838 protein-coding genes, 10 tRNA genes and 10 pseudogenes (1 of these 858 cut by a window edge) are annotated in these 916,820 nt (G+C 65.3%); 327 read left to right on the forward strand and 531 right to left on the reverse strand.

Annotated elements, in window-relative coordinates; genetic code table 11:
* Together QX094_RS27780 and QX094_RS27785 are read left to right on the forward strand one after the other, a co-directional pair.
* On the forward strand, window positions 1-1,277 hold the 3' portion of the coding sequence (locus QX094_RS27780; protein WP_315712241.1) for a CHASE3 domain-containing protein. Its footprint begins 1,042 nt before the window's first position; 1,277 of the gene's 2,319 nt are visible here — the last part of the coding sequence; the start codon falls outside the window, past its left edge; its stop codon occupies window positions 1,275-1,277.
* A gap of 120 nt (window positions 1,278-1,397) precedes the next feature.
* Window positions 1,398-3,656, forward strand: coding sequence for a CHASE3 domain-containing protein (locus tag QX094_RS27785; protein ID WP_316184964.1), 2,259 nt, complete (start codon window positions 1,398-1,400; stop codon window positions 3,654-3,656).
* On the opposite strand, the gene QX094_RS27790 is transcribed toward QX094_RS27785, so the two are convergent.
* Entirely contained in the window at window positions 3,653-4,546 is an 894-nt protein-coding gene (locus tag QX094_RS27790) for a DMT family transporter (protein ID WP_316184963.1), read from the reverse strand. The two genes, QX094_RS27785 and QX094_RS27790, sit on opposite strands and share 4 nt — an antisense overlap.
* 816 nt (window positions 4,547-5,362) lie before the next feature.
* On the opposite strand from QX094_RS27790, the gene QX094_RS27795 reads away from it, so the two are divergent.
* The 6 genes from QX094_RS27795 to QX094_RS27820 all read left to right on the forward strand — a co-directional run bounded on the left by QX094_RS27795 (window position 5,363) and on the right by QX094_RS27820 (window position 14,153).
* The gene (locus QX094_RS27795; protein ID WP_316188380.1) at window positions 5,363-9,139 is read left to right on the forward strand and encodes a vitamin B12-dependent ribonucleotide reductase; all 3,777 of its coding nucleotides are present in this window, start codon (window positions 5,363-5,365) and stop codon (window positions 9,137-9,139) included.
* 186 nt (window positions 9,140-9,325) lie between these two features.
* The gene (locus QX094_RS27800) at window positions 9,326-10,318 is read left to right on the forward strand and encodes a CBASS cGAMP-activated phospholipase (RefSeq protein WP_316188381.1); all 993 of its coding nucleotides are present in this window, start codon (window positions 9,326-9,328) and stop codon (window positions 10,316-10,318) included.
* A gap of 13 nt (window positions 10,319-10,331) precedes the next feature.
* Entirely contained in the window at window positions 10,332-11,531 is a 1,200-nt protein-coding gene (locus QX094_RS27805) for a nucleotidyltransferase (RefSeq protein WP_316188382.1), read from the forward strand.
* 1,072 nt (window positions 11,532-12,603) lie between these two features.
* Window positions 12,604-13,011 carry a hypothetical protein gene (locus QX094_RS27810; RefSeq protein WP_316188383.1) on the forward strand — a complete coding sequence of 136 codons (408 nt, stop codon included), beginning with the start codon at window positions 12,604-12,606 and terminating at the stop codon, window positions 13,009-13,011.
* Between the two features lie 110 nt (window positions 13,012-13,121).
* Window positions 13,122-13,382, forward strand: a complete 261-nt coding sequence (locus tag QX094_RS27815) for a hypothetical protein (RefSeq protein WP_316188384.1) — start codon at window positions 13,122-13,124, stop codon at window positions 13,380-13,382.
* 417 nt (window positions 13,383-13,799) lie between these two features.
* Entirely contained in the window at window positions 13,800-14,153 is a 354-nt protein-coding gene (locus tag QX094_RS27820) for a hypothetical protein (protein WP_315826839.1), read from the forward strand.
* A gap of 114 nt (window positions 14,154-14,267) precedes the next feature.
* Here the strand turns inward: QX094_RS27820 and QX094_RS27825 are convergent, their stop codons facing one another.
* Complete coding sequence (locus QX094_RS27825; RefSeq protein WP_316188386.1) at window positions 14,268-15,809, reverse strand: hypothetical protein; 1,542 nt, start codon at window positions 15,807-15,809, stop codon at window positions 14,268-14,270.
* A gap of 257 nt (window positions 15,810-16,066) precedes the next feature.
* Between QX094_RS27825 and QX094_RS34630 the strand changes: the two genes are divergently transcribed.
* Window positions 16,067-16,504 (forward strand): CPCC family cysteine-rich protein, encoded by a 438-nt coding sequence (locus QX094_RS34630; RefSeq protein WP_410052955.1) that lies wholly within the window; start codon window positions 16,067-16,069, stop codon window positions 16,502-16,504.
* Here QX094_RS34630 and QX094_RS27830 read toward each other — a convergent pair.
* Window positions 16,477-16,764, reverse strand: a complete 288-nt coding sequence (locus QX094_RS27830) for a hypothetical protein (RefSeq protein ID WP_315751724.1) — start codon at window positions 16,762-16,764, stop codon at window positions 16,477-16,479. The two genes, QX094_RS34630 and QX094_RS27830, sit on opposite strands and share 28 nt — an antisense overlap.
* A 223-nt stretch (window positions 16,765-16,987) precedes the next feature.
* Here QX094_RS27830 and QX094_RS27835 point away from each other — a divergent pair, with 223 nt between their 5' ends.
* Both QX094_RS27835 and QX094_RS27840 read left to right on the forward strand, forming a co-directional pair.
* Window positions 16,988-17,224: a DUF2945 domain-containing protein gene (locus tag QX094_RS27835; RefSeq protein ID WP_315712256.1), complete on the forward strand. Its 237-nt coding sequence runs from the start codon at window positions 16,988-16,990 to the stop codon at window positions 17,222-17,224.
* Entirely contained in the window at window positions 17,221-17,802 is a 582-nt protein-coding gene (locus QX094_RS27840; RefSeq protein WP_316188387.1) for a DUF488 domain-containing protein, read from the forward strand. Before QX094_RS27835 ends, QX094_RS27840 begins: the two co-directional genes overlap by 4 nt.
* 45 nt (window positions 17,803-17,847) lie before the next feature.
* Here QX094_RS27840 and QX094_RS27845 read toward each other — a convergent pair whose 3' ends face one another.
* Window positions 17,848-18,081, reverse strand: a complete 234-nt coding sequence (locus tag QX094_RS27845; protein WP_315712258.1) for a DUF2171 domain-containing protein — start codon at window positions 18,079-18,081, stop codon at window positions 17,848-17,850.
* Window positions 18,082-18,916: 835 nt separating this feature from the next.
* On the reverse strand, window positions 18,917-20,986 hold the full coding sequence (locus QX094_RS27850) for a methyl-accepting chemotaxis protein (RefSeq protein ID WP_315751728.1): 2,070 nt from the start codon (window positions 20,984-20,986) through the stop codon (window positions 18,917-18,919).
* Window positions 20,987-21,114: 128 nt separating this feature from the next.
* Here QX094_RS27850 and QX094_RS27855 point away from each other — a divergent pair, with 128 nt between their 5' ends.
* The 6 genes from QX094_RS27855 to QX094_RS27880 all read left to right on the forward strand — a co-directional run bounded on the left by QX094_RS27855 (window position 21,115) and on the right by QX094_RS27880 (window position 24,248).
* Entirely contained in the window at window positions 21,115-21,930 is an 816-nt protein-coding gene (locus QX094_RS27855) for a transglycosylase SLT domain-containing protein (RefSeq protein ID WP_409999243.1), read from the forward strand.
* Window positions 21,931-22,076: 146 nt separating this feature from the next.
* On the forward strand, window positions 22,077-22,361 hold the full coding sequence (locus QX094_RS27860; protein WP_316184943.1) for a DUF2312 domain-containing protein: 285 nt from the start codon (window positions 22,077-22,079) through the stop codon (window positions 22,359-22,361).
* A 129-nt stretch (window positions 22,362-22,490) separates the two neighbouring features.
* Window positions 22,491-22,841, forward strand: coding sequence for a zinc ribbon domain-containing protein YjdM (locus QX094_RS27865; RefSeq protein ID WP_315755663.1), 351 nt, complete (start codon window positions 22,491-22,493; stop codon window positions 22,839-22,841).
* 63 nt (window positions 22,842-22,904) lie between these two features.
* Entirely contained in the window at window positions 22,905-23,096 is a 192-nt protein-coding gene (locus tag QX094_RS27870) for a hypothetical protein (RefSeq protein ID WP_315712266.1), read from the forward strand.
* A gap of 476 nt (window positions 23,097-23,572) precedes the next feature.
* Complete coding sequence (locus tag QX094_RS27875; protein ID WP_315712268.1) at window positions 23,573-23,788, forward strand: hypothetical protein; 216 nt, start codon at window positions 23,573-23,575, stop codon at window positions 23,786-23,788.
* A 229-nt stretch (window positions 23,789-24,017) separates the two neighbouring features.
* Window positions 24,018-24,248, forward strand: a complete 231-nt coding sequence (locus QX094_RS27880) for a zinc ribbon domain-containing protein (protein ID WP_315712270.1) — start codon at window positions 24,018-24,020, stop codon at window positions 24,246-24,248.
* Window positions 24,249-24,275: 27 nt separating this feature from the next.
* Here QX094_RS27880 and QX094_RS27885 read toward each other — a convergent pair whose 3' ends face one another.
* From QX094_RS27885 to QX094_RS27915, 7 genes are all read right to left on the reverse strand, one after another.
* Window positions 24,276-24,710, reverse strand: a complete 435-nt coding sequence (locus QX094_RS27885; protein ID WP_316184941.1) for a Rieske (2Fe-2S) protein — start codon at window positions 24,708-24,710, stop codon at window positions 24,276-24,278.
* A 117-nt stretch (window positions 24,711-24,827) separates the two neighbouring features.
* The gene (locus tag QX094_RS27890) at window positions 24,828-25,550 is read right to left on the reverse strand and encodes a DUF3750 domain-containing protein (RefSeq protein ID WP_315712274.1); all 723 of its coding nucleotides are present in this window, start codon (window positions 25,548-25,550) and stop codon (window positions 24,828-24,830) included.
* A 132-nt stretch (window positions 25,551-25,682) separates the two neighbouring features.
* A complete protein-coding gene (locus QX094_RS27895; protein ID WP_316184939.1) occupies window positions 25,683-26,522 on the reverse strand; it encodes an SH3 domain-containing protein in 840 nt (279 codons plus the stop codon).
* 113 nt (window positions 26,523-26,635) lie between these two features.
* Window positions 26,636-27,412 (reverse strand): DUF2066 domain-containing protein, encoded by a 777-nt coding sequence (locus QX094_RS27900; protein ID WP_315712277.1) that lies wholly within the window; start codon window positions 27,410-27,412, stop codon window positions 26,636-26,638.
* An 82-nt stretch (window positions 27,413-27,494) separates the two neighbouring features.
* Complete coding sequence (locus QX094_RS27905; protein ID WP_315712278.1) at window positions 27,495-27,791, reverse strand: copper-binding protein; 297 nt, start codon at window positions 27,789-27,791, stop codon at window positions 27,495-27,497.
* A gap of 638 nt (window positions 27,792-28,429) precedes the next feature.
* Complete coding sequence (locus tag QX094_RS27910) at window positions 28,430-28,636, reverse strand: hypothetical protein (RefSeq protein ID WP_316184937.1); 207 nt, start codon at window positions 28,634-28,636, stop codon at window positions 28,430-28,432.
* Between the two features lie 55 nt (window positions 28,637-28,691).
* Window positions 28,692-29,543 (reverse strand): 3-hydroxybutyryl-CoA dehydrogenase, encoded by an 852-nt coding sequence (locus QX094_RS27915; protein ID WP_315712279.1) that lies wholly within the window; start codon window positions 29,541-29,543, stop codon window positions 28,692-28,694.
* Between the two features lie 408 nt (window positions 29,544-29,951).
* Between QX094_RS27915 and QX094_RS27920 the strand changes: the two genes are divergently transcribed.
* The 6 genes from QX094_RS27920 (at window position 29,952) to QX094_RS27945 (ending at window position 33,779) form a co-directional block, all read left to right on the forward strand.
* Complete coding sequence (locus QX094_RS27920) at window positions 29,952-30,416, forward strand: DUF2231 domain-containing protein (RefSeq protein ID WP_316188388.1); 465 nt, start codon at window positions 29,952-29,954, stop codon at window positions 30,414-30,416.
* Window positions 30,413-31,753: a sorbosone dehydrogenase family protein gene (locus QX094_RS27925; RefSeq protein ID WP_316188389.1), complete on the forward strand. Its 1,341-nt coding sequence runs from the start codon at window positions 30,413-30,415 to the stop codon at window positions 31,751-31,753. The genes QX094_RS27920 and QX094_RS27925 overlap by 4 nt, the downstream gene beginning before the upstream one ends.
* Window positions 31,754-31,791: 38 nt before the next feature.
* A complete protein-coding gene (locus tag QX094_RS27930) occupies window positions 31,792-31,989 on the forward strand; it encodes a hypothetical protein (protein ID WP_315712282.1) in 198 nt (65 codons plus the stop codon).
* A gap of 132 nt (window positions 31,990-32,121) precedes the next feature.
* Window positions 32,122-32,328 (forward strand): hypothetical protein, encoded by a 207-nt coding sequence (locus tag QX094_RS27935; protein WP_315712284.1) that lies wholly within the window; start codon window positions 32,122-32,124, stop codon window positions 32,326-32,328.
* Window positions 32,329-32,423: 95 nt separating this feature from the next.
* Window positions 32,424-33,218 (forward strand): DUF72 domain-containing protein, encoded by a 795-nt coding sequence (locus tag QX094_RS27940; RefSeq protein ID WP_316188446.1) that lies wholly within the window; start codon window positions 32,424-32,426, stop codon window positions 33,216-33,218.
* Between the two features lie 42 nt (window positions 33,219-33,260).
* A complete protein-coding gene (locus QX094_RS27945) occupies window positions 33,261-33,779 on the forward strand; it encodes a DUF4142 domain-containing protein (protein WP_316188447.1) in 519 nt (172 codons plus the stop codon).
* A 70-nt stretch (window positions 33,780-33,849) separates the two neighbouring features.
* On the opposite strand, the gene QX094_RS27950 is transcribed toward QX094_RS27945, so the two are convergent.
* Window positions 33,850-34,173 carry a hypothetical protein gene (locus QX094_RS27950; RefSeq protein ID WP_316188390.1) on the reverse strand — a complete coding sequence of 108 codons (324 nt, stop codon included), beginning with the start codon at window positions 34,171-34,173 and terminating at the stop codon, window positions 33,850-33,852.
* Between the two features lie 423 nt (window positions 34,174-34,596).
* Between QX094_RS27950 and QX094_RS27955 the strand changes: the two genes are divergently transcribed.
* From QX094_RS27955 to QX094_RS27980, 6 genes are all read left to right on the forward strand, one after another.
* On the forward strand, window positions 34,597-35,334 hold the full coding sequence (locus QX094_RS27955) for a Crp/Fnr family transcriptional regulator (RefSeq protein ID WP_315712288.1): 738 nt from the start codon (window positions 34,597-34,599) through the stop codon (window positions 35,332-35,334).
* Between the two features lie 64 nt (window positions 35,335-35,398).
* A complete protein-coding gene (locus QX094_RS27960; protein WP_316188391.1) occupies window positions 35,399-37,465 on the forward strand; it encodes a PAS domain S-box protein in 2,067 nt (688 codons plus the stop codon).
* 521 nt (window positions 37,466-37,986) lie between these two features.
* Window positions 37,987-38,868: a hypothetical protein gene (locus QX094_RS27965; RefSeq protein ID WP_316188392.1), complete on the forward strand. Its 882-nt coding sequence runs from the start codon at window positions 37,987-37,989 to the stop codon at window positions 38,866-38,868.
* A 133-nt stretch (window positions 38,869-39,001) separates the two neighbouring features.
* Window positions 39,002-39,208, forward strand: a complete 207-nt coding sequence (locus tag QX094_RS27970; RefSeq protein WP_315712292.1) for a hypothetical protein — start codon at window positions 39,002-39,004, stop codon at window positions 39,206-39,208.
* A 106-nt stretch (window positions 39,209-39,314) separates the two neighbouring features.
* The gene (locus QX094_RS27975) at window positions 39,315-39,722 is read left to right on the forward strand and encodes a hypothetical protein (protein WP_315826828.1); all 408 of its coding nucleotides are present in this window, start codon (window positions 39,315-39,317) and stop codon (window positions 39,720-39,722) included.
* A 195-nt stretch (window positions 39,723-39,917) separates the two neighbouring features.
* Window positions 39,918-40,592 carry an HAD family hydrolase gene (locus tag QX094_RS27980; protein ID WP_316188393.1) on the forward strand — a complete coding sequence of 225 codons (675 nt, stop codon included), beginning with the start codon at window positions 39,918-39,920 and terminating at the stop codon, window positions 40,590-40,592.
* A gap of 10 nt (window positions 40,593-40,602) precedes the next feature.
* Here QX094_RS27980 and QX094_RS27985 read toward each other — a convergent pair whose 3' ends face one another.
* From QX094_RS27985 to QX094_RS28000, 4 genes are all read right to left on the reverse strand, one after another.
* Complete coding sequence (locus QX094_RS27985) at window positions 40,603-41,439, reverse strand: HD domain-containing protein (RefSeq protein ID WP_315712295.1); 837 nt, start codon at window positions 41,437-41,439, stop codon at window positions 40,603-40,605.
* A 340-nt stretch (window positions 41,440-41,779) separates the two neighbouring features.
* A complete protein-coding gene (locus tag QX094_RS27990; protein ID WP_315751740.1) occupies window positions 41,780-42,169 on the reverse strand; it encodes a cytochrome C in 390 nt (129 codons plus the stop codon).
* Window positions 42,159-43,043 carry a hypothetical protein gene (locus QX094_RS27995; RefSeq protein ID WP_316170433.1) on the reverse strand — a complete coding sequence of 295 codons (885 nt, stop codon included), beginning with the start codon at window positions 43,041-43,043 and terminating at the stop codon, window positions 42,159-42,161. The genes QX094_RS27990 and QX094_RS27995 overlap by 11 nt, the downstream gene beginning before the upstream one ends.
* Window positions 43,044-43,266: 223 nt before the next feature.
* Complete coding sequence (locus QX094_RS28000; protein ID WP_315712640.1) at window positions 43,267-43,449, reverse strand: hypothetical protein; 183 nt, start codon at window positions 43,447-43,449, stop codon at window positions 43,267-43,269.
* Window positions 43,450-43,656: 207 nt separating this feature from the next.
* Between QX094_RS28000 and QX094_RS28005 the strand changes: the two genes are divergently transcribed.
* Together QX094_RS28005 and QX094_RS28010 are read left to right on the forward strand one after the other, a co-directional pair.
* Entirely contained in the window at window positions 43,657-43,890 is a 234-nt protein-coding gene (locus tag QX094_RS28005) for a DUF6894 family protein (protein ID WP_315712301.1), read from the forward strand.
* A gap of 145 nt (window positions 43,891-44,035) precedes the next feature.
* The gene (locus QX094_RS28010; RefSeq protein WP_315712303.1) at window positions 44,036-44,419 is read left to right on the forward strand and encodes a hypothetical protein; all 384 of its coding nucleotides are present in this window, start codon (window positions 44,036-44,038) and stop codon (window positions 44,417-44,419) included.
* A gap of 13 nt (window positions 44,420-44,432) precedes the next feature.
* Here QX094_RS28010 and QX094_RS28015 read toward each other — a convergent pair whose 3' ends face one another.
* The 4 genes from QX094_RS28015 to QX094_RS28030 all read right to left on the reverse strand — a co-directional run bounded on the left by QX094_RS28015 (window position 44,433) and on the right by QX094_RS28030 (window position 48,992).
* On the reverse strand, window positions 44,433-45,359 hold the full coding sequence (locus QX094_RS28015; RefSeq protein ID WP_316185088.1) for a glyoxylate/hydroxypyruvate reductase A: 927 nt from the start codon (window positions 45,357-45,359) through the stop codon (window positions 44,433-44,435).
* Complete coding sequence (locus QX094_RS28020; RefSeq protein WP_316184920.1) at window positions 45,356-46,654, reverse strand: ArgE/DapE family deacylase; 1,299 nt, start codon at window positions 46,652-46,654, stop codon at window positions 45,356-45,358. Before QX094_RS28020 ends, QX094_RS28015 begins: the two co-directional genes overlap by 4 nt.
* A 40-nt stretch (window positions 46,655-46,694) precedes the next feature.
* Window positions 46,695-47,984, reverse strand: coding sequence for a 4-aminobutyrate--2-oxoglutarate transaminase (gabT, locus tag QX094_RS28025; RefSeq protein ID WP_316184918.1), 1,290 nt, complete (start codon window positions 47,982-47,984; stop codon window positions 46,695-46,697).
* Window positions 47,985-48,104: 120 nt separating this feature from the next.
* Window positions 48,105-48,992, reverse strand: a complete 888-nt coding sequence (locus tag QX094_RS28030) for a LysR substrate-binding domain-containing protein (protein WP_316184916.1) — start codon at window positions 48,990-48,992, stop codon at window positions 48,105-48,107.
* A 376-nt stretch (window positions 48,993-49,368) separates the two neighbouring features.
* On the opposite strand from QX094_RS28030, the gene QX094_RS28035 reads away from it, so the two are divergent.
* Entirely contained in the window at window positions 49,369-49,617 is a 249-nt protein-coding gene (locus QX094_RS28035; protein ID WP_315712308.1) for a hypothetical protein, read from the forward strand.
* 69 nt (window positions 49,618-49,686) lie between these two features.
* Here the strand turns inward: QX094_RS28035 and QX094_RS28040 are convergent, their stop codons facing one another.
* A complete protein-coding gene (locus QX094_RS28040) occupies window positions 49,687-50,277 on the reverse strand; it encodes an NAD(P)H-dependent oxidoreductase (RefSeq protein WP_315826823.1) in 591 nt (196 codons plus the stop codon).
* 128 nt (window positions 50,278-50,405) lie between these two features.
* The gene (locus QX094_RS28045; RefSeq protein WP_315712310.1) at window positions 50,406-50,642 is read right to left on the reverse strand and encodes a hypothetical protein; all 237 of its coding nucleotides are present in this window, start codon (window positions 50,640-50,642) and stop codon (window positions 50,406-50,408) included.
* A 363-nt stretch (window positions 50,643-51,005) separates the two neighbouring features.
* On the opposite strand from QX094_RS28045, the gene QX094_RS28050 reads away from it, so the two are divergent.
* Window positions 51,006-51,464 (forward strand): hypothetical protein, encoded by a 459-nt coding sequence (locus QX094_RS28050; protein ID WP_315826822.1) that lies wholly within the window; start codon window positions 51,006-51,008, stop codon window positions 51,462-51,464.
* A 1,396-nt stretch (window positions 51,465-52,860) separates the two neighbouring features.
* Here QX094_RS28050 and QX094_RS28055 read toward each other — a convergent pair.
* Both QX094_RS28055 and QX094_RS28060 read right to left on the reverse strand, forming a co-directional pair.
* Window positions 52,861-53,118: a hypothetical protein gene (locus QX094_RS28055; RefSeq protein ID WP_315712312.1), complete on the reverse strand. Its 258-nt coding sequence runs from the start codon at window positions 53,116-53,118 to the stop codon at window positions 52,861-52,863.
* Window positions 53,119-53,184: 66 nt separating this feature from the next.
* Entirely contained in the window at window positions 53,185-54,228 is a 1,044-nt protein-coding gene (locus QX094_RS28060) for a DUF2778 domain-containing protein (RefSeq protein ID WP_315712643.1), read from the reverse strand.
* A gap of 227 nt (window positions 54,229-54,455) precedes the next feature.
* Here QX094_RS28060 and QX094_RS28065 point away from each other — a divergent pair, with 227 nt between their 5' ends.
* The 4 genes from QX094_RS28065 to QX094_RS28080 all read left to right on the forward strand — a co-directional run bounded on the left by QX094_RS28065 (window position 54,456) and on the right by QX094_RS28080 (window position 56,717).
* Window positions 54,456-54,890 carry a DUF1810 domain-containing protein gene (locus QX094_RS28065; protein ID WP_316184913.1) on the forward strand — a complete coding sequence of 145 codons (435 nt, stop codon included), beginning with the start codon at window positions 54,456-54,458 and terminating at the stop codon, window positions 54,888-54,890.
* Window positions 54,891-55,058: 168 nt separating this feature from the next.
* The gene (locus QX094_RS28070; RefSeq protein ID WP_315712314.1) at window positions 55,059-55,304 is read left to right on the forward strand and encodes a hypothetical protein; all 246 of its coding nucleotides are present in this window, start codon (window positions 55,059-55,061) and stop codon (window positions 55,302-55,304) included.
* A 121-nt stretch (window positions 55,305-55,425) separates the two neighbouring features.
* A complete protein-coding gene (locus QX094_RS28075) occupies window positions 55,426-55,635 on the forward strand; it encodes a hypothetical protein (RefSeq protein WP_316185100.1) in 210 nt (69 codons plus the stop codon).
* A gap of 86 nt (window positions 55,636-55,721) precedes the next feature.
* On the forward strand, window positions 55,722-56,717 hold the full coding sequence (locus tag QX094_RS28080; protein WP_316184911.1) for a DUF3592 domain-containing protein: 996 nt from the start codon (window positions 55,722-55,724) through the stop codon (window positions 56,715-56,717).
* Between the two features lie 58 nt (window positions 56,718-56,775).
* On the opposite strand, the gene QX094_RS28085 is transcribed toward QX094_RS28080, so the two are convergent.
* The 3 genes from QX094_RS28085 to QX094_RS28095 form a co-directional block, all read right to left on the reverse strand.
* Window positions 56,776-58,398: an ABC-F family ATP-binding cassette domain-containing protein gene (locus QX094_RS28085; RefSeq protein WP_316184909.1), complete on the reverse strand. Its 1,623-nt coding sequence runs from the start codon at window positions 58,396-58,398 to the stop codon at window positions 56,776-56,778.
* Between the two features lie 104 nt (window positions 58,399-58,502).
* Window positions 58,503-58,961, reverse strand: coding sequence for a hypothetical protein (locus QX094_RS28090; protein WP_315751751.1), 459 nt, complete (start codon window positions 58,959-58,961; stop codon window positions 58,503-58,505).
* 188 nt (window positions 58,962-59,149) lie between these two features.
* A complete protein-coding gene (locus tag QX094_RS28095; protein WP_315712320.1) occupies window positions 59,150-60,184 on the reverse strand; it encodes a glutamine synthetase beta-grasp domain-containing protein in 1,035 nt (344 codons plus the stop codon).
* Between the two features lie 543 nt (window positions 60,185-60,727).
* Here QX094_RS28095 and QX094_RS28100 point away from each other — a divergent pair.
* Together QX094_RS28100 and QX094_RS28105 are read left to right on the forward strand one after the other, a co-directional pair.
* Complete coding sequence (locus tag QX094_RS28100; RefSeq protein WP_316184907.1) at window positions 60,728-60,922, forward strand: DUF2735 domain-containing protein; 195 nt, start codon at window positions 60,728-60,730, stop codon at window positions 60,920-60,922.
* 259 nt (window positions 60,923-61,181) lie between these two features.
* Window positions 61,182-61,925 carry a tyrosine-protein phosphatase gene (locus QX094_RS28105; RefSeq protein WP_316184906.1) on the forward strand — a complete coding sequence of 248 codons (744 nt, stop codon included), beginning with the start codon at window positions 61,182-61,184 and terminating at the stop codon, window positions 61,923-61,925.
* 29 nt (window positions 61,926-61,954) lie between these two features.
* Here the strand turns inward: QX094_RS28105 and QX094_RS28110 are convergent, their stop codons facing one another.
* Together QX094_RS28110 and QX094_RS28115 are read right to left on the reverse strand one after the other, a co-directional pair.
* On the reverse strand, window positions 61,955-62,173 hold the full coding sequence (locus tag QX094_RS28110) for a hypothetical protein (protein WP_012044361.1): 219 nt from the start codon (window positions 62,171-62,173) through the stop codon (window positions 61,955-61,957).
* A gap of 91 nt (window positions 62,174-62,264) precedes the next feature.
* Window positions 62,265-62,963, reverse strand: coding sequence for an SGNH/GDSL hydrolase family protein (locus tag QX094_RS28115; RefSeq protein ID WP_316184904.1), 699 nt, complete (start codon window positions 62,961-62,963; stop codon window positions 62,265-62,267).
* 131 nt (window positions 62,964-63,094) lie between these two features.
* Here QX094_RS28115 and QX094_RS28120 point away from each other — a divergent pair, with 131 nt between their 5' ends.
* From QX094_RS28120 to QX094_RS28130, 3 genes are all read left to right on the forward strand, one after another.
* Window positions 63,095-63,775 (forward strand): SDR family oxidoreductase, encoded by a 681-nt coding sequence (locus QX094_RS28120; RefSeq protein ID WP_315749997.1) that lies wholly within the window; start codon window positions 63,095-63,097, stop codon window positions 63,773-63,775.
* 95 nt (window positions 63,776-63,870) lie between these two features.
* On the forward strand, window positions 63,871-64,569 hold the full coding sequence (locus QX094_RS28125; RefSeq protein WP_316173792.1) for a DUF2161 domain-containing phosphodiesterase: 699 nt from the start codon (window positions 63,871-63,873) through the stop codon (window positions 64,567-64,569).
* A gap of 77 nt (window positions 64,570-64,646) precedes the next feature.
* Window positions 64,647-64,952 (forward strand): hypothetical protein, encoded by a 306-nt coding sequence (locus QX094_RS28130; protein WP_172109527.1) that lies wholly within the window; start codon window positions 64,647-64,649, stop codon window positions 64,950-64,952.
* A 98-nt stretch (window positions 64,953-65,050) separates the two neighbouring features.
* Here the strand turns inward: QX094_RS28130 and QX094_RS28135 are convergent, their stop codons facing one another.
* The 3 genes from QX094_RS28135 to QX094_RS28145 form a co-directional block, all read right to left on the reverse strand.
* Window positions 65,051-65,707 (reverse strand): N-acetyltransferase family protein, encoded by a 657-nt coding sequence (locus QX094_RS28135; protein WP_409977870.1) that lies wholly within the window; start codon window positions 65,705-65,707, stop codon window positions 65,051-65,053.
* Window positions 65,708-65,835: 128 nt separating this feature from the next.
* Window positions 65,836-66,234, reverse strand: coding sequence for a PaaI family thioesterase (locus tag QX094_RS28140; RefSeq protein ID WP_315712326.1), 399 nt, complete (start codon window positions 66,232-66,234; stop codon window positions 65,836-65,838).
* 125 nt (window positions 66,235-66,359) lie between these two features.
* The gene (locus QX094_RS28145; protein ID WP_315712327.1) at window positions 66,360-67,640 is read right to left on the reverse strand and encodes an ArgE/DapE family deacylase; all 1,281 of its coding nucleotides are present in this window, start codon (window positions 67,638-67,640) and stop codon (window positions 66,360-66,362) included.
* 146 nt (window positions 67,641-67,786) lie between these two features.
* On the opposite strand from QX094_RS28145, the gene QX094_RS28150 reads away from it, so the two are divergent.
* From QX094_RS28150 to QX094_RS28160, 3 genes are all read left to right on the forward strand, one after another.
* On the forward strand, window positions 67,787-67,939 hold the full coding sequence (locus QX094_RS28150; RefSeq protein WP_315712328.1) for a hypothetical protein: 153 nt from the start codon (window positions 67,787-67,789) through the stop codon (window positions 67,937-67,939).
* Window positions 67,939-68,208 (forward strand): DUF6719 family protein, encoded by a 270-nt coding sequence (locus QX094_RS28155; RefSeq protein WP_315712330.1) that lies wholly within the window; start codon window positions 67,939-67,941, stop codon window positions 68,206-68,208. Before QX094_RS28150 ends, QX094_RS28155 begins: the two co-directional genes overlap by 1 nt.
* A 112-nt stretch (window positions 68,209-68,320) precedes the next feature.
* Window positions 68,321-69,667 carry an HlyD family type I secretion periplasmic adaptor subunit gene (locus QX094_RS28160; protein ID WP_315712331.1) on the forward strand — a complete coding sequence of 449 codons (1,347 nt, stop codon included), beginning with the start codon at window positions 68,321-68,323 and terminating at the stop codon, window positions 69,665-69,667.
* A gap of 11 nt (window positions 69,668-69,678) precedes the next feature.
* Here the strand turns inward: QX094_RS28160 and QX094_RS28165 are convergent, their stop codons facing one another.
* Window positions 69,679-71,439: a 2Fe-2S iron-sulfur cluster-binding protein gene (locus QX094_RS28165; RefSeq protein WP_316188394.1), complete on the reverse strand. Its 1,761-nt coding sequence runs from the start codon at window positions 71,437-71,439 to the stop codon at window positions 69,679-69,681.
* A 102-nt stretch (window positions 71,440-71,541) separates the two neighbouring features.
* Between QX094_RS28165 and QX094_RS28170 the strand changes: the two genes are divergently transcribed.
* Window positions 71,542-73,263 (forward strand): type I secretion system permease/ATPase, encoded by a 1,722-nt coding sequence (locus QX094_RS28170; protein ID WP_315712333.1) that lies wholly within the window; start codon window positions 71,542-71,544, stop codon window positions 73,261-73,263.
* Window positions 73,264-73,302: 39 nt separating this feature from the next.
* Window positions 73,303-74,076, forward strand: coding sequence for a hypothetical protein (locus QX094_RS28175; protein ID WP_316184899.1), 774 nt, complete (start codon window positions 73,303-73,305; stop codon window positions 74,074-74,076).
* A 52-nt stretch (window positions 74,077-74,128) separates the two neighbouring features.
* On the opposite strand, the gene QX094_RS28180 is transcribed toward QX094_RS28175, so the two are convergent.
* Window positions 74,129-74,491 (reverse strand): hypothetical protein, encoded by a 363-nt coding sequence (locus QX094_RS28180; protein ID WP_316185087.1) that lies wholly within the window; start codon window positions 74,489-74,491, stop codon window positions 74,129-74,131.
* Between the two features lie 577 nt (window positions 74,492-75,068).
* Window positions 75,069-75,620 (reverse strand): CreA family protein, encoded by a 552-nt coding sequence (locus QX094_RS28185; protein WP_315712646.1) that lies wholly within the window; start codon window positions 75,618-75,620, stop codon window positions 75,069-75,071.
* Between the two features lie 226 nt (window positions 75,621-75,846).
* Here QX094_RS28185 and QX094_RS28190 point away from each other — a divergent pair, with 226 nt between their 5' ends.
* The 4 genes from QX094_RS28190 to QX094_RS28205 all read left to right on the forward strand — a co-directional run bounded on the left by QX094_RS28190 (window position 75,847) and on the right by QX094_RS28205 (window position 80,034).
* Window positions 75,847-77,589, forward strand: coding sequence for a L,D-transpeptidase (locus QX094_RS28190; RefSeq protein WP_316184898.1), 1,743 nt, complete (start codon window positions 75,847-75,849; stop codon window positions 77,587-77,589).
* Window positions 77,590-77,744: 155 nt separating this feature from the next.
* Window positions 77,745-78,320 (forward strand): glutathione peroxidase, encoded by a 576-nt coding sequence (locus QX094_RS28195; protein WP_315712337.1) that lies wholly within the window; start codon window positions 77,745-77,747, stop codon window positions 78,318-78,320.
* Window positions 78,321-78,479: 159 nt separating this feature from the next.
* Window positions 78,480-79,442 carry a polysaccharide deacetylase family protein gene (locus tag QX094_RS28200; RefSeq protein ID WP_315712338.1) on the forward strand — a complete coding sequence of 321 codons (963 nt, stop codon included), beginning with the start codon at window positions 78,480-78,482 and terminating at the stop codon, window positions 79,440-79,442.
* Window positions 79,443-79,461: 19 nt separating this feature from the next.
* The gene (locus QX094_RS28205; RefSeq protein WP_316173799.1) at window positions 79,462-80,034 is read left to right on the forward strand and encodes a dihydrofolate reductase; all 573 of its coding nucleotides are present in this window, start codon (window positions 79,462-79,464) and stop codon (window positions 80,032-80,034) included.
* Here the strand turns inward: QX094_RS28205 and QX094_RS28210 are convergent.
* A complete protein-coding gene (locus tag QX094_RS28210; protein ID WP_315712340.1) occupies window positions 80,031-80,486 on the reverse strand; it encodes a DoxX family protein in 456 nt (151 codons plus the stop codon). The genes QX094_RS28205 and QX094_RS28210 overlap by 4 nt on opposite strands.
* Before the next feature lie 148 nt (window positions 80,487-80,634).
* Window positions 80,635-82,947 (reverse strand): NADP-dependent malic enzyme, encoded by a 2,313-nt coding sequence (locus tag QX094_RS28215; protein WP_316184896.1) that lies wholly within the window; start codon window positions 82,945-82,947, stop codon window positions 80,635-80,637.
* A 240-nt stretch (window positions 82,948-83,187) separates the two neighbouring features.
* Between QX094_RS28215 and QX094_RS28220 the strand changes: the two genes are divergently transcribed.
* The 3 genes from QX094_RS28220 (at window position 83,188) to QX094_RS28230 (ending at window position 87,197) form a co-directional block, all read left to right on the forward strand.
* Window positions 83,188-85,164, forward strand: a complete 1,977-nt coding sequence (locus QX094_RS28220; protein WP_316184894.1) for a hypothetical protein — start codon at window positions 83,188-83,190, stop codon at window positions 85,162-85,164.
* A gap of 596 nt (window positions 85,165-85,760) precedes the next feature.
* On the forward strand, window positions 85,761-85,901 hold the full coding sequence (locus QX094_RS28225) for a hypothetical protein (RefSeq protein ID WP_316184892.1): 141 nt from the start codon (window positions 85,761-85,763) through the stop codon (window positions 85,899-85,901).
* Between the two features lie 669 nt (window positions 85,902-86,570).
* Window positions 86,571-87,197 carry a LysE family translocator gene (locus QX094_RS28230; RefSeq protein WP_316184891.1) on the forward strand — a complete coding sequence of 209 codons (627 nt, stop codon included), beginning with the start codon at window positions 86,571-86,573 and terminating at the stop codon, window positions 87,195-87,197.
* Between the two features lie 111 nt (window positions 87,198-87,308).
* Here QX094_RS28230 and QX094_RS28235 read toward each other — a convergent pair whose 3' ends face one another.
* The 3 genes from QX094_RS28235 to QX094_RS28245 all read right to left on the reverse strand — a co-directional run bounded on the left by QX094_RS28235 (window position 87,309) and on the right by QX094_RS28245 (window position 89,887).
* Window positions 87,309-87,770, reverse strand: a complete 462-nt coding sequence (locus QX094_RS28235; RefSeq protein ID WP_315749980.1) for a hypothetical protein — start codon at window positions 87,768-87,770, stop codon at window positions 87,309-87,311.
* Window positions 87,771-87,915: 145 nt separating this feature from the next.
* Complete coding sequence (locus QX094_RS28240) at window positions 87,916-88,128, reverse strand: hypothetical protein (RefSeq protein WP_315712348.1); 213 nt, start codon at window positions 88,126-88,128, stop codon at window positions 87,916-87,918.
* A 202-nt stretch (window positions 88,129-88,330) separates the two neighbouring features.
* Window positions 88,331-89,887 (reverse strand): ABC transporter substrate-binding protein, encoded by a 1,557-nt coding sequence (locus tag QX094_RS28245; protein WP_315712350.1) that lies wholly within the window; start codon window positions 89,885-89,887, stop codon window positions 88,331-88,333.
* A 578-nt stretch (window positions 89,888-90,465) separates the two neighbouring features.
* Here QX094_RS28245 and QX094_RS28250 point away from each other — a divergent pair.
* Window positions 90,466-91,053 (forward strand): cytochrome b, encoded by a 588-nt coding sequence (locus tag QX094_RS28250; protein ID WP_316188395.1) that lies wholly within the window; start codon window positions 90,466-90,468, stop codon window positions 91,051-91,053.
* 158 nt (window positions 91,054-91,211) lie between these two features.
* Here QX094_RS28250 and aspS read toward each other — a convergent pair whose 3' ends face one another.
* Entirely contained in the window at window positions 91,212-92,999 is a 1,788-nt protein-coding gene (gene aspS / locus QX094_RS28255; protein WP_315712352.1) for an aspartate--tRNA ligase, read from the reverse strand.
* A gap of 261 nt (window positions 93,000-93,260) precedes the next feature.
* Between aspS and QX094_RS28260 the strand changes: the two genes are divergently transcribed.
* Together QX094_RS28260 and rnd are read left to right on the forward strand one after the other, a co-directional pair.
* The gene (locus tag QX094_RS28260) at window positions 93,261-94,736 is read left to right on the forward strand and encodes a protein adenylyltransferase SelO (RefSeq protein WP_316184886.1); all 1,476 of its coding nucleotides are present in this window, start codon (window positions 93,261-93,263) and stop codon (window positions 94,734-94,736) included.
* A gap of 398 nt (window positions 94,737-95,134) precedes the next feature.
* On the forward strand, window positions 95,135-96,283 hold the full coding sequence (gene rnd, locus QX094_RS28265; RefSeq protein ID WP_315749976.1) for a ribonuclease D: 1,149 nt from the start codon (window positions 95,135-95,137) through the stop codon (window positions 96,281-96,283).
* Window positions 96,284-96,373: 90 nt separating this feature from the next.
* On the opposite strand, the gene QX094_RS28270 is transcribed toward rnd, so the two are convergent.
* Window positions 96,374-96,541 (reverse strand): hypothetical protein, encoded by a 168-nt coding sequence (locus tag QX094_RS28270; RefSeq protein WP_315712357.1) that lies wholly within the window; start codon window positions 96,539-96,541, stop codon window positions 96,374-96,376.
* A 28-nt stretch (window positions 96,542-96,569) separates the two neighbouring features.
* On the opposite strand from QX094_RS28270, the gene QX094_RS28275 reads away from it, so the two are divergent.
* Entirely contained in the window at window positions 96,570-96,746 is a 177-nt protein-coding gene (locus QX094_RS28275) for a hypothetical protein (RefSeq protein ID WP_315712358.1), read from the forward strand.
* Window positions 96,747-96,767: 21 nt separating this feature from the next.
* Here QX094_RS28275 and QX094_RS28280 read toward each other — a convergent pair whose 3' ends face one another.
* The 3 genes from QX094_RS28280 to QX094_RS28290 are packed head-to-tail and all read right to left on the reverse strand — an operon-like array spanning window position 96,768 to window position 98,597.
* On the reverse strand, window positions 96,768-97,346 hold the full coding sequence (locus QX094_RS28280; RefSeq protein ID WP_315712360.1) for an isochorismatase family protein: 579 nt from the start codon (window positions 97,344-97,346) through the stop codon (window positions 96,768-96,770).
* Window positions 97,346-97,969 carry a GNAT family N-acetyltransferase gene (locus QX094_RS28285; protein ID WP_315826804.1) on the reverse strand — a complete coding sequence of 208 codons (624 nt, stop codon included), beginning with the start codon at window positions 97,967-97,969 and terminating at the stop codon, window positions 97,346-97,348. The genes QX094_RS28280 and QX094_RS28285 overlap by 1 nt, the downstream gene beginning before the upstream one ends.
* On the reverse strand, window positions 97,956-98,597 hold the full coding sequence (locus QX094_RS28290; RefSeq protein ID WP_315749974.1) for a hypothetical protein: 642 nt from the start codon (window positions 98,595-98,597) through the stop codon (window positions 97,956-97,958). The genes QX094_RS28285 and QX094_RS28290 overlap by 14 nt, the downstream gene beginning before the upstream one ends.
* Window positions 98,598-98,652: 55 nt before the next feature.
* Here QX094_RS28290 and QX094_RS28295 point away from each other — a divergent pair, with 55 nt between their 5' ends.
* Entirely contained in the window at window positions 98,653-99,696 is a 1,044-nt protein-coding gene (locus QX094_RS28295; RefSeq protein ID WP_315749972.1) for a LysR family transcriptional regulator, read from the forward strand.
* A 4-nt stretch (window positions 99,697-99,700) separates the two neighbouring features.
* Here QX094_RS28295 and QX094_RS28300 read toward each other — a convergent pair whose 3' ends face one another.
* Complete coding sequence (locus tag QX094_RS28300; RefSeq protein ID WP_316184884.1) at window positions 99,701-100,846, reverse strand: autotransporter outer membrane beta-barrel domain-containing protein; 1,146 nt, start codon at window positions 100,844-100,846, stop codon at window positions 99,701-99,703.
* A gap of 366 nt (window positions 100,847-101,212) precedes the next feature.
* Here QX094_RS28300 and QX094_RS28305 point away from each other — a divergent pair, with 366 nt between their 5' ends.
* Window positions 101,213-101,422, forward strand: a complete 210-nt coding sequence (locus tag QX094_RS28305) for a cold-shock protein (RefSeq protein WP_315712366.1) — start codon at window positions 101,213-101,215, stop codon at window positions 101,420-101,422.
* A gap of 145 nt (window positions 101,423-101,567) precedes the next feature.
* Here QX094_RS28305 and purN read toward each other — a convergent pair whose 3' ends face one another.
* Complete coding sequence (purN, locus tag QX094_RS28310; protein WP_316173815.1) at window positions 101,568-102,221, reverse strand: phosphoribosylglycinamide formyltransferase; 654 nt, start codon at window positions 102,219-102,221, stop codon at window positions 101,568-101,570.
* Window positions 102,222-102,234: 13 nt separating this feature from the next.
* A complete protein-coding gene (purM, locus tag QX094_RS28315) occupies window positions 102,235-103,308 on the reverse strand; it encodes a phosphoribosylformylglycinamidine cyclo-ligase (protein ID WP_315712369.1) in 1,074 nt (357 codons plus the stop codon).
* Between the two features lie 156 nt (window positions 103,309-103,464).
* Here purM and QX094_RS28320 point away from each other — a divergent pair, with 156 nt between their 5' ends.
* From QX094_RS28320 to ppx, 4 genes are all read left to right on the forward strand, one after another.
* Entirely contained in the window at window positions 103,465-104,019 is a 555-nt protein-coding gene (locus tag QX094_RS28320; RefSeq protein ID WP_315712371.1) for a CDP-alcohol phosphatidyltransferase family protein, read from the forward strand.
* 57 nt (window positions 104,020-104,076) lie between these two features.
* Window positions 104,077-104,754: a DnaA ATPase domain-containing protein gene (locus QX094_RS28325; RefSeq protein ID WP_316164711.1), complete on the forward strand. Its 678-nt coding sequence runs from the start codon at window positions 104,077-104,079 to the stop codon at window positions 104,752-104,754.
* A 135-nt stretch (window positions 104,755-104,889) separates the two neighbouring features.
* Entirely contained in the window at window positions 104,890-107,085 is a 2,196-nt protein-coding gene (locus QX094_RS28330; RefSeq protein WP_316173816.1) for an RNA degradosome polyphosphate kinase, read from the forward strand.
* A gap of 42 nt (window positions 107,086-107,127) precedes the next feature.
* Window positions 107,128-108,627 (forward strand): exopolyphosphatase, encoded by a 1,500-nt coding sequence (ppx, locus tag QX094_RS28335; RefSeq protein WP_316188448.1) that lies wholly within the window; start codon window positions 107,128-107,130, stop codon window positions 108,625-108,627.
* A 7-nt stretch (window positions 108,628-108,634) separates the two neighbouring features.
* On the opposite strand, the gene QX094_RS28340 is transcribed toward ppx, so the two are convergent.
* Complete coding sequence (locus tag QX094_RS28340) at window positions 108,635-109,057, reverse strand: globin family protein (protein ID WP_315712374.1); 423 nt, start codon at window positions 109,055-109,057, stop codon at window positions 108,635-108,637.
* Window positions 109,058-109,427: 370 nt separating this feature from the next.
* Complete coding sequence (locus QX094_RS28345; RefSeq protein WP_316185086.1) at window positions 109,428-110,915, reverse strand: aldehyde dehydrogenase family protein; 1,488 nt, start codon at window positions 110,913-110,915, stop codon at window positions 109,428-109,430.
* Window positions 110,916-111,033: 118 nt separating this feature from the next.
* Here QX094_RS28345 and QX094_RS28350 point away from each other — a divergent pair, with 118 nt between their 5' ends.
* A complete protein-coding gene (locus QX094_RS28350; RefSeq protein WP_315826799.1) occupies window positions 111,034-112,119 on the forward strand; it encodes a substrate-binding domain-containing protein in 1,086 nt (361 codons plus the stop codon).
* A 37-nt stretch (window positions 112,120-112,156) separates the two neighbouring features.
* On the opposite strand, the gene QX094_RS28355 is transcribed toward QX094_RS28350, so the two are convergent.
* Window positions 112,157-113,020, reverse strand: a complete 864-nt coding sequence (locus QX094_RS28355; RefSeq protein WP_315712379.1) for a TerC family protein — start codon at window positions 113,018-113,020, stop codon at window positions 112,157-112,159.
* 79 nt (window positions 113,021-113,099) lie between these two features.
* The gene (gene ndk / locus QX094_RS28360) at window positions 113,100-113,522 is read right to left on the reverse strand and encodes a nucleoside-diphosphate kinase (protein ID WP_315712380.1); all 423 of its coding nucleotides are present in this window, start codon (window positions 113,520-113,522) and stop codon (window positions 113,100-113,102) included.
* A gap of 285 nt (window positions 113,523-113,807) precedes the next feature.
* Here ndk and QX094_RS28365 point away from each other — a divergent pair, with 285 nt between their 5' ends.
* The 3 genes from QX094_RS28365 to QX094_RS28375 all read left to right on the forward strand — a co-directional run bounded on the left by QX094_RS28365 (window position 113,808) and on the right by QX094_RS28375 (window position 116,375).
* Entirely contained in the window at window positions 113,808-114,077 is a 270-nt protein-coding gene (locus QX094_RS28365; protein WP_315712648.1) for a sulfur globule protein precursor, read from the forward strand.
* Between the two features lie 189 nt (window positions 114,078-114,266).
* Window positions 114,267-114,458 carry a hypothetical protein gene (locus QX094_RS28370; protein WP_316184880.1) on the forward strand — a complete coding sequence of 64 codons (192 nt, stop codon included), beginning with the start codon at window positions 114,267-114,269 and terminating at the stop codon, window positions 114,456-114,458.
* Between the two features lie 51 nt (window positions 114,459-114,509).
* Window positions 114,510-116,375 (forward strand): ABC-F family ATP-binding cassette domain-containing protein, encoded by a 1,866-nt coding sequence (locus QX094_RS28375; RefSeq protein ID WP_316188396.1) that lies wholly within the window; start codon window positions 114,510-114,512, stop codon window positions 116,373-116,375.
* Window positions 116,376-116,506: 131 nt separating this feature from the next.
* Here QX094_RS28375 and QX094_RS28380 read toward each other — a convergent pair whose 3' ends face one another.
* Complete coding sequence (locus QX094_RS28380; protein ID WP_315712383.1) at window positions 116,507-116,905, reverse strand: avidin/streptavidin family protein; 399 nt, start codon at window positions 116,903-116,905, stop codon at window positions 116,507-116,509.
* Window positions 116,906-117,061: 156 nt separating this feature from the next.
* On the opposite strand from QX094_RS28380, the gene QX094_RS28385 reads away from it, so the two are divergent.
* On the forward strand, window positions 117,062-117,295 hold the full coding sequence (locus tag QX094_RS28385) for an acetyl-CoA carboxylase biotin carboxyl carrier protein subunit (RefSeq protein ID WP_315712384.1): 234 nt from the start codon (window positions 117,062-117,064) through the stop codon (window positions 117,293-117,295).
* Here the strand turns inward: QX094_RS28385 and QX094_RS28390 are convergent.
* The 4 genes from QX094_RS28390 to QX094_RS28405 form a co-directional block, all read right to left on the reverse strand.
* A complete protein-coding gene (locus QX094_RS28390; RefSeq protein WP_316184876.1) occupies window positions 117,292-118,110 on the reverse strand; it encodes a phytanoyl-CoA dioxygenase family protein in 819 nt (272 codons plus the stop codon). The two genes, QX094_RS28385 and QX094_RS28390, sit on opposite strands and share 4 nt — an antisense overlap.
* 15 nt (window positions 118,111-118,125) lie before the next feature.
* Window positions 118,126-118,620 (reverse strand): hypothetical protein, encoded by a 495-nt coding sequence (locus tag QX094_RS28395; protein ID WP_316185084.1) that lies wholly within the window; start codon window positions 118,618-118,620, stop codon window positions 118,126-118,128.
* A 204-nt stretch (window positions 118,621-118,824) separates the two neighbouring features.
* Window positions 118,825-119,277, reverse strand: a complete 453-nt coding sequence (locus QX094_RS28400) for a DNA polymerase III subunit chi (RefSeq protein ID WP_315749957.1) — start codon at window positions 119,275-119,277, stop codon at window positions 118,825-118,827.
* Window positions 119,278-119,286: 9 nt separating this feature from the next.
* A complete protein-coding gene (locus QX094_RS28405) occupies window positions 119,287-120,822 on the reverse strand; it encodes a leucyl aminopeptidase (protein ID WP_315712388.1) in 1,536 nt (511 codons plus the stop codon).
* A gap of 339 nt (window positions 120,823-121,161) precedes the next feature.
* Here QX094_RS28405 and lptF point away from each other — a divergent pair, with 339 nt between their 5' ends.
* From lptF to QX094_RS28445, 8 genes are all read left to right on the forward strand, one after another.
* Entirely contained in the window at window positions 121,162-122,331 is a 1,170-nt protein-coding gene (gene lptF, locus QX094_RS28410) for an LPS export ABC transporter permease LptF (RefSeq protein ID WP_315749956.1), read from the forward strand.
* Window positions 122,328-123,425: an LPS export ABC transporter permease LptG gene (gene lptG, locus QX094_RS28415; RefSeq protein WP_315712392.1), complete on the forward strand. Its 1,098-nt coding sequence runs from the start codon at window positions 122,328-122,330 to the stop codon at window positions 123,423-123,425. Before lptF ends, lptG begins: the two co-directional genes overlap by 4 nt.
* Complete coding sequence (locus QX094_RS28420; protein ID WP_315826795.1) at window positions 123,425-125,935, forward strand: LPS-assembly protein LptD; 2,511 nt, start codon at window positions 123,425-123,427, stop codon at window positions 125,933-125,935. The genes lptG and QX094_RS28420 overlap by 1 nt, the downstream gene beginning before the upstream one ends.
* Window positions 125,936-126,039: 104 nt before the next feature.
* A complete protein-coding gene (locus QX094_RS28425; protein ID WP_315712396.1) occupies window positions 126,040-126,978 on the forward strand; it encodes a SurA N-terminal domain-containing protein in 939 nt (312 codons plus the stop codon).
* Complete coding sequence (pdxA, locus tag QX094_RS28430; RefSeq protein WP_315712398.1) at window positions 126,978-127,979, forward strand: 4-hydroxythreonine-4-phosphate dehydrogenase PdxA; 1,002 nt, start codon at window positions 126,978-126,980, stop codon at window positions 127,977-127,979. The genes QX094_RS28425 and pdxA overlap by 1 nt, the downstream gene beginning before the upstream one ends.
* Entirely contained in the window at window positions 127,976-128,836 is an 861-nt protein-coding gene (gene rsmA, locus QX094_RS28435) for a 16S rRNA (adenine(1518)-N(6)/adenine(1519)-N(6))-dimethyltransferase RsmA (protein WP_315712399.1), read from the forward strand. Before pdxA ends, rsmA begins: the two co-directional genes overlap by 4 nt.
* Before the next feature lie 27 nt (window positions 128,837-128,863).
* Window positions 128,864-129,922: an alcohol dehydrogenase gene (locus QX094_RS28440; RefSeq protein WP_315712400.1), complete on the forward strand. Its 1,059-nt coding sequence runs from the start codon at window positions 128,864-128,866 to the stop codon at window positions 129,920-129,922.
* 381 nt (window positions 129,923-130,303) lie between these two features.
* The gene (locus QX094_RS28445) at window positions 130,304-132,571 is read left to right on the forward strand and encodes a hypothetical protein (RefSeq protein WP_315712401.1); all 2,268 of its coding nucleotides are present in this window, start codon (window positions 130,304-130,306) and stop codon (window positions 132,569-132,571) included.
* A 12-nt stretch (window positions 132,572-132,583) separates the two neighbouring features.
* Here QX094_RS28445 and gmk read toward each other — a convergent pair whose 3' ends face one another.
* From gmk to fabD, 7 genes are all read right to left on the reverse strand, one after another.
* On the reverse strand, window positions 132,584-133,243 hold the full coding sequence (gene gmk / locus QX094_RS28450) for a guanylate kinase (RefSeq protein ID WP_316184871.1): 660 nt from the start codon (window positions 133,241-133,243) through the stop codon (window positions 132,584-132,586).
* A gap of 3 nt (window positions 133,244-133,246) precedes the next feature.
* Window positions 133,247-134,134: a YicC/YloC family endoribonuclease gene (locus tag QX094_RS28455; protein WP_316185082.1), complete on the reverse strand. Its 888-nt coding sequence runs from the start codon at window positions 134,132-134,134 to the stop codon at window positions 133,247-133,249.
* A gap of 124 nt (window positions 134,135-134,258) precedes the next feature.
* Window positions 134,259-135,548, reverse strand: coding sequence for an endolytic transglycosylase MltG (gene mltG, locus QX094_RS28460; RefSeq protein WP_315767262.1), 1,290 nt, complete (start codon window positions 135,546-135,548; stop codon window positions 134,259-134,261).
* Between the two features lie 277 nt (window positions 135,549-135,825).
* The gene (gene fabF, locus QX094_RS28465; RefSeq protein ID WP_315712404.1) at window positions 135,826-137,091 is read right to left on the reverse strand and encodes a beta-ketoacyl-ACP synthase II; all 1,266 of its coding nucleotides are present in this window, start codon (window positions 137,089-137,091) and stop codon (window positions 135,826-135,828) included.
* A 221-nt stretch (window positions 137,092-137,312) separates the two neighbouring features.
* Entirely contained in the window at window positions 137,313-137,552 is a 240-nt protein-coding gene (locus tag QX094_RS28470; RefSeq protein WP_006610957.1) for an acyl carrier protein, read from the reverse strand.
* 437 nt (window positions 137,553-137,989) lie between these two features.
* The gene (gene fabG / locus QX094_RS28475) at window positions 137,990-138,727 is read right to left on the reverse strand and encodes a 3-oxoacyl-[acyl-carrier-protein] reductase (RefSeq protein WP_316184868.1); all 738 of its coding nucleotides are present in this window, start codon (window positions 138,725-138,727) and stop codon (window positions 137,990-137,992) included.
* Window positions 138,728-138,761: 34 nt separating this feature from the next.
* Window positions 138,762-139,721, reverse strand: a complete 960-nt coding sequence (gene fabD, locus QX094_RS28480) for an ACP S-malonyltransferase (RefSeq protein WP_316184866.1) — start codon at window positions 139,719-139,721, stop codon at window positions 138,762-138,764.
* Between the two features lie 371 nt (window positions 139,722-140,092).
* Between fabD and rpsF the strand changes: the two genes are divergently transcribed.
* The 4 genes from rpsF (at window position 140,093) to rplI (ending at window position 142,525) form a co-directional block, all read left to right on the forward strand.
* On the forward strand, window positions 140,093-140,554 hold the full coding sequence (rpsF, locus tag QX094_RS28485) for a 30S ribosomal protein S6 (protein ID WP_315712423.1): 462 nt from the start codon (window positions 140,093-140,095) through the stop codon (window positions 140,552-140,554).
* 5 nt (window positions 140,555-140,559) lie between these two features.
* Window positions 140,560-140,799: a 30S ribosomal protein S18 gene (gene rpsR / locus QX094_RS28490; RefSeq protein ID WP_008963441.1), complete on the forward strand. Its 240-nt coding sequence runs from the start codon at window positions 140,560-140,562 to the stop codon at window positions 140,797-140,799.
* 132 nt (window positions 140,800-140,931) lie between these two features.
* On the forward strand, window positions 140,932-141,882 hold the full coding sequence (locus QX094_RS28495) for a hypothetical protein (protein WP_316184864.1): 951 nt from the start codon (window positions 140,932-140,934) through the stop codon (window positions 141,880-141,882).
* A gap of 49 nt (window positions 141,883-141,931) precedes the next feature.
* Complete coding sequence (gene rplI / locus QX094_RS28500; protein WP_315826786.1) at window positions 141,932-142,525, forward strand: 50S ribosomal protein L9; 594 nt, start codon at window positions 141,932-141,934, stop codon at window positions 142,523-142,525.
* Window positions 142,526-142,585: 60 nt separating this feature from the next.
* On the opposite strand, the gene QX094_RS28505 is transcribed toward rplI, so the two are convergent.
* Window positions 142,586-143,362 carry a hypothetical protein gene (locus QX094_RS28505; protein WP_316184863.1) on the reverse strand — a complete coding sequence of 259 codons (777 nt, stop codon included), beginning with the start codon at window positions 143,360-143,362 and terminating at the stop codon, window positions 142,586-142,588.
* A gap of 421 nt (window positions 143,363-143,783) precedes the next feature.
* On the opposite strand from QX094_RS28505, the gene QX094_RS28510 reads away from it, so the two are divergent.
* The 5 genes from QX094_RS28510 (at window position 143,784) to QX094_RS28530 (ending at window position 150,665) form a co-directional block, all read left to right on the forward strand.
* Window positions 143,784-145,034 (forward strand): cyclopropane-fatty-acyl-phospholipid synthase family protein, encoded by a 1,251-nt coding sequence (locus tag QX094_RS28510; RefSeq protein ID WP_316164701.1) that lies wholly within the window; start codon window positions 143,784-143,786, stop codon window positions 145,032-145,034.
* Between the two features lie 641 nt (window positions 145,035-145,675).
* A complete protein-coding gene (locus tag QX094_RS28515; protein ID WP_315712432.1) occupies window positions 145,676-147,184 on the forward strand; it encodes a replicative DNA helicase in 1,509 nt (502 codons plus the stop codon).
* A 45-nt stretch (window positions 147,185-147,229) separates the two neighbouring features.
* Window positions 147,230-148,414, forward strand: a complete 1,185-nt coding sequence (gene alr / locus QX094_RS28520; protein WP_316170407.1) for an alanine racemase — start codon at window positions 147,230-147,232, stop codon at window positions 148,412-148,414.
* Window positions 148,415-149,317: 903 nt separating this feature from the next.
* Window positions 149,318-149,575, forward strand: a complete 258-nt coding sequence (locus QX094_RS28525; RefSeq protein ID WP_316184860.1) for a hypothetical protein — start codon at window positions 149,318-149,320, stop codon at window positions 149,573-149,575.
* A 475-nt stretch (window positions 149,576-150,050) separates the two neighbouring features.
* Window positions 150,051-150,665, forward strand: coding sequence for a hypothetical protein (locus QX094_RS28530; protein ID WP_316184858.1), 615 nt, complete (start codon window positions 150,051-150,053; stop codon window positions 150,663-150,665).
* A 166-nt stretch (window positions 150,666-150,831) separates the two neighbouring features.
* Here QX094_RS28530 and QX094_RS28535 read toward each other — a convergent pair whose 3' ends face one another.
* A complete protein-coding gene (locus QX094_RS28535) occupies window positions 150,832-151,401 on the reverse strand; it encodes a GNAT family protein (protein WP_316184857.1) in 570 nt (189 codons plus the stop codon).
* Between the two features lie 226 nt (window positions 151,402-151,627).
* Entirely contained in the window at window positions 151,628-152,518 is an 891-nt protein-coding gene (locus QX094_RS28540; protein WP_316184855.1) for an SDR family oxidoreductase, read from the reverse strand.
* A gap of 91 nt (window positions 152,519-152,609) precedes the next feature.
* Between QX094_RS28540 and QX094_RS28545 the strand changes: the two genes are divergently transcribed.
* Complete coding sequence (locus QX094_RS28545) at window positions 152,610-153,437, forward strand: helix-turn-helix transcriptional regulator (RefSeq protein ID WP_316164698.1); 828 nt, start codon at window positions 152,610-152,612, stop codon at window positions 153,435-153,437.
* 156 nt (window positions 153,438-153,593) lie between these two features.
* Entirely contained in the window at window positions 153,594-154,364 is a 771-nt protein-coding gene (gene xth / locus QX094_RS28550; protein WP_315826781.1) for an exodeoxyribonuclease III, read from the forward strand.
* A gap of 28 nt (window positions 154,365-154,392) precedes the next feature.
* Here the strand turns inward: xth and QX094_RS28555 are convergent, their stop codons facing one another.
* Window positions 154,393-154,896: a hypothetical protein gene (locus tag QX094_RS28555; protein ID WP_315749941.1), complete on the reverse strand. Its 504-nt coding sequence runs from the start codon at window positions 154,894-154,896 to the stop codon at window positions 154,393-154,395.
* Between the two features lie 157 nt (window positions 154,897-155,053).
* On the reverse strand, window positions 155,054-155,779 hold the full coding sequence (locus QX094_RS28560; protein WP_316184854.1) for an alpha/beta hydrolase: 726 nt from the start codon (window positions 155,777-155,779) through the stop codon (window positions 155,054-155,056).
* A gap of 104 nt (window positions 155,780-155,883) precedes the next feature.
* Here QX094_RS28560 and QX094_RS28565 point away from each other — a divergent pair, with 104 nt between their 5' ends.
* The gene (locus tag QX094_RS28565; protein WP_316188397.1) at window positions 155,884-156,870 is read left to right on the forward strand and encodes a helix-turn-helix domain-containing protein; all 987 of its coding nucleotides are present in this window, start codon (window positions 155,884-155,886) and stop codon (window positions 156,868-156,870) included.
* Between the two features lie 13 nt (window positions 156,871-156,883).
* Here QX094_RS28565 and QX094_RS28570 read toward each other — a convergent pair whose 3' ends face one another.
* Window positions 156,884-157,177: a GlsB/YeaQ/YmgE family stress response membrane protein gene (locus tag QX094_RS28570; protein WP_316184852.1), complete on the reverse strand. Its 294-nt coding sequence runs from the start codon at window positions 157,175-157,177 to the stop codon at window positions 156,884-156,886.
* A gap of 610 nt (window positions 157,178-157,787) precedes the next feature.
* On the opposite strand from QX094_RS28570, the gene QX094_RS28575 reads away from it, so the two are divergent.
* The 5 genes from QX094_RS28575 (at window position 157,788) to QX094_RS28595 (ending at window position 165,582) form a co-directional block, all read left to right on the forward strand.
* Entirely contained in the window at window positions 157,788-159,473 is a 1,686-nt protein-coding gene (locus QX094_RS28575) for an amidohydrolase (RefSeq protein ID WP_316188398.1), read from the forward strand.
* 79 nt (window positions 159,474-159,552) lie between these two features.
* Complete coding sequence (locus tag QX094_RS28580) at window positions 159,553-161,049, forward strand: amidase (RefSeq protein WP_315749935.1); 1,497 nt, start codon at window positions 159,553-159,555, stop codon at window positions 161,047-161,049.
* Between the two features lie 95 nt (window positions 161,050-161,144).
* Entirely contained in the window at window positions 161,145-161,945 is an 801-nt protein-coding gene (locus QX094_RS28585) for a hypothetical protein (protein WP_316173832.1), read from the forward strand.
* Window positions 161,946-162,192: 247 nt separating this feature from the next.
* Entirely contained in the window at window positions 162,193-164,004 is a 1,812-nt protein-coding gene (locus tag QX094_RS28590) for an amidohydrolase (RefSeq protein ID WP_316173834.1), read from the forward strand.
* A 72-nt stretch (window positions 164,005-164,076) separates the two neighbouring features.
* The gene (locus QX094_RS28595; protein ID WP_316173836.1) at window positions 164,077-165,582 is read left to right on the forward strand and encodes an MFS transporter; all 1,506 of its coding nucleotides are present in this window, start codon (window positions 164,077-164,079) and stop codon (window positions 165,580-165,582) included.
* A 14-nt stretch (window positions 165,583-165,596) separates the two neighbouring features.
* Here the strand turns inward: QX094_RS28595 and QX094_RS28600 are convergent, their stop codons facing one another.
* A complete protein-coding gene (locus QX094_RS28600) occupies window positions 165,597-166,415 on the reverse strand; it encodes an LssY C-terminal domain-containing protein (RefSeq protein ID WP_315749930.1) in 819 nt (272 codons plus the stop codon).
* 199 nt (window positions 166,416-166,614) lie between these two features.
* Entirely contained in the window at window positions 166,615-166,902 is a 288-nt protein-coding gene (locus tag QX094_RS28605; protein WP_409998620.1) for a hypothetical protein, read from the reverse strand.
* 270 nt (window positions 166,903-167,172) lie between these two features.
* Between QX094_RS28605 and QX094_RS28610 the strand changes: the two genes are divergently transcribed.
* From QX094_RS28610 to QX094_RS28630, 5 genes are all read left to right on the forward strand, one after another.
* The gene (locus tag QX094_RS28610; RefSeq protein WP_316173837.1) at window positions 167,173-167,898 is read left to right on the forward strand and encodes a sulfite exporter TauE/SafE family protein; all 726 of its coding nucleotides are present in this window, start codon (window positions 167,173-167,175) and stop codon (window positions 167,896-167,898) included.
* Between the two features lie 19 nt (window positions 167,899-167,917).
* Entirely contained in the window at window positions 167,918-169,408 is a 1,491-nt protein-coding gene (gene radA / locus QX094_RS28615; RefSeq protein WP_316173838.1) for a DNA repair protein RadA, read from the forward strand.
* A 174-nt stretch (window positions 169,409-169,582) separates the two neighbouring features.
* Complete coding sequence (locus QX094_RS28620; RefSeq protein WP_315712460.1) at window positions 169,583-170,209, forward strand: CvpA family protein; 627 nt, start codon at window positions 169,583-169,585, stop codon at window positions 170,207-170,209.
* Between the two features lie 23 nt (window positions 170,210-170,232).
* Window positions 170,233-171,765 (forward strand): amidophosphoribosyltransferase, encoded by a 1,533-nt coding sequence (gene purF, locus QX094_RS28625; RefSeq protein ID WP_315712462.1) that lies wholly within the window; start codon window positions 170,233-170,235, stop codon window positions 171,763-171,765.
* A gap of 282 nt (window positions 171,766-172,047) precedes the next feature.
* Window positions 172,048-172,791, forward strand: coding sequence for an SDR family NAD(P)-dependent oxidoreductase (locus QX094_RS28630; protein WP_316164687.1), 744 nt, complete (start codon window positions 172,048-172,050; stop codon window positions 172,789-172,791).
* Window positions 172,792-172,833: 42 nt separating this feature from the next.
* Here the strand turns inward: QX094_RS28630 and QX094_RS28635 are convergent, their stop codons facing one another.
* The 5 genes from QX094_RS28635 to QX094_RS28655 form a co-directional block, all read right to left on the reverse strand.
* Window positions 172,834-173,223 carry a 4Fe-4S binding protein gene (locus QX094_RS28635; RefSeq protein WP_315712465.1) on the reverse strand — a complete coding sequence of 130 codons (390 nt, stop codon included), beginning with the start codon at window positions 173,221-173,223 and terminating at the stop codon, window positions 172,834-172,836.
* A 25-nt stretch (window positions 173,224-173,248) separates the two neighbouring features.
* The gene (locus tag QX094_RS28640) at window positions 173,249-174,142 is read right to left on the reverse strand and encodes a VOC family protein (RefSeq protein ID WP_316164686.1); all 894 of its coding nucleotides are present in this window, start codon (window positions 174,140-174,142) and stop codon (window positions 173,249-173,251) included.
* A gap of 159 nt (window positions 174,143-174,301) precedes the next feature.
* Window positions 174,302-174,598, reverse strand: a complete 297-nt coding sequence (locus QX094_RS28645) for a hypothetical protein (RefSeq protein ID WP_315712468.1) — start codon at window positions 174,596-174,598, stop codon at window positions 174,302-174,304.
* A 23-nt stretch (window positions 174,599-174,621) separates the two neighbouring features.
* On the reverse strand, window positions 174,622-175,863 hold the full coding sequence (locus QX094_RS28650; protein ID WP_315712470.1) for a patatin-like phospholipase family protein: 1,242 nt from the start codon (window positions 175,861-175,863) through the stop codon (window positions 174,622-174,624).
* Window positions 175,860-176,777: a DUF3313 family protein gene (locus QX094_RS28655; RefSeq protein WP_315712471.1), complete on the reverse strand. Its 918-nt coding sequence runs from the start codon at window positions 176,775-176,777 to the stop codon at window positions 175,860-175,862. The genes QX094_RS28650 and QX094_RS28655 overlap by 4 nt, the downstream gene beginning before the upstream one ends.
* Window positions 176,778-176,938: 161 nt before the next feature.
* Between QX094_RS28655 and QX094_RS28660 the strand changes: the two genes are divergently transcribed.
* The 3 genes from QX094_RS28660 (at window position 176,939) to QX094_RS28670 (ending at window position 180,188) form a co-directional block, all read left to right on the forward strand.
* Complete coding sequence (locus QX094_RS28660) at window positions 176,939-177,577, forward strand: TetR/AcrR family transcriptional regulator (protein WP_316188399.1); 639 nt, start codon at window positions 176,939-176,941, stop codon at window positions 177,575-177,577.
* A 100-nt stretch (window positions 177,578-177,677) separates the two neighbouring features.
* On the forward strand, window positions 177,678-178,817 hold the full coding sequence (locus QX094_RS28665) for a hypothetical protein (protein WP_315749919.1): 1,140 nt from the start codon (window positions 177,678-177,680) through the stop codon (window positions 178,815-178,817).
* Between the two features lie 144 nt (window positions 178,818-178,961).
* Complete coding sequence (locus QX094_RS28670) at window positions 178,962-180,188, forward strand: ABC transporter substrate-binding protein (protein WP_315712474.1); 1,227 nt, start codon at window positions 178,962-178,964, stop codon at window positions 180,186-180,188.
* Window positions 180,189-180,287: 99 nt separating this feature from the next.
* Here the strand turns inward: QX094_RS28670 and QX094_RS28675 are convergent, their stop codons facing one another.
* The 9 genes from QX094_RS28675 to QX094_RS28715 form a co-directional block, all read right to left on the reverse strand.
* Window positions 180,288-181,508, reverse strand: coding sequence for a PLP-dependent aminotransferase family protein (locus tag QX094_RS28675; protein ID WP_316173840.1), 1,221 nt, complete (start codon window positions 181,506-181,508; stop codon window positions 180,288-180,290).
* 136 nt (window positions 181,509-181,644) lie between these two features.
* Window positions 181,645-182,898 carry a TCR/Tet family MFS transporter gene (locus QX094_RS28680; RefSeq protein ID WP_316164681.1) on the reverse strand — a complete coding sequence of 418 codons (1,254 nt, stop codon included), beginning with the start codon at window positions 182,896-182,898 and terminating at the stop codon, window positions 181,645-181,647.
* A 29-nt stretch (window positions 182,899-182,927) separates the two neighbouring features.
* Complete coding sequence (der, locus tag QX094_RS28685) at window positions 182,928-184,298, reverse strand: ribosome biogenesis GTPase Der (protein WP_316173842.1); 1,371 nt, start codon at window positions 184,296-184,298, stop codon at window positions 182,928-182,930.
* An 82-nt stretch (window positions 184,299-184,380) separates the two neighbouring features.
* Window positions 184,381-184,911: a hypothetical protein gene (locus QX094_RS28690; protein WP_316173844.1), complete on the reverse strand. Its 531-nt coding sequence runs from the start codon at window positions 184,909-184,911 to the stop codon at window positions 184,381-184,383.
* A gap of 45 nt (window positions 184,912-184,956) precedes the next feature.
* Entirely contained in the window at window positions 184,957-185,610 is a 654-nt protein-coding gene (locus tag QX094_RS28695; protein WP_316170392.1) for a tetratricopeptide repeat protein, read from the reverse strand.
* Window positions 185,611-185,787: 177 nt separating this feature from the next.
* Entirely contained in the window at window positions 185,788-187,380 is a 1,593-nt protein-coding gene (locus QX094_RS28700) for a class I adenylate-forming enzyme family protein (RefSeq protein ID WP_316173846.1), read from the reverse strand.
* A gap of 167 nt (window positions 187,381-187,547) precedes the next feature.
* Window positions 187,548-188,372, reverse strand: coding sequence for a 3-methyl-2-oxobutanoate hydroxymethyltransferase (gene panB / locus QX094_RS28705; protein ID WP_315749907.1), 825 nt, complete (start codon window positions 188,370-188,372; stop codon window positions 187,548-187,550).
* 2 nt (window positions 188,373-188,374) lie between these two features.
* A complete protein-coding gene (locus tag QX094_RS28710) occupies window positions 188,375-188,962 on the reverse strand; it encodes an NnrU family protein (RefSeq protein WP_316170390.1) in 588 nt (195 codons plus the stop codon).
* Window positions 188,963-189,151: 189 nt separating this feature from the next.
* Window positions 189,152-189,745 (reverse strand): hypothetical protein, encoded by a 594-nt coding sequence (locus tag QX094_RS28715; protein WP_316173848.1) that lies wholly within the window; start codon window positions 189,743-189,745, stop codon window positions 189,152-189,154.
* 161 nt (window positions 189,746-189,906) lie between these two features.
* Here QX094_RS28715 and QX094_RS28720 point away from each other — a divergent pair, with 161 nt between their 5' ends.
* The 3 genes from QX094_RS28720 (at window position 189,907) to QX094_RS28730 (ending at window position 192,006) form a co-directional block, all read left to right on the forward strand.
* Window positions 189,907-190,638, forward strand: a complete 732-nt coding sequence (locus QX094_RS28720; RefSeq protein ID WP_316173850.1) for an aspartate/glutamate racemase family protein — start codon at window positions 189,907-189,909, stop codon at window positions 190,636-190,638.
* 97 nt (window positions 190,639-190,735) lie between these two features.
* Window positions 190,736-191,602, forward strand: a complete 867-nt coding sequence (locus QX094_RS28725; protein ID WP_315712488.1) for a S1C family serine protease — start codon at window positions 190,736-190,738, stop codon at window positions 191,600-191,602.
* Complete coding sequence (locus tag QX094_RS28730) at window positions 191,599-192,006, forward strand: helix-turn-helix transcriptional regulator (RefSeq protein WP_316173852.1); 408 nt, start codon at window positions 191,599-191,601, stop codon at window positions 192,004-192,006. Before QX094_RS28725 ends, QX094_RS28730 begins: the two co-directional genes overlap by 4 nt.
* A gap of 42 nt (window positions 192,007-192,048) precedes the next feature.
* Here QX094_RS28730 and QX094_RS28735 read toward each other — a convergent pair whose 3' ends face one another.
* The 10 genes from QX094_RS28735 to QX094_RS28780 form a co-directional block, all read right to left on the reverse strand.
* On the reverse strand, window positions 192,049-192,624 hold the full coding sequence (locus tag QX094_RS28735; RefSeq protein ID WP_316173854.1) for a GDSL-type esterase/lipase family protein: 576 nt from the start codon (window positions 192,622-192,624) through the stop codon (window positions 192,049-192,051).
* Window positions 192,625-192,833: 209 nt separating this feature from the next.
* A complete protein-coding gene (locus QX094_RS28740; protein ID WP_316188401.1) occupies window positions 192,834-194,453 on the reverse strand; it encodes a peptide chain release factor 3 in 1,620 nt (539 codons plus the stop codon).
* Window positions 194,454-194,593: 140 nt separating this feature from the next.
* The gene (locus QX094_RS28745; protein WP_315712493.1) at window positions 194,594-195,601 is read right to left on the reverse strand and encodes an anion permease; all 1,008 of its coding nucleotides are present in this window, start codon (window positions 195,599-195,601) and stop codon (window positions 194,594-194,596) included.
* Between the two features lie 14 nt (window positions 195,602-195,615).
* Complete coding sequence (locus tag QX094_RS28750) at window positions 195,616-196,260, reverse strand: DUF47 domain-containing protein (protein WP_315712494.1); 645 nt, start codon at window positions 196,258-196,260, stop codon at window positions 195,616-195,618.
* Window positions 196,261-196,403: 143 nt separating this feature from the next.
* Entirely contained in the window at window positions 196,404-197,372 is a 969-nt protein-coding gene (locus QX094_RS28755) for a branched-chain amino acid ABC transporter permease (RefSeq protein ID WP_315712495.1), read from the reverse strand.
* A gap of 1 nt (window position 197,373) precedes the next feature.
* Window positions 197,374-198,237 carry a branched-chain amino acid ABC transporter permease gene (locus QX094_RS28760; protein ID WP_315712496.1) on the reverse strand — a complete coding sequence of 288 codons (864 nt, stop codon included), beginning with the start codon at window positions 198,235-198,237 and terminating at the stop codon, window positions 197,374-197,376.
* Window positions 198,238-198,316: 79 nt separating this feature from the next.
* The gene (locus tag QX094_RS28765; protein ID WP_316173856.1) at window positions 198,317-199,540 is read right to left on the reverse strand and encodes an ABC transporter substrate-binding protein; all 1,224 of its coding nucleotides are present in this window, start codon (window positions 199,538-199,540) and stop codon (window positions 198,317-198,319) included.
* A 115-nt stretch (window positions 199,541-199,655) separates the two neighbouring features.
* Entirely contained in the window at window positions 199,656-200,402 is a 747-nt protein-coding gene (locus QX094_RS28770) for an ABC transporter ATP-binding protein (protein WP_315712498.1), read from the reverse strand.
* Entirely contained in the window at window positions 200,395-201,150 is a 756-nt protein-coding gene (locus QX094_RS28775) for an ABC transporter ATP-binding protein (RefSeq protein ID WP_315712499.1), read from the reverse strand. The genes QX094_RS28770 and QX094_RS28775 overlap by 8 nt, the downstream gene beginning before the upstream one ends.
* 275 nt (window positions 201,151-201,425) lie before the next feature.
* Window positions 201,426-201,782 (reverse strand): ArsC family reductase, encoded by a 357-nt coding sequence (locus tag QX094_RS28780; protein WP_315712500.1) that lies wholly within the window; start codon window positions 201,780-201,782, stop codon window positions 201,426-201,428.
* A 219-nt stretch (window positions 201,783-202,001) separates the two neighbouring features.
* Here QX094_RS28780 and QX094_RS28785 point away from each other — a divergent pair, with 219 nt between their 5' ends.
* The gene (locus QX094_RS28785; protein WP_316173857.1) at window positions 202,002-202,196 is read left to right on the forward strand and encodes a hypothetical protein; all 195 of its coding nucleotides are present in this window, start codon (window positions 202,002-202,004) and stop codon (window positions 202,194-202,196) included.
* A 46-nt stretch (window positions 202,197-202,242) separates the two neighbouring features.
* Here QX094_RS28785 and QX094_RS28790 read toward each other — a convergent pair.
* Both QX094_RS28790 and QX094_RS28795 read right to left on the reverse strand, forming a co-directional pair.
* Window positions 202,243-202,591 (reverse strand): annotated as a pseudogene (locus QX094_RS28790) (helicase-related protein); the annotation flags it as partial.
* A complete protein-coding gene (locus QX094_RS28795; RefSeq protein WP_316184835.1) occupies window positions 202,588-203,181 on the reverse strand; it encodes a histidine phosphatase family protein in 594 nt (197 codons plus the stop codon). The gene QX094_RS28795 and the pseudogene QX094_RS28790, both read right to left, overlap by 4 nt.
* A 107-nt stretch (window positions 203,182-203,288) precedes the next feature.
* On the opposite strand from QX094_RS28795, the gene QX094_RS28800 reads away from it, so the two are divergent.
* Entirely contained in the window at window positions 203,289-204,917 is a 1,629-nt protein-coding gene (locus QX094_RS28800; RefSeq protein WP_316184833.1) for a tyrosinase family protein, read from the forward strand.
* A complete protein-coding gene (locus tag QX094_RS28805; RefSeq protein WP_315712504.1) occupies window positions 204,914-205,318 on the forward strand; it encodes a hypothetical protein in 405 nt (134 codons plus the stop codon). The genes QX094_RS28800 and QX094_RS28805 overlap by 4 nt, the downstream gene beginning before the upstream one ends.
* 30 nt (window positions 205,319-205,348) lie before the next feature.
* Here the strand turns inward: QX094_RS28805 and QX094_RS28810 are convergent, their stop codons facing one another.
* Both QX094_RS28810 and QX094_RS28815 read right to left on the reverse strand, forming a co-directional pair.
* Entirely contained in the window at window positions 205,349-206,329 is a 981-nt protein-coding gene (locus QX094_RS28810; RefSeq protein ID WP_315712506.1) for an oxygenase MpaB family protein, read from the reverse strand.
* Window positions 206,326-207,030, reverse strand: a complete 705-nt coding sequence (locus tag QX094_RS28815; RefSeq protein WP_315749889.1) for a glutathione S-transferase family protein — start codon at window positions 207,028-207,030, stop codon at window positions 206,326-206,328. The genes QX094_RS28810 and QX094_RS28815 overlap by 4 nt, the downstream gene beginning before the upstream one ends.
* A gap of 124 nt (window positions 207,031-207,154) precedes the next feature.
* Here QX094_RS28815 and QX094_RS28820 point away from each other — a divergent pair, with 124 nt between their 5' ends.
* Window positions 207,155-207,529: a hypothetical protein gene (locus QX094_RS28820; RefSeq protein WP_315712509.1), complete on the forward strand. Its 375-nt coding sequence runs from the start codon at window positions 207,155-207,157 to the stop codon at window positions 207,527-207,529.
* Between the two features lie 2 nt (window positions 207,530-207,531).
* Here the strand turns inward: QX094_RS28820 and QX094_RS28825 are convergent, their stop codons facing one another.
* Entirely contained in the window at window positions 207,532-207,759 is a 228-nt protein-coding gene (locus QX094_RS28825; protein WP_315712510.1) for a hypothetical protein, read from the reverse strand.
* 79 nt (window positions 207,760-207,838) lie between these two features.
* Window positions 207,839-208,918 (reverse strand): Acg family FMN-binding oxidoreductase, encoded by a 1,080-nt coding sequence (locus tag QX094_RS28830; RefSeq protein ID WP_315712511.1) that lies wholly within the window; start codon window positions 208,916-208,918, stop codon window positions 207,839-207,841.
* A gap of 1,143 nt (window positions 208,919-210,061) precedes the next feature.
* On the opposite strand from QX094_RS28830, the gene QX094_RS28835 reads away from it, so the two are divergent.
* Both QX094_RS28835 and QX094_RS28840 read left to right on the forward strand, forming a co-directional pair.
* Window positions 210,062-210,136: transfer RNA gene (locus QX094_RS28835), tRNA-OTHER, on the forward strand.
* A 176-nt stretch (window positions 210,137-210,312) separates the two neighbouring features.
* Window positions 210,313-211,653: a TROVE domain-containing protein gene (locus QX094_RS28840; RefSeq protein ID WP_316184830.1), complete on the forward strand. Its 1,341-nt coding sequence runs from the start codon at window positions 210,313-210,315 to the stop codon at window positions 211,651-211,653.
* A gap of 83 nt (window positions 211,654-211,736) precedes the next feature.
* Here the strand turns inward: QX094_RS28840 and QX094_RS28845 are convergent, their stop codons facing one another.
* On the reverse strand, window positions 211,737-212,717 hold the full coding sequence (locus QX094_RS28845) for a glycerophosphodiester phosphodiesterase family protein (protein ID WP_316184829.1): 981 nt from the start codon (window positions 212,715-212,717) through the stop codon (window positions 211,737-211,739).
* A 186-nt stretch (window positions 212,718-212,903) separates the two neighbouring features.
* On the opposite strand from QX094_RS28845, the gene QX094_RS28850 reads away from it, so the two are divergent.
* Complete coding sequence (locus tag QX094_RS28850) at window positions 212,904-213,062, forward strand: hypothetical protein (RefSeq protein ID WP_316184828.1); 159 nt, start codon at window positions 212,904-212,906, stop codon at window positions 213,060-213,062.
* A 790-nt stretch (window positions 213,063-213,852) separates the two neighbouring features.
* Here the strand turns inward: QX094_RS28850 and QX094_RS28855 are convergent.
* A complete protein-coding gene (locus QX094_RS28855) occupies window positions 213,853-214,197 on the reverse strand; it encodes a Lin0512 family protein (RefSeq protein ID WP_315712523.1) in 345 nt (114 codons plus the stop codon).
* A 264-nt stretch (window positions 214,198-214,461) separates the two neighbouring features.
* On the opposite strand from QX094_RS28855, the gene QX094_RS28860 reads away from it, so the two are divergent.
* Together QX094_RS28860 and eutC are read left to right on the forward strand one after the other, a co-directional pair.
* Window positions 214,462-215,847 carry an ethanolamine ammonia-lyase subunit EutB gene (locus tag QX094_RS28860; RefSeq protein ID WP_316184827.1) on the forward strand — a complete coding sequence of 462 codons (1,386 nt, stop codon included), beginning with the start codon at window positions 214,462-214,464 and terminating at the stop codon, window positions 215,845-215,847.
* The gene (gene eutC, locus QX094_RS28865) at window positions 215,847-216,638 is read left to right on the forward strand and encodes an ethanolamine ammonia-lyase subunit EutC (RefSeq protein ID WP_315749872.1); all 792 of its coding nucleotides are present in this window, start codon (window positions 215,847-215,849) and stop codon (window positions 216,636-216,638) included. Before QX094_RS28860 ends, eutC begins: the two co-directional genes overlap by 1 nt.
* A 20-nt stretch (window positions 216,639-216,658) precedes the next feature.
* Here the strand turns inward: eutC and QX094_RS28870 are convergent, their stop codons facing one another.
* The 8 genes from QX094_RS28870 to QX094_RS28905 are packed head-to-tail and all read right to left on the reverse strand — an operon-like array spanning window position 216,659 to window position 225,044.
* Window positions 216,659-217,378 carry an ABC transporter ATP-binding protein gene (locus QX094_RS28870; RefSeq protein WP_315712527.1) on the reverse strand — a complete coding sequence of 240 codons (720 nt, stop codon included), beginning with the start codon at window positions 217,376-217,378 and terminating at the stop codon, window positions 216,659-216,661.
* Window positions 217,371-218,126, reverse strand: coding sequence for an ABC transporter ATP-binding protein (locus QX094_RS28875; protein ID WP_315749871.1), 756 nt, complete (start codon window positions 218,124-218,126; stop codon window positions 217,371-217,373). Before QX094_RS28875 ends, QX094_RS28870 begins: the two co-directional genes overlap by 8 nt.
* Window positions 218,123-219,124 carry a branched-chain amino acid ABC transporter permease gene (locus QX094_RS28880; RefSeq protein ID WP_316184826.1) on the reverse strand — a complete coding sequence of 334 codons (1,002 nt, stop codon included), beginning with the start codon at window positions 219,122-219,124 and terminating at the stop codon, window positions 218,123-218,125. Before QX094_RS28880 ends, QX094_RS28875 begins: the two co-directional genes overlap by 4 nt.
* A complete protein-coding gene (locus QX094_RS28885) occupies window positions 219,124-219,996 on the reverse strand; it encodes a branched-chain amino acid ABC transporter permease (RefSeq protein ID WP_315712531.1) in 873 nt (290 codons plus the stop codon). The genes QX094_RS28880 and QX094_RS28885 overlap by 1 nt, the downstream gene beginning before the upstream one ends.
* 10 nt (window positions 219,997-220,006) lie before the next feature.
* Window positions 220,007-221,257, reverse strand: a complete 1,251-nt coding sequence (locus tag QX094_RS28890) for an ABC transporter substrate-binding protein (protein ID WP_315827459.1) — start codon at window positions 221,255-221,257, stop codon at window positions 220,007-220,009.
* A gap of 24 nt (window positions 221,258-221,281) precedes the next feature.
* Window positions 221,282-223,657, reverse strand: coding sequence for a xanthine dehydrogenase family protein molybdopterin-binding subunit (locus QX094_RS28895; protein ID WP_316184824.1), 2,376 nt, complete (start codon window positions 223,655-223,657; stop codon window positions 221,282-221,284).
* Window positions 223,654-224,187 carry a (2Fe-2S)-binding protein gene (locus tag QX094_RS28900; RefSeq protein WP_316164653.1) on the reverse strand — a complete coding sequence of 178 codons (534 nt, stop codon included), beginning with the start codon at window positions 224,185-224,187 and terminating at the stop codon, window positions 223,654-223,656. The genes QX094_RS28895 and QX094_RS28900 overlap by 4 nt, the downstream gene beginning before the upstream one ends.
* Window positions 224,184-225,044, reverse strand: a complete 861-nt coding sequence (locus tag QX094_RS28905; protein ID WP_316170523.1) for a xanthine dehydrogenase family protein subunit M — start codon at window positions 225,042-225,044, stop codon at window positions 224,184-224,186. The genes QX094_RS28900 and QX094_RS28905 overlap by 4 nt, the downstream gene beginning before the upstream one ends.
* Before the next feature lie 264 nt (window positions 225,045-225,308).
* Between QX094_RS28905 and QX094_RS28910 the strand changes: the two genes are divergently transcribed.
* Window positions 225,309-225,947: a helix-turn-helix domain-containing protein gene (locus QX094_RS28910; protein ID WP_316184823.1), complete on the forward strand. Its 639-nt coding sequence runs from the start codon at window positions 225,309-225,311 to the stop codon at window positions 225,945-225,947.
* Between the two features lie 22 nt (window positions 225,948-225,969).
* Here the strand turns inward: QX094_RS28910 and QX094_RS28915 are convergent, their stop codons facing one another.
* The 5 genes from QX094_RS28915 to QX094_RS28935 form a co-directional block, all read right to left on the reverse strand.
* Window positions 225,970-226,176, reverse strand: a complete 207-nt coding sequence (locus QX094_RS28915; protein WP_315712536.1) for a hypothetical protein — start codon at window positions 226,174-226,176, stop codon at window positions 225,970-225,972.
* Window positions 226,177-226,373: 197 nt separating this feature from the next.
* The gene (ccoG, locus tag QX094_RS28920; RefSeq protein WP_315712537.1) at window positions 226,374-227,819 is read right to left on the reverse strand and encodes a cytochrome c oxidase accessory protein CcoG; all 1,446 of its coding nucleotides are present in this window, start codon (window positions 227,817-227,819) and stop codon (window positions 226,374-226,376) included.
* Window positions 227,820-227,856: 37 nt separating this feature from the next.
* Entirely contained in the window at window positions 227,857-228,060 is a 204-nt protein-coding gene (locus QX094_RS28925) for a DUF2892 domain-containing protein (protein WP_315827454.1), read from the reverse strand.
* A gap of 61 nt (window positions 228,061-228,121) precedes the next feature.
* Entirely contained in the window at window positions 228,122-228,562 is a 441-nt protein-coding gene (trxC, locus tag QX094_RS28930; RefSeq protein ID WP_315712540.1) for a thioredoxin TrxC, read from the reverse strand.
* Window positions 228,559-229,845 carry an FAD/NAD(P)-binding oxidoreductase gene (locus QX094_RS28935; RefSeq protein ID WP_315712541.1) on the reverse strand — a complete coding sequence of 429 codons (1,287 nt, stop codon included), beginning with the start codon at window positions 229,843-229,845 and terminating at the stop codon, window positions 228,559-228,561. Before QX094_RS28935 ends, trxC begins: the two co-directional genes overlap by 4 nt.
* A 120-nt stretch (window positions 229,846-229,965) precedes the next feature.
* On the opposite strand from QX094_RS28935, the gene QX094_RS28940 reads away from it, so the two are divergent.
* The 4 genes from QX094_RS28940 (at window position 229,966) to QX094_RS28955 (ending at window position 234,964) form a co-directional block, all read left to right on the forward strand.
* Complete coding sequence (locus tag QX094_RS28940) at window positions 229,966-230,265, forward strand: metalloregulator ArsR/SmtB family transcription factor (RefSeq protein ID WP_315750038.1); 300 nt, start codon at window positions 229,966-229,968, stop codon at window positions 230,263-230,265.
* Between the two features lie 126 nt (window positions 230,266-230,391).
* Window positions 230,392-231,381 (forward strand): efflux RND transporter periplasmic adaptor subunit, encoded by a 990-nt coding sequence (locus QX094_RS28945; protein WP_316184822.1) that lies wholly within the window; start codon window positions 230,392-230,394, stop codon window positions 231,379-231,381.
* Window positions 231,378-234,599 carry an efflux RND transporter permease subunit gene (locus QX094_RS28950; protein ID WP_316184820.1) on the forward strand — a complete coding sequence of 1,074 codons (3,222 nt, stop codon included), beginning with the start codon at window positions 231,378-231,380 and terminating at the stop codon, window positions 234,597-234,599. The genes QX094_RS28945 and QX094_RS28950 overlap by 4 nt, the downstream gene beginning before the upstream one ends.
* A gap of 8 nt (window positions 234,600-234,607) precedes the next feature.
* A complete protein-coding gene (locus QX094_RS28955; RefSeq protein ID WP_315712545.1) occupies window positions 234,608-234,964 on the forward strand; it encodes a carboxymuconolactone decarboxylase family protein in 357 nt (118 codons plus the stop codon).
* 8 nt (window positions 234,965-234,972) lie between these two features.
* On the opposite strand, the gene QX094_RS28960 is transcribed toward QX094_RS28955, so the two are convergent.
* Genes QX094_RS28960 through QX094_RS28985 form a run of 6 tightly spaced genes read right to left on the reverse strand, consistent with a single transcriptional unit; the run spans window position 234,973 to window position 242,432 of the window.
* Window positions 234,973-236,187: a M20 family metallopeptidase gene (locus QX094_RS28960; RefSeq protein ID WP_315827452.1), complete on the reverse strand. Its 1,215-nt coding sequence runs from the start codon at window positions 236,185-236,187 to the stop codon at window positions 234,973-234,975.
* A gap of 17 nt (window positions 236,188-236,204) precedes the next feature.
* Window positions 236,205-237,779, reverse strand: a complete 1,575-nt coding sequence (gene nikE / locus QX094_RS28965; RefSeq protein ID WP_316184818.1) for an ABC transporter ATP-binding protein — start codon at window positions 237,777-237,779, stop codon at window positions 236,205-236,207.
* A complete protein-coding gene (locus QX094_RS28970) occupies window positions 237,776-238,606 on the reverse strand; it encodes an ABC transporter permease (RefSeq protein ID WP_315712549.1) in 831 nt (276 codons plus the stop codon). Before QX094_RS28970 ends, nikE begins: the two co-directional genes overlap by 4 nt.
* Window positions 238,599-239,546 carry an ABC transporter permease gene (locus tag QX094_RS28975; RefSeq protein WP_316184816.1) on the reverse strand — a complete coding sequence of 316 codons (948 nt, stop codon included), beginning with the start codon at window positions 239,544-239,546 and terminating at the stop codon, window positions 238,599-238,601. Before QX094_RS28975 ends, QX094_RS28970 begins: the two co-directional genes overlap by 8 nt.
* 16 nt (window positions 239,547-239,562) lie before the next feature.
* Window positions 239,563-241,113 carry an ABC transporter substrate-binding protein gene (locus QX094_RS28980; protein WP_316184814.1) on the reverse strand — a complete coding sequence of 517 codons (1,551 nt, stop codon included), beginning with the start codon at window positions 241,111-241,113 and terminating at the stop codon, window positions 239,563-239,565.
* On the reverse strand, window positions 241,113-242,432 hold the full coding sequence (locus QX094_RS28985; RefSeq protein WP_316184813.1) for a M20 family metallopeptidase: 1,320 nt from the start codon (window positions 242,430-242,432) through the stop codon (window positions 241,113-241,115). The genes QX094_RS28980 and QX094_RS28985 overlap by 1 nt, the downstream gene beginning before the upstream one ends.
* 66 nt (window positions 242,433-242,498) lie before the next feature.
* Here QX094_RS28985 and QX094_RS28990 point away from each other — a divergent pair, with 66 nt between their 5' ends.
* Window positions 242,499-243,275 carry a GntR family transcriptional regulator gene (locus tag QX094_RS28990; RefSeq protein ID WP_316164648.1) on the forward strand — a complete coding sequence of 259 codons (777 nt, stop codon included), beginning with the start codon at window positions 242,499-242,501 and terminating at the stop codon, window positions 243,273-243,275.
* Between the two features lie 12 nt (window positions 243,276-243,287).
* Here the strand turns inward: QX094_RS28990 and dhaK are convergent, their stop codons facing one another.
* From dhaK to QX094_RS29055, 13 genes are all read right to left on the reverse strand, one after another.
* Window positions 243,288-244,277 (reverse strand): dihydroxyacetone kinase subunit DhaK, encoded by a 990-nt coding sequence (dhaK, locus tag QX094_RS28995; protein WP_315749856.1) that lies wholly within the window; start codon window positions 244,275-244,277, stop codon window positions 243,288-243,290.
* Entirely contained in the window at window positions 244,274-244,726 is a 453-nt protein-coding gene (locus QX094_RS29000; protein WP_316184810.1) for a hypothetical protein, read from the reverse strand. The genes dhaK and QX094_RS29000 overlap by 4 nt, the downstream gene beginning before the upstream one ends.
* The gene (ptsP, locus tag QX094_RS29005; RefSeq protein WP_316184808.1) at window positions 244,723-246,342 is read right to left on the reverse strand and encodes a phosphoenolpyruvate--protein phosphotransferase; all 1,620 of its coding nucleotides are present in this window, start codon (window positions 246,340-246,342) and stop codon (window positions 244,723-244,725) included. The genes QX094_RS29000 and ptsP overlap by 4 nt, the downstream gene beginning before the upstream one ends.
* 2 nt (window positions 246,343-246,344) lie before the next feature.
* A complete protein-coding gene (locus tag QX094_RS29010) occupies window positions 246,345-246,647 on the reverse strand; it encodes an HPr family phosphocarrier protein (RefSeq protein ID WP_316184806.1) in 303 nt (100 codons plus the stop codon).
* A gap of 12 nt (window positions 246,648-246,659) precedes the next feature.
* A complete protein-coding gene (dhaM, locus tag QX094_RS29015) occupies window positions 246,660-247,058 on the reverse strand; it encodes a dihydroxyacetone kinase phosphoryl donor subunit DhaM (RefSeq protein ID WP_284416623.1) in 399 nt (132 codons plus the stop codon).
* Window positions 247,055-247,666 (reverse strand): dihydroxyacetone kinase subunit DhaL, encoded by a 612-nt coding sequence (dhaL, locus tag QX094_RS29020; protein ID WP_316184804.1) that lies wholly within the window; start codon window positions 247,664-247,666, stop codon window positions 247,055-247,057. The genes dhaM and dhaL overlap by 4 nt, the downstream gene beginning before the upstream one ends.
* A 3-nt stretch (window positions 247,667-247,669) precedes the next feature.
* Entirely contained in the window at window positions 247,670-248,680 is a 1,011-nt protein-coding gene (locus QX094_RS29025) for an ABC transporter ATP-binding protein (RefSeq protein ID WP_315749851.1), read from the reverse strand.
* Window positions 248,673-249,785, reverse strand: coding sequence for an ABC transporter ATP-binding protein (locus QX094_RS29030; RefSeq protein ID WP_315712564.1), 1,113 nt, complete (start codon window positions 249,783-249,785; stop codon window positions 248,673-248,675). The genes QX094_RS29025 and QX094_RS29030 overlap by 8 nt, the downstream gene beginning before the upstream one ends.
* Window positions 249,786-249,789: 4 nt before the next feature.
* A complete protein-coding gene (locus QX094_RS29035; RefSeq protein ID WP_315749850.1) occupies window positions 249,790-250,008 on the reverse strand; it encodes a hypothetical protein in 219 nt (72 codons plus the stop codon).
* Window positions 250,005-250,958 (reverse strand): carbohydrate ABC transporter permease, encoded by a 954-nt coding sequence (locus tag QX094_RS29040; protein WP_315712568.1) that lies wholly within the window; start codon window positions 250,956-250,958, stop codon window positions 250,005-250,007. Before QX094_RS29040 ends, QX094_RS29035 begins: the two co-directional genes overlap by 4 nt.
* A complete protein-coding gene (locus QX094_RS29045) occupies window positions 250,955-251,917 on the reverse strand; it encodes a sugar ABC transporter permease (RefSeq protein WP_315712570.1) in 963 nt (320 codons plus the stop codon). Before QX094_RS29045 ends, QX094_RS29040 begins: the two co-directional genes overlap by 4 nt.
* 124 nt (window positions 251,918-252,041) lie before the next feature.
* Window positions 252,042-253,373, reverse strand: a complete 1,332-nt coding sequence (locus QX094_RS29050) for an ABC transporter substrate-binding protein (protein ID WP_315749849.1) — start codon at window positions 253,371-253,373, stop codon at window positions 252,042-252,044.
* A gap of 332 nt (window positions 253,374-253,705) precedes the next feature.
* Complete coding sequence (locus QX094_RS29055) at window positions 253,706-254,353, reverse strand: 4'-phosphopantetheinyl transferase (RefSeq protein WP_316184799.1); 648 nt, start codon at window positions 254,351-254,353, stop codon at window positions 253,706-253,708.
* A gap of 462 nt (window positions 254,354-254,815) precedes the next feature.
* Between QX094_RS29055 and recQ the strand changes: the two genes are divergently transcribed.
* On the forward strand, window positions 254,816-256,621 hold the full coding sequence (recQ, locus tag QX094_RS29060; protein WP_316184797.1) for a DNA helicase RecQ: 1,806 nt from the start codon (window positions 254,816-254,818) through the stop codon (window positions 256,619-256,621).
* Window positions 256,622-257,358: 737 nt separating this feature from the next.
* Here the strand turns inward: recQ and QX094_RS29065 are convergent.
* Both QX094_RS29065 and QX094_RS29070 read right to left on the reverse strand, forming a co-directional pair.
* Window positions 257,359-257,729: pseudogene (locus QX094_RS29065) on the reverse strand (hypothetical protein).
* 217 nt (window positions 257,730-257,946) lie between these two features.
* On the reverse strand, window positions 257,947-258,597 hold the full coding sequence (locus QX094_RS29070) for a hypothetical protein (RefSeq protein WP_315749844.1): 651 nt from the start codon (window positions 258,595-258,597) through the stop codon (window positions 257,947-257,949).
* Between the two features lie 171 nt (window positions 258,598-258,768).
* On the opposite strand from QX094_RS29070, the gene QX094_RS29075 reads away from it, so the two are divergent.
* Window positions 258,769-259,506 carry a hypothetical protein gene (locus tag QX094_RS29075; RefSeq protein WP_316173900.1) on the forward strand — a complete coding sequence of 246 codons (738 nt, stop codon included), beginning with the start codon at window positions 258,769-258,771 and terminating at the stop codon, window positions 259,504-259,506.
* Window positions 259,507-259,530: 24 nt separating this feature from the next.
* Entirely contained in the window at window positions 259,531-261,111 is a 1,581-nt protein-coding gene (locus QX094_RS29080; RefSeq protein ID WP_316173902.1) for an endonuclease/exonuclease/phosphatase family protein, read from the forward strand.
* A gap of 926 nt (window positions 261,112-262,037) precedes the next feature.
* On the opposite strand, the gene QX094_RS29085 is transcribed toward QX094_RS29080, so the two are convergent.
* The 6 genes from QX094_RS29085 to QX094_RS29110 form a co-directional block, all read right to left on the reverse strand.
* Window positions 262,038-262,856 carry an HlyD family efflux transporter periplasmic adaptor subunit gene (locus QX094_RS29085; RefSeq protein ID WP_316188403.1) on the reverse strand — a complete coding sequence of 273 codons (819 nt, stop codon included), beginning with the start codon at window positions 262,854-262,856 and terminating at the stop codon, window positions 262,038-262,040.
* Window positions 262,857-263,111: 255 nt separating this feature from the next.
* Entirely contained in the window at window positions 263,112-263,813 is a 702-nt protein-coding gene (locus QX094_RS29090) for a VIT family protein (RefSeq protein WP_316188404.1), read from the reverse strand.
* A complete protein-coding gene (locus tag QX094_RS29095) occupies window positions 263,810-264,214 on the reverse strand; it encodes an OsmC family protein (protein WP_316188405.1) in 405 nt (134 codons plus the stop codon). The genes QX094_RS29090 and QX094_RS29095 overlap by 4 nt, the downstream gene beginning before the upstream one ends.
* A gap of 141 nt (window positions 264,215-264,355) precedes the next feature.
* Window positions 264,356-264,922 (reverse strand): cytochrome b, encoded by a 567-nt coding sequence (locus tag QX094_RS29100; RefSeq protein ID WP_315718501.1) that lies wholly within the window; start codon window positions 264,920-264,922, stop codon window positions 264,356-264,358.
* A gap of 81 nt (window positions 264,923-265,003) precedes the next feature.
* A complete protein-coding gene (locus QX094_RS29105; protein ID WP_315749835.1) occupies window positions 265,004-265,912 on the reverse strand; it encodes a sigma-70 family RNA polymerase sigma factor in 909 nt (302 codons plus the stop codon).
* The gene (locus tag QX094_RS29110) at window positions 265,909-266,667 is read right to left on the reverse strand and encodes an SDR family oxidoreductase (protein WP_315749833.1); all 759 of its coding nucleotides are present in this window, start codon (window positions 266,665-266,667) and stop codon (window positions 265,909-265,911) included. The genes QX094_RS29105 and QX094_RS29110 overlap by 4 nt, the downstream gene beginning before the upstream one ends.
* A 143-nt stretch (window positions 266,668-266,810) precedes the next feature.
* Between QX094_RS29110 and QX094_RS29115 the strand changes: the two genes are divergently transcribed.
* Both QX094_RS29115 and QX094_RS29120 read left to right on the forward strand, forming a co-directional pair.
* Window positions 266,811-268,016, forward strand: coding sequence for a M20/M25/M40 family metallo-hydrolase (locus QX094_RS29115; protein WP_315749831.1), 1,206 nt, complete (start codon window positions 266,811-266,813; stop codon window positions 268,014-268,016).
* Window positions 268,017-268,595: 579 nt separating this feature from the next.
* Window positions 268,596-268,967: a hypothetical protein gene (locus QX094_RS29120; RefSeq protein ID WP_316184789.1), complete on the forward strand. Its 372-nt coding sequence runs from the start codon at window positions 268,596-268,598 to the stop codon at window positions 268,965-268,967.
* 266 nt (window positions 268,968-269,233) lie between these two features.
* On the opposite strand, the gene QX094_RS29125 is transcribed toward QX094_RS29120, so the two are convergent.
* The 11 genes from QX094_RS29125 to QX094_RS29175 form a co-directional block, all read right to left on the reverse strand.
* Window positions 269,234-269,698 (reverse strand): RbsD/FucU family protein, encoded by a 465-nt coding sequence (locus QX094_RS29125; protein ID WP_315718506.1) that lies wholly within the window; start codon window positions 269,696-269,698, stop codon window positions 269,234-269,236.
* Between the two features lie 107 nt (window positions 269,699-269,805).
* The gene (locus tag QX094_RS29130) at window positions 269,806-270,150 is read right to left on the reverse strand and encodes a hypothetical protein (RefSeq protein WP_315718526.1); all 345 of its coding nucleotides are present in this window, start codon (window positions 270,148-270,150) and stop codon (window positions 269,806-269,808) included.
* 828 nt (window positions 270,151-270,978) lie between these two features.
* Entirely contained in the window at window positions 270,979-272,676 is a 1,698-nt protein-coding gene (locus QX094_RS29135) for an FAD-dependent oxidoreductase (RefSeq protein ID WP_316184786.1), read from the reverse strand.
* Window positions 272,677-272,678: 2 nt separating this feature from the next.
* On the reverse strand, window positions 272,679-273,389 hold the full coding sequence (locus QX094_RS29140) for an SDR family oxidoreductase (RefSeq protein WP_316184784.1): 711 nt from the start codon (window positions 273,387-273,389) through the stop codon (window positions 272,679-272,681).
* Window positions 273,386-274,375 carry an NAD(P)-dependent oxidoreductase gene (locus QX094_RS29145; RefSeq protein WP_316184781.1) on the reverse strand — a complete coding sequence of 330 codons (990 nt, stop codon included), beginning with the start codon at window positions 274,373-274,375 and terminating at the stop codon, window positions 273,386-273,388. Before QX094_RS29145 ends, QX094_RS29140 begins: the two co-directional genes overlap by 4 nt.
* A 10-nt stretch (window positions 274,376-274,385) precedes the next feature.
* A complete protein-coding gene (locus tag QX094_RS29150; RefSeq protein WP_315718509.1) occupies window positions 274,386-274,808 on the reverse strand; it encodes a cupin domain-containing protein in 423 nt (140 codons plus the stop codon).
* 70 nt (window positions 274,809-274,878) lie between these two features.
* Window positions 274,879-277,458, reverse strand: coding sequence for a branched-chain amino acid ABC transporter ATP-binding protein/permease (locus tag QX094_RS29155; protein ID WP_315718510.1), 2,580 nt, complete (start codon window positions 277,456-277,458; stop codon window positions 274,879-274,881).
* A complete protein-coding gene (locus QX094_RS29160) occupies window positions 277,455-278,324 on the reverse strand; it encodes a branched-chain amino acid ABC transporter permease (RefSeq protein ID WP_315718511.1) in 870 nt (289 codons plus the stop codon). Before QX094_RS29160 ends, QX094_RS29155 begins: the two co-directional genes overlap by 4 nt.
* Window positions 278,325-278,370: 46 nt before the next feature.
* Complete coding sequence (locus tag QX094_RS29165; RefSeq protein WP_316170357.1) at window positions 278,371-279,609, reverse strand: ABC transporter substrate-binding protein; 1,239 nt, start codon at window positions 279,607-279,609, stop codon at window positions 278,371-278,373.
* A gap of 42 nt (window positions 279,610-279,651) precedes the next feature.
* Complete coding sequence (locus QX094_RS29170) at window positions 279,652-281,442, reverse strand: thiamine pyrophosphate-binding protein (RefSeq protein WP_315718513.1); 1,791 nt, start codon at window positions 281,440-281,442, stop codon at window positions 279,652-279,654.
* 30 nt (window positions 281,443-281,472) lie between these two features.
* Entirely contained in the window at window positions 281,473-282,927 is a 1,455-nt protein-coding gene (locus QX094_RS29175) for an aldehyde dehydrogenase family protein (RefSeq protein WP_315718514.1), read from the reverse strand.
* 156 nt (window positions 282,928-283,083) lie between these two features.
* Here QX094_RS29175 and QX094_RS29180 point away from each other — a divergent pair, with 156 nt between their 5' ends.
* Window positions 283,084-284,055 carry a LysR substrate-binding domain-containing protein gene (locus QX094_RS29180; RefSeq protein ID WP_315718515.1) on the forward strand — a complete coding sequence of 324 codons (972 nt, stop codon included), beginning with the start codon at window positions 283,084-283,086 and terminating at the stop codon, window positions 284,053-284,055.
* Between the two features lie 66 nt (window positions 284,056-284,121).
* On the opposite strand, the gene QX094_RS29185 is transcribed toward QX094_RS29180, so the two are convergent.
* The 7 genes from QX094_RS29185 to QX094_RS29220 all read right to left on the reverse strand — a co-directional run bounded on the left by QX094_RS29185 (window position 284,122) and on the right by QX094_RS29220 (window position 292,708).
* Window positions 284,122-284,655, reverse strand: a complete 534-nt coding sequence (locus QX094_RS29185; protein ID WP_315718516.1) for a GlcG/HbpS family heme-binding protein — start codon at window positions 284,653-284,655, stop codon at window positions 284,122-284,124.
* 93 nt (window positions 284,656-284,748) lie between these two features.
* Complete coding sequence (locus QX094_RS29190) at window positions 284,749-286,047, reverse strand: MFS transporter (protein ID WP_315718517.1); 1,299 nt, start codon at window positions 286,045-286,047, stop codon at window positions 284,749-284,751.
* A gap of 265 nt (window positions 286,048-286,312) precedes the next feature.
* Window positions 286,313-287,182 carry a transporter substrate-binding domain-containing protein gene (locus tag QX094_RS29195; protein ID WP_315718518.1) on the reverse strand — a complete coding sequence of 290 codons (870 nt, stop codon included), beginning with the start codon at window positions 287,180-287,182 and terminating at the stop codon, window positions 286,313-286,315.
* A 277-nt stretch (window positions 287,183-287,459) separates the two neighbouring features.
* Window positions 287,460-288,896 carry an MmgE/PrpD family protein gene (locus QX094_RS29205; protein WP_315718519.1) on the reverse strand — a complete coding sequence of 479 codons (1,437 nt, stop codon included), beginning with the start codon at window positions 288,894-288,896 and terminating at the stop codon, window positions 287,460-287,462.
* Between the two features lie 17 nt (window positions 288,897-288,913).
* Window positions 288,914-290,371: an MmgE/PrpD family protein gene (locus QX094_RS29210; protein ID WP_315718520.1), complete on the reverse strand. Its 1,458-nt coding sequence runs from the start codon at window positions 290,369-290,371 to the stop codon at window positions 288,914-288,916.
* On the reverse strand, window positions 290,361-291,392 hold the full coding sequence (locus QX094_RS29215) for a PdxA family protein (protein WP_315718521.1): 1,032 nt from the start codon (window positions 291,390-291,392) through the stop codon (window positions 290,361-290,363). The genes QX094_RS29210 and QX094_RS29215 overlap by 11 nt, the downstream gene beginning before the upstream one ends.
* 5 nt (window positions 291,393-291,397) lie before the next feature.
* Window positions 291,398-292,708, reverse strand: coding sequence for a cation:dicarboxylate symporter family transporter (locus QX094_RS29220; protein ID WP_316173916.1), 1,311 nt, complete (start codon window positions 292,706-292,708; stop codon window positions 291,398-291,400).
* A gap of 135 nt (window positions 292,709-292,843) precedes the next feature.
* Between QX094_RS29220 and QX094_RS29225 the strand changes: the two genes are divergently transcribed.
* Window positions 292,844-293,779, forward strand: coding sequence for a LysR family transcriptional regulator (locus tag QX094_RS29225; RefSeq protein ID WP_315749806.1), 936 nt, complete (start codon window positions 292,844-292,846; stop codon window positions 293,777-293,779).
* A gap of 272 nt (window positions 293,780-294,051) precedes the next feature.
* On the forward strand, window positions 294,052-295,587 hold the full coding sequence (locus tag QX094_RS29230) for a PLP-dependent aminotransferase family protein (RefSeq protein ID WP_316184774.1): 1,536 nt from the start codon (window positions 294,052-294,054) through the stop codon (window positions 295,585-295,587).
* 128 nt (window positions 295,588-295,715) lie between these two features.
* On the opposite strand, the gene QX094_RS29235 is transcribed toward QX094_RS29230, so the two are convergent.
* The 4 genes and pseudogenes from QX094_RS29235 to QX094_RS29250 all read right to left on the reverse strand — a co-directional run bounded on the left by QX094_RS29235 (window position 295,716) and on the right by QX094_RS29250 (window position 298,576).
* Window positions 295,716-296,360, reverse strand: coding sequence for an FMN-binding negative transcriptional regulator (locus tag QX094_RS29235; RefSeq protein WP_316173919.1), 645 nt, complete (start codon window positions 296,358-296,360; stop codon window positions 295,716-295,718).
* 70 nt (window positions 296,361-296,430) lie between these two features.
* Window positions 296,431-296,577 carry a rubredoxin gene (locus QX094_RS29240; RefSeq protein WP_409999264.1) on the reverse strand — a complete coding sequence of 49 codons (147 nt, stop codon included), beginning with the start codon at window positions 296,575-296,577 and terminating at the stop codon, window positions 296,431-296,433.
* Between the two features lie 451 nt (window positions 296,578-297,028).
* Window positions 297,029-297,364: pseudogene (locus QX094_RS29245) on the reverse strand (integrase core domain-containing protein); the annotation flags it as partial.
* Window positions 297,365-297,389: 25 nt separating this feature from the next.
* Window positions 297,390-298,576 (reverse strand): IS3 family transposase gene (locus QX094_RS29250; protein ID WP_316187580.1). Its coding sequence is split into 2 segments (ribosomal slippage): window positions 297,390-298,315 and window positions 298,315-298,576, totalling 1,188 coding nucleotides; the frame shifts between segments, so codons are not numbered across the junction.
* A gap of 1,142 nt (window positions 298,577-299,718) precedes the next feature.
* Here QX094_RS29250 and QX094_RS29255 point away from each other — a divergent pair.
* Window positions 299,719-300,069 (forward strand): AraC family ligand binding domain-containing protein, encoded by a 351-nt coding sequence (locus tag QX094_RS29255; RefSeq protein WP_316185960.1) that lies wholly within the window; start codon window positions 299,719-299,721, stop codon window positions 300,067-300,069.
* 164 nt (window positions 300,070-300,233) lie between these two features.
* Here QX094_RS29255 and QX094_RS29260 read toward each other — a convergent pair whose 3' ends face one another.
* The 3 genes from QX094_RS29260 to QX094_RS29270 form a co-directional block, all read right to left on the reverse strand.
* A complete protein-coding gene (locus tag QX094_RS29260) occupies window positions 300,234-301,724 on the reverse strand; it encodes an ATP-dependent nuclease (protein ID WP_316188406.1) in 1,491 nt (496 codons plus the stop codon).
* A gap of 138 nt (window positions 301,725-301,862) precedes the next feature.
* The gene (locus QX094_RS29265) at window positions 301,863-302,477 is read right to left on the reverse strand and encodes a hypothetical protein (RefSeq protein ID WP_316185955.1); all 615 of its coding nucleotides are present in this window, start codon (window positions 302,475-302,477) and stop codon (window positions 301,863-301,865) included.
* 57 nt (window positions 302,478-302,534) lie between these two features.
* Window positions 302,535-302,837, reverse strand: coding sequence for a hypothetical protein (locus QX094_RS29270; RefSeq protein ID WP_316185954.1), 303 nt, complete (start codon window positions 302,835-302,837; stop codon window positions 302,535-302,537).
* A gap of 258 nt (window positions 302,838-303,095) precedes the next feature.
* Between QX094_RS29270 and QX094_RS29275 the strand changes: the two genes are divergently transcribed.
* Window positions 303,096-304,282, forward strand: a protein-coding gene (locus QX094_RS29275) for an IS3 family transposase (protein ID WP_316188008.1) whose coding sequence is annotated in 2 segments (ribosomal slippage) — window positions 303,096-303,357 and window positions 303,357-304,282 — 1,188 coding nt in all. Because the reading frame shifts where the segments join, the coding sequence is not laid out codon by codon here.
* 265 nt (window positions 304,283-304,547) lie between these two features.
* Here QX094_RS29275 and QX094_RS29280 read toward each other — a convergent pair.
* The 6 genes from QX094_RS29280 to QX094_RS29305 all read right to left on the reverse strand — a co-directional run bounded on the left by QX094_RS29280 (window position 304,548) and on the right by QX094_RS29305 (window position 320,555).
* On the reverse strand, window positions 304,548-308,807 hold the full coding sequence (locus QX094_RS29280) for a caspase family protein (protein ID WP_316188407.1): 4,260 nt from the start codon (window positions 308,805-308,807) through the stop codon (window positions 304,548-304,550).
* A gap of 481 nt (window positions 308,808-309,288) precedes the next feature.
* Window positions 309,289-312,888 carry a caspase family protein gene (locus QX094_RS29285; RefSeq protein ID WP_315712586.1) on the reverse strand — a complete coding sequence of 1,200 codons (3,600 nt, stop codon included), beginning with the start codon at window positions 312,886-312,888 and terminating at the stop codon, window positions 309,289-309,291.
* A 14-nt stretch (window positions 312,889-312,902) separates the two neighbouring features.
* Window positions 312,903-313,592, reverse strand: a complete 690-nt coding sequence (locus QX094_RS29290; protein WP_315712587.1) for a hypothetical protein — start codon at window positions 313,590-313,592, stop codon at window positions 312,903-312,905.
* 329 nt (window positions 313,593-313,921) lie between these two features.
* Window positions 313,922-317,554, reverse strand: a complete 3,633-nt coding sequence (locus QX094_RS29295; RefSeq protein WP_316188408.1) for a caspase family protein — start codon at window positions 317,552-317,554, stop codon at window positions 313,922-313,924.
* Between the two features lie 144 nt (window positions 317,555-317,698).
* On the reverse strand, window positions 317,699-319,792 hold the full coding sequence (locus tag QX094_RS29300) for a caspase domain-containing protein (protein ID WP_315712591.1): 2,094 nt from the start codon (window positions 319,790-319,792) through the stop codon (window positions 317,699-317,701).
* 139 nt (window positions 319,793-319,931) lie between these two features.
* Window positions 319,932-320,555: a DUF1353 domain-containing protein gene (locus tag QX094_RS29305; RefSeq protein ID WP_315705334.1), complete on the reverse strand. Its 624-nt coding sequence runs from the start codon at window positions 320,553-320,555 to the stop codon at window positions 319,932-319,934.
* A gap of 362 nt (window positions 320,556-320,917) precedes the next feature.
* Here QX094_RS29305 and QX094_RS29310 point away from each other — a divergent pair, with 362 nt between their 5' ends.
* On the forward strand, window positions 320,918-321,709 hold the full coding sequence (locus tag QX094_RS29310) for a hypothetical protein (protein ID WP_315705333.1): 792 nt from the start codon (window positions 320,918-320,920) through the stop codon (window positions 321,707-321,709).
* 399 nt (window positions 321,710-322,108) lie between these two features.
* Here the strand turns inward: QX094_RS29310 and QX094_RS29315 are convergent.
* A pseudogene (locus QX094_RS29315) lies at window positions 322,109-322,501 on the reverse strand (integrase core domain-containing protein); the annotation flags it as partial.
* A 224-nt stretch (window positions 322,502-322,725) separates the two neighbouring features.
* Between QX094_RS29315 and istA the strand changes: the two are divergent.
* Window positions 322,726-323,865, forward strand: a pseudogene (istA, locus tag QX094_RS29320) (IS21 family transposase); the annotation flags it as partial.
* On the forward strand, window positions 323,865-324,731 hold the full coding sequence (gene istB / locus QX094_RS29325) for an IS21-like element helper ATPase IstB (protein WP_315714403.1): 867 nt from the start codon (window positions 323,865-323,867) through the stop codon (window positions 324,729-324,731). The pseudogene istA and the gene istB, both read left to right, overlap by 1 nt.
* Window positions 324,732-324,741: 10 nt before the next feature.
* Here istB and QX094_RS29330 read toward each other — a convergent pair whose 3' ends face one another.
* On the reverse strand, window positions 324,742-325,008 hold the full coding sequence (locus QX094_RS29330) for a conjugal transfer protein TraD (RefSeq protein ID WP_315714404.1): 267 nt from the start codon (window positions 325,006-325,008) through the stop codon (window positions 324,742-324,744).
* A 1-nt stretch (window position 325,009) separates the two neighbouring features.
* Window positions 325,010-325,336, reverse strand: coding sequence for a conjugal transfer protein TraD (locus QX094_RS29335; RefSeq protein ID WP_315705479.1), 327 nt, complete (start codon window positions 325,334-325,336; stop codon window positions 325,010-325,012).
* Between the two features lie 171 nt (window positions 325,337-325,507).
* Here QX094_RS29335 and traA point away from each other — a divergent pair, with 171 nt between their 5' ends.
* The 3 genes from traA to QX094_RS29350 all read left to right on the forward strand — a co-directional run bounded on the left by traA (window position 325,508) and on the right by QX094_RS29350 (window position 329,298).
* Window positions 325,508-328,519, forward strand: a complete 3,012-nt coding sequence (gene traA, locus QX094_RS29340; protein ID WP_315714405.1) for a Ti-type conjugative transfer relaxase TraA — start codon at window positions 325,508-325,510, stop codon at window positions 328,517-328,519.
* 124 nt (window positions 328,520-328,643) lie between these two features.
* Entirely contained in the window at window positions 328,644-328,859 is a 216-nt protein-coding gene (locus QX094_RS29345) for an AlpA family transcriptional regulator (protein ID WP_315705328.1), read from the forward strand.
* Window positions 328,860-329,001: 142 nt separating this feature from the next.
* Window positions 329,002-329,298, forward strand: a complete 297-nt coding sequence (locus QX094_RS29350; protein WP_315705327.1) for a helix-turn-helix transcriptional regulator — start codon at window positions 329,002-329,004, stop codon at window positions 329,296-329,298.
* Here the strand turns inward: QX094_RS29350 and QX094_RS29355 are convergent.
* From QX094_RS29355 to QX094_RS29385, 7 genes and pseudogenes are all read right to left on the reverse strand, one after another.
* Window positions 329,252-330,507: pseudogene (locus QX094_RS29355) on the reverse strand (tyrosine-type recombinase/integrase). The gene QX094_RS29350 and the pseudogene QX094_RS29355 sit on opposite strands and share 47 nt — an antisense overlap.
* Window positions 330,508-330,800: 293 nt before the next feature.
* A complete protein-coding gene (guaA, locus tag QX094_RS29360; RefSeq protein ID WP_316185953.1) occupies window positions 330,801-332,405 on the reverse strand; it encodes a glutamine-hydrolyzing GMP synthase in 1,605 nt (534 codons plus the stop codon).
* A gap of 402 nt (window positions 332,406-332,807) precedes the next feature.
* On the reverse strand, window positions 332,808-334,109 hold the full coding sequence (locus tag QX094_RS29365) for an RsmB/NOP family class I SAM-dependent RNA methyltransferase (protein WP_316185952.1): 1,302 nt from the start codon (window positions 334,107-334,109) through the stop codon (window positions 332,808-332,810).
* A gap of 15 nt (window positions 334,110-334,124) precedes the next feature.
* On the reverse strand, window positions 334,125-334,466 hold the full coding sequence (locus tag QX094_RS29370) for an MAPEG family protein (RefSeq protein ID WP_315714408.1): 342 nt from the start codon (window positions 334,464-334,466) through the stop codon (window positions 334,125-334,127).
* Window positions 334,467-334,605: 139 nt separating this feature from the next.
* On the reverse strand, window positions 334,606-335,628 hold the full coding sequence (locus QX094_RS29375; RefSeq protein ID WP_316185951.1) for an NADP-dependent oxidoreductase: 1,023 nt from the start codon (window positions 335,626-335,628) through the stop codon (window positions 334,606-334,608).
* Between the two features lie 195 nt (window positions 335,629-335,823).
* Window positions 335,824-337,311: an IMP dehydrogenase gene (gene guaB, locus QX094_RS29380; RefSeq protein ID WP_315827414.1), complete on the reverse strand. Its 1,488-nt coding sequence runs from the start codon at window positions 337,309-337,311 to the stop codon at window positions 335,824-335,826.
* A gap of 261 nt (window positions 337,312-337,572) precedes the next feature.
* Entirely contained in the window at window positions 337,573-337,821 is a 249-nt protein-coding gene (locus QX094_RS29385; RefSeq protein WP_316185950.1) for a hypothetical protein, read from the reverse strand.
* 137 nt (window positions 337,822-337,958) lie between these two features.
* Between QX094_RS29385 and QX094_RS29390 the strand changes: the two genes are divergently transcribed.
* Window positions 337,959-339,446 carry an MDR family MFS transporter gene (locus tag QX094_RS29390; RefSeq protein WP_315749788.1) on the forward strand — a complete coding sequence of 496 codons (1,488 nt, stop codon included), beginning with the start codon at window positions 337,959-337,961 and terminating at the stop codon, window positions 339,444-339,446.
* Window positions 339,447-339,462: 16 nt separating this feature from the next.
* On the opposite strand, the gene QX094_RS29395 is transcribed toward QX094_RS29390, so the two are convergent.
* Window positions 339,463-340,656: a sialate O-acetylesterase gene (locus tag QX094_RS29395; protein WP_316185949.1), complete on the reverse strand. Its 1,194-nt coding sequence runs from the start codon at window positions 340,654-340,656 to the stop codon at window positions 339,463-339,465.
* A 113-nt stretch (window positions 340,657-340,769) separates the two neighbouring features.
* Here QX094_RS29395 and QX094_RS29400 point away from each other — a divergent pair, with 113 nt between their 5' ends.
* Window positions 340,770-342,194, forward strand: coding sequence for an O-antigen ligase family protein (locus tag QX094_RS29400; protein WP_316185948.1), 1,425 nt, complete (start codon window positions 340,770-340,772; stop codon window positions 342,192-342,194).
* Here the strand turns inward: QX094_RS29400 and QX094_RS29405 are convergent.
* The 11 genes from QX094_RS29405 to QX094_RS29455 all read right to left on the reverse strand — a co-directional run bounded on the left by QX094_RS29405 (window position 342,179) and on the right by QX094_RS29455 (window position 354,248).
* A complete protein-coding gene (locus QX094_RS29405) occupies window positions 342,179-343,237 on the reverse strand; it encodes an acyltransferase (protein WP_316173928.1) in 1,059 nt (352 codons plus the stop codon). The two genes, QX094_RS29400 and QX094_RS29405, sit on opposite strands and share 16 nt — an antisense overlap.
* 325 nt (window positions 343,238-343,562) lie before the next feature.
* Window positions 343,563-345,539: a cellulose synthase catalytic subunit gene (locus QX094_RS29410; protein WP_316185947.1), complete on the reverse strand. Its 1,977-nt coding sequence runs from the start codon at window positions 345,537-345,539 to the stop codon at window positions 343,563-343,565.
* A complete protein-coding gene (locus QX094_RS29415) occupies window positions 345,539-346,741 on the reverse strand; it encodes a hypothetical protein (RefSeq protein WP_410052231.1) in 1,203 nt (400 codons plus the stop codon). Before QX094_RS29415 ends, QX094_RS29410 begins: the two co-directional genes overlap by 1 nt.
* 11 nt (window positions 346,742-346,752) lie before the next feature.
* Complete coding sequence (locus tag QX094_RS29420) at window positions 346,753-348,228, reverse strand: HlyD family secretion protein (RefSeq protein ID WP_315749781.1); 1,476 nt, start codon at window positions 348,226-348,228, stop codon at window positions 346,753-346,755.
* Window positions 348,229-348,424: 196 nt separating this feature from the next.
* Complete coding sequence (locus QX094_RS29425; protein ID WP_315714419.1) at window positions 348,425-349,924, reverse strand: tripartite tricarboxylate transporter permease; 1,500 nt, start codon at window positions 349,922-349,924, stop codon at window positions 348,425-348,427.
* Window positions 349,924-350,418 carry a tripartite tricarboxylate transporter TctB family protein gene (locus QX094_RS29430; RefSeq protein ID WP_315714420.1) on the reverse strand — a complete coding sequence of 165 codons (495 nt, stop codon included), beginning with the start codon at window positions 350,416-350,418 and terminating at the stop codon, window positions 349,924-349,926. The genes QX094_RS29425 and QX094_RS29430 overlap by 1 nt, the downstream gene beginning before the upstream one ends.
* Window positions 350,415-351,383, reverse strand: a complete 969-nt coding sequence (locus QX094_RS29435; RefSeq protein ID WP_315714421.1) for a Bug family tripartite tricarboxylate transporter substrate binding protein — start codon at window positions 351,381-351,383, stop codon at window positions 350,415-350,417. The genes QX094_RS29430 and QX094_RS29435 overlap by 4 nt, the downstream gene beginning before the upstream one ends.
* 165 nt (window positions 351,384-351,548) lie before the next feature.
* Window positions 351,549-351,908 carry a hypothetical protein gene (locus tag QX094_RS29440; RefSeq protein WP_315714422.1) on the reverse strand — a complete coding sequence of 120 codons (360 nt, stop codon included), beginning with the start codon at window positions 351,906-351,908 and terminating at the stop codon, window positions 351,549-351,551.
* A gap of 81 nt (window positions 351,909-351,989) precedes the next feature.
* The gene (locus QX094_RS29445; RefSeq protein ID WP_315714423.1) at window positions 351,990-352,268 is read right to left on the reverse strand and encodes a DUF3551 domain-containing protein; all 279 of its coding nucleotides are present in this window, start codon (window positions 352,266-352,268) and stop codon (window positions 351,990-351,992) included.
* A 102-nt stretch (window positions 352,269-352,370) separates the two neighbouring features.
* Entirely contained in the window at window positions 352,371-353,066 is a 696-nt protein-coding gene (locus tag QX094_RS29450) for an RlmE family RNA methyltransferase (RefSeq protein WP_315714424.1), read from the reverse strand.
* 108 nt (window positions 353,067-353,174) lie between these two features.
* On the reverse strand, window positions 353,175-354,248 hold the full coding sequence (locus QX094_RS29455; protein WP_315714425.1) for a Ppx/GppA phosphatase family protein: 1,074 nt from the start codon (window positions 354,246-354,248) through the stop codon (window positions 353,175-353,177).
* A gap of 200 nt (window positions 354,249-354,448) precedes the next feature.
* On the opposite strand from QX094_RS29455, the gene QX094_RS29460 reads away from it, so the two are divergent.
* Window positions 354,449-356,824 carry a xanthine dehydrogenase family protein molybdopterin-binding subunit gene (locus QX094_RS29460; protein WP_315749777.1) on the forward strand — a complete coding sequence of 792 codons (2,376 nt, stop codon included), beginning with the start codon at window positions 354,449-354,451 and terminating at the stop codon, window positions 356,822-356,824.
* Window positions 356,825-357,198: 374 nt separating this feature from the next.
* Here the strand turns inward: QX094_RS29460 and QX094_RS29465 are convergent, their stop codons facing one another.
* A complete protein-coding gene (locus QX094_RS29465; RefSeq protein ID WP_316164618.1) occupies window positions 357,199-357,999 on the reverse strand; it encodes a hypothetical protein in 801 nt (266 codons plus the stop codon).
* A gap of 125 nt (window positions 358,000-358,124) precedes the next feature.
* Between QX094_RS29465 and QX094_RS29470 the strand changes: the two genes are divergently transcribed.
* From QX094_RS29470 to QX094_RS29480, 3 genes are all read left to right on the forward strand, one after another.
* Window positions 358,125-358,628 carry a YaiI/YqxD family protein gene (locus QX094_RS29470; protein WP_316188409.1) on the forward strand — a complete coding sequence of 168 codons (504 nt, stop codon included), beginning with the start codon at window positions 358,125-358,127 and terminating at the stop codon, window positions 358,626-358,628.
* A 4-nt stretch (window positions 358,629-358,632) separates the two neighbouring features.
* The gene (locus tag QX094_RS29475; RefSeq protein ID WP_315714430.1) at window positions 358,633-360,444 is read left to right on the forward strand and encodes an ABC-F family ATP-binding cassette domain-containing protein; all 1,812 of its coding nucleotides are present in this window, start codon (window positions 358,633-358,635) and stop codon (window positions 360,442-360,444) included.
* 118 nt (window positions 360,445-360,562) lie between these two features.
* The gene (locus QX094_RS29480; protein WP_316185945.1) at window positions 360,563-361,642 is read left to right on the forward strand and encodes a D-TA family PLP-dependent enzyme; all 1,080 of its coding nucleotides are present in this window, start codon (window positions 360,563-360,565) and stop codon (window positions 361,640-361,642) included.
* Window positions 361,643-362,069: 427 nt separating this feature from the next.
* On the opposite strand, the gene QX094_RS29485 is transcribed toward QX094_RS29480, so the two are convergent.
* From QX094_RS29485 to QX094_RS29525, 9 genes and pseudogenes are all read right to left on the reverse strand, one after another.
* Window positions 362,070-363,314: a TIGR03862 family flavoprotein gene (locus QX094_RS29485; protein ID WP_316164616.1), complete on the reverse strand. Its 1,245-nt coding sequence runs from the start codon at window positions 363,312-363,314 to the stop codon at window positions 362,070-362,072.
* Between the two features lie 94 nt (window positions 363,315-363,408).
* On the reverse strand, window positions 363,409-364,326 hold the full coding sequence (locus QX094_RS29490; RefSeq protein WP_316164615.1) for an SDR family NAD(P)-dependent oxidoreductase: 918 nt from the start codon (window positions 364,324-364,326) through the stop codon (window positions 363,409-363,411).
* 132 nt (window positions 364,327-364,458) lie between these two features.
* The gene (locus QX094_RS29495) at window positions 364,459-364,935 is read right to left on the reverse strand and encodes a MaoC family dehydratase (protein ID WP_315714434.1); all 477 of its coding nucleotides are present in this window, start codon (window positions 364,933-364,935) and stop codon (window positions 364,459-364,461) included.
* A gap of 6 nt (window positions 364,936-364,941) precedes the next feature.
* Window positions 364,942-366,672, reverse strand: coding sequence for an AMP-binding protein (locus tag QX094_RS29500; protein WP_316164614.1), 1,731 nt, complete (start codon window positions 366,670-366,672; stop codon window positions 364,942-364,944).
* Window positions 366,672-367,580: pseudogene (gene mmsB, locus QX094_RS29505) on the reverse strand (3-hydroxyisobutyrate dehydrogenase); the annotation flags it as partial. The gene QX094_RS29500 and the pseudogene mmsB, both read right to left, overlap by 1 nt.
* A 10-nt stretch (window positions 367,581-367,590) precedes the next feature.
* Complete coding sequence (locus QX094_RS29510) at window positions 367,591-368,667, reverse strand: enoyl-CoA hydratase/isomerase family protein (protein WP_315714437.1); 1,077 nt, start codon at window positions 368,665-368,667, stop codon at window positions 367,591-367,593.
* Entirely contained in the window at window positions 368,664-369,809 is a 1,146-nt protein-coding gene (locus tag QX094_RS29515; RefSeq protein WP_315714438.1) for an acyl-CoA dehydrogenase family protein, read from the reverse strand. Before QX094_RS29515 ends, QX094_RS29510 begins: the two co-directional genes overlap by 4 nt.
* 184 nt (window positions 369,810-369,993) lie before the next feature.
* Window positions 369,994-371,490: a CoA-acylating methylmalonate-semialdehyde dehydrogenase gene (locus QX094_RS29520; RefSeq protein WP_315714439.1), complete on the reverse strand. Its 1,497-nt coding sequence runs from the start codon at window positions 371,488-371,490 to the stop codon at window positions 369,994-369,996.
* 186 nt (window positions 371,491-371,676) lie between these two features.
* Window positions 371,677-372,333, reverse strand: a complete 657-nt coding sequence (locus tag QX094_RS29525; protein WP_315714440.1) for a TetR/AcrR family transcriptional regulator — start codon at window positions 372,331-372,333, stop codon at window positions 371,677-371,679.
* Between the two features lie 154 nt (window positions 372,334-372,487).
* Here QX094_RS29525 and QX094_RS29530 point away from each other — a divergent pair, with 154 nt between their 5' ends.
* The 3 genes from QX094_RS29530 (at window position 372,488) to QX094_RS29540 (ending at window position 375,954) form a co-directional block, all read left to right on the forward strand.
* Entirely contained in the window at window positions 372,488-373,258 is a 771-nt protein-coding gene (locus QX094_RS29530) for an enoyl-CoA hydratase (RefSeq protein ID WP_315714441.1), read from the forward strand.
* 138 nt (window positions 373,259-373,396) lie between these two features.
* On the forward strand, window positions 373,397-374,584 hold the full coding sequence (locus tag QX094_RS29535) for an acetyl-CoA C-acyltransferase (RefSeq protein WP_315714442.1): 1,188 nt from the start codon (window positions 373,397-373,399) through the stop codon (window positions 374,582-374,584).
* Window positions 374,585-374,670: 86 nt separating this feature from the next.
* Window positions 374,671-375,954, forward strand: coding sequence for an MFS transporter (locus QX094_RS29540; RefSeq protein ID WP_315714443.1), 1,284 nt, complete (start codon window positions 374,671-374,673; stop codon window positions 375,952-375,954).
* 2 nt (window positions 375,955-375,956) lie between these two features.
* On the opposite strand, the gene QX094_RS29545 is transcribed toward QX094_RS29540, so the two are convergent.
* A complete protein-coding gene (locus QX094_RS29545) occupies window positions 375,957-377,516 on the reverse strand; it encodes an acyl-CoA carboxylase subunit beta (protein ID WP_315714444.1) in 1,560 nt (519 codons plus the stop codon).
* A complete protein-coding gene (locus QX094_RS29550; RefSeq protein WP_316164610.1) occupies window positions 377,446-378,432 on the reverse strand; it encodes an IclR family transcriptional regulator in 987 nt (328 codons plus the stop codon). Before QX094_RS29550 ends, QX094_RS29545 begins: the two co-directional genes overlap by 71 nt.
* 384 nt (window positions 378,433-378,816) lie before the next feature.
* Between QX094_RS29550 and glsA the strand changes: the two genes are divergently transcribed.
* The gene (gene glsA / locus QX094_RS29555; protein ID WP_316185944.1) at window positions 378,817-380,676 is read left to right on the forward strand and encodes a glutaminase A; all 1,860 of its coding nucleotides are present in this window, start codon (window positions 378,817-378,819) and stop codon (window positions 380,674-380,676) included.
* 675 nt (window positions 380,677-381,351) lie between these two features.
* Here the strand turns inward: glsA and QX094_RS29560 are convergent.
* The 4 genes from QX094_RS29560 to QX094_RS29575 all read right to left on the reverse strand — a co-directional run bounded on the left by QX094_RS29560 (window position 381,352) and on the right by QX094_RS29575 (window position 385,402).
* Window positions 381,352-381,708, reverse strand: coding sequence for a Zn-ribbon domain-containing OB-fold protein (locus QX094_RS29560; protein WP_316164608.1), 357 nt, complete (start codon window positions 381,706-381,708; stop codon window positions 381,352-381,354).
* Window positions 381,705-382,841, reverse strand: coding sequence for a thiolase family protein (locus QX094_RS29565; RefSeq protein WP_316185959.1), 1,137 nt, complete (start codon window positions 382,839-382,841; stop codon window positions 381,705-381,707). Before QX094_RS29565 ends, QX094_RS29560 begins: the two co-directional genes overlap by 4 nt.
* 184 nt (window positions 382,842-383,025) lie before the next feature.
* Window positions 383,026-384,192 (reverse strand): acyl-CoA dehydrogenase family protein, encoded by a 1,167-nt coding sequence (locus tag QX094_RS29570; protein WP_315714448.1) that lies wholly within the window; start codon window positions 384,190-384,192, stop codon window positions 383,026-383,028.
* Window positions 384,193-384,196: 4 nt separating this feature from the next.
* Window positions 384,197-385,402, reverse strand: a complete 1,206-nt coding sequence (locus QX094_RS29575) for a CoA transferase (protein WP_315749743.1) — start codon at window positions 385,400-385,402, stop codon at window positions 384,197-384,199.
* A gap of 256 nt (window positions 385,403-385,658) precedes the next feature.
* On the opposite strand from QX094_RS29575, the gene QX094_RS29580 reads away from it, so the two are divergent.
* Complete coding sequence (locus QX094_RS29580) at window positions 385,659-386,084, forward strand: GFA family protein (RefSeq protein ID WP_315749742.1); 426 nt, start codon at window positions 385,659-385,661, stop codon at window positions 386,082-386,084.
* A gap of 678 nt (window positions 386,085-386,762) precedes the next feature.
* Window positions 386,763-387,326, forward strand: a complete 564-nt coding sequence (locus tag QX094_RS29585) for a DinB family protein (RefSeq protein WP_316164604.1) — start codon at window positions 386,763-386,765, stop codon at window positions 387,324-387,326.
* A gap of 214 nt (window positions 387,327-387,540) precedes the next feature.
* Here QX094_RS29585 and QX094_RS29590 read toward each other — a convergent pair whose 3' ends face one another.
* From QX094_RS29590 to QX094_RS29620, 7 genes are all read right to left on the reverse strand, one after another.
* Window positions 387,541-388,095: a GNAT family N-acetyltransferase gene (locus QX094_RS29590; protein WP_316164603.1), complete on the reverse strand. Its 555-nt coding sequence runs from the start codon at window positions 388,093-388,095 to the stop codon at window positions 387,541-387,543.
* Between the two features lie 193 nt (window positions 388,096-388,288).
* On the reverse strand, window positions 388,289-389,458 hold the full coding sequence (locus QX094_RS29595; protein WP_316164602.1) for an acetyl-CoA acetyltransferase: 1,170 nt from the start codon (window positions 389,456-389,458) through the stop codon (window positions 388,289-388,291).
* Between the two features lie 75 nt (window positions 389,459-389,533).
* Window positions 389,534-390,517: a D-erythronate dehydrogenase gene (gene denD / locus QX094_RS29600; protein ID WP_315749735.1), complete on the reverse strand. Its 984-nt coding sequence runs from the start codon at window positions 390,515-390,517 to the stop codon at window positions 389,534-389,536.
* A gap of 220 nt (window positions 390,518-390,737) precedes the next feature.
* Window positions 390,738-391,646, reverse strand: coding sequence for a carbohydrate ABC transporter permease (locus QX094_RS29605; RefSeq protein WP_316164601.1), 909 nt, complete (start codon window positions 391,644-391,646; stop codon window positions 390,738-390,740).
* Window positions 391,643-392,596, reverse strand: a complete 954-nt coding sequence (locus tag QX094_RS29610) for a sugar ABC transporter permease (protein ID WP_315714456.1) — start codon at window positions 392,594-392,596, stop codon at window positions 391,643-391,645. Before QX094_RS29610 ends, QX094_RS29605 begins: the two co-directional genes overlap by 4 nt.
* Before the next feature lie 265 nt (window positions 392,597-392,861).
* On the reverse strand, window positions 392,862-394,184 hold the full coding sequence (locus QX094_RS29615) for an ABC transporter substrate-binding protein (protein ID WP_315714457.1): 1,323 nt from the start codon (window positions 394,182-394,184) through the stop codon (window positions 392,862-392,864).
* A gap of 67 nt (window positions 394,185-394,251) precedes the next feature.
* Window positions 394,252-395,313, reverse strand: coding sequence for a sn-glycerol-3-phosphate ABC transporter ATP-binding protein UgpC (locus QX094_RS29620; RefSeq protein ID WP_315714458.1), 1,062 nt, complete (start codon window positions 395,311-395,313; stop codon window positions 394,252-394,254).
* A gap of 300 nt (window positions 395,314-395,613) precedes the next feature.
* Between QX094_RS29620 and QX094_RS29625 the strand changes: the two genes are divergently transcribed.
* From QX094_RS29625 to QX094_RS29655, 7 genes are all read left to right on the forward strand, one after another.
* Window positions 395,614-396,693 carry a LacI family DNA-binding transcriptional regulator gene (locus tag QX094_RS29625; RefSeq protein WP_315714459.1) on the forward strand — a complete coding sequence of 360 codons (1,080 nt, stop codon included), beginning with the start codon at window positions 395,614-395,616 and terminating at the stop codon, window positions 396,691-396,693.
* A 138-nt stretch (window positions 396,694-396,831) separates the two neighbouring features.
* A complete protein-coding gene (locus QX094_RS29630; RefSeq protein WP_315714460.1) occupies window positions 396,832-398,655 on the forward strand; it encodes an IlvD/Edd family dehydratase in 1,824 nt (607 codons plus the stop codon).
* Between the two features lie 141 nt (window positions 398,656-398,796).
* A complete protein-coding gene (locus tag QX094_RS29635) occupies window positions 398,797-399,531 on the forward strand; it encodes an SDR family oxidoreductase (RefSeq protein WP_315714462.1) in 735 nt (244 codons plus the stop codon).
* A gap of 115 nt (window positions 399,532-399,646) precedes the next feature.
* The gene (locus QX094_RS29640; RefSeq protein ID WP_315714463.1) at window positions 399,647-400,393 is read left to right on the forward strand and encodes an SDR family NAD(P)-dependent oxidoreductase; all 747 of its coding nucleotides are present in this window, start codon (window positions 399,647-399,649) and stop codon (window positions 400,391-400,393) included.
* 201 nt (window positions 400,394-400,594) lie between these two features.
* On the forward strand, window positions 400,595-400,984 hold the full coding sequence (locus QX094_RS29645) for a GFA family protein (protein ID WP_315714464.1): 390 nt from the start codon (window positions 400,595-400,597) through the stop codon (window positions 400,982-400,984).
* Between the two features lie 55 nt (window positions 400,985-401,039).
* Entirely contained in the window at window positions 401,040-401,720 is a 681-nt protein-coding gene (locus tag QX094_RS29650) for a site-2 protease family protein (protein WP_315714465.1), read from the forward strand.
* A 61-nt stretch (window positions 401,721-401,781) separates the two neighbouring features.
* Window positions 401,782-402,183, forward strand: coding sequence for a hypothetical protein (locus QX094_RS29655; RefSeq protein WP_315714962.1), 402 nt, complete (start codon window positions 401,782-401,784; stop codon window positions 402,181-402,183).
* A 21-nt stretch (window positions 402,184-402,204) separates the two neighbouring features.
* On the opposite strand, the gene QX094_RS29660 is transcribed toward QX094_RS29655, so the two are convergent.
* The 7 genes from QX094_RS29660 to QX094_RS29690 form a co-directional block, all read right to left on the reverse strand.
* A complete protein-coding gene (locus QX094_RS29660) occupies window positions 402,205-402,993 on the reverse strand; it encodes a TonB family protein (protein WP_315714466.1) in 789 nt (262 codons plus the stop codon).
* Between the two features lie 16 nt (window positions 402,994-403,009).
* Window positions 403,010-403,477 (reverse strand): TonB system transport protein ExbD, encoded by a 468-nt coding sequence (exbD, locus tag QX094_RS29665; protein ID WP_315714467.1) that lies wholly within the window; start codon window positions 403,475-403,477, stop codon window positions 403,010-403,012.
* A 6-nt stretch (window positions 403,478-403,483) separates the two neighbouring features.
* Entirely contained in the window at window positions 403,484-404,422 is a 939-nt protein-coding gene (gene exbB / locus QX094_RS29670) for a tonB-system energizer ExbB (RefSeq protein WP_315714468.1), read from the reverse strand.
* 11 nt (window positions 404,423-404,433) lie between these two features.
* Window positions 404,434-405,123: a Fe2+-dependent dioxygenase gene (locus QX094_RS29675; protein ID WP_315714469.1), complete on the reverse strand. Its 690-nt coding sequence runs from the start codon at window positions 405,121-405,123 to the stop codon at window positions 404,434-404,436.
* Between the two features lie 2 nt (window positions 405,124-405,125).
* A complete protein-coding gene (locus tag QX094_RS29680) occupies window positions 405,126-407,546 on the reverse strand; it encodes a TonB-dependent receptor (RefSeq protein ID WP_316164595.1) in 2,421 nt (806 codons plus the stop codon).
* A 259-nt stretch (window positions 407,547-407,805) separates the two neighbouring features.
* Window positions 407,806-408,066 (reverse strand): hypothetical protein, encoded by a 261-nt coding sequence (locus tag QX094_RS29685; RefSeq protein ID WP_315714471.1) that lies wholly within the window; start codon window positions 408,064-408,066, stop codon window positions 407,806-407,808.
* 377 nt (window positions 408,067-408,443) lie between these two features.
* Complete coding sequence (locus tag QX094_RS29690; protein WP_315714472.1) at window positions 408,444-408,905, reverse strand: MarR family transcriptional regulator; 462 nt, start codon at window positions 408,903-408,905, stop codon at window positions 408,444-408,446.
* 146 nt (window positions 408,906-409,051) lie between these two features.
* On the opposite strand from QX094_RS29690, the gene QX094_RS29695 reads away from it, so the two are divergent.
* On the forward strand, window positions 409,052-410,233 hold the full coding sequence (locus tag QX094_RS29695; RefSeq protein ID WP_409977903.1) for an efflux RND transporter periplasmic adaptor subunit: 1,182 nt from the start codon (window positions 409,052-409,054) through the stop codon (window positions 410,231-410,233).
* On the forward strand, window positions 410,230-413,370 hold the full coding sequence (locus QX094_RS29700) for a multidrug efflux RND transporter permease subunit (RefSeq protein ID WP_316185943.1): 3,141 nt from the start codon (window positions 410,230-410,232) through the stop codon (window positions 413,368-413,370). Before QX094_RS29695 ends, QX094_RS29700 begins: the two co-directional genes overlap by 4 nt.
* Window positions 413,371-413,388: 18 nt before the next feature.
* Here the strand turns inward: QX094_RS29700 and QX094_RS29705 are convergent, their stop codons facing one another.
* On the reverse strand, window positions 413,389-415,668 hold the full coding sequence (locus tag QX094_RS29705; RefSeq protein ID WP_316185942.1) for an arylsulfatase: 2,280 nt from the start codon (window positions 415,666-415,668) through the stop codon (window positions 413,389-413,391).
* Between the two features lie 167 nt (window positions 415,669-415,835).
* Here QX094_RS29705 and QX094_RS29710 point away from each other — a divergent pair, with 167 nt between their 5' ends.
* The 4 genes from QX094_RS29710 to QX094_RS29725 all read left to right on the forward strand — a co-directional run bounded on the left by QX094_RS29710 (window position 415,836) and on the right by QX094_RS29725 (window position 419,646).
* The gene (locus tag QX094_RS29710) at window positions 415,836-416,543 is read left to right on the forward strand and encodes a TetR/AcrR family transcriptional regulator (protein ID WP_315714478.1); all 708 of its coding nucleotides are present in this window, start codon (window positions 415,836-415,838) and stop codon (window positions 416,541-416,543) included.
* A gap of 181 nt (window positions 416,544-416,724) precedes the next feature.
* Window positions 416,725-416,798, forward strand: a tRNA-Gln gene (locus tag QX094_RS29715).
* A gap of 229 nt (window positions 416,799-417,027) precedes the next feature.
* Window positions 417,028-419,256 carry a tetratricopeptide repeat protein gene (locus QX094_RS29720; RefSeq protein ID WP_316185903.1) on the forward strand — a complete coding sequence of 743 codons (2,229 nt, stop codon included), beginning with the start codon at window positions 417,028-417,030 and terminating at the stop codon, window positions 419,254-419,256.
* Window positions 419,257-419,487: 231 nt separating this feature from the next.
* Window positions 419,488-419,646, forward strand: coding sequence for a hypothetical protein (locus QX094_RS29725; protein ID WP_316185902.1), 159 nt, complete (start codon window positions 419,488-419,490; stop codon window positions 419,644-419,646).
* 72 nt (window positions 419,647-419,718) lie between these two features.
* Here the strand turns inward: QX094_RS29725 and QX094_RS29730 are convergent, their stop codons facing one another.
* The 3 genes and pseudogenes from QX094_RS29730 to QX094_RS29740 form a co-directional block, all read right to left on the reverse strand.
* Complete coding sequence (locus QX094_RS29730; protein ID WP_316185901.1) at window positions 419,719-420,237, reverse strand: hypothetical protein; 519 nt, start codon at window positions 420,235-420,237, stop codon at window positions 419,719-419,721.
* A gap of 168 nt (window positions 420,238-420,405) precedes the next feature.
* Window positions 420,406-421,320, reverse strand: a pseudogene (gene hpaD, locus QX094_RS29735) (3,4-dihydroxyphenylacetate 2,3-dioxygenase); the annotation flags it as partial.
* Between the two features lie 173 nt (window positions 421,321-421,493).
* Window positions 421,494-422,015: an Hsp20/alpha crystallin family protein gene (locus QX094_RS29740; protein ID WP_315714485.1), complete on the reverse strand. Its 522-nt coding sequence runs from the start codon at window positions 422,013-422,015 to the stop codon at window positions 421,494-421,496.
* A 479-nt stretch (window positions 422,016-422,494) separates the two neighbouring features.
* Here QX094_RS29740 and QX094_RS29745 point away from each other — a divergent pair, with 479 nt between their 5' ends.
* Together QX094_RS29745 and QX094_RS29750 are read left to right on the forward strand one after the other, a co-directional pair.
* The gene (locus QX094_RS29745; protein WP_316185899.1) at window positions 422,495-424,249 is read left to right on the forward strand and encodes an ATP-binding protein; all 1,755 of its coding nucleotides are present in this window, start codon (window positions 422,495-422,497) and stop codon (window positions 424,247-424,249) included.
* Between the two features lie 159 nt (window positions 424,250-424,408).
* Complete coding sequence (locus tag QX094_RS29750) at window positions 424,409-424,993, forward strand: peroxidase-related enzyme (RefSeq protein WP_316185898.1); 585 nt, start codon at window positions 424,409-424,411, stop codon at window positions 424,991-424,993.
* A gap of 5 nt (window positions 424,994-424,998) precedes the next feature.
* On the opposite strand, the gene QX094_RS29755 is transcribed toward QX094_RS29750, so the two are convergent.
* Complete coding sequence (locus QX094_RS29755) at window positions 424,999-425,625, reverse strand: ParB-like protein (RefSeq protein ID WP_315714488.1); 627 nt, start codon at window positions 425,623-425,625, stop codon at window positions 424,999-425,001.
* Window positions 425,626-425,862: 237 nt separating this feature from the next.
* Here QX094_RS29755 and QX094_RS29760 point away from each other — a divergent pair, with 237 nt between their 5' ends.
* The 7 genes from QX094_RS29760 (at window position 425,863) to QX094_RS29790 (ending at window position 431,193) form a co-directional block, all read left to right on the forward strand.
* Window positions 425,863-426,213: a hypothetical protein gene (locus QX094_RS29760; RefSeq protein WP_315714489.1), complete on the forward strand. Its 351-nt coding sequence runs from the start codon at window positions 425,863-425,865 to the stop codon at window positions 426,211-426,213.
* Window positions 426,214-426,430: 217 nt separating this feature from the next.
* Entirely contained in the window at window positions 426,431-426,712 is a 282-nt protein-coding gene (locus tag QX094_RS29765) for an acyl carrier protein (protein WP_006609130.1), read from the forward strand.
* A gap of 9 nt (window positions 426,713-426,721) precedes the next feature.
* On the forward strand, window positions 426,722-427,192 hold the full coding sequence (locus QX094_RS29770) for a 3-hydroxyacyl-ACP dehydratase FabZ family protein (protein ID WP_315714490.1): 471 nt from the start codon (window positions 426,722-426,724) through the stop codon (window positions 427,190-427,192).
* Complete coding sequence (locus tag QX094_RS29775) at window positions 427,189-428,394, forward strand: beta-ketoacyl-ACP synthase (protein WP_316185897.1); 1,206 nt, start codon at window positions 427,189-427,191, stop codon at window positions 428,392-428,394. Before QX094_RS29770 ends, QX094_RS29775 begins: the two co-directional genes overlap by 4 nt.
* 38 nt (window positions 428,395-428,432) lie before the next feature.
* Complete coding sequence (locus tag QX094_RS29780) at window positions 428,433-429,707, forward strand: beta-ketoacyl-ACP synthase (RefSeq protein WP_409977896.1); 1,275 nt, start codon at window positions 428,433-428,435, stop codon at window positions 429,705-429,707.
* Between the two features lie 16 nt (window positions 429,708-429,723).
* Window positions 429,724-430,656, forward strand: coding sequence for a lipid A biosynthesis lauroyl acyltransferase (locus QX094_RS29785; RefSeq protein WP_316171233.1), 933 nt, complete (start codon window positions 429,724-429,726; stop codon window positions 430,654-430,656).
* Window positions 430,657-430,815: 159 nt separating this feature from the next.
* Window positions 430,816-431,193, forward strand: a complete 378-nt coding sequence (locus tag QX094_RS29790) for a VOC family protein (protein ID WP_315714493.1) — start codon at window positions 430,816-430,818, stop codon at window positions 431,191-431,193.
* 134 nt (window positions 431,194-431,327) lie between these two features.
* Here QX094_RS29790 and QX094_RS29795 read toward each other — a convergent pair whose 3' ends face one another.
* The 13 genes from QX094_RS29795 to QX094_RS29855 all read right to left on the reverse strand — a co-directional run bounded on the left by QX094_RS29795 (window position 431,328) and on the right by QX094_RS29855 (window position 447,556).
* Window positions 431,328-432,434: a polyamine ABC transporter substrate-binding protein gene (locus QX094_RS29795; RefSeq protein ID WP_315714494.1), complete on the reverse strand. Its 1,107-nt coding sequence runs from the start codon at window positions 432,432-432,434 to the stop codon at window positions 431,328-431,330.
* Between the two features lie 10 nt (window positions 432,435-432,444).
* Complete coding sequence (locus QX094_RS29800) at window positions 432,445-433,608, reverse strand: aminotransferase (protein ID WP_315714495.1); 1,164 nt, start codon at window positions 433,606-433,608, stop codon at window positions 432,445-432,447.
* Window positions 433,609-433,617: 9 nt separating this feature from the next.
* Window positions 433,618-433,947, reverse strand: coding sequence for a rhodanese-like domain-containing protein (locus tag QX094_RS29805; RefSeq protein ID WP_315714496.1), 330 nt, complete (start codon window positions 433,945-433,947; stop codon window positions 433,618-433,620).
* Between the two features lie 108 nt (window positions 433,948-434,055).
* Window positions 434,056-435,978 carry a potassium transporter Kup gene (locus tag QX094_RS29810; protein ID WP_315714497.1) on the reverse strand — a complete coding sequence of 641 codons (1,923 nt, stop codon included), beginning with the start codon at window positions 435,976-435,978 and terminating at the stop codon, window positions 434,056-434,058.
* A 151-nt stretch (window positions 435,979-436,129) separates the two neighbouring features.
* Window positions 436,130-438,028, reverse strand: coding sequence for a potassium transporter Kup (locus tag QX094_RS29815; protein WP_316171287.1), 1,899 nt, complete (start codon window positions 438,026-438,028; stop codon window positions 436,130-436,132).
* A 279-nt stretch (window positions 438,029-438,307) separates the two neighbouring features.
* Entirely contained in the window at window positions 438,308-439,138 is an 831-nt protein-coding gene (locus tag QX094_RS29820; RefSeq protein ID WP_315714498.1) for a flagellar motor protein MotB, read from the reverse strand.
* A 36-nt stretch (window positions 439,139-439,174) separates the two neighbouring features.
* Window positions 439,175-439,948, reverse strand: a complete 774-nt coding sequence (locus tag QX094_RS29825) for a motility protein A (RefSeq protein WP_315714499.1) — start codon at window positions 439,946-439,948, stop codon at window positions 439,175-439,177.
* Window positions 439,949-440,111: 163 nt separating this feature from the next.
* Window positions 440,112-440,474: an Hpt domain-containing protein gene (locus QX094_RS29830; RefSeq protein ID WP_316173963.1), complete on the reverse strand. Its 363-nt coding sequence runs from the start codon at window positions 440,472-440,474 to the stop codon at window positions 440,112-440,114.
* Window positions 440,471-442,660: a hybrid sensor histidine kinase/response regulator gene (locus QX094_RS29835; protein ID WP_316173965.1), complete on the reverse strand. Its 2,190-nt coding sequence runs from the start codon at window positions 442,658-442,660 to the stop codon at window positions 440,471-440,473. Before QX094_RS29835 ends, QX094_RS29830 begins: the two co-directional genes overlap by 4 nt.
* A gap of 289 nt (window positions 442,661-442,949) precedes the next feature.
* Complete coding sequence (locus QX094_RS29840) at window positions 442,950-443,669, reverse strand: RraA family protein (protein ID WP_315714502.1); 720 nt, start codon at window positions 443,667-443,669, stop codon at window positions 442,950-442,952.
* A gap of 109 nt (window positions 443,670-443,778) precedes the next feature.
* Entirely contained in the window at window positions 443,779-444,669 is an 891-nt protein-coding gene (locus QX094_RS29845; RefSeq protein ID WP_315714503.1) for a phosphatidylcholine/phosphatidylserine synthase, read from the reverse strand.
* Between the two features lie 88 nt (window positions 444,670-444,757).
* Window positions 444,758-445,492 (reverse strand): phosphatidylserine decarboxylase, encoded by a 735-nt coding sequence (locus QX094_RS29850; RefSeq protein ID WP_315714965.1) that lies wholly within the window; start codon window positions 445,490-445,492, stop codon window positions 444,758-444,760.
* Between the two features lie 93 nt (window positions 445,493-445,585).
* Window positions 445,586-447,556 (reverse strand): ABC transporter ATP-binding protein/permease, encoded by a 1,971-nt coding sequence (locus QX094_RS29855; protein ID WP_315714504.1) that lies wholly within the window; start codon window positions 447,554-447,556, stop codon window positions 445,586-445,588.
* Window positions 447,557-447,800: 244 nt separating this feature from the next.
* Between QX094_RS29855 and QX094_RS29860 the strand changes: the two genes are divergently transcribed.
* Window positions 447,801-448,403 (forward strand): TIGR00730 family Rossman fold protein, encoded by a 603-nt coding sequence (locus QX094_RS29860; protein ID WP_315714505.1) that lies wholly within the window; start codon window positions 447,801-447,803, stop codon window positions 448,401-448,403.
* Window positions 448,404-448,407: 4 nt separating this feature from the next.
* Here the strand turns inward: QX094_RS29860 and QX094_RS29865 are convergent, their stop codons facing one another.
* From QX094_RS29865 to cysS, 4 genes are all read right to left on the reverse strand, one after another.
* Window positions 448,408-448,785 (reverse strand): VOC family protein, encoded by a 378-nt coding sequence (locus QX094_RS29865; protein WP_315714506.1) that lies wholly within the window; start codon window positions 448,783-448,785, stop codon window positions 448,408-448,410.
* Window positions 448,786-448,900: 115 nt separating this feature from the next.
* Complete coding sequence (gene cimA, locus QX094_RS29870; protein ID WP_315714507.1) at window positions 448,901-450,514, reverse strand: citramalate synthase; 1,614 nt, start codon at window positions 450,512-450,514, stop codon at window positions 448,901-448,903.
* Window positions 450,511-451,014 (reverse strand): GNAT family N-acetyltransferase, encoded by a 504-nt coding sequence (locus tag QX094_RS29875; protein ID WP_315714508.1) that lies wholly within the window; start codon window positions 451,012-451,014, stop codon window positions 450,511-450,513. Before QX094_RS29875 ends, cimA begins: the two co-directional genes overlap by 4 nt.
* 113 nt (window positions 451,015-451,127) lie before the next feature.
* Entirely contained in the window at window positions 451,128-452,537 is a 1,410-nt protein-coding gene (gene cysS, locus QX094_RS29880; RefSeq protein ID WP_316171227.1) for a cysteine--tRNA ligase, read from the reverse strand.
* Between the two features lie 389 nt (window positions 452,538-452,926).
* Here cysS and QX094_RS29885 point away from each other — a divergent pair, with 389 nt between their 5' ends.
* Together QX094_RS29885 and QX094_RS29890 are read left to right on the forward strand one after the other, a co-directional pair.
* Complete coding sequence (locus tag QX094_RS29885; protein ID WP_315714511.1) at window positions 452,927-453,235, forward strand: hypothetical protein; 309 nt, start codon at window positions 452,927-452,929, stop codon at window positions 453,233-453,235.
* A gap of 153 nt (window positions 453,236-453,388) precedes the next feature.
* Window positions 453,389-454,546 carry a DUF2865 domain-containing protein gene (locus tag QX094_RS29890; RefSeq protein WP_316188410.1) on the forward strand — a complete coding sequence of 386 codons (1,158 nt, stop codon included), beginning with the start codon at window positions 453,389-453,391 and terminating at the stop codon, window positions 454,544-454,546.
* A 22-nt stretch (window positions 454,547-454,568) separates the two neighbouring features.
* On the opposite strand, the gene QX094_RS29895 is transcribed toward QX094_RS29890, so the two are convergent.
* From QX094_RS29895 to QX094_RS29905, 3 genes are read right to left on the reverse strand one after another with little or no spacing between them, the layout of a single operon-like run.
* The gene (locus QX094_RS29895) at window positions 454,569-455,954 is read right to left on the reverse strand and encodes a nitrilase-related carbon-nitrogen hydrolase (protein ID WP_316188411.1); all 1,386 of its coding nucleotides are present in this window, start codon (window positions 455,952-455,954) and stop codon (window positions 454,569-454,571) included.
* A gap of 12 nt (window positions 455,955-455,966) precedes the next feature.
* Window positions 455,967-456,320: a diacylglycerol kinase gene (locus QX094_RS29900; protein ID WP_315827363.1), complete on the reverse strand. Its 354-nt coding sequence runs from the start codon at window positions 456,318-456,320 to the stop codon at window positions 455,967-455,969.
* Window positions 456,320-457,708, reverse strand: a complete 1,389-nt coding sequence (locus tag QX094_RS29905; protein WP_315714515.1) for a class II 3-deoxy-7-phosphoheptulonate synthase — start codon at window positions 457,706-457,708, stop codon at window positions 456,320-456,322. Before QX094_RS29905 ends, QX094_RS29900 begins: the two co-directional genes overlap by 1 nt.
* 174 nt (window positions 457,709-457,882) lie before the next feature.
* On the opposite strand from QX094_RS29905, the gene QX094_RS29910 reads away from it, so the two are divergent.
* The 3 genes from QX094_RS29910 to QX094_RS29920 all read left to right on the forward strand — a co-directional run bounded on the left by QX094_RS29910 (window position 457,883) and on the right by QX094_RS29920 (window position 461,615).
* Window positions 457,883-458,755 carry an alpha/beta fold hydrolase gene (locus QX094_RS29910; protein WP_315714516.1) on the forward strand — a complete coding sequence of 291 codons (873 nt, stop codon included), beginning with the start codon at window positions 457,883-457,885 and terminating at the stop codon, window positions 458,753-458,755.
* A gap of 727 nt (window positions 458,756-459,482) precedes the next feature.
* Entirely contained in the window at window positions 459,483-460,535 is a 1,053-nt protein-coding gene (locus QX094_RS29915) for an alpha/beta hydrolase (protein ID WP_315714966.1), read from the forward strand.
* 102 nt (window positions 460,536-460,637) lie between these two features.
* A complete protein-coding gene (locus tag QX094_RS29920) occupies window positions 460,638-461,615 on the forward strand; it encodes a sensor histidine kinase (protein WP_315749676.1) in 978 nt (325 codons plus the stop codon).
* Between the two features lie 77 nt (window positions 461,616-461,692).
* Here QX094_RS29920 and QX094_RS29925 read toward each other — a convergent pair whose 3' ends face one another.
* The 3 genes from QX094_RS29925 to QX094_RS29935 form a co-directional block, all read right to left on the reverse strand.
* Window positions 461,693-462,196: a DUF4262 domain-containing protein gene (locus tag QX094_RS29925; protein ID WP_315749674.1), complete on the reverse strand. Its 504-nt coding sequence runs from the start codon at window positions 462,194-462,196 to the stop codon at window positions 461,693-461,695.
* A 152-nt stretch (window positions 462,197-462,348) separates the two neighbouring features.
* Window positions 462,349-465,840 (reverse strand): indolepyruvate ferredoxin oxidoreductase family protein, encoded by a 3,492-nt coding sequence (locus tag QX094_RS29930; protein WP_315749672.1) that lies wholly within the window; start codon window positions 465,838-465,840, stop codon window positions 462,349-462,351.
* Window positions 465,841-466,156: 316 nt separating this feature from the next.
* Window positions 466,157-466,801 carry a trimeric intracellular cation channel family protein gene (locus tag QX094_RS29935; RefSeq protein WP_315749670.1) on the reverse strand — a complete coding sequence of 215 codons (645 nt, stop codon included), beginning with the start codon at window positions 466,799-466,801 and terminating at the stop codon, window positions 466,157-466,159.
* Window positions 466,802-466,950: 149 nt separating this feature from the next.
* Here QX094_RS29935 and QX094_RS29940 point away from each other — a divergent pair, with 149 nt between their 5' ends.
* A complete protein-coding gene (locus QX094_RS29940; protein ID WP_315827360.1) occupies window positions 466,951-467,355 on the forward strand; it encodes a hypothetical protein in 405 nt (134 codons plus the stop codon).
* 171 nt (window positions 467,356-467,526) lie between these two features.
* Window positions 467,527-467,844 (forward strand): hypothetical protein, encoded by a 318-nt coding sequence (locus QX094_RS29945; protein WP_315714522.1) that lies wholly within the window; start codon window positions 467,527-467,529, stop codon window positions 467,842-467,844.
* A gap of 102 nt (window positions 467,845-467,946) precedes the next feature.
* Here the strand turns inward: QX094_RS29945 and QX094_RS29950 are convergent, their stop codons facing one another.
* Window positions 467,947-468,765: an isocitrate lyase/phosphoenolpyruvate mutase family protein gene (locus QX094_RS29950; protein WP_316185894.1), complete on the reverse strand. Its 819-nt coding sequence runs from the start codon at window positions 468,763-468,765 to the stop codon at window positions 467,947-467,949.
* A 46-nt stretch (window positions 468,766-468,811) separates the two neighbouring features.
* Window positions 468,812-469,126, reverse strand: a complete 315-nt coding sequence (locus tag QX094_RS29955; RefSeq protein ID WP_315749665.1) for an NIPSNAP family protein — start codon at window positions 469,124-469,126, stop codon at window positions 468,812-468,814.
* Window positions 469,127-469,201: 75 nt separating this feature from the next.
* Here QX094_RS29955 and QX094_RS29960 point away from each other — a divergent pair, with 75 nt between their 5' ends.
* On the forward strand, window positions 469,202-469,900 hold the full coding sequence (locus QX094_RS29960; RefSeq protein WP_315749664.1) for a winged helix-turn-helix domain-containing protein: 699 nt from the start codon (window positions 469,202-469,204) through the stop codon (window positions 469,898-469,900).
* A 111-nt stretch (window positions 469,901-470,011) separates the two neighbouring features.
* Window positions 470,012-471,016: an alpha/beta hydrolase gene (locus QX094_RS29965; protein ID WP_316173974.1), complete on the forward strand. Its 1,005-nt coding sequence runs from the start codon at window positions 470,012-470,014 to the stop codon at window positions 471,014-471,016.
* 98 nt (window positions 471,017-471,114) lie between these two features.
* On the opposite strand, the gene QX094_RS29970 is transcribed toward QX094_RS29965, so the two are convergent.
* The 5 genes from QX094_RS29970 to QX094_RS29990 all read right to left on the reverse strand — a co-directional run bounded on the left by QX094_RS29970 (window position 471,115) and on the right by QX094_RS29990 (window position 475,112).
* Window positions 471,115-471,474: a twin-arginine translocation signal domain-containing protein gene (locus QX094_RS29970; protein ID WP_316173976.1), complete on the reverse strand. Its 360-nt coding sequence runs from the start codon at window positions 471,472-471,474 to the stop codon at window positions 471,115-471,117.
* A 140-nt stretch (window positions 471,475-471,614) separates the two neighbouring features.
* Complete coding sequence (locus QX094_RS29975; RefSeq protein WP_315714528.1) at window positions 471,615-471,929, reverse strand: hypothetical protein; 315 nt, start codon at window positions 471,927-471,929, stop codon at window positions 471,615-471,617.
* 56 nt (window positions 471,930-471,985) lie between these two features.
* On the reverse strand, window positions 471,986-472,705 hold the full coding sequence (locus QX094_RS29980) for an alpha/beta hydrolase (protein ID WP_315714529.1): 720 nt from the start codon (window positions 472,703-472,705) through the stop codon (window positions 471,986-471,988).
* A 176-nt stretch (window positions 472,706-472,881) separates the two neighbouring features.
* On the reverse strand, window positions 472,882-473,349 hold the full coding sequence (locus QX094_RS29985) for a hypothetical protein (protein ID WP_315714530.1): 468 nt from the start codon (window positions 473,347-473,349) through the stop codon (window positions 472,882-472,884).
* Between the two features lie 230 nt (window positions 473,350-473,579).
* Window positions 473,580-475,112 (reverse strand): acyl-CoA carboxylase subunit beta, encoded by a 1,533-nt coding sequence (locus QX094_RS29990; protein ID WP_009027335.1) that lies wholly within the window; start codon window positions 475,110-475,112, stop codon window positions 473,580-473,582.
* Window positions 475,113-475,237: 125 nt separating this feature from the next.
* On the opposite strand from QX094_RS29990, the gene QX094_RS29995 reads away from it, so the two are divergent.
* The gene (locus QX094_RS29995) at window positions 475,238-475,741 is read left to right on the forward strand and encodes a DUF4260 domain-containing protein (RefSeq protein WP_315714531.1); all 504 of its coding nucleotides are present in this window, start codon (window positions 475,238-475,240) and stop codon (window positions 475,739-475,741) included.
* On the opposite strand, the gene QX094_RS30000 is transcribed toward QX094_RS29995, so the two are convergent.
* Window positions 475,680-478,820 (reverse strand): efflux RND transporter permease subunit, encoded by a 3,141-nt coding sequence (locus QX094_RS30000; RefSeq protein ID WP_315714532.1) that lies wholly within the window; start codon window positions 478,818-478,820, stop codon window positions 475,680-475,682. The genes QX094_RS29995 and QX094_RS30000 overlap by 62 nt on opposite strands.
* 24 nt (window positions 478,821-478,844) lie before the next feature.
* Complete coding sequence (locus QX094_RS30005) at window positions 478,845-480,026, reverse strand: efflux RND transporter periplasmic adaptor subunit (RefSeq protein WP_316185893.1); 1,182 nt, start codon at window positions 480,024-480,026, stop codon at window positions 478,845-478,847.
* A gap of 732 nt (window positions 480,027-480,758) precedes the next feature.
* Between QX094_RS30005 and QX094_RS30010 the strand changes: the two genes are divergently transcribed.
* Together QX094_RS30010 and QX094_RS30015 are read left to right on the forward strand one after the other, a co-directional pair.
* Window positions 480,759-481,736, forward strand: a complete 978-nt coding sequence (locus QX094_RS30010) for a dienelactone hydrolase family protein (protein ID WP_316185892.1) — start codon at window positions 480,759-480,761, stop codon at window positions 481,734-481,736.
* Between the two features lie 100 nt (window positions 481,737-481,836).
* Window positions 481,837-482,322: a hypothetical protein gene (locus tag QX094_RS30015; protein WP_315714534.1), complete on the forward strand. Its 486-nt coding sequence runs from the start codon at window positions 481,837-481,839 to the stop codon at window positions 482,320-482,322.
* 197 nt (window positions 482,323-482,519) lie between these two features.
* Here QX094_RS30015 and blaOXA read toward each other — a convergent pair whose 3' ends face one another.
* From blaOXA to QX094_RS30035, 4 genes are all read right to left on the reverse strand, one after another.
* Entirely contained in the window at window positions 482,520-483,338 is an 819-nt protein-coding gene (blaOXA, locus tag QX094_RS30020) for an OXA-1091 family oxacillin-hydrolyzing class D beta-lactamase (protein WP_316173981.1), read from the reverse strand.
* An 85-nt stretch (window positions 483,339-483,423) separates the two neighbouring features.
* The gene (locus tag QX094_RS30025) at window positions 483,424-483,705 is read right to left on the reverse strand and encodes an EscU/YscU/HrcU family type III secretion system export apparatus switch protein (protein WP_315714536.1); all 282 of its coding nucleotides are present in this window, start codon (window positions 483,703-483,705) and stop codon (window positions 483,424-483,426) included.
* Window positions 483,702-485,351 carry a flagellar hook-length control protein FliK gene (locus QX094_RS30030; protein WP_316185891.1) on the reverse strand — a complete coding sequence of 550 codons (1,650 nt, stop codon included), beginning with the start codon at window positions 485,349-485,351 and terminating at the stop codon, window positions 483,702-483,704. The genes QX094_RS30025 and QX094_RS30030 overlap by 4 nt, the downstream gene beginning before the upstream one ends.
* 61 nt (window positions 485,352-485,412) lie before the next feature.
* The gene (locus tag QX094_RS30035) at window positions 485,413-486,195 is read right to left on the reverse strand and encodes an ATP12 family chaperone protein (protein ID WP_316173984.1); all 783 of its coding nucleotides are present in this window, start codon (window positions 486,193-486,195) and stop codon (window positions 485,413-485,415) included.
* An 89-nt stretch (window positions 486,196-486,284) separates the two neighbouring features.
* Here QX094_RS30035 and QX094_RS30040 point away from each other — a divergent pair, with 89 nt between their 5' ends.
* Together QX094_RS30040 and QX094_RS30045 are read left to right on the forward strand one after the other, a co-directional pair.
* On the forward strand, window positions 486,285-486,725 hold the full coding sequence (locus QX094_RS30040) for a hypothetical protein (protein ID WP_315714539.1): 441 nt from the start codon (window positions 486,285-486,287) through the stop codon (window positions 486,723-486,725).
* Window positions 486,726-486,786: 61 nt separating this feature from the next.
* Complete coding sequence (locus QX094_RS30045) at window positions 486,787-486,960, forward strand: RNA polymerase sigma factor region1.1 domain-containing protein (protein WP_315827344.1); 174 nt, start codon at window positions 486,787-486,789, stop codon at window positions 486,958-486,960.
* 15 nt (window positions 486,961-486,975) lie between these two features.
* On the opposite strand, the gene QX094_RS30050 is transcribed toward QX094_RS30045, so the two are convergent.
* Window positions 486,976-488,358 carry an RluA family pseudouridine synthase gene (locus QX094_RS30050; RefSeq protein ID WP_315827343.1) on the reverse strand — a complete coding sequence of 461 codons (1,383 nt, stop codon included), beginning with the start codon at window positions 488,356-488,358 and terminating at the stop codon, window positions 486,976-486,978.
* 105 nt (window positions 488,359-488,463) lie between these two features.
* Here QX094_RS30050 and QX094_RS30055 point away from each other — a divergent pair, with 105 nt between their 5' ends.
* Window positions 488,464-489,411 carry an alpha/beta hydrolase gene (locus tag QX094_RS30055; protein ID WP_316185890.1) on the forward strand — a complete coding sequence of 316 codons (948 nt, stop codon included), beginning with the start codon at window positions 488,464-488,466 and terminating at the stop codon, window positions 489,409-489,411.
* A gap of 109 nt (window positions 489,412-489,520) precedes the next feature.
* Here the strand turns inward: QX094_RS30055 and QX094_RS30060 are convergent, their stop codons facing one another.
* Genes QX094_RS30060 through QX094_RS30070 form a run of 3 tightly spaced genes read right to left on the reverse strand, consistent with a single transcriptional unit; the run spans window position 489,521 to window position 492,683 of the window.
* Window positions 489,521-490,855, reverse strand: coding sequence for a replication-associated recombination protein A (locus QX094_RS30060; RefSeq protein WP_315714543.1), 1,335 nt, complete (start codon window positions 490,853-490,855; stop codon window positions 489,521-489,523).
* A complete protein-coding gene (locus QX094_RS30065; protein WP_315714544.1) occupies window positions 490,852-492,246 on the reverse strand; it encodes a DegQ family serine endoprotease in 1,395 nt (464 codons plus the stop codon). Before QX094_RS30065 ends, QX094_RS30060 begins: the two co-directional genes overlap by 4 nt.
* Before the next feature lie 59 nt (window positions 492,247-492,305).
* Entirely contained in the window at window positions 492,306-492,683 is a 378-nt protein-coding gene (locus QX094_RS30070; protein ID WP_315714545.1) for a helix-turn-helix domain-containing protein, read from the reverse strand.
* A gap of 117 nt (window positions 492,684-492,800) precedes the next feature.
* On the opposite strand from QX094_RS30070, the gene QX094_RS30075 reads away from it, so the two are divergent.
* Both QX094_RS30075 and chrA read left to right on the forward strand, forming a co-directional pair.
* Window positions 492,801-493,817 (forward strand): zinc-binding alcohol dehydrogenase family protein, encoded by a 1,017-nt coding sequence (locus QX094_RS30075; protein WP_315714546.1) that lies wholly within the window; start codon window positions 492,801-492,803, stop codon window positions 493,815-493,817.
* 217 nt (window positions 493,818-494,034) lie between these two features.
* On the forward strand, window positions 494,035-495,264 hold the full coding sequence (gene chrA / locus QX094_RS30080; RefSeq protein ID WP_315714547.1) for a chromate efflux transporter: 1,230 nt from the start codon (window positions 494,035-494,037) through the stop codon (window positions 495,262-495,264).
* Window positions 495,265-495,342: 78 nt separating this feature from the next.
* Here chrA and QX094_RS30085 read toward each other — a convergent pair whose 3' ends face one another.
* Window positions 495,343-495,639 carry a hypothetical protein gene (locus tag QX094_RS30085; protein WP_315714548.1) on the reverse strand — a complete coding sequence of 99 codons (297 nt, stop codon included), beginning with the start codon at window positions 495,637-495,639 and terminating at the stop codon, window positions 495,343-495,345.
* A 350-nt stretch (window positions 495,640-495,989) separates the two neighbouring features.
* On the opposite strand from QX094_RS30085, the gene QX094_RS30090 reads away from it, so the two are divergent.
* Entirely contained in the window at window positions 495,990-497,453 is a 1,464-nt protein-coding gene (locus QX094_RS30090) for a hypothetical protein (RefSeq protein WP_316185889.1), read from the forward strand.
* A 143-nt stretch (window positions 497,454-497,596) separates the two neighbouring features.
* Here QX094_RS30090 and QX094_RS30095 read toward each other — a convergent pair whose 3' ends face one another.
* The 35 genes from QX094_RS30095 to rpsL form a co-directional block, all read right to left on the reverse strand.
* A complete protein-coding gene (locus QX094_RS30095; protein WP_315714550.1) occupies window positions 497,597-498,934 on the reverse strand; it encodes a chloride channel protein in 1,338 nt (445 codons plus the stop codon).
* A gap of 21 nt (window positions 498,935-498,955) precedes the next feature.
* Window positions 498,956-499,252, reverse strand: a complete 297-nt coding sequence (locus QX094_RS30100; RefSeq protein WP_315714551.1) for a DUF1330 domain-containing protein — start codon at window positions 499,250-499,252, stop codon at window positions 498,956-498,958.
* A gap of 8 nt (window positions 499,253-499,260) precedes the next feature.
* Window positions 499,261-500,055: an SDR family oxidoreductase gene (locus QX094_RS30105; protein ID WP_315714552.1), complete on the reverse strand. Its 795-nt coding sequence runs from the start codon at window positions 500,053-500,055 to the stop codon at window positions 499,261-499,263.
* A gap of 116 nt (window positions 500,056-500,171) precedes the next feature.
* Window positions 500,172-500,618 carry a hypothetical protein gene (locus QX094_RS30110; RefSeq protein WP_315714553.1) on the reverse strand — a complete coding sequence of 149 codons (447 nt, stop codon included), beginning with the start codon at window positions 500,616-500,618 and terminating at the stop codon, window positions 500,172-500,174.
* Window positions 500,619-500,761: 143 nt separating this feature from the next.
* Window positions 500,762-501,175: a 50S ribosomal protein L17 gene (gene rplQ, locus QX094_RS30115; protein ID WP_006611863.1), complete on the reverse strand. Its 414-nt coding sequence runs from the start codon at window positions 501,173-501,175 to the stop codon at window positions 500,762-500,764.
* 173 nt (window positions 501,176-501,348) lie between these two features.
* A complete protein-coding gene (locus QX094_RS30120; RefSeq protein ID WP_315714554.1) occupies window positions 501,349-502,380 on the reverse strand; it encodes a DNA-directed RNA polymerase subunit alpha in 1,032 nt (343 codons plus the stop codon).
* Between the two features lie 112 nt (window positions 502,381-502,492).
* Window positions 502,493-502,882: a 30S ribosomal protein S11 gene (gene rpsK / locus QX094_RS30125; RefSeq protein WP_006611861.1), complete on the reverse strand. Its 390-nt coding sequence runs from the start codon at window positions 502,880-502,882 to the stop codon at window positions 502,493-502,495.
* A gap of 129 nt (window positions 502,883-503,011) precedes the next feature.
* Window positions 503,012-503,380: a 30S ribosomal protein S13 gene (gene rpsM / locus QX094_RS30130; protein WP_315714555.1), complete on the reverse strand. Its 369-nt coding sequence runs from the start codon at window positions 503,378-503,380 to the stop codon at window positions 503,012-503,014.
* 195 nt (window positions 503,381-503,575) lie between these two features.
* On the reverse strand, window positions 503,576-504,454 hold the full coding sequence (locus QX094_RS30135) for an adenylate kinase (RefSeq protein WP_315714556.1): 879 nt from the start codon (window positions 504,452-504,454) through the stop codon (window positions 503,576-503,578).
* An 84-nt stretch (window positions 504,455-504,538) separates the two neighbouring features.
* A complete protein-coding gene (gene secY, locus QX094_RS30140) occupies window positions 504,539-505,873 on the reverse strand; it encodes a preprotein translocase subunit SecY (protein ID WP_315714557.1) in 1,335 nt (444 codons plus the stop codon).
* A 156-nt stretch (window positions 505,874-506,029) separates the two neighbouring features.
* Window positions 506,030-506,515: a 50S ribosomal protein L15 gene (gene rplO / locus QX094_RS30145; protein WP_009031841.1), complete on the reverse strand. Its 486-nt coding sequence runs from the start codon at window positions 506,513-506,515 to the stop codon at window positions 506,030-506,032.
* Window positions 506,516-506,526: 11 nt separating this feature from the next.
* Window positions 506,527-506,718 carry a 50S ribosomal protein L30 gene (rpmD, locus tag QX094_RS30150; RefSeq protein ID WP_006611856.1) on the reverse strand — a complete coding sequence of 64 codons (192 nt, stop codon included), beginning with the start codon at window positions 506,716-506,718 and terminating at the stop codon, window positions 506,527-506,529.
* Between the two features lie 60 nt (window positions 506,719-506,778).
* Window positions 506,779-507,351: a 30S ribosomal protein S5 gene (rpsE, locus tag QX094_RS30155; protein ID WP_006611855.1), complete on the reverse strand. Its 573-nt coding sequence runs from the start codon at window positions 507,349-507,351 to the stop codon at window positions 506,779-506,781.
* Between the two features lie 48 nt (window positions 507,352-507,399).
* Window positions 507,400-507,762 carry a 50S ribosomal protein L18 gene (gene rplR, locus QX094_RS30160; protein WP_006611854.1) on the reverse strand — a complete coding sequence of 121 codons (363 nt, stop codon included), beginning with the start codon at window positions 507,760-507,762 and terminating at the stop codon, window positions 507,400-507,402.
* An 11-nt stretch (window positions 507,763-507,773) separates the two neighbouring features.
* The gene (gene rplF / locus QX094_RS30165) at window positions 507,774-508,307 is read right to left on the reverse strand and encodes a 50S ribosomal protein L6 (RefSeq protein WP_315714558.1); all 534 of its coding nucleotides are present in this window, start codon (window positions 508,305-508,307) and stop codon (window positions 507,774-507,776) included.
* 13 nt (window positions 508,308-508,320) lie between these two features.
* Window positions 508,321-508,719 carry a 30S ribosomal protein S8 gene (gene rpsH, locus QX094_RS30170; RefSeq protein WP_315714559.1) on the reverse strand — a complete coding sequence of 133 codons (399 nt, stop codon included), beginning with the start codon at window positions 508,717-508,719 and terminating at the stop codon, window positions 508,321-508,323.
* Window positions 508,720-508,732: 13 nt separating this feature from the next.
* A complete protein-coding gene (gene rpsN / locus QX094_RS30175; protein WP_315714560.1) occupies window positions 508,733-509,038 on the reverse strand; it encodes a 30S ribosomal protein S14 in 306 nt (101 codons plus the stop codon).
* 46 nt (window positions 509,039-509,084) lie between these two features.
* Entirely contained in the window at window positions 509,085-509,642 is a 558-nt protein-coding gene (gene rplE, locus QX094_RS30180) for a 50S ribosomal protein L5 (protein ID WP_172108070.1), read from the reverse strand.
* The gene (rplX, locus tag QX094_RS30185) at window positions 509,635-509,949 is read right to left on the reverse strand and encodes a 50S ribosomal protein L24 (RefSeq protein WP_315714561.1); all 315 of its coding nucleotides are present in this window, start codon (window positions 509,947-509,949) and stop codon (window positions 509,635-509,637) included. Before rplX ends, rplE begins: the two co-directional genes overlap by 8 nt.
* On the reverse strand, window positions 509,949-510,317 hold the full coding sequence (rplN, locus tag QX094_RS30190; protein ID WP_006611848.1) for a 50S ribosomal protein L14: 369 nt from the start codon (window positions 510,315-510,317) through the stop codon (window positions 509,949-509,951). The genes rplX and rplN overlap by 1 nt, the downstream gene beginning before the upstream one ends.
* A gap of 101 nt (window positions 510,318-510,418) precedes the next feature.
* On the reverse strand, window positions 510,419-510,667 hold the full coding sequence (gene rpsQ / locus QX094_RS30195; protein WP_212358258.1) for a 30S ribosomal protein S17: 249 nt from the start codon (window positions 510,665-510,667) through the stop codon (window positions 510,419-510,421).
* A 10-nt stretch (window positions 510,668-510,677) separates the two neighbouring features.
* On the reverse strand, window positions 510,678-510,884 hold the full coding sequence (rpmC, locus tag QX094_RS30200; RefSeq protein ID WP_006611846.1) for a 50S ribosomal protein L29: 207 nt from the start codon (window positions 510,882-510,884) through the stop codon (window positions 510,678-510,680).
* A 5-nt stretch (window positions 510,885-510,889) separates the two neighbouring features.
* Window positions 510,890-511,303 carry a 50S ribosomal protein L16 gene (rplP, locus tag QX094_RS30205; RefSeq protein WP_008963467.1) on the reverse strand — a complete coding sequence of 138 codons (414 nt, stop codon included), beginning with the start codon at window positions 511,301-511,303 and terminating at the stop codon, window positions 510,890-510,892.
* Between the two features lie 40 nt (window positions 511,304-511,343).
* Window positions 511,344-512,054, reverse strand: coding sequence for a 30S ribosomal protein S3 (gene rpsC / locus QX094_RS30210; protein ID WP_012045041.1), 711 nt, complete (start codon window positions 512,052-512,054; stop codon window positions 511,344-511,346).
* Window positions 512,055-512,075: 21 nt separating this feature from the next.
* Window positions 512,076-512,456 (reverse strand): 50S ribosomal protein L22, encoded by a 381-nt coding sequence (gene rplV, locus QX094_RS30215; RefSeq protein WP_315714562.1) that lies wholly within the window; start codon window positions 512,454-512,456, stop codon window positions 512,076-512,078.
* A gap of 10 nt (window positions 512,457-512,466) precedes the next feature.
* Window positions 512,467-512,745 carry a 30S ribosomal protein S19 gene (gene rpsS / locus QX094_RS30220; RefSeq protein ID WP_006611842.1) on the reverse strand — a complete coding sequence of 93 codons (279 nt, stop codon included), beginning with the start codon at window positions 512,743-512,745 and terminating at the stop codon, window positions 512,467-512,469.
* A gap of 12 nt (window positions 512,746-512,757) precedes the next feature.
* Window positions 512,758-513,591, reverse strand: a complete 834-nt coding sequence (gene rplB / locus QX094_RS30225) for a 50S ribosomal protein L2 (protein ID WP_006611841.1) — start codon at window positions 513,589-513,591, stop codon at window positions 512,758-512,760.
* A 12-nt stretch (window positions 513,592-513,603) separates the two neighbouring features.
* Entirely contained in the window at window positions 513,604-513,903 is a 300-nt protein-coding gene (locus tag QX094_RS30230) for a 50S ribosomal protein L23 (RefSeq protein ID WP_172108066.1), read from the reverse strand.
* Window positions 513,900-514,520 carry a 50S ribosomal protein L4 gene (rplD, locus tag QX094_RS30235; RefSeq protein WP_315714563.1) on the reverse strand — a complete coding sequence of 207 codons (621 nt, stop codon included), beginning with the start codon at window positions 514,518-514,520 and terminating at the stop codon, window positions 513,900-513,902. The genes QX094_RS30230 and rplD overlap by 4 nt, the downstream gene beginning before the upstream one ends.
* Complete coding sequence (gene rplC / locus QX094_RS30240; protein ID WP_006611838.1) at window positions 514,521-515,240, reverse strand: 50S ribosomal protein L3; 720 nt, start codon at window positions 515,238-515,240, stop codon at window positions 514,521-514,523.
* A gap of 58 nt (window positions 515,241-515,298) precedes the next feature.
* Window positions 515,299-515,607 carry a 30S ribosomal protein S10 gene (rpsJ, locus tag QX094_RS30245; protein WP_002712302.1) on the reverse strand — a complete coding sequence of 103 codons (309 nt, stop codon included), beginning with the start codon at window positions 515,605-515,607 and terminating at the stop codon, window positions 515,299-515,301.
* A gap of 91 nt (window positions 515,608-515,698) precedes the next feature.
* A complete protein-coding gene (gene tuf, locus QX094_RS30250; protein WP_006611837.1) occupies window positions 515,699-516,889 on the reverse strand; it encodes an elongation factor Tu in 1,191 nt (396 codons plus the stop codon).
* A gap of 39 nt (window positions 516,890-516,928) precedes the next feature.
* Window positions 516,929-519,001, reverse strand: coding sequence for an elongation factor G (gene fusA / locus QX094_RS30255; protein ID WP_315714564.1), 2,073 nt, complete (start codon window positions 518,999-519,001; stop codon window positions 516,929-516,931).
* A 33-nt stretch (window positions 519,002-519,034) separates the two neighbouring features.
* Window positions 519,035-519,505 carry a 30S ribosomal protein S7 gene (gene rpsG, locus QX094_RS30260; protein ID WP_006611835.1) on the reverse strand — a complete coding sequence of 157 codons (471 nt, stop codon included), beginning with the start codon at window positions 519,503-519,505 and terminating at the stop codon, window positions 519,035-519,037.
* Between the two features lie 30 nt (window positions 519,506-519,535).
* Complete coding sequence (rpsL, locus tag QX094_RS30265; protein ID WP_006611834.1) at window positions 519,536-519,907, reverse strand: 30S ribosomal protein S12; 372 nt, start codon at window positions 519,905-519,907, stop codon at window positions 519,536-519,538.
* Window positions 519,908-520,550: 643 nt separating this feature from the next.
* On the opposite strand from rpsL, the gene QX094_RS30270 reads away from it, so the two are divergent.
* A complete protein-coding gene (locus QX094_RS30270; RefSeq protein WP_315714565.1) occupies window positions 520,551-521,774 on the forward strand; it encodes an NAD(P)/FAD-dependent oxidoreductase in 1,224 nt (407 codons plus the stop codon).
* On the opposite strand, the gene QX094_RS30275 is transcribed toward QX094_RS30270, so the two are convergent.
* From QX094_RS30275 to QX094_RS30330, 12 genes are all read right to left on the reverse strand, one after another.
* Complete coding sequence (locus QX094_RS30275) at window positions 521,711-523,783, reverse strand: ABC transporter ATP-binding protein (RefSeq protein WP_315714566.1); 2,073 nt, start codon at window positions 523,781-523,783, stop codon at window positions 521,711-521,713. The genes QX094_RS30270 and QX094_RS30275 overlap by 64 nt on opposite strands.
* A 238-nt stretch (window positions 523,784-524,021) precedes the next feature.
* Window positions 524,022-526,085 carry an FAD-dependent oxidoreductase gene (locus QX094_RS30280; RefSeq protein ID WP_315714567.1) on the reverse strand — a complete coding sequence of 688 codons (2,064 nt, stop codon included), beginning with the start codon at window positions 526,083-526,085 and terminating at the stop codon, window positions 524,022-524,024.
* 338 nt (window positions 526,086-526,423) lie between these two features.
* Complete coding sequence (gene rpoC, locus QX094_RS30285) at window positions 526,424-530,623, reverse strand: DNA-directed RNA polymerase subunit beta' (RefSeq protein ID WP_315714568.1); 4,200 nt, start codon at window positions 530,621-530,623, stop codon at window positions 526,424-526,426.
* A gap of 131 nt (window positions 530,624-530,754) precedes the next feature.
* The gene (rpoB, locus tag QX094_RS30290) at window positions 530,755-534,873 is read right to left on the reverse strand and encodes a DNA-directed RNA polymerase subunit beta (protein WP_315714569.1); all 4,119 of its coding nucleotides are present in this window, start codon (window positions 534,871-534,873) and stop codon (window positions 530,755-530,757) included.
* A 549-nt stretch (window positions 534,874-535,422) separates the two neighbouring features.
* On the reverse strand, window positions 535,423-535,800 hold the full coding sequence (rplL, locus tag QX094_RS30295) for a 50S ribosomal protein L7/L12 (protein WP_172108050.1): 378 nt from the start codon (window positions 535,798-535,800) through the stop codon (window positions 535,423-535,425).
* Window positions 535,801-535,860: 60 nt separating this feature from the next.
* Window positions 535,861-536,379 carry a 50S ribosomal protein L10 gene (gene rplJ, locus QX094_RS30300; RefSeq protein WP_008963452.1) on the reverse strand — a complete coding sequence of 173 codons (519 nt, stop codon included), beginning with the start codon at window positions 536,377-536,379 and terminating at the stop codon, window positions 535,861-535,863.
* A 713-nt stretch (window positions 536,380-537,092) separates the two neighbouring features.
* The gene (locus QX094_RS30305) at window positions 537,093-537,740 is read right to left on the reverse strand and encodes an Isoquinoline 1-oxidoreductase subunit (protein ID WP_315714570.1); all 648 of its coding nucleotides are present in this window, start codon (window positions 537,738-537,740) and stop codon (window positions 537,093-537,095) included.
* A complete protein-coding gene (locus QX094_RS30310) occupies window positions 537,737-539,917 on the reverse strand; it encodes a xanthine dehydrogenase family protein molybdopterin-binding subunit (protein ID WP_315714571.1) in 2,181 nt (726 codons plus the stop codon). Before QX094_RS30310 ends, QX094_RS30305 begins: the two co-directional genes overlap by 4 nt.
* A 2-nt stretch (window positions 539,918-539,919) precedes the next feature.
* Window positions 539,920-540,384 (reverse strand): (2Fe-2S)-binding protein, encoded by a 465-nt coding sequence (locus QX094_RS30315; RefSeq protein ID WP_315714572.1) that lies wholly within the window; start codon window positions 540,382-540,384, stop codon window positions 539,920-539,922.
* A 164-nt stretch (window positions 540,385-540,548) separates the two neighbouring features.
* Window positions 540,549-541,499 carry a 2-hydroxyacid dehydrogenase gene (locus QX094_RS30320; protein WP_316173992.1) on the reverse strand — a complete coding sequence of 317 codons (951 nt, stop codon included), beginning with the start codon at window positions 541,497-541,499 and terminating at the stop codon, window positions 540,549-540,551.
* A 35-nt stretch (window positions 541,500-541,534) separates the two neighbouring features.
* Window positions 541,535-543,247: a bifunctional protein-serine/threonine kinase/phosphatase gene (locus QX094_RS30325; RefSeq protein ID WP_316164566.1), complete on the reverse strand. Its 1,713-nt coding sequence runs from the start codon at window positions 543,245-543,247 to the stop codon at window positions 541,535-541,537.
* 38 nt (window positions 543,248-543,285) lie between these two features.
* Window positions 543,286-544,677 (reverse strand): nitrate/nitrite transporter, encoded by a 1,392-nt coding sequence (locus QX094_RS30330; RefSeq protein WP_316173994.1) that lies wholly within the window; start codon window positions 544,675-544,677, stop codon window positions 543,286-543,288.
* Window positions 544,678-545,146: 469 nt separating this feature from the next.
* Between QX094_RS30330 and nirB the strand changes: the two genes are divergently transcribed.
* From nirB to QX094_RS30345, 3 genes are read left to right on the forward strand one after another with little or no spacing between them, the layout of a single operon-like run.
* On the forward strand, window positions 545,147-547,606 hold the full coding sequence (gene nirB, locus QX094_RS30335; RefSeq protein WP_316188412.1) for a nitrite reductase large subunit NirB: 2,460 nt from the start codon (window positions 545,147-545,149) through the stop codon (window positions 547,604-547,606).
* Window positions 547,603-547,929 carry a nitrite reductase small subunit NirD gene (gene nirD / locus QX094_RS30340; protein ID WP_315714577.1) on the forward strand — a complete coding sequence of 109 codons (327 nt, stop codon included), beginning with the start codon at window positions 547,603-547,605 and terminating at the stop codon, window positions 547,927-547,929. The genes nirB and nirD overlap by 4 nt, the downstream gene beginning before the upstream one ends.
* Before the next feature lie 10 nt (window positions 547,930-547,939).
* Complete coding sequence (locus QX094_RS30345) at window positions 547,940-550,624, forward strand: molybdopterin-dependent oxidoreductase (protein WP_316188413.1); 2,685 nt, start codon at window positions 547,940-547,942, stop codon at window positions 550,622-550,624.
* A 132-nt stretch (window positions 550,625-550,756) separates the two neighbouring features.
* On the opposite strand, the gene rplA is transcribed toward QX094_RS30345, so the two are convergent.
* From rplA to secE, 4 genes are all read right to left on the reverse strand, one after another.
* Window positions 550,757-551,449 carry a 50S ribosomal protein L1 gene (gene rplA / locus QX094_RS30350; protein ID WP_315714579.1) on the reverse strand — a complete coding sequence of 231 codons (693 nt, stop codon included), beginning with the start codon at window positions 551,447-551,449 and terminating at the stop codon, window positions 550,757-550,759.
* A gap of 6 nt (window positions 551,450-551,455) precedes the next feature.
* Window positions 551,456-551,884 (reverse strand): 50S ribosomal protein L11, encoded by a 429-nt coding sequence (gene rplK, locus QX094_RS30355; RefSeq protein WP_012045056.1) that lies wholly within the window; start codon window positions 551,882-551,884, stop codon window positions 551,456-551,458.
* 235 nt (window positions 551,885-552,119) lie between these two features.
* A complete protein-coding gene (nusG, locus tag QX094_RS30360; protein WP_284423110.1) occupies window positions 552,120-552,677 on the reverse strand; it encodes a transcription termination/antitermination protein NusG in 558 nt (185 codons plus the stop codon).
* Window positions 552,677-552,868, reverse strand: coding sequence for a preprotein translocase subunit SecE (gene secE / locus QX094_RS30365; RefSeq protein WP_006611822.1), 192 nt, complete (start codon window positions 552,866-552,868; stop codon window positions 552,677-552,679). The genes nusG and secE overlap by 1 nt, the downstream gene beginning before the upstream one ends.
* 423 nt (window positions 552,869-553,291) lie before the next feature.
* Between secE and QX094_RS30370 the strand changes: the two genes are divergently transcribed.
* Entirely contained in the window at window positions 553,292-554,533 is a 1,242-nt protein-coding gene (locus tag QX094_RS30370) for an ABC transporter substrate-binding protein (protein ID WP_316188414.1), read from the forward strand.
* A gap of 89 nt (window positions 554,534-554,622) precedes the next feature.
* Here the strand turns inward: QX094_RS30370 and QX094_RS30375 are convergent.
* Window positions 554,623-554,698: transfer RNA gene (locus tag QX094_RS30375), tRNA-Trp, on the reverse strand.
* 150 nt (window positions 554,699-554,848) lie between these two features.
* Here QX094_RS30375 and QX094_RS30380 point away from each other — a divergent pair.
* The gene (locus QX094_RS30380; RefSeq protein ID WP_316188415.1) at window positions 554,849-556,084 is read left to right on the forward strand and encodes a serine hydrolase domain-containing protein; all 1,236 of its coding nucleotides are present in this window, start codon (window positions 554,849-554,851) and stop codon (window positions 556,082-556,084) included.
* A 105-nt stretch (window positions 556,085-556,189) separates the two neighbouring features.
* Here QX094_RS30380 and QX094_RS30385 read toward each other — a convergent pair whose 3' ends face one another.
* Together QX094_RS30385 and QX094_RS30390 are read right to left on the reverse strand one after the other, a co-directional pair.
* Window positions 556,190-556,957, reverse strand: coding sequence for an SDR family oxidoreductase (locus QX094_RS30385; protein ID WP_315714582.1), 768 nt, complete (start codon window positions 556,955-556,957; stop codon window positions 556,190-556,192).
* A 172-nt stretch (window positions 556,958-557,129) separates the two neighbouring features.
* On the reverse strand, window positions 557,130-557,837 hold the full coding sequence (locus QX094_RS30390) for a histidine phosphatase family protein (RefSeq protein ID WP_316188416.1): 708 nt from the start codon (window positions 557,835-557,837) through the stop codon (window positions 557,130-557,132).
* 146 nt (window positions 557,838-557,983) lie between these two features.
* On the opposite strand from QX094_RS30390, the gene QX094_RS30395 reads away from it, so the two are divergent.
* A complete protein-coding gene (locus QX094_RS30395) occupies window positions 557,984-558,769 on the forward strand; it encodes an SDR family oxidoreductase (RefSeq protein WP_315827325.1) in 786 nt (261 codons plus the stop codon).
* An 858-nt stretch (window positions 558,770-559,627) separates the two neighbouring features.
* Here QX094_RS30395 and QX094_RS30400 read toward each other — a convergent pair.
* Window positions 559,628-561,322 (reverse strand): IS1182 family transposase, encoded by a 1,695-nt coding sequence (locus tag QX094_RS30400; RefSeq protein ID WP_316188417.1) that lies wholly within the window; start codon window positions 561,320-561,322, stop codon window positions 559,628-559,630.
* Window positions 561,323-561,416: 94 nt separating this feature from the next.
* Window positions 561,417-562,373, reverse strand: a complete 957-nt coding sequence (locus QX094_RS30405; protein ID WP_316188418.1) for an aminoglycoside phosphotransferase family protein — start codon at window positions 562,371-562,373, stop codon at window positions 561,417-561,419.
* Between the two features lie 303 nt (window positions 562,374-562,676).
* Here QX094_RS30405 and QX094_RS30410 point away from each other — a divergent pair, with 303 nt between their 5' ends.
* Window positions 562,677-562,958 carry a hypothetical protein gene (locus tag QX094_RS30410; RefSeq protein WP_316188419.1) on the forward strand — a complete coding sequence of 94 codons (282 nt, stop codon included), beginning with the start codon at window positions 562,677-562,679 and terminating at the stop codon, window positions 562,956-562,958.
* A gap of 117 nt (window positions 562,959-563,075) precedes the next feature.
* Here QX094_RS30410 and QX094_RS30415 read toward each other — a convergent pair whose 3' ends face one another.
* Both QX094_RS30415 and QX094_RS30420 read right to left on the reverse strand, forming a co-directional pair.
* The gene (locus QX094_RS30415) at window positions 563,076-564,134 is read right to left on the reverse strand and encodes a phosphotransferase family protein (protein WP_315714587.1); all 1,059 of its coding nucleotides are present in this window, start codon (window positions 564,132-564,134) and stop codon (window positions 563,076-563,078) included.
* A gap of 280 nt (window positions 564,135-564,414) precedes the next feature.
* Window positions 564,415-565,650 (reverse strand): acyl-CoA dehydrogenase family protein, encoded by a 1,236-nt coding sequence (locus QX094_RS30420; RefSeq protein WP_315749560.1) that lies wholly within the window; start codon window positions 565,648-565,650, stop codon window positions 564,415-564,417.
* A 230-nt stretch (window positions 565,651-565,880) separates the two neighbouring features.
* On the opposite strand from QX094_RS30420, the gene QX094_RS30425 reads away from it, so the two are divergent.
* Both QX094_RS30425 and QX094_RS30430 read left to right on the forward strand, forming a co-directional pair.
* Window positions 565,881-566,543 (forward strand): TetR/AcrR family transcriptional regulator, encoded by a 663-nt coding sequence (locus QX094_RS30425; protein ID WP_315749558.1) that lies wholly within the window; start codon window positions 565,881-565,883, stop codon window positions 566,541-566,543.
* Window positions 566,544-566,594: 51 nt separating this feature from the next.
* Window positions 566,595-566,828 (forward strand): hypothetical protein, encoded by a 234-nt coding sequence (locus QX094_RS30430; protein ID WP_316173999.1) that lies wholly within the window; start codon window positions 566,595-566,597, stop codon window positions 566,826-566,828.
* A 269-nt stretch (window positions 566,829-567,097) separates the two neighbouring features.
* Here the strand turns inward: QX094_RS30430 and QX094_RS30435 are convergent, their stop codons facing one another.
* The gene (locus tag QX094_RS30435; RefSeq protein ID WP_316174001.1) at window positions 567,098-568,324 is read right to left on the reverse strand and encodes a CaiB/BaiF CoA-transferase family protein; all 1,227 of its coding nucleotides are present in this window, start codon (window positions 568,322-568,324) and stop codon (window positions 567,098-567,100) included.
* Window positions 568,325-568,670: 346 nt separating this feature from the next.
* On the opposite strand from QX094_RS30435, the gene QX094_RS30440 reads away from it, so the two are divergent.
* Entirely contained in the window at window positions 568,671-569,237 is a 567-nt protein-coding gene (locus tag QX094_RS30440; RefSeq protein WP_316171195.1) for a hypothetical protein, read from the forward strand.
* A gap of 108 nt (window positions 569,238-569,345) precedes the next feature.
* On the opposite strand, the gene QX094_RS30445 is transcribed toward QX094_RS30440, so the two are convergent.
* Window positions 569,346-570,086: an NUDIX hydrolase gene (locus QX094_RS30445; protein ID WP_316185880.1), complete on the reverse strand. Its 741-nt coding sequence runs from the start codon at window positions 570,084-570,086 to the stop codon at window positions 569,346-569,348.
* A 107-nt stretch (window positions 570,087-570,193) separates the two neighbouring features.
* Between QX094_RS30445 and QX094_RS30450 the strand changes: the two genes are divergently transcribed.
* Window positions 570,194-571,231, forward strand: coding sequence for an SPFH domain-containing protein (locus QX094_RS30450; RefSeq protein ID WP_316185879.1), 1,038 nt, complete (start codon window positions 570,194-570,196; stop codon window positions 571,229-571,231).
* Window positions 571,218-572,150 carry a sugar kinase gene (locus tag QX094_RS30455; protein WP_315714595.1) on the forward strand — a complete coding sequence of 311 codons (933 nt, stop codon included), beginning with the start codon at window positions 571,218-571,220 and terminating at the stop codon, window positions 572,148-572,150. The genes QX094_RS30450 and QX094_RS30455 overlap by 14 nt, the downstream gene beginning before the upstream one ends.
* A 323-nt stretch (window positions 572,151-572,473) precedes the next feature.
* On the opposite strand, the gene QX094_RS30460 is transcribed toward QX094_RS30455, so the two are convergent.
* The 4 genes from QX094_RS30460 to QX094_RS30475 form a co-directional block, all read right to left on the reverse strand.
* A complete protein-coding gene (locus QX094_RS30460) occupies window positions 572,474-574,435 on the reverse strand; it encodes an alpha amylase C-terminal domain-containing protein (protein WP_316188420.1) in 1,962 nt (653 codons plus the stop codon).
* 20 nt (window positions 574,436-574,455) lie between these two features.
* A complete protein-coding gene (locus QX094_RS30465) occupies window positions 574,456-574,827 on the reverse strand; it encodes a tRNA-binding protein (RefSeq protein ID WP_316188421.1) in 372 nt (123 codons plus the stop codon).
* Window positions 574,828-575,331: 504 nt separating this feature from the next.
* Window positions 575,332-576,324: an AraC family transcriptional regulator gene (locus tag QX094_RS30470; RefSeq protein WP_316188422.1), complete on the reverse strand. Its 993-nt coding sequence runs from the start codon at window positions 576,322-576,324 to the stop codon at window positions 575,332-575,334.
* A 439-nt stretch (window positions 576,325-576,763) separates the two neighbouring features.
* Window positions 576,764-577,756: an AraC family transcriptional regulator gene (locus tag QX094_RS30475; protein ID WP_316188423.1), complete on the reverse strand. Its 993-nt coding sequence runs from the start codon at window positions 577,754-577,756 to the stop codon at window positions 576,764-576,766.
* Window positions 577,757-578,434: 678 nt separating this feature from the next.
* Here QX094_RS30475 and QX094_RS30480 point away from each other — a divergent pair.
* Window positions 578,435-578,809, forward strand: a complete 375-nt coding sequence (locus tag QX094_RS30480) for a hypothetical protein (protein ID WP_316188424.1) — start codon at window positions 578,435-578,437, stop codon at window positions 578,807-578,809.
* Window positions 578,810-579,440: 631 nt separating this feature from the next.
* Here QX094_RS30480 and QX094_RS30485 read toward each other — a convergent pair.
* From QX094_RS30485 to QX094_RS30520, 8 genes are all read right to left on the reverse strand, one after another.
* Window positions 579,441-580,415 (reverse strand): oligopeptide/dipeptide ABC transporter ATP-binding protein, encoded by a 975-nt coding sequence (locus tag QX094_RS30485; protein WP_316164524.1) that lies wholly within the window; start codon window positions 580,413-580,415, stop codon window positions 579,441-579,443.
* Window positions 580,412-581,401, reverse strand: a complete 990-nt coding sequence (locus tag QX094_RS30490; RefSeq protein ID WP_316164840.1) for an ABC transporter ATP-binding protein — start codon at window positions 581,399-581,401, stop codon at window positions 580,412-580,414. Before QX094_RS30490 ends, QX094_RS30485 begins: the two co-directional genes overlap by 4 nt.
* Before the next feature lie 34 nt (window positions 581,402-581,435).
* Window positions 581,436-582,353 (reverse strand): ABC transporter permease, encoded by a 918-nt coding sequence (locus QX094_RS30495; protein ID WP_316188425.1) that lies wholly within the window; start codon window positions 582,351-582,353, stop codon window positions 581,436-581,438.
* Window positions 582,350-583,291 carry an ABC transporter permease gene (locus tag QX094_RS30500; protein WP_316188426.1) on the reverse strand — a complete coding sequence of 314 codons (942 nt, stop codon included), beginning with the start codon at window positions 583,289-583,291 and terminating at the stop codon, window positions 582,350-582,352. Before QX094_RS30500 ends, QX094_RS30495 begins: the two co-directional genes overlap by 4 nt.
* A 15-nt stretch (window positions 583,292-583,306) precedes the next feature.
* Window positions 583,307-584,908: an ABC transporter substrate-binding protein gene (locus QX094_RS30505; protein WP_316188427.1), complete on the reverse strand. Its 1,602-nt coding sequence runs from the start codon at window positions 584,906-584,908 to the stop codon at window positions 583,307-583,309.
* Window positions 584,909-585,137: 229 nt separating this feature from the next.
* Window positions 585,138-586,097, reverse strand: a complete 960-nt coding sequence (locus QX094_RS30510) for an N-carbamoyl-D-amino-acid hydrolase (RefSeq protein WP_316188428.1) — start codon at window positions 586,095-586,097, stop codon at window positions 585,138-585,140.
* A 75-nt stretch (window positions 586,098-586,172) separates the two neighbouring features.
* Window positions 586,173-587,702 (reverse strand): aldehyde dehydrogenase family protein, encoded by a 1,530-nt coding sequence (locus QX094_RS30515; RefSeq protein WP_316188429.1) that lies wholly within the window; start codon window positions 587,700-587,702, stop codon window positions 586,173-586,175.
* A gap of 10 nt (window positions 587,703-587,712) precedes the next feature.
* Entirely contained in the window at window positions 587,713-588,594 is an 882-nt protein-coding gene (locus QX094_RS30520) for an NAD(P)-dependent oxidoreductase (protein WP_315827465.1), read from the reverse strand.
* A gap of 107 nt (window positions 588,595-588,701) precedes the next feature.
* Here QX094_RS30520 and QX094_RS30525 point away from each other — a divergent pair, with 107 nt between their 5' ends.
* From QX094_RS30525 to QX094_RS30535, 3 genes are all read left to right on the forward strand, one after another.
* A complete protein-coding gene (locus QX094_RS30525) occupies window positions 588,702-589,658 on the forward strand; it encodes a LysR family transcriptional regulator (RefSeq protein ID WP_315714608.1) in 957 nt (318 codons plus the stop codon).
* 83 nt (window positions 589,659-589,741) lie between these two features.
* On the forward strand, window positions 589,742-590,065 hold the full coding sequence (locus tag QX094_RS30530; protein WP_316164520.1) for a hypothetical protein: 324 nt from the start codon (window positions 589,742-589,744) through the stop codon (window positions 590,063-590,065).
* A gap of 126 nt (window positions 590,066-590,191) precedes the next feature.
* Window positions 590,192-590,845 (forward strand): hypothetical protein, encoded by a 654-nt coding sequence (locus QX094_RS30535; RefSeq protein WP_316164519.1) that lies wholly within the window; start codon window positions 590,192-590,194, stop codon window positions 590,843-590,845.
* Window positions 590,846-591,076: 231 nt separating this feature from the next.
* Here QX094_RS30535 and QX094_RS30540 read toward each other — a convergent pair.
* Window positions 591,077-591,749: pseudogene (locus tag QX094_RS30540) on the reverse strand (transposase).
* A 265-nt stretch (window positions 591,750-592,014) separates the two neighbouring features.
* On the reverse strand, window positions 592,015-593,340 hold the full coding sequence (locus QX094_RS30545) for an FAD-binding oxidoreductase (RefSeq protein WP_316164518.1): 1,326 nt from the start codon (window positions 593,338-593,340) through the stop codon (window positions 592,015-592,017).
* 241 nt (window positions 593,341-593,581) lie between these two features.
* Here QX094_RS30545 and QX094_RS30550 point away from each other — a divergent pair, with 241 nt between their 5' ends.
* Window positions 593,582-594,058, forward strand: coding sequence for an Lrp/AsnC family transcriptional regulator (locus QX094_RS30550; protein WP_008962239.1), 477 nt, complete (start codon window positions 593,582-593,584; stop codon window positions 594,056-594,058).
* An 8-nt stretch (window positions 594,059-594,066) separates the two neighbouring features.
* Here QX094_RS30550 and QX094_RS30555 read toward each other — a convergent pair whose 3' ends face one another.
* The 7 genes from QX094_RS30555 to QX094_RS30585 form a co-directional block, all read right to left on the reverse strand.
* Complete coding sequence (locus QX094_RS30555) at window positions 594,067-595,719, reverse strand: ABC transporter ATP-binding protein (protein WP_316164517.1); 1,653 nt, start codon at window positions 595,717-595,719, stop codon at window positions 594,067-594,069.
* Window positions 595,720-596,574: an ABC transporter permease gene (locus tag QX094_RS30560; protein ID WP_316164516.1), complete on the reverse strand. Its 855-nt coding sequence runs from the start codon at window positions 596,572-596,574 to the stop codon at window positions 595,720-595,722.
* The gene (locus QX094_RS30565; protein ID WP_315714615.1) at window positions 596,571-597,521 is read right to left on the reverse strand and encodes an ABC transporter permease; all 951 of its coding nucleotides are present in this window, start codon (window positions 597,519-597,521) and stop codon (window positions 596,571-596,573) included. The genes QX094_RS30560 and QX094_RS30565 overlap by 4 nt, the downstream gene beginning before the upstream one ends.
* An 82-nt stretch (window positions 597,522-597,603) precedes the next feature.
* Complete coding sequence (locus QX094_RS30570) at window positions 597,604-599,211, reverse strand: ABC transporter substrate-binding protein (RefSeq protein ID WP_316164515.1); 1,608 nt, start codon at window positions 599,209-599,211, stop codon at window positions 597,604-597,606.
* Between the two features lie 50 nt (window positions 599,212-599,261).
* Complete coding sequence (locus QX094_RS30575) at window positions 599,262-599,981, reverse strand: HAD-IA family hydrolase (protein ID WP_316164514.1); 720 nt, start codon at window positions 599,979-599,981, stop codon at window positions 599,262-599,264.
* A 156-nt stretch (window positions 599,982-600,137) separates the two neighbouring features.
* Window positions 600,138-601,514, reverse strand: a complete 1,377-nt coding sequence (locus tag QX094_RS30580; RefSeq protein WP_316164513.1) for an aspartate aminotransferase family protein — start codon at window positions 601,512-601,514, stop codon at window positions 600,138-600,140.
* A gap of 13 nt (window positions 601,515-601,527) precedes the next feature.
* Window positions 601,528-602,370: a GNAT family N-acetyltransferase gene (locus tag QX094_RS30585; protein ID WP_316164512.1), complete on the reverse strand. Its 843-nt coding sequence runs from the start codon at window positions 602,368-602,370 to the stop codon at window positions 601,528-601,530.
* 169 nt (window positions 602,371-602,539) lie between these two features.
* Here QX094_RS30585 and QX094_RS30590 point away from each other — a divergent pair, with 169 nt between their 5' ends.
* Together QX094_RS30590 and QX094_RS30595 are read left to right on the forward strand one after the other, a co-directional pair.
* Window positions 602,540-603,208 carry a haloacid dehalogenase type II gene (locus QX094_RS30590; protein ID WP_315749518.1) on the forward strand — a complete coding sequence of 223 codons (669 nt, stop codon included), beginning with the start codon at window positions 602,540-602,542 and terminating at the stop codon, window positions 603,206-603,208.
* 14 nt (window positions 603,209-603,222) lie between these two features.
* On the forward strand, window positions 603,223-604,497 hold the full coding sequence (locus QX094_RS30595) for an FAD-binding oxidoreductase (RefSeq protein ID WP_316164511.1): 1,275 nt from the start codon (window positions 603,223-603,225) through the stop codon (window positions 604,495-604,497).
* A 21-nt stretch (window positions 604,498-604,518) separates the two neighbouring features.
* Here the strand turns inward: QX094_RS30595 and QX094_RS30600 are convergent, their stop codons facing one another.
* A complete protein-coding gene (locus tag QX094_RS30600; protein ID WP_316185871.1) occupies window positions 604,519-605,442 on the reverse strand; it encodes a glyoxylate/hydroxypyruvate reductase A in 924 nt (307 codons plus the stop codon).
* 215 nt (window positions 605,443-605,657) lie between these two features.
* Here QX094_RS30600 and QX094_RS30605 point away from each other — a divergent pair, with 215 nt between their 5' ends.
* Window positions 605,658-606,554 (forward strand): GNAT family N-acetyltransferase, encoded by an 897-nt coding sequence (locus QX094_RS30605; RefSeq protein WP_315714623.1) that lies wholly within the window; start codon window positions 605,658-605,660, stop codon window positions 606,552-606,554.
* A 130-nt stretch (window positions 606,555-606,684) separates the two neighbouring features.
* Window positions 606,685-607,122, forward strand: coding sequence for a DeoR/GlpR family DNA-binding transcription regulator (locus QX094_RS30610; protein ID WP_315714970.1), 438 nt, complete (start codon window positions 606,685-606,687; stop codon window positions 607,120-607,122).
* Between the two features lie 203 nt (window positions 607,123-607,325).
* On the opposite strand, the gene QX094_RS30615 is transcribed toward QX094_RS30610, so the two are convergent.
* On the reverse strand, window positions 607,326-607,592 hold the full coding sequence (locus tag QX094_RS30615; RefSeq protein ID WP_315714624.1) for a hypothetical protein: 267 nt from the start codon (window positions 607,590-607,592) through the stop codon (window positions 607,326-607,328).
* Window positions 607,593-608,458: 866 nt separating this feature from the next.
* Here QX094_RS30615 and QX094_RS30620 point away from each other — a divergent pair.
* The 3 genes from QX094_RS30620 (at window position 608,459) to QX094_RS30630 (ending at window position 610,605) form a co-directional block, all read left to right on the forward strand.
* Entirely contained in the window at window positions 608,459-608,632 is a 174-nt protein-coding gene (locus tag QX094_RS30620) for a hypothetical protein (RefSeq protein ID WP_315767524.1), read from the forward strand.
* Between the two features lie 132 nt (window positions 608,633-608,764).
* Window positions 608,765-609,964, forward strand: coding sequence for an IS256 family transposase (locus QX094_RS30625; protein ID WP_315714240.1), 1,200 nt, complete (start codon window positions 608,765-608,767; stop codon window positions 609,962-609,964).
* A gap of 182 nt (window positions 609,965-610,146) precedes the next feature.
* Window positions 610,147-610,605, forward strand: coding sequence for a hypothetical protein (locus QX094_RS30630; protein WP_315714626.1), 459 nt, complete (start codon window positions 610,147-610,149; stop codon window positions 610,603-610,605).
* Window positions 610,606-610,662: 57 nt separating this feature from the next.
* Here QX094_RS30630 and QX094_RS30635 read toward each other — a convergent pair.
* From QX094_RS30635 to QX094_RS30645, 3 genes are all read right to left on the reverse strand, one after another.
* Window positions 610,663-610,736, reverse strand: a tRNA-Gly gene (locus tag QX094_RS30635).
* 424 nt (window positions 610,737-611,160) lie between these two features.
* Window positions 611,161-611,769 (reverse strand): TMEM175 family protein, encoded by a 609-nt coding sequence (locus QX094_RS30640; protein ID WP_315714627.1) that lies wholly within the window; start codon window positions 611,767-611,769, stop codon window positions 611,161-611,163.
* A gap of 158 nt (window positions 611,770-611,927) precedes the next feature.
* Window positions 611,928-612,764, reverse strand: coding sequence for a hypothetical protein (locus tag QX094_RS30645; protein WP_316175619.1), 837 nt, complete (start codon window positions 612,762-612,764; stop codon window positions 611,928-611,930).
* Window positions 612,765-613,133: 369 nt separating this feature from the next.
* On the opposite strand from QX094_RS30645, the gene QX094_RS30650 reads away from it, so the two are divergent.
* Window positions 613,134-615,014, forward strand: coding sequence for an acyltransferase family protein (locus QX094_RS30650; protein ID WP_316175618.1), 1,881 nt, complete (start codon window positions 613,134-613,136; stop codon window positions 615,012-615,014).
* Between the two features lie 6 nt (window positions 615,015-615,020).
* On the opposite strand, the gene QX094_RS30655 is transcribed toward QX094_RS30650, so the two are convergent.
* Complete coding sequence (locus QX094_RS30655; RefSeq protein WP_315714630.1) at window positions 615,021-616,919, reverse strand: acyltransferase family protein; 1,899 nt, start codon at window positions 616,917-616,919, stop codon at window positions 615,021-615,023.
* Between the two features lie 234 nt (window positions 616,920-617,153).
* On the opposite strand from QX094_RS30655, the gene QX094_RS30660 reads away from it, so the two are divergent.
* Window positions 617,154-617,624 carry a hypothetical protein gene (locus tag QX094_RS30660; protein ID WP_315714971.1) on the forward strand — a complete coding sequence of 157 codons (471 nt, stop codon included), beginning with the start codon at window positions 617,154-617,156 and terminating at the stop codon, window positions 617,622-617,624.
* Between the two features lie 92 nt (window positions 617,625-617,716).
* Here QX094_RS30660 and QX094_RS30665 read toward each other — a convergent pair whose 3' ends face one another.
* The 7 genes from QX094_RS30665 to QX094_RS30695 form a co-directional block, all read right to left on the reverse strand.
* The gene (locus QX094_RS30665) at window positions 617,717-632,773 is read right to left on the reverse strand and encodes a VCBS domain-containing protein (RefSeq protein WP_316188430.1); all 15,057 of its coding nucleotides are present in this window, start codon (window positions 632,771-632,773) and stop codon (window positions 617,717-617,719) included.
* A 411-nt stretch (window positions 632,774-633,184) separates the two neighbouring features.
* On the reverse strand, window positions 633,185-633,502 hold the full coding sequence (locus QX094_RS30670; protein ID WP_315714632.1) for a hypothetical protein: 318 nt from the start codon (window positions 633,500-633,502) through the stop codon (window positions 633,185-633,187).
* 113 nt (window positions 633,503-633,615) lie between these two features.
* A complete protein-coding gene (locus tag QX094_RS30675) occupies window positions 633,616-634,599 on the reverse strand; it encodes a transglutaminase-like cysteine peptidase (RefSeq protein ID WP_315714633.1) in 984 nt (327 codons plus the stop codon).
* 301 nt (window positions 634,600-634,900) lie between these two features.
* Window positions 634,901-636,235 (reverse strand): HlyD family type I secretion periplasmic adaptor subunit, encoded by a 1,335-nt coding sequence (locus QX094_RS30680; RefSeq protein WP_315749499.1) that lies wholly within the window; start codon window positions 636,233-636,235, stop codon window positions 634,901-634,903.
* A 1-nt stretch (window position 636,236) separates the two neighbouring features.
* Complete coding sequence (locus tag QX094_RS30685; protein ID WP_315714635.1) at window positions 636,237-638,420, reverse strand: type I secretion system permease/ATPase; 2,184 nt, start codon at window positions 638,418-638,420, stop codon at window positions 636,237-636,239.
* A gap of 251 nt (window positions 638,421-638,671) precedes the next feature.
* Complete coding sequence (locus QX094_RS30690; protein WP_316185957.1) at window positions 638,672-640,201, reverse strand: TolC family outer membrane protein; 1,530 nt, start codon at window positions 640,199-640,201, stop codon at window positions 638,672-638,674.
* Window positions 640,202-640,816: 615 nt separating this feature from the next.
* Window positions 640,817-640,902, reverse strand: a tRNA-Tyr gene (locus QX094_RS30695).
* Window positions 640,903-641,118: 216 nt separating this feature from the next.
* Here QX094_RS30695 and rlmB point away from each other — a divergent pair.
* Window positions 641,119-641,949, forward strand: a complete 831-nt coding sequence (rlmB, locus tag QX094_RS30700; protein ID WP_315714637.1) for a 23S rRNA (guanosine(2251)-2'-O)-methyltransferase RlmB — start codon at window positions 641,119-641,121, stop codon at window positions 641,947-641,949.
* A gap of 57 nt (window positions 641,950-642,006) precedes the next feature.
* Here the strand turns inward: rlmB and QX094_RS30705 are convergent, their stop codons facing one another.
* Together QX094_RS30705 and QX094_RS30710 are read right to left on the reverse strand one after the other, a co-directional pair.
* A complete protein-coding gene (locus QX094_RS30705) occupies window positions 642,007-642,453 on the reverse strand; it encodes a hypothetical protein (protein WP_315749495.1) in 447 nt (148 codons plus the stop codon).
* A gap of 57 nt (window positions 642,454-642,510) precedes the next feature.
* The gene (locus QX094_RS30710; protein WP_315714639.1) at window positions 642,511-642,972 is read right to left on the reverse strand and encodes a hypothetical protein; all 462 of its coding nucleotides are present in this window, start codon (window positions 642,970-642,972) and stop codon (window positions 642,511-642,513) included.
* Between the two features lie 363 nt (window positions 642,973-643,335).
* Between QX094_RS30710 and QX094_RS30715 the strand changes: the two genes are divergently transcribed.
* The gene (locus tag QX094_RS30715) at window positions 643,336-643,836 is read left to right on the forward strand and encodes a hypothetical protein (RefSeq protein ID WP_315749493.1); all 501 of its coding nucleotides are present in this window, start codon (window positions 643,336-643,338) and stop codon (window positions 643,834-643,836) included.
* A gap of 189 nt (window positions 643,837-644,025) precedes the next feature.
* Window positions 644,026-644,100 (forward strand) — tRNA-Thr (locus tag QX094_RS30720).
* Window positions 644,101-644,153: 53 nt separating this feature from the next.
* Here the strand turns inward: QX094_RS30720 and QX094_RS30725 are convergent.
* The 3 genes and pseudogenes from QX094_RS30725 to QX094_RS30735 all read right to left on the reverse strand — a co-directional run bounded on the left by QX094_RS30725 (window position 644,154) and on the right by QX094_RS30735 (window position 646,407).
* On the reverse strand, window positions 644,154-644,750 hold the full coding sequence (locus tag QX094_RS30725) for a DUF2147 domain-containing protein (protein ID WP_315749491.1): 597 nt from the start codon (window positions 644,748-644,750) through the stop codon (window positions 644,154-644,156).
* Between the two features lie 172 nt (window positions 644,751-644,922).
* Window positions 644,923-645,587, reverse strand: a pseudogene (locus QX094_RS30730) (DUF3313 domain-containing protein).
* 232 nt (window positions 645,588-645,819) lie between these two features.
* The gene (locus tag QX094_RS30735; RefSeq protein ID WP_316185364.1) at window positions 645,820-646,407 is read right to left on the reverse strand and encodes a TetR/AcrR family transcriptional regulator; all 588 of its coding nucleotides are present in this window, start codon (window positions 646,405-646,407) and stop codon (window positions 645,820-645,822) included.
* A 319-nt stretch (window positions 646,408-646,726) separates the two neighbouring features.
* Here QX094_RS30735 and QX094_RS30740 point away from each other — a divergent pair, with 319 nt between their 5' ends.
* Window positions 646,727-647,239: a hypothetical protein gene (locus QX094_RS30740; protein ID WP_316185362.1), complete on the forward strand. Its 513-nt coding sequence runs from the start codon at window positions 646,727-646,729 to the stop codon at window positions 647,237-647,239.
* Window positions 647,240-647,303: 64 nt separating this feature from the next.
* Here the strand turns inward: QX094_RS30740 and QX094_RS30745 are convergent, their stop codons facing one another.
* On the reverse strand, window positions 647,304-647,411 hold the full coding sequence (locus QX094_RS30745) for a hypothetical protein (protein WP_041750859.1): 108 nt from the start codon (window positions 647,409-647,411) through the stop codon (window positions 647,304-647,306).
* A 180-nt stretch (window positions 647,412-647,591) separates the two neighbouring features.
* Here QX094_RS30745 and QX094_RS30750 point away from each other — a divergent pair, with 180 nt between their 5' ends.
* A complete protein-coding gene (locus QX094_RS30750; RefSeq protein ID WP_315714645.1) occupies window positions 647,592-647,837 on the forward strand; it encodes a hypothetical protein in 246 nt (81 codons plus the stop codon).
* Window positions 647,838-648,084: 247 nt separating this feature from the next.
* Here QX094_RS30750 and QX094_RS30755 read toward each other — a convergent pair whose 3' ends face one another.
* From QX094_RS30755 to QX094_RS30770, 4 genes are all read right to left on the reverse strand, one after another.
* Window positions 648,085-648,324 carry a DUF6719 family protein gene (locus QX094_RS30755; protein WP_315714646.1) on the reverse strand — a complete coding sequence of 80 codons (240 nt, stop codon included), beginning with the start codon at window positions 648,322-648,324 and terminating at the stop codon, window positions 648,085-648,087.
* A gap of 220 nt (window positions 648,325-648,544) precedes the next feature.
* A complete protein-coding gene (locus QX094_RS30760; protein ID WP_315749484.1) occupies window positions 648,545-649,258 on the reverse strand; it encodes a porin family protein in 714 nt (237 codons plus the stop codon).
* Between the two features lie 299 nt (window positions 649,259-649,557).
* On the reverse strand, window positions 649,558-649,989 hold the full coding sequence (locus QX094_RS30765) for a hypothetical protein (RefSeq protein ID WP_410052214.1): 432 nt from the start codon (window positions 649,987-649,989) through the stop codon (window positions 649,558-649,560).
* A gap of 176 nt (window positions 649,990-650,165) precedes the next feature.
* Entirely contained in the window at window positions 650,166-650,507 is a 342-nt protein-coding gene (locus tag QX094_RS30770) for a hypothetical protein (RefSeq protein ID WP_315749482.1), read from the reverse strand.
* 290 nt (window positions 650,508-650,797) lie between these two features.
* Between QX094_RS30770 and QX094_RS30775 the strand changes: the two genes are divergently transcribed.
* A complete protein-coding gene (locus QX094_RS30775) occupies window positions 650,798-651,343 on the forward strand; it encodes a tetratricopeptide repeat protein (protein WP_315714649.1) in 546 nt (181 codons plus the stop codon).
* 145 nt (window positions 651,344-651,488) lie between these two features.
* The gene (locus QX094_RS30780; RefSeq protein WP_316185359.1) at window positions 651,489-652,877 is read left to right on the forward strand and encodes a serine hydrolase domain-containing protein; all 1,389 of its coding nucleotides are present in this window, start codon (window positions 651,489-651,491) and stop codon (window positions 652,875-652,877) included.
* A 17-nt stretch (window positions 652,878-652,894) separates the two neighbouring features.
* Here QX094_RS30780 and QX094_RS30785 read toward each other — a convergent pair whose 3' ends face one another.
* Window positions 652,895-654,487 (reverse strand): S10 family serine carboxypeptidase-like protein, encoded by a 1,593-nt coding sequence (locus QX094_RS30785; RefSeq protein WP_315714651.1) that lies wholly within the window; start codon window positions 654,485-654,487, stop codon window positions 652,895-652,897.
* 233 nt (window positions 654,488-654,720) lie between these two features.
* Here QX094_RS30785 and QX094_RS30790 point away from each other — a divergent pair, with 233 nt between their 5' ends.
* The 5 genes from QX094_RS30790 (at window position 654,721) to QX094_RS30810 (ending at window position 659,889) form a co-directional block, all read left to right on the forward strand.
* Window positions 654,721-655,404 carry a hypothetical protein gene (locus QX094_RS30790; protein ID WP_315826207.1) on the forward strand — a complete coding sequence of 228 codons (684 nt, stop codon included), beginning with the start codon at window positions 654,721-654,723 and terminating at the stop codon, window positions 655,402-655,404.
* Between the two features lie 17 nt (window positions 655,405-655,421).
* Window positions 655,422-657,569, forward strand: coding sequence for an adenylate/guanylate cyclase domain-containing protein (locus QX094_RS30795; protein WP_315826208.1), 2,148 nt, complete (start codon window positions 655,422-655,424; stop codon window positions 657,567-657,569).
* Between the two features lie 161 nt (window positions 657,570-657,730).
* On the forward strand, window positions 657,731-658,510 hold the full coding sequence (locus QX094_RS30800) for an NAD kinase (RefSeq protein WP_315714654.1): 780 nt from the start codon (window positions 657,731-657,733) through the stop codon (window positions 658,508-658,510).
* Window positions 658,511-658,634: 124 nt separating this feature from the next.
* On the forward strand, window positions 658,635-659,180 hold the full coding sequence (locus tag QX094_RS30805; protein ID WP_172107934.1) for a response regulator: 546 nt from the start codon (window positions 658,635-658,637) through the stop codon (window positions 659,178-659,180).
* Between the two features lie 124 nt (window positions 659,181-659,304).
* Entirely contained in the window at window positions 659,305-659,889 is a 585-nt protein-coding gene (locus tag QX094_RS30810) for an Hpt domain-containing protein (RefSeq protein ID WP_315826209.1), read from the forward strand.
* Window positions 659,890-660,162: 273 nt separating this feature from the next.
* Here QX094_RS30810 and QX094_RS30815 read toward each other — a convergent pair whose 3' ends face one another.
* The 4 genes from QX094_RS30815 to folE all read right to left on the reverse strand — a co-directional run bounded on the left by QX094_RS30815 (window position 660,163) and on the right by folE (window position 663,967).
* Window positions 660,163-661,338 carry a DUF2336 domain-containing protein gene (locus QX094_RS30815; RefSeq protein WP_315776675.1) on the reverse strand — a complete coding sequence of 392 codons (1,176 nt, stop codon included), beginning with the start codon at window positions 661,336-661,338 and terminating at the stop codon, window positions 660,163-660,165.
* Between the two features lie 288 nt (window positions 661,339-661,626).
* Window positions 661,627-662,652: a lytic transglycosylase domain-containing protein gene (locus tag QX094_RS30820; RefSeq protein WP_315826210.1), complete on the reverse strand. Its 1,026-nt coding sequence runs from the start codon at window positions 662,650-662,652 to the stop codon at window positions 661,627-661,629.
* Window positions 662,653-662,801: 149 nt separating this feature from the next.
* Window positions 662,802-663,230: a phosphoribosyl-AMP cyclohydrolase gene (gene hisI / locus QX094_RS30825; RefSeq protein ID WP_315749472.1), complete on the reverse strand. Its 429-nt coding sequence runs from the start codon at window positions 663,228-663,230 to the stop codon at window positions 662,802-662,804.
* Window positions 663,231-663,259: 29 nt separating this feature from the next.
* A complete protein-coding gene (gene folE / locus QX094_RS30830; protein ID WP_315714660.1) occupies window positions 663,260-663,967 on the reverse strand; it encodes a GTP cyclohydrolase I FolE in 708 nt (235 codons plus the stop codon).
* A gap of 226 nt (window positions 663,968-664,193) precedes the next feature.
* Between folE and QX094_RS30835 the strand changes: the two genes are divergently transcribed.
* Window positions 664,194-664,655, forward strand: a complete 462-nt coding sequence (locus QX094_RS30835) for an iron-sulfur cluster assembly scaffold protein (protein WP_316185355.1) — start codon at window positions 664,194-664,196, stop codon at window positions 664,653-664,655.
* Window positions 664,656-664,767: 112 nt separating this feature from the next.
* On the opposite strand, the gene QX094_RS30840 is transcribed toward QX094_RS30835, so the two are convergent.
* Window positions 664,768-665,658 carry a hypothetical protein gene (locus QX094_RS30840; protein WP_316185353.1) on the reverse strand — a complete coding sequence of 297 codons (891 nt, stop codon included), beginning with the start codon at window positions 665,656-665,658 and terminating at the stop codon, window positions 664,768-664,770.
* Between the two features lie 262 nt (window positions 665,659-665,920).
* Between QX094_RS30840 and yidD the strand changes: the two genes are divergently transcribed.
* Together yidD and QX094_RS30850 are read left to right on the forward strand one after the other, a co-directional pair.
* Window positions 665,921-666,271: a membrane protein insertion efficiency factor YidD gene (yidD, locus tag QX094_RS30845; RefSeq protein WP_315749469.1), complete on the forward strand. Its 351-nt coding sequence runs from the start codon at window positions 665,921-665,923 to the stop codon at window positions 666,269-666,271.
* A gap of 161 nt (window positions 666,272-666,432) precedes the next feature.
* On the forward strand, window positions 666,433-666,645 hold the full coding sequence (locus QX094_RS30850; protein ID WP_316185352.1) for a hypothetical protein: 213 nt from the start codon (window positions 666,433-666,435) through the stop codon (window positions 666,643-666,645).
* A gap of 9 nt (window positions 666,646-666,654) precedes the next feature.
* On the opposite strand, the gene QX094_RS30855 is transcribed toward QX094_RS30850, so the two are convergent.
* Both QX094_RS30855 and QX094_RS30860 read right to left on the reverse strand, forming a co-directional pair.
* Entirely contained in the window at window positions 666,655-667,893 is a 1,239-nt protein-coding gene (locus tag QX094_RS30855) for a hypothetical protein (RefSeq protein WP_410052213.1), read from the reverse strand.
* Between the two features lies 1 nt (window position 667,894).
* Complete coding sequence (locus QX094_RS30860) at window positions 667,895-669,268, reverse strand: APC family permease (protein WP_316185349.1); 1,374 nt, start codon at window positions 669,266-669,268, stop codon at window positions 667,895-667,897.
* 340 nt (window positions 669,269-669,608) lie between these two features.
* On the opposite strand from QX094_RS30860, the gene QX094_RS30865 reads away from it, so the two are divergent.
* On the forward strand, window positions 669,609-670,820 hold the full coding sequence (locus tag QX094_RS30865) for an alpha/beta hydrolase (RefSeq protein ID WP_409998609.1): 1,212 nt from the start codon (window positions 669,609-669,611) through the stop codon (window positions 670,818-670,820).
* A 21-nt stretch (window positions 670,821-670,841) separates the two neighbouring features.
* Here the strand turns inward: QX094_RS30865 and QX094_RS30870 are convergent, their stop codons facing one another.
* From QX094_RS30870 to QX094_RS30880, 3 genes are all read right to left on the reverse strand, one after another.
* Complete coding sequence (locus QX094_RS30870; protein ID WP_315714667.1) at window positions 670,842-671,192, reverse strand: hypothetical protein; 351 nt, start codon at window positions 671,190-671,192, stop codon at window positions 670,842-670,844.
* A gap of 148 nt (window positions 671,193-671,340) precedes the next feature.
* Window positions 671,341-672,516: an MFS transporter gene (locus tag QX094_RS30875; protein WP_316175604.1), complete on the reverse strand. Its 1,176-nt coding sequence runs from the start codon at window positions 672,514-672,516 to the stop codon at window positions 671,341-671,343.
* Between the two features lie 102 nt (window positions 672,517-672,618).
* Window positions 672,619-673,917 (reverse strand): hypothetical protein, encoded by a 1,299-nt coding sequence (locus QX094_RS30880; protein ID WP_316188449.1) that lies wholly within the window; start codon window positions 673,915-673,917, stop codon window positions 672,619-672,621.
* Between the two features lie 315 nt (window positions 673,918-674,232).
* Between QX094_RS30880 and thrS the strand changes: the two genes are divergently transcribed.
* Window positions 674,233-676,299: a threonine--tRNA ligase gene (gene thrS / locus QX094_RS30885; protein ID WP_315714669.1), complete on the forward strand. Its 2,067-nt coding sequence runs from the start codon at window positions 674,233-674,235 to the stop codon at window positions 676,297-676,299.
* Window positions 676,300-676,426: 127 nt separating this feature from the next.
* On the opposite strand, the gene QX094_RS30890 is transcribed toward thrS, so the two are convergent.
* Window positions 676,427-677,329 carry a hypothetical protein gene (locus QX094_RS30890; protein ID WP_409977893.1) on the reverse strand — a complete coding sequence of 301 codons (903 nt, stop codon included), beginning with the start codon at window positions 677,327-677,329 and terminating at the stop codon, window positions 676,427-676,429.
* A gap of 285 nt (window positions 677,330-677,614) precedes the next feature.
* On the opposite strand from QX094_RS30890, the gene QX094_RS30895 reads away from it, so the two are divergent.
* Window positions 677,615-678,178 (forward strand): nitroreductase, encoded by a 564-nt coding sequence (locus QX094_RS30895; RefSeq protein WP_316164494.1) that lies wholly within the window; start codon window positions 677,615-677,617, stop codon window positions 678,176-678,178.
* 237 nt (window positions 678,179-678,415) lie between these two features.
* On the opposite strand, the gene QX094_RS30900 is transcribed toward QX094_RS30895, so the two are convergent.
* From QX094_RS30900 to QX094_RS30910, 3 genes are all read right to left on the reverse strand, one after another.
* On the reverse strand, window positions 678,416-680,890 hold the full coding sequence (locus QX094_RS30900) for a putative bifunctional diguanylate cyclase/phosphodiesterase (RefSeq protein WP_316164838.1): 2,475 nt from the start codon (window positions 680,888-680,890) through the stop codon (window positions 678,416-678,418).
* Between the two features lie 912 nt (window positions 680,891-681,802).
* Entirely contained in the window at window positions 681,803-681,973 is a 171-nt protein-coding gene (locus tag QX094_RS30905; protein ID WP_315714672.1) for an RNA polymerase sigma factor region1.1 domain-containing protein, read from the reverse strand.
* 81 nt (window positions 681,974-682,054) lie between these two features.
* Entirely contained in the window at window positions 682,055-683,131 is a 1,077-nt protein-coding gene (locus QX094_RS30910; RefSeq protein ID WP_316164493.1) for a hypothetical protein, read from the reverse strand.
* A gap of 240 nt (window positions 683,132-683,371) precedes the next feature.
* On the opposite strand from QX094_RS30910, the gene QX094_RS30915 reads away from it, so the two are divergent.
* On the forward strand, window positions 683,372-684,391 hold the full coding sequence (locus tag QX094_RS30915) for a patatin-like phospholipase family protein (RefSeq protein ID WP_315714674.1): 1,020 nt from the start codon (window positions 683,372-683,374) through the stop codon (window positions 684,389-684,391).
* Here QX094_RS30915 and QX094_RS30920 read toward each other — a convergent pair.
* Both QX094_RS30920 and QX094_RS30925 read right to left on the reverse strand, forming a co-directional pair.
* A complete protein-coding gene (locus tag QX094_RS30920; RefSeq protein ID WP_315714675.1) occupies window positions 684,378-684,806 on the reverse strand; it encodes a CBS domain-containing protein in 429 nt (142 codons plus the stop codon). The genes QX094_RS30915 and QX094_RS30920 overlap by 14 nt on opposite strands.
* A gap of 275 nt (window positions 684,807-685,081) precedes the next feature.
* Window positions 685,082-685,879 (reverse strand): rhomboid family intramembrane serine protease, encoded by a 798-nt coding sequence (locus tag QX094_RS30925; RefSeq protein ID WP_316164837.1) that lies wholly within the window; start codon window positions 685,877-685,879, stop codon window positions 685,082-685,084.
* A gap of 522 nt (window positions 685,880-686,401) precedes the next feature.
* Between QX094_RS30925 and QX094_RS30930 the strand changes: the two genes are divergently transcribed.
* Window positions 686,402-686,959 carry a PAS domain-containing protein gene (locus QX094_RS30930; protein WP_316164492.1) on the forward strand — a complete coding sequence of 186 codons (558 nt, stop codon included), beginning with the start codon at window positions 686,402-686,404 and terminating at the stop codon, window positions 686,957-686,959.
* Window positions 686,960-687,164: 205 nt separating this feature from the next.
* Here the strand turns inward: QX094_RS30930 and QX094_RS30935 are convergent, their stop codons facing one another.
* The gene (locus tag QX094_RS30935; protein WP_316164491.1) at window positions 687,165-688,151 is read right to left on the reverse strand and encodes an MBL fold metallo-hydrolase; all 987 of its coding nucleotides are present in this window, start codon (window positions 688,149-688,151) and stop codon (window positions 687,165-687,167) included.
* A 183-nt stretch (window positions 688,152-688,334) separates the two neighbouring features.
* Between QX094_RS30935 and QX094_RS30940 the strand changes: the two genes are divergently transcribed.
* The 5 genes from QX094_RS30940 (at window position 688,335) to QX094_RS30960 (ending at window position 692,528) form a co-directional block, all read left to right on the forward strand.
* On the forward strand, window positions 688,335-688,949 hold the full coding sequence (locus QX094_RS30940) for a PilZ domain-containing protein (RefSeq protein ID WP_315714678.1): 615 nt from the start codon (window positions 688,335-688,337) through the stop codon (window positions 688,947-688,949).
* A 332-nt stretch (window positions 688,950-689,281) separates the two neighbouring features.
* Complete coding sequence (locus tag QX094_RS30945) at window positions 689,282-689,908, forward strand: transglutaminase-like cysteine peptidase (RefSeq protein WP_315714679.1); 627 nt, start codon at window positions 689,282-689,284, stop codon at window positions 689,906-689,908.
* A 225-nt stretch (window positions 689,909-690,133) separates the two neighbouring features.
* Window positions 690,134-690,550, forward strand: a complete 417-nt coding sequence (locus QX094_RS30950) for a hypothetical protein (protein ID WP_315714680.1) — start codon at window positions 690,134-690,136, stop codon at window positions 690,548-690,550.
* Between the two features lie 254 nt (window positions 690,551-690,804).
* Window positions 690,805-691,320: a hypothetical protein gene (locus QX094_RS30955; protein ID WP_315714681.1), complete on the forward strand. Its 516-nt coding sequence runs from the start codon at window positions 690,805-690,807 to the stop codon at window positions 691,318-691,320.
* Between the two features lie 395 nt (window positions 691,321-691,715).
* Complete coding sequence (locus QX094_RS30960) at window positions 691,716-692,528, forward strand: dienelactone hydrolase family protein (protein WP_409998618.1); 813 nt, start codon at window positions 691,716-691,718, stop codon at window positions 692,526-692,528.
* A 107-nt stretch (window positions 692,529-692,635) separates the two neighbouring features.
* On the opposite strand, the gene QX094_RS30965 is transcribed toward QX094_RS30960, so the two are convergent.
* The 3 genes from QX094_RS30965 to QX094_RS30975 form a co-directional block, all read right to left on the reverse strand.
* Window positions 692,636-692,788 (reverse strand): hypothetical protein, encoded by a 153-nt coding sequence (locus QX094_RS30965; protein ID WP_315715000.1) that lies wholly within the window; start codon window positions 692,786-692,788, stop codon window positions 692,636-692,638.
* A gap of 130 nt (window positions 692,789-692,918) precedes the next feature.
* Window positions 692,919-693,206 (reverse strand): hypothetical protein, encoded by a 288-nt coding sequence (locus tag QX094_RS30970; RefSeq protein ID WP_315749455.1) that lies wholly within the window; start codon window positions 693,204-693,206, stop codon window positions 692,919-692,921.
* Window positions 693,207-693,364: 158 nt separating this feature from the next.
* Complete coding sequence (locus QX094_RS30975) at window positions 693,365-693,847, reverse strand: hypothetical protein (RefSeq protein WP_315714684.1); 483 nt, start codon at window positions 693,845-693,847, stop codon at window positions 693,365-693,367.
* Between the two features lie 75 nt (window positions 693,848-693,922).
* Between QX094_RS30975 and QX094_RS30980 the strand changes: the two genes are divergently transcribed.
* Window positions 693,923-694,228: a hypothetical protein gene (locus QX094_RS30980; RefSeq protein WP_315749454.1), complete on the forward strand. Its 306-nt coding sequence runs from the start codon at window positions 693,923-693,925 to the stop codon at window positions 694,226-694,228.
* Complete coding sequence (locus QX094_RS30985; RefSeq protein ID WP_315714686.1) at window positions 694,225-694,386, forward strand: hypothetical protein; 162 nt, start codon at window positions 694,225-694,227, stop codon at window positions 694,384-694,386. The genes QX094_RS30980 and QX094_RS30985 overlap by 4 nt, the downstream gene beginning before the upstream one ends.
* A 28-nt stretch (window positions 694,387-694,414) precedes the next feature.
* Here the strand turns inward: QX094_RS30985 and QX094_RS30990 are convergent, their stop codons facing one another.
* Together QX094_RS30990 and QX094_RS30995 are read right to left on the reverse strand one after the other, a co-directional pair.
* Window positions 694,415-694,945, reverse strand: coding sequence for a gamma carbonic anhydrase family protein (locus tag QX094_RS30990; RefSeq protein WP_315714687.1), 531 nt, complete (start codon window positions 694,943-694,945; stop codon window positions 694,415-694,417).
* Window positions 694,946-695,028: 83 nt separating this feature from the next.
* Entirely contained in the window at window positions 695,029-695,358 is a 330-nt protein-coding gene (locus QX094_RS30995) for a DUF6949 family protein (RefSeq protein ID WP_009027540.1), read from the reverse strand.
* Between the two features lie 196 nt (window positions 695,359-695,554).
* Here QX094_RS30995 and QX094_RS31000 point away from each other — a divergent pair, with 196 nt between their 5' ends.
* Complete coding sequence (locus QX094_RS31000) at window positions 695,555-696,253, forward strand: hypothetical protein (protein WP_316172948.1); 699 nt, start codon at window positions 695,555-695,557, stop codon at window positions 696,251-696,253.
* 448 nt (window positions 696,254-696,701) lie between these two features.
* Here QX094_RS31000 and QX094_RS31005 read toward each other — a convergent pair whose 3' ends face one another.
* Window positions 696,702-696,914, reverse strand: a complete 213-nt coding sequence (locus QX094_RS31005) for a DUF3126 family protein (protein WP_006611186.1) — start codon at window positions 696,912-696,914, stop codon at window positions 696,702-696,704.
* Window positions 696,915-697,168: 254 nt separating this feature from the next.
* Complete coding sequence (gene cysE, locus QX094_RS31010) at window positions 697,169-697,999, reverse strand: serine O-acetyltransferase (protein WP_315714689.1); 831 nt, start codon at window positions 697,997-697,999, stop codon at window positions 697,169-697,171.
* 448 nt (window positions 698,000-698,447) lie between these two features.
* Here cysE and QX094_RS31015 point away from each other — a divergent pair, with 448 nt between their 5' ends.
* Window positions 698,448-699,812 (forward strand): hypothetical protein, encoded by a 1,365-nt coding sequence (locus QX094_RS31015; protein ID WP_409977901.1) that lies wholly within the window; start codon window positions 698,448-698,450, stop codon window positions 699,810-699,812.
* Window positions 699,813-699,933: 121 nt separating this feature from the next.
* Here the strand turns inward: QX094_RS31015 and QX094_RS31020 are convergent, their stop codons facing one another.
* Complete coding sequence (locus QX094_RS31020; protein WP_315714691.1) at window positions 699,934-700,683, reverse strand: alpha/beta hydrolase; 750 nt, start codon at window positions 700,681-700,683, stop codon at window positions 699,934-699,936.
* Between the two features lie 147 nt (window positions 700,684-700,830).
* Window positions 700,831-701,982 (reverse strand): hypothetical protein, encoded by a 1,152-nt coding sequence (locus tag QX094_RS31025; protein WP_409998607.1) that lies wholly within the window; start codon window positions 701,980-701,982, stop codon window positions 700,831-700,833.
* Window positions 701,983-702,274: 292 nt separating this feature from the next.
* Between QX094_RS31025 and QX094_RS31030 the strand changes: the two genes are divergently transcribed.
* Both QX094_RS31030 and QX094_RS31035 read left to right on the forward strand, forming a co-directional pair.
* A complete protein-coding gene (locus QX094_RS31030; RefSeq protein ID WP_315714692.1) occupies window positions 702,275-702,517 on the forward strand; it encodes a zinc-finger domain-containing protein in 243 nt (80 codons plus the stop codon).
* Window positions 702,518-702,527: 10 nt separating this feature from the next.
* Entirely contained in the window at window positions 702,528-703,727 is a 1,200-nt protein-coding gene (locus QX094_RS31035; protein WP_315714693.1) for an FAD-dependent monooxygenase, read from the forward strand.
* Between the two features lie 16 nt (window positions 703,728-703,743).
* Here QX094_RS31035 and QX094_RS31040 read toward each other — a convergent pair whose 3' ends face one another.
* The 5 genes from QX094_RS31040 to QX094_RS31060 all read right to left on the reverse strand — a co-directional run bounded on the left by QX094_RS31040 (window position 703,744) and on the right by QX094_RS31060 (window position 707,847).
* Window positions 703,744-704,118, reverse strand: coding sequence for a hypothetical protein (locus QX094_RS31040; RefSeq protein ID WP_409999229.1), 375 nt, complete (start codon window positions 704,116-704,118; stop codon window positions 703,744-703,746).
* Between the two features lie 648 nt (window positions 704,119-704,766).
* Complete coding sequence (locus tag QX094_RS31045) at window positions 704,767-705,333, reverse strand: hypothetical protein (protein ID WP_316170257.1); 567 nt, start codon at window positions 705,331-705,333, stop codon at window positions 704,767-704,769.
* Window positions 705,334-705,373: 40 nt separating this feature from the next.
* Window positions 705,374-705,847 (reverse strand): hypothetical protein, encoded by a 474-nt coding sequence (locus QX094_RS31050; RefSeq protein WP_315826227.1) that lies wholly within the window; start codon window positions 705,845-705,847, stop codon window positions 705,374-705,376.
* A 442-nt stretch (window positions 705,848-706,289) separates the two neighbouring features.
* Window positions 706,290-707,333, reverse strand: a complete 1,044-nt coding sequence (locus tag QX094_RS31055) for a transporter (RefSeq protein WP_315714978.1) — start codon at window positions 707,331-707,333, stop codon at window positions 706,290-706,292.
* A 376-nt stretch (window positions 707,334-707,709) separates the two neighbouring features.
* A complete protein-coding gene (locus QX094_RS31060; RefSeq protein ID WP_315826228.1) occupies window positions 707,710-707,847 on the reverse strand; it encodes a hypothetical protein in 138 nt (45 codons plus the stop codon).
* Between the two features lie 388 nt (window positions 707,848-708,235).
* Between QX094_RS31060 and QX094_RS31065 the strand changes: the two genes are divergently transcribed.
* The 4 genes from QX094_RS31065 to QX094_RS31080 all read left to right on the forward strand — a co-directional run bounded on the left by QX094_RS31065 (window position 708,236) and on the right by QX094_RS31080 (window position 713,256).
* Complete coding sequence (locus QX094_RS31065) at window positions 708,236-710,722, forward strand: arylsulfatase (protein WP_316185332.1); 2,487 nt, start codon at window positions 708,236-708,238, stop codon at window positions 710,720-710,722.
* 219 nt (window positions 710,723-710,941) lie between these two features.
* On the forward strand, window positions 710,942-712,423 hold the full coding sequence (locus QX094_RS31070) for a DUF1254 domain-containing protein (RefSeq protein ID WP_316185330.1): 1,482 nt from the start codon (window positions 710,942-710,944) through the stop codon (window positions 712,421-712,423).
* Between the two features lie 26 nt (window positions 712,424-712,449).
* Window positions 712,450-712,902, forward strand: a complete 453-nt coding sequence (locus QX094_RS31075) for a DUF2721 domain-containing protein (RefSeq protein WP_316185329.1) — start codon at window positions 712,450-712,452, stop codon at window positions 712,900-712,902.
* A gap of 108 nt (window positions 712,903-713,010) precedes the next feature.
* Entirely contained in the window at window positions 713,011-713,256 is a 246-nt protein-coding gene (locus QX094_RS31080) for a hypothetical protein (RefSeq protein ID WP_315826232.1), read from the forward strand.
* 45 nt (window positions 713,257-713,301) lie between these two features.
* Here the strand turns inward: QX094_RS31080 and QX094_RS31085 are convergent, their stop codons facing one another.
* Genes QX094_RS31085 through QX094_RS31095 form a run of 3 tightly spaced genes read right to left on the reverse strand, consistent with a single transcriptional unit; the run spans window position 713,302 to window position 714,536 of the window.
* Window positions 713,302-713,709, reverse strand: a complete 408-nt coding sequence (locus QX094_RS31085) for a hypothetical protein (protein ID WP_315826233.1) — start codon at window positions 713,707-713,709, stop codon at window positions 713,302-713,304.
* Between the two features lie 21 nt (window positions 713,710-713,730).
* Window positions 713,731-714,195: a toll/interleukin-1 receptor domain-containing protein gene (locus QX094_RS31090; RefSeq protein ID WP_316164480.1), complete on the reverse strand. Its 465-nt coding sequence runs from the start codon at window positions 714,193-714,195 to the stop codon at window positions 713,731-713,733.
* Window positions 714,192-714,536, reverse strand: a complete 345-nt coding sequence (locus tag QX094_RS31095) for a GrlR family regulatory protein (RefSeq protein WP_315826235.1) — start codon at window positions 714,534-714,536, stop codon at window positions 714,192-714,194. Before QX094_RS31095 ends, QX094_RS31090 begins: the two co-directional genes overlap by 4 nt.
* 93 nt (window positions 714,537-714,629) lie before the next feature.
* Here QX094_RS31095 and QX094_RS31100 point away from each other — a divergent pair, with 93 nt between their 5' ends.
* Together QX094_RS31100 and QX094_RS31105 are read left to right on the forward strand one after the other, a co-directional pair.
* Window positions 714,630-714,950: a hypothetical protein gene (locus QX094_RS31100; protein ID WP_315826236.1), complete on the forward strand. Its 321-nt coding sequence runs from the start codon at window positions 714,630-714,632 to the stop codon at window positions 714,948-714,950.
* Window positions 714,951-715,038: 88 nt separating this feature from the next.
* A tRNA-Leu gene (locus QX094_RS31105) sits at window positions 715,039-715,125 on the forward strand.
* Window positions 715,126-715,161: 36 nt separating this feature from the next.
* Here QX094_RS31105 and QX094_RS31110 read toward each other — a convergent pair.
* The 4 genes from QX094_RS31110 to QX094_RS31125 form a co-directional block, all read right to left on the reverse strand.
* Window positions 715,162-715,887 carry a Crp/Fnr family transcriptional regulator gene (locus tag QX094_RS31110; protein WP_316164479.1) on the reverse strand — a complete coding sequence of 242 codons (726 nt, stop codon included), beginning with the start codon at window positions 715,885-715,887 and terminating at the stop codon, window positions 715,162-715,164.
* 261 nt (window positions 715,888-716,148) lie between these two features.
* Window positions 716,149-716,808 (reverse strand): glutathione S-transferase family protein, encoded by a 660-nt coding sequence (locus tag QX094_RS31115; RefSeq protein ID WP_316172943.1) that lies wholly within the window; start codon window positions 716,806-716,808, stop codon window positions 716,149-716,151.
* Between the two features lie 31 nt (window positions 716,809-716,839).
* The gene (locus QX094_RS31120) at window positions 716,840-717,325 is read right to left on the reverse strand and encodes an SRPBCC family protein (RefSeq protein ID WP_315714703.1); all 486 of its coding nucleotides are present in this window, start codon (window positions 717,323-717,325) and stop codon (window positions 716,840-716,842) included.
* Complete coding sequence (locus QX094_RS31125) at window positions 717,318-717,647, reverse strand: metalloregulator ArsR/SmtB family transcription factor (RefSeq protein WP_316185323.1); 330 nt, start codon at window positions 717,645-717,647, stop codon at window positions 717,318-717,320. The genes QX094_RS31120 and QX094_RS31125 overlap by 8 nt, the downstream gene beginning before the upstream one ends.
* A gap of 214 nt (window positions 717,648-717,861) precedes the next feature.
* Here QX094_RS31125 and QX094_RS31130 point away from each other — a divergent pair, with 214 nt between their 5' ends.
* Entirely contained in the window at window positions 717,862-719,265 is a 1,404-nt protein-coding gene (locus tag QX094_RS31130) for a methyl-accepting chemotaxis protein (protein WP_316185321.1), read from the forward strand.
* Between the two features lie 327 nt (window positions 719,266-719,592).
* Here the strand turns inward: QX094_RS31130 and QX094_RS31135 are convergent, their stop codons facing one another.
* The gene (locus QX094_RS31135; protein WP_316185319.1) at window positions 719,593-721,206 is read right to left on the reverse strand and encodes an ABC transporter substrate-binding protein; all 1,614 of its coding nucleotides are present in this window, start codon (window positions 721,204-721,206) and stop codon (window positions 719,593-719,595) included.
* Between the two features lie 264 nt (window positions 721,207-721,470).
* Here QX094_RS31135 and QX094_RS31140 point away from each other — a divergent pair, with 264 nt between their 5' ends.
* On the forward strand, window positions 721,471-721,611 hold the full coding sequence (locus tag QX094_RS31140; RefSeq protein WP_315714707.1) for a hypothetical protein: 141 nt from the start codon (window positions 721,471-721,473) through the stop codon (window positions 721,609-721,611).
* Window positions 721,612-721,709: 98 nt separating this feature from the next.
* On the opposite strand, the gene QX094_RS31145 is transcribed toward QX094_RS31140, so the two are convergent.
* The gene (locus QX094_RS31145; protein WP_315749432.1) at window positions 721,710-723,323 is read right to left on the reverse strand and encodes an ABC transporter substrate-binding protein; all 1,614 of its coding nucleotides are present in this window, start codon (window positions 723,321-723,323) and stop codon (window positions 721,710-721,712) included.
* Window positions 723,324-723,592: 269 nt separating this feature from the next.
* Between QX094_RS31145 and QX094_RS31150 the strand changes: the two genes are divergently transcribed.
* The 8 genes from QX094_RS31150 to QX094_RS31185 all read left to right on the forward strand — a co-directional run bounded on the left by QX094_RS31150 (window position 723,593) and on the right by QX094_RS31185 (window position 734,521).
* Window positions 723,593-724,723 carry a M20/M25/M40 family metallo-hydrolase gene (locus QX094_RS31150; protein WP_316175576.1) on the forward strand — a complete coding sequence of 377 codons (1,131 nt, stop codon included), beginning with the start codon at window positions 723,593-723,595 and terminating at the stop codon, window positions 724,721-724,723.
* A 407-nt stretch (window positions 724,724-725,130) separates the two neighbouring features.
* Complete coding sequence (locus tag QX094_RS31155; RefSeq protein ID WP_315749429.1) at window positions 725,131-726,072, forward strand: ABC transporter permease; 942 nt, start codon at window positions 725,131-725,133, stop codon at window positions 726,070-726,072.
* An 11-nt stretch (window positions 726,073-726,083) separates the two neighbouring features.
* Window positions 726,084-726,974, forward strand: coding sequence for an ABC transporter permease (locus QX094_RS31160; protein WP_316175574.1), 891 nt, complete (start codon window positions 726,084-726,086; stop codon window positions 726,972-726,974).
* A 133-nt stretch (window positions 726,975-727,107) separates the two neighbouring features.
* Entirely contained in the window at window positions 727,108-728,754 is a 1,647-nt protein-coding gene (locus QX094_RS31165; protein ID WP_315749428.1) for an ABC transporter ATP-binding protein, read from the forward strand.
* A gap of 295 nt (window positions 728,755-729,049) precedes the next feature.
* A complete protein-coding gene (locus tag QX094_RS31170; protein ID WP_316185317.1) occupies window positions 729,050-730,549 on the forward strand; it encodes a M81 family metallopeptidase in 1,500 nt (499 codons plus the stop codon).
* Window positions 730,550-730,569: 20 nt separating this feature from the next.
* Window positions 730,570-731,733, forward strand: coding sequence for a M20 aminoacylase family protein (locus tag QX094_RS31175; protein WP_315714714.1), 1,164 nt, complete (start codon window positions 730,570-730,572; stop codon window positions 731,731-731,733).
* Window positions 731,734-731,798: 65 nt separating this feature from the next.
* Window positions 731,799-733,220, forward strand: coding sequence for an amidase (locus tag QX094_RS31180; RefSeq protein ID WP_316185315.1), 1,422 nt, complete (start codon window positions 731,799-731,801; stop codon window positions 733,218-733,220).
* A gap of 410 nt (window positions 733,221-733,630) precedes the next feature.
* Window positions 733,631-734,521, forward strand: a complete 891-nt coding sequence (locus QX094_RS31185) for a crotonase/enoyl-CoA hydratase family protein (RefSeq protein ID WP_315714716.1) — start codon at window positions 733,631-733,633, stop codon at window positions 734,519-734,521.
* A 195-nt stretch (window positions 734,522-734,716) separates the two neighbouring features.
* Here the strand turns inward: QX094_RS31185 and QX094_RS31190 are convergent, their stop codons facing one another.
* From QX094_RS31190 to QX094_RS31205, 4 genes are all read right to left on the reverse strand, one after another.
* Window positions 734,717-736,756, reverse strand: coding sequence for a methyl-accepting chemotaxis protein (locus QX094_RS31190; RefSeq protein WP_316185313.1), 2,040 nt, complete (start codon window positions 736,754-736,756; stop codon window positions 734,717-734,719).
* Window positions 736,757-736,848: 92 nt separating this feature from the next.
* On the reverse strand, window positions 736,849-737,826 hold the full coding sequence (locus QX094_RS31195; RefSeq protein ID WP_316185311.1) for an NADPH:quinone oxidoreductase family protein: 978 nt from the start codon (window positions 737,824-737,826) through the stop codon (window positions 736,849-736,851).
* Entirely contained in the window at window positions 737,826-738,431 is a 606-nt protein-coding gene (locus tag QX094_RS31200; protein ID WP_316185309.1) for a 2-hydroxychromene-2-carboxylate isomerase, read from the reverse strand. Before QX094_RS31200 ends, QX094_RS31195 begins: the two co-directional genes overlap by 1 nt.
* A gap of 223 nt (window positions 738,432-738,654) precedes the next feature.
* Complete coding sequence (locus tag QX094_RS31205) at window positions 738,655-739,359, reverse strand: glutathione binding-like protein (RefSeq protein ID WP_315749420.1); 705 nt, start codon at window positions 739,357-739,359, stop codon at window positions 738,655-738,657.
* 137 nt (window positions 739,360-739,496) lie between these two features.
* On the opposite strand from QX094_RS31205, the gene QX094_RS31210 reads away from it, so the two are divergent.
* The 3 genes from QX094_RS31210 (at window position 739,497) to QX094_RS31220 (ending at window position 744,228) form a co-directional block, all read left to right on the forward strand.
* Window positions 739,497-740,519 carry a methionine synthase gene (locus tag QX094_RS31210; protein WP_316175567.1) on the forward strand — a complete coding sequence of 341 codons (1,023 nt, stop codon included), beginning with the start codon at window positions 739,497-739,499 and terminating at the stop codon, window positions 740,517-740,519.
* A gap of 502 nt (window positions 740,520-741,021) precedes the next feature.
* Complete coding sequence (locus tag QX094_RS31215) at window positions 741,022-741,417, forward strand: pectate lyase-like adhesive domain-containing protein (RefSeq protein WP_316175565.1); 396 nt, start codon at window positions 741,022-741,024, stop codon at window positions 741,415-741,417.
* Between the two features lie 102 nt (window positions 741,418-741,519).
* The gene (locus QX094_RS31220; protein WP_316175564.1) at window positions 741,520-744,228 is read left to right on the forward strand and encodes an autotransporter domain-containing protein; all 2,709 of its coding nucleotides are present in this window, start codon (window positions 741,520-741,522) and stop codon (window positions 744,226-744,228) included.
* Between the two features lie 51 nt (window positions 744,229-744,279).
* Here the strand turns inward: QX094_RS31220 and QX094_RS31225 are convergent, their stop codons facing one another.
* The 3 genes from QX094_RS31225 to QX094_RS31235 form a co-directional block, all read right to left on the reverse strand.
* Window positions 744,280-744,897 carry a hypothetical protein gene (locus QX094_RS31225; RefSeq protein WP_316188431.1) on the reverse strand — a complete coding sequence of 206 codons (618 nt, stop codon included), beginning with the start codon at window positions 744,895-744,897 and terminating at the stop codon, window positions 744,280-744,282.
* A 104-nt stretch (window positions 744,898-745,001) separates the two neighbouring features.
* Window positions 745,002-745,523: a xanthine phosphoribosyltransferase gene (gpt, locus tag QX094_RS31230; RefSeq protein WP_315714724.1), complete on the reverse strand. Its 522-nt coding sequence runs from the start codon at window positions 745,521-745,523 to the stop codon at window positions 745,002-745,004.
* Window positions 745,524-745,561: 38 nt separating this feature from the next.
* Complete coding sequence (locus QX094_RS31235) at window positions 745,562-746,299, reverse strand: competence/damage-inducible protein A (RefSeq protein ID WP_316175562.1); 738 nt, start codon at window positions 746,297-746,299, stop codon at window positions 745,562-745,564.
* Between the two features lie 228 nt (window positions 746,300-746,527).
* On the opposite strand from QX094_RS31235, the gene QX094_RS31240 reads away from it, so the two are divergent.
* The 5 genes from QX094_RS31240 (at window position 746,528) to QX094_RS31260 (ending at window position 751,783) form a co-directional block, all read left to right on the forward strand.
* Window positions 746,528-747,946 (forward strand): circularly permuted type 2 ATP-grasp protein, encoded by a 1,419-nt coding sequence (locus QX094_RS31240; protein WP_315714726.1) that lies wholly within the window; start codon window positions 746,528-746,530, stop codon window positions 747,944-747,946.
* A gap of 89 nt (window positions 747,947-748,035) precedes the next feature.
* Entirely contained in the window at window positions 748,036-748,980 is a 945-nt protein-coding gene (locus QX094_RS31245) for an alpha-E domain-containing protein (protein WP_315714727.1), read from the forward strand.
* Window positions 748,981-749,151: 171 nt separating this feature from the next.
* A complete protein-coding gene (locus QX094_RS31250) occupies window positions 749,152-750,000 on the forward strand; it encodes a transglutaminase family protein (RefSeq protein WP_316175561.1) in 849 nt (282 codons plus the stop codon).
* Between the two features lie 234 nt (window positions 750,001-750,234).
* Window positions 750,235-750,993: a peptidase gene (locus QX094_RS31255; protein ID WP_315714729.1), complete on the forward strand. Its 759-nt coding sequence runs from the start codon at window positions 750,235-750,237 to the stop codon at window positions 750,991-750,993.
* A gap of 34 nt (window positions 750,994-751,027) precedes the next feature.
* Window positions 751,028-751,783 (forward strand): SDR family oxidoreductase, encoded by a 756-nt coding sequence (locus tag QX094_RS31260; protein WP_316175559.1) that lies wholly within the window; start codon window positions 751,028-751,030, stop codon window positions 751,781-751,783.
* A 209-nt stretch (window positions 751,784-751,992) separates the two neighbouring features.
* On the opposite strand, the gene QX094_RS31265 is transcribed toward QX094_RS31260, so the two are convergent.
* The gene (locus QX094_RS31265; protein WP_315749409.1) at window positions 751,993-753,219 is read right to left on the reverse strand and encodes an MFS transporter; all 1,227 of its coding nucleotides are present in this window, start codon (window positions 753,217-753,219) and stop codon (window positions 751,993-751,995) included.
* Window positions 753,220-753,336: 117 nt separating this feature from the next.
* On the opposite strand from QX094_RS31265, the gene QX094_RS31270 reads away from it, so the two are divergent.
* Window positions 753,337-754,587, forward strand: a complete 1,251-nt coding sequence (locus QX094_RS31270; protein ID WP_316175558.1) for a NupC/NupG family nucleoside CNT transporter — start codon at window positions 753,337-753,339, stop codon at window positions 754,585-754,587.
* Here the strand turns inward: QX094_RS31270 and QX094_RS31275 are convergent.
* The 3 genes from QX094_RS31275 to QX094_RS31285 form a co-directional block, all read right to left on the reverse strand.
* Window positions 754,525-756,633 (reverse strand): acyltransferase family protein, encoded by a 2,109-nt coding sequence (locus QX094_RS31275; RefSeq protein ID WP_316188432.1) that lies wholly within the window; start codon window positions 756,631-756,633, stop codon window positions 754,525-754,527. The two genes, QX094_RS31270 and QX094_RS31275, sit on opposite strands and share 63 nt — an antisense overlap.
* Before the next feature lie 134 nt (window positions 756,634-756,767).
* The gene (locus QX094_RS31280; RefSeq protein ID WP_315749404.1) at window positions 756,768-757,373 is read right to left on the reverse strand and encodes a cupin; all 606 of its coding nucleotides are present in this window, start codon (window positions 757,371-757,373) and stop codon (window positions 756,768-756,770) included.
* Between the two features lie 210 nt (window positions 757,374-757,583).
* Window positions 757,584-757,868 carry an usg protein gene (locus tag QX094_RS31285; protein ID WP_315714735.1) on the reverse strand — a complete coding sequence of 95 codons (285 nt, stop codon included), beginning with the start codon at window positions 757,866-757,868 and terminating at the stop codon, window positions 757,584-757,586.
* Window positions 757,869-758,247: 379 nt separating this feature from the next.
* On the opposite strand from QX094_RS31285, the gene groES reads away from it, so the two are divergent.
* On the forward strand, window positions 758,248-758,562 hold the full coding sequence (groES, locus tag QX094_RS31290; protein ID WP_315714736.1) for a co-chaperone GroES: 315 nt from the start codon (window positions 758,248-758,250) through the stop codon (window positions 758,560-758,562).
* A gap of 87 nt (window positions 758,563-758,649) precedes the next feature.
* Window positions 758,650-760,290: a chaperonin GroEL gene (gene groL / locus QX094_RS31295; RefSeq protein ID WP_315714737.1), complete on the forward strand. Its 1,641-nt coding sequence runs from the start codon at window positions 758,650-758,652 to the stop codon at window positions 760,288-760,290.
* A 251-nt stretch (window positions 760,291-760,541) separates the two neighbouring features.
* On the opposite strand, the gene lepB is transcribed toward groL, so the two are convergent.
* From lepB to QX094_RS31345, 10 genes are all read right to left on the reverse strand, one after another.
* Window positions 760,542-761,324, reverse strand: a complete 783-nt coding sequence (gene lepB / locus QX094_RS31300) for a signal peptidase I (protein ID WP_316185302.1) — start codon at window positions 761,322-761,324, stop codon at window positions 760,542-760,544.
* Between the two features lie 158 nt (window positions 761,325-761,482).
* Window positions 761,483-762,826 carry an RtcB family protein gene (locus QX094_RS31305; protein ID WP_315749400.1) on the reverse strand — a complete coding sequence of 448 codons (1,344 nt, stop codon included), beginning with the start codon at window positions 762,824-762,826 and terminating at the stop codon, window positions 761,483-761,485.
* Window positions 762,827-763,060: 234 nt separating this feature from the next.
* On the reverse strand, window positions 763,061-763,633 hold the full coding sequence (locus tag QX094_RS31310) for a 2OG-Fe(II) oxygenase (RefSeq protein ID WP_316185299.1): 573 nt from the start codon (window positions 763,631-763,633) through the stop codon (window positions 763,061-763,063).
* 53 nt (window positions 763,634-763,686) lie between these two features.
* Window positions 763,687-764,838: a slipin family protein gene (locus tag QX094_RS31315; protein ID WP_316170273.1), complete on the reverse strand. Its 1,152-nt coding sequence runs from the start codon at window positions 764,836-764,838 to the stop codon at window positions 763,687-763,689.
* A gap of 354 nt (window positions 764,839-765,192) precedes the next feature.
* Window positions 765,193-765,258: transfer RNA gene (locus tag QX094_RS31320), tRNA-His, on the reverse strand.
* A gap of 2 nt (window positions 765,259-765,260) precedes the next feature.
* Window positions 765,261-765,333: transfer RNA gene (locus tag QX094_RS31325), tRNA-Phe, on the reverse strand.
* Between the two features lie 300 nt (window positions 765,334-765,633).
* Window positions 765,634-766,170, reverse strand: coding sequence for an HNH endonuclease (locus QX094_RS31330; RefSeq protein ID WP_316185297.1), 537 nt, complete (start codon window positions 766,168-766,170; stop codon window positions 765,634-765,636).
* Between the two features lie 39 nt (window positions 766,171-766,209).
* A tRNA-Asp gene (locus QX094_RS31335) sits at window positions 766,210-766,284 on the reverse strand.
* Between the two features lies 1 nt (window position 766,285).
* The gene (locus tag QX094_RS31340; RefSeq protein ID WP_315749393.1) at window positions 766,286-766,462 is read right to left on the reverse strand and encodes a hypothetical protein; all 177 of its coding nucleotides are present in this window, start codon (window positions 766,460-766,462) and stop codon (window positions 766,286-766,288) included.
* Between the two features lie 1,399 nt (window positions 766,463-767,861).
* Window positions 767,862-769,037: a DUF2778 domain-containing protein gene (locus QX094_RS31345; protein ID WP_316185295.1), complete on the reverse strand. Its 1,176-nt coding sequence runs from the start codon at window positions 769,035-769,037 to the stop codon at window positions 767,862-767,864.
* A 542-nt stretch (window positions 769,038-769,579) separates the two neighbouring features.
* Here QX094_RS31345 and QX094_RS31350 point away from each other — a divergent pair.
* Complete coding sequence (locus QX094_RS31350; RefSeq protein WP_315749389.1) at window positions 769,580-770,380, forward strand: FkbM family methyltransferase; 801 nt, start codon at window positions 769,580-769,582, stop codon at window positions 770,378-770,380.
* Window positions 770,381-770,388: 8 nt separating this feature from the next.
* Here QX094_RS31350 and QX094_RS31355 read toward each other — a convergent pair whose 3' ends face one another.
* The 3 genes from QX094_RS31355 to QX094_RS31365 form a co-directional block, all read right to left on the reverse strand.
* Complete coding sequence (locus tag QX094_RS31355; protein WP_316185292.1) at window positions 770,389-771,906, reverse strand: glycosyltransferase family 39 protein; 1,518 nt, start codon at window positions 771,904-771,906, stop codon at window positions 770,389-770,391.
* Window positions 771,903-773,036: a glycosyltransferase family 2 protein gene (locus QX094_RS31360; RefSeq protein ID WP_316164460.1), complete on the reverse strand. Its 1,134-nt coding sequence runs from the start codon at window positions 773,034-773,036 to the stop codon at window positions 771,903-771,905. Before QX094_RS31360 ends, QX094_RS31355 begins: the two co-directional genes overlap by 4 nt.
* 265 nt (window positions 773,037-773,301) lie before the next feature.
* Complete coding sequence (locus tag QX094_RS31365; RefSeq protein ID WP_315714746.1) at window positions 773,302-773,502, reverse strand: hypothetical protein; 201 nt, start codon at window positions 773,500-773,502, stop codon at window positions 773,302-773,304.
* A gap of 158 nt (window positions 773,503-773,660) precedes the next feature.
* Here QX094_RS31365 and QX094_RS31370 point away from each other — a divergent pair, with 158 nt between their 5' ends.
* Both QX094_RS31370 and QX094_RS31375 read left to right on the forward strand, forming a co-directional pair.
* The gene (locus tag QX094_RS31370; protein WP_316175550.1) at window positions 773,661-774,485 is read left to right on the forward strand and encodes a DUF72 domain-containing protein; all 825 of its coding nucleotides are present in this window, start codon (window positions 773,661-773,663) and stop codon (window positions 774,483-774,485) included.
* A gap of 15 nt (window positions 774,486-774,500) precedes the next feature.
* On the forward strand, window positions 774,501-774,962 hold the full coding sequence (locus QX094_RS31375) for a DUF488 domain-containing protein (protein WP_316175549.1): 462 nt from the start codon (window positions 774,501-774,503) through the stop codon (window positions 774,960-774,962).
* A gap of 4 nt (window positions 774,963-774,966) precedes the next feature.
* Here the strand turns inward: QX094_RS31375 and QX094_RS31380 are convergent, their stop codons facing one another.
* From QX094_RS31380 to QX094_RS31465, 18 genes are all read right to left on the reverse strand, one after another.
* Window positions 774,967-776,652, reverse strand: a complete 1,686-nt coding sequence (locus QX094_RS31380; protein WP_316175547.1) for a tannase/feruloyl esterase family alpha/beta hydrolase — start codon at window positions 776,650-776,652, stop codon at window positions 774,967-774,969.
* A 92-nt stretch (window positions 776,653-776,744) separates the two neighbouring features.
* Window positions 776,745-778,049, reverse strand: coding sequence for an adenylate/guanylate cyclase domain-containing protein (locus tag QX094_RS31385; RefSeq protein ID WP_316188433.1), 1,305 nt, complete (start codon window positions 778,047-778,049; stop codon window positions 776,745-776,747).
* Window positions 778,050-778,088: 39 nt separating this feature from the next.
* Window positions 778,089-779,246: an ABC transporter permease gene (locus QX094_RS31390; RefSeq protein WP_316175543.1), complete on the reverse strand. Its 1,158-nt coding sequence runs from the start codon at window positions 779,244-779,246 to the stop codon at window positions 778,089-778,091.
* Window positions 779,243-780,181, reverse strand: a complete 939-nt coding sequence (locus QX094_RS31395; protein WP_315749378.1) for an ABC transporter ATP-binding protein — start codon at window positions 780,179-780,181, stop codon at window positions 779,243-779,245. Before QX094_RS31395 ends, QX094_RS31390 begins: the two co-directional genes overlap by 4 nt.
* Window positions 780,178-780,969, reverse strand: a complete 792-nt coding sequence (locus QX094_RS31400) for an efflux RND transporter periplasmic adaptor subunit (protein WP_315714754.1) — start codon at window positions 780,967-780,969, stop codon at window positions 780,178-780,180. The genes QX094_RS31395 and QX094_RS31400 overlap by 4 nt, the downstream gene beginning before the upstream one ends.
* Window positions 780,966-781,634 carry a TetR/AcrR family transcriptional regulator gene (locus QX094_RS31405; RefSeq protein WP_315714755.1) on the reverse strand — a complete coding sequence of 223 codons (669 nt, stop codon included), beginning with the start codon at window positions 781,632-781,634 and terminating at the stop codon, window positions 780,966-780,968. Before QX094_RS31405 ends, QX094_RS31400 begins: the two co-directional genes overlap by 4 nt.
* A 116-nt stretch (window positions 781,635-781,750) precedes the next feature.
* On the reverse strand, window positions 781,751-783,031 hold the full coding sequence (locus QX094_RS31410; protein ID WP_315714756.1) for an alpha-glucosidase/alpha-galactosidase: 1,281 nt from the start codon (window positions 783,029-783,031) through the stop codon (window positions 781,751-781,753).
* A 96-nt stretch (window positions 783,032-783,127) separates the two neighbouring features.
* Window positions 783,128-784,153, reverse strand: a complete 1,026-nt coding sequence (gene adhP / locus QX094_RS31415) for an alcohol dehydrogenase AdhP (protein WP_316188434.1) — start codon at window positions 784,151-784,153, stop codon at window positions 783,128-783,130.
* Window positions 784,154-784,275: 122 nt separating this feature from the next.
* The gene (locus QX094_RS31420; protein WP_316188435.1) at window positions 784,276-784,689 is read right to left on the reverse strand and encodes a DUF2000 family protein; all 414 of its coding nucleotides are present in this window, start codon (window positions 784,687-784,689) and stop codon (window positions 784,276-784,278) included.
* 124 nt (window positions 784,690-784,813) lie between these two features.
* Window positions 784,814-785,218 (reverse strand): DUF4189 domain-containing protein, encoded by a 405-nt coding sequence (locus tag QX094_RS31425; RefSeq protein ID WP_316188436.1) that lies wholly within the window; start codon window positions 785,216-785,218, stop codon window positions 784,814-784,816.
* A 177-nt stretch (window positions 785,219-785,395) separates the two neighbouring features.
* Entirely contained in the window at window positions 785,396-787,000 is a 1,605-nt protein-coding gene (locus QX094_RS31430; protein ID WP_316185284.1) for a molybdopterin-binding/glycosyltransferase family 2 protein, read from the reverse strand.
* On the reverse strand, window positions 786,997-787,698 hold the full coding sequence (locus tag QX094_RS31435) for an XdhC family protein (RefSeq protein WP_315714761.1): 702 nt from the start codon (window positions 787,696-787,698) through the stop codon (window positions 786,997-786,999). The genes QX094_RS31430 and QX094_RS31435 overlap by 4 nt, the downstream gene beginning before the upstream one ends.
* Window positions 787,699-787,701: 3 nt before the next feature.
* Window positions 787,702-788,025 carry an XdhC family protein gene (locus QX094_RS31440; RefSeq protein WP_315750017.1) on the reverse strand — a complete coding sequence of 108 codons (324 nt, stop codon included), beginning with the start codon at window positions 788,023-788,025 and terminating at the stop codon, window positions 787,702-787,704.
* Between the two features lie 13 nt (window positions 788,026-788,038).
* Complete coding sequence (locus tag QX094_RS31445) at window positions 788,039-789,244, reverse strand: VWA domain-containing protein (protein ID WP_315749367.1); 1,206 nt, start codon at window positions 789,242-789,244, stop codon at window positions 788,039-788,041.
* A 169-nt stretch (window positions 789,245-789,413) separates the two neighbouring features.
* Complete coding sequence (locus tag QX094_RS31450) at window positions 789,414-790,322, reverse strand: MoxR family ATPase (protein ID WP_315714763.1); 909 nt, start codon at window positions 790,320-790,322, stop codon at window positions 789,414-789,416.
* Window positions 790,323-790,353: 31 nt separating this feature from the next.
* A complete protein-coding gene (locus tag QX094_RS31455; protein WP_315714764.1) occupies window positions 790,354-791,211 on the reverse strand; it encodes a xanthine dehydrogenase family protein subunit M in 858 nt (285 codons plus the stop codon).
* A 48-nt stretch (window positions 791,212-791,259) separates the two neighbouring features.
* Entirely contained in the window at window positions 791,260-791,745 is a 486-nt protein-coding gene (locus QX094_RS31460) for a (2Fe-2S)-binding protein (RefSeq protein ID WP_172180444.1), read from the reverse strand.
* Window positions 791,746-791,876: 131 nt separating this feature from the next.
* Entirely contained in the window at window positions 791,877-792,323 is a 447-nt protein-coding gene (locus tag QX094_RS31465) for a carbon monoxide dehydrogenase subunit G (RefSeq protein WP_315714765.1), read from the reverse strand.
* Between the two features lie 231 nt (window positions 792,324-792,554).
* On the opposite strand from QX094_RS31465, the gene pcaD reads away from it, so the two are divergent.
* Window positions 792,555-793,337 carry a 3-oxoadipate enol-lactonase gene (gene pcaD / locus QX094_RS31470; RefSeq protein ID WP_315749364.1) on the forward strand — a complete coding sequence of 261 codons (783 nt, stop codon included), beginning with the start codon at window positions 792,555-792,557 and terminating at the stop codon, window positions 793,335-793,337.
* A 22-nt stretch (window positions 793,338-793,359) separates the two neighbouring features.
* Here the strand turns inward: pcaD and QX094_RS31475 are convergent, their stop codons facing one another.
* Window positions 793,360-793,905, reverse strand: coding sequence for a hypothetical protein (locus QX094_RS31475; RefSeq protein ID WP_315714767.1), 546 nt, complete (start codon window positions 793,903-793,905; stop codon window positions 793,360-793,362).
* Window positions 793,906-794,422: 517 nt separating this feature from the next.
* On the opposite strand from QX094_RS31475, the gene QX094_RS31480 reads away from it, so the two are divergent.
* The 8 genes from QX094_RS31480 (at window position 794,423) to QX094_RS31515 (ending at window position 804,111) form a co-directional block, all read left to right on the forward strand.
* Window positions 794,423-795,628 carry an HlyD family secretion protein gene (locus QX094_RS31480; RefSeq protein WP_316185282.1) on the forward strand — a complete coding sequence of 402 codons (1,206 nt, stop codon included), beginning with the start codon at window positions 794,423-794,425 and terminating at the stop codon, window positions 795,626-795,628.
* Window positions 795,628-797,598: a glycosyltransferase gene (locus tag QX094_RS31485; RefSeq protein WP_316185281.1), complete on the forward strand. Its 1,971-nt coding sequence runs from the start codon at window positions 795,628-795,630 to the stop codon at window positions 797,596-797,598. The genes QX094_RS31480 and QX094_RS31485 overlap by 1 nt, the downstream gene beginning before the upstream one ends.
* A 10-nt stretch (window positions 797,599-797,608) precedes the next feature.
* Complete coding sequence (locus tag QX094_RS31490; protein WP_316188437.1) at window positions 797,609-798,721, forward strand: hypothetical protein; 1,113 nt, start codon at window positions 797,609-797,611, stop codon at window positions 798,719-798,721.
* A gap of 297 nt (window positions 798,722-799,018) precedes the next feature.
* Window positions 799,019-799,936, forward strand: a complete 918-nt coding sequence (locus QX094_RS31495; protein WP_315714772.1) for an ABC transporter permease subunit — start codon at window positions 799,019-799,021, stop codon at window positions 799,934-799,936.
* 13 nt (window positions 799,937-799,949) lie between these two features.
* On the forward strand, window positions 799,950-801,278 hold the full coding sequence (livM, locus tag QX094_RS31500) for a high-affinity branched-chain amino acid ABC transporter permease LivM (protein WP_316175537.1): 1,329 nt from the start codon (window positions 799,950-799,952) through the stop codon (window positions 801,276-801,278).
* Window positions 801,275-802,108 (forward strand): ABC transporter ATP-binding protein, encoded by an 834-nt coding sequence (locus QX094_RS31505; protein WP_315714774.1) that lies wholly within the window; start codon window positions 801,275-801,277, stop codon window positions 802,106-802,108. Before livM ends, QX094_RS31505 begins: the two co-directional genes overlap by 4 nt.
* A complete protein-coding gene (locus tag QX094_RS31510; protein WP_315749359.1) occupies window positions 802,105-802,836 on the forward strand; it encodes an ABC transporter ATP-binding protein in 732 nt (243 codons plus the stop codon). The genes QX094_RS31505 and QX094_RS31510 overlap by 4 nt, the downstream gene beginning before the upstream one ends.
* Before the next feature lie 156 nt (window positions 802,837-802,992).
* Complete coding sequence (locus QX094_RS31515) at window positions 802,993-804,111, forward strand: branched-chain amino acid ABC transporter substrate-binding protein (RefSeq protein ID WP_315737407.1); 1,119 nt, start codon at window positions 802,993-802,995, stop codon at window positions 804,109-804,111.
* 138 nt (window positions 804,112-804,249) lie between these two features.
* Here the strand turns inward: QX094_RS31515 and QX094_RS31520 are convergent, their stop codons facing one another.
* The gene (locus QX094_RS31520) at window positions 804,250-804,651 is read right to left on the reverse strand and encodes a response regulator (RefSeq protein ID WP_315714777.1); all 402 of its coding nucleotides are present in this window, start codon (window positions 804,649-804,651) and stop codon (window positions 804,250-804,252) included.
* A 237-nt stretch (window positions 804,652-804,888) separates the two neighbouring features.
* On the opposite strand from QX094_RS31520, the gene QX094_RS31525 reads away from it, so the two are divergent.
* Both QX094_RS31525 and QX094_RS31530 read left to right on the forward strand, forming a co-directional pair.
* Window positions 804,889-807,663 (forward strand): PAS domain S-box protein, encoded by a 2,775-nt coding sequence (locus tag QX094_RS31525; RefSeq protein WP_315714778.1) that lies wholly within the window; start codon window positions 804,889-804,891, stop codon window positions 807,661-807,663.
* Between the two features lie 199 nt (window positions 807,664-807,862).
* On the forward strand, window positions 807,863-808,861 hold the full coding sequence (locus QX094_RS31530; protein WP_315714779.1) for a P1 family peptidase: 999 nt from the start codon (window positions 807,863-807,865) through the stop codon (window positions 808,859-808,861).
* A 2-nt stretch (window positions 808,862-808,863) separates the two neighbouring features.
* Here the strand turns inward: QX094_RS31530 and QX094_RS31535 are convergent, their stop codons facing one another.
* Window positions 808,864-809,628, reverse strand: coding sequence for an EF-hand domain-containing protein (locus tag QX094_RS31535; protein ID WP_315714780.1), 765 nt, complete (start codon window positions 809,626-809,628; stop codon window positions 808,864-808,866).
* Between the two features lie 226 nt (window positions 809,629-809,854).
* On the opposite strand from QX094_RS31535, the gene rpe reads away from it, so the two are divergent.
* From rpe to QX094_RS31555, 4 genes are read left to right on the forward strand one after another with little or no spacing between them, the layout of a single operon-like run.
* Window positions 809,855-810,556 carry a ribulose-phosphate 3-epimerase gene (rpe, locus tag QX094_RS31540; protein WP_315714981.1) on the forward strand — a complete coding sequence of 234 codons (702 nt, stop codon included), beginning with the start codon at window positions 809,855-809,857 and terminating at the stop codon, window positions 810,554-810,556.
* 15 nt (window positions 810,557-810,571) lie between these two features.
* Complete coding sequence (locus QX094_RS31545; RefSeq protein WP_315714781.1) at window positions 810,572-811,057, forward strand: ureidoglycolate lyase; 486 nt, start codon at window positions 810,572-810,574, stop codon at window positions 811,055-811,057.
* Between the two features lie 47 nt (window positions 811,058-811,104).
* Entirely contained in the window at window positions 811,105-811,935 is an 831-nt protein-coding gene (locus QX094_RS31550; RefSeq protein ID WP_315714982.1) for a bifunctional allantoicase/(S)-ureidoglycine aminohydrolase, read from the forward strand.
* A 42-nt stretch (window positions 811,936-811,977) separates the two neighbouring features.
* Window positions 811,978-812,493, forward strand: a complete 516-nt coding sequence (locus QX094_RS31555; protein WP_315714782.1) for a hypothetical protein — start codon at window positions 811,978-811,980, stop codon at window positions 812,491-812,493.
* 133 nt (window positions 812,494-812,626) lie between these two features.
* Here the strand turns inward: QX094_RS31555 and QX094_RS31560 are convergent, their stop codons facing one another.
* The 7 genes from QX094_RS31560 to QX094_RS31590 form a co-directional block, all read right to left on the reverse strand.
* On the reverse strand, window positions 812,627-813,958 hold the full coding sequence (locus QX094_RS31560; protein WP_315714783.1) for a dicarboxylate/amino acid:cation symporter: 1,332 nt from the start codon (window positions 813,956-813,958) through the stop codon (window positions 812,627-812,629).
* Between the two features lie 164 nt (window positions 813,959-814,122).
* Window positions 814,123-815,580 carry a bifunctional serine/threonine-protein kinase/universal stress protein gene (locus QX094_RS31565; RefSeq protein ID WP_315714784.1) on the reverse strand — a complete coding sequence of 486 codons (1,458 nt, stop codon included), beginning with the start codon at window positions 815,578-815,580 and terminating at the stop codon, window positions 814,123-814,125.
* 3 nt (window positions 815,581-815,583) lie between these two features.
* Window positions 815,584-816,324, reverse strand: a complete 741-nt coding sequence (locus QX094_RS31570) for a metallophosphoesterase family protein (protein WP_315714785.1) — start codon at window positions 816,322-816,324, stop codon at window positions 815,584-815,586.
* 88 nt (window positions 816,325-816,412) lie between these two features.
* Window positions 816,413-816,571 (reverse strand): hypothetical protein, encoded by a 159-nt coding sequence (locus tag QX094_RS31575; protein WP_315714786.1) that lies wholly within the window; start codon window positions 816,569-816,571, stop codon window positions 816,413-816,415.
* A 44-nt stretch (window positions 816,572-816,615) separates the two neighbouring features.
* Window positions 816,616-817,224 (reverse strand): hypothetical protein, encoded by a 609-nt coding sequence (locus QX094_RS31580; RefSeq protein WP_315714787.1) that lies wholly within the window; start codon window positions 817,222-817,224, stop codon window positions 816,616-816,618.
* A complete protein-coding gene (locus QX094_RS31585) occupies window positions 817,221-817,892 on the reverse strand; it encodes a hypothetical protein (RefSeq protein ID WP_315714788.1) in 672 nt (223 codons plus the stop codon). Before QX094_RS31585 ends, QX094_RS31580 begins: the two co-directional genes overlap by 4 nt.
* Entirely contained in the window at window positions 817,889-818,668 is a 780-nt protein-coding gene (locus tag QX094_RS31590; RefSeq protein ID WP_315714789.1) for a MotA/TolQ/ExbB proton channel family protein, read from the reverse strand. The genes QX094_RS31585 and QX094_RS31590 overlap by 4 nt, the downstream gene beginning before the upstream one ends.
* A gap of 194 nt (window positions 818,669-818,862) precedes the next feature.
* On the opposite strand from QX094_RS31590, the gene QX094_RS31595 reads away from it, so the two are divergent.
* Together QX094_RS31595 and QX094_RS31600 are read left to right on the forward strand one after the other, a co-directional pair.
* Window positions 818,863-820,221: a histidine kinase gene (locus QX094_RS31595; protein WP_315714790.1), complete on the forward strand. Its 1,359-nt coding sequence runs from the start codon at window positions 818,863-818,865 to the stop codon at window positions 820,219-820,221.
* A gap of 10 nt (window positions 820,222-820,231) precedes the next feature.
* The gene (locus QX094_RS31600; RefSeq protein ID WP_315714791.1) at window positions 820,232-820,879 is read left to right on the forward strand and encodes a response regulator transcription factor; all 648 of its coding nucleotides are present in this window, start codon (window positions 820,232-820,234) and stop codon (window positions 820,877-820,879) included.
* A 17-nt stretch (window positions 820,880-820,896) separates the two neighbouring features.
* Here the strand turns inward: QX094_RS31600 and QX094_RS31605 are convergent, their stop codons facing one another.
* Complete coding sequence (locus tag QX094_RS31605) at window positions 820,897-821,484, reverse strand: TetR family transcriptional regulator (RefSeq protein ID WP_315714792.1); 588 nt, start codon at window positions 821,482-821,484, stop codon at window positions 820,897-820,899.
* Window positions 821,481-821,654, reverse strand: coding sequence for a hypothetical protein (locus tag QX094_RS31610; protein WP_315714793.1), 174 nt, complete (start codon window positions 821,652-821,654; stop codon window positions 821,481-821,483). Before QX094_RS31610 ends, QX094_RS31605 begins: the two co-directional genes overlap by 4 nt.
* Window positions 821,655-821,935: 281 nt before the next feature.
* Here QX094_RS31610 and purB point away from each other — a divergent pair, with 281 nt between their 5' ends.
* On the forward strand, window positions 821,936-823,243 hold the full coding sequence (purB, locus tag QX094_RS31615; protein WP_315714794.1) for an adenylosuccinate lyase: 1,308 nt from the start codon (window positions 821,936-821,938) through the stop codon (window positions 823,241-823,243).
* A gap of 13 nt (window positions 823,244-823,256) precedes the next feature.
* On the opposite strand, the gene QX094_RS31620 is transcribed toward purB, so the two are convergent.
* Window positions 823,257-824,021 (reverse strand): hypothetical protein, encoded by a 765-nt coding sequence (locus QX094_RS31620; RefSeq protein WP_315714795.1) that lies wholly within the window; start codon window positions 824,019-824,021, stop codon window positions 823,257-823,259.
* Between the two features lie 129 nt (window positions 824,022-824,150).
* Window positions 824,151-826,589, reverse strand: a complete 2,439-nt coding sequence (locus QX094_RS31625) for a DUF2235 domain-containing protein (protein WP_315714796.1) — start codon at window positions 826,587-826,589, stop codon at window positions 824,151-824,153.
* 337 nt (window positions 826,590-826,926) lie between these two features.
* Between QX094_RS31625 and QX094_RS31630 the strand changes: the two genes are divergently transcribed.
* Window positions 826,927-827,469, forward strand: coding sequence for a cytochrome b (locus tag QX094_RS31630; RefSeq protein WP_315714797.1), 543 nt, complete (start codon window positions 826,927-826,929; stop codon window positions 827,467-827,469).
* Window positions 827,470-827,623: 154 nt separating this feature from the next.
* Here QX094_RS31630 and ftsH read toward each other — a convergent pair whose 3' ends face one another.
* Together ftsH and QX094_RS31640 are read right to left on the reverse strand one after the other, a co-directional pair.
* Window positions 827,624-829,471 carry an ATP-dependent zinc metalloprotease FtsH gene (gene ftsH, locus QX094_RS31635; RefSeq protein ID WP_315714798.1) on the reverse strand — a complete coding sequence of 616 codons (1,848 nt, stop codon included), beginning with the start codon at window positions 829,469-829,471 and terminating at the stop codon, window positions 827,624-827,626.
* 66 nt (window positions 829,472-829,537) lie between these two features.
* On the reverse strand, window positions 829,538-830,491 hold the full coding sequence (locus tag QX094_RS31640) for a lipid kinase (protein WP_316185275.1): 954 nt from the start codon (window positions 830,489-830,491) through the stop codon (window positions 829,538-829,540).
* Between the two features lie 577 nt (window positions 830,492-831,068).
* Here QX094_RS31640 and QX094_RS31645 point away from each other — a divergent pair.
* The 7 genes from QX094_RS31645 to QX094_RS31675 all read left to right on the forward strand — a co-directional run bounded on the left by QX094_RS31645 (window position 831,069) and on the right by QX094_RS31675 (window position 838,676).
* Window positions 831,069-832,046, forward strand: a complete 978-nt coding sequence (locus tag QX094_RS31645; RefSeq protein ID WP_316185274.1) for a TerC family protein — start codon at window positions 831,069-831,071, stop codon at window positions 832,044-832,046.
* A gap of 28 nt (window positions 832,047-832,074) precedes the next feature.
* Complete coding sequence (locus tag QX094_RS31650; protein ID WP_316185273.1) at window positions 832,075-833,028, forward strand: exopolysaccharide biosynthesis protein; 954 nt, start codon at window positions 832,075-832,077, stop codon at window positions 833,026-833,028.
* Between the two features lie 241 nt (window positions 833,029-833,269).
* Complete coding sequence (locus tag QX094_RS31655; RefSeq protein ID WP_316185271.1) at window positions 833,270-835,015, forward strand: CHAD domain-containing protein; 1,746 nt, start codon at window positions 833,270-833,272, stop codon at window positions 835,013-835,015.
* Between the two features lie 83 nt (window positions 835,016-835,098).
* On the forward strand, window positions 835,099-835,311 hold the full coding sequence (locus QX094_RS31660; RefSeq protein ID WP_315749332.1) for an MJ0042-type zinc finger domain-containing protein: 213 nt from the start codon (window positions 835,099-835,101) through the stop codon (window positions 835,309-835,311).
* A 194-nt stretch (window positions 835,312-835,505) separates the two neighbouring features.
* Window positions 835,506-836,678 carry a M20 aminoacylase family protein gene (locus tag QX094_RS31665; RefSeq protein WP_316185270.1) on the forward strand — a complete coding sequence of 391 codons (1,173 nt, stop codon included), beginning with the start codon at window positions 835,506-835,508 and terminating at the stop codon, window positions 836,676-836,678.
* A 298-nt stretch (window positions 836,679-836,976) separates the two neighbouring features.
* A complete protein-coding gene (locus QX094_RS31670; RefSeq protein WP_316185268.1) occupies window positions 836,977-837,891 on the forward strand; it encodes a DMT family transporter in 915 nt (304 codons plus the stop codon).
* 53 nt (window positions 837,892-837,944) lie between these two features.
* Window positions 837,945-838,676 carry a hypothetical protein gene (locus QX094_RS31675; RefSeq protein ID WP_316185267.1) on the forward strand — a complete coding sequence of 244 codons (732 nt, stop codon included), beginning with the start codon at window positions 837,945-837,947 and terminating at the stop codon, window positions 838,674-838,676.
* Window positions 838,677-838,919: 243 nt separating this feature from the next.
* Here QX094_RS31675 and QX094_RS31680 read toward each other — a convergent pair whose 3' ends face one another.
* The 3 genes from QX094_RS31680 to QX094_RS31690 all read right to left on the reverse strand — a co-directional run bounded on the left by QX094_RS31680 (window position 838,920) and on the right by QX094_RS31690 (window position 841,171).
* On the reverse strand, window positions 838,920-839,936 hold the full coding sequence (locus tag QX094_RS31680) for an NAD(P)-dependent alcohol dehydrogenase (protein ID WP_316185265.1): 1,017 nt from the start codon (window positions 839,934-839,936) through the stop codon (window positions 838,920-838,922).
* 152 nt (window positions 839,937-840,088) lie between these two features.
* Entirely contained in the window at window positions 840,089-840,271 is a 183-nt protein-coding gene (locus QX094_RS31685; protein ID WP_316185263.1) for a hypothetical protein, read from the reverse strand.
* A gap of 45 nt (window positions 840,272-840,316) precedes the next feature.
* Window positions 840,317-841,171 (reverse strand): HWE histidine kinase domain-containing protein, encoded by an 855-nt coding sequence (locus tag QX094_RS31690; protein WP_316170307.1) that lies wholly within the window; start codon window positions 841,169-841,171, stop codon window positions 840,317-840,319.
* Window positions 841,172-841,672: 501 nt separating this feature from the next.
* Here QX094_RS31690 and QX094_RS31695 point away from each other — a divergent pair.
* The 4 genes from QX094_RS31695 to QX094_RS31710 all read left to right on the forward strand — a co-directional run bounded on the left by QX094_RS31695 (window position 841,673) and on the right by QX094_RS31710 (window position 844,346).
* Window positions 841,673-842,086, forward strand: coding sequence for a hypothetical protein (locus tag QX094_RS31695; protein ID WP_316185261.1), 414 nt, complete (start codon window positions 841,673-841,675; stop codon window positions 842,084-842,086).
* Between the two features lie 166 nt (window positions 842,087-842,252).
* Window positions 842,253-842,438 (forward strand): hypothetical protein, encoded by a 186-nt coding sequence (locus QX094_RS31700; RefSeq protein ID WP_316185396.1) that lies wholly within the window; start codon window positions 842,253-842,255, stop codon window positions 842,436-842,438.
* A 157-nt stretch (window positions 842,439-842,595) separates the two neighbouring features.
* Window positions 842,596-843,132: a thermonuclease family protein gene (locus QX094_RS31705; protein ID WP_316185395.1), complete on the forward strand. Its 537-nt coding sequence runs from the start codon at window positions 842,596-842,598 to the stop codon at window positions 843,130-843,132.
* A 116-nt stretch (window positions 843,133-843,248) separates the two neighbouring features.
* Window positions 843,249-844,346 carry a D-alanine--D-alanine ligase family protein gene (locus tag QX094_RS31710; protein WP_315749322.1) on the forward strand — a complete coding sequence of 366 codons (1,098 nt, stop codon included), beginning with the start codon at window positions 843,249-843,251 and terminating at the stop codon, window positions 844,344-844,346.
* A 25-nt stretch (window positions 844,347-844,371) separates the two neighbouring features.
* Here QX094_RS31710 and QX094_RS31715 read toward each other — a convergent pair whose 3' ends face one another.
* The 15 genes from QX094_RS31715 to QX094_RS31785 all read right to left on the reverse strand — a co-directional run bounded on the left by QX094_RS31715 (window position 844,372) and on the right by QX094_RS31785 (window position 858,244).
* A complete protein-coding gene (locus QX094_RS31715; RefSeq protein WP_315714811.1) occupies window positions 844,372-845,571 on the reverse strand; it encodes an efflux RND transporter periplasmic adaptor subunit in 1,200 nt (399 codons plus the stop codon).
* A 2-nt stretch (window positions 845,572-845,573) separates the two neighbouring features.
* The gene (locus QX094_RS31720; RefSeq protein ID WP_316188450.1) at window positions 845,574-847,940 is read right to left on the reverse strand and encodes an ABC transporter permease; all 2,367 of its coding nucleotides are present in this window, start codon (window positions 847,938-847,940) and stop codon (window positions 845,574-845,576) included.
* On the reverse strand, window positions 847,934-848,695 hold the full coding sequence (locus QX094_RS31725; RefSeq protein ID WP_315714812.1) for an ABC transporter ATP-binding protein: 762 nt from the start codon (window positions 848,693-848,695) through the stop codon (window positions 847,934-847,936). Before QX094_RS31725 ends, QX094_RS31720 begins: the two co-directional genes overlap by 7 nt.
* 166 nt (window positions 848,696-848,861) lie before the next feature.
* Window positions 848,862-849,134, reverse strand: a complete 273-nt coding sequence (locus QX094_RS31730; protein ID WP_315714813.1) for a hypothetical protein — start codon at window positions 849,132-849,134, stop codon at window positions 848,862-848,864.
* Between the two features lie 184 nt (window positions 849,135-849,318).
* A complete protein-coding gene (locus QX094_RS31735; protein WP_316188438.1) occupies window positions 849,319-850,566 on the reverse strand; it encodes a PHB depolymerase family esterase in 1,248 nt (415 codons plus the stop codon).
* A gap of 4 nt (window positions 850,567-850,570) precedes the next feature.
* The gene (locus tag QX094_RS31740; RefSeq protein ID WP_315714988.1) at window positions 850,571-851,011 is read right to left on the reverse strand and encodes a CopG family transcriptional regulator; all 441 of its coding nucleotides are present in this window, start codon (window positions 851,009-851,011) and stop codon (window positions 850,571-850,573) included.
* Window positions 851,012-851,458: 447 nt separating this feature from the next.
* The gene (locus tag QX094_RS31745; protein ID WP_315714815.1) at window positions 851,459-851,872 is read right to left on the reverse strand and encodes a GFA family protein; all 414 of its coding nucleotides are present in this window, start codon (window positions 851,870-851,872) and stop codon (window positions 851,459-851,461) included.
* Window positions 851,873-851,886: 14 nt separating this feature from the next.
* On the reverse strand, window positions 851,887-852,366 hold the full coding sequence (locus QX094_RS31750; protein WP_315714816.1) for an SRPBCC domain-containing protein: 480 nt from the start codon (window positions 852,364-852,366) through the stop codon (window positions 851,887-851,889).
* Window positions 852,363-852,692, reverse strand: coding sequence for a metalloregulator ArsR/SmtB family transcription factor (locus tag QX094_RS31755; RefSeq protein ID WP_315714817.1), 330 nt, complete (start codon window positions 852,690-852,692; stop codon window positions 852,363-852,365). The genes QX094_RS31750 and QX094_RS31755 overlap by 4 nt, the downstream gene beginning before the upstream one ends.
* Before the next feature lie 455 nt (window positions 852,693-853,147).
* The gene (locus tag QX094_RS31760; RefSeq protein ID WP_315714818.1) at window positions 853,148-853,825 is read right to left on the reverse strand and encodes a transposase; all 678 of its coding nucleotides are present in this window, start codon (window positions 853,823-853,825) and stop codon (window positions 853,148-853,150) included.
* Between the two features lie 47 nt (window positions 853,826-853,872).
* The gene (locus QX094_RS31765) at window positions 853,873-854,211 is read right to left on the reverse strand and encodes a hypothetical protein (protein ID WP_315714819.1); all 339 of its coding nucleotides are present in this window, start codon (window positions 854,209-854,211) and stop codon (window positions 853,873-853,875) included.
* Window positions 854,212-854,937: 726 nt separating this feature from the next.
* Window positions 854,938-855,294, reverse strand: a complete 357-nt coding sequence (locus QX094_RS31770; RefSeq protein ID WP_316170313.1) for a hypothetical protein — start codon at window positions 855,292-855,294, stop codon at window positions 854,938-854,940.
* A gap of 48 nt (window positions 855,295-855,342) precedes the next feature.
* Window positions 855,343-855,609, reverse strand: coding sequence for a transposase (locus QX094_RS31775; RefSeq protein WP_315714821.1), 267 nt, complete (start codon window positions 855,607-855,609; stop codon window positions 855,343-855,345).
* A gap of 129 nt (window positions 855,610-855,738) precedes the next feature.
* Window positions 855,739-856,977, reverse strand: coding sequence for a hypothetical protein (locus QX094_RS31780; protein ID WP_315749318.1), 1,239 nt, complete (start codon window positions 856,975-856,977; stop codon window positions 855,739-855,741).
* 130 nt (window positions 856,978-857,107) lie between these two features.
* Window positions 857,108-858,244 (reverse strand): HlyD family type I secretion periplasmic adaptor subunit, encoded by a 1,137-nt coding sequence (locus tag QX094_RS31785; protein WP_315749317.1) that lies wholly within the window; start codon window positions 858,242-858,244, stop codon window positions 857,108-857,110.
* Between the two features lie 1,010 nt (window positions 858,245-859,254).
* Between QX094_RS31785 and murI the strand changes: the two genes are divergently transcribed.
* The 6 genes from murI (at window position 859,255) to QX094_RS31815 (ending at window position 864,636) form a co-directional block, all read left to right on the forward strand.
* Entirely contained in the window at window positions 859,255-860,052 is a 798-nt protein-coding gene (gene murI, locus QX094_RS31790) for a glutamate racemase (RefSeq protein WP_315714825.1), read from the forward strand.
* 12 nt (window positions 860,053-860,064) lie between these two features.
* Window positions 860,065-860,838 (forward strand): HpcH/HpaI aldolase family protein, encoded by a 774-nt coding sequence (locus QX094_RS31795; protein WP_316170315.1) that lies wholly within the window; start codon window positions 860,065-860,067, stop codon window positions 860,836-860,838.
* A 241-nt stretch (window positions 860,839-861,079) separates the two neighbouring features.
* The gene (locus QX094_RS31800; RefSeq protein WP_316170316.1) at window positions 861,080-861,904 is read left to right on the forward strand and encodes an acyltransferase; all 825 of its coding nucleotides are present in this window, start codon (window positions 861,080-861,082) and stop codon (window positions 861,902-861,904) included.
* Between the two features lie 213 nt (window positions 861,905-862,117).
* The gene (gene rpsD, locus QX094_RS31805; RefSeq protein WP_011925811.1) at window positions 862,118-862,735 is read left to right on the forward strand and encodes a 30S ribosomal protein S4; all 618 of its coding nucleotides are present in this window, start codon (window positions 862,118-862,120) and stop codon (window positions 862,733-862,735) included.
* A gap of 204 nt (window positions 862,736-862,939) precedes the next feature.
* On the forward strand, window positions 862,940-863,494 hold the full coding sequence (locus tag QX094_RS31810) for a hypothetical protein (protein WP_315714828.1): 555 nt from the start codon (window positions 862,940-862,942) through the stop codon (window positions 863,492-863,494).
* A 74-nt stretch (window positions 863,495-863,568) separates the two neighbouring features.
* Window positions 863,569-864,636 carry a threonine aldolase family protein gene (locus QX094_RS31815; protein WP_315714829.1) on the forward strand — a complete coding sequence of 356 codons (1,068 nt, stop codon included), beginning with the start codon at window positions 863,569-863,571 and terminating at the stop codon, window positions 864,634-864,636.
* 53 nt (window positions 864,637-864,689) lie between these two features.
* Here QX094_RS31815 and QX094_RS31820 read toward each other — a convergent pair whose 3' ends face one another.
* Together QX094_RS31820 and grxD are read right to left on the reverse strand one after the other, a co-directional pair.
* Window positions 864,690-865,259, reverse strand: coding sequence for an O-acetyl-ADP-ribose deacetylase (locus QX094_RS31820; RefSeq protein WP_315714989.1), 570 nt, complete (start codon window positions 865,257-865,259; stop codon window positions 864,690-864,692).
* Between the two features lie 9 nt (window positions 865,260-865,268).
* Window positions 865,269-865,607, reverse strand: coding sequence for a Grx4 family monothiol glutaredoxin (gene grxD / locus QX094_RS31825; RefSeq protein WP_315714830.1), 339 nt, complete (start codon window positions 865,605-865,607; stop codon window positions 865,269-865,271).
* Between the two features lie 303 nt (window positions 865,608-865,910).
* On the opposite strand from grxD, the gene egtB reads away from it, so the two are divergent.
* Both egtB and egtD read left to right on the forward strand, forming a co-directional pair.
* Window positions 865,911-867,161 (forward strand): ergothioneine biosynthesis protein EgtB, encoded by a 1,251-nt coding sequence (egtB, locus tag QX094_RS31830; RefSeq protein WP_316175513.1) that lies wholly within the window; start codon window positions 865,911-865,913, stop codon window positions 867,159-867,161.
* Between the two features lie 56 nt (window positions 867,162-867,217).
* Window positions 867,218-868,189 carry an L-histidine N(alpha)-methyltransferase gene (gene egtD / locus QX094_RS31835; RefSeq protein ID WP_316175512.1) on the forward strand — a complete coding sequence of 324 codons (972 nt, stop codon included), beginning with the start codon at window positions 867,218-867,220 and terminating at the stop codon, window positions 868,187-868,189.
* On the opposite strand, the gene QX094_RS31840 is transcribed toward egtD, so the two are convergent.
* Both QX094_RS31840 and QX094_RS31845 read right to left on the reverse strand, forming a co-directional pair.
* Window positions 868,165-869,367 (reverse strand): low temperature requirement protein A, encoded by a 1,203-nt coding sequence (locus QX094_RS31840; protein WP_316175511.1) that lies wholly within the window; start codon window positions 869,365-869,367, stop codon window positions 868,165-868,167. The genes egtD and QX094_RS31840 overlap by 25 nt on opposite strands.
* A 32-nt stretch (window positions 869,368-869,399) precedes the next feature.
* Window positions 869,400-869,639, reverse strand: a complete 240-nt coding sequence (locus QX094_RS31845; protein WP_315714834.1) for a BolA family transcriptional regulator — start codon at window positions 869,637-869,639, stop codon at window positions 869,400-869,402.
* 255 nt (window positions 869,640-869,894) lie between these two features.
* On the opposite strand from QX094_RS31845, the gene QX094_RS31850 reads away from it, so the two are divergent.
* A complete protein-coding gene (locus tag QX094_RS31850; RefSeq protein ID WP_315714835.1) occupies window positions 869,895-870,260 on the forward strand; it encodes a DUF427 domain-containing protein in 366 nt (121 codons plus the stop codon).
* 82 nt (window positions 870,261-870,342) lie between these two features.
* Here QX094_RS31850 and QX094_RS31855 read toward each other — a convergent pair whose 3' ends face one another.
* Window positions 870,343-870,516 (reverse strand): DUF1328 domain-containing protein, encoded by a 174-nt coding sequence (locus QX094_RS31855; protein ID WP_012045337.1) that lies wholly within the window; start codon window positions 870,514-870,516, stop codon window positions 870,343-870,345.
* 434 nt (window positions 870,517-870,950) lie between these two features.
* Between QX094_RS31855 and QX094_RS31860 the strand changes: the two genes are divergently transcribed.
* A complete protein-coding gene (locus QX094_RS31860; protein ID WP_315714836.1) occupies window positions 870,951-872,147 on the forward strand; it encodes an acyltransferase in 1,197 nt (398 codons plus the stop codon).
* 190 nt (window positions 872,148-872,337) lie between these two features.
* On the opposite strand, the gene purL is transcribed toward QX094_RS31860, so the two are convergent.
* Entirely contained in the window at window positions 872,338-874,548 is a 2,211-nt protein-coding gene (purL, locus tag QX094_RS31865; protein WP_315714837.1) for a phosphoribosylformylglycinamidine synthase subunit PurL, read from the reverse strand.
* 196 nt (window positions 874,549-874,744) lie between these two features.
* Between purL and QX094_RS31870 the strand changes: the two genes are divergently transcribed.
* On the forward strand, window positions 874,745-875,227 hold the full coding sequence (locus tag QX094_RS31870; RefSeq protein WP_315714838.1) for a PaaI family thioesterase: 483 nt from the start codon (window positions 874,745-874,747) through the stop codon (window positions 875,225-875,227).
* A gap of 245 nt (window positions 875,228-875,472) precedes the next feature.
* On the opposite strand, the gene QX094_RS31875 is transcribed toward QX094_RS31870, so the two are convergent.
* From QX094_RS31875 to QX094_RS31895, 5 genes are all read right to left on the reverse strand, one after another.
* Entirely contained in the window at window positions 875,473-876,210 is a 738-nt protein-coding gene (locus QX094_RS31875) for a tetratricopeptide repeat protein (protein ID WP_315714839.1), read from the reverse strand.
* Between the two features lie 176 nt (window positions 876,211-876,386).
* Complete coding sequence (locus tag QX094_RS31880) at window positions 876,387-877,247, reverse strand: amidohydrolase family protein (protein WP_315714840.1); 861 nt, start codon at window positions 877,245-877,247, stop codon at window positions 876,387-876,389.
* Window positions 877,248-877,263: 16 nt separating this feature from the next.
* Window positions 877,264-878,064 (reverse strand): SDR family NAD(P)-dependent oxidoreductase, encoded by an 801-nt coding sequence (locus tag QX094_RS31885; RefSeq protein ID WP_315714990.1) that lies wholly within the window; start codon window positions 878,062-878,064, stop codon window positions 877,264-877,266.
* A 2-nt stretch (window positions 878,065-878,066) separates the two neighbouring features.
* Window positions 878,067-878,615, reverse strand: a complete 549-nt coding sequence (locus tag QX094_RS31890; protein WP_315714841.1) for a carboxymuconolactone decarboxylase family protein — start codon at window positions 878,613-878,615, stop codon at window positions 878,067-878,069.
* 13 nt (window positions 878,616-878,628) lie between these two features.
* Window positions 878,629-879,444: an alpha/beta fold hydrolase gene (locus QX094_RS31895; protein ID WP_315714842.1), complete on the reverse strand. Its 816-nt coding sequence runs from the start codon at window positions 879,442-879,444 to the stop codon at window positions 878,629-878,631.
* A gap of 104 nt (window positions 879,445-879,548) precedes the next feature.
* On the opposite strand from QX094_RS31895, the gene QX094_RS31900 reads away from it, so the two are divergent.
* Window positions 879,549-880,487: a LysR family transcriptional regulator gene (locus QX094_RS31900; RefSeq protein WP_315714991.1), complete on the forward strand. Its 939-nt coding sequence runs from the start codon at window positions 879,549-879,551 to the stop codon at window positions 880,485-880,487.
* A 2-nt stretch (window positions 880,488-880,489) separates the two neighbouring features.
* Here QX094_RS31900 and QX094_RS31905 read toward each other — a convergent pair whose 3' ends face one another.
* The 7 genes from QX094_RS31905 to purC form a co-directional block, all read right to left on the reverse strand.
* Window positions 880,490-881,800, reverse strand: a complete 1,311-nt coding sequence (locus QX094_RS31905; RefSeq protein WP_315714843.1) for a cation:dicarboxylate symporter family transporter — start codon at window positions 881,798-881,800, stop codon at window positions 880,490-880,492.
* A 165-nt stretch (window positions 881,801-881,965) separates the two neighbouring features.
* Window positions 881,966-883,228, reverse strand: a complete 1,263-nt coding sequence (locus QX094_RS31910; protein WP_316185390.1) for a DUF1236 domain-containing protein — start codon at window positions 883,226-883,228, stop codon at window positions 881,966-881,968.
* 214 nt (window positions 883,229-883,442) lie between these two features.
* The gene (locus tag QX094_RS31915; RefSeq protein ID WP_316185389.1) at window positions 883,443-884,018 is read right to left on the reverse strand and encodes a hypothetical protein; all 576 of its coding nucleotides are present in this window, start codon (window positions 884,016-884,018) and stop codon (window positions 883,443-883,445) included.
* Window positions 884,019-884,175: 157 nt separating this feature from the next.
* Window positions 884,176-884,877: a phosphoribosylformylglycinamidine synthase subunit PurQ gene (gene purQ, locus QX094_RS31920; RefSeq protein WP_316185238.1), complete on the reverse strand. Its 702-nt coding sequence runs from the start codon at window positions 884,875-884,877 to the stop codon at window positions 884,176-884,178.
* Window positions 884,878-884,881: 4 nt separating this feature from the next.
* Entirely contained in the window at window positions 884,882-885,061 is a 180-nt protein-coding gene (locus QX094_RS31925) for a hypothetical protein (protein WP_316185236.1), read from the reverse strand.
* Window positions 885,062-885,064: 3 nt separating this feature from the next.
* On the reverse strand, window positions 885,065-885,307 hold the full coding sequence (purS, locus tag QX094_RS31930; protein ID WP_315706343.1) for a phosphoribosylformylglycinamidine synthase subunit PurS: 243 nt from the start codon (window positions 885,305-885,307) through the stop codon (window positions 885,065-885,067).
* A 13-nt stretch (window positions 885,308-885,320) separates the two neighbouring features.
* Window positions 885,321-886,088: a phosphoribosylaminoimidazolesuccinocarboxamide synthase gene (gene purC / locus QX094_RS31935; RefSeq protein ID WP_016843454.1), complete on the reverse strand. Its 768-nt coding sequence runs from the start codon at window positions 886,086-886,088 to the stop codon at window positions 885,321-885,323.
* A gap of 310 nt (window positions 886,089-886,398) precedes the next feature.
* Between purC and QX094_RS31940 the strand changes: the two genes are divergently transcribed.
* Window positions 886,399-886,722 carry a DUF1476 domain-containing protein gene (locus tag QX094_RS31940; RefSeq protein WP_315714845.1) on the forward strand — a complete coding sequence of 108 codons (324 nt, stop codon included), beginning with the start codon at window positions 886,399-886,401 and terminating at the stop codon, window positions 886,720-886,722.
* A 74-nt stretch (window positions 886,723-886,796) separates the two neighbouring features.
* On the opposite strand, the gene cynS is transcribed toward QX094_RS31940, so the two are convergent.
* The 7 genes from cynS to QX094_RS31975 form a co-directional block, all read right to left on the reverse strand.
* On the reverse strand, window positions 886,797-887,285 hold the full coding sequence (gene cynS, locus QX094_RS31945; protein ID WP_315749292.1) for a cyanase: 489 nt from the start codon (window positions 887,283-887,285) through the stop codon (window positions 886,797-886,799).
* Window positions 887,286-887,335: 50 nt separating this feature from the next.
* Entirely contained in the window at window positions 887,336-888,238 is a 903-nt protein-coding gene (locus QX094_RS31950) for an ABC transporter ATP-binding protein (RefSeq protein WP_316185233.1), read from the reverse strand.
* A gap of 158 nt (window positions 888,239-888,396) precedes the next feature.
* A complete protein-coding gene (gene ntrB / locus QX094_RS31955) occupies window positions 888,397-889,236 on the reverse strand; it encodes a nitrate ABC transporter permease (RefSeq protein ID WP_316185231.1) in 840 nt (279 codons plus the stop codon).
* A 211-nt stretch (window positions 889,237-889,447) separates the two neighbouring features.
* Window positions 889,448-890,833, reverse strand: coding sequence for a CmpA/NrtA family ABC transporter substrate-binding protein (locus QX094_RS31960; protein ID WP_316185230.1), 1,386 nt, complete (start codon window positions 890,831-890,833; stop codon window positions 889,448-889,450).
* A 96-nt stretch (window positions 890,834-890,929) separates the two neighbouring features.
* The gene (locus QX094_RS31965; RefSeq protein ID WP_316175490.1) at window positions 890,930-891,805 is read right to left on the reverse strand and encodes a sulfurtransferase; all 876 of its coding nucleotides are present in this window, start codon (window positions 891,803-891,805) and stop codon (window positions 890,930-890,932) included.
* Window positions 891,806-891,854: 49 nt separating this feature from the next.
* The gene (locus tag QX094_RS31970; RefSeq protein WP_409998605.1) at window positions 891,855-892,991 is read right to left on the reverse strand and encodes an acyl-CoA dehydrogenase family protein; all 1,137 of its coding nucleotides are present in this window, start codon (window positions 892,989-892,991) and stop codon (window positions 891,855-891,857) included.
* Window positions 892,992-893,025: 34 nt separating this feature from the next.
* Window positions 893,026-893,568: an OsmC family protein gene (locus tag QX094_RS31975; protein ID WP_172113730.1), complete on the reverse strand. Its 543-nt coding sequence runs from the start codon at window positions 893,566-893,568 to the stop codon at window positions 893,026-893,028.
* 257 nt (window positions 893,569-893,825) lie between these two features.
* Between QX094_RS31975 and QX094_RS31980 the strand changes: the two genes are divergently transcribed.
* Complete coding sequence (locus QX094_RS31980; protein ID WP_315714852.1) at window positions 893,826-894,509, forward strand: TetR/AcrR family transcriptional regulator; 684 nt, start codon at window positions 893,826-893,828, stop codon at window positions 894,507-894,509.
* A 31-nt stretch (window positions 894,510-894,540) separates the two neighbouring features.
* Here the strand turns inward: QX094_RS31980 and QX094_RS31985 are convergent, their stop codons facing one another.
* The 4 genes from QX094_RS31985 to QX094_RS32000 all read right to left on the reverse strand — a co-directional run bounded on the left by QX094_RS31985 (window position 894,541) and on the right by QX094_RS32000 (window position 898,402).
* Window positions 894,541-894,756: a hypothetical protein gene (locus tag QX094_RS31985; RefSeq protein WP_315714853.1), complete on the reverse strand. Its 216-nt coding sequence runs from the start codon at window positions 894,754-894,756 to the stop codon at window positions 894,541-894,543.
* Between the two features lie 39 nt (window positions 894,757-894,795).
* Window positions 894,796-895,914 carry a DUF2336 domain-containing protein gene (locus QX094_RS31990; RefSeq protein ID WP_315826317.1) on the reverse strand — a complete coding sequence of 373 codons (1,119 nt, stop codon included), beginning with the start codon at window positions 895,912-895,914 and terminating at the stop codon, window positions 894,796-894,798.
* Window positions 895,915-896,101: 187 nt separating this feature from the next.
* Window positions 896,102-896,947: a hypothetical protein gene (locus QX094_RS31995; RefSeq protein ID WP_315749286.1), complete on the reverse strand. Its 846-nt coding sequence runs from the start codon at window positions 896,945-896,947 to the stop codon at window positions 896,102-896,104.
* 255 nt (window positions 896,948-897,202) lie between these two features.
* Window positions 897,203-898,402, reverse strand: a complete 1,200-nt coding sequence (locus tag QX094_RS32000) for a TrmJ/YjtD family RNA methyltransferase (RefSeq protein WP_315714856.1) — start codon at window positions 898,400-898,402, stop codon at window positions 897,203-897,205.
* A 299-nt stretch (window positions 898,403-898,701) separates the two neighbouring features.
* Here QX094_RS32000 and QX094_RS32005 point away from each other — a divergent pair, with 299 nt between their 5' ends.
* Both QX094_RS32005 and QX094_RS32010 read left to right on the forward strand, forming a co-directional pair.
* Window positions 898,702-899,916, forward strand: a complete 1,215-nt coding sequence (locus tag QX094_RS32005; protein WP_315714857.1) for an NADP-dependent isocitrate dehydrogenase — start codon at window positions 898,702-898,704, stop codon at window positions 899,914-899,916.
* A 99-nt stretch (window positions 899,917-900,015) separates the two neighbouring features.
* Window positions 900,016-900,522: a DUF3455 domain-containing protein gene (locus tag QX094_RS32010; protein WP_315826318.1), complete on the forward strand. Its 507-nt coding sequence runs from the start codon at window positions 900,016-900,018 to the stop codon at window positions 900,520-900,522.
* 6 nt (window positions 900,523-900,528) lie between these two features.
* Here the strand turns inward: QX094_RS32010 and QX094_RS32015 are convergent, their stop codons facing one another.
* Together QX094_RS32015 and QX094_RS32020 are read right to left on the reverse strand one after the other, a co-directional pair.
* Entirely contained in the window at window positions 900,529-902,187 is a 1,659-nt protein-coding gene (locus QX094_RS32015; RefSeq protein WP_315714859.1) for a copper resistance D family protein, read from the reverse strand.
* 2 nt (window positions 902,188-902,189) lie between these two features.
* A complete protein-coding gene (locus QX094_RS32020; protein WP_315714860.1) occupies window positions 902,190-902,555 on the reverse strand; it encodes a copper resistance protein CopC in 366 nt (121 codons plus the stop codon).
* A gap of 319 nt (window positions 902,556-902,874) precedes the next feature.
* Between QX094_RS32020 and ilvD the strand changes: the two genes are divergently transcribed.
* The 3 genes from ilvD (at window position 902,875) to QX094_RS32035 (ending at window position 906,796) form a co-directional block, all read left to right on the forward strand.
* Window positions 902,875-904,716, forward strand: coding sequence for a dihydroxy-acid dehydratase (gene ilvD, locus QX094_RS32025; RefSeq protein ID WP_315714861.1), 1,842 nt, complete (start codon window positions 902,875-902,877; stop codon window positions 904,714-904,716).
* A 216-nt stretch (window positions 904,717-904,932) separates the two neighbouring features.
* Window positions 904,933-905,898: an amidohydrolase family protein gene (locus tag QX094_RS32030; RefSeq protein ID WP_315714862.1), complete on the forward strand. Its 966-nt coding sequence runs from the start codon at window positions 904,933-904,935 to the stop codon at window positions 905,896-905,898.
* Window positions 905,899-906,292: 394 nt separating this feature from the next.
* Window positions 906,293-906,796 (forward strand): hypothetical protein, encoded by a 504-nt coding sequence (locus tag QX094_RS32035; RefSeq protein ID WP_315714863.1) that lies wholly within the window; start codon window positions 906,293-906,295, stop codon window positions 906,794-906,796.
* Between the two features lie 105 nt (window positions 906,797-906,901).
* Here QX094_RS32035 and QX094_RS32040 read toward each other — a convergent pair whose 3' ends face one another.
* On the reverse strand, window positions 906,902-907,924 hold the full coding sequence (locus QX094_RS32040) for a fatty acid desaturase (protein WP_315714996.1): 1,023 nt from the start codon (window positions 907,922-907,924) through the stop codon (window positions 906,902-906,904).
* A 443-nt stretch (window positions 907,925-908,367) separates the two neighbouring features.
* A complete protein-coding gene (locus tag QX094_RS32045) occupies window positions 908,368-909,447 on the reverse strand; it encodes an AI-2E family transporter (protein WP_315714864.1) in 1,080 nt (359 codons plus the stop codon).
* Between the two features lie 286 nt (window positions 909,448-909,733).
* On the opposite strand from QX094_RS32045, the gene QX094_RS32050 reads away from it, so the two are divergent.
* Window positions 909,734-910,381 carry an ATP-binding cassette domain-containing protein gene (locus QX094_RS32050; RefSeq protein WP_316175483.1) on the forward strand — a complete coding sequence of 216 codons (648 nt, stop codon included), beginning with the start codon at window positions 909,734-909,736 and terminating at the stop codon, window positions 910,379-910,381.
* On the opposite strand, the gene QX094_RS32055 is transcribed toward QX094_RS32050, so the two are convergent.
* From QX094_RS32055 to QX094_RS32065, 3 genes are all read right to left on the reverse strand, one after another.
* Entirely contained in the window at window positions 910,378-913,500 is a 3,123-nt protein-coding gene (locus QX094_RS32055; RefSeq protein ID WP_315714866.1) for a CusA/CzcA family heavy metal efflux RND transporter, read from the reverse strand. The two genes, QX094_RS32050 and QX094_RS32055, sit on opposite strands and share 4 nt — an antisense overlap.
* 42 nt (window positions 913,501-913,542) lie before the next feature.
* Window positions 913,543-914,781, reverse strand: coding sequence for an efflux RND transporter periplasmic adaptor subunit (locus QX094_RS32060; protein ID WP_409999221.1), 1,239 nt, complete (start codon window positions 914,779-914,781; stop codon window positions 913,543-913,545).
* Window positions 914,782-915,808: 1,027 nt separating this feature from the next.
* The coding region (locus QX094_RS32065; protein WP_316188439.1) for an OB-fold nucleic acid binding domain-containing protein at window positions 915,809-916,820 on the reverse strand (1,012 nt) is incomplete at its 5' end.

Below are 916,820 nucleotides of genomic sequence, written 5' to 3' on the forward strand. Positions count from 1 at the left end.
GCGGCATTACCGGCGCGGCGATGGTCTATCACGACATCACCACGGCGCACGAGACCGAGCGGCTGCTGCAGCAGGCGCAGAAGCTGGATGCGATCGGCAAGCTCACCGGCGGCGTCGCACACGACTTCAACAACATGCTGACGATCATTACCGGCACCATCGAAACGCTGGCCGACGAGGTGAAGGACCGCCCCGCCGCCGCGGCGACCGCAGCGCTGATCGGACAGGCGGCAGACCGCTGCACCGAGCTGATCCGGCATCTGCTCGCCTTCGCCCGCAAGCAGCCGCTGCATCCGCGCGACAGCGACGTCAACAGCACGATTCTCGACATCGCAAAGCTGCTGCGTCCGACGCTCGGCGAGCAGATCGAGATCAACTCGATCCTCGAAGAGGAGACGCTGATCACGCACATCGATTCGGCGCAGCTCGCCAACTCCCTGGTCAACATGGCGATCAACGCCCGCGACGCGATGCCCAATGGCGGCAAGCTGCTGCTGGAATCGCGCAGGGTGGAGCTCGATGAGGCCTATGCCTCAGCCAACGCCGGCGTGACGCCCGGCCCCTATGTCATGGTCGCCGTCAGCGACACGGGTACTGGCATGTTGCCGGAGGTCCGCGACCGCGCCTTCGAACCCTTCTTCACGACGAAGGAAGCCGGCAAGGGCTCCGGCCTCGGCCTCAGCATGGTCTACGGCTTCGTCAAGCAATCCGGCGGCCACATCAAGATCTACAGCGAGGAAGGACGGGGCACCACGATCCGGCTCTACATCCCTGTGCCCAAGGGACAGGCTGCGAGCCCTGCTCCGCCCGAGCCCCCGCCGCCGCGCGGCGAGGAGACCATCTTCATCGTCGAGGACGATCCACTGGTGCAGGACTTCGTCGTCTCACAGTTGCAGAGCCTCGGCTACAAGACCATCACCGCATCGACCGGGGTCGAGGCGCTGGCCAAGATCGACTCCGGCCAAAGCTTCGATCTCCTGTTCACCGACGTCATCATGCCCGGCGGCGTCAACGGCAAGGAGCTCGCCGAGGAGGCGCTGCGGCAGCGGCCCGGCACCAAGGTGCTGTACACGTCCGGCTATACCGACAATGCGATGGTCGAGCACGGTCGCCTCGACCAGGCTGCGCTCCTGCTCACCAAGCCCTATCGAAAGTCGGAGCTCGCCAAGATGGTGCGGCTGGCGCTGGCAGGCCCCGTGGATGACGCCTTGGCCGATGATGCCTTGGCCGAGAACGCCTTTTCCGAGGACGCGCAGACGCGCGCTCACTTCTCCTGACTTGACCATCGCGCAGATCGGAACTGCGATCGTCACGGAGCTGGGCCACAAATTCCAATGGAAACCTACCCCATGCAATTGGCAGGACGCGACGGCATCCCGCGCCATTGGAGGCCACCGATGATCCGCCGGCGGGTGGTGATCGGGCTCGGCCTTGGAACCCTGCTCGCGATCGGCGCCGCGTCGACGGGACTGGACATCAAGGCGCGCAACGATACCGCCCTGGTCGAGCACACGATGGAGGTGCTGGAGAAATCCTCCGAGCTCCGCGCCCTGCTGCGACAGTCAGAAGCCGCCTCGCGCGGCTTCGCATTGTCCGGAGCCGACCGGTTCATCGCAGAGTTTCAGGCGACGAGTGGACTTATTCCTGCGGCCTGGGCGGACCTGCGAGAGCTCGTCCGGGACAATTCCTCGCAGAGCGAGCGGCTGCGATCGATTTATGGCATCGTGCAGCGGCGCATTCAGCTTGCCGGCGAACTGATCCGTCGCCACGCGGCGAACGATCGCGACGGCCCGGAGGCGCTGGCGGCGAGCGCGGCCGGTCCGGCGGCGATGACGACGATCAACCAGGCGCTCGACGCCTTTACCGATGAGGAGCGCCGGCTGCTGGCGGACCGCGCCACGATCTCGCGACGAACCGGATCCTGGCTGCTGGCGATCGACCTCGCCGGCGTCGGCCTGCTGCTCCTGATGTCGGCCTATCTCGTCCGGCGCGCTCATCTTTCCGACCGGGCGCTGCGCTCGTCCCTCACCCGGTCACGGGAGACCGCGACCTCGCTGGAAGCCCAGGCCGTGCAGCAGCGCAGCGATCTCGCCGCCGCCTATGACGAGCTGCGCCGCTTCTCCGCCATTCTCACGAACACCTTCAACAGCATGGCCGAGGGCGTCCTCGTCGTCGATCCCGAAGGCACGATCATGCTGTCGAACCAGGCGATGGGACGTTTCCTGGGAACGAATGTGGGCAAGACCTTCGCCGAGATGCAGGCTGCCAACCAGTTCTACGAGAGCGACGCCGTCACCCGCATCGTCGACGAGGAGCTCCCGATCGCGCGCGCCTTGTGCGGGCTGTCGTTCGACCGCCGCGAGGTCGTGGTCAAGCCGACCGACGGCCGGCCGCAGTTTCGCCTGATGGTCAGCGGGCGGCCGCTGCGCAATTCCGCAGGCGCGATCAGCGGCGCCGCGCTGGTGTATCACGACGTCACCGACGTGCACGAGACCGAGCGCCTACTGCAGCAGGCGCAGAAGCTCGATGCCATCGGCAAGCTCACCGGCGGCGTCGCGCACGACTTCAACAACATGCTGACGATCATCACCGGGTCGATCGAGGTCCTGATCGACGCGGTGCAGGACCGGCCGGCGGCGGCCGAGTTCGCAGCCCTGATCGGCAGGGCCACCGATCGCTGCACCGAGCTGATCCGGCATCTGCTCGCCTTCGCCCGCAAGCAGCCGCTGCGTCCGCGCGACATCGACGTCAACGCCACGGTGGAGGACATCGCCAAGCTGCTGCGGCCGACCCTCGGCGAGCAGGTCGAGATCAGGACCGTTCTCGCCGACGAGGATCTCATCGCCCATGTCGATTCCGCGCAGCTCGCGAACGCGCTGGTCAACATGGCGATCAACGCGCGCGATGCGATGCCCGATGGCGGCAGGCTGCTGCTGGAGACGGCGAAGACCACGCTCGACGCGGCCCATGCAGCGGCCAATCCCGGCATCGTGCCCGGTTCCTACGTCATGGTCGCGGTCAGCGACACCGGCAGCGGCATGCCGCTGGAGGTGAAGGACCGCGCCTTCGAGCCGTTCTTCACCACCAAGGATGCCGGCAAGGGCTCCGGCCTCGGCCTCAGCATGGTCTATGGCTTCGTCAGGCAGTCCGGCGGCCACGTCAAGCTTCAGAGCGAGCAGAACCGCGGCACGACGATCCGGCTCTATCTGCCGGCGGCGCAGGCGACGCAGCAGATCGAGACGGAGCACGAGCAGGCGCTGCCGCATGGCCGCGAGACGATCCTGGTGGTCGAGGACGATCCGCTGGTGCGCGACTTCGTGCTCGCCCAGTTGCAGGGCCTCGGCTACACCACCCTCGTCGCCTCGCAGGCCTCGGAGGCGCTGGCGATCGCCGCGCGGAACCAGCCCTTCGACCTGCTGTTCACCGACGTCATCATGCCCGGCGGCATCAGCGGCCGGCAGCTCGCCGAAACCATCATGACCACGCGCCCCGCGCTCCCAGTGATCTACACCTCCGGCTATACCGGCGATGAGATGGTCGAGAATCGGCAGCTCGTGCCGGACGCGCTGCTGCTGACCAAGCCGTATCGCCGCGCCGAGCTCGCGCAGATGGTGCGGCGGGCGCTGGATGGCAAGCCGGCGGCCGGCTGGCGTTAGCCGCGGGTCGCCATCGCCACCGCGGCCAGCGTGAAGGCCAGCGCGGCCACCTGCCCTGCCCCGAGCGGCTCGCGCAGCGCGATCGCGGAGGCCAGGACGCCGATCACCGGCACCGCCATGGTGCCGATCGCCGCCACCGAGGCCGGCAGCCGCGACAGCGCCGCGAACCAGGCGACATAGGCGACGCAGAACTGGATCACGGTGGAATAGAACATCAGCGCCCAGTCGAGCTGATCCAGCTTCGTCCAGTCGGAATGCTCGACCGCGAAGCCCACGAGCACGATCGGCACGCAGCCGATGCCGATCTGCCAGGCCGCCGCCGACAGCGGCGGCAGCCTGATCGGGAGCTTCTTGGCCATGACCGTGCCGAGCGCGAAGCCGAACGCGCCGCCGAGCACCATCAGGATGCCCGGCAGCTTGTCGCGGCTCGCCGACAGCCCGTTGGCGCCCATGATCGAGGCCAGCCCCGCGAACGCCAGCACCAGCGCGAGCACGCGCAACAGCGTCGGCCGCTCGCCGAGGATCGGCCAGGCCAAGAGCGAGGCCCACACCGGCATGGTGTAGGCGATCAGCGCCGCCTCGCTCGCCGGCAGCCACAGCAGGGCCAGCCCCATCAGCACCATCCAGGCGGTGACGTTGAGCATCCCGGCCAGGATGAGCCGCGGCCAGACCTCACGCGGCACGGCGAGGCTCTGGCTGCGGATGACGGCCAGCAGCGCCAACAGCAGCGCGCCCACCACCCCGGTGGTGCCGCGCAGAGTGAGCGGCGGCAGCACGCCGACCAGATGCTTGGTGACCGGCCAGTTGAAGCCCCAGCCGAGCGAGGTGATGGCGAGGAACATCAGCCCGGCGGGCGTGATCCGCCCGCTGGCCACTGGCTTGTCTGTCATGGAATCACCGGCGCCGTCCGTGGGACGATGAGCTTGCCGGCGTTTTCCCGGCCACACCAGGGATTGTGGGGCATGCCTGCCCCGCGAACGCTCCGTAGGCGCCCGTGAGTCCCGCCGATGCAAGCGAAACACGTCATTCGCACGCGAATAAATCTGCCCCTGTGAACAGCGGGACGAAGCCCTGTGGACAGCCTGCGGGACAAATTTTTTCGGTTTCGAATCCGCGAGGACTCGCCGATAGTTACGGCCATCACGATACCGGCACACGCCCTGGTTATCCCGTACTTTCCCCCATATTTAGTGTTTGGTTTAGGAACCCGTACTAGTCCTTGACGGGTGGAGCGGAGTCGTCCTAGCTTCCGGCCCGGTTCGGCGCACAGTCATGTTTCGGGTCTGGCCGGCCGCTTCCCTCGAGAGGGTTCGAAGACGACCACGCCGCCGTCGCCACGGCAGCGGGCGTGGGTCGCCGTCTGCCCTGTAGACCATCGCTGCGCCGACGCGCCCCGACGGGGAACCCACTAGATGTGGGGCCTCCCCTGCAGGGACGACGGAGCAGAACGGCGGGAGTGACGCGTTGAGAACGGACGGTGCGGGCAGCGGACGGGCTGCACGCCCCGCGCAGGAAGACGGGGCGAGACGCCGGACAACGGCGCAAGGCCTTCGTCTTCGAGGCTGAACAGATGCGGACCGGGCAACCGGTTGAACTGCGGCGGCAGACGAATTTTCCGGCAGCGTCCGGGGACTTCCAGCCGTCGCCCTTGGATGCAATGATCCCGGCCGCCAAGCGCGGTCCGGCAAGAACTATTGGGGCTCGCGATGCGGATTGAACGGCGCAACACCACCGAAGGACAGTCGCCCTATGCAGGGATCGACTTCCGCCTGACCACGTCCGAGATCAAGAATCCGGATGGCTCCGTGGTGTTCCGGCTCGAGAATGTCGAGGTCCCCGAGTTCTGGTCGCAGGTCGCCTCCGACGTGCTGGCGCAGAAGTATTTCCGCAAGGCCGGCGTTGCCGCCAAGTTGAAGAAGGTCGAGGAAGAGAGCGTGCCGTCGTGGCTGTGGCGCTCGGTGCCCGACACCGAGGCGCTGGCCGCGCTGCCTGAGAACGAGCGCTACGGCAGCGAGCGCTCGGCCAAGCAGGTGTTCGACCGTCTCGCCGGCTGCTGGACCTATTGGGGCTGGAAGGGCAACTACTTCTCCTCGGAAGCGGACGCGCAGGCGTTCTATGACGAGCTCCGCGTCATGCTGGCCAAGCAGATGGTCGCGCCGAACTCGCCGCAATGGTTCAACACCGGTCTGCACTGGGCCTACGGCATCGACGGCCCCGGCCAGGGCCACTATTACGTCGACTACAAGACCGGCAAGCTGACCAAGTCGAAGTCGTCCTACGAGCATCCGCAGCCGCACGCCTGCTTCATCCAGGGCGTCGAGGACGACCTCGTCAATGACGGCGGCATCATGGATTTGTGGGTGCGCGAGGCGCGCCTGTTCAAATACGGCTCCGGCACCGGCTCCAACTTCTCGCGGCTGCGCGGCGAAGGCGAGCGGCTGTCGGGCGGCGGCCGCTCGTCCGGCCTGATGAGCTTCCTCAAGATCGGCGACCGCGCCGCAGGCGCCATCAAGTCGGGCGGCACGACGCGCCGCGCCGCCAAGATGGTGGTGGTCGACGCCGACCATCCGGACATCGAGGCCTATATCGACTGGAAGGTGAAGGAGGAGCAGAAAGTCGCGGCGCTGGTCACCGGCTCCAAGATCAACCAGAAGCACCTCAAGGCCGTGATGAAGGCCTGCGTCAATTGCGAGGGCTCCGGCGACGACTGCTTCGATCCCGAGAAGAACCCTGCCCTGCGCCGCGAGATCAAGCTCGCGCGCCGCGCGCTGGTGCCCGACAACTACATCAAGCGGGTCATCCAGTTCGCCAAGCAGGGCTACAAGGACATCGACTTCCCGATCTACGACACCGACTGGGATTCCGAGGCGTATCTGACGGTCTCCGGCCAGAACTCCAACAACTCGGTGTCGCTGAAGGACGACTTCCTCCGCGCCGTCGAGACCGACGGCGACTGGAGCCTGATCGGCCGCACCAACAAGAAGGTCGTCAAGACGCTGAAGGCCAGGGACCTCTGGGAGAAGATCGGCCACGCCGCCTGGGCCTCGGCCGATCCCGGCCTGCACTTCAACACCACGATGAACGACTGGCACACCTGCAAGGCGTCCGGCGACATCCGCGCGTCCAATCCGTGCTCGGAATACATGTTCCTGGACGACACCGCGTGCAACCTGGCCTCGGCCAATCTGCTGACGTTCTACAACACCGAAACGAAGCACTTCGACGTCGGCGCCTACGAGCATCTCTGCCGGCTCTGGACGGTCGTGCTCGAGATCTCCGTGCTGATGGCGCAGTTCCCGTCGAAGGCGATCGCCGAGCTGTCCTACGAGTTCCGCACGCTGGGCCTCGGCTATGCCAATATCGGCGGCCTCTTGATGACCATGGGCCTGTCCTACGACTCCAAGGAAGGCCGCGCGCTGTGCGGCGCGCTCTCGGCCATCATGACCGGCATCGCCTACAAGACCTCCGCCGAGATGGCCGGCGAGCTCGGATCCTTCCCCGGCTACAAGAAGAACGCCGCGCACATGCTGCGCGTCATCCGCAACCATCGCCGCGCCGCGCGCGGCGAGGCGACCGGCTATGAGGCGCTCTCGGTCGCCCCGGTGCCGCTCGACCACGCCCACTGCCCGCAGGTCTCGCTGGTCAGCCACGCCATCCAGGCCTGGGACGACGCGCTCGCGCTCGGCGAGACCAACGGCTACCGCAACGCCCAGGTCACCGTGGTCGCCCCCACCGGCACCATCGGCCTGGTGATGGACTGCGACACCACCGGCATCGAGCCTGATTTCGCGCTGGTGAAGTTCAAGAAGCTGGCCGGCGGCGGCTACTTCAAGATCATCAACCGCGCCGTGCCTGCGGCCCTGCGCGTGCTCGGCTATCGCGAGAGCGAGATCGCCGAGATCGAGGCCTATGCGGTCGGTCACGGCTCGCTGTCGAACGCCCCCGGCGTCAACGCCACCACCCTGAAGGCCAAGGGCTTCACCGACGAGGCCATCGCCAAGGTCGAGAAGGCGCTGCCGACCGCGTTCGACATCAAGTTCGTGTTCAACAAGTGGACGCTCGGCGAGGACTTCATCGTCAAGCAGCTCGGCGTCACCACTGAGGCGATCGCCGCCCCCACCTTCGACCTGCTCACGGCGATCGGCTTCACCAAGCGCGAGATCGAGGCCGCCAACGTGCACATCTGCGGCGCGATGACGGTCGAGGGCGCTCCGCATCTGAAGGCCGAGCACTATTCGGTGTTCGACTGCGCCAATCCCTGCGGCAAGATCGGCAAGCGCTATCTCTCGGTCGAGAGCCACATCCGCATGATGGCGGCAGCACAGCCGTTCATCTCGGGCGCGATCTCCAAGACCATCAACATGCCGAACGACGCCACGGTCGAGGACTGCAAGGCGGCATATCTGCTGTCGTGGAAGCTCGCGCTGAAGGCCAACGCGCTCTACCGCGACGGCTCGAAGCTGTCGCAGCCGCTCAACTCGCAGCTCATCGCCGACGATGAGGACGAGGACGATGCGGTCGAGTCCTTCTACGACAAGCCGATGGCGGCGCGCGCCACCCAGGTCTCGGAGAAGATCGTCGAGAAGCTGGTCGAGCGCATCGTGGTGATGCGCGAGCGCGAGAAGATGCCGGACCGCCGCAAGGGCTACACCCAGAAGGCGGTCGTCGGCGGCCACAAGGTCTACCTGCGCACCGGCGAGTATGACGACGGCCGCCTCGGCGAGATCTTCATCGACATGCACAAGGAGGGCGCGGCGCTGCGCTCCTTCATCAACAACTTCGCCATCGCGGTGTCGCTGGGTCTCCAGTACGGCGTGCCGCTGGAGGAGTATGTCGACGCCTTCACCTTCACCCGCTTCGAGCCGGCCGGCCCGGTGCAGGGCAACGACTCGATCAAGTATGCGACGTCGATCCTCGACTACGTGTTCCGCGAGCTCGCCGTCAGCTACATGTCGCGCTTCGACCTCGCCCATGTCGACCCCTCGGAGAGCAACTTCGACGCGCTCGGCCGCGGCGTCGACGAAGGCAAGCCGTCGGAGGACGGCCCGAGCCAGCAGGCGGCGAAATACGTCTCGCGCGGCCTGACCCGCTCCCGCACCGACAACCTCGTCGTGATGCGCGGCGGCTCGTCGTCACCCTCCCCTGCAGGGGGAGGGTCGATCGGAAGCTCCGCTTCCGATCGGGGTGGGGTGAATCTCACCGCCCTCTCCCACGCCCGCGCCGGCGACTCCCTCGACGGCGCCACCGCCCTGAAGCAGGAGCCGCAGCACGACCTCTCGCCCACCGAGAAGCTCGAGGCGCTGCAATGGAGCAAGGCCGGCACGGCGAACACCCAAGTCGCCTCCAAGGCCGAACGCCGCGCCGAAGCCAAGGCCAAGGGCTACGAAGGCGAGATGTGCTCGGAGTGCGGCAACTTCACGCTGGTGCGGAATGGCACGTGCATGAAGTGCGATACGTGCGGAAGCACGACGGGGTGTAGCTAATATTCCGACTCGCAGATCACGACGGTCCTCTGATAGGAGACCTCGATGACTTAGTCGTTCGAGTGAGGAACTAATATAATCGAGACGATCCCTCTTACTTCGCACCACCAGAGCCAAGTACCAAGTAAGAGGGATCGACCAAGAAACTGTGCGATCAATCGCCAGTCCTTCGAAGGATTAAGCGCTATGACGGCGGCTCCTACAGATAAACCGCCGATCCGTCGAATTCTTTCGATCGATGGCGGCGGCATCATGGGAACGCAGCCGGCATCCTTTCTTGCGTCTCTGGAAGAGGATCTCGACCGACCCATCGGGGAATATTTCGACCTGATCGCAGGAACCTCCACGGGCGGTGTTCTGGCGATCGGATTGGCGATGGGTCTTCCCGCGTGTGATCTCCTCGACCTCTATGTTCGTCGGGGCCCACATATTTTCGGACAGTCGGGCGGCGCTCTGGCGACCTTCGCCAGTGAAGTGTGGCGGCGCCTCAAGCACATCGTCACCCCGAAACATGACGCCGATTTGCTGCGGAGTGAACTCGCCAGAGTTCTCGGCAGCAGGCGCATTGGGGATGCGAGAACGCGACTGGTGATTCCCGCATGGGATGCCGACCATCGCGGTGTATATATTTTCAAGACCGCGCATCATCCCCGCCTCAAGACCGATTACAAGCGCCTGGCCGTCGATGCAGCGATGGCGACAGCCGCCGCGCCCACATACTACAAACGCCACCGCACGGCCGAAGATGTCGGTCTGCTCGATGGCGGCGTATGGGCCAACAACCCGATCGCGTTGGCGGTGGTCGAGGCCGTCACTTTACTCGGCTGGCCCGCCGGCAGTTTGCGAGTGCTGAGCCTGGGCTGCGTCAACGAGGTCTACATGATCGGCGAGGCGCCTGGTTGGGGCGGTCTCGCAAAGGATGTAACCCGCCTATTCATGGACGGCCAGTCGCACGGCGCGCTCGGCATAGCGAAGCTGCTTACCGGCCATCAATACGAACGTGAGGCGATTTTCCGGTGCTGCCCAGATGTGCCGAAGGATTTCTTCAAGCTCGATGACACGCGCAAAATCGCACAACTCAGAGGCATGGGCGCCTCATCAGCTCGTAAGGAGCGTCCACGCATTGAACCCGTTTTTCTGACGGACCCTGCCGAATCATTCAAACCTGTCTACACCTGAAAGGCATCGAGCCATGAATCAGATGTTCAAGGCGGCTCCCCAGACGCAACAGCTTTTGCGCAAAGTCGAGGTTTACTCGCTCCTCGATCAGATTTGCGAAGCGCTGGAGTTAAGCGCCGCCCAAGTCGAGGCTGCGCGGACAAGCTACGAGGCTGTCGCGACGTGGCTCTCCGACTCAGACAATCCTCTACTGAAGTGGATCGACATCTATGCTCACGGATCGACCGGCCTCGGCACGACTGTGAAGCCGATCGGGCGCGAAGATTTCGACGTCGATCTCATCTGCAAAGTGCTGCGCTTTACCGCTGACCGGCCACCGGCAGAGTTGAAGCGCATTGTCGGCGATCGCCTGAAGGAAAACACGCGGTACGCCGCCATGCTGGAAGAGAAGAAGCGCTGCTGGCGCTTAAACTACGCCCGCGAATATCATCTGGACATCTCGCCGACGATTGATAATGCCAGATGCGCCAACGGAGGCGAACTGGTTCCAGACAAGAAGCTCCGGGAGTTCAAACCGACGAATCCGAAAGGTTACAAGGCGCTCTTTGAACGTAGGGCAGCCCTGGTTCCCACCTTGCGGATGCTTAAGGCTGTCGGCGCCGAGGACCGTGCAGCCGTCGAGCCGTTCCCTGTGGATGCCGCCGCCAAAGGCATCCTCCGGCGTACTGTTCAGATCCTCAAGCGGCATCGTGATTTGCATTTCATGGAGGTTGTCGAGGAGATCGCACCGATCTCCATCATCATCACTACACTTGCCGCGCAGTCGTATGAGTATTGCGTCAATAGTTTTGTTTTCGATTCCGAACTCGACGTTTTGATCGCGACGATTCGGTTGATGCCACACTTCATCGATAAGCCGGTGGCCAATGGCCGGCGAATCTATGTGGTGGCCAACGAAACCACGGTCGGCGAGAACTTCGCCGAGCGCTGGAACACTGAACCGGCTCGCGCGGCCGCCTTCTACGAGTGGCATGCGAAGGCACTGGAAGACTTTGAGGCCCTGCAGGATTTGCAAGGCATCGACGTTATTGGCAAGAGCTTGGAAGCAACCCTGGGGAGTTCGGTCGTTCGCAAAATTATCGATTCTCGCACCGACAGCATTTCGAAGGCACGCACGGCCAAGAAGCTATACGTCGCGCCGACGATCGGGCTCACGCTGTCAAGCGCGGCCCATGCGACACCGGTTCGCTCGAACACTTTCTTCGGTGACTAGGTGTTTTCGCGTGACCGCCCAGACCTGACGCACGCGCAGCAGTTTATGTTTCTGCGCGCCAATCCCATCTGTGCGGGAACGGGCCAGTTGCACGCAACTGGCTTAGTTTGGAATTATCGTCACAGGCCCACGCCACTTAGTCGCGAATATTTCATACGCATTGCATTTCAGCGGGGCGAAACACCGAGCGTGTTCGTCACGGACCCCGACCTTTCAGCTTTGGCCGGCGGCCGGTCCCTGCCGCACGTCTATCACGATCCTTTGCGCCTGTGCCTCACGTTGCCAGGAACGCGCGAATGGACTGGCACCATGCGAATTGATCAGACATTCGTGCCGTGGGCCACAATGTGGCTCTATTATTTCGAGGATTGGCTGATCACCGACGAATGGAAGGGGGGCGGTAAACACCCAGATCCGGCCGATAACGGGCGTCCTGGGCGGAGGGTGCGTCGCGCAATACGGTGACCCGTAGCGGTATTGCGTCGAGAGGAAGCGTAGGGCGGATAGCGGAGCGCAATCGGCCGCTTGCCCTGATCGGCGCGTTACGCTTCGCTAACGCACCCTACGCTCTGAGCACTGGACTCACCTCCCTGCCCCAAATGCACCTCCAAATCTTCTCCGATCTCCACGCCGACATGACCGACATCAAGCCGATCGAGGCCCTGCCCGGCGGGTCGATGTAGCCGTCGTCGCCGTCGATGTCTGCGAGGGGGCGGTGAACGGCTTTGCGCGGCTGCGCGAGGTCGTGGCGGAGGACGTTCCGATCGTCATGGTGATGGGCAACCATGAATATTGTCACCACACCTTCCCCGAGGAGCTGAAGCTGGCGCGAGCCGAGGCGGCGCGGTTCGGCGTGCATCTCTTGGAGAACGACGCGGTCGTGCTCGCGGGGGGGGGGGCGCCTTGCGGGCGCCGCGCTGCGGACCGACTATGCGATCTTCGGCGCGGGCTCCGAGGTCCACACCATGGCAGTCTGCCGCGACCGGATGGACGACCATCGCCGCATCACCTGGCGCAAAGAGCCCTGGCTGCGCTTCCGGCCGCAGCAGGCGCTCGGCCTGCACTGACTTCCATGTTCGTGTTTGGCGAGAGCGAGGCACTTGAACCCTGCCCGAACATCATACCGCGTCCGCTACACGATCCCCAGGATTTCCCGGTGCAGCGGAACGATCGCCGTCAAACGGAAGTTTGCTACGAACCCAACAACGAAGGAGCTTCGTTCATGAAGATGGCAATCGTTTTGACGGCGGCTCTGTTCGCCGCTTCGCCGGTGTTCGCCGCAGAGACCGGCGCAAGTTCGCACGGCGCGTCGAAGAAAGCGCCCGGCCAGCAGATGCAGCGTAGCAAGACGTCGACGGCGCCCGGCGCTTCGGAGTACGCGCCCGGTCATCAGAGCAACACCGCCGCCGGCCCGGGGCATTCCGAGAGCGCTCCCGGCCAGCGCATGACGACCACCGGCTCCAGCACGCATAGGAAGTAGTGGGCGCGCGAACGGGATTCGATCCCGCTTCTCGGCCCCCCCGTTTCGCTTGAAGACACAGAAAAGCCGTAAGCCTCTCAGTTCATCTTCCAGACATCCGAGGGAGTCACATGCGCAAAGCGATCTTCATCTTGGTAACATCGATTTCAACCGCGCTGATCGTGCCCGCCAGCGCGTTGCCTCGCGCTCCCCTTCAGGTCGATCGCGGCGCATCTGATCTCATCGAGGTGAGAGGCGGCCATGGCCATGGTCATGGTCATGGCTGGGGCCGCGGCGGCGGTCACCGGGCCTTCGGCTGGAGTCGCGGCCGAAAGGTGGGTTGGCGCGGTCATCACTGTCCGCCGGGCCACTGGAAGAAGGGATGGTGCTGATCAGCCGGACCAGGAGCGTTAGCAAGCGTAGGGCGGATGAGCGGAGCGTAATCCGCCGCTCGACCAGATCGGCGCGTTACGCTTCGCTAACGCGCCCTACGCAGCGAGCCCTGGGCTCCACCTCCCCGCCCGCCATGATCCTCCACATCGTGGCGTGCCGATCGTCATGGTGATGGGCAACCATGAATTTGATCACCGCACCTTTCCCGAAGAGCTGAAGCTGGCGCGCGCCGAGGCGGCGCGGTTCGGCGTGCGTCTCCTAGAAGACGAGGCGGTCGTGCTGGCGGGCGTACGCTTTGCCGGCGCCACGCTGTGGACACAGCCACGCGCTTCCCGCGCGCTTTGGTTGACCTGCATCAACAGCGTCGAAGTGAATCCGCATCAAGCTGTCATCGTCAGAGAAGCGGAGGCAGTATCATGGCCGACTCGCAAGCATCTCTCGTCCCATCCCACGACGCGCCCGATCCGCACCGTCAAATCGATTCAGCCGCTTGGGCCGTATTCTTCATCTGGCTCGGCGTGGTCATGCTCGCGGGGCTTCCCTGGGGCTGGTTCCTGGTGGGCGTCGGCATCCTCATCCTGGGCGCACAGATGGTGCGGACGCAACGGAGCCTAAAGGTCGACAGGTTCGGCGTGGTCATCGGGGTCATCATTCTTGCGGCCGGCCTGTGGGATCTTCTTGCCTTGCCGTTGCCGCTCATGCCGATGATCCTGATCGTGCTGGGCGGATATCTGCTCTGGAAGACGCTTTCAACGACGGAATCCCCCTAAACGGCGCACGAAACATCAGGAGGCTCGGATGAGCGGGACAGCCCGTAGGGTACGGGCGGTTCGCATTGGTGGGCACGCGCCGCCTTGCGGCGGCGCTTTGCCCGCCCTGCGGCGTTACTTGAAACACACCGACTTGTCGTTCGGGTCGAACGAATTGCCCGGCATTGGCCGCAGCGGGGTCAGCTTGGGGTTGGCGGCCAGCAGCCGCTTCGAATAGGCCCCCAGCGCGGCGTTCATCGTGTTGAGCCGGTCCTGCGCGTCGGTGCGCTGCAGCGGCAGGGTGACCACGCCAGAGTTGTAGACCTCCGCACGCGACCATTGCTGGCCCTGCACGATGCGGCCGACGAGGCGCGACTTCAAATCGGCGGCGCTGTCACCGGCCGCGCTCTTGGCCCCGACGACGTTCGGCGGCAGCAGACTGGGGTTGACGATCCAGCCGCGCGGCTTGGCGACGTTGTTGCCGAACAGGATCAGCTCGTCGACGGTGTTGTTCAGCGCCACATAGTCGCGCAGCGGCAGGCTGGCGTCGCCGGTGCCGGTCTCCTGGACGTGGCTCGCCAGATGCGGGCCGGTGGCGCAATAGGTGCCGAAGCTGAGCTTGATGCTGCCGGAGCTCATGGCCATGTAGCTGCCGACATCCGAGCCGCCCGGCGGCGACGGCGCGTCGTCGCCGCAGAAGGTGCCGTGCGACGAGGCATCCTGCAGGGAGTGCAGATAGAGCCCGATCCGGGCGATCTGCACCGGCACCGGCGGCTTCCTGGGATCGTCGAACAGCACGCCGGTCGTCCGGCTCTTGTCGTCCAGCCAGGACTTGAGTTGGGTGTAGTCGACGACGCCGTTGCTGTTGTCGAGCACCTTCGGTCCCGAGGTGATGTTGATGGCCGGCCCGATGGCGTAGTTCTCCAGCAGCGGCACGTTGCCGCTGATCGGCACGTTCGCCAGGCATTGCGGGCCGCTGAAGTTCGAGGAGCCGTTCGGCACCGTATATCCGGCGGTGCACAGCAGGCCCGGGCCGTCGTCGGGCTTCATCGCCCATTGCCGGAGATCGTACAGCGTGCCCTGATAGACGCTGTCGATGGTCACGGGATAGCCGGGGGGCGGATAGTGGAACGGATACACCGCCTGCACGCCGCTGGCGCCGTGCACGTCGGTGCCCTGCCCGTTCGGCGAGAAGTTCAACAGGTAATGATACAGCGGCCCGTCGGTGGTGTTGTTGGTGCGCTGGAAGCCGTTGAACTTGGCGGTGATGTAGCTGGCGCCCGAATTGGTCGATGTCGCCTGCCCGCCGCACTGGTCGATCGGCGCATATTGCGCGTAGTCGGAATTCTCGTTGTAGGCGGCGATCCAATAGGCCACGTCGGCGCGATAGCCGAGCGCCTGGGCGATGAAATAGGTGGAGTCGGCGTGGACCATGCTGCGGCCGGGCGGGATGACGGCGAACTGCACCGCCTCGAGCAGGCAGCCCCGGTTGAGCGCCTCCGCCGGATTGCGGCACGCGCTGGCCGGCGCGAGACAATTCCTCAAGCCGTCCTTCACGCGCGGGATGCAGATGTCCTCCAGGAACGCCTGCGCGGGGTGCGGCGCGGTCAGGCCCCAGCCGAGAACGGACGATCCCACGACGACGGAGAGGGTCGACAATGCAAAGCCAATGCGCATGAAAAACTCCTTGGTGATTGAAATCCAGCCGGTCGGGAGCTGAACCATGGCCAAACGCCACGTCTCTCAAGCCACGCGAAACGCTGCGTGAGGCTTGCCTCGCGGATTCGGCGAGGATGATTTGCCCCCATCTCGATCAAAATATCAACCTATAGTTGTTATGACGAATGCATCGCCTTCGCAAAGATGCGCGCTGCTTGGCCCGCCGACGGCTCGCCGTTGACGCAGGTCTTTCAGACTCGCATCATCACGCCCTGATGTATCGCGATGTCACCGAGCCGCCGTCGGAGGTGCGCTATCGCTGCCCGTGCTGCCGCTTCCTCACCCTGGGTGAGCGCGGCGGGTTCGAGATCTGCCCGGTCTGCTATTGGGAGGACGACGGCCAGGACGACCACGATGCCGACCTCGTCCGTGGTGGTCCCAATGGAGCGCTGTCGCTGACCGAGGCACGCGCCAATTTCAAGACCCAAGGCGCCTCGGAGGCGGCGCATCGTGCGTGCGTCCGTCTCCCCCGGCGGGCGGCGAACGCTAGCTCGTCGCACGATACGGGACCGTCATCGGCCCGACGGGAGACGCCGGATGTTGTCATCGCTGGATGCCACCACGCCAGCATAGCGATCGCAGGCGAGCACCAAGCGCTAGCGTCATGTCGCAGGGAACGAGCCGTTCAGCTCGCTCCGTCTCGTTTGCTATGAGCGTCGTTCTTCTCGCGCTGAGGAGAGATCTTCCAGTCGCGACCTGCCTTACGGTGGTCCCAATCGATGCCGGGTCCCATCCGATGCAGCGTGTGCTGCTTCTGACGTTCGCTGGTCGACTGCCCCTTCTCTCTTGCCGGCACGCCTGAACTCGCTTTGGTCTCCGCGGGATTGGGGGAAGGTTTTCCTTGCCCCTGAGCGAACAAGGGATTGAGGCTGACTGACGCCAGCAAGACGATCATGAAGGCAAAAGTACGCATGGAACGGCTCTCCCTTTGCATGTCACATCGACCATCCGGCCGCGACCTCGACAGGAGCACTCTGAAGGTCGCGGGCGGCTGCGGATTGATCTGGATCAGATATCCCGCGGGACCAGGCAATCGCGGCTCGCCGGAGCGGATTGACCAGCGATGGATGGAACATGCCTTTGCCTGAGCCGTTCCTGGGTGAAGTGCGGATCGCGGCTGTTTACAGAGCAGACAGATGACCAAGTTTGCGAAGGGCGACCACGTCTCCTGGAACTCGGAGGCCGGCCGCGTGACCGGACGCATCGTCGCGGTGCATGTGCGCGACTTCGACTACAAGGGCTATCGTCACCGCGCCAGCAAGGACTCTCCGCAATACGAGATCAAGAGCGACAAGAGCGACCACATCGCCGCTCACAAGGAGAGCGCCTTGACCAGGGTGAGCGGCGATGAGGCTCGCGGTTCGCAGGGATGACCGAGCACTTACCCGCCAAGACCGCAATGACACGGGCGCGCGACGCGCTTCCCGTCTTCACCATCGGGCACTCCACGCGGACGATCGCCGAGTTCGTCACGCTGTTGCGGGCCGGCGAGGTTCAGCTCGTCGTCGATATCAGGCGCATCCCGCGCTCGCGGACCAACCCGCAGTACAATTCGGAGGTGCTGCCGGCCGAGCTCGCGCGCCATCAGATCGGCCATCTGCGCATTGCCGAGCTCGGCGGCCTGCGCAAGACGAGCGGCATTTCACCGGACACGAACGGCTTCTGGACCAACAAGAGCTTCCATCATTACGCTGACTACGCCCTGTCCGATGACTTCCGGCGCGGCTTCGATCGCCTGCTGACCGTGTCGGCCGCGCAACGCACGGCCATCATGTGCGCGGAGGCGGTGTGGTGGCGCTGTCATCGTCGCATCGTCGCCGACTACCTGATCGATGCCGGCCGCGCCGTGTATCATCTCATGGGCCACGACGAGGTTCGTGCGGCGACGTTATCTGAGGGTGCGGTGCGAGCCGGCGACAGATTGACCTATCCCGGCTCGAACAACGAATGACACGCAACTCGCGGCGCAGCCGACGCGCTCCGCATCGCGACCAGGCTAGGTCTCCTCCTCCATCGTCACCGCGACGGCGCCGATGGCCGACAGCCGCACCTTGTCGCCTTCGACGTCGGCGACGAGACCCTTGTCGATGAAGTGATGATGCCCCTTGTGGCTGCCCTCGCCGCTGTCCTTCCTGGTCAGCTTGATGCGGTTGCCGTCGACGCGGTCGACGGTGCCGACATGCGCGCCGTCGGCGCCGATGACTTCCATGTGTTCCCTGATGTCCTGCATGACGCGTCTCCTTCATGGCTGATGATCGGTCTGAAACGGCCTCAACCGGCGGGGTGCCCGAACAGTTCCGTCCTCGCACGGAGCCGTCGGGCGGATCAGCGCAGCGTGATCCGCCCTTCCTCCGCAGGCGGCGGTTACGGCTGCGCCAAACCCCGCCCTACGGACTCTCGTCATTGCGAGGAGCCGGAGGCGACGAAGCAATCCAGGGCGGCATGAGAATTCTGGAGTGCCGCGGATCCTGCCACGGGCTGCGCCTCGGCGGGGACCCGTCGGCTCGCAATGACGCAAAAACCCGCCTGCACCGACAAAGCTATTTCATCAGCGGCCTCAAGCTGATTTGGCCTGTCCAGTCCTTCGGTGAAAAATAAATCACTTTCGCTTTTTCAAAAATCATGATTGTCTACGCCCATCCCGGCCCGCCGAGAGGGGCGCATCGCGATCGTCACGAGACGTGGGCCGGAGATGCGGTGGCTGTGAGTGTGCCGCAGCGGGCTTGAGGCCCGCCGACGAACGGCACGCTTGCGGACGTGAAGACGCGTGGTCCTGGCGCCCCGAAGCTGGCGCCAAGTGCGGTGGTGATGATGATCGCGCCGTGCGACGGTGGCTAACAAGCCGGACACCGGGGAGATCGCGACATAAGCGTGAAAACCATCGCGCGGGGAATGCCGGGATGCCTCGGCTGAACCTGTGGTGACTGCCGCCTGCTTATCTTCTGCAGGCGGGCCATGGGTGCGGCCAGCGCCCGGCATTCCCCGCGCCCTCTCCCTTCAGAGGGCCGACGACCGGCAAGGCTCGGGCGCCATCTGCGTCGCGGGATCGCGTCCGCTTGGCGATGCTACGCCTTGCGCACGGTGCCGAGGAAGCCCTCCACCGCCACGCGGAAACGATCGGCATCGGTGGACATGCGGCGGACGGAGTCGACCATCGCCGCGCCGGCATTGCCGGTCTGGCGGTTGAGCGCTGCGACCGAGCCGATCGTGTCGGTCACGGCGCGGGTGCCCTGGGCGGCATGCTGGAAGTTGCGCGAGATCTCGGTGGTGGCGGCGCGCTGCTCTTCGACCGCCGCGGCGATCGCCGTCATCTTCTCGTCGATGCTGGAGATGTTGTGGCTGATGGCGCGGATCGCCTCGACCGACTCGCCGGTGGCGGCCTGGATCTCGGCGATCTGGCGGGTGATGTCGTCGGTGGCGGTCGCCGTCTGCGCCGCGAGGTTCTTGACCTCGCCGGCGACCACGGCGAAGCCGCGGCCGGCTTCGCCGGCGCGCGCCGCCTCGATGGTCGCGTTGAGCGCCAGCAGGTTGGTCTGCGCGGCGATCGCGGTGATCATCTTGACCACCTCGCCGATGCGGTTGGCGGCGCGGTCGAGCATCTCGACGGTGGCGTTGGTCTGCGCCGCCTTCTCCACCGCCTGGCGCGCATCGGCCGCCGAGGCCTGCACCTGGGCCGCGATCTCGGAGACCGACGCGGTCAGCTCCTCGGTGGCGGCGGCGATGGTCTCGAGATTGGTTGTCGCGGTCTCCGCGGCGCTGGCGACCGCGGCCGTCTGCTCGGTGGACTCATCGACCAGCTTGCGGACCTCGCCGGCGCTGGAATCGAGCTGGCCGGTCGAGTTGCCCATGCTGACGATGACCGCCTGCACGGTGTCGTCGAAGCTCTTGCAGGCGCTGTCGATCGCCTGCGAGCGCTCCAGCCGGCGGCCCTGGTCGAGCTCGCGCTCGCGCGACAGCTGCTCGGCGGTGGCGGCGCTCTCGCGCAGGCCCTCGAGGGCGGCAGCCATGGCGCCGAACTCGTCGGCATGAGCGAACTGCGGCACCGGCGTCTGGTAGTCGCGCTGGCCGATGCGCTGGATCGCCTGCATCAGGACGCCGACCGGGCGCATCAGGCGGACGCGCACCGCGCGCAGCGCCAGGCCGGCCACCACGAGCGCGGTGATGAAGGCGAGCGACTGGACGATCAGGCTGCTCAGCGCCGCGGTCTTGATCTCCTCGGCGCGCGCGATCGAGCCGTCGAGCGCGGTCATGCCGATGGCGATGATGCCGGCGAACGGGCCCTGGCAGAACGCGTTCCATTCCGGCGCCGGCATCGCCGGCTTGCCGCTGCCGTCAAACCCCTTGGCGAGCTGGTCCATGCGCTGATGCGCGGCCTCGACCTCGGCGCGCGAGGTCTTCACGGCCCCGGCGAGCCCGGTGCTGCCGCCCCCCGCCAAGAGGTCGTCGAGCCCGGACCAGCCGGCCGCGACGGTGCCGCGCCATTGCGCGATCGCGCCCTTCTGGGTGTCGTCGAGCGGCTTGGAGGCGTTGATGTTGGGACGCAGCGCCGAGCATTGCAGGCCGTAGCGGTCGCGGACCTGCCAGGCCAGCCGCCGCGCCTGCACCATCTTGGCGATCGCCGGATCGGTCATCCAGGCGCGGTTCGAGACGGCGAGCGAGGCAGCGTTGGCGACGTCCAGCGTCTTGGTCATTGCCTGGTACCAGGCCTGCGTACGCGCCAGCACGCGTTCGGAGCGCGGCTTCGCGGCTTCATCGAACAGCAGCTTGAACTGCGGAACCGTGGCGTCCCAGCTCGATTTCAACCCGGCCATGAGGTCGTCGCGCTCGGGCATGTCGACGCCGGCGAGCGCGGCGACGATGCCGTCATAGCCCTTGGCCTCGATGCCCTGATATTCGGTGAGCTTTGCGCGCGGATCGTCCTCGCTCAGCAGCACGCTCTGGATGTCGCCGCGGTGGGCGCGCATGACCAGGACGTTCTGGAAGATCGCCTTGTCGGCCGCGGTCAATTGCTCGGTCGCGACGCTCTCGCGATAGCGGCCCGCGGCGCCGCTCATCAGGATCGCCGTGGACACCAGGATGCCCGCCGCCAGCACCGACAACAGCACCATCAGCAGAGTACTGACCGATTTCTTCATCACGCCCCGCCCCACACCAGAAAGTGGCAGGATGACGCGATTGCACAAATTCTTCCTTAACCATGGACCGGCACACCGGCGGCCGAGGTAATCAGTTGCCGAAATCCCCTGCCCCACGCCAACAAAAAATGCGCAAGCCGCAACGCGGCAGCCGCTGGCGCGCGCTGCGGCGCGATGCGAAGCGAATCGCAGGGCGCGGTGCGCAGTGGCTGGGCCGGACGGTGGGCGCGGCGCCGCGATGGATCAAGATCGCCTGCGGCGCCTTGGTGCTGCTCGTGACCTTCGCGCTGGTCAATCTGGCCTATCACGTCCTGCGCAAGCCGACCGAGCTGTTCGTGGTGACGGGTCATTCGCTCGACAAGGAGCCGGAAGAGACTTGGCGCCAATATGGCGCGCTGTTCCGTGAGAGCTCGACACGATCGATCACGCCGGAGCTGCTCGCCGCCCTGGCGCAGACCGAGAGCTCGGGCAATCCGGTGGCGCGCACCTATTGGCGCTGGCGCTTCGCATGGAATCCGTTCGCGCTGTATCAGCCGGCGTCCAGCGCCGTCGGCTTGTTCCAGATGACCGACGGCGCCTTTGCCGACGCCGCACGGTTCTGCATCCGGGATCACGAGGTGGTCAGCGACGGCTGTGGGTCACCGAGCCTGTACGTCCGCGCATGGCCGGCGCATGCGGTGGCGCTCACGGTGATCTCGCTCGACCGCCAGGTCGCTGCCGTGCTCGCGCGGCAGCCTGGCGCCAAGCCGAGCGCGCAGCAGCGGCAGGATCTCGCGGCCGTCATTCATCTGTGCGGCGCCGGGCCGGCGGCCGGGTTCGCGCGCCGTGGCTTCAAGCCGGCGGATGGCGAGCGCTGCGGCGACCATTCGGTCGCCGGTTATCTCGGCCGCGTCAATGCGATGAAGAAGCAGTTTCAGAAGCTCTCGGCGGCGGAGCAGAGCTAGCGCATGGCGTCCGCTCGGCAACATCGCAGCCCGCCCGGTTCCGCGTTAAGCACGTCGGATTCACTGATGTGGGCAAAGCGCGCCCGTTAAGACATTGGCAACGAACTGCCGCGCATTTTCTCCGTCCCATTAGTACAGGAGTCACCATGTCAGAGATCGGCATTCCCGGCGCGCGCATCCGGTCCTTCATCGAGCGGATCGAGCACCTCGATGGCGAATTGGCGGAGCTGAACGAGCAGAAGAAGGAAGTGTTCGCCGAGGCCAAGGGCGAAGGCTTCGACGTCAAGATCCTGAAGGAGATCATCAAGCTCAGGAAGCAGGACCAGGACGAGCGCGACGAGCACGAGACGCTGCTCGACACCTATCTCCGGGCGATGGAAGCGGCCGAGACCGGGCCGGCCAGCAAAAGCCCCGAGCGCAAGGCGGCGTGACGCTGCCGACCGACGATGGCGGCGCGCAGCCCATCTGCGCCGCGCGCTGCCCTCCCCGGGATTTTCCTTGCCCGGTTCCATCCGAGCCTCTAACGCTGCGCTACGCTTCTGCCCGCGCCCGAGGATGAGATGACCGACGCAATGACCTGCCCGCAATGCCGCTCCGAGCACGCCTATCAGGACGGCGCGCTATGGGTCTGTCCCGAATGCGGCCATGAATGGAGCGGCGACGCCGCCCTTGCGGCAGCGGCCGGCGACGACGCCAGCATCCGCGACGCCAACGGCAACGTTCTGGCCGACGGTGACAGCGTCATCGTCATCAAGGACCTGAAAGTGAAGGGATCGTCGTCGGTGGTGAAGGGCGGCACCAAGGTGCGCAACATCCGCCTGCAGGAGGCGAGCGACGGCCACAACATCGCCTGCAAGATCGACGGCATCGGCCAGATGAACCTGAAGTCGGAGTTCGTGCGCAAGGCGTAGAGCCTGGTGCTCCCGGAACATTCGCGACGCCATGGCGTTCGGATCGACAACGGGAGGATGGCCATGCTGACGGACGACCAGATCGCGACGCTTTCGGATATCGGCCAGGCAATCGCCTTCTCGCCCGACCGGCAGGACGAACTCGATGGACTGATCCGCGAAGGTTATGTCGCCAAGGACGGCGACATCTACGAGCTGACGGCAAAGGGGCAGAAGATCCTGACCGATCGAGGTGCCGGATTGAACGAGGCCTGACGGACCGGAGGCTCGCAGCACCGGGCATCGGGGCGTCGGTATCAGCGCCACCGGAAAGTCTGGCATCCGGCCAAATATCATGGGGGAATCGGCGGTTCGTCTGCAGACACCCTTGCGAATCGAACTCTGATTCACCCAATGAACGGCGATATTCCGCCCGAAGACCGAAAACAATGTCCGCGGGCGCCGCAGGACTGCGCAGGCGCTGCCTGTTATTTGACGCAACAGGTCCGGCTCAGGCCCGGCACTCAGGCCGAACAACACAACACGGGCAAATCGCCAATTGATCGAGCAGCAAACGCAGGCCGGTTGCCGAACGCTGCGTGATCCAAGCAGTGAATCCGTCACACTTCTGTCGCCATGAAGTGACACCCGTAGCAATCCGTTCCGTAGCAGCACGGCGTGGATTCATAACTTGGCATGAACTCTGCTTTCCAGATCCTGACCGGGTCCCACTCTTTGGAGGCAGAATCAACGTGCTCGTCACTCTCGTCGCAATGCTATGCAACGGCCAGCTCTGCATGGAGAAGGTCGTCACCAACAGCGAGATGTCCGGCATCACGATGACATCCTGCGCCGTCAGCGCGCAGATCGGAATCGCAGACTGGATGTCCAAGGGTCCCTATCACGAGTGGCATCTGCAGGGTTACAAGTGTGTCGCCGGCAAGTACGTGCCGAAGACCAACGCCTGATCCGCTTTGCACGTCCGGCTGGCGCCCGGATATCCGGGGCCTGCCGGCCGGGCGGAAGAGCTCTGCACTGCTGTCGAATGTTCGACCCCAGCCGCGTCGCATTCGGGACATGCGCAGCAAAAAACGCTGTCGTTAGCGTGCAAACGAGCCCTGAATCGGCGAATTCGATGCGCAATGGCGCTGGCCCGCTTCGTGCAATGCCCCTCAGCGACAATGAGGGGATGACGTCATGCCGTTCTACAGCTTCCATTGCGCAGCCTGCGCAGAGGATGTCGAGTTGCTGATCGGGATTTCTGAAAGGCCAGTCTGTCCGACCTGCGGCAGTCGCAAGCTGACCCGCCTACCCTCGCTGCCGGCGCCGCCAGCGCGCAGCCCCGGCCTGATCAAGGCCGCGCGCAGCCAGGCAGCACGCGAGGGGCACCTCAGCAACTACAGCCGCGCCGAACGGAAGAAGCGCTGACCCGGCCGCGGCCGCCGGCCCTCGGCCTCAGTCCGACGTGATCTGCACCTCGGGCACGTCATCCTCGGGATCGTCGATGTCGAGGCCGTCCTCCTCGTCCAGATCGATCCCGGAGAGGCAGATGTCACCGTCGTCGATCACGAGCTCGACCGGGGACAACGTCCGGCCCTGGCAGGGCCCGATGAAGCATTGTCCGGTATCGAGGTCGAACTGCGCACCATGCTCGCCACAAACGAGGAAATCGCCTTCCTCGTCCATGAACTCGCCCGGATGCTTGTCGAGGCGGGCGCCCTGATGCGGGCAGGCATTCTCGAAGCCATAGAAATTGTTGCCCTTGCGCGTGACCAGGATCGGCCAAGGCTTGGCGCTGCCGTCGGGCTCGCGGCGCTGGAGAACGAAGCCCCGCGCCGCGCCATCGTCCACCTCATAGGTCGCGCAGATCGCAAACAGCGTGCTCATCATCCGCCTCTTCTCGCCTCGCCCGGCGTCCTTGGCGCATCCGCGACATCACAGGCGCGCTGAAGAGGGTCGCAGCAAGCAGCATGCCAGGCAGTGCCTGACAGACATAGATCGCGGGCCTCAGGCCGCTGGCATGCCGAGGCGGCCGATCCCGGGAAATTTCAGCGCCGGCCGGCGCAGATCGACGCCGAGAACTCCCCCGAAGAAGTTCAGCTCGACGCCCTCGATCCACCCGACGGTGACACCGAGATAGCCGCCGAGCGATACGAACAGACCGGTCCCGGAGGCCGTGCGCCCCCACCAGCCGTCAAAGGGGAAGTCCTTGCCGATTGCAGTCGGCGGCAGCACGGCGTTGAGCTCAGGAACCGCGTTCAGCGCCGCCTGCACGAAGGTATTCGAATTCGGCCCCGGCCAGGCGTTGTAGTCGCCATAGGCGCGGAAGCGGTAGTTCTCGATCACGCTGCGGATCCTCGGGATCACCCGCTCGGCTTCATCGCCGTCGACGGCCAGCACTGTCTCCGGCAATGCACCGAACCAGCGACCATCGGGCGCGAAGCCATCGACCCGGATCGGCTCACCCCACGCGGTGTAGTCGTAGCGGGTGTAGCGCGGGCCGCCCTTCTCCTTCACGACGATCCAGGTGTGGACCGCGAAGATGCCACGCCAACGCACCGTGCGCGCAGCAAATACGCGCACCATCGCGTCGGCATGCTGCGCCGGCGATGGCAGCAGGCCCGCGCTCGAACGGTCCGCAGTCTGCCAGCTGCCGCGACGATCGCCGCGCAGATAGTTCGCGGCAGACAGCGAGATGGGTACGAAGATGAGCAGCAAGAAAGCGAGCACGGGCTTTTTCACGATGAGCGAGGACAATGGAGGCGCCGAGGAATGACAGCCATGTAGTCATCGCGCCCGCCGTCGCCAGCGCCGGCCGGCACGCCACCTTCACAATCCGGACACCAGGGCAGCGCTGAAGACTCAGTGCCGGCGGAAACCACCGCCCGGGCCGGAACGCCCGCCGCCGCGAGGGCCGCTGACGCCGACACGCGCCGCACCCATGGCGGGGCCGCCCTCGATATGCGCCAAACCGATTTGCGGCGAAGTCCCGATCATGCGCATGCCGCCCATCTGCGCGCGGGCGCTCTGCGGCGCACCGCTGCTTCGGCTCATCAATGGCTGCACCATGGGTGGCGTTGCAGCTCGAGCGGGAGCACCAGCCACGACCGGAGGTGCGGCGGGACCGGCGGCAGTCGAAGGCGACACACGACCTTGCATGCCCGAAGTCGGTCCGGATGGTTGGCCCGTGCCGGCGACCGCGCCCGCTCCGGCGCCAGGCTGGATCATCCCGCCGGGACCACGACCCGGCATCCCCGGGGTCATGCCAGGCTGAGGCGGATTTTGCGCCATGACCGGCGGATGGCGATGCCAGTAGCGGTTCCAGAACGCGTGCCGATGATACCAAGGCCGTCCGAAATAGAAGCTGCTCCAATAGGTGGTCAGCGTGAATCCGACAGTCGGCACGTACTCGACATATTCGGGCAGGTAGACGTACTGCTCACGATACAGATAGGCGAGCGTCCGCGCCGCGACCCAGCCGCGTTCGCCTCCGAAGCTGACATCGCACCACGCGCCGCCTTGAATGCAGCCATGGATGGTGATCCTGGCACCGACTGGAATGCGCTCGACGACGGGAAAACCGGGGCCGGGTCCTGCGCGCATGGTGGCCGCGGTGCGCACCAGGCCCGGCGCGGCCACCGCCAGCGAGGCGGGCGTGACAATCAACAGCGCAGCAACAAGACACGGTCTGAGTTTCACCACGGGCGCCCTCCTGTCTGTTTGCCCGAGCGAGCTCGGGCGCGAGACTCTCGCGCCCCGCATGCGCGGCTCAGGCATCCGGTCCACGGGGATGGTTGCAGACTATCGCGGCAACCTCACGGCGCTCCGTTGTCGGAGAGGAGTTGCGCTGCTCCACCGAGAGCACGGCGAAATGCCTCGTCGAACGTCACGCCACGGAATTGCCACCGATCTTGCTTGCCAGCGCGATCGAGGCGCCATTGCGTGACCCAGCCCAGTTCGGCATCGTCCCAGGTGAGATCGCCAAAGAGCATGACATCAGCGCCGGGAAACCACGACGCAACCGCCGCGGGCTGGACATCGTTCAACTTGGTCCGCTCAATAGCGGCCTTCGAGACCTCGGAGGCGCTTGGCAGAGCGATCTCGAGTCCACGCTTGACGGCGGCTGCGCGCAGCGCGTCGCGCTGCAGATCGGACCTCCGGTCGTCGGATGCAACAAAGAAAGTACGACCGCCCGACGTCATCGCCACGATCACGGCAATCGACGGGCGCGGCGCCGGCCACGGCTTGATGTTCAAGCTCGCAAGCAACTGATCGATCCGCGCGCGATCGAATGACACAGTCAAGTCATATGGACGGTCGCGCGTGCCCTGCTCATCGTGCTTCGGCTTGCCCGACATCTGATCGTGATAATCGAAGCCGGTGACGAACTCCGCTGCCCGCGCCTCGAGTGGCGCGAGCCTTGCGTCGTTCCTGAGCTGAAATGCACCGGACACCTTGATCAGCACGTCTTCCAGACATGCTGCAAATGCCGCCCGGCGATTGTCCTCGCCCTGACCGGTCACGACCGTCTGCGCCTGGTACAGGTCGGTCGGGGCCGCATTCGCAATAGTGCAGGCCCCGACGACCATCATCACCCAGAGCCCGAGACGCCATACGCCCCAACCGCGGAAAGCACCGCACTGCCTCATCGCGCCCTCGATCCGGCTATGTCGGCTATTTCTGCCGATCGAGCTTGACGATCGTCGGTGTGGCGGCGTCGGACGTCGAGAACGTCACGCGATCGCCGGCGTGGATGTTCTCGATCATGGCATTGTCCTTGATCTTGAACTCCTGGGCCGCTCCGGCCGTGTTGGCGCCGACGGTCCCGTTGGGAACGCGCTTGATCGCGATCGTGCCGTTGAGACGGTTGATCCCCGTGACCATGCCCGCCGTGTCTTGCTCCGCTGCCAGAGCGGGCCAAGTCCCCGCAAACAGGGCGACCGTCGCCAGAGTAATGCCAACTGCTCTCATCGCTGTTCTCCTGCCTTGCTTCTCGCGGCAAACAAAACACCACGAATTCTTTGGTTCCCGGAACCGTCAGCTTCGTCGCTGACGACTTTGGGCCGTCTAACGCGCCACAATCAAATGCGCCGTGCAGCCCGTTTGTCGCCCCCAAGCACTACGCCTACATACAACATGCTGATCGTCTCCGCCGCTGCGGACGACGCGCGCTCGACCGGGCAATCGCGAACCTTCTTCGACCGACACGGCTCGGCCACCCTCATGTAGTGATTTGCACGGATTTGTCATCAGACCAGCGCGTGATCAAAGTTTTCCTGCACTCGCAGTATCGACGCCCCGTAACGCCGAATTCATCAATGCGTCAGGATGCGCCTTGACAGCACAGGCAGCCGGGAGGACGATAACCGTGTCGTCCAATCTCGGTGGCCGTTCCTGACGGCGCCGCGATGTCCGAACGACAACAACCCATCTGATTGCAGGGAGGTTCTATGACTCCACCTCCGTACCAGATCCGCTGAGTGCGACGGGACTCGCTTCGGACCATCGCATAGCGGCAAATCACGAACGGCACGCCGGGTCGCGGCTTAGTGGGCTGCATCAGCGAGGCATGGCCCCTTGCCCGCCCGGCGCTGTGCCGTCCCTCTGGATCACGTCAGCGCGAGCTTGGTAGCTATCTGCGGCTCGAGGCGCAATACTCGGGTTGATGGTTGATACTGCGGAACGAGAATATTGGAACGTGTGATCAGTCGATCGCGCGCAGCGATCAGTTGACCAATGGCAGCCGAGATATCCGCTCGCGGCATCGCCGCATTCCCAATGTCCCCGACCAATATCCCCGAAACGAAATCCTTCATCGCCTGATGCACGGCGGGTGCAGGCGTCACCCGCCGCCGAAGCAATCTGCCGCAGCTACTTGCTGTAGTCGTAGAAGCCCTTGCCGGTCTTGCGGCCGAGCTGGCCTGCGGCCACCATCTCCTTCAGCAACGGCGCCGGCCGATACTTCGGATCGTTGAAGCCGTTGTAGAACACCTCCATCACCGACAGCATCGTGTCGAGACCGATCAGATCGGCCAGCGCCAGCGGACCGATGGGGTGATTGCAGCCGAGCTTCATGCCCTCGTCGATGTCGGCCGCGGTCGCAATGCCTTCCGAATACGCGAAGATCGCCTCGTTGATCATCGGGCACAGGATGCGGTTTACGGCAAAGCCCGGGCTGTTCTTCGCGGTGATCGCGACCTTGCCGATCCGCTTGGCGAAATCGGCGGCGGCCGCATGGGTCGCATCCGAGGTCTGCAGGCCGCGGATCAGTTCAAGCAGCGCCATCATCGGCACCGGATTGAAGAAGTGCATGCCGATGAAGCGGTCGGGCCGGTCGGTGGCGGTGGCCAGCTTGGTGATCGAGATCGAGGAGGTGTTGGTCGCGATCAGCGCCTCGGGTTTCAGACCGGCACAGAGGTCCTTGAGGATCTTGAGCTTCAGCTCCTCGTTCTCCGTGGCGGCCTCGATGACCAAGTCGCAGTTCGACAGCTTCGCCTTGTCGGCGGTGCCGGTGATGAGCGACAACGCCCTGTCCTTGTCGGCGGTCGTCATCTTCTCCTTCTTGACCAGGCGATCGAGGCTGGAGCCCACCGTCGCCAGCCCGCGCGCCACGGCCTGCTCCGAGATGTCGACCATGACGACCGGAACGCCCGCGGCGGCGCACACCTGCGCGATGCCGTTGCCCATGGTGCCTGCTCCGATGATGCCGACCGTCTGAATCATTGCCGCTTCCTCTCAATCTCGTATCCGCGGGGACCGCCCCGTCCTACGCGGTTGCTTAACAGGCTATCGGCCGGCCGGGTAGACCCAAGGCGGCCCCGCGGTTCGGCGGCATCGGAAGCGAACGGTCGCCCCGGGGTCCAAACGACGAGCCGGCAGACAACCGGCACGGCGCCCAGCCAGAGCCAGCCGCCCGCACCCGCGCCGACGGCGCCGCGCAACGACGTGGCCGGCGACAGCGCGCGCGGCACCGGGCCGCTGAACAGGAGCCGCTGACCGACACGCCGGCACGGGCGACCGGGCGGCGGCGGCCGTCGCGTGAGCGCCACGCCAAATCCGTCGGTGTCATCGGAACACCTGTTGAGGCCGACGGTTCTCCACGCTGCAACAGGTCCAATCGAGGAGACCGCCGTGGCGACCGCCGAAATCACCCGACCATCCCTGGAGCCAACGGCGCAGATCGCACGGCGTCCGATCCATCCGATGCTGGTGCCGTTCCCTATCGTCTGCTTCATCGGAGCGTTCGTCACCGACATCGCCTATTGGCGGACCGCTGAAATCATGTGGGCGGATATCTCCGCCTGGCTGCTGCTGGTCGGACTGATCATGGGCGTGCTGGCCGGCATCGCCGGGCTCATCGACTTCCTTGGCAATGGGCTGATCCGGTCGCAGGCACCGGCCTGGCCGCACATGGCCGGCAACCTCATCGCCCTGGTGCTGGCCTTCTTCAACAACTTGGTCCATTCACGCGATGCCTGGACCTCGGTCGTGCCGACCGGCCTCATCCTGTCGCTCGTCACGGTGCTGATCCTGCCCGTCACCGGCTGGCTCGGTTGGTCGCTCGTGTATCGTCACAGGGTGGGAGTCGCACGATGACGCCGTCCGGCTCCTCCCGCCTCGCGCCTCTGCTCACAGTCCTGCTGCTCGGAATATCCGCGCTTGGTCTCACCGCGTGCAACGAAGGCGGCGATCCGAACGCCGAGATCGGCGCCAACGTCAAGCTGCCCGCATTGACGCAATACCTGTTGCCGCCGATGAACATCGCCACGGTGGTCGGCTGGAAACAGGGCGAGACTCCCAAAGTCGCGCCGGGCCTGAAGATCGAGGCGCTCGCGACCGGCCTGCAGCATCCGCGCTCGCTCTACACGCTGCCGGACGGCGACGTGCTGGTGGTGGAATCGAAAGCGCCGCCCCCGCCGCCGGCGAAACGGCCGAAGGACCTCGTGATGGCCCTCGTCGAATCCTGGGCCACGTCGGGCGGCAACACCGGAGCGAGCAACCGCGTCACATTGTTGCACGACGCCAATGGCGATGGCATTCCCGAGCAGCAGAGCCTGTTCATCGACCATCTCAATTCGCCGTTCGGGATCGCTCTGGTCGGCAACGATCTCTACATCGCCAACACCGACGCCATCGTTCGATATCCCTACACGCAGGGCGAAACCCAGATGAAGGATGCGGGCACGACGCTTGCCGCGCTGCCGGGCGGCCCGATCGATCATCACTGGACCAAGAGCCTGGTGGCGAGCCCCGACGGCCGGTTGCTCTATGTGGGCGTCGGCTCCAACAGCAACATCACCGAGAACGGCATCGAGGCCGAGAAGAACCGTGCCGCCATTCTCGAGGTGGATCGCACCACGGGACGCTGGCGGGTATTCGCGAGCGGCCTGCGCAATCCGAACGGATTGAGCTTCGAGCCGCAGAGCGGCGCGCTGTGGACGGTCGTGAACGAGCGTGACGAGATCGGTCCGGACCTCGTGCCCGACTACATGACCTCGGTGAAGGACGGCGGCTTCTATGGCTGGCCATACAGCTATTACGGCCAGCATGTCGATCCCCGCGTGCAGCCGCAGCGGCCGGACCTGGTCGAAAAGGCCATCGTCCCGGACTACGCGCTCAGCTCGCATGTCGCGCCGCTCGGCATGACGTTCTACACCGCCAGCGCACTGCCGCAGGCCTATCGCGGCGGCGCGTTCGTCGGCGAGCACGGCAGCTGGAACCGCACGCCGTTGAACGGCTACAAGGTGGTCTACGTCCCCTTCGATGGCGGCAAGCCGAACGGCGAAGCCCAGGACGTCGTGACCGGCTTCCTCAATGATCGGAACGAGGCGCGCGGCCGGCCGGTCGGTCTCGCCGTGGACAAGACCGGCGCCCTGCTGATTGCCGACGATGTCGGCAATACGGTCTGGCGCGTCACGGCATCCGGCGGCTGACGGCCTTCAGCCCAATGACGCGAAGAATGGAGGACGATATGGGACTGGCTCAATACGCCATCGTTGCGGTCGGCGATCATTGGAGCGTGCTGCATGACGGCAACGCCCATGGCGACTACGCGACCAAAGAGGCTGCGTTCGAATCCGCTGCATCAGCTGCGACGCTGGCCATCAAGCAAGGCCACGAGGTGCATCTCAGCGTTCCGGGCAATGACCCCGATCGCTCGAACAACTAATCAGCTCCACAACACTCATCGTGGGTTCCGACGGGACCTCCAGGGATAGTGAAGTGCACGCTAACGTGTGTTAGCGACAGCCCCTCGGCAGGGCAGCAGACTCATGTTCGGAGGATCAACAGGAGTTTCGCTATGAAGGTCACCCGGAACCGGCGCAAGCAGACAGTGTCGTTCCGCCAGCGGCTGCAGCAGGCTGCAGCCGCTGCCCGCGAGGCGGCAGCACGTCTTCCCGCAGGCCCCGAACGCGACATCATGCTGAAGAAGGCGATGCAGGCGGAGACGGCGGCGCATATCAACGAGCTGTTGAGCGCGCCGGTGCTGCACGCCGCGGAGCGCTAGACCACGCGCCGTATCGTCTGCTGCGGCTCTGAAAGGAACCCGAACGCCATCACGACGCTTTGCTTTCGAGGTCTTGTCTCGGCGAGAGGACGATGATGGCCCGGGTCGTGATAGGCACATCGGGATGGCACTACGAGTCCTGGCGCGGCGCGTTCTTTCCGCCGGGACTGCTGATCAGACATCGGCTGCCCTACTACGCCAGCCAGTTCGAGACCACCGAGCTGAATGGCGTGTTCTACAGGACACCGACGGAAGCTGCCGTCCGCGGCTGGCGCGATCAGACCGGGCCCGATTTCGTTTTCGCCTGGAAGGCCTCCAAGTTCATCACGCATTGGAAGCGCCTGTCTGCGCGCTCGGTCAACAGCATCGCGCTGATGGAGAGCCGGCTGTCGCTGCTCGGCGACAAGGCCGGCCCCGTGCTGTTCCAGCTGCCGCCGCAATTCGAAGCGAATCCAGAACGGCTCGAGTCGTTTCTGCCGCTGCTGCCGACGCACCGGCGCTACAGCTTCGAATTCCGTCACCCGAGCTGGTACACACCGGCCATCATGCGCCTGCTGAGGGATTCGAACATCTCGCTCTGCCTGTCGGACCATCACGACGCGCCGGCACCGTGGAGGCGCACGGCCGATTTCGTCTATGTGCGCGGCCATGGTCCGGGCGGCCGCTACAAGGACAACTATCCGGACGCGACACTCGAGGCCTGGGCCAAGCGCATGCGCGCCTGGGCGTCGCACGGCATCGACGTCTACGTCTATTTCGACAACGACCAGAAGAGCGCGGCACCCGCCGACGCTCTGCGGCTACGCCGGCTGCTCGCGGCGTCTTCTCACCGCGCACGCCACGCAGCGCGCGCCAGCTCGTCGGAACATCCTGCACATCTCTCGGTTTAGGTCTGCAACCAACGAGAGGAACGATCCGCGCGACGCACACTCATCACGCTCGGCTGCCTGGTGCTGGCGGGCCCTGCCCTCGCCCAATCCGTCGGCGAAAAGACCGGGGTGAATTCGGCGCTCGGCACTGCGCCGAGCACCGAGGACTTCGTCAAGCAGGTCGCCATCAGCGACATGTTCGAACTGCAATCGAACCAGCTCGGCGAGCAGAAGGGCAACGCGCGGGAGAAGAGCTTCGCCGCGCAGATGGTCAAGGATCACACCAAGACTTCGACCGAGCTGAAGAGCATGGTCGAGCGCGGCAAGGTCAAGGTCCAACTGCCCGTCGTTCTCGACAGCGCGCATCAGAGCAAGCTCGACAAGCTGAAGGCAGCGAGCGGCAAGGACTTCAGCTCGGATTTCGACGACATGCAGATCAGCGCCCACAAGGACGCGGTGTCGCTGTTCGAGCGCTATGCGAAGGGCGGCGACAATCCGGCGCTGAAGGAATGGGCCGGCAAGACCCTGTCGGCCCTGCAGCATCATCTCGAAATGGCGCAGAACCTCGACAAGGGCAAGTGAACGATCGATATGAGCGCCGGTCCGAGCTGGCCCTCATGATGTTCGGATGCTATGCCGTGCAGTCCCGTCGTCAGGCGGCGCGGACGGAGGATTGCCGAGTTGATCGATGCTCGACTCGATCCGTACGCGATCGACCTCGATCCGGCCTTGCGGCGCGGTCGACCATCGCGCGCACGTCGGTGAGCTTTGCCTTGGCAGCGCTCAGTCCGTCGAAGATGGCTTGGCTGTCGGAGAGCGTCTCAACGGCCGCTTTCGCTTTGGCGAAGGCGGCGCCGGCCTGCTGCCCGGCCTTGTCGACGGACTTGATCGCTTCGGTTCTGCTCGCGTAGGCGCGATAGTGAGATACCAGCACCTCGCCCCCGAGAACACAGGCAAGCGCCGTGACCGAGAGCATTGATGCCGCAAAGAGCTGACCGACTCGCATTGATGCATTTTCAGTTGCTTGTTTTGATCAACCCAGAAGCCGGAACTAAGGGGGCCTTAACTACACAGGTTTCGCCGAGCGCCAGATCGTCGCGATCACGCATCGGGTCCCGTAATTTCACGGGCTTCGACGGTGATGCCGCATCAGATTTCATGAGAGTTGCACGACAGGGGCGCGAAGGACTGGTCGGACTCGCGCGATGTTGCCCAGCTCGGAGCATCGCTGAGGGCAGGAGCATCGCCAAGATGCCCCAGCAGTCCCCGGCTGCGGGCCGCACTTTGGTTCCGCGCGCAGGTGCAGAAAGATCAGCGGTCAACGCGGTAGCATGCTAACATAAGTTATTGAATTCGCACCGAATGGAACCCCAATAAACCAACTCGGGGGAACCACTCTTTGAGTCATCTGGTCCGCAAGCTCGAGAATTTCGTCCGCCTCTCTGCGGCCGACCGCCTGATGCTCAACCGCGCGGCGGCTCAACGGGTAAGGACCTTCGCGCCACGCACCGACATCGCGCGCGAAGGCGAGAAGCCCAAGGACGTGCATCTGATCCTGAACGGCTGGGCCTGCCGCTACAAGCAGCTCGAGGACGGCCGCCGCCAGATCGTCTCGTTCTTCCTGCCTGGCGATATCTGCGATCTCAACATCTTCATCCTGCGCGAGATGGACCATTCGATCGGCACCATCACGCCGGTATCGATCGCCGACCTGCCGCGCGAGTTCTTCGACGAGATCAGCGCCGGCTATCCACGCATTGCGACGGCGTTCTGGTGGGAGACGCTGGTCAACGCCGCAATCCAGCGCGAATGGACCATGAATCTCGGGCAACGCACCGCGTCCGAACGCATGGCTCACCTGTTGTGCGAACTGTTCTTCCGGCTGCGCCTGGCGGGCCTGGCCGACGACAGCAGTTGCAGCTTCCCTCTCACCCAGGCAGATCTCGCCGAGGCGACAGGCCTGTCGAAGGTCCACGTCAACCGCACGCTGCAGGAACTGCGCGCCAGCAACCTGATCGTGCTCAAGGGCAAGATGCTGGTACTTCCGGACCTCGAGCGCCTGATGAGCGCCGGCCTGTTCAACGCGAATTACTTGCATTTGGACCGCGAAGGCCGTCAGCTCGACGCGAATGAGTGAGAGGTTCGGAGCGCTGGCGCTTGCGCTATGCTGACCGTGTCGGCACTCTGCCGGGGAAACGGCGATGGTCGAACAGCGCATGGTGGACGGACCCTTCGAGCAGGAGATCGTGCAGCGCCTCGGGCTGATGCCCAACCTGTTCAGGTCGGCGCCGTCGGCGCCTGAGGCGACCCGACAGCTCTGGCAGTTCGCCAAATGCGCCTATCTCGACACCCCGCTTCCGGCCCTTTTCAAGGAGCGGCTCGCCGTCCATCTGTCGCGCCTCAACCGCTCGCCTTATTGTCTGACCCGGCATTTCGGATTTCTGGTCGGATTGGGCAAGCCCGCGGGTGACTCGACGTCCCGCCCGGAGACGATCGATCGGGCGCGTCACCTGCTCGCGCGGCCGCTCGCGGATCCCGCGCGCGCCGCGGCGGCGCTCGACCGGCTTGAACTCATCCAACCCCCGCTCGACATCCCGGAGCCGGGCAGCGATGGTGAGGCGGACCTGTTCGAGGCCGCGTCGGTCCTGTTCATGCAGCGTGCTGATTCCGACCGCTCGCGGCGCGCAATCCGACATGCCTTCGGCAACACCAGGTTCGATCTGCTGGCGGCCTTCCTCGCCTATCTGCGCACAGCCCATTTCTGGGCCGATGTACACCTGCTTGCGATCGATTCGGACGTGCTTGCCCTCGCACAGACCGATCCCGAGCTTGCCGTCTGCCTCGGGTGCAGCGAGCTGCCGGAGGCAGGGCCGTCCGCACGGCAGCCGCATTCGAACGGCGGCGATGCCGGCGATCATCGGCTGCGCCGCCTCCTCGAGATCGATTCGGTCGGGGTGCTGTTCTTCGATCATGCAGCCGGCACCCTGATCGACGCCAACGAGGCCTTCTTGGCGATGACAGGCTATTCGCGCCAGGACATCGACAGCGGCGAGCTGACCTGGAAGAGCCTGACACCCCCGGAATGGATGCGCACATCGAGCGACCAGATCGAGCTGCTGCGGCAGACCGGCCGGATCGGTCCCTATGAGAAGCAGTATTTTCGCAAGGACGGGGAACGCGCCTGGATGATGTTCGCCGGCCGTGACCTCGGCGACGGCACCCTGGTCGGGCTCGCGATGAACATCGACGACCGCAAGCGCACCGAGGCCGCGCTGCGCGACAGCGAGGCGCGCTTCCGCCAGTTCGGCGAAGCATCCTCCGACGTCGTGTGGATCCGCGATGCCGAGACCCTGCGCTGGGAATATCTCAGCCCCGCATTCGAGACGATCTATGGCGTCCCGCGCAGCGCTGTGCTCCGCGGCGACCATCTGGCATCGTGGACCGAGCTCATGCTGCCGGAGGACCGGCCCCGCGCCATCGAGAGCCTAGAGCGCGCCCGGCGTGGCCAGCGCGACAGCCTGGATGTCCGTATCGTCAGCCAGCCGGACGACGTTACGCGCTGGCTGCGCATCCGTAGTTTTCCCATGGTCGACGAGTTGGGACGGGTGCAGCGCATCGGCGGCATCACCCAAGACATCACGGCGCTGGTCTCGGCCTCCGAGCACCAGAAGCTGCTGCTCGCCGAGCTGCAGCACCGCGTCCGCAACATGCTCGCCGTGATCCGCTCGATCATCCGCCGCACGGGCGACTCGAGCGACAGTGTCGAGGATTTCGCCAGTCACCTCGAAGGCCGCATCACAGCGCTGTCGCGCATCCAGGCGGTCGTCACGCGCGATCCCCTCGCCGGTTTCGATCTGGCCGAACTGATCGCCGATGAGCTGCGCGCCGGCGCCGCGCGCGAGGACAGGCAATTCTCGCTGTCGGGCCCCCAGGTGCGGCTGAAGCCGAAGGCGGCCGAGAGCATCGGGCTTGCCATGCACGAGCTCGCGACCAATGCACTGAAATACGGTGCGCTGACAGTGCCGCGGGGCTTCATCAGGATCGAATGGCGGCTCGATGAGCGCGACGCGGCCGACTGGCTGGTCATCGACTGGACCGAGACCGGCATGTCCGGCCGTCCGCTGGGTGCGCAGCGCCAGGGTTTTGGAACCGTGCTGCTGGAACAGATGCTGCCGTACGAGGTCGGTGCCCGCGTCATCCGGCGCTTCGAGCCGAGCGGCCTCTGCTGCGAGATCCGGGTGCCCACGGGCGACATTCTCAAGCGTTGACGGGCCGATCGACGCTTCATTTCGCGGCACCGGTCGGTAACAATGGCCAGGATCTCGCCGGCACGGCGAAACGCCGTCGGCATAGCCTTCGCGGTGCATTCGGGGTATGCTCCGCCTGCGGCCAGAGGTGGAGGTCGCATGGGTCGCGCAACCGCCATGTCTTCGCCTTGGTTGGGGCGGATATGACCAAGTGTCGATGAGAATGGGAATCAGCAGAGCGTCGGCGCGACGGAACGATGATGGGACGTTCCCGAGTATGCGGCTCTGGCCAAGATGGATCACCGTGAACATGCAGATGCGTGGGCACGAGGGACAACCGGTATCCAGGTTCTGTGCTGATGCGGCCGGAGAGGCCGAGCGTTTCGTGGCGCAGTCGTCATCCGACGTTGGTGTCACGAAGCGTCAGTACGATGCAGCGTGAGTACGCGAAGCGTGGGTGCACGAGGCGTTGGTAGGACGACGCATCGGAACAGAGCCGAGCGCCGCCTGCGAGGCGGACGACAACGGAGGACGGAGCGTCAATGCTTGCAACGACGACCAAGGACGGCGATCAGCAGCCTCATGCCGTGATCGATCCCGAGATCGTGCTGGCGGCCCGCGCCGATCGCACTGCCGCCGAAACGGACAGGCGCAGCTCGCAACGGCCACCGGACGTGCCCTCGCCGAAGATCGACCCTGACTACAGGACGCAGGCGACCAGCGACTTCGCGGTCACCGGAGAGCGCAGCACGTTCGCCACCTGGGCCGTGCGCACCATTCTGGCGGTGCTGTTCGCGGTCGGCAGCGCCGTCGCCGCAGCCGCCTGGCAGAGCTATGGAGACCAGGCCCAGGAGATGATCGCGCATTGGATGCCGCGGATCTCGCTGGCATCGAACGCCGACAAGGATGCCGCGGCACAGCCAGCCGCGACCGCGCCCCAGCAGGCGGCCGCAGAAGCGCCGGCCGAGGCGCAGGAGCACGCAACGAGCGCGGTTGGCGCGACCTCGCAGGAGCAGGCGCAGTTGCTGCAATCGATGGCCCACGACCTCGCTGCCTTGAGCCAGCAGATCGGCGAGCTGAAGACGAGCCTCGCACAGCTGAAGGCCGGGCAGGAGCAGATGGTCCGCGACATGGCGCGGGTCGCCGAGGCCAAGTCCAGCGACAGGCCCGCCGAGCGGACCGCGGAAGCACGGTCGTTCGATCCGCGCGCCATCGAGCAGACGATCCGGCCGCGCCCGGCCGCGCGCCCTGCAACGGCGGCCGTGACCCCGGCACAGCCTGGTGCGGCAGCACCGCACCGGCCGCGCATGCCGCCGCCGGCCGCAGCCAGCATGGCCCCTCCGCCGCCGGCCCCGATGCCGCTGCCGTCGGCGCCGGTCGATCCGGATCAGCCCGTGGTGCGCCCGCCAATGCCGGTGCGCTGAAGGATCCGCACAGGCGCCCGCGCTGGTCCGCGCCGATCGGCGCAGCGGTGATCGATGTCGTCGATCCACTTGTGGCGACGCGGCTTTCCGAGCTAAGGAACTGCGCCTGACAATGCGCATCCCCGAGGGGTTCATGAGCCTGACCGATCCGACCGTCCTGTCCGCCTCCGACCTCGCAGACCGCATCGCGATCCTGCGCGACAACATCCGCCAGATCACCGAGCAGGCCGCCTCGCAGTCGGGTGCCGCGGACGAGGAGCGCAACGCCGACCGCCTCGCGCAGCAGAGCGAGGAGCTCGACGTTCTGCTCAAGGAGCAGGAGCGGCGGCTGAACAAGTAGCCGGCGACCCCTTCGATCAATTCGCGCGTGCTGCACTGCGCTCGTTGTTGCCCGCGCTTCGCCCACAGGCTAGCCTCGCCGAAAACAAGCGGGAGGTAGCCAGAGAATGCGAAACGGTCTGCTTTACACGTCAACCCTTGCGGCATTGACCATTGCGGCATTGCTGGCGGCCCTGACACCGGGCAGCGCCGAGCCACGCCACATGTATACGACCATGGTGCTGGAGGCGTTCGCCACCAAGGTCGAATGTCCCGGCGTCGATGTCGTCTATCAGGATCTGGTCCAGAAGGCGCAGGACATGAAGATGCCTGACGGCACGACCGAGAAGGTGCGCAAGGCGATCGCCTATATGCACACCGGCGGCAAGATGGGCGAGAAGCAGGACGACGAGCTGATGGCGGAGGTCGCCGTCGCCACGCAGGCCATCGACATGGATCAGCGCCGCCTCGGCATGACGAACTGGTGCGAGGAGCAGAAGAAGACGCTGGCCGGCTTCATCCGTCCCAAGGGCTGACCCCGGAGCGGCCGCGAGGCTGGCGGAAAGACCTCGCGGCGCGTTGCCGGCAATGGCCGAATGACGCGCCGGTCGTCGACCAGCGCACCGCCATAGCGGGCACCAGCACAGCCCTGCGGCGGGCAGGAACCCGGATGACCGCTGCCGCTTGGCCTTGCAGCTGCTACGCAGCAGACATCCAGCCCGGAGCGAGCCATGCGCATCGAAACCGCCTTCCTGTTCGACCTCGACGGCACGCTGGTCGACAGCGTCTACCAGCATGTGCTCGCCTGGAAGACGGCGCTGGATGCCGAGAACATCGAGCTCTCGGTCTGGCGCATCCACCGCAAGATCGGCATGAGCGGCGGCCTGTTCACCAACCAGCTGCTGCGCGAGACGGGTTTTGCCATCGAGCCCGATCGGATCGAGCGGCTGCGGAAAGCGCATGCCGCGGCCTATCAGAAGCTCGGAGACCAGGTCCGGCCCCTGCCCGGCGCCCGCGAGCTGCTCGGTTTCTTGACCGATGCCGGCATCCCCTGGGCGATCGCGACCAGCGGGAGAATGGAAACGGCGGCCGTCAATCTCGCCGCGCTCGGCGTCGATCCCAAGACCAACGCTGTCGTGACACGCGACGAGGTCCGCTACGCCAAGCCTGATCCCGACCTGTTTCTCGCGGCCGCCGCCCGCCTCGACGCGCCGATCGAGCGCGCGGTCGTGATCGGCGACAGCATCTGGGACATGCTTGCCGCAACCCGCTGCCGGGCGCTCGGCGTCGGCCTGTTGAGTGGTGGCTATGGCTCGGAGGAATTGCGCCAGTCTGGCGCCATCCGCGTCTACGAGGACCCGGCCGACCTGCTCGACCACATCGACGAGGTCGGCGGCCGGCGTTGACTCCAGCCAGTCAGCTCTGCGGGCCCGACAGCGAGATGTCGCGTTCGGCGCGGAACACGTTGGCATAGAGGTTGGCGATCCACTGGCGCCCCGTCGATGTCATGTTGAGATAGCGGATCTCGGTCTGGATGTGCGGGGCGACGCTGTTCCAATAAAACTGCGGATAACGATTGACGATGTCGGCCGGTGACTCATAGCCGAGCTGCCGGTTGATGCCGACCTCCTCGAACTCGTGATACAGCGCGTTGGCCTTGCGGATGTAGTTGGGGTCGCCGAGCTGTCCGATCAGGTCGGCGGCGCGCACGATCGACTGCTCCTCGTCGAACTGCTGGCCGGCGAGCGGCGGAAAGCGCGTGCCCTCGATGGCGCGAGCGATGCGGTCCTTGTCCAGCGGCGCCATGCCTTCGATGCGGTTGATCACGTACAGCTTCGAGCGGTCGACGTGATACGGCATCAGGCTGGCATCGGAGGAGCCGCGCGGCAGGCAGATCTTGCGGCCGCCGCGATCGACGACGAAGCCATTGACATCGTCTTCCCTGAACAAGCCGCGGACATAGCCGATGTCGTGAAGCAGGCAGGCCAGGATGACGTGGACGTAGTCGTCCGCCGTCATGTGGCTGTGCAGCGCACGGCCGCGCAGGATCTCGTGGCCGGCCAACGTCACCAGCAAGGTGTGCTCGACGTTGTGATACAGCGCATCGCTGTTGCCGATGCATTCCAGCGCAATGCGCGCAGCTGCCGGAAGCATCTCCGTCAACTGGGTATGAGACGATCCGAAACGGCGTCGCATATAGGAGCTGAGGAAACGCTCCAACGCCGCTGCCGCGAGCTCCGGTAAGGTCATCATCGCCGCTGCCCCGCCTCAGACAGCCCAAACACAACGTCAAAAGACATAACGCCCGAAAACACAATCACGATAACGCGGCTCGTGGCACGACTGAGACGTCACGATGATCCGGCTCGGGACGGCCAGCTTCGCACGGACACGCGCGAGATCGGCCTCCCGGGGGCGTCGAGCACCTTGGCCGACGACCATAGCCCAGGTCGAGGATATCGGCCACACCCGGACGAGCACACACCGGAAAACTGCGGGTCGAGCGGCTGTACCTGAGCAGCTCAAATTCGATCGCCGCGGCCCGTTCACCTCACGTGACGAGAGAGGCGGAGCGCGACGTGCAGCGCGATCGCTAACGTCCCCGCACCGGCAGCGGCGGCCGCGGCGGTCGTGTCTCACCACGATGGGCCGGGCGCCGCGAAGGGGGACGGCGGGCCGGTGCGGCTGCCGGCGCATCGACCGACTGCAGATAGGTGCTCAAGGCCGACGCGGCGTCGTCGCTGCTGGTGTAGTGCTTCTGCAGGAACAGATAGAGCGTCAGGCGAAAGCGCCCCTTGGCGAGCCCACGTGCCGAGCGATGACAGGTGGCGCAGCTGTCCGCAAACAGCCGCGCACCGGATTTGCCGGCATCGAGATTTTCCGCCCGTGCACCGCTGATGACAATCAGCAGCAGCACGGCCGATCCAACAAGCCTCAGCCGCGCTCCGGCGCGCCTGCGCGCGTGGACGCGCTCAGGCGACATCAGCCTGCGGGCTTTCCTCGGCCTGCGCACCCAGCGCATCGAGATCGACCAGCGCCGGATCGTCGGGCATCGGCTCGCTCTGCTGCTGTCCGCCGCCATGGACGTGCATCAGCGTCTGGACCCGGCGCGCGTTAAGATAGTCGACGTGCTGATGCGCCAGCGCCAGCGGCAGCAGGGCCTTGGGCAGCGCGGTCATGGTGAACGCGGCGACGCGCTTCACCTCCTCGCCCTCGCGCCAAGTCAGGGGGCTCAGCGTATAGATCATCTGACGGTCGGTCTCGGGCGCCGGCAGTTGCCGCGTCTCGGGCGGCGCCAGCAGGGCCACATTGATGTTGCCGGCCCGCGTGCGGCTTGCGGCCGCGCGCAGCTCCCAGCAGATCAGCTCCGCGGCGGAGAGCACCTCGCGGCGGATGTCGTCGACATCGGATGCGAAACGACTGGCCTCGCTCAGCGCCGCGCGGCCGCGCGTGACCGCATCGACGAGCGCCGCCGCACCGATTTCGAAGCGAGGAACCGCCTGCTCGATGGCGGTGGCAACGGCCTCGATGTCGTTGGCGGCGCGGTCGCGGTCCCGCTGCGCCACCGCGTCGGCGAAGGCGCGCTCCGCCAGGATGATCTGCTCGTCGCACTCGGCGACGGATGCGCGCAGCGCCTTGGCCTTCTGCTCGACGGCCTGCATCTTCGATTCGGCACGATCGAGCTGCCCGTTGCTGGCGCCGGCCTTGGCGAGCCGCTCCGCTGCGACGCGCTTCTCGTCCAGTGCCGCCTCGGCCACCCGGAGACGGTCCGTCAGCCGCTGCCGCGCGGCCTGCTTGTCCTTCAGCGCACGCTCGAAGATCTCGACGGGGCTCAGCTCACGCTTGAAGAAGACCATGGCAATAATCCCTGGACGGCGGGCGCGCCGGCAACGTTGGTCAGCGGCGAATCCACTGCCGAATCATGTTGCCCGATTCTTGCGTGGAAAATGGGTCGGAAACCAGGATGAGATGCGGCACACGTTCCCCTTGACGGAACGTATCCACCGCCGGCTGGTGCGGAGCATCAGTCGGCGGATCCGACGGACCGCGCGGCGATATTCGGTAAAATGGAATCCGATGTCAGCTCTGATGCGGACCGCGCATCATCCTCATGGCGTCCGCGATGTGGCGCCATTCGCGGGCCTCCTCGGCCTCGCCACTGGCTTCGCATTGCTGCGCCTTCTGCGCAGCCTGCGCGACGGCCGAGGCGCCGTGCATCTCGAGCATCTGCCGGGCGATCGCGTGGATCTGGACTTCAGACATCATGTCGAGCTCCTGTCGCCGGATCGAATGGTCCGCGACAACTTCCTCTGCGCCGATGCGTTCCGTGAGCTGGATCACTGCACGTCCGGTTCCACCGGCCCAGACTGCGCCCCGTAATTTACCTTACGTGATCAATCCGATTTCGCGCGCGCCGCCACGCTGTTACTTCTGACTGAGATTCGCCGGAGGGCGATTGAGGAGACGGACATGACGCAGGTCTTCTTCCACTGCTCCAATCCCGATGAGTTCCTCGTCGATCGGCGTGGAACCGCGGTCATCGATCTCGCCGAGGCCTGTGATCACGCCGAGCGCGTCATGCAGTCGCTGATCTCGTCCGAGAGCGAGGAGGATTGGCGCGACTGGGTGCTGCACATTTCCGACGATCTCGGCGAGGAAATCATCGCCATGCCATTCACGTCGGTGCTCGGCCCGATGCATTGAACGGAGCTGCGCACTGCGCCCTCCCCGGCGCTGAGACATTGTGTCCGCATTAGGGTTACCGGCTTCCTTACAAGTTCCGCTCCTCGCATTCTTCTCGCCACATTTGTCCGCCATTTCGGCGCTGTTGCGACGGAGGGGACATCTCATGACCAGACTGCTGACGGCCGCGGCCTTGGCGCTGACATTGACGGCATCGGCGGCGATGGCCGACGAGCACCGCGGCGGCGATGCCGCACTGGGCGCCTTGTCGGGCGCCGTCGTATTTGGACCGGTCGGGGCCGTTGCCGGCGCCGTCGTCGGCTATACCGCAGGTCCTTCGATCGCGCGCTCCTGGGGCTTCCGCCGCTCGCGTGCAGCCCGGTCGCAGCAGGTCCGGCGTCCGGTCAGGGACAGCCAGGCTGCGATGACCGAGTCTCAGCAGCAGCCGCAGGCCGCGCCGCGCAGCGCACCCCCGCCTGCACGGACCGTCGCTGTCGCTCCGCCGGCGCCGCGCGGCCCGGTCGCGCCGCCGGTGCAGACACTCGAGTAGACACGCTGGTAAATCAGTAGCCGCGGGCGCGATCGACGACGTTCCGCAACGTCTCTCCGCGCAGCAACCGCCGCGCATTTTCCGCGACCTGCTGCGCGATCACCTCCCAGGAGGCGATCGCCGCCATGTGCGGCGTCACCAGCACGCCCGGCTCGCGCCACAGCGCATCGTCCGCGGGCAACGGCTCATGCGCGAAGACATCGAGCACCGCGCCGCGCAGATGGCCGCTGCGAAGCAGCGCGACCAGATCCTCCATCACCAGGTGCTCGCCGCGGCTGCACAGGATCAGCGCGGCCCCCTTGGGCAGCCGGCCCAGGCGCCCGGCATCGAGCAGGCCCACGGTCGAGGCCGTCAGCGGCAGCAAGCAGATCAGGATCTCCGTCTCGCCGAGGAAGGCGTCGAGCGCATCGGCGCCGCCATAGGTCCGCACACCGGCGAGCGCCTTGGGCGAGCGCGACCACGCGCTCACCGCGAACCCCAGCTCGACGAGACGGATCGCCGCCGCAAAGCCGAGCTCGCCGAGACCGAGAATGCCGACCCGGCGGTCCTTCGCGGCGCGCTGCTCGTAACGCCGCCACACGCCGTTGCGCGCATTGCTGACGACGCGATCGAAATCGCGGTGGAAATACAGCGTCCCCCACAGCACGAACTCGGTCATGGCCGCGGAGATATCGGGATCGACGATCCGGCACAGCGGCACGTCCGGCACGGTCGGATCGGACAGGATGTTGTCGACGCCCGCTGCGATCGAATGGATCAGCTTCAGCTTCGGCATCGCCGCCAGCGCGCCGGGCTCCGGCTTCCAGCACACGGCAAGGTCGGCGTCGCGTGCCGCCGACTCCGGCCATGACGCGACGGTCACGCCCGGCAGCTCGCGCGCGAGCAGCGCCTGCATCGGATCCATCAGTCCGGGACGGCTGAGGAGCGCGACCGTGATCATGCCGGCCGCAGTCCGCACCATTGCGCGACGAACATCGCGATCGACAGCGTGGTCTTGCGCACGCTGTCGAGATCGACACGCTCGTCGAACGCGTGCGGACCGATGCCATAGGGCCCGTAGCACAGCGCCGGGATGCCATAGTCGACCTGATAGTAGCGGGTGTCGTTGACCGCCGTAGAGAGCCGCACGTCGAGCGGCTTCTCGAATACCCGTGCATGTACCTCGGCCAGCGCCGCCTCGGCGGCGCTGCCGGGCTCGCACACCGCAGGATCGGCCTGGAAGCCGCTCCACACCAGCTCGACCGGATTCTCCGACAGGAAGCTGTCTGCGGCCTGCGCCTTCGCGAGACACTGCTCGATGCCGGCCATGGCCTGCGCCGGCGTCTCGCCCGGCAGCACGCCCAGCCGGCAATCGAGGTCGCACCAGGCCGGCGTCGAGCTCGCCCAGTCGCCGCCCTTGATGATGCCGACGTTGAACTTGATCGGATCCTTGACCGCAGCGAACCAGGCGTTCGACTTGGCACGCGCGTTGATCTCTTTCGTGTGCTCCTGGAAGGCGCGGATCAGATGCATCGCCGAGAGGATCGCATTGGTGCCGGTCTCGGCATAGGCAACGTGGACCGGCGTGCCGCGGACGCGCAGCCGGAACCAGATCGCGCCGACCTGCGCGCGGGTCAGCGTGTGGCCGGTCGGCTCCGGGATCAGGCAGGCATCCGCCGTGTAGCCGCGCATCAAGGTCGAGAGCGCGCCGTTGCCGGTGCTCTCCTCCTCGGTCACGGTCTCCAGGTGAATGCGTCCGTCCGGCACGAAGCCGGCGGCCTTGATCGCGTCGAGCGCGAAGATCATCGCGGAGACGCCGGCCTTCATGTCCTGCGCGCCGCGGCCGATCATCCAGCCGTCGCGCACGATCCCCTCATAGGGCGGATCGTTCCAGAGATCGGTCGGCCCTTCCGGCACGACGTCGATGTGGCCCTGCAGGATCAGGCTGCGGCCCTTGCCCGCGCCGTCGAGCGTCGCCACCACCTGCTGCGAGCCGTCGAGCGCGATGCTGTCCATCGGCGCCGCCTTGGGATGGCGCATCAGGTCGACGTCCTCGAGGCTGAAGCGGTCGACCTGATAGCCGCGGGCCGCGAACTCGCGAGCCAGCCAGTCCTGCACCGGCGCCTCCTCGCCACGCAGGCTGCGGAACTGCACGAGCTGCTGCAGGAAGGCGACCTGCCTGGCGAAGTTGGCATGGACAGCGGCGGCGAGCCGCTCCATCACGTCATTCGGCACAGCCGCCGCAGCGTCAGTCACGTTTCAAACCTCCAGCCTTCCCGTTCATCTCGGCCGCGCGTCAGGCGGCCAGGCACTTCTCCAGGATCGCGAGCCCTTCGTCCACGATCTCGTCCGACGCGGTCAGCGGCACCAGGATGCGAATCGTGCTCGCGGTGACACCGCAGGACAACAGGATCAGGCCATTCTCGTGCGCCACGCGGGTGACGCGCTTGGTCATTTCGGAATCCGGCTCGTCGCTGCCGCGCTGCTTCAGGATATCGAATGCAACCATCGCGCCAGGACCGCGCGGCCCGGAAACCGGAACCAGGTTGTTGGCGCGCGAGAAGCGCTCGATCGCCGCGCGCAGCCGCTCGCCGATCGCATTGGCGCGGTCGAGCAGCTTCTCCTGCTCGAACACGTCGAGCACGGCGAGCGCCGCCGCGCAGGCCAGCGGATTGCCGCCATAGGTGCCGCCCAGGCCGCCCGGCTCCGCGGCGTCCATGATTGCGGCACGTCCGATCACGCCGGACAGCGGCATGCCGCCGGCGAGACTCTTGGCGACGCAGATCAGGTCCGGCTGCACGTCGTAGTGCTCCATCGCGAACATCTTGCCGGTTCGGCCGAAGCCGGTCTGCACCTCGTCGGCGATCAGCACGATGCCATTGCTGTCGCAGATGCGGCGCAGGCCGCGCATCAGGTCCGGCGGCGCCTGGTGGAAGCCGCCCTCGCCCTGCACCGGCTCGATGATGATGGCCGCGACCTGCGAGGCGTCGATGTCGGCCTTGAAGATGAAGTTGATGTAGGACAGCGTATCCTCGACCGTCACATTGCTGCCGGCGATCGGGAACGGCGCGTGCCAGACGCCGGGCAGCGGCGGCCCGAAATGCTTCTTGTACGGCATCACCTTGCCGGTCATCGCATTGGCGAGCGCGGTGCGGCCGTGGAACGCGCCGGTGAAGGCGATGATGCCGCTGCGCCCCGTGGCGGCGCGCGCGATCTTGATGGCGTTCTCGGTCGCCTCCGCGCCGGTCGTCAGCAGGATCGACTTGGCCGGCCCCGAAATCGGCGCCAGCGCGTTGAGCCTCTCGCTGAGCCGCACATACGGTTCATATTGCAGCACCTGGAAGCAGGTGTGGGTGAAGCGGTCGAGCTGCGCCCGGATCGCGGCAACGACATGCGGATGGCAGTGGCCGGTGTTGAGCACCGCGATGCCGCCGGCAAAGTCGACATAGCGCTTGCCCTCGACGTCCCACACCTCGCTGTTGAGGGCGCGGTCAGCAAACAGCGGCGTCGCATAGCTCACGCCCCGGACGACGGCCTCGTGTCGTCGCGCCAGCAGGTCTTCGTTCGCAGCCGAATTCACAACCATGGCTCAACTCCTCGTGGGAAAATCGAGCCGCAGGCTACGCCGAGAGCCGTCGCGATCAATCAGCTTGTTCCCGACGACAGGTGCCTGCAATGCACCGGACCCAGCGGGACGAGCGCGCAGCTACGCGGCGAGCACATTCTTCAGCCAAGCCCGCAGCGCGACGATCGCGGGCTCGTCCCAGCGCTCCCGAAGCGCGACGAGCTGATAGGCTCCCATGTGGAGTGCCGAGGGGATCACCTCGACCAGCGCACCGCTGCCCAGATCATCGGCGACCAACACCTCGTTGGCGAGCGCGACGCCCTGGCCGAAGCGGGCCGCCTCGATGGCGAGATGCGCGTGCCACAGCCGCTGACCGCGCAACGTGACCGGCTCCCGATACCCCGCCAGCTCGAACCATTGCTCCCATTGCGCGGTGGATTCCTCGTGGATCAGCGAGGCCCTGGCGAGGCCCGGGAGTGTCGCGATCGCCGGAAACCTTGCCAGATAGGCCGGGCTTGCGACCGGGAATACGCGTGGGCGCACCAGCTCCTCAGCGACCAGGCCGCCGCTCCGGTCGACCGCTTCGGCATAGACGATCTCCGCATCCGCTTCGCCGCGCTGCAAATCGGGGTGCGCCAGCGTCGGCTGCAGATTGATGTCCCAGTTGCGCGGCGGGCCGCTCAGCTCGGGCAGCCGCGCCAGCAGGCGGCGATTCGCGAGGCCCGGAATGCACCAGATGTTCAGGGTCGGACGCGCCACGGGCCGCACCGAGATTGTCGCGCGGGCGATGATGTCGAAGGCCTGGCTGACCTCGGCATGAAACTGACGTCCGGCCTCGGTCAGCGCGAGGCCCCGCCCCTCCGCCCGCACCAGCGCCACGCCCAGGCTGCGCTGCAGATTTTGCAGATGGCGCGAGACCACGGTGTGGCTGACCGCGAGCTCGTCGCCGGCGGCGCGCACGCTGCCCTTGCGGCCGACGGCCTCGAAGGCACGCAGCGCGATCAGGGAGGGCAATCGGGGTCTCGTCATGCTCGCACAGTTCTCAGCCTGCGCGATCTCCCTCCCGCCCTGAAGCGGAACCGCCGCGATCCGTGATCGCGCGGCTGATGTCGGAGCGCCGGCTGCCATGGCGGCGTCCGTTGTCCGCACAAGGCGTTCCGGGCGGAGCGCCGCATCGCGGTCACGAGGGCGCTTTCGCGCGTCATGCCGCTCTTAGCGTCAGCATTGGCGCAACGCCAGCCCAGAGAAAGCCACGCGCGCGGCCTGGACCTCCGCGGACGTCTTAACGAGGCAGGCCACGTCGCAAACGATCCTTAAGCCTCCCGCCATGGCAGGCGCCATTTGCCTAAAAGTTTCCACAATTCGACTTTGAATCGGGAGTGCTTCGAGCAGGAGAACCCCCAAGATGCGGATCAGCCAAATGATCTACGTCGGTTCGCTGGCAGCCCTCGTCGCGACGGCCGCCCCCGCACTGGCGAAAAGCTCCCAGACGCCCAAGCCGGATGATCAGACCACGTCGTCCCTGCCGTGCCGCGCCTACCAGCAGGCCCCCGACGGAACCTGGATGGAGCGGCCCTGTCAGGGCCAGGGCGCAAGCGCCCCGGCGCGTCAGCGCGCGGTCACCAACGGGACCGGCAGCGCCGAACAACGTTAGCGGACCTGGTTCGCGGACTTGGCGCAAGAGCCGGAGCGCTTGCGCTCCGGCCCGCACTGATGCCCGCGCTCAGTAAGGTGGCGCCCGGCGCGCCCGCTGCTCCCTGCCCGCCTCGACCCACCACAAGAGATCGTCGGCAAAACGCGGAAACGCGCGTTCCAGCGACTGGCCGGAATCGCCGGTCGGCCTGCCGTCGGCGGACAGCGCCTGACCGATCGGGCCGACGGCAAGCGTGCTCGACACCACCACCATGCCCATCTCCGACAACGTGCCGTGCCACGCAGTGGCGGCCCGGGCCCCGGAGAGCCGGCCGGCGGAATAGCTCGCGATCGCCGCCGGACGCCAGAACCATTCCTCAAGAAAGTGGTCGGTGAGGTTCTTCAGTCCCGGCTGCATGCCCCAGTTATATTCGCCAGTGACGAACACGAAGCCGTCGGCGGCACGGATCTTGGCCGCAAGCTCGGCCATGGCCGCTGGCGCCTGGCCGGGCGGATATTCCTTGTACATGCGGTCGAGCATCGGCAGGCCGACCGCCTTGGCGTCGATCAGCTCGACGTCCTGGTCCTTGGCGCGCAACCCGTCCACGACGAATTGCGCGAGCCGGATGCCCATCCGGTCGGAGCGATAGGAGCCGTAGAGGACGAGGATGCGGAAGCTCATGGCGGGTCAACTCCTGGCCGGACGATCCGCGCCAGACTACCACGCCGTCATGTCATGGAGGTCATTATGGTCACGCCGCAGATCGATGGACCGGCGGCGCGTGGTTGCAGAAACGAGACGAGGCAGGCTCAGCGCGTCACCGTGGCCGAAGCGGAGCGCTCGGATGGCCGGCCGAACACGCTGCGGCAGCCGTCGCTGAGGCTGGCGCGCTGCTTCATCATGCAGGCAATGATGCGGTCGCGATCGGGAATCTCCGACGAGCACAGCCGGAACACGTCGCCCGTGCACAGCCGCCGCTGGTCGTCCTCTGTGAAGGCATGGCCCGCGCGCGGGCTGGCGACCATCGCCAGCGCAAGCCCTGCCATCGCCACATTCCAATTCCGCATCCTGAACAGATGAGTTCGCATCGCCGTCCCCAATTCGCCCGCTGTTTGTCCGGTTCACCCGCTGCTTTCGCTGATGTCGCGAAGCAGTTGCCGCCGCAGAATCAAATGATGACACGTCGCGGCGCGCCTTCAACAAGCGCTCTCGTTCCTGCACCACAATTTTGCGGCCTGTTGCATCTTCGACTCCTTTTGCGCTGTCGGACCCCGTGAGACGCCGCCAAATTGTCATTAGGCGAACGCAATCCGGCCCAGCCGCGCTCACACTCTCACGGCGTAGTGGCGGCGTCCTGATGGTGCTTCGGACCATCACGTGTCCCGAGTTCAGGTGTGGGAGTCAGGTTCATGGCGTACACGATGGTGGCTGAGCGGGAGCAGCAGACAATCCGCAAGCAGCGCGAAAGCGCCCTCATCGTTCTCGCCAACGCACAGGTGATGGAGGCGGAAGGCTGGCAGGTCGTCATCACCGACGAGGACGGCAACAGCATGCCGCTCGCCGAGTTCGAAGCTGGCATCTCGCAGAAGTTTTCGTCCTGGTACAAGGCCAAGCAGCGGCCGGTGGTGCCCACCACCATTCCCGCCCCCAACCTGTTCGCGACGCCGGCCAATGACGACGCCGGGCCGGAGGCCGTCGTGGCGGCCGAACTCGCCGCCGAGCAGGTCGAGACGGCCGAGGTCCAGGAGGCACCTGTCCAGGAGATCGCCGAGGACGATTTCGAAACGGCCGAGACCGCCAACGCTGCGACGGCCGAGAAGGCCGAGCGCGAGGAGATCGCGCTCGACGCCGCCGAGATGGCCGACTGACGCTGCGGCCGCGCCGCAGCATCAGCGAGAGTCACTCGCCGCCTTCGTAGAACAGCTCCAGCGGCAGCCCGGCCTGGGCCTCGCCGATCCATTCCCGTGCAATGATGTTGGACGGCCCAGCGCGTGCATCGCGGCATGCAGGCGAAGACCATCCCCGGTCGTTTCGCGTGGCGCGGATCGAGCGTGCTTCGGCCTGTCGTCGCTTCCTCGCGCGATCAGCGTGCGCCGGGCGACTAACAAACATGTTCGCCCCGCGGCTCTCGGTCGAACAACGATCATCGGAACGAAGCGACCATCTGCCCGTCGGGCAAATCAAGGCGCATTTCCATCTCGCGGCGTCACCTCCAGGGCCTGAATCGGCAGCAACGGCGGTGCGCGCGGAAACGATTTTCCGCAGGCCCATCAAGCTGATTTGGCCTGTCCAGTCCCGCCGCCAAAAATATTCTGCTTTTCCTAAATCTAATTCAGTGCTTTTGTCGCGCCATCTCCCGCTCGCAGGAGGGGCGGTTCGCGGTCGTCACGGACGTGGAGCGGGAGGAGCGGTGGACGCGATGGCAGCGCAGCGCATCTTTGCGCCGACGAACGCTGACGTCGCGTACGGTCAAGTCGCGTGGTCCTGGCATCCCGACGCTGATGCCCCCACGGTGGCGCGCCCAAAGCGCGTTGTCGTGCACGGTGACCAGAACGCCCGGCGCACCGGGGAGCGCGCGAAGCAGCCGTTAAGATCATCGCGCGGGGAATGCCGGTTGCCCGGCTGAACCTGTGGTGACTGCCGCCTGCTTTTTTTCTGCAGGCGGGCCATGGGTTGCGGCCAGCATCCCGGCATTCCCCGCGCCCTCTGCTGTGCGGAGGGCAAGACGGATGGATCACTCGGGCGCATCAGCGCGGCGAGAACGCGAGGGCGTGCGTGAATGAGACTTCGCAGGACGGTGCTTCAAATCGCTCGGTGTCATTCCGGGGCGCGCGGAGCGCGAGCCCGGAATCCATACGCTGCAGCAGAACTGATGGAGCACGCTGGAGCGACACACCTGCCCGACACGCCCGCTCGTGGTTATGGATGCCGGGCTCGCGCATGCGCGCGCCCCGGCATGACGATGTTGAGAGACCGTGGCGCCACCCACCGCCGTCATGCCCCGCCCCCGGGTCTCGCCTTCGGCGAGCCCGAGGACAGGCTCCGGCGGGACATCCACTACGCCGCGGCCTCTCGATCAATGACGACTGCGGCGGCGTACTGGGTCGCCCGGTCCCGTCTTCGCCCGATGGGCTTCGACGCGGCAACGAGCGCCAGGGCGCGCCGCAGCTTTAGCGGAGGCGGCAAGCCGGGCGATGACACCGAATGTAAAGCAGGCATCAACACGAGCCAGAGGCCACGGGTGCCCTGGGGGATGATCCAGTCTCACAACAGCTTCGCGCTCACGAACAGCGTGCGCACGGCGTTGGTGGCCTGCACTGTCATGATAGCGTTGTCGGCCGCGGCCTGCAGGGCGGCCATGGCCTGGTCGTGCAGCGACTTGAACTCCATCCACTCGACGGCGTTGAGGCTGGTGAGGAACTGATGGGCCTGCCCGACCGTCGAAATCACGACCGGCTTGCCGTTCACCTTGATGTTGAAGGTAGTACGCAGACGCGTTTCCGAGTTTGCGGGATCAATCATGGGGACCTTCCGGAAGATGCGACGGGCGTCACCGCCGAGGTCGCGCCGAGGCCCAGCAACAAAACGTCACTCGGTCTTTTGCGCGGTCCGCGTCGGGGTGCCAGCCTCGAGCCCGACGACGACAACGAGTCGGTTGAACTCGCCGTCATCATACGCCTTCAGGAAGCGATCGTAATTCTTGATCGAGACGCAGCCGTTCGAATCACCCTCCGGACCCAGCATATAGGGGTGGGTCAGCAATCCGCTCCGGCCGAGCGTCGATCCTTCCACCACGTTCATGCGCAGGGCGCGAACGCCGTGAAACGGCTTTTCGCGCGGCTTCAGGTCATAGGTGGCGGGCGGGGTCGCGCCAACCATGCGCTGATTGACGTGCTCGGGGTCGTCGCGCAGGCTGCCCATGCCGGAATGGGCCTCGAGCCCGATGCCGGACGGCAGATACACCATCTTGGCCTTGATGTCGTATACGGCGGTCTTGTCATAGCCGAGCGCACCGAGATCGATTCCGGATCGGACGATGCCGCTATCCGGACCGAGCGAGGCGAACTTGGTCGGGCTCGGCAACAGGTCGGACAGCTTCTGCAGGATGGAGCGATCGTCGACGCGTCCGACCGCTTCAGGCGCACTGGCCGAAACCAGGCTGGTCGGCAGGTTGGCGACGGACGGGCGCGGGCGCGGCAGCGGCACGCCCGGTGCAGGCATCGTGACGGTATTGCCCTCCGTCAACATCGGCCGCCAATCGCTGTTGCTGGGGTCGCGAGCGCCCGGATCACGCGCTTCCATGCCCTTCACCAGCGCGGCCCGGGCATCGAGCAATTGGCGGTCGATCGCGCCGCGAAGGGCGAAACGGTCGAGCGCGCGAACCGCGTCTTTTTCCGAATAGGCCGTGGCCGAGGCGGAGGCCGGCGCGAAACGTGTTTCGAAGGTCATGGACGGCGCGGCGGCGGCCGGAATCGCCGCGCTCGCAAGCGACGTCTCATCGCTGTTGGCTCCGACCCACGCGGCCGCGCCCGCTGCGACCGCAAGTGCTGCAAGCACGAGTGCGATCGCTTCGGAGCGCCCGAAGCGGCCTTGCGACAACAGAACGTCTACGCTTGCTTCACTGGAAGCCATCACGTCCCCGATATACCCCCCTTTTCGGACCACCCGGGAAAGGTGACCGACCCCAAGGGGTACGATTCGACCCGTCATGACATAGGATGGCAAGAGTGCGGCATAATCTAGACAAACGCCAGCCCGGAGTGATCCGGCGTGAACCGACGCCCAAGCCTCGCACGGGCTGCGCCGCGACCGTCCCAGAAAGCCGATTATATCGATGAATCAGCCGGTTGGAGGAATGTATGAACGCCGAATGGGATGATCTCGGCCGATTTGCCGACGCACAGGATTCGATTTATTCGCGCGTGACCGCCGAACTTGCGGCCGGCGCCAAGCAAAGCCACTGGATGTGGTTCATCTTTCCCCAGGTCGAGGGGCTCGGCAGCTCCGCCATGGCGCAGCGCTACGCGATCCGCTCCCGCGCCGAGGCCGAGGCCTATCTGGCGCATCCCCTGCTCGGCCCGCGACTCGTCGAATGCACCCGACTGGTGCTCGCAGTGCAGGGCAAGTCGCTGCGCGACGTTCTGGGTGTTCCGGACGATGCCAAATTCCGCTCATGCATGACGCTGTTCGATTCGATCAGCCCGAACGGGATCTTCGCGCAGGCGCTCGATCGCTATTGCGACGGTGCGCGCGACCCGGCGACGCTCGCGTTTCTGCAGCACAGCACCGCATGAGCACACGGTTACCGCAGATGCGCATCTCGGCCTCATAGGGCTGACACGGTAATGAACCAACTCTGCCCTGCGGCCGGATTTCGGGTGACAAGCCCGAACAGGAAACTTGATCGCGCCAAGATTTGCGGGTCCCATCCGCCGCGTTGTTTGTCCCAAGGAGACACACTCATGAAGAAGTTTTTCCTGATTGCCGCGCTCGCGACCTTCGCCGCCGGATCTGCCTTCGCCCAAGACAGCTGCGAGACCAAGGCCGTCGGCAAGGACGGCAAGGCGCTCGCCGGCGCCGCCAAGACCTCGTTCATGAAGAAGTGCATGGCCGAGACGTGTGAGACCAAGGCGGTCGGCTCCGACGGCAAGAAGCTCGCCGGCGCGGCCAAGACCAGCTTCATGAAGAAGTGCGAGGCCGGCGGCTGACGCGCTGGCGGCTGACGACACTGACGCCCCGCCATGATGCTTGGCGGGGCAAAGCCATGCCGGCGGGCTCCATCGGCGCGAAGCGTATCGGCAAGCTACGACGCGGGCGGCGGGCGCCTCGATGTCGAACGGCTTGGTCAGCAGGGCGCAGCACGCCGCCATAGAGCTCGACCCAGCCCTCGGCCGGCACCATCTCGCGGACCTTCTGCCCGATCACGTTCTGGATGCCCGCATGCAGGGCGTAGGCCGGATTGGCTTCAACGTGGACGTAATCGCTCAGCGGGCCCTGCGGACCGTCGAAGAACTCGATGGGCGAGTGGTGGAGAGCTGAGGAGGACCGGCACACTGTTGAACCGAGGGGAACCCGCAGGACACCACTGCATGTCGCCCGCCCTGGCGGGCCCATGCGAGATCAACATGCTCACCGCATCCGCCCTACTCTGGACCCGTGTCGCCGCCGGCATCTTCGGCTTTCTCGCCCTCAATTCCGGCTACGGACTCTGGCTTCAGCGCAAGAAGACCAGCGGCGGCCGCGCCTGGCCGGTCGTCGAGGGCGAGATCGTGGCCTCGGCGGTGTCTGTCGCGGCGACGCATCGGTCGGCAGATGACACCGATGCCAAGCCTGACATTCGCTACCGCTACGAGGTGTCGGGCAAGAGCTACGAAGGTCGCCGCATCCGTTTCGGCAGCCCGAGCCGCGTCACGCGCCTGCAAGCCGACGAACTCACCGGCAAATATCCGCAAGGCGCGAAGGTCCGCGTTTTTTACGATCCGAAACGCCCCTCGCAATCAGTGCTCGAGCCTACCAATGCCAGAGGGACGGCGGCGCTTGTGGCGCTGTTCGTCGTGCTGTCGGCCGTGACCGCCGTGTTGGTGGCGCATTCGCTCGCCGGCAAGGTGCTCACGACCGAGGCTGGCGTGCCGCTGTTCGCCTTCCTGATGCCGTTCGCCCTGTTCGGCTTCGGAGCCGTCGCACTCGCCTCCTACTGGAAGCTGCGGCAGGAGCGCCTGGCGAGCCGCTCCTGGCCGACTACGCCGGGACGCATCACGCGCTCCGGCGTGACGATGGAGATCACACGACGTGAGGACGATCGCGGACGAGAAACGGAAGAGGAGCGCTTCCGGGTCACGATCGAATACAGCTACACGGTGGATGGTCGCTCTTTCCACAGCACGCATTGGAACTGGGGCTGGACCGCGCTGCATTCCGACAGGTCGAGCGCTGAAGCCGTCGCCGCCAAATACCCGGTCAACACCTACGTCGCCGTCTACTACGATCCGCTACAACCCGAGACGGCCGTGCTCGATCCCACAAACAAGAGCGGCGTGGCGGCGCCGCTCTGGGTCGGCATCTTCCTGATCGCGATCGGCGCGCTGTTCCTGTTCGTCTTCACCCACGTCCAGATGAGCTAGCCGGGGATGATGCGAACAAAGCGCAAGCAGAGCACGAACGACGAGTATGGCCGCGTCGTCAGCTGCGCAGGCCTGGCGCTTCGTGGCCGCTGCGGACGACATACTCGGTATAGCCGCCGCCATACTGATGGAGACCGTCAGGGGTCAGCTCGAGCACGCGGTTGGAGAGCGCGGCGAGGAAATGACGATCGTGCGAGACGAACAGCATGGTGCCCTCGAAGTTCGACAGGGCCGCGATCAGCATCTCCTTGGTCGCCATGTCCAGATGGTTGGTCGGCTCGTCCAGCACCAGGAAGTTCGGCGGATCGTAGAGCATCTTGGCCATCACGAGCCGCGCCTTCTCGCCCCCCGACAGCACCCGGCATCTTTTCTCGACGTCGTCGCCGGAGAAGCCGAAGCAGCCCGCCAGTGCCCGCAACGAGCCTTGACCGGCTTGCGGGAACGAATGCTCGAGCGACTCGAACACGGTCTCGTCGCCGTCCAGCAGGTCCATCGCATGCTGCGCGAAGTAGCCCATCTTGACGCTGCCGCCGATCGTCACCGAACCGTCATCGGGCTCCGCGCTACCGGCGACGAGCTTCAACAGGGTCGACTTGCCAGCGCCATTGACGCCCATCACGCACCAGCGCTCGCGGCGCCGGATCATGAAGTCCAGCCCGTCGTAGATGCGGCGGCTGCCGTAGCTCTTGGACACGCTCTTCAGCGCTACCACATCCTCGCCCGAGCGCGGCGCGGGCAAAAAGTCGAACGCCACGGTCTGGCGCCGCTTCGGCGGCTCGACCCGCTCGATCTTGTCGAGCTTCTTGACCCGGCTCTGCACCTGCGCCGCGTGCGAGGCCCGCGCCTTGAAACGCTCGATGAACTTGATCTCCTTGGCGAGCATCGCCTGCTGGCGCTCATATTGCGCCTGCTGCTGCTTCTCGTTCAACGCCCGCTGCTGCTCATAGAAATCGTAGTCGCCGGAATAGGTCGTGAGCTGGCCGGCGTCGATCTCGATCACCTTGTTGATGATGCGGTTGATGAATTCGCGGTCGTGCGAGGTCATCAGCAGCGCGCCCTCGTAGCCCTTGAGGAAATGCTCCAGCCAGATCAGGCTCTCGAGATCGAGATGGTTGGACGGCTCGTCGAGCAGCATCACGTCGGGACGCATCAGGAGGATGCGCGCCAGCGCGACGCGCATCTTCCAGCCGCCGGACAACAGGCCGACGTCCTTGTCCATCATCTCCTCGGAGAAGCCGAGGCCGGCCAGCGCCTCGCGGGCGCGGCTGTCGAGCGCGTAGCCGTCGAGCTCCTCGAACCGCGCCAGCACCTCGCCATAGCGCGCGATGATGTCGTCCATCTCGTCGGCGCGGTCCGGATCGGCCATGGCGGCCTCGAGCTCCTTGAGCTCGGCGGCGACCGACGACACCGGCCCGGCGCCGTCCATCACCTCCGCCACCGCGCTGCGGCCGGACATCTCACCGACATCCTGGTTGAAATAACCGATCGAGACGCCGCGATCGATCGAGACCTGCCCCTCGTCGGGCTGCTCGCGGCCTGAGATCATCCGGAACAGCGTCGTCTTGCCGGCCCCGTTGGGGCCGACCAAGCCGATCTTTTCGCCGCGCTGGAGCGCGGCGGAGGCTTCGATGAAGAGAATCTGGTGGCCGACTTGCTTGCTGACGTTATCGAGGCGGATCATGAGGGCTCAGGCGGTGGACAGGTTGCCGCCGCTCTTAGTCGATGCGCGGCGCCGGTGGAAGGCGCAATTTGGGCGCCCTCCCCGCACCGTCCGCCCCGCGCCGGTCAGCGGCCTGGAGGCCGAAAATCCTGGTTGCCGAACGGCTTGTCGGTCGGGATGCGGATCGCGACGTAGCCCCGATCCATGGTCGCGTGGCAGGCGTTGCATCCCGACGTCAGCTCGGTCACGGCGGAAGCGAAACGCTTGCCATCCTTGGCGGCGATGGCGTCCGAGATCGACTGGATCGGCTGGCCGAGCGTGGTGACATTGTTCACCGGCAGGCCCGAATAGAAGACCGCGGCGTCAGTCAGGCTCTGCCTCAACTGGGCGAGCTCATAGGACGCGAGATCCCAATTCTTGGACTGTCCCGCGAACCAGAGCTTCGCGTGTCTGACCTGAATCAGATTCATGATGTCGCCGAGCCGCGGCAGATATTGTTCTGCACTGGACTGCGACTGCCCTGCAGCCAGGGAGATGGCCGAACAGGCGATCAGAACGCCTGAAACCCACTTGCGATAGCTCATTCCATGCCCCGCTTCCAAACAAACCGCTACGGAAAGACATACCGCTGCGATCGAAACCGGACTTGCGATTGATCAAGGCCATGGCCGCCTCCGATCGTTCGAGCCCGCCAAACGAATGATCCGCCGAAGCGGCTGCTCCGGCGGATCATCATATCAGCCCCCGGCCCCGGGGTATTGTGGTCGGCGTCTTAGGCTGCGGCTTTCGCGCCGGTCGGAACCATCGCGATCGTCTTCAGGACCTGAGACGCGATCTGGTAGGGGTCGCCCTGGGAGTTCGGACGGCGGTCCTCCAGATAGCCCTTATAGGCGTTGTTCACGAAGGAATGCGGCACGCGAATCGAGGCGCCGCGGTCGGCCACACCCCAGCTGAAGGTGTCGATCGAGGCGGTCTCGTGCTTGCCGGTCAGGCGCATGTGGTTGTCCGGACCGTACACCGCGATGTGGTCGGCGCGAGCTTCCTTGAAGGCGTCCATCAGCTTCTCGAAATACTCCTTGCCGCCGACTTCGCGCATGTACTTGGTCGAGAAGTTGCAGTGCATGCCCGAGCCGTTCCAGTCGGTGTCGCCGAGCGGCTTGCAGTGGAACTCGATGTCGATGCCGTACTTTTCGGTCAGGCGCAGCATCAGGTAGCGGGCCATCCACATCTGGTCAGCAGCCGTGCGCGAGCCCTTGCCGAACACCTGGAATTCCCACTGGCCCTTCGCCACCTCGGCGTTGATGCCTTCGTGGTTGATGCCGGCCGCGAGGCAGAGGTCGAGATGCTCTTCGACGATCTTGCGGGCGACGTCGCCGACGTTCTTGAAGCCGACGCCCGTGTAGTACGGGCCCTGCGGCGCCGGATAGCCGTATTCCGGGAACCCGAGCGGACGGCCGTCCTTGTAGAAGAAGTACTCCTGCTCGAAGCCGAACCACGCGTCTGGATCGTCAAGGATGGTGGCGCGGGCGTTCGACGGATGCGGGGTCTTGCCGTCCGGCATCATCACTTCGCACATCACCAGCACACCGTTGGTGCGGGCGGCGTCGGGATACACGGCGACCGGCTTCAACACGCAGTCGGAGCTATGGCCTTCGGCCTGCATCGTCGACGAGCCGTCGAAGCCCCAAAGAGGCAGCTGTTCCAGGGTCGGAAAAGAGGAAAATTCCTTGATCTGTGTCTTGCCGCGCAAATTCGGCACCGGCTTGTAGCCGTCGAGCCAGATGTACTCGAGCTTGTATTTCGTCATTGAGCCTCTCTGTCTTATCGAAAGGTGGGAGCCCAGCAATCGAAGGCTCCCCGCTTACCCGGCCACGATCGGCCAGCGCACTCTTAAGCATGGAATGTGCCAAGTCCCGCGACGTCCCGTCGCATGGACGAAGACCCATCGGGGCGGAGCTGGCGACCGGTTCTGCACGTCAGGGGTGCGGCAAAGCAGCGCGACCGGGATTGCACGGAGCGCATGGCGGAGAGGAGAGCTTGTCGAAAACCCGCTTGATTCCTTGGCATTTGCGGCGACGCGCAAGAGAGGCCGAACAAGCCGTCAGCAGTTCCGGGACATTTTCGAAAAGAGTTGGACCTCTGTCCGCAACCTTTGGTCCAGCCCAAGTGTTGGTCAGATGAACATTGCTGCTGGGGGAGCACATGCAGCAATGCCTGCAAAACGCGCAACATGTGATTTCGTTTTGATCATGTTGCATTCCCTCCGGGCAGCACTGATATCGGCGCTGGTAACCACAACGGAACGAGTCGGGCGCAACCTGATGTGTGGCCGACGGAAGGAGAATGAGGAATGGGCACCAATGTGGACGAGGGATCCGCAAGGATCTACCAATTTCCGCGCGGAGGGCGAGCGGGTCTTACACCTCGCCAGTCCGGATCGTCGCCTGAGCGGCCGATCGCGCCGTCGATCCAGCCGACGATCTACAGCGCGAGCTGGTATCATGACGAGGCGATCCAGGAAGCCAAGCCGGTGTGGGACCGCTGATGTCAGACTGTACCGTGACGCCAGCACGCCTTTGCTGAAGGGTCGGACCGACAAGGTTCCGGCCCTTTTTTCTTGCGCCGCTGTCTGCATGTCTCTCGCCGCTGCTGACGGCCGCCGGCGGGCTCGACGTGCCAGGGTCAAACAGGCCGCCGTCGTGACCCGTTTCATGGTCTTCCCTATCCTGTCGAAGGCTACGCATACGCGTCGCGTCGATGAAACGGCGTTTCACATCGAAGCCCGCATCCCCTAGAATGGGTTGATGTCTGCCCATCCGCTCCGCCATCTCGGCCTTCACGGTGCCAGCAATTTCAGAGATCTCGGCGGATATCCCAGCAGGGACGGCCGGCACGTGCGATGGCGGCAGCTGTTTCGGTCGAACCATCTCGGACAGCTGACCGAGCCCGACGTCGCGGTCCTGCGGGAGCTTGGCGTTCGGACGGCGTTCGATTTCCGCGGTCGCAACGAGCGCGCTGCCGGTCTCTGCACCATCGCCGAGATCACCGTGCATTCCGTGCCGATCGAGCCGAGCGTGGTGCCGGCGCTGCGGGCTCTGGCGACACGAGGACAGCTCACAACCGACCATGCCTTGGAGCTGATGCGCGAGTCCTACCGCAACTACGTCCGCAGCTACACGCCGCGCTTCCGCGCGCTATTCCAGCATGTTCTCAATGAGGACGCCCCGTTGGTGATCCATTGCACGGCCGGCAAGGATCGCACCGGTGTGGCCTGCGCGCTGGTCTTGCACGCGCTCGAGGTTCCGGATGACGCCATCTTGGAAGATTACCTGCTCACGAACCAGCTCTATCGTCGCGAGACTGCAGCTCACCCGGATCTTCCCGCTGATGTCGTCCAGACGATCGGGACAGTCCAGGCCTCGTTCCTGGCAGCTGCGTTCAACGCCATGCGTGATGATTTCGGCGACGTCGACACCTACCTGCGCGACGGTCTCGGCATCGACGGCGCGGCACGGAAGACGCTACAGGAGCGCTATCTCACGCTGTGAGCCTGGGCGGCCCGAATACGCTTGAGCGATCAGGCCGCTTCGATATCGGCTGTCTCGGCGGCTTCCATCGCGTCGAGATCGGCAATCACCTCCTCGAATGCGGAAATCGCCTGTTGAACCGCCGCGATCTGCATCAATTCCCAGCCGGTCACCGGACCTGCACGGTTCTGCAAGGCGACCACCAGATCCCGCCGCTGCTCCTTCAGTTGCACCAGCGGCAAACCATGGTCCGGCAGATGTCTCATCATGTCAAAGCTCCAACGCCCCTCAAGCGGCATAGCGACAGGCTAGCGGGCCGCGCTGGCAATCCACTTACGAAAGTCCGGCTAATTTTATCGATCAGGCCAGCGCGACCGGTGCCGCCATGATGGCGCTGGCCAAAACGTCGCTGATCTTCGCAGTGGCGGCTTCGCTCACATGCAAGCGGTCGCCGTGCCCGTCGTCGAGCGCCGACAACGGAATCTGGCCGGCCTCATGCCAGCTCTTCATCAGATTCCAGCGCCTGAAGACATTGACGTCGGCCGCAGACGTGACCTTCTCGATGCGCCGCTGAATGTCCTCGGCACGCGCCAGCCTGCTGGGCACCGTCACGATGGCAGCCGTATATTGCAGGTCCATCACGATGGCATCGATGGCCAGCCCCGCCAGCCATCGAAGGCCGACGCGCAGCGCCGCCTCGACGTCATCGGGACTGTAGACCTCGGGCCTGTAGGCGGCGTTGGTGCCGACCTGCCAGATGACGAGCGAGGGCTGCTCCGCAATCACGTCGCATTCGAAACGCGAGAGCTCCTCCGGGGATTCCTGTCCGCCCACACCCCGATTGAGGACGTCGATCAGGCAGCCGAAATTGGTCTTGCGCAGCGACTGCTCGATCCGGGCCGGAAAAGCGACAATTCCGTTGGTGCCGGCGGTGGAAGATGAGCCAAGCGCCACGATCCGGGTCTTGCGCTGCGCATCCAGACTCTCCCTGAACCGTCTGATCGGACGAGGAAAACCGGTGGAAACGTCGGGAAATTCGAGAGAGCCTGTCGCGGTCATGGTCACCTCTGACGAACCACGCTTTCTGATTGCAATTGCATGCCCTGGCCGCCCGGCCATTGCAACTCATCGGCAGGGCCATAGTATAACGAGCGGCGCTGTGGGGCGCGTCAACGGAGACCAGGGACGGAATGAACGGAGCAGTGATTGTCATTACGGGTGCGCAAGGGGCGCTCGGACGCAGCGTGGCCGATCTCGCGCTCGCACGGGGCGCGCATGTGGCCGGGATCGATCATGCCCAGGCCGAAATCCCGGCGAGTGACGACCGCATCGAGCTCGGAGGCGTCGATCTCTCCGACCCCGAGCAGGCAAAGGTCGCGATCGACTCCGTCGCCGCCCACTTCGGCACTCTGGATGCGCTGATCAACATCGCCGGCGCGTTCGCGTTCGAGACGACTGCCGACGGCGACGATTCCGTCTGGGAGACGATGCATGCGCGAAACCTGATGACCGCGCTGCACGCATCGCGCGCGGCGATTCCGCATCTCGTCCGCTCCAGCACGGGCCGCATCGTCAACATCGGCGCCATGGGCGCGCTCCAGGCCAGTGCCGGCATGGGCCCCTATGCGGCCTCCAAGTCGGGAGTGCATCGCCTGACGGAAGCACTCGCGGCCGAATGGAAGGGCAAGATCACCGTCAACGCCGTCCTGCCGTCGACGATCGATACGCCGGCCAACCGCGCCAGCATGCCCAAGGCCGATTTCGACAAATGGGTGACGCCGCAGGAACTCGCGGAGGTTATTCTGTTTCTAGCCAGCGACGCCGCGAGCGGCGTGACCGGCGCGCTGCTACCGGTTGTCGGCCGGGTGTAGCGAAGCCAGCCGTTCACCCCGACTTGGCGCTGACATCACCGGACTCGGCGGGCTAGACTCGCGCGCGCTCTGAGTCGCACACATCGGACGGCCCCTTGGAAACCGCGCTCTACCTTCCCGTCAAACGCTTCCTCGAAAACCTCGGCTTCTCGGTCAAAGGGGAAATCGGCGGTTGCGACGTGGTGGCGCTCAAGGGCGACGACCCGCCGGTGGTCGTCGTCTGCGAGCTGAAGCAGGTCTTCAACCTGGAACTGCTGCTGCAGGCAGTCGATCGGGCCGGTGCCTGTGACGAGGTGTGGGTTGCGGCGAACCTGTCGGCACGCGGCAAGGGCCGCGAAAGCGACTCCCGCTACCGCAATCTGTGCCGCCGGCTCGGCTTCGGCATGCTGGCCGTGACCTCAGCCGGACACATCGAAGTGCTGGTGCAGCCGCCCACCACGGCGCCGCGCAAGAACCCCAAGAAACGTTCGCGTCTCGTGATCGAGCATCAGCGGCGCAAGGGCGACCCCGTCGCTGGCGGCTCGACCCGGGCTCCCATCATGACGGCCTATCGGCAGCAGGCGCTGGCCTGCGCCTCGGCGCTGTCGGGCGGGCCGAAACGCGTCCGCGACCTCCGAGCGGACATTCCGGATGCGCCGAAGATCTTGCAGCGTAACGTCTATGGTTGGTTCGACCGCGCCGAGCGCGGCGTCTATGTCCTCACGAAAGCCGGGCTCGCGGCCTTGCGCCGCTGGCCCCAGGATATCCACATGACGCAGGCAGCGTTGCCCAATCGCGACATGGTGAACGCATAGCTGGGCTGCCCCGCGGAATATATATTGCAATGCAACAATCCTGCTTCTAGGTATCCCGGACGATTCACGAGGCCCCCATGAGCGAAGATTGGAACACCAAGTACGGTCCGCGTCGCGTCAGGCGTGATCCCCCGACACTGGAAGAAGCGATCTTCGCTGCGTCAGGCATCACCGACGATGTGCAGGCTCAGGCCGAGATCGCGTCGGCGCTGATGGGTCTGCCGCTCGAGCAGGTGCTTCCCGAGGTGAAGAAGGCAGTCCGCGTTGCCGCGCGCACCAACACGCGCGTCATCACGGCCGACCAGGGCACGCAGCAGCGTGCCGTCGTGGTCGAACGCCGCACCGTGCGCCGCTTCAATTTCGACAAGCGCACCGGCACCTGAACGCCGCCCTCCGGGGCGCATCGGTAATGCAGTCAAACGAAAAGGCGCGGCAGCGGTGATCGCTGTCGCGCCTTTGTCGTCGCAGCAAACGGCTCGGCTCAGGCGGCGCGCTTGTCGCCGTACATCCGGGTCACGAGCTTCCAGCAGGCCCGGTTGAGGGTGAAGAACGCGCGCGCTGCCGCGATCGGCGCATCGATCACGAGCTTCGCCAGCTCATCCTGGGGCTGCTCGGTCAGATCGATCGTGCCGGTCGATTCGCCATGACGGAACGCCAGATGCGCGCCGAATTTGGCCGCCAGCGCCCGCATCGCATGGTTCTGCGATCCCGTCGTGACGCGGAGCTTGCGATAGCCCTTCCAGCGCGCCTCCGAGATCACCCGCTGGAACAGCAGGCTGCCGACCCCGCGGCGACGCACGCAAGCCTCCACGCTGAACGCAATCTCCGGAAGCCCGTCCTCGGACTGCTCCGGCGGATGCAACTCGGCGGCCCCGCGCACCATGCCATTTTCCATGTAGGCGACGACGATTGTGCCATCGGCCGCACAGCGGGCCGCATAGCGTTCGATGAAACTGTCATCGAGGAAGCCGTTGAATCGATCGTGCCGGCTTTCCGCATCGAGCCGCAACAGATGATCGCGCAGCAACGGCAGTTCTTCGTGCTGGCTGAGGGTCCGCACATAGCCGAAGCCCGGCCGGGGACGAAAAGTATCTACCTGTGACACTGCCTGAGACTCCTCTCGAGAGCCCTCGCACACAGACGTCTTTCCCTAGACAGGAGCTATATTGTGCATCGCAACATTCATTGCAAGCCCCGCGCTCTACGGAGAGAACATGCGGCCATGCAAGGATCGCGTGAGTTAACGATTCGTTTGTGTACGAATCATCACAGCACGAGCTGAGTCTGGGTCACGAGTGCGACCAGCCTGCCGTCGTCGGTCTCGATCCGGGTTTGCCACACCTGGGTGCGGCGGCCGCGATGCACGGGCGTGGCGGTTGCCGTCACCACCGTCCCCTCCTTGGCGCCGCCGATGAAGTTGGTCTTGCTCTCGATCGTCGTGGTGCCCTTGGCGTCCTGCGGCAGGTTGATCACGGTTGCGGCCGCGCCGACCGAATCCGCCAGCGCCATGACGGCGCCGCCATGGATGGTGTGATGCAGAGTGCAGAGATCCGGCCGCACCTGCATTTGCGCCACGACGCGATCGGCGCTGGCCTCGGTGAAGGTCACACCCTTCAATTCCGCGAACGGCATCTTCATCGCATTGATCTTGTCGAGTGGCGTCATGCCTTCCCTCCCCCGTTGATCGGACGACCCGTCTTCGCGGGTCAGCGCCGCATCTGGATGCGCCGGGCTTCGAACCCGAAGCAATGACCTGAGAGGTCATTGCTTCGGTCCGATCGTGCCGCCGCTCAGACCTTCTCGATCCCGCACCACTCCGCGATGAACAGCGCCATGGTCTTGGTCACCTGGCGCAGCGAGTCGAGCTCGACATATTCGTTGAAGCCGTGCATGGCGGCGCCGGTCGCGCCGAAGCAGAGGCTGGGGATGTTGTAGTTGAGCCCGTAGAAGCGGGTATCCGTGAGCGCCGTGAAGACGAGATCCTGGACCTCGCCGCCGTAGACGGCGGTGAAGGCCTTGCCGAACGCCGCCTCCGGCTCGGCCGAATTGGTCAACTCGTAGCCTTCGGACAGGAAGCCCGACCACTCGACGACCGGCGGATTGTTGGAGAGAAAACGATGATCACGCGAAGCCGCGGCGACGCAGGCGAGGATCTCGTTCTGGCAGTCCTTGACCGACCAGCCCGGCAGGATGGCGATGCGGCAATCGACGTCGCACCAGGCCGGCACGCTCGAGGCCCAGTCGCCGCCTTTGATGATGCCCGGATTGAAGTTGATCGGATGCGTGAGCGTCCTGAAATGACGATCGCTCTTGGCGCGCTCGTTCCAGTCCGCCTCGAGCTTCTCCAGCGCATGGATCAGATGATAGCTCGCCTGGATCGCATTGGCGCCGACGCCGGCCTCGAACACATGCGCCGGGAAGCCGCGCACTTTCAGGCGGAACCAGATCACGCCCACCTGAGAACGCACCATCTTGCCGCTGGTCGGCTCCGGGATGAAGCAGGCATCCGCGCGGTAGCCGCGCTGCAGGGTCGACAGCGCGCCGACGCCGGTGCTCTCCTCCTCGATGACGGATTGGATGTGAATTCGCGCCGTCGGCTTGAAGCCGGCAGCCTTGATGGCATCGAGCGCATAGAGCGCGCCGATGGTACCGGACTTCATGTCGCAGGCGCCGCGGCCATACATCCGACCGTCGCGGATCACCGGCGAGAACGGCGGCGTCTCCCACATGTCGAGCGGACCGGCCGGCACCACGTCGCAATGGCCCTGCAGGATCAGCGATCGCCCGGCCGACGTCGCCGGCCGGTAGGTTCCGACCACGCTGCGTGCTCTCGAGAAGTCGTGCTCGATCGGGCCGTAGCCGCGCATCTCCTTGAGATCGTCGAGATCGATGTGCCAGTCGTCGACCTCGTAGCCGCGCGCGCGCAGGAGATCGCTGAACATGTCCTGGCACGGCCCTTCGGCGCCGCGGGTCGAGGGGATGGCGACGAAGTCGCTCGTGGTCGCAAGCTGCCGGTCGAAGTCGGCATCGACGGCGTCGACGATGCGCTGCGTAATGTCCTGGGTGATCATGCCTGTCGAGGTTCCAATTGCCGATGACTGCAGCAAATCACAATCTCATGCAGAGTTGCACCGGATTCGCCGCTGCTTTCAGAATCGCAAGGCCGCCCGTACATTCGCGCATACGAAAATGGCCGCAACATACTTTGGAATTTAACATGTCGGATCACCGCAATATCCTTTATTTCCTCCTCGGCATTCTCAGCGCGGCGATCATCGTGCTCGGCTACAATTTCTATCAGGCCAAGAAGCAGCCGGAGGGTGTCCAGATCAATATCGGGCCAAACGGACTGAAGATCGAAGGAAAGTGATGCGTTCTCAAATCTCCTCGTTCGCGAATGTCGCAGCGCGCCCTCTCGGCGTCCTCGGTGTCCTGCTTTTGGTTGCCGCACCCGCGCAGGCGCAATATGTCGGGCGCGAGCAGGACATCACCGATCTCCGGCTCGGCCAGCGGGTGCTGGTCGATGACGGCACCTGCCCCGCCGGCCAGGTGAAGGAGGTCTCCGGCTCCAAGATGGCTGAAACCGGTATTGTCCGCACCACGAAATGCGTGCCGCGCTTCGGGCCGAAGAAGAAGTAGCTGACCTCGTTCGATGCGGCTCTCGCCGCCGACCTCCGGCGCGTGACCTTCCGCACAGTCCCACAGCCGCGCATCGACGATGCTCCTGCCCGTGGACAAGCGGGGACGCAGCATGTCGATGTCAGCGGTGCAGGATCACGGCTTCTTCGAAGCGGCCGACCGGCCGCAGCCGGTCAAGGCCGATTTCAGCCGTTACGCCCTGCTCGGCTATCTGTCGATCGCGCTGGTGTTCGGCGGCTTCGGCGTGTGGGCGGCCTATGCGCCGCTCGATCGCGCGGCGATCGCACCGGGCACCGTGTCCGTCTCCGGCGATCACAAGGTGGTTCAGCACCGTGAGGGCGGAATCATCAGGGAGATCCTGGCCAAGGAAACTCACGCCGTGCATCGCGGCGACCTGCTGTTTCGGCTGCAGCCGACCGAGGCCCAGGCCAACACCGACCTCCTTCGCAAGCAGATGGACGCGTCGCTGGCCGAGGAGGCGCGCCTGCTCGCCGAGCGCGGCAATGCGCGGATGATCACGTTTCCCGACACGTTGCTCAACCGCCAGAACGTGCCGGAGGCGGCGCTTGCCATCGCCGACCAGCAGCGGCTGTTCGTCGAGCGCCGCAATGGCCTGATCAGCCAGATCAACATCCTCAACTCGCAGATCGCCCAGCAGCAGCAGGAGTTCGCCGGCCGTGACCGCCAGCGCGCCGCGCTCTCCGCGCAGCTCGCGAGCTTCGAGACGCAGATGAACAATGTGCGCCCGGCGGTCGCCGCAGGCTATTATCCGCGCAACAAGTTCCTCGAGCTGGAACGCGAGCGCGCCCGCGTCGAAGGCGATCTCGGCCAGGCGCAGGCCGACGTCGCGCGGCTGACGCAGACGGCCGCGCAGACGCGCCTGCAGATCGATCAGACGCTGCAGAAATATCTGACCGAAGTCGGCCAGCAGCTCGACGGCACCCGGGCCAAGCTGTCGGACCTGCGCGAGAAGCTGGTCATCGCCGAGGACGTGCTGCGCCGGGTCGACATCCGCGCCGAGCGCGACGGCATCGTCATGAACATGAAAGTCCACACCGTCGGCGCCGTCGTGAAGCCCGGTGATACGCTCGCCGAGATCGTTCCGGTCGGCGAAGGCGTCGACGTGATGGCGCACGTCTCGCCGCGCGACATCGAGAGCGTCGCCATCGGCCAGAGGGCCGAGGTGCGCTTCTCCAATTTCTCCTCGCGCACGACGCCGACGATCTTCGGCAAGGTCTCGAGCGTCTCGGCGGACGCGATGTCGGACGAGGCGACCAAGCAGAGCTACTATTCGGCGCGCGTCGTGATCGACTATTCGACCATCCCGCCCGAGATCGCCGAGAAGATCCTGCCGGGCATGCAGGCCGACGTCATCATCTCCACGGGAGAGCGCACCGTGCTCGAATATCTGGTCGGCCCGCTGCTCAACACGCTCGCCAAGACGTTCCGTGAGAAATGAGCCGAGAACACCTATGCCGACGGCACCGGTGGCGCGCCCGCGACGACAGCAAGGTCGCGGGCACGCCGCACGCCGATGGCGTCCAGCTCGCTGCCCTGTTCCGGATCGGCAAGCCTCTCACGTATCGCTCCATCCAGATCAGCAAGACCGGCTGCTGTCGCCACTCCTCCGGACATCGCGAGCTGCCAACCTCTGGTGTCCGCCAATTCAGCCAGAAGCGCCGGCCACTCCGTCCCGAGCCCGAGCACAGTCACCTGCGACGTGCGTCCAAGGGTCAGTTGCCCGACAACGATGTCGCCAAGGTGAGCACCAATCGCCAGCTCGACGGGCCGACCGATCTCCGCGGCGATCTTTTCGTTGACGCGGTCCATGACCACGTCCATGGCGCCGACCGCCTGCAGCGCATCGCGGCAGCCTTGTTCTGCTCCCTGCTCCTCGCCGAAGACGGCGAGCACGCCATTGCCGAGAAAGCGATCGATGCGCCCGGAATGGGCTTCGATCGCCCTGCCAATGGCGCCGAAGATCTCGTTCATCATGAACCCGAGGTCGGATGGCAGCCGGTCGCGCGCAATGGCCGCAAGCGGACGGACGCGGACGTGGACCAGGCATACCGCACGGCGCTCGGCGGGAAGGTGGTCGACGAGGGGCGCCCTCTCTGCTTGATCGCCGCCGAGGAGACGCGTGATCGTCAGCGGCGCCGCCGGACGGATCTGGCAGGCCAGGCGCACATTCGCCGGTGCCGCCAAGTCGGCGAGCATGACGCGCTCCGCGTGGCCGGGCGGTGCCAGCGTCTCCGCACCTTCATCAACCCGGACGCGACAAAGACCGCAGCGGGCACGGCCGCCGCAGTCGGACCGCTGCGAAAGATCGTTGCTGCCGATGATCTCCAGCAGCGTCGGACCGACCGCGGCCCGCACCGTCGCACCACCCGTGAAAGCAATGGCGATCTTCGGCGCCGCGAGCGACGCGACGTGACGGAACGCGATGATCGTCACGCCTGCAACGAGCAGCGCGACGACCGCGATCTGCGCCGAAACCTGCAGCAGGGCGATCCACTTCCCGTCGAGTTCGCTCGGCCAATGGGTGACCTGGCGCATCTGCTCGGCCATGCCGGGATTGCCGAGCAACGCGGCGACGGCGCGTCCGGACACCACGAACCCCATCAGCGCCGCCATCGGCACCGCGACGGCGAGAACAACCAGCAGCGGCTGGACGAGGCGGTACCAGCTCCGGAATTTCAGCCAATGATGCAGGCCGACGCAGCCGTGGATCCAGACCAGCAGCAGCAGCGCGGTCTGAATCCAGGCCGCCTTGGGCCACAGCAACGCCAGCGCATAGAGGTAGCCATCCTGAACGCCGAACAGCGCATGAGCCATGTGGGTCTCGATGACATGCGGCAGCAACAGCAGCGGGATCGCAAATCCGGTGGCGATCTGAACAAACTCCCACGAGGACAGCCGCCACGTGCCGCGCTGAACCGTCTTGGCGAACGCCAGCACGACATGCGCGAGCAATGCCGCCGACAGCACGATCATTCCCGGCCACGATCGGGTGACGACCAGTCGCCATTCCTGCACCTCGTCCATCGCCTCGAGGCTGAACAGACCCACCGCATGGTTGAGAAAATGCGTCGCGGCGAACGCAAACAGGACGAGGCCGGACATGAGCCGGATGTTCTGGGACGTTACGGCAGGCATGAGCTCACTGTGATTCAGGCAAGCTGCGAAATCTGAGCACGACTGAACCATCCGGTAGCGGCTGCCACCGGCCAACTCAAGCGCCGGCAGATCAGCCTCGAGCTATGTGAGGTCAGTCACGGTCGACGACGGGTGCCCCGGGCGAAGCTCCCCAGCACCATCGCAAGGGGATCCGACATGACGAGCACCACCCGAAGCCCGCTGGGAACCGCGCTCCGCGCCTGCTTTCCCGCGCTCACCGCGACGTTCGTGCTCAGCCTCTTCATCAATGCGAGCATGCTCGCCTCGCCCCTCTATTCCATGCAGGTCTACGACCGCGTCCTCACCAGCCGCAATCTCGGCACGCTGGTCATGCTGACGCTCATCGTCGGTGTCTTCCTGGTGCTGTATGGCGTCCTCGAATTCGCCCGTTCCGGCGTTTTGGCCCGGGCCGGCGTGCAGTTCGAAGGCACGCTGCGCCACCCGCTGTTCGAGACGATGATGAAGGCGGAGCTGTCGCCGCGGCATCGCTTCGGCCAGCAGATCATCCGTGACGCCGAGACCATCCGCGACTGCATCTCCAGCGGCACCGCCGCCATCGCCTGCGATCTGCCGTGGACGCCGGTGTTCGTCGCGCTGTGCTTTCTGCAGCATGCCTATCTCGGCATCCTCTCACTGCTCGGCGCGATCGTGCTGTTCTCGCTGGCGCTGCTCACCGAATTCTACACGCGCGCCAGCGTCGAGCGCACCAACGCGCTGGCCAACGAGGCCTCGCGCTTCGTCGCAGCGGCGCTGCGCAATGGCGAGGTCGTGCGCGGCCTCGGCATGGGCGACATCGTCATGGACCGCTGGAGCTGCCGGCAGTCGGCGATGGTCGATGCCCACAGCACCCTCGTCGAGCGGGGCGCGGCGATGCATTCCGTCACCAAGTTCGCGCGCATGGCGGTGCAGACCTCGCTGCTGTGCATCGGCGCCTGGCTCGCGATCGAGCAGCAGATCTCGCCCGGCGCGATGATGGCGACGTCGATCATCATGGGCCGCGCGCTGGCCCCGGTCGAGCAGGTCGTCGGGCAGTGGAAGCGCATCATCGCATTCCGCTCCGCCTATCGCCGGCTGGAGGAGCTGTTCCAGGCCTTGCCGGTCACGGCTGCACCGACGGCGCTGCCGACGCCGCGCGGCGACATCGACGTCGAGAACGCCGTGGTGTGGCCGCCGGCGGCCGGCCGCCCCTCGGTCAAGGGCGTCAGCTTTTCGCTCAGAGCCGGCGAGAGTCTCGCGATCGTCGGCGCCTCCGCCAGCGGCAAGTCGAGCATGGCGCGCGCCATGGCCGGCGTCTGGCCGCTGCGCGAAGGCGTGATCCGCATCGACGGCGCCGCCTACAGCCAATGGGACCCAAACCGGCTCGGCAAGCATATCGGCTACCTGCCGCAGGACATCGAACTGTTCTCGGGCACCGTCGCCGACAACATCGCCCGGCTTGCGAAGGTCGACGAGGCCGCCGTTGTGGCTGCCGCCAAGGCCGCCGGCGCGCATGAGGTGATCCTGCGCCTGCCCAACGGCTACGACACGCCGATCGGTGAAGGCGGCGTGGCATTGTCCGGCGGCATGCGACAGCGCGTCGGCCTCGCCCGCGCGCTCTACGGCAATCCGCGGCTCCTGATCCTCGACGAGCCGAACTCGAACCTCGACGAGGACGGCGAGCGGGCGCTGGCGCAGGCCATGGCCCAGGCGAAGGCCGCCGGCCGAACCGTGATCGTCGTCACGCACCGCCCGCAGCTTCTGGCGCATGTTGACCGCATCATGGTGATGGCCTTCGGCAAGACGCTGGCATTCGGCCCGCGCGACGAGGTGATCGCCAAGATGCGCGGCCAGCGTGTCGTCGTCGCCCACGACCGGGCGACGGCCAGCGCCGCGGCCTGAACGAACCCAGTGCAGATCTCACACCGCAAGGAGCCGGCCATGATCAAGTTCACATCGTCTACGAGGACCCTGCAGCTGGCCTTCGCGACCGCCGTCCTGTTGCCGATCTCGGCTTCGGCGGAGACGCCGATGACCGCGCGGCAGATGCTGGCCCACGCGCAAACTCAAGCCCTCAATGTCCCCAGCGATATCAGGAAGCCCGAGCTCGACCGCAGCGAAAAGATCACCAGCGAGGCCGCCTCCGCAGGCAATGCCGCCATCGCCGCCCCGCTTCCGGTGATCGAACCGCCGGCGCCGATGTCGCCGCCAGCCCCGGCGCTCACCGCACTGGCTGCGCCCGTCCCGGCGCCTGAGGCAGCTTCGTCGCAGACGCGTACCAACTCGCTCACGGCCGCCGCGCCCGTTGCTGAAGCTGCCAAGACGTCGAATCCAACGCTCGCGACACCGCCCGTGGCCGCCACCACCGAAACACGCCCGATGGCACCGGCCGCGACGCCGCCCGTCACGGCCGCAGCTTCACCGGCCCTCGTCCCCGCGACCGCTCCCGTTGCCGCGCCGCCCCAGTCCGGCCTGCCGGGCGCGGCGGCCACCCAGACCACCGGGACGCAACCGGCCGCCTCGTCGTCCGCCGAAAAGCCTGCTCCTGCGCGACATCAGCCAACCCGTGCCAGCGCGGCAGCGGCCCGCCCTGCGCCCAAGCCTACTGCGAGATCGTCGAGACACAGCGACGAGGATGCCATCAGTACCCGGATCTCGCGCATCATGCGCCGGCCGGACGTGCAGTCATTGATGTCGCAATATGGCCTGGATTGACGACGAGCACCGCGGACGATGGACGCTGATCGACATCGGTTCAGACGGCTGATCAGTTGGCCGGATCGAACATGCACTGCAGCGCGGGCTTCGCGATCTTGGTGAACGTGGGCCCGATCTCGGCTCGCTTCGGTGCGGGCACCCAATCGGTCTCGATGGTCGGCACGCCGGTCTCACTGATCCCGCGCAGCAGCGCCTCACGCAAGTCGGCATCCTCCACCATAGCGGCCGCATGATCATGCAGGCAGGAGCAGACAGCTTCAGGACGCGTCCACCGGTCGAGCATATGAGGCGCACATTGCCGTACGAACTCGCCGCGCAGATCTGGCAATCGGGTCGTCGTCCGCGCCTCGACGAAGGACCAGAAGAGGCACGGCAGCACGGCAAGCGCCGCAGCATCCAGTCGAAAACGCATGGTGGACCGCTGGTGTTTGTTTTTCGTCATGTCATCCACGCAGGCCGCGACGACACGATTCGCATGCCGCCCACGCTTTCATACCCGCTTCACGTTTCAAGCGGCCTGCGGCACGGGCACAAAATGGTTTCATGGGCCCGCCGCTCCGTTTCATCGCGACCCACCCGACGACACAAAATACAATCGAAACGAGAGTGATCTAAAGCGCCACCTGCTTTGGCCGAGCCAGCGCGATCCGGGGCAACCCTTCAATCTGCCGATGGAGAGCTTCTTAACGACCTGGCGCTAACCGTGGCCGGCAGGGAGAACCTCCCAGATCGCTACGGCGACCCAGCAGCGCGGCGCGTTGGGGGACGACGTTGCTCCCTCAGGGTCACCATGGACAGGCGCTTGCACACACCCAAGCCGAAGGTATCTCGCCGCAGCTCGCTGGCTACGCCGATGGCGCAGCAGCGAACCGAGGGCTATGCCGGCTCGACGCCACAGAGCCTGGTGCGGCTGATCGGCTGTCACGATTCCGCCAAGCACAAATTGCCCAGCGAGGCTTTCGGCAGCCGATCGTCCCCTGGCAGGTCCCTTATTGAATGAAATCACCGCACTTCTGGACTGCGCCGTCATCGGATTTGCCCCAAGGCATGATCGGGACGGAGGAGGTCGAGTTCTTCGGTGAGCCCTCGATCAGCCTGTCCGAGTAAACCATGTAGACCAGCACGTTGCGCTTGGCGTCGCAGCCACGAACGATCTGCATCTTCTTGAAGAACAGCGACCGCCGCTGCCGGAACATGTCGTCGGCCTGTTCGAGCTTGCGCTTGAACCTGATCGGGCCGATCTGCCGGCATGCGAGCGAGATGTCGGAGACCTCCTCAGCCAGGCCCAGCCAACCGGCATATCCGCCCTTCTGCGGCACCGTGAAGTGGCAGGCAACGCCCTCGACCTCTGGATCATCAACGCCATAGGTCGCGAGCTTGTCATTCGGGCTGAGCAATTTGAACACGGTGGACCGACGGAAGATCAGATCCGGCTCGTCTGCGGCGTATGCTGAGATCACAGGCGAGGACAATCCGATAAGCAGCAGGCAAGCGAGGGTTTTCAGCCACAGATCAAACCGTTTGGTGGCTCTGAACGACATGTCGGTCTCCGTTATACCGCCGATGCTCGGCATACCGCCCATGTAGGGACACAAATGCCTGCAAGGAAGGCGCTCCAGCCCGTGACCTTCCACTACCCGTTTAACGGGATGTGAGGCTTTTCTGCTACGATTGGAACGAAATCACGCAGGGCAGAAGCCCCAAGCTGGTGAACGCAGACTCCGTCTGCGACACTAAAGACCAGATGGTTCTTGAGGATTTGCCGGAATGCTCTGCGTTCGTGCAGCCGCCAGGGGGCGGTTCTATTGTGCAGCAATCGTTTCAGTTCCGCTTGCCATAGCAGCGACCTCACAGGCTGACGCAGCGTCATATTACTACTGGAACGACGCTCAGCCCGTCACCATTGCTCCGACCATACGCCCGGCCGTGCCGCGCAAGCCCAAGGCGCGCCACCTCGACAAGCTGACAAAGACCGAGAAGGAGGCTGCCAAGCCGCAAGGACCGGTCACGATCGCGGTGTCGATCAACAAGCAGCAGCTCAAGGTCTACGACGCAAACGGTCTGTTCGCGGAAGCACCGGTCTCGACGGGCATGAAGGGACATTCCACGCCGTTGGGCGTGTTCAGCGTCATTCAGAAGCAGAAATTCCATCGCTCCAACATCTATAGCGGCGCCCCGATGCCGTTCATGCAGCGCATCACCTGGTCGGGCGTCGCGCTCCATGCGGGCGTGCTGCCCGGCTACCCAGCCTCGCATGGCTGCATCCGCATGCCGGCAAGCTTTGCAACCCGCTTCTACGGCTGGACGCGCATGGGATCCCGGGTCCTGGTCACGCCGAGCGAAGTGGCTCCTGCGAGTTTCTCGCATCCGATGCTCGCTGCCCTGAAGGTACCGCAGCCGAGCGCATCGGTGCAACCCGATGCGACTGCGCCGGCAGCGATCAAGTCGGACAAGGGCGCCGCCGTCACCACCGCGATCACAGTCGCGACGACGGATCTGCGCGCCACGATCGGTCATGCCGAGAGCCCGCGCTCCGGCGAAGGATCGCCCGCCGCGTCGCGCCAGGTGCGGACCGCCGATGCCAGCAACGCCAACGGACTCCCTCCGATGGTCTCGGACGCTTCCCCAAGCGCCGAACCATCGCGCTCGCTCCCGATGGAGGTTCAAAGCGATACTGCCGATCTGAAGCCCAGTGTCGCCGAGATCAAGATTGAGCCCGCGATCGCCGACGCAGAGGCGAAGTCTGCCCCCGGCGACGTGGCTCCGGCGAGCGAGCCCACGAATGTTGCGCAGGTGGCCGCTCCGGCTCTCGAGAAGCCGGCTGAGGCATCGGCGAATGCCGAAGCCACCGGTTCGACCGAACTCAAGCCTGCTGAATCCAAGTCGGTAGAGTCCAAGCCTGCCGACGCCCCGATCGCGGAGCAGCCTGCGTCGCCGCCCACACCGGCGGCAGAGGCACCGGCGAAGCCGGTCGATCCCAACGATCTCGCCAAGGATCAGTCGCGTGTTGCCGCACCGGACAAGCCGATTGCGCCCAAGCCCGAATTGAAGCGCAACAGCCAGATCGCGATCTTCATCAGCCGCAAGGATTCGAAGCTGTACGTGCGGCAGAACTTCGCTCCGGTGTTCAACACCCCGGTCACCATCGCACCGGGCGACAAGCCGCTCGGCACCCACGTGTTCACCGCGACGGCTGACAAGGCCGATCCGGCGACGATGCGCTGGTCCGTCGTCTCGCTGCCCTCCTCGGCGCGGAGCACCGAGGCGAACGATGGCACTGCCAGGGCGGTCCGGCGGGGTAAGAAGTCCGCGGGCGCCGATGCCGAGCCGAAACAGGTCGTTCAGCTGAGCAGCGCGGCCGAGGCGCTCGATCGCATCACCATTCCCGCCGATGTCATGGCGTGGCTCGGCGAAGCCCTGTCGACCGGAAGTTCGCTGATCGTGTCCGATCAAGGCATCAATCAGGGCGAAACCGGCGAGGGCACCGAGTTCATCCTTTCGCTGCGCTGACGACCGACGACGTCCCTCTTTCCGCCCCACGGCAGGGGTATCCCCATGCCGGAACGCAGTCTGATCCAGCGCAACGTGGCGGCCGTTGAAGCAGCGGCCGGTCGAGCGCGGGCACATTCATGCTGACGGGGCTGGCTCTGCTCAGGGAGATTCACATGATCGATCGCAGGATGGTTGTTCTCGGCATTGGCGCCTCGTTGTCGGGTGCGACGCTCACGTCGCAGGCTGCTCGTGCCGACAATGCGGCGAGCAAGATGACCGCCTATCGCTTCTCCTTCCCGGCGCTGGCCGGTGAGCCGATTCGGCTCGCCGATTTCGCGGGCAAACCGGTGCTGGTCGTCAACACGGCCTCCCAGTGCGGCTACACCCCGCAATACACCGGGCTCCAGAAGCTGTGGAGCGAGTTCCATGAGCGCGGGCTGACGATCATCGCCGTGCCGTCCAACGACTTCAACCAGGAGCCTGGGATCGCCGGCGACATCGCCGAGCAGGCCAACAAAGACTATGGCGTGACCTTCCCGATGACCGCAAAAGCGGTGGTCACCGGTTCCAACGCCCACCCATTCTACCGCTGGGCTGCCGAGGCGCGGCCCAAGGAGACGCCGCGCTGGAACTTTCACAAATATCTGATCGGTCGTGACGGCTACATCGCCGACGTGTTCGCCTCCTCGGTTGAGCCGACGGATACGCGGGTCAAGACCGCAGTTGCCCGGTTGCTGGCGAACGGCTGAGCAACACTCGGCAGGAATGCGGCGGAAGCTGGCAACTTCCCCGTGTTTTTGCCTTGTTTCCTTTTGGCGCCACTCCGGCTGCTGGGCTAGTATCCCGGCCGGATGACGGAGCGACTCTCGACGCTGGCGCTCCCGTTGCAACAACCCCGAGGAAACACGATGCGGATTGCAGCAGGATTGGTGTTCGCAAGCTCTTTGGCGGCTTCGCTGTTGACGTCTGGCGCGGCCTGGTCCCAGGCGCAGCGCACGGCGGCGGCGCCGACCCCGGCCGCTGCTGCTCCCGCACCGGCCCCTGTTCCCGCCGTCGCCGCCCAGACGCAGCCGCCGCGCGCGCCCTGCATGAACCCCGATGCGCTCGGCGTCGGCCGCACCGTCGAGATCGATACGACCGGTGGTCCGGGATTCGGCTTCGAGCACTTCAAGGACCTCGACTTCCTGAAGGATCACGAGGTCGTGCTGACCTTCGATGACGGTCCGTGGCCGGAGAACACGCCCAGCGTGCTCAAGGCGCTTGCCGACCAGTGCACCACCGGCATCTTCTTCATCATCGGCAAGCATGCGACCTATTATCCGGAGATCCTGAAGCAGGTCTACAATGCCGGCCATACTGTCGGCACGCACACCTGGTCGCATGCGACGCTGACCAACAAGAAGCTGACCGAGGATCAGCGCAAGGAAGAGATCGAACTCGGCATCAGCGCCGTGAAGTGGGCGCTCGGCGGCAATTCCCCGGCGCCGTTCTTCCGCTTCCCGGCATTGCAGCATCCGCCGGAGATCGTGACCTATCTCGGCACCCGCAACATCGGCATCTTCTCCTGCGATCTCGACTCGTTCGACTTCAAGGCGCGCAATGCCCAGGCGGTGATCGACGTCACCTTCAAGAAGCTCGACAAGCTCGGCAAGGGCATCATCCTGATGCACGACTTCCACAAGCACACCGCCGAGGCCCTGCCCGAGATGCTGCGCCGCCTGAAGGCCGGCGGCTACAAGGTGGTCGCGATGCGCGCCAAGGCGCCGGTGCAGTCGCTGCCGCAATATGACGAGCAGCTCGCCAAGGTCGCGAAGCTTCCGACGGTGAGCCAAAGGCCGGTGTCGAGCGTTGTGACGACAGTGTCCGAATGAGACGGGATTCCTTTCGTCAGTGACCAAGCTTCGTATCGAAGGTTACGTGATCGTGTCGGCCGACGGGATGTTGGCCGACGCGAGCAATGCGATGCCGCCCGCCCTGAAATTTCCCGGCGACGCCGCATTCTTTTCCCAGGCTCTCGATGGCGCCGATCTGATCGTCCACGGCCGCAACTCCTATGAGGACCAGCCGAACTCGCCGAAGCGCCGGCGCATCGTCGTGACCGGGAAGGTGGCGGGACTGGCGCCGGATCCGGAAAAGCCGCTCTCCACCCTTTGGAATCCGGCGGGGACCTCCTTCGAAGCCGCCTGTGAAGCCGCGGGCGTCAGCTCTGGCACGGTGGCGGTGATCGGCGGTCCCGTCGTGTTCGAGATGTTCATGGACCGCTACGACACCTTCTTCCTGTCAATGGCCCCCCACGTCTCCCTGCCCGGCGGCGCACCGTGCTTTCCCGGCGTCGGTCCCGACCGTTCGCCGCAGCAGGTGCTGACGGCCCACGGCTACACGCCCGCCAATCAGCTGATGCTCGATCCTGCCCACGACGTCAGCGTGACCGCCTGGAAACGCACCGCTCAGAGCTCCCTCTAGATGTCTCCATACGCGCTCTGCTCGGGCGCTTTCGGACCCTTGCCATAGCCGAAGATCATGAACAGCGCGCCGATGATCGACAGGTTCTTCAGCGCGTCGATCAGGGTCTTGGCGTTGTCGGGCGGGGCCTGGTTCCAGAAGTCATGGAAGTAGAAGATGGTCGCGCCGACGAACACGATCATCAGAGCCGCGAAGAAACGTCCGAGAAGGTTGAGCGCGATCATCACGCCGGCGAGCACCTCGAACGCGCCGGCCGCGATCGCCAGGATCTGCGGCATCGGCATCTTGGCAGCGGCCTCGAGCTGCGCCGCATAGGGCGCGAGCATCGTGGGAATCGTGACCTTGGCGGCGATGAGATCGGCGGTGGCGGGAATGCCGAACAGCTTGGTCGCGCCCGTGTAGATGAAGATCACGGCGAACAGAACGCGCCCGAATGTAATGAAACCCGGCATTCTCGCCCTCACGGATCAACTTCAAACGATGTGTCGCCGGCCCACCGGGCCGGATATGTGACGTCGCGAACGCTTTTCAACAATAAAGGCGGGCGGAATACGACCGAAACCGGACGAATTCCGCCACACTTCGATCACGCCAGCAGCGTCACGCGAACAGCGTCGGCTGCGCCCTCCCCGCCCGTTCCTGGGCTTCGACCGCGGCCACCGCTGTCATGTTGAGAATGCCGCGCGCCGTCACCGACGGCGTCAGGATATGCGCCGGCCGCGCCGGACCGATCAGGATCGGCCCCACCGGCACCGCATCCGCCAGCACCTTGATCATCTGATAGGCGACGTTGGCGGCGTCGAGATTCGGCATGATCAGGACGTTGGCCGAGCCTTCGAGATCCGAATGCGGCAAAATCGCCTTGCGCGCGGTCGCCGACAGCGCGGTGTCGCCCTGCATCTCGCCGTCGGCCTCGAGGTCGGGACGATGCTGCTTCAGCAATGCCGTCGCCTGCCGCATCTTGCGCGACGAATCCGTGTCGTAGCCGCCGAAATCCGAGTGCGAGACGAAGGCGATCTTCGGCTTGATGTTGAAACGCGTGACGTGGTTGGCCGCCAGCGAGGCCATCTCTGCGAGTTCCTCGGCGGTGGGATCCGGCCGCACCTGGGTGTCGCCGATGAAATAGGCGCCCTTGCTGGTGATGGTGAGCGCCAGCGCCGCGTAGTCGCTGACCCCCGGCATGAAGCCGATGATCTCACGGACGTGGCGCAGATGGCTCATATAGCGTCCCTCGACGCCGCAGATCATCGCATCCGCCTCGCCCCTGACGACAGCGAGCGCCGCAATCACGGTGGCATTCGTGCGCACCACCGTGCGCGCCGCATCCGGCGTCACGCCGCGCCGTCCCGCGACCTCGATATAGCTCTGCACATAGGAGCGGTAGCGCGGATCGTCCTCGGGGTTGATCAGGTCGAAATCACGCCCGGCCTTGATCGACAGGCCGAAGCGCTTGATGCGGGCCTCGACCACGGAAGGACGGCCGACCAGGATCGGCCTCGCCAGCTTCTCCTCCAGTACCACCTGGGTGGCGCGCAACACGCGCTCGTCCTCGCCCTCGGCATAGATCACGCGGACCGGCTGCGTCTTTGCCTTGGCGAACACCGGCTTCATCACCAGGCCGGAGCGGAACGCGAAACGCTCCAGCAGCGCAGTGTACTCGTCGAAATTGGTGATCGGCCGCGTGGCGACGCCGGACTCCATCGCCGCCCTCGCCACCGCCGGCGCAATGCGCAGGATCAGGCGCGGATCGAATGGCGAGGGGATCAACGAGCCCGGACCAAAGCCCTGGGTCTCGCCGGTATCGAAGCCGCGGGACACCGCGTCCGACGGCGGGTCCTGGGCGAGCTGCGCGATCGCATCGACCGCGGCCTGCTTCATCGCCTCGTTGATCGCGGTGGCGCCGACGTCGAGCGCGCCGCGGAAGATGAACGGGAAGCAGAGCACGTTGTTGACTTGGTTCGGGAAGTCCGAACGCCCCGTGCAGATCATCGCGTCCGGCCGTGCCGCGCGCGCCTCCTCCGGCATGATCTCGGGGTTGGGATTGGCGAGCGCCATGATCAGCGGCTTCTCGGCCATCTGCTTGAGCAGCTCCGGCTTCAGCACGCCGCCGGCGGACAGCCCGAGGAAGATGTCCGCGCCGCCGATCACCTCGGCCAGGGTCCGCTTGTCGGTCTTCTGCGCATAGACCGCCTTCCAGGGATCCATCAGCGTGTTGCGGCCCTCATGGACGACACCGTCGATGTCGCAGACCCAGATGTTCTTGCACTGCGCGCCCATCGACACCAGCAGGTTGAGGCAGGCGATGGCAGCGGCGCCCGCGCCGGAGGTCACGATCTTGACCTCGGAGAGCTGCTTGCCCGCCAGGGACAGCGCATTCTTGATCGCGGCGCCGACGATGATCGCGGTGCCGTGCTGGTCGTCATGGAAGACCGGGATCTTCATGCGCTCCTTGAGCCGCGCCTCGATCTCGAAGCATTCCGGTCCCTTGATGTCCTCGAGGTTGATGCCGCCGAAGGTCGGCTCCAGCGCCGCGACCGTCTCGACCACCCGGTCGATCGTGTCGGCCGCAATCTCGATGTCGAACACGTCGATCCCGGCGAATTTCTTGAACAGGACCGCCTTGCCCTCCATCACCGGCTTGGAGGCCAGCGGGCCAATATTGCCGAGCCCGAGCACGGCGGTCCCGTTGGAGACGACGGCCACCAGGTTGGCCCGCGCGGTCAGTGAGGCGGCCTCGGCCGGGTTGCCGGCGATCTCGGTGCACGCAGCGGCAACGCCGGGAGAATAGGCCAGCGCCAGGTCGCGCTGGTTGGCGAGCGGCTTGGTGGCCTGGATCTCCAGCTTGCCGGGCCGCGGCAGGCGGTGATAGGCCAGGGCTGCGGAACGAAGATCTTCAGAATAGGACGACGACATACGTGCTCCAGCGTTTCCGACCCGGATTTTTGGTCTCTTGAGTCTCGGTCAGACGTCGGTTTTTCCGGCCGGTGGAAGCGCATGTGATGCACGTTGGGCGGCTTTCATGCAACATCCGAAACCATGCTCGCCGGCATCCCGGGCCAGCGATTCCCCAGTTCGCAGAAGCACATCCCTACTCCATCGATTTCATTGAGACCATCACCACTTGCTGCCTAAGCCTTGGGCGGAGCACATCAAATGACCCGTATCCTGATCGGAATTGTCACGGCCGTCGCGCTGGCCGTCGCCGCCTTCGTCGGCGTGCCCTGGTACGCCCAGGGCCGCGCCGAGCGCGAGGTCGAGGCAAGCTTTGCCCAGATCCGACAGAGCGGCGCCACGGCAACCCATGGCAAGGTCGCGTTCGACCTGTGGAGCCGCAAGTTGACAATCGCCGATGTCAAGCTCGAGTCGGCCACGCAGCCGCCGGCCAGCGTCACGTTCGGCACCATCACCGCGACCGGGCTGAGCCAGCATGATTCCGAGCATGTCACGGCCGCCAGCATCGAGATCAGCGACATCGCCATGGCCGGCCAGATCGCCGGCCCCTCGCCGCTCCGCCTGAACTACAAGCTGCCGCAACTGGTGGTGAGGGATTACGCCGGCCCCGCGCGGCTCGCCGCGATCCCGGCCGGTGCGGGTGCGCTCGAGACCGCCCGCGCCCTCGCCCAACAGCTCGCCACCATCAGCGCCACCTCGGCCACGGTGCCGCGGGTCACCGGCACCATGGAAGGCGGCCCCTCGGTCGGGCCGACCGAGTTCGGCTATTCCGGGCTGGTGGTGGACGACATCAAGGACGGTCGAATCGGCAACTACAAGATCCAGGAGGTCACCTTCAGCACGGCGGCGCAACCGCCGAACGGCAAGGTCGAGACGGTGCGCGGCCGCATGCTCGACATCGTGACCAAGGACATCGACGTCAACGCCATCGCCGGCCTGTTCGCGGCCGAGTCCACCAAGGACGATCGTGCCATTCGCCTGAGCGGCTCCGCCGGGATGGGCCTCTACGAGATCACGTCCGATCTCGGCATGCGCATCCACATCGACAGCCTGACGATGGACGAGTTCGGCGTGCGGCCGTCGCGCATCCAGCTTCCGGCGCTGGTCGCCGCCCTGACGCCGACCTCGCCGCGAACGAGCGCCATGACGCCCGACCTCATCGACAAGGTCGCCAGCATCTATGATGGCGTCCTGTTCAAGAACGTCGAGGTCAAAGGCCTGGCGGTCGAGACGCCCGACGGCCCGGTCAAGGTCGCGCTGACGCGGTTCGACCTCGACGACGGCAAGGGCGACGTCGCGTTCGAGGGCTTCGACGGACGGACCCCGAACGGCCCCGTCAAGCTCGGCCGCTTCGCGGTCAAGCGCTTCGACATGGGCGGTATGCTGCGCCAGACCGCCAAATTCGCCGTGCCCGGCGCCAAGCCCGGTGCGGCCGAAGCCATGGCGCTGTTCAAGCTGATCGGCGGCATCGAGCTGAAGGGGCTGACGACCTCCTACAAGGCGAGCACCAAGCCGGTGCAGATCGACAATTTCAGCCTCGACTGGGGCCAGTTCGTCGGTCCCATCCCGACCCAGGCGCACCTGGTGGCCAAGATGGCCGGTCCGCTGGATGCGTCCAATCCGGCGCTGCTGCCGCTCCTCATCGCCGGCATCGACACCGCCGCGTTCGACGCCGATCTCGGCCTCGGCTGGACCGAGAGCTCGGGCGCGTTCGCGCTCCAGCCGTTCAAGCTCGAGGTCAGCAACCTCATCGCGGCCTCCGCCAATGTCTCGCTGTCGCAGGTGCCGCGCGACGTCTTCACCATCGACCTGCAGCAGGCGACCACCGCGGCGGCGCAGATCGAAGCCAGCGGACTGGAATTGACCTTGCACGATCTCGGCGCGGTCGACCTGCTCGTCGCCAACTACGCGCGCGGTCATGCGATCACGCGCGATGCCGCGCGCAAGGCGCTGGTCGATAGCATCAAGGCGATCGGCGCCCAGGTCGCGGCCGACAACATCGATGTCGCCGGTGCGGTCGACGCCATCGGCCGTTTCGTCCAGACCCCGCGCCAGACCCTCACGCTGAAGCTCTCGCCGCGCGCCAAGGTCCCGGCCCTGCAGCTCGCCCAGCTCATCGCCATCGACCCACCAAGCGCGCTGGCGCAATTCAAGATCGAGGCCCAGACCACGCCGTGATGTCTTTCCTGATCTAGAGAGAGAGAGAGAGAGAAGAGAGTCCGCCCTCCTCTCCTCCGTCATTCCGGGGCGCGCACAGCGCGAGCCCGGAATCCATACTCCCGACAATGATTGGCGAAGGAGTCGACGGTGCAGGCATCTCGATCCTTCTCGCACGGTCGTGGTTATGGATTCCGGGCTCGCGCTGCGCGCACCCGGAATGACTCGCTGAGGGAGCGTGCTCGTAACCGCCGATGCTGCGCACTGGGACTCGCGCTACGCCATCGATGAACACGGCAAGTCCCCTTCACCCCAAGACGCGCGTCCTCAATCCCGCGGCGCGATCGCCCGAGTTTGTCCGGTCGTTCGGCCCTCTCATCCGAAGAGGGCGCAGGGAATGCCGGGTGCTGGCCGCAACCCATGGCCCGCCTGCGGAAAAAATGCAGGCGGCAGGTACCACAGGTGCTGCCGATCATCCGGCATTCCCTGCGCGATGGGCTTTTCGGCTGCTTCGCGCTCTCCTCGGGGACCGGCTTGTTTGCCCCCGTCATCCGCGCGATGCCCGAAGGCATCGACGCGAACTTGACACCAGCATCGGGGTGTCAGGACCACGCGACTTGACCGTCTGCACCGTGCCGTTCGTCGACGCGCACTATCAGCACGTTGCGAACACGGTGCAGCCACCGCCTCCCCGCCTCACGCCTCGTGACGACCGCGAACCGTCCCTCTTCATCGAGGCGGGATGGCCGGAAATGTGAAGGTGATTTGCCCGACGGTACAAGGGGCAAAGCTGCGGCAAACTAACACGACGGGCAATTAGCGCATGGCGGAGTTGCTGGGATTGCCTGTCGGGCAGAGTGCAACGTAGCTACTGCGATCATGTGAGAACCGTGAGAGATGTCGACGCGCATCGCAAGATGTAGGGCTTATGGGCCGGCCTCCCCGCCGGATGCCGTGATCCAAAGAACGCAACATAACAATCGTAGCCGCCGATCTCTTCCTCCAGCCAACAGTGCACGACGACGCCATATTCCGGGACACCATCCTCGACACCATCATAACGGACCGCCGTTCCCGGCAACAGATATCTGTCAGGAGTAGATTGATTGCTGGACATGCGAACTTGTTCTTCCCCAATGCTGTCGTCCAGGCGAACCCGGCCGGGCTTGCACCAAACGGGCTCCATACTCACGGGATTTGGTTGGAGGGCGCGCACACGTCGCTCAAACCTTTCCTCACAAACCCGCTGAGGTGATGGGTCCTGGGTCGGCGCCGCACCGCGCTGTCGCACGGCACGGCTTGCACAGGACGACAGCGGAGGCAGGCCCCTACAGCCGTCTCTCGAAAAACGCCGCCCCCTGTCTGAGTCCGCTTTGCCACGTCCGAAGGATTGCCCTACACATCTCCTCACCCAACAAAGAAATCCGATGCCCGACCTCCCCACCTTCCTTCTATTCCTCTCCGCCGCCCTCGTCGTCGCGCTCACGCCCGGCCCCGGTATCTTCTACATCGTGGCGCGCACGTTGGCCGGCGGGCGAAGCGAGGGACTGGCGTCCAGCGTGGGGCTTGGGCTCGGCGGCCTGGTTCACGTCGTCGCCGGTGCGGTCGGGCTGTCGGCGCTGGTGATGGCGAGCGCGGAGGCGTTCACGGTGCTGAAGATCGCGGGCGCGGTCTATCTGATCTGGCTCGGCGTGAAGACGTGGCGGGAGGCCCGGGTCGCCCAGCCGGCCGAGGTGACGACGACTGGCAGCCGGCGCGCGTTTCGCGAGGGCATCATCGTCGAGGCGCTCAATCCGAAGACGGCGGCGTTCTTCCTCGCCTTCATCCCGCAATTCGTCGATCCCGCCGGCGACCTCGCCGCGCAGTTCGTCGTGCTCGGGCTGATCTCGGTGACGCTCAACACCAGCGTCGACCTGGTCGTGACGTTCTGGGCCGCCAAGGCGCGGCATCGTCTCGCCCAGCGGCCAAGCCTCGTGACGCGGATACGGCAGGCGTCTGGCGCCGTCATGTGCAGCCTTGGCGGCGCGCTGTTGTTGGCGCGGCGCACGAGCTGACGACCAGACTGGCGCCAAGTCGTCACGTTCATACGCACATTTGCGCGGCGTGCCGGCAGCGCCATGCCGGCGCACACGAGCCGATGCTGCTTTGCGACCACCCCCGCTGAGCTAGTCGCGATAGCGGCAGAACTCGTCGCCATTTTCGTATTCGTAGCAGATCTTGACGCGCCGGTAGGGCCGTTCGCTATCGAAACTGCGCGCGCGACGATCCATATCGTCATCATCGCGTTGCATTCGCGCGTTTCGACCCGTGGTGCGATGGTCCATGTCCTGGTCCATCATGCGGCCCATGCGGTGCTGGCGCATCCGATCCATGTCCATGCGATCCATGCCCATGCGGTCGTCATCGCGCTGTTGTGTCGTCCAGTCGCGGTTCACCCGCGTGTCTTCGGCCCTCTGGCGCTCGCGTTCACGGGCCTGGTCCGACTGCTGGGGCGTGCGTTCCGGCTGCACGGGAACGGCCTGGGTCTGGCTGGTTCCCGGCGTGCTGTCGGCCTGCTGGGCCCACGCGCCTGCGGAGAGGAGACAAGAGGATAGTAACACGACGGTCGCTGCTGCTGGAACGCGCATGGTTCATCCTCCAAGGGAATGCTGTCTAACCGCGCGGGTCAGCGTTGGTTCAAACGACATCGCCTGTTTTGGTGCTGCGCCGCACAGATGACAGCCGGACGCAGAAGCGAGCTGGGCCGGGGCGGCCGCGGGCCGCTCTCTGGCGTCAGCCCGAGATCAGGTCGTGGTTGATTCCACGCCGGCGCCAATATCGCGCACGCAGCCGCGGTGCGATCTGCCACGAGACAATGGCTGACAGCACCACGCTCAGGGCAATCATGACCGGCATTGCGAGCATCGCGTGATTGCTGAGCGGCGTGAGAAGAATCGTCAGAACTCCCGCACCGAACAGCACGGCCTGAACCATCATGAAGACCATCGCCGAAATCTGTGTTCGCATGGACATTGCGGTCGCTCACGGTTGTTGCGCCTGCAAGTCAATGAAGCATCCGTCGAACAGTTCCGGCATGATCTCGAGGTCGGATCCGTGTCGCCCGGCCGCCCGCAAGCCGGCCGGGGGACGTTGTTTGCACTGCGGCGTTGACGGGGGGACGACAAGTTCGGCTGCCTCCCCCCGCCCGTCATTCCAGCTCGATCGCCTGGTAGGTGCCGGTCTCGTCGAGTGCGGTGCCCCAGATCTTGTGCGAAGCTTGGTGCTCAGCGCGTCCGAACGACAGCTTGCTGCCAAGGCCGAGGTCGATGCTCTGCATCGACTCCAGCGTGTCGACCAGCCGCTCGGTCTCGAGCGGCGTCGTCTGCTTCAGGGCCTGGATCAGGATGCTTGCCGAGATGAAGCCTTCGAGCGAGGTGTAATCCGGCGCTTCGCCGGGGAAGTACTTTTCCAGCGCGGTCTTGTAGTCGAGCACCAGGCTCGAATAGCCGGCGACCGAGGGAACGCCCTGCGTGACGATGACGCCGTTGGTGTATTTCGAGCCGAGCAGCTTCAGCTCGGCGGCGAGCGACGACGATCCGACCGCCGAGATGTTGGCATAGATCAGCCCTGGAACCGCCTCGTGGGTCTTCTCGATGAATTTCGCCGCCGCGCGGTCGGTCGCGATCATGATCACGGCCTTGATCGGCGGCTTGGTCTGCGCCTTCAGCTTGCCGACGGCCTCGTCGACGTCGAGCGTGCCGCGCGGGAAACCATAGCGGATGATCGGATCGGTGATGCCGTTCGCGCGGAACGCCTTGGCGACACCGTTGGCGCCGTCGTCGCCATAGGCGTCGTTCTGCGCGAATACGGCGATCTGCTTCGCCGGGATGCGCTTGACCTTCATCAGATAGCGCACGATCGCGGCGGTCTCTTCGGCGTAGCTCGCACGATAGTTGAAGACGTAGCGGTCGGGCGGATCGCGGCGGACGACGGCGGAGCCGCTGTAGGGTGCAAAGAACAGCGCCCGGCGCTCCAGCGCGTAGGGAATCGCCACCGCGTTGTTGGCAGTGCCCATGTTGCCGATATAGCCGAACACCTGATCCTTCTCGTACAGCTGTGTCATGGCGCCGAGCGTCCGCGTGGGATCATAGCCATCGTCGGCAGCGATCAGCCTCAGCTTGCGGCCGTTGATGCCACCGGCATCATTGGCGCGGGCGAACGCGGTCTCGATGCCGAGTTTCATCTGGCGCGCGGACTCCTTGCGGACTCCGGAGAACGGGATGACGGTGCCGAACCGGATCTCGGTGTCGCTGACGCCGTGCGGAAGCGGAGGCGGCAGGTTGGCCGTGGGCTGCGTCGACGCGGCCGCGGTCGACGGCGCCAGCGCGAAGGACAGCGAGGGAGCCGCCGACTGCTGCTGGCTGAGTGACCGCTCAAGCTCTGCCAACTGGCGCTCTGCGGTCTGACAGTTCACCTGCGAGGACGCGACCCGGCCGCGACCCTCGGCGATATAGCTGTTGAAGGTGCGGATGAGCCCATCGCGCTCGCCGCCGTTCGAAGAGCCCTGGCGGATCACTTCGCTGAATTGATCGATGATGGTCTGGACGCGCCCCTGAGCGATCTCACGGCACGTCGCGGCCTGGCCGACGACCGGTCCGACGCGGGCGGCGAGATCACGAACGACATCGGGGGAAATGGGGACAGCAGAGGCGGCAGGGACGAAGAGGCAAGTTCCGAGCAGGAGCGCACACCAGCGAACGGTCATTTTGAACTATCCGTCTTCTTGTGATTGGTTGGCTATGTTCACTACATGAGTCAGACAGGCTTCCTATTAAGGACAGGTTGCATGACACCGCAACCGCCATTCGACTGATCGGTGCCGCCTGGAACTCATAGCGGCCCACACCGCTCGATCGCGTTACGCGCCTCGTCGCGCAAGGTGCCGAACTAACAAGCGGCACGAACGATTAGTTCTCAAAATCAACGGTTTGCCGTAGGGGCACGATGACCGCTCTGGCCGGCCGCTCGACCACGTCAGCGCGATGCTCCCGATGCGTCCGGCGCTGCCTGGACGCGACCGGAGACCCGGATGAAGTTGTTCGCAGTCTTAACCAGCATTAACGCGAGAACATCAAATGCAGAGCGACGCCTTTAAGGCCGGGTCATCTTGCGCCGCAGTCTCGAGTCACCGGCGACGACATGCCGCAGCTCAGCATCCGATAACGACGAGGTGAGACTGAATTGACGGGAGAAGCGTCCTGACCCGCCGGCCCATCGCTGGCTCGCTGCCGATTTTGGCGATAGCAGCAGATCGCAGCTCATAACAGTGGGAAGAGGTTCGTGATGCCATGGAAGAATACGACGATGGAGTTCGGTGCGATCGCCAAGCTCTTCCACTGGACCGGCGCCGCGGCCTTCATCGCGGCCTATGCCGTCGTGTACTATGTCATCTGGTTCATGGACGACACTTCCCCGGAAGCATTGCCCGTGCTCAACGTCCATTGCGTGCTGGGCATGATCGTCGGCCTGTCCGTCCTGCCTCGCCTGCTGTGGCGGCTCGTCAACGTTCAGCCCGATCAGCCGCATGCATCAGATGCCGAGGCGTGGCTCGCGCACGCAGCGCATTGGGGATTGTACGTGCTGCTGATCCTGATGCCGCTGACCGGCTATATCGGCACCGATGCCGCCACCGACTTCGGAGCGTTCGCGCTGCCGAACTTCCGTGAGACGGCGCTATTCGGCTGGATCGAGACGCGCTGGGGGATCACCTGGGAGGCGTTCGAGCCGCCGGTCGACGCAATCCACCATGTCGTCGGCAAATGGATCGCGTGGATCGTGGTGGCCCTTCACGTCGCGGCCGCGCTGTTTCATCACGTCGTCCGCCGCGACGGCGTCCTGACACGGATGCTGCCGGGCCGTTCGGCCGCGTGAACGATGCGCGACCCGTGACGACCGCTCTGCGATCCCCACACGATCGTCATTGCGAGGAGCCGCAGGCGACGAAGCAATCCAGAGACCTCGTGCCACCCTGGATTGCTTCGCTGCGCTCGCAATGACGAAGATTCGTGCATCACCCGCAGTCTGCCGAACTACTTGTTCGGTAGATTCGTCCTGATGTGCAGCTCGCGCAGCTGCTTCGTGCTGGCCTCCGACGGCGCGCCCATCAGCAGGTCCATGGCCTGCTGGTTCATCGGGAACAGCGAGATCTCGCGCAGGTTCGTGGTGCCACAGAGCAGCATCACGATGCGGTCGACGCCGGCGGCCATGCCGCCATGCGGCGGGGCGCCGTACTGGAAGGCGCGGTACATGCCGCCGAAGCGGTCGACCACCTCCTGCTCGCCGTAACCGGCGATCTCGAACGCCTTCACCATCGCCGCCGGCTTGTGGTTGCGGATGCCGCCGGAGGCGATCTCGTAGCCGTTGCAGGTGATGTCGTACTGGAACGCCTTGATGGTCAGCGGATCCTGCGTCTGCAATGCTTCGAGGCCGCCCTGCGGCATGGAGAACGGGTTGTGCGAGAAGTCGACCTTCTTGTCGTCCTCGTTGTACTCGTACATCGGGAAGTCGACGATCCAGGCCAGCTTGAACTGATCCTTGTCGGACAGGTTCAGCTCATCGGCGACCTTGTTGCGGGCGAGGCCTGCGAACTTCCAGAACTTGTCGGGATCGCCGGCGACGAAGAAGGCAGCGTCGCCCTCCTTGGTGCCGAGCTGGCTGCGGATCGCAGCCGTGCGCTCCGGACCGATGTTGTTCGCCAGGGGACCTGCGCCCTCGCCGCCCTCGCGCCACATGATGTAGCCGAGGCCGGGCTGGCCCTCGCCCTGGGCCCACGAGTTCATGCGGTCGCAGAACGCGCGGCTGCCGCCGGATGGCGCCGGGATCGCCCAGACCTGGTTCTTGGGGTCCTCGAGCATGCGCGCGAACACCTTGAAGCCGGAGCCGCGGAAGTGCTCGGAGACGTCGGCCATCTCGATCGGGTTGCGCAGGTCGGGCTTGTCGGAGCCGTATTTGCGGATCGCCTCGGCGAACGGGATGCGCGGCCAGCCCTTGGTCACCGGCTTGCCCTTGGCGAAATCCTCGAACACGCCGGTGATGACCGGCTCCATCGCCGCGAACACATCCTCCTGCTCGACGAAGCTCATCTCGACGTCGAGCTGGTAGAACTCGCCGGGCAGGCGGTCGGCGCGCGGGTCCTCGTCGCGGAAGCACGGCGCGATCTGGAAGTAGCGGTCGAAGCCCGACATCATCAGCAGCTGCTTGTACTGCTGCGGCGCCTGCGGCAGCGCGTAGAACTTGCCGGGATGGATGCGCGACGGCACCAGGAAGTCGCGCGCGCCCTCCGGCGACGACGCGGTCAGGATCGGGGTCTGGAATTCGAAGAAGCCCTGCTCCTTCATGCGCCGGCGCATCGAATCGATGATCGCGCCGCGCGTCATGATGTTCTGGTGCAGCTTCTCGCGGCGCAGATCGAGGAAGCGGTATTTCAGTCGGATGTCCTCAGGATATTCCTGCTCGCCGAACACCGGCAGCGGCAGCTCGTCCGCGGGGCCGAGCACCTCGATGTCGGAGACGTAGAGCTCGATCTTGCCGGTCGGCAGATCGTCATTGTCGGTGCTCTTGTTGTCGGCGCCGGCCGGGCGGCGGCGCACCTTGCCCTCCATGCGCACGACCCATTCCGAGCGCAGCTTCTCGGCCAGGCTGAACGCCGGCGAGTCCGGATCGACCACGCATTGGGTGATGCCGTAATGGTCGCGCAGGTCGACGAACAGCACGCCGCCATGGTCGCGGATGCGATGGCACCAGCCGGACAGCCGGACCGTCTCTCCGATGTTGCTCTCGCGGAGCGCGCCGCAGGTGTGGGTCCGGTAGCGATGCATGGTCGTCCTGAATGGTCGTCGTGAGGAGAAGGAATCGGCGCAGCCCTTAAAGGCGCGCTCCGAATGCGCGCAGGGTTTAGCCGAGCCGCCCCGGCGCGGCAACCGCAGGAACGGGCCTTTTCGGCTTCGCGCCGGAAAAGGCCGCCCGCCCTGGGCCTCACTGCAACGTCGGCGCCGATGCCGAATTGAGCTGGCGCCGAAACGCTCGTCTGACGGCCGTTTGGGCTCGAAAAACGGCCGCCCCGCGCCTATCTTGGAGCCATGACCGTGCATTTCCCCTTCCAGAACTCCTACGCCACGCTGCCGGACAATTTCTTTGCCCGGGTGGCGCCGACCCCCGTCGCAGCGCCTCGTCTGATCAAGCTGAACCGGCCTCTCGCCGCGGACCTGGGGCTGAACCCGGCCGAGCTGGAAACGCCGGAGGGCGCCGAGATCCTGGCCGGCAAGACCGTGCCTGAGGGCGCCGAGCCGATCGCGATGGCCTATGCCGGCCACCAGTTCGGGCATTTCGTGCCGCAGCTCGGCGACGGCCGGGCGGTCCTGCTCGGCGAGGTCGTCGACCGCAACGGCGTCCGCCGCGACATCCAGCTGAAAGGCTCCGGCCCGACGCCATTTTCGCGCCGCGGCGATGGCCGCGCGGCGCTGGGGCCGGTCTTGCGCGAATACATCGTCAGCGAGGCGATGGCGGCCCTGGGCATTCCGACGACGCGCTCGCTGGCTGCGGTCGTGACCGGCGAGCAGGTCTATCGCGGCACCGCCCTGCCCGGCGCGGTGCTGACCCGTGTCGCCACCAGCCACATCCGGGTCGGCACGTTCCAGTATTTCGCCGCGCGCCAGGACGTGGACGCCGTGCGCCGGCTCGCCGACCACGTCATCCACCGGCACTATCCGGATCTCGCCGGTACCGAGCGCCCCTACCACGCCCTGCTGGATGCCGTGATCGCCCGCCAGGCCAAGCTGATCGCCGAGTGGCTGCTGGTCGGCTTCATCCATGGCGTCATGAACACCGACAATACCTCGGTGTCCGGCGAAACCATCGACTACGGCCCCTGCGCCTTCATGGACACCTACGATCCCAAGCAGGTGTTCTCCTCGATCGACGAGTTCGGCCGCTACGCCTTCGCGAACCAGCCGCGCATCGCGATGTGGAACCTGACCCGGCTTGCCGAGTGCCTGTTGCCGCTATTCGGCGACGACAAGGACCAGGCGATCAAGGAGGCCGAGGCTGCGCTCGACGGCTTCGCCACCCAGTTTACGGACGCGCACCAGGCGGGCCTGCGCCGCAAGCTCGGCCTGGCCACGCAGCGCGAGGGCGACCAGCCGCTGGCGCAGGCATTGTTCGACGCGATGGCGGCGGCCCGAGCCGATTTCACGCTGACGTTCCGCCGTCTCAGCGACGCCGCCGGCAGCGGCGATCTCAGCGAGGTCCGCGTCCTGTTCGCGGATCCCACCGGCTTCGACGAATGGGCCCAGCGCTGGCGCCAGCGCCTGGCGGAGGAACCGCAGACGGCGGCGGAGCGGAGCGCGGCCATGCGCAAGGTCAATCCCGCCTTCATCCCGCGCAACCACCGCATCGAGGCGGTGATCACGGCAGCGGTCGAGAACGACGACTACGCGCCGTTCGAGGAGCTGCATGCGGTGCTGGCCCGGCCCTATGACGACCAGCCGGACCGGGCTGATTATGCCGATCCGCCGCAGCCGGAGGAGCAGGTGTTGCAGACCTTCTGCGGCACCTGACACGCGGTCTTAACCTCGCGTCCACCATCGCCCTGACAGCGCCCGGGCCCTTAAGAAACGATCAACGCAGCCCCGACAAGTTGAACCAACAAGTCGGGGAGGTCTGAGACGTGGACGCGCTGGTGTTCGAATTCATGGGTCTGGCGATGATCGCCTTGTGCCTGATCGTGCTCGCGGTGCCCTCGGCGCGCCGGCCTGCGGGCCGCGTCCGGCATCGCTGACCGGCGCCGGACGCGCCCTATCATCAACCATAGAGCGATCAGCTCGCGTCGCGGTGCTTGCGTTCGGGGCGGATTGGGCCGACAAGCGGACACGAATTCGTCCCGTACCCTTTGCCGACACCCTTGACTTGTCAGCGTTTTCGGACGACGGCGTAAGAGCCTCGTCATGGATCGTTCATGGACTTGATCACCACCACCGCGGACCTCGCAGCCGCCTGCGCCCGCCTCGCCCGCCACCCGGTCGTCACCGTCGATACCGAGTTCCTGCGGGAAACCACCTACTATCCCCTGCTCTGCGTCGTGCAGATGGCGAGCCCGGACGAGGCCGTGGTGATCGATGCGCTGGCCGAGGGCATCGATCTCAAAGCCTTCTTCGAGCTGATGGCGAACGAAAAGGTCCTCAAGGTCTTCCACGCCGCCCGCCAGGACATCGAGATCATCTGGCACCGCGCCGGCATCGTGCCGCATCCGATCTTCGACACCCAGGTCGCCGCGATGGTGCTGGGGTATGGCGACAGCATCGCCTATGACCAACTGGTCGAACGCATCACCGGCCATCGCCCCGACAAGACCCACCGCTTCACCGACTGGTCGCGCCGGCCGCTGACCAAGGAGCAGGCGCACTACGCCGAGGCCGACGTCACCCATCTGCGCGACGTGTTCGCCGCGCTCGATGCCGATCTGAAGAAGCGCGGGCGCAGTGACTGGGTCAGCGAGGAGATGGAGATCCTGACCTCGCCGAAGACCTACGACTTCCACCCCGAGCGCGCCTGGGAGCGGCTGAAGACCCGCGTCCGCAAGCCGAAGGAATTGGCCGTGTTGATCGAGGTCGCGGCCTGGCGCGAGCAGGAGGCGCAGAGCCGCGACGTGCCGCGCAGCCGCGTGATGAAGGACGACGCGGTCGGCGACATCGCCACCCATGCCCCGACAACGATCGAGAAGCTCGGCAATCTGCGCTCGCTGCCCAAGGGCTTCGAGCGCTCCAAATGGGGCTCCGACATCGTTGCCGCCGTGCAGCGCGGCCTAGCGCGCGATCTCGCCGCCCTGCCCAAGCTGGAAAAGCCGCGCAACAACTCCAACGGTGCTGCGATCGTCGAGCTGCTCAAGGTCCTGCTGCGCATGACCTCGGAACGCCACGCCGTGGCGAGCAAGGTCATCGCCACCGTCGACGATCTCGAGCAGATCGCCGCCGATGACAATGCCGACGTTGCTGCGCTGCAGGGCTGGCGCCGCGAGCTGTTCGGCGAGGCCGCGCTCGCGCTAAAGCACGGCAAGCTCGCACTCGCCATCGAGAAGGGCCGCGTCGTCCGGGTCGACCGGGCCTGATCGGCGTCGCAGCGGCTCTGGCCGGCTGCGTCTTCCCGAGTCTGCCGAGTTGATTGCAGCAGGCGGCACGGGTGGTCATGATGCCGCCCATCATTCGGCGCTGGTCTGCCCCCTCAACTCCGCCTCGATTGTCTGGGACACCTCAACCAGAGCCATCGAAAGGATGTAGGCGCTGGTCGGCAGATTGAGCTGGCGCGCCTTTGCGATGGCTGCCCGGAGGCTGCTCGCCAGCTCTTTGAGCTCTTCCTCTCGGGTCATGTCGTGGTCTCGGTCCTGGAGCTGCCGCGTGAGCAAAGACGATTGCGAACCGCCGGAACAGAGGCTGCTGCGGCTGCTCAGCGAGAATCCGGTCGACCTGCACGTCGTCGAGGCCCTTCGCCTCGTCGTCGCGTTCAACAAGATCAGCGATCCGGCCGATCGCCGTATGATTATCGATCTGGCCGAACGACTCGCCTCAGGATGATACCGCCAATAGCCGCCGCGGTCACACCGCGAGCCGGCCGCCGGCGCCGATAAGCTCGGCGCTGTCGAGGACGCCGGCAAAATTGCCGATCACCTTGGTTACAACCAGCTTGTACAACGCGGCGTCGCCGGCGCAGGCCTGCCGGCAGGCGACGGCGTCTCCGATCACCTGATAGCGGTGACTGCGGTGAAAGCCGTCCACCACCGTCGAGAGGATCGTCTCGTCCAGCGAGAAGCCGAGCAGCACGCAGCGCATGCTGCGCATGTTCGCCATGTACTCGGCGAACCGGGCCGAGCTATAGGCCGAGGGCAGTGGATGCTCGAACGCGAGCTCCCCCGGCGTTGGCTTGAAATCCGGAAGCCAGTTCGTCAGGTTGGAGGCCGGGTTGAACCAGGCTGCCTGTGCGATCCGCTTGAGATGGACGACCGGCCACAGGTTGTCGCGCCAGAGCGCGATCAACTGCCGGCACAGCGCCATGACGACGTCGCCATCGGCGATCAGATGCCTGCGTCCCTCGGCGAGATATTCGCACTGCAGATCGGCGCAGACGAGAACAGGCGGATCCGCCTCGGTGGCACCGAACAGATCTCGGCCCGTCATCACGGTCTCGCTGCGGCGAAGTCGTGCAAGGGCGACGATGCCGGCCGGCCGGCCGAGAGATCGAGCACACCCGGCCGATCCCAGTCGCCTTCCGGACGAATGATCATGTAGGGATCGCTGTCGAGCGTGATCGCATCGTCGCACGGCTCGAGGTCCAGCACCATCTCCGTGTAGGAGAAGTCGGAGAATGTAAGCTTGCGATTATGGCCGAGCGGCTTGGCGCCGAAATGCGCCCAGAAATCGACGAGACGATCCTGCGCGTGGCCATAGGCCTTCTTGAAGCCCTTTCGCCTGCAATAGTCGAGAGCCTCGCGAACCAGCTTGAACGACAGCCGCGAACGCCGGTACTGATGGCGCACCGCCAGCCGCTCGACCTTGGCGAAGTCGCCGAAGAAGCGCACGCGTACGCATCCCGCCGGCTCCTTGCCGACGAAACCGAGGAAGTGGGCTGCAACCAGATCGTTGCCGTCGAACTCCTCCTCCATGGGACAATCCTGCTCGGTCAGGTAGACCGCCGAGCGGATCGCGGTAACGAGCATGAGGTCATTCGGATCGCGCGCGATGCGCACCGTGATCGCGCGGGGATTTGTCTTTGCCGCCCTGGCCGAACTAATGCTGTGCATCCGCAATGCTCCCTTGTTCGAAACCCTTCATCGACTGGATCGAAGGCGCGATCATCTCGGGCATCCGGTTCCACGGCCGCTGATACCACCAGAGATCGGGCTGAAAGCTCGGCACCGGCGTGAAGCCGAGCGCGCCGAGAAACGCGCGCCCTTCCGGACTCGATGGTTGCGCATAGTAATCGGCGGCGCGAAATCTCGCGCCTTGCAGCGCCTGCGCGACATTGCCGAGACCGATCGCTCCTCGCCCTTGCGCGACGAGCGCCCAGACATAGATGGCGGCTACGTCTTCGTCCGGCCGCGCCAGAAATCTGCGCGGCGGATCATTCAAATTGAACTCATCCAGGAGCAACGCATCGAGGCCTGAGCAGTTGAGATAGAGGAAGGCGATGCCGCCGAGCAGGTTCCTGCCGCGGTAGAGCGCGAAGATCGAGTCCGGATCGTGCCGCAAGAACTCCGCAAGCTCGTGTTCTGAGGCACGAACGCCCGGTATTTCCCGGCGTGCGAGCGCCGTGAGCTCGCCGAGCCGATCGGGCGTGACCGCCTGAGCCGCGACCCGATCCGTCCGCGGCAGCGCGTCGAGCTGATGTCGCAGCGTGAATTCTGTGCTTCCGCGGTGAGGGTTCTGCATCTATGTTTCCAGCTTGGCTTTGATGACGTCATCATACTTGTCGGAGCTGGAGTGTATGCGGCAACATTTGCATCGGGGTGCTGCATCCACGCAGCGCAGGAAGTCTGACGAAACGCTTAACCCCTCATGGGAGGATTTGAGAGCATTTCTGCTCTGTACGCGTCACCGCAGCTTCCGAAACGCGGCGGATGTTCTCGGACTGACCGGCACAACCCTGATGCGCAAGATCGACCGGCTCGAGGAAGAGCTCGGATGCAAGCTCTTCATCCGTGATCAATCCGGCTTGTCGCTCAGTGACGAGGGACGATCGTTGCTGTTCGACGTCGAGCAGATGGAGCGGCTGAGCTTCAACATCTTCCGGCGCGCTTCGCTGTCGACCGACACTCAGGGGTCGGTGCGCGTCGCCGTGACCGAAGGCCCCGGCAATTTCTGGATCCTGCCGCGACTGATCGATTTCCAGAAGACCTATCGCAGGATCACCGTCGATCTGAGCTGCGCGATGCAGCAGGCCGACGTGTCGCGGCTGGAGGCTGACATCTCGATCCAGTTCGAACGGCCGACCAACCCTGACGTGATCGTTGCAAAGCTCGGCCGTCTGCACATCTACGGCTTCGTGTCGGAAGCCTATCGCGACGCGCATGGACTGCCGACATCGCTGGCGGAGCTCAAGGATCATCGCATCATCAAGCAGCACGGCGTGCAGCTCGACGAGACCGGCTATGCGCGCATCCTCGGCTTGGAGTCCCTCGAAGGCATCGTCGGCATCTCAACCAATTCGAGCGTTGCCGTGCTTTACGCGGTCGAGCGCGGCGCCGGCATCGGCTTTCTGCCGACCTCGGCGGTCGCGCTCGGGGCGCCGCTCGTTCCTGTCGATCTCGGCATCAACTACCACATGGATCTGTGGCTGACCTATCACAAGGAGTTTCGCAACTCCGACCGGCACAAGGTCGTCATCGACTGGTTGAAGCGCATCTTCGATCCGAAGGTCCACGCCTGCTTCCGGGACGAGTTCATCCATCCGCTGAATCTCGTGCCGCTGATGGCGCCCGCGCGGGATGTCGTCGGCTTCAACGGCTACGTCGCGCCGAAACCCGTATGAGGAGCTACCATTTGAGCTCGACGCCGAGCGTGCCCTGATGCGATTGCAGCACCGAGCGAAGCTTCGCATCGTAGTTGAGATAGAGGCGTGCCGTTCGATTCAGGGATAGCGACAGTGCCGCGCCGGCGTCGGCGCCGTAGCGGCCCTCGCCAAGGCCCTGCAGCGTGATGCTCTGCGGACCGAGGCTGACGGTCACCGCGCCGAGATTCTGGCTGAAATTGTCGACCAGCTTGCCATAGGCCGAGACGTCGAGGATCTTGCCGTCGACGATGAAGTAGCGGCCGAACTCGGCGCCGACGAGAACGCGGGCGCGCTCCAGCGAGGTACCGCTGACCGACAGCGGATCGAGCCCGCCCGCCTCCTGGAATGCCGCCGTCGTGGCGCGCGTGTATTCGAAGGCAAGCTTCGGAACGATCCGGCTCTCACCGATGCTCCAGTAGTAGTCAAGCTCGCTCAGCACGCCCGTGATGTGGGCGCCGTAGACCGACGTCGCCGTACCGAGGCTGGTGTCGCGCCGCGCACTGATCCCGCCGAAGCCATGGACGACCGCGATCGCCCAGGTCCAGGGTCCCTGGTCGACCGAGGCGTTGAACCCGAACTGTGTGAGATCGAGCGTCGCCGCTTGCAGCGCCAGCGGCAAATCGACCCAGGTCCGGCTCTGGTCGACGGATAGTCCGACATTCACGCCCGGCATGAGACGCATGCCGATACCGGCGACGCCGCCCCAAGTCGTCCTCTTGTCGCCGACGAAGTCGCCTTGCGCATTGCTGCGGACGGTTGCGCCATACATCTCGCCCCAGGTCCGGAACCGAGGCTGTTCCGAAGCCTCCGGCGCGCCGCCGCCGCCGGGATTGCTCCGCGGCAGCCGGGTGGCGCCCTGCGTGACCTGAGTACCGAGCCGTTCGAGGAAGCTCGAGCCGAGATCGAGCACGGTTCGGCCGGCCGAGCGTTCGGAACTGATCGCGCCCGGTGCAGGACTGGGCAGCGGGCTCGGCGTTGGCGTCGGGCTTGCGGCGATGCTCGGCAGGCTGGCCTGCGCGGCGCACGGCGAAGAAGCGGCGACCAAACCGAGCCCGCCGATGAGCAGCATCGCCCCGGATGCGCCGCTGCGCATTCGCCAACCCAGCCTGGCCTGAGACGCCCCGCGCATCGATGCCCCGTTCGCCGCCCGCTCAAATTCGCTTCAATATTGCAGCGATGTTCTGCCCGCAGTTCCCGATCGCGGTCAATGAGGATTGCCATGTCGCGGCTGCCCTGCAAGGATTTGTGGTTCCAGCGCCACAAGCCACGCAGTTGCAGCAGCAGCCGGCGACGCGACGCCGCGACGCGTTCTCATCAGTCCGCCAACCTTGATATCGGCGGAAAATCGTGTTGCAATCTCCCGTACAATCGGATTGGCCGTTCGACTGTGCGTTTCGCGACTTCGGAAATTGAGCAGATCCCGGGAAGCCCGTTTGTGGCGTGGCACGCGCGAGCGTGGCCGCGTCTTTTTTTCGTCTAGACGAAGGAGACAGCGATGCCGACCTACAAGGGCAGCGTGAAGTGGTTCAACCCGACCAAGGGATATGGCTTCATCAAACCGGCTGGCGGAGACAAGGACGTGTTCGTCCACATCTCGGCCGTGGAGCGTGCTGGACTGACCACGCTCAACGAGAACCAGACGATCGAATATGATCTGGTGGAGAGCCGCGGCAAGACGTCGGCAGAGAACCTGAAGCTCTCGTGAGCATCGTCCCGGCGGAGGGCGCCACAGCGCGGGTTCGTAAACCAACTCACGAGCTCCGCGTCACGCTCGCTCGCCGCGGATGATCAGACTTCGTCAGCCTTGATGTACCCCGGCCCCGCCGGGGATTTTTTTCGTCCGGCGACAGCTACCGGACGACGGGCCAGATCAGCGCGTGATCGCCCTGCTCCACGGACGACGTCCGGCAGAGATCGCCTTCGAGCCGCACGAGGCCCTTGGCCAGCAGCTTCAGCGCCTCGGGATAGATGCGATGCTCGACGCCGAGAATGCGCGTCGACAGGGTGTCCGGCGTATCGTCGTCCCTGACCACGACCGCGCCCTGCATCACGATCGGACCAGCATCCGTCTCCGGAATGACGAAATGCACGGTGGCGCCTGACAGCTTGACGCCGGCACGCAGCGCCTGGCCGTGCGGATCAAGGCCGGGGAACGATGGCAGCAGCGACGGATGAATGTTCAGCATCCTGCCATACCAGCGCTGCACGAACTCCGCCGTGAACAGGCGCATGAATCCGGCCAGGCAGATGATCTCGATGCCGCGTGCATCGAGCGCCTGCTGCAGTCTGGCTTCGAACCCTGCGCGGTCCTTGCCGAACGGCTTGCTCTCGATGATTTCGATCGCGACGCCGCTTTCCTGCGCTTTCTGCAGTCCGGCCGCATCGGCTCGGTTGGAGATCACGATGGCGACCTCGGCCGGAAAATCCGGCTGCGCCGCCGCGTGGATCAGCGCGGCCATGTTGGACCCACGGCCCGAGATCAGGATGGCGACGCGGCGCTTCATCGGCTCACTCGTCTCACAGAGCCAGATCGAGGGCGCCGGTGTAGATCACGCGCTCGTCGCCTGTCGCAGCAACGACCTCGCCGAGCCGTGCGACGTGCTCGCCATTCGCGGTGAACACCTCGATGACGGCATCGACGGCCTCGGCCTTGACGATCGCGATCATGCCGATCCCGCAATTGAAGGTGCGCAAGAGCTCGCGCTCTGCAATGCCACCCTGCTCCGCCAGCCATTTGAAGACCGGCAGCACCGGCAGGCCCGTCAGGTCAATCGAGACGCCGAGATGCTTCGGCAGCACGCGCGGAATGTTGTCGGTGAAGCCGCCGCCCGTGATGTGTGCGAGCCCCTTCACCGCACCGGTCTCGCGGATGGCGCGAAGGCACGACTTCACATAGAGCCGGGTCGGCGTCAGCAGCGCCGCGCCGAGAGTCAGGACCGGCGCGAACGGGGCCGGCGCATCGAAGCCGAGGCCGGACTGGGCGACGATCTTACGCACCAGCGAATAGCCGTTGGAGTGGACGCCGGAGGATGCGAGCCCCAGCACCACGTCACCGGCCGCGATGTCGGGAGACGGCAGCAGCGTCCCACGTTCCGCCGCGCCGACCGCGAAACCGGCAAGATCGTAGTCGCCGTCCTTGTAGAGGCCCGGCATTTCCGCGGTCTCACCGCCGATCAGCGCGCAGCCGGATTCCCGGCAGCCTTCGGCGACACCGGCGACGATCGACGCCGTCGCCTCCGGGTCGAGCTTGCCGCACGCAAAGTAGTCGAGGAAGAACAGCGGCTCGGCGCCCTGCACGACGAGATCGTTGACCGACATGGCGACTAGGTCGATGCCGATGCCGCCATGCAGCCCGGTCTCGATCGCGATCTTCACCTTGGTGCCGACGCCGTCGGTTGCCGCGACCAGCACCGGATCCTTGAATCCGGCGGCCTTGAGGTCGAACAGGCCGCCAAAGCCGCCGATCTCGGCATCCGCGCCGGCGCGGGCGGTTGCGCGCACCATGGGCTTGATCAGATCGACCAGACGGTTTCCGGCATCGATATCGACGCCCGAATCTGCATAAGTGAGCCCGTTCTTGCGCTCGGTCATGGTAAAAACCCCTAATCTGGCCGCTGGTTACGTCGGAATCCGGCCGCGCGCAATGGCTCGCAAGGGGCTCGTCCCCATACTATCTAGGAACGGACCGGTTCGCCCTGTTTCGGAATCGGATTGTCTTTTGATCGAGTCGTCGTCGGGACCCGCTGCGTGACCATTCCCCACAGTATCCCCAATCTGATCACGCTGGGTCGAATCCTGCTGGTTCCGATCGTCGTCTGGGCCATTGCGGCCGGCCAGATGGAGATCGCATTTCTGGTCTTCGTGGTCGCGGGGGTGAGCGACGCCGTGGACGGCTTCCTGGCCAAGCGCTTCAACCTGCGGTCCGAGTTGGGAGCGCTGCTCGATCCTCTCGCCGACAAGGCGCTGCTGGTCTCGATCTTCGTCACGCTTGGCATCTGGGGCGCGATCCCGCGCTGGATCGTGATCCTGGTGGTCTCGCGCGACATCATGATCGTCTCGGCGGTGATCGTGTCCTGGCTGTTCGACCGGCCGGTCGCGATGAAGCCATTGATGGTGTCCAAGCTGAACACGGTCGCCCAGGTGGGATTCGCGGCGCTCGTGCTGGCCTCGCTCAGCTTCGGCTTCGAGCCCCAGCCCTACGATGTGGTGCTGATGGTGCTGGTCACCGTCTTTACCCTCGTGTCGGTCGGGCTGTATCTCGTCGACTGGGTGCGCCACATGAGCACCATCGAGGTCCGGTGATCCTCCGCGGAGGGCCGTCCCGACCTCACGCACCACACGATACGGAGCAATTCGATCTTGGCTGGCCATATCCCCCCTCGTCAGCTGGCCTTCGCGCTGCCGCATGCGGAGAGCCTGACGCGGGACAATTTCTTCGAAGGTCCGGGCAACGCGGCCGGGCTCGCCCTGGTCGACGCCTGGCCGGAATGGCCGGCGCGGACCATGTTCCTGGTCGGCCCCGACGGCTCTGGCAAGAGCCACCTCGCCGCCATCTGGGCCGAGCGGGCTGGCGCCCGATCGCTGTCCGCGCATGCCCTCGAGGCGAGCGTGGTCCCTGGGGCGCTCGCCACCGGCGCGCTGGTGCTGGAGGATCTGACGGCAACCGATCTCGACGAGCGAGCGCTGTTTCACCTGCTGAACCTCGCCCGCCAGGACGAGGCCTTCGTGCTGATCACGGCGCGCGAGGCCCCGGCGGCCCTGCCCATCGCGCTGGCCGATCTGAGGTCGCGGCTGCGCGCCGTCCCGGTCGTCACGCTGCTGCCGCCCGACGACCAGCTGTTCCGCGCCTTGATCGTCAAGCTGGCCGCGGACCGGCAACTGGCGATCGACGAGACCGTGGTCAGCTATCTCGCAAGCCACATCGAACGGTCCTACGCCGCCGCCCGCCAGACCGTCGCACTGCTGGACGACGAGTCCCTGCGGCTAGGACGGCCGGTCACCCGGGCGCTGGCGGCGGAGCTGCTCCGCCCGCTGTGACCCGCGGCCATCTTGACGGCGGACGGGCACGGAACCCCAATGGTGCCGGCAACGTCATCCCCTGGTTACCCAGATTGGGCTACGGTCGACCGTTCGCGACTGGTTCGCGACTGGATGGATATGGATCGAATTCCGATGGATACCGAGCAAGCTACTGAAATCTCAGAGAAAGAACCGGTCGCCGCGCCGTCCATCGAGATTGCCTCGAGCCCCGAGCGATTCATCAATCGGGAATTGTCCTGGCTTCACTTCAACCGCCGCGTTCTGGAGGAATCGGTCAATCCGCGGCATCCCGCCCTGGAGCGGGTGCGCTTCCTGTCGATTTCCGCCAACAACCTTGATGAATTCTTCATGGTGCGCGTCGCCGGCATCCGCGCCCAGGTCCGCGAGGGCATCGCCGAGCGCAGCCCCGACGGGCTGACGCCGACCGAGCAGCTGAAGCTGATCAACGAGACGGTGTCGCAGCTCGCGATCGACCAGCAGGCGATCTGGCGCGACCTGCGCAAGTTTCTCGGCGAGCTCGGCATCGTGCTCGTCGACGGTCAGGACGTCACCAAGAGCGAGCGCGCCTGGATCGAGGACCACTTCCTCGCCAACATCTTCCCGCTGCTGACGCCACTCGCGATCGATCCGGCGCATCCGTTCCCGTTCATCCCGAGCCTCGGCTTCACGGTGGCGCTGCAATTGATCCGCTCCGCCGACGGGCGCCCGATGAACGCCCTGATCCGCATGCCCGGCAAGATCGACCGCTTCATCCGCTTCCCCGGCTCCAAGGATGGCGTGATCCGCCTGATCACCCTGGAACAGGCGACCGGCCTGTTCATCGGCCGGCTGTTTCCGGGCTACACCGTGAAGGGCCAGGGCGCCTTCCGGATCATCCGCGACAGCGAGATCGAGATCGAGGAAGAGGCCGAAGACCTGGTGCGGCTGTTCGAAACCGCGCTGAAGCGGCGCCGTCGCGGCTCGGTGATCCGGCTCGAGATCGAGGCCAACATGCCGGAGGAGCTGCGCCGCTTCGTGCAGAATGCGCTCTCGACCACCGATGACGAGGTGTTCCTGGTCGACGGCGTGCTGGCGATGAACGAGCTGTCGCAACTGACGCGCGTCGACCGGCCCGACCTCGAATTCGCGCCCTATGTGCCGCGCCATCCCGAGCGTGTCCGCGACCATGGCGGCGACATCTTCGCCGCCATCCGGCAGAAGGACCTGATCGTCCATCACCCTTACGAGTCGTTCGACGTCGTCGTGCAGTTCCTGCAGCAGGCGGCGCGCGACCCGGACGTCGTCGCGATCAAGCAGACGCTGTACCGCACCTCCAACAACTCGCCTATCGTGCGCACGCTGGTGGAAGCTGCCGAAGCCGGCAAGTCGGTGACGGCGCTGGTCGAGCTCAAGGCGCGTTTCGACGAGGAGGCCAACATCCGCTGGGCCCGCGATCTGGAGCGCGCCGGCGTGCAGGTCGTCTACGGCTTTCTGGAGCTGAAGACGCATGCCAAGCTGTCGATGGTCGTGCGCCGCGAGGGCGGCAGCCTCACGACCTATGTCCACACCGGCACCGGCAACTATCATCCGGTGACGGCGCGCATCTACACCGACCTGTCCTACTTCACATCGGACCCGGTCATCGGCCGCGACGTCACGCGGGTGTTCAACTACATTACCGGCTATGCCGAGCCGATCGACATCGAGAAGATGGCGGTGTCGCCGCTCACGCTTCGCAAGCGCATGATCGAGCACATCCACGGCGAGACCAGCTTCGCCCGCCAGGGCAAGCCGGCCGTGATCTGGATGAAGATGAACTCGCTGGTCGATCCAGACATCATCGACGCGCTGTATGAGGCCTCGCAGGCCGGCGTCTCGATCGAGCTGATCGTGCGCGGCATCTGCTGCCTGCGTCCCGGCCTCCCCGGACTGTCGGAGAACATTCGCGTCAAATCGGTGATCGGCCGCTTCCTCGAGCATGGCCGCATCTACTGCTTTGGTATGGGTCAGGGCCTGCCGAGCGCCAAGGCCGCCGTCTACATCTCCTCGGCCGACATGATGCCGCGCAATCTCGACCGCCGCGTCGAGGTGCTGTGCCCGCTTCAGAACCCGACCGTGCATCAGCAGGTCCTGGAACAGATCATGGTCGCGAACCTCAAGGACACCGAGCAGAGCTGGCAATTGTTGCCGGACGGGTCGTCAACGCGTATGAAGGCCGCGAAGGGCGAGGAGCCGTTCAACCTGCACAATTACTTCATGACGAATCCGAGTCTGTCCGGCCGTGGAAAGTCGCTCAAGGAATCATCGCCGCGCCGGCTCACGCGCCGGAATGAACGCTCTCCTTCATAGGGGCTGTCTGCACCGGGGCCTTCTGCAACGGGACATGCCGTGGTGAAGCGGCCCGGCACGAGGTCCGCCAGCGTCGGTGTCATCGACATCGGCTCGAATTCGGTCCGTCTCGTCGTCTACCAGGCGATGGAACGCAGTCTCGTCACCGTGTTCAACGAGAAGGCGCTGTGCGGGCTCGGTCGCGAGGTCCAGACCACCGGCCTGCTCGCGGCCGATGCCGTCGACAAGGCGCTGACCGCGCTGAAGCGCTTCCGCGCGCTGTGCAAGGTGCAGCGGGTGGGGCAAGTTCATGCCATCGCGACCGCCGCCTGCCGCGATGCTTCGAACGGCGCTGATTTCATCGCCAAGGCCGAGAAGATCTGCGGCGTCCCGATTCAGATCCTCACCGGACCCGAAGAGGCGCGCTATTCGGCGCTCGGTGTCATCTCCGGCATTCACAAGCCCGACGGCATCGTCGGTGATCTCGGCGGCGGCTCACTTGAGCTGATCGACGTGCGCGGGCACCAGGTCCGCAGCGGCGTCACCCTGCCGCTCGGCAGCCTGGCGCTGCAGGATCTCGCCGAGAAATCGCTGAAGAAGGCGCAGCGGATCGCGAGCGAGGCGCTGACCGACCTGCCGCAACTGCTGGCCGGCCAGAACCGCACCTTCTATGCGGTCGGCGGCACCTGGCGCGCGCTGGCGCGCATCCACATCATCCAGAGCGGCTATCCGCTCGGGGTGATGCACGGCTATGCGATTCCGGCGGCCGATGCGCTGGCCTTCGTGCGCCGGCTGCGTCGTCTCGTCGCCGCCGACATGCTGGCCGACATCGAAGCGATCGCCGAGGCGCGGCGCCCGCTGCTTGCCTATGCTGCGCTGGTGCTCGAGCACATCATCCGCGTCGCCAGGCCGACGACCGTCGTGTTCTCGACCTTCGGCGTGCGCGAGGGCCTGCTCTACTCCAAGCTTCCCGACGCCGAGCGCGCCAAGGACGGGCTGCTGTGCGCGGCGCAGGGCCTCAACGAGCTGTTGTCGCGCTCGGCCCAGCATGCCCGCGAGCTGATCGACTGGACCGACCGCCTGTTCCGCGTGATGCACATCCGCGAGACCGAGGACGAGCGCCGGCTGCGGCACGCCGCCTGCCTGTTGTCCGACATCGGCTGGCGCATGCATCCGGACCATCGCGGCGAGCAGACCTACGGCATCGTTCTGAACGGCAATTTCGGCTCGATCAACCACGAGGGCCGCATCTTCGTCGCGCTGTCCGTGTTCTTCCGCTACGAGGGCCTGCGCGACGAGGCGGCGGCGCCTGCCCTCACCGAGCAGCTGAGCCCGGCCCAGATCGATCGCGCGCGCCTGCTCGGCACCGCGTTTCGCGTCGCGCATCTGATCTCGGCGGCGCGGCCCGGCGTGCTGCTCGCAACGCATTTCCGCACCCAGGACCGCAAGCTGATGCTGGTGTTCGAGCACCAGATGGTCGACCTCGTCGCGGACCGCGTCGGCGGACGCTTCAAGCAGCTCGCGCGTCTCGTCGGCCGCTCCGGCTCGATCGTGCGCAGCTAGATCCGGATCAGGACCGCGGAGCGCCGACCGAAATTGCGATCATGCGCTTGGCGATGACGCCATAGACCTTGCGCCAGGCCTGCTCGACCTCATCATTCCAATGCGGACCAAGTCCTTTGGCGAGGCTCCACAATAGTGCTTCACCGACCACCGGATAGTGCTCGGGCCGGACCCCATAGCGCGCATGATTGCGGCCGAGGATGTCGGTGCTCGACAACAGACCCGTCGTCTGATCGAGGCTGCCGACGAGGACCGCCAGGGTCGCGATGAAGTCCCGTTTCAGCACGTCCATGTCGGCGGGAAACATCGCCCGACATTCCGGCGCGAGCTCGAAGACGCGGTCATAGAACGTCGTCGTCATCTGTGTAGCATTGGCAAATACCAAGTCGAACGACGACTTGACGTGCGCAATCTCATCTGCAGTCAACATGCGCAAGTCCAATTCGAAACAATTCCAATCAGGGCCCGATCAGTGGAGCTCGACGTGGTGGTGTCGCGGCGGCGCGAACAGGTTCAAGATTATAAGAAACAGACGACCACGCCCTGCGGTACCTGGCAAAGGCGCGGCAGCGTGCCGCAGCGCTGTCGATTGGCTTGTGATCCGGCCGCGACGATGGCTGACCGACTCAGTGATCGGAGACGGTAACGGCAACAAACACGACGGCCATCGTGCTTCTCACAGGCCATCGGAGGACGCCGACACGCCAGCCGCCGACCGGCGCCAAGGCCGACTGATCCGTTGGATCGCGCAGACGGCCGCCGATGCGAATGGCGGCCGTCCGCGTCAACCGACGCCTGGCTCACACCGCGAGATTCATCCAGACGGATTTCGGCTCCGTGAAGTTGTCCAGCGCGGCCGTGCCGTGCTCGCGGCCCAGTCCGGAGTCACGATCGCCACCCCAAGGCAGCCGCACATCGGTGTAGCCATAGGTGTTGATCCACACGGTGCCGGCGCGCAGGCGCTTGGCGAAGCGATGGACGCGCCCCATGTCGCGGCTCCAGACGCCGGCGGCCAGGCTGTAGGCCGTGCCGTTCGCCATCCGCAGCGCCTCGGCCTCGTCCCTGAACTTGATCACGCTGACCACGGGTCCGAAGATCTCTTCCTGCGAGATCCGCATGTCGTGCGTGACGCCGGCGAAGACGGCGGGGCTAACGAAATAGCCGCGGGCGGCCGCACGCTGGCCGCCGGTGACGAGCGTGGCGCCTTCGTTGCGTCCGATGTCGACATAGTCGAGGATCGTCTTCATCTGCCGTTCGGAGATGACCGGTCCGAGCGAGGTGGCGCGATCGAGCGGATCGCCGATCCGCAGCGCCTGCGCCCGCGCAGTCAGGCGATCGACCACCTCGTCATACACGCGCTCGTGCACGAGCACGCGCGAGCCGGCCGAGCACACCTGCCCCGTGTTGAAGAAGATGCCGCTGGCCGCAGCCTTCGCGGCGGCCTCGATGTTCGCATCGTCGAAGATGATGTTGGCCGACTTGCCGCCGAGCTCGAGCGAGACGCGTTTGAAGTTGCCGGCCGCCGCCTTCATGATGCCGCGGCCGACGCCGGGCGAGCCGGTGAACGTCACCTTATCGACATCGGGGTGGTTGACCAGCGCCTCGCCGACGGTGCGCCCGGGGCCGGTCACGATGTTGAGAACACCGGGCGGCAGTCCGGCTTCGAGCGCGAGCTCCCCGATCCGCAGCGCCGACAGCGACGTCAGCTCGGCGGGCTTCATCACAACGGTGCAGCCGCAGGCCAGCGCCGGCGCGAGCTTCCACATCCCGATCATCAGCGGGAAATTCCACGGCACGATCGCCGCGACCACGCCGACCGGCTCGCGCACCGTATAGGTCAGCGCATCATCGCGCGTGGAGACGACTTCACCGCTGATCTTGTCGGCCCATCCGGCGTAATAGGTGAGCGTATCGATGGCGGCGGGAAGATCCTGGCGCAGGATCGCCGACACCGGCTTGCCGGCATCGAGGCTTTCGAGCTCGATGATCTCGTCGGCATGGTCGCGCAACAGCTGCGCCCATTTCAGAAGGATCGCGCCGCGCTCCGCCGCACGCATCGTTCGCCACGGCCCTTCGAAGGCCTTGCGGGCCGCGGCGACTGCGAGATCGACATCCTCGGCATTGCCCTCGGCGACCGTCGCAATCGCCTGCTCGGTTGCAGGATTGAGCGACGTGAAGGTGCGTCCCGAAACCGAGGGAACATGCCTGCCGCCGATCAGGAGCTGGAACGGCTTCGTCAGATAGGACGTCCCCCTCGCGCCGCGCTCGTAATCATATGCAATCGACATCATATTTCCTCCGTTTGTTGTATACCAATGAAGGTAAGAACAAATATCTGTTCGTAAATATGATATCTGTTGCCTATGGCCGGCGGTCATATGAAGCCGACTTCACAAGCGGGCCCTGATGTTGCGGATCGCGATCGAACCTGTCTGGCGCTTCTACAAGGACGACGGTCCGCAGAGCATCGTCGTGATGCTCCGCGTGCTCAGTGAAATCGGGAGGACGGGTAAGATCACCAGCGCGGCCAGTGACGCGCATCTTTCCTATCGTCACGTCTGGAATCTGATCGAGCAGTGGTCTGAATTCTTCGGCGTGCCGCTGGTCGAGACCCAGCGCGGCAAAGGATCGAAGCTCACGGCGTTCGGCGACAAGCTGGTCTGGGCGGGCGAGCGCATGCAGGCTCGCCTCGGCCCGCAGCTCGACAATCTGGCGCAGGAGCTGGTGACCGAGATCAAGCCGTTCCTGCAGTCGCATCCTGGCGTGATCCGCGTTCACGCCAGCCACGGCTTTGCCGTCGCCAAGCTGCGCGAGCTGCTGGATCGCGAGTCAGGCGTCGGGGTCGATGTCCGCTATGTCAGCAGCCAGCATTCGCTGGCCTCGCTGGCGCAAGGCGAATGCGACCTGTCGGGACTGCATCTGCCGCGCGGCGAGCTGCGTGCCCAGAACATCCAGGCCTGCCGGGATTGGCTCGATCCCAAGCAGGACTGCGTCATCAGCTTCGTGACCCGCGAGATGGGGCTGATGGTCAAGCGCGGCAATCCGCTGTCCATCCGTTCATTGACCGATCTTGCCGACGGCAGGGCGCGCTTCGTCAATCGCGATCATGATTCCGGCACCCGCCTGTTGTTCGATCAGTTGCTCGCGTCACAAGGCATCGACGAAACCAGCATCAATGGCGCGCAGCAGATCGAGTTCACCCATGCCGCCGTCGCCGCCTATGTCGCGAGCGGCATGGCCGACGTCTGCTTCGGCGTCGAGGCTGCCGCGCGGCAGTTCGGGCTCGACTTCATCCGTATCCTCACCGAGGACTATTTCTTCGCCTGCCATAAATCGTTTCTGGAAACCGACCCGATGCGGCGGGTGCTCGAGGTGATGAAGGGCGATGAATTCCATCGCGCCGTTGCTGCCCTGCCCGGCTACCAGCCAGCGGCCACGGGATCGGTCCACACCGTCCGCGAATTCCTCGATCGGCTGGATGCGGAGTCCTGACGCCGCCCGGTCGGATGCGGCGCGTCCTGACGATCAGCTACGGCAGATCGACGCCGCGCGCCGGCACCGGCTGCAGCTCGCTCTCGGCCTGACGCTGCAGCGCGCGGCCGCGCCAGATCGAGCCGGCGATCAGCACCACACCGGCGCCGATCAGCGACATCAGCGTCTCCATGACATCGACATGGCTCGCGAGATTGGTCTTGCCGGCGAACAGCGCCGAGGTCGCCTCGATGTTGATGAGGACGGTGCCGTCGAGCAGATGGTGCAGCATCGGCTCGATCGCGGGATCGGTCGCGATCACCTCGCCGGCCACCCAGCCGAGCAGCATCGCGCCGAGCCAGACCAGCAGCGGGACCCGATCGAGCACCAGCATGATCAGCGCGGCACCCGCGATGATCAGCGGGATGCTCATGGCAAGGCCGATGATCAGCAGGGACGCCTGGCCGTTGGCGGCCGCAGCCACCGCGATCACGTTGTCGAGGCTCATCACGAGGTCGGCGAGCGCGACGATGCGGACCGCATGCCACAGCGTCGTGCCGGCCGCGATCTCGTCGTTCTCGTCCTCGGGCACCAGCAGCTTGGCGGCGATCACGATCAGTGCCAGCCCGCCGATCAATTTCAGGTATGGCAGCGCCATCAGGGTGGCGACGATGCCGGTAAAGGCGATGCGCAGTGCGACGGCAATGCCGGAGCCGGCCACCATGCCCCAGAAGCGATGCTTGCCGTGCAGGCCGCGGCAGGCGAGCGCGATGACCAGCGCATTGTCGCCCGACAACAGCACATTGATCCAGACGATCTTGCCGAGCGCGAGCCAGAAGCCCGGGCTCTGCAGGTCGGCCTCGAATTGAGCGAGCACATGGCCGAAGCTGGCGGAATCGGCGAGTTGCGATAGCCAGTTCACGGCCGGGCCTTTCAGATAAGTTCAGCGCAGAGCACGAAGGTCGTGCGGCTGAGGGGGCCCTCAGCCGCACGAGGATCGATCAACCGACGATCTCGTTGCCGGAGAAGAACTGCGCGATCTCGATCGCTGCCGTTTCCGCCGCGTCGGAACCGTGCACCGAGTTCTCGCCGATCGACTTCGCATGCAGCTTGCGGATGGTACCGTCGGCCGCCTTCGACGGGTCGGTGGCGCCCATCACGTCGCGGTACTTCAGGATGGCGCCCTCGCCCTCCAGCACCTGGACCACGACCGGGCCGGAGATCATGAAATCGACCAGTTCGCCGAAGAATGGCCGCGCCTTGTGCACGGCATAGAAGGTCTCGGCCTGATCGCGGGTCATGCGGATGCGCTTCTGGGCCACGATCCGCAGGCCGGCCTTCTCGATCAGCGCGTTGATCGCGCCGGTGAGATTACGCTCGGTCGCGTCGGGCTTGATGATCGAAAAGGTGCGCTCAATCGCCATGATATCGTCCTTGGAGGTGCGGGATTTCGGTGAGTTGCGGGCTTATATCGACGCGATCGGCCGACGGCAAGCGACCGGGGCCCCTGCCGGAGCGCGACGCCTTACGACAATTTCACAATTCTGAACATAGTCTGAAGGCTCCGTGCCACCCGTGTTCAGCTCGAAGCTCCTAGGGTGTTGGCATCGGGCGAGGACGAGCCAGCAATACGACCGGTGGCCGCCCTCTCCCAGCCTCATCCGTCGGACAATTTCGGCGCCACCAGCGCTGTCATCCAGGAGACGATCATGTTGCGCAAACTCTCCCTCATCGCGGCGGCCACCGTTGCCCTCGGCGCAGCCGCCCTCGCCCCGACTGCCGCCTCGGCTCACTGGCATGGCGGCTGGCATGGGGGCGGTTGGCACGGAGGCTACGGCGGATGGCACCGTCCGTTCTACGGCCCGCGCTTCTTCGTCGGTGGCCCGGTCTACAGCTACGGCTATGGCGGCTGCTACGTGCGCCGCGTGGTTCCGACCCCGTGGGGACCGCGCTGGCGGTGGATCAACCGCTGCTATTGATACGAGCCTCGGCGCGGCACCCGCCCCCCGCCGCACCGAACTCGCATCGCCCCGGCGTCTCCCCCACGCCGGGGCTTTTTTTGTGCATTTTCAACCTCATTTCGGGGTCTTCCGGTCGGGAGCGGGAAACAAATCGAGCGGTCACGACTTGTTACGGCATCGTCCTGCAACTGCTCGTGGAACTCCCTCATGTCTGGCCGCACCGCCGATTTCAGCGAGGCGCTCGATCGCAAGACCAGCCGGTCGATCTGCGAGGCCGTCGGCGAACGCCTGCAACGCAGCCTGCCGCCGGACGGCTCTCATTTGCCGGCTCCGCTTGCGGACCTGATGAACGAGTTGCGCAAGCGCGACGAAAGCGGGATGAGCCTCTCCGGCGGTTGAGACCGCGACAAAGCGGTTGCCTTTGGCCGCGCGCGCGGTGACAAGGCGCGCATGCTTTCCATCACCGACATCTCCATCCGCCTCGCCGGACGGCTTCTCATCGACCAGAGCTCAGTGCAGATTCCGCCCGGCGCGCGCGTCGGACTGGTCGGCCGCAACGGCACCGGCAAGTCGACCCTGTTCAAGGCGATCCGCGGCGAACTGTCGCTGGAGAGCGGCAGCATCACCGTGCCGCCGCGGTGGCGCATCGGCAGCCTGGCCCAGGAAGCCCCGAGCGGGCCCGAAAGCCTGATCGAGGTGGTTCTCCGGGCCGACCTCGAGCGGCATGCGCTGCTGCAGGAGGCCGAGACCGCCCATGACGCACACCGCATCGCCGAGATCCAGACCCGGCTCGTCGACATCGACGCGCATTCCGCCCCGGCGCGCGCGGCCGCTATTCTCAGCGGCCTTGGATTTTCCGCCGCGGATCAGGCGCGAGCCTGCACCGAATTCTCCGGCGGCTGGCGCATGCGGGTCGCCCTCGCGGCCACGCTGTTCGCCGCGCCCGACCTGCTCCTGCTGGACGAGCCGACCAACTATCTCGACCTCGAGGGCACGCTGTGGCTCGAGGATCATCTGGCGCATTATCCGCGCACGGTGATCGTGATCAGCCACGACCGCGATCTCCTGGAAACCTCCGTCGACCAGATCCTGCATCTCGACCGTTGCAAGCTCACGCTGTATCGCGGCAGCTACTCCTCCTACGAGGAACAGCGCGCCACCCGCGAGATGCTCGATGCCAAGGCGGTCAAGCGCCAGGAAGCGGAGCGTGCGCGGCTGCAGGCCTTTGTCGAGCGCTTCAAGGCCAAGGCCTCGAAGGCGCGCCAGGCGCAGTCCCGCGTCAAGATGTTGGAGCGGATGAAGCCGATCACCGCGCTCGTCACCCAGGACGTGCACGAGATCACGTTCCCCGCACCGGAGCGACTGCTGTCGCCGCCGATCATCGCGGTCGACAACGCCTCGGTCGGCTACGATCCCGCGCAACCGGTGCTCAACAGAGTCACCTTACGCATCGACAATGACGACCGCGTCGCATTGCTCGGCGCCAACGGCAATGGCAAGTCCACGCTGGTGAAGCTGCTCGCCGGCCGGCTCACACCGTTTTCCGGCAAGGTCACGCGCGCCGACAAGCTGTCGATCGCCTATTTCGCCCAGCACCAGCTCGATGAGCTGGACGAGACTGGATCGCCGTATAGTCACGTGCGCAAGCTGATGGGCGATGCGCCGGAATCGAAAGTGCGCGCGCGCGCCGGCGCGATCGGATTTTCCGGCAAGGCCGCCGACACGCTGGTGAAGAGCCTGTCGGGCGGCGAGAAGGCGCGGCTGCTGCTCGGGCTCGCGACCTTCTTCGGCCCCAACATGATCATCCTGGACGAGCCGACCAACCATCTCGACATCGACAGCCGCGCCGCGCTGGCCGAGGCGATCAACGAATTTCCCGGCGCCGTGATCATGGTGTCGCACGATCGCTATCTGATCGAGGCCTGCGCCGACCGCCTCTGGGTCGTCGCCGACCGCACCGTGAAGACCTATGATGGCGACCTCGATGACTACAGGCGCATGGTCCTGTCGACGCGCAGCGCGCCGGCCCGCGACAACGAGCGCTCTCAGGTCGCCGAGAAGACCGAGCGGCCCCGCAGCGACAACAAGCGCAGCGGGCTGAAGCAGAAGATTGCGGCAGCCGAAGCCGAGATCGCCCGCATCACCGAGATCATCGCCAAGATCGACGGCGCGCTGTCGCTGCCCGACATCTTCACGCGCGACCCGAAGCAGGCCGCGCAATTGTCGAAGGCGCGGGCCAATGCCGCCGACGCGCTGGCGCGCGCCGAGGAGCAGTGGCTGGAAGCCAGCACGCTGCATGACGAGGCGGGGAGCTGAAGTGCCCCGAGCCTCGGATCGGCATTCGGCCGAAAGTCGCCGATAGCTTGGCTTTCAGATGCTTCCAAGTCGAAAGCCTTCGCGGTCGGCGGCTAGCACGGCTGAATGCGGGATCGGAGCGAGCGACCGGATCAATTGGTTCGCTGGAACAGGTCGGCACCCGGCAGATTGCCGAGATCACCGTTGGGCTGAATGTAGAAGAGATTCCAATTCGCCCGAAGTTGATTGCCGCCGACTTGGCCTCTCCAACGCGTGATGGAATTGCACTGGGCAAAAGTCACGACCAGCATAACGGCGCTGCCGGCGGATCTGCCGGATACCGGATAGGGAATACCCTGGCATGCGAACCCAGATGCGTTGTTGGTGAATTGCCCTCGCACCTGCCCATCGGTGACTGACCAGATCTCGAGAACCGAGCCTCGTTGATTGGTCCATCTCGACGGCGCCGGCAGGACGTCGGCACGCGCAGCAATCGACGAAACCACGACAATCATGCCTGCGAAAAGATACTTGCTGAAGAACCACTTCATGGCGCGCCTCGCTATGCCCAGAGCTAGAGGTAGCAACGATGACTACATACATCCATAAGATTGAAAGCGCCATTGTAGCAGAATCAAAATTGCTCTACTTTTGGTAGCTGACGTTGATGTTTGAGGTTCGATTGAGGCGATTCAGGAGGACGAAACATGAACAAGCAGCTTTACGCTCGACTTGACGGCCTGCTCTACGACGTCTGCGTCAAGGCCGGTCAAAAGGTGAAGACCGGTGAGGTCCTCTACGTCATCGAGGCGGCCAAATCACAGCTGTCGGTGAAAGCTCCCTACTCCGGGACAATCAGTCAGGTCAGGCGCAAAGCGGGCGATACGTTGAACGCGACCGATGTCGTGATGGAGCTGGATGCGGAGGACGCGGCAGCTTAATCGTCGCCGAAGTTCGGAGTCCTCTGCAGATGGATCGGCGACGACGCGCCGTTGTAGACCGTCGCTCGATCCAGCACGCGCTCGGCCTCGGCGGACGGCCAGGATCTTTCGATCTTGGGCCGCTTTCTGTCGAAGGCGCATTGCAGCCCCTCCGGGAGATCCGACCAGAACGGCACGAAGGACAATACGATCAGGGCTCGGTCTTCGCTCGAATTGTTCGCATGGGATGCGTGAAGGAGCCTGCCGTCGCGAACGATGAGATCCCCCTTCCGAACAGCAACATCAACTTCGTCTGGCCTCGTGGAAACCAGCACGTCGTCGACATGCAGAACCCGATCGGGATGTGTCGGCCTGCCCTCGATCAATGCATGTAGATCGTTCTTGCGCCGATGACTGCCGGGAAGCACGCGCAAGCATCCGTTTGCAGCACTCGTGTCGGTCAAATAGTACATGAAATAGAGAATTGGAGGCGTGGCGCCGTAACTCACAGCGCTCGACCAGCCCCACCAATCCTGGTGCCAGTGCAGCCTCGGACACCCGGCCGGCTTGGAGATCAGAAATCCAGCAAAAAAGCGCGCATCCCGGTATCCGGCGCGCTCCAACAATTCATATTGTGCATCGAAGAGAATGATCGGCGCGAAATCGACCGAAAAGTTGACCGAGACAACAAGCCCGAGATGGGGCTCCGCTCTCGCCTCAAGACTGGCCCGAGACTTGATTCGATTGCCGGCCTCCAACAATTCGCGAGGAAGAAAATCACGGCGTACCGCATACCCGGCCTCCTCCAACTCGCGACGGAGGCCGGTTATTTGCATGGCCGCCTCCCGCCGTCAGCTCGTCCGCTTCTTCGCCTTCGGCTTCGCCACCTTCGGCGCCGGTCCCGGATCGGGCGCGCGCTCGACCGAGGTCAGGCGGCCGGAGCTGAACGTGTAGACGCCGGCGCGTGCGCCGCGCAGCCAGGTCACCGTGGCCACGCGCTCGCCGCCATTGCTCGAGATGTTGACGTTGTCGGGTGCACCGATGCCGCGCACCACGTCGCATTCGGTGTGGCCGAGTGCGACGGTGCCGCCGGCAGCCGGCGTCGAGGCGGCGGGATCATTCGCCAGCGCGTTCGCGCCCGCAGCATCGGCCGCAGGCGCCATGCCCGGGCATGCGCCTTCGGCGCTCACAAGATCCTCAGCCGTGACCGGCTTGTCCGGCGTCAGCGGCGGCGCGTCGATCGAGATGTTTCTGATGAACAGGCGCTGCGGCCGGTTGAACCACTCGGCGTCCTTGGACAGGAAATCGGGCGTGCTCGAGCATCCGGCGACGACCGGGGCAAGCACAAGGAACGCCAGAGCGCGCGTCAGCTGTTTGGTGTGGTCTCGCACGATGAACCTTGCTGAATTGCAACCTGTGGACACTCTAACGTGTTGTCCCAACATCACTTTGCGGCACGTTCGTGACTTTGCCAACGCTCTGCCGGTAAATCGGCAGATTATCATTAATCACGCGGCGCTGCCATCATCGGCGCTTCACGGGCCTCCGTATCATTGTCGGCGCTGCCAGCGCCCCCGTTCATCCGCCTGCCAGTAGGTGACCTCGAATCCCCGCGATTTGCAATCGGTCCACGCCGATCTCGCAGCCGCGAGCGCGTCCGCATCATCGCCGTTGAACACGAGCACCATGCGCTCGTAGCTGTGCGAGTCCGATGGCAGCGCCGCGTTATCCACCAGGAAACGGACGTTCGCGCCGTTGGGATTGCTTTCTTCCACCGCGAGCACGATCGGCTGGTCGGCCACATCGGCCACCCGCCAGGTGGCGTGCGGCAGAAACGAATCGTCGCGATAGGTCCACAGATGCGCATCTAGCGCATCCGCGCGCTCCTCCGATGTCGACTGCACCACGACGCGCCAACCGCGCTCGAGCGACTTCTCGAGCAGCGGCGGCAGCACGCCTTCCACGGTCATGTTCTGCAGGTGGTAGAACAGGACTTCGGTCATCGCCCCGCGTCACGCCTTGGCGCCGGATTTGGCTTCAGCTTTGGTGTCGGATCTGGATTCGTAGGAGTCCCACACCAGCCGATCGAGCAGCCGGACGCCATAGCCCGATCCCCAGCTCTGGTTGATCTCCGATTTCGGCGCGCCCATCGCGGTGCCGGCGATGTCGAGATGCGCCCACGGCGTGTCGTTGACGAAGCGCTGCAGGAATTGCGCGGCGGTGATCGAGCCGCCATGGCGTCCGCCGGTATTCTTCATGTCGGCGAACTGCGAATCGATCAGCTTGTCGTATTCGTGGCCGAGCGGCATGCGCCACACCTTCTCACCCGTCTCCTGCCCCGCCTTGAACAGCTTGTCGGCGAGATCATCATTGTTGGTGAAGAGACCTGCATGCTCGGTGCCGAGCGCGACCATGATCGCGCCGGTCAAGGTCGCCAAGTCGATCATGAATTTCGGCTTGAACTTGGTCGCGACGTACCACAGCACGTCGGCGAGCACGAGGCGGCCCTCCGCATCGGTGTTGATGATCTCGATGGTCTGGCCCGACATCGAGGTGACGATGTCGCCCGGACGCTGGGCGTTGCCGTCCGGCATGTTCTCGACCAGGCCGATGGCGCCGATCACGTTGGCCTTGGCCTTGCGTGCGGCGAGTGCATGCATCAGGCCGACCACGCAGGCCGCGCCGCCCATGTCGCCCTTCATATCCTCCATCGAGCCGGCCGGCTTGATCGAGATGCCGCCGGTGTCGAAGCACACGCCCTTGCCGATGAAGGCGACCGGCTGCTCGCCGCGCTTGCCGCCATTGTAGTGCATCACGACGGTGCGGCTCGGCCGTGCCGAGCCCTGGCCGACGCCGAGCAGCGCGCCCATGCCGAGTTTCTTCATCGCGGGCACGTCGAGGATCTCGACGGTGACGCCGAGCTTGCGCAAGGCGGCAGCGCGTTTGGCGAACTCTTCCGGGTAGAGCACGTTCGGCGGCTCGTTGACGAGATCGCGCGCCAGTATCACCCCGTCGGTCACGTGGGATCGCGGCGCGAAGGCCTTCTTGGCCGCCGCGACGTCCGCCACGGCGATCGAGACATTGGCGCTGACGGCGCCCTCCTCGTCCTTCTTCTTGGTCTTGTAACGGTCGAACCGATAGGCCCGCAGCCGGATCCCGGCGGCCAGCGAGCTGACCTGATCCGGCAACAGCGGTCCCGAAGGCAGCTCGGCGAGCACCGCCACCGCTTCAGTTCCGGCGTTCAGCTTTCCGGCTAAAGTCCCGCCGTATTTGAGGAAATCCTTGTCCTTGAGGTCCGATCCCTTGCCGATGCCGATGACGATCAAGCGCTGAATCTTGATTCCCTCAGGAGCCAGCAGATCCAACACCGCGCCATCCTTGCCCTTGAACCGGGCTGCCCCGGCCGCGCGCTTGATCAGGTCCGAGGCTCCCCCGAGCGCCTTCTCGGTCGCGACTCCAAGACGCAGGGTGTCATCGCAGAACGCCACCACGATGCCACGCGGGGCGGTCGACAGCGGGACGAAGCCGACCTTGACGGCGTCGGACATCAAGCAATCCTCCAAATTTCGACGTGATGAGCCGCCACGTTCGACCGAAAACCTCAAGGGCCAGACGCGGATGGCGGCAGTTCGGAACCCAACTTGACAGCAGTATGGCCTGCCCGGACCGCGGCTGCCAAGCGCCGCGTGGCGGGCCAGTCACAATCATGAAATTTTGACCGTATTTTCGGGGCGCCACGCCACAGCCATTTTGTCGACGGATCAACGAGATGGTAATGATATTCACTGCTCTTGGAACGTCACGGCGACAGCGGCCTTGGGGGACCCGTTTCAAGGGGGGCTGCAGCGCTCGTTCCGGGACTGCTGATTGGGGATCGAGCGCAGACGATGGGGTCCATCGACAGGTACATCTTTCGCACGACGCTGGCGTCGTTCGCGCTGGTGTTGGTCAGCCTCACCGGCGTGATCTGGATTACGCAGGCGTTGCGCGGCATCGACCTGATGACCAGCCAGGGCCAGACGATCCTGACCTTCCTTGGCATCACCGGGCTCGTGATTCCCTCCCTGCTCGGCGTCATCGCGCCGATCGCGCTGATGATCGCGGTCTCGCACACGCTGAACAAGCTGGCGACCGATTCGGAGATCATCGTCATGAACGCCGCCGGCATGTCGCCGATCCGGCTGTTCGTGCCGTTCGCCTATGCCACCTGCGCGGTAGCCGTGCTGGTGACGGTGATCGCCGCCTTCTTCGCCCCCGACGGCCTGCGCCGGATCAAGCAGTGGGATGCCGAGATCACCGCCGACGTGCTCGCCAACATCCTACAGCCCGGGCGGTTCGCGCAGCTCGACCAGAACCTGACCATCCGGATCCGCGAGCGCCAGCCCGGCGGTGAGCTGTCCGGCATCCTGATCGACGACCGCCGCGACCCCAAGGAGCGAATCACGATCATCGCCGAGAAGGGCACCGTCGTGAAGAATGCCGACGGCTCGTTCCTGGTGCTGGAGGACGGCAATCTGGAACGCTTCGAGCTCGGCAAGCGCGAGCCGGCGATGGTCGCGTTCGCCCGCTACGCCTTCGACATGTCGAAGTTTTCGAACCAGGGCCGCGACGTCACGCTCGGCATCCGCGAGCGCTATCTGTGGGAACTGATGGCGCCCGCCGAAAACGATCCGATCTACAAGCAGATCCCGGGACAATTCCGCCAGGAATTGCACGACCGCTTCCTGGCGCCGATCTATCCGTTCGCCTTCGCTGCCCTCACCTTCGCATTCCTGGGCGCGCCGCGGACCACACGCCAGAGCCGCAACTTCTCGTTCGGCAGCGCCATTCTCGCCGTGTTCGGCGTCCGCATGGCGGGCTTCGCCTGCTCGGTCATGACCGTGAAGACGCCGATGGCGGCGCTGGTGCAGTACCTCATGCTGTTCGGCGTGCTCGGCCTCAGCATCTGGATCATCATCGGCGGCGTGGTGGTCGAGCCGCCGGCGCGGCTGATGGAAGCCATCAACCGCTCGAACGCGCGGATCGCACGCCTGTTCGGAAGGCCGGCCACCGCATGAGCATGGTCACCAACACGCTCGGGCGCTATTTCGCCGGCCGCTTCCTGGTCTCGGCGGTCGGCGTGTTCGCGAGCATCTTCATCCTGCTCGTGCTCGTCGACTACATCGAGATGGTGCGCAAGACCTCCGGGCTCGCCTCGGCCTCGGCGCTGATGGTGGCGGAGACGTCGCTGTTCCGGGTGCCGCAATTGCTCGAGAAGATGATGCCGTTCTGCGTCCTGATCGGCGCCATGACCTGCTATCTCGCGCTGTCGCGCCGACTCGAACTCGTGGTGGCGCGCGCGGCCGGGGTCTCCGCCTGGCAGTTCATCGCGCCGGCGCTGGCAAGCGCCATCGTGCTCGGGCTAATGGCGACGACCCTCTACAACCCGATGTCGGCAAATCTGCGCGAGCTCTCCAAGCGCATGGAGGCCGAGCTGTTCGGCGCCGCCCCGGGCGGCGGCGTGCAGGACGCGGCCGGCTTCTGGCTCAACCAGATCAACCCCGACGGCTCGGTCATCATCAATGCCGCGCGCAGCGAGCAGCAGGGCGTCCGCCTGACCGGACTGACCCTGTTCCGTTTTGATACGGACAAGCACTTCAAGGAACGAATCGAAGCGCGCGAGGCGACCCTGGAAGAAGGCCGGTGGGTCTTCCGGTCCGTGCGCCGATTCTCCCTCGATGCGCCGCCGGTCGACGAACCGACGTACATTCTTCCGACCAGCCTGACGCCGGCACAGGTCCGAAACAGCTTCTCCACCCCCGAAACTGTGTCGTTTTGGCAACTTCCGACATACATCCGCTCGTCGGAGAGCTCGGGCTTCGCGACCGCGGGGTACAAACTGCAGTATCATAAGCTGATCGCGCAGCCGTTTTTGCTGGCTGCGATGGTCATGCTGGCTGCGTCCGTGTCGCTCAGGTTCTTCCGAATGGGTGGCGTACAGAAAATGGTTTTGAGTGGCGTGGGCGCCGGGTTTCTGCTCTACGTTCTGTCGAAAGTAACTGAAGATTTGAGCAAGGCTGAGTTGATGAATCCGATCGCTGCGGCGTGGCTGCCGGTGTTCGTCGGCGGCCTCACCGGCTTCATGGCCTTGCTCTACCAGGAGGACGGCTAGTGTCGTTCGTTGCCGTCCGTCAGACAGCGCTCGCCGCGCTTCGGCAGCATGCCGTTGCGCGCGTCGGTTGCGCGCGCGTGCGTCGCGCCGGGTCTGGCGTACTTGGATTCGTTATGGCCTGCGGGCTCGGCCTGATGGTCGCTGCTGCGATCGCGGTCGTGGCGCCGACCCCTGCCGTGGCGCAGGGCTTCACCTACAATCCGCGCCCGCCCAAGGCGCCGCCGCCGCGCGTCGCCAACGACAACCAGATGCTGGTGCAGGCGACCGAGGTCGATTACGACTACAACAACTCGCGCGTGTCGGCGGTCGGCAACGTGCAACTGTTCTACAACGGCACCTCGGTCGAGGCCGACCGGGTGATCTACGACCAGAAGACCAAGCGCCTGCATGCGGAAGGCAACATCCGCATGACCGACGCCGACGGCAAGATCACCTACGCCAACAGCCTGGATCTGTCGGACGACTATCGTGACGGCTTCGTCGATTCGCTGCGCGTCGAGACCGAGGATCAGACGCGGATGGCGGCGACCCGCGCCGACCGCTCCAAGGGCAATTACACCGTCTTCGAGAACGGCGTGTACACCGCCTGCGCGCCGTGCAAGGACGATCCGAAGAAGCCGCCGCTGTGGCAGGTCAAGGGTGCGCGCATCATCCACGACCAGACCGAGAAGATGCTGTATTTCGAGAACGCCCAGCTCGAATTCTTCGGCGTTCCCCTGGCCTACATCCCCTACTTCTCGACGCCCGATCCGACCGTGAAGCGCAAGAGCGGCTTCCTGATGCCCGGCGTCACCCAGACCGGCGGCTACGGCTTCGGCGTCGACATCCCCTATTACTGGGCGATCGCGCCGGATTACGACGCGACCTTCACGCCGCGCATCACCTCCAAGCAGGGCGTGCTGCTGCAGACCGAGTTCCGCCAGCGCCTCAGCAATGGCGGCTATCAGGTGCGCCTGTACGGCATCGATCAGCTCGACCGCAACGCCTTCGCCGGCCAGCCGGGCGACCGCCAGTTCCGCGGCGGCGTCGACACCAAGGGCCAGTTCGCGCTCAACGACAAGTGGGTCTGGGGCTGGGACGGCATCCTGCTGTCCGACTACATGTTCCTGTCGGATTACCGGCTGGCGCAGTACCGCGACCCGTTCAACTCGTTCATGAGCCTGCCGACCGAGGCGATCTCGCAGCTGTATTTGACCGGCGTTGGCAGCCGCAGCTTCTTCGACGTCAGGGCGATCCACTATCTGAGCTTCTCGGGCAACCAGCAGACCGTGCCGGTGGTCTATCCGGTGCTGGATTACTCGAACGTGCTGAACTATCCCGTGTTCGGCGGCGAGTTCAGCTACAAGACCAACTTCGTCAATCTGAGCCGCCAGACGGCGGTGTTCGATCCGATCACCACCACGGCCAACACCAACGGCCTGTGCACGACGACATCGGCTGACCCGCTTGCGCGCCTGCCGACGCAGTGCCTGCTGCGCGCCACGCCCGGCACCTACACCCGCCTGACTGCGCAGGCGGAGTGGCGGCGGTCGTTCACGGATCCCTACGGCCAGATCTGGACGCCGTTCGCGATCCTGCGCGCGGATGCGATCAACGCCAACGTCTCGAACCAGCCGGGTGTGGGCAACTTCCTGCAGACCGGCGACACCCAGGCGCTGCGGCTGATGCCGACGGTCGGCCTGGAATATCGCTACCCGTTCATCAACGTTCAGCCGTGGGGCACGACGACGATCGAGCCGATCGCGCAAGTGATCATCCGGCCGAACGAGACCTATGCCGGCCGGCTGCCGAACGAGGACGCCCAGAGCATGGTGTTCGACGCCAGCAACCTGTTCAGCGTCGACAAGTTCTCCGGCTACGACCGCGTCGAGGGCGGCGGGCGCGCCAATGTCGGCGTCCAGGCGACCACGCAGTTCGACCGCGGCGGCACCATCAACGTGCTGTTCGGCCAGTCCTATCACCTGTTCGGGATGAACTCGTTCGCGGTGCAGGACGCCAACAACACCGCCATCGGCTCCGGCCTGGACAAGAACGTCTCGGACTACGTGGCGCGGGTCGACTACTCGCCGAACCGCACTTACACGTTCAGCATGCGCAGCCGGTTCGACCAGCAGACCCTGAACATCCAGCGCTTCGAGGCGGAAGCCAAGGCGAACTTCGACCGCTGGTCGGTGGCCCTGACCTACGGCAACTATGCTGCCGATCCGGCGATCGGTTACCTCACCCGTCGTGAGGGCATCCTGGGTAGCGGCTCGGTCAAGGTGGCACCGAACTGGGTCGTGACGGGCGCCGCGCGGTGGGACCTCGCTGCCAACAAGATCAACCAGTATGTGATCGGCGCGGGCTATGTGGACGACTGTTTCGTGCTGGCCGCCAACTATGTAACGTCGTATAACTATACGGCAGGCACCACTCCACCCGTTCTGAGCCATGCCTATATGCTCCAGATCGGGCTTCGGACGCTTGCCACGACCTCGTCGACGGGAACCGGGGCTGGCGGCCTTCAGTAGTGCGCGCCAGTCTCCGACGGGCCGCTCCGTGGGGTTCGAAAGTCCCTCGTCGGGAGCCGTGGCGCGGCTTCCAGTTGGATCAATAGCGACAGCGAAGCTTGGTCATGACGATCGCGTTCTCTCCTCGCCTTCGGGCCCTGGCCATCTGCACTCTTGCCGCACTCGCCTGCGGCATCGGAACGATGTCGGCTCGCGCCCAGAGCATCGTCGTCATGGTCAATGGCGATCCCATCACCGACTATGACATCGAGCAGCGCACCAAGCTGAACTTCCTGAGCACGCGCAAGCATCAGTCCCGCCAGGAGATCATCGACGAGCTGATCGACGACAAGGTGAAGATCAAGGAAGGCAAGAAGTTCGGCGTCGAGCCGACCGCCTCCGACGTCGACCAATCGTTTGCTGGCATGGGCTCTCGCATGCGGCTCAACCCGGAACAGTTGACCAAATCGCTGGAGAGCCAGGGCGTGCGGCCGGAGACGCTGAAGGCCCGCATCAAGGCGGAGATCGTCTGGAGCAGCCTGGTGCGCGGCCGCTACAAGGAGCGTCTGCTCGTCTCCGACAAGGACGTGGCCGCGGCCGTCGCCGCTGCCGGCGGCGACGGCGATCAGCAGGGCCAGGCGTTCGAGTACAAGATGCAGCCGATCGTGCTGATCGTGTCGAACTCCTCGAACCAGGGCTTGATGGAAGCACGTCACAAGGAGGCGGAAGCGCTGCGCTCACGGGTGCAGACCTGCGCCGAAGCCAACAACATCTTCAAGACGACGGCGAACGCGGTCATCAAGGAGATCGTCGTCAAGACGTCCGCCGACATTCCGCCGAATCTGCGCAAGCTGCTCGATGACACACCGATCGGCCACCTGACTCCGCCGGAAGCGACGCGGCAGGGCATTCAGATGGTGGCGCTCTGCTCGCGGACTCCGACCACGATCGACACGCCGAAGAAGCGCGAGATCAAGGAGCAGATGTACACCAAGAAATACGAGGCCACCTCCAAGGCCTATCTGCAGGAAGTCCGCAAGGCGGCGATGATCGAATATCGCTGATGACGAAGCCGCTCGCGCTGACCCTGGGGGAACCGGCAGGCATTGGCCCCGACATCACCCTGCAGGCGTGGCTGCGCCGCACCGAGCTCGGCCTCCCCGCCTTCTACGTGCGCGGTGATCCTGCCTTCCTGGCTCAGCGCGCCAAGCTGCTCGACCTCCCCGTCACCGTGGACGAGGTTCGTCCCGAACAAGCGGCGCAGGCGTTTGCGACCGCGCTGCCCGTGGTCCCCACCGGGCACGCCGTGACGGCCCCGCCGGGCCGCCCGGACACGACGAGTGCCGAGGCGGCCATCGGCTCGATCCGGGAGGCCGTGGCCGACGTGAGGGCCGGACGCGCCAGCGCCGTCGTGACCAACCCGATCGCCAAGGCCGTGCTCTACCGTGCCGGCTTCTCGCATCCCGGCCATACCGAATTTCTCGCCGAGCTCGCCGCGGATGGCGGAGCCACGCCACAGCCGGTCATGATGCTGTGGTCGCCTGTTCTCGCCGTGGTGCCTGTGACGATCCACGTCGCGTTGCGCGATGCGATCGACCAGCTGACGAGCCCGCTGATCACGTCGACGACGCGAATCGTCGCGGCGAGCCTGCGCCGCTATTTCGGCGTATCGCGGCCGCGCATTGCGATGTCGGGCCTCAATCCGCATGCGGGCGAGGACGGCACGCTCGGCACCGAAGAGGACACGATCATCGCGCCCGCGATCGCAACCTTGCGCAATGCTGGCCTCGACGTGCAGGGACCGCTGCCGGCAGACACGATGTTTCATGAAGCCGCGCGCAAGACCTATGACTGCGCCATCTGCATGTACCACGATCAGGCACTGATCCCGATCAAGACGCTGGCGTTCGACGAGGGCGTCAACGTGACGCTCGGCCTGCCCTTCATCCGCACCTCGCCCGACCACGGCACGGCGTTCGACATTGCCGGCAAGGGCACCGCCAATCCGGCGAGCCTGATCGCGGCGCTCGAGCTCGCGGCGCGCATGGCCAGCCAGTCGTCATGAGCGCGATCGACGACCTCCCGCCGCTGCGCGAGGTCATTCGCGATCATCAGCTGTCGGCTCGCAAGGCGCTCGGCCAGAACTTCCTGCTCGATCTCAATCTCACCGCCCGGATCGCGCGCGCCGCCGGCCCGCTGGAGGACGCCACCGTGGTGGAGATCGGCCCCGGTCCGGGAGGCCTGACGCGGGCGCTGCTCGCGCTCGGCGCGCGCCACGTGATCGCGGTCGAGCACGACGAGCGCGCGATCCCGGCGCTGCAGGCGATCGCCGCGCGCTATCCGGGGCGGCTCGAAATCGTCTGCACCGACGCCCGCACCTTCGACGTCCGGCCCTACCTCGGCAGCACCAAGGCGAAGATCGTCGCCAACCTGCCCTACAACATCGCGACGCACCTCCTGATCGGCTGGCTTTCCGCAGAGCCGTGGCCGCCCTGGTACGACATGATGGTGCTGATGTTTCAGCGCGAGGTCGCCGAGCGCATCGTCGCGCGCGAGAACGAGGACGCCTATGGCCGGCTCGGCGTGCTCGCCAACTGGCGCTGCGAGACCAAGATCCTGTTCGACATCTCGCCATCCGCCTTCGTGCCGCCGCCGAAGGTCACGTCGTCCGTGGTGCGGCTGGTGCCGCGCCCGTCGCCCGAACCCTGCGACCGCCGCGCGCTCGAGCAGGTCGCCGCCGCCGCCTTCGGCCAGCGCCGCAAGATGCTGCGGCAGAGCCTGAAGTCGCTGCCGGCGGATCCCGCGCGGCTCGCAGCCGCCGCAGGCGTCGATCCCACCCGCCGCGCCGAGACCATTCCGGTGTCGGGCTTTGTTGCCATGGCCCGCGAATTGACCAATAGTCGCGACGCGAACAAGTCTTAATCAACAAGCATTTCAGGGAGTTTCATCATGGCGTTGATGCGCCGTCAGTCGCTCGTCAAGTTCGACGCACCGCTGTGCGAAACCATCGTCGAGACGCCGAAGCCGCAAGGCCGGGAAGTTCTGGTTCGCATCGAGCGCTGCGGCCTGTGCCACTCCGACCTGCATATCCAGGACGGCTATGCCGATCTCGGCGGCGGCAAGCGCCTGGACACCACGCGCGGCATGACCCTCCCCTTCACGCTCGGACACGAGATTGCCGGCGTCGTCGATGAGGTCGGACCCGACGTGCCGAAGGAACTGATCGGCGCGCGCCGCGCAGTGTTTCCGTGGATCGGCTGCGGCCAATGCCGCGACTGCGCCAATGGCGACGAGAATTTGTGCGCCAAGCAGCGCTTCCTCGGCGTCTCGATTGACGGCGGCTTCGCCACCCACGTGCTGGTGCCGGATGCGAAGTATCTGCTGGAATACGATCCGCTGCCGGTCAATCAGGCCGCGACGCTGATGTGCTCCGGCGTAACGGCCTATGGCGCGCTCAAGCGCCTCGTGGATCGGCCGCGCCAGCGCAATCTGCTGCTGATCGGACTCGGCGGCGTCGGCATGATGGGCCTGTCGTTCGCGCAGGCGATGTTCAAGCAACCGATCTCGGTGGCCGACCTCTCGGCGGCCGCGCGCGAGACCGCGCTGAAGAATGGCGCCGCGACGGCCTACGATCCGGCCGAGCCGGATGTGATCAAGCGCATCCTCAAGGAGACCGAGGGCGGCTTCGACGAGGTCGTCGATTTCGCCGGCAACGAGAAGTCGATGGCCTTTGCGGTGTCCGTCGTTGCACGCGGCGGCAAGATCGTCGTCTCCGGACTGATGGGCGGCCAGTTCACCCTGCCGATGGTTCAATGGGTGTACAAGCGCATGACCATCGAGGGCTTCATGGTCGGCACGCTGACTGAGGCGCACGAGTTGATGGCGCTCGCGCGCGCCGGCAAGATCAAGCCGCCGCCGATGCGCGAGGAGCCGATGGCTGACGTACAGAAGTGGATCGATGCGCTGCGCGCCGGCCATGTGGTCGGACGTGTGGTGCTGACGAACTGATCCCTCGTCCGTTGCGACATCGCACGCGGCGGCGGTGCTGCACCGCTGCCGCTGTGGCCAATCATTTGTCCACAAACGTAGAGGTTGTCGGCGCCGCGCCTCGGATCCCTGAGGGTGAAAAGTCAGGTCCATCTTCACGGATGTGACCGATTTGGCGCGCTAGCGCGGCCAAAATCGAGACGGGATGCGGATCCTTTTGTGGGAAAAAAGCCGCACTCGGGCACGAAAGGATCGCGACAGAATTAATCCGGAATTGCGGCTCATTGCCACCCAACTTCTCTCCGAGAACGCGCCGTTGCGTAAGCGTATCCGGAGTCTTCAATGGCAAGCCGAACGGCAGGAGTTGCGTTTGCCATTGCAGCCGGAATCGCCGGCACCGTCGTGCTCGTGCTGCCGCGCGTCGTGTTGGCGGCGGAGGAATGTCTGACCGAGCCGACGGGAGAGAAGTCTGACGCGCAACGCTGGTACTATCGTTTCGATCGTGGCACCAATCGGCGTTGCTGGTATCTGAAAGACGCCAACGGCAATACCCGTGACGCCGCGGCACCGATGCGGGCCGCGCAGCAGCCGACTCCCTGGGACTTCGCCCAGCCCGCTCCACCCAAACTGACGCCGAGACGCAGCGATGGCCCGGTCGCTCGCACCAGCGACGCCCTCGCCGAAGCGCCGCAGCCGCGGCTGCGTGCCGATCTCGCCGTGCGGGGCACGCCGAAGCCGCAGACTCTCGCCACGCCGACGACGCTGACGGCATCGGACACCAGCCTGCCGCGCAGCCTCGATAGCTCGCCCTGGCCCTCTGCCCCGCCGCAACAGGCGGACCCGATCGCGGCCGATGCGCCACCACCGGCAATGGCCGACGACGGCAATGCGGAGCCGGACGCGAATGCGGCGCCGACTGCCGACGGGCCGATCATCGCACCCAAGCCGAGCAAGCCCGAAGCGCCCATCCACGTGCTCATGCTCGTGGTCATCGGCGCACTCGCGATTTCAGGACTGCTGGCGAGCGCGCTCTATCGGCTCAGCCGGATGGGACGGCGGCAACGGCGCAACGGCAGCTGGCACGCGGACGCAGTACGGATGCGCCGCAGTCGCATCAAACCACGCTCCAAGGCGCCGCAGGGCGGGATGCGTGCGAACCGCGGCAGCATGCCGGCGGCACCATCCCAGCCAGGCGGCAGCCGCGGCTCCCAGCCGGCTTCGGCGCTCGACCTCGCCAGCGCGCGGCTGTCCGCTTCAACGGACCAGATCGACCCCCGTGCGCAGCGACCGGCGCCGTCTCCCCAGCATCAGGATCACCCGGCCGTGGCCGCACGCCGACGCGACCGGGACGCGGCTGCGGAGATGCAACGATCACAATCCACCGACGCAGTATGGCAGGCGGTCGATGAGTTGGTGGATCGCGCAGCAGTGCGCCGGGCCGAGCCTTCCGGGGCACAGATCGCTGCGACCAACGCGCCGCCATCGCCGGTTGCCGCAACTGCCGCATCGCCTGCTGCTCCGGCGCAGGCACAACTGGCGGCTGCCCAGATGGCCGCGGCGCAGGCCGCTGCCGCCAAGATTGCAGCAGCCCAGGCGAGCGCCGCTGCTGCAGCCGCCTCGCCGCGCTCGCCGACCTATGCGGCACCGACCGCGCCCGCCGAGCCCTGGCCGGCGGCGCAGCGGGTTGAACCAGCGAATCCCACCCGCATCCAGGCAGCCGCAGCAATGCCGCCAGCCGCCCCGCCACCGGCGCAGGCTGCCGCGACCGCCGCCCCACCTGCCCCTGTCGACGTCAGCGAAATCGTGTCGGCGCTGCGCAAGGCCCGAAGCAGCGATGTCACGTCCCCCTCTGCCGGCGCTCCGATCGACGCCGCCAAGGTGATTGCCGCGCTGCTGGTGTCGCGCGCGGCCAAGCGGCACGCCACGCAACCCGGCGAGGCTAGCGATGATCCGGCTGCAGCGGCCCTCGCTGAGACGGCTCCGCCAACGCAGGCGGACGCTGCACCCCGGACCACGCAGGCGTCGCAACACCTGACGAACCATCCGCGTGGCGGCCAGCCCGTCGCTCAGCCCGTTCCCGGGACGCCCGATCAGCCTGCCTCCCCGCGCGCGCCGTCAACGGCACCAGCCGATCCAGCGGCCGCACTGATCGAGACGCTTCGCGCGCATGCGGCACGACAACCGGCCCCTCAGCCTGACGATGACATCGCCGTGGGCGGACCCGCGATGATGTCGGAAGCCCCTGCCGCCGAAGACGATGAGCTCGACGATCCTGCGGCGGCGCTGATCAACCTTCTGCAGTCGCGCTTTTCATTGCCCGAAGACGAGCTGGAGGCAGAGCCGCAGCAGGAGGAGTTCTCCGTCGAGGCTCAGCAGGACGTCGCGCACATGCATGATGATCCCGCGGCCCGACTGATGAGTCTCCTGGAATCGCGGTCGTCGATCCCCGCCGCGCTACCTATCGACAGACCGCAGGCGCAGCAGCAGCCACAGCGCCCGTCGCAGCAGCGTCCCCTGTTCGTGCCGACGCCGTTCGAGGATCCGGCGACCCCGCCGCTCGACTTCATTCCGCGGCCTCCGGCGCTGCGGCCGCGGCCGCGCAACATTCAGCAGGATGATGAGCTCGACGGCATCCAGGACATCCTGGCGCGCCTCGGCCGGCGGGCGTAGACGGAAGGCGTTTCAGCTCTCGAGCTGGCGCTGCAGCTCGCGCACGAAGGTCGTCAATCCGGTCCGGCGCTCGCGCTTCAGGCGCTCGGCCTTGAGGATCGACTGCACCTCGGTGAACGCATCGTCCACGTTGCGGTTGATGACGATGTAGTCGTACTCCGCCCAGTGGCTCATCTCGTGGCTGGCGCGGCTCATGCGCCCGCGGATGACCTCATCAGAGTCCTGCGCGCGCGTGTGGAGACGCTTCTCCAGATCGGCGGCGGACGGCGGCAGGATGAACACGCTGACGACGTCCTGCCGCGCCTTCTCGCGCAGTTGCTGCGTGCCCTGCCAGTCGATGTCGAACAGCACGTCCTGGCCCGCCGACAACGCCGCTTCGACCGGCGCGCGCGGCGTGCCATAGCGATTGTCGAACACGGTGGCCCATTCGAGCAGCTCGTTGCGCTTGGCCATGTCCTCGAAGCGCGCCCGGTCGACGAAGTGATAGTCGCGGCCGTCGACCTCACCAGGCCGCATCGGACGCGTCGTCGCCGAGACCGACATCCGCAGGCCCGACATGCGCTCGATCAGCAGGCGCGACAGCGTCGTCTTGCCTGCCCCCGAAGGCGATGACAGCACGAACATCAGCCCGCGCCGCTCGACCCCATCGAAGCTTCCGTCGTGAGCCGCCATGGATCACTCCAGATTCTGAACCTGTTCGCGAAACTGCTCGACCACGGTCTTCATCTCCAGGCCGATGTTCGTCAGCTCGATGTCGTTCGACTTCGAGCAGGTGGTGTTGACCTCGCGATGGAATTCCTGGGCGAGGAAGTCGAGCCGGCGGCCGACGGGCCCGCCCTTGCCGAGCATCTCGCGCGCCTGCGCGATGTGCGAGGCGATGCGATCGAGTTCCTCGCGCACGTCGGCCTTGGCCGCGATCAGCAGCGCCTCCTGCGCCAGGCGATCGGGATCGAAGCGGTCGGAGGTTTCGAGCAGGGCCGCAACCTGTTCGGCGAGCCGCGCCTTGATGGCTTCCGGCTTGCGTCCCGGCGACGCCTCTGCCTTCTTCGCCAGCGCCTCGATCTCATCGACGCGCTGATTGAGGATCTGACCGAGCGTGTCGCCCTCGCGCCGGCGCATCTCGACGAGATGCTTCAGAGCGGTGTCGAACGCCGCGATCGCCGCCTCTTTGGCGGCCTTGTCCTCGGCCTCGTCACTCTCCGGCTCGGCTACCTCGATCACGCCCTTGATCGACAGCAGCCCGTCAATGCTCGGTGCGACCGCGTCAATCCTGCCGGCGAGCGAGCTCGCCATCTTCACCACCGCAGCCAGCACGTCCTCGTTGATTCGCACCGTCGACCCGGTCTCGGTGCGCTTGACGGTGAGATTCGCATAGACCGTGCCGCGCGACAGGACTTCCGTCGCGCGCTTCTTGGCGAAGGCCTCGACCTCGTCCCAGCCCTGCGGCAATCGCACCCGGACGTCCAATCCCTTGGCGTTGACCGACTTCAACTCCCACTCGAACGAGTAGGGACCGCTTGCCCCGTGGCTACGGGCAAAGCCGGTCATGCTCGACAGCGCCATTTCGTCCATGTCTCCGGCACATTGGGAACGGGGACAGACTCAACCCCCGCCGAAAGTGCGCGAACCTTACGGCCTTTTGGGCAAATGTTAAGCCCGGTTCTGCGCGGCCGACATGCGTGGGAAATTATTGCTGAACGACCGGCGGGCTCGGCTGCGCCGCCCCCTGACGGGCGCCGTTGCCAGGTGCGGCCCCCGGTGCAACTCCGCCGGTGGCGCGGTTGGCCGGCGGCTTCTTTGCCGCTGCGGGCGCCCGTGGGGTCGCTCCGGCCGCCGGATCGGCCGCGCCACCCGCGACGGCAGGCGGCGCCTCGTCGGGCTCGACGGTGTCGTTCTGGGTCTGCCGCTCCATCGCCCTGAGCTTGGCGACGTTCTTCTGGTGCAGGTCGTAGGTTTCGGTGAAAGCATGGCCGCCGGTGCCGTCGGCGACGAAATAGAGATCGCGCGTGCGCGCCGGATTGGCCGTCGCCTCCAGCGAGGCGCGGCCGGGGTTGGAGATCGGTCCCGGCGGCAGGCCCTCGATCACATAGGTGTTGTAGGGCGACGGCTGGGTGATCTCGCTGCGCTTGATCGGACGGCCCAGCGTGCCCTTGCCGCCGACCAGACCATAGATGATGGTCGGATCGGACTGCAGCTTGATCCTCTGCTTCAGCCGGTTGACGAACACGGCGGCCACCCGGCTGCGCTCGTCGGGCTTGCCGGTCTCCTTCTCGACGATCGAAGCCAGCGTCACCAGCTGCTCCGGCGTCCTGACCGGCAGATCCGGACTACGCCGTTCCCAGATCTCGGCCAACACGCGCTTCTGCGCCTGCTGCATGCGTTGCACGACCTGATCGCGGCTGGTGCCGCGCGGAAACTTGTAGGTCTCCGGCAACAACGTGCCTTCGCGCGGAATCTCGCGGACGCTGCCGGTGAAGATCTCGTTCTCGGACAGGCGGGCCACGATCTGCTCTGACGTCAGGCCCTCGGGCACGGTCACCGAATGCTGCACGACCTTGCCTTCGACGATGACGCCGATCACGTCGCGCAACGATGCATTCTTCTGGAACGCATACTCGCCCGGCTTGAGGTCGGAACTGGCCTTCAGGGCATAGACTCCACCAATGAAGATCCACGGATTGACGTCGATCACACCTTCACGCGCGAGCACGTCGGCAATATCGCGTTTGCCCGCGCGCTGCGGGATGTTGACGACCTTGTCCTCCTGCAGCGGTCCTGCCGCCTCGAGGATCTGCCGTCCATAATAGTAGGCCGCGCCCACGCCGAGCATGGCCAGGATGAGCAAGGTGATGATCGCGTTGCCGACGACCACGAACGGATTGCGGGCGCGGTCGGAGCGGCGCGGCGGCGGCGGCACGCGTTCCGGCTCCAGCGCTGCGCGCGGGCTGCGGGGCGAGATGGGCGGCCGTTCACTCATCGATGCAACCTTCAGTCCTGTCGCTCTCGTCGTGGCCGTGCGCTCCCCAACGCAAGCGACCTGAAGTCCACGCCCATTTAACGATTCGTCATCTCGTCATCGAATACGGCGAAAAGGTGTTTTCGCCGGGCCTCACCGCCATGCGCATCCACTTACCGCATCGGCGCCGAAGGCCGACCTGCGAAAGACACGCGAAGTCTTGGGTTCTAGTGTGGCTGCAGTCGGATATCCGCGTGACCAAGCGACAATCGGCCCGAGCGGCATCCGTCCTTCCGCACTAGGTCACCACGCGCCGTAAAACCACCGACGCGTTGGTGCCGCCGAAACCAAACGAGTTCGACAGTGCCACGTTGATCTCGCGTTTGCGAGGTGCATGCGGCACGAGATCGATCGCGGTTTCCACCGACGGGTTCTCCAGATTGATCGTCGGCGGCGCGATGTTATCCCGAATCGCGAGAATGCTGAAGATGGCTTCGACGGCGCCGGCCGCGCCGAGCAGATGTCCGATCGACGATTTGGTCGACGACATCGAGATCTTCGAAGCGGCATTGCCAAGCAAGCGCTCGACCGCGCCGAGTTCGATCTCGTCGCCGACTTGAGTCGAGGTGCCGTGCGCGTTGATGTAGTCGAGGTCGGCGGCCGTGATACCGGCGCGCTTCAGCGCCGCACTCATGCTGCGAAAACCGCCGTCGCCGTCCGGAGATGGCGAGGTGATGTGATAGGCATCTCCGGAGAGTCCGTAGCCGGAGACCTCGGCGTAGATCCGCGCGCCACGTGCCTTGGCGTGCTCATACTCCTCGAGCACGACCACGCCGGCGCCCTCGCCCATCACGAAGCCGTCGCGGTCCTTGTCGTAAGGGCGCGACGCGCGCTCGGGCGTCTCGTTGAATCCGGTCGACAGCGCGCGCGCCGCGCAGAACCCGGCCATGCCAATTCGGCAAATCGGCGATTCGGTGCCGCCGGCGACCATGACATCGGCATCGCCGAGCGCGATCAGGCGGCTGGCGTCGCCGATCGCATGCGCGCCGGTCGAGCAGGCGGTGACGACCGAATGATTGGGACCCTTGAGCCCGTGCTCGATCGAGACATAGCCCGAGGCGAGATTGATCAGACGTCCGGGAATGAAGAAGGGCGACACTTTGCGCGGACCACGCTCCTTCAGGAGGATCGCAGTGTCAGCAATGCCCGAGAGGCCCCCGATGCCGGACCCGATCAGCGTGCCGGTGGCACAGCGGTCCTCTTCCGTCGCAGGATGCCAGTTGGCGTCATCGAGCGCCTGACGCGCCGCAGCCATCGCGAAAATGATGAAATCGTCGACCTTGCGCTGGTCCTTCGGCTCCATCCACTGGTCGGCATTGAAGGTGCCGTCGGAGCCATCGCCGCGCGGCACCTGACAGGCCACCTTGGCGGGAAGATCGGAGACCTCGAACGACTCGATCAAGCGCGCACCGCTCTTTCCCTGAAGGATGCGCTGCCAGGTCGTTTCCACACCACAGCCAAGCGGCGAAACCATGCCAAGGCCAGTGACGACAACCCGCCTCATGTTCGTTTCTCCAGACCCGACCTTGAGCGCTTGTGCATCGGCTGACGGCCGTCGCCGCACCTCGGGTCAATTGTTCGAGTAACATGTTCTGGCCGGGCAGCGCGTCCGAATCGTCCATCGCCAGCCGCCAGATGACGGCTCATCACGACGCCGCCAACAGCAAGAAACCGGTCGACCGCACAAGACGGATCGGCCGGTTTCGCGCAACTCTCGCCGGAGCGTCAGCTCTTGGCGTTCTTCTCGAGGAACTTGGTGGCGTCGCCGACGGTCAGGATCGTCTCCGCGGCATCGTCCGGAATCTCGCAACCGAACTCTTCCTCGAAGGCCATGACGAGCTCGACCGTATCGAGGCTGTCAGCACCGAGGTCGTCAATGAAGCTCGCGTTGTCGACCACTTTCTCGGGCTCGACACCAAGGTGTTCGACCACGATCTTCTTAACCCGCTCGCCAATCTCACTCATCGTTCAAACCTCGTGCTTGTTCCTTTAAGACCCGACCCCCGGATGATCCGCATCACCCCGGCCGCTAAACTTCCTTCGCGATCGCGCAAAACCAGATTTGCCCCGCAGCGCCCCTTTACCGAAATTTGGCGGACGACTTGCGGTCCGAAAACTTCGGAAACGGGGCCACTCACAAACTCCAATCCACACTCTCCATGAGGCCGGTACGCCTCCGATCCAGAGCGCTCAAACAGGAACCCGGATCAGCAGCACCAGCCGACGGAGGCCCGGCGAACGATGGCAGCTCGCCCCGCCAATATACAGGGTTTGGAAATCCTGCAATGGCGTTCTTCGTGCCCCGATCAGCTGCCCGGTTACCATACACGCGAATCATTGACCACACGGCCCGGTATAGTGGTCGCGACGTCTTTTCGCCGCATTCCGAGCCACGGCAGAGCCTAGATCATGGCCATGCCGCCATTGACGTGGATGGTCTGCCCCGTGACATACGCCGCCTCGTTGGAGGCGAGGTACACCGCAGCTGCAGCAATGTCCTCCGGCGTGCCCAACCGCGCCGCCGGCACCTTGGCGAGGATCGACTCGCGCTGCTTCTCGTTCAGAGCGTCGGTCATCGGTGTCTTGATGAAGCCGGGTGCGATGCAGTTGGCGGTCACGCCGCGTTTGGCATATTCGGCGCCGAGCGTCTTGATCATGCCGATGATGCCGGCCTTGGACGCCGTGTAATTGCCCTGCCCCGGATTGCCGGTGACGCCGACGATCGAGGTGATCGCGATGATGCGGCCGAAGCGCTTGCGCATCATCAGCTTGGTGGCGGCACGCGAGAGACGGAATGTCGCGGTCAGGTTGACCTTGATCACCTCGTCCCAATCCTCGTCGCGGAGCTGCACGAACAGGTTGTCGCGGGTGATGCCGGCGTTGGCGACGAGAATGTCGACCTGCCCCATCGCCTGCTCGGCGGCCGGCACCAGCGCCTCGACCTCGGCCGCGTCGGACAGGTTGCAAGGCAGCACATGCACACGGCTGCACAGCTCGCCGGCGAGGGTCTCGAGCACCTCGCGCCGGGTGCCGGAAACGGCAACGGTCGCCCCCTGGGCATGCAAGGCCTTCGCGATCGCGTTGCCGATGCCGCCGGTCGCGCCGGTCACCAGCGCGGTCCTGCCACTCAGATCGAACATCCAACTCTCCTCAATGCCGCTTCCAAGCGGCCACTTACGACGTTTTTGCCGCGGCCAGCGCATCCTTCGCGGCCACGATATCCGACGGGCCGCCGACGGCGACGCCGACCGCACCATCCGCGATCCGCTTGACCAGGCCGCTGAGCACCTTGCCGGCGCCGATCTCGAAGAACCGTGTCACGCCCTGGCCCGCCATATATGCGATCGATTCGCGCCAGCGCACCGTACCCGTGACCTGCTCGACCAGGCGACGGCGAATCTCGTTGGGATCGCTGATCGGCGCCGCGAGTACGTTCGAGACCAGGGGCGAGGCCGGAGCCTTGATCGTGACCTTGGACAGCGCCTCCGCCATGACGTCCCCCGCCGGCTGCATCAGCTTGCAGTGGAACGGCGCGGAGACCGGCAGCAGCATGGCGCGCTTCGCGCCCTTGGCGCGGGCGATCTCGACGGCGCGATCGACGGCGGCCTTGTTGCCGGACACCACCACCTGGCCGCCGCCATTGTCGTTGGCGGCCTGGCAGACCTCGCCCTGGGCCGCCTCTTCGGCGACCGCTACAGCCGCCTCATAATCCATCCCCAGCAGCGCGGCCATGGCGCCGACGCCCACCGGAACGGCCTTCTGCATGGCAAGCCCACGGGTGCGCAGCAGGCGGGCAGTATCCGCAATCGTCAGGCTGCCGGCGGCGGCCAGCGCCGAGTATTCGCCCAATGAGTGACCTGCGACAAAGGCGGCGTCGCGTCCGACCGAGAATCCGGCTTCGGTTTCCAGCACCCGCAAGGTTGCCATCGAGACCGCCATCAGAGCGGGTTGGGCATTTTCGGTCAGCTGCAGGGTCTCGGCCGGACCTTCCCAAATGATGGTCGTCAGCTTCTCACCGAGGGCGGCATCGACCTCCTCGAACACCGAACGAGCCACCGGGAAGGAGTCCGCGAGCGCCTTGCCCATGCCGACGGCCTGGGACCCCTGCCCCGGAAAAGTGAATGCTGCCGTCATGGCCGCCCCCTGAACGTTCCAAAATCCCTGGAATTGAGTAACTTTGGCCGGAAAGACACTGGCCGGCCCTGTGATGTCAAGCACGTGACGGGCGCAATTCGACCACTTTCCCTTGCCTTGGCCCCGAAAATCGGTATAAGGCGCGCCATCCGTGGATCCCGAGCCGGGAGCTGAACGGACGGTCCCAGCAAATCACCTTGCTCAACCTTGGGGATTTAACCTCTCCAAGCTGTCCAGGCGACTTTGATGTGGCAGGGCCAGTCGGCCCGTCGTCCCGTGTTCCCGCCTTCTGAGCTGACGTCTGCGAGTCCTTTCCACAAGGTCTCGAAGGGCTTGACGCCGGGATTTGCGCCAACTTGGAAAGGACAGCCATGCCGCTTTACGAGCATGTATTCCTCGCGCGTCAGGACGCGAGCACCCAGCAGGTGGAAGAACTGACGGCTCAGATGACCGGTATCGTCGAAGGTCTCGGCGGTAAGGTCACGAAGTCCGAGAATTGGGGCGTTCGCTCCCTCACCTACCGCATGAACAAGAACCGCAAGGCCCACTTCGTGCTGCTCAACATCGACGCTCCGTCCGCGGCGATCGCCGAGATCGAGCGCCAGGAGCGGATCAGCGAAGACGTGATCCGCTACCTCAGCGTCCGCGTCGACGAGCTCGAGGAAGGCCCGTCGGCGATGATGCGCAAGGCCGATCGCGACCGTGAGCGCGACGACCGCGGCGGTGGCTTCCGTGGTGAGCGCGATGGCGGCGGCTTCCGTGGCGATCGCGGTGACCGTGGCGATCGCGGCCCGCGCCGGCCCCGTGACGAAGAAACTGCGGACGAGGAGTAAGATCAATGGCTGAAGCCCCCGCACGTCGCCCGTTCTTCCGCCGCCGCAAGACCTGCCCGTTCTCCGGGCCGAACGCGCCGAAGATCGACTACAAGGACTCCAAGCTGCTGATGCGCTACGTCTCCGAGCGCGGCAAGATCGTGCCGAGCCGCATCACGGCCGTGTCCGCCAAGAAGCAGCGCGAACTCGCGCGCGCCATCAAGCGCGCCCGCTTCCTCGGCCTGCTGCCTTACGTCATCCGCTGATTGCGGACCTCGGACCGGCGGCCCCGCGCCGCCGGCTCCTTCCGTTGAATTCTCATAAGGCTTCCGGGTCGTCCGGTCGCCGATGGTTGGGGCGAAGGCGCCTCTAACCGCTCGAAGGGAGCGGGACAGCTGATGATCGGAACGCTTCTCATCGCGCTCGCGGCAGGCGCGGCCTCCGCCGTCATGTTCGCCTCGACCGGATCGGGCGTGATGACGGCGCTCGTGCTTGCGCTGCTCGCGCCCGTGCCGCTGCTCGTCGCTGCAATCGCCTGGGGCCGGCTTTGCGCCGTCATCGGCGGTCTCGTAGCAACCGCTTGCGTGCTGGCCATCTTCGGCTTCGATCGCGCTCTCGCCTTTGCCGCCTCCGTGACGCTGCCGGCCTGGTGGCTCGGCCACCTCGTCCTGCTCGGCCGTCCGACGACCAGCCCGTCCGGCCAGGATGGCATCGAATGGTATCCGCCCGGCAACATCCTGCTGTGGATCGCGGTGATCGCAGCGCTGATTGCCGCGTTCTCCTTCGGCACCGACATGACGGCCACCAATCAGGGTCTCAGGCGGCTGCTGTCGCGCGTGCTCAGCAATACCGTCACGTCGACCGACGCGGTCGACATTCCCCGGCTGGTCGAGATCCTGGTGTTCATGGCGCCGCCGATGGCCGCGGTGATCATGACCACGATCCTGTCGCTCAACGTCCTGGCGGCCGCAAAGATCACGGCGATCTCCGGCCGGCTGATGCGCCCATGGCCGCGCCTGCGCGACACCAAGCTGCCGCTGATGACGCTGCCGGCGCTGTTTGCGATCATCGCGTTCTGCTTCCCGGGCGGGCTGATCGGCATGCTGGCGCGAATCGCCGCCGCAGCGCTGCTGACCGCCTATGCGCTCACCGGCTTCGCGGTCCTGCATACGCTGACCTTGCCGCTGCGCACCCGGCCGCTTTGGCTCGGTCTCGCCTACGCGCTGATGCTGACCTTCATCTGGCCGATCCCCATGCTGGCGATGATCGTCCTCGGCCTCGCCGACGCCGCCTTCGACCTCCGTCACCGTTACGGCCCGCGGCAGCCGCCGCCTTTGCCGGTGCCGTAAAAGTTCAATCTCACACCAACCGCTTCCGAACATCACAAGGAGAACATCGATGGAAGTCATTCTGCTGGAACGTGTCGCCAAGCTCGGCCAGATGGGCGAGATCGTGAAGGTCAAGGACGGGTTCGCCCGCAACTTCCTGCTGAAGCGCAAGAAGGCGCTGCGGGCCACCGCCGAGAACAAGGCCAAGTATGAGGGCATGAAGGCCGAGCTCGAGGCCAACAACATCAAGGCCAAGGGCGAGGCGGCCAAGGTCGCCGAGAAGATCGACGGCCGCGACATCGTCATCATCCGCCAGGCCTCCGAATCCGGCCAGCTGTTCGGCTCGGTCTCGGTGCGCGACATCGTCGCCGCCCTCGCCGCCGACGGCATCACCGTGAGCCGGCCGCAGGTCTGGCTCGACGCCCCGATCAAGACGATCGGCAAGCAGACGATCACCATCGCAATCCACCCGGAGGTCGAGACCTCGGTGACCGTGACGGTCGCCCGCAGCGCCGACGAGGCCGAGCGCATCAAGCGCGGCGAGGACATCTCGACCCGCCAGGAGGACCGCGACGCCGCCGCCGAAGCGATCGCGGCCGCCGGCGAGTTCTTCGATCCGGAGGCCCAGGACGAGGGCGCTGCCGGCGAGCCTGCGCAGCAGTAAGCGCGCCAGCCCATTTGCGGAAAAGCCCGGCTCCCCGAGCCGGGCTTTTTCATTGTCGTCTCAGCGCGAGGGCGAGGACGGAACCGAGGGATCCGACGGCACCGACTGGGTCGTGGCCGGCGCCGGCGTCACCGGTGGGACCGGATCGGCCCGCAGCGCCGGCGCGGCCTCGCTCGATCTTGCCGGCTCGACCCGCGGCGGCTCGGAGCCGGCAGCGCTGTCCTCTCGCGACGCCGACGGCCGGGTCGCGCCGGTCGGCTCGCCACGCGTCTCCTCGGCAGCCGAGCCCTCCTGGGCCGGCTTCTTGCGCTTGCCGAGCCGGCCTTTCTTCGCGGGCGCGCTGCCCTCGCCGTCGGCCGGCGCAGCGGCTGGATCTGATGCCGCGTCGGGCTTCGCCTCGGCCGGCGCGGAGCGCTTGGAGTGATGACCCGAACGGCGGCGCGGCTCGCCTGGGCTCGCAGCAGCATCCGCGGCGGCCGGTTTCGCCTCGGACGGCTCGGTGGCGGCCGACCGGGCGCGGCGCTCGGACCGCGTCTCCTTGCCGGAGTGGCCCGTCGATCGCGCATCCGCAGCGCCGTTCGCAATCAGGTAGTTGGCGAGCACGCCGGCCATCTCGGGGCTCGTCGTGTAATGCTGGCGCAGAAACCCGGGCAGCGAGCCGGCCGAGGTGTTCTTGGCCAGGCCGCGCGGCGACTTGTGGCAGACCACGCAGGTCCCGTTGTAGATCTGCGCAGGACTCTTGCCCGCATCGAGATTTTCCTGCGCAACGGCGGCTCCCGCAAAGCCCATGCAGAACACCGCCACCACCGTCGCCAAATTGAGCGCTCGGCCCACCATTCTCATTCTCCAGCTATGGTTTCGCCCACACGGCGCCGCCCCGCGCGACATCCGCTGCCGTGTTTCCTCTCGCTATCAGCCGAACGTGACAGCGGACGTTGCGGTCGCTCCACGCCTTCGACGGCGATCCCTTCAGACCTCGTCCGGCGGTCAGATGCCGGACACCGGCCAAAGGCCGGCGGCCGCGGCCTTTTTAACGGATTGCGGAGCGAATGAAAGCGCACAGATGTTCCTGCGCCGAGATGTCCATCGATCAATGACGGTTCGGAATATCGGCGTTGTGTTCATGGCAGTGGCGTCGGCTTGTGCCCGCCGGGTAACATAACAACGTGATGATAGGGAACCAATCGGTTCTCAACGCGTCGAGTGCGACGGCCGGGAAAGTCAGCAACTCACGGGAATAGCTCGTTGGGTGGTGTGGATGGACCGTTTGCTGCGAAGTCTGTTGAGTAGCTTCATTCGCCGTGGCTCGATCAGCTTTACGACCGCCAGCGGCACGTCGTTCAGCTGCGGGGATGGAACCGGCGTCCCCGTGGCGGCACGATTTCTGACTCGTGAAGCCGAGCGCCGGATTCTGGCCAACCCCGAGCTCGCGCTCGGCGAGGTCTATATGGACGGCTCGTTCGTGGTCGAACGAGGAACGATCGCGGACCTGCTGTCGATCGTGATGAGCCAGCCGGCCGTGGTGCCCGACTGGGCCAGGCCGCAATGGTGGCTGCGCTATCTGATCCGGCACCTGCGCCAGCTCAATATCCGGGCACGCGCGCGCCGCAACGTCGCCCATCATTACGATCTCGATGGGCGGCTGTATTCGCTGTTCCTCGATGCCGACCGGCAATATTCCTGCGCCTATTTCGAGACGCCGGACGCGACGCTGGACGATGCCCAGCTCGCCAAGAAACGTCATCTCGCGGCCAAGCTGCTGATCGGCCGCCGCCATCGCGTCCTCGACATCGGCTGCGGCTGGGGCGGGCTTGGACTTTACCTGGCCGAGATGTGTGATGCCGACGTGACCGGCGTGACCTTGTCGGCCGAGCAGTTGCAGGTTGCCGAGGCCCGCGCGGCCGAACGGCACCTCTCCGCCTCCGCCCGCTTCCTGCTGCAGGATTATCGCGACGTGCCCGGCACGTTCGATCGCATCGTCTCGGTCGGCATGTTCGAGCATGTCGGGGTCGCCTTCTACGACTCCTTCTTTCGCCGCAGCGCCGAGCTGCTCGCGGACGACGGCGTCATGCTGCTGCATTCGATCGCACGCTCCGTGGGCCCTGATGCGACCAATCCCTGGATCGCCAAATACATCTTCCCCGGCGGCTACGTCCCAGCCCTCTCGGAGGTTCTGCCGGCGATCGAGCGCGCCGGGCTCCTCGTCTGCGACATCGAGATCCTGCGCCTGCACTACGCGGAGACCCTGAAGGCGTGGCGCGAACGCTTCATGGCCCGGCGCGACGAGGCCGTGCAGCTCTATGACGAGCGCTTCGCGCGGATGTGGGAGTTCTACCTGGCGGCCGCGGAAATGGGGTTCCGCAAGCAGAACCTGATGAATGTCCAGATCCAGCTGACGAAGCGCCAGGGCGTCGTGCCGATGACGCGCGACTACGTCCACCGTGAGGAGACGCGGCTGCGGGCGCGCGAGCGCGGCAGCCGCCCGGCGCTGCAGATGGCGGGTGAGTAGCGCGCGCGGCCCGCGACGACAACGGAGGGCGGCGCCAGTGCAATGGTCCTGCAGAGACGGACGGCCGCATTCCCTCGGCTGCGCCGCGCCGGTCTCGACTTCAATTCTGAGATGCTCGATGGACGCCTTGCATCCCAACCGCGAGATCATGCCCATCCGACTCAAATTTTCAAACAAATCGTGCGGTCTGTGAACTGGCTCACAGACCCTGGGGAAGCCCGGCCGTAGTGTCCTCGCATGTCCCCGAGCCCCGCCAGAGCCATGTTGGAACCCCAGACCGACTTCAGCACCGACTACGCGCTGATCGCCGCGGGCGTGGGAGCATCCCTGATCGCCCTCCTCTATCTGCTGCTGGTCTGACGCCGGGCGCGGATCCACGCGCGGCCCTGGCACGCCCTGCCGTACCGGCTCTCGTTCCCGCCTCGCCGACGTGTCGAACGATCGCGCCGGTTGATTGCACCGGCGTGTCGCTCGCGCTCGCGCGGCGTTGAGTCCTGTCGGTTCCGTCAAGCGCGGCATCTGGCGAGTCCGGATTCATCCACCAGATTTACCAGACGGTGAATTGCGCTCAGCTTTCGCTTCCGCTTCGCGCGCGACTGGCGCTTTATCCCCTCCCCTTCAAAGCTGCTAAACACGCGGTCATGGCACTTACCGATTCGAACGTTCACAAGCTGGCGTCGGCTGACGCAGCAACGCCGGCCTATCGCAGCGCTCCTCACAACATCGAGGCGGAACAGGGTCTGCTCGGCGCGATCCTGGTCAACAACGACGCGTTCTATCGCGTGTCGGACTTCCTCGAGCCGAAGCATTTCTTCGAGCCGCTGCACCAGACCGTGTTCGAGACCGCGTCCAGCCTGATCCGGATGGGCAAGGTCGCGACGCCCGTGACCTTGAAGACGTTCCTGCCGGCCGACGTCGACATCGGCGGCATGACCGTCGGGCAGTATCTGGCACGGCTCGCGGCCGAAGCGACCACGATCATCAACGCCCAGGACTATGGCCGCACCATCTACGACCTGTCGTTGCGCCGCGACCTGATCGGCATCGGCGAGGACATGGTCAACGTCGCCTATGACGCGCCGGTCGACTTCGCGCCGCGCAACCAGATCGAGGACGCCGAGCGCCGGCTGTACGAGCTCGCGGAGTCCGGCCGCTATGACGGCGGGTTCCAGAAATTCTCCCAGGCGCTGACGACCGCGCTCGACATGGCCGCCAAGGCCTTCCAGCGCGACGGCAAGCTGTCCGGTATCTCCACCGGCCTGCGCGATCTCGACGCCAAGATGGGCGGCCTGCAGCATTCGGACTTGATCATCCTCGCCGGCCGTCCCGGCATGGGCAAGACCTCGCTCGCCACCAACATCGCCTACAACGTCGCCCAGGCCTATGTTCCCGAATTGCAGCCGGACGGCACCTATCGGGCCGCCCAGGGCGGCGTGGTCGGGTTCTTCTCCTGCGAAATGAGCGGCGAGCAGCTCGCCACCCGTATCATCGCCGAGCGCTCTGGCATTCCCTCCAGCCACATCCGCCGTGGCGGCATCACCGAGGCCGATTTCGAGAAGCTGCGCGAATGCTCGATCGAACTGCAGTCGCTGCCGTTCTATGTCGACGAAACCGGCGGCATCTCGATCGCGCAGGTGATGGCCCGCGCCCGCCGCCTGAAGCGGCAGAAGGGCCTCGACCTGCTGGTGATCGACTACATCCAGTTGCTGTCGGGCTCGGGCAAGCGCGGCAACGACAACCGCGTCCAGGAAATCACCGAGATCACCACCAGCCTGAAGGCGCTGGCCAAGGAGCTCAGCGTTCCCATCATCGCGCTGTCGCAGCTGTCGCGCCAGGTCGAAAACCGCGAGGACAAGCGGCCGCAACTGTCGGACCTGCGTGAATCCGGCTCGATCGAGCAGGACGCCGACGTGGTGCTGTTCGTGTATCGCGGCGAGTACTATCTGGCCGCCAAGGAGCCGCGTCCCGGCACCGAGGAGCACCAGAAGTGGCAGATGGAAATGGATCTGGCGCTCGGCAAGGCCGAAGTGATCATCGGCAAGCAGCGCCACGGTCCGACCGGCACGGTCGAGCTGCACTTCGACGCCTCGGTCACCCGCTTCGGCGACCTCGCCCATGACGGCCTGCCGCCGCAGCACCACGACTATTGACCTGACGCGGTTGAACCGTGACGCCGCGGCGCGTAAAAGCGCCACATGAGTGTTCCCGAACAGAAACCCGCCGAGCAACCTGTCTCGGCGGTCGACGACGCTGTCCCGGCCAGCGCCACCGGCGTGCTGACCATCGATCTCGATGCGCTCGCCGCCAATTGGCGCAAACTGGAAAAGACCGCAGTGCCGGCCGAATGCGCCGGGGTGATCAAGGCCGACGCCTATGGCTGCGGCATTCCCCAGGTGGCGCGCACGCTCGCCGCGGCCGGCTGCAAGACCTTCTTCGTCGCGACGCTCGCGGAGGCAAAAGTCGCCCGCGCCGCCCTGCCGGACAGCGCCGCGCTCTACGTGCTCGACGGCTTCTTCCAGAACACCGGCGAAGACTACGCGGCGATCAACTGCCGTCCTGTCATCGGCGACCTCAACGAGCTCGCCGAATGGGACATGTTCTGCCGCCGCACCGGCTGGAAGGGCGGCGCGGCCATCCATGTCGACACCGGCATGAACCGGCTCGGCCTCAGCCCGATCGATGCGCAGGGCATGATCCCGCGCATCCAGGGCGGCGACCATGGCATCACGCTGGTGATGAGCCATCTGGCCTCCGCCGAGCAGATCAACAGCCCGTCGAACGCGCGCCAGCTCGCGACGTTCCGCGAGGTCGCCAGCGTGTTCACCGGCGTGCCCGCCGCGCTTGCCGCCTCCTCCGGCATCTTCCTCGGTGCCGCCTTCCAGTTCGACATGGTGCGTCCCGGCGCGGCGCTCTACGGCGTCAATCCGACGCCGGAGGCCGACAATCCGATGCAGCCGGTCGCCGAGATCAAGGCGCGCATCGTGCAGTTGCGCGACCTCGCGCGCGGCGACACGGTCGGCTATGGCGGCACCTGGAGCGCGCGCCGGCCGACGAAAATCGCGATCCTCTCCGCCGGCTATGCCGACGGCTACTTCCGCGCCGCCTCTTCCAACGACGGCACCCGCGGCGCCGACGTCATCATCGCCGGCCAGCGCTGCCCGATCGCAGGGCGCATCTCGATGGACCTGATCGCGGTGGATGTCACCGACCTGCCGCCGAAGGCCGCCCGCCGCGGCCACTTCGCCACGCTGCTCGGCGAGGGCATCACGGTCGACGAGCTCGCGCATCATTTCGGCACCATCGGCTACGAAGTCCTGACCAATCTCGGCCGACGCTATCACCGCATCTACAAGGGCGGTGCGGCGGCCGCGGAAAGCTGATCGCGCGGAGCAACGCTCTCTGTCTGACGTGCACACAGCTGCTGCCACATCGTCATTGCGAGCGCAGCGAAGCAATCCCGAGTCCCGCACACCACCCTGGATTGCTTCCGCCTTCGCTCTTCGAGCTACGGCGGACAAGTCGCTGCGCTCGCAATGACGGTGAACTGACATGAGCCATCGTTCTCGCAGCATGTAACGCCCGAGGCTTGCATCTCTTTTCCACCCTCTTCGAAAGACGAGGGCGCAGGGAATGCCGGGTGAAGGCCTCACCCATGGCCCGCCTGCAGAAAAAAAGCAGGCGGCAGTCACCACAGGTTCAGCCGGTCAACCGGCATTCCCCGCGCGATGGCTTTACGTCTTATGCGTACTCTCCCCGGGGATCGGCTGTCTTGCCCCCGTGACCGGCGGATCATCACCGCCAGCGTAGCATCAGCGTCGGGATGCCAGGACCATACGTTTTCAACGTGCGCCTCGTGCCGTTCGTCCGCACGACCTCAAGCCATGCTGAGACCCGACGCGCCCACCACATCCCACCCCGCGTGTCATGACGATCGCGATACGCCCCTCGTGCCGAGGCGGGACGGAGGGAGTGAAGCATAATTTTCTGAAAAACGAAAGTCGAATATTTTTCGCGGTAGGGACTGGACAGGCTGATTCGCGTTGAGATTGCTGAGAAAATCGTGCTTTGGCGCAGGTGATTCTAGTCCAGCCGATCGCTCCTGCGCCTCGCCGAATGGGGGGCACAGCAAGACGCGAGCCAAGTCCTATGATCGCCCCTCGTCACCGATCTCGGTCGTCCGCTTCATCTCTCGCGCGAGATCGTCAACAACCTGTGCCAGCGAGCGTCCATCGCTAGTGGTCAGCGATTTCCGAAGCTGCCGTGAGCTCCATAGGATAGCGGCAATGAACATGAAAAAGGGAAGCCAGGAGACGATCAGGCTTACATACCAAGGCACATCATTAGCCATACCCGAGCTCTTCCCTACGATTGCCTTCGATATCAGTCAGTCTGGCTCAGATGATCCGCGCGGCGGGTTACCATCTTCTATCATTCACGCGCTTCATCTCCTCCGCCAGATCACCGACGACCTGCACCAGCGAGCGACCGTCGTCGGTCATCAGAGATCTCCGAAGCCGGCGCGTGCTCCATACAACGGCTGAGACGAACATGATCAATGGCAACCAGGCTATGACGAGCCTTACGTACCAAGGCACATCGTCACTCATGCCTAACCTCCACGCATGACCGCCGCCTGAGGACCAGGATCATCGATATGATCCAATCATTAAGAAATCAGCTGGAACGCAGTGGCAACGTCCCCGCAATGAGCAGGTGGATGGGTATTAAGGTGACAGTGCTGAACTGTATAAAACGGGGGGGCCGGCGGCATAGCCGCCGACCGCACACCCACTGGGGCGGGTGGCCGCCCGGGACTGGGGCGCGATCTGCCGACCAACGCGGGGGGACTAACGCCCAAGCCAATCCATAACGCTCTATGACTCTCACGAGGGGTCGCTAGCGTTCCCCCGGCACTCGCGTGGTGAGTTCTATTTTATCTGGACTCTTCCAGATTTTCGGCCAAGTTTCTCCCGGTTTGAAACACCACACGGGTCTTGAGGCGTCGAGGGCACCCATATGCAACGAAAATTGCCATGGCCCGCGGAAGGCTCGAAAGTATGGAGGTCATTAGCCGGGTTTGAAGCCATCCTCGCCACTGGTCTCTATTGGATCTGGCCTTTATCCCTTTCTTTTTATCTTCAGAAAATACCCGTTGCTCGCCGACGCCCCGATATTGCGATCGAGATCTATGTATCAGTTTGCTTGGGACTGACGATTTGGTTCTGGCTTCGACCGATTGAGCTAGTGATCCCATTTTGGCTTACGCCGAGAGAATGGGCAGGCGCCCTTTGCGCTTATTTTTCGACAAGCTCGGTTGTCGCATTGTTGGACGTGGTCTTTCTCTCAAAAGTCTTGGGGAGCGTCGAATCTACGGAGCGATCACTTATCCTATTTATCTGCAACGTCGCTCAGATCATTTTTATGTTTGCTATTTGGTATCAAATTGTCGGAACCAACGTACGCAAGGAAGACGCTCTGTTTTCGTCGATTACGGTTCTTGGCACCCTCGGCTATCCGCCCGGTGCAAACACGGTCGTAGGTTTGCAAATTGCTACGGATCTGCTCCTATTCGCGATCTTCTTATCACACCTCGTTGGACGAGTAGGAATACCGCCCCGAACCAACTCATAGTTAGCCCCAGCACAGTTTGGGACGCCGCCTGTACTGAATTTGCGGCGTCCCTTTCAAGGCTCGAGACAGCAAGCGTAGCCCGGATGAGTGTAGCGACATCCGGAATCACGAGACCGTTGCGGATGTGCCGCGCCATGGGTCCCGCATGTCGTGGCGCTCATCCGGGCTACGCATTGTGCCCCCACCCGCGCGGATCCGTCTTCAGCAACGCATACAGCATGTCGTCGCGCCATTCGCCGCCGACGCGCAGGTGGTCGCGCAACTGGCCCTCGCAGCGGAAGCCGAGCTTTTCGGCCAGTTTGCGCGACGCGGCATTGTCCGGATGGATCAGCGCCTGCGCGCGGTGCAGGCCGAGCTCGCCGAAGCAGAAATCGAGCATCGCAGCGACCGCCTCGGTGGCGATGCCATCGCGCTGCCGGGCAGGATCGACGATGTAGCCGATCGTGACGCGCTTCGCACGCATGTGGCCGTCGTGATAGTTCACCATACCGATGCAGCGGTCGGTCTCGGCCTGTGCCACCGCCCAGAACCGGTAGTAGGACGGCGTGCAATCGATGAACCGGCGGACGGCACGTTCGCTCTCGATCCGTTTGGTGTGAACCGGATGATTCCAGAAGCGCATCGCATCCGGATCGCTGAAGCACCGGTGCATCGCTTCGGTGTCAGCGGGATCGAACTGTCGTAGGCGCAGGCGGGCGGTCGAGAGGATCGGGTGCGGGATGGGCTGTCTTGCCATGGCGGGCTCATGCAGGGATGAACCAGACTAGCAGCGATGACGGCAGGAGCGCTACGTTCAGTCGCCTCTCGCCCGAAGGCCCCAATCTCCGCGTCGCCGTCATTGCGGGGCGCGCGGACGACACGGTGCCGGCGTCGTGCCGATCGCATGAGGCCGGTGGCAGTGCACAAGACTCGCGCGCCCCCCTGCGCTTGGCTCCTGCGCTTCCCGCGGTCGCGGCCGGCGCTCACGCCTTGAAGTAGTCCGGTTGGCCGATGTCGGCGATCAGGCCGATCCCCTCGGGCGTCCAGCCCAGGCGCTGCTGTGTCAGGGCGCTGGAGGCCGGCATGTCCAGGCCCGCGAACATCGCCAGTGGTCCATAGTAGTCGCCCGCCTCCTCCTGACCTATCGAAACGACCGGCACGTTCAGCGCGCGACCGATCACCTCGATGACCTCGCGCATCGCGACGCCTTCCTCGCCAACGGCGTGGTAGATCGCGTCTGCCACGCCTTTCTCAAGGGCAAGCCGGTAGAGGCGGGCAACATCCGATCGATGCGCGGCGGCCCAGCGCTCGGTGCCTTCGCCGATATAGGCGGCGCGGCCCTTCTGCCGCGCGACCTCCACCAAATAGGAGATCAGGCCGGCCTTTCCGGGGGCGCCGTGCACCTGCGGCAGGCGGATCACCATTGCGCGCACGCCGCGCGACGCATAGGCGAGACCCGTCTGCTCGGACACGCGCGGGACATGCGCTGACGACTCGCGCCGCATGTCTTCGGTGACCACCACATTGGCCGCAACGAGCCCCGTTCCGGAGGTGACGATGAACGGCTTGTTCGTGCCCACCAGCACCTCGCCCATGGCGTCGATGGCGGCCTTGTCGATGGCGCCGTTCTCCGCGAATTTCGCGAAGTCGTGGATGAAGGCGAGATGGATCACGCCGTCGGCATCCCTCGCGCCGCGCTTCAGGCTGTCGAGGTCCTGCAGCGAGCCGCGATGAACCTGCGCGCCCAGTTGCTCGAGCGTGCGGACGTTCTCGGCGGAGCGCGCGAGGCCGATGACCTGATGCCCGGCGGCGATCAGCTCCCTGGTGGTTTCAGAGCCGATGAATCCGGCGGCGCCGGTGACGAATACGCGCATGAGACACACTCCCTGTTCAGACCGCCGGGATATTGCTAGGCTGCTCATGCGGGTAAAGTCGTGACTTTATACGGGTATAATCGCTAACAGGATGACGGACGCCAACCCTCTCGGGACCTATCTCAGGGATCGCCGCGCCAAGCTCGATCCGACCGCCTTCGGCCTGCCGCTGCAGCGGCGGCGAACGCCGGGGCTTCGGCGCGAAGAGGTGGCGCAACGCGCCAATGTGAGCGCCACCTGGTACACCTGGCTCGAGCAAGGGCGCGGCGGCGCGCCCTCCGCCGACGTGCTGGACCGCATCGCTCGCGCCATGATGCTGACCGACGCCGAGCGCGAGCATCTGTTCCTGCTCGGTCTCGGCCGGCCACCCGAAGCCCGCTATCACGCGATCGACGGCATCTCACCCCGTCTCCAACGCGTGCTCGACACGCTGGAATACAGTCCCGCCTTCGTTCGCACGGCGACATGGGACATCCTCGCCTGGAACAGGGCGGCTGCGGCCGTCCTCACCGACTACAGCACCCTGCCGGAGGGACAGCGCAATGTTCTGCGCATGATGTTCCACGACAGCCGTGTCCGCGCCGCACAGCCCAACTGGCAGGCCGTGGCGCGCTATGTGGTCGCGTCCTTCCGCGCCGACGTGGCCCGCGCCGGCGCGGCCCGCAATGTCCAATCGCTGGTCGACGAGCTCTGCGCGACGAGCCCGGAATTCGCGGCGATGTGGCGCGACAACGATGTGCAAGGGCGGCACGGTGACGGCGTGAAGACCCTGCAGCATCCCGTCGCCGGATCGCTCTCGATGGAATTTTCGGGCTTCGCCGTCGATGGCCGGCCCGACCTCACCATGGTGATCTACAATCCCGCGACGCCGGAGGATGCCGACAAGATCCGTGCGCTGGTGACGTCGCGACCGAAGTAGGTGCGAGTGCCCTCTCGACTCGCGCCGCCGAGAAGCACGCGGGTTGCCTGACAGGCCGGGCATTCGTAGGCAGCCTTGGCTGCATCGACGCTGCAGCGTGAACAAAAAGCCGATTGCGAGCTTGGTCATCCGGACATCCCCACGGCGACGGGCATCATGAAGATCGCGACCTTCAACATCAACAATGTCCGGCGGCGGCTCCCCAATCTGCTGCGCTGGCTGCGCGCGGCCAGGCCCGACATCGTCTGCCTGCAGGAGCTGAAATGCACCCAGGCCGATTTCCCCGTCGATGCGATCGCCAAGGCCGGCTATGGCGCGGTGTGGCAGGGACAGAAGACCTGGAACGGCGTCGCGATCCTTGCGCGCAAGGCCGAGCCGGTGCTGACCCGCACCGCCCTGCCCGGCAATCCCAGAGACCAGGAGGCGCGCTACATCGAGGCCGCGGTGCGCGGCCTCGTCGTCGGCTGCCTCTATTTGCCGAACGGCAATCCGCAGCCGGGGCCGAAATTCGACTATAAGCTCGCCTGGTTCAAACGCCTGCAGAAGCACGCGGCTGATTTCATCAAGGACGACCTGCCGGCCGTGCTCGCCGGCGACTACAATGTGGCGCCTGCTACGCTCGACATCTATCCGACGCGATCCTGGGACAAGGACGCGCTGATCCAGCCGAAGAGCCGCGCCGCCTTCAAGGCGCTGGTCGATCAAGGCTGGTGCGACGCGATCCGGATGCTGCATCCGGACGCGCCGATGTTCACGTTCTGGGACTACAAGCGCAACCGCTGGCCGCGCGATGCCGGCCTGCGGCTCGACCACCTGCTGCTGAGCCCGCAACTCGCGCCGCGCCTTGCCAAGGCCGGCGTCGACCGCGCCATCCGCGGCGAGGACGGCGCCAGCGACCACGCGCCGGCCTGGATCGTGCTGAAATAATCCGAAGTCGCGTGTCCGCGTCGGAGCCTCAGCCGCGGTCGGGCCAGGTCTGCTGCAGATTGGTCGCGCGCTCGGGCAGGCCCTCGGTCAGCACCGCCATGCCGCCGCACACCGGCAGATGCACGACGAGGCTCGCGGCATCCGGCACGTTCGGACGCGGCGTCACGTTCCACAGCATGATCTCCTGACGCGTGCGGCGGATCTCCTTGAACTCATAACTATACGTCTCCGAGCCGCGCGGATATTCGCGCCAGAGCTGGCCTTCCTTGCGGAAGCTGCTCTGCGTGCCGTCATAGCGATCGGAATAGGACAGGCAGGCCGGCACGTTCAGCGCCTCGAGCACGGCCGCGCCGACGTTCGACGCCGCGGGAAGGACGCTGTTCACCGCGCCGATCGCGGCGAACACGGTCGTGATCGCGCCGGCGGCCATCGCGAGCCAGCCGGCCTTGGTCGCGGCCGGGCGCGCGGGCGCATTCGCGGCGGACACCTTGGATGCAAGTCCGCGAGGGGACGTCAGATGGAGCTGGGCCATGACGCGTTCTCCGATGGTGCGGCGAGGATGGATGCCCCGCCGGGCTGCATTCATCGGAGATCAGTCTGGCGATCGCGCTCCCGGCGAATGTGACGCCGATCACAACCTGGAATGATGACCGCCCGGCGCCACACCGGGAGCGTGACGACACGCGCCGTCAATCGCGTCCCGCATCCATGATCGCCTGCGCGAGCCGGCCGGGATCGGAGAAGCACAGCTCATGGCTGCCGGGCACCTGGACCAGCCGGAACAGGCCGAGCTTGCCGGACAACCGCGGATGCCATGGCAGGCTGTGCGGCAGCGCCGTGTCCTCGGTGCAGTTGATGTAGGATTTCGCGATTGCCATCTCGGAGGGATTGGCGCGCAGCTTGATCTTGTCGGTGAAGGTCTTGTTGGGATGCGGATTGAGCATGTCATAGGCGCGCGTCGCGGTGGCGAGATCGGCGTCGTTGATGAAGGCCTCGCGCCAGACCGGGAACGGCAGCACCACCGAACCGTCGCCGCGCTCCGCAGCGACCGCGTCGAACAGCGCAACATAGTGCGGTGGCACCATGTCGTTGAGGCACTCGCCGTCGTTGGGCACGAACGCATTCCAGTAGACCAGGCGGCGGATGCGCTGAGCGATGCGGTCGGCGACGCCGGTGATGACCATGCCGCCATAGGAGTGCCCCATCAGCACGGCGTCGGTGATGTCGTGCTCGCTGAAGTAGTCGCAGATCGAGGCGATCGCCTCGTCGAGTCCGGTGGTCTTTGCGTCGCCGGGGCGGTTGCCGCGGATGGTCGGCAGATGGACGGTGTGGCCGGCGGAGCGAACATGCGCGGCGACCGGCTCGAGCTCGGCGCCGGTATGCCAGGCGCCATGGACCAGGACGTAGGTTGACATGATCACGTTCCTTTGCACGATGGAAGGCGGTGCAAGGACTATGGGCCGGACCGCGCCCGCGGCGCTTGGCTGCAACTGAACCCGATTGGTCTCGGAGTGAACCGATGGGCGCCGAGCCGGAACGGCAGCGGAGCTGGAATACGGCGACGGTGCGGCCGGAGGAGCAGTTCTCGTATTACCGCGAGGCGATCTGCCAGGCCTTCATGAACTTGACGCCGGAGCCGGCGCGCGGCATCGGATTCGCCGCGGAGGTGCAAAGCATCAGCCTCGGGAGCGGCGCCATCAACCGCGTCAGCTTTCCCGAGCACATCGTACGCCGCTCGCGCACGGACATCGCCGCTTCCACCCAGCGCTGCTTCTATCTCAACCTCAAGCTGGCCGGCCGCTGCACCATCCTGCAGGACGAATGCGATGTCAGCCTGTCCGCCGGTCAGGTCGGCATCTTCGACAGCGATCGCACCTTCGTGCTGCAGCACGATCGCGGGCCGTCGCTCGGCGTGCTCTCGTTCCGCGTCCCCGCCGATGCGCTGTGCAGCCGCCTGCCGGCCGAGCCGGACATCGCGCCGACGCGGCTGTCCGACGATCCATGCGTCGGCGCACTGATCGTGGAGACGGCGCGCTCCCTCAACGCCAATGCGCTGCGGCTCGCGCCCGCCGATGCGTCGGCGCTGTTCGGCGTGCTGCTCGATCTGGTGGCGCTGAGCCTGGCGCGCCGCGGCCGCCGCGAGCCGCATGCGACCACCTCATTTGCCGATGCGACGACCTTGGCGCTGCGCCGCGCCATTCACGAGCGGGTGCGCGAGCCCGGCCTGACGGTGGCGACCATCGCATCTGTCGTCGGGATCAGCGAGCGCTACGTGCACAAGCTGCTGGCCCGCGCCGGCACCAGCTTCTCCGACCTGGTGATGGAGCGCCGGCTCGATGGCGCAGCGCGCGATCTGCGCGATCCCGCCCGATGCGGCCGCGACATCGGCCGCATCGCCTTCGACTGGGGCTTTTCAGATCTGTCGCACTTCACGCGCCGCTTCAAGCAGCGCTTCGGCATGCGCCCGCGCGACTGGCGCGCGGAGACCGCGCGTCACTCCGGCTGACCACCGCCTGCGGTCAGCGCGGACTCCGTTCGCGGGCTGCGCCCCACAACCAGATTGCCGCCAGCAGGACCAGCGAGCCGACGAACGCCGCGACGACATCGCGCAGCGAAATGACGATGCTGCCCATGCCTGGAAACAACCCGAACAGGTTGAACAAGACACCACCGATGAGGGCGCCGACGCATCCCAATCCGATGTTGGTGAGGAGCCCGAAACCGGCTCGGCGGCGCTTCACCAGGAAGCCGGCAAGGCCGCCACCAATCAAGCCGACGACGAGCCAAGTCCCTGCATGTGCCAGTGTGAACATTCTTCACTCCGTCGGTCTGCCGTCACCCCTCAGCTGGAGCATCACGGCCAGCAGCAAGATCATGAGAACACATTGCCGAGCGAAGCGAGACCGCCAGTTGCTACACGGAAGCGGCCAGATCAGGGGTCTTGCTCGCAGAGCCACACGAATCGCACGCTTGCAGGTTACATCGATTTCGTTGCCATGAGCTGAACTCTGCACATCGGATGAGTTCGCAACCCACTCGCAAACTGGCGCAGGCCGGCGTCCCGTCCATGACAAGGTGATGCGGCCCCTGCTTGCTTCGAATTGGCCATTCCGCTTCGGACGTCGCGTACTTCCTCCCGAAATGACAGTCATTCGAATCTAATCGTCTCGAACACGCACGGCTCATGCGAACGCTTCGCACGCGAAGGGCTACGTAGTTCCCCCGAGTTCATATGATCCGCGGAATCAAGAAGAATGCGTTTCCCGCAGAGCGTGTAAGGGTGAATGCATGTGCATCGCATGCAACTGGGCAAGGTTCCGTGGTTTGCTCCAGCTTGATTTTGGCTCCGTCAACGAGGCCGAGCCGTCACGACGCAGGCTCCTGCAGGCAGGCGCGGCGTTCGCCGCAGCCGGCGTTGCTTCGGTGTCCGCTCCGACGAACGCCGAGGCGCGAACCGGCGGCGGCAAGGCCGACATCGTGTTTCGCAACGGCCCGGTCTACACCGTGAACGGCGGCCGGGAATGGGCCCGCGCGGTCGCCGTCAAGCAAAAGCACATCGTCTATGTCGGCGATGACGCGGGCGTCCGGCCCTTCATCGGCCCGAAGACCCGCGTCGTCGATCTCGCCGGCAGGATGCTGCTGCCCGGCTTCGTGGAAGGACACATCCATCCGATAGCGGGCGCTGTCGTGACTCGGGGTGTCGATCTTCAATACGACACAAGGGAGGAGATGCTCGACGCCCTGAAGGCCTATCGCGCCAAGCTGGGCCAGGCCGGCATCGTCCGCGGCTTCGGCTGGCGCTATAACGCCTTTCCGCCGACCGGCCCTCGCAAGGAGGATCTCGATCAGATCTGGCCGGACACGCCCGTCTTTCTCGTCGGGATCGATGGCCATTCCGCCTGGGTCAATTCCAAGACGCTGGCGATTGCCAAGGTGACCAAGGCGACCAAGGATCCGTTGCCCGGCTACAGCTACTTCGAGCGGGACCCGGCCTCGGGAGAGCCGACCGGCTATCTGGTCGAGCCACCGGCGATGTTTCCGGTCCTCAACGCGATCTCGCCGTTCACGACCGGCTATATTGCGGACTCGCTCGCACAGTGGCTGCCGAAGGCGTCGGCCGCCGGCATCACCAGCGTGTTCGATGCCGGACTGCTCGTTCTGCCCGAGGAGACAGGCTACGAACTCTATCAGGATCTGGAGCGCAAAGGAAAACTGCCGTTCCGTGTGGTCGGATCGACCTACCACAACAATCCGGCGATCGACCCCGTGCCGATCGCGATGGCCCTGCGTCGACGCTTCAATTCCGAACTGGTGCAGGCGCCCGTTCTCAAGCTCAACATCGACGGCGGCGAAGCCCAACGGACCGCCGCATTGCTGGCCCCCTATAGCGACGATCCGAGCACGAGCGGCGAGACGCTGGTCCCGCCGGAGCAGTTCAAGGACATCATCCGCCGCGCCGACAGGGCGGGCCTCAATATTCACATCCATTCCTACGGTGATCGCGCCAACCGCCTGTCGCTGGACGCGTTCGAAGCCGCGATCAAGGCCAATCCGCCGCGCGATCGCCGGCACACGCTGGCGCATCTCATATTTGTTTCACCTGACGATCTGCCGCGCTTCGCCAAGCTCGGCGTCACCGCGCAGTTCTCCGCCCAATGGTCGGTGGCGGATGCCTATTGGCAGGGCGTGATGCGGCCGCGCGTCGGCGCGCGCGCCGAGCAGGCGTTTCGCACCGGCTCGATCCTGCGTCATGGCGCCAACATCTCGCTCGGCACCGATTGGCCGGCCGCCGGCTATTACAGCACCTACAAGCCGCTGGATGCGATCGAGATCGCGACCACGCGGCGGGAGTTGAACAAGCCGGATCAGCCGGCTTTGGTGCCGCTCGACGAGCGGATCAGCCTCGAAGAGGCGATCCGCGCCGCCACCATGGGCCCGGCCTATCAGCTCGGGCTCGACCAGAAGGTCGGTTCGATCGAGGTCGGCAAGCTCGCCGATCTGATCGTGCTTGAAAGAAACCTGTTCGAAGTCGCCCCGCACGACATCCACAACACAAAGGTGCTGATGACCGTCATGAACGGTCAGGTCAGGCACGAACAGCGAAGCTGACTCCGGCGACGTCTCGGACCGACACCTTCAGGACCACATCGACATACTCAGACCGATTCCCGGACATGCGGAGGCGTATATGATCAACAGAAGAATGCTCATCAAAGGCGCGGGAGCGGCGTTGGTCGCGTCCGAACTCGGTTTGCCGGCCGCGCGGGCCGAGTCTGCCGATCCGCTCTGCTACGCGTCGGTCGCCGATCTCATCGCCATGTTCCGGGCCCGCAAGGCGTCGCCGGTCGATCTCTTGAAGGCGCAGATCAAGCGGATCGAAGCCTACAACACGAAGGTCAATTGCATCACCTACGAGCATTTCGATCAGGCGCTCAAGGAGGCCAAGCTGTCCGAGGACCGCTATCGGCGCGGCAACCAGAGGCCGCTCGAAGGGATCACGGTAGCCATCAAGGACGAATTCTCCAGGCCGGGCTGGCGGACCACACAGGGCTCGCTCATCTACAAGGACTCGCCACCGGCAACGGAAAACTCGGCCATCACCGACTTGCTCGAGGCAGCCGGCGCCGTCATGCCGTTCCAGACGACCGTGCCGGAATTCTACCTCTTCCTCGGCGCGTCCACCCGCGCCTGGGGCACGACACGCAATCCATGGAATCTCGAATACTCTCCGGGCGGGTCGTCGGCGGGATCGGGCGCGGCGCTGGCCGCAGGCTTCACGACGCTCGCCATGGGCTCGGACATGGGCGGCTCGATCCGAATTCCCGCCTCGCAATGCGGTCTCTATGGCTTCAGGCCGCCGTTCGGACGCGTGGCCGGTGGGGAAATCCCGTTCGCGACCTCGGGCCCGATGGCGCGGCGCTTCGACGACCTCGTCCGCCTCCAGAACGCGATCGTCGGTCCGTCCGAGCGGATGATGGCCGCGATGCGCCCTCGCCTCGACTATCCCACCCGTTATCCGCGCCTTTCCGGGTGGCGCATCGCCGTGGATTGGGGCGCCGGCATTGCGGACGTCATACCGTCCGTGAAGGCTGCGATGCTGAGAGGCATCGAGGCTCTGCGCGCCGCGGGTTGCACGGTGGACGAAGTCGATTGCGGCTTCACGAAGGCCCACAAGATGGTCTTCATCCGCGGGCTGATGTCGACGTCCATCGGCACGGCGATCGAGATCTCGAATGCGCATCGCGATCAGCTCTCGCCCTACATGACCGAAATGCTCGACCAAGTCGGCCCGGTCGGACCGCGCCAGGCCGAAGAAGCCGAAGAGCTGCTGCAGCGGCTGCACCGCCAGGTCCAGCAGCGCGTGTTCGGCAAGGGGTACCGCATCCTGCTCATGCCGACCATGGCAACGCCTCTTGTCGGGGCCGACATGTTCAAGAGCAAGGAAAACAAGGTGGACCCGTGGGTAGGCACCGGTCTGGGCTTGGCGCTGACGTGGCACTGGAATCTGCTCAACCGCTATCCGGTCGTCGATGTCCCGCTCGGCTTGGTCGAGGACCGCATGCCCTCGGGCATGCAGGTGATCGGCCAGACCTACACCGATCTCGACACGTTCCAGTTCGCGTCCAACTGGTCTCGTCTCCGGCGGTCCCTGTTCGCGGGCGAGCGTTTTCCGACCTTCACGTGATGCAGCGGGGCCACACGGTGCGGGCGCGAGACAGTGGCTGCAAGAGCGGCGCTTCGACAGCGAGGTCGACAAGGACGCCGAGAGCCTTCCGACACGTGGTTCTGTTGCTCCTGATCTCGGCACTCTGCCATGACTCCGGCGCCCTGGCACAGCAGGCCAAGACGCCGTCGCTCGAAGATCTGGCCAAGGCGGCGCAGAACCCGATCGCGGACACGATCAGCGTCGGCCTTGAGAATATCGCCATGCCGAATACGGGCCCGTACCGGCAGACGGCCGACGTCTTCAAGATCGAGCCGGTCATCCCGTTCCAGCTCAATGCCGACTGGAATCTGGTGACGCGCACGACCATTCCCGGCATCGCCCAGATCCGCTTTTCCCCCGAGCAAGGCCGGATCGGCGGGGTCGGCGACATCAACCAGATCTTCGCGCTCACCCCGTCCCATTCGGGCGCCCTCATCTGGGGTGTCGGCCCGACCTTTTCCTATCCGTCGGCGACCGATCCCGCCCTCGGTTCGGGAAAATGGAGCGCAGGTCCGACCATTGTCGCGCTGACCATGCCGGGTCCATGGGTGCTCGGGGTGCTCGCCAACAACATCTGGTCGTTTGCAGGTCCGAGCGACCGCGCGCCGGTGAACCAGATGATGCTGCAGTACTTCGTGACCTACAACTTCTCCGACGGATCCTACATCAGCTCGAGTCCCATCATCACGGCGAACTGGCTCGCGAAGGGCAATGATCGCTGGGTCGTCCCGATCGGCGTCGGCGTGGGCAAGCTCTTCATGGTCGACAAGCAGCCGATCAATGCCGAGGTGGGCGCGTACTACAATCTGCTGAAGCCGGACCAGGCATCGCATTGGCAGTTTCGCGCCAGCCTGGCTTTCCTGTTTCCAAAATGACGCTGCTCGGAACGAGCGGCCTCCGTGGCCGTGAGCAGCAATCCGGTCTGCAATCCTGTCTGAAGGCATTCGATTTGAATTTTCACCATCAGCAAGCATCCAGAGCGTCAGTCTGCGTGCGCACGCTCGACGCCTTTGAGGCCGAGTTGATCGCGGTCAATCCTGGCGGCTGCGGAAGAACGTAGTTTAGCGTTCGATCAGGGAATGATGCGGCTCACACGGAACGCGGGTTTTTCGGAGCAGGACAATGTGCATCGCATGCGGCTCAGCCATCGGTTCGCTGTTCGCGGCGTCGAAGCCGGAGGGCGGCGGACTGACCCGTCGCCAGATTGTTGCAACAACGGCTGCCGCCGCAGCATTCGCGGCCGCGGGCTCGGCTCCGGCCTTTGCCGCCCCCAATCGCACGACCGTGTTTCGCGGCGGGCGCGTCTACACGGTGGAAGACTCGCAGCCCTGGGCGGCGGCCGTCGTCGTCAAGGGCGACAAGATCGTCTATGTCGGCGACGATGCCGGAGCGATGAAGTTTGCCGGACGGGGGGCTGAGGTCATCGACCTCAAGGGCCGCATGCTGATGCCGGGCTTCGTCGAGGCGCATTGGCATCTTTGCACTCTGGCATTTGCCCGCGGCGCCTGGGTCAACGAGGAAGATCCTGAGCGCATCTCCGAGATCCTGCGCGATTACGCCAAGACGCATTCCGACGAGAAGTTCATTCTCGGCTTCGGATGGATCGCGGGCGCGTTTCCCGCCTCGGGTCCCCGCAAGGAACCGCTGGACGCGATCTTCCCCGACCGGCCGGTCCTGCTCGTCAGTTGCGATCTGCACAGCTACTGGGTCAATTCCAAGCTGCTGGAGATGGCCGGCATCACGAGGGACACCCCACGCGACGTCGTGCCCGGCTCCTCCTGGTACGAAAAGGATCCCAATGGCGAGCCGACTGGCTTCATTTCGGAAGTACCCGCGCTGTTCGCGGTACTGAAGACGCTCGAAAAGCACGGCATCGAACCGTTCGGCCTCAAGTCGGCCGCCGCCGCCATCGAGGAATGGCAGCCCAAGCTCGCAGCCGCCGGCATCACCACCCTCTTCGATGCCGGCTTCAGCGCCTGGCCGACCGAGCAGCATCACGGTTTCGACATGCTGGTCGACCTCGAGAGCCGCGGCAAGCTGCTGCAACGCGTGATCGGCAGCCTCTATCACAACGACCCCAACGTCGATCCGCTGCCGATCATTCGGGCCTATCGGAAGCGCTATCGCACTCCGCTGGTCAAGGCCGAGGTGCTCAAGCTGATCGTCGATGGCACCGAGCTGAGCCGCACCGCCTATCTGCTGGATCCCTATGCCGGAAGGCAGGATTGGCGCGGCGAACCATTGTTGCCATCGCCCGTGTTGAATCGAATCCTGCGCGAAGCCCATGCGGAGGGAATCGATACGCACCTTCACGCCGTCGGCGACGCCGCAGTTCGCATGAGCCTGGATGGATACGAAGCCGCGTTCGGCAGGCAGGGCCCCGGCAACCGCCGCCATACCATCTGCCACGCGTTCCTCACCGCGCCCTCGGACATTGCGCGCTTCAGAAAGCTCGGCCTGATTGCGAACACCCAGATCCAGTGGGGCGTGCCGGATACGAGCCAGCGCCGCATCCGCGAGATCTACGGCGAAGAGCGCTGGAGCCGCATGTACAGCTTCAAGACGTTCATCGACCAAGGCGTCACGGTGTCGTTCGGAATGGATGCCCTGGCGACCGGCTCCAAGGTCGTGGTCAAGCCGCTCGAGGCGGTGCAGGCCGGCCATACGCGCCAGGAGCCCGGCAAGCCCGACGGCCTGGTCCATCCGCCCGCTGCCGAACGCCTGAGCCTGCCGCAGCTCATCCGAGGCTACACAATCAACGGAGCTTACCAGATGCGCATGGAGGATAAGATCGGCTCCATCAAGGTCGGGAAGCTGGCCGATCTGATCGTGCTGGAGAAGAACCTGTTCGATGTCGGGCCGCACGAGATCGGCAAGGTGAACGTTCAGCTGACGATGATGAACGGCCGGATCACGCATCGCGACAGACTCTGAACGGGAATGAGGACGGTGCACGAGATGGCGAATGCGCGGACTGAACAGAATCTTGCGCCGGCGGATTCGCCGATGTCGAAACGTAATCGCTGGCTCATTCTCCTGACCGTCTCCAGCGCGCTGGCGCTCGTCGTCATCGACATGACGGTGCTCTATACCGCGCTGCCCAGCCTGACCCATGAGCTCGGAGCAACCGCCTCGGAGAAATTGTGGATCGTCATGGCCTACGGGCTCGTCGTCGCCGGCCTGCTTCCAGGCTTCGGCTCGCTCGGCGATCGCGTCGGGCACAAGAGGACATTCGTCGCCGGCCTCATCGTCTTCGGACTGGCCTCGGTCGTCGCCGCCTATTCGCCGACCGCCACGATCCTGGTTGGCGGACGCGTCCTGCTCGCGATCGGCGCCGCGCTGATGATGCCGGCGACGCTGTCGATCATTCGCATCACCTTCTCCGATGACCACGAACGGGCGCTCGCCATCGCGATCTGGGGAGCCGTTGCGTCCAGCGGGGCGGCCGTCGGCCCCTTGGTCGGCGGTGTCCTGCTGGAATATTTCTGGTGGGGCTCGGTCTTTCTGATCAACGTGCCGCTCGTCGTCCTGGCGCTGGTCGCCGGCCTGCTGCTGATTCCTGCACCGGCCGATCGTGCTGAGCGCGACTGGGACCTCCTCGGTTCAGTGCAGGTGATGGCCGGGCTGATCGGCTTCGCCTACGTCGTCGAGGAGCTCGGCAGTCGCCAGTCTTCCTATGTCGTCCTTGCCGGCACGGCTGTCGCGACGGTCATCATGTTGACGGTGTTCGTACGCCGTCAATTGCGTCTCGAGGATCCTTTGCTCGACTTCACCCTGTTCCGAAACGTCGAGTTCACGCTCAGCGTGATCACCGCGATCGTGGCTTCGCTTGCCATTGCGGGGACGGAGCTCGCGATCAGCCAGCGCCTGCAACTCGTCCTCGGCTACTCGCCGCTGCAGGCGGCATTGTACATCCTGCCGGCCCCGCTCGGTGCATTCATCGGCGGGCCGCTCGCGAGCCTCATGCTCCGTCGCGTGGGAGCCGCCACCACGATGTCCGGCGCGCTGTTGATCGCCGGCATCGGCGCGGCCGGCTACCTGCTCTGCTACAACGCCAATCTGGCCCTGCAATTGGTCTGCATCGCGATCAACGGGCTCGGGCTCGGAGCATCCATTGCCGCCGCCTCCAACTCCGTGATGAATCACGCGCCTGAAGGCCGCGAAGGCATGGCCGCGTCGATCGAGGAGGTGTCGTTCGAGCTCGGCGGCACGATCGGCATCAGCATTTTCGGCAGCATCCTGTCCGGAGTCTATACGGCGTTCATGGTTCTGCCCGACGGCCTCGGCATTCCCGCCGTTGCGCGCGATAGCATCGACGAGGCGCTGATCGCCGCCGAGCGGCTGCCAACCGAACTCGCTGCCATCGTCACCTCGCACGCTCACCGCGCCTTCGATCAGGCGTTCCTGACGGTCGTCTGCGTGGCAATGGTCGTCCTGCTCGGCACCGCCTTCCTGGTCCGGCCCCGAGCAGAGCGAACGACATCGAAAGAGGCTCGTCAGCATATCCATTAGACAGACGACGGCAATCATGTGCCGTCGTCCGTGGTGGAGACCAACATGCTCGCCAACGCAATGTCACCGTCCGTCACGTAGTGATTGACCCGCTCAGGGAGGCTCTGACCAGCTTTGTACAGCTCCACGATCTCGATCGATCGTGTCCTGATCAGTTCGGCCATGATGTAGTCCCGCTCGGCGTTGACATCCGGGTCGGTGGCGTGCGTGACCTGAAACGTCAATCGAGTGAACGATAGGCCGGTGTCCTTCGTGCCGGCTCCGACCCACAGAGCGGATTCATCGACCGCCGGCCGATCGGCGTTGGACCAGAAATCGCCTGCATTCCAGGTTTGCTCTGCGTGTGCCAGGCCAACAGCCCAGAACCTGACGTGATGGCGCTGTCGCGGGCTGTTGCCGATGGCTTTCTGAAAGCCGATATCCTGGCCGCGTCCGAACAGATAGAGCGTGCTGAACGGAGCGGTGGGGTAAGGCGTATCGAGGACGAAGGCGCGGATCATGGCCCAAGAGCTCGTCAGGCCCAATCGGTCCGCTTCAGACCACCCCACCGCAGCAAAGCTTGCGCGAAGCTGTTGGAGCGTCCCGACCAGGGCGAGATTGACGGGGTCGCCGGGCAATCCATCACCCGTGATCGTGTAGCTGGGCACTCGCCGCTTCTGAAGAATCCTGAGACTCAACCGGATCACGCGTGGCAGAACGACATAGGCCGCGAACGCGTAGCTGACGCCGACTGCGACAATCCAGGGCAGCCTGCGGTTCGCGGTCTCGAACACCACGAAGACGATCAGCCAGACCGTGAAGATCCCCAGCCCGGCGACCAGCACGCGTTGCATGAGGCGTATGAGCAGTCGCACTGGATCGGTCCGGCGAAAGGAAGTGAACAGCAGTCGGTGTTTTCGGGAAGGTGTCCGATCTTCATCGCGATGGCAACACCGCACCTGGACGCATGAAACCGCCCGGTCGGCGGCGTTTCGACCAGCTCGTCTGCGTTGCTCGACATCCGCAGTCCAACGCAATCGGACTGCGCGGGGCTTACGCCGACAGCCGCTCGGCGTTGGCCGCGACATAATCCCGATAGAGATCGACGACCGCCGCCGGGCTGGCGCCGGCCATCAGCTTCGCCGTCGCCTCCAGGGCTGCGGCGAGCTTTTCGCTGACCATCAGCTCCGCCTCCTCGCCCGCATCGGCTTCGCCGCGCGCGAACTTTTCCAGCCGGAGCCGGATGACCTCGCCGGCTTCCATGGCCAGCATCGCGGCCGCGAACCAGGGGAACTCCGCCTCGGCGGTTGCCGTCATGGACGGCCGCATCTGCAAGGACATTGGCGTTTTGCTCATCGTCATCGTCCGAGAACATCGGCGGACGTGCGAGGAATACGCTTCAACTTTTAATGATGCGGACGCACAATCATCGCCGATTTCGAGTCGGCTCGAACCACCCGTTAACCACCTGGGCCCTGCTTCTCTCATCCGTCATTGCGAGGAGCGAAGCGGCGAAGCAATCCAGAGTCATGCGCGCGACTCTGGATTGATTCGCTTCGCTCGCAATGACGGGAGAGAGATCTTGCCCGCCGTCACGAAGGCGCGAAAATCTTGGGCTTCCTCTTCGTCCTCGCGGTCGGCCTCGTGGCCGGCACCTTGTCCGGCATCGTCGGCACCGGCTCGTCGATCATGCTGATGCCGGTGCTGGCCTACGAGTACGGCCCGAAGGAGGCCGTGCCGATCATGGCGGTCGCTGCGGTCATGGCGAACCTGTCGCGCATCCTGGCGTGGTGGCGCGAGGTCGACTGGCGCGCCTGCGCGGCCTATTCGGTCACCGGCATTCCGGCCGCCGCACTCGGCGCGCGCACCTTGCTGATCCTGCCGTCGCAGGCGGTCGATATCACGATCGGGCTGTTCCTGATGGCGATGGTGCCGGTACGGCATTGGCTGACGCGGCACGACCTCAAGGCCAACCTCTGGCATCTCGCGCTCGGCGGCGCGATCATCGGTTTCCTCACCGGCATCGTGGTCTCGACCGGACCGCTGAGCGTGCCGCTGTTCCTGTTCTATGGCCTGTCGAAAGGCGCCTTCCTCGCCACCGAGGCCGCGAGCTCGCTCGGGCTCTATGTCTCGAAATCCATCACCTTCCAGCGCTTCGGCGCGCTGACGCCGGACATTCTTCTCAAGGGCCTGATCGCCGGCGGCTCGCTGATGGCTGGCGCCTTCGTCGCCAAGCGCTTCGTGCTGCACATGAAGCCCGATCTGTTCCGCGTGGTGATGGATGGCATCATGCTGGCCGCGGGCCTAAGTATGTTATGGAACGCCACCCACTCCTGACCGCACCGATTCTCACCTCATGGCCAAGACCACGCTCTCCTTCGTCTGCCAGAACTGCGGCGCGGCTTATTCGCGCTGGCAGGGCAAGTGCGAGGCCTGCGGCGAGTGGAACACGCTGGCCGAGGAAGACACGACGGGCGCGACCTCCGCGCCGGTGTCGCTGCGCTCCAAGCGCAAGGGCCGCACCTTCCAGCTGGAATCGCTGACCGGCAAGAGCATCGACGCGCCGCGGCTGTCGTCGGGCATGACCGAACTCGACCGCGTCACCGGCGGCGGCTTCGTGCGCGGCTCGATCCTGCTGGTTGGCGGCGACCCGGGCATCGGCAAGTCGACGCTGTTGACCCAGACCACCGCGATGATGGCGCGTGCCGGCCATCGCGCCGTCTACATCTCGGGCGAGGAAGCCGTCGCCCAGGTGCGGCTGCGCGCCGAGCGGCTCGGGCTCGCGGATGCGCCGGTGCAACTGGCGGCCGAGACCTCGGTCGAGGACATCATCTCGACCCTGTCCGAAGGCACGGTGCCACGGCTGATCGTGATCGATTCGATCCAGACGATGTGGACCGACACCGTCGAATCGGCGCCGGGCACGGTGACGCAAGTGCGCGCCTCGGCGCAGAAGCTGATCAGGTTCGCCAAGAAATCCGGCGCCGCGATCATCCTGGTCGGCCACGTCACCAAGGACGGCCAGATCGCCGGGCCCCGCGTCGTCGAGCACATGGTCGACGCGGTGCTGTCGTTCGAGGGCGAGGGCTCGCAGCAGTTCCGCATCCTGCGCGCGGTCAAGAACCGGTTCGGCCCGACCGACGAGATCGGCGTGTTCGAAATGACCGGATTGGGTCTGCGCGAGGTCACCAACCCCTCCGAGCTGTTCCTGTCCGAGCGCGATCTCGGCAGCCCCGGCACGGCGGTCTTTGCCGGGATCGAGGGCACGCGCCCCGTGCTGGTCGAAATCCAGGCCCTGGTGGCGCCGACCTCGCTCGGCACGCCGCGCCGCGCCGTGGTCGGCTGGGATCCGAGCCGGCTGTCGATGGTGCTGGCCGTGCTGGAGGCGCATTGCGGCGTCAAGCTGTCGGGCCACGACGTCTATCTCAACGTCGCCGGCGGCCTGCGCATCAACGAGCCTGCGGCGGATCTCGCCGCGGCCGCGGCTCTGGTCTCCTCGCTGGTCAACGCTCCGCTGCCGCCCGATGCGGTCTATTTCGGCGAAATCTCGCTGTCGGGCGCGGTCCGACCGGTGGCACAGACCTCGGCTCGGCTGAAGGAGGCTGCCAAGCTCGGCTTCGGCCGCGTGGTACTGCCGGAGCGCGCCCGCGGCGAGGCCGGCGGCGACGCCGGGCTCAGCCTCAATACCGTCGGCGGATTGACCAGCCTGGTGGCCGACATCGCCGCGCGCGGCACGCCTCGTGCCCGACACGACAGCAGCCGCGAAGACGGCGACCAGGGCCGCCGCGGCCCCAGCCATGCCGAAAAAAATGCCACACCGGCGAGATTCCGCCGCCAGGACGGCTAGCCGGACCGTGACGTTCGCGTGACTCGCCGCTATACAACGCCGCAACCGGTCGCCCACACGGGATCGTGCAGCCGTCCGGACTTGCCGGGGAACCTCGCTGTCCTCCTCCCGGAGGGGCGGTCCTCCGTCGACTCGAAGCGAACCTTGGACCTGTGAAGCGGACCTGAGCAGCCGATGCCGATAACGATCCTCGATCTCATCCTGCTCGGCGTGATGCTGGTGTCGGGGCTGCTCGCGATGGTCCGGGGCTTCATGCGCGAGGTGCTGTCGATCGCAGCCTGGGGCGCGGCCGCCCTGGTCACGCTTTATTCATTCTCCAAGCTGCTGCCGACCGCCAAGACCTATTTCAACAACGATACCGTCGCGAGCGTGGTCGTCGTCGCCGGTACTTTCGTGGGCACCCTGCTGATCGTCTCGGTGATCACGGTCAAAATCTCCGACATGATTCTCGATTCGCGCATCGGCGCGCTCGACCGCACCCTCGGATTCCTGTTCGGACTGGGCCGCGGCCTGCTGATCGTGGTCGTCGCCTTCCTGTTCTTCAGCTGGCTGGTGCCGGACAAGCAGCGCCCGGACTGGGTCACCGGTGCCAAATCCCGCGTGGTCCTGCAGGGAACCGGGGATTGGCTGATGTCGCTCTTGCCTGATGATCCCGAGAACACCATTTTAAAGAAATTCAAGAAGAACAAGCCGGACGACGACCAGACTGACACCGAGTCGCCCGGAGCGGGCGGCGATGGGTATAGCAAGCCTGCCCGCGACAGCTTGAAGAAGCTGATCGAGAAACCCGCGGCCAAGTGAGCTCAGCCCAGAAGAGAGGCGCGATGGACCTGCACCACGATTCTTCCGGCGAAGCCCAAGCGGATACTCACGCGGATCTGGACTTCGGACCTCAAGCCTACCTCAGAGACCCAGACCTTGACGGAGACACGCTGCGCGAAGAGTGCGGCGTGTTCGGCATTTATGGGCACAATGATGCCGCCGCGATCACCGCGCTCGGCCTCCACGCGCTCCAGCATCGCGGCCAGGAAGCCGCCGGCATCGTCTCCTATGACGGCACGCGCTTCCACAGCGAGCGCCGCCTGGGCCTCGTCGGCGACACCTTCTCCCGCCGCGAGGTGATCGAGCGCCTGCCCGGCAATGCCGCGATCGGTCACGTGCGCTACGCGACCACCGGCGCCACGATCCTGCGCAACGTGCAGCCGCTGTTCGCCGAGCTCAATGCCGGCGGCTTCGCTGTCGGCCACAACGGCAACCTCACCAACGGGCTCACGCTCCGCCGCGAGCTGGTGCGCGCCGGCGCCATCATGCAGTCGACCACCGACACCGAGGTGATCCTGCATCTGGTCGCGCATTCCCGCCGCACCAATTTCATCGACCGCTTCATCGAGGCGCTGCGCGCGCTCGAAGGCGCCTACTCGCTGGTCTGCATGACCAACAAGAAGCTGATCGGCGCCCGCGATCCCCTCGGCATCCGCCCGCTGGTGTATGGCGAGCTCGAGGGCTGCCCGATCCTGGCCTCGGAGACCTGCGCGCTCGACATGATCGGCGCGCGCTACATCCGCGACATCGAGCCGGGCGAGGTCGTGATCTTCGATGAAAACGGCGCCCACAGCCACAAGCCGTTCCCGCCGAAGCCGGCGCGTCCCTGCGTCTTCGAATACATCTACTTCGCCCGGCCCGACTCAGTGGTCGGCGGCCGCTCGGTCTACGAGGTCCGCAAGGCATTCGGCGCGCAGCTCGCGCGCGAGAGCCATCCCGACGTCGACGTCGTCGTGCCGGTGCCTGATTCCGGCGTGCCGGCGGCGATCGGCTACAGCCAGCATTCGGGCGTGCCGTTCGAGCTCGGCATCATCCGCAATCACTATGTCGGCCGCACCTTCATCCAGCCGACGCAGGCGATCCGCGAATCCGGCGTGCGCATGAAGCACTCGGCCAACCGCGCCGCGATCGAAGGCAAGCGCATCATCCTGATCGACGACTCGCTGGTGCGCGGTACCACCTCGCGCAAGATCGTGCGCATGATGCGCGACGCCGGCGCCACGGAGGTGCATTTCCGCCTCGCCTCGCCGCCGATCCTCTACCCCGACTATTACGGCATCGACCTGCCGGACCGTGGCGGCCTCTTGGCGGCGACGCATTCGCTCGAGGAGATGCGCGAGCTGATCGGCGCCGACTCGCTGGCGTTCCTGTCGATCGACGGCATGTACCGCGCCATGGGCGAGCCGGCCCGCGACCCCGCCGCGCCGAAATACGCCGACCACTGCTTCACCGGCAGCTATCCGACCCACCTCACCGACCAGTCGCTGGTCGAGCCGACCCAGCAGCAATTGTCGCTCCTGGCGGAGGCGAGCTGAGGCTCTTTCCACATGGTGTCATTCTGGGGTGATGCGCAGCATCGAACCCGGAATCTCGAAATTGTTTTGTGCGCCTGACCTCTAGATTCCGGGTTCGAGGCCTAACGGCCTCGCCCCGGAACGACGGCGTTCGATCGGCCGTCGTCCCGGCACATGCCGGAGGCCCTGACCACCGGCCGTCGTTTGTCGGGCAGGACTAGCCACAGCCACCCAACTCCATCATAACCGCCGCGGAATATGGATCCCGGCGTTCGCCGGGACGACGGCTGAGAGATGATCGTGATGACCCTTCCCCTCGCCAATCGTATCGCCCTCGTCACCGGCGCCTCGCGCGGCATCGGCCATGCGACCGCCCGCGCGCTCGCGCGCGCCGGTGCGCATGTCGTCGCCGTCGCCCGCACCCAGGGCGGGCTGGAGGAACTCGACGACGAGATCCGGAAAGAGACCGGCAGCGGCGCCACCCTGGTGCCGCTCAGCATGACCGACAGCGACGGCATCGCCCGGCTCGGCGCCGCGCTGCATGAGCGCCATGGCAAGCTCGACATCCTCGTCGGCAATGCCGCCGTGCCCGGCCCCTCCTCACCGCTCGGCCATATCGACCTCAAGCCGTGGAACGACGTCGTCGCGGTCAACCTCACCGCCAACTTCCAGCTGATCCGCTGCATGGAGCCGCTGCTGAAGGCCTCCGACGCCGGCCGGGCGGTGTTCCTCACCTCAGGCGCCGCTCACAAGGCGCAGGCCTATCTCGGCCCCTACGCCGTCACCAAGGCGGCGCTGGAGACGCTGGCTCGGGTATGGGCGCACGAGACCGAGCGCACGCCGCTGCGCGTCAACCTGTTCAGCCCGGGCCCGATCCGCACCCGCATGCGCGCCACGGTGTTCCCAGGTGAAGACCCGATGACGCTCGAGACGCCCGAGCAGGTCGCCGAATTGATCGTGCCGATGTGCCTGCCGTCGTGGACCGAGACCGGCAAGCTCTACGAGTACAAGACCCGCGCGCTGAAGAGCTTTCAGCCACCGGCGTAGACTATCGCGTCGACGGCACCAGGGCGGTCGCAGGCTCCACTCCTACGTCGCGCTGTCACCCGCCGCGACCTCCACGAGATCGATGGCGCGCTCCGGGCAAGCCACCACGCACAGGCCGCAGGCAAGGCAGAGATAGCTCTTCGGCGTGTAGGCCGTCTTCATGCCGTGAAAGCGCACGCGCATCCTGCCGAGGAAGGACAGCGCGCGGAAATCGTCGCCGCTGATCGGCGCAACGTCGAACACGTTGTAGGGGCACACCTCGACGCAGTCGCCCTTGGCCTCGCATCGGTTGCGGTCGACGACCGGCACGAAGCTGCCCGGCTCGGCCTTGCAGCCGGCGCCCGGACGTTTCGGATGCTGCGCGGCCTTGCGCACCTTGGCAGCCTTGGTGCGCTTCGAGAGCGGTGGTGTCGGCTCGGTCTGGTCGGTCACGCTGTCGGCTCCATGGGCGGATGAATCAGGCTTCGGCGGTCAGCATCAGCGCGGTGCCGGCGGGATCGCGCAGCACGTACTGATCGCCCCGCACGATCACCTCGTCACAGCCGCGCAGCGCGGCGTCGAGGCGCGCGCGGGTGTCGAAGCGGATCGAGAAGCCGCGCAGCCGCGCCACGCCTGCGGGTGCTGGCGGCGCATCGATCCCCTGCCAGACGTTCAATGCGATACGGTGGGTGTAGGCGCCGCCGGCGCCGAGATCGGCAAACCCCAGCTGTGGCGCGAATGCGCCGGGCAGGAAGCCAAGCCGCGTGTAGAACGTGCGCGCAGCCTCGATGCGCGGGACGTGCAGATGCAGATGGCCGATCCGCGCGGCGTCGGCGAGCGGCGCCGACAGCGGCGGTCCTTTCGCCTGCGCCAGCTCATGGCGCACGTCGAGCGGGCTCCTGCCACTGCAGGGCCGGCCTTCGGCATCGAACACGGTGAAATCGGTCTCGAACGTGCCGTAGCCGCCGAACCGCTCCGGCGTCTCCAGCGTGAACTCGATGCCGAGCCCGTCAGGATCGTTGAGATAGATCGCCTTGGACATCACGTGATCGACCGGCGAGATCGGCGTGCGGCTGGCGATCAGCCGGCGCAGCATCCGCGAGAATTCCGCCTGGTCGGGCACATGGATGGCGATATGATAGAGGCCGGAGAAGCCGCGCAGCGCCGGGCGTTTCGCACCGGGATGCAGCACCACGAGCGTCTCGCCCGCCGTGCCGAGCTCGGCCGCGCCGTTGCGCTTGCACAGGCGCAGACCTGCGGTCTCGCACCAGAAATCGATCGCGCGCTCGAGATGCGTGACCTCCAGATGCACCGGCCCGAAGGTCGCGATCTCGCTGGATGCGCCGGTTCGCGGCAAGGTCAGATGGTCCATGTGCGATCTCCGATTGGTCCGTCGTTGCGGCCGCGCCCGATGCGGCGGGGCCACGTTAGACGGCCGACGCGTCCTGATCGCCGGGCGCCCCGTTGAGGCTCGCATTCTCCGGGGTGAATGATCCGGGCCGGACAGCGCCGCTCCGCCCGCGGCCGGCGCCTATCTCGGTCCGGCAGGATCTGCCGCGGCGGGTTTGGCGGCTGCCGACTTGCCCGCAGCCGCCTTCGCCACAGCCGGCGCCTGGCGATCGCGCACCGCCATCAGCTCCTTACGCAGCTTCTCCTGCTGCTCGACCGACAACACCGGACGCTGGTCGTCATGCGGCACGTCGTTGACGGGGAGATAGTTGTAGGTGTTGTGGAACTGCGTGGTGGCGTCGGGCGGCGGCGTAGACGACGTCGCGCAGCCGCCGAGCAGCAATGGTATCAGCAGCGCGGCGCGCGCAGCGGAGCTCACGACAGACCTGCAGCTTCGCCAGATCATCGCGCGGCAGCCGCCATCGTGCGCGCCGGGATCTGCGCCGTGATGCCGTGCTCGTTGGATTGCAGCCCAGGCAGGCTCTTCACCCAGGGATAGCCCCGCCGTCCCATGTCGTGGCCGCGATCGAACAGCGCGGTCATGTAGGTGCGGTCGAACGGACCGTCGGCCTTGGCCTGGAAATCGGCCGGCACGCTGGCGAGGTTGAAGTCGATGCCGTTGAACTTCGCCACCGAGTAGATGCGGTAGATATCGCCGATGCCCTGGTTCTTGATCAGGGTCGACAGCGAGCGTTGCGTCACCGAGAGCACGTCGGCGCCGACGCTGTCCCATTGCGGATCGATGCGAGCGTTGCGGATGACGTAGAGATGCGCGCCGCTCACGCTCCGGCGCGGGCCGCGGCCGGAGACGAGACGCAGCACCGACGGACCGATGAACACCTGCCGCGTGACGCCGCCGTCGACATGCAGCTCGTCGTAGTCCTTGTCGCCGATCCGCACCTTGATGCGAACCGGAGCGAAGGCGCCCGGCACGGTCGCGGACGCCAGCAGCACCTGGCGGAACAGCGCGATCGCCTCGGGCGTATCGGCGGCGGCGATGCGGCCCATGTCCCACAGCACCGGACGCTGCGCATCGAGATTGGTGGTGCCGACCAGAAGCACCCGGCCCTTGCTGCTCTCGCGCGCGACGTCGCGCAGGAACTCGCGATCGACATACTTCTCGATCAGCCGCGACAGCGGCGTGTTGTCGGCCAGCGCCGAGCCCTGCAGCAGGCCGGGAATGTTGACCGTGAAGATGTCCTTGCGCTCATAGGCGGTGAAGATCTCGCGCAGCTTGTCATCATGCTCGCGCCCCAGGAAGACGAACGGCGCGATCAGCGCGCCGGAGCTGACGCCCGTCACCATGTCGAACGACGGCCGGTTGCCGGCCTCGCCCCAGCCGGCCAGCAGCCCGGCGCCGAACGCGCCGTTCTCGGCGCCACCGGAGATCGCGAGGAAATTCAGCGGACGCGAGATCGGGAGTTCGGCCGACGCGCGTGACATCGCGGCCTCGGCAAAGCGCGGCGCCGGCTCGTCACCCCAGTAGCGGACGTTGCGGAAGCCGACCGGGTCGGCGCTGACAGCCGCCGCCTCCGGCAACGCGTTGCGTGGCATGACGGCTGCGCACGCCGCCAGCAGCAGCGACGCGGCGCACGCGAGCAGGACACGCGGGACAAGCACGCGGAAGGAGGCGGCGGACTTCATCGCGACGCTTGCTGCTCCACGCTTGCGATCTCCGGCGACGGCTGCGGCGCGTCCGGCCTGGCTTCCTCGGCGCCCTTGTCGGTCCAGCCCGGCGGCAGGCCCAGACCGGCACCGACGAAGCCCTTCAGGCCGGGGAAACGTCCGTACTGCTCACATGCGGCATATTTGGGAGCGGCGCCGAGCTTGGCCGGCACGCTCGACACCGAAGGCAGCGAGGCCAGCGACGGGACGCCTGAGAACGGCGACTCGCCGGTCGACACCAGCTTCGCGAAGTCGGCGCCGAACTCGGAAGCGAGGTCGTAGGCGTCGCCGTCATTGGCCATGCGGGCAGTCGAGACCGAGTTGGCGCCGCGCGCCCACACCATTGCGGCCTTCTGGAACCCTGCGAAGTCGCGCGCCTCGGCCTCGACGGACAGCGTGCCGAGCCCGACGGGCAGTCGGGGCACCGGCACCGGGACGCCCGGCAGCGCAACGCTTTTGGCGATGGACGCCGCCTGCGAGGCGGCCGAGGCGGTCGCGTTGGTCGCCGTGGCATGGGTGACGGTCGCCTTGACCGTCAGATCGGCCTCCTCACGGGGGCCGACGATCTGGAATCGCTCGCTCAGCCGCAGGCACATTTCCCGGCTGATGACGTTGGCCACCAGCTTGCGCTCGCTCTCGTCGAGGGCGATGTCGGGACGCGGCGGAAACGCGGTCGGCTCGATCCGGATCGTCTTGGCCTCGAGCAGCTCCTTCTTGTTGGCCTTGATCTGCGCGCGCGTCACCAGGCCGTTGGCTTCGGCGAGATGATCGTAGTTCTTGAGCGAGCCCGCCCGCTCGAGCGGAGCGGTGGCGCAGCCGGCCGTTGCCAGCGCCAGGGAAACCAGGGTCATCGACTTCAGCGGAGCGAGACGCATCGAAACGGTCAGACCCATTGATAGACAACTCACTCTAATTAAGTCTCACAAGCCGTAGCGCTTGTCCAACGAAACTAGATCAAATTCTCTAGATTAGAGCGGCGAGAAATATTATTTTATATTACAAGCAGTTGGCGAAAACGACGAATGTGGCGAGAGTTGGCCCGGCAGGACACGCGATGAGAAAGGTCGATCCGGTCAAGCACGAGCAGAAGCGCCGGGAGATTCTCCAGGCCGCACTGTCGTGCTTCGTCAGGAACGGATTTCACGGCGCCAGCACCACCGACATCTGCGCCGCCGCCAAGATCAGCCCGGGGCACCTCTACCATTACTTCCCCAGCAAGGAGGCGATGATCCAGGCGCTGGTCGAGCAGAATCTGAGCCACGCTGCATCGCGCCTCCAGGCAATCCTGGCCTCGCCCGACGTGATCGACGCCCTGGTGCAGGAGCTCGAGAGCACCAGCATTCACCAGCCGCAGGCCCAGGTCCTCAGCGCCGAGGCTTTGGCTGAGGCCTGCCGCAATGCCGACTTTGCAGCCATCGTCCACGCCCATGCGCGCGCGATGCGGGCGCTGCTGGTCGACTTCCTGACCAAGGCACAGGGCCGCGGCGAGGTCGATCCCGGCCTCGATCCGGAGGCGACCGCGAACATCCTGTTCGTGATCGTCGACGGCGCACGCGCGCTGCCGATCCGCAATCCGAACGTCGATATCAAGCAGAGCAGCGAGCATCTGCGGCTCATGCTGACGCGCTTTCTGCGGCCGCCCACGTTGCGGACGCCGCCGAAAAAGAAAGCGGTGGAGCATGCGCCGGTCTGAGCCTGCCGATCGGCGTCCCCCGCGCGATTGACACTCCGCCATGCCCGCGATTGACTGCGCTCATAAGCGGATGACCGCAGCACATATCGGGGAGGACGGCATGACGCGAGCACGACGCGGACGCGCGACAAGGCCTGCCCTGGTCATTCTGCTGTTCGCCGTTGCGGCCGGCAACGTCCTCTTCTCTCGCAGCACCAGCGCCGCAGCAGAGGTGCCCGCGTTCGCCGTCGAGCCGTCCTGGCCGAAGCAGCTCCCCAACAACTGGATCCTCGGCCAGGTCGGCGGCATTACGGTTGATCACCAGGGCCACATCTGGATCATTCACCGGCCGCGCTCGCTGACCGACGACGAGAAAGGCGCCACGCTCAATCCGCCGCGATCGAAATGCTGCATGCCGGCGCCCCCGGTGCTCGAATTCGATACCGACGGCAATCTCTTGCGCGCCTGGGGCGGCCCGGGCCCGGGCTATGAATGGGTCGGCCGCGAGCATGGCATCGAGGTCGACGAACGCGGCTTCGTCTGGATCGGCGGCAATGCCGACAATGACAACGCCATCCTGAAGTTCACGCTCGATGGCAAGTTCGTCGCTCAGATCGGAACGATGGCGCCGAGCAAGGGCTCCAACGACACCACCCAGCTCGGCAAGCCCGCGGAGACAGCGATCGACAAGGAGGCGAACGAGATCTACGTCGCCGACGGCTACGGCAACCGCCGCGTCATCGTGTTCGATGCCACCACCCTCGCCTACAAGCGGCATTGGGGCGCCTATGGCCATCTCCCTGACGATGCCAAGCAGCCGCCGTATGATCCCAAGGCACCGGTCGCCCAGCAGTTCGGCAATCCCGTGCACTGCGTGAAGATCGCCGACGATGGTCTCGTCTATGTCTGCGACCGCATCAACGACCGCATCCAGGTGTTCAGGAAGGACGGGACATTCGTGACCGAATGGTTCTTCGAAAAGAACACGCTCGGCAATGGCGCGGTGTGGGACATCGCGATCTGGCCGGATCCGAAGCAGACCTACCTGCTGTCTGCCGATGGCGAGAACAACGAGATCCGCATCATCAGGCGGGATGACGGCAGCGTGGTCGGCAGCTTCGGCCACAATGGCCGCAATGCCGGCCAATTCCATTGGGTGCACGCGATGGCTGTCGACCGGCAGGGCAACGTTTATACCGCCGAGGTCGACACCGGTAAGCGCATCCAGAAATTCCGGCTGACCTCGGACGCCCTGCGTTAACGCTCAAGCGAAACGCACAAACCTTGGGCGCGTCTCGCGCCTTTTGGCGCATTGCCGCAACTCACAAGACCGGCTATCCAGGGAGACCGACGGCAAAGGGCGCCCAAGAAGCCCCGCCGTGGCACGACACCAGGGAGGACTTTGATGACGACGTCTCATGCGCGGCGGATGGCTGCGCTGCTTGCCGCCACCACGCTCAGCTTTGCCGGCTCCGCCTTCGCCGACGACAAGGTCGTCAAGATCGGCGTGCTCAACGACATGTCCAGCCTCTACGCCGACATCGGCGGTCCCAACTCGGTCGCAGCCGTCAACATGGCGGTCGAGGATTCCGGCCTGAAGGCCAAGGGCTGGACCATCGAGGTCATCAGCGGCGACCACCAGAACAAGCCCGACGTCGGGGTCAATATCGGCCGGCAGTGGATCGACACGCAGAAGGTCGACGTGATCATGGACACGCCGAACTCGGGCGTGGCGCTGGCCGTCTCCAACCTGGTCAAGGAAAAGAACTCGATCCTGTTGAACTCCGGTGCCGCCACGGCGGACCTGACTGGCAAAGCGTGCAACGCAAACACCATCTCCTTCACCTACGACACCTATATGCTCGCGAACGGCACCGGCAAGGCACTGACCAAGGCCGGCGGCGACACCTGGTTCTTCCTGACCGCCGACTATGCCTTCGGTCACGCGCTGGAGCGCGACACCTCGGCCGTGGTGACCAGCAGCGGCGGCAAGGTGCTGGGCTCGGTGAAGCACCCGCTCAACACCGCCGACTTCTCGTCCTTCCTGCTGCAGGCGCAGTCGTCGAAGGCGAAGGTCATCGGGCTTGCCAATGCCGGCGGCGACACCACCAACTCGATCAAGCAGGCCTCCGAATTCGGCATCGTCCAGGGCGGCCAGAAGCTCGCCGCACTCCTGCTGTTCGTCAACGACGTGCATGCGCTGGGGCTGAAGGTGGCGCAGGGCCTGACCTTCACCGAGTCGTTCTACTGGGATCTGAACGACCAGACCCGCGAATGGTCCAAGCGTTTCCAGAAGCTGTCGCCGAAGGGCACGATGCCGTCGATGACGGTGGCGGGCAACTACGCCGGCACGCTGCATTACCTCAAGACGCTGGAAGCGCTCGGCGGCAATCCGCATGACGGCGCCAAGGTCGTGGCCAAGATGAAGGAGATCCCGACCGACGATCCGCTGTTCGGCAAGGGCCCGCTGCGCGCCGACGGACGCCGCCTGATCCCGGCCTATCTATTCGAGGTCAAGAAGCCCGAAGAGTCCAAATACCCGTGGGACTACTACAAGCTGATCGCCAAGATCGCGCCTGAGGATGCCGCCAAGCCGCTCGAGGCCAGCGACTGTCCGCTGGTGAAGAAGTAAGCCGATAGCTCCGATGCGGGATGCGGTGGATTAGCATCGCGTCCCGCCAGTGCCGCTGCGCAGACGATGCGACATTCGCTGCGCAGAATCACGTCATCGTCAGCGCAGCAGGCTCGCGAGGCGGCCGATGCCTTCCTCGATCACAGCCTCCTCGGGCAGCGAATAGGACAGGCGGATCGTGTTGGTGCCGCTGCCGTCGTGGAAGAAGGCTGCCCCGGGAACGAACGCCACCTGGGCCTGATTCATGGCCCGGTCGAGCAAGGCGGCACCGGACACGCCGGCCGGCAAGGTGAGCCAGACGAAGAACCCGCCGTCGGGCCGCGTCCACCTCGCTTCTGACGGCATCTGTGCCTCGAGTGCCCTCAGCATCGCATCGCGCTTGAGCCGATAATGCGCGCGCGCCCGTGCAATCAGCCCGGCATGCCCTCCGTCTGTCACGAGCCTGTGCATCACGATCTGATTGATCGCTGACACGTTGAGGTCGCTCGCCTGCTTGATGAGGACGAGACGGCTGATGATGGCGCGCGATGCACAAACCCAGCCGATGCGCAGGCCCGGCGCGACCGTCTTCGAGAACGTTCCGAGATGGATGACGCGGGAAGCATCGAGCGAGCCGTAGCGACGGACGTCCAACGACTGCAGCGACGGCATCTCGTCGCCGTCGAAACGCAAGGCAGAATAGGCGCTGTCCTCCAACACCGGCACGTCCAGCTCGCCGGCGAGATCCAGGACATCGGCGCGCGCCGAACGCGACAGCGTCTCACCGGTCGGATTGGCAAAGTCCGGCACGACATAGACGAACTTCACGCGCGCCCCCGCAGCTTCTTTCGCGGCTTCGTCCGCGTAGGAGGCCGGGGTGCGGTTCGCAGCGCGTGGACCGATCGAATCGTAACGCGGCTCGTAGGCCGAAAAGGCCTGCAGCGCGCCAAGATAGGTGGGAACGGTGACGAGCGCCGTATCCGCGGGCGTGAGCAGCAGCTTGCCGAGAAAATCGAGCGCCTGTTGCGATCCCGCGGTGACGAGGATGTTGTCTGGCGAGGCCGCTATGCCCTGAGCGGTCATGTGCTCGGCGATCCACTGGCGAAGCGGACCGTAGCCCTCGCTGACGGCATATTGCAGAGCAGCGGAAGCCACGTTGGGCGATGCCAGCGCATCGGCATAGACCTGCGCCGCCGCTGCTGCAGGAAACAGCGCGGGATCGGGGATGCCGCCGGCGAACGAAATCATGCCGGGCCGCTCCAGCACCTTGAGCAGCTCGCGGATCTCCGATGCCTTCATGCGATCCGCGCGGCGCGCGTAGACGGGCTTCCAGCTCACCAATATTCCTCCCCTGATCCGGATATTTATGTCAGCATTATTGACCTATTTTGAAGTGTGTGCAATCCCCGTCCCGCGAGAGCGCGAGAGCTGCATCGGTGGGGTCAGCGGATGAGAACCTTCAGGCCGGCGCGCTAGTCTAGCTGTTCTTTGTCGAGGACAGCGTCCGCACCGCAATCAGGAGAGCGACGATCAGCAACGCCGACGCCAGCAGGAACGGCGCGCCGGGCAGATGCGCCGGCGCGGCCGCTCCGATGAAATAGGCAAAGGTCAGCGTGAACAGGAAGGGACCCGCGAGCTGGGCCACGCTCTGCACGCTCGACGTTGCGCCCTGTAGCTGGCCCTGCTTGTCCGGTGGGACGAGGCGGGTCATCAAAGCCTGCATGGCCGCGCCCGACACGCCCCATAGCGCCATCACGGGGATGCCGAGCCAGCTCAGCGGTCCCGTCGGCGCCACGCCGAAAATGAAGAAGCCGACCATGCCCGCCGACAGGCCGAGCATCAACGCGCCGCGCTCGCCGAACAGGCGGACGATCAGCCCGACCGCGCCGCCCTGCACGATCATCGCGCAGACGCCGACCATCGCCAATGTGAGGCCGACGGTGCGGGTGTCCCAGCCGTAGCGGTAGGTCGCATACAGCACGAAGGTCGACGGCAGCACGACATGGGCAAGCTGGGTGATGAAGTTCACGGTCGACAGCCCCGCCAGGATGCGGTCCGATGCCAGCAGCCGCAGCGCACCGAGCGGGTTCGCCGTCCGCCACCGGAATGGACTGCGCCGTTCCGGCTTCAGCGACTCCGGCAGCACCAGGAAGCCATAGAGCGCGTTGGCGAAGCTGAGCCCCGCAGCCGCCCAGAACGGCAGCCGCGGATCGATGTCACCCAACAGTCCGCCGGTGGCGGGACCGAGCACGAACCCCGCACCGAACGCTGCGCCGATGCGGCCGAAGATCGCGGCCCGCCGATCCGGCGGCGTCAGATCGGCGATGTAGGCAAAGGCGGTGGAGATGCTGGCCGAGGTGACGCCGGAGACCAGGCGCCCAACGAACAGCCAGGCGAGCGACGGCGCCAGCGCCATCAGCACGTAGTCGGCGGCGAGGCCGAAGTTCGACAGCAGGATCACCGGTCGTCGGCCGAAGCGATCGGACAGGCTGCCGAGCACCGGCGAGAACACGAACTGCATCAGCGCCCAGGCGGTGCCGAACAGGCCGAAGATGCGGGCCGCCTGCGCGGTGTCGTTGCCGACGAAGCTCTCGATCAGCTTCGGCAGGATCGGCATGATCAGCCCGAGCGCGAGCATGTCGAGCAGGATGGTGACGAAGATGAAGGCGACCGCGCCGCGGCGCGGGGCCGGCGCATTTTCGGTCGCGACGCTCGGCGGACTTGCTTCCATGGCCGGACCGCTTCCGCTACCGCAACTGATCAGTTCGGCCGCTTGCGCTTGTGCGCGAACGGATTGGCCTTCTCGCGCAGAGTGATGCGCACCGGCGTGCCGGGCAGCTCGAAGGTCTCGCGCATCGAGTTGGTGAGATAGCGCAAGTAGGATTGCGGGATCGCGTCGGCACGCGAGCAGAACAGCACGAAACTCGGCGGCCGCGCCTTGGTTTGGGTGATGTAGTTCAGCTTGAGCCGGCGGCCCGACACCGCCGGCGGCGGATTGTCGGCGATCGCCCCCTCGAACCAGCGGTTCAGCGCCGCCGTCGGCACGCGCCGGTTCCAGACCGCGTAGGCTTCGACGATCGCCTGCATCAGCCGGTCGATGCCCTCGCCCATCAGGCCCGACACCGCCACGATCGGCGCGCCCGCGACCTGCGGCAGCCAGTGGTCGGCATCGCGGCGGAGCATCGAGATCTGGCCGGGGTTGCCGTCCATCAGGTCCCATTTGTTGACGGCGATGACCAGGGCACGCCCCTCGCGCTCGATCAGGTCGGCGATGCGCAGATCCTGCTCCTCGAAGCGGTTCTGCGCATCCATCATCAGCACGACCACCTCGGCGAAGCGCACCGCGCGCAGCGCGTCCGCCACCGACAGCTTCTCCAGCTTCTCCTCGATGCGCGAGCGCCGGCGCAGACCTGCGGTGTCGAAGATGCGGAAGCCGCGGCCCTTCCACTCGATTTCGACCGCGATCGAATCGCGCGTCGTCCCGGCCTCGGGACTCGTGAGCAGCCGCTCCTCGCCGAGCAGATGGTTGATCAGGGTCGACTTGCCGGCATTGGGACGGCCGACGATCGCGACCCGGATCGGCCTGTTGGCGCGCTCCTCGTCGGTCTCCTCGCGCTCGTCGTCCTCGTCGTCGGTGGGCGGCACGAGCTTGCTGACGGCGTCGTAGAGCTCGCCCATGCCCTCGCCGTGCTCGGCCGAGATCTGGATGGGATCACCGAGGCCCAGCGCATACGACTCCATGGCGCCGAGCTCGCCATGCTTGCCCTCGCTCTTGTTGGCGAGCAGCAGCACCGGCTTGTCGGCGCGGCGGGCGACATCGGCGAAAGCGCGGTCGGCGGGCGTCAGGCCGATGCGCGCATCGATGACGAAGAACAGCGCGTCGGCGAGCGCGATCGCGGTTTCCGTCTGCTCCTGCATGCGCGCGGTCAGCGAGCCCTTGGGGCCCTCGTCGAGTCCTGCGGTGTCGATGATCGTGAAGTTGAGATCGAACAGCTTCGCTTCGCCCTCGCGGCGGTCGCGCGTGACGCCCGGCACGTCGTCGACGAGCGCCAGCTTCTGCCCGACCAGACGGTTGAACAGGGTCGACTTGCCGACGTTGGGCCGGCCGATGATGGCGATGGTGAAGGGCATGATGATCCGTGCGCGTGAGCGCGCAGCTTTAGCGCATTCGGCCGCAAAACCGAACGGGCGATCCGCCGATTCGCAGGTGAGATTAACGGCTGAACGAGCCGCTCGGCATCGGCGCCGGGAAGCCGCCGCCGGATCGCTGGGCCGCCGGCTGCTGCGCCGGGGCAGCATCATCCGGCGGTGGTGCCGTGGTGCGGCGGCGCACGATCTTCTTGGGCTTCGGTGCCGGCGGAACGGCGGCAGCGCCCTCCTCGACCGCGGCAGCCTCGCCATCCTGCGGATCGGCCGTCGTCGGGTTGTTCACGGCCGCCTGCCGCCGGCCCTTTTTACCCTTGGGCTCCTCCACCGGAGGCGCCGGCGGCGTAGCCGCCTGAGCGCCTGGGTCGGTCACCGGCTGCTGCTGGGCACCCTTGTAGAGTTCCTTCGGCACGCCCTGCTCGAGACCCGGCACGCCCTCCGGGAACACCGGCTTGCGGTCACCCGGCAGCTTCTTCTTGGTGTCCAGGAAGTCGAGCATGTCCGAGGGGTCGAAACTTCCCCCGCTCGCGCAGCCGCCCAGCACGCCGGAAAGCGCAACGAGGACCGTGAGGGCAATGACACGTTGGGGGCGGCGCATGATCGTCGTTCCAATCAACTCGGTTCGCCGTCGCGAGGTTCGCGATCAGCTCTTGGCGACTGCAGGCAATAGAGCCTGCAGCGCTTCGGCGCGCGAGCGCAGGCCCGGCGGGGTCTCACCATCCAGCGCAATCATGTCGAGCCATTGACGGGCCGCCGCGGCATCATTGGCCTTCCACGCCGACAGCGCCAGCAATTCGCGGGCGGCGTGGCGGAACGGCGCGCCAGGCGCCGTTTCGCCTTCGAGGCGCTGCTTGAGGTCGGCGTAAGGCGCCGTATCGGCCAGCAGGCCTGCCGCGCGCAGCCGCGCCATCGACTGCGGCTCGGTCCCGATGCTGCGGTCGGCAGCAAGCTCGTCGTAGATCTTCACGGCAGCCGCCTTGTCGCGCATGGCGGCCTCGGCAGCCTGGTGGAAGCGGGCCAGCATGCGGTATCCCGATGGGGCCCTGGCCGCGACATCGGCAAAGGCCTTCTCCGCATCGGCATGCTTGTTCTGCTCGGAGAGTTCGAGGGCCTTGTTGAAGGCTGAGCCCGCCTCGGCCGCCTTCTGGCCTTCGAGATACTGGTAGCCGCGCCAGCCGCCGACGCCGGCGATGATCAGCACGGCAAGGGCGATGATAAAGATCGAATAGCGGTCCCACAGCTTCTTGAGCTGTTCCCGACGGACCTCCTCGTCTACTTCATCAATAAATTCAGACACCTAAGGACATCCCGTCAGGTTCGCTGCGAGCGCGCGCGCATGCGTTTGAAGTGCCGCGCGAGCGGCCCGTTGCCCGCGCGCCGGCGCCGATACCGCATCGGCATGGCGGTGGCAAGGCGAGTCCAGCCGAATCAAGGCGTTACTCCCCGGTTCTGCCACAGGGTCCGAACGCGGCTATCACGCCGTCAAGGCTTCGCGCAACTGCCGTTTCATCACCTTGCCGTTGGCGTTGCGCGGCAGGGGGTCCGCGGTCACGGTCAGGGTTTCCGGAACCTTGTAATCCGAGACCCGCTCGGCACACCAGCTGCGCAGCGCTTCGGCGCTCATCGGCTCGCGGGTCACGACCACCGCGTGCACGCGCTCGCCGAGCACCGGACATGGCCGGGCGATGATCGCGCTCTCGACCACCGCCGGGTGGCTCGCCAGCACCGATTCGACCTCGGCCGAGTAGATCTTCAGTCCGCCGCGGTTGATCATGTCCTTCTGCCGGTCGAACACCCGGACGAAATTGTCGGCATCGACGGAGCCGAGGTCGCCGGAATGCCAATAGCCGGCGGTGAAGCTCTCGCCGGTGGCCTTGGGATTGTTCCAGTAGCCCTTGATGACCTGGCCGCCGCCGATCCAGATCTCGCCGATCTCACCGCGCGGCAGCTCCCGCCCCTGCCCGTCCATCACCAGGATGCTGGCGCCCGGACACGGCAGCCCGACGCTGTCGATATGGCGCGCGGTCAGGCCCGCGGGCATCAACGTCGCCGGCGAGGTGGTCTCAGTCGAGCCATAGGCGTTGACCAGCCGCAGACCCGGGATCTTGGCGGCCAGCCGCTCGATGGTGGCGACCGGCATCGGCGCGCCGCCGAAGCCGCCGATCCGCCAGCATGAGAGATCATGACTGTCGAAGTCGCGCTGCAACAGGCAGAGATTGTACATCGCGGGGACCATGACCGTGTAGGTCACGCGCTCGCGCGCGGCGAGCTTCAGATATTCGCCGGCCTTGAACTCCGGCATGATGATCAAGGTGCCGGCGCAGCGCGCCATGCTGGTGATGTTGGCGACGACGCCGGTGACATGGCCGAGCGGCACGGCGGCGATCGAGCGGTCGGCCCGCGTCAGCCCCAGGCAGGTCTCGTAGATCATCGAGGAGTGGATGATGTTGCAATGGGCGAGCATCGCGCCTTTCGGCCGGCCGGTGGTTCCGGAGGTGTAGAGGATCATCGCGGTGTCCTCTTCGGCCACCTCGACGTGATTTTCGTGCGCGGCATGATCGGCCAGCGCTGCAAAATCGGACCGCGCCGGACGATCGTCGACGGCAATGCGCCCGGCCAGTTCCGGCGTTTCCGCAGCGGCCGGCAACCGGTCCGCCAACGCAGCCTCGTGCAGCAGCAGCCGGGCGCCGCAATCCTTCAGCACATAGGCGATTTCCGGCGTCTGCTGCCGCGTCGACAGCAGCACCGTGATCAGTCCGAGCTTCGCGGCAGCGAACAACGTGAGCACGAATTCGATGCGGTTGCCGAGCAGCAGCGCCAGCCGGTCGCCCTTGCGCAGGCCCCTCGCCTGCAGCCCGCCGGCGATCCGCGCGGCGGTCGCGGCGACCTCGCGCCACGACAGCCGCACAGCCCCGCAGACCAGCGCCTCGCCGTCGCCGTTGCGCTCCACCGCTTCTTCGACCATGGCCCAGATGTTCGCGGGCCGCTCCGTGAACAACGGAACTACGCGATCGCCGAAACGGGCTTCGCGCCGCATCGGCGGCGTTACATAGGTCGACCAGTCCATGGAGTTTCCCCGAGCTTGGCTTCTTGTCGTTGTTCGCCGCGATGCGGACCAGCCTGAAACATAACCAAGGGATGACGCGCTTGGCTATCTCCACCAGCGCCGGAGATTCATCCCGTGACGCCGCACGCACCACGGCGCCAACGGGCCGACCAAGCGAGAGCCGCCCGTCAGGTCTTTGACTTCATTCCGTAGACATGTTCCGCCGCCGGAAACGCACGGGTACGCACGTCGGCCGCGTAGCGTTCGATCGCCTCGTCGATCGCCGGACCCAGATTGCCGTAGCGGCGGACGAATTTCGGCGCCCGCGGCGACAGGCCGAGCATGTCCTCCAAAACCAGCACCTGACCGTCGCAGGCGGCGCTGGCGCCGATGCCAATGGTGGGGATCGCGATCTGCTGCGTGATCTTGCGCGCCAGCGGCTCGGCCACGGCCTCGATCACCACCGAGAACGCGCCGGCCTGTGCGATCGCCGCAGCGTCGTTCTCGATCGCGGCCCAATCCGCCTCGTCGCGGCCCTGCGCCCGGAACGAGCCGAGCGTGTTGATCGATTGCGGCGTCAGGCCGACATGGCCCATCACCGGGATGCCGCGCTCGCTGAGGAAGGCCACCGTCTCGGCCATCCGCGCCCCGCCCTCGAGCTTGACCGCGCCGCATTGCGTCTCCTTGAGGATCCGCACCGCCGCATGAAACGCCTGCTCCTTCGTGGCCTCGTAGCAGCCGAACGGCATGTCGACCACCACCAGCGCCTGGCGCGAGCCGCGCATCACGGCGCAGCCCTGCAGGATCATCATCTCCAGGGTCACCGGCACGGTGGTCTCGAAACCGTGCATCACATTCCCGAGGGAATCGCCGACCAGGATCACATCGCAATGGCGATCCACCAGCGCCGCGGTATGGGCGTGGTAGGACGTCAGCATCACGATCGGCTCGCCGCCCTTGCGGGCGCGGATCTCGGGAGCCGTCTTGCGCCGGACGGTCGACTGCACCGACATCGCTACCTCCCGATGACAGGAATGCCGAGCACGACGGGATGGAACGCGAAGGCCAGCGCCAGATAGACGACGATGCCGACCACCACCGCGATCACGTCATTGCCAACGCCGCCGACGGGGATCGGCGGGCCGCCGGCGTCGGCGCGGCGCTTCAGCGAGATGCGGTCGAACACCGCCCATGCCAGGATCGAGCCGAACAGGATGATGCCGCCGAGATCGCCATTGGCGAGCAGATGCCCGAACGCCCACAGCTTCACGCCGGCCAGCATCGGATGCTTCAGCACGGTGTAGATGCGGCCGCGGATGTAGGCGGCGACGATCATGATCACCGCCGGCAGCATCAAGGCGAGATTGATGTGCTTGAGCGCCTTCGGCGGCGTCCAGACCTGGATCCAGCCGCCGTCGTGGCGGTACGCGGCAAAGCCCCACACGATCAGGGCGAGGCCGGCAAGGGCCACGACAGTATAGACGAGCTTATACGTGCCCTCGCCCAGCCGCGCGATGACCTTCGCGCGCGCCTCGCGCCGGGTCGTGAACACATGGGCGCCGAGAAACAGCACCAGCCCCACCACCATCACCAGAAGTCCCACGGCGTCCCCCTTCGCTTGCACGCGACCTGTGCGTGGGCATCGGTATCATTTCCGGGGGCCGCCTCGCAACGTGGCGCATTTCAACGTCAGGCACTCCCGCCCGCTCGCCGTCGTTCCGGGGCGGCTCGAAAAGCCGAAGTGGCATGACGGGCTATGCGGTCGGGAGGTGGAGCACAGCGGACGACGCCATCACCGTTCCGACGTGTTCTTCAGATCGCGATTCTCGACATAGCGGATCGCGATCGGCCGGCCGGCGAGCGCACCGCCGAGTCCTTTTGTGAACTTCAGCGGCAGGCAGCCGTCGAGCGAGGCATTGATCGTCTTCAGATAGGTCGCACGCGTGTCGGCCGGGGCGCCTGAGGTCACGAAGGTCACGCGTGGCGGCGCGATCATCTCGCCGGTCCGCTTGAAGCTGAAGCGCACCGTCATCTGCATCCCGGCGCGGGCGCTGTCCTCCGTTGGCGGCGTCCAGCACGCGCGCAGCGCTGCGAACAGATCGCCGATCGTGTCGAGATCGTGATCCGGCTTCTGATATTTGGCTTCCTGATCCTTGGCGGGCCGGCTCTCGATCGTGAGTTGCAGGTTCTGGCCATAGGGATAGTTCATCTCGGGAATACACGGCCACGGCCCGAAGACGCTGCAGAACGACGGCGTGCACGGCTGCTCGTCGAGCACGCTGCACGGCGTGTGCGCGAACGGCACCGGATTGATCTGCTGGCGGCGCGCGTCGGCGGCGGCCGGAGCGGCCACCATCAGCAGGAGGAGCACGACGACACGGAGCATGGGAATCTCGGGCTGGGATGGACTCCAAGCTGGATCCGATCGCGGAATTCGCAAGCTCAATCCCGTTCACGTCTGCGCGTTCCGCGCCGCGAACGGCTCTCGACCGTAACAGCGGAACTCGGCTAGAACACGGCGGGATGCGACAGCAGACGGACGCGACAATGAGCCGCCACAGCGAGACCGTGATCAACGTCATCAACCCGAACATGACGGCGACGATGACCGAATTGATCGCCAAGGCGGCCCAGGCGAGCGCAAGCCCGTCGACGCGGATCGTCGGCCGCACCGCGCGGTTCGGCGCCGCCTCGATCGAGGGCCATTACGACGAGGCGATTGCCACGGTCGGCATGCTCAAGGAGGTCGAGGCCGGAGACGCAGAAGGCTGCCACGCCCATGTGATCGCCTGCTTCGGTGATCCCGGCCTGCTCGCCGCGCGCGAATTGTCGGCTGTGCCGGTGCTCGGCATCGCGGAAGCTGCGATGCATGCGGCGAGCTTCGTCGCCACCCATTTCAGCATCGTGACCACGCTGTCGCGCACCAAGGTGATCGCCGAGCACCTCGTGCGCAATTACGGCATGGAGCAGCATTGCCGCAGGGTGCGCGCGGTCGACGTTGCCGTGCTCGACCTCGACAAGCCCGAAGCCAATGTCCGCGGCACGCTGCTCGGCGAATGCCGGGCGGCGCTGCGCGAGGACGGTATCGGCGCCATCGTGCTCGGCTGCGCCGGCATGGCCGATCTCGCGCACGACCTCTCCACCGAGCTCGGAATTCCCGTGATCGACGGCGTCGCCGCAGCGGTGCGCTTCGCCGAGGCGCTGATCGGACTGGGGCTGAAGACGTCGAAGCACGGCGATCTCGCCTTTCCGCTGCCGAAGGCGCGGACGACGCTCTGACTTCAACTTGTAGCCCGGATGAGCGCAGCCTGCCCACCTGGGGAGTTCCGCAACGACCATCGACGCGCCACATTGGGATCAACCCATGGAGCCGTCGATGCCCGATCTGTCCACCCTCTCCTCACTGTCCTCCGCGCTGGCCGCCGCTGTTGCCGCCGCAGCGCCATCACTGGTCTCGGTCCATTCGCACCGCTCGCGCGCCACCGGCTTCGTCTGGAAGCCGGGCCTCGTCGTCACGGCGGACGAGACGCTTGCCGAGGAGGGCGAGATCGTGCTCGCCTTCGCCGACGGCACGACCCGCCCCGTCACGATCGCCGGGCGTGATCACACCACCGACATCGCCTTGCTCCGCGTCCAAGGCAAGGATGTCGCGGCCGCCTCGCTTGCCGGCGGCGTGCCGCCGCTCGGTGCTCTGGCCATCCTCGTCGCCGCCGATCAGGGCAAGCCGGCCGCGGCGTTGGCGATGGTCTCGCAATCGGCGGGCGCCTGGCGCAGCCTGCGCGGCGGCGACATCGATGCGCGCATCGAGCTCGACACCAGGCTGCGGCACAGCGCCGAAGGCGGTCTCGTGCTCGACGCTGCGGGCCACGCGATCGGAATGGCCGTGCGCGGCCCGCGCCGGACGCTCGTGATACCCGCGGCCACGATCGAACGGGTCGCCAGCAAGCTCGAGACGCATGGTCGCATCGCTCGCGGCTATCTCGGCGCCGGCCTGCAGCCGGTCCGGCTCGACGATGGACTCGGTGCGATGATCATGAGCCTCGACAAGAGCGGCCCGGCCGCGGCCGCCGGCCTGCGCCAGGGTGACGTCATCACCGCTCTTAACAAGGAGCCGTTCAGGGGCATGCGCGCGATGATGCGCGAACTCGGTTCGGACAGCGTCGGCGCCGTCGTCGAGGTCGCAGCGCTGCGTGCCGGCGAGCCGGTGCAGTTCGCCCTGACCATCGGCGAGAGGCCGGCGTGAGCGAGGAGGCGCGCGCGCCGATCAGGATCGCGATCGCGGTCGACGATGCCGAGCTGGCCGACCGGCTGGCGGCGCTGCTCGGCGATGTCACGGGCCTGACGCTGGTCGCCCCCGGCGAGAGCGCCGACGTCGCCGTCGCGCCGTTGCATGGCAGTGATGAGGCGCGCAGCGGCGACGACAGGATCGACGGCCAGACGATCGATGATTTTCAGCTCACCGCGCGCGAGCGCGACGTCCTGGCGCTGATGGCCGAGGGCTGCTCCAACAAGGAGATCGCGCGCAGCCTCGGCATCTCCGTACATACGGCGAAGTTCCACGTCGGCTCGCTGCTCGACAAGCTCGATGCAACGGGCCGGACGGATGCGGTAGCGCATGCGGCGCGACGGGGAATCATCGAGCTGTGAGACCGCAGGCCGGCGCGGCGCGCTTCACGACCTCACGGCGAGCTACTTCCGCAAGCCGCTCATCACGCGCGGCAGCAGCGATGCGGCCAGCATGCGATAGCCCTCCGGGGTCAGATGCACACCGTCGACCTGATGCGGCAGGCCACGGAACATGCCGTTCTCGACCATCACGACCTTGATGCGGCGCTGCGCGGCCTTGGCCAACATGGCGCTGATGCTGCTGGCGCGCTGGTCGCCGACCCCTTTGCGGGCGTCGTTACCGCCGGGCTGCAGCACCAGCACGCGGGTTGATCCATCGACCGCGCTGTCGAAGCGGGACAGCATCCCGGCTGTGGTATCACCGTTGATGCCGGCGTTGGCGACGCTGACCCGAACGCCCTTGCCGTGGAGCATGGCCTCGAGCTGGGCCGGAAAATCCTCGCCGCGATTGACGCCCTTGCCATAGGTGTTGCTGGCGCCCAGCGCGACCACCTCGGCGGCGTCTGCCGCTCCGATCGCCGCGAACGCCAAGCCACACACAGCTAACAGTGCCACCATCTGGCGCCGGACAAGGCGGCCCAAAGATCCCGCTGGCATTTTCTTTTCCCCCCGCTTGGTGTGAGAGGAAGCGTAGCTCACCAGTCGTCTGGTGAAAAGCGCGCGGCGCTACGGGTCTCATCACGCAGCATGCGCCAAGTCGACTGTGGAAGAGTCCTGTTTCTCTCTACCCGTCATTCCGGGGCGCCCGCAGGGCGAGCCCGGAATCCATTGAGCGACAGAACAAGGGGCAAAATGGATTCCGGGCTCATCGCTTCGCGATGCCCCGGAATGACCGGAGAGCAGCAGCGTCAGGCCTTCTTCTTCACGTCCTTGACGTTGGAGAACACGATGCCTTCCGCGCGTTCCTTGGTGTAGCCGAGATAGAACTCGTTCTTGGCCAGGAACACCGGATCGCCGTCGACGTCGTCGGCGACGCCGGAATTGTTGGCGGCGATGAACGCCTCGAGCTTCTTCTTGTCGTCGCACGAGATCCAGCGCGCCAGCGAGAACTCGGAGATCTCGAATTCGACCGGCAGCGAGTACTCGGCATCGAGCCGCGCCTTGAGCACGTCGAGCTGCAGCGGTCCCACCACGCCGACCAGCGCCGGCGCACCGTCACGCGGGCGGAACACCTGCACGACGCCCTCCTCCGACATCTGCTGCAAGGCTTCCTTCAGCTTCTTCGCCTTCATCGCATCGGTGAGGCGGACGCGGCGGACGATTTCCGGGGCAAAGCTCGGCACGCCGACGAAGGTGAGATCCTCGCCCTCGGTCAGGGTGTCGCCGATGCGCAAGCTGCCATGGTTGGGAATGCCGACGACGTCGCCGGCGAAAGCCTCGTCCGCCACCGAGCGGTCCTGGGCGAAGAAGAATTGCGGGCTCGACAGCGGCATGGTCTTGCCGGTGCGTACCAGCTTCGCCTTCATGCCGCGGTTGAGCTTGCCCGAGCACAGCCGCGCGAACGCGATGCGGTCGCGGTGGTTGGGGTCCATATTCGCCTGGATCTTGAACACGAAGGCGCTCATGCGCGGCTCGGCGGCGTCGACCTTGCGCAGGTTCGACTCCTGCGCGCGCGGCGACGGCGCGTAGCGGCCGAGGCCTTCGAGCAGATCGCCGACGCCGAAATTGCGCAGCGCGCTGCCGAAATAGACGGGCGTCAGGTGGCCCTCGCGGAATGCCTCGAGGTCGAACGGCTTGCAGGCTTCCTTGACCAGCTCCAGCTCGTCGGTGATCTGACTCATGTCGAGATTGGCGTTGATCTTGCCGAGCTCGGCGATGTCGATCTGCTGCGCCGCGCCGGTCTTGGCGCCGCCGCCTTCGAGCAGGCGCACGCCGCCGTCGCGGATGTCATAGGTGCCGATGAAGTCGCGGCCGCGGCCCACGGGCCAGGTCATCGGCGTGGTGTCGAGCGCCAACGTCTTCTCGATGTCGTCCAGCAGATCGAAGGTGTCGCGGCTCTCGCGGTCCATCTTGTTGATGAAGGTGATGATCGGGATGTCGCGGAGGCGGCAGACCTCGAACAGCTTGCGCGTGCGCGCCTCGATGCCCTTGGCGGCGTCGATCACCATGACGGCCGAGTCGACCGCGGTCAGCGTGCGATAGGTGTCTTCGGAAAAGTCCTCGTGGCCCGGCGTGTCCAGCAGGTTGAAGACGAGCCCTTCGAACTCGAAGGTCATCACCGAGGTGACGACCGAGATGCCGCGCTCGCGCTCGATCTTCATCCAGTCCGAGCGGGTGTTGCGGCGCTCGCCCTTGGCCTTGACCTGGCCGGCGAGGTTGATGGCGCCGCCGAACAGCAGCAGCTTCTCGGTCAGCGTCGTCTTGCCGGCGTCCGGGTGCGAGATGATGGCGAAGGTGCGCCGGCGCGCGACCTCGTCGGAGAGCGCGGAGCGGGACGGCTGTTCGGTCGTCAAACTTGTATCGGACATGAGGCGGCGGACGTCGTTTCGGGGCCAGAGAGCGGGCGATTTGATGGGAAAGGCGCGGGATCACGGCCGCCGCGCGCCCTCCATATAGGCGTTTTGCACCGCAACTCCAACCGGCGAGTTGCCCCCTCGCCCGCCCCGGATCAGTGCCGGAGCACCGACACCAGCCAGAACGTCAGCGCCGAGACGATGGCCGAGGCCGGAATCGTGAAGATCCAGGCATAGACGATCGATCCGGCCACGTTCCAGCGCACCGCCGAGGCACGGCGAGCGGCGCCGACGCCGACGATGGCGCCGGTGATGGTGTGGGTGGTCGACACCGGCACGCCGAGGAACGTCGCCAGGAACAGCGTGATGGCGCCGCCGGTCTCGGCGCAGAAGCCCTGCATCGGGTTGAGCTTGGTGATGCGCAGGCCCATGGTGCGGACGATGCGCCAGCCGCCCATCAGGGTGCCAAGCGCCATCGCCGCCTGGCACGACAGCACGACCCAGAACGGCACCGTGAACTGCTCGCCGAGATGGCCCTGCGAGTACAACAGCACGGCGATGATGCCCATCGTCTTCTGCGCGTCGTTGCCGCCATGGCCGAGCGAATAGAGCGAGGCCGAAGCGAATTGCAGGATGCGGAAGGCGCGGTCGACCGCGAACGGCGTCGAGCGCACCGAGGCCCAGGACACGATCGCGACCAGGATCATCGCCAGCACCAGCCCGACCAGCGGCGACAGCACGATCGCCAGCACGGTCTTGGACAGGCCGCTCCAGACGGTGGCCGAGATGCCGGCCTTGGCGACCCCTGCCCCGACCAGCCCGCCGATCAGCGCGTGCGAGCTCGACGACGGAATGCCGGCCGCCCAGGTGACGAGGTTCCAGACGATGGCGCCGACCAGCGCAGCGAAGATCACCTGCGCGTCGACGATCGCGGGATCGATGATGCCGGTGCCGATGGTCTGGGCGACGTGGAGGCCGAACACGCCGAACGCCACGAAGTTGAAGAATGCGGCCCAGAACACCGCATATTGCGGCCGGAGCACGCGGGTCGAAACGATGGTCGCGATCGAGTTGGCGGCGTCGTGCAGGCCGTTGAGGAAATCGAAGGCGAGTGCGACGGCGATGAGGCCGACCAGGATCGGAAGGCCGAGTTGAGCGTCCACGGCGCGGCCCTACCCTAGACCTGTTCGATCATGATCGAATTGATCTCGTTGGCGACGTCGTCGAAGCGGTCGGCGACCTTCTCCAGATGGTCATAGATCTCGGCGCCGACGATGAAGTCCATCGTGTTGGCGTTGCGGTGCTTGAGGAACAGCTCCTTCAGCCCGATGTCGTGGAGATCGTCGACCCGTCCCTCGAGCTTGGTCATCTCCTCGGTGATCGCGGTGATCATCGGCACGTTCTGGCCGATCGCCTGCAACAGCGGCAACGCCTTTCCGATCAGGTTGGCGCAGTCGACCAGCAAGGTGCCCATCTCGCGCATGGTCGGCTCGAACTCCTTGACCTCGAACAGCACCACGGCCTTGGCGGTCTGCTGCATCTGGTCGATGGCGTCGTCCATCGAGGTGATCAGGTTCTTGATGTCGCCGCGGTCGAACGGGGTGATGAAAGTGCGGCGGACAGCGGTCAGCACTTCGCGGGTGATGTTGTCGGCCTCGTTCTCGAGCTGGCTGACGCGCTGGCAATGCCTGAGGATGTCGTCGCCGCCCTGCAGCATGTCCTGCAGCGCATGGGCGCCTTGAATCACCACCTTGTTGTGGCGGGCGAACAAATCGAAAAACCGCTCCTCCCGCGGGAGGACGGCGCGAAACCAGTGCAGCATGGGACGAGATCCATCCATTCCGAAACGGGCCAGGGCCGGCCCGTCACAGAACTGTCATACTCCGGATCGCGCACCAGCAGAAGCGGTGGCCGGATCATCCACCGCTTTCTGCCCTTTCGACGATCTCTTTTCAGATCAATTACTTAGAGGGATCGCTTGAACAGATGGGCGATTTCCCCGACGACGCCGCGGCGGAAGGTGAGCACGCAGGCGACGAAGATCACGCCCTGGATCACCGTCACCCACTGGCCGAACCCGGACAGATATTGCTGCATGCCGACGATCACGAACGCGCCGACGACGGGGCCGAACACGGTGCCGAGCCCACCGACCAGGGTCATGAGCACGATCTGGCCGGACATCCCGACCTCGACGTCGGTCAGCGAGGCATTCTGGGCGACGAACACCTTCAGCGCACCGGCGAGGCCCGCCAGCGTCCCCGACAGGATGAAGGCGAGCAGCTTGTAATGGTCGGTCTTGTAGCCCAGCGAGATCGCGCGCTGCTCGTTCTCACGGATCGATTTCAGCACCTCGCCGAACGGCGAGTTGATGGTGCGGAAGATCAGCAGGAAGCCGGCGAGGAAGCCGACCAGCACGACGTAATAGAGCACCGTCGGCTTGGACAGGTCGAGGATGCCGAACATCCGGCCCTGCGGAATGCCCTGGATGCCGTCCTCGCCATGGGTGAACGGCGCCTGCAGATAGATGAAGTACAGGAGCTGCGACAGCGCCAGGGTGATCATCGCGAAATAGATGCCCTGGCGTCGGATCGAGATGTAGCCGGTGATCACCGACAGGACGAACGATCCGGCGACGCCCGTCAGGATGCCGAGCTCGGGCGGCAGCCCCCACACCTTCAGCGCGTGGGCACTGCAATAGCCGGCCGTTCCCAGGAACATCGCATGGCCGAACGACAGCAGGCCGCCATAGCCGATCAGGAGGTTGAAGGCGCAGGCCAGCAGCGCGAAGCACAGCGCCTGCATGACGAAGAACGGGTACAGCCCGGTCCACGGCACGATCGCCAGCAGCGCTGTCATGATGACGAACACGATCATCTCGTCGCGCATCGCGCGCGGGGTGATCGGCAGGGTTGCGTCGGTGATGGATGTCATGTCAGGCCGCCCGTCCGGTCAGACCCGTCGGCTTCACCAGCAGCACCAGGACCATCAGAACGAAGACCACGGTGTTGGAAGCCTCGGGATAGAAATATTTGGTCAGTCCCTCAATCACGCCGAGCAGGAAGCCGGTGATGATCGAGCCCATGATCGAACCCATGCCGCCGATCACGACCACCGCGAACACCACGATGATGATGTGCTCGCCCATCAGCGGCCGCACCTGGTTGATCGGCGCCGACAACACGCCGGCCAGCGCCGCGAGCCCGACGCCGAGGCCGTAGGTCAGCGTGATCATGCGCGGCACGTTGATGCCGAACGCCCGCACCAATGTCGGATTCTCGGTGGCCGCGCGCAGGTAGGCGCCGAGCCGGGTCCGCTCGATCAGGAACCAGGTCGCCAGACAGACGACCAGGGAGAATATGACGACCCAGCCGCGATAGACCGGCAGATACATGAAGCCGAGGTTCATGCCGCCGCGGAGCTGATCCGGGATCGCATAAGGCAGGCCGGACGAGCCGAAGAAGTTCTGGAACACGCCCTGGATGATCAGCGCCAGTCCGAACGTCAGAAGCAGTCCGTAGAGATGGTCGAGCCCGGCAATCCATTGCAGCATGGTGCGCTCGAGGACCATGCCAAAGATGCCGACGATGATCGGCGCCAGCAGCAGCGCCCACCAATAATTGATGCCGCCGAGGTTCAGCAGAAAATAGGCGCAGAACGCGCCCATCATGTAGAGCGCGCCATGGGCGAAATTGATGATGTTGAGCATGCCGAAGATGACGGCAAGCCCGAGACTGAGCAGCGCGTAGAACGAGCCGTTGATCAGTCCGACCAGGAGCTGTGCGTAGAGGGCCTGCATCGTCTTGTTTCTGTTTTCTCTCGGCGTTTCCCAGAAGATGGCGGCCCCGGCGACGTTCAGCCGCCGGAGCCACAGCGGTTCATTTCTTCAACAAGGCGCACGCGCTCTTGTCGAGCGGCGTGAAGGCCTGGTCGCCCGGTACCGAGCCGACCAGCTTGTAGAGATCCCACGGGCCCTTGGACTCCGAGGGCTTCTTGACCTCGAACAGATGGGCGGTGTGGATGGTGCGGCCGTTCGGCTGGATCTCGCCCTTGCCGAACAGCGCATCGTCGGTCGGGATCGACTTCATCTTGTCGACGATCTTGACGCCGTCATGCGGGTTCTCGCCGAGCGCCTCCAGCGCCTTGAAGTAATGCATCAAGCCGGCATAGACGCCCGCCTGCACCATGGTCGGCGGCGCGCCGTTCTTCATCCGCTTGGCGAACCGCTCGGAGAAGGCGCGGGTCTGGTCGTTCATGTCCCAGTAGAAGGTCTCGGTGAAGTTGAGGCCCTGCGCGATGTCGAGCCCGATCGACTTGACGTCGGTCAGGAACAACAGCAGCGCGGCAAGCTTCTGGCCGCCCTTATTGATGCCGAACTCGGCCGCCTGCTTGATCGTATTGGTGGTATCGCCGCCGGCATTGGCGAGGCCGATGACCTTGGCGTTCGACGACTGCGCCTGCAGCAGGAAGGAGGAGAAGTCGGAGGTGTTGAGCGGATGCTTGACGCCGCCGATCACCTTGCCGCCATTGGCGGTCACGACCGCCGTGGTATCGCGCTCCAGCGCGGCGCCGAAGGCGTAGTCTGCCGTCAGGAAGAACCAGGTCGAGCCGCCCGCCTTGACCAGCGCCTGGCCGGTGGTGTGCGCGAGCATGTAGGTGTCGTAGGTCCAGTGCACCGTGTTGGGCGAGCACTGCGCGTTGGTGAGATCCGAGGTCGCAGCGCCCGAATTGATGTAGACGCCGTTCTTTTCCTTGACGACGTTGTTCACCGCCAGCGCCACGCCCGAGTTCGGCACGTCGACGATGACGTCGACCTTGTCGACGTCGAACCACTGCCGCGCGATCGAGGTGCCAATATCCGGCTTGTTCTGGTGATCGCCGGAGATGACGTCGATCTTCCAGCCCTTCGCGGTGAGGCCGGAATCCTCGATCGCCAGCTGCGCTGCGAGCGTCGAGCCGGGACCGCCGAGATCGGCATAAAGACCCGACTGATCGGACAGCGCGCCGATCTTGACGGTCTTGTCGCCGGCCGAAGCGACGCTGCCAGCGGCGAGAGTGAGTGCCGTTCCCAGCAGCAGCGACGCGATGAATTTGCTCTTCATTTCCAACTTCCAGAACTTTCCAAGAAAACTGCCAAGAGAACTGCCAAGAGATTCTACCAAGAAAACCGCGAGAAAACCGCGGAAGGAACTGCCAGGTCAGCGCCGCTGGCGCTGGTCAGACGCCGAGATAAGTATGCAGCTTGTCCATGTTGGCCGACAGATCGGCATTGGCGAAGCCGTCGATGACCTTGCCGTGCTCGACGACGTAGTAGCGATCAGCGACCGTCGAGGCGAAACGGAAGTTCTGCTCGACGAGGAGAATCGTGAAGCCTTCCTTCTTCAGCCGCGCGATGGTGTGGCCGATCTGCTGGATGATCACGGGCGCGAGACCCTCGGTCGGCTCGTCCAGCATCAGGAAGCTGGCACCGGTGCGCAGGATGCGCGCGATCGCCAGCATCTGCTGCTCGCCGCCGGAAAGCTTGGTGCCCTGGCTCTTCAGCCGCTCCTTCAGATTCGGAAACAGCTCGAAGATCTGGTCGAGCGTCAGCCCGCCCGGCCGCACAACCGGCGGCAGCAGCAGGTTCTCGCGGACATCGAGGCTCGCGAAGATGCCGCGCTCCTCCGGGCACAGCGCGATGCCGAGCCGCGCGATCTTGTCGGAGGTCATGCGGATCAGCTGCTGGCCGTTGAACTGGACCGAGCCGGTGCGCTTGCCGATGATCCCCATGATCGACTTCAGGGTCGTGGTCTTGCCGGCGCCGTTGCGCCCGAGCAGGGTGACGACCTCGCCGGCATTCACGTTGAAGTTCATGCCGTGGAGAATGTGGGATTCGCCGTACCAGCTCTCGAGGTTGTTGACGTCGAGAATGGTGCTGGTCGCAGCCGCCTGCCCTGGCTTCGTGGCCGTCATCACCTCAGGCATGTCCGGCTCCCAGATAGGCTTCCTTGACGCGCTCGTCCTTGGAGAGCTCAGAATACGGCCCTTCCGTCAGCACCTGCCCGCGCGTCAGCACGGTGATGGTGTCGGAGAGGTTGGCGACGACGCTGAGATTATGCTCGACCATCAGGATCGTGTATTTGGCGGAGATGCGCTTGATCAGCGCGGCGATCTTGTCGATGTCCTCATGGCCCATGCCGGCCATCGGCTCGTCCAGCAGCATCATCTCCGGATCGAGCGCCAGCGTGGTCGCGATCTCCAGCGCACGCTTGCGCCCATAGGGCATTTCGACTGCCGGAATATTGGCGAACTCGCTGAGACCGACGTCGTCGAGCAGCTCGAGCGCCCGGCTGTTGAAGCGGTTCAGAACGCTCTTGGAGCGCCAGAAATCGAACGACGAGCCATGCTGGCGCTGCAGGGCGACGCGGACGTTCTCCAGCGCCGTCATATGCGGAAACACCGCCGAGATCTGGAACGAGCGGACTAGGCCAAGACGCGCCACGTCGGCCGGCGCCGTCGCCGTAATGTCCTGACCCTTATAGAGAATCTTGCCGGCCGACGGCGTCAGGAACTTCGTCAGCAGGTTGAAGCACGTGGTCTTGCCGGCCCCGTTCGGGCCGATCAGCGCGTGAATGGTGCCCCGGCGGATCTTGAGCGAAACATCGCGAACGGCAAAAAATCCCGCGAATTCCTTCGTCAATCCGTGGGTCTCGAGAATGAACTCGTCAGCCAAAGATTCCCCCCAAGCCGGCGCCGTCAGCGCCTGGCCCTCGCTTCTTCCTGTACGGCGGCTCTGCCGGACGGCTGGACGATTCCTCGTCGCCACCCGCGACCGCTTCGCGCCGGAATATGCCGTCAATCGAGGGAGTTAGGCAAGGCGGAAAGCTGGGCAACGACGTCGCAAGGCGGCCGGCGGACCTTGCGTTGAAATCGGCCGGTATTTCCCGCTGACATAGAAAATCATACCACCGGCATTTTCCTGCACGCGCGCGGCGATCGCAGCTCCAACTACTTCGCAGCCTTCACGTCCTTTGCGTAGAGATCCGGCTTGAAGCCCACCACGCGGCGGCCGCCGAGATCGAGCACCGGGCGTTTGATCATCGAAGGCTGCGCCAGCATGAGCGCGATCGCCTTGCTCTCGGTGAGTCCGTTCTTGTCTGCGTCGGGCAACTTCTTGAACGTCGTCCCGGCGCGATTGAGCAGCACCTCCCAGCCGAGCTCGTCGCTCCATGCCTTGAGTTTAGCTTTGTCGATTCCGGCGGTCTTGTAGTCGTGGAATTCGTAAGCGACGCCGTGATCGTCGAGCCAGGCCCGCGCCTTCTTCATCGTGTCGCAGTTCTTGATTCCGTAGATCGTGATGCTCATGCCCCGCGTCCTCAAACAATCGTGTCCGACCGCGGCGGATGTCCCGCGTTGCGACAATCGGCGGTGCATTTTGCAGCGCGATTCACCCGCTTTTGATTCAGCCGATGCCGCACGTTCCGCGGTCGGAATTCGCTCCGACCTTTGCCACGAAACTGTCGGCTGAGCATTACATTTTCTTCGCATCCCCGGCGTATCTGGCGCACGAACAGGAGACCGCGAATGGGCAAGATCATGGTCCGTTGTCAGCAGACCGGCCGCAGCATCGAGACAGGGATGGAAATGGACGCCGCGCGCTTTCAGCGCATGCCCGTGTTCTTCTCGCGCGCCTACTGCCCGCACTGCCGCATCTACCATGAATGGTTCGCCGCCCATGCCTGGGTCGAGGAGACGCGCGAGCGCATTGCACTGGCGTGACCGCACAGAATAATGGATGCCACGCGCAACGCATCTCCACACGCCGTCAGGACAGCAGCGCGGCGATATCCTCCTCCGTCAGCGCCTTGCCGACATTGCCCTCGCGATCGAACAGTGAATCGGCCGGCGCCTGCTTGCGCTCACCGATCTTCTCCTCGATCGTCCCGGCGGCGACCAACCGATAGACGAAGACCGTCTTGTCCTGGCCGATGCGGTGGGCTCGATCGATCGCCTGCTCCTCCACTGCGGATTCCACCAGGGGTGGTAGATGATGACGGTGTCGGTCGCCGCAGGTTCAGCCCGCCGCCGGCCTTGAGGCTGGTCAGGAATACCGGGCTGTCGCCCTTCTGGAACGCCGTGATCGCACGCTTGCGATCGCGCGTATCGCTTGTCAGCCCCCGTCCATCGGATCGCTCTTCAGCGGCTTGTCGGAATCCCCCGGCATCAGGCAGGGATAGAGTTCGCTGAACGTGAATTCCGCCCCGCCGTCCGCGCGATCGAACCGCAGCACCACATCGAAGCGTTTGCCGGACCAGTGGGTCGGTAACTGGCTTTCATTGCTCACCGGCAGCCGCGGCAGGATGTCGGAGATGATCGCCTTGTGCTCCCACGCCACCAGCACGGTGCCGGACAGCGATAGCAGGGCTTCGACCAGCGCCGCCTCCTGCCCCTTCGCAAAGGACGTGTTCGGCTTGTCGAGGCCGACGCGCGCAGCCAAATCGAGCACCGTCTCATAGGGCCGGCGGCTCGGGTCGGAGCCGTCCTCGGTGCTGTCGGGATCGGCGGCATAGACCGCCTGCGGTGTCGGATAATCCGTGCCGCCCAGTCCGCTGCCGAACAGCGCCGTCCAGGCCCCTGCCCGCTCCCAGCCGAAGATCACCAGCGACTTGGAGTCCGGCTGGCCCTCGTGGGTCAGGCCCGGGCCTGTCGCGTCGCCGTCGGGCTTCTCGGCATGGCGGATGATCAGCAGCGTCAGCGCGTTCATCGGCAAACCTCTCAGGTGGCATCATACATCCATCACACGCGATTGCTACTTGAGATTGCAATCGCGAGAACGCATCATGGCGTTTTTCCAACCAGGATTCATTTCAGATGAGCGTCGGATTGCGACAGACCCGCCGGACATTCCTGGCAACGGCCGCGATGGCGGCAGCCTCCACCGTCATCTCGCCGAGGCCGAGCCGCGCCGCCGCGAAATATCGCCGCCACAGCGTCACCAGCGCGGAAGGCCAGAAGATGCTGGCGAGCTACGCCAAAGGCGTCGCCGCCATGCTCCAGCTCCCCGCAAACCATCCGCAGAACTGGTTCCGCAACGCGTTCATCCACCTGATGGACTGCCCGCACGGCAATTGGTGGTTCTACGTCTGGCATCGCGGCTATCTCGGCTATTTCGAGCAATCGATCCGCGCCCTCAGTGGCGACGACAATTTCGCGCTGCCCTATTGGGACTGGACCGAGCTGCCGGAGATTCCTGCCGGCATGTTCGACGCCGTACTGACACCGACCGACCGGGCGTATCAGCCGTTCACCGGGAATCTCGCGGTCTTCACCTCGTTCATCAAGCCGGCGCTGACGGATTACTGGAACAGCCTGTCGAAGGATCAGCGCGGCCAGCTCGAGATCCGCGGCTACAAGTCGATCGACGATCTCTGGAACGACGTCACCGGCTTCTCGCCGTCCGCCAATGCCGGCATCTCCGGCAATGAGGCCTTCGCGACCACCTGCGCCTCACGCTATCTGTCACGCGACAATCCGAAGCTCGACGCCAAGACCACCTACGACGTCTCGCCCTTCGTGATCATGGCGGGCCTGCTGCCGACCGACTTCTACAACTCCGACAACTATCTGAGCTTCACCAGCTCGAAGACCGCCTCGCACAACACCCAGCCGAATGGCGCGACCAAGTTCTCGACCCTGGAAGGCCTGCCGCACAACAAGGTCCACAACTACATCGGCGGCGTCGGCCCGCTCGATCCCGGCCCCTACGGCAACATGACCAACTTCCTGTCGCCGGTCGACCCGATTTTCTTCCTGCACCATTCGAACATGGACCGGCTCTGGGATGTCTGGACGCGCAAGCAGCAGCGGCTCAAGCTGCCCTATCTGCCGCAGGGCGCCGAACTGAAGACGTTCTCCGACGAGCCCTTCCTGTTCTATGCCGACGGCAAGGGCGGCTATGTCGGCCCCAGCAAGGCCGGCGACTACATCTCGACCGACCGCTTCGACTACGACTATGCGCCAGGCTTCGGCGAGGACATCGTCAATCCGCCCGCGGTCGCCGCGGCGCCGCAGGCCAAGCCGCAGCAGGGCTCGGTCAAGGCCAATGTGGGCACGGTGAGGATCCCTGGCGATGCGCTCGAAGCGCATCTGGCGGCAGCGCGGCCGCAGCCGCTGATGGCGCAGATCACGCTGCCTCGCCCGAGCGGCTATTCGACCGTGCGCGAATTCGACGTCCTGGTCAACGCGCCCGCCAACGTCAGCAAGGTCACGGCTGACAGCCCGTATTATGCAGGCACCATCGCCTTTTTCGGATCGATGATGCCGGGCATGGCCATGACCACGGATGCGAGTTTCGCGGTGCCGCTGCCGACGAAGCAGGAGGCCTTCTCCGCCCTGCGGGCCGCGCCCAACCAGCCGCTGAGCATCCGCGTCGTGCCCTCGGGCGGCGTCGGCACCGCGCCGACGCTGAAGGCGCTCTCGGTCGGACCGCTGCGCCGATGAACGGCAGGCGCGCCGCGCTGCGGAGCTGCGCCGTGCTGCTCTGTGCGGTGCTGCGGCCGGCCTCGTCCTTGGCCGCGGAGCCGTTCAGAGCCGTCGATCTGGTCGTGCCGCGGCCATTGGATGCGAGCAAGGCTCCCGTCGTCGAGATCAGCCTGGGCGCACTGGGGCGGGGCCAGGAGGTGACGGTGACGACGGCGTCCGGGATGCCGCTCGGGACCATCTCGCCATTCGGCCTTCGCACTGGCGCGGAGGCCGGCACCTACGCGCTTCCGGTGCCGAAGGAGGCGATCAAGAGTGGACGCCTGTCGATCCGTCTCAGCATCAGCCAACCCGGCGGCAGCCGCGCGCCGACGCCGCAGGAGGTTCGCGGCATCACGCTCAAGCTTGCTCCGCGGCCATGATCCGTCGTCTGCGCCGCAAGCGCGCCGGACTCAGACCGTCCCGCTCCGTGCACGTTCTGCGCGCTGCTCGAACGGGCTCGCCATGCTGGGCTGTCCGATCCAGACGCGGTTGAGCAGCCGCGTGAACGGCGGACACGTCGTCCCCTCGATACGCGCCATCGCCTCCTGATAGGGGCCGACGGTACGCAATCTCTCCGGCAGCATCGCATAGGCGCGCGGCAGAAACCGCCTGGCGCGCGCCGCGCTGCGGCGTTCGCGCTCGCCATAGGGCAGCGCGAACGCAAGCCGCAGCCGCTCCGGCAGCATCTCGGCCGTCAACGCCGTGAACCAGCGCGGCGGTCCGATAAGGGTCGCCTCGCCGGAGAAGATACGCTGCGCGATCTCGCGCGCCGCCGGGCCGACCGTGAGCGTCTCCGACGCCATCATCTCGGCCGTATAGGCCTTGAACGACGCCCAGTCCGGCGGCATGGCCTCGTGTGGAATTCCGAACAGGCCCGCGAACCGCGTCGCCTCGCGCCAATATTGCTCGCGCTCGGCATCGTCGAGCGGGCGGCACAGCAGGCCGTAGGACATCATCGCAGTCTCGACCAGGGTGGCATGGACCCAGCGCAGCGCGTCGACGTCATTGGCGCGATAGCGCGAGCCGGCCGTAAACGGTCCGACCGTCTCCGGCATCACGCCGTCGACCGCGGCGTGCCGCCGATACAGCCGCCGCGCCACCGCGACCGCCTGCGCGCGCGTGCCGAACACCATGGTGTAGACGATGCTGAAGGTGCGGTGGAAACGGCCGAGCGGGTCGGCAAACACCTTGGACTGCTCGGCAATGCCCGCCGCCACCCAGGGATGGGCGAGCTGCAAAAGCAGCGCGCGGCCAGCGCCGAGAAACAGCGCGGCCTCGCGATGCACGCGCCACATCACGCTGTCGGACGGCAGCACGGCATCGCCCGGCGTGGCCGGCGCGGACAGCACCTCGGCCAAGCACCGTTCGAAATCGGCATCGCTGACGATCACGGCCGCTGCGGGATCTCCAGCCCGCGCTGTACCGCCGGCCGCGCCAGCCCGCGTTCGAGCCAGGCCGGCACGTGCTTCAGCTCATCAAAGGCGACGATGTCGCGCGCGCCGTAGAACCCGATCAGGTTGCGCACCCACCCAAGCGTCGCGATATCGGCAATCGTGTAGTCGGCGTCCATGATCCACTGCCGGCCATCGAGCCGCGCCTCGAGCACGCCGAGCAGCCGCCTGCTCTCCGCGACATAGCGCTGCAACGGCCGCTTGTCCTCGTACTCGCGGCCGGCGAATTTGTGGAAGAAGCCGAGCTGCCCGAACATGGGACCGATGCCGCCCATCTGGAAATGCACCCACTGGATCGTCTGCCAGCGCCGCGCCGGATCGTTCGGCAGGAATTTTCCGGTCTTCTCGGCAAGGTACTGCAGGATCGCGCCGGATTCGAACAGGCCGAGCGGCTGGCCGCCGGGACCGTCGGGATCGATGATCGCGGGAATCTTGCCGTTCGGATTGAGCGAGAGGAATTCAGGGGTCTTCTGGTCGTCCTTGCCGAAATCGATCGTGTGCGGCTCGTAGGCCAGGCCGGTCTCCTCCAGCATGATCGAGACCTTCACGCCGTTCGGGGTCGGCAGTGAATAGAGCTGGATGCGGTCGGGATGCTGCGCCGGCCAGCGCGTGGTGATCGGAAAGCTGGAGAGATCGGACATCGTGGCTCTTGCTCGCTTTGTCGCTGAGGCCTCAATCTAAGCCCGTGAGCCGCCGCTGCAAGGTTCGATGCGGAACCCCATGCGGCCGACCGTCTTGTGTTGCTGCATCGTGCAGAAAGCCAGCATGCCGAGCCCGACCTACCAGTTGATCATGCAGGCGATGATCACGCGCCAGCAGGTGCTGTGCATGTATGGCGGCTTCGCCCGCGCGATCTGCCCGATCATCCTCGGCCACACCGCCGGCCGCGAGCGCGTGCTCGCGTTCCAGTTCGCGGGCGGCGCGAGCAGCGGCCTGCCGCCGGGCGGCCAATGGAAGTGCTTCGATGTCGCTGACATCAGCGAGGTCGAGCTGCGCCAGAGGCGCTGGCATTCCGGGCACAGCCACCGCCAGCCGCAATACTGCGTGGCCGACGTCGAGCTCGACGTCAATCCGGACAGCCCCTACGACCCGAAACGACCGATTACGCCGCAGCGCGGTGAGATTCGGCGGAAGCGCTGACGCTACTGCGGCTCGCGCAGGCGCACGCGCAGCAGCGCCGGCAGTTTCGAGGTGGCATCATGCTGCGCGAGCTTCGCCGCGACCCTGCGCATCAGCGACGACGCGCCCTGCCTGGCAAACAGCTTCATGCCGCGATAGCTGAAATCCACCACCACCTCGTGATGGCGCATGCCCTTGCCGCCCTTGACCAGGCCAAGGTCGCGCACCAGGCAATAATGCCCGTCGCTCATACGTGCCAATCGGGTGTTCTCGAACATGCAGCGAAGCAATGCACCGAGTCGCAAATCCGTCAAGATTGACAGGAACGACTCATGAACCCAGCACGTCGGCAACGCGCCGCCGCGGCGCGAACGGCAGCGTAGGACCATAGCCGAAACGCAACACGAGATCCGGCCGCCGTGTCGTTCCGATCACGCGCGCCAGTTCGGGACGCAGCGCAGCCACCTCTACCGGCTGGTTGATGAAGGCGAGCTTGAGGCCTAGGCGCGTCGCCTCGAGCGCAAAGCGCTGGCACGCCTGCCCGACCCTGATCCAGTGCGAGGGATCGGCGTTCTCGGCTGCGAACACGGCAAGACCGGCAGATGAGCCGATCTGGCGCGCATATTTGTCGTTCTCTGCCGCCGCATCGAAGAGGTGGTCGAACGCGATGCCGCCGAGCGCGGTCGGCAACGACGGATTGCCGCTCGCGGGTGCAAACAGGCCGTCACCCGTTGCCATCGCGCTGCGCGGATTGAAGCGCAGCCAGGACTTCAGCTCGCGCATGAACGCGACGTCGCGCATCTGGGCGTCGTTGCCGGCGACGACGAGGTCGCGGATGGCCGCAATCACAGTACGATCCGTAATGAGTATGAGATCGACGCCTCGCGTGGCTGCTGCCACCTGCAACGCCGCAAGATCGCCTGACGGCACGGCGCGTCCGTCGTAGTCGGCACGTGTCGACTGTCTGCGGACGATCGCAGGCAATAGCGGATCGTCATGCGGCTCGGCGTTCATAAAGCTGTAGCGCACCGTCTGCCCGTCGATGGCAACCTCGCCTCTTCGGCCGCTTGCAGCCGCCGCGATCGCGAGATTGGCGGCCGCGCAGCCCAGGCTGACGAACAGATGATGGTCGTCCGGATCGACCACCGGCGTGCGGCGTGACGGATCGGGCATGATCTCGATCGCATCCTGCGTCACGCGAAAGCGCCATGGCTGCGTGTTGTGACTGTTGGCTGCGAGTGTCGCGTAACGGATGACATCGGTGATCTCGGGCGACAGCGGTGCGCGCAACCGGGCGATATAGTCGTCATACGCGCGCATCGTGCCGGTCGCGGCGCGCCAGGTGCCGGCGCCGAGCGCGGCCACCGCAAGCGCGCTGCCGCCTCCTATCAGGACCTGCCGTCGGTTCATGACTCTGCGCCCGCAATTCTCGCCGCGACCTCGATATCCTCACGATAAGCATGTTCCGCATCGGCGCGTTGTTGCAGATCAAGGCCGCGGCAGCCGGCAAGAACATCGACTCCATGCTGTTGACAGCACCAACAAAGCGGCGTATGTCCCGCGGCCTCGCGAGCGACTGCGCCCGCGACAAACATGAGCGAGACGATGTCCTTCGGCTACGAACACTTCATCCGCACGTCCAACGGCGTCATGCCGGTGGATGGCGCACGCCATGCTCGGGGGAGCGATCTTGCTTGAGGCAAGATCAACAGTCCGCATCACACGGACCCTCCCGAGCCAGCCGCTCCGGAGGGTTTTTTGTTGCCCTCAGGCGAACCGGCTGCACGGCGAAACCAACGGAAGTCCCGGCCTTGGGCCGGAAAGGGAGACCCGGATCCCGGGGCTCGCGCAGGTGATGCGCGCGGCCCGAGCGCGCGGGGCCTGTCGGAGGGAACGAGGCGGCAACGCCGGACACCGATGACAGAGCGAGCTTCAAGGAGCTCGCAACATGCGGCGCCGAAGAGCGCCGCAGACAAGCTATTTGAATTCCCGGCCGCTTGCGGCCGGGAGCTGCTGGTGGTGAAGGTGTCGGCTCCTTCGTGCCATTGGTGATGCGGGTTCGAATCCCGCCTATGGCGTCACGTACCGTGGAGGCGGCCATGCGAGGGCCGTCGTGTCGCGGGTTGCGGTTGTTCTTCTTTCGGATGACCTGCGTTGGCGTCATTGATCGCCGAGACCGCCTGTTCCCCAGCATGCCATCAACGCCACTCGGTGACCGCCGGGCGGCCAAGGCGGTGGTGAAGATGTCTGTTACTTCGTTGAAACCGAGCGCCCCATTGGGGCAGCGACAGCATCGCTTATTCCCCGCCGAACGTATCCACGAGCCGTGGTGAAGACGACTGTTACTTCGCCTTGCACGCCAGAGGTCGCGGGTTCGACTCCCGCCCGGTGTCCTGCCGGTAGCTCAGAGGTCAGAGCGCTGTCCGGTCTCTCAGCGACCGGGTCTCAGTCGTCGCCTGTTCCCGGCTCGTGATCCATCTCAACCGGTGACCCTCATCGAACAGGCGGTCACGTCGTTACGGCGCAGCTACCTGCTGCGCCGCCTTCTTCCACGCGCCGTGGTGAAGAGTGCTGATACTTCGATTGCGGATCGAGAGGTCGTGGGTTCGACTCCCATCCGGCGTTCCATGCGCCGGTAGCTCAGCGGCAGAGCACTATCCGCTCCATGCCAGTGGAGCGGAACTCAGCATTCGCCCGTTCCCGGCGCGTGGTCCCCTGCCGCGCATGGTCTCCGAGACGAGATCATGCGTGACAGCCGGTGCTCCGGCCATTCCATCCATCATCAACCCAGAGAGGAGGCCATCATGGTCAGGCTCAACAAGTTCCTGCGCGCCTTCACCCATGAGGGTGCGCCGTCCCGGCAGCTCGCGCCCGAGCAGGCGCTGCAGCGCACGCTGATGAGCTGCCTGCTGTGGGAGGACCAGTTCTACGAGGACGGGATCGCGATCGCCGAGCGCATCAAGGCGCTGGTGCCGCTGGTCGAGCCGCGCGAGGTGGCTCAGCTCGCGGTCCGTACACGCGAGGAGATGAAGCTGCGGCATGCGCCGCTGCTCGTCGCCCGCGAGATGGCGCGGCTGCCCACGCACCGTGCGCTGGTCGCCGAGACGCTGTCGCGCATCATCCAGCGGCCGGACGAGATGACCGAGCTGCTGGCGATCTACTGGGCGGATTCGCTGGGTCCGCAGCAGCAGCGCAAGCGGCAGCCGGTCTCGGCGCAGGTCAAGAAGGGGCTGGCGAAGGCGTTCGCCAAGTTCGACGCCTATCAGCTCGCGAAGTATGACCGCGAGGGACCGGTGCGGCTTCGCGACGTGCTGTTCCTGGTGCACGCTCGGCCCAGGGACGCCGCGCAGGAGGCGGTGTGGAAGCAGCTCGCCGATGGCGGGCTGCCGTCACCCGACACCTGGGAGGTCGCGCTCTCGGCCGGTGCGGACAAGCGCGCGAGCTTCGAGCGGCTGCTCTCGGAGAAGCGGCTCGGAGCGCTGGCGTTGCTGCGCAACCTGCGCCTGATGCAACAGGCCGGGGTGTCGCGGTCGATTATCGCGGCCGCGATCGAAACGATGCGGACGGACAGGATCCTGCCGTATCGGTTCATCACGGCGGCCCGGCACGCGCCGGACTTCGAGCCCGAGCTCGAGGCCGCGATGCTCCGGTCGATCAAGGGCTACGCGCGGCTTCCGGGCCGCACGCGGCTGCTGATCGACGTCTCCGGCTCGATGTTCGCATCGCTGTCGGCGAAGTCGGAGATGACGCGCGCGGACGCGGCGTGCGGGCTGGCGATCCTGGCCCGCGAGGTCTGCGACGAGGTGGAGATCTTCACGTTCAGCGACAAGGTCGTGAAGGTGCCGCCGCGGCGTGGCTTTGCGCTGCGCGACGCGATCCTCGGATCGCAGCCGCATTCCGGGACCTATCTCGGGCGTGCGGTGGGCGAGGTCGACCGCAAGGGAGACCGCCTGATCGTCTTCACCGACGAGCAGAGTCACGATGCGGTGCCGGCGCCCAAGGCGCGCGGGACCATGGTCAACGTGGCGTCGTACCAGCACGGGGTCGGCTACGGACCCTGGACGCGGGTCGACGGCTTCTCCGAGGCCGTGATCGCCTGGATCGCGGCGCATGAGGAGACTCTGCGCGGCGCGACCCTGCACTGACGACAACGGACCCGGACGCGTCACGGACGCGCCCGGGTCTTCCGTTAACCAGGCACATTCGGCGCCGACTTGCGCTGCTTGCTTCAAGGCGTCTGCTTCAGCAGCGGCGCCACGGTTTCGATCTCGTCGGTCATGACGCCGCCGGTAAAGTTCTTGGGCAACCTGGCGATGTCGTCCGGTGTGTCCAGCCCGGCCGAGAACGCCTCACCACTATAGGAGCCGACGACGAAGACGCTGCTTTCGGCGCGCGTCATGCGCGCGAGGAATCGGTCCGGCCAGCCCCACAGCCACGGCGCGACATTGATCGGGACCAGCACCATCATGTTGTGGCACGCGGACGGCACCAGGCCGGTCCAGCCATAGCCGAGATAACGGACCAGGCAGCTCTTCAGCATGCCGCGCGACATGACCTTGAGATCCGGCAGAGACGCCCTGAGCGTCGCGATCGGCGCGTCGCCGCCATAGACCGTCAGTCGCGCCCGTCGCGCGCCAGGCAAGCGCGCCAGAGCATCCGCCAGCAGTCGGCCTTCCGCCGGATCATTGCTCTTGACGTTGATCAGGAAAGCCTTGTCCGGAAAGGCTGCGAGCACCTCGTCCAGCGACGGCATCAGGCCGACGCCCTTGCCGCGGAATGGAAAGGTGCGGCCGCCATCGGCGGTGTAGCCATAACCGATATCGAGCTGCCGCAACGCCGTCATCGCATGCTCGCGCGTGACGCCCTTGCCATCGGTGCGACAGTCGAGCGTCCAGTCATGGAACACCGCGAACTGGCCATCGGTGGTTGGGTGCACGTCGAATTCCACGATATCGGCGCCGGCCAGAAAGCTGGCGTGCATCGAGGCGATGGTGTTCTCGAGATACTCATGCGTCGGCGGCAGCATCCGCGCCGCGGTGCAGGTTTCGCTCGTCAGGCCGGTGCGATCGAACTGCTGTGACAAACCGCGATGAGCCAGAACGATCGCCTGTCCAGCAGTTTTCGACACCAGCAAGCTGGTGTTGTTGACGAACATGAAGCCGACGCACAGCAATGCCGTCACGCCGGCGCATTTCCAGAATCTGCTCATACCCCGCCAATTCCGTGACGATTCGAGCCGAATTGCGTCCAACCCTCGTGGGTGCAAAAGCTCTCGCGCGGGGATCACGCATTCTTGCATCCGGCACGCCGATCGCGAGCCTGCATCAGAACGGTCGTCGCCGAACTTCGGCTGGCTGCTGCAGGCGTCGTTGCGTCGTCCGCCGCCAAGCCATTCATGTTCGCCGAAGACCGATTGTCGGAGCTTCCAGGACTCCTCGGCATTCCCCACGCAAATACCCTGGACAGCTATCGATATCTCGGCAATGGCGAGGGCGCGTCCGGTGTTCTGACGCTCATCGGGCCCGATGGCGAAACCGAGATCCGCCTGCCCTGACGAGCTGGACCGGCGCGATCCGGCGAACTCATTTCGAGCTGACCCTGCGCGCACGCGCCGTTCCGTGGCGTTCGAAGGACGGACGCAACCGTCGTGTCGCCATGCCCGGAACGATCTCCCGAGCAACGGAACTTGCCCGTCGGGCGACTCAAAGGGCGTGGATTCGCGCGGCGAGTCGCAGCCGCGACATCGGATCAGCCTTTCGCGGACTCACGCCGGAGATTTTTTCCGGCAAAGCTCTCAATGCGTTCGCCGGTGTCAGTCAAACGCAGGCCAGATTTCCCTTTCGCTTTTTCGGAATCTATGAAACACTGCGCCCGTCCCGCCTCGCCATGAGGGGCGCTTCGCGATCGTCACGAACGTGGAGGCGGGATGCGATGGGCGCAGCTCTGCCGCAGCATGGCCTTGCCGTGCGGACGAACGGCAGGATACGCCGGCGAAATCGTGTGGTCCTGGCCTCCCGATGCTGAGGTCAAGCCGGCTGAGATGATGATCGGCCGGCGACGGGGGCAACAAAGCCCGGTCCCCGAGGAGAGCACGTATAAGCCGGAAAACCGTTGCGCAGGGAAGGCCGGGATCGTCCGGCTGAGCCTGTGGTTCCTGCCCCGTGCACTTCTTCACGCACGGGGGCCGCGGGTATCAGCGGATACCCGGCCTTCCCTGCGCCCTCTGTTCAAAGAGGGACACCGTACGATCATCACCCGGGCGCGCAACGCGCCGCGGGATCGCGATGACATGCTGTTTGACATTCATATCAGAACGCCACGCGCATGACCCCTGCACGTGAGCGTCACTTGCCGTCGTCGAGATGGACCAGCACCGCCGCGTTGGCGATGATGATGGCGTCGCTGCCGGCCTCGGCCGCAATCTCCAGCCCGCCTTTGACCGCGGTCACGGTCACCGTGCCATAGGGCAGCTCCTTGGCCACTGCAGCGGTGTCGACAGCCTCCGGGTTCGGCACGCCGATGGTGACGTCCACGAACATGTCCTGCGGCGTCTTGCCGACCATGCGGAAGAAGCCGAGGCTGGAATGGCGGATCGCGTCCGACACCGCGCGCTTGGCCGCCTTGGTGGCGTCGCGGCCGTGGACGTCGACGCCCATGCCCATCTCGGTGATACAGCGGACGCGCGCCATGTCGTGTTTCCCTCGGTTGCTTGCCTCGTACGCCATGCGACCTTAGCCAACGGCGCGGCCGACGCAAGCCGGGTGGACATCAAGCGCCCCCGCCACAGAAAATGGTCATCTGATGCCGACATATATCGTGCAAGATGATGCGCTGGACGAACCTGAGAACAAGGTCTTCGAATGATGTTCCTCCCCGTCTTTCCCGTGATGGCGATCCATCGGCCGGATCCGGCAGGCATGGCTGACCACGAGGAACATTGAAGGAGAACGCCAATGGGTTTTTCACACACGCTGGGCGGCACGCGCTACCGGTTCGACGACCTCAGAACCTTGCTTGCGAAGGCAACGCCGTTGCGCTCGGGCGACGTGCTGGCGGGCCTCGCCGCGGAGGATGCCGCCGAAGGCGTGGCGGCACGGATGGCGCTCGCCGAGCTGCCGCTGCGCCATTTCCTCAACGAGGCCGTCATCCCCTACGAGACCGACGAGGTCACGCGGCTGATCGTCGACCAGCATGACGGCAAGGCGTTCGCTCCCGTCGCAAGCCTCACGGTCGGCGACTTCCGCGAATGGCTGCTGTCGGATGCGGCCGACGCAGATGCACTCAGCGGCGTGTCGCCAGGGCTGACGCCGGAGATGGTTGCTGCGGTCTGCAAGATCATGCGGCTGCAGGACCTGGTGACGGTCGCGGCGAAATGCGAGGTCGTGACGCGCTTCCGCTGCACCATCGGCCTGCCGGGCCGGATGTCGACACGGCTGCAGCCCAACCACCCGCTCGACGATCCCAAGGGCGTCGCGGCCTCGATCCTCGACGGGCTGATGTACGGCGTCGGCGACGCGACGATCGGCATCAACCCGGCGAGCGACGACGTCGAGACGATGGTGCGGCTGCTCGACTTGATCGAGACCTTGCGGCTTGCCTCGCATGCACCGATCCAGTCCTGCGTGCTGGCCCATGTCACGACGGCGCTGAAGGCGATCGAGCGCCGCGCGCCGGTCGATCTCGTGTTCCAGTCGCTGGCCGGCAGCGAGGAGGCCAATCGCGGCTTCGGCATCACGCTGTCGCTGCTCGACGAGGCGCTCGCCGCGGCCGAAGGCCTGCAGCGCTGCCCCGTCGGGGGCAACGTGATGTATTTCGAGACCGGACAGGGCAGCGAGCTCTCCTCCGGCGGCCATTGCGGCGTCGACCAGCAGACCTTGGAAGCACGCTGCTACGCGGTCGCGCGGCGCTATCGGCCGCTGCTCGTGAACACCGTGGTCGGATTCATCGGTCCGGAATATCTCTACGACGGAAAGCAGATCATACGCGCGGGCCTGGAGGATCATTTCTGCGGCAAGCTGCTGGGGCTGCCGATGGGCTGCGACGTCTGCTACACCAACCACGCCGAAGCCGACCAGGACGACATGGATGCGCTGCTGACCCTGCTTGGCGTCGCCGGCTGCACCTACATCATGGGTGTGCCGGGCGCTGACGACATCATGCTGAACTATCAAAGCACCTCGTTCCATGACGCGCTCTATGTGCGCAAGGTGCTCGGCAAGCGCGCGGCGCCGGAGTTCGAGACCTGGCTCGCGGCCACCGGCCTCAGCGATGCCAAAGGCGAGCTGCGCTTCGAGCCGGCGCGGCTGATGCCGGCGCTGCCGCTGCTGGAGGCCAAGTGATGGGCGGCTCCGACAAGAGCGACTCGCCGGCAACGTCGTCATCGGACGATTGGCGCTGGCTGTCACGCTATACCGAAGCGCGGATCGCGTTGGGACGCTGCGGTCCTGGCCTGCCGACATCGGCACATCTCGCCTTCCAGGCTGCCCACGCCGAAGCGCGCGATGCCGTGCTGAAGCCGTTCGACGCCGAGCGCTTTGCCGCCGAGGCGACCGCGCATGGCTGGCCGGCCCTTGCCGTGCACAGCCGCGCTGCCGATCGCGCGACCTATCTGCAGCGTCCCGATGCAGGGCGCCTGCTGTCGCCGGCGTCGGAAGCGCTGTTGTCCGAGCCGCGCGCGCCGGCAGACATCGTGCTGGTGGTGGCTGATGGCCTGAGCAGCCGCGCGGTCCAGGTCAACGCCCTGCCCGTGCTCGACATGTTGATGCCGCGCCTGGCTGCAACCGGCAGACGGCTGTCGCCGGTGATCGTTGCTTCGCAGGGCCGCGTCGGGCTCGCCGATCATGTTGGCGAGCTGTTCGGCGCGTCGGCCTCGATCATCTTGATCGGCGAGCGCCCGGGCCTGAGCGCGGCCGATTCCCTTGGCCTCTATCTCACCTGGATGCCGCGCCGGGGCCGCGTCGATGCCGAACGCAACTGCATCTCCAACGTCCGCCAGGGCGGCCTCGCACCGGCGGATGCGGCGAGCCAGGCGGCCGAACTGATCCAGCGCATGTTCCTCCACCAGGCCGCCGGCGTCAGCCTCGCCCGGCTGCCGCAGCTGCCGGCGCCGGATGGAGATGGCGCGTCATGATGCCGGCGCAGTCCGAAACATCACACCGCGCAATAGCGGTCCTGGATATCCTTGTCGGCCAGCAGCGCCGCGGCGCTGCTCTCATGCACGACCTCGCCCTGGTCGATGATGACGGCGCGATCGGCGAGCCGCAGCGCCCATTCGACGTTCTGCTCGACCAACAGCAGCGTCTTGCCCTGGTCGCGCAATCGCCGGAACAGCACGCCCATCTCTTCGACGAGCACCGGCATGATGCCTTCGGACGGCTCGTCGAGCAGAACCATGCGCGGCCGCGCGATCAAGGCCCGCGCGATCGCCAGCATCTGCTGCTCGCCACCCGACAGCGTGACGCCCTCCTGATCCAGCCGCTCGTTCAATCGTGGAAAGGTCTCCGCAACCTCGGCGAACGCCGCGCGCTCCTCGATATCGGCGCTGGCGGCGACCAGCCCAAGCCGCAGGTTCTCGCGCACCGACAGGCCCGGCACGATGCGGCGCTCCTCCGGAACATAAGCGAGCCCGAGATGAAAGCGCTTGTGGGCCGCAAGCGGCAGCAGATCATGGCCGGCAAAGCGCACGCGCCCCGCGGCCCGGGGCATCAGCCCCATGACGGTGCGCAATGTCGTGGTCTTGCCGGCGCCGTTGCGGCCGACGAGCGCGACCACCTCGCCCTCGCTCACGCGCAGCGAGATGCCGTGCAGGACGTGGCTGGCGCCATACCAGGCCTGGAGGCCGTCGAGCTCGAGCAACGCGGTCTCAGCCATAGCCTTCACTCTGTCCCAGATAGACCCGGCGCACGTCGGGGTTGGATCGGATGTCCTCAGGACGACCGTCGGCGAGCAGCCGGCCGTGATGCAGCACCAGCACCCGCTGGCTCAGGCCGAGCACCATCTTCATCTTGTGCTCGACCAGCAGCACCGTGCGCTTCTCCGCCAGCCGCTCCAGCAGCGCCACCATCTCCTTGGTCTCTTCCGGCCCCATGCCCGCGGTCGGCTCATCGAGCAGCAGAAGCTCCGGTTCGGAGACCAGCGCAATGGCGATCTCCAGCGCGCGCTGCTGGCCGTGGGCGAGATACTTCGCGAGCTCGCCACACCTGCCGATCAGGCCGACCGCCATCAGGGCCGCATCGGCGCGTTCGCGGAGTTCGGCAAGATCGGCGCGCTTGCGCCAGATGTCGTAGCTTACCCGCATGGCCTGGGCGGCGACCCGGACATTCTCGTGCACCGACAAATCGGGAAAGATGTTGGTGATCTGGTACGAGCGCGAGATGCCCTGATGCACGAAGCGATGCTGTGGCAGGCCGTTCAGCTCGCGGCCCTTGAACCGCAGGGTGCCGCTGCTCGGCGACAGCGTGCCGGAGAGAATGTTGAAGAAGGTGCTCTTGCCTGCCCCGTTCGGGCCGATGATCGAGGTCAGCTCACCGGCCGCGAACGCGACTGAGATGCCTTCGAGCGCGACGAAGCCGCCGAAGCGACGGCCGATCCCATCCGCGCGCAATAACTCGGTGCTCATCGGCGTTGCCTCGCGAGCGGCAGCACATCGAGGAACGTGCCCCAGATGCCCTTGGGCAGGAACAGCACGAACACGACGAAGATGGCGCCGACCACGATCTGCCAGTGCGGCGTCCACAATGACACGACGTCCTCTAGGATCAGGAAGACCGCGGCCCCGACGAACGGCCCGAAGAAGCTGCGTGCGCCACCGAGCAGCACCATCATCACGATCATGCCGGAGGTCTGATAGTGCAGGATGTCGAGCGGAACGATGGACAAATGCAGGGCCGACATGCAGCCGCCGACGGCGGAGATGGCGCCCGACAGCATGAACACGATCAGCTTGCAGCGCTCGACGTCGTAGCCGCAGGCCCGCGCGCGCTGCTCGTTCTCGCGGATCGCCTCGATGACCGCGCCGAATGGCGAGTTGAGGATGCGCGACTGCACCCAGATTGCGATCGCCGCGAGCACCATCAGCACGTAATATTTGTTCACCGGATCGAGGAAGTTGACCTGCGCGCCGAACAGACCGATGTGGTCGACCGTGAAGCCGCGCAGCCCGTTCTCGCCGCCAGTGAAGGAGGAGGCCTGCAGCGCCACGTAGTAGACGAGTTGCGCCAGCGCGAGCGTGACCATGGAGAAATAGATGCCGCGGGTGCGCGTCGAGATCGTTCCGATCAATGCGGCGAGCGCCATGCTCGCCGCGATCGCCAGCGGCACTGCGGCAAACCACGGCAGGCCCCAGCGGCCGATGGCGATGCCGGTCAGATACGCGCCGGTGCCGAAGAAGGCGGCGTGGCCGAACGACAGCAGCCCGGTGTAGCCGAACAGGAGGTTGTAGCCCATCACCACGACGCCATAGATCAGGACGTTCACGGCGAGCGCCTTCGACGGCAGCAGCCAGGGCAGCAGCGCCAGCGCGACCAGCGAGACCAGCACGCGGTGATCCGCGAGAAGCGCGAAGAGGCGCTGCGCCTGAGGAAGCGGCGGTGCTTCGCCGGTCGAATGCACCGTCATCACGCTCTCCCCTTGAGGCCGAACAGACCCTGTGGCCGGATCAGCAGGACCGCGGCCATGAGCGCGAACATCACGATCGTCGCCATCTCGGGCGCAAACAGCGCGACCATGCTGATGCAGATGCCGACCATCAGCCCCGCGACCACGGCGCCGACGATCGAGCCGAGGCCGCCGATCACGGTGACGACGAAGGCCTCGGCCAGCACCAGCGTTCCCATCTCGGGATTGACGCTGCGCATGGGTCCCGCCAGCACCCCGCCGAGCGCGGCAAGGCCGACGCCGAGGCCGAAGATCGCGAGCCACACCTTGCCGATGTCGACCCCGAGCACCCGCATGATCAGGGGATCACGGGCGCCGGCCCGCACGATCAGGCCGACCCGGGTCTTCTCCAGCATCAGCCAGAGCACCAGCAGCACGACGGCGACCAGCGCGATCACGAACAGACGATATTTGGGGAAGAAGCCGACGCCGAGATCGACGACGCCGATCAATTGGGACGGTGTCGGAAACGGAATACCGTCGCTGCCGAACACGATGCGCACCCCCTCGACCAGGATGTAGCTGAGACCGAAGGTGAGCAGCAATGGATCATCGATCGACCGGCCATACAGGCGCCGGACCAGGACGAGTTCGATCAGCATGCCGAACGCGCCGACCAGAATTGGGGCGAGCAGCAAGCCCCACCAGAAGCTGCCGGTCAGCGATGCCAGATACAGACCGGCATAGGCCCCGATCATGAACAGCGCCCCATGGGCGAAATTGACCACGCCGAGCATGCCGAACACGATGGTCAGGCCGAGCGCAGTGATGACCAGCACCGCCCCAAGGGCGATGCCGGAAAACAGCTGCATGATGATCAGCGAGAGGTCCATGCGATCAGGATCAGGTGGCGTGGCCGAGTTCGCCGCAGCTGCGCAGCATCTCGTCCGCCCCGGGATCGCTGGCCACGATCGCGAACAGGTCGTTCTCGCTCGCCATCGCCGACTTCTTCTTGGATTCCAGCACAAGCACCGACTGCACCGACTGGTGGTCGCATTTGCGGTAATGCTGCGGGCCCTTGGTCAGATCGTATTGCAGCCCCTCCAGCACCGCGATGACCTTATCGGTGTCGGTGCCACCGGCGGCCTGCATCGCCTGCAGCAGCGAGCCGACGCCGGAGTAGCCATAGGCGCCGTAGTCGGTCGGGATCGCGCCGCCATTGGCGGCCCGGAACGCCTTGTTGAACTCGGCCGCGGTCTTGTTCTGTGTCTCAAGACCCCAATAATAGTTGGCGCCGCCGACGACGCCCTCGAACACGTCGGGCCCGACGGCGAGGCGCTGATTGTGTAGGATCACCGGCACCACGATCTTCATCTGCTGCTTGATGCCGAAATCCACCGCCTGCTTGATCGCGTTGGCCTGGTCGCGGCCGAAATTGCTGATGCACAGCACGTCCGGCCGCAGCGACATCAGCCGCGGCATGAAGGTCGAATAGTCGGCCGCACCGAACGGATGCAGGATCTCGCCGACGCTCTCGGCACCGATCGCCGTCTGCGCCCGCTTGAAGCCGCGCAGCATCTCATGGCCATAGGCATAGTCGGCCACGAGATGGGCGACCTTCATGCCCTTCTTGATGGTCTGGCGGGCCACGGCCGCCGTGGTCATGTGCGGGTTCAGCGCCTCGTGGAAGGTATATTTGCTGAAATCCTTGACCTCGTTGATGGTGTCGGACTGGCTGATCGACACGTAGATCACGCCGCGAGCGCGCGTCACCTCGTTGACGGCAAGCTGGACGGCGCTGGAGAGCGCGCCGACGATAGCGTGCACCTTGTCCTTCTCGATCAGCTCGAGCGTCCGCGTCGCCGCCTCGCCGGCGTTGAGCTTGTCGTCGCGCACAAGCAGCTCGACCTTGCGGCCGGCGACGCCGCCCTTGTCGTTGACCAGCTTGACGGCGAGTTCGGCGCACTTGACCTGGTCACGCGCCTCGGCGGCGAACGGACCGGTCAGCGGCGTCGGAAAGCCGATCCGGATGGTGTCATCGGCGGCGCGTCCCAGGCGCGGCATCGCGAGCGTGGCGACACCTGCCGACATCCCCATCAGCGCCGTACGGCGGGATATTCCTGTGCGTCGCAGCCTTGTCTCGTAGTTTGGCATGATCTCCTCCCTCATTCGTTTTTCTTAGAACCGGTTGAGCGCCTTGAGCACGCGCGCAGGCGTGATGGGAATGGTGTTGATGGAAGCGCCGAAGGGCATCAGCGCATCATTGACCGCATTCAGCACACAGGCCGACGCGGCCGCGGTGCCAGCCTCACCGCAGCCCTTTGCGCCGAGAATGGTGTCCGCCGTCGGCGTCTCGACGTGATCGATGGTAATGTCTGGCATCTCCATCGCCATCGGCACCAGATAGTCGGCCATCGACCCGTTGAGCAACTGGCCGGTCTCACCGTAACGGCACTCCTCGAACAGCGCAGCGCCAAGACCCTGCACGACACCGCCGCGCAACTGCTCGTCGACCAGCATCGGGTTGATGATCCGGCCGCAATCCTCGACGACATAGTGCTTCAGCAGCTTGATGAAGCCGGTCTCGACATCGACTTCGAGGTAGCAGCCCTGGATGCCGTTGGTGAAGGCAAAGGGGTAGCCCTGGGGCGCGAAATGATGGCTGACAGTCAGCTGCGCCTGAGTGCCCGGTGGCAAGGTGTCGGACCGGAAATAGGCGATGCGCGCGATCTCGGCGACTGGGATACGCGGCTGCCCCGTCGCGACAGAGGTGATCTGGCCGTCGACGACGTCGAGCGCGGCGGGCTGCTCCTGCAGCACCAGCGCGGCAATCTCCAGAATGTTCGCCTTGAGCTTCCGCGCGGCCTGCAGCGCCGTTTCGCCACCGATGCCCGCACCGCGGCAGGCCCAGGTCGCACCACCATGTGGCGTGACCTCGGTATCGCCGGTGATGATCTTGACGTGCTCCTGGGCGAGGCCGAGCTGGTCGGCGACGATCTGGCCGATGATCGCCTCGGTGCCCTGTCCCTGCTCCGTCACGGAGATCGCGCAGCGCACCTCGCCCGACGGCGTCAGGCTGACGGTCGCGCCATCCTGCGAGGAAATGCGCGCGCCGCCGACGCCGTAGAACGCAGGGCTCGGATTGGTGATCTCGACGAAGGTCGCAATGCCGATGCCGCGATAGATGCCGCGCCGACGCAGCTCGGCCTGCTCGGCGCGGAGCGCGTCATAGTCCATGATCCCGCGCAGCCGCCGCAGGCAGACTTCGTGCGACAGCGCCTCGAACCTGTAGCCGGTCGGCGATGCCGTCGGATAGGCGCTGTCGACAATCACGTTCCTGGCGCGCATCGCGAATGGATCGAGCCCGACGCGGGCAGCAGCGAGATCCACCATGCGCTCGGTGACCGCGCAGGCGATGGGATGTCCAACCGCGCGATACTGGCTGGTCTGCACCTTGTTCTGGAACACGACCTCGAGCGCGGCGCGGTAGGATTTGAAATCATACGGCGCACCGATCAGGCGGATGACCTGATTGCCTTCGACGACGCTGGTGCGCGGATAGGTCGAGAACGCGCCGATCGCCGTGGCATCGTGGACGTCCATGGCAAGGATCTTGCCGTCGGCGTCGACGGCCATGCGCGCGCGGACGTGGTGATCGCGGGCATGAATATCCGACACGAAGGACTCGATGCGATCGGCGACGTATTTGACCGGGCGCCCGAGCAGGATCGACAGCCCGACAACCGCCATGTCCTCGTGGTAGACATGCAGCTTCATGCCGAACGACCCGCCGATATCGGGCGCGATCACGCGCACGCTGGCTTCCGGGATGCCGTAGTGGCGAGCGTACAGATCCTGGAACTGGTAGGGCGTCTGCGTGGCGTGGTGCACCGTCAGCGCGCCGCTCTCGGAATCATAGTCCGCGACGATGGCCCGCGGCTCGAGCGTGACCGGGGTATGACGGCCGAAGCTGAATTCTTCCTCGATCACATGCGCGGCCGACGCGAAGGCCTCATCGACGCGGCCGCTGTCGAGCTGCGTGCGGAAACAGATGTTGGACGCCGCAACCGGATTGACCAGCGGCATCCCCGGCCGACGCGCGGCGTCGAGATCGACCACCGCCGGCAGCTCCTCGTAGTCGACCGAGATCAGCTCCAGCGCATCCTCCGCGATCGCCCTGCTCTCGGCGACCACGGCAATCACGGCCTGCCCAGCCCAGACGACGCGATCCAATGGCAACGGCAGCTGCGGCTCGGACGTCATGCCCTTGAAATGATCGAGCGTCCCGGTCCACGGTGTGCAGATCTTCGCCAGATCGGCGCCGGTCGCAACCAGATGCACGCCCGCAAGCGCCCGCGCCGCATCGACCTCGATGCCGGTGATCCGTGCATGAGCATACGGGGTGCGCAGGAAGGCGGCATACAGCATGCGCGGCAGGCGAATGTCCGTCACATAGCGCCCGCGTCCGGCGAGCAGTCGCTTCGCATTCGGTCGCGGCACGGAGCGGCCGATATAGGAATTCGGGCGGTCCAGCGACGTCAGCGGCGGGCTCATGGCGACGAGCCCTCCGCGCCCTGCGATGCCGTTGCTGCCCGTGCCGCGGCGACCGCGGCGATGGCGTCGACGATCGCTTCATATCCGGTGCAGCGGCAGAAATTGCCCGAGAGCGCGTCGCGAATGGTCTCGCGACTCGGCCGTGCCACGTGGGTCAGCAGCTCATGAGCGGTGATCAGCATGCCCGGCGTGCAGAACCCGCATTGCAGCGCATTGCGCCGATGAAACTCGGCTTGCAGGTCGGCGATCACGCCGCTCTCCGAGAGCCCCTCGATCGTATCGATCCGCGCGCCATCGGCCTGCACGGCGAACATCAGGCAGCCATGCACGGCAGCGCCGTCGAGCTGAACCAGGCAGGCGCCGCAGGCCCCCATCTCGCAACCGGCATGCGTGCCGGTCAGCTCGAGCTGCTGGCGAAGACAATCCACCAGCGTGTCGCGAGGCGCGACGTCACACGCCACCTTGCGGCCGTTGACGATGAGGCGAATGCGGACCTGCTCCTCGGTCTCGATGTCGACCGGCGGGCTCATGCGGCTTCTCCGATCCGTCCCAGCAGCCGGCCGAGCAGAACGCGCGCCAGATGCAGACGCATCGCCGCCGGAACATCGTCGCTGTCAGCGGGCGCGAGATCGGCGTCGAGCGCAGCCTGCGCCGCCGCAATCCGTGCAGCATCGATCCGGTTGCCGGTGAGCGCTGTCTCCGCATGCCTCGCACGGGTCGGGACGTCGCCGACCGAAAAGAATGAAATGCCTATGCGCTCGATCAGATCGCCCTGGCAGGTCGCGAGCAGGCCGCAACCGACCAGTGCATAGTCGCCGCGCCGGCGGGCCAGCTCATCGAACGCAATGCGCTGGCCCGCTTGGAAGAGAGGAACATGAACCGCGACGAGGATCTCGCCGGGCGCGATCGCCGTCTCGAAAAGGTCGGTGAAGAAGTCATCGGCTTTGACGCGGCGCCGGCCGGACGCGCCGGCAATCTCAATCTCGGCGTCGAGCGCCAGCACCATCGCCGGAAACTCGGAGGCTGGGTCGGCCAGCGCGACACTGCCGCCAAAGGTCCCGCGATTGCGGATGGCAGGATGCGCAACGAACGGGGCTGCGGCGCGCAACAGCGGCGCAAACTCAGCGATCAGCGGATCGGTCAGCATCTCGCAGTGCCGGGTCAAGGCGCCGATCCGCAACCATTCGCCGTCCCGCGTGATGCCGCGCAGCTCTGCAATGTGGTTGATATCGATCAGAATTCGCGGGGCCTGAAGACGCAACGCCAGCGCCGGAACCAGGCTCTGACCACCAGCAATGAAACGCACATCGTCGCCGGCGCCCGCATGAGCTTCGAGCGCCTCGCCGATCGTGTGTGCACGAAAATAGCTGAAAGCCCTCGCTTTCATCCGTTTCCTCACCGCCAGGGCTCGCCAGCCCGGATTCCCAAATTTGTGACCATCTGGTCTCAAAAGAGTTGCACGCAGCGGCACCGCGGTCAACCAGAAACGAACGATTGGTCACAAATCAGCTTTCGGCTATCAAGCAGACTGTCGCCGCAATCGATAGAGACCATGGCTAGGACCCCGAAGACAGCGAGCGCTGAGACAACAGGCCGAGTTGATGGACGCCCGCGCAGGTCCGAGAACCGTCCTCAGGCGAGGCGCCGCAACATGCGCGCCGCCGACCGCGAGCGCGTGATCGTGGATGAAGCGATCCGCTTTTTCGCCGAGCGCGGCTTCGAAGGCCAGACGCGGGAGCTCGCCAAGCGCATGGGCATCGCGCATTCGGTGATCTACCGGCACTTCCCCAGCAAGGAAGCCCTGATCGAGCGCGTCTATCAGGAGGTCTATCTTAGCCGCTGGTCGCAGGACTGGGGCCCGCTGATCCGCGATCGCAGCCATCCACTCAAGACGCGACTGACCGGCTTCTATCTCGACTACGTGGCACGCGTGTTCGAATACAACTGGGTGCGGATCTTCGTGTTCTCCGGCATGAAGTCGTTCGGCATCACCGGCCGCTATCTCGACCTCGTCCGGCACGAGATCATCGAGCCTGCCGCGATCGAGCTGCGGCATGAACTGCAGCTGCCAGACGCCGCCACCTACCCTCTCGGCAGCCGCGAGACGGAGATGTTCTGGGGACTGCACGGACGCATCTTCTATCTCGCGATCCGAAAGTTCATCTACGAGACACCGGTTCCATCAGATCTCGAGCAAACCGTGCGTGATGCGATCGACCTCTTCATGGACGGCGCCAGGCTGGCGCTCCCTCGGCTCCTGCGCGACGATCAGGCCGGACCGGCACGATGATCCGGCCCGTCGTCGATGACCGTCACGCCGTCCGGCCGCGCCCGCCCTTGATCTTCGCGGCGACGAGATAGGATAGCGGCATGGCGACGACGAATCCGACCAGCGCCGCCAACGGCAGGTCTTTCATCGGACTCGCGACCAGCCCCTGCACCGTCAACAATGCCGTCACCGCGCTGCCTGCCAGCACCGTGCCCAGCATGACCCAGATGAGAATTGCGACCTTGAACATCTGTCTTTCTCCGTCAGTAGGAAAGCTTCCGATCCCTTGACGCGAGAATGCTCTGCCTGCGGCTTCGAGCCGGCATTGATTTGGAACAACCGGACTCAGCAATCGAGGGAGGAGCGACCTGCTCCTCCCTCGATCAATCCCGATGAGCCGACAGAATGTCGCCGACGCCTTACAGTCGGCGATCGAACGACGCTGCTCTATCGTGTCCCCGGAACGAAGTGATCGCGCTTGCTGACCGACGTCCCGGTCGCCGGATCCGTGATCTTGATCTCGATGTCCACCGGCGCCGAGGGAAGGTCGGCCCCCTTGGCCTCGATCGACATGCGGATCTCGCGGGTCTGATCCTGGCCGACGTCGATCACCATACGACCGTCCTGCTCGCGCGTTTCGCCGGCCACCGTCACCTTGGCGTTCGGAAGCCCCACGACGTCCAGCACGAAGTCGCGCGGCCCGCGCTTGTTGAGCAGACGAACCGTGTAGTCGTTGCGGACGCCGCCATCCGACAACTGCACGAACAGCGGGTTACGTTCATGCAGCACGTTGATGCCCATCGTGCCGCGCGTCACCAGCGAGTACAGCATGATCCCGCCGACGATCGCGATGAAGGTCGCATAGATGATCGTGCGCGGTCGGATGATCCGGTAGATCTCGGGCTTGCCTTCCTTGCGGCGCTGGACGTTGATGTCGGTGTCGTAACCGATGAGGCCCGTCGGACGGCCGATCTGGGTCATCACGCTGTCGCAGGCATCGATGCACAGGCTGCACTGGATGCAGCCGAGCTGGATGCCGTGGCGGATGTCGACGCCGGTCGGGCAGACGTTGACGCATTGATGGCAGTCGATGCAATCCCCGGCGGGTGCGCCCTGCAGCCGTGCAGCTTCCGCCTTCTTGACCGACATGCGCGGCTCGCCGCGGTCGCCCTTGTAGGTGACGTTGAGCGCCCACTCGTCGGTCAGCGCCGCCTGGATGCGCGGCCACGGGCACATGTAGATGCAGACCTGCTCGCGAGCGTGGCCGGCGAACACATAAGTCGTCGCCGTCAGGATGCCGATCCAGAGATAGGCGGTGAACGGCGCCTGGAAGGTGGCGAGGTCCTTCACCAGGGTCGGCGCATCGTCGAAATACAGCACCCAGGCGCCACCGGTCCACCAGCCGATCATGATCCAGAGGAAATGCTTCAGCGCGGCCTGGCGGATGTGGGTGAAGGTCCAGCCGCGCTTGTCGCTGAGCATGCGCTCACGGCGGTCGCCCTCGGCCCAGCGCTCGACGGCGTAGAACAGGTCGGTCCACACCGTCTGCGGACAGAGATAGCCGCACCACAGCCGGCCGGCGACCGCGTTCATCAGGAACAGGGCGACCGCCGCGATGATGAGCAGGCCGGTGAAGTAGTAGACCTCCTGCGGCCACAGCTCGATGAAGAAGAAGTAGAACCGGCGATGCGGGAAATCGACCAGCACCGCCTGGTTCGGCATGCCGGGTCCGCGATCCCAGCGGACGAAGGGCAGCAGGTAGTAGATGCCGAGCGTGATGCACAGGATCGTCCACTTGATGCGCCGGAAGCGGCCGTGCACGGCCGCCGGATAGACCTTGTCGCGCGCCTTGTAGAGCGGCCCGACGATATAGGTTTCGTCCGAGTCAGCCATGATATCCCCGCTTCATCTTGCCGTCCTTCCGACCGATTCAGGAGAACGCGTTGCCGCTTTTGAGCCCCAGCTTCTTGAAGACGATCGCCGCCGGGCAGAAGCCCGTGAACGAGGCCTGGATCATGTTCACGCCCGCAAAGGCCGCCAGCAAGAACCAGTAGGGACTGACGTACCAGCCCAGCGTCAGGCTGAGCAGGACGACGACGCCCGCGAAGGTGAGAACTGCTTTGTCGACGTTCATGACATACTCCTTCATGGTTGCATTTGAGCGTAATCAAGCAAGTGCCGGCCCGGCCGTACGGCTACTGCCGCAGGCCGGACAGTGTCCAGGCGACGATTCGTTGCGAGTCCATCGCACCCGAGATTCGCGCCAGCTCCCGCCCCTGCTGCAGCAGCAGCATGGTCGGAATTCCGGAGATGCCGAGCCGCGCCGACACCTCCGGCGCCTCGTCCGAGTTCAGCTTCAGAAGCTGCACACGCGGCTCCAGCTCTTGCGCAGCGCGCGCGAACATCGGCGCCATCGCGCGGCACGGGCCGCACCATGGCGCCCAGACGTCGACGAGCAGCGGCAGACTGCTATGCGCGACATGGCGTTCGAACGCGGCCTGGTCGACCTCGATCGGATGGCCGCTGAACAGCGGCGTATGACACTTGCCGCATTTCCCCTGCGTCGGCGCCCGGTCCGCGGGCAGACGGTTGATCTGCCCGCAATGGCCGCACACGATCTGCAAACCGTTGCTCATGTGCCGGTCCTGACTTCCTTGATCTTGGCGATGTTGAGCCGGTCGAGCAGGAACTTTTCGTAGAACGGCTCGGGCGTCCCGCGCCTCATCTTGCGCAGGAAGTACTTCTCGAAGGCGACCTTGGCATAGTGCACCCACTCTCCCTTCGACGACCAGTTGACGTTGCGCGGCGGGATCTGCGGCTGGGCCAGGAAGGCGACGCCGGAATCGCCGAAATCGGCAAGACAGATCGCGTTCCAGGTCGGCTCGGCCTTTGGCTCCTGGCCGCGCAGCAGCGCCCCGATGTTCAAGGCCGTCGCCGTCACCATCGATTCGATCATGAAGCCGGTCTTGGGCACGCCGACCGGCACCGGCGTCGGCCCGATCGGCGGAATCGCAACGCAGACGCCGATGGCAAACACGTTGGGGAAGGTCGGATTACGCTGATGCTTGTCCACGACGACGAAGCCGCGGGGATTGGTGAGCTTGTCGATGCCGCGGACGGCTCCCACGCCGCGAAAGGCGGGCAGCATCATCGAATAGGCAAACGGTAGCTCGTGCGTCTTGCGGACGGTGCCGTCGTCGGCGACCTCCTCCACGAACATGCGGCCATCCTCGACCTTGGTGACGCGCGCGCTGGTGATCCACTTGATGTGCTTTTCGCGCATCTCGCTTTCCAGCAGACCCTTGGTGTCGCCGACGCCGTCGAGGCCGAGATGGCCGATATAGGGCTCGGAGGTCACGAAGGTCATCGGCACCTGATCGCGCATCTTGCGCCGGCGCAGCTCGGTTTCCAGGATGAACAGGAATTCGTAAGCGGGGCCGAAGCATGAGGCGCCCTGTACCGCACCGACGATCACGGGCCCGGGTTTCTCGGCGAGCCTGTCAAAGGCCGCCTTGGCATGAGCGGCGTGGTCGACGTGGCACACGGATTGCGTATGCCCATCGGGTCCAAGCCCCGGGATTTCGTCGAAGGCGAGTTCGGGACCGGTGGCGACGACGAGATAATCGTATGCCACCATGCCGCCGTCCGTCAGCTCGACCTGGTTCTCGGCCGGATGCACGCGCTTGGCGCCCTGCGTCAGCAGCCGGATGCCCTTGCGCTGCATGACGTCGACCAGATCGATCTCGATCTCGTCGCGCTTGCGCCAGCCCACGGCCACCCAGGGGTTGGATGGCACGAAATGATAGGAGGAGCCCTGCGAGACGACGGTCACGCGATCCTCCTTCCTCAGTTGCGGCAACATTTCATAAGCCATCAGCGAGCCGCTCAGCCCCGCCCCGATCACCACGATTTCCGCCATTGGGATCCTCCATCCGCACTTGATTCATTCTTGCTTCATGTCACCGCGGCGCCGCCGCCGGCCTTGACTATATATTCGAATATCTGTATATACGCAACTATGAAAATTAACGCTGACATCATGGAGGCGGCGGCGGACCAGGCCAGCGACCTGCTGAAGGCGCTGTCGAACCGCCATCGCCTCCTGATCATCTGCCAGCTGGTCGACGACGAGCGGTCGGTCGGAGAACTCGCCGAGTTTCTCGGCCTGCGCGATTCGACCGTGTCGCAGCACCTGGCGCTCCTGCGCAAGGACGGCCTGGTCACCGCCAGGCGCGAGGGGCAGACGATCTACTATTCGATCACAAGCGATCCGGCCCGCGAGGTCCTCAAGACGCTCTATCAGGTGTACTGCGGGCCGAGACCGTTACCGAGACTATGAGGATGCCGGACCGGCATCTTGACCGATATCAAACGGGAACTCCCATCCAGGTGAGATGTCTGCAGCCGGCTGCGGACGGCTCGCCCGAACCTCACAAATCGAATCAAACCAGACAGGAATAGGCTGATGCGCAGATTATCGGTCCTGAGCTTGATCGCCGCGATGGCGTGGCAGGCAGCGCCGGCCCTTGCGGAGACGCTGACGGTGGCGCCGCGGCAGGTCGCCGACGAGAAGGCGGTGTTCGCGACGGTGGAGAGCATCAGCGTGGTCCCTGCCCGCGGCCGCATCGGCGGCACCATCGTGCAGCTTTCGGTGCGCGAAGGCGACCCGGTCAGGCGCGGCCAGCCCATCGCCTCGATCGGCGACGACAAACTGGCCCTGCAGATCAAATCGCTCGACGCCCAGATCGAGGCGCTGCAGGCGCAAGCGAACCAGGCGCAGATCGACTTCACCCGCACCGAGGGCCTCGTCGAGCGCGGCACCCTGCCCCGCATCAAGCTCGACGAGACGCGCACGGCGCTGAACGTCGCCGAGAACGGGCTGCGGGCCAAGACTGCCGAGCGTGCCGTGGTAAACCAGCAGATGACTGAGGGCCAGGTGCTGGCTCCCGATGACGGCCGCGTGTTGAAGAAGCTGGTTGCCGTCGGATCTGTGGTTCTGCCCGGCGATCCCGTGGTCACGGTGGCGCAGCAGAACTTCAAGCTGCGACTGCGCGTGCCCGAGCGCCACGCTCTCTTTCTCAAGGCCGGCGACAAGGTCCGGGTCGACGGTGCCGAGTTCGGCGACAGCGCCGACAAATGGGGGGTGATCGACTTGGTCTATCCGCAGATCGAGGAAGGCCGTGTCGTGGCCGACGCGATCGTCTCCGGTCTCGGCCAGTATTTCGTCGGCGACCGGCTCCGGGTCTGGATCTCCGGCGGCCAACGCGATGCCTACGTGATCCCGCAGCGCTACGTCACAACACGGTTCGGCATCGATTATGTCCAGTTGCAGCAAGGGACGCAGAAGGTGAGCGTTCCGGTGCAGCGCGGCCGCGCTCTGCCGAGCGCCGATCTCCCCGATGGACTCGAAATCCTGTCCGGCCTGCGCGCCGGCGACCAGTTGGTGCAGCCGTGAAACTCGGACTCTCAGGCAAGCTTACCCAGGCGACCATCGCCTCGCCGCTGACGCCGCTGTTTCTGCTCGCGGCGCTCGTGGTCGGCCTCATCGCCGTCGTCGTGATCCCGCGCGAGGAAGAGCCGCAGATCAGCGTGCCGATGGTCGACATCCGCGTCAGCGCCGACGGCCTGCGTGCGCCCGACGGCGTCGAGCTCGTGACCAAGCCGCTGGAGACCATCGTCAAGGCGATCGACGGCGTCGAACACGTCTACAGCCAGACCGAGGACGACCGTGTCATGGTCACCGCGCGGTTCCTGGTGGGGACCAAGTTCGAGGACGCGATCCTGCGCGTCCACGAGAAGCTACGCGCCAACCTCGACCGCATCCCCGTCGGCATTCCCGAGCCGCTGATCGTCGGCCGCGGCATCAACGACGTCGCCGTCACCGTGCTGACGCTGTCGCCGAAGCCGGAAGCCGCCGGGCGCTGGTCCGACAAGGACCTCTACGAGCTCGCCGACAAGCTGCGTGCGGAGCTGACCAAGGTCGACAATATCGGCCTGACCTATATCTCCGGCGGCGGCGCCCAGCAGATCCGGGTCGAGCCCGATCCGGAAAAGCTGTCGCTGTTCGGCGTGACTCTGCAGCAGCTCGTCGCCAAGGTGAAGGACGCGAACCGCTCTTTCCTGGCCGGAGACGTTCGCGACGGCGGTATCGTGCGCAACGTCGCCGCGGGCCAGACGCTCACGGGCATCCCGGACATCGGCCTGCTGCTGATCTCGACGCGCGACGGCCGTCCCGTCTATGTGCGCGACGTCGCCACCGTCGTCATCGGCCCCAACCTCGCAGAGCATCGCGTCTGGGATGACGCCCGCACCGACAAGGGCGACTGGCACCGGGTGCCGGCGGTGAGCCTCGCGCTCGCCAAGCGCGCCGGCGCCAATGCCGTGGTGGTGTCTCACGACATCGCGCAGCGCCTCGAAGGGCTGAAGGCCAGTCTCGTTCCGAGCGACGTCGCAGTCACGGTGACGCGCGACTACGGCGAGACCGCCAACGAGAAGGCCAACGAGCTGCTGTTCCATCTCGGCCTCGCTACGATCTCGATCGTCGTGCTGATTGCGGTCGCCATTGGCTGGCGCGAAGCCCTCGTCACCTTCGTGGTGATTCCGACCACGATCCTGCTGACGATGTTCGCCGCCAATCTGATGGGCTACACGATCAACCGGGTCAGCCTGTTTGCCCTGATCTTCTCGATCGGCATCCTGGTCGACGACGCCATCGTCGTGGTCGAGAATATCGCGCGCCATTGGGGCATGCATGACGGCCGGCCGCGCCTGCAGGCCACCATCGAGGCGGTCGCCGAAGTCGGCAACCCCACCGTTGTCGCGACCTTGACCGTGGTCGCCGCCCTGCTGCCGATGCTGTTCGTGTCGGGACTGATGGGCCCCTACATGGCGCCGATCCCGGCCAACGCCTCGGCGGCGATGCTGTTCTCGTTCTTCGTCGCCATGGTGGTGGCGCCGTGGCTGATGCTGCGGCTGGCGCCGAGGTCGACCAGCGCCTCGGCGGACTCTCACGACGCGCATGGCGAAGGCCGTCTCGGACGCATCTACCGCAGCGTCGCGCGCCCGATCGTCGCCAGCAAGCGCTCCGCCTGGATCTTCCTGCTCGGCGTCGGCATCGCCACCTTGCTGTCGATGACGCTGTTCGCCTCCAAGTCCGTCACCGTCAAGCTGCTGCCGTTCGACAACAAGTCGGAGATCGCGGTGATGGTCGATCTGCCCGAAGGCGCGAGCCTGGAGGATACCGAGCGCACGCTGTTCGCGGCCGCCGACATTGCGCACGGGCTGCCGGAGATCACGACCGTGCAGAGCTATGCCGGCACGGCGGCGCCGTTCAACTTCAACGGTCTCGTGAGGCACTACTATCTGCGGGAGCGGCCCGAGCTCGGCGAGCTCCAGGTCAATCTCGCCGCGCGCGGCGACCGCAAGCGCGCGAGCCACGACATCGCGCTCGAGCTGCGCCAGCGGCTGAAGAGCATCCCTGTGCCGGCCGGCACCAGCATCAAGGTGGTCGAAGTGCCGCCCGGGCCTCCGGTGCTCGCCACCCTGCTGGCGGAGATCTACGGTCCGGACGCGGCGACCCGGCGCGCCGTCACCACCGAACTCAAGAAGGTCTTCGCCGACGTTCCCTTCATCGTCGACATCGACGATTCCATCGGTCAGCGCCGGCCGCGGCTGCGACTGTCGATCGACCAGGACAGTCTCGAATTCTTCGGTGTCGAGCAGCGCGACGTCTACGACACGATCCAGACGCTGTTCGGCGGCGTCTCGGTCGGCTACTCGCATCGCGGCGAAGACCGCAATCCGATCGAGATCGCCGTGCGTCTGCCGAAGCACGACAAGAGCTGGAGCCAGGCCCTGGCATCGACGCCGGTGCCCGCCAACACGGTGCCCGGCAGCAAGACCGTCGTCGAACTCGGCCAAGTCGTGAAGGCCACGATGGAAGAGGGGTCGCCGATGATCTTCCGCCGCGACGGCCGCTTTGCCGACATGGTGATGGCAGAACTCGCCGGCCGCTTCGAGGCCCCGCTCTACGGCATGCTCGCGGTCGCCGACCGGATCGACGCCCATGACTGGGGCAAGCTGCCGAAGCCCGTGATCGGCTTCCACGGCCAGCCCAAGGACGAGTCCCGTCCGACGCTGCTGTGGGATGGCGAATGGGAGATCACCTACGTAACCTTCCGCGACATGGGCGCCGCATTCGGCGCCGCCATCCTCGGCATCTACGTTCTGGTCGTGGCACAGTTCAAGAGCTTCCGGCTGCCGCTGGTAATCCTGACTCCGATCCCGCTGACCCTGATCGGCATCCTGCTCGGCCACTGGTTGCTGGGCGCGCCGTTCACGGCGACGTCGATGATCGGCTTCATTGCGCTGGCCGGCATCATCGTCCGCAACTCGATCCTGCTGGTCGACTTCATCCGGCACAGTGGCGGCGAGGGCAAGACCCTGCGCGACGTCGTGTTGGAGGCCGGCGCCGTGCGCTTCAAGCCGATCCTGCTGACGGCGCTCGCGGCGATGATCGGTGCTGCGACGATCCTGCTCGACCCGATCTTCCAGGGGCTGGCGATCTCGCTGCTGTTCGGCCTGGCCTCCTCCACCCTGCTCACCGTACTCGTGATCCCCGCGATCTACATCGCACTGCGCGAGCCTGGCAAACCCACCACGAAGATGTCGTAGGAGCTATCATGACCAAACTGTACAGCGAGATCTGCAAGGACATCTCGGGTAACCTGAAGACGCTGCGCAAGGACATTCCGGACGTCATGCAGGGCTTCTCTGCACTGGCGAGGGCCGCCGCCGCTGATGGCGCGCTCGACAAGAAGACCAAGGAGCTGATCGCGCTGGCGATCGGGGTTGCCGTTCGGTGCGACGGCTGCATCGGCTTTCACGCGGAGGCGCTCGTCCGTCTCGGTGCAAGCCGGCAGGAGGTCGAGGAGACGCTCGGCATGGCGATCTACATGGGCGGCGGACCGTCGTTGATGTATGCCGCCGATGCGATTGCGGCGTTCGAGCAATTCCAGCAACAGGCAGCCGCCGCCTGAGCGCGGGTTCAGCCGCAGATATCGAGAATGGCCAGCATGTAGATGCGGATCATGTCGAGATAGTCGGGAATGTCGACGCGCTCGTCCGGCATCGTGTTGTAGCGGCCGCCCGGTCCGCAGACGATGCCCTCCATGCCGCCATAGGTATAAAGATGGCCGGCATCGGTGCCATAGAAGCAGCTCGGCGTCACCGGGCCTGTCGGCTGGGCGGCGCCGCGCACGACACGATAGGCATTGTTGACGGCACGGACGATCGGGCTGTCCGGTGCGACCTCGAACGGCGGCATGGTCGGCACGCCGGCGCGGTCCTCCGACATCAGATGGGCCTTCAGGCCGGGAAAACGCCCCTCCAGCGCATCGAGCTCGCGCCGCATGTCCGCGAGCGCGCCCTGCTCGGTCTGCCCAGGAGCGTAACGACCGGAGCCCTTGATGCGGACGAAATCCGCGACCTGCGGCGTCCGCCATTCGTGCAACTCACGACCGAGCGCGCCGTGCACGACGCCGACATGGACGCGATTGATGGCCTCATGTGCCGGCGAACGCGCGCCGGAGAACCGCATCGCATTGAGGCGCGGAATGAGATCGCAGGCGGCGGTGATGGCGTCCACCGCCTCCTCGCGCTTCGACAGATGCCGCGTGTTGCCGACGAGCTCGATGATGAACATGAATGCCGCGGCATGCATCGTCATCGCCTTGAGGTCGGTTGGCTCGGAATTGATGAAATAGTCCGCGCGCAGCCCCTGCTCCAGCAACGAATAGGTGCCGACTCCGCCTTGCAGCTCGCCGACCACATAGGTCAGAACGACATCACCCCTCAGCCTGACGCCGGCCTCGATTAGCGTCTTGACCGCGCAGAAATAGGCGGCGTCGCCGGCCTTCATGTTTGACACGCCGATTCCGTAGACGAAGTCGTCGTCCACCTTCCCCGCCCAGGGATCGAGGGTCCAGCCCTCGGTCACCGGATTTGTATCGACATGGCCGTTGAAGAGCAGGCTCTTGCCGCCGCCGGTGCCGTGCCAGCGGCCGACCGCGTTGACACGGCCCTCGGCCCCGAACGGGGCGACCGCGGCATCCAGGCCGATCGCGCTCATCTGTTCAGCCATGAAGGTCGCGAGCTGCTTCTCGCCCTCGGTCTTCGAATAGCTCTTGTGCTGAACCATGCGCGACAGCAGCGCGAGCGAAGCTGGAATGTCGATGCGGGCGAGCAGGTCGTTGCGATCCATGGGGGCAATCCTTGCGGTCAGCCAACGGGCGCTGGCGAGGCCGCCATCAGCTCGCGGGTGTAAGGGTGAACGTCGTCTGCGCCGAAGGCATCGACGGCACGGCTGTCGACCAGCCGGCCGTGGCGCATCACGACGATGCGGTGCGCGATCTGCCTGATCAGGTTGAGATCGTGGGTGATGAAGAGATAGGCCGCCCCCGTCTCGGCGCGCAAAGCCAGCAGCAGCTCGATGATCTGGGCCTGGACCGAGACGTCGAGCGGCGCCGTGATCTCGTCGCAGATCACCAGGCGCGGCCGCGCCGCAAAAGCACGCGCGATCGCGACGCGCTGCTTCTCGCCACCCGAGAGCTGGTGCGGCCAGCGCATGGCATACGACGCCGGCAGCCGGACCTGTTCGAGCAGGCGCGGCACGGCGGCGACGTCGCCGCCATAGAGCTTCAAGGGGCGCGACAGGATCTCACCGATCCGATGGCGCGGATTGAGCGAGGAATCCGGGTGCTGGAACACGATTTGGATATCGCGCCGATAGGCACGGTTCATGTCACCGGCCCTGCGCAACGTTCGGCCGTCGAAGCTGATCGTGCCGTCGAAGCGGGCAAGCCCGGTGAGGGCGCGAGCGACGGATGACTTCCCCGAGCCGGATTCACCGACGAGGCCGACGATTTCGCCGGCACGGACGCGGACATCGACGGCCCTGGTCGCCGGTGGCGGAGCCGCACGGAACAGCCCGCCCCTGCCGTAATGGACTTCGATGCCGCGTGCGTCCAGCACCAGGGCCGCGCCCGGCTGATCGTTCACGAGCCGCCGCTCCGGACGCGGCACGGCGGCGATGAGAGCCTTGGTGTAGGCGTGCTGCGGCGTCCTGAAGATGTCAGACGCGGGCGCCTGCTCGACGATGCGGCCGTGCCGGATCACCGCGACACGATCGGCGACCCGGGTCATCATCGCGAGATCGTGCGAGATGTAGAGCGCAGCGACGCCCGTCTCCGCACGCAACCGCGCAAACAGCTCGATGATGCGGGCGCCGGTGATGACGTCGAGCGCCGTCGTAGGCTCATCGAACAGGATGACATCGGGCCGGCACCCAAAGGCCGTCGCGATGACTACCCGCTGCTTCTCGCCGCCGGAGATCTCGTGCGGATAGCGCCGCAGCACCGCCACGGGGTCGCGCAGCTCGACATGGCCGAGCAATTCGATCGCGAGGTTCCTGGCGGCCCGCGCATTCAGATCGCGATGACGCATCAGCGCCTCGGTGATCTGGCGGCCGATGGTCAATGTCGGATTGAGCGCGGTCGACGGATCCTGGAACACCATGCCGATGCGGCGGCCACGGACCGCGGTCAGTCGCTTCAGGCTGAGGGACCGCAGGTCGAGGTCACCCAGACACAGGGAGCCCGAGACCTCGCGGGCATTGGCCGGCAGATGCCGCATCAACGCCCAAGCCAGCGAGCTCTTACCGGAGCCGGATTCGCCGACGAGGCCGAGCACCTCGCCGGGCGCGATCTCGAGCGACACGTCACGCAGCACCTCCACAGCGCCCGCCGGGGTGACGTAGTCCAGCCCGTAACCAGTGATGGCGAGCGCCGGCTTCATCGATCGTCCCGCGGATTCAGCGCGTCGCGCAGGGCATCGCCGACGAGATTGAAGGCGATCGCCGACAGCGCGATCGCGGCCGAGGGCGCGATCAGGATCCATGGCGCCCGGTGCATGTATTGGCGCGCATCGGCCACCATCAGGCCCCATTCCGATGCCGGCGGCTGTGCACCCAGGCCGAGGAAGCTGAGCGTCGCGAACAGCATCACCGCAAATGACACCCGGATGGTGGCCTCGATGATGATCGGGCCCATCACGTTCGGAAGCATCTCGCGGAAAATGATCTGCGATGCCGCTTCGCCGCGCGCGATGGCGGCCTTGACGTAGTCCTGACTGCGCACAGCAAGCGCCACGGAGCGCGTGACCCGTGCCATGCCCGGCGCAAACGCAAAGGCAATCGCGATCACCGCGTTGACAGCCCCATTTCCGAGCGTGCTGACCAGCAGCAGCGCCATGAGGAGACCGGGAATGGCCATCACAGCATCGTTGGTGCGCATGATGAATTCGTCGGCCTTGCCACCGAGATAGGCCGATGCGACGCCGATCACGGCGCCCATCGCGCTGCCGGCGAGCGTCGCCGCGAGCGCCATCGGAACGGTGGCGCGCGCGCCGGACAGCAGCCGGCTCAGCACGTCGCGGCCGAACTGATCGGCGCCCAGCCAGTTCTGCCATCCCGGCGGGCGGAAACGGCCGAGAAAATCCATCTTCTCCGGCCCATAGGGCGCGAGCCACGGGCCGAGGATGCAGACGATGGCGAGGGCAACGAGCAGCATCACGCTGATCGCCCCCTGCGGCTTGCGGATCATCCTGCCGAGCAGCTCAGTCATAGCTGATCCGCCTGTCGAGCAGCGCGTAGACGACATCCGCCAGCGTGTTGGTGATCGCATAGGTGACCGCCATGATCATCGCGCCGGCCTGGATCGACGGCAGATCGCGGGTGGTGATGGCGATCATCAATGCCCGGCCGATGCCGGGAACGGCGAAAATCTCCTCGATGACGATGATGCCGCCCAGGAGATAGCCGACGTCGAGCGCGACGATGGTGATGACCGGCAGCAGCGCGTTGCGCATCACATGCCGCACCAGCACCGTCCGCTCGGGCAGGCCTTTCAGCCGCGCCGCGCGGACGTAGTCGGACTGCAGCACGTCCAGCGTCTCCGAACGCATCATGCGCATCACATGCGCGACGAGAATGACCGAGACGGTCAGGACCGGAAGGATCAGATGGCGCAGCGCCGGCCCGGCATCCTCCAGCGGCGACACGTAGCCGGTCGCCGGCAGCCATGGCAGAATGTCGGTCAGCAGCAGCGCGAGCACGGTTGCCGTGACGAACTCCGGCAGGGAGACCCCGAGATAGGCGACCACGCTGGTGGCCGTATCCGCCGGCCGCCCCTTGCGGAGCGCCGCGAAGATTCCGAGCGGGACCGCGATCAGGAGGGTGACGACGAGTGCGCCCGCTGCCAGCAGCAGCGAGCGCGACAGCGCCGTCAGCATCTCCGGCGCGACCGGCAGGCCGGTGCGCATGGAGACACCGAAATTGCCGATGGCCGCGTGCGCGACCCAATGCGTGAATTGCAGCCAGACCGGGTCGTCGAGCCCGAGCCGGCTGCGAATTGCGGCCAGCGCCTCCGGCGAAGCGTTCTCGCCAAGCAGCGTCTGCGCTGCGTCAGCCGGCAGCGCCTGTGTGATGGCGAACACCAGCACACTGACGACGACGACCGTATAGACCATCAGGAGCAGCCGCCGCAGCAGCCAGGCGAATGACACCGCTCGGATCCCCGCCTCAGCTGCGCCTGGGCGCGCCTGCGCCGAGCGAGACGAGATCGAGCCGGAACACTGATCCGCGCGGATGCAGCTGGTATCCTTCCACATAGGCGCGCTGCGCCGCCAGGATGTCGAAGAAGACCGGAATGACCGACGGCACCTCCTCGCTCATCATCGTCTGGGCCCGCGCATAGAGCGCCGCGCGATTGGCATCGTCGGTCTCGCTACGCGCCGCATTGACGATCTCGTCGAAGCGCGCATTGTTCCAGCGTGTCTCGTTCCAGGCGGCATCCGAGGTGTAGAGCAGCTTGAAGATCGCGTCGGCGGTCGATTGCATGTTGTAGAATCCGACGTAGAAATTGCCCTTCTTCCAGACCTGGTCGAGATAGGTCGCGTGCGGCATCGTCTGAACGTTGATGCGGAAGCCGGCCGGTGCCGCCATCTCACGGATCGCAACGCCGAGCTGCGTGCGCGTGTCCGGTTTGTCGGATGCCACCATCGTCAGGTCGATGCCGGAGGGATAGCCGGCATCGGCGAGCAATTGCCTGGCTTTCGCGATGTCGGGCTTCTTCAGCTTGCTGTCCTGATAGAACCGGTAGGCGGGGCTCAGCGGCGTGTCGTTGCCGGGCGTGCCGTAGCCGCCGGCCACGAAGCCGGCCATGGCCTCGCGATCGATGGTCAGCGCCAGCGCCTGGCGCACGCGAACGTCGTTGAACGGCTTCTGATCGCAGCCCATGTTGACGTTCAGAAACTGCCCCGAGGGGACCCGCACCGCCTTGACGCCGCTGGCCTTGCCGAGCCGCTCATATTCGCCGGGCGTGGTCGACAACATGAGATCGATGTCGCCCGAAATCAGAGCAGATGCTTCGGCGGTGCGGTCGGGATAGACGAGAACCTCGACGCGATCGAGCAAAGGCCGCGCCGGATCGTAATACGCCGGGTTGCGCTCGACGACGATCTTGCGGTCCGGCTCATAGGACACGAGCTTGAACGGCCCTGAACCATTCGCCTTTGTGGCGAGGCTGGCGAGATCGGCAGCAACGACTTTCGCAGGCACGATGCGCGCATTGTTGTAGGCGAGCGCGACCGGAAAATCGGCAAAGGCAACCGACAACGTGAACCGCACGGTCGACGCATCGACGGCAGCGACATCCTTGATCGGGCCGACATTGGTGCGCGCCGGTGATGCGGTCTTCGGATCGAGGATCGCCTTGAAGGTCGCGACGACATCCTCCGCCGTCAGCGGCGAGCCGTCGTGGAAGCTGAGATTGGGCCGCAGCCTGAACGTCCACTCGGTGAGCCCCGCGCCGGCCTGCCACGACAAGGCGAGGTCCGGCTCGACCGACATGTCCGGCTTCAACCGGGTCAAGTTGGAATAGAGCAGCTCGGTGATGAGGTATTCCGGATTGACACGCGCGAGCAGCGGATGAATGACCGCCGCGCCCTGGTCGACCGAGATCCGCAACACGCCGCCGCGCTTCGGCGCCTCGGCCGAGAGAGAGACTTGCGGCAGAGCACCAAGCACGAGCGCGGAGCCGGCAAGGAAATGACGACGGGTCACGGACGGCATCAGGCGAAGTCCTTTTCAGGCGTGATGGCTTCGGGACAGAGTTCGGGACGGAACTCGGCTGCGAGATAGGCGAGCACCGATTTCGCCAATGCGACGATGTCGGCGAGCGTCGTGGATTCGCCCGGCGCATGAATGCGGCTATCGGGCCTGCCGAGGCCCGTGAGCAGCACCTCCTGCACGCCCGTGGCCTGCTGCACCCAGCCGAAATCGGAGCAGCCGGCCGCCCCCCAGCGAGCGAAGTCATCCGCGGCATAGCCGAAGCCGGCCGACAGCGCCTGCTGCCAGCGCGACCAATGCGGCCCGCCGGGATCGGATGTCGGCATCAGATGGCCGGTGAGGATGATCTCGACGTCGAGGGTGCCGGCCGCCTGCCGGACGGCCGTTTCGATCTCGCGGCGTGCAGCGGCGAAGTCCTCCTCGGGCGTGTATCGGCGGCACAGGAGAATCTCGACCAGCGAGGGGATCTGTCCGCCGCATTGGCCGCCATGAATGGCTGAGATGTCGAGGCTCGCGGCGAGCGGTCCAGCCGCCTGCGGCGGTGGCGGCAACGCCGACGTCCGCTGCGCGATGACCGGCTCGAGGGCCGCGAGCGCATTGAGGATCGGCAGCGCCGCCTCGATCGCGTTGGCGCCGGCGCGGCGCTGCTCGCCGGCATGCGCTGCCTTGCCGTGAACCCGCACCGTGAGCGTGAACAGGCCGAAGCAGCCGGCCCAGATCCGCGGCATGGCGCTGCCGTTGAAATTCAGAATATGCCCTTCGAGACGGCCCTGCTCGGCAAGGTAACGCACGCCGGGATAAAGCCCTGCCTCCTCGTCCGTGCACAGCAGCAACATCGGATCATAGGCCAGCGGCAATCCGGTGTGCTGCGCGCCGCGGAGTGCGAGCAGCGCCGCCGCAATCGATCCCTTCATGTCGGCCGCGCCGAGTCCGATCAGACGGTCACCGTCGCGGCTCAGCTGCAGCGGATCGGTGACCCAGCCGGGCGCCGCCGGTACCGTGTCCACATGGAAATAGAGCCCGAGCACCGGTCTGCCGGAGCGGCGCCGTGCGATCAGATTCGTCCGCGATCCGCGCGCGCCCGGTGCGCGCCATAGGTCCTCCGGAACGATCACGCGCTCGCTATCCAGTGCCAGCGGGGCAGCGAGCTGCTCCATCACGTCGGCAAATGCATCGTAGCCGGCCCCCGGAGGAAAGCTGGTGTCGACCGCCACCATCTTCCGCAGGTCCTCGACCGCCGTCTCGGCCATGGCGTCGATCGCGGCAAAAGCGCTGGCCAGGCTGCGCGCGCCCCGGTCCGCTGGAATGCCCTCAGAAATCATTTGCCGCCAGCTCTATCCTATATTCTATACAGAAATAGAATTCACGACGCGGCGTTTGTCAATTCCATGAAAAAGGCAGCTGTGGCCAGCAAAGCGGCAGACGGGGTGGGGGCGGGTCCAGGCGCGCTGCCGGTGCCGCTCTACGAGCATGTCAAGCGCCAGATCGCCGAGGCGATCCTGATCGGCGACATGCCGCCCGGCACAGTGCTGCCCGGCGAGGTCGCGCTCGCCAATCAATATGGCGTCGCCGTCGGCACTATCCGCCGCGCGCTGGCCGATCTCACCGCGGGCGGCATGCTGATGCGCCGGCGCAAGACCGGCACGGTGGTGACGGGCCGCGCGTCGCAGCATGGGCTCAGCTTCTTCTTCCAGTACTTCCGCCTGCTCGCCGCGGACGGCAGCCTGCTGCACTCGGAGGCCGAGGTGCTGTCGGTGACGACACGCGCCGCCGAGTCACGCGAAGCCGCGCTGTTCGCGATGGCCGAGGGCGGGCCGCTGCTGCATCTTCATCGCATCCGCCGCGTCGCTGGCGCGCCGGTGCTGCATTCGCGGATCTCGATGGTCGCGAGCCGCGTGGCGGGATTTCCGGCCGAGCCGAAGAAGGTCCCTGCCCTGATCTACCGGCATCTGCTCGAGGCCTATGGCATCCGGATCGCCGCGGTGCGCGAGAAGGTGACGGCGGAGGTCGCCACCAAGGAGGACCGCAAGCTGCTCGGCCTGCCCTCTCCGAGCGCCGTGCTGGTGATCGACGAGGAGGCCTACGACCAGACCGGCGCGCTGGCGATCCTCAGCCAGCACCGCGCCACGACGGCGCAACACTACTACTCGAACGAGATCCGCTGAGCACGTATCGCTTCAGCAGCCCCAGCGCAGCGCCGCGGTGTGCACCGGCGCGTCCCACAGTCCCAGCGATGCATCATCGAGCGCGGTCACGGTGAGCGAGCAGCCGGCCATGTCGAGCGAGGTGACGTAGGAGCCGACCAGCCCGCGCGCGATGGCGAGCCCGCGCCCTTCCAAGATGCGCCGCGCCGCATTGGCCATCACGTACAACTCCATCGCTGGCGTAGCCCCGAAGCCGTTGACCAGCAGCAGGCACGGAGTCCCGGGCTTCGCTGCAAGATCGGCCAGGATCGCGCCCATCATCTCCTCGGCGATGGCGTCCGCGGACGCCAGCTTGACCCGGCGCCTGCCGGGCTCGCCATGGATGCCGACCCCCATCTCCATCTCGTCCTCGCCGAGCGTGAAGGTCGGCTTGCCCGCGGCCGGCACCGTGCATGAGGTCAGCGCCACGCCCATCGAGCGGGTGCGCCTGTTGACGTCGTCACCAAGCGCCTTCAGCGCGTCGAGATCGCGGCCCTGCTCGGCCGCAGCACCCAGCATCTTCTCCACGATCAGCGTGCCGGCAACGCCGCGGCGGCCGGTCGAATAGGTCGAGGTCTCGACCGCGACGTCGTCGTCGGTAATGACGGTCGCGACCTTGCCCTCCATCATCTCCGCGGCCATCGCGAAATTCATCACGTCGCCTTCGTAGTTCTTGACGATGAACAGCGCGCCCGCGCCGGTGTCCACGGCCTGCGCGGCCGCGAGCATCTGGTCAGGCGTCGGCGAGGTGAAAACCTGGCCCGGACAGGCGGCATCGAGCATGCCCGGCCCGACGAAGCCGGCGTGGAGCGGCTCATGGCCGGAGCCGCCGCCGGAGATCAGCGCGACCTTGCCCGGTTTGAGGCTCTTGCGGCGAACGAACTTGTTGTCCTCGCCCAGCGTGACGATGTCGCCATGCACGGCGGCAAAACCCTGCAGGCTCTCGGTCAGCACGTCGGAAACGGCGTTGATCAGCTTCTTCATGGCTTCCCTCCCGGTTCGGCGTCGTCGTTGTCTTCGTTGGCTGAGATCAGCGCGGTGATGCCGCGCGCGACGCCGGTGATGATGCGGTCGGCATGGGCGTTGAGCGCGGGGTCGCCGAAGTCCGGCAGCTCGACCACGAGGCGCCGCATCGGCCGCTGCGCCTCGACCTCGTCCAGCCGGCCCGGATGGGCGGCGCGGTAGGCGGTCAGAAACGCCTGCTGCTCATGCGGCGAGAAGTGACAGATGTGGAAGATGGTCTCGAGATGCTGCAGCGGGATCGGCGTCGCATAGGCCGGATTGACGATCTGCGAGATGAAGCTGCGATTCTTGCCGATCGCCTCCGCCAGCCGCTGCCGTGTGCCGGAGGGACGGCTGTCGATCACCGCGCGCAGGATCGCCTTGTATTCGGCGAGCGGGCTCGCGGCCTCCGATGCATCCTGGTCACTCATGCGCCCTCTTCCGCGGCCTTTTCCGTGCCCTTGGCGAGGTCAAGCTCGCGGATCGCCGCCTTCACCAGCGGCAGCAGGCCCGGCGCGACCGACAGCGCGCGCACGCCGACCCCAAGCAGCGCCGGAATGGCTCTGACATCCCCGGCGGCGTCGCCGCAGATCGAGACGTCCACGCCCCGCGCAAGACCGGCGCGCACCACATGGGCAATCATCGCCAACACCCCGGGATGCAGCACGTCGGCATAGTCGGCGACCTCGGCGCCGTCACGCGAAGCAGCAGTCGCGTATTGGGTCAGGTCATTGGTGCCGATCGAGAAGAAGTCCGCAGCGAAGTCATGCGCTGCCAACGCAGCAGCCGGCACCTCGACCATCATCCCGAAGGCCGGCGCGGCGAACGCGACGTTTCCGGCGGCCAATTCGGCGAGCACGGCGCGGAGATGGCGACGCGCGACGTCCAGCTCCGCTGCATTGGTCACCATCGGCAGCATCACCTTGAGCGGTCCGAGCGCAGCGGCGCGCGCCAACGCGCGCAATTGAACGCGGAATATCTCGGGGTAACGCAAGGACAGACGGAGGCCACGCAGGCCAAGAAACGGGTTGCTCTCGCCATCGATCGTGTAGCCCGGAATCGGCTTGTCGCCGCCGGCATCGAGCGTGCGGATCGTGACCGGCCGGCCTTCGGCCCACCGCACGAGCTCGGCATAGGCGCGATATTGCGCCTCCTCGTCGTGAAGCAGGTTGCCGGTGAGAAACTCGGTGCGTGCCAGACCGATGCCGTCGCAGGCTGCGGCCGGAAGCAGCGTCATGTCGGCCGGGCCGGAGATGTTGACGAGCACCGAGACGCGGGTGCCGTCGCGCGTCAGTGCCGGTTCGTGCTGCCGCGCAATCGCCTCCGCCTTACGGCGCGAGGCGGTCGCATCCTCCGCCCGGGCGGCAGCGATACGCTGCGCACTGGGATCGGCAATGACGACACCGCGACCGCCATCGACCAGCAAATCCCCTGTCAGCTTGTCCCAATCGTGACCGAGCCCGACCACCATCGGCACGCCCCGGCCGCGCGCCAGCATCGCGACGTGACTGGTCGGGCTGCCCTCGCCGAGCGCGATGCCGCCGCCGCTGGTCCAGTCGATGGCGAGAAAAGCCGATGGCGCCAGATCATGCGCGACGACGATCGCCCCTTTCGGCACTTCGCCGTTCTGCGGCAGGCCAAACAAGTGCCGCAGCACGCGGTCCCGGATGTCGCCGAGGTCGCTGGCGCGAGCACGAAAATACTCGTCCTCAGCGGACTCGTATCCCGCGATCTCCTCCGCCATCGTCGCGCGCCAGGCCGCATCCGCAGCGACGCCGCCCTCGATCTGGACGTAAGCCGCTTCTGTCAGCGCATCGTCTTCGAGCAGTGCGAGCTGAAAGCCGATCAGCTCGGCCGCGTCTCCCTCGAGCCCGTCGATCAGCTCGGCCACGGCCTCACGTGCATGTGCGACCGCTGTGGCGAGCGCTTCATGCTCCTCGGCGATCGCCCCTTTGCTCCGGCTGGCGCCCTCCAGCGCATGCAGGATCGCGGCGGGCCCGATGGCCAGCCCGTCCGACGCTCCGCGCCCGAAAATGCGCCGCTCCATCGTCACTCCTCGTCGAACTTGCGGTCGACCAGATCGACCAGCGCCGCGATGGCCGCCTCGGCGTCAGTTCCGTTGGCGCGCAGGAACAGCGTCTCACCCTTGGCCGCCTTGACGCGCATGACCTTCACCGGGCTCTTGGCGTCGGTCCAGGGCCCGTCGGCCGCGATCGCGACTTCGATGCTCGACGCAAAGCGCTTGGCGAGCTGGGTCAGCTTGACCGAGGGCCGCGCATGCAGCCCGACCTCGTTGGTCAGCAGCGCATGCGCCTTCGCTTCCTGCATGCCGATCTCTCCACCGTCAGCCATTGTCGTTCCTGCTCATCCGCCCATCAGCTCTTCGGCGGTCGCGCGCACCGCATCGAGCGGCGAGCCGCCGGAGGCTTCCGTCGCCGCCATCACGGCGCCTTCGACCAGCGGCGCGTTACAGATCACGATGCGCTCGCGCCGCTCCTCGGGCATCATCTCCACCGCCATCTCGCTGTTGGTCTCGGCGCCGCCGAGATCGACCAGGATCGCAACACCTGACTCCGACCATGCCTTGTCGATCGCGCCCATGATGGCGCCAACATCGGTGCCGAGCCCGCCATCGGCATTGCCGCCGACCGCCGCGAGCGGCACGCTGTCGCCGACCATCTGCCGGACCATGTCGGCCGCGCCTTCCGCCACCTTGGCGGAATGCGACACGATAACGATGCCGACATTCTTCTGCTCACTCATGTCCAGGCCTCATTGAATACGCCGCAGATCGCCTGCACCAGCAGGCTGGACGAGCGCGCGCCGGGATCCATGTGCCCGATCGAGCGCTCGCCGAGAAACGAAGCGCGGCCGCGGATCGCCAGCATCGGCACCGTCGCGTCGGCGGCCTCGGCGGCGATCGCGGGCAGCCGGGAATCGAGATCGTCGCCACCGGCCGCAAGAGCTGCCTGCACCGGGATCAAGACGTCGAGCATGGTCTTCTGCCCTGCTTCCGACTTGCCACGCGCTTTGACGTCTGCGATGGCGCGACCGAGCGCCGCCGCCGCTTCGGCGGCAGATGGCTCTGATGGCAGCGCCTTGCCAAGTCCCATCGCCAGCGTGCCATAGAGCGGACCGGACGCACCGCCGACCTTCATCACCAGCGCCATGCCGACCGCCTTCAGCGCCTCGGGAAGAGGCTTGGCGGAGATATTGTCCACATCGGCGAGCACGGCCTCGAAGCCGCGCTTCATGTTGAGGCCGTGATCGCCGTCGCCGATCGCCGAGTCGAGCGCGGTCAGCTCCTCCGCATGGGCGATGATGGCATCGGCCATCGCCACGATCAGCTTGCGCTTGAACGCCTGGTCCATTGTCTATCTCACCCGCTGGCCCGCCCGGTCGAACAGCAGCGGCCGGGTGAACTCGATAGCGACGGAGTCGCCGACTTTCAATTCCGTATCCGGCTCCACCAGGCTGACGATGGTCTGGTCCTGCAGCGTGATATGCAGATGATTCTGATCGCCGAGATGCTCGATCCATTTCACCCGTGCGTCTGCACGGCTCTCGGCGCGCCGGACCGTCATGTGCTCGGTGCGCGCGCCGATCGTCGCGACGTCGCCCGGCACCGCAAGATCCGGAAACAGCCCGCGCGGCAGCAGATTGATGCCGGGACTGCCGAGCCGGGTCGCCACATAGGTATTGGCCGGATCCTCATAGACCTCCCGCGGGCTGCCGACCTGCACCAGCCGGCCCTGCTCGATCACGCCGATGCGGTTGGCGAGCGTCATCGCCTCGATCTGGTCGTGGGTGACGTAGAGCATGGTGGCGCCGAGATCCTGCTGGATACGCTTGAGCTCGATGCGCAGCTCGGAACGCAGCTTGGCGTCGAGCGAGGATAGCGGCTCGTCTAGCAACGCGATCGCAGGTCTGCGCACCAGCGCGCGGCCGATCGCCACGCGCTGCATCTGGCCGCCGGAGAGCTGAGTAGCGCGGTTGCCGAGCTTGTCCTCGATCCGGAGCATCGCCGCGACGTCACCGACGATGCGCCTGATCTCAGCCTCCGCAATCTTGCGCACCGGCGAGCGCAGTGGGAAAGCCAGATTGTCGTACACCGACAGATGCGGATAGAGAGAATATTGCTGGAACACGAACGTGACGTCACGCGCGGCCGGCGTCGCCTTCGTCTGGTCGACGCCGCCGATGGTGATGCTGCCGCGATCCGGCATCTCGAGGCCGGCCACGAGCCGCAATGTCGTGGTCTTGCCGGCACCGGTCGGCCCGAGCAGCACGACGAGCTCGCCGTCGCGGATGGTCAGCGACAAATCCCGTACCGCCGGCTTGGAACCGAACGACTTGCTGACGGCGTTGAGCCGCGTCTCAGCCATGATGGCGCCCTCCTCTCACCGGCTGCTCATACAGCGCCGTGCGGACCGCGCGGCCCGTGGCGGCGTCGAACAGCGACAGCCGGTCGGCGCGGAAGCTGAGCCCGACCGGCTCCGCACGCTGCACCCGGACCGCCGCGGGCGCGCGCGCCTTGACGATGCCATGAGACGTCGTGACGGTGATGATCTGGGTGGTGCCGAGATATTCGGCGCCGAACACCTCGCCGCGCAGCCCGCCTTCGGCGCTGAGCGCCACCTGCTCCGGCCGCACACCGAGGACCAACTCGTCGCTCCCGGCATCCTCGCGCAGCTCGGGCACGCCGATCTCGGCGCCGTCGATCCGCACGCAGTTCGTGCCGGCGCCAAGCCTGCCCGCGAAGCGGATGAAGTTCATCGCCGGCGAGCCGATGAAGTCCGCGACGAACATGGTGGCGGGACGGTCGTAGATCTCCTGGGGCGTTCCGAGCTGCTCCACGACGCCGCGATTCATCACCGCGATCGTGTCGGCCATCGACATCGCCTCGAGCTGGTCGTGAGTCACGAACACGGTGGTGGCCTTGAGCCGGTCGTGCAGGGCGCGCAGCTCGCCGCACATGATGTGACGGAACTCCGCATCGAGCGCGCCGAGCGGCTCATCCATCAAGAACGCTTTCGGCTCGCGGACGATGGCGCGGCCGAGCGCGACGCGCTGGCGATCGCCGCTCGACAACCCGCTCACCGGACGGTCGATCAGATGGTCGATGCGCAGGATGCGCGCGGCTTCCTCGACCCGCCGCCGGATCTCCCCCTTGGGCACCCCCATCGAGACCAGGGGAAAAGCGATGTTCCGGCGCACGTTCATGTGCGGGTAGAGCGCGAACAGCTGGAACACCATGGCGATGTCGCGCTCGCGCGCGCGGCGGAAGGTGACGTCCTCGCCGCCGAGCCTGATCGCCCCCGAGGTCGGCAGCTCCAGGCCTGCAATCATGCGCAGCGTCGTGGTCTTGCCGCAGCCGGACGGACCGAGCAGGCAGAAGAACTCGCCGTCGGCGATCGTGAAGCTTGTGCCGCGCACGGCGGCAAAGCCGCCGAACTCCTTGAACAGATTCTCGATCCGGATCTCGGCCATGGCGTCAGTCCGGAAACTTGGAGACGATGGTGAACATCACGACGCCGGCGAGCGTGGTGATGAAGGAATAGGTGTAGAGCACCAGTGCGAACGGCTGCAGCAGCATCAGCACGCCGGCCGCAATGAGGATCGTTGCCAGCGTCTCCATCGGGCCGCGCCGCAGCGCCCGTGGCCAGCGCGAGTGCGCCGCATCGGCCGGCTGATCTTGTGCCATCTCGGTCATTTGCGCACCGCTCCGAAGGTGATGCCGCGCAACAGATGTTTTCTCAGCAGCACCGTGAACACGACGATCGGGATCAGGAACAGCGTGGTGCCCGCCGCGACCGCCGGCCAATCCTGGCCGCCCTCGCCGATGATGATCGGGATGAAGGGCGGCGCGGTCTGCGCCGTGCCCGAGGTCAGAAGCACCGCGAAGGCATATTCGTTCCAGGCGAAGATCAGGCAGAAGATCGCGGTGGCGACGATGCCGGTGGTGGCCTGCGGCAACACGACCTTGAAGAAGGCTTGCAGGCGGGTGTAGCCGTCGACCATCGCCGCCTCCTCGTATTCGCGCGGGATCTCGTCCATGAATCCCTTGAGCAGCCAGACCGCGAGCGAGATGTTGACGGACGTATAGAGCAGGATCATGCCGAGCCGCGTGTCGGACAGGCCGAGCTCGCGATACATCAGATAGATCGGGATCGCGACCGCGATCGGCGGCATCATCCGGGTCGACAGGATGAAGAACAGCAGATCATCCTTCAACGGCACCTTGAAGCGCGAGAACGCGTAGGCCGCCAGCGTGCCGAGCACGACCGACAGCGCCGTCGAGCCGAACGCGATCACCAGCGAATTCACGTAGCGCGGGATGTAGTTCGATGGACCCGCGACCACCATGTTGCGGCCGCGCGAGATGCGGTCGCACAGACTGGCAGCCGGTGGCAGCTTGGCCATGTACTCCGGCGCCTGCCGGGTCCGGGTCGTGAACAGGTTGCAATAGCCCTCCAGGCTCGGCTCGGCGACGAGCTTCGGCGGATAGGCGATCGCGTCCGACGGCGACTTGAAGCCGGTCATGAAGATCCACAGCAGCGGCACCAGAGTGATCAGCGCATAGGCGATCACCACGGTTGCCGCGATCCGCTTGGTCAGCGGCGACGGATCGACGACGGAATGGGCGGTTGCGAGACCGGTCATCGGCTTTTCACCCGGTTGAGCGCCTTGACGTAGATGTTGGCGAGGCCGAACACGGTGACGAACAGGATGATGGCGAAAGCCGAGGAATAGCCGGTCCGCCACTTCTCGAAGGCTTCGCGCTTCAGGGTGATCGAGGCGACCTCGGTCGTCGAGCCTGGACCGCCGCCGGTCAGGAGGTTGACCATGTCGAACATCTTGAAGTTCTCGATGCCGCGGAACAGCACCGCCAGCATGATGAACGGCAGCGCCATCGGCAAAGTGATCGACCAGAACTGCCGCCACGGCGAGGCGCGATCGACCTCGGCCGCCTCATAGATGTAGTCGGGAATCGAGCGGAGACCTGCAAGGCAGATCAGCATCACGTAAGGCGTCCACATCCAGGTGTCGACGATGACGATCGCCCAGGGCGCGAGCGGCACTTGCGCCAGCATCTGGAAAGACGATGCGGGCGCGCCCGTCGCGGCGGAGATGACGTAGTTGAAGAGCCCGATCTGCGGCTGGTAGAGGAACGTCCAGAAGTTGCCGACCACAGCCGGCGACAGCATCATCGGCAGCAGGATCAAGGTGGTCCACAGGCCGTGGCCGCGGAACTTCTTGTCGATCAGCCAGGCTAGCGTAAAGCCCAGCAGGGTCTGGATCAGGATGGTCCAGAACACGAAGCGCGCGGTCACCGTCATCGCCGCCCAGACGTCCGGATCGGTCAGGATCGACTGGTAGTTGGCGAGTCCGATATCGAGCACGGTGGCGTTCGGACGGTTCGCGCGATAATTGGTGAAGGACAGCCGGATGGTCCAGATCAACGGGAAAATGTTGATCGCGAGCAGCAGCAGCATGGTCGGCATGATGAATAGCCAGGCGATGGCGCGCTCGGACAGGCCGCGCACGCGCCCCGCCACGGCGGGCGGCGTCACCAGGGCGGCGCGGTCGACGAGGCTGCTCAGTCCGGTTTGGTCGGTCATGCGAGGGGCTGCTTCACTGGCGGCTTCGGGCTGGCGGTGAGACTGGCTGGTCCGCCCGGCAAGCCGAAGCTCGCCGGAGGGATTGTCGTGGCGGATCTCGCTTGCGCGAGAGGTGCCGCCTCCATCACAGCTTGCCGTCCTCCTTGAACACCTTGGTCCAGTCGGCGATCAGCCCGTCGAGCGCGCCTTTCGCCGTACCCTGGTCGGCGACGACATAGTCGTGGACGCGCTTCTGCATCGCGAGCAGAAGCTGGGCGTAGGACGGCTCGGCCCAGAAGTCGACCACCTGGTCCATCGCCACCAGGAAGTCGGCGGCGAACGGCGCGGTGTTCTTGAAGTTGGGATCGTTGAGCACGCCCTTGTGGCAGCTGTAGCCGCCGAGCGCCCACCACTTCTTCTGGGTGTCGAGCGCGGCGAACCACTTGATATATTCCAGCGCTTCGGCGCGGTTAGGCGAATATGCCACCACCGAGATGCCCTGCCCGCCGAGCTGCGAGCCCTTCTCCTTCTGCGCGGGGTTGACGAAGAAGCCGATCTTGTCGCCGCCGACATTGGGATCCTTGTAAAGGCCCGGGAAGAAGGCGAACCAGTTCATCTGCAGCGCGACCTGGCCGGACTTGAAGGCATCGAGTCCTTCCTGCATGTAGCCGTTGGAATAGCCGGGCGGCGTGCAGCATTTGTACAGCGCCTTGTAGAACTCGAGGCCCTTCACCGCATCGTCCGAGTTGACGAAGCCCTGCATGTCATACGGCTTCTTCGGGTTCTGATACTTGAAGCCGAACGGATAGAGCGCGTTGGTGACGCCCATGGTGATGCCTTCCGAGCCACGCTCGGTGAAGATGGCCGCGCCATAAACGGTCTTGCCGTCGATCACCCGCTTCTGGAAGAACTCGGCAATGTCCTTCAGCTCTTCCTGCGTCTTCGGCACCTCGAGCTCGCGGCCGAATTTCTTCTTGAATTCCTCGCGAATCTCCGGCCGCGCGAACCAGTCCTTGCGATAGGTCCAGCCGTTGGCGTCGCCCATCGCCGGAAGCGCCCAGTAGTTCGGCGAGCCCTTCGGCCATTCGGCGTAGCCGGCGACGGTGGCCGGCATGAAATCGGAGATCTTGATGCCTTCCTTGTCGAAGAACTCGTTGAGCTTGACGTATTGGCCATTCTCGGCCGCGCCGCCGATCCATTGGGAATCGCCGATCATCAGGTCGCACAGCTTGCCCTTGGAATTGAGCTCGTTGAGCATGCGGTCGGCGAAGTTCGGCCACGGCACGAACTCGAACTTCATGTTGACGCCGGTCTTGGCGGTGAAGTCCTTGGACAGCTCGACCAGCGCATTGGCCGGATCCCAGGCGGCCCAGCACAACGTAATCGTCTTTCCTTCGGCGCGTGCCGGCGCGGACGCGCCGAGCACGGTCGCGGCGGCGACCGTCGCCGCCAGTGCAAATGTCTGCAGCAACTTCATCTGGCACTCCCTCCCTGTTGGCGCCGTCCCCGCTTCGCGTGGGTGACGGCGATGCATGGCCCGCGGCGAGCGACGCCGTCACAACGACAGCGCGAGCCGCAAGCGTTTCCCCTGGCCCTCGGATCATCCGTCCGAGTTAAGTATTTTGTTTAGTAGATTGCGAACGACTAAACATGTCAAGCGCGTTTTCGCGACGTTTGCAGCGCATCATGTTTAGCGACTGCGGTAAGCTGCTCGTCGTCCGGAGGTTTGCCGGGAATGGCGATGGCGCGGCTCTCCGGCGCCGCCGCCAGGACGCAGGCGCGGCCCAACTCCAGGCTGCATCCGCGTGATCAGCCCTTCGCCAACGTCACGCCGCAACTGACCCGGCCGTCAGCGATGAAGAAGCGTCCGGCAAGGCGAGCAACGGCGGCCGGCCAGTCCTCTCTCATGACACGCACCTCGAACGTGCCCGCCGCCCATGCGATCGCGAGCTCGACATCCTGGAAATCCAGGAAGCCGCGCGTGAGCGGATACTGGCATTTGTAGTAGGCTTCCTTGGCGCTGAAGATCACGATCGGCAGCATCGGCTGCACCGCGTCGGGCTGGCCACGAAGCCATTGCCGCTCGGCCGGCGTGAGCACAAGATCGCGCATCGACGGATCGAGCTCGCGCAGGTCCTCGACATCCAGTCCAAGCGACGGGACATCCCTGCTTCGGGCCACGGCCACGGCGCAATGATCGGCACAATGGGAGATGCTTCCCGCATAGCCCGGCGGCCACACCGGCGCGCGATCCGGCGTCGGGACGAGCGCGACCGGCGAAGCTCCCAGCGACGCCAGCGCCCTGCGCGCCAGGATCCGCGCGGTCGCGAACTCGGCGCGCCGCTTGGCGACCGCGGCCTGGATATGCGCGCGCTCTTCGGGAAACAGCTCATCCTCCGCCAGCGAGAGGCTGGACGCCGCCACCACGACCGGACCGTCAAACAGATTTGCAAGCACTCACATCACCAACTCTGCGCGCGCGTCTCTTTGCGGACCGGCCTCGACCGGCCGCCACCGTATACGACACGGCGACATCGAAGCGAATTCCAACGATTCAACATGTCTCGCGATCTCGCGGCGCCACGCCCCCGAGCTTTGCATGGCGAGCGCACGCTGCCGCTCGGCGAGCTGCACCACCGACCACTGCGGATCGGCATCGACCAGCACTTGCGCCCGGCGAGGTGCCAATGCACCCGGCTCCCCCCGGGAGCCCATGGTTGGATCAGGATCAGAACATACTGCGATGCAAGTCGATTCTGCCATAACTCGCCGGCTTGTCCAACGCGCCCCTGCCGCTGTCCCCCGGTCCATGCTTTTCGGGCCCGCTGACATGCGCGTCACCGGCCAGCTTTTGCTTGACGGCAGCGGGCTGCAACGGGACTTATCCAGTCCCTCTGTCTGCCGAAGAAGTGCATTCCCATGGCCGCCGATCCGCTCTCGATCCTCAAGACCGTGTTCGGCTACGACAGTTTCCGCGGCCGGCAGCGTGACATCGTCGAGCACGTGATCGCCGGCCACAATGCCTTCGTGCTGATGCCGACCGGCGGCGGCAAGTCGCTGTGCTACCAGATCCCGGCGCTGGCGCGTCCCGGCCTCGGGCTGATCATCTCGCCACTGATCGCGCTGATGGAGGACCAGGTCGCGGCGCTGCGGCAGGCCGGCGTGAAGGCCGCGGCGCTGAACTCGCGGCTCTGGGGCGCCGAGAAGGACCTGCTGTGGCAGGACATCGAACGCGGCGAGCTCGATCTCCTCTACATGGCACCCGAGACGCTGCTCAAGGCGGAGAACCTCGAGCGGCTCAAGACCGCACGGTTGTCGCTGATCGCGATCGACGAGGCGCATTGCGTCTCGCAATGGGGCCATGATTTCCGTCCCGAATACCGCGCCCTCGACTGCCTCGCCGGGCTGTTCCCGACCATCCCGCGCATCGCACTCACCGCCACGGCCGATGCGCCGACGCGGGCCGAGATCGTCGAGCATCTTTCGATCGGCGACGGCAACAGCTTCATCGCCGGCTTCGACCGGCCGAACATCCGCTATGGCGCAGCGGAGAAAACCAGCACGATGCAGCAGATGCTGGCCTTCCTGAAATCGCGCGAGGGCGAGAGCGGCATCGTCTATTGCCTGTCCAAACGCAAGACCGAGGAAGTCGCCGCCTCGCTCAGCGATCATGGCTTCCCGGCGCTGCCCTATCATGCCGGCATGGAGATGAAGGCGCGGGAGAAGAACCAGCGCCGCTTCCAGCTCGAGCAGGGCCTGATCATGGTCGCCACGATCGCCTTCGGCATGGGCATCGACAAGCCCGACGTGCGGTTCGTTGTTCATGCCGATCTGCCCTCCAGCATCGAGGCCTACTACCAGGAGACCGGCCGCGCCGGGCGCGACGGCCTGCCCTCCGAGACTCTGATGCTGTACGGGGCGGAGGACATCGCGCTGCGCCGCCGCTTCATCGATGAGTCCGACGCGCCCGATGCGCGCAAGCGCACCGAGCGCCGCAAGCTCGATGCGCTGCTCGGCTTCGCCGAGACCTGCCAGTGCCGCCGCCAGGTGCTGCTGCGCTATTTCGGCGACGATTGCGCGCCGTGCGGCAATTGCGACATCTGTCTTGACCCGCCGGAGACCTTCGACGGCACCATCGCCGCGCAGAAGCTGCTGTCCTGCATCCACCGCACCGGCGAGCGCTTCGGCCAGGCCCACGTCGTCGCGGTGTTGCTCGGCGAGACCGACGAGCGCATCGAACGGCTCGGCCACGACAAGCTCTCGACCTTCGGCATCGGCAAGGAGCACGACCGCAACGCCTGGCGCTCGATCGTCCGCCAGCTCGTCGCGCATGGTCTGATCAGCGTCGACGTCGCCGGCCATGGCGGCCTGTCGATCTCGCCCGAGGGTCGCCAGTTCCTGCGCGACAAGCCGCAGCTCAGCCTGCGCGTGCTGAAGAAGTCGCGGCGCGACCGCAAATCCCGGGAGCGGCAGACCACGGCGGCATTTCCCGACCTCGACCGCGACCTATTCGAGAAGCTGCGCGTACGCCGGATGGAGCTCGCCAAGGCGCAGAACGTCCCGCCCTATGTCATCTTCCACGACAAGACGCTGGCCGAAATGGCGGCCCGCCATCCGCGCTCCGTCGCGGAGCTTGCGAGCATCCCCGGTGCCGGCACGGTCAAGCTCGCGCGCTACGGCGAGGCCTTCGTGGCGGTGATCAATGCGCATGATGCGGGCGCCTGAGCCGGCCATCGTCCAGCAGCACCGCGGCTCCTTCGCTCGACGATCAGACGGCACACATGGCTCACACATGGCCTCGCGATCCCGCCGCTGATGACGCCCGGGTTATGCAACTGAAGTCCCCTTCTCCTCGAAGAAGAGGCGCAGGGAAGACCGGGTATCAGCTGATACCCGCGGTCCGCGTACAGCAAAAAGCACGCGGCAGAACCACAGGTTCAGCCCAATATCCGGCCTTCCCTGCGCGACGGTTTGACGACTTATAGGCGCTCTCCCCGGGGATCGGCTGTCTTGCCCCCGTCGCCGGCGGATCATCATCACCGCCGGTTTGGCATCAGCACCGCGATGCCAGGACCACACCACTTCGCCGTCGCATCGCTCCGTTCGTCGGCGCGGGCTTTGACACCCGGCTGCGGAGCAACGCGCCCGTCGCCTCCCCGGCTCGACGCTCGTGACGATCGCGAAACGTCCCTCTTCAGCGAGCCGGGATAACAGGAAATGTGGATGTGATTTGCCCGACGGTGCAAGTGATGAGTTTGCGACAAACTGGCACGACGGGCAGTTGGCGCATACGCGCCATGCAGAGATTGCCCGTCGTGCAGCTCGGGATGGCGCGAGTTCGTCGGGTCACAGCAGCCGGTCCCATCGACGCCTTCAAACGTCTTCAGTGATTGGAATGCACCGTCACAGTGATGAGCTTGGCTCCGGCACCGAGCTGCCGGGTCGGCAAAGCACGAGCCATTCTACTTCTCCGCGTGCCCGGCGGCACTGGTCCGACCGCATGGAAGTTCGGGCGGGGCCGGAAGATCGATGCTGCCAATCAGGTCCGAGCGCAACGTTTCAGCGGCGGCCGTCGCCGCCATGGTCTGTCGCAAGGTGCTGACGTTCGATCCGAGCGAAACGATGCCGCCGAGCACCGCGGCAATCGTCCCGAGGACGACGACCGCATTGGACCCCAGCAGGCCCAGCACCGCCCCGAGCAGCAACGCGGCGCAGCCGGATATCACGATCTTCCAGGCCATGATGATCTTTCGACACCGCTCGGCCGCGTCGGCCAGCTGTTCGATCCGCGCCTCGATGAGGGAGATTGATCGCTCGGGTCGTCCTCATCCATCAGACCAACTGTTCTCCACGGTGTTGCTTTGGGCTAATTCCGTCCCCGCCCACCAACGTACGGCCATTGGTTGGACAATCCAAGAGATGGTTTGCGGCCGTGAGGCATCGACCTTGATGAAGCTCGCGATCATCTGAGATATTACAGGCCTTGGATCACACCAACGCATGGCATCTGGCTTTGTTACGGCGCGACCAAGCCGAGGAGCCTCTCGAAACTAGGCCGGCACGGGAACCCCGGCTTTCTTCTCCAGCGCGGCCACCCGGTCGCGAAGGCTGCGGATCTCCGCGACCAGGTCAAGGACGTCCGGCGCGGGTTGATGCCCCATCATCCCGACATGGCTCGTTGTCACACGAATGGTCGACGAGCTGATCTCCATGCTGGTGCGGGAGCTCGCAACTGATAGACCCGGTTGCAATGCGGGCGGTGCGGGGACTGCGATCGTAACGCCACCCGCGACAATTCCGTCTGGAGCGGTAACGGTTTTCTCGAACCGCGCGGCGCCTTTAACGGTCACGTCTTCGAGTTTCGCCGCACCGTGAATCGAAACGCCCCCGGCGTAATGCTTGCCATCGTTGAGAACAAGTTCGTCAGCCTGGGAGTGAGAGAGCGCCGCGCGCGCCGCCGGAGGCACTTTCGGGCTCTGGAGCTGCACGGTCTCGACGTTGCATGCCATTATCGCTCGCCCCAACCAAGCCGGGGCTAGCAAGAGACGTCCCGCGTGGGCCGCCGCGCCGTCAAACTCGATTCTGAGCATGCCGGGATAGCCCTGCGCGTCGACGGGAACCCTGACATTGCCGCTCTGCAGCACAGTCGTTGATCCTTCCAGGATGACCGACGTGTCGGTGAGTTTGATGTCGCTCGTCATGTTCGCCGCCTCCCGCTGAAGATGTAACTTAAAATATCGTCAACTCGGCCGCCGCAGTTTGATTCACGTCAACGCTCCATCGGCTGGCGCCTGCGACCGTTAACTACGAAGTAGGATGTTCTGGCGCGCGCCAGGCCGCGCTCAGAACATGGGAACTGGCGGGGTCTTGAAATGCCCAATGATCTGCACACCGTCCTGAGCGGCATTCACGGATTGAAGGTCGACGCAGTCGAGAGGTCGGTTCCGGCCTGCGCGGACCATGCCTTCGCCTGGGCAGGCAAGCTGCTCCCCACGCCCCACGTTCGAGCCCGCGCCGATTTCAGCTCGGCTCATCAGCGGGCTTGGCTCGAGGCCATGAGCAATCTAAGTGCATGGAAGACGCGGCAGATCGATCTGAACCTGCCGGCATCGGGGAAGCTGCTGATTGTCGGATGGTACTTCCCGGATCTCGCGAGCCTGCTCGGCACTGCGGAAAAAAAGCATGTGGTCGTTCTGGTATCGAATGATGCTCCCTGGCTCTCCGAGTTGAAGGACGCAGGCACCACACTGAACTTCCGGGCCGAAGGCGGTGCGGCGGCGCTCGCCGCGTACATGCGCGAAGGCCGCAACGTGTTCGCGATGATGGACAATATTCATCCGGGCACCGAGTTCATCCGCAGCCCATTCTTCGGGCGCCCCGCCAAGACTCCGGCCGCCATTTTGAGGCTTGCGATCCGCAACGGCTACACGCTGGCGCTGATAGCGCCCAGGGACAGCCGCGTGGAAGTGGTGGCGACACTGCCCACCGCCGGCAAGCAGCCGGAGGATCTCGCTGCCTGGGTGAACCAGAAGATCGAGCAGGAAGTCAGACGGGCGCCGGAACGCTGGCTGTCGTGGCCGACGCTCGCCTATCGCTTCCAGGCAAGCTGATTCACCAGTCAGGAGGACGCGCGCATGCCCACCACGTCGTTCAATCAGCTCGCGCAGCAGGCCGACGCACTTTACCCGCCGCAGTCGATGCACAGCCTGTTGTCCAGGCTGCGCTACCCCGGAGCGGCACCGGGAACGACCCTGCCGACGGCTTCGTTCGCCGAGGCGGCTTGGCGCCTGTCGGGCCCCTCCACGACACGAATTTCATTCCTCCACTACAACATCTGGTGCCTGCGCGCGAAGATCGGATTGAAGGAGATCGTCGCCGCTGCCGGAGGGGTGGGCCACTTCGCGGCTTGTCTTGGGGTCTCATCGGCTGAGTTCATCGGCAAGGCACTGGAGATGATCGGAGCCGACATCGGAGATGTCTGCGACCGCATCTTCCCGCCGATCGTGGAAGTCTGCGGCGTGCCCGCCAACCCGCTGAACGGCACTTGCAAGCTGGTGGGCGACAGCCTCTCGCTCGGCGGATACATCATCGAAAATCTCAGTTCCGACCTCGACTGGCTGATAAGCCTCTTCTCGATCCCCGAGGAGGTCGTATTCGAGGTGCTGATGCAGTTGGTCGCGCCGGTGCTTGGCGTGTTCGAAGTGAGTGTCATGGAGAAGCCGGTCATCCCCGAGCGCGCCGACGAAATCGGCCGGAGGGTGTTCGCCTACGACCTCGTATCGCTGGTCGAGGCTTGGGACCAGGATACGCGGGATACGATCCTGGCACATGGCACCGCGCAGCATGTCGACGGACCGACCGGCTCCCTCGCCTACAAGCAACTGCAGAGCGGGATCCTCGTCCTCAGCCCGACGCGGACGATCGAGAATGGCGGCGGGCATGTCTATGCCGCGGACGGCGTGTCGCGAGTGATGCCCGGCGGATGCGAGATGGGCTACATGTTCGATTCTGACAAATGGGCGAACAAAGGGGTGCAACTCACGCGTATCCCGGTCGGCTTCGGTGCGATCGAGCTCTATTCGACGCATGTTTATGCCGGGGATGGCGGCCTTCTGCCGCCCGGCCCAACTGACGCGGAGAAGATCGACGTCAGGCGCACGCAGATTGATGAGTTGATTGCCTTCATCAAGGCGACGCACCTTCCATCCAACGTGGCCATTGTCGCCGGAGATTTCAACATCGGTGCTGATACCGACGAATACCACAACCTGGTCGCGGCGATGGAGCAGGCCGGCTTCTATGACCTGTGGAGCGTCCCGTACGATACGATGAAAAGCGACGGTTTGACCGACCGTCACGGCGAGGGCGACGAGCCGATCTACAACGACTTCAATACCAACTGTAAGGTCTATCGCGCCAGCGAGGCATATCGGCAAGCCTACGATCCGGCCGTTGCCACGCCGACGATGTCGGATGATGTCGATTACTACTGCGACGACATGCAGCCAGACGACGCGAATCCCACCGGATCGAGGATCGACTACCTGTTCATGGAACGTGCGACTGCATTTCACGGCTTCAATCTCGACGTCTCACGTGTGCGCCGGCGTGCTTTCAAGTCACGCATTCGCTGGGTCGTCACCCCCGGCCCGCAGGACTACCTTTCGAACCACATCGGACTGGAGGCGACTTTGTTCGCCAGCCCAAGGCACTAGAGCTCCGGGCGTTCAAGAAGCGCGGCAGAGGCTCGGAGTCACAGAATGGGTCACTCATCGTCGACAATGCCGACTTGGCCGTCTGCGCAGCGCTTGTCGGCGGGGATGCCAAGTTGAGGCGTCTTGGCACTCGACCTGGTAAACGGTAGGCCATTAGCATCACCAACCTCTCGCCGACCGCTGAGCATAAGGGTTCGGCCAGCTTCATGTTCATGCGCGCCGGCAGGCCGCCGACCTTGTGTTACGACTTGATCGTCACCGACAGGCCGCCGGTGAAGAAGACGCTCTCGATCACGTCGAGATAGGGCCCCAGATCACCTTGCGACTGCCCACTTGGTGCGGGACATCGCACGACCGCGTGTTGTACGTTTCAAACAGCAGGCAAGGCTGAGCCATCTCGCGGCGGCATCCGCCCGAGTTGTCATCTTGAGTGAACCTCTTCCTCCGAAGAAGAGGCGCAGGGAAGATCGGGTATCAGCTGATACCCGCGGTCCGCGTGCAGCAAAAAGCACGCGGCAGAACCACAGGTTCAGCCCAATATCCGGCCTTCCCTGCGCGACGGTTTGACGACTTATAGGCGCTCTCCCCGGGGATCGGCTGTCTTGCCCCCGTCGCCGGCGGATCATCATCACCGCCGGCTTGGCATCAGCACCGCGATGCCAGGACCACACCACTTCGCCGTCGCATCGCTCCGTTCGTCGGCGCGGGCTGTGACACCCGGCTGCGGAGCAACGCGCCCATCGCATCTTCCGGCTCGACGCTCGTGACGATCGCGAAACGTCCCTCTTCAGCGAGCCGGGATGCGCGAGAATGTGAGGGTGATTTGCCCGACGGTGCAAGTGATGAGTCCGCGACAAACTGGCACGACGGGCAGTTCAGGCATGAGAGGCATGCACGGATTGCCCGTCGCGCAGGAATGGCCGTGGTCAGATGCGCCGCTGCACCGACGCGGGCTGGAGATCCTGCTCGCAGTGGCAGGTCCTCTGCGCCCTCTCCCGCAGGATCTGCGAGACCATCCGCTCGGTCCCGGTCAGGCCGGTCAGGATCGTCGCGCCGACAGCCATGCCCGATCGCAATCCGGCGGGCATGGCCGCCTTCAGCAGGCTGATCTTCAGCGCGATCCGCGCTTCGCCGGTTGGCGAGCCGGACGCCGCGCCGATCCACTCAGCATCCGCGACATGTCCATAGAGCCGGACGGGAAGGCCCGGCACGTCGATCGTGACCGCCTGTCCGATCGCGACATAGGTGATCTCGGAAACCGCGAGAGCTGCGATGACGTGGGGCTCGCCTGGCGTGACCACCGCCATCAACGACCGATCTGTCGTCACGGCGTCGCCGACATGGAGACCGCTTGCAGCCACGACGCCGGCGACGGGAGCGATGACGTCGTTCAGCGCGACCGTCGAAGCGCGCTCGTCCCGGTGCTCGATCCGCGCGAGAACCTGTCCCGCAGCGATCTCCTGGTTGTCGGTCACGAGCAGGTCCCTGACCAGGCCGGACACCGCCGACCTGACCGGGATCTCGTTCATACTGACATAGGCGTCATCGGTGTGAACCAGATATTGGCCCACGGTCACATACTCGACCATCCACGGCACCGCGACCAGCATTCCGAACATCAGGCTGAGCGCGGCGAGCAACCACAGCGCACGTGCTGCGGACGCCCTGGCGCGCGGCTCCGCCGGGGGACACTCCCGATGCAGAATGACCGGCCGGGATCCACCCGGCGCTTGCTGTCCGTCCACCACTCGCTCCTCACGACCACGGCATGGGGCGCGTTGCCGCCTCGGCGGCATCCTCTTGACGTAAGAGTCGCACCCATCGAATGCCCGTGACGCGAGATGTGGCGGCTCGCGGGCCGGTTGATAATGGCGCCTGGACCGAATTGGGTCTTCAATTTCTCGAAATAATGCCCGTGTCGACGACACCGCGACACCGCCGCAGCCTCGACACGAGACGGGGGTAACGCCGTTGACCGTCGCGCAAGCTTTGCCAGCGCTTCAAACAACGGCCCCAAACAGCCTTCCGATGCCTGCGGTGAGACCCAGGGCGAAGGCCCCCCAGAACGTCACGCGAAAGGTGGCGCGCGGAATGTTGGCCCCGCCTGCCTTTGCGCCGATCGCTCCCAGCACCGCGAGAAAGGCGAGAGAAGCCGCGGAGACGATCGGGACCAGCAAATTGGCGGGCGACACGACGACCATCAGCAAGGGCATGGCGCCCCCCACCGAAAACATCATGGCCGAGGTCAGGGCAGCCTGGATCGGCCGCGCTGCGGTGATCTCCGAGATTCCCAATTCGTCACGGGCATGAGCCGTCAGTGCGTCTTTCGCCATCAGCTGCTCGGCCACCTGCCGCGCAAGGGATTGATCCAGACCTCGCTTGACGTAGATATCGGCAAGCTCGTCGCGTTCGAATGCGGGGTTGTCGCTCAGCTCCTTGCGTTCCCGGGCCAGGTCGGCCTGCTCCGTATCCGACTGCGAGCTGACGGAGACATATTCACCGGCGGCCATCGACATCGCTCCGGCGACCAATCCCGCCACGCCTGCGATCAGGACGTCGTTTCGTGTCGCTGCTGCCGCAGCAACACCGACGATCAGGCTCGCAGTCGAAATGATGCCGTCATTGGCTCCCAGAACGGCCGCTCTGAGCCATCCGATCCGCGCCACCAGATGGCTTTCGGGGTGGACGTGAAGGCGGCTCATGTCTTTCTCCTGATCACGCCTTGCAACTTCGTGGCGGCCGCCACGGTGTTGGAAATCGTTCCATACTTCCTGACATTCTGATGAAGCAGCTCGAGCCGGCGGTCGTCTTCGTCGGTGTCGACGATCAGCTCGTAATCGATCGACGCCATCATCGGCGGGCTGTCCTGACGGAAGCCGATCAGTCGCACCTCGACGCCACGAACATGGAACTTGAGCATCGGCGTCACGCGTTCGATTCCCTTGATCATGCAGGCGGCAACCGCGGCGAGAAGAAGCTCGGCCGGGTTGAACGCATCCCGCCGTCCCTGGACATCGGTGTCGAGCACCACGGTCGCATCCTTGCAGTCAGCCACGCTTTCATGCGCATCGATCCGTCGGGCGTTGACGCGATACTCTAGCATTGGAGGAGTCTCCGGGCCGCGTGTCCTTGGGGTTGGCAATCCGAACCATGAGCGGAGTGATCGATCGGATCGCGACCGTCCGGTTACGGCGGCAGAAGCGACCGGCGCAATCCATGGTTTCCGACAGGCGTGTCGCCTTCCCTAGTCGTCCGAGTGAGGCAGCATGCGAAGCAGCGTCCGATCCCGGAAGATCCAGTGATGGATCAGCGCGGCGGCCGCATGCATTGCGGCCACGATGACGAGGGCGTGGGCGAGAATTTCATGCACTTCCTTGACGTTGTGAGCAAACGCGCGGTCCTTGGGCCAGGGCGACGCGATCTCGGCAATGCCAAACAGCGGCAAGGAATCACCGCGCGCAAACTGCAACACGATGCCAACGACAGGCACGGCAAAGAGCAGCGCATAGAGAACGTAGTGCGCGAAACGCGCGGCCGGATCCTGCCACTTTCCCATCCATGTGGCGAACTCGGTCGCTTCGGGCGGCGGAGAAGGATCGGCCAGCCGCCAAGCCAGGCGCACCGCCAGAAGCATGAGGATCGCGATCCCAGCCGTGACATGGACGAGCAGGCCGGACTCGCGCGGCGCGCCCTTGGGCAGCACGTCACCGAAGACCCCAAGCGCCCAGGCGACGGCCACGAGAACGACCGTCAGCCAATGCAGCGTCTGCGGAATCGCCCCGTAATCCCTCGTCGAGTTGAAGAGCTGCATCTCAGACCTCTTTGGTCAAAAGATGCTCCTGGCGCGACCGTCCCTCGTTGATGTGGATCAAGCCCTTGCCGGTCTGGGTGCTCAGGACGGCGGGGCGAGTGCCAGCTCTGCATCGGCGATGACATAGCGGACGTAGCGGTAGTCGCGGATGAAGCTGATCTTGCCGTCGCGCCAGCTCAGCCACATGACGTAGCTGGGCCGCGGATCGCCCTGGCGTTCGAACACGGCGATCACTTCCCGGCCCTCGAGCCAGGCCGGTGCCAGCCAGACGCCGTCCATCCCGGCGTAGATGCTGAAGAACATCCCGACATCGGCCGGGCCGACACGGACGGGATGAGTGGACTGGTGCAGTTTGACGTCGTGTGCCAGCAGCGCGCGCAGGCCGTCCCAATCACGCCGGTTGAACAGGCTCACATAGCGTGTTGCCGCATCGGAGGCTGGTCTCGCCGCCGGCCGCGCCTCGGCCACAGCGTTGATCTCGGAGAGCCGCGCCCGGGCGCGGGCGAGATGTGCCTTCACCGAGTCCACCGTCAGGTCGAGCAGCGCCGCGATGTCGGCGAGCGACTCATCGAGCACATCCTTCAGAACGAGGACGCTCCGCTGAGGGATCGGAAGCTCCGTGAAGCGCGACACCGCGGTCCGGATCGCCTCGTCGCGCATCATCGCCTCCACGGCATCCGGCACGGTGTCGTCGGCGACACCGTCAGCCGCCTCCATCGGTTCGGCGGCCCGGATCGCACGGCTGCGCAGCAGGTCCAGCGCCCGGTTATGCGCGACCCGGAACAGCCAGGCACGCAGCATCACGACGTCGCGCATCTCGTCCACCGCGACGAGCGCTTTTGTCAGGGTGTCCTGCACGACGTCCTCGCCGTCGATCACAGAGCCCATCAGGCGCGCGCAATAACGATGCAGCTCGGGCCGCAGCTGCTCTGCGAGGGCCACGAGCTCGGCGCTGCGCGCGCCGCGCGAAGCATGTCCGCCGTCGCTCAAGCTGCCGCTCCTTCCATCACCGTCACGCCGGAATCTCCGTTGAGACCGAACACGACGCCGTCGACGAACCGCGGGTCCTCCAGCACTGCGACCACACGATCGCCGAACGCCCGTGGCGGCATCGGCGCGCCGAAGCGGGCAACGAACGCTTCCGGCGCAATGCCCATGGACCCGGCATAAGCACCCGCGGCCGTATCCCCCACTCCCGTGCCGAGGATCATCATACGCGGCACGATCGCCTGGAAGCGGATGCCGAGCCTGTCGTCCTGCGACACGCCGTTGGCGTATTTCGCCATGAACCAGAGCATGCGCTTGGCGCCGCCGTAGCCGCCTGACATCTGCGAACCGCCCACCGCCGCGCCGCTCGATCCGACCAGGACGCGGCTTCCTGGTTTCAGGGGGAGCTTGAGCGCCGCCTGGATCCAGTACAAGCCCGCCTTGACGTCCGTTTCCCAGGCAACCGAGAAATCCCTCCAGGTCAGCCGATCCAGCCGGTCCATGTGCGGCGTTGTGCCGGCGTTCAAGATCAGGATGTCGGGGCTGATATCGCCGACGATGCGATGCGCAGCGGCCTCGTCGGTGACGTCGGCCGCGATCGTGGCCACACCCAGGCGCGCAGCAATCGCGTTCAGCGCCTCGGTTCCGCGCGCGACGACGGTCACCTTGGCGCCGCGATCGACGAGGGCCTCCACGACTCCCAAGCCAAGGCCGCGGCTTCCGCCGGTCACGACGATCGTCTTGTCTTTCAGGCTCATGATGATGCTCCAATGTCCAGATGACATGAAAACGATCGAGGCATCGGAAAAGAGTCAGGCGGCGAAACCAATGCGAGCCCCCTTGCGCAACCGGCCGCCCGGCTGGATGCTCCGGGCACATCGTTCATCACGGGAATCGCTTCATGTCCGTCGACACCACCGCCGCCACCGATCGTCTGATGCGTTTTCTCGCCGTCCAGGGCGTGACCGGACAGGAAAAGGCGATCGGGCGCGAGATCATGGCGGCGCTGAAGCAGGCCGGCGTGCCGGCCAAGGCGATGCGGCTCGACGATGCCAATACGCGCATTCCGCTGCCGACCGAGACCGGCAACCTGATCGTCGAGCTGCCCGGCCGCGGCAGCCAGCACAATCAGCCGCGGATCATGTTCATGACCCACATGGACACGGTGCCACTGTGCGCCGGCGCGCAGCCGAAGATCTCCGGTCGCAAGATCGTCAACCAGGCCAGGACCGCGCTCGGCGGCGACAATCGCTGCGGCTGCGGCATTCTCGTCACGCTCGCGGCCGAGCTAATCCGGCAGAAGCTCGATCATCCGCCGATCACGCTGCTGTTCTGCGTGCGCGAGGAGAGCGGGCTCTATGGCGCGCGGCACGTCAACACCGACGACCTCGGCGCGCCCGAGATGGCGTTCAACTTCGACGGCAGCTCCGCCTCCGCCGTCACGATCGGCGCTGTCGGCGCCGACCGCTGGGAGGTCGAGATCTTCGGCCGCGCCTCGCATGCCGGCGTCGCGCCTGAGCGCGGCATCAGCGCCACCATGATCCTGGCGCTCGCGCTCGCCGAGGTGAAAGCCGGCGGCTGGTTCGGCAAGGTGGTGAAGGGCAAGGGCAAGGACGCGAGGCTTGGCACCAGCAATGTCGGTCCGGTCACCGGCGGCGAAGGCCGCCCCGCGGGCGACGCCACCAACGTCGTCACTGACTACGTCCACGTCCGCGGCGAATGCCGCAGCCACGATGCCAAATTCATCCGCGAGATCACCAAGGCCTACAAGGCGGCTTTCGAGAAGGCGGCCAAGCAGGTCACCAACAGCGAAGGCAAGTCCGGCCGCGTCAAGTTCAAGGCCGAGACCGACTATCATCCGTTCCGGATGAAGGAGACCCTTCCCGTCGTCAAGCGCGCCATGGCTGCCGTTTCCGACATCGGCGCCGCGCCGACCCTGCGCGCCGGCAATGGCGGCCTCGACGCCAACTGGATGGTCCGCCACGGCATCCCCACCGTGACCTTCGGCACCGGCCAGAACGAGCCGCACACGATTGACGAATGGATCAACCTGGACGAATACGATCGGGCGTGTGCGCTGGCGGTCAGGCTGGCGACGATGGGGTGAGACGACGCCATCCGGACACGCACTTGGATGGCTGCAATCTCCTTGCTCCCGCGCAACGTCGTGATGACGGGCTCGCCAGCAAACGCGCATGTTCCGAACAGGTCGAACAGCGAGGCCATGACGTCGCGCTCCCGCGGCGGATGGCACCCAGGCAGAGATTGCCCGTCGTGCAGCTCGGGATGGCGCGAGCTCGTCGGGTCACAGCGGCCCAGTCTCATCGACGCCCTTCAAACGTCTGCAGTGATTGGAATGCGCCGTCACAGTGATGAGTTGGCTCCGGCACCGGGCTGCCGGGTCGGCAAAGCACGAGCCATTCCTCCTCTGCGTGCCCAGCGGCACTGGTCCGATCGCATGGAAGTTCGGGCGGGGCCGGAACTCCAAAGCGGGACGGCGGTTCTAGTGCGATGGACCTGCCATTCGCGTTGGACCGTCGCCAGCTCCTCGGCGAGGTCAGGTCCAGAACCGCAATCGATCATCCGTTTGCCGGCATTGTACGGCTCTGACGTTCGTCACAGTTCTCGGCAGAGCCGGACACCGGAGACATCAGCCAATCACGGCGCACTTCACTGGAGGCCTGACATGTCGACCAAACTAGCTCTGCTCGGCCGCACGGCCGCAATTGCTTCATTGACTGCACTCGCGATCGGCGCCTTCACCCCGACCAGTGCCGACGCGCGAAATGGGCGCTGGCACGGCGGCGCTGCGATCGGCGCGGCGCTCGCGGCGGGTGCCATCGGCACCGGTCTTGCGATCGCCGCAAGCCGCGACGCCTACGATTATTACGATGGCCCGGTCTATGACGGCCCGGCCTATTACGCGGCTCCGTCCTACTACGGCGTGAACCCCCACGCCTATGGCTATTACCGCAAGGGCGAATACCCCTATCAGGTCTATGGCGGCGACAGCCCGAACGCGGTCTGCGCGCAGGGCACGACCTGGAATTGCCGCTGAGACCGCGTCCAATTGAAACCTCGACGCGGCATCGGGCGAGGTCTCGCGGCGCTCGCCCGGCGCTGGACTCGCTTCTCTGCCGTCGCGATCAGTCCCGTAACCTGCCATGAGCGCAGCGACATGCGGGACCGATCTCTCGCCGGGTCGCTTCCCCGAAGCCCATTGAGCCGCGGCGGGCGCTACGCGTCGAACGCGAGGCGGATGACCGATCGCGATACCCTTGCCGGCATGCGCACCGCTGCCCAAATGCGGCGCGCCAGCCGGCATCATGATCCCGATGCGCCATCCGGCGGGATGACGCCCTTGCTGAAGATGAAGCAGCCGTAGAACCGGCGCTCGCCGGTGGCGATCACGCAATAGGCTGATCTGGCCATCTCATAGAATGCGAAGCGCTCGACGCCGACCAGCGGCCACGACCTGCCCTCGGCGCGGTCGATCACCGCCTGCACCTCCTGCTGCACCGGCGTCACCTCCGCAGGACTGCCCACGACCTCCATCCGCACGGCGGCATCGTCGATGAAGCTGTCGAGCGGCAGCACCGACAGCACGGCCTGGACCGCGCGCGCCGCGCTGACATTATCGATGCGCAGCAGCCCGCCGAACACTGTCTGCCGCGCGATCGCATCCGCCGGAAAATTGGTGTCGCAGATCACGAGACGGTCGCCATGCCCCATCGCGCGGAGCGCATGGAGCACGTCGGCATTGAGCAGTGGATCGATCCCCTTGAGCATGTGGTCTCCCTGTCATTTTCATCGACCGGACCAGGTCGCCGGGCCATCGGCCAAGGGCAACTGCTGCCAAACACCTGGAGCGCGTCACGCCATCATCCCATCGCGAACTACACGCTCCCTCGCCTCTCGCCGACCAAGCGAAGATCGATGCTGCCGATCAGGTCCGAGCGCAGCCTTTCAGCGGCGGCCATCGCCGCCATTGTCTGTCGCAACGTGCTGACATTCGATCCGAGCGACACGATGCCGCCGAGCAGCGCCGCAATGGCGCCGAGGAGCGCGACCGCATCGGATCCGAGCAGGCCCAGCACCGCGCCGAGCAGCAATGCGGCGCCGCCCGCTATCGCGATTTTCGAGGCCAGGATGATCTTTCGGCACCGCTCCGCCATCTCGGCAAGCTCGTCGATCCGCGCCTCGATCCGGGATATCTCTCCGCTCGGGTCGTCCTCATCCATCACGCGAGCTGCCCTCCGCGCCATCAGCGCCTCATCCTGAAACGACCCGGTCCCCGATCATGCCACCTGTCACGTGGCGCGCGAGCGTACGACGCCGCCATCCCACCGGCAACCATCCACGGCCTGACTTCACCGCGCACAACAGGTCCCGATGCACGCGGACGCTCCTCCAGGGCCGCGGCCGCAGGCCCGGAACAAAGCCGGCAACTCCGGATTGTCGTAACCGGAATTTCCACACGGCGGATGGGCGGCTCATGCCGAGCGCCCGTTCGGCAACCATCGGCTGCTATTGCCTACACGGCAATGAGCAACTTCTGACCTTGGTGCCAGCAGCTCATCAATGAGAGCTGAGCGGAAACGACAATTCAACTACGAAAGCAGCGCGTCGGCCAGGCGATATCAGGAAAAGGCCGCAGAGGCGCGTGATGCTCAAGGCGCCTCGTTACGGGGACGCGCAACCATATCATCTCGAGTTGCCCAAACACGAGCACCGTCCGCTACTCGCGGCGGCCCGAGCCGTTCGTCAATTGCAAACTTTCCAAGTTGATCCCGTGTTGCACGCGATATCGTAGCGAGCCGGCGGGGATCCGAAGCGGCGCGACTCCACTAGCGAGCCATTTGCGAGCGTTGGCCGGGCGGCGGGTGGGGAAGGCCACCCTACCCTGGACAACGACAACAGTCCTCCTAACCACTGCCGCGTCCCCACTTCAGGCAACGACCCGTGGCCGACTTTCACAAGCCGCGAAGTGCGACCAAGTCGTTCTCATGCCTCCAGGCTCCGAGAGGTCACATCGAGCCATGCCTGCGAGCTCACGAGCATGAGAGTCCTCAAACGTTCGCGCCGGCGACGTTCCTGCCCGCGAGCCAGCCGAAGACCAGCGCCGGACCCAACGTGATGCCGGGCCCGGGATAGGCCCCTTCCATGATCGAGGCCATGTCGTTGCCGCAGGCGAACAGGCCAGGAATGGGTGAGCCATCCGCGCGCAACACCCGCCCGCGCGCATCGGTGACGAGGCCCGCAGACATGCCGAGATCGGCCGGATAAACCGCGACGACATGGAAAGGCGGCTCCAGGATCGGCGCGACGCAGGGATTGGGATGCTGATCGGCGTCGCCGAGCGCACGCTGATAGATGTCGCCGCCGCGGCCGAAGGCGGGATCCTCGCCGCGCACCGCACCGGCGTTGAACTGGTTGACGGTCGCAGTCAGCGCCTGCGCGGGGACGCCGATCGTCTCCGCGAGCGCGTCCAGGCTGTCGGCACGCTTGAGATAGCCCGCGGCGACGTCGTCAGCGACACTGCGCGTGAACGGCTTGATCTTGCCGAGGCCGTATCTCCACAGGAAGCGGCGATCGCAGATCAGCCAGGCGGGAATGGCCGCAGCGTGATCGAGCTGCGCGCGCACGAACTCGTGGTAGGACACCGCCTCGTTGACGAAGCGGCGGCCGGTGCCATCGACCGCGATCAGGCCGGGCTTGGCGCGGTCGGTGACCGTGTGCGGGAAGACGCCGCTTCTGCCGTCGGCCCGTGTGAAGGTCGAAGCCGGCACCCAGAACGCGCCCGCTTTCGTCGGTGCCGACAGGCACGCGCCCAGGGCCATGGCCAGCCGCGCACCGCGTGGTGCAGCGCCGGGGTCAACGGTGACCGACAGCAGGCCGGCGCCCTGCGGCACATAGCAGCGGCGCAGCTCGGCATCATGCGACAGCCCGCCGGTCGCGAGCACCACGCCGCGCCTTGCGGTGATCCAGGAGCGGCCGGAGCGATCGACAATTTCGAGCCTCGAGACCCTGCCCTGCGCGTCGGCCTCAAGCTGCTGGGCGGAGGTGCCGGTCCGTATCACGACGCCACGATCGAGTGCCGAGCGCAGCAGCCGCGCCGCCAGCGCGTTGCCGAGATAAAGCGTCGTGCCGCGCCGCGCCGTGAGCCGTTGCAGGCCATAGCGCGCGATCAACCTGGCCGCATGCAGAGCCGAGCGCAACGATCGGCCGGCACGGCGCAGATGCGGGATATCCTGGCGGCTGATCATCATGCCGCCGAACAGCATGAACTCCGGCAGCGGATCGCGCAGCAGCGCAAAGGCGTCGCCGAGGCCGCGCGCATCGAATGGCAGCGGCTCCAGCACCCTGCCTCCCGCGGTGGCACCTGGCAGGTCGGGATAATAATCCGGATAGGTCGGCACCGGCTGCAGCCGCAGCGCAGTGCGGGCCTCGAGATCGCGCAAGGCTTCGTCGCCGAATGCAAGGAACGTCTCGAGCCGCGTGCGGTCCTGCCCCGGCACGGTCCGGGCCAAATACGTGCGCGCCGCCTCCAGCGTATCCGCCCGCCCCTCCGCGGCCGCCTTGTGATTGGCAGGAATCCAGACCATGCCGCCGGAGATGGCGGTGGTGCCGCCGATAAATTCGGCCTGCTCCAGCAGCAGCACCGAGCAGCCGTCAGCAGCCGCGATCGTCGCCGCCGTCATGCCGCCCGCGCCGGCTCCGACGACCACGACATCGAACGTCTCGCCGGCGTGCACCGCCGCCGTCATGCTCACACCATGCCGCCATTGGGCTGCACGATCTGTCCCTGGATCCAGGAGGCCTCGCCGGAGGCCAGGAAGCGCACCACCTCCGCAATCTCGCCCGGCTTGCCGATGCGATTGAACGGGCTCAACGCCGCCATGCGCTGCTTGGCCTCCTCGGTCTTGCCGGCATTGAAAAGTTCGGTGTCGACGGGACCGGGCGCCACCGCATTGACGCGAACACCGCGCGCCGAGAGCTCCTTCGCCATCGACCGCACCAGGCTTTCGACCGCTGCCTTGGTCGCCGCATAGGGCCCGGTGCCCGGCACCGCGTGACGGACCAGCGACGTCGTGATGGCGACGATGGCGCCGGCGTCGCGCACGCGCCGCGCTGCCTCCGCCAGCACGTTGAAGGCGCCTACGACGTTGACCTCCATCAGCAGCCGGAAGTCCTCCGGCTTGAAGCTCGCCAGCGGACCTGCCGGCACGTTGATGCCGGCGTTGGCAATGACGGCCTGCGGCGCACCACCGAAATCGGCGGCCACTTGCGCGAAGACCTGCGCGACCGACGCGGCATCGCGAATGTCGACCTTGTATTGCCGGCCGGGCCCTCCGTCCGACGGGCTGGCGGCGTAGGTCGAGGCCACCTGCCAGCCGGCGACGGCAAACGCCTGGGCGCAAGCGGCGCCGATGCCGCGGGAGCCGCCGAAGATGAGAACGATCGGAGAAGAGGTGGTCATTTTCGATTCCCTGATGCAGATGGTGTCTTCGCCATCGCGGCCCGCGTCGCTTCGATCGTCGCCTCGATGCCTTTTTGCAGATCGTAGCGCGGCTGGTAGCCGAGCTCCGCCTTGGCGCGGCCGATGTCGAGCGCGCCCTTGACGGCGCTCAGCACGCGGCCGCCATGATGATAGGGACCGGTGTCGCCGACCGTGATCCTCGCACCGGGAATGGCGCGATTGACGGCGTCGGCCGTGTCGCGCAGCGTCGGAGCCACTCCGGTCGCGACGTTGTAGGCGTCAAAGCTGTGATGCGGCTTGTCGAGCGCGAGCAGCACGCCGGCCACGGTATCGTCGATATAGACCTGATCGACCGCGAGATTGCCGCCGTCCTCTTGATGAAATGGCTCGCCGCGCAACGCGGCCTCGATGAAGGTGCGGGGCATGCGCAGGCGCGGCAGATGCGGTCCGTACACCCAGCAGGTCCGCACATTGATGCATTCGAGCCCGTGATCGCGCGAATAGACGCGACCATAGTGCTCGGCTGCGAGCTTGGTCACGCCGTAGACGCTGGCCGGCTTCTGCGGGTGATCCTCGTCGATCACGGCGGATTGGAAGTCGCCATAGGTCTCCTCGGTTGAGATCTGCACGACGCGCCGGACGCCGGAGAGCCGCATCGCCTCGAACAGGTTGATCGCGCCCTCGACATTGACCCGCAGCGCCTTCAGCGGGATATCCGCGGCCTGAACCACGCCGACCACCGCGGCGGCGTGGATGACGGCGTCGGGACGAAATGTCTGGAACGCCCGCAACACCTCATGCCATTCGCCGAGATCGATCGCCGCGGTGACGAGCAGCTGTTGTTGCGAGGCGAGTGCAGCCATGGCCGGCGAGACCATCAGGTCGACCGCCACGACGCGGTCGCCGCGCGCGAGCAGCGCATGCACGATCGCCGAGCCGAGCCAGCCACAGGCGCCGGTGACCAGAATGGTCTTGCTCGTGGTCATGCCCGGCCCCTCACCGCGGCGCCGGCTCCTCGTCGGTCGGCGGGCTGGTGATCACGAGGAACAGCAGCGGGTCGTTGCCGGTGCAGTGGAATTCGTGCACCACGCCCGGCGGAATGTAGGTGACGTCGTTGGCACGGACCAGCCGGCGCTCGCCGTCGAGGATCAAGATGCCCTCGCCCGACAGCACGTGATAGATCTGCTCCTGCACCTTGTGAGAATGGCTCTCGACATGCGCGCCGGGCTCGTAGGACGAGATGCGATGGTCGAAGAAGCGGCTGCCGGTGGTGTCCGGCGTCACGATCGCCTTCGACAGCGCCTGGTTATAGTGGCCCGGATACTGGGTCCAGAAAATCTCGGCGAGATTGCGCGTCACCGCCTTCTTCTCTGTCGCCGCATTCGCGTAGGCGTTCGGTCCGGGAACGACGATGGTCATGTCTCATCTCCTCAGGAAGGTTCAGATTGGGCCGGCCAGCCGGTGCCGATGGTCACGAACTCGCAGCTGCTCATGACCCGTTTGCCGCCCGTTGCACTGCATCAGCGGTCTGAGTGATGCCAAGCAAACGCCCTTGCAGTTCGTGATCGGCCGCGAGCGCGGCAGCATCGCCGACATGGGCCACGCGCCCATTCACCAGCACATAGGCGCGGTCCGCCATCGCCAGCACGCTCTCGGCATGATGCTCCACGATGACGAGGCTCGCGCGCGACCTCAATTTGGACACGGCGTCGCGGACCTCCTGCACCACAGCGGGCGCCAGGCCCTCGAACGGCTCGTCGAGCAAAATCAACCGGCTCGGCACCATCAACGCGCGCGCGATCGCCACCATCTGCCGCTCGCCGCCGGAGAGATTTTCGGCACGCGCCTTGTGCAGGATGCGGAGCTTCGGGAACAGATCGAACACGTCGTCGAGCGACGCGCCGCCGGCGCGGCTCGCGAGCTTGAGATTCTCCTGCACGGTCAGATTCGGAAACAGCCGGCGTCCTTCCGGTACCAGCGAGATGCCAAGACGGTTGATCTCGTCCGGCCGTAACCGGTTGAGCTGCCTGCCGTCGAACGTGATGCGACCGCCGCTCGCCGGCACCGTGCCTGTGATGGCCCGCAGCGCGGTGGTCTTGCCGACGCCGTTGCGCCCTAGCAGCGCCACCACTTCGCCAGGCCGCACGGCCAGGTCGAGCCCGTCGAGCACGGTGCCACCGCCGTAGCCGGCGCGCACGCCCTCGAGCCTGAGCAGCGGCTCGGCGGCGGCGCTGCCGGGAAGCGGCGTCACATTGGTCGCCCGCGACGGAGCCGCCGCGACCTGGCCATGGGCCGTGCCGAGATAGGCCGTGACGACTTCGGGATGGGCAGCCACTTCCACCGGCTTGCCGTCGGCGATCAGCCGCCCCTGATGCAACACCGTGATGCGGTCGGACATGGCCAGCACACGGTCGATGTCATGCTCGATCAACAGCACGGCGTGGGACTTCGCCAGCCGCATGATCAATTCTCCGACGATCTTGCGGTCCGACTCCGCCAGACCGGCCAGCGGCTCGTCCAGCAGCAGGAGCTTTGCGTCGATCGCGAGCGACACCGCGATCTCCAGAAGCCGCTTCTCACCATGCGCCAGCGCGGAACAAAGCTCGGCGGCGCGATCGGCAAGGCCGACGGCATCGAGCAGCGACCACACCTTCGCGTTTGCAGCCGCATCATCATAGGCATCGCGCCAAAGACCCGTCCATTGCCCGTTGGCAGCCTGGACCGCGATACGCACGTTCTCGAACGCAGTGAGATTGGGAAAGACGCTCAGGATCTGGAACGAGCGGGCGATGCCGAGCCGCGCGCGCTTGTACGGCGACAGCTGATCGATGGGCTTGCCCTCGAACAGGATCGTGCCGGCGTTGGCCCGGAGCACACCGGTCAGCAGATTGAACAACGTGGTCTTGCCGGCGCCGTTGGGGCCGATCAGGCTGTGCAGTCCGGTGCGGCTCATCTCGAACGACACGTCGTTCTGGGTCACGATCGAGCCGAAATGCTTGGAGAGGTTGCGGATTGCGAGAATCGGCACCTGTGAGGCCGTCGCCGCAGCCTGACGTGCACGATCCGGCGCATAGGGAATGATGTCGCGCGGCCGCGGTGGAATGACATTGCGCGTCAGGGTCCAGCGGCTGCGGCCGGCGATACGCTGGAAGATGCCGTGAATGCCCTCATCTGACAGCAGCGCGAAGGCGATGATGATGGGGGCGAAGACCAGCCACCAATTCTCCGTGATGGCGCTGAGCCGGTCCTCCAAAACGATGAAGACGATGGCGCCCCACAACGGCCCCAGGAAATGATGCACGCCGCCCAGCGCCGCCATCAGCACCGGATCACCGGCATGTTCCCAGTTCAGATTGTTGGCGTAGACGCCCTGCAGCAGCAGCGCCATCAAACCGCCGGCGACGCCGATGCCGCCGCCGGCAATGACGAGCGCAATCAGCTTGGTGCGGTAGGTGTCGAAACCCAGGCTTACGACCCGCTGCTCATTGTCGCGCAACGCCTGCATCAGCCGGCCGAACGGCGCATGCGCTAGCCGCCACAGCATCCACAATGATCCGATCACCACGACGAGCGTGAAGCCGTGGAAGGCAAGCGCGGAGCGAAACAGCGGACGCGCGACGTTCTGCAGGCCGTTCTCGCCTCCGGTCACCGAGGTCCATTTGAACGCAATCTCGAACGCGATCTGGGAGCACGCCAGCGTCAGCAGCGAAAAGTAGAGTCCGCGCCGGCGAAGGATGATGGCGCCGACGATCAGCGCCAGCAGCAGCGAAAATGCCACCGCGATCGCCAGACCGGTGATTTCATTGGCGGCCGGCATGAAGCCCAGGCCGATTGCCAGCGCATAGCTCGCGCAGCCGAAGAAGAAGGACGCGCCGAACGGCACCAGGCCGAGATAGCCGATCAGGAAGTTCACCTCCGCGCCGTAGAGCGTGTAGATCGCGATCTGGGTCACGCGATGGATCGGCATGCCCACAGCGAGCGCGATGCCGGAGGCGAGCGCCAGTATCGCGGCCGCCACCAGCACCGGGTGACTTGCGAGCCGCTGCAGCACGGACTTGGCCGTCGTCATTCGAAACGCTCCCAGCGCTCGCCGAATAGCCCGCGCGGCCGCAGCAGCATGATCGCGAACATCAAGGCATACATCGATGCGGCGGCCGCCTCTGGCCAGAACTGAATGGTCAGCGAGGTGACGATTCCAACCGCGAGTCCGGCGACCACTGCGCCCCGAAAGGAGCCGAGGCCGCCGATGGCCACGATCACGAACGCTGGCATCACCGCATTGGCAGCCATTGACGGCGACACCGTCCACAGCGGCGCGGCCAGCACGCCGGCGATCGCCGCCAGCATGCAGCCGAGCCCGAACACCGCAGTGAGCACCCGCGGCAGATTGATGCCGAGCAATTCCACCATCTCCGGGTCCCGGCTGCCGGCACGCAGGATCCGGCCATAGGGCGTGAACGCCAGGAAGCCCCATAGGCCGAGCAAGGTCGCGGTGGTCGCGCCGAGCACGGCCACGCGATATTTGGTGATCAGGAGAGGACCAACTTCGACGATCCCTGCAAAGGTCGGCGGCGGATTGAACGGCTTGCCGTCGGCGCCCCAGGCGTAGCGGATCACCGCTTCGATCAGGAGCGCCAGCGCAAAGGTCACGATCAGGCTGAGCAGCGGCTCCTTGCCGTAGAGGCGGCGGATGATCGTCACCTCCACGGCCATGCCGATCAGCCCGACCACCGGCGGCGCCAGGATCACGGCGCTCCAGCCGAACAGCTGGAACAGCTGCCAGGCCACGTAGGCCCCCAGCGCGAAGAAGGCGCCATGCGCGAAGTTGATGACGCCGAGCAGGCCGAAGGTGATCGACAGACCTACGGCGATCAGCACGTAGATGAAGCCGAGCACGAGTCCATTGGCCGCCTGGGAGACGAGAGTGTCGAGCATCGTTCGAACCTGTCAGTACGCTGCAGGAACAAGGGTCGCCGCCGCCTCAGAGCGAGGGCATGCTGCAGCCGATATCCTCCTTGGTACCGAACGCCTTCGCCGTCTCCTCGGCGGTCGCCGAGGTGTTCTTCAGCACGTCGAAATAGTCGAACTTGTCGGTGATCTGCTTCTTGATCTGGACGATGACGGCCGGGCGCACCAGCTGGTGATCCCAGTCGCGGAAGAAGAACGGAAACTCGCCTTCGGTGTTCTTCCACTGCTCGAGATGCGCCACGAGCTGAGCGGCCTCGGTCGACTTCGCCGCCTCGATCGATTCCAACAGCGCCCGCATGCCGATCCAGCCCGACCACGTCTTGTCCGATGGCGGCTGATTGTACTTCTTCTTGAAATCTTCGATCAGCTTCTGCTCGGCGGCGGTATTCTTCGGATTGTTGTAGTACCACGGCTTGATGTAGATGCCGGTCGAGGCCTGCGGCCCGACGTCCCAGAAGTCGGTGTCGGTGACGGCGACCGCCGCATAGGGGATCTTGTCCTTCATCCCCATCTCGTTCCACTGCTTCAGGAAGTTGGAGAAGTCGCCGCCCACCAGGCCGCCGACGATCACGTCCGGCTTGGCCTGGCGGATCTTGAGGATGTAGGAGCTGTAGTCCGCGGTGTTGATCGGCACCTCGTCGACCCCGACCTCGGTGGCGCCGACCTGCTTCAGCATCGCGCGCGAGGCGCGCAGGATGTCCTGGCCGAAGGCATATGACGCCGTGATGAAATAGACCTTCTTGCCGATGCTGGAGACGTAGGGCATCAGGCCGGCCATCTGAACCGGCACGGTCGCCTGGGTGCGGAACGTGTACTTGCTGCAGCTCTTGCCGGTGATCTCGCTGGCCGCGGCGCCGGTCAGGATCAGCGGCACCTTCTCGCGATTGGCAACGCTCATCATGGCGAGCGCCGAGGACGAGTAGTTGCCGCCGACCACGGCGACCACCTTGCTCTCGTCGACAAGCCGCTGCATGTTCTGCTGCGACACCTGGGGATTGGGCTCGTCGAGCCAGACCAGCTCGATCGGGCGGCCCAGCACCTTGCCGCCGGCCTGCTCGACCGCAAGCGCGCTGCCGCGTTGCAGGTACTCACCGATCGAGGCGCCCGGCCCCTGCTTGGCATAGATCATGCCGATGCGGACGGGCCCATCGGACTGGGCTCGCGCGGGACCGCCGACGCCGAGCACGGATGCGGCAGCCACGCCGGCCGACGCGCGCATGAAAGATCGCCGGTTCAGATCACGCTTCAACATGGTGCTCCTCCCTCTCAATGTTGTTATCTTTGTTTTGTATCGTCAGTCGCGTTTGTAAGGCTTGCCGAACACCGGCTCCTTGAATGGGATCGGCGGCAGCTCCCAGGTGCCCGTCGATGGCGGGCGCACCTCGGCGTCGACATGCAGATCGATCACGCAGGGCCGGCGGTTCTTGATCGCGGTCTCGACTGCACCGCGCAGGTCGGCGCTGCGGGTCACCGTCACGCCGTCAGCGCCGCAGGCGCGCGCCCAGGCCGCGAAGTCGGGGTTGTAGCGATCTCCGCCGGGCCCCTGATTGCCGCGATAGAACGCGGTGCCGAGCTCGCGGCCCTCGAACAGGCCATACTGCAGATCGCGGATCGCGCTCCAGGCGAAGTTGTTCCAGACGATCCAGATGCACGGCAGGTCATATTCGACGGCCGTGGCGACGACATAGGGCGCCATCATGAAGCCGCCGTCGCCGACGACGGCGACGCAGGGACGGTCGGGCGCGGCCAGCTGCGCGCCGAGCACGCCGCAGACGCCGAACCCCATCGACGAAAAGCCCCAGCTGTTCAGCATGCTCTGCGGCCGCTTCGGCTGCCAGAACTGCATGAACCAATTGTGATGCACGCCGGAATCGAGCGACAGGATGACGTCGTCCGGCAGCACGTCCTGCAGGGCTCCGACGACATATTCCGGCCGGATCGGCGTGGTGTCGGCGCTGAAGTGCGGCCGCACGAACGCCTCCCACTCCGCCTTCCAGGTCCCGATCTGGTCGCGCCACGCCGCGAAATTTTCGCGGCGGATCGCGGGGCGACGCTCCAGCGCCGCGAGCAATTGCGCGGCGAAGGTCTTGGCGTCGGCGATGATGCCGAGCGTCGGCGGATAGTTGCGGCCGAGCTCCGCCGGATCGATGTCGATCTGCAACAGCTTCGTCGACGGAAAATTCCACGAGTAGCCCTGGTGCCAGCTCGAGGACGAGCGATCGTCGAAACGCGTTCCGATGCAGAGCACGAGATCGGCGTGACGGCCGGCCTGGTTGGCCGGATAGGCGCCGTTGCGGCCGATGAAGCCGAGCGTCAACGGATCATCCGCCGGCACGCAGCCCATGCCATTGGGCGAGGTGATGACCGGAATGCCGTGGCGGCTCTGCAGCGCGCCGATCTCGGGACCGGCCTCGGAGAGGGTCGTGCCCTGCCCGATGAAGAACACCGGCCGCTTGGCGGCTTCGATCAGATCGAGCGCCCTGGTGACGTCGGCCTCGCTCGCACTCGGCCGGTGACTGCCGTGAACATGCGACAGCGCCGGCAGCTCGACGTCGGCCTCCTCCTGGAAAACATTGTACGGGATATCGAGATTGACCGGGCCGGGACGTCCCGTGACCATGGTGTCGAAGGCTTGGCGCAGCGCCAGCGGCAGCATGTCGACGCGGCTCGGCTGGAACGAGCGTTTCACCACCGGGCGCAGCACCTGGGCGAAATCGGCTTGGTTGTGCGCGTACAATTCCTGGAACGGCGCGCGATTGGCCTGCGACGTCGGAACATTGGCGGTGATCGCAAGGAAGCTCGAGGAGTCCGACAACGCAGTTGCGAGCGACATCACCATGTTGGCCGAGCCCGGCCCGGTCGAGGTCAGGGTCGCGACCGGACTGTGTTTGACGCGGAAATAGGCGTCGGCCATGTGGCCGGCGCATTGCTCGTGGCGGGGCGAGACCAGCTTGACGCGGTCACGCACCTGGTAGAGCGCATCAAGAATGCCGACATTGCCGTGTCCGCAGATGCCGATTACGAAGGGCACCTTCTGCTTGACGAGATATTCGGCGATGACTTCGCCGCCCTTCATCTTGGTCATGGTCAGATCCTTGTCAGGTGACGGTTCGCGTCATGCGAGGATCGTCACGATACGCTCTTCGCTCATTTCGCGGATCGCGTAATGCGGCCCTTCGCGGCCGAACCCGGAATCCTTGGAGCCGCCATACGGCATAAGGTCCACGCGGGAGCTCGGAGTCTCGTTGATGTGAACGCCACCGACTTGCAATTGCCGCGCGGCCTGCAGAGCCTCGTCCAGGCGTTTTGTGAAGATGCCCGTGGCAAGTCCATAAGGTGTGTCGTTGACGCGCGCGATCGCCTCGTCCAGCACATCGAAGGGCGCGACGCACATCACAGGCCCGAACACTTCCTGGCAGCCGAGCGGGGTCGCCTTGTCGACATTCGTGAGCAGCGTGGGAGGAACCACGGCGCCCACCCGCGCGCCGCCGACCAGACGCCGCGCGCCGCTCTGCTCGGCCAGCGCGATCCAGGACTCGATGCGCTGCGCGGCGGCCTCGCTGACGACCGGCCCAACAACGGTGTCGTCCTCGCCGGGGTCTCCGTAGGGCAGCCCGGCAACGAGCTCTGAAAGTCTCTGCTCCACCTGCCCGATCAGCGAACGCTGCACCAGCAGCACCTGGATCGATGTGCAGACCTGGCCGGCCTTGCGGAAGCCCGCGTTGACGACCTTCGGCAACGCAATATCGAGATCGGCGTCCTCGCAGATCACGCAGTGCGAGATCGAGCCGAGCTCCATCTGCGTGCGGCGCAGTCCCGCCTTGCTTTGGATGATGCGGCCGATGTCCGTGCTGCCGGTGAAAGCGAAGAACTTCACGGCAGCTTCGCTCATCAGCCAATCGGCAACCTCGCTATCGCCATGCAGCACCGACATCAGGCCCGATGGCAGACCTGCCGCGATCAGGCACTCCGCCATGATGCAGGACGTCATCGGCGTATGCAGCGACGGTTTCAGCACCACGGCGTTACCAGCCGCCAGCGCAGGCGCAACCTTGTGCGCCACCGTATTGAGCGGAGCATTGAACGGCGTAATCGCGGCCACGACGCCGAGCGGCACGCGGATGGTGAAGCCGATGCGGCCCTTCTGGCCTGCGGCCCCTTCCATCGGCACCATCTCGCCGGCCAGCCGCCGCGCCTCTTCGGCGGAGAGCCGAAACGTCGTCGCACAACGCTGGACTTCGCCCATTGCATCGCGGCGTGGAAAGCCCGCCTCCTGGCGCAGCACCTCCACCAGCTCCGACGCACGCTTCTCAAGCTCGACCGCAGCGCGATCGAGGATGAGGCCGCGATCATAGGGCGTCAGTACATTGGCTTCGAACGCCCGCTCCGCGGCGACAATGCAGCTGCGGACCTGCTCGCGCGACGGCAGATGCGCGGACATGGCGGGCCGCAGGCGATATTTGTCGAGCACGGCGATGGTGTGCGGACCATTCACCCATTCCCCGGCGATCAAGAGGCGGCACGATGGCAGACCGGCCGACGCCTGTCCCTGAACCGCAGCGTCCGCCATCGTCTGGTTCCTCCCAAAGGGTCTTCACACCTGTTACCCTCGTCCTTAGAGAGAAATTGACATTAGCAAAAATACTGTTTTGGATTAGTTGCCATAAGCTGAGCATATAGCCCGGCGGCAAGGTCTCGTTCTTCCCAAGCAGTGCGGTTCCCGCTCATGGATTTGCGTCAGTTGCGCTATTTCGCCCAGATCGTCGAGAGCGGCAGCCTGTCGAAGGCGTCGCGCTGCCTGTTCGTTGCGCAGCCCGCACTGAGCCAGCAGATCGCAAAGCTCGAGGAGGAAGTGGGCAGGCCCTTGCTGCAGCGCTCCTCGCGCGGCGTGATCCCGACCGAGAACGGCCTTGCGCTCTACCATCACGCCCGGTTCATGCTGCGGCAGCTCGACCATGCGCTGTCGATTGCCCGCCAGGATTCGGCAGAGGTCAGCGGCATGGTATCGGTCGGCTTGCCCGCGACGACCGTGCTCGCGATCGGGCTGCCGCTCACCAAGTGCATCCGCGCCAAATATCCCGGCATCCTGCTCAACGTCGTCGAGGGAATGAGCGGCCACATCGCCCACATGATGCGGCTTGGCCAGCTCGACCTGGCCATCCTGTTCAACAACGACGTGTCATCCAAGCTCGACGCGATTCCGCTGCTCGACGAGGAATTGTTCGTGCTTCTCCCTGCCGACAGCCCGCTGGTGCCGCGCCACCGTTGCAGCATCACAGTTGCAGAAGTTGCAGAGCTGCCCCTGATCCTGCCGACGGGAACTCATGGCCTGCGCCGGCGTGTAGCTGCGGAGTTCGAGCGGCGCAACATCACGCCGAATGTGGTCGCCGAGATCGACTCGCTCTCGCTGGTGATGAGCTGCGTCGGTGAGGGCATCGGGGTCACCATCAAGCCGATGTCGGCGCTGCAGGCAGGAGGACGAAGCAGCGAGGACTGGCGCGCCCTGCCGATCTCGGACGCCCGGATCACGCGACGCAACTATGTCTATTCGATCAAGCCGGACCTGCTGGCGCCTGCAGCCCTCGCCGTCGCCAAGGAACTCCAGGATACTGCGCGAACGCTCGTCACATCCGGACAATGGCGCGGCGTCAGCTTGGTCGACGACTCCATGTCTTCCGCCATCCCGCCGGCGGCCTAGCGCACGCGCCGACCGTCTGACCGGCGGTCGCGACTGCATCACGCCCCGCCTCCGGCCCGGTCTCGTCTACTTCAGCGCCGCTTGCCCGGCCAGGGATACGACGTTGTCCTGGGCGCCCGACCCACCACTCACACCGACGGCACCGATGATCTTGCCATCCACGACCAGCAGATTGCCGCCTCGCGATGCGATCATGTCATCGAGCGTGGCGAGATAGGCGAAATACGCACCTTTGCCCAGCAACGTCTCGAACACCAGCGTGGGGCGTCGATAACGTGCCGACGTGCGCGCCTTGTGCTGAGACAGGCCGATCGACGCATATTGGCAATTGTCCTGCTTTTCGAAATAGACCAGATCGCCGCTCGGATTGACCACGGAGATGCAGAATGCGTTCCAATTGCGTTTCGTCGTCTCGGCAACGGCCGCAGCAGCCACCTTCTTGGCCATCTCCAGGCTGATCGGCTCGCCATAAGGAGGCGGAGTCAGTGCATCCGCGACCGCGTCGTTGGGATTGTCGGTGTTCGATGTCTGGGCGAGGCTGTTCGATAAGTGCAGAGCTGCGACGCATGCGATGACGCTCAAAATGGTCCGATAGTGCATGTCTTCCTCCCGACCCTGTTGCCTTCTCCGTGCTCTCGTCGGCCAGCCTGGGCGCCTTGTTTCGCTCGACGAGGCGTGTCGTTCTCAGCCTCCTCATTCCGACGGCCGTGCTTGGAGGTTGCCGAGATCTCCCGGCTGCCCTGCTTGCATCTCCAACGGAGTCATACGCTGCAGGTCAGCGCCGCTGGTCTCGGGCAAAGCCATCGCGGCGATGAAAGCAAGTCCATAGGCGGCGAGCGCGCAAAGGCCCATCGACAAGCCAAGAGGATGCGACGCAGCAAGCAGGCCCACGGTCGCAGGCACGACCGAGCCGAACCCACGCCCGCCACCGAGGCAGAAACCCTGCCCGCTCGCACGAATCTCGGTCGGAAACAATTCGGCAAAGGTCGGCAACATTCCTGATGCCAACCCACCCTGGAACGCGCCCAGAAAGAAGCTGAGCAGGATCGTCGTGTTGGCGCCGATCGGAGCTAGTAGATAGATGCTCGCGTTCACGGCCTGGCATAGCAGGAAGATCATGAATGCGGGACGCCGGCCCGTGCGATCCGAAAGCCAGCCATAGAGCAACGGTCCGACCAACGAACCCAGGATGTTCATGGCAAGATAGCCTGCACTGCTCCCCACGGTCAGGTTGAGGACGGTGCGCAGATAGGTCGGCAGCCACGTGATCATCACATAGGCACCGCCGAAAATGCCGGTGGCCATCGTGACCGCCGCCACGGTACGCCGCACATGGGCCCTGGTGAAGATCGTCCAGGCGGGCCGTCCGGCTGTCTTGTCCGCGCGGCCTTGACGATAAAGCCCGGACTCCGGCACAAGGCGGCGGATGAAGAACACGAGAAAGGCCGGCGCGATGCCGACCGCAAAGAACACGCGCCAGCCGAGCTCTTCAGGAAACAGCGATGAAATGACGGGGAGCAGCGCGACGGAAGCCGCATAACCCACCGCGTAGCTGCTCTGCACCGACGCGGCCACCCGGCCGCGCAGCGCGGGCCTGACGACCTCGCTGATCAGGACGCCACCCACGGCCGCCTCACCGCCGTAGCCGAGGCCCTGGAGAAAACGCACGATCAGCAAGTAGTTGAAGCCGGTCGCGAAAGCCGATGCGAGCGTGAACAGGGCAACCCAGAGGATCGTCAGTTGCAGGACCTTGATGCGGCCGATGCGATCGGCAAGGATCCCCCCGCCCCAGCCACCGATGGCTGCACCGACGAGGGCTGCGGTCGCGAGATAGCCGGCTTCAGGGCGCGTCAGTCCGATTGTTGCAATCAGCGCCGGGATGACCAGCGCGTAGATCGTCGAATCCAGCGAGTCGAGACCAAAGCCCGCGAAGCAAGCCCAATACGTCCGGCGTTCGACCTCGTCGAGTTCGGAATACCAGCCCAGTTTCATGATCGTTCACTTTCAGGCCAGGACTCGAACCAGATGCGCTTCTTCGTTGGCCGGGAGAACAACCGCGAGTGCAGTACAATCGGGTGGCCGCATGGACCATGCAGGCGCACTTTCCGAGCGTGCCTGCCGGTCGTGTCCATCATGATTGCCGACAGCTTCATCGCCCGCCGATTGGAGATAGACGGAATTCCAGCACAGCCAAAATACGATTTGGCGTTGGCGCTCATAAGCCAAAGATATGGCTTGGCCGGAGTTCACCACGGCATCACGGGGCGACCTTGGCGGTGACAAATCCACTTTGATCGAGCGCTCGGCGTACTGTGCCATTCGCCTTGGCATCTGCAAGAAATCCGGCCGCCCACTCCCGCGCCGTCACTTTGCCCTTCGGGACGACCACGACGACGCCCGTTGATTGGATGACCTCGTTCAAGACCCGGCTGCCCGGCAGTCGCCGCGACAGCTCCTCCAGTGCTTCCATGCCCATGGCGAGGGCGTCGAGCCGACTCTGACCGATCAAATCAGCGGCCGATTCGGGTTTGACGAATTTCGTCACGCTGGCACTTTTCATGCTCGCCTCGACCGTTCTGGACGTCGAGGTGCCTTCGATGCAGCCGACCCGGATTCCCGGACGGTCGATATCGGCGACGGCCGTGATGTCCGAGTTCGCGCGAATGAGATACCCGCTCATGTAGGCGACATAGGCAGGTCCTTGATCGACGAACTGCTCCCGCTTGCGATCCGCCGGCATGAAGGACAGATCCCACGCCCCTTTGCTGCCGGCGGCCGCGATTTCGTCCGAGCTCTGATATTCGACGAGCTCAAGCGGCACATTGAGCTTGCCCGCGGCCGCCTTGGCCAGTTCGACTGTCACGCCGACAGGCTTGCCTGTCGCCGGATCGCGCGTCGTCCAGAACGCGGAGGCGGCCGGCCCGACCGCAACAGCGACGCGCAGCACGCCGGTCGGAGCGATCTCGCGCGCATCCTGCGCAGCTGCTCCCGCCATCATGGCCGAGAGGCCCAAGCAAACACTTGCGATGGCAAAGCAAAGCGATGCGAGCAGACCGGTCGATTTCATGCGTGGTCTGGCGCGATCCGACATCGGTACCGCCGTGCTGATAAAATGCCGGTCTTTCATAGCGTCGGATTCCACGATGATGGGATCAGCCGATAGCCGGCGCCGTCTTTCTCGACGTGTCCGACCGACGGGAACGCGAAGTCGAATCCGATCACGGTCGCCTTCTCCGCCGCTGCATCCGCCTCTGCTTCATGTCTCGTCCCTCCCGCTTCGTCTTCTTTTTTCGTCATCCGCAGAATGCACCGGAGAGGACCGAGCCGGCGCGCTGCTCGCCTCGCCGCCAAGGGAACGGATCAGACGATGACGTTCCCTCGCCTCTCATCGCCATGACAGCCGATCACGCCGCGAATAGTGCGCGCAACTGGCCGATGTCGTCGATTTCTTCGAGCCGCCCGACCATGTCGATCAGCCTCTCCGTCTTTTCACTCCCCAGCACGGGCGCCATGAGATCCGTGGCTTTGGCGTTGACGGCCTCCGTGCCCAGCGGATTCTCCTTGGTGCCCAGCGGGTGTCTGGTGAAATGATCGACCTTGCGGCCATCGACCAGAGTCACCTCGACGATCGCACCGCGTGGCGCAGCCGGATCCATCAAGCCCTTGTCGCCTGCGAGCGTCACCTTCGCCCGTTGCTCCAGGATCGTCGGGTCGCGCATCAGCGCGACATCATGACTGTCTCCGAACGAGACCGCCCCCTTGACCAACGCAAGCGCGACGAGATGCTGACAGTTCACGTCGGGCATGGCGCTGTCGCCGACGATTCCCATCGCGTCGGTCGGAAGCTTGACGAGGATGCTGCGGACGTTGTCCGGAGTGAGCCCGTGCTGTCGGCGCAGCGTAAGTAGCGCATCCAGCGGCGACTGGATCGGATAGCCGACCGAAAAGGTCTTGATGGCCGTCTCCGTGACGTAGAAGCGGCTGCCGAGATCCCTGACCATCTCCTCCGGCTTCGGATCGCTCGACAGCGCGATGAACAAATTGTGGGTCCCATCGAGCACGTCATCGACGCCGGTGAGCCCGGCCATCACCATGTCGACGGCCATCACGCCGTTGCGCGCGCCCATGCCGGCGAAATCGAACGCCTTCTCGATATGGTCCTTGTCCTTCACCCAACTCCACAGCCCCGAGACCTGCTGTGCCGAGTAGGAGATGGCGTGACGCATGCCACGCTCGTCCAGTCGCGCCAGCGAGGCCGCCGCGCCGAGCGCACCGAATGTCGACGACGTGCCCTCGGCACTGCGATGCGAGCCACGCACCAGTTCCGGTCCGAGCGCCATCAGAAGGCGGCAGGTCAGGTCATAGCCGAGCACAACGGCGCGGATCACGTCGCGCCCATTGCGATGCTCCCGTTCAGCCATAGCGAGCGCGGCGGGGATGACCGCGCACCCCGGATGCGCCTTAGTGACCGGTTCGAAATCGTCGGTCTCGTCGGCGTGAGCGCACATGGCGTTTGCCATCGCCACATTGACGGCCGTCGTCCGGACGTCGGAGCCGACGACGGACGCCTGCAACTCACCGCCGAGGCTGCGCACGTATTTCAGCGCCATCTCGCCCGGATGCATGCGCGCGCCGGACACCATGGCGCCGAGCGTGTCGAGAAGGCGGTGCTTGCATGCGAGCATTACCTGCTCCGGCAGTTCCTGGTCACGCGCCGCGACCATGTAGCGCGCCAGGCGCTCGGTCACGCCCGGGCTTGCGGCCCAGGCCTGATGGATGGGCATGGCCGCGACGGCAGCGAACCCGCCCGCCGATTGCAGGAGACGGCGGCGCGACGGCATGGACCTCCTCGCCATGGTCACGCCGACGCCGACATCTTCGCGATATCGGCAGCATTCGACAGACCCTCGACATTCCAGCAGGCGTCCATGATCCGCCGGATCGACGCCGCAGGAACGATGCCGTCGGCAAGATCGGAAAACTTCGCCTCGAGCTGCTGGTCGGTCATCGGCACTTCAACGCTGCCGACGGCGTGCTCGATGCGGCGGCTGAGCTTCCGCCCATCCTTCAGCACGATCATCATCTCGACCTGCTCCGGCTTGATCTCGGGCGTGATGACCGGAATGACCTTGCTACGCAGCGACAGCACCGTCGGATCGGTTACCGCGCGATCGCTGAACTGCTTCTCTCCGCCCGCGCCTTCCACGATCGCCACGGCCACCGCGTGATAGATGCTGAACTTGCCCTCGAGCCCCTGCTGCGGCGTCTTTTTGCCGGTCAGCTCGAGCACGAGCGGGTTGACCTTGAGATCGACATGGTCGATCTGGTCGGCCGTCAGCCTGTTCTCGTTGCGCAGCTGAATCGCAGCGTCGATCGCCGGATGCAGAACGATGCCGCAGGCGAACGGCTTGTAGGTGTTGAGGGCGGCTTCGTAACGCTTGCCGAGATCGCCGACGATCTCGCCATAGTCCTGCTTCGTGCTGATCGTGTTGGCCCAGCCGCGCTTCGCCTCGATCATCCCGTCCGACGACGTGAAATTCTTCGACGCCAGAAGGGCGGCAAATATGCCGTTTGACGCCGCACGGCCGGGGTTGAAGCTCTTGTTCATGGACCCGAACGATTCGCGCAGGCCGACCGGCTGCGACGCGGCGAGGCCCAGCGCCCAGGTCATCTGCTGCTCGTTGAGCTTCAACAGCTTGCCGGCAGCCGCAGCCGCACCGAACACCCCGGCAGTCCCGGTGATGTGCCAGCCGACATCGTAGTGGTTCGGATAGACGGCGTTGCCGATCCTGCACTCGGTCTCGACACCGAGGACGAGCGCATTCAAGAACTCCTTTCCGGAGACCGGCTGCATTTCCGAGAGCGCAATGATCGCCGAAACCACCGGGCCGGCCGGATGGATGATCGTCTTCAGATGGGTGTCGTCGAAATCGAAGATGTGGCTGGACACGCCGTTGATGAAGGCGGCGTTCATGATGTCGAACCGCTCGCGCCGGCCGAACAGCGACGCCTGCTGCGGGCCGGAGAACGGCGCCAACGCCGCGACCGCGATATCGACCGTTTCGTGTCGCGACCCGCCGATCGCGACGCCGACCCAGTTCAGCAGCGTCCTCACGCCTTCCTTGCCGACCTTGACCGGCAGAACATCATATCCCGCCGAGACGATGTACCGCGCAAGCGTACGCGTGACCTCCTTGGGCGGCGCCGCGGCGGGCGCCGCCGGTGCCTGAGCCTGTGCAAATGCCGTAGTCGCGCCGACCGCGGACAAGGGAAGAGCGGCGGCGGCCTGAAGCAGGGTCCTGCGATCAGTGTGCATGTGACATCTCCCGGGCTTTGAACGAGGCCAATTGCGCGGCGAGCCGGACCGCGCTTTCGAGCGCGCCGGTGTCTGCGACGCCCTTGCCGACGATGTCGAACGCCGTGCCGTGCGAGGGCGTGGTGAAGACGGTCTCGAGGCCGGCCGTGACGGTCACTCCGCGATTGAAGCCGCGCAGCTTCGTCGCGATCTGCCCCTGGTCATGATACATCGCGACGACGCTGTCGAACTCGCCGGCAAACGCGCGAATGTAAACCGTATCCGCCGGATACGGACCGCTGCAGACAATGCCCTGTTTCGCAATCGCCTCGACCGTCGGCTTGATCATCTCGATCTCGTCGCGACCGAACAAGCCGCCCTCGCCGGCATGCGGATTCAGTGCGGCCACGGCGATCCGCGGCGCGGCGACTCCGGATCTCCGCATCATCCTGTCGACGAGGACCACCGCATCGGTGATCCGCGGCGGGCTGATGTCGTTCAGCGCCTCGCGCAGGGACTGGTGCCCGGTGACGCGCGACATCCATTGTCCATCCAACACGTTCATTTCAGAAAAATACGTACGGTGCCCGAGCAGGTCCGCGAACATCTTGTGCTCGTCCGGGTACCTCCAGCCGCCGTCGAACATCGCCCGCTTGTTCAAGGGCGCGAAGGTGATGGCATCGATCGCGCCGTCCTTGGCGAGATCGATCGCCCGCGACAGCGTCTCTCCGGTGAGCCGCCCGGACTCGGCGCTGGCCTTTCCGATCGGGTGCCTCGACGGGTCGGTGTTGCCGAGATCGATCAGCTGGATCTTGCCGGAAACCCAGGAAGCCTCGCTGGGGGAGCCGATCCGCTCGATATCGAGGCTCACGCCGGCATGCGCCATTCCCATCTCCAGCACGCGGGCATCGCCCACCACGACGAGGCGCGCCGCATCGGCCAGCCGGTGATCGGAGAGGATTCGCGCCGTCTGCTCAGGACCGATACCGGTGCAATCACCGGGCACCAGCGCCACGATCGGCAAGTCTTCACTGAGAACCATGGATCCTACTTCGCTGCTTTCATCTGGACGACCCGCCCCCAATCGTCGCGGTCGAATTCACCATCCCATTTCGCCACCACGATCGCGGCCACTGCGTTGCCGATGGTGTTGGTGATCGCGCGCGCCAGCGACATGAAGCGGTCGATTCCGAGCAATAGCGCGAGGCCTTCGACAGGCAGCCCGGCCGCAACGACGGTCGCCGCCAGCGCGGCGAACGCCCCGCCCGTGACACCGGCTGCGCCCTTGCTGGTGAACAGCATCACGACAAACAGGCTCAACTGCTGCGCCGTGCTCAGCTCGATGCCGTAGACCTGCGCCACGAAGATCGTGCTCAGCGGCAATGTCAGCGCCACGCCGTCGAGATTGAAGGAATAGCCGGACGGAATGACGAGACCGGTCACGGCGCGTCCCACCCCCGCCCTTGGCAGCTTCTCCATCATTCCGGGAATCGCCGTCTCCGACGACGACGTTCCGAGCACGACGAGAAGCTCGGGGCGCAACAGCCGGAGCAGGTCCATCAGCCGGATGCCGACCAGACGGCAGATCATTCCCAGGACGACGAAGATGAAGAACGCCATCATCGCCCAGGCCGTCCCGACCAGGAGCGCGAGGGCGTACAATGTGGCGGCGCCGAATTTGCCGACCGTGAAAGCCATGGCGCCGAAGGCCCCGATCGGCGCCAGCATGACGACGACATGGACCACGCTGAACACGAGCTCGGTCAACCGCTCCATGCCCAAGCGCAACGGCAGCGCCTTTTCGCCGAGCATCAGGAGGCCAATGCCGCACAGCAGCGCGAGCACGAGAACCTGAAGCACGTCGCCGCTGGCAAAGGCGCCGAAGAAGCTTTCGGGGATCATGTGCTGGATATAGGCCGACAACGAGCCGACATGGGTCTGCGCATAGCGGGCCACGGCTTCGGCCTGTTGCGGGGTGGCGTGCGCCACACCCGCGCCGGGCTGGACCCATCGCACCACGATGAAGCTGAACAGCAGGCAGAGCGTCGTGACGATTTCGAAATACAGGAAGGCCTTGAGTCCGATGCGCCCGACCGCCTTCATGTCGCCGACCTGCGCGATGCCGGTCACCACGACCAGGAACACCAGCGGCGCAATCGTGACCTTGATGAGCGAGATGAAGCCGTCGGCGAGCGGCTTGAATTCGAGCGCTGCAGCCGGAAACAGCGCGCCGACGAGTGCGCCCAGCACGGCGCCCGCCACGATCAGGACATAAGGCTCCCGCCAAAGCGAGCCGGCACGGGGCGCAGCAGCCTGCGTCGGGAGCGCTTCGGACAAAGGAGTCGTTGTGATCGTCAATTCCGTGTCCTCCCGCCTCGTGCTCTTCGGCGCTGCAAACAGCGTCTCCGCGGCCCTTCTTTTGGCCTGACATTGGACCAGCCGGTGCCGCGGTGCTAATGCCGTATTGGAATAATTCAATAACAAGCTGGCATCATGGACCTGAGCTGGATCGAGGATTTCCTCGCTATTGCGGAGGACGGCGGCTTCTCCCGCGCAGCGCTGCGCCGGCACGTGACGCAGCCGGCCTTGAGCCGGCGGATCAAGTCGCTGGAAGCGTGGCTTGGAGCGCCTCTGTTCGAGCGCAGCACCCATGTCGTGAAGCTGACGCCGGCGGGGGAGAGTTTTCGCCCGGTGGCGGAGGACGTCATTCGCAGGCTGTCAAACGGCCGCGAGGAGGCCCTGGAAGCGGCGCGCCTCAAGGCCGAGACCGTTCAATTCGTCGCCACCCACGCACTGTCGCAGACGTTCTTTCCGGACTGGATCCGCCGGGTCGACCGCGCGCGATCCGGATCCGCCGTTCAGCTCGTGGCGTCGAACTTCGCCGGGTGTGAGAAGCTCCTGCTCGAGGCCCATGCCCATTTCATGCTGGCGCATTACCATCCATCGCTCGCCAGCCGTCTGAATAACGATCGCTTTCAGCGCATCGATCTCGCCGACGACGTCCTGGTCCCGATCAGCGCGACCGGTTACAAGGCCGTCACGCGCAGCGGTCGCCGGCGGCAATCGATGCCGCGGTTTGCGCTGCCTGGCTCTGCGGACAAGCCGCTGCCCTATCTCGCCTATCATCCGGGTTCCGGCGTGGGCCGCATCGTGACCGCCTTCCTCGCGACGAAGCAGCCGAGCGCCATGCTGCTCCCCAGCTTCTCAGCACCGGTGATGCTGCTCATCAACATGGCCCGAGAAGGCCGCGGGATCACCTGGGCTCCACGCAGCCTGGTCGAGCTCGATCTCCAGAGCGGCCGATTGGTGAGAGCCGGCCCGAAGGACTGGGACATCAAGATCAGCATATGCCTCATCCGCGCGCGGGCGCGGATGATCCATGCCGCTGAGAGTCTTTGGAGCACGGCAAGGAAGTTGGCAGCGACTTAGCCAATTGGCGAAGATGGCTGCATAGCCAGCGTTGCTGGTCAGCCCAGGCAGGGCTTCGGCGTCGCGCTCCATCTCCGCATGTCCAGCGCCTCTTCGACCCGCTACCAGCGGCAGGTTCCGGTATGCGAATTCGTAGCCCGATACCCTGATCGGGTTCTTTCTCAGTTCAAACCTTCGCAAACCCTCGCAATTGGAGCGAATCCGACACCGGCGTCTGGAACTGATCTATTGTTTGGTTCAAGATTCGGGAGAACAGTTGGACCAGAGAACCGATGGCACGACGCCGAACCATCATCGCAATTCCCTCGCTGGGCTCGCTCGACCGGACTGCCGGCCGCGTTGGATACCAACTGACTCAAGCGCTTCGCGAGGCGATATCGAAGGGGATCTTGAAGCCTGGCGAGCGACTGCCATCCACTCGCGCCCTTGCCAATTCATTGCAGCTCGCGAGAGGAACCGTCATCGAGGCGTTTCATCAGCTCCATGCAGAAGGCTACCTCGAGGCCCGGGCCCGAGGCGGCACGATCGTCGCGAACGTCAATGCCGACACCGATTTGATGACCCGCGCTCCGGCGTTGATCGAACGCGCAGACCCCAGTCCTCTGTTGCCGGAGAAAGTCGCCCGTCTTGCTGAGGTCGCGCGGACTCTCCGGCCTCAAGACCCGGCGCCGTTTGCGATCGCTCATCCCGCGGGTGCAGTTGCCCCCGGCGACCAATGGCGACGGCTTGGCAATCGTGTCCGGGCTCTGCGGGCAGCCGCCCCGTCGGGCTACATTGATCCGAAAGGATTACCCGATTTGCGGATCGCAATTGCCGAATATGTACGGAAGGCTCGGGGCGTGAAATGCGAGCCCGATCAGGTCATCGTTACGGCGGGCACGCAACAGGGGCTTTTCATATCGGCGACCGTCCTTCTCTCTGACGGCGATGCCGTGTGGGCCGAAGACCCGGCCTACCCCGGCATCATCGCCGTGCTCGAAAACTTCAATGTCCGGACTTTCCGGATTCCCGTGGATGATCAGGGCATCGACGTCCAAGACGGTCTCGTCCAGTGCCCGAACGCCCGGGTCGCTTTCGTCACACCTTCGCATCAGTATCCGTTGGGCATGCCCATGAGCATGGCGAGACGCACCGCGTTGCTGTCGTGGGCGCGGCAGAACAATGCCTGGATCGTCGAAGACGACTACGACAGCGAACTTCGCTACGCCGGACATCCATTTCCATCGTTGCAGGGACTCGATCCCGCGCGCGTCGTTTACCTTGGGACGATGAGTAAGGTCCTGTTCTCCTCGATGAGGATCGGATATGCGATCGTTCCCCCTCCCCTGGTCGACGCGTTCGCTGGTGCGCGCGCCCTCATCGATCGCCATTCGCCGGCGGTCGACCAGCACGTCCTCGCGAAGTACATGCGCGAAGGCCATTTCGAAGCCCACATCCGGCGCATTCGCGGCGCTTACGCAGAACGACGCGCCGCCCTGATCTCCGCCCTTGTCAAGGACCTACCGTCCTGGGCAACGCTGCAGCCGAGCGACCAGGGCATGCACCTGTTACTCTGGCTTCCGCCCGGCCTCGACGATGTCACGATTGCGGAGCAGGCGCACAAAGCGGGGCTGGTGGTGCGACCGATCTCGCCCATGTACCATGCCACCCCGCCTCGTGGCGGACTCATGCTCGGGTTCGGCGGCTTTTCGATTGCGGAGCTACAGTCCGCCGTCGTCCGCCTCAGAGGTGTCCTCGATGCATGCGTCGCAGCCACGGGGACGGCTCGCCCATCCAAGCCCGCGCCGCTGAAGGCGGTCAGATCGTGAGACAGTCGCTCATGCTCACACCGGCGCGCCGGACGTCTCCTCGCCCCGCATGGGGACGCTGACAAATACTGACAAATACGAAGCCTGGATCGCTCGCGCGCTGCTCTTATCGCCTGATTGCCGCGTCTCTACTCCTGGCTTGCCTTGACGGCTGCGGCCGCCAGCATGGCGTCTCCGATGAGATGCTCGCCTCGTTCTTTCAAGGCCTCGCCTGCGGAGCGGATGTCCCGCACCTCCTTGTTCTGGCTCAGCTTGGATTTTCCGACCAGGTTCGTGATTGCGATCTCCAGCCCGACGATCGCCTTGAGCATCGTGTCGATATAGTCCTTCGGACCGTCAGTCATCTTCCAAGGGACCGGTTGAGACGCCTCATGCTTCCGTGTCAAACGGGCGACATTGCCACGCACGTAGCGTTCGTCGTCGTGAATGGTCACGCGCCCGTACGCATGCGCGACGAGATAGTTCCAGCTCGGCACCTGCTTGTGGAAATCCTGCTTGCTCGGGTACCATTGAGGGGAGATATAGGCGTCAGACGCGCGGAACACCACGAGCACCTCAGCGCCAGTGTCCAGATCCCGCCACACCGGGTTCGCGCGCGCCACGTGGCAGTGCAACGTTCCCCACTGCCCCTGCGCTCTGTTCAGCTCGAACGGAATATGATTGGCGTCCAAGCCGCTCTTGCCGTGCGTGATCAAAATGCCAAGCGGATTCTTTTCGATCAGATCGCAGAGCATCTCAGAACGGGCTTCGTCGAAGTGCGAGGGAACGTACATTGCAACTCCTTCGGCAGGAAGAGAACGCCACGTCACCGTTGACGGTCACGCAGCCATTGTCAGGATTTGTTCAGACCTCGACCATCGCGAAGTCGCTCTTGCCTGCACCACAGTCGGGGCAGATCCAGTCTTCGGACACGTCCTGCCAACGCGTGCCGGGTGGAATGCCGTCGTCGGGCCATCCGTCGCGTTCATTGTAGACGAGTCCGCAGAGCACGCATGTCCAACTCTTGTAGACGGGCGCCTCAGCGGTCGTTTCGGAGTTCGGGTGAGCGCTGTCCTTGCTCATGATGGCTTGCCCTTGTGTCAGGAGGCGGTTCACGAGCGATTTAGGTCAGGCCTGCCCCATTCAACAGTGCCAGTTTTTGGCATTATCACTGGACCAGAATTGTCCTTGATGGGACGGCTTGCCAGCTCCGTGCGGGCCGGGCGGTCCAACACGGCAGCTACCGGCCTCCACGAGCGGCGGGTAAAGTCCTCCAGGCTGCGGTGCCACGCGATCAGGAACTGATCACAGCCCTCTAGATTGTACCCGCCCGGGCGGCAGACTCGATGCTTTGCCTGAAGATGAGCTGCTCGTCGCCATTGTCGATTTGCCGAGCGGGAGCTTTCCTGCATGATCCCCTCGCCGGACCGCTCTCGGTGGAGTGTGAGCTGCCACCGAAGTTTCATCCAGCAGAGTTTAGAGTCCGGGTGGGTTGTACGCCGAGTGGCGCGGGTGGAGCAACGGGCGATTGGCGGAGCTGGTCGGGGTTGCGCAGCCGATCGCCCGTTGCGGTGAGGTTGGCGGCAAAGGCCGCAGGGGTCTGGTATCTCAGCGAGGAATGCGGCCGCGCGTTGTTGTAGTCGGCAACCCAGGCGGCGAGCCTGCGCCTGGTATCATCGAGACCGAAGAACAGCGTTTCATTCAAGAACTCGTCGCGCATCCGGCCGTTGAAGCTCTCGACGAAGGCGTTCTGGATCGGCTTGCCCGGTGCGATGAAGTGCCAGTCGATCGCGTTGTCCCTGCACTGAGCTGCCACCGAAGTTTCATCCAGCAGCGTTTAGAGTCCGGGTGGGTTGTACGCCGAGTGGCGCGGGTGGAGCAACGGGCGATTGGCGGAGCTGGTCGGGGTTGCGCAGCCGATCGCCCGTTGCGGTGAGGTTGGCGGCAAAGGCCGCAGGGGTCTGGTATCTCAGCGAGGAATGCGGCCGCGCGTTGTTGTAGTCGGCAACCCAGGCGGCGAGCCTGCGCCTGGTATCATCGAGACCGAAGAACAGCGTTTCATTCAAGAACTCGTCGCGCATCCGGCCGTTGAAGCTCTCGACGAAGGCGTTCTGGATCGGCTTGCCCGGTGCGATGAAGTGCCAGTCGATCGCGTTGTCCCTGCACCAGGCCAGCATCGCGTTGCTGGTAAACTCGGTGCCGTTGTCCGAGACGATCGAGCCCGGCTTGCCGCGCCGGGCGATGATCGAGGTCAGCTCCCGCGCCACCCGCCGCCCCGAGAGCGAAGTGTCGGCAATCGCGCCCAGGCACTCCTTGGTGACGTCGTCAACGATGTTGAGGATGCGGAAGCGCCGCCCGCCTACGAACTGATCGGACACGAAGTCCAGCGACCAGCGCGCATTCGGCCTCGCATCGACCAGGATTGGCACGCGGACGCCGCAGGCCTTGCGGCGGCTGCGGCGCTTGCGCACCGTGAGCCCTTCCTCCCGGTAAAGTCGATGGACGCGGTTGATCCCGGACGGCTCGCCCTCCCGCCGCAACAGAATGAACAGCCGTCGATAGCCGAAGCGCCGCCGCTCGCTGGCGAGCTCGCGCAAGCGGCCCCGAAGCGCGGTGTCGGGGGGCCGGCGGGACCGGTAGCGGACCATCGTCCGGTCCGCTCCGACGATCGAACAGGCCCGCCGTTCCGACAGGCCCAGCTTGGCCTGCAGGTGCGCCGCCGCGGCGCGCTTGGCGGCAGGCCTTACCATTTTTTTGAGAGCAGCTCCCGCAGCGCGGCCGCATCGAGCATCTGCTCGGCCAGCAGCTTCTTCAGCTTGGCATTCTCGTCCTCGAGCGCCTTCAGCCGCTTGGCTTCGGAGACGTCCATGCCGCCGAATTTAGCCTTCCAATTGTAGAACGTCGCTTCCGAAATCCCGTGCTTCCGAGCCAGATCGGCCGTCTTCGCACCGGCCTCGTGCTCCTTCAAAACCGCGATGATCTGCTCTTCCGTGAACCGCTTTCGCTTCATCTGTCCGTCCTTCGTCAGGCCGGACTCTAAATCGTTCTGGAGGAAATTCTTAGGGGCAGGTCACGGCCGGTCCAACACGGCAGCTACCGGCCTCCACGAGCGGCGGGTAAAGTCCTCCAGGCTGCGGTGCCACGCGATCAGGAACTGATCACAGCCCTCTAGATTGTACCCGCCCGGGCGGCAGACTCGATGCTTTGCCTGAAGATGAGCTGCTCGTCGCCATTGTCGATTTGCCGAGCGGGAGCTTTCCTGCATGATCCCCTCGCCGGACCGCTCTCGGTGGCGTGCTCAAACGTCGCCCTGACGGCCGGGCCGACCTCAACTGATCGATAATCCCGCAATGCCCGCGAATGCAGACAAGATCGGTGGCGCGGGCGTGTCCTGGCGACGCTGCCGCGCAGTGCTTTTGACGCCACTGGATAGACGGCAGATCACCCTGCGACTGTCCACCTGATCAGGACATGGCACGGGTGCGTTGTATACGTTTCAAACAGCGGGTATGGCTGAGCCGTCTCGCGGCGGTCTACGCCCGAGTTCTGTCCTGAGTGAACCTCTTCGTCCGAAGAAGAGGCGCAGGGAAGACCGGGTATCGGCTGATACCCGCGGTCCGCGTGCAGCAAAAAGCACGCGGCAGAACCACAGGTTCAGCCCAATATCCGGCCTTCCCTGCGCGACGGTTTGACGACTTATAGGCGCTCTCCCCGGGGATCGGCTGTCTTGCCCCCGTCGCCGGCGGATCATCATCACCGCCGGCTTGGCATCAGCACCGCGATGCCAGGACCACACCACTTCGCCGTCGCATCGCTCCGTTCGTCGGCGCGGGCTGTGACACCCGGCTGCAGAGCAACGCGCCCGTCGCATCTCCGGCTCGACGCTCGTGACGATCGCGAAACGTCCCTCTTCAGCGAGCCGGGATGCGCGGAAATGTGGATGTGATTTGCCCGACGTGACAAGGGAGAAGTGCGCGACAAACTGGCACGACGGGCAGTTGATGCATGCGGGGCATGCAGGGATTGCCCGTCGGGCGGTTTGAGCAGGCTGTCTCAAATACCATGGAGGATGCGGCGACAGCGAACCAAACTTTTGCTCCGGCGTTAACTGCTACAGCTTCAAACCATCCGCCGGACAACGCAGGTGACGCCATGACGGTCCGCAAATTTGCTCCGACCGACGCAACATTCGAACGCTCGCCCGGACAGGATGGCGACGTGTTCGCAGGCAATGTCGTCGACCAACGCCAGGGTGCGCCGATCACGATCGGCTACGGGCGTTACGCGCCCAATCAACGTCTTGTCGAGAGGCTCGCGGTGGACGACGTCATGATCGTGATCGAGGGACGACTATCGGTCTCGACCGCAGGTGGCACCGAAACCGCCGGGCCGGGCGAGATCATCCATATGCCGAAAGGCGAGCATGTCACGATCCAATCGCACGACGAGGGAGCGCTGACTGCCTACGTCACCTATCCGCATTGGCAGGAGGCACAGGCCTGAGCGCTCCGCGCCGACCGCGCCTACCCTCGCTCCAAATCCGCCGTTCAGCAAGGTTTCGTGCACTGTCACCGTAACCCCCTCTTGCTGACCCAGGTCATCCTGGGAATGCCTCTCACTGAGATTATCGTGTCTCACTTGAGGGGCGCAGTCCAGCACTGTCAACGTTACCCCGTAATTCCGGGCGATCCTTCAAGCTTCAAACGCGTCCTGATCGAATTTACCTTCGGCTCAAGAATGGCGCGATTATTCTCCACATAAATTGAATTCAGCCCCCTACGAACGATTATCTCTGATATGAATCCGAGCCTCTCTCCTAACTTCGCAAAGTAAAGATGAGCATCCGTAGTGTCAATTTTGACAGATTTGATCGCCGCCACGATTGCGTCTTGCTTAACTGTCGGACATTGACATCGCTGCTGTATAAATGCCGACATCGCATCGGCATTGTCGCAAATGAAGCCGAATACTATCGACTCCGGCATTCCGTCAGGCAAAACGACGATATCGTCGTTCGCCTCGGTGAGAGGCGGGTTATCACCGTCGATGACCGCGACTGCCGGCGCGGTGATCGTGGGATTTGCGTTATGGTGCTTTAATACTTCGACAACATAGGGATATCCACCAGCTTTATGTACTTGCACTTGGTCGAAGACATCGAGAGCATACTGCCGCAACATTTCCTCTACTAAGTCTTTAGCGAAGTCGTCCTCGACGAAGATTGCAGCCCCCTTTGAAACTGTACCGGTCAGCGCACGAAGGCTCTCAATAGTAAGCTTTCCTTGATACGCCACCCCATCGATACACGCCCAAATTGCCTTCGGCGGCAACACTGCAAGGGCGTATTCGGAGTGCGTAGTAAAAATGATCTGAGCTTTTTTTCTCTTCGCAACATCAAACAAGTACTCAACCATCTTACGTGTCGCCAATGGATGAAGTCCGTTCTCTATCTCCTCGATCAGAATGAGCGAATTATCGTCTGCACCTTCGATACGTGAGACCATCTCGATAATTGACGCCTCACCCGCACCAAAATGAAACTGCGAGTAGTCATTTTCTTGATGCATGCCAACGAGGATACTTTTGGACGAATCTGATTTGAGGGATACTCGCCCGTAGTTTTTGGCGTCCTTCCCGAGGATACGACTAACATAACCGATTACGGCTGCGTCGATTGGCGACTTAACAACCTCAGTATTTTGCGTGATACCGACAAACTGCCTAAATCTTGTTTGTTCATTAGCAGGAACCGTGCGCTGGATCGGTATAACAACGACGTCCCGCTCAAGAACATTCTCGCGACGCCACTTTGCGGATACAAACCGGGCATTCCTCGGGATAGTACCGGCCTTGTTTATCTTCCTGTCCAAAATATCATAATCAATGCGCCAGTTAGCCATACTGGTGTCACCGATGTTCGACTTCGGAAAGAAATCACCGGGCTTAACGTCCTTATATGCAAGCGCGGCGGCCCCCAGAATAGTAGACTTTCCGCCACCATTTGTACCAATGATCGCAGTCACCGGAAAATCGAAATTGATAGTTTGATTTATAAAGCTTCGAACATTCGAGAGTCGAAGACTCGGCAAGTACTTTTCGTAAGAAAGCTTCTTTACTTTTTCTTCGAGCCCCTCAATATCACTTTGACGTACGTCCATAACGCTTCCTTCTTAGGACTATCATGCTAAAGCCATGCAGCAAGAACGGTCAAAAACAGCACTCTAGATCAGACGACACCACACGAACTTGCGCGATACCTCCGCAGCGCGATGCATTGGCGAAGGCTGCCCCGGATATCACAGCCGTCTGAGAGGCACTCCCTCAACATAACCCTGTGGCTCAATCAAGAACCATGAGGCAAGCTCTCTCGCCCAAATGCCTTCCGACTCCTCAAATAGAGCGAGAGCTTCAATAGGCTGGCCCTTGTCGGTCAGGACAAGGCGATATCGATAGGAGCCAAGCGGTTCACCCGCCTGCATCGAACCTGCCATCGCAGGCTGATACTCCCAAACGTTTTGAGTCTGGATATCAACATCAGTCTTTCGTAGACGGAAATGTTTTGAGCCGTTGGCGATCTGCCAACAAATGTGCAGCGCGCGATGACGTGTGCGAAGCGCGCCCTGAAAATCTTCGAGAGTCCTTAAGCGTGCGCCAAGGCGTTCCGCGACGACTTGCTTCGTTTGGCTATCAATCGCTTCCCAGGTCCAATCAGAGAGGTGCCAGCAAGTAACCGCACAATTGAAGGCATGGTACGCTGGCGCATGCGTCCAAGCGATAGGCTGCTCCACCTCAAACGAACGTCGGAGCTGTCCAATTTCCCATGCGAGCTTGATCAACAAGTGCTGGGGTGTGGCTAGCGCGAAAACGTTCGACGGCGCCTGAGAATCCTTATCGGGATTGTCTGCGAACATATGCCCCCTATTCGCCGCCTTGCGTGCAACTGCTATAACTCGAGCGCGATGCGGAGCTTAAGCCGTCAACCCAGAAAGACGGAGTATAGTTCGCGGAATATCGCGAATAATAACTCTATTCGGGCCGCGCTGATAGGTCCAAGTCTGCCCTACGAGATGATCACCCTGACCAGCGTCGTACACGACATCGATATTCAGGTTGTGCTGCGTCTTGAGATGGGACGAAATTTCCGGATAGGTTCCAGCGATCAAGGTAGGGCTTGCGAGATCGATCACGTGAGCCGCGCCCTCCTCAACAGCCTCCCATGCGATGAAGCCGCCGCGGGTCACTTCTCGAATGTCAAAAACAAAATCTGCCATTTCCACCTCAATAGTCTCGAAACCCTTAATTAAAGAGACTCCCCTCGACTTCCCGTTCTAGTAGCATATGAGCGCTGACGGCACCAGCCGTTGTCAGCAAGCTGCGCCGGCGGAGGCTAATGGTTGACGGAACTGCGCATTCGTCTCGGCCAGCGTACTCTTCAAATAAGCCGTTCACAGATCTTAGATCGGCGATGACCTGCCCCTAAGAATTTCCTCCAGAACGATTTAGAGTCCGGCCTGACGAAGGACGGACAGATGAAGCGAAAGCGGTTCACGGAAGAGCAGATCATCGCGGTTTTGAAGGAGCACGAGGCCGGTGCGAAGACGGCCGATCTGGCTCGGAAGCACGGGATTTCGGAAGCGACGTTCTACAATTGGAAGGCTAAATTCGGCGGCATGGACGTCTCCGAAGCCAAGCGGCTGAAGGCGCTCGAGGACGAGAATGCCAAGCTGAAGAAGCTGCTGGCCGAGCAGATGCTCGATGCGGCCGCGCTGCGGGAGCTGCTCTCAAAAAAATGGTAAGGCCTGCCGCCAAGCGCGCCGCGGCGGCGCACCTGCAGGCCAAGCTGGGCCTGTCGGAACGGCGGGCCTGTTCGATCGTCGGAGCGGACCGGACGATGGTCCGCTACCGGTCCCGCCGGCCCCCCGACACCGCGCTTCGGGGCCGCTTGCGCGAGCTCGCCAGCGAGCGGCGGCGCTTCGGCTATCGACGGCTGTTCATTCTGTTGCGGCGGGAGGGCGAGCCGTCCGGGATCAACCGCGTCCATCGACTTTACCGGGAGGAAGGGCTCACGGTGCGCAAGCGCCGCAGCCGCCGCAAGGCCTGCGGCGTCCGCGTGCCAATCCTGGTCGATGCGAGGCCGAATGCGCGCTGGTCGCTGGACTTCGTGTCCGATCAGTTCGTAGGCGGGCGGCGCTTCCGCATCCTCAACATCGTTGACGACGTCACCAAGGAGTGCCTGGGCGCGATTGCCGACACTTCGCTCTCGGGGCGGCGGGTGGCGCGGGAGCTGACCTCGATCATCGCCCGGCGCGGCAAGCCGGGCTCGATCGTCTCGGACAACGGCACCGAGTTTACCAGCAACGCGATGCTGGCCTGGTGCAGGGACAACGCGATCGACTGGCACTTCATCGCACCGGGCAAGCCGATCCAGAACGCCTTCGTCGAGAGCTTCAACGGCCGGATGCGCGACGAGTTCTTGAATGAAACGCTGTTCTTCGGTCTCGATGATACCAGGCGCAGGCTCGCCGCCTGGGTTGCCGACTACAACAACGCGCGGCCGCATTCCTCGCTGAGATACCAGACCCCTGCGGCCTTTGCCGCCAACCTCACCGCAACGGGCGATCGGCTGCGCAACCCCGACCAGCTCCGCCAATCGCCCGTTGCTCCACCCGCGCCACTCGGCGTACAACCCACCCGGACTCTAAACTCTGCTGGATGAAACTTCGGTGGCAGCTCAGCGACTTCGGCCGTTCAAAAACCTCACTCCCATTCGATTATTCAAATCGCACTAGCGTATTGAAATTCTTCCGATTTTCTTCTTGCGGCTGATGATATTCCGTCGACGGGGCCGTCAAGAAGCTACGCTCTTGATTTCAATACGGAAATTGCCACGAAAACTTTTCTGTGAGTTCACCCACTATCGGCATCATTCAGTAGATCTCGCCGTGATGAGTATTGCCTCTCCCAGTTAAGAGACGAGTGAGTTAGGGGTGAAAGGCGACTGGGTCCTCGCGAGCGAAGTCGAAGAGGGCTGGGGTCTGAGCGTGGTCGGCGACCTTCTGCTGGAAGCCCGGCTCTACGACGGAGTCACGTCCGACGTAGGTAACGTCTTTGCGACCGGCCCTGATATCCTCGAATAGGGTCGGAGTGTGCTGCTCGCCATATCTGAGCCATTCAGCGATCGTGACCTTGCCGTCGTGGTTGGTGTCAGCAGCGCGCTTTCCGTCGGGGCCCGCAGCCAGCCCGTCGTGTACCAGGGCATAGGTCAGCAGACCCTGCTTCAGTTTATTGCTCTCTAGCGCCACGTCGTCGGCCTGGCTGGCGGCCAGGATGCGCATCGCCTTGTCGTAGGCGAGCTGGCCGAGACCCCGGTCTCCCATTGGTCCCGGCTTGAAGCCAGGTTGATCGACGCTCGCGGCCGAATGGCAGGCGTCTATGATCATCGCCATCTGGCCTGCATCGATCGGACGAAGCCATTCGCTGAGCTCCTCGCCCGAGATGAATTGGGCGAGCACCTCAGGCTTGGTGGCCGGATCCAGATCTTTCCCTGAATCGGAGGGCAGCAGGTAGAACGCCCCGTCTTTGGCCGTGTAGCCATGGCCAGAGAAGGTAACTATCACCACGTCGTCCGGTGTGGCCTGCGCAAGCCGGTCGACGCCGTTCACCCCCGCCAGCGATCCCGACGGCGTTGACTTCCCAGCCAACCTCGAAAGGACCGCCCGGATTTTGGCCTTCGTCGCGTCCCACCTGGTTCGATCGTCTCCGTCCGATGTGAGGCTCACCGGCACCACCTTGTAGCCGTCCAGCCTGGACATACTCTCGCGCATAGCCTCTGCATCACGCACGGCGAAGTGCAACTGGCGTTCCTTCGCATCGTAACTGTTGGCTCCAACCGTCACCACATAGGCTCTCGCCTCCCGCCGTGCGACGTCGCTGGGGACCTGGTACTCCAGCGACGCCGTCGCGCTCTTCACCCGATCCTCATTGAAAGCATACGCCGAGAAGACGCTGCTCCCCTTCCGTCCTCTGGTCGGCAGCTTGACCACGAAGTCATGCGTTACGGTCTTCGCTCCCGCCTCTGGCCTGAGATACGTCCTCTGCCGCCAAGCCCCAATCTCGTCGCTACCATCTGACGCTTCCGGCCATTGTCCCACCAATTCACCGTCCCGAAACAGCCGAAGGTCATACGCATCCGTACGCGTCTTGCCATTTGGCGCCGAATTATCATCCACCGCCGAAGCCTGAACCCTCACCACAGCTTCGTCCAACGTCGCGCCTCCACCGGCGCTCAGGACCCGCACAATGGGCTGCAATCTATTTAAAGAGGCCACGTCAGGAACGGGCCGAACCAATTCGGGATTTTGCAATTCGCGGCCGATCAATCGCGGTTCAAAGTAGTCGCGCATGAATAATTCCGGCGCAAACGTCCGGAACCGGGTATCCGGAAGCACCCAGCCAAGCCCGACCAATTCCTCGATACGGTTGGTATCAAATCGTCCCGAGGGAGAAAACACTGACCACTGACTGTCTTTGAAGTTTACGATTGTCGCAAGTTCGACAGCCCCCTCCGAACGCAACTTCCAAATCTTGATGGAGCCGTCCTCACCAGCACCGGCAATCAGGTCTCCTTTTGGCGAAAAGGCGACGCCCACAAGAGCAGAATTGTTAGCGAGGACTGCACGTCTCTCCCCCGTTGCACTGTTCCAAAGCCGTATTGTTCCATCGGCACCACCGGTCGCAACTAACTTAACATCTGGGGATACCGCGAACGCCGAGACGCGAGGAACTTCGACAGACAACGTAGCTACACCTTGACCCGCAGGAGAGTCCGCCATGCTTTGCTCGATCGCATGATCCACCTTGATCAACGGATTCCCCACCTCCCGCCAGTCGCGAAACACACCGTTCCTGCTACGTGCAACGACGACTTCGTCACTCAAAAATGTGGCTTGTACAACTTCGTCACCATCCCAAGAAAATACCTTCTCCCCGAACCTCAGATCGATTTGGCCAACGAGCCTTCCACTAACGATTTTGAAAATACGGGCTAGCCCATCTTCACATCCCACTACTAACCTCTTGCCAGATGGCGAAAAGGCAAGAGGTCGGGCTTCCGACGCTTGAGGTGAGGCCAAAGTCGAAAGCGAGGTACCGTCATCTCTCAGAACTTCGACCGAATTGCCACGGCTGATGGCCGTGAACTGCCCGTCCGCGGATAGAAGAATTCGCGATGTGTGCCACTCATCAAAAGCTGACGTCTCTTTGACAGCCGCAGGCAAAATAAACTTGGCTTGCCCTCTGGTGAGATCCCAAAGGCCTACCTCCCCACTCCTATATTCGGCAGCAAGCCGGGTCCCATTTAAGCCTACCGAAACGTTCAGAGGGGCCATTGGGTGCTTGATGTGCGTTATCGGCTCGCCCGTCCTGGTTGAGACCACCTGGCCCGCATCACCGACAAGGTAAATTCCACGATCACCGGCCGCTACAGGTGCTGATCGAAACTCAAAGGCAGGACGCCCAGACTCCAAATCCCACACCACCGTTCGGCCCTCGCTAGTCACTTCGAGTCTGCCGTCGGAGGTAAACCCAACGCCTGAAAGCCGTGGAAGACGATCATTCCGCGAAAACACATGTAGCAGTTGCAGCTCCGTAAGGGACCAGGATCGCGGCGGCTCGCTCAGATTCCCAAGAGTGAGGACCTCGTCGTCTGTTGAACTCACCAATAGCGCGCCGGCGTCCTTCAGCGAGGCGTCCTCAACCAGTCCGATTTGCGCTCCCGTCAACAAATTCCAGATGCGCATGGTTCCGCTACGGTGAAGCGTTACGACTGAACGCCCACTCGGAGTTACGACCGCGTCGTTTAAATCAGGCAGGTCAAAGTGATCATTTGTCGGCGGTTTCTGTGGCCCCGAAGCGAACACCTGTAGTTGCTTAGACATCGAGAGGCTCCACAACTGAGCCTCCGCACCGACGATTAGCAAATGATCCGGATCACCCGTTGGGCGCACATGGAAAACCGTCTCATCACGCCGCAACTCGAAGAGCTGCTGCCCGTTGGCGTCCCACACCAGAACGCGTGTGCCGAAGGCCTCATGCTCGTGCTTTTCATTTTCACGGATTTGAGACGCCCGGGCGATGATACGTTGTCCGGTTTGATCCAGCCATACCTCATCAAGCGCTGGAACGTAGGTCCTGAACAGAAGTCGTCCTCGCTTGATATCCCAAAGGCTGATGCTGCCGGAGCTAGAGGTCAGCACTCGATCGCCGTCCGGGGAGAATTGTGCCTGCGCGATTTGATCGAGATCCATTCGAAATAGCTGTTGGCCGGTGGCCGTCTCGTAAACGCCATTTGATTTTGGGTCTCGAGAGCTCAAAACGGCAAGCGTCGCATCTGGCGAAAGCGCGATTCCGAAGTCAACGCCTTGGAAAGTCCTGACTTCCTCCCCATCGATCGTATTCCAAAGATGTCCCAGGCTCCCCTCATCACGCCCGAGGATCCAGACGCCGTCCGCAGACATGGATAGCGATGTAATCTTGCCAACTTTGGGCGTGCGTCTGAGTTCGCGCCCGGATTTGCGATCCCAAATTATCAGTACCCCATCGGCCTCAGTGACGACGATATCGAGGCCAGCGACCCGCTTCATGGGCTCTTGCGGTAGCGACGCTCGTTGTCCGTTTTGGTAGGCGATCTGCACTCCATTCGGGCCAAACATCGCCTTGTTCACATTGCCGGTATGACCAGCTTGGAGAACCAGGCGAGGTGATCCCATAGAACTCACATCATGAGCGGGAGGATTTCGCGGTGCGCTTCCGATCGCCCCACTCATCACATTGAGTGCAGGCTGCAGATTTTTGGCGATAACCTGGCATTCACAGGAAGATCGCTCGGTACTTCTCCACTCCTCGCAACTTTTGAGGGCTATGTTGGCGCTCGTCTCGGCCGTGGCATTATCCCATTCGGCCCACCAACGCGAGAAGCCAAACGCCTTCTCTTTTGCCGATGTCCGGAACTGCCGCCAGTCCACGCAAAGCACGGCTGCGCTGTTCTCGCTATGGAGAAGCGTGTCATCTTTGCCCTGGTGTTCTACAAAGTTTTTCCACGTGTCGAGAACAAATTCAGCAACACCTTGGGCGTCAAGGCCCGTCGATGCACTGGGATCTGCGGCCATTGAATTTCCACCGACCGAGACAACCAGCGTGACAATAAACGCCGTGAAGATTCTTGAAGTCCGTCGCTCGATCAAATTTCACTCCCGTATTATATCTACGTCGCTTTTCGAGCGAGCTATCCATCCACGATGTTGCTCTTTACTTTCAGCTCTTCTCACACTGCTTTGTTTGGAGCGCGACGAATGCCGACCGGCTCGTCGCCAGATACAAGAACTTACCCGGCCACCTTCGGTGGCGCGCAAGGGCACCTCGAGCAAGCAGAACGGAAACGCTTAGCGTCCTCATAACTGAACCACATCGAATCTTTGGCTCAAGAAGCAGCGGACTTGAATCGTGGTCGCGGAGCAATAGCTTCCGATTCCGTCGCCCAACTATCAATTTGACTGACAAACGCCTTTTGCGTGAATACTTGCGATGCAACGTTAGGATGTCAATCGGAAATTGGATGGTCTCGAATCGCGTTTGCTCGGGCCGGCGTTACAAGGGAAACCGACCGGCCCAAGGCGATTGCCTGCGTCGGTGGGATAATTCAGGATCGGCCTGAATCATTCCCGCTCAATTAGCTCCCAGTCGTAGGGCCACTTCGTCCTGCCGGGCGAAGTCGAAGAGACTCGGGGTTTGTGCATGGTCTGCGACTTTTGTCTCGAAGCCCGGCGCAACGACGGAGTCGCGCCCCACGTAGACGGCATCCTTCCGCCCTGCCCGGATGTCCTCGAACAAAGCCGGGGTGTGCTGCTCGCCGTAACGAAGCCACTCTGCGAGTGTGAGTTTGCCGTCATGGTTGGCGTCGGCGGCGTACCTTCCATCCTGCCCCAGCGCCAGTCCGTCATGCACCAATGCGTAGGTGAGCAGCCCCTGTTTCAGTTTCTCACTCTCCAGCGCAACATCATCGGCCTGGCTGGCTGCGAGGATGCGCATGGCCTTGTCGTAGGCGAGTTGGCCAAGCCCCCGGTCCCCCATCGGCCCGGGCTTGAAGCCGGGCTGATCAACACTCGCTGCCGAATGGCAAGCGTCGATGATCATTGCCATTTGCCCGGCGTCGATCGGCCGGAGCCAGCTGCTGAGCTCCTCGCTCGAGATGAACCTGGCGAGTACTTCAGGCTTGCCGGCGGGGTCAAGCGCCTCCCCCGAATCGGCGGGCAGCAAGTAAAACGCCCCGTCCCTTGCCGTATAGCCATGGCCTGAGAAGGTGACGATCACCAGGTCATCTGGCGTGGCTTGCGCAAGCTGGTCGGCCCCCTCTACTCCCACCAGCGCGCCTGGCGCTATCGGCTTCCCGGCCAGCCTGGAAAGAACAGCCCGGATGTTCGCCTTCGTCGCAAACCAGCGCGTTGGATCCCGTCCCTCCGAAGTAAGGGTCACCGGAACGACCTTGTAGCCGTCCAGCCTGGACAGGCTCTCGCGCATGACCTCTGCGTCCCGCACGGCGAACCGCAACGTCCTATTCTCTGACGTATAGGCATTGACGCCGATGGCAATCACATACACTCTGGGTTGGCGCGATGTGATTTCATTCGGCACAGCAAATTCGTACTTCGCAGTCTCACTCTTTACTCTATCTTCATTGAACGCATAGGCCGTCAGCGTAACGGGCTTGCCGAGATCGACGCTGGGTAGCGCGACACGAAACGTGTGTTCTACCCAGTTTTCCTTACCGCTGGTAGGCAACCGACTCATCTCTCGCCATGCTACCACGTCATTCGGATCAGTTTTAGCGGTAGGATCTGGGGGCGGAGGCCACTGGCCGACTATCTGTCCGTTTCGGAATACGCGCATATCGTAAATGCCATCGCCAGACAAGGATTGCGGCCTTGAGGCGTCGCTGGCACCGGTCCTTCCGGTCGGCATGTGGGCTCTGACCGTCACCGATAGTGCGCCCGTCGTTCTGTCAGCTATCTGCACATCAGAGATTGAGAGTTCAGGCTGACGGTGGTTAACCTCGGAAATGTTCGGCACCGGTCGAAGCCGTTCCCTGTTGAGGACCTTCGACAGCAAGTGCGGCTCATAGTACTGTCTCATGAAGATCGTCAGTGGCCACGCTCGCAGCGGCTCGTCAGGAAGAACCCAGCCAGCTGATTGAGACTCTTCGATCGCGTTTGTATCAAACATCCCTTCAGGTGTGGCTACTGTCCACCGATCACCCTGCGAGAAGACCGTAGCCGCGAGGCGTAGGCTTTCCATATCCCAAATTCTAGTTGCGCCATCCAATCCGTAAGACAGCAACTGATTGCCACCGGCCAGGAAAGCCAAGTCAGTCACGTCACCTGCCCCCGCATCCAGGACCTTTAGCCGATTCAACTCCGGCAGCCGGAACAAGGTGACCTTTCCATCTTCCGCTCCGCTTGCTAGCAATCTCCTCGATCCTTCGAAAGCCAAAGCGCGAACGCGCGAAGGCTGCTCCGAAGCGGTGACGACGCGAGGGCCCAACGCATCGGTTTCCATGCTGAAAATCATGCTTCTAGCGTCTTTGCTGGCGCTTTTTCCCGTGCGAAAGTCAAATGACTCAACCCTCGCTCCTTGAGGCGCCTTGGCGAATAAAAATTTCGTGGTGCCGCTGCCCAGGTAAAAGCGTGTCCCCTCTCCCGCAGCAGCGGAAGTGATCGACGTGTCCATATTCATGTATTGCTTGTCCCGCATCCCTCTCCAATAAATTAGACTGGTATCACTGGCAGTGACCAAAGTGCCGTCAGAGAGCCAGGCGAGGCCGACTCCACCCCAATTGTTCCGAATCGTTGGAGCGTCAGCCTGATCAACCAGTTGCAATGGATCAGATTTGAACATGAGGAGTTTCTTTTCGGCGAGCGCCGCCACGTTCCCAGTACCCGCGGGGTCAGGAGCCAACTCGCGGATTGGCATCTCCAACGATATGGATTGCGCGGGCACATTTGCGCCCAATCGAATGGTGCCCAGCTTGTCTTCCGTTGAATAGATTATGCGCTGACCCTGCGCATCGAAGGTCAGAGCCCGAATCCGATTTCCCAACCAAACCTGAGCACGTCGGCTTAACGGGCCGGACGGAAGACCACTCCAGATGTTGAGGACACCATCGAGGCCACCGGTCGCGAACACCGAGCCTCTTGGAGAGGCTGCGATCGAACCATACTTCTCCAAATTTCCAACGTTATCCAGTATGGTTCGACGGGTCGTCACTTGGCGCGTAACAGTTCTGGTAATCATCGGCTCAACAATCACAACGCTGCTGGACGTAAAATATAGCAGGTAGCGCTGATTTGAAGAGGAAGTAACATATCGTAGACTTGCGAATTCATGGACTTCATGCTTGGCATCAGCGAAAGCGTCGAAACCATGCTCTCGCACGAGAATGTATCCTCCGCCTTCGAGCAACATGACCTCCCGGACACCAGCCGCACCGGGCAGGCTCGACAATTCCGCTCCACTTTGACTATCCATAATGTGCAGTGTTGCTCCGCAAGCCACCGCGATTTTTGTCTCGCCGTCGTACCAGTTGATTTTTCCGTGCCAGTTCGCATCCTTCCTTTGATGATCCTCAGGCGTACACGTCTTTGGAAGAGGAAGGTCGCGTAAAGCGAGCCCATCGCGCGCTGGCACGATGGTTATTGTGCTTGATGAAGCAATCCCCACTGCCAGCAGGCTGCCATTCGGACTGTAACGTAACGTTGCCACGTCTCCCGTGGTATTCACGATCTCGACCTTTGGCGTCTTACTCACGACTGCAAGAGCCAGGGAGTGGCCTGAGCGATTGTAGTCAGAGATTCCTATCGCGAGCTGCAAGTCATCAGGCGCCCACTCGATACCCGTGATGTATCGAGCGGCCAAAGTCATTTCTGAGAAAAGGGTACCGGATTGGATCTCCCATACCTGAACCGTTCCGTTCGAGTTACTTGCTACCGCCACGTACTTGCCGGAATGGCTGACTCTCACCTTCCCCACAGGACCGGCGTTAAACGGCAGAGAGCGAACCTCCATATCAGAGCTGACATCCCACACTTTGACGCTTTCGTCTGCTGATCCAGTGACGAGCGTCTGCCCATTGGGCGACATATCTGCAGTTATTAAATTAAGCCGATGCCCCGTCTGGACCACAAAACGTGCGTCACTCTGTTCGGCCCCGGCTGAGGCGCTGAGCAACCCGAGAACGAGCCCCATTGGGAAACTGATCTTCAGGATTCGCATGGAAGCCCTACCACCTATCTGCAAGCCTCTCGAAGCTTCTTGAGAACCGCTTTCGCGAGCGGGATGTAACTGCGTGAAGAGACGCGCTCCTCAGATTCCATTCCCCTCAATATGAACAGCTTTGCTACCAGGTTCTTGAACTGAAAGATGAACGCATACCCTGTGAACTTTTCTTCCGGTATACCCAGCGACCGCGCGAGGGCGGCCGCCTTAGTATTTCGAGGGCCAAAGATCCTTATTGGGACTTCATCCAGGGTCATCTCCGATTCCAATGGCGCCCCCTCGGACAAGAATTCCTGATGCGTTTCGAAGTACCTGGCCGCCAGGTCCGCCGAAACGAAGAATAGTCTAATATCCCTGACATCACCCCACAGCGATTTGGGATCTTGATTGCCCCAAACTCGCATCTGCCAATTTGATTGGTCATCGTATTTCGTTGCAGCGGCTATCGGTGGCCGCGTAACGCTTGATTTCGATAGGCCTAAAGGTCCCAGGTCGTTCTCGGCAAGGAATGTGCTGTCCCAAGGCGGCGCTACCGGACATTGGGAGCTCGCACTTGTATCGGCAAGGAGCGAGAATAGAATGACGATCGGGCCAACCCTTGCGACATGTTTGAGCTTGCAAACAAGTGCGATTCCATAGGCGATCGCTATCGCAGCCAAGTTGTTCGGGCCGGGTCTTAAAACGCGAATTCGCGTGATCATGAGCCACTCCTCCAAGCCCTCTCTGAACAGAAATCTCGCCGGTCTTCTCCGGCCTAAAGTTTTTTATACAAACTCGAGCGCGGCTTTGTCGTTGCGGTGTGCGACCACACTCCAGAGGGGAGTGCCGTCGCTGACATTCCAGGCTACGACCCTGTTTTCCGTCGTTCCTTCCGGCTCTGCTCTTGGTCGCTGGTCCTTGTAGCCCTGACCAGTCGCGACAACAGAGCCATTCGCAGAGATGGCCATCCGCCTGATCATCGTTCCCTCCGTAAGCAGGACGCAGTGCCCTGATCTGAACCGCCCGGCGCAGGTGCGCAGGCGCCCGGCAGCTAGCGCTTCCTGATGATCGCTTCCTCGACGCCCCTGTGGTAATTGAAGAGCACGGGTGTCTGAAGCCTGGCAACCATTGCGGTGATGAACGAGGGATCGACAGTCGAATCCCGTACGACGATGGGGATCTTTCCGGCGCGCGCATCATCGTAAAGTCGAGGCGTTCGGCTCTCTCCGTACCGTAGCCATTCATCCAGTGTCACTTCGGAGTTGTGATCTGTGTCGGCCCGAAGCGGCCCACCGCTCGCGCCGAGCCCCTCCTGTACGAGTGCGTACGTAAGAAGACCCTGACGGAGCTTCCCCAATTCAATCGCGGCCTGCGCCTCCTGGCTTGCCGCGAGAATCCGCATGCCCTTGTCGTACGCAAGCTGACCCAGCCCCCGGTCACCCAAAGGGCCCGGCTTGAAGCCGGCTGCCTTGACGCTGGCGGCTGAATGACAGGCATCGATCACCAAAGCGAGCTGTCCTGCGTCGACCCCCTCAAGCCATTCACTCAACTCTTCGCTTGAGACAAAGCTCGAGAGAACATCCGGGGTTACGTCCGCAGATGCCCGTGCATCGCTGGGAACCAGATAAAAGGTGCCATCGCGCTGAGTGTAACCGTGCCCGGAAAAGGTGATTATGACCAGATCCTCAGGTGCGGCCTGCTGAAGACGGCCTGAGTCCGGTACATCCGCCAATATTGCTCGCGCAGACTCATCTCCGGCGAGGACCCGAAATGCGGCTCTCAGCTTTTTCTTGGAAGCATTCAGGACAGGCCGCTCGGAGAGAAGAGACGTGCTTACAACATCGAAGCCACGAATGGCTTGCAAGGCTTTCGCGGTGTCCATCGCATCTTTTGTAGCGAACTTCAGATCTCTACCTCCCTCAAGGTAGTCGTTGATTCCGATGGTAACCACATAAGCCTTCGGTTTTTCCAGGGAAGGATCCGCAGGCGCGCTATAGCTAGCGTGTGCAGTACCGCTCTTCGCGCGATCTTCGTTGAAGGCATACGCCGCGAAACGGATTTCCTTCTGCACCTTTCGCCTTGGAAGTCGAACCGTGAATTCGAACTTCGTGCCGGCAACCCTCATCGCGTCGCGCCAGGATGAAGGACTCCGCCGATAGTCAGCCGCTACACCGGGTGCCAGCCGCTTGACCAGCTGGTTATTCCGAAATAGTCGCAGATCGTAGGCGTCAGTAGAGATCTTCCCATTCTTTTGAGTCGGATCCCTGCCTTGCTCCACTTCAACGGTAACGACAACGTCATCAATGGTCTCGCCAGCCCTGAAACCGGTGATACTCACCTTTGGCAGAACACGGTTCAGTTTCGAGATCTGCGCAACTGCCGGAAACTCGCTGTCGCACGCTTTTGGATCTTGCGCCATCGCAAGCCGGCAAGAGACAGATCGCGCTAGCAGGCCCGGCTCGAGATAATCCCGCATAAAGACCTCCAGCGAGAGAGGCCGCAAAGGGTCATCCGGCATGAACCAGTTCAGGTCACGCACGTTATCGAGATCATTTGTATCGAAGCGCCCGTCCTGCGCAGCAACAGCCCAGCGATCGACGCCCAGTTCGACGAGTTGCAGAAAATCAGCCGGCGACGACAACGGATGCAGGGTCACCGTCCTGTCCGAATAAGCCAGAAGATCGGTCCCGCTCATTGCAAAGCCGACACCAAGAACAACTCCGGGACGCGCAAGTGTCGCGATACGGTTACCCGTGTTGAGGTCCCACAGCGCTGCTGTTTCATCGCCACTGCCCGTGATGGCGCGAGATCCATCGGGTGACAGCGCTACCGACCATATCCACGCATTGTGAGGAGCCAGCGACAACGCATTTCCTTTGTCGAGGTCATGAACCACGGCACGGTTGTACCCGTTTCCGTATCCAACAATCATTCGATGCCCCCCGGCATCAAACGCAACATCCTGCACCGTGGCATTGATACCCGGAGGCGGTATCGTGCGCTTTCTTTGCCACCTCCAGCCAGAGAAGATTGACACCTCGCCAGCTTCATCTCCGACGACCAGCTCCGTGTCACCAGGACGGAACGCTGCTGCGCGTATGATCGGAAATCGATTTCCAAGGTCCGCCAGAATTTCTCCGCTCACGGTCAAAACCCGAGCTATTGAGTAGGTCCCCACAATCAACTTTTTTCCATCGTGACTCAGTCCCAGTGCTGTTATGCCCGAAAGACCCGTCAGGAAATCAGCAATCTGCTTTCCTGTAACGGCGTCCCAGACAATGATTCCTCCCTGTTTGCTGCCCGCGGCGACGATGTTCCCGTCGCGCGAAATCGCGACAACATCCACGTCATGTTTTGCGCTAACCGACAGCGGTTTCCGAACGCCCGTGTCAAAATTCCAGATCGCGAGACCGCGGTCGCCGGCCACGACCAGGTTCTTCCCGGCACCGTCAATCGCGATTGGCTTTGAGGCGCCCCATTCGCGCGAGGCACGGACCAGGCTAAATGCCTTCCTAGTGAAATCCCAGATGGCTATCTTGCCATTATTGAAGCCGATCGCGAGCGACGAACCGTCCGGCCTGAAGGCCAGGCTCAGGACCCGGCTTCGGACTTTCTCATCGTCGGAAGGCGGCCAGGGGACAGACACAACAAGATCACCCGATCGGGAATTGCGAATGTCTGCCACGCGCGCATTTGGGCTATCACTCCCATCACCAGCGTCCAGCGCCAGCCAGCCTCCATCAGGAGACAACGCGGCGTTGTAGGCCATAAAGCTGCGCACTTCCTTGCCGTCCGGCAGACTGCGAACGGATAACGTGCCCGGCGAAAGCGCGTAGAGAACATCACCTTCCGGCGAAAATTGAACCCAGTTGATGCCATCTTTCGGGCCTGACCACGATGCGACCCCGGCTGCGGATTGAGCGTCCCAGATATGAATCGCGCCCTCTACCTGCACACCGCCTTGCACCTCGCGCAACTTGTCGGCTCCGCCCGTGGCAAGCCACTTGCCGTCTCGACTGAAGGCCAGGGCGTTGATCGAATGGTCGCCAATGAGCGGAAGGCTTCGACTAACATCCGAATGCAAGTGAACAAATGGCTTTGCGCCTTCGCTGGCAGGACCATTGCCTGCGATGGCTACTTGCGATCCTCCGTGTGCGACCGCCACGGCAGTAACCAGATTTGAAGGTGCCTCCAAGTTACCTCGGGCAGATCCCGTACCGAGATCCCAGCGAGTTGCCCCATTTGACGCACCAATGATGACCTCGGTTCCGCCCTTGCCAAAGGCCACAGCACTGACGCTGTTCCGCATTCCGCGAACATCATCATTCGATCCGGAAAAGCTCCTGATCAATGAACCGGATGCGAAATCCCATAACTTGGCCGAATTGTCGGCGCTACCACTGAACAATTGTTTGCCGTCGCTGCTCCAGACGAGGCTCGTTATCCCCTGCACGTGACCAACCGTCGCTACAAGTCGCGCTCCCTCGCGCGACTCCAGCGGATAGGCCTGCTCGGTCGCGACCTGCCGGGCGTCATCGGCGGCATTGGCTTGTTGAAGACCAGAGTGTGAAGCAAACGGAGCGGCGACCAAAAGAAGGACACCGGAGCCGAGCGCCCAATACCGGGCGCATAAGGCTCGAGCGTAGGACCTTGCACCCTTGTTGCCCGGCGACAGCCCTCTCATGAAGCGCAGCCTCTTAGCTCACAGGCACGAGAAATGGCCTGGTTTCCCAATCTGTCGCTCGACGATCATGTGAGCCACCCTCGCCATAAGAGCGATTGTACCTCCTTCCGGAGCCGCTCGTTTGTCAGCACAGGCACATGATGCCTAAGGTACAACCAGAACATCGACAATTGCGGTCGCCCAACTGTCAAGATCGACGGAAGTCGAATCTTTGGCCGCTCCACCAATTGCCTTTCCCTGGTAGAAATCAAAGAGCGAACCGCCGCCACCTTTGGCACCGGTCATTGGTTCGAGAAGACGAAAGTCTACGCTGGAAACTGTCGTGGCAATTACCTTGTAACTTTCTCGGCCAAGCGGAAGCCCAATCTTTCTGGGCGAGTGCATCACCATGTTGCTATGCGCGTGCACGAGATCTCCGTTCGGATTGCTCGTTACAAGCTCAATTCTTCCGCTACTACCGAGCATGAAGACCGCAGCATAAAGTTCGCGCTCACTGTTGTTCCTGACCTCAATCTGAAAGCGCTGGTCGATCCGCATGGGTTCTGCCGTGTCGGCGCCGTCAACAGGCCGCGGAATAACATCCGGCTCCGGACCAGCACCAGCCTTTAAATCCACTTTTATAAGGCGCACCTGTAGCTGTTCGCGAAACGGGGACGACTCGTTATCCAGTCCGCGAAGGTTTTCCTGCCTGGCAAATCGCTCAATACGATCGACCAGGTCCACAACTCTGGACGCGCTGTTGGCGGGGACAAGGAACTGAAAGAGCGGGCGATCGCCCTTCTCGGTCAGATAGTAGACCGCGCTACAATCCTTGGCCGCTCTTGACAGGTCCGACGACAGAACCAGCTTGCCACCATCAGCGCAGCCCCGCCGAATAGCGACATTCCAGCTTTCGTTGCGGCCAGCTGGTCGCACCAGCTGATTGCTGGACAGCATCTCGGATAACTGACGAAGAAGCCCTGCGTCATCTCCGGCCATCTGTTGCCCGGGCAGCTCACTCACGTTTATGCGGAGTTTCTCGGAACCGAGGTAGGGAGCGACAATGGCCACCTTTGCATCCTGACCAAAGGGCTTTGCCACCGGGCCTGATACCGCAGCAGTGGATCTCACATCCCCCAGTTTTGATATTTGTGCATTAGCGATCTTGTCTTTTTCTCCGGTCAATCTTTTCGCAGTGGGAGCGTAGATCGCCAGAAATGTTCCCTCGCGCAGGCCGAGCGTCCGCCCTGCCTCGATCTCGAAAGATCCGTTAGCCGGTTGAGAAACGATTTTGACATAGGGGTCTTCGCGATCGGACGCATCGCCGAATATCCGCCCCTCAATTCTTCCGACCGCCTGAGGATGTTGATAAGGCAAGGCCCTTGCAAGCGAGAGACCTACATCCCTCATCGCTAGTTCGACAGTTAAAGCTGGCCGGCTGTTTAAAGCCTGCACGAGATAGAAGGTGAAGAAACCGTGGAACTTTTTTCCTGAAGTGGTGTCGATCTTGTCCTCGTAAGACAGCTCTTCGGCATGTGAAGCAGAGAGCAATGCAAACTGTTGTCTGCGTGTCAGGAATGAACCGGTTGCCTCGCCGGACTTCCCAGCGGGACCATCTACGCGGCCGCCGGCGCTGAATTGGCGCGGATTCGGTGGCGCGCTCCTGGACGTCAGCGTCGGGGAGTCGATGCCCTTGATGGCGCTACCGGAATGGCAACTGTCGAGGATGAAGGTAATGTTGCTTGTGTATTTGCGCAGTTCCTCGAAAAGATCGATCAGCTCATTGTCGACAATATCCTTCCCTCCGCTCGCGCGACTATCGTAAGCTACAAGCGTGCTGTGCGTACTGCCATCCCCGGGACTAACGTTGTTGGCCAGCGAACCGTGGCCGCTGAAATAAAATACGATCGTGGACTGCGGATGCGTTGCTGCTCTCTCGATCAAGTGCGACCTGACCGTCTTGAGTATCGCCTCTCGCGTCGCTTGTTTGCCGATCAGCGTCACGATGTGGGCAGCATCGTCTGCAAACTTGTATTGTGATACCAGCAACTGCTTTACTAGGGCGACATCGTTCGCCGGCCCCTTGAGCGGCGTGACGCGTCCGCTTTGCTGCGGCGATGGGGCGTAGTCGTCGACGCCGATAAGCAATGCAAAACGTTCGACGCTCGCAGTTTGCGGCGCTTCAGCAGCGACGCCCTGTTGCAAAAACAACAGAACGAAAATTGATGCAAAAACAAACCGAAAAAGATTTCCAGCCATCACCAACATTCTATTGCGGCCAATATCCGGCAAAGCTATCGGTTGCAGAGTACGATGTCTACACCCTCCTACAGGGGTTCTCGCTGACAATTGTCCTATAGGCTGAATGGCTGGCTGTGCGCCGCAATAGTCCGCAATTTCAGGGGCGGAAGACACCTTGACGCTTCTTCCAATCCTCCCAGCTAACTGCCGCCGTGGGCGGAAATTCCTGGAGATACCGACGTTCCCCCTGCTCTTTCAGTTTCTTGTTCTGGTCCCAATACTTTTGTCCTCCCCACGAGACCGCTGAATAAATGGCCTCCACCTTGAAGGGATCAACCTTTAGATCCTGCATTGCGGCCTTCAGGATACCGTTCGCTGTGTCTATCGACACGTTCTGCTCCCAATAGAGATAGTCATGTATGATCGCCGCATAGGCGTATTCGCCGTCCGGCCTCAAGAACGAGTAAAACATTGGCGGTATGCTCGCCAGATCGGTCACAAAGCCTTTTGGAACGGTCACGTTGCTCAGCTTCCGCGCTTCTGTAAAACGCGGCGTCCACGATATCGGCTCGAGCAAAAAGTACATTGGCTCCCTGAAACGTCCCATGTACAAAGGTGAATCGATGGATTTTGCGCTCTCCGCAAGTTCAATCCATTTTTCCATGCTTACCGGTCCAGCTTTGCTCGGATCCGATTGCGATGCAGCCTTCGTCGAGGCCAAAGCAATCCCGCCAAGCGCCACACATGCACCCAAAGCAGTTCGACGATTGAAGTTGGTCATCGCTGGTCCCTCGCTTTTCTAACCTCGCTATAGTGGAACGATACTCGCTCCCTCTCCCGCCCAGATTGCGAAGAAGCCATCGGTCGCGTCAAGTCCGCGCTGGTCTTTTGATGACGATCCAAGTGACTTGACCACCTCAAAGCTCACCCTCAATCCAAGGCGTTGATTTTTCTTGAGAATCACTCAGATAGCATGTCTCTCGGGTGGGATCACATCCCGCAAGACGACAATCGGCTCCCCTTCCATGAAACAACGGTCGAGGCGCCTCTCGGTTGCCAGAAAAAAAATTTCAACTGAACTAGCACGGTTCGAAAAATCGACGTATCGTCTAGCTCTCGAGCCGGGGGGCATTTGTGCGGCCATTGTATATTCTTGTTATTGGATTGCTTGGACTTGAGCTCGCAGGATGCGGCGCCGTACTTCCAGTGATGAAGGTCGAAAGGCCAACAGAGAATGACTTCAGGGATTTCGTCCTGGGTATTTCTGCCCATGTGAAATGTGAGCTCGGCAACGCCGTTGCGCTCGAATATTCCGATGTCGACAAAAGGCATAACGCAATTGGCAAGTGGGCAGCCAAGGTCGCATTGACAGTTCGGGCTCTTGACAAGGGTGACGTTAATCCGGGTGTATCGGTTTTCAACACCGCCGCAACACGTACTCTTGCGGTTGGCGGCCAGTTTGAGACAAACGCAACCCGCGAGCTGACGATCACATATTTCTGGCCCTTCGATGAGTTGTTGAATGCCAGATCAATTCGGCCGCCCGGGCAAGTTGATTGCGATGAGGTCAGCCGCGAAACGAATGTCCACGCGCCGATTGCCGGCAACCTGGGCATCCACGAGACTTTAAAATCGGCTCTTGAGACCTGGGATCACGGCCTGGCATCCGAACACATAAAGGACAGCCCGTTTGATACGATCACGCATCACGTGACGTTTCAGGTTATCGCAGGCGGAAGTGCAACTCCCACGTGGAAGCTCGTAAACGTGACGGCCAACAACACGTCTCCGTTTCTGAGTGCAACGCGAACACAGACGGATGACCTTCTTATAACGATGGGCCCGAACACTCTCAACGGACGAAAAGAGCTCGACTCCGCGTTTCAGACCGAGCGGCTACGAAGTGTCATCAATCGACCCGGCAGCGGGGGATAAAATGCAAAATCTTGGCAGGTATTTTATAGCCGTCGCAGTCATGGTTGCGAACTTGACGTCGCAAGCCTTCCCTGCCGATATCTGCGTCAAAAGCCAGAACACGGGAGAAAAGCGCCTAGTGCCCGCCACCTACGGAGATTGTACCAAGGAGGGACCAGCGGCAAAGGAAGTCCCTGACGTTCCTGACACAGGAAAGAAGTCGAAGGGGGCATTCCGTCTTGCTATATTCGAGCCTGCCCAGACAACCGCGTGGTACACGAGCTGCTCTGGAAGTGGTGATCCCACCATCCGATGGCAGGGACCAAAGAGACCTTGTTAGGATTTCCTGCCACCTGCACACCAAGGAAGGCAGTCCAGCGGCTCTTCGATCCGCATGACCTGTGACCTTGCCCCCAAGTTTTATCCAGATCTGAGTTCGTTCGGGCGGTTTGATGTGCCCATCTGGGCGGTCGTAGCGGCGGGAGCTGGCGCGGAGCTCTCGGCATAGCGCAGCGCCAGATCCCGACGCGGATTGCAGGTGGCGGCGAACTCGGATGGCGTCTTCCATCCGAGCTGGGAGTGCGGCCGAGCGTCGTTATAGTCGGTCCGCCAGCATCGGAGCGCGACGCGGGCCTGAGCAAGCGAGGTGAACAGCGTCTCGTTCAGCAGTTCATCCCGCAGGCGACCGTTGAAGCTCTCGATGAAGGCGTTCTGCATGGGTTTGCCCGGCGCGATGTAGTGCCAGGCGACACGGCTCTGATCGGTCCATGTCAGGATGGCATTGCTCGTGAGCTCGCTGCCGTTGTCGCGTACGCATCCGAGCAAGACCGCCTTGTGAAGAAGTCGGCCTCGTAGCTCACTGTCGTTATGGACGTACATAAGGACAGTGCGATGTTGAGTCGCATAGAGGTTGTCGAGACGGGTCGGCGTGTTCCTTGGCCCAGCGCCTGGCGTAGCGCCGCACCGCATCATAGCTGCCGTCATAGCCTTGGCCGCGCAGCTCCTCGAAGATCCGGATCAGCGTCAACCGTTCGCGTGATGTGCCGTTGAGCTTCGCGCCGGGCGAGGCCTACCAGTTCGACTGGAGCCACGAGATCGTCCTGTTGAACGGAGTGACGGTGACCGTGAAGGTCGCCCATGTCCGGCTCTGTCACAGCCGGATGCTGTTCGTCCGCGCCTATCCGCGCGAGACGCAGGAGATGGTGTTCGACGCTCACGACCGGGCGTTTGCCTTGTTCAAGGGCGCCTGCCGTCGCGGCATCTACGACAACATGAAGACCGCGGTCGAGACCGTGTTCGTCGGCAAGGACCGGCAATACAATCGCCGCTTCCTTCAGATGTGCAGCCATCATCTGGTCGAGCCGGTCGCCTGCACGCCCGCCTCGGGCTGGGAGAAGGGCCAGGTCGAGAACCAGGTCGGCCTGGTCCGCGAGCGCTTCTTCACGCCTCGGCTGCGGTTCAGGAGTTACGAGGAGCTGAACGCCAGGCTGCTCGACAAGTGCATCGCCTACGCCAAGGCACATCGCCATCCCGAGTTGGCGGAGCAGACGATCTGGGAGGTGTTCGAGGCCGAACGCCCCAAGCTCGTCCCCTATGTCGGTCGGTTCGACGGCTTCCATGCGGTGCCGGCCTCGGTCTCGAAGACGTGTCTGGTCCGCTTCGACAACAACAAGTACTCGGTCGCAGCCAGCGCCGTCGGCCGCCCGGTCGAGGTCCATGCCTATGCGGACCGCATCCTCATCCGCCAGGACGGCAGGATCGTCGCTGAGCACAGCCGCGCGTTCGGCCGAGGCGAGACGCTCTACGACCCCTGGCACTACGTCCCGGTGCTCGCCCGCAAGCCCGGCGCTCTGCGCAATGGTGCGCCCTTCAAGGACTGGGTGCTGCCGGCTGCGATGGAGCGCGTGCGGCGCAGGCTCGCCGGTGTCGAGGATGGCGGGCGGCAAATGGTCGATATCCTCACCGCTGTGCTGACCGATGGCCTGCCGGCGGTCGAGGCCGCCTGCACCGAGGCGATCGCCGAAGGCGTCCACTCCGCCGACGTCATCCTCAACATCCTGGCGCGCCGGCGCAACCCGGAACCGCCTCCCACCATCTTCACGCCCGCCGCACTGACCCTTCGCCACGCCCCGGTCGCCGATTGCGCCCGTTACGACAACCTCAGGAGAACCGTCTGATGGAACGATCCGAACTCTTCGATCTCATGGGTGAGCTTGAGCTCCATGGCATGAAGGCTGCCTTCGACGAGATCATGGCCAACGCCGTCAAGCGCCAGCATGAGCCCCAGCGCATCATCGGCGATCTGCTGACCGCCGAGATCAGCGAGAAGCAGGCCCGCTCGATCAAGTACCAGCTCACCATCGCCAAGCTGCCGCTGGCCAAGGATCTCGGCGACTTCCAGTTCGAGGGTACGCCGATCAACGTAGCTCTGGCGCGCGATCTCGCCGGTGGCAGCTTCCTTGCTCAGCAGCGTAACGCCGTCCTGATCGGCGGCACCGGGACCGGAAAGACGCATCTGGCCATCGCGATTGCCCGCAGCTGCATCCGTGCCGGTGCCCGTGGCCGCTTCTTCAACGTCGTCGACCTCGTCAACCGGCTGGAATCCGAGGCCCGCAATGGCCGGCAGGGCCGGCTCGCCGACCACCTGACCCGCATGGACTTCGTCGTGCTCGACGAGCTCGGCTATCTGCCATTTGCTCAGTCCGGCGGCCAGCTGCTGTTCCACCTGATCAGCCGACTCTACGAGCGCACCTCGGTAATCGTCACCACGAACCTGTCGTTCGGCGAATGGCCGACCGTCTTCACCGATGCCAAGATGACGACTGCGCTGCTGGACCGCCTGACCCACCACTGCGACATCATCGAAACCGGCAATGACAGCTGGCGCTTCAAGAGCCGCGACGAAGATCATATCCCAACCCGCGCTCGCGGCGTCTCCGCAACCCCGACCAGCTCCGACGCCGCGAGCGCTATCGCCAGGACTCGTGGCACCAGGGGGTCAAAGTTGGACGCCGATCCGGGGTCAATTTTGAACGCCGGTTGACAGTCGTGCATCAACGACGAACCGCCAGACCAGTTCGATCAGTCTGATTGTGAGTCCCCGGACCCGCCTCGAACGCTTGCTTCCCCTTTGCCGTCCAAAGTGCTCGCGCCTCTTCGGCCTGACCGCTTTGGAGCTTGGCAGCCATCCAAAGCAGCGCGCCGTAGATCATGGCACGGTCATCGCCAGTCAAGTCCACGATGCCCGCTCTAACGACGAGACCGCCGAGTTCGATGAGATGCCGGGTCCGCTTGCGGCGCTCGACTTGCCATGTGCGCATGTCATGTCGCGCCCTTGCGGTTTGATGCCTGTTGCGCGCCGTCCGGTTGCGCCGAAGGGCCACTAGCGTTGCGATCAGCTGCCGGCGCAGTTCGGCGCGACCGTCCCTGAAAGAAGGCGGCCCCTCGCCTGGCCCATGCCTCCCTCTTTCCGGCCTCCTTTGTCTCGGCCAGCACGATCAGCGCACCAGCCAGTTCATTGGCGCTAAGCGCATCTGCCCCGGTGGCGATGACAAGTTCGCCGAGCTGCTGCACTTTGCGGCTTTTCAGGTCGCGCGCCTTGTCCTCAAGTGCCTTCAGTTCGGCATCAAAATCCCTAGGCTTGCGCATCATCGTCTCCATCGGTGTTGATGGAGAGATGATAGTCGAGCCCGCGGCACAATGTTGTAAGGTAGTCAGGACGGCCTGAGATGCGGTAGTCCCTCCCGAGATTTTTTCGAGGGAGGGCGCGCTTATACGTCGTTCCGACGTGCGCTCTGCCGTGTCACTGATCCGATCGCGATGGCGATCTATCATCTTCACGTCAAGGTCATTGGCCGGAAGGCCGGGAGCAGTGCGGTGGCGTCGGCCGCCTACCGCTCCGCCTCGCGGCTGCGTGATGAGCGGCTTGAGCGCAGCCACGACTTTTCCGGAAAACGCGGAGTTGTCCATTCCGAGGTGATGCTGCCAGAGAACGCGCCGAGGGCGTGGAGCGACCGCGAACGGCTTTGGAACGATGTCGAGGCGTTCGAAGTGCGGAAAGATGCGCAGCTTGCCCGGGAGGTGGAGTTCGCCCTTCCGCGCGAGCTGAGCGAGGCGCAGGGCATCGAGTTGGCCCGCGACTTCGTTCGGGGCGAGTTCGTAGGTCTGGGCATGGTCGCCGACCTCAATGTGCATTGGGATATGGCCGAGGACGGCATGCCCAAGCCCCATGTCCATGTCATGCTGACCATGCGCGCGGTGGACGAGAACGGGTTTGGCCGGAAGGTACGGGATTGGAACCGCACCGAGATGGTCGAGCGCTGGCGCGAACGCTGGGCGGAGCTCGCAAACGATCGCTTGGCCGAACTCGACATCGACGCGCGGATCGACCATCGCAGTCTGGAAGCCCAGGGCATCGCGCTGGAGCCGCAAAGCCAGATCGGCGCGCCCGCTCAACGGATCGAGGTTCGGGGCACCGCAGGCGACGGGGGTGAGGCCGATCGTGCCGAGATACACCGCGAGATTGCGCGCGGTAATGGCGCGCGGATCGTCGCCGATCCCACCGTAGGGCTCGATTCAATCACCCAGCAACAATCGACCTTCACACGCCGCGATATGGCAAAGTTTGCGCACCGGCACAGTGACGGACTCGACCAGTTCAAAGCGGTCCTGGGCGCGATGCAGGGAGCGCCCGATCTGGTCGAACTCGGCAAGGACGGTCGCGGCGAGGATCGGTTCACCACCCGCGCAATGATCGAGGCAGAACGGCGACTGCATCGCGCCGCTGAATTGATGGCGGACCGGGAGCGCCGTGAGGTACGCCACGCGGACCGCCAAGCCGCTTTGGTGCGTGCGGAAGCGCGCGGTCTGCTCCTATCGTCAGAGCAGGCCGAGGCCTTGGCGCATGTCACGGCCGGGCGCGATCTCAGCGTCGTCCTCGGCCATGCCGGGACGGGAAAGAGCGCGATGTTGGGGGTAGCGCGGGAGGCCTGGGAAGCGGCAGGCCTCGAGGTCCGGGGCGCGGCTCTGTCCGGCATTGCTGCGGAAAACCTCGAAAGCGGATCGGGCATATCCTCTCGCACCATTGCCAGCATGGAGCATGGCTGGGAACAGGGCCGAGACCTGCTCACGAACCGCGATGTCCTGGTGATCGACGAGGCCGGCATGGTCGGTACGCGGCAACTCCAGCGCGTGCTGTCCCATGCTGCCGAAGCGGGCGCTAAGGTCGTGCTGGTCGGCGATCCGCAACAACTGCAGGCCATCGAGGCGGGCGCGGCATTCCGGTCGATCCATGAGCGTCACGGTGGCGCCGAGATCGGCGAAGTGCGCCGTCAGAGGGAAGACTGGCAGCGCGACGCCACGCGCGATCTGGCGACGGGCAAAGTGAGCCACGCGCTCGGAGCTTACCGCGCCCACCGTATGGTGCATGAGGCCCAGACCCGCGAGCAGGCACGCGGCGATCTGATCGGGCGCTGGGAGCGCGACCGGCAGGCATCGCCGGATCGAAGCCGGATCATCCTGACCCACACCAACGACGAGGTTCGCATCCTGAACGAGGCGGCGCGCGAGCGGATGCGGGCTGCAGGCGATCTTGGCGACGATGTGCGTGTGACGGTCGAGCGCGGCGCGAGAGCCTTCGCCAGCGGGGATCGCGTCATGTTCCTGCAGAACGAACGCGGCCTTGGCGTGAAGAACGGCACGCTCGGGACTGTCGAACAGGTCAGCGCGCAATCCATGACCGTGCAGATCGACGATGGCCGATCCGTGCGCTTCGACCTCAAGGATTATAATCGGATCGACCATGGCTATGCGGCCACGATCCACAAAGCGCAGGGCATGACGGTCAACCGCGCGCATGTGCTGGCGACGCCCGGGATGGACGCCCATGGCAGCTATGTTGCCCTGTCGCGGCACCGCGACAGCGTGGACCTGCATTATGGCCGTGACGATTTTGCCAATGCGGACCTGCTCGTCCGCGTCCTGTCGCGCGATCGGGCCAAGGACATGGCCTCGGACTACGACCGTGCCGATCCGGTCCGGAGCTATGCCGAGCGGCGTGGGATCACGTTCCGCGAGCGCGTGGCCGACATCGTCCGCAAGGTCGTGCCGGAGAAGCTGCGCGACAGGTTGGACGGCCTTCACTCTCCTGCAGATGCGCCCGGCCCGGATGACGGACGGAGGCCGGAACCGGCAACCCCGGCAAGGGAAACGAGCGGTATGGGAGCCGAGCGGCGCGTAGCCGAAACGCCAGACAGGAACGTGGTCGAAGAGGCGGACAAGGAGCTACGTCGCGCGCGAACCCGAGCGCTCGTGCGCCATGCCCGGGCTGTGGATGCGATCTTCGCAGCGCACGAGATGGGCGGCGAAGCCAACCCTGCGCAGGTGAAAGAGCTGCAGAAAGCCCGTCAGGCCTTCGAGGCGGTGCGGCCCTATGGCTCGCACGACGCAGAAACCGTCTACAAGAAGAGCCCTGAACTGGCCCGCGAGGCGGGTGGCGGCCAGGTCGGCCGCGCAGTTCGCGCACTCCAGCTCGAAACCGAACTCCGCATCGATCCGGGCCGTCGCGCCGATCGCTTTGTGGAGCAATGGCAGAAGCTCGACCATAGCAGCCAGCGCCAGTATCAAGTGGGCGACATGGCCGGCTATAAGGCCGCCCGCTCGGCGATGGGCGATATGGCGAAAAGCCTCGAACGCGATCCGCAACTGGAATCCATCCTCGCCAGCCGCAAGAAAGACCTCGGCATCGCGTTCGAATCAGGCCGCCGGCTCGGGCAGGATTTGGCCTTAGCGCATGGCATCGATCTCGGCAGAGGCCGGAGCATCGGGATTTGACCTGTCTGCCGCCGGCTCTACGCTACACCAGTCAACGTACGAGATCCTCTTGTGCGCCCCCCAACTGTTTGGCCTGTCTGGTCTCAGAAGCCGTCAGAAACAGCCAGCAAGAGGCAGCGCGGCCATGCGCGAACCAGACCGCATAGTCCGGTTAAAGACCGTCCTCGCCAGGACCGGGCTGTCCCGGTCGACGATCTACCGCAAGATCGCCGATGGCACGTTCCCGGCCCAGCTCAAGATCAGCACCAACGGCACAGGCTGGCATGAATCCGAAATCAACCGATGGATCGCAGATCCAGTCGGATGGCGTCCGATAGGCGAGTTCGATGAAGTTCGGTGAGGCTCCTGCCTGAAATCCGCTAGAGTGGCCGATTGCTTTCGTTCGTTGGCGGGCACTTCCGATTGCTGCACCGATAAAAGTATTGCTGTTCATTCGAGTTGGATCGAATTCAATTGCTGAGGTTCGCAAAAGGATAACGATCATGGCTCGCCAGGAAAGCACGGGACTAAGACGAACAATTCGACGGCATCAGCTCCGTGAAATGGTGCCTCTTGCCGACAGCACCATCTACGAAATGGAGCAGCGCGGCGAATTCCCACGACGCTTCGCGCTCTCTCCTCGCTGCGTTGTGTGGGACCTGAGTGAAGTGGAGGCCTGGCTTTCGCTGCGCCGGAGCGCGCCCCTCACCCGTGCTCCACATCCAGACGTGAAACTGCGACAAAGCCGTCCGGTCAAAGAGCAGGATCGGGCTCGAAGATCGGCATCGAAGGCGGAATAAGCACCGGAGAATACTTTTTCCTCCGACCCAGGCGTCGAGGATGTTAGACCATTCCTGCATCATGTGGCGCCGCTGCAGCTCGTACTCCGCCTTGTTGTAGACGCCACGCGACGAGCGACCATCCTCGTGGGCCAGACACTTCTCGATCCAATCACTGTTGAACCCAAGCTCGTTGAGCAGTGTCGACGCCGTCCGCCTGAGGTCGTGCACCGTGAAATGTTCCAGGGGCAGCCCCTCGTTCCGAGCGCGTTCGACGACTGCGGTGGTGACACGATTGAAGGTCGCTCGCGACATCGGGCTGTCGGCATCATACCTGGATGGAAGCACATATCGCGAGTTGCCGGCGCAGGTTTTCAGCGCAATGAAGATATCGAGCATCTGGCGCGAGAGGTACACATTATGCGCCTTCGACCGCTTCATCCGCTCCTTTGGGATGGTCCAGACAGCATTCTCGAAGTCAACTTCATCCCAGGTCGCATCCTGCAATTCGCTTTTCCGCACCATGGTGAGAAGATACAGCCTCACGCCGAGCCGGATCGTTGGCAGTGTCGCAACATGCTCCAGCTGCTTGAGCATGATCCGGATTTCTGTAGGCGACAGCGAGCGATCGCGGGGTACAAACTGCGCGATCGATGATGGACCGACGTCGTCGGCTGGATTGGCGACCTTCTCGCCGTGCAGAATCGCAAAGCCATAGATCTGCTTGACGATATCGCGGACGTGGATCGCGGTTGCCGGCGCCCCCCGGTCGACGATTGCCGCACAATGCTTCCGCAAATCGTCCGGCGTGATTTCGGACAACAATCGCCTCCGCCAAGGCGGCAACAGCTCGCGCTCGAAAATTGAACGACGCATCGCTCTCGTGCTGTCAGCCATGGGAGCGCCTGTGAGCCACTTCTCACCAAACTCGCCGAATGCCTTGGCTTCCATCAGGCGCCGTTTTGCGCGCTGCTTCTCGATGGCTGGTGAGCGCCCCTCCTTGATGGCGCGCCTAGCATCGATGCAGAGCTCTCTTGCTCGTGCAAGCGACAGCTCGGCCGGACCGTATTTGCCGAAGGTGATGGTCTCCCTGCGTCCGTTCATCCGATAGTCGAGCCGGAACGAGATCGAGCCCTTCGTGCTGACGAGGACGTACATGCCGTCCCGATCGGTCACCTTGTAGGACTTTTCCTTTGGTCTCAGATGCTTAAGCGCGGCATCGGTCAGCATTTGTCCGCCTTCTGGGTTCGATACCGTCATGCCGATTTCGGCCGCGGATCTGAAAGGAAAGCGACGCTATTTCAATTGGTTGGACCAAAAGAAATACCGTCAGGGCTCATTTCGAGCTGACGGTATCGATCAAAACGGGGTGGGAATATGGAAGCCGATGCCGCCAAACAGTCCGGCACGCTGGACCATCGTCCACCGATAGCCCGCGATAGGTATCGGCAGAATTTATTTTTTATTTCAGATGGTTAGTGCGTAGATTTGGATAGATCTGGCGAGCTTCGGATAGGCGCGAATTATTCCCACTCAATCGTCCCCGGCGGCTTGCTCGTCACATCGTACACCACCCTATTCACGCCCTTCACCTCGTTGATGATGCGCGTGGCCGTATTGCCCAAAAACTTCATATCAAACGGATAGAAATCCGCCGTCATGCCGTCGGTCGACGTGACGGCGCGCAGGCCGACGACGTAGTCGTAGGTGCGGCCGTCGCCCATGACGCCGACGGTCTTGACGGGGAGCAGCACCGCAAAAGCCTGCCAGATGGTGTCGTAGAGGCCGGCCTTGCGGATCTCGTCGATGTAGATGGCGTCGGCCTTGCGCAGGATGTCGAGCTTGTCGACCGTGATCTCGCCGGGGCAGCGGATGGCGAGGCCCGGGCCCGGGAACGGGTGGCGGCCGACGAACACATCCGGCAGGCCGAGCTCGCGGCCAAGCACGCGGACCTCGTCCTTGAACAATTCGCGCAGCGGCTCGACCAGCTTCATGTTCATGCGGGCCGGAAGGCCGCCGACATTGTGGTGCGACTTGATCGTCACCGAGGGACCGCCGGTGAAGGAGACGCTCTCGATCACGTCGGGATAGAGCGTGCCCTGCGCCAGGAAATCGGCGCCGCCGATCTTCTTGGCTTCGGCCTCGAACACGTCGATGAAGAGGCGTCCGATCGTCTTGCGCTTCGCTTCCGGGTCGGTGACCCCCGCGAGCTCGCCGAGGAAGAGCTTTGAGGCGTCCACATGCACCAGCGGGATGTTGTAGTGGTGCCGGAACAGGTCGACGACGGTCTCGGCCTCGTTGAGCCTGAGCAGGCCGTGATCGACGAACACGCAGGTGAGCTGGTCGCCGATCGCCTCGTGGATCAGCACCGCGGCGACAGCGGAATCAACGCCACCGGAGAGGCCGCAGATCACCTTGCCTTTCCCCACCTGCGCGCGGATCTTCTTGATCTCCTCGGCGCGGAAGGCGTGCATGGTCCAGTCACCGCCGAGACCGGCGATGTTGCGGACGAAGTTGCGGATCAGCTTGGCGCCGTCCGGCGTGTGCACCACCTCGGGGTGGAACATCAGGCCGTAATACTTGCGCTGCTCGTCCTGGATCACGGCGAACGGTGCGTTCGGCGAGACGCCGGCGACAGAGAAGCCCGGCGGCATCTGGGTGATGCGGTCGCCATGGCTCATCCACACTTGGTGCTGCTCGCCCGGCTGCCAGACGCCGTCGAACAGGCGGCTCGATGTCTTCACCTCGACGTCGGCGCGGCCGAACTCGCGGTGATGGCCGCCCTCGACGGTGCCGCCGAGCTGGGCGGCCATCGTCATCTGGCCGTAGCAGATGCCCATCACGGGGACGCCCGAGTCGAAGATCAGTTGCGGGGCGCGCGGGGAGCCCTCTTCGTGGACGGATTCGGGGCCGCCGGACAGGATCACGGCCTTCGGCTGCATCTGCCGGAAGGCGGCCTCCGCCTTCTGGAACGGCACGATCTCGCAATACACGCCGTCCTCGCGCACCCGGCGCGCGATCAGCTGCGTGACCTGGCTGCCGAAATCGACGATCAGGATCTTGTCGTGGAGCGCGGCCACGGAGGTGTCAGTGGCGGCGCTGGCGGGGGTGTTGGGCTGGGCTGTCATGGCAAGGAATTACGCCGAGAGCACGAGTCCCGCAACCCTTCGCCGGGGTTGACGCCCTTTCCTCCCCGTCATTCCGGGGCGCGCGGAGCGCGAGCCCGGAATCCATAACCACGACCGGGAGTATGGATTCCGGGCCCGCGCCAAGGGGCGCGTCCCGGAATGACAGCGTGCTTGTGGCAACGCCGTCATACCCCGCGAAGGCGGGGTATCCAGTACGCCGCGGCGTCTCGGTCGGCCACGACCGGCGGGTGGATTACTGGGTCCCCCGCTTTCGCAGAGGACGACGGTGGAGGATGCCGCGGCTGCCTCCTCCGTCATTGCGAGCGCAGCGAAGCAATCCAGAGTCTCGCGCGCAACCCTGGATTGCTTCGCTGCGCTCGCAATGACGGCGGTGGGTGGAGTTTAGGCCTGCTTCTTCAATACCGACACGAAGAACCCGTCCGTCCCCGTCCGGCGCGGGGTCATCAGCCAGCCCTCCTCCGTCTTCAGCGCGGCCTCGGCGAAGGCCTCGGCCTTGTCCCAGAGGACGGTGGCGGTCTGGTCTGGGGGCTGGATGGCGAAGGCCGGGTGCCGATCCACGAAGGCGCGGACCTGGTCGCCATTTTCGGGCTGCAGCACCGAGCAGGTGATGTAGGCGATGCGGCCGCCGGGCTTGACCAGGGAGGCGGCGCGGTCGAGCACTTCGGCCTGGTCCTTCAGCCGGATCTCCAGCGCGCCGGGGCGCATGCGCCATTTGGCGTCGGGATTGCGGCGCCAGGTGCCGGTGCCCGTGCAGGGGGCATCGATGACGACGAGATCGGCCGAGGCCTTGATGTCGGCGAGCGGATCGGCGTCACCCTTGGGGCTGCGCACATCGGCATTGTGGACGCCGGCGCGCGACAGCCGCTCGTGGATGGGCGCGAGCTGGCGCTTGTCGTGGTCGGTGGCGATCAGCCGGCCCTTGCCGCCCATCATCGCGGCCAGCGCCAAGGTCTTGCCGCCGGCGCCGGCGCAGAGGTCGATGACCTGCTCGCCGGGCTTGGCGGCCGTGAACAGCGCCGCGAGCTGCGAGCCCTCGTCCTGGACCTCGATCGCGCCCTTGATGAAATCCTCCTCGGCATGGATTCCGGGATTGCGCGCGTCGGCACCGAGCGTGATGCGCAGGCCGATCGGCGACCACGGCGTCGGCACCGCGCCGAGATGCTTCAGCGAGGCCTGCACCTTGTCGCGCTTGGCCTTCAGCGTGTTGACGCGCAGGTCGAGCGGCGCGCGGCTGGCCATCGCCATGGCCTCCGCGACGCGGTCGTCGCCGAACACCGCAGTGAGATACGGGTCGAGCCAGTCGGGATAGTCGCCGGCGACCGGCGGCGGCGCGCCCTCGGTCGTGCGCGAGGCCAGCGCCGTCTCCTCCTGCGCGGTCAAGGGCGGCGGCGCGAAGCGGCTGCCGTCGCACATCGCCGCGATGGTCGGCACATCGAGGCCGCGCTCGAGCTTGAGCATGCCGAGCACCCGCGCCCGCGCCGTGTCGTCCTCCATGACATAGGCGCTGGAGGCACGGCGGCGGAGCACGTCCCAGACCAGGCCGGCGATGGCGGCCCGGTCGCCGGAGCCGGCGAAGCGGTGGCTGGTGCCCCAGTCCTTCAAGGCCTTGGCCGCCGGCGCCCTCTGGGCCTCGATGGTCTCGATGATGTCGATGGCGGCGGACAGCCGGGCGGCGGGGGTCATTCAGGAGGTCCAGTTCTAGATCAGGAGAAGGATCTTGAGGGCGAAATACAGCCACATCGCCAGCAGCACCAGCGCCGAGGCGATCCAGGCGAGCCCGCGCTGGCGGCTGTCCTTGGCGCCGCTGACGAGGCCGGCATTGACGAAGCGGGTCACCACGAACACCCAGGACAGCAGCACGATGACCAGATCGGCATGCCGCAGCGGCAGCGCAATCGCGATCAGCGCGTAGAACAGCGTCGGCAGGCCGAATTCGTCGGCGACGTCAGCGGTTTGTGCCCGTGTCCTGTTCCAGAACAGCAGCGCGAAGGTGAGCCCGACCTGCACGAAGACGGGCAGCAGCACCATGGTCAGCGACATGGAAAATCCCCCTCGGGAAAGTCGAAGGCCCGGCATGATGCCGGGCCCTCGTGGATGAACCGGTTCCCTCAGGACTCCCGATAAGCGCCCGTGGTTCCCGCTTTTTTCCAGACAGGCTTAAGAATTACATCAGGCGTGCTCAGGCCTTGTCGGGTCCGACCCGCACCAGCTGCTTGCCGAAATTGGCGCCCTTGAGCAGGCCCATGAACGCGGACGGCGCGTTCTCCAGGCCCTCGGTGACGTACTCCTTGTACTTGACCTTGCCGTCGCGGACCCAGGCCGACATGTCCTTGAGGAAGTCGCCATGGCGGGAGGCGAAGTCGGAGACGATGAAGCCGCGGATGGTCAGCCGCTTGGTCAGCACGTTGCGCATCAGCGCGCCGGCCCATTTCGGCGCGACCGACTGGGTGTCGTTGTAATGCGCGATCAGGCCGCAGACCGGCATGCGGGCGAAGGCGTTGAACAGCGGGAACACCGCCTCGAACACCGGGCCGCCGACATTCTCGAAATAGACGTCGATGCCCTTGGGGCAGGCCTCTTTCAGCTTCGCGGCGAGATCGGGATCGCGGTGATCGAGGCAGTCGTCGAAGCCGAACTCGTTCTTCACATAGTCGCATTTGTCCTTGCCGCCGGCGATGCCGATGGCGCGGGCGCCCTTGATCCTGGCGATCTGCCCGACCGCCGAGCCGACCGCACCGGAGGCCGCGGCAACCACGACCGTTTCGCCGGCCTTGGGCTGGCCGATGTCGAGCAGGCCGGTGTAGGCGGTCATGCCGGGCATGCCGAGCACGCCGACGGCGGTCGAGATCGGCGCCAGCGCCGGATCGACCTTGGCGAGGCCCTTGCCGTCGGAGATCGCGTGCGTCTGCCAGCCGGCGCGCGCCAGCACGATATCGCCGGCCTTGAAGCCGGGATTGTTGGAGGCCACGACTTCGCAGACGGTCCCCGCTTCCATGACGCCGCCGACCGGCACCGGCTGGGCATAGGACGGCCCGTCGCTCATGCGCCCGCGCATGTACGGATCGAGCGACAGCCAGATCGTGCGCAGCAGCACCTCGCCCGCGCCCGGCGTCGGGACGGCGTAGTCCTCGAGACGGAAATCAGTGGGCTTGGGCTCGCCGACGGGACGGGCGGCGAGAACGATGCGCTTGGCTTGGGACATGGTGTTTCCTCCTGATGTTATTATGCTTGCTGAGGGAGCGGTGCCCTCTCCTCCGTCATTCCGGGGCGCGCGTTAGCGCGAACCCGGAATCCAGAGGTGAGGTGCGCAGGTGATGATGCAAGACAATATCGGGATTCCGGGTTCAGCACGCCGCGCGTTGCGCGTCGCGCTGCCCCGGAATGACGTGGGTATGGCTTACGCCCCACCCGGATAGTTCGGGCTTTCGCGGGTGATCGTCACGTCGTGGACGTGGCTTTCGCGCAGGCCGGCGCCGGTGATGCGGACGAACTCGGCCTTGGAGTGAAATTCGCCGAGATCCTTGGCGCCGACATAGCCCATGGCTGCACGGAGGCCGCCGGCGAGCTGGTGCATGACGTTGCCGACCGGGCCCTTGTACGGCACCTGGCCCTCGATGCCCTCCGGCACGAGCTTCAAGGTGTCCTTGATGTCCTGCTGGAAGTAGCGGTCGGCCGAGCCGCGCGCCATCGCGCCGACCGAGCCCATGCCGCGATAGGCCTTGTAGGAGCGGCCCTGCCACAGGAACACTTCGCCCGGGGTCTCGTCGGTGCCGGCGAGCAGCGAACCGACCATGGCGACATCGGCACCGGCGGCGAGCGCCTTGGCGAGGTCGCCGGAGAACTTGATGCCGCCATCGGCGATCACCGGTACGTCGGCCTTCTTGGCGGCCTCGACCGCATCCATGATCGCGGTGAGCTGCGGCACGCCGACGCCGGCGACAATGCGCGTGGTGCAGATCGAGCCCGGGCCGATGCCGACCTTGACCGCGTCTGCGCCGGCATCGATCAGCGCCTGCGCGCCGTCGCGGGTGGCGATGTTGCCGGCGATCACCTGCACCGCGTTGGAGATGCGCTTGATGCGGTTGACCGCCTCGAGCACGCGCGAGGAATGACCATGCGCGGTGTCGACCACGACGAGGTCGACGCCGGCCTCGATCAGCTTTTCGGTGCGCTCGAAGCCGCCCTCGCCGACCGTCGTCGCCGCGGCCACGCGCAGCCGGCCCTGGCCGTCCTTGCAGGCGAGCGGATGGGCGACCGCCTTCTCCATGTCCTTGACGGTGATCAGGCCGACGCAGCGATACTGGTCGTCGACGACCAGCAGCTTCTCGATGCGGTGCTTGTGCAGGATCTTCTTGGCCTCGTCCTGGCCGACGCCCTCGCGCACGGTGACGAGGTTCTCATGCGTCATCAGCTCGGAGATCTTCTGGCGCGGATCGGTGGCGAAGCGCACGTCGCGATTGGTGAGGATGCCGACCAGCTTGCCCGGGATGCCCTTGCCGCCGCCGGTGACCACCGGGATGCCGGAGAAGCCGTAATCCTTCATCAGCGCCAGCGCGTCGGCGAGCGTGGCGTCCGGCGCGATGGTCAGCGGGTTCACCACCATGCCCGACTCGAACTTCTTGACCTGGCGCACCTGGGCGGCCTGGCCCTCGGGATCGAAATTGCGGTGGATGACGCCGATACCGCCGGCCTGCGCCATGGCGATCGCCATGCGCGCCTCGGTGACGGTATCCATGGCGGAGGCCATGATCGGAATGTTGAGCGGGATCTCGCGCGTCACGCGCGAGCGGATGTCGACCTCGGAGGGCAGCACATCGGACAGGCCCGGCTTCAAGAGCACGTCGTCGAAGGTGAAGGCTTCGCGAAGTGTCTGGACGGTCGCCATCGTCAACTCCTTGTCTGCGGCCAAAACGGCCGCGATGCGGGTACGGATGAGCGACGCCGCCGTCGAGACCATGCCTCGCCGTCGAATCGGTGCCCATCGGTGGGGTTGACGCGGGTCGATAGCATGGGCCTGTGACGAATCAAAGGGCCGATCCGCTGTCCTCCCGCGATTGCGAAGAACGGCCCAGACCGGCCCCGATCAGGTCCGAAACGCGCAACAAAAGGTCGCGAAGACCCCCATTCCGGAGCAGAAGTTCCGCGCCTAGCGCCATGCGCCCGGCGGTGGCCCGTAGCGGCGGATGGCCTCGACCACCTCGCGGTGTCGCCGGTCCTCCCGCCGCGTGTGCACGGCGACCAAAGCGTGCGCCGAGGGCACCAGCAGCAGCACGTGGAAGAACAGGCCGAGGATCAGGCACACCAGACACAGCAGCAGGTTGAAGATCGCCGCGAACGGCTGCCCGTTGAGCAGCAGACCCAGCGGCGGCACCAAAGCGGCGAGCAGGTAGATCATCGGCACATCTCCAACAAAACGGGACGCGGCAGCGTCACGCTGCATCTAGGGGGCCATGCCAGCAGCGCAATGGCCTCGTTCGTCGCAGGGTGTTAAAGCCCCGGCGCCCGCCCTCCTCCTCCCGCTGCCGACCTCCGATGAACAAGCAACGCGTCATTCCGCTGATCGTCGCCACCGCCCTGTTCATGGAGAACATGGACTCCACGGTCATCGCGACCTCGCTGCCGGCGATCGCCAGGGACATCGGCACCAGCCCGCTGACGCTCAAGCTCGCCATCACCTCCTATCTGCTGTCGCTGGCGGTATTCATCCCGGCGAGCGGCTGGACCGCCGACCGCTTCGGCGCGCGACGGGTGTTCTCGAGCGCGGTCGCCGTGTTCATGATCGGCTCGATCGGCTGCGCGCTCGCCAACTCCGTCGAGAACTTCGTGTTCGCGCGCATCCTGCAGGGCATGGGCGGGGCGATGATGACGCCGGTCGGGCGTCTCGTTCTCTTGCGTTCCGTCGACAAGAGCGCCCTCGTCGGCGCCATGGCCTGGGTCACCATCCCCGCGCTGATCGGTCCGGTCATCGGGCCGCCGGTCGGCGGCTTCATCACCACCTATTTCTCCTGGCACTGGATCTTCCTGATCAACATCCCGATCGGCATCGTCGGCATCATCATGGCGCTGCGCTTCATCGATCCGATCAAGAGCGACAATCCCGAGCCGTTCGATCTCTATGGCATGGTGCTGGCCGGCATCGGCCTCGCCGGCCTCGCCTTCGGTCTCTCGGTCGCCGGTCTCAACCTGCTGCCGTGGCCGGTGGTCGCGAGTCTCGTTGCGATCGGCGCGATCTCGATGACGCTCTACGTCCGCCACTCCTGGCGCACCAACTCTCCTGTGCTCGATTTCTCGCTGCTGCGGCTGCCGACCCTGCGTGCCTCGATCGTCGGCGGCTTCATGTTTCGCCTGGGCATCGGCGCCCTGCCCTTCCTGCTGCCGCTGCTGATGCAGCTCGGCTTCGGGCTGTCGCCGTTCCAGTCCGGCCTCGTCACCTTCGGCTCCTCCGCCGGCGCAATGGGCATGAAGGCGCTGGCCGCGCGCCTCATCCGCGCCTTCGGCTTCCGCCATCTGATGACCGTCAATGCCGTCGTCAGTTCGGTCTTCCTCGCCGCCTGCGCGCTGTTCACGCCGGCGACCCCGCTGCTGCTGATCCTGATCATTCTCGTGGTCGGCGGCTTCTTCCGCTCGCTGCAGTTCACCGCGATCAACACCGTCGCCTATGCCGAGGTCGAGACTGCCCAGATGAGCCGCGCCACGACGCTCACCAGCGTCAACCAGCAGCTCGCGATCTCCGCCGGCGTCGCGGTCGGCGCGTTCTCGGTGGAGACCACGATGTGGATGCACGGCGCGAGCCAGCTCACCGCGGCGTCCTTCGCGCCCGCCTTCATCGTCGTCGCGATCACGTCGGCGCTGTCGTCGATCCTGTTCTGGCAGATGCCGGATGACGCCGGCAGCGAGATCTCAGGCCGCAAGGTGGCCGCGATCGCGAGCCGCAAGGGCGCCGAGAAGGGCGCGGAGAAGGCCGCCAGGAAATCGGCGAGCGAGACCACGCATGATGCGCGGGATCAGAAGCTCGGCTGATCGTCCCGCTTCCGGCTCAAGGCCGCCTCGCCCCGGACTTCCAGTAGTCGGCCAGGCGATCGGCCCACATCCGCGCGTGCAACTCGGTGCCGGCATGGCTCATGTGGCAGCCATCGTGGCGCAGCTTGAGCCCGATCTGGTCGGTATCCGGGCCAGGATAAACGCCGAGTGCCGGGTTCGGCACGGCGGCCTGGGCTGAACGGATGATCTCGTCGGGAACACTGCCGCAGAGCGTCGCCGTGGCGACGAAGATCGGCGCCGTCAGGTCGGCCGCCCGCAGGCCGGCAACGATCTCAAGATAATTGCGCAAGTAGGACAGTCGTCCCGCTTCCTTCATTTTCGCAGTGACGTGCAGGGACGCGCCGTCCTCCGCACCATTGGTGGAGAACGCGAAGGCGTTGTACTCGCCCTGATGCCAGAGCACCGCGCTCGGTTCGAGACCTACGTCGCGCAGGCCGGCGACGGTTGCGAGCAGCACCTCGAAATACTTGCCGCCGCGGGCGCGCCACTCCTCGAGATAAGTCCCGCCGATCGCAACGGGTGCGATCACGACCGTCTTCGCCAGCCCGCGATCGATCAATTCGTCGCCCAACCGGGTGGCGACGTTCTCGCCCTCGCCCGGCGTTCCCAGCAATGGATTGCGCGCCACGTAGCAGCGGCCGTCGAAGCGGTCGAAATTGTAGAACCGGTTGTGAGGCTGATAGAGCCGGCCACTCTGATCGGGCGCGCCGGTGTTGGAGATGTTCGACTGGCCCGCGGTCAGAAGCACCACCAGCCCCTCGCGCGGAATCGCGTCGCAGGCAATCGGCGTGGCCCTGGCACGCACAGCCTCGTTGTCCGGCAGGAGGCAGCGCGAGGCGTTGCCGCCCGCGATGAAATCCGCGTCAGAACCGTACAGTGCACGGGCCAGGTTGCGTCCCTGCAGCAGGCTCTGCACCTCCGGGTCGCCGCTCGCGCCATCGATACGACGGTCGATGTCGGCAAAGGCGGCGCGCCGCGTGCGCACCTGCTCCAGCAGTGCCAGGAACCCAGGGGCGGTCGAGATGGGTCCGACGGCGCAGGGAACGCAATTGCCGTCGCGCGATTTGGCCGAGGTGGTCGGCTGGCAGACGTCGCGGGCCGGCAGCACCTCCGCAGCTCCTGCCGTCGCGGTCAACGAGACGGCCAACCACGCTGCGACAAGCGTGGCCACGATTGCGCGTCGCATCATGCTCGGATCACTTCTTTCGTCGCCTCGGTTGACGGCCGCCTCAGGCGCCGGGCATCTGACTCCCAGCCTCGAACATGCCTGAGGAGACCGGATTTCCATTATAGTCCGACTTCATGAAAGAGAGCCGAATCGATCCGCAGCCGCTCGCGGCGATGGCGATGAACTGTTGGCCGTCCGCGCTTCTCCTGGCAGCGACGGCGCTTGCCGCCCCGGCACTCGGCGGCATCGTCAGACCAGCCTTCATCCTCGGCTGCGCGGTGGCCGGCTGGTTCGCGTGGCGTCGCAGCCCCGCGGCCCACGTGCAGTCGGCGATCCTGATGTTCGCCTTTGCTCCTTTCGTGCGCCGCCTGGTCGACATCTCCGCAGGGTTCGATTCGTCCGGCGTCATGCTGAGCGGCCCGCTGCTGTTCATCATCGCGCCAGTTCCGAGTCTGGTGCTTTCGCCCTCGGACAAGGACAGGCCGGGCAATCCCTGGCTCGTGGCGCCCTTCATCGTCCTCGCCTGCATCGTCTATGGCGGCGCGCTGTCGATCTTCCAGAATGACTGGTTCAACGCCGCCAATGGCGGAATGAAATGGGCCGCGCCCGTACTCTATGCGATCGCCCTGCAGCAGCGGGCGCGATCCGACGGCGCCCTGCTCGATGCAATCACGCGCGTATTCCTGCTGGTGCTGCCCGTCACCGGCCTTTACGGCATCTGGCAATATGTCGATCCGCAAGGCTGGGATCGGTTCTGGATGGTGAATGCCAGCATCACCTCGGCCGGCTATCCGCTGCCCTACATGGTGCGCGTGTTCAGCACGATGAACGGCCCGGCCAGCTACGCGACCTTCACGGCCACCGGCCTGCTGCTGGTGGGCTTCCTGCGCCCGGGATGGCTGGCAATGGCGGCGATGGCGCCCGCGGCGCTCGGCTTGTTGCTGTCGCTCTACCGCACCAGCTGGATCACGCTCGCGGTGGGCGTGCTGTTCTGCATGTTGTTCCCCGCGACGCGGCGTCGGGCCGTATCGATCACGGTCGGATTGGTCGGCGCGGTGATCGTCACCGTCATGTTCACGCCGTTCGCGGAGGTCATCACCTCCCGTCTGGAATCGCTCGGCAGCGCGTCGCAGGACAGCAGCGGCAGCGAGCGGCTGGATGAGTTCGTCACGCTGTGGAATGCGCCGAACAGCATGGTCCTGGGATCGGGCTTCACCATCACCGACGTCGGCGTCGCCGGCGCGATGCCGATCGACGGGCAGATCATCGCAAGCTGGGTGACGATGGGCATTCCGGTCGGACTGATCTGCCTCGCGGCCTATGTCTGGGTTGGGCTCGCCGCCACCGGCGCCGCGTGGCGGATACCGACGCGCGAGGGCGCCGTGCTCGGGGCGCTCGCCATCAGTGCGCTCTTGATTCAGCTGCCGCTGACCAGCATCTCCTCCGGCGAGGTCTCGGCGCTGTTCTGGATGCTCGTCGCGATGGCCTGTCCGCTCGACCAGATGGCCGACGGAGCACGGCGCACCGTCGCCGCTCGGCAGCATCAGGCCGGCGCCTGATCGGACGTTGCAGCGCGCGGCGTGATCGCCGCAGTCTGGAGCTTGCGGGAGGCCGGCGGTGCGAGCCCGAAGACGGCCAGCAGATTGAGCCGCCGCAGGATGGCATGCGCGATCAGAGGAAGCACCACGCCGGCCGCCGTTCCGGCCAGCAGATAGACCCATGGCGATGGCGGGATGTGCAGCTTCAGCATGATGATCCGCATGCCCGAGCCGGCAAGGATGTGCAGCACATAGATCGTCATCGACGCGACGCCTGCGGCCGCAAGCCAGCGATGGCTCGTTGGCGCGAGCAGCTTGCAGAGCCCGACCGTGCCGGCGATCCCGAGCACACAGGCCGGCAGGGAGGCGAGCCCGTTGGCGTCCATGCCGGACAGCTGGCCGCCCACCGCCACTGCGGCCGCAAACGCGATCCCGATCACGGCCAACGCGGACCAGCCGGACGGCCGCCATTCCGCCACAACGCTGACACCGTAGACACCCGCGACGTAGAACGGCAGATGATGCAGCGTGAGCGCGAGGTCCGGCCGGATCGGCAGCGCGAGGAACACGCCGAGCCCGGCCAGCGCGAGCGTGGTCAAAACCGTCCGCGACGGGACCAGCACCGCGATCACGTGGCAGATCATCAGCGCGTAGAGGAACCAGAATTGCGCGATTGGACGATACCAGATCGCGGTGAGATCGCCGGGATGTATCGGGATGTTGGCATCCCGCGCCAGCAGCATCGTGATCCCGCCCTGGATCAGCGACCACAGCACATAGGGATAGGCGATGGTCCAGAGCTTGGAGGTGAGGAAAGGACGCGCGCCGCGCCGCAAGCTGTGCTGCACGTTCAAGCCGGCCAGGAAGAAGAACAGCGGCATGTGGAACGTATAGAGCGTGTAGTCCATCCAGCGCGCGACGGCTCCATCCGGGAAGATGCCGGGGCGCACCAGACCGCCAAGCACATGACCGTACACCACCAGGATGACACCGAGGCCGCGCGCGAAATCGATCCACGCCGTGCGCGCGGTGTCAGCCGTTGCCCTCTGCGTTCCAGCATCCATGCCCGACTTGTCCTGCCTCTGTCGCGCAGCCCGCGTCCGGTCCGCGATGCTGCGAAGTCAGCGCCCCAAGTCATATCGCAGCCGGCTTTGCAGCGCCGTCGGCGCCTGCCAGGACATCGGAGGTATTCTCGCGTTAGTCTTAACCAACCGATAAGCCTCTGCCGGATGGCACGAGCTGGAGGCAAAGGCGCTGCCGTGATGCTTCTCCGAGGCGAGCTCGAGGTAACGCCGTGCCACCGTCTCGCGTCCAAGTGCGCGGTTCGACGGCGGGCCCGCTGCCGCCTGCGGCGGCCTCTCTGCCTACCCGACAGCACGATCGGCAACGTCACCGCCCGACGAAACCGCGTCGCGCCAGCCCTGCCAGCGCACCGCGCACGCGGGCGCGATCGGTGATGACGCCGCGGGATGAGCTGAACAGGCGGACCACCAATTGCCGCCGTTGCGCTTCGTCGGGCTGCAGGCGCAGATGCGTGGTCGTCCTGGAGACGGCCTCGACCGACGCCTCGAGCCATCCGAGGCCGTCGAGATGCAGCGGCAATCGGGTGCCCGGCCGGGTCATGCGATGATGCGGTGGACCGGCCACGCGGGCCGACGACAGCGACAGCGCCTCGATCTTGCACGGCACGACCTCGCCGCTCTGCGCCAGCCAGCCCGCCTCGTCGCTCGGAAACAGGTCCTCGCCGCGCGGCAGCTCGAAGCAGACGAGAAACGCGATGAAGGCGATCAGCATCGCGATGCCGGCCCATAACAGATTGAAGTAGTCGATCGACGAGATCTCGCTGGCTGCATTCGGCGACACGAACGCCCAGACGATGGCCGCCGCCGAGCTCGCGGCGATCCCGCCGAAGATCGCGGCGAGCTTGCCGTGGACGCGCGGCTTGGAGCGGTCGCCGCCCTTGTCGGTCACCTTGAAGGGGCGGCCAAACGGCCGGACCAGCGCGCTGAACAAGGTGACCGTGACGGCAAAGCAGGTCACTGCATGGGTCGCTTCCATGAACAGCGGCAGGGTCTTGGAACGCGAGATCCAGCCCATGTAGATGATCGTCCCGAGCAGCGCCGGCACGCCGTAGCGCAGGAACGACAGATAGTCGGCCTCGAACGCCGGCAGCCCGGCGAACCAGTAGATCGGCGGCGCGATCAGAAGCAGCACCATGAACGGCTTGCAGGCCCAGTTGAGCACGCCATGCAGGAAGTGCCAGCGCTGGGTGAAGCTGTAGCCGCGGCTGCGCAGCGGACCATCGCGCAAGAGCGCGACCTGAATCGTGCCGAGGCACCAGCGGGCGCGCTGGGTGATGTATTCGGGCACGCCTTCCGCCGAGAGGCCGAAGCTGAGCGGTTCGTTCAGCCAGACCGTGCGATGGCCGCGCTTGAGCAGCGTGTAGGTGAGGTTGAGATCCTCGGAGATCGCCGCGTGCGGGAAGCCGCCGATCTCCATGAGCCGCTCGCGGCGGACGACGAAGGAGGTGCCGACACAGAACGCGCAGCCCCAGGCGTCCTTCGCCGGCTGGAACACGTCGAAGAAGAAGCGCTGGTCGTCGACCCAGTGGCTTGACGCCAGCAGATTGTGCTGGATCGGATCGGGGTTGTAGTAGAATTGCGGCGTCTGCACGACGGCGATATCGGGCTCGGACAGCAGCAGGCCGACCGTCCGCTGGAGGAAGTCACGGCGCGGGGCGAAGTCGGCATCGAGCACCAGGATCACCGGCGCGTTCGATAGCTGCGCCGTCGCCGCAAGCGCGTTGTTGAGATTGCCGGCCTTGGCGCCCTTGTTGTCGGGCCGCGTCAGATGGCGCGCGCCGACCTCGTCGCAGAAGGCGCGGAGCCGATCGCGCCTGGTATCGTCGAGCACCCAGACGGTCTTGTTGGGATAGTCGAGCGCGAGCGCGGCGAGGATCGAGCGCTCGACAATCTCCATAGGCTCGTCATAGGTGCAGATGAACACGTCCACGACCGGCTGCTCGCCCCGTGCGGCCAGCGCAGCTTGCGCGGCGTCGGCCTGTCCCGAGCGATCGACGCTGCGGGTCAAGATCAGAATCGACATCAGCGTGTAGGAGATCGCCACGATCTCGAGCGTGATGAACAGCCGCGGCCACAGCGCCTGCAGGGTCAGGTCGAACACCGGCAGCGTGTCGTGCCAGCGCCACAGCGTGTAGATCAGGAGGAACGACGCTGCGGTAGCGCCGAACAGCAGGCGGTCGCGCCGGCGCGTCGGATCGAGCAGACGCGCCATCACGAGGAGCCCGAGCAGGACTCCGAGATCGGTGGTCAACACCGAGGCGTCATTGCTGGGGAGCGGAAACATCAGGGGACCCTTGCGCCGGTGAAAGGATTCCAGCCGGTCTCGGCGAGCACGGCCCAGGCGGTAGCACCGAGATGCGGGCGCTTGTAGTAGAAGAAGTCCTGGATGGTGGTCGCGCCCGTCGGGTCGATCGACAGACCCGTGGTGAGGCGCGCGTTGCGCGTCGCGTTCAGCAGTCCCGTTGCCGTGCGGTCGGCACGCAACCCTGCAAGCAGCTCCTCGCTGGCAGCGGCATCTCCGACCATGCGATAGGCCAGCGCCGCCTGCGCGGTGCCCTCGACCCAGACGCCGTCGCGATCGCTGTTGAAATCGAAGCCTCCGTCGACGGCAAGATGAGTTTCGGCAAAGCGCAGCGCGCTGCGCCAGTCGGGCGCATCCGTCACCGCCATCCACGGCCAGAGCTGCACGTCGAGCGCGAGCAGATTGTCGTCGGCGAGGCGGCCGTCGGGCTTGGTGCCGAGCAGGAAGCGATCGCCGCGGAACGTGCGATCGAGCAGGCGGCGCGCCGTCTGCGCGGCATCCTGATAGCGCGGCTCCAATGTGATACGATGGAGCCAGGAGGCCACGGCGTAGACATCGGCATTATGCTCGGTCGACATCCAGCTGAGGCGCACCTGCTGCGGATCGTAACCGTGATAACCGCCGCTGAAGCCGTCCGCTCCGTTCGTTGCGCTGGCAATGATCCAGTCCATCAGGCGCCGCGCGCTGGACAAGTAGCCCTCCTCGCCGGTCGCCTGATGCAGCGTCAGCAGCGCCAGCGCTGCCCAGGCGACGTTGCCGGTCGCGGTGCCGTCCTGCGCGGCATCCTCGCCCCAGATCTTCTTCTGGTCGTCCCACCAGCCAGGCAGCAGCGCCGCCCCGGGGCCGACAGGACCGGCGCGATAGGCATTGCGAAGGCGCCCATCGCCGAAGGTGCGATCATGAGCGGCGGCATGCATCAGCGCGTTGCCGATCACGCGGCCCTCGTCGGTGCGACCGCATGCGACCAGCGCGATCGCTGCCAGAGCGTTGTCATAGGTGAACGCCGTCGTCGAAAGGCCGAGCGGCAGCCCCTCCTCGTCGGCACCCGGCTCGTAGCTGCGAATGAACGCCGCGTCACGGCCGGCGAGGCCAGGCTCGACGGCCTGCACCAGTCCCGCACAGAGCGGAGTCTCGGCCCGCATCGGCGATGCGCCGCCGAGCAGAGCGATCACCGCCATCATCATGGAGAGAAGCCTCATTGTGCCGAGACCGCGCGCGCCGTCGGAAGCCACTGCTCGTCCAATACCGGCTGCTGCGCCGGGTGCGACCGCAAGGCGGAGTCGAGCTTGGTGACACCGGCACGGCGCGTCGCTTCGTCCGGCTCAGACGGGTCCAGGTCGGTCAGCGACGCAACGAGGTGGCCGAGCCGGCGCCATGTCACCGACATCGACGGCACGATGCCATTGTCGCGCGTCACGGTGACCCACTGCCCCACCGTGCAGGCCGGTGTCGCCGCGGAGGTCGGCTGCGCCGCCGGTTTTTCGTCGGCAGCATCAGGTGTAATCATGACATAGAGCTCGCGCCGCTCGGTCTGCGGAAATGGCACGGCAAAGCGCTCGTCGACCTTGTCGCTGGTCTTCGGCAGCACGGCGCTGACGATGCCGCTATGAAAGCCGCCGCCATCGATGCGCACCTTGGTGCCCGGCTTCATCGCTTCGCCCTGGCGATAGGAGAAGATCGCGACCACAAAACGCTTGTCGCAATCGACCACCGAGGCGATCGTATCGCCGGCGCTGACGTGGCGTCCGGTGTCGGCGCCCACCGCCAGCACCTTGCCGGGACCGGGCGAGAGCACGTCCGCGGCAGCGAGCCGCGCCAGCCGCGCGCGCTCCGACTTGATCAGGCCCTCGAGATCATCGAGCACGGCCGCCTGCTGTTTCTCCTCGATCTCCATCCGCCTTGCATCGAGATCGATGTCACGGCGCTTCTGACTGAGCATGTTCAGCGCGACCAGATCCTCGCCGACATAGACGCCGGCGTCGAGCGCCTTCAGCTGTGTCAGCTTCTGGTTCAGCTTGGCAGTCTGCGCATCGGTGTCGTGCAGCGCCGCCGCATATTGCTGCTCGGTCGGCTTCAGCATCTCGACGCTGGCGGCATCGCGCGCGACCATGCGGTTCTGGCGGTCGACGATGGCCTTCTTCTCGCTGCTCTGCGCGTTCGACTGCGCGACGCGGGCACGCAGCTCCTCGATCTGGGACTGCAACTGCGCCTTCAACTGACCGGCTTGGCTCGCGATCTCCCGATCGAGCGAGCTGACATAAGCGACGTCGGACTGATGCTTGGCGCGGGTGGCGTCGAGCTTCTGACGCGCGTCGCCCGCCTTTTCTTCCAGCGAGATGAGCGTGGCGCGGTCCAGCCGCGGATTGGTGATCTCTGCGAGGCGGTCGCCGGACCGAACCTCGCCACCCGGCTTGGCCGTGAGCGAATCGACCTGGCCCGCGATCGGGGACGTCAGCAGCATCACCGGCGCATCGACCACGGCGCGATCGGACTGGTCGGCCACGATCGGCGGCACCACCGCGGTCAGCATCAGCGCCGAGAGGATGCCGGCCACGCCGAGCGCCGACACCCTGAGGATCACGGGATGGCGCTGTGGCTGGGTTGCGGTCTTCGGAGCGGCGGGACGTTGCGCGGGGGCTGGCTTGAAACCGTCATCGAAGCGATCGGTCATCAGGTCTCTTTCGGTTTGGGGTGACACGCCCCGAAAGACGCTTCCTCGGCTGATCCGGAGTTCCAGGCTCCGGTCTCGATGGCTCAACCCAAACCAGATCGCGGGCACATCGTTTCAAGCTGCGCCCGATCTCCGCGCTCACCTCCGGTCACGTTATGTTGCAGTGCGATGGCGCGGTTTCCGCTTGCGGCCGCGCTCAATCCTCATTCGCCTTGAAGCGTCCGAGTCCCTTCAAGATGAACGGCGCGATCAGAGCAATCAGCGCGACGACCAGAAGCGTTGCAGAGATCGGCGACTGCAGCAGGGTCATGGGGTCCCCAAGGCTGATCGCGAGCGCCCGCCGCAACTGGCTCTCGGCGATCGGCCCGAGGATGAGCCCGACCACGACGGGCGCAATCGGGAAATCGAACCGGCGCATCAGGAAGCCGAGCACGCCGAAGCCGGCCAGCATCGACAGTTCCACGACCGACGGTTTTGCCGCGATCGTGCCCATGGTCGCGAACACGAGGATGCCAGCGTAGAGCCATGGTGTCGGGATCGCGAGCAGCTTCACCCACAGGCCGACCAGCGGCAGGTTGAGGACGAGCAGCATCGTGTTGGCGATGAACAGGCTCGCGATCAGGCCCCAGACCAGGTCGGGCCGCTCGGCGAACAACAGCGGGCCCGGGTTGAGACCATACTGCTGGAAGCCGGCGAGCATCATCGCGGCGGTCGCCGACGTCGGCAGGCCGAGCGTCAGCAGCGGCACCAAGGTGCCCGCGGCGGAGGCGTTGTTGGCGGCCTCAGGGCCGGCGACGCCTTCGATCGCGCCTTTGCCGAATTGGTCAGGATATTTGGTCAGGCGCCGCTCGGCAGAATAGGACAGGAACGTCGGGATCTCCGCCCCGCCCGCCGGCAGCGCGCCGATTGGAAAGCCGAACATGGTGCCGCGCAGCCACGGCTTCCACGACCGCTTCCAGTCCTCGCGCGTCATCCACAGCGAGCCCTTGATGGCCTCGATCTTCTCCTCGGTATGATGCCGGCGCGAGGCGACGTAGAGCGCCTCGCCGACCGCGAACAGGCCGACCGCCAAGGTCGTCACCTCGACACCATCGAGCAGCTCGGGCACGCCGAAGGCGAGCCGCGCCTGCCCGGTGAGCTTGTCGATGCCGATGAGGCCGAGCGTGAGACCAATGAACAGGCTGGTGAGGCCGCGGATCGGTGAATCGCCGAAGGTCGCGGACACCGTGACGAAGGCGACGCACATCAGCGCGAAGTAGTCCTCCGGCCCGAAGCGCACGGCGATGTCGACGAGGTAAGGCGACAGGAAGGCGAGACCGATCGTGGCGATGGTGCCTGCGACGAAGGAGCCGATCGCCGCGGTCGCCAGCGCCGGGCCGCCGCGGCCGGCCTTGGCCATCTTGTTGCCCTCGAGCGCGGTCGCCATCGAGGCGCTCTCGCCAGGCGTGTTGATCAGGATCGCGGTGGTCGATCCGCCATACATGCCGCCATAATAGATGCCAGCGAACATGATCAGCGAACCGCCGGGATCGAGCTTGTAGGTGACCGGCAGCAGCAGGGCGACCGTGAGCGCCGGCCCGATGCCCGGCAGCACCCCGACGGCGGTGCCGAGGAACACGCCGACCAGCGCATAGAGCAGGTTCATGGGCTGGACGGCGATCGCCATCCCATGCGCGAGTGCGGCAAAGGTGTCCATCAGAGCAGTCTTTCGAGCGGACCGGCGGGAAGGCTCAAGGTCAGGAGGCGGTCGAAGGCGAGATAGATCGTGGTCGTCAGCACCGCGCCGATGACGAAATCGGTGACAAAGGCGCGCCGGCCGAACGCCGCCGACGTCGTCACGAACAGCGCCGTCGTCGCCAGGATGAAGCCGCCGCCGAAGCCGATGATGGCGATCAGCAGCGCAAGTCCGACAAGAATGAGCAGCACCGCGACCGGATCGGAGCTCTCGCGCGGCGGCAGGTTGCCTCTGACGGCATCGATCAGATTGGCCAGTGCAAGAATGCCGAGCCCGATCGCGATCACGACCGGCATGACCTGCGGGCCCATGCCGTACATCGTGGTCGCCGGGATCTGATTGGCGTCGTAGACCAGCACGAGCGCGACGGCCGCCAGGAGCGCCGCAATGACGATGCCGGCCTTGTCGACGCCTCCCGAGGCGGGTGTCTCGGTGCCGGCGCGCTCCGTCGTCATGACTTGACGAGGCCGACCGACTTCAGCACGTCGGTGACGCGCACGTTCTCCTTCTTCAGGAACTCGGCGAAGGCGTCCCCCGGAAGATAGGCGTCATCCCAGCCCTTCTGTTTCAGGATCTCCTTCCAGGAATCCGACTTCACCATCTTCTCGACGGCCTCGCTGAGCGTCTTTTTCTGCTCCGGCGTAATGCCGGGCGCAGCGACGACCGAGCGCCAGTTGGCGAGCACGAGATCGATGCCCTGCTCCTTGAAGGTCGGGATGTCGACGCCGGGAATGCGCTTCTCCGAGGATATGCCGATCGCGCGCAGCTTGCCGCTCTTGATCTGCCCGTCATACTCGGACAGGCCGGAAATGCCGGCGGTGACCTTGCCGCCGAGGATCGCCGCCAGCGACTCGCCGCCGCCTGAGAACGGGATGTAGTTGACCTTCTTGGCGTCGGCCCCGACGGCGCCGGCGAACAGCGCGGCCATGACGTGATCGACACCGCCGGCCGAGCCGCCGGCGAAGGTGACCTTGGCGATGTCGGCCTTCAGCGCCGCGGCGAGATCCTGCGCGGTCTTGATCGGCGATGCGGCCGGCACGACGATGACCTGGATCTCCTCGGTCAGCCGCGCGATCGGCGTCACCTGCTCCAGCGTCACCGGCGACTTGTTCATGGCGAGCGCGCCGACCATCACGAAGCCGTTGACCATCAGCTGGTTGCCGTCGCCCTTGGCGCCGGTGACGAACTGCGCGATGCCGACGGTGCCGCCGGCGCCGGCGACGTTGGTCACCTGGACGCTGCGTGCCACACCCGACGCCACGAAGGCCTGCTGCATTGCCCGCGCGGTCTGGTCCCAGCCGCCGCCGGGCGCGGCCGGCGCCATGACCTTCAACTCGAGTTGCTGGGCGAAGGCTGGAGTACCGGCAAGCACAGTCAAAGCGACGACCGCGCCGAACAGGCGCGTACAGAACGAATTCAAAGCGGTCCTCCACGGTCGGCCGAACGAACGGCTCGCGTTTCTTTTGCCTCTGAGGAACGGCATTTCAGCGGGAAATGCGGCCGCTGTCCAGACGGGATTGCTCGCGCCGTCGCCCGCGTTGCAGCAGCAGCCTTGGGAGAACGAGACGGTTGTGGGAGGAGCGGCCTAACCGCAAGTCCAGACCATCCCCACCGGCGTCCGCGTCCAGCACGGGCCGAAGCTGCCGCCATTGTAATGGCCGCGATAGAAGCCGGGCTGGCCGAAATAATGCCACTCGCCGTTGTAGAGCATGTATTTCGGCGTACCGTCGATATACCAATGGCGGCGGCTGCCGCGCGGCCCGTTGCGCATGGCCTCCTTGTCGGCATAGAGCGGCAGGCTGTTGTTGGGCGGCTGCTTGTAGCCGGGCAGGAAGCCATAGCCCTGCCAACGGTGCGCCTTGCGCTTGTGCGACGGCGCCGCGGACGCGATCGCGGGCACCAGCAGCAGAAGCATCACGATCGCGACGATGAAACGATGCGGCATCACGGCAGCCCGATGGATACGAGGGTCTCGAATCTTCAGTTCGATTGCGGCACGGCAACGGCCGTTCCGTCATGAAATGTTTCAGCGATGCCGCCGATGCGCGCGGCGCGGCGGAGGCGACGGCGGGGCGTAGAAGGGATTGAGGTCGCACATCGCCGCACGGCCCGACGCCGTCGCGCGACATTGCGGCAGCGACGTATAGCTGCAGTCGATCCACTCGCCACCGCCAAACCGGCCGCCTTCATAGACCTTCATGCACACGGGATAGCGCGGATCGTAGGCTTGGGCGTGAGCAGAGCCCGATAGGACGGACCCGACCGCCAAACCCAGCGCGAGGGCGCTCCAGTTGAGGACACGCATGCAGGACCTCCGGAATCGACGTCTCGCCGGCCCAGGCCGATTCCCGAGACGGTGATTGCCCCTGCTCTGTATCGCCAGGGCGTCAAGGCCGCAATGACGCCATTACAACAGGTCGGCCTGCTCTCCGCCGCGGAACCCCATCGCCAGCACGTAGCGCTCCGACGAATCCTGCCGGCTCGCCGCCGGCTTGACGTGACGGACGCTGGCGTAATCGCGCTTGAGCTGCGCCATCAAGTCGGCATCGGCGCCGCTCTGGAACGTCTTGGCGAGAAAGCTGCCGCCCGGCTTGAGCACCTCGCTGGCGAAATGCGCGGCGAGTTCGACGAGACCGACAATGCGCAACTGGTCGGTCTTGCGGTGGCCGGTGGTGTTGGCCGCCATGTCCGACATCACCACATCGGCACGCCCGCCGAGCATCGCGCGGAGCTTTTCGGGCGCATCCTGGGCATGAAAGTCGAGCTGGGTGAAGGTGACGCCGGGGATCTCGCCCATCTCCAGCAGATCGATCGCGATCACCCTGCCCTTCCCGGCTTCGGCCCCGACCCGGCGCGCCGCGATCTGGCTCCAGCCGCCGGGCGCGGCGCCGAGATCGAGCACCGTCATGCCGGGCTTGAGCAGATGATGCTTGTCGTCGATCTCGAGCAGCTTGTAGGCCGCGCGCGAGCGATAGCCGTCGCGCTTGGCTTGCGCGACATAGGGATCGTTGAGCTGGCGCTCCAGCCAGAGTTTCGAGGACAGCTTGCGCTTGCCTCCGGTCTTGACCTGCACATGCATGCGGCCGGTGGTGTCTTTTGCCATGTGTTTCTCGGTCGTCGTGACCAGACGCGGGAGGCGAAAATCCGTCCACGCTCGAGGTCTGGCGGAACTACAAAGGTCACCCTCCCCCTCCAGGGGAGGGTGAAGTCGCTACGCCGTGCGCAGCGCGCCGTCTTCGCGCATCATCTCGACCAGCATGCCCTCGCGCAGGCCGCGATCGGCGACGCGCAGGCGCGGCAGCGGAAAGGACCGGCGGATGGCGTCGAGAATGGCGCAGCCCGCCAGAACGAGATCGGCGCGGTCGATGCTGATGCAATTGTTCTCGGCGCGCTCCTGGTAGCTCATCGCCAGCAGCCTGCCGATCGTCGTCGTGATGTCGGCGTCGTTGATCCAGATGCCATCGACCCGGCGCCGATCGTAGCGCGCGAGGTTGAGATGGATGCCCGCCAGCGTCGTCACGGTGCCGGAGGTTCCAAGCAGATGCATGCCGGCGAGATCGCCGCCGTTCTCGGCCGCGAACGGGCCAACATGCTCGGCCACGGCCTCGACCATGGCGGCATAGATCTCCGGCGTCACGTCACGGCCGCCGAACCGTTCGGCCAGCGTCACGACCCCGAGCGGGATCGACATCCATGCCTTGATCCGCGGCTCGGCGTTGCGGTCGCCCGCATCGCGCTCGATCCGGACCAACTCGCTGGAGCCGCCGCCGATGTCGAACAGGATCGCCCCTCGCCCGCCGGGATCGAGCAGCGGCGCGCAGCCCTTGACGGCCAACGCCGCCTCGGTCTCGCGGTCGATCACCTCGAGCTCGATGCCGGTCTCCGCCGCAACCCGGCTGCGGAACCCCTCGGCATTGGCCGCAGCGCGGCAGGCCTCGGTCGCGATCAGCCGCAGGCGCCTGGCCTTCTTCGACTGGATCTTGTCCCGGCAGATGCTGAGCGCCGCGATGGCCCGATCCATCGCCGCGTCGCTGATGCAGCCGGTGGTCGAGATGCCCTCGCCCAGCCGGACAATGCGCGAGAAGGAGTCGACCACGCGGAAACTGTCGCCCGAAGGACAGGCGATCAGGAGCCGGCAATTGTTGGTTCCGAGGTCCAGGGCCGCGTAGACGCTGCTGCCATTGCTGGCGCAGGAAGGCGTCGCGACGTCCAGACCCGGACGCAAGCCGGGCTCCAAGTTCCCGCGCGGCGCGGGACTCTCCCGCAGCCGCGTGTCATTGATCATTCAAATGTCTTTCCGCTGGCCGAACCGGCCCAGATGGAAGTTCTCTTTCGTGAGACATTATCAGTGGATAGCGCCGGCGCAACAGCCCCTCCATCAGGCGTGATGCACCATTCCTAATCAACCGTTGTCCGGCCGCGGGCGCTGCACTATCTGGGAACAGCCCGCATTTGCGACCAATTCAGCCCCTTGGGTCCTCATCCATGCAAGATCACACCTCCCCGGCCTCCCTCGAAAACGCGATCGCGCTGCAGAAATTCGGCGTCGGGCAGCCGGTCCGGCGCAAGGAGGACGACACGCTGGTGCGCGGTCACGGCAAATATACCGACGATTTCAACCTGCCCGGCCAGGCCCATGCCTGGATCGTGCGCTCCAGCCACGCCCACGGCATCATCAAGGGAATTGATACCGCGGCCGCAAAGGCGATGCCCGGCGTGCTCGGGGTGTGGACCGGCGCCGACCTCGCCGGAGCCAATTATGGTCCGTTCACCTGCGGCCTGCCGCTGAAGGGCCGGGACGGCTCGCCGCTGCTGCAGACCAACCGGCCGGCGCTCGCCACCGACAAGGTCCGCTTCGTCGGCGACCCCGTTGCGTTCGTAGTCGCGGAGACCGCGGCCCAGGCCCGCGACGCGGCCGAGGCGGTCGAGCTCGATATCGAGCCCCTGCCCGCGGTCACCAATGCCGAGGAAGCCGCCAAGCCCGGCGCGCCGCAGCTCTATGACCATATCCCCAACAACGTCGCGCTCGATTATCATTACGGCGACACGGCCAAGATCGAAGAGGCCTTCGCCAAGGCCGCGCACGTCACCAAGCTCGACATCGTCAACACCCGCGTCGCCGTGGTGTCGATGGAGCCGCGCGTCGCGCTCGCGGCGTTCGACGGCAAGACCGAGCGCTTCACCTTGCAGGTGCCGACCCAGGGCGTGTCCGGCAACAAGGCGACGCTGGCGAAGATTCTGAACGTCGCGCCGGACAAGGTCCGCATCCTCACCACCAATGTCGGTGGCTCCTTCGGGATGAAGAACGTCTCCTATCCCGAATATGTCTGCATCCTGCACGCCGCCAAACAGCTGGGCCGCCCCGTGAAATGGCGCGACGAGCGCACCACCGCCTTCCTGTCCGACAGCCAGGGCCGCGATCAGATCATCCATGGCGAGCTGGCGCTCGACGCCGACGGCCGGTTCCTCGCTGTGAGACTGTCCGGCTACGGCAATCTCGGCGCCTACATCATGGGCGTCGCACCGCTGCCGCTGTCGCTCAACACCGGCAAGAACCTCGCCAGCGTCTACAAGACGCCGCTGCTCGGCGTCGATATCAAGACCGTGCTGACCAACGTCACCCTGATGGGCGCCTATCGCGGCGCCGGCCGTCCCGAGGCCAACTACTTCATGGAGCGCTTGATCGACACCGCCGCGCGCGAGATGGGCATCGACCGTCTCACCATCCGCAAGCGCAACTTCATCAAGCCGAGCCAGATGCCGTTCCCGGCGGCGTCGGGCGTCACCTACGACTCCGGCGACTTCGCCGCGGTGTTCGAGAAGGCACTGCAGGTCTCCGACTACGCCGGCTTCGCCAAGCGCAAGCGCGAGAGCCGCAAGAACGGCAAGCTGCGCGGCATCGCGGTCGGCTCTTATCTCGAAGTGACCGCGCCGCCCTCGGGCGAGCTCGGCAAGATCACCTTCGACGCCGATGGCGGCGTGACCCTGACGACCGGCACGCTGGACTACGGCCAAGGCCACGCGACTCCGTTCTCGCAGGTCTTGTCGGCGCAACTCGGCGTGCCGTTCGAGAAGATCAGGCTGGAGCAGAGCGATTCCGATCTCGTGCGGTTCGGCAACGGCACCGGCGGCTCGCGCTCGATCACCGCGACCGGCCAGGCCATCGTCGAGTCCTCACAGCTCGTCATTGCCAAGGGCAAGCAGGCCGCCGCGCATCTGCTCGAAGCCTCGGAAGCCGACATCGAGTTCGCGGGCGGCCAGTTCACCATCGCCGGCACCGATCGCAGCATCGACATCATGGAGCTGGCGCGCCGCCTGCGCGAGGGCAAGATGCCCGACGGCGTGCCAGCCTCGCTCGACGTCGACCACAACTCGACAGTAACGGAATCGACGTTCCCCAATGGTTGTCATGTCTGCGAGGTCGAGATCGAACCGGACACCGGCGTCGCGCAGATCGTCGCCTACACCGCGATCAACGATTTCGGCACGGTGATCAACCCGATGATCGTCGCCGGCCAGCTCCATGGTGGCGTCGCCCAGGGCATCGGCCAGGCGCTGATGGAGCATCTACGCTACGACGAGAGCGGCCAGCCGATCACGGGATCTCTGATGGACTACGCGCTGCCGCGCGCCTCCGACGTGCCGATGATGACGGTCGACAACCATCCGGTGCCGGCGAAGTCCAACCCGCTCGGCACCAAGGGCTGCGGCGAAGCCGGCTGCGCCGGCTCGATGGCATCCGTGATCAACGCGGTGATCGACGCACTGTCCGACTACGGCGTGAAGCATCTCGACATGCCGCTGACCACCGAAAAGCTCTGGCGCGCGATCCAGGACGGCAAGGCGAGGACCGCGGCGTAGCCGCTTCGCTCGCGATGAGGCGAAAACTCTCATTGCCAAACGAAAAGCCCGTAGCCCGCATGCGGGGTCTCACGGGCTGTATCGGTGAACCCGGATGTCGCTCCCGCCTGCACCCGCTGGGCGCCGGCGTGCGCGCATCCGGGCTACGGACTGTCGAGATTGGGCCGCGGGTCCTCTCCACGTCATTGCGAGCGTAGCGCGTAGCGAAGCAATCCAGACTGCCTCCACGGCAACACTCTGGATTGCTTCGCTGCGCTCGCAATGACGGGAGTGTGGGGCAAGCAGCGTACCCAGAACTTCGCCGTCATCGTCCGCGCAGGCGGAGCATGACAGCTGTCTTTTGGATGCCGCGTGCCTCTTGCCAAGTCCGTCCGCTAGGCGGCCGCCTGCGCGCGCGGCTGATAGATCGCCACGTGATGGCAATGCGCGAGTGGGCGGTCGCCATTGGCGACCACCAGCGCATCGATCTCGACGAAGCGGTGGCCCTTCTTCTCGTAGTTCGCGACCACCCGGCCACGCGCCGTGATCTCCTCGGCTTCTGCAATCGCCGACAGCAATTGCATTCGGCTGCCGACGTGAATCCAGGGGCCGAGGACGACATTGTCGACCAGCAGCCGGTTCATCACCCTCTGCAACATGCCCGGGTGACCAAGCCGCTCGTTTGCATAGATCGGATCGCGCTCGCGAATCTCAGAGAGATAGGCGGTGGCCGCCTGCCCTGGCCACGCGCGTGCCGCCGTGCCGAGCCAGCTGCCGACAGCGAACGACTCCGCGCTGACGAGCGGCCGCACCGCCGCGGCTGGAACCTCTCGATATTCGGCCAGAGCGATGTCGGGCGCTGACGCGGGCAGCGACGCGGAACCGGTGGCGCAGATCTCACCTTTACTCACGACCTCCAGGCTGAGCCCGTCGCCGACCTCCTCCGCCCTGACCTCGGCGATCTCGCCGTCATAGACCGGCTTGGTGAACCGCGCCTCGATCAGCCCGCGCTCCAGGAATGCCCGGCCCCAGCGCACAACCGGCTGATGCAGCATATAGGCCAGCACTTCGACGCCGGGCACGAGGCCGCCCGCGAAGCCGAACCGGCGCGCCACGCTGTCATCGTGCATCTTGTTCTCGGACTGCTTGGCCGTGTTGAACGCCTCGACCGCATAGGTCGCGATTCCGTCTGCCATCCTTGCCTCCCTTTGACCCTTTTCGGGCGATGGTAACGGCCGGAAAGGTCCTGGCAAGGCCAGCGTTTGGCTCGCAATTTGGCTGGCGATGGGGTACCAACCGGCCACCCCCAGCAGAACGCCAGATGACGACCGAAACCGCCGAGCTCGCCCCTGTCACGATCTATGTCGACGCCGACGCCTGTCCGGTGAAGGACGAGATCTATCGCGTCGCGATCCGCCACGGCCTGCCAGTGATCGTGGTCGCGGGCGGCTTCATCCGCGTGCCCGAGGATCCCCTGATCACGCGCGTGGCGGCGGGCAGCGGCATGGATGCCGCGGACGACTGGATCGCAGAGCGCGCCGGCGCCGACGACGTCGTCATCACAGCGGACATTCCGCGGGCGAGCCGCTGCGTCAAGGCCGGCAGCGCGGTGATCGCGCCGAACGGCAAGGCGTTCACCGAGGAGTCGATCGGCATGACGCTCGCCGTGCGCAACCTCATGACCGATCTGCGCTCGTCCGGCGAGGTCACCGGCGGGCCGCGCTCGTTCACGCCGCGCGACCGCTCCACCTTCCTCTCCACCCTCGATCAGACCATCCGCCGCATGCAGCGCCAGCGCGCCGCGCGGATGCAGCAGCAAGGCTAGACCCATGGCGCCGCCTCTCATCCAACTCAAGGACATCCGCCTGACCTTCGGCGGCACCGCCCTGCTGCAGGGCGTCGAGCTGTCGGTCTCGCCGGGCGAACGCGTCTGCCTGATCGGCCGCAACGGCTCCGGCAAATCGACGCTGCTCAAGATCGCCGCCGGCCTCGTCGAGTGCGACAGCGGCACGCGCTTCGTGCAGCCGGGCGCCACCGTGCGCTACCTGCCGCAGGAGCCGGACTTCTCCGGCCATGCCACCACGCTGTCCTATGTCGAGGCCGGGCTCGGTCCCGGCGACGATCACTATCAGGCGCGCTATCTCGTCGAGCAGCTCGGCCTCACCGGCGAGGAAGATCCGGCGCATGTTTCCGGCGGCGAGGCGCGCCGCGCGGCGTTGGCGCGCGTGCTCGCGCCCAACCCCGACATCCTGCTCTTGGACGAGCCGACCAACCATCTCGACCTGACCACGATCGAATGGCTGGAGAACGAGCTCGACGGCCGAAGCTCGGCGCTGGTGCTGATCAGTCACGATCGCCGTTTCCTCACCAATCTGTCGCGCGCGACCGCCTGGCTCGACCGCGGCCAGATCAAGCAGATCGACCGCGGCTTTGCGGCGTTCGAGGCGTGGCGCGACGAGGTGCTGGCGGAAGAAGAGCGCGAGCAGCACAAGCTCGACCGCAAGATCGTCAACGAAGAGCACTGGCTGCGCTACGGCGTCTCCGGCCGCCGCAAGCGCAACGTCAAGCGGCTCGCCAACCTGCATGCGCTGCGCCAGCAGCGCCGCGACTATCGCGGCACGGCGGGCGCCGCCAACCTCGCCGCGGCCGAGGCCGACAAGTCCGGCAAGCTGGTGATCGAAGCGAAGGGCGCTTCGAAGAGCTTTGGTGATCGCAAGATCGTCGACAACTTCTCCATCCGCATCCAGCGCGGCGACCGCATCGGCATCGTCGGCCCGAACGGCGCCGGCAAGACCACGCTGGTCAACCTGCTCACCGGCGGCAGCGAGCCGGACAGCGGCAGCATCCGGCTCGGCGTCAATCTGGAGACGGCGACGCTCGACCAGCACCGCGAGAGCCTCGATCCCCGGACGACGCTCGCCGAAGCGCTGACCGGCGGCCGCGGCGATCACGTCATGGTGGCCGGCAAGCCGAAGCACGTCGTCGGCTACATGGAGGACTTCCTGTTCTCGCGCGAGCAGATGCGCACGCCGCTCGAAGTGCTCTCCGGCGGCGAGCGCGGCCGGCTGATGCTGGCGCGCGCGCTGGCCAAGCCATCGAACCTGCTGGTGCTGGACGAGCCGACCAACGATCTCGACCTGGAGACACTCGATGTGCTCGAGGACATGCTCGGCGACTACGAGGGCACGGTGATCCTGATCAGCCACGACCGCGACTTCCTCGATCGCGTGGTCACCTCGGTGATCGTCCCCGAGGGCAACGGCAAATGGCAGGAATACGCCGGCGGCTACAGCGACATGCTGGCGCAACGCGGCGCCGACCTAAAGCGCCAGCATGCCAAGGCGGCTGAGGAGAAGAAGGAAACCAAGCACGCGGCCACGGCGCCTGCGAGCGCGCCGAAGCGCAAGCTCTCCTTCAACGAGAAGCACGCGCTGGAGACCTTGCCGAAGACGATCGCCAAGCTGCAAGCCGAGATCGCCAAGCAGCAGGCCGTGCTCGCCGACCCCGCGCTGTATGCGAAAGACCGCAAGAAATTCGACGCCGCCTCCCTCGCGATCGCCACTGCGCAAGCCGAGCTCACCGCCGCCGAGGACCGCTGGCTCGAGCTCGAAGTGCTGCGCGAGGAGATCGAGGGCGCGTAACGTTCATCGAAATCACTTCGTCATTGCGAGCGACGTGAAACAATCCGGGGCTGCAGCCGGACTCTGGATTGCTTCGTCGCTTCGCTCCTCGCAATGACGGCAACATGGAGTAAATGACATGACCACCCCGCTCGCCGCCAGGATCGCCCGGGAGTACGGCACGCCCTGTGCCGTCATCGACATGGACAGGGTCGAGCGCAACATCGCGCGCATTCAGGCCCAGTGCGAGGCCGCGGGCGTCGCCAACCGGCCGCACATCAAGACGCACAAGAGCCCGGTGCTCGCGAAGCTGCAGATCGAGGCGGGCGCGCAAGGCATCACCTGCCAGAAGATCGGCGAGGCTGAGATCATGGCGGGTGCCGGCATCGACAATATCCTGATCAGCTACAACCTGATCGGCGAGGAGAAGATGGCACGCCTCGCCGCGCTGCAAGCCAAGGCCGACATGACGGTCGCCGCCGACAACGCGACCGTGATCGCCGGCCTGCCGCAGGCGGCAAAACAATCCGGCCGCACGCTCTCGGTCGTGGTCGAATGCGACACTGGGCGCAAGCGCGCCGGCGTCGAGACGCCGACGGAAGCGATCCAGCTCGCGCGCCAGATCGCAGCGTCAGACGGCCTGCGCTTCGCCGGCTTCATGCTGTATCCGACCGAGACCGGCTGGGACGAGGCGCAGCGGTTCTATGACGAGGCGCTGGCCGGCGTCCGCGCCGACGGGCTGGACGCGGCCATCGTCTCGACCGGCGGCTCGCCCAACCTGAAGAATCTCGGCAAGCTCAAGGGCGCCACCGAGCATCGGCCCGGCACCTACATCTACAACGACCGCATGCAGGTCGCCGCCGGTGTCGCGACCTGGGACGACTGCGCGCTGCACATCTATTCGACCGTCGTCAGCCGCGCCGCACCGGAGCGCGGTATCCTCGACGCCGGCTCTAAGACGCTGACGACGGATACCGGCGGCCTCGACGGCCACGGACTGATCCTGGAGCACCCGGAAGCGAAGATCGCGCGCTTCGCCGAGGAGCACGGCTTCCTCGACCTGTCGCGCAGCAATACCCGTCCCAATGTCGGCGACGTCGTGCGCATCATCCCCAACCACGTCTGCGTCGTCGTCAACATGATGGACGAGGTCGTCATGGTCCGCGGCGAGGAGATCCTGGGCACGCTGCCGGTCGCCGCCCGCGGCAAGCTGCTGTAGGGCGAAACTCTCTCGCAGCGTCATTCCGGGGCAGCCGCACTAGCGGCTGAGCCCGGAATCCATACGCCCGATCGTGGTTATGGATTCCGGGCTCGCCCTCCGGGCGCCCCGGAATGACGACGGTGTTTGTGGCCGCCCGCTCGGCTATTCACTGCAGCTGTTCCGCCAATCTTCCATGGAATCGTAGATGACGGCCTCGGGCCAGCGAGGATCAAGCTCGCGGCGCCGTGTCCACGTCAAATGGACTTGAGCCACGCAGCCTCCCCCGAGCGCTACAAGAACGTCGTCGCAGTCCTCGCGTCGGGCGACGATCCTGAGGGACCGATTAGCCAGCGCATGATTGGGACCTACTTCGCGCGCAAGTTCTTCTTCGAACGCGGCGCGGAGCTGATCGTCCGTCATCCAAGACCAGGGCTCGGGAAGCTGGTCAGACATTGCCTGCCATTTCCCCCGCACGCCACTTCAACACGCCCTTCCCCGCGGCGACCCCGGTCGCAAACGACGCCTGCAGCAGGTAGCCGCCGGTCGGGGCTTCCCAGTCGAGCATTTCGCCGGCGGCGAACACGCCGGGCAGGCGTTTGAGCATGAAGTCGGCGTCGAGTTCGTCACGCGCGATGCCGCCGGCGCTGGAGATCGCGCGCGCCAGTCCGGCGGTGCCCGTCAGCTTGATCGGCACGGCGTTGATCAGTGCAGCGAGACGGTCCGGCAACAGCGATGACAGCGACAGGCCTTGCGCTTTTGCCGCCTCCTGCAGCAGGCCGATCGCGACGGGGGACAGTTGCAGCGCCTTGCGCAGGACATTCGAGAACGACTGCTTGCCGCGGGGCGCTGACAGCCGCTTGACCAGATCGGCGGTCGCAAGATCGGGTCGCAGCGCGACGTCAAGAATGGCCGCGCCTTCCAGAGCGATTGCCTCGCGCAACTCGGCGGACAGCGCATAGACCGCGCCGCCTTCAATGCCGTCGCGCGTGACGATAGCCTCGCCGCGGACGCTGCGATCAGCAAACGACAGCGCGATGCCTTTGAGCGGCTGGCCTTCGAAGCGGCCGCGGAAGATGTCCGACCAGGCGACAGTGAAGCCGCAATTGGCCGGCCGCAGCGGCGCAATCGCGACCCCCTTCGCGGCGAGAAGCGATGCCCAGCCCCCGTCGGAGCCGAGCCGCGGCCAGCTGGCGCCGCCGAGCGCGAGCACGGTCGCATCGGCCGTGATCGCGCGCAGTCCTGCCGGTGTCTCGAATATCAGCCGCCCTGCCTCGTCCCAGCCGGTCCAGCGATGCCGCAGCTCGAAGCGCACACCCTGCGTGGCCAGCCGGCGCAGCCACGCGCGCAGCAGCGGCGAGGCCTTCATCGCGGTCGGAAACACGCGGCCCGAGGAGCCGATGAACGTGGGCTCGCCGAGCGCCTCGCACCAGTCGCGCAGCCGCTGCGGCGGGAAAGCGCGGATGGCCGGCTCCAGCCACGCCGCCGCCTCGCGATAGCGCGACAGGAAGGCGGACAGCTCTTCGCTATGGGTGAGGTTGAGGCCGCCGCGCCCTGCCATCAGGAATTTGCGCGCGACCGACGGCATCGCGTCGTAGACGGTGACGGCGGCACCGCGCTCAGCCAACACCTCGGCCGCCATCAGCCCGGCCGGCCCGGCTCCGATGACGGCAACTTGCTTGGATAAGGTCATGACTGGAGTTTAGGGCCATGGCGTCACCACACAACAGGTCGTCATGCCCGGGCTTGACCCGGCCATGACGGCGGAGGGTGCGATGTATGCTGCCTTACAGCTTGATCCCCAGCCGCGCTGCGGCCTGACCGACGTATTTCTGTGTCTGCTCGAACGCACCCTGCAGCGCCCGCGCCCTCGACATGTCGCTGATCTCGGCAAAATGCGCGGCGATCGCGTCCGGTGTCCACTCCTCCGGCGGCAGGTTGATCCCTTCGCTCTCGAGGATCTTGATCACCGCAAAGGAGCCGGCGCCGGCGCCCATGATGGTGCGCGTGGGCGCGTCCTCGCTGAGCAGATATTCCACCGCAGGCGTGATCGATTCCGGCTTCATCAGCTCCAGAGCCTGCGGCGGCAGCAGCTCCTCGGTCATGCGGGTCGCGGCCGTCGGCGAGATGATGTTGACACGGATGTTGGTCTTGCGGCCCTCCTCCGCCAGCACGTTCATCAGGCCGACCATGCCGGTCTTGGCCGCGCCGTAGTTGGCCTGGCCGAAATTGCCGAACAGACCGGAGGATGATGTCGTCATGACGATGCGGCCGTAGTTGCGCTCGCGCATGCCGTTCCACACCGCCTTGCAGCAGTAGAAAGTGCCGACCAGATGCACATCCAGCACCTTGGCGAAATCGGCAACCTCCATCTTGCCGAACGACTTGTCGCGCAGAATGCCGGCATTGGCGCACATGATGTCGACGCTGCCCCACTCCTTGCTGGCGCGCTCCACCATCGCGGTGACCTGCTCGAAATTCGAGACGTCGGCGCCGTCGGCCATCGCGGTGCCGCCGGCCTTGCGGATCTCCTCGACCACCGTCTCCGCCGCGGTCATCGAGCCGCCGGTGCCGTCGCGCGCGCCGCCGAAATCATTGACCACGACCTTGGCGCCGCGGCTCGCCAGCCCCAGCGCATGCGCGCGCCCCAAACCATTGCCTGCGCCGGTGACGATGGCGACGCGCCCGTCGAATCTGATTGCCATGTGTCGTTCCTATTTGTCGCTCGTCATGCCCGGGCTCGACCCGGGCATCCATCCACTTCGAAAGACTCTCGGACTTGATGGATCGCCGGGTCAAGCCCGGCGATGACGAAGGGTGGGTTGTGACGAGGTGAGTTAGCTCAGATAGATGAGTCCGATCCAGTCGGCGACCAGCGCGGGCTTGTCCTCGCCCTCGATCTCGACCGTGACGTTGGTGCGCGACTGCAGCTCCTTCGGCTTGCGCAGAGTGGCTTCGGCAAGGACGAAGCGGCCGCGCACGCGTTTTCCCGATCTCACCGGCGAGATGAAGCGCAGCTTGTCGAAGCCGTAGTTCACGCCCATCGCAGTACCCTCGATCGCCGGCATGACCTCATAGGACATGACCGACAGCAGCGACATCGTCAGGAAGCCGTGCGCGATCGTGGTGCCGAACGGCGTCGCCTTGGCCTGCTCGGGGTCGACGTGAATGAACTGATGATCCTCGATCACGTCGGCATAGGTGTCGATGCGCTTCTGATCGAGCACGTGCCATGACGACACGCCGATCTCCTGGCCGACCATAGCCTGATAGGCTGCAAGCGAAATCGGCGGCTTCTTCCAGATCTTGTTCATGCGTTCCTACACCTCGTGCCCGGATGGCCTCGTTTTCAACTCCGGGAAATCCTCTTCCTTGAATTCCGTGCCGCGCAGATGGTCCGTGCGGTTGTCCTCGTGCTCCAGCCGGCGCAGCTGCACCCGGCGGATTTTTCCGGAGATCGTCTTCGGCAGCTCGCTCACGAGCTCGAGCCGGCGGATGCGCTTGAATGGCGCCAGGCGCGCCTGCAAATGGGTGAAGATCGACAGCGCCGTGGCGCGCGAGCGCTCCGCGCCAGCCGTCAGCAACACATAGGCTTTCGGTATAGCAAGACGGATGGGATCCGGAGACGGCACAACGGCAGCCTCGGCGACGGCCTCATGCTCCAGCAGCACGCTTTCCAGCTCGAACGGCGAGATGCGGTAGTCGGACGATTTGAACACGTCGTCGGAGCGGCCGACGAAGGTGAGATAGCCGTCATCGTCCTGGAACACGACGTCGCCGGTGCGGTAGCGCATGCCATCGGCGCCGGACAGCTGACCGTCGTCGCCCTGATAGCCCTGCATCAGGCCGGCCGGACGCTCGCCGGTGAGCGCCAGCGTGATCTCGCCTTCGCCGGAGAGATTGCCGTCGATGTCGGCGACCTCGACGCGATAGCCCGGCAGCGGCCGCCCCATCGAGCCGATCTTCAGTTTCTGGCCCGGCGAGTTGCCAACGATCGCCGCGGTTTCGGTCTGGCCATAGCCGTCGCGAATCGTCAGCCCCCAGGCGGCACGCACCTGATCGATCACCTCCGGATTGAGCGGTTCGCCGGCGCCGCAGGCCTCGCGCAGCGAGACCTTGAAGTCGGCGAGATGCTCCTGGATGAACAGCCGCCACACCGTGGGCGGCGCGCACAGCGTCGTGACGCCGCAGCGCTTGATGATCGCGAGCAGCCCCTTGGCGTCGAAGCGCGGCTGATTGACTACGAATACCGTGGCGCCGGCATTCCAGGGCGAGAAGAAGCAGCTCCAGGCATGCTTGGCCCAGCCCGGCGAGGAGATGTTGAGGTGCACGTCGCCCGGCTGCAGGCCGAGCCAGTACATGGTCGAGAGATGGCCGACCGGATAACTGCGATGGCTGTGCCGCACCAGCTTCGGCTTGGCCGTGGTGCCCGAGGTGAAATAGAGCAGCATCGGATCATCCGGCTGCGTCGGCCCATCCGGCGTGAACGCCTCGGCCGCGCCCGCCGCCTGCTCGAACGGCAGCCAGCCGGCAGGTGCGGCCGGCGCGCCGACGACGATGCGGACGAGATCATCGGCGCCCAGATCGGCGAACTTCGCAACCTGATCCTGCGCCGCGACCACGGCCTTGGCGCGGCCGCGCTCCAGACGATCGCGCAACTCGTCGGTGGTCAGCAGCGTCGTCGCGGGGATCACGACGACGCCGAGCTTCATCGCCGCCAACATCGTCTCCCACAGCGGCACGACGTTGCCGAGCAGCAGCAGCAGATGGTCGCCGCGCTTCAAGCCCTGCGCGCGCAGGAAATTCGCGACCTGGTTGGAGCGGCACGACAACGCCGCAAACGACAGCTTGGTCTGGCGGTCCTGCGCGGCGTCGAAGATCCAAAGCGCGGTGCGGTCGCGGCTCTCCGGATCGGACGCGAGTTCGGCATCGAACCAGTCGAGCGCCCAGTTGAACGGGACGGCATCGGGCCAGCGGAAACCCTTCACGGCCGCATCGTAGTCGGTGCGATGCGCCAGCAGAAACGCGCGTGCGTCCTTGAATGTCGTCATCAGGTGGTCCCGGCGAGCTTGCGAACGTGCTGAATGATCCCGGAAAAATCGACGCCGCCATGGCCGGCGGCCTCGAACGCCTTGTAGATCTCCTGCGCGTGCTGGCCAAGCGGGGTCGCCGCGCCGGCGGCCTTGGCGGCATCCTGCGACAGCGTGAGGTCCTTCAGCATCAGCGCGGTCGCAAAGCCGGGCTTGTAGTCGTTGTTGGCGGGCGAAGCCGGCACCGGGCCCGGCACCGGGCAATAGGATGTCAGCGACCAGCACTGCCCCGACGAGGTCGATGCGACGTCGAACAGCGCCTGATGCGACAGGCCGAGCTTTTCACCCAGCGCAAACGCCTCGCTGACCGCGATCATCGAAATGCCGAGGATCATGTTGTTGCAGATCTTGGCCGCCTGCCCCGCGCCGGCGCCGCCGCAATGGACGATCTTCTTGCCCATCTTCTCAAGGATCGGCTTGGCCGCAGCGAACGCGCTCTCCTCGCCGCCGCACATGAAGGTAAGCGTTGCGGCCTTGGCGCCGCCGGTGCCCCCGGACACCGGCGCGTCCACGGCGGCGATGCCGTGCCTTGTGGCCAGCGCATGCGCGGCGCGCGCGCTCTCGACGTCGATGGTCGAGGAATCGATGATCAGCGCGCCCTTGGACATCGCCGGCACGACCTCGTTCCAGACCGCCTGCACATGCTTGCCGGCCGGCAGCATGGTGACGACGGCATCGGCGCTTTTGGCCGCGGCGACGGCGCTGTCGGCGATTTCGGCGCCATCGGCCTTGGCCTGGGCGCGCGAGGTCTCGACCAGATCGAACGCGACCACCTTGTGGCCGGCCTTGACCAGGTTGGCGGCCATTGGTCCACCCATGTTGCCGAGGCCGATGAATGCGATCGTTGCCATGGTTCGTTCTCTCCCCTCGACCTGATTGTTATCTGCTCTGCGGAAAGGTCAGCTCGTCGGCGCCAATCTCGGCAAGATATGGCGCCAGCATGTCCGGTGTCACCTGATCGACATCAGGCGGCGACCATCTGGGATTGCGGTCCTTGTCGATGATCGCCGCACGCACGCCCTCGCGGAAATCGTCGCTGCGGAACACTTCGAGCGCCGCACGATACTCGCGCACCAGGCATTCCTCCAGGGACGCCGCACCGCGTGCCAGTCGCAGCAGCTCGAGCGTCACGACCATGCCGCGCGGCGACTTCTCCTGCAGCGTCTTCAGCGTCGCCAACGCGAGCTCCGAGCCGTCCGCTTTCAAGGCGGCAAAGATGTCGTGCATGCTGTCATGGGCGAACCAGGCGTCGATCTTGGCCTGCTGCGCCGCCACCGGGCCGGACGTCTCCGACGTCGCGAAGCCTGCGATCAGCCGGTCGATCTCGATCGACAGCGTCCCCGGCCTGACTTTGGTCAGGACCTCGCGCAGCGCCGGCCATTTCTCGGTCGGCACCACGGCATCGGCAAAGCGCGCATGGATCGCATCGGGCCCGTTCATGGTCTGCCCCGTCAGGCCGAAATAGGCGCCGAGTTCGCCGGGCGCGCGCGACAAGAGCCAGGTGCCGCCGACGTCGGGAAAGAAGCCGAGCCCGACTTCGGGCATTGCGAGCTTGGTCTTCTCGGTCACGATGCGGTGGCGGCCATGCGCCGACAGCCCGACGCCGCCGCCCATCACCAGCCCGTCCATATAGGCGACATAGGGTTTTGGAAACGCCGCGATGCGCGCGTTCATGATGTATTCCTGGCGCCAGAACACCTTGCCGAGATCGCCATTCGTCTTCGAGCTCTCATAGAGCCCGCGGATATCGCCGCCTGCACAAAGTCCACGCTCGCCCGCGCCTTCGAGCACGACAATTGCGACGGCCGGATCGCCCTCGAACCGATCCAGCGCGGCGTCGATGCCCATCGACATCTCCAGCGTCATCGCGTTGATCGCCTTCGGCCGGTTCAGCCGGATGATGCCGGCCGAGCCTTCGCGGCGGACGATCAGGTCGCCTTCGATAGCCTCGGTCATCGCGCCGCCTCGATCAGCTTGCGCGACACGATCAGGCGCATGATCTCGTTGGTGCCTTCGAGGATCTGGTGCACGCGCAGGTCACGCACGATCTTCTCGATGCCGTATTCGCTCAAATAGCCGTAGCCGCCATGCAGCTGCAGCGCCTGGTTGGCGACCTCGAAGCCGACATCGGTCCCGAAGCGCTTGGCCATAGCGCACAGCATGGTCGCGTCAGCATCCTTGCGGTCGAGCGCAGCCGCCGCGCGCCAGACGAAGGTGCGCGCCGCCTCCAGCTCGATTGCCATGTCGGCGATGCGAAACTGCAGCGCCTGGAATTCGTCGAGCCGCTTGCCGAACGCCTTGCGCTCTTTCGTATAGGCCAGCGTCTTGTCGAGCGCCGCCTGCGCGCCGCCGAGCGAGCACGCGGCAATGTTGAGGCGGCCGCCGTCGAGCCCGGCCATGGCGATCTTGAAGCCGATGCCCTCCTCGCCGAGCCGGTTGGCCACCGGAACGCGCGCATTCTCGAAGATCACCGCGCGGGTCGGCTGCGCGTTCCAGCCCATCTTGCGCTCATTGGCGCCGAACGACACGCCGGGGGTATTGGCATCGATCACCAGGGTCGAGATGCCGCCGGGACCGTCGGCTCCCGTGCGAACCATCGCAACGAGGATATCCGTGGCGCCCGCGCCGGAGATGAACTGCTTCTGGCCGTTGAGCACGTAGTCGTCGCCCTCGCGCGCCGCGCGCGTGCGCAGCGCCGCCGCATCGGAGCCCGCGCCCGGCTCGGTGAGGCAATAGCTCGCGATCAGGTCCATGGCGCAGAGCTTCGGCAGGTAAGCTTGGCGCTGGGCCTCGGTACCGAAGGTGTCGATCATCCATGAGGCCATGTTGTGGATCGAGATGAAGGCCGACACTGTGGGGCAGCCCGTCGCCAGCGCCTCGAAGATCAGCGCCGCATCGAGCCGGCTGAGACCCGAGCCGCCGACATCGTCGCGGATGTAGATGCCGCCCATGCCGAGGCTTGCGGCCTCCCGCATCACATCGACGGGAAAATGCTTCTCCTCGTCCCAGCGCAGCGCATGCGGCGCGATCTTCTCCGCCGCGAAGGCGCGCGCCATGTCGCGCACCGCGATCTGATCCTCGTCGAGAGCGAACTGCATCCGTTCTCCGCGTTTCCTGGTCTTGTTTGTTGGCAGTGGCGCCTCTTCACACTCCGTCATTGCGAGCGAAGCGAAGCAATCCAGAGTCTTTCCGCGGAGGCAGCCTGGGTTGCTTCGCCGCTCCGCTCCTCGCGATGACGGAGTGGGAGCCCTAGCGGGCTCCCACTGTTGTCAGTTCATCTCATCACTTCATCAGCGGGATCGAGAATTCCGCGCCTTCCTTGACGCCGGACGGCCAGCGCGAGGTGACCGTCTTGGTCTTGGTGTAGAAGCGGATCGAATCCGGGCCGTGCTGGTTGAGATCGCCGAAGCCGGACTTCTTCCAGCCGCCGAAGGTGTAGTAGGCGATCGGCACCGGGATCGGCACGTTGATGCCGACCATGCCGACATTGACCTTGGCCGCGAAGTCGCGCGCGGCGTCGCCGTCGCGGGTGAAGATCGCGACACCGTTGCCGTAATCATGCGCCGACGGCAGCGCCAGCGCCTCGGCATAGTCCTTGGCGCGAACGACCGACAGCACCGGCCCGAAGATCTCCTCCTTGTAGATCCGCATGTCCTTGGTGACGTTGTCGAACAGACAGCCTCCCATGTAGAAGCCGTTCTCATAGCCCTGCATCTTGAAGCCGCGGCCGTCGACGGCGAGCGTCGCCCCCTCCTTGATGCCGATGTCGACGTAGTTCTTCACGCGCTCGACCGCCTCGCGGGTGACCAGCGGGCCGAAATCGGCCGATGGGTCGACTGACGTGCCGATCTTGAGGCTTTCCACGCGCGGGATCAGCTTCTCCATCAGCCGGTCGGCCGTGGTCTTGCCGACGGGCACCGCAACCGACACCGCCATGCAGCGCTCGCCGGCCGAGCCGTAGCCGGCGCCGATCAGCGCATCGACGGCCTGGTCGAGATCGGCGTCGGGCATCACGATGGCGTGGTTCTTGGCGCCGCCGAAACACTGGCAGCGCTTGCCGTGGGCGGCGGCGCGCTCATAAATGTACTGCGCGATCGGCGACGAGCCGACGAAGCCGATCGCCATGATGTCCGGATCCTCGAGGATGGCGTCGACCGCCTCCTTGTCGCCGTTGACGACGTTGAGGATGCCCGGCGGCAGACCGGCCTCGATCATCAGCTCGGCGAGCTTCATCGGCACGCCCGGATCGCGCTCCGACGGCTTCAGGATGAAGGCATTGCCGCAGGCGATGGCGGGAGCGAACTTCCACATCGGAATCATCGCCGGGAAATTGAACGGCGTGATGCCGGCAACGACACCGAGCGGCTGGCGCATCGAATAGATGTCGATGCCCGGACCGGCACCTTCGGTGTACTCGCCCTTCATCAAATGCGGAATGCCGCAGGCGAACTCAACCACCTCGAGGCCGCGCTGGATGTCGCCCTTGGCATCTGGAACGGTCTTGCCGTGCTCGCGGGCCAGCAGCTCGGCGAGCTGGTCGTAATCGCGCTGCGCGAGCTCCAGAAACTTCATCATGACGCGCGCGCGGCGCTGCGGATTGGTGGCGGCCCAGGCCGGCTGCGCCGCCTTGGCGTTCTCGACCGCGGCCCGGAGCTCGGCGCGGGACGCCAGCGCGACCTTGGCCTGAACGTCGCCGGTCATGGGCTCGAAGACATCGGCCGTCCGTCCAGACGTGCCCTTGACCTCTTTGCCGCCAATAAAATGACCGATCGAACGCATGGGGTATCCTCCGCAGGGGTAAGCAGTGCCGAATTGGCCGGCATCTTGCAGTCTTTGCGGCGTTTGGGAAGGGTCTAAGCGCTGATCGGCGCTGCGAAAATGCCGCCCCTTCGCTCGGTCGGCACGATCACGGCAGACCCCGCGGCGTGCAGCGTGCCGCGTCCCGCATCCGAGCCGCGCGACGGATCAGCGCTTCGCGGCTACCACCTTCTTCACGGGCCTTTTTGCGGGTGCCCGCACAGGTGCCCTGCCCGCCGGCCCACCTCCGCTGGCGACGGCCAGCGCCACCTCGCGCCCGGAGTTCAGGATATCGTCTGACAATTCGCCGCTGCCCATGAGTCGCGCCATCACGAGCGTCCCCGCCAGCGTCGCGAGCATCGCCGAAGCCCGCTTTCGCGCAGTCTTGGCCGGTACGTCGACGATGTACTCAGCGAACAGGTCGATCAACTCTTCCAGCTTCGCAGCAAAGGCCTTGCGGGTCTTGGCGCTCTCGCGGGCGATTTCCGCTCCGAGCGCAGGAACCGCGCAGCCGTGACCGACATCGTCGCGATGGCCGGCGGACAGATAGCCGTCGACGATGGCCGAGAGCCGCTTCTGCGGCGGCAACTGGTCCAGCAGCTTGCGCCAATGCTCCATCGAACGATCGATCGCATAACCGAACGCCTCCACGACCAACGCCTCGCGCGAATCGAAATGCGCGTAGAAGCCGCCGTGAGTCAGTCCGGCCTCCTTCATCAGGTCTGCAACCCCGACACCATGAGCGCCACGCTCGCGCAGCCGCACCGATGCCTTGCGCACGATCCGCGCGTGGGTTTCCGCCTTGTGTTCCGGAGAGTAACGCATTGCCGTCCCATTGAATGTCTGCGGTCATACTATAACAGCTCTGCGTCCTGCTCGCTGCAGCTATTTGATGAATTCGAGTTGATCTAAATCAACTTCGCTGGCCTGATTTATTCCCGGCACACCCCTGTTGCCCAGGAACCCGACGAGGACGACCATGGACATGCTCAATTCCCACTGCGGCGTGAGTCGTGACGGCCAAGGCGTCGTTCGGCTGACGATCTGCAATGCAGGCGCGCTCAACATTCTCGGTTCGGCGGCGATTCTCGACGTGGAAGCCGGGCTGCGATCGCTCGCCTCCGACGCCGCCATTCGCGTTCTCGTTTTGGCCGGCGAAAGCGGGAAGAGCATGATCGGCGGCGCCGACATCAAGGAGATGGCAACGCTGGACCAGGCTTCAGCGGAAACCTTCATCTCGCGACTTGCCGGGCTCTGCGAAGCGGTGCGACATTTTCCTGCCCCCGTGATTGCGCGGATGCCGGGGTGGTGTCTGGGTGGCGGATTGGAGGTCGCAGCGGCCTGCGATATCCGTGTCGCGGGACACGACGCCAAGTTCGGCATGCCCGAGGTGCGTGTCGGCATTCCCTCGGTCATTCATGCCGCGCTGCTGCCACGTCTCATCGGCTGGGGCCGCACGCGCTGGCTGCTGATGACGGCCGAGACGATCGACGCGCCGACCGCTCTCGCCTGGGGCCTCGTCGATGCCGTCGCCGCCGAGGGAGAACTCGACATCGCGGTCGAGAAGGCCGTGGCATCCCTGCTCGCCTGCGGTCCCGAAGCGCTGCGGACGCAGAAGGCTCTGCTGCGGCAATGGGAGGAGCTGCCGCTGAAGGAGTCCATCGAGATATCGATCGGCGCCTTCGGACGGTCGTTCCTCACCGACGAGCCGAAACGGCTGATGCAACATTTCATCGACCGCAAGCGATAGCAAGTTTCTCCAAGTCTCGCCTCGCAGATCCCGGCAGCCTCGCGCCAGCTTCACGACGGTTCAGCAGGGACCGCCGGGGTTTCCTCTTGCGAGAGATTACTATATGATGATTATCATATTTCATCAGAAAGCCTTGTCATGGCCTCGTCCGATTCCGTCGTGATCCTGTCCGCCGCCCGCACGCCGTTGGGCCGTTTCATGGGCGAATTCTCGCCGCTGAGTGCGAACAAGCTCGGCGCGCACGTGATCGGATCCGCGCTCGAACGCGCCACCGTTTCGCCCGATGCGGTCCAGGAGGTGTTCATGGGCAACGTGCTGTCGGCCGGCCAGGGCCAGGCTCCGGCACGGCAGGCCGCGCGCGGTTCCGGCCTGCCCGACGCCACCGGCGCCACCACCATCAACAAGGTCTGCGGCTCCGGAATGAAGGCCGCGATGCTGGCGCACGACGTCATTCGGGCGGGCTCCGCCGAGATCGTCGTGTCGGGTGGCATGGAGAGCATGAGCAATGCGCCATATCTGCTGACCAAGGCGCGCGGCGGCTATCGTGCTGGCCACGATCGGATCCTCGATCACATGATGCTGGATGGCCTGGAGGACGCCTATGAGACCGGACGCTCGATGGGCGATTTCGGCGAGGCCACGGCTGAGGCCTATCAGTTCACCCGCGCCGACCAGGATGCCTACGCCATCGAGACGCTGACGCGTGCGCGCAAGGCGGTCGAAGGCGGGGCGTTCAAGGCCGAGATCGCCCCGATCACGATCGTCGAGAAATCCGGCCCGCGCCTGGTCGCCAACGACGAGCATCCGCTCAAGGTCGATCCGGTGAAGATCCCGGCGCTGAAGCCGGCGTTCCGCAAGGACGGCACGATCACGCCCGCAGCGTCCTCCGCGAACGCGGATGGTGCCGCGGCGCTCGTGCTCGCCGCGCGGTCGCGTGCCGATTGCGACGGGCTGCCTGTCATCGCGGAGATCAAGGGCCACGCCACCCACAGCCAGGAGCCGCAATGGTTCACGACGGCGCCGATTCCGGCGATCAGGAAACTGCTCGACAAGGTCGGCTGGCGCGTCGAGGATGTCGACCTGTTCGAGATCAACGAGGCCTTCGCCGTCGTTGCCATGGCCGCGCAGCGCGACCTTGGCATCCCGCGTGACCGGCTGAACGTCAACGGCGGCGCCTGTGCGCTCGGCCACCCGATCGGCGCCACCGGCGCGCGGCTGATCGTGACGCTGCTGCATGCGATGGACGCGCGCGGGCTGAAGCGCGGCGTGGCCGCACTGTGCATCGGCGGCGGCGAGGCGACTGCGATCGCCGTGGAGCGACCCTGATGTCCTGAAACGAGGGAACTTAGCCATTTATGTCATTTGGGCGCCCTGGCAGAATGGGCGCGCAACCCCATTGTACTGAGAGCCTCATGATCTCGAACCAACTTGCAGCGATCCTTGGACGGCGCAACATCCATTACGGCTGGGTGATGGTCGCCGTGACGTTCTTCACGGCCCTGGTGTCCGCCGGCACGGTGGGCGCACCCGGCGTGTTCATCGTGCCACTCCAGCAGGAATTCGGCTGGAGCACCGCGGAGATCTCCTCGGCGCTCTCCATCCGCTTCGTGCTGTTCGGGCTGATGGCGCCGTTCGCCGCCGCCCTGCTCAACCGCTACGGCCTGCGCAACATCACGCTGCTGGCCCAGTTGATCGTGGTGTCGGCGCTGCTGGCGTCGCTCGCGATGACACAGGTGTGGCACCTCGTGCTGCTGTGGGGCGTCGTGATCGGCATCGGCACCGGCATGACCGCCTTGGTGCTGGGCGCGACCATCGCCACGCGCTGGTTCGTCGCGCGGCGCGGCCTCGTCGTCGGCATTCTCACGGCCAGCGTCGCCACCGGACAGCTGGTGTTCCTGCCGCTGCTCGCCAGCCTCACCGAGCGGCTCGGCTGGCGCGTCGCGCTCGGGCTGATCTGCATCATGCTCGGCGTTTCCGCCACCGCCGTGCTGCTGCTGATGCGCGATCGCCCGAGTGATCTCGGCCTCCGACCCTATGGCGACAACGACACCGACCCGATCGCCGCCCCCTCGCCCGTCACCACGCCGATCCTCGCCGCCGCCCTCGGCACCCTCCGCGACGCCTCGCGGGCGCCGGTGTTCTGGATGCTGTTTGCGACGTTCTTCATTTGCGGCGCCTCGACCAACGGCCTTGTCCAGGTGCATCTCATCCCGATGTGCCTCGACTTCGGAATTCCTCAGGTGCAGGCGGCGAGCCTGCTCGCCGCGATGGGCATGTTCGATTTCGTCGGCACGATCGTCTCGGGCTGGCTGTCGGACCGGTACGACAATCGCTGGCTGTTGTTCTGGTACTACGGCCTGCGTGGTCTGTCGCTGCTGTTCCTTCCGTTCACCGACTTCTCGTTCTATGGCCTGTCGCTGTTCGCGATGTTCTATGGCCTCGACTGGATCGCCACCGTGCCGCCGACGGTGCGGCTGACGGCGCAGCGGTTTGGGCCCGAGCGGGCCAACCTGGTGTTTGGCTGGGTGTTCGCCGGACATCAGCTCGGCGCCGGCACCGCCGCGTTCGGCGCCGGCCTGTCGCGCACACTGCTCCAGAGCTACCTGCCGGCGTTCTTCACCGCCGGCGCGCTCTGCATCGTCGCGGCGCTTCTGGCGCTGGCGATCGCGCGGCAGGCGAAGCCCGCCGCGGCGTAAGCTCACGGCCGCGTCGTCATCGCCGTGGGCGGCCCGGGCGTGCGCAGCGGCTCGGCGAGGCGGGCGAACTCGCACAGCAGCGCGCGCGTCTTGCGGGGATCGATGATCTCCTCGACCCAGAACTTCTCGGCCGAGCGGAACGGCGAGCGCAGCTTGGTCAGCCGCTCCTCGATCTCCTTGAGCTTGGCCTTCGGATCCTGCGCGGCATCGATCTCGGCGCGATACGCCGCCTCGATGCCGCCCTCGAGCGGCAGCGAGCCCCAATGGGCCGACGGCCAGGCATAGCGGATGGAGAATCGATCGGCCGGCTGATGCACGACGCCAGCGACGCCGAAATTATTGCGCACGATCACCGTGCACCACGGCACCGTCGACTGGTTGACCGCCGCCATTGCGCGCACGCCGTGGCGGATGGTCGCGGCCTTCTCCGCCTCGAGGCCGACCATGAAGCCGGGACAGTCCATCAGGTAGACGATCGGCAGATGAAAGGTCTCGGCGAAGTCGACCCAGCGGATCACCTTCTGGCATGCATCCGCCGTCCACGAGCCACCGAAGTGATAGGGATCGCTCGCCAGCACCATCACTGCGCGGCCTTCGAGACGCGCGAGGCCGATGATGATCGGACGGCCATAGTTCTGCGCCACCTCGAAGAACGAGCCGTTGTCGACGACGGACTCGATGATCGGCCGCATCTTGTAGACGCGCCGGCGATCCCGCGGCACCGCGCTGATGAGCTGCTCGTCGACGCGCTGCGGATCGTCGGTGCAAGGCAAGGTCGGCGGCAGCTCGTAGACCGACGACGGCAGATAGGACAGGAAGCGCCGCGCGCAGGCGAACGCTTCCGCCTCGGTGTCGACCGCGTGGTCGACGCCGCCGGCCTTGGTCTGGATGTCGGCGCCGCCGAGCTCCATCTTGCCGAGGTCCTGGCCCAGCCGCTTCACGACCGGCGGCCCGGCGACGAACATCGCCGACTGCTTGGTCATCACCGAGTAGTGGCTCGCCGCGAGCCGCGCTGCGCCAAGCCCCGCGACCGAGCCGAGGCCGAGCGCGACCACCGGGACCAGCGACATGTTCTCGGTCGTGTAGCGGTACCAGCGATTGCCGCCGATGCCGCCGGGCAGATTGGCCGCGCCTTTGGTCTCGATCGTCTTGACCGAACCGCCGCCGCCGGAGCCCTCGATGATACGGATGATGGGCAGACGGAAGTCGTGCGCCATCTCCTCCGCCATCAACGGCTTGGCGGCGATTGAGGCATCGGCCGAGCCGCCACGCACGGTGAAATCGTCGCCGACCACGACCACGGTGCGGCCGTCGACGCGGGCACGCCCGAACACGCAATTGGCGGGCGTGACGTGCTTGAGCTCGCCCTGCTCGTCATACTCGCCGAGGCCGGCGACCGCGCCGATCTCGTGAAAGCTGCCGGGATCGACGACGCCGTCGATGCGCTCGCGAACGGTGAGACGGCCCTGGTCGTGCTGACGCTTGACCTTGTCAGGCCCGCCCATCTCCCGCGCGAAGGCCTCGCGCCGGGCCAGTTCCTCGAGCTCCGGCTGCCAACTCATTCGTTCCCCCTGCCCCGGTGATGGTCTTGTTCTTGTGGTTAGTCTTCGCGTTCACCTGGAGCGGTTTTCTGTCCATCCGGTTGTTGAAGACGTCGGCTTCCGCGCCCTGCAGCAGCGCCGCGATGCTGCGGCCGAGCTCGCGCATCGGCTGGGCGACCTCGTCATGCAGCCGCTGCTCGTCGTACATCGCAGACAACAGCCCGATCGTGAGCACGACATAGGTCTGGTATTGCGGCGACCACAGCGGCAGCGCGACGCCATTGATGTGCGGGCTCCACAAGCCGCAGGCCACCACGTAGCCGTGCTCCTTGAGAAACTGCCTGTTGTGCTCGAGGCGCGGCCGCAGCAGCTTGGCCGCGTCAGGCATCTCGCGCTCCATCTCGGCCAGCAAGGCGTCGCCGACCTCCGGCTCGAGCGCGGCGACATAGGCATGACCGGCCGCGGTCGAGGCCATCGAGATGCGGCTGCCCGTGGTCTCATGCAGGCCGAGCGCATTCGCGGCGCGGCCGAACTCCAGATAGACGAGGTGGAAGCGATCGGGAATCACGAAGCCGACGGTGCCGGGCAACTGCTCCGCGACGTCCTGCAGCCGCTGCCGGATCAGATTGCGCAGCTGCAAGCCTCTGGTCATCGACGTGCTCATCGCCACGGCACTCGGGCCGATGCGGTATTTCTGATCGCGCGGCAGGTAGACCAGCTGGCCCATGCGCGTCAGCGTGTGCGTCAGCCGCGACACCGTCGACCGCGGCAGGCCGCAGCGGTTGGAGATTTCGAGATTGCCGAGCCGCGCCTCGTGCCCCTCGAAACAGCGAAGCACGTCGAACGCCCGCGACACCACCTGAATGACCTCGCCCTCGCCGGCGAGATCTCCGGGCAGCATGCTGCCCCTGCTCAATCGCTCAGACCGTCGTCCCATGCGTTTCCCACCAATTCCGTCATGCGGAATGATATTCCGCTTGTTGAACAAGCTAGCCCAGCCGTTTTGCCGTCACAACAGCAGACCGTCTCCAAAACCCGCCATTCTTCAGCGTGTTGGCACAAGACTCGGCATCCTCAGGCAATCGGCTGCAGGATGCGGGAGGGACGATCGTCGCCGGTTCCAACGCGCGGTACCGTAGCGGCGGCTTTCGATGGGCATCGCCTCTCGCGCATGGCAACACGGGACGGTCATCGCGCCCGCAAACCCGCTCAATCGGTGAGCAGCGGCAACATTTGACCAGCGTTGCGACAAGTGTGGGCTGGCTGCGCCGTCGCGGCTGCGACATAACCGGCGCGAGACCTTGTTCCCGCCGAGCTTGCCATGACCACCCACCCGAGGCCGATCCGACATCCGCAGCATTGGGCGACGGCCGCGATGCCGCCGCTGCAGCGCTTCCTGTCGGCCTGCCATGCCGACTTCTGGCCCGATCATGACGGCACCGTTGCGAACTACATCCCCGAGCTCGGCAAGGCCGACCCGGCGCATTTCGGCATCGGCCTCGCCACATTGGACGGCCACGTCTACGAGGTCGGCGACAGCCGCGTGCCGTTCACGATCCAATCGATGTCGAAGCCGTTCGTGTTCGCGCTCGCGCTCGATACGCTCGGCTCCGACGAGGTCGAGCGCGTGATCGGCGTCGAGCCGTCCGGCGATCCCTTCAATTCCATCCGGCTCAATGCGGAGAACCACCCGTTCAATCCGATGGTCAATGCCGGCGCGATCGCGTGCAGCGGTCTGATCCGCAAGGCACGTCAGAATGACGCCTTCGAGACCATCCGCGACGCGCTCGGCCGCTTCGCCGGCCGCAAGCTCGATGTCGACGACGCGGTGTTCGCGTCGGAAGCCGCCACCGGCGATCGCAACCGCGCGATCGCCTATCTGCTGCGGACGTCGGAGGTCATCAGGGAGCCTGTCGATGACGTGCTCGCGGTCTACTTCCGGCAATGCGCCGTGCTCGTCACCGCGCGCGACTGCGCGATCATGGCGGCCACGCTCGCCAATCGCGGCATCAATCCCGTCACCGGCGAGCAGGTGGTGACGCCCTATGCGGTGTCGCGCACGCTGTCGGTGATGACCTCGTCGGGCATGTATGACTTCGCCGGCGAGTGGATCTACCGTGTCGGCATTCCTGCCAAGAGCGGCGTCGGCGGCGGCATCCTGGCGAGCCTGCCCGCGCGGCTCGGGCTCGGCAGCTATTCGCCCAGGCTCGACGGTCACGGCAACAGCGTGCGCGGCATCAAGGTCTGCGAGGCGCTGTCGGCGCATTACGGCCTGCACATGCTCAACCGTTCCGACGATGCGCGCACCACGATCATCGCCGACTACGACATCGGCGCCAGCCCGTCGCGGCGCAGCCGCCGCGCGCAGGAGCGCAACATCCTCGCCGCACATCCGGACGCGGTGCGCGTGCTCGAGCTGGTCGGTACGCTGTCGCTCTCCAACGTCGACTACGTCTCGCGCCAGCTTGCGGCGAGCACGCGACCGCAATTCGTCATCGTCGACCTCCATCGCGTCACCGCGATGACACAAGCAGGCGTGCGCCTGCTTTCCGAGCTGTTTCACGAGCTCGCCGACTTCGACGTGACCGTCGTGCTGTCGGGCATCCGCCGCAGCTCGCCGGAATGGCAGGAAATCGCGGCCCGCACCGGCGACATCAGGAACGTCCGCGACTTCTACCTGCTCGACGCCGCGATCGAATGGGCCGAGGACCAGATCGTCTATCGCTATGGCGGCGCCATCGATTTCCTCGAAACCACCGAGCTCGCCGAGCAGCCGCTGCTCGCGGGGCTCTCCGCGGACGAGCGCCATGAGCTCGCGGCACTGGCGATCATCCGGCACTATCGGCAGGGCGAACGCATCCTTGCGGCCGGCGATGCTGCGGCCTCGCTGTTCTTCCTGCGCTCCGGCGTCGTCCACGTCACCCTGCCCGACGGCATCCGGCTCGCGACGCTGACGGCAGGGCAATGCTTCGGCGAGATGGCACTGCTGGAGCCCGTGCGCTCCGCCGACGTCGTCGCGGATTTCTCCGCCACCGCTTTCGAGATCTCGCTGGTGGATTTCGAGCGTTTCCGCGTGCGCCATCCGAAAGCCGGCGAGCGCATCATGCGCAATCTGGCGCAACTGCTGGCCGAGCGTCTGACGGTCGCCAATGCGCGGCTCAACCTGCTCGCGGCAGACTGATTTCAGTGCGTCGAAGTCAGTCATCGAAGCGTCGCACGCGGTCGAAGCAAACAAATACTCAAGGTTGTAATTCACAGTAACTAACGGCTTCTGGTCGATAATTCGCATCACTCGTATTTGTACGGGCTCGCCTAAACGTTACCGGGACTCGGTCGCAGGACAACCATAAGCGAGCCCAATTCACGCCGCATTACCCGACGATGTTCTGAACCGTCGATGAACGCCGAGTGGGGACTCGCGAAGCGAACGTCGAAGTGGGGTGTTCCGAGTAAAATTCCAGCCGACGTAGCGTGTGTATTTGCGCCACGGAGAGTCGTGTCCAGTGTCCAGGGAGGAAACGGCATGAAGGAAGCCACTAAGAGGGCAACGTCGGAGGCACTCGCGCATATGCTGGCGGTGACGTCCATGATCGTCATCGCCAGCGTCCTGTTCTACGGGCGATGAAGGGCTGTCTGGAGGTTCTGCGTCGCAGTTTCTTCATCGCCCGTAGGTAGGAATGTGAGCTTGATTGCTCACGCGAACGACCGAGTTGAGTTGCGTTTGAGTTAGTAGGCGTAGCGTAACAGTATTGTGTCAATCGCGCGGCGATCCGGGTCGGGACGAATTTTTCATGCGTATCGTCCCGCCTCGGCCGCCCGCGGTCGACCTTTTCAGACGTCGTTCTGTTCCCCATCTTCATTTGACTTTCCCGAAGTACGGCACGATGCCGCCTGCGAAGGTGACAAAGCGGGCCATGACGAGATCGCCGATCGCAAGTTCGTGGTCGCCATGGGCCATGATGCGAAAGCCCTCGCGCATATCCACCAGCACGATGTTGTAGGGCACATGCGCGCGCGTCTCCGGCGTCGCGGCACGACAGACCAATGATGCCGCATAGATGGTACCTTCGCCCGTCGCCGCGTGATCGGTGAGCGCAAGCGAGCCGCAGGCCGCGCAGAAGCCGCGGCGGAAATACTGCAGGTGGGCACAGCACGCACAGCGCTGAAAGCGAATCGCTGCAACCCCCCTGGTCCAGTCGGACGATTCGCTCATCGCACACGCTCCCAGAACATGCTGACATGCGACGACAGCACGCCGCCATCGCCGTGCAGCAGCGCCAGCGCTGCTTCGCGGACTTGGCGAGGTCCGGCGCGCCCCGTCATCTGCAGATGCGCTTCGCTCAGATGCGCCATGGCGCCGCCGACGCCGCAATGACCGTAGCTGAGCAGCCCGCCATGGGTGTTGAGCGGCACGGCGCCGTCGCGGCTGAAATGACCGGCCCTGACCCGCGCCGCCGCCTCGCCGCGGCCGGCGAGGCCGAGATCCTCGAGCAGCATGCAGAGCGTGATGGTGAAACTGTCATAGACGGCGGCGTAGTCGACGTCTTTGATGTCTACACCCGCTGCTGCCTTCGCCTTCGCGATCGCGATTTCGGCACCAAGCTCGCTCAAGGCCGGCGCCGCCGTGACGTGCTGATGCGTATGCGCCTGGGCACAGCCACGCACGTGCACCGCAATCGCTCCGGTCGGCTCGCGGCTGACGACGATGGCGGCGCCGCCGTCGGACACCGGACAGCAGTCGAGCAGCTTGAGCGGCCGCGCCACCGGCTTCGATGCCATGACGTCCGCGATGGTGATCGGCTCATGGAATTGCGCGCCGGGATGATCGAGCGCATGCGCCCGCATCAGCACGGCGAACTCGGCGAGGTCATGCTCGGTGACGCCGTATTCGTGCATGTAGCGCGAGGCGACGAGGCCGTAATAGGCAGGGATGGTCGGCCCGAGCGGCAGCTCATAATCGGGATGGCCGACCTGGGCCAGCGCCTGGATCGACGCATCGCGGCTCTGCCCGGTCAGCCGGTTCTCTCCGGCGACCACGAGCATGTGCCTGACGACGCCGGCTTCGACCAGGTGATGCGCGAGCATCACCATCGCGAGCCCGGTGGCGCCGCCGACCTGCACCGCATGGGCGTAAGAGGGTGTGATGCCGAAGTGCTCGGCGAACACGGTTGCGAGCATGATGTGCGGCGACACCGTGGAATAGCCGCACAGGATGCCGTCGATGTCGCGCCGCGTCAGCCCGGCATCGTCGAGCGCGAGCTGCGCGGCCAGGCTCATGAGATCGAGCGAGGAGCGGCCGTCGTGTTTGCCGAACGGCGTGAGACCGGTGCCGGTGACGTAGGTCATCTGGCGCACCAAGAGCACCGCCGCGCTCCCCTCCCCCTTGCGGGGAGGGGTCGGGGGTGGGGGTGGCCGCACGAGGAGTCGTCGTGGGGTACCCCCCTCCCTGCCCCTCCCCCACAAGGGGGGAGGGAATGCGGGCAGCGTGCGTCCATCACGATTGGGTTCATCATTTCAGCAACAGTTCATCTCAATACGACTTCGGCATGCCGAGGACCTTCTCGGCGATGAAGGACAGGATCAGTTGCGGGCTGATCGGGGCGATGCGGGGGATCAGGGATTCGCGCAGGTAACGTTCGACGTGATACTCGCGCGCGTAGCCGAAGCCGCCATGGGTCATCACCGCCTGCTCGCAGGCGTGGAAGCCGGCTTCGGCGGCGAGATATTTCGCGGCGTTCGCCGCCGGGCCGCAAGGCCGGCCCTGGTCGTACTGCCAGCCGGCCTGCAGCACCATCAGCCACGCGGCCTCCAGCTCCATCCAGTTCTTCGCCAGGGGATGCTGGATGCCCTGGTTCTGGCCGATTGGGCGATTGAACACGTTGCGCACCTTCGCATAGGCCGACGCGCGCGACAGTGCGAGATGACCGAGCCCGACGGCTTCGGCGGCAATCAGGATACGCTCCGGATTCATGCCGTGCAGGATGTAGTCGAAGCCGCGCCCCTCCTCGCCCAGGCGATCCTCGACCGGAATCTCGACATCCTCGAAGAACAGCTCATTGGAGTCGACCGGCTTGCGGCCCATCTTCTCGATCTCGTGCACCTTGATCCGGCTGCGGTCGAAATCGGTGTAGAACAGGCTGAGCCCATGGGTCGGGCGCTTCACCTCCTCCAGCGGCGTCGTGCGCGCCAGCAGCAGAATCTTCTCGGCGACCTGCGCGGTCGAGATCCACACCTTCTGGCCGTTGACGATGTAGCGGTCGCCCTTGCGCACGGCACGCGTCTTGAGCTGGGTGGTGTTGAGGCCGGTGTTCGGCTCGGTCACGGCGAAGCAGGCCTTCTCGCTGCCATCGACGATGCCCGGCAGCATCCGCGCACACTGCTCTTTGGTCCCGAACACGACGACCGGATTGAGCCCGAACACGTTCATGTGGATCGCCGAGGCACCGGACATGCCGGCGCCGGATTCGGCGATGGTGCGCATCATGATCGCAGCATCGAGAATGCCGAGCCCGGAGCCGCCATACGCCTCCGGGATGCAGATGCCGAGCCAGCCAGCCTCGGCCAAGGCCCTGTGGAAGTCGGCGGGAAAACCGCCCTCCTTGTCCTTCTTCAGCCAGTAGGCATCGTCGAAGCGAGCACAGATTTTGGCCACCGCATCGCGGATCGATTCCTGGTTGGCGGAGAGCGCGAAATCCATCGTCTCACTCCCTGGCAGGCGCCGGCGTCGTCACGCCGTCGCGGATCATCGCGGCGATCTCCTCGTCCGAGAAACCAAGCTCGTGCAGGATAACCGCGCCATGCTCGTTCGGCCGTGCCGCCAGACGCAGCGGCTCGGCCTTGGTCTCGGACCAGGTCGCGGACACGCGGGTGCTGCGGATCGGACCTTCGGTCGGATGTTCGACCACGGGAAAGAAATCGGTCGCCACGAGGTGCGGATCGTTCAGCAGGCTTTCGAGGTCGTGCATCGGCATGACCGGCACATCGGCGGCATCCAGCAGATCGGTCCATTCGGCCGTGGTGCGCGTCTGAAAGATGCGCGCGAGCTCGGCATAGACGAAATCGATGTTGGCGGCACGCCGGGCAAAGCTGTTGAACCTGTCATCCGCGCGCAGGTCGGTGCGGCCGGACGCGGTGAAGAACGCGTCCCATTGCTTGTCGTTGTAGACGATCACGCAGATATGGCCGTCGGCGGTCTTGTAGGGCCTGCGGTCGGGCGACAAATGCCGCGCATAGCCGCCCTTGTCGAGCGGGGGCTGGTAGGTCAGCCCGCCCATGTGGTCACCCATGATGAAGGCCGACATGGTCTCGAACATCGGCACGTCCAGGCGCTGGCCGCGCCCGGTGCGGTCACGGTGTACGAGGCTGGCGCAGATGGCACCGACCGCCGTCAGGCCGACGATGCGGTCGACCAGCGCATTGGGCACGTAGCGCGGCGTGCCGTCGCCGGCGACCGCCATCAGATGCGACAGCGCCGCCCCGCCCTGGATCAGGTCGTCATAGGCGGGCTTGGCCGCATAGGGACCGTCCTGGCCGAAGCCGAACACACCGGCATAGACCAGCCGCGGATTGAGCGCGGAGACCACGTCATAGCCGAGGTTCAGCCGCGCCATCGCCTGCGGCCGGATGTTGTAGAGCAGGACGTCGGCGTCCTTGATGAGCCGCAGCGCGGCCTCGCGTCCCCTGGGCTTCTTGAGGTCGAGGCAGATCACGCGCTTGCTGCGGTTGGTATTGAGATAGACCGGCCCCATGCCCGGATGATGCCACGGGCCGATCTTGCGGGTGACGTCTCCTTCCGGCGATTCCACCTTGATGACATCGGCGCCGTAGTCGCCGAGCGTCTGGGCGGCATACGGCCCCATCAGCACGGTGGTCATGTCGATGACCTTGATGCCCGCAAGCGGTCCCATCGTGGCGTCGGCTCCCTCGATCCTTGTTGTCGCCAGAGCTAACGGCACCTGATGTTCCCTAGCAAGCCGCCGCGCGGGTATGGGGCCATGCGTCAGATCCCCCGCCGCAACATTCCGTGTCGCGGATCACGGACGACGACCGCCGCGCTGCACCAGATGTTCCCCGCCGCGAGCTGCATTCTAGGATTCCATTTCAGCGTTCAGGTGTGTCAGCATGCCGGTCCAACATCCAAAACAAACACGAGGGAGAACACTCATGACGCTCTATCAGGGCAAATGCTTCTGCGGCGCGGTCGAGATCGAGGCCGATGGCGAGCCGGAGGCGATGGGCTATTGCCACTGTTCGTCGTGCCGCTCCTGGTCGGCCGGTCCGGTCAACGCCTTCACCCTGTGGAAGCCTGCGAACGTGCGGGTGACCAAGGGGGCTGACGCGATCGGCAGCTATCACAAGACCGACATGAGCCACCGCAAATACTGCACCAAGTGTGGCGGGCATCTGATGACCGACCACCCGCCGCTCGGCATGATCGACGTCTATGCCGCGACGATTCCGACGCTGAAGTTCACGCCCGGTGTGCACGTCAACTACGCGGAGACGGTGCTGCCCATCAGGGATGGCCTGCCGAAGCTGAAGGATTTCCCGGCGGAGTTCGGCGGCTCCGGCGAGATGATGCCGGAGTGAGACAAGGTCTGCTTTTCGCAAGCACCCAAGCATCGATGGCCTCGCGACAGGATCTGTCCGAGCTGTGCTGATCGAAGCCGCCCCCTTCGAAACAGAGGGCGCAGGGAAGGCCGGGTGCCGACTGGCACCCGTGGCCCCCGTGCGAAAGAAAGCACGGGGAGAGAACCACAGGTTCAGCCGGACCGACCCGGCCTTCCCTGCGCGATGGTTTTCACGCTTATTTCGCGCTCTCCTCGGTGCGCCGGCTTTTGGCCACCGTCGTCCTTGGGGATCATCATGCCCCGCGAACTTGGCATCAGCGTCGGGATGCCGGGACCACGCGACTTCACGTCCGCGCCATGCCGTTCGTCCGCGCAGACAAGCTACGCTGCGACACGTCGCGGCCACCGCCTCCCTGCCTCAACGTTCGTGACGATCGCGAAGCGCCCCTCGTGGCGAAGCAGGATGGGGAGAGTGAAGCATATTTTCTGGAAAAGCGAAACATGAATATTTTTGACCAGGGGACTGGACAGGCCAAATCAGCTTGAAGGCGCTGGCGAAATTCGCCGCTTGGCCGATCCCGGCAGAGTTCCGCAAAAGCGCATGGGGATGATGCGCTCCGGCCCGCGGAAATGGATGGTGAAGGGAGCACGGAGTTCCGTATGATCTGCGGCGAGCCATCACGGGGTGCCCTGATCAATGCCCGCCGATCTCGTCCAGACCTTCCGCGCGTTCGCCTACAACAATGCCTGGGCCAATCACCGGCTGCTGACCGCCTGCGGCCAGCTCAGCGCCGAGGATTTCGCTGCCGAGCGCAGCGGCTTTTTCCCCAGCCTGCAGCGGACGCTGAACCACATCTACATCATCGACCTGTTCTACATCGACGCGCTGGAAGGCGGCTGGCTCGGCCCGATGGCGTGGCAGAACGAGGTGCCGTTCCCGCGCCTCGCAGATCTTGCGAAGGCGCAGGGCGCGATGGACCGCCGGCTGATTGCTTTCTGCGAGGCGCTCACGCCGGCGCGGCTCGACGACACCGTCCGCATCAACCGCGAGAGCCGGGTGCAGAACGAGCGCTGCGACCGGCTGCTGCTGCACCTGTTCCAACACGACATCCATCACCGCGGCCAGGCGCATGCCATGCTGTCGAGCACCAGCGTCAAGCCGCCGCAGCTCGACGAGTTTTTCCCTGCGGATGATTCAAGCTTGCGGGCGAAGGATTTCGCCGAGCTGGGGTTCAGCGAGGAAAAGGTGTGGCGGAGCTGATACACGCGTGGCTTCCCTCCCTCCGTCATTCCGGGGCGCGCGCAGCGCGAGCCCGGAATCCATAGCCACAACCGGCCGTCGGGCGCGAGATGCTCGTGGCGCCTGCCTTCGACACACCTCGTCCTGTGGTTATGGATTCCGGGCTCATTCGCGCTGCTTCAAAATGGCTTCGCCATTTTGCGCGCGAATGCCCCGGAATGACTGGGAGGAAGGATCAGCACGAGGCATTGGCCCACACCTCGCGCGGAAGCCGGTACATCACCTGCCGGCGCAACGGGCTGTCCGCCTCGACTCGCGGATGATCGAAATCCGACGCCTCGTTCCTGATCATGCCGAGCTTGCGCATGACGTTCTGTGACGCCTGATTGGCCGGCGCGGCATAGGCGATGATCTCGTGGAGGCCGAGCTCATCGAAGCCGAACGTGAGCGACGCCCGCGCCGCCTCGGTCGCAATCCCCCGCCCCCAGGCCGCGCGCGCCAGCCGCCAGCCGATCTCGACCGCCGGCGTGAACGGCGCATCGAAGGCGACGCGGAACAGGCCGGTGGCGCCGAGGAAAGTGCCGGTGGCGCGGTCTTCGACCACCCAGAAGCCGAAGCCGTGCGCGGCCTGATGGGCGATCTGGAAATCGATCCACCGGTCCGAGTCCTGCCGCGTTGGCAGCGCGCGGAGGAATTGCATCACGGCCGGATCGGCGGACATCGCCGCGAACGGCGCGCGATCGTCATCGCGCCACTCGCGCAAGGTCAGGCGTTCGGTGGAGATGATCATGATGGGCAATCGGACCAGTCAATGACAAAGAGCTTCCGCATGGCGGAAGCTCTCCTGTATCACCGTCGTTGCGAGGAACGCAGCGACGAAGCAATCCAGAGCGGCACGCGCGGCCCCGGATTGCTTCCGCCGTCGCCTTTCGGGCTATGGCGGACAAGTCGCTTCGCTCGCAATGACGGAGGATGGACCTCGCCTACTTCGCTGGCTCCAGGATCGACACGTAGTTGGCCACGGCCGCGCCGCCCATGTTGAAGATGCCGCCGAGCTTGGCGTTGAGGAGCTGCATGCCCTCGGGCGCAGAGCCGGTGAGCTGCATGGCGGTCATGACGTGCATGGAGACGCCGGTGGCGCCGATCGGGTGGCCCTTGGCCTTGAGGCCGCCGGACGGATTGACCGGCAGCTTGCCGTCCTTGAGCGTCCAGCCCTCCTTGATGGCGCGGGCACCCTGCCCCCGCGGCGTCAGGCCCATCGCCTCGTACTCGATCAGTTCGGCGACCGTGAAGCAGTCATGGGTCTCGACGAAGGAGAGATCGGAGAGCGTGACGCCGGCTTTCTCCAGCGCGCGCTGCCAGGCCACGGTGCAGCCCTCGAAGGCGAGGATGTCGCGCTTGGACATCGGCAGGAAATCCTGCGCATGTGCGGTGGCGCGCACGTTCACTGCCTTGGCGAAGGACTTCGCGGTCTCGCTGTCGGTCAGCACCAGAGCGGCGGCGCCGTCGGACACCAGCGAGCAGTCGGTGCGCTTCAGGGGGCCGGCCACGTAAGGGTTCTTCTCGCTCTCGGAGCGGCAGAACTCGAAGCCGAAATCCTTGCGCATCTGCGCATAGGGATTGGCGACGCCGTTCCTGTGGTTCTTGGCGGCGATCAGCGCCAGCGCGTCGGACTGGTCGCCGTACTTCTGGAAATAGCCCTGCGCGATCTTGCCGAACACGCCGGCGAAGCCGCCGACGGTGTCGCCGTCCTCCGGCAGGTAGGACGCCTTGAGCAGGTTCTTGCCGATCTCCGGGCCCGGTGTGCGCGTCATCTGCTCGACGCCCACGACCAGCACGATTTTCGCGGCGCCGGCGGCGATGGCGCGGATGCCCTGGTGCACGGCGGCCGAGCCCGTCGCGCAGGCGTTCTCGACCCGGGTCGCCGGCTTGAAGCGCAGCGCCGGATCGGCCTGCAGCACCAGCGAGGCGGTGAAATCCTGGGGCGAGAAGCCCGCGTTGAAATGGCCGAGCACGATCTCGTCGACGTCACCGGCCGAGATGCCGGCGTCGGCGATCGCCTCATTGGCGACCTTGACGACGAGGCTCTCGACGGTCTCGGCGTCGAACTTCCCGAACGGCGTATGCGCCCATCCGACGATGCTGGCGGTCATGCTCTCTCTCCCGAATGTCTCCCTGCCCCTCAAATGGCGCTTTGCGCCATGTGAGTCCAGAGGCTGGCGGCCGTCTCAGGCCACGAACTTGCCACCGAGCTCATCCTCAATGTGAATCCGGATGATGTCGTCGAAGGTCTTTTCCTCGGTGGTGAAGCCGAGTTCGCGAGCCCGCTTGGCCTCGAAATTCCGCGGCCAGCCGGCGACGATGCCCACAATGAAGGGATCCGGCTCCCGCTTGATGCGATCCGCCACCTTGTCGCCTGCCACGCGACGCAGGGCTGCGATCTGCTCGCCAACCGTCGCCGACAGGCCGGGCATGGTCAGGTTCCGGCGTGGGCCGATCTTGGCCGTGTCCATGGTTGCGGCATGCAGGAGGAAGCCGACCGCCGAGCGCGGCGTGGCGTGCCAGTGGCGGACGTCCTCGGACACCGGCAGCACGGCCTCCTTGCCGGCCAAGGGCTCGCGCAGGATGTTGGAGAAGAAGCCGGAGGCGGCCTTGTTGGGCGCGCCGGGGCGGATGCAGATGGTCGGCAGGCGGATGCCGACGCCGTCGAAGAAGCCGCGGCGGCTGTAATCGGCCAGCAGGAGCTCACCGATCGCCTTCTGGGTGCCGTAGCTGAGCAGCGGCGCATTGACGAACTCGTCGCCGATGGCCTCGGGGAACGGCGCGCCGAACACCGCGATCGAGGAGGTAAAGACCAGCCGCGGCTTGTAGCCGTCGCCGATCAGCCTGACGGCGTCGAACAGCATCCGCGTGCCGTCGAGATTGATGCGGTAGCCCTTGTCGAAATCGAGCTCGGCCTCGCCGGAGACGATCGCGGCGAGGTGGAAGATCACGTCGGGACGGCCGGCGACGAGCTTCTCCGCAAAGCCTGGGACGGCGAAGTCCCCGGCGATGGTGTCGACGGCGATGGACGTGTCGGGCTTAGACGGCGCGACGATGTCCTGCAGCGTCATGCGAGTGATGGCCTTGTCGCCGAGGCGGCCGTCGCGGACGAGACGCTCGACCAGCTTGCGCCCGACCATGCCGGCGGCGCCGAGAACGAGAATATGCAAGGGTATGCTCCTTCAAATGCAACGATTGGGCGTGGTCTCAACGTTCGTCATTGCGAGCGAAGCGACTTGTCAGCCATAGCCCGAAAGGCGACGGCGGAAGCAATCCAGAGTCATCGGAATGGCTCTGGATTGCTTCGTCGCTTCGTTCCTCGCAATGACGGGAGTTGAGATCCGCGTGAGCAGCAAGCGACGCCTTGACCCGGCTCACGGACAAAGCCGCCTACTCCTTCACCGCGCCGGTCATGGCCGACACATAATGCTCGACGAAGAAGGCGTAAAGAATGACCAGCGGCAGCGAGCCGACCAGGGCGCCGGCCATCAGCGATCCCCATTTGTAGATGTCGCCGTCGACGAACTCGTTGACGATGGCGACCGGCACGGTCTTGTTCGGCGTCGACTGCAGGAAGGTCAGCGCGTAGATGAACTCGTTCCAGCACAGGGTGAACGAGAAGATGAAGGCCGAGATCAGGCCGGGCACGGCGAGCGGCACCACGATCTTCACCAGGATCTGCCAGCGGCTGGCGCCGTCGATCAGCGCGCATTCCTCGAGCTCGAACGGGATGGTCTTGAAGTAGCCCATCAGCAGCCAGGTCGAGAACGGGATGAGCAGCGTCGGATAGACCAGGATCAAGGACAACGGCGAGTCGAACAGCCCATAGGCCTGGATCACCGAGGCTAGCGGGATGAACAGGATCGACGGCGGCACCAGATAGGCGAAGAAGATCAGCACGCCGACGGTGTCGGCGCCCTTGAAGCGCAACCGCACGATCGCATAGGCCGCGAGCACGGAAGCGAAGATCGACAGCGTGGTGGCACCGACCGCGACATACATCGTGTTCCACAGCCAGCGCGGATACTGCGTCTCGAACAGCAGCTTGGAGATGTGCTTGAAGGTCGGATGCACCACCCAGAACGGATTGTACTTCTCCATGTCGATCAGCTGCTCGTCGGGTTTGATCGACGTCAGCCCCATCCAGTAGAACGGGAACAGCAGCACCACGAGGATGATGAACAGCGGCAGATAGAGCGTCACCAGCCGCCGCGGCAGCGACTCCAGATAGCTCATGCCCTCGGATTCGTCGGTGCCGGCCGTGGTGGGCGCCTTGGCGTGCAGCGTGGTGTCGGTCATTGGTCGGATCCTTGCTGCCATTTGCGCCGTTGCATGCCGAACCAGGAGATCGCGATCGCCGCCATCAGGAACGGGATCATCGCGGTGGCGATCGCGGCGCCCTCGCCGAGCCGTCCGGAGATGATGCCGCGCTGATAGCTCAGCGTCGCCATCAGGTGCGTGGCGTTGACGGGGCCGCCACGGGTGAGTGCCCAGATCAATTGGAAGTCGGTAAAGGTGAACAGCACCGAGAACGTCATGACGACCGCGATGATCGGCGTCAGCAGCGGATAGGTGATGAAGCGGAAGCGCTGCCAGCTGGTGGCGCCGTCGAGCGTGGCGGCCTCATAGAGCGAGGGCGACACGGTCTGCAGGCCGGCCAGCAAGGTGATCGCGACGAACGGCACGCCGCGCCAGATATTGGCGATGATGACGGAGGCGCGCGCCCAGTTGGTGTCGCCGAGAAAGTTGATGTTCTGCGTGATGATTCCGAGCTTGATCAGCGACCAGGAGATGATCGAGAACTGGGAATCGTAGATCCACCAGAACGCGATGGCCGACAGCACGGTGGGCACGATGAAGGGGATCAGCACGATGGCGCGGATCATTGCCTTGAACGGCATGTGCCGGTTCAACAGCAGCGCAAGATAGAGCCCGATGGCGAATTTGATGGCGCTCGCCACGATCGTGTAGAGCAGCGTGTTGAACACCGACAGCCAGAAGATCGAGTCGTCCCACAGCCATTCGTAGTTCTCGACCCCGACGAAGACGCCGCTGCGGCCGATCTTCTCGTCGGTGAAGCTCATCCAGACGCCGAGGCCCAGCGGATAGGCCAGGAACAGGATCAGGAAAGCCGCCGCGGGCAGCATGAACCACAGCGCGATGACGTTGCGGTTGGTCTTGATGCGCACCCATGCCGAGGGCTCGCCGACGGCGGCGCCTCGTGGCAACGAGGTCTGAATGGTACTCATTTATCCAGCAGCTCCCTTCGAACCGTGGGGTGAGCGACGCGCGCCCACCGGCGTTCGGGACGGATAGAGTTACTCCGTCATTGCGAGGAGCGAAGCGACGAAGCAATCCAGAGTCCGACGTTCCTCCCGGGATTGCTTCCGCCGTCGCCCGTCGGGCTATGGCGGACATGTCGCTGCGCTCGCAATGAGGGTGGGCACGGCGCGTTGCGCCTTGCCCACCCTCCGACGATGGCGACCGGCGCTCTCGCGCGCCGGTCGGCCTCGCTCAGCGGAAGATGCGCTTGGCCGAGCGCTCGGCGCTCGCCATCGCCGTCTTCACGTCCTCGCGGCCCGTGCAGTAGTTCGCGAACATGTCGACCAGGACGAAGTCGGCGATCGCGGCCGCAGCGGCCTCGCCGAGCTTGCCGACGCCGGCCGGCGTGGTCGCGGTCGCCGCGACGTCGCGATACGGCGTGTTCTTCGGATCGACGGTCCAGATCGGGTTGGCGTCATAGGCCTTGAGGAAGTGCGACAGGTAGCCCTGCGCCGCCTCGATCCACGGATTGAACTGCTCCGGCTCCAGCATGAAGGCGGTGAACGCCTTGCAGGTCTGCGGATACTTCGAGAAGTTGAACACCAGGATCGGGAAGCCCAGATGCATCTCGCGGGTCTTGCCGTCGAGGCCGGGCGGCAGATGCGCGTGGTTCATGTCCTCGGCGATCTGCGGCGCCTCCTTCTTGGCGGTCACGTAGATCGAGATGCCGTTGACCGTCGCGTAGAGCTGGCCGGCCAGGAACGCCTTGTTGTTGGAACTATCGTTCCACGACGCGGTGCCCGGCACGAAATTGTCGTACAGGCCCTTGACGTATTCGAGCGCCTTGGCGGTCTCCGGCGAGTTGATGACGACCTTGTTGTCCTTGTCGATCAAATTGCCGCCGTGCGCCCACAGCGCCCAGTGCACCCAGCCATTGGCGTCGCCCGAGGCATGGCCGAGCGCCATGCCGCCCGGGGTGCCGTTCTTGTTCATGGCCTTGAAGAACTCGGACATTCCCGCGAGATCCTTCGGGAACTCCTTGAAGCCGGCCTTTTCAGCCGCCGAGACGCGGTAGTTGATGAGACCGCCGGTGGCCGCCACGGGAATGCCGATCCACTTGCCGTCGAGCATGCCATAGGCCTTGCCCGAGTCGGTCCAGCCGCCGCACTTCTTGCCGAGGTAATCGGCGACGTCGGTCATGTCGACGCACTTGTTGGAGAACAGGAAGGGCAGCGTGTAGAGGCCCCACACCATGTCGAGCCCCTGCCCCGTATTGGCCGCGACCGAGGCCTTGGGCTGGACGTCGTCATAGGATTCGTTGGAGACGTTGATGGTGACGTTGTTGGCCTTCTGGAAGGCGTCGACGATCTTCATGAAGGCCACGTCCTCGGCCTCGACGAAGCGCTTCCAGCGCATCATGTTGATCTTGGCGCCGGGCTCGGGCTTGAAGGGCGAGGTCTGCGCCCAGGCCTTGGCGTAGCCGAGCAGGTCCTCGGCCGACATGGTCGCGGCAGCCGCCAGCAAGGTCGCGCCGCCCTTGAGCAGAGACCGTCGATCGGTGGGGAAATGAGCCATCTGAAGTTTTCTCCCGTTGAGTATTTTGCTTGTTTTGTTTGTTGTGTCGTTGCGTCGAGCGGCCGGCTCAAATCCTCCGGCCGCTATCCTTGTCGAACAGATGCGCCGCCGACGCGCGCGGGCGCAAATGGATCTTCTCGCCGGGATTGACCTCGTGGCGATCGCGGAACACCGCGATGATGTCCTGGGTGCCGATGCGGGCGACGATCTGCGTCTCCGAACCGGTCGGCTCGACCACGACAACCTCGGCTTCGATGCCGTCGCTGGCGAGCTCGAGATGCTCGGGCCGCACGCCGTACACCACAGGACGGCCGTCGGAGGCCGCCGGCGCGGTGAGGATCGGCAGCCGGGCGCCGTTCTCGGTCTCGACATAGACCGACCCATTGGACTTCAGGTGGCCGTTGAGGAAGTTCATCGCCGGCGAGCCGATGAATCCGGCCACGAACTGGTTGTCCGGCTTGTCGTAGAGATCGAGCGGCGAGCCCATCTGCTCGACGATGCCGTCATGCATCACGACGATCTTGTCGGCCATCGTCATGGCCTCGATCTGGTCGTGGGTGACGTAGACGGTGGTGGTCTTGAGCCGCTGATGCAGCTCCTTGATCTCGGTGCGCATCGCGACGCGCAGCTTGGCGTCGAGGTTCGACAACGGCTCGTCGAACAGGAACACCTGCGGATCGCGCACGATGGCGCGGCCCATCGCGACGCGCTGGCGCTGGCCACCGGAGAGCTGGCGCGGATAGCGGTCGAGCAGCGGCGTCAGCGCCAGAATCTCGGCGGCGCGCGCGACGCCCTTCTTGATGTCCTCCGGCCGTGCGCCGCGCAGCTTCAGCGAGAAGCCCATGTTGTCGGCGACCGTCATATGCGGATAGAGCGCGTAGTTCTGGAACACCATCGCGATGTCGCGCTCTTTCGGCTGCACGTTGTTGACGACGCGCTCGCCGATCGAGATGGTTCCGGCGGTGATGTTCTCGAGCCCTGCGAGCATGCGCAGCAGCGTCGACTTGCCGCAGCCGGACGGCCCGACCAGCACGACGAACTCGCCATCCTCGATCGGAATCGTCACGCCGTGCAGCACTTCGAATCCGCCGAATGATTTGCGCACGTCGCGAATTTGCACCGACGACATCAATTTCCTCCTCAAAGACCGACAGCATTGGCTGCTTGCCGGCGGCATTCTGACCGTTGTTCTCGGCCGTTTGATCAGGCCGCTTGTCGTTTTGTAGTCCTGGTCGTGCAGTCTTGTTCTTGGTGGTCTTGTTTTTGATGGTCTTGTTGGCTCTGGTCGTTCCGACTGGCTCCGAAACAGGGCCAGTGCGGCCGACATTGTCCGCAGTTCAGTTCGCTTCCGCAATGCCTCGCTTAGCAACCGCGTGATAGCGCTGTCAATATCGCTTGTGTACCAGACCGCCTATGCTATGAGCGAGGCATGGGACGGAAACGCATCGAGCCGGGCAAAGTCCGGCTGACCGAAGTTGCGGCACTGGCGGGCGTCAGCCCGATCACGGTGTCACGCTTCTTCCGTAATCCCGACACGGTCTCGGCCGGCCGCCGCACGAGGATCGAGAGTGCCGCCAAGGAGCTCGGCTATGTGCCGAACCTCGCCGCGCGCGCGCTCGCATCGCAGCGCACCGAAGTGATCGGCGTGCTGATACCGTCCCTCACCAACAACGTGTTCTCCGACGTGCTGCGGGGCATCTATGATGCGTTCGAAGGCAGCCGCTACAGCATCCAGCTCGCCAACACCCGCTACAGCGTGTTGCAGGAGGAGCGCCTGCTGCGGTTGTTCCTGATGCAGAAGCCGGCCGGCCTGATCGTGACCGGTCTCGACCAGACGGCGGAGAGCCGCTCGATCATCCAGGCAGCGGACTGTCCCGTCGTGCAGATCATGGAGCTCGGCGCCAACCCGATCGACATGATGATCGGATTTTCGCACGTCGATGCCTGTTTTGCAGCCATTTTACACCTTCTCGCGCAGGGCTGCCGTCGCATCGGCTTCATCGGCGCCCGCATGGACCCAAGGGTGCAGCGCAGGCTGCAGGGCTATCAGAACGCGATGAAGGAGGCCGGCTTGTTCGACCCGCGTCTCATCGTCACGGCGCCTGTTCCGACCTCGACCACAATGGGCGGCAGCCTGTTCTCCGATCTGCTGATGAAGGCGCCGGATCTCGACGCCGTGTTCTGCGCCAACGACGATCTCGCGCTCGGCGTGCTGTTCGAATGCCAGCGCCGGCACATTGCGGTGCCCGAGCAGATCGCGATCGTCGGCTTCAACGACATGGAATTCATGGCCGCGGCGGTTCCGACGCTCACCAGCGTGCGTACCAATCGCTACGAGATGGGTCGGCGTGCGGCGACGATGATCATGGACGCCGTCGAAGGCCGTCCCGTGGCGCAGCGCGTCGTCGATCTCGGCTTCGAGGTGATCGAACGGCAGAGCTCGACCTTGCAGCGCGCCGCCGCAAGTCCGCAGCCCGCGTCGGGGCGCGCTTCCGGAACAAAATGGTAGCGCAACCAAAAGCCATGAACTAGAACCACTCGAACCAACGACGACTTGAACGAAAGACGTAGGCGATCTTCGACAGCGGGCCGATGGCGCGCAGACGACGGACCGGCCTCGCCACGTTTGCACTGCGGGAGAAAACACATGACGAACTCGAACGGGCATGCCGGCAACGGCGCTGACAAAAGCCGCAAGCTGCGCTCGCAGGCGTGGTTCAACGATCCGCACAATCCGGGCATGACCGCGCTCTATCTCGAGCGTTATCTGAATTACGGCCTGACCCGGGCTGAGCTGCAGTCGGGCAAGCCGATCATCGGCATTGCCCAGACCGGCAACGATCTCTCGCCCTGCAACCGCCACCACATCGAGCTGGCGCACCGCGTCCGCGAGGGCATCCGCGCCGCCGGCGGCATCGCGATGGAATTTCCGACCCATCCGATCCAGGAGACCGGCAAGCGCCCGACGGCCGCGCTCGACCGCAACCTCGCTTATCTCGGCCTGGTCGAAATCCTGTTCGGCTATCCGCTCGACGGCGTGGTGCTGACGACCGGCTGCGACAAGACGACGCCGGCCTGCCTGATGGCCGCGGCGACCGTGAACATCCCCGCCATCGTGCTGTCGGGCGGCCCGATGCTGAACGGCTGGCACGAGGGTCAGCGCACCGGCTCCGGCACCGTGGTGTGGAAGTCGCGCGAGCGGCTCGCCGCCGGCGAGATCGGCTATGAGGAGTTCATGGAGATCGTCGCCTCCTCGGCGCCGTCGGTTGGCCATTGCAACACCATGGGCACGGCATCGACGATGAATGCGCTGGCCGAGGCGCTCGGCATGTCCCTGCCCGGCTGCGCCGCGATCCCCGCGCCCTATCGCGAGCGCGGCCAGATCGCCTACGAGACCGGAACGCGCATCGTCGACATGGTGTGGGAAGACCTGAAGCCATCCGACATCCTGACACGCAAGGCGTTCGAGAACTGCATCGTCGCCAACTCCGCGATCGGCGGCTCGACCAACGCGCCGATCCATATCAACGCGCTGGCGCGCCATGTCGGCGTCGAGCTCGACATCGACGACTGGCAGAAGGTCGGCCACGACGTGCCGCTGCTCGTCAACATGCAGCCGGCCGGCTTCTATCTCGGCGAGGAATTCCATCGCGCCGGCGGCGTGCCGGCCGTGATCGGCGAGTTGATGCGGCACAAGCGCATCCACGAGGACGTCATCACCGTCAACGGCCGCAGCATGGGTGAGAATTGCCGCGAGGCAGCGAAGCCCGACGGCGACGTGATCTGGTCCTACGACAAGCCGCTGGTGAAGGATGCCGGCTTCCTGGTGCTGCGCGGCAACCTGTTCGATTCCGCGATCATGAAGACCAGCGTGATCTCCAAGGAGTTCCGCGACCGCTATCTCAGCAATCCGAAGGACCCGAACGCCTTCGAGGGCCGCGCCATCGTGTTCGAGGGGCCTGAGGACTATCACGACCGCATCGATGATGAGCAGCTTGCGATCGACGAGCACTGCGTGCTGTTCATCCGCGGCGCCGGTCCGATCGGCTATCCCGGCGGCGCCGAGGTCGTGAACATGCAGCCGCCGGCGGCGCTGATCAAGCGCGGCATCCTGTCCCTGCCCTGCATTGGCGACGGCCGGCAGTCCGGCACCTCGGGCTCACCGTCGATTCTCAATGCGTCGCCGGAGGCCGCCGCCGATGGCGGGCTCGCAATCCTCAAGACCGGCGATCGCGTGCGCATCGACCTCAACAAGGGCTCGGCCAATATCCTGATCTCGGACGAGGAGCTTGCGAAGCGGCGCGCCGAGCTGAAGGCCAAGGGCGGCTTCCCGCACCCCGCCAACCAGACGCCATGGCAGGAGCTCTATCGCAACACCGTCGGCCAGCAGGCCACCGGCGCCTGCATGGAGCTTGCCACGCGCTATCACAACATCGCCGGCACCGTGGGTGTGGCAAGGCATAATCACTAGACCCAACTGCCGTCATTCCGGGGCGCGCGAAGCGCGAGCCCGGAATCCATACTCCCGATCGTGGTTATGGATTCCGGGCCCATCGCTTCGCGATGTCCCGGAATGACGATAACTAAGAAGTCAATTCCCAAGGGAGACTCCATGTCCGACCGTCTCAAGGGCAAGCGCGCCTTCGTCACTGCCGCCGCTGCCGGCATCGGCCGCGCCTGTGCCATTGCCTTCGCGCGTCAAGGCGCCACCGTATTCGCCACCGACATCGATGAGAACGGCCTGAACACGCTGAAGAGCGAAGGCATTGCCGAGGTCGCGACGCTCGACGTGCGCAACACCGCGGCCGTGAACGCGATGGCCGAGCGGGTCGGCAAGGTCGAGATCCTGCTCAATGCCGCCGGCTTCGTGCATAACGGCACAATCCTCGACTGCTCCGACGACGACTGGGATTTCTCGTTCGATCTGAACGTCAAGTCGATGCATCGCACGATCCGCGCCTTCCTGCCGAAGATGCTCGATCAGGGCGGCGGCGCCATCGTCAACATCGCCTCCGCCGCGGGCGTGTTCAAGGCGGCACCGAACCGCTACGTCTACGGTGCGACCAAGGCAGCCGTGGCGGCGCTGACGCGCTCGGTCGCAGCCGATTTCGTCGGCAAGAAGATCCGCTGCAACTGCATCTGCCCGGGCACGATCGAAACGCCCTCGATGCTGGGACGCGCGGCCTCGGCCGGCCCGAACGGGCTGGAGATGTTCATCTCGCGCCAGCCGATGGGCCGGCTCGGCACGGCGGAGGAGATCGCCCATCTCGCGGTCTATCTTGCCAGCGACGAGAGCGCGTTCACGACCGGCGTCGCGCATACCATCGACGGCGGCTGGACGCTGTAGTTCTGCTCCGTCATTCCGGGGCAGCCCGCAGGGCTGAACCCGGAATCTCGAGATTCCGGGTTCGCGCTGCGCGCGCTCCGGAATGACGACAACAAAGATCGACCGGGGAAACATCATGAACCACATCGACCTTACCAACCGCTGCGCCGTGGTCACCGGCGGCGCGCAAGGTTTTGGCCGCGCCATCACCGAGCGCTTCAAGTCGTCGGGCGCGAAGGTTGCGATCTGGGATCACGACATCGCGCTGGCGGAGAAGACCGCGCAGGCGATCGGTCCGGAGGTGCTGGCGCTGCAGGTCGACGTCACCGACACCAAAGCGGTCGAAGGCGCCCGTGACGCGACGCTGGCCGCGTTCGGCAGCATCGACATCCTGGTCAACAATGCCGGCATCGCCGGCATCAACAAGACGGTGTGGGAGACCGATCTCGAGGAGTGGCGCAAGGTGCTGCGCATCAATCTCGACGGTCCCTTCATCTGCGCCAAGGCGATCGTGCCGGTGATGCTGAAGCAGGGCTATGGCCGCATCGTCAACATCGCCTCGATCGCCGGCAAGGAGGGCAACCCGAACGCTGCGCACTACTCCGCGTCCAAAGCCGGCCTGATCGCGCTGACAAAGTCGCTCGGCAAGGAGCTGGCGCAGCACAACATCACGGTCAATGCGGTGACGCCCGCCGCGGCGAAGACTGCCATCTTCGACCAGATGACGGAAGCGCACATCAACTTCATGCTGTCGAAGATCCCGAAAGGCCGCTTCGTGCTGGTGGAAGAGCTCGCCGCGCTGGTGTCGTGGCTCGCCTCTGAAGAGTGCTCGTTCTCGACCGGCGCCGTATTCGACATTTCCGGTGGCCGCGCAACTTATTAGTCGGCGTGCCGATCGATAGAGCCCGTCCTCACCGAGAAATCGTCATTGCGAGGAGGCGAAAGCCGACGAAGCACTCCAGAGCTCCTCGCGCGGCCCTGGATTGCTCCGCGGCGCCGCTGCGCTCGCAATGACGGCGATAGGCAGAACCGTTCCGGTACTGCTGACGATCGCGAGAGATCATGACCAGTTGGAGGTCCCACCATGACCCACCACGGCGGCTGCTTCTGCGGCGCGGTGCGCTTCCAATGCACCGGCGAGCCGATCAACGTACGCGTCTGCCACTGCCGCAACTGCCAGCGGGCGACGGGCGCGCCGTTCTTCGCCCGCGCGCTGTTCGCGCACGACGCGCTGACGATCACCGGCGAAACCGCGCGCTTCCCCTCCTCCGACGCGCTCGATCGCATGTTCTGCCCGCGCTGCGGCGTCAGGCTGTTCTCATGGCGCAGGACGCGCCCGGTTGTCGGCGTGGCCCTGGCCTGCTTCGACGACCGCAACGCCTTTGCCCCGACCGAGCACATCTGGGTCTCGGAAAAGATGGATTGGGTGCAGCTCAGCGACGGCCTGCCGCAATTTCCGGAGAATCCCGCGTAGCATCGGGGAACCATCGTGCCTATGTAAGGCGGTAACGCGTCCGGAACCCCGATCCTTGAACATCTCGCTCTACGGCATCTCCGTCTGGATCCTGCCGATCATCATCGCCATCACCTTTCATGAGGCTGCTCACGCCTTCGTCGCCTGGCGGTTCGGCGACGACACCGCGTTGCGACTCGGTCGCGTCAGCTTCAACCCGCTCAAGCACATCGATCCGTTCGGCACCGTCCTGCTGCCGGGCATGCTGCTGCTGTCCGGCTCGCCGTTCCTGTTCGGCTACGCCAAGCCGGTGCCGGTCGATTTTCGCAATCTGAAGCCGCTGCGCGCCGGCATGGTGATGGTGGCGCTGGCCGGACCGGCCACCAACATCGCGCTGGCGCTGGCGGCCGGACTGGCGTTCCACGCCCTGCCGCTGGTTCCACCGGAGGCGGCGCGGTGGGTGGCCAGCAATCTGTGGAATATTTTCTCGTTCAACATCCTGCTCGCCGTGTTCAACATGCTCCCGATACCGCCGCTCGATGGCGGCCGGGTCGCGGTGGGCGTGCTGCCGGCGGCGCTGGCGCGGCCGCTTGCCCGGCTCGAGCCGTATGGCATGCTGATTCTGATCGGATGTCTGATCCTCCTGCCGCTGGCGGGTTCCCAATTTGGTCTCAATCTTGATCTCGTGTCGGGGCTGCTCCGCGCCACGACCGATTCTCTGAAGCAGCTGCTTCTGCTATTGACGGGTAATGTCTAGATCTACCCGTCAGGGATGGTAACGAACGAGCCCCGAGGCACTCTTGGTCAAAGCCGCTGACATGATGATCGCACGCCGCGCCGACACCCGCGCCCGTGCCGATTTCGCGACCTGGAAGATGATCGCCAAGCTGAACGGCGCCTCCGGCCTGCCGCCGGCGGCGCAGGACTTCCTGGCAAGCTACAAGGCCCGCCTCGGCGACATGCCGGAGGACGAGGCGACCGAGGCCACCATCCGCGAGATGTACAAGGCCTATTATGCCGAGATGGGCGGCGGCGGCGCCCCGCCCGAGGTCAAGCCGGTCGCCGCCGAGCCGGTGACCGGCAATGTCACCGCCTTCCGCAAGCTGCCGCCGAAGAAGGCGGCGCAAAGCGGGACGACCGCTCCGCGCAAGCTGCCGGTTGCGCTGATCTTCGCCGCGCTCTGCGTGGTCTACGTCGGAGTCAGGCTGTATTGGCAGTGAGGTCAGCCGAACCCCACCCGCTCATTTCGGCGGGTTGAACTTGACCGGCAGGATGAAGGAGAACTCGTCGTCGGTGAGGCCCGCGGGAGGCTTTGGCACGGGATCCGAACGGCGGACCATGCTGAGGGCGGCCTGATCGAACTCCGGATCGCCGGACGTTTCCTTGACGTCCACCGAGACGACACGGCCGAGCCGATTGAGCACGAGCGCCAGCTTGAGCTGGGCAGCGGCCTTCTTTCCGGATGGATACTTCTTGTGCAGTTCGAAATAGGCGCTGATCTTGCGGCCCCAATTGGCCGTCAGCCTTTGCACGTCCTTGCCGATACCGGCATTCGGCGCTTTGGTCTTCTCGGCTTCAGGAACCTTCTCGTCCAGGGCCTTGCGCGCGCTGTCTTCGGAGGCTTCCTGCGCCTCCGACGCCTGTGTCTGGACCGTCGCGACCTTCTGCTCCTCGGTCGGCTTCTTCACGTCAGAGGTCGTGACCTCGCGGTCGGCCTCCTCGGTCGTGGTCGGCACATCCTTCTGCAGATCGGTCTGCTCGACCTCGGCCTTCTGCTCCTGCATCTGCGGAGCGGCGGTCTGCGCTACCGAGTCCTGTCCGACCGGAACCTCGTCGTCCTCGACCTTCGGCGAGCCCATATCGATGTCGATGACCTCGGCGCCCGCCGCGCCGAGGCCGCCGGCGTCCTCGTCGTCGTTCAGATGCGTCAGCGCCAGCGCGGCCCCGCCGACATGCAGGATCAGCGCGCCCATGATCGCCAGAAACCAGAGACGGCGCGAGGGGGAGTGCCCGATGTCGAGGTCGCTCATCACAAGCCGGCGCTCCTCACGGCTGCGCGGGCTGGGCCGGCGGCACCTGCACGGCCGCGGCAGGCGGCGCTTCCAGCGCCACCAGCTTGATCTTGGTGTAACCGCCGGCGCGCAGCAGTTCCAGGACGCCCATCAGCTCGCCATAGGGCACCAGCTTGTCAGCGCGCAGGAAGATCGGCCGGTCCTTCGGCTGATCGGTCATGGCATCGAGCTCGCGCACGAGATCGACGCGCTTGACCAGATTTTCCCCGATCGCCAGCGACAGGTCCGGCTTGATCGAGACATAGGTCGGCTTGTCCGGCTTCTTCTGCGGCGTGGCGCTCGAGGACGGCAGGTCGATCGGCAGGTCGACGGTCGAGAGCGGCGCGGCCACCATGAAGATGATCAGCAGCACCAGGATGACGTCGATGAAAGGCGTCACGTTGATGTCGTGGGTCTCGTCGAAATCGTCGTCGAGATCGCCTTCGGAGAGCGAGACGGCCATCCTCGGCTACTCCGCCGCCCGGACGTGAAGGCCGGTATGGCTGCGATCGAGATCGCGCGACAGCAATCGTCCGGTGGTGCCGGAGGCGCGGTTGACGAGCTCGAGATAGCCCTTCGTGACCCGCGAGAAGTGATTGTAGATGATCACGGCCGGAATCGCCGCGGCCAGACCGATCGCGGTCGCCAGCAGCGCTTCCGCGATGCCCGGCGCGACCACCGCGAGGTTGGTGGTCTGCGATCTGGAAATGCCGATGAAGCTGTTCATGATGCCCCAGACGGTACCGAACAGTCCGACGAAGGGCGAGATCGCGCCGACGGTGGCGAGCAGGCCCATGCCGGTGCGGACCCTGCGCGCTTCGGCGCGAACGATCTCGGTGAAGCTCGAGGCTGCGCGCTCCTTGATGCCCTCGTCACTGCCGAGCCCGGCCGACAGCCGTGCCTCTGATATCGCAGCCTGCAGCAGCAATGCCGCGACGGTCTTGCCTTGACCAAGCGCAAGATGGGCCTCGGCCAGCGACTTCGCCCCGGTCAGCTTGCGCAGCGCGACGACCAGCCGGCGGCGCAGGACGGAGAATTCGAGGCTCTTGGCGATCAGGATCGTCCAGCTTGCGATCGAGGCCAGCGCCAGCATGATCATGACCGCTTTGACGACGATGTCGGCCTTGAGAAACATGCCGAACGGCGACAGCTCGTCCAGCCCGGTGGTCACCGACTTGCCATTGCGGGCGCCGGTCTCGATGCCCACCGGGGCGGCAGCCGTTGGGGCGACCTGTCCCGACGCGGGAGGGGCCATCGTCTGGGCTGTGCCCGGCGCCGGCGCGGACAGATCGGTCGAGACCGCCGGGGCGGACCTGGCCGGCTCCTGCTGCGCATGTGCAGGTAGCCCCGCAGCAACAGACAGACATGACAGGACGATTGCAAACCTAACGAGGAACGATGTCATCATATCTCGGCCCATTAGACCTCGGCCCATTGCCGGATCAGATTGTGATAGATGCCGGTCAGCTTGACAGCATCGGGATCGTCCCTCCCGAGGCGGTCCGCCAAGCTCTGGATCGCCGCGTCCAGATCGAAGATCATGCTCCGGACGTGGGCATCCCGTATCATGCTCTGCATCCAGAAAAAAGAGGCGACCCGGGAGCCGCGCGTGACCGGCGTGACCATGTGAAGGCTCGATGACGGATACAGCACCGCGTGCCCCGCGGGCAACTTGACTTCGTGCGAGCCGTAGGTGTCCTCGATCACAAGCTCGCCACCGTCATAGCTGTCGGGCTCGGCCAGGAACAAGGTCATCGACAGATCGGTGCGGATGCGCAGGCCGGTCCGCGGATCGCCGCGCACGGCATTGTCGACATGGATGCCGAAATGGTCGCCGCGCGAGGCGGTGTAGCGGTTGAACAAAGGCGGAAAGATCTGCAGCGGGATCGCCGCCGACAGGAAGCGCGGATTCTTCGTCAGTGCCGTGATGATGCGCTGGCCCAGCACCCGCGCCGCCTCGCCGTCGGGCGGCAACTGCTCATTGCGCTTGACCATGGCCGACTGCGCCCCGGCCGTCGAGCGGCCGTCCTCCCACTCCGCCGCATCCATGATGCGGCGGAAGTCGGCGACCTCGTCTTTGGACAGAACGTCCGGGATGCAGATCAGCATGATCAGAACTTCGCAGTGGTGACGATGTAGAAGGCGCGCCCCGGGGCCACGGCGACGAACGGCACCGCGCTCCGATACAGCGTGTCGTAGTACAGCTTGTTGGTCAGGTTCTGGGCATAGAGCTTCATGGTCCAGTTCGCGTCGAGCTTCTTCTCGACGAAGGCGTCGAAGCGCCAGTAGCTCGGCAGCTCGTTGCCGGTGTTGGCCGCGAAGGTGCCGCCATAGACCTTGGAGCGGTAGACCGCCTGCCCGCCGATCTCCCAGCCATTGTCGAGCTTGTACTTCGACAGCATGCTGAACGACTGATGCGCGATGTTGGCGAGCTGCAGGCCGATGTTGGAGGCGACGCCGCTCTGCGTGACCTTCGACTGCATCAGCACCAGGCCGCCGAAGATGCTCCAGCGATCGGTGAGCCTGCCTTCGGCCTCGATGTCGATGCCCTGGATGCGGTAGGCCGCGCCCGAGGTGAGCAGGCCGCCGACGGTCTCGCGGGCATTGTCCTTGGTGGTCTGGAACAGCGCGGCCGAGACCAGCAGATGGCGGTCGACCAGCTCCCATTTGGTGCCGAGCTCGGCCGCCTTGTTGCGCTCGGGTCCGAGCAGGACCGCGGTGTTGGCGGGCACGCCGCCGTAATCGGTGCCGGTGGCGTCGAGTTCGGAGCCGAACGGATTGGCCGAGGTCGCATAGGCCGCGTAGATGCTGCCGATCGGCATCGGCTTGTAGACCAGGCCGACATTGTAGTTGACCAGGTCGGCGTTCATCTTGAGGTATTTCGGCGAATTGGTCGACGAGCTCATGTTGTAGCCGTCATAGCGCACCCCACCGTTCAGGATGACCGTGTCCTGCCAGTTGGCCGTGTCCATGACGTAGACGCTGTTGGTGTTGACGCCGTAGCGCGTCGGGTTGCCGATCAGCGACGGCGTATTGCTGAATGGGATGTAGGTGTATTGCGGCGAGTACACGTTGACGCCGGTAACCGCGCCCGAGCTGGTCGAGCCGCCGCCGAACAATTCGGACGAGAGTCCGGTGTAGCGATCGATCGAGATGTTCTCGTTCGAGAACTCGGTGCCGAGCACCGCGGTGTGCTTGACGCCGCCGGTATCGAGCTTGAACGTCGCATCGTTCTGGTTGGCCCACACGTCCACCGTCTGGTAGCGGCTCTGTGCGCTCGCCGTCGTGGTCCAGAGCAGCGGATTCGGGCTGGTCGTGTTGGGGCCTTGCGGCAGCGTGCCGATATAGTTGAGAAGCGAGTGCTCGCCGCGGAACTTGCTGCTGAGGGTGATCGCCTCGTTGACCTTGTACTCGGCTGCGGCAGTGCCGAAATCCTGCCGCGCGGTCTGGAAGTCGCGATTGAGGAAGCCATACCAAGTGCCGCGCGGAATGCCTGCCGAGGTCACGGGGACGTTGCCCTGCTTGTAGTAGGGCACGCCGAAATCCGGATAACCCGACAGATCGGTATGGACATAGTTCGTCGTGATCTTGAGATCGTCGATCGGCGTCCACTTGGTCGAGAGGAAGGCGCCCCAGCGGTCATCGGTGACGAAGTTGCGCCCCGCCACATTGGAGTCCTGGAACAGGCCGCCGGTGCGCACCGAGAAGGTCGGCGAGATCACCTGGTTCACGTCGAGCGTGACGCGCTTCTGCTGGTCGGTGCCGAACTCGGTATCCATCCGCTTGAAGTTCGTATCGCCAGCCTGCTTGGTGACGATGTTGATGGCACCGCCGGCGGTGCCGCGGCCGGCATAGGACGAGGCCGGACCGCGCAGGATCTCGATCTGCTCGGTGAAGAAGTTCTCGCGGATCGACACCGCGGGATCGCGGATGCCGTCGATGAAGACGTCGTTGCGGGCATCGAAACCGCGAATGAAGAAGCGGTCGCCGAACGCATTGCCGCCCTCGCCCGAGCCGAGCGTGACGCCGGCGGTCGAACGGCCGATCTCCTTGAGCGCGGTGACGTGCTTGTCGGCCAGCACTTCCTTGCTCATCACGGTGATCGTCTTCGGCGTGTTCAGGAGCGGCTCGGGAAACTTGCCCGACGCCTGCACGCGGTTGACCTTGTAGGGCTCGGCTGCGTCCGCGTAGGGGTTGGCGTCCGGCGCGGACAGTCCGCCTGCGTTCGGGAACGCCACCGCGGCCTGCTGCGCCGACTGCTGACGGGCCGCCGCGCGGCGCAGGGCATTGCGCGCGCGGACCTGCTCGGCGGTCGGCTTGGAGGACGTCGGCTTGGCCCGCGCGATCGGCGCATCGACGTTGACGGGCGGCAGGTCGGACGCCGGTTGCGCCTCGGCCGACGACATCGATGCCACCGCCATCAGCCCGGCCACCGCCGACACCTTGGTGACGGAGGGCCCCTCTCCGCGTCCGTCATTGAACCTCATCGCTGCGACCCCACGCAGCGAACGCGGTGCTATCACCTGTCCCATTTTATTTTCACGCGCCCCAGATCTTCATTCCACATCGCTTACGCGGATCATTCGCAGTGCGACGATGTGTCGTTGGTATCGGGCGCGTTTCAGGGGGTCAATTTGAGGAGCCCTAATTTGGCCTTGAATAGTTCCAGATCAAAACAATTCTAAAAACGCTCAACTAACAACATGCGGAACTTGAAATCGTTCTAAACAGCGCGATTTGACTCGCGCTGCCGTCGAATCAGCACCGCGTCGGGCGTAACCCCGGCGCAGGTCAGTTCGACGAGCCAGCCGGCGCGTCGCTGCTCGGCGGCTTCATCAGCGAGAACAGCTCGTCCACGGTCTGCACCGCGATCTGGCGCACGCGATCGGAATCATCGATCCCCGCGATCCGCACGCCCTTGACGACGGCCCTGATCTCATCGCGAAAATCGGTCAGGAAACGCAACGGATCGCGCTGCTCGTTGGCGACGCGCGCGATCAGGCCGGTGACCAGGATCTGGCACGCGAGCATCTTTCCATTCAGTTCTTCCATCGTGAGCTCCCCATTCGCTATCGTCGCACGGCGCATCGTCGGCGACACAGCCTCGCTCCGGTTGAATCCTGCCGCGGCCCGACGGCGCCATGACGGCGGCGGGACCCATCGGCTTCTAATCAGCTCCCATCGGGCGCGACAAGACGGCGAGAATAGGTCGGAGTGCGGCATTCGCACGAGAGACCCGCGCGGCCGGCGAATGGTCCGGCGCGGCGCGCCAGCCGACGATGGCGGCAGAGGATCGCCGCAGACCGCCCTGCTCTCGCGCAGGCCACGCCGCGGCAACGGCAAGCTTCCCCGCCATTCTTCGCACTCAAGATGTTTTACTATATGACGCAACTCAAGATGGGGTCAGAACGGTCTGCGGCGCGGCTCGGCTATTTGAGCGCCACCTCGGCTTTCGGACCGGACAGCATCTTGATCCGATCCTTCAGGTCCCTGAGCGTGGACAGGCTGGTGGCGACGGCCTCGTCCGGAATGTCGTGCAGAACGTCGCCGGCGATCGCATCGCGCAGCTCGTCGAGATCATCGACGAGCTCTCGTCCCGCGGCGGTGAGATGGAGACGGTTCGCGCGGCGATCCCTCGGATCGTGTCGGCGCTCCAGCAGCCCCTGCTCGACCAGCCTGTCGAGCAGACGCACCAGTGAAATCGGCTGCAGTTCCAGCACTTCTGCGAGATCGACCTGTGACATCCCCTCATGCGCGCGCAGCCGAAACAGCACCACCCATTGGGCGCGGGTCGTGCCGCGCTGTTTGGCACGATGATCAATATAGTTGCGCAGGATGCGCGAGCTTTCGACAAGCTGCGCAACGAGCTGACGTCTCATATCCAGCGACATGGCTGTGAACTCCCTTGCGATTCCCCGAAGCTTGCCGATTGTTTAGGTTTGTCCACGCGCTCGTGTGTTTACACATTAATTGCGTGCGTACTATATCTGGCATGCTGGGAATGGTTTTAAAGACCGGTTATCCTGTTCGTCTCAGCATGTGGGCCAGCATGAAGACATCACGAACCCTCGGTTGGATCCTGCTCGTCGCGGCTCTCGGCGGCGCCGGCTATTACGGCTGGCAGCGTCATCAGGGCGCCGAGGCAGCGAAAAAGACCGCTGAGCAGACATCGGCCCGACCGCAGGCGGTTCGGGTCTCGACCGTGCCGGTCGAGAAGACGGACTTCCCGGTCTTCCTCACCGGCCTGGGGACCGTGCAAGGCTTCAACACCGTCCAGGTCCGCACCCGCGTCGACGGCCAGATCGACAAGATCGCCTTCACCGAAGGCCAGCTTGTGAAAGAGGGCGACCTGCTGGTCGAGATCGACCCGAGGCCGTTCCAGGCCGCGCTCGACCAGGCCAAGGCCAAGCGGGCGCAGGACGAGGCCAATCTCAACAACGCCAATCTCGATTTGCAGCGCACCACCAAGCTCGGCGAGTTCGCGACCCGGCAGCAGCAGGACACCCAGCGCGCCACCGTCGCACAGCTCACGGCACAGATCGCCGCCGACGACGCCGCGATCGCCAATGCCCAGACCCAGCTCAGCTACACCCAGGTCAAGGCGCCGATCTCCGGGGTCGCCGGCCTCCGCCAGGTCGACATCGGCAATATCGTCAACGCCTCGAGCCAGACCGGCATGGTCTCGATCGCGCAGATCGAGCCGATCGCGGTGATCTTCACCGCGCCGGAGGAGCAGTTGCCCTACATCAACGAGGCGCAGAAGACCGCTCCCTTGAAGGTGATCGCGTTCACCACCGACGGCAGGAAGCAGCTCGCCGAGGGCAAGCTGATGGTCGTGAACAACCAGGTCGACACGTCGAGTGGAACGATCCGGCTGAAGGCGGTGTTCGACAACAAGGACCACGTGCTGTGGCCCGGACAGTCGGTCTCGACGCGGCTGCTGGTGCGGACGCTGAAGGATGCCACGGTGGTTCCCGACGACGCCGTCCAGCATTCGACCAACGGGCTGTATTCCTACACGGTGAGCCCGGACAGCAAGGCCGAGCTGCGCAAGGTGAAGGTCGGCGTTTCGCTCGATGGCCGTACCGTCGTCGAAGAGGGGTTGACCCCCGGCCAGCAGGTGATCACCGGCGGTCAATTCAAAGTTCAGCCAGGCTCGGTCGTGACCACCGCGGTGGCCAGCTCGGAGCCGGCGCCAGCTAAGGTCCGGCAGGAATGAACGGCGGCATCTCGGCACCCTTCATCAAATACCCCATCGGCACCTCGCTGCTGATGGCAGGTATCCTGTTCATCGGCCTGGTCGCCTACCCCCTGCTGCCGGTCGCACCGCTGCCGCAGGTCGACTTCCCGACCATCCAGGTGACCGCCAATCTGCCGGGCGCCAGCCCTGAGACCATGGCGACCTCGGTCGCCCAGCCGCTGGAGCGGCAATTCGCACAGATCCCCGGCATCGCCCAGATGACATCGACCAGTTACCTGGGCACCGCATCGGTCACGATCCAGTTCGACCTGAACCGCAACATCGACGGCGCCGCCAACGACGTCCAGGGCGCCATCAACGCTGCCTCGGGCCAGTTGCCCAAGACCCTGCCGTCGCCGCCGACCTACCGCAAGGTCAACCCGGCGGACGCGCCGATCCTGATCTTGTCCGCCACGTCCGAGACGCTGCCGCTGACGACGGTCTCCGACTCCGTCGATGCGCAGCTCGCGCAGCAGATCAGCCAGATCTCGGGTGTTGCCCAGGTGATCATCGGCGGCCAGCAGAAGCCGTCGATCCGTATCCAGATCGACCCGGCCAAGCTGGTCGCCAAGGGCCTCTCGATGGAGGACGTGCGCAGCCAGATCGCGATCACCACGGTCGACAGCCCGAAGGGCAACATCGACGGCGAGCGTCGGGCCTACACCATCTACGCCAATGACCAGCTCACCGAGTCGAAGGACTGGAACGACGTCATCATCGCCTACCGCAATGGCGGTCCGTTGCGCGTCCGTGACATTGGCCGGGCGGTGACCGGGCCGGAGGATGCCAAGCAGGCCGCCTGGGCCAACGGCAAGCGCGGCGTGTTCCTGGTGGTCTTCAAGCAGCCTGGCGCCAACGTCATCGAAACCGTCGACAAGATCAAGGCGACGCTGCCGCGCCTGGTCGCGGCGATCCCGCCGGCCATCAAGGTCGAGCTGATGTCGGATCGCACGACGACCATCCGTGCCGCGGTCGAGGACGTCCAGTTCACGCTGCTCCTGACCATCCTTCTCGTGGTCATGGTCATCTTCATCTTCCTGCGCAGCTTCTGGGCCACGGTGATCCCGACGATCACCGTGCCGCTCGCGCTGCTCGGCGCCTGCGCGATGATGTGGGGGGTCGGCTATTCACTGGACAACCTCTCGCTGATGGCGCTGACGATCGCGGTCGGCTTCGTCGTCGACGACGCCATCGTCATGCTCGAGAACATCTCTCGCTATGTCGAGGAAGGCGAGTCCCCGATGGCTGCCGCCTACAAGGGGGCCAAGGAGATCGGCTTCACCATTGTCTCGATCTCGATCTCGCTGGTCGCCGTGCTGATCCCGCTCCTGCTGATGGGCGGCATCATCGGGCGCCTGTTCCGCGAATTCGCGGTCGTGCTGGCGATGACGATCTTCGTCTCGATGTTCGTCTCGCTGACGTTGACGCCGATGATGGCCTCGCGTTTCCTGCGCGGCGGCCACCAGGCTCATGGCAAATTCTACCAATGGAGCGAGCGCGGCTTCGAGGCGCTGCTCAGGGCCTACGAGAAGGGATTGGACATCGCACTGCGCTGGCGCTTCGCCACGCTGATGGTGTTCTTCGCCTCGCTCGGCCTGTCGATCTACCTGTTCGTGCTGATCCCCAAGGGTTTCTTCCCGCAGCAGGACAACGGCCTGATCACCGCCGCGTCGGAGGCGTCGCAGGACATCTCCTTCAAGGCGATGCAGTCGCGCCAGGAGGCGCTGGCCAAGATCGTGCAGGATGATCCGGGCGTAGCCAGCGTCGCAATGGCGATCGGCGGTTCCGGCCGCGCCGGCAATACCGGCAATCTGTTCATCACTTTGAAGCCGCGTGACGAGCGTGATGCATCGGCGCAGCAGATCATCGCACGCCTGAGGCCGCAGCTCGAGAAGGTCGAGGGAGCCCGGCTCTACATGCAGGCCGCGCAGGACGTCCGCCTCGGCGGCCGACCGTCCCGAACCCAGTTCGAGTTCACGCTGCAGGACTCCAATCTCGCCGAGCTCAACGAGTGGGCGCCGAAGATCCTGGAGAAGATGCGCTCGCTGCCGCAGCTGCGCGACGTCGCCACCGACCAGCAGGCCGACGGCACCACCGTGCAGCTCACGATCAACCGCGACACCGCCTCGCGGTACGGCATCTCGCCGCAGCTGATCGACGACACGCTGTATGACGCGTTCGGCCAGCGCCAGGTCGCGCAGTACTTCACCCAGCTCAATTCCTACCGCGTGATCCTGGAGATCCTGCCTGAGCTGCAGGGCAATATCGACACGCTCAACAAGCTCTACGTGAAATCGCCGACCACCGGCGACCAGGTGCCGCTCTCGACCTTCGCCAGTTGGACCAACGTGCCGGTGCGGCCGCTGTCGATCAGCCACCAGGGTCAGTTTCCGTCGATCACGATCAGCTTCAACCTCGCCCAGGGCGTTGCGCTCGGCCAGGCCACCGATGCGGTGCAGCGCGCGATGGTCGAGCTCGGCGCGCCGGCAACCTTGAACTCGAGCTTTCAGGGCACTGCGCAGGCGTTCCAGCAGTCGCTGTCGACCGTGCCGCTCTTGATCCTCGCCGCCCTCGTCGTGGTCTATCTGATCCTCGGCATCCTCTACGAGAGCTACATTCACCCGATCACGATTCTCTCGACGCTGCCCTCGGCCGGCGTCGGCGCGCTCGCGATCCTGATGGCGTTCGGCTACGATTTCAGCCTGATTGCGCTGATCGGCGTCATCCTGCTGATCGGCATCGTGAAGAAGAACGGCATCATGATGGTCGACTTCGCCATCGCCGCCGAACGTGACCAGCATCTGCCGCCCGAGCAGTCGATCCGCCAGGCCGCCCTGCTGCGCTTCCGTCCGATCATGATGACGACGATGGCAGCCCTGCTCGGCGGCGTGCCCCTGATGCTCGGCAACGGCACCGGCTCGGAGATCCGCCAGCCGCTCGGCTATGCGATGGTCGGCGGCCTGATCGTCAGCCAGATGCTGACGCTGTTCACCACGCCGGTCGTCTATCTCTATCTCGACAAGGTCAACAACGCCTTCGCGCGCTGGGGCCGCACGCATATCGACCACGAGCCCGAGACCGCGGCCGCAGCTCCGGTCAAGGAAGCGGCGGAATAGTCCGCCGCTTGTCGCCGCCTACTGCCGCGCCATCTCGGCGGTGGCCACGCCCTCGCCGTCCAGATTCTGTTCGTCCTGCATCGTCACGGTCACGTGCGAGAGCCGTCCGGTGAACGCAAACGGCGCCGCATAGTCCGACACCGGGCTGCCGCGGTCATGGCCGATGTCGAGCCCCGACCAGGAGATCAGCGTGTGGAAGGCGAGCTGCGTCGTCAGCGCGCCGGCCTCCTCGCCGTCGATCAGCAACGTGTACCGGCTCATGCCGGTGCGCGCGGCCTTGGCCGGCTCGGTCTGCCGCCTGAGACGTTCGACGCGGACACCCAGGCGATGCGATCCCGCCGGCACCGGGCGGGTCGAGCTGATGATCTCGTGCCGGCCGCCGATGTTGAGATCGTGCACGAGATGACCGTCCTTGACGTAGAGGCTGTAGCCCGACGTCGCATCGCCATGGGCGATGAGCACGCCGGATGCGCCCTCTGCATCGATCTCGACATGGGCCTCGATCAGATAGTCGCGGCTGCGCACGTCGGGCGCGACGTCGGTCGGCACATGGCCCATGCCGGCGTGGAACGTAAAGCGCGTGCGCGCGCCGTGGAAACGCGCCGCGTTCTCGGCAAAGCGCGGGCCGAAGCGATCGTCGAGCGGCAGCACCTGGTGCGCCTCCGCCTGCTCCCACCACAGCTTCACCAGTGCCGCGAGCCGCTCCGGCTCGGCGGCGGCGAGATCATGCGTCTCGGAGAAATCCTGCGTGAGATGAAACAGCTCCCATCTATCGTTGTCGAACGGCGTGCCCGACGGGTGAAAGGCCACCGCCTTCCAGCCGTCGTGCCAGAGGCCACGATGGCCGAACATCTCGAAATATTGCGCGACCTGCTTCGACGGTGCCGCCGGATCGGTGATCGAGGCGGCGAAGCTCACGCCCTCGAGCGGCATCTGCGGCACACCCGCGATCATGGCCGGCGCATCGATGCCGATCAGGTCGAGCAGGGTCGGCACGAGGTCGCAGGCATGGACGAACTGGTGGCGGATTTCGCCGCGCGCCGCGATGCGCTGCGGCCAGGAGACGATGAAGGGATCGCGGATGCCGCCGCCATGGGTGTTCTGCTTGTAGCGGCGCAGCGGCGTGTTCGACGCCATCGCCCAGCCATGCGGGAAGTTCGAGTGCGTATCCGGCCCGCCGATGTCGTCGATCCGCGCGAGCTTCTCGGCGATCGGCTCCGGTTTGAAGTTGAACGGTCCCATCGCGTTGACGAAGCCGAGCGGCCCGCCCTCCTGGCTGGCGCCATTGTCGGACATGACGATCACGAGCGTATTGTCGCGCTGGCCGGCCTTGTCGAGAAAAGCGAGCAGCCGGGCCAGATGCAGGTCGGCATGATCGAGCATACCGGCGAAGGCCGATTGCAGCCGGGTGAAGACGCGCCGCTCATCCTCGGAATGGGCCTCCCAGGGCTTCACGCCATCATTGCGCGGCGGCAGGTCCGTGCTCTCCGGCACCAGCCCCATCGCCTTCTGCCGCGCCAGCCGCTGCGCGCGCTCGGCGTCCCAGCCATGGGCGAAGACCGCGTCGTAGCTCTCGATGATGTCGTGCGGCGCCTGATGCGGCGCGTGGCAGGCGCCGAGCGCGAGCCAGGTCAACCATGGCAGCTCGGGCCGGTCGGCCGTGTGGTCGGCGATGAAGCGGATCGCCTGATCGACCAGGTCGGCAGTCAGGTGATAGCCGTCGGCGTAGCTGCCGGGCGGGCTGACATGGGTGTTGTCGAGCACGAGCTCCGGCGCATATTGATCGGTCTCGGCGTCGAGGAAGCCATAGAAGCGGTCGAAGCCGCGCCCCAGCGGCCAGCCGTCGAACGGCCCGGTCGCGCCGCTCTCGGTCAAGGGCGTGACGTGCCATTTGCCGACCATGTAGTTGCGATAGGCATGGGCGCGCAGCATCTCGGCCAGCGTCCCCGCCTCGCGCGCGATCTTGCCGCGATAGCCGGGATAGCCCGAGTCGAAATTGGCAAGGCAGCCGACGCCGACTGAATGATGGTTGCGACCGGTCAGGAGTGCCGCCCGTGTGGTCGAGCACATCGCTGTGGTGTGGAAGCCCGAATAGCGCAGGCCCTGCGCGGCCAGCCCGTCGATCGCGGGGGTGCGGATCCGCGAGCCGTAGCAGCCGAAATCGGAGAAGCCGACATCGTCGAACAGCACCACCAGGATGTTGGGCGCGCCCTTCGGCGGCTGCTGCGGCGCCGGCCACCAGGGTCTGGAGCCTGCGATGGTCCTGCCGATCGTACCGCCGAATGCGGGCTCGCTCATGCCTCGTCCTCCCTCTCGCTCGCGTCCCGGCTGCGCCTCGCAGCCCGTACGAGTTTATCGTTGTGATTGCTCTGGGATCCGCGACGCCCCGGGGCTGGGTGGCACGGCCAGGCTTGCCTCGGATCATAATCATAGTTATCATTATTATTCCAGATGGAGCCAGCGACATGCCGCAGCGGATCGCGCCGGACCACCTGCCCGGCGTGACCCCGTCGCGGCAGCAGCGCAGCCGCGAGACGACGCTTGCCCTGCTGATGGCCGGCGAGGAGCTGCTGCGCACGCGCAGCCTCGCGGAGCTGTCGATCAGCGACCTCTGTGCGCATATCGGGGCAACGGTCGGCGCCTTCTACAGCCGGTTCGACAGCAAGGAGGCCTACTTCAACGCCCTGCTCGCGCTCACTTTGGCGGACGGGCGGAAACAGCTCTTGAGACTCCCGCCGCCCGATCCCGTCCGCGCGGGCGACCCGCAATGCCACCTGCTGGTGCGCGGCACCGTGCTGTGGATGCGCCGTCACAAGGGCGTGCTACGCGCAGCGCTCGTGCGCAGCGAGCCCGGACCGAACCACTGGAGCGGCTTCAAGGAGCTGGCACAGGCACTGTCGGAGCGTGCGGCGCTGCTCCTGCTGCCTGCGGGCCGGCGCGCCGGCCCGGCCTCGCGCACGCGGTCGCGAACAGCGGAGGCGCGAAAGACGGTCGCGTTCGGCGTCCAGGTCGTGCTCGGCACCCTGGTGAACGCCGTCCTCAACGATCCCGGCCCGCTGTCGATCGACGATGACGAGATCGCGGAACGGCTCGGCGCCTGCCTGGTCCTGCTGCTGCGCGCCGGCCCGGACGGCGCGCCGCGAAAGCCGCAGGCCGCGAGAGGCAAACGCTAGACCCTGCCGGCCCGTGGCGCGGCGGGGCGGCAGAGCACGTTGGAAATCCGTCATCCAGCGGCTTGCCAAAGCCTGAGACATGCGGGTAGAAGGACCCGTCGTCGCCGCCCTGCTTTGCCGGCCGGCGCGCAAAACGGTGCCAGACAGTGCGGCAATTGCTTGAAACTGCAGGGCATTCCGGTGGGGAATGGTGTAACGGTAGCACAACAGACTCTGACTCTGTTTGTCTTGGTTCGAATCCAGGTTCCCCAGCCAGCTTGATCACTGCCGCGACGGCCTGAAGCACGACAGCCTCATCCTCGTGATCTGAGAAGCATCGGGGTCGTTTTTGCCTCGGGCACGAGATCCATCCTCAAGGCGCGGACACGCTGCGGCGTCCGCCACCCCTTCGGCACGCGTCCCGCGCGTTAACGTCTGCTCATTGCGAATCGGCGAGAACGGAACAACCATTGCGAGCAATGGACCGGTTCTGTGGAGGAAACACTTGCAAAGCAGCGTCGGCTCCCGTGCCTTCCAGAACGCAAGGCTGCAAAAGCGGGCCAAGAGACAGGCGGACGTGCTGTTGCCGGCGGCGGTCAAGGCCTACCGCGAAGGCCGGCATCCGGAGGCTCAGGCCCTGTGCCAGCAGATCCTGCAGGACCTGCCGCAGCATTTCGGCGCCCTGCATCTGCTCGGCGTCTCCGAACGGGACTGCGGCCGTTTCGACCAAGCCGTGCTCGTCCTGGCACGCGCGATCGAGGTCGACCCGCGCTCGGCCGAAGCCCAGTCCGATCTCGGCCTGTCGCTGTTCCGGCTCGGCCGCTACGACGAGGCTCGCACCCGTTACGAACGCGCCATCGGACTCCAGCCGAACTTCCCGACTGCGCTCACCAATCTCGGCAATGCGCTGATGAGCCTGTCGCGTTTCGACGAGGCGATATCAGCGCACGACCGCGCCATCGCGCTGAAGCCCGGCTATGCCGACGCCCACGCCAATCGCGGGATGGCGCTGCTGCTCACGGGCCGGTACGAAGACGCCGGTCAGAGCTTCGATCGCGCGCTCGCGCTGCAGCCGCGGCTGCTGACGGCCCTGTTCGGCAAGGGCCTGGTCAGCATGAACCTGCGGAACTTCGATACTGCAGTGGCCGCGCTGACGTCGGCGCTGGCGATCAATCCGACTGCGGCCCCTGCCCTCGCCCAGCGCGGGCGAGCCTATCAGGAGCAGGGCAAGTTCGACGAGGCGGAAGCCGATTTTGACGCGGCATTGGCCCTCGAACCGCTGCTGGAAGACGCCCTGCGCGGCAAGGCCACGGTTTCGCTCGTGCGCGGCAACATCGCCCTGGCGACCTCGCTCATCGACAAGATGCTGGCGCAGAACCCGAAGCAGGAGAGCGCCTGGACCCTGCTCGGGGTCTGCTCCGCGATGCAAGGCGACATCGCCACGGCGATTGCGGATTACGACCGCGCGCTCGCGATCAACCCGGACTACGAGGACGCGATCACCAAGAAGATCTTCGCGCTGGATTTCCTGCCCGACGTCGGGGTCGAACGTCTCCAGGCAGAACGGAGACACTGGTGGGAGGCGATCGGCGCGCGGTTGCCACGTCTGCCGCTCGGCGAGCGGAATCTGGACCCGGACCGGCGCCTTGTCGTCGGCTACGTGTCGTCCGATTTCCGCGAGCATTCGGCGGCGCTCGGCTTCCTGCCGATCCTTCGCCATCACGATCGCGCCAGGTTCGAAATCGTCGGCTATTCGTGTTCACCGACGAGGGACGCCAAGACGGAGCTGTGCCGTTCGCTGGTCGATCGCTGGGTCGAGGCCTGGCAGTTGACCGACGACAAGCTCGCCGAGCAGATCCGGGCCGACAAGATCGACATCCTCGTCGACCTCTCGGGACATTCAGCCGGCCACCGGCTCACGCTGTTTGCGCGCAAGCCTGCCCCGATCCAGGTCTCGGCCGTCGGCAGCGTCACTGGCACCGGATTGCCCGTGATGGATTATCTGCTGGCCGATGCGGTGACGATTCCGGCCGCGGTCCGGCATCTGTTTGCCGAAAAGATCTACGATCTGCCGTCGCTGATCACGATCGAACCGCCGCCTCCAATTCCGCCGTCGCCGCTGCCGATGCTTCGCAACGGCCACGTCACCTTCGGCTCGTTCAATCGCGCCGACAAGTTTTCGGAGCCGACTCTGGCTCTATGGTCGAAGCTGATGGCTGCGACGCCGGGCTCGATGATCGTCGTCAAGAACCATGCGATGAACGATCCCCTGCTGCGCGACGGCTTGATCGCCCGCTTCGTCGCCCACGGCATCGCCGCGGAACGCGTCCGTTGCGTCGGAAAGACGTCGCGCGAGGAGCATCTTGCGATGTTCGCCGATATCGACATCGCACTCGATCCGTTCCCGCAAAATGGCGGCATCTCGACGTGGGAGGCGCTGCAGATGGGCGTGCCTGTCGTCGCCAAGCTCGGCAGCACCCCCTCGGCACGGGCGGGCGGCGCGATCGTCAAGGCAGTCGGCCTCGACGCGTGGGTCGCCGATGACGACGAAGGCTATCTCGCGACAGCGCTGAAATTCTGCTCGCGGCCCGGCGAGCTTGCCGCGCTCCGTGCCGAGCTGCCCGCCAGGGTGTTGAATTCAGCCGCCGGAAACGGCGCGCTCTACACGCAGCATGTGGAACAGGGATACCGGACGTTCTGGCGTGACTATTGCGCACGAGCGACGACCGGCTAGCGCTCGAATCAGATCTCGTCGGGCCGGCACAGCGTCGCGCCCGTGCGCCGTTCGACCCATGCCGACGCTTGCGGTGCATCGACGACGCAGTCCGGCCGATCCATCGTCGGCTCGCCGGGACGATCCTTCCAGCGTGCGCCCGATCACGGAATTAACCCGTCATTCACCACGATCCTCATCCGGCCGGAACGATGCAATTTGCTTCAAATTGTCTGGCCAGGGAGACGGGACATGACCAAGCTGATGGACCTCGACGATCAGATCGAGCGGGCCGAGCGGCTCGAGCGGAGCATCACCGACGCGCTGACGATCGAGCGGCTGCGCCAATTCGCGGCCGGGTGCCGGCGCGAGCGCGAGCGGCTGTCGCAGCACCAGCAGCACGCGGCCTGAGCAGGCGCGACGACCTGCAACGCAGCCGTGGTCAACGGGCTGCCCGCGACGGAGCTCGGCGAGCGCACGCTGTCACGAGCAGGTCGTCACCATGTTGGTGCAGAGCTGCCGGGTCCAGCCGATGCCCTTCTTGACGCGGATCTTGGCGAAGTCGCCGAAGCAGCCGAGCAGCTCGACCGCCTGGTCACCGCTCGCATGCGGGTCGAGCTTCGCGCTCGATGTGGCGTGATCGCGGTAGATCGCCGCGCCGTTCTGCAGGCCGCCGGCGCCGACGATGCTCCGATGCAGGAAGCCCCTGCCCTGAAAGATCACGGTCTCCTTGCCCTGATCGACGTCGTTCAGCATGGCCCGGTCGATCTCGAACCAGTCGCCCTGCTGCGCGACGAGATGCACGACGATCCAGCTATCGCTGGTCGGATTTTTCAGGACCTTGACGATGCTGCCGCCAGGCTCGGCACGGACATTGGCACCATTCGGATCGCGGTCGGTGACGTCGGCCTCGACGTTGCAGGCTTCGCGATGCGGCGCCTGCGCAGTGGCAATGCCCGGCGCGATGAGCATTGCGGTCAGCAGCAGAATTCTCGTCAGCATTGAACGGTCACCGGCCTCCGATCCGTCCCACATTGGTCGCGCGGCCGACGCCGCGGTTCAACATCGAGCAAATGGCGGCGACCAGCCGAGCTCACGGCAACCGCCGATCAGGTCTATCCCGAGGACATCATCGAGATGCTCGGGCATGCGGAGGTCTGGTGAGAGGCGCTACAGCCGACCGCCCGCGAGTGCGGCGGCGCGCGGTCGGCCGACGTCGTCCAGCGCCTGCGGCATCGGCGACACCGGAAACACCGCGTTGATTTGGCCCGTCCCCGATGACGGGAAGAACGGCGTCACCACCTCGACGCCGCGGTCGTAGTGGTTCCAGCCGAGCGCGCCCAGCAGCATGGCGGTATCGTGCATGAAGCCCTCGCCATGTCCCTTGCTGGCATATTCCGGCAACATGTCGCAGAAATCCGGCCACTCGCCGTGCTCCCACATCTGGATCACCTCGTGGTCGAGCCGCTCCAGGAACGGGCTGAACATCCGGTCGCGATACTCGTCGGCGGTGCCGTTCTGGGCAAAGCGATGGCTCAGCGAGCCCGAGGCGAAGAAGGCCACCGTGCCGTCGTAATGATCCTCGACCGCGCGGCGGAACGCCCAGCCGAGCTTGGCGCTGTCGGCGAGATAATGCGAGGTGCACAGCGCCGAGACGGAGACGACCTTGAAGTGGCGGTCGGGGTTCATGTAGCGCATCGGCACCAAGGTGCCGTATTCCAGCGCCAGCGACGTCGCATCGTGGGCCATGGTGGCAACGCCATGGGCGTTGGCGCCCTCGGCGAGGATGTGGCCCAGCTCCGGGTTGCCGTCGTATTCATAGGTCATGTTGGCGATGAAGTGCGGCAGCTCGTTCGAGGTGTAGAGCCCCTCGAAATGCGGCGCGCAATTGATGTGGTAGCCGGCATTGACCAGCCAATGGGTGTCGAACACGACGATGGTGTCGACGCCGGCCTCGCGGCAGCGCCGGCCGATCTCGATATGACCGTCGATCGCCGGCTGTCGCTTGCCCTTGGCCGGACCATCCAGCTCGCTGAGATACATCGACGGCACGTGCGTGATCTTGGCCGCCAGTGCGAGCTTGCCCTTCCTCTCGTCTCCCTTCCGGTCGTTCCCCCGGCCGGCATCGCCGACCGTTTGCTTGGAAGGCAGATTACCCCTGCAGCTCCGCGAAAAAAAGGGCCGCACGCGCGGCCCTTCCTTGGTGTCCGATCCATCGTCTGTCCCATGATCATGGGACGGACAGCCACGAGATGCGGTCACGCCGCCTTGATGTCGATGGTCTTGGCGGCCTTCTGTACCTCGGGCTTCTTCGGCAGGGTGACCTTGAGCACGCCCTGCTTGAACACGGCCTCGATCTTGTCGGTGTCGACGCCGTCGGGGATCTGGAAGGAGCGTTCGAACGAGCCGAAGCTGCGCTCACGGACGTAATAGTCCTTCTTCTTCTCCTCCTTGTCCTCCTGCTTCTCGCCCTTGATCGAGAGCACGCCGCTCGCAACCTTCACCTCGACGTTCTTCTCGTCGAGGCCGGGCAGCTCAGCGGTGACCTCATAGGCATTGTCGTGCTCGGCGACGTCGACCGCCGGCGCCACGGCAAAGGACCGTGCGCGGGCCAGGCCCGGCAGTTGGTCGAACAGCGACGGCGTGCGCCAGATCCCGCCATGGAAGTCCTCGAACACGCGATCGATCTCGCGGCGCAGGTTCTCGAACGGCCGCCATCCCTGCATGGATGGCGCACCTGCCTTCTCGGTGTTGACGGGCAGCTTGGTAGGTTCAGCCATAACATCATCCTCCTGCTTCACGCGAGGATCGGGTCCGCAACGGCATGGGCGCGACCGATTTCGTTGATCGGCCGGCATCCGCTCCCTCGCGCTTGACGAGAAAAATATAGGCGGCACGCCCGGGTTCCAGATTGATTGCGATCAAATCGCTGAGCGGCTGGAGGTTCGGATCGGCGCGGCAGCCCCTCCAGGTTTCTTTCGGCGCCGGGGCCTCCACAGCCGAAGAGCCGTTCAGGAAGAGCCTTGGAGATGGTGAACCGGACGTTAACCCGAACGGTTCGCGCGACGCTTGAGGAAAGGATGGAGAAAGCCTTACAGTGCAAGGCCTTAGGTCCCATTGAGGAGGTGCGATCGCAACGCCCCGCGCGACCCTCCGACCACCGGGCTGGGCGGCCGGCGCATTCACAAACATTGCCCGCTTAACAAATTTTCCAGTCCCAGCAGAGAAGGTGTCAACTCAACAATTCACCACAGGTTTCATGACCGTGACATCCTTCGGACGCGTGATCTCGGTGCGGGGCTCCCAGGCCCGCGTCGGCATTCTGTCGACACAGCAGATGAACGTCTCCGATATCCGCGCGACAGTCGGCCGTTTCGTCAGCATTCGCTGCCCGAGCGCCACGATCATTGCGATCATCACCGAGGTGACCAGCGAGGACCTCTCGCGTGCCAACGAATACGTCGCGACGGCTTCGGTAGACCTGCTCGGCGAGATTCTCGGGCCGGCCGAACGGCCCAAGTTCCAGCGCGGCGTCACCCACTACCCGACCATCGGCGACGCCGTCGACATGATCACGAGCGAGGAGCTGCGCACGATCTACACGCCGACCGCCGGCGACCACATCGACATCGGCGCGCTGCAGCAGGACACCTCCGTGCGCGCCTGTGTCAATGTCGAGGAAATGCTGTCGAAGCACTTCGCCGTGCTCGGTTCGACCGGCGTCGGCAAATCGACCGGCGTGTCGCTGCTGCTCAACGAGATCCTGAAGGCGCGGCCGAACCTGCGCATCTTCCTGCTCGACGTCCACAACGAATATGGCCGCTGCTTTGGTGAAAAGGCGCTGGTGCTGAACCCGCGCAACCTGAAGCTGCCGTTTTGGCTGTTCAATTTCGAGGAGATCGTCGACGTCCTGTTCGGCGGCCGACCGGGCGTGCCGGAAGAGCTCGACATCCTGGCCGAAGTGATCCCGCTGGCGAAGGGCATCTACACCCAATACCAGAACACAGACCGCATCGGGCTCAAGCGCATCGACCCGAAGACCGTCGGCTACACCGTCGATACGCCGGTGCCCTACCGCCTCGTCGACCTGATCAACCTGATCGACGAGCGCATGGGCAAGCTCGAGAACCGCTCCTCGCGCATCATCTATCACAAGCTGATCTCGCGGATCGAGACGGTACGCAACGACCCGCGCTACGCCTTCATGTTCGACAACGCCAATGTCGGCGGCGACACCATGGCCGAGGTCATCAGCCACCTGTTCCGCCTGCCGGCCAACGGCCGGCCGATGACGGTCATGCAGCTCGCCGGCTTCCCGGCCGAGGTCGTCGACTCCGTGGTCTCGGTCGTGTGCCGCATGGCCTTCGATTTCGGCCTGTGGAGCGACGGCGTCTCGCCGCTGCTGTTCGTCTGCGAGGAAGCGCACCGTTACGCCTCGGCCGACCGCTCGATCGGCTTCGGCCCGACCCGCAAGGCGATCTCGCGCATCGCCAAGGAAGGCCGGAAATACGGCGTCTATCTCGGCCTGATCACCCAGCGGCCGGCCGAGCTCGACGCCACCATCATCTCCCAGTGCAACACGCTGTTCACGATGCGGCTTGCCAACGAGCGCGACCAGTCGCTGCTGCGTTCGGCGGTCTCGGATGCCGCTGCCAACCTGCTCTCCTTCGTTCCCTCGCTCGGCACCCGTGAGGTGCTGGCGTTCGGCGAAGGCGTCGCGCTGCCGACCCGGCTGCGCTTCAAGGAGGTGCCGCTGCATCAATTGCCGCGCAGCGAGGCGACGATCGCCACCGTCCGATCGGTGAATGCCGGACACGACATGCATTTCGTCAGTGCCGTGCTGGAGCGCTGGCGCGGAGCGACCTCGAGCCGGGACGCGTCGAGCGGCGACAGCGGCGCCGGCAACCTCGGAGATCGCGGCAGCCTGTCCGCCTCGCTGGACGCGCCAATGCTGCAGCCGTCGATGGGCCTCGACCCGGACCGCTTCTCGCTGCTGAAGAAGCCGCTGCGCTAAAGCCGGCGGCGGCTCCTCTCAACTCCCGATCGACGACGGCTGCCGAGGGGGCCTTGCGGGCACTCCGCCACTGGCGGGTGATGGACCGAGCTGGACCGTTGCGCCTGCGCCGCGATCGACTAAGGTTCGCCCCCTGCCACGCATGCCGGACCCGTTGCCATGACCCAGCCCGCCATCAGCCGCTTCCCCGTGCCCGCAATCGATGCGCTGCCGGACGACATCCGCACCCGCCTGCTCGGCGTGCAGGAGAAGAGCGGCTTCGTGCCCAACGTGTTCCTGACACTTGCGCACAGGCCGGACGAGTTCCGCGCGTTCTTTGCGTATCACGACGCGCTGATGGAGAAGGACGGCGGGCTGACCAAGGCCGAGCGCGAGATGATCGTGGTCGCGACCTCGAGCGCCAACCAGTGCCAGTATTGCGTGATCGCGCACGGCGCGATCCTGCGCATCCGCGCCAAGAATCCCCTGATCGCCGACCAGATCGCGATCAACTACCGCAAGGCCGACATCACGCCACGGCAGCGGGCGATGCTCGATTTCGCGATGAAGGTGGCGCTCGAGGCGCAAACGGTCGGGGATGCCGATTTCAAGGCGCTGGCCGGCCACGGCTTCGGCGACGACGATATCTGGGACATCGCCGCGATCGCGGCGTTCTTCGCGCTGTCGAACCGGATCGCGAATGTCACGGGCATGCGGCCCAACGACGAGTTCTACCTGATGGGGCGGCTGCCGAAGACCACGTGAGACGATCAGTCGTCCGACGCCGGCCCGCACCAGCCGGGCAGATAGACCGCGTCGTGGCTCTTTGCGGCCGCCAGCGCGTGCTCCATGGCGGCGGCAAAATGGGTCTCGACCGTCTTGCGCTTGACCTTGCGGCGCAGGAAGTCGGCCCATAGGAACTCGCTGAACGGCGTCGTGTCCTTGGCGAAGCCGCCGGCGCGGCGCAGCTCGCCGGCCAGGCTGCGGAACGGATCGTCCTTCAGATTCGCGACGGACTTCGGCAGATCCTTGAAATGCCGCCGCTCGCCCTTGGCGTCGTAAGGATAGACCCAGCGCTTGTTGTCCATCACGCCCCAGAACGCCTCGCGATCGACCATCGAGAGGTCGCCGATCACCGTGACCAGCACGTCCTTGACGCCCTCGTCATGGAGCGCGCGGGCGAGGTGATGGTGGTCGACGACGTAGTGCCGCTCATCGGGACCAAGCACCACCGGGATCATGTGCTTGCCGAGCAGCTCGGCCTGCTTCTTCTTCGACTTGTGCTCGCGCCAGCGCTCGCGTTTCTCCTTCACCTCGCGCATGCCCACGGTCATCTGCGTCGGGCGCAGGGACAGGATCGGCACGGGATGAAGCAGCGGCTCGCGGGTATTGGCCATGGCTGGGCTCCGGGGGATGATCAGCATTATGCCACGCCTGCCGAGCCGTTCCAGCGCATCTGCCCGTAGCTGCGACGCCGTTCGGACCGGCCGCGGCAGGTTCCAATCACCCGCGGAGCGGGCGCCGATTGGATGCATCCGAGGAGCGAGATGCTTTGCTGATGCAGCTCAATTATGGCAAAGTTTCTTTGTGAGAGGTCGGGCCTGCGTGCTAGAAAGGACCATCGGAGTCGAGGCATGAAGTCCCAGCGCCCCATTGCAGCGGAGGAAGAGCATCGCGTGGTGCCGTTCCGGCCGCGCAGCAGTCCGGTGCGGCGCGTCACCGAGGGCGGCAGTCCGCCGATTCAGCTGCATCGGGGCGAGCGGCCGACACTCGATCTCTCCCGGTATGAGCAGCCCCGCGAGGAGCCCGATGACTTCCGTCACCGCATCCTGGCCAACATCGCCGCCATCGCCTTCACGGTCGCGTTGACCGCGATCGGCATCTGGCTGGCGATGAGCATTGCCGACCTGCGCAAGACCCAGGACTGCCTGCTGACCGGACGGCGCGACTGCGCCCGCATCATCACCGAGACCTACACGCCCTGATCCCCCTGCTGGACGCGGCTGCCGCGGCCGACGAGGCATCACAATCCCGCCACAACCGCCGTGTCCGGCTCCATTGAACTCACCGCGTCGCTCCGATATACGGGCACACGACTCCCGGGCGACGGGGGTAGAAGGGCTCGCATCAGACGGCCCCGGGGGCGCGGTGTCCTCCCGTCGCCACCTACCGGATTAGCTCCAAAATATCAAAGGCTTAGTGATGTCCTCAACATTCGATCAGGTCGCCACGATCATCGCTGAAACCTGCGACATCCCGCGCGACACGATCACGCCGGATAGCCATGCCATCGACGATCTGGGCATCGACAGCCTCGATTTCCTCGACATCGCATTTGCGATCGACAAGGCCTTCGGGATCAAGCTGCCGCTCGAGAAGTGGACGCAGGAAGTCAACGACGGCAAAGCCAGCACCGAGCAGTATTTCGTGCTGAAGAACCTGTGCGCCCGCATCGACGAGCTGGTCGCCGCCAAGGGCGCGTGAGCGCCCGCCATGCAGATCGAATACTTCCTGCTCATCGACCGCATTCTCGATCTCCGGCTGGACGAGAAGACCATCACCGTCGAAGCCAAGGTCCCCACCGAAAGCACGATCTTCGAAGGACATTTCCCGGGCTATCCGATCATGCCCGGCGTTCTCCTGATCGAATCGATGGCGCAGACATCGGGCTGGCTGCTGCTCGCGCTGATGAAGTTCGAGCGGATGCCGTTCCTTGCCGCAGTCAAGGAGGCCAAGATGCGCGGCTTCGTGTCGCCGGGCGAGGTGCTGACCGTCGAGGCCAACGTGCTGCACGAGGGCTCCGGTTACGCCATGACCGAAGCGCGCGTGAAGGTCGGCGGCAAACTGCGTTCGAATGCGACCATCACTTTCAGTCACGTCCCCTTCCCCAATCCGGAGCTGCGCGGGCACATGGACGCCGTCGCCGAGCGCGTCGGCTTTCCGCAACAGGTCCTGCAGCGATGAGTGAGACGACAGCCGTGACCTCCGAACCCGTCGAAGTCTGGATCACCGGTATCGGTCTTGCGACCTCGCTTGGCGAGGGACTCGATGCGAACTGGGACGCCCTCAACTCCGGCCGGATCAACGTCGATGAGCAGGGTTTCGCGCCCTACATCGTGCATCCCTGGGCCAAGGTGAATCTGGAAGCGCAGATCCCGAAGAAGGAGCAGCGCCAGATGGAGGCGTGGCAGCGCATCGGCACCTATGCCGCCGGGCTTGCGCTGGATTCCGCCGGCCTCAAGGGCAACAAGGACATCCTGTCGCGGATGGACATGATCGTCGCCGCGGGCGGCGGTGAGCGCGACATCTCCGTCGACACCGCGATCCTCAACGCGGAAGCCCAGGGCAATTGCACGCCCGGCTTCCTGAACGATCGGCTGATGAGCGACCTGCGCCCGACCCTGTTCCTGGCGCAGTTGTCCAACCTGCTCGCCGGCAACATCGCGATCTCGCACGGCGTCTGCGGCACCTCGCGCACCTTCATGGGCGAGGAGGTTGCGGGCGTCGACGCGTTCAAGATCGCTTTGGCCCGCATCGCCGGCGGCCAGAGCGACATCGCGCTGGTCGGCGGCTCGCACAATGGCGAGCGCAAGGATCTGCTCGTGCTGTACGAGTTCGGCGACTACAATCTGAAGAACGAATTCAAGCCGGTCTGGTCCCGCAAGGACCATCCGGGCTTCGCGCTCGGATCGGCCGGCGCGTTCCTGGTGCTGGAATCCAGGCCACATGCCGAGGCCCGCGGCGCCAAGCCGCTGGCCCGGCTCAGCAAGGTCGTCGCCGACCGCGCCCGCCGCAAGGAGGCAGGCGCGGTGACCGGAACGCTGGACCGTCTGTGGTTGGCGCTCGACGTCCACGAGGCCCCCGGCGCCATCATCACCGGCGCGACCGGCGCCGAGCCGGTGACGTCGGAGGAGCGCGCATTCCTCGACCATCACAAGGCGTTCGCGGTGCGCTCGAGCGGGACCCGCTTCGGCCATTCGATGGAGGCGCAGTTCGCGCTCGGTCTCGCGCTCGCTGCGCTCTCGATCTCGCGCGGCGCGCTGTTCGCGCCGGGTGACGCCTCGGGCGTGGAGACCGACATGAAGGATGCTCCGGCCCAGATCGTGGTGGTCGGCGCCGGCCACTACCGCGGCGAAGGCATGGCCTTGGTCGAAGCAGTCAAGTGAACGCGGCACGGCCTTAAGAAGACACGACGGGGGACATCATGAGTGTACGCGACAAGTTTGGACGCCCCATCGTGGTCGTGACCGGGATGGGCATCGTCACCTCCCTTGGGGCAGGCAAGTCCGATAATTGGAACAAGCTCGTGGCCGGCGAGTCCGGAATCCGCACCATCACGCGGTTTCCGATCGACGGCTTGAAGACGACCATGGCCGGCACGGTCGATTTCGTCCCCGTGGCGCCGTTCACGTCGACGGGACTGTCCGAGCGGCTCGGTCACATGGCCGTCGAGGAAGCCATCGCGCAGGCTGGAATCGGCAGCAAGGGCGATTTTCCGGGCCCGCTGTTTCTCGCCGTGGCGCCGGTCGAGATCGAGTGGCCCCAGCGTCTGGAGCTCGCGCACGAGGTTGGCGGCACTCAGTTCACCTATGACGACCTGCTGAAGGTCTGCGGCGGCGGCAAGTTCGTCAACTATCACCACCGCTTCCTGTTCGGCTCGGTCGCCGATTCGCTGTCCGACACCTTCGGCACCAAGGGCTCGCCGATCTCGCTGTCGACCGCCTGCGCCTCCGGCGCGACCGCGATCCAGCTCGGCGTCGAAGCCATCCGACGCGGTGAGACTGACGTCGCGCTATGCGCCGCCACCGAAGGCTCGGTCAATCCGGAAGGGCTCGTGCGCTTCTCGCTGCTGTCGGCGCTGTCGACCCAGAACGACCCGCCGCAGGCCGCCTCCAAGCCGTTCTCCAAGAACCGCGATGGCTTCGTGATGGCCGAGGGCGCCGGCGCGCTGGTGCTGGAAAGCTACGACGCGGCCGTGGCGCGCGGCGCCAAGATCCTCGGCGTCGTCGCTGGCTGCGGCGAGCTGACCGACTCCTTCCACCGCACCCGTTCCTCGCCGGACGGCAAGCCGATCATCGGCTGCATCCGCAAGGCGCTCGCCGATGCCGGCATGGCCCCTGAGCAGATCGACCATATCAATGCCCACGGCACCGCCACGCCCGAGAACGACAAGATGGAATATGTCGGCGTCTCCGCCGTGTTCGGCGAGCACACCAGCAAGATTCCAGTGTCGTCGAACAAGTCGATGGTCGGCCACACGATCTCGGCAGCCGGCGCGGTCGAGGCGATCTTCTCGCTGCAGACGCTCGAGCATCAGCGCATTCCGCCGACCATCAACTACGACATTCCGGATCCCGCGATCCTGTTCGACGTCGTCGGCAACAAGGCCCGCGATGCGCGCGTCACCACCGTGATGTCGAATTCGTTCGGCTTCGGCGGCCAGAACGCCTCGCTGATCCTGACGCGCGAACCGGCCTGATCCGCCGCTGCCATCGATGAGTCTCCTGCCCCTCCGGACCAAGCTCGTGATCCGCCGAGCCGTGAAGTCGGCCGGGGCTTCCGCCGTCGGCGCGCTGACGGTCGGCATGCTCAGGACCACGCGCTATTTCGACCCGCAGAAGACGGCCGACCGCTTCGCGCGCATTGCGCAGATGATCGGGCCACGCCTGCGCGAGCAGCGCATTGGTCGCGACAATCTCACCGCGGCCTTCCCGGAGAAATCGCCCGACGAGATCGAGAGAATCCTCGCCGGCGTGTGGGACAATCTCGGCCGCGTCGGCGCCGAGTTCGCCCATCTCGACAAGATCTGGGATTACGACGAGGCGCATCCCGAGCGCAGCCGGATCGAGCTGTCGCCGCGCACCCATGAGCTGTTTCATCAGCTCCGTCTCGACGGCAAGCCAGCCCTGATCTTTGCCAGCCATCTCGCCAATTGGGAGATGCCGGCGCTGGCGGCGGTCGCCCATAAGCTCGATACGGCGATCCTTTATCGTCGACCCAACATCGCCGCCGCCGACCGCATCATCCAGGAGATACGGCAGGTCAAGATGGGCACACTGGTCCCGGCCGGCCGCGACGCCCCGCTGCGGCTGGCCCAGGCGCTCAAGAACGGCCAGCACGTTGCCATGCTGGTCGATCAGTACCTGACCGGCGGCGTCGAGGTGACGTTCTTCGGCCGCAAGACCCGCGCCAATCCGATGCTGGCCCGCCTCTTACGCCAGGTCGAATGCCCGGTGCATGGCGTGCGCATCATCCGCCTCCCCGGCAATCGCTTCCGCGCCGAAGTCTCGGAGGAAGTGACGCCGGTGCGGACGGCCGACGGACAGATCGACATCCAGGGCACGACGCAGGCGATCACCGACGTCGTCGAGAGTTGGGTCCGCGAATATCCCGAGCAATGGCTCTGGCTGCACCGGCGCTGGCGGTAGCTCGCGCCGTACCAAATTCCACCCCAAGGAAGCCGGTTGGCAGCATCCGATGCCGTCGACAGGCCCATCCGAAGAAAACTCTTACCTCCTACACGAACGCTCGCTACCTTGGCCGCCGATCCGACAGATGTTCGGAAGCTCCAGGGAGGACAAGCGCGAATGTTTTCGCATGTGATGATCGGCACCAACGACCTCGACAAGGCCAAGGCCTTCTACGACAAGCTGCTGGGGACGCTGGGCGTGCGCCCCGCCAGGGTCGACGGCCACCGCATTTTCTACATCACACCGACCGGCATCTTCTCGGTGTCGAAGCCGATCAACGGCCAGCCCGCGACCCCTGCCAATGGCGGCACCATCGGCTTTGCCTGCAGCTCGCCCGAACAGGCCGACGCCTGGCATGCGGCGGGGCTCGAAGCCGGCGGCACCACCTGCGAAAACCCGCCTGGTGTTCGTGAAGGTTCGGCCGGCAAGCTGTATCTCGCCTACCTGCGCGACCTCGACGGCAACAAGCTCTGCGCGATGCACCGGATGACGTGATCGATCTCAACCGATTTGTCAGATCAAACCAAGCGATCAAGTCTCGTCATTCCGGGGCGATGCGCAGCATCGAACCCGGAATCTCGAGATTCCGGGTCTGGTGCTTGCTCACCATCCCGGAATGACGGGAGTCATCACCTGCCCGTCTTCACCTTGGTCCAGAGCCGGTTGATGATCCGCTGCGTCGCCGGCTCACGGGCGGTGATGACGAACAGCTTCTTCAAGGTCGCGTCGTCCGGATAGATGTTCTTGTCGCCAAGGATCTTCGGGTCGATCAGCTTCTGGCTGGCCAGGTTGCCGTTGGCATAGGACAGGAAGTCCGAGTTCTTGGCGGCGACCTCCGGGCGGTAGAGGTAGTTGATCAGCGCATACGCCTCAGCCACGTGCGGGGCGTCGGCGGGAATCGCAAAATTGTCGAAGAACATCTGCGCCCCCTCTTTCGGGATCGCATAGCCGATCTCGACGCCGTTCTTCGCTTCCTGGGCACGGCTCCTCGCCTGCATGATATCGCCGGACCAACCGACGACGAGGCAGATCTCGCCGGTGGCGAGCGCGCTCAGATATTCCGACGAATGAAACTTGCGCACCGATGGCGCGACCTTGCCGACCACCTCGGCCGCCTTCTCCAGGTCGGCCTGCCTGGTCGAGTTCGGGTCGATGCCGAGATAGCTCAGCGCCGCCGGAAAGATGTCGTCGGCGGAATCCAGCATGTGGACTCCGCAATCCTTGAACTTGGCGAGGTTCTCCGGCTTGAACACCATGTCCCAGCTGTCGATCCGCGCGCCGGGACCCAGGATCTTCTCGACCGCCTTGACGTTGTAGCCGATCCCGGTCGTGCCCCACATGTAGTTGACGGCGAACTGATTGCCGGGATCGTAGGTGGCGAGACGCTCGGTCACGACAGGCCAGGCATTGGCGAGATTCGGCAGCTTCGACTTGTCGAGCGGCTGGAAGATTTTTGCCTTGATCTGGCGCTGTAGGAAGTACGCGGTCGGCACCACGACGTCGTAGCCGGATTTGCCGGCGAGCAGCCGCGTCTCCAGGGTCTCGTTGGCGTCGAACGTGTCGTAGACCACCTTGATGCCGGTCTCCTTGGTGAAGTCGTCAAGGACACCGGGCGCCATGTAGTTCGACCAGTTGTAGAAGTTGACGACGCGCTCCTCGGCGCGCCCCGCCGGTACGGAAAGCGTCAACGCCGCGACGGCCAGCGCCAGAGCCGAACCCATGCAGCCGCGCGTCATCACTTGTCTCCTAGCGCCGGTGGATGGCGTCCGACAGACGCTCCAGCGCCGTATCCAGGGTTGCGTCCTTCTTGGCAAAGCAGAACCGCACCACGGAGGTCACGGCATCCGTCTCGTAGAACGCCGACACCGGGATGGCGGCCACCTTGTAGTCGTGGACGATGCGGCGGCAGAACTGCTCGTCGGTCTCGTTGAGGCCGAGCGGCGAAAGGTCGACGGTCAGGAAGTAGGTTCCCTGCGCCTTCAGCACGGGAAAGCCCAGGCTTTCGAGACCGGCCGTGAGCCGGTCGCGGCTGCGCGCGAGCTCGCTGCGCATGTTGACGAAATAGTCGTCCGACTTGCCGAGGCCGTAGGCGACTGCGACCTGCAGGTTCGGCGCGGTCGTGAACGTCAGGAATTGATGCACCTTGGCGGCCACGCGCAACAAATGCGGCGCGGCGCAGACGAAGCCGATCTTCCAGCCCGTCAACGAGAAGATCTTGCCTGCCGAGCCGACCTTGATGGTGCGGTCGCGCATCCCGGGAATCGCGATCAGCGGAATGTGCGCGCGGCCGTCGAACACGACGTGCTCCCACACCTCGTCGCAGATCGCGACCGCGTCGAACTCCTGGCAGAAGCGTGCCAACAGCTCGAGGTCCTCGCGCGGGTAGACCACCGCGGCCGGGTTGAGCGGGTTGTTGAACAGTACCGCCTTGGTCTTTGGCGAGAACGCCTGCCGCAGCATCTCCTCCGAGAGCCGCCAATGCGGCGGCTCGAGGCGGACGAGGCGCGGAATGCCGCCGGCCTGGCGGATGATCGGCAGATAGGAATCATAGACCGGCTGAAAGCAGATCACCTCGTCGCCCGGCTCGACCACCGACAGGATCGCCGACGTCAGCGCTTCGGTGCCGCCGGAGGTGACCATGACCTCGCTCATCGGATCGAGATCGAGCTTGTGCCAGTGCTTGTAGTGCGCGGCGATGGCCTGGCGCAGCTCCGGCAGGCCCATCATCGACGGATACTGATTGTAGCCGTTGAGGACCGCGTCGGCTGCGGCGCGGCGGATATCCTCCGGGCCCGGATCGTCGGGAAAGCCCTGCCCCAGATTGATGGCGTCGTTGTCGCGCGCGAGCTGCGACATCTGCTCGAAAATGGTGACGGGCAGGTCGGCGAAGACCTTGTTCTGCGAGATCATGATCGCCTGTCAGCCGCCGGTCCTGGTCGGCAGGCCGGCCGCCTTCCAGCCGAGCATACCGCCCTGGAGATGCTTGTCGTAGGGCAGCCCGGCGGCCTGCGCGGCGAGCGATGCCGTCACCGAGCGCTTGCCAGAGCGGCAGGCGAACACGACGTCCTTGCCTTGGGGATCCGGGATCAGCTTCGGGTCGAAGCCCGACAGCGGAACGACGACGCCGTCGGGATAGGCTTCCGCGGAAACTTCATTCGGCTCGCGCACGTCAACCAGAAGAATTCGCCCTTCCGCGATCCCCTGGGCCACGTCCTGCGGGGTCAAATCGTGCACAACAGCCACGCCCATCCTCCAAGCCTTCAGCGGGGCCGTATCGGCCCTGATCCGGCCGCCAAACTCACCCCAGACGCTGCGAAAATCAAGCGCTTCGGCACGCTGACGGGATGGGTCTCGAGCTCAGATCGTGACCTGGGTGCCGACCTCCACCACCCGCCCGCTCGGGATCTGGAAATAGTCGGTCGCATCGTTGGCGGAGCGGCTCATCGAGATGAACAGGTGATCCTGCCAACGCGGCATGCCCGAGTGCGCAGCCGGCTTCAGCGCGCGGCGCGACAGGAAGAACGAGGTCGACATGATGTCGAACTGCCAGCCGAGCTTGCGCGCGATCGCCAGGGCGCGCGGCACGTTGGGCGATTCCATGAAGCCGAAGCGCAACGTCACCTTGGAAAACGTCGGACTGATCTGCTCGAGGCGAACGCGTTCGGACGGCTCGATGCGCGGCGTCGGCGCGGTCTCGATCGTCAGGATCACGTTCTTTTCGTGCAGCACCTTGTAGTGCTTGAGGCTGTGCATCAGCGCGGTCGGCGCGCTCAAGGGATCGCTGGTCAGGAACACGGCCGTACCGGCCACCCGCTGCGGCGGACGCTTCTCAAGCATGGTCACGAGATCGGCGAGCGGGAATTCGAGCTTGCGCGACTTGTCGAACAAGAGCCGGCTGCCGCGCCGCCACGTGTACATCAGCGTCATCACGAAGCCGCCCAGCGCCAGCGGCACCCAGCCGCCTTCGAACACCTTCAGGAGGTTCGCCGCCAGGAAGGTCAGGTCCAGGAACAGGAACGGCGCAATCAGCGCGGCGGCCGCGAACGGCGACCACCGCCAGACCTTCCAGATCACGACGAAGCCCATCATGGCCGTCACGACCATGGTGCCGGTGACCGAGATGCCGTAGGCCGAGGCCAGCGCGCTGGACGACTTGAACATCAGCACGAGCAGCATGACCGAGATCAGCAGCAGCTTGTTGATGCGCGGAATGTAGATCTGGCCAGAATGCGCCTCGGAGGTGTGACGGATCTCGAAGCGCGGCAGCAGGCCGAGCTGGATCGCCTGCCGGGTCAGCGAATAGGCACCGGTGATGACGGCCTGGCTCGCGATGACGGTCGCCATGGTGGCGAGCGCGACCATCGGGATCAGCGCCCAATCCGGGAACATCAGGAAGAACGGGTTCTCGATCGCCTTCGCGTCGGCGATCACCAGCGCCCCCTGCCCCAGATAGTTCAGCGCCAGCGACGGCAGCACGATGAACAGCCAGGCGGTCTGGATCGGCCGCTTGCCGAAATGGCCGAGGTCGGCATACAGCGCCTCGGCGCCGGTGACGGCAAGGAACACCGCGCCGAGCGTGATGAAGCCGATGATCCCGTGATGCAGCATGAAGGTCACGGCATGCAGCGGGTTGATCGCCCACAGCACCTCCGGATGGTGCAGGATCGGCGGCAACGCCGCGATCCCGATCACCAGGAACCAGATCAGCATGATCGGGCCGAAGAACGCCGCCACCTTGGCCGTGCCGCGCACCTGGACCGCGAACAGCATGACCAGGATGATGACCGTGAGCGGCACGACGTAGGGATCGAACGCCGCCGTCACCAGCTTGATGCCCTCGATCGCCGACAGGACGGACAGGGCCGGCGTGATCACCGCGTCGCCATAGAACAGCGCGCCGCTGACGATACCGAGCAGAACGATGACGCTGGCGCCGCGCGTGACCGCACGCTGGGCGAGCGCCATCAGCGCCAGGGTGCCGCCCTCGCCGTGGTTGTCGGCGCGCAGCAGGATCACGACGTATTTGAGGGTCACGACGACGATGAGAGCCCACAGGATGAGCGAGATCACCCCCATCACGGCGTGAGGCGCAGCTTCGCCGCTGCTGCTCGCAGCCATGACCGCTTCACGCAACGCGTACAGCGGGCTGGTGCCGATGTCGCCATAGACGACACCGATGCTTCCCAGTGTCAGCGCCGCGAAGCTCGCCGTGGAATGGGCGTTGCCATGCCCGTTGGTCGCCGGCGCTTCCGCGGGCGTAGCTGCGACGTCGACTGTCATGGGGTAGCCCCCTCGAGGACTCGTTAATGCTTCACTGCACAACGCGGCAGAGCGCGCGGCTTATAGCGGCAGCGCGTTGCGACGGACCTGTCGGGAATGCGCCTCAGCCATGCATTTAGGCATACACGAGACATCAGGGAAGACCAACCGATCAAATCGTTACCTGGGTACCCACCTCGACGACCCGGCCCGTGGGAATCTGGAAATAATCCGTGGCGTCGTTGGCCGACCGGCTCAGACCAATGAAGAGATGGTCCTGCCAGGCCGGCATGCCCGACTGGGACGATGGCTTCAACGAGCGGCGCGAGACGAAGAACGACGTGGACATGATGTCGAACTGCCAGCCGAGCTTGCGCGCCACCGCGAGCGCGCGCGGCACGTTCGGGGATTCCATGAATCCGAAGCGCAGCCGCACCTTGGAAAACTTCTCGCTGATCTTCTCCATGCGCACGCGCTCCGAGACATCGACCCGCGGCGTCTGCGCGGTCTCGATGGTCAGGATCACGTTGTGCTCGTGCAGCACCTTGTTGTGCTTGAGATTGTGCAGCAATGCGGTCGGCACCGAGGTCGGATCGCTCGTGAGAAACACCGCCGTGCCCTTGACGATGTGAGGAGGCCTCTTCTCCAGGCTGGTGATCAGGTCATCCAGCGGAACCTCGATCTTGCGCGTCTTGAGCACCAAGATCGCCGAACCACGCCGCCAGGTCCAGATCGTCACGACCATCGCGGCACCGAACAGCAGCGGAACCCAGGCTCCTTCGAGGAGCTTCAGCAGGTTGGCGCTGAAGAAGGTCATATCGACGATGACGAAGGGAGCGATCACGGCAGCCGCCACGGCCGCACGCAAGTTCCACAGCTTCCAGATCACCACGAAGCCCATGATGCCGTCGGCGACCATGGTGGTGGACACTGCGATGCCGTAGGCGGAGGCGAGATTGCTCGAGGTCCGGAACAGCAGGACCAGCAGCAGCACGCCGATCAGCAGCAGCCGGTTGACCCGCGGCAGATAGATCTGGCCGGCATGGCTCTCCGACGTATAGCGCACCTCGAAACGCGGCAGCAGACCGAGCTGGACCGCCTGGCTGACCAGCGAATATGCGCCCGTGATCACGGCCTGGCTCGCGATGACAGTCGCGGCGGTGGCCAGCACCACCAGCGGCAGCAGCAACAGTTCAGGCACCATCCGGTAGAACGAATTCTCGATCGCGGCCGGATCGGACAGCACCAGGGCGCCCTGCCCGAAATAGTTGATCAGCAGCGCCGGAAGCACGAAGAACAGCCAGGCCGACTGGATCGGCTTGCGGCCGAAATGACCGAGATCTGCATAGAGCGCCTCGCCGCCGGTGACCGCGAGGAACACCGCGCCCAGGGTGACCAGGCCGATCGTGCCGTGCGAGAGCAGAAACTGCACCGCATAGTAGGGATTGATCGCCGCGAGCACCGAGGGGTCGTCGCGGATGTGGACCAGCCCCATCACGGCGAGGGCGGTGAACCACGTGACCATGACCGGGCCGAAGGCGGAGGCGACGCGCGCCGTCCCCTTGCTCTGGACCGCGAACAGCACGACCAGGATGAACACGGTCAGCGGCACGACATAATGCTCGAGCGCAGGCGCGGCGAGCTTGAGGCCTTCGACCGCCGACAACACCGAGATCGCCGGCGTGATCATCGAGTCTCCGATGAACATCGAAGCGCCGATCACACCCAGCGACATCAGGAACAGGCTGCGCCGACCCAAAGCCCGCTGTCCGAGCGCCATCAGCGACAGCGTTCCGCCCTCGCCGTTATTGTCGGCGCGGAGCAGCAGCAGGACGTATTTGGCTGTCACCACGATGAACAGCGACCAGAGGATCAGCGAGAGCACGCCGAGCACGATGATCCGCGACACCGGGTGCCCCTGAGCAGCGCCGTGCGCGGCCTCGCGAAAGGCGTAGAGGGGCGAGGTGCCGATGTCTCCGAACACCACGCCGATGCTGCCTAGCGTCAGCCCCCAAAACCCCGACGTGCTCGCGGTGTCCTGTCCTTCGGTCGATGTCGCGCTGGCCGTCATGTGCTCGGAACGCATCTTCCCTGTTTGGCCCGGCGCGTGTGAACGTAGACCGTTCGCAGGTCAAGTCTCTACCGTAAGCAGACCTATGTTCCCAGCCCGCAACCAAACGGCACGGCTGACACAGATGTCGCATGCCGCATCGCGGCAAGTGCCTTTAGCCCAAGCATCCTGAGGCAGATGTCGGATCTGCCTCAGGCGAATCAAGTGGCTGCTGATGCTCTTCGTTGCCGTTCGCAGTCGCCCGTGCGGCAATATGATGCGGGAAGCGAAGCGTCCCGGCTACGGCTTCAGATCGGGCGGCAATGGCGGGTCTTCCCGCATCAAGGTGATCGTCACGCGGCGGTTGGCGGCCAGCGAGGGATCGTCCGGGAACAGTGGCTGGCTATCCGCCTTGCCGGAGACCGCGTAGATGTGGCTCGCCGGCAACCCTTCCCGCTCCAGGATCTGGCGTACTGCGTTGGCGCGGTCCGCCGACAGGTCGAAACCATCATAATCGCTCCGGGCGGGAACGAAGCCGGCGGCCGTGTGCCCGGTGATCTGGACCCGAAGCGGTGTCGCCTTGAGCGGTGCGGCCAGCTTCTCGATCAGGCGTCGCGTGCGGTCGAAGGGCACCTTCGAGCCATCCGCGAACATCGACCGCCCGTCCTGGTCGACGATCTCCAGGTTGAGCCCCTGCTTGGTCTCTTCGAACATGATGTGCTTGGAGATCTCGGTCATCTCCGGCATGTCCTGCAGCGCCTGACGCAGCGAGGCAGACGCCAGCGCGAACTGGCGATCGATCTTCAGCTTGGCGCCATTGGTATGCTGGCGCTCCTCCTGCTCGGGGCTGGGCTCGCGCGCGGTCTCCTCCGGCGAGATGTGGGCGGCGTTCTTGAGCTTCGGCCGGGTCGGCAGGCCGTCGGATTCCACGATGCCCGAATAGCGCGACTCGGACTGCACGCCGAAGGCGTCGCGCATCGAGCCTGCGACGACTTTCAGCTTGTTGTTGTCCATGGTCGAGAACGCGACCAGCATCACGAAGAAGCTGACCAGAAGTCCCATCAGGTCGGCAAAGGTCACGAACCAGCCGTGACCGCCGCCATGCGCATCGCCCCTCTTCTTCTTGGCCATTGCCTACCCCACCCCGGATCGCCCCGCCGCAGCCGATCAGGCCGGCACGGGCTCGCCTTCGGCATGGCGATGCTTCTCGGGCAGATAGGCCAGGAGCATTTCGCGGACCAGGGCGGGGCTCTTGGAGTCGCGGATCATCAGAATTCCGTCGATGATCAGCGTCCGGTTGGTTTCCTCGTCCAGCAGCTTGCCATGCAGCTTGTCGGCGATCGGCAGACAGATCAGGTTCGACACCAACGCGCCGTACAGGGTCGCGAGCAGCGCGGTCGCCATGAACGGGCCGAGCTTCGAGGGATCGGTCATGTTGGCGAACATCTGCACCATGCCGATCAGCGTGCCGACCATGCCGAACGCCGGGGCGCAGTCGCCGATGGCGCGATAGATCTTGCTGCCTTCGTCCAGGTGCATCAGGAAATTGTCGCGGTCACGCTCGAGATTGTCGCGGATGAATTCGAGGTCGTAGCCGTCGGCCACGTAGCGGATTCCCTTGGCGAGGAACGGCTCGTCGGTCTCGACCTTTTCCAGGCCGACCGGGCCCTGCTTGCGCGCGATCTCGGCAATGCGGGCGAGCTCGTCGACGAGTTCGCGGGCCGACAGGCGGCTCATGGTGAAAGCGTACTTCATTCCAAGCGGAACGCCGTGCAGCATGACGCCCAGCGGGAAGCGAATCATGGTGGCTGCGATCGAACCGCCGAAGATGATGATTGCGGCGTGCTCGCTGACGAACATCTCGAGATCGCCGCCCAGCAGCATCATCGTCGCGATGACGATCACGCCAGCCACGAGCCCCGCACTCGTCATAATATCCATGAGTCAACTCCACCCGCGTACGCAAACCACGACCCTGCCGGACCGACGCGGTGCTTCTGGACCGCATGTCACGAGACTAGATGTCCGCCATTAAGGACGAGTTACTGAATTCGGTAGGCATAATGAAAGGTAAACAGCAGCGCCGCAGACCACGCCGACTCGCTCAAGCGGCTGAGGATCCGGACTTGAGCAGGTTCGCCACGGCGAAGACGGCCGACTGATCGAATGATCGCTGCATCTTGTGGACCATCTCCAGCATCTGCGCCGGCTCCATCGTCGCCGATCCCACCTCGAGTTCGCGCGACAGGCGCGACAGCGCCGAGAAACCGAACGTCGCCGACGAGCTCTTGATCGAATGCGCCTCACGCCTCAGTTCGAGGCGATCCTCGAACTTGGCCGCAAGCGTGCCGAACTTTCCGGACGTATCGTCGAGGAACGTGCGCAGGACCTCCAGCGCATCCTCTTCGCCGAGCTCGGAGACCAGGATCTGATAGACGGATTCGTCGAATTGCACCCAGTCGGTCATGCGACAAGCCTTTCCTTGTGTGTAGCAGCGGCCGCGCGAAGCAGAGCGGCATTCAGTCGATCGCGCGTGACCGGCTTGGTCACGAAGTCGTTCATGCCGGCGTCCGTGCAAGCCAGATGATCCTGGCTGGTGGCGTTGGCCGTCAGGGCAACAATGTAGATGTCCTGGGCGGGCGGCGGCAGCGAGCGGATCATCCGCGTCGCCGTCAGCCCGTCCATCTCGGGCATCATCATGTCCATCAGCACGAGATCGTAGGCCTGCCTCTGCACGGCCGCGATCGCCTGGGTTCCGTTCTCGACGATGTCGTAGCGGTGACCGAGCTTGTCCAGGAGCTTCTTGATGACGAACTGATTGGTCAGATTGTCCTCGGCAACGAGGATCTTCAGCGGCTCGAGGCTGCCCGGACGTTCCTCGGCGATCGTCTCACCGACCGGCACGATGGTCGCCTCGGGCGCGCTCACCTGCTCGACGTCCGGCTGCGTCTGGACCTGGATCGAGAAGGTGAAGGTGCTTCCCTCCCCCACCTTGCTCTGCACCGTGATGTCGCCGCCCATGCAGGTGACGAGGCGCTTGCAGATTGCGAGCCCCAGACCGGTGCCGCCAAAGCGGCGCGAGATGGAATTGTCGACCTGCGAGAACTGCTTGAACAGCCGGCTGACGGCGTCTGCGGGAATGCCGACGCCGGTATCGGCGATCGAGAACACCAGCGTCAGGTGCGGCCCGGCAAGGTTCTCGGCACGGACATCGATATGGACGCCGCCCGATTCGGTGAATTTGAGCGCATTGCCGACCAGGTTGAACAGCACCTGGCGCAATCGCGCGGGATCGCCGACCACGTAGTTCGGCACTTCCGGCGCGATCGAGGTCGTCAGCTGCAGACCCTTTTCCTTGGCGCGGGACACCAGCAGCTCGGCGGTCGCCGTCACCGACCGGTGCAGGTCGAACTCGATGTGCTCGATCTCCAGACGATCGGCATCGAGCTTGGAGAAATCGAGGACGTCGTTGAGCAGCTGCAACAGATAGTCGGCCGACTCGCGCAAGGTGGTCGCGATCTTGCGCTGCTCCGGCGCGAGGTCCGCCGACAGCAAGAGATCGGCAAGGCCGATGACGCCGTTCATCGGCGTGCGTATCTCATGGCTCATCATCGCCAGGAATTCGGAGCGCGCCCGCGTACCTGCCTCGGCGGCATCACGCGAGGCGGCAAGCCCCGCCTGATAGCGCGCAATCAGGATCGTGATGATGCCGATGACCACCGTCAGCAACGCTCCGACCAGCAGATCACGATCGCGGTTGAGCTTGAAGGCGCTGAAGATCTCCTCGGAGGCCTGACCGACGATGACCACCAGCGGCAGATCCTTGATGCGCTGGAACGAGTAGATGCGCGTGACGCCGTCGATCAGACTTTTGAAGGTGTAGAAGCCGCTGCTTCCGTGCTGAATGGCGCTCATCACCGGGCTGCCGGCGAGCGAGGATCCGACGCCCCCCGGACCGGCCGAGGCCCGTGCGCGCACGATGCCGTCGAGACCGAGCAGTGTGACATTGCCCTTCTTGCCGAGATCGACCGAATTGTAGAAGCTCGACAGATATTCAGGGTCGAGCGAGACCACCACGACGCCGCCGAACGAACCGTCCGGCATGATGATGCGGCGGGTCAACTGGATCGACCATTTGTTGGAGACACGGCCGAAGATCGGCTTGCTGATGAAGAGAAAATCATCCTTGCCGTCGGCATGAACGCGGAAGTGCTCGCGGTCGCGCAGGTCGAGGCCCCGCATCTTCGGATCGATGTTGCTGGACAGCATGATGCCGTCCTTGCCGATCACGACGACCTGAAACGAGAAGTCGGACAGGAACTGGCTGTTCTTCGACCATAGCGACATGTCGAAGTTGTGCGGGTCCCTGGCATAGGAGTCGCGGACGTAGAGCAAGGTCTGATCTGCCGCGCGGATCGAGCGGATGATCTGCTCCTCGAACGCGCGGGCCAGATTGGCGCCGTTCTTAAGCGCCGACTGCTCGGTGCGCGTATACTCTTCAGAGATGGTGTAGAAGATGCCGGCCCACACCAGGGCGATCGCCGAGAGGCCGATCGCGGCGCTGCCGAAATGTCCGATCAGCCGAACCATCTTGTCGACGGTCCGGTCGAGCCGCCCGAACAACGGCCCGGATTTCGATATCAGCCTGCGCATGTCCTTCGCCCTCGGGCGACATGCCTATCGGGACAGGCTAGCCATCAGGTAAAGCTTGATGGATAAAATCTTCTCAACGAGCGACGGCCGCTTAACCTTCGGCGAATTCCGGCCTGTTTGCGGGTAATTCGTCACCGTGTGCGATATTTTCGGCGGAGGGTCAGCCGCCACCCCGTAGTCATCCGGATGCGGTTGCAGCGTCGCAGTTCGGCGAGCGCCCAGCGCAAGGCCGGCGGGCCGCACCGCCGCGCGGTACGGCTCGCCCATTGGGACCGGAGTGAAGCGACGCTCAATGAATCTCCGCCGACCGCTTCAAGGCGGCCTTGAGCTTCTCGAGCGAGAAATCCGCAGACCGCGCGATCTCCAGGATCGGCGTTTCACGGCGCGCGCACAACTCGGCCGCCTCGGGAAGCCTCGCCGCGATGTCGGCGGGGATGACGATCGCACCATGGCGATCGGAGTGGATCAGGTCGTCCGAGCGCACGGTCATCCCGGCGACGCGGACCTCGCCGCCGAAGCTCTCGGCATGCACCCACGCATGCGACGGACCGATCGAGCCCGCCAGTGCCTGGAAGCCGGCAGCCCATTGCGGGATGTCGCGGATCGATCCATCGGTGATCACGCCGAGGCAGCCGAGCGCCTTGTGGACGTTGCTCTGTACCTCGCCCCAGAATGCGCCGTAGCCGATGTCGGGGCCGTCGATATCCTGGATCACGACGACGCGGGGACCATGACCGGTGCCGACATATTCGTAGTAGTCGGTGCGTCGCCTCGCCTGCTCCTCCGCCGGCAATCCCGATTTGACGACGGACCGGATCGTCGCCGTCCGCGCGTAGCCGACCATGGGCGGCAGATCGGGGAACGGACACACCAGCGGCTTGGTCGTGTAGCCGATCAGGCGCCGCTCGGGCGCCACGATCTCCATCGCGTTGCAGATAGTCGGCGTATCGTAGCGCGCGAGCGCCTCGAGGACGGAAGCAGCGAGGGGCGCGGCGGCAGTGCTTGTCACGGGCGTTTTCTCCGGATGATGCGGACGGCATTCGCGGCCGTCCTTGGCCATCCGGTATAACTGAGGCGCCCAAGCCGGCAAAGCGCGCGCCGGGTCTTGGGCCCTGCGCTCAGTGCAGCCGTTCCGGCGGCCGCTGCCCCTGCTCCACCGCTGGCGCGCCGGTCGGCGCAAAAGCCGTCGTGGATGAAGACGAGGCGTGCGACGCTGCAGCCGCGGCACCAAGGACCGCGGCGTGCCGCGCCGCCTGGTGCCGATACAGCCGCCAGCCGAACGGAAGGCTCAAGATGTAGAGGATCGATCCGGCCGACAGGATGTGCCAGGGATAGACCACCAGCAGCGCCACGAAGAACACCACCGAGGCGAACACCGGCAGCACGAGTTCGGGCGAGACACGCATCCGCGTGGTCTTGCCGGAGAACACCGGCAGCCGCGACACCATCAGGAAGGCGATCAGCAGGGTGTAGAACGCCGTCACCAGCGCCGGCGGCCTCGGCAGGTCCAGGAACGCCAGATAGACGGGCAGCAGCACGGTGATGGCGCCGAGCGGTGCCGGCACGCCGGTGAAGAAATTGGCGGCGAAGGGCGGCTTGTTGGGATCGTCGATGCTGGCATTGAAGCGCGCCAGCCGCAGGCCGCCGCTGATGGCGTACATCATGGCGGCGATCCAGCCGCCGTCGCGCAGCTCATGGAGCTGCCAGAAATACAGGATCAGGCCCGGCGCCACGCCGAAATTGACGAAATCGGCCAGGCTGTCGAGCTCGGCGCCGAACTTCGACTGGCCCTTGATCATGCGGGCGATGCGGCCATCGATGCCGTCCAGGAAGGCGGCAAAGACGATGGCGCCGACCGCGAGCTCCATCCGTCCCTCGGTCGACAGCCGGATCGCGGTCAGGCCGGCGCAGATCGCCAGCAGGGTGATCATGTTCGGCACCAGCAGCCGCACCGGGATCGGGCGGAAACGGCGGCGGCGCAGTTCGGGAGAGTTCACGTCGAAGCTCATGATCACACCACGTGTGGTTTGGGCCGGAACCTTGTGCCTGAACACAGCTCAAGGTCCCCTTAATGGGTCACCAGCGGGCAGCGACGGTTCACTGGCTCCGGAACGTCAGGCCGGGCACGGGGACGTCGAAATCGGCCAGGATCGTCTCGCCGGCAATGGCCGTCTGCCCCTCCGAGACCAGAACCTCCGTGCCGTCGGGGAGATAGACGTCGAGCCGCGAGCCGAAGCGGATCAGGCCGAAGCGCTCGCCAGCCCCAATGGTCTGCCCCTCGCGCACGAACGACACGATCCGGCGCGCCACGAGGCCTGCGATCTGGACCACGCCGATGCGGCCATGCGGCGTCGAGATCGCGAGCGAGTTGCGCTCGTTGTCCTCGCTCGCCTTGTCGAGCTCGGCATTGATGAAGGCGCCCGGACGGTAGGCGATCTTCTCGATCCGGCCGGCCACCGGGCTGCGGTTCACATGCACGTTGAACACGCTCATGAAGATCGAGACCCGCAGCAGCGGTCGGTCGCCGAGGCCGAGCTCGGCCGGCGGCAGGGCGCGCGTGATCATGGAGATGCGCCCGTCGGCCGGCGCCACCACCAGCCCTTCCCGCTGCGGCGTGACCCGGATCGGGTCGCGGAAGAACAGCGCGCACCAGACGGTGAGCAGCGTGCCGATCCAGCCGAGCGGGGTGAATATCCAGAACAGGATCAGGCTGACGAGGGCAAATCCCCCGATGAAAGGATAACCTTCCGGGTGGATCGGCGGGATCTGAGCGCGGATGGAATTGCTGATCGACATGGCCTGCTTCGTTGAGTGTTGTCGCTCTGACCTCAGAGCGGACCGCCGCCTTGACTAGGTCGATGGCCGGCGAAGGTCAAAATGAATCCTTAATGCATTCTTGAGTTCAGATCAGGGCGGTTCGCGGCATCATTCGGCGGCACTCGCCACCTGTCCGGTCCGATCGGGCCCGGCCGCGTCCGGCTCGCTCCGATCCGGCGGATTGCGGTTCGGCGCCCCCGCATCGTCGCCGATCTGCGCCAGTTTTTCGCGCGCCTCCTCAGCCTCGCGCTGCCGGTTCCACATGCCGGCATACAGCCCGCCTTTGGCCAGCAGCTCGGCATGAGTGCCGCGCTCGGCAATTCGCCCCCGGTCGAGCACGATGATCTCGTCGGCCGCCACGATGGTCGAAAGCCGGTGCGCGATCACGAGCGAGGTACGATTGCGCGACACACCATCGAGCGCCTCCTGGATCTCGTGCTCGGTATGGCTGTCCAGCGCCGAGGTCGCCTCGTCCAGCACGAGGATCGGCGGCCCCTTCAGGATGGTGCGGGCAATCGCAACGCGCTGCTTCTCGCCACCGGAGAGCTTGAGGCCGCGCTCGCCCACCTGGGTCTCGTAGCCCTTCGGCGCCATCCGGATCAGACCGTCGATCTGGGCCAGCCTCGCTGCCTCCTCGACGGCGGCGTCGTCCGCATCCCAGCGTCCGTAGCGGATGTTGTAGCGGATGGTGTCATTGAACAGCACGGTATCCTGCGGGACCATCCCGATCTGGGCGCGCAGCGACACCTGGGTAACGTCGCGGATGTCCTGGCCGTCGATCAAGATGCGGCCGCCGGAGACGTCGTAGAGCCGAAACAGCAGCCGCGAGATGGTCGACTTGCCAGCACCGGACGGCCCCACGATCGCGACCGTCTTGCCCGCCGGCACCTCGAAGCTCAGCCCCTGCAGGATCGGCCGCTCCGGCTCATAGGCGAAGCGGACGTCGTCGAAGCGGACATTGCCAGAGGTGACCACCAAAGGCGTCGCTCCGGCCGCGTCTTTCACCTCGGCATCGCGCGTGAGCACGCCGAACATCTTCTCGATGTCGATGATCGCCTGCTTGATCTCGCGATAGACCATGCCCATGAAGTTCAGCGGCTGGTAGAGCTGGATCATCATGCTGTTGATCATGACGAAGTCGCCGACCGTGTTGCGTCCCTGACGCACGCCCTGGGCGCACATCAGCATAGCCACCGTCAGCCCGATCGTGAAGATCACGGCCTGCCCGGCGTTGAGCACCGCGAGCGAGGTATAGGTCTTCACGCTGGCCCGCTCGTAGCGCTCCATGGAACGGTCATAACGCTCGGCCTCGCGCGCCTCGGCGCCGAAATACTTCACTGTCTCGTAGTTGAGCAGCGAGTCGATGGCCTTGGTATTGGCATCCGTATCCGAGTCGTTCATGCGGCGCCGGATCTCGATGCGCCACTCGGTCGCAATGTAGGTGTAATAGAGATAGGCCGCGACCATGGTGAGCGTGACCAGAACGTAGCGCCAGTCGAACTGCCACAGGAGCACCGCCGTCAGCAGCGAGACCTCGACGATGGTCGGGATCAGCTGCAGGATCACCATGCGCACGATGGTCTCGATCGCGTTGCGGCCGCGCTCGAGCACGCGGGTCAGGCCGCCGGTCTTGCGCTCGAGGTGAAAGCGCAGCGATAATTCATGCATGTGGACGAAGGTGATGGTCGCGAGCTTGCGCACGGCATGCATGGCGACGCGGGCAAAAATACCGTCGCGCCACTGCGTCAGCACCGCCATCAGCACCCGAATCCCGCCGTAGCTTGCCGTCATGACGATCGGCGAGGCCACCAGCCAGAACGCCCAGTTATCGGGCGCGATCGGCGCGGTGTTGGCGCCGGTCAACGCGTCGATCGCCCATTTGAAGGTGAAGGGCAGGACCAGCGTCGCGACCTTGGCCACGATCAGCAGCACCACCGACCATAGCACGCGCATCTTCAGGTCGGCGCGATCGCTCGGCCAGATGAAGGGCCACAAGTGGCGCAGCGTGCCGGCCAGCGTTCCCTGCTCGAGGGACGAAGGCTGGTTGGCGGCTGGTTCGGAGGAGGAATCGGGCGGCATCAAACGTTCTGGAGCAGCGAGTGTTTTGGCATGTTGTGATGCCGGGCGTTGCCTGCGTCATATAGAGTGTCCGGGCGCCGGATGCACCGGTACGTCGACGGAATCCGTTGCCGCGGCGCAGTATTTGCATACTTGTTTTCGGACAAATGGACCCATTCAGCCTGCATCATTCCGTGAAAGCCCGCGAATCCACGTCCTCCGCCCTCGTCTTGACGCCTTTCAACTGCAGTGTCACACCGCTCCAATGACTGAAATCCGCACCGTTTGCGTCTATTGCGGCTCCGGCCCGGGGACGAATCCCAGCTTCATCGAATCGGCGAAAGCACTCGGCAAGGCGCTTGCCGAGAACGGCGTCAGGCTCGTCTATGGCGGCGGCTCCATCGGCATGATGGGCGCGGTTGCCAAGGCCGTGCTCGACCATGGCGGCGACGTCACCGGCATCATTCCGGACTTCCTGGTGAAGAAGGAAGTCATGATGCCGCTCAAGGATCTCATCATCACGCCCGACATGCACGAGCGCAAACGGCTGATGTTCGAGCACTCCGACGCGTTCGTGGCGCTGCCCGGCGGCATCGGCACGCTCGAGGAGCTCGTCGAGCAGCTGACCTGGAAGCAGCTCGGACGCCACGCCAAGCCCGTGCTGATGGCCAATATCGACGGCTTCTGGGAGCCGCTGTTCGGGCTGCTCGCGCACATGCGCGAGACCGAGTTCATCCGCCCCGGTTTCCAGATCGAGCTGCTCAAGGCCGAACGCGTTGAGGACATCCTGCCGCGCCTGCGCGAGGCCGCCGCCCGCGTCGCCAAGGAAGATACCGAGATGGCGCCTGAGATCGCCAAACGGCTCTGAGCCCCTACTCGCTCGGGAATGTGACCGCCTCGATCCGGTTGCCATCGGGATCAAGCACAAAGGCCGCATAATAGCGCACGCGATCATGCGGTCGCAGTCCTGGCGCACCGTCGGAAACTCCGCCCGCCTCCAACGCTGCCGCGTGAAACGCATCGACCTCCGCCATGCTCCTGGCTCGCAGGCCCACATGAGAGCCGGTGTCGGCCGGCACGCGCGCCATGGCGGGGCGTAGATTGATCCAGAATTCCGGATAGGCCTTGCCGAAGCCGATGGTCGTGGGGCGCTCGATCAGCCGCGTCAGCCCGAGCGGCGCCAGCGCACGCTCATAGAACCGCGCGCTGCGGACGAGATCGCTGACACCGACGGAGACGTGGTCGATCATGCGTTTGCTCCTGGCCTCTCCAGGTCAATGCGAGGAGCGAAGCGACGAAGCAATCCAGAATCGCGCATTCAGCCCCGGATTGCTTCGCTTCGCTCGCAATGACGGATGCATCATCTCACCCTTTCGCGCCGGACTTCACCAGCTTGTAGAATACCGAGTCCATCAGCGCCTGGAACGAGGCGTCGATGATGTTGGGTGACACGCCGACCGTGGTCCAGCGCTCCCCCTTTTCGTCCTCGCTCTCGATCAGCACGCGCGTGACCGCCTCGGTGCCGCCATTGAGGATACGGACGCGGTAGTCGATCAGCTTGAGGCCGTCGATGAAGCCCTGGTACTTGCCGAGATCCTTGCGCAAGGCGACGTCGAGCGCATTGACCGGGCCGTTGCCTTCCGCCGCCGAGATCAGCCGCTCGCCAGCGACGTCCACCTTGACCACGGCCAGCGCCACCGTGACGCGTTCACCGAGCGCGTTGTAGCGCTGCTCGACATTGACGTCGAACTGCTCGACCCGGAAATACTCCGGCACCGAGCCCAGCGTACGCCGCGCCAGCAACTCGAACGAGGCGTCGGCGGACTCGTAGGCGTAGCCCGCGGCCTCGCGCTCCTTCAGTTCCTCGACGAGGCGCGTCAGCTTAGGATCGCTCTTGCTGAAGGGAATGCCGCCACGCTCCAGCGCCGCAATGACGTTGGATCGTCCGGCCTGGTCGGAGACCAGCACCTTGCGATGATTGCCGACGCGCTCGGGCAGGACGTGCTCATAGGTCTGCGGATCCTTCAGCACGGCCGACGCATGAATACCGGTCTTGGTGACGAAGGCGCTCTCGCCGACATAAGGCGCGTGCCGGTTCGGCGCACGGTTCAGCATGTCGTCGAGCGTGCGCGAGACCTTCATCAGGCCGGCGAGCTGCCGGTCCGATACGGCGATCTCGAACCGATCCGAGAACTCCGTCTTCAGCTTCAAGGTCGGGATCAGTGAGCACAGATTGGCATTGCCGCAGCGCTCGCCGAGTCCGTTCAAGGTGCCCTGGATCTGCCGCACGCCAGCGCGGACCGCGGCAAGCGAGTTCGCCACCGCCTGCTCGGTATCGTTATGGGCGTGGATGCCGAGATGATCGCCCGGCACATGCTTGGCGACCTCGCCGACGATCACCTCGATCTCGTGCGGCATGGTGCCGCCATTGGTGTCGCACAGCACGACCCAGCGCGCGCCGGCCTCATAGGCCGCGCGGGTGCAGGCCAGCGCGAACTCCGCATTCTCCTTGTAGCCGTCGAAGAAATGCTCGCAGTCGAGCATCACCTCGCGCCCCGCAGCCTTCGCGGCGGTCACGCTGTCGCGGATCGAGGCGAGATTCTCCTCGTTGGTGGTCTCCAGCGCGACGCGGACCTGGTAGGCGGATGACTTCGCGACGAAGCAGATCGCGTCCGCCTCGGCCTCCAGCAGCGCCGCCACGCCCGGATCGTTGGACACCGAGCGTCCCGCCCGGCGCGTCATCCCGAAGGCGGTGAAGCGGGCATGGCCGAGCTTGGGCTTGGCGGCGAAGAACTCGGTGTCGAGCGGGTTGGCGCCGGGATAGCCGCCCTCGACATAGTCGATGCCGAGATCGTCGAGCATGCGCGCGATCGCCTGCTTGTCGGCCAGCGTGAAATCGACACCGTTGGTCTGCGCGCCATCGCGCAGGGTGGTGTCGAACAGATAAAGCCGTTCCCTGCTTGTGCCTGCCCTGCTCATGCCTGCGCTCCCCCGGAGCCGAGCGTCTTCTTCATCGTAGTGTTGGCGAGCCACTCGCCATTGATGGAGACGCTATTGCGCTGCTGCGCGACGTAGCCGCGCTTGCGGAAGAATTCGACCGCCGTGTCGCTGGCGTCGACCGACAGACCGGTCGTGCCGCGCGCGCCCGCCAGCTTTTCCAGCGCGTCGCACAGCAGGGCGCCGACGCCCTGCCCGGCCGCATTCGGATGGACATAGAGCATGTCGATGTGATCGTTGCCCTTCAGCGCGGCGAAGCCGACCGGCGAGCCCTGCAGGGTCGCAATCAAGGTGAGCTCGGATGCCAGCCTCTTGCCAAAACCCGTCTCATCCTCAGCAGCGGACGCCCAGGCCTCCTGCTGCTCCTCGCTGTAGTCATCACCGGTCAATTGCTGGATGCTGGCGACGAAGATCGCGGCCAGCACCGGCGCATCAGCGGGAAGAAACGGCCGCAGCGCGGGCCTCGGGAGAGCCTGTCCCATGCGTCACCACATGCCGTAGAGTTTCGTGACCAGCGCCACTGCGCCCGCGATCAGCACCAGCTTGAGCAGGATGTAGTACAGCCAGTGCCGCGGAAACGGCGTGTCGGGCTTGCTCATCGCGCAATCTCCCAGGTCGTGACCGGCTTGCCGTCGGCGCCCTTGCCGTCCTTCAATACGATACCCATCGCGGCGAGTGCGTCGCGGAGGCGATCGGACTCCTTGAAGTCCTTGCGCGCCCGGGCCGCGGTACGCTCGGCGATCAGGCTTTCGACCTTGGCGGCGTCGACGCCTTTGGCCTGCTGCTTTCGCGCTTCCCATCGCGCGACTGTGTCCGACAGGAAGCCCGCAAAGCGGAGCGAGCCGGCAAAGGCCGCGCGGTCCGTCTCGCCGCCGGACGCCGCACGGCTCCGCAACGCGTGCAGCTCTGCGATCATCAGCGGCGTGTTGAGGTCGTCGACGAGGGCGGCGATGATCTCGGGCCCCGGCTGCTCACCCGGCGCATCGGCCACGACGCGATACCAGTCGTCGAGCGTCTTCGCGCTCTCCTCCAGGCCCTTGACGGTCCAATCGGCCGGCGAGCGATAATGCATCTTGAGCATGTTGAGGCGCAGCACCTCGCCAGGCCAGTCCGCCAGCAGGTCGCGGATGGTGACGAAATTGCCGAGGCTCTTCGACATCTTCGCGCCCTCGACCTGGACGAACTCATTGTGCAGCCAGTAGTTCGCCATCACCGACGTGCCGTGCGCGCAGCGCGACTGCGCGATCTCGTTCTCATGATGCGGGAAGATCAGATCGAGTCCGCCGCCATGGATGTCGAAGACCTCGCCGAGATAGGCTGCGCTCATCGCCGAGCACTCGATGTGCCAGCCCGGCCGGCCGCGGCCCCACGGGCTGTCCCAGCCCGGCTCGTCCTCCGACGACTGCTTCCACAGCACGAAGTCGGCAGGATTCTTCTTGTGCGCATCGACGGCCACGCGCGCGCCGGCGAGTTGCTCGTCGAGCCTGCGGCCCGACAGCGCGCCGTAGTCCGGCATCGACCGGGTGTCGAACAACACCTCGCCGCCCGCCTCATAGGCGTGGCCACGCGCGATCAGTTGCTTGATCAGGCTCACCATATCCGCCTTGCCATCAGGGCGCGGCAGCACGAACTCGGTGGCGCGTGGCTCGAAGGTCGGCGGCAGGCTGCCGAGCGCAGCCGCGTCGCTGCGGAACTGATTGGCCGTCAGCTCCGTCACCTTCCGGATCGCCTCGTTCAGCGGCAGCCCGGGAAAGTCGCGCGCGGCGCGGGCGTTGATCTTGTCGTCGACGTCCGTGATGTTGCGGACATAAGTGACGTGATCCTTGCCATAGAGATGCCGCAGCAGCCGGAACAGCACGTCGAAGACGATCACGGGCCGCGCATTGCCGATATGGGCGAAGTCGTAGACCGTCGGTCCGCAGACATACATGCGGACATTGTTGGGATCGAGCGGCACGAAGGGGCGCTTCTCCCGCGACGCGGTGTCGTACAAACGCAAGTCCATGGTCCGTCCCCGAATGCCCTGTGCTCACCGCCCCGCCGGACCGACAGTCCATGACGAAGCGAAACGGGTGTCCTACGCCGCACGACCGCCCGCGAGCGGGCCGCCACGGCACGAATCACACTTCCGACCTGCCGGCCGGGCGTCCTGATCATCTCTGTTGAGAAAAGACGGCCTCAGCCAGCGAATCGCTAGCGCGTAATCTCGCGGCAAATGCAGCAGATGGCGAGGAAACCGTTCATGAAACTCACCATGCTGCAGCAGACTGTCTCCGTCAAGAGCCGCAAAACGGCCGTTTTCACTGCCCAAATGCTCGCGCCCCGCCTCATGGTTAATCATTTTTAAGCTTTTGGGCCTAACCATGAGTTGTCTCCTACACCCACCGGTGCACCATGCGAATCTCCCCGGCGCTGCTCGCCTGCTGTGTTCTCCTCGCCGCCGCGACCACCGCCACGGCGGAGAGCCGCATCTTCATCATCGCCAACGAAGCCGACGGCTACGGCGTCGACCAGTGCCTCGCCAAGGGCGACCGATGCGGCGCCTCGGCCGCGCGGTCGTACTGCCAATCACGGGATTTTGCACAGGCCTCCTCCTATCGCCGCGTCGACCCCGATGAAATCACCGGATCGGTGCCGAAAGCCGGCGCAAACTGCGCCCGTGGCGGCTGCAGCGACTTTGTCGCGATCACCTGCCAGCGCTGAGACGGCCGGGAACGGCGGTTCCCGCCACCCCGGCGCCCTGGAAACGACGTGACGATGCCCGACAAAGCGGCTATGGCATGCCCGCCGCTGCCGCGATTTTTCCGAATTCTGTGCTAGTCCCGCGGCTGCACCCATGGACCGGAATACCGCATCTTGATCGCATCCCTGTCTCCGCGCCTGCTGGCCGTGTCTGCGCTGCTCGGACTGACCCTGACCGGCTCGCACGCCCTGGCGCAATCCAGCTCCGAATCCTATGCGCAGATGCCGCCGGGCCCGCCCGGACCGCAGGCCGGCGTCAATCCGATCTGTCCGCGCCTGGAGGCGCAGCTCGCCTCGATCGATCGCGGTGGCGGCGATCCCGCGCGTGAGGACCAGATCCGGCGCTATCAGGATGCTGCCGCCAAGCAGCAAGGCGAGCTCGACCGCGTCAGCATGCAGGCCAAGCGCATGGGCTGCGACAGCCCGGGCTTCTTCTCGATCTTCAACGGCCGCTCGGCCGAATGCGCCCCGGTGAACAACCAGATCCAGCAGATGCGGTCCAACCTGGACCAGATCATGAGCAGCCTGGAGCGGCTCCGTGGCGGCGGGTTCGGCGGCGAGCGCGACAACCAGCGCCGCTCGGTGCTGGCAGCCCTCGGCCAGAACAATTGCGGCCCGCAATATCAGCAGTACGCTAACGCCAATCGCGGCGGCGGCGGCGGCAACTTCCTGACCAGCCTGTTCGGCGGCGGTGCCGACAGCAATCCCGCCGCATCGCTGCCGCCGCCGAGCGCCGATCTCGCGGCGCCGCAGGGCACCTACCGGACCGTGTGCGTGCGTAGCTGCGACGGCGCCTATTTCCCGATCTCGTTTGCCACCGTTCCCGGCCGCTTCGCCGACGACGAGCGCGCCTGCAAGGCGCAATGCCCCGCCGCCGACGCGACGCTGTTCACCTATCGCAATCCCGGCGAGGACATGAACCAGGCGGTCTCGGTCAATGGCCAGCCCTACACCGCGCTGCCGAACGCCTTCAAGTATCGCACCGAGTTCAACCCGAGCTGTTCCTGCAAGGCGCCCGGCCAAACCTGGGCCGATGCGCTGAAATCGATCGACGACCGGGCCACAGCCGCCGAGCAGGGCGACATCATCGTCACCGAGGAGAGCGCCAAGCGGATGCAGCAGCGCCAGACCGGCAAGCCGCCGGCGAACGCCGCCCGCAAAGGCGCCACGCCGGCCGATGCCGCAGCGCCCGCGACCGCGGACACCACGACGGGCGCCGGTGGCGACAAGCAGATCCGCACGGTGGGACCGACCTTCATTCCCGCGCGTTGAGCGAGATCGCCGGGCCATCGGATCATCCTTCGAACGCATCCGAGAACGCACGGCCAGCTAGATCGGGCGACATGACGTCGCCCGACGGTCCCAGCGCGTTCACGGGCTTCCAACGATTGCGCAGCGCTGCGAGACGAACGATCTCGGCCGGGGACACGCCGTCGACGAGAGTGGCACCGCCAGTCGCGTCACCGATCTCGCAGCCATGCAGGTCCGACGTCTTGCGAGGCACGACCGCGAGCGCACCGGAGAGGCTCGCCAAGGCCAGCAGCAGCGAGCCGCGCACGCGCGCCAGGAGAGCGTGACGGGCGTCGCCCGCCAGCGGCCCGGGGAGAACCGTTTCGAAGCCTGCCACTGCCGGTGCGATCGGCAACGTCTCGGCGGTGACGCCGAACCGCGCCGCGACTGCAATAGCCGGCGATTCCTGCGGCATGTCCGGCCCGGACAGCACCACACCGCGCACCCTCGCAGCTCCGAGCGCATCGACGGCCATCGCCAATGACAGCGCGGATTCGATGCCTCCGGTCAGAGCCAGCACGATCCCGGTGAAGCCATGCTTCTCGACGTGGTCGCGCAGGCCGAGCACGCGGGCCGCGTAGTCCGCCTCGTCGCCCTCGCTCGGCGTGGTGACCGGTCCCCGACACTGCCAGCCGTCTCCCCTGCTCCATGCCAAGGTCGTGACCTCAGCGGCGAAGCCCGGAAGCTGCGCGGCCACCGAGAGATCGGCGTTCAGCGCGAACGATGCGCCGTCGAACACCTTGCCGTCCTGACCGCCGACCTGGTTGAGCCAGACGAGCGGCAGATCGCTTTCGGTGACGCGGGCGACCGCGGCCGACAGGCGCCGGTCGCCGCCGCTGCGCAGGTAGCATGAGCGGCTCGGCACGACGATGAGTTCGGCCCCGGTTTCCGCCAGCGTCTCGATGACGTTTTCGTCGTTCGAGGATTCTTCGGGCGAGATGTCTTCGCCGATCGCGACGCCGATGCGGACGCCCCGCACGCTGAGCGGGCCGGCCGCCGGGCCGCGCATGAACACGCGCTTCTGATCACCATCGGCCAGGTTGGCCTTGAAGCGCGTCGCGGCGATGCGGCCGGTGTCGAGCAGCACGCAGGCATTGTAGAGCTTGCCGTCGTCGATCCAGGGCGTGCCGATCAGCACCGCCGGCCCGCCATCGGCGGTCTCGCGCGCGAGAGCCCCGATCGCGGCCCGGCACGCGGCCTGAAATGCCGGCTTCAGCACCAGATCCTGGCATGGATGCCCCGCCAGGAATAGCTCCGGCAGCACCACGAGATCAGCGCCGTCGGCCGCCGCCCTCGCCCGTGCCTCGCGCGCCTTCGCGGCATTTCCTGCGATGTCGCCGACCGTCGGGTTGAGCTGGGCCAGCGTGATCCTGAAGATGTCGGCGGCCATCGCTCAACTCGTTCAAAGCAGCCCGAGCCGCTCGGCGATCGCGAACAGCCAGAAGCAGCCGGACATCAGCAGCGCGACGCCGACGGCGGCCGAGCCGAGATCCTTGACCCGGCCGATCTGCAGATCGTGCTCGGTGGTGAGGCGGTCGGCGAGCTTCTCGATCGCGGTGTTGAGCAGCTCGACGACCAGCACCAGCACCACCGCGCAGACCAGCTCGACGCTGCGCATCGCCGTCGCGCCGACGACATAGGCCAGCGGCAGCGCCAGCAGGAACGCGACCACCTCCTCGCGCACCGCCTGCTCGGAGCGGAGCGCGAAGGCCAGGCCGTTGCGCGAGTTGACCGTCGCGCGCCACAGACGCAGCATCAGAAGCCCGCGACGGCCGGCATCGGTGCGGTCTTGCCGCCGCGCTGCTGCTTCAGCAGCTCGGCGATCAGGAACGCCATGTCGATCGACTGCTCGGCGTTCAGCCGGGGATCGCACACCGTGTGATAGCGGTCGTTGAGATCCTCGTCGGTGATCGCGCGCGCGCCGCCGATGCATTCGGTGACGTCCTTGCCGGTCATCTCGAGATGGATGCCGCCGGCATGGGTGCCCTCCGCGGCATGCACCGCGAAGAACGCCCGCACCTCGGATACGATGCGATCGAACGGCCGTGTCTTGTAGCCCGAGGTCGAGGTGATGGTGTTGCCGTGCATCGGATCGCACGACCACACCACCTTGCGCCCTTCCCGCTGCACCGCGCGGATCAGTCCCGGCAGATGATCGCCGACCTTGTCGGCGCCGAAGCGGTTGATCAGGGTCAGCCGGCCCGGCTCGTTGTCGGGATTGAGGATGTCGATCAGCTTCAGCAGCTCGTCCGGCTTCAGCGACGGGCCGCATTTCAGGCCGATCGGGTTCTTGATGCCGCGGAAATATTCGACATGGCCGTGGTCGAGCTGGCGGGTGCGGTCGCCGATCCAGATGAAATGGCCCGAGGTCGCGTACCAGTCGCCGGTGGTGGAATCGACCCGGGTGAAGGCCTGCTCATAGCCGAGCAGCAGCGCCTCGTGGCTGGTGTAGAAGTCGGTGGCGCGCAGCTCCGGATGGCTCTCGAGGTCGAGGCCGCAGGCGCGCATGAAGTTGAGCGCGTCCGAGATGCGGTCGGCCAGCTCCTTGTAGCGCCGCGACTGCGGGGAATCCTTGACGAAGCCGAGCATCCACTGATGCACGCTGCCGAGATTGGCGAAGCCGCCGGTGGCGAACGCGCGCAGCAGGTTCAAGGTCGCCGCCGACTGCCGGTAGGCGTCGAGCTGGCGCTGCGGATTGGGGATGCGCGCCTCGGGCGTGAAGGCGGTGTCGTTGACGATGTCGCCGCGATAGCTCGGCAGCTCGACGCCATTGATCTTCTCCGTCGGCGACGAGCGTGGCTTGGCGAACTGGCCGGCGATGCGGCCGACCTTCACCACCGGCACCGCGCCGGCATAGGTCATGACCACGGCCATCTGCAGCAGCACGCGGAAGAAGTCGCGGATGTTGTTGGCGCCGTGCTCGGCGAAGCTCTCGGCGCAGTCGCCGCCCTGCAACAGGAATGCCTCGCCCGCCGCCACCCGCGCCAGCGCCTTCTTCAGGTTGCGCGCCTCGCCGGCGAACACCAGCGGCGGGAAGGTCGCAAGCTGCGCCTCGACCTCGGCGAGCGCCTTCTGGTCGGGATAGTCAGGCACCTGCTGCACCGGCTTGGACCGCCAGCTCTCCGGGCTCCAGCGCTCGGTCATGGCTCTCTACTCCCTCTCGGCAACTGCACGCCAAATTCCCCGCGCGGCGGCGCGCGCCTTATACACAGCCTGCTCCCGTGCCGCCACTTGGAATTTAGGGCGCGGACACAAGGGCTTGCACCGCCACCCGAATTTGACTTTGCTGCGGAAGGGCAAGTGATGGGAGGACGAGGCGTGGCTGAGACGGGATCCGACGGCGTTTCGAGCGAGGATCTGACCCTTCCGGCCGTCGATGGCTTTGCGCTCGCGGGCACCCTGTTCATGCCGCGCGGCACGCCGGCGCATGCCGTGCTGATCAATTCCGGGGCGGCGATCCCGCGCCGGATCTATCGCGGCTTCGCTGCTCATCTTGCCCAGCAGGGTTGCGCGGTTCTGACCTACGACTATCGCGGGATCGGCGGCAGCCGTCCCCGCTCCCTGAAGGGCTTTGCGGCCTCGATGACCGACTGGGCCGCACTCGACATCACCGGCGCGGTCGGTTGGATGCGTGCGCGCTACGGTGCGCTGCCGCTGCGCTATGTCGGCCACTCCTTCGGCGGCCAGACGCTCGGCCTGCTCGCCAACAACACCGAGGTGTCGCGCGCCCTCTTCATCGCCTCGCAGGCCGGCTATTGGAAGCTGATGGCCCCGGGCGAACGCTGGCGCGTGGCGACGATGCTCAACGGCGTTGGCGTCCCGCTGACTCATGCGCTGGGTTACACGCCGGGCTGGAGTGGCGTCGGCGAGGACCTGCCGAAGGGTGTCTTCCTGCAATGGGTGCGCTGGATCATGAGCCCGCGCTATCTGTTCGATGACGCATCGCTGCCGCTTGCCAACTACGCCAACTTCAAGAGTCCCGTCCGGGCGCTGTGCCTCGCCGACGATCCCTGGGCCACGCGGCCCGCGGTTGAGCTGCTGTGCGCTGGTTATACGGGCACGACGCCGGAGCTGCTCGACATCGCGCCGCAGGACGTCGGGGCGTCCGCGATCGGCCATATGGGCTTCTTCCGCGCGGCGCATCGCGACACGCTGTGGCGCAGCGCGACGGAGTGGCTGCTCGAAAGCTGACGCGATCGGTTCGTCATAGCCCATGAGCGAGCGCTCCCGCGGCAGATGCTGCCCGAGCTGTGCTGATGTCGTTCACCCTCATCAAGTCGGAGGGCGCAGGGAAGGCCAGGCGTCGGCTGACGCCTGCGGCCCGCCTGCGAAAAAAATGCAGGCGGCAGGTACCACAGGTGCAGCCGAGAACGCCCGGCCTTCCCTGCGCGACGGTCTTAACGCTTATACGCAGTCTGCCTGGTGCGCCGGGCTTGTTGGCCACCATTCGCGACAATGCTTGCGCATTGCGCGGGACACCAGCATCGGGGTGTCAGCACGCTGCGACTTCACGTCCGCACCATGCCGTTCGTCGGCGCGTCCGAAGACACGCTGCGGCACAAGTGCGGCCATCGCTCCCCGCCTCGCGTGTCGTGACGATCGCGCGCAACGCCCCTCCGGCCGAGGCGGGATGCGCGCATCAAAGCACAATTTCTGAATTTCGTAAAGTAGATTCTGCCCGACGGGCCGTTTGCGCAAGGCACATCTGTGGGGAGTCCTGCCTCGATCCGCCGGGTGCAGAAGCCGGACCGATTGCGCTGGTCGAGCTCGGCCGGAACGCTCGGAGGTCGACCTACACCCCGACCATGCGCGCCAGGACGGCACAACGGAACGAACCGCGTGACCGGCCGTTGCCCCTGCGCTGCATCATTTCTCGGATCCTCCGGATGTCGTGCACGCCTTTCCATGAGGGCAGATGATGACCGCAGCCCGGACCACAGCGCGCGCGCTCGCGGCGTCGACGCCCAGCCGCCTGACCAACTCGACACCATCCCTCCAGCCGCTGGCGCATCGCAGCCGGTCGCTGGCGAAGACTCATCCATTTCTTCTGGCGGCAGCGGCGGCCACGACCGTTCTGGCCGTCACAGCACTGATCAATCGCCGCCTCGCCAAGTCTGCCGAGCGGGCCAATCCTCCCGCCGGCCAGTTCATGGACGTCGACGGCGTCCGGCTGCACTATGTCGAGCGCGGCACCGGCGTGCCGCTGGTGCTGCTGCACGGCAACGGCAGCATGATCCAGGACTTCGCCTCCAGCGGCCTGATCGATCTGGCGGCGCAGAACTACCGTGTCATTGCGTTCGACCGGCCGGGCTTCGGCCACAGCGACCGGCCGCGCAACGTCGTGTGGACGCCGACGGCGCAGGCCGGGCTAATCAAGAGCGCGCTCGATCGCCTGGGCGTCTCGGAGGCCTTCGTCCTGGGTCATTCCTGGGGCGCATCCGTCGCCGTCGCGCTCGCCCTCGAACATCCGACCATGGTCAAGGGCATGGTGCTCGCCTCCGGCTATTACTACCCGACCTTCCGGTCCGACGTGGTGGCCGGATCGGCTCCGGCCATTCCCTTGCTGGGCGATATCCTGCGCTACACCATCTCCCCTCTGATCAGCCGGATGATGTGGCCGCTGCTGATGGCCAAGCTGTTCGGCCCGCGATCGGTTCCGGCGAAGTTTGCCGGCTTCCCCAAGGAAATGGCGGTTCGCCCGTCGCAGATCCGCGCCTCCGCCGCGGAGGCCGCGCTGATGATTCCCGATGCTTTCCGCTTCAGGAGAGCGTACGGTGAGCTGAAGATGCCGGTCGTGATCGTTGCCGGTGATCAGGATCGCCTGATCGACATCGACGCGCAGTCCAGACGGCTTCATCACGACGTCAGCCAGAGCACCTTTCGCCGCGTGCGCGGCGCCGGCCACATGGTGCATCAGACGGCGACCGAGGCCGTCATGTCCTCGATCGACGAAGTCGCAGCGGCGGCGTAGTCGGAGGGCGAACATGGCTGCGGCTGCCGGATTGCGGGATCCGTAGCCTGCAGAGCGGCGAAGAAAGCGGGGATCGAACTCATGGCGGCCGAGGACGCGTGCATGCCGATCTGGCACGAAAAGCATCTGCGCGCTGCCACCAAAGCTGCCGGCGTGGCCCTGTGGTCGTGGAACGTCGACACCGACGCGATCACGATGGACGAGCGCGCCTATGAGCTGTGGGAGGTGCCCAAGACCAAGAGCAGGATCACGTTCGAGGTGCTCTCCCAGAACATTCACCCCGCCGATCTCGAACGGGTGAGATCGGCGTTTTCGGCGACACGGGCGATCGTCGGCGCTTATGAGATCGATTTTCGCATTCTCGCGGATGGCGAAATCCGCTGGATCTCCGCCCGCGGCCAAGGTGACGATGCCGACATCGCCGAGCGGCTGATGTTCGGCATCTTCCTCGACGTGACCCAGCGCAAGCAGGCCGAAGAAGCCAACGAGCTGCTGGCGGGCGAGATGAGCCATCGGGTCAAGAACCTGCTGACGATCGCCACCGCGCTGACGCAGATGACGTCGCGCACAGCGGCGACAAAGGAGGACATGGCCCACGAGCTCGCCAGCCGGTTGATCGCGCTGGGCCGTGCCCAGGATCTGATACGTCCGCGGCCGGGCGGGACGAACCAAGCAGCCCTGCTCGGCGATCTCGTCTCGGTGCTGCTTGCCCCCTATGACGAGAAAGGCGCCAGCGTCCGCATCCGTGTGTCGGTGCCCAAGATGAATGTCGGAGAACGCTCGAGCACGACATTGGCACTGGTCATCCACGAGCTCGCGACCAACTCGGCGAAATACGGCTCGCTGTCGGTTTCGAGCGGCACGCTGGACGTGTCGTGCAGCGCGCATGATGACGAAGTGGTGATCATGTGGACCGAGCGCGGCGGGCCGCCGAAGTCGGCCGACACCACCGAAGGCTTCGGCAGCAAACTGATCCATCGCAGCATGAACGCCCAGCTCGGCGGCACCATCGCCTTCGACTGGTCCGCCGAAGGCCTGGTCGTGACGCTGCGCATGAGCCGGGAGCGGATGGCGAATTGAAACGGCGGAGGCGGAAGCTGGCACCGATCGCATGATGGTGGGCACGGCGATTGCGTGCCTTTACGATGGCCGCCGGACTAGCGTGCGCAGAGGCCGGACCAATTGCCTTCCGTGAGATCGGGCTGGGCTGCCCGGATGTCGACCGGCGCGTCCGACGACCATGGAAAGTGTCCGTCGCGATCGGGATAGACCAATTGCAGACATTCGAAACCGTTACCGCCGTAGAACCAGCGGCTCCAGCCGAGATGATTGCGATAGTGCTGTTGCGCGACGGGTAGCAACACGGCGGGGATGTTCTTGAACACATCGCCGGACTCACTGCCGATGGGGATACGCCGTCCCGCTTCGAGTTCATGATACAGATGCCAGAAGACATCCTGAGCGATTTGTCCCCGCAGCGAGAAGACAATCAACTCGGGATGGCCAAACTTCAACCAGAAGCCGGTTGTGTAGGCGAAGCCAGGCCCTTCAGCGTCGGCTCCGACACGAACCGCGAACCAGCCGTGCTCACGAATATTGGCGACGAACTTCCGCTCATGCTCGTCAAGCTTCTCCGGATCAGCATCGAGCGCAGTGTGCATCGGTTGTGCCTCTTACGTTCGTCCAGACGATTCCATCCTGCGAGCTGTCCGTGAGCGCCGGCATTGCGAGCGAAGCGAAGCAATCCAAGGCATCACGCGGACTCTGGATTGCTTCGTCGCTCCGCTCCTCGCAATGACGGAGAGGCCAAGCCTTACTCCGCCGCCATCTGCCTTGGCGCGGGCGGTGGATTGGCGAGGTCGGCGGCGAGCTGGGCGTAGCGCGCCTTGGCGTCCTGCACCGCCTTCTCCTTGACCGGGCCGTAGCCGCGGATCTTGTCCGGCAGCGACAGGAATTCGACGGCGATGTCGACGTTGGCAGGCGACAGCAGGTTCAGCACGGTGGCGACGTCTTTCTCATAGCCGGCGATCAGGTCGCGCTCCATCTTGCGTTCGGCCGCGTAGCCGAAGACGTCCAGTGGTGTGCCGCGCAGGCCCTTCAGTTTTGCCAGCAGGCGGAACATCTTCATCATGCCCGGCCCGAAGCTGCGCTTCTTCGGCCTCCCTTGCGGATCGAGGCCGGAATTGAGGATGGGCGGTGCGAGGTTGAAGCTGATCTTGTAGTCGCCCTCGAACGCGTCATGGAGCTGCTTCTCGAAGCTGCCGTCGGAGAACAACCGCGCCACCTCGTACTCATCCTTGTAGGCGAGCAGCTTGGCATAGTTGATCGCCACTGCGCGCGGCAGCGCCTCGCCGTAGCCGCCCTTGTCGGCGGCTTCGCGCACCTGATCGACCAGCTTGCGGTAGCGCTTGGCGAGCCGCGCATTCTGATAGCCGGTAAGGTACGCCATGCGGTGGGCGATGATCTCGTCGAGCGTCATCGCCTCAAGCGATTTCGGCGGCACCGCCTCGTCCTTGCCGGTCATCATGTCGGCGAGCCGCTCCGGGTTGACCACCGCGAGGCGGCCGAGCCGGAACGCCTCGGTGTTCATCTTGACCGCGACGCCGTTGATCGCGATCGCCTTCTCGATCGCCTCGGCCGACAGCGGCAGCAGGCCCTTCTGGTAGGCGTAGCCCATCATCATCATGTTGGTGGCGATGCTGTCGCCAAGCAGCGCCTCGGCCGGCTTGGTGAAATCGAGGAAGGTCGAGTCCTTGTGCAGCGCCGTTTCCAGCAGGCTCGTCACCTTGCGGTTCTGGAAATTGAAGTCGCGGTTGAGCACGAAATCGGCGGTCGGAATCAGATGGCTGTTGATGACGCCATGGGTGCGCTCGGCATCGCACAGCGTGATCGTCTCCTTGGCACCCGCCACCACCTCGTCGGCGGCGATGACGAGGTCGGCGGTCCCCGTGACGATGCGCGAGCAGGTCACGTCAGCCGTATTCTCGGAGAGGCGCACATGGCTGAGCACCGCGCCGCCTTTCTGCGCGAGGCCCGACATGTCGAGGATCATCGAGGCCTTGCCCTCGATGTGCGCGGCCATGCCGAGCAGCGCGCCGATCGTCAGCACGCCGGTGCCGCCGACGCCGCCGACGGCGACGTTGTAGGGCCGCTCCAGTGACGGCTTGGTCAGCGGTTCCGGCATCTCGCCGATGTCGCCGAGCTCAGCTGGCGCGCGGCTGCGCGGCTTGCCGCCATCGATGGTGACGAAGGACGGGCAGAAGCCCTTCACGCAGGAATAGTCCTTGTTGCAGGACGACTGGTTGATGACGCGCTTGCGGCCGAGCTCGGTCTCCAGCGGCTCGACCGAGATGCAGTTCGACTGCACCGAGCAGTCACCGCAGCCTTCGCAGACGGCCGGATTGATGAAGACGCGGCGCTGCGGATCCTCCATCGTGCCGCGCTTGCGGCGGCGGCGCTTCTCGGCGGCGCAGGTCTGCACGAACACGATGGCCGAGGCGCCCTTGGTCTCGCGCAGCGTCTTCATGACGTTTTCGAGCTCGTCGCGGTGCGCGAGCTTGACGCCGGGCGCGATCGTTTCGGCCGGATAGGCGTCTGGATTCTCCGAGACCAGGTAGATCTCGCGGATGCCCTCGGCATGGAGCTGGAAGGTGATCTGCTGCGGCGACAAATCGCCGTCATGGCGCTGGCCGCCGGTCATCGCGACCGCGTCGTTGTAGAGGATCTTGTAGGTGATGTTGGCCTTGGAGGCGATCGACTGGCGGATCGCGAGGCTGCCGGAATGGAAATAGGTGCCGTCGCCGAGATTGGCGAAGATGTGCTTCTCGTCGGTGAACGGCGCGATGCCGACCCACGGCACGCCCTCGCCGCCCATATGGGTGAAGGTCTCGGTGTTGCGGTTCATCCACAACGACATGAAGTGGCAGCCGATGCCGGCCAGTGCGCGGCTGCCCTCGGGCACCTTGGTCGAGGTGTTGTGCGGGCAGCCCGAGCAGAAATACGGCGTGCGCGCCACCGGCGAGACCAGTTGCATCTGCGAGGCGTCGCGGCCGTTGAACCAGTCGGCCTTGGCGCGCAGCATCGCCTTGATCTCGGGGTTGAGGTCGAGGCGGAGAAGACGCTCGGTGAGCGATGTCGCGAGCGAGGCGACGGAGAGCTCGGTGGCAAACGGCAGGAAGCGCTTGTCGTGGTCGTCCATCTTGCCGACGATGCGCGGGCGGACGTCGTCGCGCCAGTTGAACAGCTCCTGCTTGACCTGGTTCTCGACGATCTCGCGACGCTCCTCGATGATGAAGATCTCCTCGAGGCCGACCGCGAACTGCCGCACGCCTTCCGGTTCCAGTGGCCAGGGCATGCCGATCTTGTAGAGGCGAAGCCCGATCCTGGCGGCGACCTCCTCGGTGATCCCGAGTTCGCGTAGCGCCTGGCGGATGTCCTCATAGCTCTTGCCCGACGCCATGATGCCGTAGCGGGCGTTCGGTGAGTCCATCGTGATGCGGTTGACCTTGTTGGCGCGGGCAAAGGCGATCGCGGCAAAGCCCTTGTAGTCCTGCAGCCGCCGGTCCTGCTCGAAGCGGTCATCCGGCCAGCGCAGATTGAGGCCGCCCGGCGGCATCTCGAAATCGGCGGGGATGACGAACGGCGTCATCTCGTCGTTGAGGTTGATCTCGGCGGTCGTCTCCACCGTCTCGGTGATCACCTTCATTCCGACCCAGCAGCCGGAATAGCGCGACATCGCGATGCCGAGCAGGCCCATCTCGATCATCTCGTGGATCGAGGACGGATAGAGATAGGGCATCAGCGCCGAGATGAAGGCATGGTCGGACTGATGCGGCACGGTCGAGGATTTGGCGCCGTGGTCGTCGCCGGCGAGACAGAGCACGCCGCCGTTCTTGGCGGAGCCGGCCGCATTGCCGTGGCGAAACACGTCGCCGCAGCGGTCGACGCCGGGGCCCTTGCCGTACCAGATGCCGACGACGCCGTCATACCTGCCGCCGGGCGACAGTGCGAGTTGCTGCGAGCCCCAGATCGCGGTCGCTGCGAGGTCCTCGTTCACGCCGGGCTGGAACTTGATGTTGTACTGCTCGAGATGCTTGCGGGCGGAGAACAGCTGCTGGTCGTAGCCGCCGAGCGGCGAGCCGCGATAGCCGGAAATGAAGCCGGCGGTATTCAGCCCGGCGGCGCGGTCGCGCCGGATCTGGGCCATCGGCAGCCGCACCAGCGCCTGGATGCCGGTCAGGAAGATATGGCCGGAGCTTGCGGTGTATTTCTGGTCGAGATTGATCTCGCTCTCGTTGAGTCCCATTCCGCCCTCTTGCCGTGCTTTACCGGGGGGCGCGACTGCCGCCGGCCGGCGGAAGCGCGCGTTCTGCCAATCATTTATGTCTGCTTTTGAAGAATGCGCATCACAAATCTCGTGTGCGCAGGGCAGCCAGCCGAAATCGCAATTTCGTGGCGGGAGCCGGCTGCGGCTTTTGCGGTTTGTGTCGAAAACGGCCACTGCCGCGAAATGGGATGATGCGCACCATGGCTTTGGCGGCTCGGCGGATGGTGACTGAACCGTTGTGGCCGGCGCGATTCCGGCCCGAACGAATTGTGCGATGCGATAAGATCGCCTTCGTTCAGCCCCGATCGTCGCCCGCAAATACGAAGCGCGGCATGTTCCATTTGTAGCGGATCGCGAGCAGCCGGAACGACAGTCCGAGCGCGAAGGTCAGCGCCGTCCACCATCCGCTGGCGATGCCGAGCGACAAGCCGGTCGCATAGACCAGGCCCGTGACGAGGGACACGCTGGCGTAGAGCTCGGCGCGAAACAGCAATGGCACGTCATTGCACAGGATGTCGCGCAGCACGCCGCCGGCGCAGCCCGTGATCATCCCGGCGACGATGACGATGCCGATCGGCACGTTCATCTGCCAGGCGATGTCGCAGCCCGTCATCGTGAACACGACGAGGCCGACCGCATCGAGAACGAGGAACGCCATGGTCAGCCTGTGAACCAGGCGCGCCATGGCGATCGTCACGAACGGCGCCAGCACGGTCAGCAGCAGCAAGGACGGCTGCTCGACCCAGGCAAGCGGATAGTGGCCGAGCAGCACGTCGCGCAAGGTGCCGCCGCCGAGCGCGGTGATCGCCCCCAACAAGCAGACGCCCATCCAGTCCATGCTGCGGCGTCCCGCCGCCAGCGCGGCCGTCATCGCCTGCGCCGCCAGCGCCACCCAGGTCAACAGATGCAACACGCTGTCACCGGGCGGCAGGTTCCACATCGAAGGCTCCAACAAAAGGACGGAGAATCGCAGTGCACGCGAGGCACCTTAGCGCGCGGTGCAACGGATCGACTGGGGATTTCGTAAGGTTTCGCGGAACAGAGCCGGGGCCCGACTGGTTGTCGGGTGACAATCGCAAGGAGGACATCATGGCCAACGAACGGCTCCCGAACGAACGCTATCCCGACGGCATGAACCGGCCGGACATGACGACGCGGCCCGGCATGCCCGGTGCCGACATGACCGGCGCCGACTACGAGCGCGCGGCGCGGACGGACAGCCAGCTGCAGCCCGATCCCGAGTTGAGGGAAGGCTCCGCCTCGACCGGCCGGATCGCAGCGTACGCCCTGGGCATCGCGATCCTGCTCGGCGCCGTGTTCTACGGGCTGAACAACATGTCGATGCGCAACGATCAGGCGAGCACCACGCCGGCCTCGCAATCCGCCTCGACCACCAAAGATAACACCTCGCCCGGCGTGACGACCGGCGCCGCGGGAGATCGCACCACACCGCCGCCGGCGGCCCCGAGCGACAAGCCCAACGCCGTCAAATAATCTCGCGGACGGCAATCAGCGGTCCCACTCCTGGGCGGCGGGTGAGCAATCACCCGCCGCCGTTTTTTGGCGAGTCCTCCAACAAATTACGCGAAGCGTGCGAGGGCCGCCATGGAACCATAGCAGCGCGAACCGGTTGGCTCATTGACACTCTCACCCAGGAGATACGTAATGAAAGCTCTCTCCATAGCTATCGCAGCCGCGGCAAGCACGCTGGCCGTGACCGCCGCTTCGGCGGCACCGATCTCTCCCGCAGCCTCGGCGGTCCCGCAACGAGACATCCAGAACGTCCGGATGGTCTGTAACGAGGAAGGCCGCTGTTGGCGCGAGCGCAGTGAACGCCGCGTCATCATTCAAGGCGAAGATCGCGATTCCTACGCGTACGCTCCGCGTGAGCGCTACATCGAGCGGCGCGGCTACGAAGACCGCGGCGGCATCGGCTTCCGCGCCCCGGGCGTCAGCGTCGGCATCGGAACGGATCGCTACTAAGCGATTTCAGCAAATCAGACTGAAAAGCCGCGGCAGAGTCCGCGGCTTTTCTACAGGCGGATGAGATCAGAATCTGCGGGAGGACGGGCGCGCAGCCTGATCTCAACCGAAGAGCTTGTTCAGCTCGCCCCCGGGATAGCCGTTGGCCAGTTCGGTGAAGGTGCCCTGCTCGGCCATCTCCTTGGCCGCCCGGACGAAGCCGGCCCAGGCCACCCGCGCCAGCGAACCGCCGACGCTGATGCGGCGCACGCCGAGCTCGGCGGCCTGGCTCAATGACAGACCCGACGCGCCGATCAGCAGGTTCACAGGCTTGGGCGCCACCGCTTTGACGACAGCCGTGATCTCCTCGACCGTCTTGATCCCCGGAGCGTACAGACAATCCGCGCCGGCCTCGGCATAGGCCGCGAGGCGATCGGTCACGAGCTTGAGGTCGGGCTTGCCCCAGAGAAACGCCTCGCAGCGGCCGGTCAGCAGCACGTCCCCACCGCTTGCATCGATCGCCTGACGTGCGGCGCGGATGCGCGTAACCGCCAGTTCGCGCGCGTAGAGCGGATCATCCTTGTCACCCGTGGAGTCCTCGATCGACAGACCGGCGACGCCGGTGGCGACCGCGCGCGTGACGTTGGCGGCCACGCCCTCGGGGGCATCGGCGAAGCCGCCCTCGAAATCGGCGTTGACGGGAATGTCGACCGCCGCGGACAGCGCCTCCAGATGCGCGAGCATCTCGTCGAGCGTCGTGCCGGTGTCCGCCTTGCCGATCGACCACGCGAAGCCGGCGCTGGTCGAGGCGACCGCGTTGAAGCCGAGATGTTGCAGCATTTTGGCCGTGCCGGCATCGAACGGGTTCGGCAGCACGAAGCAGCCGGCCTCGTGCAGCTTGCGAAAGGCCGCGCGCTTGTCCGCCGTGTTGATCAACGTCATGTCATCCTCCCATGCATCCTCGCGTTGCGGCAGCATAGAGCCGCGATCATTGCGCCGCCACGACGTTGCGCAAGAATGTTCGCTCTTCGCCCAGAATGAGCTTGTGCTCCTCGGCCAGCGCAAAGTTCGCCCGGCCCTCGGCATCGCCGCGCAAGGCTGTACGATAGCGCTCGTAAGCTGCGAGACTGTCGAATGAAATCAGGCCGTAGGCGATGTCGTTGGTGCCTTCATGAGGCATGAAATAGCCGATCAGGTCGCCGCCGCAACGGGGGATGATCGACAGCCAGCGCCTGGCATAGGCCTCGAACACGTCGCGCTTGAACGGATCGATGCGATAGCGGATGAAGACGGTGATGGTCATGACAACCTCCGGTGAGTTCTGTATCGTCGACACTATCCGCTTGCCGGGCGAGAATGCTTCGGCTAGCATCGAAGTATGAAATCAGGTCCGGACATTGCGATGGTGGCGGCGCTGGTCGGCGATCCCGCCCGCGCCAACATGCTGACTGCGCTGCTCTCGGGCCGTGCGCTGACCGCGACCGAGCTCGCCCAGGAAGCGGGCGTGACGCCGCAGACGGCGAGCTCGCATCTTGCCAAGCTCGAAGGCGGCGGCCTGGTCGAGCCGGAGAAGCAGGGCCGCCACCGCTACTACCGGCTCGCCGATCCCGATGTCGCCGACGTGCTGGAGAAGCTCGCCGGCCTTGCCGCGCGCGCCGGCCACATGCGGGTGCGCACCGGGCCGAAGGAGCCGGAGCTGCGGCGAGCACGCATCTGCTACGACCATCTCGCCGGCGATCTCGGCGTGCAGATGCTCGACAGCATGACGAGGCAGAAGCTGGTCCGCCGGCGCAAGCAGGAGATCGTGCTGACCGAGGACGGCAAACATTTCCTGTCGCAGCATTTGCGGATCTCGCCGGAAATGCTGGCGCATCCGCGCCGGCCCGTGTGCAAGGCCTGCCTCGACTGGAGCGCGCGGCGGCATCATCTCGCCGGCACGCTCGGCGCAGCGTTGATGAAGCGCTTCACCGAGCTGAAATGGGCGGCGCGCGATGCCACCCCAGGCAGTCGCGTGGTCAATTTCAGCCGCGCCGGCGAAAAGCATTTCGCGGCGCTGTTCGGTCCGGCCGAAGACTGACGATCACGCGCTCTTTATCGCAGCGCGGCCCTCGTGCCTTGCGGCCAAGGCGAACGCGGGGCACGGCGTGACGGTTGACGACCATCTCGTGACGTCCGTCGTGGAGTCTTCATGTCCCGTTTCGCTGTCGCCTTCTGTGCCGCCCTGCTCGCCCTCGCCCCGACTGTCGCCCCGGCGGCGGAGGCACCGCGCGAGCCCTATGGCATCAATCTCGAAGGTTTCCCCTATCCGTATCCGGTCAGCCTGCTGCCCCTGGTCAATGACGGCGAGCAGCTGCGCATGGCCTATATGGATGTGGCGCCGGCGCAGCCGAACGGCCGCGTTGCCCTGCTGCTGCACGGCCGCAACTTCCCCTCGAGCTACTGGGCGCCCGTGATCAAGACACTGACCGACGCCGGCTTCCGCGTCGTGGTGCCCGACCAGGTCGGCTTCGGCAAATCATCCAAGCCTGCAGGCGAGCTGCATTTCGACACGCTGGCGCGCAACACCATGACGCTGCTCGATCACCTCGGCATCGCCAAGGCGGATATCGTCGCGCATTCGATGGGCGGCATGCTGGCCGTGCGCATCGCCCGCGCCTATCCCGACCGCGTCGCGCATCTCGTGCTGACCGCGCCGATCGGGCTCGAGGACTATCGCGTCTACGTGCCGCCGATCCCGTCGGAAAAGATCATCGAGAGTGAGGACCGGCTGACGGCGGACGGCTATCGCAAGCAGCTGGAGACCAACTACGCGCTGAAGCTGCCGCCGGAGCAGGTCACGCCGTTCATCGATGCACGCTTCAACCTGAAGCAAAGCGCCGACTATTCGCGCTGGCTGAAGAGCTTCGTCAGCTCCTATCAGATGATCTACCGCGAGCCGGTGGTGCACGAGATCCCGCTGCTGACGCAGCCGACGCTGTTCATCATGGGCGCGGACGATCACAACGCGCCGGGGCGGCCCAACGCGCCCGAGGCCTTGAGAGCGAAGATGGGCCAGAACGCCGAGCTGGCAAAGGGCCTGGCAAGCCGGATGGGCGATGCGCGCGCCGAGGTGGTCGCCAATGCCGGCCACCTCGTCTTCCTCGATGCGCCGGACAAATACGACGCACTGCTGCTGGGCTTCCTCGGCAGGTGAAAGCAAACAATGAGCGACAGGGATCGCGCCACGCCGACCCCTGCCGTGTTGCGGTCACACGTCTGAAACTGCGCTTTCTCGCAATGCGGCTGCGCCGATCACCAATGGTGGCGGCGATGCCAATGGCGGTGCCAGTGCCGATGATGGTGGCGCCAGCCCCAATGACGGCGCCGCCAACCCCAATGCCGCCGGCGCCAGCCCCAATGGTGTCCGTGACCATGGTGTCCGTGATGATGACCGTGATGCCCCCAGCGAACCTGCTCCGGCGCGAGCCGGTCGGCCTCATCCTGCGAACCGACCGCGGGCTCGACGTGCTGATCCCTGGCTGAAGGCGCCGCCTCGTTCAGCGGCAATGGCGCGAGCGGCGCAGCGACTGCATCGGTGGTGCGGAGCACGGCGCCGGCCGCCGCCGCGCAGCCGACCCCCAATGCCAGCTTGAGGAAGTTCCGTCGTTCCATCGCACGCCTCCATGATGCACGAGCCAGGGCATGAAGGGAGTATTCGACCGATCACCTGAACGTGAGCTGAACTGGCGCGTGCCTGCGGCACAACCATGGCTCTGCCACCTTCGCCGATCTTGGTACGCGCCGCCGGCCGATCACTCCTCGACCGCCTGCGCCAGTACGAAGATTTCGCGCGTCCGCGTCACGTCGGGCCAGTCGCGATTGAAGTCGGCGATCAGGCGCTTCATCTCGTCGCCGCCGACGGCGCGCTCCATCGCATCGATGGCATCGAACTGATACATCGCCTGATGCACCGCCGGGTCAGCGAGGCTCCAGACCCGCCACGCCTTGCGCACGCCAAAACTCCTGATCGCGTCGGGCAGATGAACGTCGCGATACCAGCGATCGAACTCATCGCGCCGGGCGGGATCAGGCAGGGTCGCGCGAACGACGAAAATGGCTGACGGCATCGAGTTTCCTCCGGACCATGTTGGTGTTGCCGCGGAGTCTACCTGCAATCGGCCGCTCAGCGAAACCCTGCGGCCAGGCCGACCACCTGCCCGTCGAGCCCGTTGAAGCCGTGATGGCCGCGCGCCTGACAGGGATCCCCCGCCTCCGCGCCGCCCGACAGCCACTTCACCCGCGCGCGGCCGCCCGACCATCTGATGAATGGATCGACGCCCGCCGGCAGCGTGAACTTGCAGCCGTCACTGGTGTGATGAATGACCAGCGTCCGCGGCAAGGCGGAGGGCGAGCCCAGGATCGACATCACGTTCGAGGAGCTGCCGGACTCCGAGCTGAGGAAGCCCGAAGTCAGCACCAGCGCATCCGGCCGGGCACCGCGGGCAATGCCTTCCGCGGCGCGCAACGTGCCTCGGCTGGTCCCGATCACCGTCACCGGCCGCTTGATCGCGGCCATGTAGTCCACCGCGGCCTTCAAATCGGTGCTGGCGTCCGCGACCATGACGGCGAGCCCGCGGGCGGCATAGGCGTTGCGCGTGCGCACCAGCTGGTTGCCGAGCAGGCCGTGAATGTCGCCGCGATCGCCGACATTGATGGCGCCGTCGCCGCCGGGCAGCAGGATCACGCTGGCGCGCACCAAGGCCGGCCTGATCAGGGCGACGCGGGAGCCGCCGATCGTCACGGTCTCATCGGCGCCGGCGGCTTGAGCGGCGGCGGCCGATATCATCAGCGCCATGCAGATGCGCACGATGAAAAAACGCGACCTCGCCGTCGTCTCGATCATTGGAGCCTCCCCCGCGCCGACTCGCGCGATGACGGGAGACTATCAGAATCAACGAGGCCCGGAGTGCCTAGGAGTCCGGGCCTCGTCACCTCGCGACCTCGCGCGAGCGAGGCCGGTCGGTATTTGATGAAATCTAGCGCCGGTTCACACGGGTCGCATTGAGCTGGCTCAAAACGTCAGTAGCAGCGGGTGATCGTGACGGAGTGATCGCCGCCGCGGCGTCCCGGCACCGTCACGGTCTGCATCGGGCAGCTCGACACATAGGGGCGATCCGACGGCACGACGTTCGGCGGAAAGCGGTGGACCCAGTCCCACGGGACGTCGTAGGTATAGGTGTAGCGCACATCGGCCGATGTGTGCTCGGGGATCTGCTGCGGCACGGGCTCGCCATAGCCGCCATAGGCGAACGCGCCGGCAGCCGGCAGATAGGAACGATAGCCGCGGTGGTGGTGACGGACGAAGGGCCGCACGCCAGGCGCCGGCGGGACGACTTGGCTTGCCCCCGCCTGACCGGCGGCCACGGGCGCAGCCACGGCAACGCCAGACCGGGCCGACGCGGCCTCGGAGGAGAACACCAGCGCGGCGGCGGCCGCGCAGACGACCAGAACTCTGGAATTCCGATATGCCGATGTTCTAACAGCCATGATACGCGACCCTACTCTTCTGACCCATCAGCGATCGACAAAGGCTAGGCCAGCGGCCCAGTTCCCGCAAACCCTTCGTTAAAGGTTAGTTAAGCCGTAAGCTTAACGCCAGGGGCGAAAACGGCGCAGATTGCCGCGCCGATCCGGCGGCAGCGCGCGGCGGCCGCCAGACTTCGTCAAATACGACGGCGACCCGCCGTGCGCCGCCCTCCCTGCTCTTCAACCGCCGCTCACAGCGGCAGATTGTCGTGCTTCTTGGCCGGCATCTCCATCTTCTTGTCACGCAGCATGGCGAGCGCACGGGCGATGCGGCGGCGGGTGGAGTGGGGCATGATGACGTCGTCGATGTAGCCACGCTCGGCAGCGATGAACGGCGACAGGAAGCGGTCCTCGTATTCCTTGGTGCGCGCGGCGATCTTCTCCGGATCCGCCATGTCGGCGCGGAAGATGATCTCGACGGCGCCCTTGGCGCCCATCACCGCAATCTGCGCCGTCGGCCAGGCGTAGTTCATGTCGGCGCCGATCTCCTTGGACGCCATGACGTCGAAGGCGCCGCCATAGGCCTTGCGGGTGATCACGGTGACGAGCGGCACCGTGCATTGCGAGTACGCGAACAACAGCTTGGCGCCATGCTTGATCAGGCCGCCATATTCCTGCGCGGTACCCGGCAGGAAGCCCGGCACGTCGACGAAGGTGACGATCGGGATGTTGAAGGCGTCGCAGAAGCGGACGAAGCGCGCGGCCTTGCGCGAGGCGTCGCTGTCGAGCACGCCGGCCAGCACCATCGGCTGGTTGGCGACGAAGCCCACGGTGCGGCCGGCAATGCGGCCGAAGCCGGTCACGATGTTCTTGGCGAAGCCTTCCGCGATCTCGAAGAAGTCGCCCTCGTCGACGACCTTCAGGATCAGCTCCTTCATGTCGTAGGGCTTGTTCGGATTGTCCGGGATCAGCGTGTCGAGCGACATGTCGACGCGCTCGATGTCGTCGAAGCTCGGCCATTCCGGCACGCCGTCGGAGTTGTTCGACGGCAGGAAGTCGATGAGGCGCCGCATTTGCAGCAGGGTCTCGACGTCGTTGTCGAAGGCGCCGTCGGCGATCGAGGAGCGCGTCGCATGCACCGAGGCGCCGCCGAGCTCCTCCGCGGTCACGACCTCGTTGGTGACGGTCTTCACGACATCCGGGCCGGTCACGAACATGTAGCTGGTGTTCTTCACCATGAAGATGAAGTCGGTCATCGCCGGCGAATACACGTCGCCCCCGGCGCACGGGCCCATGATCACCGAGATCTGCGGGATCACGCCGGACGCCAGCACGTTGCGGCGGAACACGTAGGAATAGCCCGCGAGCGCCGCGACGCCCTCCTGGATGCGGGCGCCGCCGGCGTCATAGAGGCCGATGATCGGCGCCCTCGCCTTCATCGCCATGTCCTGCAGCTTGGTGATCTTCAGCGCGTGGGTCTCGGACAAAGAGCCGCCGAACACCGTGAAGTCCTTGGCGAACACAAAAGTCTTGCGGCCGTTGACGGTGCCCCAGCCGGTGACGACGCCATCGCCCGGGACCTTGGTCTTCTCCATCCCGAACTCGGTCGAACGGTGCTCGACGAACATGTCGAACTCCTCGAACGAGCCCTTGTCGAGCAGCAGCTCGATGCGCTCCCGCGCCGTCAGCTTGCCGCGTGCGTGCTGCGCCTCGATGCGCTTCTCGCCGCCGCCGAGCTTGGCGCCTTTGCGCCGCTCCTCGAGGGTGTCCAGGATGTCCTTCATGCGCTTCCCGCCCGTTCCCGATGTCGTGACTGTTGGCGGCCTTCTATCACGGCTATTTCGGAGCCGGAAAGCCGCTTTCGGCCGTGCCGCCCCTCCTCCCACAGTTCGGAATTGGAAGCAGAATCATGGATATGGCCGCTCAACCGGATCTGGTCACTGAGCCTTCCGGCACATCCCATGGCGCCGTCCATGGCGGCCCGCGCCTGCTGCTGCGGCTCGAAGGGCTGGCGCTGGCCGCCGGCGCAGCCGCCTTCTATGCCCACCAGGGCGGGTCGTGGTGGCTGTTCGCGGCGCTGTTTCTGGCCCCGGACACCAGCTTCGCGGCCTATCTCGGCGGACCGCGCGTCGGCGCGGTCGTCTACAATGCCGTCCACAGCACGCTGGCGCCCGCCGCCCTGCTCGCCCTCGGACTCCTGGCCGGACAACCGCTGGTCACGGCGATCGCGACCGTCTGGCTTGCCCATGTCGGCGTCGACCGCCTCGCCGGCTACGGTTTGAAATACGCCGACGGCTTCGGCTTCACCCATCTCGGCCGGATCGGACGGCGCGTCCCCTGCACGCCCCGGATCAGGGCGCGGCCGACGGCAGCTCCCGGTTCGGCGTCGCCGCGGCCGGCTTGTCGCGGGTGAAGAACCGGATCACCACGACGAAGAACACCGGTACCCAGAGCACCGCGAGGAAGGTCGCCGTGATCATGCCGCCGAGCACGCCCGTGCCCAGCGCCTGCTGGCTCGCGCCACTCGCCCCCGTGGCGATCACCAGCGGCACGACACCGAGGATGAAGGCCAGCGACGTCATGATGATCGGCCGGAAACGCAGCTCGCAGGCGGTGACGGTGGCCTCGATCAGCGGCATCCCGCGCGCCCGCAGGTCCTTGGCGAACTCGATGATCAGGATCGCGTTCTTCGCCGACAGGCCGATGATGGTGATGACGCCGACGGTGAAATAGACGTCGTTCGGCAGGCCGCGCAGCCAGGCCGCGGCGACCGAGCCGATCAGGCCGAGCGGCACGGCGAGCATGACCGCGAACGGGATCGCCCAGCTCTCGTACAGCGCGGCGAGGCAGAGGAAGACGAACAGGATCGACAGCCCGAGCAGGAACGCGGCCTGCGATCCCGCAAGCTTCTCCTGCAGCGACTGGCCGGTCCAGGCGTAGCCGAAGCCCTTCGGCAAGGTGCCCATCAGCCGCTCCATCTCGGCGATCGCGTCGCCGGAGGTGTAGCCCGGCTTGGGATTGCCGGTGATGCGGACCGACGGGTAGCCGTCGAAGCCGACGACCTGGGTCGGCCCGACCACCCATGACAGGCGGGCGAAGGAGGAGAACGGCACCATCTCGCCGGCCGTGTTGCGCACGCTGTAGGTCAGCAGGTCCTCCGGCTTGAGGCGCTTGTCCTCATTGGCTTGCACGATCACGCGCTGCATGCGGCCGAGATTGAGGAAGTCGTTGATGTAGCTCGAGCCGAGGCTCGTCGACAGCGCGCCGTTGATGGCCGCGAAGGTGACGCCGAGCGCGGCCGCCTTGGCACGGTCGATCTCGAGACGGACCGAGGGCGCCGGCGGCAGCCCCTCGACGCTCAGCTTGCCGAGCACGGGCGAGTTCGCCGCGGCCGCAAACAGCGTATCCTTGGCCGCCATCAGCGCATCGTAGCCGCGCTGCGAGCGATCCTGCAGGCGGAAACTGAAGCCGGAGGTGTTGCCGAGATTGTCGATCGGCGGCGGCGCCAGCACCGACACCTCGGCATCACGGATTTTCGCGAACTCCGGATTGAGCTTGGCGATCAGGGCGTCCGCGCTCTGGGCCTTGTTGCGCTCCGACCAGTCCTTCAGCGTCACGAAGGCCTGCGCGGTGTTGGCGCCCTGGCCGTAGAAGCTGAAGCCGGCGACGAACGACACCGTGTCGATGCCGGGCGTCGCGACCAGCTTCTCGTTGACCTCCTGCAAGATGTCGAGGGTCCGGTTGGCGCTGGCATCGGCGGGCGCCAGCACGTCGACCATGACGAAGCCCTGGTCGTCCACCGGCAGGAAGCCGCCGGGCATGCGCCAGAACGAATAGCCGAGCCCCGCCAGGATCAGTGCATAAACGATCATGAAGCGTCCGGCGCGCGCCACGATCCAGCGCGTCGCCTGGCTGTAGCGGTTGGTCGCCGCGGCAAAGCGGCGGTTGAACCAGCCGAAGAAGCCGCGTGCGGCGTGGCCGTGCCCCTTCTCGATCGGCTTCAGCAGGGTCGCGCACAGCGCGGGCGTCAGCGACAGCGCGAGGAACGCCGAAAAGCCGATCGACACCACCATGGCGGCGGAGAACTGCTGATACATGATGCCGACCGAGCCCGGGAAGAAGGCCATCGGCACGAACACGGCCATCAGCACCAGCGTGATGCCGATCACCGCGCCGGTGATCTGATCCATCGCCTTGTCGGTCGCCTCGCGCGGCGGCAGCCCCTCTTCCGCCATGATGCGTTCGACGTTCTCGACCACGACGATGGCGTCGTCCACGAGGATGCCGATCGCGAGCACCATGCCGAACATCGTCAGCACGTTGATGGAGAACCCGAGCGCGAGCAGCACGCCGCAGGTTCCGAGCAGTGCGATCGGCACCACGATGGTCGGGATCAACGTGTAGCGGATGTTCTGCAGGAACAGGAACATCACCAGGAAAACCAGCACGACGGCCTCGCCCAGCGTCATCAGCACCTTCTTGACGGAGGCCGCGATCACCGGGGTCACGTCGTAGGAGACTTCGTACTTCACGCCCGGGGGAAAGAACGCGGCAAGCTCCTCCATCCGCGCCTTGACTGCCTTGGAGGTGGCGAGCGCATTGCCGGCCGGCGCCAGTTGCACCGCGACCGAGGCGGCGGGCTTCCCGTTGAGCCAGGACGAGAACGCATAAGAGAGACCGCCGACCTCGATGCGCGCGACGTCCGCAAGCCGCACGGCCGAGCCATTCAGGTTGGCGCGCAGCACAATGTTGCCGAACTCCTCCGGCGACTCGAGCTGGCCCTTCACCAGCACGGTGTTCTGCACCCGCTGGCGGGTCGGCGACGGCTGCACGCCGAGCTGGCCGGAGGCGACCTGCGCGTTCTGCGCCGCGATCGCCTGATCGACGTCCTGCGGCGTGAGGCCGAGGCCGAGCAGCTTGTCGGGATCGAGCCAGATGCGCATCGCGCGCTCGGTGGCGAACAGCCGCGCACGGCCGACGCCGGGCAGCCGGCGCAGCTCGGGCAGCACGTAGCGCGTCGCGACGTCGCCGAGCCCGATCTCGTCGAGACTGCCGTCGGTCGAGGTCAAGGTGACGAATTGCAGGATGGCGCTGCTCGCCTCGAGAATGACGATGCCCTGCTGCCGCACCGCCTCGGGCAGGCGCGGCTCGATGCGCTTGATGCGGTTCTGGACGTCGACGGAGGCGAGGTCGATGTCGGTGCCCGGCTTGAACGAAGCGAGGATCTCGACCTCGCCGGTGGTGTCGCTGGTCGATTCGTAGTTCAGGATGCCGGCGGCGCCGTTCAGCTCCTCCTCGATCAGGCGCGTGACGCTGTAATACAGGTTCTCGGTCGACGCGCCGGGATAGGCGGTCGAGATCGAGATCGAGGGCGGCGCGATGATCGGATACTGCGCGACGGGCAGGAACGGAATCGACAGCACGCCGGCCAGGCAGATGAAGATCGCCACGACCCAAGCAAAGATCGGACGTGCGATGAAGAAGCGCGACATGACAACCTCCGGGCCGTGACTGCGTCAGTTCGAGGCGGACGGCTTGTCGGAGCCGGAAACCTTCCAGGGCACGGCTGTGACGGCACTGCCGGGCGCCACCTTCTGGACGCCGTCGACGACGACGCGCCAGCCGGGCTTGAGGCCATCCTCGATCAGGACGCCGGAGGCGAGCGTGCGCCCGGAACGTACCGGCTGAAGGGTGGCGCGGCCTTCGTCATTGACGACATAGACGGCGCTGCTGCCCGACGTCGTGCGCTGCACAGCCTGCGCCGGGACCACGATGCCGTTGGTATCGATCGCCTCCTCGATCTGCACCCGGACATACATACCGGGCAGCAGCTCGCCTTCGGGATTCGGAAACTCGCCGCGCAACGTCACCTTGGCGGTGCCCGGATCGACGCTGACGTCGGAGAACAGCAGGCGCCCTGCATGCTTGTAGATTGAGCCGTCGTCCAACACGAGGCGGACGCGCGCCGCGTCGGGCGCAACGCTCTTCAGCCGCCCTTCCGCGAGATCGCGCCGCAGTTCGTTCAGCTCGGCAACCGACTGGGTGAAGTCGGCATAGACCGGATCGAGCTGCTGGATGGTGGCGAGATGAGTCGTCTCGTTGGGATTGACCAGCGCGCCTTCGGTGACCAGCGCACGGCCGATGCGGCCGCTGATCGGCGCGCGCACCGTCGCCCAATCAAGATTGAGCTGCGCCTGCGCGACCGCGGCCTTCTGGGCCGCAACGTCGGCCTCGGCCTGGCGCTCGGAGGCAACCGCGAGCTCGTACTGCGCCTGGGACGTGGCCTGGCCGGTCAACAAGGTCTTGAGGCGGTCTTCCTGGCGATCGGCCTGATAGAGCACGGCCTCCGCCTTGGCGAGCGCAGCGCGAGCCTTGTCGAGCTCGACCTGGAACGGCGCCGGATCGATCCGGTACAGCACGGCGCCTGCCTCGACGAGCGCGCCCTGCTGGAAGCTGCGCTCGACCACGATGCCGCTGACGCGCGGCCGCACCTCGGCGATCCGCATCGACGTGATCCGCCCCGGCAGGTTCTTGGTCAACGTCACCGGCGCCGCTTCGACCGTGATCACGCCGACCTCGGGCGGGCTCGACGCTTGGGAGGCACCGGAGCCGTCACGGTCGCTGCACGCTGCAAGCGTGAGAAACGAGACCGCACAGATCGTCGCGCCGGCCGAACGGATCAATTGCTCTCTCAGCATGAAGTCCATCTTGTTACGTCGCCGGCGCGCATGGATGCTGGACGATTATCGAGGACATCGGATCGCCGAGGATCCGCCGCCCGTCTTCCAGATCGTCGCTCACCAACTCGGCGCGTCGTATGCCACCGTCGCGAGCCGGCGAACGTTCGTGCGCTCCTCATAGGCGAACTGATAGCTGCAATCCAGAATTTTTCCGCAACATGCGGCGACTGCGACAACTGCGCACCATGTATCATCGCAGACGTCTGCAAGGATGCTGGGCGATATGTCGCGCTTTGCTTCCCGGGCGTTGATGCGGAGTCCGAAAGGCACGAAGAATCCGCAACGACACCGAAAGGATAATGGATCACCCACAAGTCGGATCACGCGACGCTGACGGTCGATGATCGCCTCGTCCTGATCACGTTACCGGGCGCAGAGGCCGCGATCGCCAAACGGTCGCACGAGCGCCGCGTGATCAGCATACCGCTCTCCGCCGGGCTGCCCGCCCGAGCAACGCACATGCCCCCTCGATCCGTTGTCCACCATGCATCTCACGGGATGGTTTGACAGCGCCATGATCGCTCGTTCTACTTGGTTGCAAAGCCGCGCCACAAGCGGCGAGCCAGGAGGACGGTCATGGAGCGACACCATGGTAGCGCGCCGTTGGCGCTTGCCGCGCGCGCCTGTTTCTGTCTCAGACGCGTATCGCAGACCACCGCTGGACCAGCGCGGCGTTCGGGAGCAACGGCGATGGTCATGATGCTGCTCGCTGCACTCGGTCCTGGGCTCGGCGGCAGCGCTAGCGCGCAAGGCATCACCAAGGACGTGCCCGCCCGGGTCGAGATGTACCCGATCCCCTCGCTGACCCTGTCCGACCGGCAGTTCCTCTCCGGCGACGACGGCGGCAAGCCGGTTACAGTGGTCGGCGAAATGCGCGTGGCGCAGGGCAGCGGCAGGCTGCCGGTCGTGGTGCTGATGCACGGCTCGGGCGGCGTCGGCGCCAACATCGCGGCGTGGGGCCGCACGTTCAACGCGATGGGCATCTCGACCTTCGTGATCGACGGCTTCACCGGGCGCGGCATCACCGCGACCAGCACCAACCAGGCCCAGCTCGGCCGGCTGAACCTGATCATGGACATCTATCGTGCGCTGGACGTGCTGGCGAAGCATCCGCGCGTCGATCCCGAGCGCATCGTGCTGATGGGCTTTTCACGCGGCGGACAGGCGGCGCTGTATGCGAGCCTCCAGCGCTTCCACAAGCGCTGGAACAATTCCGGGCTGCAATTTGCCGCCTACATCCCGTTCTATCCGGACTGCTCGACGACCTATCTCGGTGAGACCGACGTCGTGGCGCGGCCGATCCGGATCTTTCACGGCGGACCGGACGACTACAATCCGGTGCGGACCTGCAAGGCCTATGTCGAGCGGCTGAAGGCAGCGGGCCGCGACGTCGCGCTGACCGAATATCCGGACTCGCCGCACGGCTTCGATCTCGGCCTGCTCGGCGCCAACATGCTCGCCGTCGCGCCGAAGGCGCAGACCGTGCGCAACTGCCACATCAAGGAGAGCGACGGCGGGATGCTGATCAATGCCGACACGCAGCAGCCCTTCACCTATCAGGACGCCTGCGTCGAGTTCGATCCGCATGTCGGTGGCAACCCCGCCACCGCGGAGGCCGCCCGCCAGGCGGTGACGGATTTCCTGCGCGCACTGTTCAAACTGTCGTGAGCAAAAATAGAACGATTTGGATCAATTCTTGAGGTGACAGGTCGAACGCATCGGGTCTTGCTGCGTTGTCGCTCACTTTTCGACGATGAAACGGAGCCCGATGATGCGCGCCTCTCGCCTTGCGATCCCAACTTTGCTGACCGCCCTCGCCTTGGGCGGCGCGGCCCATGCGGCGCCTGCCGCGCCGTTCCGGGGGCTGGAGGGCTCCTGGACCGGCGGCGGCGTGATCAGCATGTCCGACGGCAACCAGGAGCGGCTGCGCTGCCGCGCGGCCTATGACGTCGGCGGCGCCGGCGAGCAGCTCCGGCTCAACATCCGCTGCGCGAGCGACAGCTACAACATCGACCTCTCCAGCGACGTCGCCTATCGCGGCGGCGAGATCTCGGGGCAATGGAGCGAATCGAGCCACAACGCATCCGGCACGATCGAGGGCCGCGCGGTCGGCAACCGCATCGAAGCCCAGGCGCGCGGGCAGACGTTTTCCGCCGGGCTGTCGCTGACGACGCAGGGACGCCGGCAGACCGTGTCGATCCGCCCGGCGGGCACGGAGATCAGGGGCGTCGACCTGGAGCTGGCGCGGAGATAGGCCACCAACATTTCCGCGTCATTGCGCGCGAAGCGGCGAAGCGAAGCGATCCCGAGTCCCTCGATGACTCTGGATTGCTTCGTCGCTTCGCTCTTCGCAATGACGACAGTGTCCTGGTCTTCGAGGAACTCACGTTCGCTGGTCCCGGATATCGCTGCGCCCATCCGGGCTACGCCACGACATCACGGCAGTTCGATTCACACCGCGCCGATGTCTTTCAGGCAAGCCTGCGTCAGCGTCATCCGAGCCTCGACGTGGCGCGGCTCAGGGCAGTCCATGTTGAGCGCGAACACGGTCGGCTGATCGCCCTTGTCGACCCAGCCGACCATCCAGCCAAGCGCCCCCTGCTCCTTGCCGAGCAGTCCGGACTTGAAGTGAATGACGGCATCGCCGACCTTGGTCACGGGGATGATGTCGCGGGTCAGATCCTGGCTGCGCTTGGAGACCTGAAGCGCGCCACGCCTGAGGCGATCGATGAAATCGACCTGCTCGACGGGATCGATGCGAAGCGCGCCGGTCAGCCAGAACTGGTCGATGCCGCCGCCGATGTCGTGATTGCCGTAGTCGAGCTCCTCGAGATATGTCTGCATCCGCTCAGCGCCGATGCGGCGCGCGATCTCCTGATAGACCGGCACGGCGGAGACCGCGATCGCGCTGCGCAAGGTGTGATCCTTGTTCCAGGCCTCGATAGATCTCGTGACGCCATCCCATTTGAACACGTCCTTGTCGGGATCCTCGACGACGCCCGTCTCCAGCGCGATCAGCGAGTTCGCGATCTTGAAGGTCGAGGCCGGCAGCCTTGCCTCGCCGGAGCGATCGGTGTCGCTGGCGATGACGAGATATTCCTCGACCTTGTAGGCCAGAAAAGTCCCCTTGGTGCCTTCGTCGGTGAAGCGCTTGGCGAGATCGCTGCGGATATCGTTGCGCGGCGGCGCGACATGCGCGAATGAACGTCCGGGCAGCAGGCTGGCGCCGGTCATCAGGGCGAGCACGTGGCGGCGGCTCATCATGGGCATCGCGAATTTCTCCGTCGTCGTCGGCTCCTCCCTATCACAGGGCGGTGACGACCGACGCATGACGGAGATCACAAATGCGGCGCGCTCAGCGCATCGGCCGCGACAGGTTGAGCACGAACACCAGCACCTCGGCGACGGCCTTGTAGAGCTCCTCCGGGATCTCGTCGCCGAGCTCGACATTGGAGAGCGCGCCGGCCAGCACCTCGTTCTCCTCGATCGGGATGTCGTGCGCCTTCGCGACCTCGATGATCTTGGCGCCGATCGTGCCCTTGCCCTTGGCGACGACGCGCGGCGCGCCCTGGCCCTTGTCATAGTGCAAGGCGACGGCGAGCTGGGTCTTGTTGGCGGCCTTCACCTCGATGCTCATAGCGCGCGATCCAGGAAATGGCCGGCCCTGGGCGGCATCGCCGCCGGCGGCGCGCCGTCCTGCACCACGAGATCGCCCGGCGAGAGCTCGGCACGGCTGAGGGCCTGGCTCAGTTCGGAGAGACCGGCCCGCAAGCGCGCGGCGGTGACCGGACGCTCGGCCCACATCCGCACGGAGGTGCGCTCGGCGCTGAAGCTGATCATCGCATGCACCGGGCCGGCCGGCTCGACGTCGAGCGAGAAGCGCGCCCGCCAGACGCGCTTGGCGGCGTCCGGCGATTGCGTGCCGCCGTCGCGCGAGATCTCGAACTGCGCCATGGCCGTGCCCTGCGGGGTAGCGAAGGGAATCTCGAAGTTCCAGCGCGGCGGCGCGGGATCGGTGCGCGCGGTCGAGGCGTCCGGGCGATCCGGCAGCGACGCCACCTGCAGCAGGGTCTGGCGCGACAGCGCCTGGTCGGTCTCGTCGAGCAGGCGGTGCGCGATCGCCGGCAGCGGCGTGTCCGGGCCGAGCGTCGGCGTCGCCACGGCCTGCGGCATCGGTGCAGCCCCGCGGAACGGCGGCGGCGGCGTGTTGGTGCGCACGACCATATCGGCGCGGCCGTTGGCGTTGCGTCCGGGAACGAGGCCGGCGGCGCGCGGAATCTGCTGCTGCGCTTCCTGCAGCACGGCCAGCACCGTGCCGGGCGTGAGCGACTGCGCCTTGGCGCCCGTCAGGGCCTCGATCAGCGCCGAGCCGGTGAAGCCGGCAGACGCGGCGTCGGGCCGCCCCATTCCCGTGGCCCAGGGCTGTGGCGGCAGCTCGATCTCGATGTCGGGCACCAGCGAGGGTGCGCCGCTCTGTTGCTGCGCGGCGGCGGCGCGGCCGGCCTCGGACAGCACCGAGGCGTAGGAGCCACCGGGCGATGGCTGCGTCGACGCCGCCATGCCGGGCTCGGCGGTCTGCAGCACCGTCGCCAGCGTCTGGCGCAGCACGATCAGCGCCGCCTTCAGGTCGGGCGTGCCGGCACCGGCGGCGCCATTGGCGAGCGAGGATTCCAGGAACAGGCCGGATTGCTGTACGGCGTTCTGCACATCCTCCGCGGTCAGCGCCGGCGATAGCTGGGTCTGCTGCGCCAGCACCTGGGCCACGGCGGCGCGCAAGGCCGGTGGAAGGTTCGGCGAGTCGGCGACGGCCTGGAGATCGGCGAACAATTGGCCCTGGCTGCCCTGGCGGGTCGCCGCCTCCTCGCTGGCAATCGACAATGCGAGCCGCTCCAGCCCGGTCAGCGGATCCGGCGGCGGAGGCAACGCCGGCGCCAGCCGGCCGGTGACGTCGACGACGGTGGCGGCCGGCGTCGGGGTGCCGGTGGTGCCAGCGGCAGCGCTGCCGCCTTGCCCGACGATGGCGAGCTGCAGCCCTTGCGCGGTCTGCGACACGGCGACCTGCACCGTCTGGCCGGCCTGCAGCGGCAGCTCGCTCGCGAGCTCCATCGACAGGTTTCCGATCGCGACTTGGACCAGATTCTCGGCGAGCACCTGCTGCACCCTGGCGCTGACCAGTGCGCCGGCCTGCAGCGTGGTTGCTGCCGCCACCGTGGATCCGGCCGGCGAGCTGCCGACGCCGCGGACGGCGCTCACGGAAGGCGGCGGGGTGACACTCTGGACCATGCGCGTACTCGGGTTACGCGCACAGCCTAGCGGTTGCCCCTAAACCCGGCGTTAACCGGCCTCAGAGCGCGGCGTCGACCGCCTGGAGGATGCGGACGGCGGCCTCGTAGTCGATCTGCTTGGCGACGCGGCGGCTCATCGCCTCCTCGTCGGCCCCCCATTGCGCGACGTTCCAGTCCTCGTCGACATGGGCTGCCGCCCAGACCTGGTCGGGGTCGCGCACCCCATGAACCAGCGCCAGCGCCAGCAGCGCCGAGCCGGTCAGTGTGGTGACGACATGCGCCGCCGCCACCGTCCACGGGCCGGTCGGCAGCGCACCGCGCGCCGCCTGAACCGCAGCCTCCGGCTGGGTCACATGCATGATGCCTTCGGACAGGATGAAATGCGCGCCGAGACTATCGCGGGCCCAGTCCAGCACCGGGTCCCAATGCTCGGCCTCGCGCGCGACCAGCCCCTCAGGATGACCGGCCCGGTAGAACAACAGGTCGGATTGGAGATATTTGGCAATGTCCTCGCGCACGTCATCGGTGCGGTCGACCACCGACTGCACGACGCTGTTGGCGAACCGCGTCAGCGGCATCGTGGCGGGATCGATGTTCTCACCCTGGGCCTGCCACTCGGCGGCCACGGCCGCCGCCAGCTCCCCGGCGGGAACGATGACGACGCGCCCCGACGGCGTGCGGATCGGCCGGCCGTCGAGGGTCACGTTGAAGCCGCCCTCGGCGGCGGCGGTCCCGGCCTCCTTGTAGAAGCGCTTGCGCAGCGGCGTCCGCATCGCCTGGCGCGCCGATTCCTGCGGATCGAGCGGCGACCGGCCGACGACGTCGTCAAACAGTTCACGCATCAGAATTCCAGCCCTCTCGCGGGATGATCACACGGGATCCGTTGTTTTCGCGGTAGATAAGCCCTGTCCGCCCGAAATGCGAGCTGCCGATGCGTCCCCTGCTCTCCGCTCTCGTCCTGCTCGGCAGCACCGTCCCGGCCGCAGCCGGCTTCCGCACGCCGGAATCGCTGGTGCGCAACGTCTATGCGCATTACGGCCGGGGCGCGCCGGAGCTCTCCGCCGGGCTGCCGCGGACGGCCGAGGTCGCACGGCAGTTCTTCGATCCGAGCCTCGCCAGGGCCTGGACGGCGCCGCGGCGTGAGCCCTACGATTTCCTGGTGCAGAGCCCGCGCTGGAAGCTCGGCCCGGTCGCGATCTCGATTGTGCGCAGGCAGTTCGACAAGACCTATGTCGCCGCCAGCTTCGACAACCAGGGCCACCGCGTGACGATGAACTTCATCGTGGTCAAGGGGCCGGACGGCTGGGTCATCCTCGATGTCGAAACCCCGCACGATTCGCTCACACTGTTCCTGGAGCAGTTCCGGAACTGAAGGCCGCAGCGGAAACCGATTCTCCTCCCCTTAAGCAGAGGCTGCAAAGAGGAGGACGACCATGAACATGCCGGAGATCGTTCGCCGGCTGATCGCGATGAGCGAGCAGGATGGCGAGATCACCTTCGACGAGTTGAACGCGCTGTGCGGATGGGACATGCCGCCCGAGGATATCGAAAACATCTTCTGCGCGCTGCGGGACGCGGGCATTCAACTCGTCGAACAGAGAGGCTGAGCGCTCCGGAGCCGCTCACTCCTCCGGCGCGTTCTCGATCGGGTCGAAGCGGTCATGCTCGAGGCCGAGCAGGTTCCACGACTGCAGCATGTGCGGCGGCAGCGGCGCGGTGGCGTCGATGAACCCGCCGCGCGGATGCGGGATGACGATGCGGCGCGCCAAGAGATGCAGCCGGTTCTGCAGGCCGCCGGGCAGCGCCCAGTTCTCGATGTTGAAATATTTGGGATCGCCGACGATGGGGTGGCCGATATGGGCCATGTGCGCGCGCAACTGATGGGTGCGCCCCGTCACCGGCTTCAAGGACACCCAGGCGAGCTTGTTGGCCGAGGCCTCGACCACGGCGTAGTAGGTCACGGCGTGGCTGGCGCCCTCGTCGCCATGGGCGGCGACGCGCATGATGGTGTCGTCCTCGCTCTCCTCCTTGGCAAGATACGTGGAGATGCGGCCCTGCTTGGGCTTGGGCACGCCCGCCACCAGCGCCCAGTAGATCTTGCGCGCGGAACGGCTGCGGAAGGCGCCAGTCAGATGCGTGGCGGCGAAACGGGTCTTGGCGATCAGGAGGCAGCCGGAGGTCTCGCGGTCGATGCGGTGCACGAGCCGCGGCTTCTGGCCCTTGGCGTCGCGCATCACCTCCAGCATCTGGTCGATGTGGCGGGTCATGCCGGAGCCGCCCTGCACCGCGAGCCCGGCGGGCTTGTTGAGGACGAGCACGTCGTCGTCCTCGTACAGCGTCATCGCCTTGAGGCTCTCAAGCGTCTTTCGCTCGCCCTCGGAGAGGCCGGCGCGCTCCTTCGGCGCATCGAGCTTGAGCGGCGGAATGCGCACGCTCTGCCCTTCCTCCAGGCGGTCCTTGGAGTCCGCGCGCTTGCCATCGACGCGCAACTCGCCTTTGCGGACGATGCGCTGGATGTGGGAGAACGACAGACCGGGGAAGCGCGCCTCGAGGAAGCGGTCGACGCGCATGTTGTTCTCGTCGGCCGTGACCACCACGGTCTGCACCTTCGTCGGCAGCAGCGGCGTCTCCGGCTCGACCTTCTTCGGCGGCGGCGCCGCAGGCCTGCGCTCGGCATGCTCCGAGCTGAACCGCGCCGGCTTGCCGGCGCCGGCGCGCTTGGCCGGCGGCTGTTTGCGCGGCGCGAAGCTGTCGCGGCGATCCTCTCCCTCGGCGCGCGGCGCACGGCTGCGCTCGGCTTTACCGCGCCCGAAATCGCCGCGCGGTGCCGCCTCGCGGTCACCGGCAAAACGGTCGCGCCGCGGCCGCTCGGCATCGGGACGCTTCGCAGACTCACGCTTGGCCGCGGCGCCTGGGCTGCGGGCCGCCTCGGCCTTCGGCCGCTCGCTGCGGCGATCGGTCGGGCGATCGGATCGGGTCTGGGTTCGCTTGATACGGCGGCTCATGGCAGGTTGCGTATCTCAAAAGCCACTGCCAGTCACGGCGAAATCGCGATAAATCCGCTTGTGAGTCGGCCCCTTGGGCCATCGATACTGATCGGAGCGAATCGAATGACGCTCACGCGACTGGGCCTGGCGATCCTGGCAGCCACGCTGGCGACGACCGCCACGCAGGCGCAGCAGAGCCCGATGCCCGACGACATCGCCTGGAAGCTGATCGAGATCGGCCGGGTCGTCGCCCCGCCGAAGACCGCCGCGATCTACGCGCCGCTGCAGGCCAAGGAACCCTACACCGGCGTCAAGGTGCAGCGCGATGTGAGATACGGCACGGCCGAACGCAATCTGCTCGACGTCTTCACACCGGATGCCGCGGCCCCGCCCCGGCCCGTGCTGATCTTCGTGCATGGCGGCGCCTTCATCGGCGGCAACAAGCGCACCACGCCGGACGGCCCGTTCTACGACAACATCATGCTATGGGCGGTGAAGAGCGGCTTCGTCGGCGTCGACATCACCTACCGCCTCGCGCCGAAATTCCCCTGGCCTGCCGGCGTCGAGGACGTCGCCAGCGCGGTGCAATGGGTGGCCGCCCACGCCGCCGAGAACGGCGGCGATCCCGCGCGCATCTATCTGATGGGCCATTCGGCCGGCGCGGTGCACGTCGCAACCTATGTGGCGCATCCCGAATTCCACAAGGTCGCCGGCGGCGGCCTTGCGGGCGCGATCATGGCCTCGGGCGTCTACGACCTCACCGCGACGCCGCTCGGCGACCAGGAGATGGCCTATTTCGGCACCGATCCCTCGCGCTTCAAGGAGCGCTCGTCGCTATCAGGCCTGCAAGCCTCGAGTCTGTCGCTGATGATCGTCTCCGCCGAGCTCGACCCGCCGCGCTTCGTCGAGCAGTTCGACCTGTTGAAGCAGGCCGCCTGCAAACGGCCATCCGGCTGCGCCCGCGCGGTGATGCTGCCGCAGCACAGCCACATGTCCGAGGTGTATGCGATCAATACCGAGGACGACCGGCTGACGCGGGAGATCGCGGAGTTCGTACAGACGGGCAAATAGTTGATGGTCACTTGGCATAGCGGTCTCCGAGTCAGGCGTCCGCAGGAGAGCTCGGTGTTTCCCGGCAAGCGGGCCGAGGTGAACCGAGCAAGCCGCAAGGTCAGCGATGCTACCCGCCCCTCTCCTTCCTCAGCTTCGCCCAGTAGTCCAGCCGCTTCCGGATCTCGCGCTCGAAGCCGCGCTCGGGGGGATCGTAGAAGTGCTGGCGACCGAGGGCCTCGGGAAAGTAGTCCTGCCCCGAAAACGCGTCGGGCGTGTCGTGGTCGTACTGATAGCCGGTGCCGTAGCCTTCGCTCTGCATCAGCTTGGTCGGGGCATTCAAGATGTGCTTGGGCGGCAGCAGCGAGCCGCCCTCCTTCGCCACGCGCTTGGCGGCGCCGAACGCCTTGTAGGCGGCGTTGGATTTCGGCGCGGTCGCCACATAGATCACGGCCTGCGCGATCGCGAGCTCGCCTTCGGGCGAGCCCAGGAAATCATAAGCGTCCTTGGCGGCGTTGGCGATGACCAGCGCCTGAGGATCGGCGAGGCCGATGTCCTCCACGGCCATGCGCACGATGCGGCGGGCGAGGAACAGCGGATCCTCGCCGGCGTCGAGCATGCGGGCGAAGTAGTACAGCGCCGCATCCGGGTCCGAGCCTCGCACCGATTTGTGCATGGCCGAGATCAGGTTGTAGTGGCCGTCGGCGGACTTGTCGTAGATCGGCGCGCGGCGCTGCAGGATGTCCTGCAGCTGCACCGCGTTGAATATCTCGTCCTTGCGCGCCGAGCGCCAGACCTCCTCGGCGAGCGTCAGCGCGGCGCGGCCGTCGCCGTCGGCCATGCGGATCAGCACGGCGCGCGCCTCGTCATCGAGCGGCAGCTTGCGGCCCTCGACCGCCTCTGCGTTGCTGTAGAGCTTCTCGATCGCGGCGGCGTCGAGCGAGTGGAACACCAGCACGCGCGACCGCGACAGCAGAGCGGCGTTGAGCTCGAAGGACGGGTTCTCCGTGGTCGCGCCGACCAGCACGACGGTGCCGTCCTCCATCACCGGCAGGAAGGAATCCTGCTGGGCGCGGTTGAAGCGATGCACCTCGTCGACGAACAGCAGCGTGCCCTGCCCGGTCTCGCGCCGCGCGCGCGCCGCGTCGAACACCTTCTTCAAATCGGCGACGCCGGAGAACACCGCCGAGATCTGCTCGAAATGCAACTCCGTGGCGTCTGCCAACAGCCGCGCCACCGTGGTCTTGCCGGTGCCGGGCGGGCCCCAGAAGATCAGCGAGCCCAGCGTGCGCGTCTCCAGCATGCGCGTCAGCGCGCCGTCGGGCCCGAGGATGTGATCCTGCCCGACGACGTCGGACAGCTTGTGCGGGCGCAGCCGCTCCGGCAGCGGCCGTGGCGCATCCTGCTCCATCCCCGCCGCAGCGAAGAGGCTCGGGCCTCCCTGCTGGGGACGCTTCGGGCTCATCCGCCGAGCGTGACGTTGATCTGCTGGCCGCCGCGCAGCACGGTGATGCGCCAGATGCGGGCGGCCTCGCGCGAGGCCTTGTCGAGATCGGCGGTCTTGGCGATCTTCTGGTTGTTCACGGCCATGATGACGTCGCCCTTCTGGAAGCCGACATTGGCGGCGGTGGTGCCGTCGCCCGGCTCGAGCACCACCACGCCCTCGGTGTCGGCATCGAGGTGCAGCTCGTCGGCGACCGCCGGCGAGATGTTGGCGACCTTCGCGCCCTGGAATGGCGAGCGGCCGTTGATGACCATCTCGTTGCGCCCGGTGTCCGGTGCGGTCTCCAGCGCGACCGCGACCTTCACCGGCTTGCCGCCGCGTTGCACCTCGATCTGCGCAGTGCCGCCGAGCGGACGGGTCGCAAAACGGTAGTCGAACGCGTTGGGATCATCGACGGTCTGGCCGTCGATCGACACGATCAGGTCCGACGACTTGATGCCCGCCTTCGCCGCCGGGCTGTTCGCGACCACCGAGGCGACTAGCGCGCCGGTCGGCGAGCGCAGGCCGAGGCTCTCGGCGATCTCGGGCGTCACCGCCTGCAGCCGCGCGCCGAGCCAGGGGCGCTTCACCGCCTTGCCGCCGCTCTTGGCCGAGGCCACGACGACGCGCACCATGTTCGCAGGAATGGCAAAGCCGATGCCCTGCGAGCCGCCGGATTTGGAATAGATCGCGGTGTTGATGCCGACCAGACGGCCGTTGATATCGACCAACGCACCGCCCGAATTACCGGGATTGATCGCGGCATCGGTCTGGATGAAGAACTGATAGTCGGTGATGCCGACCTGTGTGCGCGCCAGCGCCGAGACGATGCCGTGCGTCACGGTCTGGCCGACGCCGAACGGATTGCCGATCGCCAGCACGATGTCGCCGACCAGCAGATCGTCGGAATTGGCGAGGTCGAGCGTCGGAAACTGCTCCTTGGTGCCCTTCAGCTTGAGCACGGCGAGATCGGTACGGCTGTCCTTCAGCACGATCTCGGCCTCGAACTCGCGCTTGTCGGCGAGCGAAACCTTCACCTCGTCGGCGCCCTCGATCACATGCACGTTGGTGACGACGAGACCCGACGCATCGATCATCACGCCCGAGCCGAGCGAGCGCTGCATCTGCTCCTGCGGCCCGCCCTGCAGACCGAAGAAGCGGCGGAAGATCGGATCGTCGAGAAAGGGATTGCGGTTCTGCACCACCTTGGCGGCGTAGACGTTGACGACCGCCGGCTGCACGCGCTGCACGATCGGCGCATACGACAGCCGCAGCTCGGCCTGGGACTGCGGCACGCGCCGGTCCTGCGCCGCGAGCGGAGACGCGGCCAGCAGGGACAGCAGCAGGACCAGTGTGGAGCGAATCAACGACATGCGAACAATCCTGGAAAATGACGGTTTCGATATAGGCGGAACGGCCGGTGCGGCCAAGCTCAGGCGGCCTGATGCGGCGATTTGATGGTCTCTGCAACGGGCGCGCAGGACAGCCGTTCCTGGTGCCGCTCGCCCCAGCTTCTGAGAACCTCGATCACCGGCCGCAGGCTCTCGCCGACCTCGGACAGGCTGTATTCGACGCGCGGCGGCACCTCGGCATAGACCTTGCGGACGACCAGCCCGTCCTCCTCCAGCGCACGCAGCTGCTTGGTCAACATGCGCTGGGTGATGCCGGGCATCAGCCGGCGCAGCTCGCCGAAGCGCTGGCTGCCACCCTGCAGGTGGTAGAGGATCACGCCCTTCCACTTGCCGTCGATCAGATCGAGCGTGGCTTCGACCGCGCAGCCGGGACGGCGGGTGAAATTCTTCCGTTTCATCGCGTGCTGGCCCAACAGTATCCAAACGGGGACTAGTTCCCCATTTTTACAGTACTTGCTGAACTGGCGCCAGCAGGACAAACAGATCCTATCGCCAAGCCAACCAGGAGGCTGTTCATGAAGGCCGTCGGATACCAGCAGTCGCTGCCCATCACCGAGGACCGCGCGCTGTTCGATTTCGAGACCGCCAAACCCGAGCCGAAGGGACGCGACATCCGCGTCGCCGTGAAAGCGGTCTCGGTCAATCCAGTCGACACCAAGGTGCGCAAGCGCGCCGCACCGCCCGCCGGCGAAACCAAGATCCTGGGCTATGACGCCGCTGGCGTGGTCGAGGCTATCGGCCCGGACGTGAGCCTGTTCAAGCCCGGTGACGAGGTGTTCTACGCCGGCTCGATCCTGCGCCAGGGCACCAATGCCGAATTCCATCTGGTCGACGAGCGCATCGTCGGCCGCAAACCGAAGAGCCTGTCGTTCGCCGAAGCCGCCGCCCTGCCCCTGACCTCGATCACGGCCTGGGAGCTCTTGTTCGACAGGCTCGGCGCAATCCCCGGCAGGAGCCTCGACGACCGCACTTTGCTGATCACCGGCGCGGCCGGCGGCGTCGGCTCGATCCTGATTCAGCTCGCGCGCCGGCTCACCGGGCTGACCGTGCTCGCCACCGCGACGCGACCGGAGTCGCGCGACTGGTGCCTGAAGCTCGGCGCCCATGCCGTGATCGATCATGGCAAGCCGATGAAAGAGCAGATCGACGCGCTGAAGCTGCCGCCGGTCAGCCTCATCGCCAGCCTCACCCACACCGAGCAGCACTACAAGGCGATCGCCGACTTCATGACGCCGCAGGGCAAGTTCGGCCTGATCGACGATCCCGCCGAGTTCTCGCTCGCCGCCTTCAAGGGCAAGGCGATCTCGATCCACTGGGAGTCGATGTTCACGCGCTCATCTTTCACGACACCCGACATGATCGCGCAGCACCATCTGCTCAACGACGTGTCCGACCTGATCGACAAGGGCGTGATCCGCACCACCCTCGGCGACAATTACGGCACCATCAACGCGGCCAACCTCAAGCGCGCGCACGCGTTGATAGAGAGCAACACCTCCCGCGGCAAGATCGTGCTGGAGGGATGGAGCTAACTAACAGGCAACAATGGGCAAAGGCGCACCCGCAGTCTCCCCGCGCGCGAGATCGCGGTGGCGCCGTGCCCCACCATCCCGCCGATCGAAGGCATAAGATGGCCGGCAGCCGACGCGCGGTCCGATCAGCGGCCATGAGCGATCGAGACTGGCCGACGGTCCCGTTTCCCCTTAACGAAAGCCGATAAGAACCTCCTCGCGACTGGAACGAACGTCCGTGAGCAGCCTGAAGTCCGCGACCAACCCGCCCGCCGATCACGGCCGGCGCTCCGGATCACCGCTCGAGGTTCTGCGGATCTTCCTCACGCTCGGCCTGACCTGCTTCGGCGGTCCGATCGCCCATATCGGCTACTTCCGCGACGAGTTCGTCGTCAGACGGAAATGGATCGACGAGCATGCCTATGCCGATCTGGTCGGGCTGTGCCAGTTCCTGCCCGGCCCCGCCAGCAGCCAGGTCGGCTTCTCCATCGGGCTGATGCGGGCCGGCTATCTCGGCGCGCTCGCCGCCTGGACCGGCTTCACCCTGCCGTCGGCCGCCGCGCTCGTCCTGTTCGCCTATGGTGCGGGCCGATTGAGCGGACCGATCGGCAGCGGCCTGCTGCACGGGCTGAAGCTGACCGCGGTCGCCATCGTCGCGCAGGCGGTCTGGGGCATGGCGCGCTCGCTGTGTCCGGATCGTGCGCGCGCCTCGATCGCGGTCGCCGCAACGCTCATCATCCTGTCGAGTACGGCCTCGGTCGTGCAGATCGGAGCGATCGTCCTCGGCGGGCTCGCCGGCCTCTGGCTCTGCCGCGGCGAGGCGGCGCCGTCGGGACACGTCGCGATCCCCGTCTCGCGGAGCGTGGGGCTGATCGCGCTCGCGCTGTTCGTTGTCCTGTTGGCGGGACTTCCGCTGCTGCGCGGCGTCACGGGATCGACCGGCGTCGCCTTGTTCGATGCCTTCTATCGCTCCGGCGCGCTGGTGTTCGGCGGTGGACATGTCGTGCTGCCGCTGCTGCGCGAGGCCTTCGTCGGACCTGGCTGGCTGAGCGACGACGCCTTTCTCGCCGGCTACGGTGCGGCGCAGGCCGTCCCGGGCCCGCTCTTCACCTTCGCCGCCTATCTCGGCGCCGTCGTCGGTCCGGAGCCGCATGGGATCGTCGGGGCCGCGCTCGGTCTCCTCGGCATCTTCCTGCCGGGCATGCTGGTCCTGCTCGCCGCGCTGCCGTTCTGGGACTCGTTCCGCAAACGCGCCGGCGCCCAGGCGATGATGCGGGGTGTCAACGCTGCGGTGGTCGGTGTGCTGGGAGCGGCCCTGTACGACCCGGTCTGGACGACCACCGTCCACAACGCCGCGGATTTTGGCATCGCGCTGGTCGGTTTTGTCCTCTTGGTCGCCTGGCGCGCGCCGCCGCTCGTCGTGGTCACGTTCAGCGCCCTAGCCGGCGTCGCAGCCGCGCTGGTGTGAGCGGCGGCGCCGCCGCATCACGTGGTGGCAAAGCACCGCCGAAGCGGCGCTTTGCCACCAGCGAGCTGCCGTGCGCGGCTAATTGTGCTTCTTCCAGAAGATGCGCGCGCCCTGCACGGATTGCGCGACGTTGATGCGGGCACGCTCGAACGGCGTCACCACGCCGTCCGCCTTGGCCTTGTTTTCCAGCTTCTGGACGTGGATCTGACCGCGGACGAGCTGCTGCGCCTCCGGATAGGTCAGCCGTCCGCTCGCGATGCCGTTGTAGATGCGATGTGACTGGTTGTGCTGCCGCGCATCGATCAGCGGCGTGCCCGCAAGGCTTGCGCCCGACATCAACGCGAGCAGCAACGCAGCGGCCATGATGGACTTCATTTCACTCTCCTGTGGTTGCTGTCCACTGGCGTGAAGACCTCATTGTCCGCACTTCTCCAGCGAACGGCCGCCAGGATGCACGCGATCCGTGGTGTCAACCGTGCCTGCGCTCACACTGCAGCCCGTGTCGGCCGGTGAAGACGAATGCTGCCGCGAGCCGCATTCCACTGCCGCGAGGGGCGTCCGAAAAAAATTGCGGACTGAGTGAGCTGCCGGTCTTGCAAATCTCACCTTTGGGTGCATGTTCGCCGCGCACTACTTTTGAATGAATCATTTTTAACAATCATTTGCGACGCATGGCGGCGAGATTCATCGGCCCATCCCAGCGCGCACATCAATGGAGACCGGCCATGAAGACGATTCAGTGGCTCATGCTCACTTTCGCGACGACCGTCACCGCGAGCGGCCTTGCCGGCGCTCTCAACCCCGCCAGCGCTGCGCCGCCGCCGCCGGCGAAGAACTGCCCGGCCTTCGGCTGGTCGGAAGGACTGGGCAATTATCTCAAGCCGGACGCCGCCTTCCCCACCTCCGACACCAAGACCATCCCGACGCCGGACTGCAATTTCCATCAATGGTCGTGGGAAGCGTTCGTCTGGGCGACAGCGCTGGTGAAGGACTCGGGCTCCGGCGCCGCCGTGCCGCGGTTCATGACCTTGGCGACGCCCGACGAGCTGCTCGGCAACGCCGAGAATGCCGGCGCACCACGGCCGCGCCCGCTGACGCTGGCGGCCCGCGCCCAGGTCTTCCACGGCACGGCCGGCTTCACCGAAGGCGCCGGCGCCATCGTCGAAGCCGACGGCAACATGCTGGTCGCACAGAACGGCTATCCCGTCTACGCCTCGGTCCACATGAACCAGGGCTATTTCAACATGGCGCGCAAGAACCTGATCGCGACCGGCGGCTACCAGAGCCAGCCGGCGGATTCATCCTTCGCCGTGGGCGATGCGGTGTTCAAGGCGACGTGGCTGCGGCTCGACCCCGGGCAGGCACCGCCTGCGGGCGCTTATACGACCCAGGCACAGGTGCCGGTGCTGGAGAACAACGTCACCCCCGGCCTGATCACGATTCGCCCGACGCCCGGCAAGTTCGTCACGGTGACCGTGGCGCTGATCGGCTTGCACGTGGTCGGCTACACCGAGAACCACCCCGAATTCCTGTGGGGCACGTTCGAGCTGAAGAACAACTCGCCGCAGACGCCGGACAACACCTTTGCGCCATCGGCAAGCCGCTCCGATCCGAAGAGCTACACGCTCTACAAGGGCCGCACGCCGTTCTCGCAGGTCAACATCGCGGCGCTGCCCGGCGCCAACCGGCCGCAACTGCGGCTCGATCCGGCGACCCAGAAGCTGACGCCGGTGACCAACGTCGTGCTCGAGAACCAGACCGGCGGCGAGAACCAGCCCAACGGCGTCGGCAACATCTTCGCGATCACGGCGCAAGCCCAGGGCTTTCTCTCCGGCCTGAAGGGCCCGCAATCGACCTTCGCGAGCTACAGCCTCGACGGCACCGTCTGGATGCTCCCCAACTCGTACAATCTGAACAGCAACCAGACCAGCGCAGTCGGATCGGTCAATCTCGCCAATGCTACCGCCGAGACCTTCGTGCAGAACGCCGACAACACGCCGATCAAGAACGTGCTGAACTGCTTCCTGTGCCACAACCCGACGTCCTATTCGTTCCAGACACCGCCGCCGGCCAAGCTGCCGAACCGGCTGATCGCGCTAAGCCACGTGCTGTCGATCGGCTCGCCCTACGAGGTGCCGAACTCGATCTCCGGCCGGCTCTTGATGCGGCCGGATCCGTTCAGGAAGTAGGCCGACGAGCCTTGCGCGGCGGCGCCGGCAACGGGGCCGCCGGCAGCCCTTTCGAGCCGATGGCAGATCTCAGGATCTGCCATCAAGCGATTGAACCGACAGCCGTTATCGGCGCGCTCCGAACATGGTGGATGAGCGCTTGGTCAGGACGGCGCTGTGGCCTGCTTCGACTCCTGCGCGGCCTCAGCCTTGGTCTCAGCTCGGGCGACGAAGCCCTTGGCGAGAGCGTGATAGAGCCCCTCCTCGCAGATCAGACGCGAGGTGCCGTAGGCGATCAGCGAGGCCATCATCAGCGGCACCACCATGGCGTGGTTGTCGGTCATCTCGGTGACGATGACGAAGGCGGTGATCGGCGCCTGCACGACGCCGGCGAAATAGGCGACCATGCCGAGCAGCATGATCGGCGCCAGTAGCGACTGCTGGAACAGGCTGGCGACGTTGGCGCCGATCCCCGCCCCGACGGCGAGCGACGGCGCGAAGATGCCGCCAGGAATGCCGCTGATCGCAGCAAAGGTGGTGGCGAGGAATTTCAGCACGCCGAAATCGCCCGGCAGCGGCGTGCCGGTCTCCAGCGCCCCTTTCACCTGGGCATACCCGGTGCCGTAGATGGTATCGCCTGACGCCAGCCCGCACAGCGCGACGGCAAAGCCGCAGGCGAGCGCGAACGGCAGGGGGTGGCGCTTGATGAGCCGGCCGGATGCCCCGGGCAGCCCGCGCGCCATCGTGATCAGGATGCGGCTGAACAGGCCGCCGGCGGCGCCGCCCAAGACCCCGCAGACGGGCACCGCCAGCCAGTCGATGCCCTTGCCGAGCGCGATCGGCGTCGTGCCGAAATAGGCGTAGTTGCCCATCAGGGCCAGCGAGGTCAGGCCAGCGGCGATCACGGTGGCGATGACGAGGCTCGAGGTCCGTGTCTCGAAGGCACGGCTCATCTCCTCGATGCCGAACACGATGCCGGCCAGCGGCGTGTTGAAGGCGGCCGCGACCCCGGCGGCGGCGCCGGCCAGGATCAAGCCCGGCTGCCGCCGCGGCGACAGCCGGCCGAGCGCGAACATGATGGAGGCGCCGACCTGCACGGTCGGCCCCTCGCGGCCGACCGAGCCGCCGCACAGCAGCCCGAGCAGGGTCAGCAGCACCTTGCCGATGGCGATGCGGATCGACACCAGCGGGCTGCGCGCGCTCGTGTCCGTCAGGTGGCGCGCGGCGATGGCCTGCGGGATGCCGCTGCCTTGCGCGTTCGGGAAGAAGCGCTGGGTCAGATAGACCGACAGCGCGAAGCCGGCGGGCGTCACGATCAGTGAGGCGTAGCGTGATTTCGACAGCAGCCAGTTGAAGGCGAGCTGGGCCAGGTCGGCGAGCTCCGCCAGCGCCACCGCCGCCGCGCCCACCACCAGGCCGCCGGCCACGAACAGCACCCGCCGCTGCCACCGCGCCGAGGTCAGCTTGAGCCAACGCCTGCGGCGGGGGGTGATGGTCAGCATGGGCGCAACAGAGTCCGTTCTCTACGCAGGTGCAGCACCCTCGACGAAAATCAGCCGGCGGTCCAGCGCCTTCCAGCGCTCGCCCAGGGCGTCGGCGTATTCGGCCGACGCATACCATTCTCGCAGCCGGGCCATCGACGGGAACTCGACGATAATGAGGGTCTTGGCCGGCGGGCCGCCTTCGACCGTCTCGGAGGTCCCGCCGCGGACCAGATAGCGCCCGCCATATTGCGCGATCGAGTGCGCCGCGCGGGTGCGATAGCGTTCCATCGCCTCGATGTCGCGCACCTCGACCTCGGAGATGACGTAAGCCGCCATGGCCGGCCTCAGGCGATGGTGTCGAGGATGCCGCCCTCGGCGCGCAGCGCGGCGCCGTTCGTGGCGGAGGCCTGCTTGGAGGCGGCGTAGACGACCATGTTGGCGATCTCGTCGACACCGGCGAAGCGCTGCAGCAGCGAGGCCGGCCGGTGCTGCTTGACGAAAGACGAGGCCGCCTCCTCCTCCGACTGGCCGTTCTGACGGGCGAGATCCTTGACGAAGGTCTCGACGCCTTCCGACATCGTCGGTCCCGGCAGCACTGCATTGACGGTCACGCCGGTGCCGCAGGTCAGTTTGGCGAGGCCGCGGGAGACCGCGAGCTGCGCGGTCTTGGTCATGCCGTAATGGATCATCTCGGTCGGGATGTTCACCGCCGACTCCGAGGAGATGAAGATGATGCGCCCCCAGTTGCGCTTCAGCATGCCCTGCATGTAGGCGCGCGCCATGCGCACGCCGGACATGACGTTGACCTCGAAGAAGCGGCTCCAGTCCTCGTCGGGAATGTCGAAGAACTCCTTCGGCTCGAAGATGCCTGCATTGTTGACGAGAATGTCGACCTCGGGCAGCGCGGTGACGATGGCGTTGCAGCCGCCGATCTGAGCGACATCGCCGGCGACGCCGCGCAGCTTCGCCGCCGGAACCGCCTGCTTCAGCTTCGCGACGGCCGCATCGACACGGTCGGTGGTCCGGCCGTTCAGGACGACCTCGGCGCCCGAGGCGGCCAATCCCTTGGCAATGGCGAAGCCGATGCCGGCGGTGGACCCGGTGACGAGCGCAGTTTTTCCTGAAAGGTCGATGTACATGAGCAGCTCTCCGTTGTGCTGAAGGAACGGATGTGGGGCGTCGCGCGCCGACACTCAACGCGCCGCGCGCAGAGCTGATCCTCGAAATAAGACGGCGCCCGAAGGCGCCGTGGTTGTCAGCTCGTGGTCCCTATCAGGATAGCCGCTTCGCGCTTGCCGTTCAGGACCTGCGCCAGCTCGGTCGCGAAACGTTCGACGAGTGCATATTCGGTCAGGAAGCGGATCGAAGCGCTGTTCTGCACGTCGGCATCCGCTGTGCTCTGAACGAGCGTAGCCAGATCCGCATGCACCAGCAAATGTCCACGGAAGTCGTATGGCCTGATGACGATCCGGACGAGGCATTGCGCGAGGCCGCCTTGTCCATCGAAGTAACCGCCTTCGATCATCGGCGGCTTGTCCCACGATAGCGGATAGGAGCGCAGACCCTTCACGAAGGCATTCAGGTCGCAGCCGAACCACGCCTCGCCGCGCGCGGCAAACACTCCGGCCCTGGCCGTCGCTATGATCTTGCCGGTGCGGTCCTCATCCGCCTCGTAGACGATGTGCAGTTCTGCGGCGCTCATGCGCGGCGCTCCGGTCTATGCTGTTAAAGTCACACGAGCTGTGCAGGCGACCCCACATGTCGCTTCGCTCATCCGGGCTACAGAACCTCAAAATGAAAACGGCGCCCGAAGGCGCCGTTTTGAACGTCGGGTCGGAGCTGCGCTTACGCCGCTTCCGAGGTCTCCTGCACCGGGCCGGAATCCTGGCCCTTGGCATCGACGTCGCGATCGACGAACTCGATCACGGCCATCGCGGCGTTGTCGCCGTAGCGGAAGCCGGCCTTGATGATGCGGGTGTAGCCGCCGTTGCGGTCCTTGTAGCGGGGTGCCAGGACGTCGAACAGCTTCTTGACCTGGTCGACATCGCGCATCTCGGCGATCGCCTGGCGACGCAAAGCGAGACCGCCCTTCTTGCCGAGGGTGACGAGCTTCTCGACGATCGGCCGCAGCTCCTTGGCCTTCGGCAGCGTGGTGACGATCTGCTCGTGCTTGATCAGCGCGGCGCACATGTTGGCGAACATCGCCTTGCGATGCTCGGCGGTGCGGTTGAGCTTCCGATGAACCTTGCCGTGACGCATTGTCTTAGTCCTTCATTTCTATCTGCCGCGACGGTTCGTCGGACATGTTGCTCAGGTGGGCTGCCTGCGTTCGCCCGAGTGGTGGACGTCATTCCGGGGCGATGCGCAGCATCGAACCCGGAATCTCGAGATTCCGGGTTCGCCTCTTCGAGGCGCCCCGGAATGACGAATGCTCAGTAATGATCCTCGAAGCGCTTGGCCAGCTCGTCGATGTTCTCCGGCGGCCAGCCCGGCACTTCCATGCCGAGATGCAGACCCATCTGGGCCAGCACTTCCTTGATCTCGTTCAGCGACTTGCGGCCGAAGTTCGGGGTGCGCAGCATTTCCGCTTCCGACTTCTGCACGAGGTCGCCGATGTAGACGATGTTGTCGTTCTTCAGGCAGTTCGCCGAACGTACCGACAGCTCGAGCTCGTCCACCTTCTTGAGGAAGGCTGGGTTGAAGGCGAGGTCCGGGATGATCTCCTGGGCGACTTCCTTGCGCGGCTCTTCGAAGTTGACGAAGACGTTGAGCTGGTCCTGCAGGATGCGGGCGGCATAGGCCACCGCGTCCTCCGGCGTGATCGCGCCGTTGGTCTCGATCGTCATGGTCAGCTTGTCGTAGTCGAGTATCTGGCCCTCGCGGGTGTTCTCGACCTTGTAGGAGACCTTGCGGACCGGAGAGAACAGGCTGTCGACCGGGATCAGGCCGATCGGGGCGTCCTCGGGGCGGTTGCGATCGGCGGCGACGTAGCCCTTGCCGGTGGCGACCGTGAACTCCATGCGGATCTCTGCGCCCTCGTCCAGCGTGCAGAGCTGCAGGTCAGGGTTGAGCACCACGATGTCGCCGACGGTCTGGATATCGCCGGCGGTGACGGCGCCCGGGCCCTGCTTCTTCACGACCATCCGCTTCGGGCCTTCGCCCTGCATCTTGATCGCGATGTCCTTGATGTTCAGCACGATGTCGGTGACGTCCTCGCGGACACCAGCGATCGAGGAGAACTCGTGCAGCACGCCGTCGATATGCACCGACTGCACGGCGGCGCCCTGCAGCGACGACAGCAGGATGCGGCGCAGCGCATTGCCGAGCGTCTGCCCGAAACCGCGCTCCAGCGGCTCGGCAACCACGGTGGCGAAACGGGTCGCGTCGGAGCCCGGCGTGACCTGGAGCTTGTTCGGCCGAATCAATTCTTGCCAATTCTTCTGGATCGTCACTGTTTCACCCATGGGCCAGTCATGGGATCTGACTGACTGGCGTTGGAGAACCGCGCTTCAGATCGCGGCAGTCGAAATGTCTCAAAAGCACGACGAGGCGGACATGCTGTCCGCCTCTTTCAGATTAGACGCGCCGACGCTTGCGTGGGCGGCAACCATTGTGCGGGATCGTCGTCACGTCGCGGATCGAGGTGACGGTGAAACCCGCAGCCTGCAGCGCACGGAGCGCCGATTCACGGCCGGAACCCGGGCCGGCAACCTCGACCTCGAGGGTGCGCATGCCGTGTTCCTGAGCCTTCTTGGACACGTCCTCCGCCGCGACCTGCGCGGCATACGGGGTCGACTTGCGCGATCCCTTGAACCCCATCGTGCCCGCCGACGACCAGGCAATGGTGTTGCCCTGCGCGTCGGTGATGGTGATGGTGGTGTTGTTGAACGACGAATTCACGTGGGCGACGCCGGAGGCGATGTTCTTGCGCTCACGACGGCGGACACGTGCGGCTTCCTTGGCCATATAAGTACCTTTCTCGAGATCTCAACGCCGCCGTAGTGCCAGCGGCTACACCAGAAAGGCGAATGGTGAATAGCGAGTAGCGAATAGGGATTGCCCCTACTCGCCACCCGCTATCAGCAATTCGCCAAATTACTTCTTCTTGCCGGCGATCGCCTTGGCCGGCCCCTTGCGCGTGCGCGCATTGGTGTGGGTGCGCTGGCCGCGCACCGGCAGGCCACGACGATGGCGCAGGCCGCGATAGCAGCCGAGGTCCATCAGACGCTTGATGTTGATGCCGGTCTCGCGCCGCAGGTCGCCCTCGACAACGTAGTCGCGGTCGATGATTTCGCGGATCTGCAGGACTTCCTGGTCGCTCAGCTGGTTGACGCGGCGATCCTCGGCGATCTTGACCTTGTCAATGATCTCGCCCGCGATCTTCGGGCCGATGCCATGGATATACTGGAGCGCGATCAGGACACGCTTGTTGGTCGGGATGTTGACACCGGCAATACGGGCCACGGACTTCTCTCCTGTCACCGATCCCAGGATGGACCGGCCTTCGTTCTCGCTATCTCGGGCAGGTGTCCGCAAACGCGAACAAGACGCCCACCCCTCGATTCGTGGGGCCCGGCATCTTTGGAAAACCATCCGACTTGGATGCGGGCTTATTAATGGATTCACACGGCGGTCGTCAACCGCCCCTACAAGATTCGGTCACCTCTTGGCGCGCTTTTTTGCAGCCTTTGCAGAGGTTTTCCGGGTTCCCCGGGTCGCCTTGGCAGCGGGCTTGGGGGCCTTCTTCGCAGCCTTGGAGGCTTTCTTGGGGGCCGCTTTTGCTCCCTTTTTCGCAGTCTTTGCAGCCTTTTTTGCTGTCTTTGCGGCCTTTTTCGCCGGTGCAGGCGCCCTCGGAGCCTTTTTGGCCGATTTTGCCGGCGCGGTCTTGCCCCGAGCCTTGGCACTGCGCTTGGCCGGGTTCGCCTTTTTGGCCGCCCGGCTCCCGCTGGACTTGCCAACGGCGGCCAGGATCCGTCCGATCTCCTCGGTGACCTGCTCGATCGGCATCATGCCGTCGACGGTCGCCAGCATCCGATGGTCCGAATAATAGTGGATCAGGGGCTCGGTCTGGTCGCGGTAGCTGGCTAGGCGCTTGGTCAGGACCTCCGGCGTATCATCGGCCCGCACAGCCTCGCCGCGCGCGCGGGTCTCGGCGGCCCGGCGCTCGACGCGCTCAAGCAGCACGCCTTCATTGACCCGGAGTTCGATCACCGCGTCGAGCTTCATCTGCTTCTGCTTCAGCAGCGCATCCAGCGCCTCCGCCTGCGGCACCGTGCGCGGGAAGCCATCGAGGATGAAACCATTGGCGGCGTCCGGCTGCTCGATCCGGTCGGCAATGATGCCGACCACGACCTCGTCCGGGACAAGGCCACCCGCCGCCATGATGTCCTTGGCCTTCAGCCCGATCGGCGTCTGCGCCGCCACCGCGGCACGCAGCATGTCGCCGGTCGACAGCTGAACGATGCCATATTGCTGCACCAGGCGCTGCGCCTGCGTTCCCTTGCCCGAACCGGGCGGCCCCAGAAGAATGAGTCTCATCGAATTTCGCCCCCCGGCACACGGTGAGCGACCCTCCCGCACACCTTGTTCTTGGCTTGGTGGTTCCCGGGCCGCGATCCGCCGCTATCCGCGGCGGCGCCCCCGCAGCTTCGACTTCCTGATCAGCCCCTCATACTGATGGGCGAGCAGATAACCCTGAACCTGCGCCACGGTATCCATCGTAACGCTGACCACGATCAGAAGCGAAGTGCCACCAAAGTAGAACGGGACGGAAGCGTAGGAAATCAGAATTTCCGGGATCAGACACACGATCGCCAGATAGATGGCGCCGAGCACGGTGATCCGCGACAGCACGTAATCGATATATTCCGCGGTGCGCTCGCCCGGCCTGATGCCGGGGATGAATCCGCCATGCTTCTTCAGGTTGTCGGCGGTCTCGGTCGGGTTGAACACGATCGCGGTGTAGAAGAAGGCAAAGAACAGAATCAGCGCCAGATACAGCACCAGGAACAGCGGCCGGCCATGACCGAGCTGCGTCGTGATCCACTGGAACCACTCGGGTCCCTTGCCGGCGTTGAAATTGGCGACCGTGGTCGGCAGCAGCAGCAGCGACGAGGCAAAGATCGGCGGGATCACGCCCGAGGTGTTCAGCTTCAGCGGCAGATGCGAGGACTGGCCCTCGAACATCTTGTTGCCGACCTGGCGCTTCGGATACTGGATCAGGAGCCGGCGCTGGGCGCGCTCCACGAACACGATGAAGGCGATCACGGCGACGGCCATCACGATGACGATCAGGATCAGGCCGGTCGACAGCGCGCCCTGACGGCCGAGCTCGAGCATGTTGGCAAGCGCCGAGGGCAGCTCGGCCACGATGCCGGACAGGATGATCAGCGAGATGCCGTTGCCGATGCCGCGCGAGGTGATCTGCTCACCGAGCCACATCAGGAACATGGTGCCGCCGGTCAGCGTGATCGCGGTGGAGAGGCGGAAGAACAGGCCGGGATCGGCGACGACGTTGCCCGCGCCTTCGAGGCCGACGGCGATGCCGTAGGACTGCACGGCAGCAAGAATCACCGTCAGATAGCGGGTGTATTGATTCAACATCTTGCGGCCAGCCTCACCCTCTTTCTTGAGGGCTTCGAGCTGGGGCGAGACGGTGGTGAGCAGCTGAATGATGATCGATGCCGAGATGTACGGCATGATATTCAGCGCGAAGATCGCCATGCGGTGGATGCCGCCGCCGGCGAACATGTTGAACATGCCGAGAATGCCGCCGGCCTGCGTGCGGAACACCGAGTCCCAGATGTTCGGGTCGATGCCCGGCAGCGGAATGTAGGTGCCGAGGCGGTAGACCAGCAGCGCGCCGAGGGTGAACCAGATGCGCTTCTTCAGCTCATCGGCCTTCGCAAGCGCGCCGAAATTGAGGTTTGCCGCCAGTTGTTCCGCTGCTGAGGCCATATCTAGCTTTCTCCCGCCGCCCTTCTTCACCGCACTGGGCCCCGCGAGGGCTCGCAGGGCTGGGCAGACGCCGGATATTATCTGGTGCGCGGGCGCGTTCTGTCCATTGCCCTGCCCTCTCCGGCATGCGCCGGCGGCAGGGCAATGACGCAGATGTTACGCCGCCTCGCCTTCGTCCTTGGCTGGCGCCAGGAGCTTGACGGTGCCGCCGGCCTTCTCGACCGCCGCAATCGCCGACTTCGAGGCGCCATGCACCTCGATGTTGATCTTGGCCTTGAGCTCGCCGCGGCCGAGCAGGCGCACGCCGTCCTTGGCGCGGCGCAGCGCACCGGACTTCACGAGGGACTCGGCGTTGATCACGCTGCCGGCGTCCAGCTTCTTGGCATCGATCGCCTGCTGGATCCGGTCGAGATTGATCTCGACGAAATCGAGCGCGAAGATGTTGTTGAAGCCGCGCTTCGGCAGGCGGCGATGCATCGGCATCTGACCGCCCTCGAAGCCCTTGATGCGCACGCCGGAGCGCGCGGTCTGGCCCTTGCCGCCACGGCCCGAGGTCTTGCCCTTGCCGGAGCCGATGCCGCGGCCGACGCGCATGCGCTTCTTGCGCGCGCCGGCGTTGTCGGCGATATCGCTGAGCTTCATCGCCCTTCTCCTTACTTCTCGTCGACGATGCGGACGAGATGATGAACCTTGGTGATCATGCCGCGGACCGCCGGCGTATCCGGCAGCTCGGTCACGCGGCCGATCTTGTTGAGCTTCAACCCGATCAGCGTCTCGCGCTGCGAGTGATGCCGGCGGATCGGGCTGCCGATCTGCTCGATCTTGATCGTCTTGGCGCTAGCCATCGTGTTCACTCCGAGTTGCGCCATCCAGCGGACGGCGCGCGTTCGTTAGTCGGCCCAACCTTAGTCGGCGGCGGCTTCGGCATCGCCACCGACGCGGCGGGCCTGCAGGGTCGACACCTTGATGTTGCGGCGCGCGGCGACCGAGCGCGGGCTATCCTGGTGTTTCAGCGCGTTGAAGGTCGCGCGCACCATGTTGTACGGGTTGGACGAGCCGATCGACTTCGCCACCACGTCCTGGATGCCCAGCGTCTCGAACACGGCGCGCATCGGGCCGCCGGCGATGATGCCGGTACCGGCCGGAGCCGCACGCAGATAGACGCGACCTGCGCCGTGACGACCGAAGATGTCGTGGTGCAGGGTGCGGCCCTCGCGCAGCGCGACCCGGGTCAGGTTGCGCTTGGCGGAGTCGGTCGCCTTGCGGATCGCCTCCGGAACCTCACGTGCCTTGCCGTGGCCGAACCCGACCCGGCCCTTCTGATCGCCGATCACGACGAGCGCCGCAAAGCCAAAGCGCTTACCGCCCTTCACGACCTTCGCGACTCGGTTGATGTGGACGAGCTTGTCAACGAACTCGCTGTCGCGCTCCTCGCGCTCCTTGCGATCGCGACCGCCTCGTTCCCGTTCACCTGCCATGGTGCTATCCAATCTTCTGAGGGGCTCTGACGCCCATATCCATTGATGTTAGAAGCTCAGCCCGCTCTCGCGCGCCGCGTCGGCCAGCGCCTTGACGCGCCCGTGATAGAGATAGCCGCCGCGATCGAACACGACTTCCTTGATCCCCGCCTTCACCGCGCGCTCGGCGAGCAGCTTGCCCACCGCCTTCGCCGCGTCGATGTCGGCACCGGTGTTGCCGGCCGAGCGCATCTCCTTCTCCATCGACGACGCGGAGGCGAGCGTCTCGCCCTTCTGATCGTCGATGACCTGAGCGTAGATGTGCTTCGACGAGCGGAACACCGACAGACGCGGACGGCCGCCGGCGGAGCGGCGCAGCGACAGCCTCACGCGCTGCTTGCGCCGGGCATTCGTAACCTTGGCTCTCGACATGTCCGGCTCCGTTACTTCTTCTTGCCTTCCTTGCGGAAGATGAATTCACCCGCGTACTTCACGCCCTTGCCCTTATAGGGCTCCGGCGGCCGGTAGGCGCGGATTTCAGCGGCCACCTGGCCGACGCGCTGCGGGTCGATGCCCGTGACCGTGATCTCGGTCGGCTTCGGCACCGCGATGGTGATGCCCTCCGGGATCTGGTAGACGACATCGTGGCTGTAGCCGAGCGCTAGCTGCAGGTTCTTGCCCTGCATCGCGGCGCGGTAGCCGACGCCGGTGATCTCGAGCTTCTTCTCGAAGCCCTTGGTCACGCCTTCGACCAGGTTGGCGATCTGGGCGCGCGCGGTGCCGTACAGCGACCGGGCGCGCTTGGTCTCGGAACGCGGGGCAACCTTGACCTGGCCGTTCTCGAACTTCACGTCCACGTCGTCATGAACGATGAACTGAAGCTGGCCCTTCGGCCCCTTCATCTTGACGGTCTGTCCGTCGACGGAGGCCGTCACTCCGGACGGCACCGCCACAGGCTTCTTGCCAATACGTGACATGGCTCAATCCTTCTCAGAACACCGTGAAGAGAACTTCACCGCCGACATTCGCGTCACGCGCGCTGTGGTCGGCCATGATTCCCTTCGGCGTCGACAAAACAGAAATTCCGAGCCCGTTGTTCACACGCGGCAGATTCTTCACCGAGGTGTAGACGCGGCGGCCGGGCTTGGAGACGCGCTCGATCTCGCGGATCACGGGCTCGCCGTCGAAATATTTCAGCTCGATCTCGATCTCGCTCCGGCCCGACGGATGCTCCAGCGTGGCATAGCCACGGATGTAGCCTTCGGACTTCAGCACCTCGAGCACGCTGGCGCGCATCTTCGAGCCAGGCGTCGAGACCTTCGACTTCGAGCGCATCTGCGCGTTGCGGATGCGGGTGATCAGATCGCTGATGGGATCGTGCGTTGACATGGTGCGACCCTCCTTACCAGCTCGACTTCACGAGGCCCGGAACCAGGCCCTTGGACCCGAGCTCGCGCAGCGCGATGCGGCTCAGCTTGTTCTTGCGGTAGTTCGACCGCGGCCGGCCCGTCAGCTCGCACCGGTTGCGGATGCGAGTCGCCGACGAATTGCGCGGCATCTCGGCCAGCTTCAGGGTCGCGGCAAAGCGCTCCTCCATCGGCTTGGACTTGTCGGCGATGATCGCCTTCAACCGGGCGCGCTTCGGGGCGGCGTTCTTCGCCATCCGCTTGCGCCGGTTGTTCTTCTCGATTGAACTCTTCTTTGCCATGCTTGGCTCCTGGGTATCCGCGTTTGAGAAGCTTGAAGTCAGCTGCTCACTGCCGGAACGGGAAATTGAATGCGGTCAGAAGGGCACGGGCCTCGTCGTCGGTCGTCGCGGTGGTGCACACCGTGATGTCCATGCCCCAGCTCTCCCCGGCCTTGTCGAAGTCGATCTCGGGGAAAATGATGTGCTCCTTGATGCCGAGCGAATAGTTGCCGCGGCCGTCGAAGCTCTTCGGGTTCAGGCCGCGGAAGTCGCGGACGCGCGGCAGCGCGACGTTGATCAGGCGGTCGATGAACTCGTACATCTTCGTCTTGCGCAAGGTGACCTTGCAGCCGATCGGCTGGTTCTCGCGCAGCTTGAAGGTCGCGATGGCGACGCGCGAGTAGGTCACGACCGCCTTCTGGCCGGCGATCAGCGACAGGTCGGCCGCGGCGGTTTCCGCCTTCTTACGGTCGTTCACGGCCTCGCCGATGCCCATGTTGAGCACGACCTTGTCGAGCCGCGGCACCTGCATGACGTTGGCGTAGCCGAACTTCTCGGTCAGCTGGCTCTTGATCGTGCGGTCGTATTCCGTGCGGAGGCGCGGGGTGTAAGCAGTCTCAGCCATCGATCTCAACTCCCGAGCTCTTGGCAACGCGGACCTTCTTGCCGTCCGCCTGAATCTTGAATCCGATGCGCGTCGGCTTGCCGTCCTTGCCGACATAAGCGACGTTCGACAGCTGGATCGGCGACTCCTTGCTGATGATGCCGCCCTCCTGGTTCTGGGTCTGCTTCTGGTGACGCTTCACCAGGTTGATGCCCCGCACCAGCGCCGTCCCCTCGTCGGGACGCACCTCGAACACCTCGCCGGTGCGACCCTTGTCGCGACCGGTCAGGACGATCACCTTGTCGCCCTTGCGGATCTTGGCAGCCATCACAGCACCTCCGGCGCAAGCGAAATGATCTTCATGTGGTTCTTGGCGCGCAGCTCGCGCGGCACCGGCCCGAAGATACGGGTGCCGACCGGCTCCGACTGGTTGTTGATCAGGACGGCCGCATTGCGGTCGAAGCGGATCACCGAGCCGTCGGCGCGGCGGATGTCCTTGCGGACGCGCACCACGACGGCTTTCATGACGTCGCCCTTCTTCACCTTGCCACGCGGAATGGCTTCCTTGATCGACACCACGATGATGTCGCCGACGGTGGCATAGCGGCGCTTCGAGCCGCCCAGCACCTTGATACACATGACACGGCGTGCGCCGGAATTATCGGCCACGTCGAGGTTGGTCTGCATCTGAATCATTGATGCACCTCGTCCTCTTCATCTGCTGCGCAGGAAAGCTGCGCCTTGTTTGATCCCGAAAGCGAAACGGGCCCTCTTCGACGAGGGCCGCGGTCCGCGCCTCAGGCGGTTTTCTTGTGCTCGCCCCGGACCACGGTCCAGCGCTTGAGCTTCGAGATCGGCTTGCTCTCCTCGATCCACACCATGTCGCCCGGCTTGAACTCGTTGTTCTCGTCGTGGGCGTGGTAGTTCTTCGAGCGGCGGATGGTCTTCTTGTAGATCGGGTGGGTGAAGCGCCGGTCGACGCGCACAACGATCGTCTTGGCCTGCTTGTCGCTGACGACGACGCCCTGAAGGGTCCGTTTCGGCATGTCGAGCCTCTTACTTCGTCTTGGCGCGCTGCTGCGCGGCGATGGTCTTGATACGGGCGATGTCGCGGCGCGCCTCACGCAGCCGCGCGGTGTTCTCCAGCTGCCCGGTGGCACGCTGGAAGCGCAGGTTGAAGCGCTCCTTCTTCAGGTTGACGATCGCATCGTCCATCTGATCGGGGCTCATCGCGCGAATGTCGGCAATCTTCATCTCGGCCATGACCATTACTCCGCAATGCGCTCGACGAAGCGCGTCTTGATCGGCAGCTTGGCGGCCGCCAGCAGCAGCGCCTCGCGCGCGATCTGGTTGCTCACGCCGTCGATCTCGAACATCACCCGGCCCGGCTTGACGCGGGCCACCCACAATTCAGGCGAGCCCTTGCCGGAGCCCATGCGGACTTCAGCCGGCTTCTTCGACACCGGGAGATCCGGGAACACGCGGATCCAGACGCGGCCGGCGCGCTTCATGTGACGGGTCAAGGCACGACGGGCGGCCTCGATCTGGCGCGCGGTGACGCGATCCGGCTCCATCGCCTTCAGCCCGAACTGGCCGAAGGCCAGCGTCGCGCCCGAGGACGCAACGCCGTGAATACGGCCCTTATGCGCCTTTCGGAACTTGGTCTTCTTTGGTTGCATCATGGCTTTGAGCCCTCAAACCTGTCTTGTCGCGGCTGATCGATCAGGCCGCGTCGCGGCGCGACCGGGGCTGCGAGCTCTCGCCGCCGCCTTCGTTCATCCGCTTGTCCTGTGCCATCGGATCGTGCTCGAGGATCTCGCCCTTGAAGATCCAGACCTTCACGCCGCAAGTGCCGAAGGTGGTGAACGCGGTGGCCACACCGTAGTCGATGTCGGCGCGCAGCGTGTGCAGCGGCACCCGGCCCTCGCGATACCACTCCATGCGGGCGATTTCCGCGCCGCCCAGACGACCCGAGCAGTTGATGCGGATGCCCTCGGCACCGAGACGCATCGCCGACTGCACGGCGCGCTTCATGGCGCGGCGGAACGCGACGCGGCGCTCGAGCTGCTGGGCGATCGACTCGGCGACCAGGGTCGCATCGAGCTCCGGCTTGCGGATCTCGACGATGTTGATGACGACGTCCGACGAGGTGATGTCGGCGACGCGCTTGCGCAGCTTGTCGATGTCGGCGCCCTTCTTGCCGATCACCACACCCGGACGCGCCGAGTGGATCGTGACACGGCACTTCTTGTGCGGACGCTCGATCACGATGCGGGCGACGGCCGCCTGCTTGAGCTCCTTGTGCAGGATCTCGCGGATCTTGACGTCTTCATGCAGCAGCTTGCCGTACTCGGCCTTGCCAGCGAACCAGCGCGAATCCCAGGTCCGGTTGATGCCGAGACGCAGACCGATCGGATTGATCTTTTGACCCATCGTATTCTCCCAGCGCCTGCTTTAAGCGCTCGCCTCGACCTGACGCACAATGATCGTCAGCTGCGAAAACGGTTTGAAAACTCGGCCCGAACGGCCACGACCGCGCGGCGAGAAACGCTTCATCACGATTCCCTTGCCGACGAAAGCCTGCGAGACGACGAGATCGTCGACCTCGAGCTCGTGATTGTTCTCGGCATTGGCGATCGCCGATTCCAGGCACTTCTTGACGTCGACCGCAATCCGCTTGCGCGAGAACTGCAGGTCGGCGAGGGCGGCCGACGCCTTGCGGCCGCGGATCATCTGCGCCACCAGGTTCAGCTTCTGCGGGCTCACCCGAAGCATCCGGGCCACAGCCTTGGCCTCGTTTTCGGGGAGGCTCCGTTCGCGCTTTGGTTTGCTCATCGCTTAATCCTCAAGCCTTCTTGGCTTTCTTATCGCCCGAATGGCCGTGGAAGGTGCGGGTCGGCGAGAACTCGCCGAACTTGTGGCCGACCATCTCTTCGTTGATCGCCACCGGCACGTGCTTCTGGCCGTTGTAGACGCCGAACGTCAGGCCGACGAACTGCGGCAGGATGGTCGAGCGGCGGCTCCAGATCTTGATGACGTCGTGACGGCCGGACGCGCGCGCCGCATCTGCCTTCTTGAGCAGCGACGCCTCGACGAACGGGCCTTTCCAGACTGAACGAACCATGTCCGTCGTTCCTTACTTCTTCCGCTTGTGGCGGCTCAAGAGAATGAATTTATCGGTCGACTTGTTGGTGCGGGTCTTCTTGCCCTTGGTAGGCTTGCCCCACGGAGTGACCGGGTGACGACCGCCCGAGGTACGGCCTTCGCCGCCGCCGTGCGGATGGTCGATCGGGTTCATCGCGACACCGCGGTTGTGAGGCCTGCGGCCCATCCAACGCTTGCGGCCGGCCTTGCCGATCGAGGTGTTCATGTGGTCCGGGTTCGACACCGCACCGATGGTGCCGCGGCAGCGGCCGTGCACCAGGCGCTGCTCGCCCGAGTTCAGGCGGACGATCACGTAGTCCTGGTCGCGGCCGACGATCTGGGCGTAGGTGCCTGCCGAACGCGCGAGCTGGCCGCCCTTCCCGATCTTGACCTCGATGTTGTGCACGATCGTGCCGACCGGCATGTTGCCCAGCGGCATGACGTTGCCCGGCTTCACGTCGACATAGTTGCCGGCGACGATGGTGTCGCCGACCGCCAGGCGCTGCGGCGCCAGGATGTAGGCGAGCTCGCCGTCCTGATACTTGACGAGCGCGATGAAGGCGGTCCGGTTCGGATCATACTCCAGGCGCTCGACGGTCGCGGGAACGTCGACCTTGTCGCGCTTGAAGTCGACCGTGCGGTACGACTGCTTGTGACCGCCGCCGAGGAAGCGAACGGTGATGCGGCCGGTGTTGTTGCGACCGCCGCTCGACTGCTTGCCTTCGGTCAGCGCCTTGACCGGCTTGCCCTTGTAGAGGGCCGAACGATCGACCATCACCAGCTGGCGCTGGCCGGGCGTCGTGGGATTGAATGTCTTCAGTGCCATGGCAGCTCAGCCTTACAGTCCGGTGGTCACGTCGATACGGTGGCCCTCTTCGAGGGTCACGATCGCGCGCTTGCTGTCCGATTGCGAACCGAAATTGCCGCGGAACACCTTGGTCTTGCCCTTGCGGACGAGCGTGTTGACGCTCTTGACCTTGACGTCGAACAGCTTCTCGATCGCTTCCTTGATCTGCGGCTTGGTCGCCTTGGCGGCCACCTTGAACAGAACCTTGTTGTGCTCCGAGGCGAAGGTCGCCTTCTCGGTCACGACCGGCGCGATGATGATGTCGTAGTGGCGCGGATCGATGGTCTTCATTTGAAGCGCGCCTCCAGCGCATCGATCGCCGCCTTGGTCAGCACGAGCTTCTGACGGCGCAGGATGTCGTAGACGTTGATGCCCTGGATCGGCAGCACGTCCATGTTCGGAATGTTGCGGGCGGCATTGGTGAAGCCGGTATGCAGCTCGGCGCCGTCGATGATCAGGGCGTTGGTCAGGCCGAGACCGGAGAAGTGACCGATCAGCGCCTTGGTCTTCGCCGCCTCCAGGGTGGCGTTCTCCAGCACGACCAGATCACCGTCCTTGGCCTTGGCCGACAGCGCATGCTTCAGCGCCAGCGCACGGACCTTCTTCGGCAGGTCGGTCGCATGCGAGCGCACGACCGGACCGAAGGCGCGGCCGCCGCCACGGAACTGCGGCACACGAGCCGAGCCATGACGAGCACCGCCGGTGCCCTTCTGCTTGTACATCTTCTTGCCGGTGCGCCAGATCTCGGCGCGGCCCTTGGCCTTGTGGGTGCCGGCCTGACGCTTGTTGAGCTGCCACTGGACGCAGCGCGCGATGATGTCGGCACGCGGCTCCAGACCGAAGATGGCGTCGGACAGCTGGACGGAGCCGGCTTCCTTGCCCTCGAGCGTGGTGACTTTCAGTTCCATTTATGCGCCCTCCTGCACGGCCGGCGCTTCGGCAGCCTGCTCACCCGCGACCTTGAACTTGCCGGGCTTCGGCGCTTCCTTCGGCAGCGGCTTCTTGACGGCGTCGCGCACCGAGATCCAGCCACCCTTGGAGCCGGGCACCGCGCCTTCCACCAGGATCAGGCCGCGCTCGACGTCCGTCTGCACCACACGCAGGTTCAGCGTGGTGATGCGATCGACGCCCATGTGACCGGGCATCTTCTTGTTCTTCCAGGTCTTGCCGGGGTCCTGACGGCCACCGGTCGAACCGATCGAACGATGCGAGATCGACACACCGTGCGTGGCGCGCAGACCGCCGAAGTTCCAGCGCTTCATGCCGCCGGCGAAGCCCTTGCCGACCGAGGTGCCGGTGACGTCGACGAACTGGCCGACGACGAAATGGTCGGCCTGGATCTCGGCGCCGACCGGGATCAGCGAATCCTCGCTGACACGGAACTCGGCGAGCTTGCGCTTCGGCTCGACCTTGGCGACCGCGAACTGGCCGCGCTCCGCCTTCGGCATGTAGACCGTCTTGCGGCTGCCGCTGCCGAGCTGCAGCGCGACGTAGCCGTTCTTCTCGGTGGTGCGGTGACCGACCACCTGGCAATTGCCGAGCTTCAGCACGGTCACGGGGATATGTTCGCCGGTCTCCGTGAAGACCCGCGTCATCCCGACCTTTTGTGCGATCACTCCGGAGCGCATCGGCGTGCTTCCTGTTCTTCTCTATGTCCGCGTGAGGTGCGAACGTGAATCCAAAAACTTAGAGCTTGATCTCGACGTCGACGCCGGCGGCCAGATCGAGCTTCATGAGAGCATCGACGGTCTGCGGGGTCGGATCGACGATGTCGAGCAGGCGCTTGTGAGTGCGCATCTCGAACTGCTCGCGGCTCTTCTTGTCGACGTGCGGCGAACGGTTCACGGTGAACTTCTCGATGCGGGTCGGCAGCGGAATGGGTCCGCGAACCTGCGCGCCGGTCCGTTTCGCCGTGTTGACGATCTCGCGCGTCGACGTATCGAGGATACGATGGTCAAACGCCTTGAGACGGATGCGGATATTTTGGCCGTTCATTGCCGTATCTTTCTGTGAGTAGTGAGTGGCGAGTAGCGAACGGCGAATGGATAATCTCCATTCGCCACCCGCCATTCCCTATTCGCTGTTGTTACTCGATGATCGAGGCGACGACGCCGGCGCCGACGGTGCGGCCGCCCTCGCGGATGGCGAAGCGCAGCTTCTCCTCCATCGCGATCGGCACGATCAGGTGCACTTCCATCGCAATGTTGTCGCCCGGCATCACCATCTCGGTGCCTTCCGGCAGGTGAACGACGCCGGTCACGTCGGTCGTGCGGAAGTAGAACTGCGGCCGATAGTTGGTGAAGAACGGCGTGTGACGGCCACCCTCTTCCTTCGTGAGGATGTAGGCCTCAGCCTTGAACTTGGTGTGCGGCTTGACCGAACCCGGCTTGCACAGCACCTGGCCGCGCTCGACGTCCTCGCGCTTGGTGCCGCGGAGCAGCGCGCCGATGTTGTCACCGGCCTGGCCCTGATCGAGCAGCTTGCGGAACATTTCAACGCCGGTGACGGTGGTCTTCTGGGTCGGACGGATGCCGACGATCTCGATTTCCTCACCGACCTTGATGATGCCGCGCTCGACACGGCCGGTCACCACGGTGCCGCGGCCCGAGATCGAGAACACGTCTTCGACCGGCATCAGGAAGGGCTGGTCGATCGGACGCTCCGGCTGCGGAATGTACTCGTCGACATTGCGCATCAGCTCGAGGATGGCGTCGTGGCCGAGCTTCTTGTCCGAATCTTCCAGAGCGGCCAGCGCCGAGCCCTTGATGATCGGGATCTTGTCGCCCGGGAATTCGTACTTCGAGAGCAGCTCGCGGACCTCGAGCTCGACGAGCTCCAGCAGCTCGGGATCGTCGACCATGTCGCACTTGTTGAGGAACACGACCAGCGCCGGCACGCCGACCTGGCGGGCGAGCAGGATGTGCTCACGGGTCTGCGGCATCGGGCCGTCAGCGGCCGACACGACCAGGATCGCGCCGTCCATCTGGGCAGCGCCGGTGATCATGTTCTTCACGTAGTCGGCGTGGCCGGGGCAATCGACGTGGGCGTAGTGGCGGTTCTTGGTCTCGTACTCGACGTGCGCGGTCGAGATGGTGATGCCGCGCGCCTTCTCTTCCGGGGCCTTGTCGATCTGGTCGTAGGCAGTGAACGTCGCACCGCCCGTCTCGGCCAGGATCTTGGTGATTGCAGCCGTCAGCGAGGTCTTGCCGTGGTCGACGTGACCGATGGTGCCGATGTTGCAGTGGGGCTTGTTACGTTCAAACTTAGCTTTGGCCATTTGACTCTCCGTTCAGTCGCTAACTTGAGCTAACGACAATCAGGCAAACTTCTTCTGGACTTCGGCCGACACGTTGGCCGGCGCTTCAGCGTAGTGCGAGAACTGCATCGTGAAGGTCGCGCGCCCCTGGCTCATGGAGCGCAGGTTGTTCACGTAACCGAACATGTTCATGAGCGGCACCATCGCGTTGATGACGTTGGCATTGCCGCGCATGTCCTGGCCCTGGATCTGGCCACGACGCGAGTTCAGGTCGCCGATGACCGAGCCGGTGTAGTCTTCCGGGGTCACCACCTCGACCTTCATGATCGGCTCGAGCAGAACCGACTTGCCCTTCTGCAGCGCCTCGCGGAAAGCCGCACGAGAGGCGATTTCGAAGGCCAGCGCCGACGAGTCGACATCGTGATACTTGCCGTCGACCAGCGCCACCTTGACGTCGACCACCGGGAAGCCGGCGACGACGCCCGCGCCGAGCACGCTCTCGATGCCCTTCTCGACGCCCGGGATGTATTCCTTCGGAACCGCACCGCCGACGATCTTGGACTCGAACACGTAGCCGCCACCGGGCTCGTTCGGCTCGACCACGAGGCTCACGGCCGCGAACTGGCCGGTACCACCGGTCTGCTTCTTGTGGGTGTAGTCCACGTTGGCCGGCTTGGTGATACGCTCACGGAACGCCACCTGCGGCGCGCCGATGTTCGCATCGACCTTGTAGGTGCGCTTGAGGATGTCGACCTTGATGTCGAGATGGAGCTCGCCCATCCCCTTGAGGATGGTCTGGCCCGACTCGTGATCGGTCGACACGCGGAAGGACGGATCCTCAGCGGCCAGCTTCGCCAGCGCGACGCCGAGCTTCTCCTGGTCGGCCTTCGACTTCGGCTCGATCGCAATCTCGATGACCGGCTCCGGGAATTCCATCTTTTCCAGGATCACCTGGTTGGACGGATCGCACAGCGTGTCACCGGTGCGGGCTTCCTTGAGGCCTGCGAGGGCGACGATGTCGCCGGCATAGGCTTCCTTGATGTCCTCGCGGTTGTTCGCATGCATCAGCAGCATGCGGCCGATGCGCTCCTTCTTCTCGCGGGTCGAGTTCACCACGCCGGTGCCCGAGGTCAGGATGCCCGAATAGATGCGGCAGAACGTGATCGTGCCGACGAAGGGGTCGTCCATGATCTTGAACGCGAGCAGCGCCAGCGGCTCCTTGTCGTCCGCCTTGCGCACGACCTCGTTGCCCTTGTCGTCGGTGCCCTTGATCGCAGGCACGTCGAGCGGCGACGGCAGATAGTCGACGACGGCGTCGAGCAACGGCTGCACGCCCTTGTTCTTGAAGGCCGAGCCGCACAGCACCGGATAGAACGCGCCGGTCAGCACGGCCTTGCGGATCAGGCGCTTCAGAGTCGCCTCGTCCGGCTCCTTGCCGTCCAGGAACGCGGTGAGCGCGTCGTCGTCGAGCTCGACGGCGGCCTCCACCAGCTTCTCGCGATATTCCTTGGCCTGGTCGGCGAGATCAGCCGGGATCTCGACGTAGTCGAACTTCGCGCCGAGCGCCTCGTCGTTCCAGACGATCGCCTTCATCGTCACGAGATCGATGCAGCCCTTGAAATTGTTCTCGGCGCCGATCGGCAGCTGGATCGCAACAGGCTTCGCGCCCAGGCGATCGACGATGTCGGCCAGGCACTTGAAGAAGTCGGCACCGGTCTTGTCCATCTTGTTGGCGAAGACGATGCGCGGAACCTTGTACTTGTCGCCCTGGCGCCAGACGGTCTCGGTCTGCGGCTCGACGCCCTGGTTGGAGTCGAGAACGCACACGGCGCCGTCGAGCACCCGCAAGCTGCGCTCGACCTCGATGGTGAAGTCGACGTGGCCGGGGGTGTCGATGATGTTCAGGCGCTTGCCGTTCCAGAACGCAGTGGTCGCAGCCGAGGTGATCGTGATGCCACGCTCCTGCTCCTGCTCCATCCAGTCCATCGTCGCGGCACCTTCGTGCACTTCGCCGATCTTGTGGCTCTTGCCGGTATAATAGAGGATGCGCTCGGTCGTCGTGGTCTTGCCGGCGTCGATATGCGCCATGATGCCGAAGTTGCGATAGTCTTCGATGGCGTGTTGGCGGGGCATGGGTGTGTTCCCTGATTTCCGTTCGGGTCGCCGTTACCAGCGATAGTGCGAGAAGGCGCGGTTGGCTTCCGCCATCCGGTGCACGTCTTCACGCTTCTTCACGGCGTTACCCCGATTGTTCGAGGCGTCGAGCAGCTCCGCCGAAAGCCGCTCGGTCATCGTCTTCTCGTTGCGGTCGCGCGCGGCCGAGATCAGCCAGCGGATGCCCAGCGCCTGCCGGCGGGTCGAACGAACTTCGACCGGCACCTGGTAGGTCGCACCGCCGACGCGACGGGAGCGAACCTCGATGGTCGGCATGACGTTTTCGAGGGCCTGCTCGAACACCGTCAGCGGGCTCTGCTTGGTCTTGGCCTCGATGATGCCGAACGCGCCGTAGACGATACCTTCGGCGACCGACTTCTTGCCGGCGTACATCACCGAGTTCATGAACTTGGTGACAATGATGTTCCCGAACTTCGGATCCGGAAGCACTTCACGCTTTTCGGCTGAATGGCGACGCGACATGTGATCTTGTTCCCGCTTCTCTCGAACGTCTTACTTCGGACGCTTCGCGCCATACTTCGAACGGCGCTGCTTACGGTTCTTGACGCCCTGGGTATCCAGCACGCCGCGGAGGATGTGATAGCGCACGCCCGGCAAGTCCTTGACGCGGCCGCCGCGGATCATGACCACCGAGTGCTCCTGCAGGTTATGGCCTTCACCCGGAATGTAGCCGATCACCTCGAAGCCGTTGGTCAGGCGCACCTTGGCGACCTTACGAAGCGCCGAGTTCGGCTTCTTCGGGGTCGTGGTGTAGACGCGCGTGCAAACGCCACGCTTCTGCGGCGACTGCTGCAGCGCCGGCACCTTCTTGCGCGACTTCTGCACTTCGCGCGGATTTGCGATCAGCTGGTTGATCGTCGGCATCTTGGCCTTCACCCTTCTCAACGTTCGCACGGAGACCGCGACCGGCTTCCGCAAATTCTGTTCGAGGTTCCCCGCCTCACCGGGCCGTTTCGCGCGATCAAAACCCACGCAAAACGAAATCGCGCCAACCGTCCATCGCTGAACGGAAAGCGCTTGACGCCACAGAGGACCGCGATCACCACCAGTCAGCTTGCGCTGGCGGGCGGCCTACCGAGGTCATGCATCCGAAATTGGTCTCAGGAGAACGAGCTCGAGAGATCTAATATCGTTTTGGCATTGCCTAGCTATGATCGACAGCGTTTGAGCGGCATTCGTCGAGGGTGGTGCCCGTCCCGCCCGGTTTCGGGTGGTCTGGGTGATCCGTACCGACGCTGGCGAAGCTCACCGCCTGTCGTTGAGTGCCGGCCTTTTATAAGCGGTAAATATCCAAGTCAAGCAAAACGACGCCGCAGGACGCGCAAAGAAGCGCTTCTGGCCGCTGCGGTTTCCGGTCCCGATAGGGCCCCCGCCGTCCGAGGTATCTGCAGACCGCACAGCCCTGCGAGTGCAGGCGCCTCTCCAGCCCGGGACATGTCCAGAAACATCGAAGATAAGGCTTTTTTCGGCTTTGGCCGACAAGGATGGCGCCGCGACGAGGCGCCTGGTGACAGAATATACCGACATTGCGATCATTGGCGGCGGCCTGAGCGGCTCGATCACGGCCGCCATGCTCGGAATGGCCGGCATCCCCGCGATTCTCGTCGATCCCCACGCGGTCTCCCCGCCCGACTTTCGAATCGAGAAGATCTCCGGTGCCGAGCAGATCGGCCGATTCCGTCGCACCGGGATCGCCGACAAGGCGTTGACCCAAGCCACCCTGGCCCCGGAGAACTGGATCGCCCGATTCGGCTACGTGCTCGAACGGGCTCAGGTCCAGCAATACGGCATTCCGTATGATGCGCTCGTGACGGCGGTGCGCGACCAGATCCCAGGCGCTGTGACGCGAATCGTCGCCAAGGCCGTAGCGATCACGCCAACCGAGGATCGCCAGTCGGTCGTGCTGTCCAACGGGCAGACGATCTCCGCCCGCCTCGTCGTGCTCGCCAACGGGCTGAACGTCGGGCTGCGGCACATGCTGGGAATCACCCGCACGATCACCAGCCCCGCCCATTCGATCTCGATCGGGTTCGACCTGACGCCGGTCGGCCGTTCCGCCTTCCCATTCCCGGCCATGACCTATTTCCAGGAACGAGCCAAGGCGCGGGTGCCCTACATCACCCTGTTCCCGATCGGCGAGCGCATGCGGGCGAACCTGTTCGCCTACCGCGAGGTCGATGATCCCTGGCTTCGGGCGATCCGCCGCAACCCAGTCGAAACGCTGGCCGCCGCCCTGCCCGGCCTGCGGCGGATCACGGGCGAGTACGCCGTGAGCGGCGAGGTGCGGGTCCGGCCCGCCGATCTCACCATCAACAGCGGGTACCGCATGCCGGGTGTCGTGCTCGTCGGCGACGCCTTCTGCACCACCTGCCCCGTCACCGGCACCGGTTCCGACAAGGTGTTCACCGATGTCGAGCGCCTCTGCAACGTCCACATTCCGCGCTGGCTGGCGACTGACGGCATGGGCGAGGCCAAGATCGCGGCCTTCTATGCGGACCCGGTCAAGACGGCCTGCGATGCGTGGTCGCTCGAGAAGGCATGGAATTTCCGATCGGTCTCGATCGGGGCCAGCCCCTATTGGCAGGCGCAACGCTGGGCGCGCTTTGCCGTCTCGCTCGGCCGCGGGGTTCGGCAGCGGCTGACGAAGACCAATGCGCCGCTCAACGTCTATTCCTCGTCATCATCCTCCTCGTCGTCGTCCTCCTCGTCATCGCTGTCGTCGTCGGCCTGATCCTGCCGGCTCGGCTGATGGCCCTGGTCATCCCAGAGCTTGCGATAGGTCCCATTCTTCGCCAAGAGCTCGGCGTGGCTGCCGCGCTCGATCGCCCGGCCGCCGGAGATGACGATGATCTCGTCCATCTCGACCACCGAGGTCAGGCGGTGGGTCGACCAGATCATGGTGCGGCCCTTGGCGACCTTGAGCAGGGTGCGGTTGATCGCGGCTTCCGTGGTCTGGTCCAGCGCCGAAGTGGCCTCGTCGAGCAGCAGCACGGACGGGTTGCGGATGATGGCGCGGGCGATCGCGATGCGCTGGCGCTGTCCACCGGACAGCGTGTCGCCGCGCTCGCCGACGATGGTGTCGTATTTCTGCGGCAGGCTCATGATGTAGCGGTGGATCTCGGCCTTCTTGGCCGCCTCCTCCACCTCCGCGTCGGTGGCGCCCTCCTTGCCGAGCCGGATGTTCTCCCGCAGCGACATGTTGAACAGCATGTTGTCCTGGAACACCACGGCCATGCTGCCGCGAAGCGAATCGCGCGTCACCTTGCGGATGTCGACGCCGTCGATGGTGACGCGGCCTTCATCGGGTACGTAGAGCCGCAGGATCAGGTTGAGCAGCGTGCTCTTGCCCGAGCCCGACGGACCGACGATCGCGATCCGCTTGCCGACGTCGAGCTTGAGGCTCAGATTGTCGAGCACCGGCGTCTCGCTGCCCTCGTACTGGAAGGTCACGCGCTCGAAGGTGATGTCGTGGCTGATGCGGGGCAGATCCGGCGCGCCCGGCCGGTCGGCGCCGCGGGTCGGCTCGTCCAACAGCTCCTGCATGTGCCGGATCGCGGCCGCCGAGGAGATCGACACCGGCACGAAATGCATGACATGGGCGATGTTGTAGGACACCTCCCAGAATGCGCTCTCGAAGGTGACGAAGGTGCCGATCGTGATCTGGCCCTTGGTGGCGAGATAGGCGCCGAGAGCGAGCACGACGAGATGCAGCAGCAGCACGGAGATCGTGACGGTGCGCTCGACCATGGTCGACAGGAACATCGCATCGGCCATCTTGCGCCGCGCCGCGTCGTTGCGGAAGCTGAACCAGCCGAATACCTTGCGGTGGAGGCTGAAGGCCTTGATGACGGCTTGCGCCGCGATGTTCTCCTGGATCACGCCGAGCAGCGACGCTTCGTTCAGTTTCTGCTCGTAATTGGCCTGAACCGCCTTCGGCGTCAGGATACGCGGGCCGATCAGGGTGATCGGAAACACCAGCAGCGCGATCGCAGCGAGCTGCCAGTTCAGGAACAGCATCAGAATGATGCCCGCAATCAGCTCGAGGAACGGCAGCACAGCGCTGTTGGCGAAACTCTTCACGACGTTCTCGAACGCCGACATGTCGACCGAGAAGCGCGACAGGATCTCGCCGCGCTTGGTACGCTGGAAATAGGCGGCCGGCAGGTTCTGCACGTGATCGAACAGACGGGTGCGAACGTCCGAGATGACGCAGGCCGCGAGCCGCGCATCCCAGCGCTCGTAGAGCACGGCAATGATCGAGGTGAAGATGCCCGCAGCGGCGAGCACGCCGAGGATGCGATAGAGCGCCTCGAAATCCTCTTCGCCGAGCGCATCGTCGATCAGGAACTTGAGGCTGAGCGGCATGATGACGTTGAACAGCGTCTCGATCAGGACGCCGATCGACACGAAAGCCAGCATCTTCTTGTATCTGGCGAGCAGCGGCGAGACGAAGCCGTAGATGGTTGCAAGCGCACCTGCGGCCTCGCGGGCCGTGTAGACGACGAGATCCTCGTCGTCGTCATCATCGTCGAGGTCGAGGCCGGCCTCTTCACCGTCCTCCTCGTCATCGTCCTCATCGTCGCCGACGACGTCAGCCGTCTCTGTCGCCGACGTCTTCGCTGTTCCGGGTTTTGGAACGGCAGGCACGGCCGCCGCCGGCCCCCGCTTGTCCAAATCATCGGCAGGATCAGCTGCCGTTGCGGACGTCTGATTTCGCGGCGGTGAAGATTTGGGCGCCATTCAACGAACCGATCCTGCACGGCCAGTATGACCGTAACGGATTAAAGCGGCTCGGCTTTACCACCTGTGTCCGCCTGCCGCCAGCATTCTCGCCATACGGTGCCGCACCCGCCGCGACCAAGACGCGGCCCTGTCACGCAACCAGCACGGTCACAAGCGCCGCGGACGCAAGACAGCATCGAGATGCCGGTCAACGCCCGCGGCCCTGCCTCGAAATGCCGGCGGCTGTGCCGCGAGCCTAGTCTTCGTCCTCGACCTTGTCGAAGAACGAATAGCGCAGGCTGTCGGCGTCGGCGTACCACTGGCCGGGCCCCTTGTTGGCCGCGAGTGTCGCTGCCCACACCTCGTCGGTGCAATCGCGGCGGTGCATGGCCAGATCGAACCCGTTGCCGAAGAACAGCTCCGACCACTCCCACCAGGTGCCGAGCTTCTTGACCCCACGCAGCAGGTCGTAGCGGTCGACCAGCGCCGGAGCCATGTCCGAGGTGATCGAGCCGAACACGAGGCCGGTCTTGACGACGCGGTTGAGCTCGCGGATCGCGCGCGCAACCTGCTTGTCACCGAGATGGCAGAGGCTGGTCTCGAACACGAAATCGAACTCACCGGTCTTGAATGGCATATCGGTGATCGAGCCGAGCTTGTTGTATTTCCTCAGCGCCTTCGGCGTCTTGCCATGGATGTAGCGGTTGTTCTCGATGCCCCAGGCATCGATGCCGCGCTCGCGGAGCGCTCCCACCAGTTCACCGCTCGCGGAGCCGGCGACCAAGAGCTTGTAGCCTTTGCCCTTGCCGGCCCGGTTCCAAACGATCTTGATCAGGCTGGTCAGATAGTCCGGATCGGTGAACTGCGACCACGCTTCGCTGTACGGCCCCTGCCCGCGATAATTGTCGAAATAGTCACGGTCGATCTTGTCGGACAGCGGCGTTTCGGCCTGCGAGCGGGCGCGGCGCAGCCGCATCATTTCGGTCAGGATGATGTCGGTGGCGGCGTCCGACGAATCGAGCAGCCCGTTCAGGGTCGAGTCGAACAGATAGTCACCGACCACGACGATGCCGGGGTGCTCCTTCGGCTCAGGCCGGTGATTGGTCATGACGTCGCGTACCGGCAGACCGCCGGGCAGCGCGTTGACGGACGACAGCCAGCGGTGGATCTTGCCTTCCATGAAGTGTGCGCGCGCGTCGCCGAGCGCAGCAGGGAGCGACTTCAGCGCGGCATCGATCAGCTCCTGGTCCGAGAGGTTGGCGAAGGCGAGCGCATCCGAGCCCGCGATCAGCCAGTTGAGCACGCCGTGCTTGCCGACATCGTGGCGCGAGCCCTCGTTGTAGATGCAGCAGCCGCCGAACGCCTCCGACATGAACCAGGAGCCCGGAATCTTCTCGCCCCAGAACGGCTCGTCGAACAGGATCGAGACGCGCAGATAATGCGCGGGACGATCGAAATAGGCGATGTGCTTGACCATGGACTGGCGCAGCTTCTCGCCCTCCCAGCCGACCGTCGACAGCCAGGAATGCGGCAGGCACACCAGCACGAGATCGAACTCGCGCGTCTCCGGCCCCTTGCCGTTCATCATGTTGAGCCGGTAGCGACCCGCCTCGGTCTTGCCGATGCGGAGCACGCGATGATTGAGCTGGATGTCGGCATCGACCTCGGAGCGCAGGCACTCGATCAGTTGCTCGTTGCCGTTCTGAATCGAGTACAGGCCGATATAGTCGTCGATATCCATGACGAAGTTCTTGAGCGCATTGAGGCCGTTGGTGTTGTGGGCCTCGGTCGCGAGGTCGGAGCGCGACATCACCTTGAAGAAGCGCTTGGCCGTGGGATCCTCGACCTCCTCGTCGAGCAGCTCTTCGCAGGTCTTGTAGGCCCAGGGGTGCTCGTTATCGTGGGCGCCGACGCCCTCGTAATATTCGACCGGCGACATCACGTCGGTACAACGCTTGCGGAACGCCTCGACCGCAGCGGCCGTCTTCGGGCCGTATTTGCGGCGCAGCCCCGGCACGTCGTCGAGCAGCTCGCCGTCGAGTTGCACCTGCAGCGCATCCATCGGAATCGTCTGCAGCCCGAAATGCTGGATCAGCTCGCGCAGCGGATCAGGGCCGGTCATCGAGTAGTCGTAGATTTCTGCGACACCAGCCTCATACATCGCCGGTGCGGTATCGAACTTGCGCGTCACGATCTTGCCGCCGAGCCGGTCGGATGCCTCGTAGATCGTCACCTTGCAGAGATCGCCGAGTTTGCGCCTCAGATACCAGGCGCTCATCAGGCCACCCGGACCGCCACCAACAATCGCAAGGTCAAGCATCGAAGTTCCGCCATCTCCGGCTGTCAGCGACGTTGCCGGTCGTCCATACAGGGGTCCTGCCACCCTCGGGGCTCGATCGGCCATAGCGTAACCGGCCCGCAAAAGATTTGCGCCGGAGCAAATCGGCGCATCGCCACGGGAATCGACGGAAATCAGCTCAGCGGATCTGATGCTTCCAAAAGCGCCTCTGTCCCTGAAGGGAAGATGAACAACGGGGCAGCAGCGCGGCAACAGGAGAAGAAAATGTCAAAAAAAGGCCGGCAAACGCCGGCCTTTTCTACACGCGATGAACGCACGGCAGACCCCGACACCGTCGGGGTCATGCCGCAACCGTCCGTTTACTCCGCCGGCGGCAGCGCGAGCGGCTGAGGCTCGGGCTGCGCCGGCACGATCGCCGCCTGCTTCTCGCGCTCGTCGAGAATCAGCTTGTCGCGCTTCAAAGCGACTTCGCGGATGCGGGCCATCGAGGCGCCGGTGCCGGCCGGGATCAGGCGTCCTACGATGACGTTCTCCTTGAGACCCTCGAGTGGATCGATCTTGCCGTTGACCGCCGCCTCGGTGAGGACGCGGGTGGTCTCCTGGAACGAGGCCGCCGAGAAGAACGACCGGGTCTGCAGGCTCGCCTTGGTGATGCCGAGCAGAACCGGAGTGCCCGTGGCCGGCTTCTTCGCCTCCTCCACGGCCTTCGCGTTCAGCAGGTCGAACTCGATCTTGTCGACCTGTTCGCCCGAGATCATGTCGGTATCGCCCTGGTCGGTGATCTCAACCTTCTGCAGCATCTGGCGGACAATCACCTCGATGTGCTTGTCGTTGATGAGCACGCCCTGCAGCCGGTAGACCTCCTGGATCTCGTTGACCAGATAGGCCGCGAGCTCCTCGATGCCCTTGATCGCCAGGATGTCGTGCGGCGCCGGGTTGCCTTCGACGATGAAGTCGCCCTTCTCGACGATGTCGCCATCCTGCAGATGGATGTGCTTGCCCTTCGGGATCAGGTACTCGCGCGGCTCCTCGGTCTTGTCGACCGGCTCGATCGAGATGCGACGCTTGTTCTTGTAGTCGCGACCGAACCGGATGGTGCCGGCGATCTCGGCGATGATCGCGGCATCCTTCGGCTTACGCGCTTCGAACAGCTCCGCCACCCGCGGCAGACCGCCGGTGATGTCGCGCGTCTTGGCGCTTTCCGTCGAGATACGCGCGAGGATGTCGCCCGGCTTCACCGTCGAGCCGACGTCGACCGACAGAATCGCGTCGACCGACAGCATGTAGCGGGCATCGCCGCCGCGGGCGAGCTTGAGCACCTTGCCGTCCTTGCCCTTGATCACGATGGCCGGACGCAGATCCGCGCCACCGCGCGTTCCACGCCAGTCGATGACCACGCGCTTGGCGATACCGGTGGACTCGTCGAGCGTTTCCGAGATCGACAGACCCTCGGTCAGATCCTCGAACCCGATCGTACCCTCGGCTTCCGTGAGGATCGGACGGGTGTAAGGGTCCCACTCGGCGATGCGCTGGCCGCGCTTGATCATGTCGCCGTCGTCGACATGCATGCGCGCGCCGTACTGGATGCGGTGCGTCGCACGCTCGGTGCCGTCGGGGTCGACGATCGTCACGACCATGTTGCGGACCATCGCGATCAGATGACCCTCGCTGTTGCGGGCGATCGCCTTGTTCTTGATGACCACCTTGCCTTCGAAGTTCGATTCCACGAAGGACTGCTCGTTCAGCTGCGCCGCACCACCGATGTGGAAAGTGCGCATCGTCAGCTGGGTGCCGGGCTCACCGATCGACTGCGCGGCGATGACGCCGACGGCCTCACCGTGGTTGACCGGCGTGCCGCGCGCCAGATCGCGGCCGTAGCACATCTTGCAGATGCCGTTGACCAGCTCGCAGGTCAGCGCCGAGCGGATCTTCACCTCCTGCACGCCAGCCTGCTGGATGGCGTCGATGTGGCTCTCCTCCATCAAGGTGCCGGCCTTGACCAGCACCGCGTTGGTCGCGGGATCGCGCACGTCGTCGCAGGGCACGCGGCCCAGGATGCGCGAGCCGAGCGAGGCCACGACCGTGCCGGCATCGACGATGGCGCGCATCTTGATGCCGAGATGGGTGCCGCAATCGTCCTGCGTGATGATGCAGTCCTGCGCGACGTCGACCAGACGACGGGTCAGGTAGCCCGAGTTCGCGGTCTTCAACGCGGTGTCCGCGAGACCCTTGCGGGCGCCGTGGGTCGAGTTGAAGTACTCGAGAACCGAGAGACCTTCCTTGAAGTTCGAGATGATCGGCGTCTCGATGATCTCACCCGACGGCTTGGCCATCAGGCCGCGCATGCCGGCGAGCTGACGCATCTGGGCCGGCGAACCGCGGGCACCGGAATGCGACATCATGTAGATCGAGTTGATGTCGGCATCCGCCCCCGTCGCCGTCTTCTTGGTGACGGAGATCTCCTTCATCATCTCCTTGGCGATCTCTTCGCTGGCCTTCGACCAGGCGTCGACGACCTTGTTGTACTTCTCGCCGTGGGTGATCAGACCGTCATTGTATTGCTGCTCGAAATCCTTCGCCAGCGTACGGGTGGTGTCGACGATCTTCCACTTGCCCGCCGGCACGACCATGTCGTCCTTGCCGAACGAGATGCCCGCCTTGAAGGCGTTGTAGAAGCCGAGCGCCATGATGCGGTCGCAGAAGATCACCGTCTCCTTCTGGCCGCAGTGACGATAGACCTGATCGATCACGCCCGAGATTTCGCGCTTGGTCATCAGCTTGTTGATGACCTCGAACGTGACGCGCGGATGCTTCGGCAGGAGATTGCCGAGCATCACGCGACCCGCGGTGGTTTCGATCCAGCGCTTGGCGATCTTGCCGGTCTCGTCCATCCCCTCCCAGCGGTACTTGATCTTGCTGTGGAGATGGATGGCCTTGGCGTGCAGCGCATGCTCGAGCTCGGCCATGTTGCCGAACGCCATGCCCTGGCCGGGCATGCCCTCGCGCATGATCGAGACGTAGTAGAGGCCGAGCACGATGTCCTGCGACGGCACGATGATCGGCTGACCATTGGCCGGATGCAGGATGTTGTTGGTCGACATCATCAGGACGCGCGCTTCCAGCTGCGCTTCGAGCGACAGCGGAACGTGCACGGCCATCTGGTCGCCGTCGAAGTCGGCGTTGAAGGCCGAGCAGACCAGCGGATGCAGCTGGATCGCCTTGCCCTCGATCAGCACCGGCTCGAACGCCTGGATGCCGAGGCGATGCAGCGTCGGCGCGCGGTTCAGGAGCACCGGATGCTCGCGGATGACCTCGTCCAGGATGTCCCAGACCTCCGGACGCTCCTTCTCGACCAGCTTCTTGGCCTGCTTGACCGTCGTCGACAGGCCCTTGGCGTCGAGCCGCGAATAGATGAACGGCTTGAACAGCTCGAGCGCCATCTTCTTCGGCAGGCCGCACTGGTGCAGGCGCAGCTCGGGACCGACCACGATGACCGAACGGCCGGAGTAGTCGACGCGCTTGCCGAGCAGGTTCTGACGGAAGCGACCCTGCTTGCCCTTGAGCATGTCGGCGAGCGACTTCAGCGGACGCTTGTTGGCGCCGGTGATGACGCGGCCGCGGCGGCCGTTGTCGAACAGCGCATCCACCGCCTCCTGAAGCATGCGCTTCTCGTTGCGGATGATGATGTCGGGCGCGCGCAGCTCCATCAGCCGCTTCAGGCGGTTGTTGCGGTTGATGACGCGGCGATAGAGGTCGTTGAGGTCGGAGGTCGCGAAACGGCCGCCGTCGAGCGGCACCAGCGGACGCAGGTCCGGCGGGATCACCGGAACCACGGTCATGATCATCCATTCCGGCTTGTTGCCGGAGTGGCGGAACGCCTCGACGATCTTCAGGCGCTTCGCGAGCTTCTTGTGCTTGATGTCGGAGTCGGTCTCCTGCATCTCGGCACGCAGCGTCTGCTCGAGCTTCTCCAGCTCGAGGCCGCGCAAGAGCTCACGGATGGCCTCGGCGCCGATCATGGCGGTGAAGCTGTCCTGGCCGTATTCGTCCTGCGCCTTGAGGTACTCGTCCTCGGACAGCAGCTGACGGTCCTTGAGCGCGGTCAGACCCGGCTCGAGAACGACGTAGTATTCGAAGTACAGAATCCGCTCGAGATCCTTCAGCGTCATGTCGAGCAGCAGGCCGATGCGCGAGGGCAGCGACTTCAAGAACCAGATGTGCGCGACGGGAGCGGCGAGCTCGATATGGCCCATGCGCTCGCGCCGGACGCGCGACAGGGTCACCTCGACCGAGCACTTCTCGCAGATGATGCCCTTGTACTTCATCCGCTTGTACTTGCCGCACAGGCACTCGTAGTCCTTGATCGGCCCGAAGATGCGGGCGCAGAACAGGCCGTCGCGCTCGGGCTTGAAGGTACGGTAGTTGATCGTTTCCGGCTTCTTGATCTCGCCGTAGGACCAGGACAGAATCTTCTCCGGAGACGCAATCGAGATCCGGATCTGGTCGAAGACCTGAGCCGGCGTCGTCGGATTGAAGAGATTCATAATTTCTTGGTTCATCGTATTCTCCTCGCGGGCCGATCGGGGGTCGGCCGCAAATTCGAAAATCTCTCAACGGGCGCCTTGTCCTGACCCGCGGGGGAAGGCGCCGGCACCCGGCCGTCCGAGACGGCCGGGCATGACCTCTTGAACTACTCGGCGGCTTCCGACGTCGGCGCCGGTCCGAGCTTGGAGTTGTGCAGGTCGACGTTGAGGCCGAGCGAGCGCATTTCCTTGACCAGCACGTTGAACGATTCCGGAATACCGGCCTCGAACGTGTCGTCGCCGCGCACGATCGCCTCGTAGACCTTGGTGCGGCCGGCGACGTCGTCCGACTTCACCGTCAGCATCTCCTGCAGCGTGTAGGCCGCGCCGTAGGCTTCGAGCGCCCACACCTCCATTTCGCCGAAACGCTGGCCGCCGAACTGGGCCTTGCCGCCCAGCGGCTGCTGGGTGACCAGCGAGTACGGGCCGATCGAACGCGCATGGATCTTGTCGTCGACCAGATGGTGCAGCTTCAGCATGTAGATGTAGCCGACCGTCACCTTGCGATCGAACGCATCGCCGGTGCGGCCGTCATAGACCGTCGACTGACCGGATGCGTCGAGGCCGGCGAGCTTCAACATCTCCTCGATGTCGGCCTCCTTGGCACCGTCGAACACCGGCGTGGCGATCGGCACGCCGCGGCTCAGATTGTGACCAAGCTCGATCAACTCGTTGTCGTTGAGCGACTTGATGGTCTCGTCATCGCCGTAGATCCGCTTCAAGGTCTCCTTCAGCGGCTTGACGTCCTGCTTCGACAGGTAGGCATCGACCGTCTGGGCGATGCGCTTGCCGAGGCCGGCGCAGGCCCAGCCGAGATGGGTCTCGAGGATCTGCCCGACGTTCATGCGCGAGGGCACGCCGAGCGGGTTCAGCACGATGTCCGCATGGGTGCCGTCCTCGAGGAACGGCATGTCCTCGATCGGCACGATCTTGGACACGACGCCCTTGTTGCCGTGACGGCCCGCCATCTTGTCGCCCGGCTGGATCTTGCGCTTCACGGCGACGAAGACCTTGACCATCTTCATCACGCCGGGCGGCAGCTCGTCGCCACGCTGCAGCTTCTCGACCTTGTCGAGGAAGCGCTGTTCCAGCCCCTTCTTCGACTCGTCGTACTGCTTCCGCATGGCCTCGATCTCGGCCATCAGCTTGTCGTTCGGCGAGGCGAACAGCCACCACTGCGACTTCGGATACTCGTCGAGCACCGCACGCGTGATCTTGGTGTCCTTCTTGAAGCCCTTCGGCCCCGAGATGCCCTGGCGGCCGTCCAGCATGTCGGCGAGACGGCTGTAGACGTTGCGGTCCAGGATCGCCTGCTCGTCGTCACGGTCCTTGGCCAGACGCTCGATCTCTTCCCGCTCGATCGCCAGCGCACGCTCGTCCTTGTCGACGCCGTGACGATTGAAGACGCGGACCTCGACGATCGTGCCCTGCACGCCCGGCGGCACCCGCAGCGAGGTGTCGCGAACGTCGGAGGCCTTCTCGCCGAAGATGGCGCGCAAGAGCTTTTCTTCCGGCGTCATCGGGCTCTCGCCCTTCGGCGTGATCTTGCCGACCAGGATGTCGCCGGCGCGCACCTCCGCGCCGATATAGACGATGCCGGCTTCGTCGAGGTTCTTCAGCGCCTCTTCCGACACGTTCGGAATGTCGCGCGTGATTTCCTCCGGACCCAGCTTGGTGTCGCGGGCCATCACCTCGAATTCCTCGATGTGGATCGAGGTGAAGACGTCCTCCTTCACGATCCGCTCGGAGAGCAGGATGGAGTCCTCGAAGTTGTAGCCGTTCCACGGCATGAACGCGACCAGCACGTTGCGGCCGAGCGCGAGCTCGCCGAGATCGGTCGACGGACCGTCAGCGATGATGTCGCCCTTCTTGACGATGTCGCCGACCTTCACCAGCGGACGCTGGTTGATACAGGTCGACTGGTTCGAGCGCTGGTACTTCATCAGCCGGTAGATATCGACGCCCGACTTGGTCGGATCGAGATCTTCCGTGGCGCGGATGACGACGCGGGTGGCGTCGATCTGGTCGATCACGCCCGAGCGGCGCGCCGCGATCGCGGCGCCCGAGTCACGGGCAACCACGCCTTCCATGCCGGTGCCGACGAACGGCGCCTCGGCGCGAACCAGCGGCACCGCCTGGCGCTGCATGTTCGAGCCCATCAGCGCGCGGTTGGCGTCGTCGTTCTCGAGGAACGGGATCAAGGCCGCGGCAACCGAAACCAGCTGCTTCGGCGACACGTCCATGTAGTCGACCTTGTCGGGCGTCATCGGCACGACTTCGCCGGCATGACGGCAGACCACGAGGTCCTCGGTGAAGCGGCCCTTGGCATCGAGCGGCACGTTGGCCTGCGCGACGCGGTAGCGCCCCTCCTCCATGGCGGACAGATACACCACCTCGTCGGTGACGCGGCCGTCCTTGACCTTGCGGTACGGCGTCTCGACGAAGCCATACTTGTTGACGCGGGCGAACGTCGCCAGCGAGTTGATCAGGCCGATGTTCGGACCTTCCGGCGTCTCGATCGGGCAGATGCGGCCGTAATGCGTCGGATGCACGTCGCGCACCTCGAAGCCGGCGCGCTCGCGCGTCAGACCGCCCGGTCCAAGCGCCGACAGGCGGCGCTTGTGGGTGATCTCCGACAGCGGGTTGGTCTGGTCCATGAACTGCGACAGCTGCGACGAGCCGAAGAACTCGCGCACCGCGGCCGCGGCAGGCTTGGCGTTGATCAGGTCCTGCGGCATCACGGTGTCGATGTCGACGCTCGACATGCGCTCCTTGATGGCGCGCTCCATGCGCAAGAGACCGATGCGGTACTGGTTCTCCATCAGCTCGCCGACCGAGCGGACGCGGCGATTGCCGAGATGGTCGATGTCGTCGATCTCGCCCTTGCCGTCGCGCAGGTCGACCAGGGTCTTGATGACCGCCAGGATGTCTTCCTTGCGCAGAGTGCGCTGGGTGTCCGGCGCATCGAGCTCGAGGCGCATGTTCATCTTGACGCGGCCGACCGCGGAGAGGTCGTAGCGCTCGGCATCGAAGAACAGCGACTGGAACATCGCCTGCGCCGAATCGAGCGTCGGCGGCTCGCCCGGACGCATCACGCGGTAGATGTCGAACAACGCGTCCTCACGCGTCATGTTCTTGTCGGCCGACAGCGTATTGCGGATGTAGGGGCCGACATTGACGTGGTCGATGTCGAGCAGCGGCAGGTCCTTGTAGCCCTGCTCGTTCAGCACCTTGAACAGCTTGTCGGTGATCTCCTCGCCGGCCTCGGCATAGATCTCGCCGGTCTTCGGGTTGACGAGATCCTCGGCAATGTAGTTGCCGAGCAGCTCCTCGTCCGACATGCGCAGCGCCTTCAGCCCCTTCTCCTGGAGCTGGCGGGCGGCGCGGACGGTGAGCTTCTTGCCGGCCTCGAGCACGACCTTGCCGGTGTCGGCGTCGATCAGGTCGTTGACGGTCGAATAGCCGCGGAAGCGGTTGGCGTCGAACGGAACGCGCCAGCCTTCCTTGATGCGCTTGTAGATCAGCTTCTTGTAGAAGGTCGACAGAATCTGCTCGCCATCGAGGCCGAGCGCGAACATCAGCGAGGTCACCGGCAGCTTGCGGCGACGGTCGATGCGCGCGAACACGATGTCCTTGGCGTCGAACTCGATGTCGAGCCAGGAGCCGCGATACGGGATGACGCGGGCGGCGAACAGCAGCTTGCCCGACGAGTGGGTCTTGCCCTTGTCGTGGTCGAAGAACACGCCCGGCGAACGGTGCATCTGCGAGACGATGACGCGCTCGGTGCCGTTGACGATGAAGGTGCCGTTCATGGTCATGAGCGGAATGTCGCCCATGTACACGTCCTGCTCCTTGATGTCCTTGACCGACTTCGCGCCGGTCTCCTCGTCGATATCGAACACGATGAGGCGCAAGGTCACCTTGAGCGGCGCAGCGAAGGTCATGCCGCGCTGACGGCACTCGTCGACGTCATATTTCGGCGGCTCGAACTCGTAGCGGACGAACTCCAGCATCGAGGTGCCGGAGAAGTCGGAGATCGGGAATACCGAGCGGAACACCGCCTGCAGGCCCTCATCCGGCCGGCCACCCGTGGGCTCGTCCACCATCAGGAACTGGTCGTAGGACGCCTTCTGAACCTCGATGAGGTTCGGCATCTCCGCGACTTCCTTGATGTGTCCAAAGAACTTGCGAACGCGTTTGCGACCGGTGAATGTCTGCTGCGCCATCGTGGCCTCTCATTTCGTCGCCCGGAGGGGCGAACCTTCCGAAACAGCGGCTGCCACCGCCCCTTCGGGTTGAATTTCGATCCATTTCGAGGATCTGAGGCCCAGAGCCGGAACGGAAATGTCCCAGATCTGTTCTTCAGACCAGCAAAACGCAAAACGACGCGCGAGGCGCGAGGACGCACCCGCTCGTCACAACCATCTCGTCACGGACTGCAAAAGCCCGAAATTGCCTATCTCCCAACGGCTTACGGACGGAGACGCCACTCCACCGATCAACCGGCTTTTCGTGCTGCCGACCCAATATGGGTTGACAATAATCGAGATTCGAGAGCGAAGCCCCTAAATCTCCACACTTTTCCGTGTTCGGCCCACAACGGACGGTTCCGTTGCACGCCTTTTGCAGTGATTCCGAGCCGCGCCCAATACCCCTGCAAAACTCCTTGTCCACATGATGACCGGGCGATGTTACCACCCGGTCATCATAATCTGTCGAAAGCCCCCGGACCCGCCCATGGCAGCCCGGGGACTTCGTTCGCGCAATCGAAGCGATTACTTGAGCTCGATCTTGGCGCCGGCCTTCTCGAGCTGAGCCTTGATCTTCTCGGCCTCGTCCTTGTTGACGCCTTCCTTGACCGGCTTCGGAGCGCCCTCGACCAGGTCCTTGGCTTCCTTCAGGCCCAGGCCGGTGATGGCGCGGACTTCCTTGATGACCTCGATCTTCTTGTCGCCGGCCGAAGCCAGGACAACGGTGAACTCGGTCTTCTCTTCCGCCGGAGCGGCAGCGGCGCCACCAGCGCCCGGAGCGGCGACGGCCACGGCGGCCGCGGCGGACACGCCCCACTTCTCTTCCAGGAGCTTCGCGAGCTCAGCAGCCTCGAGAACGGTGAGGGCCGAGAGGTCGTCGACGATCTTCTGCAGGTCAGCCATTGATGTAGTCCTTTAGTGTGGTTCGGTTCGAAACCAGGTTGTGAGTGTTTGCGAAGGGCGTCAGGCCGCTTCGCCCTTTGAGGCATGAGCCTGAATGACGCGCGCGACCTTGGCCGCGGGAGCGTTGGCGAGCTGGGCCAGCTTGGTCGCCGGAGCCTGGATCAGGCCGACGAGCTTGCCGCGCAGTTCGTCCAGCGACGGCAGCGAGGCCAGAGCCTTCACGCTGTCGACATTCAGGACGGTTGAGCCCATCGAGCCGCCGAGAATGACGAACTTTTCGTTCGCCTTGGCGAATTCGATGGCAACCTTGGGCGCCGCGACAGGATCGTTCGAAGTTGCGATCACGGTCGGCCCCTTCAACAGGGGACCGATGCCGACGACGTCCGTGCCTTCAAGAGCAATTTTGGCGAGACGGTTCTTCGAGACCTTCACCGATGCGCCAGCCTGCTTCATCTGCTTGCGCAGGTTCTGCATCTGAGCCACGGTGAGGCCGGAATAGTGAGCGACGACGGCAACGCCCGTGGTCTTGAAGACCTCGTGCAGCTGCTCGACCGCCTCTTTTTTTGCCGCTCGTTCCACAGCAAGCTCTCTCCGGTTGGCGGCCTTCGCCCGAAAGCGGGACCGCCGGGTTGCACCCGCCGTCCCACCAAACCTGACCTCCGGACGGAAGAACCCGAGGACACGAAAGGCAAAACGGCGATGAATAGCCTGCCCTTCCGAAAGCCCTGAGAGCCCGCGGAGTGTCGAGGTTCGAACCAAACCTGCATGCCACCACGACAAAGGCAGTGGACATGCCGAAATCCGGTCTTCACCCGTCTATGCAGGCTGGATGATTAAGCCATTGAGGAAACTGGATTTCCGCGCCGGCGCCTGCAGTCTCGGACAGGATTCGGAGTGATCGGCGAACCGACCTCCCCTGCGGCATTCGAGAGCAGAAAGATCCTTCTTCCTTCCGAGAAATCCAAACGGATATCCTCAAAAGGAATGCTGGCTCCTCTCAACTTTCGGAATGCGCGCACAGGCGCGCCAGCAACAGCCGGCCCGCCTGGAAGCCGGTTCTTTAACGGGTCCATTGCGACTTGCCAAGACCCCAAGAGCAAAAATCGCACCAGTTGGGCCATGCCGTGGAGCCGGGTGGGAGCCCCGTCGCCCGGATGAGCGACAGCCGGCGCGCGGGACGCGCGTCGGCGATAGCGACATGCGGGGTCTCACGTGCTCTGCCGGAAACCCCGGATGTCGGCAGCGCTCATCAGGGCCACGGGGCATTGCACGCGCAGGGGCACAATCCCGCCTCAGCCCTTCGGACAGGCCGCTCCGGCGTCGGCCCAGGCCTTGATCAGCTCGCCGAACTGCTTCTGGGTTCCCGGGGCCGGGGTCCGCCCAGCTCCCGGATTCCAGCCCCAGCCGACCAGCTCATCCTCAGCCATATGGTGAATCAGCTGCGCCATGGTCTTGCCGCCGTTGCGATTTGGATCCTTGATCTGTGCGCAGATCTGGCCGAGCGACTTGCCCTGCCAAGCCATCTCGATCGGGGCCAGCTGCCACTTGGGATTACCGGGCACGCGCGCCGCGTCGAAATTGGCCTCGTGGTGGCAGGTCGTGCAGGCGAGCCCGCCGGGCGCACCCATGCCAGCCTCGCCGCGGACCACCAGCGGCTGATGCGGAATCATCCTATCGGTCTGGGTCGGCCGGTCGCCGGCCGGGTGGCAGTTCATGCATCGCGGCGACTGCAGCACCTTGCCGGCCTCTTCGAACAGCGCCACGGCGCGCTCGTCCTTGCTCTTGATCCTGGCGAAGTCCGCCACCGGCTTGAGCCCGCCGGCGACGTGCGTGGCCTCGGGCGCCGCATCGGCGCGCCGCAGTGCCGGCAGGGCTACGATCGCAACCGCAGCCAGGCTGCCAGCGAGCAGCGCCATCGTCGCCGTTCTGAACGGGCTCATGCGGTGTCTCCCGGCCGGATCGGCAGTTGGGTCGGGCGCGGCAGACCCAGCCTGGCCATGGCGTTGGCGACGGCAGGTCCCAGCGGCGGCACGCCGGGCTCGCCGACTCCCGAGGGTTTCTCGGTCGACGGCACGATCGCAACCTCGATCTGCGGCATCTCGTGGATGCGCAGCGAGCGGTAGGTGTCGAAATTGCCCGACACCGGTCGTCCCTCGTCGAGCGGCTGCTGCGCATAGAGGATGTGGCCGAGCGCAAAGCCGATGCCGCCCTCCATCTGGGCGCGGATGATGTCGGGATTGACTGCGACGCCGCAGTCGACAGCGCACCACACCTTGTGCACGACCGGTCCGTCGGCCCCCATCGACAGCTCGACCACCTGGGCGACGTAGGTGTTGAAGCTCTCGACCACGGCAACGCCGCGGGCGCGGCCCGCCTCGAGCTTGGCGCCCTTCCAGTCCGCGAGCTCGGCGACCGCCTTGAGCACACCGGCGTGACGCGGCTTGTCGGCCATCATCGCCAGTCGTCCCTCCACAGGATCCTGGCCGGCGGCTTCGAGCAACTGATCGACGAACGCCTCGACGGCGTAGCCAGTATGGGTGTGGCCGACCGAGCGCCACCACAGCACGGGCACGCCGACATCGACCTGATGCAGGTCGCAGCGGAAATTCGGCACCTGGTAAGGGATCTCGTTGGAGCCCTCATAGGCCGTCGAATCGAGGCCGTTCTTCATGGTCATCGCCTCAAACGGCGAGCCCTTCATGATCGACTGCCCGACGATCGTATCCGACCACGCCACGATCTTGCCGTCGCGGACCACACCGCGCATTCGGTGCAGGCTGAATGGTCGGTAGTAGCCGCCGCGCATGTCATCCTCACGGGTCCACACCAGCTTGACCGGACGTCCCGGCCCGATCGCCTTGGCGACCTGCGCCAGCTCCATGGCGACGTGGGTCGACTGCTGCGCCCGCCGGCCGAAGCTGCCGCCGGCGAGAATCGTCTTGAGATCGACTTTGGCGATGTCGAGCCCAAGCACCTGCGCGATCACGGCGTGATCAGGCGTCGGAAACTGGCTGCCATAGCGCGCCGAGGCGGTATCGCCCTTCCAGTGAATGAAGGCGTTGATTGGCTCCATCGGCGCATGGGCCAGATAGGGAAAGACGAACTCGGTCTCGATCAGCTTGCCGCCCTTGGCGATCTCGGCGTCAACGTCGCCCTCCTGCTTCACCAGGGCGCCCTGCTTCTTCGCACGGGCGCGAAACTCCTCCAGCAGTTGCGCCGTGCCGCGCGTCTCCGCCTTGCTGTCGTCCCAGGTGATCTTGAGAAGGTCACGTGCCGTCTTCGCCGGCCAGAACCCCTCGGCATAGACGGCTACACCGTTCGGCACCTCCTTGACGTCGACCACTCCCGACACGGCCTTGGCCGCCGACGCGTCGAACGACGCCACCGTGCCGCCGAACCGCGGCGAGCGCGCCACCAACACGGTCAACGTCCCCGGATCCTTGATGTCGAGCGTGTACTCGGCCGAGCCGTTCGACTTCGCCACGCTGTCGAGCCGGGTTACAGCGCCTTCCTTGCCGATCAGCTTGAAGGCGGAGGAATCCTTGAGCTGCGGGTTCGCCGGCACCGGCTGTTGCATCGCCTTGGCGGCCAGCGCGCCGAAACCGCTCTGCTTGCCGGAGGGATGTCTGACGATGCCTTTGTCGACCGTGATCTCCTCAGCCGGCACCTTCCATTCGTCGGCGGCCGCGGCCACCAGCATCGCGCGCGCGGCAGCGCCGACCTTGCGCATCTGCTCGTAGGAATTGGCGATTGCGCTGGAGCCGCCGGTACCCTGCACCCCGAACAGCAGGTTTTTGTAGAGCACCGGATTCGAGGGCGCATGATCGGCGCGCATCTGCGACCAATCGGCATCGAGCTCCTCGGCCACCAGCGTGGCCATGCCGGTGAACGGGCCCTGCCCGAACTCGATGTGCTTGCAGAGAACGGTGACGGTGTCGTCCTGGCCGATCACAAGGAACGTGTTCGGCGCGATGTTGACGGACTTCGCCGCGTCTTGCGCGTAAGCGACACCATTGCGGGCGACATAGGTGGCGAGCGCCAGCCCCGCTCCCGCCTTCAGCAGCGAGCGGCGGGACAATGTCGGAGCGGACGTGGCGGGCTTCATATGCACATTCATGATCAGCCCTCCAACGTCTTGGCTGCGGTATGGATGGCAGCGCGGATGCGCACATAGGTGGCGCAGCGGCAGATGTTGCCGTTCATCGCGAGATCGATGTCCTCATCGGTCGGCTTGGGATTAAGGCCGAGCAGCGCGACCGCGCTCATGATCTGGCCGGACTGGCAGTAGCCGCATTGGGGCACGTCGAGTGCCGCCCAGGCCTTCTGCACGGCCGCACCTTCCTTGCCGCTCAGCCCTTCGATGGTGGTGATCTCGCTCTTGCCCACCGCCGACACCGGCAGCGAGCAGGAGCGAACGCTCTGGCCGTCGAGATGCACGGTGCAGGCACCGCACTGCGCCACGCCGCATCCGTATTTGGTGCCGGTCAGCCCGGCATTGTCCCGGATCGCCCATAACAAGGGCGTATTCGGGTCGACGTCGATCTGATGCTCGCGCCCGTTGATCTTGAGGGTGAACGCCGCCATGCCGCTCTCCTGAATTGCAGGAGAGGAACTTAGAAGCGTTTGAAAATCACTCGCAATTCACAGAGGCGTGCAGTGCGTCAGAATATTTCTGCACCACGCGTGGAACTTATCTGCGGTCTGCGCGTTTGGCGTTGCGGTGCTGGGGGAGCGCCATCTGCGCTTGCCTATCCGACCCGAAACGGCAGTGGCTCCCCTGCAAAGAACGCCGTGAGATTGGCCACCACGCATTCCTGCATCGCCACGTGAGACTCGCGGGTGTTGCCGCCGATATGCGGCGTGACCACCACGTTCTGCAACGACGTCAGCCCATCCGGGGCGTGCGGCTCGGTTTCGAATACGTCGAGCCCGGCGCCAGCGATGATGCCGTCCTTCAGCGCTGAAAGCAGCGCCCTTTCGTCGATCACGGAGCCACGCGAGATGTTGACGACATGGCCGTCGGGCCCGATCTTCTTCAGGAGATCGGCATCGACGACGTGCGTGGTCTCCGCGCCGGCGCGGACCGCGATCATCAGCACGGTGCACCATTCGGCCAAGGCATCAAGGCTTGAAAAATACTGATACGGCAGATCGTCGTGGCGCGTGCGGCTGAAATAGCCGACCTCGGTCTCGAAAGCGGCGACGCGCGCGGCGATCTTGCGGCCGATTTCGCCCATCCCGTAGACGCCGACCTTGCAGCCGGACAGACCAGGCGGCGGCTTCAACAGCGGCGACGGCCGGGCCTCCACCCAGCCACCGGTGCGCACATAGGAATCCGCCGCCGTCAACCGCCGCACGCTCGCCAGCATCAGCATGAGCGCGATATCGGCGACCGCTGCAGCGTTCGCGCCGGGACTATGGCCGACCACGATATTGCGCGCCGCGGCCGCCTTCAGGTCGACGCCATCATAGCCCGTGCCGTAACAGACGATGGCCCCGAGCGCCGGCAGCCGGTCCATGTCGTCGGCCCCCAGAGGCGTGCCGCCGGCTGTGATCAGGGCGCGGATCTGCGCAACCTCCGCCGCCGGAAACACCTCGTGCGCCGGCGTGCCGCCGCTGTCGAGCAGCTCGAAGCGATCGGCGAAGCGCTGGGTCAGCGACTTCGGCAGGCGGGAATAGATCAGGACCTTCTCGGGCATCGGGATTACCTATTCGGGCGGTCGCACGTCGCCACTCAGTGTCGCGTCAGCAGGCTCAGCAGAATGATGATGATGATGAATTGAAGCGCGCAGAGCATCCTCCAGAACAACAGCGGATTGCGGTCGTGAAGCGAGCGACGCTTGGCGATCGCCGGACCCGCCCATGACGCACCGTTCTCCAACTCGTGGGCGAATTCGATGGCATCACCGTAACGCTGTGCAGGATCGACGTTCAACGCCTTTCCGATCACGGCGTCGAGCCAGGCCGGCAGTTCCGGCCGGTAGCGTGAAATCGGCACCGGTTTGCCGAAGCGCGGGCGCGAGAACGGCTCGATCTCGCCGAACGGATAAGAGCGCGTGAACATGCGGTAGACGGTGACGCCGAGGGCGAACAGGTCGGACGCTTCGTCACCCGGCTTACCGGCGAACAGCTCCGGCGCCATGTAGCTCGGGGTCCCCGGAATATCCTCGGCCGGAAAGTCCTCGAACCGCGGCACGCGCGCGACCCCGAGATCGATCAGGCGCAAGCCGCCGTTCTCGAGCAGGATCACGTTGTCCGGCTTGATGTCGCGATGGATGATGCCGGCCCGGTGCAACGCCACCACCGCGCGCACGAGCTTGGTCGCGATCGCGGTGCCCTCCGCAAGCGACAATCGGGGCGGCCGGTTCAGACGCTGCTCGAGCGTCTCCCCCGCGTAGAATGGCATTGCCGAATAGAGCCGGGTCTGGCGCTCGACGGGAAGCTCGATGATCTCGCCGATCCAGATGCTGCGCACACGCGCGGCGACCCAGGCTTCGCGAATGAACGCCAGGCGGAACGAACCTTCGCTCGCGACGCGCGGATGCGGAAATTTCAGGACGACCTCCCTGTCACCCTGCCCCGCGTCGATCGCCTTGAACAGCCGGGAGTAGCGGCCATCGGAAAGGATATCGCCAAGCCGGAATCCGTCGATCACGTCACCGGGCGAAGGCAGCTCGCCGATCGGCAGGGACGAGATCGAACCTGTGAGCTCGTCGCGGTCGGCCGGCGGAAGATCGACGACGTCGAGCACCAGCGCCGTCGAATTGTCGTTGCTGCCGGCCGCAAGGGCGGCGGCGACGATTCCCCGCGCGGAATCCTCCGGGGGAGTCCGTTCGGCCAGGATCTCCTGAAGGCGCGAATCCGGCAGGATGCCGTGGATCCCGTCGCTGCAGATCAGAAACCGGTCGTGCTGACGCATGCCGAGCGTCGTGTAGTCGAAGCGGGCGAACTGCTCGAAACCGATGCCCCGGTTGAGGACGTGGGCAAGGTCAGCGCGGCCCGCGACATGGTCGGTCGTCAGACGCTCGAGGCGCCCTTCGCTGAGGCGATAGACGCGAGTGTCCCCGACGTGGACGACGTGGCAGGTTCGCCGCGACAGCACCACCGCGGAGAAGGCGCAGCTCATTCCATGCAACTCGGGGTCGACGCGGCCCTGCGCATGGATCCAGCTATTGATGGCTTCCAGCGCACGCGCGGCTCGGCTTCGCACGCCCGCCGTCTCGGGCAGAGAATGATAGGCATCGATGAAGCCGCGGACGGCGAGCTCCGCCGCCTCGCGCCCACCCTTGTGGCCGCCGACGCCGTCGGCGACGGCGGCGACGATATCGCGATCCGTCGCCCCCTGCAGGCCAAGGCGGGCGCCGACGTAATCCTCATTGTTCGGTCGCTTGCCGGTCTCGCTAGCGAAGCCGACGCGAACCTGAAGATTGCGATGCGCGCCGGCCACGCCTGAACACCTTGCCTATGGAGCGACGGCGCGTCGGTTCAGACGCGCGCGCCGGAAACGGCGCCCCACGTGGTGCGCCAACGGACCTTGACCATGGCAAGTCCGACGAAGCCGAGCAATGCCAGCAAACCAAAGAACAGGAAGCCGGCCCCGAATCCGCCGGTCATTCCCTTGGCCGTGCCGAGCGCCTGGGCGAGGAAGAATCCGCCGATGCCGCCTGCGCAGCCGACGAGACCGGTCATCAGGCCGATCTCGTGGCGGAAGCGCAGCGGAATGAGCTGGAACACCGCGCCGTTGCCCATCCCGAGCGCGAGCACGCCGACCGAGAACAACAGCACCGAAATCCACGCAATGCGTGGCATGTTCATGAGCTCCCAGCCTGCCTGGGTCGGCGCAGCCGGCCCTTCCGGCATGAAGGCGATCACGACATAGGCGGCGACCACAATGCCAAACAGGATCGAGAGCGACCGGATGCCACCGATCCGGTCCGCAATGAGACCGCCCACCGGACGGAAGCCGGAGCCGAAAGCGACGATCAGCGCCACCAGCAATCCGGCCGCCACTCCGGAGACATGATACTGCACCGAGAAGTACAGCGGCAGGGCGTTGGCGAGGCCGACGAAGCCGCCGAAGGTGATGAAGTAGAAGAACATGAACCAGCGGCTGTCGGGATCGCGCAGCAGGCCGCCATAGGCCTTGAGCGAGACCGGCTTGCGTTCACCGGGCGCATCCTTCGCGGCGACGATGTAGTAGATCAGGACCATGACCATCGGGATGAGCAGCACCCCGAAAACGGCCTGCCAGCCCCAATGTTCGGCGATGGTCGGCGCGAGCAGCGTGTCGAGCACGACGCCCATGTTTCCGGCCCCTGCGATCCCCATCACGATGCCCTGATACTGCGGCGGATACCAGCGGCTGGCCTGAGGCAGCGCGACGGCGAACGAGGCGCCGCCGATGCCGAGCACGACGCCGAACAGCTCGACGGCCAGCTTGCTGGGGAGTCCGAAATAGGCAACGCAGGCGGTCGCCGTCATGACCACCAGCTGCGCGATCACGCCCGTGCGCTTGGCGCCGATGATGTCGGCCAGAATGCCCATGGGAACACGCAGCAGCGCGCCTGCCAGCACGGGGATCGCGACCAGCGTGAACTTTTCGTTGACCGCAAGATTCATGTCGCGGGCGACATAGACGATCAGCGGTCCGAGTGCGACCCAGGCCATGAAGCTGATGTCGAAATAGAGGAAAGCAGCCAGCAGTGTCGGCCAATGACCGGCCTTCTTGAAGTCGTCGAGCTTCATGGTCTCAAACCTCGTGACGCAGGCGCGCGCGAGCAGGCTCGGCAGGAGCTGCGTAAAGGGGACAAATTGTCGGGTGAGTTGAGCGGCGGTCTCGTCGTTGAGATACGCCCGGTCCTGCCCGCCTTTCAGCAAGTTTCGCACCAACTTGGGTGATTCACGTTTTTCTCAACCCGTACCGGCGCTTGGGACTTCGAAGCCGCAGTTCTACGGATCGCTGATGCTCAACATGAACGCAGAGCCCGCCTGCACCGCGCGCACACTGATGGCTTTTTGAGCGCCCGCCGAAGCCGACGCGATCGGTACTCGAACGGAAGGGCCTCCATCGAGGATGCACATAATCTGATCTGCCGCGGCTACTATTTGAGCGCAGGTGTCGCCAGCGGCGCGCGCAAGCGGCGGCTCAACCCTTGAATTACCGCGATTTCCGGCGACGACCCGAATGGCACGAGATTTGAATTAGTTGGCTCGCGACCGTCATTGGCGACGATCAGCTCTGCCCGCAGTTGGGCCTCCCCCAAAATTCAAACATGACCACAGCGACCGATGGGCCGATGCCCGTTCGCGTCGCCGCTGGATGTCGCTGGCATTCGAAAGGCAGACCATGCTCGACAAGACGATCAAGCAGAAACTGGTGGTGATCGGCAACGGCATGGCCGGCATTCGCACGGTGGAGGCACTGCTGGAACGGGCGCCTGATCTCTACGACATCAGCGTCTTCGGCGCCGAGCCCTACGGCAACTACAACCGCATCCTGCTGTCGCCGGTGCTCGCGGGCGAGAAGACCGTCGACGACATCATGCTGAACACGGAGCAGTGGTACGAGGACAACCAGATCACCCTGCGCAAGGGCGAGACGGTCACGATGATCGACCGCCGGAGCTGCGAGGTGGTCACCGAAACTGGCGAACGCTATCCTTATGATCGGTTGCTGATCGCGACCGGCTCGAGCCCGATCGTTCTTCCGGTCCCCGGCGCCGCCCTGCCCGGCGTCATCGGCTTCCGCGACATCAAGGACGTCGAGCACATGGTCGAAGCCTCGACGCGACATCGCCACGCGGTCGTGATCGGCGGCGGCCTGCTCGGCCTCGAAGCCGCCAATGGTCTGATGAAGCGCGGCATGAAGGTCACGGTCGTGCATCTTCTCGACACGTTGATGGAGCGCCAGCTCGACCCGGTCGCCGGCGGCATGCTGCGCAAATCGCTGGAGGAGCGCGGGCTGGAGTTCAAGATGCCGGCGCAGACGCAGGCCATCCTCGGCGAAACGCACGTCACCGGCGTCCGCTTCACCGACGGCACCGAGGTCGCGGCCGATCTCGTGGTGATGGCCGTGGGCATCCGTCCCAATATCGAACTGGCAAAGAAGGCCGGGCTGTACTGCGAGCGAGGCATCGTGGTCTCCGATACGATGCAGACCTATGACGGTCGCATCTACGCCGTCGGCGAATGCGTGCAGCACCGCCGTCAGACCTATGGTCTGGTGGCGCCGCTGTTCGACCAGGCGAAGGTCTGCGCCAATCATCTGGCGATGAAGGGATTCGCCACCTATGACGGGTCAGTGGTCTCGACCAAGCTGAAAGTCACGGGCATCGACCTGTTCTCTGCCGGCGACTTCGCGCCGGGACCCGACAAGGAGGAGATCGTCCTGCAGGATGCCAATCGCGGCGTCTACAAGCGGATCATCCTGCGCGACAAGAAGATCGTGGGCACCGTGCTGTACGGCGACACCATCGACGGGCCCTGGTATTTCCAGCACATGCGCGACGGCACCGATGTCTCCCACATGCGCGAACGTCTGGTGTTCGGCTCGGCGCATCTCGGCGACGGTGGCCACGGCGGACAGAACTCGGTTGCCGCCATGAGCGACGAGGCCGAAATCTGCGGCTGCAACGGAGTCTGCAAGGGCGCGATCGTCAAGGCGATCAGCGAAAAGAAGCTGTTCACGCTCGACGACGTGCGCGCCCATACCAAGGCGTCGTCCTCATGCGGCTCGTGCACCGGCCTGGTCGAGCAGGTGCTGGCGTTCACGCTCGGCGGCGACTACTCGGCGGCGCCCAAGGTGAAGCCGGTCTGCGCCTGCACCGACCACAGCCATGACGACGTCCGGCGCGTCATCGTCGAACAGCAACTGAAGTCGATCCCCGCTGTCATGCGATTCATGGACTGGAAGACGCCGAACGGCTGCCATTCCTGCCGGCCCGCCTTGAACTACTATCTGCTCGCGACCTGGCCCGGCGAGTATCGCGACGACCAGCAATCCCGCTTCATCAACGAGCGCGTTCACGCCAACATCCAGAAGGACGGCACCTACTCCGTGGTGCCGCGGATGTGGGGCGGCGTGACCACGCCCGGCGAATTGCGCGCGATCGCCGACGTCGCCGACAAGTTCAACATCCCGACCGTCAAGGTGACCGGCGGACAGCGTATCGATCTGCTCGGGGTGAAGAAGGAAGATTTGCCGGCGGTATGGGCCGATCTCAACGATGCGGGTATGGTCTCCGGCCACGCCTATGCCAAGGGTCTGCGCACCGTGAAGACCTGCGTCGGGTCGGAATGGTGCCGCTTCGGCACCCAGGACTCCACTGGCCTCGGCATCAAGATCGAGAAGTTCATGTGGGGATCATGGACGCCCGCGAAGGTGAAGCTCGCCGTCTCCGGTTGCCCGCGCAACTGCGCGGAATCGACCTGCAAAGATGTCGGAGTGATCTGCGTCGATTCAGGCTACGAGATCCATTTTGCGGGCGCCGCCGGCCTGCACATCAAGGGCACGGAATTCCTGACCAAGACGGCGACCGAGGACGAGGCGCTCGAGATCATCGTCGCGCTGACCCAGCTCTATCGCGAGCAGGGCTGGTACCTGGAACGGATGTACAAATGGTGCGACCGCGTCGGCTTCGACAACATCCACAAGCAGGTGGTCGAGGACGTCAAGAACCGCAAGGCGCTGTTTGAACGCTTCGCCTATTCGCAGCAATTCTCGCAGAGCGATCCATGGGCGGCGCGCGCCCGTCGCGGCGTCGATCGCAACGAGTTTACGCCGATGGCCGAATTGGAGCTCGCATGACCACCTGGTTTCAAGTCGGCCCGCTCGACGACATTCCCCCGCTCGGCTCGCGCGTCGTGCGCACGCCGCGCGGCAACATCGCGGTCTTCCGCACCGATGGTGACGAGGTGTTCGCGCTGGACGATCGCTGCCCGCACAAGGCAGGCCCCTTGTCGCAGGGCATCGTCCACAACCGCCGCGTGACATGCCCGCTGCACAATTTCGTCATCGAGCTCGCGACCGGACAGGCCGTGGCACCCGACCAGGGCTGTACGCCATCCTATCCCGCGAAGGTCGAGGATGGCGTCGTGTGGCTGTCCCTGCAGCAAACGGCCGCGGCCTGAACGGTATCGCATGAGCGTCAGGACGACATGCCCCTATTGCGGCGTCGGTTGCGGCGTCGTCGCCGATCGGGACGATTCAGGGACCATCAGCGTCCGCGGCGATCCGCAGCATCCCGCCAATCTCGGCCGGCTGTGCGGCAAGGGATCGGCGCTGGCGGAGACGATCGATCTCGGGGGACGTCTGCTCGAGCCGATCGTGAACGGGCGGGCAGCCGGCTGGGATGAGGCGCTCGACCTCGTCGCGAGCCGTTTCACCGAAATCATCCGCGACCATGGACCGGATGCCGTCGCATTCTATGTTTCGGGGCAGTTGCTGACCGAGGACTATTACGTCGTCAACAAGCTCGCCAAGGGCTTCGTCGGGACCGCGAACATCGACACCAATTCGCGCCTGTGCATGGCGTCGAGCGTCGCGGGCCACAAGCGCGCATTCGGCAGCGACACCGTTCCGGGCTGCTACGAGGACCTTGAGCAGGCCGGCCTGCTGGTCCTGGTCGGCTCCAACGCCGCGTGGTGCCATCCGGTGCTGCACCAGCGCATGCTGGCGGCCAAGGAGCACAATCCCGGCTGCCGTATCGTCGTTGTCGATCCGCGGAGGACCGCGACCTGCGAAGGCGCCGACCTGCATTTGCCGCTGCGTTCCGGAAGTGACGCGGTGCTGTTCAACGGCCTGCTCGCCTATCTCGCACGCGGCGGCTATGCGGACGACGGCTTTGTCAGTGAGGTCACCAGCGGCGTTGAATCGGCGCTGCAGGCCGCCGGCCGGCAGACAGTCGCCGAGACGGCGGCGGCCTGCGGGCTGAGCGAGGGCGCGGTCGAGCTGTTCTTTTCATGGTTCGCGAAGACGGAGCGCGTTGTCACGCTCTATTCCCAGGGCGTCAATCAGTCGAGCAGCGGGGTCGACAAGGTCAATGCGATCATCAACTGCCATCTCCTGACTGGCCGTATCGGCCGTCCCGGCATGGGACCGTTCTCGCTGACCGGCCAGCCCAACGCGATGGGAGGCCGCGAGGTGGGCGGCCTCGCCAACCAGCTCGCCGCGCATCTCGAGATCGAGAATGCCGAGCACCGGGAGCTGGTGAAGCGATTCTGGCGGTCACCGGTGGTCGCGCCAAAAGCGGGGCTGAAGGCGGTCGAAATGTTCGATGCGATTGCCGATGGCCGCATCAAGGCAGTCTGGATCATGTCGACCAACCCCGTGGTCAGCCTTCCCGACGCCGATCGGGTTCGTGCCGCGCTGGATCACTGCGCGTTCGTGGTCGCGTCCGATTGCATGCGCGACACCGACACCAACCGGCATGCCGATGTCCTGCTGCCCGCGCTCGCCTGGGGCGAGAAGGACGGCACGGTGACCAATTCGGAGCGCCGGATCTCGCGGCAGCGGGCGTTCCTGCCCGCACCCGGCGCGGCGCGCGCGGATTGGCAAATCATCTGCGACGTCGCCCAGCGGATGGGGTTCGCCGGTTTCGAGTATGGCAGCGCGGCCGAGATCTTTCGCGAGCACGCCGCGCTGTCCGGCTTCGAGAACAATAACACGCGCGACTTCGACATCTCGGCCCTGAGCACGCTCGACGGCCGCGCCTATGAGGCGCTGGCGCCGATCCAGTGGCCCGTGACGCGGGACTTTCCGACCGGCACGGCGCGGATGTTCGAGAATCGGCAATTCTTCACCGGGGATCGCAGAGCCCGTTTCGTGGCCGTCACGCCGCGACCGGCGCGGAACGCCACCAGCCGTGACTATCCGCTGGTCCTGAACACCGGGCGGATTCGCGACCAGTGGCACACCATGACGCGGACGGGAAAATCCGCGCGGCTGCTCGCGCACGTCTTCGAGCCTTGCGCCGAATTCCACCCCGAGGATGCGCGCCTTGCCGGTCTGGAGAACGAGGCGCTGGTGCGGCTTACGAGCCCCTGGGGCAAGATGGTGGCGCGCGTCGCGATCTCGACCGAGCAGCGGCGGGGCTGCGTGTTCGTTCCGATGCATTGGAACGAGGAGTTCGCCGGCGCTGGCCGTGTCAACGCGCTGGTCAATCCCGCGACTGATCCGCTGTCGGGTCAGCCCGAGTCCAAGCATACGCCGGTGAAGGCGGAGCCATATGCGCCGAACTGGCACGTCTTCATCCTGAGCCGGCAGGAGATCCGCCGTCCGCCATGCGAGTACTGGGTGCAGGGCAAGGTCGGAGCGTGTTTCCGGCTCGAGCTTGCCTTCGACCAGCGGCCTGCGAGTTGGCGCGAGTGGGCCGCCGAACAGCTTGGGATCGCCGGAACGGAGATCGATTGGATTGCGTATCGCGACCCGGCCGCCGGCCGGTTCCGCTACGCAGGCGTATCGGATGGCCGGCTGCAGGGCTGCGTCTTCGTCGCGCCCGACCAGCGGCTGGGATCGCGGTCGTGGCTTATCGGCCTGTTTGCCGAGCAGCGGCTGTCACCGAACGCCCGCAACGCCCTGCTCGCGGGCCAGCCATTGGCGGCCGCCGACGACATCGGTGCGGTCATCTGCTCCTGTTTCGGCATTGGTCGTAACCAGATCTCGTCGGCGATCCAGAACGGCGCAGGGAGCGTCGAGGCCGTCGGCCAACGTCTGAAGGCCGGGACCAATTGCGGCGCCTGCAAGCCCGAGATCGGCAAGCTGCTGGCGGCTGCGAGGCCCAGCATGCGATCCGAGGCCCGGACATCCGAAGGCGCCCGGGGCTGAGCCTCGTTGTGTTTTGCGCCGGCCCGGCTGCAATTTTGCAGCGGGCGTGCCGCTCACTTGGGGTGCGGAAATGCGAAGGGCGGGATCGATTGCCGATCCCGCCCCACTGAATGCTGACGATGTCCGAAGGTGTTACGCGAGCAAGGTGCCCGGCTCGACCTTGACGCCCGGGCCCATGGTCGACGACACCGCGACGCGCTGGACGTAGGTGCCCTTGGCGCCGGCCGGCTTGGCCTTCACCACCGCATCCGCCAGCGCCTTGATGTTCTCGACCAGCTTGTCCTCGGCGAACGAGGCCTTGCCGACGCCGGCCTGGATGATGCCGGCCTTCTCGACGCGGAACTCGACCGAGCCGCCCTTGGCGCCCTTGACGGCGCCAGTGACGTCCATGGTCACGGTGCCGATCTTCGGATTCGGCATCATGCCGCGCGGACCGAGCACCTTACCGAGACGGCCGACCAGCGGCATCATGTCGGGGGTGGCGATACAGCGGTCGAAGTCGATATTGCCGTTCTGCACCTTCTCGACCAGGTCCTCCGCGCCGACCACGTCGGCGCCGGCGGCCTTGGCTTCCTCGGCCTTCGCGCCGCGGGCGAACACGCCGACGCGGAGCGTACGGCCGGTGCCGTTCGGCAGCGTGACGACGCCACGGACCATCTGGTCGGCGTGGCGCGGATCGACGCCGAGGTTGATCGAGACCTCGATGGTCTCGTCGAACTTCGACACGGCCCGCTCCTTGATCATCTTGATCGCGTCAGCAAGCGGGTAGAGCTTGGTGCGATCGATGCCCTCGCGGGCCTTCTTCAAACGCTTTCCGAGTGCCATGGCGCCTTACCCCGCAACTTCCAGACCCATCGAGCGGGCGGAGCCCTCGACCATCTTCATGGCCGACTCGATCGAGTCGCAATTCAGGTCCTTCATCTTCTTCTCGGCGATCTCGCGCACCTGCGCCTTGGTCACCTTGCCGGCCTTGTCGCGACCCGGGGCCTTGGAGCCCGACTGGATCTTGGCGGCCTGCTTGAGGAAGTAGGACATCGGCGGGGTCTTCATCTCGAAGGTGAAGGACCGGTCCGCATAGATGGTGATGACCACCGGGATCGGGGTGTTCTTCTCTTCCTTCTGGGTCTGGGCGTTGAACGCCTTGCAGAACTCCATGATGTTGAGACCGCGCTGACCGAGCGCCGGACCGATCGGCGGCGACGGATTGGCCGCGCCGGCCGGAACCTGAAGCTTCAGGTAACCGGTTACTTTCTTTGCCATTATGACTCTCCAATGCGTTCGCGATTCTGCCTGATGCGAACGCAACGCCTTGGGGCGACAAAACCCGTCAGGCGAGGTTTGGGACCGTGGTCCGGCGCGCTTGGCCCGGCTGGCAAAGCCGGTCACGCCTCCCACGAACGAAATCGCCCCCCGTTCGGGGAGCGAAGCGCGCCCGATACACGAGATCGGACGAAAAGGAAAGCCCGGGACGCCGAGAGAGCCGGCAGCCCGGCCCTTAACCGACGATCTTCTCGACCTGGTTGAATTCCAGTTCGACCGGCGTCGCACGGCCGAAGATCGACACCGCGACCTTGACGCGCGAGCGGGCCTCGTCGATTTCCTCGACCACGCCGGAGAACGAGGCGAACGGGCCGTCGGCGACGCGGACGTTCTCGCCGATCTCGAACGACACCGAGGATTTCGGCCGCTCCACGCCTTCCTGCATCTGGTTCAGGATGCGCATCGCCTCGCCTTCGGAGATCGGCATCGGCTTGTTCTCGGCGCCGAGGAAGCCGGTCACCTTGGGCGTGTTCTTGATCAGGTGGAACGCCTCGTCGGTCAGCTTCATCTTCACCAGCACGTAGCCGGGGAAGAACTTGCGCTCGGCGTCGATCTTGCGGCCGCGGCGCACCTCGGTGACCTTCTCGATCGGCACCAGCACCTGCTCGAACAGGTCCTCGAGATTGCGCTGCTTGGCCTGCTCGCGGATCGACTCCGCGACCTTCTTCTCGAAGTTCGAATAGGCGTGGACGATGTACCAGCGCTTGTCGGAGCTTTGCGTTGCGGTTGCCATCAGTGGATGCCCAGCACGAGGGTGATGAGATAACGGATGATCTGATCGGCGGCGAAGAAGAACACCGAGGCCAGCGCCACCATCACGAACACCATGATCGTGGTGATGGTGACCTCGCGACGGCTCGGCCACGAGACCTTGGCGGTCTCCGAGCGCACTTCCTGCAGGAATTTGAACGGGCTGGTAGCCATCGTCAGGGGTCCGCGTCCGTCATCGGACGATTGAAGAGTTGACTGGGAAAACCGAACAGCCGTCCGTGGCCCACCCTCTTGTCGGAGAGATGAGCCGAATCCACGGGCTCGCTTGTTCGGGGAGTGAAAAGCCGCGCCGGATATCCGCGTGTAGCGGGCCGGCTGCAGGTTGCCAAGATATCTACTGTCCGGCCGGCCAAAGGTCAAGATATGGGCATGCCGGGCGTCGGCGGTCATTCCCGTGGCAGGCCCCCGCCAGGCTCGCAACAACGCGGTTTTTCGTGTCGCGGCAGGCCATTTCCGCACCACGGCAGGTTGAGCAGTTGCCGCGACGAAATGCCCGCGGTGGAGCGGTTCCTGCTCTTGCCGGGCCTGCGGCGCCCGCTCATTCTCGTCCGCACGAGAACAATCCGGAGGAAACCCATGACCTTTGCCCCGCGCAAGGGACGGACGCGCCTTGCCGCCGTCAGCCTTGCTGCTCTCGGTCTTGCCGCTCTCGCCCTCACCGCCGTCCCTGCCTGTGCCCAGGCCCAAGCCCCGCTCAAGATCGGCGTGCTCAGCGACTTCTCGTCGGTCTATTCGGACATCGGCGGCCAGGGCAATCTCGAGGCGACCAAGCTCGCGGTCGAGGCGTTCGGCGGCAGCATGTTCGGCAAGCCGATCGAGGTCATCAGCGCCGATCCGCAGAACAAGGCCGACATCGCCGCCGCGATCGTGCGCAAATGGTACGAGAACGAGGCCGTCGACATGGTGATCGACATGCCGACCTCGGCCACCGCGCTGGCCGGCATGGAGATGTCGAAGCAGTTCGAGAAGCTGATGATCGTGACGGATGCCGCGAGCTCCGACATCACCGGCAAGTCCTGCTCGCCCTACACCGTGCACTGGACCTACGACACTTATGGAAACGCGCACACGGTCGGCAGCGCGATCGTCAAGAACGGTGGCAATACTTGGTTCTTCATCACCGCCGACTATCTGTTCGGCCATTCGATCGAACGCGACACCGGCGACGTCGTGCGCGCCGCCGGCGGCACGGTGGTCGGCAGCGCCCGGCATCCTCTCAACAACCAGGACTTCTCGTCCTTCCTGCTGCAGGCGCAGGCCAGTAAGGCCAAGATCATCGGCATGGCCAACGGCGGTGGCGACACCATCAACACCATCAAGCAGGCCGCCGAGTTCGGCATCGTCGCCGGCGGCCAGAACCTCGCCGGCATCGTGATGTTCATCTCCGACATCCACAGCCTCGGCCTGAAGCTGGCGCAGGGGCTGATCATCACCGAGGCCTATTACTGGGACCTCAACGACCGCACCCGCGCCTTCGGCAAGAAGTTCTTCGAGCGCATGAAGCGGATGCCGACCATGAACCAGGCCGCGACCTACAGCGCCACCCTGCACTATCTTAATGCCGTCAAGGCCGCCGGCACCCGCGACACCAAGCCGGTGCTCGCGAAGATGCGCGAGACCCCGGTGCGTGACGCCTTCACCGACAACGGCATCCTGCGCGAGGACGGCCGCATGGTGCACTCGATGTTCCTGTTCGAGGTGAAGAAGCCCGAGGAGTCGAAGGGCCCGTGGGACTATTACAAGGTGCTGGCGGAGGTGCCCGGCGACCAGGTGTTCCGGCCGCTGAAGGACGGAAACTGCCCATATGTGAAACAATAAGAGGTCGCCGAAATGCATTCGGGGCTCGCGCGCTGCGGGCCCCGACCTCACCTGTCTCGTCCATTTTTGGCTTAAGTGCTTGATCTCGCTGGCAGGAGTGGAGAGGCTCGAACTCCCAACCCCCGGTTTTGGAGACCGGTGCTCTACCAATTGAGCTACACTCCTAGCGAGCCGGGACAGTGTCGCCGGTTCGCGCGCTTTGAAGCATAGACCTCCCCCCGAATGCAAGGGTGCAATGGGGCAAATCGACTGGTCAGACCACAACTTCCGCGCCAGACTTGATGCAAACCGACAACAGGACTTCAGGGAGAGCCCATGACCCCGCCGACTGCCGCATCCAGCGCGCACCTTTCCGCGCTCCGCTCGCTGACGCCGCCGCTGCCGGATGACTGCCCCGAGGCGCTGGGCCTGTCCCAGGCGCGGCTGCAGCGAGCTTCGGATGCGTTCAAGCGCGAGGCCGACAAGGGAACCATCCCCGGAGCCACCCTGCTGGTCGGCCGCCGCGGCCGGATCGGCTGGTTCGACGCCATCGGCCGGCAAGCGCCCGACGCCGACACGCCGATGCGGCCGGATTCGATCTTCCGCATCTTCTCGATGACCAAGCCGATCGTCTCGCTCGGGATCATGATGCTGGTCGAGGACGGCGAGCTGTTGCTGTCCGATCCGGTCGCCAAGTTCATCCCGGAATTCGGCGAGCAGAAAGTGGGCGTCGAGACCGGCGGCAAGCTGGAGCTGGTCCCGGTCGCCCAGCCGATGACGGTCCAGGACCTGCTGCGCCACACCTCGGGCTTGACGTATGAGCACACCGGCACCGGGCCGGTGCACCAGCTCTACCAGCAATCGCGGGTGCGCAGCCGCAAGATCACCAATGCCGAGCACGCGACGATCGTCGCCGGCCTGCCGCTGATCTGCCAGCCGGGCGCCGAGTTCAACTATAGCCGCTCGACCGACATCCTCGGGCGCATCATCGAGGTCGTCTCGGGCCAGACGCTCGGCCCCTTCCTTTCCGAGCGCATCCTCGAGCCGCTCGGCATGAAGGAGACGGGCTTCTCCACCGCCGAGGCGAATGCTGGCCGGCTGGCCGAGCCGTTCGCCAAGGACCCGTGGACCGGCGAGGCGGTCAACCTGTTCAAGATGACCGAGCAGCCGCTGATGGAATCCGGCGGCGGCGGGTTGGTGGCGACCACGATGGACTACGCCCGGTTCTGCGCGATGCTGCTCAGCAAGGGCAGCCTCGACGGCACCCGGCTGGTCGGCCGCAAGACGCTCGAGCTGATGGCCTCCGACCATCTCGGTCCGCACGTGAAGACGGTCGGCACGCTGCTGGCGCCCGGTCACGGCTTCGGCCTCGGCTTCGCGGTGCGCCGCGAGGCCGGCATCGCGCCCTTCCCCGGCTCGCCCGGCACCTTCTTCTGGAGCGGCATCGCCGGCACGTTCTTCTGGATCGATCCGAAGGAGGAGCTGTTCTGCGTGTTCATGGCGCAGGCCCCCGGGCAGCGCGACTACCTGCGCACGCTGGTGCGCGACGTGGTGTACGCGGCGGTGGAATGAGGGCGGCGCGCAGCAAATGCTGTCGTCCCGGCGAACGCCTAGCGTTCGCGGGACGACAGTTGAGAGTGTGGCGGCATCACCGCGCACCACACCCGTATGTCCCCCTCAACTGATCGTCGCGCCCCCGTCGATCACCATGGTCTGGCCGGTCATGAAGTTGCCCGCGGCGGAGCCCAGGAAGACCGCGGCGCCGGCGATCTCGTCGGGGATGCCGATGCGGAGCAGCGGCGAGCGCGCGGTCGAGGCCTTGAGGTTCTCCGGATTGTCCCACAGCGCTTTGGCGAAATCGGTCTTGATCAGGCCGGGCGCGATGCAGTTCACGCGCACATTGTGCGGGCCGTATTCGCAGGCGAGGTTGCGCGCGAGCTGCATGTCGGCAGCCTTGGAGATCGCGTAGGCACCGAGGATGGTCGAGCCCTTCAGGCCGCCGATCGACGACACGATGATGATCGAGCCGTCCTTGCGCGCGATCATCTGCGGCACGACCATGCTGATCAGCCAGTTGTTGGCGACGATGTTGTTGTCGAGGATCTTGCGGAACTGATCGTCGGAGATGCCGGCGAGCGGCCCGTAGTAAGGATTCGACGCCGCGTTGCAGACCAGCACGTCGATCTTGCCGTAGATGCGGTTGGCCTCGTCGACGAGGTTCTGCAGGTTCTCCTTGCTGGAGATGTTGGCGGCGACTGCCGCCGCCGTGCCTGCACCGAAGCGGTCATTGATCTCGCGCGCCACCTGGTCGCAGACATCGGCCTTGCGCGAGGAGATCACCACCTTGGCGCCGTGCTCGGCCATGCGCTCGGCAATGGCGAGCCCGATGCCACGCGTGGATCCGGTGATGACGGCGACCTTGCCGGTCATGTCGAACAGGGTCATGGGGAGTTCCTCCTACTTATTTGGCTGTTGTCGGTTTCGAAATTGGCACGGCGACGTCCACGAGACTTTTCCGCGGTGCCAGTGACTGCGCCCTCTCCCACAAGGGAAGAGGGTGCACTGCCCGTGCGGGCGAGATTTTTGAACGACGCGCATAGCAACTCACTATCTCGTTTCACGCCAGCTTGCTCGTCGTCACCTCCGGCCCGGCCGGCTGGTGCATCGCGCGGTGCGCGGCGTCCGCGATCCAGGGCTGCTGATTGACCATCGGCAGCCGCCATGTACTCGTCTCGCCGGCCACGATGTGGTCGAGCCGGGTCACCGAGCAATTGTCGATGTCGAAGGCGAGCCCCTTCTCGACCAGGCCGCCGAGCGCCAGGCCAACAGCCGCCTTGATGGTGCCGCCATGGCCGACGGCGATGACGTCGCGGCCGGCTTCCGAAACCGTGATGCGCGCAATCGCCGCTGTCACGCGGGTGTACAGATCCATGTAGCTCTCGCCGCCCGGCGCCGGCTCATCGATGTCGGCGAACCAGTGGCTGCCCGCGGGACGGCTGGCCAGGAACGCGGCGCGGTTCATGCCCTGCCATTGCCCGAGATGCTGCTCGGCAAAAGCGGCCTCCCTGATCATTGCTGCGGGACGCGGGAATCCGGCGGCCCAGATCGCCTCCGCCGTCTGATGCGTGCGCATCAGATTGCTCGCATACCACACCGCGCGGCGCGGCAGGATTTTCGCGACCGCCTCGAACACCTCGCGATCGGAGGTATCGCAGGCGATGTCCGACTGGCCGTAGATGTTGCCGCCGTCGCTGCGCACCGGCGCGTGACGCACCCACCACCAGCGCGTGGTGACGACAGAAGGTTTCGTTCCATCAGCCGACATCGCTCAAACCCTTCCCTCCGCTCGTCTCCCGCTGTACGTGAAGGCCCAGATCGTCTCAAGCCGCTTGGCGATCTCAGCACGTTTGAAACGGCGTTTGAATTCCGTTGCGCGGCACGCAACTGATCACAATTGAAGCAGGAGGAAACATGGGCCGCCTCGAAGGCAAATCCGTCATCATCACCGGCGCCGGCAGCGGCATCGGCCGCGCCGCATCCTTGATGTTCACGAAAGAAGGCGCGCGACTGATCGCGGTCGATCGCAGCGAGGCCGTCAAGGAGACGGTCGAGATGGTCAAGCAGCAGGGCGGCATTGCCGAAGCCGTGCTCGCCGACGCCGGCTCCGAGGCCGATGTCTCGGGCTTCATCGACCGCGCCGTGGCGACCTACGGCAAGCTCGACGTGATCTGGGCCAATGCCGGCATCTCCGGCGGCTTGATCCCGATCGCCGAGCAGACCGTCGAGCACTGGCAGGAGATCCTGCGCATCAACCTGATCGGCCCGTTCCTCGCGGTGAAATACGCGATGCCGCACATGGTGCGGCAACAGCGCGGCGCGATCGTCTGCACGGCCTCCGTCGCGGGCCTGAAATCCGGCGCCTCGGGCCATCCCTACGCGGCGAGCAAGGCCGGCGTCATCAGCCTGGTGCAGACCACGGCGTACTCCCTCTCCGGCACTGGCGTGCGCATCAACGCGGTGTGTCCCGGCCTGATCGAGACCGGCATGACCAAGCCGATCTTCGACGGCGCCAAGGAGCGCGGCACCGAGGGCAAGATCGGCCAGCTCAATCCGCTGAAGCGCGCCGGCCAGCCGCATGAGATCGCCGCCATGGCCCTGTTCCTCGCCAGCGACGAGGCCTCCTACGTCAACGGCCAGGCTTTCCCGGTCGACGGCGGCCTCACGGCGTCGATGCCGTACGCGGGAAAACCGATCTAGCGCTGTCGCCCCTCGCACTGGTGTCGACATCGCCTCTCCTCTGTCATCCGTCATGGCCGGGCCTGTCCCGGCCATCCACGTCGGTCGGCACGCGAGGAGCGACGTGGATGCCCGGGCCTTCGCCGCGCCGAAGCGGCTTCGGCCGCGCAGGCGGGACAAGCCCGGGCATGACGAGCTTGGGACTGCCGGCATCGCGCCCCACAAATCGCTCGCTGTCGAACTCATCGACATGCGTGAGCGATCTCGCGACGCCCCCGCGCCCGAGTGATCCTGAATTTCACCGCCCTTCCATCGAAGGGCGCAGGGAAGGCCAGGCGTCGGCTGACGCCTGCGGCCCGCCTGCGTAAAAAAATGCAGGCGGCAGGTACCACAGGTGCAGCCGGAAAACGCCCGGCCTTCCCTGCGCGATGGTCTTCACGCTTATACGCAGTCTGCCTGGTGCGCCGGGCTTTCTGGCCACCATTGCCCGCGCGGCGCGCAAGCGCCGTCGCGACGTAGCACCAGCATCGGGGTGCCAGCACGCTGCGACTTCACGTCCGCGCCATGCCGTTCGTCCGCGCATCCCTCCGGACACGCTGCGACATGATCGCGGCCACCGCTCCCCGCCCCGCGTGTCGTGACGATCGCGCGCAACGCCCCTTCGGTGGGACGGGATGGGCGCATCAGATCATAAATTCCGAAAAAGCGAAAGCAAAATCTTTTAGCCTTCCGGACTGGACGAGACCATCACATTGACCGCGCTCGCGAACTTTCTTCATCGGCGACGATGATTGCAGTCATAACCGCAGCCTGCGCGGGGCCGACAACGCCACGCTCGCACATGCCGATTTGCCCGACGAGGCTGGGCAAGAATCCGAATTAGGGGGCTGAGAGGGCTCGGCGCGGTGCAATTTCGAGCCATGACTGCATCATGGTCCAGAACCGGATGAGGGCAAACGAAATCGCCTCCCATGCGCCCCTTGCCTTGCCAGAAGTGGCATGTAGAGCTGCAAGAGCCCATTCGGCGATGCGGGCGAGGAAGTCGTCGAAACCGAGAATGTTGAGGACGCGGGTGAGGTTGTAGGAGAGCGCCATCAGGCTCCATTCCCCGCGAACCTTGTCGAAGCCGCGGACAAGGAAGTGCTGATAGCCGGCGCGGCACTTGAGCGTGCCGAACGGGTGCTCGACGATGGCTGAGCGGCGGCGCATCAATCGGCCGGCCTGTTCGCTCGCCATCCTCTGGCGGTGACGATCCAGCACCTCTTCGTGCTCCCATCGAGAGACGCTGCGGCTTTTTGCCTTCGCAGAGAGACAAGACGCCTTGAGGAGGCAGATGCCGCAAGTCGCTACGGAGGCCAGGTAGCGGCGTTCCATCCTGCCGCTCGTATTCTTCCAGAGCTTCTTCGTTGGATGCAGCGCTTGGCCTGCGGGACACTGATAGGTGTCGGTTGCGGAATTGTAGGTGAAGTCACCTCGCGTGAAGCGACCGTGCTTCTTGCCATTGCCGTGATGCAGCGGGACATAGGCGGTGATGCCGTCATCCTCGCAAGCCTTGAGATCCCCGCTGTTGTAATAGCCGACATCCGCCAGTATCTGCAGCGCCTCGACCTGGAGGCCCTCCTTGGCCGCCTTCGCCATCATATGAAGGTGTCCTGTATCGCTGCGATTGACGACCTCGCTGGCGATGATCAGCTTATGCTTGTCGTCGACGACGCTCTGGACATTGTAGCCTGCGATCGTCTGGTCGCCCTTGCTCAGCAGCCGCGCATCGGGATCGGTCTTCGACACCTGTCCCTTGTCGCCTTTGTCCAGGTTCTCCAGATCGGACTGTGCGCGTTCACGCTTGGCCATCAGCTCCTTGATCTTGTCCCCGACATCGCCTCCATCCTTGTTGTCATCCTTGCCGTCGCCGGGCCGCTTGGCTTCCGTCGCGTCGTTGGTGTCGAGAGACTTGCCGTACGCCTCGATCTCCTCATCGAGCTTGGCGATCTGTTTGGCGAGCTTCCCGCGCGTGAAGATGCTGTCCTTGCTGGCATTGCCGTGGAACAGCGCGCCATCGACCGCGACCAGGGTCCCGCCGATCAGCCCGATCTCCTGCAGCAACAGGACGAAGCTACGGTTCGCCGCCTTCAAGGCAGCCCAGTTCTCCTTGCGGAAGTTCGCAATCGTCCGATAGCCGGGCTTCAGGTTCCTCAACAGCCAGATCAGCTCCAGATTGCGGCCGGCTTCACGCTCGAGCCGGCGCGACGATCTGATCTGGTTCAGATAACCATAGAGATAAAGCTTCAGCAGGTCCGCCGGATCGTACGGCGGCTGCCCGACACCCAATCCCCTCCGCTTGGCGTGGCGGAAGCCAAGCTTGGCAAGATCGAGGGCGTTGACGTAGCTGTCAATCGCACGAACCGGATTGTCCGGCCCGACATAATCCTCAATCCGAGGCGGAAGCAGGCTCTCTTGATCGCGGCTCTCGCCGCTCTTGAACGGCCGATTCGTCATGCCTCCAAATCTTACCGTGAACACTGAGTTCTTGCCCAGCCTCGACGGGCAAGCGTTGGCCGAACGGACCTGGATCACGATGCGCTTCCAAGGAAACGCATCATGATCTCATCTCTTTTTGTTTGAGCATGATCCTTTCGGAAAACCGGTTTCCACTTTTCCGGATCATGCTCTAGCCGCTCACAAGGCGGTCGAGGTCCTCGATGAGCGGCGCGAGCTTTTCGGCCGCCCCAAACTGCCGATACCAGCACCACAGCTCCAGCGAGAACAGCAGACGATAGATCGCGAGCGTCGGCTCGATCTTCGTTCGGCTCATCGGACCATAGCCGCCCAGAAACGCCTCGCGCTGCTCCGGCGAGAGATAGTAGATCGCCTTGGCGACATCCTTGAGCGGGTCGCCGGCCAGCGCGCCCTCGAAATCGACCACACCGGTGAGCTCGACCCGGCCCCCGGTGACGCGCGCAAGCACGTTCCCGGGATGAAGATCATTGTGACACAGCACCGGCGCGCCGCAGGAGGCGAACAGATCACTCGCGTCGGCCACCTGGCGCGCGATGCGCGCGGCGAGATCAGCCGGCCCGCCGCGGCTGCGGAATTCGCCCAGTTTGCGTTCGAACTGGGAGGTGAGATAGCTACGATTGTCGGCATGGCCCGACATGATGCCGTCGGCGCCGATGTAGCCAAACGCATCCATCGCAATGTCGTGAAAGGCACGCGACAATCGACCGACCTGCTCGAAAGCCTCACGCCGCTCCGGCGCGGACAGCGCTTGTTCGAGAGGACCGAGCGGATCGCCGTCGAGCCGGCTCATGACCACGTAGTCCAGGCCGATCAGCTCGCGCGAGGCGTCCGCCGCGCGCAGCCGCGGCGCCGGCACCGGCAGGCGGTCCCGGACCAGATCGAGCAGGCGCGCCTCCTTGCGCATCTTCCAGCTCATGCTGTCAGGATAGATCTTCAGCACCAGCGACGGCTGGCCGCCTTGCAGAGCCAGCGCATACACGGCACTGATCTCCCCACCATGCAACAGCGACACCGAAGCGACCCGCGCGTCGATCTCCGCGCGCGCAAGCATCGCATCGGCGGTTGCGGGATCGACCTCGAGATCCGGGCGAATCGAAACCGGCGACATGGCAGCAAAGCTCCGCTCGCGGGACCTTCTTGCGAGATGGCCTGCGACGACCGTTTCCTAACTGCGCGCGCCCGTCGTGGTCAAGCTCCCGGCAGTCAGGTCAATGCGCCGCGCGGACCAACCCGTGTCGATGGAGCGTGGCGGCAAGACCATCGCGTCGCCATGAGCCACGCTCGGGTTCAAGCATGCCCCCCTAATGACCGGCGATTTTTTACGCCCACGTCCTCGAACCCCCTTCTCCGAGCCGCCGTCGAACCTCGCAAGCGGACCATTCCGGCCTCGCCGAAACGAAGGATGGTTAACATGTCGAGACTATCGAAACTCACGCTGCTCACCCTGATGGCCGCCACGGCGGCTGGCTCGCTGGTGACGAACGCAAGCGCCCGTGAATTCCAGTGGCCGGGCTGTGAACTCGTCTCCTGGACAGCCTGCGGCACCGAGGTCCAGGTGCAGCAAGCCATGCGCCGTCAGAGCCGCGACACCTCGCCGATCTACATGAAGCAGACCGATCCGCGCTACAGCGGCGCGATGACCACGGCCGGTGGCGGCGGTGGAGGTGGTGGTGGCGGCGGCGGTGGGCGGTGATTGGCCCTAGCCGGCGCGCGGAATTGGTAGCCCGGATGGGCGGAAACGACATCCGGGTTCATCGCCGCAGCGCGTGTGACCCCGGATGTCGCTTCGCTCATCCGGGGCTACAGGAGACTACACCGCCCCCGCCTTCTGCGCATAGGACCAGGCCTGCTTGGTCATGGGCACCATGCGCTTGACCGACTCGATCGCCTTGTCGTTGGCGGCGGTGCCGTCGCGGATGCGGCCGATGATGCCCTGCAGGATGCCGGCGAGCCGGAACAGATTGTAGGCGAAGTACCAGTTGAGATCGGGCAGCTCGGTGCCGGTGACCCCACGATAGATCTCCGCCGCTTCTTCCATGGTCGGGATGTTCAGCGCTTTCAGGTCGACGCCGTCGAGGCCCGGCATGATCCACTGCATCAGCAAATAGGTGAAGTCCGCCATGGGATCACCAAGCGTCGACAGTTCCCAGTCGAGCACCGCGATGACGCGCGGCTCGGTCGCGTGGAAGATCATGTTGTCGAGCCGGTAGTCGCCATGCACGATCGAGACGCGCTGCTGCGCCGGCAAGGTGCGCGGCAGCCACTCGATCAGCTTCTCCATTTCCGGCAGATGCTCGGTCTCGGAGGCGCGATATTGCTTGGTCCAGCGGTCGACCTGGCGGGCAAAGTAGTTGCCGGGCTTGCCGAAGTCGGCAAGGCCGATCGCCGCCGGATCATAGCTGTGCAGCCTGGCCAAGGTTTCGATCTTGCTGGTGAAGATCGCGCGCCGCTCGGGCGCTGCGACATGCGGCAGGGTCGGATCCCAGAACACCCGGCCCTCCTCCATCGACATGATGTAGAAGGCAGCGCCGATGACGCTGTCGTCGTTGCACAGCGCATAGGCCTTGGCGACCGGAAAGCCCTGCTTGCCGAGCGCGGCGATGACGCGGAATTCGCGATCGACTGCGTGCGCCGACGGCAGCAGCTTGCCGAACGGCTTTCGCCTGAGCACGTAGGAACGCGCCGGCGTGTTCAGACGATAGGTCGGGTTCGACTGGCCGCCCTTGAACTGCAGCACGGTCAGCGGGCCCTGATAGCCTTCGACATGCTCGGCCATCCAGGCCGCGAGCTTGGCCTCGTCGAAACGATGCCGCTCCTCGACCGGCTTGGTGCCGGAGAATTCTTCGTCCTTCTTGACGCCGTCGGCCACGACGAGGCTCCCTTCTCACGTGTTCGTCATTCCGGGGCAGCCCGCAGGGCTGAACCCGGAATCTCTATCTTGGCGGACCCATCTCTGGATTCCGGGTTCGACGCTGCGCGTCGCCCCGGAATGACGCAAGTGGTGCGTCACCGCTCGGCATTAGAATTCGTAGGGTGGGCAAAGCGAAGCGTGCCCACCATGTTGGCTTGAACTCGAAAGTGGGTGGGCACGCATCCGCCCCCGCGCTCTGCGCGGCGACGGACGCTTTGCCCACCCTAGAAGTCGACGCTCAATGCCGCGGCTCGTTGGCGTATTTCTTCATCTCGAGCCGGGCAATGGCGCGGTTGTGCACCTCGTCCGGGCCGTCGGCAAGACGGAGCGTGCGGATGTTGGCGTAGTCCTTGGCGAGACCCGCATCATCCGACACGCCGGCGCCGCCGAACGCCTGGATGGCGTCGTCGATGATCTTCAGCGCCATGTTGGGGGCAGCGACCTTGATCATCGCGATCTCGCCCTGGGCGGTCTTGTTGCCGACCTTGTCCATCATGTCGGCCGCCTTGAGGCACAACAGCCGGCACATCTCGATGTTGGTGCGGGCCTCGCCGATGCGCTGCTCCCACACCGAATGCTCGATGATCTTCTTGCCGAAGGCCTGGCGCGTCATCAGCCGGCGCACCATCTTCTCCAGCGACTCCTCGGCCTTGCCGATGGTGCGCATGCAGTGATGGATGCGGCCCGGACCGAGACGGCCCTGCGCGATCTCGAAGCCGCGGCCCTCGCCGAGCAGAATGTTTTCCGCAGGAACGCGGACGTTCTCGAGCAGCACCTGGGCGTGGCCGTGCGGCGCGTCGTCGAAGCCGAACACCGGCAGCATCTTCTCGACCTTGATGCCGGGGGTGTCGAGCGGCACCAGGATCTGCGACTGCTGCTGATGCTTGGCGGCCGACGGATCGGTCTTGCCCATCAGGATCGCAATCTTGCAGCGGGGATCGCCGACGCCCGACGACCACCATTTGCGGCCGTTGATGACGTAATGATCGCCGTCACGCACGATCCGCGTCTCGATGTTGGTGGCATCCGACGAGGCCACGGCCGGCTCCGTCATCAGGAAGGCCGAACGGATCTCGCCGTCCATCAGCGGGCGCAGCCATTTGCGCTTCTGCTCCTTGGTGCCGTAGCGGATGAACACTTCCATGTTGCCGGTGTCGGGCGCCGAGCAGTTGAACACCTCGGACGCCCAGGAGATGCGGCCCATTTCCTCGGACAGCAGCGCATATTCGAGATTGGTGAGGCCGGCGCCGCGGAACTCGTCGTCCTCATGCGGCGACGGCGGCATGAACATGTTCCACAGGCCTTCCGCCTTCGCCTTGGCCTTGAGGTCCTCCAGGATCGGGATCACCTTCCAGCGGTCGCCCTCGGCGTCCTGCTGCTTGTAGATCGGCACCGCCGGGCGGACATGCTTGGTCATGAAGCTGCGCACGCGCTCCAGCCATTCCTGCTGCTTCGCCGACATCGTGAAGTCCATGGGACTCTCCTTGGGTGTTTCCTCTGAAACTTTGGCCGCAGTGTCGGCCCGCCCACGGCGTCCGTGCAAGTGTGATCTTGCGCGACACGACCGCGCGAACCGTCGCTGCAGCGCCGAAATGTCGCCCCACGGAAGAACCGTGATTGACATTGCGGCCGTCTCAAACAATAGTTTCATACAATTGTTTGAAACGCAACTCCCACCCCGCTTCATCGTTCGGGAGGACGAGCATGGCGACCGACCAGACCCGGACTGCGATCCTGATCGCCGCCGAGCGGCTCTATGCGGAACGCGGCTTCTCCGACGTGACCTTGCGCGACATCGTGGCGGAGGCGAACGTCAATCTCGCCGCGGTGAACTATCATTTCGGCTCCAAGGACGAGCTGATCGCCGAACTGTTCGTGACCCGCTCGATCGCGCTCAACCGCGAGCGCCTGCGCGAATTGCGCGAAGCTGAGGACGCGGGCGGCGGTCGCGCCGACATCTCCGACGTCCTGCGCGCCCTCGTGGGCCCGATCCTGCGCGGCTGCCTTGGCCCTGAGAACCAACGCTCGGCGGTGGCGCAGTTCATGATCCGCGCCTCGATCGAATCGGTGCCGCCAATTCGCCGCATCAAGACCAAGGAAATCGACCATTTGCGCAAATTCGCCGGCGCGATGCAGCGCGCCCTGCCTGACAGCTCCGAGGTCGATCTGTTCTGGGGCCTGCATTTTGCGCTCGCCATGGCGCATCACACCATCCGCGAGAGCGAGCGCCTCACCAAGCTCTCCGACGGCCGATGCGACCTCGACGATGTCGAGGATGTGATCGCGCGGGTGGTGCGCGGCGCCGTGCTCGGCTTGACCACGCGCGATCAGGCGGCAAAGTCGAAGGCCAGGATTGCAGCGCGCTGAGCGCCGATCGCCACAGATGACGTCGCCACCAATGACAATGGAACTCGCCCGATGACGGTCCGTTCGCGATTGATCCTGGCCGCTGCGGCCAGTGCGCTCGCCATGATGATGGCGAGCGAGCCGGCGCTGGCGCGCGGCGCCGCCGCCAGCATCATGAACTCGCCCGGCTATCAGCGCCGCTTGCAGGAATCCCGGCAGCAGCTCGGCGCGCCGCCGCCCTTCGTCGCAGAGCCGCGCTACCACCGGCCCAAGGCGAAGCGGCACCGTCGCCACCACGTCCACTGAGCCGTAGAGTGGGCAGAGCGGCCGCCGCAAGGCGGCCGCGTGCCTGCCCGCAAGCGTCCGCTCATCCGGGCTATGCGCGGAAGCCCGGCTGTCTCCCCGTCATTGCGAGCGCAGCGAAGCAATCCAGAGTGGTGGGCGGGACCCTGGATTGCTTCGCTGCGCTCGCAATGACGCAGAGAGGGCGTGGACTCCGATGCGCAGCACGACATGCGGGACGATCGGCGCGTCGCGAGCCCCGCAATGACGGGAGAGAACGGCCGCCGCAGCAGCTACACCACGCCCTGTTGCTTGAGCGCCGCGATCTTCGCTTCATCATAGCCGAGCCCCGACAGCACGTCCTGCGTATGCTCGCCGAGCAGCGGCGGCGCGCGATACTCGGTGATCGGGGTACCGGAGAAGGTCAGCGCGTTGCGGATCAGGGACAGATGCGGCTCGAACGGGTGTTCGACCTTCACCTCCATGCCGCGCGAGCGGACATGCGGATCGGCGAACACGTGCGCAAAATCGTTGACCGGCCCGCACGGCACGCCCGCCTTCTCCAGCTCCTCCAGCCAATGCGCCACCGAGTTCTTCAGGAACAGGCCGGCAAAGATCGCCATGATCTCCTTGCCGTTGACGACGCGGTCGTTGTTCTTGACGAATTTCGGGTCGGTCGCCAGTTCTGGCGCCCCTAACACCGCGCAGGTGCGCGCGAACTGCGCGTCGTTGCCGACCACCAGCATCAATTCGCCGTCGGTGCAGCGGAACACGCCGGCCGGCATGCCGCCATTGCCCCAGGTGCCGCGGCGCGGCGGCGACTTGCCGTTGATCAGGAAGATCTGGGCATAGTGCGACAGCGAGGCGATCACGGTGTCGAACAGGCAGACGTCGATGTGCTGGCCGCCGCCGCCATTGACGTCGCGGTGATACAGCGCGGAGAGGATGCCGATCGAGGTGTTCATGCCGGTCATGTAGTCGACGATCGAGGGACCGACCTTCATCGGCCCCGCCCCCGGTTCGCCGTCCATGTGGCCGGTCACGCTCATCAGCCCGCCCATGGCCTGGAAGATCGCATCGTAGCCCGCCCGCGGTGCATACGGCCCGGTCTGGCCGAAGCCGGTGACCGAGCAATAGATCACCTCGGGATTGACGGCGCGGATCGCCTCATAGTCCAGGCCATAGCGCTTGAGATCGCCGACCTTGTAGTTCTCCATGAACACGTCGCAGTCCTTGGCGAGCGCGCGGATGATCTCCTGCCCCTCCGGCGAGGCAATGTTGACCGTGACGGACTTCTTGTTGCGGTTGGCGCAGATGTAGAAGGAATTGTTGTTGTTGGCCTTGCCATCGGGGTCCCTGAGGTAGGGCGGACCGAACGCGCGCGCATCGTCGCCGGTGCCGGGCCGCTCGATCTTGATCACCTCGGCGCCGAGATCGGCCAGCATCTGCGCGGACAGCGGTCCGGCCAGCACGCGGGTCAGATCGAGAATCTTGATGCCAGAAAGCGGCAGGGCCGACATGGAGTTCCTCCGGGAGCTTTATTCCTTGTGGCGGACATCCCGAGCGAGAGCCCCGCCTGTCACCCGCGGATACACCATTTCCCGCGCCGGAGCATTGCGCTGGCGGCATGCCGCCTTGCCGCGGACCGTCGCCCGCATGAGCGCAGCGACATCCGGGGTCGCCACCGGCGCTCGTGCCGAACCCGGATGTCGCTGCGCTCATCCGGGCTACGCAGCCATGCTGACTTTCTTGCTTCGTTTTGTGTGCAGCCTGCGGCGGGACACATCCAGAAACACGGAACAAGGAGCTGTTAAGCGTTCCGGTCGCACCTGGGCGCAGGTTTGATGTCGCACCCCGGAGCACGCCATGACGTCGATCTCTGCATCCTCCATGAGCGGATATTCGCCGCTCGACCTGCTCAAGCAGGAACTCACCAAGGAAGTCTCGGCCGGCAAGGTCAGCTCCGCCGACCAGACTGCGCTGTCCTCGGCGCTCGACGACATCGATTCCGCGTTGCAGAGCGGCAGCTCGTCTTCATCGTCGAGCTCCAGCGCGCCGCCGTCGCCCAAGGAGATGCAGTCGAAGATCGACGATCTCATCCAGAGCGAGGTCGACAGCGGCAAGCTGACCTCGGACCAGGCGACCGAGCTGAAGAACGTATTTGCCAACGCCTTCTCCGGCGGTCCGGGCGGCGCGGGTGGCGCCGGCGGTCCGCCGCCGGCCCCGCCGAGCGATGACTCCAGCACCGACACCACGTCGAGCACCTCCTCCTCGTCGTCTTCATCGTCCTCGTCCCAGGTCGAGGAGCTGTTGAAGAAGCTGCTCGAGGCGCTGCAGAGCTCGAACAACAGCAAGACCTCATCCTACAGCGCCAGCGGCACGAGTTCGTCGAGCTCGACCAGCAAGTCGCTGGTGGTGGACTTCTCGGCCTGATGCGGCCGTCTCGCCTTGGTTGCCCCGGATGAGCGGAGCAACATCCGGGTTCGCCGCCGCACCTGATGAGAACCCGCATATCGCTGCGCGCATGCGGGCGACGGAGATTCACTCCGGCGCATTGAACGTCCGCGCGAAATACACCGGCGCGGCCGCCGCCTTCAGGCGATAGAGCTGCGCCGGCCGGTTTGGCCCCTTGCGCATCTTGGCGATCGGCTCGATGAGGTCGGCCGAGAGCATGCGGGTGCGGAACGCGCTCTTCTCCAGCGGGCGGTCGAGCACGATCTCATAGGTCCGCTGCAGCTCGGGCAGTGTGAACTCCTCCGGCATCAGATAGGCCGGCAGCGAGGTGTACTCGACCTTGTTGCGCAGCCGCTGCACGGCGGCCTGCAGGATCTCGGCATGATCGAACGCGAGATTCGGCTTCACGCTCATGCCCACGAGCGGAAACCATTGCGCATCGGCCGCGAGCGCGGCCTCCGCCGCTGACGCCGGGATCAGCGCAAAATACGCGTGCGTCGCCGACCAGCCGCGCGGATCACGGTGCGCACTGCCCCAGCTGCCGAGCTGCTCCAGATAGGTGCTGATCACGCCGGTCTTCTCGGCAAGCTTGCGCCGCGCGCAGGCTTCGAGATCGCGATCCTTGTCGACATCGACGAAACCGCCCGGGAGCGCAAACGCGTCCGGGAACGGCTCTCCCTCGCCGTGGCCGCGCCGCACCAGCAGCACGTGCAGCGCCTCCAGCCGGATCGCGAAGATGACGATGTCCACCGTGGTCAGCGGCCGCGGAAAATCCAGTCCGCCCGCCCTCGCAGCCGCTCCGCCGCCCTGCCCCTGCCGTGCTGCCATACCGTCCGCCCCCCAATTTGTCCCTTGACACTAGCACACTTAGTTGTACTGTCCAACTTACTAAGTTGGCGTGACGCACTTATGCCATTGAACGTCAGGAGGCCGCCATGTTCGGCTTACGCTTCATCAAGGCCCAACCCACCACCTATCTCCTCAAGTACCGCGCCGGCAGCGTGGTCGAGGAAGGTGCCGGGCTCTCCACCTTCTATTACGGGCCCGCCACTTCCCTGGTCGCGATCCCCATCGGCAGCCGCGACGCCGCCTTCATCTTCCAGCAGATCGCCCGCGACTTTCAGACGCTGACGATCCAGGGCCAGGTGACCTACCGCATCGGCGAGCCGAGGAAGGCGGCGGCGATGCTCAACTTCACGCTCAAGCGCGACGGCAAGACCTACGAGTCTGATGACCCGGAGGAGCTGCCGCAGCGCGTGCTCGGCGCGGTCGAGGTGCTGGCGCAGCAGGCCGTCAAGGACATGACCCTGAAGGAAGCGCTGCGCGCCTCCGACCGCATCGCCGAGACGATTGCGGCCGGACTGAAGCGGCGCGCCGACATCGAGGCGCTGGGCCTGGAGATCCTCGGCGTCGCCGTGCGCGCGGTGAAGCCGACGCCGGAGACCGCCAAGGCGCTGGAGGCCGAGGCGCGCGAGGCGATCCTGAGGACCGCGGACGAAGCCATCTTCGCGCGGCGCAATTTCGCCGTCGAGCGCGAGCGGGCGATCCGCGAGAGCGAGCTCGACACGGAGATCGCGGTCGAGCAGAAGAAGCGCTCGATCCGCGAGACGCAGATGGATGCGGAGGCCAGCGTCGCCGCGAAGAAGAACGAGCTGCGCGAGGCCGGCATGGTCGCCGATATCGGGCTGGAGGCCAAGCGGAAGGATTTCGTGTCGCTGAATGCGGCGAACACCCGCACTTTGGCGAATGCCGAAGCCTATCGCGTCGGCGCGCTGATGAAGATCTTCGAGGGCGTCGACACCCGCGTGATCCAGGCGCTCGCCGCCACCGGCATGCAACCCGGCCAGTTGATCGCGCAGGCGTTCTCGGGCCTCGCCGAAAAGGCCGAGAAGATCGGGCAGCTGAACGTCTCGCCGGAGCTCCTGAACAGCCTGATGCAGAAGCCCGCGGAGGCCGCCCGTGTCCGGCAATGACCGCAAGGTGGTGCTGGTTGTCAGGAGAACGCGGCTCGAGGAGCTGATCACCAGATTCCTCACCGCGGACCAGGCCCGCTTCTATGTCGAGCATCTCGGCGCCGACTTCTCCGACTACGAACGCGAGCACGCGGCCTACCAGGCCGCGCGCTTGACCAGCGTCCAGACGCTGGAGCGCTGGGGCCGCTACCAGATCGTCGACCGCGGCTTCCTGCCGAACTTCATCTTCGGCCCCGCCGACATCGTCGCGGCGCTCGGCCCCGACGGGCTCGTCGCCAACACCATGAAATATCTCGACGGCCAGCCGCTGCTCGGCCTGAACCCGGACGCGGCCCGGCATGACGGCGTGCTGCTGCCGTTCGCGCCGGCCGATCTCGCGAGCCTGCTGCCGGAGGTTGCTGCCGACCGGCGCGCGGCCAAGGCGGTGACCATGGCGCGCGCGAGCCTCGCCGACGGCCAGGTGCTCCATGCGGTCAACGACCTCTTCATCGGCGCGCGCACGCATGTCTCGGCCCGCTACGAGATCGCGACCCGCGAGCATCAGGAGCGGCAGTCCTCCAGCGGCCTGATCGTCGCGACCGGACTCGGCTCGACTGCGTGGTTCAAGAGCATCGTCACCGGCGCGCTGGCGATCGCCGGCAACTTCGGCAGCCCCACGACGGGCGGCGACTACACCGCCCTGCCCTGGGACGCCCGGAGCTTGCGCTTTGCCGTGCGCGAGCCGTTCCCGAGCAAGACGTCACAGACATCCCTGGTCTGCGGAGGGCTGAACGGCGCCGAAACACTGCGCCTGCGCTCGCTGATGCCCGAGAACGGCGTCATTTTCTCCGACGGCATCGAGGCGGATCACCTCGATTTCAATGCGGGGACAGAAGCGGTGATCGGGATCGCGGAGCGACAGGGCCGGCTGATCGTGTAGTCCGATTCAGCAGGTCGATCTGCTCATGGCACGCCCCGCTCTCACCACGTCATTGCGAGCGCAGCGATGCAATCCAGAGTCCCTCCGCAGAGAAAGTCTGGATTGCTTCGCCGCGCTCGCAATGACGGAGGAAAGACCAAGCGTTCATCTTCCACAGGTCGTCGCTGCGGGCGCGCTGCCGTAGGGTGGGCAAAGCGGCCGCCGAAGGCGGCGGCGTGCCCACCTTCCATCCGCGAACGCATCAGCAAAGATGGTGGGCACGGCGCCATGACGATCTCGATCGTGGACAGAGTGCGGATGCGCCTTGGCCCACCCTACGGCCGTCACGCCCGCGCAAACACCAGTACGCCATTCGCGGGGATCGTCACCATCGCCGAGCACGGCTGGCCGTGCAGCGCCGGGCCGCCTGCGCTGACCGCGCCATTGTTGCCGACAACACTCGGATTGACCCAGTTGTCATAGACGTCGCTGTTGAATACCTCCTTCCACTGCCCCGCTGCCGGAAAGCCGATCGCGTAGTCGCGCCATGGCGTCTCGCTGAGGCTGACGATCACCATCACGTCGTCGCCCTGGCCGTCCCAGCGGTGGAAGGCGAGCACGCGGTTGCCGTCATGGACGTGGACGATGGCGCATCCCTCCGCGGTCAGCGCCGGATGGGTGCGGCGGATCGCGATCAGCTCGCGCGTGAAGCGCATCGCATCAGCGGTGATCTTGTCCTCGCCGTCGAGCAGCCCCCAACTGATCGTCGTGTCGGGGTTCGGCGTGTCGCTCCACGGCCGGTCCTCGAACAGTTCCTGGCCCATGAACAGCATCGGGATGCCCGGCGCGGTCAGCAACAGGCCCGTGGCGACGCGGCTGCGGCTGCGCGCATACCAGCAGCGGCTGTCGACGGGATCGGCGAGGCGCGGGATGCGCGGCTCGCGGCCGGCATAGACGATGTCGTGGTTCTCGATCGAGTTGACCGCGCGCCAGCGCTTGTCGAGGCTGAGATCGGCGATCGCCGCGGCGATCGGCTGCATCGGGACGACGGCGCCCGCGCCGCCGGCCGCGCTCGCGACGGCGCCGCGCACCGCGAGCCGCAGTCCGTCGCTCCAGGTCGCATCGAAGCCGGCGCCGCCATGCGCGATGTCCCTCACCACCCACGGGTTCACCGGCCAGTATTCCGCGATCTGGATCGCATCCGGCTTCTCCGCGCGCAGCGCTTCGGTGAGCTGCTGGCAGGTCGCCCAGCCGCCGAAGCGGTCCATCACGCTGACCTCGTCGAAACGCAGGCCGTCGGCGTGATACTCGCGATAGAACATCACGGCGTTGTCGACGAGATACCGCCGCACGTCGGCGTTCCAGTAGGCGAACACCTGGCCGCCCGCCCAGCCCTGATCGGTGAAATACAGGCTGCGATTGGGATCGCCATAGGCCTGACGATCGAAGAACCAGATGCTGCTCTCGTCAAAACCGCCGCCGGCGTGGTTGTAGACGACGTCGAACAGCACGGCGACGCCATGGACATGGCAGACGTCGATCAGCGCGCGGAGCTGGTCGTCACAGTGACGCACCACGCCGATATCGGCGTAAGGTGTCGCGCCGGCTGCGACGAGGATCTCGTTGGTGCGTTTGAAGTAGGCCGCGAGATGCGCGTCTTCTGCCTCCCCGTACTCGCTCTCCGGGCTGAACAGGTCGGTGCCGTTGTAACCCATGCTGAACATGGTCGGGAATTCCTGCACCGGCAACAGCTCGATCGCGTTGACGCCGAGCTTCGCCAGATGCGGCACGCGCTCGATCACGTCGAAGAAGCAGCCGTCGGGATTGCCCGCCTTCATGTCGAAGGTGCCGACGTGGAGCTGATAGATCACGAGCTCGTTGTTGGGCGGCGGCGTGTAGTCGGTGTCGTGCCAGGGAAAAGCGTGCGGATTGCGCAGCACCGAATGCGCCTGCGGAAACGGCGGATCGAGCGTAAGCAGCCGTGCATGCGGATCGCGCTTGTAGCCGGAGCTGCCTTCACCCTCGACGAAGTACATATAGGCGTCGCCGTCCTTCAGAGACGGCACGAAGATCGCCCAATGGCCGTTGCCGATCGGCGCCAGCCGGCAGCTCGCATCCTGCGCCCAGTCGTTGAACGGGCCGGAGACGTAGACCGCCTTGGCATGCGGCGCGAACACGCGGAAGGTGGCGCCGCCGGTCACCAGGGTGCCGCCCATGGGAGCCTGGAGAAGATGCATCTGCCTGAGCGAAATCCTGAGGCCTTCGGGGAACGGCGGCAGCGTAACAGGTTCGAGCAGCATATCCATGGCGGTCGGCTCTCCGCGCGTCAGAACAGCCGCGCGCCGTTCGGCACGCGCTTGTCGGGCTGGAACAGCACGACGTTGCCCTGTTCATCGGGAAAGCCGAGCGTCAGCACCTCGGACATGAACTTGCCGATCTGGCGCGGCGGGAAGTTGACGACGCCGGCCACCTGGCGGCCGACCAGGGTGGCCGGATCGTAGAGCGTGGCGATCTGGGCGCTGGAGCGCCTGGCGCCGATGCCGGGCCCGAAATCGATCGTCAGCTTCAGCGACGGTTTGCGCGCCTCCGGATAGGGCTCGGCCGCGACGATGGTGCCGACGCGGATGTCGACGGCCAGGAACTGGTCGAAGCTGATCCCTGCTGCCGCCGGCGCTGTGGGATCATGGGCAAGATGCATGGCGGCCTCATCGAACGCGCGACCGCGCGGGAGGGCTTGCGGTGCCGACGCGGTCTGGGCCGGAATCTTTAATCGCCATAAGGTCTCCTGACAATGCACCCGCCCGGCGACGGCACGGCACATGGACGATTGGCTGTATTGGTGTGGCAGGCCGGTCGCAGGCTGCGGAGCCTTCAACCGCAGGCTGGGCAAGCGGGGGGTGCCGCTGCCCCGCATCGCCGAGGGGGAGGTGCGTGAAACGCCATGGCATGTCGCTAGCGGCGAATCGCCGCGTGCACGCCTTGGCCCGCCCCGCAGCATGTCCGCCGCCGAGCGCAATGACTATGACCCGTCACCTGTAATGTCGCAGTTCGGTCGCTTTGCGTCCAGACGCAGCACGGAGGCTCAGCTTGGCCGCGAATTGCGGACATCATCAGCACGCTTCGCTAGGCACAACCTGCCTACCGCACGCCGCTGCCCCAGCGCTCTTGAGAATGGTCCTGGACGAAGCTTCTGTCAGGCGAGCTAGGCGGCTCGCCGCGAGCGCGAGAGAGTGTCGGATGGAAGCTCACCGAACATCTCGCGATAGTCTCTCGCGAAGTGTCCGAGATTTCCGAAGCCGCAATTGTAGGCGACTGCAGAGACGGAGGTGCGCTGATCTGCCCCCGAGAGCATCTGCTTTGCCCGTCGCAATCGCACCGTTTTCGCAAACGCCATCGGCGAGTATCCGCGGCTCTTCTTGAACGCAGTATAGAGCGCGCGGATGCTGACGCCTGTCTGCGATGCCAGCGCCTCGATCGTGATGGCGCGGTCCCAAGAAGCCTCGATATACTCCTCGGCCAGCCGGACGATGCGCGGCACGACATCCTTTTCGGCTCTCTCCAACAGCTCGCTGAAATTGTGGCGGTGAGCCGACAGGAAGGAAACGATGAGAGCCTGCTCCAGTTCGACGAGCACCGCGCGCGGCAGCTCTGTCGCCGTCGCATCCAGCTGATGAGCGAGGAACATCGCCAGATCGCGCAAGACCAGAGCGTTCGGCTGCACCGCAGCCGCCATGGGATCGAACCTGAGGACGCCAGCCGGCTTTGCGCCCAGGAGCGTCGTCAACGACCTTTCCAGCGCCCCCGTACTTATTCGAAGAATGAGCTGCGCATAACCTGGCTCGAACACAATCCTGATCGGTTCACCCGGCGGAATTATACAGGCCTGCCGCTCAGTTATCGCGATCGCCGTGCGATTTAGAACGGTCAAAGCTCTGCCTTTGAGGCCAATTTGCAGGCGCGCGAAGTCGCCCTCCGGGAACTTGACGACCGACGTTCCCCCGTCATATGAACAAAAGCCAAGGCCGATATTCGCAAGCCGAAGGTAGTTGCCCACCCCCAGGAAGCCATCTGGCTTGGTGACTGTGAAGCCAGTTGCCCCGTAGACGGTACGCAACGCGTGCTCCATCGCCTCTGGATCGTCTGTACGAATGACGGGAGCGCGGCTCAGCAGGCTTACGGATTGATCTAGGTTCATCGGAAGATGGTACCTCGGTTTGACCGAACTGATACTCCGGGAAAACACCGGTCAGCGGCGAGGTGTCGCAGTTCCATCTTCTTCATCGATGCGCTTCAATTTCCTTCCGGATTACTACTTGGCCTCATCTCATGAGGTCTGCGCTGGACGACGCGGCAACCCTCCCGCCTACCCCCGAGAGAATATCCGCCATGAAGTTGAAGCTCGCTACGCGTATCCAGCAGCGACGTCAGGTGAACGTGACCCGAACAAGTTGAAAAGCGCGGCGCTTTCTACGAGACGAGAATATTCGAAAGACCTGACCCGCTTCTTAGCGCCTCGCCGCAGTCGGACGGCGTCATCATGATTGGCTCTCAGCTTGACTTGGCGACCCGCGCTTTGCTTCGCCGCTGCCCAAGCGCTATTGGGACTGGCCTGACCGACGCTTCTGTCAGGCGAGCTAGGCGGCTCGCCGCGAGCGCGACAGAGTGTCGGATGGAAGCTCACCGAACATCTCGCGATAGTCTCTCGCGAAGTGTCCCAGATTTCCGAAGCCGCAATTGTAGGCGACTGCAGAGACGGAGGTGCGCTGATCTGCCCCCGAGAGCATCTGCTTTGCCCGTCGCAATCGCACCGTTTTCGCAAACGCCATCGGCGAGTATCCGCGGCTCTTCTTGAACGCAGTATAGAGCGCGCGGATGCTGACGCCTGTCTGCGATGCCAGCGCCTCGATCGTGATGGCGCGGTCCCAAGAAGCCTCGATATACTCCTCGGCCAGCCGGACGATGCGCGGCACGACATCCTTTTCGGCTCTCTCCAACAGCTCGCTGAAATTGTGGCGGTGAGCCGACAGGAAGGAAACGATGAGAGCCTGCTCCAGTTCGACGAGCACCGCGCGCGGCAGCTCTGTCGCCGTCGCATCCAACTGATGAGCGAGAAACATCGCCAGATCGCGCAAGACCAGAGCGTTCGGCTGCACCGCAGCCGCTATGGGATCAAACTTGAGGACACCGGCTGGCTTTGCACCGAGCAGCGTCGTCAATGTCTGCTCCAACGCCCTCGCGCTTATTCGAAGAATGAGCTGCTCATAACCTGGCTCGAACACAATCCTGTTGGGTTCGCCAGGCGCAACTATGCAGGACTGCCGTTCGGTTATCGCGATCGCCGTGCGATTCAGAACGGTCAAAGCGCTGCCTTTGAGGCCAATTTGCAGGCGCGCGTAGTCGCTTTCCGGGAACTTGACGACCGCCCTCGCCCCGCCATAGGCACAAAAGCCAAGGCCGATATTCGCAAGCCGAAGATAGTTGCCCACCCCCAGGAAGCCATCTGCCTTGGTGACTGCGAAGCCCGTTGCCCCATAGACCGTACGCAACGCGTGCTCCATCGCCTCCGGATCGTCCGTACGAATGACGGGAGCCCGGCTCAATAGGCTCACGGATCGGTCCAAGTTCATCGGTCTGTCCTCGCTCACGGCTCGCTTGAATACCGAAGAGTACGTCCTCCCGACTGATCCAAGTCAACTCCGAGAAACTCCCGTCACGCGGCAGGCGGCCAGGCGGCCAGGCGGCCAGGCGCCGCAGCTCGATCATGTTCCCGACTTCTCACATGTTAATTTGAGCAGGTAACTGGCTAGTGTTGCGGCTAATTCTGAGCAACGTTTGCAGAGTTTGGACTTGAGAATAACTTCAAAATCGCCGCGCGACGCGCTTCAATCTCGTTGAGATGAGCAGGCAGCAGGTTCTGTCGAGTGCGACCGTAAGAGAGGGGATGAACGTGGCGGCACGGGAACCGGCATCCCGGCGAAGTGGAACTCATGAGTTCCGTGCTGGACGAGGCGGTGATCCCCTGCCCAAGGCCGGGCAAAACTCCACCACGAAATCAAGACTCGCCAGGCGCATCCTCGCAGCGACAGACAGGGTTGAACGTGACCGAGCGAGCCGAGACCCGCGGCACTTTTGGGAGACGATAATGTTCGGAACACCAACACACCTAACCGGCGACGCTCGGCGCTTGAGATTCTCGATCTTGCGAAGCAGGTCACCGAAGCGATGAACTTATGCCCTTGTCACAACGCGAACCTGGCAACGTCCACACGCCTGTCGATATGAGGCGAGATGAAGTGAGTCCAATCATGCTTATCAAGACGGTCACGTTGCATTCTCTTAGTTATCTTGTAGGCATTACCAGTTCAGTGGCGGTGCACCAGGTCATCCCCTCGCCGGGCACAGCGAGCGTCTTCCAGTCTGGCACGACTGCAATAGGTCATCAGCAGGTCGCCAATCGCTCGACCAAGAGCGATAAGTTGCCAATCAGGCAGGCAAAGCGTCAACTCAACGTGCCAAGTTTCAATTTCGGAACCAACTGTAAACCGCCGATTGATGTCCGTGGGCGCTGCTTTGCAGACGCCGGAGGGACCCGCAAGGTCGCGCTGTCCGCTCGCGGCCCCCTTCGCGGCATACCGATTGTTTTGAACCAAATTGGTCCTGATGCGACAGATCTCGTGTAGTGGTGGTGCAGGCAAAATGACCGATATTCGAGGCGGCGACCTGTCCAATCATTCGGTATTGAAATCGCTAAGCAGAATCCGCACAGCAAAGCTACACCTCGGTCGGCCGACGTCGCACCAATCGACAGAGGCCGCCCTGCTGTCGCAGATCGCGCTTTGCGACGTTCTATTGGACGAAATTCAATCGGTCGCCCGCAGCCTGAAGCGGGCGAGGCCGTGCCCCGGTGAGCCGACGCCTGGTCGCAACCGGGCGCGGCTGCGGTACCATTCCTCAAGACATGATCTGCAGCGACGACGCGCGGCGCAGCGATGCCGCATGCCGTCGAAGTTTCGTTCGGTCGCCACCTAGCCCGGACGAGCGCAGCAACATCCGGGTTCGCCGACACGGCACGCAAGACCGCTGGCGCCGACACGCGTCCTGCGCGCCGGCTGTCGCTCATGCGGGCTACGCGCTGCGCCCATATCCGCGCGAGAAACGCACCATCTCTCCTCCCTCATTGCGAGCTGCGCTCGCAATGAGGATTGGCGCGGCAGTCTCGTGCGTCAAGCTGTCATTCGCACCGGGCGCAGTGGGCAGGTCGCTTCGCGGCTTTCGCCGCGTAGCGCCTTTGCCCACCCTACGCTACTACAACTACGCATTCTCCAGATGGCACGCCACCCACTGGTCCTCGCCCTTCAGACGCAGCTCGGGCGCCTCCATTCGGCAGCGGTCGAATGCGAGAGGGCAGCGGGTGTTGAAGCGGCAGCCCTTGGGCGGGTTGACGGGGCTGGGAACGTCGCCCTTGAGAATGATCGGGGTGCGCTCGGCGCCGGGTTCGGGAATTGGGACGGCTGAGAGAAGCGCCCTGGTGTAGGGATGGCCGGGAGACGCAAAGATCTGCCGTCTGGGGGCGAGCTCGACGATGCGGCCGAGATACATCACGGCGACGCGGTGCGTCATGTGCTCGACGATGGCGAGATCGTGGCTGATGAACAGCAGCGCGAGGCCGAATTCGCGCTGCAGGTCCTGCAGGAGGTTGACGATCTGCGCCTTGACGGAGACGTCGAGCGCGGAGACCGCCTCGTCGCAGACGATCACGTCGGGCTTGGCGGCGAGCGCCCGCGCAATGCCGATGCGCTGGCGCTGGCCGCCGGAGAATTCGTGCGGGCGGCGGTTCACGGCGTCGCGCGGCAGCCGGACGATCTCCATCAGCTCGGCAATGCGCGCATCGCGCTCGGCCGCAGTCTTGGCGAGGCCGAAATTGTTGATCGGCTCGGCCAGGATGTCGCGGATCCGCATCCGCGGGTTGAGGCTGGAGAACGGGTCCTGGAACACGACCTGAACGCGGCGGCGCATGTCGCGCAGGCTGCCCGGGCCGAGATCGTCGATCCGCGTGCCGTCGAGCACGATCTGGCCGGCCGTGATGTCGAACAGGCGCAGGATGGCGCGGCCGACGGTGGACTTGCCGCAGCCGGATTCGCCGACCAGCGACAACGTCTCGCCGCGCGCGATCTCGAACGACACGCCGTCGACGGCGTGCACCCGGCTCTTGGCTCGCCCAAACAGGCCGCTGCGGATCGGGAAATGCTTCTTGAGGTCGTTGACCTGGAGCAGCGGCATGGTCATGCGGCGGCCTGCTCCTTGGCAGCGAAATGGCAGGCGGCGATGTGATGCTTGGCCTTCTGCTCCAGCCCCGGCGCATATTGGCGGCAGACGTCGGTGGCAAGCGCGCAGCGGCCGGCGAACACGCAGCCCTCGATGCGCTGCTTGAGGTCCGGCACCTGGCCGGGAATTTCCGCGAGACGCCTGGTTTCGCCCGACAGCGACGAGCCGAGCTTGGGCAGCGCGCCGAGCAGGCCCTGAGTGTAGGGATGGCGGGGCGAGCGGAACAGCTCCCTGACCGGCGCTTCCTCGACCTTGCGGCCGGCATACATCACCATCACGCGCTCGGCGACCTCGGCGACGACGCCGAGATCATGGGTGATCAGGACGATGGCTGCACCGACGCGCTGCTTCAATTCCAGCATCAGCTTGAGGATCTGCGCCTGGATGGTGACGTCGAGCGCTGTGGTCGGCTCGTCCGCAATCAGGAGCTTCGGGTTGCAGGCCAGCGCCATCGCGATCATCACGCGCTGGCGCATGCCGCCGGACAGCTGGTGCGGATATTCGCGCACGCGGCGCGCCGGCTCGGGGATGCCGACCAGCGTCAGCATCTCCACCGCGCGCGCTTCCGCCTGCGCCTGGTCGAGCCCCTGATGCAGCCGCAGGGTCTCGCCGATCTGGCGGCCGACCGTCAGCACCGGGTTGAGGCTCGTCATCGGCTCCTGGAAGATCATCGAGATGTCGTTGCCGCGGAGCTGACGCATCTCGCGGTCGGGGAGCTTAAGAATGTCCCTGCCCTCGAGCTTGATCGAGCCCGCGATCTTGCCCGGCGGCTCCGGGATCAGCCGCATCATCGACATTGACGTCACCGACTTGCCGCAGCCGGATTCGCCGACGATGGCGAGCGTCTCGCCGGGGTTGACGTGGAAGGAGACGCCATCGACGGCACGGTTGATGCCGGTCGGCGTGCGGAAATGGACCTGGAGATTCTCGACCTCGAGCAGCGGCATCATTTGAGCTCCCGGCGATCTCTGACTGCGCTGCTCATGGGCTCTTCGCCATGCGCGGGTCGAGCGCGTCGCGGAGGCCGTCGCCGACAAGGTTGACGGCGAGCACGGTCACCGAGAGGAACGCGGCGGGGAAGAACACGATGAAGGGCTTGACCTGCCACAGCGCGCGGCCTTCGGCCATGATGTTGCCCCAGGACGGGATGGTCGGCGGCGTGCCGGCGCCGATGAAGGACAGGATCGCCTCGGTGATCATCGCGCTGGCGCAGATGTAGGTCGCCTGCACCAGCATCGGCGCCATGGTGTTGGGCAGGATGTGGCGCAGGATCACCATCGGCGTGCGCGTGCCCGAGGCGACCGCGCCATCGACATAGGGCTGCTCTCGCAAGCTCAGGACGACACCGCGCACCAGCCGCGCCACGCGCGGGATCTCGGCAATGGTGATGGCGAGGATGACGTTGCCGACGCTGCCACGCGTCAGCGCCATCAGCGCCACCGCGAGCAGGATCGGCGGTATCGACATCAGCCCGTCCATGCAGCGCATCAGGACGCCATCGGCCCAGCGCAGGAAGCCGGCGACAAGACCGATGGTGAGGCCGATCAGGGAGGCGCCGAGCGCCACCGCGAGGCCGACCGTCAGCGAGACGCGGGTGCCATAGAGCACGCGGGAATAAATGTCGCGGCCGAGCGCATCGGTGCCGAACCAGAAATCCGCCGACGGCAGCCGCGTGCGCTTGGCCGGCGCGATCGCGGTGGGATCGACGGTGAAGAGGAATGGCGCGAACACGCCGATGATGACGAGCAGCAGCAGGAGCGCGCCGCCGATCGCAACCGTCGGATGGTTGCGCAGGAAGCCGATGGCGCCGCGCCGGATCTTCGGCGCGACCATCAGGTCGGGCAGAACAGGCGCGAGGACGAGGCCTGGCGGCGGCGATGTGGAGGTCGTGGCGGTCAATAGCGGATCCTCGGGTCGACCAGGGTGTAGGTGACGTCGATCAGGAGATTGACGAGCACGTAGACGAAGCTGAACAAGAGCACGATGCCCTGGATGACCGGATAGTCACGGCGCAGGATGGCATCGATCGTGAGCCGGCCAAGGCCCGGAATGGCGAACACGCTCTCGGTGACGACGGCGCCGCCGATCAGGAGCGCGATGCCGATACCGACGACGGTGACGATCGGCACCGCGGCATTCTTCAGCGCATGGATGAACAGGATGCCGCCCTGCCCCAGGCCCTTGGCGCGCGCGGTGCGGATGTAGTCCTGCTGCAGCACCTCGAGCATCGCGGCGCGAGTGATGCGCGCGATCAGCGCGATGTAGACGCAGCCGAGCGCGACCGACGGCAGGATCAGGTTCTGCAGCCACGGCCAGAACCCTTGGGCCAGCGGCGTGTAGCCCTGCACCGGAAGCCAATCGAACTTCAGCGCGAAGACGTAGGCCAGGATGTAGCCGACCACGAACACCGGGACCGAGAAACCGAACACGGCGAACGCCATGATGATCCGATCGATCCAGGTGCCAGCCTTCCAGGCCGCGATGACACCGAGCGGCACGGCGATGATGATCGTGAGGACCAGGGTGACCATCATCAGCGACAGCGTCGGCTCGATACGCTGGGCAATCAATGCCGACACCGGCAGGTTGGTGAAGATCGAGGTGCCCAGATCGAAGTGCAGCAGACGCCAAACCCAGCTGCCGAACTGGACCAGGAATGGCTGGTCCAGTCCGAGATTGGCTCTGATACGCTCGACGTCGGCCGGGCTCGCCTGGTCGCCTGCGATCACAACGGCCGGATCACCCGGCGCGATGTAGAGCAGGCTGAAGACGAACAGCGCGACGATCGCCATCACCGGCAGCGTCGACAGGACTCGGCGGAGCGCATAGGTGAGCATGGGAGGTCTTTCGCCCTATGCGGTCTTCGACACGCCCCAGAACAAGGGGATCGGCCCCTTGGTCACGCCCGAGACGTTCTTGCGCCAAGCGGTATAGCCGAGGAAGAAGCCGGTGGGCGCGAACACGACGTCGTCGATCGCCGCCTTGTTGATGCGCGCGGCGACCGCCTTCTCCTCGTCGAGCGACTTGGCGGCGAACCAGTCGGTGATCTCCTTCTCCACCGGCTCGCTGGTCGGCCAGCCGAACCAGGCCTTGTCGCCATTGGCCCGCAGCGCGGTGTAGGCGGCCGGGTTGATGCAGTCGGCACCTGCGTGCCAGGTGTGGAACATGTGCCAGCCGCCTTGCGAAGGCGGCGTCTTCTGCGCGCGGCGGGCGCCGACGGTGCCCCAATCGGTGGCGACGAAGTCGACGGTCATGCCGAGCTTCTTGAGGAGATCGGCGGTAACGTCGCCGAATGCCTTGGTGATCGGCTGGTCCTGCGCGACGACGCAGGTGATCGGCTCCCCCTTATAGCCGGCCTCCTCAAGCAGCTTCTTGGCCGCCGCGAAATCGCGTTTGCCTTTGAGGATGTCGCCGCCCGCCTCGGTATAGAGCGGCGTGTCCGGCGTGAAGAAGCCGGGCAGCGGCTTCCACAGCGCGTTGTCGTCGCCGACCAGCGCGCGCATATAATCTTCCTGGCTCATCGCCATGAGGATCGCCTGGCGCGCCTTCACGTTGTTGAACGGCGCATGCAGGTGGTTCATGCGGAACGAGCCGACATTGCCGAGGGGATCGCCGATGTCGACGCCGATGTTCTTGTTGCCCTTCAGCACCGGCACGAGATCGGTGATCGGGTTCTCCCACCAGTCGACCTCACCATTCTGCAGCGCGGCAGCCGCGGTCGCAGGATCCGGCATGATCACCCATTCGACGCGATCGACCAGCACCTGCTTGCCGCCGGCGAGCCACACCGGCTTCTCCTGGCGCGGCACGTAGTCGGTGAACTTCTCGAACACGGCCTTGGCGCCCGGCACCCACTCGCCCTTGACGAATTTGAACGGGCCAGAGCCGACATATTCCGACATCTGCTTGAACGGGTCGGTCTGCGCAATGCGCTCGGGCATGATGAAGGCGCAGGGCGCATTGCCCTTGCCGAGCGCGAACAGCATCTTCGGATAGGGCTGCTTCAACACCCATTTGAAGGTCTTGTCGTCGACGGCCGTCAGTTCGTTCTGCAGCGCCTTCAGCATCAGGCCCATCGGATCGCGCGCCGACCAGCGCGTGAGGCTGGCGACGACGTCCTTGGCGAGCACCGGCTCGCCGTCATGGAATTTCAGTCCCGGGCGCAGCTTGAAGGTCCAGGTCAGGCCGTCGTCGGACACCTGCTCGGATTCCACCATCTGGCGCTGCGGCACGAACTGGTCGTCGATGCCGTACAGCGTGTCCCACACCATCGCGGCCGCGTTGCGCACGACATATTGCGTGCCCCAGATCGGATCGAAATTGGCGAGATTGGCCTGTGGCACAAAACGCAAGGTGCGTGCGGCAGCGCCTTGTGCGATCGCCGGTGCCGCAATCCCCGTCAGCGCCAGACCACCCGCGCCCGCCAATCCCTTCAATACCGTCCTGCGATCCATGTTCTCTCCTGATGCAACATGCCAAGTTCAATTGCCGAAATTATAAGCAAGGCCCATGCCATGCGCGTGGAGTGCATTCATTTGAACGCAAATGAGGCACGGAGCGCAAGCTTTTGCGTAGCCCCGGGCGAGCGCAGCGCCCCCGGGTTCTCCCGCACAGTTCATGCGAACCCGCATGTTGCTTTCGCTCATGCGGGCTACGGAAAGTGCCGTGCAGCAACATCGTGCGTCACGCCTGCTTTCTGACGGGCGAGCCGTCGGCCATCAGCGTCTCGCCCTTGCGTTCGACGATCATGCCGTAAGCCTGCGGCTGGCGATGGACGTCGAAGTTGAAGACCGTCTGCTTGTAGGATCTGCACAAATCGAGGTCACAGCGCGCCAGCGCGATCTCATCGCCCTTGGTGGCACAGGCCGCGACGATCTCGCCGGAGGGTGCGATGATGCAGCTGCCGGCGATGTGGTCGATGCCCTCCTCGATGCCTCCCTTGGCGACGCCGATGACCCAGGTGCCGTTCTGATAGGCACCGGACTGCATCACGAGGCGGTTGTGGAACAGCGAGAGATCGTCATGCTCCGGCGCGGGCGGATTGTGCACCGGCGTGTTGTAGCCGATCAGCACCATCTCGACGCCCTGCAGCCCCATCACGCGATAGGTCTCCGGCCAGCGGCGGTCGTTGCAGATCGCCATGCCGATGACGCCACCGAAGGCGCTCGCGACGCCGAAGCGCTTGCCGGGCTCGAAATAGCGCTTTTCCAGGTGCTGGAACTTGCGCCACGGCTCGTGCTCGGCATGTCCCGGCAGATGCACCTTGCGGTATTTCGAGACGATCGCGCCGGTCTTGTCGACGAGAATGGCGGTATTGTAGCGGTGCACGATGCCGCCCTCGAGCGCCAGCTCGGCATAGCCCAGGCAGAAGCCGATGCGCAGCTCCTTCGCGAGCGCGAACAAGGCCTGCGTTTCCGGCCCCGGCATCTCGCGCTCGAAATAGAGGTCGATCTCGGCCTGATCGGCCATGTACCAGCGCGGGAAGAACGTCGTCAGCGCGAGCTCGGGATAAACGATCAGGTCGCAGCCATTGGCGTGCGCCTGCCGCATCAACGCCATCAGTCGCGCAACCACCGCGATCCGTGTTTCGCTCTTGGCAATCGGGCCGAGCTGACCAATGGCGACGTTGACGAAGCGCGGCATGTTTCCGTTCCTTATTTCGGAACTAAATGGTCGTTCCGTGGCGCGCAGCTCTTGCACCGATCATGCCATGCCCGCTCAGTCGCGCAAGCCCGGCGCGTAGCCGAACGCCACGGCCGGCTCGGCCGCGGTCTCGACCCACACGCTCTTCACCTGCGTGTATTCGTACAGCGCCTCGATGCCGGAGGAGCGGCCATGGCCGCTGTTGTTGTAGCCGCCGAACGGCGAGGCGACGTTGATGGTCTTGTAGGCGTTGATCCAGAACGTCCCGGCCTTGACCTGTGCTGCGACGCGATGCGCGCGCGCGACATCCCTGGTCCACACCGCGCCCGCGAGGCCGAACTCGCTGTCATTGGCGATCGCGATCGCCTCCGCCTCGGTGTCGAAGCGGATCGCGGCGACGACCGGACCAAACACCTCCTTGCGCGCGATACCCATGGCGTTGGTGACGTTCTTGAGCACGGTCGGCTTGACGAAATATCCGCCGTCCTGCGCCACGCCATTTGCGCCAGCGGCGATCTCCGCCCCCTCCGCCGCGCCTTCCCGGATCAACGACAGCACGTGATCATATTGCCTGGCGTTGTTGATCGGACCGATCTCGGTGTCCGCCGACAGCGGATCGCCGCATTTGATCTTCACTGCACCTTTTGCAACCAGATCGACGAAGCGGTCATAGACCGCGCTCTGCACCAGCAGCCTGGAGCCGGCGACGCAGCTCTGTCCGGCGCCGCCGAAGATCGCGGCCTGCGCGCCGACGGCGGCGCGTTCGAGATCGGCATCGGCGAACACGATGTTGGCGGACTTGCCGCCGAGCTCGAGCACCGACGGCAACAGCCTGCGCGCCGCAGCCTCGCCGATCAGCCGCCCGGTCGGTACCGAGCCGACGAACACCACCTTCCTGACCGCAGGCTGCGCCAGCGCCGCCTGCCCCGTGGTGTGGCCGAAACCGGCGAGCACGTTGACGACGCCCTTCGGCAAGCCCGTGCGTTCGGCGATGCCTGCCAGCGCCAGCGAGGTCAGCGGCGTCAGCTCCGAGGGCTTGAGCAGCACGGCGTTGCCCATGCTGATCGCTGGCGCGATCTGCCAGCCCGCGGTGAAGATCGGCGCATTCCACGGCGTGATCTGCAGCACCACGCCCATCGGCTCGCGACGCGTGTAGTTGAGATGGCTTGAGGGCACCGGGATGACGTCGCCGTGGAATTTGTCGGCCCAGCCGGCATAGTACTCGAACATCTCCGCGACCTTGGCGACCTCGCCCCTGGTGTCGCGGATCGGCTTGCCGGCGGACAGCGCTTCCAGATGCGCCAGCGGCTCGGCCGCGGCGAGGATCGCCCGCGCCACCGCCTGCATCACGCGGCCGCGGCCCGCGGCGGTCAGCTTCACCCATTCCGCCTGCCCCGCCCCCGCAGCAGCAGCCGCCTTGGCCGCCACGTCGGCACCGGCATCGGCATAGGTGAACAGCAATCTGCCGGTGGCGGGATCATTCACCGAGACCGTCGCGCCATCGCCGACGATCAGGTCACCGCCGACATGGGAGCCAACGGCCTCCAAGTCAGGCCAGAACGGCAGCGTGGCGGCGCGCAGGCGGGGATCGATGAAATGGGTCATGGCGGCACGCTCACGGCTTCGGCATCGGACCGAGCTGCAGCTCGACGATGCGGTTGAAATCATCAGTGTCGGCGATGCTGGCGGCGCTGTCCGCCCAGATGCGCGCGGTGTCGGCGGCCATCGGCAGCGACAGTCCGAGCTCGCCGATGAACTGCGCCGCGAGCCTGACGTCCTTGCGCATCAGCTGCATGGTGAAGCCGGAGTCGAAGGCGCCGTTGAGAATCCAGTTGGGCACGTTGACGAGCGTGACGCCGGAGCGGCCGGAGCCGGCATTGAGCCCTTCGAGCAGCCGCACTGCGTCGACGCCCGCCGCATCGGCGATGCGCAGCGCCTCCGCGGCGGTGAGCAGATGCGCGGCGCAGAGAAGATTGTTGACGATCTTGGCGACGTTGCCGGCGCCGACGCCGCCGACATGGACGCGCTTGGCGCTCATGCGCTCCAGCACCGGCAGCACGCGCGCGAGATCATCGCCATCGGCGCCGATCACCATCGTCATGGTGCCGGTCGCCGCGCCCTTCGGCCCGCCGCTGACCGGCGCATCGACGAAGCCCATGCCGCGCGCCTTGAGAAGGGCTGCGAGCCGGCGCGAGGTCTCGGGATGCGAGGTCGAGGTGTCGACGATGACGACGCCGGCCCTGGCCTGCGCGAGGATACCGCCGGCGCCTTCCACGACATCGGCGACGATGCCGGCGGTCGGCAGCGACAGGATCACGATGTCGGCGGCGGCGATCACGCCGCCGATGCCGTCGGCAATCGCGATGCCCTCGGCCGCGAGCGCCGCGCGCGTCGCGGCTAGCGTGTCGTAGCCGGTGACGGCGAAGCCCGCGCCCTTCAGCGTCAGCGCCATACCGCGCCCCATGTTGCCAAGTCCGATGATGCCGACCGCGGTCACGAGGCCTCCTGCCAGATTTGCCTCGCCAGCGTAGCCGCGCAATTCCGGAGCAGACATCAGCGCCGTCCGCCGCTAGTGTTGACCTCAGGTCAACACGTTCCGAAGCCATGTCCGCCCTGCTCGATCACCACCGCCTGCACTATCTGCACGAGGCGATCCGCCTCGGCTCGGTGCGCGCCGCCGCCGAAGCGCTCGACGTCAACGCGTCGGTGATCAGCCGGCAGATCGCGCTCCTGGAAAAGGAGCTCGGCCTCACTTTGCTCGAGCGCCTCAGCCGCGGCATCCGCGCCACCGCGGCCGGCGCGCTGCTGGTCGAGCGCTTCCGGCAATGGCAGGCCGACCAGGCCGACACCGTCGCCAAGCTGCGCGAATTGCAGGGGCTCAAACGCGGCCATGTCGACATCGTGCTCGGCGAGGGTTTCGTCAGCGACCTGATGTCCGGCCCGCTCGGCCGGTTCTGGCAACGCCATCCCGACCTCACCATGGCGTTCGATCTGGCCGGCACCAACGAGGTCGTCAATGCCGTCGCCGAGGATCGCCATCACATCGGCCTGGTGTTCAACCCATCAGCCGATCCGCGCATCCGGATCGCGACCGCGAGCCGGCAGCCGCTCTGCGCGATCATGCCGCCGGATCATGCGCTCGCGCGGCTCGGCCGTCCCTTGCGCTTGCGCGAGCTCGCCGATCACCCCCTCGGACTGATGCATCCGAGCTACGGCACGCGTCAGGTCGTGGCAATGGCGGAGGCCGCCGAGCGCATCGCCCTGTCGCCGAAGCTCACCACCAGCTCCATCAACGTGCTCCGCCACTTCGTCAGGAGCGGCCTCGGCCTGACGCTCCTGCCGGCCTTCGCGATCGCCGCCGATCTTGCCGACGGCTCCCTCGCCGCCGTGCCGGTGGACAACCGCCTGCTGGCCTCGAGCGAAGCCTGCGTCATCACCCGGCGCGGCCGCGAGCTGCCGCATGCCGCCAGCCATCTGCTGCGCTTTCTCAGCGGCCAGATGCGGGCGTTCCGGGTCGGCGGAGCCGCCGGCAAGACCAGGACGCGCGGCGCCGGACGTTGATCCGCACAGATCATCACGGATCGTTTTCCGTTGCGCTCGCGCGTGGGTTGCGATTGGATATTGTAATTTAGAGAATCGACTTCATGCGCCACGCTCTCGCGATCGCGTTCGGCCTGTGGGCGGCGACAGCAGCTCAGGCCGAGACCTGCCAGCTCATCGGCAACCAGATCCTGTGCGACGACGGGACGTCGGGACAGCGGATCGGCAACAACACCTATTGGAGCGACGGCTCCTCGTCCCAGCAGATCGGGCGCTTCACCTACAACAACGACGGCAGCAGCTCGCAGCAGATCGGCAACCACACCTACTACAGCGATGGCACGTCGTCGCACACGGTCGGAAGCACGACCTATTTCAGTGATGGCAGGACGTGCCGGCGGATGGTTAATCGCGTCTCGTGCGACTAGGCGATTCGGCCAATGTGACCGCCGCTGCAACGGCTTCTCGGAGCTGGAAATCTTCGAAATATAGGGAATTGAACCCTTGCATCGGGGCATGGCGGCTCCGGTCGACGGTCGTTCAACTGGCGTTTCATGAAGGTGGCCATCATGGAGTTTCGCTTTTCTTCAACGATCGAAGACGAGGTCTCCCACGTCCGCTTCCAACTTGGAAATCTCGAATTCTTTCGCGCCGAAAAATATGATGTGACCTGGCCAGATGCGCTCAAAGCGGAGATCGCGCAGGGTATAGCTCGGTTTTCAGATGAGAGACTGCGCGACGCGATCGTGCGTCACGACTTGCCGGGCGCCAGTCTGGAGCGCGTCGTGCAGTCATGGCGGCGGGTGGAGGATCGATTTGCTTCCGATTTCGTTGCGCAGCTTACGCGTCAGTTGCCAAAGGTCGTGCGCGTCCATGTCACCAAGTTTGGTCCGGGCGGGTCGCACAATGGCGCATCGATGGCGCCGCGATTAGTCGTAAGCTATCCGGAAATGAAGGGATTGGATTTCAACAGCGTTCTCGTCCATGAGTTCATCGAAGTCTTGCTTTGGAGAAAGTTCCGCAGCGAAGAAGCCAGACTGGGAAATAGAGCCGCTCATGCCATCAAGGAGGCTGTCGTCGACAGGTTCTGCTCCTGCGACAACCTGAAACCCGTCGTTGGGAGCTACAGAAAACAAGCGAGCTATTCCCAGCTGCCTCCGGATTGGGAAGAGTGGCTACCAGCTAAAGGGCTGACGTGGAGTCAGTAGCGACCAGGCCAAATCGAATGCGGCGTCATGCTGGCTGGCGTTGATGCTGCGGTGATGACGGCTGGCAAGCAGGAGGTCACAGTTCGGGCCGCCAAACAGTCAACCACCCGACGAATTCACTTTACGACCAAACCTTGACCGAAAATCCGGCGCGATGAACTTTTGAGGCGAGCCGGGTTTCGTTTGCTACCAAAACATCAGACTCGTCCGCAGTGACCTTGCCCCCAAGTTTTATCCAGATCTGAGTTCGTTCGGGCGGTTTGATGTGCCCATCTGGGCGGTCGTAGCGGCGGGAGCTGGCGCGGAGCTCTCGGCATAGCGCAGCGCCAGATCCCGACGCGGATTGCAGGTGGCGGCGAACTCGGATGGCGTCTTCCATCCGAGCTGGGAGTGCGGCCGAGCGTCGTTATAGTCGGTCCGCCAGCATCGGAGCGCGACGCGGGCCTGAGCAAGCGAGGTGAACAGCGTCTCGTTCAGCAGTTCATCCCGCAGGCGACCGTTGAAGCTCTCGATGAAGGCGTTCTGCATGGGTTTGCCCGGCGCGATGTAGTGCCAGGCGACACGGCTCTGATCGGTCCATGTCAGGATGGCATTGCTCGTGAGCTCGCTGCCGTTGTCGCTCACCACCATCTTGGGCTTGCCGCGCTCGGCGCCCAGCCGGTCCAGCTCCCGGGCGACCGGGGCGCCCGAGAGTGAAGTGTCGGCCACCAGCGCCATTCTCGTCCTCCAGCGTCTTCAGCCGCTTGGCCTCCGAGACGTCCATTCCGCCGAACTTGGCCTTCCACTTGTAGATGCTCGCGTCGCTCACGCCATGCTTGCGGCAGAGATCGGCGACCGGAACGCCAGCCTCGTGCTCCTTCAAAATCCCAATGATCTGTTCTTCCGTAAAGCGGCCGCGCTTCATGCTCTGGTCCTCGTTGGGCCAGAACGAACTTCAAACTGGATTAAGCCCCAGGGGCATGGTCAGCGAATACCAACAAAATCAGAGAGTTGAGAACTCGTTTGGGGGAAAAGGCATCATTGTTCTGCAACGCCTTCCAAGAGCAGGCCCCAAACGGACTGGACGAAGTCAGCCGCAGACCGAAGGGCCGCCGAGCGGCGAACCGGTGAATTCGGCGAACCGAACGGTCTGGCGCAGTCGGGGGCTTGACGTCCCGGAGACGTAACCTTCAGAAGTCTGCGACCGCCTTGGACTCATGCCGGGCGAAACGCGCGGGCGCGTAGGGCCTGGGATCGACGATCGGTTTGGCGGAGGTCACGAGATCGGCGATGAGATGGCCCGCACCTGGCCCGATGCCGAAGCCGTGGCCACTGAAGCCGGCGGCGACGATCAGGCCGGGCAGCGCGGCGAGCTCGCCGATCGCAGGCACGCCGTCGGGCGTGGAATCGATGTAGCTCGCCCACGCCGCCGTGACGCGGCTCTGCTTCAAGGCCGGCAGCAGCTCGACCGCGCGCGCCTGGGTCAGGCGGATGGTGGCCTGGTCCGGCCGGGGATCGAGGATGCGGGTCAGCTCCATCGGCGTCGGCGCGTCGAGCCGCCAGCGGCCGACCGTCTCGTGGCCGGCGCGTAGGCCTTCGAGCCCGCCGGGCAGCAGGCTGCGCCAGCGCCTGGCGAACATCGGCAGGAAGTGCGACGCGAAGCGCAGCTGCTGAAGTGTAGGATCGACGCGGCCGCGGCCGCTGATCGCGAGCGTATGGCCGCCGTCGCCGCGCCGAGTGATCGAGACGGCGGCGGTGTGCAGCGCCGGGGGCAGCGGCTCCGCCGACGGCGACAGAGCGAGCGCCGAGGCGCGGATCGAGGCCATCGGCAGTGCGACACCGAGCTGATGGCAGAACGACGAAGCCCAGGCGCCGGCGGCGAGCACCGCGACCGGCGTGCGGATGGTGCCGCGCTCGGTGATCACGGCCGACAGCCGGCCGCCGCTGGTCTCGACGCCGCGCACGGCGCACATCTGGTGCACCGAGCCGCCCTGCTTGAGGATCGCGCGCGCCACCGCGGGCGCGGCATCGGCGGGACTGGCGGTGCCGTCGGTCGGCGAGAACACGCCGCCCTTCCAGCTGCGCCCGGTGGCCGCGCCGCGCGCGGTGGCCTGGCGGCTGTCGAGCATATGCGTGGTGACGCCGGCGGTCCTGGCGAACTCGCCCCAGCGCGCCCAGCCGGCGAGCTCCGCCTCGTCATTGCTGAGATAGAACAGCCCGCAGCGCGAGAAGCCGGTCGCCTCGCCGCTCTCGGCCGCAAAGCGCTCCCACAGATCGAGGCTCAGCGTCGCCATCGGCAGCTCGCGCGCATCACGGTTCTGCTGCCGGCACCAGCCCCAATTGCGGCTGGACTGCTCGGCGCCGATGCGGCCCTTCTCGATCAGCGCCACCGCGAGCCCGCGCCGCGCGAGGTAATAGGCCGTGAACACGCCGACGATGCCGCCGCCGATGACCACGGCATCTGCACGCGCGGGCAGCGTTGGCGATGTCTCGACGAGCACCAGCGGTGCGGGCATGCGGTCTCTCCGGCTGTGGGCTGGCTCAGCCTAGAGTGGCAGCCGGCCGTTCGGGCGCCGGATTCGTGGTCCGAACGGCATATCATTCTGCCCGTCTGCACATCGCCGGCGTATTGTTTTGCATCGCATAATCCCGGCGGATACGGCCCCATTCTTGCTTTACGGAAGTTTCGATGGCTCAGCGGCAGAATTTTCTGCTGTAATGGGGACCGGACGCGGCGTCACACGGGACCACGGCTTCATGAAGCTCGATCGCATCGACATCAAGATCCTGCACGAACTGCAGAAGAACGGCCGCGTCACCAATGTGGAGCTGGCCGAGCTGGTCAACCTGTCGCCGAGCCCCTGCCTGATGCGGGTGAAGAAGCTGCAGGCGGAAGGCTATATCGAGGGCTACTCGGCGCAGATCTGCGTCTCCAAGCTCGGCCAGACGCTGACCGTGTTCACCGAGGTCACCCTGAAGAACCACCGGCAGATCGACTTCGCCCGCTTTCTTGCCGCGGTGGAGAAGATCGACCAGTTGATCGAGTGCCACCTCGTCTCCGGCGGTTACGACTACATGATGAAGTTCGTCACCGCGGGGATCGGCGAGTACCAGACCATCATGGAGCGGCTGACCGACATGGACATCGGCATCGAGAAATATTTCAGCTTCGTCGTGCTGAAGTCGCCGATCGTCAAACCCTATCTGCCGCTGACCAGCCTGTTCCAGATGTAGCCGCGCGGTCAGCGCTGGCAGTATTCGCGGACCTGCTCGGGATCCTGGCGGAGATTGTCGAGCCAGGCGGGATCGAGCTTCGGCACCGACGACAGCAGCAGCTGCGTATAGGGATGCTCGGGCCGCGCCATGGCCTCGGGCGTAATCTGCTCGATCTTGCGTCCCCGATACATCACGACGATGTCGTCGCAGATCGCCTCGACCACCGACAGATCGTGGCTGATGAAGACATAAGCGAGATCGAGCTCGCGCTGTAGCTCCTTGAGCAGATCGATGACCGCCGCGGCGACGACGGTGTCGAGCGCGGAGGTGATCTCGTCGCAGATGATGAGCTTGGGATCGGCGGCCAGCGCGCGGGCGAAGTTGACGCGCTGCTTCTGTCCACCCGAGAGCTCGCCCGGACGGCGCAGCCGCAAGCTCTGGGGCAGCTTCACCATGTCGAGCAGCTGATCGATGCGGGCGCTGCGGTGCTGGCGCGGCATGCCGTGATAGAATTTCAGCGGCCGCCCCAGAATGTCCTCGACCGTATGCGCCGGGTTCAGCGCCGTGTCGGCATGCTGGAACACGATCTGCACCTGGCGGAGCTGGTCCGCATCGCGGCTGCGCGCGCTGCGCCCGAGCTCGCGGCCGTCGAACACGACGCCGCCCGCAAACGGCGGAAGGATGCCAGCGATGGCGCGGGCGAGCGTCGACTTGCCGCAGCCGGATTCGCCGATGATGCCGAGATTGCGTCCGCGCGCGACACGCAGGCTGACGTTCTCGACGGCCACGATCGCGGGCAGGCCGTCCGAGCGCAGCGGACCGTAGCCGACCGACACCTCGTGCACTTCGAGCAATGCCTCGGCCGCCACGGACGCCTCCGCTCGCGGTTCATGATGCGGCGCGATGGCGGCGAGCAGCTGGCGCGTATAGGGGTGCTGCGCGCGCTCGAGAATGTCGGCGGTCGTCCCGCTCTCCTGCACCTCGCCATTGCGCAGCACGACGATGCGGTCGGCGATCTGGGCGACGACGGCGAGATCATGCGACACGTAGATGCCGGCGATGCGATGCGCCGAGATCACCGACTTGAACGCGCGCAGCACCTCGACCTGGGTGGTGACGTCGAGCGCCGTGGTCGGCTCGTCGAAGATCAGCACCTTCGGGCTCGCGATCAGCGCCATCGCCGCGGCGAGCCGCTGCAGCTGGCCGCCGGACACCTGGTGCGGATAGCGCTCGCCGATCGTGTCGGGGTTGGGCAGCGACAGCGCACGGAACAGCGCCGCGGCCTTGCTGCGTGCCTCCTCCACCGGCATCACGCCGTGGATGCGCACGACCTCGATCACCTGATCCATGATGCGGATTGCCGGATTGAACGCCGCGGCGGCGCTCTGCGGCACATAGGCGATCTTGGCGCCGCGCACGGCCGCCTTGTCCTTCTCCGAGAGTGTCACCATGTCGACGCCATCGACCGTGACCGAGCCGCCGACGATCTGGCAGCCGGCCCGGGCATAGCCCATCAGGCTCATCGCGATGGTGGTCTTGCCGGAGCCGCTCTCGCCGATCAGCGCGACGATCTCGCCTTCGGCGATGTCGAGATCGACGCCCCTGATGATCTCGATGGTGCGGCCGGAATCGGTGGTCGCCTCGACGCGAAGATCGCGGATCTGCACCAGGCTCGTCATCTACGACGCCTCCCGGTCGCGGATCTTGGTCGGCAGATTGTCGATCAGGAGATTGACGGCGATGGTGAGGCTTGCGATCGCCAGCGACGGGGAGATCACGGCCGGCGCGGCATAGGGCAGCCCGCCGATGTTCTCGCGCACCAGCGCGCCCCAATCCGCATAAGGCGGCCGCACGCCCAGGCCGAGAAAGGACATTCCGGACAGCAGCAGCACGATGAACACGAAGCGCAGGCCAAGATCGACCAGCACCGGGCCGATGATGTTGGGCAGGATCTCGGCGCGGATCAAATAGAACAGGCTCTCGCCGCGGATCCGAGCCACCGTGACGAAATCCATGGTGTTGATGTTGACCGCGAGCGCGCGGGCGAAGCGGTAGGCGCCGGGAATGTAGATCACCGCCATGGTCACGATCAGCACCGGGATCGACGAGCCGACCGCGGCGACGACGACGAGGCTGAACAGCTTGCTCGGAATCGAGCTCAACGCGTCGAGCAGCCGGCTCAGCACCATGTCGACGACCCCGCCGGTGATCGCCGCAATCATGCCGAGCGTGACGCCCGACACGCCGGCGATGATCACGGAGGCCACCGAAATGCCGAGCGTATAGCGCGCGCCCATCAGGATGCGCGAGGTCATGTCGCGTCCGAGATAGTCGGAGCCCAGCCACAGCTCGCGGCTCATGGGGCCGAAATAATCGGTGTCGACGATGTCGCCGATCGGATGCGGAATGATGGAGGGCGCGACGAACGCCACGACGATCCAGAACGCCACGATCAGCGCCCCGGCAACCCCGACAGCGTTGATGCGGTAACCGAAGCGCGGGGTTCGCGAGGCGGATTTCGCGGCGCTCGTCATCGCAGCCTCGGATTGGACAGGATGGCGATGATGTCGGCCGTGGTGGTCAGCAGCAGGAAGCCGAAGCAGAAGATGATGGCGCAGCTCTGGATCAGCGGCAGGTCGCGGGTCGACACCGCGTCGACCATCAGCTTGGCGATGCCGGGATAGTTGAAGACGGTCTCGATGATGATGACGCCACCCAGGAGATAGGACAATGACAAGGCCACCGCATTCACGATCGGGCCCAGCGCATTGGGCAGCGCATGGCGGAGCACCAGACGGCCGCGCGAGGCGCCCTTCAAGAGCGCCATCTCGACATAGGGCGTGTTCAAGGTCTCGATCACGGCCGCCCGGCTCATCCGGATCATCTGCGCCGAGATCACTATGGTTAGCGTCACGACCGGCATCGCATAGGCGCGGGCGAAATCAGAGGCGGTGCGGATCTCGCTGATGAAGGACACCGCCGGCAGCCAATTAAGATAGACAGCGAACAAAAGCACAGCGAGGGTCGCGATCATGAACTCCGGCACCGACACGATGCCGATGACGGCGATGGTCAGACAGCGATCATACAGCGTGTTGCGCAGCATCGCCGCGGTGATGCCGAGCGTCAGCGCCAGCGGTACCGCGACGGTCGCGGTGAGGCCGGCGAGCTTGAGGGTGTTGACGAGGCGCCCGCCGATCAGCTTCGCGACTGGCATGTTGTTGGCATATGACACGCCGAGATCGCCCTGCACGACGCCGGCCAGCCAGCGCAGGAAACGGAAAATGGCGGGATCATCGAGATGCATCGCCTTGCGCAGCCCCTCGACCGCCTCGGGGGTCGCGGCCTGGCCGAGCAGGATGGTCGCGGTGTCGCCCGGCAGCATCGCGGTGGCGAAGAAGACGGCGAATGAGACAATGATCGCGGTGACCAGCGCGATCGCCAGCCGGGCCAGGATGAGGGATGCGATCCGATGTTTCAAACTTTGGGTCCGCGGGCCTGATCAGATCATGGTCATCGCGGCGCCGACCCGAGTGACCGGCGCCACGCGACTCAGACAACATTCACGAATCGAGCCAGACATATTCGGCGAAGGCATATCCCATCATGCCGCCGAGCGGGCTCGGCTCCAAGCCCTTCAGTCTCGACGAGGTGGCATCGATATTGGAGATGTAGGCCGGAATGATGGTGCCCGCCTCCTCCGCGATCATCGCCTGCATCTCGGCATACATCTGCTTGCGCTTGGCCTGGTCGAGCAGGCCGCGCGCCTCGAGCATCATCTTGTCGAACTTCTCGGACTTGAAGCGGCTCTCGTTCCACGGCGCCTCGGAGGCATAGAGCAGCGAGAACAGGATGTCCGGCGTCGGGCGCGGATTGATGTTGCCAAAATGGACCGGCGCCTTCAGCCAGTAATTGTCCCAATAGCCGTCCGAGGGAACGCGCTGCACGTCCAGCGTCAGGCCGATCGCCGCCGCCGAGGCCTGGATCACCATGGCCATCTCGATCGCCGAGTTCGCCGCTTCCGAGGTCACGACCGGGATCGACGTGCCGAGCACGCCGGCCTTCTGGAACAGCGATTTCGCCTTGTCCGGATCGAACGGCTTGGGCTTGAGGTCGGGGTTGTGGAAGAAATTCGCCGGAGAAACCGGCTGGTCGTTGCCGACGACGCCGAAGCCACGCAGCACCGACTTGACGATCTGCTCGCGGTTGACGAGGTGCTTCATGCCATCGATGAAGTCCTTCTTGTTGCCCGGCGCCATGTCGAGGCGAATGTTGAGGTCAGTGTAGTTGCCGGTCGTCGATTTCGACAGAGCAATCCCCTCCTTGCCCTCGATCAGCCGGAGCGAGCGCGGGTTGATGCTGGCGGCGAGCTGGATGTCGCCCGACAGCAGCGCGTTGACACGCGCATTCTCCTCGGTGATCGCGATGAACTCGATCTGATCGAGATAGGGGCCGTCCTTGAAATAGTTCTTGTTGCGCACGCCGATGGAGCGGACGCCCGGCTCGAAGGCCTCGCGGACAAACGCGCCGGTGCCGTTGCCCTTGGAGAAATCGGTGGTGCCGTCGGCGACGATCATGAAGTGATGCAGCGCCAGGATCATCGGCAGGTCGGCGTTGGGGCTCGCCAGCGTGATCTCGACGGTGGTCTTGTCGACCGCCTTGAAGCCGGTCATCTGCGCCGCGATCTTGGCGACCTTGGAGCCTGTCGCCTTGTCGAGATGCCGCTTCAGCGAGAACACGACGTCGTCGGCCGTCAGCGGCTTGCCGTCGTGGAAGGTGACGCCCTTCTTGAGCTTCACGGTCCAGGTCTGCGCATCCTGGGACTCGACGGATTCGGCGAGCTCCATCTGCGCCGCGCCGCTCTTATCGAGCGTGGTGAGCCGATTGTAGAACGAGCAGCAGCGCACATAGTCGGTCGAGAAGGACGCCTTGGCCGGATCGAGCGTGTCGGCCGTCGAGGTGGACCAGCCCGCGGCCTTGATCGCGCCGCCCTTCTTCGGCGTGGCCGCGAATGCGCGCTCGACGCGACCGAGGATGGTGCTGCCGGAAGCGAGCGCGACGCCATTGGCGAGCATCATCTTCAGGAGATCCCGGCGCGAGGCGCCGCGCCGGATTGCCGCCTCGACCAGCACATCGTCACTCGGAGTCCAGTTGGCGATCCCTTTGCTCATGTCATCCGTCCCCTGTTCGATCCGGCAGAATGAAAATCGTCAGTCGCACATCATTTGGCAGGCACCTGGTCCACCGCGTCGACCAGCTCGGCCATCGAATGGAAGTGGAAATCCGGCTTGGTGAAGGACGCCGGCGCGATGGTGCCGCCATAGCCCTGCTTGTCGTGGCGCCGCTCGATCCAGCAATTGATGACGCCGAGCTGCCGGGAGATGCCGATGTCGTGATACTGGCTCTGCGCCACATGCAGGATCTGTGACGCCGAGCCGCCGTCACGTTCGATGAAATCGAACACCTGAGTGAAGAAGGCGGGATCCGGCTTCTCCGTCCCGGTGTCGTCGACCGTGAAGCTCGCGTAGAACGGCGAGCCCAGCTCGCGCTCGAAATGATCCAGTGCCCAGCGCCGCGCATTGGTCATCGCGATCAGCTTGTAGCGCCGGGCGAGACGCGCCATGGCGGCGGCGCTGTCCGGGAAGGCCTTCCAGCGTGCGGCGGAGTCGCGGAAGCGCTCGCCGAGCGTGGTCTGCCTGGGCAGATCGAGTTGTGGTGCGATGATGTCATAGACCCGGACGAGATCATCCGGAAAGCGGTCGGCGTCCGCCGCGTAGCGTGCCGCGCGGTACAGGCTCAGCGCCTGCTCACCGTCGATTGCCTTGTTTGCTTCCGCCGCGATCTCGCCGAGGCTCGAGACGATCCCGCTTTCGAAGTCGATCAGCGTGCCGACCACGTCGAAGGTCAGGTACCTGAATTGAGCAAGATCGAGCTTGGTCATTCTGTGAGGCCCTTCCGCGTCATCGGTCCTAGTGTGAAGCCGGGTTCCGGCGAAAACTTCCGAATTGCGAGGACCCGACGGCAGAAAATTGCGAATAGGAGGAGCCGCCGACATATCGGCCCTGCTGCACACGCACCGATATGCCCGTGCCCACCTTCACGCCATGGCCTCGCGGACGTCCGGATCGGCCAGGGTCTGATCCAGCGTCCGTGCGGTGCGTTCGAGGATGGCATCGATGTCCGCGTCGCTGCAGCACAGCGGCGGCGCGTAGCCGAGCACCCCTGTCGGGAAGGCACGGATGACGAGGCCGTTGGCCCAGGCGCGATCGAAGATGCGGCGCGACGGCTCGGCGCTCGCCGGCAGCGGCGTCTTCTTCTCCTTGTCGGTCACGAGCTCGATGGCCGCCAGCAGGCCACGGCCGCGTACCTCGCCCACCAACGGATGGTCCTGCAGCGCGCGCAGGCCCGCGATCAGCCGCGCACCCGCCCGCCGGCCATTCTCCAGCAAGCCATTCTCATAGAGATCAAGCACGGCAAGGCCGACCGCCGCGCTCACCGGATGCGCCGAATAGGTATAGCCGTGCCCCACGGCCGAAGAACCTGCGCCATCGGCAATAACGCCATAGACATGATCGGACATCAGCACCGCGCCCATTGGGACGTAGCCGGAGGTCAGACCCTTCGCGACGGTCATGAAGTCCGGGACGATGTCGTCATCTGTGCAGGCGAAAAGCGGTCCGGTACGACCGAAGCCGGTGATCACCTCGTCGGCGACGAACAGGATGCCGTGCTGCCGGCAGCGCTCGCGCATCGCCTTCATCCAGCCGTCCGGCGGCACCAGCACGCCGCCCGAGCCCTGGATCGGCTCGGCATAGAACGCGGCCACCCGTTCGGGACCGCCGACCTCGGCAATCTTGGCTTCGAGGGCCGCGAGCGAGGCCGCGATGACGGCATCGGGATCGCTGCCAACGGGGTTGCGGTACGAATAGTGCGACGGGATCTTGTGCTGCCAGTTCAGTGGCACGCCGAAATTGGCGTGGAAGGCCGGCAGCGCCGTGAGTCCTGCACCGACCGTCGACGAGCCGTGATAGCCCTGCTGCAGCGTGATGAACTGATCGCGCTGCGGCTGCCCCCTCGCGTGCCAATAGTAATGGATGAAGCGGACCGTGCTGTCGACGGCGTCCGAGCCGCCAAGCGTGAAATAGACGTGGTTGAGATCACCCGGCGCGCGCTCGGCGAGCGCGGCCGCGAGCCGGATGGCCGGCTCCGAGGCGAGGCTGAAATAGCCGGTGGCATAAGGCAGCTCGCGCATCTGCCTCGCCGCCGCCTCGACGATGCTCTCATAGCCATAGCCGGCATTGACGCACCACAGCCCGGCGAAGCCGTCGACCAGTTGATGGCCCGAGGCATCGGTCACGATCGCACCCTTGGCGGATTTCAGGACCCGCGCGCCGGCGGCCTCGTGTCCGCGATAGGACGCGACCGGATGCACCAGATGGGCGCGATCGAGCTCGATGAGCGAGTTGCTGAGCATGATGATCTCCGGTTCAGCCGAACGCCTGGCTGGCCAAGGCAAACGATGTCGGGGCGCGCCGCCTCGTGTGACCAGCGGCCGGCCTAAGCATGACGATGCCGCCGCCGACATGATCGAGGCCCAAGCCGCCCAGCCATGGTGCGAGTCCCGTCTCGCTGCCGGTGTCGACGCGGATGAACTTGCCCTGTCGCCCAGCGAGGAAATGCGCGACGAGCGACTTGGCGTCCTCGCTACTGAAAGCGACCACGGGGCCAATCACGAGACCGCGGCCGAAGTGACGCAGCGCGGCGAACCCTGCCGCGCGGCCCTGACGCTCCAACACCGCGAACTCTCCGATGGATGCGATATGGGCTATCAGGTCGCGGCGATCCGCGCCAAAGGCCGCGATGTCGAGTGCCGTGATGACGGCGATGTCGTCGGGCGTGGCCGCACGCACGGCGTCGGGCTGTGCGACAGCTTCCGCGAGATGTCCCTGATGCTGCACGATCTCACCGCTGCGGTGGAAGCCGAGCTTCTCATAGAGCAGCAGTCCATCTTCTGTCGCGACGAGCTGCAACCGCCGCTCACCGGCCAGCGCCATCGCCTGCTGCATCAGGCACCGTCCGAGTCCCTTCCCCCGCTCCGCCTCGTCGACAATGACCATGTTGATGGTCCCGGCATCCTGGCCATACGGCGTCATCAGCACGGTGCCGATCACGCGACCGTCCGCCGCGACCGCCACGCAGCCCTTGCTCAGCGCAAGCGCCATCTGCCAGTCCTCGCGACGATGCGGCCAGCGGACCTGCTGCGACAGCCGCGTCGCTGCATCCAGGTGCTCCCCGCTGAAAGCTCTGAAGCTCGCGGCGTCGGACGTCATGTCATGCACTCCCATCTGCACCGGAGTCTGGGCGAGCGGCCCCCGGCAGATCGTCTGAAGGCGATGATGCCGACAACATCTTCCGCCGCCGAACCGGGGCAAAGCCGCATCTTATGCTGGCGGGGCGGCCTATCATCGGACGTCGAGACCACGACCGGCATGAGGATCCATGAGCCGCTTTCGCCCGAAATACGTGACCTTCGACTGCCACGGCACGCTGATCAATTTCGAGATGGCCGAGGCCGCACGCGATCTCTACAGCGCACAGCTCTCCGAGTCGGCGATGACGGAGTTCGTGAAGGTCTTCTCGGCCTACCGCCTCGATGAAGTCCTCGGCGCGTGGAAGCCCTATGCCGAGGTCGTCAGCAACGCCCTGGCGCGCAGCTGCCGCAAGATCGGCATCCCCTTCAAGCCCGAGGATGCCGAGATGGTGTATCAGCGCGTGCCGACCTGGGGTCCACATCCGGACGTACCGGCGGGTCTCGCCAAGGTGGCCAAGGAGATCCCGCTGGTCATCCTCTCCAACGCCATGAACGTGCAGATCCCCTCGAACGTCGTCAGGCTCGGCGCGCCGTTCCATGCCGTGTTCACGGCGGAACAGGCGCAGGCCTACAAACCGCGGATGCGCGCCTTCGAATACATGTTCGACATGCTCGGCTGCGGCCCCGAGGACATCACGCACTGCTCCTCCTCATTCCGCTACGACCTGATGACCGCGCACGATCTCGGCATCACCAACAAGGTCTGGGTCAACCGCGGCCACGAGCCGGCCAATCCCTATTACGGCTACACCGAGATCAAGACCATTTCCGAGCTGCCCGGCGTGTTCGGCCTGTAAGCAGAGTGCCCGCGATGAAATATGTCTCCTACTGGCGCGACACGGCGACCGCATTTTCCGGCGGCCATAGCGGGCCCGTGGAGGGGCATTACGACGTCGCGGTGATCGGCGGCGGCTTCACCGGGCTCGGCGCGGCACTGCAGCTCGCCAAGGCCGGCGCCAAGGTGATCGTGCTCGAAGCCGATCAGGTCGGCTCGGGCGCGTCGGGACGCAATGGCGGGCATCTCAACAACGGGCTGGCGCACAGCTATCCGGCCGCGAAGGCCGAGCTCGGCACCCAGCGCGCGATCGCGCTCTACAAAGCGTTCGACGAGTCGATCGACACGCTCGAGCGCCTGATCGCGGAAGAAGACATCGCTTGCGGTTTCCGCCGCTCCGGCAAGCTCAAGCTGGCGTCCAAGCCTGGCCATTTCGCGGGGATCGCAACGAACTTCGAAGCGATCCACCGCGAGGTCGATCCCGACACGGCGCTGCTCTCGCCGGCCGAGCTGAAATCCGAGATCGGCTCGCCCTTTCACGGCGGCATGCTGTTCAAGAAGAGCGCGATGATGCACATGGGCTGCTTCGCCGCGGGCCTCGCCTCTGCCGCGAGCCGCCGCGGCGCCGTCATTGTCGAGCAAGCCGCCGTCACTGAACGGGTGCAGGACACCAAGCACTTTCGCCTCACCACGGCCAAGGGGACGGTGAGCGCCGAGCAGGTGCTGCTCGCCACCGGCGCCACCACGCCGGCGAGCTTCAGCTATTTCCGCCGCCGCATCATTGCCGTCGGCAGCTTCATCATCGCGACGCGGCCGCTGACGGAGGCCGAGGCGGCCTCGGTGCTGCCGGGCCACCGCACCTACGTCACCTCCATGAACATCGGCAACTACTTCCGCCTGTCGCCGGACAATCGCCTGATCTTCGGCGGCCGCGCGCGCTTCTCGGCGACATCGGATCAGCAGTCCGATGCGAGGAGCGGCGCGATCCTGCGCGCGGCGATGGAGCGGATGTTCCCGCAGCTTGCCGGCATCGACATCGACTATTGCTGGGGCGGCCTCGTCGACATGACCGCCGACCGTTATCCGCGCGCCGGTCGCCAGGGCGGGCTGTGGTACGCGATGGGCTATTCGGGTCACGGCGCGCAGCTCTCGACCCATCTCGGCATGATCATGGCCGATGCGATGCTCGGCCGGCCCGACCGCAATCCGATGAAGGACGCCGGCTGGCCGGTCGTGCCAGGCCATTACGGCAAGCCCTGGTTCCTGCCGTTCGTCGGCGCGTATTACAAGACCCTGGACTGGATCCGCTGAGCCGTGACGGCGCGACCGCGATCAGTAGCCGCGGCTGCGGTCGACGAGGCCAACCAGATCGAGCCCGGCGCGGTGTCGCTTGATGTTCGCGGCGACCGCGAGCGCCGCTGTTTCCGGCTGCGTGACGCTGGCGACATGCGGCGTGATCAGGACGCGCGGATGCCGCCACAACGGGTGATCCGTCGGCAGCGGCTCGGGATCGGTCACATCAAGCACGGCGCCCGCGAGATGCCCGGAGTCAAGTGCTCCGAGCAACGCCGCCTGGTCGAGCTGCGCGCCGCGGCCGGTCTGCACCAGCGAAGCACCTCGCGGGAGCTTGGCGAGCAGTTCGGCATTGAGCAGGCCGCGCGTCTCCTCCGTCAGCGGCAGCAGGCAGACCAAGATGTCTGTCACCGCGAGCATCGCATCGAGGCCGTCGGCGCCATGGTACGTAGTCACGCCGTCGATCGCGTGCCGGCTGCGGCTCCAGCCCGAGAGCGGAAAGCCGAACGGCTTGAGCCGCTCCAGCACCGCCCGGCCGAGCAGCCCGAGGCCGAGCAGGCCGATGCGCCGCACATGTGCCTGCGGCTGCGGGATAGCGCGCCAGAGCTGCTGCCGCTGATGATCGAGATAGACGGTCCAATTCCGGTGCAGCGCCAGCACGGCCAGCGTCACGTATTCCTGCATCATCCTGACGATGCCGTCCTCGACCATGCGGACGATCTTGACGCTCGCCGGCACCGACGCGGCGTTGAACTGATCGATGCCGGCGCCGATCGAGAACAGGATCTCGATATTGCGATAGGCGCCGAGGTCCGGCGGCACCAGCCAGGTAATCATGTAGCGGACTTCATCGGCATCGACCTGCGCCGGATTGATTTCGAACGGAAGATCCGGAATCTCACGCGCAAGCACCTCGCGAAAGATCGCGCCGCGCGTGGCATCGGAGTTGAACAACAAGGTCATGCGGTCATCCCAGCGGCCGATCTGGCTCGTCGCGCCTCCGATCATGGCGGTCGCGGCCTGCGTTACGTGCCGAATACAGGGCAGGATTGAGAAGAATGTTGCGAAGTTCGCCCGCAGACGCCTCAATATGCGGAGGTGACGACAGCATGCTCGCTCTCGACCTCATCGAGGCTGGGTGACGCGTGGCGGGCGGAACGAAGACAGGGACAGCGTGCATGGACAATCCGGACGTGGAATCGCGAATCGCCGACGTGTTCGAGATGCGCCTCGCCGACATCGACAGGGTCGACCTCGCGCAGTTGCTCGCCTTGTCGATCGCCGTCCAATGGCCCCATCGGGCGGAGGATTGGCAATTCATGCGCAGCATCGGCCGCGGCGTCGTCGCGCTCGATGAGATCGGTCGGGCCCTCGGATCCGCCATGTGGTTTCCCTACAGCGACGGCTTTGCTGCGGTTGGGATGGTCATCACCTCGCCGCGGCTGCAGGCCCTTGGCACCGGGCAATGGCTGATGCATCGGGTGATGGCCGAATGCGGCGGTCGGACGCTGCGCCTCAACGCCACGCGCGCCGCCTATCGCCTCTACCGATCTCTCGATTTCAAGCGTGAGCAGACTCTGTTTCAGTGTCAAGGTGAGGCGATTGCCTCGGACGCGGCGCCGGCCGAAGCGGGAAATATTCGCGTGCTGATGGAGGCAGACCTGCCGGCGCTGATCGAACTCGACGCGGCTGCTTATGGCGTCCGGCGAGCCGGGCTGATGACCGGACTGTTTCACCAGTCGCGCAGCTTTGGGCTGTTTCGCGCGGGGCGGCTGGAGACGTTCGCGATGTGCCGGCGGTTCGGACGCGGACATGTCGCGGGGCCGGTGGTCGCATCCTGCGACAGCGACGCGATCGCCGTGTTGGCGCCGCACGTGGCAGCTCACGAAGGCCAGTTCCTCAGGCTCGACACTCATCGAGCGACAGGAGAGTTCCGCGACTTTCTCGCGCGGTCGGGGCTCGCTCTCTTCGATGCCGTCACCACGATGTCGCTGCGGAACGACGTGAAGGGTGCCTTCCTGCGCGGCAACGACCAACCGAAGATCTACGGCGTCGTCAGTCAGGCCTTCGGCTAGCCCCTGCGTCCCGGAACAGAGCGCGGACCAAGCCCTCAGTCTCCAACTATCAAAACTGCGGAGCCCTCCCGATCTGTCGCCGGCGGCACCCTTGCTACACTGATCCGTTTCCTCGCTATGATTCGCTACACTGCGTTCGACGATGTCCCTCTCAGTGATCTGCTATTCGATGAACGTGGCGGCGCTGGCGACGCGACGTCCTGCCACGCAGCTGATGCTGATGGGCGGGCTCTATCATCCCTCGTCGCAATCCTTCTCATCGGAGGAAGGCCTGTCCTATTTGCGCAAGCTCGGCATCAACAAGGCCTTCATCTCGGCGGGCGGCGTACATGCGAATAGGGGCGCGAGCTGCTCGAACTTTCATGAGACGGCGGTCAAGCAGGCGGCCATCGCAACGGCGATCGAAAGCATTCTGGTCGCCGATGCGAGCAAGCTCGACAGCCTGAAGCCGGCCTTCTTCGCCGACCTCCATGCGTTTTCCAGGATCATCATTGGCGGGGCCGTATCGCGTGAGCACCGCAAGCCGTTCAAGCATCTCCCGGTCGAGTATGTAACCAGGACCGACTGAGGAAGCCGCTTCGCGCCCTGCAAATTGGCGCGCTTCTGAGGTCGCCGCGACCGAGACGCGTGGGGCGGGGCGGGGTTCGCGGTGTAGCGGCACGCCATCGCCATGCGCAACTGAGATACATGGTCAATGACGGCCCCGTCGCCATGTATCCGGCGCAAACGCTTTCCGCCAGGCGCTGCGGGCTGCTTAAGGGGAACGACTGCTCAAGCGGTCGCGAGGCGCGCCTTACCAACTCGCAAATTTGAAAAGATGCCTCCAAAGAACTGCTGGTTATTGGGAAGCATTTCCACGGTGCAGAAAATCGGTGCCATAAAATTGCGCCCGAGATCGCCGACACGAGGATCGGGTTGACGGTCTTCTGAGTTTTGCGCGGCGTCTACGTCGATATCGATCGCGGACTTTACAGTTTCAAGCATAACTCCGACTTTTAACTTCGGCGGATGGCTCGTCGTGACTTCCGGAATACTCATGGTGGACAAAAGCCGACCATCCACGTTTTGGATGGGCTGTTTGCCGGCGATGCTTGGCCATAAAACACCAGCGCGCGCAAATATTACATCATGGTACGGCTACCCGGACTGCAATCGCGGATCGGGCTGAAGGAACGCACAAAATCGCTCGAGAAGGACGGTGTCCGAGCTCAATTGAGGCCGACCGAACCCAATTGGGTACGGCTATCGAGCGAATTTACTGGTACGCCTGAGCCGCTCGGCTCTTCATCGAAGCGGCGTGTAAGGCAAGCGGCTTGCCGTTGCCCTTCCCCCTATCGAACCGCCTTGCCTTAAAGGGCGATGCCTCCGAACGCGGCCGCACCAGTTTCGCACCAGAAACGAACTGAACAAACCGCGACAGGCGCTATCAACATTGGGCAAAAATGCTGCAAAATCAATAAACCTATTCAATCTCCTCCCGCTCATAACGGTCTGGTTACAGGTTCGACCTTTGGTGAACAAGCAACAATAAATTCGGCAGCCAAACGGCACCCCCCCGCGGGGCTCTTGCTGAAGGTTCTGCAAATTCGGCAGGGTGAAAATCGACAAGATTGCCGAATGCGAAAAATGTCGGTGATCCTTCCTTTTTGCTTGCCGCAGCATCCAATTGTACGATGTGCCTTCGACGACTATTTTGCTTAGGCATCGCAAATTGCAGTATTTCCAGATGAACAAGTCCTCCGACCTGCTTTGATTGGCGGGTACGCGAAGACCACAGACTGAAGCCCGCAAATTGCCCTTGTAGATGAGTCCAGAAGAAGCGAATCTACGGGTGGCGCGCGTGGCGGACCGGCGGCAAGGCCTTGGCAGCGTCGCCTCCCAATGCGGTCGGAACGCTCGATTGGATGTTTGCCGAATACCGCTCTGATCGCCGCTACGCCAAGCTCGATCCTAAGTCCAAGCGTAATCACGAGGTCGGATTCAAGCTTGTCGGCGGCTACGTCCTGAAAGATGGCAAGCGACTGGGCGAGAAGCGCCTCACCGCAATCGATACGGTCGTGTCCCCGGAGGTGGTGTAGCTCGGTGGAGCAAAGCCGCCCGGACGCGCGCTCCCAAATAGCGCCGTAGCGGGCGGGCGGCTTTGCGGTGGTCACCGGCAGTTCTCCGGTAGGATCGGGTTGCGACACGCCAACGCAACCGAGGAACCACCGATGACCGAAGACATGATGAACCTGCGCACGCTGGTAGAGAAGACCCCAGACGCCGATCTGCTGCGCGAGATGATCGGCTTTGCGGCCCAGCGCCTGATGGAGCTGGAGGTCGAGAGCCAGACCGGGGCTGCCTATGGCGAGAAGAGCCCCGAACGTCTGGCCCAGCGCAATGGCTACCGCGACCGGATCTGGGAGACCCGCGCCGGTGCGGTGGAGCTGCGCATCCCAAAGCTGCGCAAGGGCTCCTATTTCCCCGGCTTCCTGGAGCCGCGGCGCATGGCCGAGAAGGCGCTCACCGCCGTGGTTCAGGAGGCTTACGTTCAGGGCGTCTCGACCCGTTCGGTCGACGATCTGGTGCAGGCGATGGGCATGACCGGCATCTCCAAGAGCCAGGTCAGTCGGTTGTGCGGCGAGATCGACGACAAAGTGAAGGCCTTCCTCGGCCGTCCAATCGAGGGTGACTGGCCCTATCTTTGGATCGACGCCACCTATGTGAAGGTGCGCCAGCAGGGGCGCATCGTCTCCGTCGCGGTGATCGTTGCAGTCGGCGTCAACAGCGACGGCCGGCGCGAGGTTCTCGGCATGGACATCGGGCCGTCCGAGGCCGAGACGTTCTGGACCGCCTTCCTGCGCAAGCTGGCCCGCCGCGGCTTGCGCGGCGTCAAGCTGGTGGTGTCCGACGCCCACGAGGGCATCAAGGCCACCGTGACCAAGGTGCTCAACGCCAGCTGGCAACGCTGCCGCGTCCACTTCATGCGGAACGTGCTGGCTCATGCCGGCAAGAGCGGACGGCGCGTGGTCTCCGCCTTCATCGCCACGGCCTTTGCCCAGGACGATGCCGAGGCCGCTCGCACCCAATGGCGCAAGGTCGCCGATCAGCTCCGTCCCAAGCTGCCCAAGCTTGCCGGCTTCCTCGACGAGGCCGAGACCGACGTGCTTGCCTACATGACGTTCCCGCCGCAGCATCGGACCAAGTTGCACTCCACCAATCCGATCGAACGCCTCAACGGCGAGATCAAACGGCGCACCGAGGTGGTCGGCATCTTCCCCAATGAGGACGCTATCGTCCGCCTCATCGGAGCTGTCCTGCTCGAACAGAACGATGAATGGGCGGTCCAACGCGCCCGCTACATGACGCTGGAAACCATCGCGCCATTGAGCGATGATCCGAACGTCAGCCTCACGGCTATCGCCAGCTGACAGGCCCGGCTCCAGCCGGCGAACGCGGTGGGCCGCCAGCTACACCACGCTTGGGGACACGATCATCGATACGGCACTGACCGACGACCGCTGCCCTGATCGGCTGGGAATGGCTCCAGCGCGAGACAGACGTCTTTGCGACTTTCGACGTGTCGCATTAACGCCCGAAAGGGCGCCCGAGTATGGTCCGCATCATCGATGAGAAGACTAGGCAGAAGGACTGGATACCGCTGTTCGACGATACAGGTGCACCGGTTTATCCCGAGTTGATGGCGGAGCTCGACGCCATCAAACGCGACCGCATCGGCGGCCTAATGCTGTGCCGGGATTGGGGCGAGCGCGGACCATGGCCGACATGGCCGAAGCCGGATCAGCCGGATTTCACGCACGTGAGCCGCAAGGTCAAAGAAGTCATCCGTGCTGCTGGCCTTCGCGATGAATTGTCGTTCACATCGTTCCGGCATGGCGGCTTTACTGAAGGTGGCGACGCCGAACTGACTGACCGCGAGATGCTGGCACAGGGCCGGCACACGACGGTGAAGGTGCTGCCAAAGTACACCAAGCGCACGACGCGGCAGATCGTCAACGGCGCCAAAAAGCGGTGGGCAGCTCGAACAAAGGAAGGACATTTGTCCGAATGAGCATCAGCCTGCTTGTCCGAATGGAAAGCTGACGGCGCGACAAGTGCCTGAAATCGTTGGAGCGGGTGAAGGGAATCGAACCCTCGTATTCAGCTTGGAAGGCTGCTGCTCTACCATTGAGCTACACCCGCATTGGGCGTTCCCTAACATGGTCCGCGGCGGGTCTCAACCTCTTCGGGGCGAGGTTTCGAAGCGGATGGGTCCCGGATCCGGCCTGATGGAACGGCCCGAAGCGATCGCAGCGCGCGACCTCGAGACCGCGGCGCGGCACCCTGGGGGCGGCCGGTTCCGTAATCGGCCCCCCTACCCTCGCCGCCCGGACCGTCCTATATTGGCGTCACCATCAACAACGAAAGGAGGTGATCCAGTGTCTTTCACCAAGCGCTGTCACCTCGCTGGGATCGCCCGCTGAGCGGCTCTTCATGAGCGACGTTTGAGGGCGTGATTCGTCAGCGGATTGCGCCATCGCGGCTCGGCAACGGGGCGGTCTCGGCCCTGGACCAGCGAGTTCAAGAACGGAAGCGCGGCGGGTCTCACGGCCCGCCGCGTCTTTTTTTATGGCAACTCCGCCTGCTCGCCGGCCGACGGCGCCGGGCTGCGGACGAACCGCCGCGCCAGGAAGCCGCCGAAGCCGAGCATCCAGAAATACTGCACGTACTCCGGTGCAAGCGCTGCGATCACGATGCCCGGCACGAACACGATGACGGGAAAGATCGCGCCGGCGATCTCGGCATGGCGGCCGCTTGGAAGCGCGAGCCACCACAGCGCGGCGTTCAGCGACGCAATGATGGTCAGATGCAGGCCATAGAGGACGGCCACCGCGCTGCTCAGCCTGTAGCCGCCGTAGAGCCCGTTGGTGACCGGCAGCAGCACGATCGACAACAGGAAGAACAGATTCAGGATGACCACGGGCCGGCCCGCGAACGGCTGCCGGGCCAGCCGCCGGTGGTGGCTGATCCAGAACACGCCGGCGATGATGAAGCTGAGGACCAGCCCGGCAAGCCGCCCGGAATAGGTATGCACCAGGTCGATCCAACCCGGCATATGCGCGAAATTGGGCTTCGGCAGGTCGTAGGCGAGAAGCGTCATCGCAACACCGAAGATGGTGTTGGAGAGCGATTCCAGCCGGCGCATCTCGAACAGGTCGGACTGAGGCTCTGCCATGTCGAATCGGAAGCAACCGAGGCGAGGAACGGAGATGAGGACTCACCTTCTATAGCAGCTCCGGCGCCGCGCCGCCCGACTTCGCTGCCGCCCTTGGGCGGCAGGCTGTCACGTCACTCGCCACCCTCCAGACTAAACCGGCCCTCGAGCGTCAGCCCTCACCGGCAGGCATAGATGTGGCCATCGAAGCCGCGATAGCTGTGCGTCGCCGGATTATAGCTGCGGAATTGGACGCAGGCCGGCAGTCCCGCGGTGCGCAGTCGCGGCCTGCCCTCCGCCTGCAGCCGGGCCGAGGCCGTGGTTGCGGTGGCGGGCCTCGCGATCACGATCATCGGCCGGCTGGCGACCATGCGCGATGTTCTGCCGGCATCCTTGACCGCTGCATCCCTGGCGGCGACCACAACGGCCTGCGCCTGGGCCGCCTTGCCGGACGACGGCTTGCCCGATGAGGCGCCGGCTGGCGATGGCGTCGTCCCAGGCGGATTGGCCGCGGCCGTCTTGGCAGAGGACGGCTTGGCAGATGACGGCTGGGCAGAGGACGGCTTGGAAGAGGACGACCTGGCAGAGGGCGGCTTGGTCGCTGGCGCCAGCGCCGATGGCGATTTCACGGACGGCTTGGTCAGGGAGGGCTTGCCGGCGGCTGGCTCTGCTACGGCGACCTTCTGAGCCGCATCCTGCTTGTCCGCAACTGCGGCCTGCTTCGGCTCAGCCGACGCGGCGGGTGTCGTCGCAACCGCCTCCGCAGCCGCGGCAGGCTTGACCTCGGGACCGGCCGAAATGTCGGCGCTGGCCGCCTGGCTCGGAACGGACGGCGCGGGATTGACCGACGCGGTCTTGTCGTCGGCTGGGGTCTTGTCCTCGGCGACCGGCGCCTCAGCCGGCTTCTTGATCAGCTTCTTGCATTCCAGCGGGAACACCAGCTCGCCCGATGCCGTCAACCCGATCGGCTCGCATCCGCCGAACGGCCCGCTCTCCTTGCCCTGATCCTTGGCCACCTCGCCTGCGGATGGTGAGGAGCCGCCCGGCTCGGCGCTTCGCGCAAGCGAAACGCCAACCGCAACCTGAAATAGAACAACGCCGCACAACAATCCGGCCCGGCCGGCCTTCCGCCCCAATGTACGCATGACACGCTCGCTCGACGCATGAACTCCGACAAGGCCATCACGCCATTGAGGCAAGTCTGTGAAGGCAAGCCGCGGATTCCCGCTGCGGTGTCAATTCGATGGCATTGTGTCCTGTCTGCACGACCGGCAGTGTTTGGGGTCCCGCATTGCAGTTGCAATTGGAGCGTGCCAGGGTCGGTCGCACGCGCCGCGGCTCGGCCATTCAAGACGGCAGCGCATACGACCCTGCGGACGGCCATCTTGAGTTCAACTGACTATCGTCCCGACATCGACTGCCTACGTGCCTTCGCGGTCACGTCGGTGATCGCGTTCCATTACGACATCTCGCCGTTCCGAAGCGGCTATGTCGGCGTTGATGTGTTCTTCGTGATCTCGGGCTTCCTCATCACGCGGATCATTCATGCCGAGGCGCAGGCCGGCACGTTCTCGTTCGCGGCATTCTACCGGCGCCGCACCCGGCGCATCCTGCCCGCGGCGTTCGCCATGGTCTGCGCCACACTGCTCGGTGCGAGCCTGATTCAGCTGCCGCAAGAGACGGTGTCAACCGCCCATCAGGCGCTGGCCGTCCTGACCTTCTGCTCCAACATCCTGTTCTGGTTGCAACAGGGCTATTTTGACGCCGCGGCCATCACCAAGCCGCTGCTCCACACCTGGTCGCTTGGCGTCGAGGAGCAGTATTATCTGCTGTTTCCGGCGCTGGCGCTGGCCGTCTTTGCGCTCCGTCGCTCGCTGATGCTGGCGAGCCTAGGCGCCGTCTGCGTGGCCTCGCTCCTGCTCTGCGTGGTCCAGACCCGGATCCAGCCGGCGGCCGCGTTCTATCTGCTGCCGGCGCGCGCCTGGCAGCTCGCGCTTGGAGCGCTGCTTGCCGTCGAGTCCGTTCCGGCGCTCCGCGAGCAGTGGATGAGGATCGCGGTCGCCGCGCTGGGATGGACCGCGCTCGGCGCCTCCGCCAACGTGTTCTCGCCGCGCACGCCCTATCCCGGCGTCGCCGCGCTGCTGCCCTGCCTCGGAGCGGCTGCGGTGATCTGGGCCAATCCCACCCCGAGCAAGGCCGTGCTGACGGCCTTCAAGCCGATGATCGTGGTCGGGCTGTGGTCCTACTCGCTCTATCTCTGGCATTGGCCAGTGGTCTCGTTCGCGGCCGCCATCTGGGGCCCGCCGAGTTCGATCATGGATAAGCTCGAGCTGCTCGGCGCCTGCACAACGCTGGCGCTGACGAGCTTCTATCTGATCGAGCAGCCCGCCCGACGTGCCGTATGGCCGGTCACCGCACGTGCGCTCATGGCGATCGGCGCGACCGCGATCGGAGCCTGCGCGATCATGATCTGGTCCGCGGGCTTCCCCACGCGCTTCTCGCCGCAGCAGCGGGCCTGGGCCGACTTCCTCAGCTACGACCACAAGACCGTCTATGAAGAGGGAACCTGCTTTCTCAACCCGGGCCAGACGTTCGACATGTTGCAGCATGCCTGCCTCGTCGAAGGGACACGCCCCAACATCCTGCTGTGGGGCGACAGCCATGCCGCACACCTCGCTCACGGCCTGAGGCGCGCGCTACCTCAAGCTACGCTCTTGCGCGCGACGCTAGCGCAATGCATCCCCCACGAAGAGCCGGGACAATCGGCCGCCTGCGCCGACTTCAATGGCCGGCTGCCCGGGCTGGTGCGCGCTCTTGCGCCGGACATCGTGATCCTGTCGGGCAACTGGACGCGCACGGCCATGGCGCCCACCGCACGCAAGAGCCTGCTCGCCACGATCAAAGCGATCACATTGGCCGGCAGCCGCGTGGTGGTGATCGGGCCGAGCCCGCAATTCGATCGTCCACTGCCGGATCTCCTCATCGCGCTATCACGCTTCGGCATCTCCCCGGACCGGCACATGTTGGATACGTTCAGCCGCATCGACGGCTTTCTGCAAGCCCTGCTCAAGGATTTCCCGCAGACCGACTACGTGTCGCTGCTCGCGCTTCTCTGCCCCGGCAAGGATTGCGTTCTGCAGACATCCAGCGGCGCACCGCTTGCCTGGGACGACGGCCATTTCACCGCACAAGGGTCCGAGCTCGCCGCCGCACGCATCGTCGCGGCCTCGCCCACGCTCGCGCCCTTCGCGCCCAAGGGCGAATAGCGCCACCTAATCGTCCGACAGGAAACTCGCGAACACCGGCGCAGCGCGCTCGCCCATCCGCTGGGCCCCTGCCACTGTGAAATGACCGGCATCCTGGAACAACCACACGCCCCCCTCCACGACCGGGCAATCCCGGTCGCAATAGACCTCCGAGGGCCTGAGCAGCGTCACCTTGGCGAGCGGCCTGATCGCCTCCGACAGGACGGCGTCGATGACGCGGTTGGTCGCGATCGCCTCGCTCTTCGGCACGGCATCGCACGGCTTGGCCGGCGCGTGCCAGCGCGGCCCCGGCAGCATGCGCAACTGATCGAAGGCGCAATTCACCGGACGGACCTGGCCGCCGACGACGAGGAAATGCCGGCCGGGCCGGTCGAGCAGACGGATGGTCTCGGCGAGATGACCGGCGACCGCGGCGTTGCGGGCCCGCGCTGCCGGCCCTTCGCCGAGGTCGAGATAATGCTGCCACGCCTGCCCGATCACGACGAAATCGGCCTGCGACTGCCGGATCCGCGGCAGCTCGCTGTCGCGCAGCTCGGCGCAGACCTGGGCGCGAGGTCCCTCGGCGGTGAGCCCCGCGAGGGTGGGACATCCGCTCATGGTGGACACGTGCCCGATCATGCCGCGCGCCTTCAGCGTCGCATCGAGCGCGGCGACATATTGCTGGACATAGGAATCGCCGAGCAGCTCGACGCCGCGCGTGCCCTCGAGATCGCCGAACGCGCACAGACGGCCGACGGTGCGACCGCATTTGTTGAGGCCGAAGCCCTGCAGCTGGAACAGCGCGAGCTGATCGTCGGGCAGCCGCGACACGACGCCATTGGCGCGGAACGTCACATGGGTGAGCGCGGCACCGACGATGAGCACGGTCGCAAAGCTCGCCACCTGCGCGCCCCTCGGCCACGGCAGCCGCCGCAGCGGCCGCTCGACGATGACGAACATCAGCGTGGTCAGCACCGCCATCAGCGCGAGCTGCGCCGCCAGTCCCGCCGCGGTCTGCGCCGCATCGCCGAAGATGAAGCGGACGAAGAAGATCACGGGCCAGTGCACGAGATAGAGCGAATAGGACGCAGCGCCGACGGCGCGAACCGGGCGAGCCATCACCAGCGACGTCGGGGCATTGGCCGCGATGATGACGGCTGTGGCGATGCAGGGCAGCAGCGCGGCGACGCCTGCCTGGAATTGATAGCAGCCGATGAGGAGAAGGCTGCCGAACAACAGAACGTCGCCGCAGGCGGCGGCGAGAGAGCGTGCGCGCGGCGACGCTGCCAGCCGGGCCTCGAGCGGAATGGCGAGCGCGCCGAGGGCGAATTCGAACACCCGGAACGGCGTCAGGAAGAACACGGCGTCCGGATCGCGCGATGACCAGAGTGTGGCCGCGGCAAGGGACAACAACCCGATCGCGGCAATGGCACCGAACACATGCCGGCGCGTGCCGAGCCACATCAGCAGCAGCGGCGCCAACGCGTAGAATTGAACCTCCGCCGACAGCGACCACAGGTGCAGCAGCGGCAACTGATCCGCGCTCGGCGCGAAATAGGCGCTGGCCTCGCGCCAATATTGGATGTTTGCGATCGAGAGCAGGCCGTGTGTCGCCTCCTTGGCGAGCTGGCGCAGGGCTTCCGGCGACAGGAACAGCCAGCCGACCGCGAACGTGGCCGCAATGGTCACAACCAGCGCCGGCAGGATGCGCCGTGCCCGCCGCAGATAGAAGTCCGACAGCGAGAAGCGCCGCGCGGCGACATCGCGCAGGATCTGCCCAGTGATGAGATAGCCGGAGATGACGAAGAAGATGTCGACGCCGGCATAGCCGGCCTCGAAGCCGGTGATCCTCAGATGGAAGAGAATGACGATGACGACAGCGATCGCCCGAAGGGCATCGATGTCAGCCCGATGACTGCGTTCCAATGTCGTCCACTCCGCGCATTCCTCGAGGCGGACGAGTTGCGCAGACACGGATGGCAACAGCGGGAAACAGTCATGACGTCATCGGACCCATCCGATGACACCGCGCGGGCGATGCTATGGCGGACGTGAAGGAAGTTTGCTGAAGTCGGCCGCAAGTTCGGCAATCCGTTGAACGATCAGCTCGAATACGGCAATCTGGCGACGCTGAGGGACAATGCGGGGCTGAGGACGGTGATGAACCTGTTGCGAGGAGAATGGCGGGGAGCGTTCGCGGGAATAGCCGTCGCGGCGCTGCTGGCGGCGGCCACCGCAGCCTCGGCGCAAGCCCAGACGCCTGCTCCCGCGCCCGGTCCCGCTCAGACCACGGTCGAGCGCAACGCCAAGGGCGTCGCCGGCAAGCCGATCCAGGTCGGCATCTATCTCAACGTCCAGCCCGACTGCTCATCCGGGCCCCTTCCCGCCATCCGCCTTGTGTCGCCGCCCGGCAACGGCACCGTCACGATCAAGCGCGGCAAGGTCAGCGCCACCAACTACAAGCAGTGCCTCGCCCTGGAAGTGCCGGGCTTCATCGCCTTCTATCAGTCGAAGGCCGACTTCGCCGGCACCGACACGGTGACGCTCGAGGTCAAGTTCCCGCAGGGCCGCACCGAAGTGCAGCGGATCATGATCAACGTCGGCGTCGGGCCGGCAGGGCAGAAGATCTGAGCCGCAGCGCATCGGCGCGCCGCCGCCTCCAGCCATGAAAAAGGGCCGCCTCATGGGCGGCCCTTTGCTTTCGTGTCCCGTGCCGGCCGGGATCAGACGTGGACCTGCGTCTGGGCGTGGCTGTTGTCGAGGATCATCTTGATGACGTCGTCGCCACCCGTAAGGTTGGTGCCGGTGTCCTTGAAGGTCGCCACATTGCTCCAGCCGGAGCCGGTATTGACCTGCAGCGTCAGGTCGCCGTTGTTCAGCACGCCGCTGCCATTGGCCGAGGCCAGGCTGGTGTGCCCGCCGCTGTCGACGAAGCGCACCGCGTCGGCATGGTTGCCGGACACGCTGGACAAGAGGCCCGAGAGGTCGATGACGTCGCCGGAGGTGCCGGTCTGGAAGTCCAGGATGGTGTCGAGCCCGCCACCGGCGAGATCACCGGCGTTCCACTTGAACGTGTCGGAGCCGCCGTTGCCCGTGAGCTGGTCGGAGCCGGCGCCGCCGATGAGAACGTCAGCGCTGCCCGATCCATTGATCGTATCATTGTAGTTCGAACCGATCACGCCTTCCATATTCTTGTAGCTGTCCGTGCCGAGACCAGGAATGGACACATTCGTGGCGGTCGAGCTTTGAGTCAGCGTCAACGTAAAACCGGCCGTCGCATCCGAGAAGTCGAGCAGGTCGATCCCTGCCCCGCCATCGATGGTGTCGTTGCCGCCGCCGCCGCGGATGATGTCGTCGCCATCGCCGCCATTGATCGCGTTGGCAGCACTGCTGCCGATAAGGATGTCGTCGCCCGAGCCGCCGGTCACGCGCTCGATATTGGCGATCGAGCTGAAGCCGGTGGCCGTGCCGGCGCCGAGATTGACCGTCACGTCCTCGCTGGTGATGTAGGTCAGGGTATCGCTGCTGCTGCTGCCGAGATCGGCGGTCACGGCCTCGATATTGCTGAGCTTGGTTCCGTTGACGTCGGTGATCACGCCGCCGGCAACCGTGACATAGATCAGATCCTGGGACGACGTCCCCTCGATGACGAACGTGTCGGTGCCAATGCCGCCGTCGACGGTGTCGACGCCGTCGTTGACGCCCCAATAGAAGGTGTCGTTGCCGGAGCCGCCGATGGTGACGTCGTTGCCGCTGCCGCCCCGGATGGAGTCGTTGCCGGCGCCGCCGTTGATGTAGTCGTTGCCGGCGCCGCCGAGCAGCGTGTCGTTGCCGCCGAGGCCGTAGATGCCGTCGTCGTCGGCACCGCCGTTGAAGTTGTTGCCGCCGCTCGACCCGATCATCACGTCGTAGCCGTTGTTGGCATTGGCCTCGAGCGGGTTGTCGACCGTGGCGGTGATCGCGTCGCCGTCGTTGGCGCTGTAGCCGGAGAGCCACGGGGCCGAACCGACCACCCACGACTTGTCCGACAGCGAGTTGATGGTGAGGTTGAGCGCACCATTGTCGAGCGCATTGAAGGCCAGATAGGTCGATACGGACGATACCGAGTCGGTGGCCGTGACCTTGTAGACATACAGGCCCGCGTCGTTGTTGCTCGGATCTCCGGTGAACTGATTGCCGGTCCGGTGGATCCAGCTGTCGTCGCCGGTCGAGCTGTAGACGAGGCTGTAGGTGTAGGTGACCGTCCCCATTCCGCCCGAGAACAGCGTCGCCGCGTCCAGGCTGACCACGTTCGGCGAGTCGCTGTTCTTCGACAGCGCATAGCGTCCGTCGGCGCTCGTGGTGTCCACCACGGCCAGCGGCGCGGGCTCATTCGTGCCGCTGATGGTCACGTCGATGACCTGGCTGGCCGTGCCGTCGACCGACTTCACCGTCAGCGTGTCATGCTTGACGTCGCCATTGTTGAGCGCCTGCACGTTGGCAGCCGAATTGTTCAGCGTATAACCCCAGTCGCCTGTCACCGCATTGAAGGTGAAGGTGCCATACGTCCCCGCCAGCGAAGCCGGCGTCTGGAACTGGGCTTCTCCGCTATCGACGTCGGTGACCGTCAGGGTCCCGCCTGCCGTCAGCGTGCCGTCCTCCTTGACCGCACCGCTTGCCATGCCCGCGATCGACGCCGCATCGTTGACGCCGTTCACCGTGACGGTGACGGTCTGCATCGTCGTCCCGCCGTGACCGTCATCGATCTTCACCGTATAGGTCTGATCGATATGGTCGCTGGCGCGCAGCGACTGGATGTCGGCGTCATTGACGGCGAACGTCCAGTTCACCTTGTGGCCGGTATTGTCGACCGTGGCGCTGAACGAGCCGTAGTAGTTGCTGCCGGCCGGTGTCGTGTAGGTCACGGTCTGGGCATCGCCGTCCACGTCGGTGAAGGCGATCGCGCCGGACGCCTGCTCCACTCCCGGTGTCACGACCGTGCTGGGCTGCACCGAGATGTCGTCGATGACGGCGCCGCCGCCGCTCGCGAACTTGATGGTGGTCGACGTCGAGGTCGCGGTGAACTGGTAGGTCTGCTCCGTCCAGCCAAAGTTCCAGGCGCTCGTCGTCAGAAGGGTTGTTCCATCAACGGCTGATGTCACGGCCGTACCGTAGGTCATCACGTAGAAGTCGACGGTATAGGTCACGCCGACGACGGTGCTGATGGTCTGGCTCATCGAGCTCGATGCGCCGTAGAAATCGGCCGAGCCGCCGTCCGTGCGGCCGCCCACGACGGTGACGGCATGGGCGCCCCCGACCGTCCACGCATCCAGCGTGTAGAAGTTGCCGTTGTAGTAGCCGAACGAGCCGTTCTGGATCAGGTTGCCGCTCGGCGCCGCATAGGAGGCGTCCTCCGTGACGCTTGCCGTGGTCGTTCCCGCCCCGAAGGTCGGCGCGTGGTTCGGCGCCGTGACCGAGCCGGTCTGGCCGCTGGTCACGTTCTCGGCAAAGCCCTGGCCGTCGGTGTAGGTGACGTTGGCCGAGATCTTGTGGCCGACGTCGTTGGAGCCCAGCGTGTAGGTCGAGCCCGTCGCGCCGTTGATGACGGCGCCGTCGCGCAGCCAGTGATAGACGACGTTCGACGCGGCACCATCCGGATCGCTGCCGAGATTGGCGGTCAGCGTCTGACCTTGCGTCGCCGTGCCCGACACCGTCACGCTCGCAGCGCCGTCATTGACCGGCGTGATGGTCAGCGTGAAGGCGTCCGAGACGGCATATTCGCCGTCGCTGGCGTAGACCGTGACGTTGACCGTGCCTGCGAAATTGGCCGACGGGGTGCCGCTGAAGGTGCCGGTCGTGGCGTCGAAGTGCAACCACGCCGGCAGGTTGCTGCCGTCGCTGAGGTTCGCCGACAGCGTCAGCGGGTTCGCGGTGCCATCGAAGCGGCCATCGACATCGGCAAACGTGTTCGACGGGATGGTGAAGCTGAACGGCTGATCTTCCGCCGAGCTGCGGTCGGTCAGCGCGTTCTGCAGGACCGGCGCGTCATTGTTGCCGAGGATCTGGATCGTCACCGTCTTGGCGGTGCCGTCCTCCGTGTAGACCGTGAAGCTGTCGGTCAGCGTGGTCTCGCCTTCCTTCAGCGCCTGGATTCTCGGGTCGTTGTTATAGATGCCGTAGGTCCATCTGCCATCGCTGCCGACGTCGTACCAGCCGTAGCCGTTGGCCGTGTTCGAGGACGTCGCCTGCCACACATCGTTGTGCCCGTCGACGTCGGTCGCATTGAGGTCGCCGCGGGCGATGCCGTAGAGCGGGCTGCTCTGGCTGTTCGCGATGCCGCCCTCCTCGGCGACGGTGCCGGTGGCGTCACCGCTGATCACGGCCGCGTCGTTGACGCCGGTGACCGTGATCTTGAGCGTCGCGGTGTTCGACACCGCGCCCGACGGATCCTTGTCGGTATAGGTGAAGGTGTCCACCGCGGGCACGCCCGCCGCCAGCGCATCGGCCTTGTCGGCGACATAGGTGTAGGAGCCGTCCGAATTCAGCGTCAGATGGCCGTAGGCGCCCTCGATCGAGGTGCCGACGCCCGCCCCCTGCGTCACGCTGCCGGTGCCAGCCACGACGCCGGACACGACGAGCGAGCTGACGGGGTTGTCGACGTCGCTGTCGGCCACCGAGCCGCCGGTCGAGCCGCGGATCACGCCGTTCGCCGCCGAGATGTTGAGGCTGCCATCCTCCAGCACCGCATGGGTGTCGGAGTTCGCCACCGGCGGGTGGTTGGCGGGGATGACCTCGACGCTGACGGTCTGGGTGGCACTCAGATTGCCGCCGCCGACATTGCCGTTGTCGTTGATGGTGATCGTGACCGACCCCGGATGGTCGCTGTTCGGGGTGAAGACGGCAGAGGCCAGATAGGTGTTCAGATCGCTGATCTTGAACCCGCTCATCGAGAGCGTCTGTTCAGCGTTGAAGACGCCGAGCGACGGAATGGACAACGTGCCGCCGGAGATGTCGAACCTCACGGACTCGACGACATCGCCGTCCGCGTCGGAGAAGGTGATCGCGTTCGCTCCGGTGAAGGCGAACGAGGCGCCTTCATTGGCCGTCACATGCGTCGGGGCATGGATCTCCGGCGCATCGTTCACCGGCGCCACGTTGATCGTCAGCGTGCCGGTGTCCGTCTGTCCGGCCGCATCACGCACCGTGTAATCCACGGTATCCGCGCCATAGAAGTCGGCCTTGGGCTTGTAGACATAGGTGCCGTCGGCATTGAAATGGATCGTGCCGCCCTTGGCCGTCGTGAAGTCACCCGCCACCACGCTCAGCGTGTCGCCCGTATCCGGGTCGCGGTCGTTGTGCAGAACGCCCTGCACCGGATTGGACACGGTCAGCGTCGTGTCCTCGTTCACGCTGGCCGTGTCATCCACGGCCCTGGGAGCATCCTCGATCGGGTTGATGTTGATCGTGATCGTCTGCGTCGCGCTCAGATTGCCGCCGCCGACATTGCCGTTGTCGTTGATGGTGATCGTGACCGATCCCGTCGCGTCGTTGTCGGCTGATGGCGTGAACACCGCCGACGCCAGATAGGTGTTCAGGTCGCTGATCTTGAACCCGCTCATCGAGAGCGTCTGGCTGGCGTTGTAGACGCCGAGAGACGGGATCGCGAACGTGCCGCCGGAGATGTCGAACCTCACGGACTCGACGACATCGCCGTCCGCATCGGAGAAGGAGAACGCGTTCGCGCCGGTGAAGGCGAATGGCGTATCCTCGTTCGTCGTCACCTGCGCCGGCGCATGGATCTGCGGCGCGTCGTTGACCGGGGTCACCGTGACATCGATCGTCTGCAGTGCGGTGTTGACGACGTCGGTGTGGACGTTGCCGTCCGACAACGTAGCCTGGTCGGTAACCTCCGCGACCACCGACAGCGAGAACGTGCCGTTGTAATTCGCGGGCGGCGTGATCTGCAGCGGATGGCTGTCGAACGCGGCGATCGCGGCGGCGCTATCGATCACCCACTTGCCGGCGTCAGCGCCGGTTCCGGCATGGCCGACCGAGAAGGTCGCGCCGGCCGGATAACCTGTAATAAGCAGCCGCAGGCTTTCGGAGCCGTCGGTGTCGGTGACGGCGGCACTGATGAGCTTCAGGTTGATCGTGGTGTCCTCGGCACCCGAGGCCGGGCCGAGATCCATGAAGCCCAGCGTCAGCGCGTCCGCCTTCGGTGCGACGTCGACCGTGACATGCGCGGTCGCGGTCCCGCCATCGCCGTCGCTGACCGTGTAATCGAAGCCGGCAACGCCCGAGAAGTTCTTGTCCGGCGTGAACACCGGATTGCCGTTGGAGAGCGAAACGGTGCCGTGCGTCGCGTTCGACACGCCGCTGACGGTCAAGGTGTTGTTGTCGACGTCGGTGTCGTTGTTGAGCAGGCTGAGCAGCGCGTTGACCGTGAGCGGGCTGTCCTCGCTCGCTTGCACCGCGTCGTCATGAGCCACCGGCGGCGTGTTGAAGACGCCGGTCAGCGTGCGCGTGCCGTCGGTGAATGCAAAGCTCTCATAGTTCGTGAACGTATCGGTCAGGCCGTTGTGGGTGACCTGCACGCCGATCAGCGTCACGCCGTCGGTGGCGAACACCTTGGTGTAGGTCGCCTCGGCGAACTTGAAGCCGAACTTCACGGTGTCGGTGTCAGATCCGCCGTCGGACACAACGCTGGTGTTGCCGGCAAACCGGAAGAGATCCAGCGTGTCGCTGCCGGAGCCACCGTTGAACACGATGGTCGACGGCGCGATCGCGGTGCCGCTGATATCGGTGATCGTCACCGTGTCGCTGGCAGTGCCGCCGGTGATCGTGATGCGCTCGATCTCGTCGGCGCGGATGGTCGCTCCGTTCGGACCGTCATAGCGCACCAGAATGTCGGTGGCGTTGCTGGCGGAGGGATCGTTCAGCGTCGGATTGATCTCGGTGCCGGTCGAGGTCTTGCCGATGGTGAAATTGCGCGCATTTCCATCGCCCGTGATCGCGAGCACGTCGTAGTTCGGAAAGGTCGTGCCAGACTCCGAGCCGCCGTCGATGACGTCGCTGCCGTCGCCCACCGTGTAGAGGAAGGTGTCGTTGCCGGCGCCGCCGAACAGCCGGTCGCCACCTCCTCCGCCGATGATGATGTCGTTGCCGGCGCCGCCATACAGGACATCGCCGCCCACGCCGTTGCCGCCGACCAGAATGTCGTCGCCATTTGAGCCGTGGGCCTCGGTCACGCCGCCGAGCTTGTCGGTGCCGACCACCTTGTCGGTCACCGCGGCGCGGTCGGTCACGCTGTGAGCCCCGACCGTCTCGCCGAGGACCGTCGCCGAGGTATCGCCGAGATTGACGAACACCGGCGAGTTCGGCGCGTCATAGCGTGTCGTCGTCACCGTGCCGGCAGCATCGACCCGGACGGTGAAATTGTTGGTGAAGACGTCATGGTCGCGATCCTCGACCGCGAAGGCGAAATTGATGTCGAGATACTGGTCGGCCGCGCTCGAGGTCCCGATCGGCGCGGGGTGATCGAGCGGCTGCAGCAAGGTGAAGTTGTAGGAGCCGGTGCCGGCCTCGGACAGCGTCACCGTGAAGACCGCGGCATCAGCCGCGTTGCCGGTCACCAGACCATTCTGGCCGATGTAGCTGCCACCGCTCATGCGATAGGCGGTCAGCGTGGTGTGATCGGCCGACATGACGTAGGTCAGACCGAAGCCGAGCGAGGTCAGCCCGGAGAGCTGGTGGTTGGCCGCATCGTAGGCGCGCACTGGCGACGCGCCGAGGAACGTCACCGACGGACCGGAGCTGTCGCCATCGGCCCCATAGGTGATGCGCAGATCGACCGCGCCGGTCGAGACGCTGCCGGCTGCCTCCGAGATCGCGACGGTGTCGACGTCCTGCGACTGCGGGCTGTCATCGTTGACGGTGATGATGATCTGATCGTGCAGCGCAACGGAATCGCCGTCGGAATCGGTGGCGGTCACCGCCGTCGACAGATCGAGCGTCAGCGTGTTGTCATGGCCGGTGCCCACGTGGTCCAGCGCGCCCTTCAGACGGAACGAATACTGGCCGGTGTTGGCATCGACCTGGAATTCGAAGATCGTGACGCTGCCAGCCTTGGCGATCAGCGTGTTGTCGACCCCGATGCTGTAGGTCAGCGCCACGCCGCCCGACGTCAGCGACAGCAGCTCGGGCGCGAGGTTGGTCTTCTCGACCGTATAGGTGCCGGGCCTGTCGGCGCCGAACGACACCAGCGAGCTCAGATTGCCGGTGAAGTAGGAATCGTTGCCGTTGCCGTCGCCGTTGAGGTCGCCGCCATGGTTGCCGGTCGCGGTCACTACCGTTCCGTTCGGCAGCTCGCTCTCGTAGACCGCCGCTCTCAACACCGTCGCGGTCGCGACGGGGGTGTCGTCGTCGATCGTCACGGCGAATGACGAGCTGGCGCTGTCGCCATCCGCATCGGTGGCGGTGAAGCCGAAGGTCAGCTTGACGTCGTTCTCGTTCTGGCCGGCCGGATGATCGACGTGCTTCAGCAGCGTGAAGCTGTAGCTGCCTGCACCGGAATCATCGAGCGAGACCTTGAACACCTGGCTGGCCACCGACGGCGGGTTGCCGTTGGTCGGATTGCTGCCGGTGTAGCCATAGACCGTATTACCGACGACCCAGAGCTTGACCTGGACGCCCTCGACCGTCAGCGAGCCCGCGTCCGAAGTGGCGTTCTGGCCGTTGGTGATGCCGCTGAACGCGACCGCGCGGTTCACGCTGCCGCTGTTGTTGTCGTCGGCGCCCCAGGAGATCGCCAACGAGCCGTTGGCCGTGACATTGGCACCGGCGACGTCGCCGGTGGCCGCTCCGGTGTTGCCGCCGGAAAGCCCATCCTCGTCGACGGTCCCGGCATCAGCCGTGCCGATCGCGGGCCGGCCGTTGTCGTCATTGATGGTGACGGTGAAGTTGCCGCCGGAGGCGGTATCGCCATCGGCATCGGTCGCGGTGAAGCCGAGCTTCAGCGACAGTGCATTGGTCTGGCCCGAGCCGACGTGATCGACATTGTCCAGGAGCTCGAAGGTGTAGCTGCCGGAGCCGTCGTCGGACAGCGTGATGTGGAACACCTTGCGGTCGTTCGTCGTGAGCTGGCCGCCATTGTCGTTGGCGACGCCCCAGATCTCGGTGTCCGACACGCGGATGAACTGCACCGCCGTGCCGTTCGACGTCAGCGTCGGGCTGCCTGCGCCGGTGGTCTTGACCACGTCGCCGGTATGGATCGCGCTATCGAACGCGACGCTGCGATTGGCCGCGCCCGAATTGTTGTCGTCCGCGCCCCAATTGATGTTGAGCGCGACATTGGACGCGGTCTGGGTCTGGAACACCTCCGCCCCGGCGGATCCGGTGGTGTTCTCGGTCACCGTCGCTGCGGTCGGCGAACCGAGCACCGGCACGTCGTCCTTGACCGAGACGGTGAAGCTGTTGCTGGACGTGTCGCCGTCGCCATCGGTCGCCGTGAAGCTGAAGGACAGCTTGACGATGTTCTCGCCGCTGCCGGCGGGATGATCGAGGGTGCCGAGCAGCTTGAAGCTGTAGGAGCCGTCGTTCTGGTCGCTCAGCGACACTTCGAACACGCGGGTGCCGTGGGCGAGATCGCTGCCGGTGTAGCCGACCAGCACGCCATTCTCGAAGCTGTACTTCACCGTCTGGCCGTCCGACGTCAGCGCCAGGTTGCGGCCTGCGCTGTCCTCGGCGTCGACATTCGCGCCTGCGCTCGTGTAGCGGAAGCTGACCGAGCGGTCGCCGAGCCCGCCGCCCGAGGTCTTGTTGCTGTCGTCGGAGCCCCAGCTGATGTTGAGGTCGCCGCTGACCGCGGTCGGCTCCTTGGAGACATCGGTGCCGCCCGGCAGATCGTCCTCGTCAACGGTCCTGGCATCGCCGGCCGCCGCCACCGGCGCGGTGTCGAGCACCGTGACCTTGAAGCTGCTGGTGACGCTGTCGCCGTCGGAATCGGTGGCCTTGAAGCCGAACGTCAGCGGCAGGCTGTCATCGTTCTGGCCGGACGCCGGGTGGTCGATGTTGTCGTACAGCGTGAACTTGTAGCTTCCATCGCCGCTGTCGGACAACTGGATCGTGAAGACGGTGCGGTGATCCGCGGTGACCGCCGTCAGCAAGGTGCCGTCGCCGGAGATCGTGTAGCTGATCGCCGAGCCGTCGGAGGTCAGGCCCGCGGCGCCGGCGGCGGTCGTGAAGGCCACCGCGCGGTTGTGCCCGACACCCGTATTGTTGTCGTCGGCGCCCCAGGAGATGTCGAGGCTGCCGGTCTGGACCGTCGAGTTCGATGCATCCGGATGGCTGGTGTCGTAGCCGTCGGTCGGCAGGCTGGCCTCGCTGACGGTCTCGTCCTCGGGGCAGCCGACGGTCGGGACGTCGTCCGTCACCGCCACCGTGAAGCTGCTCGCGGCGCTGTCGCCGTCGGAATCGGTGGCCTTGAAGCCGAAGCTCAGCGCCAGGCTGTCGGTGCCCGACTTGCCATGATCGAGGTTGTCGAGCAGCGTGAACTTGTAGCTGCCGTCGCCGTCATCGCTCAGCGTGACGGTGAAAACGGTGCGGTGATCGGTGGTGACCGCGCTCAGCGTGGTGCCGTCGGACGAGACCACATAGCTGACCGCATAGCCGTTCGACGTGAGCCCGTCCGGTGCGGTCGTGTTGAAGAACGCCACCGAGCGGTTGTTGGTCGCGCCGGAATCATTGTCGTCGGCGCCCCAGGAAATCGCGAGACGGCCGGTCTGCACCGTCGAGTACGGCGAATCCGGGAACAGGACGTCATAGAGATCGGTCGGCAGGTTGGCTTCGCTGACGGTCTCGCTCTCGGCGTGTCCGATCGTCGGGACGTCGTCGACCACGGTGACGGTGAACGTGCTGCTGCTCGAATCGCCGTCGGAATCGGTCGCGGTGTAATCGAAGGTCAGCTTGACGACGTTGCTCTCCTGCCCGGCCGGATGATCGAGATTGCCGAGCAGCTTGAAGGTGTAGGTGCCGGTGCCGTCGTCATCGAGCGAGACCTCGAACACGCGCTGACCGGAATTGAGGCTGTTGCCGGTGTAGCCGACCAGCGCGCCATGATCGAAGGCGTATTTCACCTGCTGACCGTCCGACGTCAGGCCACTGAGGCCGACGTCGCTGCCGTTGGTCACATGGACGTCGTCGGCGGCGTTGGACGTATTGGCGAAGCGAACCGAGCGATCGGCGGCGCCGCTGTCGTTGTTGTCGGCACCCCATTTGATGTTGAGCGCGCCGGTCACCTGGGGATCGCGGCTGCCGCCATCGTGACCGCCGAAATCGTGACCGCCGAAATCGGGGCCGCAATCGCCACCGCCAGCGTTGAGATCAGCTTCGCTGATGCTCTTGGCCGTCCCGGTATGCGCCTCCGGGCTGTCGTCGTTGACGCTGACCTTGAACGTGCCGCTGACCTGGTCGCCGTCGGAATCCGTGGCGACGTATTTCAATGTCAGCGCGATGCTGTCCTCGGTGTTGGGCACCGGGTGGTCGAGATTGTCGAGCAGCGTGAAGCTGTAGGATCCGGAATCGAGGTCGGACAGCTTCACTGTGAACACGGCGGCATTGGCCTTGTTGCCGGTCCAGTTGCCGTTGCCGTCGATGTAATGCTGTCCATCGAAGCGGTAGGCCGTGATCAACGTGCCGCCTTCGCTGACGTCGTAGGTCAACGCGACGCCGTTCGAGGTCAGGTGCTGCGCGGCGAGCGTGGTGGTGGCGTCGGACGCGAAGGTGACGGCGCGGTCGCCGTTCACCGGGGACGCACCGGTGATCCCGACATTGCCGAGATTGTTGGCGCTGTCGCTGCCCCAGGAGATGCCGAGATCGCCCGTTGCGACGGTGTTCTGGCCGGGGACGTCGCCAGACCCGCCCGCGAGCCCGGTCGGGAGCCCGTCCTCATCGACCACGCCGGTCGCAATCTCCCGGTTCAGCACCGGCGCGTCGTCGTTGATCTTGACCGTGAAGGTGTCGGAGACCGCATCGCCATCCGAATCCGTGGCGACGAAGCCGAGGGTGAGCGTGACGTCGTCCTCGGTGTTGTGGGCCGGATGATCGATATTGTCGATCAGCGTGAAGCTGTAGGACCCCTGCCCCTGGTCGGACAGCGACACCGTGAACACCGCAGCCTTGGCCGGATCACCGGTGGCATGGCCCTCGCCGTCGACGTAGGTGTGATGCGCTTCATCGTAGCGGTAAGCGGTCAGCAGCGTGCCGTCGGGGGACACGGTGTAGGTCAGCGCGACGCCGTTCGACGTCAGATGCTGGCCGGTGAGCGTCGAGATCACGTCGGAGGCAAAGGTGACGGCGCGGTCGCCATTGACCGGCGTACCGTTGATGCCGCCGTCGACATGGCTGTTGGCACTGTCGGCGCCCCAACGGATGCCGAGGAAATCGGTCACCGTCAGATTGGCGCCGGCTGCGTCCTTGCCGTCCGAATAGGAGTTGCCGGGATTGCCGAGACCATCCTCGTCGACCACGGAGTAGCTGACGCGCTCTCCAAACACCGGAGCGTCGTCGTTGACCTCGACATTGAAGCTGCCGTGGATTGCGTCGCCGTCGGAATCGGTGGCGACGAAGCCGAAATACAGCCCTTGATTATCCTCGCTGCCGTGGACCGAATGATCGAGATTGCCGGTGAGATTGAACGTGTAGGAGCCCTGGTCCTGATCCGACAGCGAGACGGTGAACACCGTGGCGCTGGCGAGGTCCTCCGTCGGCTTGCCGTTCGCGTCGACATAGGTCTCGTGGGCGGCGTCGTAGCGATAGGCGGTCAGCAGCGTGCCGTTCTCGGAGACCTGATAGCTCAGCGCAATCCCGTTCGACGTCAGCCCCAGTTCCTCGAGCGAGGGAACGGTGTCGGCGGCGAAAGTGACGGCGCGATCACCCTTGACCGGGGCGCCATCGATGCCGCCGTCGACATGGCTGTTGGCGCTATCGGCACCCCACAGGATCGCGAGCGTCTTGGTCACCGTGAGATCGGCGCCGGCGACGTCGCTGCCTTGCGCATAGCTGTCGCCGGCATTGCCGAGTCCGTCCTCGTCGACCACGCCAGCGCTCGGCGCATCGCCGAACACCGGCGCGTCGTCGTTGACCTTCAGGGTGAAGCTGTCGGTGACTGCGTCACCGTCGGAATCGGTGGCGACGAAGCCGATGTTGAGCGTGATGTCGTCCTCGGTGCCGTGCACCGGGTGATCGAGATTGCCTTTCAGCTCGAACGTATAGGAGCCGTGATCCTGATCGGACAGCGCCACGGTGAACACCGTCGCGTGGGCCGAATCCGTCGGCTTGCCGTCTGCGCCGACATAGGTCTCGTGCTCGGCGTCATAGCGATAGGCGGTCAGCAGCGTGCCGTTCTCGGACACGACGTAGGTGAGACCGAAGCCGTTCGAGGTGAGATTCTGGGCGTCGAGCGTCGCGACCACGTCGGCCGCGAAGGTTACGGCGCGGTCGCCATTGACCGGCGCGCCATCGATGCCACCATCGACATGGCTGTTGGCGCCGTCGGCGCCCCAGCGAATGCCGAGCGTATCGGTGACCTTCAGGCTTTCGCCATAGGCGTCGCCGTCGTCCTTGTAGCTGTTGCCGGCGTTGCCGAGGCCGTCCTCGTCGACCACCGAATAGCTCGGCTTCTCGCCGAAGCTCGGGGCGTCGTCATTGACCTTCACCGTGAAGGTGTCGGTGATCGCATCGCCATCGGAATCGGTCGCGACGAAACCGATGTTGAGGGTGATGTCGTCCTCGGTGCCGTGCACCGGGTGATCCAGGTTGCCCGACAGCGCGAAGGTATAGGAGCCATGGCCCTGGTCTGACAGCGACACCGTGAACACCACGGCGCCCGACAGGCCCTCGCCTTCCAGCGGCTTGCCGTTGGCGTCGACATAGGTCTCGTGCGCGGCATCATAGCGATAGGCGGTCAGCACGGTGCCGTTCCCCGACACCTCGTAGCGCAGGGCAAAGCCGTCGGAGGTCAGATCCTTTGCCTCGAGCGAGGCCGCCACGTTTGCGGCGAAGGTGACGGCGCGGTCGCCATTGACCGGCGTTCCGTTGATGCCGCCGTCGACATTGTTGTTGGCGTCGTCGGAGCCCCAGCGGATTCCGAGCGTATCCGTGACCGTCAGGTCTTCGCCATAGGCATCATGGCCGTCGGCGTAGCTGTTGCCGGCATTGCCGAGCCCGTCTTCGTCGACCACCGAATAGCTCGGCTTCTCGCCGAAGCTCGGGCCGTCATCCGCGACGTTGACGGTGAAGGCGCTGTTGACGGGGTCGCCGTCGGCGTCGGTCGCAACCACCTTGAAGGTCAGCGGCAGCGAGGCGTCGTTGGCGCCGTTGTGGTCGATATTGTCGGACAGCGTGAAGGTGGCGCTGCCGGAGCCGGTGTCGGACAGCGACACGGTGAAGATGGTGCGTGCGCCCTCACCCTCGCCTGCGGTCGCGATGATCTCGGTGCCGTTGGCCGACAGCGTGTAGGAGATGGCCTCGCCGTTCGAGGTCAGGCCCAGCGCCTGCAAGGTCGCGATCTCGGACGCATCGAACACCAGCGAGCGGTCGCCGTCGACCACGGTGCCGTTGGAGCCGCCATCGACCTTGCTGTTGCCGTTGTCGGCGCCCCAGCCGATGTTGAGGTCCACGCTCGCGGTGGTCGGCTCGAAGCCGTCGCCGCCCACGACCTTGGCGACGAGCTCGCTCTCGCCGCCGCCTTCGCTTCCGCCGCCGGTGTGCTCGGCGACATTGATCGCCTCGACGGTGCCGGCGACCGGCGAATCGTCGTTGACGCCGATCACGATCGTCACCGGCGCGGTGTCGCCGCTGCCGTCGATGGCGATGACGTTGATGGTGAGGTTCAGCGTGTCTTCGGTGCCGAACACCGGATGATCGAGCGGCTGCAGCAGCGTGACCGTGCAGGTCCCCGCGATCGTCGAGTTGGCGTCGAGCGTGACGGTGAAGACCTGGTTGGCGACGATCGAGGGATCACCGCCGATATAGCCGATCAGCTCCGGCTGGCCGTTGACGGTGGTGATCGCAAAATGCAACTCCTGGCCGCCGGACGTCAGCCCGGCAAGACCAGGCTGTGACGCCGCGAACGCAAAGGCGCGGCCGATCACGTCGGTGCCAAAGTCGACGTTCAGCGAACCGGTGAAGCTCGTCACCACGCCGCCGATGTCGCCACTACCGCCGGGCCGGCCTTCGGACAGGCCGTCCTCGTTGAGCACCACGCTGTCGGCAACGCCGGCGATTGGCGTCGGATTCGGCGTGACCGGGTTGTCGCCGAATTTGGTGGTGAAGTCCTCGGGTCCCAGCAGGCCGAGCGGCGTGCCGACGGTCAGCGGGTCGACCTTGAACGTCCCGAAGTTCGCGCCGGCGGGCACGCCGGGCGCACCGGGCGTACCCGCGGCGGGCAGCACCGACTGGTCGGTGGTGACCGGAAACAGCTCGGCGAACTGATCGCCATTGATGATTCGGTCGGGGCCGACTTCGAAGCTGACGTCCTTCAGCGGGGCGCCGTTGGCGTCGAAAACCGGGTCGATCGAGACCGTCGACTGATTGTCGAACAGGATGATCAGGCGGTCGCCGATCTTGACGAAGGTCAGCCGCTCGCTGGCGATATCGCTGAAATCGATCTGGCTCTGGCCGTCGAGATGAACCGTAACGGCTTGGTTGCCCGGCGGTTTCCCGATCTTGAGGTGCTTGGCCGAGGCGCTGGATGGCTGCGTGGACGTGCCGGTCAACTGGGCCAGCAGGACAGGAGCATTCATGCGCCAAAACCTCCAAATATGGGGCGCTTTGGTGGCGCCCCATTTCTATCGTTAAACTATTATTAAACGAGAATACGGGTCAATATTACCGGTTCTTGTTAATCGGATTTTAGGGACTTTGGGTAAATGCAGTCAAGTGCAGCGGCATTTATTAAGAGAAACAAGGCTGTGCCTATGCTTCCGTCCCCCGCGCGGCAGGGGCGGAACGACAAGAATAAATGGAGGCAGGGCCGGGAGAATTACTGCTAATTGGCAGTTATTCGATCACACAATACTTGGGGAACAACACGCACGCTGTTGGGAATAAAAGCTTGCCGCCATGAAACGGCCGAAATGGAACCGGCCTCTCGCGAATTATTTGCGAAAGGCAGGAACTATTCTTGAGGAGCGTCGAAGTCGCGGCAGATTGCCTCAGATGCGACTGACCACGCAGGCCACCGGTTCGTATTTGCGGAAATACAACAATGCCTGGTCACCGATGCCATCGAGCCACACGCCGCGGCCCGCATAGCGATAGCCGTCGCCCATCGGGACGAGACGGACCGGAATCGCACGGTGAGGATGGAGGTAGAGTTGCGCGGTAACGATCTCGCCCGGCGCGAGCACGGGACGAGAGCGCAGCACGTAGCTGCCGCCATTCTCGCAGGCGATCGAAAACGCAGCGCCCGGCAGCATCACCGCGTGAGCCTGTGCACCGCCGATGAATCCACCGATCGCCGACAGGGCCAATGCCCCGCAAACCATGACTCGCTTGATATTCACCGCGGCCCCCTGCTCGCCAGCTTCCCTGCGCGCATTAAGACCGCAAATGACCTCGGCTACAAGCCGTCCACCTGCGACATTCAGAGCAGCAGCGGCCGCCCCGGATTCCCGCCGCCGCCGATGTCGGCCTCCGCCGCCGGCGTGACGTCGCTCTCGCTTTCGTGGTGCGGCCGCTCGGCATAGGGCGCAGCGAACAGGCTGACGCCGCGGTGATCGATGGCAAACAGCGGCATGAAGGACTGCAGATCGCGGCCTTCCATCAGAGCGGCCCGCCGGTTGTCGAGCACGGACCATTTACCGTCGAGCCGCACGGCGACGACGGCGTGATCCTGCCGCACGGCGAGGTCCCGGACCAGCAGCAGCTTGAGATCCGATTCGGGCGTCCCCGCCGCCAGCAGCAGCGCGTATTTGGCAATCGCGTAGTCTTCGCAGTCACCGAGTCCACTGCGCAAGGTCTGCAGTGGCGAACTCCAGACGTCCGGCAGGCCGTGTTGCTGATCGTCGCTGACGTAGCGCACCGCTTGGTTGACGCCGCGATTGATCATTTCCGCGCGCGTGCGGCCGTCGCTCGCCGCAGACGCCGACCGGGTCAGCGCGACGAAGAGGCGCTCCGAGGCCGAGCAGCGCGCGTCATCGCGGTTGCAACGTTCGACCGAGATCCGCTCGCTCGCCATCGCGCCCTGAATGCCGCGCCACTTCACCCACAGCACACCCTCGGGTGCGCGGAACGTCATCAGGCCGAACGGCTCGTCGCTGGGAGTCGCGACCGCGGGTCCCTGCGGAGCGTCGCTGACTGATCCCGCAGGCCCGGCCGGGTCGGTCGATGCGACTTCCACAGCAGCGGAGGCGGAGCGACGCAGGCCGTCATGCTTGGCAAGCACGGCATTGATGGTGAAGAAACGGACGGGCGGCGGTACCGGCAGCGCGCCATCCGCAGTGCCTTGCGGAGATCTACGATTTGAAGTCTCGGCGAACGCAGCGCCGGCACAACCGGCCACGACCGACAACACCAGCGCAAGTCCCAGCGCGCGCGGGAGAACCCGCGGCCGATCGATCCGCAACATCAGTGACGCCCCGTATGCTCCGGGGCATCGGCCGACGTCATCGCGTCGATCCCTGTCCCGGTTGTTATCGGATCAGGGATAGGGCCGGCGCTGCTGCGGGCCGGTTAAACCGCGGTGATGTTCGCCGCCAAGCTGCGAACGCGACTAATCACGGCCGACCAAATCGCGTCGCATTTGAACGATTCAGATTTTGGCAACGCTGTCCGCCGCACGGGGCGCCCCGGATGAGCGCAGCGGCATTCTGGGTCACACGCGCTTTCGTGGAGAACCCGGGTTTCGGTGCGCTCGCGCGGACGCCTGCTCAGCGCTCGCGCAGCGCCTCGTCACGCAGCATGCGGGCGGGCTTGACCAGATAGTCCAGCACCGATTTCTTGCCCGTCAGGATCTCCACGGTCGCGACCATGCCGGGGAGGATCGGAAGCGGCTGCTGGGCGGTGCCGAGATGGTTCTTCTCGGTACGCACCATCACGCGATAGAAGGTCTCGCCGCGCTCGTTCTTGTCGCCCTTCTCATCGGTGATCGTGTCGGCACTGATGCGCTCGACGCGCCCGTGCAACGAGCCGTACACAGATGAATCATAGGCGCTGAGCTTGACCACCGCCTCGTGGTTGGGACGGATGAAGGCAATGTCCTGCGGACGGATGCGGCCCTCGACCAGCAGCGTATCGTCGAGCGGCGTGATCTCCATCAGGCTGGCGCCCGGCGCGACCACCGCGCCGATGGTGGTGACGTTGAGCTTGTTGACGATGCCGCGCACCGGCGAGCGCAATTCGGTGCGCCGCACCCGGTCCTGAGCCGACTTGATGTTCTCGTCGAGCACGGCGAGATCACCGCGGGATTTCGCGAGATCGTCTTCGGCCTGCGCGCGGAAGGCGGTGACGATGTTGAGCCGGCGCGAGCGCGCCTCCTGCACCGCCGCCTCGGTCTTCACGATGCTCGCCTGCACCACCGCGAGCTGGCCGCGCATGTCGGTCGCCTGGCGGTCGGCGCGCAGCATCTCGATCTCCGGCACCACCTTCTGGTCGAACAGCTTGCGGGTCAGTCCCAGCTCGCGATTGAGCAGCGCCAGCGTCTCCGAGAAGCGCTTCTCGGTGGCCCTGAGCTCGTCGATCTCCTTGCTCTTCTGCTGTTCCTGCTGCTGCACCACGTCGATGTCCTGCGCGAGCTTGCGTGCATGGGCGTCGAACACCGCGCGCTCGGTCTGCACCGCGCGCGGGGCGTCGGCGACGAGGTCGTCGGGAAACTCGACCGGGCTGCGGCCCTCGGTCTCCGCCGCGAGCCGGATCACCCGGGCCGCCATCGCGCCGCGGCGCTCGCGGATCTCGCCGAACTGCGAGGCGAAATTGGTGTCCTCGATGCGCGCCAGCGGCTGATCCTTCTCGACGATCGCGCCTTCCTGCACCAGGAGGTCGGCGATGATGCCGCCTTCCAGCGACTGCACCACCTGGGTCTGGCGCGACGGCACGACCTTGCCGTTGCCGCGCTTGACCTCGTCGAGCACGGCGAAATGCGCCCAGATCAGGAAGGTGAAGAACAGGCCGAGCGAGGCGAGCAGCAGCATCCGCGCCGTCTTCGGCGTGCGCAGCTCGACGGCAGCCCTGATGTCGTTGGAGAACGCGAAATCGCTGTGCGCCATGTCACCTCGTCCCCTGGACCGGCTTCACCGCGTGGCTCGCGGCCGGCGCCGCCGCGGGCTGCTGCGGACGCAGCATGGTGAGGATCTGCGCGGTCGGCCCGTCGGCGACGATCTTGCCGGAGTCGAATACCAGGATGCGGTCGACCAGCGACAACAACGACGGTCGGTGGGTCGAGACGATGATGGACATCTCGCCTTTGGCCAGCGACTTCAGGCGCTCGAGGAATTCGCCCTCGCTGCGGACGTCGAAATGTGCGGTCGGCTCGTCGAGGAACAGCACGCGCGGCTTGCGGATCAGGACGCGCGCGAGCCCGATCGCCTGCTTCTGCCCGCCCGACAGGCTGCGGCCGCCTTCGGCGATCATCATCTCGTAGCCCTGCGGATGACCGGCGATGAAGGTCTCGACGCCGGCGAGCCGCGCGGCCTCCAGCACCTCCTCATCGGTCGCCGCCGGACGGCCGAGCGTGATGTTGTCGCGCAGCTTGCCGTAGAACAGGTCGGTATCCTGCAGCACGAAGCCGATGCCGGCGCGCAGATCGGCCGGGTCGTATTGCTGGATGTCGATCCCATCGATCAGGATGCTGCCTTCGGTCGGCGGATAGAACGCGGTGGCGAGGCGACCGACCGTGGTCTTGCCCGAGCCGACGCGACCGATGATGCCGATCTTCTCGCCGGGCTTGATGTCGAAGGAGACGTTGTCGAGCGCCTTGGTCTGGCTTCCCGGATAGGAGAAGCTGACGTTCTTGAACTGGATGCGGCCCTGGTTGATCTCGCGCGCGACGTAGATCTTCTCCGGCGGACGCTCACGGTCCAGCGACATCAGCCGGTCGATCGAGCGCAACGCCGACGTCGTCTGGGTGAAGCGCGTCATCAGGCCGGCGATGCCTGCGATCGGACCGAGCACGCGACCCGACAGCATGTTGGCCGCCACCAGCGCGCCGACCGAGAGCTTGCCGTCGAGGATCAGGAACACGCCGACGACGACCAGCAGCAGGCTGCAGAACTGGCTCGCGACGCTCGCCGCTGTCATCGCCATCGAGGCCCAGAACTGGACGTCCTCGCTGGAGCGCGCCTGCGCCGCCACCGAACGCTCCCACACCGTCTGCACCCGGCTCTCGCCGGCCACCGCGCGGACCGTCTCCATCCCGTTGAGCGATTCCACGAGAATGCCGTGACGCGCGGCGGATTGCGCCTGCATCTGCCGCATCGCGCGTTCGAGCGGCCGCTGGATCAGCAGCCCGACGGCGATCATCACCGGCAGCATCAGCAGCGGAATCCAGGCGATGGGACCGGCGATGATGAACAGCACGATGATGAACACGACCGCGAACAGCATGTCGGTCGCCGACACCACGGTGCCGGAGGTGAAGAACTCGCGCACCGAATCGAAGTCGCGGAGCTGATTGGCGAGGATGCCGACCGATGGCGGCCGCTTGTCCATCTTCAGCGACATCACGTGCTCGAAGATGTTCGCGGCGAGCACCACGTCGATCTTCTTTCCGGTCATGTCGATGATGCGGCTGCGCACCACCTTGAGCAGGAAGTCGAATCCGATGGCCAGCATGAGGCCAACGCCGAGTGCGACCAGCGAGGGGATCGCGCCGTTCGGGATCACGCGGTCGTAGACGCTCATCGTGAACAGGGGCGCGGCCAGCGCCAGGATGTTGACGATGAACGCGGCGATCGCGACATGGCCGTAATTGGCGCCGAAGCGGCTGACCACCGACCAGAACCAGTGCGTCTTCGGCACTTCACCGGCTGCCGCCACGCGCGGATCGGCAATTGTGGCGGGCCGCACCAGATAGGCGAAGCCGACATACCGCGCCGCGACCGCCTCGAAGCGCTCGATCGCCGGCTGTTCGCGGCGCGAAGGATCGACGATGGTGAGACGGCCGGCGGCCTCGTCGATCGTCAGCAGGATGCGCGTGGTGCCGTCGTGAAACATCAGCACGCAGGGCAGCACCAGCGCGGGAATATCGCTCAGCGGCCGTTCGACCAGTTGCGCCTCGAGCCCGGCCCGCTGCGCGGCGCGCTCGTAGAGCGCGATGCTGAGCACGCCGCTGTCGAGCGGCAATCCGGACAGCAGCGCGCTGCGGCTCAGGGCGCGGCCGTGATGAGCAGCGAGGTAAAGCAGACTGTCACTGAGAGGATCAGCTGCTGGTGCGGCTGCGCTCATCTGGGGCATCACGTGCGCCGTCTCTTCGAGCTCGAACCTTGTCGGACGAATGTTCAACGACGCCTCGGAATCCATCTGGCCCACCGAGCAACGCGGACCTGCACCCATTGCTTCTTGCTAATAATTTGCCTTAGCCTAATTCTTTGGCCCGCACTTGGCTTTTCTGAGATTTTTACAGGTGTTTCTCGACAAACTCAGCGCAAAGTAAATGCGTATGGTGAAAAGCCGGCGCGACATGCACCGGCTCTTGTTAGTCTCACCTATTTCGGCGCGTGCCCGTTGGGGCTCTGAGCGTATCCGCCGTATTTTCCGGACGCGACGAACAGCGTCGTATCCTCGGGATCGCTCGAGGCCCACCGATCGCCAAAGGTAATCGGCGCGGGATGCTTCGACGTACCGTCATGCAGGCCGAACATCGGCACCGGACCGGCGGAGCTCAGCGGCTGCGGTCCGGGCGCCGGCGCACTCAGCCGAATGGGCGCCAGACTGTAGCCGATGAAGCCGCTCGGCGTGTCCACCGGCTCGGTCTCCGGCGGATGCCCGGTCTTCAGGTAGTTCAGCATCTGGCCCATCGCGGCGAGCAGCTGATAGTCGGCAAACACCACCACACCGCGCGCCGACACCAGCGACACGTTGGCGTTGAAGTACTGGTTCTGGGAGTTCAAGAGATCGATCAGCGTGCGCTGGCCGAGCTCATACTCCTTGTTGTAGGCGACGAACGTGCGGCGGGCCGCTTCGACATCGCGGACAAGAGCTGAGACGCGATCGGCGGTGATGATCCGGGCCGCCCAGGCCTTGTCGATCGACTCCAGCGCGTCGCGCTGCAGACGAGCATGCTTCTGCTGCTCCTGGATCATCCGCTGCGCGGCTTCTTCGCGGCGCCAGCTGTTCTGGCCGCCGTTGAAGATATCCCAGGATGCAACGACCTTGCCGCTGACCTCGTCGTAACGATTGTTGTAGGTGATCGATTCCTTGCCGGTCGTCGCGCGGCCTTCGAGCGAAAGCGTCGGCAGGAAGGTGCCGGTGGTGGCATCGAATCCCCGCTTGGCGGCCGTCACATCCGCCGCGGCAGCGCGCAGGGTCGGATTGAACTTGTAGGCGATGTCGAGCGATTCCGCCTTGTCCCGCGGCATGTCGGACAGCCGGCCGGGGAAACGCAGGTTATAAGGCTCGACGCCGACGACCTTGCGGTACTTCGCGCGCGCCACTTCGAGGCTGAGACGGAATTCCTCGAGCACGGCCTGCGCTGCCGCAACCCGTTCCTCGGCCTGCTGCGTGTCGCCCTCGCCGGCCCGGCCGCCCTGGAAACGGGCCAGCACGTTCTTGCGCAGTTCGAGATGAACCTTGAGGTTCTTCTCGGCCAGAGCGACCAGCCTGGAGTAACGCACCACGTCGACATAGGCTTCGGCGGCATCGAGACCAATCAGTTCGGTTCGCTCCAGCACGCGGTACGCGGCGGCATCGACCCGCGCGGCCTGTCGCCACACTTCATTGATCGAGGAAAAGCCATCGAACAGCAATTGACGGACCACCACGCCGGCCTCGCGGCCGCGCAGGTAGCGGCCATTGTTGCTCGGCGCCGGCGAGACATACTGCTTGAGCATCTCCGGTCCGGCGCTCGCATCGAGCCGGACCTGCGGCAGCAGCGTCCCCTGGGACTGGCGAAGCTCGGCTTCGGTGGCCCGCCGATTGGCGGCGGCCTCTCCGACACCGGGATTGGTCTTCACCGCCTGGTTTATGGCGTCCTGGATGGTGAACGGCTCAGCGCCCAATGCCGGGCTAAAGCTCATTCCCACAACACATATGAAAATGGGTGTATATACGATCTTCAACATAGGGAACCGATAACAAACCCGAGATCGGCTCGCAATGTGACTCGCCACATTTGCGGCGAAAAGCCGCCCGGTTGTGGCAGAATAGCTACGCTCCGCCATATTCCTCAGGGCAAAGATTTCAGAATCTGAAGCGAAATCAACGTCGTGGGGATGACGTGAAGCTGAGGCGGTGATTTAAAGTCAGCTATTTATTTCATAAAGAAAAATCTCGCGTCAGAGAATGTCGAGTTTTTCGTGTTTGTCTTCAATATGGACCGCTCCCGCGGCATTAACTGAGATGTCGTAGCCGGGGCCCTCACCCGAGACGGCGGAACGACAACAGGCGATCAGTCGCCCGCCATCGCCACGCCGGCCCCGCAGATGTCGGAAGCCTGGGTTCTGGCGCGCCGTCACGACAGCCGTGAGCGATCGCCGCCCAGGGATCGAGAACAACGAAGGATCCAATGAAGATCACGACCGGCCGGCAGACCCAGATGCGACCCATATATTTCGACGCATAGTCTGCAGGGAAGCAATGGCCAATGGGGTCCATTGTCCTCGAAAAATCTCGCGGAGCTGAGAGGCAGTGAATGGTGGGGGAGGCAGGACTCGAACCTGCGAAGCCATGAGGCGGCTGATTTACAGTCAGCTCCCTTTGCCACTCGGGACACTCCCCCGTATCGATGGCAATTCGGGCCGGCCGCGGAACAGCAGCGTCGGGACCATCAGCGCCATGGAGACGGTAAGACCGCGGGGCCCGAAGGAGCGGGCGCGCGCGGCCGGGGCCCTTATGATCGAACCCGGCCCTCGAAGTCAACCAAGGGACGACGAATTTTCCCGTCTCAGCGGTGCCAAATTGCCAGAATCCGCAGGCCGTGACAGAAGCTCGGGCCATGAGCGAACGCGATCGAAAGCCCCCTTTTCGCCGTCCGGGCGGTAAATTCTCCGGCAAACCGCGCGGATTCGAGCGCCCCCAGCCGTGGCGGGAGCGCGACCAGGACTCGGATGCCCCCGTCATTCTCTATGGCTGGCACACCGTGACCCTGGCGCTCGCCAATCCGAAGCGGCGGATTCGCAAGCTTTACCTGACCGAGAACGCCGCCAGGCGGCTTGCCGACGAGCGGATCGAGACGCGGGTGACGCCCGAGATCGTGCGCCCCAGCCAGATCGACCAGCGGCTCGGTCCGGACGCCGTGCACCAGGGCCTGTTGGCGGAGGCCGAGCCCCTGCCCTCGCCGGACATCGACACGCTCGCGGCCGAGGGACTGATCCTGGTGCTCGACCAGATCACCGACCCGCACAATGTCGGCGCAATCTTGCGCTCGGCAGCGGCGTTCGGCGTAAAGGCAATCGTGACCACCGCCCGCCACAGTCCGGAGGCCACCGGTGTACTGGCCAAGTCCGCATCGGGCGCCCTGGAGCTGGTGCCGATCATCACGGTGCAGAACCTCGCACGCGCGCTGACGCGGCTGAACGAGCGCGGCTTTCAGACGGTGGGGCTGGACAGCGCGGGCGAGGAGGACATCGCGGCGGTCGCCTTGCGCGAGCCGCTCGCACTGGTGCTGGGCGCCGAGGGCAAGGGCCTGCGGCAATTGACGCGCGAGACCTGCAGCGTCGTGGCGCGGCTCGACATGCCCGGCGCGATCAAGAGCCTCAACGTCTCCAATGCCGCCGTGCTCGCGCTCTATATCGGCGCGAGCCGGCTCGGCTTGATGTCAAAATGACGAAACGCCCGCGCGCATGAGGCGCACGGGCGTTGGCGCGAACGAACGTCCGTCTGATCAGTAATAGCGGCGCAGCACGCGCTGCCCGTGATAATACGGCGAAGCGCCCCAGCGATAGGCGTGGCGGCGGTGATGATAGCTGTAGACCGGAAGCGCCTGCTCTTCATAGGCAGGATACGGCGCGAAGGCGCCAGGACCGCTGTAGGTCGGGCCCTGGTTGACATAGTAATACTGCCGGGTCGGCTCGGGCAGCCGCTCATAGCTCGCGCCGCAGGCGCCGCAGCCATGGCCGTAGGTGTAGGTGTAGCCGGGCTGATAGAAATATTGCGGCCGATACGTCACCGTGGGCTGGTACGTCACGGTCGGCTGATAGGTGACCTGCGGCGCGCACGGCGCGGCGTAGCCGCAAGGGCCGCAGGCGGTGGCGCCGCAGGCCGCGGCCGGCGCGCTGCCGGCGACGGCGAGGCCGGCAATGGCGACAAGTCCTGAAACTACTCCACGCATAACTCTCTCCTGTTGATCTGTTCTTGCTTGGTCTGGCTGTCGATGGTGAGTTGCTGGCTAGCGGCGGTAGGCCGGCGGCCGATTGGGATAGCCGCGAGGATCACCATCGGGCGGAGCCAGGATGACGGCAGGCGGATACATCGGCACCGCCGGCTCCGGCGGCTGCATCTGGGATTGGGCGCCCCACGAGCGGGAATAGCTCTCGGCCGGCTTCGGCAGCTTGCGATCGGCCGGCGGCTCGATCTCCATCCGGCCATAGCCGGGCCTTGCTCCGAGGGTTGGATAGTAATGGCCAACATATGGCTCGGGCTCGACCGGCCGGCCGCCATAGATCGTCGGCTGCATGTAGTTGCCCCTGCCAAGACCGTACTGGCCTTCGACGACGGCGTAGGACGCATCGATGCCGTTGATGACGACGGGCACGCCGGGCCGCTGCGGAATGACGATCTCGAAGCCTTCGCTGGCGAGCGCGGCGGAAGACGCTCCAATCAGAATCACAAGAGCCGTTGTAGTACGCATGAATTCACGCCCCGGTTGCCATCCTACCAATACCGCAACGCGCGCCCCGATGGGTTAAACGCGCACATCAATCTGCTGGTAAGACTAACGCGGGAGCCACCATTCCGGGTTAAAGCCCGGGTGGGGTTCGAGTGCGAGGGTTAATGGCTGATCATCAGCCGATGAGCGACAATATTGCCAGCATCAACCCCGCTGCCCTGTCCGCAAGACTAACAGCCTTCGGGTCGGAGCAAGCCGGACCGCAACCGCGGCTCCGGCCTCCGAAGGCACTGGGCCTCATGTCGTTCCAAAACATTCCCGTCGCGGCGGGAACGACGGGGCCGGCTTGCGCTTAGCAGGTGGGGCGCAACGATGGAGTATTCCATGACACGATTTGCTATTCTCGGGGCTGCGGTACTCGCAACGGCGCTCGCCGGCCCGGCCATGGCGCGCGACGTGCACCACCGGCATATGAACCACCAGCAGGAAGGAATGATGCAGCACCGGCACATGGCCCGCCAGGACGGGGCCATGATGCAGCAGCGCACCGATACCGGATGGAACAACAACGGCTGGGATCGCCGCAACAGCGATCGCCGCAACAGCGGCTTCTGGCCGGCTGACGTCGCCGCTGGAGCGGTCGGCACCGCTGCCGGCATCGCAGGCGCAGCCATCGGAACCGCCGGCGCCATCGCGACCGCGCCGTTCCGCACCGCGGATGCCTATGCGTACAGTCCCGGCCCCTCTTACGGCCAACCGAGCTATGATCGCGGCCCGAACGGCTATTATGGCGACTGGAACAGTTACGCGACCCGCAACGGCCTGGTCTGCCGCCCCGGCACCATGTTCAAGGGCAGCGACGGGCTGATGCACATCTGCCAGTAAAGATCGAGCCGGAGCGGCTTCGACGATCGGCTCCGACAGGGGCGGCCCAACGGCCGCCCTTTTTGCTGGGCTGATGGCAGAAGCGGCGCTCACGCGGGGAGTAGCCGGACTGCATCAACTCTGGTAGGAACACCGCGCTTCGCGAGACCTCGTCGCAAACTGACGACGAGATCTCCGCCACCAGCATTCGCCGGCTTAGCTCAGCGGTAGAGCAGCGGTTTTGTAAACCGAAGGTCGGGGGTTCAATCCCCTCAGCCGGCACCAGCTTCCGTGAAGTTGGGATTTGCTGCGGCAATGGCTGTCACCGGCTTTAGGCGTCAATTCGCCCTCGTCCTGACCGCGGGTCTGGCGATGCCGGTCGCCGACGGCGGCCTGGGCGCAGTCCACTCTGGATCCGGCAACGGCCCGCCGCCCTCGCCGGTCGCTCCGATGAGTTGGCCGGGCACCTGATCCGTGACCAGCACCCAGCCTTGCGTCGCGCAGAACAGCCCGAGCAGACAGCCCTTGACCGCCAGCATCTTCGGGCCCTCGCGCCAGATCGAGACGGCATAGGTCTTGCCGTCCTCGGCGTTGTAGACCTCGCCGCTGTGGCGGCCGTCGGCGTTCAGCTTCAGGCCGAGCAGCATCTGGTGGCCCAGCAGCAGACGGCCGCGCCTGGCCGGATCGGGATTCAGCCGGTCGCGGAACGGCTGCCCCTTGGCATCCGCCGTCTCCTTCATCCACACGATGTAGCCGCAGACGCGGTCGGCCATCGCGCCACAGCGCTCGACGCGGACGCGGGCGCGGCCGTCCTCGGTCAACCATGTGCCGAACGGATCGCCGACGGGAGCGGCGTGACCGCGGCCCTCCGCCATCGACAGCAGCAGGCCGACGACGATGCGTAAGCCGACGCGCAGAACGAATCTCAATGTCATGTCCAGGGACCTCACTGTCTCCATGGCCTCGAGCCACGCGCTCGTACGGCCGGGTCGACGTCGCCGCTGACTGCCCGAGATCTGGCCGTGCCCTCGATGCCAAAGCGCGCACACGAAGGCGCCCCGATGCGGGGCCATCTGCCCGCGCGACGCGATCGTTCGCACGGCCCGCTCACTGGAGCTGCGCGACCAGGGCCTCGGCGCCCTTGTCGATTCCGGCCTCGGCGGCCGCGAGCGCACCAACGCTGGCCTTGATGTCGTAGGGCGAGGGATATTGCTTGCTGACGAAGGCGCTCAGCAGTCGCCCGCTCGCGGCATCGAAGATCTCGGCCGCGTAGAATACCGAGCCGGTCAGCAGTCCCTCACCGTCGCGTGCACTCTGCACGCCGTTGTAGAGGGCTCCCGCGAGATCGAAGCGCGAGGCGGTGCCGAGCACCGGCGTGTTGGCGACGGCGCCGGTCAGGGTGAGCCGCACGCGCAGCGTATTCGGCCCGCGCTGATGGACGATCTGGAAGCGCGCCGAGAGACTTTCCAGGAAACGCCGCTGCATGTAGGCGGGCGAGCGCAGCCTTGTCCCGGTCGGACATGTCGCCGAACTGATGATCCGCGCCGCGATAGATCAATCACGACCGGATCGAGCGTCACCTTGTCGTAGCTGCGCCAGTCGGTGGCAGTCCCGTAGCGGTAAGGCACCCGGCCCGATGGATCGGATGTGTTGGGCGCCAGATAGCGCGCCGACGCCACCCCGGAATAGGCCACCGGCGTCACCGTGTTGCATCCGGCACAGAGGCTCGCGGCGATCGCCGCGAAGCCAGACATCGGAAATCGACTCCTCATCCCCCTCCTCCACGATTGCGGCGCCGTTGCCAGCGCGTCCACATGGCCACCTAAATAAACCGACCAGACGGTTTGTAAATAGAGATCGAATGAAAAGAATTGTTCCATACGTCGAGGCGGTCGGCAGGGGACCTCCAGGAGGCATCGGCGGACGGAAGTCGGACGGCAAGCCAGCCCGACTTCGCTCAGATCGAACCGTCCAATGATGGAGATGGCGCCGAGCTCGAGCGTGTCATCGCTCCCCGGTCGTCCCGGCCTGCCGGAATGCAGTCCATTGTTGGTCGTCGAGCAGGCGGGCAAACAGACGGTCCAGGTCCGGCTGCTCCAGCGGCGAGACGCGCAGCATCGTCATCAAGGCAAGCCCACGTGCCGCCGCCCATCGCAGGACCGCGAGATCAGCGTCATCGGCCTCGCCGCGGATCTCGGCTACTCTCTCGGCATCCTTGGCACGGGCATCGGCCAGCAATCCCGGCTCCTGGGCGAGCGCCCCGAGCATGGCCTGAGCCACCGAATATTGCTGGGCGATCAGCTCCCGCGAGATCGCAATCTGCGTCGCGAGTTCGGGCTGATCAGCCGCTTTGCCGGCTCCAGCCCTGTACCTGCTGGCGAATTCGTCGAAATGCAGGAATTGCTGTTCCAGCAGAGCCTTGAGCACCGCTTCCTTGTTGGGAAACTGGTGCATCAGGCCGCCCTTGCTCAGCCCGCTCTCGCGGGCGATGGCGTCGAGCGTCAGCCGCCCCGGACCATCGCGGGCGATGATGGCGAGGGCGGCGGTGAGCGCGGCCTTGCGCGACCGCTCGGAGCGTGAAGGGTTGTCCATCGAAGTCTGCGAAGTGCCCGGACGGTGCACGAAGGTTGCGAGCAGATGATGCCCCTAAGACCGGGGCGGCTCGGCCATAGGGGCGAGCCGCGCTCCTCTGTCAAGAAGAGCTCCGGAAAAACGCCGCTTAGGAACCATCTGTGCGGGATTGGATTTCCGGTATCGCCTTTCGCGGGTGGGGGACGAAACGAGTTCAGACTGTGGCAACATTGTTGTCACATCTCACCTAGAACTCCTGCTTATCCCCAGAAGTCACTGGTCTTCAACTTGATTTCGTCAGCCGCTTTTGTTGCAATTGAGGCATCGGGGGACAAGCGTCATGACGTGGAAGGAAGAGCGTGATGCGCTGATCGCGCAGACCATGGCCTTCGTGCAGTCTGTGACCGGCAAGCCGGCCGACTTCGCCCAGTTCGAGCTGCCTACCGTTCCGGCCGGCACCCCCATCACACCGCAGCAGGCCGTGGCCGGTCGCCCGACGCACGCCGCTGTCGAGCACGTGATCGGCAACACCATTGAAACCGAGGCACGTCGCGGCGGCAACGTGCAAGTCGCAATCCCCAATGCCGTGGGGGAGCCTGCAAGGCCGAGAGCGCCCGACGCCATTGCGTCCGAGGCTTCGTTCGCCGCCCCGAGCCCGGTCCCTGCGGAGCGTTTCACCAGCATCGCCTCGCAGCTCGATCTCCAGCGCGACATGCAGGCGGAGATTCGCGCCCGCGTCGCGCGCTTCCGGGCCCATCAGGAGCGCTTCAATCGGGAGCGTCAGGAATATTTCAGCGCGACACTCGCGCGCCTGAAAGCATCGGCCGGACGGAGCGCCCTCCCTGAGGACTAAAGGCGACCGCGCCGAGGATCTATGGCCGAGGGTACACAAACATATCCGCAATCGCCGCGCCGGCTCACAGCCAGGCGCACAGCAGCGCCACATTGGCGACGAAGGCGAGCAGCAACCCAAAGGCGAGCGTCAGCTGGATCCGCCCGCAGAAGATGTGGAGATCGGTTCCCATGGGCTTAACCATCTGGCGATTCTAGCCCCGGAGTCCCACGGATTCTTTTTTCAAAAATTTAGGACTCGTTTACGACTCGGCCGCCCGAAAAGGCCCCTTTCCTGCCCCAGGCGCGCCAGTGTCTCGCTGCACGTGCCGTTCATTCTCGGTTCATCCTTCGCTTCTCTGGAGCTGTTTGGAATGCCCTACGCGCTGTTTTGCAACGACGCCAAGTTGAGCAAGGCCTATCCGACCGAGGGAGATGTCTGGCGGCTGGCGCGGCAGAGCGGGCTGGTGGTGGACGTGATGATCAATGCGCGATCGACCGCGCATCTGCAGCTCGACAATGATTACGAGATCCGGCCCTGCGCCGCCGAGCCCGAGGAAGATCCCTGGCAGAACCGTGCCGAAGCCGAGCAGGAGTTCAACATCCCGTTCGCATCCTGAGCGGCTGCGGCGGAAGCGCGCCGCGGGTGATACTTCTCGGGTGATACTTATAGTCTCTAGTCTCTGTGCGCTGCTGTCCCCGAGCCTCGGCGTGCCTAGACGGAAGCCGCCGGCAGAAGACATTCACGTCTTCATGCCAGTCCGGTCCCGCGGACGACTTGCCTTCATCAAGGATTTTTCGACAGACAGACCCGCGATCAGCGGGCAGCCGGAGCTGCCCGCTCGAAGGTCGCCATGAAGCCCGTTCTCAGGGCGTCGCCGTCGCCAGCGATGCCGTTTCGGCCGGAAGGGCGACACAGGCACGCTTGCGGCTGACACCGCGGATCGCACCGGTCACCTTCAGCACCTTGCCCGACGGGCAGGACGCGGTTTGCACCAGCGCCACCTCGTAGGGGGCCAGCATCAACGGTTCGGTCTTCAGAACGGTCTGGGCGGAGCACGGCAAAACAGCCGCCGACAACAACAGCACGGACACCAAGATACGCATGTGGGATGATCCATCAAACCGGCGCACCGATAATATCAACTGATGGCGAAAGTTTCACGAAGGTTTGAAAATTTTTTCGCACTGCGTGAGCGATCCCGAAACCATCGCCAGCCAACCACCGGACAGCAACACGCCCGCACCAGACGGCGCGGGCGTGTTGGAATTGAGGCGTGATCCGCTTCCAGCCGAACGCCGCCGGCCGCGGGCTCGGCGATCTCGCTTAGTACTTGCTGGCGGCTGGTCCGCCCCAGCCGAAGCGGTAATTCACCCCGACCTTGACCGTATGCTCGTCGCTGTTGAAGCGGCTGCCCACAACCGGAGCCGGCCCACCCGTGAAGGTCGTATTGCCGAAATTGTAGTACTGGTACTCAGCCTTGGCCGACCAGTTCGGCGCGAACATGTATTCGAGGCCGGCGCCGACGGTGTAGCCGTCCTTGCTATTGCCGGACGTGGTGAAGCCCGTCGGCACGCCGGCGACGCTCACCCCGAGATTGTTGCCGTCCCGCCAGGCATAACCGCCCTTGGCATAGAGCAACGCCGGTCCCCAGGTGTAGCCGAGACGGCCGGTGACCGAGCCGAGTTGGTTGGCGCCGGTCGAGGTCACGACCGCAGCCCCCGGGAAGCCGAAATTGGTCGTATTGCGATCCATCCAGCTGTACTGGGCTTCGATGCCGAGCACCCAGTTCGGGGCGAACTGGTAGTCGAAGCCGCCCTGCACGCCGCCCAGGAAGCGGCCGTTGTTGCCTTCCAGGCTGTTATTGCCCGCGAAGGCGCCGCCGAGGTGACCACCGAGATAGAAGCCGGTCCAGTTGTAGATCGCCTGAGGCGGCGTGTAGACCGGCGCCTTGGTGTAGGTGCGCGGAGGCATATCGGCGGCGAAAGCCGGGGCAGCCAATGTGGTCAAAGCCACTGCACTGAATAAAAACCGCTTCATGGGACGTCCCCGTTATTCGTTTGCGACATCTATCGAACATCATGGCCGCATTTGGGTTGCCCGGTGGCGGTGACGCAGCTGTGATTGCTGCTGCGGTGTCACCAGAGGGCAACAAAGGCCTTTTGTTCCATAGGCTTCCCGAATATTTCGTGAAGCTGACGCCTCGCCCGATATTTGGTCGCCGCGAGGCGACAAAGCGTTCGATCCATCCCTGATTTGTGATCGGGCAAGCGGCTTGGCAAGGCGCTGCGACGACGTGGCAATCCTTCGAAAACGCCGGGACCTGAAAACGCCGCGGCCTAGCGCGTGAGGCCGGCCAGCTCCGGGAATGGCGCGTAAGTCGACCCGGCACAGAGCTCGCCGGCATCCTCGACCAGACGGTCGAACCGGCCGTCGACGAACACCGCGGCGCGCTCCTGCGCCGGACGGTAGCTGCCGTCGGACTCGCGCGCCGCATAGCGGAGGCAGCTCACGTAGCGCAGCCGGCCACCGACCGTCCGTTGCACCGGCTCCGCCATGACGCCGTCGCGCACCCCGACCGGATTGTTCAGGTAGGTCCTGAGATAGGACAGGATCTCGCTGCGGTGGTTGGCTGGAAACGGCTGGCTGCCGACACCACGATCGCCGGTGTAGGAGATGCCGCGATTGTCCTCGCTCATGAACGCGGCGGGACCTCCGCTGGCGCACCCCGCCAACTGCAGCGCCAGCGCGGTTGCCGGCCACCAGCTCATTCTCCCCATCCCCAGGCGCCCAACTCTTGAAAGCCGATCCCGCGGCCGTTCTAGCTCAAAGCCAGAGGCCGGGAAATCCGTCCCGGCTCACGCCTTCGTCAAGCCGCTGCCGCCGGAGCGCTCTGGCGCGCTCCGGCGGTCAACGACCAGATCGGCTCTGCGTGGCCTTGGCCGGATCAGCCGCGGCGGGTCGCCGGCGTCACGCGCTTGAAGCTCACCTTGTTGTGATGGCTGAGATGCGCCACGTGGCGATGCTTGTGGCGGACAAGCGAGGCATGCGGCTTGGTCTTCGTCTTGCCGACGGTGGGCTTCATCTCGTTCGCCTTGTCGCCGGCCTGCGTCGCGCCCGGCTTGGTGGCGTTGGTCTTGGCCGCATCGGTCTTGCTCACATCGGTCTTCGCGGTGCCAGTGGTCTGGCTGGACTTCGCGGACGTATCGGTTTTTGCAGCACCAGCAGCGAATGCGGGCGCAGTCAGGATCGACGCGGCGAGCAGCGCAACAGACATTGACTTCAGCATGGTCGTCTCCGTGATGTGAAGATCTGGAGGCACCATCCAGTCTGGATGGGCTCGTGATCATGGAGACGACGATAGGGAACCGGCACTGAACCCACCCTGAAGTAAAGCGCTGTTTTCGGTTCATGGACATGAAGGGATAGTCATCGAGGTGACTGGTCTGTCATCATGTCGTCCGTATAATGCACCGATCGCGGCGCAAAATCCGCGCAAATGGCCGGGAATATTTCGCAGCTGCGGGAGTTCTTCCCCGTACGCAGTCACCTGTTGGATCGACAACTCGGGAGATACGAATGAAAAAGTCTGCGCTCAGGATTGCCACGCTGGCTCTGTTCTCGATGGCCGTGGCCTCCGGGCCGCTGCTTCTGTCGAAGGCCTATGCCGCGGGCAGCGATACCCCGTCGTCGCCGCCGGCGTCGGATTCGGGCAAGAAGAAGAAGGACAAGAGCTCGAGCATCGAAGATCCGAAGTTCCTGGCGGCCTATCGCACGGCCTATACCTCGATCTATGATCGCGGCGACTACGCCACCGCGATCCAGCAGCTCAAGGCGCTGAACCGCGAGGACGTCGCCGACGTTGCCAATCTGATCGGCTACTCCTATCGCAAGCTCGGCAACTACCAGGCCTCCAAGCAGTACTACGAGCAGGCCCTGGCGGATGATCCGAACCACGTGCGCACCTGGCAGTACTACGGCCTGTGGCAGCTCGAACAGGGCAACCGCGAGCAGGCCAAGTACCACCTCGACAAGGTCGCGCAGCTCGCCGGCACCAACAGCCCCGAATATCGCTCGCTGGCCGACGCGCTCGAGAAGCAGCCGGGCACCGGCCTCGTCTACTGACGACGCGATCGGACCAGCTCCGATCTCGACAGTGGCGCAACCCGAAAGGGTTGCGCCATTTTCGTTTGTCCGCTGTCGTTGATCCGTTATGGATGAAACCTCGTGCAGACCATTTTCATCAGATTTTTGAATGGGAGATTGCCTCGTGGAGTCCTGGCTTGGCGCAGCACTCGATTACATCAGGGATTGGCTGGCCTTTCAGGTCGCGGTCTCCGAGCAACCCGGCTGCATTATTGCGATCGCCCATCGCGGTGAGATCGTCCTGGAGGCGGCCTTCGGGCACGCCAATCTCGACAGCGGCGAGAAGCTGACGCCGCGGCACCGCTTCCGCATCGCTTCGCACACCAAGGCGTTCACCGCCGCCGCCATCATGCGCCTGCGCGAGCAGAAGCGGTTGAAGCTCGACGACACCGTCGGACAGTACGTCAAGGATCTGCATCCGGATGTCGCCGCGGCCACACTGAACCAGCTGCTGTCGCACACGGCAGGCCTGATCCGTGACGGCAAGGATTCCGGCCAGTTCACGGATGGCCGGTCCTATCTCGACAAGGACGAACTGCTGGCCGAGCTGAAGCAGCCGCCGGCGATCGATCCCAACAGCCGGTTCAAATATTCCAACCATGGCTACGGCCTGCTCGGCATGGTCATCGAGGCGATCACCGGCGAGCCCTACCCGGCCTGGCTGCAGCGCGAGATCATGACGCCGCTGGCTTTGCGAGAAAGCGCGCCCGACATGACGCTGCTCGGCAAGAGTGTCCCATTCGCGCGCGGCCATTCACGCGTCGTCCCCGTGGGCCGCCGGGTCGTGATTCCCGGCGACAATCCGACCAACGCGATCATGCCGGCAGCGGGCATCGTCGCGACCGCGGCCGACACCGCCCGCTTCTTCGCCCAGCTTGCCCCGAACGCGAAGAAGAGCCTGCTGTCGGTCGCTAGCCGGCGCGAGATGGTGCGCCGGCAATGGCGCGTGCCCCAGGACGTCGAAGAGGCCTATTACGGCCTGGCGCTCATGAGCGGGACAACGGCCGGCTTCGACTGGTTCGGCCATGGCGGCGGCTTCCAGGGCTACATCTCGCGGACGTCGGTCATTCCCGCCCGCGACATCACGATCACCGTGCTGACCAATGCCGTCGACGGCTGGGCACCCGGCTGGGCCAATGGCGTCAAGTTCATCCTGCAGGCCTTCGCCACCCACGGCGCGCCGTCGCGCAAGACGCGCGACTGGACCGGCCGCTGGTGGACGCTGTGGGGCGCCGTCGATCTCGTCCCGTTTGGTGACAAGGTCATGGTCGCCAATCCGGTATTCATCAACCCGTTCCTCGATGCCGCCCGCATCGAGGTGACCGGACGCGACACCGGGCGCATCGTGCACGCGGCCGGCTATGCCAGCCATGGTGAGGCGGTGCGGCGCGTGCGCACCAAGTCCGGCGTCAGCGAGATCTGGCTCGCCGGCGCACGGGTGCGGCCGGAGCGCGTGGTGAAGGCCGAGATGGAGCGGAAATATCCCAAGGGCCGGCGCAAGAAAGACTCATAGCCCGGGTGTCGCTGCACTCATCGGGCCTCCTCCCTGCCCTCCTTCATCAACGCCTCGGCCTCGCCGCGGAAGGCTTTGCGCGCATCGTCGCGGGAATAGAACATGTGGCCGCCCGGATAGACCACGAGCTTGACCCGCGGCGGCCGCGCGAAGGCCGGCAATTGGTCGAGCAGGATCTTCGAGCCGTAATATGGCGTGGCGAGATCGAACAGGCCGTGGCCGACCAGGAGTTTGAGCTTGGGATCGAGCGCGAGAATCTGCCGGAGTTCGCCGGTGGACTCCGGCGGGTTGGTGCCCTTTCCGAAATCCCATGACCGGTTCACCGCCCCGCTCAACAGCTCATAGGAGCCGTCGGGGTGCCAGTTCAGCTTGCGTGTCGTCAGCTCGACCGCGGCGCTGGTCAACGGCGCGGTGAGCACGTCCCCGGATGGATCGGAGCTGCGCGAGCGGCTCGAATCCGGATAGGGATCGATGCCCAGCACCGAGCCGTCATAGCGCCCGGTGATGCGGCCGTTCTTGCGGTCGAACTCACGGCGAAACTCCGAGACGTCGAAGCGGCCGGCCAGCCTGCGGCTGACCACCTGGTCGATGCCGGTCAGGGTCGCGACCCTGTCGGCGAGCCGATTGGTGGCTTCCGTATCGGCCTCGCCTTTGACGAGATCGAGCAGGAAGTCGCCGCTGGCGTAACGCTCGACATCGGCAAGATCGGCGCGGGTCACCGGCCCCTTCATCTGCTTCGCGACGGCCGCATAGCTCGGCAGGCTCGCGACATATTGCATCAGGCTCGAGCCGGAATAGTCGCGAAAGTCCATCAGCGGCGACAGCAGGATCAGGCCGCTGATGCCGATGCCCTGGTCATGCTGCAGGTTGTTGACGATCTTCGGACCGCGAATGCCGCCATAGCTCTCGGCCGTGATGAATTTGGGCGATGCGAGACGGTCGTGCTTCTCCAGCCAGCGACGCACCACGAGCGACAGCGAACGCACGTCGCCGTCGACCGAGAAGAACCGTTTGCGCACCTCGTCGCCGGTTGCGACGAAACGGCTGTAGCCGGTCCCGACGGGATCAATGAACACCAGATCGGTAAAGTCGAGCCAGGTGTCTGCATTCGGCATCAGCTCCAGCTTCGACGACGGCGTCACGCTGGCCGCGTCGATTCCGATCCGCCACGGACCGGCATTGCCGAGCTGCAGATAGGCGGACGAGGCACCCGGCCCGCCGTTGAAGAAGAAGGTCACCGGGCGGCTGGCGCGGTCGGCGCCATCGAGCTGATACGAAGTGTAGGCGATGTCGGCCTGCGGCTCGCTCTTGTCGTCGAACAGGCGGATCGAACCGGCAGTCGCCGTGAACGACAGCGTGCGGCCGGGCAGTTCGAGCTTCTGTGTCGTGGTGGAGTCCGGCGGCAACTTGTGCTGCTCGGCGGTCGATGCTGAGCCGGGCGGGCTGGCGGCGCGATTTCCGGCCGAGCCGGTGCGATGCGAGCCCGGCGCTGCGGCGTCGTGCGCCGCCGGTGGCGCATCCTCGGCGTGCAGGGCCGGGCTGGCGAGCAGTGCCGTCACGGTCAAAGCCATCAGTCTCGGCCACGCGACGGACGATCTCATCCCTGCCATCAGCTCACTCCCCTAGGCGCTTGGCGCAACACGCCACCTCTGCAAGGGCATGAACCGCGGCTTGGGAGCAAGCTCAAGCAACTCTTCCGTGATCCAAGTCACATCCGCACCAGTGCCTGTTCCCCTCAGGTGTGTTATGGGCTCGAACCTCTCCATCGCCTCCGACGTCCCATCACTGGGACACCCAGGTTTGGGGCAAGAGGCCGCCGCCGATTGCGATCACGGAGTTCATCATGAAGTTGCCGACGCTCATCATCGCAGCCCTCTCCGGGCTCGCCGGACCGGCCGTGATCGGATCGCCGGCAGCCTGGGCCGGTCCGCCAGCGGCGCTGGTCGAGGACGTCCAGGGTGATGTGGCCGGCGCCGAGCTGATGGACTATGTCGCGCCCGGCCAGGTGATCAAGCTCGGCCCGGATGGCGCCGTGGTGATGAGCTACCTCAAATCGTGCCGGCGCGAGACGGTCAACGGCGCCGGCAGTGTCACCGTCGGCCCCGGCGAAAGCACGGTCGACGGCGCGACGCTCAAGAGCGACATCGTCAATTGCGACGCCAGCCATGCACAGGCCACCTCGCGCGAGACCAGCGAGGTCGCGGCGACGATCGTGCGCAGCGTCGGACCGGACAGCGCGCCGGTGGCGCAGGCGATCATCTACAGCGCGTCGCCCATCTTCGAGGCCAAAGGGCGCGGCACGCTGACCGTCGAGCGGCTCGACCAGCCCGGCGAGCGCCAGGAGGTCGAGCTCTCGGGCCGGCAGTACAAGGGACGATTCTACGATTTCGCCGGCACCAGCCACCCGCTCACGCCCGGCGGCACCTATGTCGCGAGCTTCAGCAACTTGCGCATCGTGTTCAAGGTCGACGCACAGGCCAAGGCGGGCCCCGGCCCTGCGGTCGGGCGATTGATCCGGTTCAACTGAGCCGAAAGCTCTCGTCGGTGGCGATCGGACGCCGGACGCGCGACGCGCTTGCCGTCATCGCCATCGCGCTGGCGTGCGCGGGCCTGTTCGTGTCGCCCCTCTTCGAGCGCGGCCGCGGCCTGTCGCTGGATGCGCTGACATGGCTACGCTTCGAGACCTTCGGCAACCGTCACGATGCAGCAGCGAGTCCGGCGGTGGTGATCGCGGTCGACGAGGAGAGCTACCAAGCGCCCCCCTTCAAGGGCGCGCCGCTGTTGACCTGGACCGGCGAGATCGGGCGCGTGCTGACGGCTGTCCTCGACGGCGGCGCCAAGGTGGTCGGCTTCGACATCGTGTTCCAGACTTCGATCGAGCAGTCGGAGATTCCGCTCGGCGACAGCACTCTCGGCGAGAAGACGCGCGGCTTCGATCGCGACTTCCTGCGTGCGCTCGCGGCCGCGGCCGCCGGCGGCAAGGTGGTGCTGGGCGAGATCTTTGCCGAGCCGCCGATCCTGCCCGCGCCCGGACAGCGCATCGCGGTGCGCCAGCAGCAGAACCTTCGTCCGCTCAACACCTATACCGACAGCGACGATGTCGTCCGCCGCCATCCGCTGACGCTGTCGGTCGACGGCAAGGCCGTTCCGAGCATGGCGCTGGAATTGGCGGGGCGCGCAACCAGCACCGCGCCGGTCATTGCCGCCGATGGCGTCACACTCGGTGCGTACAAGGTGCCCGGCAGCGTGCCGAGCACCATGACCCTGAATTTCGCCGGCGGCGCGCAGGACATTCCAACCTATTCGTTTGCCGACTTGCGCGCCTGCGCGCTCAAGGGCGACAAGGACTATTTTCGCCGCGAGTTCGCCGGCAAGGTCGTCCTGCTCGGCACCGTCGGGATCGAGGATCGGCGGCTCACCTCGAAGCGCTTCGCAACCCGCGCCGAGGGCGCGCGGCGGCCGCGCTGCGTTCTGGACGAGCGCAGGATCTCCGAGACGTTCGCCCGCAGCACCATTGCCGGCGTCTACATCCACGCCACGGCGGTGAACAATCTGGTTCGGCACGACGCGATCACCGAGCTCGGACGCCCAGCGATCTTCGCCATCGCCGCAACCATCGCCCTGCTGGCTGCGCTGCTCGCCCGATTGCTGCGCCCCGCCTCTGCAGCGGCAATCCTGGCAGGGCTCGCGCTGCTCTATACCGCGCTCGCCACCATCCTCTTCGACCATTCTTACGGGCTGCCCTTGACGGAGCCGCTCGCAGCCGGCGTGCTCGCGCTGGCTGCGACCACCGGCTATCGTTTCATGGTCACCGACAAGGACCGCAGGCTGCTGCAGAAGAGCTTTGCCTATTACCTCGCACCGCACGAGATCGACCGCATGCTCGCCTCGCGCCGGCTGCCGCAGCTCGGCGGCGAGACCCGCGAGGTCACCGTGTTCTTCTCCGACATCGAGGGCTTCTCGCGCCTCGCCGAGCAGATGACGCCGGAGCAGCTCATGGCGCTCACCAACGAATATCTCTCGGCCATGACCGACGTCATCGAAAGCCACGACGGCTATGTCGACAAATACATCGGCGACTCCGTGGTCGCCGTGTTCGGCGCTCCGCTCGACGATCCCGACCATGCGCGCAGCGCGGCGCGTGCGGCGCTCGACTGCAAGGCGAAGCTCGCCGAGCTCAACCATTCGTCGACGGCGTTCCAGGGCATCAAGGTGGCACAGCGCATCGGCATCAACAGCGGCGCCGCGCTGGTCGGCAATTTCGGTTCGCAACGCCGCTTCAACTACTCCGTCATGAGCGACGCCGTGAACGTGGCCTCGCGGCTGGAGGGCGCCAACAAATTCTACGGCACCACGATCATCGCCTCCGAGAGCACGGTGGCGCTCGCCGGCACCGAGTTTGCCTGGCGCGAGCTCGACACCATCCGGGTCAAGGGCCGCGAGCAGTCACTGAATATCTACGAGCTGCATGGCCGCGCAGCCGAGCTCACGCCGGAGGAACAGGCCCTCCTCACCAGCTATGCCACAGGCCTTGCGCACTGGCGCGCCGGCGAGCTTCCGCAAGCGGTCGACCGCTTCGCGCAAAGCGCACTGAGCGATCGGCCAAGCCACTTCTTCGCCGAACGCGTGAAAGCAAGCTTGGCGACCGGATCCCTGGCCTGGGACCCAGTGCGCAGCCTGCAGGAAAAATGACGCCACGATGACTTCCGTGCGTGCGCGCACGTCCGGGCCATATCAGCCTCATCCCGGCCCCATTGCCCCAGGATACCGGCCGCGATGGACAAGCACGGGCAAGGTCGGCTAGACGACACGGCGCCTGTCACCGGCCAACCGACCAGCGAGCCCTGCGACGCATGACCACGTCCAAGCGATATGAGCGGATCGCCTTCGTCGCGAGTCCGAGTGCCGAAGCCCAGGCCGCACTGACGCAGCTCTCCGCGCTGTACGGCAACTCCGATCCGGACCTAGCGGACGTCGTGGTCGCGCTCGGCGGCGATGGCCTAATGCTGCAGACGCTGCACGACCACATGCGCTCGGGCAAGCCGATCTACGGCATGCATCGCGGCACGGTCGGCTTCCTGATGAACGAGTTCAGCACGATCGATCTGCACGGACGGCTCGAAGCGGCCCAGGAATCGGTGATCCATCCGCTGCTGATGCGGGCGACCGATGCCGCGGGCGTCGTTCACATCCACCACGCCATCAACGAAGTCTACCTGTTCCGCCAGACGGCACAGACGGCGCGGCTGCGCATCCTGATCGATGAGCGCGAGCGCATGCCGGAGCTGATCGCCGACGGCGTGCTCGTCGCCACGCCCGCAGGCTCCACCGCCTATAACCTCTCGGTGCAGGGCCCGATCCTGCCGATCAACGCCGCGCTGCTGGCGCTGACGCCGATCAGCGCGTTCCGGCCGCGTCGCTGGCGCGGCGCCCTGCTGCCAAACACGGCCTATGTGATCATCGAGGTGCTCGAAGGCGACAAGCGGCCGGTCGCGGCGGTGGCCGACCATGACGAGGTCCGCAACGTCCAGCGGGTCGAGGTGCTCTCCGACAAGACGATCTCGATGCGGATGCTGTTCGACGCCGGCCACAGCCTGGAAGAGCGGATCCTGAGCGAGCAGTTCGGCTACTGACATCGGGCGGTTTTCCGCGCCTTTTTGCTCCGTGGCCGCCCTGGGCAACGCTTTGTTAACCCGCGGCTCCGTATGGTTAATGCGGGTATACCGCCATCACCGGTGATCCCTTCGGGCCGGCCAAATGTACCGCATCGACTTCAACAAGCTGCGCTTTCTCGTCTGCGACGACAATCCGCACATGCGCCGCATCCTGCGCACGCTGCTGCATTCGTTCGGCGCCCGCGAGGTCAACGAGGCCGAGGACGGCGCGACCGCACTCGAGATGTATACTCATTTCTCGCCGGATATCGTCATCACCGACTGGGCAATGCCGATCTTCGACGGCCTCGAGCTCGCGCAGATGATCCGGCAGCCGGAAGCCAAGGGCAATCCCTACGCGCCGATCATCATGCTGACGGGACATTCGGAGAAGCGCCGCGTCACCGTCGCGCGCGACGCCGGCGTCACGGAATTCCTCGCCAAGCCGATCTCGGCCAAGGGCCTGTATCAGCGCATCCTCAACGTGGTCGCCAATCCGCGGCCCTTCATCAAGACCAAGACCTATTTCGGCCCGGACCGGCGCCGCAACACCAACACCGCCTATATCGGGCCGGAGCGCCGGATCGGCGGCGAGGCGGAGATCTTCCAGCAGCCGTCACTTCTGGATAAAGCGCGCTCCGCAGTTTAGGGGCGCGGCAGTGAGCCCGCGTTAACGCAATCCGGGGATCGGCGCCCAGCGCGCCAAGGTCCTCGGCTATGAATCGGGGAAGTGAGTCGATTTGCGTTGGTCGGCATCATCAGGGGATATCGAGATGGCGAAAGACAAGGCCCCGGCGGTCCAGGTCAAGACCTACGCCTCGCATCACGTCATCACCCAGCCCAATCCGCTGAAGAAGGTGCTGCGCCGCGCCGAGGAGAAGGATCTCGACGATCCGATCGCACGCGCGGAAGCCGCGCTGGCCGGACTGTCCGGCGAGTTCAAATCGTGGATGGACACCGAGGCCGATCGTCTGACCAAGGCCTATGCAGCAGTGCTCAAGACCGGCTTCGACGACGACGCCTGCGAGGAGATGTTTCGCGCCGCCCACGACATCAAGGGCGACGCAGCGACCTTCGGCTATCCCGCCGCTGCCGAGGTTGCCGATAGCCTGTGCCGGATCATCGAGCACGCGCCCGACCTCGAAAAGGTCCCCGCCGAGCTGTTCGAGCATCACGTCAACGCCATCCAGGCGATCGTGCATGATCATACGAAGTATGACAGCGCGACGGTCGCAGGCGAATTGAGCCGCCGGCTGCGCCGCGTGGCGGACGACTATCTGATCCAGGTCAACCGCAACCGGCCTGAGCATCTCGAAGCGATCCTGGCGCCGAGCCTCGTGCCGAGCGATCAGCCATAGGCCGGCTGGCCGCTCACTATCCATTCATTCCATCGCAGGATCGTTGGCCACCATCCATCCTGGCGTCATTTCGGGGCATCGCGCAGCGATGAGCCCGGAATCCATCGCCATAGAATGGAATGTGAGGCGCGCAAGCGGTGACAGCTTGCCTCGGCACGTTGCCCTGTGGTTATGGATTCCGGGCTCGCGCTTCGCGCGCCCCGGAATGACGGGCGGATAGATGTCCGCCTTGATTATCTGCTGAGGAATCCGCGGACGAACAGGCGAGCTGCGCTAGGCCGCGATCAGTCCGAACTCCAGCCCGGCGACGAAATCCTCCGCCATCACCTCGTCGCAGAACTCGCGGGCCTCGTCGCGTGCGGATTCGGTGGCGAAGCGCCGCAGCAGGATCAGCAACGGCTCGGCGGCATCACGGTCGGTGGCGCAATGGGTCAGCACGCGCTCCACCATCTTGCGGCGCAGGATCGCTGCTCCGCTCAAGGTGTCGGCAAATCCGTTCTCGCGGCAGACCTCGAGCGCGATGCTGAACGCGTCGAAGGTGGTGTCGGGAATGCCGGCCTTGCGCAGCAGCCCCTGCAGGCTGGCGCGACCGCGATCATTGAGCAGCGCCGACACCCGCGCCCGCGGCATGTCGGCGAGCTCCGATAGCGCGATCTCGAACAATTCGACGTTGCCGGAGAGAAGCGCGCGCAGGATCAGGCCCGCGGTGAGTTGCGAGGTTGCGCGCAGATGCTGGACCAGCCCGCGCAGCTCCTCGCCGCGCGAGCGCGCCGCGATGGTGATGGTCGAGCGGTCGCGCGCCTCATTGGTGATGCGCCCTGCTTTGTCGGCACTGAGCCAATTCCTGGCGACGACGAACTGCGCCAGTGTCTCGGAGAGCTTGTCGACCAGCGCCGCCCGCGTCGCGGCCGGCAGGTCGTCCAGCACCAGCATCGCTTCGCGGATGGCGGCGAGATGGCCGTGGCGCTCGACGATGCGGTCCCAGGAGAACGGCGCGAGCTCGGCATAGGCATTCTCGATCAGCTCGAGCGCGGCGGCGGCGCTGCCGACCTCGGCGATCGCGGCGCACACCGGCGCCGGCAGGCCGACGCGGCGCGCGATCGCGCATTGCGTGTCGGAGTTGCCGGTCGCGACGATGTCGACGAGGTCGGCATCGATCAAGAGCGGCGAATGTTCGAGGATGATGGCGGCCACGGAAGCCTGGTCCGTGGCGAGCGCCTGGACGATGGCGGCCGGCGCCTCCTCCGAGCGGGCGAACACCTCCGCCATCGCCTGCCGCACCAGCGGCGACGGATCGTCCAGCAGCATGAGGAGCGCGCCCTCCGCGGCGCCGCGATCCTCATCGCAAAGATCCGACAACAGCCACGCCCGCGCGAGCGCCCTGGTGGCCTCTGCCCGCTCACCGGCGGGTGCGGTTCTGACCCAACTGAGAAACTGCCGAACGATCATGGTCTTTCCGGCTTACGCAACTTGCAGACAAAGGCCACGAGGGCCTCAACAGCACCGAAAATAAACCACGACGCTTAACAAAGCGTTCACCATAAGTGGCTGGTTTTGTTGATGTTTTGTTAAGGCGGCAGGTTGTTTACATACTATGTTACCACTCAACGCCGCATTTGGCCGTAATCCGACGGGGGAAATGCGGCCGCCGCCAGCGGCGCGAGCCGCGGCGGGACTTCAAAATAGTTCTTTTTGATCAATGGTTCAGCGACGAGCGCGACCGCCTTCGCCGGTGCATCAGCCCGAGAAGGTGCCGTGCGGATCGCTGAACAGGTCGAGCCTGCGCTGACCATTGCCGCTGGCATCGATACTGCCGCTGTCCGACGGGGTCGCGCTGGCAACCGATGAATGGCCCCATAGCTCGCGCACGGTCGGCGAGACCGCCTGGCTCGACTGGCCGTCAACCTGGAATAGCGAACGAAACATCGGATCTGCCGGCCGGTTGACCGCCGACGCATCGGCCGTCGTCGAGGAGCCGGACCGGGATGAGCCGCGCGCATCCGGAAACATCGACAGGAAGGTTGCGGTGTCGGTGGTCGGCAGCGCGCCGCCGCCGGCCGCATTGGCCGCGACATTCGTCCCACCATAGAGTGCAAGCGCGCCCCGGGTGGCCGAGGAATTGGCGGCGCCGGCATAGCGCGTGTTCAGGACCGCATAGACCTGGGACACGCTGCGGGCTTGTCCGTCACGATCGTAGAAGATCGGCCGGTTGGCCGCGGCGGCGCTGGGAAACATCCGCGCGGCCGACGCATTCGGCGTCTCCTGGGTGCTGGTGATCAGCTTCGCGGCGCCGCCGACACCCATGAAGTGCGCCATGTAGAGCTCGGCATCGGTCGGCCGACGGCCGATCTTGCCGGCGAGCTGGAAGCTGTTCGATTGCGTGAGCGCAGCGGCCATCGCGGACGACGCCTGCGGGTCATCGCGCAGCTTCATGATCGCCTGCCGCATGGCGGGATCGCTGACGGTGTAGTCGCCCGACGGTGTCCGGGTGATTGCGTCGGCATATTGGCCATAGCCGAGATCGGCGCCGGCTTCCTTTACGGTGCCGAGCCAGGTCTGGTCGATGAACTGGTAGAGCCCGCGCGCTGATGACGTCGAGGCGCCGGCGGTCGGATTGAAGTCGGACTCCATCTTGGCGGTCGACAGCAGATATTCGAAGCTGGTGCCGACGCTGTCAGCGGCCTGCTTGATCGCGCCGGCGACCTTCGCCCGGACGCCATCGAGGAAACCGGTGGACGAGGAGTTGGATGCGTCGACCGACATGGGAAGACCCGCTGTTTGCAGATTCGCTGGCAGACGAACGCGCCGGAAACGTCCGGCAAAATGCGGCGGGTATGGTTAATGGCGAGTTAATTCGCTGGGCCCGGCCGGGCCAATGAACGACCGGACAGACCCGCAGGCAGGTCGCTGGCCTACTTGCGATAGACCTCGGCCGGATCGAACAGCCGGTCAGCATCGACGAAGACGAGCCGCGCACCGCTGCCGTCATCCGATCGCTCGACCTTGCGATAGAAGCAGGAATGGCGGCCGGTGTGGCACGCCGCGCCGGCCTGCTCGACGCGCAGCCAGACCGCGTCCTGGTCGCAATCGGTGCGCATCTCGACCACGCGCTGGGTCTGGCCCGAGCTCTCCCCCTTGCGCCACAACGCATTGCGCGAGCGGCTGAAATACCAGGCTTCGCCGGTCGCCACCGTCTTGCGCAGGGCCTCCTCGTTCATGTGGGCGACCATCAGCACGTCGCCGCTCACGGCATCGGTCGTCACACAGGTGACGAGGCCGGCCGCGTCGAACTTGGGCAGGAAGGCCAAGCCCTCCTCGCGCTCAACTGAGGATGAAGACACGAAACTCTCTGCTCAACGGGTTGGCAGGCTTACCGTTGCGGCGACCGCACCATGGACAGGAAGCGCGACTGCTCGGCCGGATTGTCCCTGAACATGCCGGTGAAGCGGCTGGTGAAGGTGATGGCGCCGTGCTTGGCGACGCCCCGCACCGACATGCAGGTGTGCTCGGCCTCGATCATGACGGCGACTCCGCGCGGCTTCAGCACCTCGTCGATCGCAGCCGCGATCTGGGCGGTGAGATGCTCCTGGGTCTGCAGGCGGCGGGCGAAGATGTCGGTCAGGCGCGCCAGCTTGGACAGGCCGACCACCCGCTCGACCGGCGTATAGGCGATATGCGCGCGGCCGTAGAAGGGCATCATGTGATGCTCGCATTGCGACGTGAACTCGATGTCGCGAATCAGCACGAAGTCGTCATAGCCGGCGGTCTCGCCGAAGGTGCGGTCGAGCACCTCGGCCGGGCACTGGTGATAGCCCTGGTACAATTCATCATAGGCCTCGACGACCCGGCGCGGCGTGTCGACCAGCCCCTCGCGGGTCGGATCCTCGCCGATGTAATTCAGGAGCGTGTAAACCGCGGCCTCGGCTTCCGCGCGCGACGGCCGTGGCCGATCCGGCCGCACGGCGGCGGCGAGAAAATCGGCAGGATCGAGCTCTGCAGCGCGGGGGTCAGTCAGCTTGGCGTCTAACGGCTTGCCCTCGGGCTTGTTCGCGCGCAACGTCTTGATCAAAGTGTCCATCTCAACTCCGTTCGACCGGTCGGCGGTCCGACCGGAGTGTCACCGGCACAGCATCACCTTGAGGGCGTCACCTGCAGAGGTGCCACACGCAGGCTGGCGCCTCTCGCGCCGGACGCCTGTGGATGTGGCTGGAATTCCTGCCAATCGTTTCCATATACTCGCAATATAGGGCGATGAAACCCGGCCGCCAAGGCCGCCACGCCGGTAATTCCGGGACGTCAGGCACATGCTGAACGACATCTACAACAAGCGCATCATCGAGCTGGCCGGCAACATTCCGCGGCTCGGACGGCTGGACCACCCGGACGCCACCGCCACCGCCCATTCCAAGCTGTGCGGCTCGACCGTCAAGGTCGACCTCAAGATGGACGGGCCCGTGGTGACCGACTTCGCCCACGACGTGAAGGCCTGCGCCCTCGGCCAGGCCTCCTCCTCGATCATGGCCCGCCACGTCATCGGTTCCAGCGCCGCGGAGCTGCGCGAGCTGCGGGAGACGGTGCGAAGGATGCTGAAGGAGAACGGTGCGCCGCCGGAAGGCAAATGGGCCGACATCGCCCTGCTCGAGCCGGTGCGCGACTACAAGGCCCGCCACGCCTCCACGATGCTGACGTTCGATGCCGTGGTGGACGCGATCGGCCAGATCGAGGCCAAAGCCGACGGCGAGCAACCGGCCGCGGCCCAGGGCTGAGGCGGCATCATTCCCCGCACGTCAAAATCGCATAGCCAGCCCGCACGAGCGTAGCGGCATCCGTCGCCCCTTTTCGGACGCTGGCGCCGGTTCGCCCCAGCGACATCGATGCCTATTGCGGCGGCGTCGCCGCCACCGTCGCCGCCGGAAGCGCTTCGGCGGTGCGGGAGAGTTGCTTGTCGAGCGCGACCGGGAAGCGGTCCTGCTGCTTGTCCCTGGCCTGCGGCTTCGGCGCGAGCTCGGCGACGGGCACCGCCCCCTTTGGCGGCAGCACCTCGGCGACCAGATCCGTGGTCACGATATTGGTGAGGCGCAGCTCGGCGCGCGACAGCTCATGCAGGTCCTCCCAGGGCGGCACGTTCAGCGCCAGCGACAGCAGATCGCCCGCTCCGCCCATGTCGAAGGTGTATTTGGCGAGACGCCCGATGTCGCGCTCGACGATCATCAGGTCCTGCGCCGTATAGCTCGCCGCCTTGGCGTCGTCGGCGCGGTCTCCCATCCAGATCTGGTGAACGCGGACATGGGCGGTGTCCGGAACGTAACGCGTGGTTCCAGCCAGCAGCAGGAACACGCACATGGACTCGCAATAGGCCTCGGGCACCACGCGCGGCCGGTCACCCGCGCGGCTCGGACGCTGGGTCATGCCGACCGTGGTGCGCATCTTCAGCCCACGGAACCGGCGACCCAGGGTGATGGCGTCGTTGACCGAACCGCCGCTGGAGTCGAGCACCAGGGTGGTGCCCGTCAGGTCGCGATCCCTCGCGAAATCCTCGAAATCCTTCGGCGTATCGCCGGTAACGATCCCGACCGCGCTGACCCAGCCGCAATTCGGCTCGCAGGCGACCCAACCGAACCGCATCGGGAGTTTGCGCTCTTCGAGCGCGCCGCCGGCGCGCGCCGTGTTGGACATAACGGTGATCGCCCCACCGACCACCAAACCAAGCGCTGCCACACCGAGTAGCATCCAGCGCAATTCATGCGACCGCAGCAATCTCACGCGCAATCCGTCCCCCTCGTATAGCTCGGTACGCAGTTCCTCGGTTTTCTTGCGGAAAGACCTGACAAGCTGGCCTCAAATCCGTTATTAGTCTGTCACATCCTTGTCGGGAAACGTATCCGGGCAATCACCGACCGTCCAGCAGCGGCGTGCTGCGGCGCCGCTGAAAACTGGCCATTGTTGCATCACATCACCACAAATGAACGAGAGCAGGGTTCCCTGCCGAGGAACCGGTCAGAAGCTCGCACATCCATCTGGCATTTCGCTCATGAAGCACTCATGCTCCGACATCGGCTGCCATTCTGCGCACATCGGGTCGCTGCTGGGACGACTCCCGCGCCGCGCGGCTCACGCGCTGATCTGGCTTTATCGCCACACATTGTCGCCGCTGGTCGGCTACAATTGCCGGCACCTGCCGACGTGCTCGGTCTATGCTGATGAAGCCATCGAGCGCTTCGGGCTCTGGGCAGGCGGCTGGATGACGCTCGCCCGGCTGCTGCGCTGCCAGCCCTTTGGCACCTCGGGCATCGACAACGTCCCAACGACGGCTCCTGCGCGCGCCCGCTGGTACCTGCCTTGGCGCTATGCGCGATGGCGCGGCGTCAACGGGCCGAACTGAGGTGCAGCGCAACAAGCACCGAATCGATCGATCGACCTCGCAGATGGCGCTGGCGAAATCCCACGCCAGGACTATGCTTCTGCAATGCGACGGCGCTGTCAGCAGGAACCGCGCCGCTTGGACGGGCATTGATGTGACGCTTCCTTCGGGAGGAAACAACGATGCGCTGGACAATCAGCCCCAGAAGCCACCGAGCGCGCAAGAGTGTCGGTCCCGATCATGCCGGCCATCATGACGCACGTCAGGTGGACCTGCTCTGCATCATCGCTTTGTTGATCGTCATTGTCGGTGCCTGGCGCTATCTCGCGGACAGCACCGCCCTGCCCCCGCCGACGACGTCCTACATCGTGCCCAGCCAGAGCGTGCACTGGTGAGATTCGCCCCTACCATCTCGGCCAGAAGATGAAATCGTCGCGCCGCGGCGGCGGATAGAGAGGAACCGGCTCCGGCGCCCGCGGCACGCGCCGGGCGCGCGGCGGCGGCTGGTAATCCGTCTCTGGAAGGACGCTCGCTTCGGCCGAGACTGTCGCGTCGGCCGGAGGCGATCTCACCGCGAGCAGGACATTCGATTCACGCGTGCGCCAGCGATAGCCGATCCCGAACTCCAGCGGCTGCGCGCGCTCGAACAGCTTCGCATAGCTCCTCTGATACATGTCCGGAAACTTGTCGATCGGCCCGGCGTAGCGTCCGAACGGCAGGAAACGCCAAGCCCGCGCTTCGTAGCTTGCGAGCGGGATGCCGGAATCGTCCTGGATGATGGTGGCGTTGTTCTTCAGCAGCCAGCTACGGACCCGCCCGAAGCCGTTCTCATGCAACAGATAGGACGCGCTCTTCAGGAGACTGTCGCCCGGCCCCAGCGGCTCGCAGAACTTGAGCAACCCGCTCGCCTTCACGCCGGAATCGGAGAGATCGCTGGAGAAGTAGTAGAGCGTCTTGGCGGCCCCGTCGGCGCCGGCAAACAGGATGCGCGCGCCCTTGGTCGCATTGCGCGTCGGCGCCTCGTCGTTGCCGTGCAATCCGCCGTTCTCGTCCAACCAGATCAGACTGGCCTCGCGGATCGTCTTGCCGGTGCGCGCCAGGAAGACGTAGAGGATCGGCAGGGTCCCTTCGAGCTCGCCTTCGCGCAGGTCGACCTTCATGTCCTTGGTGATGAAGAAGGAGAAGCTCAGGACCGATTGCAACGAGCGTTCGACATAGGACAGCGCCGGGCCGATGCTGCCTCGGGGCAATCTGGTCAGGTCCGGGATCGGGCCGGTCGGCTCGAGTGCCGCCAGGACATAGGTCGTTGCCTTCGGATGAAAGGCATCGGCATAGAGAAAATCCGGCCCCGAGAAGAAATAGAACATCGACGGCCGCGGCGCGGCCAGATTGGCATCCGCCCAGGCCCTGATCTTCGACAATTGTCGCTGCTCGAGCTGATTGAAGGCGTTGTCGAAGAACGCCGCGTGGCGCCGCCACGCCGGATCCTGCACGAAGGGCAGGAGCGGCGAGCCCGCTGCTGGCGGCATGCCCGCCAGCACCCGCGCCGTATCGTCCGGCGTGGTGGTCTGAGCCCGAGCCTCGAAGCTCATGGCAAGGATCAGACATGCGACGGCGAACCAGACTCTCGAGACCAACAGCATTTCAATCCGAACCCGATGCGAGCGTTGCGGCGATACGGCGCGATCGCGCGTGAGCGAACCAATAGATCACCAATCCCGACGCCATTGCGCCTGCGCCGAGCCCTGCCTGCAAGGGCCGCGTTGTGATGAGATAGTACATCATGAAGAAGGTCACGCTGAGGAAAATCAACGGCGTGACCGGATAGCCCCAGGCGCGGTAGGGTCGCGTGAGTTCGGGCTGCGCGATGCGCAGCTTGATCAGTCCGAGCACAGCGAGAAGCGAGCAGGACAACAGCGAGAACTGGACGACGTCCAGCACCGCCTCGAAGCTTTCCGTGAACAGCATCAGGGTGGCGACCGTGAGCTGGAACAGCACGGCATAGGCCGGCGCCCCATTACGCGAGCGCCGCGCAAACACCGACAGCGCCGGAATGTCCTCGCCCATCGTCATCAGCACGCGCGGGCCGATCCACATCATCGCGGCAATGGAAGGAACCAGTCCGACGCAGATCATCGCGGCCACGAAGCGCCCGCCGGTCTCGCCGAAGATATGACTGCCCGCGATGCTCGCGACCTGGAGCTGGCCTGCGAGAGCGTCCATCGGTGCAGCCCGCAGGAAAACAGCGTTGAGCGCGATGTAGTGTACCAGAACGATCACCGTGCCCAGCAGCAGCGCGCGCGGCAAGGTCCGCTCCGGCGCATGCAGTTCGCCGATGATGTAGGTCGCCGCGTTCCAGCCGGAAAACGCGTACATCACGAACACCAGTCCGGTTGCGAACGCCGCACTCGTCACGTGGCCGATATCGGCCGCGGTCGGCAGGAAAGTGACCGACTGCGGGGCGGCAATGGTGTAGCCTGCGATGAGAAAGGCGGTGATGAGCGCGAGCTTCAGCATGGTCGACAACAGCTGGAAGCGGCTCGACTGCCTGATGCCGCCGAGCTGCACCGCTGTCACGAGCCAGACTGCACCCGTGGCGAGCAGCATCGGCGGAGCACTGGTGATGACGGCCCGACCATATTCGCCGAACGCCATGGCCGCGAGCGCCACCGGCGCCGCGAAGCCCACCGTCGCCGAGACCCACCCGGCCATGAAGCCGATCGCCGGATGGAACGCCCGTGTGAGGAAATTGTATTCGCCGCTCGAGCGCGGAAACATCGTGCCGAGTTCGGCATAGGACAGCGCCCCGCAGATCGACACCAGTCCCCCGACCGCCCACAGCGCCAGAATGGAGAAGCCGGACGGGATGTCCCGGACCTGGAAGCCGAGGCTGGTGAAGACGCCGACTCCGATCATGTCGGCGATGACGATCGCGGTCGCGACCGGCAAGGACACGGATGGAACCCGGTCGCCGTCTGTCCGGCCCCGGCCGGGATCGTCCGCCTCGGATGCAGCCATCTCGTCGAGGGACGCCCGGCGCCCCTTCCTCTGCCTCAGCCCAGGTTCCCGCCGAAGCATTCAAACATCGTTAACGGGCGTTAAATATGACCTTCCTCAAGGGTATTTTTGAACCGATTTCGGCTGGGCTGGGCTGCGGCATTGCATCGGGCCGCCGGCCGTCCCACAATCGCGACACGTTCGCGTGGTGTGTCCCGGTACGCCCGGGGTCGACCGGACACGATCCTTAACGCGACCTCAATTTCGGCGGCGCAGGTTGAACGAAATCCGCTGGTTGAAGAGCCGTGTTGCGGCTCGAACGCGTCTTTGGGGACGGATGATCGGGGAAGACGAGAAAGTGGTGACGTCTGTGCGCAGGGGCTCGTGCCTCTGGTGGCGCGCGGCATCGGCGCTGGCAATCTGCCTTTCCTTCACGCATTGCGGCAAGGCGCCCAATCCCGAGGCGTTGGCCGCCAACGCATCGACGGCCCAGGGGCTGACCTTCGACGATCGTTTTCCGGCACCTGAATTCAGCGACCGCTTCCCGTCCGCGCAGGAGAGCTTCCGGCTTCACACGCCCTCCGACTTCGCTCCGAAGCCGGCGCCCTCACAGATCGCATCGCTGGAGCCGCAACGGTCAGAACGGCGGCAGCGTGAGGATCTGACGACCCTCGTCAGCATGCAGTCGTCGGCCTTTCCCTATTTCGGTAACAATCCGGCATCCGACGCGCCATTCCTGAACGTCAGCAACGGTGAGCGCCGCGGCCACCGCAGCTTGTCCGGCCGCGTCTACTGGCAGGACCAGACCTACAACGACAGCCGCGTGCTGGTGCACGTCCCCGAACAATTCGATGTGCGCAAGCCGGGCGTGATCGTCGTGTTCTTCCACGGCAACGGCGCCACGCTGGAGCGCGACGTGCGCGACCGCCAGTTGGTGCCGCAGCAGATCACTGCGGCCGGCGTCAACGCGGTGCTGCTCGCGCCGCAGATGGCCGTCGACGCCGCCGATTCGAGCGCCGGCAAGTTCTGGCAGCCCGGCGGCTTCAAGCGCTTCATGGACGAGGCTGCGGCCAGCCTCGCCCGCCTGACCGGCAATCCGGCCGCCGCGAAGACGTTCGCCGGCATGCCCATCGTGATCGTCGGCTACAGCGGTGGCTTCCTTCCCACGGCCTGGAGCCTCGAGGTCGGCGGCATCGGCGACCGCGTGCGCGGCGTCGTGTTGCTCGATGCGGTCTACGGCCAGCTCGACAAGTTCGCCAACTGGGTCGAGCGCAACCGCTCCGGCTTTTTCATCAGCTCCTACACGCGCTACACTGCGCGGCATGATCAGGAACTGATGGCGATGCTGCGCAATCGCGGCATCGAAGTCTCCGAGGACATGGACCGGCCGCTGCGCCCGGGCAGCGTCGTCTTCGTCGAAACCGACGAGGGCATCACCCATCGCGACTACGTCACGCAGGCATGGACCCGCAACCCGATCAAGGATGTGCTGGTCAAGATGGCGGCCGCCCAGCCGCCGATCCGGATCGCGGCCGGAGCCCAGGACATGTCGAACCGCGTGTCGAGCCGCTGAGACAGAGGCCGCCGCAATGCCTCAGGACTTGGGAAGCTTCTCGACGAAGCCGTTGAAGCAGGCGAGCCGCTCATCCTCTTCCTTGGTGAACTTGCAGTCGCCGACCACCTTGGCCTTCATCGCCTTCGGCTTGGCTGCCGGCGGAATGACGGCGTCGTAGCAGTTCAGGCGCTCCTTGGTTCCGTCGTCGATCTCCAGGCAGGCCTGGAGCTTGGCGGCCGCCGATTGCGGCTTGGCCGGCGCGGCGGCGGCGGTCTTCGTCCCCTTCGGCTTGACCTGCACCAGCGGACGGTCACCGACCATCGGCGCGCTCTGGGCCAGCGCAGGGGTGCACAGCAGCACTGCGGCCAGGCTCAACATCATCTTCTTCATGCCATATCTCTCTCATCCGACCCGTGGGCACGCGAGGACGTCCGTCGATGCTACTCGCCGGCCGTGGCAGAATCCACGCCCCAGCAGCCCCCCACGACATCGGCCTTTAATCCGGTCGGGCCGGCTTTGCCAAGCGCCAACCCGCTGCTCAGGCCGGAACCGCGGTCCGCGCGCGCTGGCGGCTGGCCAGAATTGCCAGCAACGCCAGGGTCAGGAACATCAGTGCGACGTAGCCGGTGGCTCCGAGCAGGTCGCGTGCAAACAGGCTGCCGCCGATCGCGGAGCCGATGGCCTGGCCGATATAGAGCACGGAGGTGTTGAGCGACACCGAGGCCGAGGCAAGCGGCGGCGCGGCTGCCACCAGCCGAACCTGCTGCATCGAATTGGTGGACGCAAACCCCAACCCCCAGATGGCGACCGCCACCGCCATGAGGCCGTAGGTGCCCGCCGCCAGCGTCCAGGCCGACACACCGGCGAACATCAGGCAGGTGAACAAGAGCGATGTCCGGTAGGCCCCCCAGCCATCGACGATCCGGGTTGCGATGACGACGCCGAGAAAGCCGCAGGCGCCGTAGATCGCGAACACCAGCCCGATCTGGTTGGAGTCCGCGCCAGTCAGGCGCTTCAACAGCGGTCCCATGAAGGTGAAGATCACGAACTGCCCCGACATCTGCAGGGTCGTGACCAGGAGCAGCAGAACCACCAGACGGTTACGGCCGAGCTCGGTCCAGGTCTTCAACGCAACCGGCGCGCCCTTCAGGCCGGATGGCAGGCGCCATGTCAGCAGAACAAAGCTGACCGCGCCGGCCGCACCGACGGCGAGATAGGCAGCCCGCCAACCGGAATGACTGCCGATGAAGGTGATCATGGGCAGCCCCACGGCGGCCGCCAGCGACCAGCCCAGGAAGACATAGGCGATGGTGCTGCCGCGTCTCTCGACCGGGCTGATCAGCGCCGCCGTCCCGGCGGCCTGCGGTGTATAGAGCGCGCCGACCGCGAGCATCACCAAGCGCAGCACCAGCAGGCTCGCATAATCGGGCGCAAACGCCGAGGCGAGATTGCCGAGCGTGAGGACCATGAGCGTCGCTGCGAGCAGACGGCGGCGATCGAAGCGGCTCGTCAGCCAGGCGGTCAAGGGCGAGCAGATGCAGAGCACCACCGCGCCGAAGGTGATCAGGAGTCCCGCCGTCTGAACGCCGACAGCGAGATCCGCGGCGAGCTCGGACAGCAGGCCGGCGGGCGCGAGCACCGAGCAGCCGGTGACGAGATTGCCGAGCATGAGCGCGGTCGGCGCAAAGCGCCCGGAAGCGGAAGTGGATGTCATCGCGCCTCAATAGCAGAGAATTTCATGCATTTGCATGAAAATGTCTCATGCCGCCCATGACTTTCTCTCGTCCTCCCTCCTTCGTCCTGGCCGCCATTCTCGTCAGGGCGCGGGGGCGGACTGCGCCGCCGAGGCCTGCGGCGAGGGAATCTGCGTCCACGGAACCGGCGTACTCGTCGGACGGGCGATGGCCTTGGACGGCGGGCAGCTCTCGGTCAGCATCTTCAGAGCAGATTGCAGGCCTTCGCTGCTCACCGGAAATGTCGAGACATTGCGGCGCGCGACATTCAACAGGGAATCGCTCAGCTCGGCCGACGGCATCGAGGACAGCGTTTTCACCTGGCTTGCATTCAGGAACACGCCCCAGGTCTCGCGATCGCCCGACCGCCGCGGCGGCGAGAGGAAATTGAGCCGCATATCTCCGCTCGCCATCGCCAGCGGACCCGGCGGCGAGCCGGCCGGCGCGATGCGCTCGACGTCGAGCTCGAAGCGGTCCTGATCGAAGCAGACCATCTGCAAGCGCGTGGTCTGGAACGTGCTCTCACCGTCCTTGCGTGCGAGAATGGTCTTGTAGGCAATCCCACGGCTGGCGGTCTCGAACATCCAGGGGCTTTCGACCCGCTGCCGCCTGTCGAGCGCAAACCGCGCGATCTCCTCCCGCGTCAGGATGCGCATGCTCTCGAACGGGACAGACCGCGCCACCGTGAGCAGAGCGGGATCCGCGCCGAGCTTGGTGATGTAGTCGAGCACCATCTTGTCGGCCCGCGCCATCGCCTGCTGCATCGCCTGCGCCCGCATCTCGCGGGTCGGCACGCCGCCGGTGAAGTTCAGGATGACGCGCGGCGAATGCACCGCGAGCGTCGCATCCGCTGCGATGTCACGCGTGGGCGCGCCGAGCAGCATGTAGGGACAGGCCGAATTGCACATCGCCCCCCGCGTCCAGACCTCGCCATGCAGCTCGCGCCCGGACAGCTTCAGCTTGGTACAAGCTTCGCCCTCCTGAGGCTCGAAGCCGCATTCGCGCAAGGTGGTGCGTCCCACCCGCACGGCGGCCTTGCGCTCGCGCAGCATGTCGCCGATGGCGAGCGCCTGCTGCAAATTGCCGCCTGGAGAATTGAAGTAGATCGGCAGTCTGCGCTCCCCGATCTGCTTCATGAACTTGCGAAAGCGCGCCGCGACGCCGCCGTCGATCTTGCCTTCGGCGGCGATCCAGCTGTCACAGCCACGTCCACAGGCGTCCGAGGAGCCCTTGACGAGAGCGAACGCAATCGGCGTCGAGCCGTCGGCGACCCGCGGCGACGCGGCGCGGCGCGCGGCCGGCCTGGACTCCGTTGCAGGCCTGGCCGGGGCACCCGGCCTCGCATGTGTCGCGGGCTTTGGCTGGGTCGCCGGCTTTGGCATCGCCGGAACGGCCGCGAGCGACGACAGGCTCGACAACACGAACACGATCAGCGCGGCCCCAACATGAATGCCGCCGCGCCGACACACAGACAGCGGCGCCTCCCCTGCAGACTCCATCGCCAAACGCGTCCCCACGCCCCGAACACTTGAAGTTGTATCATACCGGCCCGCGGCGGCAATCTCCGCATCGCCGCACCAGCCGCAATTGGGCGGTTTTCCCGTCCCTCTCCCGGTTGCAGCCTGAAAATCCCCTGCTATACCCCTTGCTCCCGCTTACCTGCGCTCGTTCGCAGGAGTGAGCTCAAGGAGTGACCCATGTCCGATCCGAAATCGCCTGATTCCAAGTCCGACCAGCAAAAGTCCAATTTCCAATACAGCCTCAGCAACCTGAAGCCCGCCGCTCCGGTCGAGAAGATCACCATCAGCTTCCCCGACGGCGCCCGGCGTGAATATCCCCGGGGCACCACCGGCTTCGACATCGCCAAGGGCATCTCGCCCTCGCTCGCCAAGCGCACCGTCGCCATGGCGCTGAACGGCGATCTCGTCGACCTCAACGATCCGATCAATGAGGACGCCAGGCTCGAGCTCGTCGACCGCGACGATCCGCGCGCGCTGGAATTGATCCGGCACGATTGCGCGCATGTGCTGGCCGAGGCTGTGCAGGCGCTGTGGCCGGGCACCCAGGTCACCATCGGCCCTGTCATCGAGAACGGCTTCTACTACGACTTCTTCCGCAACGAGCCGTTCACGCCCGAAGACTTCGCCGCGATCGAGAAGAAGATGCGCGAGATCATCGGCCGCGACAAACCCTTCACCAAGGAGGTGTGGGACCGCGCGAAGACCAAGCAGGTGTTCCGCGACAAGGGCGAGGCCTTCAAGGTCGAGCTGGTCGACGCCATTCCCGGCGAGGAGCCGATCAAGATCTACTACCAGGGCGACTGGTTCGATCTCTGCCGCGGTCCGCACATGACCTCGACCGGCAAGATCGGCAACGCCTTCAAGCTGATGAAGGTGGCGGGCGCGTATTGGCGCGGTGACTCCAACAATCCGATGCTGACCCGCATCTACGGCACGGCGTTCGCCAAGCAGGAGCAGCTCGACGCCTACCTCAAGCAGATCGAGGAGGCCGAAAAGCGCGACCACCGCAAGCTCGGCCGCGAGCTGGACCTGTTCCACTTCCAGGAGGAAGGCCCGGGCGTCGTGTTCTGGCATCCGAAAGGCTGGAGCATCTTCCAGGCGCTGATCGCCTATATGCGCCGGCGCCTCGCCGGCGACTATGACGAGGTGAACGCGCCGCAGATCCTCGACAAGTCGCTGTGGGAGACCTCCGGCCACTGGAACTGGTATCGCGAGAACATGTTCGCGGCGCAGTCCGCCGGCGACGAGGCCGAGGACAAGCGCTGGTTCGCGCTGAAGCCGATGAACTGTCCGGGTCACGTGCAGATCTTCAAGCATGGCCTGAAGAGTTACCGCGACCTGCCGCTGCGGCTCGCCGAATTCGGCGTCGTGCACCGCTACGAGGCCTCCGGCGCCATGCACGGCCTGATGCGCGTGCGCGGCTTCACCCAGGACGACGCGCATGTGTTCTGCACCGAGGACCAGCTCGCCGACGAGTGCCTGAAGATCAACGACCTGATTCTGTCGACCTACTCGGATTTCGGCTTCGAGGGTGAACTGACGGTGAAGCTCTCGACCCGCCCGGAGAAGCGCGTCGGCACCGACGAGATGTGGGATCACGCCGAGCGCGTGATGGCGACCGTGCTGAACGAGATCAAGGCGCAGAGCAACCACATCCGCACCGAGATCAATCCGGGCGAAGGCGCGTTCTACGGGCCGAAGTTCGAATATGTGTTGCGCGATGCCATCGGCCGCGACTGGCAGTGCGGCACCACGCAGGTCGACTTCAACCTGCCGGAGCGGTTCGGTGCGTTCTACATCGACGCCGACGGCGCCAAGAAGGCGCCGGTGATGGTCCATCGCGCGATCTGCGGCTCGATGGAGCGCTTCATCGGCATCCTGATCGAGCACTATGCCGGCAGCTTCCCGCTGTGGCTGGCGCCGACCCAGGTCGTCGTCACCACCATCACCTCGGAAGGCGACGAATACGCCAAGCAGGTGCTGGCTGCGCTGCGCCGCGCCGGGCTCAGATGCGAGATCGACCTGCGCAACGAGAAGATCAACTACAAGGTCCGCGAGCACTCGCTGCAGAAGATCCCGGCCCTGCTCGTCGTCGGCAAGAAGGAGGCCGAGACGCATTCAGTCTCCGTCCGCCGGCTCGGCCGCGACGGCCAGACCGTGATGCCGACCGCGGAGGCCATCGCCGCCCTGGTCGACGAGGCGACGCCGCCGGACGTGCGGCGCCGTCAGCGCGAGGCGGCGTGACGTCGTAGCGCGTAGCCCGCACGAGCGCAGCGACATGCGGTGTCGCCGCGACAGCGCGTGAGATCCCGGATGTCGCTCCCGCCGTCGCCCTGACGGGCTCCGGCGCGCGCTCATCCGGGCTACGCGGCTACGCCGACAGACTGGCGACAGCATCCGCCGAACCTCTGTCTCGACCCGCGGCCTGCAGCGCCACGTCGGCGCATTCGGCCATGTAGAGAAACATCGTCGCGAGCATCCGCTCGATCGCCTCGCGCCCCAGCGGCAGAATGGTGATGGCGTCGGTGCTGCGGATGAGCAGGCGCTTCTCCTCTGCGTCTCGCAGCAGCGTCAGCACGTGCTTGCGCGACACCGAAAAGCGGGTCGCCAGACCGTTGATTGAGAACGGCACGGGGCCGTCGGGCGGGAATGGCTGGTCCGGCCCGGCGCCTTGGGCCAGGCTGAACAGGATCACCATGCCCGCGGTCCGTTCGGCAAACGGCTCGAGCTCCGGCGCTCCGTCGAGGATCCGGACGCCGGCGATGAAGCGACGGCCGAGCTCGAGCACGAAGCTCTTCACGAAGGCCGGATCGTTCAACGCAGCCCGGTAACCCACGGCGGCCGGCAGCACCGCGCGCATGGCGTCGAACTGTACGCCCCAGCGCTCGCGATGCAGCGCGATCAGCTTGTCGGTCGGGACCAGCGGCCGCCGCCGGCGGTCCAGATTCGAGGCCGACGCCACCAGCCCGGTCGCCCGCATCAGCGCCAGCATGGCCTCGCAGCGGCCGCCGCTGCACAGGTCGAGCCTGGCACACATCTCCTTCATGGCGCCGACGGTGAGACCGAGCTCGCCGTCGCGCTGCTCGGCAAAATGCAGATACAGCGCGACGTGCGGAAACAGCGCCCGCGCCCGGTCGCTCAGCAGCGCATTGAGGATGCGATCGCCCCGATACAGCCTGATCGCCGATGCCGTCGACGCGCGCATCGCCCGTGCGAAACCAGCCGTCCCGCGCAGCCGCGCGACGGCGTCAGGTGACGGAATCAGTGCGGTCATCGGCACGTCAGATCTTGCACTCGAGGCAACTCCCGGCGGATCTCTTAGCACTATGTTTTTACCGGCCCGCCCAAGGTTCGACAATTCGCTGGGAATATCGTGCTTAGGACAGATGGCCGCATCGGATATGCCCGATCCGCGTCGTCCCGCGCGAAGTCTTCGCCGAAACCCGCAAAGGCTGCAGCACCGGGTGCAGTAGAACCGATCAAAACGCCGTGCCGTGGTCTCGTTGCAGGCGGAGGCCCATGCTATCTGTCGCGCGTGCAACGAACGAGACCCACCGACGTGACCGACGCGATTGAACTGCTGAAGACCCGCCGCTCCGTGAAGCCGCGCGAGATGAGCGGCCCCGGCCCCTCGCCCGCCGAGCTCGACACCATCCTGACCATCGGCGCCCGCGTGCCGGACCACGGCAAGCTCGCGCCATGGCGCTTCATCGTGTTCGAGGGCGACGGCCGCCGCCGCGCCGGCGAGGTCATCGCGGCCGTGTTCGCCAGGAAGAACCCGCAGGCGAGCGCCGCCGAGCTGGAGGTCGAGAAGAATCGCCTCATGGAGGCGCCGCTGGTGATCGGCCTCGTCAGCTTCACCCGGCCGCATCCCAAGGTGCCGGCCTATGAGCAGGAGCTCTCCGCCGGCGCGAGCGCGATGAACATCCTGACCGCGGCCACCGCACTCGGCTATGGCGGCTGCTGGCTGTCTGGCTGGTTCATGTTCGACCGCGACGTGATGGACGGTCTCGGCCTCAAGACGGAGGAGAAGCTCGCCGGGCTCATTCACATCGGCAAGCCGGCCAAGCCGAGCGAGGACCGGCCGCGTCCGGCGCTCGCGGACATCGTGACGCGGTTCTGACGAAGGCACGCGCGGGACCGGCGCGACCTTCAGGAGCAGACGCCCGGCGATCGCTCGGCTCATTGCCGCGCCACGCTCCATCCGCCCAACCTTGCGAGCGCAAACAATCCAGGATTCCTCCGCGGAGGCCGTCCGGATTGCTTCGCTGTGCTCGCAATGACGCGCGGAGATGCCTCAGCCCCAACTAATTGGCACTCCGAAGCCGCGTGCAACATTCCGTAGGCTTCCCTCTAATCCTCACGCCGCCTTCGATGATCTCGTGCCGAACTGCGCCAGCAGGCCCGCGATCTCCGAGGCCGGCTTGGCCGCGCTGAACAGAAAGCCCTGGACCTGGTTGCAGCCCTCGGCGCGCAGCCACTCGAGCTGATCCGATGTCTCGACACCCTCGGCGGTGGTGATGATGTTGAGGCTCTTGCCGAGGCCGGAGATGGCGCGGACGATGGCGAGGCAGTCGGAGCGCTGCGCGAGATCCTTCACGAAGGAGCGGTCGATCTTGATCTTGTCGAACGGGAAGCTGCGCAGATAGCTCAGGCTGGAATAGCCGGTGCCGAAATCGTCCATCGAGATGCGGATGCCGAGCTGGCGAAGCTGATGCAGCGTCGCCAGATTGGCCTCGGTCTCGGCCAGCAGGATAGACTCGGTGATCTCCAGCTCGAGCCGCTCCGGCGTCAGCGCCGACTGCGCCAGCGCCTGGACCACGACCTGCACGAGGTTGCGGCTGCGGAACTGCACCGCAGAGAGATTCACCGCGACCTTGATGCCGTCGGGCCATCGCGCCGCCTCGTGACAGGCCTCGCGCAGCACCCACTCGCCGAGCGGCACGATCAGGCCGATGTCCTCGGCCACGGGAATGAAATCGGCGGGCGAGATCATGCCCTTGTCGGGATGACGCCAGCGCAGCAGGCATTCGAATGCGGAGATCGCGCCGGTCGCGACGTCGACCAGCGGCTGGTAGTGCAGCTCGAACTCGCCCTGGGCGAAGGCACGGCGCAGATCGTGCTCCATGTCGCGGCGCTTCTGCGCCTGGCGGTCCATCTCCTTTTCGAAGAACCGATGCACGCGGCCGCCGTCCTGCTTGGCGCGGTACAGCGCCATGTCGGCGTTCTTCATCAGCTCCTCGCAGCTCGCGCCGTCGCCCGGCGACAGCGCGATGCCGATGGAGGCACCGATCACGAGCTCGTTGCCGTCGATGTCATAGGGCGCGCTGAGCGCCGCGATCAGGCGGGCGGCACACTCACTGGCGTCGCTGGCGCCGCAGCTCTGACTGATGATCACCGCGAACTCGTCGCCGCCCAGCCGCGCCGCCAGCTTGCCGCCATGCATCTGCTGTGTCAGGCGGCCCGCGACCGCCTGCAGCAGCCGGTCGCCCATCGGATGACCGAAGGAGTCGTTGACGGTCTTGAACAGATCGAGGTCGATGCACATCACCGCGATGCGGCGGTCGGCCGCCCCGGCGCCGTCGAGCTCCTGCGCGAGGCGCTGCTGGAAGAATTCGCGGTTCGGCAGGCCGGTCAGCCCGTCGTGGTGCGCCATGTAGGCGATGCGCGCCTCGGCGCGACGACGCTCGGTGATGTCGACGATCGCGACCAGCACGCCGTCGCGGCCATCGAAGGTGATCTCGCGGCCGTAGGTCAGCACCTCGATCTCGCTGCCATCGGCCTTGCGATGCCGCCAGTCGCGGTGAAACAGATCACCGTCGGCCAGCCGCAGCAGCGCGTCATCGAGGCTTTCCCATTCGCCCGGCGGCCAGAGATCCCAGACATTCATGCACAGCAGATCCGCCCGGCCGTAGCCATAGTGTCCGACCATCGCATCGTTGACATTGAGGATCTGCGCGGTCTTCGCATCGAGGATGCACATCGGCACCGGGTTGGCGTCGAACAGCAGCCGGAACGAGGCCTCGCGCCGCTTCAGCGCGGTCACGTCGGCAATGGTCAATGAAATGATGTCGCCAAAGGCGTGGGCGCCGAGCCTGAGACTGCGCGCCTCGCTGTCGAGCTCGAACTGGTCGCTCCGCCCGTGCGTGACGACGTCGAACAGCCGCGCCATCACCTCGGGCGTGCACAGCGTGTTGCCGCCCTGCTTCAGCCGATGCCATTGCAGCGTCGCCGACGGCAGCCTGAGCAGGTCGGCCGCCGCGCGATTGTGATGAACCACCTGGAAATCGCAGGGCATGCCGACGCTGTCGCGGATGGTCGCGAGCGAAACCACGCCGTCGTCCGTCGTCGAGAAGATCGCATCGAGCAGATTGTACTGCGTGGCCCGCTCGTTGACGTAGGTCCCGACCAGCGTGCTTCCCCACCGCGAGTTGGTCGGCAGCGCCAGCACGTCATAGCTGCGAACCATGCCGTCGCGCACGCAATGCGCACAAGCGAGATAGGGCTGGCCGCTGGCGAGCGCACAATTGGCGGCCTCCACCAGCACCGTGGCGCAATCCGGCGACACGGCCTCGACCGCGACGTCCCAGCGTTCATCCTGCAGCCATTGCTGGACGTAGCGACCGCTGCGCGAAATCTGCAGGCGACCGTCCTCGTTGTTGAGCACCGCGATATGATCGGCGAGACGGCCGAGGCTGCCCAGCATGACGTCCTCGTAGCGCGGCAGGCGCTGGCCCGGCTTCAATGCCGCCTGCCATTTGCGTCTGAGCACCGGGATGTCGTCAAAGAGATCGCTGCTGATCGGAGTCAACGCCTTGGTCGTCGCGGCACGCATCATTCCCACTCAATCGCCCAGCCTGTTCCAGCGGTATCTGAAGCAGACGCGGCTTTAACGAGCTGTAAATGCATTGCCTTCGCGCATGGCGCGCAGCGATTGTGACAGTTTTAAGTGGTTCCATGGTTATCGCGCATTAGCGACTGTGACAGCATCGCTTCACGTTCATCGGCGCTGTCCCAACGAGAGAGCGATACAGCATGGCTGCGGATGTGACTGCGCGATCTCGCGACAATATCTGCCCGAGTTTTCTTGTTCGAACCGCCCTCTTCAAACAGAGGGCGCAGGGAGAGCCGGACCTCGACTGAGGCCCGTGGCCCGCCTGCGAAAAAAATGCAGGCGGCAGGTACCACAGGTCAGCCGGAAACCCGGCCCTCCCTGCGCGATGGCTTTAACGGCTGCTTCGCGTTCTCCCTGGTGCGCCGGGCTTTCTGGCCACCATCCCCACGCGAAGCGAAGCCTCAACGTGAGTTGACATCAGCATCGGGATATCAGGACCGCGCGACTTGACCGTGCGCAGCGAATTGTTCGTCGGCGCGAGCAACCCGCGCTGCAATCCACCACGCCCACCGCTCCCCGCCTCGCGTGTCGTGACGACCGCGATACGCCCCTCATCTCGAGGCGGGATGCGCGGAAAGATCCGCCTGATTTGCCCGACGGCGCAAGAACTAATAAGTGCGACAAATTAACCCGACGGGCAGATGTGCACGACTTGGCGAGTCGTGTCGCGCACCACTGCTTCGACAATCGCCGCTGTCGTCCCGGCCTTGAGCCTGGACCCATAGCCACCGGCCGCGGTGATGCGGGCCACTGACAGCTAGGTCCCCCGATAGCATCCGCGGTATGGGTCCCGCGTTCGCCGGGACGACACCCGTGGTCAGGCGCGCTCCTGCCAAAAACGCTGTTCTTGCATCAGTCCTCCTCCAGACGGATGCCTGCGTCGCTGAGCGCCCGCATGATCCGCTCGATGTCCTCGGGGTCGATTGTGTTAGCCGGGCAAAGTGCGTTCAGCTCGTCGAACGTGATCCAGCCCTTGCGCTCGCCGATCTCGATGGCCTGGCGGATGATGTGGGATATCTGCATGCGGCTCTCCCGGAGGCTGGCTCTCATAGATAGCGGGGAGAGTCGGTGTCCTTCTGCGGTGCCATTTCGCGTGCGAGCCGCTTACCGCGCGAGCACCTCGACCTCGCCGTCAACGCCGTTGACGACGCTGAAGGAGCGTTCGAACACCTTGCCTTCGTTCTTGGCGATCGCGCGGTAGTCGCCTTCGGACAGCACGACCTTGGGGAAGGCGCCGATCGATTCCTTGATCACGTCGCCGCCGGGGTTGATGACCGACCAGGCGGTGTTGGCGAGCGCCTCGCCGCCCTTGTCGGAGACGAGCTTCAAGGTGATGACCGCGGCGCGGTGCGTCACCGTGACGTCGGTGAGCTTGCCAGCCTGGACGCGGATGTCGGAGCGCACCACCGAGTTGGCGTCGCCATAGTTGGAGACGATGTAATAGGTGCCCTCCGGCAGCATCAGCATGTCGCCGGCGGCGACGTTCGGCACCAGCGGCGCCCGCTCGCGGCCGTCGAACTGGCTGCCCTTGTAGATGGCAAACGAGATCTGGTTCTGCGGGATCTTGCTGGTGCCGACCCTGCCCTCGAGGCGCAGGCCCCCGGCCGGCAGCACGAAAGATTCGCGATCGGTCTCCGTCTTCAGGTTCACCGACCTGACCGCGCTGACGAGGCCGAGCGCGACATGCACGACATAGGTGCCGGGCGGCAGCACGATGTTCGGCGTCGGGCCGCGATCCTCGCGCAGCATCTTGAAGGCGCCGGATTCGTCCGGCCGGTCGGCGAACACGCGCCAGACCAGACCGCCATTGATGTTCGGCAGGTCCTTTCCGAACCGCGCCGACAGCGACAGCACGCCCTGATTGGGAGCCGCGGCGGGTGGAGGAGCAACCGGCGGGATCGCAGCCGGCGCGCCGGGTGGGATCGCGGCGACGGGCGGTCCCGGCAGCACCTGCGGGGCCGGTGGCGGAATGGGACCGGCGGCGGGGCCGGAGGGTGGCGCCAGGCTCACCGCCGCCCCGGGATCGGGCACCGAAGCCGGCGGAATCGGCGGTGGCCGGTCGCTGAACAGTTGCGCCGCGGCCGGCAGCGTCACGAGCCCGGTCAGCGGCCACGACAAGGCGAGCACAAGCCATAGCCGCCCGCTGCGCCGGAATCTGGTGAACCCGCGACCTGTCGTCATCGTCTTGCTTTTGAACAAAAACGCGGCAAATTCAAGCCTCTACTCAACTGTCCCGGAGGAACCCCGTAAGCAGCGCGCGACTTGGTCGCATTCTCCGGCGGAGAGTTCAAATCAGCGGCATCCGGCGCTCCCGTCGACCCGGCATAAAGGATGCTTCTGGTAGGCTGGTGCTAGGCTGTCATGCGTCATGAGTCCGTTGCCGACTCGTTGCACACAGTTTGCGTAGGCGTGGAGATCTCGGTGCTGGACATTCTGAAAGGACGCCGTGCGAACGGAACCGAAGGTTCCGATGTCGGTCTCGGCACGATCCGCAAGCCGGTCATCGGCCTTGCGCTTGGCGGCGGCGCGGCGCGCGGTTTTGCCCATATCGGCGTGATCCGGACCCTGATGGCGCACGGAATCGTGCCCGATGTCGTGGTCGGCACCTCGATCGGCGCCGTGGTCGGCGGCGCCTATGCGGCCGGCCAGCTCGATACGCTGGAGGAATGGGCGCGCAGCCTGCAGATGCGCAACATCCTCGGCTATCTCGACATCCGCCTCAACGGCTCCGGCCTGATCGGCGGCGAGAAGCTCGCCGCCCAACTCGAAGCCTCGCTCGGCCGCGTCACCATCGAGGAGCTGCCGATGAAGGTGGCGACGGTGGCGACGGAGATCCGCACCGGGCACGAGATCTGGCTGACCCATGGCAGCCTCGTCGACGCGATGCGCGCCTCCTACGCCCTGCCCGGCATCTTCGCGCCGGTCCTGATCGGCGACCGCTGGCTGGTCGACGGCGCCATGGTCAATCCGGTGCCGGTGTCGGCGGCGCGCGCGCTCGGCGCCGAGATCGTGATCGCCGCCAACCTGTCGAGCGACGTGTTCACGCACTCGACGACGATCTACTCGCATGGCCAGCCGGTCGAGGTGCCGGAGACAGTGATGGAGAGCGCGCCGCCGAAGCGGCGCTTCCGCAGGCTGTTCTCGCCGGAGCGCGCGGTGAAGCGGCAGTTCTTCGGCGAGGGTGGCCGGCCGGGCATCTCGTCGGTGATGGTCGACGCCTTCAACATCATGCAGGACCGCATCACCCGCGCGCGCCTCGCGGGCGATCCGCCGGACCTTCTGATCTCGCCGCGCGTCGGCCAGATCGGCTGGTTCGACTTTCATCGCGCGGCCGACCTCATCGCGTTCGGCACGAGGGCGGCCGAACGTGCGCTGGATTCCATCCAGGAAGCGATCGGCGCGGTGACGCCGACCGGCGGCGGAGCGACTACGCCGTCTTGATGTACTGGCGCAGTGCTTCCTGCTCGGCCTCGTATTCCTGGACGCGCCACTTCACGACGTCGCCGATCGAGATCAGGCCGGCCACGACGCCGCCCTCGATCACCGGCAGATGGCGGAACTTACCGTTGGTCATCATTTCCATGATCGAGGCGACGGTATCCGCAGGCTTGCAGCTCACCACCCGCCGCGTCATCACGTTCGACACCGGCTCGGTCAGCGCGGCGGCGCCGCGCTCGCCGAGCGCGCGGACGATGTCGCGCTCCGAGAGGATGCCCTCCATCCGGGAGCCCGACATCACCAGCACCGCGCCGATCTTGCGGTCGGCGAGCCGCTTGGCGGCTTCGGCGAGTGTGGTCTGGGACTCGACGCTCTCGACCTGATGGCCCTTGGTGTCGAGGATCGCACGTACTGTCATTGCTCGTCTCCTTGAGGGGCCGGTGTGCCTTCTTGAGCGAGGCGTCGTTGCGGCCGATGCTTCCAGCGATCGTCAGTCAAGCGAGTCTTCAATCAACAGTCTGACAATGCAACGGATCCAATCCTTCTGATCGCGCTTTGGTTGCATTGCACTCCGCAAGCTGGCCTGCGCGGCACAAATCGCCTGCTTTCGTTCATCCGGAATCGTGCCCCGGTTGCAGTGGACACAAATGATGAATGAAATCACCTGCGCTCGCAAGCGCAGGATCGCGGCACCTAACGGTCGACCACGTCGGACGGCAACGCAGGCGCAGCATCGTCACGCACATGCGGGGTGGGATCGAACAGCGCAAACAGGATCAGTCCGGCGATGAATCCGCCGATATGAGCCTGCCAGGCGACGTCGGCGCCCTCGGCGCCGGGCGTGATGCCGCCAATGCCGAACACGATGTTGACGCCGAACCACACTGCCAGAAAGCCGAGCACCCGCGGATTGCGCAGCGCACGCGTCAGCGACAGCGCCGGAACCCTGGCCGCCGCCTCGGCATCGCCGCGGGTGAACGACAGGAAGCTGCCTCTCACGAAGGCAAAGCGCATCGCCGCCGCCATGGTGCCGGACACCGAGGCCGAGGCGCCGATCATCGGCGCCAGCGCGTGCTCGTGGGTGAGCAGATGCGCCAGCGCACCGGCCGCCGCCGTCACCGCCATGAACAGATAGAACCTGACCGCACCGAAGCGGCGCGCGAGCGCGCTGCCGAACGGCAGCAGCCACAGCACGTTGAAACCGATATGCGCCAGATTGGCGTGCAGCAGCGAGTAGCTGAAAAAGGTCCAGATCTTGGCCGGCGTGCCGCCGGGAAACGCCCCGTCCATCAGGGTCTGGTCGTATCGTTTCGGGACGAAGGCGAACAGGTCGATGATCCAGCCGTTCCACTCGTCCGGCAGCAGCACACGCAGATGGATCACCGCGATCAGCAGGATGTAGGCGGTCAGTGCGCCCGGCAGATTGAGGATCGGCTCCCGCGCCTGCTGGAGCGGCGGATCCTGCGTGAGGTCTGACGAGGGGGAATCCAACGGAACGCACGCCTTCGACGAGAGGAACAGATCCGTCAGATAGGCGGCTTTGGCCGGCCTGTGCAAGCGCATGGCGGCAGAGTTGATGTGCAGCCCCGGGCCGCGGAGGCGAAAGGACAGCCGATCCGCCAAAAGAAAGAGGGAGGGTTCTGAGAAAACCCTCCCTCCGAGACCTGCCGGCCTTTGCCGCGTCCGGAGCGCCCGGGGTCGTTTTCCCCACCCCGCCCCGTCGCGACGACCAGACTTGTTTGACGCCGCCTGCGTGTAACTCACCGTATCGCGGCGGACCTTCCACCTTCCGGCCGCGATCTGATGAACGCATTGTTAACGATCGCTCGGCGGCCGCCAAGCTCATCGTTAATTTAACCTTAACGCGCGGAAGGCCGGGGGAAAGCCGGCACGATCGCACCATCGGCATGGACGCTGCACCACCCCTCCTGCGAAAACAAACCAGGGAGGCGCCTGGACGAAAGCGGGACAGCAATGTCCTCCGTGACGTCGAGGGCGCGAGGGATCACCGAGATGAAACATCCGTCCAATCGCGAGCTCTTCGCCTATTGGAACGACAGGCGCGGCCATGCCAAGGCGCCGGAGCGCTGCGACTTCGAGCCGTCGGCCGTGCGCGAGCTGCTCGGCGACATCTTCGTCTTGTCCTGCGATGCCGACAGCGGCTTTCCGTTCCGCATGGCCGGCACGCGGCTGTGCGCCCTGCTCGGCGGCGACGTCAAGGACAGGAGCTTTCCGGCGCAGTTCGCGCCCGCCAGCCGCCGCGAGATCGAGGAGATCACCGCGGTGGTCTGCGAAGAGACGCTGCCGGCGATCGCCGGCGTGACGGCGCAGGCGCCGGATCGCACGACCGCGCATTTCGAACTGCTGCTGCTGCCGTTCGCCACCCGCGCGCATGAGCCGATCAGCCTGACCGGCCTGCTCGCCCCGTTCGAGACGCCGCAAGGCGCGCTCGGTCCGCTGGAGATGGTGTCATGGCGCTACATCCATCCGCCCGCCGGACCGATCGTGCCGCGCGCGTTGCGCAAGCTCGCGCTCGCCCGCGGCCTGATGGTGTATGAGGGACTGCGCTGAGTGCAGCGCCGATCTCGTGGCCCGGATGAGCGCCAGCCGGAGCCCGAAGGGCGCAGGCGAAAGCGACATCCGGGACAGACCATCCTTACATCGCGTGCCCGCGTCGAAGCTGTCGCACGCCGACGGTGAATCGCCGGCGGACAGACGTCCCCGCATGTCGCTGCGCTCATGCGGGCTACGGGATCTGGGCTGCCGTCCCGCCTCCTCAATGTGAGCCGGTCAGCGGCGTGATCGGACTGCCGTCGGGAGCAAACGCGGCGACCTGATCCGAGATGACGAACGACGTGAGATCGCGCCCGACCACGAGCGGGCCCTGATAGCTCGTCCGCGTGCGCGCGATCAGCGCCTCTTCGGGCACGTCCTGGACCGGCTTCACGGTGGCGAACACGATGTGCGAGTAGACCGCCAGCTTCGGCTTCGCCTCGGTGAAGATCCTGCCGGCCTCCTCCGGCGAGGTGTGATGGTCCTCGATCGCACGATAGTTCGGATAGGTCTTGATCAGTTCGGGATCGATCACCGCCACCTCGTGGATCAGAAGATCGGCGCCCTCCGCCGCCTTCTCCACCCGCGGATCGGGCTTGGTGTCGCCGGACAGCACGACCTTCTTGCCGTCGAATTCGACGACATAGCCGAGCGCCGGCTTGATCTTCTCGCCGTGATTGACCTCGATGGCGCTCACCCTGACGCCGTTGCGCTCGTAGACGACGCCGGGCCCGATGTCGGCCGCGGCGAAGGCGACGCCTTCCGGCGGATAGTGCTCGTCATCGATGCGGATGCGGATGTCCTCGAAGAAGGCCTTGGTGAGATTCTCCGTCATCGCCACTGTCCCCTTCGGTCCGAACACGACCATCGGCCCCTTGCGCGAGGCCCAGGGCGTGCCGATCCAGCCGCTCAGCCACATGTCGGGCAGTCCCACCACGTGATCGGAATGCAGATGGGTGAGGAAATGCGCGGTGATGCTGCCGAGCGGGATGCTCTTCTGGAACAGGCGGATCGTGGAGCCGCGTCCGAGGTCGAACAGCAGCCGCTCAGGCCCGGCCTCGATCAGGGTCGAGGCGCTGAAGCTCGACAGCCGCGGCGTCGGCGTGCCTGTCCCGAGCAGGGTCACCTTCATCTCGGCTGCCGCGGCCGGCGGCGATCCAGCCACCACGCAGACCACGACCGCCACGACGGCTCCCAACAAGCTCCGCATGAACGTCTCTCCCATCTCCGTTGGCGTCATTGGCGCGATGTCGCGCCTGCCCATTCTATCAGCTCGTCATGGCCCGCGGCAGAGTGCTGCAGGAGCACAACGTAACGCTGAATTAACCGTGAAGGACTTAGTTTCAACACTGGATCATCCGGCACGCTAAGAGCCGGCTTTGAGTGGCGAAACATGGCGTTGCCGAACAAAAAACTCTCTCTTCCGGCCGCCGAGGAGCGCCGCCGTTTCCAGCGGGTCAAGGTCCACCTGCTCGGCCGCTACATGCTGCCCGACCGGCGCGAGTTTCCCTGCCAGGTGATCAACATGTCGCCGGGCGGGCTGGCGCTGCTCGCGCCCGGCATCGGCAATGTCGGCGACCGCGTGATCGCCTATCTCGACCATATCGGCCGCGTCGAGGGCAAGATCACCCGCATCATCGACAATGGCTTCGCCATGACGATCGGCGCCACCGCGCGCAAGCGCGACAAGCTCGCCGCGCAGCTGACCTGGCTCGCCAACCGCGACATCCTCAATCTGCCGGAGGATCGCCGCCACGACCGTATCATTCCGCGCAACCCGATCGCGGTGCTGACGCTCGAGGACGGCACCAAGATGACCTGCCGCATCATCGACATGTCGCTGTCGGGCGCGGCGATTGCGGCCGAGACCAGGCCGCCGCTGAAATCGCAGGTCATGCTCGGCCGCGTCCAGGCGCGCGTGGTGCGAAATCTCGAAGGCGGCTTCGCGATCGAGTTCACGCACGCCCAGCTCGCCGAAACGCTCGAAGACAGCGTTACCGCGCGGTAAAGCCGCAAGCCTCTGAAATCCCGCAACTTCACGGAGCACACGGCGTCCGCCACCACGGGCGCCGTGTGGCGTTCGGCCAGCGCACAGGTGATCCGGCGCAGTTAATAGTTGACGGGAAAAGCGCAGGGGACCCTGCAACGGCAGTGGTTCCCGGCTTAATGCAGCGCATTCGATTCAACCGCGAATGATTCAAATTTTAGCTAGATTCGATTCAAGTGAAAGTCGAATAAGCCCTTTGTTTTACTTGGATTTGCGTCAAATCCATCGTGGCGATTTAGCGGCAGCGAAAAATCTTTGTGAGACACATGGTCCCAACGAAAACGGGGGCCAAAATGGTCAAGCGGACGGGACAGGCAACGGGGTGGGCGGTCGCAGCCTTCCTGATGGCGATGGGCGGGATGGCGCATGCCGGTGATGACCGGGTGCTCTATGCGAGCCTGGGCGACACCGCACGGGCGCCGATCGGCTGGGTCGAGTTCTGCACCGAGGCGCCCGAGGAATGCCGCGGCGGCGCGTCGCAGCCCCGCGACATCGTGCTGTCCCAGACCGCCTGGCGCGATCTGCTAAAGGTCAATCGCTGGGTCAACGAGAACGTCAAGCCCATCACCGACATGGACCATTGGGGCGTGGTCGAGAAATGGTCGCTGCCGACGGACGGCTACGGCGACTGCGAGGATTACGTGCTGCTGAAGCGCAAGCTGCTGATCGATGCCGGCTGGCCCCGCGAGGCGCTGCTGATCACGGTGGTGCGCGACAAGAAGGGTGAAGGACACGCCGTCCTCACCGTGAAGACCGACAAGGGCGAGTACGTGCTCGACAATCAGAACGAGAGCGTCGTCGCCTGGACCGAGACCGGCTACCGCTTCGTCAAGCGGCAGTCGCAGAGCGACCCCAACGTCTGGGTCTCGCTCGGCGACGGCCGCCCGGCAGTGGCCACCGCCAGCGCCAGAGAACGCTAAGGCGTCCGCAAGCGCTGATCAGAGAGGCGAGACACGAATTCGAGTTACGCGACCCGGTCACATCCCCACCCCTCCCCGTCCCAGACCGGTTCGCGCGCGGCCAGGCCTCCCCCAAGGCCTGGCCGCAACTTTTTTTGGCCTTGCTTTGACGATATGTCGCAGGCGGGGCGCGGCAACGGCCGGCCAACCTTGTTTTCCCTCGACCGTCGGGTTTAGGTTTTCGGCATGATGATGATCCTGCGAAGCGCGACCTTGCTGGCCGCGGCCCTGACCCTGGCGAACTGCTGCATGTCCGGCGCCGGCTGCTCGGGACCGCTGGCCGCGGCGGGCCCAGCCGCGCCGGCGATGGCCGCTACGCCCGCGGTGATTACCGCGCAGCCGACGAGCGCTGCGGCCGACTGGGACGGCCGTGTCGCCACCTCCGACGCCGACACCGAGATGGTGACGGAGCCGGACATCGGCACGTCGCGCAAAGGCGCGAAGCGCCGTGGCGACTCGCGGGTCGACGTGATGTCCGCGCAGTCGAGCTCCGGCTATCGCGGCCGGATGAGCTGGGAGGAGGAACAGGCGGCCGACCTCGCCGACGAGGCCCGCCTCAAGCAGAAGCTCACGATCTGCCGGAACTGCAGCGCAACGCAGTAAGCATTTGTCCGGCCGCAGTTTTCGGCTGGTCGCGACCGCGCCCCGGAACCGGCGTGGTGCATGCGGCGGGCGCGCCATTTCGGGCTTGCAGGCCTCGCTTTTGTCGGATTTCCTAATCAAAAGCTGACGACTTGGTTCGTTCGCCAGATGCACGATTTGCGGGCTGGGCGGACAGCGTTCTCTGCTCGAGTTTTTCGCCTCTCCCAGTTTTCGGGAGGAGCATCCGAAGCTTTTTCAATTTGGGTGGTTTCGTGATGAATCCGGTGACGCGCGACACCAGACGCTACCCCGAGAAGCTCAGCCCGGCCCCCGTCAAGGGCGCCCAGCCGATCGCGCTCGCAGCCGCGACGCTCGTGGTGCTGATCGCGGGCATCGGCGGCATCATGTTGTGGCGTGCCTATGGCGGCGCGCCGGAAGCCGAGCGCGGCGCGGTGACGCGGCAGTTGCAGGCGCGCACGGTGCAGGCGTCCGAGCAGTTGGTGGAGAAGACCAAGGGCCTGGAGGCCACCCAGCAGGAATCGATCGACCAGTTGCAGATGATGCAGGAGCAGTTGCAGAGCATGCGTCGCCTGCTCGCGGCCCAGCAGGCCGACACCAAGCGCCTGTCGGACCAGGTCTCGACCCTGAAGGACTCCATCGATGGCCTGCGTCAGTCGTTCGCCAGCACGCAGAGCTCGGAGCAGGCCGCGCCTGCTCCACGCAACCGCAGCATCCGCGCCCGCGCCCATGCCAGCCGCGGCGGCCATCGGCATCGTCGTAACCGATCCTGAGACGGCCGGTCCCGACGCCTGCTCGTAGAATTCCCGCCGAATATTCCCAGGATCCTGTGAAGTGCTTCACAGATTGAAACCGGGAGTCACGCCATCCTGCCTTCACCGGATGGCGAGCCAATTTCAGGATGGCACAGGGCCAATTTCAATATCCGGGGCTGGCAAGGTCGTTGGCGCCATACTGCGCCGACGGCCTTGTTTTTTGTGGCGGCGCGTTCGACCGCCCGCAACGGATCCGACGCCGCGGCTCTCCGGCTGGTGACTTGCTTTTCCCCGTCAATTCTCGGCTCAATGCGCCCGTAAGACGCAGAGGAGCCCCCATGTCCGCCGATCCAGCACTGACGTCCGATGTCATCGGGCTGACAAAAGTCGCCCCCTTCTCACGCCGCGGCTTCATGACCGCGTCCGCTGCCGTGACGGCCGGCTACACGCTGGCTGCCGGCCCGGTGCGGGCCGAGGTCATTACCACCGACACCAACGGCCTGAATGCCGGAGATGCGAAGATCAAGGTCGGCGACCGCGACATGCCGGCCTATTTCGCGCGCCCCGCCAGCGCCAGCAATCCGCCCGTCGTGCTGGTCGCGATGGAGATCTTCGGCCTGCATCAGTACATCAAGGACGTGACGCGCCGTCTCGCCAAGCTCGGCGCGCTCGCCGTGGCGCCGGACTACTACTTCCGCAGCGGGACCGACCTCACCAAGATCACCGAGATCAAGGACCTGCTGCCGATCGTGAATGCCAAGCCCGACGCGGAGCTGCTGTCGGACCTCGACGCGACGGTGGCCTGGGCCAAGTCGCAGGGCGGCGACACCTCGCGTCTCGGCATCGTCGGCTTCTGCCGCGGCGGCCGCACCGTGTGGGAATATGCGGCGCATAGTTCGGCGCTGAAGGCGGGCGTTGCGTTCTACGGCCCGCTGATCGATCCGCCCAATCCCGCCTGGCCGAAGAGCCCGACGCAGCTCGCACCCGAGATGAAGGCGCCCGTGCTCGGCCTCTACGGCGAAGCCGACACCGGCATTCCCGTCGCCAGCGTCGAAGCCATGAAGACCGCGCTCGCCGACAACAAGAAGACCGCTGAGTTCAAGATCTATCCCGGCGCGCCGCATGGCTTCCACGCCGATTATCGCCCCAGCTATCGCAAGGACGCCGCCGAGGACGGCTGGGCGCAGATGCAGGCGTGGTTCAAGAAATATGGCGTGCTGAGCTGACAGCCGCGGCCCGGGCGAGCGAACCCGTCAGACTGCGCCCGCGAGGCTTCCCGCATGTCGCTTGCCGCATGTCGCTTGCGTTCATGCGGGCGCCGGACCGTCGGCTGCTAGCGCAGGCGACGATCGTCGCGACGGATCTTCGCCAGCTGCCTGCCGCCCTGCTCGAGCTCCCAGGCCATCCAGACCAGCGCGGCGCCCAGGCTGACGACGACGCCCATGAAGACAAACGTGAGTTCAGGGGATGTGAGTGTGTTGATCATGCCTGGATCCCATGCAAGCGTTGCGCCAGCTACTTCTCCGCCGCCGCTCCGCCGATCGGAGCGGCAACAAATCGTCACGAGATGTCGTTAAGGCGAAGTGACCGGATCGGCCGGTCGCCTCGCCCAAGCTTCATTCACACACCTCGACGTTGCGGAAGCGCCAGCCGCGCGCTGTCCGCACACGCTTGCGGGCGACGTAACAGCCGCCGAGGTCCTCGTAGGTGTACGGGTAGTAATAGGGATAGCCTCCGTATCCGTAGTAGCCGGGATAACCAAAACCCAAGCCAAACCCGAGTCCAAAACCACGATGGCCGAAGCCATGATGGAAACCGCCCGGCCCGTGCGCCGACGCCATGCCCGGAATCATTGCGGCCGCGATCACGGCGCCCGCCAGCAATCCCATCAATCTCTTGCGCATCGATCCGTCTCCAAATTCAACCGGCATGAGAGCGTCATTGTACTCTGTGCTCCCAGCGGGATGTCTCTAAGCCGGATTTGGAACGGCGCGCGGGCAACCCCGCTCACATCTGCGCGATCTCGATGTCGTTACGTGACGTCCGGAGCCGCGGGCAATATTCAGCAACCGCGGCAGATGCTCTTCACCTTCCGGTCGACCGTCTTGTTCTCCTGCTGAACCTGCTCATCGGTATCACTGGCGCGGTTCGGTCCCGTCGCCGCGGTGCCTCCCGCCGCTCCACGACCCACGCCGGTCGTGACGCCGGAATTGCTCGACCCCACCCGGCTTGCGCCCGAGCCGGACGACTGCGCTGTGCCGAGGCTGTTAGTCCCGTTTGCAGCTGCCGCCCCCGGTTGCGACAGCCGCGAGGGATTGCTGCCGCTTCCGGCTCCGTTCTGCGCGTTGCCGAGACCGGCGACGTTCCCTGATCCTGCCGCGGTACCGGTCGTGCCGATGCCGGCTGCTCCCGCGCTCGCCGCGCCACCGGCGCTCGCTCCACCGCCAGCGCCTCCCGCACCGCCGCCACCGCCTTGCGCAAACACCGCAGTGGCCGTGCCGAGGCCTGCAATCACGATCAAAGTGCCCAATGAAAACCTGGCCATGGGACCGTCTCCCTTTACACTTCAACCCAACCGGACGGACCGCGTTCCGGAACGAATGTTGATCGGAGAGGATTGATGGGGCGAGGAGAGCAAGGAGCCGTGCGCAAGCTGATCGCCTTCGACGAGGACACGTTCGACAAGCTCAAGCAGCTCGGCCGCGATCAGATGCTGAGTCTGCAGGACCTCGCCGACGAGGCGTTCATGGACCTGTTGGAAAAGCACGGCGTACCGGCGGATCTGAAGGACGCGCTGCGCAAGAGCGCTGCGGAGGATGGCGATGGCGCAGGCAAGCCTGCGCGCAAACGCAAGAACGAGCCCGACGACAAGTCCAGAAACCAGTCGAAGCACAAGCCGAAGCAGAGGAGCAGGACGTCAGCATGAGCACCGACCCGTTCGAACAGGGCGAGCGCGCCGCGCGCGAGAACATTCCGGCCGAGGCCAATCCCTATCAGGACGGCAGCGAACAGCATGCGCTGTGGGCGAGCGGCCACGAACGTGTCGCCAGCGCAGCGGAGGCAGGCGAGTCCGAAGGGACGTGAAGAATCTCCGACTCCATCGGCCGTGATGTCAGCCGATCTTCTTCAGACCCTTGGTGTAGCGCGGTCCCTTGGCGACATAGGCCTTGGCCGCGATGCCCATGCGCTCGACCTGCGCCGGCTCCAGCGTGCGCACGACACGCGCGGGCGCGCCGACGATCAGCGAGTATTCCGGAAAATCCTTGCCCTCGGTGATGATGGCGCCGGCGCCAACGACGCTGCCACGGCGGATATGCGCGCCATTCATGATGATCGAGCCCATGCCGATCAGGGCATCATCCTCGACCGTGCAGCCGTGCAGGATCACGTTGTGGCCGACGGTGACGTTGCGGCCGACGCGCAGCGGGAAGCCAGGATCGACGTGACAGGTGGCGTTGTCCTGGATGTTGGAGCTCTCGCCGATCTCGATCCAGTCATTGTCGCCGCGGATCACCGCGCCAAACCAGACCGTGACCTCCTTGGCGAGCTTCACCCGGCCGATCACGGTGGCATTGTCGGCGATGTAGTAGTTGCCGTCCGCCGGCAGCTCGGGCGCCTGCCCGTCGAGTTCGTAGATGGCCATCGAGGTCTCCCGTTCGCAGGCGACCTTGGCACAGCCCCCGGAGCGATTTCAAGCAAGCGCCGCTGCGGCGCCCGGCACGGGAACTAGGCCAGCACGCCCGCGGCGCGCAGCGTCATCACCACGAAGGTGCCGCACATCATGCTCCAGAAGCCGGCGATCACGGTCGCCAGCATCACGAACTCGAAGCGACGGCGCTCGATGCGGGCGCCGCGCAGCGTGTTGCGCATGATGATGAAAGGCGCGGCGAACACCAGGAATGGCACCGCGGCGAACCGCCGGGGCGTGACGCCCTCCTGCAGCAGCTCGAAGCCCGGCGGACGTTCGGCATAGGCCTGGTAGCCGCTCGCCAAGGCGCCGGCCAAGGCGAAACCGATGAGGAGCGAGAACAGGGAATTGAACGCCTCTGCCGACATCGTACGCACTCACACACTTGCAGAACTGACCGATGCTGGTTTGGCAAAAAGCGACCGCGCCCGCCACATTATCCTTAAGGAAGGGTTAATGCTGGCCGCGGCCGGTGCGCGGCTCCCTGCAGGTAAGTTTCTGCAGAATGCCGCATCGCCATGGCATAGTCGGCGCTGATTCGGTCCTTGAGATCCCCTGCCCGTCATGACGATGTTTTCGGTCCGCAGTGCCCGCCCTTCGAACGGACATGGCCATGCCGTGCCGATCATCCTGGGCTGCGTGCTGGCGGCGGCGGCAATCGCGCTGGTCGCCTACCTGCTCTGGCCGACCTGGCGCGCCGGCACCTTCAAGGGACCCGAGCGCCTGCCGGTCAGCATCGGCGGCACCGTGTTCAACGTGCCGGCGGCCGCCATCCGGGTGAAGATCCAGCGCCATACGGGGCCGCAGGAGCGCGTCGATCTCGGCTTCGAATATCCCTCGCTCACGCCGCCCGAGGCGCCGCATCACGTCAGCGCCGACCAGATCGATCAGGCGCCGCACCCGATCGATCGCATCTTCGTCTCGATATCGGCGCATCACGACGCGATGTCGCCCGAGACGCGACTGAAGACGATCTATCCGCGCTATCTCAATCCGACGGCCGTGCCGGTGCAGGACGGATTGAGCATGCGAAGCTTCCGCGCGGGCACAGCGTACGACATGGAGGATCTGTTCACGGCCGAGCAGCCTTTGCTGGTCGCCCGCTGCACGCGTGATGCCGCCACGCCGGGCATGTGCCTCAGCGAGCGCCGCGTCGAGGGCGCGGATCTCGTGTTTCGCTACCCCCGCAGCTGGCTGTCGCAATGGCAGGACGTGGCGAGCGCGATGGAGCGGCTGACTGCGCAGATGCACGCGGTGAAGTAGGTCGTAGGCAATCGTTGAAATCGTGGCCCGGATGAGCGCAGCCCGCGCACGGACGTCGAATGTGAGAGCTGCCAAACTCTCTCCGATCGTCATTCCGGGGCACGCGAAGCGCGAGCCCGGAATCCATACTCACGAGCGGATGTTGGGGCGACCACATGCGCCACGGCCATCGCGCGTCTCACGGCGTCCTGGGGCTATGGATTCCGGGCTCGCGCTTCGCGCGCCCCGGAATGACGGCGTGGATGGAAGCCGGGCTCATCCGCGGACGGATTGCGTGCTGACAGCGTGTGCGTAAGCACGCCGGAGCCGGTCTGCGGGAGCTGCTCTCTCAACCCGCGCGAGCGCGCCCCTGGGCGCGCCTGCACCACGATTCGTTCTGGCAACGCCGCCATCTTCGCAAGCGTCCCCGCATGCGCTTCGCGCTCATGCGGGCCGCTGCATCCGGCAACTACTCGACCAGATCGTCTTCCAGGATCGCCATCTGGAACTGGAACGAGCGGTCGTCGTCCTCGTCGTCGACGAACAGCACGCCGATGAACTCTTCGCCGATATAGACCTCGGCGGAGTCTTCCTTCTTCGGCCGCGGCACCACACGGATCTTGGGATTGCCGAACACGCGCTTCAGATACGCGTCGAGCTTCCTGACTTCCTGAACGTCCACGGTGATCTCCAATCGACAGCGAGGTTTGCAGATGATGCGGACGTTGCAGCGCGAACGTCCGTGTCCTTATGAGTTCGACATTCCAGCCCATCGATCGAGGCAAGACGAGCCGGCGATGTCGAACGACCTGAAAGGGACGCCGTGGATCTCACATTCATTCCGCCAAGACAAACGGCGGATCGTCAAATCCACAGACGCCGATGTGTTGGCACGAAATTCCCTTGATGAGAAGGTCTTGACTTCGCGCTCGCGGCTCAGATCCCGATCGCGTTGATCATCTGATCCATGGTGCGCGACGGCTCCGCACAACCGGCCTCGCCGACGATTTTCGCCGGCACGCCTGCGACGGTGACGTTGTTCGGCACCGGCTTCACGACGACTGAACCGGCGGCAATGCGCGCGCAATGACCGACTTCGATGTTGCCGAGCACCTTGGCGCCGGCGCCGATCAGCACGCCGTGACGAATCTTGGGATGCCGATCCTCGTTCTCCTTGCCTGTGCCGCCGAGCGTCACGCCGTGCAGAATCGAGACGTTGTCCTCGATGATGGCCGTTTCGCCGCAGACGAAGCCGGTGGCGTGATCGAGGAAGATGCCGCGGCCGATGCGCGCCGCCGGATTGATGTCGGTCTGGAACACCGCCGAAGACCGGCTCTGCAGATAGAACGCGAAATCCTTGCGGCTCTTGCGGTACAGCCAATGCGCCAGCCGGTGCGTCTGCAGCGCGTGAAAGCCCTTGAAGTAGAGCAACGGATCGATGAAGCGCGTGGTGGCGGGATCGCGATCGTAGACGGCGACGAGATCGGCGCGAAACGCATGGCCGAGGTCCGGCTCGTCGCGCAGCGCGTCGTCGAAGGTCTGGCGGATCAGGTCGCCCGACAGCGCGGAATGATCGAGACGATCGGCAACCCGGTGCACGACCGAATCCTCGAGACGGCCGTGGTGCAGAACGGTTGAATAGATGAAGGTCGCAAGCTCGGGCTCGCGACGCACGATCTCTTCTGCCTCGTGGCGGATCCGATCCCATATCGGATCAAGCGTCGCCAGCTTGCTGCCCTGCTGCGGATTGGTCTGATGCATAGCCATGGCTGCTTCTCGCAGTTTCAGTGGGCGGGCCTTATAGCACGGCGCATGGAACGATGTCCTCAGCGGGCTGCGCGAGGCCGGGGATCCATTCCAGCCAGCCTGCCTCCCAGAGAACACGGGATTGAGACATTTCCGTTACGCCCCGCCGGTGACGTCCCGGTTGCGCCGCCATGCCATTCGGCACCGCGTCGGCTCAAGGTGGGCAGCAGGAACCCGAAATCAAGACGATCACCGGGGAAGCAATCGGTTCCCGCCCCTGGCGCACCCTGCGGGCGGATGGGGCGGATACCGGTGGCTGCGGCAAAAAGGAACCACCCGGAGGATCGAAGGCCGGCGGCCCCCCGTTCGATCACGGGATCGGCTTTACCATCCATCGCTCTGCGTCTACTAGTGAATATCGCCCTGACCATACTTCGGCCACGGTGCTCCTGATCGGGGGGACACGGGTATCAGTAACACTCAGATCCTGGACGAACGCGCGACCGAGGCCGGATTGGCCTGGCTCCCCGTCATCGTCATCCCGCTCTTCCTGGTCGCGCCGGCGCTGTGGAACGGCTACCCGCTGCTGCAGTGGGACACCGGGGGCTATCTCGCGCGCTGGTACGAAGGCTATCTGGTGCCGAGCCGCTCGACCGTGTTCGGGCTCTATCTGCATTGGGGCGAGGGCTCGAGCTTCTGGCTCAATCTCGGCCTGCAGGCGCTGGCGACGCTGTGGATCCTGCAGCTCACCTTGCGCCTGCTGGGACTGGCCCAACCGCTGCGACTGCTCTGGATCGGCCTGCTGCTGATCCTGACCACCGCCCTGCCCTGGCTCGCCAGCATGCTGCTGACCGACATCTTCGCTGGCCTGTCGGTGCTCGCGCTCTACATCATGGTCACTCAGGCGCGCCGGACCACCGTCCTGGAAAAGTGCGCGCTGTTCGGCTTCGTCGCCTTCGCCTCCGCCACCCACAGCGCTACGCTGGGCGTGCTGTTCGGCCTGTGCTGCGCCGGCTGGATCGCCTATCCCTGGCTGCGCCGGCAGATCGCGCTCTCCGGCCTGGTCCAGGCCAGCATGACGATCGTCGCGGGTGCGGCGATGCTGCTCGCGGCCAACTTTGCCCTGTCCGGCCAGCTCGCGTGGACGCCGGGCGGTACCGGCGTCGCCTTCGGCCGCATGCTCCAGGACGGCATCGTGGCGCAATATCTGAAGGACCATTGCGCCCGCGAGAAGCTGAAGCTCTGCCCCTATCGCAACGAGCTGCCGCCCACCGCCGACGACTTCCTGTGGGGCAACAGCATGTTCAACAAGCTCGGCCGCTTCGAGGGCATGAACGACGAGATGGGCTTCATCGTGAAGCGGTCGCTCGCGGCCTACCCGCTGTGGCAGGCCAGGGCCGCCGCGGTCGCCACCGCCGAGCAGCTGGTGCATGTGGCGACCGGCGAGGGCACCAACGGCTGGCTGCCGCACACCTATGGCATCATCGAGCGCTACGTCCCCTCGCAGGTCAAGAAGATGCGCGCCGCACACCAGCAGCACTGGGAGATCAGTTTCGCCGTCATCAACTGGCTGCACGTGCCGGTCGCGCTGGCCTCGATGCTGGCGGCGGCGGCGATCGCAGCGCACGCGATCTGGCGCCGGCGGCGCGACGACGTGGCCCTGCTCGCCATCACCGTGACCCTGGCGCTGCTCGGCAATGCCGTGATCTGCGGCGTCATCTCCGGCCCGCATGACCGCTACGGCGCCCGGATGGTGTGGATCGCCACCTTCACCGCGCTGATCGCGGCGGCGAGGTGGTTCAGCGGCGAGCGTGTGGACGGCTCCGCCGCATGACGCCCCCGTAGCCCGCATCAGCGACAGCCGGCGCCGCAAGGCGTCGGGATAGCGACATGCGGGGTCTCGCGCGCTGTGCCGGAGACCCCGGGGGGTCGCTGCGCTCGCCCGGGCTACGGCTTCAGCGCCGTGACAGAAAGTCGATCACCCCGGCCTTGTAGACCTTGTCGCCGACCGCGCGCATGTGATCGCGATTGGGGATATCGAGCACTTCGGCACCGGGGATGAGCGCGCCGAGCGCCGGACCGGAGCCCGACACTTCGTCGGCCGTGCCGACCGCGACCAGCACCGGCACGGCGATACGGCGGGCGTCGTCGCGCGAGATCAGGCCGCGCGAGCCGCGCATGCAGGCGGCCAGCGCCAGACGGTCCGAGCGGGTCTGGTCGGCGAAGGCGCGGAAGGTGCGGCCCACGGGATCGGTCACGTTATCGATCGAGGGCGCCTCGAGCGCGGCGGCGACGTTCTCGCCGGGACCGCCGCCTTCGATCATCGCCATGCCGATGCCGCCGAAGATCGCCGAACGCAGCCGCTCTGGCGCGGTCAGCGCGATATGCGCGGCGATGCGGCCGCCGAGCGAGTAGCCCATCACGTCGGCGCTGGCGAGGCCGAGATGATCCATCAGCGCCGTGACGTCGCTCGCCATCTCCGCGATCGAATACAGCGTGGGGTCGTACAGCTTGGCCGAATCGCCATGGCCGCGGTTGTCGAGCGCGATCACCCGGCGGCCATCCTTGCGCAATTCGGAGATCCAGGCCGGATAGACCCAGTTGACGTTCTTGCTCGAGGCAAAGCCATGGACGAGCACGATCGGATCGCCCTCCCCCTCGTCGATGAAGGCAATTTCAACGGCGCCGTTGTGAAAGCTCGGCATCGGTCGCGAATCCCGGAACGCTGGAGTGAAGCTGGTCGGACGAAGTCTAGATCATGATGCGATTCCACGGAATCGCATCATGATCTTATCCCTTTGTTTGAGCATGATCTTTTCGGAAAACCGGCTTCCACTTTTCCGGATCATGCTCTAGCCGCAGGACGCGGTTGCGGCCAGTTCGGGAGCGACGGCCGCGGCCTGCATCCGGCGCAGGCGGCGCCGCCGGCTCCGGTCGAGCCAGGCCTGGGTGGCCCGCTCGGTCATCGCCTTCAGCGATGCGACGAAGCTGAGCAGCGTCATCAGCGCGCCGAACAGCCAGAGCGCGAGATTGAATGCCCCCGCGGTCAGCAGCAGCGCGCCGCGGCCGAGCAGCTTCAGGATCGCCCGCGTCTGCCCGCCCTTGGCCTCCGCCAGGCGGGCCGCGCGGGCGATGTCCTTCGGTCCTTCGGCGAGCTTGAGCGAATCCAGTGCGCCGCGCGTGCCGGCCTTTTCGGTGATGCGGCCGACATCCTTGGCGAGCCGCACCAGCGCGCCGGCCTTCTCGGCGCGGAACGCCGCCCGGATCGCGGTCGCGGTCTGGCCCGGACGAAGCACCGAGCCCGAGGCCACCGCCTGCTGCAACAGCGGCGCATCGACCACCTCGCGCGCGGAGCGTCCCGCCCAGGCGGCGAGCCCCTCGCCGAGCCGGCCAACCTTTCGCGCATCCTTCACCAGCGTCAGCCCGGCCCGCACTGGCGCGGCGGTGCCGGCCGAGGCATAGGTTGCGGCGGTGACGGCAAGACCGGCCGTGGCCAGGCCCAGCACCAGGCGGTCGGTCTCCTCGCCCATCACCAGATGCTTGCCTTCGCGGACCGCGTCGCGGATGTCGCCGAACACGAAGAGATCGCCGGCTACCGTGCCGGACAGGCTCGCGACGTCGTCGGCCTGGCCGGTGACGAGCCCGGTCGCGAACCGCTTGGCAACGCTGGCCGGCGCCTTCTCGGCGGCCACCGCATCGCTCACGCGCTGCACCAGCCCCTCGTCGAGCACCACCTGCTGATCCCGCGCGAGCGCGACGAAGCTCTCCGCGAGATCTGGATCGCCGGCGGCGAGCGCGTCCTCGATATTGCTGATGATCCGCGCCGGATCGTTCTGCAGAACGGACGCGATCTGAAGCTCCGACAGCCTCGCCGGATCGTCCTGCGCCACGACGATGGCTCCGGCCCCATAGGCGTGCGGCCATATCGCAGCGCCGACCGCGGCGCTCACGGCGAGCCCGGCCAGCGCCAGACCGAGTCCCAGCTTGATTCGCTTCGAGATCACGCCGCCTTCACGTTTTCGCGGGAACGATGCGGAGAGACATAATAATTTTTGTGCCTGACACAACGGCCCCGACGAAAGAAGGGCTTCTCGGCGGCCCTGAGTTTGTGTCGAATCCACAGGCCACAACATAACGGCGTGCGTTGCACCAAACGCGGGTTCCCAGCACTAGGAATTGGCCTTAAGGCTCAGTATGGTCGCGCCGTTTTCGACGCGCGCGGCCGTGCGACCTCAGTCCCGTCCTGCTCCGTCGTGCTGACCGCATACGCTCCCGTTGCCACGCGAGGTGATACCGATGGCCGATAACATCGTCCCGCATTTCAACAACGATGCCGGAGTCCCCGTCATCGAGATCGGCTCGCATGAGTTCATGTGCGTGGGCGCCAATCCGCCGTTCGATCATCCGCACGTGTTCCTCGATCTCGGCAACGACAAAGAGATCATCTGCCCGTACTGCTCGACGCTGTACCGCTATGCGCCGGACCTCGCCGCCGGCGAGGCGCGGCCGCCGGAATGCGTGCTGAAGGACGTCGCCTGATCGGCGTGTCGTGGCATCGCGTACCGTCTATGTGGCGGGGGCCGGAATTGGCGGCCTGACGGCTGCGCTCGCGCTCGCCACCAAGGGCTTCCGCGTCGTCGTGCTGGAGAAGGCCGAACGGCTCGAGGAGGTCGGCGCCGGCCTGCAGCTCTCGCCCAACGCCAGCCGTATCCTGCTCGATCTCGGCCTGGGGCCGCGGCTGACCGCGCGTGCCGTGGTGCCCGACGCCGTCAGCATCATGAGCGCGCGGGCCGGCGGCGAGATCGCCCGCCTGCCGCTCGGCGAGGCCGCGAGCCAGGCGGCTGGCGCGCCTTATTGGGTGATCCACCGCGCCGATCTGCAGGCGGCGCTGGCCGCGGAGGTGATGGCGCATCCGGACGTCGAACTGCGGCTCGGCTGCCAGTTCGAGGACGTCGCCGCCCACGCCAAGGGTCTGACCGTGGTGCATCGCCGCGGCAATGAGCGCCGCCAGGACGTGGCGCTGGCGCTGATCGGCGCCGACGGCGTGTGGTCGGCGGTCCGGCACCACCTGTTTCCGCAGGTCCGCGCCGAGTTCTCCGGCCTGATCGCCTGGCGTGGCACGCTCGACGCCCGGCAATTGCCACGCGAATTGACGGCAGCGCGGGTGCAGCTCTGGATGGGCCCCGAGGCCCATCTCGTCGCCTATCCGATTTCGGCCGGCCGCCAGGTCAACGTGGTCGCGGTGGTGCCGGGGACCTGGAACCGGCCGGGCTGGAGCACGGAGGGTGATCCGAGCGAGCTGAAGGCGGCGTTCGCGCCGCCGCGCTGGCCCGCGACGGCGCGGCTGCTGCTCAATGCGGTCGACGGCTGGCGCAAATGGGCGCTGTTCGGCGTCCCCGAAGGCATCGAATGGACCGAGGGCAGCGTCGCGCTGCTGGGCGACGCCGCGCACGCCATGCTGCCCTTTGCAGCGCAGGGCGCGGGAATGGCGATCGAGGACGCGGTGGTGCTCGCCAAGTGCCTGAGCGAGGCGCGCCCGGACGGTCCGGGCGCGATCCCGGCTGCGCTGAAACGCTACGCCAAGCTGCGCCGCCCGCGTGTCGGCCAGGTGCAGCGCACCGCACGCAATCAGGGCCGCCTCTATCACATGACCGGACCGCTGGCGCTGGCCCGCGACCTCAGCATCAAGGCGCTCGGCCCGCAGCGCCTGTCGGCGCGGCAGAGCTGGATCTACGACTGGCGGCCGTAGGCGAAGCGGCCCGGTCTCAGTAGACCGAGCCGTCCCGCGGCAGGGTCGACGGCGTGCCCGCACCGGAGGCCATCGGCCGCGCGGGACGCGCCGGCTTGACCGGCTTGCCGGATTTCGCAGCAGCCGGCTGCGGTGCCGGGGTCTCCTGGCACTTGTTGCGGCGCCAGGCCTCTTCGGCGAACTGGGTCTGGCCACGGATCGCGATATAGTCGTTGCGATAGGCGACCTCGGCCACCACCGCGCCGCCGGCTCCGGTCTCTGCCTTGGCCATCAGGCCCTGCAGCTCGGCTGCGCGCCCGGCCAGCGCCTTGCGCTCGGCCTCGAGCTGCTTGCAGTCATAGAGCTCATACTTGGCCGGATCCGCGAAGGCGGTCGACACGCTGTCGCTCATGCCGGCGCAGCCCGACAGCAACGATCCCAACCCCAGCAGTCCCGCGGCCAGCGCGACGCGAAGCCGATCGCTGGTCACGCAGCCTCGACCGTGCGGCGGCGTCGAGCCATTGGCTCGATCATGGGCTGATCGGCCGCGGACATCGGCCCGAACGGCGGCAGCATTCGTCTCTGCGATGGTCCTCGGATTCGTCACGCTCACCTCGCCCAACGACCGGCCCGCAAGGGATGCGGATCCGAATCGGATTCTCGTGATGGGTCCGTGCCTTACAACGGCCGCTTCGTCCATGTCTTGCACCACGTGATCCCAGACTTGGCAGAGCGCTTCAACGCGAAGGCATCTCAAAGCAGCTGGTGACGGCCGGATTGAGGCTTTACCAAGGCGCTCGCGCTGGCTTGAGCAGGAGCTTCGTCAGGCACGCCATTGCCGGACGCTTACGGTTTTTCACCTTGATCCGGTCCCTTTCACGGTGCGGGCGGTCAATCGGTTTCGACACCATCCCCTCTTATCCCTTGCTGCGGGCGGCGGGGACAGGTCGGCCCCGATCTCGCCGTGCCCAAGGGAGCGACGAGGAGGCCGCCCGAGCGAGAGAAACAAGCTTCGGGGCGGGACGGCGGCGCCGGCCACAGAGCGCCGCCGTTGGCGAGATCAGCGATCGGCATCACCGATGCGAATATAGATGCGCGATCCATTGCAGATCTGAGCGTACTGGTTGCCATCGGAACGGCTGACCAATTGGACGATCGGCGCGGGCTGGGCGAATGTGATGGTCCGCGCGCCCTCGCTGATCACCCCAGTCGCATCTGCAACGTCGGCGACTTGCGTCAGCCCGGCGATCGGGCCGGTCAGGATCGTGTGGCTGTACGTGCCCGGCACCGCCTTGAGCAACACTCTCTCATCGGAGGCGATCGTGTAGGTGAACTTGTATGAGGTAACGCCGGTCTCGCCTCCGCCGGTGTCCACCGAGAAGTCCTGGACATCCATCATCCCGGTGCCATCGGCGCGAAGCACCATGACGCCTTCGACGGTGAAGGAAAAGAGCTTCAGCGGGCCGCCCTTTGGCGTGAAGTTCGAATTGAATCCGACAGCGGCCGGATTCCGGATGCACAACGATTTGCCAGCTAACGCATAGGTTCCGCGTAGACTTGCATGATCATTCGCAGACGCGGCCGTGCTTGCCGTCGCAGCGGCGGCCAAAATAAGAAAGCGGTGCATATGGTTTCCTCCCCGATCAGAACAATGGCTCGCCCTTACATCAGCGGTCGTCGTCGCTGAGGCGGGTCATGATGAGAGATCCATTGCAGATCCGGGCAAACTGGGTGCCATTGGAACGACTGACCGTCAGGACGGTCGGCGCGGGCGGGGCGAGGACGATGGCCCGTGCTCCTTCGCCGATGAATCCGCTGGTGTCGGGAACATCGACGACTTGCGTCAACCCGGCGTTCGGTCCGGTCAGGGTCGTGGAGCTGTACGTACCTGGCACCGCCTTGACCGACAGCTTGCCACCGGGGTCGATCGAGTAGGTGATCTGGTACGAGATATCGCTGGTCGTCCCTTCGCCGGCGTCGACCGTGAAGGACCGGTTGTTCACCGTGCCGGTGCCGTCGGCGCGAAACACCATGACGCCGTCGACGGTGGTGGCGAAGAACACGACCGGACCCTTTGGCAAGAAATTCGAATCGAATCCGATCGACGCCGAGTTCTGGATACAGTCCGATGCGCCCGTCATCGCATAGGTCCCGTGAAGCCGACTGGGGTGATCATGAGCAAACGCCGCCGCGCTTGCAGTGATACCGACGAGGACCAGAATAGAAGAGCGATGCAAAATAGCCTCCCTGATCGAATGATCGCCCTTGCGTGGGCTGGAGGTACCATATGCCGCAAAGATGACGATTAGTCGCTGTTAGTAACAAAGCTGCAAAATAGCGCCACACCCGCAAGAGTTGATTGCTCTGCGGCAATTTCTCATGCGAACAGCTCGACTCCAGCAGGCGCAATCTTCACATCAGTCCCCGCTCCTCGTGCATCCACAACCAGCCGTGCCGGATCCGAGGTCGTGTCCCCGGTGGTGGTGTAGCTAGCGGTGGGGCAGCGCGTTCGCCGGGGAGAGCCGGGCAGGTCAGCTGGCGATTGCCGGGGCGGGAGCTGGGCCGCCACGGCTCATCAAAGCCTTATTTCGTGATCATCCGCCTCGGTGGCGCGGTCGGTGTTGGTGCTGCCGGCGAGATGACAAACGTCACCCAGGCGTTCCAGCCGTCAGGCCGGTTTTCCGCGGCAAATTCCTTGTAGGCCTTAAAGTTGAGGTAGCCTTGCATGTCACCAACCGGGAAGATAAACCCGACCTGCGGGCCGACACCCGCGACCTGCGAGCGGAAGCAGCCGACGCGATCGCCGGAGCCGCTATCGCAGCCAAGTTGCTTGTAGACGTAGCCCACCAGCCCGATCTGGACCTGCTTGCTCAGGAATTGCGAAGCGCCCCAGTCGAAGTGCATGTCGACGCCGCTTTGATACTGCGTGTCAGGATTTGTGAAATTGTAGGTGAAGCCTAGCACGCCGGAGAGCTCATGTCCGCTCTGTGGATTGAAATAGGTGTAGCCGCCGCCCGCATCGATCGTCCCATGCCCGATCCCGATATTGGCGAGGCGCGTGGACTGGTAAGCGCCGACAGGGATGTCACCCATCACGTAGGTCATGTAGTTGTTGACGCCCGCGTTCCAGCGCAGTGCGAATTGGGGGATCAAATCGCCGAAGCCAGTGATGGAATCGCTGACGGAATCAAAGCGCGAGAACGGAATTGAGCCGCCCGGTGTTGAAAGCGAGCCCGTCACCAATCCATTGAGCGAGGTTGTATTTGCGCCGTAGATTCCGATCAGGCTTGCAGACGCCTGACCACCGAGAACCGGTGTCGCGAAGACGTAGGTCGCGTTCAGCAGGCCAAGATCGACGTTCGCATTGACGTTTGCGTTCAAGGTAGCTGTCAGATTCGCAGGAATACGGCCGATCTGGATCTCACGAGCGCGCGCCACGTCCCTGCCGGCAGACACTGAGGTATGATAGTAAATTGACGCAGCCGACCAACCGGGCTGCTGAGGCGTGGCGGCAAGGCTACCGAATGTGCCCGGAATCCAAAAGCTGATGCCGCTCTCATCTGCCGAGACAATCGTCGGTACTGATGCAATGGTCGCAAATGCAATAGCGCCAAGCGCCCTCGTCATTCTCATGGCAATCTCCTGCCGAACCACGACCCTCGCGCATAGTGAGTGACGAGCATGATGCTGACAGCATGACAGGCCGTACTGCGCCGGGCGATAGCCGTCACGATGATAGGGAACAATTTGCAACCGGATGTTGCAAATGGAGCACAGTGTCGCGCTGGTCCGCCGCTTAGCAAAGAATTGCTGTTTGTTCCTAAGGAAATTCACGCGGCGCTTTGAGAGACAGGATAGCCTCGCGCGTGATCATGAGAGACAAACCTCGTCGCCGTTTGGGAAAGTGCCTTTTGGTTTCTCGTCTTTCAGGAGGCAGTTGCCAGCTACATCCATAGGGCCACACGGCCTCCGCACAGCCATCTCCCAGGTCAAGACGATTGCCCTACTCGAGACGATCGCTCTTGATCGCAAGCCGATGCTTCGCAGAAAGCTTCTGCCAAGAAACCAACGAAACTGCTGCAACCAAGGTGATCGCGAGCGCGGCGCCGACGACGGGATGATTGAGCTTGTAGGCGAGCATAGCGTATCGCTGTCGATCCAGGAAGACCAGGAAAGCTTGCCCTTGACGGTTTGAGACTCAGAAAATGTTCCCCATTGATTTCGCTCAAGGTCCGTTATTCGACTTGTTCGGTGCAGCACGATGCCGAGCGTGTGCGCGTGTCCTGCTCTTCAATATTTCTTCGATATTTGATGGTTCTTTGCAGATGCCTGACCGGCGTGAGACATCGGCAGGTCCATACAATAATACAATAGATGAGCGTGCCCCGCTGGTTAGCACAGCCAGGCGATCGCATCTGCCCTAGGCGCCTTCGCGCGTGGGTTGATCTGCGTCAACGTCGCTCCTTGCGCCGTCCTAGAGGATCACAAGCATCTGCGCGGTTGCGCGCACCTCTTGGGGAGGGCCTGCGATGAATTTTCGTGCGATTGCTTCCATATTGTTTTTGACGTCGGCGATATCCGCCCCCGCGTTTGCACAGCAAGCGCAACCGACTACGCCGCCGCTCGGCTCCCCGGCCGCGACCATCACCATTCCGGGCGACCAGCTTCCACCGCCACCGCCGAAATTCGGCGGCACGATCACGGAGGATGCGAAGACCTCGAAGCCGTGGTGGCCTCCGACGGTCGTGCCGGGTAAAGGTGCGCCGAACGTTCTGCTGATCATGACCGACGATTCCGGTTATGGCGTGCCGAGCACATTCGGCGGGGTGATCCCAACGCCAACGCTCGATCGCATCGCCAAGAATGGCCTGCGCTACACCCAATTCCACTCGACGGCGCTCTGCTCGCCGACGCGAGCGGCTCTGATCACCGGTCGCAACCATCACTCGGTCGGCTTCGGCCAGATCAGCGAACTGGCGACTGGATATCCGGGCTATGACTCGGTCATCGGTCCGGAGAACGCGACTATCGGCCGGATTCTGAGCGACAACGGATATGCCACATCGTGGTTCGGCAAGAACCACAACACGCCGTCCTTCCAATACAGCGCGGCCGGTCCGTTCGACCAATGGCCGAGCGGGATGGGCTTCCAGTACTTCTACGGCTTCATGGGTGGCGAGACCGACCAGTGGACGCCGTACCTGTTCCGCGACCACACCCCCGTTTACCCGTGGGTCGGGAAGAAGGGCTACAACCTGATCACCGACATGGCGGACGACGCGATCCGTTACATGAAGGAACTTGACGCCGCGGCGCCCGAGAAACCGTTCTTCGTCTACTACGTACCTGGCGCAACCCATGACCCGCACCAGCCAACCAAGGAATGGATCGACAAGATCAGCAAGATGCACCTGTTCGACCAGGGCTGGGAGAAGTTGCGAGACCAGATCTTCGCCAACCAGAAGCGATTGGGCGTGATTCCCGCAAACACGCAGCTCACGCCGTGGCCGGACGTCTTGCCGAAGTGGGATTCGCTCTCGGAGGTGAAGAAAAAGATCGTCATTCGCGAGGCCGACGTGTTCGCGGCCTATACCGCCTATGTCGACGATGAGATCGGCCGGGTGATCCAGGCGGTCGAAGACATGGGCAAGCTCGACAACACGTTGATCATCTACATCAACGGCGACAACGGCACGAGTTCGGAAGGCTCGATGATGGGTACGCCAAACTGGCTGACGGTCGCCAATGGCGTGCTCGATTTGCCGGAGGTCGAGTATCTTCGATATTACGAATCCTGGGGTTCGGACCAGACCTATCCGCACATGGCCGTGCCGTGGGCGTGGGCGTTCGACACGCCCTTCAAGTGGACCAAGCAGATCGCGTCGCATTTCGGTGGGACGCGGCAGGGTATGGCTATCTCGTGGCCCGGCCACATCAACGATGTCGGAGGCATTCGCCCCCAGTTTCATCACGTGATCGACATCGTGCCCACAATCCTTGAGGCGGCCGGCATCAAGGCGCCCGACATGGTCGACGGCATCAAGCAGAAGTCGATTGAAGGCGTTAGCATGGCGTACACGTTCGACAAGGCAAATGCCAACGCACCGTCGAAGCGCACGACCCAGTACTTCGAGATGTTCGCCAACCGCGGCATTTACCACGAAGGCTGGTACGCCGCGACCACACCACCCGAGCCGCCGTGGCTTGTCGGCACGAAGGCGCTGCCGCCGGTCGAGCAGTACAAGTGGGAGCTCTACAACCTTGCCGAGGACTTCTCGCAGGCGGACGACCTTGCGGCGACGAATCCCGAGAAGCTCAAGGAACTGCAGGCGGTGTTTGCGGCGGAGGCGAGCAGGTACCAGGTGTTTCCGCTGGATAACTCGGTGCTCCCGCGACTTCTCACGCCGCGGCCGAGTGGGACGGCAGGGCGAACGGAGTTCACCTATGTCGGTGAGAACGCTGACATTCCGATTGCCAATGCTCCCAGCCTCCTGAACAGGGACTACACGATCACAGCCGAGATCACCGTGCCCAGTGGAGGTGCCGAAGGGATGATCGCTACAATGGGCGGGAGGTTCGGTGGCTACGGCCTTTACCTGCTCAAGGGCAAACCGGTCTTCGTCTACAATCTTCTCAATCTCAAACGTTACCGCTGGGAGGGCGGCGTTGGAGCCGATGACTGGCTGGGCCAGGCGCTCAGTCCGGGTAAGCACAAGATCGTCTTCGACTTCAAATACGATGGACCCGGACTCGGCAAAGGCGGCAGCGGTGTCCTTTCGGTTGACGGCCGAGTGCTGTCGCAACAAAAAATGGAACACACGATTCCATTCATGATGGCGATCGATGAATCCATGGACGTTGGGCTCGATACCCGCACCGCGGTCGATGATAGCTATACGCTGCCATTCCGATTCACAGGCACGATCGACAAACTGACCTACAACATCAAGCCGGAACAGTTGGCTGAGGAAGATCGCAAAGCCATGCAGAAGGCCGCGACCAAAGCAAACGACTAGCCTGGTCATTCCCAGCAAAGCAGTGGGGAGCAAAAGCTCCCCACTCTCAGAACCCGATGTGTTCCGGGTCTCGCATCGGGGATAGTCGCTTATATGGACCTGCCATCTGCGTCATCTGCGGTGGCCTCCCTCTTCGACGGCTTGCGACCGAAAGACGGGACGTTTCGAGCTTAGGTCAAATATGGGTCGAGCGGCGCACTAATGAAAAGGAGATCGCTCATGAATTCATCTGCTGGACAGGAAGGCATTTCGCTTCATCGCCGCTGCCTGCTCACGACCGCACTCGGTGCCGGGCTGGGCACAGCCTTGTCATCCACAAGAAGCGAGGCGGCCGGCCCGCTGCTGCGCGCACTCGGCGACCTGAAGGGCGATGTCGAGGAAGAACTGGCGTATGTTCTTGCGTTGGAATGCTATGTCTACGGCTTTCCGCTTGTCATGATGGACGCAACCCGAGCGGTGATGACTGCCACGTCGAAGTCCGAACAGTATAAAGCGCCTGTCAACCAGTTCGGCAGGATGCGGACTTATGTCGATCCGGATTTCAAAGACTGCGTCCGCATCAGCGTCAACTCCCTCTGGGCGTTTTCATTCATCGACCTGGACAAGGAGCCGTTCGTCTATTCTCAGCCCGACACTCAGGGGCGATACATCATCATGCAGGCGCTCAACATGTGGACCGACGATTTCGCCTCGGCGGGCAGTCGGACGACCGGAACTGGCGCCGGAAACTTCCTGATCGCCGGCCCCAAATGGAACGGTGTTGCGCCCAATGGCATCAAGCAAACGTTCCGATCGACGACGCGCTACGCATCTGTTCTGGTCCAGATCGCATGCGACAGCCCCAAGGAGTTCGTTGCAATCAACAAGCTGCAGGATGAATTGCAACTGACGCCGCTCAGCGCCTGGGGCAAGTCCTACACGCCACCCTCCGATGTGCCGATCGACACCAGTGTCGATACAACGGCGACGCCGTACGATCAGGTGCGGCTCATGACCGGCGAGATGTTCTTCAAGCGCCTCGCCGCTGCGTTGAAGGACAACCCGCCTTACCCTGACGACGCCAAGACTATCGACAAGCTCAAGCGCATCGGGATCGAGGTCGGCAAGGACTTTGAACCGTCCAAGCTCGATCCGGCCGTTCTGCGGGGGATCAACCGGGCGCCGGCCGAGGTCTGGTACAAGCTGGAAACAGGCCCCTACACTGCGCCGACCGTGAACGGCTGGCAGGGCGCGCTGAATATCGGTCGCTTCGGTACCGACTACACCACGCGGGCATTCATCGCCTGGTTTGGATTGGGGGCGCTGACGTCGGACGATGCGGTCTATCCAACCGCCTTTGTCGATGGCGACGGCAACGTGCTGGACGGCGCGGCGAAGTATGTTCTCCATCTGGAGAAGGACGAGATATTCCCATCCGAAGCTGGGGTCTGGTCGGTCTCGCCCTATCGCGAGAATTTCTATGTTCGGAACGCGATCAACCGCTACGGCATCACTTCGGCGATGCCGATCAAATACAATCCAGACGGCTCGCTCGATATCTACATCCAGGCGCAATCACCAGGCGCCGACAAGGAAACGAATTGGCTTCCGTGTCCGCCGAGCCTGCCCTTCAATCTCAGCGTCAGGGTCTATCAGCCCAAGACTGCCCTTAAGGATGGCACGTTCAAGATCCCGCCCGTCCGGCGCGTTCGCGACACCTGAAGAACTTGCAAGGACTGCGCGAGGAGATGGACAGTGTAATCCAGTTGGTGCCGGTAACGCCTTCAATCGACCAACTGGCACGGATCATCGGCAACGTGGCGGCCCCGGCTTTCCTGCTGGGAGCCGTCGCGTGCTTCATCTCGGTTCTTATTTCCCGCATCAACCGTGTGGTCGACCGGGCCCAGTTCCTTCACGGCATCACCGATGATGATGCTTCAAAGGCTTACCTCAAGACGGATATTCCCCGGCTGCGGCACCGGGCTTCGCTCCTGAACAGGTCGCTGTTCTGCTCCATCCTTTCTGCGATCCTCACCGCCCTCATCATCATCGTTGCCTTCATCAGCGCCCTGTTCGATGTTGCCCACGAATATGGCGTGGCGCTGCTGTTCATGGCTGCGCTGCTGACGTTCTGCGCTTCTCTCATCGACCTCGCCCGCGAAACCCGAATTGCACTTCACGACAACGACCTGCGCGTGTAAGTCTTCCAGGGCAGTCGAGGGGTGATCGGATGTGACGAAGAGGTCCCGGAAGAGGCGCGGGCGTCAGAATGCCACCGCGACGGCCCGCCGTGGAGCTCCGAGAAGCTCATGCAGGCCACCGTGAGCCATTGGCTGCGCGAGAAGGAGCGCGAGGGCCTGATCGGCGCCGGCACCACCCTGCACGGCCTCCGCGTCTCCTACGCGGCCTGGTGGAAGCGCAATGGCGCGACGGACGCGGAGATCGCCGACCTGCTGGGCGACAAGTCGCAGCGGATGGGAACCCACTATACTCGGCACGTCTCCCGGGAGGACAATGTAGTCCGGGCGTTCAAGCGATTGAAGAATATGGATTAATCGCCTGGGTATTCACACGGAACTGAAGAATGATCCGCGCTTAAGCTATGATCCTTCGGCCTCACCGCCTTCCGAGATCTCAGCAGCTTTCATGCGCGCGAGCCGAAGCTCTTCCTCTATCAGAGCCTCCTGTTCACGCTGGCGCTGTGCAACGGTCATGCGCTCCTCCCTGATCGCTCGGGCGCGCGCCCTTAGCTCTTCTTCGGTCAAGGTGCGCACGATCTCGCCCGAGGGTAACCTTCCTAAAGCTCTTTGGATAGTTTCGTAATCAGCTGACGGAGGGGCACGTCGTCTGGGTGACGTCAGTCTTGCTGTAATTTCATCGACAAGAGGAGCAAAGAATTTCTCCGGCGAGGCCAGCACCAGATTTTGTTGACGCAACAGCGCCATCATCTCCTGCGCCAGTTCGGCGTAGTCCGGTGGTCGATCAGCGGCCGCCGCGGGTTGTGCCATCGAGGATTGTTCTAGCAGAAGCTAAACTGGCTTTTCGATACTCGGCCAAAGCATTGGAAAGAGCTGATCCAACTCGTCGTCGGAACGGCGTTGCTCGGGCTCGACCGCCTCGTTTATATCACCAATAAGCTTCCGGAAATCCTGTTCGCCAAAGACCGTTCCCTGGAAGATTCTTAGCGGCGCTTTGACGTCAGAATGCCCGATGTCGAAGAGGACGGTCGCCCCCCGGCCAGACAGGTGCTTGGACAGGGCACCAGCCTCGAACGCAATCCATTGAGAATCCAGGTTTTCTCGCGTGAGAACAACCAAGCCGAAGCTGGATTTCTCAAGTTCGTCTCGAATCACCCCCTGCCATTGAGCTCCCTTCTCGATGTCAGTTGTAGTGATAAACGGCTTGACCGCAGGCAGAATTAACGGAGACCATTTTCGGAGCTCGTTGGCGATTTGTTGGCTCGACTGCCCTGACCAGCTAATAAAAAGCTTCATTTGAAATCTCCGGGCCTCGCGACGCGCCGTAGACTGATTGCCAGCGGGACGGGAGGCACCCCACGACCAAGCGCCCGGCCCTGCGCCATGATCAGATCATCATCGGCAAGCCCGACGAAGCTCACCTCGAGCTCTCTCAGCGGACCGAAAGCGCTACTGAGCGCTCCGGCATAGTGCACCACGCGAATCTTACCCGTGACGCGATTTCCGTCCTGTTGATATGATCCATAGTAGTAGTAGCCGCTGTCGCCACCCGACAAATTGCCATCCTGGATGGTCATCACCCCCACACCTTCGCTCAGAGCTGCGAACTGAGCGGTCCAGAGGCCATTTATGTCCATGACGGCTCCTTCAGAGGCAAGGCTCTCTACCATTGGCATATAAGATCACGCTCACTCGCAATGCTGGGGTAGTGCGGCTGAGGAACATAGATTATGGAGATTGCAGGGAAAATGCTCACCTGGGAGACTGCACAAACGACCCTCACTTGGCTATCTGTGCTCGCCGGTGGCGCAGCGGCATATCTTTGGTACCGCGCCTCTGTCGTAGTGGTGTGTGAAGGCGATCCCAAAGACGTCCCCGGGTACTACCTTGGCATGAACCATCCTTGGGCAAAAAAGGCAGGAAAGCAGATCAGCGTGCTGGGGACTTTTGCTGAAGGATCTCGCCTAAATCAGAGAGCCGCCATCGTCACCGGGATTTCTATCGGGCTCCAGGCGCTCGCTGTTGCCGCTGGCTACTTCGTGGCGAAGTGAACGAGAACAGAACGAGTTTTGTCTAACACTGGGCGGTTCCCGTCTAACGCTTGCCGCGGCAGACGAAAAAGGGTAGCGCAATCAACAGGCGGACGTGGCGGAACGGGTAGACGCAAGGGACTTAAAATCCCTCGATGGCAACGTCGTGTGGGTTCGAGTCCCACCGTCCGCACCAGCCCCGTGCACGCCCCGCTCGGCCGCCCTGCCCGGCTCAGTTCAACGCCGCCAGCCGCTCGAGCTCGGCGAGATCGGTAACCTCCAGCCTGCCCTCCGAGATCGTCAGGATCTTGCGATCGCGAAACAGCGCGAGCACGCGGCTGACATGGACCGAGGTCAGGCCGACGGCGTCGGCGATGTGCTGCTGCTTCAAGGGAAACGGATAGCGGTGGTGCTGGACCACACCGTCCACCGCGACGCGCCGCATCAGGCTGAGCAGCAGATGCGCGATCCGACGCTCGGCCGGACGCTGGCCGAGCACGGTGATGAGCTCGTAGGAGGCCCGGCCGTTGTCGCCGAGAGAGCGGAACACCTCCATCATGACCAGCTCGTCGGCGCGGCACTGCTTGCGGACCTCCTCGCCATCGAGCCGGCTGACCTGGACCTGGGTCAATGCCTTGGCCGAGAAGCTCATGCCTTTGGCGAAGATCGCCGCCGGCGAGAAGATGTCGCCCGGCAGTAGGAAGCGCAGGATCTGGCGGCCGCCATCCGACAACTGGATGTAACGGAATGCCCAGCCGCTGCAGAGTACGAGCACATCGTCGCGCGCCTCGCTCTGGCATTTGATCTGCTGGCCGGCCCGGACGGTGAAGAACTGCTGATGGAGCCGCGGCAGCGCCGACTGCGCCCGGCAGGCCTTGAAAAGCGCGGCACAGAATCCGGAATCGACGTGGGTGCAGGAGACGCAGCAGCCGGGGAGATCGGGTTCTGATCGCAGCATCAAGGGGTGCGCGCTTGTGTCCAATCCGTCCCGCCGACCCGGCTTCGTCATTCGGTCATCGGGACGCTGTGGCGGTCGATCGGGTGCGGCGGATGCCGAGGCCCTTCGACCTACGTCGCAGCTAAAATGGAACCGGCCCGCAGCGATATAACCTGGATTAATCAGACGGCTGAAAGTCGCGCATCCATCCCGGCGGCCGTCGCGGCGCGATCGCTCGCTTGGGCTTTGGATCTCACCCGAAGCATGATTGACGCCACGTGCCTACGCCGCTCGCGCTCGCGCCGTCAGCTCCGCCATGGTGGTGGACTTGAAGCTCGGCCGCGCCTCCAGCCGTTCGATCCAGGCGACAAGGTTGGGATGGCCGGCGGTCAGCTCCGCCCATTCCGGCGTCAACGACAGGAAGCTCGCCTGCGGCGCGGCCTGCAGATCGGCCAGCGACAGATGATCGCCGACCATGAACGGCTGCTCGCCGAGCAGCCGCGACAACTCCGCGATGACGGTTCTCGCCTGCGGCATCGCGCGCGCGATCGCGGCTTCGTCGGTGGTCGTGCCGAAGAATTGCGGGCCGACGATGCGCTGGAAGATGATGACGTTGCAGACGCCCTGGAACAGGTACCAGTCGCTGATGTTCATCACCTGGTCCATGCGCGCGGCCTGCCTGATATCCGCGGGCGTCAGGGCCGGCTCGGGCAGCACGCGGTCGAGATAGCGCAGGATCGCCTGGGTCTCGTACAACACGAAGCCGTCATGCGCGAGCACCGGCACGCGCCCGAAGGGATGACGCGCCAGATGCGCCGCGCCCTTGGAGTCGCCCGGCGCCAGCGCCGCGAGCCGATACGGCGCGCCTTTCTCCTCCAGCGCGATCAGCACGCTGCGCCCGAACGGGCTCCCCGGCACGGAATGGACGACGAACTCGGACATCACGATCTCCCCCACGCTGATGATGAACTCCTCACGATGACGCCGGCGGCCGCTCGGCCTCGGCCACGAAGCGCTGCAGCAGCCCCGGCCAGCCGCCGTCGACATCCCGCCGCATCGACGCGCCGGCCTCGCGGCCCATGGTTTCGAACTTGTGGTGCAGCAGCTCGACGCGGGTCACATCCGGGCCCTCGGCAACGAATTGCACATCGACCTCCGAGCGCATCGCCGCATCCGGCCTCCACTGCGCATCGACCTGCCACAGCATGACGAAGCGACGCGGCGGCTCCCACAGCGTGATGGTCGCGACCGTGGTCGCCGTGCCGTCCTCGGCGATCTCGAGCCAGTGGCCGCCGAGCTTCGGCTCCAGCAGCACCTTCTCGATCGGCTTGCGGCCGACCCCATGCGTATGCGGCCACCAGCGCGTCAGGCCGCGCGTGAACACGTCGAAGGCATGATCGATCGGCGCCCGGACATGGACGAGCTTCCGCACCGGCGCGATCACGACACCCTCACTCATCGATCCCCCCTTTCGTCTGCCGATGCGTGCGCTCCGCCTCGATCTTGAAGGCGAGCAGCGCGTCGTCCCAGAAGCTGTCGAGCCAGTCGCGCAGCTCGGCCAACCCCTCACGGCGCAACGCGTAGATGCGGCGCGCGCCTTCGCTGCGTTCCTCGACCAGCCCGGCATCCTTCAGCACCTTCAGATGCTGCGAGACCGCCGGCCGCGACACCGGCATCCCGGCCGCGATCGCATGGACCGGCCGCGGTCCACCGCGCAGCCGTTCGAACACCTCCCGCCGCGTCGGGTCCGCCAGCACATTCAGTGTCGTTCCGTAAGTCATGACTTACTGTAAGCCACCACTTACATAAACGTCAAGGCGGCAGGCCGGAGAACGCGAGAGCCCCGATCCCTGCAGATCTCGCCACCGCCGGTTGCAAGGAGAAACCCGCCATTAACCATAACCGAACCAGGGTGGAACCAACGGTTGCCGGCGTCCGGGCGGGTTGTGCGACGTCGCTCAGGCTGGCCGGGGCTCGCCATCAATGAGAGGCACGATGCTGGGATTCCGCCGAAAGAACGAACCATCGGACGCCCCGCTTGCGTCCGACACCTCCGCACACGACGCCTTCCAGGACGCGCTGGCGCAGTGCCTCGGTGACTGGGCGGACGGCAAGCTCAATCGCGATACCGGAGGCGTCGATGCTGCCGCGCTGCGCGCCCAGCTCAAGCCGCAACTGATCGAGGCCATCCATCGTCTCGGCACCGCGCTCGGGGCCCGCGCGTCCCAGGATCTCGATTCCGTCGTCGACATCTGCATCAACAGCAACGAAGCCTCGATCAGCGCGGCGCGCCTGATCGGCGCCTCCAACAATCAGTCCGAACGCTGTCAGAGTCTCGCTGCCGCATCGGTGGAGATGCAGGCCTCCGTGCACACCATCCGGTCGACGTCGACCGAAGCCGCTGCCGAGGCAGCCGCGACGCGCCAGGCCGTCGAGAACAGCGTGACCGCGGTACAACGGACGTTGCAGACGATGAACGGCATCGCCAGCTCCGTGCGCGACACCTCGGCGAAGATCGCCGATCTCAGCGCCGCCTCCGCCGAGATCGGATCCATCGTCGGCACCATCGACGCGATCGCCAACCAGACCAACCTGCTGGCACTCAATGCCACCATCGAGGCGGCGCGCGCCGGCGAATTCGGCAGGGGCTTCGCGGTGGTCGCCGCGGAGGTCAAGAACCTGTCGCAGCAGACGACCAAGGCGACCGAGGACATCAAGGGTCGCATCGAGCGGCTGCAGGCCGAGATGAGCGGCATCGTCGAGGCCATGGCCGGCGGCGCCAAGGCGGTCGAGGTCGGCATGTCCGAGATGAACGATCTGGCACAGGCGATCGATCAGGCCGGCACCCGGACCGCGGTGGTCAGCACCAAGATGGACGAGATCTCCGGCATTCTCGCCGAGCAGTCCGCCGCGACCGACGAGGTCGCGCAGGGCATCACCATCATCGCCGATCTCGCGACCGCCAATGCCAACGAGGTGATGTCGCTCGCGGACACCATGGGCAAGACGGACGCGAAGGTCGGCAAGATGCTGGGCGAGATCGCCAAGCTCTCGCTCGACAACCAGGTGGTGAGACTGGCCAAGGCCGACCACGTGATCTGGAAAAAGCGGCTGGTCGACATGTCGGTCGGCCGGCTGCAACTGCGGACCGACGAGCTCTCCGATCATCACACGTGCCGGCTCGGCAAATGGTACTATGGCGAAGGCGGTCGGCGTTTGGCCGGAGATCCGGCATTCCGCAACCTCGAGCGCCCCCACGAGGCGGTGCATCGCCACGGCAAGGAAGCCGCGCGCCTGTTCAGCTCAGGGCGCATCGAGGAAGCGCTCAACGAGATCGGCAGGGTCGAGGTCGCTTCCAGCGAGGTGTTGGCGGCGCTGGACGAGATCAGGGCCTCATAGCTACGAGGCTGCTGCCGACGTCACGTCACTCCATCCTCGCGTCATTCCGGGGCGTGCGCAGCACGAGCCCGGAATCCATAGCCACAGGACAGGGTGTGGTGTGAGATGGCCGTGGCGCTTGTCTTCGCCACATGACGGCGCGTGGATATGGATTCCGGGCTCATCGCTGCGCGATGCCCCGGAATGACGGCGAGAGAGCCGGCCCCGTCGGCAGTCGTGTAGCCCGGATGAGCGCGGCGACATCCGGGTCTCCTCCACAGCGCGTTTGAACCCGGATGTCGCTATCGCTCATCCGGGCTGCGGCTACGGGCCGCGGCCGACATCTCGTCACTCGCTCTTGTCGACGTTCCAGAACACCGGCACGGCCTGCCCTTCCAAGACGCCGGTGATCGATTTGCGCCAGGCGCTCGGCATGAACCATTGGCCGAGCGGCACGTAGATCACCTGGTCGTAGACCTCCTGCTGAATCTGGGCGGCGATCCGCTTCTGGTCCTCCGGCTTCGTGGCCTTGGCGAAGGCGTCGCGCAGCTCCTCCATCTTGGGATCGTCGGGCCAGCCGAACGGGCTCTTCTGGCCGCGTGCGCCGACGAAGGTGCTGCCGATCGGATTGCCGGAGTCGGCGATCACCGAGTTGGTGAAGAACATGTTCCAGCCGCCCTCCTTGGGCGGCTTCTGGCTGGCACGCCGCGTCACGACGGTCTGCCAGTCCGTCGTCTGCAGATCGACCTTGAAGCCGGCCTCGCGCAACAGCTGCGCGGCGACCACCGGCTGCGCCTTCAGGGTGATCGCGTCGCCCGGCGCGAGGATCACGACGGGCGTACCGTCATAGCCGGCCTCGGCCAGCAGCTTCTTGGCCTGCTCCATGCCGTTGCCCTTCACCAGCGTCTCCGAGCCGATGTCGGATTCGAGCGGCGTGCCGCAGCCGAACACGGCGCCGCAGATCGTGTAGTACTTGGCGTTACCGACGAGCGCGTCGAGCACATCCTTCTGGTTCAGCGCCAGGAACGCCGCACGGCGGATCTTCACATTGTCGAACGGCGGAAACAGGAAGTTCATGCGTCCCAAGGTCTGGTAGCCGAACTTGTTCAGCACGTTCATCGAAAGATCGGGATTGGCTGATAGCACCGACTCGAGATCGAGCGGCGGGAATTCCATGAAGTCGATGTCGCCGGCCTGCAGCGCGTTGACGGCCGTCTGCGCATCGGGCATCGAGACCCACTCGACGCGGTCGACCTTCACCACCTTGCCGCCGGCCGTCCAGCTCGGCGGCTCCTTGCGCGGCACGTAGTCGGTGTTCTTCTCATACACCGCCTTCACGCCCGGCTGGAATTCCGCCTTGACGAACTTGAACGGTCCGGAGCCGATCTGCTCCGAGATCTGCTGGTTCGCAGGCGTCTCGGCCAAACGCTTCGGCATCATGAACGGTACGTAGGAGGACGGCTTGCCGATCGACTCCAGCACCAGGCCGTACGGCTCCTTCAGCTTCAAGGTGATGGTCTTGGCATCGGTGGCCTCGAGCGAGGCCGTGGCCTCCATCAGCTTCTGGCCCATGCTGTCGTTGCGGCTCCAGCGCTTCAGCGAGGCGACGCAATCCTCGGCGGTGACCGGCGTGCCGTCGTGCCACTTCAGGCCGTCGCGCAAGGTGAAGGTGTAGGTCAGCTTGTCGTCCGAGACCGTCCACTCTGCCATCTGCGGCTGGACCTGAAACTTGGCGTCGGTCCCAAGCAGGGTGTCGTACACCATATAGCCGTGGTCGCGGGTGATGTAGGCCGGCGTGAACACGGGATCGATGACGCGCAGGTCCGAATGCATCACCGCCGTGATCGTCTTCTTGCCGGCGGCGAGGGCCTGGGTCGTCACGCCCGCCATCGACACGGCCATGACCGAGGCGACGAACCATGAAACGAGCGCGGATGCGGTCCGGCGCGGAGTATGTGACATGCGATCTCTCTTGACGTGGGCTTCCATCCGAGGGCCCCGATACCGATCAAGGCCTGACGAGGCGTCCTGCGTCGCGTCTGCAAACGCTCAGCAAACAGTCTCGGCGAGGGAGACTTGCAGCAGTTCCATCGGAGGTCAATCGCCACGGACGCATGGGTCACCGCATCACGCGGCTGCACACATCGTGACTGCCGACGATGGCGTCCCGCCATCTGGAACTCGGCTGCGCCTCGTCCGTTATGCGCAGCAGCAAGGAGCCTGATGATGCCGAATGAAGTCACCAAGCCGCGGGACAGCCGACATCCGGCCATGCCGATCCGCACCGATAAGAACCCGTCCCAGGATCAGATCAGCCCACCCTTGATGGTCGAGGGTCTCGAAGCCGTGCGCGATCCGCACTGCTGAAGGGCGCTAACGCACGGGCGAATGCAGGAACAAAAAAGAGACGCGGCGAAGTCTCCACTTCGCCGCGTCTTTGTTTGCGTCACGAGTGCGTCCGCCGCCTACTCGCTCTTGTCGACATTCCAGAACACCGGCGTCGCCGGGCCGTCGAGCACGCCGGTCAGCGATTTGCGCCAGCCACTCGGCAGCAGATATTGTCCGAGCGGGATGTAGATCACCTTCTCGTAGTTCTGCTTCTGGATTTCGGTGGCGATCTTCTTCTGCTCGTCGAGCGAGGACGACCGCGCATAGGCGTCGCGCAGCTTCTCGATGTCGGCATCCTCGGCCCAGCCGAACCAGCCGCCCTTGGTGCCGCGGCCGCCGACCGAGACGTTCGCCACGGGATTGGCGACGTCGGCGCCGACCCAGTTGGTGAAGAACATGTTCCAGCCGCCCTCCTTCACGGGCTTCTGGCTGGCGCGCCGCGTCACCACCGTCTGCCAGTCGGTGGCCTGCAGGTCGACCTTGAAGCCGGCCTCGCGCAACAGCTGCGCCGCCACCACGGGCTGCGCCTTCAAGGTGGTGACGTCGCCCGGCGCCATGATCGCGATCGGCGTGCCGTCATAGCCGGACTCGGCAAGCGCCTTCTTGGCCTCGGCCATGCCGTTGCCCTTGATCAGCGTCTCGGCACCGACGTCGGTCTCGAGCGGCGTGCCGCACACGAACACGGCGCCGCAGACCTTCTGGTACTTCTCGTTGCCGACCAGCGCGTCGAGCACGTCCTTCTGGTTCAGGGCGAGGAAGGCCGCGCGGCGCACCTTCACGTTGTCGAACGGCGGGTTGAGGAAGTTCATGCGGCCGAGCGTCTGGTAGCCGAACTTGTTCAGCACGTCGATCTTGAGCTCGGAGTTCGACTCCAGCACCGGCAGCATGTCGTAGGGAAGGTTCTCCATGAAGTCGATGTCGCCGGACTGCAGCGCGTTCACAGCGGTCTGCGCGTCAGGCATCGTGATCCACTCGACGCGGTCGACCTTCACCACCTTGCCGCCGGACGTCCAGCTCGCCGGCTCCTTGCGCGGCACGTAGTCGGTGTTCTTCTCGTACACCGCCTTCACGCCCGGCTGGAATTCCGCCTTGACGAATTTGAACGGGCCCGAGCCGATCTGCTCGGGAATCTGCTGGCCCTGCGGCGTCTCGGCGAGACGCTTCGGCATCATGAACGGCACCAGCGAGGACGGCTTGGCGATCGACTCCAGGACGAGTCCGTAGGGCTCCTTCAACTTGAGCACGATGGTCTTGGCATCCGGCGCCTCCAGGCTCGCCGTGAAGTCCATCAGCTTCTGGCCCATGCCGTCATTGCGGCCCCAGCGCTTCAGCGAGGCGACGCAGTCCTCGGCGGTCACGGGCGTGCCGTCATGCCATTTCAGGCCGTCGCGCAGGGTGAAGGTGTAGGTCAGCTTGTCGTCGGAGACCTTCCAGTCCGCCATCTGCGGCTGGACCTTGAAATTCGAATCGGTCGCCAGCAGCGTGTCATAAACCATGTAGCCATGGTCGCGGGTGATGTAGGCCGTCGTGAATCCGGGATCGATGACGCGCAGATCCGAATGCATCACCGCCGTGATCGTCTTCTTGCCGGCTGCGATGGCCTGGGTGCTCAGCGCCGTCGAGAGCGAAAGCATGGAAACGGCGAGGCTCGTCGCGAGCGTCAGACGTTTCCAGCGCGGGCTGTGGAACATTACGAGGTCTCCTGAGTGGATGGCTTGACCTGAAACTCATCAGATCCAGACCATTCGTTGGGCGTGCAGATCAATCCTTGTGCGAACTAACATGCTGTAAGTCGCGAGCTTTCGACAGTTGCAGACGTCGCCTTTCGCGTCAATCCGCATTCAGCGCATGCGGCCCTGGGCTGAGAATGCCGTTAACGTCTGCGTAGCTTTCGCTTTACAAGACGTGCGCAACTCCGTCTCGTGTCATGAGATCGCGACAAAGCCTTGAGAGAGCACAAATGAATCCAGCCCATCTTCCCTTCGATACCGACATCATGCTGCAGGGCTTGCGCGGCTGGGTCGAATGCGAAAGTCCGACCTGGGACGCCGCCGCGGTGGAGCGCATGCTGGATCTCGCCGCGCGCGACATGGCCATCATGGGTGCGACGATCGAGCGCATCGCCGGACGCCAGGGCTTCGCCGGCTGCGTGCGCGCCCGCTTCCCGCACCCGCGGCAGGGTGAGCCGGGCATCCTGATCGCCGGCCACATGGATACCGTTCACCCCGTCGGCACGCTGGCCAGGCTGCCTTGGCGCCGCGAGGGCAACAAATGCTACGGGCCCGGCATCTGCGACATGAAAGGCGGCAACTATCTGACGCTGGAAGCGATCCGCCAGCTGATCAAGGCTTCCATCGCGACGCCGCTGCCGATCACCATCCTGTTCACGCCGGACGAGGAGGTCGGCACGCCCTCGACCCGCGACATCATCGAAGCCGAGGCGCAGCGCAACAAATACGTGCTGGTGCCCGAGCCGGGCCGTCAGGACAACGGCGTGGTGACCGGCCGCTATGCCATCGCCCGCTTCAATCTCGAGGCGATCGGACGTCCGAGCCATGCCGGCGCGCGGCTCGGCGCGGGCCGTTCCGCGATCCGGGAAATGGCGCGACAGATCCTCGCCATCGACGGCATGACGACGGAGGACTGCACCTTCTCGGTCGGCATCGTGCATGCCGGCCAGTGGGTCAACTGCGTCGCCACCACCGCCACCGGCGAAGCCCTCAGCATGGCGAAGCGGCAGGCCGATCTCGACCGCGGCGTGGAGCGGATGCTGGCGCTGTCCGGCACCACCGACGACGTGACCTTCAAGGTGACGCGCGGCGTGACGCGGCCGGTGTGGGAGCCGGATTCCGGAACCATGGCGCTGTACGAGAAGGCGCGCGGCATCGCCGAACAGCTCGGCCTGTCGCTGCCGCACGGCTCGGCAGGCGGCGGCTCGGATGGCAACTTTACCGGCGCGCTCGGCATTCCGACCCTCGACGGCCTCGGGGTGCGCGGCACCGACATGCACACCCTGAACGAGCACATCGAGATCGACAGCCTCGCCGAGCGCGGCCGCCTGATGGCGTGCCTGCTCGCGACCCTGGCGTAGGATTGCCTCCGGGCAAGATCTCGTAGCCCGCATGAGCGCAGCGACATGCGGGGTCATCGCCGCAGCGCGAGACCCCGGGGTCGCTTCGCTCTCCCGGCTACGCACCGCCTGCTGCGCAGCAGCACGGTTTCATTTTCCGGGACCAGGACGGTGAGTAGACAACGGCTCCACGGCGCGCGCATGATGGCATGCGGCTTGCAAAGTTTCGCGCAGGGTTCGCCGCAAAGTGCTGCGACATTGTTCGCAAATGCGACGGTTCGCGCGGATCACGAACACCGTGTCATCGCGCGTGCACGAGCGGACGAGCGAACACCGGAGACCTTGAAAGCGATGGATATCGGTGACATGCACACTCTCTCACGACGTTGCGCGCGTCGCCCCAGCACCATGAAGGCGGTTCTCTCAAGATGATCGGTTATCTGCTTCGCCGCATCCTCGCATCCATCCCCGTGATGGGCGTGGTGGCGCTGTTCGTCTTTCTCCTGCTGCGGCTGACGCCGGGCGATCCCGCCGCGATTCTCGCCGGCGACAACGCGACTCCGGAGCAGCTCGAGCGCATCCGCACCACGCTCGGACTGAACGAGCCGCTCTACATCCAGTTCATCACCTGGATCAATCAGCTGCTGCATGGCGATCTCGGCGTGTCGCTGATCTCCAAGGTGCCGGTGCTGCAGATGATCGGCCAGCGCATCGAGCCGTCGATCTCGGTCGCGGTCTCGACCATCATCCTGTCGATTCTCGTCGCTGTCCCGCTCGGCGTCATCGCGGCCTGGAAGCACGGCACCTGGATCGATCGTTTCGTGATGGCGCTCTCGGTGATCGGCTTCTCGGTGCCGGTGTTCGTCATCGGCTACATCCTGATCCAGCTGTTCGCGATCAACCTGCGCTGGGTCCCCGTCCAGGGCTTCAAGAGTCTCAGCGCCGGCTTCGGCCCGTTCTTCGAGCGCATCATCCTGCCGACCTGCGCATTGTCCTTCATCTACGTCGCGCTGATTGCGCGCATGACGCGCGCCGCGATGCTCGACGTGCTCGGCGAGGACTTCGTGCGCACCGCGCGCGCCAAGGGCGTCAGCGAGATCGCGGTGCTGCTGCGCCACGCGTTGCGCAATGCGGCCGTGCCCGTCATCACGGTGATCGGCTCCGGCTTCGCGCTGTTGATCTCCGGCGTCGTGGTCACCGAGAGCGTGTTCAACCTGCCCGGCATCGGCCGCCTCACCGTCGACGCCGTGCTGGCGCGCGACTATCCGGTCATCCAGGGCATGATCCTTCTGACCTCCTTCATCTATCTCGCGGTCAATCTCCTGATCGACCTCGCCTACACCCTGCTCGATCCACGCATCCGCTACTGAGGCCCTTTCCGATGGCGATCGTCACCACCCCTGAGCCGTCGATCCCGGTCACCACGCGACTGGGGCCCCGGTTCGGCTTTCTCACCTCGACCCCGATCATCGCCGTGGCGACCGTCTGCCTGTCGCTCATCGTGCTGATATCGGTCCTTGCACCGCTGCTGGCGCCGCACGATCCCGTGCTGCTCGCGCCGGCGCAGCGGCTCAAGCCGTCGAGCGCGCAGCACCTGCTCGGCACCGACGCCTATGGCCGCGACCTGCTGTCGCGCACGATCTATGGCGGCCGCATCTCGCTTCTGGTCGGCGTCGGCGCCGCGATCATCTCGATCGCGATCGGACTCGTGATCGGCCTCGTCTCCGGCTTCTTCCGCTGGGTGGACGCCATCCTGATGCGCGTGATGGACGGCCTGATGGCGATCCCGAGCATCCTGCTCGCCATCGCCGTCGTCTCGCTGTCGGGCGCCAGCGTAGGCACCGTGATGATCGCGATCACCATCGTCGAGATCCCGCGCGTCGCGCGCCTGGTCCGCTCGGTCGTGCTGACGGCACGCGAGGAGCCCTATGTCGAAGCTGCGATTTCGCTGGGGACGTCGATGCCCAAGATCATGTGGCGGCATCTGATGCCGAACACGATCGCGCCGCTGATCGTCCAGGGCACCTACATCTGCGCCGCCGCGATCCTCACCGAGGCGATCCTGTCGTTCCTCGGCGCCGGCATCAGCCCGGAGACGCCGACCTGGGGCAACATCATGGCCGAGGGCCGTTCCTACTTCCAGATCAAGCCGTCGTTGATCTTCTGGCCGGGCCTGCTGCTGTCGATCGCCATCCTCTCGATCAACCTGATCGGCGATGCCGCGCGCGACGCGCTCGACCCGCGCATGAAGCAGCGCGAGGCCGGCAAGTGACGGCCTTTCGTAGCCCGGATGATCATCTCACTTTTCGTCATTGCGAGCGAAGCGAAGCAATCCAGGGCCACGCCCGGAACTCTGGATTGCTTCGTCGCTTCGCTCCTCGCAATGACGCTGGAGAAATGAACACATGACCGACACCATCCTCGACATCGACAATCTCGTCGTCACCGTCGGCAAGACGAAGAACCCTAACGGCCCGCGCATCATCGACGGCGTCTCGATCAAGGTCGAAAAGGGCGAGACGCTCTGCGTCGTCGGCGAAAGCGGCTCCGGCAAATCGGTGACCTCGCTGACTACGATGGGCCTGCTGCCGAAGAACGCGCTGCATGCCGTCGGCGGCAGCGTCAAGCTGGTCGGCGAAGAGCTGCTCACGGCGAGCGATCGCCGGCTGCGCGAGCTGCGCGCCACCCGGATGGCGATGATCTTCCAGGAGCCGATGACCGCGCTCAATCCGGTCGTGCCGGTGGGCCGCCAGATCGACGAGGTCCTGCGCGCGCATACGTCCCTCGATGCGCGGACGCGGCGCAAGCGCATCCTCGACATGATGGAGCAGGTCCACCTGCCCGACGTCGAGCGCATTTTCGGCTCCTATCCCCATCGCCTGTCCGGCGGCCAGCGCCAGCGCATCATGATCGCGATGGCGCTGGTGCTCGAGCCGAAACTCCTGATCGCCGACGAGCCGACCACCGCACTCGACGTCACCACGCAGAAGCAGATCCTCTCGCTGATCCGCGAGTTGCAGCGCGATCACGGCACCGCCGTGCTGTTCATCACCCACGACATGGGCGTCGTCGCCGAGATCGCCGACCGCGTCTCGGTGATGCGCCAGGGCCGCCTGGTCGAGACCGGCGCGCTCGACAAGATCCTGCGCAGCCCCGAGATGGACTACACGCGCAACCTGCTCGCTTCCGTCCCCAGCCTGATCCCACGCCCGCCGCGGCCCGAGAGCACCGAGCCGGTGGTGCTGGAGACCAACGAGCTCGGCAAGGTCTATCGCGAGCGCTCGTTCCTCGGCAAAGCGCGCGAAGTCGTCGCTGCGCAGAACGTCACGCTCACCCTGCGCAAGGGCCGCACGCTCGGCATCGTCGGCGAAAGCGGCTCCGGCAAATCGACCGTGGCCCGCTGCATCGTGCGGCTGATCGATCCGACCTCCGGCGGCGTCCGCCTCGCCGGCCACGAGATCTCGATCCTGACCCGCCGGCTGCTGCAGCCGCACCGCAAGCGCATCCAGATCGTGTTCCAGGACCCCTACCGCTCGCTCAACCCGCGGCTGACCGTCGGCGAGAGCATCGCCGAGGGACCGGTCAACTACGGCACCTCGCATGACAAGGCGATGGCGCGGGCGCGCGAGCTGCTCGAGCTGGTCGGCCTGCCCGCGGACGCGATCTCGCGCTACCCGCACCAGTTCTCCGGCGGCCAGCGCCAGCGCATCGCGATTGCGCGCGCGCTCGCGCTCGATCCCGACGTGCTGGTGGCGGATGAAGCGGTCTCCGCGCTCGACGTCTCGGTGCAGGCGCAGGTCCTGGAACTGCTCGACGAGATCCAGCAACGGCTCGGCATCGCCATCCTGTTCATCACGCATGACCTGCGCGTCGCCGCGCAGATATGCGACGACGTCGTCGTGATGCAGAAGGGCCGCATCGTCGAACAGGGCCCGGCCGGCGAGATCCTGACGCATCCGAAGGAGGCCTATACCAAGTCTCTGCTCGAGGCCGCGCCGGGACGGAACTGGGATTTCGCGAACTTCCGGCCGGTGGCGGAGGCGGTGGCGTAGCAGCGTCACCCACCGCTGTCATTCCGGGGCGAGCGCAGCACGAACCCGGAATCCATACCCACCGGCGGGTGTGGTGATATCGGGTGGTCGACAGCCTGCTTCCCAACGACCGTCTGTGGGTATGGATTCCGGGCTCATCGCCGCGCCATGCCCCGGAATGACGCGCGGAGAGAGTCCGTGCAGGCCGGCGCGCCGTCATCGTGGCCCGCATGCAAAACGGCATCGCTCCTTCGCTTGCCTGCGCCGCGAGGGCCGGTCTAACGTCATGACACGTTCAACGGCCTCAGGCGAAGTAATGACGCGCGTCGCGATCGGCGGCTTTCTGCACGAGACCAACACATTCGCACCGACGAAAGCGGACTACGACGCGTTCATGCATGGCGGCGGCCGCGCCTCGATCGCCGATGCGGCCTCCGTGCTCACGACGATGCGCGGCATCAATGCCGGCCAGGCCGGCTTCATGCCGGTCGCAGAAGCCAACGGTTGGGACGTCGTGCCCACCATCGCCTGCGCGGCGAGTCCCTCCGCGCATGTCACCAGGGATGCGTTCGAGCGCATCACGGGCGTGATGGTCGACCGCATCAAGGCCGCCGGCCCGCTCGACGGCGTCTATCTCGACCTGCATGGTGCGATGGTGACGGAGCATCTCGACGACGGCGAAGGCGAGATCCTGGCGCGCGTGCGCGAGGTGATCGGCCCGAACGTGCCGCTCGTCGCGAGCCTCGACCTGCATGCCAACGTCACCCCCGAGATGATGGCACATGCCGATGCGCTGATCGCCTACCGGAAATATCCGCACACCGACATGGCCGACACCGGCCGCGCCAGCGCCGAGCACCTCGCGCTGCTGCTGCGCGCAAAGACGCCGCTGGCGAAAGCCTTCCGGCAGTTGCCGTTCCTGATCCCGATCAGCTGGCAGTGCACCAATGACCAGCCGACCAAGGGCATCTACGAGAAGCTTGCGGCGCTGCAGAGCGAGGCGGTGCCGACGCTGTCGTTCGCGCCCGGCTTTCCCGCCGCCGATTTCGCGCATTGCGGCCCAAGCGTGTTCGCCTATGGCCGGACGCAGGCCGACGCGGACGCCGCGGCGGATGCGATCGCGGCGATCGTCGCGGGCCACGAGGATGATTTCGACGGCCGCATCTACACGCCCGATGACGGCGTGCGCCATGCGATGACGCTGGCGAAGACAGCGACGCGTCCGATCGTGATCGCCGACACCCAGGACAATCCCGGCGCGGGCGGCGATTCCGATACGACCGGCATGCTGCGCGCGCTGGTGCGCAATCGCGCCAGCCGCGCCGCGATCGGCATGATCTACGATCCGCAAGCGGCGATCGCCGCGCATGCGGCCGGCGAAGGGGCCACCGTGACGCTGTCGCTCGGCGGCAAGAGCGGCATTCCCGGCGATGCGCCGTTCGAGGAGAGCTTCATCGTCGAGAAGATCTCCGACGGCCGCTTCGTCGCACCCGGCCCGTTCTACGGCGGCCGCAAGATGGAAATGGGACCGTCAGCGTGTTTGCGCATTGGCGACGTCCGCGTCGTCGTGGCCTCGCACAAGTCCCAGCTTGCCGACCAGGAGATGTACCGCTTCGTCGGCATCGAGCCGACCGCGCAGGCGATCCTGGTCAACAAGAGCTCGGTGCATTTCCGCGCCGATTTCGAACCGATCGCCGAACATCTCCTGATCTGCGCCGCGCCCGGCGCGATGCCCGCCGATCCCTCCACCCTGCCCTGGACCAGCTTGCGTCCGGGCATCCGCCTCAAGCCGAACGGCCCGGCGTTCAAAGCTTAACCCGACAACGGAAACGCCCCATGCCCACCATCGATCGCATCCAGGCTTACGCCGACGAGCTCACCGCCATCCGCCGCGACCTGCACGCGCATCCGGAGATCGGCTTCGAGGAGACGCGCACCTCCGGCATCGTCGCCGAGAAGCTTGCGCAATGGGGCATCGAGGTGCATCGCGGCCTCGGCGGCACCGGGGTGATCGGCGTGCTCAAGGGCAAGAACGACAGCGGCAGGAAGATCGGCCTGCGTGCCGACATGGATGCGCTGCCGATGGAGGAGAATACGAACCTGCCGTGGCGCTCGACCATCCCCGGCCGTTTCCACGGCTGCGGCCATGACGGCCACACCACGATGCTGCTCGGCACCGCGCGCTATCTCGCCGAGACCCGCAACTTCGACGGCACCGTGCACTTCATCTTCCAGCCGGCGGAGGAAGGCCTCGGCGGCGCACGCGCGATGATCAAGGACGGCCTGTTCCAGAAGTTTCCCTGCGACGAGCTCTACGGCCTGCACAACGCGCCGGACTTGGAGCACGGCGAGATCGCGATCCTGCCCGGTCCGGCAATGGCCGGCGCCGACTTCTTCGACATCCGGATTTCCGGCTACGGCGCTCATGGCGCCATGCCCGAGCGTTCCAAGGATGCGGTGGTGATCGCGACCACCGTGGCGCAGGCGATCCAGACCATCGTCAGCCGCAATGTCGAGCCGCTGCAGGCCGCGGTCGTCTCGATCACGCAGATCCACGCCGGCTCGGCCTACAACGTCATTCCCGGCGATGCCTGGCTGTGCGGCACCGTGCGCGCGTTCTCGGACCCCGTGCGCGCGTTGGTGCGCGAGCGCATGCGCGCGATCTGCGCCGGCATGGCAGCCGCCTTCAATTGCGAGATCGATGTCGACATCCGCGACACGTTCAGCGTGCTGGTGAACCAGGAGGAGCAGTCCAAGGTCGTCGAGCAGGTCGCGCGCACCGTGGTCGAGCCGTCCAAGGTGCTGACCCGCTCGACGCCGAAGATGGGCAGCGAGGATTTCGCCGACATGCTGCAGACGATTCCGGGCGCCTATTTCTGGGTCGGCCATGACGGCTCGGTGCCGGTGCACAATCCCGGCTACGTGCTCGACGACAAGATCCTGCCGATCGGCGCCAGCATGTTCGCCCGCATCATCGAGACGCGGCTGCCGGCGGCCTAGCGCGACTGACATACGTCAATGAGCGGGCGGCAGATCGAGATGAACTTCGGCGTGGGAGTACCAGCATGCACAAGCCCGTCTCGGATGACGTCACCTCGCTTCACGATCTCTCCGCCGTCGACCTGATCGCCGGCTATCGCGCGCGCCAGTTCTCGCCGTCCGAGGTGATGGACGAGGTCCTGGCGCACGTGGCGGCGTGGGAGCCGCACATCAAGGCGCTGTATCTGCTCGACGCCGACGCCGCGCGGGCCGCGGCCGAGGCGTCGACCGCGCGCTGGGCCAATGACGAGCCGGCCGGCGTGCTCGACGGCGTACCGGCGACGGTGAAGGACAATCTCGCCACCAAGGGCCAGCCGATGCCGCTCGGCGCAGCCAGCGTCACGCGCACGCCGCTCGCCGCCGATGCGCCGCCGGTGGCGCGGCTGCGCGAGGCCGGCGCGATCATCTTCGCCAAGACCACGATGCCCGATTACGGCATGCTGTCGTCGGGCCTGTCGAGCTTCCATCCGCTGACGCGCAATCCATGGGATCTCCGCATGAACCCCGGCGGTTCGAGCGCCGGTGCGAGCGCCGCAGCCGCCGCGGGCTGCGGTCCGCTGCATGTCGGCACCGACATCGGCGGCTCGATCCGGCTGCCCGCATCGTGGTGCGGCCTCGTCGGATTGAAGCCGAGCTTCGGCCGCGTGCCGATCGACCCGCCTTATGTCGGCCGCGTCGCCGGTCCGATGACGCGCATCGTCGACGATGCCGCGCTGATGATGAGCGTGCTGTCCAAGCCCGACCGCCGCGACGGCACCAGCCTGCCGCCGTCGGACCTGCACTGGAAGGTCACGGAGAAGCCGGTGCGCAAGCTGCGCATCGGCCTGATGCTCGATCTCGGCGGCGTCGGCCAGCCACTGGAGGAGCCGGTGCGCGCGACGACCCTGGCTGCGGCGAAAGCCTTCGAGGACGCCGGCGCCGTGATCAGCGAGGTCAAGGGCTTCCTGACGCGCGAGATGCTCGACGGTCTCGACAATTTCTGGCGTGCACGGCTGTGGGACGATCTGGCGCGGCTGGCGCCCGAGGTGCGCGCGATGACCCTGCCCTACATCCTGCGCTGGGCCGAACGCGCCGCCGCGCTCTCCGGCGTCGAAGTCGTCAGAGGCTTCAACGTCACGATGGCGCTACGTGCCGCCGCGGCAAGACTGTTCTGCGACTACGACTACATCATCTCGCCGGTCTCGCCCGGCGTGAAATTCCCCGCCGAGTTCGCCTCGCCGGTCAACGACCCCGAGAGGCCGTTCGAGCACATCACCTACACCGTGCCCTGGAACATGTCGGAGAACCCGGCAATCTCCGTCAATGCCGGCTACGACCCCGACGGCTTCCCGATCGGCCTGCAGATCGTCGGCCGCCGCTTCGATGATGTCGGCGTACTCGGGATGGCCAAGACGTTCGAGGGATTACGCGGCGAGCAGCGGCCATGGCCGATACCGCCGGCCTCCTGATTCGCGTCACCCCACTCCTTCCTCCGTCATTGCGAGCGAAGCGAAGCAATCCAGAGTCCCGCCCACGACTCTGGATTGCTTCGCTTGCGCTCGCAATGACGGGGAAAGAGCGTGGGCCACATCGCTGCCGGATCGCGTGCTGGGAGACCAATGAAAAGCGCGGCGCTTTGCCCGCCATGCGGAATGTCGTCACGATTTGACGCGGCCTCTCGCTGAACTATTGTACTCCCTATCGTCGATCCCAGTCGTCGTCATTCCGGGGCGTGCGAAGCACGAGCCCGGAATCCATACTCACGATGATGGTTATGGATTCCGGGCCTGCGCCCAAGAGGGCGCATCCCGGAATGACGGCGGAGATTGTGGCACGAGCAAACAACTAATAAGCGCCACGACAACATCAGGAAGCGCCAATGGCTTATCAGACCATCCTCTACGACGTCGCCGACAAGATCCTCACCATCACGCTGAACCGCCCGGAGAAGCTCAACGCCTTCACCGGCACCATGATGGAGGAGCTGATCGACGCCTTCGATCGCGCCGACAAGGACGACGGCGTCAGGGCGATCATCGTCACCGGATCGGGCCGCGCGTTCTGCGCGGGTGCTGACCTCTCCTCCGGGGCCGACACGTTCGATCGCGATGCCAAGCGCGGACCGGTGAAGCGCCACGCCGATGGCCGCGTCGACTATTCCGATCCGCAGGTGCGCGATGGCGGTGGCCAGGTCACCTTGCGCATCTTCAAGTCGTTGAAGCCGGTCATCGCCGCGGTCAACGGCCCCGCCGTCGGCATCGGCGTCACCATGCAGCTCGCGATGGACATCCGCATCGCCTCTGACGCGGCGCGGTTCGGCTTCGTGTTCTCCCAGCGCGGCATCGTGCCGGAGGCGGCGTCGAGCTGGTTCCTGCCGCGCATCGTCGGCATCTCGCAGGCGCTGGAATGGTGCTACACCGGCCGCGTGTTTCCGGCGCAGGAGGCGCTCGCCGGCCGCCTCGTCAGCAAGGTCGTGCCGCCGGATGATCTGCTGCCCACCGCCCGTGCACTGGCCCGCGAGATCGCCGACAAGACCGCGCCGGTGTCGATCGCGCTGATCCGCCAGATGATGTGGCGCATGATGGGCGCCGACGATCCGATGGAGGCGCACAAGGTCGACAGCCGCGGCATCTACGCGCGCGGCCGCTCCGACGACGTCAAGGAAGGCGTGGTGTCGTTCCTGGAGAAGCGCCCTGCGCAATTCAAGAACACGGTGACGGCCGATATGCCCGACTATTTCCCGTGGTGGGACGAGCGGGAGTATAAGTAGCGCAACGGCCCCGGGACACCATTTGGCAAAGAACGGCGTCCAGAGTGCCACGCGATAGATGGCGCGGTATTGGTCCTGGCTCAAGGCCGGGACGACGCCGCGTGGGCGGCAACTGCAACGACTCCATCAGCAGCACCAGGATCGCAATCGACCTCGGCAGCCAATCACCGCGCCAATCACATCGCGTGCGATCGCTCACGCCGCCTTGATGCCGCGAATGAAGTCGTCGACATGGCGGCGCATGCTCTCGGACTGACGCAGCAGCTCCGCCGACGCCCCGAGCACCTGGCTGGCGGTGGCGCCGGATTCGTTTGCGGCGGCCGTGACCTGCTGGATGTTCTGCGAAATTTCGTCGGTCCCTTTGGCTGCGTGCTGGACATTCCGCGCCATCTCGCGCGTCGCCGCGCCCTGCTCCTCGACGGCATTCGCGATCGACGACGCGATCTCGTTCAGCTCGCCGATGGTCGTGGTGATGCCGCGGATGGCCCGGACGGCCTCGCTCGACACCTCCTGCATTCCGGAGATCTGCGCGCGGATCTCGCCGGTCGCCTTGGCGGTCTGCTCGGCGAGCAGCTTCACCTCGCCGGCGACGACGGCAAAGCCGCGGCCGGCTTCGCCCGCCCGCGCGGCCTCGATGGTCGCATTGAGCGCGAGAAGATTGGTCTGGCCGGCAATGTCGCTGATCAGCCGCACGATGTCGCCGATCCGCTCGGCCATGCTGGAAAGGCCCTGCACGGTCTCGTTGGTCCTCTGCCCCTCCGCGGCCGCCTTCTGCGCCATGTCGGCCGACTGCGTCACCTGACCGCCGATGCCCGCGACCGAGCTCGACAGTTGGTCGGTCGCAGCGGCCATCGTCTGCATGTTGCTCGACGCGGCCTCGGTCGCCTGCGCGACGCTGCTCGCTTCACTGCAGGTCCGGCTCGCCGTCCGATTCATCACGGCGGCCGTCGATTCGAGCTGTGCCGAGGCTGAGATCACGCTGTCGATCACGGCCGCGATGTCACCGCTGAAACGGTCGGTCAGTTCGCCGACGCGCTTGGCTTTTTCGGCGCGCTGGCTCATCGCTTCCGCATCCCTGGCAGCGAGCTCGGCACCATGAATCATGTTCTCCTTGAAGACCTGCACTGCCCTCGCCATCAGGCCGACCTCGTCGCGCCGATCGACCGCGTCGATTGCAGCACTCACATCGCCCTTCGCCAGCTGCGTCATCGTATCGGCAAGCGCGTTGATCGGCCCGGTGATGCTGCGCGCCAGCGCAACGACGATCGCGAGGCTCAGCGCCAAGGCGACCAGCAGCAGCGCGCCGACGGCGGCGAGGCTGGCCGTGGCCGCGGCCTGCTTGCCGGCCATCAGCTCGGACAGCTCGACGGCCAGAGCGTCTTCGACCTGCTTCAGCAGATCGATCCGCAGCGTGGCCGCATCGAACCAGGCCTTGCTCGCGAGCCCTTTGAAATCACCGCTGACGCCGCCCTGATCCACCACCTTTCGCATGGCCACGACACCGTCGATCGCCGGTCCCGTCATCGCCGCATCGAACGCCGCACGTCCTTTCGCCGAGGCGGCGGCGCGAAAGGCCGCGAAATAGCTGTCCTGCGCCGCAGCCAGCCCTATGGCGCGCGCGTAGGCGGCCTGCTCGAAGCGACCGGCGGCAAGGCCTCCCGCCACGACCGCGCGCTCCAGGCCGGCGCGCTCCTTGCCTTCGGTCAGATTGCCATAGGCAATGATCGCCTTGGAGATATCGTCGTCATCGCTGAGCCTCGATATGCCGCTGATCAGGCTGATCAGCCGGCTGACGATCTCGCTGAGCGAGCTGACCGCTGCCGCCGGCGTGACGGCTTGGGCATCGATGTCGCCGCGGCGGCGATCGAGCTGCGTCAACGCCTGTTCGCCCGCCTGCGCCGCCTCGGCCAGTGCGGCGCTCCGGCGCAGCCCGTCCAGCGCGGCAACCGCGTGCGCGCGCTCGCCATCGGTCAGCTTGCGCTGCTGATCCAGCTCGGCACGCATCTGCGTGCCCTTGCTGCTCAGAAATGCCGACGACATGCCGCGCTCACGCTGCAGCTCATGAACGAAGCGGCTGAGCCTGGCGACGGCGTCCGCCGCCGGCTGCATGCGCGTCATCTCGACACGCACCGCCCATTTCGTGGAAATCTCGTAGGCCGCCAACGCGGCCAGTGTGACGATGGGCAGCAATGCAGACAGGGCTATGCGGTGAAGTATCTTCGACGTCTTCAACATGATCGGCCTCGACCTGTCCGATCACTCTATGAATCCAGTGGTAAAAAAATACACAGCCCCATCCGCCGAATTTTTGGGCAGACGCCTGCCAACTAATCCATCACCAGCGCGACGCGTCCGATGGCCCTGCGCTCGATCAGAAGCCGCATCGCCGATGCGTAATTGTCGAACGGCACGCGGTGGGAGACGTTGGGCCGCAGCTTGCCTTGCTCGGCGAACGCGAGCAGTGCAGCCATCCGTCGCTCGCCCAGCTCGGGATCCTTCCGCACCGCCTCGCCGGCGCGAACGCCGAGCACGCTTGCGCCCTTCATGAGGATCAGATTGGTGCGTGCGAGCCCGATGCCGCCGGTGAAGCCGACCACCAGCAGCCGCGCGCCCCAGGCGATGCAGCGCACGCTGTTCTCGAACACCTCGCCGCCGACGGGATCGAACACGACGTCGACGCCGCGGCCATCGGTGATGTGTTTGACGGCGTCGCGGAACGGCCCGCGTGAATACAGAATGAGATGATCGGCGCCACGCGCGCGTGCCACCGCGAGTTTCTCCTCCGACGACGCCGCCGCGATCACCGTTGCGCCGAGCAGCTTGCCGATCTCGACGGCGGCGAGGCCGACGCCACCGCCGGCGCCGTGCACCAGCAGCGTCTCGCCGGGCTTGAGCTGGCCGCGATCGACCAGGGCGTGATGGGCGGTGCCGTGGCCGGCGAGATAGGTCGCGCCTTCCGCGTAGTCGAAAGTCGACGGCAGCGGCGTGAGCTGGCTCCCTGCCACCACCGCCTCCTCCGCGTAGGCGCCGAAGCGCATGCGGACGATCACCTTGTCGCCGACGGCGCGGCCGGTCACGGCGGCCCCGGTTTCGACGACATCGCCGGCGGCCTCGACGCCGGGCGTGAACGGCAGCTCCGGCTTGAGCTGATACTCGCCGGCCGCCATCAGGATGTCCGGGAAGTTGATCCCGGCAGCGCGGATCTTCACCCGCACCTCGCCGTCACCGAGTGAGCGCGGCGGTAGGGCCTCCAGCCGCAGCGTCTCCGGCGGACCGAGCTCGCGGCAGACGATCGCACGCGGCATCAGGCGCGCCCCTTCGCCCGCGCCAGCGCCTCGCGGATCAGCGGCAGCCGATCATTGCCGAAATACATGTTGGTCACGTCGAGGAAGATGGTCGGCGAGCCGAAGCCGCCGCGCTTGACGACCTCCTCGGTGTTGATGCGCAGCTGGTCCTTGATGCCCTGCTGCGCGATCCCATCGAAGAACGCCTTCGGATCGACGCCGACGCGCCGGCACACCTCGGTCAGCACCGCATCCTGCGAGATGTCCTGGTCCTCGCCCCAATAGATCTCGAACACGGCCCGTGCGAACGGCACCATGTCCTGGCCCAGCCAGATGCAGCCGCGCATCGCCTTGACGCTGTTCACCGGAAACACCGATGGCGGCATCTTGATCTTGAGCCCGGCCGAGCGGGACCAGTCGTCGAGGTCCTTCAGCGTGTAGGCCGCCTTGGCCGGCACCGGCTTCTCGCGCTGCGCATAGACGCTGGGATTGACGGTGTTGAAGATGCCGCCGACCAGGATCGGCCGCCAGACGATGTCGACGCCGAATTCTTGCGCGAGCGGTTGGATGTTGTGGAAGGCAAGATAGGTCCAGGGGCTGGAGCAGTCGAAGAAGAATTCGATCATGTGTGTTTCCTCAAGGTCTCGATAAGTTCGCCTTTGCGCGCGCAAAAATCCGGAGTGTGGTCGTGGCCCTGGATTGCTTCGCTTCGCTCGCAATGACGGAGAGAGTTGGTGCAAACCACTCTCTCCGTCATTGCGAGGAGCGTAGCGACGAAGCAATCCAGGGGCTGCAACATACGGTCTGGATGGCTGATCCCCATGCTCCTCGCGATGCCGCGGAGCTCGCTCACGACCGCCCCGTCATCTCCTTCGCGCGCGCGCCGAACATCACATGACGCGACTGCTCGTTGAACGGCTCCTTGACGAACTTGCCGATCGCCAGCCCCGCCTGCAGCTTGGGCCGCGCGCGCAGGTCCGCGTACCAGCGCTGGATGTCGGGATAGTCGTCGAGCGTGAATCCCTGGGCCTTGTGCGTCATCATCCAGGGAAAGCAGGCGATGTCCGCGATCGAATAGTCGTCGCCGGCGACATAGGCGCCGGTCTTGCCGAGCTGCACGTCGAGCACGTGGAACAGCCTGGCCACCTCGTCGCGGTAGCGCTGGATCGCGTAAGGGATCTTCTCAGCCGCATAGAGCGCGAAATGGCCGTGCTGCCCCATCATCGGTCCCAGTCCGGCCATCTGCCACATCACCCATTGGATGACACGCGAGCGCGCCCGCGTCTCCTGCGGCAGGAAACGGCCGGTCTTGTCGGCGAGATAGATCAGGATGGCACCGGTCTCGAACACCGGGAACGGCGCGCCGCCATCGGCCGGCGCGTGATCGACGATCGCGGGAATCCGGTTGTTCGGGCTGATCGCCAGGAACTCCGGCTTGAACTGGTCGCCGGCGCGGATGTCGACGGGAATGACGGTATAGGGCAGCCCGAGTTCCTCGAGCATGATCGAGATCTTCCAGCCGTTCGGCGTCGGCGCATAATGGAGATCGATCATCCTTCCACGATTCCTTCCCCGGACCATTATGCCGCGCTGCGGAACACGCGAGGCGGCTTCGTTCTTCTGTACCTAAAGGGTAAGCCATGGCAGACAGGCGCTCAAGCCTGACCGCCTTTATGCTGGAGAGTTCGACCATGCTGTTTCCATCGACCATCGCAGGCTCGCTGCCGAAGCCGGAATGGCTGGCCGAGCCCAACGTGCTGTGGGCTCCGTGGAAGTCGAAGGGCGAGGAGCTGGCGCGTGCCAAGCGCGATGCGACGATCCTGGCGCTGAAGCTGCAGGAGGATTCCGGCATCGACATTCTCACCGAGGGCGAGCAGTCGCGCCAGCATTTCGTGCACGGTTTCCTGGAACGTGTCGAGGGCATCGACTTCGCCCACAAGGTCGAGATGGGCATCCGCAAGGACCGCTACAAGGCGATGGTACCGCAGGTGGTGGCGCCGCTGTCGCTGAAGGGCCGCGTCCATGGCGACGAGGCGCGGATCGCGCGCACGCACACCACGCGCGCGCTGAAGTTCACGCTGCCCGGACCGATGACCATCATCGACACCATCGCCGACAATTACTACGGCGACCGTGTGAAGATGGCGTTCGCCTTCGCCGAGCTGCTGAACCAGGAGGCCAAGGCGCTGCACGACGACGGCATCGACATGATCCAGTTCGACGAGCCCGCTTTCAACGTCTACATGGACGAGGTGCGCGACTGGGGCATCAGGGCGCTGGAGCGCGCCGCAGAAGGGCTGACCTGCCCGACTGCCGTGCACATCTGCTACGGCTACGGCATCAAGGCCAACACCGACTGGAAGGAGACGCTGGGCGGCGAGTGGCGGCAGTATGAGGAGACCTTCCCGGTCATCGACGCCAGCACCATCCAGCAGGTCGCCGTCGAATGCCGCAATTCGAAGGTGCCGATCGAGCTGCTCGGCCTGCTCAAGAACAAGATCGTGCAGGCCGGCGTCATCGACGTCGCCAGCGACGCGATCGAGACCGCCGAGGACGTCTGCAAGACCCTCGAGGACGTCATGAAGGTGGTGCCGAAGGAGAACATCATCGCCACCACCAATTGCGGCATGGCGCCGATGCGGCGCGAGATCGCCGAGGCCAAGCTGATGGCGCTCGGCACCGGCGCAAAGCTGGCACGGCAAAGGTTTGCCTGACTCAGATGTCAGGTCAGACCCGAGGCAAGGGCGTCGACGGCTCGCCGCCCCCCAAGGCATCGCGCTCGGGGCCCTGGCTCAATCGCGATCGCGCCGGGAGGCGACACGCACACGGGCCTGGAATCAAAGTAAGAGCGCATCCGAGGTGAGCACGGCCTCACCACGCGCGATTCGCCGCAACAGCACGGCCGCGCCTTTGCTGCCCCTGCACGACCGCCGCGATGGCCACGTCAGCCTTTCATATGCACTGCTCTGTGTTTTGCGGCAGATCGCAGCGATCATCGATCACGGTCGCCGGATGGGGAAAATCTATCCTTGGTAGCAAAATACCAGACGCACAACATTCCCGACGCTGTGTGTCTTTGCTGCGCTTGACAGTATGTGTCCTAACATTTCATTTCTTGGCCACAAGTGTGGCGTGAATTTTTTGCTGCTTAATCCAATTCGTATCTGACCTCCGCTTTCATTATTGGGGAATGCAATGGCTTGCCTTGCGAGAACGATGTTTGCTGCGCCGAAGTCGCGGCGCTGGCTGACCCTCTCGGTTCTTCTTGCGGGCACCATGTTGAGCACCCAGGCCCTGGCGATCGACGTCGCCAACCAGACCGACTGGAATACGGCGGTGGCAGCGGTCGCGGCCGCCGGCGCCAACTCGACCGTCACCATCAACATCACCAGCGGCTTCACGCTGTCGAGCTCGCTTGCGCAACTGCAGGCCGCCAACAGCAACGTCACGGTGAACATCACCGGCAACGGCCAGACGATCAACGGCGCCTCCTCGTTTCAGGGCATCGTCGTCAACGGTGCCAACGCGCCGACCGTGAACATCTCCAGCCTGGCGATCACCAACACGGCCGCGATCGGCGGCAACGGCCAGAACGGCCAGAACGGCTATTAGAGCGGCGGCCTGGCCTATGGCTCCGGCGGCGGCGGCGGTGGCGGTCTCGGTGCCGGCGGCGGCCTGCTGGTCGGCAGCGGCGCCAACGTCACGATCGCCGCGGTGACCTTCACCAGCAACAGCGCCACCGGTGGCGCCGGCGGCAATGGCGGCAGCGCACAGAATGCGGCGGCCGACCCGGTGAATGGCGGCAACGGCGGCGCGGGCGGTGCCGCGAACAACGGCGGCGCCAGCGGCGGCGGCGGCGCGGGCGGCACGGGCGGACATACCGGCACGCAAGGCACGGCCGGCACCGCGGGCGCCGCGCTCGGTGACGGCGGCGGTGGCGGCGGCGGCTCCGGCACCACCAACAGCAACACCTACACCAACAACAATCCCGGCGGCAGCGGCAACGCCAATGGCGGCAACGGCGGCACCGGCGGCGACGGCGCCACCAACGCCAGCGGCGCGGGCGGTCCCGGACCCGGCTCCGACGGCGGCGCCGGCGGCAATGGCGGCGCCGGCAATGGCGGCGCCATCTACGTCGCCACCGGCGGTACGCTGACGATTCTCGACTCGCCGATTTCCGGCAACACCGTCACCGGTGGCGCCGCCGGCACCCCCGGCATCGGCATCGGGCCAAGCGCCATCAATGGATTTTCGGCAGCGGCCGGCGCAGCGCAGGGCGCCGGCATCTTCCTGAGCGGCGTGACGGCCAATATCGGCGTGTCCGGCGGCACCGTGACCTACGGCGACTCCATCGGCGGCACCGGCCTGACGACCGGCGGCGTCAACACGGCGATCAACAAGACCGGCATCGGCACGTTGGTGCTGTCGGCGACCAATACGTTCACCGGCAACGTCAACATCAGCGCCGGCACGCTCTCGGTCGGCGCCACCGCCAATCTCGGCAACGTCGCCAACGACGTGATCATTTCCAATGGCGGCACATTGGCGGTCACCGGCACGACGACGTTCGCCAACGGCCGCGACTTCAAGATTGCCGGGCTGTCGACGATCGACGTAGCCGGCGCGACCACGACCACGTTGCAAGGCATCGTCGGCGACGGCGCGTCCGCCGGCACCCTGGTGAAGGCGGGCGGCGGCATCCTGCTGCTCTCGGGCACCAACACCTACACCGGCGCGACCAATGTCGACGCCGGTACGCTGCGCGCGGCCTCGGCCGGCGCGTTCGGCGCCAGCACGGTGTTCAGCGTGCTGTCCGGCGCCACGCTGGATCTCAACGGCTTCAACAAGACGTTCGGCACGCTGAGCGGAGATGGCACCGTCACCGGCGCCAACGCGACGATCTCAGGTTCGTTCGCGCCGGGCAACGGCACCCCGGCGTCCTCCATGGCTATCGTCGGCAACCTCGCGTTCCAGTCGGGCGCGCAATACCTGGTGCAGGTGAATCCGAGCACGGCGTCGTTCGCCACCGTCACCGGCACTGCGACGCTCGGGGGCGCCGCCGTCACCGCAACCTTCGCAAACGGCAGCTACATCTCCAAGCAATACACCATTCTCACCGCCACCGGCGGTGTCAGCGGCACCTTCGGCGGCGTCACCAACACCAACCTGCCGGCGGGCTTCAGCGCGACGTTGAGCTACGACGCCAACAACGCCTTCCTCAATCTGACGATGAGCTCGTCGGGGAACATCAACCAGCAGAACGTCAGCAACGCGCTCAGCAACTACTTCAACACGAACGGCAGCATTCCCGTCGTCTTCACCGGGCTGACGCCAGCGGGGCTGACGCAGATCTCGGGCGAGACCGCGACCGGCTCGCAACAGACGACGTTCAATGCGATGACGCAATTCATGGGCGTCATGACCGATCCGTTCGTCGGCGGCCGCGGCGACCAGGGCTCTGCGCCCAGCGGCGCGATCGGCTACGCGGAGGAGACGCTCGCTTTTGCGTCCAAGCGCAATCCGAACGACGCGCTGGCCGCGATCTACACCAAGGCGCCGGCCGCGCCCGTGGCCAGGCCGGGCTGGAGCGTGTGGGCAGCCGGCTTCGGCGGCTCGCAGACCACCGATGGCAACACCGCGCTCGGGTCCAACAATACCACCAGCAACATCTACGGCACGGCCGTCGGCGCCGACTACCGCTTCTCGCCGTCCACGATCGCCGGGTTCTCGATGGCCGGCGGCGGCACCACGTTCAGCGTCGCCAATGGCGGCAGCGGCCGGTCCGACCTGTTCCAGGCCGGCGCCTTCGTCCGGCACACGGTCGGCCCGGCCTATATCTCCGCGGCATTGGCCTATGGCTGGCAGAACATCACCACCAACCGCACCGTGACGGTGGCCGGCGTCGACCAGCTGCGCGCCAACTTCGACGCCAACACCTTTGCCGGCCGGGTCGAGGGCGGCTATCGCTTCGTGTCGCCCTGGATGGGGTTCGGGATCACGCCCTACGCCGCGGCGCAGTTCACGACGTTCAGCCTGCCGGGCTATGCGGAGAATGCGGTCTCCGGCGCCAATACCTTCGCGCTACGCTTTGGATCGCAGAACGTCACCGATACGCGGTCGGAACTGGGCCTGCGCACCGACAAGGCCTATGCGCTGGCTGATGGCGTTTTCACGCTGCGCAGCCGCTTCGCCTGGGCCTATGACTTCAACCCCAGCCGGTCGGCCGGGGCCACGTTCCAGACCCTTCCGGGCGCATCCTTCGTCGTCAACGGCGCGCGGCAGGCGCAGAATTCAGCGCTGACCACGGTCTCCGCTGAAATGAAGTGGCGGAATGGCTGGTCGGCCGCCGCGAGCTTCGAGGGCGAGTTCTCGGATGTGACCCGCAGCTACGCCGGCAAGGGCATCGTGCGCTACACGTGGTGACGCGCGGAGCTCCGCGCGGCACATCCGCGCGGCGCCCCGATCACCCGACGGTCAGGTCATCGCGCTCGGATGCAGCACCGGCGCATAGCCCGCCTGGATCGCGCGCAGCGTCGAGGGCGGGGTCAGCAGCAACGCGTCGGTGATCCCTGCGCGTGGCGCGTCATAGCCCGCCGCCGACCAGGGCAGCGCCCTGCCTTTTCGGATCAGAAAGCTCTCCTCGCCTGCCTGCACCATGGCCCCGTCAGGCAAGGCGGCGAGCGGCGTCGGCAGCGGATGCAGGCGCTTGCGACCGCGATCGAGGCGCTCGCGATGGAGCACGCGATCAATCTCGGAGATGCGCAGAGCCCCGACGCCGTTGCCCTCTTGCCATGCGGTGCGAAACCTCTTGGCGTCGTCGCGGCGGCAGTAGAAGCAGGGGCGATGACCGGCGGCGAGCGCGGTCGCCTCGTCAAGGAAGAACAGCTCGGTCCAGCTTTGCGTTGCCATGACCTTGCGGCGCTTGCCGCGAAACTCGCACAGGCAGACCAGCCAGGCGGGACTCGACCAGCGCCGGTTCAGCAGCGTCTTCGTCGCGGGGTCGTGGATGATGCCGCGATTTCCGGTGAAGAGGCCGCGATGCGGCGCGGCGACGATATCGCCCATCGGCGTGACGCGGTTCTGCAGCGGCATGGCGAGCCTTCGGCTGGCGAATAGCGAATGGGGAGTAGCGAATAGCGAACGCCTCGCCCACCCGAATTCCCTATTCGCTACTCCCTATTCGCCACTCTCCGGGCTTACGCCGCCCCGTCGCGCAGTGGCGGCGCGAACGACAGCGCGGTGTCCCAGGGGAAGAAGATCCAGGTGTCCTGCGACACCTCGGTGATGAAGGTGTCGACCAGCGGCCGGCCCTTCGGCTTGGCGTAGACGGTGGCGAAATGGGCGTCGGGGAGGATCTCGCGGACCATGCGTCCGGTCTTGCCGGTGTCGACGAGATCATCGACGATCAGGAGCCCCTTGCCGGTGCCGCCGCCGAGTTGCGCCGTGTCGGCCGAGATGCCCTTCAGGACCTGCAGCTCGCCCTGCTTGGTGTGGTCATAGCTCGCGATGCAGATCGTATCGATGACGCGCACGCCAAGCTCGCGCGCCACGATCGCCGCCGGCACCAGTCCGCCGCGGGTGATGGCCACGACGGCATGAAACGGCCCGATCTCGTTCAGCCGCCAGGTCAGCGCCCGGCAATCGCGATGAAACTGGTCCCAGGACACCGGGAAGGCCCGGCCCGCGCGCTCCTCTGCACTCAAAGTCTTGTCTGGCATCTCATCTCGTCCGTGAGTTCTCGACAGCTGCACCTGCTTTAGCGCGTCACGTCGAGCCCGGCGAGCATCTCCTTCACGGCTGCCATCGCGGCCGACAGCTTGTCCTGGTCGCGCGAGCGCACGACGAGATGCGTGTTCGGCTTCTGGTCCTCGTCGATGAAGGGATAGCTGCCGATGATGGTGTCCGGATGCGCCTTGGCGATCTCGCGCAGGGGGCCGCCGATGTCGCCCTCGCGGGCATTGGCGCGCACAGTCTCCGACAGCATGCGCACGCCCGATTTCAGCTTCGGCGCGACGATGTCCATCATCGCCTGCATGATCGACGGCACGCCGGCCATGACGATGACGTTGCCGAGCTTGAAGCCGGGCGCCAGGATGGTGGCGCTCTGGATCAGCTCGGCGCCGTCGGGGATGCGCGCCATGCGCAGCCGCGCCTCGTTGAGCTCCTGCTCGCTCCAGCGCTCGCGGAAGCGCGCCACCACCTCGGGATGGTGGTCGATGCCGACGCCGAACGCCTTGGCGATCGCATCCGCGGTGATGTCGTCATGGGTCGGACCGATGCCGCCGGTCGTGAACACATAGGTGTAGCGGTGCCGCAGCGCATCGAGCGCCGCGATGATGTCCGGCTCGTCGTCCGAGACCACCCGGACCTCCTTGAGGTCGATGCCCAGATTGGTCAGGTATTCGGCGATGAAGCCGATGTTCTTGTCCTTGGTGCGGCCGGACAGGATCTCGTCGCCGATGACCAGCAACCCCGCGGTGACGATCTCGCTCATGGTTTCTCCTCGCATCTGTCGTCTCTTTTGGCCCGCCACGGCGCCAATGTCATCCGGAACGTCGCAGTCTATGCCGCGGATTTGAGCACCACGCAGCCGGTTTTTCGGGCACGGCCTTAGCACCCCCCACGAAATGCCGCAGGAGAATGCATATCGCGCTGGCCCGGCCCTTGCTACCATCCCGAGGAGTCATGCAGTGTATGGCGAGGCTGGGACACACGGGCATCTATGGCAGTTGCGTTCGACGAAATGAACGGGCCGGGCGGCGAGGTCCGTCAGGCTTATCAGGAGCTGTCGCGGTGGCTGAAGGAAACGCCGCCGGAGGCGCTGGAGTATCGCCGCCACGAGGCGGAGCTGCTGTTCCGGCGAATCGGCATCACCTTCGCGGTCTACGGCGAGGCCGAGGCGCAGGAGCGGCTGATCCCGTTCGACGTGATCCCGCGCATCCTCTCGGGCAAGGAATGGACCCTGCTGGAGAAGGGACTGAAGCAGCGCGTCAAGGCGCTGAACATGTTCCTGCGCGACATCTATCATGGCCGGGACATCCTCCGCGCCAACGTCATCCCGGATGACTTGATCTTCCAGAACCCGGTGTTCCGCCCGGAGATGAACGGCCAGGACGTGCCGCACGACGTCTACGTCCATATCGCCGGCATCGACATCGTGCGCGTCGACGCCAACGACTTCATCGTGCTCGAGGACAACGCGCGCACGCCGTCGGGCGTGTCCTACATGCTGGAAAACCGCGAGATCATGATGCGGCTGTTTCCGGACCTGTTCGCGCGCCACCGCGTCGCGCCGGTCGAGCGCTATCCGGACGAATTGCTGTCGGCGTTGCGCTCGGTGGCGCCGCTCAGCGCCTCGGCCGAGCCGACGGTGGCGCTGATGACACCGGGCATCTACAACTCCGCCTATTACGAGCACTCGTTCCTGGCCGACAAGCTCGGTATCGAGCTGGTCGAGGGCCGCGACCTCATCGTCAAGAACGACGAGGTGTTCATGCGCACCACCGAGGGGCTGAAGCGGGTCGACGTGATCTACCGCCGCGTCGACGACGACTTCCTCGACCCCCTCACCTTCCGCCCGGACTCGGCGCTCGGCGTGCCCGGCCTGATGTCGGCCTATGTCGCCGGCAACGTGACGCTCGCCAACGCGGTCGGCACCGGCATCGCCGACGACAAGGCGATCTACTCCTACATGCCCGATGTCGTGAAGTTCTATCTCGGCGAGGAGCCGATCCTGAAGAACGTGCAGACCTGGCGCTGCCGCGAGCCGCAGGATCTGTCCTACGTGCTCGACCATCTCGGCGAGCTCGTCGTCAAGGAGGTGCACGGCTCGGGCGGCTACGGCATGCTGATCGGCCCGGCCGCGACCAAGGCGACCATCGAGGCGTTCCGCGACAAGCTGAAGCGCGAGCCGGAGGGCTTCATCGCGCAGCCGACGCTGGCGCTCTCGACCTGCCCCACCTGCGTCGCGTCTGGCCTGGCGCCGCGCCATGTCGATTTGCGCCCGTTCGTGCTGACGGGACGCGACCGCACCACCATCGTACCCGGCGGCCTCACCCGCGTGGCGCTGAAGGAAGGCTCGCTGGTGGTGAATTCCAGCCAGGGCGGCGGCACCAAGGACACATGGGTGCTGGATGAGTAAGCCTCGCCGCCCTCGCTTCACGCGCTTCGTTCCCGTGCATGCCTTCCCCGTCGCAGGGGCGGGTTCACATCGCACCTCATAGATTGCCCATGCTGTCGCGCACCGCCGAAAATCTGTACTGGCTGGCCCGCTACGTCGAGCGCGCCGAGTACCTCGCCCGCACCATCGACGCCACCCTGCGCGTCACGGCGCTTCCCGCGGCCTATATCGGCAAGACCAATGAGTGGGAATCGGCGCTGATGACCGCCGGCGTCAATGTCAGCTTCTACGAGCATTACTCCGAGGCCAACGAGCAGAACGTCGTCGAATATCTCTCGTTCAACCAGTCGAACCCGTCCTCGATCAAGAACTGCATCGAGGCCGCCCGCCTCAACGCCCGCTCGGTGCGGACGGCGCTGACGTCGGAGATGTGGGACACCCTCAACGGCTCCTGGATCGAGCTCCAGGAGGTCTGGAGCAAGGGCACCAAGACGCGCGAGGAGCTGGCGCGCTTCCTGCGCTTCGTGCAGGAAACCTCGCTGCGCTTCGACGGCTCGGCCTACCGGACCATGCTGCGCAACGACGCCTACTGGTTCTCGCGGCTCGGGCTGCATCTGGAGCGCGCCGACAACACCGCCCGCATCCTCGACGTCAAATATCACGTGTTACTGCCCGAGGAGGAGCATGTCGGCGGCCCGCTGGACTATTATCAGTGGACCTCGATCCTGCGTTCGGTCTCGGCGCTCACGGCCTATCACTGGGTCTATCGCGAGACGCTGAAGCCCTGGCTGATCGCGGACCTCTTGATCCTCAACGACACGCTGCCGCGCTCGCTGGCGAGCTGCTACGGCAACCTCGTCCGCAATCTCGACCAGATTGGCGTCGCCTATGGCCGCCAGGGGGCCGCGCAGCGCCATGCCCGCGGCGTCCGCAACCGGCTCGACCACTCCAACATGGACGACATTTTCCAGCGCGGCGTGCACGAGTTCATCCAGGAGTTCATCGCCGACAATTCACGGCTCGGAGAGATCATCACCAAGCAGTATCTGATCTGAGCGCCTGGAGCGCGGCGAATACGGCGATGGGCGGCCGTCGGACTGTGACTGCGAGACCACGTCCGGCACCCGGCCCCTGCCCTCCGCCCGAGGGATCCTCCTTCCCCCTTTCAGGGAGAGGTGAAACGAGCTACCGCGGACAGTACATCTGACGAAGACTGGTCGACCGCCATGCGCCTGCGTATCTCCCATTCCACCACCTACCGCTACGAGCCGGCGGCGACCGGCGCGATCCAGATCATCCGCATGACGCCCGGCAGCAATGACGGCCAATATGTGGCGGAGTGGCAGATCGACGTGTCGACCGATTCCCGCCTCGACATGCACGAGGACGCATTCGGCAACGTCACCCACGTGATCACGCATGGCGCGCTCGAGGACCTCACGATCACCGCCGAAGGACTGGTCGAGACCCACGACACCGGCGGCGTGCTGAAGGGAGCGGACGAACGCTTCCCGCCCAGCTTCTTCCTCCGGCAGACGCCGCTCACGGCCGCAAATGCGGCCATGGCCGCCGTCGTGCGCGATCTGCGCGCGGAGTCGGAGAGCGACGTACTCGGCCTCCTGCACACGCTGATGATGCAGGTCTACGAGCACATGACCTTCGACGAGGATCCGACCCACAGCGGCACCTCGGCGGCGGAAGCCTTCGTGCTGAAGCGCGGCGTCTGCCAGGACTATGCGCATATCTTCATCGCCTGCGCGCGCGCCGCCGGCATTCCCGCGCGTTTCGTATCCGGCCACTTCCTGCGTTCCGATGGTGCAGCGCACCAGGAGGCCGGCCATGCCTGGGCGGAAGCCTATGTACCGGATCTCGGCTGGGTCGGTTTCGACGCCGCCAACTGCATCTGCACCACCGACGCTCATGTCCGGGTCGCGATCGGGCTCGATTATCTCGGTGCGGCGCCGGTGCGCGGCACACGCTATGGCGGCGGCACCGAGACGCTCACCGTGAAAGTGAAGGTCGAGCAGGTCGGCCGCGGCGGTCCGTCGCAATCCCAGTCGCAGCGGCAGTCCTGAATTCTGGAACGCGCGCTCCACCCATGGTGTCGTTCCGGGGCGCGCGAAGCGCGAGCCCGGAATCCATCGGGTGGCAGAATGCACGGAGCGATGGATTCCGGGTTCGTCGCTTCGCTCCGCCCCGGAATGACGACCTTTTGTGGAGCGACCGCTCATTCCGGCTTCGACATTGGCGGGGGTGGACGGGAGGCCGATTTTCGCTAGTAATTCGCGCAATGGCTCGAGGGGACTGAGATGACCTATTGCTGCGGAATTCTGGTGCGTGACGGCCTCGTCATGATCGCGGACACCCGAACCAATGCCGGTCTCGACAACGTCTCGACCTTCCGCAAGCTGCACATCTTCTCCAATCCGGGCGAGCGCATCGTGGCGGTCGCCAGCGCCGGCAATCTCGCCATCAGCCAGTCCGTCCTATCGACCTTGACCGAAGGGATGGAAGACCCCGACACCGGCGAGGTCGAGACGCTGATGAACGCGCCGACGATGTTTCAGGCCGCACAGCGCATCGGCAAGGCGATCCGCATGGTGCACGCCACCGAAGGCCCGGCGCTGAAGGCCGAAGACATCTCGTTCGACGTCTCCTTCCTGTTCGGCGGCCAGATCAAGGGCTCGCGGATGCGGCTGTTCATGGTCTACACCGCCGGCAACTTCATCGAATGCACCACCGACACGCCCTATCTGCAGATCGGCGAGCACAAATACGGCAAGCCGGTGCTCGACCGCGCCATGCATTACGACGTCGAGCTCTACGAGGCGCTGAAGACGGGCCTGATCTCGATGGACTCGACGATGCGCTCCAATCTCGGCGTCGGCCTGCCGATCGACGTGCTGGTGGTGCGCGCGGAGGCCTGCGAGGCCGACCTCAATCATCGCATCGAGGCCGGCGAGCCCTATTTCCACGATCTCCGCTCGCGCTGGTCGGCGGCCCTGCGCGCTGCGCATAACAACATTCCAAGGCCGCCCTATAAGACTCAGAGCGAGTCAAAACACTGAAACTGCAAAACACTTGAACTGAAGGTGAGGAAACATGGCTGAAGCGGCAAAGAAGATCGCGCTGGTGACAGGCGCAGGCACGGGGGTCGGCCGCGCCGCATCGCTCGCGTTGATGAACTCCGGCTTCACCGTGGTGCTGGCCGGTCGCCGCAAGGAGATGCTGGAGGAGACCGCCAAGCTCGGCCCAGCCGGCATGAGCCTCCCCGTCTCCGCCGATATGATGGACCCCGCCTCGATCGCGGGGCTGTTCGACACCGTGAAGTCGACCTACGGCCGGCTCGACGTGCTGTTCAACAATGCGGGCATGGGCGCGCCACCGGTGCCATTCGAGGACCTCACCCTGCAGCAATGGCAGTCGGTGGTGGCGACCAACCTCACTGCGCCGTTCCTGTGCACGCAGCACGCCTTCCGCATCATGAAGGATCAATCGCCGCGCGGCGGCCGCATCATCAACAACGGCTCGATCTCGGCGCACGCGCCGCGGCCGTTCTCCTCGCCCTACACCTCGACGAAGCACGCGATCACGGGTCTGACGAAAGCGTCGAACCTCGACGGCCGCGCCTATGACATCGCGGTCGGCCAGATCGACATCGGCAACGCCGAGACGCCGATGACCGAGCGCATGGTCGGCGGCGTGCTGCAGCCCGACGGCCGCATGATGCCGGAGCCCCGCATGGACGTGAAGGCGGTCGGCGACGCCGTCGCCTACATGGCCGGCCTGCCGCTCGACGCCAACGTCCTGTTCATCACGGTGATGGCGACGAAGATGCCATTCGTGGGACGGGGGTGATCACTTCTTTCAGATCCCGCTCCCTGCTCTCTCCACTCGTCATTCCGGGGCGCGCGAAGCGCGAGCCCGGAATCCATAGCCACACGCGGTGGTGTGGCGCGAGATGGATGTGGCATTTATCTTCGTCACACGACGTCTCATGGTGATGGATTCCGGGCTCATCGCTGCGCGATGCCCCGGAATGACGGAGAGAGCGCGGCCGGCTCGCCCTACTCCAACCGCTCCACCTTCCGCAGCTCGGGAAACAGCTTCATCCACGCCAGCGCGATCGCGATGGTGCCGACGCCGCCGAGGATGGCGGCGGGCATGGCCCCTAGCAGCGCGGCGGTGACGCCGCTCTCGAACTGGCCGAGCTGGTTGGAGGCGTTGATGAACAGGAAGTTCACCGCGCCGACGCGACCGCGCATCTCGTTGGGCGTGGCGAGCTGAACGAGAGAAAAGCGGATCACGACGCTGACGGTGTCGGCGGCGCCGAGAACGGCGAGCGCAGCGACCGAGATCCACATCACATGCGAGACGGCGAACACGACCGTCGCCGCACCGAACACGATGACCGCCTGGAACATGCGCAGGCCGACGCGCCGCCGAATGGTGTAGCGCGCCAGCACCGCCGTCATCGCCAGCGCGCCGACCGCTGGCGCGGCGCGCAGCACGCCGAGCCCGAACGGCCCGGTGTCGAGAATATCGCGCGCGTAGATCGGCAGCAGCGCAGTGACGCCGCCGAGCAGCACCGCGAACAGATCGAGCGAGATGGTGCCGAGGATCGCCGGATTGGCGCGGATGAAGCGGACGCCGGCGAACAGATCGTCCTTGCTGCCCTCGAGCCGCTCGGCCGGCACGTCATCAGGCACCTGCATCAGGCCGGTCAGGGCCATGCCTCCGATCCAGAACAGCATCATGATGCCGTAGGGCACACCGGGCGCGACCGCATAGGCGAAGCCGCCGATCGCAGGCCCCGCGATGGTCGCGAGCTGCGCTGCACCGCTGGACAGCGCGCTGGCCCGCTGCAAGGTGCCGGACGGCGCGATCAGCGGCAGCAGCGCCGCCGTGGCCGGACTTTCGAAGGCGCCGGCAATGCCGAGCACGAAGACGGCCGCGAACAGCTGGAATTCGCCGAGCTGACCGGCGTAAGCGCCCCAGCACAGATAGAGCGCCGTCAGCGCCTCGACGAGCTGACAGAGCTGCACGACGCGCTTGCGCTGGAATCGGTCGGCGGCGCTGCCGGCGACGAACACCAGCAGTGCCGTTGGCAGGAACTGGATCAGCCCGACCATGCCGAGATCGAAGGCGCGCCCGGTCAGATCGTAGATCTGCCAGCCGATCGCCACCGCCGCGATCTGGCTCGCAAAGCGCGACAGGCTGCGGGACGACAGGAAGAACAGGAACGCGCTTTGCTTCAAGAGATCGCGCGCGCCGATCGGGACGGTGGACGACATGATGGCGCCTGCGTGACGCAGCCCTCACTGCTTGTCAATCGCGGGCCCCGCATGGCCGCGCGGCATTGCACGCGGCAGTTCCCTGCGCCCATAATGAAACGGGGTTCGGGGGATCTGATGCTTCAGCTGCAATCGGCGTTCGGGATAATCGCACTGCTCGCGATCGCATGGGCGCTCGGTGAAAACCGGCGCGCGGTGTCGTTGAAGCAGGCCGGGCTCGGGCTGGTGGTGACGCTCGTGACGGCCATTGTCCTGCTCAAGGTGCCTGCGGTCGCCCGCGCGTTCGGCGCCATCAACGACGTCGTGGGCGCCATCTCGTCGGCCTCCCGGGCCGGCACCTCCTTCGTCTTCGGCTATGTCGGCGGCGGCGCCCTGCCCTTCGAGCTGAAGGCACCCGGTGCCGATTTCGTGCTCGCCTTCCAGGCGCTGCCGATCGTGCTGGTCATGAGCGTGCTCACGACGCTCTTGTTCTACTGGCGCGTGCTGCCGCCCTTGGTGCGCGGCATGGCCTGGCTGCTGGAGCGCACCCTCGGCGTCGGCGGCGCGGTCGGCCTGTCGACCGCCGCGAATGTCTTCCTCGGCATGGTCGAAGCGCCGCTGTTCATCCGGCCGTATCTGGCGCAGATGACGCGCAGCGAATTGTTTCTCGTCATGACCGGCGGCATGGCCGGCATCGCCGGCACCGTGCTGGTGCTCTACGCCACGCTGCTGGCGCCACTGATTCCGGATGCCGCCGCGCATTTCGTTATCGCCTCGGTGCTCGGCGCGCCGGCGTCGATCCTGGTCAGCCTGATCATGGTGCCGGAGACGTCGAAGCAGCTCACCGGCGGCGCGCTCGGCGATCCCGGGACTCAGGCTACCTCGACCATGGACGCGATCGTCAAGGGCACCAGCGCCGGGCTCGAACTCCTGATGAACATCGTGGCGCTACTGCTGGTGCTGGTCGCGCTGGTGCATCTCGCCAACGCGATCCTGTCGCTCTTGCCCGCCATCGGCGGCGCCGACATCTCGCTGCAGCGGCTGCTCGGCCTCGTGATGGCGCCGGTGTGCTGGCTGATGGGCCTGCCGTGGTCGGAGGCCGTCACGGCCGGCAGCCTGATGGGCACCAAGACGGTGCTGAACGAGCTGATCGCCTATGTCGAGCTGGCCAAGCTCGATGCAGGCGCGCTCGATCCGCGCGCGCGGCTGATCATGCTGTACGCGATGTGCGGCTTCGCCAACTTCGCCAGCCTCGGCATCATGATCGGCGGCCTCGGCACCATGGCGCCGACCCGGCGCGACGAGATCAACGCGCTCGGCCTGAAATCAATCGTCTCGGGCACCCTCACCACCTGCCTGATGGGTGCGATCGTCGGCCTGCTGACGTGAGCTGAGCTCGGTCGTCTTCGGGAGAAGCAGCGGCGCGATCCAGGCCATCACGAGCTGCGAGCCCGCCGCCGTGAGATGCGCGTGGTCGAACGACAGCGGGACGTCTCCGACCGTGAGCGGACAGCGTCCGTTCTCGCAGACCGCCGACAGGATCGAGATGTAGGACAGGCCTTCGCTCGTCGACAGCGCCGCCTGCATCGCCTGATCCAGCGCAAAGATATCGGATCGGACGAACGCAACGGGATCCGACGCCATGCCGCGCAAGGTGGCGCGCGCCAGCATCGAGGGCAGCCGCGCCCGGAATTGCACGGAGGGACCGAGCAGCACCACCGGAATGCCGGCATCACTGAGCCGAGACAGGGTCGACCTGAGGTCGCGCACCATTCCGGCAAAGCGCGGCGATCGGGCATCTTCGAGCCAATCTGCTGACATCACCACCAGATCGGGCCGGTGCGCCGCGAAGTAGTCGCGCATCTGGGCCGCCAGCGCGCGGCAGGCGGCCACGCCCTGCGTCTCCGCGTTGAAGGTCGGCATGCAGGTGGGCTGGCTCGCCTGCATGATGTTGACGGTGTCCGGATCGAGCTCGGCCTTGAGGCCGTGGTAGTAGTGCGCAGCAAAGCTGTCGCCCCACAGCAGCAAGTTGGTCTTGCCAGGCACTGGACGGAGACAATCCTCGGGCACGCGCCCGTCCGGCGTCGTGAAGCAGGTGCCGTAGCGATAGACCGGCTTCATGTCGTAGGCGTTGTAGGCGTCCAGCCGCTGCGCCGCGCGGTCGGCGTCCGACACGGCGCCGGCGCGCAACAGACCCACGCCGCTGCCGGCCAGCAGCAGCAGGCTTGCCAGCGCCGCAAGACCGAAGGCCGCGCGCGGGGTCACTGCGAGTTTGCGATGGCGGAACGGCTGCTCGATGAAGCGCCAGGACAGCGTGGCGACTGCGACCGTGAGCGCGAACAACGCCACCCGCTCCCAGCCGTCGAGCGCGAGGCCGGGCTTGGCGAAGCGCGCGAAGGCGAACAACGGCCAGTGCCACAGATACAGCGAATAGGAAATGCGGCCGAAGAACGCCGCCACGCCGAGCGGCGATAGCGGGCTACGCGGCACGTTGGCCACGCCGGCGCCGCTCCACAGGAACAGCGCGGCACCAAGGCATGGCGCCAGCGCGTCGACGCCGGGGAAACCCGGTCCGGGGCGCAGCGCCAGAATCGGCACCGCCATCAGCAGCAGCGACAGCGCGCGGGCGCCGCGCCGTGCGAGACCAGGCCGCGGTGCGCGAAGGCCGGATATCGCGACCAGGCTGCCGAGCAGGAATTCCCAGGCGCGCGGCGGGCTGAGGAAGAATGCGCTCGCGGACGCGCCCTCGCGCATCAGCAGCAAACCGAGCGCGAACGAGCCGGCAGCCAGCAGCGCCAGCGTGAAAGTCAGCGCCAGCCTGCGGCCGCGCGCTATCAGCAACACGGCCCAGACCACGATCGGCAGCACCAGATAGAACTGCTCCTCGACCGCGAGCGACCAGGCGTGCAGCAGCGGCTTCTCCACCGCGGCGTGGTCGAAATAGCCCGACTGCTGCCAGAAGAAGACGTTCGAAGTGAAGGTGACGACGGCGGCCGCGGAACGGAAGAATTCGGCGCGCTCGGAGCCCAGCATGTCCTGCGACGCCGGGAGCGCCGCGAACGCCACCATGGCGTAGAGCGCCGGCAGCAGCCGCCGCCCCCTCCGCTCGTAGAATTGGACGAACGAGAAGCGGCCCGCCCCGATCTCCGCGGCGATGATGCCGGTGATCAGGTAGCCGGAGATGACGAAGAAGATGTCGACGCCGACGAAGCCGCCGAAGATCGCCGGCGCCTCGAAATGGAATGCGACGACGGAGAGCACCGCGATGGCGCGCAGCCAGTCGATGTCCTCGCGATGTCCTACACCCGAAGCCGAGCCGGCGCCCGCGCTGGCGAAGCGGGGCTGCGTCGATGCGCGCGTGCGAGGCGCGCGCGGGATCGTGGGAGCGAACTGGACGACGAAGCGCGGCAACGGGACGGGTACGCCTTTACGCAAGCCCGCGGCGAACACCTCTTACGGATTCGTCGCCGGCCCATCCGTCCCAGTGACGCGAGACCGGATGTCAACACACACGCGCGATGGGACCGCCGTCCATCGCACGCAAATGTTTCCATCCATTTCTGTCGGCTTTACGTCGACAGTTCGACGGTTTTGAAGTCGGCCGGCAGGATCACTTCCAGCAGCTCGACGTCGTCGGAATAGTCGAGGATCATGTGCCGGATCTTCGGCGGCTGGGTCCAGCAGCTGCCCTCCTGCATCAGCGTCTCGCCGACGCCTTCGAGGTAGCTCTTCACCCAGCCCTTGAGCACATAGACCATCTGGAAGTCGACCGCATGGGTGTGCAGCTTGGAGACTTCCTGCGGATTGCACGGCGGCAGCATGCGGATGACATGCGCGCGCGCCAAACCGTGCGTCGCGTCAGCGATGCCGAGGTCGCGGTAATGGGCATAAGCGCGCAGGCCGTCGGCCTTGAAGTCCTCCTCGCGGTGATGGCTGATCGCGACCTTCTGTTTGCGGCGGCGCGGCGCCGGCGCTGGTCGCCCCTTGCTCGCCAGCGCCTTGCGCGCCGACGGCGCAGCCGCCCGGCCCGGCTTGGCGGGCGTCTTCGCCAGCGGCTTGGCGCTAGTTCTCGTAACGGCCTTCGCCGTCGCCTTGCTGCTCTTGCCGGTCTTCAGCGCCGCTGACTTGGCGGCGGCGCGTGATGCGGGCTTGGTCGTCCGGCTCTTGGTGGCCATGGTGCTCTCCCTGCGTATCCTCGTCGCGAGGGTAGCACATATTGGAGAGTCCCAGCAGCCGCTCCAACAAAGGTCGTCATTCCAGGGCGTGCGAAGCACGAGCCCGGATTCCATTCCTCCGCGCGTTCTGCCGCCCGATGGATTCCGGGCTCGCGCTTCGCGCGCCCCGGAATGACACCGGTCATGAGGCGGCAGCGGTGGCTGTCAGCCTCAATGCAGCCGGAAGACGCCGTCGACGGCACGCAGCTCGGCCGGCTTGATGAGCTTGGAATGCGCCACCGTGACCGAATACAGCGGACCCTCGATCTTCTCCTGCCAGAACGCCAGGAAGTCCTGCAGCGCCGGGAATTTCGGAAACAGGTCGTAGTTCTGCCAGACATAGGTCTGCAGCAGCGAGCGATGGTCCGGCATCCGATACAGGATCTGCGCCGTCGTCAGCCCGTAACCCAGCACCTGTTTCCGAAAGTCCTCGGAAACCTCAACCTTCGACACCATGCCAACCTCCGTTTCTGGAGCGCATGTCCGTGTGGCTATCCGGGATGGAGCCACCCGGCAAAGATGCGCTCACTGCCTAGAAATGTGACGCATGTCCTCAACCCATCTCAAGCTTAAATGTTTAACGACATGTTGAAAAATGCTGCATTAGCAGCCACTTAGCCCAGGTGCTAATACGGGGTTTCATGGTTCGTTCCGCTCCCGTTAACGCTATCGGAACGCTTTGGCAGAGCCCGCAGTTGACTGCTAATTTTTCTGCTACAAGCCCTTGCCCGGCTGAATGCTCTCCCCTAAATCCAGCCTGCGTGCTGGCACTCGCCGGCGCCGACTGCCAAATTTCCAGAAACTGACAATCGCCTCAATAGCTTAGGAGGACTGTATGGCTTTCCGTCCGCTTCACGACCGCGTCGTGGTCAAGCGCATCGACGCCGAAGAGAAGACCGCTGGCGGCATCATCATCCCCGACTCGGCCAAGGAAAAGCCCTCGCAGGGCGAAGTGATCGCGGTGGGCCCGGGCGCCCGCGACGAGAGCGGCAAGCTGGTCCCGCTCGACGTCCAGGTCGGTGATCGCGTGCTGTTCGGCAAGTGGTCGGGCACCGAGGTCAAGATCGACGGCCACGAGCTGCTGATCATGAAGGAAAGCGACATCATGGGCGTGCTCACCGACACCGCGTCGAAGAAGAAGGCCGCCTAAGCCAACCCGCTCAACGCTCACCCTGAGGAGCGCCTGCGGGCGCCCTGTCCAGGGTGAGACGACCAATTCAACTCAGGGAAACCCAATATGTCAGCAAAAGACGTAAAGTTCGGCGTCGACGCTCGCGACCGCATGCTGCGCGGCGTGGACATCCTCGCCAATGCCGTCAAGGTCACGCTCGGTCCGAAGGGCCGCAACGTCGTCCTCGACAAGTCGTTCGGCGCGCCGCGCATCACCAAGGACGGCGTCACCGTCGCCAAGGAGATCGAGCTCGACGACAAGTTCGAGAACATGGGCGCGCAGATGGTGCGCGAGGTCGCCTCGAAGTCCGCTGATGCGGCCGGCGACGGCACCACCACCGCGACCGTGCTGGCCCAGGCCATCGTGCGCGAAGGCGCCAAGGCGGTTGCCGCCGGCATGAACCCGATGGATCTGAAGCGCGGCATCGACCTCGCGGTCGAGGCGGTCGTTGCCGACCTCGTCAAGAACTCCAAGAAGGTCACGTCGAACGACGAGATCGCCCAGGTCGGCACCATCTCCGCCAACGGCGACGCCGAGATCGGCAAGTTCCTCGCCGACGCCATGAAGAAGGTCGGCAACGAGGGTGTCATCACCGTCGAGGAAGCCAAGTCGCTCGAGACCGAGCTCGACGTCGTCGAGGGCATGCAGTTCGACCGCGGCTACATCTCGCCCTACTTCGTCACCAACGCCGACAAGATGCGCGTCGAGATGGATGACGCCTACATCCTGATCAACGAGAAGAAGCTGTCGTCGCTGAACGAGCTGCTGCCGCTGCTCGAGGCCGTGGTGCAGACCGGCAAGCCGCTGGTCATCGTCGCCGAGGACGTCGAGGGCGAGGCGCTGGCTACGCTCGTCGTCAACCGCCTCCGTGGCGGCCTGAAGGTCGCGGCCGTCAAGGCTCCGGGCTTCGGCGATCGCCGCAAGGCCATGCTGCAGGACATCGCGATCCTGACCGGCGGCCAGGCGATCTCGGAAGATCTCGGCATCAAGCTCGAGAACGTCAACCTCTCCATGCTCGGCCGCGCCAAGAAGGTGATGATCGACAAGGAGAACACCACGATCGTCAACGGCGCCGGCAAGAAGGCCGACATCGAGGCGCGCGTTCAGCAGATCAAGGCGCAGATCGAGGAGACCACCTCGGACTACGACCGTGAGAAGCTGCAGGAGCGTCTGGCCAAGCTCGCGGGCGGCGTCGCGGTGATCCGCGTCGGCGGCGCGACCGAGGTCGAGGTCAAGGAGCGCAAGGATCGCGTGGATGACGCGATGCATGCGACCCGCGCGGCTGTCGAGGAAGGCATCCTGCCGGGCGGCGGCGTCGCCCTGCTCCGGGCGTCCGAGCAGCTCAAGGGCCTGCGCACCAAGAACGACGACCAGAAGACCGGCATCGAGATCGTGCGCAAGGCGCTCTCCGCCCCGGCCCGCCAGATCGCGATCAACGCGGGCGAGGACGGCTCGGTCATCGTCGGCAAGATCCTGGAGAAGGACCAGTACGCCTATGGCTTCGACAGCCAGACCGGCGAGTACGGCAACCTGGTCTCCAAGGGCATCATCGACCCGACCAAGGTGGTTCGCGCCGCGATCCAGAACGCCGCCTCCGTGGCTGCGCTGCTGATCACGACCGAAGCCATGGTCGCCGAGCTGCCGAAGAAGAACGCCGGCGGCCCCGCGATGCCTCCGGGCGGCGGCATGGGCGGCATGGACTTCTAAGTCCGACGCTTCGTCGCAGACGACAATTGCAAAACCCCGGCAGCGATGCCGGGGTTTTCGTTTGTACTGGAATTGTCGAATCGCCAGCCTCGGTTTCGGGCTCGTGCCCCGATGCATTCAATGCGTAGTTCGGATGAGCGCACGCCGCATCCCGAAGGGCGCGGGCGGAAGCGACATCCGGGGTCTCACGAACCGCGCCGGTGATCCCGCATGTCGCTTCGCTCATGCGGGGCTACGGGTTCGCGTCCGCCCTACTTCACCATCGTCCCGATCCGCTCGAAACGGATCCGGCCCGGCTCGCCTTTCTCGGCGCGGGCGGCGGAGAAAAAGATCATGGCGGCGCGGCCGATCACGTTCTCGATCGGCACATAGCCGATCTGGGACAGGACGCGGCTGTCGGTCGAGTTGTCGCGGTTGTCGCCGAGCATGAACAGCCGGCCGTCCGGCACAACGAAGACGTTGGTGTTGTCGAAGAAGCCGTGGCTGACGCAATCCAGCGTCTCGTAGCTCACGCCATTCGGCAAGGTCTCGCGCCAGCGCGTGACGCGCTCGTTCGCATCGCCCCCGCAGGCCGCCTCTCCGGTCAGATCCTCGACGCGCTCCCGCTCGACGGCCGTATCGTTGATGTAGAGCACTCCGTCCTTCATCTGGACGCGATCGCCGGGCAGTCCGACGACGCGCTTGATATAGACGGTCGCATTGTCTTTCGGCAGGAAGAACGCGACGACATCACCGCGCGCAGGTGTCGCGCCCCAGATACGCGCCGACGGCGGCAACGAGGAAGGCCATGACAACGGCCAAGTGAAGCGGCTGTAGCCGTAGGGATATTTCGACACGAAGAAGACATCGCCGACGCGAAGCGTTGGAATGTTCGAGGATGAAGGAATGTTGAACGGCTGATACAGGAAGGAGCGGATCAGCACCGGCGAGGCCAGCAGCAGGCTCAGCAGCGCGAAGCCCGCGATGAAGATCGCCGCGATCGCCCACCACGGCTCGCGCTTCGGCCCGATTGCACCCGCATCCAGGCTCGTCATCGCGTCTCCCCCCTTCTTCACAGCCTGAGGATGATGGAAGGCCCGGCCATGCGCAATCGCCAAATGAACCGGCGGCCACGCGGCCGCTGATCACCTCCGGCGCCTGCCGCCCCGTCAACAGGAGGCCGCCCGTGGGCGACCTCACCGATTTGGAGTCTTCACCGCCCCTTCCGCCACGGCGCGTCGGCTTCCCAGTCACCGGCCATGATCGAGCCGTAAGGGATCACCTCGTCGGTCACCTCGCCGAGGCCGTAGCGTGCGATCTGCGCCCGTACCGACGCCGCGTTCTTGTAGGCCTGCGGCAGCTCCGACAAATCAGGCTTGCCGCAATAGAACCGCGCATCGATGCCCTCGGGCATCTCCGGGCGATGCGCGCGCAAAAACGCCTTCCGACCGAGATTGCGGCCAGCGCCGTGCGGCGCGAAGCCGAGCGCATCCTTGTTGTCGCGATGCTTCAGGATCAGCACCGGCTCGGCCATGTTGAGCGGCACGATCGTGCGTCCGTCATCGTCAGCCGAGAAGCCGGACCAGTTCGGCGTCGCCCCCTTGCCGTGGTAGAACAGGCCGTCGCTCTTCTGGAAGACGAAGTTGTGCTCGTTCCAGAACCGGTCGGCGACGGCGTTGCCGAGCTTCGCCGCAGCGAGATCGTGAATCGCGTGGTGATTGGCCCTGGTCCACAGCCGCGCGACCTGCAACGCCTCCCAATAGGCGCGGCCGTCGTCGCTCGACGCCTTGATCCAGGCGCTGTGCTCCGGGACCTTCGGCGCATGGATCGCGGTGTGCCGCTTCGCCACCGCCATGCCGCGCTTGTAGAGCTGTGCGCCGAAGCCGCGCGAGCCGTGATGCGTCACCAGCGCCGCCTGCCCGGTCGACCTGAGATGGCCGACATAGGCGAAGTGGTTGCCGTCGCCCTGCGTGGCGAAGTGGCCGATCGCGAAGCGCTCGAGCCCCTTCAGGAAGGGATTGGCCTCGAACCCTGCCATCACCTCGTCGGGCGGCTGATGCAGCCGGTCGCGTCCGCCGGGACCGAAATGGGTCACGGCGTGAACCGCATCGAGAATGCGCTTGGGATCGTCCTTGCGCGCGAACACCGTCACCGCCACCGAGCAGCAAATGTCGGAGGAATGGAAGCCCGGATGGATCGCGTCCTCACAGGCGACCACGCCGCCGACCGGGATGGTGCCGAGCGCCGTTCCCGACGGACAGGCGTCCGGCATCACGGCGCCGGCTACGATGGTCGGCACCCGCATCAACGCATCCATGTGCTGGGTCACCGCCGCGACATTGGCGCGCTCCAGCTCGTTGTCGGCCTCGATCAGCATCGCGAACGGCACGCCGTTGGTGCGCATCAGCGTCTCCGCCGGCTGCAGTTCCTGCAGCGCGGCGAAGATCGCGTCATCATCGGCGCCATCGGCCCGCATCGCATTGGCCGTCGCCAGTCCCTCCTTGAACCAGCGACCGGGCTTGAAGCCCCAGGCGATCAGGGTGTTTCCGTCGATCATCTTGCTACTCTCACATGTCCAGCCGGAGCTTTGTCGTGCCCCGATCCACCTGCGTTCACCTCGCGGGATGCCGCCCGTGGGCGGCTCCCTCCACTGGTCGACGACGTCACGTTCGTACGAACGCAGCGCCGATGAGCCGACGGCTCCGTCCGCGAGGGCGCAGGCGGGAGCGACATCCGGGGGGGGCTCACGAGCTTCGCCGGAGAACCCGCATGTCGCTGACGCTCGTGCGGGCTAAACGTTCCGCCGATACATCACGTCGGTCCGCAGCACGTATTTGCGGCCCTTCGTCACGGGATCACCACGATGCATGATCGGGTGCTGGAACAGCAGCGCCATGCCCCTCTCCGGCGTGATGAGCAAAGGACCGTCCGGCATCCGACCTGTGTCGTCGCAAAACGACGTTCTGCCACCCTCGAAGTCATCGTTGAGATAGACCATGAAGGTGAACTGGCTGCGCTCGCCATTGTCGCGCTCGAAATGACCGTCGCGATGCCAGTCGAACTTTTGTCCGACGTCGTAGCGATAAAGTCGCAACCGTTCGTTCAGCCCGACCGGCGTCCAGCGATGCTGAAACGAGGGCGCCAGATGCACGGCGAGCCGCTCGTAGAGCTCTCGTGCACGATCGGCATCGTCAACGATCACGCGGTCGTTGTTGCGATGATCCTTCACGCCGCGAGGCGCAAACAAAGTCGCCGCCTCGAACCCCATCGATTCACCCATGCGAATGTATTCCTCGCACTCAGCAGCGCCGAAGAAATTCGAGATCGTCTCGATGTTGTCGGCTCGCCAGGTGATATCAGTCATCGCTCGCTCCTCCATGAGATTGGAAGCCGCCCGTGGGCGGCCTCTCTTATCGGTCACGCCGCATCCGGCGCCTTCAGCCGGACCAACCGCGTCAGCAGCGCATCGAGGCCGGCGCCGTCGCCGGCATGCAGGTCGATGCGGCCGACCTTCTCGACCAGGCGCTCCAGCGACTCCAGCTCCTTGAGCCGCAGCAGCAGCGGGTTCTCCTCCATCAGCCTGGCGGTGTTCAGGAGCGAGCGCGTCGCCGCGGTCTCCTCCTGGCGACGGATCAGGTTGGCCTTGGCCAGCCGCTCCGCCTCCACCACCTTGTTGACGAGCTCGCGGATCTCGCCGGGCAGGATCACGTCCTTCACGCCGAGCTCCGTCACCTCCACGCCCGAGCCGCCGAGCCGCGCGCGCACGTAGTCGCGCAGCTCGGCATCGAGCGAGGCCTTGGCGGCCAGCACCTCGTCGAGCGTGCGTGACGCCACCGCCTCGCGGATCGCGAACTGCACCAGCCGGTACAGCCACGCATCCACATCGGGCGTGGTCGCGACAGCCGCCTCCGCGTCGGCAATCCGCCGGAACGCCGTGAGCGTCACCCGCAGCGCGATGCGATCCTTGGTCAGCATCTCCTGCGCGGTGATCTCCAGCACCGTGGGCCGCATATCCAGGCGCTTGACCTCGATCTTGCGGCCGACCGCCCAGAAGGCGTGCCGGCCCGGCGCCAGCCGCTCCGTCAGCTTGCCGTCGACATGGAGCAGACCGGCCTCGTGGTTCTCGACCACGACCTCGGTCACAACGCTCGGCCGGTTACGCTCGATCATCGCCAGATGCCGCGCGCTCACACGCACGTCGCTTGCGATGTCGATGCGCTCGACCTCGACCTGCGTCGCCACCTTCCAGTAGACACGTGTCTGCCACGGCGTGAGCAGATGCGTCGGCCGGCCGTCGAGGCTGACGATCGCGATCTCGTTCGCGCCGGTCTCCACGGCCTCGAAGAGTTCGGCGGCGAGATCGGGCCGCGCGGCCTTCAGCACCGCGTAGCGCTCGGCCGGGTATTCGGCCCTGACCACGTCGTACACTTGCACCATCAGCCGGTGCAGCGGATCGAGCAGCGCATGACGGCCAGGACCGAGCACGCGCACGAGCTGGCCGTCACGCCACACCAGCGCCCGCTCGCCATCCTCCACCGTCACGGTCTTCGTCACCAGATGCCAAGTCACAACACACTCCCACAGCTTGCGTCCGGCCCATCGGCCGAAACGCGATTCATTGATCAAAGGACGTGAGGACCGGACGACGCTTCCTGCGTGAACCGAGCGGACCGAGGCTTGAGCATCTGACGATGCCGGGCGCACGCGCGCGGTCACACGAGCTATCAGCCCGAGCGTCCTTGCGCAGCCTTCCCGGCATCTTCAGACGCGGTATCCACCGCGGCACAGAGCCGGTTCTGCAGTGTCTTGATCTGGTCGAAATGCCCTAGAACTTTCTTCTTGGGCAAAACGGCCGGACCGCGACTGAAGCGCGCGTCCGGTCCTCGTCAGAGGCGATTAGCTTTTCAGGCTAAACCGAAGCGCTGGAGCGGGAGTCGAACCCGCGACCCGATGATTCACAGTCATCTGCTCTACCTAACTGAGCTATCCTTTGGTGGTGTCGATCGGAATCGAACCGATGCCTTCGGGCCTTCAACCCGACGCTCTCCATGAGCTACAGACTCCTTGTTCTTTGCGACGACGGAACACGGGACCGGACACCGGCCGCGCCAGTCGGGATTTCAGCGAGCCCGAACCAAAGTCATCACGAAGGACCGTGCTACTACACACAATCAACGGCACGCGCAAGACGTAGACATCGATTATTTTCGAACGATCTCATTCCGTAACTAATCGTCTACATATCGATCTACTCATAACGACGTCGCTCGCATGCAAATGCGGGCGACGCAATTTCGTAGCCCGGATGTCGCTTACGCCGAGGCCCGTTGGACCTCGGCGCACGCTCATCTGGGCCACCTCTCCTCACCGCTCCAGCTCCACGTCCCAATAGAGATAATCCTGCCACGTCTCGTGCAGGAATCTCGGCGGAAACAGGCGCTGCGCGGCCATCAGCTCGTGCCGCGTCGGCTCGAAGGGCGGCCGTCGCGGCTTGAGATAGCGCCGGTCCTTGCGCGCGTTGCATGGACTGCAAGCGGCGACGATGTTGGTCCACGACGTCTCGCCGCCATCGGCCCGCGGTACCACGTGGTCGAACGTCAACTCGCCGTGCAGATAGCGGCCGCCGCAATACTGACATTCGAAGCGATCGCGCAGGAACACGTTGAACCGCGTGAAAGGCACGCGCATCGCGGGCCTGACGTAGTTGCGCAGCGCGATCACCGCCGGCAGCCGCATGGTGACGCTCGGGCTACGAACGACCCGGTCGTATTCCGCGACGACGACGTGAGAGCCGCTGACGACTACCCTGATCGCATCCTCCCAGCTGACCACTGACAGCGGGAAGTAGCTCAGCGGCTGGAAGTCGGCGTTGAGAACCAGCGCCGGATTTGTTGCTGACATCGTCGACCTCCTCTCTTCGCTTCAACCGCCTGGTCGTTCTGGCGCCCATGGCGGGAATCGAACCCGCCTTCCCGGATCGACGGTCCGGTCCCTTCGCCAGATGGGGACATGGGCCTCATGGTCTACCCGGCGCACCGCTCGACGCTCGCCGGCCATCGCGCCCGCCGTCCACCGCGTGCGGATGAAACGCGTCCGGATCGGTGCGATTGAGGTAGTCGAGATAGAGCTGCCGCGCGCGCGCCTCGGTCACGCCTCGGCACGTCATGACGATGCGCACGAAAGCTGCTGCCACCGGTGAATCCAGTGCGCGCGCAATGTCGCAAGTCTCGGGATCTTCGCCTGACGTCCGGGTCATCCAACCCTCCGCTTGGTGCGCGGAGGGTGCAGTCCCGCCGCTGTTATGCTCTTGCTGAAATCTGGAGCCCCGGTCGGGCCAGGATTTTCACGAGATCGCTTGGACCCTGACAGGCGACGCGCAGACCCGACCAATCGCTCGACCGATTAAAGGGTCGTTCGTTGGTGGCGGCGTTCGCGAGATGTGAGCGTAGGCTCAACACGGTCGTAGTCCTCAAGAGCGCGCCGGTGATGATCGGCGGCCGATTGCGATGGGGCAGAGCTATGCGCAGAATTTTCCGAAACCGTCAAGACCAAAGCGTGAAGCGATGACGTTGCCGGCTTCCGCAATGCGACGGATCTGCAACAGCCGGACTGCTCGTCGGGCAAATCAGTTGCGCATTTTCGCGCACGACAAGAGCACTGTCGCCCGCTCGAACGATCGAAGACGCGCGCGCGCGAAGGCTGATTTGTTGAGCCGGGTCAATCAGATCGCCCCGCTCGCCTCCTGTGCCCCGCATTTTCTTGTTTCCAAAAATCGGAAATCATGCATTCTATGCCGGTCCCGCCCTCATGAGAGGGGCGCTTCGCGATCGTCATGAACGTGGAGGGCGGGATGCGGTGGGCGCGTCGGGTTGCAGCGTGATCTGATCATGCGGACGAACGATCCGGCGCGCACGGCGAAGTCGTGATGTCCTGACACCCCGATGCTGGTGTCAAGGTCGAGGGAGACGAATGCTCCGACCGATGGTGGCCAGAAAGCCCGGCGCACCAGGGAGACCACGTATAAGCCGTAGGTCCATCGCGCGGGGAATGCCGGATGATGCGGCTGAACCTGTGGTGACTGCCGCCTGCTTTCTTTGTTGCAGGCGGGCCATGGGTGAGGCCCTCACCCGGCATTCCCCGCGCCCTCTCCTGATTTTCGAGGGCGACGTCGCTGGCAAGCCTCGGGCGTCGTTCGCCGCGAGAATGCGATGTCGTGTCCAGGAGTGTTCGAGCTGTGTATCCGTTTTCCCTTCTTTCCGTGCGATCGCATGAAGCGGTCGCCCGGAGCGACGCCGATCCCGAAGCCGCATCAGAAATCGTGCGCTCGTGACTGCACGGCAGCCGGCGGATTCTCGATCTTGTAGCTCTAAAAGTGCGTGCTCTTGGAGATTGGGAGATCGGACGAGCGCTGCAAGTGAATGCGCCCTCTCCCACAAGGGGAGAGGGCGCTGTATCGCGCAGCGTAGTAGTTAGCGATATAGCACTCGTGCGACGGGAATCACGGCGCACCTTTGCACGCCCTACAGTTCGGAACTACTGCTGAGTGTGTGAGGGCGACCATGCAGATCCCACCTCAACGCCTCCCGTCCGGCTCACTCGATGCGGGCGAGCACGGCGAGCTTGCGGATGCCCTTGTTCTTGTAGGCATCGAGGAACGCATAGTAGTCGCGGAACGAGACGCAGCCGTTGGAGTCGCCGTTCGGGCCGAGCATGAAGGTGTGCGCGAGCAGGCCGTTGCGACCGTGGATGGCGTCCTCGCCGCCGATCGGGTTGAGCCGCAGCGCCGGCACGCCATGGAACAGCGCCTCGCGCGGCTTCAGCTCGTAGATGTGCGGCGGGGTGACGCCGCGCATCTTGATCTTCTCCGAGCTCGGCTTGTCGAGGTTGTCGCCGAGGCCGGAATGCGCCTCGAGCTTGGTGCCGTCGGGCAGATACACCGCCTTGGCCGAGATGTCGTACACGGCCGTGCTCAAATCGTACGGCGGCCGGCCGCCGCGGGTCGGATCCTTGGCGATGCTGGCAGTGATGTTGGAATCAGCCGAGGCATAGGCCAGGAGCCCGCCATCCTGGTTCTCCGGCTTGCCCCAGAGCTTTTCCTGGATCGAGTGGCGCTCACCCGCGATCGACAGCACCGCCGCCTTGGCACGCTCGGTCATCGCGCGCAGCGAGAAGCCGCTGCTCTTCGGCGCATTGGCCTCGGCAGCCTGCGCCGGCGTCGCGGGCTGCGCGGCCGGCCTGGTGTTGGCGAGCGCCAACTGCATCGGCGGCCGGGCATCCTTCTTCGACGCCTCGGCGACCTTCGCAGGCTCGGCCGGCTTGGCCTCGGCCGACTTGGTCTCGATCTGCCTGGTCTCGATCTGCTTGGGCGCGGCTTCGGCGAGCTTGGGCAGCGGCGGCGCGCCGTTCGCGGCGTTGGAGGCGACGCCCTGCGGCACGGCCGCGCCGAAGCGGTCGTTGAACATCTGCGGCGTGATGGCGGCGGCCGTGGTGACGGGCGGAGATTCCGGGAATGCCGAGAAGGCCTCACCCACAGCATCGGAGGCGCTGCGCGTCGCAAGCCGCGGCGCCGGGCGCACGACGGGCTCATCCTGCTCGATGCTGCCCAGGGTCGGATAAGCGTCGGCCGCGATGATCTTGGTATAGACCGTTACGGCGCAGCCCCCGATCAGGCATGCGATTGCCGCGCCACCGATCAATTTGTGAGAGAACGCGATCAGGGAGGACTTCCTGCGATTTCGTGCGGCCAACGCAGCTCGACTGTTACTCATTCACTCACGCCCGAACGAATACTCGACAACTCTCGCTCGATGCGCCACGGACACCCGCTTTGCATCTCGCAGAAGCACAGAGCTTCATTAAGGCGACTTTTAGTTAAATGCTGATTAAGTTTTGGCGGATTAGAGGCGGGTTAACCATCAGGGCCTGTTTTGCCGGCAAACAGGGCAGAAACAGGGCAAAACTGCAGCCGGAGGCAATATTGCCGTACCGGAAAAATCGGGAGAGGCAGCATCCGTCGGTCGCGCCGATCCGTAAAACAGCGCACGCCGCGTTAACGATTGGGCCGGGGCGGCGGCGAGCGATCGATGATCTCTCGTATGCGTGCGCTGACGAGGTAAAGGCCACAGGTCTCGCCAGTCGAAAGCCCCTGCTCCGGCAGGCCGGGTGCGCGACAAGCGCATCCGTAGCAACCCGGAGTTACAGGCGCTGTGGCCGCTGGCGACAGTATGGTACGGGACGATTCTCTGCGACACGCCGTCGGCGAATCGTACCGCGTCCGCTCCCGGCCAAGACGACACGAGAGGACCTCTCCATGCAGATCCCCGGCCGGAAGCTGGCCTTCGTGCTGGCCTCGACCAATCAAGGTACGATGATCGTCAACCGGCTCGACTATCGCATGATCGACGCCAACCGCGGCTACGGCGTCGGCTTCCAGATCCTCAACACCGGCGCCTTCGATCCGGGAGAGGTGCAGCTGGCCGTCCGCCTGCTCGGCGTGCGCCGCAGGCACCATGGGGACGGCGCGGTCGCGATCGACTGCGGCGCCAATATCGGCGTCCACACGATCGAATGGGCGAAGGCGATGACCGGCTGGGGATCCGTGCTCTCGATCGAGGCGCAGGAGCGGATCTACTACGCGCTCGCCGGCAATATCGCGATCAACAACTGCTTCAACGCGATTGCGATCCATGCCGCGGTATCCTCCGAGCGCGGCGTGCTCAACATCCCGAGCCCGAACTATCTGACCCCGTCGAGCTTCGGCAGCCTCGAGCTGCGCCAGCGTCCCAACACCGAGTTCATTGGCCAGGCCATCGACTATGAGAACGACACGGTCGAGGTGCGCAAGCTTCCGCTGGACGATTTCAACCTGCCGCGTTGCGACCTGATCAAGCTCGACGTCGAGGGCATGGAGCTCGAGGCGCTCGAAGGTGCGGCGGCGACGATCGAACGCTGCACGCCGATCATGCTGGTCGAGAAGATCAAGACCGATGCCGACCAGTTGCGGCAATGGTTCGATCGCCGCGGCTACAAGACCATCGACGCCGACATCAACATGGTCGCGATCCACGGCGGGGACAAGGCGCTGGCGGACATCATTCCGCAGCAGGCCTGAGGCGCGTGTCAGCGCTGCAGCTCCGGCGGCGGCGTGCGGTCGAGGAGATCGCCCTTCGGCTCGCTGAGCGCGTAGAAGGCGTAGGTCTCGATGGTCAAGGACCCGCGCTTGCGCGCGGCCTCGCCGACCTTCTCGATGCGGCCGAACGTGTTGCTGACGTAGACCCGCGTCGCGATCTGGGCCTCGTCGACGAACAGCTGCGTGCCCGCGAGCTTGGCCGGATCCGGCTCCGGGAAATTGGCCCAGCGGATGCGCTGGATCGGCTGCAGCACGCAGGTCCCCGGCGGCAGATAGAACGACAGCCAGGCGGTGGTGCCATAATCCATCGCCAGCACGCAGGACGCGTCGGCGCGCACCCGCGCCGCCTCGATCTCGGCAGCCAGCGGCCGCCAGCCGACGCCGACGCTGCGCACCGTGGCATCGCGCCGGTAGCCGGACAGCAGGCCCGTGTTGGCCTGCACGATCAGCGCGACGAACATCACGACGCCGACGGGCACGGCCCAGCGCAGACAGAAGGTCGCGGTGCGCTGCTCGCGCGCCGACCAGGCGACGAGATGGGCCGCCGCCGCGGCAGCCACCACGAACGCCGGATAGACCGGCGCGAACCAGTTGGCCTCGACCCGGGCATGCAGCGAATGCCAGACGAAATAGGCGACGATGACCCAGACCATCGCCTCGATCAGGACGCGCGCCGCCGCATCCCCTGCCCTGCGCCGGGCCAGGCCGTAGAGGCCCATCAGGCCGAGGATGAACACCAGCGGCGTCGCAAAGGCGAACTGCGTCGGGATGATCTCGGCGATGTAGACAGGCCTGACCGCCTCGACCCTGGCACGGCCGAGCTGCTTGATGAACGACACCCATTGGTGATCGGCATTCCACAGGATCACCGGCGCGAACAGCGCGAATGCCACGAGGCCGCCGAGATAGGGCCAGGGCGAGGCCAGCCAATGGCGCAGTTTCGGCACGGCGACGAGCCAGATCAGGATCGCCGCGCCGAAGAACATCGCGGTGTATTTCGACAGCAGCGCCGCACCGACGGCTGCGCCGACCGCGAGCCACCACGCGCCTCTCCCCGTCTCCAGCACCTTGGCGCAGAAGAAAAGCACGAAGCTGGAGGCGACCAGCAGCGGCGCGTCGGGGGTCACGATCAGCGTGCCGACCGCCGCCATCAGCGTGACGTTGAGCAGCAGCGCCGCGGTCGCCGCCACGCGCACGCCGCCGAACAGGATCTCGGCGGAGCGATAGACCGCATAGCTCATCGGCAGGCCGAGCAGGATCGAGACGAGGCGCACGCCGAGCTCGCTGTCGCCGGCGATCAAGGTGCCCAGCCGGATCACGACCGCAACCATCGGCGGGTGGTCGTAATAGCCGCCCGCGAGATGCTTCGACCACATCCAGTAATAGGCTTCGTCGAAGGTGATCGACGTGACCGCGGCCGCGATCAGCCTGACAACGACGAGGCCCGCGATGGTCAGCCAGACATTGCGGACCAGCCGGGCGTCGTCGGCACCTGCCGCAGATGTCATCGCTTGCGCCAGACGAACAATCCGGAGATCGCGTAATTCCAGACCACGCCCATCAGCGCGCCGGCGGCGCCCGCCAGCCACCAGATCGGCTCCTGGTCATAGACCGAGAAGGCGACGCCGACATTGGCCAGCAGGCCGACCGAGCAGACCAGATAGAAGACGAGCAGGCCACGCAGGATGGCAAAGCCCTTCAGCCGCTGGTCGCGATAGGTGAGGAAGTTGTTGAGGATGAAGTTCGAGGTCATCGCGACGAAGGCGCCGAGCGCCTGCGACTCCGCGAACGGAAGGTCGAACAAATTGAGACCGAGGAACAGCGTGGCGAGATGGACCACCAGGCCGGTGCCGCCGACCATCGCGAACAACAGGAAGCGCAGCGACACCACGTCGTTGGTCATCTTGGCCAGCACGAGGCCGAGGAAGTCGAGCGCGACCATCGAGTCGAGCTTGCTCTCGCCGTGCAGGCGCGAGCCGAACGTATAGGGCACCTCGACCGTCTTCAGACCACCCTCGGCGCTGGCGATGATGTCGAGCAGGATCTTGAAGCCCTGCGTGGAGAGCTTCGGCGCGATCGCCTCGAAGCGGTCGCGGCGGATCATGAAGAAGCCGCTCATGGGATCGTTGACCTCGACCTTGAGCGCGCGGCGCGCGATCTCGGTGGCGAAGGCGCTGGCCCCCGCCCGCTTGCTGTCGAAGCTCGCGGCGCTGCCGCCCTCGATGTAGCGGCTGCCGACGACGAGCTCGGCCGCACCGCTCTGCAGCAGCGACAGCATCTTCGGCAGCTGGGTCTCGTCATGCTGCAGATCGGCGTCGATCACGGCGGCAAAGGGCGCGCTGGCGGCCAGGATGCCCTCGATGCAGGCGCCGGACAGGCCGCGCCGGCCGACTCGGCGGACGCAGCGGACGCGTTTGTCGCTGCGCGACAATTCGCGCACCACCTGCCAGGTGCCGTCCGGGGAGTTGTCGTCGACGAACACCACCTCCCACGGCACATCCTTGAACGCCGCCTCCAGCCGCCGGTACAGCGTGGTGACATTGTCGCGCTCGTTGAAGGTCGGCACGACCACCGAAACGATCGGAATATCAGCGGTTTGCGGCGGCGCGGGCATGGCCGGTCGGAGGACATCGTTCATGGTGCGGATGCGTATATCTGCCGCGTTCCACACTGCCAAGCGCAACGGCTGAAGGAAGGCGCAAAAAGCCCGGACTGTGGTGCCGGCGTGCACCGCTGCCGAACGGGCGGCCCAAAATGCCAACGACCACAAACAAAGGGCGCGCGTACATCCGGCGCAACCGCTCTGCCGTGGTCGTCTCGGTGCCGGAGCCGTTACAGCTCGACGTCACCGTCCCGACCAAAATGGGGTACCTCGGCAGGATTGCAAGGGGTCCCTGGCCGGCCTAGTTCGGAACCTCCCGGACCACGGGTCCGCGTACGGCCGGAGCCACCGGAACCGTCTGCACCGGCGTGGGCGGCACCTCGACCTTGGCCGGCTGCATCTGACGGGCCATCGGCCCGACGGGAACATAGTAGAAGGCTGCCGCAAGCACGACAGCGGCGACGATTGCCCCCAGCAGGCCGCCGACCGATTCCGCTCTCATTGTCATATCTCCCCTTCCCGGCCCCGGCCCTGGATACACGAGGCTCCGGAGCACGGGAAGAGCGACGGCGCGACCGCGCCGAACTGGTCAGAACCGGCCCGGTTGACTATCGTCTCCCCTACCGCAACACCCTCGGCAATCAGCATCGGAATTGGTCCGTGAGCAAAGCCCCCGCACGCGCCTCGCAATCCAAGAGCCACATCTACATCGGCATCGGCGGCTGGACCTTCGCGCCGTGGCGCGGTGTGTTCTATCCGGACAAGCTGCCGCAATCGAAGGAACTCGAATACGCCGCCTCGAAGCTGACCTCGATCGAGATCAACGGCACCTATTATGGCTCGCAGAAGCCGGAGAGCTTCCGCAAATGGGCGCGCGAGGTGCCGGACGGTTTCATCTTCTCGCTGAAGGGGCCACGCTTCGCGACCAACCGCCGCGTGCTCGCCGAGGCCGGTGATTCCGTGAAGCGCTTTTACGACACCGGCGTGCTCGAGCTCGGCGACCGGCTCGGGCCGGTGCTGTGGCAGTTCGCGCCGACCAAGAAGTTCGACGAGGCCGATTTCGGCAAGTTCCTCGAGCTGTTGCCGCGCGAGCTCGACGGCCGCAAGCTGCGTCACGTCGTCGAGGTCCGCCATGACAGTTTCTGCGTCCCCAGCTTCGTCGCGCTGCTGCGCGAGTTTGCAACGCCGGTCGTGTTCGCCGAGCACGGCAAATATCCGGCGATCGCCGATGTCGTGGGTGATTTCGTCTATGCCCGGCTGCAGAAGGGCAATGACGAGCTTGCGACCTGCTATCCGCCGAAGCAGCTCGACGCCTGGGCGAAGCGATTGCAACTGTGGGCTGGCGGCGGCGAACCGAACGATCTGCCACGGGTTGACGACAAGCCGGCGAAGAAGATGCCGCGCGATGTGTTCGCCTATGTCATCCACGAGGGCAAGGTGCGCGCGCCAGCCGGCGCGATGGAGCTCATCGAGCGCGTGAGCTGACGCAGGAGGCGCATGATGGCCAAGAGCAAGACCCTGTTCACCATCGGCTACGAGCACACGCCGGCCAAAGCCGTCCTCGACGAGCTGCAATCGGCCGGCGTCAAGCTGCTGGTCGACGTCCGCGCGGTGGCGGCCTCGCGCCGGCCGGGCTTCTCCAAGAGCCAGCTCGCCGCAGGGCTCGACGAGCGCGGCATCGGCTATGTGCACCTGCGCGGGCTCGGCACGCCGAAGGAAGGCCGCGAGGCGGCCCGCAGCGGCCACTACGACACGCTGCACAAGATCTACAGCGCGCATCTGAAGACGCCGCAGGCGAAGGAGCAGATGGACGAGCTGGCCTCGCTCGTGAAGAGCGCCGGTCCCGTCTGCCTGCTCTGCTACGAGCGCGACCACGCTCATTGCCACCGGCAATGGATCGCCGAGATCATCGAGGAGCGCGACCATGTCCGAGTCGAGAATCTGATCGCGCCGCAGGTCTGACGTTTCACTCCGCCGCGCAGGTGAAGGATGACGCCTGCTCGACGTCGCCGCCGACATATTTGGCGAATTTCGGCCACGGGCACAGCGGCCGCGTCCGCTGCGGGCTCCATGTCGATGGGAGCTCCTTGTTGGCCGCATTGACCGAGGCCGTGATCGCCTCCGGCGCCTTGCCCTTCTCGACCCAGTCCATCAGCGCGCCCAGCGCATCGAACTTCTCCAGCGTGACGCCGCCGCCGCAATGGGTCTCGCCGGGCAGCGCAAACAGCCGCGCGAAACCGTCGGCCTTGCCCTGGACGTTGGCGTTGAGCTTCTCATACCAGCGGATCGTGTCGTTGATTGAGAACACCGGATCAGCCTGGCCGTGGTAGATCAGCATCTTGCGGGCACCGTTCTGGAACGCCGGCAAGGTTGGGTTATCGACCGCGGGCGGGGCCATGAAGTCCATCGCCGACTCCGTGAAGGGGCCTTCCTTGGCGTAGATCTTCGGCGCGTCCTTGTCGAAGTCGTAGGTCTGCAGCTTCTCGACGAGCTTGTCGGGCGAGCCTTCGATCTCGACCGGCGGCGTCGAGAAGATGTAGTTGAGCGAGGCGCCGCCCATGGTGGCAATGATCGGAAGGTTGTTCCACGGCGCCACCGGGCTTTCGACCTTCCAGGCACGCCAGTTGCCGGTGCCGACGCCACCATCCACCGGCCAGTCGGAATACAGCGGCTCGCCCTTGGAATTGTGCGGGCCCGCGAAGACTTTCTTCAAGGCATCGACCTTGGCGGCCGGCAGACAGGCTTCGGTTGCCCCAGCGGCGCAGCGCAGGCTGTCGAAATCGAACGCCTTCTGGCAGGCTTTCAGGTTGGCCGTGAGGCCGTCCTTGGCGCCGTCGAGCCCGTCGCAGACCTCCGTGATCTTGGAAGCGATCAGCTTGGCATCCTCCCGCGTGATCGACTTGCGGATGTCGACGTCGGCCTTGGTCAGCGCCTGCACGTCCCAGGCGTGCTGCACGGCAGCGCGCGGCAGGTTGAAGCCGGGATTGCCGACCAGGAAGCCGTCATACTGCTCGGGCATGCGCTCGGCAGCCACCATGGTGTGGCGGCCGCCATTGGAACAGCCGGCGATGTAGGAATAGTCCGGCTTCCTGCCGTAATGCGCCGAGATGATCGCCTTCGCGATCGGCGCCAGCGTGATGTCGGCCGAATAGCCATAGTCGCGGCGCGCCTGCGGATCGAGCCCGAAGGCTGAGCCGGACGCAAGCCCGCGCGGCTTGTTGGCGGGATCGCTGCCGGAGTGGCCGCTGTCCGACGACAGCACGGCAAAGCCGCGGGCGAGCGGCGTCACACCGCCACCGACGAGACCGTCGGCCTTGTCGCCGAGCGCCGGCACCACCAGGCCGTCATTACCGCCATTGACCTGATGCAGGAAGCGGCCGTTCCAGGTCTCCGGCAGCCTGATCTCGAACTGGATCGCATAGGCATGGCCATCGACGCCGGTGCGCTCATTGACCTTGCCGGAGAGAATGCAATGCCGCGGCAGCCCGTCGGCGGCCTCCTGCAGCTTCGATCCCGTCAAGGTCAGCCCGGGGACCTTCAACGCCTCGGCCGTCACCTTGCTGCAGGCAACATCCTCAGCCCGCACCGCCTCCATCCCGGTTACGCACAAGATCCCTGCTGCGGCCAAAAACGACGCCCCGGTTCGGATCATGCATTCCCCCTGATGATGCTTCTCGTTGGGGGCAGTTAAACGCGGAGGCCAGCCAATGTAAATCTCCGACATCGCGCGCCGTATCGCCTGCGTCAGTGCAATTGCCAGATCTCGAACGGCCGGTCGTAGCCGCGCACCGACACCGCGCCGTGGAAGACGGCGTCGCGCGCCCCGTCGCCGGCCGCCCGCCGCACCTCGCTCGAGATCAGGAGCTGCGAATCGAACTCCTTGTTCAGCGCCTCGAGCCGCGAGGCGAAATTCACGGTGTCACCGATGACGGTATACTCTTTGCGCCGCGGCGAGCCGATGCTGCCGGCGACCACCTCGCCCAGATGTATGCCGATCCCGATCCTGAGCTGCCAGGACGACGATGCGTTGACCCGCTCCATCGCTGCCACCATCTCGCGCGCAGCCATGACCGCCTGCACGGCGGCATCGCGCGCCTCGAACGGCGCGCCGAACAGCGCCAGAAAACCATCGCCGAGGAATTTGTTGACGATGCCGCCATGACGCTCGAGGATCTCCACCAGCACCGCGAACGCTCCGTCGAGACGATCGACAACCTGCTGCGGCGTCTTCGACCGAGCCGCCGCGGTGAAGCCGCGGAAGTCGACGAACATCACCGCGACCTCGTGGATGTCGCGCGCCTCTGCCGTCCCCTCCTTCATCAGGCGCTCGACGACCTGGGGCGAGACGTGCTGGCCAAACAAATCCGTGACGCGGTCGCGCGCCGACGCGGCCTCGATGCTCGCCGCGAACTGGCGTCGCAGCTGCACGCTGACGGCACCGGCGAGCATCCCGCACAACAGGATGATGAAGCTGCGCTCACCGTGATAGTAGACCTCCGGATTCTGGCTGAGATCGATCGAAGGCCGGTCGAACAGCGCCACCACCAGCAGCTCCACCGCGGCAACCAGACCGGTGAAGCTCGACAGCCAGAAATCGAGACGAAGCGTCGAGAGAACGATGAAGATGAAATAGACCAGCGGCGCGCCGAAGCCCAGCGCCTTGTCGTGGCCGATGCCCTCGATCTGCAGGATGAGGACGAACGTTGGCAGCGAGGTCTCGACCAGGGCGCTGACATAGCGCCAGATCACCGGCACGTCCCGGCCGTGGCGGATGTCCGCCTTGATCCTGAACAGGATGAGAGTCTCGAAGCTGATGAATGCGACGATGATCGCGTAGACGTAGAGGACCCCGATCCGGCTCGGCCAGATCCACTCCGAGATCCTGGGCTCGAAGATTTCGACCAGCACCGATATCACGAGAAACAGAGCCGCAGTGGCGATCAGCGCCCTCACCCGCAGCAGCTCGGTGTTCAACGTCTGGCGCATCAGCGCCTGGTCGAACTCGGCCGGCGCTTCGTTCGCCTGTCCTGCTCCTCCCACGATCTGCATCTTGCCTCAGCCGTTCCTGCTCCCGGCCGCCATTGTGCCTCAATCGAGGGTGCGGCGGAAGCGTAGGACGGCGACCGTCATGGCGAACAGCATGAGGCCGAACAGGGCGATCGTATCATGCTGCAGGTTCTGGAGCGTCGAGCCCTTCAGCATGATGGCGCGGACGATGCGCAGATAGTGCGTCAGCGGCAGGCATTCACCGAGCACTTGCGCCCATTGCGGCATGCCAAGAAAGGGAAACATGAATCCGGACAACAGGATGCTCGGCAGGAAGAACATCATCGAGAGCTGCATTGCCTGCAGCTGGTTCTGCGCCAGGGTCGAGAAGGTGTAGCCGATCGAGAGGTTGGTCGCGATGAACAGAGTCGACAGCAGCGCCAACAGCAGCAGGTTGCCCATGATCGGAACGCCGAACAGCAGGACGCCGATGCCGATGATGATCGTCGCCTGCAGGAAGCCGACCATCACATAGGGGATGATCTTGCCGAGCATGACCTCGACCGGCTTGATCGGCATCGACAGCAGGCTCTCCATCGTGCCGCGCTCGATCTCGCGCGTCACCGAGAGCGCGGTGAAGATCAGCATGGTCATGGTCAGGATGGTGCCGACGAGGCCCGGCACGATGTTGAGCCGCGACGAGGCCGCCGGGTTGTAGCGCGCGTGGGCCCGGATCTCGAACGGCGTCGTGACGGGATTGCCGGTGTACAGATCGTGCGCCAGCGCGGTCTGCACGATCATGCCGAGCGAGGACAGCGCCGATGACGCCGCGACCGGATCGGTCGCGTCGGCCGCAACGAGCAGGGCCGGCCGGTCGCCGCGGCGGACCGCGCGCTCGAAGCCGCGCGGGATCTCGACGCCGAACAGGACCTTGCCGGACAGCAGGAGATCGTCGAACTCGGCGACGCTGCTGACCTCCTGGGTGAAGCGGAAATACGCGGTGTTCTCCATCGCCTTCAGGATCGAGCGGCCGAGATCGCTGTCCTCCTGCAGCAGCACCGCCGCCGGCAGATGATGCGGCGTGGTGTTGATCGCGTAGCCGAACAGCATCAGTTGCATCACCGGGATCATCACGATCATCGCAAACGAGACCCGGTCGCGCTTGAGCTGGATGAACTCCTTGACCAGCATCGCGTAGGTGCGCCGCCAGAAGCCGAAGCGCGGCTCGGAAGACGCGTGATGGACGGCTGCGTCGCTCATTGGAAATTGTCCCGTGAACGGTTCATCAGGTCGATGAAGACGTCCTCGAGCGAGGGCGCGGCGGGCTGCCAGTGCAGATCAGCCTTGTCGCGCCAGGGCGCGATCGCAGCGTCCAGCGCGTCGCGGTCGCGGCCGGACACGTGCAGGCTGGTGCCGAACGGCGCCACCATGTCGACCCCCGGCTTGCCGGTGAGGTCCGCCGCGAGCTCGCGCAGATCGTCGCCGCTCACCGTATACGTGGTGAGCGCCGATTGCGCGATCACCTCCGAGACGGTGCCGTGCACCAGCAGATGACCATAGGCGATATAGGCGATCTCGTGACAGCGCTCGGCCTCGTCCATGTAGTGGGTCGAGACCAGCACGGTCAGCCCTTCGCCGGCGAGCGCATGGATCTCGTTCCAGAAGTCGCGCCGCGCCTTGGGATCGACGCCGGCGGTGGGCTCGTCGAGCAGCAGCAGTTGCGGATTCGGCAGGGTGCAGGCCCCGAGCGCCAGCCGCTGCTTCCAGCCGCCCGACAACTCGCCGGCGAGCTGCCGCTCGCGGCCGGCAAGCCCGAGCCGCTGCACCATGTCGCGCGCGGCCCGGCGCGGATCGGACATGCCATAGAGGCGCGCCACGAATTCGAGGTTCTCCCGCACCGAGAGGTCCTGATAGAGGCTGAAGCGCTGCGTCATGTAGCCCACCCGGCGCTTGATCTTGTCGGCGTCGCGACGGATGTCGAAACCGAGGCAGGTGCCCTCGCCGCCGTCGGGTGTCAGCAGGCCGCACAGCATCCGGATGGTCGTGGTCTTGCCCGAGCCGTTCGGGCCGAGAAAGCCGTAGATCGAGCCGCGCTTCACCTGCATCGACAGATCATGCACGACCTCGCGGCCGTCGAAGGACTTGGTCAATCCCTGGACGTCGATCGCGATCTCGGCGGGACCCGTTCCGTTCATTGCTTGTCCGCCACCGGGGTCTTCGGATCAGGCGTCCTGGAATGCGGATAGATGCTCACCGGCTGGCCGACGCGCAGCGCATCCGGCCGCGACGGCCGCGCCTGGATCAGATAGACGAGCTTGTTGCGCTCATCGAGGCTGTAGATCACCGGCGGCGTGTATTCCGCCGAGGTCGCGAGGAAATAGATTCTGGCCGTCAGATCATCAGCACAGTTGTCGCAGGTGACGCGGACCTCGTCACCGATCGCGAGCTTCGGCAGATCAGGCTCGGGCACGTAGAAGCGCAGCTTCATGTTGCCCGGCGGCATGATCGACAGCACTGGCCGTTGCGCCGCGACCATCTCGCCCTCGCGGAAGTAGATCTGCTGGATAGTGCCCGCGACCGGTGCCACGCCCTTGCGCCGTGCCAGCCGCGTCTGCGAGGTCACGAGATGGGCCTCGGCGACGCGCAGCGCCGAAACGGCGGAGTCGAGCGTCGCCTGTGTCCCCGCGCCCGTCTTGCTCAGGGCCGCGGCGCGGTCATAGGTCTGCTGCGCGTTGGCCAGCGTCGCCTTGGTCTGGTTGAGATCGGCCTGCTGCAGATCGTCGTCGACCGAATAGAGCGGATCGCCGACCTTGACCACGTCGCCCTCATGCACGTTCAGCTTCGTGATCCGACCCGCTTCGTCCGGGCTGACGAAGATCATGTCGGCCTCGACCCAGCCTTGATAGCCGGGATCGCGCGTCTCCTTGCAGGCGTTGAACGTGAAGGCCGTGACCAGCACGGCGAGGCAATGCAGCAGGCTCATGTCGGCCTCCTCGTGCCAAAGATCAGATCGAGATGGGTCTGCAGCATCGCTTCGGCGTCGAGCGGCGCATGTCGCTCGAACAGGCTCTTCCACAGCACCGCGACCATCATTGGCGCGATCATCAATTGCGGGTGTTGCACCAGCTTGGGCTCGCGGATCTCGCCGCGCGTGATCGCCAACTGGATCAGCGCGCGCATGGCCGCGAGACCGCGGGAGACGACCTCGCGATAATAGAAATCGGCAATGGCCGGAAAGCGCGGCCCTTCCGCGATGATGAGCCGGACGAGATCGGCCCGCCGGGTGCCGGCGACCTCCTGCAGGAACATGCGCGCCAACGCCTCGACCATGTCGCGCACCGAGCCGCCGGCAGGCGGCGGTGCGGCAAGACGGCCGACGAAGGGCACGATCGCGGTCCGGATCAATTCCTCGAACATCGATTCCTTGTCCTTGAAGTGCAGATAGATCGTCCCCTTGGCGACCCCGGCCCGCTTGGCGACGTCGTCCAGCCGGGTCGCCGCGAAGCCTCGGGCGATGAACTCGTCCATCGCCGCCTGCACGATCGCCGCGCGGCGCTCGGCGGAGCGATCCGCCCGGCGCGACGCGCCAGCTCCCGCTGGCTTGGCGGCCTGAACTCTGCGCTCGGACAATTTCGACGGCTTCGACATGGAACAATTATGACTGACTAGTCAGTCATTGTAAAGAGGCCTCGCAGATCTATCGGCGCGGGTCAGGAGCCCTACCCGACCGCGCGCGGCCCCCTCGTCAGACGAAGTCGGCGCGATCACGCACAGGACCTGATGTAAGGCCGATTGACCTCCCAGAGCTCGTCCACGATCTGGCGCGCGGCGGCCGCCGAGTTGACGACGGGATCGATGAGCAGCGCCTGCAGCGCGAGATCCTTGGAGGCGGTCATGGCCGCCTGCACCGCCAGTTGCTGAACCTGAACCTGGACCGACATCAGCTTGGCGACGGCATCTGGAAGCGGGCCCAGCGACACCGGATGGATACCGACGCGATCGGCGACAACGGGCACTTCGACCGCGGCCTCGGCAGCCAGGTTGGGAATGACGTGACGGTTCAGAACGACGCCGGACTCGATGACCTGCTTCCGATCGTGCAGCACCGAGCCGATCACGGTGACCGCGCGCTCTCCGGACGGCATTCGCCACCAGTCCGGCATGCCGGATTTGCCTGCCAGGACCTCGTCGATCTGCCGGATCAGCTTGGCCCGTTCCGCCTCGTCCCAGGCGAAGTCGTACCCGCTCTCGCCCGCTTCCCAGCCATAGGCGAGATATTCGCCGACATGGCTGTCGCCGCAGCCCAGCCAGAAGCCGAAGTCGCGCAACAGCGCCCGCGTCAGCGGCGCGACCTTGGGGTCGTGGCTCCCAGCCTTTTCGCGGAGCAGTGGATAGAGATCGGCCCCGGTGTCGCGATCCCGGATCTGCATGAGACATTGGAAATGGTTGAGCCCGGCGCCCCACACGTCCACGCGCTCCTCGGCCAGTTCCAGAATGGAAGCCACCTGGCTGCGCGCGATGAAGATGCCGTGGCACAGGCCGATATGCGCGAGGCGGCTGTGAAGCCCCAGCGCGAGGATGATGCGGCTCTCAGGATTGGAGAAGTTGATGAACAGCGCGTCCGGACAGCGCCGCTCCATCTCGCGCACGAAGTCGAATACGACCGGCAAGGTGCGGAGCGTGAAGAACAATGCGCCCGGCCCGCCATTCTCGCCCAGCGTGTGCCGGATGCCGTATTTGCGCGGCACCTCGAAATCGAGCTTCCACAAGCGGTTGCGGTCGATCGCGGTGGCATGGATCACGAAGCCGGCGCCGTCGAGCGCCGCGCGCCAATCCGTGGTCGCCTCGATCTTAAGGCCGGCGCCGGAGAGGTCGTTGAGCAGCCGGGCCAGTGCTTCCGACCGGGCAAGCCGGATCGGGTCGCGGCCGACCAGCACGAGCGTCGAACCCGCGAGATCATGCGTCGAGAACAGGTCCCGGAACACGCTGAGTCCGAAGGACGCGCTGCTCGCGCCGAGGAAGACGATCTTGGTGACGGCTGCCATGAGCAATTTGTGCCAGCGCCGCGCGTCCCCATTCCTGATCCAGATCAAACCGCCGCCCCAATGTACGGCACGGCGGCGCGTCGATCGGTCTTGCGATCAGCCGAAGTCGAGCACCACGCGACCGTCGATCTTGCCGGCCTTCATGCGGTCGAAGACGGTGTTGATCTCCGACAATGGCGCTGTGGTCACCTCGGCCGTCACCTTGCCGTCCGCGGCGAACGCGATGGCTTCGTCGAGATCACGCCTGGTGCCGACGATCGAGCCGCGCACGGTGATGCGCTTCAGCACGACATCGAAGATCGGTGTCGGGAATTCGCCCGGCGGCAAGCCGACGAGGCTGACCGTCCCCTTGCGGCGGACCATGTGCAGCGCCTGGGCAAAAGCCGGCGTCGACACCGCAGTGACCAGCACGCCATGCGCGCCGCCGCCGGTGATTGCGATCACCTGCGCCACGGCATCCTTGTCGAGCGCGTTGACGGCATGTTCGGCGCCGGCCTCCAGCGCGAGTTTCAGCTTGTCCTCGGCGATGTCGAGACCGATCGCCTTCAGCCCCATCGCCTTCGCATACTGGATTGCAACATGACCGAGGCCGCCGACGCCGGAGACCACCACCCACTCGCCCGGCCGCGCGTCGGTCTCCTTCAAACCCTTGTAGGTGGTGACGCCGGCGCAGAGGATCGGGGCGATCCTGGCGAAATCCACATTGGCCGGCAGACGCGCAGCGAACGCCGCGGATGCGATCACGTATTCGGCAAAGCCGCCATTCACGCTGTAGCCGGTGTTGTGCTGGTGCTCGCACAAGGTCTCCCAGCCGGTCTCGCAATACTCGCAGCGCAGGCAGGCATCGTGCAGCCACGCCACGCCCACGGCGTCGCCGACCTTGAAGTCGGTGCCCCCGGGCCCGAGCGCCGCGACGATCCCGGCCGCCTCGTGTCCTGGGATGAATGGCGGCACCGGCTTCACCGGCCAATCGCCGGAGGCGGCGTGAAGGTCGGTGTGGCAGACGCCGCACGCCTTCACCCTGACCAGAAGCTCGCCGGGTCCCGGCACAGGAATCGGAACGTCCTCGATGTCGAGCGGCTTGCCGAAGGCTTTGACGACGGCGGCTTTCATGGTCTGCATCTGTCTGCTCCTCATGTCGCGGCGCAAACTAACGACGTCGGCGTATTCCGGGCTTGATCGGCATCAAGCCGCGCCGCTGCATGAAGTAACAGTTTGATGACAGCGCAATGTGCCCATGGCTGTCAGGCGTGAAATTTGAGTCCGTCGACGACCTTGTCGACCACCTTGCGCTCCGCACGAAACGCCAATCCCACCAGATTGAGATCGGTGCGCGCCACCGCCTTCACGACATCACGGTTGGCCTCGTCATGCGTGGTCTTGAACATGTCATCGGTGTAGAGCGCCGGCTTCACGCTGCGCGACAGCGCCCGATCCAGAGCACGCGCCAGCGCGGCACGATCCGGCGCGCCGTAGATCAGGATCGGTTGCCCGATCAACGCGTGATACAGGGTTGCCGAGCCGTCCTCATAAGGTGCGCCGATGCATTCGGGAAATGCCGCGGCGATGCCGCTGGAAAGAAACGCCGCGACGTTGAGCTTCTGCCAGGCCTTGAGATCGTTGCGGATGATCAGCGCGATCTTGGTGTCGAATTGCATGCCACTTCCAGGGTTCGATGTCATCGAACCCCGAGAATAGCCGAGCCGTTCTCAGGGTGAAGCATCGAAATGAAAGCGGACGCGGAACCCCGGCAGCGGAGCCGCTGAGATCATCAGACTTGAATCAACCCTTGGCGTCGCATACCCAGGCGCGGATGACGCATTCCTTGCCGCCATATTTGTAGCATTCCCGGGTCGCCTCGTTGAGCGAGGTCGAGATCGTCGGCCGAACAGCATAGCCGTGGGCGCCGCAGGGATTGGTGAGATCGACCGCGAACGCCGCGCAGGCCTTCTTCATCGTCACCGCGGTGCAGTCGCCCTTGCACTGCTTGAGCGCCGCGGCCTTGGCGAGATGCTCCGCCGGATAGTCGAACGCCTGGCCATAGGCGGCGCACTGGCCCATGGCGAACGCGCCGGCCGCATGCGCCGGACTGATGGCGCTGGTGTCTGCGATGCGCGCGGCACCAACGATCACGGTCAATCCAAATGCAAACAGCGCGAAACGTCGCGCGGCGGTCGAAATGATCACTCTCTCCTCCCCCGAGGCCCAATGTCGGCAAATCTAGCCGGGGGTCGTTGAAACTTGGTGAATGAGAGGTTGAGTCGGAGGGAAGTCGTAGCCCGCATGAGCGTAGTCGAAATGCGGGCTCTCACGCACGGCGTCGGTGAACCCGCATGTCGCTTACGCTCATGCGGGCTACGGGCTTCAACCGCGCCGCGCGGCTTCCAGCGCCTGCGGCGTGTCGATGTCGAGAAATGCACTGTCACCGTCGACCGGCACCTCGGCGACAGCCTCGGTGTGCTTGGCGATCAGGTGCCGCGCGCCGACATCGCCGTCCAGCGTCATCAGCTCGGCGAAGAAGCGGCGCGACCACAGCACGGGGTTGCCGCGGCGTCCCTCGGACACAGGCACCACGATCAAATTGCCGCGATCGGGCGCGAACGCGCCGATCAGGCGGTCGAGCAGATCCGAGGACACCATCGGCATGTCACCCAGGCACACCACCGCGCCATCGACGCCCTCAGGCACCGCGGCAATGCCCGATTTCACCGAGCTGGCGAGGCCGCCGGCGAAATCCGGGTTGCGGACGAAGCGGACGTTGAGGTCGGACAGCGCCTGTTCGACCAGCTCTGCCTGATGACCGGTGACGACGATGACCTCACCGGCCTTGGAGGCCAGCGCCTGCTCGGTCACGATGCGTACCAACTTCTTGCCGTCGAGCTCGGCCAGCAGCTTGTTCGGTCCCCCCATGCGGGTCGAGCGTCCGGCGGCGAGCACGACGGCGACGACCTTGCGTTCGCCCTCGGCCTCCGGCGTGGCGCGCGGCTGCGGCCGCGTCACGATCTCCATGAGGAGGCCACCCACACCCATGGCCGTGAGCTCGGCGCGGCTGACCTTGATGCCGGCGAGCAGCCGCATCAGCACCCAGTCAAAACCGTTCTCCGCCGGCGAACGGGCGCAGCCGGGCGCGCCGAGCACCGGCACACCGCCGGCATTGCCGATCAAGAGCAGATTGCCGGGATCGACCGGCATGCCGAAATGCTCGATGGCACCGCCAATGCCGGTGATTGCGGCTGGAATGACGTCGCGGCGGTCGGCGATGGCGGACGCGCCGAACACGATGACGAGCTCGGCGCCCAGCGCCAGCAGCTCCCTGATCGCAGCAGCCAGCGCGGCCTGCTCATGCGGCACGCGGCGCTCGGCGATGATGGTGGCGCCGGCCGGAGCGAGCCGCTCTGCGGTGACGCGCAGCGTCTTGTCGATGACCTTGGGTGCGAGCCCCGGAAGAAGCGTCGAGACCACGCCGACGCGCTTGATCACATAGGAGGCGATGCTGAGCGCGCCCCTGCCCGCCGCCGCGACGGCGGCATCGCGCAGGCGGCCTTCGACGCCGAACGGGATCAGCTTGACGGTGCCGACCATCTCGCCTTCGACCACCGGCTTGAACGCCGGCAAGGTCGCAAAGGTGATGGCCTCGTCGACGCCGTTGATGCGCTCGACCGCGGCGCGGTCGATCATCAGCACGCCGGCCTGCGCCGCGAACAGATTGGCGCGCCCGGTGAAGGCGCGATCGACGTGAATGCCCGCGCCGGCGACGACCTTGGCGACGTCGGCGGCCGCCTCGTCCTCGGAGACGTCGCCGGCCTCGAGCCGGACGACGACGATCTCCTTGACGCCTTCCCGGACCAGCGCCTCGACCTCCGCGGGACCGATCAGCGTGCCCTTCTTCAGCACCAATGATCCTTTGCGCAGGGTGTGCACCGTCACCCCGCCGATCGCCTCGGCTGGACTGGCAGGACCGAACTTCATGCCGCCTGCTCTTTCTCCTTGGCCGGCAGCCGCAACGTGGCGGTGATCTCGGCCATGATCGAGACCGCGATCTCCGACGGCGACACCGCGCCGATGGCGAGCCCGATCGGCGCATGGATGCGGGCAATGTCGGCATCGCTGGCGCCCTGCGCGCGCAGCCGATCACCGCGCTTGGCGTGCGTCTTCCGCGAGCCGAGCGCGCCGATATAGAAGCAGTCGCGCGAGAAGGCGTGCAGCAGCGCCGGATCGTCGATCTTCGGATCATGCGTCAGCGCGACAAAGGCGGTGTAGTGATCGACGTTGAGCGGGGGCAGCGCCACGTCGGGCCATTCGGCGATCAGCGGCACGTCAGGGAAGCGCTCGGGGCTGGCGAAAGCCGTGCGCGGATCGACGACGGTGACGTCATAGCCCAGCGACTTGGCGATCGGCGCCAACGCCTGGCTGATATGGACGGCGCCGACGATCACGAGCTTGGCCGTCGGCGCGTAGACGTTCAGGAACAGCCGCTTGCCGTCCACCTCGACCATGCCGCTCTTGCCCATACGCAGATGGGTCGACAGCTCGTTGCGCAGCGGATCGTTGGCGATGGCGGCGGCCCTGACCAGGCGCTGCGCGCCGGAGCCGACGTCGGTGACGAGAATCGCCGGGCGGCGCGCGGCACGCTCGGCGTTCAGTTCGGCCAGCGTTGCAGGCTGCATGGATCAACCCACCTTCTCGACGAACACGCGGATGGTGCCGCCGCAGGACAAGCCGACATTCCAGGCCGTCTCGTCGGCGACGCCGAACTCCAGCATCTTGGGCTGGCCGCTGGAGATGACGTCCAGCGCCTCGGTGACGACGGCGCCCTCGACACAGCCGCCGGACACCGAGCCCAGGAAGGTGCCCTCATCGTTGATCACGAGGTTGGAGCCGACCGGGCGCGGCGCCGAGCCCCAGGTCTCGACCACGGTGGCGAGCGCCACGCCGTGACCGGATTTGTGCCAGTCCTCGGCGGCCCTGAGGATGTCTTCGTCGCGGTTGAGCATGGTCATCTCCCTCTCAGGCGGCGGGCCGGATCGCGCTGCGCTGGTGGGGCGGCAGCGGCGACGACAGCGCCGAGATCAGCGTCTCGATCGAAGTCAAGTTATGTACCGGGCGGAATTCGTCAACGTGGGGCAGCATGGTTTTGATGCCCTGCGCCTTCGCCTCGAAGCCGGAATAGCGCAGCAGCGGATTGAGCCAGATCAGCCGCCGGCAGGAGCGGTGCAGCCGGTCCATCTCGAAGGCAAGCTTGCTGTCGGCCTCGCGCTCCAGCCCGTCGGAGATCAACAGCACGATCGCGCCCTGCCCGAGCACGCGGCGCGCCCACTGCTTGTTGAAGGTCTGCAGCGAGGTGGCGATCCGGGTCCCGCCGGCCCAGTCCTCGACATTGGCCGAGCAGCTCGCCAGCGCCTCGTCGGGATCGCGCTGGCGCAGCGCCCGGGTCACGTTGGTCAGCCTCGTGCCGAACAGGAACACCGAGACGCGCTTGCGCGCGTCGGTGATGGCGTGGAGGAAATGCAGGAACAGGCGGGTGTACTCGCTCATCGAGCCGGAGATGTCGAGCAAGGCCACGATCGGCGCCGGCTTCTCGATCCGCCCCAAGCGATGAAAGTTGATGATCTCGCCCTCGGTGCGCAGCGCCTGACGCAGCGTCTTGCGCATGTCGATGCGACGGCCGCGCGGATCGGCGGTGTGGCGGCGGGTCTTCAGCTCGGCCTGCGGGAGCCGCATCTTGGCGATGGCGCGCGCAACCTCGGCGATCTCCGCCGCGCTCATCTGCGCAAAGTCCTTCTTCTGCAGCACCTCGCGGTCGGACACCGCGAGCCGCAGGTCCTGCTCCTGCGCCTTCGGCTCCTCATGGGTCTGCGGCTGCGACATCGCCTCCTGGACCCGGCGCGAGGCCGGCGGCGGCTTCTTCTTGGCGTGATCCGGCAGCGGCACCGAATCGAGCATCGACTTCCACTCCTCGGCCGGGCGGAAGAACAGGTCGAAGGCCTGAGAGAAGATCAGCGCATGCTCGTGGCGCTTGACGAAGATCGATTCGAGCGTGGTGAAGACGTCCGCACGCTTGCCGATGTCGATGACCTCGAGCGCGGTCATCGCGTCGATCACGGCACCCGGACCGACCGGCAGGCCGGCGGCCCGCAGCGCCCGCGCAAAGCCCGCGATGTTGTCGGCGATGCCGCCGGTCGGCGGCGCGAGGTGATTGATGCTTGTGGGCACGTTCTGATCCCTCGTCCGCTTCGCACACGCCTCAAATTGAGCTCGTCATTCCGGGGCGCCCGGAGGGCGAGCCCGGAATCCATACTCACGATCGTGGTTATGGATTCCGGGCCTGCGTGCTGCGCACGCATCCCGGAATGACGACCTTTATTTTAGGCACCGGCGTGAACTACGTCTCGTTGGTCGCGTCCTTGATCGCCTTCTGCAACGCATCGCCCTGCATGCGGGCGATGTCGTCCTGATATTTCAACAGCGCGCCCAGCGTGTCGCCGACGACCTCGGCGTTCAGCGAGCGCGCATCGAGCTCCGTCAGCGCCGTGGCCCAGTCGAGCGTCTCGGCGACCCCCGGCGACTTGTAGAAGTCCTGGTCGCGCAGCGCCTGGACGAAGCGCACGATCTGCTGCGACAGCCGCTGCGAGATGCCGGGCAGCCGGGTTTTGACGATGGCAAGCTCGCGCTCGGCGGAGGGATAATCGACCCAATGATACAGGCAGCGCCGCTTCAGCGCGTCATGGATCTCACGGGTCCGGTTCGAGGTGATGATGACGATCGGCGGATGCGGCGCCTTGACGGTACCGAACTCCGGGATCGTGACCTGGAAGTCGGAGAGGATCTCGAGCAGATAGGCCTCGAACGCCTCGTCCGCGCGGTCGAGCTCGTCAATGAGCAGAACCGGCGCGCCGGCGACATCCGGCTCCAGCGCCTGCAGCAGCGGGCGCTTGATCAGGTAGCGGTCGGCGAAGATGTCCGACGTCAATTGATCGCGGTCGACCTCGCCGCCCGCTTCCGCCAGCCGGATCGCGATCATCTGCGCCGCTGAATTCCATTCGTAGACGGCGGAGGCGACGTCGAGACCCTCGTAGCACTGCAGCCGGATCAGCTTGCGGCCGAGCGCCGCCGACAGGACCTTGGCGATCTCGGTCTTGCCGACGCCGGCCTCGCCTTCGAGGAACAGCGGCCGGCCCATGCGCAGCGACAGATAGGTCACCGTCGCCAGCGATCGCTCGGCCAGATAGCCGCGCGAGGACAACAATTCGAGCATCGCGTCGACCGATGCTGGCAGGGCCGGAGCACTCATGGGCGAGACCGCTTCCTTCTTCACGCGTCCGTCACGAAGCCGGAGCCTCGGGTTCGGCGGCTCCCTCCGACGCGGTTGAGGCCTTGGCGCCGGCATTGGCCGCATCGACCGCACGGCGCGCCAGCACGCCGATCAGATGGGCACGATATTCGGCGCTGCCGTGGATGTCGCTGTTGAGGCCTTCGGCCGAGACCGGAATGCCCTCCAGCACCTTCGGCGAGAAGCGCTTCTGCAGCGCCTCCTCGAAGGCGGTGACGCGGAACACGCCATTGCCGCCGGCCCCGGTCACCGCAACGCGCACGTCGGACGGACGGCGGGCGACGAACACGCCGACCAGCGCGTAGCGGGAGGCCTGGTTGCGGAACTTGACGTAGGCCGCCTTCTTGGCCAGCGGGAAGCTCACCTTGGTGATGATCTCGTCCGGCTCCAGCGCGGTCGTGAACAGCCCGAGGAAGAACTCCTCGGCCTTCAGCTTGCGCTTGTTGGTGACGATGGTGGCGCCGAGCGCAAGGCACGCGGCTGGATAGTCCGCGGTCGGATCGTTGTTGGCGATCGAGCCGCCGATGGTGCCGCGATGGCGCACCGCGGGATCGCCGATCAGGCTCGCCAGATGGGCGAGCGCCGGAATCGCCTCGCCGACGGTTGCGGAGTTGGCGACGTCGGCATGACGCGCCATCGCGCCGATCACGAGGTTTCGGCCCTTCACCTCGATCGTATCGAGCCCCTCGACATGGGAGAGATCGACCAGATGCGGCGGGCTCGCGAGCCGCTGCTTCATGACCGGCACCAGCGTGTGGCCGCCGGCGACCAGCTTGGCGTCTTCGTTCTTGGTGAGGAGATTGGCGGCCTGGCGCACGGTCGCCGGCCGGTGATATTTGAATTCGTACATGGGGGAATGTCCTGTGCGCAGCGGGCCGACTAAGGCAAGGTCAGACGTTTAGGCGAGGTCCGATTTGGCCATCGCCTTGGCGCCGGCGGCGATCGATTGCACGATGTTCTGATAGCCCGTGCAGCGGCAGAGATTGCCCTCGAGCTCCTCGCGAATGGTCTCGTCGCTGAGCTCATGTCCCTTACGGTGGACGAGGTCGACCGCGGTCATGATCATGCCCGGCGTGCAGAAACCGCATTGCAGGCCATGATGCTCGCGAAACGCCTCCTGCATCGGATGCAGCGGCGCGCCGTCGGCAGCGAGTCCCTCGATCGTCCTGACCTCATGACCATCGGCCATCACGGCCAAGGTCGTGCAGGACTTCACTGCCTTGCCATCGAGATGGACGACGCAGGCGCCGCATTGCGACGTGTCGCAGCCGACATGGGTGCCGGTGAGGCGCAGATTCTCGCGCAGGAACTGCACCAGCAGCGTCCGCGGGTCGACGTTCGCCGTGACGGGATTACCGTTCACAATCATGGAAATCTTGGCCATTCAGGACTCTCTATTATCCGCGCGACAGCGTTGCACTGCAGCGCAGCCCAGCAAAATCAGTCGAAAACCATCATATGGGCGCTCCCGGCGGCGGGCAACCTCGCCCCCGGCCGCGCATGGGTCAGTTGCGGTCAGCCTTGAACGGCCTTGGCGAAGTTGGCGAAGAATTCGTCGGCGAGCTTCTTTGCGGTGCCGTTGATCAGCCGCTGGCCGAGCTGCGCCAGCTTGCCGCCGATCTGCGCTTCGACATTGTAGGTCAGCAGCGTGCCGCCGTCCTTGTCCGCCAGCGCGACGACCGCGCCACCCTTGGCGAATCCGGCGACACCGCCCTCGCCTTCGCCGGAGATCTTGTAGCCGTTCGGCGGATCGAGATCGCTCAAGGTCACCTTGCCTTTGAAGCGCGCAGAGACCGGTCCGACCTTCATCTTGGCAACGGCGCGGAGGCCGCCATCCTCGGTCCTCTCCAGCTCCTCGCAGCCGGGAATGCAGGCCTTGAGCACCTCCGGATCATTCAGCTTGTCCCAGACCTGCTCTCGCGGAGCGGCCAGCTGGACTTCGCCCGTCATCGTCATAGCCATGTGCATCTCCCCCCGATTGGCGCGGTTAGAGGCATTCAAGTAAAGCACCGAACGCCCAAAAGGAAGGGCGAGCAGCGCCCGGAAGCGTTGCAGAAAAGCCGGGCACCGCAGCATTCCGGACCTCGCCGCCGTCGGGTTTTGATTGGCAGACGGCGGCGGCGGTGGTTAGTTCGCCATCAAATCTGCACGATTCCTCCGGCGGCGCGGCCGCCTGCGACAAGGATTCCGCCCATGCCGATGATCGATGCCGACGGCTGTCTGTTGAATGTCACCGTCGAGGGCCGCGACGGCGGGCCGACCCTGATGCTCTCGAACTCGCTCGGCTCGACGCTGCAGATGTGGGAGCCGCAGATGCGCGCCTTCACGCAGGTGTTCCGCGTGATCCGCTATGACCGGCGCGGTCATGGCAAATCGCAAGTGCCGCCCGGGCCCTACTCGATCGAGCGATTCGGCCGCGATGCGCTGGCGATTCTCGATGACCTCAACATCGAGAAGGTGCACTGGTGCGGCGTGTCGATGGGCGGCATGGTCGGGCAGTGGCTCGCCGCTCATGCTCCTGAACGCATCGGCAAGCTCGTGCTCGCCAACACCACCTGCTACTACCCCGATCCGGCAATCTGGGACGCCCGCATCAAGGCGGTCGAGGACAGCGGACTCGCTGGAATCGCCGACACGGTCATCGCTGGCTGGCTGACGCAGGAGTTTCGTGATCACAATCCTGATGTCGCCGACCGGATGAAGGCAATGCTCGTGGCCACCCCTGTCGGCGGCTATCTTGCCTGCTGCGCGGCGCTGCGTGCCCTGGACCTGCGTGAGGATCTGCCGGCCATCAAGAGCCCGACCCTCGTCGTGGCCGGCCGCTACGACAAATCGACGCCGATCGCGATGGCGGAAGCAATCCGCAGCCGCATCCCCGGCGCCAGCATGACCATCGTCGATGCCGCGCACATCTCGAATGTCGAAGCGGCGGGCCAGTTCAACGATGCCGTGCTGGGCTTTCTGACCCAGCACTGATGCACCGAGATGGATCGGGGCGTCATGCCTGCTGCGGCGACGGCGTCGCCGTGGGCTCCATCTTCGGCGAAGCGGATGCGGAAGACGGCGAGGCTTGCGTCGTCGGCTTCTCCACCAGCATGACGATGGCCGTGCCGAGCAGCATCAGGAGTTCCGTGGCATGCAGACGCAACGCCTGGGGCTCCCCGACTTTGGCAGCCATGATCATGCTGAAGAAGGCGAGCATGCTGCCGAAGCCGAGCCCGATCGACAGCGCCTCGACATAGCCGGCCACCTTTCGCACCCGCGGAACCAGGATCAGCACCAGGAACATCGCGAAGAAGCCTGCGACCGTCAGTCGCGCCAGCGCAAGCAGCCAGGCGGCGCGAACCGTCTCGATGCCCGACAGCTGCAGGTGGTCGCTGATGAACAAGGCCACCGCGATATTCGGCCGCGCGAACAACCCCTGGATCGGCGACACCATGATCTGAAACGCGATGATGGTCCAGGCGGGCACGAAATAGAGCGCCAGCAGCACACCGTTGACGCAGCTGAGCCGCCAATTCCTGATCACGCAATCCTTGATCATGTCACGCCCACCTTTGCATCCCATCAACTGCCCGTCCGGCCGATTTCCAGACGAGCTAACGCCCGGCAAACGCGCCCGGCAATTTAAACCATTCGTTTACCTTAACAGGGTGGCGACGGGCGCGATCCATTAACGGTCACCGTCCAAGAGACCGTGCCGACGACCTCGCCGATCAGGCCTCGACTTCCCGCGTGACAACGGCCTTCCCGGCCATCAATGCCTCCTCGAACGTCTGCATCGTATCCGACATTGCGCGCCCGCTTTGTCTTCAGCACCGCGATGCGGCTGCTCCGCTGAATGATCGCCGTAACCGACGCCTGCATCGGGGTCACGATCGAGCGCCGGCAGTCCGATCGCGTCGATGGCCGCTGCACCGCAATTATGTGCGCCGCGCCATCGTTCCTTTTGACTATCGTCAAAGTAGCTAGACAATGTGATACTATCTTAAGACGAGCGCTGCTGCGTTTCGCACAGCTCGATCGTGATGCGGCAAGCAGCCGCCGAGCGGGAGTACTGCATGAGACTGGCTCGGATATTCATCGGCATCCTCCTGCTCGCCGGCGGCCTCTACATCCTGGTCGGCGAGCATTTCGCCGGAACTTCAGGCGACGCGACCGTCAATGCCCGGCTTTACGTCGTGCGCGCGCCGATCGAAGGCCGCGTGACGCTGGGGGTGAGCAATATCGGCGCCAGGGTCAACGCCGGGGAACTCATGGCCGAGATCGTCGACGACCGGTTCGACACCACGCGCCTGCTCAATCTCGAGCGCGACCGTGACGAGCAGAAGATCGCGCTCAAGCGGGTTCCGGCGCAGCGTTCGGCGCTCGAGCAGGCGCGGGCCGCCTTCGCGGCCCAGTCGGCCAACTACAAGACCGGCCGCGTCCGCCAGATCGCGGCACGCATCGCCGAGGCCAAGGCGGCGGAGGATGCCGCGGCCGCCCGGCTGAAGCTCGCGGATCTCACCTTCACGCGGGCCAACGAGCTGAAGGAACGCGGGGTCCAGACGGTCGCCGGCCTCGACCAGGCCAGCGCCTCGCTCGATATCGCCAAGCAGGATTTGGAAAGCGCGAAACAGCGCAGCAACTATGTCGAGACCGAGCTCGGCTCCGCGCAATCGGGGGTCTTCATCGGCGACTCCTACAACGACGTGCCGTTCTCGATGCAGCGCATTCACGAGCTCGACCTGCGCCTCGCCGAACTTGCCGTGGACGAGCAGCAGATCCAGTCCCGCCTGGTCCAATACGAGCAGCAGATCAACGCCGAACGCGTCCGGATCAACCGGCTGACCTCGGCGACGCTGAGGGCCCGCGTCCCGGGCATGGCCTGGGATTTCCTCGTCGACGATGGCGAATATGCCCGTCGCGGTCAGGATCTCGTCAAGCTCGTGGACTGCAACAGTCTCGTGGTGACCGCGAGCGTTCCCGAAAGGCTCTACGACAGCCTGTCGATCGGCGCCCCGGTGCAGTTCCGTCTGTTCGGCGACGACCGGATATTCGATGGGACGGTGACACGTCTCGGCGGCTCGGGCGCCTCGCAACTCTACGCCAATCTCGCCGTCGGCCCGACGCCGCAGCACTTGCAGCGCTTCGACGTCACCGTTGCGGTGCCAGATCTCGCCAAGCAGCCGGATCTGTCCTGCGCCATCGGGCGCACCGGCCGGGTGATCTTCACCAGCGGACCGATCGCGGCATTCCGCGGCTTCGTCGCCCGGTACGGCTACTGATGCCGACGCTGTCACCATTCCTGTCCGCGTTCGCAGTCGTTGCGATCATCGTAGGGCTGCGCCTCCTGGTGTTGCCCCTCCTGGACCCGAAGATATGGTACTGGCGGACCCTGCTCCTCAGCGGCTCGATCCTGCTGGCCTGGCGCTATGTCGCCTGGCGCTTCACCGAGACCCTTGCTCCGCCCGGCCTCACGCCGGATGGGATCCTCAGCTGGGGCTTCGCCATTCTCGAAACGCTCACCGTTGTTTCGTCGTCCTTCGCCTTCCTGATCCTGACCAGGACCAAGGAGCGGACGACGGAGGCTGATCGCCATGCCGGCTGGTGGCTTCCGAGGCCGCCGCCTCGGGTCGACATCTTCATCACCACCTACAACGAGCAGCTCGAGGTCCTGGAGCGAACCATCGTCGGCGCCAAGGCGATCACCTATGCGGCATTGCGCGTCTTCGTCCTCGACGACGGCAGCCGAGCCTGGCTCCGGGATTACTGCACCGAGCACGGCATCGGCTATGTCGCCCGCACCGACAAGTCGCACGCCAAGGCCGGCAACATCAACAATGCCTTGCGGCTGCGCGCGGCGGATGCGGACCGGCCGGATCTCGTCGCCGTTCTCGACGCCGACTTCGTGCCTCATCTCGACTTCGTCGAGCGGACGCTCGCGTTGTTCCACGATCCGGCTGTCGGCCTCGTACAGACGCCCCAGCACTTCTTCAACCCGGACCCGATCCAGCACAATCTCGGCATCGGCGCGTCCTATCCCGACGAGCAGCGCCACTTCTTCGACAACGTCGAGCCGGCGCGCGACGCCTGGGGCATCGCAATGTGCTGCGGCACCTCCTCGATATTCCGCGTCTCCGCCGTGGAGATGATCGGCGGCGTGCCGACCGAGAGCGTCACCGAGGATTTCCTGCTCACGCTGCGCCTGTCCGCACACGGCTACCAGACCGTGTACCTGAACGAGGCGTTGTCGGAGGGATTGGCGCCGGAAGGCCTTGCGGAATACGTCACGCAGCGCGGCCGCTGGTGCCTCGGCCTCATGCAGATCGTGCGCAACGTCTACAATCCATTCGGCTCCCATGGTCTGGGTTTCTTCCACCGGCTCAGCGTCCTCGACTCGCTGCTCTACTGGACGTCGACCTATCCGTTCCGCCTCGCCGCGCTGATCTGTCCACTGCTCTACTGGTGGGGCGGGGTGACGGTGGTGAACGCCTCGATCGCCGACATCATCCGGTATTACGGCCCCTATTATCTCTCGATCATGTACACGCTGAACTGGCTGTCCAAGGGACTGTTCATTCCGATCGTCAACGATGTCTCGCAGATCGTCGCCGCCTGGCCCGTGCTCCGCGCCGCCGCTCTCGGCCTGCTCTCCCCCGGTCCGCACAAATTCTCGGTGACCGCCAAGGGCGGCGATCGCGCCAAGATCATCGTCCAATGGCCGCTGATGCGGCCCTTCCTGATCCTGATGGCGCTGACGATCGGTGGCCTGATCGTGTCGCTGACGTCCGATTTCGTCTTCAATACCACGGGGACCGCGGGAGACGGCGTCATCGTCGTGATGTTCTGGACGATCTACAACATTCTGGTGCTGTCGGTGGCGATCGCCGTGTGCATCGACCGTCCACGCTACAACCGGCCGCAACGCCAGATCGTCGAGCCGATAACCCTGACGGTCGACGGCGAGCCGCAACGCGGCTGGATCGTCAATCTCGGCCCCGGCGGCGCACGCGTCAGCGGTCCGGTCGGCCTTGCGACCGGCGCCATCGGCACGCTCACCCTGCCCCTGATCGGCGATATCCCAACCAAGGTCGCGGCTCCGACGAACGACGGCTACCGGCTCATATTTGCGGTGACGCCGCAGCAGCGCGCCCAGATCATCGAGCGGCTGCACACCGCGAGCGGAGTGCCCGGCGCCGACAGCGGCGATCTCGGCCGCATGCTGAAAGAAATCGCGCGAGCCGTGGCCGATTGAGGAGTGGACGATGACGAGGCGACGGTGGAGCTTACAGACAGCGGTTTTCCTCGGCGGCACGACACTGATCGTCGTGACGGCGCTGGCCGTTGCCATCCTCTATTCGGCGTCGCTGCAGCGGCGCGGCGAGGAGCTCGCGATCGAGCAGCTGAGGACGCGCGGTGAGCTCAGCGCAAACCTGCTGGCGCGACAGCTGTACGGCACGTGGATCGACGTGTCGCGGCTCGCCGCGATCATCGACCCCGCCGACGTCGCCGAGGCGCGCCGGCAGATCCAGTTCGTGAGCCAGTTCCAGCCGCGCTATGCCTGGCTCGGCATCGCCGACCCCGGCGGCAAGGTCATCGCGAGCAAGGACCGGATGCTGGAAGGACAAAGCGTCGCCGACCTGCGCTGGTTCCGGCATGGACTCGGGGTGCCGACGGCGGTCGATGATCGCGAATCAGAGGCCCTGGGCCGGATGTTGCAGGCCGCTTCGGGACCGGACCGCTTGATCGCCATGTCGGCTCCGCTCGTGCACGACGGCGCCCCCGCCGGCGTCATCGGGGCCCAGATCGATTGGAAATGGGTGATCGAATCCGTCGCGGCGCTGGCGTCGCGCGACATCGATCTGGTGTTGCTGTCGCGCGAGAGCATCGTGCTGTTCGGCCCGCCGGATCTCGTCGGCAAGCAACTGACGATCGGCTCGGCGCAGGCCGCAAGCCGCGGGGCCTCGGTCGCGCTCATCGAGCGATGGCCCGACGGCAAGGATTATTTCACCCTCACGTTCCCCACCGTGAAGTACGCCGATCTGCCGAGCTTCGGCTGGTCCCTTCTGATCCGGCAGGACGCCGTTGCCGCGATGGTGCCGACCCGCCAGCTTGTGCGCTCGTTTTGGTTCAACGTTGCCGGTGGCGTGTTCTCGATCCTGGTGCTGCTCAATTTCGCCGCGAAATGGGTGGTGACGCCGATGCGCCGTCTTGCCCAGGCCGCCGAGACCATGGTGAAAGATCCGTTTTCTGGCATGGTGGCTCGGGAAACCCGGTACGATGAGGCGACGCGGCTGCGCGACGCCTTGGTCAGGCTCCAGTCGAAGCTGATGGCAAAAGTGCCTGGTTCGACGGAAGACAGCGGTAGCGGCATATAGCGGCGCCAGCAACCGGTGCGAGAACCCTCCTTTTCGGCGCTACGTGCTGGGTTCCCAAGCGGTCATTTGATGGCGACGGCCGGCCCCGAGGAAGGCAGGGGAACCGCGCCATCAAAGGAGGCGGGATAAGCCCGCAATTGTGGCACTGCACGCTGTTGCGGCACCCGGTTCCGAACTGTTAGTACTGCCGCACGCGTCGCCTTGGGCGCGGGTGCGTCTCCAGGCATACCGGCACCCGCTCTACAAGGCCCCCGCCGCGTTGCGAACCGGTATCGGCAGTCTCACTCACGGCAGTTCATGGATTATTTCGCGCAACAGCTCATCAACGGCCTCGTTCTTGGCTCGATCTACGGCCTGATCGCCATCGGCTACACCATGGTCTACGGCATCGTCGGCATGATCAATTTCGCCCATGGCGACATCTTCATGATCGGCGGCTTCATCGCGCTGATCTGCTTCCTGGTCCTGGTGTCGCTGGGCCTGACCGCGGTTCCGGTGATCCTGCTGATCGTGCTGCTGGTGTCGATGGCCATCACGGCGCTCTATGGGTGGACCATCGAACGTATCGCCTATCGCCCGCTGCGGCACTCGTTCCGCCTGGCGCCGATGCTGTCCGCCATCGGCATGTCGTTCGTCCTCACCAACTATTCGCAGGTGTCGCAGGGCGCGCGCGTCAAGCCGGTGCCGCCGATCATCACCGGCGGCTACACGCTGCACGAGGGCGCGGGCGGCTTCGTCGTCCAGCTCTCCAACATCCAGATCGTGGTGGTCATCACCACCATCGTTCTGCTCGCGCTGTTCACCTGGCTGGTATCCCGCACGCGGCTCGGCCGCGACATGCGCGCCTGCGAGCAGGATCAGACCATGGCGGCACTGCTGGGCGTCGACGTCGACCGCACCATCTCGATGACCTTCGTGATCGGCGCGGCGCTCGCGGCCGTCGCCGGCATGATGTACCTGCTGTATTACGGCCTGGTCGATTTCTTCATGGGCTTCGTCGCCGGCATCAAGGCGTTCACGGCGGCGGTGCTCGGCGGCATCGGCTCGCTGCCGGGCGCGATGCTCGGAGGCCTCGCGATCGGACTGATCGAGACGTTCTGGTCGGCCTATTTTTCGGTGGAGTACAAGGACGTCGCAGCATTCTCGATCCTGATCGTGGTGCTGATCTTCCTGCCAACCGGCCTGCTCGGCCGGCCCGAAGTCGAAAAAGTCTGAAGATGGAGTCCGCGTGAGCGCGTCCCTTCCCGCCTCGTCGAAAGGCTCCGAACCGGTCGGAGCCGCCTTCATCCTCAAGAAGGCCTTTCTCAGCGCACTGGTCGCTCTCGGTCTGTTCTCCCTGATGGTCGGCGTCCGCACCGAAGCGGGTCAGAGCGGCCAGCTCGTATACTGGACCCGCTTCGGCGACCTCGCCAGCCTGGTTGTGGCGGTGTTCGTCGGCTCGATCGCGGTCGAGCTGCTGCGGCTGTGGTTCGGACCGCGCGGCGGCCTCGGCAGCTTCGTGCCGCCGTCCGTGCGGAGCGGCATGTCGGTAGCCGGCCGCTATCTCGCGCCGGCGCTGCTGATCTTCACCTTGCTGGTACCGGTGATCTTCTACAATCAGCGTTACATTCTCGACCTCGGCATTTTGGTCCTTACCTACGTCATGCTGGGTTGGGGCCTCAACGTCGTGGTCGGTCTCGCCGGCCTGCTCGACCTCGGCTACGTCGCGTTCTACGCCGTCGGCGCCTATTCCTACGGCCTGCTCTCGACCACCTTCGGCCTGTCGTTCTGGGTCTGCCTGCCGCTCGCCGGCATTCTCGCCGCCTTCTGGGGCGTGCTGCTCGGCTTTCCGGTGCTGCGGCTGCGCGGTGACTACCTCGCCATCGTGACCCTGGCCTTTGGCGAGATCATCCGCCTCGTCCTCATCAACTGGCAGGACGTGACCGGCGGTCCCAACGGCGTCTCCGGGATTCCGCGACCGACGTTGTTCGGCATTCCGCTCGCACCGGGCGAAGGCGGCCTTGCATCGATGCTCGGCATCCCGTTCTCGCCGACGCATCGCATCGTTTTTCTGTTCTATCTGATCCTGGCGCTGGCACTCCTGACCAACTGGGTCACCATCCGGCTGCGCCGGCTGCCGATCGGCCGGGCCTGGGAAGCGCTGCGCGAGGACGAGGTCGCCTGCCGCGCGCTCGGCATCAACATCACCACCACCAAGCTGACCGCATTTGCGACCGGCGCGATGTTCGGCGGTTTCGCCGGCGCCTTCTTCGCCACGCGCCAGGGCTTCATCAGCCCGGAATCCTTCACCTTCCAGGAATCGGCGCTGGTGCTCGCCATCGTCGTGCTCGGCGGCATGGGGTCGCAGCTCGGCGTCGCGCTGGCGGCGCTCGCCATGATCGGCGGCTTCGAGCTGTTCAGAAGCCTCGAGGGCTACCGCATGCTGGTGTTCGGTCTCGCCATGGTGCTGGTGATGATCTGGCGGCCGCGCGGCATTGTCGGCCATCGCGCGCCGACCGTATTCCTGGAAAAATCCAAGAGCATCTCTTCGGACCTCGTCAAGGAAGGCCACGGATGAGCTCCGCTCCCATTCTCGCACTCGAAAACCTCACCATGCGCTTCGGCGGCATCGTCGCCGTCAATGCGCTGTCGTTCACCGCGCAACGCACGCAGATCACGGCCCTGATCGGCCCCAACGGCGCCGGCAAGACCACCGTGTTCAACTGCATCACCGGCTTCTACAAGCCGACCTCCGGCGTCATCCGCCTGACCCATGATGACGGCGCGCAGTTCGAGATGCAGAAGCTGAAGGACTTCAACATCTCCAAGCAGGCCAAGGTGGCGCGGACGTTCCAGAACATCCGGCTGTTTCCGGGCATGACGGCGCTCGAGAACCTGATGGTCGCGCAGCACAACGCGCTGATGCGCGCGTCCGGCATGACGGTGCTCGGGCTGCTCGGCGTGCCCTCGTGGCGCGCGGCCGAGCGGAACGCGATCGATGCGGCCGTGTTCTGGCTGAAGCGCGTCGGGCTGATCGACCGCGCCGACGACGCGGCCGGCAATCTCGCCTATGGCGACCAGCGTCGGCTGGAGATCGCGCGCGCGATGTGCACCTCGCCGGCCCTGCTCTGCCTCGACGAACCGGCCGCCGGCCTCAACGCGCGCGAGAGTGCGGCCCTCAGCGAGTTGCTGCTGTCGATCCGGGCCGATCACGCCACGTCGATCCTGCTGATCGAGCACGACATGAGCGTCGTGATGGAAATCTCCGACCGCGTCGTCGTGATGGACTACGGCGTCAAGATTGCCGAGGGCACGCCGCGCGAGATCCGCGACGATCCGAAGGTCATCGCCGCCTATCTCGGCACCGACGAGGAAGAGGCCGCAGCCGTGATGGAGGCCGAGGCGTGAGTGCGTCCCTGCTCGCGATCCGCAATCTGCGCGCGTCCTACGGCAAAATCGAAGCGCTGAAGGGCGTCGATCTCGACATCAAGCCGGGCGAGATCGTCGCGCTGATCGGCGCCAACGGCGCCGGCAAGTCGACGCTGATGATGTCGATCTTCGGCCGCCCGCGCGCAAGCTCCGGCAACATCGTCTACGACGGCAACGACATCACACAGGTGCCGACGCATCAGATCGCGCGGCTGCGCATCGCGCAGTCGCCGGAGGGACGCCGCATCTTTCCGCGCATGAGCGTGGCGGAAAACCTGCAGATGGGCGCCGACGCCGGCGAGACGACCGACGCGGAGCGGGCCAGCACGCTGGAGCGCGTCTTCGCCCTGTTCCCGCGCCTGAAGGAGCGCGTCGACCAGCGCGGCGGCACGCTATCCGGTGGCGAGCAGCAGATGCTGGCGATCGGACGCGCGCTGATGAGCCGGCCGCGCCTGCTGCTTCTGGATGAGCCCTCGCTCGGCTTGGCGCCGCTGATCGCCCGCCAGATTTTCGACGCCATTCGGACACTCAACCGCCAGGACGGTCTGACCGTGCTGATCGTCGAGCAGAACGCCAATCACGCGCTGAAGCTCGCCCATCGCGGCTATGTGCTGGTCAACGGCCTGATTACGCTGTCGGGCACCGGCACCGAGCTGCTGCAGCGACCGGAGATCCGCGCTGCCTATCTGGAGGGCGGCCGCCACTGAGGCGGGCCCTCAAAACGCGGTCAGAATGGCCTTAGTCCTTCGTAGGTGTGGTCAAAAATTGCCGGTGACTTCGCCGGAAAATCAGCCACAATGCGCGCGGTCTGCGGCCCGCCGTTCGGGCCGTTCCGTGTCGACCTACCCCCGCGAGGATTTCTCATGAAACCACTCAAACTCATCGGCTTGGCTCTGGGCGCATCGCTGGCGCTCTCGACTGCTGCCTTCGCCGAAGACATCAACATCGCCGTGGCCGGCCCGATGACCGGCAGTGAATCGGCCTTCGGCCGCCAGATGCAGAACGGCGCCGAGATGGCGGTCGCCGACCTCAATGCCGCCGGTGGCGTGCTCGGCAAGAAGCTCGCACTGCAGGTGGGTGACGATGCCTGCGATCCGAAGCAGGCGCGTTCGGTTGCCGAAAAGCTCGCCGGCTCCGGCATTCCGTTCGTCGCCGGCCATTTCTGCTCGTCGTCGTCGATCCCGGCCTCCGAGGCCTATGCCGACAGCAACGTGCTGCAGATCACGCCGGCCTCGACCAACCCGCTGTTCACCGAGCGCAAGCTGTGGAACGTGGCGCGCGTCTGCGGCCGTGACGACCAGCAGGGTCTCGTCGCCGCCAACTACATCGCGAAGAACTTCAAGGGCAAGAACATCGCGATCCTCAACGACAAGACCACCTACGGCAAGGGTCTCGCCGACGAGACCAAGAAGGCGCTGAACAAGGCCGGCGTCACCGAGAAGATGTTCGAGTCCTACAACAAGGGCGACAAGGACTTCAACGCCATCGTCTCCCGCTTGAAGCGTGACAACATCGATCTCGTCTATGTCGGCGGCTATCATCAGGAAGCCGGCCTCATCCTGCGCCAGATGCGCGACCAGGGTCTCAAGACCATCCTGATGGCGGGCGACGCGATGAACGACAAGGAGTTCGCTTCGATCACCGGTCCGGCCGCGGAAGGCACGCTGTTCACCTTCGGCCCCGAGCCGCGCAACAAGCCGACCGCGAAGGCGATCGTGGACAAGTTCAAGGCCAAGAACATCGATCCCGAGGGCTATACGCTCTACACCTACGCCGCGATCCAGGTCTGGTCGCAGGCCGTCAAGAAGGCCAACACCACCGACGCCAAGAAGGTAATGGACACCATCAAGGCCGGCGAGTGGGACACGGTGCTGGGCAAGCTCGGCTTCGACGCCAAGGGCGACATCAAGCAGATCGACTACGTCGTCTACAAGTGGGACGCCAAGGGCGGCTACGCCGAGCTCGGCGGCAAGGGATCCTGATAGGAACTTTGACCGTCTCGATCATCATCAGCAAAATGCAAACGCCCCGGTCCTGGACCGGGGCGTTCTGCTGAGAGCTTGTTTCGTCGCTGAGCCCCCGACCGTGGGGAACCACGTCGTACGGAGCAACAGACCGGCTCAGCCGGCACAGGCCGAAAGCGATGGGGTCCCCTTGGCCGCCACCGCCGCACGGGCCGTTTCGACGGCACGCATCAGCTCGGCCGGGCGGAACGGTTTCTGCAGGTAAACGACACGGGTCAGCTCGTCCGACATCGACGCGCCATCGAAGGCAGTCATGCCGGAGACGGCGACCACCGGAACGTCGGGAACCAGCGCGCGCATACTGCTGACCAGATCGAGCCCGTTGGAATCATCGAGATAGATGTCGACGATGACGGCATCGAATGCCTGGTCGCGGAACAACTGCAGTCCGGACGCAGCGGTTCCCGCTTCGACCACGTCGAACTGATTGACGCGCAGCACCATACAGATCATGGCGCGCACATCCTTCTGATCGTCGACCACCAGAATCCGTGGCATCAACTTCTCCAGAATTTTTCCGTTGGACAGCCTACAACGTAGAAAGAAATCGGACACAACTATGAGTATATTTATCTCATTTGCGGTAAAGGTGCGGTTACTCCAACTATTGACTCATTCTACAGAACGATCCGATCTGGTACCATACAACCTTCATTAGAACAGTGATTTTCTTCGCGCACCAGCTGTAAAGCTTCCCCTCTTGCACGTCGGCTCTGTTGCGCAGGACCCTTGGAGATGCAGAGCATCAAGGATCATCGCGAAGTCCTCCTGTCGACGTCCACCGCGACGCGCCGAGACCAAATCGCAGCACTCGCCGCGGTTGCGATCTCGACCTTGCTGTTTGCCGCCGCCGCTCCCTTTGCCAAGGTGCAGTTGCCGCCGGTGCCTGCGTTCGTCGCGAGCTACCAGTCGGCGCTGGCGCTGAACGATCTCATCACCGCGTTCCTGCTGTTCTCCCAGTTCGTGCTGCTTCGCTCGCGACCGTTGCTGTGGTTGGCCTCCGGTTACCTGTTTACCGCGCCAGCCTCGCTGCTGCACACGCTGGTGTTCCCAGGCCTGTATTCTCAGACCGGCCTGCTCGATGCAGGGCCGCAGACCGCAGCCTGGATCTACATGATCTGGCACGGCGCGTTCCCCTTGTTCGTTCTGGTCTATGCGCTGCACGACCGTCTCCGTCCGGCGCCCGTTGGGTCGGTTGCGCTGTCTCTCTCGGTCGCCGTGCTCGGCGTGGCGATTGCACTTGCGGCACTCACCTGGGCGGTGATCGCCCATGATACGGCGCTGCCTGCGCTCGTCCGCGATGACGCTGCCACTCCGGCTTTGAAGATCGTGGTCGGCGCCATCTGGTGCGTAACATCGGCTGCCCTGCTCGTCCTGGCGTTGCGCAGGCCGCACAGCATTCTCGACCTCTGGGTCATGGTGGCGCTGTGCGCCTGGCTGTTCGATCTCTCGATCTCCTCGCTGCTCAACGCCGCCCGGTTCGACCTCGGCTACTATGCGGGCCGCATCTATGGCTTGCTGGCAGCGAGCTTCGTCCTCGGCGTCCTGCTCGCCGACAATGTCAGGCTGCAGACGAGGCTCATGCGGCTGCTGCAGCAGCAGCGCCGGCAGAGCGAAAGCGAGCGGGCCCGTTTCATCGCGCGGGAGCGGCTGTTCAGCGCTGTGGTGGAATCCTCCAACGACGCCATCATCACGCTGACGCTGCAGGGCAAGATCACGTCCTGGAATCGCGCCGCCGAACACCTGTTCGGATACGGCGCAGACGAGGCGCTTGGCAACGACATCGGCCTGATCGTGCCCGCCGAACGGCGCAGCGAAGTCGATCGCATCCTGAGCCGGATCGGCGACGGCGAGAAGATCGAGCATCACGAGACGATCCGCCGCCACAAGGACGGCCGCGAGATCGAAGTATCGCTCGGCGTGTCGCCGATCCTCGACGCGCATGGTGTGATCATCGGCGCCTCGAAGGTGGCGCACGACATCACCGAGAGCAAGCGCACCCGAACCGCCCTGACCCGTGAGACCGAGGAGCGCCGCCGCATCTTCGAGACCTCGCAGGACCTGATCCTGGTTGCCAACTCCTACGGACAATTGATGCAGGTCAGCCCGAGCGCGCTGGACGTGCTCGGCTACCGGCCGGAGGAGATGGTCGGCCGCAATGCCAGCGACTTCGTCTATCCGCCCGAGCTCGAGGCGGTCCGTAGCCAGATGCGCGCCTGCCGCCGCGGCCGCGACGTCCGTAATTTCGAAGCGCAGCTCATGCACAAGGAAGGCCGCGGCGTCGTCCTGAACTGGATGGCGAGCTGGTCGGAGCCGGTGCAGCGCCACTTCTTCGTCGGCCGCGACCTCACCGAGAAGCGCGCGGCCGAGGCGCAGTTCCGCCAGGCGCAGAAGATGGAGGCGGTCGGTCAGCTCACCGGCGGCGTCGCCCACGACTTCAACAACATCCTCACCGTCATCACCGGCAGCATCGGCATTCTTGCCGACGCCGTGTCCGACCGGCCGGAGCTCGCCTCCGTCGCCAAGCTGATCGACGACTCCGCCGACCGCGGCGCGCAGCTCACGCGGCAGTTGCTGGCCTTCGCCCGCAAGCAGCCGCTGCAGCCGACGGATCTCGACGTCAACGCCCTGTTGAACGAGACCGCAGCCTTGCTGCAGCCGACGCTCGGCGCGCAGATCGAGATCGAGCGTATCCTTGACGCCGATCCCTGCACTGCGCTCGCCGATCCGAACCAGCTCGCCACCGCGGTCATCAATCTCGCGCTCAATGCGCGTGATGCGATGCCGCAGGGCGGCAAGCTCACGCTGGAGACAGCGAACGTCACGCTCGACCGGGACTATGCCGACGTCCATAGCGAGGTCATCGTCGGTGACTACGTGATGATCGCCGTGAGCGACACCGGCTGTGGCATTCCGCCGGCCTATCTCGAGAAGGTGTTCGATCCGTTCTTCTCGACCAAGGGCTCCGGCAAGGGCACGGGGCTCGGCCTCAGCATGGTGTTCGGTTTCGTCAAGCAGTCCGGCGGCCACATCAAGATCTACAGCGAGGTCGGCCACGGCACCTCGATCAAGCTGTATCTGCCGCGCTCGGCGTCCGCTCCGGCGGCCAGCGCGGGCTTGCAGGCGCCAGACGCGCGCGGCGGCAATGAGACGATCCTGATCGTGGAGGACGATCCGCTGGTACGCCAGCACGTGATCGCCCAGGTCGGCAGCCTCGGCTACACCACCCTGGCTGCAGCCAATGCCGCCGAGGCGCTCGACGTGCTCGATCGCCATCCGGAGATCGACCTGCTGTTCACCGACGTCATCATGCCCGGCGCCATGAACGGCCGCCAGCTCGCCGACGCCGCGCGGGTGCGGCGGCCGGCGCTGCGGACGCTGTTCACCTCGGGCTACACCGAGAACGCGATCGTGCACCACGGCCGCCTCGACGCCGGCGTGCTGCTGCTGCCCAAGCCTTACCGGAAGCCAGAGCTGGCCCGCATGATCCGTATCGCGCTGGAGCGCTGAAGCACGCGCCCGGATCGGCGTAAGCGACATCCGGGCCCACCGGCGCGGCACTTGAGACCCGGATGTCGCCTGCCCCTTCGCGCCCGCTGGACGCAAGCGGGGCGCTCATACCAGCGCCGAGGCGCGTGCCCTCCTGCATTGAGGCCTCGCGCCGGCCGCGCTATCCATCCGGCATCATCATCTGCAGCGAGGGACGATCGTGCAGAACCTCCTCACCGACATCCCCGGCGTACGCGTAGGCCATGCCCATGACGCCGCGCTCGCTTCCGGCGTGACCGCGATCCTGTTCGATCAGCCGGCGGTCGCCGCGATCGACATCCGTGGCGGCGGACCCGGGGTGCGCGAGGATGCGCTGCTCGATCCTGCGAATACGGTGGAACGGGTCGACGGCATTGCCCTGTCGGGAGGCTCGGCGTTCGGGCTCGAGGCCGCGAGCGGCATTCAGGCCTGGCTGGCGGAACAGGGGCGCGGCTTTGCCGTGCGCGACGCGCTGATCCCGATCGTCCCCGGCGCGATCGTGTTCGACCTCTTGAACGGCGGCAACAAGGCCTGGGGCCGCTACGCGCCGTATCGCGAGCTCGGCTACGCGGCGGCGGCGGCGGCCAGCACGACCTTCGCGCTCGGCAGCGTCGGTGCCGGGCTCGGCGCCACCACGGCCAACCTGCAGGGCGGGCTCGGCTCGGCGTCGGCGACGACGACAGGCGGCATCAAGGTTGCGGCCATTGTTGTGGTGAATGCGGTCGGCAGCGTCACTGTCGGCGACGGTCCCTGGTTCTGGGCGGCACCGTACGAGATCGACGGCGAGTTCGGCGGCCGCGGCCTGCCGGCCGCCTTCACGCCGGACATGCTGGCGATGCGCATCAAGGGCGGCCCGGCAGCATCGGCCTCCGAGAACACGACGATCAGCCTCGTCGTGACCGATGCCATCCTGACTAAGGCGCAGGCCAAGCGGCTCGCGATGATGGCGCAGACCGGCATGGCGCGCGCGATCTATCCGGTGCATCTGCCGCTCGACGGCGACATCGTGTTCGCGGCCGCGGCCTGCACCAGGCCGATCGAGCCGCTGGTCGAGCTGAGTGAGCTCGGCATGGTCGCGGCCAACGTCCTGGCGCGCGCGATCGCCCGCGGCGTCTATCACGCGAGCCCGCTGCCGTTCGCCGGCGCGCTGCCGTCCTGGCAAGGCCGCTTCGGCAGTTGAGCTTACGCGCTGACCGCGGTCGTTGAAGACGTCGAGGCCGACAGCATGTTGGACTGCCGCTGGATCAGCTTCTCGATCATGTTGTAGGACGAGGTCGCAGCGTTGGACGCGGTTGTGGCTGCCGGCGTCGTCAGCGTCACCTTGGAGCCGTCGGCATAGGTGATGGTGGTCGTGGTCGAGCCGTCGCTGTTGGTGGACGAGGAGCTCGACGCGCCCGACAGCGCCTGCATCAGCGCATCTGCGCCCGCGCTGGATGAGGTGCCCGAGCCGCCGCTCCCGCCCGCCACCTGGTGATGATGGTGGCCACGTCGCCCCTTGGCGCCCTGCAGCGCCGAGGACAGCTCGTCGAGGCTGACATTGCCGTCGCCGTTCGTATCCAGCTTGCCGAACACCTTGTCGGCATTGGCGACGTTGGTGCCGCCGGCGCCGAGCGCGCTCTCGAACTCCGATTTGCTGATCTGACCATCGCCATCGCCGTCGATCTGCGAGAACAGGTCCTGCAGCGGATTGGTCGATGAGCTTGCGCTCGACGACGCGCCCGACTGGCTCTGCGCTGCGAGCAGCGCGCTCATGGTCTCCGGCGCGATCTGCCCCGAGCTGCTGCTGCCGCCCGCGCTCGACCACGGGCTGAAATTGCCGGAGCCGCTCGCCCCCTTGGTGTCGAGGCTGAACGGACCGCCGCCCGACTTGCCGGAGCCCGACTTGGTCGAGCCGAGCGACTGCAGGCTGTCCAGGACCGACGAGGCAGCCCCCAGTGCAAACCACATGGCGAAACTCCCGCAAGGCCGCCCACGCGGCGGCAGAACATCTTCCCACCGCCGTCGCAATCCCCATGCCAGCGCCAAACCGCTGATATGTCCGGATATTTCGCGATGTTACGGTGGCCTGAACCCGGCAGATCGTGCCGTGCCCGGCAGATTTTTCCCGCTCGCGTTGCCGCAGCCGGCCCTGCATGATACGGCGACATCCCCGATCGTCCTGGAACAGCCGCCCATGACCCAGTCCTTCACGCCGCGTCCGCTCGTCATCGCGCCATCGATCCTGGCGTCGGATTTCTCCAAGCTCGGCGAAGAGGTGCGCGCCGTCGATGCCGCCGGGGCCGACTGGATCCATCTCGACGTCATGGACGGGCATTTCGTCCCGAACATTTCCTATGGCCCGGATGTCATCAAGGCGCTGCGCCCACACACCACCAAGATCTTCGACGCGCATCTGATGATCACGCCGTGCGATCCCTATCTCGAGGCCTTCGCCAAGGCCGGCTGCGACCACATCACGGTCCACGCCGAGGCCGGCCCGCATCTGCATCGCTCGCTGCAGGCAATCCGCGCGCTCGGCAAGAAGGCCGGCGTCTCGCTCAACCCGTCGACCCCGCTCAACGTCATCGAATATGTGCTCGACCTCGTCGACCTCGTGCTGATCATGTCGGTCAATCCCGGCTTCGGCGGCCAGGCCTTCATCCCCTCGGCGATTGGCAAGATCCAGGATCTGCGCGCGATGACCGCGGGCCGGCCGATCGATATCGAGGTCGATGGCGGCGTCGGCCGCGACAATGCCGGCGCACTCGCCGCCGCTGGCGCCAACGCCTTCGTCGCAGGCTCCGCCGTCTTCAAGGGCGGCACGATGGAAGCCTATCGCAGCAACATCGCCGCGATCCGCAGCGCCGCCGCGTTGGCGCGCGGCGAAGCGATCTGAGGCACGCGAGACGGGATGCACACGCTCACGCCGCAGCCGCTGACGAAAGCGGCCTTCGCTGCTTTCGGCGACGTCGTCGAGACCGATGGCGCCCAGCCCATCGACATCAACCAGGGCTTCGCCCGCCGCTGCAACGGCCTCGCTGCTGTCGACGTGACATCGGGCGGCGCGGCCGTGAACATCAGCCTGTTCGAGGCCAAGCCGCGGCCGTTGCCGATCGAGATCAAGCTGATGGAGCGGCACCCGCTCGGCAGCCAGCTGTTCATGCCGTTGCAGGACCGGCCGTGGCTGGTGCTGGTCTGCGCCGATCCGCGCGATCCCGCGAGCTACCACGCCTTCACGGCAACCGGCCGCCAGGGCGTCAACTACGCGCGCAACGTCTGGCATCATCCGCTCTTGGTGTTCGACGAGGCCTCGCGCTTCATGGTGGTCGACCGCATCAGCCCCGACAATCTCGAGGAGCTGTGGCTCGACGAGCCGCTCTACCTTGCCATTCCCTGATGACCGATGGCGCGCCGGTTGATCATCCGCGCCGTGGAGAGACGATGATGGACAAGCCGAACTACTTCGTGCCGCATGGCGGCCACCCGCCGCAGACCGACCTGCTGACCGGCCGCGCCGTGTTCACCGAGGCGTATGCCGTCATCCCGAAGGGCGTGATGCGCGACATCGTCACCTCGGCGCTGCCGTTCTGGGACAAGACGCGAACCTGGGTGATCGCGCGTCCCCTCTCCGGCTTCTCGGAAACGTTCTCGCAATACATCGTCGAGGTCTCGCCCGGCGGCGGCAGCGCCCAGCCCGAGCCGGATCCGGAGGCCGAGGGCGTGCTGTTCGTGGTGTCAGGCGAGATCATGCTCACCATCGCCGGCAAAGAGCATCGCCTGGGCCATGGCGGCTACGCCTTCCTGCCGCCGTCCTGCAAGTGGACGATGCGCAACGACAGCCAGGCGCCCGCGACCTTCCACTGGATCCGCAAGGCCTATGAGGCCGTTCCCGGCATCGCCGTGCCCGAGGCCTTCGTCACCAACGAGGCGACGATCGCCCCTGCCGCGATGCCGGAGACGCAGGGCCGCTGGGCCACCACGCGCTTCGTCGATCCGCTCGACGTTCGCCACGACATGCACGTCAACATCGTCACCTTCGAGCCCGGCGCCGTGATCCCGTTCCTGGAGACGCATGTGATGGAGCACGGGCTCTATGTGCTCGAGGGAAAGGCGGTCTACAAGCTCAACCGCGACTGGGTCGAGGTCGAGGCCGGCGACTTCATGTGGCTGCGCGCCTTCTGCCCGCAGGCCTGCTACGCCGGTGGCCCCGGCCGCTTCCGCTACCTGCTCTACAAGGACGCCAACCGGCACATGAAGCTGCGGCCGTTCAGGTGAAGGCCAGCAGCATCCGCTGAATGAGTCCTGGATACACGGCTGATGTCGACCGTTCCCGAACGCCTGGAGAGCTTGATCGAAGGGGAATTGGCTGAGCTGTCCGACAAGCGTGTGCTCTCGCATATCCGCGGCATGCTCGTCGCACCTCACATGGTGCTGCGCGATTGGGACTATGGCCAACCGGGGGAGCAATATCCCTGCTGGTTCGTGCTTCGCGATGCACAATCCGGTGCCGAGATCGCCTATTGTGAGCACGGCTTCGGACCGGGCTGCCCCTGGGGCCTGGTGAGTTCTGCGCACGAACCGGAGTTCCGCCATATGGGCATGGACTCCGGCTGGTTCACCTCGTTTCTGGATGCATTTTTCGATTCTTTCGCCTGCGTGGCGCTTCTAATCTGGAAGGTGATCAACATCGATGCTGACGGAACCCGGACCTGTCTGACCGCCGAAGGCGCGTGGGAGAGCACATGGCAGCGGGTCTACGAATTGCGCAATCATGATCCGAGCGGCCGCTATGAATGCGGCCACGACATCGGCTATCGCAAGACTGCCACCTGATGCGCTCGTCGAATCTTCGGCCGCAACCGCCGACGAAGAGCTTCTCCTCATCGGCCTCGAACACCGGCTCGATCGCGCGATCGACCAATCCACGCCGTACTCGCTCCCTCATTCTCCCCCTAGTGATCCTCCCTCACGCCCCCTGATACTCCACCTCTTCCGCCGTGCCGCGGTCGAGCACGGCCTTCGCCTTGGCATGGTCGAGGTCGTCCTCCCAGGCGGCGACGACGACGGTGGCGACGCAGTTGCCGATCAGGTTGCCGACGGCGCGCGCGATGCCGACGAACCAGTCGACGGACAGCACCAGCACCAGACCGATGGCGGGGATAGCCGGCACGGCGCCGAGCGTTGCGGCCAGGATGACGATGGCCGAGCCGGGCACGCCATGGGCGCCCTTGGACGTGACCAGCGACACGCCGAGCACCAGCAGCAGGTCGCTGACCGACAGCGGCGTGTTGGTGGCCTGGGCGATGAAGACGACGGCGAGCGTCAGGTAGATCGAGAACGCATCGAGGTTGAAGGAATAGCCGGTCGGGATGACCAGGCCGACGACCTCCTGCTTGACGCCCATCGCCTCGAGCTTGCGCATGATCTGCGGCAGCACGGAGTCGGACGACGCCGTCGCCAGCACGATCAGCAGCTCCTCCTTCAAATAGCGCAGGAACTTGAACAGGCTGAGGCCGGCCATGCGCATCACGAGGCCAAGCGCGGTCACGACGAACAGCGCCACCGAGACGTAGAACAGCACGACCAGCGCCAAGAGCTGCTTGAGCGAGCCGACGCCATATTTGCCGACGGTGAAGCCGATGGCGCCGAGCACGCCGAGCGGCGCGACGCGCACGATCAGCCCCATCGCCTTGAACAGCACCTTGGCGACGGACTCGATCAGGTCGACCACGGGCTTGCCGGGCTCGCCGACCAGCGCCAGGCTGACGCCGAAGATCACCGCGAAGAACAGCACCTGCAGCACGTCGTTGCGGGCAAAGGCGTCGAACGCCGTCGGCGGAATGATGTTGAGGATGAAGCCGCCGAAGCCGCCGCCCTGCAGCTTGTGGGCGTTGTCGGCGAAGCTCGCGAGCTGCTTGGCGTCGAGCTTGGAGACGTCGATGTTCATGCCGTGGCCGGGGCTGAAGACCAGCGCCAGCACGAGGCCGAAGGCCAGCGCGATCGTGGTCATGCCCTCGAAATAGACCAGCGACTTGACGCCGACGCGGCCGACCTTCCTGAGATCGCCGGCGCTCGCAATGCCGTGCACGACGACGCAGAACACGATCGGCGCGACCACCATGGCGATCAGACGCAGGAAAGCGTCGCTGAAGAATTTGAGCCCCTGGGCGGTCTCGGGCGCGAAGACGCCGATCAGGATGCCGAGCACGAGCGCAGCCACGACCTGAAAGAAGAGCGAGCCGAACAGGCCTCGCTTCGGCGCGGCTGTCCCCGCCATGCTCACATCCGTTGCCGCCATTGATCGTCCCCCCTCAGAAAAAAACCGACACGTTCCGCACGCGCCGGATCACTTTGGAGGGGGAACTTTCGAAACGCAACCGCAGCCGCGCCTCACTTTTCAGCCTGTGCATGCCGTTCTGACTGTCGTGCTTGGAGGCGCCGTGGATCTTCATCGCATGTCCATCATTCCCCCGACACGACCCTTGCCGGCGCATCATCATCGTCGCCCTCGGCTTCCCGTGCCGCGAGCCGTGTCCGCACCACGGTCACCGTACACCCCGCCTCCGCGGCGACCTTCGCCGAGACGCTGCCGAGCAGCGAGCGCAGCACGGAATCGCGGCGGGCGCCGATGATGATGTGGTCGACCTGGTTGGCCTCGGCGAATTCGATGATGGAGGCCGCCGGATCGACCGCCTCCAGCACGTGCACCGTCAGCCGGCTCGTGTCGAGCTTGAGCGGCGTCGCCCAGTGCTTCAGCGCGACCATGCGGTCGATGTGCTTGTTGTTGCCCTCCTCGTCCAGGGTGCGGTCGATGGTGAGACGCCCGAGCTTCAGCACGTTGACGCAGGCGAGCCGAGCCGCGGGCAAAGTGGCGAGGATGCGCTGCGCGGTCAGCCGCAGCGCGCCGTTGAGCTCCTCGCCGCCTTCCACGGTGTCGATCGCGACCGCCACGATCGGGCTGGAGGCGATCTGCACCGCGACGTCGGATGTTTTCTGTTCCGGCTGCACCAGGCCGCGGTTGAAGCGGCGGCGCCACACGGCCGTGATCGGGTCGCGCTTGACCTTCTCCGCACGCGCCGTCAGCTTGACCTGGTCGGGATGGCCGAGATCGAAGGCGAGCTGCGCCGCGGTCGGATAGCGCCACACCGGCTCGATCTCCAGGCAGCGCAGCACGATCTCCTGCAGCCACGGCGGATAGTCCGGCTTCAGCTGTCGCGGTGGATAGGGATCGCGCCACAGCCGCCGGCGCATGCCGCGCAGGGTCTCGGTCTCGCCGAACGGCCGCACGCCGGTGGTGAAGAAGTAGAGCAGCACGCCGAGCGAAAAGATGTCGCTGCGCGGATCGCTACGCGTGCCCATCATGCGCTCCGGCGCCATGTAGGGCGCGGTGCCGTAAGGCAGGCGGAACTCCTCCTGCAAGAGATCCGGCAAGTGCTTGTGGCAGGACAGGCCGTAGTCGATCAGCACCGCCTCCCCCGTCGGCCGGAACATGATGCTGGAGGGCTTGATGTCGTGATGGATGACGTGCTGCCGGTGAATATCGGCGAGCGCGGTCGCGATCTTCGCGACCAGCACCCGCGCCTCCTCGTAAGCCAGCGGCAGCTCGGGCAGCCGCTTGTACAGCGTATCGCCTGGAATCTGCTCGATCACCACATAGGCCTGGGTGGCGAAATCGCCGGTGCCGAAACAGGCCGGCACGTGCGGTCCCGACAGTTTTGGCAGAATCATCTGCTCCATCTCGAAGCTGACGATCGCCGCAGGATCCTCGCCCTCGGAGACGCGCGGCACCTTCATCAGGATGGGCCGGTCGATGTCCGGATGGGTGACGCTCCACAACGTCGCCATGCCGCCGGAATGCACGCATTCACCCACCGTGAAGCCGTCGATCACGACGCCCGGCTTGAGCCTTGATTTCGTCATGCTCTAGCGCCCCATCGAGAGCCGCTGCGCCAGCCAGGGCGGCAGGCCGTTGTCGCGAATGCGCTGCGCCGCCGCCTCGACGTCATAGGGCACGCGGCAATAGGTCAGCTCGCGGGTCCTGGTGTCGAAGGTCACGAACGACGCGGCCGGATCACCGTCGCGCGGCTGGCCGACCGAGCCGACCACGGCCAGCCATTGCCGGCCGCGCAACAGCTGAATGGGCATGTTGGCGGTCGGGGTGAAGCTCGTCATCTTCGCGGTGGCGGACATCGAGTACAGCGCCGGACGGTGGATGTGGCCGCAGAACGTCACCTGCGCCTCGGTCGCGATCATGCTGCGCGCGGCGTCGGCCGACGACTGCACATAGCGCCAGCGCGGCGGGCTGGACGCCTCCGCATGCACGAACAACCGGTCGTCGTCACCGATACTCATCGGCAGCTCGGCGAGAAAGCGGCGCTGCTCGGCGCTGAGCCGCCCGCGCGTCCACTCCATCGCCGCCTGCGCCTCGGCATTCATGCTCTCGCTCGCCGTCGAAACGGCATTGTCGTGATTGCCGCGCACCGCCAGCCCGCCCTCGGCGACGATCTCCATGACGGTGTCGACCGACCATTCCGGATCGGCGCCATAGCCGACGATGTCGCCGAGACAGATGAGACGATCCGCGCCACGCGCACGCGCCGCCTCCAGGCAGGCCGCGAAGGCCTGCCGATTGGCATGGATATCGGTGAAAATCGCCAGCAGCAACCCGTGTCCTCCGGTTCTCAAGGCTAGCGGCCGTGGCCACACGAGACTTGAGGAACATCAAACAAGATAGGCGGAGAGATGCGGAATGTCAGCGTTGCAGGTCCCCTGCGATGCGCCGGTGCGGCTTTCTTCCCTGGGTAAAGCCGAAGCCCAGGAACTTGCGGTGGTTCGGTCTGGCGACCGCGCTCTTGACCTTGTTGACCTTGAGCTCGAGGCGCCGTGCCAGGAACGTCCCGATGCTCGCCATCACCCGCGCGCGAGCTTCGCGCGGGAGGATACGGCCGCAGCCGCCTACTGCTCGTCCTTCGGCGGCATGCGCGGCGGCAGCAGTGGCGTGAACGAGACGCCGTCGCCGGCGTTCTTGGCGGCCTTGAACTCGCCGGTGGAGGGATCACCGCCGGCGGTCTCGATGATCGTCTTCGGCAGAATGTATTCGCGCGCGGCATCGATGACCCCGCCATCACCGGTGCCGAAATCGGCGGCGCGGCCGCCCTGCGGATGGCCCGCCGCGATCTGGTCGGCGGCGTGCTGCGCCTTGTCGGCAAGTGTGTCGCTGTAGGGAATACGATAGGCGCGCGGCACGCCGCTCGGACGGTTGTCGTCGTCCAGCGCCTCGACCCACAGATAGACCGCGCCGGGATCGCCCTCGACGGAGTGCGGATCGACGATCCGCACCTGCAGCACCTTGAAGCTCCTCGGCAGCCGGTCGACGCTGGCCCAGCCGAGCAGGCCGCGGGCGCCGGCGAAGCTGCCGACATAGAACGCACTGGTGATGACCACGGCGACCGCCTTGGCCTGCCAAGGCAGCCTTGCATAGACCAGCACCAGCAAGAGCAGCGCGCCGATCAGCGCGTAGCACGCGGACAGCGTGACGATGACGGTCTGCAGACTGCTCATCATCGCCTGATCACCCTGACGCCGGTCTTGGGATCGAGATCGGCGCCGTTGCGCCAATTGCTGCGGAACGTCTCCAAAAGCGATTTCGGTCGGCGCTGCACATCGATCACCTTGCCCTCGGCATTGAGCTTGAAGCGCAGCGCCGTCTTCTCGTCGCCGGAATGGTCGAGCACGACCTTGTCGTCGAAGATCACCTGCGCGGTCGGGTTGAGCTTCTGCACCTTCACGGTGGCCTCGACCGGCGCGCCGCTGACGTTCTGGAAATGCGAGATGTTGACGGTGTATTCGCCGGCGACGATGCCTCTGATGGTCACGATCTCCTCGCGGATCGGCGACGGGATCTTCAGACCGTTGACCAGGATGAAATCGTTGGCGCCGCCGCGGTCGTCGCGATCGAGGGTGAGGAAGCCGGCCTCGCGATGCCGGTACCAGGCGATGTTGCCGACAGGGTCCTGCACGAACAGGTCGAGATCGTCGGGATGGTTATCCGGCCAGTCCATCGTGATCAGGAACTCGGCCTTCGAGTCGACCTTGCCGTCCTTGGCGTCCGGCGAGATCGCGAGCACCGCGATGAAGAAGAAGAACGCGACGATCTGCAGCGCCTTGAATAGCATGACGCTGAACGGGTCGAACTGCTCCTCGCGCGGATAGAGCCCGAAATCGTCCATCATGCGCCCTGCTCCGGCGCGCGATCCATCGCGCGCTCGAGCCGCGGCGTCACCCGCGTCTCGGTGAGCATGACAGCGTCCGAAAACACGCGCCCGGTCGCCGCGTCCAGCATGTAGTACTGGATGCGCACCAGGATCGAGCCGACGAGGCCGGCGAGCGTCGTGTACATCGCCACCGCCATGCCGTCACTCATCAGCCCCATCGAGGATTTCATCGCCAGCTTGTCGTTGACGTCGAGGCCGGCAATCGGCGCCAGCATGATGATGAAGCCGATGATGGTGCCGAGCAGGCCGAGCTTCATCAGCGTGTCCGATGCGAAGCCGCCGAAGCCGTTGGAGCCGCGCAGGCGGTCGGCGAGCGTCCGCAGCAGCAGCGTCTGGTCGAGCCGCCCTGCCCCTTGCGTCCGCGCCTTGGTGACGAGGCTGCGGATGTGGTTGGTGACCAGCCCTTTGGGAAGCAACTGCGCATCAGGTTCGAGCGCGCGCGCCGCATCGGGCCCGATCAGCACGGCGCGGCAGCGCCGCGCCGCATCCGCCTCGCGCGCGATCGCTCTGGTGCGCCAGAAGCAATGGCAGCACGTGGCGACGTAGAGCACGGCGATGACGCTGGAGATGTAGGTGCGGTCGGAGGCGACCATCAGGTGGAAATAGCCGTAGCGGGCGAGCACCACGGCGGCGAATATCGTGAGGCCGGTGAAGATCATCCAGAGCAGCAGCGGCCCGCGCTCGGCTGCGTCGCGCGCAGGTTCCACTCGTTCGGCACTGCTGACCACGCTCATGCATGAACTCCCGATGCGCGCCGTTTCGTTCGGCGCTTCGCAGACGAGTTAAGCAGAGCAGCGGAACAGCGTCCAAAGACATCTGCCTCGAGGCTCTCGGGAAAATTTCCCAACCTGCCGCTTGCTGCAGTGCATTTGCTTGGCGGAGCACCAGCCCATTGTTACGCTGCGGCAAAAGCCGTGGAGAGGATCGCATGCGTCTCGTGCTCCAGCTCATTGCGCGCCTTGCGCTGATCGTGCTGCTGTGTCTGGCCGCCGCGGCCGTATGGGTCACCGTCGACGCCTATCGCAGCGTCGACCGCGCCACCGCGGCATCGGCCGACCGGGTCTCGCAGGCGCTGGAGGCGCTGTACTGGCGCGAGCTGCTGCTGCGCGGCAACCGATCGCGCGAGCGGCTGCTGCCGCTGCCCGACTGGCGCACGACCGAGACCATGAAGCTGATCGCGCCCGGCATCTGCGTACAGTTCAAGCCGGAGGCGGCGTTCGAGAAGCCGCTGTGCGGCCAGAGCAAGGGCCTCGGCGCCGCGCCGCCGCGCTGGTTCTCAAGCGCCGTGGAAGCCATCCTCGGCGATCACGCGGCGGTCGCGCAGCCGATCAGCGCGCGCGCCACCACGGCGGGAACCGTCTCGGCGATCGCCGATCCCGATGCGGCGATCCAGCTCGCCTGGCTGCGCATCCAGGACAGCTTTGGCGTGGCGCTGGCGATGGCGGTCGCGATCGGCGTACTGGCCTCGCTGGCGATCGCCCATGCGCTGGCGCCGGCGCGCAGCATCGTCTCGGCGCTGCAGCGGATGGCCGAGGGCGACCACCGCCCCTCACTGCCGCGCTTCCGCTCGATGGAGCTCGCGATGATCGGCCGCGCCGTCGGCGAGCTCGGCGACCGGCTGGCGCAGGCCAACGAGCAGCGCGCCGCGCTGACCGAGCGCCTGCTCGACATCCGCGACGAGGAGCGGCGGGCGCTCGCCCGCGAGCTGCACGACGAGTTCGGGCAGAACCTCACTGCGATCCTCGCTTTTGCCTCGACGATCGAGAGCGCCGGCAACGGCCGCAACGATCAGATCGCCCAGGACGCACGCATGATCACGCGATCCGTCAGCCATCTGATGGCGTGCCTGCGCGGCACCTTGAGCCGACTGCGCCGTCCGCTCACCGAGGAGCTCGGCCTCGCCGCAGGCCTGATCGCGCTGACCGAGAACTATCAGCACGCCGCGCGACCGGCGATCCGGCTCGACCTCCACGGTGATCTCGCCGACATCCAGGGCCCGGTCGCGGTCACCGCCTACCGGATGGCGCAGGAGTGCCTGACCAACGCCCTGCGCCACACCAGTGCGAGCGAGGTGTCGTTGCGGGTCGAGCGGCGCTCCGGGCCCGACAGTGCGCTGCTGATTTCAGTCGAGGACGACGGCGGCGGCGATGCGACACTGCTGGCGCAATCGAGCGGCTTCGGCCTGACCGGAATCCGCGAGCGCATCGCCGCGGTCGGCGGCTCGCTGTCGATCGGACCGGCCGCGCGCGGGCTCAGCGTCTCCGCGACAATTCCACTGGCCGCCTGAGACAACCGGGATGCCCGAGCGCACAGGCATTTCGATCCTGCTGGTCGACGACCACCCGGTGGTCCGGCAAGGCTATCGCCGCGTGCTGGAGAGCCAGGACGGGTTTCGAGTCATCGCCGAGGCCGACAGCGCCGCGGCGGCCTATGCCGCGTTCAAGGCGCATGCGCCCGACGTGGTCGTGCTCGACATCTCGATGAAGGGCGCCAGCGGGCTGGAGGCGATCCGCAACATCCGCGCTCGCGACAATCGCGCCTGCATCCTCGTGTTCTCGATGCATGGCGAGGCGCCGTTGGTGAAGGCGGCGTTCGCCGCCGGCGCGAGCGGCTTCGTCACCAAGAGCAGCGAGCCGTCGGCGCTGGTCCGTGCCATCCGCATGGTGATCAGCGGGGAGCGCGCGCTCAGCGACGACGTCGCCCATGTGCTGGCCGCCGACAGTCTCGATCCGCAGCAGACCGTGCTCGACCGGCTCGGCGAGCGTGAGATCGAAATCCTGCGCCAGTTCGCGTCGGGCCTGACCACCGAGCAGATCGCCACGAACCTGCACCTCAGCGTCAAGACGGTGCAGAACTATCATTATCTGGTGAAGGCCAAGACGGGACTGCAGACGGATGCGCAGCTGGTGCGGCTGGCGGTGACCAGCGGGCTGACGGATTTGTAGCCCGGATGAACGCGCGCCTAGCGCGCCTGAAGTCCACGGAGCAGCAGGGTCAGCACGGCATCGACGCGGGCCGAGCAGGTGCATTCGCCCCATTCGTCAGCGTGGGCGGGATGATGGAAGCTTCGGGTCGCGTCGAAGATCGCCGCGGCCGCGGTCTTGGGATCAGCGACATCGAACGTCCCCTGCGCGACCCCCTCAGCGATCATGCCCTCGACCTGGGCGATCAGGTTCTGCTTGTGCGCCTTGACCACCGAGCACGCCTCGCGCGCCAGGGTGAGATAGGTCGCGAACATCTCCGGATCTTCACAGACCCGTTTCTGCTTGGCGCCGAACAGCTCGCGCAGCCAGCGCTCCAGCTTCGCCGGCGCCGGTCCCGGCTCGGCCGCGATCTGCGCCAGCGGCGCGCTGACCCGCTCGAGCCAGCGCTTGGCAACCGCCTCGCGCAGCGACGCCTTGCTCGGAAAGTGACGGTAGACGGAGCCGTGGCTGACATCGAGCGCTCTCGCGACGTCGACGACCGTCGCTTTGGCGAGCCCATAACGGCGCAACACGTCCTCGGTAACTTCGAGGATGCGCTCGGATGTCAGAACCACGGCCTCATTCATGCGTGCACCATATCGGCGTCGGACGTATTCGCCTTGATCTGGATCGTCTCAGCCTGGTCGGCGGACGATGGCGCGCGAAACCTGGTGGCCTGGGCCTCCAGGTGACGCGCGACCTGGAGATTCAGCCAGTCCTGAAATTGTGAGTGCAACAATCGCTTTTCAATCTTCATCGAAGCGGTCCTTCGCAGTTGAAACCGCTGAACCCAAGGTCAGACAGTGGAAGTTGGTCTTAAGCAAGATGGCAGGGTCGACATACACCATCGCGCTGACAGATTTCAATATCTGTCAGCGCGATTTTTTGAAAATGGTATTATGATCCGGAAACGGCATGCCGAGCGGCCGGAAAGACCGCCGTTTGTGTCGATCCGGCCACTCTGGTAAAGCGCGGCGTAAAATGCCGGCGCGGACGCTTGGTCCCGCCCACCTTCCCTCCCGCCTCGGAGCGCCGTCGATGATCCCCCGCTATTCCCGTCCCGAAATGGCCTCGATCTGGGAGCCGCAGACCCGGTTCAAGATCTGGTTCGAGATCGAGGCGCATGCGGCGGACGCGCTGGCGGAGCTCGGCGTGATCCCCAAGGAGGCCGCCAAGACGATCTGGGCCAAGGCCAAGGACGCCACCTTCGACGTCGCCCGCATCGATGAGATCGAGCGCGAGACCAAGCACGACGTCATCGCCTTCCTGACCCATCTCGCCGAGATCGTCGGTCCCGAGGCGCGCTTCGTGCACCAGGGCATGACGTCATCGGACGTGCTCGACACCTGCCTCAACGTCCAGCTCACCCGCTCCGCCGACCTGCTGCTCGCCGATCTCGACCGCGTGCTTGCGGCGCTGAAGACACGCGCCTTCGAGCACAAGATGACGCCGACCATCGGCCGCTCGCACGGCATCCACGCCGAGCCGGTGACGTTCGGCCTCAAGCTCGCTTATGCCTATGCCGAATTCTCCCGCGCGCGCGCGCGCCTGGTCGCCGCGCGGAAGGAAGTCGCGACCTGCGCGATTTCCGGCGCCGTCGGCACCTTCGCCCAGATCGATCCGCGCGTGGAAGAGCACGTCGCCAAGGCGATGGGCCTGTCGCCCGAGCCGATCTCGACCCAGGTGATTCCGCGCGACCGCCACGCGATGTTCTTTGCGACCCTCGGCGTGATCGCCTCCTCGGTCGAACGCTTTGCGACCGAAGTCCGCCACCTGCAGCGCACCGAGGTGCTGGAAGCCGAGGAGTTCTTCTCCGAGGGGCAGAAGGGCTCGTCGGCGATGCCGCACAAGCGCAACCCGGTGCTGTCGGAGAACCTCACCGGCCTCGCCCGCATGGTGCGTGCCTATGTGACGCCCGCGATGGAGAACGTCGTGCTCTGGCATGAGCGCGACATCTCGCACTCCTCGGTCGAGCGCATGATCGGCCCCGACGCCACCGTGACGCTCGACTTCGCGCTGGTTCGCCTCGCCGGCCTGGTCGAGAAGCTGCTGGTCTATCCCGCCAACATGGAAAAGAACCTCGACCGCCTCGGCGGCCTCGTGCACTCGCAGCGCGTGCTGATCGCGCTGACCCAGAAGGGGGCGAGCCGCGAGGACTCCTACAAGCTGGTCCAGCGCAACGCGATGCCGGTGTGGCGCGGCGAAGGCGACTTCCGCACTTTGCTCAAGGCCGACGCCGACGTGAAGAAGTACCTGAGCGACGCCGAGATCGACGAGCAGTTCGACCTCGGCTATCACCTCAAGCACGTCGACACGATCTTCCGGCGCGTGTTCGGGGAGAGCTGAGCGGGCGGACGCCTCAGTCCGCCTCCTCGCACTTGTCCTGCTTGACCTTGAACATCTTCCGGAACTGGGTCTCGAGCGCGCTCCGCATCGCCTCCATCTTCTTCTCGCCGGTGTTGCGGAGGTTGTAGTTGATAGCGCAATTGCTCCAGCCGAAATTGACCAGATAGATCCGCATGCGCTCCTGGCCGTCCGGCTTCTGCGCTTCGGCGGCGTAGCGAGCGACGCAGGCCTTCGGACTGGCGTTGTCGGCACAGCCCTTGTCGACGGTCTGGCGAAACATCTGCTGCAGGTCGGTCTTGCCCTCGATCGCGTCGACGAACTTTGCACAGGCGGCGGCAGGCTGGTAGTCGCGCAGCGCCGCGGGCGTCTTGAATCCGCGGGTCTGCGCCAGGTCGAAATCGCAACTGTCCTTCAGCTCCGCCACCCTGGCGCGGCGGTAGTCGTCGACACCGGGCAGCGCGATGAACTCCAGCCGCGCGGCAGCGTCGAGCGTGGCCTTGCAGGCGCGGTCGATCTTGTCGGCGTCGAGCGCCGCGACCGCCTTCGGGTCGAATGCCGGCAACGTGCCCGGCGAGTCGAAATCGGACGGGCCAAACAGCAGACGGACGGTGTTGCGCAGCCGCGTCTCGTCGTGCTTGGCGGGATCGTACCGGACCGTGAAACGGCAGCCGCTGTCCCAGGACATCGTCCGCTCGGCGGCATGGGCGCTGGCACCGGCGAGCGTGACGGCGGCGAGCGCCAAGCGTGCGGTCCATCCTGTCCAGCTTCGTCGGGTCATGGTACTCTTCGCAGTCGATCAATGCCTGTATCCTACCCAGCCCCGACGCCAACACCAGCCCGTGCCGCGCAGCATCTGAAGCGTGACGACGTCACGCTCGACAAGTGCCAGACCTGGCAGCGCTTGCAGCTACAGCTTCTTCAACGAGACGACCGCGTTGCCCTTGTTGTTGAAGTAGAATCGATACAACAGCAGCCAAGGAAGCATGATGGACGTGTCGTTGACGTAGACGAACACCTCCCCATCGCTGCGGGCCGTGAACCTGGCTGTCCAGCGGCTGCTGCCGGGCGTTTCCTGCTGGAAAGCCGGGAGATGCTCCTCCAGCCCGGTGCTGCCCACCCGCACGATCGGTGCGAACCAGTTCGACCAGATCAGCCGCTTGAAGGGTATCCCAGGCAATTGGGTCCAGGTGCCGTAACCGAAGCCGGCCGGAGTCGCAGGGATGCCGCCGTCGCTCCATGCCTCCCCGACGTCGAGCACGATCTGATAGGTCTCGCCCTGCGCCACGGTCAGCGCTGTCGGATAGCAATGGTGACGCGTCTCGAATACTGGCCGGATGCTTCCACCAGGGTATGCGCCGATCTCTGTCTCCTCGACCTCGATCGGCCTCAGCGTCTCCTTGCAGAACAGCCCGGCCGTATTGGCCGCGCCGAACCCCAGCCACCAGAACAGCCAGAACATGATGGCGAACGGGAAGATCCACGTTTTCAGCAGATAGAAACCGGCAACATACCAGCCCTGGCGTCGCAGCGAATAAACCGTCGCGCGCCAGCCGGTCACCGGCTTGTGCCGGGATGGATCGTTCCAGGCGATGCGTGCGGCGTCGCGGATCGTTCGCTGCAGTGAGGTGCCCCACGCCGTCAAGCCGAGCGCAGCGGCCACACCAACCACCAGCAAACCCGGCGAATCCCGAAACGCGACGAACCATGGGTCGAGAAATTTGGGCAAGAAGGCTGCCGCTCCGTTGACCAGCGGATTTACCAGCCCATGCAAGGGCTCATAAAGCACGCGCGGCCAATAGATGACGAAATATGGGATCGCCGCGACGAACAGCAGCGCGAACATGGTGGCGAAATAGACCACGCGGCGCAGCCAGACCCAATTCCAGACATCGTCCTGCACCCGCGTCCGCGCGTGCCCGTGATCGAGCGGATGCAGCGCATCGACCGGCGTATCGGTCTCATCCGTGACGCGGTAAGCGGCGGGTACGACCACCGGTGCATAGTGATCGGGACCCGACCCAATGCGTTCGAACACGGTGCGGTGGATCGTCGGCTTCACCGGCGGCAGAGGTGGCTGCGGCAGGCTCGGATGCAGATCGTCAGCAAGAAGCCCGGTCTGGGCCTTGAACGGCGAATGAAGCAGCCACTTGATGCGACTGACATCGTACCGGAGCGATAGCTTGTAGGGCGGCGCGTCATAGATCTCGCGCAGATTGCGCGGCTTGTAGCGGTAGTAGGCCGCAAGCCCCTTGCGCGAGTCGTTCAGCGTGTCGAGCGGATCGATCTCGGGATCGTAGAGGAGCCTGCGCCGCCCGTCGAGATAGACGAGACCATAGGCCTGGGCGCGGTCGAGCATCCAATCGAGCGTCACATAGGAAAGGCCATCCTGCGGATAGCCGCCGCCGATGTCGGAATGCACGCCGGTAAACCACACCTGGCTGATGCGCTCGCGGTCACGTGGCGGCAGATCGGTGCGCAGATGCGGCGGCGGCTCGGCCAGTTTCGCAGCCGCACTGCGCGGATCGTGGTCGATGCCGAACAGCCAGTCCTTCTTGTCACTGCGGCCTGAAACAGCCTCGTCCCGTCCCCACACATAGCGCTCATCCCAGATCACCGGGCGGAAGGCGTCACGCTCCTCCTCGATCGCGAGGGCGTGGCAAGCGCGATGGATCTTGGAATTCATGAACTGGTCCGGCATCGACAGCGGCCAGATCCAATAGTCAATGGCGCGCGTCATCTCCTCGATCGGCCCGCCGTAGGCGTCAACGGTGTCCCAAATGCCGACGAAATGCACGCTCTCGACCTCGACTGCTGGCGGAGCCTGCAGCGCCACGCCCTGCACTCTGCGCAGCGTTCTGATTCCCCAGTCGCGCACTCCGCGCAGGTCCAGGCCGATCTTGCCGAGATATCTGAGAATTCCGCTATTGTAGCGACGCCGATAGCGGCGATAGGCGTCTGCGGCGAACCGGGCGAGATCGGCTTCATTGTCGTCGTAGGCGACGAGCCCCTGCCCCGCGATCATTGCCGCCACGATACGGATGGTGAAGGCACCGCGGCTGAACCCGAAGCAGTAGATGCGGTCGCCCGGCTTGTAGTTGCGACAGCAGAAGCTGTAGATCGCAATCACATTCCGCTTCAGGCCGAAGCCGAAGATGCCGCCGAGGGCTGCGAACAGCTTGAAGGAGGACGTTCCGACGCCATCGTCATAAAAGGCGACTTGCCGGCGCGGATCGCGCAGGTCCAGCAGCTGGAACAGGCGCCAGACATTGGTCTTGAACACGGCCTTGGCGCTGTTGCCGGTCCCGTCCGACAACAGCACGATGTTCTTTGCAACAGGATTGGACACGAGGCCCCCCGACCAGAATGCCGGCAGGGAGATTGGTCCGCAATTGCAGGAAAATCAAGGCACAATCCCTGCGCGAGCCCGCAGGACCACCCGCTCAGTTCTCAGCACCGCCCGTCATCCGCAAGGCAACATCGTCGCTTGATCCAATGCAGTCATCGAACGGGGGACGGCTTATCGAGGCGCGACTGACAGAGCGGCACGCATGGAATCACTCAAAAATGATCAGCAGATGCCTTTGTGCGGTTGTCCGACATCTCGTCGTCGACCTCTGATCCTTCGACAGAGGTCAGATCCGCGACTAAGCAGGTCGCCGGAATTCACCACTGACGAGCCCGACATGCCCGAGACGATCGCGAGCTACGATCCCCTGCTGCGATGGATTCATTGGGCGACCGCCCTGCTGTTCATCGCAGCGATGCTGATCGGGCTGTATTGCGGCCTTCAGCCGGCCGGGACGTCGCCGCGGCGGGAGCTGCTGGAGGTTCACAAATCGCTCGGCGTCACGCTGTTTATGCTGGCCATTCTCCGCGTGATCGTGCGGGCTCGCACCATGGCGCCGGCCGCTCCGGCCACGTTCGGACCGATGGTCTGCGCGCTGTCGCAGCTCAATCATTGGGCGCTCTATGCGCTGCTGCTGATCATGCCCGTCACCGGCTACATGTTCTCGTCGGCCGGCGGCTATTCGCTGCGTTATTTCGGGACCTTCAGCTGGCCGCGCCTGTTCGCCGGCGACAGGACGATCGCCCATGCCGGCGAGATCACGCATGATACGCTGGCCTATCTGGTCTATCTCGTGGTCGGCCTGCACATTGCGGCCACGCTCTGGCACGCGTTTGTCAAGAAGGACGAGGCGCTGGCCCGGATGTGGCCGCGGCGGTGAGCGTGGCCGCCGTAGGGTGGGCAAAGCAGCCGCCGTCAGCCGGCAGCGTGCCCATCGTCGTGCGGCGAGCTCATTGCCAAGACGATGGGCACGGCGCTACACAATCCCGATCGTGGAGACCGCACGGCCGCGCCTTTGCTCCCCGACTCGACAACTATATCGGCTTCGCTGCCACAACGAGATCGCCGGCGCGCTGGTCCTGCTTCAGCAGGGCGGCGAGCTCGCTCTCGTCGAGCGTCTCCTTGACCAGCAGGCGGCGCGCCGCGCGCTCCAGCACGTCGCGCTTGTCCTGCAGCAGCTTGCGGGTGCGCTCCAGCGCGTTCGTCACGATCGCACGCACCTCGGCGTCGATCGCATCCCCTGCGGCCTCGCCATACTCGGCGCTGCGTGAGACGCCCGGCGCAAGAAACGACTGGTTGTCGCGCTCATAGGCGACCGAACCCAGTTGCTCCGACATGCCGTAGCGGGTCACCATCGAGCGCGCGATGTCGGTGACGCGGCGCAGATCGTCGGCGGCGCCCGTCGACAGATGGCCGTAGACCACGAGCTCCGCGGCGCGGCCGCCGAGCAGCACCGCCATCTTGTTCTCGAGCTCCTCGCGCGTCATCAGGAAGCGATCTTCCGTCGGGCGCTGGATGGTGTAGCCGAGCGCGCCGACGCCGCGCGGGATGATCGACACCTTGTGCACGGGATCGGTGCCCGGCAGGCTCATCGCGACGATCGCATGCCCCATCTCGTGATAGGCGACGATCTCGCGCTCCTTCGGATTGAGCAGCCGGTTGCGCTTCTCCAATCCGGCGACGATGCGCTCGATCGCATTGTTGAAATCATCGAGCGTGACCTCGTCGCCGCCGCGCCGCGTCGCCAGCAAGGTCGCCTCGTTGACGAGGTTGGCGAGATCGGCGCCGGTGAAGCCGGGCGTCAGCGCCGCGACCTTCTCCGGATCGACGTCGGCGGCGAGCTTGGCCTTCTTCAGATGCACCTGCAGGATCTGGATGCGACCCGGCTTGTCGGGCCGGTCGACCAGCACCTGGCGGTCGAAGCGGCCGGCCCGCAGCAGCGCCGGATCGAGAATCTCCGGCCGGTTGGTCGCTGCCAGCAGCACGAGGCCGGTCGAGGAATCGAAGCCATCGAGCTCGACCAGCAACTGGTTCAGAGTCTGCTCCTTCTCGTCATGGCCGCCGGCGAACGGGCCCATGCCGCGGGCGCGGCCGAGCGCATCGAGCTCGTCGATGAAGATGATCGCGGGCGCCTTGGCGCGGGCCTGCTCGAACAGGTCGCGCACGCGCGCGGCACCGACGCCGACGAACATCTCGACGAATTCCGAGCCCGAGATCGAGAAGAATGGCACGCCGGCCTCGCCCGCGACCGCCTTGGCGAGCAGCGTCTTGCCGGTGCCGGGCGGGCCGACCAGCAGCACGCCCTTGGGCATGCGGCCGCCGAGACGGCCATAGGATTTCGGATCCTTCAGGAACGAGACGATCTCGCGCAGTTCGTCCTTGGCCTCGTCGACGCCGGCAACGTCGTCGAAGCGGACGCCCGTGTTGGATTCGACGTAGACCTTGGCCTTGCTCTTGCCGATCTGCATCAGGCCGCCGCCGAGCCCGCCGGCGCCACCCATCATCCGGCGCGACAGCCAGTACCAGACGCCGAAGAACAGCGCGATCGGCATCACCAGCGAGAGGATGTCGCCGAGGATGTTGCTCTCGACGCGACCGGTGAAGGTGACGTTGGCCTTGCTGAGCTCCTTGGCGAACTCCTGGTCGACGCGCGTCGTCGCGAAGCGCGACTGGCCGCTGGGCAGCGGCTCCTTCAGTGTGCCTTCCAGGTAGTTCTCGGAGACGCCGACCTCCTTCACCTTGCCGGCTGCGAGCAGGTCCTGGAATTGACTGTAGGGAATAACGGCGACCTGGCGATAGCTCGTCCACGCATTGTGGATCATCATCGCGACGAAGATCGCGACGATCGCGTACCAGAGATTGAAGCGGGTCTGCTTGGTCATGGGTCTCTCAATCGGGTGATCAGTCGAAATCGAGTGTCCGCGAACGGCGGATCAAGCGGCCGCGCGTCAGGTGCGGTCCTGCGCTGCGTCCTCGGGCACGAACACCGTGACCGCACGCGGCAGCACGGAGAAGCGCGCCGGCGTGAAGGTGACGAGCTCGCCATCGGCATTGATCCGGCGCGGACGGCGCGTGCGGATCTCGAACGATGTATCACGCGAGGCCCGCACCTCCTGCCACAGGCCGTGGCGGCCCTTGCGGAAGTCATAGGCCATCGCCAGCAGCTTCCAGATGCGGCCGATCTCCAGCGAATACAGATCGAGATGGGAATCGTCGATCTCGGCGCGGTGATCGACCGCCATGCCGCCGCCGTAGTAGCGGCCATTGCCGACCGCGATCTGCAGTGTCTTCACCCGCACCGCGCCGTCGGACGATACGATCATCGCGCGGAACGGCCGTGCATTGGTCAGCACCTTCAGCGCCGTGAGCGCATAGCCGAGCCGGCCGAACCTCCGCTTGGTTTCCTTGGTCAGCTGCCGCGCGAGGTCGGCGCTCAAGCCGAGGCTGGCGACGTTGAAGAACGGGTGCCCGTTGACCTCGCCGAGATCGATCCGGCGGCGATGGCCGGCCGCAATCACATCGACCGCGGCCTCCATATCCGGCGGCAGGCCAAGCGTGCGGGCAAGGTCATTGGCGGTGCCGGCCGGAATGATGCCCAGCGGCAGGCCGGTCTTGAGCAGTGCGGGCGCAGCCGCGTTCAGGCTGCCGTCCCCCCCGGCGACGACGACCGCCTCCGCATCGTCGGCATGGGCTTCGATCCACGGCGCCACCTCGCGCGGACTATGCGGCGCCGAGATCACGAGATCATAGCCGGCTGCGCTCAGCCGCGACACGGCAACGCCGGCCGCTTCGCCGCCGGAGCGGCTGCCGCGATTGATGATCATCAAGAGGCGGCGCGTTGCCACGGCCGGGCGCGACGGCGGCGCCTTCGCGATCGATACCTGGTCACCCCCCGTGGTCACGATTGTCTCCCGTACACAAAATGCCAGCGCGCTCCAGCACGCAGGTTCCATACAAAGTGGCGAGCAGGCGCTCCGGTTCCATCACGATCACCGCCGCCCCTCCAGGCGATGCCGGGAGGTTTGAGCGGGGTAACGATTGTTGGGATGGTGATGTGGGGGCGAGAGCCGCAAGGCCCGATAGCAACAAGCGACGCGTGGGGCCGCATCTCGTCAAACTCCTCAATAGCGCCCGAAGTGCGCAATACCGCCAGCGGCAGCGGTCATGAAAGAGAGTCCGACATCATAGTCTCACGGACTATCAGAGGGGCCCGGATCTCCGGCCCTCTGGAATTAGTTCACCGCCGCACGGCCGCAAGACGGCCGCCGGGCAGCAGACACTCTGTCGCACCTCGCCGTTCATCTTGCCGAACGCAGATGCGAACGGCGGGCTCTTGAAAACCGCAGGCTCTTGAAAACCACTCGGCAGACACATACGTCCGTCGCCTACCCCTGGTCCGGGCCCCTCTGGTGAAGCTGCCGGTGCGCTCACGATGTCGGACCTGACATCAATCTCACCGGCTTGAAAGAGGGACCCGTCGTGGAATTCCTGCTCATCGCGTTTGCCGGCAAGCCCGTCTGGATGTGGCTCGCCTTCTTCGCAATCGTGCTCGCCCTCCTCGTCTTCGATCTCGGCATCCTCCATCGCAAGACGCGCGAGATCTCGGTGCGCGAGAGCCTCGTCATGAGCGGCATCTACATCATGCTCGCCCTGGCCTTCGGCGCCTGGGTGTGGTGGCAAATCGGCGCCGAGGCCGGCACCGCCTATCTCACCGCGTTCACGATCGAGAAGGCGCTGGCGATGGACAACGTCTTCGTCATCGCCATGATCTTCAGCTACTTCTCGATCCCGCGCGCCTATCAGCACCGCGTGCTGTTCTGGGGCATCGTCGGCGTCATCGTGCTGCGCGCGATCATGATCGGCCTCGGCGCCGCGATCGTCGCCCAGGCGAGTTGGGTACTCTATCTGTTCGCACTGTTCCTGGTCGCGACCGGCATCAAGATGCTGGTGTTCAAGGACACGCCGCACGACATCGGCGCCAACCCGGCGCTGGCCTGGGTGCGCCGCCGCTTCGACGTCACCGACCGCCTGCACGAAGAGCGCTTCTTCGTGCGCCAGCCTGATGCGCGCGGCAAGCCGACCTGGTTCATGACGCCGCTGTTCCTGGCGCTGATCTTGATCGAGTTTGCCGACGTCATCTTTGCGGTCGACTCGGTGCCCGCGATCTTCGCGATCTCGACCGACCCCTTCGTGGTCTACACGTCGAACATCTTCGCGATCCTCGGCCTGCGCGCGCTCTATTTCGCGCTTGCCGCGATGGTGGATCGCTTCCAGTATCTCAAGCTGGCGCTGGCGGCGGTGCTGATCTTCATCGGCTCGAAGATCTTCCTGGCCGACCTGCTCGGGCTCGAGAAGTTTCCGCCCGCGATTTCGCTCGGCATCACGTTCGGTCTGCTCGGCGCCGGCATCGCCTATTCGCTGTGGAAGACGCGGCCTGCGGTCGAGCCGATGAAGTGAGGCAGGTCGAAGGACAAGAGGTTGCTGCGTGGCAGTGAATGATGTCGCATCCGACGACGAGGACTCCTCGGCGCCACGCCGTCACAACGGGCCGATCAGCCGCCGGCTGCTCGCGATCGCCCGGACGGTGCGGTCCGAGGAGCCGTCGATCGGCGAGTTGTTCGACCGGCTGGAATCGGAAGGTCTTGGCCTGACCCTGCTGCTGCTGACCCTGCCGGCGCTGATCCCGTTGCCGGGCCCATTCGGCATGGTGTTCGGCACCTTTGTCGCGCTGGTCGCGCTGCAGATCCTGTTCGGCGCCGAGCGGCTATGGCTGCCCGAACAGTTGCGCAGCCGGCCGGTGCCGCAGCGGCTCCTGCGCAAGATCATCCGCGCCGGTCTCGACTGGGCGGGCTATGCCGAACGCGGCCTGCGCGAGGACCGGCTGGTCTGGCTGACCGGCCGGCCGGCGCGGATGCTGCTCGCGCTGCCGCTGCTTCTGATGGCGGTCACCATCATCCTGCCGATCCCGATGGGCAACGTGATGCCGGCGCTGGCGCTGATCGCCGCCTCGATCGGCTTCATTGCAGGCGACGGCCTCGCCGTGCTGGTGTCGATCCTGATTGCGATGGCTGCGGTGGTCTGGACTGCCGTTCTGCTCTACACCGGCGCTGCAGCAGCCGACTATGCCGCAACTCTCCTGGCCCGCTTAGCTGTGCATCTGCGGGCGATGTTGGAAAGCGTCGGTGTCGATCTCGGCTTTGCCGCAGGCGTGACGACCGTATTTGCAGTGGTAACCGGCATCGCTGCGCTTGCCTTCTGGGTGCAGGCGGTACGCCATCGGCGCAGCCGGCGCGCATCCGTCGATCCGGCGCAGGATCCGCGCGAGCGCTCCCGCGCGCTGGCGCGTCGCGGCCGCGGCCTCGTGGCCGCCGCGAGCATTGCGACCACCGCAGCCGCCGTCTTCATCGCCACGCGTTTCATGCTCACCGGCTCGATCTGAAGTTCCGCCTGTGGCGGCGCGGCCGCACGACGGTGCATTGCGGCTGCGACGGACATATCTTCGTGAGCACCTGCCGGCCGGAAGCGCGAGCACTTGTCATTGAAGCAGCAACAAAAAATGCGACCTGTAAGCTCTGGCGCGTCGCGCATCGTCGACGGCCTGCGAGAAATGCCACTGTCCCTTTGTGCCGGCTGCAGCTATACGAGAGATGACTGTCATTAAACGGTTACAGAATCGACACATGCCCGATTCGAACGCACCGGCGTCGATCCACGGCAGTGGCCATGCGGTCGGCGTGCGGGAGAGTGGTGAGTCGGCGAGCAGCGATCCCGGTGGCGCCGCCGATCGCTTGACTGCGCAGCACCTAGCCGATCACGCGGCCACGCAGGAGGATGCCGCAGCGCTTGGCGTGGAGGTCGCGGCGCCGTCCTTGCCGGATCCGGCGGCCGGCAGCGGCCACGAGATCGAGCTGAAACTCCTCGTCGCGCCCGATCAACTCGCCGGCTTCAACAACTCACCGGTCGTCACCGCGCATGCGCGCAACAAGGGCTCGCGCAAGCATCTGACATCGGTCTACTACGACACGCCGAAGCGCATGCTGTGGAAGAACGGCTTCACCTTGCGGGTGCGCCAGAGCGGCTCGCGCTTCGTGCAGACCGTGAAAGAGCAGCACAGCGACGACCCGCTCAAGCGCGGAGAGTGGGAGGCCAGCGTCAGCTCGCTGGCGCCCGATCCGGTGCTGGCGGCCGCGCTGCTGCCGGAGGAGCTTCGCTCCGCGCTGGCCGAGGCAACGCTCGAGGCGGTGTTCACGGCCGACGTGCATCGTCACGCGCGCATGCTCGACGTGCCCGGCGCGACGATCGAGATCGCGTTCGACAGCGGTGTCATCAAGGCCGGCGAGCACCGTGAGATCGTGAGCGAGATCGAGCTGGAGCTCAAGAGCGGCAACCCCGCCGCCATCTACGAGATCGCACAGCGCATCGCCGATCACGGACCGATCAGACCTTCGATCCGCAGCAAATCGGCGCGCGGTTTCGACCTCGCAGCCGGAGCAGCGCCGGGGGCCGAAAAGCCGCCCAAGCTGCGCCTCGATCCGGCGGTGTCTCTCGACGAGAGCTTCGCCCTCGTCCTGCGCGGCAGCCTGCATCATCTGCTGCAGGCCATGCCTGCGGCAGAGGACGGACGCGATACGGAAGGCGTGCATCAGTTGCGGGTGGCGCTGCGCCGCCTGCGCGCCGCGCTGCACCTGATGCGGCCGCTCGGGACCTCGGCGACGCTCGACGGTCTCGAGGCGGATGCGCGCTGGCTGGCACAGAGCCTCTCGGCGGCGCGCGACCTCGACGTGTTCCTGACCGATACGCTGCCCGAGATCGCCGAGGCCTGCCCCACTGTTGCAGGCTTCGACTCGCTCCGGGCGCTCGCCGAGCGGCGCCGCGATCTCGCCTATCGCACGCTGCGCATCGCGCTTGCCGAGCGCCGCTGCGCCGCTTTCGTGCTCGGCCTCGGCGAATGGATCGAGACCCGCGGCTGGCGCAACGACGTCTCCCCCGACGATCTCCGACGCCTCGCGGCGCCCGCGATCGATTTTGCCGGGCCTGTTCTGTCGGAGCGCCACCAGAAGGTGCTCAAGCGCGGCCGCCGCTTCAAGAAGCTGTCGGCCGAGCGGCGCCACCGGCTGCGTCTCGCGCTGAAGAAGCTGCGCTACAGCATCGACTTCCTGCTGCCGCTCTACGGCGCGAGCAAATCGGCGAAGAAATATGCCAGGACGCTCGCCGGCTTCCAGGAGCAGCTTGGCCACTACAACGACATGGCGGTCACCGCCGGCGTGATCGAGACCCTCGGCACCACCTCCACCGAGGCGGCGATCGCGGCTGCCGCGATCACCGGCTGGCAGTCGCATGCCATGGCCGGCGTGGAGGAGCCGTTGCGCGAGGCGTGGCGCGCCTTCACCAAGGCGCCGACGCCATGGCAGGCCGAGGAGGCGTGACGGCCGGACGCGGTGACGTCGGTTCATGGACCGCATTGATCTGGTTCAAGGCGTCTGGTCGAGCTGTTTGGGAGCGTGATCTCATGAAGATATCCAGCGTGACGTGTCCCCATTGCCGTGCCGCCTACGAGATCGCGGAATCGACCTCCGCCATTGGCGCTGCCGGGCGGTTCGACTGCGGCGTCTGCGGCACGCCATTGGCGGCGTGGGACGAGCCGAAGCTGCGGGCCTTCCGCCTGGAGGTACCACCCGAGCGCAAATATCCCCGCGTGCCGGCCCCCGCCCCGCTCACCTGACTCCCGTTCCGCAATCCGGAACGCCCGGCGTGGTCCGTCGAGGTGACCGCGCATCCGCGCATGGCGCCATGGCCGGCGGCAACTTGCCTGGCTTTTTTGACCGGGTCATAGTCGGTCACCGCGCGGTGCTGCCGGCTGGCTTGGCCGCATCCACTGCAGCGTCCCGATCCACTTCAGCGAGTCATCCGGTCCTCATGCCCATCCTCAACAGCATCGCCGCGCTCTCCGACGAAATGGCCGCTTGGCGCCACGACTTCCACGAACATCCCGAGCTGCTGTACGAGGTGCATCGCACCGCCGGCATCGTCGCCGACAAGCTGCGCGCATTCGGCTGCGACGAGGTGGTGACGGGCATCGGCCGCACCGGCGTGGTCGGCGTGATCCGCGGCCGCAAGTCGGCCTCGGGCAAGACCATCGGCCTGCGCGCCGACATGGATGCGCTCCCGATCGAGGAAACCTCTGGCGTTCCCTACGCCTCGAAGACGCCGGGCCTGATGCATGCCTGCGGCCACGACGGCCACACCGCGATGCTGCTGGGCGCTGCGAAATATCTCGCCGAGACCCGCAATTTCGACGGCACCGCCATCGTCATCTTCCAGCCGGCCGAGGAAGGCGGCGCCGGCGGCAAGGCGATGGTCGATGACGGGCTGATGACGCGCTGGGGCATCCAGGAGGTCTACGGCATGCACAACATGCCGGGCGTGCCCGAAGGCCATTTCGAAATCTCGCCCGGCGCGATGCTGGCCTCGGCTGATGCGATCCACATCAAGGTCACCGGCAAGGGCGGCCATGGCGGTGCCGGCCCGCACCGGGCGGTCGACAGCATCCTGATCGCCTCGCAGATCGTCAACGCGCTGCAGTCGATCGTCGCCCGCAACGTCGATCCCTTGAAGTCGGCGGTGATCTCGGTGTGCTCGATCCATGGCGGCACCACCTTCAACGTGATCCCCGAGACGGTCGAGATGCTGGGCACCGTGCGCACGCTCGATCCGGAGATCCGCGATCTCGTCGAGAGGCGCATCGTCGAGGTCGCCGAGGCCACCGCGCGCGCCTATGGCGGCTCGGCCGAGGCGATCTACGAGCGCAAATATCCGGTGACGATGAATCACCCTGCGCAGGCGGCTTTCGCCGCCGACGTCGCCCGCGACGTCGCCGGCGCTGAGCGCGTCAACGACCGCGCCATTCCGCTGATGGGCGGCGAGGATTTCGCGTTCATGCTGGAGGCGCGCCCGGGCGCCTTCGTGTTCCTCGGCATGGGCCCCGGCAACGAATGCCACCACCCGGCCTACCGCTTCAACGACAACATCCTCAGCGCCGGCGCATCGTACTGGGTGAAGCTGGTCGAGAAGAGCATGCCGGCGAACTGATCGGAGCGACCGCGCAAGCTCGCAACGGCGTCATTGCGAGGAGCCGTAGGCGACGAAGCAATCCAGGATCTTCATCGGATCGCCAGTCTGGATTGCTTCGCTCCGCTCACAATGACGGGTGTGGCTGACATCGCCGGCCCCACAGGCTCCGTCATCGCGAGCGCCAACGAAGCGTCCAGGGACGCAATGCACCGATCGGAATGGCTTCGGTTTCCTTCCACGAACAGTTCGCCCCGTATCGAAACATCACGCGCCGCCGCCCGGCTAGGAGAAGCCATTCTCCCGCCCGCGAGGCACCATGCAGAGCCGCTCCGATCTCACGACAGAATTCGCCCTCCTGCTCGTTCTGTCCACCTTGTGGGGCGCCTCATACACCTTCATCAAGATCGGCGTCGAAACCATTCCGCCGCTGACCCTGATCGCCGTGCGCACGCTGATTGCGGGGCTGCTGCTGGCCGCGATCATCCGAAGCCGCGGCCTCGCTTGGCCACGTGACCGGACGATTTGGCGGCGCTTCGTGATCCAGGCCGGTCTCAACAGCGTCGTGCCGTTCACGCTGATCGCCTGGGCCGAGCGCACCGTCGAGGCGGGTCTTGCGACGATCCTCAACGCGACCTCTCCGATCTTCACCTTCCTGCTGACCGCGCTGGTGACGCACCACGAGCCTGTCACCCTGCGCAAGCTGGTCGGCGTCGCCGCCGGACTCGCCGGCACCTGCCTCATCGTCGGCACCGAGGCGCTGGGCGGGCTTGGCCGCGAGCTGTGGGCGCAGATTGCGATCGTCGCCGCCACCATCTGCTATGCGGGTGCGGCGATCATGGGAAAGAGCTTCAAGGGACTCGATCCGATGTTGCCGGCCGCGGGATCGCTGCTGTCTGGCGCCGCGGTGCTGATCCCGCTTGCGCTGGTCGTCGACCATCCGTGGACGCTGGCACCGTCACTGCGCTCGGTGCTGGCGCTGGCCGCGCTCGCGACCGTCTCGACTGCGGCCGCGATGGTGATCTATTTCCGCCTGGTGCAGACGCTCGGCTCGATCGGCGCCACCGCGCAATCCTATCTGCGGGTGCCGATCGGCGTTGCGATCGCCGTGGCCGGGCTCGACGAGCACCTCGCGCCGACCGCCTTGATCGGCCTCACCTGTGTCCTCATTGGTGTGATCGCGATGACGCTGCCCGCGCGCAAGAAGCCGACAGGCGATTCGATCAAAGGTTGACCGTACGCACCAGCGCTGCTTTGAACCCAAAGCGGCAACGCTGGGTCAATAAAATGCAATGCGTCTTCGTTTTGCTTCTTGTCGCGCTGGCAACCACGATTGGTCCGGCCGCGGCCTCGGCCGACATCCCCTACGCGATGTCGGAGCATCCTTCACAAGACGGCCGCTGCAAAGGAGACACCGGCAAGGCCGACCTCGACCGCGACGAGCAGGCCTGCCTCGCTCAGTTGAAGGATGTCGTCAGGCGCAACGGCAAGTCGCTGGAAATCACATTCAAGGATGGTTTCACCAGAAGCTACGTGACCCGACTTCCGGATGACCTACCCGGACATGAGGACGGCTCGGTCGAGTACAAGCTCGTCGGCTACTTTCCGGAGCACGAACTCCTGCTGATCGAGATCGGCTATTGGGAAGGCGTGCAATGGATGCTGCTGTGGCTCAATCGCGGCATCGAGACCAAGATCCATTCGCCGCCGCACGCCTCGCCAAGCCGCCGCTGGCTGTTTTCGGTCTGCTCCAGCGAAGGTCCCTCCGGCTGCGGCAACGGGATGGAGATCGTTGCCGCGCCGTTCGACCTCAAGCTGGGGGGCTGGTCCTATCTCACCCCTGACGACGACTACACCTTCTACGAGTTCGACGGCTGGGACGGCGACGACCGCGTCAAGCTCATCGCCACCTTCAAGGTTGGCACCGAGATGAAGCCATTCCCGGCCTCTGTCGAACGCATCAACGGCCGCTGGCAATTGAAGCTGCCAAAACAGCACCGCAAACCGCCACGTCATTAGCAGCCCGTTTCTCTCGCCGTCATTCCGGGGCGGCGCGAAGCGACGAGCCCGGAATCCATAACCACGACTGTGCATGTGGCGAAGACGAGCATACCGGCCAGCTCGCGTCGCACAGCATCCTGTGGCTATGGATTCCGGGCTCGCGCCGCTGCGCGACGCGCCCCGGAATGACGGCGGAGAGAGTGAGGCTAAGAGAGCGCTGCCCTGCTTCGATGACGCAGTCGCCGACAGCAGCGTGGTCACTCATCCCCCGATCGCGATCGTCACCTTGCCGAGATGCGCGCCGCTCGCCATGTAGTGGAACGCCTCGCGCGCCTCGCTGAACGAAAACACGCGGTCGACCACCGGCTTCACCTGATGCAGCGTCAGCGCGTTCGCCAGCGCCTGGAGATCGTCGACCGAGCCGACCGTGACGCCCTGCAGCCGCTGCTGCTGCATCACCATCAGCGGCAGCCGCAGCTCCGAGGCCGGCGCACCGGCGAGCACGCCGATGAAGGCGATGGTGCCGCCGATCCGGGTGGCGCGGATCGACTCGTTCAAGGTGCCGACGCCGCCGACCTCGACCACGAGATCGACGCCCTGCCCGGTGATCTCGCGCGCCTTCTTGCCCCAGTCCGGCACCTGCTTGTAGTTCAGCGTGACATCGGCGCCGAGCGCCCTCAGCCGCGCGATCTTGGCTTCGCTCGACGACGTCGCGACCACCCGCGCGCCGGCCATCTTCGCGATTAGCAGCGCAAAGATCGAGACGCCGCCGCTGCCTTGCGTCAGCACGGTGTGGCCGGGCCTGATGCCGCCAAGCTTGATCACCGCGCTCCAGGCGGTGACGCCGGCGCACGGCAATGTCGCGGCCTCGACGTCGGTGAGATGCGCCGGCGTCCGCACCAGCGCGTGCATGGGAAACACCCGATACTCCGTCAACGTGCCGTCGACGGCGCCGCCCAGCGCCGCACGCATCTTCGCTTCGCTCGGCTCGCCGCCGGTCCAGCTCTCGAAGAAGCTGCCGATGACTCGGTCGCCGGCCGCGAATGCTGTGGCGCCCTCACCGACCGCCTCGACCACGCCTGCGCCGTCGGACAGCGGCACCAGCGGAAATTTCTGCCGCGAGCCGTAGCCGCCCCTGACCGTGATCAGGTCACGATAGTTGATGCTCGCGGCCGTCAGCCGCACCAGCACCTCGCCCCTCCCCGGCTGCGGCACGGGCTTGTCGACCAGCGCCAGCGCATCGATTCCGCCGGGCCCCTGCAGCTCGTAACATTGCATCCGATGTCTCCCGCCCACGCGGCGCCGCCGCTTCGTTGTTCTGCCGGGAATGGTGAAGCGTTTCGTGCCGGCGATCAAGCCGAGCCCCGTTCCGCGCGGCGGACAGACAATTCGAACGCGCGCATATCCGATGGTCGCGGCGCCGCCGGCTCTCAGTCATCGATCAGCGGGATCACGACATGGTTCAGCACATATTCCGTGCCAATCCAGGTGATGGTGATTGCCAGCAGCAGCAATCCAGCCAGCAGCAGCATGTCGCGCCGTTCCATCGAACACATACGCAGCAGCGCCGCTGCGCGTTTCGCATCGCAGCCATGCCACGCGCCGCGAGACATGCGACAGCCTGTGAGGAACCGCGCGCGGCGACCGCCGGTCCGCCGTCACATCGCCGCTTCGAACCTGATCCGGCAGACCAGACCCTCGTCGCGAAAATCCTGCTCGATGCTGCCGCCGATCGCCGCGAGGCTCGCCCGGATCATGCGCGTGCCGAATCCCTCGCTCCCAGGCGGCTCGATTGCGTGCGGACCGAGCTCGCGCCAGGCCACGGTGCCGCGACCACCTTCCTGCGCAATCTGGATCTCGAGCCGTCCGCCCTGACCGCGCAGCGCGCCGTATTTGACGGCGTTGGTCGCAAGTTCGTGGAACACCAGCGCGAGATTACGCACCGCTTCCGGCCCCAACGGCATGTCCGGGCCGTCCACCGTCACGGCGCCGGAGGCGCGATACGGCTGCAGCTCGACGTCGAGCAGCATGCGCAAGGTCATCAGGCGGTGGTCCGACCAGGCGAGACTATTGGCGCGCGCGACGGCGTCGAGCCGCAGCGCGATCGCTTCCCCTTTGGCGCGATCCTCGCCCGACAGGCTCGATCTGACGATCGCCTGAAACAACGCGAGCTGATTGTTCACGCGATGTCTCAGCTCGCCGAGCAGCAACTCGCGCGCATGCTCGCTGCGCTTCAGCTCCATCAGCGCGCCGCGACAGAGATGCCCGAGCCAGATGATCAGCGCCGCGGTGCTCAGGAATCCGACGAGGTTGATCGCCTCGGCATGATCCGGACGATCGGTGAAGCCGACGAGCACCACGGTGGCAGACAGCCAGGCGGCAAAAATGGCCGCGGGAATGCCGCCGAGCAGCGCGGCGAACACCACCGCAGGGTAGAACGTCGCGTAGGGCAGCGTCGCGCCGGCATAGTCCAGCCCGATCCGGCCCGCGGTCGAAATCGCGACGGCGAGCATGGTGAGCAGAAACGTGGTCGCCGACCACGGTCTGCCCCGAACGATCCAATCTGAGAAACTCCGACCCGCGCGCACGATTGACCCCGAGCGCAAGGTCTATCGCCGGACGCCTGCTGGAACAAGCTGAAGCAACTGCCGCATGGGCGCAAAAATTTTAGGAACTTTTGCCGCGCCGTTGCGTTCGACGGCCCTGTTGCGCCAGACGGAACGCATCATGCCGCGTGGTGGGAGAAGCGACCGCTGCGCCGCCACCGGCGAGCGTGACTACATGGCCCCTGGCGCCCGCAGCGCCTCTGCTCGACACCATCAGCGCTACTCCGCGTCGCGTCGGCGCAGCACGAATGCTGGACGTTGCATGATGAGCTCGTCGCCGGCTGCGCCGATGAACTGAAAGACAACGGTATCGGAACGCTGCACGCGAGAGAGCTTGTATCCAGCGCCTCTTGCTGCGCTAACCCTAGCGGCTTGCCGCTGAGCGCCGCAGCGTCGATCATGGCGGTCATGACGACGAAATCGCGCGAGAGACTCTACGGTGCCGGCATCCGCATCGCGCAGGAGCAGGCCGCGCGCGCGCGCAAGGAAGCGGATCGTCTGGCCTGCGACGCCTGGAACAAGCGGATGCTCGGCTACAAGGGACCGGCGCAGCCGTCGCCGCTGCTCGGTGACGCGCTCAACGCGGGCTATTACTATCTCGAAGTGCGCTGCCTCGGCTGCGACACCAATCAGACCGTTGCGCTCGACATCATCAGGCGCGCCAGGACGACGCCAATCCATGAACTCGAGCGCTACATGCGCTGCCAGGACTGCTCGCGGCTGCGCGGTCGTCCCTACAAGCGCAGCGCGCTGGTGGCATTGCGCGAGACCAAGATCTCGGCCGCGCATCCGGCCTCGACATGGTGGCCCGGTGAACGATAGACAGTCGAATGCCGAGCGTCGCGTCATCTCGCATCCCCATAGAGGTACTCCGATCAGGCGCTGACGGCGCCGCTCGAAAAAATGCATGGACACCCGGAACAATCATGACGATCCGTTGTTTCGAAAACTTGCCGGCGCGGCAGGGAAGCGGAACATGTCAGAGTTGATGACCCAGCCGGACAAGCTACGGGCCGACGCAGCGGAATGCGCCCTCATTCGTGATCTCGCCACCGACCGCGACAAGCGCGAGCTGTTCGCGCGCCTGGCCGAGCATCTGAGCATGCTCGCCGCCGAGGTCGAGCACGCGGCGCGCGCACGGGATGGGCGTGCAGAGAATGCGAGCCTGCGCTGAACCGCGAAGCTATCCGGACGAACTGCGCCGATTGCGCTCCGCTGCTGTCGCGGTGCTCGCCACACAATCGCGCAACTCCCATTCGCTATAGATCGGGATGATCCGCGATCGATTCGTGCAGCGAGCGATCACGCCCCTCTCAGCGCCACAGGTGCCGATCTTGCGACGTCTCCTCCCCCGTCTCGCCTGCCTCGTTCTGCCGCTTCTCCTCGCTTTCCCCGCCACAGCCGCTGAGCTCGTCGGCCGCGTCAGCATCGTCGATGGCGACACGCTGGACATTCACGGCGAACGGATTCGCCTGTGGGGCATCGACGCACCCGAAAGCGCGCAGCTCTGCCGCGGCCGCGACCGCAAGCCATATCGCTGCGGCGCGCTGGCCGCCAACACGCTGGACGCGTTCACGCGCAGCAAGGTTCTGCGCTGCCTGCCGGTCGATGGCGATCGCTACGGCCGCATCGTCGCGCGTTGCGCCGCCGGCGCGACGGATCTCGGCCAGTTCATGGTGTCGCGCGGGCTTGCGGTCGAGGAGCCGCAATATTCGCGCGGCGTTTACACCGCCGATCAGCGCGCCGCCCGCCGCGCCGGCCGCGGCATCTGGTCGGGCCGCTTCATCGAGCCGCCGCTCTATCGGAGCTGCATGCATGCCGGCGGCACGACGTCGGTGTGCTCGGACGGCGGGATCGGCTGGCGGTGAGCGCCGCCGCATGACGACGTCGCCTTCCACCACACCCGACACAACACCTCAATTGCCACGCGTTGGCCTCTGGCTGTACGGTCGCGCATCGCAGAGATCAGGGCTGGATGAGGACGATGACGGAGACAAAGACGCGCGTGGCGATCCTGTTCGGCGGCCGCTCGGCGGAGCACGACGTCTCGCGGGCCTCGGCGGCCAACATCGTCCGCTCGCTCGATGCCGGCCGCTACGCCGTCACGCTGATCGGCATCACCACCGACGGACGCTGGGTGCTCGCCGACGCTGCGAATGACGGCACAGGCGCGGCGCTGACCGTACCCGCTGACGGCCCGCAGATCGTGCTGCTGCCGGCCGGCCGGGGCCGCGCGCTGGTCATCGGCGACGGCGCCCCGCGCGAGCTCGCCTTCGACGTCGTGTTTCCGGTGCTGCACGGTCCGAACGGCGAGGACGGCACCGTGCAGGGCGCGCTGGAGCTCGCCGATGTCGCCTATGTCGGCGGTCGCGTGATGGGATCGGCGGCGGCGATGGACAAGGACGTCGCCAAGCGCCTGCTGCGCGATGCCGGCCTGCCGATCGTGCCGTTCGTCACCATGACGGAAGCGTCGCCTGTGACCTATGCGGCGGCGGTCGACGCCGTCGGGTCATCCGAGCTGTTCGTCAAGCCGGCCAATCTCGGCTCCTCCGTCGGCATCTCCAAGGCGCGCAACGCCGAGGAGTTCGAAGCCGCCTGCCGCCTGGCGCTGCGCTTCGACCTGAAGATCCTGATCGAGCGCTGCATCAGCCCGGTGCGCGAGATCGAATGCGCGGTGCTGGAGCATGCCGACGGCGAGGTCGCCGCCTCCGAGCTCGGCGAGATCGTGCCCGCCGACAGCCACGGCTTCTATTCCTATGAGGCCAAATACACCGATGCCAAGGGCGCCTCGCTGCACGTCCCGGCGCAGGTCGAACCCGCTCTCGCCGCGCGCATCCGCAAAATGGCCACCGAGGTGTTCGGCGTGCTCTGCTGCGAGAGTCTCGCGCGCGTCGACTTCTTCGTCCGCGGCGAGGAGGTCTACGTCAACGAGGTGAACACCCTGCCGGGCTTCACCAACATCAGCATGTACCCGAAGATGTGGGAGGCCACCGGCCTGCCCCAGCCGGCGCTGATGGACAGTCTGATCGCACACGCGCTGGCGCGCCATGCCCGGCTCAGGCAACTGGCGTCGCAGCGCTGAGGAACGCGTCTGCGGCCGCCGCAGGTCAGCGCGGCGCCACCTTGACGCCGGCGGCGACCCGGTCGCTGGGATAGATGATCACGACATCGCCGCTGGCGACGCCGTCGGCCACGGCGGCGAACCGGCCCGAGCGCCGGATGAGCCGGACGGTGCGCAACTCGGCGCGCCCATCCTTCAGCGCGAACACCGACCAGTCGTCACCGCGCTTGAACAGCGCGCCGGTCGGAACGATGGTCGCATCCTCCTGCGTGAAGACGACGATCTGCGCATCGAGCTGATAGGCATCGCCGAGCCGCTGCCATTGCTCGGCCGGCGAGACGATGTCGATCAGCACGTTGACCCGCTGCTCCTCGACGCCGAGCGTGGAGATCTTCGTGAAAGCCGCCGGCTCGACCCGGCGAACCCGGCCCGACAGGCGGCCTGCCCCGCCCCAGCGATCGATCGTGACCTCGGCGCCGGGACGGATCTCGACCGCGTCGGTGCTCAGCACGTCGATGACCACTTCGAGATCACGGGGATCGCCGAGCTCGAGCAGCGCCGCGCCTGGCTGCACCGTCGTCTCGCTTTCCTGGATCACTTTCAGCACCAGCCCGCCGACCGGCGCGGTCACGCTCCAGCTATCCGCCGGCGCATCGGCATCGGTCTTGCTCCCGTAGCGCGCCAGCATCGCCCTGAGCTGGCTGAGCTCGTGCTCGGCGGCATGGTCGGCATATTCGGCGGCGCGCAGGTCACGTTCGGCAATCCGCATCGCGAGCTCGGCGCGCTCCCGGGCCTGCGCCGTCGCGGCTCCGCTGGCGGCCAGCGCCGTGGTACGCGCCAGATCGGCGCTCGCCTGTGCGCTCTGCGCCTGCGCTCGGGCCACCACCTCCTTGGCGCGCTCGACATTGGCCTCGGCCGCACCGAGCAGCTCCTCGACCTCGCGGCGGGCCCGCGGATCGAGCAGCGGCGCCGGCGCCGGCATGATTGTGGCGACCACGTCGTCGGCCTTGACCTGGTCGCCGGCCTTGAAGCGGATGCGGCCGAGACGGCCGGCGAGCGGCGCGGCCACGACGTAGCGCTGGCGCACCCGCGTCTTGCCGTCGTCCTCGACGGTGGCAACGAACCGCCCTTTCGTCACCGCGGCGGTCTCCACCGGGACGGGGCCCGGCATCATCATCCAGGCGATGACGGCGGCCGCCGCCAGAACGCTCGATACGATGACGACGCGGCGCAAAACGGGTGGCATGCTCATTCCCTGGTCTTGAGGGCCGCGACCAGATCGAGCTGATCCACCCTCCTGCGGACGATGATGGCGCTGATCGCGGCGCTGGCCAAGACCACCGCCGTGGCGATCAGGTAGGTCTGCGGCGCGATCACGCCCGGGATCTGGAAGCTCTCGCTGGAATGCAGCCGCGCGATCAGCCCGATGATGGCGTGCGACAGCCATAGGCCGAGCGGAATCCCGACCGCGATGTCCAGCGCGAACTCGCCGAACAGGATGCCGGCGACCTCGCCGCGGGTGAAGCCCAGCACCCGCAGGCTCGCGAGCTCCCAGGCGCGCTCCTGCAGGCTGATGCGGGCGCTGTTGTAGACCACGCCCACGGTGATGATCGCGGCGAAGCCGGTGAGGATGCCGGCGGTGACGAACACGAGGCCCGCGATCTTCTCGATGAAGGATGCGAGGGTGTAGGCCTTCATCGTCACGGATTCGATTTTCGGCATGCTCTTGAACCTCGCGCCGAGCGCAGCCAGCGCCGCCGGCTCGACCTGGAGGCTCGCCGCCGAGATCACCGCGCCTTCGCCGGTGAAGCGGTTGAGCGTGTCGATGTCCATGTAGGACGCCATGCCGATCGCCTCGTCGACGATGGCGCTCACCGGCAGGTCGCGCCGCCGACGGTGGCCTTCCATCGCCTCCACCGTCACGACCTGCCCTGCGCTCAGCGCCAGCCGCTCGGCAAGGCGTCGGGTCAGCGTGATGCCATCGGGCGCCGCGACGATCGGACGACGCGCGGAATCGTGCGGTCGCCGCAGCTCGTCGGTGGCCGCCAGTCCGATCACCGAGGTGAGGTAGCTCTGGTGCCCGGCCCGCAGGCGCACCGGAACGATGCGCTGGCCTTCGATCGCGAGCACGCCGGGCTGGCGCGCCAGGTCACGCAGGATCGCGCGGTCCATCGGATGGATGAAAGTGATCGTGGCGTTGCCGCGCTCGACCAGGTTGAACTGCAGCTCGATCATCTCGCCGATGGCGTCGCGCCAGAAGATCCCGAGCACCATCATCGGCACCGCGAAGGCGATGCCGACGATGGTGAACAGCGAACGGAACGGCCGCCCCGCGACGTTGCGCAGCATCATCATCCGCCGCGCGCCGAACGCCGTGCCGGGCAGGATGCGCTCGATCCAGGAGCGGCGGAACCCCAGCGGCATCGCGGGCCGCATCGCCTCCGCCGGCGCAAGGCCGACGACCTCCTGAAGCGCCGTGACGACGCCGAGGGCGCCCGCCGCGACGCTGATCGCGACACCGGCCACCGCCGCCCATGGCGCCAGCCGAAACGGCAGCTCCGGAAGACGGAAGAACCCCTGATAGCTCGCGATCATGGCATGGCCGAAGCCGACGCCGCCGGCGATGCCGAGCACCGATCCGATCAGCACGATGACCAGCATCAGCTTGAGATAATGGAAAGTGAGCCGCAGCGTCGGAAAGCCGAGCGCCTTCAGCGCCGCGATCTGCTCGCGCTGCGCGGCGACCAGCCGCCCGAGCGCGCCGTTGAGCAGGAACGTGGCGACACCGAAGAAGATGATGGGGATGGTGATCGACATCACCTTCTGCTGGTTCAGCTCGTCCTCGAGAAAGCGGTTCGACGGCTGGTCGCGCCGCGCAATCGCGCCGATCGAGCCATAGGGCTCGAGCAGCCGGTCGAGCTCCTCGATCACGGGCTTGGGATCGACACCCGGAGCGAGCGCGACCACGGCATCGTTGAACGCTCCTTTCATGTCGAAGGCGGCCTCGGCCGCGCTCCGGTCGACCCACAGGATGGCGTAGAGGCAATCGTCGGGGATCGGCAATCCCGGCTTCACCGCGTAGACATATTCCGGCGACAACGCGATGCCGGAAACCCGGAAGCCCTGCACGCGGCCATTGAGCAGCACGCGGATGTCGTCACCCGGACTGACGCCATTGGCCTCGGCAAACGCCTCGTTGACCGCGGCGCTGCGGGCGGCACCCGGCTCGGGCGCTGCGCCGCGGCGCAGATGCAACCGCGCCAGGGGCTCATCGCCGGCGTGGGTCAGCGACACCAGGCGGGCCGAGACCGGTTGCGAGACGGCCGGCCAATCGACGATGACCTCGCGCACGATGCGCGGCTCGACCGCGACCACGCCAGGAATGGAATTGAGCCGCGGCACCAGCGCGAGCGGCGCCCGCTTCAGCGTGACGAAGATCTGCGGAAACCGGCCGTCGGCATAGAACTGCTCGCAGCCGCCGCGCAGGGACAAATAGGTCGAGACCGAGCCGACGAACACGGCGACACCGGCCGCCACCAGCAGCGCGATCGTGACCACCTGTCCGCGCATCGCGCCGACGTCGCGCCACAGCTTGCGGTCCAGCAGGCTCACCAGCGCACCTCATCGGCCGAGAGGCGCCGCGCATTGCGCGTCTCGCCGACGATGCGCCCGCCGCCGAGCCGGAGCACGCGATCGGCCATGCCGGCGATCGCCGCATTGTGCGTGATGATGATGGTGGTCGTCCCGAGCTGCGCGTTGGCGCGCGCGATCGCGGCGAGCACGACCTTCCCCGTCTCATAGTCCAGCGCACCGGTCGGCTCGTCGCACAACAGCACGTCGGGCGCCTTGACCATGGCGCGGGCCACCGCGACGCGCTGCTGCTCGCCGCCGGACAGCTGCGAGGGAAAGTGGTCGATCCGCCGCTCGAGGCCGACGAGCTTGAGCACCTCGAGCGGATCGAGCGGCTTGTCGGCGATCTCGGTGACCAGCGCGACGTTCTCGAGCACCGTCAGACTCGGGATCAGGTTGTAGAACTGAAACACGAAGCCGACATGCTCGCGCCGGTAGCGCGTCAGCTCGGCATCGCCGGCGCCGACCAGTTGATGATCGCGCCATTGCGCTTCGCCCGACGTCGGGCTGTCCAGTCCGCCGAGGATGTTGAGCAGGGTCGACTTGCCCGATCCCGATGGCCCGAGCAGCACCACGAGCTCCCCCTCGTAGATGTCGAGGTCGACATCGCGCAACGCATGCACCTCGACCTCGCCCATCCGATAGGTCTTCGAGAGCTTGCGCGCGCGGAACACCGGGGCGGCGCCGGGCCGATCAGAAGGCGCGGCGGGGCCCCCGTCGTTGGTGACGGCCGAACTCATCGGGCTGCGGTTCCTGCACCAAAGGCCCGCATCGAACGTGCGAGACGTCTCACGCCTGAATCCTCGACATCGGATGACATCCCCGACCATCGGTCGGCAGCCATCGTCATCCGTTGATGCATGTCAAGCGGACCACATCATCACGTGGCCAACGCGCTGATGCCCATCAGACCGCGGTCGCGATCACATACACCAGCACGGCTGCGCCGAGGCAGCGGCGCCAGGGGTTGACGCCGCGCAGGAGTTCGTCGAACGCCCAGACGAAGAGACTGGCTTTGACCAGACAATCCAGATTGGCGCCTGTCTGACCCGGCGGATGCCAGACCCAGCCGACGAGGCTGCCCGCCAGCACGATCCAAAGAGCGGGGTTCGGCATCTGGGCGATCGTGATCTCGCCGGTCGCGCGATTGCGGAAGAACCAGTTCAGGAATCGCGACATCGGACCACCCGCGTTCGTCGTGACATGGTCATGCGCCCTCCCGAGGACGACACCCGCCAGGATATTCGTGCCCGCTTAACGGGGGAGATGCATCATGGTTGCCGGTAGCAGCGATGCGCAGATGTCGTGACCTCGCAAGACGGAATGCAGCGCCACCGGCATTTTCACGGGCGCCGTTGTCTTGCTAGTCTGCGCATGACTGCGCGAGGAAGAACCGCAGCATCTCCCGCGTCGCATCCGGTCCTTTCGGATCGGTGTAGGATCCGGCCGGACTGCCGCCGGACCAGGCGTGAGCGGCACCGTGGACGGTCCAGTGCTCCGACGTCACCTTCCCGCTCGGCTCCGTCAGAATCGTCCGCGTATAGGCATGGCCACCGGGCACCCGCCCGTGCACGACCGACGATGTCCCGCGCATGGCGCCGGTCGCCTGCGCAACGACCCGGTCGCCGTTGGCGGGATGCACGGTCGTGTCGCGATCGCCATGGAAGACGATCGTCGGCACAGCCGATCTCCGATCCGCCGCGTGGCCGGCGCCTTGGCGCATCGCCATCAACGCCGAGGGAAGATCGCGCGCGGCCCCGCAGGCGAGACCGGAATGGACGCCCGCTGCGGCGTAGAGATCGGGATAGGTCGCGGCCATGATGGCGGCCGTGGCGCCTCCGGCCGACAGGCCGGCGACATAGACGCGCCTGGAATCTACAGCATGGTCGCGCATCACCTGGCGGGTGATGCCCGCGATCAGCGACGGCTCGCCGCCCTCGCGCTGCTGGTCGCCGGTGCGAAACCAGTTCCAGCATTTCGACTGATTGGCACCGCTCGGCTGCTCCGGATAGACGACGAAGCAGCTCTGCTCCTCGCCCAGGAAGTTCATCCGTGTGCCGGCCGCGAAATCGTCCGCCGACTGTGTGCAGCCATGCAGCATGACGACGAGCGGAAGCTGACGGCCCTCGGCCCTGCTGGGGATCAACAGCTTGTAGCTCCGGCGTCCCGCCGCGTTGCCGAAGCTGGCCTGGACGAATCTTGCACCTTCGGGGGTGGTGTCGCGCGCCGAAGGCGCGCGCAGATGCGGACCTCGCAGGCCGAACCCCGGCAGCTCGCCGAGATCTTCGCGCCGGACGGGTCGCTGGCGCGCCTGAGCGGGCTTGGCTTGCCATGGCTTGGCTTGCCATGGCTTGTGCGATGGCTTGGCCTGCGTGGCGCGCGCTTGCGCCGGGGCAACCTTCGCGGACGGCCGGTCGCGCTCACTGACGCGCGTCGCCTGTCCCTCGATGGTCGGAGGCGCGAGCCGCGCCGGCACTGATCGCACTGGACTGGCCGCTGCCGCCGGCGAGCCATCGCCGCGCAGCATACGTTGCAGCAACGCCGTGGCCTCGCCCAACTGGCCGGCCCGCGTCAGGCGCGTCGCTTCGCGCATGATCTCTTGGTTCAGCATCGCGCTACCTCATTCTGTCGGCGAGAGCGGCCTTGACCGCGGGGGTGGCATGCAGTGCGCCCAGCACGGAGACCGAGGCGACGGTGGCGCGGGCCAGCTCGGGCGTCACATCGGCGGCGATGGTGGCAAGCCCAAGCACGTTGATTTGCAGCATCTGCCCTGCCCGCTGCGCCGCTTCGAGATCGGCGCGGCTGTAATGCCGCAAGCCGAGGTCCAGGCTGTTGCGCACCGTCGACTGCCTGACCACGTCGGCGTGCCGGTCGAGCTGATTGCGGATCGCGGTGCGGATGAAATCGGTGCGATTGGAATAGAACCCTTCCCGCACCATCAGATCGACCTGACCGAGATCGACGTAGCCGAGATTGACGGTGATCTTCTCGGTGTCCGGAACTTTCCCGCGGAGTGGGTGGACGTTGTCGGGCACAGCGGCATCCAATTCCACCATCCACTGGGATGGTGCATGGATGGCATATGGATGCCCACCGTTGACATTCAAGGCGCAAGCGCAATGTTCCGCCAGGGAACCGGTGATGCCGCGAGCTTCCTGTCGATCCTATCGCCTGCCAGCGCGGCCCGGCTCGATGCAGCAACCGAGGAAAGGGCCGGTCCAACATCGGAGGGGCAAGATAGAGCGTGCAGTCGCCACTGCCCCACCGCCGCGCACGCCGTCGTTAGTGTAGTGCACAGTAACCCCGGGGCCGTAACCCTGGTCATCGTCGAAGGCGGACGATCCAGTACGCCGAGGTTTTTCGGTTCGGTATCTTCTGCAGCAGAATACTGGATGCTCCGCTTTTGGCGGAGCATGACAGCATTGGAGACGGCGAGAGCTCATCCCACGGCCAATTGCCGATTCTCAGGAAATGCTCGTCTCGTTCGCCCCAAGCACCAAGACTCACCGCGGCGGCATCTTCTCGAATTTCGGCAGCGCCGGATCGAGGTGATCCCAGGCGTACCCGGCTGATGTCCACGACACCAGTTGCGGCTTGTAGCGGCCGGGGTCGTCGAGACTGGCCGGCGGGACGATGAACACCTCGGGCATCGCGGGAAATGTCAGGTGAACGTGCGAGCCGCAGGTCGGGCAGAAGGCGCGCCGCTTGACGGTGCCGCCGTCGCCGATGCTCTGCCAATGCGACACCTCGCCGTCGACCTTCACCTCCGCCGCGACGAAGGTCAAATGCGATTGATGCCCGGTGCCGCTGTCGCGCTGACATTGCCGGCACTGGCAGTCCAGCATCACGGCCGGCTCGCCCGTAATCTCGTAGCGGACTGCGCCGCAGGCGCAGCCGCCGGCATAGGACTTCGTCATGTCGCTCTCCTTGTTCAATGCGGCCGCTGCGATGACGCCTGTTCGGCGGCGATCTGATCGAGCTTCTTGACGACCGTCTTCCAGCCCTCGCCCATCTTGCGATAGGCGGTGTCATTGGTCGGCAGCACGAAGCCGGAATGCACCAGGCGAAGGCGCGTGCCCGTGTCCGCCTTGGAAAGACTGAAGGTGACCACCGTCTCCAGCTTCGCGCCGTAGCCGACATTGCTGTCGTGGCCGCCCTTCCACGCGTAGGACAGCCGCTCGTTCGGCACGACCTCCAGCACCTCGCAGTGAATGGTGCCATCCCATTCGCCGGCCGGCGTCGTTTGAAAGGTGAACCGATTGCCGATGATCGGCTCAAAGCCCTTGGGCGCCATCAGCCAGCGGCCGATCAGCTCGCCGTTGGTCAAGGCTTTCCAGATGATCTCCGGCGCATGCGGAAAGATGTCCTCGACGACAATGGCCCGCGTATCCGCGTTCACGGCTTGGTTCATGGATCGATGTCCTTCAGCAGGTTTCTCAGATTGGCAAAGCGGTCGCGCCAGAACGCGCCGTAATGGCTCATCCAGTCGGCCAGCGGCTCCAGGCCGCGTGGCTCCGCGCGGTAATAGACCTTGCGGCCCTCGGGGCGCTCGCAGACCAAGCCGGCCTGTTTCAAGGATTTCAGATGCTGGGAGATCGCGCCCTGCGTGACGGTGCTGCCGCGGGTGAGTTCGACGACGGTGATCTCGTCGGCCTCGACGATGCGCTCGAACACCGCACGCCGCGTCGGATCGGCCAGCGCGCGCATGACGGCAGTGATGGGTTCAGGCTGGATCATGAAAAAACAATAGCAATCGCTAATCAATTAGTCAACACTAATATTATTGGAAAGACCGCCTGGCGTTTCGCCATGGCAAGGGGAGCCAACCTCCACGGCTAAATCGCCCACTCGAAAATCCGAATTTTTATTCTTCCGTTTTTCAGAATTTGATGCTACGGTGTCGCGTCCCGCCTCGATTGAGGGGCGTTTCGCGATCGTCACGAGCGTTGGGTGCGGGATGCGGTGGGCGTGTCGGGTTGCAGCGTGAGCGATCATGCCGACGAACGATCCGATGCGCACGGCGAAATCGTGTGGTCCTGGCATCCCGGTGCTGATGCCAAGCCGGCGCTGCAAGTTCGACGAGCGCGCGGGCATTTCGGTGACAGTGCACTTAACTTCTTAGGCGTTTTGATTGCGCGTTTGACGACAAGGCACTCAGGCTCGCAGCCGCGCCGGCGCCTTGGCCGCGACGCTCACCCGTCCTCCGCCTCGGCCGGCTTCGGCCCGCGTTTGGCGGGCTTGAGCACGCGCCCGGTCAATTTCTCGATGCGGGCGAGGAAGCGGTCGCTGCCGATCGGCCGGCCGATGCTCTCGGCGGCGCGCAGACGCGCGAACAGCGCATCCTCGTCGTCCGGCGCGCGGCTCAGGAGTCCGGCGATGTCCGGGAACATCGTCTTCACCGGCTCACGTGCGGTCAGACCGTCGTCGCGCCCGCGCAGATGCGCGCGCGTGCTCGACCAGGCCCAGTCCTGGGCGCGAGCCACCAGCCGCGCCCGCACCGGATTGAGACTGACGTAGCGCAGCGCCGCCGCCAGATGCGCCTCGTCCATCGCCACCGCGCCGAACCGCCCCTGCCAGAAATGCCCGCTGCGCTTGCGGCGCGCCTGGATGACGCCGGCATAGCTGCGATGCACCCGCGACAGCGCCCGGCGCAGACCGTCGGCATCCGACGGCACCAGGATCAGATGCACGTGGTTCGGCATCAGGCACCACGCCCACACCGCGACGTCAGCCGCCCGGCAATGGGTCGCGAGCAGATCGCGGTACAGCGCGTAGTCGTCGTCGCCGAAGAATGTCCGCGCCCGACCATTGCCGCGCTGGGTGACGTGGTGCGGCAGACCAGGGATAACGACACGGGCAAGGCGGGCCATGCAGCATCATGCGCACTCGGACGGCGCATGTCAAATTAAGTGCACTGTCACCGTAAATCCGTCAGCATTTCCATAAGAATCACGGTTATCCTTGCAGCATCCGCATGCGTTACATCTGGATCGATCGTCTGCGCGCTTCGTTCTATTTGATCGATAAATTGGCTAGCCAGCTCCTTGTTCTCGGATCCGTGCACTGCCCGAAACTGGCGCACTACGGCTTGATCCTGAACAAGCTGGAGCGCTACAGGCATCAGCTCCTCGCGCGACCGAAGTGCCCTCCGCTGTAGAATTTCCTGCCAACGATCCGTCGAATGTTCAGTCGAACCAGCCTCCGGACGGCCAGTCGTTATGTGGAGAACGTATTTTGGTTTTTCTTCTTCGGCCATTACGACCCCCATGTTATTCTAAGGAGCGAACTGATCGACTGCTCTAGCAGTTAAGCATCGGAAGAGAATGGCCCACTTTGAACTAATGAGCTATCTCTCCAAGGCGGGCCATGCGCCATCTTGCGCACTCGGACGGCACATGTCAAATTAAGTGCACTGTCACCTTAAATCCAAATCTATTCATTCGAGCACTTAAACAAGCTCTTTGGCTGACGACATGTGAGATCCCAATGCCCCGCAAATCGGCAAGACGACAACACGATTCGACGGCCATCGGACTCGCCAGCAATTGAACAGTGCTCGTCATCCAGCAAAATGCCGCTATCTGTCATTCGCCAAACGCCTTGAATAGATTCTGCCTCACCCGTCGGCTCAAGTACAAATCCCGAAAGCGCGCCGCCTTCGAACAAGCAAATTCTGACAAGCCACCGCCTATTTGAGGAGGGCTTCGAATCTAGCCCGCGGTCGACGCTCAACGCCCAACAACCTCTTACGTCCTTCTGCAACAGATTCTTGGCCGATAGCTCCTGAGAAAGCCCGACCGATGTGAAGCAGAGCAAAGCGGGCAGCAGTATCGAACCGCTCAGCGCGCGGATCGGATACAACGCTAAAAATATCCTTATTAGCCTCTGCGAGCCATTCATGGTTACGACTATTAGACCCGATTGACGGAGTTACGGTGACAGTGCACAAAACTGCGCAAGCCTGGTTTCAGCGTCCCCCCGCTCAATCCTCCTCTACGGGCTTCGGCCCGCGTTTGGCCGGCTTGAGCACGCGCCCGGTCAATTTCTCGATGCGGGCGAGGAAGCGGTCGCTGCCGATCGGCCGGCCGATGCTCTCGGCGGCGCGCAGACGCGCGAACAGAGCCTCCTCGTCCTCCGGCGCGCGGGTCAGGAGTCCGGCAATGTCCGGGAACATTGCCTTCACCGGCTCACGTGCGGTCAGGCCGTCGTCGCGCCCGCGCAGATGCGCGCGCGTGCTCGACCAGCCCCAGTCCTGGGCGCGCGCCGCCAGCCGCGCCCGCACCGGATTGAGACTGACATAGCGCAGCGCCGCCGCCAGATGCGCCTCGTCTATCGCCACGGCGCCGAACCGCCCCTGCCAGAAATGCCCGCTGCGCTTGCGGCGCGCCTAGATGACGCCGGCATAGCTGCGATGCACCCGCGACAGCGCCCGGCGCAGCCCGTCGGCATCCGACGGCACCAGGATCAGATGCACGTGGTTCGGCATCAGGCACCACGCCCACACCGCGACGTCAGCCGCCCGGCAATGGGTCGCGAGCAGATCGCGGTAGAGCGCGTAGTCGTCGTCGCCGAAGAATGTTCGCGCGCGGCCATTGCCGCGCTGGGTGACGTGGTGCGGCAGACCAGGAACGACGACACGGGCAAGGCGGGCCATGCGCCATCTTGCGCACTCGGACGGCGCATGTCAATTAAGTGCACTGTCACCGTAAATCCGAAGCTCGATGATAAACAATCTCAGCTAATGCGGCGGCGAACTGAACCGGATCAAGACTATTGTTGCTCATTATATTCCCCCGAAGATGTTTACAAGCGAGTAGCGCTTGAAGAAATAGACGTATTCAGCGCGTTCGAAGGCATAACCAAAATCACCGGTATGCCGCTGCAGCTCCTCGTTGATCGGCTGCCCGTTAATTCGATTTGCATTAGGGTTGCTGTTAGAACTAATCTCAGATGGCAGGCCATCAATGTTCCAGACGACATCGCAAAACGCGAAACCCTTGAGCTCGGGCCGTACGCTGACGTCGACATAGCTTTTTCTCGGCTTCGCCTTGATCTCGGCCGGCAACTGCCCGGTAGCATCGAGACGGTTCAACGATAGATCCGACGCTGCCGGATACACGTCGCCGACAACGTGCCCGGTGAAGAAGATCAGCGCCCCTGGCTTATGACGCGGAAGCCCAGGGAAGAACGTCGATTCCGTAGGAAAAAACTCGTAGAGGGGGCTATCTTCGAACAGCACCTTCCTTCCATGATAGTCGCCAGCAGAATAGAGCGCGCGTTGCGCGTCGCCGTTTGGATACCAATAATCTGGCCTGCTCGCAGGCCAGAATGGCCGGATCGCTTCGCTCACTGTATCCGGCAGTTTCACGCGCGAAAGGCCGCTACATATAGACCCCATCGCACGATAGCCGGGCTTCCATCGTACTTTCTTCCAGCGATCCACCTCGTTGATACCTAGCAATCCATACGTTACGAAATTCTTTGAAGCCTCCGTACCCCGCCATTCCTGCCATTCTTCGCGCGTCGCCTTGCTGATCGTAGCACCGAAAAACTTCAATTCGGAAAGCGGGCTCTCGTAAGCATCTTCGGACGCATAAGCTACGCCGAACCAAGGTGCGTCCGCACTCTCGTAAGTCACAATTAGTGGCAGCAGGCTCTTTGGGACCTTTCCATTGTCGGTCGTCTCACCACCACAAGCCTCCGGCGGCCGCACTACTACGCCGTGCCCGTCCTTCATCTTGAGCCCGAAGGCCATCGGCGCCACGCTGACCTCGACGGTTCGGTCATTGTCCTTGTACGTTGTGATGCTTACGCGACAGCCGACCACGATATCGAAATTGAGAGGCTCGCCCTTGTAGGCGAGCTTGACCTTCAGGCGATAATAGGTCGCGCGATCCTCTCCGGGAGTTCTCACCTCGCGCGACTTGGTAAAGCTCGAATCACCAAAAAGAGCTCGCGAGCTCATGCCCAGCAGCACAATACCTGCGCCGATTCCAAGGAGGACAACGATAAATCTCCTCATCCTAGCACTCCAGAAGCCAACGATTCTGCGAACTGTCTTCCAGCGAGATTTGAGACGAATCTACAATCGTTTACTAAGATGGATATCTGCATTCGCGGTGAATGACGCGAAAGGAGGTCGATCAAGACGGTCATCGTTCCCTCAAGCTCTCGTGCCGATACCTCAAGCGCGGCGACATCACATACTCGATGATCCGCCGTGTCCCCGTCTTGATCTCCACCGTCACCGCCATGCCTGGCGCCAGCGCCACCATCTTATCCTCGACCTGCATCTGCTTCTCGTCCAGCGACACCCGCGCCGAGTAGATGAACTCCTGCCCCGCCGGCTCGCTGGTCTCGGCGAGCGCGCCAGCCAACTTGCCGCCGTTCTGCTTGTCGGCCGGCTTCTCGCGGACGATGGAGTCCTGCGAGACGCTCAGTACCTTGCCGTGGACGAGGCCGTAGCGGGTGAAGTTGAAGGTGTCGATCTTGATCTCGGCCGGCTGGCCGATATTGACGAAGCCGATGTCGCGGTTGGCGATCATGACCTCAGTCTCGAGCTGACTGTCGGCAGGCACGATGAGCATCAGTTGTTGCGCCGGTGTGACGACGCCGCCGACGGTGTGCAGCGCGAGCTGCTGCACGGTGCCGTCGATCGGGGCGCGCAGCACCTGCTCGGCGACCTTGCGCTCGGCCTTGACGAGGTCCTGCGTCAGCTCGTCGGTCTTCTTCTCGGCATCAGTGAGATCGGACAGCACCTGGCGCTCGAAGCCCGAGCGGGTCTGCGCCAGTTGCTGTTCCAGCGCCAATCGCGCGGCCTCGATCTCGGCCAAGCGCCGCGTCTGAACGACGCGCTCGCTCTGCTGATCGATCAGCCGCGACTGCGCATCGATGAAGGCGATCTGGTTGCCGTACTGGATCTCCTTGGCGTTGCGGCGGATGTCGGCGGTCTCCTGCAGGAACGGCAAGGTGGCGTCGATCTTGGCGATCGCGGCCTCGATCGACTGCGCCTCGGCGCGCTTCTGCGCGATCTGCTGCAGGTTGGAGGCGAGCTTCGACAGCTGTTCGGCGGCTTGCGCCTGCAGCGCGGCGCGGATGCGCGCGACGTCGTTGGGCGTGGCGCCTTGCGGCACCACCAGCGGCCGCAGCTCGGCGAGATCGGCGAAGCTGTCGCGCAGCACGCCGAGCCGGGCGACATCGAGCCGCGCCTGCATCAGGCCCTGCGCGACGCGGCGGCGCTCGGCCTCGGTCACGGTGCGGTCGAGTTCGACCAGCGCTTGCCCCATCATCGCAGGCTCCTCCCAGCCTGGGAGGAAACATCCTCCGCCCATCCGAGCAAGGCGAGATTGCCGGCAGCAAAAATCAGGTTTGCCAAATCGTTACAAGGGGATCACGGTTTCGGCCGGCGGCCTCGAAGATTCTTCTTCTGTTTTTCGGAATTGCATGCTATGATCCGCGCCGTCCCGCCTCACTTGAGGGGCGTTTCGCGATCGTCACGAGCGTTGGGTGCGGGATGCGGTGGGCGTGTCGGGTTGCAGCGTGAGCGATCATGCCGACGAACGATCCGATGCGTACGGCGAAGTCGTGTGGTCCTGGCATCCCGGTGCTGATGCCAAGCTGGCGCTGCGAGTTCGACGAGCGCGCTGGCGACGGGGGCAAGAAAGCCGATCCCCGGGGAGATCACGTATAAGCCGTTCAAACCATTGCGCGGGGAAGGCCGGGATGATCCGGCCCGTACCTGTGGTTCCTGCCGCCTGCATTTTTTTCGCAGGCGGGCCATGGGTGCGACCGGCACCCGGCCTTTCCCGCGCCCTCATTCTCGAGAGGGCGATCAGACGAGCAAAACTCGGACGCGAAAGCGGGCGCGAGGATGAGAGCGCATGTTTCACGCTCTTCATGTCTCGGCGTCATTGCGAGCGAAGCGAAGCAATCCAGAGTCCCGCGACGACTCTGGATTGCTTCGTCGCTACGCTCCTCGCAATGACGCCTGCGTCTCCACTGTCGTCCCGGGCAAGCTGCGGCAACGCGTCAGCGTTGGCGCGGCGCCGCCCCCGGGACCATACTCCGCAGCGGTCGTGTGACGCACGCTGGAGCGTCCAGCTCGCACGCCCAACCCCGCCGGTGGTTATGGATCCCGGCGTTCGCCGGATGACACTGAGATTTTGACAGCCACCGTGGCCCCAATGCGCAGCTTTGAACCTTCGCCCCCGCTGCCCGAACACACCCAAGCGCCTCACTCCCGCCAAATCCCGCAGAAAAACCGACTGAATCCGCCTCCCCGATCCGGTAGACTCGCCGCGTGACCCATCGCCCTACGATTCTCGTCTTCGACTCAGGCCTCGGCGGCCTGTCCGTGCTGCGCGAGGTGGTGCGGGCGCGGCCCGATGCCCACTACGTCTATGTCGCCGACGACGCGTTCTTTCCGTACGGCCATCACAGCGAGGCGGCGCTGATCGCCCGCGTGGTGCCGCTGATGGGCGAGCTGATCGCCGCGCACGAGCCGGACCTCGTCGTGATCGCCTGCAACACCGCCTCGGTGCAGACGCTGGCGCCGCTGCGCGCGGCCTACGCGACGCCGTTCGTCGGCACCGTGCCGGCGATCAAGCCGGCCTGCGCGCAATCCCTGACGAAGCGCGTCTCCGTGCTCGGCACCAAGGCGACGGTGCAGCGCGAATACACCCACGCCCTCATCCGCGACTTCGCGCGGGGCTGCGCCGTCACGCTGGTCGGCTCGCCGGAACTCGCGTCACTGGCGGAGGCCGCGCTCAGCGGAACCCAGGTCAGCGACGCGGCCATTGCCGCCGAGATCGCGCCTTGCTTCGTGGGCGACGCCGCCGATCCCGCGGGCCGGACCGACACCGTCGTGCTCGCCTGCACGCATTATCCGCTGCTGCTCGATCGGCTCGAACGCCTGGCGCCCTGGCCGGTGACCTGGATAGATCCCGCGCCCGCCATCGCGCGCCGTGTCGTCGACCTGCTGGGCCCCCCGGCTGGCGGCCCCGACGATGGCGGCGCCACCATGATCTTCACCTCGAACAAGCCACATCAGCTCGGCCGCGCGCTCACGCCCTATTTCGGCGGCCGCGTCCCGGCCTGACGGAGACCGCCGATGGCCGCAGCGCCCAAACCGCTCAACCGCCTCAAGCAGGCCTGGCGCGACAAGAGGCCTACGTTCGGCGCCATCGCCACCATCCCGAGCATCCAGACCGTGCGCATCATGGCGCAGTCGCTCGACTGGATCATCGTCGACCTCGAGCATGGGCCGATCGATCTCTCCACCGCGCACGCGATGATCATGGCCACCGCAGGCACGCCCTGCGTGCCGCTGGTGCGCATCGCCGCCAACGAGCCGCATCTCGCCAAGGCGCCGATGGACCTCGGCGCGCTCGGCATCAACTTCCCGATGATTTCCAGCCGCGCGGACGCCGAGAAGGCCGTGCGCAGCGTGCGCTATCCGCCGCGCGGCGACCGCCTGTGGGGTCCGTTCCACGCCCCCTTCCGCTGGAACGTGTCGATGGCCGACTACATGGCCACCGCCGACGACGACATGGTCTGCATGGTCACGATCGAGCATGTCGAGGCGGTCGAGCGGATCGACGAGATCATGGCCACGCCCGGCATCGACATCGCGGTGATCGGCCCGGGCGATCTCGCCACCTCGATCAACAAGCGCGGCCAGCTCGATGATCCCGAAGTGAAATCCCTGATCGCCCGCGCCGAGGCCGGCATCCTCAGATCAGGCGTGCCGATCGGCGGCGCCGCGCGCTCGGCCGATCAGGCCAATGCGATGATCGAACGCGGTTACGTGGCGCTGGCGCTCGGCTTCGACTGGTCCTTGTTCCAGCGCGGCATCGCCGCGAGCTTCGAGGGGATCAAGCGCTGATTCGCGCCGTTTCGAGCCGCGCTTCATGTTTCAAACGAAAAACAACTTTGCGGGAGAAGACCATGAGGAAGAAGACGATTTTCGGCCTGTCGCCGGCCGTCCTCGGGGTCTGAGGCCAAGCCGCTCGCCTCGCCGGCGCCCTCGAACGGCGCTTCCGTAACCCGGCCTGCGGTGTTAACAGCAGCCGCCGCCGGGGAGCCGGACCAGGCCAAGCAGAACGAACGGGAGCGACAGGTTCAGGATGCGCGGAACCACCAGGCCGATTTCGCTGCACCGCCGTCTGATCATCGATCTGATGCACGCCTCGCGCGGCGTACCGTTCGTGTCGCTAGCCCGGACGATCCAGATCGGGCCGCTGCTGGAGGCCCGCGCCGCGGCCGTCCGCCCGCCCGGTTTCGCCGCGCTCTTCGTCAAGGCGTTCGCCCTGGTCGCCCGCGACGAGCCGGTCCTGCGCACGCTCTACACCGGGTGGCCGCGGCGCTGCCTCTACGAGCTGCCGCGCAGCGTCGCCACCGTCACCATTGCCCGGGTCGAGAATGGCGAGGATTGCGTGCTGCCGCAGCGCGTCTCCGGGCCGGAGGACATGTCGCTGGCCGAGATCGACGCGGTGATCCGGCAGGGCAAGGAGGCGCCGGTCGGGGACGTCGCTATGTTCCGCAAGATCATGCGGGCGACCCGGCTGCCGTTGCCACTGCGCCGGTTCGCCTGGTGGGTCGGGCTGAATTTCGGCCGCCAGCGCGCCAACTGGTTCGGCAATTTCTCCGTCACCAGCGTCGCGGCCTGCGGCGGCGGCCAGCTCCTTGCCCTGAGCCCGGGACCGTTCATCATCAATTACGACGTCGTCGGGCCGGACCAGACGATTCCCATCCTGATCCGCTGGGATCACCGGGTTACCGACGGCGCCATGATCGCCAGGACGGCGATCCGGCTCGAGCAGGTGCTGAATGGCGAGATCGCGGCCGAGCTGCGGGCCCGCCCGGTTCCCGGGCGCGGGCCGGCGGAGGCCGACCTGGGATGCGAGGCGGCGCGACAGAAAATGACCGTCCTGAGCGGGCCACAGGCGTGATTTGCCGGCAAAGGGGCGGTTGCGGTTTGACAAGGCAGCGGTTTCTCGCTTAAGAACCGCCCTGCTCGCGGGCCGCTTTCGGCCCGCGTTGCGTTTCGCGACCCGTGGCCTTCTCCCTTCATGCTTTGGGGAGGGGCCTGTCGGTGGACCGGATTTCCCGGACACACAGGAGGGCGCGTTTCCTCAAACCCTAACTTGATCGAAGAGGACGCGATGACTAAGCGCAGTGAGGCGAAGTACAAGATCGATCGCCGCATGGGCCAGAACATCTGGGGCCGCCCGAAGAGCCCCGTCAACCGCCGCGAATACGGCCCCGGCCAGCACGGCCAGCGCCGCAAGGGCAAGCTCTCGGACTTCGGCGTGCAGCTGCGCGCCAAGCAGAAGCTGAAGGGCTATTACGCCAACATCTCTGAGCGCCAGTTCCACGGCATCTATGTCGAGGCCGGCCGTCTCAAGGGCGACACCGGCGAGAACCTGATCGGCATTCTCGAGCGCCGTCTCGACACGGTGGTTTTCCGCGCCAAGTTCGTCTCGACCATGTTCGCGGCGCGCCAGTTCATCAACCACGGCCACATCAAGGTGAACGGCCGCAAGGTCAACATCGCGAGCTACCAGGTCAAGCCGGGCGACGTGATCGAGGTCAAGGAAGCCTCGAAGCAGCTCGCCGTGGTGCTGGAAGCGACCCAGCTCGCCGAGCGTGACGTGCCCGACTACATCGAGGCCGATCACTCCAAGATGACCGCGAAGTTCATCCGCATCCCCGCGCTGTCGGACGTGCCGTTCGCGGTGCAGATGGAGCCGCATCTGATCGTCGAGTTCTACTCGCGCTGAGCTTGACCGGACCGCGGTCCGGTCCCATCTGATAATCCGAAGGCCCTGGCACGCGCCGGGGCCTTTTCTTTTTGGGCTTGTTTTCGGATGGGGCGAACCGATTCCCGAATGCCACACCTGCCACGAATTCGCCCCAACCTGGGCTGACAGCTACTCCGTCCCGTGATTCACTGTCTGCAGTTGTAAAGTAGCGGGGCGTTCGCCATGGAGTTCAACAGGCGCAATATCATCTTCGGTGCGTTGCCGACCGATGCGGTCGGTGCCCCGCCTCTGCCGCCGTTGCGGGCGCCGCCGCTCAGCGCTCCGCCGTTACGCGCACGGACCTCCGGCGTCCGCTACCGCTTCAACGACGGCCTCTATCCCTCGACGGTCTTCGACCTCCTCGAACGCTCCTGCTGGCACGTCCAGTCCGATGCGACAGCCCATGTGATCCGCCATGTCGGGACCGGGCTCACCTTCGCCGATGCGCAGCTTCGCCACGATCCCTACGCGCTCGAGCTCCTCCACTGTTTCGACGACTCGCGCGAGCTCGCCGACGAATGGCACACCATGCTGGTCGGCTGGGCCGCGGTGAACATGGGCTGGAACATCAAGCGGCAACGCCCGGGCGCCGCGCTGCTTCTTTCACCGTCGCGGCAGAGCCCGCTCGAACCCTGGGTGTTCGATTGCACCGAGGCGCCGCCGCTGGTCGCCGAGCCGATCGAGAGCAAGCCGTTGCGGCGGCCGGACATCTGGCTCAACCCGCCGCGCGCGGCGTAATCGAGGAGGCGTTTTGCGGGGGCGATGCGAGTTGGGTAAGGTCCGGGTCGTGATAAGCCGAACGAGGACCGCCGATGTATTACACCCCGCCCGCGCGTGATCCCAAGGCGCCGCCCGTGCGCGTCAATCTGTTGTCGGACACGCAGACCCGCCCGACAGCCGCGATGCGCGAGGCCATCGCGCGGGCCGAGGTCGGCGACGAGCAGATCGGCGACGATCCGACCGTGCATGAATTGTGCGGCCGCGTCGCCGCGCTGCTCGGCAAGGAGGCCGCGGTGCTGATGCCGTCGGGCACGATGTGCAATGTCGCGGCAACGCTGGTGCATTGCCGCCCAGGCGACGAGATCCTGGCACACGAGACCGCGCACATCATCTCGCGCGAGGGCGGCGCGCATGCGGCGCTCGGCGGTTTCCAGGTGACGCAGCTGAAGGGGCCCGACGGGCAGTTCACGCCGGAGACGTTCCGCGCCGCGCTGCATCCGCGCTCGCGCTACCAGCCGCCGCAGACCGTCGTCAGTGTCGAGCAGACCGCCAATATCGGCGGCGGCACGATCTGGAAGAAGGCTGCGCTCGACGAGATCGCCGAGATCGCCAAGGCGAACGGCATGGCGACGCATATGGACGGCGCAAGGCTGCTCAACGCGACGGTTGCCACCGGCATTCCCGCTGCCGAGATGACCGCGGGCTGGGATTCGGCCTGGATCGATTTCTCCAAGGGGCTGGGCGCGCCGATCGGCGGCGTGCTCGCCGGCAGTGCCGCCTTCATCGACGAGGTGTGGCGCTGGAAGCAGCGGCTCGGCGGCGCGATGCGCCAGGCCGGCGTGGTCGCCGCGGCCTGCATCCATGCGCTCGATCATCACGTCGACCGGCTCGCCGAGGATCACGCCAATGCGCGGGCGCTGGCACGCGGGCTGTCGCAGATCCAGGGTGTCGAGATCCAGGAGCCGGAGACCAATCTGGTGTTCTTCAAGCCGGACGGCGCCGGCGTGTCCGGCGAGACGATGGTGAGTGAATTGCGCAAGCGCGGCGTGCTGCTGGCGATGATGGACGGCCGCATCCGCGCCTGCACCCATCTCGACGTGACAGCCGCCATGATCGAAGAGACGATCGGCCACGTCAGGGAGATCGTACGCAGGGCATGAGGATCATCGCACGCGCGCCCGGCAGACCTAATGCCGCACAGGGCACGCCGCTGTCAGCGCGGCGATCCCTTGCGAGCGCGGCTCTCGACGGCCCGGCTCAACGCCTCATCGTGCAACTCGGCACTCGCATCGGAAAAGCAGCAGAACACGATCTGCGACAGCGACGTCTCCGCGCTGATGGTCTCGATCGAAGTGGCGACCGCTATCGATGCCGCACGATCCGCAGGGAAGCGGAAGATGCCCGTCGAGATCGCGGGGAACGCGACCGAGTCCAAACGATGCTTGTGACACAGCTCGATCGAGCGCCGGTAGCACGAGGCCAGCAGCTCCGGCTCGCCGCGGTCGCCGCCCTGCCAGACCGGGCCAACGGTGTGGATCACGTGGCGGGCCGGCAGCCGGTAGCCTTTGGTGATCTTGGCCTCGCCGGTCCTGCAGCCATGGAGCATGCGGCACTCCATGACGAGGTCCGGTCCCGCCGCACGGTGGATCGCACCGTCGACGCCTCCACCACCGAGCAGAGACGAGTTCGCGGCGTTGACGATGGCGTCAACGCCGAGCTTGGTGATGTCGGCGACGATGACCTCGAATCGGGTCGCGCCGACCTTTCGGACCGGATAGCTCAGCCGGATAGCTCAGACAGAGGCCGCCGTCCCGACCGGGATGCCCTTGTCGGTGAACAGCTGCTGCAGCTCGCCGCTCTGGAACATCTCGCGCACGATATCGCAGCCGCCGACGAACTCGCCCTTCACATAGAGCTGCGGAATCGTCGGCCAGTTCGAGAACGTCTTGATGCCGTTGCGCAGCTCGGCGGATTCGAGAACGTTGAGGCCCTTATAGCCGACGCCGACATGGTCCAGGATCTGCACGACCTGGCCGGAAAATCCGCACTGCGGAAACTGCGGCGTCCCCTTCATGAACAGGACGACGTCGTTCGACTTCACTTCATTGTCAATGAATTGCTCAATGCTCATCTTCGCTTCCTCTAGGGCGCCTCAAGGAACGCCTGGGGCTCGGTGCGCGCTGATCGCCACCGGACGGATTTCGTCCGCAGCCGACCGTCACTTCTCTATATGTAGCGCAAACCGTTGTTCAACCAAAGTAAAATGCCGAGGATCGGCCGGCGACCCAGGCCCCGGCCGGACCATAGGCTGACGGCAGCAATATTATAGCCGGCACGAGGGTTTCATCCCGTAACCAAGCCCCTATTTAGGACGAACTGTCGAAAGGAACTTGTTCCGTCGAACATCGTTTTCTGCTGGCAAACGGAGACCCTCGTGACCAGTTCTGCCTCCGCTACGGCCCCGATCCCCGTTACTGATGCGCTTCAGAGCAGGTCCGGCTCCCTCGCCGGGCGCCTGACCGAGGCGTACCTCGCCGTCCGGGGCGAGACCGAGCGGCGCGCGGCGCCGCTGAGCCCGGAGGATCAGGTCATCCAGTCGATGCCGGACGCCAGTCCTGCCAAGTGGCATCGCGCCCATACGACCTGGTTTTTCGAGCAGTTCGTGCTGGGCGAGCACTGCCGAGGATATACCCCTTTTCACGCCGACTACGCGTTCCTGTTCAATTCCTATTACGTCAGTGCCGGCCCGCGCCACACGCGGGGCGAGCGCGGCTTGATCACTCGCCCGGGCGTGGCCGAGGTCACGGCATATCGGCGGCATGTCGATGCGGCGATGGTGGACTTCCTGGGCAGCGCCGATACCGCCACATTGACCGCGGTGGCGCCGCTCGTGGAGGTGGGCCTCAACCATGAGCAGCAGCATCAGGAGCTGATGCTGACCGATATCCTGCATGCGTTCGCGCAGAACCCGACGGCCCCGGCCTACGATCCTTCCTGGACCTTCCCTGCCCCCACGGAAACGGGCGAGGATTGGGTTCACCTCCCCGAGGGCATCCATACCGTTGGGCACGCCGGCGATGGTTACCATTTCGACAATGAGGAGCCGGCCCATCGCGCGCTGGTCGGGCCGGTGGGCATCGCGCGCAATCTCGTCACCAATGCCGAGTGGCTCGCCTTCATGGATGACGGCGGCTACCGGACCGCCACACTCTGGCTCATGGACGGCTTCGCCACCGCCAGCCGCGAGGGCTGGCAGGCTCCCGGGCATTGGTACAAGGTCGAGGGCGAATGGCGCATCATGACGCTGGGCGGACTGCGGCCGGTCGATCCCGCTGCTCCGGCGTGCCACGTCAGCTACTACGAAGCTGACGCCTTTGCCCGCTGGCGCGGCAAGCATCTGCCGACCGAGATGGAATGGGAGGTCGCCGCGCGCGGCAACCAGCTCAACGATGCCTTCGGCATTGTCTGGCAGTGGACCCGCAGCGCCTACAGTCCCTATCCCGGCTATCGTGCCATGGAGGGTGCGCTCGGCGAGTACAACGGCAAGTTCATGGTCAATCAACTGGTGCTGCGCGGCTCATCGCTCGCGACGCCGGTGGGCCACAGCCGTGTCACCTATCGCAACTTCTTCTATCCGCATCATCGCTGGCAATTCACCGGGCTCCGGCTCGCCGACTACACCTGAGCTATCAGCATTCGTTGCCCGACAGTCGCGCGTGTGTGCGCGTCCAGGAGAGTATCATGAACGTGCACGTCAACGCGCTGCTCGACGCCCATCTCCCCGACGACAAGACGTCGGCCTTTGCGACGGACGCCGTCGCAGGCCTCGCCCAGCAGCCCAAGCAGCTATCGCCGAAATATTTCTACGATGCCGCCGGATCCGATCTGTTCGAGCAGATCACGCGCCTGCCGGAGTACTATCCGACGCGGACCGAGCTCGGCATCTTGAGGGATCGCGGCGCCGAGATCGCGGCAGTCATTCCCGACGATGCCGCCCTGGTCGAGTTCGGCGCCGGCGCCACCACCAAGGTGCGGCTGCTGCTGGAAAGCTGCCGCTTCGCGGCCTACGTGCCGGTCGATATTTCCGGCGAGTTCCTGACCGCACAGGCCGACAGCCTGCGCCGCGACTTCCCGCAGCTCGCCGTGCACCCGGTCGTCGCCGACTTCACGACGGCGTTCAAACTACCTGACGCCATCGAAGGCAAGCCGAAGGTCGGCTTCTTTCCGGGATCGACGATCGGCAATTTCGAGCCGCATGAGGCGTGCCGCTTCCTGCGCTCGGCACGCGAGATCTTGGGGACCGGCGCGCGGATGATCGTCGGCGTCGACCTGGAGAAGGACGAACGTGTGCTGCACGCCGCCTACAACGACGCGGCCGGCGTGACCGCGCGCTTCAATCTCAACCTGCTGCTGCGGATCAACCGCGAACTCGGCGGCAATTTCGACCTGTCCGCCTTCGTCCACCGCGCGATCTACAATCGCGAGCAGCACCGCATCGAGATGCATCTGGTGGCGCGGAAGGCGCAAACGGTGCGGCTACTCGGCACCACCATCTCGTTCCGGGCCGGCGAGAGCATCCACACCGAGAACAGCTACAAATACAGCATCGCGCGCTTCGGCGCGCTGGCCCGCGGATCCGGCTGGAAAGTCCAGACCGTGTGGACGGATGCCGAGAAGATGTTCTCGGTTCAGGCGCTCGTCGCCGAGGCGTGAGGCTCCGGCTTCGACCGCAACGACAGCGTCTCCCACAGCGCGACGATCGCCAGTAGCGCGCTCGTCAGCGCCGAAAGCACGAGAGGCGACAGTTCGGTCGCGAACCAGCCGAGCCCGATCAGCGCGAGCAGTCCGGCGCCGTGCGACAACTGCAGGAAGCCGCGGATGTTGAACTTGAAGAGGATGGTCCCGAGCAGAAACACGAACGGACCGCCGATCGTCGTCGCCGCCGTATTCAGGTCGGTATGCCCGAGCGGGTGCTTCAGGACGATCTCGTCCGACACCGCCGACACGATGATGCCGGCGACGATCGGCATGTGCAAGTAAGTGTAGGCCGAGCGCGCCATCAGCCCGGATTGGGCCGACTGCGAAATCACTTCCGATCCCGCCTCAGCGCCGCGGTTGAAATACACCGCCCACATCGCCACCGTGCCGATGAAGGCGCTGGCGAAAGCGGCAATGTTGGCTCCGGTCCAGTCGAGCTCGGCAAAGGTCGCGCCGGTGACGACGATGGATTCGCCGAGCGCGATGATGATGAACAGCGCACAGCGCTCCGCCATGTGGCCGCCTTCGACCATCCAGTCCTCGACGGTGGAGGCACCCAGCCCGGGGACCCAGAAGCGGACGGCCGGCGACGCATATTCCAGGGTGAGCGCCGCCCCCCACAGCCCCATCCGTGCCGGGCCCTCGGCAAGGCCGCCGAGCAGCCAGAGCACGGCGGAGGCACTGAGCCAGGAGAGAATGCGGGCGGCGTTGCGGCGGACGGCAGATCGCTGCGGCGGCGTCGCGGTCAGCCAGAACGCGGTCCGGCCGACCTGCATGGCGGCGTAGGCCATGGCGAACCACAGGCCGCGGTCCTCGAACGCCCGCGGGATCGACATCGACAGAACGAGGCCCGCCAGCATCAGCGCGAACAAGAGACCTCGGACCAGCGCCTTCTCTGGATCGAGCCAGTTGGTAACCCAGGCGGTGTAGACCCATACCCACCAGACCGCGAGAAACAGAACGGCCGTCTGGGCGGCGCCGAGCGGCGAAAAATGGCCGATCAGATAATGCGAGATCTGCGTGACCGCGTAGACGAAGACGAGATCGAAGAACAGCTCGACGAACGTGACCCGGCTGTGCCGGTTCGGCTCGATGACGCGAAACAGCGCACCACGCGGATTGTCCACCGCCATCTCCCCCGGATGAGCGATCTCCCCCTAAGCAGTCAGCGCTGGTCCGGCACCCCGGTCTGCAGGGCCAGAGCATGCAGCACGTCACCCATCTGGCCGCGCAGCGATTGATAGACGAGCTGATGCTGCTGAACGCGGGATTTGCCGCGGAACGATTCCGAGATCACCGTCGCGGCGTAATGGTCGCCGTCGCCAGCGAGATCGCGAATCGTCACCTGTGCATCAGGGATGGCAGACTTGATCATCTGCTCGATATCGTGGGCATCCATGGGCATCCCGGTGCATCTCCTTGTGTCGGGCAGGCGCCGCATCCCGTGGACGATGTAGCCCGCAGGGCCCGCGGCTTGGCTGCAGCTCCCATCAGTGGCCCGCGGAGCGCGGCGAATCAAGGCGTTCTCGCGGGACCGTGATAGTGAAATCTAGCGCGAACCGCTTTCGAGGTCACGCGCGGAACCACTATATACCGGGACCAGACGAGATGCGTCGGACTGGGTGACGCACCCAAATGGCCGAATCGCGAGGACGACGACATGAAGCTTCCAGGACCGGATCATCCGATCACCGTCACCCCCAATCCGAAACGCGTACGGGTGATCGCCGACGGCGTCGTGATTGCCGACACCACCCGCGCGTTGACGCTCAAGGAAGCGAGCTACCCCGCGGTTCAATACGTGCCGCGGGCCGACGCCAACATGGCGGCCTTGCACAAGACTGATCGTGTCACCCATTGTCCGTACAAGGGGGATGCGAGCTATTTCAGCGTCATCGCCAACGGCAAGACATTGGACAATGCGATCTGGAGCTACGAGGCGCCCTTCCCGGCGATGACCGAGATCTCGGGCCACCTGGCGTTCTATCCGGACAAGGTACGGATCGAGGAGGTCGCAGCTGATTGAACTGCGGTGACAGCCCGCCGCGCGGCCGGCACGAGGCCCATACCGGCGCGGCGGTCGTTTCGGTCACTGACCTGATGGCGTGCTACACTCTGAAAATCGTAAGCCCGAGAATCAGCAGCACGAGGAAGATCACCAGGAAGATATAGAACAGGATCCGCGCAATGTCGGCGGAAGCTGCCGAGATGCCGGTGAAGCCGAGAATACCGGCCACCACCGAGATCACGAAGAACAGCAGCGCCCATTTGAGAATAGTCACGGTATGGTCCTCCGGTTCTGCGCCGCGCCGGCGCGGCGCCTCACTAACGATGACGCGGGGAACCGGTTCCTTCGGCCATCGGTCCCGGTGCCGAAGAAATGCGCAACCCACGACAGTCCCGGCCGTAACTTCGTAGGTCGTCGGTTCGTAAGGATATCCGGAGCGGAAATCGGCAGAGTGTGTGAGAAACCGGCTTGCGGACCGCGGCACTTGCTGATTTGCAGCACCAACGACGACATCTGGTAGTCCGGCGCCGTCATTCGCTCGCTTTTGGGCGACTCCAGCGAATGGCGGTGCCAGAGGGTCACACGAGCTCATCCACTCATTCCAGCTCGCGCAGCCTTGGACGACGTTTGCATGACGCCCCGCGGCGAAGGGGGATGCGAACGTCACATCCGCTGCACGGGCCGGGCAGCAGCGACGCCGGGGGGCGTATGGTCATATCGGTTACACAATCGGCGGCGGCCGCAAAGGTCGAGCTTCAGGCCCGCCCGCGCGCTCGGGCACGCAACGCCGCGCTCGATCACGCCCGGACATTCCTGACGCTGGTGGTGCTGCTCCACCACGCCGTGATTCCCTATACCTATTTCGGGCACACCGATCCGACGTCCTTCCTCGGTTTCGACGCCATCGTGCTGGCCACCGACAGCTTCTTCATGGCCATGTTCTTCTTTCTGTCGGGCCTGTTCGTGTGGTCGGGCCTTGCCCACAAGTCGACGCTGCAGTTCCTGCGTGACCGGCTATTGCGCCTTGGCCTGCCCTTCGCCATCGCGGCCCTGACCGTCATTCCGCTTGCCTATTACGCGATCGAGCTGCGCGCCAATCCCGACGCCCGCTTCGCTTCCTTCTGGTGGAAGACGGTCACGGTCGGCCCATGGCCGAGCGGGCCGATCTGGTTCATCTGGGTGCTGCTGGCGTTCGACACCTCGGCAGCCCTTTTGTACCGCGTCTCGCCCCGCCTGCTGGATCCGATCAATCGGCTGTCGCAGCGCGCCTTCGAGCATCCGCGCGACTTCTTCTTCGTCTTCCTGCTGATCACGGGCGGGCTCTACATCCCGTCCCGGCTCTATTTCGGCCCGACGTTGTGGTTCGAGGCAGGGCCGCTCTCGGTGCAGGCCAGCCGCGTCTTGCTCTACGCCGCCTATTTCTACGTCGGGGCTGGCATCGGCTCGGCCAATTTCGAACGCGGCCTGCTGGCCGCAGAAGGGCAGATGTCGCAGCGCGGACTCGGGGCCTGGATCGTGGTCACGCTCGTGCCCTATGCGCTGCTCTGGGTGCTCATCACGATCAAGCGCCAAGTGCTGGGCAATCCGCCCGTGTTGCCGCAATGGTACGAGGCGGCCTATGGCTTCTTGTTCGTCATCTTCAGCGCCGCGATCCTGTTTGCGATCCTGTCCTACTTCCTGAACAACCGCCGCTCGGAATTCTCCGTGCTCGATCGCATGCAGGCCGATGCCTATGGCATGTTCCTGGTGCACTATCCGATCGTGCTGTGGATCCAGTACTGGCTGTTCGACTTCGGCCTGCCAGCCATCGCCAAGGCGACGATCGCCTTTGTCGGCAGCATGCTGCTGAGCTGGGGCGCGACCTGGGTGCTCAGGCAGATTCCGGGGGCGAAGAACGTGTTGTAGGACGGTCCTGCCTCCTCCGTCATTGCGAGGAGCGCAGCGACGACGCAATCCAGACCGCATCCGCGGATGGCGGTCCTGGATTGCTACGCTGCGCCCGCAATGACGCTGGGCGAGGCCAACGCTTTCACGACGAACTCCGTCGTCGTTTGCCAGCGTGCCTGACCGTGACCGCCGCGGCGTGCGTCCGGGGTCAGGCGGCTGACCCGCCCATGTATTTGGGCAGCCAGCTTTCGAATCCCGTCTTGAGCGCGGCGACCTCGACGGCACCATCGCCGGCGATCGCCAGCGCAGTGCCGCCTGTCGTGCCGATGCGCGTGCACGGCACGCCGGCGCCGCGCATCTTGGCCAGCACGCGGCCAGCCTCGGTCTCCGGCACCGTCACGAGATAGCGCGCCTGGTCCTCGCCGAACCAATAGGCATGCGGCACGATCGAGGCAGGCGCGGCCAGCAGCCGCGCGCCGATGCCGGAGGCCATTGCCATCTCGGCGAGCGCGACGAGCAGACCACCGTCGGCCAGATCATGCGCAGCTGTCGCCGTGCCCGCATGGATCATGCCGCGGACGACATCGCCGATGCGCTTCTCGGCGGCGAGGTCGACAGGCGGCGGAGCGCCCTCCTCCCGGCCGCAGACGTCGCGCAAGTAGACCGACTGGCCGAGCCAGCCATGGGTCTCGCCGATCAACAGGATCGCCTCGCCCTCGGCCTTGAAGGCGATGCTCGCCGACTTGGTGAAATCATCGAGCAGGCCGACGCCGCCGATCGAGGGCGTCGGCAGGATCGCGCGGCCGTTGGTCTCGTTGTAGAGCGAGACGTTCCCGGAGACGACGGGGAAGTCGAGCGCGCGGCAGGCCTCCGAAATGCCTTTCAGGCAGCCGACGAACTGGCCCATGATCTCGGGCCGCTCCGGGTTGCCGAAATTGAGATTGTCGGTGATCGCAAGCGGCCGGCCACCGACCGCGGTGATGTTGCGCCAGGCTTCGGCGACGGCCTGCTTGCCACCCTCGAAAGGATCGGCCTCGCAATAGCGGGGCGTGACGTCGACGGTGAGCGCAAGCCCCTTCGGGCCATCCTGCACGCGCACCACGGCGGCATCGCCGCCCGGCCGCTGCACGGTGTTGCCGAGGATCACATGGTCGTACTGCTCCCAGATCCAGCGCTTGGAGCACAGATCGGGCGTTGCGATGAGCTTCTCCAGGGCCGGGATGATGTCCAGGGGCGGCTTGACCTCGCGGGCATGGATCACCGGCAGCGCCGACGAGGCCACGTGCGGGCGGTCGTACAGCGGCGCCTCGTCGCCGAGCTCCTTGATCGGCAGGTCGGCCATGACGTCGCCGCCATGCTTCACCACGAACCGCTTGCTCGGCGTGGTGTAGCCGACCACCGCGAAATCGAGCCCCCATTTGCGGAAGATCGCTTCCGCCTCCTTCTCCTTCTCCGGCTTCAGCACCATGAGCATGCGCTCCTGGCTCTCGGAGAGCATCATCTCGTAGGCGCTCATGCCGATCTCGCGGGTCGGCACGGCATCGAGATCGAGATCGACGCCGAGGTCGCCCTTGGCGCCCATCTCGACCGCCGAGCAGGTCAGGCCGGCCGCACCCATGTCCTGGATCGCGATCACGCAATCGGCAGCCATGATCTCCAGGCACGCCTCCAGCAGCAGCTTCTCGGCGAAGGGGTCGCCGACCTGCACCGTCGGGCGCTTCTCCTCCGAGGAATCGTCGAACTCGGCCGAGGCCATCGAGGCGCCGTGGATGCCGTCGCGGCCGGTCTTGGAGCCGAGATAGACGATCGGCATGTTCACGCCGGAAGCCGCCGCATAGAAGATCTTGTCGGCGTCGGCGAGGCCGACCGCCATGGCGTTGACCAGGATATTGCCGTCATAGCGGGTGTGGAAGCGGGTCTGACCGCCGACCGTCGGAACGCCAAACGAGTTGCCATAGCCGCCGATGCCGGCCACCACCCCGGACACCAGATGCCGGGTCTTGGGATGCTCCGGCGCGCCGAACGACAGCGCGTTCAGGCACGCGATCGGGCGTGCGCCCATGGTGAACACGTCGCGCAGGATGCCGCCGACGCCGGTGGTCGCACCCTGATACGGCTCGATGTAGCTCGGGTGGTTGTGGCTCTCCATCTTGAACACGACGGCCTGGCCGTCGCCGATGTCGATCACGCCGGCGTTTTCGCCGGGGCCCTGGATCACCCAGGGCGCCTTGGTCGGCAGTCCCTTGAGATGGATGCGGGACGACTTGTACGAGCAGTGCTCGTTCCACATCGCCGAGAAGATGCCGAGCTCGGTGAAGGTCGGCACCCGCCCGATCAGCTTCAGGATGCGCTCATATTCATCGGGCTTCAGCCCGTGGGCGGCGACGAGCTCGGGGGTGATCTGCGGTTCATTGCGCATGGAGAAATGCCTTTGCCCGTGGGCCGCTGGTCCCTTGAAGCCTGCTTCATAGAAAGATCGCCAGGGCGGGAAAAGGCCTTTTACGGCCCTATTCCGCCCTGTCCAGAGCTTTGGCCCGGACCGCCAGAAGGGATATTTGCAGATTGGCGACCAATCGGATTTAAGACGGTAAATCAACAGTTAAAGGCCCTGACACGTGCACGACCTGTCCCGTTCCGCCTTCGAGAACCGCCCTGGCATCCACATCGCGACCGACGGCGAGTTCGCCGGCTGGCGGACCTGGATGCGCGACAGCTACGAATCCCACACCGGGCCATTCTGGCACCGGATGGAGGACGATGGCTCGATCCGCTGCGCCTTCCGGGTCGAGAAGAAGCACCTCAACGGCGGCGGTAACGTCCACGGCGGCTGCCTGATGACCTTCGCCGACTACTGCCTGTTCGCCTTCGCCGCGCCGATCATGCAGGGCCCGGGTGTCACGGTGTCGTTCTCGTCCGAGTTCCTCGATGCCGCGCGTGAGGGCGAACTGATCGAGGCTACCGGCGAGGTCACCCGCGCCGGCGCCTCGCTGATCTTCCTGCGCGGCATGCTGCATTCCGGCCCAAAGCCGCTGTTCTCGTTTTCCGGCACCATCAAGCGCATCAGGCGGCGGACACCGGAGGCGGCGAACTCGCCGTAGGGACGGAGCAAGGGGGATCGCGCTCAACTCTCTCCGTCATTCCGGGGCATTCGCGCGCAAAATGGCGTAGCCATTTTGAAGCAGCGCGAATGAGCCCGGAATCCATAATCACAGCCGCAAAATGGTCGAAGAACAGCGCCACGCGCATCCCGCCTCCCAAGACATGCGTGGTTATGGATTCCGGGCTCGCGCTTCGCGCGCCCCCGGAATGACGCGCGGAGAAGATGTACCCTGCCGTTGCGGAGCTACCCCGCGAGCTGCTTCTCCGCGATCGATATCCACTCGGCCTGCGCCTTGCGCACATGTCGTGGCGCGCGCTTCATCTGGATCAGCAGCTCGGTGAACACGACCTTGGCCTCATCGATCCGGCCGACTAGCTTGAGCAGCGTGCCGTAGCGGACCTTCGCCTCGCTGCCCGGCGCATAGTCCAGCAGCGCCTGGTACTCCTCGATGGCCTCATCGGTGCGGCCGGCTTCCTGCAAAGCCCGCGCATAGAGCAGATGCGCCTCGGCCGAATTGTAGTCCGGCCAGCTCTTCTGCAGCTCGTCGAGCGTCGCCAGCGCATCCCCTGGGCGGCGGCGCGCGAACTGCGCCTTGGCCTTGCCGAGCGCGAACAGCGGCTCGTGGCCCATCGGCAGGCTCAGGATGTGATCGTAATGCTGCTCGGCCTCCTCATAACGCCCGACCGCGACGCATTCCTCGGCCAGCGCCGCGCGGTTGGCGATCGTGTCCGTGATCGCGACACGATCGGACAACTCGCGGTAGTCTTTCTCGGGGTCCAGCTTGTTGGCGACGCGCTTGCGCGCCTTCTGGACGTCGTGGCTGCCCAGCCATTCCGGCACCAGTTCGACGACGATGTAGGCGAGCGCGCCGATCATCGGCACCATCAGGATGATGAAGGCCCAGGGCTGCAGACGGCCAGTCCGCGACGCATGGTAGATCAGCGAAATGTCGAGCAGCAGTACGACGAGCGCGATAGGCACGGCAGATCCCCAACTCACGGCGAGATTTTACACGCCGACGTTGATAGCGTGGCCGGCCAGCCCGGACAATCCCGCGCTCACGCAGGCCGTTGCGGACGATCCCGTTTTGACGCATCACGGCCACAGCAGGTTCAATGGACGCACGCCTGTGGCGGCGGCCTCCGCGACGCTCGTAGCTAAGCTCCCACGGGGCCCCGGCGAGATTCATCGAAGCGAAAGAACGCCGAGGGATTGTCGACCAGAAGCCGCTGTCGCGCCGTCTCCGACGGCGCGATCTCGGCCACGAGGTCGGCCAGCACCGCATCGTCCGGCATTTGTCCCTTGATGTTGACGTGCGGCCAGTCGCTGCCCCACAGCACGCGCTCAGGGGCGTGCGCGGCAAGGCTTCGGGCGAACGGCACAACGTCATGATAGGGCGCGCCCTCGCGCGAGATGCGATCGGCACCGCTGAGCTTGATCCAGACCCGCCCGCTGTCGAGCAGGCGACACAGGATCGCCTGACAGGCGCCGAGATTCCGGCCGAGGTCCGGCCGGGCCATGTGGTCGATCACCATGCGCACCTCGATGGCCGCGATCAGCTCGGCATAGCGGATGAGATCGGCGGCCGTGACATGAATGGCGACATGCCAGTCGAACGGCCTCACCAGCGCGAGCACGGCCCGCATGCGCTCCGCCGACGGCGCGCCGCCGAGATGCGCCAGAAAGTTGAAGCGGGCACCGCAGACGCCGGCTGTATCGAGGCGCGCGACCTCTGCAGCCGTGACCTCCGCGCCGAGCACGGCGACGCCGCGGTAGCGGCCTTCTCCCACGGCCAGCGCATCGAGCAGCGGGCGATGGTCGCGGCCATGACCCTGGCTGTGGACGATGACCGCGCGATCGATGCCCAGCCGATCGTGCAAACGGCGCAGCGCCGTTTCCGGCGCGTCCGGCGGCGTGAAGCTGCGATCGTCGGGCAGCGGAAAGCGGTCGAACGGACCGAAGATGTGACAATGCGCATCGCAGGCCCCTGCCGGCCATGCGCGGGAAACGGCAGCCATGCCCGTGCTCATGGGTTCAGTCACAGCGGGCGCTCATGCCGCCATCGACAACGATCTCGGTGCCGGTAACGAAGCGCGCCTCGTCGGAGGCGAGGAACAGCGCGGCGTGGGCGGTGTCGCGGCCGTCGCCCATGAAGCCGAGCGGGATGCGAGCCTGCCGCGTCCGCAGCAGCGCCGCGACATCGCCGCCGGCGCGCTGCCCGGCGAGGCGCGCCTCGACCATCGGCGTGTGCATCTGGCCAGGCACCACCGTGTTCACGCGCACGCGCTGCGGGGCATACTGCACGGCAACGACGCGCGAGAACTGGATCACCGCGGCCTTGGCCGAGGCGTAGCCGACCTGCGCCGATCCGGTCCAACGGATGCCCGAGGTGGAGGCCGTGTTGACGATGGCCCCGCCGCCCTGCGCCGCCATGTGCGGCAGCACCGCCTTGCAGGTGAGGAAGACGCTCTTCACGTTGAGATCGAGCTGCGCGTCCCAGCCCTGCTCGCTCAGCTCGACCGGGCCTCCCGGCGCCGAGCCGCCGACATTGTTGACCAGAATATCGACGCGGCCGAACGCTGCGATACAGGCGTCGACCATCGCGGCGACATCCGCCGCATCGGTGACGTCGCAGCGGCGGGCCTGGATGACGCCGCCGTGGTCCCGGGCGCGCGCCAGCGTCTCGTCCACGCGGCCGCCATCGCTGTCGACGGCGAGGACCCTGGCGCCCTCGCGCGCGAAGATGACCGCAGCGGCGCGGCCGTTGCCCCAGCCCGGACCGACGCAGCCGGCACCGGTGATGATCGCGACCTTGCCCTCCAGGCGCTTCGTCATGGTCATGGCTCCAGCTCCGGCGTCTCGCCATCGGGCAGGCCGATGTCGAACGCGTTGAGGGTCAGCGCCACCAGCCCGTAGTAGCCGATGATGCCGACGAGATCGACGACGCCGCGCGTGCCGAGGGTTGCGGCCGCCAGCGCGTGCAGATCGTCCGGCACGCGGCCGCTGGCGAGCAGCAGCCGGGTGTAGTCGTGAACGAGCTTCGCGGCGGGATCGGTGAACTCTGGATCACGCCGTTGCGCGATCGCGTCGATGACCGACGGGGCGATGCCCGCCGCGAGCCCATCCCGCTTGTGGGCATACCATTCGACATGCGAGGTCCAGTGCCGTGCCGTCACGAGGATCGCGAGCTCGGACAGCGCAGGCGGCAATGACGTCTCGTAGCGGGCGAACTCGCCGAGCTTCTGGGCCCGGCGTCCGAGCTCCGGACTGTGCAGCCAGGCCCGCAGCGGCGCCGGGATCCGGCCGCGCCGGCCGGCGATGGCCTCTTTGGCCACCGCGCGCTGCGTCTCGTCCATCTCGGCCAGGGCAAGGTCCTCGATGCGCATGCGATGCTCCTGGTCACGAGGCGCGAGGAATCGGCCGTGTCGCGGGCGTGGCAAGAAAAGCCGTCAGCCGCCCCGCCAGCTCGGCGGGGGCCTGCACCTGCATCAGATGACCGGCCGTGTCGACGGTCGCGAACGCCGCGCCGGGAATGAGACGGGCGAGCGCCTCGACCTGCGCCTGCGGCCGCAACAGATCATGCGCGCCGGCAAGCAGCAGACAGCGCTGCCGAACCTCCGCGAGCCGTTCGCGCAGATCGACCTCGGCGAACGCCAGGTTGTTATGGGCATATCCGACCGGATCGTTGCCGAGGAAGCGGCCGAGATAAGCGAGGTAGGCATTGCGGTCGGTTCGCAGCACCGGCGGATAGGAACGATCGAGCGTATCCGCCGCCACGGCGCGCATGCCGGCGCGCACGCAGAGCGCGGAGCGCGCCGCCAGATACTGCACGCGACCAGCATCGACGCTGAGGGCCGGCGCGCACAGCGCCAGCGCGCCCACGCGCTGCGGATGCGCCAGCGCGAAGCTGACGGCGAGCGCCGCACCGGCGGCGACGCCGGCGATATCGACCGGTCCGTCGGCGCCGAGCGCCCGCAGCAGCCGGTCGAGGTCGCCGACGTGATCGGCGAAGCCGAACGGCGCGCGCGGCTTTTCCGACAGGCCGGCGCCGCGCAGATCATAGCGCAGCACCCGCAGGTCGTCGGGCAGCTCTGGCATCAAGGCATCGAAGCTTTCGAGGCTGCCGCCGAGCTCATGCAGCAACACCAGCGTCCTCGCGCCACCGCCGCGCAGCTCATAGCGCAGCGTCAAGCCGTCGAGATGGATGAAGTTCATCGGCAAGGCGCCCGTCTCATCGTTGTCGGCGCGCGGTTTGACTCGCCCTGGGCCGCTTGCAATAAACTGCGGCGGGCAGCGGCGCGGAGGACACGGCCATCGACATCCGCGAGCTTCGTTACTTCGTGCAGGTGGCGCGCGCCGGTAGCCTGAGCCGGGCATCGGCATTGCTTAATGTCGCGCAATCCGCGCTCAGCCGGCAGCTGATGAAGCTGGAGGACGAGCTTGGCGTCGCGCTGCTGGTGCGGCACGGCCGCGGCGTCCGCCTGACCCGCGCCGGCACGACGTTCCTCGAGCACGCCCATGCCGTCCTGCTGCAGATCGACCAGATGCCCGGCGCGGTGCGCTCGCCGGATTCGAGCTTCGCCGGTCACATCGCGCTCGGGGTGCCGCCGGTCGCGGGCCTGCGCATCGCGCCGTCCGTGGTGGTCGAACTGCGCCGGCGCTGGCCGCAGGCCTCCGTGCAGGTCCGCGAGGGCATCAGTTCGTCGCTGGAGGAATGGCTGCTGGACCGCCGGCTCGACATCGCCGTGCTCTACAATCCCCCGCCGCTCGACGGCATCGCGCTGACCCCCATCCTGCACGAGCGGATGGTCGTCGCCCTGCCGCCGGCCAAGCGCGGCGACACCGTGGCCGAGACGATCGGCTGGCGCGAGCTGGCCGGCCTGTCGCTGATCCTGCCGAGTCTTCCGCACAGCAACCGGCGGCTGATCGAGCAGGCGGCGATCCAGAACGGCACGCGGCTCAACGTCGCCTTCGAGGTCGACAGCGTGAGCATGACGAAGGCCATGGTTCGGCGCGGTCTCGGCGCAACGATCCTCGCCCATGCCGCGGTCGTCGCCGAGGCGAAGCGCGGCGAGCTCACCGTGCGGTCGATCGAGCGGCCGCCGCTGATCTCGACCGTCTCGATCGGCATGCCGCGGGAACGCCAGCCGACCTGGCTGGCCGACGAGCTGCTGGCGCTGATGCGCGAGGTGATCGCGCAGAGCGTGGCGGACGGCGCCTGGCCCGGCGCCAAGATCATCGGCGACTACGTGCGCTGAGCTCATTCGCCCGCACCGGCGATTGCAGCGTGGCCCTCGTCGACGGCCGCCTCCGCGACCGTCGCCGCGGTGCCGCCCGCGAGATAGGCATCGAGCCTGGCGGCATCCAGCGCATTTTCCCAGCGCGCGATGACGAACACGGCAACGGTGTTGCCGACGACGTTGGTGAGCGCGGTGCAGGTCGCCATCAGGCGGTCGATGCCGAACAGCAGGCCGAGGCCGTTGAGCGGCAGCACGCGGACGGATTGCAGGGTCGCCGCGAGCTTGATGAAGGCGCCGCCCGCGACGGTGGTGCCGCCCTTCGAGGTCAGCAGCATGACCGCGAGCACCGCCAGCTGCTGGCCGTAGCTGAATGGCGTGTCGGTGGCCTGGGCGATGAAGCCGACGGCAATCGCCATGTAGATGCCCGTGCCGTCGAGATTGAAGCTGTAGCCGGCCGGCAGCACGAAACCGACGATGGCGCCGTCGCAGCCGGCCTGCTCGAGCTTCTGCATCAGCCGCGGCAGCGCAACCTCGCCGGACGCGGTCCCGAGCACCAGCAGCAGCTCCTCGCGGATCAGCCGCAGCAGCTTGAGCAGCGACAGCCGCATGATGGCGCACACGCCGCCGAGCACGACTGCGACGAAGACGACCGCCGTGATCCAGTACAGCAGCACGACCTTGCCGAGATAGAGCAGCGTGGCGCCGCCATGCGTGCCGATCGCCGCCGCCATGGCGCCGAACGCCCCGAGTGGCGCCAGCTTCATGATGAAACCCAGCATGCGGAACAGCACGTCCTGCCCCTCCTCGATGCCGCGCAGGATCGCCGACTCCGTCTTCAGGCCGACGCTCAGCGCCGCGCCCACCATCACCGAGATGAACAGGATCTGGAGAATCTCGCCCTTGGCGAAGGCGTCGACGATCGTGGTCGGGATGATGCTGAGGAAGAAGCCGATAGCCGTGAAATTGCTCGCGGCGTTGGAGATGCGCGTCACGCTGTCATTGAGCGCGAGGTTGCCGGCATGGAGCCCGTCGCCGGGCTGGAACACGTTGACCGCGATGAAGCCGACGACCATGCCGAGCGTGGTCAGGATCTCGAAATACAGCAGCGACTTGAACGCGAGCCGGCCGAGCTGCCTCATATCGCGGACATGCGTCAGCCCGAGCACCACCGAGCAGAAGATGATCGGCCCGAGCATCATGCGCAGAAGTGCGATGAACGCATCGCCGAGCGGCTTCATCTGAACGGCCGCCTCTGGCGCCAGCAGGCCGACGGCGATCGCGAGCAGGATCGCGATCAGGACTTGGACATACAGCTGGCGGATGATCGCCATGGCTCGTTTCGCTCCCCTTGTGGACGAGATGGAATCTCGTTCCCCGTTGTGAGCGAACTGAAGCAGAGCCGGACGTGCTATGTCCAAATCAATCTTTCGATGGCCTCCCATGCCGCAGCGGCAAGGGAGGCCATCGATGAGACAAGGCGCAGCCGCGCCTCGGCCCTACTGCTGCTGGTCGATGACCTGCACCACCTTCTGATCGCGCGGGTCGACCAGCACGACCTGCTCGCCGATCGCTAGATACTGGTAGTTGGCGAGCTCCGGATTGCTGCGCGCGAGCTCATCGGGCACGCGGCGCAGGCTCAGGCAGCTCGATCCGGACGAGGACGACGACGATGTCGTCGAGCCCACAGTGCCCGTCTCGGTGGCGGCGCGGCGCAGAATCTGGCGCTGATCGTCCGACAGCACGATGCGGGTCGAGCCGACGCCATAGCCGCCGCGATCATAGCCGCGGTCCGCGCGCATGCCGTTCTGCGGGATTACGTCGACGATCTCGCGGCTGCGCGGGTCGACGATCGCGATCTCGTCATGGATCACGGTGTACTCGTAGCCGCGATATTCCGGCACGATCGTCACGATGTCCGACGGCAGCGGACGCGGCCGCACGCGCTCGGGCAGGCGCTCGCCGACGTTGATGTTGATGTTGAGATTGGTACGCGCCTGGTCGAAGTCGTGATCGCGCTTGAGCTGATCGACCACGCGGGTCTTCTGCTGCTCGTTGACCGACAACTGCGTGCTGGAGCGGCTGCCATTGGGCTGGGTCTGATTGTTGGCCTGCCCGGTCTGATCACGCTGACCGGCGCCGGTCGGCTGGTTCTGCTGCGCGGTCGTGTTCTTGCTGTCGGCCGCGTTCGGCTGGTTGGCCTGCTTGTTGCGGTCGCCGGTCTGCTTGTCCGCGGCCTCGTCGGACGTGCCGGTCTTGCGCTCGTCCTGGCTCTGCCGGGTCTTGTCCTTATCGTGATCATTGCGATCGGCCTCACGGTCGGACTTCCGATCCGTCGCCCCCGACTTACTCTCGGCGGCGCGATCCTCGCCCTTGCGCGGCTCGTCGGCGCGCCCCTGCTGTTGCTTCGACTCAGCCTTGCTCTTGCTGTCAGACTGCTTGTCGGCCTGCTTACTGTCAGTCGACGACTTCGACTCGGCGTTCTCCTTGGCCTCGCGGCCACGCTCGGCGGCCGCACCGCCCTTGCTCTCGGCGCTCTGCTTGGCATCATGTGCCGACCGCTCGGAGGACCTTTCCTGAGCCTGCTCGCGTCCTGCTGCGGATGAAAGCTCGCCACGGCGCTGCTCCTGCGCGCTCTGCTTTGCCTCGGCGCCGGCACGTTCCGCCGCGGCGGCGCCGCCCTTTGCCTCTCCCTTCGCCTCGGCAGCCGGACGCGTGGCCTCGTGCGCCGTCGCAGCGGCCGGGCCTCCCTCGCGCTTCATGTCGCCTTGCGCCGATGCAGCACCTGATGCCGTTCCGATCGCCAGGATGATCGCGGCCGTTCCCAGCCAATGTTTCGTCGTCATATGAGAACCTCCTTGGATCCCTGCCCCATTCGCTGGCGGACAACGCAAACAGCCGCCCGGCGTTGCCGGACGGCGCGAGAAAAAACTCCGGAACGATTTTGATGAACGGCTTCGGCGCGCCGTCACGCGATCATTTTGACCGTGGCGCGAGCAGAAGCATGACCGGGACCGCGAATTGCTTGAAGTTGGCCGTGCTGTTCGCCTCGCCAGTCGCGGAGCTGATCAGGCTGGCACTGCCTCTCGCGCCGAACAGCATGCCGCTCACTTGATATTCCTTCTCTCCGCCTGGCGACACTTTCAGGCGCCGTGCATAGAACATGCGCGGCAGCCCGCTGCCCTTGCCGCCCTCGACGCCCAGAATCGTCGTGGTCTGACCCGGCACGCGCTGGTCGAGCAGCTTGACGGTCTGGTCCTGGGAGGCGCGGAATTGCTCGATCGTCATCGTCGTGTTGGGTCCGTAGAGCCGGTAGCTCACCTTCGAGCCAGGGCCGCATTTCGCATCGTCGCACAGGAAGAAGGTCACATCGGTGCCGTTCGGCCGCTGCGGTTTCCAGCCGCCCACGGTGAACGGCAGAGGCGGTGTGGCGACCGACGGCGTCGTCGACGGGGTCTCGGCCCGAGCGGCGCCAACGCCCGTGACGAGCGAGAGCGACACGGACAGGAGAAGCCAGCGCAGGGCGCGCTGAGTGAGAGGCAGCGTCGACATCAAGGCACCGTCGGGATCGAGGAAGTGGCAGGCAGGACGGACGTCAGGGACGATCCGGGAGATGGAGGACGTCCCGCAACCTCGATCACCAATCGGTCGTTTGTGGGTCGGGCCGGGCGAGCGGCCCGACGGAAACGTCACGGGCGCAGCCCGCCGATCAGGCTGCGCGGTCGAGATGGGCGACGAGGCCGGCGAACAGGCCACGGCCGTCGGTGCAGCCCATGATGTCCTCGACGTGATTCTCGGGATGCGGCATCATGCCGAGCACATTCCCGTTCTCGTTGACGATGCCGGCGATGGAATGCGCAGCGCCATTGATGTTGCTGATGTCGCCGACCTCGCCATCGGCTGAGCAGTAACGATAGAGCACGCGCCCATCGCCATTGAGCCGCTTCAAGGTCTCCTCGTCGGCCGCATAATTGCCCTCGCCGTGAGCGACCGGCACGCGGATGACCTGACCCGCATTGTAGCCGCGGGTGAACGGCGAATCGGAGCGCTCGACCCGCAGATGCACGTCCTTGCAGATGAACTTCAGCTTATCGTTGCGCATCAGCACGCCCGGCAGCAGGCCGGACTCGCACAGGATCTGGAAGCCGTTGCAGACGCCGAGCACCAAGCCGCCCTTGGCGGCGAAATCGCGTACTGCGTCCATCACCGGGGCCCGTGCCGCGATCGCGCCACAGCGCAGATAGTCGCCATAGGAGAAGCCGCCGGGCACCACGACGAGGTCGGTGCCCTTCGGCAGCGACGTCTCGGCGTGCCAGACCATCGCAGGCTCATGGCCGGAGATCATGCGCAGCGCGCGGGCCATGTCGCGTTCGCGGTTGATGCCGGGGAAGACGAGGACGGCGGATTTCATGATGCTACGTGTTTGCCCGATAATGATCCCCTCGCAGCTTCGCGAGAGTGTGTGAGTCCGACGAGAGCTCTCTGTTCAACGCTCGCGCACCAGCAAGCAGCTCATCGACAGAATGTTCGACACGGACCTGATCACGCGGGATTTCCAGCAGAAGCTCGTAGATCTCGCGGTCGATCACGGCCATTGCCTACCCCAGCAACTCCACCCGGTAATTCTCGATCACCGTATTCGCCAGCAGCTTGTCGGCGGCCGCCTTCAGGGCGGCCTCCGCCTTGGCCTTGTCGGCACCGGCGAGCTCGATGTCGAACACCTTGCCCTGCCGCACGCTGGCGACGCCGTCGACGCCGAGCGATTTCAGGGCGCCCTCGATCGCCTTGCCCTGCGGATCGAGGATGCCGGATTTCAGCGTCACCGTGACACGCGCTTTCACGTCTTGTTCCCTTTTAGCTCTTGACCAGGACCGGGCCGGAGCCCGCCGGGCGCTCGTTCTCGATGAGGATGCCGAGCCGCTTGGCGACCTCGGTATAGGCCTCCAGAAGGCCGCCAAGATCACGACGGAAGCGGTCCTTGTCGAGCTTCTCGTTCGACTTGATGTCCCACAGCCGGCAGGAATCGGGGGAAATCTCGTCGGCGACGATGATGCGCATCATCTCGTTCTCGAACAGCCGGCCGCATTCCATCTTGAAGTCGACCAGGCGGATGCCGATGCCGAGGAAAAGCCCGGTCAGGAAGTCGTTGACGCGAATGGCGAGCGCCATGATGTCGTCGATTTCCTGGGGCGTCGCCCAGCCGAACGCAGTGATGTGCTCCTCCGACACCATGGGGTCGTTGAGCTGGTCGTTCTTGTAATAGAATTCGATGATCGAACGCGGCAGCTGGGTGCCTTCCTCGATGCCGAGGCGCTGCGACAGCGAGCCCGCCGCCACATTGCGGACGACGACCTCGAGCGGCACGATCTCGACCTCGCGAATCAACTGCTCGCGCATGTTGAGCCGGCGGATGAAGTGAGTCGGAACCCCGATGTCGTTGAGGTGCTGAAACAGGTACTCCGAGATCCGGTTGTTGAGGACGCCCTTGCCTTCAATCACCTGGTGCTTCTTGGCATTGAAGGCGGTGGCGTCGTCCTTGAAGTGCTGGATCAGGGTGCCCGGCTCGGGGCCTTCATACAGGACCTTGGCCTTGCCTTCATAAATGCGACGCCGACGGCTCATTGGGATGTACCGTGTTTTGTTGAAATCCATGAAATGGTGGGCTCCGGATGACTTTGGACAGGACCACGACGGAGCTGCCGCGAGGGCCCGGACGGACGGAAACAGAACAAGAACCGGGCCTGTGGGAAACCTATCTCATTGGTGTCCCGAGCACAATCGATCCGGGCCTCGGGAGCGGAGTTTTACCGCCCTTCCCTGCGGCCTCGTACCCGTTGTATTGGCAAGATGTTCCAATTATTTAGGCGTGCGGCCACCGCCCCGCAACCGCCTGCGCGGTTAACCCTCTTCGGCAACACTGGAAGTTCCGACCATGACCACGTTCGACAAGCGCGAGGACGCCTTCGAGAAGCAATTCGCCCATGACGAGGAATTGAAGTTCAAGGCAGAAGCCCGCCGCAACAAGCTGCTCGGCCTGTGGGCAGCCGAAAAGCTCGGCAAGTCCGGCGCTGACGCCGACGCCTACGCCAAGGAGGTCGTCGCGGCCGATTTCGAGGAAGCGGGCGATGCCGACGTGCTGCGCAAGGTGCTGGGAGACCTCACCGCCAAGGGCGCGGCCGTCACCGAGGCCGACGTGCGCGCGAAGATGAGCGAGCTGCTGGTGACCGCCGTGGCGCAGGTCAAGGCGGGGCAGTGAGAGGCGAATAGCGAATAGGGAGTGGCGAATAGGGATCTCCTGCCCCTATTCGCTACTCGCAATTCGCTACTCGCTTACTCTTCCTTGAAGCCGTATTCCGGCACGTTGCCGCTGGCGCCGTAATATTTGTAAGGCAGGAACTTGCCCGACATCGTGATCTTGACGCGGTCTCCCTTGGCATTGGGCAGGCGCTCCATCACCATGTCGAAATCGATCGCCGACATGATGCCGTCGCCGAATTCCTCCTGGATCAGCTCCTTCCACGCCGGGCCGTTGATCATCACGAGTTCGTAGAAGCGGTAGATCAAGGGATCGGTCGGGGGCATCTGCACGCCCTCGCCGCGCATCGGCGTCTCGTTCAGCATCGCGATCTCGGATTTGGACAGGCCGAACAGCTCGCCGGCGTTCGCCGCCTGCGGCTTGGTCAGCTTCATCTGGCCGAGAACGGCGCCGACGATCAGCACCTCGGAATAGCCGCCGATCTGTTCGCAGATGTACTTCCAGCTCCATCCTTTCTCGCGCTTGATATCGAGCAGCTTCTCGGTGAGGTCGGATCGCTTCATGCTTGGTCTCCCTTGAAAGTCTTCGTTGATGGGTTTCTTCCGGCTGGGCGTCAGCGGGCGATCGCCTGCGGCGCGTCGTTCTCGACCGGGTTGGACGCGACGATCGTCGGCTCGCTGCGCCCGATCTTCACCACCGGCACCTTGCGCGGGTCGTAATCGGGCGTCTCGGCGGTGAAGGTCTTGCTGCGGCTGACCAGGAAATCGATGATGTGGTTGCGCAGCGCGTAGTACAGCGGATGGCGATGCAGGTCGCCGCGCAGCCGGTCCTTCGGCAGCGGGTTCTCGACGATCTCCGCGAGCACCGCGCCGGGTCCGTTGGTCATCAGCACGATCTTGTCGGCGAGATAGATCGCTTCGTCCACGTCGTGGGTGATCATGAACACGGTCTGCCCGGTCTCGACGCAGATGCGGCGGACCTCGTCCTGCAGGGTGCCGCGCGTCAGCGCATCGAGCGCGGAGAACGGCTCGTCCATCAGCATGATCTTCGGCGTGATCGAGAGCGCGCGGGCAATCCCGACGCGCTGCTTCATGCCGCCGGACAGCTCCGACGGCCGCCTGTGCTCGGAGCCGGACAGGCCGACGAGCTCGATGTATTTCAGCGCATGCGCCTTGACCTTGGCGCGATCCCATTTGCGCCATTTCGACGAGACGGCATAGGCGACGTTGCCGAGCACCGTCCGCCACGGCAGCAGCGCATGGCTCTGGAAGATGACCGCGCGGTCGAGACTCGGACCTTCGATGGCCTGGCCGTCGACGATGACGGCGCCTTCGCTCGGCACGTCGAGGCCGGCAAGAACATTCAGCACCGTGGTCTTGCCGCAGCCGGAATGCCCGATCACGCAGACGAACTCGCCGCGCGCCATCGCGAGCCAGAGATTCTCGAAGATCGTCGTGCTGCGCGCCCCATCATAGCGCTTGGCGATCCCTTCGATGGAGATGAACTTGTCGGTCATAGGAAGGTCTTTCCGTTCCCTCCCCCCTTGTGGGGGAGGGTCAGGGAGGGGGGTCCCCCACGAAGACTCGCGCGTGGGGCACCCCCACCCCTAACCCCTCCCCGCAAGGGGGAGGGGAACGGAGTTGCGCACCTTGCAGCCGTTCGCCTGATCATGCCCTACTCCGGAAACGTCACGAGCCGCGACACGCGGGCCAGGATCTGATCCAGCACCATGCCGACCAGGCCGATCAGCAGGATCGCGATGATCACGTTGGTGATCGAGAGGTTGTTCCACTCGTTCCAGACGAAGTAGCCGATGCCGGTGCCCCCGACGAGCATCTCGGCGGCGACGATGACGAGCCAGGCGATGCCGATCGAGATCCGCATGCCGGTGAGGATCGTCGGCGCCGCAGCCGGCAGGATGACCGTGAAGGCCCGGCGGAAATTCCCGACCTCGAGCGTGCGGGCGACGTTGATCCATTCCTTGCGCACGCTGGCGACGCCGAAGGCGGTGTTGATGAGCATCGGCCACACCGAGCAGATGAAGATCACGAAGATCGCCGACAGGCTGGAATCCTTGATGGTGTAGAGCGCGAGCGGCATCCAGGCGAGCGGCGAGATCGGTTTGAGAATCTGGATGAACGGATCGAGCGCCTTGCTCATCAAGGGCGACATGCCGATCAGGAAGCCGAGCGGGATCGCGACCGCGACTGCGATCAAATAGCCGAGCATGACCCGCCCGAGCGAGAAGGCGAGCTGGATGCCGAGCCCCTTGTCGTTCGGACCATTGTCGTAGAACGGCCGCCGCAGATGCTCCCACAGCTTGGCACCGACATCGAGCGGCCCGGGCATCGCCGACTTGCCCTGCGTGGCCGTCATGCCCATCAGCTTGGCGTATTCCGGGCTCATGTTGGCCGCGGCGCCCGTGCTGCGCGTCGCGATATGCCAGGCGCCGAGGAACACGGCGACCAGCACGATGGAAACCACGGCGGCGCGGAGGCGAAGAGAGGCGGTCATGCCGGCGCTCCACTCACGGTGTCGTCCCTGCGAACGCAGGGACCCATAACCACCGTCGGCAGTTGGTGGAAACGATTGTCGCTACCGCCCCCGCCCCAAGACAGGTCACGGCGTATGGGTCCCCGCGTTCGCGGGGACGACACCGGTGGTGTGGTTGGCGGCGTGTTCATCACCATGGGTGGGATCAGCAGCGTCGCGCCCATTCCCCCCATCACGACGCCTTCTTGATCTTGAAGCTGGCGACGTAGTCGTCCGGCTTGGTCGGATCGAACGGCTTGCCCATCACCGAGAACGATTTGTAGGAGTCCTTCGGCGGCGTCAGGCCCATGTCGGTCATGACCTTGCGGGTGTCGGTGGCGAGATAGATCTGCTCCGCGACCGCCTTGTAGTCGACGTCGCCCTTGATCTGGCCCCAGCGCTTCATCTGCGTCAGCATCCACACCGCGAAGGACTGCCACGGGAACGGATCGAAATCGACGCGCTTCGGATCGGTCTTCACGCTGCCGAGGCCATCGGCGTAGGTGCCGGTCAAGACCTGCTCCATGACGGTCACCGGCGCATTGATGTAATTCGCCGGAGCGATCGCCTCCGCGATCTGCTTGCGGTTCTCAGCCTTCGACGCGTACGCGGTGGCATCGACGATGGCGCGGGTGAGAGCGGCAAAGCTGTTCGGCGCCGTCGTGATGAACTCGCGGCTCGCCGCGAAGCTGCAGCAGGGGTGACCGTCCCAGATCTCCTTCGACAGGATGTGCAGGAAACCGACGCCGTCAAAGATCGCGCGCTGGCAGATGTTGTCGGGCGCGAGGAAGCCGTCGATGTTGTCGGCGCGCAGGTTCGCGACCATCTCCGGCGGCGGCACCGAGCGCAGTTGCACGTCGGTGTCGGGATCGATGCCGTGCTCGGCGAGATAATAGCGCAGGAGATAGTTGTGCATCGAATAGTCGAACGGAATGGCGAGCTTCATGCCCTTCCAGTCCTTCGGATTGCGCTTGTCCTTGTGCTTCATCGCAAGCGTAATGCCCTGCCCGTTGATGTTCTCGATCGCGGGCACGGTGAACGGGATCGGCTGTGCACCGAGGCCGAGCGAGATCGCGATCGGCATCGGCGCCAGCATGTGCGAGGCGTCGTATTCCTTGTTGATGGTCTTGTCGCGGATGACGGCCCAGCCGGCGGTCTTGACGACCTCGACGTTCAGCCCGGCCTTGGCATAGAAGCCGAGCGGCGCCGCCATGATGATCGGGGTCGCGCAGGTGATCGGGATGAAGCCGACCTTGAGATCCTTCTTCTCGGGCGCGCCCGCTTCGGCGAACGCCTCGGTCGCGGTCTTCAGCGGGAAGAACTGGGACACTGCGGCGAGCGCGGTGGCGGCGCCGACCGACTTCAGAAACGCGCGGCGGGTGGCAGCTTGCGGAAACACCGCGCGCAGCACGGCTGACGCGACCACGTTCTCGTAGCGCTTCTCGGTGGAGTCCGCCACGGGCTCGCAGCGCAGCGCCAGCGCGGCGTGCTCATGTTCGGCCGGGCTGCGATGCTGGCCGCAGATACAACCGGCATTCACGCGTGAATCGGCATCGAACGGATCATCGAAAATCGACATGTGCTGCGCCCCTTTGTCACACCTGCGCTGTCAGCGCCTTCGAACTGCTCGTCCGGCCGCATTTTTCAGCGGCCGGACGTGCTTAACATGCAGCTTCTATGCCGCCTTGCTGGTCATCGCCGGCATCGGAAGTCCTTCCTCGATCGGCAGCGACGGGTCGCGCGACCACTCGTTCCACGAGCCGAAGTACATCCGCACATCCTTCACGCCGGCGTTCTTCAGCGCCAGGAAGGTGTTCGAGGCCCGTGCGCCCTTGAAGCAGTAAAGATAAACCGGCGTGTCGACCGTGATGCCGACGGTGGCGCATTCGGCGAGGATCTCGTCCTGCGACTTGAAGCGCGGGCCTTCGGCGGTCGGCTTCATCATGCGGTACCATTCGAGCCAGACGGCGCCGGGGATGCGGCCTTTGCGCGGACAGAAATCCTTGCCGTAGGGCGAGGAGGAATCGCCGATCCACTCATCGACATCGCGGACGTCGAGGATCGCGATAGCGGGATTGCCAACCGCCGCCAGCATCGCCTTGGCGTCGATCAGGATGCTGCCCGCCTCCGGCACGATGGCGAACGAGGCCTTGGCCGGCGACGGCACGTCGGTCGTCACCGGCATGCCGGCGGCCACCCAGGCATCGTAGCCGCCATGCAGCACCTTGACCTTGGGATAGCCGAGCATCGTGAGCAGGAAATAGCCGCGGCACGACTGGCCGAAGCCGGAGTTCATCGACTGTTCGTAGACGACGGCGGTCTCGGCGCCCGAAAGGCCGGCGGCGCCGAACGCGTCCGCAAACTTCGTCTTCAATTCCTCCATGCCTTCCGGTGTGGACGTCGCGAGATAGGTGAATATCTCGTGGACGTTGACGGCGCCGGGAAGATGTCCCGCGGCGTAGGCATCGGGATTGCGGGTGTCGATCACGACACACGGCTCGGTCTTGATGAACTCAGCGAGTTCGCCGGCTGTAATCAGAACGTCCGTCATGGCAGGCCTCTCCTGGTTGGGATTTGTTGGTTTGCCGTTCTCGCCGGCGTCAGCCGTCGGCGAGCATCTTGCGGAGCTGCTTGGTCGCGGGAGTCACGATCGCGACGAAATAGGCCTCGCGCAGGCGACGTTCGGCGCGATTGCCCTTGAGGTAGCCGCGGGCTCCGCAATGGAGCATCGCGGCATGAGCGGCAGCGACGCTGGCCTCGCCGGCACGCAGGCGCAGCGCCACGACCTTGCGCCAATAGGTCTCGTCGGGGTTGAACGGATCGCTGGCGAGTTCAGCCGTCTCCTTCGCGAGTTCATCGGCGAGCGCGCTGAAATCGACCGGCTGCTGCGGCAGATAGCGGTTGACGTGGCCGAGCGGCGCCTCGACCTCCTGCATGATCTTGATGCAGTCCTTGATCAGGCCGAGCGCCATGCCGGCCTGCAACATGATGAATCCGGCACGGATCTTCTTGACGAAGGGACCGGCGGGATCGGCCAGGATCAGTTCGTCCGGCACGAACAGGTCGCGAAACTGGATGCCGTAGGTGCCGGTGCCGTCCATCGCCAGGAACGGCTGGCATGGCTGCAGGGTCACCGCCGGATCGGCACAGTCGGCGATGAACATCACGATCTCGCCGGGCGCGTCCTCACGCTCGAAGATCGTACCGAACATGTGGTCCGGCCCGAGGTTCGAGACCCAGGGCAGCACGCCGCGCACGACGTAGCCGCCCTCGACCTTGCGACCCCTGAGCTTGAGCTTCTCGATGCCGAAGAAGCTCTTCATCGGATTGGACAAGCCGGTGCCACCGAGCAACCGGCCGCTGGCGGCGTCGTCGAGAAGACGGCCGACGAGCGCCTTGTTGGGCGAGTTGGCGATGTACCAGACCAGCGTGTTCTGGCACCACGCCATGAAGGCAGAGGCGCCGCAGACCTCACCGATCGCGCCGATGGTGTCGATCGCGCAGTTGAGATCCGCCGCGCCATTTTCCGGCACGTGGCTGCTCCACGCGCCGACCTCGCCGAAGCGGCGGAGCACGTCGGCCGGGTACACCGTCCCGGCGTCGATGCCAGCGGCCAGCGGCGCGAGTTCCTTGCGCGCGATCGCCGTGACCTGCTCCACGGTCGACGGTATGGGCATGACGCCCGCGCCATCGACCGCCAGATGCTGTCCGAGTGAACCCGAGACTACTGAGTTCATGACGTCCTCCGCTACGCCGACCTCGAGGGCCGCCTCAGATCCCGACCTCGAGATTGACCGGACGCGTGAAGGTGTTGGCGACCGGCGACCACTTCTTGACGTGGTCGATCAGCGCCTTGACCTCCTCCTGCGGAATGCCCTCGCACTCCATGTCGACCTTGACGCGGACGTCGGTGAAGCCGACCGGCTTCTCGCTGACGTCGCCGGTGCCCCAGACTGCGGTGATGTTGAGATCGCCCTCGAGCTCCAGCTCGAGCTTGTTGACGATCCAGCCGCGATGCACCGCATTGGCATGCAGGCCGACGGCCAGGCAGGAGCCGAGCGCGGCGAGCGAGGCTTCCGACGGATTTGGCGCGGTGTCGTCACCGAGCAGCCCCGGCGGCTCGTCGACGATGTAGGGCGCGAGGTTGCGGATGTAGTTGGCGTGACGAAACTTGCCCTCGGCGACGGTCTTGCACTTCAGGGTCTTGATGACCTTGGGGTTGGCCTTGCCGTTGACGATGAGCTGTTCAAGCCCGTTCTTGTCGATGGGTGCGAGGCAGCCCGTCAGCGCCGTCTTCTGAACCACAGCGGTCATCTCATTTCTCTCCCTGGGATGAGGATACCGAACGGTCTGTATCCTGCACGAAGCGTGCCAGAGAGGCCGAAAATCAAAAGCCGGAGTGATCCTCGCGGCTTACGCGGTCATCGCGGCAAGTGGCGAGCCGCTGCGTCCCCTCCGCTGCCCAAGCGCAGTGCAGAATGCCGCCTTCGGAGATCAAATTGAGCGCAACGCTGCCTCGAGCACATCAGCAGTCTTGCTGACTCACGCGCACAGCGATTAAGCTTGCACGCATGGCAAAGTCAGTTGCGGGCAAACAAACCGGCAAGAAGCAGGCGATCGCGAGGACGATCTCGGCTGGCGATGACGAATCCGCGCGCGGCCGTCTGCTCGGCGCCGCCACGCGGCTGTTCTGCAAGAACGGCATCAATGCCACCGGGATCGATGCGATCATCAGCGAGGCCGGCACCGCGAAGACCACGCTCTACAAGCTGTTCGGATCGAAGACCGCGCTGGTCACCGCCGTGCTGGAAAGCGAAGGCAAGCAGTGGCGCGAATGGTTCATCGCGGAAATGGAGAGCGGCGGCGGTGACGCCGAGACCAAGCTGGCACGCATCTTTCCGGCGCTGAAGAGCTGGTTCGGCGAGGAGCGCTTCTACGGCTGCCCCTTCATCAATGCGGTCGGCGAGCACGACAAGGACCAGAAGCAGTTTCGCACCATCGCAATGCGCCACAAGAAAGTGGTGCTGGCGCATATCGAGAAGCTCGCCCGTGAGATGGGCGCTGCCGAGCCGGAGAGCTTCTCGCATCAGCTTGCACTGCTGATCGACGGCGCGATCGTGGCGGCGATGGTGTCGCGCAATCCCGAGGTCGCGGACACCGCCGGGCTGGCGGCGAAGGCGCTGATCGAGCCGGCGAAGCTGAAGGCGGGCCAGCGCAACAGCAAGGCGGCGGGCCCGCAGCTCGCTGCGGTCTGAGCCGCCCTGCCCCGCGAACCGAGCGACAGAACTAGCGGAAATACTCCGTCACCAGCTTCAGGTCCGCCTGGTCTGCGCCCGCGCCGTTGAGGCTCGCATCGATGACGCGGCGGCAGGCGGCCACCGCAGCCTCATCGCCGAGCTCGTTGGCCGCTTCGAGCACGTGCCAGGCCGCATCGACCGCCGCGCGGTCCGCAGGCGCCTCGCGATGGCCGAGCCGTTGCTCTCTGCGAAGAGGAAGTCCCATACCCTTCATCCGCGATCACCTCCATCCGTCGCTGCAGGTTCAATAGGCCACGGCGCGCGGCGCGGATGCCTTGCCGCCTTTGCCTGGATTCTTGCGGGACTGATAGAATTCGAGCACGCTGCGCGATGTCAGCGACTGGAGCTTGGCATAGTCACGCTCCAGCTCCTGCAACTCGCCGGCCGTGATGCGGTGGTCGCGGGCGCCGAGGAACGCGAGCGCCATCATCGTATCCCAGGTAAAGCCAAGCGCCTTGGCGAGCATCAGCAGCATCTCGCGGTTGCGGTCGAACAAGGCACGCTCGACGACGTCGACCGGCAATCCCGACAGCAGCGCGAGGCCGATCGTCACCTCCTCGACCTTGTGCGCGGTCGCATAGCCGGCGATGGTGCTCTCGTGCAGATTGCCGAGGCGGTGCTGGATCGTCACGGTCCGCTTGGCGACGAAGTAGTTGCGCGAGCCGGGTCCGAACTTCGACTGCAGGTCGCCGGCGATGTTGGCGACCGAGCTGTTGATCTCGCCGAGCAGTTCGGGGCGCTCGCTGGCCAGCCGCTTGCCGACATCGTCCGAGGCCTTGGCGATGAGTTGCTGGAACAGATGGCGGGGGATGTCGAGCCGGCGGCCGAGATGCTCGGCGAGAATCGAGTCGTTCTCGGCCCGCTTGACCATGTGCAGGAATCCGGCGCCGGAGAACTGGGCGCCCTGATTGCGCGCCACCGCCGTGGCGACGGCACGGTCGCCGCGCGTCGCCAGCACGTCGGTCACGGCGGGGCTCAACGTCTTTCGTTCGGCGATCGCGAGCAGATGGTCCTGGCTCTTGGTGCTGGCGTTCTCGACCAGCGTGGCGTCATCGAGCCGCTCGGATTCGCGCAACACCGGGCCGGCGACCCAGATCTCGTCGTCGAAGGCGAGCTTGCGGATGACGCTGGCCGGCGAATATTCGATCCTGGCGAGGCGATCCGCGAGCTTGGCGCGCGCTTCGATCTCGATCTCGTCGGCGAGCCGGCCGATCACCTCGCCGAAGGTGGCGATCTCCTCCTCGCAGTAGCGCCCCGCGATCAGCAGGTCGGTCGCATGCCACAGCGCGCGCTCGCGGCTGTCCGCGGTCCCCCGCGCAATCGCATCCTCGAGGTCCCGCAACACGGATCTGGTTTCGTTCATGATGAAAGGCCGCACAGTTGCAACGATGAAAGGGCAATGCGCAGACCATACCGTTCGAACCCGAGCGTTCCGTAACCCGCCGCGTGCGGATTTGACCGGGCATTTTCACTCAAATGCGCACGCGCGCGTTAAGCATGCGGCCGGAGAACAGCTCGCTGCGGGATTGCCGTGCCTCTCCGCATGACTTTTACGGCATGATGCGGAGCGCGCGCGCCTCCGCCTCGGCGACCGAGCGTTCGCGCGATGTCAACGGACACTCGGCGAGAGCCCGGTCGATCAGTTGCATGGCGTCGCGCTCACGACTCTGGTCGAGCATCAGCTCGGCGGCGAAGAAGCTCGCCTCGCAACGCCGTGCCCGGCGCGTGACGGGAGCACCGCGGTCGGCCGCCGCAAGCACAGCCTCTGGCGTTTCCTGCCCGAGGAAGAGACGGACGATCGGGGCCGGCCATTTACCCATGTCGAGCCGCTTCGCGTGGTCGGCGAGCTCGCTCCCCAGCCCGGCACGGCGGCGCGCCAGATCCAGCCACAAGGCCGCCTCGGCATTGTGGGGATCGATCTCGCTGAGCCATCTGAAATCGTCCTGCGCCTCCTCCAGGAGACCGGCCTGGAAGCTTGCGATCCCCAGCGCGCGATAGGCCTGCGCGCGGTAGCCGTTGCGACCGAACGCCCGCCCGAAACCCGACCCCGGCTGCGGCTCGCTCTCGCGCAGATCAGGAGCGGCGCGATCGAATGCGGCAAGGAGACCAGCCGAGGACTGCTCGATGACGATCTTGTAGTCGTCGATCGCATGCTCGACATCTCCCTTGTGGAAGTAGGCGCCGGCGCGTGCGAAACGGGCTTCGATCACCTGCGGCGTCGCCGGCTTGCCGCGCTCGATCACGACAGTGCAGCCGGCGATGCGCTCGTCGGCACCGAGATCGGCCGCCGTCGTGCACCGCTTCGGTGCCGCCGGTTCGGCGCTTGCCGACAAGCCGAAGATCGAGCCGATGATCAACGCACAACACAGAATCGAGCGCCATCGTCGCGTAGCCATGAATGCCCCCTTAGGTCTTGCTCTTGGTGCTGCGATCTAACCAGAACCGATTGGGAGAACCACAATCTGGAATTGCGTTCACAAATCATCGTTCAGCCGGTGTAAACGAGATCGCAGACTCGGGGCCTGCCGGGCGCGGATGAGTTGCGAGGGCCGCGCATGCCACGCGGCAACTCAATCGACGCTTGCGCGTGATGAACGGACGCGCGAAGCCATTGATAGCCGCCACGCGGCTCGCGATGCGACCGTCGGCGACTACTTGGCTGCGGCGATCACCGCCTGCAGCCGCACCAGCTCGGCCTCCAGATTCGCCTCGACATCCGCCGCCTTCACCTCGGTGACGCGATAGTCGCGGCTTTCCAGCCACGCCCGCCTTGCGCTGCGATCAGCGACGACGCCTTCGCTCTCGTCGGGGCCGACCAGCTCGATGGCGAGGCGGTGGATGAAGGAGACGAAGTCGGGGATGTGGCGGCCGACCGGGGTCTGGCGCTTGAACTGGCCGGCGAAGCGGCGGTCGCGCGACAGCGCGTGCCACAGCGCGCGCTCGGCGTCGGTCGGGTTGCGGCGGAGCAGCCGCGCCAGCCCGCGCAGCGAGCCGCGCGAATCCGGCAGGTTGGCCACCGTGCCCTGCTCGGCGATCAGCGCCCGCAGGCGCGTCGCCTGCTCGCTGTCGAGCACGCCGCCCTTGGCCGGCCCCTTGCGCCCCTCGGCGATCGCCATGACCACGCCGTGCAGGGTGTGGATGTCCTGCCGCGACGGCTCCATGCGGAAGAAGATGTTGCGCAGGTTGACCAGCATGGTCTCGCGCTTCTCGGCGGGCCGCAGGAATTCGACCCGGTCGAGCTCGCGCACCAGGTTCTCGAAGAACGCCTCCATCTGTCCCTGGCCGGCGCGCTCCGAGCGTTCGGGCATGGCGAAGGGCAGCGCGCCCGATGTCACCAGCTTGAACCATTCATAGCCCATCAGCAGCACCGCCTGGGCGAGGTTCAGCGAGGCAAAGCCGGGGTTGACCGGGTAGGTGATGATGCGGTTTGCGCGGGCGACCTCCTCGTTGGTGAGCCCCGCCCGCTCGCGGCCGAACAGGATGCCGGCCCGGCCGCCGGCGGCAATCTGGCCCTGCATCTCGCGGGCGGCCGCCTCTGGTCCCATCACCGGCTTGGCCTGGTCGTGGGCGCGGGCGGTGGTCGCGAACACCAGGTCGAGGTCGGCGATCGCCTCCGGCAGGGTGTCGAACAGTCGGACATGATCGATGATGTGGTCGGCCCCGGCCGCCGCCCGCTGGGCGGCGATGTTCGGCCAGCCGTCGCGCGGGTTGACCAGTCGCAGCTCCGACAACGCAAAATTGCCCATGGCGCGCGCGGCCATGCCGATGTTCTCGCCGAGCTGCGGCTCGACCAGGATCACCACTGGCCCTGCGATCTCCACGCCCGCCTTCGTCTTGTCGGTGCCCGACACGCTCAATCCTCGACTTCCAGATCCGGTTGAAGCGCCGATCGCGCCCTGCCCGCTCGTTGGCCCGGCCGATGAGAATTCTCAAGCAAAATAATCGGCTTACGCCTGAATTTTGCAGTTTGCGCGAAACGGCAGGCCGGCCCGCGGCCTGCCGTTGCCCACCGCATGAGCGGGCTGCGAAAATCAGCACCGGACGCATACCGGGTGCGCTTCCGCCCGCGGTGCAGCAGTGCTATGACGCGCTTGATTTCACAAGCGCTTTCCATTCCTGGCGCGCTGTTCCCAAGAAGGCCCCATCGATCATGGCAAAAATCAAGGTGACCAACCCGGTCGTCGAGCTCGACGGCGACGAGATGACCCGGATCATCTGGCAGTACATCAAGGACAAGCTGATCAACCCCTTCCTTGATATCGACCTGATGTATTTCGACCTGGGGATGGAAAGCCGCGACAAGACCAACGACCAGATCACGATCGATGCGGCCAACGCCATCAAGAAGGTCGGCGTCGGCGTGAAGTGCGCCACCATCACCCCGGACGAGGCCCGGGTGAAGGAGTTCGGCCTCAAGGAGATGTGGAAGTCGCCGAACGGCACCATCCGCAACATCCTCGGCGGCGTCGTGTTCCGCGAGCCGATCATCTGCAAGAACGTGCCGCGCCTCGTTCCCGGCTGGACCAAGCCGATCATCATCGGCCGCCACGCCTATGGCGACCAGTACCGCGCCACCGACTTCAAGTTCCCCGGCAAGGGCGTGCTGACGATGAAGTTCGTCGGCGACGACGGCACCGTGATCGAGAAGGAGGTCTTCAAGGCGCCCGGCGCCGGCGTCGCGATGGAGATGTACAACCTCGACGAGTCGATCTACGACTTCGCCCGCGCCTCGCTCAACATGGGCCTCGCCAAGAACTACTCGGTCTACCTGTCGACCAAGAACACCATCCTGAAGGTCTATGACGGCCGCTTCAAGGACATCTTCCAGGAGGTGTACGAGAAGGAGTTCAAGGACAAGTTCGAGGCCAAGAAGATCACCTATGAGCACCGCCTGATCGACGACATGGTCGCCGCGGCGCTGAAGTGGTCGGGCGGCTATGTCTGGGCCTGCAAGAACTATGACGGCGACGTGCAGTCCGACACCGTGGCGCAGGGCTACGGCTCGCTCGGCCTGATGACCTCGGTGCTGATGACCCCGGACGGCCAGACCGTCGAGGCCGAGGCGGCCCACGGCACGGTGACCCGCCACTTCCGCGAGCACCAGAAGGGCAAGGAGACCTCGACCAACTCGATCGCCTCGATCTTCGCCTGGACCCGCGGCCTGTCGCACCGCGCCAAGCTCGACAACAATGCCGAACTGGCGAAGTTCGCCGCCACCCTGGAGAAGGTCTGCGTCGACACCGTCGAGTCCGGCTACATGACCAAGGACCTCGCGCTCCTGGTCGGCGCCGATCAGCGCTGGCTCTCGACCACCGGCTTCCTCGACAAGATCGCCGAGAACCTGACCAAGGCGATGGCGGCGTAAGTTTCCCCACTTTCGCCTTCTGGTTTCGTCACCTATCAACGGGCCGCGCCACGAGCGTGGCCCGTTTCTGTTTCACTTCTGCTGTCGAGGAACCTGATCATGCGCTTGACCTCATCGCTCGCCCTGCTGTTGCTCGGGGCCCAGATCGGCTCCTCCTACGCTGCAGAGACCACGATTCCCGACGCGCTGATCGCCGCCGGCGAAAAGGCCGTACTGACGCTGCATGCCGAAGGCGCGCAGGTCTACGACTGCAAGACCGACAAGGACGGCAAGCTCGCCTGGACCTTTCGCGAACCGATCGCCAGTCTATTCGAGGACGGCAAGACCGTCGGTCGGCACTACGCCGGCCCGAGCTGGGAGCACCAGGACGGCTCGATCGTCGGCGGCCGCGTCCAGGGCACCGCCATCGGCGCCACCGACAACGACATCCCCTGGCTGAAGCTCGCCGTCGTCTCCCACCGCGGCAGCAAGGGCGTGCTGTCGGACGTCACCACCGTGCAGCGGATCAACACGTCGGGCGGCAAGCTGGAGGGCGCCTGCGAGACCGCCGGGCAACTCCGCAGCGTGGCCTATTCCGCGGACTACGTGTTCCTGCAGAAGCAGTAAGGCTGCTCACGCCTCGCGATAATCCAGCAGGATCAGCCCGACCAGCACGAAGGCCACCGGCCAGACCCAGGCGGCGGCGCGGCTGATGCGGCCGTCCAGGCGCAGCTCGAGCCAGCGCGCCCAGCCGGCGATGATGCCGCACAGCGCCAGCGGCGTGTGGCTCATCTCGATCAGGAGCTGATCCTTGATGTTGGCGATGGCGTGCGAATGGGTCAGCAGCAGCGCGCCGCCGGCGGCGACCGTCAGCGGAAACACCAGCGCCGCCCGCCCCGCCTGTTGCCCGCGCAGCCGCACCCGCCATTCGAACAGGCCGAACAGGACGATCAGCACCACGAACAGCCGGTGCTGCGCCACTTCGGGATCGCGCAGCGACGCGAAGAAGCCGATCGGGCCGAGCGGCCAGGCCATCTCGTCGGCGCGGAGAAACAGGAACGCCGCCATCACCAGGAACAGCAACGGCCAGTGCCGTGCCCAGCGTCCCCAGGCGAAGCGTTCGATCAGCGCGAGCAGCCCGATCAGCACGACGAAGATGCCGGCCCAATGGTGGTTGTATTCCGACCAGGCGATTTCGGCGGCGCTGCGCGGCAGGATCACGCCCTCGCCCGGCACGTAGGCTTGCGGCGCCGTCACGCGCTGCGCGTCGGCGGCGTCGATCCTCGCCTGCAACTGCGAGATCGTGAGCTGGTCGACCGAGGGGCTGGTCAGCCGCGGCCGTTGCGGCGCGGCGCGCTCGACGATCTCGGCCCAGTTCAGGCGGTCCTGGCTGAGGTCGATGCCCGGCGGCAGCGAGGTCAGCGAGCCCGCCGTCAGGAGCACCGTCAACCCGATGCCGAGTTCGACCTCGACGAAGCGCTTCATCCGCAGCAGCGGCGCTGCGGGATCACGGCGACGCAGGCGCTCCACGGCCAGGAAATTGCCCGCCCCGAGCGCGAGCAGCATCAGCAGCATCGCGACCTTGGCCGAGGTCATCACACCATAGGCCGTACCGTAGATCGCCGCGAACGAGCCGAGATAGGCGATCGCCATCACGATGCCGCCGAGCACGATCGCCGCCACCGAGACCATCGACATCAACGAGTAGCGCCGTCCGATTCTGCGCTGATCGTCATCCGCCTTGCAGCCGTTCAGCGCCATCATGAAATACGGCAGGCCGCCGATCCAGACGCCGGCGCCGAGCATGTGAAGGAAGTCGGCGGCGAGCAGCGGCCAGCGCACCTCGAGCCGGCTCGCCGCGTGCGTCAGGTTGAGCTGCAGCAGCAGCGCTGAGACGGCCAGCACGGTCAGCGTCAGGACGCGCCAGGCGGCCCAGCTGCCGGTCCGGGCGAGCACGGCGATGCCGAGCGCGCACGCGGCAACAGCCAGGCCGGAGCGTGCGAAATCCGCGCTCGCCGCCGCGCCGAGCGACAAATCGAGCGTCCCGATCAGCGCGCCCATGTTGACTGCGAGCGAAGCCAGCACGACCGCGAACCAGCCGAATGCGCTTCGGCGCAGGAAGCGCTGGCCGCGCTTCCCGACCACGATCGCGTCAGCGGACAGCCTTTGCTGTAGCGGGCGCAGCAGCAACAGCAGAAATGCCAAGCCGCCGATGGTGAAGGACTGTGCCAGCAGGGTCAGGCCTCGCAGCACCACCGAGAGATAGCCGAAGATGTCGAGCAACAGCGACACGGCTAGCGCACGTTGAAAGGAATGTCGCCGCGGGTGATGTGGCCATCGACGCTGAGCACCTGCCATTGCAGGTGCCAGGCGCCGGGGCTGAGCGCCTTGGCCTCGGCGTCGATCTCGTCGGCCGGCGCATCGACTGCCGGAGTAAGCGCCTGCTCGGCACCGTCGGGCGCGCGCAGCTTCAGCCGCGAGCGGGCGTGATCGATGCGGCTGTTGAAGCGCAGCCGGATCATTGTCGGCTGCGTCTCGATGGTCCCGCCCGCCGCGGGCTGCGACGAGACGATGACGGCATGAGCCGAGGCGGCGCCGGGAACGCCCAGAAGCAGCGCGGCAAGGGTCGGCAGATGGCGGAAGCGGATGACGGACGGCATGGGACGCGCGGGCGGCGGAGGCTGCGGCAGGAACGTTCGGGCTGGATCGGGACGAACAAAACTCGACCGTTCTAATCTAAGCGACCTTCCTGTTCCCCACGTAGCCACAAACGCGTGACCGGGGCCGGCCGGCACCTCCGGCAGCGGCACGAGGCCCCGGCCCTGCCCGCAGGGCATCCCGGAACAGCGAAATTTAGGGTCGAATCATCAAGCACTTCGCTGTATGCCTCGCCGCATCATTGCCGTCCGTCGGTTGTCGGGACCCTTCCGCCCGCGGACCAACATTGCCTGATCCCGAGGAACGCCTAAGGAAACCGTCATGCCCGCCTATCGCTCCCGAACCTCCACCCATGGCCGCAACATGGCCGGCGCCCGCGGCCTGTGGCGCGCCACCGGCATGACCAACGAGGATTTCGGCAAGCCGATCATCGCCGTCGTCAACTCCTTCACCCAGTTCGTGCCCGGCCATGTCCACCTCAAGGACCTCGGCCAGCTGGTCGCCCGCGAGATCGAGAAGGCCGGCGGCGTCGCCAAGGAGTTCAACACGATCGCTGTCGACGACGGCATCGCGATGGGCCATGACGGCATGCTCTACAGCCTGCCGTCGCGCGAGCTGATCGCCGACAGCGTCGAATACATGGTCAACGCGCACTGCGCCGACGCCATGGTCTGCATCTCCAACTGCGACAAGATCACGCCCGGCATGCTGATGGCCGCGATGCGCCTCAACATCCCCGCGGTGTTCGTCTCCGGCGGCCCGATGGAGGCCGGCAAGGTCAACATCGAAGGCAAGCTGCGCAAGGTCGACCTGATCGACGCGATGATCGTGGCCGCCGACGACAAGGTGTCGGATGCCGATGTCGAGGTGATGGAGCGCTCGGCCTGCCCGACCTGCGGCTCCTGCTCGGGCATGTTCACGGCGAATTCGATGAACTGCCTGACCGAGGCGCTCGGCCTGTCGCTGCCCGGCAACGGCTCGGTGCTGGCGACCCATGCCGACCGCCGCGGCCTGTTCGTCGAGGCCGGTCATCTCGTCGTCGACCTCGCCCGCCGCTATTACGAGCAGGACGATGCGTCCGTGCTCCCCCGCAACATCGCCAACTTCAAGGCGTTCGAGAACGCGATGAGCATGGACATCGCGATGGGCGGCTCGACCAACACCGTGCTGCATCTGCTCGCCGCCGCCCATGAGGGCGAGATCCCGTTCACCATGACCGACATCGATCGCCTCTCGCGCAAGGTCCCCTGCCTGTGCAAGGTCGCGCCGGCCGTGGCCGACGTGCACATGGAGGACGTGCATCGCGCCGGCGGCGTGATGGGCATCCTCGGCGAGCTCGCCCGCGCCGGCCTGCTGCACACCGAATTGCCGAGCGTGCATTCGGCCTCGCTGGCAGCAGCGCTGGAGCGCTGGGACATCCGCCAGACGTCGAGCGAGAGCGTGAAGAACTTCTACATGGCCGCCCCCGGCGGCGTGCCGACGCAGGTCGCGTTCAGCCAGGACCGCCGCTATCAGGAGCTCGATCTCGATCGCGAGAAGGGCTGCATCCGCGACCTCGCGCATGCCTATTCCAAGGATGGCGGCCTCGCGGTGCTGACCGGCAACATCGCGCGCGACGGCTGCATCGTGAAGACCGCGGGCGTCGATGCCTCGATCCTGAAGTTCTCGGGTCCTGCGCGCGTGATGGAGAGCCAGGACGCCGCGGTCGAAGCGATCCTGACCAACAAGATCAAGGCCGGCGACGTCGTCGTCATCATCTATGAGGGCCCGCGCGGCGGCCCGGGCATGCAGGAGATGCTGTATCCGACCAGCTATCTGAAGTCGAAGGGCCTCGGCAAGGCCTGTGCACTGATCACCGACGGCCGCTTCTCCGGCGGCACCTCGGGGCTGTCGATCGGCCACGTCTCGCCGGAAGCCGCCGAGGGCGGCCTGATCGGCCTGGTGCAGGACGGCGACCGCATCGAGATCGACATTCCCAGCCGCGCCATTCATCTCGCAGTGTCGGACGAGGAGCTCGCCAACCGCCGCGCCGCGATGGAGGCGAAGGGCGATCAAGCCTGGAAGCCAAAGACGCGCGCCCGCAAGGTCTCGACCGCGCTGAAGGCCTACGCCGCGTTCGCGTCGAGCGCCGCCAAGGGCGCGGTGCGGATCGTCAAGGAGTAAGACCGATCTGTTCGGTCGGCAGCACCGGTCCTTTCCGACCGGTTGCTGCGGCCGGCGGCCGCGGCCTCACCATAGACTTCCTCGTCTCGCTCTCGTCCTGCGAACAGCCATGCCGCACTTCGTTGTTGCCCACTGACGACAGCGGGTTCAGGCTCCCTTCATCGACAATGAGCGCGTCAGCCACAATGCACGCGCCAGGCCCTGGGAAGGATCGCCATGCTGAACCGCCGCAGCCTGCTGCTCGCCTCGCTTGCCGCCGGAGTGACGATGACCACGACAGCCGCCCGCGCCAAGCCGGCGCAACCTTCGACCCCGGTCGATTTCGACGTGCCGGCGCAAGCCTGCGACTGCCACACCCATATCCACGGTGATCCGAAACAATTCCCGTTTGCAGCGAACCGCGTCTACACGCCGGAGCCGGCCCTGCCCGAGGAGATGGCGGCGCTGCACAAGGCCCTGCACATCCAGCGCGTGGTGATCGTGACGCCAAGCGTCTACGGCACCGACAACTCCGCGACGCTGTACGGGATGAAGGCGCGCGGCAATGACGCGCGCGGCGTCGCCGTCATCGACGACAAGACCACCGAGGCGCAATTGGATGCCATGCATGCCGAGGGCTTCCGCGGCATCCGCCTCAATCTCGCGACCGGTGGCATCAATGACCCCAATGTCGGCCGCGCCCGCTTCCAGGCCGCGGTCGAGCGGATGAAGGCGCGGGGCTGGCACGTCCAGCTCTACACCAACACGGCGATGATCGCGGCCATCAAGGACCTCGTGATGCAATCGCCCGTGCCGGCCGTGTTCGACCATTTCGGCGGCGCGCAGGCCGATCTCGGCCTCGGGCAGCCGGGCTTTGCCGATCTGGTCGAGCTCGTCCGCAGCGGCAAGGCCTATGTGAAGATCTCCGGCGCCTACCGCGCCTCGACCCGCGGTCCCGACTACACCGATGTGATCCCGTTCGCGAAGGCCCTGATCGAAGCCAACCCGGACCGCATCGTCTGGGGCACCGACTGGCCCCACCCGGATTCGTCGCCGCATCCCGAATTGAAGGTCACGGATATCAGGCCCTTCTATCCCATCGACGACGGCCGCCTGATGAACCAGCTCCCGGTCTGGGCGCCGGACGCCGCGGTCCGCGAGAAGATCCTGGTCGATAATCCGGCGAAGCTGTACGGGTTTTGATGGCGTTGTTAGTCCGTAGGGCGGGTTAGCGCAGCGTAACCCGCCGCACGATGCTACGCCGCCCTGAAGGCCTACGCCGCGTTCGCCTCAAGCGCCGGTGAGGGATTGAGCCTTTAGCCCGCAGGACGGACAAGGCATCTGCCTTCGCTCGACAGAGCGAAGGAAGATGCGTGCCTGCCGTCCTACTATGAGGTCGATTACTACGACCGACGGGCGGTGGGCACGGCGCGTCCGCTGACACTCCGCACCAGCCTTTTACTCAATCTGAAATTGCACTCCACTCGTGATGGTTGATTCAGATCAACGCCCGATCTAGCGCCGTGCCGATACTGCGTCAGAATAGGGCCGCACGTGTGCCGGCGGTCACGCCGGCCCGCATGGATGGGAGACGATCATGTCACAAGAGCCGCTCCTCGACGAGCCGCGCCTCGCCTACCAGATCATCGTCACTGCGCCGGGCACGAGATCGCAGAACTGGCACGGCGTGCTGTACGATCAGAAAGGCGAGCCCATGACGATCGCCGCCGGCGCGACGGTCAAGACCGGCGTCGGCGTATTCGTCGGCGTCCCCGAGGACCGTCCTTTCCATCCCTTTGGTGCGATCCACGCCGACACCATCGCCTGGATGAAGACGGCGCAGGGCAACGTCATCATGGACACCGAGCCCTGGGCCTACCGGCTTCATGTCGGCGCGGAAGGCTCCAAGAACGAAGGCTGGCAGGGCGAGTTGCTGCATGGTCGGGGTGTGGTCGGGCCCCAGCCCGGCAAGTTTGAAACGCCGATGGGACCGTTCATCTGGTTGGAACGGACTCACCCCTGGGGCCTCGGCGGCTGGTTCCACGCATCCTGGTCGGCGGCCCAACGACAGGCACCGGCCAAACAAAGCGGCGCGGCCTGAGACGCGCGCGGTCGTCGCGCCTGGGTTTCCATCTGACGGCCCAATCCGCCGGCTCAGAACTTGTATGTGGGCAGGTCGTTCGCGCGCCTCTGCCTCATCTACGTACTATGGTTGTGGCCCAGCGAGCTTCGGTGTCGTTGTCCGAAGCTCCAATGCTCCCGCTCCGGCTTCGCGGAACGACACCAGCCGGCGCTGCGACTCGTCCCACAGCACCAGCCGGACGCAGCGCAGGCTCTCGGGCAGCGTGATGCGGCCGATCTCGCGCAGCTCGGGATGATCGCGCAGCACCACCGGCAGCCTGTAATAGGGAATCCGGCTCGAGAGATGGTGGACGTGGTGGATGCCGATATTGGCGGTGAGCCAGTGCAGCCATGCCGGCAGGTCGTAATGTGAGCTGCCGTAGAGCGCGGCCTGCTGCTGCGTCCAGCGCTCGCTCCGCTCCCAGACGGTGTGCTCGAACTGATGCTGGACATAGAACAGCCACACCCCGGCCATGGCGGCGAGCAGCATGATCGGGAGATGCACGACCAGGAACGCCTGGATGCCGATCAGCCACACCAGCCCGGCGACGATCAGGGCGATGCCGAAATTGGTCGCCATCGTGCTGACCCAGGGCGACCAGCCGGCGCGCATGAGGCCGAACGGCAGGCGGTGCTGCAGGAAGAACAGGTAGGCGGGTCCTGCGACGAACATGACCAGCGGGTGGCGGTACAGCCGGTAGCGCAGACGGCCCCAGGTCGATCGCGCCTGATATTCCCGCACCGTCAACGTATCGATGTCGCCGATGCCGCGCCTGTCGAGGTTGCCGCTGCTGGCGTGGTGGATCGCGTGGGTGCGCCGCCACCAGTCGTAAGGTGTCAGGGTCAGCACGCCGAGGACGCGGCCGACCCAGTCGTTCGCCTGACGCCCGGCGAAGAAGGTGCCGTGGCCGCAATCGTGCTGGATCATGAACAGGCGCACCAGGAAGGCGCCAGCAGGAATCGCGATGAGCAACGACGCCCAGGCATGGCCGAGCGAGAATGTGAACCAGGCTGCCGCCCACAGCGCCACCAGCGGCACCGCCGTGATCACCAGCTCGGTGACGCTGCGGACGCGGTTTGGTGTGCGATAGCTGCTGAGAATCTGCATCCAGTAGCGGGCGTCGGCCGCCGCGCGGCCCTCGTCGTCGCCGGCGCGCGGCGTGGCGCGGTCCTTGGGCGGCACAGTCGCCGTCGCGACTGGCTGATCGAACTGCAATGTCGTCTCCACCTTGTGTTCTTGGCGATCGCGCATGGCGCGACCGCGGCCAAATGGACCCCTGCGCAGCGCCGAACGGGCTGCAGGAGTTCGAAATCACGAGCTTTCGTCGGTTTAACCGCCGTCGAAGCCAAATGGTTCATCGTGCGCCCCGCGATGAACCGCTCTGGACGAGAAAGTCTGGGATGCGGACGCCCGTCAGGAGACGGGTAAAGAGCGCGTGCGGCGGATCAATGGAACTTAACCCGTCGAACGCCTCATTGCTAGGAGAGGACGGGTTACGATCCGTTAATCCGCCCGATGAAATGCCGCTTCGATTGTGCACCGCGTTCCCTTCACCCCGTCCCGCGCGAGGCATCCTGCGCCACGGCCCCCTCGCGACGCGAGGTGGAGAAAATGTCCCAGATTGCGATGAACATTGCCGCGATCACGGGCCCGATGACGAACCCGTTGAGGCCGAATGCCTCGATCCCGCCCAATGTCGAAATCAGCACCACATAGTCGGGCATCTTGGTGTCCTGTCCGACCAGGATCGGACGCAGGACATTGTCGACGAGGCCGATGACGAGGGCGCCATAGGCGATCAGGACCACGCCCTGCCAGATCGATCCGGTGGCCAGGAGATAGAGCGCGACCGGAAACCAGACGAGGCCCGCTCCCACTGCCGGAAGCAGGGACAGGAAGGCCATCACGACCGCCCACAGCAGGGGCGCGTTGATGCCGAGAAACCAGAACATCAGGCCGCCCAGCGCGCCTTGCGCCAGAGCGACGAGCAGACTGCCCTTCACCGTCGCGCGGATGACCACCGTGAATTTGCGCAGCAGCGCATCGCGTTGCTCCGGGCGCAGGGGAATGGCGCTCTTGATGCGCTCCGATAGCGTCTCTTCGTCACGCAGCAGGAAGAACAGCAGATAGACCATGATGAACAGATTGACGAAGACCTCGAACGTCCCCTGTCCGATCACGAGCGCCTGGCTCGCAATGACCTCGCTGCCCTTCAGCAGGCCGGCCGACAGCTTGTCCTTCATTCCGGCGAGGCTGCCGAGCCCGAATCGGTTGAGCATATCGACCACCCATGTCGGAAGCGCGGCCAGCATCTTCCGAAAGTACTGTCCGATGTCGAGCTGACCGGACTGCATCTGTTTGTAGACTCCGGAGGCCTCCTGCGCCAGCGACGCCCCGATCAGTGACAGCGGAAGGATGACGATCACGACGAAGATCAACACCACGACGGCCGCCGCCAGGCCGTGTCGGCCGTGCATCGATCGCGACAGCCAGCGGTGCAGCGGAACGAAGACGATGACGCCGATGATGCCCCACAGAACCGCGCCGTAGAACGGCAGCAGGATCCACCCGAACATCAGCGATATCGCGACGAGCAAGAGAAGCAGGGCTCGGTCTTCGAGGCTACGCATCTGGCTTTCCTATCGGACCGGGACCGTGAGTTGGACCGTTCCTTCCTCCACGGCGGACGGTTTGCCGCCTGGTCGCGAGATGGTCAACGTTCGAATTCGACTTTGGCCCCCGCCACGACGCGATGTTGCCGGCGAAAACATGCTCCAGAATGCCGAATTTGTCTGCCGCTCCAGCAACAACGCCGATTTCAAGAGCCTGCGCGACAAATAAATCGCTTCTGAAAATCAGCAAACGAGCAGAGTTCTGGACGTCGACGAGCGCGCAAGCGGCTACGGCTCGTCGGAGGTGATCAGCAACGTCGGTTTTGCGCTCGGCAAAGCCGAAACCCTCGCCATCGTCGGCAAGAACGGCATGGGCAAGACCTCGCTGCTCAAGGCCATCGTCGGCTTCCCGCCGGCCTGGTGCGGCCGAGTGAAACTTGCAGGCAAGGACGTGACGCGAATAGCGCCGCATCTGAAGCGGAAGATGGGGCTGGTCTATGTTCCCCAGGAACATGCGCTGTTCCAGGACCTGTCGGTCCGCGACAATCTCAGACTTGGCGTGCTCACGGACGGTGACATGAGCGCGCGTTTCGAGCAGGTCGGAGGCTGGTTTCCGGTGCTGACCAGGCGGCTGAGCCAGCGGGCCGGCACGCTGTCCGGCGGCGAGCAGAAGATGCTGATCGTGGCGCGCGCGCTGATGGCGAAGCCCGACGTGCTGCTGCTCGACGAGGTCACGGAAGGTCTGCAGCCGTCCGTCGTCGACCGGCTGTCCGAGGTGCTGGTGCGCGTCCGGCGCGAGATCGGCACCTCCATGATCGTGGTCGAGCAGCATCTGCCATTCGCGCTCTCGATCAGCGACAGATACCTCGTGTTCAAGCGCGGCGAGATCGTCGATGCCGCCGCGGTCGATCGTGACTCCGCCGCGCGCATCGACGAGCACATGCGCATCTAGCGGACCCGTCGCCGCGAGAACAGCGAGATCAGGACCGGCAGCGTGATGAGGATGACCACCGGCGCCAGCATCATGCCGGTGACCACGACGATCGCGAGCGGCTTCTGCACCTGCGAGCCGATGCCGGTCGACACCGCGGCCGGCATCAGCCCGATGCCGGCGACGACGCAGGTCATCAGCACCGGACGAAGCTGCAATTCGCCGGTGCGGATGACCGCCTCGATGCGGTCGACGCCCTCGTCGATCAGCTGGTTGAACTGCGAAAGGATGATGATGCCGTCCATCACGGCGATGCCGAACAGCGCGATGAAGCCGATCGCCGCGGACACGCTGAACGGAATGCCGGTCAAAACGAGGCCGACCACGCCACCGAAGATCGCCATCGGGATCACGCTCATGGCGAGCAAGGTGTCGGCCATCGAGCCGAAATTGAACCACAGGAGCACGCCGATCAGCGCGAGGCTGATCGGCACCACGATCGACAGCCGTTTGATCGCGTCCTGGAGATTGCCGAACTCGCCGACCCACTCGACGCGCGAGCCCGGCGGCAGCTGCACCTGCTCGGCGACCTTCTGCTGCGCCTCCTGGATCGCGCTGCCGAGGTCGCGCTCGCGCACCGAGAACTTGATCGGCAGATAGCGCTCCTGCTGCTCGCGATAGATATAGGCTGCGCCCGAGACCAGCTTGATGGTCGCGACCTCGCTCAGAGGAATCTGGGTGATGCCGTTCGGCCCCTGCGCGCCGATGCGCAAATTCTCGATCGCCTCCGCGCTCTTGCGATATTCCGGCGCCAGACGAACGATGATCGGGAAATGCCGGTCGGAGCCGGGCTCGTAGAGATCGCCCGCAGTGTCGCCGCCGATCGCCACCTTGATGGTGGCGTTGATGTCACCGGGCGCCAGCCCGTAGCGCGCAGCCTTGGCCCGATCGATGTCGATCTGCACCGTCGGCTGGCCGAGCGAGGTGAACACCGCAAGATCGGTGACGCCCTGCACCGTCGACAGCACCTGCTTGATCTTGTTGGCGGTGTCCGTCAGCGCCTGCAGATCATTGCCATAGAGCTTGATCGAGTTCTCGCCCTTCACGCCGGACACGGCTTCCGAGACGTTGTCCTGCAGATATTGCGAGAAGTTGAACTCGACGCCGGGAAAGCGGTCGTCGAGCTGCTTCAAGAGCTCCGCGGTGAGCTGGTCCTTGTCCTTGGTGCCGGGCCAGTCCTTGACCGGCTTCAGCGGCGCGAAGAACTCGGCATTGAAGAAGCCGGCCGCGTCCGTGCCATCGTCGGGACGGCCGTGCTGCGAGACCACCGCCTCGACCTCGGGCCGCGCGCGGATGATCTTGCGCATCTCGTTGACATAGGCATTGCCCTCCTGCAGCGAGATCGTCGGCGGCAGGGTCGCGCGGATCCAGAGATTGCCCTCCTCCAGCTTGGGCAGGAATTCGAGCCCGAGCAGCCGGCCGACCACCGCGGTCAGCAGCACGAGACCGATCGCGCCGGTCATCACCAGATTGCGGTTGCCCACCGCCCAGCGCAGCACCGGCGAATAGATCGCGTGCAGCAGCCGCATCAGCCGGGTCTCGGTCTCCTCGACATGTGCCGGCAGGATGATCGCGCTCAGCGCCGGCGTCACGGTGAAGGTCGCAAGCAGACCGCCGGCGAGCGCATAGGCATAGGTGCGCGCCATCGGCCCGAAGATGTTGCCCTCGACGCCGCTCAGGGTGAACAGCGGCAGGAAGGCGGCGATGATGATCGCCGCGGCAAAGAAGATCGAGCGCGACACGTCGGCAGCCGCCGACAGGATCGCGTGGCTCTTCATGCCCATCATCGTCTCCGGCGAGATGTGGCTCTCCTCGGCCTCGGACAATGGCGTGGTTTGCGTCAGCCGGCGGAAGATCGCCTCGACCATGATGACGGTGGCATCGACGATCAGGCCGAAATCGATCGCGCCGACCGACAGCAGGTTGGCGGACTCGCCGCGCAGCACCAGGATGATGACGGCGAAGAACAACGCAAACGGAATCGTGGCGCCGACGATCAGCGCGCTGCGCAGATTGCCGAGAAACACCCACTGCAGCAGCACGATCAGGCCGATGCCGACCACCATGTTGTGGAGCACAGTGTGCGTCGTGGTATCGATCAGGTCCTTGCGGTCGTAGATGCGCTCGATCCGCACGCCGGGCGGCAGGATGCTGGAGCTGTTGATCTGGTCGACCAGTTGCTCGACCCGCGCGATGGTCGGCGAGCTCTGCTCGCCGCGCCGCATCAGCACGATGCCCTGGACGATGTCGTCGTTGTTGTTGAGGCCGGCGATACCGAGCCGTGGCTTCTCCGCCACCGTGACATTGGCGACGTCCTTCACCAGCACCGGATTGCCGCCGCTCTGCGACACCATGGTGCTGGCAAGGTCCTCCATCGAGCGGATCAGGCCGACGCCGCGCACGACCGCCGACTGCGTGCCGATCTCGACCGTGTTGCCGCCGACATTGATGTTGGAGTTGCCGACCGCCTGCAGGAGCTGCGGCAGGGTCAGGCCGTTGGCGACCAGCTTGTTGAAGTCGACCTGGATCTCATAGGTCTTGGTCTTGCCGCCCCAGCCGGTAACGTCGATGACACCCGGCACGGCGCGGAAGCGCCGCTGCAGCACCCAGTCCTGCAAGGTCTTGAGGTCGAGCACGCTGTAGCCGGGCGGACCGCGCAGCCGGTAGCGATAGATCTCGCCGACCGCGCTCAAGGGCGAGATTTGCGGCGTGACGTTGCCGGGCAGCGGCGACAATTGCGACAGGCGGTTCAGCACCTGCTGCAGGGCCTCGTCGTAGGTGTAGTCGAACGAGAACTGCAGCTTGACGTCGGACAGGCCGTACAGCGAGATCGTCCGAATGGTGCGCAGGTTCTTGATGCCGGCGACCTGGGTCTCGATCGGGATCGTGATGTAACGCTCGATCTCCTCGGCCGAGAGGCCGGGGCTCTGCGTCACGATGTCGACCATCGGCGGGGTCGGATCGGGATAGGCCTCGATGTTGAGCTGGCGGAATGCGATCAGACCCCCGATCAGGACGGCGACGAACATTCCGACCATCAGGAAGCGCCGCTGAACGGCGATGGCGACGAGACGGTCCATTCAGATCGGCACTTTCAGGAAGGCATGCAGGAGAAGCGCATCTCAGCTGCCCGAGGCTGCGCGATCGATGAACAGGCTGCCCTTGGTGACGATCTGCTCGCCCGCGCTCAGATTGCTTTCGACCGCGACCTGGTCGCCGTTGATCAAACCGGTCTTGATCTTGCGCAGCTCGATCGACTTGTCGGGACGGGCGACCCAGACGCGGACCTGATTGCCTTCGTAGATCAGTGCCTGGCGGGGCACCGCGACCGCGGGCTGTTCGCCCGGCGAATAGATCGTCACATTGGCGAACATCTCGGGCTTCAGCAGGCCATCCTTGTTGTCGATGGTCGCGCGGACGAGCAGCCTGCGGCTCGCCGGATCGATCGAAGCGGCGACGTAGTTGATGCTGGCCTTGAGCGGTCGGCCGGGCAGCGCCAGCACGTTGACGAGAATCTCCTCGCCGATGTTCACCAGCGCCGCGTCGCTCTCGCGGACGAACGCCGTGAGCCAGACGGTGGAGAGATCGCCGATCACGAAGACCGGGTCGCTCGCGCCGGAGTTGACATATTGTCCGGGGCCGACCTTGCGCTGCACGACCGTACCGGTGATCGGCGAGTAGATCGTGATCTCGCGGTCGATCACGCCCTTGCTCTGAAAATCGGTGATCGCAGCATCCGTGAAGCCGAGGATGCGCAGCTTGTTGCGCGCCGCCTCCAGGGCCGTTTGTGACGACCGCATGTCGTTCTGGGCCTGAACGGAGGTCGCCTCCGCCTGCTGAAAATCCTTCAGCGGGATCGCCCGGCCTTCGAACAGGTCCTTGGCGCGCTTGTACTGGATGTCGGCGAGGTCGAGCGCGGACTTCGCCTTGTTCATCGCGGTGATGGCGGCGATGAAATCGTTCTGGGCCTGCACGGTGTCGGCGGCCTCGATCACGAACAGCGGCTGGCCCTGGCGCACCGTCTCACCCGGGCGCGCCAGCAGCTTGGTCACGCGGCCGGCATAGGGCGAGAAAACCGGTGTCGAGCGATCCTCGTCGACGGCAACCTTGCCCTCGGTAATATGCTCGGCACGAAATATCTTCTCACACACCGGCTCGATCGTCAGCGTCGACCATTCCGCTGCCGACGGCGTAAAGGTGGTGCCGTTGCGTTTGGACTGGCTGGAGAGCTCGATATTGTCTTTCGCAGCCGTCTCCGACCGGACTTGCATGTAGCCATAGCCGCCCGCGCCGGCCATCGCCAGGGCAGCAAGGCCGATCAGCAGCCGCTTGGTGCTGAGCATCTGGGGGGATGGGTTCATGTCAGACGCCATGGCTGGTCAGATCGGCTCGCGTGATCGGTCGACGATTCCGGCTCTGGCGGTCTCATCGTCGCGCTAATAGTGCGGAACTGGAGCTTTAAACAACCTAAAAATCGCCCAACCCGCCTCTGTTTTGCTTTAAAAATTTGAAAGTTGAACGACAGCCGTTCAGCTTGCATTCAGTTGGTTTTGGACAATGGCGCTTTTCTTCGCGACGCACCATGACGTCGTCTGAGCGTAGGGGATCGCCGGGACGATGTCCCGACTTCACAAGCCAACCTCTGCGGGTACGCGCCTACCCCCGGCGTCGGAGCCATGTTTCACACGTGCGCGGCGGGTCTGACCGGTCCTGGTGCGAGAGAGATGGTGACACGGTTCGTCGCGGGTCTCCGAGATTCATCAATTGCGCAATGAACATTGGAACGCCGTCTCGCGGCGCGGATGCGTCCGAGTTGTGCTGACCGTTTCACCCTCTCGTGAGGAGGGCGCAGGGAAGGCCAGGCGCCGACTGACGCCTGCGGCCCGCCTGCGAAAAGAATGCAGGCGGCAGGTACCACAGGTGCAGCCGAGATCACCCGGCCTTCCCTGCGCGACGGTTTTTCACGCTTATACGCAGTCTCCCTGGTGCGCCGGGCTTTTTGGCCACCATCATCCGCGCGGCGCGCCAGCGCCGTCGCGAACTTGACACCAGCATCGGGGTGCCAGGACGCTGCGACTTCACGTCCGCGCCATGCCGTTCGTCGGCGTGCACGACGCACGCTGCGGCACAAACACGGCCATCGCTCCCCGCCCCGCGTGTCGTGACGATCGCGCGCAACGCCCCTTCATGGAGCGGGATGCGCGGAATAAAGCATGATTTCTGAAAAAAAGAAAGTGAAATTTTTAGGCGGGTGTTGAAATGTCGTGGGATGTTTGGATCGCGTCGCTACGCTTGCGATGATAGTGAGCGTCGTACTCGCGGCCAGTAGGCACGTCGCGACGAGCGATGCGCGGCGCGTCTTTGCCCACTCTACGAATTCACACTCCCTCAATGGAAATCCCGCGAGCGCGGCAGGATGCGGACGTTGCGGGGGTGGCTGACGCGCTGGGAGGGAGTGTCGGGATGATCGCGGCGGTCGTCGTTGAGCGGCTCGGCGGGCATCGGGCCGTGTGGCACGGCGCCGAGGCGGTCGTCCGACAGCAGCGCGAGATCGGCGCTGCGGTCGACCAGGCGCTCGGCGACGAGATGGACCACCTTCTCCGGGCTGCTCTGGATGCGGCCTTCGACCAGCACCAGGCGCGCGCCCATCACCTCCTTGCGGAAGGTCTCCATCACCTTCGGCCACACCACGATGTTGGCGATGCCGGTCTCGTCCTCCAGGGTCATGAACACGACGCCCTTGGCGCTGCCCGGCCGCTGCCGCACCAGCACCACGCCGGCGCACCGGACGCGACGGCGGTCGTTGGCATCATTGACGTCGCGGCAGGCCATCACGCCTTCGGCAGCGAAACGCTCGCGCAGGAACTCCATCGGGTGCCCCTTCAACGACAGGCGGATGGTCTGATAGTCCGCGACGACGTGCTCCGGTAGAGGCATCTCGGGCAGCGGCCTGGCGCCCTCGTCCGGCTGCTCGCGGGCGATGGCAGCCTCGAACAGCGGCAGCGGCACGTCGTCGGGCAGCCGGCGCACGGCCCAGAGCGCGGCGCGACGGTCGAGCCCGAGCGAGCGGAACGCATCCGCATCGGCCAGCAGCAGCAGCGCGCGCTTGGGCAGAGCGGTGTCGCGAGCGAAGTCTTCCAGCGAGGTGAAGGGGCCGCGGCCGCGCGCCCGGATGATGCGGTCGGCCCAGTCGTCCTCGCGGTCGAAGATGTCGGCTTGTGTCTCGTTATCGTTGCGGGGCGATGCGTTTGCATGCTCTCCAAATGCACCAAGCGTTTGCGAGTTAGAAACAACTCCACCCACGCCGTCATTCCGGGGCGCCCGGAGGGCGAGCCCGGAATCCATAACCACGATCGGGAGAATGGATTCCGGGCTCGCGCTGCGCGCGCCCCGGAATGAC

Origin of the sequence: Bradyrhizobium sp. SZCCHNS1050, assembly GCF_032484785.1 — a bacterium.
Taxonomy (GTDB): domain Bacteria; phylum Pseudomonadota; class Alphaproteobacteria; order Rhizobiales; family Xanthobacteraceae; genus Bradyrhizobium.

Coding starts and splice junctions, on each gene's coding strand:
- QX094_RS31780 (WP_315749318.1), bottom strand. CDS start 856,977: ATGAGGAGATTTATCGTTGTCCTCCTTGGAATCGGCGCAGGTATTGTG.
- QX094_RS29390 (WP_315749788.1), top strand. CDS start 337,959: ATGAACAAGCAACGCGTCATTCCGCTGATCGTCGCCACCGCCCTGTTC.
- QX094_RS30725 (WP_315749491.1), bottom strand. CDS start 644,750: ATGACATTGAGATTCGTTCTGCGCGTCGGCTTACGCATCGTCGTCGGC.
- rplV (WP_315714562.1), bottom strand. CDS start 512,456: ATGAGCAAACCAAAGCGCGAACGGAGCCTCCCCGAAAACGAGGCCAAG.
- QX094_RS29595 (WP_316164602.1), bottom strand. CDS start 389,458: ATGACCGCCAGCATCGTCGGATGGGCGCATACGCCGTTCGGGAAGTTC.
- QX094_RS31960 (WP_316185230.1), bottom strand. CDS start 890,833: ATGTCGATTTTCGATGATCCGTTCGATGCCGATTCACGCGTGAATGCC.
- QX094_RS28390 (WP_316184876.1), bottom strand. CDS start 118,110: ATGCAAATAACCGGCCTCCGTCGCGAGTTGGAGGAGGCCGGGTATGCG.
- QX094_RS28290 (WP_315749974.1), bottom strand. CDS start 98,597: ATGCAGAACCCTCACCGCGGAAGCACAGAATTCACGCTGCGACATCAG.
- QX094_RS31365 (WP_315714746.1), bottom strand. CDS start 773,502: ATGAGAGCGGAATCGGTCGGCGGCCTGCTGGGGGCAATCGTCGCCGCT.
- QX094_RS27870 (WP_315712266.1), top strand. CDS start 22,905: ATGCTGACGGACGACCAGATCGCGACGCTTTCGGATATCGGCCAGGCA.
- QX094_RS29090 (WP_316188404.1), bottom strand. CDS start 263,813: ATGAGCCGCCTTCACGTCCACCCCGAAAGCCATCTGGTGGCGCGGATC.
- QX094_RS27800 (WP_316188381.1), top strand. CDS start 9,326: ATGACGGCGGCTCCTACAGATAAACCGCCGATCCGTCGAATTCTTTCG.
- QX094_RS31925 (WP_316185236.1), bottom strand. CDS start 885,061: ATGGCCGTGATCGACCGCGAGATCTACGAGCTTCTGCTGGAAATCCCG.
- QX094_RS31695 (WP_316185261.1), top strand. CDS start 841,673: ATGACGACGAAATCGCGCGAGAGACTCTACGGTGCCGGCATCCGCATC.
- QX094_RS29445 (WP_315714423.1), bottom strand. CDS start 352,268: ATGCGTGTCCTCAACTGGAGCGCCCTCGCGCTGGGTTTGGCGGTCGGG.
- QX094_RS28885 (WP_315712531.1), bottom strand. CDS start 219,996: ATGGACCTCTCGCTGATCATCATGCAGCTGTTTTCCGGCATCGCCCTT.
- QX094_RS29950 (WP_316185894.1), bottom strand. CDS start 468,765: ATGACGTTGATCAACACGGCGGACAAGCGCGCGGCCTTTCGCAAGCTG.
- QX094_RS28010 (WP_315712303.1), top strand. CDS start 44,036: ATGACCAGACTGCTGACGGCCGCGGCCTTGGCGCTGACATTGACGGCA.
- QX094_RS28375 (WP_316188396.1), top strand. CDS start 114,510: ATGCTTTCCATCACCGACATCTCCATCCGCCTCGCCGGACGGCTTCTC.
- QX094_RS31765 (WP_315714819.1), bottom strand. CDS start 854,211: ATGGCCGAAGAAGAAAAACCAAAATACGTTCTCCACATAACGACTGGC.
- QX094_RS30985 (WP_315714686.1), top strand. CDS start 694,225: ATGAGCACCGACCCGTTCGAACAGGGCGAGCGCGCCGCGCGCGAGAAC.
- QX094_RS30585 (WP_316164512.1), bottom strand. CDS start 602,370: ATGACGTCCGACGCCGCGAGCTTCAGAGCTTTCAGCGGGGAGCACCTG.
- QX094_RS30525 (WP_315714608.1), top strand. CDS start 588,702: ATGTCCGCCCTGCTCGATCACCACCGCCTGCACTATCTGCACGAGGCG.
- QX094_RS28075 (WP_316185100.1), top strand. CDS start 55,426: ATGTCGAACGGCTTGGTCAGCAGGGCGCAGCACGCCGCCATAGAGCTC.
- QX094_RS28345 (WP_316185086.1), bottom strand. CDS start 110,915: ATGTCGATTGCATATGATTACGAGCGCGGCGCGAGGGGGACGTCCTAT.
- yidD (WP_315749469.1), top strand. CDS start 665,921: ATGAAGCACTCATGCTCCGACATCGGCTGCCATTCTGCGCACATCGGG.
- purB (WP_315714794.1), top strand. CDS start 821,936: ATGATCCCCCGCTATTCCCGTCCCGAAATGGCCTCGATCTGGGAGCCG.
- QX094_RS28245 (WP_315712350.1), bottom strand. CDS start 89,887: ATGACCGTTCGCTGGTGTGCGCTCCTGCTCGGAACTTGCCTCTTCGTC.
- QX094_RS27855 (WP_409999243.1), top strand. CDS start 21,115: ATGCGCAAGCCGCAACGCGGCAGCCGCTGGCGCGCGCTGCGGCGCGAT.
- QX094_RS31810 (WP_315714828.1), top strand. CDS start 862,940: ATGGAGTTCAACAGGCGCAATATCATCTTCGGTGCGTTGCCGACCGAT.
- QX094_RS29010 (WP_316184806.1), bottom strand. CDS start 246,647: ATGGCTGACGGTGGAGAGATCGGCATGCAGGAAGCGAAGGCGCATGCG.
- QX094_RS31210 (WP_316175567.1), top strand. CDS start 739,497: ATGCTGTTTCCATCGACCATCGCAGGCTCGCTGCCGAAGCCGGAATGG.
- QX094_RS31580 (WP_315714787.1), bottom strand. CDS start 817,224: ATGATGAGCAGTCTGCAGACCGTCATCGTCACGCTGTCCGCGTGCTAC.
- QX094_RS30950 (WP_315714680.1), top strand. CDS start 690,134: ATGATGATGATCCTGCGAAGCGCGACCTTGCTGGCCGCGGCCCTGACC.
- QX094_RS30815 (WP_315776675.1), bottom strand. CDS start 661,338: ATGATCGTTCGGCAGTTTCTCAGTTGGGTCAGAACCGCACCCGCCGGT.
- dhaK (WP_315749856.1), bottom strand. CDS start 244,277: ATGAAGAAGCTGATCAACGCCGTTTCCGACGTGCTGACCGAGAGCCTG.
- groL (WP_315714737.1), top strand. CDS start 758,650: ATGTCAGCAAAAGACGTAAAGTTCGGCGTCGACGCTCGCGACCGCATG.
- QX094_RS28190 (WP_316184898.1), top strand. CDS start 75,847: ATGCTCTGCGTTCGTGCAGCCGCCAGGGGGCGGTTCTATTGTGCAGCA.
- QX094_RS30390 (WP_316188416.1), bottom strand. CDS start 557,837: ATGTCGGCTGATGGAACGAAACCTTCTGTCGTCACCACGCGCTGGTGG.
- QX094_RS27790 (WP_316184963.1), bottom strand. CDS start 4,546: ATGACAGACAAGCCAGTGGCCAGCGGGCGGATCACGCCCGCCGGGCTG.
- QX094_RS31030 (WP_315714692.1), top strand. CDS start 702,275: ATGGCCGATAACATCGTCCCGCATTTCAACAACGATGCCGGAGTCCCC.
- adhP (WP_316188434.1), bottom strand. CDS start 784,153: ATGCAGACCATGAAAGCCGCCGTCGTCAAAGCCTTCGGCAAGCCGCTC.
- QX094_RS31905 (WP_315714843.1), bottom strand. CDS start 881,800: ATGGCGATCATCCGCCAGCTGTATGTCCAAGTCCTGATCGCGATCCTG.
- QX094_RS31915 (WP_316185389.1), bottom strand. CDS start 884,018: ATGTCGACGCTGCCTCTCACTCAGCGCGCCCTGCGCTGGCTTCTCCTG.
- QX094_RS28880 (WP_316184826.1), bottom strand. CDS start 219,124: ATGACGGTGCATTCGACCGGCGAAGCACCGCCGCTTCCTCAGGCGCAG.
- QX094_RS32010 (WP_315826318.1), top strand. CDS start 900,016: ATGCGCTTGACCTCATCGCTCGCCCTGCTGTTGCTCGGGGCCCAGATC.
- QX094_RS30105 (WP_315714552.1), bottom strand. CDS start 500,055: ATGTACATCGACCTTTCAGGAAAAACTGCGCTCGTCACCGGGTCCACC.
- nusG (WP_284423110.1), bottom strand. CDS start 552,677: ATGGCAACCGCAACGCAAAGCTCCGACAAGCGCTGGTACATCGTCCAC.
- QX094_RS27940 (WP_316188446.1), top strand. CDS start 32,424: ATGGCCCGGGTCGTGATAGGCACATCGGGATGGCACTACGAGTCCTGG.
- QX094_RS28870 (WP_315712527.1), bottom strand. CDS start 217,378: ATGGCTGAGACCGCGTTGCTCGAGCTCGACGGCCTCCAGGCCTGGTAT.
- QX094_RS30430 (WP_316173999.1), top strand. CDS start 566,595: ATGACGGTCCGTTCGCGATTGATCCTGGCCGCTGCGGCCAGTGCGCTC.
- QX094_RS28175 (WP_316184899.1), top strand. CDS start 73,303: ATGATCAAGTTCACATCGTCTACGAGGACCCTGCAGCTGGCCTTCGCG.
- QX094_RS28825 (WP_315712510.1), bottom strand. CDS start 207,759: ATGAGCGACGGGCATTATTGCCTGGTGCGCGACCTTGGCCTGGTCAAG.
- gmk (WP_316184871.1), bottom strand. CDS start 133,243: ATGGCGGCTCACGACGGAAGCTTCGATGGGGTCGAGCGGCGCGGGCTG.
- QX094_RS31055 (WP_315714978.1), bottom strand. CDS start 707,333: ATGACGAGGGCGCTTGGCGCTATTGCATTTGCGACCATTGCATCAGTA.
- QX094_RS32020 (WP_315714860.1), bottom strand. CDS start 902,555: ATGCCGTCCGTCATCCGCTTCCGCCATCTGCCGACCCTTGCCGCGCTG.
- QX094_RS29420 (WP_315749781.1), bottom strand. CDS start 348,228: ATGACCGATCGCTTCGATGACGGTTTCAAGCCAGCCCCCGCGCAACGT.
- QX094_RS30075 (WP_315714546.1), top strand. CDS start 492,801: ATGAAGGCCGTCGGATACCAGCAGTCGCTGCCCATCACCGAGGACCGC.
- QX094_RS27850 (WP_315751728.1), bottom strand. CDS start 20,986: ATGAAGAAATCGGTCAGTACTCTGCTGATGGTGCTGTTGTCGGTGCTG.
- QX094_RS28235 (WP_315749980.1), bottom strand. CDS start 87,770: ATGCGCGTTCCAGCAGCAGCGACCGTCGTGTTACTATCCTCTTGTCTC.
- QX094_RS28015 (WP_316185088.1), bottom strand. CDS start 45,359: ATGATCACGGTCGCGCTCCTCAGCCGTCCCGGACTGATGGATCCGATG.
- QX094_RS31260 (WP_316175559.1), top strand. CDS start 751,028: ATGGCTGAAGCGGCAAAGAAGATCGCGCTGGTGACAGGCGCAGGCACG.
- QX094_RS30995 (WP_009027540.1), bottom strand. CDS start 695,358: ATGTCGGCAGAGGCGTTCAATTCCCTGTTCTCGCTCCTCATCGGTTTC.
- QX094_RS28985 (WP_316184813.1), bottom strand. CDS start 242,432: ATGATTTCTGAGGGCATTCCAGCGGACCGGGGCGCGCGCAGCCTGGCC.
- QX094_RS31975 (WP_172113730.1), bottom strand. CDS start 893,568: ATGACCGCTGTGGTTCAGAAGACGGCGCTGACGGGCTGCCTCGCACCC.
- QX094_RS28600 (WP_315749930.1), bottom strand. CDS start 166,415: ATGCAACGCGTGCTGGTCGCCGGGCTGGGGATCTTCACGGTCTGGCTG.
- QX094_RS29760 (WP_315714489.1), top strand. CDS start 425,863: ATGAAGTCCCAGCGCCCCATTGCAGCGGAGGAAGAGCATCGCGTGGTG.
- QX094_RS29215 (WP_315718521.1), bottom strand. CDS start 291,392: ATGGTTCTCAGTGAAGACTTGCCGATCGTGGCGCTGGTGCCCGGTGAT.
- QX094_RS31235 (WP_316175562.1), bottom strand. CDS start 746,299: ATGAGCGAGATCGTCACCGCGGGGTTGCTGGTCATCGGCGACGAGATC.
- QX094_RS31355 (WP_316185292.1), bottom strand. CDS start 771,906: ATGACATCTGCGGCAGGTGCCGACGACGCCCGGCTGGTCCGCAATGTC.
- QX094_RS30920 (WP_315714675.1), bottom strand. CDS start 684,806: ATGACAGTACGTGCGATCCTCGACACCAAGGGCCATCAGGTCGAGAGC.
- QX094_RS30315 (WP_315714572.1), bottom strand. CDS start 540,384: ATGGCGGCGTTCACCCTCAAGATCAACGGGCGCGAGCATCAGATCGAC.
- rplA (WP_315714579.1), bottom strand. CDS start 551,449: ATGGCACTCGGAAAGCGTTTGAAGAAGGCCCGCGAGGGCATCGATCGC.
- QX094_RS30755 (WP_315714646.1), bottom strand. CDS start 648,324: ATGCGTATCTTGGTGTCCGTGCTGTTGTTGTCGGCGGCTGTTTTGCCG.
- rpmC (WP_006611846.1), bottom strand. CDS start 510,884: ATGGCCGAGATGAAGATTGCCGACATTCGCGCGATGAGCCCCGATCAG.
- QX094_RS28525 (WP_316184860.1), top strand. CDS start 149,318: ATGAACATGAAAAAGGGAAGCCAGGAGACGATCAGGCTTACATACCAA.
- groES (WP_315714736.1), top strand. CDS start 758,248: ATGGCTTTCCGTCCGCTTCACGACCGCGTCGTGGTCAAGCGCATCGAC.
- QX094_RS28875 (WP_315749871.1), bottom strand. CDS start 218,126: ATGAGCACCGAGTTATTGCGCGCGGATGGGATCGGCCGTCGCTTCGGC.
- QX094_RS31350 (WP_315749389.1), top strand. CDS start 769,580: ATGCAGATCCCCGGCCGGAAGCTGGCCTTCGTGCTGGCCTCGACCAAT.
- QX094_RS28890 (WP_315827459.1), bottom strand. CDS start 221,257: ATGCCAAACTACGAGACAAGGCTGCGACGCACAGGAATATCCCGCCGT.
- QX094_RS28160 (WP_315712331.1), top strand. CDS start 68,321: ATGTCGATGTCAGCGGTGCAGGATCACGGCTTCTTCGAAGCGGCCGAC.
- QX094_RS29995 (WP_315714531.1), top strand. CDS start 475,238: ATGGATATGGCCGCTCAACCGGATCTGGTCACTGAGCCTTCCGGCACA.
- QX094_RS27950 (WP_316188390.1), bottom strand. CDS start 34,173: ATGCTCTCGGTCACGGCGCTTGCCTGTGTTCTCGGGGGCGAGGTGCTG.
- QX094_RS29175 (WP_315718514.1), bottom strand. CDS start 282,927: ATGGCGGACGCTGCGGTTCAGGGACAGGCGTCGGCCGGTCTGCCATCG.
- QX094_RS27995 (WP_316170433.1), bottom strand. CDS start 43,043: ATGGTCTTCTTCAAGCGTGAGCTGAGCCCCGTCGAGATCTTCGAGCGT.
- QX094_RS29710 (WP_315714478.1), top strand. CDS start 415,836: ATGCCGCAGCGGATCGCGCCGGACCACCTGCCCGGCGTGACCCCGTCG.
- QX094_RS30535 (WP_316164519.1), top strand. CDS start 590,192: ATGAAGGTGGCCATCATGGAGTTTCGCTTTTCTTCAACGATCGAAGAC.
- QX094_RS28605 (WP_409998620.1), bottom strand. CDS start 166,902: ATGTCCTTGCAGATGCGGCCGTCCATGACGGCAACCGCCGAGGCGGAG.
- QX094_RS29775 (WP_316185897.1), top strand. CDS start 427,189: ATGAGTGAGACGACAGCCGTGACCTCCGAACCCGTCGAAGTCTGGATC.
- traA (WP_315714405.1), top strand. CDS start 325,508: ATGGCGATCTATCATCTTCACGTCAAGGTCATTGGCCGGAAGGCCGGG.
- rpoC (WP_315714568.1), bottom strand. CDS start 530,623: ATGAACCAAGAAATTATGAATCTCTTCAATCCGACGACGCCGGCTCAG.
- QX094_RS31725 (WP_315714812.1), bottom strand. CDS start 848,695: ATGAGTTCGGCCGTCACCAACGACGGGGGCCCCGCCGCGCCTTCTGAT.
- QX094_RS28915 (WP_315712536.1), bottom strand. CDS start 226,176: ATGTTCAAGGTCGCAATTCTCATCTGGGTCATGCTGGGCACGGTGCTG.
- QX094_RS28155 (WP_315712330.1), top strand. CDS start 67,939: ATGCGTTCTCAAATCTCCTCGTTCGCGAATGTCGCAGCGCGCCCTCTC.
- QX094_RS27880 (WP_315712270.1), top strand. CDS start 24,018: ATGCCGTTCTACAGCTTCCATTGCGCAGCCTGCGCAGAGGATGTCGAG.
- QX094_RS28545 (WP_316164698.1), top strand. CDS start 152,610: ATGACGGACGCCAACCCTCTCGGGACCTATCTCAGGGATCGCCGCGCC.
- QX094_RS30625 (WP_315714240.1), top strand. CDS start 608,765: ATGACCGAAGACATGATGAACCTGCGCACGCTGGTAGAGAAGACCCCA.
- QX094_RS31065 (WP_316185332.1), top strand. CDS start 708,236: ATGAATTTTCGTGCGATTGCTTCCATATTGTTTTTGACGTCGGCGATA.
- QX094_RS28425 (WP_315712396.1), top strand. CDS start 126,040: ATGACGATCGCGTTCTCTCCTCGCCTTCGGGCCCTGGCCATCTGCACT.
- rlmB (WP_315714637.1), top strand. CDS start 641,119: ATGAGCGAACGCGATCGAAAGCCCCCTTTTCGCCGTCCGGGCGGTAAA.
- QX094_RS31435 (WP_315714761.1), bottom strand. CDS start 787,698: ATGCAGCCTGCAACGCTGGCCGAACTGAACGCCGAGCGTGCCGCGCGC.
- QX094_RS30880 (WP_316188449.1), bottom strand. CDS start 673,917: ATGCCAAAGCCGGCGACCCAGCCAAAGCCCGCGACACATGCGAGGCCG.
- QX094_RS30545 (WP_316164518.1), bottom strand. CDS start 593,340: ATGCCCGCACCGCTGGTGCTCGTCGAGACATCGCCAACGCTGCCCGCG.
- QX094_RS30810 (WP_315826209.1), top strand. CDS start 659,305: ATGGCGAAAGACAAGGCCCCGGCGGTCCAGGTCAAGACCTACGCCTCG.
- nirD (WP_315714577.1), top strand. CDS start 547,603: ATGACCACCTGGTTTCAAGTCGGCCCGCTCGACGACATTCCCCCGCTC.
- cysE (WP_315714689.1), bottom strand. CDS start 697,999: ATGGCTATGCATCAGACCAATCCGCAGCAGGGCAGCAAGCTGGCGACG.
- QX094_RS28040 (WP_315826823.1), bottom strand. CDS start 50,277: ATGAGCTTCCGCATCCTCGTCCTCTACGGCTCCTATCGCTCCGACCGG.
- QX094_RS30530 (WP_316164520.1), top strand. CDS start 589,742: ATGCGCCACGCTCTCGCGATCGCGTTCGGCCTGTGGGCGGCGACAGCA.
- QX094_RS30555 (WP_316164517.1), bottom strand. CDS start 595,719: ATGACGAGCCTGGTGCAGATCCGCGATCTTCGCGTCGAGGCGACCACC.
- QX094_RS30440 (WP_316171195.1), top strand. CDS start 568,671: ATGACGTCGATCTCTGCATCCTCCATGAGCGGATATTCGCCGCTCGAC.
- QX094_RS30135 (WP_315714556.1), bottom strand. CDS start 504,454: ATGAGACTCATTCTTCTGGGGCCGCCCGGTTCGGGCAAGGGAACGCAG.
- QX094_RS28105 (WP_316184906.1), top strand. CDS start 61,182: ATGTCTGCCCATCCGCTCCGCCATCTCGGCCTTCACGGTGCCAGCAAT.
- QX094_RS31270 (WP_316175558.1), top strand. CDS start 753,337: ATGCTTCAGCTGCAATCGGCGTTCGGGATAATCGCACTGCTCGCGATC.
- QX094_RS31505 (WP_315714774.1), top strand. CDS start 801,275: ATGAGCTCCGCTCCCATTCTCGCACTCGAAAACCTCACCATGCGCTTC.
- QX094_RS30000 (WP_315714532.1), bottom strand. CDS start 478,820: ATGTCGCGCTTCTTCATCGCACGTCCGATCTTTGCTTGGGTCGTGGCG.
- QX094_RS30770 (WP_315749482.1), bottom strand. CDS start 650,507: ATGCTGAAGTCAATGTCTGTTGCGCTGCTCGCCGCGTCGATCCTGACT.
- QX094_RS28905 (WP_316170523.1), bottom strand. CDS start 225,044: ATGAAAGCGAGGGCTTTCAGCTATTTTCGTGCACACACGATCGGCGAG.
- QX094_RS30055 (WP_316185890.1), top strand. CDS start 488,464: ATGACGCTCACGCGACTGGGCCTGGCGATCCTGGCAGCCACGCTGGCG.
- QX094_RS28005 (WP_315712301.1), top strand. CDS start 43,657: ATGACGCAGGTCTTCTTCCACTGCTCCAATCCCGATGAGTTCCTCGTC.
- QX094_RS30765 (WP_410052214.1), bottom strand. CDS start 649,989: ATGAGCTGGTGGCCGGCAACCGCGCTGGCGCTGCAGTTGGCGGGGTGC.
- QX094_RS30070 (WP_315714545.1), bottom strand. CDS start 492,683: ATGAAACGGAAGAATTTCACCCGCCGTCCCGGCTGCGCGGTCGAAGCC.
- rplI (WP_315826786.1), top strand. CDS start 141,932: ATGGAAGTCATTCTGCTGGAACGTGTCGCCAAGCTCGGCCAGATGGGC.
- QX094_RS31675 (WP_316185267.1), top strand. CDS start 837,945: ATGCAATGCGTCTTCGTTTTGCTTCTTGTCGCGCTGGCAACCACGATT.
- QX094_RS29625 (WP_315714459.1), top strand. CDS start 395,614: ATGGGACGGAAACGCATCGAGCCGGGCAAAGTCCGGCTGACCGAAGTT.
- QX094_RS31735 (WP_316188438.1), bottom strand. CDS start 850,566: ATGCTGAACCAAGAGATCATGCGCGAAGCGACGCGCCTGACGCGGGCC.
- QX094_RS30945 (WP_315714679.1), top strand. CDS start 689,282: ATGGTCAAGCGGACGGGACAGGCAACGGGGTGGGCGGTCGCAGCCTTC.
- QX094_RS29375 (WP_316185951.1), bottom strand. CDS start 335,628: ATGTCCCAAGCCAAGCGCATCGTTCTCGCCGCCCGTCCCGTCGGCGAG.
- QX094_RS30045 (WP_315827344.1), top strand. CDS start 486,787: ATGAACATGCCGGAGATCGTTCGCCGGCTGATCGCGATGAGCGAGCAG.
- QX094_RS30120 (WP_315714554.1), bottom strand. CDS start 502,380: ATGGGTGAAACAGTGACGATCCAGAAGAATTGGCAAGAATTGATTCGG.
- QX094_RS31180 (WP_316185315.1), top strand. CDS start 731,799: ATGCACAAGCCCGTCTCGGATGACGTCACCTCGCTTCACGATCTCTCC.
- QX094_RS27815 (WP_316188384.1), top strand. CDS start 13,122: ATGCGCAAAGCGATCTTCATCTTGGTAACATCGATTTCAACCGCGCTG.
- QX094_RS30050 (WP_315827343.1), bottom strand. CDS start 488,358: ATGAGCCGCCGTATCAAGCGAACCCAGACCCGATCCGATCGCCCGACC.
- QX094_RS30850 (WP_316185352.1), top strand. CDS start 666,433: ATGCGCTGGACAATCAGCCCCAGAAGCCACCGAGCGCGCAAGAGTGTC.
- QX094_RS28590 (WP_316173834.1), top strand. CDS start 162,193: ATGTGCATCGCATGCGGCTCAGCCATCGGTTCGCTGTTCGCGGCGTCG.
- QX094_RS28780 (WP_315712500.1), bottom strand. CDS start 201,782: ATGAGCATCACGATCTACGGAATCAAGAACTGCGACACGATGAAGAAG.
- QX094_RS28405 (WP_315712388.1), bottom strand. CDS start 120,822: ATGTCCGACGCCGTCAAGGTCGGCTTCGTCCCGCTGTCGACCGCCCCG.
- QX094_RS31670 (WP_316185268.1), top strand. CDS start 836,977: ATGCAGAGCCGCTCCGATCTCACGACAGAATTCGCCCTCCTGCTCGTT.
- QX094_RS28340 (WP_315712374.1), bottom strand. CDS start 109,057: ATGTTGACTGCAGATGAGATTGCGCACGTCAAGTCGTCGTTCGACTTG.
- QX094_RS27885 (WP_316184941.1), bottom strand. CDS start 24,710: ATGATGAGCACGCTGTTTGCGATCTGCGCGACCTATGAGGTGGACGAT.
- QX094_RS28535 (WP_316184857.1), bottom strand. CDS start 151,401: ATGGCAAGACAGCCCATCCCGCACCCGATCCTCTCGACCGCCCGCCTG.
- QX094_RS29385 (WP_316185950.1), bottom strand. CDS start 337,821: ATGATCTACCTGCTCGCCGCTTTGGTGCCGCCGCTGGGTCTGCTGCTC.
- QX094_RS29140 (WP_316184784.1), bottom strand. CDS start 273,389: ATGACCACCTCTTCTCCGATCGTTCTCATCTTCGGCGGCTCCCGCGGC.
- QX094_RS28035 (WP_315712308.1), top strand. CDS start 49,369: ATGCGGATCAGCCAAATGATCTACGTCGGTTCGCTGGCAGCCCTCGTC.
- QX094_RS29465 (WP_316164618.1), bottom strand. CDS start 357,999: ATGGCAGACGGAATCGCGACCTATGCGGTCGAGGCGTTCAACACGGCC.
- QX094_RS28385 (WP_315712384.1), top strand. CDS start 117,062: ATGAACAAGCAGCTTTACGCTCGACTTGACGGCCTGCTCTACGACGTC.
- QX094_RS29145 (WP_316184781.1), bottom strand. CDS start 274,375: ATGACCACGAGCAAGACCATTCTGGTCACCGGCGCCTGTGGCTGGCTC.
- rplX (WP_315714561.1), bottom strand. CDS start 509,949: ATGGCTGCCAAGATCCGCAAGGGCGACAAGGTGATCGTCCTGACCGGT.
- QX094_RS30425 (WP_315749558.1), top strand. CDS start 565,881: ATGGCGACCGACCAGACCCGGACTGCGATCCTGATCGCCGCCGAGCGG.
- QX094_RS27835 (WP_315712256.1), top strand. CDS start 16,988: ATGACCAAGTTTGCGAAGGGCGACCACGTCTCCTGGAACTCGGAGGCC.
- QX094_RS29875 (WP_315714508.1), bottom strand. CDS start 451,014: ATGGGACAGGCTCTCCCGAGGCCCGCGCTGCGGCCGTTTCTTCCCGCT.
- QX094_RS29655 (WP_315714962.1), top strand. CDS start 401,782: ATGATGATCGCACGCCGCGCCGACACCCGCGCCCGTGCCGATTTCGCG.
- QX094_RS27925 (WP_316188389.1), top strand. CDS start 30,413: ATGACGCCGTCCGGCTCCTCCCGCCTCGCGCCTCTGCTCACAGTCCTG.
- QX094_RS31740 (WP_315714988.1), bottom strand. CDS start 851,011: ATGGTGGAATTGGATGCCGCTGTGCCCGACAACGTCCACCCACTCCGC.
- QX094_RS31730 (WP_315714813.1), bottom strand. CDS start 849,134: ATGTCGCGATTCCTGAACTGGTTCTTCCGCAATCGCGCGACCGGCGAG.
- rplR (WP_006611854.1), bottom strand. CDS start 507,762: ATGTCGAGAGCCAAGGTTACGAATGCCCGGCGCAAGCAGCGCGTGAGG.
- QX094_RS29525 (WP_315714440.1), bottom strand. CDS start 372,333: ATGCGTTACTCTCCGGAACACAAGGCGGAAACCCACGCGCGGATCGTG.
- QX094_RS29425 (WP_315714419.1), bottom strand. CDS start 349,924: ATGGACACCTTTGCCGCACTCGCGCATGGGATGGCGATCGCCGTCCAG.
- QX094_RS29515 (WP_315714438.1), bottom strand. CDS start 369,809: ATGCAGTTCGCTCTCGACGAGGATCAGATCGCGGTGCGCGACATGGCG.
- QX094_RS29750 (WP_316185898.1), top strand. CDS start 424,409: ATGACCCAGCCCGCCATCAGCCGCTTCCCCGTGCCCGCAATCGATGCG.
- QX094_RS30410 (WP_316188419.1), top strand. CDS start 562,677: ATGTCGAGACTATCGAAACTCACGCTGCTCACCCTGATGGCCGCCACG.
- QX094_RS31465 (WP_315714765.1), bottom strand. CDS start 792,323: ATGGCTATGACGATGACGGGCGAAGTCCAGCTGGCCGCTCCGCGAGAG.
- QX094_RS29945 (WP_315714522.1), top strand. CDS start 467,527: ATGAAAGCTCTCTCCATAGCTATCGCAGCCGCGGCAAGCACGCTGGCC.
- QX094_RS30040 (WP_315714539.1), top strand. CDS start 486,285: ATGCGTCCCCTGCTCTCCGCTCTCGTCCTGCTCGGCAGCACCGTCCCG.
- QX094_RS30090 (WP_316185889.1), top strand. CDS start 495,990: ATGAAGACGATTCAGTGGCTCATGCTCACTTTCGCGACGACCGTCACC.
- QX094_RS30760 (WP_315749484.1), bottom strand. CDS start 649,258: ATGAAGCGGTTTTTATTCAGTGCAGTGGCTTTGACCACATTGGCTGCC.
- QX094_RS29900 (WP_315827363.1), bottom strand. CDS start 456,320: ATGCTGCGTCTGTGGCGCGCGACGGTCAACTCGCGCAACGGCCTGGCC.
- QX094_RS27840 (WP_316188387.1), top strand. CDS start 17,221: ATGACCGAGCACTTACCCGCCAAGACCGCAATGACACGGGCGCGCGAC.
- QX094_RS28990 (WP_316164648.1), top strand. CDS start 242,499: ATGAAAAAGGCAGCTGTGGCCAGCAAAGCGGCAGACGGGGTGGGGGCG.
- QX094_RS30230 (WP_172108066.1), bottom strand. CDS start 513,903: ATGAAGACCATCGATCCGCGCCACTACGACATCATCATCGCGCCGGTC.
- guaB (WP_315827414.1), bottom strand. CDS start 337,311: ATGGCGACCGTCCAGACACTTCGCGAAGCCTTCACCTTCGACGACGTG.
- QX094_RS31395 (WP_315749378.1), bottom strand. CDS start 780,181: ATGAACGGAACGGGTCCCGCCGAGATCGCGATCGACGTCCAGGGATTG.
- ndk (WP_315712380.1), bottom strand. CDS start 113,522: ATGGCGATTGAGCGCACCTTTTCGATCATCAAGCCCGACGCGACCGAG.
- QX094_RS29500 (WP_316164614.1), bottom strand. CDS start 366,672: ATGACGACATTCAAGGACGCACGCGCGTTTCTGCTGGCGCATCGCACC.
- QX094_RS28260 (WP_316184886.1), top strand. CDS start 93,261: ATGACCGTGCATTTCCCCTTCCAGAACTCCTACGCCACGCTGCCGGAC.
- QX094_RS29755 (WP_315714488.1), bottom strand. CDS start 425,625: ATGGCCAATACCCGCGAGCCGCTGCTTCATCCCGTGCCGATCCTGTCC.
- QX094_RS29680 (WP_316164595.1), bottom strand. CDS start 407,546: ATGGGACAGGTGATAGCACCGCGTTCGCTGCGTGGGGTCGCAGCGATG.
- mltG (WP_315767262.1), bottom strand. CDS start 135,548: ATGAGTGAACGGCCGCCCATCTCGCCCCGCAGCCCGCGCGCAGCGCTG.
- QX094_RS30345 (WP_316188413.1), top strand. CDS start 547,940: ATGAGCGTCAGGACGACATGCCCCTATTGCGGCGTCGGTTGCGGCGTC.
- QX094_RS31485 (WP_316185281.1), top strand. CDS start 795,628: ATGCCGACGCTGTCACCATTCCTGTCCGCGTTCGCAGTCGTTGCGATC.
- trxC (WP_315712540.1), bottom strand. CDS start 228,562: ATGAGCAACGGTTTGCAGATCGTGTGCGGCCATTGCGGGCAGATCAAC.
- QX094_RS28925 (WP_315827454.1), bottom strand. CDS start 228,060: ATGAACGTCGACAAAGCAGTTCTCACCTTCGCGGGCGTCGTCGTCCTG.
- exbB (WP_315714468.1), bottom strand. CDS start 404,422: ATGATGACATCGTTCCTCGTTAGGTTTGCAATCGTCCTGTCATGTCTG.
- QX094_RS28725 (WP_315712488.1), top strand. CDS start 190,736: ATGCCCGATCTGTCCACCCTCTCCTCACTGTCCTCCGCGCTGGCCGCC.
- QX094_RS29615 (WP_315714457.1), bottom strand. CDS start 394,184: ATGGCTCATTTCCCCACCGATCGACGGTCTCTGCTCAAGGGCGGCGCG.
- QX094_RS30890 (WP_409977893.1), bottom strand. CDS start 677,329: ATGACCGCACTGATTCCGTCACCTGACGCCGTCGCGCGGCTGCGCGGG.
- QX094_RS28120 (WP_315749997.1), top strand. CDS start 63,095: ATGAACGGAGCAGTGATTGTCATTACGGGTGCGCAAGGGGCGCTCGGA.
- QX094_RS28980 (WP_316184814.1), bottom strand. CDS start 241,113: ATGCCGTCCGTGACCCGTCGTCATTTCCTTGCCGGCTCCGCGCTCGTG.
- QX094_RS31660 (WP_315749332.1), top strand. CDS start 835,099: ATGAAGATATCCAGCGTGACGTGTCCCCATTGCCGTGCCGCCTACGAG.
- QX094_RS31850 (WP_315714835.1), top strand. CDS start 869,895: ATGAAGCTTCCAGGACCGGATCATCCGATCACCGTCACCCCCAATCCG.
- QX094_RS29185 (WP_315718516.1), bottom strand. CDS start 284,655: ATGCACTATCGGACCATTTTGAGCGTCATCGCATGCGTCGCAGCTCTG.
- QX094_RS30740 (WP_316185362.1), top strand. CDS start 646,727: ATGACGTGGAAGGAAGAGCGTGATGCGCTGATCGCGCAGACCATGGCC.
- QX094_RS28145 (WP_315712327.1), bottom strand. CDS start 67,640: ATGATCACCCAGGACATTACGCAGCGCATCGTCGACGCCGTCGATGCC.
- QX094_RS28785 (WP_316173857.1), top strand. CDS start 202,002: ATGGGCAAGATCATGGTCCGTTGTCAGCAGACCGGCCGCAGCATCGAG.
- QX094_RS28270 (WP_315712357.1), bottom strand. CDS start 96,541: ATGACCCGAGAGGAAGAGCTCAAAGAGCTGGCGAGCAGCCTCCGGGCA.
- QX094_RS29430 (WP_315714420.1), bottom strand. CDS start 350,418: ATGACGACGGAGCGCGCCGGCACCGAGACACCCGCCTCGGGAGGCGTC.
- QX094_RS30550 (WP_008962239.1), top strand. CDS start 593,582: ATGAAGCTCGATCGCATCGACATCAAGATCCTGCACGAACTGCAGAAG.
- QX094_RS31070 (WP_316185330.1), top strand. CDS start 710,942: ATGAATTCATCTGCTGGACAGGAAGGCATTTCGCTTCATCGCCGCTGC.
- QX094_RS28095 (WP_315712320.1), bottom strand. CDS start 60,184: ATGACGAAATACAAGCTCGAGTACATCTGGCTCGACGGCTACAAGCCG.
- QX094_RS31910 (WP_316185390.1), bottom strand. CDS start 883,228: ATGAAGCGCGAGGGAGGCCCGGCCGCTGCGACGGCGCACGAGGCCACG.
- QX094_RS28060 (WP_315712643.1), bottom strand. CDS start 54,228: ATGGCTTCCAGTGAAGCAAGCGTAGACGTTCTGTTGTCGCAAGGCCGC.
- QX094_RS30305 (WP_315714570.1), bottom strand. CDS start 537,740: ATGAGCCCGTTCAGAACGGCGACGATGGCGCTGCTCGCTGGCAGCCTG.
- QX094_RS31000 (WP_316172948.1), top strand. CDS start 695,555: ATGACGATGTTTTCGGTCCGCAGTGCCCGCCCTTCGAACGGACATGGC.
- QX094_RS30385 (WP_315714582.1), bottom strand. CDS start 556,957: ATGACCCTGTTCGACATGACCGGCAAGGTCGCCGTCATCACCGGATCC.
- QX094_RS28970 (WP_315712549.1), bottom strand. CDS start 238,606: ATGACTGAGCTGCTCGGCAGGATGATCCGCAAGCCGCAGGGGGCGATC.
- QX094_RS31750 (WP_315714816.1), bottom strand. CDS start 852,366: ATGAACCAAGCCGTGAACGCGGATACGCGGGCCATTGTCGTCGAGGAC.
- QX094_RS29685 (WP_315714471.1), bottom strand. CDS start 408,066: ATGGAAGAACTGAATGGAAAGATGCTCGCGTGCCAGATCCTGGTCACC.
- QX094_RS29915 (WP_315714966.1), top strand. CDS start 459,483: ATGACCGCAGCCCGGACCACAGCGCGCGCGCTCGCGGCGTCGACGCCC.
- fabD (WP_316184866.1), bottom strand. CDS start 139,721: ATGACGGCAGCATTCACTTTTCCGGGGCAGGGGTCCCAGGCCGTCGGC.
- QX094_RS29100 (WP_315718501.1), bottom strand. CDS start 264,922: ATGCAGCTCTTCAACTCGACGAGGGATTACGGGGCGATTCCGCAGACG.
- QX094_RS29565 (WP_316185959.1), bottom strand. CDS start 382,841: ATGACCTACGTCACCGGCACCGGTCTCACGCCGTTCGGCAAACACGAC.
- QX094_RS29225 (WP_315749806.1), top strand. CDS start 292,844: ATGGACCTGAGCTGGATCGAGGATTTCCTCGCTATTGCGGAGGACGGC.
- QX094_RS30035 (WP_316173984.1), bottom strand. CDS start 486,195: ATGCGTGAACTGTTTGACGACGTCGTCGGCCGGTCGCCGCTCGATCCG.
- QX094_RS29810 (WP_315714497.1), bottom strand. CDS start 435,978: ATGACAGTCGACGTCGCAGCTACGCCCGCGGAAGCGCCGGCGACCAAC.
- QX094_RS29985 (WP_315714530.1), bottom strand. CDS start 473,349: ATGGCTGTTAGAACATCGGCATATCGGAATTCCAGAGTTCTGGTCGTC.
- QX094_RS28910 (WP_316184823.1), top strand. CDS start 225,309: ATGCGCGCCGCCGACCGCGAGCGCGTGATCGTGGATGAAGCGATCCGC.
- QX094_RS30490 (WP_316164840.1), bottom strand. CDS start 581,401: ATGCCGCTGCTCGAGGTCGAGAATCTCCAGGTCCATTTCCGCACGCCG.
- QX094_RS29585 (WP_316164604.1), top strand. CDS start 386,763: ATGCCCGCCGATCTCGTCCAGACCTTCCGCGCGTTCGCCTACAACAAT.
- pcaD (WP_315749364.1), top strand. CDS start 792,555: ATGCCGATGATCGATGCCGACGGCTGTCTGTTGAATGTCACCGTCGAG.
- QX094_RS30930 (WP_316164492.1), top strand. CDS start 686,402: ATGAAACATCCGTCCAATCGCGAGCTCTTCGCCTATTGGAACGACAGG.
- QX094_RS28820 (WP_315712509.1), top strand. CDS start 207,155: ATGCCGAGCCCGACCTACCAGTTGATCATGCAGGCGATGATCACGCGC.
- QX094_RS29205 (WP_315718519.1), bottom strand. CDS start 288,896: ATGCCGTCGCGCCGCCGTCTCCTGCAATCGGCGGGCGGGTTCGCTGCC.
- QX094_RS28000 (WP_315712640.1), bottom strand. CDS start 43,449: ATGTCTGAAGTCCAGATCCACGCGATCGCCCGGCAGATGCTCGAGATG.
- QX094_RS31545 (WP_315714781.1), top strand. CDS start 810,572: ATGCACACGCTCACGCCGCAGCCGCTGACGAAAGCGGCCTTCGCTGCT.
- fabF (WP_315712404.1), bottom strand. CDS start 137,091: ATGAGGCGGGTTGTCGTCACTGGCCTTGGCATGGTTTCGCCGCTTGGC.
- QX094_RS28740 (WP_316188401.1), bottom strand. CDS start 194,453: ATGTCCGATACAAGTTTGACGACCGAACAGCCGTCCCGCTCCGCGCTC.
- rplK (WP_012045056.1), bottom strand. CDS start 551,884: ATGGCAAAGAAAGTAACCGGTTACCTGAAGCTTCAGGTTCCGGCCGGC.
- QX094_RS29930 (WP_315749672.1), bottom strand. CDS start 465,840: ATGGGACTCAACGAGAGCGAGATCAATCTCGACCAGAAATACACCGCA.
- QX094_RS31555 (WP_315714782.1), top strand. CDS start 811,978: ATGTCGACCGTTCCCGAACGCCTGGAGAGCTTGATCGAAGGGGAATTG.
- QX094_RS27915 (WP_315712279.1), bottom strand. CDS start 29,543: ATGATTCAGACGGTCGGCATCATCGGAGCAGGCACCATGGGCAACGGC.
- QX094_RS29510 (WP_315714437.1), bottom strand. CDS start 368,667: ATGACCGAGGCTATCGAAGGCGACCTGATCGTCCGCCGCGAAGGCTCG.
- QX094_RS30405 (WP_316188418.1), bottom strand. CDS start 562,373: ATGTCGCCGGTTTCGATTCGCCCGGATCTCGAGGTCGATCCCGCAACC.
- QX094_RS28140 (WP_315712326.1), bottom strand. CDS start 66,234: ATGACGCCACTCGACAAGATCAATGCGATGAAGATGCCGTTCGCGGAA.
- QX094_RS28055 (WP_315712312.1), bottom strand. CDS start 53,118: ATGATTGATCCCGCAAACTCGGAAACGCGTCTGCGTACTACCTTCAAC.
- QX094_RS31075 (WP_316185329.1), top strand. CDS start 712,450: ATGGACAGTGTAATCCAGTTGGTGCCGGTAACGCCTTCAATCGACCAA.
- QX094_RS30085 (WP_315714548.1), bottom strand. CDS start 495,639: ATGAAGTCCATCATGGCCGCTGCGTTGCTGCTCGCGTTGATGTCGGGC.
- QX094_RS28760 (WP_315712496.1), bottom strand. CDS start 198,237: ATGCAGGCCCTCTACGCACAGCTCCTGGTCGGACTGATCAACGGCTCG.
- QX094_RS32045 (WP_315714864.1), bottom strand. CDS start 909,447: ATGCGTAGCCTCGAAGACCGAGCCCTGCTTCTCTTGCTCGTCGCGATA.
- QX094_RS32030 (WP_315714862.1), top strand. CDS start 904,933: ATGCTGAACCGCCGCAGCCTGCTGCTCGCCTCGCTTGCCGCCGGAGTG.
- QX094_RS30980 (WP_315749454.1), top strand. CDS start 693,923: ATGGGGCGAGGAGAGCAAGGAGCCGTGCGCAAGCTGATCGCCTTCGAC.
- rnd (WP_315749976.1), top strand. CDS start 95,135: ATGGACTTGATCACCACCACCGCGGACCTCGCAGCCGCCTGCGCCCGC.
- QX094_RS31890 (WP_315714841.1), bottom strand. CDS start 878,615: ATGCGCATCGAGGACCTTGCCCTGGCCGAGATGGACGAGACGCAGCGC.
- QX094_RS30935 (WP_316164491.1), bottom strand. CDS start 688,151: ATGCGGAGCTTGTTGGGAGCCGTCGTGGCGGTCGTGGTCTGCGTGGTG.
- QX094_RS28940 (WP_315750038.1), top strand. CDS start 229,966: ATGGAGGCGGCGGCGGACCAGGCCAGCGACCTGCTGAAGGCGCTGTCG.
- QX094_RS28595 (WP_316173836.1), top strand. CDS start 164,077: ATGTCGAAACGTAATCGCTGGCTCATTCTCCTGACCGTCTCCAGCGCG.
- QX094_RS29135 (WP_316184786.1), bottom strand. CDS start 272,676: ATGACGGCGGCGGTGCACGCCGGCGAGACGTTCGATGTCGTGGTCGTC.
- QX094_RS30615 (WP_315714624.1), bottom strand. CDS start 607,592: ATGAGTATTCCGGAAGTCACGACGAGCCATCCGCCGAAGTTAAAAGTC.
- QX094_RS28680 (WP_316164681.1), bottom strand. CDS start 182,898: ATGGAAGCAAGTCCGCCGAGCGTCGCGACCGAAAATGCGCCGGCCCCG.
- QX094_RS31085 (WP_315826233.1), bottom strand. CDS start 713,709: ATGGCACAACCCGCGGCGGCCGCTGATCGACCACCGGACTACGCCGAA.
- QX094_RS29260 (WP_316188406.1), bottom strand. CDS start 301,724: ATGGACGTACGTCAAAGTGATATTGAGGGGCTCGAAGAAAAAGTAAAG.
- QX094_RS29960 (WP_315749664.1), top strand. CDS start 469,202: ATGAAATCAGGTCCGGACATTGCGATGGTGGCGGCGCTGGTCGGCGAT.
- fabG (WP_316184868.1), bottom strand. CDS start 138,727: ATGTTCGATCTGAGTGGCAGGACCGCGCTGGTGACCGGCGCGACCGGC.
- QX094_RS28860 (WP_316184827.1), top strand. CDS start 214,462: ATGGGTTTTTCACACACGCTGGGCGGCACGCGCTACCGGTTCGACGAC.
- secE (WP_006611822.1), bottom strand. CDS start 552,868: ATGGCTACCAGCCCGTTCAAATTCCTGCAGGAAGTGCGCTCGGAGACC.
- QX094_RS30835 (WP_316185355.1), top strand. CDS start 664,194: ATGCTGAACGACATCTACAACAAGCGCATCATCGAGCTGGCCGGCAAC.
- QX094_RS27810 (WP_316188383.1), top strand. CDS start 12,604: ATGTTCGTGTTTGGCGAGAGCGAGGCACTTGAACCCTGCCCGAACATC.
- QX094_RS28495 (WP_316184864.1), top strand. CDS start 140,932: ATGATCGGAACGCTTCTCATCGCGCTCGCGGCAGGCGCGGCCTCCGCC.
- QX094_RS31590 (WP_315714789.1), bottom strand. CDS start 818,668: ATGAGCGTGGTCAGCAGTGCCGAACGAGTGGAACCTGCGCGCGACGCA.
- QX094_RS29725 (WP_316185902.1), top strand. CDS start 419,488: ATGACCAAGCTGATGGACCTCGACGATCAGATCGAGCGGGCCGAGCGG.
- rplQ (WP_006611863.1), bottom strand. CDS start 501,175: ATGCGTCACGGCAAGGTTCATCGGAAGCTCAACCGCACCGCCGAGCAT.
- QX094_RS31405 (WP_315714755.1), bottom strand. CDS start 781,634: ATGTCGAAGCCGTCGAAATTGTCCGAGCGCAGAGTTCAGGCCGCCAAG.
- QX094_RS29305 (WP_315705334.1), bottom strand. CDS start 320,555: ATGACCAACTTCAATCGTCGAACTGCTTTGGGTGCATGTGTGGCGCTT.
- purM (WP_315712369.1), bottom strand. CDS start 103,308: ATGACCGAGCGCAAGAACGGGCTCACTTATGCAGATTCGGGCGTCGAT.
- QX094_RS31700 (WP_316185396.1), top strand. CDS start 842,253: ATGACCCAGCCGGACAAGCTACGGGCCGACGCAGCGGAATGCGCCCTC.
- fusA (WP_315714564.1), bottom strand. CDS start 519,001: ATGCCCCGCCAACACGCCATCGAAGACTATCGCAACTTCGGCATCATG.
- QX094_RS28350 (WP_315826799.1), top strand. CDS start 111,034: ATGTTGCGGATCGCGATCGAACCTGTCTGGCGCTTCTACAAGGACGAC.
- QX094_RS28195 (WP_315712337.1), top strand. CDS start 77,745: ATGATCGATCGCAGGATGGTTGTTCTCGGCATTGGCGCCTCGTTGTCG.
- der (WP_316173842.1), bottom strand. CDS start 184,298: ATGCCCTTCACCATCGCCATCATCGGCCGGCCCAACGTCGGCAAGTCG.
- QX094_RS29180 (WP_315718515.1), top strand. CDS start 283,084: ATGGATTTGCGTCAGTTGCGCTATTTCGCCCAGATCGTCGAGAGCGGC.
- QX094_RS30785 (WP_315714651.1), bottom strand. CDS start 654,487: ATGGCAGGGATGAGATCGTCCGTCGCGTGGCCGAGACTGATGGCTTTG.
- QX094_RS29255 (WP_316185960.1), top strand. CDS start 299,719: ATGACGGTCCGCAAATTTGCTCCGACCGACGCAACATTCGAACGCTCG.
- QX094_RS29455 (WP_315714425.1), bottom strand. CDS start 354,248: ATGATCAATGACACGCGGCTGCGGGAGAGTCCCGCGCCGCGCGGGAAC.
- rpsG (WP_006611835.1), bottom strand. CDS start 519,505: ATGTCGCGTCGCCATTCAGCCGAAAAGCGTGAAGTGCTTCCGGATCCG.
- radA (WP_316173838.1), top strand. CDS start 167,918: ATGGCCAAGACCACGCTCTCCTTCGTCTGCCAGAACTGCGGCGCGGCT.
- QX094_RS30595 (WP_316164511.1), top strand. CDS start 603,223: ATGAAATATGTCTCCTACTGGCGCGACACGGCGACCGCATTTTCCGGC.
- QX094_RS28065 (WP_316184913.1), top strand. CDS start 54,456: ATGAACGCCGAATGGGATGATCTCGGCCGATTTGCCGACGCACAGGAT.
- dhaL (WP_316184804.1), bottom strand. CDS start 247,666: ATGGACCAGGCGTTCAAGCGCAAGCTGATCGTGGCGATGGCCGATGCC.
- QX094_RS28855 (WP_315712523.1), bottom strand. CDS start 214,197: ATGGCGCGCGTCCGCTGTATCACCGAGATGGGCATGGGCGTCGACGTC.
- QX094_RS29210 (WP_315718520.1), bottom strand. CDS start 290,371: ATGCACACTGATCGCAGGACCCTGCTTCAGGCCGCCGCCGCTCTTCCC.
- QX094_RS28085 (WP_316184909.1), bottom strand. CDS start 58,398: ATGATCCGCCTCGATAACGTCAGCAAGCAAGTCGGCCACCAGATTCTC.
- QX094_RS31985 (WP_315714853.1), bottom strand. CDS start 894,756: ATGGGACTTCCTCTTCGCAGAGAGCAACGGCTCGGCCATCGCGAGGCG.
- QX094_RS31305 (WP_315749400.1), bottom strand. CDS start 762,826: ATGATCGACGGAAACACCCTGATCGCCTGGGGCTTCAAGCCCGGTCGC.
- QX094_RS29785 (WP_316171233.1), top strand. CDS start 429,724: ATGAGTCTCCTGCCCCTCCGGACCAAGCTCGTGATCCGCCGAGCCGTG.
- alr (WP_316170407.1), top strand. CDS start 147,230: ATGAGTGTTCCCGAACAGAAACCCGCCGAGCAACCTGTCTCGGCGGTC.
- QX094_RS30750 (WP_315714645.1), top strand. CDS start 647,592: ATGCCCTACGCGCTGTTTTGCAACGACGCCAAGTTGAGCAAGGCCTAT.
- QX094_RS29790 (WP_315714493.1), top strand. CDS start 430,816: ATGTTTTCGCATGTGATGATCGGCACCAACGACCTCGACAAGGCCAAG.
- QX094_RS28090 (WP_315751751.1), bottom strand. CDS start 58,961: ATGAGCTATCGCAAGTGGGTTTCAGGCGTTCTGATCGCCTGTTCGGCC.
- QX094_RS28285 (WP_315826804.1), bottom strand. CDS start 97,969: ATGCACAGCATTAGTTCGGCCAGGGCGGCAAAGACAAATCCCCGCGCG.
- QX094_RS31165 (WP_315749428.1), top strand. CDS start 727,108: ATGACCGACACCATCCTCGACATCGACAATCTCGTCGTCACCGTCGGC.
- QX094_RS31450 (WP_315714763.1), bottom strand. CDS start 790,322: ATGAGTGCTCCGGCCCTGCCAGCATCGGTCGACGCGATGCTCGAATTG.
- QX094_RS30100 (WP_315714551.1), bottom strand. CDS start 499,252: ATGGCGGCTTACGTCATCTCCGAGGTCGAGGTGCGCGACATCGAGGCG.
- QX094_RS31480 (WP_316185282.1), top strand. CDS start 794,423: ATGAGACTGGCTCGGATATTCATCGGCATCCTCCTGCTCGCCGGCGGC.
- QX094_RS29170 (WP_315718513.1), bottom strand. CDS start 281,442: ATGACCAAGATGAAGGGCGGCGAAGTCATCGCCGAATATCTCGTCAAG.
- QX094_RS31175 (WP_315714714.1), top strand. CDS start 730,570: ATGCCCACCATCGATCGCATCCAGGCTTACGCCGACGAGCTCACCGCC.
- QX094_RS29040 (WP_315712568.1), bottom strand. CDS start 250,958: ATGACCGGTCTCGCAACCGCCCATTCCGTCGTCGATCCGTCGCCGCTG.
- QX094_RS31385 (WP_316188433.1), bottom strand. CDS start 778,049: ATGCAGATCGTGGGAGGAGCAGGACAGGCGAACGAAGCGCCGGCCGAG.
- rpmD (WP_006611856.1), bottom strand. CDS start 506,718: ATGGCTAGCGCCAAGACGATCAAGATCGAGCAGATCGGCAGCCCGATC.
- QX094_RS30800 (WP_315714654.1), top strand. CDS start 657,731: ATGACCACGTCCAAGCGATATGAGCGGATCGCCTTCGTCGCGAGTCCG.
- QX094_RS28850 (WP_316184828.1), top strand. CDS start 212,904: ATGTTCGCCGAAGACCGATTGTCGGAGCTTCCAGGACTCCTCGGCATT.
- QX094_RS29300 (WP_315712591.1), bottom strand. CDS start 319,792: ATGGCTGGAAATCTTTTTCGGTTTGTTTTTGCATCAATTTTCGTTCTG.
- QX094_RS29605 (WP_316164601.1), bottom strand. CDS start 391,646: ATGACCGACACCACGCTGCACGCCAAGGCGCCCACCACGGCCGGCACC.
- QX094_RS28210 (WP_315712340.1), bottom strand. CDS start 80,486: ATGCCGGGTTTCATTACATTCGGGCGCGTTCTGTTCGCCGTGATCTTC.
- QX094_RS31190 (WP_316185313.1), bottom strand. CDS start 736,756: ATGTTGAAGACGTCGAAGATACTTCACCGCATAGCCCTGTCTGCATTG.
- QX094_RS30445 (WP_316185880.1), bottom strand. CDS start 570,086: ATGGCAGCACGGCAGGGGCAGGGCGGCGGAGCGGCTGCGAGGGCGGGC.
- QX094_RS31490 (WP_316188437.1), top strand. CDS start 797,609: ATGACGAGGCGACGGTGGAGCTTACAGACAGCGGTTTTCCTCGGCGGC.
- QX094_RS31600 (WP_315714791.1), top strand. CDS start 820,232: ATGCCCGAGCGCACAGGCATTTCGATCCTGCTGGTCGACGACCACCCG.
- QX094_RS31265 (WP_315749409.1), bottom strand. CDS start 753,219: ATGTCGTCCACCGTCCCGATCGGCGCGCGCGATCTCTTGAAGCAAAGC.
- QX094_RS29645 (WP_315714464.1), top strand. CDS start 400,595: ATGACCCACCACGGCGGCTGCTTCTGCGGCGCGGTGCGCTTCCAATGC.
- QX094_RS30395 (WP_315827325.1), top strand. CDS start 557,984: ATGGGCCGCCTCGAAGGCAAATCCGTCATCATCACCGGCGCCGGCAGC.
- QX094_RS28715 (WP_316173848.1), bottom strand. CDS start 189,745: ATGCTCCGTGTCGTCGTGCTCCTCCTGCTGATGGTGGCCGCTCCGGCC.
- QX094_RS31110 (WP_316164479.1), bottom strand. CDS start 715,887: ATGCTGCGATCAGAACCCGATCTCCCCGGCTGCTGCGTCTCCTGCACC.
- QX094_RS28470 (WP_006610957.1), bottom strand. CDS start 137,552: ATGAGTGAGATTGGCGAGCGGGTTAAGAAGATCGTGGTCGAACACCTT.
- QX094_RS29095 (WP_316188405.1), bottom strand. CDS start 264,214: ATGCTAGAGTATCGCGTCAACGCCCGACGGATCGATGCGCATGAAAGC.
- QX094_RS31045 (WP_316170257.1), bottom strand. CDS start 705,333: ATGCACCGCTTTCTTATTTTGGCCGCCGCTGCGACGGCAAGCACGGCC.
- QX094_RS31965 (WP_316175490.1), bottom strand. CDS start 891,805: ATGACGGACGTTCTGATTACAGCCGGCGAACTCGCTGAGTTCATCAAG.
- QX094_RS30910 (WP_316164493.1), bottom strand. CDS start 683,131: ATGACGACAGGTCGCGGGTTCACCAGATTCCGGCGCAGCGGGCGGCTA.
- QX094_RS29110 (WP_315749833.1), bottom strand. CDS start 266,667: ATGAGCCTGAAAGACAAGACGATCGTCGTGACCGGCGGAAGCCGCGGC.
- secY (WP_315714557.1), bottom strand. CDS start 505,873: ATGGCCTCAGCAGCGGAACAACTGGCGGCAAACCTCAATTTCGGCGCG.
- QX094_RS29845 (WP_315714503.1), bottom strand. CDS start 444,669: ATGAGCTTCGACGTGAACTCTCCCGAACTGCGCCGCCGCCGTTTCCGC.
- QX094_RS30110 (WP_315714553.1), bottom strand. CDS start 500,618: ATGAGCGCCGCAGAACTGCACATCGTCTACGAGGCGGATGAGGACCGC.
- QX094_RS31475 (WP_315714767.1), bottom strand. CDS start 793,905: ATGATCAAGGATTGCGTGATCAGGAATTGGCGGCTCAGCTGCGTCAAC.
- QX094_RS31095 (WP_315826235.1), bottom strand. CDS start 714,536: ATGGACATAAATGGCCTCTGGACCGCTCAGTTCGCAGCTCTGAGCGAA.
- QX094_RS31100 (WP_315826236.1), top strand. CDS start 714,630: ATGGAGATTGCAGGGAAAATGCTCACCTGGGAGACTGCACAAACGACC.
- QX094_RS31655 (WP_316185271.1), top strand. CDS start 833,270: ATGCCCGATTCGAACGCACCGGCGTCGATCCACGGCAGTGGCCATGCG.
- aspS (WP_315712352.1), bottom strand. CDS start 92,999: ATGCATCGCTACCGGACCCACACCTGCGGCGCGCTCCGCGAGAGCAAC.
- QX094_RS31125 (WP_316185323.1), bottom strand. CDS start 717,647: ATGACTTACGGAACGACACTGAATGTGCTGGCGGACCCGACGCGGCGG.
- QX094_RS30310 (WP_315714571.1), bottom strand. CDS start 539,917: ATGAATGTGCATATGAAGCCCGCCACGTCCGCTCCGACATTGTCCCGC.
- QX094_RS29450 (WP_315714424.1), bottom strand. CDS start 353,066: ATGGCAAAAGACACCACCGGCCGCATGCATGTGCAGGTCAAGACCGGA.
- QX094_RS31515 (WP_315737407.1), top strand. CDS start 802,993: ATGAAACCACTCAAACTCATCGGCTTGGCTCTGGGCGCATCGCTGGCG.
- QX094_RS31245 (WP_315714727.1), top strand. CDS start 748,036: ATGCTGTCGCGCACCGCCGAAAATCTGTACTGGCTGGCCCGCTACGTC.
- QX094_RS31215 (WP_316175565.1), top strand. CDS start 741,022: ATGTTTGCTGCGCCGAAGTCGCGGCGCTGGCTGACCCTCTCGGTTCTT.
- QX094_RS28330 (WP_316173816.1), top strand. CDS start 104,890: ATGGATACCGAGCAAGCTACTGAAATCTCAGAGAAAGAACCGGTCGCC.
- QX094_RS29630 (WP_315714460.1), top strand. CDS start 396,832: ATGACGAACTCGAACGGGCATGCCGGCAACGGCGCTGACAAAAGCCGC.
- QX094_RS31140 (WP_315714707.1), top strand. CDS start 721,471: ATGCCGAATGAAGTCACCAAGCCGCGGGACAGCCGACATCCGGCCATG.
- QX094_RS31950 (WP_316185233.1), bottom strand. CDS start 888,238: ATGACCGACAAGTTCATCTCCATCGAAGGGATCGCCAAGCGCTATGAT.
- QX094_RS30015 (WP_315714534.1), top strand. CDS start 481,837: ATGATGCGCGCCTCTCGCCTTGCGATCCCAACTTTGCTGACCGCCCTC.
- QX094_RS30640 (WP_315714627.1), bottom strand. CDS start 611,769: ATGGCAGAGCCTCAGTCCGACCTGTTCGAGATGCGCCGGCTGGAATCG.
- QX094_RS30450 (WP_316185879.1), top strand. CDS start 570,194: ATGTTCGGCTTACGCTTCATCAAGGCCCAACCCACCACCTATCTCCTC.
- QX094_RS28960 (WP_315827452.1), bottom strand. CDS start 236,187: ATGGATCGCAACGACCTGCTCGCCCGCATCGACATTCCAGCTTCGCTC.
- QX094_RS29035 (WP_315749850.1), bottom strand. CDS start 250,008: ATGACCGAGATGGCACAAGATCAGCCGGCCGATGCGGCGCACTCGCGC.
- QX094_RS30025 (WP_315714536.1), bottom strand. CDS start 483,705: ATGAGCATCGAGGTGAAGGCCGCCAACAAGACCCAGCTCGCCGTCGCC.
- QX094_RS31380 (WP_316175547.1), bottom strand. CDS start 776,652: ATGATCCGAACCGGGGCGTCGTTTTTGGCCGCAGCAGGGATCTTGTGC.
- QX094_RS30620 (WP_315767524.1), top strand. CDS start 608,459: ATGTTTGCCGAATACCGCTCTGATCGCCGCTACGCCAAGCTCGATCCT.
- rplN (WP_006611848.1), bottom strand. CDS start 510,317: ATGATTCAGATGCAGACCAACCTCGACGTGGCCGATAATTCCGGCGCA.
- eutC (WP_315749872.1), top strand. CDS start 215,847: ATGGGCGGCTCCGACAAGAGCGACTCGCCGGCAACGTCGTCATCGGAC.
- QX094_RS28770 (WP_315712498.1), bottom strand. CDS start 200,402: ATGCCTGAGGTGATGACGGCCACGAAGCCAGGGCAGGCGGCTGCGACC.
- istB (WP_315714403.1), top strand. CDS start 323,865: ATGGAACGATCCGAACTCTTCGATCTCATGGGTGAGCTTGAGCTCCAT.
- QX094_RS31330 (WP_316185297.1), bottom strand. CDS start 766,170: ATGTCAGCAACAAATCCGGCGCTGGTTCTCAACGCCGACTTCCAGCCG.
- QX094_RS29130 (WP_315718526.1), bottom strand. CDS start 270,150: ATGGATGAGGACGACCCGAGCGGAGAGATATCCCGGATCGAGGCGCGG.
- QX094_RS30870 (WP_315714667.1), bottom strand. CDS start 671,192: ATGAAGAAGATGATGTTGAGCCTGGCCGCAGTGCTGCTGTGCACCCCT.
- QX094_RS27980 (WP_316188393.1), top strand. CDS start 39,918: ATGCGCATCGAAACCGCCTTCCTGTTCGACCTCGACGGCACGCTGGTC.
- QX094_RS29160 (WP_315718511.1), bottom strand. CDS start 278,324: ATGCTCGACACTCTCGTCTCCCAGGCGGCCAATGGACTCGTGCTCGGC.
- QX094_RS29805 (WP_315714496.1), bottom strand. CDS start 433,947: ATGGGCGTGGCTGTTGTGCACGATTTGACCCCGCAGGACGTGGCCCAG.
- QX094_RS31605 (WP_315714792.1), bottom strand. CDS start 821,484: ATGAATGAGGCCGTGGTTCTGACATCCGAGCGCATCCTCGAAGTTACC.
- QX094_RS27795 (WP_316188380.1), top strand. CDS start 5,363: ATGCGGATTGAACGGCGCAACACCACCGAAGGACAGTCGCCCTATGCA.
- QX094_RS28045 (WP_315712310.1), bottom strand. CDS start 50,642: ATGGCAGGGCTTGCGCTGGCGATGGTCGCCAGCCCGCGCGCGGGCCAT.
- QX094_RS29495 (WP_315714434.1), bottom strand. CDS start 364,935: ATGAACAAGATCTGGAAGAAGCCGCCGATTTCGCTTGCAGCCTATCAG.
- QX094_RS31130 (WP_316185321.1), top strand. CDS start 717,862: ATGCTGGGATTCCGCCGAAAGAACGAACCATCGGACGCCCCGCTTGCG.
- QX094_RS28650 (WP_315712470.1), bottom strand. CDS start 175,863: ATGAAGTCCGCCGCCTCCTTCCGCGTGCTTGTCCCGCGTGTCCTGCTC.
- QX094_RS29575 (WP_315749743.1), bottom strand. CDS start 385,402: ATGGGACCGCTTGCGGGCATCAAGGTCATCGACATGACCACCGTGCTG.
- lptG (WP_315712392.1), top strand. CDS start 122,328: ATGAGCATGGTCACCAACACGCTCGGGCGCTATTTCGCCGGCCGCTTC.
- QX094_RS29885 (WP_315714511.1), top strand. CDS start 452,927: ATGCGAATCTCCCCGGCGCTGCTCGCCTGCTGTGTTCTCCTCGCCGCC.
- QX094_RS31785 (WP_315749317.1), bottom strand. CDS start 858,244: ATGATGGGGCAAGCGCTGGTCGAACTCGACCGCACCGTGACCGAGGCC.
- purQ (WP_316185238.1), bottom strand. CDS start 884,877: ATGAAATCCGCCGTCCTCGTCTTCCCCGGCATCAACCGCGAACGCGAC.
- QX094_RS28660 (WP_316188399.1), top strand. CDS start 176,939: ATGAGAAAGGTCGATCCGGTCAAGCACGAGCAGAAGCGCCGGGAGATT.
- QX094_RS28030 (WP_316184916.1), bottom strand. CDS start 48,992: ATGACGAGACCCCGATTGCCCTCCCTGATCGCGCTGCGTGCCTTCGAG.
- QX094_RS28560 (WP_316184854.1), bottom strand. CDS start 155,779: ATGTCAACCTACGTCCTGGTCCATGGCGCCTGGCATACCGGCGCCGAG.
- QX094_RS30280 (WP_315714567.1), bottom strand. CDS start 526,085: ATGCTTGACCTTGCGATTGTTGGTGGCGGTCCGGGTGGCCTGATGAGC.
- QX094_RS31525 (WP_315714778.1), top strand. CDS start 804,889: ATGCAGAGCATCAAGGATCATCGCGAAGTCCTCCTGTCGACGTCCACC.
- QX094_RS32040 (WP_315714996.1), bottom strand. CDS start 907,924: ATGCAGATTCTCAGCAGCTATCGCACACCAAACCGCGTCCGCAGCGTC.
- QX094_RS28130 (WP_172109527.1), top strand. CDS start 64,647: ATGAGCGAAGATTGGAACACCAAGTACGGTCCGCGTCGCGTCAGGCGT.
- QX094_RS29795 (WP_315714494.1), bottom strand. CDS start 432,434: ATGACGCGCGGCTGCATGGGTTCGGCTCTGGCGCTGGCCGTCGCGGCG.
- QX094_RS31375 (WP_316175549.1), top strand. CDS start 774,501: ATGGCCAAGAGCAAGACCCTGTTCACCATCGGCTACGAGCACACGCCG.
- QX094_RS29330 (WP_315714404.1), bottom strand. CDS start 325,008: ATGCGCACATGGCAAGTCGAGCGCCGCAAGCGGACCCGGCATCTCATC.
- QX094_RS31160 (WP_316175574.1), top strand. CDS start 726,084: ATGGCGATCGTCACCACCCCTGAGCCGTCGATCCCGGTCACCACGCGA.
- QX094_RS29970 (WP_316173976.1), bottom strand. CDS start 471,474: ATGGAACGACGGAACTTCCTCAAGCTGGCATTGGGGGTCGGCTGCGCG.
- QX094_RS32055 (WP_315714866.1), bottom strand. CDS start 913,500: ATGGACCGTCTCGTCGCCATCGCCGTTCAGCGGCGCTTCCTGATGGTC.
- QX094_RS29155 (WP_315718510.1), bottom strand. CDS start 277,458: ATGACGACGGCCAAGTCCGTGCTGCAGCGGCTCGCAAGTCACCCGGTG.
- QX094_RS31400 (WP_315714754.1), bottom strand. CDS start 780,969: ATGAGCCTGCTGCATTGCCTCGCCGTGCTGGTCACGGCCTTCACGTTC.
- QX094_RS31185 (WP_315714716.1), top strand. CDS start 733,631: ATGGCTTATCAGACCATCCTCTACGACGTCGCCGACAAGATCCTCACC.
- rpe (WP_315714981.1), top strand. CDS start 809,855: ATGACCCAGTCCTTCACGCCGCGTCCGCTCGTCATCGCGCCATCGATC.
- QX094_RS30575 (WP_316164514.1), bottom strand. CDS start 599,981: ATGACCAAGCTCGATCTTGCTCAATTCAGGTACCTGACCTTCGACGTG.
- QX094_RS29940 (WP_315827360.1), top strand. CDS start 466,951: ATGGCCAACGAACGGCTCCCGAACGAACGCTATCCCGACGGCATGAAC.
- QX094_RS31690 (WP_316170307.1), bottom strand. CDS start 841,171: ATGCTCGCCGTCGCGATTTCGACCGCGGGCCGGATCGGGCTGGACTAT.
- QX094_RS29545 (WP_315714444.1), bottom strand. CDS start 377,516: ATGAGTTGGCAGCCGGAGCTCGAGGAACTGGCCCGGCGCGAGGCCTTC.
- QX094_RS31970 (WP_409998605.1), bottom strand. CDS start 892,991: ATGAACTCAGTAGTCTCGGGTTCACTCGGACAGCATCTGGCGGTCGAT.
- QX094_RS31550 (WP_315714982.1), top strand. CDS start 811,105: ATGGACAAGCCGAACTACTTCGTGCCGCATGGCGGCCACCCGCCGCAG.
- QX094_RS31060 (WP_315826228.1), bottom strand. CDS start 707,847: ATGCTCGCCTACAAGCTCAATCATCCCGTCGTCGGCGCCGCGCTCGCG.
- QX094_RS28800 (WP_316184833.1), top strand. CDS start 203,289: ATGAGCGTCGGATTGCGACAGACCCGCCGGACATTCCTGGCAACGGCC.
- QX094_RS28400 (WP_315749957.1), bottom strand. CDS start 119,277: ATGACCGAAGTCCTGTTCTACCACCTGCAGAACATGACCGTGGAAGGC.
- QX094_RS31845 (WP_315714834.1), bottom strand. CDS start 869,639: ATGCCCATGGATGCCCACGATATCGAGCAGATGATCAAGTCTGCCATC.
- QX094_RS29440 (WP_315714422.1), bottom strand. CDS start 351,908: ATGCCGCATCGTTTCATCGTCGCGATCGTGATGCTTCTGCTGCTGGTG.
- QX094_RS32035 (WP_315714863.1), top strand. CDS start 906,293: ATGTCACAAGAGCCGCTCCTCGACGAGCCGCGCCTCGCCTACCAGATC.
- QX094_RS29475 (WP_315714430.1), top strand. CDS start 358,633: ATGGCGCCGCCTCTCATCCAACTCAAGGACATCCGCCTGACCTTCGGC.
- QX094_RS32060 (WP_409999221.1), bottom strand. CDS start 914,781: ATGAACCCATCCCCCCAGATGCTCAGCACCAAGCGGCTGCTGATCGGC.
- QX094_RS30775 (WP_315714649.1), top strand. CDS start 650,798: ATGAAAAAGTCTGCGCTCAGGATTGCCACGCTGGCTCTGTTCTCGATG.
- QX094_RS29115 (WP_315749831.1), top strand. CDS start 266,811: ATGTCCGTCGACACCACCGCCGCCACCGATCGTCTGATGCGTTTTCTC.
- QX094_RS29470 (WP_316188409.1), top strand. CDS start 358,125: ATGACGACCGAAACCGCCGAGCTCGCCCCTGTCACGATCTATGTCGAC.
- QX094_RS28510 (WP_316164701.1), top strand. CDS start 143,784: ATGGACCGTTTGCTGCGAAGTCTGTTGAGTAGCTTCATTCGCCGTGGC.
- QX094_RS27845 (WP_315712258.1), bottom strand. CDS start 18,081: ATGCAGGACATCAGGGAACACATGGAAGTCATCGGCGCCGACGGCGCG.
- QX094_RS28830 (WP_315712511.1), bottom strand. CDS start 208,918: ATGAACCGACGGCAGGTCCTGATAGGAGGCGGCAGCGCGCTTGCGGTG.
- QX094_RS29195 (WP_315718518.1), bottom strand. CDS start 287,182: ATGAAAGACCGGCATTTTATCAGCACGGCGGTACCGATGTCGGATCGC.
- folE (WP_315714660.1), bottom strand. CDS start 663,967: ATGGACACTTTGATCAAGACGTTGCGCGCGAACAAGCCCGAGGGCAAG.
- QX094_RS28565 (WP_316188397.1), top strand. CDS start 155,884: ATGGGCGCCGAGCCGGAACGGCAGCGGAGCTGGAATACGGCGACGGTG.
- QX094_RS29370 (WP_315714408.1), bottom strand. CDS start 334,466: ATGTCGCTGACCATGGTGCTGCTGCCCGTCTTCGTGCAGGTCGGGCTC.
- QX094_RS29620 (WP_315714458.1), bottom strand. CDS start 395,313: ATGTCGTCGGTGCAAATTCGCGACGTGCGCAAATCATTCGGCGGATTC.
- QX094_RS31080 (WP_315826232.1), top strand. CDS start 713,011: ATGCAGGCCACCGTGAGCCATTGGCTGCGCGAGAAGGAGCGCGAGGGC.
- QX094_RS30790 (WP_315826207.1), top strand. CDS start 654,721: ATGAAGTTGCCGACGCTCATCATCGCAGCCCTCTCCGGGCTCGCCGGA.
- QX094_RS29485 (WP_316164616.1), bottom strand. CDS start 363,314: ATGACCTTATCCAAGCAAGTTGCCGTCATCGGAGCCGGGCCGGCCGGG.
- rplP (WP_008963467.1), bottom strand. CDS start 511,303: ATGATGCAACCAAAGAAGACCAAGTTCCGAAAGGCGCATAAGGGCCGT.
- QX094_RS29235 (WP_316173919.1), bottom strand. CDS start 296,360: ATGTACGTTCCCTCGCACTTCGACGAAGCCCGTTCTGAGATGCTCTGC.
- QX094_RS29165 (WP_316170357.1), bottom strand. CDS start 279,609: ATGTTGAAGCGTGATCTGAACCGGCGATCTTTCATGCGCGCGTCGGCC.
- QX094_RS29150 (WP_315718509.1), bottom strand. CDS start 274,808: ATGACCATCGTCGTTCCCGGACCGAACGCCTACGCGAATGCGGCGACA.
- exbD (WP_315714467.1), bottom strand. CDS start 403,477: ATGGCCGTCTCGCTCTCCGAAGGCGATCTCGACGACGATTTCGACGAG.
- QX094_RS30435 (WP_316174001.1), bottom strand. CDS start 568,324: ATGTCGGCCCTGCCGCTTTCTGGCATCAAGATTCTCGATCTGACCCGC.
- QX094_RS30710 (WP_315714639.1), bottom strand. CDS start 642,972: ATGCGTACTACAACGGCTCTTGTGATTCTGATTGGAGCGTCTTCCGCC.
- QX094_RS29675 (WP_315714469.1), bottom strand. CDS start 405,123: ATGCTGATCTGCATCCCGGACGTTCTGTCCAAAGACGAGGTCGCCGAC.
- QX094_RS29190 (WP_315718517.1), bottom strand. CDS start 286,047: ATGAAACTGGGCTGGTATTCCGAACTCGACGAGGTCGAACGCCGGACG.
- QX094_RS28180 (WP_316185087.1), bottom strand. CDS start 74,491: ATGCGTTTTCGACTGGATGCTGCGGCGCTTGCCGTGCTGCCGTGCCTC.
- QX094_RS34630 (WP_410052955.1), top strand. CDS start 16,067: ATGTATCGCGATGTCACCGAGCCGCCGTCGGAGGTGCGCTATCGCTGC.
- QX094_RS30970 (WP_315749455.1), bottom strand. CDS start 693,206: ATGCGCAAGAGATTGATGGGATTGCTGGCGGGCGCCGTGATCGCGGCC.
- QX094_RS27990 (WP_315751740.1), bottom strand. CDS start 42,169: ATGTCGCCTGAGCGCGTCCACGCGCGCAGGCGCGCCGGAGCGCGGCTG.
- QX094_RS28150 (WP_315712328.1), top strand. CDS start 67,787: ATGTCGGATCACCGCAATATCCTTTATTTCCTCCTCGGCATTCTCAGC.
- QX094_RS31460 (WP_172180444.1), bottom strand. CDS start 791,745: ATGGCCAAGATTTCCATGATTGTGAACGGTAATCCCGTCACGGCGAAC.
- QX094_RS30905 (WP_315714672.1), bottom strand. CDS start 681,973: ATGCAGATATCCCACATCATCCGCCAGGCCATCGAGATCGGCGAGCGC.
- QX094_RS31620 (WP_315714795.1), bottom strand. CDS start 824,021: ATGACCCGACGAAGCTGGACAGGATGGACCGCACGCTTGGCGCTCGCC.
- QX094_RS31680 (WP_316185265.1), bottom strand. CDS start 839,936: ATGCAATGTTACGAGCTGCAGGGGCCCGGCGGAATCGATGCGCTGGCG.
- QX094_RS30480 (WP_316188424.1), top strand. CDS start 578,435: ATGCTTATCAAGACGGTCACGTTGCATTCTCTTAGTTATCTTGTAGGC.
- QX094_RS30515 (WP_316188429.1), bottom strand. CDS start 587,702: ATGACCCATTTCATCGATCCCCGCCTGCGCGCCGCCACGCTGCCGTTC.
- QX094_RS28765 (WP_316173856.1), bottom strand. CDS start 199,540: ATGAAGAGCAAATTCATCGCGTCGCTGCTGCTGGGAACGGCACTCACT.
- rpsQ (WP_212358258.1), bottom strand. CDS start 510,667: ATGCCGAAACGGACCCTTCAGGGCGTCGTCGTCAGCGACAAGCAGGCC.
- QX094_RS30805 (WP_172107934.1), top strand. CDS start 658,635: ATGTACCGCATCGACTTCAACAAGCTGCGCTTTCTCGTCTGCGACGAC.
- QX094_RS31565 (WP_315714784.1), bottom strand. CDS start 815,580: ATGACGAAATCAAGGCTCAAGCCGGGCGTCGTGATCGACGGCTTCACG.
- cysS (WP_316171227.1), bottom strand. CDS start 452,537: ATGGACTTGCGTTTGTACGACACCGCGTCGCGGGAGAAGCGCCCCTTC.
- QX094_RS27860 (WP_316184943.1), top strand. CDS start 22,077: ATGTCAGAGATCGGCATTCCCGGCGCGCGCATCCGGTCCTTCATCGAG.
- cimA (WP_315714507.1), bottom strand. CDS start 450,514: ATGAGCAGGGCAGGCACAAGCAGGGAACGGCTTTATCTGTTCGACACC.
- QX094_RS27935 (WP_315712284.1), top strand. CDS start 32,122: ATGAAGGTCACCCGGAACCGGCGCAAGCAGACAGTGTCGTTCCGCCAG.
- QX094_RS28170 (WP_315712333.1), top strand. CDS start 71,542: ATGACGAGCACCACCCGAAGCCCGCTGGGAACCGCGCTCCGCGCCTGC.
- QX094_RS29990 (WP_009027335.1), bottom strand. CDS start 475,112: ATGAAGGACATCCTGGACACCCTCGAGGAGCGGCGCAAAGGCGCCAAG.
- QX094_RS28365 (WP_315712648.1), top strand. CDS start 113,808: ATGTTGCGCAAACTCTCCCTCATCGCGGCGGCCACCGTTGCCCTCGGC.
- QX094_RS28100 (WP_316184907.1), top strand. CDS start 60,728: ATGGGCACCAATGTGGACGAGGGATCCGCAAGGATCTACCAATTTCCG.
- QX094_RS30560 (WP_316164516.1), bottom strand. CDS start 596,574: ATGACGAGCGCCGCGAAATCCGCCTCGCGAACCCCGCGCTTCGGTTAC.
- QX094_RS29030 (WP_315712564.1), bottom strand. CDS start 249,785: ATGGCCGAGATCCGGATCGAGAATCTGTTCAAGGAGTTCGGCGGCTTT.
- QX094_RS31455 (WP_315714764.1), bottom strand. CDS start 791,211: ATGTACGAATTCAAATATCACCGGCCGGCGACCGTGCGCCAGGCCGCC.
- QX094_RS30060 (WP_315714543.1), bottom strand. CDS start 490,855: ATGAGCCCGAAGCGTCCCCAGCAGGGAGGCCCGAGCCTCTTCGCTGCG.
- glsA (WP_316185944.1), top strand. CDS start 378,817: ATGACCACCCACCCGAGGCCGATCCGACATCCGCAGCATTGGGCGACG.
- QX094_RS28185 (WP_315712646.1), bottom strand. CDS start 75,620: ATGTCGTTCAGAGCCACCAAACGGTTTGATCTGTGGCTGAAAACCCTC.
- QX094_RS27905 (WP_315712278.1), bottom strand. CDS start 27,791: ATGAGAGCAGTTGGCATTACTCTGGCGACGGTCGCCCTGTTTGCGGGG.
- panB (WP_315749907.1), bottom strand. CDS start 188,372: ATGTCGGTGCAGTCGACCGTCCGGCGCAAGACGGCTCCCGAGATCCGC.
- gabT (WP_316184918.1), bottom strand. CDS start 47,984: ATGGTTGTGAATTCGGCTGCGAACGAAGACCTGCTGGCGCGACGACAC.
- QX094_RS29075 (WP_316173900.1), top strand. CDS start 258,769: ATGCCCAATGATCTGCACACCGTCCTGAGCGGCATTCACGGATTGAAG.
- QX094_RS30665 (WP_316188430.1), bottom strand. CDS start 632,773: ATGAATGCTCCTGTCCTGCTGGCCCAGTTGACCGGCACGTCCACGCAG.
- ntrB (WP_316185231.1), bottom strand. CDS start 889,236: ATGACCGCCTCTCTTCGCCTCCGCGCCGCCGTGGTTTCCATCGTGCTG.
- QX094_RS28945 (WP_316184822.1), top strand. CDS start 230,392: ATGCGCAGATTATCGGTCCTGAGCTTGATCGCCGCGATGGCGTGGCAG.
- QX094_RS30900 (WP_316164838.1), bottom strand. CDS start 680,890: ATGCGTGCCGCGACGACCAAGGCGTTGACTCCGATCAGCAGCGATCTC.
- QX094_RS30715 (WP_315749493.1), top strand. CDS start 643,336: ATGACACGATTTGCTATTCTCGGGGCTGCGGTACTCGCAACGGCGCTC.
- QX094_RS29830 (WP_316173963.1), bottom strand. CDS start 440,474: ATGACCGACTGGGTGCAATTCGACGAATCCGTCTATCAGATCCTGGTC.
- grxD (WP_315714830.1), bottom strand. CDS start 865,607: ATGAGCATTGAGCAATTCATTGACAATGAAGTGAAGTCGAACGACGTC.
- QX094_RS29580 (WP_315749742.1), top strand. CDS start 385,659: ATGACGCTCTATCAGGGCAAATGCTTCTGCGGCGCGGTCGAGATCGAG.
- QX094_RS31840 (WP_316175511.1), bottom strand. CDS start 869,367: ATGGCGGTGGACAATCCGCGTGGTGCGCTGTTTCGCGTCATCGAGCCG.
- QX094_RS29535 (WP_315714442.1), top strand. CDS start 373,397: ATGGCCTCGTCCGATTCCGTCGTGATCCTGTCCGCCGCCCGCACGCCG.
- QX094_RS30860 (WP_316185349.1), bottom strand. CDS start 669,268: ATGGCTGCATCCGAGGCGGACGATCCCGGCCGGGGCCGGACAGACGGC.
- QX094_RS29045 (WP_315712570.1), bottom strand. CDS start 251,917: ATGACCGACCAAACCGGACTGAGCAGCCTCGTCGACCGCGCCGCCCTG.
- QX094_RS29550 (WP_316164610.1), bottom strand. CDS start 378,432: ATGGGACGACGGTCTGAGCGATTGAGCAGGGGCAGCATGCTGCCCGGA.
- QX094_RS31585 (WP_315714788.1), bottom strand. CDS start 817,892: ATGATGGACGATTTCGGGCTCTATCCGCGCGAGGAGCAGTTCGACCCG.
- QX094_RS30705 (WP_315749495.1), bottom strand. CDS start 642,453: ATGCGTGGAGTAGTTTCAGGACTTGTCGCCATTGCCGGCCTCGCCGTC.
- QX094_RS30010 (WP_316185892.1), top strand. CDS start 480,759: ATGGTCATGATGCTGCTCGCTGCACTCGGTCCTGGGCTCGGCGGCAGC.
- QX094_RS29745 (WP_316185899.1), top strand. CDS start 422,495: ATGACCGTGACATCCTTCGGACGCGTGATCTCGGTGCGGGGCTCCCAG.
- QX094_RS28755 (WP_315712495.1), bottom strand. CDS start 197,372: ATGACATCCATCACCGACGCAACCCTGCCGATCACCCCGCGCGCGATG.
- QX094_RS31360 (WP_316164460.1), bottom strand. CDS start 773,036: ATGAACGATGTCCTCCGACCGGCCATGCCCGCGCCGCCGCAAACCGCT.
- xth (WP_315826781.1), top strand. CDS start 153,594: ATGAAGATCGCGACCTTCAACATCAACAATGTCCGGCGGCGGCTCCCC.
- QX094_RS28640 (WP_316164686.1), bottom strand. CDS start 174,142: ATGGACCATCTGACCTTGCCGCGAACCGGCGCATCCAGCGAGATCGCG.
- QX094_RS30505 (WP_316188427.1), bottom strand. CDS start 584,908: ATGGATCGCAGGACGGTATTGAAGGGATTGGCGGGCGCGGGTGGTCTG.
- QX094_RS30690 (WP_316185957.1), bottom strand. CDS start 640,201: ATGAGCTTTAGCCCGGCATTGGGCGCTGAGCCGTTCACCATCCAGGAC.
- QX094_RS28670 (WP_315712474.1), top strand. CDS start 178,962: ATGACGACGTCTCATGCGCGGCGGATGGCTGCGCTGCTTGCCGCCACC.
- QX094_RS28250 (WP_316188395.1), top strand. CDS start 90,466: ATGCCATGGAAGAATACGACGATGGAGTTCGGTGCGATCGCCAAGCTC.
- QX094_RS29865 (WP_315714506.1), bottom strand. CDS start 448,785: ATGATCGACCACGTCTCCGTCGGTGTCAGCGATCTCGTCCGCAGCGCG.
- QX094_RS28570 (WP_316184852.1), bottom strand. CDS start 157,177: ATGTTCACACTGGCACATGCAGGGACTTGGCTCGTCGTCGGCTTGATT.
- QX094_RS29610 (WP_315714456.1), bottom strand. CDS start 392,596: ATGAGTACCATTCAGACCTCGTTGCCACGAGGCGCCGCCGTCGGCGAG.
- QX094_RS29800 (WP_315714495.1), bottom strand. CDS start 433,608: ATGATCTCGCAGAACAAGGTCTTCGCCGACCTGCCCGTCACCATTTTC.
- QX094_RS28070 (WP_315712314.1), top strand. CDS start 55,059: ATGAAGAAGTTTTTCCTGATTGCCGCGCTCGCGACCTTCGCCGCCGGA.
- QX094_RS28230 (WP_316184891.1), top strand. CDS start 86,571: ATGCCCGACCTCCCCACCTTCCTTCTATTCCTCTCCGCCGCCCTCGTC.
- QX094_RS29570 (WP_315714448.1), bottom strand. CDS start 384,192: ATGGATTTCGCGCTCTCCGCCAACCAGGAATCGATCCGCGATGCGGTG.
- QX094_RS30570 (WP_316164515.1), bottom strand. CDS start 599,211: ATGAGCAAAGGGATCGCCAACTGGACTCCGAGTGACGATGTGCTGGTC.
- QX094_RS31995 (WP_315749286.1), bottom strand. CDS start 896,947: ATGGCTACGCGACGATGGCGCTCGATTCTGTGTTGTGCGTTGATCATC.
- QX094_RS27985 (WP_315712295.1), bottom strand. CDS start 41,439: ATGATGACCTTACCGGAGCTCGCGGCAGCGGCGTTGGAGCGTTTCCTC.
- ptsP (WP_316184808.1), bottom strand. CDS start 246,342: ATGGAGCGGCGCATTTTCGGGCGCGGAGCGTCGGACGGGCTGGCCATC.
- QX094_RS29690 (WP_315714472.1), bottom strand. CDS start 408,905: ATGTCGCTGGATATGAGACGTCAGCTCGTTGCGCAGCTTGTCGAAAGC.
- rpsE (WP_006611855.1), bottom strand. CDS start 507,351: ATGGCAGGTGAACGGGAACGAGGCGGTCGCGATCGCAAGGAGCGCGAG.
- QX094_RS29740 (WP_315714485.1), bottom strand. CDS start 422,015: ATGGCTGAACCTACCAAGCTGCCCGTCAACACCGAGAAGGCAGGTGCG.
- QX094_RS28580 (WP_315749935.1), top strand. CDS start 159,553: ATGATCAACAGAAGAATGCTCATCAAAGGCGCGGGAGCGGCGTTGGTC.
- QX094_RS29705 (WP_316185942.1), bottom strand. CDS start 415,668: ATGAGCGAGCCCGCATTCGGCGGTACGATCGGCAGGACCATCGCAGGC.
- QX094_RS30600 (WP_316185871.1), bottom strand. CDS start 605,442: ATGACCTTGTTGTTCAACTCCGATGCCACGCGCGGCGCGATCTTTCGC.
- QX094_RS28720 (WP_316173850.1), top strand. CDS start 189,907: ATGAGCCGCCACAGCGAGACCGTGATCAACGTCATCAACCCGAACATG.
- QX094_RS27825 (WP_316188386.1), bottom strand. CDS start 15,809: ATGCGCATTGGCTTTGCATTGTCGACCCTCTCCGTCGTCGTGGGATCG.
- rpsR (WP_008963441.1), top strand. CDS start 140,560: ATGGCTGAAGCCCCCGCACGTCGCCCGTTCTTCCGCCGCCGCAAGACC.
- QX094_RS27965 (WP_316188392.1), top strand. CDS start 37,987: ATGCTTGCAACGACGACCAAGGACGGCGATCAGCAGCCTCATGCCGTG.
- QX094_RS31440 (WP_315750017.1), bottom strand. CDS start 788,025: ATGCTCAACCGCGACGAAGACATCCTCAGGGCCGCCGAGGACTGGCAC.
- QX094_RS28530 (WP_316184858.1), top strand. CDS start 150,051: ATGCAACGAAAATTGCCATGGCCCGCGGAAGGCTCGAAAGTATGGAGG.
- tuf (WP_006611837.1), bottom strand. CDS start 516,889: ATGGCCAAAGCTAAGTTTGAACGTAACAAGCCCCACTGCAACATCGGC.
- QX094_RS30580 (WP_316164513.1), bottom strand. CDS start 601,514: ATGCTCAGCAACTCGCTCATCGAGCTCGATCGCGCCCATCTGGTGCAT.
- QX094_RS28795 (WP_316184835.1), bottom strand. CDS start 203,181: ATGAACGCGCTGACGCTGCTGATCATCCGCCATGCCGAGAAGCCCGAC.
- QX094_RS31250 (WP_316175561.1), top strand. CDS start 749,152: ATGCGCCTGCGTATCTCCCATTCCACCACCTACCGCTACGAGCCGGCG.
- rplC (WP_006611838.1), bottom strand. CDS start 515,240: ATGCGCTCCGGAGTGATCGCACAAAAGGTCGGGATGACGCGGGTCTTC.
- QX094_RS30470 (WP_316188422.1), bottom strand. CDS start 576,324: ATGAACCTAGATCAATCCGTAAGCCTGCTGAGCCGCGCTCCCGTCATT.
- rsmA (WP_315712399.1), top strand. CDS start 127,976: ATGAGCGCGATCGACGACCTCCCGCCGCTGCGCGAGGTCATTCGCGAT.
- QX094_RS31420 (WP_316188435.1), bottom strand. CDS start 784,689: ATGCAATTCGACACCAAGATCGCGCTGATCATCCGCAACGATCTCAAG.
- QX094_RS29080 (WP_316173902.1), top strand. CDS start 259,531: ATGCCCACCACGTCGTTCAATCAGCTCGCGCAGCAGGCCGACGCACTT.
- QX094_RS32005 (WP_315714857.1), top strand. CDS start 898,702: ATGGCAAAAATCAAGGTGACCAACCCGGTCGTCGAGCTCGACGGCGAC.
- rpsH (WP_315714559.1), bottom strand. CDS start 508,719: ATGTCAACGCACGATCCCATCAGCGATCTGATCACCCGCATCCGCAAC.
- QX094_RS28505 (WP_316184863.1), bottom strand. CDS start 143,362: ATGGTGGGCCGAGCGCTCAATTTGGCGACGGTGGTGGCGGTGTTCTGC.
- QX094_RS31040 (WP_409999229.1), bottom strand. CDS start 704,118: ATGAGCGACAGCGTGTCGACCGCCTTCGCGGATCCGGCCAAGTATGAG.
- QX094_RS27960 (WP_316188391.1), top strand. CDS start 35,399: ATGGTCGAACAGCGCATGGTGGACGGACCCTTCGAGCAGGAGATCGTG.
- QX094_RS29935 (WP_315749670.1), bottom strand. CDS start 466,801: ATGTGGAACCTGCCGCCCGGTGACAGCGTGTTGCATCTGTTGACCTGG.
- QX094_RS30370 (WP_316188414.1), top strand. CDS start 553,292: ATGACCTTTGCCCCGCGCAAGGGACGGACGCGCCTTGCCGCCGTCAGC.
- QX094_RS30685 (WP_315714635.1), bottom strand. CDS start 638,420: ATGCCCCAGATGAGCGCAGCCGCACCAGCAGCTGATCCTCTCAGTGAC.
- QX094_RS31775 (WP_315714821.1), bottom strand. CDS start 855,609: ATGGCCCGCCTTGCCCGTGTCGTCGTTCCTGGTCTGCCGCACCACGTC.
- QX094_RS29540 (WP_315714443.1), top strand. CDS start 374,671: ATGATCTCGAACCAACTTGCAGCGATCCTTGGACGGCGCAACATCCAT.
- dhaM (WP_284416623.1), bottom strand. CDS start 247,058: ATGAGTGAGCAGAAGAATGTCGGCATCGTTATCGTGTCGCATTCCGCC.
- QX094_RS31575 (WP_315714786.1), bottom strand. CDS start 816,571: ATGGCGAGCATCGGGACGTTCCTGGCACGGCGCCTCGAGCTCAAGGTC.
- QX094_RS30630 (WP_315714626.1), top strand. CDS start 610,147: ATGGTCCGCATCATCGATGAGAAGACTAGGCAGAAGGACTGGATACCG.
- QX094_RS29925 (WP_315749674.1), bottom strand. CDS start 462,196: ATGCACACTGCGCTCGATGCTGATCCGGAGAAGCTTGACGAGCATGAG.
- gpt (WP_315714724.1), bottom strand. CDS start 745,523: ATGCCAGACAAGACTTTGAGTGCAGAGGAGCGCGCGGGCCGGGCCTTC.
- QX094_RS30680 (WP_315749499.1), bottom strand. CDS start 636,235: ATGGCGCACAGCGATTTCGCGTTCTCCAACGACATCAGGGCTGCCGTC.
- QX094_RS28620 (WP_315712460.1), top strand. CDS start 169,583: ATGCCGATAACGATCCTCGATCTCATCCTGCTCGGCGTGATGCTGGTG.
- cynS (WP_315749292.1), bottom strand. CDS start 887,285: ATGAAGCGATCCGACCTCACCGAGAAGCTGCTCGATATCAAGCGCGAG.
- QX094_RS30960 (WP_409998618.1), top strand. CDS start 691,716: ATGACCGCGTCCGCTGCCGTGACGGCCGGCTACACGCTGGCTGCCGGC.
- QX094_RS30475 (WP_316188423.1), bottom strand. CDS start 577,756: ATGAACTTGGACCGATCCGTGAGCCTATTGAGCCGGGCTCCCGTCATT.
- QX094_RS30420 (WP_315749560.1), bottom strand. CDS start 565,650: ATGGACTTCACGATGTCGGCGAAGCAGCAGGAATGGCTGGAGCGCGTG.
- QX094_RS31860 (WP_315714836.1), top strand. CDS start 870,951: ATGGTCATATCGGTTACACAATCGGCGGCGGCCGCAAAGGTCGAGCTT.
- rplF (WP_315714558.1), bottom strand. CDS start 508,307: ATGTCACGTATTGGCAAGAAGCCTGTGGCGGTGCCGTCCGGAGTGACG.
- QX094_RS27970 (WP_315712292.1), top strand. CDS start 39,002: ATGAGCCTGACCGATCCGACCGTCCTGTCCGCCTCCGACCTCGCAGAC.
- QX094_RS29780 (WP_409977896.1), top strand. CDS start 428,433: ATGAGTGTACGCGACAAGTTTGGACGCCCCATCGTGGTCGTGACCGGG.
- QX094_RS30320 (WP_316173992.1), bottom strand. CDS start 541,499: ATGCCCGAGAAGGTCCTGATCTATTCCCGCCTGCCGAAGTCGCTGACC.
- QX094_RS31020 (WP_315714691.1), bottom strand. CDS start 700,683: ATGCCGAGCTTTCACAACGGCGCCGTTGAAATTGCCTTCATCGACGAG.
- QX094_RS29410 (WP_316185947.1), bottom strand. CDS start 345,539: ATGTTTCCGCTCCCCAGCAATGACGCCTCGGTGTTGACCACCGATCTC.
- QX094_RS29955 (WP_315749665.1), bottom strand. CDS start 469,126: ATGACCATCACCGTCTTCATCCGCTATCGCATCGATCCGTTCAAGCGC.
- QX094_RS31895 (WP_315714842.1), bottom strand. CDS start 879,444: ATGAACTTCATCCATCTCGACGGCTTGACGCTGCGCTATGAGCTGCGC.
- QX094_RS30965 (WP_315715000.1), bottom strand. CDS start 692,788: ATGATCAACACACTCACATCCCCTGAACTCACGTTTGTCTTCATGGGC.
- QX094_RS29480 (WP_316185945.1), top strand. CDS start 360,563: ATGACCACCCCGCTCGCCGCCAGGATCGCCCGGGAGTACGGCACGCCC.
- QX094_RS28540 (WP_316184855.1), bottom strand. CDS start 152,518: ATGCGCGTATTCGTCACCGGCGCCGCCGGATTCATCGGCTCTGAAACC.
- QX094_RS28665 (WP_315749919.1), top strand. CDS start 177,678: ATGACGCGAGCACGACGCGGACGCGCGACAAGGCCTGCCCTGGTCATT.
- lptF (WP_315749956.1), top strand. CDS start 121,162: ATGGGGTCCATCGACAGGTACATCTTTCGCACGACGCTGGCGTCGTTC.
- purN (WP_316173815.1), bottom strand. CDS start 102,221: ATGAAGCGCCGCGTCGCCATCCTGATCTCGGGCCGTGGGTCCAACATG.
- QX094_RS29405 (WP_316173928.1), bottom strand. CDS start 343,237: ATGGATGCTGGAACGCAGAGGGCAACGGCTGACACCGCGCGCACGGCG.
- QX094_RS30820 (WP_315826210.1), bottom strand. CDS start 662,652: ATGTCGGTCGACGCATCCAACTCCTCGTCCACCGGTTTCCTCGATGGC.
- QX094_RS28955 (WP_315712545.1), top strand. CDS start 234,608: ATGACCAAACTGTACAGCGAGATCTGCAAGGACATCTCGGGTAACCTG.
- QX094_RS30660 (WP_315714971.1), top strand. CDS start 617,154: ATGAACCTGTTGCGAGGAGAATGGCGGGGAGCGTTCGCGGGAATAGCC.
- QX094_RS30975 (WP_315714684.1), bottom strand. CDS start 693,847: ATGGCCAGGTTTTCATTGGGCACTTTGATCGTGATTGCAGGCCTCGGC.
- QX094_RS31390 (WP_316175543.1), bottom strand. CDS start 779,246: ATGAGCGACGCAGCCGTCCATCACGCGTCTTCCGAGCCGCGCTTCGGC.
- QX094_RS31145 (WP_315749432.1), bottom strand. CDS start 723,323: ATGTTCCACAGCCCGCGCTGGAAACGTCTGACGCTCGCGACGAGCCTC.
- blaOXA (WP_316173981.1), bottom strand. CDS start 483,338: ATGCCCATGATGAGCCGCCGCCACGTGCTCGCCCTGATGACCGGCGCC.
- QX094_RS29125 (WP_315718506.1), bottom strand. CDS start 269,698: ATGCTCAAGGGGATCGATCCACTGCTCAATGCCGACGTGCTCCATGCG.
- QX094_RS28630 (WP_316164687.1), top strand. CDS start 172,048: ATGACCCTTCCCCTCGCCAATCGTATCGCCCTCGTCACCGGCGCCTCG.
- rpoB (WP_315714569.1), bottom strand. CDS start 534,873: ATGGCGCAGCAGACATTCACCGGTCGCAAACGCGTTCGCAAGTTCTTT.
- QX094_RS29290 (WP_315712587.1), bottom strand. CDS start 313,592: ATGATCACGCGAATTCGCGTTTTAAGACCCGGCCCGAACAACTTGGCT.
- QX094_RS28305 (WP_315712366.1), top strand. CDS start 101,213: ATGCCGACCTACAAGGGCAGCGTGAAGTGGTTCAACCCGACCAAGGGA.
- QX094_RS27785 (WP_316184964.1), top strand. CDS start 1,398: ATGATCCGCCGGCGGGTGGTGATCGGGCTCGGCCTTGGAACCCTGCTC.
- QX094_RS31685 (WP_316185263.1), bottom strand. CDS start 840,271: ATGTCTCGCGGCGCGTGGCATGGCTGCGATGCGAAACGCGCAGCGGCG.
- egtD (WP_316175512.1), top strand. CDS start 867,218: ATGAACGTGCACGTCAACGCGCTGCTCGACGCCCATCTCCCCGACGAC.
- QX094_RS31090 (WP_316164480.1), bottom strand. CDS start 714,195: ATGAAGCTTTTTATTAGCTGGTCAGGGCAGTCGAGCCAACAAATCGCC.
- QX094_RS31815 (WP_315714829.1), top strand. CDS start 863,569: ATGTATTACACCCCGCCCGCGCGTGATCCCAAGGCGCCGCCCGTGCGC.
- QX094_RS28380 (WP_315712383.1), bottom strand. CDS start 116,905: ATGAAGTGGTTCTTCAGCAAGTATCTTTTCGCAGGCATGATTGTCGTG.
- QX094_RS30675 (WP_315714633.1), bottom strand. CDS start 634,599: ATGTTGCGGATCGATCGGCCGCGGGTTCTCCCGCGCGCGCTGGGACTT.
- QX094_RS31885 (WP_315714990.1), bottom strand. CDS start 878,064: ATGACGAAGCGCCTGGAGGGCAAGGTCGCGATCATCACCGGTGCCGGC.
- QX094_RS30990 (WP_315714687.1), bottom strand. CDS start 694,945: ATGGCCATCTACGAACTCGACGGGCAGGCGCCCGAGCTGCCGGCGGAC.
- rpsF (WP_315712423.1), top strand. CDS start 140,093: ATGCCGCTTTACGAGCATGTATTCCTCGCGCGTCAGGACGCGAGCACC.
- QX094_RS28700 (WP_316173846.1), bottom strand. CDS start 187,380: ATGGACTGGTCGACCTATGTAACGCCGCCGATGCGGCGCGAAGCCCGT.
- QX094_RS29265 (WP_316185955.1), bottom strand. CDS start 302,477: ATGTTCGCAGACAATCCCGATAAGGATTCTCAGGCGCCGTCGAACGTT.
- QX094_RS31610 (WP_315714793.1), bottom strand. CDS start 821,654: ATGAAGATTGAAAAGCGATTGTTGCACTCACAATTTCAGGACTGGCTG.
- QX094_RS30735 (WP_316185364.1), bottom strand. CDS start 646,407: ATGGACAACCCTTCACGCTCCGAGCGGTCGCGCAAGGCCGCGCTCACC.
- QX094_RS29520 (WP_315714439.1), bottom strand. CDS start 371,490: ATGCGTTCGATCGGTCATTTTATTGGCGGCAAAGAGGTCAAGGGCACG.
- QX094_RS29530 (WP_315714441.1), top strand. CDS start 372,488: ATGGACATGCTCAATTCCCACTGCGGCGTGAGTCGTGACGGCCAAGGC.
- QX094_RS28295 (WP_315749972.1), top strand. CDS start 98,653: ATGCGGCAACATTTGCATCGGGGTGCTGCATCCACGCAGCGCAGGAAG.
- QX094_RS28115 (WP_316184904.1), bottom strand. CDS start 62,963: ATGACCGCGACAGGCTCTCTCGAATTTCCCGACGTTTCCACCGGTTTT.
- QX094_RS29860 (WP_315714505.1), top strand. CDS start 447,801: ATGACTGAAATCCGCACCGTTTGCGTCTATTGCGGCTCCGGCCCGGGG.
- QX094_RS28555 (WP_315749941.1), bottom strand. CDS start 154,896: ATGGCCCAGCTCCATCTGACGTCCCCTCGCGGACTTGCATCCAAGGTG.
- guaA (WP_316185953.1), bottom strand. CDS start 332,405: ATGACAGCCCAGCCCAACACCCCCGCCAGCGCCGCCACTGACACCTCC.
- QX094_RS29920 (WP_315749676.1), top strand. CDS start 460,638: ATGCCGATCTGGCACGAAAAGCATCTGCGCGCTGCCACCAAAGCTGCC.
- QX094_RS28750 (WP_315712494.1), bottom strand. CDS start 196,260: ATGCTGCACTGGTTTCGCGCCGTCCTCCCGCGGGAGGAGCGGTTTTTC.
- QX094_RS31135 (WP_316185319.1), bottom strand. CDS start 721,206: ATGTCACATACTCCGCGCCGGACCGCATCCGCGCTCGTTTCATGGTTC.
- QX094_RS31225 (WP_316188431.1), bottom strand. CDS start 744,897: ATGCCGCTGCAGAACCGCGTCACGCCGATGGGCGATATCGTCGCCGCG.
- rpsK (WP_006611861.1), bottom strand. CDS start 502,882: ATGGCCAAGGAAGCCGCACGTGTCCGCCGTCGTGAGCGCAAGAACATC.
- QX094_RS28690 (WP_316173844.1), bottom strand. CDS start 184,911: ATGCGCCGCCCCCAACGTGTCATTGCCCTCACGGTCCTCGTTGCGCTT.
- purL (WP_315714837.1), bottom strand. CDS start 874,548: ATGCGCAATGAACCGCAGATCACCCCCGAGCTCGTCGCCGCCCACGGG.
- QX094_RS28110 (WP_012044361.1), bottom strand. CDS start 62,173: ATGATGAGACATCTGCCGGACCATGGTTTGCCGCTGGTGCAACTGAAG.
- QX094_RS31520 (WP_315714777.1), bottom strand. CDS start 804,651: ATGCCACGGATTCTGGTGGTCGACGATCAGAAGGATGTGCGCGCCATG.
- QX094_RS31120 (WP_315714703.1), bottom strand. CDS start 717,325: ATGAGTGAGGGTGTCGTGATCGCGCCGGTGCGGAAGCTCGTCCATGTC.
- QX094_RS28280 (WP_315712360.1), bottom strand. CDS start 97,346: ATGACGGGCCGAGATCTGTTCGGTGCCACCGAGGCGGATCCGCCTGTT.
- QX094_RS29120 (WP_316184789.1), top strand. CDS start 268,596: ATGTCGACCAAACTAGCTCTGCTCGGCCGCACGGCCGCAATTGCTTCA.
- lepB (WP_316185302.1), bottom strand. CDS start 761,324: ATGACGAGCCTGGATGCGGGTGCAATCGGGCCGAAGCGCGAGCCGTGG.
- QX094_RS29025 (WP_315749851.1), bottom strand. CDS start 248,680: ATGGCTGAGACGCGGCTCAACGCCGTCAGCAAGTCGTTCGGTTCCAAG.
- QX094_RS30005 (WP_316185893.1), bottom strand. CDS start 480,026: ATGCTGAGAGAGCAATTGATCCGTTCGGCCGGCGCGACGATCTGTGCG.
- rpsL (WP_006611834.1), bottom strand. CDS start 519,907: ATGCCGACGATCAACCAGCTGATCGCAAATCCGCGCGAAGTGCAGAAG.
- QX094_RS27865 (WP_315755663.1), top strand. CDS start 22,491: ATGACCGACGCAATGACCTGCCCGCAATGCCGCTCCGAGCACGCCTAT.
- QX094_RS31255 (WP_315714729.1), top strand. CDS start 750,235: ATGACCTATTGCTGCGGAATTCTGGTGCGTGACGGCCTCGTCATGATC.
- QX094_RS29050 (WP_315749849.1), bottom strand. CDS start 253,373: ATGAAGTTGCTGCAGACATTTGCACTGGCGGCGACGGTCGCCGCCGCG.
- QX094_RS28370 (WP_316184880.1), top strand. CDS start 114,267: ATGTCTGGCCGCACCGCCGATTTCAGCGAGGCGCTCGATCGCAAGACC.
- QX094_RS27910 (WP_316184937.1), bottom strand. CDS start 28,636: ATGAAGGATTTCGTTTCGGGGATATTGGTCGGGGACATTGGGAATGCG.
- ftsH (WP_315714798.1), bottom strand. CDS start 829,471: ATGACCAAGCAGACCCGCTTCAATCTCTGGTACGCGATCGTCGCGATC.
- ilvD (WP_315714861.1), top strand. CDS start 902,875: ATGCCCGCCTATCGCTCCCGAACCTCCACCCATGGCCGCAACATGGCC.
- QX094_RS29635 (WP_315714462.1), top strand. CDS start 398,797: ATGTCCGACCGTCTCAAGGGCAAGCGCGCCTTCGTCACTGCCGCCGCT.
- QX094_RS28220 (WP_316184894.1), top strand. CDS start 83,188: ATGACCCGTATCCTGATCGGAATTGTCACGGCCGTCGCGCTGGCCGTC.
- QX094_RS29350 (WP_315705327.1), top strand. CDS start 329,002: ATGGCTCGCCAGGAAAGCACGGGACTAAGACGAACAATTCGACGGCAT.
- QX094_RS29825 (WP_315714499.1), bottom strand. CDS start 439,948: ATGGATATTATGACGAGTGCGGGGCTCGTGGCTGGCGTGATCGTCATC.
- recQ (WP_316184797.1), top strand. CDS start 254,816: ATGGCCGCCGATCCGCTCTCGATCCTCAAGACCGTGTTCGGCTACGAC.
- QX094_RS29345 (WP_315705328.1), top strand. CDS start 328,644: ATGCGCGAACCAGACCGCATAGTCCGGTTAAAGACCGTCCTCGCCAGG.
- QX094_RS30095 (WP_315714550.1), bottom strand. CDS start 498,934: ATGCTGACCATCACCCCCCGCCGCAGGCGTTGGCTCAAGCTGACCTCG.
- QX094_RS29980 (WP_315714529.1), bottom strand. CDS start 472,705: ATGATCGAGACGACGGCGAGGTCGCGTTTTTTCATCGTGCGCATCTGC.
- QX094_RS28935 (WP_315712541.1), bottom strand. CDS start 229,845: ATGGCGGAAATCGTGGTGATCGGGGCGGGGCTGAGCGGCTCGCTGATG.
- QX094_RS30380 (WP_316188415.1), top strand. CDS start 554,849: ATGACCCCGCCGACTGCCGCATCCAGCGCGCACCTTTCCGCGCTCCGC.
- QX094_RS29820 (WP_315714498.1), bottom strand. CDS start 439,138: ATGGCCAAGAAGAAGAGGGGCGATGCGCATGGCGGCGGTCACGGCTGG.
- QX094_RS30590 (WP_315749518.1), top strand. CDS start 602,540: ATGAGCCGCTTTCGCCCGAAATACGTGACCTTCGACTGCCACGGCACG.
- QX094_RS27805 (WP_316188382.1), top strand. CDS start 10,332: ATGAATCAGATGTTCAAGGCGGCTCCCCAGACGCAACAGCTTTTGCGC.
- QX094_RS28300 (WP_316184884.1), bottom strand. CDS start 100,846: ATGCGCGGGGCGTCTCAGGCCAGGCTGGGTTGGCGAATGCGCAGCGGC.
- QX094_RS31115 (WP_316172943.1), bottom strand. CDS start 716,808: ATGTCCGAGTTCGTCGTCCATTCCGTGCCGGGGAGCCCGTTCGGGCGC.
- QX094_RS29560 (WP_316164608.1), bottom strand. CDS start 381,708: ATGAGCGAATCGTCCGACTGGACCAGGGGGGTTGCAGCGATTCGCTTT.
- QX094_RS31155 (WP_315749429.1), top strand. CDS start 725,131: ATGATCGGTTATCTGCTTCGCCGCATCCTCGCATCCATCCCCGTGATG.
- QX094_RS29765 (WP_006609130.1), top strand. CDS start 426,431: ATGTCCTCAACATTCGATCAGGTCGCCACGATCATCGCTGAAACCTGC.
- QX094_RS31710 (WP_315749322.1), top strand. CDS start 843,249: ATGACGGAGACAAAGACGCGCGTGGCGATCCTGTTCGGCGGCCGCTCG.
- QX094_RS28840 (WP_316184830.1), top strand. CDS start 210,313: ATGGTCAGGCTCAACAAGTTCCTGCGCGCCTTCACCCATGAGGGTGCG.
- nikE (WP_316184818.1), bottom strand. CDS start 237,779: ATGAAGCCGGCGCTCGCCATCACTGGTTACGGGCTGGACTACGTCACC.
- QX094_RS30065 (WP_315714544.1), bottom strand. CDS start 492,246: ATGTCGTTGATTCGCTCCACACTGGTCCTGCTGCTGTCCCTGCTGGCC.
- QX094_RS31310 (WP_316185299.1), bottom strand. CDS start 763,633: ATGACTGATATCACCTGGCGAGCCGACAACATCGAGACGATCTCGAAT.
- QX094_RS31755 (WP_315714817.1), bottom strand. CDS start 852,692: ATGATCCAGCCTGAACCCATCACTGCCGTCATGCGCGCGCTGGCCGAT.
- purF (WP_315712462.1), top strand. CDS start 170,233: ATGGACCTGCACCACGATTCTTCCGGCGAAGCCCAAGCGGATACTCAC.
- QX094_RS29640 (WP_315714463.1), top strand. CDS start 399,647: ATGAACCACATCGACCTTACCAACCGCTGCGCCGTGGTCACCGGCGGC.
- QX094_RS28240 (WP_315712348.1), bottom strand. CDS start 88,128: ATGGTCTTCATGATGGTTCAGGCCGTGCTGTTCGGTGCGGGAGTTCTG.
- QX094_RS30605 (WP_315714623.1), top strand. CDS start 605,658: ATGGACAATCCGGACGTGGAATCGCGAATCGCCGACGTGTTCGAGATG.
- QX094_RS29815 (WP_316171287.1), bottom strand. CDS start 438,028: ATGACGGCCAGCGCGACATCGACCGAAGGACAGGACACCGCGAGCACG.
- QX094_RS31195 (WP_316185311.1), bottom strand. CDS start 737,826: ATGCCGCGTGCGATCGTCTGCCGCGAGCTCGGTCCGCCGGAGACGCTG.
- QX094_RS28200 (WP_315712338.1), top strand. CDS start 78,480: ATGCGGATTGCAGCAGGATTGGTGTTCGCAAGCTCTTTGGCGGCTTCG.
- QX094_RS31535 (WP_315714780.1), bottom strand. CDS start 809,628: ATGTGGTTTGCACTGGGGGCTGCCTCGTCGGTCCTGGACAGCCTGCAG.
- QX094_RS30940 (WP_315714678.1), top strand. CDS start 688,335: ATGGCGTTGCCGAACAAAAAACTCTCTCTTCCGGCCGCCGAGGAGCGC.
- QX094_RS27830 (WP_315751724.1), bottom strand. CDS start 16,764: ATGCGTACTTTTGCCTTCATGATCGTCTTGCTGGCGTCAGTCAGCCTC.
- QX094_RS29070 (WP_315749844.1), bottom strand. CDS start 258,597: ATGACGAGCGACATCAAACTCACCGACACGTCGGTCATCCTGGAAGGA.
- QX094_RS28900 (WP_316164653.1), bottom strand. CDS start 224,187: ATGAGCCCGCCGGTCGACATCGAGACCGAGGAGCAGGTCCGCATTCGC.
- QX094_RS29835 (WP_316173965.1), bottom strand. CDS start 442,660: ATGCGCAGGCTGATATCGAAATCCGGGCCGTTGTTCGGGCGGCTCGAC.
- QX094_RS29000 (WP_316184810.1), bottom strand. CDS start 244,726: ATGAGTGACCAGGATGCATCGGAGGCCGCGAGCCCGCTCGCCGAATAC.
- QX094_RS28815 (WP_315749889.1), bottom strand. CDS start 207,030: ATGTCCGATCTCTCCAGCTTTCCGATCACCACGCGCTGGCCGGCGCAG.
- rplL (WP_172108050.1), bottom strand. CDS start 535,800: ATGGCTGACCTGCAGAAGATCGTCGACGACCTCTCGGCCCTCACCGTT.
- QX094_RS31430 (WP_316185284.1), bottom strand. CDS start 787,000: ATGAAGTTCGGTCCTGCCAGTCCAGCCGAGGCGATCGGCGGGGTGACG.
- QX094_RS30465 (WP_316188421.1), bottom strand. CDS start 574,827: ATGCATCTTGCCCATGATCCCACAGCGCCGGCGGCAGCAGGGATCAGC.
- QX094_RS29730 (WP_316185901.1), bottom strand. CDS start 420,237: ATGCTGACGAGAATTCTGCTGCTGACCGCAATGCTCATCGCGCCGGGC.
- QX094_RS29660 (WP_315714466.1), bottom strand. CDS start 402,993: ATGAGCGACCTCGACATCGGGCACTCCCCCTCGCGCCGTCTCTGGTTT.
- QX094_RS29490 (WP_316164615.1), bottom strand. CDS start 364,326: ATGGCAATCAGATTCGACGGGCGCGTCGCCATCGTCACCGGCGCAGGC.
- QX094_RS30500 (WP_316188426.1), bottom strand. CDS start 583,291: ATGCTCACCTATGCGCTCCGCCGAGTCCTGTCGACGCTGCCGGTGATG.
- QX094_RS31560 (WP_315714783.1), bottom strand. CDS start 813,958: ATGGCGGCAACGGATGTGAGCATGGCGGGGACAGCCGCGCCGAAGCGA.
- QX094_RS31980 (WP_315714852.1), top strand. CDS start 893,826: ATGGCAAAGTCAGTTGCGGGCAAACAAACCGGCAAGAAGCAGGCGATC.
- QX094_RS29975 (WP_315714528.1), bottom strand. CDS start 471,929: ATGCCGTCAGCCATTTTCGTCGTTCGCGCGACCCTGCCTGATCCCGCC.
- QX094_RS31795 (WP_316170315.1), top strand. CDS start 860,065: ATGGCCGCAGCGCCCAAACCGCTCAACCGCCTCAAGCAGGCCTGGCGC.
- rpsD (WP_011925811.1), top strand. CDS start 862,118: ATGACTAAGCGCAGTGAGGCGAAGTACAAGATCGATCGCCGCATGGGC.
- rplE (WP_172108070.1), bottom strand. CDS start 509,642: ATGGCTGAGACTGCTTACACCCCGCGCCTCCGCACGGAATACGACCGC.
- rplB (WP_006611841.1), bottom strand. CDS start 513,591: ATGGCACTGAAGACATTCAATCCCACGACGCCCGGCCAGCGCCAGCTG.
- QX094_RS28655 (WP_315712471.1), bottom strand. CDS start 176,777: ATGGGTCTGACCGTTTCGATGCGTCTCGCTCCGCTGAAGTCGATGACC.
- QX094_RS31205 (WP_315749420.1), bottom strand. CDS start 739,359: ATGATCGATCTCCATTATGCGCCGACGCCGAACGGCTGGAAGATCTCG.
- QX094_RS31760 (WP_315714818.1), bottom strand. CDS start 853,825: ATGGCCCGCCTTGCCCGTGTCGTTATCCCTGGTCTGCCGCACCACGTC.
- QX094_RS29905 (WP_315714515.1), bottom strand. CDS start 457,708: ATGACCGAGCGCTGGAGCCCGGAGAGCTGGCGGTCCAAGCCGGTGCAG.
- rplD (WP_315714563.1), bottom strand. CDS start 514,520: ATGGAACTGAAAGTCACCACGCTCGAGGGCAAGGAAGCCGGCTCCGTC.
- QX094_RS31880 (WP_315714840.1), bottom strand. CDS start 877,247: ATGGCTGCCGTTTCCCGCGCATGGCCGGCAGGGGCCTGCGATGCGCAT.
- QX094_RS29400 (WP_316185948.1), top strand. CDS start 340,770: ATGAAAGAGAGCCGAATCGATCCGCAGCCGCTCGCGGCGATGGCGATG.
- QX094_RS28080 (WP_316184911.1), top strand. CDS start 55,722: ATGCTCACCGCATCCGCCCTACTCTGGACCCGTGTCGCCGCCGGCATC.
- ccoG (WP_315712537.1), bottom strand. CDS start 227,819: ATGGCTGACTCGGACGAAACCTATATCGTCGGGCCGCTCTACAAGGCG.
- QX094_RS30460 (WP_316188420.1), bottom strand. CDS start 574,435: ATGGATATGCTGCTCGAACCTGTTACGCTGCCGCCGTTCCCCGAAGGC.
- QX094_RS31050 (WP_315826227.1), bottom strand. CDS start 705,847: ATGACGGGCGCATCGGACTGTATCCAGAACTCGGCGTCGATCGGATTC.
- QX094_RS28455 (WP_316185082.1), bottom strand. CDS start 134,134: ATGGCGCTGTCGAGCATGACCGGCTTTGCCCGTAGCCACGGGGCAAGC.
- QX094_RS29395 (WP_316185949.1), bottom strand. CDS start 340,656: ATGATGCGACGCGCAATCGTGGCCACGCTTGTCGCAGCGTGGTTGGCC.
- nirB (WP_316188412.1), top strand. CDS start 545,147: ATGCTCGACAAGACGATCAAGCAGAAACTGGTGGTGATCGGCAACGGC.
- QX094_RS31800 (WP_316170316.1), top strand. CDS start 861,080: ATGCGCGGAACCACCAGGCCGATTTCGCTGCACCGCCGTCTGATCATC.
- QX094_RS28515 (WP_315712432.1), top strand. CDS start 145,676: ATGGCACTTACCGATTCGAACGTTCACAAGCTGGCGTCGGCTGACGCA.
- QX094_RS31595 (WP_315714790.1), top strand. CDS start 818,863: ATGCGTCTCGTGCTCCAGCTCATTGCGCGCCTTGCGCTGATCGTGCTG.
- QX094_RS31280 (WP_315749404.1), bottom strand. CDS start 757,373: ATGGCCACCAAGAGCCGGACGACCAAGCCCGCATCACGCGCCGCCGCC.
- QX094_RS31150 (WP_316175576.1), top strand. CDS start 723,593: ATGAATCCAGCCCATCTTCCCTTCGATACCGACATCATGCTGCAGGGC.
- QX094_RS29285 (WP_315712586.1), bottom strand. CDS start 312,888: ATGCGAATCCTGAAGATCAGTTTCCCAATGGGGCTCGTTCTCGGGTTG.
- thrS (WP_315714669.1), top strand. CDS start 674,233: ATGTCCGATCCGAAATCGCCTGATTCCAAGTCCGACCAGCAAAAGTCC.
- QX094_RS31990 (WP_315826317.1), bottom strand. CDS start 895,914: ATGAACGAAACCAGATCCGTGTTGCGGGACCTCGAGGATGCGATTGCG.
- QX094_RS29415 (WP_410052231.1), bottom strand. CDS start 346,741: ATGATGATGGCGGTGATCGCTCTGCTCGGCGGCGCATCGCCGATGCGG.
- QX094_RS29855 (WP_315714504.1), bottom strand. CDS start 447,556: ATGCCGCCCGATTCCTCCTCCGAACCAGCCGCCAACCAGCCTTCGTCC.
- rpsJ (WP_002712302.1), bottom strand. CDS start 515,607: ATGAACGGCCAAAATATCCGCATCCGTCTCAAGGCGTTTGACCATCGT.
- rpsS (WP_006611842.1), bottom strand. CDS start 512,745: ATGGTTCGTTCAGTCTGGAAAGGCCCGTTCGTCGAGGCGTCGCTGCTC.
- QX094_RS30955 (WP_315714681.1), top strand. CDS start 690,805: ATGAATCCGGTGACGCGCGACACCAGACGCTACCCCGAGAAGCTCAGC.
- QX094_RS31715 (WP_315714811.1), bottom strand. CDS start 845,571: ATGCCACCCGTTTTGCGCCGCGTCGTCATCGTATCGAGCGTTCTGGCG.
- QX094_RS31745 (WP_315714815.1), bottom strand. CDS start 851,872: ATGACGAAGTCCTATGCCGGCGGCTGCGCCTGCGGCGCAGTCCGCTAC.
- QX094_RS31285 (WP_315714735.1), bottom strand. CDS start 757,868: ATGGTGTCGAAGGTTGAGGTTTCCGAGGACTTTCGGAAACAGGTGCTG.
- QX094_RS30855 (WP_410052213.1), bottom strand. CDS start 667,893: ATGCTGTTGGTCTCGAGAGTCTGGTTCGCCGTCGCATGTCTGATCCTT.
- rpsC (WP_012045041.1), bottom strand. CDS start 512,054: ATGGGTCAAAAGATCAATCCGATCGGTCTGCGTCTCGGCATCAACCGG.
- QX094_RS31940 (WP_315714845.1), top strand. CDS start 886,399: ATGACCACGTTCGACAAGCGCGAGGACGCCTTCGAGAAGCAATTCGCC.
- QX094_RS29230 (WP_316184774.1), top strand. CDS start 294,052: ATGGCACGACGCCGAACCATCATCGCAATTCCCTCGCTGGGCTCGCTC.
- QX094_RS29700 (WP_316185943.1), top strand. CDS start 410,230: ATGAACGGCGGCATCTCGGCACCCTTCATCAAATACCCCATCGGCACC.
- QX094_RS27900 (WP_315712277.1), bottom strand. CDS start 27,412: ATGATGGTCGTCGGGGCCTGCACTATTGCGAATGCGGCCCCGACCGAC.
- QX094_RS28805 (WP_315712504.1), top strand. CDS start 204,914: ATGAACGGCAGGCGCGCCGCGCTGCGGAGCTGCGCCGTGCTGCTCTGT.
- QX094_RS29770 (WP_315714490.1), top strand. CDS start 426,722: ATGCAGATCGAATACTTCCTGCTCATCGACCGCATTCTCGATCTCCGG.
- QX094_RS29335 (WP_315705479.1), bottom strand. CDS start 325,336: ATGCGCAAGCCTAGGGATTTTGATGCCGAACTGAAGGCACTTGAGGAC.
- rplO (WP_009031841.1), bottom strand. CDS start 506,515: ATGAAGCTCAGCGATATCGCCGACAACGCCGGCGCGCGCAAGAAGCGC.
- rpsN (WP_315714560.1), bottom strand. CDS start 509,038: ATGGCAAAGAAGAGTTCAATCGAGAAGAACAACCGGCGCAAGCGGATG.
- QX094_RS30030 (WP_316185891.1), bottom strand. CDS start 485,351: ATGGTCCAGAGTGTCACCCCGCCGCCTTCCGTGAGCGCCGTCCGCGGC.
- QX094_RS31170 (WP_316185317.1), top strand. CDS start 729,050: ATGACGCGCGTCGCGATCGGCGGCTTTCTGCACGAGACCAACACATTC.
- QX094_RS30510 (WP_316188428.1), bottom strand. CDS start 586,097: ATGCCGCGCTTCGTCAACGTCGCCATTGGTCAGCTCGGCCCGATTGCC.
- QX094_RS30745 (WP_041750859.1), bottom strand. CDS start 647,411: ATGGGAACCGATCTCCACATCTTCTGCGGGCGGATCCAGCTGACGCTC.
- QX094_RS27975 (WP_315826828.1), top strand. CDS start 39,315: ATGCGAAACGGTCTGCTTTACACGTCAACCCTTGCGGCATTGACCATT.
- QX094_RS31665 (WP_316185270.1), top strand. CDS start 835,506: ATGCCCATCCTCAACAGCATCGCCGCGCTCTCCGACGAAATGGCCGCT.
- QX094_RS29460 (WP_315749777.1), top strand. CDS start 354,449: ATGCAAGATCACACCTCCCCGGCCTCCCTCGAAAACGCGATCGCGCTG.
- QX094_RS31240 (WP_315714726.1), top strand. CDS start 746,528: ATGGCAGTTGCGTTCGACGAAATGAACGGGCCGGGCGGCGAGGTCCGT.
- pdxA (WP_315712398.1), top strand. CDS start 126,978: ATGACGAAGCCGCTCGCGCTGACCCTGGGGGAACCGGCAGGCATTGGC.
- QX094_RS31410 (WP_315714756.1), bottom strand. CDS start 783,031: ATGGCAGCCGTCACCAAGATCGTCTTCCTCGGCGCGAGCAGCGCGTCC.
- QX094_RS31200 (WP_316185309.1), bottom strand. CDS start 738,431: ATGATCGAATTCTTCTTCGACTGCTCCAGCCCCTGGACCTATCTTGCC.
- QX094_RS30875 (WP_316175604.1), bottom strand. CDS start 672,516: ATGACATCCACTTCCGCTTCCGGGCGCTTTGCGCCGACCGCGCTCATG.
- QX094_RS29590 (WP_316164603.1), bottom strand. CDS start 388,095: ATGATCATCTCCACCGAACGCCTGACCTTGCGCGAGTGGCGCGATGAC.
- QX094_RS30275 (WP_315714566.1), bottom strand. CDS start 523,783: ATGGCGCCCAAATCTTCACCGCCGCGAAATCAGACGTCCGCAACGGCA.
- QX094_RS29895 (WP_316188411.1), bottom strand. CDS start 455,954: ATGGCCGCCGACATCTTCAGGATCACGCTGGCCCAGCTCAACCCGACG.
- QX094_RS27930 (WP_315712282.1), top strand. CDS start 31,792: ATGGGACTGGCTCAATACGCCATCGTTGCGGTCGGCGATCATTGGAGC.
- QX094_RS31630 (WP_315714797.1), top strand. CDS start 826,927: ATGCCCGAGACGATCGCGAGCTACGATCCCCTGCTGCGATGGATTCAT.
- QX094_RS28050 (WP_315826822.1), top strand. CDS start 51,006: ATGGCGTACACGATGGTGGCTGAGCGGGAGCAGCAGACAATCCGCAAG.
- purC (WP_016843454.1), bottom strand. CDS start 886,088: ATGAGCCGTCGGCGTCGCATTTATGAAGGCAAGGCCAAGGTCCTGTAT.
- QX094_RS28895 (WP_316184824.1), bottom strand. CDS start 223,657: ATGAGCCCGCCGCTGACGTCGCTGGACCGCCCGAATTCCTATATCGGC.
- QX094_RS27820 (WP_315826839.1), top strand. CDS start 13,800: ATGGCCGACTCGCAAGCATCTCTCGTCCCATCCCACGACGCGCCCGAT.
- QX094_RS28440 (WP_315712400.1), top strand. CDS start 128,864: ATGGCGTTGATGCGCCGTCAGTCGCTCGTCAAGTTCGACGCACCGCTG.
- QX094_RS30485 (WP_316164524.1), bottom strand. CDS start 580,415: ATGACCATGCCGCTGCTCCAGGTCAACGACCTCAAGAAGCATTTCCCG.
- QX094_RS29695 (WP_409977903.1), top strand. CDS start 409,052: ATGTGGGCCAGCATGAAGACATCACGAACCCTCGGTTGGATCCTGCTC.
- QX094_RS31345 (WP_316185295.1), bottom strand. CDS start 769,037: ATGAGTAACAGTCGAGCTGCGTTGGCCGCACGAAATCGCAGGAAGTCC.
- QX094_RS29965 (WP_316173974.1), top strand. CDS start 470,012: ATGTCCCGTTTCGCTGTCGCCTTCTGTGCCGCCCTGCTCGCCCTCGCC.
- QX094_RS28215 (WP_316184896.1), bottom strand. CDS start 82,947: ATGTCGTCGTCCTATTCTGAAGATCTTCGTTCCGCAGCCCTGGCCTAT.
- QX094_RS31495 (WP_315714772.1), top strand. CDS start 799,019: ATGGATTATTTCGCGCAACAGCTCATCAACGGCCTCGTTCTTGGCTCG.
- QX094_RS29365 (WP_316185952.1), bottom strand. CDS start 334,109: ATGACCCCCGCCGCCCGGCTGTCCGCCGCCATCGACATCATCGAGACC.
- QX094_RS28845 (WP_316184829.1), bottom strand. CDS start 212,717: ATGAGCAGATTCTGGAAATGCGCCGGCGTGACGGCATTGCTGTGCGTC.
- QX094_RS29270 (WP_316185954.1), bottom strand. CDS start 302,837: ATGGCAGATTTTGTTTTTGACATTCGAGAAGTGACCCGCGGCGGCTTC.
- QX094_RS29295 (WP_316188408.1), bottom strand. CDS start 317,554: ATGAGAGGGCTGTCGCCGGGCAACAAGGGTGCAAGGTCCTACGCTCGA.